Origin of the sequence: Streptomyces sp. NPDC088116 (genome assembly GCF_044741745.1) — a bacterium.
GTDB lineage: Bacteria > Actinomycetota > Actinomycetes > Streptomycetales > Streptomycetaceae > Streptomyces.
The window spans coordinates 781369-1505237 of record NZ_JBIUTF010000001.1; the positions used below are offsets into that span (position 1 = coordinate 781369).

The window sequence follows — 723869 nt, forward strand, 5'->3', positions numbered from 1 at the left end:
GACCTCTCACATCCGTCGCCCCCCACTGGACGGGCCCGGCCCCCGCCTCGTACGAGGTCGAGACATCGGAGGACGGAACGGCCTGGCAGCCGCTGCGGCCGGGAACGCCGGCCCGCCACGTACGGGTGACGGTGCACGCGCCGCCCGGGGAGACCCGTACGGGGGTCAGTGAACTGACCGTGGAGAGGGGCCCGGCAGGGCAGCGCTGAGCTTTCCTCATGGCGGACCGGCGTCACGGACAGGCTGGCAACACCGTGGAAGGGGGCGGCATCACAGCGGGGCGTCGCTCGTGAACGACGTCGTACGCAGATCCAGCCACTCCGCGCACCCCCAGGCCCCCAGCGCCAGCGCGCCCACGACCACGAGAACCGCCATCCCCTCGCGGACCCTCAACACCCCGACGGCCAGCGCCCACGCCCCCAGGGCGAGCGCGGGCATCCCGAAGAGCGTCAGCGGCAGTTCGGCGTAGAGCAGACTCAGATCCCGCTCCCCCTCAAAGGCACCCCGCAGCCCCGGCGCGGCACCGATCCCCCACACGAGGAACCCCACGAGAAACCCACCCGCCACGGCCAACGCCCCGCCCCACCCGCGCGTCACCGGCTTCTGGTCCTGTCCCATACCCCGGACGACGCGATCCGCCGAGACCCGGTTCCGGAAGCCCGACGCCCGCGGGCAACGGAGGGCGGCCCTTGCGGCAACGACCTCGTGACCCGGTCCCGTCTCGCTACTGTCGAGCTCATGACCGCACGGCCCGACTGGATGCGCCCGCCGCGCGCGGAAGGCTGGTTCGCGGAGGACCTCGGGAAATGACCGTCCGCCTCGACGCCCTCCGGCACGACAGCTGACCCGGAGCCTCACGTGCTCCTCCCCGCCCCGACCTTCACGAGCACCCCATACCAGCCACATGGCCGGGATGGAATAGTAGGCTCGTAAAAGGTCCCTGGTGCAGTTGTCTTGCACGGACCGTGGCGTCAGGAAGGGCGCCCAACAGGGGAACGGGGAACGGGGAACATGGTCAAGAACGGTAATCAGGGAGGAAGCGACCACGCCGTCCGGGTCTTCCGGGTTCAACGAGCTTTCACCGAGCTCGAAGGGCAGGTGCACGGTCCGGGTGAGCTTGCCGAGGCGACCGGGCTGGACGACTCGACGGTTCATCGCATTCTGCAGTCCGGCATTTACGACGGGATATTCGCACGCGAGGGGCGTGGCCTCTACCGGCTCGGCGCCGGGGCCGCGCGTCTCGGCCTGAAAGCCCTCACGCACGCGCCCAACACCCCTGAGGCGCATGGGGTGTTAGAGGAGATGCGGAAGGCGACCGACGGGGGGCTCGTGTTCCTCTTCGGGCTGGCTCCCTTCGGCGGCGCCAGGAAGCAGTGCCTGGACATGGCTGTCGGCGACTCGGACCTGGCGGAGCTCGGCATCAGCCGGCGTGCGCTTCTGACGGTCTTTCAGTCGTTGCGTACGGGCGCCTGCGGGCGGGCGATCCTCGCCCATCTGCCGGAGGTCATCCAGGAAGGCGTGCTGGCCGAGCCGCTTCCCATGGGCGCGGGCCCGGGGGCGTTCCGGGACGAAGGAGCCCTGCTGGCCTCGCTGAGGGCCGTGCGCGAACAAGGGGTGGCCATCGACTCGGAGGAGTGCGCCGCCGACTGGAACGGCCTTGCCGTGCCCGTCGGTTGGGATGGGCTGATCATGGGTTCCGTGGCGGTGCTCAAGCCCAAGGAGGCCATGCCCCAGTGGACCGACGGCGTTCTGGGGGCCATGAAGGGCGCGGCCAAGGCGTTCACCGAGGCGGGCGGCCTCGGCGCCTGGTCGTCGGAGACCGCCAGCTCGTACTGATCCCGGGGGCCGGGATCAGCTCGCTCTGATTCCGGAGGCCCTCGCGTACCCGCGCCGCGGAGCCGCGCGCACCAGCCGCGGCTCCGCGGCGCGGGTACGCCCGGACGACGGGCGCGCGGCCGGGCCCGGAGACGAGAGGTCCACGTGCGCGGGGACCGGCCTTCGGCCGACGCGGCCACCGCACGCATTCGCACGCATCGGCAACGCTTCCCGTGCCGACGGCGACAAGCGCCGCGCATCCGCCGCCAGATCATTCGCGCGACGATCAACGTCCCCCAGAGCCCTTACCGTTCCGGGTCAAATGAAACCGCCCGGCGGAGCATATAGTGTGACCGGCGTTCACGAAATATCCGTTTCTCGGCACATGAGAAACCGCCGCTGTTTCTCATGTGCCGGGAGAAGCTCCGCGCAGCATTCTCGCCCTGCGGGAGAGCATTTGCATTTCTTGACAGACCCCGGTACCGCCCCCTGATACTCGAACGGTGAAGAGCCGGAGTTCCCGACGATCCGGATTCACCATCAGGGGGAGTTGTCGTGGTCTGCATCGCCGTTACCCGTTCACCCGTACCGGAAGAGCGTCCGGGGGTGGGGAAGAAGCGGGCGCACCGCCCGGCAGACGGTGCCGCGGCAGGTGACGCCGGAGGACACGCCGCGGGTTGTGCCGCAGGCCGCGTGGGCCCCGCCGGTGAAGGCGGTGACGAACCGCCCTCCTGGGAGCCGGAGTTGGAACGGGTCCCGCTGCTCTCCGCGCGCGAGACGGAAGTATTCGAGCTCCTCGGCAAGGGCTGTTCCAACCGCAGCATCGCGCGCGAACTGAACATCACCGAACGCACGGTCAAGCTTCATGTGGCACGAGTGCTGAGTAAATTGCGCGTTGAATCCAGGTTGCAGGCGGGGCTTGTCGCCCATTCTTATCGCCACCTGTACCAAAGTGCGATTCCGCGCAGAATGAATGCCCGATAGTTTACGACGGGAAGGAAAGACCGAAGTCACGGACCCGGTTTTTCTCCAGAGCTTTTCCGGAGAGGCACCCCGCGAAGGCCCCGGCTTCGGCGCACTCGCTGCTCTCCCCTTTCACGGTGACGGAGAAAGGAAAGGACACGCCCATGCCGGCCCAGACCGCCGCTCTCGCCGAGAGCCCGGCGCCGCCCCGTACGGCGCCTCCCACCGAGCCCGTGGCGCATCCCTCCCAGCCCGCCCCGCCCGGCATGCGGGACAGCATCGGCACCCTGCACGCCACCCGCCTGGCCGTCGAGCAGGGACCCGGCGCGCACGCCACCGAGCAGCAGCACGCCCGGGGCAAGCTGACCGCCCGCGAACGCCTGGACCTGCTCTTCGACGAGGGTTCGTTCACCGAGGTCGAGCGGTTTCGCCGGCACCGCGCCACCGGCTTCGGTCTGGAGAACCGCAGGCCCCACACCGACGGCGTCGTCACCGGCTGGGGCACGGTCCACGGCCGTACCGTCTTCGCCTACGCCCACGACTTCCGTGTCTTCGGCGGCTCATGGACTCCCAGTCCATCGGCGCCGACCTGACGTACGCCTGGCCGACGAACGAGATCGCGGTGATGGGCGCGGCGAACGTCGTCTTCCGGCGGGAGATCGCCGCCTCGGACACCCCGGAGGCGACCCGGGACCAGCTGGTCAAGGACTACCGGAGAGAGCTGATGCACCCTTACTACGCCGCTGAACGCGGCCTCGTCGACGATGTCATCGACCCCGCGGAGACCCGTTCGGTGCTCGTCGAGGCGCTGCGGCTCCTGCGTACCAAGGACGCCGACCTGCCGTCGCGCAAGTACGGCAACCCGCCGGCATGACGGGCGCCGCGGACACCGCGCTCACGGTGGGCGCGCGCCGGGGCGGCCGGGGCCCGTCCGTCCCGGGACAAGCCGTCCTGGGACAAGCCCCGGAACAAGCCGCCCCGGGACAAGCCCCGAGACAGGCCATGGGGCCGAGACCGTACCCGCGTGCCTTACCGACGCCGGTTTCCCCGACACGGACGCCGGCTTCCCGACACAATCGACTGGGAGCGGATAGTGACACATCCACTCAACCCGATCGACGAGGTCTTCCTCGCCATGGACCGGGAACCCACCCTGGTCCAAGGGCAGTTCCTGCGCTTCCGTGGAGAGGCGCCCTCGCTGGACAAGCTCCATGACCACCTGGCGGAGCGGCTGCCCGGCCTGCCGCGGCTGACCCACGGGACGGTGACCGGGAGGCGCGGCGGATTCCGTGCCCCCAGTCCCGGCTTCGACCTGCGCGACCACGTGGAGGAGATGAAGCTCCCGGCCGGCACCCCGCTGGACGAGGTACTGACCGCCCTGGTGCGCCGGCCGCTGCGCGAGAGCGGACCCCTGTGGTCGATCCACCTCGTCCATGGATACGCGGCCGATGAATACGCCGTCTGTTACCGGGTCCACCACGGCCTCGAGGACGGGATGGGCGCGGCCCACGTCGCCGCCGTCCTGTTCGGCGACACTCCGCACCCGGGGCGGACACCCCGGGAGGGGCAGCGGGAAGGGCGGCGCGCGGGACCGGTGTTCACCGCCGGGCCGGGCGAGTTGCTGCACGGCGCGCTCAGCGTGGGCGCCGGCATGGTGCGGGGGCTGGCGCCCGGCCGGATCTGGCCCAGCACGTACCCCGGCCCGGAGAAACTGGCCATGTGCAGTACGAGTGCGACCCGGCGTGAACTGAGCGAGCTGGGAAGGAAATTCGGCGGCACCGTCAACGACGCCTTCCTCATGGCCCTGTGGGGCGCGCTGTCCGCCTGGAGCACAGCGGGCGACGGCCGCCGCGACGCGCGCTCGGTGTTCCGCGCTTCGCCCGTACCGGTGCGGATGCCGCTGAGTACCCGGCAGGCCGGTGAGGAGGACGCCGTCGGCAACCACCTCGCGACGGCCGTCGTCACGCTGCCCGGACAGGAACTGCCGCCCGCCGAGGCGTTCGCGCAGCTCGTCGGCAGCACCCAGCGGATGCGTTCCAACGGTCTGCGGCCTGCCAGCAGGGCGCTGATCGCCCTGCTCCCGGCGGCCCTGATCCGCTGGACGGTGAGGCGTCTGCTCAGCCCCCGCTCGTCCCCGCTGTACGCCTCCAACTACCTTCTGCCCGGCTCTCTTTCCTTCTGCGGCGACCCGGTGGTGGACGCGATACCGCTCGGTGTGCTGCTGCCCGGCAACGGCCTGTCGGTGACGCTGCTGTCCTGCGGCTCCCGGGTCCAGGTGAGCTTCCTGTACGACCGCAGACTGCCGGGCGCGCGGCAGTTGGCCGTCCTGTGGCGTGAGACCCTCGACGATCTCAACGCGATGGACGCGCGGCCCGCCGCGTAATCGGCTGTTGTCGCGCGCCCTGTCCCACCGCCGGCCACGGCCACCCCGGGGCCCGCTTCCTTCGGCGCACCCCCGCCACCCACCCCTTCGGAGGGCTTTTCTATGTCGAATCGGTCCAGTTCACGCGGTCATTCCGTGTGGACCCTGATCGTGACCGGACTCGCGGTCTTCATGGCAGCACTGGACAACCTCGTCGTCATCACCGCTCTGCCCGCCATCCAGGAGTCCCTCGACACGAGCCTCCAGGACCTGGAATGGACGGTGAACGCCTACACCCTGTCCTTCGCCGTCTTCCTGATGGCCGGTGCGGCGGCCGGTGACCGCTTCGGCCGCCGACGGATGTTCGTGGTGGGGCTTGTCGTCTTCACCGCGGCGTCGGCGGCGTGCGCCCTCGCCGACACCTCCCAGCAGTTGATCATCGCCCGTGCCGTGCAGGGCTTCGGCGCCGCCATCGTCATGCCGCTGACGCTGACCCTGCTGACCGTCGCCGTGCCGCCCCGCCGGCGTGCCCTCGCGCTGGGCATCTGGGGCGCGCTGAGCGGACTGGCCGTCGCGCTCGGGCCGCTCATCGGCGGCGCCGTCGTCGAGAAGATCTCCTGGGAGTGGATCTTCTGGGTCAATGTGCCGATCGGTGTGGTGGTGCTGGCACTCAGCCTGTGGAAGCTCGCCGAGAGCAAGCACCCGGAGAGCTCCCTCGACACCGTGGGCACCGTCCTGTTGAGCCTCGGCATGTTCGGAGTGGTGTTCGCCCTCGTACGGACCACCGAGCACGGCTGGACCAGCAGTCAGGTGCTGACCTACCTGATCGCCGGCGTGATACTCATCGTGGCCTTCGTCCTCTGGGAGCTGCGCACCCGCGATCCGATGCTGCCGATGCGGCTGTTCCGCAACCGTTCGTTCAGCGCCGTCAACTCGGCCAGCCTGCTGATGTTCGCCGCCATGTTCGGGCTGGTGTTCCTGCTGACCCAGTTCATGCAGAACATTCAGGGCTTCTCGCCGCTCGAAGCGGGGGTGCGGATGCTGCCGTGGACCGCGATGCCCGTCGTGGTCGCCCCGCTCACCGCCCTGCTCAGCGCGCGGCTGGGCAACCGGCTGGTGGTCGCCGCGGGGCTGCTGTTCGAGGCCGTCGGCCTCGGCTGGCTCGCCCTGGCGACCGAGGTGGACATCGAGTACGCCGACCAGGTCCCCGGGCTGGTGCTCGGCGGCATCGGACTCGGGCTGTTCTTCGCGCCCACGGCCGAGATGGCCATGAACATCGTCGCCCCGCGTGACCAGGGCATCGCCTCCGGAGCCAACAACACGTTCAGGGAACTCGGCGGTGTGCTCGGCGTGGCCGTGCTGACGTCGGTGTTCACCTCCCAGGGCGGCTACAGCTCGCCGCAGGAGTTCGTGGACGGCCTGGTCCCGGCCACCTGGATCGGCGCCGCGATCGCCGCCCTGGGCTGCCTCGCCATCCTCACCGCACCGCGCCGGTCCAGGGAGCGGAACGGCGCGTGGCAGGAACAGGGAGAGGAGCGCCCGGACACCGTGAAGACCGGCCCGGCGGACCTGCTGGAACCCTCGCGGCGCTGACAGCCGCCCGAACACCGTCCAGGGGCCCGCCCTGAAGGTGCCGCTCCCCTCAGGGGCGGCCCTCGGCAGGGCCCGGACCGTACGCATTCGCCCGACAGTCGACCAGCCAGTGGCAGGGAGTCGAGATGTACGACGCAATAGTTGTCGGCGCACGGATCAGCGGCGCCGCCACGGCCATGCTGCTGTCCCGGGCGGGCCACAAGGTGCTGCTGCTCGACCGGGCGGTGTTCCCGGGCGGCAAGGCGGCGGCGACCAACCTGGTCCACCCGCCGGGCATACTCCGGCTCAAACGCTGGGGCCTGCTCGACGAGTTGACGGCCACCGGCTGCCCGCCCATCACCGAGTACGGCCTGCGCAGCGGCCCGGTGGAGCTGATGGCCCGGCTGCCCGCCGTGGACGGGGTGGGCGAGGCGTACTCCCCGGAACGCGCCAGGCTGGACGACATCCTGCTGGACGCAGCGGTCAGGTCCGGGGCGGAACTCCGTACCGGCGTCTCGGTCCGGGAGCTGATCACCGACGACGCGGGCACGGTCACCGGTGTCCGGGGAGAGACGGCGGAACGCATCCCCGTCGTCGAACACGCCCGGGTCGTGGTGGGCGCCGACGGCTCCAACTCGACCGTGGCCAGGCTGGTGGACGCGCCGAAGTACGACGCGCATCCGGTCCTCAACAAGAGCCACTGGTCGTACTGGGAGGGGCTGCCGCACGACGGGCGGGTCCGCACCTACCGTCAGGCCGGCAAGCACGCGTTCACCTGGCCCACCCACGACGGGCTGACCATCGTGGGAGTGGCCCTTCCGGTGGCCGACTTCAAGGCGACGAGCGACGAGGACCGCGACCGTACGGTCATCTCCGCGTTCGACGAGGTGGACCCCGAGCGGGCCGAACTGCTGCGCACGACCAAGCGCGTCGACCGCTGGATGACCGGGTCCGTACCCAACTTCCTGCGCCGCTCGCACGGCCCCGGCTGGGCGCTGACCGGGGACGCCGGCTACACCCGGGACCCGATCACCGCCGCCGGGATCACCGACGGGCTGCGCGGCGCCGAACTCCTCGCCGCCGCCGTCGAGTCGGGCCTCTCCGGCAGCGAACCGCTGCCGGCCGCCCTCGCCCGCTACGCCCGCGACCGCGACGACCTGGTCACCGGCCACTACCGCTACACCCGGGACCACGCGACCATCGCGGACCACTCGCGCGAGGAGCTGGCGTTCATCCGGGCCATGAACCGCAGCCCCACGCACGGCCGCGGGATGGTCGGTATGTTCGCCACGATGGTCCACCCGGCGGAGTTCTACTCGCCGGCCAGCATCCACGCCCTGCTCGACCATCTGGAGCCGGGCAGCGGGCCGGGCTGGAAACTGCGGATGGTGCGCTGGCTGGCCCGCGGGGCCCCCCGGCACATCCCCGGGGCGGCCCGCACCGCCGACCGGATGGTGGCCAAGAACCTCGGGCCCATGGGCCAGTACCTGGCCTGAGCCACGTCCTCGCCCTCGCCCCCGCCCTCGCCCTGGTTCCCGCCGCCCGCCGCACGCCTGTTACGGCCGCACGCCTGTCACGGCCGCACGCACCTCCCGTGTACTCATCCGATCCGTACCACCAGCATGGAGGCACCACCATGACCATCCACACCTCGACGGACCTGCGCACCACCTTCCTCTTCCCCGGCCAGGGCGGCTACGACAGCGATGCCCTGCGCATGGCCATGGAGAAGTACCCGCAGGTCCAGCGGGTCTTCGAGCGTATCGACGCGGAGACCATGAGCCTGTTCTCGCGCCGAATATCCGACGTGCTCCTCGGAGCGCGCCCCACGGACCTGCGCGAACTCCTCGACGACGACGCCTGGGCCTCCCAGGTGGCCATCTACGCCGCCGGCCTGGCCGCGTACGAGATCCTGGACGCCCAGGGGGTACGTCCGGACGTCCTCGTCGGCCACAGCCTCGGCGAGATCACCGCGCTGGTCGCCGCCGGGGCCTTCTCCGTCGAGGACGGGGTGCGGATCGTCGCCCAGCGCGTGGCGGTCATCCAGCGGCAGAACGGTGTCGAGGGCCGCATGGTGGCGCTGTCCGCCGACGCCGACCGGTCCCGCCGCCTGCTGGACCTGCTGGACGACCCGATGCTGGCCGTCGCCACCGAGAACCACGACGAGCAGACCGTGGTGAGCGGGCCGGGCAAGACCCTCGACCGGGTGATCGCGATCGCCGGGCAACTGGGCATCGGCGCCATCGAGATCGACGCCCCGTTCCCCTTCCACACCCCGGCTCTCGCCCCCGCCGTACCCGAATTCGCCGCCTATGTCAGCAAGTTGGACCAGCACCCGTTGCAGCGCCTGGTGTACTCGCCGATCCTCCAGCGGTACTACGAGCCCGACGACGCGTTGGCCGACCGTCTCGCGGAGCACTTCGTCACCCCGGTGCGGTTCGCCGCCGCCATCCGCCACTTGCAGGCCGCCGGTGTCGACACGTTCGTGGAAGCGGGCGGGCGGGCCGCCCTGTCCAAGCTCGTCGTCCGGCTGACCAAGGGCTCGGACGTACGCGCCCTGCCCTCACTCACGGTCGACGGCGACGGCGGCCTCGCGCTGGACGCCACCCTGCGGGTCCTGCGTGACGCCGGTCTGGCCGGGGTGGCCGGAGCCCCGGGCCTCGCCGAACTGCTGGCCCCCACGGTGCCCGCCGACGTATTCGAGGCGTACTGGGCCGAGCACGGCGACGAGGTGCTCCGGCGCATCGCCGACGACCTGGACGGCTTCACCCCGGAGCCGGCGGGTACCGGCCGGCCGTCGGCGCAGACGCCCTCGCCCGGCACCGAGGCGACCGCTCCCGCCGCACCGGCTCCCGCCGCACCGGCTCCTTCCTCGCCGGTTCCTTCCTCGCCGGTTCCTTCCTCGCCGGTTCCTTCCTCGCCGGCACCGTCCGCCGAGGCACCGGACCGTACGGAGATCCACTCCGAACTTCGGACCCTGTACGCCGAGGCGCTGGAGTACCCGGAGGAGGTCTTCGAGGACGGCGTGCAGTTGGAGGCGGAACTGGGGGTCGACTCGGTCAAGCAGGTCGAGCTGCTCTCCCGCGCCTCCAAGCGATACGGCCTGCCCACCCGGGAGGCCGGATTCCGGCTGGAGAACTACAACACCATGGACAAGATCGTCGACTTCGTGGTCGCGGAGCTGTCCGGCCGGGAGACCGTCGCGGCCGGCTGACGGCGCGGCCGGCGCTCAGGGCCTGTCCGGCCCGGACGGCTGCCCGTTCCGCCGGCTTCCCCTCCTCCTCCCGGCTTCCTCTCCTCCCTCCCGGCCCCCCTCTTCCTCTCGGCGTCCCCTCTTCCTCCCGGCGTCCCCTCGCTCTCTCTCGCTCTCTCGGCTCCAGAAGGGCACGTGTTCCATGAAAGACCTCACAGGCAAGGTGGCCCTGGTCACCGGCGGATCGAAAGGGATAGGCAAGGCCATCGCGCGTGAACTCGCCGCGCGCGGCGCCTCGATCGTCCTCAACTACTTCCACTCCCACGACCAGGCCAAGGCGACCCGCGACGAGCTGACCGCCGAGGGCCACCGGGTCGACCTGGTCCGTGGATCAGTGGCCAGGCAGGAACAGGTCGACCGGATCTTCGCGGAGACGGACCGGCTGCACGGCCGGCTCGACATCCTCGTCAACAGCGCCGCCGACGGCGCGCTGTTGCCGCTGGACGAGATCACCGACGAGCACCTCGACAAGGCCGTCGAGGTCAACTACAAGGGCGGGCTGCGCTGCGCACGCGCCGCCGCACCGCTGATGGCCAGGGGCGGTGGCGGTTCGATCGTCACGGTCTCCGCCCTCGGCGGCTCCCAGATGGTGATGGCCAACTACCTGGCGTGCGCGCCGGCGAAGGCGGCGGCCGAGGCCGCGGCCCGGTACCTGGCCGTGGAGCTGGCGCCGCTCGGCATCCGGGTCAACACGGCGTCCGCCGCCATGCTGAGCAGCGAGGTGGCGGACAAGTTCCCCGACGCGGCCCGGATGCAGGACGTCATCGCGCGGGCCACCCCTTGGGGGCGGCTCGGCACACCGGAGGAGTTCGCCAACGTGGTGGCCTTCCTCGCCTCCGACGAGGCTGCCTGGATCACCGGCCAGGTCATCCTGGCCGACGGTGGCCTCACGCTCGGCGCCGCCCTGCTCTCGCCTCCCGCCCCGGCTGATCCTCCCGCCCCAGCTGATCCTCCCGCCCCGGAGAATCAGCCGGCCGCCGTACCGGAACCCGACTCGGTGGGGCGCGTCGAAGCCGTGGCCGAGGCGCCCGTAGCTGCGGCCGCAGCACCCGTGGCGGCGGAAGTACTCGAAGCGCCCATGGCACCCGTGGCGGCCGAAGCGCCCGCCACCGAGGCGGAGTTCGGGGACGACTCGATCGCCGTCGTCGGCATGGGCCTCGCCGTCGCCGGAGCGAACAGCCCGGAGGAATTCTGGAAGCTCGGCATGACGGGGGACGAACTGTTCGTCCCGGTCCCCGAAGACCGCTGGCAGCACAAGAGCTTCCACTCGGCGGACACGGCCGCCGAGGACAAGGCGTACGCCGAGAACTGCGTGTTCATCACCGGCTTCCAGCCCGCCGACGGCGCCCTCGACGGCATGGAGGGGGACCCCGACGACCAGGAGTTCACCACCCAGTGGCTCCGCCACAGCCTGGTCCAGGCGCTCGACGGGGTCCACCGCGGCGAGAACGACAGGTGCTCCTTCGTCGTCGGTTACACCCCGGACGGCAGCCAGCACCTGGAGGAGGCCGGAGTCCTGGACAGCGCGACCAGGATGACGCACGACATCGTCGACGACCTGGCGATGCCCGACGACGAGCGCGCGCAACTGCGCGCGGGCATCGACGAGTCGCTGACCCGCCGCTACCGGCGCGGCAGCCGCGACCCGTCCCGGTTCCTGCCGCACCGGGTCGGCGAACTGGCCATGGAGGGCATCCTGCCGTCGTCCACCGAGCTCCACATGGTCGACACCGCGTGCTCCTCGTCGCTCTACGCCGTCGACATCGCGGCCAAGGGTCTGCTGATGGGCAAGCAGGACATCGCGGTGTGCGGCGGCGCCTTCGCCCTGGCGCCGCGCGGCACCGTGCTCTTCTCCAAGCTTCAGGGACTGTCCAAGAGCGGCAGGGTGCACGCCCTGGACGAGGCGGCCGACGGGGTGATCTTCGCCGACGGCGCGGCCCTGGTCGTACTCAAGCGGCTGAGCAAGGCCCAGGAGGACGGCGACCAGGTCCTCGGCGTACTGCGGGCGTTCGGTTCCTCCTCGGACGGCAAGGGCAAGGCGATCTACGCGCCGAACTCGGCCGGCCAGGGCCTCGCCGTGCGGCGCGCGCTGGAGAACGGCGACGTGAACGGCGACGAGGTGGACTGGATCAACGCGCACGCGACCGGCACCCCAGCCGGTGACCTCGCGGAGTTCTCCACCCTGCGGGAGCACTTCGGCACGGCCCGGCCGACCTCGGTCACCTCCAACAAGTCCCTGATCGGGCACACCGGCTGGGCGGCCGGAGTCGTCTCGCTCATCGAGAACCTGAAGGGTCTGGAAAAGCGGACCATTCCCGGCCAGTACCGCTTCACCAACCCCCGCGAGGACTTCCGCCTCGCCGACACCCAGCTGGACATCCCGTCCGAGGCGGCACGGTGGTCCGGGCGCGGTGACCGGCCCCGGCTCGCCGCCGTGTCCGGGTTCGGCTTCGGCGGGACCAACGCGCACCTGATCGTCGCCGAGAACCAGCCGCACGTGGCGGCGCCCGCCGCAGCGGCCCGCACCGGAACCGCCCACACCGGAACCGCCCTCGCCGATACGGCTCACACCGGCACGGCCGGCACCGATACGGCCCCCGCCGGGACCATCCCGGCCACCAAGAAGCCGGACCCCGACAGCCGGGTGGCCATCGTCGGATGGTCGTCGCACCTGCCCGGCCTGGCGGACCGCGAGGAGGTGTCGGACTGGCTGGCCGGCGGGAAGCCCCCGCTGGACACCTTCGGCGCCGCGTACCCGTCGCCGCCGTTCAACGAGGTCCGGCTGCCTCCCAAGACCATCAGGGCTCTGGACCGGTGCCAGCTGATGATCCTCCAGTGCGCCCACCGGCTCCGCGACCAGATGCCCGAGTTCTGGGGCAGGCAGGCCGACAAGACCGGTGTCTTCGTCGGGCACATGGGCCCGACCCGGGCCGCCATGCTGTACGCGAACCGCTGCTACCTCGACGACATCGGGCAGGCCCTCGCCGACTCACCGCTGGCCGGGGATCCGGCCGCCGCTCGGGTGCTGGAGCGGCTGCGCGAGCAGGTCAGGGCGATGATCCCGGAATCCGACGAGGACGCCTTCCCCGGCCAGATGCCCAACATCATCTCCGCCCGGGTGGCGAACTACTTCGACCTGCACGGCCCGAACATGACGATGGACTCCGGCTTCGCCTCCGCCCTGTCGTCGATCACCTCGGCCGGCCGCTACCTGCGCACCGGCGAGCTGGACTTCGCGCTGGCCGGCGGCATCAACGGCAACAGCCTCCCGGAGTACCGTTCCCTCATCGGCGACCTGCTCCCGGAGCAGGAGCGGGAACTCGCCGAGGGCGCCTTCCTGTTCGCCCTCGCCACCGAGGAGCGGGCGAAGCGCGAGGGCCTGCCGATCCTGGCGTACGTGGACGAGCCGCTCGGCGCCGCCGCGCAGGCCAGCGGCGTACCCGAGCAGGATTCCGTACGGTGCGCGGCGCCCGAGCACGCCCGTTATCTGGGCGCCGCGGGGGGACTTGCCGTACTGAAGGCCCTGCACGGGCCCGCCGGCACGGTGGAGGTCTCCTGCGACCAGACCGGCGGCGCACCGGGCGCCCGGCTCCGGCTGACCGTGCCCGGCCCCGCCGAGCCCACCCCGGAGCGGGGCGGCTCACGCGGCGCCGACGTCACCGGCACCCTGCCGGAGCGCTTCGTGTCGGCCACGCACACCGGGGAGGGCGTCCCGCTGCGGGTGCGGCGCCAGATCCCGGTACTCGAGGCCACCCCGCCCCAGCTGGCGCGGGAGCCGATTCCGTTCCTGCCGGACGGCGCCCTCGTCGTCACCGACGCCCCCGGCGCGCTGGCCGAGGCGGCAGGCCCCGACGCGGCGCTGACCGTACTGTCCACCACCCCGCTCGCGGTGCCCCGCCCCGGCTGGCACCACCTGCCCGAGGTCACCCCCGACGCCGTCGGCAGGGTCCTGGCAGGCTCCGGGCGGCCGGTCACGCACCTGCGCGTGCTGGCCGACCTGGGGCGCTCGACACCCGCCGGGCAGTCGCTCACCGAGGGTTCCTCACCTCTTCTCGCCCTGCACGACGCGGCCTACCTGGCTGTCCAGCACGCGTACGACGGGCTGTCCACCGCCGAGTCCACCCTCGTCATGCTGTTCCTCGACGCGGTGCCCGGCGGCTCCCCGCACCCCTTCTCCGGGCTGTTCACCGGTCTGCTCAAGACGGCCGGCCGGGAACTCACCGACAGCACCAGCTTCGCGCTGCTCACCTCGGCCACCGAAGTGGGCGACGCGGTGCGGCTGGTGGAGGAGGAGAGCCGGGCGTACCGGGACTTCCCCGTCGTCGTCGACGACGGCGGGGTGCGCCGCACCCACCGGCTGAACGACGAGCCGATCGACCTGGACGCCTCCGCCCCGGCAGTCCTGGACCGGGACTCCGTGGTCGTCGTCGCCGGCGGCGCCCGGGGCATCACCGCCGAGGTGCTCAAGGCGGTCGCCGCCGAATTCGGCCCCCGCATCCACGTGTTCGGCAGCAACGACCTGGACGGCTACCCGCCGTCGGTCTTCGCCGGCAGCAACGAGGAGTTCGCGGCGGGGCGGGCGGCCCACATCTCCGCCGAACTCGCCAAGGCCAAGAGCAAGAGCAAGGGCGCAGCCAAGGGAAAGGGCAAGGCGAAAGGCAAGGGCACGGGCACCGGCACCGGCACCGGCACCGGCACCGGCACCGGCACCGGCAAGCGTCCTTCGGTGGCGGACCTCAACAAGTCCTTCGACCGGATGCTCAACGCCCGCGACGCCCGGCACAACCTCGACGCGATGACGGAGCACAGCGGCGCGGGCCGGGTGAGCTACGTGCGGTGCGACATGCGCGACGGCGCCCAGGTGGAGAAGGCCATCGGTGAGGTGCTCCGGGAACACGGGCGGATCGACCTGCTGGTCAACGCCGCCGGGCTACAGCGCTCGGCGCTCATCAGGGACAAGGACTTCGCGGAGTTCACCTCCATCCGTGACCTGAAGGTCGAGTCGTACCTCAACCTCAAGTACGCGCTGCGCGACGCCCCGCCCCGTATGTGGTGCAACTTCGGTTCGCTGCTCGGGTACTTCGGGCAGCTCGGCGAGTCCGACTACGCCTCGGCCAACGACTTCCTGGGCAGCGCGGCCACCTATGCGGCGGCCACCTCGGAACTCGACGAGTTCACCATCGGGTGGACCCTGTGGGCCGGTGTCGGCATGGGCGCCAACGAGCTGACGAAGGCGTACTACGAACGGGCCGGCTCCTACAGCAGCATGGCCGTCCCCGAAGGCGTGCACCACTTCGTACAGGAACTGCACGCGCCCGTCCGACGGCCTTCCCTCGTGCACCTGGGGGACGCCGAACGCGCCACCGTGGAGGAGTTCTACCCCGGCTACCTCACGGGCGGACCCGCCGACGGTACGGACGCCGTCGCGCCGCGGCCGACGGCGCCCGGTTTCTTCCTGCGCCGTGTCGTCGAGTCGACGGCCGCGTCCGCCGTGTTCGAGTGCCGCTTCGACCTGGACACCGACGGCTACCTGGAGCACCACACCGTGCGCGGCGAGCCGACCCTGCCGGGGACGTTCGTCACCGAAATGGCCGCGGAGGCCGCCCGGTACCTGGCGCCCGACCAGCATGTCGTCGCCTTCGAGGACCTGCGGTTCGAGCACTTCCTGCGCGTCTACCGCGACCTGCCGACCACCCCGAAGCGGCTGCACGCGCGGATCGCCGCGTCGTCCGGCGGCACGACGGCCGTCGAGGTGCGGATCACCGGGGACGTGGTGTCACCGGCCGGCGTCGTACTCGTCAAGGACCGGGTGCACTTCACGGCCCGGGTCCTGCTCGCCGACACCTTCCCCGCCGCCCCGCGGTGGGAGGCGTGGGACACGGCGGACGACACCCCGGTACCCGACCCGTACCACCAGTCCGGCTCACCGGTACGGCTGACCGGGCCGTTCGCGTCCACCACCGACACCCGTGTCCACCCCAACGGCAAGCGGGGCCGCTACGCCCCGTCGCTCCCCGCCGACGACCCGACGTGGCAGAGGTTCACCGTCCCGAGCATCCTGCTGGACGGCCTGGCCAGGGTCGGCGTGCTGGACCTCGTCGACGGTCATCTGATCCCCGTCGCCGCGCCGCTGTCGATCCGCCGCATCGACCTGTACGAGGAGACGAACGACCTGACCCTGTCCGGGGGCGGGTCCGGGGCCGGCGGGTCGGGGTCCGGGGCCGGCGGGTCGGGGTCCGGGGCCGGCGGGGACATCGAGCTGTACGCCACCCCGCCCGGCTTCGACCTGGCCACCGACCGGGTCGACAACCGGTTCATCGCCACCCGGCCCGACGGCCGGATGCTCCTGCAGATGAAGGACATGCGGGCGACGCTGATCGGCTACGTCGACGCCCGGACCGGCGAAGCCGTCTCTGCCGACCGAGAGAGCGTCTCTGCCGACCGAGAAGCCGTCGCGGCCGACCGAGAAAGCGTCGTGGCCACCCGTGGCTGACGAGGAAGGAGAACGCGGCATGACGTCCGTACAGGAAAAGCCGCCGGGGCCGGTGTCCGCAGACGCCGGCGGCGACGCCCCGGTGCAGCCGGTGAGCCGGATGGAATGGCAGCTCACCGCCCTGCCACCGGCCTCCGCCGACCCCGCGCGCCTCGTCGGAATGCGGGTCCTCCTCCTCGGCGGCGACCAGGAGACCGCCGCGGCTGTGGAGCGCGAACTGACCGGGCACGGAGCCCTGGTACGCCGCCACCCGGCGGTCCCCGGGCCCGGGGACGACGGCGCCGTGGACGCGATCGTCGACCTCACCGTGGGCAGCCCGGCGCCCGGCACGACCGTGTCCGGCACCGGTGACCCGGGTGAGGTCTGGCGCGAGCCGCTGCTGGAAACGGTCGCCACGCTGCGCGAGCACTACGCCGACTGGTCCGCCGAGACGTCGGCGCGGCGCCTGTACTACCTGGCCGTGACCTATCTCGGCGGCGGCATGGGGCACCACCCGCGGGACGACCTGGCGCAACCGTTCGGCGGCATCTGGGCGGGGCTGGCGAAGACACTGCACCGCGAGCTGCCGAACTGCAACGCACGCGTCGTCGACACGAGCCTGACCGCCGCCGGCGACCTGCCGGGCATCGTCGCCGCCGAACTGGGCAGGCCCGGCGAGCTGGAGGTCGGTCACCGCGACGGGCAGCGGCTGACCCTCACCCCGGTCGCCCGGCCCGCCGGCGAACCGGCCGTCCCGCTCGGCCCCGACGACTGTGTGCTGATCTCGGGCGGCGGCCGGGGCATCGGCTGGGAACTGGCCCGCTCCCTCGCCGCCACCTACGGCCCGAGGGTCGTGGTGACGGGCCGGGAGGACTTCCCCACCGGCGACGAACCGTGGTTCGGCGTCGGGGAGAGCGAACTCAAGGCGTACGAACAGCAGTTGTGGTCCCGGCTTCGGCAGGGGGCCACCGTCGCCGAGATCCGGCGCGACATCGCCCGCGTCCGCCGCCGGTGGGAACTCGCCACCAACATCTCCGAGGCCAGGTCGCGCGGGCTGCGCGTCGACTACGCCCGGTGCGACTTCACCGACCTGGAGCAGGTGCGCTCCTTGCTGGCACGTGAGGGCGCCGCGCTGACCGGGGTCGTGCACAACGCGGGGGTGGACACCGCGGCGAGGCTGCCCAAGAAGACCGACGAGGAGATCCTGCGGACCGTCCGTACCAAGATCGGGGGCTTCCTCAATCTCTTCGGCGAACTGCGGGAGCACCGGCTCAAGTTCTTCTGCGGCGTCGGCTCCCTCACCGGCCGGCTCGGCGGGATGGTCGGCCAGCTCGAATACGCCGCGGCCAACGAGGGACTGGCCCGGCTCGGCCGGTGGGCGGGCCGCCGTGCGGACTTCCCCGTGATGACGCTGGCCTGGCCGACCTGGGACCGTATCGGCCTCATCTCCAACTTCTCGGCGACGCTGCGCTACATGGCGGCCGTCGATGTCACCGACGGCCTCGCCAAGTGGCAGGCCGAGCTGCGCGCCGGTTCCGAGGGGGAGGTCACCTTCGTGGGGCCGCTGGGCAGGGCGATGAGTCCCGGCCAGGCCACCGACTACCCCGTCGTGCCCGACCTGCCCGGGTTCACCGGCACCTACCCGCGGATCTTCCACCTCGGGGAGGTGACCACGTACCAGCCGCACGTCCGCATGGTGTCGCGGGTGACGTTCGACCGTGACAGGGCGCCGGTCCTGGGCGACTTCCTGCTGGACGGCGCCGCGGCCGTTCCCGTGAGCATGCTGCTGGAGAGCGCGGTGCGCGGCGCGGAGTGGATTGTTCCCGAGGACTTCCCGGCGCTGCGGGCCGGCTGCCTGGAGGAGGTCGTCGTACCGCTGGACCTGCTGCGGCTCGACGCCGACGGCCCGACCGTGTGGGAGCGGGAGGTACGCGGTGCCCACGAGGGGGACACGTGGGTGGTCGAGGTGCGCTTCCGGCGGGTGTCGGACGGCGGGGACGGGCCGGAGGCCGGCCTGCGGGTGGTCCACGAGCCGGGCGGCGCTCGCTCCCCCGCCCTGCCCCGGCCCGATGTGAGGCGGACGACCACCTGGCGCTCCGGACGGCCGCTGCTGAGCTGGCGCTCGTCGGTGGTGCCCGCCGCCGTCTGGTCCGAGGGCCCGGACGGCCGCCGGTCGGCCGTGGTGCGGCCGTGCGTTCCCAACGACCTGTGGGCGACGCTCCACGCACCGCGTACCGCGCTTTCCTTCTCCGCACTGGAGAACGTGGTCCGGGCGTGCGCCAGGCAGAGCGAGGGAATTTCGGTCGCTGACGACCCGCTGGTCCTCGGACGTATCGCACTCCATTCCGAGGAGCGCGGAGATTCTCTTATCGAGGGGGATCCGGCCCTCGGGGTGTGGAAAGTGAAGAATGCCGAATCGGGGGCTCCCGTCATGACCGTCACGGGCCTCCGCGGGCCGACCGGAAACAGTTGACCACTACCCTTTCCCAATTACTCGCCACTCACCCCTGTTCCGCAGAGCAAGAATACGAGGAAGGTAAAGATGTCGAATCTGCTGGAGAACAAGGCCGTACTGGAGCGCTACTACGAGGAGTGCCTCAACAAGGGAAACCTCGATGTGATCTACGAGGGCGCCGGCAACGACCACATCAGCCATGGAACGGCCCCGAACGGCAAGGAGGGCGTCGAGCACCTCAAGGAGTGGGTGCGCCTCCAGCGCGCGTCCTTCCCCGACCTCCACGTGACCGTCGACGACTGGATCCTGGAGGACGAGAAGGTCGTCAGCCGGTTCACCGCACGCGGCACCCACACCGGGGAGCCGTACGAGGGCGCGCCGGCCATCGGCCGGGAGTTCGTTGTCAGCGGCATCGTGATCGACGCGTTCGACGGCGGGAAGATCGTGGAGAGCTGGTTCTCGCTGGACGGGCTCGAACTCGCCAAGCAGTTGGGCGCCTTGGGATGAAGGCGCCGGCCCCGGCACCTGGTGGTGCCGGGGCCGGCCGCGCTTCCCGGGCCTCTCGGCCCTCGGGATCCGGCGCTCTTCAGCTCCGGTCCGGCGCTCTTCAGCTCTGCTTGACGGAGCGTGCGTACGCGTCGGTGATGGGCTCGGCGTGTGCCTCCGGGTTGCCGGAGGCGGCGATGATGTCCAGTACCCGCTGGAGGACGACGGTGTCCTCCAGGGTGTGGATCTCGGTGATCCTTCCCCACTTCAGATACATGAACTGGGTCATGATGTTGTCGTAGCGCGTGCCGTCGGGCAGCGGCCCGCCGATACGCACCCGGGTCGCCACCTTGGTCAGCCAAGGGCCGCCGGAAATGATGATTTCCAGCGGCTCGAAACGGGCGTCGGGAATCAGCCTGAAGGCCCGCTGCCACCACAGGCTCATCGCTTCGACGGTATGCCGTTCGCCGGAGAGCGCATGGTCCCCGTAGAACACGTAGGTGAACTCCGGCGCCAGCGTGTCCACCATGGACTGCCAGTTTCCGGCGTTGATGTCAGCAAAAGCCTTACGGAGCTTGGCGGCAACGATTCGATGGTACATAAACTACCTCTCCCGAGCGTGCGAGCCGATTATTGTCACAGCCCCTTGAATGGTTTTCTGCTTACGCCTCAATTGATACCACGGCCCTCCGTACAGGAATACCCCGACGATCGGGACAGAGAATAGGAGAGTGGGATGACGACACCCCTGCCCGTGCTCATCACCGGCTGTTCCTCCGGGATCGGCCGCGCCTGCGCACTGCGGATGCACCGGGCCGGTCTGACCGTGTACGCCACGGCACGCAGGCCGGAAACGCTTACCCGCCTGGAGGCCGAAGGAATCCGGACGCTGCGCCTGGACGTCACCGACGAGGCGAGCATGCGTGAGGTCGTCGACCTCGTCGAGGCCGAGCACGGCTCGGTAGGCGCCCTGGTCAACAGCGCCGGGTACGCCATGTCGGGTGTCGTGGAAGAGGCCGGACCGGACGACATGCGGCGGCAGTTCGAAACCAATGTGTTCGGGCTGGCCCGGCTCAGCCAGCTGGTGCTGCCGGCCATGCGGGCCGCGCGGCACGGAACCATCGTCAACATCTCGTCGATCTTCGGCCGTTACGCGGTTCCCGGCGGGGGTTTCTACCAGGCGTCCAAGCACGCGGTCGAGGCGTTGAGCGACGCCCTGCGGCTGGAGGTGGCCGATTTCGGTGTCCGGGTCGTCCTGATCGAGCCGGGCCCGGTGCGTACGACCGACTTCGGCGCCACCTACGTGGCGAACCTCAAGCCCGTGAGCAAGGACTACGACGACTTCCGGCGGCGCACGGCCGAATACTTCGACGCCATCTACACGGGCAGCCGCCGCACCCTGGCCGGCACGTTCGCCATCCAGTCCGACGACGTGGCCCGGGTGGTGGAGCGGGCGGTCCGCAGCGCCCGCCCGAGCGCCCGCTACCCCGTCGGGTTCCTCGCCCGCAGCACCCTCGCCCTGCGACGGCTGGCCCCCGATGTCGTCTTCGACAACCTCTTCGTACGGCGCGTGTTCCCGGTGCCCCGCGACGAGGCCCGCGGGCAAGCCCCGGCCGCCGGAGCCCGCCCGGCCACCGACACCCGCGGGGCCACCCCGATCGACGACGCCCACCGGGCAGAGCCGCTGTGCTCGCAGCCCCGCCACGAAGGAGACCGCCGATGAACGCCACCACAGCCCCCGCGCCCACCCCCCGTGACGCCGCTCGGGCTCCCGGCCCCAAGGGAGTCCCGGTGCTGGGCAGCCTCGGCCCCTGGCGCCGCAACACCGCCGAGTTCCTGCTGGGCCTGCAACGCGACCACGGCGAGACCGTACGCATGCGGCTCGGCCCGATGACGGTCCACCAGATCACCGGCCCCGAGGCGGTGCAGCAGGTTCTGGTGAAGAACCACGGCAACTACGTGCGCGGCCCGCTGTACGAGCAGTTCAGCGTCGTCATGGGCAAGGGGCTGCTCACCTCGGACGGCGACTTCTGGCGCGGGCACCGCCGGGCGGTCCAGCCCGCGTTCCAGAAGAACGCCATCCGCGACATCGTCCCCAACATCGTCACCGCCACGAACGAGATGCTCGACGAGTGGGAGGCCAAGGCCGCGCGCGACGAACCCGTGGACCTGATGACCGAAATGCTCAAGCTCACCCTGATCACGCTCAGCCGCTCACTGTTCGCCTACGACATCAAGCCCTCGTCGCGGGTGCTCAAACACATCGTCGACGACGTGGTCGAGGTGATGTTCCGGCGCGGTACGCCGGCCGAGATGCTGCCGTCCTGGCTGCCGACCGACCGCAAGCACAAGATCGCCCGGATCCACCGGGTCTTCGACAAGATCGTGGCCGACGTCCGGCAGAACTACGCACGCACCGGCGAGGGTTCGCTGATATCGCTGATGGAACAGGCCGAGAACCCCGTCACCGGTGAGCCCTGGACCGATCAGGAACTGCGCGACGAGCTGCTGACCATCTACCTGGCGGGACACGAGACGACCGCGGTGTCGCTGTGCTGGACCCTGCTGTCGATCGCCAACCATCCGCCCGTACAGGAGGAGTTGGACGCGGAGATCGGCCAGGTCCTGGGCGGCGGGCTGCCGGACACGCGGAACACCGACGCGCTGACGTACACCAGGATGGTGGTGGACGAGAGCCTGCGGATGCACCCGCCCATCTGGATCTTCCCGCGCGCCGCCGTCGGCCCGGACACTCTGGGCGGTTACGACATCGAAGCGGGCTCATCGATCCTGCTGTCCCCGCTCGTCTCCCACCACAACCCGCGCCACTGGGACAACCCGCTGGCCTTCGACCCGTACCGCTTCACCCCGAAGGCCGTGAAGGAGCGCCCGCGCATGGCCTACTTCCCGTTCGGCGCGGGACCGCGGCAGTGCATCGGCAACACCATGGCACTGCTCGAACTGCGGACCATCGTGACGATGATCAACCAACGCTTCAAACTGAGCATGATCCCGGGCCACGCACTGCGGTACGGCTCGCCGGTGATCTCGCTGCGCCCCCTGGAGGACGTCATGGTGCACCTGACGTCACGCGACCGCCCGGCAGCCGGGAGCCGCACCACGGCCCCGATCACGCACGACACCGCGGCCGCCGACGATGCCTTCACCTCTGAGGCCGCGCCCTCAGCTCCCGCAGAAGGATGTCCTGCTCACCGTCGCCCGGGTTCCGAAACACGGTGACGTCGCCGCTACGCGGAGGGTGGCGGCCTCGTTTTCGAGGCCGCCACGGCGGACACCGGCGAAGGGCCAACGCCCGGCCGTGACGGCGGGTCACCGGCTCCTGGGTCAGTAGTGATAGCGGGCAGCGAGGATGACGATCCCCTGGTCCGTGACCAGATAGACGAGACGGTGCTCATCATCGATCCGTCGCGACCAAGCCCCCGGCAGGTGATACTTCAGCGGCTCGGGCTTACCGATCCCCGAGAACGGGTCACGCCTGACGTCCTCGATGAGCTTGTTGATCCGGGCGGGCATCTTGCGGTCGTTCTTGAGCCAGGACGTGTAGTCCTCCCAGCCCTGATCCTCGAAGACAAGCCTCACGCAGTACCCGCACCAGCGTCCGCGGAGTCCGGATCGATCAGCTCGCGCTCCGACACATTGATGTTGGCCAGGGCGTTCTCGTACGCCTTGAGCAGCCGACGGGCGTTCGCCGGCGAGCGCAGCAGATACGAGCCCTCGCGCAGCGCCGCGTAGTCCTCGGCCGAGACGAGCACGGCGTTCCCGTGCTTCGAGACGATCTCGATGGCCTCGTGATCGTCGTTGACCTTCTTGATCAGCGGAAAGAGAGCCTTGCGGGCTTCGCTCGCAGTGATGGACATGGGCCGGCTCCCTACCTCAAGTGGTACCGAATAAGGTACCACTCAAGGCTTCCCTCAGGCGGCCGACGATCCCGTGCCGGGACCGCGCGGGGATGACCTTGCTCATCCCGAACGGCCACGAGAAGGGAGGCACATCGCCACTCTCCGGTTACCGGGGCTGCCACGCCCGTACGAGATCCTCCGGCCCCCAGTGCGCGGTCAGGGGCAGATCATCGGCCACCCCACAGCGCGAGACCGCGACCAGAGGAGTATCAGCGGCGGCGCCGGGGACGGCGAGCATGTCACGTACCAAGGCGTCGTATTCATGACGGCCGAAGGGCTGGGTCTCCAGCCACTTGACCGACCCGACGAAGTGCACCTGCCGGGCCACCGGCTCGCGATCCGCGCCGATGAGGTCGATCTCGGGGTTGTTCCGGCGGTTCCACCAACCGCCGACGGCTTCTGTCCCGGGCCACTCGTCATCGGGCATCAGTCGCAGGAGGGACTCGCGGATCAGCGGCTCGACCGCTCGCCCACGCCAAGTGGTCCATGACCGCTCGATGCGTTCCAGTGCCACGTCACCGCGGCCACGCTCGATGAGTGGGATCGCTCGCGCCAGGAAGGCCAGCCAGAACCGCAGATACGGGTCGGCGATCCGGTAGCGCTTGTTCTTGCTGTCCGGCTTGACGGACAGGGGGATGTCCGCGGCAAGGACTCGCTTGGCCTGCAACATCGCCAACAGCGGAGAGAGCGTGCCGGAGGGCAGCGCGCCGGCGCCGCCGGCCTGGGCCGCGATAGCGGTGAACGTACGCTCACCGCTGCCGACCGCTTCCAGAACGGCCCGCGAGTGCGAAGCCTCAGGGAATTCGCCCAACAGGGACAGCTCACCGGCCACCAGCAGGGGCGAGAGAGGACTGGCGACCGATGCCCGCAAAAAGTCCGTACGCCCCATTCCCGGCCGCCATGACTGCACGATCTCGGGGAACCCACCAGTGATCAGCTGGGCGTCGACGGCCCCTGCGGCGTCGAGGTCGGTCATGGCTTGCACATCGGCCAGGTTCAGCGGGTGAACGGTCATTTTCGCCGCCCGCCCGAAGAACGGACGTCCGTAGGACTGCAGTGCCTCCATCACGGATGCATCGCTGCCGACCAGCAGCAGAAGCACAGGCTTGGAAGACAGGTGACGGTCCCAGACCGTCTGGAGTGCGCCCTCGAATTCCCGATCCTGCTCGACGAGCCAGGGCACCTCGTCGATCACCGCGATGCTGGGTGAGTCATCGGGTACCGCGAGCGCCAGCGAGCGCAAGGCCTGGTTCCAGTCCTGCGCCTGAAGGCCGGAGACCAACTCCGCCCCTGGCAGTAGCGACTGCGCGAGGGTCGCGGCAAAATCGGCGCGCTCCGTCACAGGGTTACGCCCCCGGGTGGCCTGGAACACCACGTACGGCGCTTCGGAGCGGTCACAGAACTCCTGGACGAGCCGCGACTTCCCCACACGGCGCCGCCCGGTCACGACCACAGCGCGCCCCCGGGCGGCTCCGGCACCCTCTGCCACGGTCCGGTACTGCTCGGCCAGCAGCTCAAGATCTCCGGCCCGACCTTGGAACTCCATGACACACTCCCGACAGTGACGTAGATAGATTATTACGTAGATTGAATCTTACTTCACTGGTACCGCCTGGAGGATGCCCACAAGGCGGGTACAGGAGGGCGTCCCCGGACGCTCCTGGTGTGAGCCGGACTCGGCGGCCCCGAACGTCTTACGGAGTGGTGACGTGCCGGGCGGGTCACGGTGTCACGCGGGCACCCGGCCCTAGCGTGGCCGTATGCGTGTACTGGTCACCGGCGGTGCCGGGTTCATCGGGTCCCATGTCGTCGACGCGCTGCGGGAGCGCGGGCACGATCCGCTCGCGTACGACGTCCGGAAGGATCCCCACGCCGACGTCCGCGACCCCTCCGCAGTCGCCCGAGCCCTCGCCGGGGTCGACGCGGTGTGCCATCAGGCGGCGATGGTCGGCCTCGGCGACGGGGTCGCCGACGCCGCGGAGTACGTCTCCCACAACGACCTCGGCACCGCCGTGCTGGTCGCCGCCATGGCGGAGGCCGGTGTACGCCGTCTCGTCCTGGCCGGGTCGATGGTGGTGTACGGCGAGGGACGGTACGAGTGCGCCCGGCACGGCGTGGTACGCCCCGGCCCGCGAGCGACCGGCGATCTGGACGGGGGCCGGTTCGAGCCGCGGTGCCCGGTGTGCGGGGAGGCCCTCTTCTCCGGCCTGGTCGGCGAGGACGCCCCCACCGATCCGCGCAACGTGTACGCCGCCACCAAGCTCGCCCAGGAACACCTGGCCGCCGCATGGGCCCGTTGCACGGGCGGCTCGGCGGTTTCGCTGCGCTACCACAACGTGTACGGGCCCCGGATGCCCCGCGACACCCCGTACGCGGGCGTGGCCTCCTTCTTCCGCTCCGCGCTGGCCCGGGGCGAGGCTCCCCGTGTCTTCGAGGACGGACGGCAGCGGCGGGACTTCGTGCACGTGCGGGACGTGGCGGCGGCCAACACCATCGCGCTGGAGGCGCCCTCCGCACCAGGGGCGCTGACGGCGTACAACACGGGCAGCGGAGAGCCGCACACCGTCGGCGAGATGGCCCGGTCCCTGGCCGCCGCGTACGGCGGGCCGGATCCCGTCGTCACCGGTGAGTACCGGCTGGGCGACGTCCGGCACATCACCGCCGACTCCTCGCGCCTGAGGGCCGATCTGGGCTGGAAGCCGGAGGTCGGATTCGAGGAGGGAATGCGGGAGTTCGCGAAGGCGGGGCTGCGGGGCGAGTGAGCCGGTCCGTCGAAGGCCGGGCGTCGCGACGGGGGGGGCAAACGCTGCCGGGAGGGGCAGTAGGGCGTGTTACGAAAGTCCCGCCCGGCCGACGACGCCTGGCACGCCCTGGTGATCAGAGCATCGCGGGCAGGGTGACCTCGAATCGGCAGCCACCGGGGATGTTCCGTACGGTCGCCCGCCCCTGGTGCGCCTCCACGATCCCCCGCACAATGGCGAGGCCCAGACCCGCGCCGGCCGGGGGCGTGCGGGCGTCGGTGCCGCGCCAGCCGGTGTCGAAGACACGAGGCAGCTCTTCCTCCGGGATGCCGCCGCAGCCGTCCGTGACCGACAGCATCACGGCGCCGTCGGCCGCGCGCTCGGCCGCGACCGCGACGGTGCCGTCGGCCGGGGTGCGCCGGATGGCGTTGATCAGGAGGTTGCCCAGCACGCGGTTCATCTCCTTGCCGTCCACCTCCACCGGTACGGGCTCGACCCGGCCGCCCACCAGCTTGACCCCGTGCTCCCGCGCGAGCGGGTCGGCTCCCGCCAGCGCGTCGCCGACCAGGTCGTACAGAGAGATACGGGAGGGTGCCAGCGGGAGGGTGCCGGCATGGATGCGGGAGAGTTCGAAGAGGTCGCCGACCATGCCGTTGAGCCGTTCGACCTCGGTGCGAATCTGCCTGAGGTAGCGGTCGGGGTCGGTGGCGACGCCGTCCTCCAGGGCCTCCGACATGGCCCGCAGGCCGGCCAGCGGGGTACGCAGGTCGTGCGAGATCCAGGCGACGAGTTCCCGCCGGGAGGTCTCCAACGCCGCCTCGCGCTCACGGGATTCGGCGAGCCTCGCGCTGGTGGCCGCCAACTCGCGGCTGACCGCCTCCAGTTCGGCGGTGGCCGGGCCGTCCGGGGCCGTGAACTGGCCGTCGCCGAACGAGCGTGCCGCGACAGCCAGTTCGCGGCTGCGGGCGACAACCCAGCGGCCCAGCAGCAGGGCGGTGGCCAGGGAGACGACGGCAGCCATGGCGACGACGGTCGTCACCACCGTCAGGTCATGGGGCGAGAGGAACATCGCCCACGCCACGGCCAACGTGCCGGTGAGCATGGCCAGCACCCCCACCGCCGCCACCACGGCGAGCGAGACGGAGAGCGACCGGCGGCGGATCAGCCGCAGCACAACCGCTCCGGCCAGGCCCGTGACGGCGGCGCCGGCGAAGGCGTAAAGGGCGATGAGGAGAGTGTCGCGCACGTCAGTCCACCTCCCCGTTCCCCGAATCGTTCCCCGGTTCGTTCCCTGATTCGTCTCCCGGTCCGTTCCCCGGCCCGTTCCCCGACTCGCTCCCCGGTCCGTCTCCCGGTTCGAAGCGGTAGCCCACGCCCCACACCGTCCGGATCAGACGGGGGCGGGCCGGATCGTCCTCGACCTTGCCGCGCAGCCGACGGACATGGACCGTGACGGTCGACAGGTCGCCGAAGTCCCAGCCCCACACCTCGCGCATCAGGGCTTCGCGGCCGAAGGCCTGCCCAGGATGGCGCAGGAAGAACGAGAGCAGATCGAACTCCCGCAGCGTGAGGGGTAGTTCGCCGCCGTTCTTGGTGGCACGGCGGGCTCTGGGATCGACGGCGAGTCCGGCCGCGCCGAGCGGGCGCGTTCCCGCGTCGGGGCGGGAGCGGCGCAGCACCGACTCCACGCGCAGGACCAGTTCCCGGGGGCTGAAGGGCTTGGTGACGTAGTCGTCGGCGCCGACCTCCAGGCCGAGGATACGGTCGTCCTCGTCGCCGCGGGCGGTGAGCATGATGACCGGCACCGGGCCCCGGCCACGCAGCCGGCGGCAGACCTCCAGACCGTCCATGCCCGGCAACATCAAGTCCAGCACGACCAGATCCGGACGGTGCGCATCGGCGCGGACGAGGGCCGTCGGCCCGTCGTCCGCCCGGTCCACGAGGTAGCCGGCGCGGTCCAGGTATCCGGCGACGACCTCGGAAACGGTCGGATCGTCATCGACGACCAGGACCCTCGTCGACCGGCTCCCGGCTTGTGCCCCCAGGGGCTCGTACGGCTGCTGCATGCCCCCAGCCTGGCAGCACGCCGTCCCCGGCGCCGCCCTCGGAGGCCGCCCCGCCCCCGACGTCCACGTTTCGTAAGGACCACAAGACCGAATTGCCCGATTCGCGCTCGTAAGGTGAAGCCGTGATCCTCCCACCACCACAAGACGTCGATGTCGTTCTCCCCTGCCTGAACGAGGCCGAGGCGCTGCCCTGGGTACTCGCACGGATCCCGGACGGCTGGCGCGCCCTGGTCGTCGACAACGGCTCCACCGACGGCTCGGCGGACATCGCCCGCGCGCTCGGCGCGACCGTCGTGCACGAGCCGCGCCGGGGCTTCGGCGCCGCCTGTCACGCCGGACTGGCCGCCGCCGGCGCCGACATCGTCTGCTTCTGCGACTGCGACGCATCCCTCGACCCCTCGCTGCTCATGCCCTTCGTCGACGAGATCCGCTCCGGCGAGGCCGACCTGGTTCTCGGACGGCGGCGTGCCCGCGGCCGGGGCGCCTGGCCCGCGCACGCCCGCGCGGGCAATCTGATGCTCGCGCGCATGCTGCGCCGTCGCACCGGGCTGCGCCTGCACGACCTCGGCCCCCTGCGCGCCGCCCGCCGCGAGCCGCTGCTCGCTCTCGGCCTCACCGACCGGCGCAGCGGTTATCCGCTCCAGATGGTCGTACGGGCCGCCGACGCGGACTGGCGGATCGCCGAGCACGACGTGCCGTATCTGCCGCGCACCGGCGTCTCGAAGGTGACGGGCACCTGGCGCGGCACTTGGCAGGCGGTACGGGACATGAGCCGCGTCCTGCGCGAGACCTCCGACCGCACGGGAGGAACCGCACGGTGACCACTCTTCTCGTCATCGCCAAGGAACCCCGGCCGGGCCGCGTCAAGACGCGGCTCACCCCGCCCTTCACCCCCGAGGAGGCCGCGGAACTCGCGGAAGCGGCGCTCGCCGACACCCTGCGCACCGTGGCGGCGGCGCCCGCGTCCCGGCGGGTCCTCGTCCTCGACGGCGCCCCCGGCCCGTGGCTGCCGCCCGGCTTCGATGTCGTGCCGCAGTGTGCGGGCGGGCTGGACGAGCGGCTGGCGGACGCCTTCGCGCGTTGCACCGGCCCGGCCCTGCTCATCGGCATGGACACTCCGCAGGTGACGCCGGAACTGCTCACCACGGACTTCACGCGCTGCGACGCGTACTTCGGTCCGGCGGAGGACGGGGGCTTCTGGGCGCTCGGCCTGACCCGCCCGGATCCGGCCCTGCTGCGGGGCGTGCCCATGTCGACGCCGGTGACCGGGGCCGTACAGCGGCAGCGGCTGGTCGCCGCCGGGCTGCGGGTGCGCGACCTGCCGTGCCTGCGGGACGTCGACACCGCAGCCGACGCCCAGGCGGTCGCCGCCCTGGTCCCGCGCGGCCGGTTCGCCGCACGCCTGGCCCGGTGCGCCACGGCGGCGGGCCGCCGATGAGCACCACCGTGCCCCCGTGGGCGGCCGCAGACTCCTACGCCGCCGCCCTGCGAACCGGACGGGGGCCGCTGTTCCTGCGCCGGGACGACGGCTGGCTGCTGCCACTGGAGGTGGAACGCTGGTGCGCCCGTGCCGACCCGGTCGACCTGGACGTACTCGACCGGTGCGAGGGCACGGTGCTGGACGTCGGCTGCGGACCGGGCCGGCTGGTGGCGGAACTCGCCGCCCGGGGCCGGACCGCCCTCGGTATCGACGTCAGCGAGGCCGCCGTCGACCACACCGCGCGGCTCGGGGGCCAGGCGCTACGGCGTTCCGTCTTCGAGCCGCTGCCCGGCGAGGGGCGCTGGGGCACCGTCCTGCTCATGGACGGCAACGTCGGGATCGGCGGCGACCCGCGCGCCCTCCTGGAGCGGGCCGCCGCGCTGCTCGCCCCCGGCGGCCTGCTGATCGCCGAGACGGCGCCGGTGAACGTCGACGAACGCGTTCACGTCCACATCACCGACGCACACGCCACCGTCGGCGCCCCCTTCCCGTGGGCACGGCTCGGCACTCCGGCCCTGCACCGCTACGCGCGGGGCTGGGAGAGGGCCGGTCACTGGGCAGTCGGCGGCCGGCGCTTCGCCGCTCTGCGCAACCGCAGCGCCAGCAGCAGCGCCGAGCCGCCGAACAGGACAGCGGTGATCAGCAGCCAGCGGGTGAGGAAGCCGTCCGGCGACAGGCCCGTGGCGAGCCGGTAACGCCGGTCCACCATCCCGCTGATCAACGGGAACCACATGAGCAGCAGCAGGCCGGAGAGGGCTGCCGGGAACCGGACGTACATCGCCCACTCCCGGCGGCCCGCCGCACCAAGACCGCGTACCACGGCCCGGTCCGCCACCGCGTACAGCGGCAGCAGCACCAGGTCGTGCAACAGCGCCGCCCCCACGATCCACAGCGCCACGCCGAACCAGTCGTCCGCGAGCAGCCGTACGCCCGCGTAGCCGGCGAGAGCGAACGAGCAGGCGAGCAGCAGCAGTTGCAGAGGGCTGCCGACTTTGACCCGCGGAAGCATCAAAGGTCTCCGAACGTCATACGGGCCACCCACTTGGTGTTCAGCACGCCCGGCGCGGCGGGCACGATCACGCGGGCGGGATAGCCGTGGTCGGGGGACAGGTCTTCGCCGTTGACGTACAGGGCGAGCAGGGAACGTGGGTCGGCCACCTGGTTGGCGCGCAGGGCCGCCCGGCGGAAGGCGCCGTGCCGCTGGAGGGACTCGACGAGCACGTCCGGCGGGTCGCCCTCGTGGCCGACGAGCGCGGCGAGGTCGCGCAGCCGCACCCCGCGCCACCACTGGTCGGACGTCGACCAGCCCTCGACACAGGCGATCGGCAACGCCGAGCTGTGCAGAGGGAGTCGGAGGAGGTCGGCCCGGCCGAGGCGGACGGTGCCCGCGCGACCGGCGACGACGAGGCGCCAGACGTCCTCGCCCGTCTCCGCCGTGTCGATCCCGGCGTACGCGGCCGTCTTGTTGATCTGGAATCCGTTCGGCCCGCCCCCTGGCTCGGCCCCGCCGTGCGGGGCGAGAAGGGCGGTACGTCGCAGAGCGTCGAAGTTCTGCCCCACCGTCGTGGCGAAAAGCAGCAGCGAGCCGCCCCCGACGAACCCCAGGGCGCCACGCCGGGAGACGGTCGGCTCGGCGGGGCGCGGTGACACCAAGTCGTTCCGCTCCTCCCGCGGTTGCCGCAGATTGCGCAACGCGGTGGGCATCTTCAACAGCGCGTGGGCCACGAAGGCCGCGAAGAACACCCAGGCCCCGTAGAAGTGCAGCGGGTAGAAGGAGCCCGGGAAGACGTAGTTCAGCTGGACGTTGAGCACCCCGGTCACGAACTCGAACAGCCCACCCCCGACCAGCAGCAACAGGGAGATCCGCTCAAGGCCGTGGGCGAGCGAGCGGGCCGGCGGCAACGCGAACAGCCTCGGCACCACCGACCACAGCTTGGCCAGCAGTACGGGGATCAGGGTGATGCCCAGGGTGACGTGGACGCCCTGATTGAGCCGGTACAGCCAGGGCGGGCCCGTGGGCCAGGCGAAGAGGTAGAAGCCGAGGATCCCCTTGTCCGGGGTCTTGTCGTTCACCGGCGCCAGGTCCGGGTTGTAGGCGGCGTACGAGACCAGACCCGTCACGAACAGCACCGTGATGCCGACGAGCAGGACGACGCCGAGCACGGACGTGAACCAGGGGCCGCGCAGGGGGCTGCGCCAGAAGCCGGGAGAGGTGGGGAGCCGTGGATCGTCTCGCATGGTCCGACCGTAGGCCGGGGCGCCCCTGGTGGAGGGCGTGCGACTCATGACGAAACGCTGACGTCCGGCCCGGATGGCAGTGTGCGAACGTCCGCCCGGCCTAGCGTTCGGATGTGACCCGCACACCGCGTTCCGCCGAACCGCGCGCCCCGCGCTCCGCCGAGCCGCCCGCCCCGCGCTCCGGCGTCCCCTCCCGTGACCTCCGCGGTGACCTGTACGCCGCCGGGGCCGCGGCCCTGCTGGTGACGGCGGCCGTACTGATCGGCCGTCACATCGAGGACACCCGCCACACACTGCGCGTCGGCTGGCCCCCGGTGCTGGGGTCCTGGGGACCGCATGTCGGCCCCGGCACCCCGGCGGCGCTGCTCGTCGCGGCCCTCACCGTGGCGTACGGCCCCACCCTCGCGGCCCGCCTCCCCTGGCGGGCCCTGCTCCCGCTGGCCTGGGGCACGTCCATGGCCTGGATCTTCTCCCTCGCCCTGATCGACGGCTGGCAGCGCGGCATCGCCGTCCGCCTCACCACCCGCTACGAGTACCTCCAGGTCATCGACCGCTTCCACGACATCCCGGCCACCCTGCGCGACTTCACTCACCACATCCTGCTCCACTCCCCCGACCACTGGCCCGCCCACATCGCCGGCCACCCCCCGGCCGCCACTCTCACCTTCGTCCTGCTCGACCGGATCGGGCTGCGCGGCGGCGGCTGGGCCGGCGTCTGGTGCGTCACCGTCGGCGCGACGGCCTGCGTTGCCGTGCTGGTCGCGATCCGCGCACTGGCCGACGAGCGCCTGGCGCGACGTGCGGCCCCCTTCCTGGCCCTGGCACCGGCCGCGGTGTGGATGGGCACCTCGGCCGACGCCTACTTCGCGGCGGTGGCGGCCTGGGCCATCGCCCTGCTGGCGCTCGCGGTCACCCGGGGTTCCCTCCCTGCGGCCGGGGCGTCCGGCCTGCTGTTCGGCCTGACCTGCTACCTCTCCTACGGCCTCACGCTCTTCGCGCTCATCGGCGCGGCGGTGCTGCTGCTCGGCCGGCACCGAGTCCGGGAGCGCCCCGTACTGCTGGTACCGCTGCTGGCCGGGGCGGCCGTCGTGCCGTTGGCGTTCACACTCGCCGGATTCGACTGGTGGGAGGCGTACCACCTGCTGGTCACCCGCTACTACCAGGGCGCGGGCGGTACCCGCCCCTACGGCTACTGGGTGTGGGCCAACCTCGCCTGCACGGTACTCATCACCGGCCTGGCCACAGCGGCGGGCCTGCGGCGGACAGGTGCGGTGCTGGCCCACGGGCGCCACGTCGGCCAGACCGGGAACCCGCCCGCCCCCGCCCGAACCCGCCTCGCGCTCCTCGTGGCCGCCGCCCTGCTCGCCCTGCTGATCGCCGATCTGTCCGGGATGAGCAAGGCGGAGACGGAACGAATCTGGCTCCCCTTCGCGATATGGCTGCTCCCGGCGTGTACGTTCCTCCCCCGCCCCCGCGCCTGGCTCACCGCCCAGGCGGTGCTGGCGCTGCTCCTCAACCACCTGCTGATGACCGGCTGGTGATCCCGGCGGCGGTGCCTGGCCGCGACAGCGGCGGGGACTGGGTCGATGTCGGATGACGGGGACGACCGACCGCGGGCGCCGCAGGGAGTCGATCGTCGGGCAGTATCCGGGCGAGCGCCTCTCGGACGAGCGGCTCGATCGCCCGGCCGCGCCAGCTGGTCCAGCTCTCACGGATCCTCGCCAAGGTCAGATCGCCCCGCCCCCGCTCGATCTCCTCCGTGGACGGGCCGAGCAAGCACAGCCAAAACCGCAGGTAGGGATCTGTCCCCCGGTAGCGGCGATCCTTCGACGGACGCAGCGATACGGGCAGCCCCACAGCGACGACGCGCTCGTCCGTAAGCAGTTCCAGCGCTCGCTGCAGCGGCGTGGCCCCGATCCCGTCGGTCGCACGGGCAGCGTTGGTGAAGGTCCGCTCGCCACTTCCCATGGCCGCCAGCACCGTACGCGCTGGGCCCGCGAGGGGAATTCGGCAGCCGGCGAGCGCTCGGCCGACACCAGCAGGGCAGAGACCGGATCACTCAGCGCCTCGCCGAGGAAGTCCCACAGCCCCTCCCCTCTCGGCCACTCCACGCAGATCAGCGGCAGCCCACCGGTGACCAGCGCGGCGTCGAAGGCTTCCGCCGGGCCAACCCGAGCATCCGCCCCACCTCGGCAGGGTTCAGAGGCCCCAGCACCATCTCCCGGCCTCGCTGATGGAAGGGGCGTCCATAGCTGTTCAGGGCCTCCATCATCGACAGATCGGAGCCGATGAGGACCAGCAGCACCATCTCAGCACGGGAAATGGCTAAGGGCCCGACCCTGAAGAGTCGGACCCCTTCTGACCTGCACGTTTACCAGATCAACGACGTGGCGGTATGCCACCCGCTACACGTTGAAGCGGAATGCATAATTCTGGTTTCTGACCTGCGGCGGAGCCCCACCCAAGCGCCTGACCAGGCATTTTAACGTTTGGTTGCGTTGGCCTCCGACGGGCGTTTACGAGCGTCCTGCGGACTGTCTGCGGACTGGCAGGTCCTCGATCAGCCTGGAAATGGATAGCAGTGGCCCCGGCCGGTCGATGAGACCGCGCAGGGGAACCGCCGCTATCCCTGGCCTGCTGCGGGCATCTCGTACTGGACGCGATGCCCGGCTCGTAGAAGATCTCCCCGTCTACCTCTGGGAGAACGACGGGTTCCAGTTCCGCGGGCCGACCTTGGCCAGCGAGGCCAGCAGGGTCTGCCTCATCGAGGCCCAGCGCAACTACCAGGACTTCGGCGCCTGCGACGAGCACAACCGGCGCTGTGTAAGGCCCCCGGCAGCCGACGAGCCGCCCGGTCCGGCATGGCCCGATCGATCTGACGCGGAACTCCTTCGAGGGCTGGGAGGCGGACGTAGACGCCCCGTGGACCGACAGCTGTACCACCGTCGGAGCAGCGGGCCCCGGATGCGGCGAGCCGATGGGTGCAGCATGGGCCTGCCGCAGCTGCCGCCCGCGAAGATCGCCGAGCTGAAAGCGATCCTGGGCGAGACGAACGACGCCGCGACGAGGTGCTCCTCCGGCTCCAAACTCTGGAGGAGCTGACTAGGTAGGTCACTGCCCGAGCATCCGGCGGAGACTTGCGCTGACGCGACGGTATGTGGCCTAGATCTGTATGAGACTGGACCGCGACAGACTCCCCATTAGTGCCCGCTGCGAGAAGAGACGAGCCTCCCGTGCCACCCCGCAAGAAGAAGCAAGCCAAGTCGGAGGACATGAAGTCCATCCTCTGGAAGTCCGCCGACAAGCTGCGGGGCAGCCTGGACGCAGCCGAGTACAAGCACTTCGTCTTGGGCCTGGTCTTCCTGAAGTACGTCTCTGAAGCGATGGAGGAGAAACGGGAGCAGCTGGAGAAGGCCCTGCGTGGCGGCAGTCTGCTCGCTGAGATGGGACTGGAGGGCGGGGCCTCGGAGGAGCTGGTCCTGAAGACGGTGGAGGACCCGAAGCAGTACACCGGGGCAGGGATCTTCTACGTTCCGCCGACGGCCAGGTGGGACGAGGTTCTCAAGCGAGCCAAGGTCACCACGGACGGGCCCAGCGTCGGTGAGGTCATCGACTCGGCTATGGGAACCATCGAGAAGTTCAACCTGCCGTTGAAGGACACCCTCCCGAAGATCTACAACAGCGGCCGGGTCGACGAAACCACTCTGGCCGAACTTGTGAAGCTACTCGACCAGTTGGCTTTCCAGTCCCAGCTCTCTTTGGACGGCAGGCGGACCGGGGCTCGTGACCTCATGGGAGAGGTGTACGAGTACTTCCTGGAGCAGTTCGCACTCGCCGAGGGGCGCAAGGGCGGCGAGTACTACACGCCGCCGTCGGTGGTGCAGCTGTTGGTGGCGATGCTGCAGCCGAAGGAGGGTGAGCGGGTGCTCGACCCGGCGTGCGGTTCGGGCGGCATGTTCGTGCAGTGCGAGAAGTTTGTGGAACTGCACGAGGGCAACCGCTTCAACGTCTCGGTCTTCGGCCAGGAACGGAACCAGACCACTTGGCGGCTTGCCAAGATGAACCTCGCCATCCACGGCATCGAGGTGAACCTGGGTGAAGAGCCGGCCGACTCCTTCCACAACGACCAGCACGGTGACGTGAAGGCCGACGTGGTCCTCGCGAACCCGCCATTCAATATCTCCGACTGGGGCGGTGAGCGACTCGGCACGGACGGCCGATGGAAGTACGGGATTCCGCCGGTCGGCAATGCCAACTTCGCGTGGATCCAGCACATGGTCAGCAAGCTCGCTGTAGGCGGACGGGCAGGAATCGTCCTGGCCAACGGGTCGATGAGCAGCAAATCGGGCGGGGAGGGCGACATCCGGCGGGCCATGGTCGAGGACGACCTGGTCGCCTGCATGGTGGCGCTGCCAGGGCAGCTGTTCCGCTCAACGCAGATCCCGGCGTGTTTGTGGTTCCTTACGGATAGCAAGGGCAAGCGGCGCGGCGGGGAGCCGTGGATCTCGCCGGAGCGGGTGGGACAAATCCTTTTCATCGACGCGCGTGAACTCGGCTATATGCAGACACGCACGATGCGGGATCTGAGCCTTGAAGAGCTGGAACGCATCACCGGAACGTTCCGGGCCTGGCGGGGAGCCGACCAGAAGACCGAGTACGCGGATGTGCTGGGCTTCTGCCGCAGCGTTGCTCTTGAGGAGCTGCGCGAGCACGATTTCGTACTCACGCCAGGACGGTACGTGGGTGCTGCGGAGGCTGAGGAAGACCCCGATGCAGAGCCGATCGAGGCCAAGATCGAGCGGCTGACAACGCTCCTGCGAGAGCAGTTTGCGGAGTCGGAGCGGTTGGCGAAGATCGTGGATGAGCAGCTGGGGAGGGTGAATGTCTGAGTGGCGGCAAGCGACTCTCGACCAGTTGGTTCGACTGCAGCGAGGGCATGACCTCCCTACTGCGCAGCGCAGGCCAGGCAACGTTCCCGTACTCGGGTCCGCAGGACAAAGCGGAGTGCATGACACCTCCTTGGTGAAAGGCCCCGGAGTCGTCGTGGGGCGCGCAGGCTCATCTATGGGGACGGCAACGTATTCCGATGTCGATTTCTGGCCCCTGAATACGTCGCTCTACGTAACCGACTTCCTAGGGAATCATCCAAGATTCACCTTTTACCTACTGAGCTACATGGACTTCTCTGGATACAACTCCGGTGCAGCACAGCCCATGCTGAACAGAAATTACATCAAGGGAATCTCGGTCCAGATCCCGCCCCCCGGAGAGCAGCAAGCCATCGCGAACGCCCTCGGCGCCCTAGACGACAAAATCTTGGCCAACGAGCAGCTTTCCAGCACTCATGAGCTGCTACTGCAGTGCAAATTCAACCAGCTGGGATTGTCCGAAGAGCCGGACCCCGCCGCCGGCATCCCGGTAACCGATCTCATCACGTTCAACCCACAGACGGAACGCCCAACTTCTGAGAAGCCGATCTATGTAGACATGGCAGCGCTGTCCACTTCACGAGCCTCCATCACCTCATGGACTCGACGCGCACCGAAATCAGGAACTCGATTCCGCAACGGAGACACTCTTTTTGCGCGAATTACTCCTTGCCTCGAAAATGGAAAGACTGGATATGTCGATTTCATGGAATCCGGTGAAATCGGTCTCGGCTCGACCGAGTTCATCGTGATGCGTACCACAGCGGACGCCCCTAGCGAACTCGCCTACTTCCTCGCTCGTGACGCACGATTCTGCGAGCACGCGATGCGCAACATGATCGGATCTTCGGGTCGACAGCGAGTCAGTGCGGTCGATGCATCGAATTACATCGTAAATGCACCCGATTCTGATCGTTTGTCCACCTTCGGCGAGGAGGCCGCGCAAGCCTTCGCTCACTGGCGCTCCCTGGAGATCGAAAACCGCACCCTCGCCGAGCTCCGCGACACCTTGCTCCCTCAACTCGTCACCGGAAAGATCCGTGTCAAGGACGCCGAACGCATCGTGGAGGACGCCACATGACCACCGATGGGGGGACGAACGGGGCCACCGACCGCGCCATGTCCGAGCAAGAGTGGGAGTTTTACGCACTCGATCAGCTCGCCGAGCGCGGCTGGCAGTACGTCCCAGGGACTGCTCTCCGGCCGCGCGACGGCCAGCGCAAGGGGTGGGACGACCTCATCCTGTATCCGAGGCTGCGGACCGCCATCGCCACCCGCTATCCGTCGCTGCCCTCAGCTGCCGTCGAGGACGCGATCGAGAAGCTGCTGGCCAAGTTCCCGGCGAACGAGGTACGGCTGAACTGGGCTTTCTATCAGCGCCTCAAAGCCGGCGTAAAGGTGACCTACGCCACCCCCGGCTCGCAGGAGGAACGGCACGTCACCGTCCGCCCCATCGACTTCGCAGACCCCCACGGCAATGATCTCATCGCCGCGAACCAGGTCCGGGTCAAGGGCGCCCGCAATCGCACCTTAATCTTCGACATCGTCCTATACGTCAACGGGCTCCCCGTTGCCGTCATCGAGTTGAAGAAGGCGAGCGGCCCCGACAACTCCCGCGCCGCCTTCGACCAGATCCAGAACTATCGGCGCGAGCTCAAGCCCGACGGCGTCTTCCGCACCATCCTCCTCACGCTCGCCAGCGACGGCATATCCGCCCGCCTCGGCACCCCCTTCACGCCGTGGCAGCACATGGCCCCCTGGCACGCCGAGGAGGACGGAACCCTGCTCCGCTCGCACGAGCGGCAGGACGACCGCGCCCTCGACCGCATGATTCACGGCGCGCTCGAACCCGACCGTTTCCTCGACCTGATTGGTAACTTCCTCTCCTACTCCGCTGAAGGAACCGGCGGCGAACCGGACACCGTGAAGCTCGCCAAGGTCCACCAGTACGTCGCCGTCCGGCAGGCAATCGCCGCCACCGCCTCCGCGGTGGCCACGGATGGCAGAGCTGGTGTCGTCTGGCACACCCAGGGCGCCGGCAAGAGCGAGGAGATGCTGTTCTACACCGGCCTCACGGCCCAGATCCCTGAACTTCCCAACCCCACGGTCCTGCTCCTCACCGACCGCATCGACCTGGACACCCAGCTCTTCGACACATTCGCGAAGAGCAAGAGCCTCGCCATGGCCGGCGGTACCCCGAAGAAGGCCACCACAGCGCACAAGCTGCGCGAACTCCTCACCCGCCGCGAGTCGGGCGGCGGCATCATCTTCAGCACGCTGCAGAAGTTCCGGTTGAGCAAGGCCGAGCGGAACACAGGCACCCGGCACCCCCTTATCACCGACCGCCGCGACCTCGTCGTCATCGTTGACGAAGCCCACCGCAGCCACTACGACCTGGAGGACGGCTTCGCCCGCAACCTTCGGGACGCACTCCCCCAGGCCACCTTCATCGCCTTCACCGGCACCCCCATCGACAACCGGACCGGATCCACCCGTCAGGTCTTCGGCCCTACGATCCACACTTACGACCTCACCCAGGCCGTCGACGACGGCGCCACCGTGCCCGTCTTCTACGAGCCGATCCTGCACAAGGTCGCCCTCCCCGACGGCATCGACCTGGACGAGCTCAATGCCAGAGCCGAGGGCCTCGTGGAGGGTCTGAGCGAGGAGGAGAAAGCGCGGGCTCAGACGCACTTCGCCCGATTCGAGGACCTAATCGGCGCCCACGAACGCATCGGGTCGATGGCCGACACGATCCTCAGCCACTGGGACACCAGGCGCCGGGAGATGACCAAGCTGACCGGCCGGACCGGCAAGGCGATGATCGTCTGTTCCTCGCGCCGCAACGCCGCCCGACTCTTTCGAGCCCTCGCCAAGCGCCGACCGGAGTGGACCGGCGAGCCAACACCGGAATCTGACCTCTACCCGGACGACTTCGGCAAGATCCGCGTGGTCTTCACCGGCAACCCGGGCCGGGACCCGGACGATATCGCGGACTTCGTCCGTACCCCCGACCAGCTGAAGAAGATCCAGAAGCGTGTCGGCGACGCCGATGACGAGCTGGAGCTGATCATCGTCCAGTCCCTGTGGCTGACCGGCTTCGACGCCCCGCCCCTGCACACCATGTACCTGGACCGCCGGATGCGCGGCGCGGCCCTCATGCAGGCCATCGCCCGCGTCAACCGCACCTGGGACGAGAAGCCGTCCGGCCTGGTCGTGGACTTCCTGGGCGTGGCAAAGGAGCTCAAGTACGCGCTGGCCGAGTACTCCGAGGAGGACCAGGAGCGCGAGACGATCGGCGCGGACATCTCGGAGGCCGTGCAATCGGTCCACGAGATGCACCGCAAGGTGTCCGAGGTTCTGAATACCTGCCCCTGGCGGCGCACCATGGCGGCAACCGGCTTCCGCGACGCGCTGGGCGACGTCCTCGAACTCCTGGAGACAGCGGAACCCGGCCTCGAACCGGGTCAGCCCACCCGCGACCAGCGTTTCGGGCACTTCTCGCGACTGCTCTCCCAAGCGTTCTCACTCTGCTCCACCCACCCCGACGTCCAGGACCTCCTCCCAGACATCCACTTCTTCGCGGCCGTACGCACCTCACGCCGCAAGCACGCCGCCGAGCATCGTCAAGAGCTCGGCCTGGCCACCGAGGCCGACGTGCGCAGGATGATCGAGCAGCTCAACGCCGAGACGGTAGCCGCCGACGGCGTCGTCGACATCTACGACGCCGCTGGTCTCACCAAGCCCGACCTCTCCCACCTCGACGAGGGCTTCGTACGGCAGCTCAAAGAGAGCCGCCACCCCAACCTGGCACTCAAGGCACTCCGCGAGGCAATCGCCAAGGAGATCCAGGAGGCCCACCCCAGCAACATCGTCAGGCAGAAGGAGTTCACCGAGAAGATGAAGTCGGTGATGAACCGCTACCACAACGGCCTCATTACATCCGCCGAGGTCGCGGACCTCCTCGTCGAACTCGCCCGGACGCTGTCCGCGTCCCGTGAACGCGCCGCCGAACTCGGCCTCACCGAGCACGAGATCGCCTTCTACGACGCCATTGCTGCAAACCCATCAGCCCTGGAAATGGGACAGGATATTCTGTCTCAGATCGCACGCAAGCTGTACGAACAGGTCGCCCGCGACGTGACCGTCGACTGGCGGATCAAGAGCCAGGCCCAGGACCGGATCCGCGCCAAGGTCAAGTTGCTCCTCAACTACTTCGGCTACCCGCCGGACGAAGAGCCGGAAGCGGTCGAACGCATTCTGAAGCAAACCGAAGTCATCGCGGACGATCTGGCCTGACGGCAGGATTCCACCGGAATGCGAGCGCCGGCCGAGAGGCCGGCGTCTCGCCCGAGCCAGGACTCAGCACGTCCCGCCTTGGAGCTGTCCGGCCGCTCTGACACGGATGACGGTGTCGGCGCCCCGTGAGATGGTGATCCCACCCCCACAAGGGGAACAGGTATTCGATCAGGAGGGCTGGATGTACGTCGCAGAGTTCGGCCTCTCCAACATCCGGGGCTTTCACGGGGCCCGTGCGGTGGATGCGCTCACCCTGCCCCGGCCCGGGGACGGCGGCAGTTGGACAGTGATCGCGGGACGCAACGGCTCCGGCAAATCCACGCTCCTGCGCGCTCTGGCCCTCGCACTTGCGGGCCCACAGGTGGCCCGCACCCTCGCCCAGGATTTTAGTGGCTGGATCACCACCGGTGAGACGGCCGCCTGGTCCCGAGCAGCCGTCTCACCCGACTACACCGTCGACCGACTGACCGGCAGGGGCCGAGGACCAGACGGTCCCATGACGCTCGACCTGGGTTGGACATTGCCAGACGCTGGCAACGTCTCGTCCGGCAACCCCTTGGGCGGCCCCATACAGCCTTCACTGTCCCCGTACGACGGCGTCAACTACGGATCTCCGTCTTCTGCCCGCGGCCCCTGGGCCGATCACCCACAGGGCTGGTTCTCCGCTGCATACGGCCCGTTTCGGCGCCTCGCGGGCGGCAGCGGGGAAGCCCAACGTCTGATGCTCGCTCCAGGGCCTGCGGGACGGATGGCCTCGCTCTTCCATGAGGATGCCTCGCTCGCGGAGGGTGTCAGCTGGCTCAAGGAGTTGCGGCTGCGCAGCCTGGAGGGCCACACAGAAGCCACCGAGCTCTTGGCCGTCGTCAAGGAATTGCTCTCCGACGGTTTGCTGCCCGACGGCTACCGGGCGCTGCGGGTCTCATCCGAAGGACTGTGGGTGGCTCCGGCCGACGCACCGGATCGGGCCTATCCGCTGCGGGAGATGAGCGACGGCTTCCGTACCGTCGTGGCGCTGGTCCTCGATCTGGTCCGACAGCTCCAGACCACATACGGAACCCTCGACGCCGGAACGGACGACTCTGGCCGTCCGATCCTGCGGATGCCGGGCGTCGTCATCATCGACGAGGTGGACGCCCATCTGCACGTCACGTGGCAGCGGCAGATCGGTGACTGGCTGAAGGGCCACTTCCCGAGGATCCAGTTCATCGTGACCAGTCACAGCCCGTACGTCTGCCAGGCCGCCGACCCGGGCGGACTAATCCGGCTGCCAGGCCCGGAGGAGCAGCGAGCCCCCGAGGTAGTGGCGCCGGACCTGTACCAACGGATCGTTTACGGCAGCGGCGAAGATGCCGTGCTCTCAGAGCTCTTCGGCCTGGAGACCCCGTACTCAGAGCGCGCGGACAAGCTGCGAAGGCGGCTCGTACGCCTGGAAGAGAAGGTCTTCGACGGCGAAGCGAACGACAGCGAAGTCGCAGAGTACAAGCAGCTGGCAGCCGAGCTGACGAGTTCCCGCACTGCACGGGTCTACGAGATGGCGGCACACTTGGCGGGTAACGAGTGATCCCCGTGCAGCGGCTACCCGCCACGCACACGATGGTCGAGCTGTGCGACTTCCGCACGGAGAAGATCCAGGAGGCTGGAGCAACCAGCAAGGCTGCCTACGATCAGTGGAAGGCCGCGAAACCTGCCCGGAGACACATCAAAGGTCTGCTCGAGCAGATGGCTCCCGGCCGCATCCGCTGCATGTACTGCCTGGACAGCCGGGGCACCGACATCGACCACTTCGAGCCGAAAGCTCGTACCCCGCTGCGCACCTTCTGCTGGGACAATCATCTGCTGGCCTGCTCCCACTGCAACAGCAACGAGAAGCGCGACGCCTTCCCTTGCGATCCCACCACCGGCGCCTGCCTCCTCATCGACCCTACGGTGGATGACCCAGCGGACCATCTGAAGCTGCTGCCGAGGTCGGGGGAGCTGAAGTGGCATACGCCCAAGGGACAGCACAGCATCGAGGTCTTCGGGCTGAACCGCGATGAGCTACAGAAGGGCCGCGCGGACGCCTGCGAGATGTTCATCTCCGGACTCGTCAGATGGCATGATCAGGTGCAGCTTGGGAAGACCGAGGCCGCCATGCGCACAGCCATACGTCTGCGCCGGTCTGATTTTCCCGAGGTTCTCCGCACACTCGAAGGTCTGGCCGGCACACCTCTCGCCTCACTCCTGGAAGACCGGCACTTTCCCGAGGCCCTGTCCGCGTGGACCGCTGGCCCCGATCGCCGAGGAGCGGCTCCCCTCCCTTGTAGGGGAGCCGCTGTCCCACGTCCAGAACGCTATTGAGCGGCTCACGCCCTCAGACGCCTACGAGCCCACTGAGCCGTACGTCGGCGGAATAGCAGACCACCTCCCATCGCCTGATACTCACGCTACCGACCAACCGTCTAGCGAGACCTCCGAGCCGTCGTTCAGGTAGTGGTGCAGGGCGCTGGCCGTGGTGTCAACAAATGCCTCGGGGATGGCGTTGGCGTCGACCCAGCGGACCTGTGAGTGCTTGCAGGGTTCGCGGTTTTCGGGTTCGCCGGTCCAATCGTGGGCAGCGAAGACGACGGTGAGAAAGCCGTTGGGGGCTTCGACGCCCCAGGCACCGTGGATGATGTGGGCGACCTTGAGGGACTCCGGCTTCACCGTGAGGCCGGTCTCCTCGTAGAGCTCGCGGACTGCGGTCTCGGTGATGGGCTCGCCCGGTTCGCTCTTGCCGACGGGAAGGTCCCACATCCCTTGGGCGAACTTGGCGTTCTCGCTGCGCTGGAGGAGGACAACGCGGTTGGTGGCCTTGTCGTGGACGATGACGGCCGCGACCAGCAGGGTCATCGAGTCGAGCGCCGGCTTGAGGGCTTGGGAGCGGTCGTCGGTCTGCTGGGCCACGGTGTTCCCTTCGTCGGGCGGGTTGTTGGGCATGTTAGGCGAGGGCCTCGCGGGCGCGGCGGGCGAGTTCGGCCGCGCCGGGGACCTTGCGACGCTGGTAGACCGCGAGGGTGGAGCGGATCGAGGTGATCGCTTTGCGGGTGCGGTCGGAGGTCATGCCTTCCATGAGCACGAGGGCCTGGGTCCAAGCGGCGACCGCTTCATCAGCTCGGGTCTGGGCGGCAAGGCTGTCGCCGAGGTCGGCGTGGGTGAGGGCGTGGACGCGCTTGTATTTGTCCGGGTCCCAGCGGGTGAGGGCGTCCCGGTGCTGCTGCTCGGTGCCGATGTGGTCGGCGAGGTCAGTGAGGGTGCGGGCGGTGTGGCTGGCCACGGTGCCGGCAGCCGGGCCGCTGACGCGGGAGTAGCCGGGCTGGGGGCCGTCGTCCCGTAGGAGGGCGTCTTCGGCAGCGAGGAGGGCACGTGCTGCTGCCGGGTTCTCGTCGGTGGCCGCGTAGGCGCGGGCGTGGGTGATGTGGAGGAGAGCCTCGGTCTGGCCGTCGACGTGGCCGAGGCCGCGTCGCAGAGCGCCTTCGACGAGGTCGACGCAGTGGTGGGGCAGCTTGAGGCTCAGGGCCTGGTGGGCGAGGGCGCGCATCATCCAGGCCGCGTGACCTTGGGGGTCGGCTTCGCAGGCGAGCTGGTAGCCGACTTGGTAGTAGCGCTGGGCCGCGCCTTCGTGGCCCAGGTCGTGGTGCTTCCACCCGGCGAGGTAGGCGAGTTCGGCGACGGCTCCGAAGGCGGCGCGGCGTAACGGCTCCGAAGGGAAGCGTCCGCGGAGCATCGGGGCGGCGGTGTCGGCGAGGTACGCGGTGACGGTGGTCAGGCCGTGCCCGCCGCCGAGGCGCTCGTCGGCGGCGCTGAAGGCCGCGGTGATCTGGCGTACGACGTCTACGTCCTCCGCGCCGACCACGGACGTGCCGGTGCGGGCACGGAGCATGCGGGCGGCGGCCTCGTGGTCGTAGCCGAGCGGCATGGCGACGCCGGCGGTGGTGAAGGCCGCGATGGAGAGGAAGCGGCGACGCTCGACGTCGGCGCGGCCCAGGTCGGTGACGGCGAGGACGGGGTCGGATTCCGCCGGCTCTTCGGCCTCGCCAGCGCGTAGGCCGATCTCGGTCTGGGTGATCGCTCGTCCCGCTCGGCGGGACAGCGCTTCGGCGAGGTACTGGCCTACCTGACCCGAGGGGCTGCGGGCGCCGTTCACCCAGTGCGAGATGGCCGACTTGTTGGTCTGGAGGATCTCGCCGTTCTCGGCGGCAATGCGCCGCACGTCTCTGGCGAGGGCCTCGTAGGTGCAGCCGACCGCGTTGATGCCGTCGCGCAGACGGGAGTTGGGGCCTCTCTGCGCCGCCACGATCGCCTCCACTCCGGAGCTGTAAACCGCGTATACCGCTTCAACTGCCGTCCACCGTACCCACTGAGCGTGACCACCGGTTCACTTATCAGCAGCCGCCCGGAACGGCCCGACCGTGATCCAGGCTCCCCTTGGTCCGGGCGGCACCCCGAAGTTCCGTACGCCCACACCAGGCTCGGGCATTCCTGTGCCCGAACCCGGCCGATCAGAGACGGAGAACACGGTGACCACCATCGACACCACGGCCATCACGGTCGAGCTGCCCGAGGCGTTCGACCCGCGCTGGAGCCGGCTGCCCGGCATCCAGGTCGACGGCCGGCGCATCACCATCAACCCGGCCGAGTATTTCTTCCGCTTCGAGTCGAACACCTGGCTCATCGCCGACTGGGAACTGGTCCAGACCCAGCTCCTCGGCGTGGACGAGACGACCGAAAGCGCGGTCGAGCAGCTCGCGCTCGACTTCATCAAGAACCACGGCGAGTCCACCTCTGACGCCGCTCGCGTCCTGGCCACGGCGTACGAGCTGTACGCCTACCTCTTCCGCGACGAGCACTTGGCCGGTCTCGGACTCCCGCAGATCACCGCTGACCACCTGCGGATGCTCCGAGAGGCCGCCACGCTCATGGCGCTCAACAAGGTCGAGCTGGACGGGCACATCTCCAACGTCGGCCCGTGCTGGTTCTTCCCCGCCGCCACCTCTGTCGTCTTCGACCTGGACGACGAGATGGGCGGGATGCTCGACGAGGTCTACCACGGCGGCTGGTTCAACGAACACCGCCGGATCGAGTCCATCAAGGCCCACGCCGCGCTCGGTGGACGCCTGGTGCACGGCTGCCAGTCCGTACCGGACCAGACCGGTGGTGTCGTCGCGCCCTACGGCGCCTCGATGGCCAACTTCCGCGACGGCCTCGCCGCGTTCAAGGCGGGCTGGATCGAGCAGGTCTACGCCCACCGTGTGAACCCCGCCGCATAACCCCCACCCGAGCAGGTTCCAGGGCGGGCCGGCCCCCTTGCCCGCCCCGGACGCCTCCAACCGACCGGAGCCCCCAATGAGCCCGAACCCCAGCGCCGAACTCCTCGACAACCTGATCACCGTGATCGGTCAGGCCGCCGCCGTACGGGAGGAGGTGCGCGTGTGGTCGATGTCCGGAGTCGAGCGCGTGACCTTCCCCGACAGCTCCACGGCCATCTTCAAGTACGCCAAGAAGCCGTTCGACAGCGAGGATCAGGCCCTCCGCCTGGCTCACACCGTCGGCGTTCCGGTCCCCCAGGTCCACGCCTCCGCCGTTCTGGACGGCTGGCTCGGCATGCTCATGGAGGACCTCGGACCGTCCGTGCGCGAGGCCGACGACCTGGACGGCGTCGCCGCAGCCGTGGTCCTGCACGGCACCCGTACGGCTCCTCCCTTGCCCGTCCTGGACCGGGAGCGGCTGCGTATGCTGCCGGCCCGGGCATTGGAGCACCTCGGACGGCTGCGCAAGGCCGACCGGTGGCAGGAAGCCGACGACGTCGAGGACACGCTCGACCGGGTCGGCCAGGCAGCCGAAGACCGCTCGGCCGGAGCGACGCTGGCGCCGTTCGGCTGGGTGCACTCCGAGTTTCACCCCACCAGCCTCCACATCGGCAAGCGCGGGTGGCGACTGCTCGACTTCGCCCGCGCCTTCACCGGCCCCGGCCTGCTCGACCTCGCCAGCTGGCACGGCACCATCGAGCCCCCGCACCCCGTGCGCCTGCGCGTGTTCCTGGAGCAGTACGTCACCGCCGGCGGTGAGCCCGACGCCCTCGCCCCGCGCGGCGGGCTCACCGCCGAGAACTGGGCCCTGGGCTGGCACCGCATGTGGGCCGTCGAGTGGTTCATGGAGCAGGCCATCCGCTGGATCGACGACCCGGCCACCGACCCTGCCTACATCAAGGTCGTCCGACGCCACCTCAGCGACGTCCTCCACCTCCTGGCGATCTGACGTGCTCGCCCAGGCTTCCCCGTGGCACGCCCACGCCCTTCAACGCACCGCCGCCGGACTTGCCGAACCCCTCGCCGTACCCGCCCGGATGGAATGGACCACGAGGCCCGGACAGGGGCCCGGCGCCGAGATCCTCGGCCCCGACCTGCGTGGCAAGCGACTCCTCGAACTCGGCTGCGGCCCCGGCCACAACGCCGCCCACCTCGCCACCCGCCACGGCTCCCACGTCACCGGCGTCGATCTGGTCGGCCTCCAGGTCCGTCGCGCCCGCTCCCACTACGGACGGCTGAACAACCTCACCTTCGTCGCCGGGCATGCCCTGCACTACCTGCACGCCTCGGACGAGCAGTTCGACGCGATCTACTCCGTCTTCGGCGCCGTCGGGCTCGTCGCTCCCGAACTCCTTCTCCCGGCCATCGCCCAGCGCCTCACACCCGGCCGGGCGCTCGCCTTCTCCGTCCCCCACCCGCAACGCGGCGGCCGAAGCCCCGCCGCCGACGACCGGCCCCGCCGTGACCACGTCACCCTCCCCGACCGCACCCGGCTCCCCATCGCCCGCTGGGAGTTCGACACCGACTACTGGGATAAGCACCTCAGCCGGGCGGGCTTCTGGCTCACCGCGTCCCAGGAGTTCCACGACCCCCGAATGGGCCACTGGCCCACCACCTTGCTGATCCGCGCTCGCAGGCTCTGATAGCCATTCGCCCCGGCTTCCCCTGGAGGAACCGATGCGCCCGCCCTACCTGCTCCTCGACATCGACGGCGTCCTCATCCCCTTCCCCGACACAGACGGCTCGATCCCGGCCACCCACTCCCGCCACGACGTCGTTCCTACTGGCCGCAACGCCGACAACCCGGTCACCGTCTGGCTCGACCCCGCCCATGGCCCCATGCTCATGGACGTGATCCGTACGGGGCTCGTCACGCCGGTCTGGTGCACGAGCTGGCGGCAGGACGCCACCACCCTGATCGGACCGCTTCTCGACCTCCCGCCTCTGCCGCACGTCGACCTTCCGCATCCGCAGATCACCACCAGCCACCCCAACGGCTACCTGTGGAAACGCGACCACGTCGACGCCTGGCTGGACGATGCCCCCGCTGTCTGGATCGACGACGACTTCACCGGCCTCGACCACTCCTGGGCCGCAGAGCGCACCGCCCGCGGCGCGGCGACCCTCCTGATCCAACCTGACCCCCGTACCGGGCTCCAAGCAGAGCACCTGATCGAGGCCCGGACGTGGGTAGGGCGGCTGCTCACTGCGCGGACTGCTGCACCCGCTGCTCCGAACGAAACCGAAGCAGCCTGACGCGAACCCGGGGGCAAAGGGCCGATGCCCCCGCCGCGACGTGGCGCGGGCATCTGGCCGGGTCAGCGGTGCCGACCGCGTTCTTCGGGCCTCATGGCCATTGGTGACGCGGCCGGAGGGTGCAACGTGGCAGCCGCGGACGAGGCGCCGCTGGTGGTGCGTCGTCCGCGAGCGGCTTGCGCCCGCTTGTTCGGTTGAGCGGTGATGCGCCAGTTGAGGACCTCGGCGGGGCGCTCCGCGCTGTCGAGTTCCCGCTCGGAGCCCACCTCGGCCAGAAGGCGTCGGGGAGTGTGACCGGCGGTCTCGGCGTGGGCGAGGGCTGTGGTCAGGGCGGCCCAAGCAGGGTCGGCGAGGATCCGGTCGGCGTGGTCAGGGAGGGCCACGCGAACGTCCTGCTCGAAGCGGCGGGCGGTCGCGGCTCGCGGTGCGCGGCGAGCCAAGTCGGCCAGGACGGGTGGAGCGGCCTGCTGATAGCCCGCCTGAAGGTGGCGGAAGGCTTCCTCGGCCGCAGCAGCCTGCTGTTCGTGGCCACGCTGCTCGTGCCACTTGGCGGCGGCGCGGGCCAGATGCACGGTGGCGAAGAGCAGGGCGACCGCGAGCCCTCCCGGCTCGCTGGAGGCGTAGGCGAGTTCCTTGGCTGCCTTGCGCAAGGCGGTGGCGCCTTGGTGGTCGGCGCGGATGGCGGAGCGGCGGGCGCGGTTGAACGCTTTGGCCGCCGTCCGCAGTTCTGCTCGGTGTGGGCTGGTCGTGGCGCTGGCGATGTTGTACAGGGCATCGCCGAAGGCGGCCAGGTAGCCCTGGGCAGCGGCATCGTCACCGGAGTCGAGAACCGAGTGCGCCGTGTGTATTGCGTTGGTGGCGTGCCTCCATGGCTCGGCAGGGTCCGCCACATACTGCGGGCGGTCGGCCACTTCCCGGTCGGGGAGGCGTTCGCGTAGACGGTTGATGGAGAGGTCAGGGGCGAGTTTCGAGCCGCCATACCAGACGGGTTCGCAGGCCACATTGGTGTCGCCGGGTGCGGCGAGGCTGTAGCCGATCACGTCACCGGTCTCTGGGCCGAGGCGAGTCTTGACCTTGATGCCGAGGGACTGGAGCACGGTGAAGTAGTCGGCTTCGTTGCGCACGGCGGCAGCGACCGCGTACGCCTGCTCACGCAGCCACTGCCGCGCCGTGACCGCCTGGCCCTGGCGCTCGGCCTTGGCGCGTTCGGCGCCGGTGGGGGTGCGAGGAGCGGTGAGGTCACCGGACTTCAGTCGGCGCAGGCCGAATTCGGCTTCGATCTTGCGGCATTCGACTTGGGCCCGCTGTCCGTCGCGGTGGGTGCGCGGGCGCCGCCCGTCGGCGCGGACGGTGGTGGCCATGATGTGGATGTGGTCGTCGGCGTGGCGCACCGCGATCCACCGGCATGCCTTCTCGTCGCCTTCGGGGGCGATGCCGGCGGTGTGAACGATGCGGCGCGCGACCTCGGCCCACTCTGCGTCGGTGAGGTAGCGGTCGCCGGGCGCGGTACGGACCGGACAGTGCCAGACATGCTGAGGTGGTTTCTTGCCACCCAGCTCGCGGGTGCGTAGGTCGACGTGGTGGTCGAGGCGCTTGGCGAGCTGGGAGTAGGTGGCCGCCGGGTCGCGGCCGGGGTCAGGGGCGCCGGCCATGTCCCAGGCGGCGACGATATGAGAGTCCGTGTGTTCGTCGCGTCGGCCGGGGCCGAAGAGGTAGACGATCAGTCCGCGGGAGTCGGAACCGGTGGAGACGTCAGGCACCATGAGCGGTGCCCTCTGCCAGGAGCTGGTCGATCAGTCGGTAGCTCTTCTCGGCTGATTGCTCGACGCAGTCCAGCACGGCCTCGGCACGCTCGGGCACCGTTCCTCGGTGGATGGCTGCGGTGATCTGGTTGAGGTTGCCGCCGATGCGGTTCAGCGCGACCGTGTGTGCCTCGACGGCCTCGATCAGCGGGCGGAGTGGATCGTCCTCCGGGCTGCCAACCAGCCCCGCCTTGCCAAGGGCGACGGCGAGGGCGGCGTCCCCGACGAATCCGGCGAACTTCTGCCCGCGCTGGTGAGCGGCGGCGCTGATCACGCGGACCGCGGTCCGCGTGAAGCGGATGGTCTTCTCCTGGTCGCGCTTTTCAACCGTGCGCTTGCGGTTCATCAGCGCGGGCAGGACGGGGGCGTCGAGATCTCGCCAGGAGGGCTGCTCGACGGGCGGTTGGACTTCGGCGGGCGGCTGAGTGATCGGGGCGACGGAATCTGCTGCGGGCAGGCAGCCGATCTCGGCTATGCCCTCCTCCGGCTCGTGCGCCCCCTGGCGCTCGGCCTTCTCCTCCGCCACCCCTGGGGCGGGGGCAAGCGCGGACGAAGCCTCGTTAGAGGCTCGTTCGCTCCAGCTTGCTGCTGATCGACGGGTCAGGCCGAAGAATCCCTTGCGGCGGCGGGTGGGGGCGTTGTCGGTGCCCGTTTCGGACATGGTGGCGCTCCGGTGGTCGTGTGCGGTTGGGCCTCGTCACGTCCGTTGCATCCGTCCCGTAGCTGGTCAGGACAGGTACGGAGGCGGTCGCAGGTACGGAGTGATCCGTATCGGCAAGGAACTCCGTCCCCGCGCTGACCTGCGCGGGGACGGATGCGACGGATTGATACGGAGCTGGTGTCAGCGAGTGGGCTTGGGGCCGGCAGGTCCGCTGGGCGGACCGATGGGCAGCGTCCCGGTGGGAGGGGCGGGCGGCTTGCCGCGGGTTGGCCGTGCGAGCGCGGCCTCGTCGGCTGTGGGGTCCGGCTGTGCAGGGTCAGGGCAGTAGCGAGCCCAGGCGTCGAAGAAATGGTTGCGGGCGTACGCCTTGGCCTGCCTGCCGTTCTCGAAGCGGTGGTTGGCCGGGCTGATGCCGAAGTCGCGCAGCAGGTTGGCCAGGTGGTAGGCGTTCAGGCCCTTGGTGCCGTACTCGGCCCACGGCCCCTCCGCGTCCTGGAGGAGGGCGGCGAGCAGGTCCTGGCTGCGCAGAGCCTCCTTGTTGCCCTCCTGCTCGAACACGCGGCGGACGTCGCGCAGCAGCCGCGTCTTCAGCGTCGTCTGCTCGTCCTGGACCACCTCGTTGCGCGCCATCGCCAGGCAGGCGGCACGGGCCCGCGACGGCCAGTGCCCGCCGGCCAGGTCGGCGACGATCACCAGCGGCTCCCATGTGTCGGCGGCGCGGTCCTCGACCGGCATCTGCGGAACCAAGCCCGCGGCGGTGCTCCGCAGCGGGGCCAGCCAGGCGGTCAGCCGGTCGCGCAGAGCGTGCAGTTCGGGCAGCGAGTACCGCGAGCGGAATGGAGTGATCCGCTCGCCCGGCTTACGCTTCTGCATGCGGATGACGACCGCCCGGTCCATGATCGTGTCCGGTAGGTTGCCGATCCCGGCAAGCGCGGCCATGGCGAAGGTGGGAAACGCCGTCGGCTTGTGCTCCGGCCCGGAGATCCGCCAGGCGGGTCGGTTGCGCTGGTGCCCGGCGTTCAGCAGGCCGCGAAGGTCCTCCTTGTCGCCGGCCTTGGGGCCGAAGATGGTGTCGGCCTCGTCCACCAGCAGCGTCGGCGGGTTCTTGCCGATGACGCGGAACACCACCGCAGGCGACGTGTTCACCGTCATCATCGGCTGGTGCACGGTCTCATGGAGCACGTCCAGGACCCGGGACTTGCCGCACCCCTTGGTCGGCCCCACGACCGCCAGCCGTGGGGCGTGCTGGAGGGCAGGCTGGATGTGGGAGGCCGCCACCCACAGCGTGACCGCCGTCAGGGCCTCGACGCTCGGCAGCACCGCGTACCGGCCGATCGCCGCACGTAGGTCATCCAGCAACGCGGCTCCTTCGTCGGCCGTCTCGCTGCTCGTACCGGCGCGGTCCCCGGTCCCCGATTCACCGTCGGGGACCACGGTCCCCGTAGATGCGTGGGGACCGTGGCCCTCGCCATCTACTCGCAGCGCGCCGCGCTGGTCCGAGATTCGGGGACCGGGTTCGGGGACCGGCGGACCGAAAGTCTCCGCCCGGTCCCCAGCTTCCGCGCCAGCGGGACCGGTCCCCAAGGCGCTGACCTGCTCATATTCCGTGCGGGGGGAATTTCGGTCCCCGACCGGAACACCCGTCGAAGCATCACGGCTGGCGTGTGCAGCAGGGGACCATGACTCCGTTCGGTCCCCGCTTCGCTCCCCGTTGCGCCAGGGGATGCCCTGGCCGGGGACCTCGGTGGTGGGCCAGACAACCTTGGATGTGTTCGAGGTGGCGGGGGACGTAGAGTCCTCCATAGACGTTCCTCTCAAGTGAGGGACGGGACGGGCAAGGTCCCGCCCCTCACCGGTTCGTTCGTTCAGGGATGGGCGACGTGCAGGGGAATCTCCGGCCCTCGGCGTAGGCACGCCGAGGGCCGTTGCTGTGTCCGGACCTCCCGGCAGCTCATGAGGCCAGGCCCCACTCGTCTCGGCCGTCGATCAAGGTGCGCTCGTAGCGCAGCAGCTCGGCCTCGGGGTACAGCACCCGCTTGCCGACCTTGATGCCGAGCGGCCCCTTCTTGATGTGGCGCCAGTAGCGGACGGTGCTTTCGGCTGTGCGGTAGCGCTCGGCGACCTCGGCGGTGGTCAGATATCGCATGCATTCCCATTCGGTTAGGAAGTGATTCGATCCGCATAGAGTTGTACCCCAGGATCGGCGGTTACCCAAATCGGGAAGCTCATGTTTCAATTGGGATAGTTACGGTGACGATGGAGGTTCGATGGCAGGCGACAAGCCCGAGGGTGGCGAGGTGCCCCTGCTCTACAGCGAGGGGAACGTGGCCGCGCGCGTGGCCCTGGAGCGCGAGGTCAGAGGTTGGAGCACGACCGAGCTGGCCGAGCGGGTGACCAGGGCCGGCGTCAGGATGAACCAGACAGCGGTCTGGCGCATCGAGAACGGCACGCCTCGCCGACGCATCAACCTCGATGAGGCTCTCGCCTTTACGCGGGTCTTCGAACTCCCCCTCGAAGAGCTCATGTCACCGCCGCTGGAGGGCCTCGATATCGGCAGTCGACGGCTCGTCCAAGAAGCCGTCGAGGCGTTCTACGAGACCCGAGACGCACGCGACCGCCTGCACCACGCCGTGGTCGCCATCGCCAATCACGTCAAGGCTCGCCCCGACAGCTCGCGGGCGATCCACGAGCAGTGTCTCCGCCTCATGGGCGACGAGCGGGACGCTCGCATCCTCACCAGTGACATCGAGGACGGCGGCCACTACTGACAACCGACATGAAGGAGAAGCCACTTGGCCAACATCCAGAAGCGCCCCAACGGCAAATGGCGTGCTCGCTACCGCGACCTCGACGGCAAGGAGCACGCTCGCCACTTCGACCGCAAGATCGACGCCCAGCGGTGGCTCGACGAGGTCACGGCCAGCGTGGTCACCGGACAGTACGTCGACCCGCGGTCGGCGAAGAAGCCCTTCAAGGAGTACGCGGAGGAATGGCGGGCCATCCAGCCGCACCGGCCTTCCACGGCCAAGGCGGTGGCCCAGCACCTGCGCTGCTACGTCTACCCGGCCTGGGAGAAGCGGGCGCTCGGCGCCATCAAGCCCGGCGACGTACAGAGCTGGGTCACCAGCCTGACCGCCACGCATGGGCTGGCCGCCAGCACCTCACGCACGGTCTTCAACACGGTCAACGCCGTCTTCCGGGCGGCCGTCCGTGACCGGATGATCCCTCACAACCCTTGCGCCGAGGCGAAGCTGCCGTCGGTACCACGGAAGAAGGTCGTGCCGCTGGCCGTCGAGCAAGTGCGGTCGTTGTCCGAGGAAATACCCGCCCGATACAAGGGCCTCGTGCTGCTCGGCGCGGCCACCGGGCTCCGCCCCGGCGAGCTCTTCGGCCTCCAACTCCGGCACGTGGACCTGCTGCACGCGACCGTCTCGGTCGAGCAGCAGATCCAGCAGGCCGCCAAGCACGGGGTGTACGTCGGACCGCCGAAGACCGCGCGCTCACACCGCACGGTTCCGCTCCCCCGCATGGCAGTGGATGCGATGAAGGCCCACCTGCGAGACTTCCCCGCCGATGGGCCCGAGAGCTGGATCTTCACGGCGCCGCAAGGCGGGCCTGTGGTCTACACGCACTTCATGGACGGGTCCTGGCGGCCCGCCTGCGCGAAGGCCGGCATACCGAAGGGCACCGGACCCCACGCCCTCCGGCACCACTACGCCAGCCTGCTGATCAAGCACGGCGAGTCGGTGAAGACCGTCTCTGAGCGCCTCGGTCACACCAACGCGGCCATGACGCTGAACATCTACACGCACCTGTGGCCCGACTCCGAGGAGCGGACCCGGGCCGCCGTCGACAAGGCGTACGCGGACCGCCCTGCGGACGGCGAGACGGCGGTCGACGAAGCGGCGTAGCCGCTCCCCCGCGTGCCGGACTCATCCAGCGCGCTGCGGACTCTGCGCGGACAGCAAAGGCCGCCCAACCCACTCCGCCGCAGGTCAGACGGCCATTCGCCGGACGTCTTAGACGTTGAAGCGGAACTCCACCACGTCCCCGTCCTGCATGACGTACTCCTTGCCCTCCATGCGCGCCTTGCCCGCCGAGCGGGCGTCCGCCACCGAGCCCGTCTCCACCAGGTCGGCGAAGGAGATGACCTCCGCCTTGATGAAACCCTTCTGGAAGTCGGTGTGGATCACGCCGGCCGCCTCGGGGGCCGTGGCGCCCTTGTTGATCGTCCAGGCGCGGGATTCCTTGGGGCCGGCCGTGAGGTACGTCTGGAGGCCGAGGGTGCGGAAGCCGACGTGGGCGAGGGTGGCCAGGCCCGGTTCTTCCTGGCCTACCGACTGGAGGAGCTCCAGGGCCTCCTCGTCGTCCAGTTCGGCGAGGTCCGACTCCAGTTTGGCGTTGAGGAAGATCGCCTCGGCGGGGGCGACCAAAGCGCGCTGTTCGTCCTTGAAGGTGTCGTCCGTCAGCTCGTCCTCGTCGACGTTGAAGACGTAGAGGAAGGGCTTCGTCGTGAGCAGGTGCAGGTCGTGCAGCGGCTCCGACTTCTCCGTGCCCTGGACGATGCCCGCGGAGAAGAGGGTCTCGCCGCGCTCCAGGATGGCCTGGGCCTCCTCGATCGCCTTGACCTTCGGCAGGACGTCCTTCTTGATGCGCGACTCCCGCGCCAGCCGCGGCAGGACCTTCTCGATCGTCTGGAGGTCGGCGAGGATCAGCTCGGTGTTGATCGTCTCGATGTCGTCCTTGGGCGAGACCTTGCCGTCGACGTGGACGACGTTCTCGTCCTTGAAGGCGCGGATGACCTGGCAGATCGCGTCCGACTCACGGATGTTCGCCAGGAACTTGTTGCCCAGGCCCTCACCCTCCGAGGCGCCGCGCACGATGCCGGCGATGTCGACGAAGTCGACCGTGGCCGGGAGGATCTTCTGGGAGCCGAAGATCTCCGCGAGCTTGTTCAGGCGCGGGTCCGGTACGCCGACCACGCCGACGTTCGGCTCGATGGTGGCGAACGGGTAGTTGGCCGCCAGCACGTCGTTCTTGGTCAGGGCGTTGAACATGGTCGACTTGCCGACATTCGGCAGACCGACGATTCCGATCGTGAGCGACACGTTGGCGACTTCCTGAAGTGGGTGCTGAGCGGGTACCGGAGGGGTACTGGCTGATGGCCTGTGCGGCCCGGAGAGCGGACCGATCCCCCAGTTTACGGGCGGGTCGCGGCGGCCGACGACGGGCCGTGGGCGGGCCCCGAGGGGCCCGGGGCCCTCGAACTCAGCGCCAAGGTCCCCCAAAGCGCGTGTCCAACGCCGGATTCGTCCCCCTACGCCACCTACTTTGGTCCGGTGGAGCAGCACTGGACACGTCAGCAGACCCCGCGCCGGCCCCGGCCACAGAACCCCGTCGCCGCGCGGAACCGGCAGAGCGCCCCCGCGCAGCGGAGCGCCACTTCCGGCCCCGTCGGCGTCCACGGGATTCCCGCGAAGCCCCGGCGGCGGGTGCCTCCGGCATCGCGTCGGTCGCGTCGGCTGCCCAACCCCCGGTTCACCGGGCTCGGCGCCGGGCTGTTCGCCACCGCCACGATGCTGTTCATCGCCTACGCGGACCAGCTGCTCCTGGACGGTGAGCCACTGGTGTACGGGGCGCTGTTCCTGCCGGTCAGCGCGGTGACGGCGCTCTGGGTACGTACCGCCGATCTGGTGACCGCCCCCATCAGCGCGCCCATCGCCTTCGCGGTCGGCACCCTTCCGATCGCCGGTGGCACCGGCGGCGTCGGCGGGCACGCGATGGCGCTCATCACCTCGCTGGCCGTGCACGCCGGCTGGCTGTACGGCGGCACTCTCGTCGCCGGGCTCATCGCTTCCGTACGGAAGGTGCGGGAGATGGGGCGGCGGCAGCGGATCCGCGAGGCGGTCGCCAGGACCGCCGCCGAGGCCGCCTCCACCAGGGCCGGGATCGGGACGGCGACCGGGACAGCCAGGGCGGGTGCGCCCCGGACCGTACCCGTCCGGACCGGGACGGCTCAGACCGGGACCGCCCGGACCGGGGCCACCGCCTACCGCGCCACTCGGAGCACATGGCGCGGCTAGGCCGTGCTGAAACACGGCCCAGGTCCCGTCAGGCCACGCTCACCGTCCCGCCGCCGCCATCGCGGCGCCCACGATCCCCGCGTTGTTCTGGAGCTCCGCCGGGAGGATCTCGGCCCTGATCCCCTCGATCAGCGGGAGGAACTTGTCGGCTTTGCGGCTCACCCCGCCGCCGATGATGAACAGCTCCGGCGAGAACAGCATCTCCAGGTGCGCCAGATACTTCTGGACGCGGTGCGCCCAGTGGTGCCAGCTCAGGTCCTCGTCGTCCTTGGCCTTCGTCGAGGCGTGCTTCTCCGCCTCGTGACCGTGCAGCTCCAGATGGCCCAGCTCGGTGTTGGGGACCAGCTTGCCGTCCACGAAGAGCGCGCTGCCGATGCCCGTACCGAAGGTCAGCAGGAACACCGTGCCCTTACGGCCGCGTCCCGCGCCGAACGCCATTTCCGCCACACCCGCCGCGTCGGCGTCGTTGAGGACCGTGGCCCGCAGATTCAGCCGGTCACCGAGCACCTGGCCCGCGTCCATATCGATCCACGACTTGTCGACATTGGCGGCCGTACGGATCACGGAACCCGTGACCACGCCGGGGAAGGTGATCCCGACCGGGCCCGACCAGCCGAAGTGCCGTACGACCTCGACCACGCCGTCGGCGACGCTCTCGGGCGTCGCCGGATGCGGGGTGAGCACTTTATGCCGCGGTTCGACCAGGTCGCCGCGGTCCAGGTCCACGGGCGCGCCTTTGATGCCCGAACCGCCGATGTCCACTCCGAAGACGTTCATGGACACAACGTTACGGGCAGACGCTGACAGCGACTTCCGGACGGTCACTTTCCCGCACAGGGACTTCGGGACGGCGGGCTTCCGCGTACGCGGGACCCGGGACGGCCGCTTTCCTCCTACAGAGGTCGGCGACCGCCCCGCGGCTCAGCTCACTTCTCCGAGAGTGCCGCCGCCTCGGCGCGCAGGTCCCGGCGCAGCTCCTTGGGGAGCGAGAACGTGATCGACTCCTCCGCCGCCTTGACGATCTCGACATCCTCGAAGCCGCGCTGCGAGAGCCACTCCAGGACACCCTCGACCAGCACCTCCGGCACGGACGCGCCCGAGGTGACACCGACCGTGGAGACGCCGTCCAGCCACGCCTCGTCGATCTCCTCGGCGCCGTCCACCAGGTGGGAGGCGCGGGCACCGGCGCCGAGGGCGACCTCGACCAGTCGTACCGAGTTGGAGGAGTTCTTGGAGCCGACGACGATCACCAGGTCCGAGTCGGCGCCCATCTGCTTGACCGCGATCTGGCGGTTCTGCGTGGCGTAGCAGATGTCGTCGCTCGGCGGCGACATCAGCTGCGGGAACTTGTCCTTGAGCGCGTCGACCGTCTCCATGGTCTCGTCCACGGAGAGCGTGGTCTGGGAGAGCCAGACGACCTTCGACTCGTCGCGGACCTCGACATTGGCGACATCGCCCGGTCCGTCGACCAGCGTGATGTGGTCCGGGGCCTCGCCCGACGTACCGATGACCTCCTCATGGCCGTCGTGGCCGATGAGCAGGATGTCGTAGTCCTCCTCCGCGAAGCGGACTGCTTCCTTGTGGACCTTGGTGACCAGGGGGCAGGTCGCGTCGATGGTGGCGAGCTTGCGCTCGGCCGCTTCCTCGTGGACGACCGGGGCGACGCCGTGCGCCGAGAACATGACGATCGATCCCTCGGGGACCTCCGCCGTCTCCTCGACGAAGATGGCGCCCTTCTTCTCCAGGGTCCGGACGACGTACTTGTTGTGGACGATCTCGTGGCGGACGTAGACCGGTGATCCGTACTGTTCCAGGGCTTTCTCAACAGCGATCACGGCACGGTCGACCCCGGCGCAGTAGCCGCGGGGCGCGGCGAGCAGGACGCGTTTGCCGGCGCGGCGCGCGGCGTCTCCACTGGGGGTGGCGGCGGGCGACGGGCGGGACGTAGCAGTCATGCCCCCCATCGTAAGGCCGTGCCGAAGAGGCCGAAGATCTGCCGTCTGCCCGACACTGGGCGTACGCGATCGACGGAGGGGCGCGATGGCCGACACCGGTAACGGTACGGACGGGCAGCCGGCGCAGGTGCGGGGAACAGGGAACGGGAACGGGCACAGGGACGGGAACGGGTACAGGGACGGACTTGGGGACGGGGACGGACTGCGGCGGACGCTCGGCTTCCGCGATCTCGTCGTCTACGGGCTGCTGTTCATCGCGCCCATGGCCCCCGTCGGCGTCTACGGCACGCTCGACGCCCGGTCCCACGGATCCGTGGCCCTGGTCTATGTGGTGGCGACCGTGGCGATGGCGTTCACCGCCTTCAGCTACGCCCAGATGGTGCGGGTCGCCCCGCAGGCCGGTTCCGTGTTCGCGTACGCGCGCAAGGGGCTCGGCGAGGGGCCCGGGTTCATCGCCGGCTGGATGGCGATGCTCGACTATCTGCTGATCCCCGCCGTGGCCTATCTCTTCGCGGGGATCGCGATGGAGGCGCTGGTTCCGGCCGTCGACCAGTGGGTGTGGACGGCGATCGCCGTGGTGATCACCACGCTGCTCAACCTCTGGGGCGTACGGGCGGCGGCCCGCGTCGGCTTCGCGGTGCTCGCCATGGAGATCGTGGTGCTGCTGGTGTTCGTGGTGTCGGCCGTCGTCGTACTCGCCCGGGACGGCGCGGAGCGCGGCTGGGCCACGCCGTTCACCGGCGATACGGAGTTCTCGCTCGCGGCGGTGCTCGGCGCGGTGTCGGTGGCCGTGCTGTCGTATCTGGGGTTCGACGCGATCGCCTCGTTCGCCGAGGAGGTGACGGGCGGTTCGCGGCAGGTGGCGCGGGCGGTGCTGTTCTGTCTGGTGCTGGCGGGCGTGCTGTTCGTCGCGCAGACCTATCTGGTGGCGCTGCTGGAACCGATGTCCTCGGCCCAACTGGCCGCCGACCCGGCCAAGCAGGGGTCGGCGTTCTACGACGCGGTCGACACGTCGGTCGGGACCTGGCTGCACGATCTGGTGGCGGTCAGCAAGGCGATCGGCGCGGCGTTCGCGGCGCTGGCCGGGCAGGCGGCGGCGGGGCGGCTGCTCTTCGCGATGGGCCGCGAGCGCCGGTTGCCGCGCGCGCTGGCCCGTACGGACTCGGGTGTGCCGCGCGTGGCACTGCTGCTGGCGGCGGTGGTCACGCTGGTGGCGGCGGTGTGGGCGGCCCGCCGCGACGACGGTCTCGACCACCTGGTTTCCGTGGTGGACATCGGGGCGCTGACCGCCTTCGTCCTGCTGCACGCGTCGGTGGTGGGGTGGTTCGCGGTACGGCGTGCCGAGGGGCCGCCGAGCTGGTTCGCCCATGTGGTGCTGCCGGTGACCGGCGCGGCGATCCTGGTCGCGGTGATGGTGGAGGCCACGAGCACGGCGCAGATCGTGGGCGCCATCTGGCTGGCCGTGGGGCTGGTGGTGCTGTTCGCGCAGCGGGGACGCGGCGCGGGGCAACGCCCTTCCGTAGGAAGGGCGGCACCGTGACGCCGTTTCCGGGGCGATGTCAGAGGCGGCGGATACGCTCCTCGGTATGGCTCTCCAAACGTCCGCGGACGCTCCGCTGCCCGTCGGTGAGGTGTCGCGGCTCATCGGCGGTTGGATCGACCGGCTCGGCGCCGTCTGGGTGGAGGGGCAGATCACCCAGCTCTCGCGCAGACCGGGCGCGGGGGTCGTCTTCCTGACGCTGCGCGACCCGTCGTACGACATCTCGGTGGGCGTGACCTGTTACCGGCAGGTCTTCGACACGATCGCGGACGTGGTCTCCGAAGGCGCGCGGGTCGTGGTGCGGGCCAAGCCGGAGTGGTACGCGCCACGTGGGCAGTTGTCGCTGCGGGCCACGGAGATACGCCCCGTCGGAGTGGGCGAGCTGCTGGTGCGGCTGGAGCGGCTGAAGAAGTCGCTGGGCGCGGAAGGGCTCTTCGCCGCCGACCGCAAGCGGCCGCTGCCCTTTCTGCCGCAGTTGATCGGGCTGGTCTGCGGGCGGGCGTCGGCGGCCGAGCGGGACGTCCTGGAGAACGCGCGCAGGCGGTGGCCCGCGGTGCGTTTCGAGGTACGGAACACGGCGGTGCAGGGGGTCAACGCGGTGGCCCAGGTCGTCCAGGCCGTGGAGGAGCTGGACGCGCTGCCCGCGGTGGACGTGATCATCGTGGCGCGCGGCGGCGGCAGCGTGGAGGATCTGCTGCCATTCTCGGACGAGCAGTTGGTACGGGCGGTGGCCGCGTGCCGTACGCCGGTCGTGTCCGCGATCGGGCACGAGCCGGACGCGCCGCTGCTGGACCTGGTGGCGGACGTACGGGCCTCGACGCCGACCGACGCGGCGAAGAAGACCGTGCCGGACGTCGGGGAGGAGCTGGACCGCGTACAGGCCCTGCGGGACCGGGCGTTGCGGACGGTACGGGGGCTGCTCGACCGGGAGGAGCGCGGTCTCGCCCACGCGCTGGCCCGGCCGGCGATGGAACGGCCGCACCGGATGGTGGACGAGCGCGAGGCCGAGGTGGCCGCGCTGACCGACCGGAGCCGGCGGGTGCTGCGGCATCTGCTGGACCGCGCGGACTCGGAGCTGTCGCACACCCGGGCGCGGGTCGTCGCGCTGTCGCCCGCCGCGACGCTGGAGCGGGGGTACGCGGTGCTGCAGCGGCCGGACGGGACGGTCGTGCGGTCCCCGGAGGACGTCGCGGCGGCCGAGGAGCTGCGGGCCCGGGTGGCGGAGGGCGAGTTCACGGTGCGGGTCGCGGAGTGACCGGTACGGCGCGGAGCCGTGCCTCACGCAGCGGCGCCTCGCACGGCCGCTCCATCACGACCACCGGCGGAATCGCTGTCGGGGTCGTCGCCGCCGGCGTCACAGGAATCGCCGTCGGAATCGCAGTCGCCGTCGGAATCGCAGTCGTCGTCGGAATCGTTGTCGGACCGCGCGTATGGGCGCGTATTTAGGGTGGATCACATGGCCAGGACGGATGAAGCCACAACGCTCGGCTACGAGCAGGCACGGGACGAGTTGATCGAGGTCGTACGCCGGCTGGAGGCGGGCGGCACGTCACTGGAGGACTCCCTGGCGCTGTGGGAGCGGGGCGAGGAGCTGGCGAAGGTGTGCCGCCGCTGGCTGGAGGGCGCGCGGGCGCGGCTGGACGCGTCGCTCGCGGACGACGAGGACACGGCCCCGGGCGCGGGGAAGGGCGCGGGCGAGGACACCGGCACGAACGAGGCGTAGCACCGGGCGCGACGAGGCGAGCGCACCAGACCGTGGGGAGCACCGGGCGACAGGCGCCTGTGAGTCGGATCACCCGAATCCGGTTTTAGTTGAAGCTTCACACATCTGCTTGTACGGTAAAGGTGATCCCTTGACCACTTGGATCCCTTGACCACTTGCGCGTTCGGAAGGTGCCCCCACATGTCCCTCGTTCTCGACTCCGCCGCCCAGGACCTCCTCTTCCGCGAGGCCCGCACCGCCAACACGTTCACCGACGAGCCGGTGACCGAGGAGCAGGTGCAGGCGATCTACGACCTGGTCAAGTTCGGGCCCACCGCGTTCAACCAGTCGCCGCTGCGTGTCGTCCTGGTCCGTTCCGCCGAGGCCCGCGAGCGCCTCGTGCCGTTCATGTCCGGGGGCAACCAGCCCAAGACCGCCACCGCTCCCCTGGTCGCGATCCTGGCCGCCGACAACGAGTTCCACGAGGAACTCCCCCAGCTCTTCCCGGCCTTCCCCGAGGCCAAGGACGCCTTCTTCAGCGAGCGCCCGGCGCGCGAGCAGTCCGCCACGATGAACGCCGCCCTCCAGGCCGGCTACTTCATCCTCGGCGTCCGCGCCGCCGGTCTCGCCGCCGGCCCCATGACCGGCTTCGACGGCGCCGGCATCCAGAAGGAGTTCCTGGACGGCGACCACACCCCGCTGATGGTCGTCAACATCGGCAAGCCCGGCGAGAACGCCTGGTACCCGCGCTCCCCGCGCCTCTCCTTCGACGAGGCCGTCACCACCGTCTGAGGCATTTGAGCCCGCATATCCGAGGCGTTGAGCCCGTGTATACGACGAGGCCGCCGCACCTTCCGGTGAAGGTGCGGCGGCCTCGTCGTATACGGCTCAGCCGTAAGCGCGGGTCAGGACTTCTCGGTACCGGTTCCCGCGCCGGCCCCGGAGCCGGACGCGGACGCGGGCTCCGGCTTCAGCGCGGCGGCCATCTGGGCCAGCCGCTCGTACGACGCGGTCCCCGTCACCACCGTCGTCGCGTCACCGTCCATGCGCACCAGGGCGTCGTACTTCGGCCCCTCCCAGCGCCGCCAGGCCTCGCCCGCGATCTGCTGCGTCTTGCCGGTGTCGGTGGCCTGCTGGGTGACCTCGGGCACGTATTTCTTCGGGGGCGCCGCGGACTGCTCGACCGCCACGTACTGGCCGTCCGGGTCCAGATAGCCCAGATGCCACGCGTCGTCGTCCTGCCGCTTGTACGTGACCGACGTCGGCTTCCACTTCTCCGGCAGGCCCACCGGCGCCAGCACCGGATACGGGGCCGCGCGCCGCGCGGTCAGCAGCTCCACCCGGTAGTCGACCGCCTTGACCGGCGTCGCCTTCTCGTCATGCGGAATGAACACGTAGATCACGGCCACGACCATTCCGATGACCACCATCGACAGGAACATGTCCCGCACCGTCTGCTTGCCTCGCATACCTGCCACCGCACCATGGTCGCATCACGGTGCGGTGCTCATACGTGGGGCCCTCTGCTCAATTTGTCGATGTACGGATAGAGTCGCATCACCCTCTTTTCCGGCCGTCGCCGTACAGAAAGGTGCGTCCCGATGACCGAGCACCACCTACCGTCCCCGCTCGACGTCTCTCCCGAGGCCCCCGACCGCAACCTCGCCCTGGAGTTGGTCCGGGTCACCGAGGCCGCGGCCATGGCGGCCGGCCGGTGGGTCGGGCGCGGCGACAAGATCGGCGCGGACGGCGCCGCGGTGAACGCCATGCGCACCCTCGTCTCCACCGTCTCGATGAACGGTGTCGTCGTCATCGGTGAGGGCGAGAAGGACGAAGCCCCGATGCTGTTCAACGGCGAGCACGTCGGTGACGGCACCGGCGCCGAGGTCGACATCGCCGTGGACCCCATCGACGGCACCACCCTGAACGCCAAGGGCATGCCCAACGCCATCGCCGTCCTGGCGGCCGCCGACCGCGGCACCATGTTCGACCCGTCCGCGGTCTTCTACATGGACAAGCTGGTCACCGGCCCCGAGGCCGCCGACTTCGTCGACATCAACGCGCCCGTCTCGGTCAACATCCGCCGGGTCGCCAGGGCCAAGCGTTCCTCCCCCGACGACGTCACGGTCGTCATCCTCGACCGCCCCCGCCACGAGGGCATCGTCAAGGAGATCCGGGAGACCGGCGCGCGGATCAAGTTCATCTCCGACGGCGATGTGGCCGGTTCGATCATGGCGGCGCGCGAAGGCACCGGCGTCGACCTGCTGATGGGCGTCGGCGGCACCCCCGAGGGCATCATCTCGGCGTGCGCCATAAAGTGCCTCGGCGGTGTCATCCAGGGCAAGCTCTGGCCCAAGGACGACAAGGAGCGGCAGCGCGCGATCGACGCCGGGCACGACCTGGACCGCGTCCTGTCCACCGACGACCTGGTCAGCGGTGACAACGTGTTCTTCGTCGCCACGGGCATCACGGACGGCGAACTGCTGCGCGGGGTGCGCTACCGCGCGGAGACCGCGACCACCCAGTCCCTGGTGATGCGCTCCAAGTCGGGCACGATCCGGCAGATCGACTCGACGCACCGGCTCTCGAAGCTCCGGGCCTACAGCACGATCGACTTCGACCGCGCGAAGTAGCCGACGCGCGACCTGAGGGCCGACGGCCCTCAGGCGTATCGACGGCTCACGCGGATGCGGATACGGAAGGGGTGCCCCCACTGTGCGGCGGGGGCACCCCTTCCGGATACCTGCCCATCGGATACGCGTCTCTCGGAAAACGCGTCGGCCGGGCACCCGGCCCGGTACGCCTCAACCGGCGGCGGCGACCCGGCTCTCCGCCGAGGCGGCCTTCCTCAACTCCAGCTCGCGCCGCCTGCGACGGGCCAGCACCACTCGGCGCTCGGCCGCCGTCAGACCGCCCCACACTCCGTACGGCTCGGGCTGGAGCAGCGCGTGCTCCCGGCATTCGACCATCACCGGACAGCGGGCGCAGACCCGCTTCGCGGCCTCCTCGCGCGCCAGCCTCGCGGCTGTCGGCTCCTTGGACGGGGCGAAGAACAGTCCGGCTTCATCCCGACGGCACACCGCCTCCGAATGCCAGGGCCCGGCCTGATCCTCCCGAGCGGGACTCCGCTGCGGCGGAACGGCGGCGACCTGCAGGGGCTGATGCGGCGGTTGCAGCACGGTCTACTCCTGACGACGGCTTCGCGAGCGAGAGACGATGCAGCCTTCCCTACCCGCTGTACGCACTCCTATGCACTGAGTGGTACCCAGTTCGGAGTTCGGAATATCGTGCGGAATTCCGGACACTCTCGTGCCGTCGGACGACTTTGGCCGAAAACCACCGAAGACGACCGGCCGTCGGTCGAACGGGAGCCGGCCGAGGCCGGCGGAAAATCAGGAACCGAGGTGCTTGCGCAGCCGGTTGTGGAGATCGGCGACCCACTTGCCGCGCTTCGGCTTGGCCTCGACGTTCCCGAACAGCGAGTAGCCGTTGACCGTGACGAGAGGCGCGTTGGGGTCGTCGCCCTCCAGGGTCAGCACCTCGAAATTGCCCAGGATGCCGGTACCGCTGCCCCGCAGCGAGATGTTTTGGGGGACCGTGATCTCGACATTGCCGAAAATAGCCGTCGCGTTGATCACGCTGGCGCGCTGGCCGAACAGCGCCTCGGTCAGGTCGATCTCGACATTGCCGAAGAGCGCGAAGGCGTTGGTCTTGCGCCCGATCCGCCAGCGGCCCCGGCGAGTTGAGCTGCTGAGGATCGCGACGAGGTTCTCCGCCGGGGCCGTCGGATCGTCGGGTCCGTATCCGTATGCGGACGACGAGGACACCGGCCTCGCGATCGGGCGGCCGTCGGCACCGACGGCCGGCAAATCCCGCACCAGCGGCTCCAGTTCCCCGACGGTCTTCGCCCGGTAGACGGAGTCGATCCGCTCGGCGTGCTCCTCGGCGTCCAGGCGGCCCTCCGCCAGCGCCTCCCGGAGAATGTCCGCGATCCGGTCCCGGTCGGCATCGGAGGCCCGGATGGCCGGGGGCTCCGCGGGCGCGACCGGCTTCTGAGGGTGCTTTTCGAGGTCCACGGCCCCAGGGTAGCGAAACGCGATAGATCGCGACCAGGGCCTCTCGCCGGGAGTACCGGGAACCGCCGGAACTGAGCCTTACCTCACAGGAGCGGTGTCCGTACGGCGCCCTACGCTGGATGCGCGCCGCCAATGGAGGCCGCGCCTCCGTCTGTCGAGTGAGGAATGGCCGTAATGCCAGAGTTTGCGTACTCCGATCTGCTCCCCCTGGGAGAGGACACCACGCCGTACAGGCTGGTGACCGCCGAAGGTGTCTCGTCCTTCGAGGCCGACGGGCGTACGTTCCTCAAGGTCGCCCCGGAGGCACTGCGGACGCTCGCCGCCGAGGCGATGCACGACATCTCGCACTACCTGCGCCCGGCCCACCTCACGCAGCTGCGCCGGATCGTGGACGACCCCGACGCGTCCTCGAACGACAAGTTCGTGGCGCTCGACCTGCTGAAGAACGCGAACATCGCGGCCGCGGGCGTCCTCCCGATGTGCCAGGACACCGGCACGGCGATCGTGATGGGCAAGCGCGGTCAGAACGTGCTGACCGAGGGCGGCGACGAAGAGGCGCTGTCGCACGGCATCTACGACGCGTACACCAAGCTCAACCTGCGCTATTCGCAGATGGCCCCGCTGACCATGTGGGACGAGAAGAACACCGGCTCGAACCTGCCCGCGCAGATCGAGCTGTACGCGACCGACGGCGGCGCCTACAAGTTCCTCTTCATGGCGAAGGGCGGCGGCTCCGCCAACAAGTCGTTCCTCTACCAGGAGACCAAGGCGGTCCTCAACGAGACCTCCATGATGAAGTTCCTGGAGGAGAAGATCCGTTCGCTCGGTACGGCCGCGTGCCCGCCGTACCACCTGGCGATCGTCGTGGGCGGTACGTCGGCCGAGTTCGCGCTGAAGACCGCGAAGTACGCCTCCGCGCACTACCTGGACGAGCTGCCGGCCGAGGGCTCCCCCACCGGTCACGGCTTCCGGGACAAGGAGCTGGAGGAGAAGGTCTTCGAGCTGACGCAGAAGATCGGTATCGGCGCGCAGTTCGGCGGAAAGTACTTCTGCCACGACGTGCGGGTGGTGCGCCTGCCGCGTCACGGCGCGTCGCTGCCGGTCGCGATCGCCGTCTCCTGCTCGGCCGACCGCCAGGCCGTCGCGAAGATCACCGCCGAGGGCGTCTTCCTGGAGCAACTGGAGAAGGACCCGGCGCGCTTCCTCCCCGACACGACCGACGAGCACCTGGACGAGAGCGGTGTCGTACGGATCGACCTCAACCGTCCGATGGACGAGGTCCTCGCCGAGCTGACCAAGTACCCGGTCAAGACCCGGCTTTCGCTCACCGGAGGGCTGGTCGTGGCCCGCGACATCGCCCACGCCAAGATCAAGGAGCGGCTCGACGCGGGCGAGGAGATGCCGCAGTACCTGAAGGACCACCCCGTCTACTACGCGGGCCCCGCGAAGACCCCCGAGGGATACGCCTCGGGCTCGTTCGGTCCGACGACGGCCGGGCGGATGGACTCGTACGTGGAGCAGTTCCAGGCGGCGGGCGGCTCGAAGGTCATGCTCGCCAAGGGCAACCGCTCCACACAGGTCACCGACGCCTGCGGCTCGCACGGCGGCTTCTACCTCGGCTCGATCGGCGGCCCGGCCGCGCGTCTCGCCCAGGACTGCATCAAGAAGGTCGAGGTCCTGGAGTACGAGGAGCTGGGCATGGAGGCGGTCTGGAAGATCGAGGTGGAGGACTTCCCCGCGTTCATCGTCGTGGACGACAAGGGCAACGACTTCTTCACCGAGCCGGCCCCCGCCCCGACCTTCACCAGCATCCCGGTCCGCGGTCCCGGCCTGGCCTGACCGGCCTCCCTCTCGGTACGACGGGCTCCGGCCCGGACGTACGGCGCGCCCTCCCCGGTATTCCACCGGGGAGGGCGCGCCTTTTGCGGATACGTCTTCGCCGATACAGCCTTACGGGAACACCACGGGAACACTCGTTCGGGGGAACGTGTGCGTGCACGGGAACACACGAGGTCAGCCGGACGCTCATCCAGACAGGAGGTACGACGACGATGACGACGGACGAGAACACGAGTGCGGGCCGGGGCCGGACCCCGGACGGCCAGACTCTGGACGGCCAGACTCTGGACGGCCAGACTCTGGACGGCCAGACTCTGGACGGCCAAACCCCGCACGGCCGGGCCCCGGACAAGGGCCGGTACCGCACCGAGCACGACTCCATGGGCGAGGTGCGGGTCCCCGCGGACGCCAAGTGGCGCGCCCAGACCCAGCGCGCGGTGGAGAACTTCCCCATCTCGGGACAGCGGCTCGAACGCGCGCACATCGAGGCTCTGGCCCGTATCAAGTCGGCCGCGGCGAAGGTCAACGCCGACCTCGGCGTGATCGGCAAGGATGTCGCGGAAGCCATCCAGGGCGCGGCTGCCGAGGTCGCGGAGGGCCGCTGGGACGAACACTTTCCGGTGGACGTCTTCCAGACGGGCTCAGGTACCTCTTCGAACATGAATACCAATGAGGTGCTCGCCACGCTCGCCACCGAGCGCCTCGGCCGTCCGGTTCATCCGAACGACGACGTCAATGCCTCCCAGAGTTCCAACGACGTCTTCCCGTCGAGCATCCACATCGCCGCGACCGCCGCCGTCACCGGCGATCTGATCCCGGCCCTGGAGCATCTCGCCGCCTCCCTGGAGCGCAAGGCCGAGGAGTTCCAGCACGTCGTGAAGTCGGGCCGTACGCATCTGATGGATGCCACACCCGTCACGCTGGGCCAGGAGTTCGGGGGCTATGCCGCGCAGGTCAGGTATGCCGTGGAGCGGCTGACGGCCTCGCTGCCCCGGCTCGCCGAACTGCCCCTGGGCGGTACGGCGGTGGGCACCGGCATCAACACCCCGCCCGGGTTCTCCGCGGCCGTCATCGCCGAGGTCGCGGGCGCGACCGGGCTGCCGCTCACCGAGGCGCGTAACCACTTCGAGGCACAGGGCGCCCGCGACGGGCTCGTGGAGACCTCGGGGCAGCTCCGGACCCTCGGCGGCTCGCTCACCAAGATCTCCAACGATCTGCGCTGGATGGCCTCGGGCCCGCGTACCGGGCTCGCCGAGATCAGCCTGCCCGACCTCCAGCCCGGTTCCTCGATCATGCCCGGCAAGGTCAACCCGGTGATCCCCGAGGCCGTGCTGATGGTCGCCGCGCAGGTCACCGGCAATGACGCCACGGTCGCCGCGGCCGGCGCCGCCGGGAATTTCGAGCTGAACGTGATGCTCCCGGTGATGGCCAAGAACCTCCTGGAGTCCGTACGGCTCCTCGCCAACGCCTCCCGGCTGCTCGCCGACCGCACGGTCGACGGCATCACGGCACACGCCGAGCGGGCCCGTGAATACGCCGAGTCCTCCCCGTCCGTCGTCACCCCGCTGAACAAGTACATCGGGTACGAGGAGGCCGCGAAGGTCGCCAAGAAGTCCCTGGCGGAGCACCGGACGATCCGTGAGACGGTCCTGGCGGCCGGGTATGTGGAGCGCGGCGATCTCACCCTGGAGCAGCTCGACGAGGCGCTGGATGTGCTGCGTATGACGAGGCCGTGAATACGGGACGGCCGCGGCCGCGCATACGGGACCGCTGCGGCCATGGACCGGGCAAGATCCGTACGACACGCCTAAGATCTGCGCATGGCAGCGACGGAAACGGCCGGGCGGCGCTGGGCGCCCGGCACTCAGATCCTGTGGCGGTACCGGGAGAACGCCGGAGACCGCGTACATATCTGCCGTCCCGTCACGGTCGTGCAGGACACCGACGAACTGCTCGCGGCATGGCTGGCGCCGGACACACCCTGCGTGAGGCCGGTGCTCGCGGACGGTACACCCGTCCACCACGAGCCGCTGACCAGCCGCTACACCAAGCCGCGCACGGTGACGCACGACCGGTGGTACGGGATGGGTGTGCTGAAGCTCGCACGGCCGGGCGAGCCCTGGTCGGTGTGGCTGTGGTGGGAGCGCGGCTGGCGCTTCCAGAACTGGTACGTGAATCTGGAGGAGCCGCGCACCCGCTGGGCCGGAGGCATCGACTCCGAGGACCACTTCCTCGACATCGACGTCTATCCGGACCGCAGCTGGCGGTGGCGCGACGAGGACGAGTTCGCCCAGGCCCAGCAGGACGGACTGATGGAGCGGGACCAGGCGCGGCGGGTCCGGGAGGCCGGGCGGGCGGCGGTCGACCTGATCGACGCCTGGGGCGCCCCGTTCCGCGACGGCTGGGAGCACTGGCGGCCCGACCCCCGCTGGGCGGTGCCGCGGCTGCCGGACGGCTGGGACCGGGCGCCGGCACGAGCGGGGGCCCGCGCGCGATGAACCACACACGAAGCGCGCCGGTACCCCTACACGGCCCGTCGGCGTGCGCACGCGCCTTGTCGGCGTCCGTACACGGCTCGTCGGCAATCGTCCGCGGCTCCCTGGCGTCCGTACGCCACCCGTCGTCCCCCGCACGAATGACCCATACCGGCACGACTCCTGCCCGAACACCCCCCGTACGGGTGACTCCTCTCCGGGGCGGTCCCACCCGAACGAGCCCTGCCCGTGTGCGTGCTGACCAACGCCGTGATCACCCGGGCAGTGCTCTCAGGGCCATGAGACCCTTGATGTGGCCCCAGGGTTCAAACGTAGGATCGTCCTCCGGAACATCGGCACCCGCGTCAACGGGTGAGCGCAGCGCACGGATTGGCCGCAAGTCACACCACACGTCACACCGTTAGTCGCTACGACCGCAAGTCACAACGACCGTGAATCACATCGACCGCGTGAATCACTCGAGGGGGGTGGAGCCGTGCGGGAGGGCTGCCACCCTGTCGAAGCGATCGCATCGCACCACCGGCCCGGACGGACGGAACCCCACGCGTGACGGAGCACCCCCCCTCCCACGAAGGCCGGCAGCCACTGGTTGCCCGGTCGCAGGAACGCACGAGGCCGCGGCAGGAGGCCGCAGCCTCTGCGCCACCTCAGCCCACGGTGCCTGCCCCGGCGGCGGACCCCGCGGGGACCGCACGGCGCGAGGGCGACCGGCTGCGCTTCGTGGGAGCCGCCACCCGCCGTATCGCACGCGGCATAGACCTGGACGAGATCGTGCTGGGGCTGTGCCGGGCGACCGTACCGACGTTCTCCGACGCGATACTCGTCTATCTGCGCGATCCGCTGCCGGTCGGCGACGAGCGGCCGGTGTCGCCGTTCGTGCTGCGGCTGCGGCGCACCGACCGGCTGCGGCTGACCGACGAGGACACCGAGAACGGCTCGCCCATCAGTCCCATCCCGCCACAGGTACAGGTCACCGACGGGCTGCGGCTGCCGATCCTGGATCCGCAGTCCGATCTGATGCCCGCGGCGGAGCTGTGCGAGGTGCGCTCCGGGGGTGCGCTCTCCGAGGTGCTGCGCGGTGTGCGCCCGGTCTTCGGCGACTCGGCCGCGGCCCGTGCCGCGCTGCCCGAGCTGCTGGGCGTGGACCGCACCGTACCGACCGGGCACCGCGCGATCCTCGCCCCGCTGCGGGGCCGGCGGCGGGTCATCGGTGCCGCGGTGTTCCTGCGCAGGCCGGACCGGTCGCCCTTCGAGCCGAACGATCTGCTGGTCGCGGCGCAGCTGGCGACGCACACGGCGCTGGGGATCGACAAGGCCGTGCTGTACGGCCGCGAGGCGTACATCGCCGACGAACTCCAGCGCACGATGCTGCCGGAGAATCTTCCGCAGCCCACCGGGGTGCGGCTGGCCTCGCGCTATCTGCCCGCCGCCGAGACGGCCCGGGTCGGTGGTGACTGGTACGACGCGATCCCGCTGCCGGGCAGCCGGGTGGCGCTGGTCGTCGGCGATGTCATGGGGCACTCCATGACCTCCGCGGCGATCATGGGCCAGCTGCGGACGACGGCGCAGACCCTCGCCGGTCTGGACCTGCCGCCGCAGGAAGTGCTGCACCACCTGGACGAGCAGGCCCAGCGGCTCGGCACGGACCGGATGGCCACCTGTCTGTACGCGGTCTACGACCCGGTCGCGCACCGGATCACCATCGCCAACGCCGGGCATCCGCCGCCGATACTGCTGCATCTGGGCGGCCGGGCCGAGGTGCTCCGGGTGCCGCCCGGGGCGCCGATCGGGGTCGGCGGGGTGGACTTCGAGGCCGTCGAACTGGACGCGCCCGCCGGAGCGACGCTGCTGCTCTACACGGACGGGCTGGTCGAGTCGCGGCTGCGTGACGTCTGGACGGGCATCGAGCAGCTGCGGGAGCGCCTCGCGGCCACCGCGCAGCTGACCGGGCCCGATCATTCCCCGCCGCTGGAGGCGCTCTGCGACGACGTGCTCGATGTGCTGGGACCGGGCGACCGGGACGACGACATCGCGCTGCTCGCGGCCCGGTTCGACGGCATCGCGCCGAGCGATGTCGCGTACTGGTTCCTGGAGCCGGAGGACGCCGCTCCCGGGCGGGCCCGACGGCTGGCCCGGCGGGCGCTGTCCCGCTGGAACCTGGAAGAGCTGAGCGACTCGGTCGAGTTGCTGATCAGCGAGGTGGTCACCAACGCCGTGCGGTACGCGGAGCGTCCGGTGACGCTGCGGCTGCTCCGTACAGACGTACTGCGCTGCGAGGTCGGGGACGACTCGCCGCAGCTGCCCAGGCAGCGGCGCGCCCGCGAAACGGACGAGGGCGGACGGGGACTGTTCCTGGTCAACCGGCTGGCCCGGCGCTGGGGAGCGACCCGGCTGTCCACCGGCAAGGTCGTCTGGTTCGAGATCGCGACCCGGACGTGATCGCATCGGGCCCCGGCATGATCGGTTCGGGGCCCGATGAGATCGGTTCGGGGCTTCGTCCGGGGCTTGTCCGGGGCTTTGTCCGGGGCTTCGTCCGGCAGGGGACCTGGCTTTGTCCGGTAGGGGGACCTGGTCCATGGGGCGCCGAGCGCGCTCAGGGCAGGGCCGTTTCCAAATGTTGCCGACAGTGTGTCGTAGAGGTTAGCTGGGGCAGGCGGCCGTAGTGACCGCTGTCCCAGCCCGGCACAGGATCTGGGTTTTCGCTCCCTCGGTTCACCTGGTTCGGGCCTTCTCTCGACGGGAGGACACTCATGGCCGAGTCATCCCCCAGGACTCCCTACACCACGAACAACGTCGGTATCCCGGTGGAGAGCGACGAGCACTCGCTCACCATCAGCCCCGACGGCCCCATCCTGCTCCAGGACCACTACCTCATCGAGAAAATGGCCCAGTTCAACCGTGAACGGGTCCCCGAGCGAGTGGTGCACGCCAAGGGCGCGGGCGCGTACGGCGTCTTCGAAGTCACCAACGATGTCAGCCAGTTCACCAAGGCCGACCTCTTCCAGCCGGGCCGGCGCACCGAGATGCTGGCCCGCTTCTCCACGGTCGCCGGTGAACTCGGCTCGCCCGACACCTGGCGCGACCCCCGCGGCTTCGCGCTCAAGTTCTATACGGAGCACGGCAACTACGACATGGTCGGCAACAACACGCCGGTCTTCTTCGTACGCGACCCGATCAAGTTCCAGGACTTCATCCGCTCGCAGAAGCGCCACCCGGCCACCGGACTGCGCAACAACGACATGCAGTGGGACTTCTGGACCCTCTCCCCCGAGTCCGCGCACCAGGTGACCTGGCTGATGGGCGACCGGGGCATCCCGAAGTCCTTCCGGCACATGAACGGCTACAGCTCGCACACCTATATGTGGGTGAACGCGGGCGGCGAGCGGTTCTGGGTGAAGTACCACTTCAAGACCGACCAGGGCATCGACTACCTCAGCCAGGCCGACGCCGACGAGATGGCCGGCACGGACGGCGACCACCACCGCCGTGATCTGTACGAGTCGATCGAGTCCGGGAACGCGCCGACCTGGAGCCTGAAGGTCCAGGTCATGCCGTTCGAGGCGGCGGCCGACTACCGCTTCAACCCGTTCGACCTGACCAAGGTGTGGCCGCACGGCGACTACCCGCTGATCGATGTCGGCCGGATGACGCTCAACAAGAACCCGGACAATTTCTTCATCCATATCGAGCAGGCCGCGTTCGAGCCCTCGAACCTGGTGCCGGGCATCGGCCCGTCCCCGGACAAGATGCTGCTCGGCCGGCTCTTCTCCTACCCGGACACGCACCGGTACCGGATCGGTCCGAACTACACCCAGCTGCCGCCCAACCGGCCGCGTTCGCGGGTGGATTCGTACTCCAAGGACGGTCCGATGCGATATGTGGCGTCGAACGCCGCGAGGCCGTACGCCCCGAACTCGTACGGCGGTCCCGCGGCCGACACCGAGCGCTTCGGCGAGCCGGCCGGCTGGGCCTCGGCGGGCGAGATGGTGCGCGAGGCGTACAAGCCGCACCGCGAGGACGACGACTGGGGCCAGGCGGGCACGCAGGTCCGCCAGGTGCTGGACGACGCGCAGCGCGACCGGCTGGTGTCGAACGTCGCCGGTCATCTCGCGCAGGGCGTGTCCGCGCCGGTACGGGAACGGGCGCTTCAGTACTGGCGCAACATCGACAAGAAGATCGGCGACCGGATCGCCAAGAAGGTGAACGGCGGCTGACGGGTCAGGCGCCACACCGCGGCCCCGGCCGGCTTGTACGCGCCTGCCGGGGCCGCCCCGTAAATCAGTGACTCTGTACAGCTACTGGCCGAACGGCAGTTGACCGCCGTCGCCGGGCGGGTCCGCGCCGCCCGTGGGATCGCCGGTCTCGCCGCCGCCGGGTGGCTCCGGGTCGCCGGTCTCCCCGCCGCCGGGCTCCGTGGCCGGCGGGGAATCCGTCGGCGGCGCGGGCGGGGACTCGCTCGTCGAATCGGTGGGATCGGGCGACGGTGTCGTGGGGGTGGGGTCCGGTGACTGAGTGGTCGGCGTCGTCGTCGGGGTCGGCGCGGTCGGCGAGTGCGTCACCCCGGTCTGTACGGGCGGGGCGACGTCCAGGTCGAACTGCTCGTCGGAGCCGTTCAGCGCGCCGAGGGTGTAGTCCGCCCAGATCCGGGCGGGGAAGCCACCGCCGTTGGCACGGCCGCTGTTGGCGGTGCCGGTCAGGGTGACCTGGCCGCCGCCCTCCTTGGTCGACTCGCCGAACAGCGCCACGACCGTGGTGAGCCGGGGGGTGTAGCCGGCGAACCACGCGGACTTGTTGTTCTCCGACGTGCCGGTCTTGCCCGCCGCGTCATAGGCGGAGGTGTTGGCCTCGGCGCCCGAGCCGTTGTCGACGACGCCTTGCAGCGTACGGGTCACGGTGTCGGCGCTCTCCCTGCTCACCGCCTGCTCGCCCACCGGGTCCGGCATCTCGACCGTACGGTCCTTGTGCTCGGCCGACTTCACGATGGTCGGCGTGATCTTCGTGCCGTGGTTGTCGAGCGTCGCGTACACACCGGCCATGTCCCAGGTGGACGCGTTCATCGTGCCGAGGGTGATCGCGGGGCGCTCGGGGAAGTTCTTGTCCGGCATCCCGAGGTCCAGCGCGGTCCGCTTGACCGCACCGGGGCCGACGTCCACCACCATCTGTGCGAAGACGGAGTTGATGGAGTCGTTCATCGCGGTCTGGACATCGACGGAGCCGTAGTCCCTGTCGTCCTCGTTCTGCGGGGCGAAGGGGGTATCGCTGCCCACGACGGGCCGCTTGCTGGTGCCGTCGTACCGCGTGCCGATGCCGATCCGCTGTCCGTCCTGCGTCTGCGCGCCGTTCTCCAGGGCGGAGGTGAGGACGATCGGCTTGAAGGTCGAGGCGGGCTGGTAGTCGGAGCGGGTGGCGTTGGATATCCAGTGTTCGGTGGCGCTCCTGCCGCCGTACAGCGCGACGACCCGGCCGGTCTTCGGGTCGACGGAGGTCGCTCCCGCCTGCACCGTCGCGTCCGTCTTGTTGCCCTTGCGGTCGAGCTTGCTCTCCAGCTCCTTGTCGACCGACTTCTCCAGCTGCTTCTGCCGCTTCTGGTCGATGTTGAGGGTGATCGTCCAGCCGCCCGCGTCGATCGCGCTCTTGTCGACGCCCTGCGCGGCCAGTTCATTGTTGGCGGCCTCTACGAGATAGCCGGTCTGGCCCCCCATGCCCGAGGGCGCCTTGGGCTCGTGCGGGACGGGGAACTTCAGGCCGGAGCGGGCCGAGGAGTCCAGCCAGTGCTGTTCGACCATGTTGTCGAGGACATAGTTCCAGCGCGCGGTGGCCAGCTTCTTGCCGGTGGCGGTGGCGGAGGACCAGTCGTACTGGCTGGGGGCCTGGAGCAGCGCGGCGAGGTAGGCGCCCTGCGCGACACTCAGCTTGGACGCGTCGACGCCGTAGTACGCCTGGGCCGCGGCCTGGATGCCGTACGCGCCGCGCCCGTAGTAGCTGGTGTTGATGTATCCGGCGAGGATCTCGTTCTTGCTCTTCCGCTGGTCCACCTTCAGGGAGATCACCAGCTCCTTGAGCTTGCGGGTGACCGTCTGGTCCTGGTCCAGGTAGTAGTTCTTGACGTACTGCTGGGTGATGGTCGAGCCGCCCTGCTTGCCCTTGCCGGAGACGGTGTTCATCAGGCCGCGGGCCGTGCCCTTGATGTCGACACCGGAGTCGCCGTAGAAACCCTTGTTCTCGGCGGCGACGAAGGACCGCTGGACCCCCTTGGGGATCTGGTCCAGGCCGACGATCTCGCGGTTGACCTGGCCGGTGCGGGTGAGGATCTTGCCGTCGCTGTACTTGTAGACGTTGCTCTGCATCTCCGCCTGCGCGTTGGCGCTGGGCACGGGGACGATCAGATAGATCACGAAGAGCCCGCCCATGCCGAGCAGACAGAGCCCGAAGAACGTGCCGAGCAGCTTCCTCGGCGTGAAGAAGCGGCGTATGCCGCCGCCTCCCTCTTTCTCCGCCCGGCGCGTTCCACGCTGCCGGGCACGTGTGGCTTCCGCTCGGGCCATCGCCGTGTAGCTCCGCTCTCGGGTCTGTCGGTGTTGGTGCGTGTCGCGGGTATCGCCGTCGTTCTTTTGGCGTCCCTTGTCTCTCTTGGCGCCTCTGGTCCGGAATCAGCTCAGAAAGCTAACACCGCTCGCTGTGACAAAGGCCAACCGATCCGGCCTTTCCGGGCGTGACAATCAGCACCCGTTCTCACTGGAACCGACTCATGAGAGGGCCACAGGGTTGCCAACGCATTAATGTGTAATCACAATGATAGCTACCGCGGAACCGCGGGATCAGCATGGAAACGGGGCATGATCATGACCACCACCAGCACACCTCTCGCCGACGACCTGCCCGAGATGCCCGCCCCACGGGTCCGGGAATTCTCCGCCCACAACATCGGCGGCGGCCTCGCCCTGCTGCTCGGACTGCTCGGACTCGGCGCGGGCGCCGCCCTGATCACCCTGGGCGCCACGCTCGCCTCGAACGGTCCGAAGGTGGCATTGATCGCCGTCGGGATACTCATCACGGTCGTCGCGTTCTTCGCGATGTGCGGGCTGAACACGGTGTCGCCCGGCGAGGCCAGGGTCGTCCAGCTCTTCGGCAGCTACCGCGGCACGATCCGTACCGACGGACTGCGCTGGGTCAACCCGCTCACCTCCCGTACGGAGATCTCCACGCGGGTACGGAACCACGAGACGGCCGTCCTCAAGGTCAACGACGCCTACGGCAACCCGATCGAGCTGGCCGCGGTCGTGGTCTGGAAGGTCGAGGACACGGCGCAGGCGCTGTTCGAGGTGGACGACTTCCTGGAGTTCGTCTCCACCCAGACCGAGGCCGCCGTACGGCACATCGCCATCGAGTACCCGTACGACGCCCACGAGCGGGACGGCCTGTCGCTGCGCGGCAACGCCGAGGAGATCACCGAGAAGCTCGCCGTCGAACTGCACGCCCGGGTGGAGGCGGCCGGCGTCCACATCATCGAGTCCCGCTTCACGCATCTCGCGTACGCCCCGGAGATCGCCTCCGCGATGCTCCAGCGCCAGCAGGCGGGCGCGGTCGTCGCGGCCCGCCGGGAGATCGTGGACGGCGCGGTCGGGATGGTCGAGGCGGCGCTGACCCGGCTGACGGAGGAGGACATCGTGGAACTGGACGCGGAACGCAAGGCGTCGATGGTGAGCAACCTGCTGGTCGTGCTGTGCGGGGACCGCGCGGCCCAGCCGGTCGTCAACACGGGCACCCTTTACCAGTGACCGAACGAAAGCAGATCCTGCTGCGCGTGGACCCGGCGGTGTACGACGCCCTGGCCCGCTGGGCGTCCGACGAACTGCGCAGCGCGAACGCGCAGATCGAGTTCCTGTTGCGACGGGCACTGGCGGACGCGGGGCGGCTGCCGGGGAATGCGGCGCCGATTCCCCGGCGGGGGCGGCCCCGGAAGACGGGGGCGGCGGGGGCGGCGGAGCCGGCAGGGGCCGCGGAGTCGGCGGGGGCCGCGGAGTCGGCGGGGGCGGACGACGACGCCGGGGGCGGGGGCGGGTCGGCGGGTGGCCGGTAGGCCGCCGTGGGTGCGGTATCGCCGTCCGGCTGGGTGCGGGGGCGGTGCGCGATGCGCGGGGGCGCCGTTGCGGGGGCGGGGCCGGCGCCTCCGGAGGCGCGTGTCCGGACTGCATGATGTACGGCGTGTGCGGCTCTGTTCTTCGGGTGCGGGTTGCCGTACGCCACACATCACGCTTTACGTCCGGACACGTCACCTCCTGCGACCCCGTCCCCCTCCCGTCGGTTTCTCACCTGCGGGCCGACTCGTGCTTCTGTGCGTCCGTACCACTCCTCGCTATACATGTGGTGTATACGTGCGATGTACAGTTGCCCGCATGTCAATCGGTCACACCCTTCTCGGGCTCCTCGAATCGGGACCGCGCCACGGCTACGACCTCAAGCGGGCCTTCGACCAGCAATTCGGACACGACCGGCCCCTCCACTACGGGCAGGTCTACTCGACCATGTCCCGCCTCCTGAAGAACGGGCTCGTCGAAGTCGACGGAATCGAAGCCGGAGCCGGTCCCGAGCGCAAGCGGTACGCGATCACCCCGGCCGGCGTCATCGACGTCAAGCACTGGCTCGACCAGCCGGAGAAGCCGGAACCGTACCTCCAGTCGACCCTCTACACGAAGGTCGTCATCGCGCTGCTCACCGACCGCAGCGCCACCGATCTGCTCGACACCCAGCGCGCCGAACATCTGCGGATGATGCGCGACCTCACCGCGCGCAAGCGCGAGGGTGACCTGGTCGACCAACTGATCTGCGACCACGCGCTGTTCCATCTGGAGGCGGACCTGCGCTGGCTGGAGCTGACCGCGGCCCGGCTCGACAAGCTCGCGGAGAAGGTGCGCTGATGACGGCTGGGCCTCCTCTGCTCGCAGCCGACGGCCTGCGCAAGGCGTACGGCCCGACCGCCGCGCTCGACGGCGCGTCGTTCTCGATCCGGCCCGGTGAGATCGTCGCCGTCATGGGCGCGTCCGGCTCCGGCAAGTCGACCCTGCTGCACTGCCTCGCCGGGATCGTCACCCCCGACTCGGGCACCATCACCTACCGGGGCCGCCCCCTGACCGCGATGTCGGACGCCGAGCGCAGCGCCCTGCGCCGTACGGAGTTCGGCTTCGTCTTCCAGTTCGGCCAGCTCGTACCCGAGTTGACGTGCGCGGAGAACGTGGCGCTGCCGCTGCGGCTGACCGGTGTCCGGCGCAAGGACGCCGAACGTACCGCCCTGGACTGGATGGAACGCCTGGAGGTCGACGGCATCGGGTCGAAGCGGCCCGGCGAGGTCTCCGGCGGGCAGGGCCAGCGGGGCGCGGTGGCCCGTTCGCTGGTCGCCTCCCCGCGGCTGGTCTTCGCCGACGAGCCGACCGGCGCCCTCGACTCCCTCAACGGCGAGCGGGTGATGGAGCTGTTCACCGAGGCGGGGCGCCGCCGGCTGTGGTGGCGGCTGCTGATGCCTCTCATCGGCATCGCCCTCCTGATGGCGACCCGGACCGTGACCGAGGAGACCGAAGCGGTCGGCCGGTACACCATCGCGGGCGGCGCGGTGCTCGTGCTGGTCGGTCTGACCGCTCTGCTGCCCTGGGCGGTCGAGGCGGCGGTGGTCCGGCTGCGCGGCGGACCCGTCGCCTGGCAACTCGCCACCCGCAGACTCCAGTTGGGCAGCGGCTCGGCGGCTCGGACGGTCAGCGGGATCACCGTGGTGGTGGCGGGCGCCATCGCCCTCCAGATGATGTTCGGCGGGATGCACGAGGGGTTCGTCAAACCCACCGGCCAGGACCCGACACGAGCGAACATCACGGTCAGCGCGTCGTTCGGGAACGGGGAACTGGCCCAGCGGATGATCGACGACTTCCGCGCGACCAAGGGCGTCAGGAAGGTCATCGGCACGGTCGAGAGCTATGTGGTCGCACCGGGGCCCGTACCGGACGGCGGCATCCGGCCGACCACCACCCTGACCGTCGGCACCTGCGCCACCCTGCGGGAACTCGCCAGGCTGCCCTCCTGCGCGGACGGAGACGCCTTCGTGTCCCACATCCCCGGAGACAAGCGGATGAGCGACTGGGTCGACGAGACCGCCAGGCCGGGAAGGCCTGTCGACCTCAACACGCGTTCCGTGGACGACGGTTCCAAGCCGGTGCTGTGGACGCTGCCGGCATCGGCCCATACCGTCCAGGCCCGGACGGACCCCCTCGGGCGCGAGACCGACGGCATCTTCGCCACACCCGGCGCCATCGACCCGAGCCGGTTGACGAGCGCGACGACCACGGCCACGATCCGGGTGGACGACGGGGTGCCGGACGCGGTGGAGCATGTACGCAACACGGCCGCCGGACTCGACCCGTCGATGCGGGTGACGACGGTCGAGCGCGTCGAGCGGGACAAGCAGTACGCCAGCGTGCGGACCGGGCTGATGATCGGCGGCACCGCCACGATGGGGCTGATCGCCGCGAGCATGCTCGTCTCACAGATCGAGCAACTGCGTGAACGCAGGCGGCTGTTGTCGGTCCTGGTGGCCTTCGGTACGCGCCGGGCGACGCTCGCCTGGTCGGTGCTGTGGCAGACCGCCGTACCGGTGGTGGTCGGTACGGCACTGGCCATCGCGGGCGGGCTGGCCCTCGGGGCCGTCCTGCTCGACATGATCGCCAAACCGGTCAGCGGCTGGTGGGGCTTCGTGCCCTACGCGAGCGCGGGCGCCGGAGTGATCCTGCTGGTGACGGTGCTCAGCATGCCGCCGCTGTGGCGGATGATGCGGCCGGAGGTCCTGCGAACGGAGTGAACCACCTTGCGGCGCGGATATTCTTGGGCGCGGGTGTTGCCGCGCGGGTGTTGCCGCGCGGGTGTTGCCGCGCGGGTGTTGCCGCGCGGGTGCCGGGCGCAGGTCCCGTAGTACGGCTGCCGGCCACAGCGTCCGTACCGCCGGGGAGCCGGACACTCCGGCCGTGACACGGATGCCCGGCTTCCCGACCGCCCGGCAACGGTCTCAGCCCGGCTCCCGCCGCTGCGCCGGTGCGCACGCGGGCGCACGCTCGGCCACGCGCACCGGCAACTCCCTGAGCGCCTCCCGCAGCGCGTCCGCGAACGTCTCGAACTCCCCGCCGCGCGCCGCGCCCGTCCGCATCGCCAGCGCGATCCGGCGCGACGGCGCGGGGTCGGCGAAGTACCCGGTCGCCAGCCGGTCGTTACGTCCCGTCTCGACCTGGACCGCCGTCCGCGGCAGCAGCGTGACCCCGAGCCCGCCCGCCACCAACTGCACCAGCGTGGACAGCCCGGCCGCGCTGGTCGTCACCGGCACACCGTCGGTACGCCCCGCCTCACGGCAGATGTCCAGCGCCTGGTCGCGCAGGCAGTGCCCCTCGTCGAGCAGCAGCAGCGGCAGCTCCCGCAGCGCCTCGCGCGGCAGGTCCCGGCGCCCGCCGAGTCCGTGTGTGTCCGGTGTGACCAGTACGAAGTCCTCGTCGAACAGAGGCAGTTCGGTGACCCCCGGCTGGCCGAGCGGCACGGCGAGCAGCAGCAGGTCCAGCCGGCCGGCCGTCAGCCCGTCCAGCAGGGACGAGGTCTGCTCCTCGTGCACCTGGAGATCCAGCTCCGGATAGCGCCCGTGCACCAGCCGGAGCACTGTCGGCAGCAGGTACGGCGCGACGGTCGGGATCACCCCGAGCCGGAGGGTTCCGGTGAAGGGGGCCCGCACCGCCTCCGCCTCGTCCAGCAGCGCGCCGACCGCGTCCAGTACGGTCCTCGCCCGGACCGCGAGCCGTTCACCGGCGGCGGAGAGCAGCACCTTGCGCGTCGTACGCTCCACGAGCTGTACGCCGAGCACCTCCTCCAGCGCCGAGACCGCCCCGGAAAGAGCGGGCTGGCTCATCCCGATCGCGGCGGCCGCGTCCCGGAAATGCAGCTGCTCGGCCACGGCCGCGAAGGCGCGCAACTGGGACAGACTGGGCTGTTTACCCCGCTGGCCGGAGTGTTTGACGTAACTCGTGGGCACCACTGATAGGTCCTTCCGATCGCGGCGACCGAGTCTAGCTATTTCCGTGATCAATATCCTCTGTGCCACCATCAGTAATCCGCCCAACCGCCCGGAAGACCCTCAAATGGGATCTCCTTCCCCCACAAGGAGTGCGCGTGCTCACTGTTGGTGACAAGTTCCCCTCGTTCGAACTGACCGCCTGCGTCTCACTCGAGAGCGGCAAGGAGTTCGAGGAGATCAACCACAAGACCTACGAAGGCAAGTGGAAGGTCATCTTCGCCTGGCCCAAGGACTTCACGTTCGTGTGCCCGACCGAGATCGCGGCCTTCGGCAAGCTCAACGAGGACTTCGCCGACCGTGACACCCAGATCCTCGGCTTCTCCGGTGACTCCGAGTTCGTGCACCACGCCTGGCGCAAGGACCACCCCGACCTGCGGGACCTGCCCTTCCCGATGCTTGCCGACTCGAAGCACGAGCTGATGCGCGACCTGGGCATCGAGGGCGAGGACGGCTTCGCGCAGCGCGCCGTCTTCATCGTCGACCCGGACAACGAGATCCAGTTCACCATGGTGACCGCCGGTTCCGTGGGCCGTAACCCCAAGGAGGTCCTGCGGGTGCTGGACGCTCTGCAGACCGACGAGCTGTGCCCGTGCAACTGGAACAAGGGCGAGACCACGCTCGACCCCGTCAAGCTCCTGTCGGGCGAGTGATATCCGATGGCTCTCGATGAACTGAAGTCGGCCCTGCCGGACTACGCCAAGGACCTGCGACTGAACCTCGGTTCGGTCATCGGCAACAGCGAGCTGCCGCAGCAGCGGCTCTGGGGCACGGTGCTGGCCTGCGCGATCGCCTCGCGCTCGCCGCGCGTGCTGCGCGAGCTGGAGCCGGAGGCCAAGGCCAACCTGAGCCCCGAGGCGTACACCGCCGCCAAGTCGGCCGCCGCCATCATGGCGATGAACAACGTCTTCTACCGGACCCGGCACCTGCTGTCGGACCCCGAGTACGGGACGATGCGCGCCGGTCTGCGGATGAACGTAATCGGCAACCCGGGTGTGGAGAAGGTGGACTTCGAGCTGTGGTCGCTCGCCGTCTCCGCCATCAACGGCTGTGGCCAGTGCCTCGACTCGCACGAGCAGGTGCTCCGCAAGGCCGACGTGGACCGCGAGACGATCCAGGAAGCCGTCAAGATCGCCGCGGTGATCCAGGCGGTCGGCGCGACGCTCGACGCCGAGGCCGTACTCGCCGAGGCCGTCCCGGCCGAGTAGGCGTGTGAGGCGGAGCTGAATTCCGCGAAGACGAGGGCCCGGTGGACAGTTCGTCCACCGGGCCCTCGCGTCTGCCGTCAGACGCCCGCCGGTCGTCCCGCCGGATACGCCCGCCCCTCCCGCTCGCCTTCCGGTTCCGGTTCGGAGATCACCGCGTGCCGTCCCCCGCCTCGGCGGAGGCGGGCGTGGCCGTCGGCGTCGGGGACGTCGGCGGAACCGATGCGGCGGGTACGGGGGCCGGGGTCGGCCGGGGCTCGGTGGGCGTCGGGCCGTGTGGCGAGAGCGAGTTCCGCAGGTCCTGTTCCTGGCTGTACGCGCGGAGGTAGCCGACGACGGTGTTGGTGACCGCCACCAGCGGCACCGCGACCACCGCGCCCCCGATGCCCGCCACCAGACCGCCGATGGCGACCGCGAGGACCACGGCGAGCGGATGCACCCGTACCGCGCGGCCCAGGATGAAGGGCTGGAGCACATGGCCCTCGATCTGCTGGACGCCCAGGACGACGAGCAGCACCATCAGCGCGGTGAACACGTCCTGGGTGACCAGGGCCACCACCACCGCCAGGGCGCCGGAGATCACGGCGCCGACCAGCGGGATGAAGGCGCCGAGGAAGATGAAGACGGCGAGCGGCACCGCGAGCGGGACATCGAGGAAGTAGAGCCCGAGACCGATGAAGATCGCGTCGATCAGGGCGACCAGCACCGTGCCGCGTACATAGGCGGTGAGGGTGTGCCAGGCCCGCGGACCCGCTCCGGCGACTCCCTCACGGGCCTGCGCCGGGACGAGTTTGAGCGTCCACTGCCAGATCTTGCTGCCGTCGTACATCAGGAAGAGCGTCGAGAACATCGCGAGGAACATTCCGGTCAGGAACTCGACCATCACCGTCACGCCCTGGAGGCCGGCGGAGGTGATCTCCTCGGTGTTGGATCCGACGGCGTCGCTCAGGCTCTTCGCGATGCCGTTGATCTGGTCCTCGGTCACATGGAACGGGCTGTTGAGCAGCCATTGCTTCAGCTCGTTGATGCCGTCCGTGACACGGTTGGAGAGGTCGTCGATGTTCTCCATGACCTGCCACACGACGAACCAGCCGACCAGCCCCATCAGGACGAATCCCGCTATCGCGGTGAGGGCCGTGGCCAGTCCGCGCGGTACGCCGTACCCCTTGAGGCGGACCACCGTGGGCTGGAGGAGCGCGGTGATGAGCAGCGCGATGACGAAGGACATGACGACCAGCTGCACGGAGCTGATGACACGCATGAGCACCCAGAGCAGACCACCGAGGACGAGAAGCCGCCAGGCGGCCTCTCCGGCGACCCGCATGCCCCAGGGGATGGCGGCGACGGGATCGGGTCTCGTCGCGACGCCGGGGGCGTATGCGGGAGGCGGCGGGATGTCGGCCCCCGTGGTCGTGGCGACCGGTTCGTCGTCGGCCTCGGCCTCGGCTCTGCGCTCTTCCAGACGCGCGCTCATCCGGGTCAGTTCCGCACCCACCTGACCGAGCCAGGACGGCACTCTCGACATGCTGTTCCCTCTTCCCCCTGCTTGACTCCCCACTCGCTCCCCCGGGGCAGTTCAGAAATGACCGTACACGTGCGAAGCCCCCCACCGTAGGACGGCAGGGGGCTTCGCGAGGTTGAGCGCCGGACGAGCCGGGCTTTCCCTAGTACCAGTTGTTGGCCTGCCAGAACGACCAGGCGCCACAGGGACTGTCGTAGCGGTCGTTCATGTAGTTCAGGCCCCACTTGATCTGGGTGGCCGGGTTGGTCTGCCAGTCGGCGCCGGCGGAGCTCATCTTGGAGCCGGGGAGCGCCTGGACGAGGCCGTACGCGCCGGAAGACGCGTTCTGGGCCTGGTAGTTCCAGGTCGACTCGTGGTTCACGATGTTGCTGAAGCACTGGAACTGGTCGGCCGGGACCATCTGCCGGGCCATCGCCTGGACCTCGGCGACCGTGTAAGAGCTCTGCTGGGTGAAGGAAGCGGAGGAGCGGACCTCGTCGCGGCTCGCGCGCTCCGCGTCCTTCTCGGCCTGTTCGGCCTTCTCCTTCTCCAGACGCTCCTGCTCGGCCTTGTCTTCGGCCGCCGCCTTCTTGGACTTGGCGTCCTTGGCGGCCTGCATACGGGCCGACTCTTCCGCGGACTTCTTCGCGGTCGCGTCGGCCGCGGAGGCCTGCGCGTCCGCCTGCTGTGCCAGCGACGCGGTCTGCACCTGCGCCTGCTGTCCTGCGGGGATGTCTGCGAGGAGCGTCGTGTCGGCTGCGGTCGCCTCAAGATTGGCGTCCGAGACCTGGGGGTCGCCCGAGGCAACTCCCACGACAGCGCCGACGGTGGTGACCGCAGTGGCCGATGCCACGGCGAATCCCCGGACCGAGATCCGGCTCACACGGTGTCCTTCCAGCATCGCCCGGCAGGTGACCTCAGGGGCGCGATCGTGCCCCTGGCACTGGTCTCCGACTGCTGGGTCACGGGAGACACGGGCCCGGTGGGCAACCCCCTTACGGGGACTGCCGCGTGGTGCGCGGGCGGCATGCGGCGACGGCTGTGGAGTTGTGTGGTGCCGCACCTGTGGAGGTGCATATGCATGTGCCGCATGCGGGGGCCTGACGGAAGCAAGACTCTGCCGGAAGTTGACGCCGCGAGGCAATTCCCCGTCGCGTGTGAAAGCTCACACCCTGTTTGCCCCAAGGGATTCGAGGAAATACCCGCGCGCCAGAACGCCGCCCGGCTAAGCTCTTCGGCTTCGCCGGGCGGCGCCCAACTGTGGTGAAACGGGGCGGGATACGCGTTACCCCGCGAGAACGCCCCACACCCCTTACATCTGACCGTCCTCCAGCATTTCGGTCACGAGCGCGGCGATCTGCGAGCGCTCGGAACGGGTGAGCGTGACATGCGCGAAGAGCGGATGACCCTTGAGTTTCTCGACGACCGCGACGACCCCGTCGTACCGGCCCACCCTCAAGTTGTCCCGCTGCGCCACGTCATGAGTGAGGACCACCCGGGAATTCGCCCCGATACGCGACAGAACGGTCAGCAGAACGTTCCGCTCCAGGGACTGGGCCTCGTCGACGATGACGAACGCGTCATGCAGGGAACGGCCCCGGATGTGCGTCAGCGGCAGCACTTCGAGCATGCCGCGCCCCAGCACCTCCTCGATCACCTCGCGGCCGGCGACCGCCGAGAGCGTGTCGAAGACGGCCTGCGCCCAGGGGCTCATCTTCTCGGCCTCGCTGCCGGGCAGATAGCCGAGCTCCTGGCCGCCGACCGCGTACAGCGGCCGGAAGACCATCACCTTCTGGTGCTGCCTGCGCTCCAGGACCGCTTCCAGCCCCGCGCACAGGGCCAGGGCCGACTTGCCGGTGCCGGCCCGGCCGCCCATCGACACGATGCCGATGTCCTGGTCGAGAAGGAGATCGAGGGCGATGCGCTGCTCGGCGCTGCGGCCGTGGATCCCGAAGGCCTCACGGTCGCCGCGGACGAGCCGGACATTGCCCTCGGCGGTGACCCGGCCGAGCGCCTTGCCGCGCTCGGACTGGAGCACCAGTCCCGTGTGCACGGGCAGATCGCTCACCTCGGGCACATGGAGGGACTCCTCGGAGAAGAGGAGATCGATCTGGTCCCCGGCGAGGGACAGCTCGCTCATCCCCGTCCAGCCGGAGTCGGTGACGGCGAGTTCGGCGCGGTACTCCTCGGCGAGGAGACCGACCGACGAGGCCTTGATGCGCAACGGCAGGTCTTTGGAGACGACCGTCACGTCGTACCCCTCCGCCTGGAGATTTCGCGCGACCGCGAGAATCCGTGAGTCGTTGTCCCCCAATCGGAAGCCGGCGGGCAGAATGCCGGGATCAGAGTGGTTGAGCTCGACGCGCAGCGTGCCCCCCAGGCCGCCCAGCGGAATGGGGGCATCGAGGCGGCCGTACCTGAGCCGGAAGTCGTCGAGCAGGCGCAGTGCCTGCCGGGCGAAGTAGCCCAGCTCCGGATGGTGCCTCTTGGCCTCCAACTCCGTGATCACCACGATCGGGAGCACCACTTCGTGCTCGTCGAACCGTGACATGGCGTTGGGATCGGCCAGCAGGACGCTGGTGTCGAGAACGTAGGTGCGCCTGTCGGGCATGCGGCGCTTTGTGCTGGTCACCACGGAAGGACGTACCCCCTCGGATGAGGTCGGGGTGCGACGGCGTCGCGGGGCGGGTGGGCCGGGCTCAGGCCCCATGCGCGGGCCGAACTCCGGCCCTCCGTGTCGCCCGTACGTCTCGCACGGTCGTCCTGGTGCAAAGGGCCTCCCGGGCGGACGGCCCCATGCCGTCCGCTGAGATGCGATGTCCACTGACCTAACTTTCGGACATCGGCTAGAAGGAGGTATTCCCTCGAACACGCGCCGCCATGCCAGCACAGACGGCGGACAGCCGGTGAACCGGAGGTGACAGCCCCGGGCCCGGCCGGTCGGAACCGGACAGGAAGGGACCGTGGACGCCCGCCGTCCCCGTGCGACAAGCGGGTTTCAGGCCCCGTAGCGGCGGTGACGCGCCGCGTAGTCACGCAGGGCCCGCAGGAAGTCGACCTTCCGGAAAGCGGGCCAGAAAACTTCGCAGAAGTAGTACTCCGAATGGGCGCTCTGCCAGAGCATGAATCCGGAAAGGCGCTGTTCACCGCTGGTACGGATGACCAGATCCGGGTCCGGCTGACCGCGCGTGTAGAGATGGGAGGAGATCATGTCGACATCGACGATCTCGGCCAGCTCCTCGAAGGAGGTGCCCTTCTGGGCGTGGTCCATCAGCAGGGAGCTGACCGCGTCGGCGATTTCCTGCCTGCCGCCATAGCCCACGGCGACATTGACGAGTATTCCCTTGTTGTCGACGGTGGCCTGTTCGGCCTCTTTGAGGACGGTCTGCGTACGGTCGGGCAGCAGGTCGAGGGTGCCGACGTGGTGCACCCGCCAGCGTCCGTCGGCCGCCAGATCGCGGACCGCGTTCTCCACGATGCCGACCAGGGGGATCAGCTCGTCCTCGGGCCGGTCCAGGTTGTCCGTGGAGAGCATCCAGAGGGTGACGACCTCGACATCGGTCTCGGAGCACCAGCCGAGCATTTCCTGGATCTTGCTGGCGCCGGCCTTGTGGCCCTGCTCGGCCGTACCGCCGGAGGCCTTCGCCCAGCGACGGTTGCCATCGAGGATGACGCCAATGTGCTTGGGCACCTGGGTGTGGTCGAGACGGCCTTCCACGCGGCGTGCGTAAAGCCTGTACACCAGGTCGCGCAAGTTCACTGAGTCCACCCTCTCGTTTTCATGGGGGCCGGCGCGTCCGCTGGCGAGATCCTGGAGCCGGCCCGGGACCCCGAAGCCGTCACATTACTGCGCGGGCCCCACGGCGACCCAACCCGGTCTGTCACAAGTCCGTGATAAGGAGGGAAGCGTGACTAATTTTCCCCCTTACCTCGCGGCCGGTGACCGGTATGAGTCCATGGAGTACCGGCGCAGCGGGCGAAGTGGCCTGAAACTGCCCGCGATCTCCCTCGGGCTCTGGCACAACTTCGGCGACGACCGGACCCTCGATTCACAGCGCGCGATCCTGCGCCGTGCCTTCGATCTCGGCATCACGCACTTCGATCTGGCGAACAACTACGGCCCGCCGCCGGGATCCGCCGAGCTGAATTTCGGCAAGATCTTCGCGCAGGACTTTTCGGCCTATCGGGATGAACTCATCATTTCGACCAAGGCTGGATATCTGATGCATCCCGGTCCTTACGGTGAATGGGGATCCCGTAAGTACCTGACGTCCTCGCTGGACGCGTCGCTGAAGCGGATGGGGCTCGACTACGTCGACATCTTCTACTCGCACCGCTTCGACGCGAACACTCCGCTCGAGGAGACGATGGGGGCGCTGGCGTCCGCCGTGCGGCAGGGCAAGGCGCTGTACGTGGGGGTGTCCTCGTACAACGCGGAGCAGACCGCCGCGGCGGCCGGGCTGCTGAAGGAGATGGGTGTCCCGGCGCTCATCCACCAGCCGTCGTACTCGATGATCAACCGCTGGACGGAGAGCGACGGGCTGCTGGACGCCCTGGAGACGGCCGGGATGGGCTGCATCTCCTTCGTACCGCTCGCGCAGGGGCTGCTGACGGACAAGTACCTCCAGGGGATTCCGGAGGGGTCCCGGGCGGCGCAGGGCAAGTCCCTGGACCCGGATCTGCTCTCGGACGAGGTCGTACGGCGACTGAAGGGCCTCGACGGGATCGCCCGGCGGCGCGGCCAGTCACTGGCGCAGCTGGCGCTGACCTGGGTGCTGCGCGATCCGCGGATGACGTCCGCGCTGATCGGCGCGTCCAGTGTGGAACAGGTGGAGCAGAACGTGGCGGCGCTGGCCGGGCCCACGCTGACCGCCGAGGAGCTGAAGGAGATCGACGGCTTCGCGGTGGACACGGAGGGCACGAACATCTGGGCCCGGCGGAGCTGACGGTGCGTAGCGGGCGCGGGCGGTGCCTGCGCGCTGATCCGCCCGCGTACCTGCCCGCGCATCCGCGCGCGCACAAAAAAGCCGGGCCGGTCCGTGGGGGGGGATACGGACCGGCCCGAGGGGGGGTTTCCACCATAACCCTTTGTGAGGGTTGATGGGCGCCACGACGGGCCGGGGCAATGTTCCGGAGGCGGGGGTATGCCATGGGAGGCCCGTATTACCAGGCTTTTCGGGGGTGCCGTGATTCGGCGTGGCGAGTAGTTGCCACGCCGAACCCGTAACCCTCAGGAGCGACTCCGGCGGGGGTAGTGCCTTGACGCCGCTTTGACGCCGCTTTGACGGCGCTTTGACGGCGGAGGTTCCAAGGCCGTTCGAGGACTGTTCGGAGACTGTTCGCAGGCCGCCGTCAGGGCGGGCGGGGACCGGCCTCAGCGGCTCCCGGGGTCATCACCTCACCGTCCGGCAATGCGCAGCGTGATCTGGACGGGGCTCACGCTGCGGCAACGCCGCCGAGGACGATGCCCACCAGCGCGCCGGTGATCATGAAGGGGCCGAAGGGAATCGCCGACTTGCGGCCCGCGCGGCGCAGGAGCATCAGGCCGAGTCCGTACAGCGAACCGAACAGGAACCCGGCGAAGGCCCCGACGCACAGCACCGGCCAGCCGTACCAGCCGAGCGTCACTCCCAGGGGGACGGCGAGCTTGACGTCACCGAAGCCCATGCCGTTCGGATTGATCAGGAACAGTACGAAGTAGCAGGCGCCGAGGGCGAGTCCGCCGAGCAGCGCGGCCGGCCAGGAGCCGCCGTCCCCGGGGAGCAGCGCGGCGAGGCCGAGCAGTACGACGGCGGCCACGGCGAGGGGCAGCGTCAGGTGGTCCGGGAGGCGGTGGACGTTGCGGTCGACGAGGGCGAGCAGTACGGCGAGTGGCGTGAGCAGGAGCCATACGGCGAGTTCGGGGCGGGGGCCGGTGGAAGCGGCGAGGGCCGCGCAGACGAGGGCGGTGAGGAGGGGGACGAGGCGGGAGGGGGCGTAGGGGACATGAGGGACGTGGGGGGTGGAGGGCCTGTGGGGGGCAGGGGCCGCGTGTGGGGCGGGAGTTGTGGGGGCGGCTGCGGCTGCCCTTGCGGTTTCGGCTCTCGGTTCTTCGGCTCTCGGTTCTTCGGCTCCGGTTTCGGCTCCGAGGGTGCTCGAGGCCGGGCTTTCCGCCGTACCAGAGGGGACGGCCGCCACGTCGCATCCCGCGCACCGCGTGCCGCCGAGCCATCCGCGAGCGGGCCCGGTGATCGGGTGGCCGGCCGGGCAGCTGTTCCGCCACGGTTCCCCCGGCTCGACCGACAGCCGGTACGCGGCACGCGGCAGCAGCAGCCCGGAGGCTCCACCCCAGACAACGGCGACGGCGATCAGCGTGGCGTACACCTCCCCGACTCTAGAGTCCGGCGCCGGGACCGGTCGTGGGTCCACGGGCCCAACTCCCGTCGTTCCGGGGCCCAGAAGCGACGGTGCGGGGCGTGCCGCCGTACGACGAGGGCTACGGTCTACGGCCATGGGCATGGGCATGGGCATGTGGCGCAACGGCAGCGGACGGCTGACAGTCCCGGGGGCCGACCCGGGGCTCGACCGGCGGGTGGATCTGGAGATCGCCGCCTCGTACGGGACCCGGCGGCGTGGTCTGCTCGGGTGGGCCGGGATCGAGGGCGCGCTGCTGATCACCCCGTGCAACAGCGTGCACACCTTCCGGATGCGCTTCCCGATCGATGTGGCGTATCTGGACAGGGAGTTGACGGTCGTCGATGTCCAGACGCTGAAACCGGGACGGTTCCCTCTCCCCCGGTGGAGGGCCCGCCATGTGCTGGAGGCGGAGGGCGGGGCGATGGCACGGTGGGGGCTGCGGCCGGGGGTTCGGGTGATCATCCATCAGGACGCCGGCGCTCCTCCCCCCGATTGCCGGCCGGTCTGAGCTTGGCGGCCTGGGCCAGGAGCGGTTCCGGGGGCATCCGTGGGGTCTTCGCGTTCTCGAAGTTCGCGGTGTAGAAGGTGGCCACGGTGCCTCCCACCCGTACGACATGGAACACCAGCGGGACCGGATCGCCCTCGAAATCGCCCGTCACCTGATATGCGAGCGCGTCGTCGCCGGCCTTGACCGCGTCGAGCCGTTTCACTCCCGAGTACTTCGAGGGGCTCCCGCCACCGCCGCCGCCGCTCGCGGTGAAGCCGTCCGCACAGGTCGTGACGGCGGCGCGCAGGCGGCTGAGCAGGTTGCGCGCGCCCTGTGCGCCGTGGGTGGTGAGGAACTCGGAGACCGCCGGGCGGTCGTCGTCGGGCCCGACGATCTGCCGGTAGGCGACGGCTTTCCCGAGCGGTTCCGGCTTGCCGTTGATCACGGCGGTGAGAGGTACGCACTCGGCCGCGTCAGCCCGCTCACCCTGGGCCGGTGGCCCGTCCATCGGCCGGACCGTGAAGCCCGGCGCATCGCCGTCGGCGAGGACCGCCCGGTCCAACTCGTCCTGGCTGAGCACCTTTCCGGCACCCGCCCCGACGGCGGTCGGATCCGGGCGGATCTTCGGCCGGGACCGGGGAGTGGCGGAGGCCGTGGTCGGCGGCTTCGCTTCGGCTTCCTTCTTCGTCCGATCCCCGTCGCTCCGATCCTCGTCGCCGCGATCCCCGTCGCCGCGATCCCCGTCGCCGCGATCCCCGTCGCTCCGCTCGCCGTTGCTCCGAGTTTCATCGCTCCGGTCCCCGGCCCCCTGGTCGCCTCCCCCGCAGGCTCCGGTGAGTCCCAGCGCGAGCGCGGCGACCACCGCGGCCAGGGTGATACTGATACGCCGCGACATACCCGGCGTGCCCGCGATGCGTGTTCCCATCCGGTCTCCCCCATCTTGTCGCGCGCCTCAGGGACCCTGTCGCGGTTCCCGCCGCGCCTCCGGCTTCGCCCGCGGTGTCATCCGCGGCGCCAGCAAGCCAACCGCGGCCTTCGCCAACACGCATGGGCCCACGGACCCAACTTCCCGCCCGCTGTCACCGGCTCCGGCTCCGTATCGAGGCCGTGCCTCAGACGCCGCCTCGGCCGCCGCGCAGGTTCGTGATCTCGGCCGGGACCGCTCCGTCCCCGGCGCCCTCCCCGTACTGTTCCACCCAGTGCTTCTCCTGGACCTCGTTGCCGATCCGGATGCCGAAAGTCCAGGTGGGGTCGAGGAAGAGGGTGTGACCTCCCTCGAAGTCCAGGGCCAGGCACCTGCGTTCGCCTTCCCCGGCCGGATAGGCGCGGATCCGCGTGCAGCGCAGCTTGTCCCTGCCGTCGCCGAAGAGCTGTTCGCCGTACGAGGCGACGATCACTTCGTCCTCGGCGTCGGCCAGCAACTCGATGTCGTCCCAGTCCACGGCTCGCACCCGGGCGGAGCCCAGCCGGTCGGACTGGCCGATGGACTCGAACCTCAGCAGCCCGTCGTCCAGCCGCAGCCATACGGCCATCGGCTGGGGCCGGAACTCGGGCACGTCGCCGTCCCTGTCGATCCAGCCCGGGACGAGGACGTCGCGGACGTGGTGCTCACGGAGGGCTTCTTCGACCGTCCGCCACTGGCTGCTCAATACGGTTACCTCTTCCACGTCCGGGATCGTCTCGCCTTCCGCGTTGTCCGCCGAGTTTCGTCTACTTCTTCTTCGGGAGCTTTTTGGTGATCTCGATCGAGGTGTCGAGTCCTTCGCCGCTCTTGAGCGCCGTCCAGAAGTCGCCGTTCTCCCTCAGAACGATCGTCACGCCCTTGCCACGATAGATCAGCCCTTCCGGCTCGCCCTTCTTCAAAGTGCCCTTGCCGACCAGTTCGAATGTGCCGTCCTCGACAGCCTTGGCGATGTCTTCCCGGAACCTCGGACCGTCCTCCTTCAGCTTCTTGTATTTCGTGCCCAAGGCGTCCTCGATGAGCTTCTTGTGACGCAGGAAATGATCCTTGAACTTCTTCGCGTCGCCCTCGCCCACCGTCGGCTTCCTGGCCGCCTCGATGTCCTCGGGCGACATTTCGCAGTCGTTGTTGTGGACGAGCGCCCCGGCGGAGCCGATACCGACGTAATACGTGTGGATGTCAGCGACGGTGAGGTCGTACGTGGTGGTCCGCAGCGTGTGGCGGGAGGTGTCGGTCACCGTCAGCGTGGCGCCGGACGGTGTGCGCAGCTCGGCACCGGGGAGGATCTCGCCGGCGTCCGCCCAACGGTGCTGGTCGCTCAGCCAGAACGGGTGCGTGTCCGTGGCGGTGAGCCGGGCCGGCACGCCGCCGCTTCCCAGAACCGAGAGCCGGGTGAAGTCCTTGTCGTCGTGGGTGGTGATGACCCGTTCGACCGGACGGGCCCGTGTCACACCCGTCGCCGGGTCGGTGGCCATGACACGCGTACCGACGGGGATACGGTCGATGGCGATGCGCCTGCCGTCGGCGAGAAGCACCGGAGTGCCGGGCGGGAAACTGTGGCGGACGGGGCAGTTGGCCGGTTTGTTCTTGCCGTCGCCTTTGTCGCCGTCCTTGTCGCCGTCCTTGGGTCTGCCTCTGGTGTCGGCGTCGAGTTTCCGTTTCGCCTCGGCGAGTCTTTCCTCGGCCTCGCCTACCCGCTTACGGTTCTTGACCAGACCCGTGAGTCCGTCGTACAGGTCGCCGCCGTGTTTCTTCAGCGCTTTGACCAGCTCGACGGCTTTCTTCCATTTCCATGGCGCCCCGTATTTCGCGGCGAGCTTGCCGACGGCGCCACCGACGAGACCGAGCAGTACATTGATGAGCGTCTCGGTGCAGGCACCCATGTCGCCCTTGGTGACGCAGTCCAGGGCGTCGGTGATCCCCAGCTCGTCGGCCAGGATCCTGGCCAGTTCCCGCGCGGCCTCCTCGGCCTTGCCGGAGTCGGACTTCTCCGCGGCCTGGGCGTCCTGGAGCTCTTTGAGGGCGGCCTCGTAGTCGATCCGGGGCTGGGACTCCTCCGCGCCTTCTGTTCCTCCCGTACTGCCGCCCGTACTGCCGCCCGTACTGCCGTCGTCGGAAGCGGGGGCGGGTGCCTCGGCGTCTTCGGTGTCACCGGCATCGGCGTTGCCGTTGCCGCCGCCGCAGTCGCTGCCGCCGGTGATCCGGCACACCTGGGTGCGCAGCCCCTCGGCGAGGGTCGGACCCACCCCCGTCACCACGAGGGCGCCGACGATCGCGGCGACCACGGCCACGACGCCGACGTACTCGATGGCGGACTGGCCACGCTGCGCTCTGCGCAACCCCAGCAACCGGACATCCGTCCGCGGCACAGCCCTGCGCACATGACGACAAACCCGACGCACTACCCCCAGTGGCGACATACCGACGAGGCTAGGCGCGCGCGTCCCGCCTGTCTTGGGCCCCAGGGCCCAAGTGACGGTGTCAGCAGACGACTCGGGGCGCTCGGGGCATCACGACGATGACGACTGGCCCGCGTTGCGCCAGACCGTGATGTCCACCGTCACGTACTGGCTCCCTCCCCCATCGGCCGCGCTCGACTCGGTCCACGGTCCGAACGCTCGCAGCGTGACGAGTCCGATGTGTCCCGACGCGGTCTGGAGACAGATCTGTGAGCCCTTGCCGAGCTTGTCGGTCTCCAGCGACCTGACGAAGCGGGTGTCGTCCCGGCACGACGCGAGCGATCCCTTCTTGCCCTGGTCCACCAGTGTCATGGTGTTGTCCGTCTGTCCGGTCGCCACGACCGAAGGATCGAGGAGTGCGGCCATCCGGTACCCGAAATCGCCCGCGTAGTTGACGTCGCCCTTGACCGGGCGGAGCTTGTCGTCGTTGAGCATCACGTAATAGCCACTCGTGAGGTTGACGGAGGTGACCGTGAACGGCTTCGGATCGGCCGCGGGACTCTCGCCGCCGGCCGGTGCGCCGGACGCCGTGGATCCTCCGCTCGACGCCTTGTCGTCCTCCCCCGTGTTCTGCGCGTTGCCCTTCAGGTACAGGGCTCCGGCGAGGACCATCACCCCGGCCAGAACCAGCGCCACGATGAGCCCTCCCCGGCTCTTCCCCGGCTGGAAAGGCGCGGTCTGCGGTGCGCCGGGCCCCGGCTGATAGGGCCTTGGCTGGTAGGCGGCGCCCGGGTAGGCCGCCGGCGCGTGAGTTCCCGGCGCGTGAGTTCCCGGGGAGTACGGCGCCGGGGAGTACGGCGCCGGAGTGTGTGGCGCCGGGGTGTGCGGCGAAGGCGGGGGCGGCGTGGACGGGTACGCGCCGGGCCTTGGCCCCTGCCGCTGCCCGTCGCCCAGGACAGTCGGTGCGGCATGCAGGTGCGCGGCGTCGAGCTGCGTCGGAACGGGCGGAGTGGGCGGCCCGACGGGCGGCGCGGGCGATCCGGCGGGACGCGCGGCGGACGGCTCCGTCGCCGGGGGCGGGGTGTGCGGCGGGGCCGGGGCCGCCTCCCGGCGGTCGATGTCGTCGTTGACGGGGGTCGGCAACCAGTCGTCGGAGCGGCGCAGTTGAGTCCCGGGCGAGGCCTCACGGCACATGTCGATGATCTCGGTCAGGGACGGCCGCCCGTCGGGATCCTTGGCCAGGCAGCGTTCGACGAGCTCGCGCAGTTCCGCCGGGAGGCCGGTGAGATTCGGCGCCTCGTGGACGATTCGGTACAGCACCGCGTGGGAGGCGCCCTCGCCGAAGGCCGGGTTCCCGATGCCGGCGAAGGCGGCCACCTGGCCGAGCGCGAAGATGTCCGAGGCCGCGGTGCAGCTCGTCCCCGAGGCCTGCTCCGGGGACATGAACGCGGGAGTGCCGATCGTGACGCCGCTGCCGGTGAGTGACGTGGCGTCGGTCGCACGGGCGATACCGAAGTCGATGACGCGCGGTCCGTCCACGGCGAGCAGGACGTTCGAGGGCTTGAGATCCCGGTGCACGATGCCCGCGCTGTGGATGACCTGGAGCGCCTCGGCGATCCCGGCGACCATGAGGAGAACCGCCGACACCGGCAGCGGACCGTGCTCGACGACCGCCGCGTGCACCGACGGGCCGGGTACGTAGGCGGTGGCGAGCCAGGGGCTGGGCCCGTCGGTGTCGCTGTCGATGACCGGAGCGGTGAAGAGGCCCTGCACGCGCTCAGCGGCCCGTACTTCCAGCTTGAAGCGCCGGCGGAATTCCGGATCGCCGGCGAAGTCAGGACGGATGACCTTGATCGCCACGGGCCGGCCGCCGGGCGTGTACGAGAGGTAGACCTTGCCCATACCGCCTTCGCCCAGCCTGGCGCTGATGCGGTAACCGGCGATGGTCGGCGGATCGCCGGCCTCCAGCGCCCGGAACACCCCGTCCTCGTTCTCAGTACCCATCAGTACCCGTCCCCCGATCTGCTGTGCTCTGCGTAAATCAACTGCTGAAAGTGCCCGGCCTCATGGGCTCACGCGAATGTACGGCCTCACGGTTCCCGCCGGATGTACCGCGCACTGTATCCATGGGCGGTTACGGCTCCATGAGGCAGGATCGGGCTCGCCGGTCCGTGGCTGGTCCGTGGCCTGCGCTCGACGGTCCGTGGCCTGTCCGGGGCCTGTCCGTTGCCTGCGGTGGTCGGCGGTCGGGCCCGGGGCCGGGCGCCGCTGAGGTCCGCCCGGCCCGCGCCCCTTTCGCGGCGGGCCGGGCCCGCGCTCGTACGACGCGTCAGTTCTGCGAACCGCCGCTCTCACCGCGCGGGAAGGAGACCTCCACGCGACGGTTCTTCTTGCGGCCCTCCTCGTTGCTGTTGTCCGCGATCGGGTAGTCCTCGCCGTAGCCACGGATTTCGTACGTGATCCCGGCAGAGGCCAGCTCCTTGTCCAGAACTCCGTGCACGGCTTCCGCGCGTTCCTTGGAGAGCTTGTCCCCGTGCGCGGCCGAGCCGAGGTCGTCCGTGAATCCGAAGACACGGACCTTGGCCGTGCTCTGCTTCCTGATCTCGTTGGCGATGGCGGCGATACGGGAGTTGGCTTCCGGGGACAGCTTGGCGCTGTCCTTGCCGAAGAGGACTTCGGCCTGGAGCGCGAACTTCACGTTCTCGTTGGTGTCCTCGCGACGCTCCTCACCGCCCTCGGACTCGATGACCGAGATGATGTCGAGCACCTTCGCCGGGGCGAGCGTGGCCCCGCCCCTGAGCTTGAGGCCGGGCGCGTTGCCGTCCACCTGGGGCGGCGGCGAGGTCGATTCGGTGCCGGGGGGTGTACTCGGGCTCTCGTCGGCGTGGGCGCCGGCCGCCATGCTGAACTGCATGCCGGTGAACAGCACGGCCGCGGCGAGAACCGTCACCGCGGGGCTACTGGATGCCCTGCGCGCGCCGGGCGTCGTGGCACGCATCAGGAGATCTCAATCGTCGCGGAGGGCATCATCGGAAGCTGGAGGTCGACCTGGGCCGTCGACTCGGGCGGAGCCGGGAACTGGGCGAAGAAGGTTTCGCCGGCCCCGGCGTCGATACGACTGATGCCTGTCGTGGTCAGCGGGTAGCCGTCGGTGTCCCGCAGGACGTAGTAACGCTTCTTGTCCGCCTTGTCCACCAGCGTCATTCCCGCCAAGGAGCGACCGGTCCGCCTCACCTGCGTCTCCGACCCGTTCCACTGGATCGGCACCGACTGGCTGCTGTTCCCGGTGTTCTTGACGGTCCCCGTCACCGTGAGGAAACCGCCCTCGTCGCGTGTGGCGGTATGGATGACGAACTGGAACCCACTGCTGCCGTTGATGGTTGCCAGAGTCCTGCTGGTGTCCGGCACCGTGGTGCCCTCGCCACCCTCTTCCTTGGGCTTCTCGTCGGCGGGGGCGGAGGACGACGAGTCGGCGCCCTTCTCCTTGCCTCCGCCGTCGTCTCCCCCGCAGGCTGTCAAGGAGGCGCTCAGCGCCACCACAGCGAGGGCGGCCCCTGCCGCTCTACGGGCCTTCGCCCCATGCCACAGACTCATGAATACGGTTCCTTTGCGTTCGCTCGCGGTCAGTCCGGTCAGTCCTGGGCCAGTCGGACGGAGAATAGATCGGCCATGTCCGGGAGAAGCTCAAGGTGCCCCGGGTCGATACTCCATTTGGTGCCATCACAGACGAGTGAGCCCGGTGACGCCTGCGCGGTATCGTCCGGGTCGGTTTCGGCCGGGTCGTCAGGTGCGGCGCTGTCGTCCGGGGCCGGGTCGGGCGGCTCTTCCGACGGCTTCGTCTCGTCCTCGGCGGGCTCGAAGCCGCACCGGGGCTCGACGACGGCGGTGGCCTCAGCCGTCGCACGCTCGTTCTTGGTGCCCGACAGGATGCTGTCGCCCATCGGCTTCTGGCTGACGACACTGACCGCGAAGCCCCATCTGTCGGACAGTGCGCGGCATCCGCCGGCTCCGTCCAGATCGGCCTTGTTCCCATGGGCGAAGCGGGCCGCGACCACGCAACCGTGGGTGGTACCCAGCGGATCGCCGTTGAAGATGTCGTCCAGATATCCGGGGGTCAGCAGGTTGTCCAGGAGTTCACCACGGAACTGGTCCCGCGACTCCTGAGCCGCCGCCAGGGCCGCGGCGTCCGCCGCGGCCTGGGTTCCGTTGCGCGAGGCACCGGCCTGGCCGACCGCGAAGAACGCGAGCGCGAGAAAGAGCAGGCCCGCCACCATCGTGATGTAGATGGGGGCGGCCTGCCCTGCCTCGCGAGAGGCGTGAGAAGAAGGATGCGTGATCAGCCGGCGTCCAGAATCTCGCTGACCTTGTCCGAAAGACCATTGGCGATGTCGTCCGCCACACCCGTGCCGACGATGGCCACGATGATCAGGGCCACCAGAACGATCACGCCCACGTACTCGACGGCGCCCTGGCCCTTGTCGCCGTGGCGCTTCATCGCCGTGACCGCGGTGTTCACCCAGGAGCCGACGTAGAGCTTGGCGCTGGTGGCGGCCTTCAGCGTGCTGTTCGACATGGTGTTCCCCTCCGGTGCCGGCCGGCCCCTTGCCGGCCGGCTCGTACGCGTCCCTGATGTCGTTCACGCTTCCGGCTTCCTCCTGGCCGGTCTCGCTGGCGACATGAGAAACGTACGCCGGTAAGGCGTCCTTCGACATGGGTCTCAGGGCCCAACTCCGGGCCCAGCGCCGGGAGTGGGCCCGTACCCCTGGTGCCTGAGCGGCCCCCGGGGCTCCCGTGGTCGGCGCCGCCGTCCCGGTGACAGGAGTGCCCCCGGGGGGCCGGAGATCGCGCGCGTGGTCAGCCATGGCCCGTCGACCCCCCTCGTGCGATGCCGTGCCACAGGGCTATCGCCTCGCCGCGGCTGCCTGTGTTCAGTTTGGCGAAGATGCGGTTGATGTGGTTCTTGACGGTCTTCTGGCTGATGAAGCAGGCCGCGGCGATCTGCTGATTGGTCATTCCCGACGCGATCAGGTCCATGATCTCCACCTCCCGCTGACTCAGCTCCGCGTACGGTGCCGCGGGAGCTCCGGACTGCTGCCGACTCTGAGGAGAATGTCCCACATCGACTTGCGAAAGCGAAGGGTTTTGAGGGAATCGACGCACGGGTGATGTTGACTCAACTACCCTTACCTGCACGTCTCTTGTGGGACTTCCTGCTGACCGGTTCGGGAAACCTGTGTGTGCAGGTGCAGATGTTTGCTGTGGTACGCCGGGCAGGTAGCCGTGGCCCGTGAACGCCGTGCCCAGGCCTTGCGGCAGCGGCCCCGTACCGTCCTGCGGGACGTCGACCGTGCCGCCACCGCCCAAGCCACCGCCTCCCCTTACCGTCGCCAGCAGCGCGTTGGAAGCGGAGTGGGTGAAGTGAGCCCGGCCCTGCTTGATGTCCCGTACCGCGAGGACCAGTTGGCCGGCCGTGAACTCGCCGTGGACGAGATAGCCGCCCGCTCCCAGCCTCAGCGCCTCGTGGACGATCTCGGTCTCCCTGCTGTACGTCATCATCAGAACCGGCGCCAGACCCACCAGGTGCGGCAGGGCGGAGATCCCGTCGACCCCCGGCATCCGGACGTCCAGCAGGATGACGTCCGGTCGGTGCCGTACGGCCTGTTCGTACGCCTGGCGGCCGTCCGACGCCTCCGCGACGACCTCTATGTCGTCCCGCCCGGAGAGCAGGACGGTGAGGCCGGCGCGGACCACCGGGTTGTCGTCGGCGACCACGACGCGCATCGGCGGTGCGGGCGGCTGCGCCTCGGGGAGGGGGAAGGCGGGGAACTCGTCAGGTGCCGAAGGCGGCACGGAGGTGGGGGCTCCGGCGGGACTTCCCGAGGGAACTCCCGAAGAAACTCCCGAAGAAACTCCCGAGGGGACTCCCGGACGAACTCCCGGGGGAAATCCAGGGGGAACTCCAGGGGGGACTCCCGAGCTGACCGATGCGGCATGTGAAGACGTGTGCTGCGATGCGTGCGACTCCCGGGGTCCATAGGACTCCTGGGACTCCTGGTGTCCACAATCGCTGGAGATCTTCTCCGGCATGGCTGCGGCCTCCTCTCGAAGTGAAGCTGTCGGGGACGGTGTCGGTGCGAGGTGTCGTGTCGTCATCGCGTTATCGGTGCGCGGCGACGGGGCCGCCGCTCCTGCGGTCCGGGCTCCGCGGGCTGGGTGAGCGGTGCGGGCGGCGGCGGTCGCAGAGCGGTGAGCGGCAGTTCCAGACGCACCTCCGTGCCTTTCGCCGCCCGGCCCCTGCCGATGCGGATACGGGCTCCGATGGACGCGGCCCGCTCGACCATCCCGACCAGCCCGAAGTGGCCCGCCTGTCGCAGGTTCTCGAGGGTCGTGCCCGGTGGCAGGCCCTGCCCGTCGTCGTACACGCTGACGCACAGCACATCGCCCACCGCCCCGGCCGACACGTTCACGAACGTCGGGTGCGCGTGGCGCCGCGCGTTCTCCATGGCCTCGGTCGCGATCGTCAGGGCATGCCGGGCCACGGCGTGGGGAATCGGCGGGACGGAGGCGTCGCCGAGCCGCCGGAAGGTCGCCCTCACGCCCTGGCGACGGGCGAAGTCCGCCGTACGGGAACGCAGTTCGGCCAGCATGTCGACACCGTTGTCCAGCCCCGACTCGCGGCGCAGGTCCGAGAGCAGTTCCCGCGACTCGGCGGCCGCGCGCCGTGCCGAGCGTGCCACCAGTTCCGCCTGGTGCTTGACGACCAGGGGGTCCATCCGGTCCGCCGTGCTCGCCAGGCCGTCCGCCGCCATGGCCAGGCCGTGCAGCGTCTTGGCCACCGAGTCGTGCATCTCGCGGGCGAGGCGGGCGCGTTCCTGCTCGACGGCGCGGTTCACCGCGAGCTGCGCGCGGACCTCCGTCAACGCCTGGCTGGCGGTGCCGAAGCCCAGCATCAAATTGCGCAGGGTACTGCCGATCGCGCCCGCGATGACACACAGTCCCGGCAGGAGCAGCGCGTTGAACGCCACCTCGATCTCGCTGTTGACGGCGTACGCGCCCGCGACGATCAGCGACTGGAGTATGGCGAACAGCGCCGCGCCCCGCCAGCCGTACACCAGCCCCGCCAGCAGCGGGGTGCAGATGGTGACGTACGCGAGCGTCGAGTCCGGGGACGCCGTCGTCAGGAGCAGCGCGCCGAAGAACATGTCGGCGGCGAGCAGTACGGGGTGGCGCAGCAGGAAGGGGCCGAAGCGCTCCCAGTCCCGCAGCAGGACGTACGACACCATGAAGGTGACCAGGACGGCCGAGCCGACCAGCCAGATCGCGAGGCCCGACGCCGTCCGGTCCAGGGCGAAGGGCGCGGCGAGGGCGATCATGGCCAGCCTGAAGGCGAACACCTGGCGGCACAGCGCCTGGAGAGCGTTGACCTGGATCGCCAGGGGCGGCACATGCTTCGGAGCGGCGCCTTTCGCCGTACGAGAGAAGTCGTCGCTCACACCGCCGGAGAGTGCGGCGTTCCTCTGGGCCATGGTGGGGGTCACCTCCCGTTCTGGTATGCGGTTCGCGTTTTCCGGGCCTTGGCCGTTCACTTGGCCGGTCGGATGATCAGCGGGTCGGGTGCGTCGCGTCAGCCTCCGAGGATCTCGCCGAAGTCGACCCCCGAGCCGTAGTAGAAGCTGAGGACGATCAGCAGCATGGTGGCCGGGAGCATCACCATCGTGACCACGAGCGTGGTCTTCGGGACGGCCTGCGCGGCCCTGCGCCGGGCGTTCTGGGCGTCGGTACGGCGCATGTCGTTGGCGATCTGTATCAGCGTGTCGACGATGGGCGCGCCCAGCTCCTCCCCCTGCTGGAGCGCGGTGACGAACATCGACACCTGGTCGGACGCGTTGCGTTTGCGCAGTTGGTCGAACGCCTCGCGCCGGCCGAGTCCCATGTCCATCTGCCGCAGGGTGATGCGGAGTTCGTCGGACCAGGGCCCCTGGTACTTGTCCGCGACGCGCTCCAGCGCCTGCCGGAAGCCGAGGCCCGCGGAGACGACGACGGCGAGCACATCGAGGAAGTCGGGGAGCGTGCGCTCGATGTCCTCCTTCCGCTTGCGGATGGCCGAGCGGATGATGACGTCGGTCCACACCATGCCGTACGCCAGGGCGAGGAGCGCGATGACCGGCTGGCCGCGCATCAGCAGGGAGAGCGCGGCCAGCACCCCCAGGATTCCGTAGACCGCGCGGCGGGCGGCGTAACGGTCGACGGTGATACCGCCGGGGTTGCCCGCCATGTCGAGCCGACGGCGCAGCGCGTCGACCCGTTTGGGGCCCATCATGCGCAGTACGGACGGGGCGTACCGCATGCCGAGCCGGTCGATGCCGGATCCCACGGCGGTGGTGCGGGTGGCGCCGACCTCCAGGGCGACGGCGAGGTCACCGGGCAGTTCGGCGTCGGCGCGCATGAGGCGTACGCCGTGGAACGCGCCGTAGACGGCCAGCCCCAGCACGGTCGCGAGCAGCAGAGCCACCATGTCTCTTCCCCTCCCCTCTCAGACCTGGACCCGGGACATGCGCCGGATCAGGAAGAAGCCGACGCCGTACATGCCGAAGGCCACGACGACCGCGATCTGGCCGAGCACCGAACCTGTCATCGTGTCGAGCGCTCCCGGCGCCATCCCGTTGATCATCAGCAGGAAGCCGAGGCCGAGCAGCGGCACCGCCAGCGCGGTGACCTTGACCTGGGAGAGCATCGTCGTGACCTCGCGGCGGGTCTCCTTGCGTTCCTCCAGCGTCTCCGTGAGGTTGCGCAGGGAGCTGACGACCTGGCCGCCGGCCCGGCTGGAGAGCACCAATGTGGTGACCAGGACGACCAGTTCGCGCGAGGGCAGCCGGTCCGCCAGCTCGCCCAGCGCGTCGTCCAGGGAGTGACCGACGGCGAGCTGGTCGGCGACCCGGCGCAGTTCCTCGCCCGCCGGGTTGTCCAGTTCCTCGGCCGCCATCGCCAGTGCCGTACGCATCGCGAGTCCGGCCTGGGTGGCGTTGGCGAGTACGCGGGTGAGTTCCGGCAGTTGGCTGATAAACGCCTCTGTACGCTTCACCCGCTGCCAGTTGAGGAAGGCGTTGCCGCCCCATACGCCGATCAGCGCCGCCAGCACGCCGAAGAACGGGGCGAAGATCGCGCCGACGGCGAAGTACAGCCCGAGCAGTCCGGCCACCACGTACACCACGTACTCGCCGGTCGTCAGGTCGAGGCCGGTGACCGCGATCTTGCGATCGACGCGCTTGCCCAGGGACGTGGTGCGCAGTCTGCGGTCGACACCGGCGAAACGCCGGCGACGGCCGGTCGGCGTCGTCACCTGTCCCGTCTGGGACATGCGCTCGAAGAGCACCTGTCCTTGGGCCCTGCCCGCCGAGTAGACGTGCACGCCGATGACGGCGAGCACACAGGTGAGCAGTGTGACGCCGATCGTCAGGAGCGGAAGATTATCCATGTCGTGCCGGGACCTTCTCGATGGACGGGGACAGGGGCGCTGGGGACTGTCGGGGAGGGTGTGCGGCCGCTCAGGCCGCCGATTTTCGTACGTCCAGCTCCTCCTCCGAGCGGGCGACCCCGAAGGCCGGAGGAACGGGTTCGCTCTTCAGGTAGAGGCGGTCGGCGATCCTGCGTGGCAGCGGGTAGTACTCGAACTTCCCGTAGATCCGCCCGTCGGCCGCCATCGGCTGGGCGAGATAGCGGCAGACGGAGACGATCCGGTACTCCTCGCGTCCGTGCGAGTCGACGATCGCGATCTCGGTGATCCGGCGGGAGCCGTCGGCGTGCCGGGTGAGCTGGACGATCACATCGACCGCGCTGTTGATCTGGTCCTTGATCGCCACGAACGGGATCTCGACCTCCGACATGGAGGCCAGGGTCTGGAGTCGCATCAGCGCGTCCTCGGCGCTGTTGGCGTGGACGGTGGCGAGCGAGCCGTCGTGACCGGTGGACATCGCCTGGAGCATGTCGAGCGTCTCGCCGCCGCGGACCTCGCCGACGATGATGCGGTCGGGGCGCATGCGCAGGGAGTTGCGTACGAGGTCGCGGATGGTGACCTGGCCCTTGCCCTCGACGTTCGCGGGACGGCTCTCCAGCGTGATCACATGGGACTGCTGGAGCTGGAGCTCGGCGGAGTCCTCGATGGTGACGATGCGCTCGCCGTCGGGGATCAGCCCGGAGAGGGAGTTGAGCAGAGTGGTCTTCCCGGTGCCGGTGGCCCCGGAGACGATCACATTGAACTTCGCGCGCACCAGGCCGGACAGCAGGACCATCATCTGCTCGTCCAGCGAGCCGAGGCCGATCATCTCCTGGAGGGTGAAGGCACGCGGGAATCGCCGGATGGTGAGGATCGGGCCGGTCAGGGAGAGCGGCGGAATGATGACGTTGACCCGCTCCCCCGAGGGGAGGCGGGCGTCGACCATCGGATTCGCCTCGTCCACACGGCGGTTGACGGTGGAGACGATGCGCTCGATGGTCTGCATCAGCTGCTCGTTGGAGGTGAACCGCATCGGCAGCATCTCCAGCCGCCCGCCGCGCTCGACGAAGACCTGGTCCGCGCCGTTCACCATGATCTCGCTGATGGAGGCGTCTTCGAGGAGGGGTTCCAGGATCCCCAGCCCCAGGGCTTCGTCGACGACCCGGCGGATCAGATGGGAGCGTTCGACGGTGGAGAGGACCGGGCCCTCCCTGCTGATGATGTGGCTCAGGACCCGCTCCAGACGGGCCCTGCGCTCGGCCGCGACGAGCGCGGACATCTCCGCGAGGTCGATCTCCTCCAGGAGCTTGGCGCGGTAGACCCCGACGAGGAGACTCTCCTCGCTGTGCCCGTTCGTCGGCTCGGGGCTGTTGATGCGCGCCCGCAGGCTCATGTGCTCAACTCCCAGATTCTGCTCGTGTGCTGAGGTGCTGACGTACTGATGTGCTGAAGAGCTGCCGGAGACTGGTGCTCCGGCGGGCACGGTCAGTCGAGGGGCATGGTGGCGCTCCTCCTCGCGGGATCGAACTGGAAGAGGGGCAGAATGCGCGGGACCGGCACCGTCGCGGTGGCCCTGACCTCGTCCCCCGCGGTGGATACGGAGATGTCCGCCGCGCCCGACAGCCAGGAACTCATCGCGGCCTGGCCCGCCGCCTGCGCGTCCATGCTGGTCTCGTTGTACGAAGCGGTACGGGCGGCGGCCCGCGACGCCGTGCCCGCCTGCTGCACGGCGTACGCGACCAGCCCGAGCTGGATCGCGGCCAGGGCGACGACGAGAAGCAGCGTGATCATGCCGATGTATTCGAGGGCGACCTGACCCCGCTGTCCGCCCCGCGGTGCGTGCTTCCTCATCAGTCGCTCTCCTTCACCGCGGAGGCGTGAGCGGTGATGTCGACCGGGATGTCGAAGCCCGGGAAGAGCAGCGGGACATTGATCCCGATGTCCGCGTTGACCAGGTCGCCGTCCGCCGGGCAGCTGACGTCACCGAGGCTCCAGGAGCCGGGAAGGTGTTCCCCGGCGGCCTGCGCGCAGGCCGCGTTCCGGTCGCCGTCCGCCACCGCCGCCGCCCGTACGGCCTCGTCCGCCGCGTTGCCCGCGAGTGAGAAGGTGTAGCCGATCAGCGTGGCCTGCCAGAGCAGGACCGCCGTGGCCAGGATGACCGGGAGCATCCCGGTGAACTCGACGGCGACCTGGCCCCGGTCGTCACGCAGCCGGGCCCGCCACCGCCGCGCCCAAAGCCCCCCGGCCCGCGTCCGTAGGCCGCCCGCCGTCCCGCCCTCTCCCCCTCCCTCTCGGTCTCCGTACCGTGCGTCCGTTCCCAGATCGCTCATGGCTCAATGCGCCCCCTCGCCTCGTCAGCCCGGTCTCTGGTCCCGCGACCTCGACCGCCCGCGCCGGACCCCGACCGAGCCGCGGTCCCCCCGGAACTTCCCTGTTCTCTCCCCACCTGCGGCCGCCTTCACCAGCCCCAGTTCTCCCGCCAGCCCCCATATGGCCTGTTTTACGGTGGACTTCGGCTCCAGGTCCTGCATCCGGCCGGCGTCCACCACGGACTGCAATTCCTTGAAGTTGGCCGGGATCGTCACGCGTGAGACCCGGGTGCCGGTGATCCGTTCGATGATCGGCGGCTGGATCTCCGTGTGCCGTGAATGGCGGTTGACGACCGTCACCGTTTCCTCCGCCTTGCGGATCTGGAGCCGGTCCCACAGCCGCACCATGCGTTTGGCCGCCCGGACCGACACCACATCGGGTGTCGTCAGCAGCAGGGTGGTGTCGGCCATCTCGATCGCGGCGGCGTTCGCGCTGTTCATCTGCGTACCGCAGTCGATGACGACGACCTCGTAGCGGTTGCGGAGCGCGCTGACGATCTGCCGTACGGCCCGTTCGTCCATCTCCTCGCCCCGCTCCCCCTCGCCCGGTGCCAGCAGCAGCCCGAGCCCGCTCTGGTGGGTGAAGAGCGCGTCCTGGAGCACGCGGGGTGATATGTCCTGGATGGACGCGAGGTCCACGATCGACCGGCGGAACTGCACGTCGAGGTACGAGGCCACGTCCCCGGACTGGAGATCCAGGTCGGCGAGCCCGACGGTCATGCCCGACGCGCTTGCCGCCAGCGCCAGTTGGACCGCCGTCAGGGTCGTGCCGACGCCTCCCTTCGCGCCGCTGACGGTGACGACCGTGCCGCCGGGGCCGGTGAACACGTCGCCGCTCTGGCCGAGATGGCGCCGCACCCCCACGGACCAGCCTGCCGCCGCCTGGACCCGCTGGGTCAGTTCCTCGTACGAGAGCGGCAGCCCGACCAGGCCGCGGGCTCCGGCGTCCATCGCCGCCGAGAACAGTCCGGGGCCCGCGTCCGTGGTGACCAGGACGACCCCGACGGCGGGAAAGCGCAGGGCCACTTCCCGAATCAGCTCAAGTGCCGGTACCGGCCCGATCCGTTCATGGACCAGCACCACCTCGGGCAGCTCGTCGATCGACTCGGCGGCCAGCCGGGCCAGCGTGTCGATCAGTGAGGTCGAGTCGCCGACCGGCCCGGCCGGCTCCGCGTCGGGGAGCTGGCTGAGCAGGGTGGTGATGGACCGGGCGGCGTCGGCGTCGCCGACGACCGGGAGGATTCGGGTGCTCATTCGTCCCTCACTTGTCCCCTTCGAGGGTGTAGGTGTTCTCCCCCGGGCGCAGCGTCGTCGGGCTGCCGTCGGCGAGGAGCGCGAGTCGTACGTGCTCGGCGAAGGACTCGGCGTACGCGACGCGTTGGGCGTCCTTCGTCTTCAGCGCGAAGGTGATCGGCACGGCCTGCCTGGCCGCGCTGCGGCTCCTGTCGCCCTCGCCGGGTTCCAGTGCGGTGAGCGTGCCGACGTCGATGACCCTGGCGTTGGAGACGATGATCCGCGACTGGGCCGTGCCGCTCTCGTTCTCGGCGGCGAAGGTGGCGAAGATGTTGACCAGGGCGCCGGGCCGGATCTTTCCGGCGACCCCGGTCGCCGCGTCGATCATGATCGCGATTTCCTGCTCGCCGTCGGCGAGTGCGGGCCGTTGGACAATCATGTCGTCCTGGAGCAGCGAACCCTTTTTCAGCTGGGTGATGGCGATCTTCCCGCCGACGACGGAAAGATCGGTCACGGCGTTCTCGGAGAGCCAGCGCTCGGGCATGGCGATCTTCTCGAACTGATTCGGCTGAAGCGCCGTGTACGGCGCCACATCCGCCTTCAGCCGGTACGCCGCCACCTCGGGGCCGACCTTCGAATTCACGTCGCTTATCACCGAGAGGACGCCGATGAAGGCGCCGACGGCGCAGAGGGCCGACAGAAGAAGGAGTATGACGCCGCGGCGCTGCCGTGAATTCATGAGCGGTACAACCTCGTTCGGTGACGGGGAGCGTAGGGGGAGTCGCGTGTCCGGGGAGTTGAGATCTATGGGTCGGGGCCGGGGCCGACCGGGGCCGCGGTCACCTGGAGCGGCCGGAACCGGTCGGCGGCCCGTGTGTCACGTCCCATGCCGCATAGGCGTTCCATGGCTCAGGGCACCGGCCGCCCGGGTGGGAGCCTCGTGCGGTGCGAGGGGCGCCGAGCAGAAACCACAACGGTCACCTATCAGTTCGATACCGCACCAGCAGCACTTCTCCCGCCGGACGGAGGAAACCAGCTGGTAAAGGATGGAGATATCCGGCAGAAAGGCGGAGAACTCGATCATCTTCGGCGTTCCCCACCAGCGCGGCGAATCGGCGGGGAGAGCGGTCTCCTGGATTCCCTGCACGCGCCACGCGGGCGCGAGCGTCTCGGTCACCCAGTCCGACGGCCACTGCCCCTTGCCGACGATCATTTGCGTACCGAAATCGGGTCCGGCCAGCTCACCGGCACCGATCTTGATCAACTGGGGTGTGGGGGTGGCGACAACGCCGAACTGGGCACCGGGCACCCAGGATTTCGCGTGGGTCTTCAGGCTCACCGGCACCCGGTCGAGCTTGGTCACGGTGGTGAGCAGCGCCCCCGCGTAGATGTAGTGCGAGAGCAGCCGGGCGGCGGAGGCGACGATCCCGGCGCTGAAGTCGCAGATCGACAACTGCCGCAGCTGGCGCACGAGGACGGCGACGCCGAGCGGCGGGAGGTCGAGCCTGAGGAGGGCGATCCGATCGCTCTCCATGAGGGAACGGACCGTGTACAGGCGCCGTTCGTGGGCCGCCGGGATGGAGGCCGGGTAGAGGACGACGACGTAACCGTGCTGCTCCACGAGGACCTGCATGTCGGCGAGGGCGGCGTCCAGCGGCTGGACGTCGGGCGGGGGCAGCAGCGCCGCGGTGGGCGTCTGATGGTCCGTCGGTGGTAACACCAGATCAGGGCTGGTGACAGCAATCGCGGTGGGCACGCTGGTTCCCCGTTCGGCTCCGGTCACCGGCGGCCCGGCGGCCGCAGTTCTCTCCTGCACGGCGCATCTGCCTCAGCACCTTATCCACGACTTAAGGCAGAGAGAACACCTATCAGATTCCGGTAGGGCATCCCTCGCTCCGGAGACACCGCCAAACTCGGACGAAGCAGTCAGCTGTTCACTCATGTTTCAATGAATATTCGATTCAGTGGAATTCCGCACCCAACTGTTCGGTTTTGCGCCCGACTTGGGTCCACGCGGGCTCCCCGGATCGGGCGTCACCGGGGCCCGTACGCCCCGATTCCGATTCCTTGTGCGAATAGCCCGCCGTCGCCTCGAACTCATACTCCCTCGACCCCCTCGAAAGTGCCTTGCCATGACTCCCCAGACTCCCCGGCAACTCCTCGAGCGCGCACGGCGCCTGGCCGCCTCCGGTGACCGTCGGCTGCTCGGAATCGCCGGTCCTCCCGGCGCCGGAAAGTCCACGCTCGCCGAGTACCTGGTCGGTGAACTCGGCCCCGGCCAGGCCGTCCTGGTGCCGATGGACGGCTTCCACCTGGCGGACACCGAGCTGCGGCGGCTCGGACTGATGGGACGCAAGGGCGCTCCGGAGACCTTCGACCCGTACGGGTACACCGCGTTGCTGCGCCGTCTGCGCGCCGCACGGCGCGGGGAACCGGTGTACGCGCCCGGGTTCGACCGGGAGCTGGAGCAGCCGATCGCGGGCAGCATCCTGGTTCCGCCCGAAGTGCCCCTGGTGATCACCGAGGGGAACTACCTGCTGCTGACCGACGGGGACACCAAGGGCGACGGAGACAACAGGGGCGACGGAGACAACAGAGACGACGGGCCCTGGGCCGAGGCCCGGAAGCTGCTGGACGAGAGCTGGTGGCTGGAGTTGGCCGACGAGGAACGGGTACGCCGGCTGATCGCCCGGCACGAGCGGTTCGGCAAGGAGGCGGCGGAGGCCGAGCGCTTCGTCCTGGAGTCCGACGAGGCCAACGCCCGCCGGGTCGCCCCCGGCCGGGCCGCCGCCGACCTGGTGATCACCTTCGGGCCGGGCCAGGCGCCGAGTCCGAGGCCGAGTCCGACACCCCGGTAGCTCCTCCGGCTCCGGCAGCACCGGGCAAATGGCGCCGCTGCCGAAGCCCTTGACAAGGGCAATGGTCTGGACCACCTTGGATGCCATCGGTGGCCACCGTTCCGCACCACGACTCCCCCCACGGGGTCTCCCCCACTCCCCCCACGGAGGCCATGCAGTGCTGCGCCAAGCACGTCCCCGCATCCTCGGATCCGTCCTGGCGACGGCAAGCGTCCTCGCGGTCGCCGGACTCGCGGTCGCCGGACTCGCGATCCCCACCGCCATCGCCGCCGCGCCCGGCACCGGCTCGACGACCCCCACCGCCGTCACGGCCCCCACGGCCCCCACGGCCCCCACGGCCGAGGACACCACAACCGCCGCCGCATCCACTCATGCCGTACCCGCCCATGCGGTACCCGCCCACGCCGTCACCGGCTACTGGCAGAACTTCGACAACGGCGCGGCCGTCCAGACCCTCGGCGACGTCCAGGACCAGTACGACATCATCGCGGTCGCCTTCGCGGACGCCACCGGCACACCGGGCCAGGTCACCTTCAACCTCGACTCGGCCGGCCTCGGCGGTTACAGCGTCGACCAGTTCAAGGCCGATGTGGCCGCGAAGAAGGCCGCCGGCAAGTCGGTCGTCATCTCCATCGGCGGCGAGCTGGGCACCGTCTCCGTCAACGACCAGGCCTCCGCGACGGCCTTCGCCGACTCGGTGTACGCGCTGATGACGGAGTACGGCTTCGACGGCGTCGACATCGACCTGGAGAACGGTCTCAACTCCACCTATATGTCGGAGGCGTTGAAGTCGCTGGCGGCGAAGGCCGGCCCGGGATTCGTCCTCACCATGGCGCCGCAGACCATCGACATGCAGTCCACGGCGGGCGAGTACTTCAAGACGGCTCTGAACGTGAAGGACATCCTCACGACCGTCAACATGCAGTACTACAACAGCGGTTCGATGCTCGGCTGCGACGGCAAGGTCTACTCGCAGGGCTCGGTCGACTTCCTCACCGCGCTCGCCTGCATCCAGCTCGAAGGCGGCCTCGCCCCCTCACAGGTCGGCATCGGCGTACCGGCCTCCGCCAGGGGCGCGGGCAGCGGTTACGTCGCGCCCTCGGTCGTGAACGCCGCCCTGGACTGTCTGACGCGGGGCACGAACTGCGGCTCGTTCAAACCGTCCAGGACCTACCCCGGTCTGCGCGGCGCCATGACCTGGTCCACCAACTGGGACGCGACGGCGGGCAATGCCTGGTCCAACGCCGTAGGACCGCACGTCCACGGCCTTCCGTAATCGCGTCTCTCCCCCAGCCCCCACAGGACCGGCAGCGCCGTCGAAACCCCACCCGACGGCGCTGCCGTGTGTCCGCTGCCCGCACCCCGGCCCAACGGAGGCCTCTCCTACCAGGGGATGTCCCGGACCTGCTGCACGCACAGCACGATGAACAGCAGCCCGGCCGCCGTGAGCATCACATTGCTCAGGATGCCGTTGCGCCATTCCTTCGGCGTACGCGACGAGTTGAGCAGCCACACCAGCGTCAGCGACAGGAACGGCATGAAGAACGCGCCCAGTACGCCGTAGACGACCACCAGGCCGAAGGGCTCGTCGAGGAAGAGCAGCGAGATCGGCGGGAAGGTCAGCCACAGCAGATACGCGCGGAACGGCACCGAGCGCTCGCGGGCGCCGGACGCGACCTCCTCGACCGCGCCGTCGGCCCCGCTCCCGTCCGCCGGGGCTCCCGCGCGCTCCTTGCGGATGCGCTCCACGAAGTCCGCGAACATCAGGCTCACGCCGTGCCAGACACCGATCAGCGACGAGAACGACGTGGCGAAGAAGCCGACCAGGAACAGCTTCGCGGTGGTCGGGCCGAACCGGTCCTCCAGGATCCTGCCCAGGTCGATCAGGCCCCGGTCGCCCTGGGTGAGGGCGATGTGCGAGGAGTGCAGCAGCTCGGCGCCGATGATCAGCATGGCGACGACGAAGAGGCCCGTGGTGATGTACGCGACGCGGTTGTCGAGGCGCATCACCTTCATCCAGCCGGAGTTGGTCCAGCCCTTGGCGTTGACCCAGTACCCGTACGCGGCCATCGTGATCGTGCCGCCCACCCCGCCGATCAGTCCGAGGGTGTAGAGCAGCGAGCCGTCCGGCAGTACGGGGGCGAGCCCCGCGAACGCGGCGCCGAAGTCCGGGGCGACGCGTATCGCGACGTACATGACGACGACGAACATCACGCCGATCAGGACCGTCATGACCTTCTCGAAGACGGCGTACTGGTTGAACCAGACGAAGACCAGACCGATCAGGCCGGTGATGACCGCCCAGGTCTTGAGCCCCGGTCCGTCCGGGAACAGCGCGACGATCGGCAGCGCGCTGGAGGACATGGCCGTGGCGCCGTAGACGAAGCCCCAGATCACGACGTACACCGCGAAATAGCCGGTCGTCCAGCGGCCGAGGCTGCGCCAGCCGTCGAAGAGGGTGCGTCCGGTGGCGAGGTGCCAGCGGCCGGTGGCCTCGGCGAGCGAGATCTTGACGACGCAGCCGATGACCGCCGCCCACATCAGGGTGTAGCCGAACTTGCTGCCCGCGATGAGCGTGGCGACCAGATCGCCCGCGCCGACGCCGGTCGCCGCCACGACGATGCCGGGGCCGACATACGTCCAACTCGACTTGCGCGGACGGGAGACGGCCTCATCCATGCCGGTGTCCGTGGTTCCTGCCATACGTATCGTCGCCTCCCGTTTGTCTCCGTCGTTCGTCTCCGTCATCCACCTGTGTGGTACGTGACTCACGTCACCAAAGCTGGCGGACGATGATCGCGCAAGAGGGCCTGCGGTGAGGGTTCGGTGGTGGGAGGGCGTTGAAGAGGAGCCGGAGGATACCCGGCCATCGCTCAACGTCCCCTGTACGTAAGGGGGTTGTCGGCGGGTCCCTAAGTTGAGGGAGCGCTTCCGTACAACTGTGCCGGTGATCCGCGGGTCTCATCGGGTGGGTCGCACAAGCACCCACGAAGCTCACAAAGCTACAGGGGGCACATCATGCGGAGATCTCGTCGTGCGGCAGTTCTGGCAGCGTTCGCCGCGCTCGGCCTCGGGGCCACCACCACCGCGTTGGCACAGCCCGCCGCCGCGGCGCCCGCCGCCCCGGCCGCTCAGGTCGCCTACAACGGCGCCTGCGGGACCGGGTACAAGGTGGTCAACTCGGCGGACATCGGTACTCAGGGCACCGTGTATCTGACGTACAACTCGGCGAACGGCGAGAACTGTGTCGTGACGATCCGCAAGACCACCGGATCGCCCATCTACATGTTCTCCTACCTCGGGGTCCCCGAGACCGGCGACCAGCAGATCGACGGCGGCGAGTACCGGTCGTACGCGGGGCCGGTCTACTCGTACGGGCAGGGGCAGTGCATCGACTGGGCCGGCGGCATCGGCGGCCAGGAGACCTGGACCTACGGTTCGAACTGCGGCGCGCTCACGACGACTCGTGTGACGAAGAACGGCGAGACGACCGTCCGCTCGAAGGTCGCCGAGCCCACCACGTCGCGCACGGGCGCCACGGCCGACGCGCGCTGACGCACTGATGCGTTGACGCGCTGAGAGGCCGAGGGGCCGGTTCACGCTCCTTCCGTGGCCGCCGTGTACGGGCTGGGCGCCATTGCCGGTACACGGCGGCCGCGGCGGGAGCCGCGACGCACTCGCAGAGCACCGGAGAGGTGGGACACGAGGGAACACAGGACCTAGATCACCAGGCTCAGCAGCGCCGCGACCACGAAGCCCGCGACCGACAGCACCGTCTCCAGCACCGTCCAGGACTTCAGGGTGTCGCGCTCCGATATGCCGAAGTACTTCGCGACCATCCAGAAGCCGCCGTCGTTGACGTGCGAGGCGAAGATCGAGCCCGCCGAGATCGCCATGATGATCAGGGCGAGATGGGCCTGCGAGAGCCCCTGGCCCTCGACCAGCGGGACGACGATGCCCGCCGTGGTGACGATCGCGACCGTCGCCGAACCCTGCGCCACCCGCAGCACCACCGAGATCAGCCAGGCCAGCAGGATGACCGGCAGGCCGACGTCGTTGAAGGTGTCCGCGAGGGCGTCCGCGATACCGCTGCCCTTGAGGACCGCGCCGAAGACCCCGCCCGCGCCGACGACCAGCAGGATGTTGCCGACCGGCTTGAGGGAGGCGGTGGAGACCGTCTCCAGGGACTGACGCGACCAGCCCCGGCGGATGCCCAGCAGGTAGTACGCGAGCACCAGCGCGATGGTCAGCGCCACGAACGGGTGGCCGAAGAACTCGATGACCGAGCGGCCCGTCGACGGCTCCAGGGCGATGGACGAGAAGGTCGCGAGGAGGATCAGGATCAGCGGGGTGCCGATGATCGCGAGGACCGTGCCGAGCGCGACCGGCGTCTCCCTGGGCGTGACCCCCGAGGCCTTCTGCTCGGCGGCGACGGCGGCCTTGGCCTCCTCGGCGGCCTCGACCATGTCCTGCGGTACGTCCACGAAGAGGCGCTTGCCGATCCAGGCGGCGTAGCCCCAGGCGGCGAGGACGGCCGGGACACCGACGACGACGCCCATCAGGATGACCCAGCCGAGGTCCACCTTGAACAGACCGGCGGCGGCGACCGGGCCGGGGTGCGGCGGCAGGAACGCGTGGGTCATCGAGAGCCCGGCGAGCAGCGGCATCGCGTACAGCAGGATCGATTTTCCGGAGCGCTTGGCCGCCGCGTACACGATCGGCGCGAGGACGAAGATGCCGACGTCGAAGAAGACCGGGATGCCGAAGACGACACCGGTGACGCCCATGGCGAGCGGGGCGCGTTTCTCACCGAAGAGGTTCAGCAGCCGGGTGCTCAACACCTCGGCGCCGCCCGACACTTCGAGGATCGCGCCGAGCATCGTACCGAGCCCGATGATGATCGCGACATGGCCGAGGATGCCGCCCATCCCCGATTCGATCATCGATACGGCGGCGGATTTCTGGACCGTACCGAAGAGTTCGGTGACGGACAGACCGGCGGCGAGGCCGACGGCTATGGAGACGCCGAGCAGCGCCACGAAGGGCTGGAGCCTGACCTTGATGATCAGGACGAGGAGCAGGGCGATTCCGAGGGCGGCGACGGTCAGCAGACCGGCGGTGCCGTTGATGAGCAGCAGCAGACCACCCGTGTGGGGTGGGGTCTGCGGTGGCGCGTCGGCGGCGAACAGCATGGTGGACCTCTCGTTCTGGAGGCGTCCGGGCAGGGGGGATCGCGGCACGACGCCCCGGAGGAGGGCGTCGTGCCGGACAGTGCGGGTGCGGATGCGGGTGCGATCAAGGTGCTCACGCGAGTACGGGTGCGGGTGCGGGTGCGGGTACCTGGGCCACCGGCAGTGGGGCCGAGGGCTCTCAGCCGAGAACCGCCAGCGCGTCGATCTCGACCAACAGCCCCTTGGGCAGCCCCACATAGACCGTCGTACGCGCGGCGGGCGCTTCCTTGAGCCCCTGCTCCTCGAAGTACTGGTTGTAGATCGCGTTCATCTCGGCGAAGTGGTCGACGTCGGTGAGGTAGACCCGCACCATCACCGCGTCGTCCCAGCTCGCGCCGCCCTCCTCCAGGATCGCCTTGACGTTGGCGAGGGTCTGGAGGGTCTGCTCGCGCAGGGTCGGGCCCGCCGGGGTGGGCGCCTGGCCCTCGACGGCCGGGAGGAAGCCGACCTGGCCCGCGACCTGGAGGATGTTGCCCTTGCGGACGCCGTGCGAGAACTTCGCCGGGGGCGTGGTGTGCGTGGCCGGGGTCAGCGCGGTCTTGTCACTCATCAAGCTTCCTTGGGGTGGGTGTGGCCGGAATACTCCCCGCTGATCGCGTCGGCGGTGCGGCGCAACAGCGGGAGCAGGGTGAGGAGTTCCTCCGCCGTCACGACGACATTGGGCGCGGACACCGACATGGCGGCGACGACCCGGCCGTCCGCCCCGCGGATGGGGGCGCCGATGCAGTTGATGGACTCCTCGTGGCCACCGAGGTCGGTGGCCCAGCCCTGTTCACGTACGGTCGCCAGCTCCTTGAGGAAAGCGGACGCGCCGGGCGTGGAACGGGGCGTGTACAGGGGGTAGTCGAGACGTTCGGCGACCGCGCGCCGCTCGGTCTCGGGGAGGTCGGCGAGCAGCAGCTTGGCGACGGCGGCGACGGTGATCGCGACCGGCTTGCCGACCCGGGAGTACATCCGGACCGGGTAGCGGCTCTCGACCTTGTCGATGTAGAGGACTTCGCTCTCCTCGTACACCGCGAGATGGATGGTGTGGCCGCACCGCTCGTTGAGCGCGACGAGGTGGCTGTGGGCGATCTCGCGCACGTCGAGGTTCTCGACGGCCTCCTGGGCGAGCGCGAAGAGGCGCGCGCCGAGGCGGTAGCGGTGGTCCTGCTGGCGGTAGACGAGCCCGTGCTCGTGGAGGGTACGGAGCAGTCGCAGCGCGGTGGACTTGTGGACGCCGAGCCGGTCGGCGACCTGTCCGAGATCCGCCGGCCCCTGGGCGAGCAGGGGGAGGATGCTCAGCGCGCGGTCGACTGTCTGGCTCATGGGATACGTACCTCCGGCTCCGCGGCCGGTGCGTCCGGCCCTGTCGCCGGCGACTCCGGCTCCGTGGCCCCCGTCCAGCCGGGGCCGAGACGAAGTGTCCCCCAGGCGTCCGCGTCGAGTCCGGCGAGGTGGTCGGCGTGCGCGCGCGAGGCTGGTGTACCGAGGTCACCGGGGACGGTGAGGGCGGCGGCGGCCATGAGATGACCGTGCCGCAGACGGGCGGCGGCGGGCAGGCCGCGGAGGGTGGCGGAGAGGAATCCGGCGGCGAAGGCGTCTCCGGCGCCGACGGGAGCGACGACGTCGACGCGCAGGGCGGGGACGGAGATGACGGTGTCGGGGGCGGTGGCGTCTCCGGGAGTGGCGGCTCCCGCCCGCGGCATCGGCCCCGCCTCGCGCCCACGGACCGTCGCGCCCGGCTCACGCGTGTGGACCGTCGCCCCCGCGCTGCCGCGCTTGACCACGAGCGTCTCCGGCTCGGGAAGCGCGGCGCGGATCGCGTCGGCGCCGCGCAGCCCCCAGGCCAGGGCTGCCTCGTCCTCCCCCACGAAGACCAGATCGGCGCCCCGGGCCAGGTCGAGCAGGACCCGGGCCGCCGACGGGTCGTGCCACAGCCCCGGGCGGTGGTTGACGTCGAACGAGACCAGCGGGCGCCCCGGCCGGGGGGCGGTCAGGTCGCGCATCAGGGCCAGGCAGTCCTCGGAGAGCGCCGCCGTGATCCCCGACAGATGCAGGACGCGGGCCGACCGGAGGTCCTCGTACGGCATGGTCAGCGGGGACATCGCGGAAGCGGCGGAACCCGCCCGGTAGTAGGCGACCTCGTGCGCGGCGGTGTCGCGGTCCGTCGCCGTACGGAAGTAGATCCCGGTCGGGCGGTCCGGGTCCCGGCGGACGCCCGACGTGTCGACCCCGTACGCGGCGATCGCGTCGACCAGGTGGTCCCCGAAGCCGTCGGCGCCGACCCGGCTGACCCACCGCACGGTGTGCCCGGCGGACGCCAGCGCGCAGGCGACGTTGGACTCGGCGCCGCCGATCGTACGGTCGAAGGACGGGACATCGGCGAGCGGGCCCGGTTTCGAGGGCAGGAAGGTGACCATGGACTCGCCGAGGCAGACGACGTCCACGCCGGGGTGGGTATCCACGCCGGGAGGGGTGTCCACGTCTACGGTTCCGGTCACTCCGGGGCTCCTCGCCGATCAGGCCGCCAGGCCGCCAGGCCGATGAACAGGCCGATGAAGGGGTACGACACCGGGGCGCCATTGACCCGGTGTCGGGTCGGATGTTAGACACCGTGAAGCGATATACGCAATGGGCGTTGCAGTATCTGCAATGACAAGGAAGAGGGAGGCTCCCATGCCCGCCGAGCGACGGACGGACGGACGACGGACGGACGAGCGACCGGCAGGCGACGGGGCGGCCGGCGACCGGGCCGCCGGTGAACGACCGATCGGCGAACGATCCGCCGGTGAACGACCGGCCGCCGACCGGCTGGCCGGCGACCGGCTGGCCGGCGAGCGTGTCGACCACCGTTTCAAGGCCCTCCCTCCCGACGCCGAGGGCCTGACCGTCGGCGCGCTCGCCGCCGAGCGCCGCTCCCTCTTCACCGGCGGCTTCACCACCCCCGTCCTCGCCCTGTCCGCCGAGTCGGTCGAGCACAACCTGGCCCTGCTGGAGACGTACTCCGAGCGCCATGGCCTCGCCTTCGCCCCGCATGGCAAGACCTCCATGTCCCCGCAGCTCTTCGCGCGCCAGCTGGAGCACGGCGCGTGGGGCATCACGGCCGCCGTCCCGCACCAGGCCCGCGTCTACCGGGCGTTCGGCGTCGCGCGGATCTTCCTCGCCAACGAACTCGTCGACGCGGCGGCCCTGCGCTGGCTCGCCTCCGAACTGAACCGGGATCCCGGCTTCCGCTTCCTCTGTTACGTCGACTCCGTGCGCGGCGTCGAGCTGATGGACGAGGCGCTCCGGTCCGCGGGCGCCACCCGCCCGGTGGAGGTTGTGGTCGAACTGGGCGCGGGCGAGGGCGCCCGCACCGGAGTACGTACGGAAGCGCAGTGCGCCGCGATCGCGGACGCGGTCGCCGCCGTGCCCACCCTGCGGCTGACCGGAGTGGCCGGTTACGAGGGCGAGGTGCCGGGGGCCGACGGCGACAGCGTCCGCGCCTGGCTGCGCCGACTCGTCGCGCTGGCCGAGGAGTTCGACCGGGCTGGCCGTTTCGAGGCCGTCGGCGAGATCGTGATCAGCGCGGGCGGCAGCGCCTGGTTCGACGCGGTCGCGGACGTCTTCGCGGAGATCCCCGCGCTCTCCCGCCCGGTATTGAAGCTGCTGCGCTCCGGCGCGTACATCTCGCACGACGACGGCCACTACCGCCATCTCACCCCGTTCAACCGCGTCCCCGAGGAGGGCTCCCTCCAGCCCGCCTTCCGGCTCTGGGCGCAGGTCGTCTCCCGTCCGTCCGCCGGTCAGGCCTTCGTCAACGCCGGCAAGCGGGACGCGGCGTACGACCTCGATCTGCCTCAGGCCCAGGTGGTACGGGACGGCCGCACCGGCGAGATCCGCCCGGCGGCCGGTGTCACGGTCACGGGCCTGTCCGACCAGCACGGCTGGCTGACCACCACGCCCGAGGCGGTCCTGGAGGTGGGCGACTGGGTCGGGATGGGCCTCTCCCACCCGTGTACATCGTTCGACAAGTGGCAGCTGATCCCGCTGGTGGAGGCGGACGGCACGGTCACGGACTTCATCCGCACGTTCTTCTGAGCCTTCCGAGCCCTCCGAGCCCTCCAAGACTCCCGAGCCCCCCCATATTCCCGAGACCCCCCATACTCCCGAGACCCCCGAGAGGGCCCCCGCCCATGGCCATGGATCTCGTCATCCGCGACGTACGCGTCATCGACGGCACGGGCGGTCCCTCGTACCGCGCCGACGTGGGCATCGAGGGCGGCCGTATCGCGGCGATACGACGCGAGGGGGCCCCACGCCCCACCGGTGCCCGTGTCCTCGACGCCGCCGGACTCGCCCTCTCCCCCGGCTTCATCGACATGCACGCGCACAGCGACCTCGCGCTGCTGCGCGACCCCGACCACTCCGCGAAGGCCGCCCAGGGCGTGACCCTCGAAGTGATCGGCCAGGACGGCCTGTCGTACGCGCCCGTGGACGACGCGACCCTCGCGCAGGTCCGCCAGGCGATCACCGGCTGGAACGGCGACGGCGGCGACATCGACTTCGACTGGCGCACGGTCGGCGGCTATCTCGACCGGCTCGACCGCGCCTTCGAGGGCCAGGGCTTCGACGGCGGGGGCATCGCGGTCAACGCCGCGTATCTGATCCCGCAGGGCACCGTCCGCATGTACGCGGTCGGCTGGGACGACCGGCCCGCGACCGACGCCGAACTCGCCCGGATGAAGCGGCTGGTGGCCGAGTCCATGGAGGAGGGCGCGGTCGGGATGTCCTCGGGCCTGACCTACACCCCGGGCATGTACGCGAACGACTCCGAACTGACCGAGCTGTGCCGGGTGGTGGCGCGCTACGACGGCTACTACTGCCCGCACCACCGTTCGTACGGCGCCGGCGCGCTCCAGGCGTACGAGGAGATGGTGACGCTCACCCGGCACGCGGGCTGCGCCCTCCATCTCGCCCACGCCACCATGAACTTCGGCGTGAACAAGGGCAGGGCGCCCGAACTGCTCGACCTTCTCGACCGGGCGCTGGACGCGGGCGCCGACATCTCCCTCGACACCTATCCGTACACCCCCGGCTGTACGACTCTCGTGGCGATGCTGCCCAGTTGGGCGAGCGAGGGCGGCCCCGAAGCGATCATGGACCGGCTCCGGGACGGAGCGAGCGCCGAGAGGATCCGTCACCACATGGAGGTCATCGGCGCGGACGGCTGCCATGGTGTGCCCATCGAGTGGGACACGATCGAGATCTCCGGAGTCTCGTCCCCCGGGCTGGCGGACCATGTCGGCAGGACGGTGGCCGACTCGGCGCGCGAGCGCGGACAGACGCCCTGGGCGACGGCCCGCCGGCTGCTCCTGGACGACCGGCTCGGCTCGACGATCCTCCAGCACGTGGGCCACGAGGAGAACGTCCGCCGGATCATGCGCCACCGCGTCCACACGGGCGGCAGCGACGGCATCCTCCAGGGGACGAAGCCGCATCCGCGCGCGTACGGCACGTTCCCGCAGTATCTGGGCCGGTACGTACGCGAGCTGGGCGTCCTGTCCCTGGAGGAGTGCGTGGCCCACCTGACCTCCCGCCCGGCCGCCCGCCTCCGCCTCCCCGACCGCGGCCTGATCCGCGAGGGCCACCGCGCCGACCTGGTCCTCTTCGACCCGGCCACCGTCGCGGCGGGCTCCACCTTCGAGGCCCCGCGCACCCTGCCGGTGGGCATCCCGTACGTGCTGATCGACGGCCGCTTCGTGATCGAGGACGGCCGCCGCACGAACGTCCTGGCGGGCCGTTCGATCCGGCGGACCGGCTGAGCACGACAGGACACCCGGGAACTCCCCGGAGCCGGACGGCTCGTAGGTCCTGTCCGGTCCGGGCGGCCCGGCCGCTCAGGCGCTCGTCTTCGTCCCGCCGCTCTCCAGTTCCGCCTCGATCAGCCGGTACAGGTGGCGGCGGGCGTCCGTCGTCGTGAGCGGTGGGACCTGGCGGAGGCGTTGCAGGGCCAGGCCGTCCACCAGTGCCGCGAAGCGCACCGCGAAGTCGGCCGGGTCGGCGCAGGTGAAGTCGCCTTCGTCGCGGCCGCGTTCGACCAGCGTGCTGATCTCGTCGTGCCACCGCTCGTACCGTTCGGCCTGGCCGCGCGCGAACGCCTGGTCGCGGTCGCCCGCGTGCCAGTAGTCGAACCACATCCGCCAGTGCCGGTCGGTGTCGTCCGTGAACAGCGCGTCGATGAGCAGCCGCAGCCCCTCCGCCGCGCGGGAGGTCCGGTCGACGGAGGCGCTCAGAGCGCCGTAGTAGCGCTCGATGTGCAGCACCATCGCCTCGGAGAGGACTTCCCGCACGCTCTCGAAGTGGTACGTGACCGTGCCGACCGACACCCCGGCCGCCGCCGCGACATCCCGTACGCCGACGGCGGCCGAGCCGCGTTCGGCGATCAGCGGCACCGCCGCCTCCGCGATCAGGCGACGGCGCACCTCGGTGGGCTGCCGGCTGCGGCTGGCGGCGGCGACGGCCCGTCTCGGCGCCCGGCCGGCCGTCATCCGGGCATCCCGGGGATGGTCCGCTGCCTTGCGTGCTTGGCCACTGTCTCTCCGTTCGCCCCCGCTTCGGCCCAGGCTGTCTGATACGAACTCCGTTGCGGCGGCGGGTAGTTCCGAAACCGCCACTCTAGGACGGACGCCAGCGCCGGATGCGGTGGCCGCTTGTGATCTCCGTCCACACGTCGTCGCCGGACACCGCGTCCTCCCAGCTCTCCTCACCCGCGCCTGTGCCCGTGCCCGCTTCCGGATCCGGCTCCAGCGCCGCCGCCATCAACTGCCGTGTGTACGGATGCGCCGGTGCCGAGAACACCGCGTCCGTGCGGCCCTCCTCCACCACCACCCCGTTCCGCAGCACGATCACCCGGTCGGCTATCCCCCGTACCACCGCGAGGTCATGGCTGATGAAGAGGCAGGCCAACCGCCGCTCTCGGCGCAGGTCGTCCAGCAGGCGCAGCACATCGGCCTGGACCGAGACATCGAGGGCGGTGGTGATCTCGTCCGCGATCAGCACGTCCGGTTCGCCCGCCAGCGCACGCGCGATCCCGATCCGCTGCCGCTGGCCGCCGGACAGCTGTGCGGGCAGCCGGTCGGCGAGGTCCGGGTCGAGGCGTACGTCCTGGATGAGCCGCCGGGCGCGGGCGGCGGCCTCGGCGCGGGTCGTCGCCGTACCGAAGAAGCGCAGCGGCCGCCGTACCGCGTCGCCCACCGAACGGCGGGGGTTCAGTGAGGTGTCGGCGTTCTGGAAGACGAGCTGGATCTTGCGGCGCAGGGCGGGCGAGCGCTTGCGGGACGGTCCGGCGAGGTCCCCCACCGCCTCATGGCCCACTCCGCTGCCGGCCTCTCGCCCCGCCCCGTGTGTCATCGTGCCGCCGGACGGGGCCCGCAGCCCCGCCAGCGACCAGGCCAGGGTGGACTTGCCGCTCCCCGACTCACCGACCAGCGCCAGGATCTCGCCCCGTCGCACCTGGAAGGAGACCCCGTGGACGGCCCGCTCCGCGCCGTAGTCGATGGTCACGTCCCGTACGTCGACCACCTTCGCGGCGTCCGCGGGCAGGACGGCCCTCGGCCGGATCTCGCGGGTGCCGTCGTCCCCGACCACCGCGAGGCCGTGGTCCGTGAGGCGCGGCACGCTGGAGAGCAGCCGCCGGGTGTACGGCTCGGCCGGCTCGGCGAAGAGCCGGCGGGTGGCCGCCGACTCCACCATGCGGCCGGCGCGCAGCACCGTGACGTGATCGGCCATCCGGGCCACCACCCCGAGGTCATGGCTGACCAGGAGGGCGGCGAGGCCGAGTTCGGCGCGCAGCGCGCCGATCAGGTCCAGGACACCGCGCTGGGTGACGACATCCAGGCCGGTGGTGGGTTCGTCCAGGACGAGGACCTTCGGACGGGCCGCGAGGGCCATGGCGATGGCGACGCGCTGCTGCTGTCCGCCGGAGAGTTCGTGCGGGTAGCGGCGGGCCAGTTCGGCGGGGCGCGGGAGGCGGACCTGTTCGAGCAGGTCGGTGACGGCGGCGGGGTTCAGGGCCTGCTCGTCCCGCAGCGCCTCGGCAATCTGCTTGCCCACGCGCATCGAGGGGGTGAGCGAGTGCCCGGCGTTCTGCGCGATCATCGCGACCGTACCGCCGCGCAGCTTCCTCAACTCCCTTGCGGACAGCGCGAATACGTCCTTGCCTTCGACCCGTACGGTTCCGCCGGTGAGCCGTGAACCGTGCCGCAGATGACCGAGCAGGGTCGCGGCGACGGTGGACTTGCCGCTGCCGGATTCGCCGACCAGGGCCAGGGTCTGCCCCGGCAGCACGTCGAGGCCGATGTCGTGGACGACGGGGACGTCCCGCCCGCCGGAGCGGTAGGCGACGCACAGCCCGTCGACCGAGACGATCGCGTTCTTCGGAGGGATCCGCGGGGCGCTCTTCGAAGGGATCCCCGGAGCGGTTCTGGCCACCGCCCTCGGAGCGTTCTTCGGACTGGTCATCAGGAACCCTCCCGTATCCGGTCGACGCCCCACGCCTTGGACAGGCCGTCGGCGGCGAGGTTGAGTCCGACCACGAGGGTGGCCAGGGCGATGATCGGCGCGAGGCTGGCCATCGGCACCACGGTGATGGCGGTGCGGTTCTCGGAGACCATCAGCCCCCAGTCGGGCGTGGGCGGATTGGCGCCGAACCCGAGGAAGGACAGGGAGCTGATCATCAGCACCACCCAGGAGGCCCGCATCGCGAACTCGACGCACACCACGTCGGTGATGTTGGGCAGCACCTCGCGGCGCAGGACCGACCAGGTGGACTCGCCCCGGGCGCGGGCGGCGGTGACGTAGTCGGCGGGTACGACGGCGAGCGCGGCGCCGCGTACGACCCGTACCACCTGCGGTACGTAGACGACGGCGACGGCCAGCACGATGACGGCGGGGCCCGAGCCGAGCGCGGTGACGACAACCAGCAGGGCGAGGAGACCCGGGACGGACAGCACCGCGTCCAGCACCCGCATCAGCACGTCGTCCAGCCGGCCGCCCCGGAGCGCGGTGGCGCAGCCGAGCACCGTACCGAGGGCGATGGTGAGGAAGGTCGCGGCGAGCGAAACGCCGAGCGCGTACCGCCCGCCGTACAGCACCCGGGCCAGCACGTCGCGGCCGTACTGGTCGGTGCCCGCCCAGTGGTCCCCGCTCGGTCCGAGCAGGGCCCGGGAGGCGTCGCCCACGATCGGATCGTACGAGGTCAGGAGCGGGGCGAGCAGAGCGACGGCCGCATGGACGGCGACGATCGTGAGTCCGAGCGCGGCGGCGCGGGAGGAGCGTACGGTGCGCCAGGCGCGGGCGGCGAAGCCCGGCCGCGGGCCATACTGTCCGCCCTTCGCGGCTGGGGTGTCGAGGGTCATCGCGTCCTCCCTCCTCGGGTACGGAGCTTGGGGTTGAGGGCCATCGCGCCGAGGTCGGCGGCGAGGTTGCACACGACGTACACGACCGCGCTGATCAGGGCGATGGCCTGGATGACGGGCAGGTCGCGGTTCTGTACGGAGGAGAGCATCAGCTTGCCGATGCCCGGATAGTTGAAGACGTTCTCGACGACCGCGACCCCGCCGACCAGCCAGGCGACGTTCAGCGCGATCACGTGGAGCGTGGGCAGCAGGGCGCCGGGCAGCGCGTGCCGGGTGACGACGCGCCAGGTGGACAGGCCCTTGAGCCGGGCGGTGGTCACGTACTCGCTCGCCATGACGTCGATGACCGACGTACGGGCCATGCGCACGATGTACGCGGCCATCACGATCGCCAGCGAGAGCGCGGGCAGCCAGACCGACGGGAGCAGTTGCCCGGTGGTGGCGCCTGGCCCGTACAGCACCACGGCGGGCAGCAGCGGCACGGTGACCGAGAAGGCGAGCACCAGCAGTGTCGCCACCACGAACTCCGGGACGCTCATGCCGACGAGGCTGACGGTGGAGATGAGGTGGTCGGGCCAGCGGTCGCGGTAGAGGCCCGCGAGGATGCCGAGGACGAGGGATCCGGTGACCGCGAAGAGGACGGTGACGAGGGCGATGAGGAGCGAGTTGCCGAGGTACTGGCCGACCTCGCCGCCCACGGGCTTGGCGGAGACGAGGGAGGTGCCGAAGTCGCCGTGCAGCGCTCCCTGTACCCAGTCGGCGTAGCGCTCCCAGGCGGGCCGGTCGAGCTGGAGTTTCTCGCGGAGCGCGGCGACGGCGGACGGGGTGGCGTCCTTGCCGAGCACCTGGGTGGCGACGTCTCCGGGCAGCGCCTGTACGGCCAGGAAGACCAGGACGGAGGAGAGGACGAGGGTGCCGAGCGCGGCGACGAGGCGGCGGGCGATGAACGTGAGCACGGTCCTACGCCCCCTTCAGGCCGATGCCGAGGTAGTCGAACTCGAATCCGTACTCGGCGTAGCCGCGCACTTTCCGGGAGATGCCGACGAGCCGATCGGCGAACATCGGGGTCATCGCCCCGCCCTTCTCGATGACGAACGTCTGCGCCTCGCCGTACAGCTCGCGCCTGCGCCCGGTGTCGGTCTCGCGCCGTGCCCGGTCGAGCAGCGCGTCGAACGCCGGGTCCGACCAGGCGGTCTCGTTGTAGCTGGACCCGCCGCGGAAGACCTGGTTGAGGAGCTGGTCGATGGGCCTGCCGGTGAACCAGTACGTGGCCATCAGCGGCTTCTTCATCCAGATCTGGGTGAAGTACGAGTCGGCGGCGGCCGTCTTCACCTTGATCCGGATACCGGCCCGCGCGGCGGACTCCTGATAGGCGAGGGCCATCGGCGTGAAGATCGGGTCGTACGAGGAGGTGTAGAGGTCGACCGCGAGCCGCTCGTGCCCGGCCTTCTTGAGGAGGTGGCGCGCTTTCTCGGGGTCGTGGACGGGGTGGGTGGCGATGTGGTTCGGATCGATGGGCGGTACGGGGTTGTCCCAGCCGGCCGTGCCCGCGCCCTGGAGGGCGACCTTCAGTACGTGCTCGGGGTCGTAGGCGAGCTTCATCGCCTGCCGTACGCGCACGTCCGTGAAGGGCTTTTCGGTGGTCAGCATCGGCAGGACGTACCACTGGGCGTCCTTGGCGCGGGCGATGGTGGCCCGGTCGGAGGCGGCGACGACGCGGGCGGTGGCGAAGTCCAGGTTGGTCTGCGAGAGGAGGTCGACCTGCCCGGCGAGCAGGGCGTTGGAGCGGGCCTGCATGTCGGCGACGGAGTAGAAGTCGATGGCGTCCAGGACCGGGCGGCCGGCCCAGTGGTCCTTGTACGCGGTGACCCGGCCGGGCCCCGCGGCGGTGAAGGAGGCCAGCTTGAAGGGGCCGGTGCCGATGCCGGTGCGGCCGATGGAACGGGCGCTGCCCTCGGGGACGACGTAGCAGTTGTAGTGCGTCAGCAGGCTGGGGAACTCGGCGTTCGGGGTCTTCAGCGCTACGACGAGGGTGTGCGGGTCGGGCGTGCGCAGCGTCTTGGGGTCGATGAGCGGGGCGAGGACGGCGGCCTGCGGGGAGGCGGTCGCGGCGTCGAGGATGTGGCGCAGGGTGTAGGCGGCGTCGGCGGAGGTGAAGGCCCGGCCGTGGTGGAAGGTGACACCGCGCCGGAGCCGGAAGGTCCAGGTGCGGGCGGTGTCGTCGGGCTCCCAGGACTCGGCGAGGTCGGGTGCGAGGTCGCCGTCGGGGCCGATCCGTACGAGCCGGTTGTAGAGCGCGCCCAGGTATTCGTACGCGGACAGCGCGCTCGCCGGGTCGAGGGTCTCGGCGTCGGAGGCGGGCGGCCGGGCGATGCGCAGGGTTCCGCCCCGGTCGGGCCGCCCGGCGGGCGCGCCACTGGGCACGGCGTGCGCGGCGGTGGCGGGCGCGGCGCCGGAGCAGCCGGTGAGCAGCCAGGACGCGCCGAGCGCGGCGCCGCCCGCGGCAGCGGCGGTGAGGACCGAGCGGCGCGGCATCGCGGCCTCCGGGCGCCGGGAGGCCGGCCGGAGCTCGGAGACCGGGTGTCCAGGGGCCGGCCGACGGCCGGAGGTGTCGGACAGGGGCATGTGCCGGGCAACCTTCGCATTATTCGTTCAAGTGAACGATTGGGTGAAGTGCGTGAACGATAGCCATCGGCTCCGCCCGCGCCAACCCTTCGTTCTCGGAAAGTAATGACGGACATCCAGTCGTTACCTGGCGCTAACGCAACAGAAAGTGACAGGCGCACGACCCACCGCCACCCCGCGTGCCGCCCGTACGCCGCCACCAGGGCGTCCGCACCGCCCCGACGTGGCGAAAGACACCGAGCGGCTCCGGCCGGGCGGCCGTAAGGTGGCCGCCATGCAGGTCATCCAGTCGACAAAGCTCGCCAACGTCTGTTACGAAATCCGGGGCCCGGTCCTCGACGAGGCGATGCGCCTGGAGGCGGCGGGCCACCGCATCCTCAAGCTCAACACCGGCAATCCGGCGGCCTTCGGATTCGAGTGCCCGCCCGAGATCCTCGAGGACATGCTCCGCAATCTCTCCGGAGCACACGGCTACGGCGACGCGAAGGGGCTGCTGACCGCCCGGCGCGCGGTGATGCAGCACTACCAGACCAAGGGCATCGACCTGGGCGTCGAGGACATCTACCTCGGCAACGGCGTCTCCGAGCTGATCCAGATGTCGATGCAGGCCCTGCTGGACGACGGCGACGAGGTGCTCGTACCGGCGCCCGACTACCCGCTGTGGACCGCGTCGGTCTCGCTCGCGGGCGGCACGGCCGTGCACTACCGCTGCGACGAGCAGGCCGACTGGATGCCGGACCTCGCCGACATCGAGCGGAAGATCACCGATCGGACCAAGGCGATCGTGATCATCAACCCGAACAACCCGACGGGCGCGGTGTACGGCGACGACATGCTCACCGCACTCACGGAGATCGCCCGCCGCCACAACCTGGTCGTCTGCTCCGACGAGATCTACGACCGGATCCTCTACGACGGCGCAACCCACACCCCGACCGCCGCCGTCGCGCCCGACCTGCTCACCCTCACCTTCAACGGCCTCTCCAAGAACTACCGCGTGGCCGGCTTCCGCTCCGGCTGGCTGGCGGTCTGCGGCCCCAAGGCGCACGCCTCCTCGTACATCGAGGGCCTGACGATCCTGGCCAATATGCGGCTGTGCGCCAATATGCCCTCGCAGCACGCGGTGGCCACGGCGCTGGGCGGCCGGCAGTCGATCGAGGACCTGGTACTGCCGGGCGGCCGGATCCTGGAGCAGCGGGACACGGCGTACGACCTGCTCACCCGGATCCCGGGCGTCACCTGCGTCAAGCCGAAGGGCGCGCTGTACCTCTTCCCGCGGCTCGACCCGAAGGTCTACAAGATCAAGGACGACCGGCAGCTGGTGCTGGACCTGCTGCGGGCCGAGAAGATCATGGTCGTGCACGGTACGGGGTTCAACTGGCCGGAGCCGGACCACTTCCGGATCGTGACGCTGCCCGCCACGAAGGATCTCGAGGACGCGGTGACCCGGATCGGAACGTTCCTGGACGGCTACACACAACGCTGACGGCCCCGGGTGGGCGGCACGCGGGCCCCCCGGCGCCGACACCCGGCGGCGACACCCGGGCGGCACCCGGGCGGCACCCCGGGAGGTTCCGTACCGGAAGTCCCGTCTCCCGGGAATTCCGGTACGCGTCGGCTCACGACCCACGACGACGGGCGTTCACCGGTACCGGACATCGCTCAACTTTAGACTCAATCCAATGTAGGATGGTCTCCTGACGACGCCGGGAGGCCATCTCATGTACGAGCCGATCCGCAGCAAGTCGGTCCACGCGATGGCCGGCCGCGACACCGATACCGATTTCCCGCACCGCAGCCGCGAGGAGGAGCTGAACATCCAGCTCGCCGGTCACCTCTCCGCGCTCCTCGCCGTCACCGACGAACTCGGTCTGGACGAAGCCGCCGAGAGCATCGCCGGCCAGATCGCCCGCCTGCGCGGCACCCCGCCGGCCCGCCACGCGGGCCTCACCGGCGCCGCCCCCGGCGACCTGCACCGCCGCGCCCTGGCCCTGGCGGGCCGCGCCCTGGTCGTGGCCGCGTCCCGCGCGGACACGACGGCCGCGATCCTCTCCGCCGAACGCATGGACGCCCACACCGCGGCCCTGGCCGAGCCGGATTCGGCCCGCGGGGACCAGCGCCTCGTCGGCGCGCACTGACGGCCCGGACCGGATGCGGGCCGGTCACCGGCCGGCTCCGGGGGAAAGGGCGCACTGTCCTGAATCCGCCTGTCCCCCTCGCCCCTAAATCCGTCTGCCCCCCGTCCCGCTTTTCGTGGCCCGCGCCCTTCCCCGTACGCGACGGCCTCACCCGGATCGCCCCGGTGCCGCCCCCGTAAGCACCCCGCGCCGAGCCCTGAAGCCCCCACGCCGTAAGGGATTGTGCGATCTCCGTGAAGTTTTCTCCTTGAGGCTCACCCGCTTGGCCATCCCACAGGACGCCCGTCTACCGTGGTGCGGAAGTTGAGTCATGCACACTGCAAAGATCGACACGGGGGCAGTCACGTGGCATGGGACGAGTGGGAACAGGCCAAGTCCAGTTCGGCACAGACGCGGCTGAATCAGCTGCCGGCGGACGGCGGCGGTGGATCGGGCGGCGGAGGCAAGGACGACCTCACGGTCCACGACGACGAGTTGGGAAAACTCGGTGACATGGCCCGCTCTCTGCGGGACCAGCTGTCCACCGACGGTGACCACGCGCGCGCGGCGACGTTCGACGCGTCGAACCAGCTCTTCAACGACGGATTGACCATGGGCTCGGGTCTTCTCGAGGTGCACGACGCCTGGAGCACCAAGCTGGCCACCCTCAAGGAGGCCTGCGCGCACATCTCCAATCATCTCGACTACTCCCGCTCCACACACGCGCAGCAGGAGAAGAAGATCGTGACGGGGATGCAGTCGCTCGACGGCAAGACGATGACCGTGTCGCGCATCTACGACCAGTTCAAGTAAGCCAACGGGTCAAGTAAGTCAACGGGGACAACGGGGAGCCGGGCCATGGTCACGTGCCAGGAACTGCAGGATCTGAATCTCAGCAAACTGAACACCGCGGTCGAGCAGTGGAAGCAGATGCTCGACAAGCTGGTCCTCCTTGCCGACGGGGGCGACGGCGAGGTCAACGCCGCCGATCTGGAGCGCAAGGCCAACGCCGCGGACTGGAAGGGTGACAACGCCGCCGTCACCAAGGAGTTCACCACCACCACGGCGCGCCAGTTCGACGACATGGTCACCGAGGCGCGCAGCATCCACAAGATCATTCAGGAAGCCCACCGCGACCTGAAGAAGCACAAGGACGACCTCAGGACCACCATCGACGCGTGGGCCAAGAAGAACGTCTACATCGACGAAAAGGGCGGCGCGAGGTACGGCGGTCCGCCGCGCGAGGTCGAGGGCGGTCCCAAGGAGCAGACCAGCCAGGAAGAGGTCGACCGGGCGGCACGCGAGGTCGCCAGGATCCTGGAGGCGGCGAACGAGACGGACCGGATCGCCGCGCGTGCGCTGCGCAAGCACGCCGAGAGCAAGTACGACTTCGACGAGACCGGCTTCACGGGCCTCAAGGACGCCGACCGCAAGCAGGGCATCGAGGACGCCGACGCGATGGTGAAGCTCGCGTCCAAGGGCGACGGGATGTCCGACGACGAGTTGAAGAAATTCAACGAGATCTCCAGGTACCACCGCGACAACCCCGCCTTCGCCGAGCGGTTCGCGACCAAGCTGGGTCCGGAGGGCACGCTGGAGTTCTGGCGCAGCCTCGCCGACCCGGGCAAGGGCAACACGCCGGACCCGGACGGCGATCGCGCGAAGATCCTCGCCAAGGTGCAGGACAACCTGGGCGTCACCCTCGCCAACGCCACCCATTCCGACTCCCCCGAGATGCGGGCGTGGAAGGACCGGATGGTCGAGCTGGGCGACGATCCGATCAAGGCCAAGAACGGCATTCCCAGCGCGCCGTACGGCTTCCAGGTCCTGGGCCCGCTGATGACCGAGGGCAAGTGGGACTCGGCCTTCCTCAACAAGTACGGCGACAAGATGCTCGAGTTCGAGCGCAAGTCCGACGACCCGGTGCTGGGCGGCCCGAAGGAACTCTGGGAGAACCGTTTCAACCCGGCCCAGCTCTCCTATCCGCCGGGCGCCACCAAGCCGGACAGCGACCCGGTCGCCAACCTGATGGAGGCGCTCGGCCACAACCCGGAAGCCTCCGTGCAGTTCTTCGACGGCTCGTCCGGCAAGGGCGACGACGCGATGAGCAACTGGGACTACCTGGTCAACAAGGGCGGCGAGGGCGCGCGCGAGTGGCCGACCGACGACGACGGGAAGACGACCGGGTTCACGAACCTCGGCCACGCCCTGGAGGCGGGGACGCTCGGGTACCCGTACGACGCCAAGGACCCGGCCGTCCCGCCGATGGACACCAAGGAGCAGATCGAGGCGCGCGAGGCGCGCACCGCGCTCATGGACCGGGTCGTGGACCACTACCAGACGTCGGACCAGATCGACAAGCAGGACGGGATCCGCGACAGCCTGGCGAACATGGCGGCCGGTCACGTCGACAGCCTCAACTACTCCGCGGCGGACTTCGGCGGCAGCGGGCCGAAATCAGGACGTGACGACCTCTTCGACGCCCAGGGGAACCATCTCCGCGACTTCGACAGCGGGTCCACCACGAGCTTCCTGCGGGCGCTGGCCACGGACAAGGACGCCTACGACACCGTGTCCACGGCCCAGCAGATCTACGGGGCCAGCGCCATGGCCGGGCAGGGCGACGACGTGGACGACGCGAAGCGCATCGGCATGCACAGCGTCAAGATGCACGGAATGCTGGACGAGGTCCGCGCCGAGGCCATCGGCAAGGAATTCGCCGACGACAAGGACGCGCGGAACCTGGAGCTGGAGAAGCAGGCCGAGTGGCGCAAGTACGCGGCGGGGGCCGCGATCGGGGTGGCCGCGGGCGTCGGCGCGGCTGTGGTCGTGCCCACCGGAGTCGCCGCGGCCATCGCCGTGCCCCTGGCCTTCGAGACCGCCGGAGGCGCCGCCGAGACCAAGTTCGGGATCCAGACCATGGACTGGCTCAAGGCGAACGAGTACGACAACACCGATCAGTCGATCAAGGGCATCGACCAGGCCAGGCAGGAGGGACAGCACAACGCGATGACTCCCCTGCTGAACTGGGCCACGGCACGTGGCATGTCCGAGGACGAGATCTGGGACTTGTCGGTCACGGCGGAGAAGGAGTACGGCGCCGGCACGGAACGTACGGACACCGACAACGCCCGAGGATAATGAGGACTCTGATGTTGAGGCGAACCCTCCCGATCCCCGTCATCGCGCTCGTCCTGCTGACCGGCGCGTGCGGCTCGGACACCGATGGCGCAGGCGCGGAGACCGGTGCGACCGCCACCGCCGACGCGTCCGCCGAAGGGGCCGCGTGCCGGGAACTGCTCGGTGACGCGGGCGTGAAGTGGCTGGAGAGCGGAACAGGCGGGGCCGGGACGGTTCACATGAAGAGCCGCCACGGCCTTGAGCAGGCGCGCTCGATGCTCAGCGGCCAGATCAAGAACTGGGAGCCGGGGAAGAAGGGGATTCCGACGTACGCGGAATCCGATGTCTGCGGGGTGACGGCGGACAGCTACCCCGGGAGCGAACTCGCCCTCGAATACCGGCCCTCCATCCTCCCCTTCGACGCTCCCATCACCGGTTCCACCGACAGCGACCTGACCGAGACGCCGGTGAACTCGGACGTACGGCTGCTGCGTCGAGTCGCCGACGGCGACGATGTCGAGTACATCGTTTTCGTCACCTGCAAGCTGCCGGGTACCCCGGCACAGCAGGAGAACGCCGTACCGATCGAGGGACGGATGACGGACACGCTCACCGGCGACGACAGCGAGCGCGACCGCTTCACCTATCTGCTGCATTCCGCGCGGGTATTGACGGGCGAACTCGGCTGCCAGAACAAGCCCGTTGTCCCGGCCGAGCCGCCGGCGTCGGTGAAGTAGCCCTGTTCCAGGGGCCTTCGGGCCCCTGGAACAGCCCTCTCACCATGATGAATTTCTCTTGAACCACGCCTGACGAACAAAGGGCCAATGGCGACTGATCCGCCAAACGCCGCTGGTCAGTACGTATGTGGGGGCAGCCGTGCCCCGAATTGCGCACCTGTGCCGCGCGATCCGGCGTGCAACCGTCCGCAAACCTCAGGGCTCTCAAACAATTGTAAGAACCACATACGCCCTATGGAGGTTTGCCATGTCCTCTCCCCTCGTCAACCGCCGGGTTGTGCGCGCCGCTTCGGCTCTGACGCTGGCTCTCGGAACGGGGCTGGCCGGTCCGCTTCTCCTGGCCGGTACGGCCGGCGCCGCGACCTCCTCGGTCACCGCCACGAAGGCGTCGGCGACCGCCGCGTTCAGCGCGACCGATCACGCGATTCTCTACACGGCCGCCTCCGGCCAGACCAACAAGGTCGCGGTCACCGCGTCGTGGACCAGCGGCGTCGAGAAGATCACCTACGTGATAGACGACTCCGTCGCGATCAGCGCGGGCACCGGCTGCACGTACCCCGACAGCGCCGACCGGACCAAGGTCTCGTGCACGGTCGACGCCCTGGAAACCCAGGACCCGTACTCCACCCTGAAGGTGGCCCTCGGCGACGGCGACGACCACGCCACGTACGACAACAACACCGACCAAGCCTACTACTTGGCCACTCTCGACCTCGGCGCCGGCGCGGACACACTGACCGAGAACGAGAGCGTCAACGGCAACTTCGTCATCGGCGGAGCGGGCGACGACACCATCACGGCGGGCAAGTACACGGTGGCCTCCGGCGGTGACGGCGACGACACGATCCACGCCGCCGCCGGATCCATCGCGCAGGGTGGCAACGACAACGACACGATCTACTCCAACGGCGACGACAGCATCGTCGACGGCGACGAGGGCGACGACGAGATCCACGGCGCCGCGGGCGCGCAGAGCCTGTCCGGCGGCGACGGCAACGACGCGATCGACGGCGGTGCCGGAAACGACTTCATCTACGGCGGGAAGGGCAACGACATCCTGCACGGCGACGAGGGCGACGACACGATCTACGGGAACAGCGGGGACGACGAGCTGTACGGCGGCGCCGGCACGGACACCCTCTCCGGCGGCGCGGGCAAGAACGTCGTCGAGCAGGACTGACCGCTCCACACCTCGGCCGCGATCCTGAGTCGCACAGCTGGAAAGGGCGCCCCCCGGGAAAGGGGGCGCCCTTGCTCATGGAGCGGCCGAACGCCGCCGCGCCATGGTGTTGTGACGGTACGTCAGGAGGCCGAGCCGGCCTTGCGGCGGCGGACGACGAAGATCGCGCCGGCGCCCAGTGCCACGGCCGCACCGGCCGCCGCGGCGAGCTGCGGAAGGACCGAGGAGGAACCGGTGTCGGCGAGGGCGCCGGTGGCGGCGGGAGTGCCGGAGCTCACCGGGGTGTTGGACGTGCCGCCCTGCGGCTTGGTGTTCGGGGTTCGCGGTGTGGTCTTGCCGGGCCCGGCGTCGCCGACCTCACCGGGGGTACTGCCGGCGGCGAGGAGAGCGAAGGCGTACTCGGTCAGGAAGTTGCCGCCACAGGACTCGTCGTCGTTGAAGTAGTCACCGGCGACGAACGCGAGGCCGTCCCCGGCCGGGGCCTTGGCGTCGACCTTCAGGCGCAGCTTCACATCGGCGTGGGATCCGGCCTTCAGCGGACTGATGGACCCGGCGTAGCCGCCCTCGTCCACCTTCTTCCACGCCGGGGAGGCGGCGGTCGACCACTGGAGGTGGAAGGCGTCGTCGATGACGTTGTAGCCGCTCTTGTCCGTCGCGTGGAAGTAGACGAACGGGGAGACCTCGTCCATCGTCTTGTCCGTACCGTTGGTCACGCGGACCGAGAAGTCGGTCGTCGAGCCCGCGACGATCTTGGACGGCAGGCCGTTGACGACGGTGCTGAGCTTGCCCTCGTAGACACAGTCCGGCCCGCCTTCCTCCTCCTCCGCCTCCTCCTTGGCATCGGCGAGCGCCTTGTCGGCGGCGTTCTTCGCCTTGAGAGCCTCGTCCTTGGCCTTCTGGGCCTTGTAGTACTCCCGGGCGGCGGCGACACGAGCGTCATCGACGGCCTTGCCGGCCGTCGCGGCCTTCGCGTCGGCGACGGTCTTGGCGTCCCCCGCGGTCAGGGCGACGGCTTCGGCGTCGGTGACGGCCTTCTCCGCGGTGGCCTTCTGCTCGTCCGTGGCGTCCTCGGGCAGTTCGGCAAGGACTGCCTTGGCGTCGGCGAGCGCCTTGTCGGCGTTCGTCTTGGCGGTGGCGGCGTCGGCCGCCTCCTTCCTGGCGGCCTTCGCGGCGACGGCGAGGGGCGCGTCGTCGGAGAGCGCGGCGTCGAGGACGGCCTGCGCGGTCTTCTCCGCGGCGACGGCGTCCTCGTACGCCTTCAGCGCCTTCTCGGCGGCCTTCTCCAACTCCTCGATGGAGGGCTTGTCCTGGGCGTCCCGCTGCTGTGCCTGCGACGCGCCGGACGACTTGGTGTCGGCGAGCGCGGGCGTGACGGAGAGCAGGACGACGGGTGTGGTCACGGCGATGACAACGGCCGTGGCAAGAGTGCGGCGAATCTTCAACGGAGTCCTTCGCGGGTCCGAAAAGCAACGTGGATAAAGGCAGTGCGACACAAGCGGGTTCGGCAAAAGGGCGAGGCAGCCGCTGCGGTGGCACTCACGCAGGGCTTCGTTCGGTGATGGTATGAACGAAAACACCCTTGTAGGAAGCACGTCAGGCAGGCGACGGGCGCGGCACATCGCTCTCGCACGCGGGCAATTGCCGCATAGGGGGAGAGTTGCCTTCCGCACGCGGGGCACTTTCGTGATCCATGTCACGAGGTGCCCGAGTCCGCCTGACACGTGCCTCATCGCTCTTTCGGGCGGAGCCACCCGCCCGTTCCACATCTCCTCGATCACACGTTCAGCGCGCGGCTCCGCTCAGGGGAGGAACTTGTCGGCCAGCAGGCGGGCGATGGCCCAGTCCTGCATGGCGACGCCCACGGTCTTGAAAACGGTCCGCTTGCTTCCCGGGGCCGTGGGCGCGGACAAGGCGGTGCCGAGTTCGATGAGATCGTCTTCGGTGATGGCGTTGGCCTTGAGCGCGTGAAGGATTTCACCGGACTCTTCGAGGATCGCGTCGAGTTCGTCGATGATCACGGTGCTGCTCGCGAGGAGTTCGTCGGGCAGCTCGCGCATGGTGGGGCGGAAGGCGCCGATGGCGTTGACGTGGACCTGGGCGGGCAGGGCCTGTTCGGGGAAGAGCGGGCTGGTCGCGTTGGTGGCACAGCAGACGATGTCGGCCTCTCCCACCGCGGACGCCGCGTCGGTCGCGGTGCGGATGTGCGTCCCGTTCAGTTCCGGGGCCAGCTGTTCGGCGAGTGCTTCCGCGCGGCGCGGGTCACTGTCGACCACGGTCAGTTCGCGCAGTGGCCGCACGGTATGGACGGCGCGGACCTGGTCGGGTCCCTGGCCGCCCGCCCCGATCAGGGTCAGGCGCCCGGCGCCGGCGGGGGCGAGCAGGTCGGTGGCGACGCCGACGACGGCGCCGGTACGCAGGGTCGTGACCGTCCCGGCATCGGCGACCAGGGAGTCGAGGCGTCCGGTTTCGCTCCATACGACCGTGCCGGCGATGGCGGGTGCGCGGTCGAAGTTCAGGCTCAGCGTCTTGATCATGGCGGAGGCGGTGGCCCGGTGGTGCGCAGACATCACCAGGAACTGCCCGTCCCGCAGCACGGCGCGAGTGGGCATCTCGAACTCGCCGGCGGCGAGCCCCACGAAGCCCTCGACCGGACGACCGGACGACCGGACGACCGGACGCCCAGTGGAGGACCATCCGATGGCAGCCTCACCCCACCGCCTCGTCGTACTCGATGCCGCTGTCCTCGACCCCAGCGACGGCTCTCTGCGTGAAGGCTGCGTCGTGGTGGAGAACGACGTGATCGTCGATGTCGCCGACACGCCACCGCGGTTGACCGAGTCCGAGGTGATCCACGCCCGGGGACGCGTCGTGATGCCCGGTCTCATCGACTGCCACGTCCACGTGCTCAGCGTGGAGACCGATCTCGGCCTCTCCACCCAAGGTTCCCCGCTCTACCTGGCGGCACGAGCCTCGCGGCTGCTCTCCGACATGCTCGGGCGCGGGTTCACCACCGTGCGCGATGTCGGCGGCGCCGACTACGGAATCGCACGCGCGGTGGAGGAAGGGATCTTCCCCGGCCCCCGGATCGTCTACGGCGGCCCGGCGCTGTCACAGACCGGCGGGCACGGCGACTTCCGCGGACAGGGCGAGACCTGCTGCCATTCGCTGCCCGGAGGTCCGGCCATCGGGCGTGTCTGTGACGGCGTCGACGCCGTCCGTCGCGCCTGCCGGGAAGAGATCCGCAACGGCGCCGCCCACCTGAAACTGATGGCCGGCGGCGGCATCGCCTCGCCCACCGACCGCATCGACTCCGCGCAGTTCTCCCGCGACGAGATCGCGGCCGCGGTCGAGGAAGCCGACAACGCCAACATCTACGTCACCGCCCACGCCTACACCGCGCCCTCCATCAACCGAGCCCTGAGTCTGGGAGTGCGCTGCATCGAACACGGCAATCTCCTGGACCAGGAGTCCGTGGACCTGCTCCGCGACAACGACGCCTACCTCGTTCCGACACTCGCCATCGGACAGCTCCTGGCCTCCGCCGAAGGAGCCGGCTACGGCGTGACCCCGGAGTCACGGGAAAAGGCCCGGTACGCGGTGAACCGCGGCATGGAAGGACTGGCCCTGGCCCACCGGGGCGGGGCGAACGTCGCGTTCGGCACCGACTTCATCGGCTCCATGCACCCTCACCAACTGGAGGAGTTCCGCGTCCGGGCCGAAGTCCTCAGCCCCTTGGACGTGGTCCGATCGGCCACCACGACCGCCGCCGAACTGCTCCGGATGAGCGGCAGGATCGGGACGGTGGCCCCCGGGGCACGGGCCGACCTGCTGATCGTCGACGGCAACCCGGCCGAGGACATCTCCGCTCTCCTCGACCCCCGGCGCCGCCTGGTGGGCATCGTCGCCGGTGGCCGTGTGATCAAGAACCGTACGGACGAACCGGAGGCCGCCCGATGAGCCGGTTCCGCTCGTTCCTGCTGGTCCGTCCCGCCCCGGGCCATGTCCATGACGCGCTCGACTTCTTCCGCGAGCGCGAGATCATCGAGGCGGCCTTCCCCTACGGCGTGCTGTCGGGAAAGATCCTCGTCCCCGAGACCGACCCGGAAGACTTCATGGTGACCTCGCTGTGGGGCGACGACTCCGGGTACGAACGCTGGTGCGCGTCGGCCGAGAGGGCCGCATTCCTCTCAAGTGTCCTGCCGTTGCTGGCCGCTGAGGACGCGCTCACCGGATGGACCGGGCCGGACACCGGCTCGCCCGGCGAGGAGTACAGGCCCGGTACCCCCCTGCGGGTCGCGCACGACGCCGTCGCCCGCCCCGCGTAGCCGAAGCGGGACGGGACACGGCCTCTCAGGTCAGCTCACGTCAGCTCAGGCATCTCCGGTCAGCCGCCGCAGAGCGTCAGGTTGATGGTGTCGCCCTTGGACACGACAGCCGGGCTGTGCGGCTCGACCGCGATGACGGTGCCCGGCTTGCCGGTCTTGCCGCAGGACTGCTCGCCGACCGTACCGAGTTCGAGCTGACTCTTCAGCAGCAGCTGCTTGGCGAAGTCCAGGCTGAGGCCCCCGAATTCAGTCTTGTACTTGCTGCCGGACAGCACCACGTCGGCGGCGTCGCCGTCGGTCGCGGCGCCCACGGCGGCGGGCTTGCGGTCGTCCGAACCACCGGCCCCTGCGGTGGCCAGGGCGGTGCCACCACCGGCCACGATCAGGGCGGCGGCGATACCCGCTATGGCCGTGCTCCGCCTGCGGCGGGTCTTGCGCACGATGCCGGTCGTGTCGAAGTCCGGTGCGTCGGCGGAGTTCGCGAAGTCGTTCATGGCGTTCACCAGTTCCTCTTCGAAGGGTGTGTGACTGGTGCAGCCGGAAGGCCGCGAATCGTTCGGAGTCATCGGGTTCCTTCCGTGGGCTGCGGTGCTGAAGGGCCGGAGAGCGCGGGGGACTGGCTTCTGAGCTTGTCGATTCCGCGAGCGAGCTGGGACCGTACGGTGCTCGGTGAGATCCGGAGGTCGGCCGCGATCTCGGCGTCGGACAGTTCATGGAAGTACCGCAGCACCACCACCGTGCGCATGCGCATCGGCAGTTGCTGCAAGGCGCGGACCAACTGGTCCCTGCTGTCTATACGCCCGTACTCATCGCCCGGAGCCGCCCTGTCGCCGGTGTCCTGCTGCGGAACCATGCGACGGAACCTCCGCCACCGGTCGTTCGCCAGGTTCACCATGATCCGCCGCACGTACGCGTCCGGAGCATCCTTGGCGGCGATCGTGCGCCACTTGCGACAGGTCCGCTCCAGGGTTTCCTGGACCAGGTCCTCCGCCGCCTCGCGGTTCCCCGTCAAGACGAGGGCGCCACGGAACAACGCGGCCGACCGGGTCGCGACGAAACCGTGGAAATCGATCTCCGCCGACTCGGCCTCGCCGAGGCCGGCGCCCAGCTTCCACTCAGTCGCCAGATCCATACGCTCCGCCCTTCCTGTCACCCCTCCTCGACGTGGGAGCCCACTGATCTGCTGCACGGCCGTTCTGTGAGCCGGGTCACAAGCCCTGGCGTGGACGCCGAATTGGGCGGGGCGAGCCTGGAACCGTCAACCAGGCTCGCCCCTTGCGGCAGGCCGGACCCCGTTGCCATGAAGTCCGGCCCGTTCTCCTCGAACGCGGCCCGCTCCGCAACAGACCGCCCGAGGTTCTCTCCGGCGCCCGCGACTACCGGAGAGAGGCTGTGTGGTGGCGCGCCCGCTCCAGCCACCGGAAGAGAGCGACGAACCGCCCCCGCGTACGGTGGGTCCGCCTGCGCCCCGGAGGGGTCGACAAAGCCGGGGAGTACGAGCCGGGTACGGTCACGGGCCACACCGCCAGGGAGTAAAGCCCGGTGTGGTCAGAGGCGTTGACGGTCACCGGGCCGCCGTACCGGAGCTGGTCCCGCGCGGCACGCTGCACGTCCCCGTCAGAACACCAGCGGCGCAACTCGTCGGGCACATCAGGAAGTCCGGCAGGCGCCTGATGAAGAACCCTCCCCGAGAGCCAGGGCGCCCGGGGGTCCGGATCGAGACCGTCAGCGATACGGCGAGCCTGCGCACGGAGCCAGCGGAGCGCCAGCTCCGACGAAACCGTCCGGCAGTGACCGAGCACCGTACGAACGGTCCCGCCGTTCACCGGGCCCTCCCCGATCACGGTCGCGGTGTACACGGTGAACGTCACGCCGCACCGCCCACGGCGCCGAACAGATCCCCGTGCGGTCCGGGCGGGCACGTGAAGCCGGGGGATCACTTGGCATCACCCGACCGCCGATGTGGGTGCGCGGCGATCTGGCGGGTGCACTCCAAGACCGTTGACGCCCCGATCCCGCGATGCGCGTTCTCCCGCCGCCTGTCCCACCAGGCGCACACCTCGCACCCGTCGACCGGCTCCAGATCGCACGGCGGAGACCACACGGCGGGCGAGATTCCCAATTGACGGCGCTCACTCGGCACCATGAGCACACCACCGTTCAAGCCCGGCGAGAGCGGCAGCGAGGAGAAGTGGTGTCGGCTCCGCGTACGCACTCGGCACCTCGACGGGCAGTAACCGCCAGAAGGCCAGGTCCTCTACACTGTCGGCCAACTCGGCGTCGTTATGGGTAGGTTCATGGTGGTCCGCCATCGGTCACCCTTCCGTCCGCACGGACTCCTGAGAGCGGGGTGTTCAGAGTGCGACACGGAGCGTTACCTTAAAAAGCCCTTCGGCACCCAACCTGCAAGTTGGGTGTGCTGGCATATGACCAAGCGGATGACCTGCACACCTACGGCAGACGGCATCGACTTTCAGACCTTTGATGAAGGAGATTCATCGTGGTTGGTCAGCGTGAAGTTGACGGAGGGGAGAACGGCGAGGTGAGTAATCCGCGAAGAGAGTTCGGGGAGGCTCTGCGTGATGCGCGCGAGTTGCGTCCTGCGGGCAAGTGGACGCAAGCGCAACTTGCCCGAGAAGTTAGAACGTCCAGCTCTATGATCTCGCGCATTGAAGGCGGAGACCTTCCGATTCCCGGCAACCTGCCGTCGATTTTCGATCAAGTCTTTGCGACAGACGGGAAGTTCAAGCGCCTTTACGAGCTGATCCAGGCGGACGGCTTTCCCGCTCACTCGCGGCGACGGATCGGGCTGGAGCCCCACGCTGTGGCCATCGCGGAGTGGACGCAGACGGTAGTGCCCGGTCTTCTCCAGACGGAGGGGTACGCGCGTGCCCTCTTCCGGGCAGGCGACCCTCGGGCCGGCGACCGAGAGATCTCGGCCATGCTGACAGCCAGGCTCGCACGGCAAGACGTCTTCAAGCGCAGCTCGCCGCCCGACTTTTCCGCCGTCCTCTGCGAGTCGGTGATCAGACGTACCGTCGGTGGCCCGGACGTGATGCGGGATCAACTGGCCGCGCTGCTGGCACAGGGGGCACGTCACACCAGCGTGGTGCAAGTCCTGCCCCTGACTGCTGGCTGCCACGGACTGATGGACGGCACGATGTCGATTCTGACACCGCCGGATGGGGCAATAATCGTGTACACGGAAGGCATCCGCTCCGGCGCGATCATCGAAGATCCTGGTTCCGTGCGGGAGCTGGCCCGGTCCTACGATGTGCTGACCGCATCGGCGCTCTCGCCCGACGCATCCGCATGTCTGATCCTGACGCATATGGAGGCGCTATGACCCACAACTGGGTCAAGTCCAGCTACAGCAGCCAGGACGGCGGGAACTGCATCGAGTGGGCGCCGTACACGCAGGCCCACGAGGCGGGCATCCCGGTACGAGACAGCAAGCACCCCACCGGCCCCGTACTCCTACTCTCCCCCGAAGCCTGGACAGGCCTGGTCGAGTTCGCCAAGCACGCCGAGGCCTAGGGTCTTTCGTTTGGATCAGGCCGGATCAGGGAGCGGGGTCTGGTGCCGTGGATCGCAAGGCGGAGGAGTGAGGCGACGCGGAGCGTCGTGGAGTGACGACAACGCGGCGAGGCGCGGTGCCGGGGCACGCGAGCCCGGCAAGATCCAAACGAGAGGCCCTAGCCGACCCGCGTCCCGCCGGGCGACCCTTTTCGGGCAACTCGCCCGCGCCCGGAACCGCTTCGCGGCGGGCGCTGTGCGGATGCCCTCCAGTACGGGAGCCATCAGCAGGAGTACCGGCCCACCTCAGGAATACGCGCACTTCTCGGTCATCGCCCCCGTGTGGCGCAACCCTCCGGCGCCGATGGCCGTCTTGCTTTCGCCAGCGCGTCTTCCTCCAGAGGTCTTCGCCTGTTTCCCTGACGTCTCACAAAGGTGTTCTTCCATGCGTGTCCTGCCTCATGGCCGTCCCACTTCCCGCACCGCCGTCGCCGCGCTCAGCGCTGCCGCGCTGATCGCGCTCGGCGCGGCGCCCGCAGCGGTCGCCGAGGAGTCCGCACCCGAACTGGCCCTGGGAAATATCGCCCCGATCGACAACGTGAAGCCGGGCAGCAGCGTCGATGTGCCCGTAACTGTCACGAACAACGGAACCAATGCCGCGGAGAAGGTCTGGGTCTTCTACTCCGTCACCCGCGGATTCGACTATGCGGATCTTCCGTCCAACTGCACGTCGCACCAGGTCACCGCGTACGACGAGATGACGGCCAAGTGGAACGCGGTCTGCGAGTTCGACCAGAAGGCGGAGCCCGGCGTCGCCTACGCGCCCGAGAAGCCCCTCGCGCTCAAAGCACTGGACCGCGCTCTCAACGACCATCTGCGGGTGACCGTCGGGGACTCGGAGCCGGAGCTGGACGAAGCGGCCACACCGCCGGTGCGAGGGACCGCACCCGCTGTGAAGCTGGTCGAACGGCCCGCCGGGGGCGAGGCCGTCGAGGATGTCGTCGAGGTGCCGGTCACATCGCTCAACACGGCCGACATACAGACGGCGGGAGCCCACCTGAAAGGCCGTGTCGGCGACACGGTGACCCTGCGGGTGCAGTACAAGAACGCCGGTCCCGCCTGGGTGCTGGCCCCGCTGGACAGTACGCCCTTCAGTGTCCTCGTCACGCCTCCCGCCGGAACGTCGGTCGTGAAGTCCGACGGGTACTGCGACGCCGAGGGCAAGGCGTACTCCTGCGGCACCAGCCAGCGGTGGGTGGATGAGGACGAGGACCACACCTACACCTTCAAGCTGAAGATCGACAAGAAGGTGGCGGGCGCCAAGGGCTCGGTCGCGCTGAGCCCCGAGGCACGGCCGTACGACCCCGACAAGACGAACGACAAGGCCGACATCACGTTGGACGTGACCTCTCGGGTGTGAGAGGTCACGTCCCGGCGGGTCAGCGCGTGACGTCGAAGGCCGCGGCCTCGGGCACGAAGAGTGTGTCTCCGTCCTCGGCCGTCGCCAGCGCGGAGATGTGCCAGGCGCCCTCGGGCAGGTCGGCGGCCTCCTCGCGGCCGACCGCCAGGGTGTAGGTGCACCGAGACGTCTCCGCTGTGGACTTCTCGCACGTGGCGCTCTCGACGTGCGCCATGTCCTCAGCGGTCGGCTTGAGGTCCGAACTCTTCGGCCAGGCAAGGACCTTGAGGCTCCGGACTCCCGAGTCGTCGGTCACCTTCGCGGTGAAGGTGACCGAGCCGTCGGCGGTGGCGGTCGGGGCGACGTAGCGGGCCGAACCGTTCTCCACAGTCGGCTCGGCGGGTGTGGCGGCCGACGCGATGCCACCGATCGCGATACCGCCGACAGCGACAGCACCGACAAGTGACGAGACAACAATGCGCTTGGACATGGGAATTCCCCTCGGAATGGCGACTACGCCGACCGGTAACGCATCTGTTCAACAGCCGTACGGAACAATTCCTCCGCGTCGGCCGCCCACAAAAAGAATGCGCTGGGCGCCGATCAGGAGGACCGGGAAGAACTGTTTGTCGATGCGTTCTTGATGTCTCCGAGACTATGGCCGCCGGAATGCGCGGCAATCGGGCTCCGGGATGATCGCCGCCTCCAACCAGAGATAGAGCCCAGCGCCCTGCGTACATCCGCGTCGGACCGGACGGGACCGGATCGGATCCCGTCGAACGGGACCGGATCGGATCCCGTCGGATCGGATCGGACCGAGCCTCGACACCCGGTGGTCACCGGCCTCCGGAGATCCTCAGGACCGCCCCTGTGGTGTACGAGGCGTCGGCGGACAGGAGCCAGGCGATGGCGCCGGCGATCTCGGCGGGTTCACCCGGGCGTCCGAGCGGGGTGGCGGCCGCCGCCCGTGCCGGGCGGTCGGGGTCCCCCATGGTGGCGTGTATGTCGGTGTTGATGACGCCCGGCGCGACGGCATTGACGCGGATGCCGTCGGGGCCGAGTTCCTTGGCGAGGCCGACAGTGAGGGCGTCGATGGCCGCCTTGGTCGCGGCATAGTGGACGTAGTCGCCGGGGCTGCCGAGCGTGGCCGCGGCGGAGGAGACGTTGACGATGGCTCCGGAACCGTGAACCGCCATGTCCCTGGCCGCTCGTCGGCAGCACAGCAGGTAGCCCAGGAAGTTCACGTTCACCACCCGCCGCAGGTCCTCCGTACGGGCATCGGCGAGTCTGCCGAGGGGGCCGGTCACACCGGCGTTGTTGACCAGCCCGGTCACCGGCCCGAGTTCGGTCGCGGCGGTGTCGAACAGCCGCTCCACGTCCGCCTCGTCGGAGGTGTCCGCCCGTACGGTGACGCAGCGCGCCCCCGCCGCCCGCACGGCGTTCGCCGTCTCCTCGGCGGCTCCGGCGTCGCTGACGTATCCGAGGGCCAGGTCATGCCCCTCGGCTGCCAGCCGGACGCAGGTCGCGGCGCCGATTCCTCGGCTGCCGCCTGTGACGAGAGTGACCGGACGTGACACTGCTGCCTCCTGTGATCGCGTGCAGGTGCGTGGAGCGGCACCTGTTCAGGTGCGTGGAGCAGCACCGAGCCGTACTCCACCACGGGCATCCCACCACGAAGTCCTGGCAGTCCGGGTGAGGAGAGGAACATGCCGCGTCGCGCTGAGCGCGTCACACCGAGCGCGTCGCTCCGGCGCGTCGAGCGGTTGCCCCGCGTGCGCCACCAGGACCTACGGGAAGCGGGAGACGAAGCGGCGTTGCCACGGTGTCTCGACGGCGCGTCGCGCGTAGTGCTCGCGTACGTAGGCGACCGCCTCCGCCTGCGGCACCCCGTCCAGTACCGCGAGGCAGGCCAGAGCCGTACCGGTGCGTCCGTATCCGCCGCCGCAGGCGACCTCGACGCGTTCCGTCCCGGCGCGCTCCAGGGCCTCGCGCAGCGCGTCGGCCGCCGCCGGCCGGTCGGACGGCAGCCGGAAGTCCGGCCAGCGAAGCCACCGGAACTCCCAGTCGACGGCGGGTGGTTGGTGGCCCAGCAGATACAGAGCGAAGGTGGGCACCGGGCCCTCGGGAAGCGGCCGCCGCAGCCCCCGGCCCCGTACGAGCCGACCCGACGGCAGTCGCAACACGCCCGCGGCGGCGGGCTCCCACAACGAAGTCACCCGCGCGAGCGTAGCCCGGCACACGGATCCCCGGACCGGAATCACGGAACCGGGGCCGAGTCCCCGGGCCGGAGAACAGTCCGGGCATGCGCACGACCCGCGCCCCGGAGCCATGCGGGGCTCCGGGGCGCGGGTCGTGCGTGCCTGGGGCGTGCCACGACGGGCGGACGCCGCGCTCACGCCTCAGGCCGAGTTGCTCATCCCTCAGGACGAACTGGTCACGCCCCAGGACGCCCTGGTCACGCCCAGGGCGAACCGGTCGCGCCTCGGGACGGACACGTCACGTCCCAGGGCGAGTTGGTCACGCCTCGGAACGGACACGTCACGCCCAGGACGAACCGGTCACGCCTCGGGCCGAACTCGTCACGTCCCAGGGCGAGTTGGTCAGCCCAGGCGCTCGACCAGCGCGTGGTACTCGTCCCACAGCTCCTTCGGCGTGTGGTCGCCGAAGGTGTTGAGGTGCCCGGGGACCAGCGCCGCCTCCTCGCGCCAGACCTCCTTGTCGACCGAGAGCAGGAAGTCCAGTTCGGAGCCGGACAGCGCCAGGCCGTCCGTGTCGAGGGACTCCTTCGTCGGCAGGATGCCGATCGGGGTCTCGACGCCCTCGGCCTTGCCGTCCAGGCGCTCCACGATCCACTTCAGTACGCGGCCGTTCTCACCGAAGCCCGGCCACACGAACTTGCCCGCCTCGTCCTTGCGGAACCAGTTCACGTAGTAGATCTTCGGCAGCTTCGACTGGTCCTTGTCCGCGCCGACCTTGACCCAGTGGCCCATGTAGTCGCCCATGTTGTAGCCGCAGAACGGCAGCATGGCGAACGGGTCGCGGCGCAGCTCGCCGACCTTGCCCTCGGCCGCGGCCGTCTTCTCGGAGGCGACATTGGCGCCGAGGAAGACGCCGTGCTGCCAGTCGAAGGACTCCGTGACCAGCGGTACGGCGGAGGCGCGGCGGCCACCGAAGAGAATCGCCGAGATCGGGACGCCCTTGGGGTCCTCCCACTCGGGCGCGATGATCGGGCACTGACCGGCCGGGACGGTGAAGCGGGCGTTGGGGTGGGCGGCCGGGGTGGCGGACTCCGGCGTCCAGTCGTTGCCCTTCCAGTCCGTGAGGTGCGCGGGCAGTTCCTCGGTCATGCCCTCCCACCACACGTCGTTGTCGTCGGTGAGCGCGACGTTGGTGAAGACCGAGTTGCCCCACATGGTCTTCATGGCGTTGGCGTTGGTGTGCTCGCCGGTTCCGGGCGCGACGCCGAAGAAGCCCGCCTCGGGGTTGATCGCGTAGAGCCGGCCGTCCTCGCCGAACCGCATCCACGCGATGTCGTCGCCGATGGTCTCCACGGTCCAGCCGGAGATGGTGGGCTCCAGCATGGCGAGGTTCGTCTTGCCGCACGCGGACGGGAAGGCCGCCGCGACGTACTTCGACTCACCCTGCGGCGGCGTCAGCTTGAGGATCAGCATGTGCTCGGCGAGCCAGCCCTCGTCGCGGGCCATGACCGACGCGATGCGCAGCGCGTAGCACTTCTTGCCCAGCAGGGCGTTGCCGCCGTAGCCGGAACCGTACGACCAGATCTCGCGCGACTCGGGGAAGTGCGAGATGTACTTGGTGGTGTTGCACGGCCACGGCACGTCGGCCTCGCCCTCCGCGAGGGGCGCGCCCAGCGTGTGGACGGCCTTGACGAAGAAGCCGTCGGAGCCCAGCTCGTCGAGGACGGGCTGTCCCATCCGGGTCATCGTGCGCATCGAGGCCGCCACGTACGCGGAGTCGGTGATCTCGACACCGATCGCGGACAGCGGCGAGCCGAGCGGGCCCATACAGAACGGCACGACGTACATCGTGCGGCCCCGCATCGATCCGCGGAAGACACCCTTGTCACCCTTGGAGCCGTCGCCGGTGAAGATCTCCCGCATCTCCGCCGGAGCCTTCCAGTGGTTCGTCGGGCCCGCGTCCTCCTCCTTCTCGGAGCAGATGAACGTACGGTCCTCGACGCGCGCCACATCGCTCGGGTCGGAGGCGGCGTAGTACGAGTTCGGCCGCTTGATGGGGTCCAGTTTCTTGAACGTGCCCTTGGCGACGAGCTCCCCGCACAGGCGCTCGTACTCACTCTCGGATCCGTCGCACCAGACGACCTTGTCCGGCTGCGTGATTTCTGCGATCTCGTCGACCCAGGAGATCAGCTCCTGGTGGTCGGTGGGGACGGTAGTGGGAGCCGCGATGTCGCGCGCCACGATTGCTCCTTGGTGAGGGATTTTAGGTGATATGCCCCTTGGGGGCTGCGACCCGGATGCTTCGTAGCTGCTCATCCGGTGCCGACCGCACTCATTTGATCATCCGACTCATGCGCCCATATGTCCAGAGGGCCTCACACGTGAGCATCGCCACTCCTGCGACATGCATGAGGCACGCCTGAGACATCCCGCAGGCACTTCCGCGCCATGCACGCGACAGCGCGAACACAGCGCGGAACAACGCGGCACAGTGAGTGACGAGACGAAGCGCGAGCTGCTACCTACGCAGGCGTAGGTAGCATGAACCCATGACTCCTGCCGCGTCCGACGACCCGCTCGCGAACTCCCAGCAGTCCGAGCAGTCCAAAGGGGGGCCCGTCGAGATTCAGCTGCCGAGCCCGGTCAAGCCGAAGCTGCGTGGCTGGCTGCACGCGGGGATGTTCCCCGCCGTGCTGATAGCGGGACTGGCACTGATCGTCCTGACCGATTCCACCCGCGCCCGGGTCGCGTGCGGGATCTACGTCCTGACGGCCTGCCTGCTCTTCGGAGTCAGCGCGGTCTACCACCGCGGCACCTGGGGTCCGCGCGGCGAAGCCGTACTGCGCCGGCTCGACCACGCCAATATCTTCCTGATCATCGCGGGCACCTACACCCCGCTGACCATGCTGCTGCTGCCCGAATCGAGCGGCCGGATTCTCCTCTGGGCGGTCTGGGCCGCCGCCATCGCCGGTATCGCCTTCCGGGTCTTCTGGGTCGGCGCACCGCGCTGGCTCTACACCCCCTGCTACATCGCGATGGGCTGGGCCGCCGTCTTCTTCCTGCCCGACTTCCTGCGCACCGGCGGGATCGTCGTACTCGTCCTGGTGATCGTCGGCGGGCTCCTCTACAGCGCGGGCGGCGTGATCTACGGGCTCAAGCGCCCCAACCCGTCACCGCGCTGGTTCGGCTTCCACGAGGTGTTCCACTCCTTCACCCTGGCCGCGTTCGTCGTGCACTTCGTGGGGATCTCCCTCGTGGCGTATCAGCACTGACCCCTTGGCCTGTCAGCACGGACATCGTGGCTTATCAGCACGGACATGCAGCGGCCGCCGCACCACGACGGCGGCCGCCGATGCTCACCGAGGCCCGATGTCGTAGGCGCGCAGCCACAGTTCCAGGGTGAGCACGAGCCACAGTTTCCCGCCCTGCCGGGGCAGCAGCGTGCCCTCCCGCCGCATCCACGCGCGTACGGTGTCCTCCCGGAACAGCCCCCGGGCGCGCGCCTCCCGGCCCAGCAGAAGATCGCCGGCCAGCTCCCGCAACGGCCCACCGAGCCACTGCTGCACCGGCACCCGCATACCGCTCTTGGGCCGGTCCACGACGGTGCCGGGCAGCAGGTCCCGTACGGCCTCCTTCAGCACCCACTTCTCCACGGCGCCGTTCAGCTTCCAGCGCGGTGGCGTGGCGAAGGCGTGATCCACCACCCGCCGGTCGAACAGCGGGGCGCGGCCCTCGATGCCCTGGGAGGCGGTGAGCCGTTCGACCTTGGTGAGGATGTGGTGGGCGCCCTTGGTCCGCAGGTTGCAGTGCAGGAGCTGGTTGAGCAGATGGTTCATCCGGCCGTCCCTGGCCTCGGGGCGCAGATACGGAGTGACGAACCGCTGCGGGCGCGGCGCGGCGGCGAGGGCCTCCAGCGCGTCGGCGGTGAGCAGGTCGGGCAGGTCGGTGAAGCACTTGCGGTACGAGCGCAGATACGCGGTCTCGCGCGCGTCGTCCTCGTTCACCCCGTATCCGCCATGTCCGCCGTATCCCCCGTATCCGCCGGGCACGTCGTCGCGGTGCATCTCCTGTACGAGCATGGGCAGGTTCTTCGGGCCGCCGAACACCGGGTCGCCACCTTCCCCGTTGAGCACGACGTTCAGGCCGTCGCCCGCCACGGCCTCCGCCAGCATCAGGTTGGGCACGGTCAGCGGATCCCCGACGGGACTGTCGAGCAGCCCGGCGGCCTCCGCGAGGCGCGAGGCGACGGCGTCCCCCGACACGTCGAGCACCCGGTGCCGGGTGTGGCAGTGCGCGGCGACGAGGCCCGAGTAGCCCAGTTCGTTGGGGAGTTCGTCGCCGAAACTGATGGAGTACGTGTGGACGGGGTGGGCGTGCAGCTTGGCGGCCAGCGCGGTGACCAGCGAGCTGTCGACGCCGCCGGAGAGCAGTACGCCCACGGGCTGCGCGTCCGGCAGCCGCATCGCCGTGGCCTCCTCCAGCAGTTCGCGCAGGCGCAGGGCATACGGCTCGGACGAAGACGAAGCGGCGCGCCCCTCGCTCTGCTCCCCGATCCGCTCCTCCGGCTCCCAGTACGGCTCCTCCGCCACGGACCCGTCCGCCGAGAGCCGCAGGCAGCGCCCGGGGAGCACCTCCCGTACACCGCGCAGCAGCGTCTCCTCGCCCGGCAGATACGCGAACGTCAAGAAGGAACGTACGGCGGCCAGTTCGAGCACCGTCCCGAGCGCCGGCCAGCGGCGCAGCGACCGCAGTGAGGTCGACGCGGCCCAACAGCCGTCGGCACGGGCGTAGAACAGGGTGCGGGCGCCCACATGGTCCCGGATCAGGACCAGTTCACCGCCGTCGTGCACGGCGAGCGCGAACATGCCCTCCGCCGCGCGGATCCCGGCGGCGCCGAGCCGCGCCCAGCAGCGCAGCAGCAGTTCGCCGTCCGGGCAGCCGGGCGGGGCCGGGGCGCCGGACCCGGCGAGCGTGGTGAGGAGTTCGGGCCGGTTGTGCAGGGTGACCTCGCCCACGGCGGTACGGCCGTACGCGGTGAACGGGCCGTCGGCGGGGCCCGGTTCGCCCTCGACCAGCGCGACGCCGGGCGTGTCGGCCCGTACGGTGGCGCCCATCGCGGCGAGCTGGTCCGCCGCCCGGTCAGGGGTCGCCGCCAGGCAGGCGCAGAAGCGGGCCATGGTGATCTCGTCCTCTCGTCCTCTCGTTCTGCGGCTCAATTCTCGTCGCACGGCTCGTACGGATCATCCGAAGTCGTCGTCGCTCCAGCCGCCGTCGCCGTCGGAGTTCCAGCCGTCGTCGGAGTCCCAGTCGCCGTTGTCGCCGCTGTCGCCGCCACCGCTGCCGCCCCCTCCTTCGCCTCCCCCGGAGGAACTCTGAGCCGCCGCCTGCTGCCGCAGTTCCTCCTCCTCTTCGGGACTCAGCGCCTCCGGCGGCAGCTGGGCCGCCGTGACGGCGAGGGCCGCAAGACCGAGTCCGCCCAGGAGAGCGCCCATGCGCCCGCCGAACGACGTCCTGTTGACCAGAACCGTTTCGCCCCGGCCCCAGACCGTACGGCCGTAACCGATGTCCCGGCCGTACGTCACGGTGCCGTTCGCGTACTGCCGTTTGATGATCCGCCCGCCGAGGAGTTCGTCGGTGCCCGAGGCGCCCTGGTTGTCGCGCCAGCTCACCCGGAGACCGGCGTCCCGCCGGCGCCACTCCTCACGCCCGTCCTCGTATCGGCGGTGGACGCTTCCGTCCGCGAGCAGTTCATCCCGGTACGAGATTTCGCGTGGCCGATTCATCGCCTCTTGTCCTTGTATCGCCTGGTCAGTTCGTCGGCCATGTCATAAATCCCGCTGTGCGCAACTCACGCAGCCCGCTCCACGCGGAGTGGCCGGACATCCTGGGGCCACGCACCAGACGCAGGACCGCCCGCAGCAGCCGGTCCGGGGGTACGGACTCCACCTCGGCGAACCGCCCTTGGGCGAGCCAGTCGAGTTCGTGGCGTCCGAGCCCGGCGGGCAGGCCGGCGGCGCCGAGATCCCGTGCGGGACCGCGCCGCGACAGCAGGCGCAGGGCGGTGGCGTGCCGGGGTACGAGCCCCATGGACGTGACCCGCATGCCGGGGGCTGTTGGGGCGCCCGAGACTGCGACGGCGCGGGAGACTTCGGCGCGCACCCGTGCGGTGAGCGCGATGCCCTCCACGCTCGCGTCGTGCAGGACGTGCACGGTGGCGCCCTCCACCCTGCCGAGTCCGGTCAACAGCCGTGCGTCGAGGGGCAGATCGTCGGCGGCGAACACCGGGCAGGCGGCTTCCAGATGCACATCGTTCGCGAGGAGCATCCGGGCCACGGAACGGCTCTGGCAGACGAGCAGCCGAGGCAGACCGTAGTCGTAGAGGTCGGGCTCCGAGGGCTGTCGGGACTCCTGGGGCTCCCGGGGCTCGGGTACGGCGGCCAGCAGCCCGGCCACGTCCCCGTGACGGCGCAAGGCCTCCTCGTACCGCTCGTACCGTACGAGAGGTACCGGCAGGTCGGGCAGGGACAGCCGGGCGGGCAGGAACGGTATCCCGCGTGGGACCGCGCGCAGCGGGCGGCGCAGGACGCGGCACAGCTCGTAGTACAACTGGCGTTCGGTGAACCGGATCCGGCCGGGCGCGCCCGCGCGGGCGGCGGCGGTGACGAGGGCGCGGTCGAGGAGCCGGGTACCGAGGCCGGCCGCGACGCGTGTGGTCATCGGGCGCCCTCGCCGGGCCAGGTGAGGAATCCGACGGCCTCGGCCTCGCGCCGGTCGGACTCCTCCTCGCGCCGGTCGGAATCGGCGGCGGTGACGCGTTCGGCGGCCCGCGTGACGACGGCGAGGAGCTTGGCTGGCGGCACCCCGAGGAGCGGGCACGACCAGCCCTTGGCCAGCCAGTCCACTTCGGCGGTGGTCAGCGCGGCGGAGTCGCGCAGCTGACGGACGAGCTGAGGCGCCGGTTGGCGGCTGCGCACCGGCACCGCGCCCCGCGCGCTCATCACGGCGCGCAGCGGCATCCCGGCGTCCACGACCGTGCGCCCCGGCAGCGCGTCGCGGGTACGCCGGGCCAGCAGGCATCCGTTCGCGTCGGCGTCGTGCAGGACGATGACGGGCACCGCGTCCGGCACCTGCCGGACATCGGTGGCGAGGGCGATACCGAATCGCTCCGGCATCCCGTTGGCGGCCAGGAAGGCGAGCACGCCCGGGTCCGGACAGAGCAACGCGGCGCGCGGACTGCCCTTCAGGGCCCCGGCCGGCACCCTCGCCTCGTCCACGACCCCGGCCGGGAGCGCGCCGTACACATCCGTCCACTGGTGCGTCAGGGTGTGGCGGAAGCCGCTGAGCGGGAAGGTGATCCTGCCCTGCGAGCTGCCGTTCGCCATGAGGCTCACGCCGACGACGACGCATATGAGCAGCGGGATCCCGAAGAGGAGGAACCCATCGTTCTCCTCGCCCCCGGAGAGGCCGACGGCCAGCCCGCCGGCGCACAACAGCGCACCGGTCATCATCGCGACAACCCCCTTGCGCCTGCTCTTCACCCTGAGCGTCCTGCGCGACAGAGCGAACCAGAGCTGGGCGACGGTGACCGTCAGCCGCCCACCATCGGTGATCTTCTCCCCGACCCGGCGGACCCGCAGGTCATGAAGGCGCAGCGCGTTGGTCTTGGGGTCGTAGACGAACGTCCGCCGGCACTTGGAGCAGGTGGAACCGGGCCGCTCCTTCCGGAGCAGGTTCTGGGCACAGTGCGGGCAGATCACCGGGAACCCTCCAGCACTGCGGCGACGTACGGCGGTTCACCCGTCGGCCGCCGATCCGTCCCCCTCGGTCCGGACCGAGGGGAACCAGCACACACCTCGGACATCGACACTCCCCCCAAGACGCTCAAGAAGCTCAAGAAGCTCAAGAAGCTCCCCCAACGCTGTCGCCAGGCACACGATCGCACCCTGAACCCCGATCGGGAACACGTGGAGGGGATGTTGTGACCGAACATTGGCGTTTCCGCAGGTAATCAGGGCAGGCACCGGAGTTCCCGTCAGAGCGTTCGCCTCTGCCACTGTCGGCATCGTCCTCGGAGTGTTGTGACGCGGGCACGCCCACGACGTCATTGATGAGGGCCCAGTGCGCGACGAGCCGCGTTGATGACGTTGTGGGCGTCGGACTCGTACACAGCCGACTCGCGAAGGGTGCGCCAGACCTTCGAGTACAAGGCGACGTTGTCGGCGTCGTCCAACCACATCTCGGCGTGCCAGTCCTCGGCGACCACCAAGCGGTCGTCAAGGGCCCAGAAGCCATTGGCGGGCACGATCTTGACCGATGCCGTGAACGGGATGATGCCGAGCTCGACCGTGTCCATGCCGATCATCCCCCTGAGCCGGTCGAGCTGGGCGATCAGCACCGAGGGCGGGCAGATCAGCGACCGCAACGCGGCTTCCCACATCAGCACGTGCAGCTTGCGGCCCGGCCGGTACAGCCACTCCTGACGCTGCGCCCGGGAGCGCACGGCGGCCTCGATGTCGTTGGCTCCGCCCAGCAGCTCCGCATAGCGCTGGATGACGTGGCGGGCGTACTCGGGAGTCTGCAACAGACCGGGGACCACCGACTCTTCCCAGATCCATATCTGTGAGGTGCGGTCGATCTCCGCGCTCAGCCCCTCGTACAGCGGCTTGAAGCCGTTCGCCAGCGCGCGACGCCATGACCTGATGTGGGACTCGAACCCGGCCAGCCGGGCCGCAAGCTCGGGGTACACGCCCGGCTGCTCGGTCGCGTCGGCCCACGCCTTCAAGTCCTCGGGGGTGGCCGTCTGCTTGCCGTTCTCCAGTTTGCTGACCTTGGAGCCCTGCCAGCCGAGCCGCTGGGCGAGCTGCTGACCGGTGAGCCGACCGCCAGGGCAGGTGAGCCGAAGTTCGCGCAGGCGCACCCCCAAGGCCGCCCGTGCCTGCTGATAGTCAGTGCTCACCGGTCACGCGCGCTATTCGGTCGCGGCCACCTGCGCCGCGAACTGGTCGTACGGGATGGCATGATGCATGGCCGCGTCACGAATGATGGCGTACCGCACGACCTCGGCCGGTTCGGTGATCAGCTCGATGTCGAGCATGTTGTCTTCGTCATCGAAGTGCAGCAGGGCGACGGTCCGCGAGTCGAAGATCCAGAAATCCTCGGCGGGCAGGGTGGCCCTGTCGGCGTCCTCGCGCCACAGGTAGCGCATGTCCTCACCGACTGCCGCGTTGTGCCGGGCGTAGTCGAGCAGGAACAGTTGCTCCACGCTGGGCGGGTTGTCGGCCACGCGGACGCGGCCGACGCGCTTGCCCGCTTCCGTCTGCGCCTTGATGTTGACGAACCAGGGCTCGTTGGGGTCGCAGGGCGATGAACCGGTGACCAGGAACTCCTGAAAGTCAGGGTCCTGCCGGTCCGACGCGTAGCCGCGCCGCGTCTCCAGACGCCAAGCAGTGTGCTCGAAGGTCTTGAAGAGACACCGGAAGATGTCCCGGTCGACCAGTTCCGGCACACGCTCCATCTCCTTCGGTCCCCAGTTCACGAGCAGTTCGCGCGGTACGGCCACCGCCGCATCGTCCGGACCGAAGTACTGGAGCTGTGCAAGGTCTCCGGGGTCGGTCACGGGCCTGCCTTGAACGATGATCTCGCCGGTGCCTTCGTCCATGTGCAGGGCGGGGCAACCGTCGACCTCGCTGTCGGTACCGGTGAAGCGCAGCTGACGAGCCATGGACGCTCTCCCTTCCCGGAGTGTTGATCCGACAGCATGGCCGGAGCCTCAGCCCGGTTCTACAGAGTCAGGCAGGGTCCAGGAGAAAAAATCAGCAATCTTCGTTGCCTGGTGAGCAAATTCGAGAAAACAGCATACCGCGAGCCAACTGCCCACTTCTAGCGTCTGGTTCATGGCAACCAAAGAACAGCAGGACATCGACCCGTTCACGGCGACGGAGTCCCTGAGAGCGGCGCTGGCCGGCGTCGGGATCGTCCTTCCCTCCCTGAACGTCGATGCCGCGTCCCCACAACTGCGGCTGGTTGAACTCGGGCGCGTCCGCTCCGACGTGGCCGCCCGTCTGGCCGCAGCACTCCAGCGAGGGGGCCGAGGGTGACGACAGACGAGGAGCCGTCCACGATGCTCAGCCACGGCGAACTGCCTTACCCGGCAGGGACTCTCATGGTGGACACCATCTCTCAGCGGACGGGTCAGTTGGTCGGCGTGATTGAGGAGCGTCTCAAGGAGTCGGGCAAGGTCGTCAGCCGACAGGCGTTCCTGCGGCCGGAGGGCGGCGGCATGGAATGGGATGTTCCCCTCGGCCGAATCAAGATCGCGCGGGGCGACGAGTGACCACCTCCACCAAGGCGGCTGCCCGCCCGGATACTCAGCCCCACCCCCTGACGCCTCAGCCCCTCCGCACATCCCCCTCGCCGCACGCCACCCCGTCCCCGTCCGGGTCCAGCCGGAGCGGGTCGTCCTGTCCGTTGACCTTCAGCCGCCCGTAGTCGTTCGTCGCGAGCCAGTCGCAACGCGCCCTCGTCATCGCGTCCTTCGCCGCGCCTGTCGTCGCGTCCTTCGCCGCGCTTGTCATCGCGTCCTTCACCGCGCTTGTCATCGCGTCCTTCACCGCGCTTGTCATCGCGTCCTTCGCCGCCGCCGTCTTCCCGTCCTTCGCTGCCACCGCCGTCACGCTCTCCGGGAAGACCGTCGGTACGCAGACGTTCGCCGACCCGTAGTGCCGGTCGCAACCCGCGACCTGCGGGCTCACCGGCGCCGAAGTCCGCTTCCTCAGCGGCTTCTTCGGGCTCTTCGCCGGTTCCCCCGCGAAGTCGTGCACGTGAGCGGACGCCGCCGGCTCCCCGCCCGGCACCGCCGGCTCGCCGGCCTTCCGCGCCGAGGTCGCCGGGCCGCCCAGACGGACCCACTCCGCCACCGACGGAACGCCCTGGGCGTCCACGGCGAACAGCATGTACCAGCCCGGCGGAGCCAGATTCGGGTTGCTCGTCACATTCAGATCGACGTTGTTCCCGTCCACCGACAGCGGCAGGTCCACGAACCGCTGGTTCGGGTCGGACGAGTGGGTCACCGCTGCGGGCCGGATCAACTCCGCCTTGGCTATCGGCCGGTCGACCGTGATCCGCTGGGTGTCCCCGTACAGCCACTGGTTGTCGATCAGTGAAGTGATCTTCGGCCGCTCGCCCTTGAGCAGGTACGGCGGGGTGTAGAGCGAGACCTTGTGGTTCCAGGAGCCGTTGCCCGGGTTGTCGCCCATCGTCATCACGCGGCCGTCCGGCAGCAGGAACGCCGAGGAGTGGTAGCCGCGCGCCTCCGGGTCGGGCGCCACCGGGTCGAAGGTGTCGGTCAGCGGGTCGAACAGCGAGGTCTCGAAGACCGGGTTGGCGCGGTTGTGCAGCCCGCCGCCCGTCTCCAGCACCTTGCCGTCCGGCAGCAGCACGGCGGAGCCGTACATCTTGCCCTGCGCCCCGGTCTGCGGCCGCGGGCCGTTGCCGAAGTCGACCGTGCCCTGCGGGAGCGGCGGGCCCGGTGTGTACGCCGGGTCCGGCCGCTTGAGGTCGATGAGATCGGTGAGCCGGTTCGCCTCCGGGTTCGAGTCGATGTTGCCGCCGCCGATCGTCAGTACCCGCTGGTCCTGCGCGGGCGGCAGCAGCACACTGGCCGACTGGTCGCGCTCGTCCTTGTTCCGCAGCCCGGCCACGTCGGTGACGGTGTTGGCGTCGTAGTCGTAGACCGACGAGCCCGTGCCCGGGGTGCCGTTGCCGAAGACATGGCTGCCCGAGTAGAAGAGCCGGCCGTCCTGCATGAGGATCATCGACGGGTACAGGCCCCAGTACGACCAGGTCTGGTTGACCTGCCCCATCGGCAGCCACTTCTCCTGCACGGCCGACCAGCGATCGGCGGTGACCGAGCCGGTGGAGTCCTCGCGCAGCCCGCCGAAGGACAGCACATCGCCGTTGCCCATGATCGTGGCCGACGGGTACCAGTGGCCGTCGTTCATGTCGTTCGTCCTGCGGTACGTCTCGGTGGCGGGGTCGAAGAGGTACGAGTCCTTGTAGCCCTGGTAGCCGACCCGGCCGTCCGCCGACGGATAGCCCTTGTTGCCGCTCATCACGAGAACCCGGCCGTCGGCCAGTTGCACATGCCCGGAACAGAACATGTCCTTGGGGGTGGGGACCGTACGGTACGAGCCGTCCCGCGGGTCGTACACCGCCGAGGTGAACGTACCGGCCTCGAACATCTCCGGGTCGTTGCCGGAGCCCGCGATCAGCAGCACCTTGCCGTTGTTGAGCACCACCGAGTGCATGGAGCGCACCGGGTTCCGCGTCGGCAGGACCTCCCACCTGCCGTCCACGCACTCCTGAGGGGTGCCCGTGCAATCCGGTTCGACGGGCGGCGGCGCGACCTCCTCCGTCAGGTAGTCGTCGGTGGTCACACTGCCCGTGCCGTACACCGACACACCCCAGGTGATCCGGTCGGTACCGGGCGGGACTACGGGCGTACGGACCTCGGCCCGCCGGTAACCGGCGCTCAGCTCAAGGGTTTTGAGGTCCGTCCAGTACTGCCAGCCCGTCGTCGTGTCATGGCGGAAGAGTGTGATCGCCGCGTCCGGGGTCGTGGACTTGTACCAGAGGGACAGGTCGTACTGCCGCTCGGCCGACACGGCGGGAGCGCACTCGGCGGACTCCGTGATCAGCGCCTTGCGGTCGCCGTCGGCGCGGCGGGTCAGCTCGACCCTGAGCGCCTTGGTGCCGGAGTGGGCGTCGGGGGCGCCGACCGTGGTGAAGGTGGCGTCGTTGTCGCCCCAGCCGGACCGCTCCCAGCAGTACGGCATCTCCCCCGCTGCTCCGCCTGCGCCCGCCGTCTCGAACCCGGGGTTCTTGACGAGGTTCGCCCCGGCGGAGGCCGGCTGCTGCGCGCCGAGCAGCAGCGCCCCGGTGAGCGCGGTGACGGCGACGAGTGCGGTGGTACGGCGGTGTGACGTACGGAGCGCTCTCACCGGCCCGCCTCCCTCTCGACGCGGTCGCCGCCGGTCTTCCGCCCACCCGTACGGGCCGCACGGCCCGTACGGTCCTCAAGGCCCGAACTCCCCTTCCCTCGCTGCCTCTTCGGCATGTACACCAGCGCCTCCGTCCCCGCGAACCGCAGCACGAACGTCGCCAGCAGCGCCGTCGCCGTCGCCGGCAGCACGCCCATCCCGAAATCGGCCACGAACAGCGCGATCAGCGGTATCCGCAGCAGCAGATCGGCGTTGGCGAGCAACGCGAACCGGCCCACCCGGTCCGCCCAGTGCCGGTGCGCCCGTCTGCTGCGGAAGAGCAGCACCTCGATCAGCAGGAAGTTCCACAGCACACCGAACTGGTTGGCCAGCACCTCCGCCGCCAGGTAGTGCGCCCCGGCCGCCGTCAGGCCGTACAGCGCGAGCAGATTCGGTACGAAGCCGGTGAGCCCGATCAGCCCGAAGGCGATCATCCGGGCGACCGGCGAGGCCGTCCGCAGCTCGACCAGATGGCGCAGGAACCGCAGCCCTTCCTTCGCCGTCGACTTGGACTCGCCCGCGAACCGGTCGCGGAAGACGAACGGCACCTCGGCCGGCTGCTCGGGCCGGCACCGTACCGCCAGTTCCAGCAGGATCTTGTAGCCGAGCGGACGCAGCGCCTCCGCGGTGACGGCGGAGCGCCGGATCGCGAAGAAGCCGCTCATCGGGTCGCTGATCCCGCGCAGCCTGCCCGGGAAGATCCCCTTGGTCAGCCAGGTCGCGGCGCGGGACACGGCGACGCGGTAGCCGCCCGCCAGCCCGGCCCGGCTGCCGCCCTCGGTGTAGCGGCTGGCGACGACGAGGTCCGCGGATCCGCGCTCACCGGCCGCGACCAGGTCGGGGATGAGGGCGGGCGGATGCTGGAGGTCGGCGTCCATGACGACGATCCAGTCGGAGCCCGCCGCCTTGAGCCCTTCGACCACGGCGCCGCCGAGGCCACCCTCCGGGGTCTCCCGGTGGATCACGCCGACCGGGAAGGGGCAGTCCTGCGCGGCGGCCGCGATCACCTCGGGGGTGTCGTCCGTCGAGTCGTCGACGAAGAGCACCTCGCAGGGCAGCCTGGCCGGTACGGCGTCGGTGAGCTGGCGCAGCAACTCGACCACGTTCGCAGATTCGTTGAAGGTCGGGATGATGACGGTGACGGCTCCCGGCTCGGCGACGGCCGTCGCTTCCAGCCGGGCGTCGCCGAGAACCCCACCGACGGGTCCGGCCGAGTGTCCTGTCCGTCCCTGTCGGCCCGGTCGGCCCGGGTCGCCCGTCCCCGGAGCGGGAGGAACGCTCATCGCTCGCCTCCCGCGGTTCGCCCGACTCCTACAGGTCGCTCGGCACCCACGGTTTGCTCGGCTCCTACCGCTCGCTCGGCACTCACGGCTCGCCCAGAAACCACGGTTCGCTCGGCACCCACGGCTCGCCCGGCACCCACGATTCCCACGATCCGTCTGATCTCGATCCGATCCTCACCGTCACCGAAGACAGCCACAACGGTCGAATGGTTGAGCGCGTCCCGCACATTGGGCAGGTTCCGCGCGTCGCGTCGTACGGTCGGGGAGGCGACCACATAGTCCAGGTCCCGCCAGCCGCCCGGCATCGTCTTCGTCACGGCCGGGTCGAGGTCGGCCTTGTAGAACCAGATAGCGCCCAGGCCCGGTTCGTACCCGGCGTGCACCAGGTCCAGCCACAGCGCGTCATCGACCAGCACGCGGGTCGTCGCCGGGTCGGGCACCTTCGTCGCCATCCAGGAAGCGGCCGCCCGGTAAGGGGCGTTGGCGTCGGCGGTCAGCGCGGTGCGGTTGCCCTCGTACCAACGCGGCGCCACGTACACGAGGGAGGTCGCCGCCAGCAGCGCCAGCGCCGTCCACCGCAGGGCCGTCAGCTTCCGGCTCTCCCCCAAGGTGTTCCGCCGTCGGCGCAGGACGGCATGGGTGACGCTCGCCGCGCCGCCCGCCAGCACCAGCGCCAGGAACGGCAGCCCCTGGATCACATACATCGCGGGCAGGTAGCCGGACGGGCGCAGCGCGACGGCGGTGAGGATCACCACGACCAGCGCCGGACCCGCCAGCGCCCGCGCCGTGACCGACCAGCGGAAGGTCACCGCCAGCAGGATCCCGCCCGCGATACCGCCCAGGGGCAGCACCCGGTCGTAGTACAGCCAGGACTGGAGCACACCGTACGAACCACTGCCCGGGTCGAGTACGAAACCGGAACCGGGCCTGCTCATCTGGTACGTGATGCCGTCCCACAGCGAGACATGTCCGTCGCCCGGCAGCAACTCGCCCTTGAGCAGGGCGAACAGCGGATAGGAGAGCCCGAGCAGCACGCACGCGGTGATCGCGCCGGTCACCGCGAATTTGCGGGTGTCGCGATGACTGTGCCGCCACATCGTCAGCAGCAGGGCGGGCAGGACGACCAGCATCGTCTCCTTGGTGAGCACCCCGACTGCGGCGGCGAGTCCGGCCGCGAAGTGGTGCCAGAGGTGGCGGCTGGGCGAGGCCGCCAGGCAGAACGCGAGCAGCATCCACATCACGGCGATGTTGTCGAGGAAGATCTCCCGCTGGAGGACGACGGACAGCGGGGAGAGCCCGAAGAGGACCATGGCCAGGCCGGCCGCCCAGCGCGGCAGCCACAGCCGCCGGGCCAGTACGTAGAGGAGCACCGCGCTGGCCGCGCTGACCAGCAGCATCGCGAACCGCATCGGGGCGACCGTCATCGACTCGGGCGAGACGAGCGACGGCAGCCAGGTGAGGAACGCGATCTGGAGCCAGCCGAGCGGAGGATGGTCGTACCAGTAGGTGTAGTGGGCCAGGCCCTTGCCCTCGCGCACCGCCCAGGCCTGGGCGAGATAGGTGCCCTCGTCGTCGCTGAGCGCCGGGTAGTGCTGGATGTTCCAGCCCTGGACGAGCAGGATCGCGACGAGGAGCACACCGCACAGCAGCAGGTCGGAGCGCGAGCGCCGGAAACGTATCACCGGCCGCCGGAACACGACCGGCCGACCGCCGCTCGGTACGGGTCTTCGCGGCGCGGGAACGGCGGCCTGGGCCGGCTCGGTGAGTTCGGCCCTCTCGGTGGGAAGCGTGGACGTCATGCGGGCACGTCCTCTCGTACGAGATGCGCGCCGACATGGCTGGTCAGCTCCCAGTCGCCGCGTCCCCGCTGCTCGCGCCAGACCGCGCGGACCGCCGCACCGGCCAGCAGCATCTGGTAGAAGGGGCCGCCGACGATGAGCTTCAGGTAGTGCGCGAGGCGGACCCGGAGCCCGTACTGCCTGCCGAAGTCATGGAGCCCGACGATCTCGAAGACGAAGGTGACCATCGCGGTGACCAGTGGCAGGAAGGTGATGAACGCGACCGTCACCGGCACGTCGAGGAACAGCGCGATCCCCACGTTGAACGGGATGACCAGCCCGGTGAACGCCTGGAAGAACGGCGTCATCAGGGTGTAGCGCGCGAGCATCCGCTGTCCGTGGGTGGGCAGTTGGCGCCAGTCCTTCTTCCGGTACACCTGGAGGAAACCCTGGTTCCAGCGGGTGCGCTGCTTGAACAGCGACATCAGCGAGCCGGGGGTCTCCTCGCGGGTCACCATGTCGGAGTCGTACGCGACGACGACCTTCTTGCCGGTGCTGGAGAGCCGTACGCCCAGATCGCAGTCCTCCGCCAGGCAGTTCTGGTCCCAGCCTCCGGCCTCGCGCAGCACTTCGGTCCGTACGAAGACGGTGTTGCCGCCGAGCGGTATGAAGCCCTTCTCGGCGTGCAGGTGGAGCCGGCTGCGGAACCAGAAGAAGTACTCCAGGCAGTTGCGCAGGCTGTACCAGCTGGAATGGAAGTTGATCAGCTGGACGCCGCCCTGGACGACATCGGCGCCGGTGGAGCGGAAGGCATGGTCGACATGGGTCAGCAGCGCGGGGTGGACCTGGTCCTCGGCGTCGAAGACCCCGACGATCTCGCCGGTGCAGTGCGGCAGCGCGGTGTTGAGCGCCTTGGGTTTGTTCTTCGCCTCGTGGGTGTCGACGACGACCCGGACCCGCGCCGGATCGCGGGCGGCGGCCCGCTCGGCGACCGCCGTGGTCTCCGGGTCGTCGTGCCCGACGATGACGATGATCTCGAACGCGGTGTGAGTGGATTCCCGTAACCGCTCGATGGTGTGCTCCAGCACCGCCTGTTCGTGCCGGGCGGGCAGGAGCAGCGAGAACGAACCTTCTCTTCCCCCGTCAGGCTGGTCGAATCTGGTCGCGGCCAGCGTTTCGGGTGTACGCCAGGCGTGCATCTGCCACCAGAGCGTGAACGCTGCCATCCAGAAAAGCGCCAGTGAAACGGCAGCGATGAACACGGACATGACCACACGGCCCCCCCCTTGGCCCGGGTGCGCCGCGGCAGGCCCCTGGGTCCTGTCCGGCCGGCCTTTGCCGGGCCCGGAACGCCTGGCACAGCGCTTCGCCGCGTTGCCGAAACGCCCACAGGAAACCACCCTGCGGGCGCCCCGGCGCCTTGCGATGCACCGCACCAGACGCCCCGGGCTGATCCGACAAGACCGACCGGACAGGACCTGGCCTCCGACGCCCCGACATCCCCCTCACACACAGGTCCCACGTGCGTACCTGCTGTGACTCTTGTGAAGACAATAAGGGGAACCTGTGACACTCGGGGGGACGATCAGGTGAATACCGCGTTTCAGTCCGATTCGTTACCGATCAGAAATCGTCCGCATCCGCCCGGGAGACACCCAACTCGCCTCCGAGGACGCCAACTTCGGTCGTCGGCGCGGCACAGACGAACCGTCGGCAGACATAGGCGGCGGCCTGTCCATCCACCAGCGGGCGGTCCGCCAGGAGGGGGAATTCACCGCCACCGGCCGCACCGGTCGCGACCACCGCGCCGGGAGCGGTGCCCAGCAACGCCGTACGGTGCAGCCGGACCGTACGCTCATCGCCCTCGGGCCCGACGACGGCGACCTCGCGCGGCCCGTCCAGCAGCGCCTCGGCGACCGCGAGCCCCCAGCCGACGAACCGCGGCGCCCTCGGCCCCAGCGCCTTCACCACGCCCAACGCCCCTTCGGCCGCCGTGCGATGAGCCTCGGAACCGGTGTGGGCGGCGTACGAGAGCAGCGCCCCGGCGGCGGCCGTCCAGCCGGACGGGGTGGCGTTGTCCGTCGGGTCCTGCGGCCTGCGGATCAGCTGTTCGGCGTCGTGGGCGGTGTCGAACAGCGTCCCGCTCTCCCCCACGAACTGGTCGAGCACGATGTCCAGCAGGAACCCGGCGAACTCCAGCCACGCGCCCTCCCCGGTGACGGCGGCGAGCGCGAGGAATCCCTCCGCGACATCGCCGTAGTCCTCCAGCACCCCGGCGTTGGCGCCGGTGCGCCCGTCCTTCGAGGTACGGGCGAGACGCGCCGCGTCGTCCAGATGCAGCCGCACCAGCAGATCGGCGGCCTCGGTGGCCCGCTCCACCAGATCGGGGCGGTCGAAGTACGCGCCGGTCTCCGCGAGCGCCGCGATCGCGAGCCCGTTCCAGGCGGCCACGACCTTGTCGTCCCGCCCCGGCCTCGGCCTCCCGTCACGCGCCGCCAGCAGCCGCTGCCGTACGGAAGCGACCCGCCCGGCGTCCACCACCCCGCCGCCCTGCGGGAGTTGGAGCACGGACGCGCCCTCTTCGAAGGTCCCCTCGTCCGTCACCCCGAAATACTGGGCGGCGAACGCGGCGTCGGACTCCCCCAGCACGTCCCGCAGCTGGTCCGGCGTCCATACATAGAACGCGCCCTCGACATGCTTGCCCGAGCCGTCGTCGCTGTCGGCGTCCAGCGCGGAGGCGAACCCGCCCTCGACGGTGCGCAGTTCACGCACCATGAAGTCCGCGGTCTCCAATGCCACGCGCCGGGCCAGATCGGATCCGGTGGCCCGCCACAGATGCGCGTACACGCGGCACAAAAGCGCATTATCATAGAGCATCTTCTCAAAATGGGGCACGACCCACTCACGGTCCACGGAGTACCGCGCGAACCCGCCGCCGAGCTGGTCGTAGATCCCGCCCCGGGCCATCGCCTCACAGGTGTCGGCGGCCATCTGGAGCGCGCCCTCCGCGCCGGTACGGGCGTGATGGCGCAGCAGGAACTCCACCACCATCGACTGCGGGAACTTGGGCGCCCCGCCGAACCCGCCCCACTTCGCGTCGTACTCCCGAGTCAGCCCCAGCAGCGCCTGCGCCAGCTCCTCCTCACCGGGCACCCCGCCCCCACCATGCGCCAGCGACCGCCCGGCCAGCTCCCGCACGATCCGCCCAGCAACCTCGGCAACCTCCTCGCGCCGCCCACTCCAGGCGGCCTCGACGCCCTCCAGGACCTGCATGAAGGAGGCCATGCCGTGGCGTGGCTCGGGCGGAAAGTACGTACCGAAGTAGAAGGGCTCCCCGTCGGCGGTCAGAAACACCGTCATGGGCCAGCCGCCCTGCCCGGTGGCGGCCTGCACGGCCTCCATGTAGACGGCGTCGACATCGGGCCGTTCCTCGCGGTCGACCTTGATATTGACGAAGTGGGCGTTCATGTACGCGGCGGTGGCCTCGTCCTCAAAAGACTCGTGCGCCATCACATGGCACCAGTGGCACGCGCTGTAGCCGACCGACAGCAGCACGGGCACGTCACGCCGTCGTGCTTCCTCGAAAGCGTCCGGTTCCCAGGGCCACCAGTCGACCGGGTTGTCAGCATGCTGAAGCAGATAAGGCGAGGTGGTTCCTGCAAGTCGATTGGGCATGCTCCATCGTCCCGCACACCTAAGCGCCCCTGCCAGTCGGCGTGGAGGCATAGGCCGGGACGGAACCCGCTGCAATCGTCAGGCCTTCCCCGGCACGCAACGGAAGGCCAGGATGGCCTGGCCAGCCGTAGAGGATGCGCCAGATGAGCCGGCCAGAATGGCAGCCGATCACGTGGTCGAGGTCGTCCAGTCAGGCGGACGGGTGCCCGTCCGCCTGAACCACCAGGCCAAATTCTGGTCAATTCGGGCTCAGTCTCTTCAGTTCGCCAAAGATAGGCCACCTCAACCACCGGCCCGGGCTGCCGGGACCACGTTGATCGTCTACCGCTATCACACTCGCAACCTCAGCCACTCCAAAGAATTATGAGACGATTAAGCGCGGGAGGTTTGCTCTCGATCACACTTGGATATCTTGCGAAGCAACACTATGGAGGTTGCAATGCTCGCACCAATTGTGACAGCCGGAGCCAGTATGGTAATTGCAATCATGGCGTACTGGTTGAATCATCGAGGGGAAGTTCGAAGGTCTCTCAGGAAGGCGCGGATCGACTGGGTCAGTAGCCAGCTCAAAGATCTCTACGGCCCACTTCTCGTTCTGGCGGAGACCAATGAGCGAGCATGGAAAGAGTATCGGAGAGCATATTTTCCGCCCGACTCTCGAGAATCGGTAGAGCGCCCACTGCCGGAGTCGGTGTCAACGCTGTGGCATCTGTGGGTTAAGGAAGTATTCGCCCCGAGGGCTCGACAGATAAGAGAGATTGTCACTGCGCGTGGAGATCTTATTATCGAAAGAGAAATGCCAGCAGTGGTACTTGACTTCTGCGCCCATGCGGCAACGTACGATGCCCTGCTGGCGGACTGGGATACCACCAGTGTTAACAATTCCACGCTGATCCGTCACCCAGGAATTAGCTTCCTGTCGTACGTACGTGAGTCGTACGCTGCCCTGAAGGCAGAACAAGAACGTCTACTGAACTCAAGGCGACCCGATTAGCATTAGTGTGCCCGCAAGATTCTTACGACGATAAAGCGAGAGGTGTCGTTCATGAAGATATTCCTGAGCTGGTCCGGGGAGCGCTCAAGGCAAGTCGCCGAGTCCCTTAAATCTTGGCTGCCAGATGTCATCCAAGAGATTGACCCATGGGTCTCCACTCAGGACATCGCCAAAGGGGGAAGAGGAATCAATGAGATTACCAATGAACTTGCCGCGACAGACTTCGGGGTCGTCTGCATAACCCCAGAAAACGAAGCATCAAAGTGGATTAATTTTGAGGCGGGTTCACTGGCCAAGCAATTCGACATTGCACACGTTGTCCCGTTTCTGATTGACATGAAAATTGCCGACCTAACCGGCCCTCTCTCTCAGTTCCAAGCAACTGTCGGGGACAGCCGGGACGACGTCAGGAAGCTCGTTGGCGACATCAACAGGGCGTTAATAGGAAGGGCGGTGGCAGAGGATCGCCTGGAGCGAGCATTTGCACGCAGCTGGCCCGAGCTGGAAAGGACCCTTCAAGATGTCCGCAGAACCGCCCCCAGGGAAGGCATGCAACATTCGGTCGAGCGGTCTGAGGCCGAGATGCTGGAAGAGATCCTTTTGCTGGTTCGAAAACAAGAATATCGCCGGGCGGATACGGAGGGAAAGGTAAATCAAGTCGAGGAAAAGCTATCGCGCAGCCGGCGCATCAGCGAGGATGAGTTCATCGTATCGTCATTCGCAAAGATAGGATGGCAGGTAATCGGATCCTCATGGGAAAGTGCTGGAGTGAACATCACGGCTCTTTACCCGGGGGACGGCAGCGTATCACTGTCGCGTGATTTCATCGAGCGGATGGCCAAGGCTTTAGGTAGGCCGGTGGTTGTGGTCGGGGAGTCGGGGAATGTAGTAACCCGCAGCGGTCCCAATTTTTCTTAGCGCGCTACAATGTGGGATTCATCGCTCAAAACTTTTCCTCAATGAGAATCGGCATTCTCTCTGTTTTCCTGAAGCGCAGGTTGTCGATTTTTTCCTCCCGGACCCATGAATTCCACGCCTTGATGTACATAGCTACTTGCTCGCGCATAGAATATCGCCGCTTAATTCCTCGCTTCTTCATGTGAGGAACCTTGAGCATGGCAAGCCGTGGGTCTCCCATCTCAAGGTTCGCGCCAGAGGTCAGCCCTTCGATCCAGGTGTCAACCTTCATGACGGGAGCCGCCTCGGTCGTGACGAAATAGCCCACCGCCACTGCAGTCTGGCTTGCGAATACGTGCTTGGAAATATCCCGACCCATCACTACGGCTTCTCGGTACATGTCACTGTCCTCGTTGTACGCCGCTAGGATCCGACCGTTCGCGACTCGAGATCCAGTACCGCTCCATGACGAGTCTGGCATGTTCTTGAACAGGAGAACGTGGCGAATAGTGGAGTGAAGCAGGGGGAGATACTTCTCACCGGTTGCGGAAAGTGTGTCTACGCCACTCCGACGCTTACCCGTGTCCAGAACAGGAAATGCAGTTCTCGGAAGCCCTTCAAACACGTAAAGCCATACCGGAATACCAGCCTTGATAATGGCATTCAAGCGATGCTGGCCATCCAAGAGAAAACCAGTATCGAGGGGCCCGTCAATGGCAATTCCCTGATGTGTCAGCTGCCACTCTTCGCGGATTATTGAATCAGCTAGGAAATCAACTTGCCCCCAGTCCAAGCGGCGATTAACTACGGCTCGGGACAGTAAACTCTCTGCGATCTCGGGAGTTACTTGGACCAGACGTGGAATGGGCACGTCCCCTGGAACCCCGCTGTTGATGAGCATTCCAAGACTATACGGGCCTCGACGGCGTAGCGTAATCGAAGATCTGAAGCGATCGATCTCGCACAGTTATGTTCAAGATGGATCACAATAGACAGGTTGGCCGCAACGCGGCGGGAGAATATCTATTCAAATTTAGGCGATAAACTCTACTTGTCCCAACCTGTCCGCTTTTCGAACAGGCGGAGCTGCCGTATGACGCTGCGGGACGGCGAGGTCAATGGGCACGACGCTGCTGTGCGTGACGCTCGAACGACAAGATCGTGTCTACTGCATTGGCCTTGATGGTGCTGGAGTGCTCTTCGCTCTGCGGGGTCATGACCACCTTCCCATCGATCCCGAAGATGACCACATATCCAGCGGGGGACTCGGTGTGCATGACCGCGTCAACGCTCGTCAACGGCTCCTTCCTGTCGCCTCTCAGGAAGCACCGGCACGTCGCGCTCACGCTCTTCCTCAAACGCCTCCGGCGACCAGGGCCACCAGTCGACAGGGTTGTCGGCGTGCTGGAGAAGGTAGGGGGAGGTCTCGTGGGCTTGTCGGTTCGGCATGGGTCCATCCTCTCCCACCCCGGCGCGGTGATCAGGGAGCGGGGGCGCGGGCCGTGGAGCAGGAGGTACGACGCTCGGGCGGACAGCCCGACGGGGGACGCGCTACTCGGCAGGGCGCGCGCGGCGCTGGCCGACATCGACAGCACAAGCCCCCCCTGAGAGACGGGGGCCGAAGGCATTGGCGAGATCAGGCGTCGAAGGCCTTACTGAACTCCAAGAACTCGGCCCAGACGGCGGACTGGACTGCCATTTCCCCACACTGTCGCGCCTTGTATCCCGGACCATCACCCCGGCCGGGCCATCATCGGCAACTTCGACGCAGTTACCCGACTTCGTGTAGGTACTGGCACGCCAGTTCGACCTTTCAGTCACAGTTTCCCCCGTCCCATACGCTCGAAATGCTCGATAGCAGCCAAAATCATGCCCCTAGCGGCCTGCCCATAGACGGCAGACTGTCGATGAAACTCGAACGCCTTGCGGTAAAGCTCGATTTCCCTAGGCTGCGTGACAGACATCTCCGCCGAGTACGTCTCAACCATGACCAGTTTGTCATCGAACATCGAGAAGGCATGCCCGATCCAGAGGGCAAGAGGTGCGGACCGTGGAACGATTCCCAGGCTAAGCCTAGGTAGCGCCAACACGGCCATCAATCGATCGAGTTGGGCCCTCATCACCTCCGATCCGCCATGGTTCGAGTAAAGGGCCTGCTCTCCAAGGAGCACGTTGAAAATTCGGTCACCCTTGTATAGGCACGACTGCCGTTCGAGGCGCTTGGCCACGGCGGCTTCCGTGTCGGCCGGCGTCCCGTGGAAGTTCGATACCTGCTCGAAGATATTCTCGGCGTACTCGGAGGTCTGGATGGTTCCCCAAATCGTGGAGGGATCCCAGATCCTGAACATCCGGGTCTTCTTGTAGAGCGGCAAGGACTGCTTCTGACGGTTCTCGGTCCCGGCCGCGAGCACCCGGCGCCATTCCATCCACAGCTCGTCAATGTGGCGGACTATGGCGACCAAGTCAGCGATATCGGCCTCGTGCCCAGTCGTCCGACACCAGACACGGATGTCGTCCTCGCTCGCGTTCTGCTTGCCGTTCTCAATACGAGAGACCTTGGATTCCTGCCAACCAGTAGCAGCGGCGAAGGACCGGCCGCTGCTGAACCCCGCATCCTTACGGAATCCACGCAGCCGGACCCCCAACGCCTCTCGTGACTCTCTTGCTTGCTCTTCACTCACGGTACGTTCAGGGCTTGTACTCGTTGTGGGGGATGGCCATGTCCCAGAGCAGGTCCCGGACGCGCGAGCACTCGGCGACAATGACGGGGTTCTCGGTGATCTCGGAGCCCAGGACGCGTCCCGCGTCATCGAAGTGCCCCACAGCCAAGAGCTTGCTGTCAAAAAGCCACCAGTCGTTGCCCGCCACGGGGAACACCAGATCCTCGGGCAGCTTGTGCCGCGGCAACCACCGAATGAACTCGCCGGCCTTTTCGTTGGTGTTGGTGGTGGCGTACTCCCACTGGATGTACGGGGCGTGCGGCTCGGTCACGACCCGCACCCGGCGCACGGTCTTCCCTGAATCGGTGACACGCTTCATGAGCTGTGTCCACGGCACCATGAACGCGCCGTCGTAGTCCGTCCCGTTGAGCCAGCTCTTGTACGGGCCCTCCTCGTTCGGGACTGAGTAGTCGTCCCTCAGCTCCAAGTGGAAGGCGTCGTGCGCGAAGCTCTCAAAGAGCAGGTTGCGCTCGGCGCCGGAGATCAGCTCCACGCGGTTCCTCCAGTAGCGCTGTGATCGCGGCCTTGGGGACCTCAACCACGGTCTCGTAGTCCGGAATCGACATCTGGGACAGGGCCTCGGAGTCGGTCACCTCCCGGCCCTGAACAACGTACGTTCCCTCTGGCGTAAGGACCATGAGTGGGTCTTCAAGGCGCCTGAACTCGCCAGAGGGGAGCCCGTCCTTCTTCAGGTGCTCGAACAGCTCGGTGGGCACCTCGACCGCTGCCTCTCCCTCGTGGAGGGTGAGCTGCATCAGCAGGTCGTTCGCGAAGATTTTCCACCCCTGGACGAGGTAGGTATCACGGTCGGTGGAGTAGAGGGTCGGGCAGTCCCGCTTGTGGAGTTCTTACCAAGGAACCGTAGCTTCATGATCGTTCCCCTGTCTGCTGCCTTGCGCCAGATTGCGCGACTCACTGATGGTCGACCCTCCTGTTCAGGCGGGTCAATCGCCTTCCTGCAAACTGGCGCAATCTACTTGGAGGTTGAGGAAGCGCCGCTCTACGTTCTTCTTCGCATCCACGTGAGGCAGCGAGAACTGACGAGGAGCCACCTATGGCTAACGGCAGCACTGACACCAGGGGACCGAAGAGCCTGGGGTTGGCGCACTTCGATCACCCGCTACTCGGCCACCAGGTCGTTGACCACGGCCACGACGATGCGGTTGGCGTTCTGCGGGCCTTCGCGCCGGCCGTCGACAACGTGACCCTCGTCCCCTCCGTCCCGAAGGGCGACCCAGTGGCGTGGCTTGCTCCCCTCCGAGGCGGGGTGGAGTGGACCACGCACCCCGACGAAATCGAGGCAGTGTGATGGGCACCAAGCTGCCTGAAGTCGGGGACGAGGCCGAGCACGTCATCAGGACGGTGCGGTGTCGTCACCGACATCCGCAAAGGGGATCGGTGTCCCCGCTGACCATGATCAGCAGCCTCTCGGAAGCACAAGGCGCTACACCGTCGGCTATTGCCTTCGACACGGAGGCTGGCTGCGCCCCTCAGTCCCCGCCCGCCCAGCCTGGCACGGTCGGCAGGCGGACGGGTCAGCAAGTGCACCACCCACCCATGAGATGGAGGAGCACCATGATCAAGTCGGATGACCAGATCACCGTCCCGAGCGTACTCAACGGAGCTGTCTCGGCAGTCGCCCAGGACTCGCCGACTGTCGTCGCCACCGTGGCCGCGAACGTCCAGCGCGCCCAGGAGGACGAAAACAGCTGCATGATGGGCGGCTGGACCTCCTGACCGCTCCTGAACGCTGACGCGGTTCCTCTCAGTGAGCCCGGAGCACCCCTGCTCCGGGCCCACGCCTGGATACGAAGAAGGAGCGATCCTCGTGCACTTCATGAACATCGGACATACCTACGAGAGCATGGCTCGGCTTGTCCACGCGCAGACAGGCAAGTACCCGACCGCTGAGGGCATGTCCGGGGCCTACCGGGCGGCCATCTCCAACCCGACCGTGCGCCCCCTGGCAGCCGCCCCCACAGGCCTCGACATCACGTATGAGGACGGGGGCTGGGCCGAGTTCTGCACGGCCAACGGCGTCTTCGAGCACATCTTCAAAGGGGCCGGCCCCACAGACGGGCGGACCCGCGAAGCGTGGGACGACAGGGTCTCCGAAGCCCTCGCGCTGATCCATGAGATCGACCCCAGTCTCCGCCTGATGGTCGATCTCCTCGTCACGGACCTCGTCGTCCTCAACAGCGGGGCGGACGGTGGCGGCTCCGCCTCTCAGCTCCCAGGCGTCGTGGTCATGAGCCCTGGCAAAAAGTGGCGCGTCCTCGACTACGCGATGTGTCTCGTCCACGAGGCGATGCACCTGAACCTGTTCGTGGGCGACATGGTCTACGGGACCTTCACCCTGTCCTCGCGTGAACTCGATGCGGACCAGTACCGCGCCCTGTCGACGGTGAAGATCGGCCAACGTCGGCCACTCGACAAGGCGTTCCACGCCGCCATCGTGACCGTGCCCCTGATGTTCATGGAGCACCACCAGGGCAAGACGACCCTCGTTGACCTCTACACGATCCCGCTCCGGGACGCGTGCCTGGATCTGAAGAAGCAGCACGAGCATTTCACCACGTACGGGCGGATGTTGCTCGACGAGCTGTGCGCCTTCGGCGAGAGCATCGACTTCAAGGCGGTAGCCCGCGCAATCTCCAGTCCGGAGTACGTGGGCTACCTGCCGGTCGCTGCCTGACGGCCTACGGCTCGAACAGGATTCCCGCTTCGCGGGCAAGGCTCAGGGCCAGCTCCATCGCCCCTGGGCCTTGCACCGTCGCCCCCTTGAGGCTGGCGCCGCCGCCTACGTCGATGAGGGTGCAATTCTCGAAGCGGACGACGCCCATTTTGGCGTTTGCGAACTGCGCTCCGGTGAGGTCGCAATTTTCGAAGCGTACGTTGTGCATCTCGGCTGCCTGAAAGTCGGCTCCGATCATTTTGCAATCGCTGAACACGACACTGTAGAGCTTCATGTGTCGGTACATTGCCGGGCTGCTTTGGCAGCCTTCGATGCGCACGTCACGGAATGTTCCGGACTTCCATGACGCCCCGGTGATGCGGCTTCCGGTGACGTGACAGCGGATGAGCGAGACGTCCTGCGTGACCAGTTGAGCGAAGTCGCAGGTCTCGAACCGCGAGTCGCTGAACTGAGTTTGTCGCAGGTCAGTGCCGGTGAATCGCACACTCTCAAAGCTGCATCCCTCGGCTTCGAGGGCTTCGACCGAGAGGCCGGCGAAGCTGGTCCCGTCGTACCTCACTCCCCTGATGACGGCATCTTGTTCGAAGCTGTCACGGGGCATTTCCGCCAATCGAAGATTGGCCGACAACTTAGGCGCTGCAGGGTTCTTAATCCGCGCGTTCCTCGCGCCCTGGCGAGCGATCTGAGCCATGCGGTTAATCCATTCTCGGGGTTCCTGAGAGGCGGCTCGGTCTATGGGAAAACCCTACCCGCTCTTGCCAGTTAACCCACTTTGGAGTGAACAAATGAATCATTGATCAGACTGCCGGCTCTGACTCATGGCCGAAACCTCGGGCGCGCCGCAGTTCCGCGAGACGGCGCCCGGCCGTCTCCGCGAGAAGCTTCTCCTTACCCTCCCGCACGGCCTCCTCACCTCCAGCACGGGCAACATGCTCAGCACGGATGTCCTGCCAGCGCGTGTAGCCACTCACGACCGTGCTCCTTCTTCCTGAGCCCCGTTACCGGCATGCCGGGCAGTGAGGTGGGGCAGGGACCGCGCTCCCGTCCAGATCAGGTGCCCCGACGACACAGGACAGTACGCTGAGCCGAGCAGCATCCAGAGCTGTCGAGCATCCTCGAAGGAGGTACGCCATGCCTGCCGAGATGGTCGCGCCCTCATGGATGCACGCGCAGATCAACGTGGAGCAGTACGACTCCTGGTCCGAGGAGCAGTGCGCTGGCATTGAGATCGTGGACAGGACAGTCGTCGTAAGGCCGAGTACGTCCAAACGGCACAACCGGCTGGCCCGGATTCTGGCCAATGCCCTGGACGCCGCCGCAGGTCCGGACTGGAACGCCGACACGGACTTCGACGTCCGCCTGCAAGACGTTCCCCTCACCAACCGCCGTCCGGACGTCGTCGTCTACCGGGCGGAGACCATCGACCTCACGCCCACCCGCCCCGAACATGCGCTCCTGGTCATCGAGGTTGTGTCGCCCGGCTCGGAGACCACCGACCGGGTTGTGAAGGTGGACCAGTACGCCAAGGCAGGCATCCCCTTCTACTGGCGCATCGAGCAGGCCGCGTCTGGTGTCCCCATCACCTACACCTACGTCCTCGACCCCGCCACCAAGGCCTACCGGGACGGCGAGATGTTCACCGGCGCGATCAAGGCCGCCGCACCCTTCTCCGTCACCGTCGACCTGGGAACCATCTGACAGCGCTGGAGATTGTTTCTTCGTGCGTCGTTCCACCGCCCCGGCATCCAGCGCCCGCACTCCGGGCAGTGAACGCCATGGCCTGTGCTAGCCGGCACAGGCCACAGCTACTGGCTCCGCAAGGACTCCAGACATCCGAACATTCGGGTAGAATCAATCTACGTAGATGAGATCTACATAGATGCTCAGCGGGAGCACGGGAGAAAAATGGCCGCCGGTACCTTCGTAGGCCGCAGCACCGAACTGAATGTGCTGCGCAAACGCCTCGACCGTACCCACGCGACCGGATCCGGTAGTGCCGTCGCCATCCGGGGGCGGCGGCAGGTCGGCAAGTCGCGACTGGTCCAGGAGTTCTGCGACCGGGCGGGACTGCCCTATCTCTTCTTCACCGCCACCAAGGGCGCCTCTTCACTGGAGGCCCTCGCCGCCTTCCACACCGAACTCCGCGAATCGGGGCTGGCCCGTCACGACGAGGCACTTCTCCCACTCGACGCTCCCCGGAACTGGCCTGACGGGCTGCGGCTGCTCGCGGCAGTGCTGCCGTCGACGCCCTGTGTCGTCGTACTCGACGAACTCCCCTGGCTCGCCGAGCAGGACCCGCTCTTCGACGGCGCTCTCCAGACCGCGTGGGACCGGTTGCTGTCCCAGCGCCCCGTGCTGCTTCTGCTGCTCGGCAGTGATCTGCACATGATGGAACGGCTCACCGCGTACGACCGCCCCTTCTACGGCAGAGCCGACAGCCTCGTCCTCGGCCCGCTCAACCCGGCGGAGACCGGGAAGATCCTCGGACTCGACGCCCCGGATGCCATCGACGCCCACCTGGTCTCCGGAGGCCTGCCCGGAATCCTTCGCGCCTGGCCTCATTCCATGCCCGCCCTCGACTTCATCGAGGCCGAGTGCGCGGACCCCGCCTCTCCACTGTTCGGTGTCCCGGAGTCGGCTCTCATGGCCGAGTTCCCCGCGCCCGACCAGTCCCGACGCGTACTGGAGGCCATCGGCAGCGGGGAGCGTACGCACGCGAACATCGCGGCCGCGGCCGGCAGCCAGGACGGTGCGCTGCCGTCCGGCGTGCTCTCCCCGATACTGCGCCGTCTCTCGGAACAGAAGCAGGTGCTCGCGGTGGACAGCCCGCTGTCCACCAAACCCGGAAAGCCTGCGCTCCATCGCATCGCGGACAGCAATCTGCGTCTGTACCTCGCCGCCCTGCGCGCCGCCGAGCAACTCGCCATGCGAGGGCGCCCGGACGCGGCGTTCCGGGTGGTGCAGCGCCGCTGGGCGGCCTGGCGGGGCCGCGCCGTCGAACCGCTGATCCGCGAATCGCTCGAACTCGCCGCCGTAACAGGCGACTTCCCGTGGCCCGACACCGAGACGGTAGGTGGCTGGTGGAACCGGCAGTTCAGCCCGGAGATCGACCTGATCGGCGCCGACCGCGCCCCGGTGGCGCAGACCGTGTTCTTCGCCGGCTCGGTCAAATGGCTGGCGGGCCCCTTCGATCGCCATGACCTCACGGCCCTGGAGCGCGGCGCGGCCCAGGTACCGGGATTCACCCCGGGTACGGGCGGACTGGTCGTCGCCACCCTCAGCGGCACGTCGGACATCGCCGGGGCCGATTCCGTGGATCTCGTCTGGGAACCTCGGGACGTCGTCGCGGCCTGGCCCGCGTGACGGGTCGACAGGCGGGTTGGACCCGGAGCGGTCACGTGCTCAGCCCGGCGGGCAGACCTCGTCCGGAGCGGCGTCCGGGCACTTCGGGCCGCCGCACTCGCACGGCGGCCATCGCAACCCGGAGCCGGGGACGAGGTCCGCGCCGTCGGAGTTGAGGTTGTCCTTCGGCACGACGAGCGCACCGTTCAGCCCGAACGAAGCGATCATGAGAGACATCCGCCGTCGCACTTCGCTACGCGCCATCGGAGCACCTCCTCCTCAGCCCGCGCTCGACGCGCTGCATCAACTCCGCTGTCGGCGACGCGAATTCGCGAGGCACCCAGGCGGGCGCCAAGCGCCAGAAGGCTCCCGCGTCGGCCAACGCGGCCAGTTCGCCCGCCGGTACGTGCGCCAGTACGTCCGCTGGTTCGCGTCGCCGCGTCGCGCCGGGGAGCCCGGTCCGTTCCCGTACAGCCGGATGTTTCGCCATGGACTCTGCTCGCTCCGTAGGTCGGCGTATACCCGCCAGGTAGCGGGATGGTTACTGTGCGTGCCCCAACCATTGCCTACGTTTCGTGCTTGAACAGCCCTACAGGCGTTGCCCCTACGGCAGACAACGACGGGAGGCCTCATGGCCGAACAGCCGGACGAAGACACGCCGAGTGCGCGAGAGACGCTCGGGTAGGCGCTGCTGACGCTGAGGGAGAAGGCGGACAAGTCGCTGAGCCGGCTCGCGGAGGACACCGGATACGACAGGACCTATCTGAACCGTCTGGAGAACGGCCTGCGGCTGTCGGCGCCAACGGTGATGGAAGACCTGGACAGTTACTAGGGAACGGGAGCTTTGCTCGGCAAGCTCTGGAAACTGGCCCGGGATGAGGTGATCGTTGACCGGTTCCGGCTCTTCATGCAGTACGAGGCAGGTGCCACGATCATGCATAAGTACATGGAAGCCATGCCTGGCCTGCTTCAGACTGAGGACTACGCCCGAGGCAGTGCCTCATGAACACCCCCAACATCACCACAGCTGTGTGGCGCAGGAGCAGCTGCAGCAATGGGGGCGACGCCACCTGCGTCGAGTGGTCGCCGACGTACGCGGACGCCCATGGCGTCGTTCCCGTCCGCGACAGCAAGGCCCCCCACGGCCCCGTACTCCTCCTCTCTCCCACCAGTTGGGCCGGACTGGTCCAACTCGCCCGCAACGCCGGCGTTTGACCTCGGCGTCAGGACTGGGCCGTGTCCGGTGGAGTCGCTTCAACGGTAGTCGGCGGCATTCTCCGAAATCCGCTGCCGCCGCCTCCCCGGGCAGTCGGTCTGCGCGTCCCCGCCGGTCCCCGCTTCAGTGGGCGGGCGCCGGGGGCAGGCAACCTGTCTCCGGGAAATGACCATTGACTTCGGTCCGGACGCGCTCCTGGCTGACGACACCTCTGATGCACGCGGTCTTGCCGATCCAGATTCCGTACGTGCTGCCTTGAGCAGGATTCTCTTCTCCCCCGGCGGGCCACTCCGCCACGGCCAGATGGGCGGGAGAGGCCAGTCGTGTGAGTACCGGCCGCACCTGCACTGGCTGGGTCTGAGCGTTGCGCCGCAGCTCCTCAAGGGCCCGTGTTATTTCCTTGGCCTTCTCACGCGCTCGCTTCTCGTCCGCGGCATTCGGACGGTCCGGGCGCTGCGCCCGGCTGTTGTCGCCGTAGTTGGGCGGCTCATCTGCCTTGGCCGCGCCGCTGGTCGGGGTCTCTTTGTCGGAGTCGTGGGACGACCTGGTGCCATTGAGATTGGAGAAGAGATCGTCCGCGCTCTTTCCGCAGCTCGTCAGAGCGAGGACACAGAGCGTGGTGATCGCGGCTGTGCTGGTACGTCGGGGCATGGCTCCCTTTTTTCCCTCCGGCATGTGCCGTACTCAACGGTAGCCCGCCTCGGGCTTCGGTTCCGCTGCTGTGCGAGTGCGGGGCCCTGGAGAGGGGCCCCGCACTGGTTGCCGACCCGGACCTGGGTTGCAGGTTCATCCCGCCAAAGGTGTGCTCAAGGGAGTTCGCGTAAAGGGCCGAGCCCCTGCCCGGCCGTAAGGGCGGCAGAAAAGTACGGCCGGGCCGGGGGTCAGGCCGGCCAGCGCAGCAGTGACTCCAACTGGCCCGCCAGGAAGGGTTCGTCCGCTGCGCGCAGTCCTTCGTCCCTCTGCCGGCGTTCCTCCGGGTCCTCCAACTGCTCCGTCTCGCTGACCGACCGGGATGCCGCCACCACCGTGCGGGTCCGCTCGCGCCGCTGGTCCTCGTAACTGCGGAACGCGGCAGCCGGATCGTCCGGGGACGCCTCCAGGCAGTCGGACAGGACGACCGCGTCCTCTATCGCCATCGCCGAGCCCTGTCCGAGGCTGGTCAGCATGGGGTGGGCGGCGTCGCCGAGCAGGGTGACCGGGCCCTCACCCCACTGTTCCAGGAACGGACGGTCGTGCGAGGGCACCGCGAGGATGGCCTCCTCCGGGGTCTCCCGGATGATGTCGCACACTTCGTCGGCCCAACCGTCGTACGCGAGGAGGATCTCCTCCTTGTCGCCCGTCCAATGGCGCGACCGCTCGGCAGGCATGTTCATGGTGCCCCACCAGTAGTAGCGGCCTTGGCCCACATCGATGAGGCCGACGCGTCGGCCGCTGCCCCAGTAGTGGCCGACGTAGCCCGCGGGGAGATGGGGCCGGGCGAAGGGGACGACGGCCAGCCAGCAGACGTAGCCGCTGTCCGTGGACTCCTCCGGGCCGGCGACCTGTCGACGGATCGCCGAGTTGAAGCCGTCCGCGCCGACCACGGCGTGCCCGTGGACCACCGTGCCGTCGTCGAAACGGACCGAAGCCCCGTCCGCTTCCACCGTGTATCCGGTGGCCGCCTTGCCCAGGAACAGCGGAACGCCGTCTATTTCTTCGAGCAGTGCGGCCTGAAGATCGCCGCGTGTCACGCATACCGACGGCACCCCCAGCCGGTCGGTGACCGCTTTCAGCGGCTGCTCCTGGATCAGGCCGCCCGTTTCGTCGAGGACATGGAAGACCTCGATGGCCTGGCCGCGCTTGTCCAGATGGAGATCGATGCCGATCGAAGCGAGTGCGCCGACGGCGTTGCTCATCACCGACAGGCCGGACCCCGCGGGGCGCAGAGATGTGGCGCGCTCGTACACGCGGACACCGATGCCGGCCCGTCGCAGCGCGGCGGCGGCGGTCAGGCCGCCGATACCCGCGCCCACGATGATCACATCGGAGGTGTGCTCGACGCCCTCGTGCTCAGGTACGCCCTCGTGCTCAGGTACGGCCTCGTGCTCAGGTGTGGTCATGCTCCGGTTTCCTCCTGCGGGGAAGGGATGGACGAGCCGTCCAGAATGCGGCCGATGACGTCGGCCGTGTGCTCCACGTGGGGCGGTTCGATGATGGACAGGTGGTCGCCCGGCACCGTGACGGTGCGCAGTCGGCCCGTGGTCATGTGCCGCCAGCCGTTGGTCGGGTCGGCGTGCTGGCTGCCACCGGCGCTGTGCATGTCCAGCAGCACCTCGGGCAGCGGCTCGGCGGCGAGCAGCAGCGTGAGGTCCTGGTCGGGCGGGTCGGGGCGGTAGGTCAGTGCCGCGTTCCAGTTGGCCCGGTACACCGCGAAGAGCCGCTCCACCAGTTCGTCGTTGCTGCCCGGTGGCAGTACCCCGGCGTCCACGGCGAAGTCCGCGATGAAGGCGAATTTCTCCTCCAGCGTGACCAGCCCGTCCGGGATGATCTCCAACGGTGACGTGCCGCCGCGTTCCAGCCAGAGCAGTTCCCAGAAGAACCAGCCCAGCACCGCGTCGTCGTCGAACGCGACCCGCTGCCCGGGGGCCAGCGCCGTGGTGTCCAGCAGCACCAGGTCCGTCACTTCCTCACCGGCCTGCCGGAGTTGCACCGCCATCTCGAAGGCGACAAACCCGCCGAAGGACCAGCCTCCGATGGTGTACGGCCCGTGCGGCTGCACTTGGCGCATGGCGGCGACGTAATCGGCGGCGAGGTTCTGCACCGAGGTGCGCGGCTGGGAACCGGCGACCACTCCGGCCGCCTGGAACGCGTAGAGCGGCTGCTCCTCGGGCAGGTGCCGGGCGAGCTGGACGTAGCACAGGACGTTGCCGCCCATCGGGTGGACCATGAACAGCGGGCGGCGGCTGCCCCGGGAGCGGATGGGTACCAGCGAGTCGAACGTGAACTCCGCGCCCTTCGAGTCCAGTCGGCGTGCCAGACCGAAGACGGTGGGGCTCGACAGGAACTCGGCCATGGGCAGTGCGACGCCGTAGCGTTGCTCGACGGTGACCATCAGCCGCATCGCGGTCAGCGAGGTCACGCCGAGGTCGAACAGATCGTCGTGGAGACCGACCGCGGACACTGGCAGATCCAGCAGGTCGGCGAGAATGTCCGCCAGTTCCGCTTCGCGCGTTCCCGGGGTGGGCGCCGTCCCCGCCGGAACCCCGGATGCGACCAGGGGAGCGCGCGACAGCGCCTGATCGTCGCGTTTGCCGCTGGAGGTCAGCGGGAGTTCGGGCAGCCAGGTCAGGTGCGCGGGCAGCATGTAGGACGGCAGCACGGTACGGAGGTGATCGCGCAGGTCGTTCAGGCTTACGGTGTCGGGGTCACCGACGAGGAAAGCCGCCAGAGCCGTCCCGTTCCCCGCCGAGGAGCGGGGCACGACCGCGACCTGTGTGATGCCGGAGCGTCCGTCCGCCCAGCCGAGGATCGCGTTCTCCACCTCGGCCGGCTCCACCCGGTGGCCGCGGACCTTGACCTGCCTGTCGGCCCTTCCGGTGCACACGATGTCGCCGTTCGGCAGCACGATCGCGAGGTCCCCGGAGCGGTACAGCCTCTCGTCCAGCGCGCGGAACGGGAGAGTGACGAACCGTTGCCGGGTCAGGTCCGGGCGACCCTCGTAGCCCTGGGCCAGGCACCGTCCGCCGAGGTACAACTGCCCCTGCACACCCGTCGGGACGGGGCGGAGCTGCTCGTCCAGGACATGGACCTCCGTACCGTCGACCGGCCGGCCGATCGGTGGCAGCTCGGGGAAGGTGGCCGGGTCGCCGGTCATGGTGAAGGCGGTGACGACGTGGGTCTCCGTCGGCCCGTACTGGTTCTCCAGCAGCGCCGGGTTCGGCAGGGCGGCGAAGAACCGGCGCATCGGGCTGGTGACCCGGAGCTGCTCGCCGGAGGAGACCACCACGCGCAGCCGGCGCGGTACCAGGTTCAGCCGGTCGGAGGCCTCCGCCATGTGCTGGAGCGCCACGTAGGGCAGGAAGACCCGCTCCACGCCGTGGTCGTCCATCAGTCTGAGGAGGGTCCGCATGTCGTGCCGCTGGTTCTCGGTGGTCAGCACCAGGGTGCCACCGCCGCACAGGGTGGAGAAGATCTCCTGGAACGAGACGTCGAAGTTCATCGACGCGAACTGGAGGGTCGTACCGCCCACCGCGCCGCTGCTCACCCGGTTCTGCCAGCTCACCAGGTTGGCCAGAGCGGCGTGTGGCATCGCCACGCCCTTGGGCTCCCCGGTCGAACCCGAGGTGAACAGCACATAGGCGGTGGAGTCCGGCACCGGTGCGGGCAGCTCGATCGCCTCTCCAACAGGCCCGGAGGGACCGTGGGAGACGTCGTGCGCGAGGTCGGTCCGACCGTCGGGCGCGGTCAGGGAATCGGCCGTCAGCAGCGGTGCGCATCCCTCGATCGCAGGGGCGTGCGGGGCGTTCGCCACGATGTACCGGGGGCGCGCCACCGTGGCCATCGCTTTCAGGCGGGCCGGCGGGTAGGCGGGATCGAGCGGGACGACGGCCGCGCCGGCCAGCAGCACCCCGATCAGCACCGCGATGGTGTCGGCCGAGCGGTCCATGGTGACGCCGATCCTGTCACCGGGGCGGGTACCGGCCGCGAGCAGGCGATGCGCCACCGTCCGGGCCGTGCCGTCCAGCCGCGCATAGCTCCACTCCTGGTTGCCCAGGACCAAGGCCGTGGACTCGGCTACGGCCGCCGCCCGCGTCAGGAACCGCGTGGTGACAGGGAGCACGTCGGCCACGTCGGTGGTCCCGGTCGGGAGCGCGTCAGCTACGGAGGCGGTCCCGGTCGGGAGAGCGGATGCCACGGAGGCGGTCCCCGTCGGCCCGGCGGCCAGGAACCCGAACCCGGTCTTCTCGTCGGGGTGTTCGGCGACGCGCCGCAGTACGGTCAGCAGCGTGTCGGACAGGAGGTCGGCCTGATCGGCGCTGAAGTGCCGTCCGTCGCAGTCGATCCGCAGCTCGATCTTGTCGCTCACCGCGTCATGCATGGCGTTGACCAGCAACGCGAAGTTGGTCTCCTCCCAGGTGCGGAAGTTCTCCAGCTCCACTCCGGGCAGAGTCAGGACCTGCGCGAGTTGCCGGAAATGCACGTAGTTGAACGCGGTCTCCAGCTCCCGGCCGCCGCTGTCCTCCTGGATGGCGCTGAGCGGGTAGCGGCGGTGCGGGTACCCGGCCCGCTCCTGCCGCAGGGCTTCCCGGGCCAGGTGCAGCCAGCTCTCCGCGCTCATGGGCAGCCGCAGCGGCACGGTGTTGAGGAACAGGCCGAGGGCGTCCTCGCCGTCCTCCTCGGTCCGGCCGTGGGTGATGACGCCGGTCATCGCCTCCGTCGCCCCGGTGAACACACCCAGGGTCAGGCAGTGTGCGGCCAGCAACAGGGACTTGATCGGCACACCCCGCGTACGGGCGGTCGCCCGCACCGCGGCCGTCAGGTCGGCGGGCAGCTCGATACGGCGCACGATGAGCCGCTCGTCGGTGGGCGGCCGGTGGGCGCGCAGCGCCGGCGGGGCCGACGGAGCGTCCGAGGCGAGCACCTGGCGCCAGTGGTCGCCGGCGGCGGCCGACATGAGCGCCTGCCTCTCGGCCGCCACATGCCCGGTGGGCGGCGGCAGCGGCGTGTCACCGACCGGATCGGAATGCAGGCCCAGGGCGTGCGTGTAGTTCTGGAGCAGGTCACGCAGCAGGTTCGCGACACTGCCGCCGTCGAGCAGCGCGTGGTGGAAGGCCACGACCAGTTCGACCGTGTCCTGGACCGCGAAGGCGTTCAGCGACCACAGCGGCCCCTGGTCGAGGTCGTAGTCGTGGAAGCGCCGCTCCTCGACATGCCGGGTGATGTGCGCCCGCGCCTCCGGCTCCGGCCGCGCCCGCAGGTCGACGGCACCGACCTGGCCGGTGGAGTGGGCGTGCACGACTTGCAGCGGCTCGGAGGCCAGGGCCAGCGCGAACGTCGAGCGGAGCGCCGGGTGCCGGACGGCCAGGTGGTCCACAGCCGCCAGGAACGCGGCCTCGTCCCACGGCACGCGCAGGGTGTACTGGAAGACGTCCTTGTACGTGGCCGAGTTCTGCTCGCGGCGGGAGTGGAAGAGCAGTCCGAGTTGCAGCCGGGTCAGAGGATGGGCGTCCTGCGCGTCGCCCAGCGCCGCCCGGTCGATGCGCGACACCAGGTGGAAGGGCCGGTGGGCCTGTTGTGGCCGCGTTCCGCCGGAGTGACCGGGCGTACCGCGCGGGGTGGCCGACGTGGTCGTACGGGCGGCCAGCGCCTCCACGGTGGGATGCTCCACGAGGTCGGCCAGGTGGAACGTCAGGCCCTGGGCCTCGGCACGGGCCCGTACGGTGAGCACGAGGATCGAGTCGCCGCCGAGGGCGTAGAAGTCGTCGTGCGGGCCGACATGGCCGACGCCGAGCACGTCCTCCCAGATCGCGGCGAGGGCGGCCTGCGTGGCGCCGCCGGGCGAGTCGGCGTAGGTGTGGGGGGCGTCGTCGGGAGCCGCGAGGTCACGCGGGTCCGGCAGCGCCCGCAGATCGGTCTTGCCGCTCGGGGTGAGCGGGACGCGCTCGATCCGGCACAGCAGCGCGGGCACCATGTACCCGGGAAGCCGCGCGGCCAGTGCGGCGCGCAGTTGACTCGCACCGGGGTCTGCCCCGTCGGCCGTGTAGTAGCCGATCAGCCGGGTGCCACCGCCCGGCACCACGTCGGCGGTGACCACGCCGTCGCCCACACCGGGCTGGGCACGCAGCACCGAGGCCACCTCACCGGTCTCCACCCGGTTGCCGCGGATCTTCACCTGGCCGTCCATCCGGCCCAGGTACTCCAGGGTGCCGTCGGCAAGCCAGCGGGCGACGTCTCCGGTGCGGTACAGCCGCCCGTCCGGCATGAAGGGGTCCGGAACGAACCGCTCGCCGGTCAGCTCCGGACGCCCCAGATAGCCCCGGGCGACCTGTATCCCGCCGATGTGCAGTTCGCCGGGTATCCCGACCGGCTGCGGACTGCCCAGTGCGTCCAGTACGTACAGGGAGGTGTTGTCCACCGGCCGGCCGATCGGCACCCGGTGCACGCGCTGCGCCGGTTCGTCCGGGCAGGTCCAGGAGGTGACGTCGACGGCGGCTTCGGTGGGACCGTACAGATTGACCAGCCGCGTGCGGCCGTCGGGGCCCTCGGCACCCAGGCGCGCGAACCGCTCGACGTGCTCCGGCCGCAGCGCCTCACCGCTGCAGAACACGTACCGCAGCGGCGGAACTCGTCCGTCGCCCCCGTCGTCCCCGTCGTCTATTTCGTCTACTTCGCCGGAGGCGGCGACGGTGTCCAGGAACGGACCGAACATCGACGGTACGAAGTGCAGCACGCCGACGTCGTGCTCCCGCACGACGCGCAGCACTTCCTGCGGGTCCTTCTCCGCTCCGGGCGGCAGCAGAACCAGCCGCGCGCCCTCGGCCGCCCACCAGAACAGCTCCCAGACGGAGACGTCGAAGGAGATCGGGGTCTTCTGAAGCAGGACGTCGTCGGCGCCGATCGGGTGCGACCGCTGCATCCACGCGAGCCGGTTGACCACCGAACGGTGCTCGACCATGACGCCCTTCGGCGCTCCTGTCGACCCGGAGGTGTAGATCACGTAGGCCAGGTCGGTCGGCAGGACGGACGATCCCGGCACAAGAGATGCGAGAGCACGCGCGGGACGGTCCAGCAGCGCGGACACCCGATGGGCGTGGGGCAGCGCCGCCCACGGCTTGCCGGCGCCGACGTCGTCCACCAGCACCACCGCGGCCCGGCTGTCGTCGAGAAGGTAGGCGACCCGGTCGTCGGGGTAGCCCGGGTCCACCGGCACATACGCCGCACCGGCCTTCAGCACCCCGAACACGGCGGTCACCATGTCCAGGCCGCGGCCCGTCGCCACCGCCACGCGGTCGCCCTGCCCGACGCCCAGCGCACGCAGCTCGCCCGCCAACTCGTCGGCGCGGCGGTTCAGTTCGCCGTAGCTCAGGGAGCGGCCGGTGGCGGCTTCGGTCACCGCTGTCCGCTCCGGGTGCCGCGCGCAGCGACGCTCGAACAAGCCGTGCAGGGTCTGTGGCCCGCCGGCCCGGACCGAGGGGCCTTGGCCCAGGGCGTGCACGGCGGCGCGCTCGGTCCCGGCCATCACGGGGAGCGCGGGCAGTGGTTCGTGGGGCGCGTCCAGGCAACCGGACATCAGGTTCGCCAGGTGGCGGACCACGGCGGTCATCGGGAGGTCCGCGTCGAACAGGTCCACCAGGTAGACCAGTTCGATCTGGATACCCGGCACGTCGTGGAAGTCCCGGACGAAGATGTTGATGGCGCTGGCCTCGTAGCCGGGCGCCCTCATGTCGCTCTCGCGACCGATTCCGGGCAGCGGGGAAGGCCGCTCGAAGCGCAGGGAGGAGATCGTCACGTCGAAGAGCTGCCGGGAGCCCGGTCCGGCACCGGCGTCGACAAGGTCGTTCACTATGTCTCCGAGGGCGACGCGCTCGTGACGCTGGAGTTCCCGGACGTCCTCACGGACCTTCCGCACCAGGGTCTCCACCGGAGTGGCCGCCAGGTCCCGCACCCGCAGCGGCAGGGTATTCGCCAACTGCCCCAGCGGGGCGCCCTCCCACTGCCGGCGGTTGAGCATCGGAACCCCGAGGACGACCTCGTCGGTGCCGTGCAGCCTGGCCAGGTAACCGCCCACCACAGTGGCTATGTAGCTGAAGGGGGTATGACCGGCCGCACGGATGCGCTCCACAACGTCGGCGTGGAGTTCCCACATCACTTTCTCCCGGCGCCGGGTGCCCCGGGTGACGGCCGGACGGGGAAACAGCGTGGGCCGGACGCCTTCCAGTACGGCGCGCAATGCCGCCCGGTCGGCTGTGGAATCCGCCGTGGACAGGTAAGCGGCCTCCTGCTCCAGCAGAGACTCGAACGGCGGCTGCGCGGGGGCGTTCCGCGGATCGGAGTGAGCGGAATCATACGAGCATCGTGCGTAGTCTTCGATTACCTCGAAAAGTAATGTGCTGCAAGAGAAGCCGTCAGCGACCAAGTGGTGGGCCTTGAGATGCAGATTCACCACATCCGGCCCCTCCACCAGAAGTGTGGCGCGCACCATGGGCCGGCCGCGCAGCGGTAGCGTGGTCAGCATTTCCCGTTCCCACCAAGTCCGGCACGCCAATGCCGGATCGGCCTCGCCGGAAAGGTCGATGCGCTCCACGGGCGGGACGGATGCGCCGACCCATTGCACCGGCGTGCCGTTCCGCTCGTCGAACCGCAGAAGAAAAGTCTCATGACGACGCAGGGCACGCTCAATGCAGTCGGCCATCAGATCGAGGTCGACGGAGCCGGTGAACCGTTCGGTCACACAGCAGTTGTACTGGGGGTCATCCGGATGAATCACGGCTGTCGCCCAGATGTCCCGCTGGTACGAGCTGAGAGGCAGCAGGGCGCCGGAGCCGACCGGCTCCGGCGTATGGGGGTCCATTTGATTAGGTCGCATCGTCTCATCTACTGACGTCGGGGCTATTGGCAGGGAGCCGGACAAAGGTCGCCGCAGTGCAGACGAATTCCTTCCGAGCCGCTCCGGATCGATTGGGATCGTTGTGTGGAATCAGGTATCTCCGCGGATTCCATGTGCATCGCGTCCTGCAACGTCCGGGCGAAATGGGAGGGGGCGACAGCGTCGGCGTGCTCTTCGATCAGAAAGCGCCGACCGACAGTCAGGAGTGACTCACGTAACACGTGACCCGCTCTGCCCGGCACCCTCCCCTCTTGACAACAGCCCGAAAGACAGATTGCTCGAACACGAGTTGATTTTCTGCAAGCCCTTGCCTGTGATCACACAATCACTGGGGTGCGGTAGTCGTCAATGCCGTACGGACCGTCAAGCCCTTCCCAAATTCAGGCCAGTTGACCACGATGCCGTTATGGGTGTTCGTTTTGGTTCGGTTACCTTCGGTTCGGTTCGCCGTACGACCCGGTTTACGGACTCAGTTCCCGTACGAGCGGATTGCACGAACAGCGGAATCCGTCGGTGAAAGGGGTAACCGCGCTATATCGGAGGGTGTGGACCGAGACGTCCCGCACGGTGAGTGCTTCGGCCGGGCGCGGCAGCCGCTCGTCGGTGACGGCTTCGCCCGGACCGGGCGCGTGACCCCCGTCGCGCGGCCCGTCGGGCAGTCGGCTCCCTCGCGCTCACGCCCCGCGCGCAGGACAATGTGCTCACCCGAAACACGCGAACGAACCACGCGAACGAACCACCCGAAGCTCTCGGAGGGGGACGCACATGCGGGAAAGCCACCGGGCCGAGGCCGAGAGGCTGTTGGTACGCGCCGTCGAGGAAGAGGTACGGCGTACCGGCGGGCGGACCGAGGGCAGCGCGCTGCTGGCGCGCGGGCGGGGAGCCCTGGCCGCGATGGCGGCCGGCGCGAGCGAGGAGTACGACGCCTATGTACGGGCGCTGGACGCGGCACGGGCCGAGGAGCGGCCCCTGTCCGAGCGGTTCAGCAGGCAGTCCCTCGCAACGCCCGCGCTGGTGACGGTCGTTGCCGCCGCCGCGGCGGTCGGCGCGGATGTCGCGCTGGGTACGGCCTCGGGCGTCGCGTTCGGTGCCGGGGCCGTCGTCGCTCTCGCCGGGGCCGCGGCCACCGTCGTCAAGGTGACCGCCTCCCACTGGCCGGCCGCCCATCACCGGGCAGGCGCGGCCGGACAGCCCGGCGGGACCGAACAGTTGAGGCTCCAGTGGCTGACGGCGCTGGAGGTACGGGGCATCCGCCCGTTCCTCGACCAGCAACGGGTGCTGACGTCCGCGACCCGCCGCACCACGAAGCAGCCCACGGTCGAGCCCCGGCTCCGGGGCGGCGACCGCAGCGCGGCGGCGCGTCGGCGCACCGTACTCGAGCAGTCGTTCGGTCATCTGCCGGAGCAGCACGGGCCGTTCGCGGGCCGTCGCGCCGAGCTGGCGCGGATCGCGCGGTGGGTGCACGCGGCCCGCGCGTCGACGGAGACGAAGCCGACGGTCGTCGTGCTGCACGGCGAACCGGGCTCCGGCCGTACGACACTGGCCGTACGGGCGGCGCATCAGCTCAAGGACCAGTTCCGGGGCGCGTGCGTCGTTGATCTGCGCGGCGGCGGCGCGGGCGAACCGCCGCTGTCGACCCGGGACGCGCTGCTGCACCTGCTGAACCGGCTGGGCGCGCCGCGCGAGCAACTGCTGTTCCGCGAGGGGGCGTCCCCCGAGCAGCAGGTACGGCGGCTGAGCGAGCTGTACCACCAGCATCTGACGGGCCTTCCGGTGACGGTCGTCCTGGACGACGCCTCCGATCCCGAGCAGGTACGGGCGCTGGTGCCGAACCGGTCGGACAGCCTGGTGCTGGTGACGGCGCGCGGGCCCGTCGAACTGCCCGAGGGCGTACCGGCCTGGGTGCACCAGCTGCCGGTGGAGGCGCTGGACAGCGCGGGCGCGGAGGAGCTGCTGCGGGCGGCGGCGGCCACGGCGGGGACCTCCGCGCTGCCGACCGGGACCCCGGCGGCCGGGGAGCCGGGGGGCGCCTCATCGCAGCCCGGCGACATCCCCTACGACGCCCAATCGACCGAGCGGATAAGGGAGTTGTGCGGCGGGCTGCCGCTCGCCCTGCGGATCGCGGGGTCCTCGCCGGGCACCCGTACCCCGCACGAGCTGGCCTCGGACCTCTCCGCTTACGGCCCGGTGGAGCCCGTGGAGCGGGCCCTGTGGCTGCGCTACACCGACCAGAGCGAGGCGGCGCGCCGCCTGCTGCGCCGTCTCGCGCTCGCCGGGCACGCCTCCCTGGGTGCGGCTGCCGCCGCCGCGCTGCTGGAGACGGACGAGCAGGAGGCCGGACCGCTGCTGGCGGCGCTGTCACGCGCGGGCCTGATCGACCACGTACGGGCCAGCCGTTACCGGCTGCACGACGTCGTACGCGCCTTCGCGCAGGCCCGCCTGCTGGACGAGGAGACGGCGGCGGACCGTACGGCCGCGCAGGAGCGGCTGATCCGGAACTACGGCGAGCTGGCCGACTCCGTGATCCGGATGGTCGACGGCAGGACCTCGACCCGCGCGGACCTGTTCAGGAGCGCGGCGGGCGCGCACGGTTTCTCCTCGCTGGACTCCGCGCTGCGCTGGCTGGACGAGGAGTCGAGCTTCATCACGGCCGCGCTGCGGCACGCGGAGGGCGTCGACCAGCGGACCGTACTGAACCTGCTGGGCGCGCTGTGCGACTACTGCCTGCTGCGCGGTGACCTCTACCGGCTGGGCGAGATCAGCGAGTTGACCCAGGCCGTGGACCAGGGGCTGCTGGTCCGCTCCGTCCAGTGGCGTACGGGCATCGCGGCCCGGCAGCTCGGCGAGCTGGACAAGGCGCGGACAACCCTGACCTCGGTGGTCGGTCTCTACCGGGAGGCGCAGCAGGACGCGGGGACGGCCCGCGCGCTCTGCTCACTGGGCATCACCCTGCACCACCAGGGCAATCTGACCGAGGCGGCGGCGAAGCTGCGCGAGGCGCTGGAGCTCCAGACGACCGAGGAGACGGCCGGTGACCGGGGATGGACGCTGCACGCGCTGGCCGCCGTGGAGCGCGACCGGGGCGCGGTCGCGGAGGCGGGCGCCCTGCTCACCACGGCGCTCGCGCTGCACCGCGAGAACGAGTCGGTGCACGGTGAGGCCTGGACGCACTTCCAGCTGGGCCAGCTGTATCTGCGCCGGGGCGACGCGGCGCGGGCGGAGGGCGAGCTGCGCGCGGCGCTCGATCTGTACGGCAGGACCCGCGACGGCCGAGGTGAGGCCTGGGCGCTGACCCAGCTGGCGCGCACACGGCTGGTGGACGGCGAACCGGACCCGGCCGTAGAGCAGCTGCGCGAGGCGCTCTCCCGCCACCGGGACAACGAGGACGCGCGCGGCGAGGCCTGGACGCGCTACTACCTGGGCCAGGCGCTGGAGGAGTCGGGCGAGCTGGACCAGGCGGTACGGGAGCTGGAGCGGGCGCGCACGATGTTCTCCCGGATGCGCGACGTGTACGGCCTGGCCTGCGCGCGGCACCATTCGGGCCGGGTCACCCGCGACCAGCGCGCCGCCCGCACCGGCAACCTCCGCAACTCGGGCTTCGCCCGCCAGCTGCTGGTGGACGCCCGCGCGGACTTCCGCCGGATCGGCGTGGCCCACGGCGAGGCCTGGACCTGTCTCGAACTCGCCCTCATCGACGCGGGCAACAACAAGCCGGGCCCGGCGCTCCAGCTGTGCGACGAGGCGACGGCGCTCTTCGTCTCGTACGACGACCTTCGCGGCGCCGACTGGTCCCGCTTCCTGCGCTGCACCCTGCTGCCGTACGCCTCGGCGGGCGGCGTCGAGGTGGGCTCGGTGGTGGCGGAACAGGAACTGTCGGATCTCACCGTCGCCCGCCACGAGGCGCGCGACGGCAGGCTGGAGGAGTGCGTCTCGGCGTTCGCGGTGATGCTGAGCCGGGGCGTCGCGCTGGAGGACGGCTGGCGGGCCTGGCAGCTGGGCATGGTTCCGAACCGGCACGCGCGGGAGGTCATGGGCGTACCGGTGGGGGCGACGCGCACCTGACACTCCCCGGCCGCCCCGCTCGGGAGGGGGCGGCCGGGGTGCGGGCAGCGTGCCGCGCTACTCGTTCCGGGAAGCCTGCTCGCTACTCGTTCGGGGAAGCCTGCTTCGGCGTCGACGGGGCCGCCGAAGCCGGGGCCGGGGACTCCTTGAAGTCGACCTTGCCCATGTGGCGGTTCATCGACTTCATCAGCAGCCACACGGCGCCCGCCATCACCGCGAACACGATGAACCCGAGAACGCCGGGCGTCACCTTGTTCTGGTCGAGCTCCTGGGCGAGGGGAACCGCGTACGTCATTGCCTGGGTCGCATACATATCAGGCATTCTCTCGGATGCCCGCGAAGAGGTCGCTCTCGGGGAGGGACGTATCGACGAGGGACTTCGCCAGCTCGTACTCCTCCGTCGGCCAGACCTCCCGCTGGACGTCCATCGGGATCCGGAACCAGCCCCCGTCCGGGTCGATCTGCGTGGCGTGCGCGATCAGCGCCTTGTCACGGATCTCGAAGAAGTCCGCGCAGGGAATGTGCGTGGTCAGCGTCCGCTCGACCCGCTCGAACTCCTTCCACCGCTCCAGCCACTCCCCGTACGGGGACTCCAGACCGCGCGCCAGCAGCGCCTCGTGCAGCGCGACCGTACGTGGCCGGTTGAAGCCCTGGTTGTAGTAGAGCTTCTCCGGCTGCCAGACCGGCCCGAACTCGTCCTCCGGGTACTTCTCCTTGTCCGCCGCCGACTCGAACGCCACCATCGAGATCTTGTGGGTCATGATGTGGTCGGGGTGCGGATATCCGCCGTTCTCGTCGTACGTCGTGATGACCTGCGGCCTGAACGCACGGATGGACCGTACGAGCCGGCCGGCCGCCTCGTCGATGTCCGCCAGCGCGAAGCAGCCCGGGGGCAGCGGCGGCAGCGGATCGCCCTCCGGCAGCCCGGAGTCGACGTACCCGAGCCACTCCTGCTCGACGCCGAGGATCTCGCGAGCCTCGTCCATCTCCTTCTTGCGGACCTCGTGGATGTGCTCCTCGATATAGGGGTCACCCTGGAGCCTCGGGTTGAGGATGGAGCCGCGCTCGCCTCCCGTGCAGGTCACGACCAGCACGTCCACCCCCTCGGACACGTACTTGGCCATCGTGGCCGCACCCTTGCTCGACTCGTCGTCGGGGTGGGCGTGCACGGCCATGAGTCGCAGCTGCTCAGTCAAGACTCGATCCTCAGTGATTTGTCGCATCAGACGGCTTCTATAGTGACGGATATCGGGGGGCGGAAATTCCGCGCTGCCCGACTCCGGAGGGAACGATCATGGCCGTGGTGCGCGAGGAGCTTCCCCCGGGCCGCTACGGCCGCTCGGCGGACCAGCACGCGGACCACAAGCTCAAGATCGTGGGCGCGGTGCTCGGCGTCGCGCTGCTCGGCCTGCTCTGCTGGTTCGGCTATCACTACGTGGTCGACCGGAGTGTCTCCGGAGAGCTCATCAAGTTCAAGCGGATTTCCGCGACCTCTGTCGAGGCGCATCTGGAGGTCCGCAAGGACCGGGACGCCACCGGCAGCTGTACGCTGCGCTCCCTCGCGGAGAGCGGCGCCGAGGTGGGCCGCAAGGACGTCCGGTTCGGCGCGGGCGAGACGCGGATCGACCGGGTCGTCACCGTACGTACGACGGAGAGCGCGACCAGCACCGAGCTGATGAGCTGTACGCAGGACTGACGGCGGACCGTCCCCCGCTGGTCTCGGACCGGCCTCCGGCCGATCCCCCGGCCGACCGTCGGCCCGCCTCCGGCCGGTCTTCCGGCGCGCACCGCCTCCCGTGGACTCCGGATGTCCCCCGGGTTTCCCGTCCCGCCACCGGACCCGCCGTACGTCTTGGCGCTGACCTGCGGCGACGCAATTCTGACGGCAATTGTCCTCCCCCTCGCGCCACGAAATTGTTAGGCTCGTGGTTTCGCCCTCACGAGAAGGCACATCCTTCTGAGTAGGGCGTTGCTTTGTATTCCCGGTACCTACGAGGAGCACCTGTGACCCAGACCAGCGAGAACGTCACCTGGCTCACCCAGGAGGCGTACAACCAGCTCAAGGCCGAGCTGGACTACCTGTCTGGTCCCGCGCGCACGGAGATCTCTACGAAGATCGCGGCGGCCCGTGAGGAGGGCGACCTGCGGGAGAACGGCGGTTACCACGCGGCCAAGGAGGAGCAGGGCAAGCAGGAGCTCCGGGTACGCCAGCTGACCCAGCTCCTGGAGAACGCGAAGGTCGGCGAGGCTCCGAAGGCGAGCGGCGTGGTGGCCCCCGGCATGGTCGTGACGATCGCGTTCGACGGGGACGAGGACGACACCCTGGACTTCCTCCTGGCGTCGCGCGAGTACGCCAGCTCGGACATCGAGACCTACTCGCCGCAGTCCCCGCTGGGCAGCGGCGTGAACGGCAAGAAGATCGGCGAGGACGCGGAGTACGAACTGCCGAACGGCAAGAAGGCCTCCGTGAAGATCCTCGGCGCCAAGCCGTACCAGGGCTGAGCCCCGCTCTTCGGCCTCTGATGTCACAGTGGCCCCCGGCACGGATGCCGGGGGCCACTGTCGTACAGCCGTGGTGGTGCGCACCCCGTACGGACCGCTCCTCAGACCGTCGCCGAGCGGTACTTGCGCACCGAGAGCGTCCGGAACACCGCGATGATCACGATCGACCAGATCACCGAGGCCCACACCGGATGCACCATCGGCCAGGCCGGGGACGGCGAGACCCCGGGATTGCCGAACAGTACCCGGCAGGCCTGCACGGTGGCGCTGAACGGATTCCAGTCGGCGACGTGCCGCAGCCAGGGCGTCATCTGACTGGTGTCGACGAAGGCGTTGGAGATGAACGTCACCGGGAACAGCCAGATCAGCCCGCCCGAGGTGGCGGCCTCCGGCGTACGGACCGTGAGTCCGATCAGCGCGCCGATCCAGGAGAACGCGTACCCGAGCAGGAGCAGCAGCGCGAACGCGCCGAGCGCCTTGGGTACGCCCTCGTGGATCCGCCAGCCGACGAGCACGGCGACGACCGCGAGGACGACGACGGTGAGCGCGGTCTGGACGAGATCGGCGAGCGTACGGCCGGTGAGGACAGCACCGCGTGCCATGGGCAGCGAGCGGAACCGGTCGATGAGGCCCTTGTGCATGTCGTCGGCGATTCCCGCGCCCGCGCCCGCCGTGGCGAAGGTGACGGTCTGGGCGAAGATGCCGGCCATCAGGAAGTTGCGGTACACGTCGGCGCTGGTGCTGCCGCCGACCTTCAGTGAGCCGCCGAAGACGTAGCTGAACAGCACCACGAACATGATCGGCTGGATGAGCCCGAAGAGCACCACTTCGGGGATCCGGGTCATCCGGATCAGGTTGCGCTTGGCGACGACGAGCGAGTCGACGGCGGACTGCATGATCACGCCGCGCGGCCGGGGGGTCAGGGCCCCGGCGCTCCCGGTGGCTTCGCTGGCGGTCACTTGCCGGCCTCCTTCGTGAGCGGTACCGCGTCGTGTTCGTCCGGCTGGTCGGCGTCCTCGGCGGCGTGGCCGGTGAGCGAGATGAACACGTCGTCGAGGGTGGGGCGGCGCAGGCCGATGTCATCGATCTCGACGCCGCGTGTGTCCAGTTCCCTGATGACCTCGGCGAGCAGCTTGGCGCCGCCGGAGACCGGGACGGTCAGCTTGCGGGTGTGCTCGGCGACCGCGACCTCGCCGCCCTTGCCGAAGGCGGCCAGCACGGCGCGGGTGGGCTCGATCTGGTCGCGTTCGTGGACGACGACCTCGACGCGCTCGCCGCCCGTGCGGGCCTTGAGCTCGTCGGCGGTGCCACGGGCGATGACCTGGCCGTGGTCCACGACGCAGATGTCATGGGCCAGGTGGTCGGCCTCCTCCAGATACTGCGTCGTGAGCAGCAGGGTCGTTCCGCCGGCCACGAGGTCCTGGATGATCCCCCACAGCTGGAGGCGGTTGCGCGGGTCGAGGCCCGTCGTCGGCTCGTCCATGAACATCACCGGCGGGGAGACCACGAGCGCGGCGGCGAGGTCGAGGCGGCGGCGCATGCCGCCCGAGTAGGTCTTGGCGGTACGGTCCGCCGCGTCGGAGAGGTGGAAGCGCTCCAGCAGTTCGTCCGCGCGGGCCTTCGCGCCACGGGAACTCATCTGGTAGAGCCGCCCGACCATCCGGAGGTTCTCGCGGCCGGTCAGATACTCGTCGACCGCCGCGAACTGGCCGGAGAGGCCGATGGACCGGCGTACTTCGTTGGGGTGCTTGACGACGTCGATCCCGGCGACGACCGCTCGTCCGCTGTCGGGCTGGAGCAGCGTGGTCAGGACACGTACGGCAGTGGTCTTACCGGCGCCGTTGGGCCCGAGGAGCCCCAGGACGGTGCCCTCGGGGACATCGAGATCGACGCCGTCCAGAGCCCTTACATCGCCGAAGGTCTTCACCAGGCCTTCGGCGTAGATGGCACCTGGCATGTGGTTCTCCCAGCGTGGCTGTGGCTGTTGCTAGTGCTGTTGCTGTTGTTGCTGCTGCTGCTGACATTTGTGCCGCTGTCGGTGGTTTTACGATCATCCAGAGCTTAGGTTTGCCGACCCGCCCTCACCGGGCGAATACGAAAGCCCAGGGAAAGCCTGACAAATCCCCGGCAAAAGCTCAGCGAAAGACCTACCGTGACAAGCCAGAGCCGGACAATATCGCGATACATCGCGACTCACAAGACTTATGTGAGTTTTATGTGTGGTCTCGCGCAGGACGTACGCGAGGCACATGACAGGGCGTACAGGCATACGCGTACGCCGGAACCGACGGCCGTAGGTCCCGACCGACGGCCGTACGTCCGGACCGACGACTCAGCCCGTCAGCCCCTCAGCCCCTCAGCCCCTCAGCCCAGGATCGTGTAGCCCGCCTCGCGCAGCGCCGTCGCGACCTCCGTGCAGTGCACCGGGCCCTTCGTCTCCAGATGCAACTCCACGTCCGCCTCCGCCAGCCCGAGCCGGGGATCGGTCCGTACATGACTCACGTCGAGCACATTGGCGTCGGCCACCGACAGCACCTGGAGCATCGTCGCGAGCGCTCCCGGCCGGTCCGTCACCCGCAGCCGCAGACTCAGGTAGCGTCCGGCCGCCGACATGCCGTGCCGCAGGATCCGCTGCATCAGCACCGGGTCGACATTGCCGCCGGACAGCACCGCCACCACCGGACCGCGAAACGCCCCGGGATCGCTGAGCAGCGCGGCCACCGGGCTCGCGCCGGCCGGTTCCACGACCAGTTTCGCCCGCTCCAGGCAGAGCAGCAGCGCACTGGCCAACTCGTCCTCGGAGACCGTACGCACTTCGTCGACCAGCTCCCTGACCAGCTGGAACGGTACGTCGCCTGGGCGGCCCACCTTGATGCCGTCCGCCATCGTCTGCGGTGTCCCGGCCACCGTCACCGGCCGGCCCGCGTCCAGCGAGGGCGGGTACGCGGCGGCGCCCTCCGCCTGCACCCCGATCACCTGGACGTCGGGGCGTACGGTCTTCACCGCGAGGGCCACGCCCGCGATCAGTCCGCCGCCGCCGACGCCGACGAGGATCGTCCGTACCTCCGGGCACTGCTCCAGGATCTCCAGCCCGACCGTGCCCTGTCCGGCGATGATGTCCGGGTGGTCGAAGGGGTGGATGAAGACCGCGCCGGTGTCCCGCGCGTACTCCTGCGCGGCTGCCAGGGTCTCGTCCACCACCTGCCCGTGCAGCCGTACGTCGGCGCCGTAGTCGCGGGTCGCCGCGACCTTGGGCAGCGGCGCGCCGACCGGCATGAAGACCGTGGACCGTACGCCGAGGAGCGTGGAGGCGAGCGCGACGCCCTGCGCGTGGTTGCCGGCGCTGGCCGCGACGACCCCGGCCGCGCGTTCCTCCGGGGACAGGCCGGCGATCCGTACGTACGCGCCGCGCAGCTTGAAGGAACCGGTCCGCTGAAGGTTCTCGCACTTGAAGTGGACCGGGGAGCCAACCAGCTGCGTCAGGTATCTGCTCCCCTCCATCGCGGTCATCCGCGCCACTCCGGAGAGCATCTTCCGCGCCCCACGGATGTCATCGAGGATCAAGGGATGCGTGGGGCGGGAGGTGCCGAAGCTCATGTACGCCAGTCTCGCAGCTCGCCGCCGGGAAGGCGCTCGGTGTCCATACCTGGAGTTCAGGCGGGGGTTCACGGGCGGGAAGCGGGTGTTCACGCCGGTGTTTCGCGCCGGGCGTGCGCGCTCGGCGCGAAACACCGGCACCTGTGCCCCACCGAGTCGGCGCGCGTGCCCGTCCGTCGGTTTTCACAGGTTTGCCCAGCGCCGGTACGGGCAAGGGCGGGGCCGCGTACGCTGGTCCCCCATCAACCGGCCCCCGCACGAGAGAGCCCCAGCCATGCCCCCCATTCAGGACATGACTTCCGCTGCGTCGGTCTCCCGGGAGAGGCCTGCCGAATCCTCGGACAGCGCCGGCCTCCTCGATGCCCTCCAGCACCAGGTGGCCGTCTTCGCCCGGCGGGCGGAGCAGACGCGGCTCGGCGGTGTCGGCCAGGTCCGCAACACGATGGACCGCGCCGCCTATCTGCTGCTCAACCGCCTCGACCAGGAGGGCCCGATGGGTGTCAAAGCCCTGGCCGCCGGTATGGGCATCGACTCCTCGACCGTCACCCGCCAGGTCGCGCCCCTCGTCGACACCGGTCTGGTCAAGCGGACGTCGCACCCGGAGGACGGCCGCGCGGTCGTCCTCCAGGTGTCGGCGCGCGGGCTGGCCCGGCTCAACGAAGTCCGTTCGTCGCGACGCGAGTTGATGGCACAGGTCACCGGCGGCTGGACGGAGGAGGAGCGGGACTCCTTCACGACCCTGCTCACCCGCTTCAACGGCGCACTGGCGGCGCGGGCGGCGGCGGGCACGACGGGGGTCCCGTCCGGGGACGCGGAGCCCGGGACGGACGCGGGGACGGAAACAGGGACAGTCCCGGAAACCGATACGTAGCCGGAGCGGAAGTCTCACACCCTCCGGTCGAGCAGGCCTCATGCCCCGCGCCCGTAAGGAGCTGGGCATGAGGCGATGCCGCGCTTCGTCTCCGCCCCACTGACAGAAACGCAGACGCGGCTTGTCCGAGGCGTCCTGCAACCTCCGGGAAAGCGCGACATCACTCGCGTAGTGACATGGGACGGCACGGAGTCGAGTACGTCCCTGGCCTACGACATGCCGTTGACCGGCCGGAGTGGAGAGCCTGTCCCCTGGAGCCTGGTCGTCTCGCGGGCACACGATCCCTACTGCACGACAGTTCACGACTTCACTCACTGGCGACATCCACCGGTGAGGATGCGTGAGCGTGAGCAACTGGGTCTCGGGGACGCCCTCTTGACCCTCGCCGACTGACCGGCCTCAATGGAGATCGTGCGAGAGCGGCTGGCGGCCCGGGATCGCCGTCGCGCCCGGGAGTTCGAGGCGTTCGCCGCGGGCACGGCAGGCCGGCTGCTGCATGCGGCCACACTGCTGACGGGCGAACCGCCCGGCACCGCCCCGCGCGCCAGGCGTCTGCTGATCGTGGCCCTGGCCCGTACGTACGCGGACTGGGACCGCCTCGGCGACGACGACCCGTACGACCGCACCCGCCAGGAACTGGCCCTCCGCTTCGCTCACGGAGCCTGGTACGACCGAGCCCGGTACGTCCGCCGACGGCGGCGCCGGGCCACAGGTCCGTCCGGCATCCTCGCCCGGCTCGGGCCGCGGGAGCGGATCGTACTGGTGCTGCGCCTGTACGAGGGCGTGCCCGAGGAGCAGACGGCGGCGCTGGTCGGCCTCCCGGTGGAGCGGGTCCACGCGATCTGCGCCCGCGCGGTCACGACGATGCGGCGGCTCGCGGGTGAGCGTTCGCGGGAGGCCGGATCATGAACGGCCCCGACCGCAAACAGGCCGAGGTACGGCGGATGCTGAAGCAGGCGCGTCCGGCCGCCGTCCCCGCCGATCTCGTACCGCGCGCCACCGCGCTCGGCGTCCGGCTGATGCGCAGACGCCGGGCGGCACGACGGGCGTGGTGGACACTGCTGTTCGTCGCCGTATTCCTGTTCGGCCTCTGGGTGTCGCTCACGCAACCGTGGACCGTGCCGCCGACGGAGACGACGCCTCCGCTGGAGGACTGGTGACGAGGCCCGGCGGTGCCCGCACCGCCGGGCCTCGTCACCGTCGGCTTCCGCTCAGCCGAGCGCCTGTCGCAGATCCGCCAGCAGGTCGTCGCCCGACTCGATCCCCACGGAGAGCCTGACCAGGTCGGACGGCACCTCCAGCGCCGAGCCCGCCGCCGACGCGTGCGTCATCCGCCCGGGGTGCTCGATCAGGGACTCGACCCCGCCCAGGGACTCACCCAGCGTGAACAGCTTCGCGCGGTCGCACACCGCGACCGCCGCCTCCTCGCCGCCCGTGACCTGGAAGGAGACCATCCCGCCGAACGCCTTCATCTGCTTGACGGCGACCTCATGGCCCGCGTGTCCGGGCAGGCCCGGGTAGAAGACCTTGGACACCCGGGGGTGCTCGGCGAGCATCTCGGCGACGCGCGTCGCGTTCTCGCTGTGCCGGTCCATCCGGACGGCGAGCGTCTTGATGCCGCGCAGCACCAGCCACGCGTCGAAGGGACCGGCGATGGCCCCCATCGCGTTCTGGTGGAAGGTCAGTTCGTCCGCCAGCGCGGTGTCGTTGACGACCAGCGCGCCGCCCACCACGTCCGAGTGCCCGCCCATGTACTTCGTCGTCGAGTGCACGACCACGTCCGCGCCCAGCCCGAGCGGCTGCTGGAGATACGGGCTGGCGAAGGTGTTGTCGACGACGAGCTTCACCCCGGCCGTGCGCGCGATCCCGGCGAGGCTCGCGATGTCGGTGATGCCGAGAAGCGGGTTCGACGGGGTCTCGACCCAGATCGCCTTCGTCCGGGGGGTGAGCGCGGCCCGTACCGCCTCCGGGTCGGAGGTGTCGGCGACCGACCACTCCACACCCCAGCGGGAGACGACCTTGGCGAAGAGCCGGAAGGTGCCGCCGTAGGCGTCGTTCGGGATCACCACGTGGTCGCCGGGCGCCAGCAGCGTACGCAGCAGGCAGTCCTCGGCCGCGAGCCCCGAGGCGAAGGCGAGCCCGCGCCGCCCGCCTTCGAGGGCCGCGAGGTTCTCCTCCAGCGCGGTACGGGTGGGGTTGGCGCTGCGGCTGTACTCGTAACCGCCGCGCAGCCCGCCCACACCGTCCTGCTTGTACGTGGACACTTGGTAGATCGGCGGAACGACCGCGCCGGTAAGGGGATCCGCGGTGTTGCCCGCGTGAATGGCGAGGGTCTCGAAGTGGTGCTGCTCGGTGCTGTGCTGCTGACTCATGAGGCCCGAGGGTAGCGCCGGACGCCCTTCCCGCGCCGCGCTTGATCCAGGTCGGCCGTCCAGGACGGTCCCGGACCGTTCCTGTGCCCTTCCGACCGGACCGGACCGCACGGGATCGGACCGGACCGCCCAGGACCGGACCGCACGGGATCGGACCGGACCGCACGGTACCGGACCGGCGGACGGGGATTCCCCGGCGTCCGGGACAATGGCGCCATGGAGATTCTGTGGTTCCTGATCGCGATGGGCCTGCTGGCCGCGGTCGTCGTCCCGTACGTCAGGCGTCGCCGCGGCGGCATCCAGCTGGCCGCGCCCGGCTCACCCGATGCCGCCGACCCGGCCGCGTACGGCTTCGTACGGCAGGAGGAGCTGGACATGCGCCTGCCGGGGCCGGACCAGGACCTCCTCGACGTGCTCGATGTCGTACAGCACACCCAGGACTGGCGGGCCGCCGCGCAGTTGCTCGCCGGGACCGGCAAGGAGGGTGAGGTGCGCTGGCAGCGTGTGCAGGCGTTCGCGGGCGCGGCCTCGCTGGAGCTTCAGCAGCGGCCCGGCGTCGGCGGGGCATGGCTGCGGGCGTGGCGGTCGGAGTCGCCGAAGGACGCGGGCGGGGCGGCCGTGCACGCGGAGTTCCTGGTGCAGCAGGCGTGGCGGTCGTCGTCCGCCGGGACGGACGACTTCCGGATCATCCTGGAGGAGGCCCGTACGGTCTGCGGCGAGGCGGCGCTGCTGGCGCCCGGCGACCCGGTGCCGTACATCATCGAGCTGGCGGTGGGGCGCGGGCTCGGTTACGCGCACGAGGAGTTCGACCGGCTGTGGGCGAAGGTGATCGACCGCGCTCCGGCGCACATGGGGGCGCATCTGGCCGCGCTGCACTTCTGGTGCGAGAAGTGGCACGGCTCCCGCCAGGAGGCCGACCAGTTCGCGACGACGGCCGCCGCACGCGCCCCGCAGGGCTCGCTGCTGGCGGCGCTGCCGCTGTTCGCGGTGTACGAGCATCTGCCCGAGGTCAATCTGGTGCAGGGCTTCTACCAGGGCGCGGTGGTCACGAAGGCGGTGGAGGGCGCGCTCTTCGCGGTGCACGCCGCGCGCCCCGACGACCCGATGCTCGCGCACGTACGGCACCTGCTGGTGCTCTTCCTCGTACGGTCCGAACGCTGGGCGGAGGCCATGAACCAGCTGCTGCGGGTGGACGGCCACGTCGGAGCGCTGCCGTGGACGCACGACAGTGACCCGGCGGCGGAGTACGCGGTGTACCGGGCGCTGGCGGTGGCGGGGTACGAGGCGAACGGCGGGAGCCCGGCGACGCTGTCCCAGTAGCAGCGCCGGGGGCGGTGCGGGCCGGAACCGGTCCCTGTTCGGCGGGGCCCGCGGAATGTCCGGCACGATCCGTACGTTGTCCGGTCAGGACCCCACAGCCGAGGAGACCTGACCATGTTCCTGTCCCGCCGCACCCCCGAGCTCCCCACCCCGGACCAGGCCCTCCGCGGCCGCCCGGAGCCCGCGTTCCCGGTACCCGCCCGCCACACCGTCCTCGGCAACCCGCTCCTCGGCCCGTATCCGCGGGGCCTTGAGGTCGCCGATTTCGGCCTGGGCTGTTTCTGGGGCGCCGAGCGCACGTTCTGGCAGCGCGACGGCGTCTGGACGACCCTCGTCGGCTACCAGGGCGGCATCACCCCGAACCCGACGTACGAAGAGGTCTGCTCCGGCCGCACGGGCCACACGGAAGCGGTGCGCGTCGTCTTCGACCCGAAGGTCATCTCGTACAGCGAGCTGCTCAAGCTCTTCTGGGAGTCCCACAACCCCACCCAGGGCTTCCGCCAGGGCAACGACGTCGGCACCCAGTACCGCTCCGCGATCTACACCCACTCGCCGTCCCAGGCAGCGGAGGCGGAAGCCTCCCGCGCGTCCTACCAGCAGGTCCTGGCAGGCTCCGGCTACGGCACGATCAGCACGGAGATCCTCCCGGCCGAGGGCCGCGACTTCTACCCGGCGGAGGCGGCCCACCAGCAGTACCTGGACAAGAACCCGGCGGGCTACTGCGGCCTCGGCGGCACGGGCGTCTCGTGCCCGATCGGGGTGGCGAAGGCGGAGGGCTGACCGCCCGCGCAGTCCCTGCTTGCTGATGGGGGCTGCGAGCAGGAGACGAATCGATATCCGATCGCGTGAGGCGGTCACGAGCTGGCACGCTGCCCCCATGGGGCATGCGGAAGTACTGCTGGACCACTCGGAAGTACTGCTCATCGGAGGGCGGGCGGGTGTCGGCAAGACGACGGTGGCGTGGGAGGCTTCGGCGCTGCTCCGAGCTGCGGCGGTCTCTCACGCGGTCGTTGACGGCGACTTCATGGGGCAGGTACATCCGGCGCCGCGGGGAGATCCTGATCGTTCGGAGATCACGGAGAGCAATCTGACGGCGGTGTGGGCGAACTTCGCCCGACGTGGTTACCGTCGTCTGATCTATACGAACCCTCTGAGTGTGCTGCCTGAGACGGCAGGCATGTTCGAGCGCGCATTGGGGGCGGACGTGCGGATCATACGGGTCATGCTCACCGCCTCCGACGCCACCGCCCTCGAACGGCTGACGGGCCGGGAAATCGGCTCGGAGCTGGAGCGAGAGCTGGAAAGCAGCGCGCGCAAAGCGCGGCTGCTGGACGAGCGGGCACCTGCGGACACCGCGCGGGTGGTGACGGACGGGCGGACGGTCGATGACATCGCGCGCGAGGTGTTGGCCGCCACCGGCTGGGCGCAGCACTCCGCGAGCGGCAGATGATCGTGTCACTGGGTCCTGTCCGGTCCGATCTGGTCGGATCGGACCGGGGCGTCCGGCACCGTGGATCGCAAGGCGCCGGGGCGCCCCCAGGGTGGTTTCCTGTGAGCGTTTCGGCAACGCGGCGAGATGGCGCCCGCCGCGGTGGCGGCTGATGTCGCTGCGGCGTTCCGGGCCCGGCGAAGATCGGCCGCACAGGGCCTAGGCCCGTCCGAGGCGAGGAAAGACATGTGGGGACCGACCCTGAGCAGCTGACAGGGCTCGACTTGCCTGAGGGCGAGACCGCCGTCGCGGTTCCTGCCTCCGGGTCGTTCTGCGGCATGTGATCGGCTTCTCCTGCCCGCGTCACTCGTACGTCTTCATCGCTGCGGCGATCACGTTCATGGAATCGGCACGGGAGAGCGCCAGTTCGGTGAGAATGCCGAACCGCGGTGTGCACGCTCGCACATGCTCGCGATCCTCGATGTAGACCCATACCCGCCGGACCCTCGGTGTAGCCGATGTCGGAGATGGGGGCCGGCAGGGCCAGAACGGCGAACGGCCCCTCCAGTCCCGGGCTCCCGCCTGCGTCGCGGGGAAGGACCTGGATAGTCATGTTCGGGTCCTCCACAGCGTCGAGCAGCTTCCGCAGCTGACCGCGCATGATCGACGGCTTCCCGATGACGCGTCCCAGGATGGACTGGGTCGATGATGAGTGCGTACGCGGCGGCGGGTTCTTGAGCAGGACATGCCGACGGATCATCCTGGCGGCGACCCTGCGTTCAGGCTCAGTGGAGGTCATGATGCCAACTGGGGTAGCCGGACAGACTCCGCCCGAATAGGCCGCATTGCTGCGCCCCCTGGATGAACTCGCCGTACTCGCAGACGAGTTGGTCGACGACACTGCACCCCGTCTGTTCGCCGTCGTGCAGTCGTACGAGCCTCCGGAGGGACACGCCGACGAGGCGGATGCCCGAGTCGCGGCCTGGGGCATGGCGTTCGACGGGTATGCCGAGATCGTCAGCGTGGAGGGCGGTGCGCGGATGAGCGTGTGCTCGCTGGATCGGGCGGTGAGGAGGTTCGGCCGGGGCCCGGATGTCAGCGCCCGGCTGGTGTGGGTACGCCAGAGAGCGGATCGCACCGTCTGACCCGAAGTCGTTCGCCTTCCCGCGCCGGCCACGGGCGAAGGGAGCCGGGGCCATAGGAGTTCCCTATAGCGCCTGCTGACATTTCGTCTTTGCCGCTCTTTCCTTTCCGGACGTACCGTCAAAACAGCTCGACAAGGTGCGCACCGCGATTTCTCCGAAGATTCGCATTCCGCGCGCATCGATCCTTCTTCCGTCGAGCGGACAGATACGCAATCGAGAGGACCAGTGGCATGACCACGATCGAGAACGGATCGGGAACGCGAGAACTCGCGGGAAAGCGGGCCCTGGTCACAGGTGGTTCCCGCGGAATCGGAGCAGCCGTCGTGCGCCAGCTCCTGGACGCGGGCGCCGAGGTGGTCACGACCGCCAGGACGGCGACGAGCACGATGCCGGAAGGGGCCACCTTCGTGGCCGCCGACCTGCGGACACGCGCTGGAGCGGAGGCGGTCGCCACGGCCACGCGGGAGGTGCTCGGCGGGGTGGACATCCTGGTCGACAACGCGGGTGCGGCGCGGCCGTATCAGGGCACCTCGGCCATCCCGGACGAGGAGTGGCAGGACCAACTGGACCTGAACTACCTGGCGTCGGTGCGGCTGGACTCGCTGCTGACACCGGGGATGCGGGAACAGCGTTCGGGGGCGATCGTGCACATCTCCACAGCCGCGGTACCTCTCACGACACCACCGTTCCTGCACTACACGGCGGCGAAGGCGGCGCTGGAGAACTACAGCCGGGGACTGGCCCTGGAGCTGGCTCCGTTCGGAATCCGGGTCAACACCGTGACTCCCGGCAGAGTCGTCACCCCTGGCGGCGAAGCGACGCGGGAGCAGTGGGCGCGCCTGGACTCGGGGCCGGTCCTGGACCACACCACCGTGCCACTGGGGCGCGAGGGTCAGCCCGACGACATCGCCAACGCGGTGCTGTTCCTCGTGTCCGACCGGGCGAGCTGGGTGACCAGGAGCAATCTCGTCGTGGACGGCGGCGAATTCCCCAGGGGCTGACGCCGACGGAATTCAGGAACGCCGGTTTCGACGGTTCGGTAGTTCGGTAGTTCGGTAGTTCGGTAGTTCAGCAAGTCGACAGTTTCGACAGTTCGGCAAGTCGACGGTTTCGGCAGTTCGGCAAGTCGACGGTTTCGGTAGTTTCGACAAGAAGAATTCAGCGGCGCCCGCTTCCTTCTCGGCCGTCAGGACACCGGCGAGAGGGAAGCGGACTCGGGCCAGGTCTCCTGACGCAGCAGGTCGAGCAGAGCCCTCTCCGCCGGGCCCGCGCCGTCCCGGAGCACGGCGATGACGGGCTGGGACACGACCGGGAACACCGGACGCACCTGGTGCTCGTAACCCTGCGGCACCGCGGAGGCCGGGACGAGTGTCACCCCCAGCCCGTGGGCGGCCCAGCGCACGGCCGTCGCCGTCTGGGACACGCGGGCGACCGTGGTCGGGGTCAGATCGTTGTCCCGCAGCACCTCACGCAGCACGCCGTCGAGCGCGCTGTCGCGGTCGAACCTCACCCACGGCTCACCCTCCAGCTCGCGCAGCTCGACCCGGTCCGCGTCGAGCTGCCGGTGCCCGGCGCCCAGCACCACGACGAACTCCTCGTCGCCGAGGTGGTGGGCGTCGGCGGGGCTCCGCTCGCACGCCGCCATCAGGGCGAGGTCCAGCACACCCCGGCGGCACAGCCGCTCCAGCTCGGCGCTGCTCTGCTCCTCGAAGACGGTGACCTCCAGCCGCGTGAAGCGGCGACGCAGCGCGCCCAGCGCGCCCGGCAACTGCCCCGCGCCAAAGCCCATCTGCACCGAGACCAGCAACTCGCCCACCAGGTCGTCGGCACCGGCCCGCGCCGTCGCCCTCGCCCGCCGCGACGCGCTCACCGCGACCTCCGCCTCCCGCAGGAAAGCGCGGCCGACCACGGTGGGCACCAGTCCGGTCGGCGTGCGGGCGAACAGTTCCACACCCAGTTCCCGCTCCAGGCCACGGATCTGCTGGGACACCGACGGCTGAGCGACGTGCAGCAGCTCCGCCGCCGCCGTCACCGAGCCCTCCTCCGCAACGGCCAGGGCGTACTCGTACTGACGAAGGCTCATCGGCTCCCGTCCCCTCCTGCGGTGGACGGCGGTCCACCCCCGTCGGTCCACCCCCGTCGTCATCGTTGTCATCGTAAGTGACCACCTCGCTGTGGCGTCCGGCCGGCGATCGATGTCCGGTGTCGTCCACCGTCGGCGAATCCGCCGTCGGATCGATCGCGGTGATCGGGCTGGTGGCGGTGTGGGCGGCGGCGATCGTGGCGCCGACCGTGGCCGGGAGCCAGGTGCCCGTCACGCTCCGGACGATGGCCCTGCCGGCGTGGGGTGCCCTCTTCGCGCTCGGCCTGGTGGTCGTGGTCGCCCGCGGAGGCGCGTACGCCCTCCTCGGCGCCCACCACTGACACACGTACACACCCCACCCGGACGGCACTCGCGCCACCCATCACGTGTCCGGGGAGCGGCGCGAACGGTTCTCGGCGCCACGGCGATCAGCGTTCACCCGGCCGCCACCTTCCCGACGCCCGCCCAATACCCCTCAGGGTGGGCGGAGGTGAGTGGATATGCGCGGTCCAGCCGCACCAGACCGCGACACACAGCGTTGTACGAACACCGCGCTGCCCCGCACCGCGTCGCCGCGTACCGCGACGCTCGTACGGGCGTGGTCCCGCCCGCTCACCCCGTGGAGACCCGTATGAACGGCTCAGTCCGTACGCAGCCCCAGCCGCACAGCGCGTTCGCACGAACGGCCGGAGCGCGTGGCCTGGCGGCCGGACTGACCGTGGGTGCCCTCGCGCTGGGCAGTGTCCTCGCGGGCGGCGGCCCGGCCGGGGCGACCGCCCCGCGCGCGAGCGTCGGCTCCAAGACGAGCACCGGGACCGCCGCCGGTGCCGGAGCCAAGACCGCGACCGGCGCCGTCACCGCCGCCAAGGCCGGCGATCTCGTCGATGTCACGCTGGACCAGCTCCACCCCACCCAGCCCTCCATCGGCTTCGACCAGATCTACTACAAGCTCGGCCGGTACGGCAGCACCAAGGACGAGCAGGCCGGCAGCGTCAACAAGCGCTTCGACGACTGGTGCGAGACCAACGGCCAGGGAGAGGCTGCGACCGCGGGCTCCGGTGCCACGCTCTCCGACCCGTCCAGCTTCAGCTGCACCGTCCCGCTCGGCGAGGAGACGGACGAGACCAGGGCCGCGATGAAGACGGTCGTCATCGGACCGGGCGGCAAGCTGTACCTGACCGACGGGCACCACAGCCTGACGTCCTTCCTGGAGGCGTCCGACGGCGGCCCCAAGACCCCCATCAGGCTGCGGGTCGCCGCCAACCTCAGTGACCTCTCGGCCGCCGACTTCTGGCAGACCATGCTGGAGCGGAAGTGGGTCTGGCTGCGGGACGAGAACAACAACCCCATCACCACCGACCAGCTCCCCCAGCGCCTGGGCCTGGCGGACTTCCACGACGACCGCTACCGCAGCCTCGTCTACTTCACGCGCGACATCGGCTACCAGGCGCCCGACGAGGCGGCGGAGTACCTGGAGTTCCTGTGGGGCACCTGGCTGCGCGACCGCGTGGACCTCGACGCGTACGACCTCACCTCCCACGCCTCCTACCTGAAGGCGATCCGCGCCGCCTCCGAGGCGATGACGGAGACGGACGGTGACACCGTCATCGCCGACGGGCGTACGGCGGACGAGCTGGGCCGGATGAGCGAGTGGAACGACGGCAAGAAGCCGACCGGCGGCGAATTCGGGAAGCTGAGCGCGCCGATCACCGACGCGAAGCCCGGCAAGCTCGCCTTCGCGCTGGACTACCGGAGCCGCAACCGGATCCCGGCCGGGCCCACCCGCGTGCCCACGAAGGCAGCCAACGGCAAGCACGCCGGGACCACCACGGGCACTGGCCTTCGGCCGTCGCTTCCGGTGTCCACCGCCGGGAAGCGGCCGGTCGCGCTCGTCGGCAACCGCTGATTCCCCGCTGACGGGCAGCGTGCGCGGGCCGGTTGGCGGGTCAGCGCCCCCCGGTTGTGGCGCGGTCCGGTTCGCGGGTCAGTGCCCCCGATGGCAGGGCACGGCCCGGTTCACGGGTCAGCGCCCCCGGTTGCAGGGCGCGGCCCGGTACGCGGGTCAGTGCTGGGCGCGGGCCTCGGCGGCGGACTTCAGCTCGCCCAGCCACGCTTCGAGGCCCTCACCGAGGATCCTGGTCGCGGTGGGAACGTCCGCTTCGACCTGGGCGCCGGCGTGGGTTTCCTCGGTGCTCACGCGGACACCGCCCTTGACCTTGGTGAAGTTCCACACGTGGACGCCGTCGATGTGCAGCCCTTCGCCGATCGCGGGGCCGGTCCAGCGGATGCACGAGTCGCGCTTGACCTGCTGGACGGTCGAAGTGATCTCCAGGCCGGTGGCGGGAGTCGAGGGGTTGGGCGGTATCGGAGTCGTCCACCGGAATGCCGAACCCTTGCGGAAGGGGCCGTGGTCGAGGCGTTCCACCGTCTCGACGGGGGTCTGCCAGGACGGCCAGCGCTCCACATCGGTCTGAAGCTTCCAGATGGTGCGTAGCGGGGCGTTGATGACGGTTTCGGTCCGGTGGCGCACGAGGGCGTCGGGGTCGACACCCTTCCCGCCACAGGTGAGGGACTTGCCCGGGTGGGGGTTGTGGGAACCGGCCTGGGAACCGGCGGCAGCGGCCGGCGCGGCAGCGGCGCCGAGGAGGCCGAGGACGAGGGGGACGGTGAACAGAGCGGCACGGAGGCCGTTGCTGCGGATGCCGGACATGGAGTTCTCCTCTTTGGTTCTTTGGGTTCTTTTGGGTTCTTTGGGTTCTTTTGGTTTCGGTCGAGCCCGAACCAGAAGCTCGGCTAGATACTCCCGCGTTCGTTAGAAGTTATAACGCAACGAGAAGCCACCGGTCAACGCATTGCGTGATAGCTTCTAACTAACCCTTGAAGATATATCCCGACAGGTAGATGGGGACGGTGGCAGACCATGGCGACGACGGGCGCGAACACCCCGCGCGAGCGCTATCGGACCCAGGTGCGCGCGGAGATCACCGAACGCGCGTGGGAGCAGATCGCCACGGCGGGTGCGTCCGCGCTCTCCCTCAACGCGATCGCCAAGAAGATGGGCATGAGCGGACCGGCGCTCTACCGCTACTTCGCCAGCCGCGACGACCTGATCACCGAACTCGTCCGGGAGGCGTACCGAAGCCTCGCCGACACCCTCCGCACGGCCGCCGCCACCGGCGCCGACCTGGCCGGGCTGGCACACGCCCTGCGCGGCTGGGCCCTGGCGGACCCTCAGCGGTACTTCCTCGTCTACGGCACGCCCATCCCCGGCTACCACGCGCCCGCGGAGACCACCGCCATCTCGTCCGAGATCATGACGACCCTGGTAGACGCGTGCACGGCGCTCGCCCCGGACAGCGCCACGACCCCCTTCGGCGCCCATCTGGCGGACCACCGGGACTGGGCAGCCGACCACCCCGCCCCGGCCGAGGCCCTCCACCGGTTCCTGACGTTCTGGACCCGGCTGCACGGCGTCCTGTCGCTGGAACTCGCCGGCCACTTCACGGGCATGCGCATCGATCCCGCCCTGCTCTTCGAGGCCGAGCTGGACGACCTGCTCGCACCCCGAGCCTGAGTCGTAGGAGGCTCAACGCCCCCTGGGCCGCGCTCCGTTGGGCCGTGCTCCCCCGAGCCGGTAATTCCCTGGGCCGCGCCCAGGGGCGCGGCTACAGTGAACGGCGTGTTCGCGCACTACTTCTTCCTCTGATTCCGGACCTGCTCCCCAGGTCCGACTAGGTCCAGCCCCGCCGCTGTGTCCACGCGTGCGCGAGGGCGTGACAATCCAGGAAGAAGCATGCGCGAGCGCGCCCAATTGGCGATGAAAGACGTTTCCACGGCGTACGGCGACCGGTCGGTGCTCGACCAGGTCTCGCTGACCGTACGTCCCGGCGAGAAGGCCGGTGTCATCGGGGAGAACGGCTCCGGCAAGTCGACACTGCTGCGGCTGCCGGCCGGGGTCGAGCGCCCCGACGGCGGTGAGATCACCGTCGGTTTCCCCGGCGGCATCGGTCATCCCGTCCAGACCCTCGACCTCGATCCGGACCGGACCGTCCAGGACGCCGTCTACGCGGCCGGCCATCTCGCCGACGCCCGCGCTGAATGCCCTCGGGCTCGCACGGGTGGCACGGGACCGGCCGCTGGGCTCGCTCTCGGGCGGGGAACGGTCCCGGCTCGCGCATAGGCTGGGCGAGGTGGGGATCACCGAGGGGACCATCAGGCCCGCACGGGCGCCGGAAGTGACGGACGGGGGCGCCGCCCAGGGGCGCGGCGGGGGCGGTCGGCAGCCGTGGTGGCGTGTGCCGCTCGTCGTGACCGCCGTCGTCGTCCCTCTGTACGTCCTGTGGGCCGCCGTGCTCGCGACCGGCGGGGGCGATCTGGCCGCGCAGTTCGCCTGGGCCGGGTTCATGGCGCGGCATCCGGGGTCCGCGTACAACCTCTCCTGGTACGGCGGCACGCACACCGCCAACTACAGCGTGCTGGCACCGCCGTTGATGGCGCTCCTGGGGGTCCGGGCCGTGTCCGTACTGGCGGGGCTCGCCGGGACCTGGGTGATGGCGCTCCTGTTCGCACGGTCGGGGACGCCGCGGCCCCTGTGGCCCGCGCTGCTCGGGGCGCTGACCCTCTGGTGCAACGTCGCGTCGGGGCGGACGACGTTCGCGCTGGGTGTGGCCGTCGGGCTGCTCGCGCTGCTGTGGGTGCGGCGGCCGGTGCTCGCGGTGCTCTGCGCCGCGCTGAGCGCCCTCGCCAGCCCGGTCGCCGCGCTGTTCCTGGTCGTGGCGGGTACGGCGTACGCCCTGGACCGGCAGTGGGTGAAGGGGGTTTCGCTGGTCGTCCCGCCGTTCGTGATGGTCGCGACGCTCACGCTGCTCTTCCCGTTCGAGGGTGAACAGCCCATGGCTCCCGGCAAGTTGTGGATGCCATTGGTGGCCTGCGCGGCGCTGTGTCTGGCGGCGCCGCGTGCCTGGCGTGTGGTCAGGTTCGGGGCTGCGGTGTACGCGGTCGGCGTGGTGCTGACGTTTCTCGTCAGCTCGCCGATCGGTACGAACGTGGAGCGGCTGGTGGGACTCGCCGGTCCCCCGGTGCTGCTCGCGGCCCTGCTGACGCGGGGCCTGGGCCCCGTCCGGCAGCGTGCGTGGCTCGGCTCGCTCCCCCACCTGGTGCTCGTCGGGGTCCTCGTCGTGAACACCGGCTGGCTGATCGACAAGACCGACGACGACCTGGTGGTCTCCAACACCGTGCCCGCCTGGGCCGCCCGTACGGACGGCGTCGTCGCCGCCCTGGACCGGCTCGGCGCCGACCGTACCCGCGTCGAGGTCGTCCCCGCCCGCAACCACCGCGAGGCGGACGTCCTCGCCCCGCACATCAACCTGGCACGCGGCTGGAACCGACAGCTCGACGTCGAACGCGGGCGCCTCTTCTACGACGGCCCCCGCGGCACACGGACCCTGGCCCCGGCCACGTACCGCGCCTGGCTGGACCGCTGGGCCGTGGGCCTCGTCGTACTGCCGCACGGACAGCCGGACGGCCCCGCCGAGGCCGAGGCCGCGCTCGTCAGGAGCGCGCCCCACTGGCTGGAGCAGGTGTGGCAGGACAGCGGATGGACGGTCTACCGCGTACGGGCCGCCGTCCCACTGGTGTCACCCCCCGCCACCGTCGTACGCGAAGACGCCGCGCGGCTGGTGGTACGGATGCCGGCCGCCGGGTCGGTGACGGTACGGATCGCGTACTCGCCCTGGCTGAGAGCGCCGGGCGCATGTGTGGAACGCGCGGGCGACTGGACCCGGCTGACGGTCCGCTCGGCCGGTGACTACCGGCTGGACTCGGCCTACCGGCTGCCTCGTACGAACGGCTGCGGGTGACGAAGCAGGAGCGCCCAGGCTGAGCTTGTTCTTTGTCTTCCGCCCTCGAAGGGTGTCTCGAAGGTGACTGTCCAGTACCGCGACCGGCCATGTTTGCCCGCCAAGGAGCGGCGGTCGGTGCACGGCACTCGCTTCGCGCTCCGTCTCGGCGTCTGATTCATCCTTCGGATGCCGAGCGTGATCGCAAGGCGGCCGGAGTCCTGGGATGGGGCCTCCCCTGCTCGAGCGAAGTCGAGAGCTTGGGAAGGGCTACCTGGGCTTTTGGCCAACGCGGCGAGCGCGCGTGCCGGGCGTCGCGACGGGGCAAACCTTGCGGGGAGGGGCACTAAGGGCTGGCCCGGCTTGTCGACGACAGCTCGTTCGATGATCGCGCCGGCCCCGGTGAGCTCACCCTTCCTGGCCCATCCGGGAGGTCTTCAACAGCGACGATGCGCCCTCCCAGGAATTGCTTCGTCTCCTTGTCGAAGATCAGCTCTTGGCGCTCTCCCTCGTTCGCGCGCGCGACGGCCACACCGTGGCGCCCCGCCGCGTCGACCGCGTCCGGAATGACGACGACCCCGGGAATCTTGGCTGCCGCCCGGTAGAGAGCCGCGCTCCGAGCGGGCGGCATCAGCCCCTCGAACGACAGATCACCGATCTGCACGATGAACCCAGAGGTGGACAGACCGGCTAGAGCTTCGCCTGGAACAGCCCGGCGGGGCGCTCGCGCCGGTAGCCGAGGCCCTCGTTCACCGCCAGCATCGCCGTGTTGTCATCGGCGACGGTGGTGCTGATCTCCCGTACCCCCGGGCGCAGTTCGCTGAGTCTGCCCAGCAGATGCCGCTTGACCGCGCGCCCCAGCCCATGGCCCTGATGGGACGGGACGACCACCGTGTCGTACTGGAGCGCGCGGGTGTCGGCCGGATCGCGCAGGACGATCTCGGTGTACGCGACGACGGCGTCGTCATGCGCCGTGTCGAGCACGGCCGAGGTGAGGATCAGCCCGCCGCGCTCCCCGATCACCCGGGCCGTGGCCCGCACCCGGTCCACGTCCCAGCGTGGCGCCCGCTCCTCCGACTCCGCCGCCTGAGTGTCCCGCAGCGCCTCATGGGCGCGGGCGAACGCCTCGGCCCGCTCGTCGGGGACGACGCCCGGCCAGTCGGCGAAGCGCAGGCCGTCGGGGAGCGCGGGCAGCGGGACCATGTCGACCGCCTGCCGGACGCGTTGGACGTACCGGCCGAGCGGCCGCATGTTCGTGAAGCCGATACTGTCGACGAACGCCTCGCCCGCGCCGCCCAGTTCGAGCACGGTCGACACCGAGGTGCGGCCGTCCGCCGTGAGTTCGTCACGTATCGCGGTCCAGAGGGTCGCGCCGAGGCCGTGCCGCCGGGCGTTCGGACATACGACCAGGTAGTCCAGGAAGGCCGCGTGACGGCTGTGCTCGTCGGTGAACAGGAGCAGCGAGGCGACCCCCTCGTACGAGCCGTCCCGCGCTGTCGCCACGAGATGGACGTTCCGCCCGTCCACCGGCGGTATGCGCAGTTTCCCCGAGGTCTCCGCCCTGCTGGGCTCGGGCACCGAGGCCGGCAGATCACGGACGTGCGCCGCGGTGACCACGGCGTGCCAGGCGTCCGTCTCGGCGTCCGAGGGCGGGCTTCCCAGAGTGATGAGCATGGACCGAACCTACGCGCAGGACGGTGATGTCGCCCCCTTCTTACGGGGACGTCCTGGCGAACGGACGGGCGGACGCGCAAGGGAGGTGAGGTGGAGATGGCGTGGAGGCGAAATGGGCCCAGGGGACGCGTCGGACGGGGGTGGAACAGGAGACGGGAGTGGCCGGCAGGGCGCTTGCGACCCCGGGTGAGCGACGGTCGAGTACGCGAACGGCGGCGACACCAGGAAGGTGTCGCCGCCGTTCGCGTGAGGAGGACGTACGAGGTCCTGTGTGGCGTTACGTGGTCCGGGCTCGGATCAGGCGGCGGAACCGGCCTGCCAGTCGGCCCAGTTCAGGTTCCAGCCGTTGAGACCGTTGTCGGGCTTGATGGTCTTGTCGTTGGAGTTCTTGACGACGACCACGTCACCGATGAGCGAGTTGTTGTAGAACCACGCGGCTTCCGTGTTGGGGTCGTTCGCGCCCTTCGTGTCCGAGAGGCCCACACAGCCGTGGCTGGTGTTGGCGGAACCGAAGATGGACTTGGCGCCCCAGTAGTTGCCGTGGATGAACGTGCCCGACGTGGACAGCCGCATGGCGTGCGGGACGTCCTTGATGTCGTACTCGCCCTTGCCGTCGTCGTCCGTGAAGCCGACCGTGGCACCGTTCATCCGGGTCTCCTTGAACTTCTCGGAGATCACCATCTGACCGTTGTACGTGGTGTTGTCGGGCGAACCGGCGGAGATCGGGATCGTCTTGACCGTCTTGCCGTCCCGCGTGACGGTCATCATCTTGGACTTGGCGTCGACCGTGCTGACCTGGTTACGGCCCACCTTGAAGGTGACGGTCTTCTGCTGGACGCCGGTGATGCCCTGGCCGCCCTCGACCCCGTCCAGGTTCAGCTTGAGGGTGACCGTCGAGCCACCCTGCCAGTAGTCCTCGGGGCGGAAGTCGAGGCGCTGCTGGCTGAACCAGTGGCCGACGACCTGCTGGCCGCTGCTCGACGAGACCGAGATGGCGTCCTGCACGGCCTTCTTGTCGGTGATCGCCTTGTCGAAAGTGATCGAGACCGGCATCCCGACACCCACCGTGGAGCCGTCCTCGGGGGTGAAGTTGCCGATGAAGCTGTTGGCCGGGGAGACGGTGGTGAAGGAGGAGTTCTCGTGGGCCTGACGGCCCTCGCCGTCCTTCGCCGTCGCGGTGATCTTGTACGAGGTGGAGCGTTCGAGCTGGGCGTCCGGCTTCCAGCTCTTCCCGTCGGAGGACAACGCGCCCTTGACGGCGGTGCCGTCCGCGGTGGCCATGGTGACGTCCGTAAGAGTGCCCTTACTGACCGTGACCTTGACGTCCTTGTTGATGCCCGCGTTCGTCGCGCCGTTCTTGGGCGAGATGGATATCTGGGCCTCGGACGTCTCCTTGGCCGCCGCCTCGTCGACCTGCGACTGGGACGACGAACTCTTCGAGCTGTCCGCGGCCTTGTCGCCGCCGCCGCTACAGGCCGAAAGCACCAGAACGCCACCGAGCAGTGCGGACGCGGCCGTGAGAGCCCTGCGCCGCTTGCTGTCCGTCATCACACGCTTCTCCATCATCGCCGCTTACCCTGCCGATAACCCTTAAGAACGCCTGTACCGGTTCGTCCGGTTCCACATCGGCCCAAGGTGTGGTGAACACCACTCGCCGACGGGAATGAGCGAGCCCCGGCCCGCCACACGAGGGGAACCGGGGCTTACCAGGGTGTCACGCTCTCGCGCTACCCCCGACCAGTACCGACCCCACCAGCGCTTACGCCACGATCCCCGCCCTTCCCGTCACCGTCCGCGTCCTGGTCGTCGCTCTCGTCGTCATACCTGTCCTCGTCGTCGAGGTCCCATTCCACGGCGTCGGGGTCGTAGTCGATCTGCTCGCTGGTCCACGAGGCCTGCGCCAGCTCGACACCGGGAACCTCCTTGATCAGATCGAACGGCTCCACGAGGTACGCGAGGGCCTCTGCCGCGTCTTCCCGTACCGCCGACTCGGCATGCGCCCGTTCGTCCCCGGGCATGGATTCGTCCGCGACGATGCGCGCGAGGGCCGCGGCGCTCAGGGTGTCCGGGGTGCCGACCTCCAGCACCAATTCCACCCGTAGCCGTACATACCGTGATGTCTCAGAAGTGCTCATGGAACGGAGCGTACGGCTCCGGATTCCCGCGACTTTCCCGCGACCCGCTGCTTTCACTAACATCAGCCCACCCAGCCAATTCGGCGTCGTCACAAGGGGGATCGATTACGTGCCTGTCGCACGCCGACCACTGCTGACAGCCACCGCCGCCGGGACCCTGCTCTGTGCTCTGTGGTTCGTTCCCTCAGCGAACGCCACGGACGAGCAGGTCGGCCCGGGGCAGCGGTCAGCGGTATCCGCGCAAAGCGTCGCCGCCGAGGAATCCGGTACGGCCGTGGAAGCTCACACGGCCGTGGACTCCGACGCATCAGTGGGATCCGGACCGTCCGAGGTGTCGGACGGCTCCGAACAGTCCGAACCGTCCGGACAACTCGCCCTCGCCGACACGGGCAGCGTGGACACCACGCCGTACGTGTTCGGCGGGACAGCCTGTCTCGGGATCGGCGCGGGGTTCGTCGCGTACTCGCTGCGCAGAAGCGGCCGCGCGTTCTGATCGAGCCGGCATGTACGCGTGCCGCATGTGCACGCGTGCGGCCGCATGTGCACGCGTGCGGCCGCATGTGTACGCGTACGGAGGGGCCGTCCGGCATCGGGCGGCCCCTCCGTACGTCCGTCGCGGCGCTCGCGGGCCTCAGGCCAGCGGTCCCGTCACCGGCTCCACCGCCGCGACCAGTCGGCCCTCCCGTACGAACACGTCCGCCGCCGCCAGATCGGGGGCGAGGAAACGGTCCGGGCCCGGCCCCTGGACGCCCGCGGCGCGCAGGGCGTCGATGGCGGCCCGCGAGGCGGGCGCGGGCGTCAGACCGCGCCGCAGCTCGATCGCGCGCGTCGCCGCGTACAGCTCGACGGCGATGATCCGGGTCAGGTTGTCGACGGCGGTACGGAGCTTGCGCGCCGCCGACCAGCCCATCGAGACATGGTCCTCCTGCATCGCCGAGGACGGGATCGAGTCCACCGAGGCCGGGGTCGCCAGCCGCTTCATCTCGCTGACCAGCGCGGCCTGGGTGTACTGCGCGATCATCAGGCCCGAGTCGACCCCCGCGTCGTCGGCGAGGAACGGCGGCAGGCCGTGCGAACGGTTCTTGTCCAGCAGCCGGTCGGTACGGCGCTCCGCGATGGACCCGAGATCGGCGGCGACGATCGCCAGGAAATCCAGGACGTACGCCACCGGGGCGCCGTGGAAGTTGCCGTTGGACTCGACCCGGCCGTCGGGCAGCACGACCGGGTTGTCGACCGCCGAGGCAAGCTCCCGGTCGGCCACGACCCGGGCGTACGCCAGCGTGTCCCGCCCCGCGCCGGCGACCTGCGGGGCACAGCGCACCGAGTACGCGTCCTGGACGCGCGGGGCCTCGTCCTGCTGGAAATGCCCGGTGAGCCCCGACCCGGCGAGGACCCGCAGCATGTTGTCGGCGCTGACGCCCTGGCCGGGGTGCGGGCGGATGGCGTGCAGCTCGGGGGCGAGGACCTTGTCGGTGCCGAGCAGCGCCTCCAGGCTCAGCGCGGCGGTGATGTCGGCGGAGGTGTACAGGCGGTGCAGGTCCGCGAGGGCCATGACCAGCATGCCGAGCATGCCGTCCGTCCCGTTGAGCAGGGCGAGGCCCTCCTTCTCCCGCAGCTCGACCGGCTCGATGCCGTGCGCCGCGAGCAGCTCCCCGGCGGGCGCGACGACGCCGTCGGGGCCTTCCGCGTCGCCCTCGCCCATGAGCGTCAGCGCGCAGTGCGAGAGCGGCGCGAGGTCCCCGGAGCAGCCGAGGGAGCCGAACTCGTGCACGACAGGCGTGATCCCGGCGTTCAGTACGTCGGCCATGGTCTGCGCGACCTGGGGGCGTACGCCGGTACGCCCGGAGGCGAGGGTCTTCAGCCGCAGGAACATCAGCGCCCGGACGACATCCCGCTCGACCCGCGGCCCCATCCCGGCGGCGTGCGACCGCACGATGTTGCGCTGGAGCCGGCCGCGGAGGTCCTGACCGATGTGCCGGCTCGCGAGAGCGCCGAACCCGGTGGAGACCCCGTACACCGGCTCGGGCTTGGCGGCGAGCGCGTCCACGATCCCCCGGGCCGCGGCGAGCGCGGCGAGGGCCTCGGCGGAAAGCTCGACGCGGGCGTGGCGGCGGGCGACGGCGATGACGTCTTCGGCGGTCGTCCCGGACGTCCCCACCACGACGGTATGCATATCCATATTCAGGAGCGTACGTACTGAATCGATCCGTGTCACGGGGTGGGGTGTCGCCGTCCGGCGGGGGCGCGGGGTGCGGGGTGCGGGGTCGCCGCCCGGCGGGGGCGCGAGGTGCGGTGCGTTGGTGGGTGCGGGGGCCGGGGTCTCCGGAGGTACATGTCCGGACTGCATGATTTACGGCGCGTGCGGCTCGATTCTTCGACTGACGGCCGGTGTGCGCCACACATCACGCTTTAGTGTCCGAACACGCACCTCCTACACCCCCGCCCCCCCTCCCGCCGTCGCCCGCCCCCGGCGCACGCGGGGCGTCTTTGGCAGGCGGTGAAGGGGGGCGCGCAGGGGTCGTGTCCGGAACGTAGAGCGTGATGTGTGGCGCACACCGGGCCGCACCCAGGCACGAGACCCGCACGTGCCGTAAATCATGCAGTGCGGGACATGACCCCGGAGCGGCGCCCGGCAACAACCCGCACACGAAAACCGGCCCCGCCGGGAAGCGCTCCCCCCTACGGCCCCCCGCCGGGAGGCGCATCGCGGAAGCGGCGGCGGGTGCCGCTCCTCGGGGGCGGGCCGTCCGCCAGGCGGATCACCGCGCCGTCCCGGCCCGCCACCACCGGCCCCCGCGATCGCGCCGCCTTCGCCCGGTACTGCGCCGCGTCCGCCAGCCGGAAGAGGCGTCTCGCCGAGCCCACCTCGCCGATCGGGTCGCCCGTCGAGGCGATCCCGCACGCCACCCCCTCCCCCAGGTCCAACTCACCGGCGCGCACGCACAGTTCGCCCACCGCCTCAATCACGTCGTCCGCCGTGGGCCCCACCGTCAACAGGCAGAACTCGTCTCCGCCCAGCCGCGCCGCGACCGCCCCCGGAAGCTTCGCGCCGCAGACCGAAAGGATCGTGCCGAACCGTTCCAGCAGCCGGTCGCCGACCTCGTGGCCCTGGGTGTCGTTGACCCTCTTGAGGCCGTTGAGATCGCAGACGACCAGGCTGACCACGACCCCGTCCGCCCGGTGCCGTCCGATCGCCTCGTCCAGGCGCATGTCGACGGCGCGCCGGTTCGCGAGGCCCGTCAGGGGGTCCGTGAAGGCAAGGCGGCGGACCTCTTCGAGCCGTTCCGTCTGAGCGATTCCCGCCGCGACCACCGACGCGATCACGGTCGCGAAATCCGCGTCGTCGGCTTCGAAGACCGGCACGCCCCGGGGCCGGGCCACGTACAGCTCGCCCCACGCCCGCCCGTGCAGCACGATCGGTGCGACGACGCAGCTGCCACGGCCGCGCCGACGCAGCGCTTCCGCGCGGCCGTGACCGTAACCGGGCGCGGCGCCCGGACCGCGGCCCGCGGGCTCCGCCACCTCGACCCACGCGTTCGGTCCGCCGCCGCCCGCCCACCGTTCGTGCAGGAACTCCGCGATCTCGGGGAACTCGTGCACCGGGTACGTCTCGTCCTCCGGGAACTCCACCTCCCCGTCGACCCGCTGCCCCGCGTTCACCAGCACCTTGAGCCGGCCGCACTCCCGCTCCCAGACCGACAGGGCCGCGAAACTCCCGCCGAGCGCCTCCCGCGCGCCCTGCGCCGCCGCCCGCCAGGACTCGGTTTCCGTGGGAGCCGACGCCATCGCCTGCGCCAGTGCCACCGTGGCGCGCAGCCGCCCATCCCCATCCACTCCCATCACTCCACCTTAGGGCGCTTTGGGGGGATTTGATCGTCCGCGTAGGTGAGCGATCAGCGTGCGCTCACTCGCCCGGCCACTGCGGTTTCCGCTTCTCGTTGAAGGCCGCCACGCCTTCCGCCCGGTCCCCGGAGAAGGCGACGGACCGCCAGGCCGCGTCCTCGACCTCCAGGCCGGCCCGCAGGTCGAGTCCGCGCCCCAGCCGCAGTGCGCGCTTGGCGGCTCGCAGGCCGACGGGTGAGTTCGCGGCGATACGGCCGGCCAGCGCGAGCGCCTCGTCCCGGTCGGTGCCCTCGTCCACGAGTTGATCGACAAGCCCCAGCCCGGCCGCCTCGACCGCATCGACCCGCCGGGCCGTGAAGACCAGCTCCGCCGCCCGCGCGGCCCCGACCCGGCGCGGCAGCAGCTGCGTACCGCCGCCTCCGGGAATCACCCCGACCGACACCTCGGGCAATCCCACGACCGCCGTGCGGTCGGCGACGATCAGGTCACAGGCCAGCGCCAGCTCGAAGCCGCCGCCCAGCGCGAAGCCGTGCACGGCCGCGATCGTCGGCATCGGCAGTTCCAGTACGCCGGTGTACGCGCCCCGCGCGGTCGGCCGCTGGCGTACCAGCTCGGCGTCGCTCAGGGAGTTCCGCTCCTTGAGGTCCGCGCCGGCGCAGAAGGCCCGCGCGTGCGTGGAGGTCAGCACCGTCGCCCGGATGCCCTGATCGGCCCCCAGAGCCGCGCACGCGTCCGTCAGGGACCGGGCCAGCTCCGTGGACACGGCGTTCATGGCCTTGGGCCGGTCCAGGACCAGCTCGGCGACATGACCGTGCCTCCGTACGACGACGAACTCCCCGAACCGCTGCTCAGCCTCACCCATGACCGCACCCTCCCGGTTAACGTCGGTTCACCGAAGGCCGATCCTAAGGGCTGTCCCGGCGACTCAGCCGGTACGTCGCCCCAGGAGCCACGGCTCCACGACACCCAGACCACGCACCGGCCGCTGCCACATGGGCTGGAGCCCGAAGCGGTACGCGGGCGGCGCCTCGCCCTGCTTCTCGGCCTCCGCCGCCGCTTCCGCTGCCTGGGCCTCGGAGGCGGGGGCGTCTCCCGTACGGATCAGCTCCTCCGCGAACGCGCCGTCGACCAGGACCGTGTCCTTGGGAGCTATCGACGTGAGCCGGCTCGCCAGGTTCACGGTCGTACCGAAGACGTCGCCCATCCGCGTGGTGACCGTCCCGAACGCGATACCGACCCGCAGCGCCGGCATCGTCTCGTCATGGGTCATCGTCTCGATGAGACGCAGCGCGATCTCGGCAGCGGTCCCCGCGTCGTCGGCCGCGTACAGGACCTCGTCGCCGAGGGTCTTGATCAGCCGGCCGCCGTGCGCGGCGACCAGGTCGGCGCAGGTCGTCTCGAACGCCTCGACCAGCTCGCCCAGCTCCTCCTCCTCCAGCCGACGGGTCAGCCGCGTGAACCCGACGAGGTCGGCGAAACCGACGGCCAGCCGCCGGTCGACCATCTCCTCGTCGTCGGCCGCCTGCACCACACGGCCGGTGGCGGCCGCGAGCTGGCGCCGCCAGACGTAGACGAGGAACTCCTCCAGCTCGGGCAGGAGCAGCTCCACCAGGGGGTACGTGACCTCCGTACGCGTCATCCCCGCCTCGGGCGGCTCGGTGAGCCCCTCCAGGAACGAATCGATCTGCCACTCCGCCAGCCGGGCGGTCGTCTGCCCGGTCGACCGGGCGACCTGTACGGCCATCGGCTCGCTGAGCAGCCCCGCCTCCACCAGACCCGCGAGCCGCCGCAGCGCCAGGACGTCCGCCTCGGTGAGCGCCTTCGCCTGCCCGATGTCGGCGAAGCCCATGGCCCGCCAGAAGCGGGAGGCGAGGTCCATCGAGACACCGGCCGTACGGGCCGCCTGGAAGGGCGTGTAACGGCGCTCGGCGCCCAGGATCAGCTGTTCGAGCCGGATGGCGAGCGGGTCGTCGGTCGGCTCCGCCGTGTGGTCGACGATGTGGTGCGGCGTGGGGTATCCGGGAGACTCCGACGGCGGCTGCGCGGCCTCGCCGGAATTCGAATCGTCGACGGTCACCAGCCGCCTCCTGCCCGTTCCCTGCGCACTGCCCTGCCGATCTGTCGTGGACCGCCTCAACGATACGGCAGATGTGCCCTGGCTCACGTCCTACCCACCACCCCGGGCCCCACGGTGCACCTCTTGGCCCCACCGCCCCCCCCCAGACGACAAACCGCCAGCACCTTCCCCCCTCCACCGCCCCACAGACGGCGAACCGGCAGCACCCTCATCCCCCCGCCCCCCACGGGCCCGCAGGCAGGCGACCGGCGGGAGGGGGCCGGGGTCGCAGGAGGTGACGTGTCCGGACGTAGAGCGTGATGTGTGCCGCACACCGGCCCGCACCCGAACACGAGACCCGCACGCGGCGTAGATCATGCAGTCCGGACATGCGCCTCCGGAGGCCCCGGCCCCCGCACCACCCACGCACCGCACCGCACCCCGGAACCCCCGCCGGACGACGGCACCGCCCCCTACACCGCCCGCGCGTGCACCACGTCCCCCGCCCCCACCGCATGCCGAACCCCGTCCCCCGTCACCAGCACCAGCCGCCCGTCCACGTCCACCGCCACCGCCTCGCCCAGCAGCTCCCGTCCCCCCGGCAACTCCGCCCGCACCGTGCGTCCCAGCGTCGCGCACTGCGCCACGTACGCCTCCTGGAGCCCGGACAGCCCCGGATCGCCGCCCGCCGTCCGCCACTCCCCGTACCAGCGCTCCAGCGACCGCAGCACCCCGCGCAGCAACGTGTCGCGGTCCAGGGACACCGCGTTCGCGAGGGCCAGTGAGCCCGCCGTCGGGACCGGTAGTTCCGACGCCTTGAGCGAGACGTTCAGGCCGATGCCCACCACGACCGCGTCGCCCCCGGCCCCAGGCCCCGCCGCCTGAACCGCCGCCCCCGGACCCGGACCCGGACCCGTACCGAGCACCGCGCGGTCCGCGAGGATTCCGCCCGCCTTCCGCTCCTCGCCGTCCACCGTCACCAGCAGGTCGTTGGGCCATTTGAGGGACGTGTCCACGCCCGCCGCCCGCGACAGCCCGGTCGCGACGGCCACGCCGGCGAGCAGCGGCAGCCAGCCGTAACGCTCCACGGGTACGTCCGGGCCCGGCCTGAGGAGTACGGAGAAGAAGAGCCCGGAGCGGGCCGGGGCCGACCAGCGGCGGTCGAGCCGCCCGCGCCCCGCGGTCTGTTCCTCGGCGATCAGTACGGCGCCCTCGGCCGCGCCCCCGGCCGCCCGCGCCGCGAGGTCGGAGTTGGTGGATCCGGTCTCGGCGACCACGTCGAGCGAGGTCCACAGGCCGCCGGGCAGGACCAGCCCGCGGCGCAGTTCGCGTACGTTCAGCGGCGGGCGTTCGAGGTCGGACCAGCGGCTCTGTGAGGCATGGGGCTCCGTCATGCAAGCCACCCTAGATGTGGCAAACACCGCACTGCCGAACGGCATCTGCGCCGATACGCTACGGGTCAGTAGCAACTCCACGGCAACCGAATCGCCCCCGTCCCCGTAATCGTCTCCTCACCCACAGCCCCACCCGCATCCGCACCGCACCCCTGACACCCGTGACCCCCGCAGGGAGCAGCATCCCGATGTCCGAGCCGGAAAACGCCCACGGAACCGCCACGCCAGCCACCCCCGTCCCGCCGGTCGCCCCCGCACCCCCGGTCGACCCCGTGACCGCCGATGCCGCGAGCACCGATGCCGCCCCCCACACCACCGCCGGCAAGATCGCGGACCTTCGGCGCCGCATCGAGGAAGCCACGCACGCGGGGTCCGCGCGGGCGGTGGAGAAACAGCACGCCAAGGGCAAGCTGACGGCACGCGAGCGGATCGGTCTGCTGCTCGACGAGGACTCCTTCGTCGAGCTGGACGAGTTCGCCCGGCACCGCTCCACCAATTTCGGCATCGAGCAGAACCGGCCGTACGGGGACGGGGTCGTCACCGGTTACGGCACGGTCGACGGCCGCCCGGTCTGTGTCTATTCGCAGGACTTCACGATCTTCGGCGGCTCGCTCGGCGAGGTCTACGGCGAGAAGATCGTGAAGGTCATGGACTTCGCGCTGAAGACCGGCTGCCCGATCGTCGGCATCAACGACGGCGGTGGCGCCCGGATCCAGGAGGGCGTGGCCGCGCTGGGCCTGTTCGCGGAGATCTTCCGCCGTAATGTGCACGCCTCGGGCGTCGTGCCGCAGATCAGCCTGGTCGTCGGCCCGTGCGCGGGCGGCGCCGTGTACTCCCCCGCGATCACGGACTTCACGGTGATGGTCGACCAGACCTCGCACATGTTCATCACGGGTCCGGATGTCATCAAGACGGTGACGGGTGAGGACGTCGGTTTCGAGGAGCTGGGCGGAGCCCGTACCCACAACACCACCTCGGGCGTCGCGCACCACATGGCGGGTGACGAGAAGGACGCGATCGAGTTCGTCAAGTCCCTGCTGTCGTACCTGCCGTCGAACAATCTCTCCGAGCCGCCCGCCTTCCCCGAGGAGGCCGAGCTGGAGACGACGGACGAGGACCGCGAGCTGGACACGCTGATCCCGGATTCGGCGAACCAGCCGTACGACATGCGCGCCGCCGTCGAGCATGTGCTGGACGACGGTGAATTCCTGGAGACGCAGGCGATGTTCGCGCCGAACATCGTCACCGGCTTCGGCCGGGTCGAGGGCTTTCCGGTGGGGGTCGTCGCCAATCAGCCGATGCAGTTCGCGGGCTGTCTGGACATCAACGCCTCGGAGAAGGCGGCGCGTTTCGTCCGGACGTGCGACGCGTTCAACATCCCGGTGCTGACGTTCGTGGACGTGCCGGGCTTCCTGCCCGGAGTCGACCAGGAGTACGGCGGCATCATCCGGCGCGGCGCCAAGCTGATCTACGCGTACGCCGAGGCCACGGTCCCGCTGATCACGGTGATCACCCGCAAGGCGTTCGGCGGGGCGTACGACGTGATGGGCTCCAAGCACCTGGGCGCCGACCTCAATGTGGCCTGGCCGACCGCGCAGATCGCGGTGATGGGCGCGCAGGGCGCGGTGAACATCCTGCACCGCCGTACGATCGCGGCGGCCGGTGACGAGGCGGCGCAGGACACCACGCGCGCCCGGCTGATCGAGGAGTACGAGGACGCGCTGCTCAACCCGTACGTGGCCGCCGAGCGCGGCTATGTCGACGCGGTGATCATGCCGTCGGACACCCGGGCCCACATCGTGAAGGGCCTGCGTCAGCTGCGTACGAAACGGGAAAGCCTGCCTCCGAAGAAGCACGGCAACATCCCCCTCTAGGGCCTGTCCGGCGGACAGGCCCCAGGACGCCTTTCAGGGACCTCCGAACAAGGGAGCTGGCGATGATCAACGTCGTACGGGGCAATCCGACCCGCGAGGAGCTGGCCGCCGCGCTGGCGGTGGTCCAGGCCCGCACCGCGGCGGTGGAGGAAGAGGACTCCCCGTCGGGCCCGGCCGGGCTTCCCGCCCAGTGGTCGGCCCCCGCCCGGATCGCCCGCCACCGTGTGCCGCGGCCGGGACCGGGGGCGTGGGCGCGTACGTACTGGCCCGGGTAGGCGGCGGACTCCGCGATCCCCGTGCCCCCGTGGCCCGGTGACCGGGCAGCACCGACACCGCGCATGCCGAAGGCACCGTCCGCGAATGGGACGGCGCCTTCGGTGTGGGGGGTGGCGGTGGTCGAGTAGGCCGGGTCCGGCCCGGATCAGCCGAGCGGCAGCGGTCAGCGCATCCGCGCCGGTGACCGGTAGTCGTCCATGGGGTCCAGCTGATCCATCAGCTCGTCCATCGGCGTGGGGTCCAGGTAGAACCACTCCGCCGTCGGCCCCGGCAGATGCCCCGGGCCCTCGTCGGGCTTCGGCATACCGGGCCCGGCCGGTGGCATGGGCGCGTTCGGCGTGTTCGGGCGCAGCAACTCCACCCGTACCTCCCCGGTTCCCCGGTGCTGTGCCACGAACTCGTCCACCTGGTTGCGGCAGGCGTGGTCCCAGTGCGTCACGCCGGTCAGGTCGAGCCGTATCCGCGGCATCCCGGCGGAGGCGACCTCCTCCAGCGCGTCGATCAGCTTCGGCAGGCGCAGGAAGGTCGCGTTGCCGGCCATGACCAGTTTCGCCGTGTCGCCCTCCACGCTGGTGGTCACCGAGGTCTGCGACATCCGCAGCGCGGCCAGGATGATGCCCGCCGCCAGGCCCACGAGTACGCCTTCGAGCAGGGCGGTGGCGACGATCGTGACCGTGGTGATGGTCATGACCGCGAACTCGCCGCGGTCCTGCCGCCACATCTTCGGGAACTCCTCCGGCGCGAACAGCTTCCAGCCGCTGTGGACGAGGACACCCGCCAGTACGGAGATGGGGATGAGCGCGAGCACGTTCGGCAGGAGCAGCGCGAAGGCGAGCAGCCACAGGCCGTGCAGGGTGCGCGAGAGACGGGTCTTGGCTCCCGCCGCGACATTGGCCGAGCTGCGGGCGACGACGGCCGTGATCGGCAGCGCGCCGAGGAGACCGGCGACGGCGTTGCCCGCGCCCTGGGCGATCAACTCGGAGTTGTAGCGGGTGCGTTCACCGGTGTGCATCCGGTCGACGGCGGCGGCGGTGAACAGGCTCTCCGCCGAGGCGATGATCGTGAAGGTGAGTACGGTCGTCAGCACCGCGCCGTTGGCGAGGGCCGCGAACTGGGTGGGGCCGGGGATGTTCACGGACGCGAGCAGGTTGCCGACCTGGAGGGTGTTGATCTCCACGCCGGGCAGCGAGGCCACCGCCATGCCACCGGCCACCGCGACCAGGGCGGCCGGCATCTTCTTCACCGGCGGCGGCATCTTCTTCCACAGGAAGCTCAGGACGACCGTGCCGATACCGAGCCCGGCCGCGATCGCCTTCTGCGGATCGGCGAGGGTGTCCGCGATCAGCCCCGGGATGCCGAGCATGTTCTCGAACGGTGCGCCGATGGCCTTGGCGTCCGCCAGCGGATACGCCTGGCTGAACATCAGCGGCAGCCCGATCCCCGCCAGCATGCCCTGCACCACCGCGATGGAGATCGCCTGGAACATCCGGCCCAGCCGGATCAGCCCGAGCCCGATCTGCAACACCCCGGAGGCCAGCACGATCACTCCGAGCGTGGCCAGTCCGAACTCCAGCACCGCCTCGGCGACGAGCGTCGCCAGCCCGGCCGCGGGGCCGCTCACCTGGAGGGTGCTGCCGCGCGCCATGCCGACCACCAGGCCGCCGATGACGCCGGAGATGATGCCGAGTTCGGCAGGGGCGCCGGAGGCCACCGACACCCCGATGCAGAGGGGAAGGGCGACGAGGAAGACGACGAACGAGGCGGTGATCTCGTTGGCGATGTCCACTTTCTGACCGGGCTTCTGCCCTGGCTTCTGACCGGCTTGCCGGTCGCCCTTCTGACCGGTCACCCGGCCGATCATCTGACCGATGCCGGGGATCTTCACCCCGGCCGCCCCGGCCGCCCCGGACTGCCCGGCCGGGCCCGGGGGGCCCGCGGGCCTGGGTGGCTCCGGCGGTTCGGGCGGTGGCGATCCGTACGAGCCGAAGGCGTCGAACGGGTCGAAGCCGCCGGGCTCGGACGCGCCCCCGTAGCCCTGGCCGGGCGGCGCCGCGTGTGTACGGGTCGGGCCGCCGGATGCATGCCCGGCCGGTCCGTGCCCGCCTGATCCGGGTCCGGCGCCCCGGGCCCGGTGGCGGCCACCGCCGGACGCGCCCGGGTGCCCCTGACCGACGTATCCCAGGCCGCCCTGGCCCTGGCCGACGTACTCCTGGCTGCCGTAACCCTGGTCGCCGTAGTCGTCGCCGTGCCCCTGACCGGCGTAGTCCTGATCGCCGTAGCCCTGGTCGCCGTAGTCGCCCTGGTCCGGGCCGTACCCCTGGCCGTATCCCGGGCCGTATCCCTGCCCGTACGCCTGCTCGCCGTGGCCGTGCCCCCGGCCGTGGCCCTGCCCCGGGCTCAGCACGCGTGCACCAGGAAGCTGTCGTCCTCCGCGTTCAGTTCGGAGATCTCACCCGTGTCCACCTCGTAGTACCAGCCGTGCAGCCGCAGCTTGCCCTCCTCCAGCCGCCGCCGGGCCGCCGGGTACTCCCGCAGCCGCGCCAGCTGGACCCGTACGTTCAACTGCGCCAGCTCCGTGATCAGTTCGTTCCTGCCCCGGTCGGTCGCCGCCACGGCGGCCGCGGCATCCTCCCGGTCGAGTACGGCGGCGAGCCCCGGCTTGGCGACATCCAGCCAGGCCCCCACCCCGGGCAGGCCCGAGAGGTCCTTGCCGGAGGCCAGCGCGCCCATCGCCCCGCAGTGCGAATGACCGCAGACGACGATGTCCCGAACATCCAGCACCTCCAGCGCGTACTCAATGGTGGCAGCCTCACCCGACACCAGATGTGGCCGGTGGGGCGGCACGATGTTGCCCGCGTTTCGCATTTCGAAGACCTCACCGGGGCGTGCGCCGGTGATCAATGCTGGTATGACGCGGGAATCGGAACAGGCGACGAAGAGTGCCTCCGGGAATTGCCCATCGGCAAGTTTCCGGTATGTCTCGCTTTCGAAATCCACACGACGACGGAACGAGCGAGCACGGTCGAGCAGAGCCTTCATGGTGCCTCTCCAACGGGTGGGTTGTGGCCAGGACCTGGTTCAACACCGTAGAGAGCGCTACCCAAGGCGAAGGTTAGTAGGACACTAAGGCAACGCAAGAATTTGGCCAGTTGATGTGACCTGGGCCCCAACTCCCTTGAAAACGGGCGGCAGAAAATCGACTGTTGTACGGTGTTCGCCCCGACGCGCAGTATGGGGCTACGTACGTCGTCCGAATTAACTGAGAGACGGAACTTAATGACACTGAGGGCCTTGCTCATCGAGGACGACGAGACGATCGCCGAACCCCTTGTCGAGGGCCTCGGCCGCTACGGGCTGACGGTCGGCCATGTGGCCACCGGCACCGAAGGGCTGCGAGGCCCGTACGGCGACATCGTCCTGCTCGACCTGGGACTGCCGGACATGGACGGCATCGATGTCTGCCGTGGCATCCGGCAGGTCTCGGACGTGCCGATCATCATGCTCACCGCGCGCGGTACGGAAGCCGACCGGGTGCTGGGCCTGGAACTGGGCGCGGACGACTATCTGGCGAAACCGTTCAGCGTCCGCGAACTCATCGCCCGGATCCGCGCCGTGACCCGCCGCAGCGCGGCCTGGGCGGGCGCCGCCCCGACCGCAATGCCGTCCATGAACCCGATGGCCGCCCCGACGGGGATGCCGCCCTCGAACGCCCCGGGCGCCTTCGAGGGCACCGCCGCCCCGATCGGGGTGGAGGTCACCAACAGCCCGGGGGCCTACCCCTATTCGGTCCCGGCGGCCCCGGACGCTCCGCCCGCGTCGTTCGGCGCCCAGGCCGCCCCGCCCCACCGGACCGAGCCCCGGCACCGGACCGAACGCCCGCGGACCGACACTCCTTACCGCACCGAGCCGTCCCGCACCGACGCCCCGTACCGCCCGGACCCGCCCCGGCGCACGGACCTGCCGCGACGGAGCGACCCGCCCCGGCGCAACGACCCGCCGGCCACGGCACCCACCGCGATGCCGGCCTGGCAGAGTTCCGTACCCGTGTCCGTGTCCACGGCCCCTCCCGAGCCGGAGTCCCGGCCCAGGCCGGCGGCGCCCGAGGCCGACGCCTGGCCCGATCCCGCACCGCCGCCGTCGGCCCCGACCGGGGCGCTGATCGTCGACCGCCGCACCCGCCAAGTCTGGATCGGGGAGACGCCGATCACCCTCACGCCCAAGGAGTTCGACCTGCTGGCCCTGCTGACCGAGGACCCGGGAGCGGTCTACTCGCGCCAGCAGATCCTCGACCGCGTCTGGGACCCGCACTTCCACGGCCCCACCAAGACCCTGGACGTGCATGTCGCCACCCTGCGCCGCAAGTTGGGCAACCCGGCCTGGATCCAGACCCTCCGCGGAGTGGGTCTGCGTCTCGCCGTACGGACCAACAGCGACAGCGCCTACCCGGAATCGCAGCACTGATGACGCGCCGACTGCTGACCAGCTACCTGACCCTCGCCGCCCTCGTCCTCCTCTGCCTGGAGATCCCGCTCGGCTACGTCTACAGCCGCGCCGAGCAGGACCGCGCCACCAACGCGGCCCACCAGGAAGCCGAATCCGTCTCCGACTTCGCGGCGCTGTCCATCGCCTACGGCCGCCCCGAGGAACTCGACAAACAGGTCGCCGCCTGCGCCGAACGCATCGGCGGCCAGATCCTCGTCGTCGACAGCAAGGGCGCGCTGCTCGCCACCTCGCACCCGCTCGTACCCGAGGAGCAGGCGGGACTCGCCCAGCTCCCGGAGATCTCCGCCGCGCTCCTCGGCCGCAGCGGCGCCGACGTGAGCACGTCCACCGTCGGCGGCGTCAACTCGCTGTCCGTCGCCGTCCCGGTCCAGCACGACGGGAAGCTCCAGGGCGCCGTACGCCTCGCCATCCCCACCGAGGCGATCGCGGGCGACGTCCACCGGGTCTGGCTGGGACTGGGCCTCGGCGGAATCGGAGTGCTGGTCGCCGTCGCCACCGTGGCGTTCGCGCTGGCCCGCTGGATCGGCCGCCCCATCCTCGAACTGGAGCGCGCCGCCCACACCTTGGCGGGCGGCAGCCTCGCCACCCCGGCCTCCGTGACCACGGGGCCGCCCGAAATACGCAGCCTGGCCGTCACCTTCAACCGTACGGCCGCACTGCTGGAGCACCTGCTCGCCTCCCAGAGCGCCTTCGCGGGCGAGGCGTCCCACCAGCTGAAGACCCCGCTCGCCGCGCTGCGGCTGCGCCTGGACAACCTGGAGATCGACGTCCCGCCGCATCTGCGCGGCAACCTGACGGCGGCGATGACCGAGACCGAGCGGCTGGCCAGAATGGTCGAGGGCCTGCTCGCCCTCGCCCGCATGGAGGAGAAGGCGCTCACCCCCGAACCCGTCGACCTGGACCGGGCGATGGAGGAGCGGACCGCCGCCTGGCACGGACTGTACGAGCAACACGGCGTACGGCTCCTCCTCCTGGGCAATCCGATCGGCAGCGCCCTCGCCGTACCGGGGGCCGTCGAACAGGTCCTGGACAACCTGCTCTCCAACTCCCTGCGCGTCGCCCCGATGGGCAGCGTGGTGACCGTGTCCCGGCGGCTGCGCGCCACCGGGTCGGAGCTGCACGTCACGGACCAGGGCCCCGGCATGACCGCCGAGCAGCGCCGCCGGGCCTTCGACCGCTTCTGGCGCGCCCCCAACGCCCCCAAGGGCGGTACGGGCCTGGGCCTCGCCCTCGTCCAGCGCCTCACCCTGGCCAGCGGCGGCGAGGCCCTGCTGCTGCCCGCCCCGGGCGGCGGCCTCAAGGCCGTCATCCGCCTCCAGTCGGTGATGCCCCGGCGCTCGTCCGGCTTCCCGGGCATCCCCCACCCGCGCCGCCGCCCACAGGTCGCGGCGGGCGTGGGTACGGGGGCGGGTTCCGGCATGGACACGGGCATGGTGGAGCGCTGAGGAGCCGGGCGGCGATGAGCCCGGACGCGTGCGGCGCCTGAGTACGGGTACTCAGGCGCTCCGGCCGCGTCGGCCTGAGGATCGAGGTCATGCTGTGGTCCGACCCGAAGAACGAGCCTTCCAAGGAACTACGGGAAACGCAGCACATGCTGCGCCGCGCGGGAGTGCTGATGGCTCTGGCGGTCGTGCTGGCGATGGTCGTACTCGGTATTCGCTGAGTGGGAGGGGCCCGGCCAGGCGGGACGGTAATCGCTGAGCCCGCGGGGCCCGGCGGGACGGTATCCGGCTGAGCGGGGGCCTGCCCGAGCGGCACGGCATTCGCTGAGCCCGCGGGTCCACCCCCGGCGGGACGGCAATCGGCTGAGCCTGCGGGTCCATCCACAGCGATACGGCATTCGCTGAGCCCCCGGCCCCGGCCCCGGCCCCGGCCCCGGCGGGACGGTACTCGGCTGAGCGGGGGGCCTGCCACAGCCGGACGGCGCCTACGTGTGCGGCCCGGCGCCTGCCGGTGCGGGCCTGGCGCCTGCCTGTACGGCCCGGCGCCTGCCGGTGCAGGGCCTGGCGCCTGCCGGTGCGAGCCCCTGCCCCACACGCCCCCGCTCCCGCTCCCGGCCCCGCACACCCCGCCCCGCGTCCGCGACTTACGATGGCCCGCATGACCGATCAGCGCCGCCGGCTCGTCCTCGCCTCCGCCTCTCCCGCCCGCCTCGGCCTGCTCCGTCAGGCCGGACTCGCCCCCGAGGTGATCGTGAGCGGCGTGGACGAGGACGCCCTGTCCGCGCCGAACCCCGCCGAACTGGCGCGCGTTCTGGCCGAGGCGAAGGCAACCGCGGTGGCCGCACGCCCCGAGACGGCCGGCGCACTGGTCATCGGCTGCGACTCGGTCCTCGAACTCGACGGCGAGGCGCTCGGCAAGCCCGCCGACGCCGAGGAGGCCACGGCCCGCTGGAAGTCGATGCGCGGCCGGGCGGGCATCCTGCGGACGGGCCACTGCGTGATCGACACCGCGACCGGCCGCGCCATCACCGAGACCGCCTCGACCACCGTCCGCTTCGGGAACCCGACGGACGCCGAGGTCGCCGCGTACGTCGCGTCCGGCGAACCCCTCCATGTCGCGGGCGCCTTCACGCTGGACGGCCGCTCCGCGCCCTTCGTCGACTCGATCGACGGCAACCACGGCAATGTCATCGGCCTGTCGCTGCCCCTGCTGCGCCGGCTGCTGGGCGAGCACGGGGTCGCGATCACCGACCTGTGGGCCTGAACGCCGCCTCTTCCCGCGCCCCTTCCTCCTCGTACTCCCCTTCGCGCTCCCCCTCGTAGGCGTGCAGGGTGAGTACGAGCAGCGCCAGTACGGCCATCATGAACACGAAGGCCATCCAGCCCACCGGACCCACCGCCAGCGCCCCCAGCACCGCGTGCACGACCGCGCAGGAGATCAGCGCGATCCGCCCGAAGCGGCTCGGGGCCCGGTCCTTGAGCGCCGTACGCACGAGGATCGCGGCGCACAGCGCGAGGCAGAGACCGAAGACGCCGCCCATCACCCACGCCCCGACGGACATGGCCTCCGGGTCGAGACCGGCCAGCGACATCTTCTGGTTTTCGGCGACCGTGGCCAGCACTCCGTTGACGAAAACGATGCCCAGTCCCTCCACGAGCAGCACGATCGCCGCCACCCACGCCACAGATCTGCCCACGGCGCCCACCCTCTTCCCCTGTTACCAGCAGTACGGCCGACATCGGGCACGTTACTAACCGGTAAACCGTCGGACAAGAGCCCGAGCGGAGGCAAAGAATCAGGCCACCGTTAGTAGATACTCCACAAAGAATCGTGATCTGCCGAGGGGCACTCGGACAGAGAGCTGGCGCACACCGGACAGCTACTGTGCGACGGGACATCGCGGCGTACCGTGGTGTCACAAGGGATTTCACGACTTGAGCGAGCCTCGAGCCACGCTCTGTGTGGGCAAGCTCACCATTGAGGACGGGTCGAATGAGCGTGTCGGCTGTCCCTAAACTCAGCTTGTTCCAAGGAGGGAGCCATCGTGCGCAAGGTGCTCATCGCCAACCGTGGCGAAATCGCTGTCCGCGTTGCCCGCGCCTGCCGGGACGCCGGAATCGGATCCGTGGCCGTCTACGCCGATCCGGACCGGGATGCCCTGCATGTCCGCGCGGCGGACGAGGCGTTCGCCCTGGGCGGTGACACCCCGGCGGCCAGCTATCTGGACATCGCCAAGGTGCTCCAGGCCGCGAAGGATTCGGGGGCGGACGCGATCCACCCGGGCTACGGCTTCCTGTCGGAGAACGCCGAATTCGCCCAGGCCGTTCTCGACGCGGGCCTGATCTGGATCGGACCGCCGCCGCAGGCGATCCGTGACCTCGGCGACAAGGTCGCCGCACGCCACATCGCCCAGCGCGCCGGCGCCCCGCTGGTGGCCGGCACTCCGGACCCGGTCTCCGGCTCCGAGGAGGTCGTGGCGTTCGCCGAGCAGCACGGGCTGCCGATCGCCATCAAGGCGGCCTTCGGCGGTGGCGGCCGCGGCCTGAAGGTCGCCCGTACGCTCGAAGAGGTCCCCGAGCTGTACGACTCCGCCGTGCGCGAGGCGGTCGCCGCCTTCGGCCGCGGCGAGTGCTTCGTCGAGCGTTACCTGGACAAACCCCGGCACGTGGAGACCCAGTGCCTGGCCGACACCCACGGCAATGTCGTCGTCGTGTCGACCCGTGACTGCTCGCTCCAGCGGCGCCACCAGAAGCTGGTCGAGGAGGCGCCCGCGCCGTTCCTGTCCGACGCGCAGAACGCCGAGCTGTACGCGGCGTCCAAGGCGATCCTCAAGGAGGCCGGCTACGTCGGCGCGGGCACCGTCGAGTTCCTCGTCGGCACCGACGGCACGATCTCCTTCCTGGAGGTCAACACCCGTCTCCAGGTGGAGCACCCGGTCACCGAGGAGGTCACCGGCCTCGACCTGGTCCGCGAGATGTTCCGGATCGCGGACGGCGAGGAGCTGGGGTACGACGACCCGGCCGTGCGCGGGCACTCCTTCGAGTTCCGTATCAACGGCGAGGACCCGGGCCGCGGCTTCCTGCCCGCCCCCGGTACGGTCACCACCTTCGCCCCGCCCTCCGGCCCCGGCGTCCGCCTGGACGCGGGCGTCGAGTCCGGCTCGGTGATCGGCCCGGCCTGGGACTCCCTGCTCGCCAAGCTGATCGTCACCGGCGCCACCCGCGAGCAGGCGTTGCAGCGCGCGGCGCGTGCGCTGGGCGAGTTCACGGTCGAGGGCATGGCCACGGCCATCCCGTTCCACCGCAAGGTCGTCACCGACCCGGCGTTCACGTCCGACCCGTTCACGGTCCACACCCGGTGGATCGAGACGGAGTTCGTCAACGACATCACGGCCTTCGCCGCCCCCGCCGACGCGGACACGGACACGGACGACGAGTCGAACCGCGAGACCGTCGTGGTCGAGGTCGGCGGCAAGCGCCTCGAAGTCTCCCTGCCCGTCAGCCTGGGCATGTCGCTGGCCCGCACCGGCCTGGCCGCCGGCGCGAAGCCCAAGCGCCGAGCCGCCAAGAAGTCCGCCTCGGCGGCCTCCGGCGACACCCTCGCCTCTCCGATGCAGGGCACGATCGTCAAGGTCGCGGTCGAGGAGGGCCAGGAGGTCAAGGAGGGCGAGCTGGTCGTCGTCCTGGAGGCCATGAAGATGGAACAGCCCCTGAACGCGCACCGCTCGGGCACGGTCAAGGGCCTGGCCGCAGCGGTCGGAGCGTCCGTCACCTCGGGCGCGACGATCTGCGAGATCAAGGACTGACGCCGGGTCCGTCCGTAAAACGTGCCGTGCCCCGCCGGGCGTACATCCCGGCGGGGCACGGCACGTTCGGCACCCGTTCCCGTACCCGAATTCCCGTCTCGCGGGAATTCGGGTACGGGACTTCGCCCTGGGGTACGTCCGTGTCCCCGGACCCGGCGGCGCGGCGGGCGTGGGCGGTGGCATCCTGGTCGCCACGGGTGGGAGACAGGAAGGACTTCGCGATGGCGAGGGGTACGGCACCGGAGCTGCCCCGGCCCATGCGGGCCGACGCGCGGCGCAACTACGACCGGCTGCTCGCCGAGGCTCGCGCAAGCTTCGCCGCCCAGGGCGCGGACGCCTCCCTGGAGGATGTCGCCCGCCGGGCGGAGGTGGGGATCGGGACGCTCTACCGGCATTTCCCGAACCGGCAGGCCCTGTTGTGCGCGGTCTTCCAGGAAGCGCTCACCTCCCTGCTGGACCGCTCGCACGAACTCGCCGAGTCGGAGCGGCCCTGCGCCGCGCTGGTGGAATGGCTGCGCGCCCTCATCACTCATGCGGGTGAGTACCGCGGCCTCTCCCAGGCGCTCATGTCGGCCTCGCACGACGCGAGTTCGGCGCTCTCGCCGTGCAGCGTGCCCTTGCGCGCGGCGGGGATGCGGCTGCTCGTACGGGCGCAGAGCAGCGGTCACGTACGGCCCGAGGCCTCCATCGACGACCTGATGCAGCTCACGAACGCGATCGCACTGGCGGCGGAACAGTCCCCGAACGACCCCGGCCTGGCGGACCGGCTGCTGAATCTGACCCTGACGGGGCTCAAGCCGGACGCCGCGACGGCCTGAGCCAGGCCACAGCGCCCGGCTCCGGCGCCCGGCGCCCTGCGCGGAACGCGCCTCCGCGCCCGGGGCGCACCACCCCGCACCGACTCACGACGCACCGCTCCGGCCCACGGCGCACCGATCCGGCAGGCCCGCGCGCGACGCCTTGGCTCAGCGTCGGCGCAAATCCGCCACCCGAGCGCGCTCTCCCGGCTCCTGCGCCGCCAACGGGCCACCCGCGCTGCGCAGTTGAGCACCCGGACCGCCGCTCGGCCCGCCCGAATGCGTACGCCTCTGTCCCGGCAGCGGCACATCCCGCCGAGGCCCCCGCCCCGGCGGCACCGACTCGCCGCCCGGTCCACCCGGCGCACCAGGTCCGGCCGTACCGGCGGCGCCCGTGCCCGCCACCGCGATCTGCACACCCTGGTCGGCGAGGGCCTGAAGCTCCGTCCCGGCACGGTCGTCGTGCGCGGGCGGCTCGTCGGTCACCAGCCGGCTGATCAGATCCGTGGGCACCGTCTGGAACATCGTGTCGGTACCGAGCTTGGTGTGGTCGGCGAGCACCACGACTTCCGCCGCGGCCTGCACCAGCGCCCGGTCGACGCTCGCCGAGAGCATGTTGGACGTGGAGAGGCCGCGCTCGGCCGTCAGCCCGCTCCCGGAGAGGAACGCGCGGGTGACCCGCAGCCCCTGGAGGGACTGTTCGGCCCCGCTGCCGACCAGCGCGTAGTTCGAGCCACGCAGGGTGCCGCCCGTCATGACGACTTCGACGCGGTTGGCGTGGGCCAACGCCTGGGCGACCAGGAGGGAGTTGGTGACGACGGTCAGACCGGGGATCCGCGCGAGCCGACGGGCCAGCTCCTGCGTGGTCGTACCGGCACCGACGACCACGGCCTCGCCCTCTTCGACGAAGCTCGCGGCGAGGTCGGCGATGGCCGTCTTCTCCGCCGTTGCGAGATGGGACTTTTGCGGAAAGCCGGATTCTCGCGTGAATCCGCCCGGCAATACCGCACCGCCGTGCCGGCGGTCGAGGAGTCCTTCGGCCTCGAGCGCCCGCACGTCCCGCCGGACGGTCACTTCGGAGGTCTGGACGACGCGTGCGAGCTCACGGAGCGACACAGCCCCGTTGGCACGCACCATTTCGAGGATCAATTGGCGACGTTCTGCAGCGAACACGGAACTGACAGTAACGCCAACGACCATCCACTTTCAGCAGTTTGCGCCGAAAAAGAGAAGTTGTACACAGACGAGCACGCACAGTGGTATAAGGGGCGCCGCGGTGCTACGCGTCAACTCCCGACGCGAGACGAAGGACCGCCTGAACGCCCCAAAAGCACCGAGAGCACCGGGCGCCCCGAGCGCGTCAGTTCTCGTCCGCCGTCTTGCGCGTGTGCAACTGCCGCGCCACCTCGGCGATCGAGCCCGAGAGCGACGGGTACACGGTGAAGGCGTTCGCGATCTGTTCCACCGTCAGGCTGTTGTCGACCGCCAGCGCGATGGGGTGGATCAGCTCACTCGCACGCGGCGCGACGACCACGCCGCCGACCACGATGCCCGTACCCGGCCGGGCGAAGATCTTGACGAAGCCGTCCCTGATGCCCTGCATCTTGGCGCGCGGATTGCGCAGGAGCGGCAGCTTGACGACGCGGGCGTCGATCTTGCCGCCGTCGACGTCCGCCTGGCTGTACCCGACGGTGGCGATCTCCGGGTCGGTGAAGACGTTCGACGAGACGGTCTTGAGGTTGAGCGGGGCCACCGCGTCGCCCAGGAAGTGGTACATCGCGATCCGGCCCTGCATGGCCGCGACCGAGGCGAGCGCGAAGATCCCGGTGACATCGCCGGCCGCGTAGACGCCGGGCGCGGAGGTACGGGAGACCCGGTCGGTCTTGATGTGGCCCGAGTCCTTGACGAGGACGCCGGCCTCCTCCAGGCCCATGCCCGCGGTGTTCGGGACCGCGCCGACCGCCACCAGGCAGTGCGTGCCGGAAATGGTCCGGCCGTCGGAGAGGGTCACCTCCACCCGGTCGTCCACGCGCTTGACGGCCTCGGCGCGGGAGCGGGACATCACGTTCATGCCCCGGCGCCGGAAGACGTCTTCCAGTACTCCGGCGGCGTCCGGGTCCTCACCGGGCAGCACCCGGTCCCGGGACGAGACGAGCGTGACCCGCGAGCCGAGCGCCTGGTAGGCACCGGCGAACTCGGCACCGGTGACGCCGGAACCGACCACGATCAGCTCCTCGGGGAGCTCGTCGAGGTCGTACACCTGCGTCCAGTTGAGGATGCGCTCGCCGTCCGGCCGCGCGTCGGGGATCTCGCGGGGGTGGGCGCCGGTGGCGATCAGCACGGCGTCGGCGGTGAGCGACTCCTCGCTGCCGTCCGCCGCGGTCACGATCACCTTGCGCGAGCCATCCATGGCCTGCCGGCCGTCGAGCCGGCCACGGCCGCGCATGACGCGGGCGCCGGCCCGGGTGACGGAGGCGGTGATGTCGTGGGACTGGGCGAGGGCGAGCCGCTTCACGCGCCGGTTGACCTTGCCGAGGTCGACCCCGACGACGCGCGCGCTCTGCTCGTCCGGAGGGGTGTCGTCGGCGACGATGATGCCCAGTTCCTCGTACGAGGAGTCGAAGGTCGTCATCACCTCGGCCGTCGCGATGAGGGTCTTCGACGGTACGCAGTCGGTGAGCACCGACGCACCGCCGAGGCCGTCGCAGTCGACGACGGTCACCTCCGCGCCGAGCTGGGCGCCCACCAGGGCCGCCTCGTAGCCGCCGGGGCCACCGCCGATGATCACGATCCGGGTCACGAAAAAGTCCGCCTCGGGTTGTCATCCCGGCCCGTCTGCCACCCCGGCCGGGGTTCCGGGGGAGCCCCCCCGGGGGATGCAGTACGCACTCCATTGTCCCGCACGCTTCAAGTAGCTTCCCCCCGGGGTGCCCGCCCTCTTTTTTCGAGGGCTCGGTTCGCCTCCGGAAAGACGGCAGCCGGAACGTACAGCCCCCGGAGGCGAGCCGTGCCCTCAAAAAAGTGGCCCCTCAAAAAACAACCCACGTCCGCACCTCCCGTACCCTCGACCCCATGTCGCTCTACGCCGCGTACGCCGGCAACCTCGACGCGCGGCTGATGTCCCGCCGCGCACCGCACTCACCGCTGCGCGGTACCGGCTGGCTCAACGGCTGGCGGCTCACCTTCGGCGGCGAGCAGATGGGCTGGGAGGGAGCGCTGGTCACGATCGTGGAGGCGCCGCGTTCCCAGGTGTTCGTCGCGCTGTACGACATCGCCCCGATGGACGAGGACTCCATGGACCGCTGGGAGGGCGTGGGGCTCGACATCTACCGCCGGATGCGCGTCCGGGTGCACACCCTGGACGGTGAGGAGCCGACCTGGCTCTACGTCCTGAACGGTTACGAGGGCGGCCTGCCGTCGGCGCGCTACCTGGGCGAACTGGCCGACGCGGCGGAATCGGCCGGCGCCCCGCACGACTACGTGATGGAACTGCGCAAACGCCCCTGCTGAAGCGGGCGGCCCGAGTGGCATACCCGGGTGTGACCATCGCGTACACCGGCGCGCACCATGCACTCCATGCGCACCCGCGCACACCGGGACTTTCTCCCGGAAACGACCACACAACGATCTCAAGACCGTGCGCTATACATCTACGCGCGTAGGGAATGACCGGCTACCCTCATCCGCGTGAACGCATCTGTTACCCCGGCCAACGCCGGCGGACCCGCCGACCCCCTCGCCGACGCCGAAGCCGCAGCCGCGCGCCTGCGCGAGCTCACCGGCGCCGAGACTCATGACGTCGCCCTTGTGATGGGCTCCGGCTGGGCACCGGCCGTCGACGCGCTCGGAGCGCCCGAGGCCGAGTTCCCCGTGACCGAGCTGCCGGGATTCCCGCCACCGGCGGTGGCGGGCCACGGCGGCCGGATCCGCTCGTACAAGATCGCCGAGAAGCGCGCGCTGGTCTTCCTGGGCCGTACGCACTACTACGAGGGCCGGGGCGTCGCCTCCGTCGCGCACGGCGTCCGCACCGCCGTCGCCGCCGGCTGCAAGACCGTCGTCCTGACGAACGGCTGCGGCGGACTGCGCGAGGGCATGCGCCCCGGGCAGGCCGTCCTGATCAGCGACCACATCAACCTGACGGCGGTCTCCCCGATCGTCGGCGCGAACTTCGTGGACCTGACGGACCTCTACTCCCCCCGGCTGCGCACGCTCTGCAAGGAGATCGACCCGGCCCTCGAAGAGGGCGTGTACGTCCAGTTCCCCGGCCCGCACTACGAGACCCCGGCCGAGATCAATATGGTCCGGGTGATGGGCGGCGACCTCGTCGGCATGTCCACCGTCCTGGAGGCCATCGCCGCGCGCGAGGCAGGCGCCGAGGTCCTCGGTATCTCGCTGGTCACCAACCTGGCCGCCGGACTGTCGGGCGAGCCGCTCAACCACGAAGAGGTGCTCCAGGCGGGCCGCGACTCGGCGACGCAGATGGGCGCGCTGCTGGCGCGGGTGCTCGAGCGCGTCTGAGGCTCGGGGCACACCTGCTCCCCAGAGACATCTCAGGGGGCAACTCAGGGGCATCTCAGGGGCGTCCGGTGCTCGCACGCGTCCGGTCCCTGGGCATGTATGGAACCGGGACGACACTCGGCCGGGACAACCACCGGCCTTGGCAGGAACCACGGCGGAGCGTGACCACCTCCGCCAGAACGGCGCCGGCCGCGGCGCAAGGAGGTACGCCACCGTGCAGCAGGACCTGACGCGACAGGACGCGACGCAGGACACCCCCAGCCCTCAGGACCTCGTCGCGCGGGCCACGGCCTGGCTGGCCGAGGACCCGGACAGCGAGACCCGCGAGGAGCTCGCCGGGATCATCGACGCCGGTGATCTCGGCTCACTCGCCGAGCGGTTCGCGGGCACGCTCCAGTTCGGCACCGCCGGGCTGCGCGGGGAGCTGGGCGCGGGCCCCATGCGGATGAACCGCGCGGTGGTCATCCGGGCCGCGGCCGGCCTAGCCGCGTATCTCAAGAAGCAGGGCGACAGCGGCCCGGAATCCGCGCCCTCCGAAACGCCCCTGGTCGTCGTCGGCTACGACGCCCGCTACAAGTCCGCGGACTTCGCCCGGGACACCGCGGCCGTGATGACCGGCGCGGGCCTGCGCGCCGCCGTGCTGCCCCGGCCGCTGCCCACCCCCGTCCTGGCCTTCGCCGTACGGCACTTGGGCGCCGCCGCCGGAGTCGAGGTCACGGCCAGCCACAACCCGCCCCGGGACAACGGCTACAAGGTCTATCTCGGCGACGGCTCCCAGATCGTGCCGCCCGCCGACGGCGAGATCGCGGCCGAGATCGACGCGATCGGCGCGCTGGCGAGCGTGCCGCGTCCCGACGACGGCTGGGAGACCCTGGGGGACGAGGTCCTGGAGGCGTATCTGGACCGTACGGGCGCCGCCCTGGCCCCGGGCACTCCGCGCACCGCGCGAACCGTCCACACGGCGCTGCACGGCGTCGGTACGGAAACGCTCCTCGCGGCCTTCGCGCGGGCCGGCTTCCCCGCGCCCGTACCGGTGCCGGAGCAGGCCGAGCCCGATCCGGCGTTCCCGACGGTCGCGTTCCCGAACCCGGAGGAGCCGGGCGCGATGGACCTGGCCTTCGCCACGGCCCGCCGCGTCCGGCCCGATCTGATCATCGCCAACGACCCGGACGCGGACCGCTGCGCGGTGGCCGTCCCGGACGACTCGGCCGAGGCCGGGTGGCGGATGCTGCGAGGCGACGAGGTCGGCGCGCTGCTCGCCGCGCACCTCGTCCGCAAGGGCGCGACGGGCACGTTCGCCGAGTCGATCGTCTCGTCCTCCCTGCTCGGCCGGATCGCCGCGGCGGCGGGGCTCGGTTACGAGGAGACGCTGACCGGCTTCAAGTGGATCGCGCGCGTCGAGGGCCTGCGGTACGGCTACGAGGAGGCGCTGGGCTACTGCGTCGACCCCGACGGCGTACGCGACAAGGACGGCATCACCGCCGCGCTGCTGGTCGCCGAACTGGCCTCGGAGCTGAAGGCCGAAGGCCGTACGCTCTCCGACCTCCTCGACGACCTCGCCGTCACCCACGGCCTGCACGCCACGGACCAGCTATCGGTCCGCGTCAAGGACCTGTCCCTGATCGCGGACGCGATGCACCGCCTGCGCGAACAGCCCCCCGCCACCCTGGCCGGCCTGACCGTCACCTCGGCCGAGGACCTGACCCGCGGCACAGCCACCCTCCCGCCCACGGACGGCCTCCGCTACCACCTGGACGGCACCTACAAGGCCCGAGCCATCGTCCGCCCGAGCGGCACGGAACCCAAGCTGAAGTGCTACCTGGAGGTCGTGATCCCGGTCCCCGACGCGACGGACCTGACGTCGGCGCGGTCAACCGGCACACAGGTCCTGGAGTCACTGAAGCGGGACCTGTCGAAGGCGGCGGGGATCTGAGCACCGACCCCCCGGGTCAGAGTTCGGTTCCTTCGGGGATGAGGTGGTCGTACTGGCCGGCCTTGACGGCCAGTATGTGCGCCAGCATCTCCTTGTCGGTGAACCGGAGAGCACCGTCGAGGTCCCGGCGCTTGGTGTCCCCGAATGCGACGCCGCCTTCGATGGGCATGATCTGGACGCAGTCGTCGCCTGTACCGGCGCTGAACGAGGATTTCTCCCACTCACCGTCGAGCGGCGCAGCGTAGAGGTCACCCTTCGGGGTCGCTCATGACAGCTCCTTCTCAATCTTTGCGAGGCGTCTGACGGTTGCTTCCTCATCCAACGCGTGATCCGCGAAGTCGACAAACCTCCGGCGGGCTCGCCGTACCTCCGCAGGATCGTCCTGGAGGGTTTCGCCTCGCGACCGTTCCTGCGAAACGACGCTGCGGTGGTCGGCACCAGGGAAGTCGATAATGCTGAAGACAGCGCCAGAGGTACTCGCCGCTCCCGCGGTGAAGGGGATCATTCGTAGAGCGATGTTCCGCTGTCCGACGATCGAAATCAAGTGCCGGATCTGTGCCCGCACGAGCTCCGGTCCACCGACAACCGCCCGCAGGGCGGACTCCTGACAGAGAGCATCCAGAACCGGCGGATTGCGACGGGTGAGGACTTCCTTTCTCCTCAACCGGGCCTGGACGAAGGCTTCACGGCGCTCCGTACTCTCATTCTTCTGTCCGAAAGCGACGATCGCCTCGATGTACTCACGGGTCTGAAGGAGACCCGGTACGTATGGTCCCGACTGCATCGAGATGCGTTCCGCAGCGTCTTCGAGGGAGAGAAAGCGGTGCGAGTCACCGGTGAACACGGCCTGGACTTCTGGCCGTTCGTACCATGCCCGGCCGTACGACCTGCCCTGCTCTATCGTCGCGACAATTCCGGCACGTTCCTCGGGCGTCGCCTTGTACGCATTGAGCAGCTTGGGCAACTGCTCATCGGTGGGGAACGCCTGACCTCGCTCGATCTTGCTCACGGTGAACCGCGAGACGCCAAGCACCTCTCCGGCTGCCGTCTGCTTGAAGCCGGCTTCCAGGCGCAGGCGCTGAAGCTCTTTCCCCTACCCGGCGCATGGCGAAGATGGCGTTCCCGTTGACGCTGACCGTCACGGTTCTTCCCTCCCGATGGTCTCCCGATACCGCCAGCGTATCGGCCGGTCACCCACCTCACTCACTCGTCGGAATGGACCCATCACCCTTAGTTGCGATCACCAGGTCGCGTGACCCCCACTGAGACGCACGCGCCGCGAACACGCTCAACTGCGGTGCGCAGTCCTCGTCATGCGCGGCCCGGAACATCCCGTACCCGTGATCGAAGGGTGTGGGCCATGAGCCAACTCGACCAGCGTGGTTACGTCCTGGCGGTAGAGCGCCACCCTTGCACGGCAGTTGCCGTCCCCGAGGCCCGCGCCATAGCGGCCCGTGCCTACGCGCCGTACCCCTGGGTGGACCACGACATGGTCAAGTTGCTGGTCAGCGAGACCGCGACCAACGCCGTGCTGCACGCGGGCGGGGGCGGGTTCGATCTGATCTGCCATTCGCCCGTGGGCAGTTCGATCCAGATCGAGTTGCACGACCGGTCCAGGTCCGAACCGACGCGCCACGTGGCCACCGCATGGGACAGCCACGGCAGAGGGCTTGAACTGCTCGACATCCTCGCCCCCGGATGGTTCGTCGTCACCACGCCGACCGGGAAGAGCCTGATCTTCAGGTGGAGGCGAACCGGTGCCCGACCGACACACCACCGGCTCCGCAGCCGACCTGATCCCGCACGGCCGCCCCCTCACCCGCGACGACCCTGTCTACCTGCGGCTGCTCGAACTCGTACTGACAGGCCTCGGCGGCACGATCCCCCTCACCTCGGACGACGAACCCGGTGATCCCGACGACGGCGACGGCGACAGATACACGCGGCAGTCGCGCTCACCCGGAAGGTCCGGGAGGCGGCGGACCCGCCAGTCGCGGGCGTAGGCCGGTGGGCCACTCCTCCCCGTCACCACGACGGCCACCGGCCGGTCGCGGGCGAGGGCGGTGAGCCCGGCGGGGGTGATGCTGCCGTCGTGTCCCGCGGTCTGCCGCGAGGCGCAACCGGCGCGGAAGGCGATACGGACGGCTTCCGTCCCGGTGATCACACAAGGCGGGCGGACGCCCTGGTGTCGCAGTTCGGCCACCACCCGGCCGAACGCCACCTGGCTGGAGCGGCCCCGCTCCGCCACACCACGCAACACGGTGTACTGGGCCGACTGATGGGCGGCCAGCAACAGGCCGAGGGCGACCGCCACGAGCAGACGTGGCCGTGCGGTCCTGCTGATCCAGATCACACAGACCGCCGTCGGCAGCGCGAGCAGCGCGTAGGCGGGGAGCAGGAAGCGCGGCGCGGCGTAGCCGATCATCAGCAGGTACGGCACCGCCATCGCGAGGCCGACGAGTGTCGGCACCAGCACGACCGGCAGGCGCCGGAGACGGGTCGCGGCCAGAACACCGCCGGTGGTGAGCAGGGGGAGGAGGAACCACCACACCGCGGTGACCGGCCGCCGCCACGGCACATCGCAGGGCCGGCACAGCGACCGCCCGTCGAGCGCGCGCATCTGGTCGCCGAAGGCGAGATGCCAGCCCAGGCTGCCTTGGATCTCGCTCGCGCGCCGCAGCCTCGTGAGGAGGCCTCCGTAACTGACGTACGCCTCGACGACCCACTGCGCGCAGCCGAGGACCGCTCCCGCCGCCAGAACCAGCAGCAGTAGCGGGCTGCGCCACGCCCTGACCAGGAGTACGCAGAGGGCGAGCGGCAGCACGAGCCAGAAGGCATCGGTGGGGCGCATGAGCCCGACGAACGCCACCCCCGCGCCGAGGCCGGCGAGGGCGACCCGGTCCGACCGGTCCCGCGCCGCCCTCAGGAAACAGCCGACCGCGAACAGCGCCCCAAGGGCGACCCACAGGTTCGGCATGACCTGCGGGCCGTAGAACACAGTGATCCACAGCCCGGCGAACAGCCCGCCGGCGAGGGCGAGTACCGAAGGAGGGAACAGCGCTCGCCACACCCGGAAGGCGCAGAAGAGCCCGATGCCCGACAGCAGCGCCAGGTAGCCGCGCAGTATGCCGACAGACGAGGTCAGCGCGGTCACCGGGGCGACGAGGAAGGTGATGCCCCGGGCACGCGGCGCGCTGAAGAATGCGGCATCGGTGCCCGGGGTCACCTGGCTGACGTACACCGTTTCGTCCCAGCCGAGCCCCGAACCGGGCACCACGACGACGAGTTGGACGAGCACGTAGACCCCTGCCACGGCGGCGAGCCATCTGAGATCCCGCCCGGTCGTCCAGCCTCGGTCGGGCCACAAATCCAGGTCTCGCCGACCGGAGGCCACCGCCGAGGTCTGTGTCATGCTCACCACGCTGCATCCGCGCCGCGCCGGGGGCCATCCAGGCAGGGCACTCGGACGAACCGGCGGCTACACCGCGAGCGATGCGCCGGAACGGTGGGGCATGGAGACTCCACCCGCCCGCCGTGGTTGCTCAGCCCGTCAGCAGCAGCACCAGCAGGACCACCAGGCCCGCGACGGCCGGCGCGATGATTCCGTACGCCCAGCGCACCGTCGGCTCGCCCTGGGCGGTGGGTCGGGCGGCGGATCGTTCGGAGAGTTCGCGCAGTTCGGCGACCGCACGGTCCGCCAGGGCCAGTTGTGCCTCGTCCGCCCTCGCGCCCTGCGAAGCCCTGCCGCGCGGGGCGCCGACGGTGCCGATGCCCATCGGGTCGCCGTGCGTCAGACGCGCCTGCCGGCGGTTGGCGCGCTTGCGCTGGCGCAGGGAGACGGGGACGGCCCACATCTGGAACTTCCCGGCGTTCTCGGTGAACACCTCGCACGAGAAGGTGGCCCGCACATCCGTGACACTCGCCCAGGGAAGGCTGATCGTCCGGAACGGGTTCCTGATCCGCAGCCGATCCTGCCCGGCGTAGACCGCCGGACGCAGGCTGAACGCGACGATGAGCGGCACGACGAACAACAGCGCGGCGAGCGCCAGCCAGGGCGTGCGGCCCGTCCCCCGGAAGAGCGCGTCGCCGCCCAGCCAGCCGACGATCACGAGCAGCAGCACACCGCCGAGGATTCCCCCGGCCGAACGGTAGACGCGGTCGGCGTAGGCCACCGGAGTCCCACCCGACGCGGGCGCTCCACCCGGCGCAGGCACTCCACCCGACGTGGGCGTCCCACCCGACACAGACGCTCCACCCGACGCGGGCGCCCCATCCGACGCAGACGTCCCACCCGGCTCCGCCACCCCGTCCGGCGTCGGCTTTTCCGGCGCAGACGCGTCCGGCGTCGGCTCGGAGGGCTGCTCAGGGCTCGGGGTCGTCATACAACCGATTCTGCCGTACCCCTCGCACCACCCCTCCCCCGGTCACCGCTCACCATCGGCCCGCCCGCACAACCCGCACCCCCTGTACAGGCTGCTACGCGCGTAGATATGCTCCTCTGGTGACCATGCCCACCATTACCCCCGCATTCGCCGACGTGACCGCGTCCGACAGCGCACTGCGCCGCTTCCTCCACGGGCTGCCCGGCGTCGACACCGTCGGCCTGGAGGCACGTGCCGCGTCGCTCGGGACGCGGTCGATCAAGACCACGGCCAAGGCGTACGCCATCGACCTGGCCATTTCCATGATCGACCTGACGACACTCGAAGGCGCGGACACCCCGGGCAAGGTCCGGGCGCTCGCCGCCAAGGCTCTCCGGCCCGATCCGACCGACCGTACGACTCCCGCCACCGCGGCGGTCTGCGTCTATCCGGACATGGCGGAGACAGCGGTGGCCGCGCTCGCCGGCTCGGACGTGAAGGTCGCCTCCGTCGCCACCGCCTTCCCCGCCGGCCGCGCCTCGCTGGGCGTGAAGCTCGCGGACACCCGCGACGCCGTGGCCGCCGGCGCCGACGAGATCGACATGGTCATCGATCGCGGCGCGTTCCTCGCCGGGCGCTATCTGAAGGTGTACGAGGAGATCCGCGCCGTGAAGGAGGCCGCGGGGGCCGCCCGCCTCAAGGTCATCTTCGAGACCGGCGAGCTGTCAACGTACGACAATATCCGCCGCGCCTCCTGGCTCGGCATGATCGCCGGCGCGGACTTCATCAAGACGTCGACCGGCAAGGTCGGCGTCAACGCCACCCCGGCCAATACCCTGCTGCTGCTGGAGGCCGTGCGCGACTTCCGCGCGCAGACGGGGGTGCAGGTCGGCGTGAAGCCGGCCGGCGGCATCCGTTCCACCAAGGACGCGATCAAGTTCCTGGTGCTGGTCAACGAGACCGTCGGCGCGGACTGGCTGGACAACCACTGGTTCCGCTTCGGCGCTTCCAGTCTGCTGAACGACCTGCTGATGCAGCGTCAGAAGCTCAGCACCGGCCGGTACTCCGGCCCCGATTACGTCACGGTGGACTGAGGCACAGATGGCAACTGAGGCAGAGATGGCATCCAAGAACGCATCGAACGCGTTGAACGCATTCACCTACGCACTGGCCCCGGAGTCCCGCTCCGTCGTCGACATCGCGCCGAGCTACGGCCTGTTCATCGACGGCGAGTTCGCCGAGGCGGCCGACGGCAAGGTCTTCAAGACCCTCAGCCCGTCGACGGAAGAGGTCCTCTCCGAAGTCGCCCAGGGGGGCGCCGAGGACGTCGACCGTGCCGTCAGGTCGGCCCGTAAGGCGTTCGAGAAGTGGTCGGCGCTGCCCGGCGCCGAGCGGGCCAAGTACCTGTTCCGTATCGCGCGGATCATCCAGGAGCGCTCGCGCGAGCTGGCCGTCCTGGAGACCCTCGACAACGGCAAGCCGATCAAGGAGACCCGCGACTCCGACCTCCCGCTGGTCGCCGCGCACTTCTTCTACTACGCGGGCTGGGCCGACAAGCTCGACCACGCCGGCTATGGAGCCGACCCCCGCCCGCTGGGCGTCGCGGGCCAGGTCATTCCGTGGAACTTCCCGCTCCTCATGCTCGCCTGGAAGATCGCCCCGGCGCTCGCCACCGGCAACACGGTCGTCCTGAAGCCCGCCGAGACCACCCCGCTCTCCGCCCTGTTCTTCGCGGACATCTGCCGCCAGGCCGGGCTCCCCAAGGGCGTTGTCAACATCGTCACCGGTGACGGCACCACCGGAGCCGCGCTCGTCGCGCACCCGGACATCGACAAGGTGGCCTTCACCGGTTCGACCGCCGTCGGCAAGGCCATCGCGCGCGAGGTCGCCGGTACGGACAAGAAGGTCACGCTCGAACTGGGCGGCAAGGGCGCCAACATCGTCTTCGACGACGCCCCGATCGACCAGGCCGTCGAGGGCATCGTCACCGGCATCTTCTTCAACCAGGGCCAGGTCTGCTGCGCGGGCTCGCGGCTGCTCGTACAGGAGTCGGTTCAGGACGAGTTGCTGGACTCGCTCAAGCGCCGGCTGGCCACGCTGCGCGTCGGTGATCCGCTGGACAAGAACACCGACCTCGGCGCGATCAACTCGGCCGAGCAGCTGGCCCGTATCAAGAAGCTGGCCGACGCGGGCGAGGCGGAGGGCGCCGAGCGCTGGTCCCCGGCCTGTGAACTGCCGTCCTCCGGCTACTGGTTCGCGCCGACCCTCTTCACGAACGTCACCCAGGCGCACACCATCGCCCGTGACGAGATCTTCGGCCCGGTGCTGTCCGTACTGACGTTCCGTACGCCCGACGAGGCCGTGGCCAAGGCCAACAACACCCCGTACGGCCTGTCGGCGGGCATCTGGACCGAGAAGGGCTCCCGCATCCTCGCGGTGGCGAACAAGCTCCGGGCGGGCGTCGTCTGGGCCAATACGTTCAACAAGTTCGACCCGACCTCGCCGTTCGGCGGCTACAAGGAATCGGGCTACGGCCGCGAAGGCGGCCGCCACGGCCTGGAGGCATACCTCGATGTCTGACTCGACCTCGACCTCGACGCGACTGAGTGTCCTCAAGACCTACAAGCTGTACGTCGGGGGCAAGTTCCCCCGCAGCGAGAGCGGCCGGGTGTACGAAGTGACGGACTCCAAGGGCAGTCTGCTGGCCAACGCCCCGCTGTCCTCCCGCAAGGACGCCCGTGACGCGGTCGTCGCGGCCCGCAAGGCGTTCAGCGGCTGGTCGGGCGCGACCGCGTACAACCGGGGCCAGATCCTCTACCGCGTCGCCGAGATGCTGGAGGGCCGCCGCGAGCAGTTCGTACGGGAGGTCGGGCAGGCCGAGGGCCTGTCCAAGTCGAAGGCGGCGGCGCTCGTCGACGCGGCGACGGACCGCTGGGTCTGGTACGCGGGCTGGACCGACAAGATCGTCCAGGTGGTGGGCGGGGCGAACCCGGTCGCCGGCCCGTTCTTCAACCTCTCCACCCCCGAACCCGCCGGTGTCGTCACGGTCCTGGCCCCGCGCGAGTCGTCCTTCCTGGGCCTGGTCTCGGTGATCGCCCCGGTGATCGCGACGGGCAACACGGCGGTCGTCGTCGCGAGCGAGAAGTCCCCGCTGCCCGCGCTCTCCCTCGGCGAGGTGCTGGCCACCTCCGACCTGCCGGGTGGCGTGGTCAACCTGCTCTCCGGACGGACCGCCGAGATCGCGGCCCCGCTCGCCGCACACCAGGACGTCAACGGGATCGACCTGACCGGCGCGGACGAGGCCCTGGCCAAGGACCTGGAGATCGCGGCGGCGGACAACCTCAAGCGCGTGCTGCGCCCGAAGCCGGCGGACGTGTCGGACTGGTCCGCCGACCCGGGCACTCACCGGCTGACGGCGTTCCTGGAGACGAAGACGGTCTGGCACCCCACGGGGAGCCTGGGCGCCTCCGGCTCGGCGTACTGACGTACTGACGCCCGGGGGCCCGCCACGCCCCTCGGCGTAGTGACATACCGACGCCCAGGCCCGCCACACGCCTGTCCGTACTGATGTACGGACACCCAGGGCCCGCCACGGCACGATGCCCGCTTTCCCTCGCTCCGGAGGCGAAAGCGGGCATCCGTCGTCCGTCACCCCGGCAGCAGCCCCAGCGCGGGCCCGACCAGCGGCAGGTTCTTGAGCGCCCCGCCGCCCTTCGTCAGCGGATCGGTGACGATCGCGGTGGACACCGGCTTGAAGTCGGCGACCTGCGTGCCCACCGCGTTGTCCAGCGGGTCCACGCCCGTACCCGACAGCGGGTAGAGCTTGAGGTTCTTGGCCGGTCCCAGCGCACCGGCCGTCGCGTGGCCGAGCGCGCCGACGACGCCCTGGACCGCGGCCTCACCGGATTCCGCGAGTTTGGCGTCGTTGAGCTTGCTGTCGGTGCTCGTCGTGGGCGCCGGGGCGGCGGGCTGCGCCGCCTGGGCCGCCGTACCGCCCAGACCGAGGACCGCGCTCGCCGCGGTGACGGTCAGACCGGCGCGCAGCAGAGCGTGGCGCGGGGAGGAGGGAGCTGCATGACGTGCCATGTGGTTTCCTGCCTGGCAGAGGGTTTGAGTAATCGTGGCGACACGCAGCGTAGTTGAGGCGTGGTGCCGATACCACCAGGACCGGCCGACCTCACCCGGTCGACCCCGCCGCCGGACTCACTGCCGGACTCGCCGCCGAACTCGCCGGCCGATCGCGGTCCCCGGGGATCCCTCACGCCGGTTCATGCCGCACACTGGTGTCCCGTGAGCTCTCCTTCCCTTGCGACCCGCGTCGTGCTTCTCACGGGCCCTTCCGGCTCCGGAAAGTCGTCCCTCGCCGCCCGCACCGGCCTGCCCGTGCTGCGCCTCGACGACTTCTACAAGGAGGGCGACGACCCGACGCTGCCGCTGGTCCCGGACACCACGGACATCGACTGGGACTCCACACGGTCCTGGGACACGGACGCCGCCGTCGCCGCGATCGTGGAGCTGTGCCGTTCGGGCCGTACGACCGTTCCCGTCTACTCCATCGCCACCAGCGCGCGGGTGGACACCGAGTCGCTCGACATCGGGCGTACGCCGCTGTTCCTCGCGGAGGGCATCTTCGCCGCCGATATCGTCGCCCACTGCCAGGAACTCGGCGTACTGGCCGACGCGCTCTGTCTGCGCGGGCGGCCGTCGACCACGTTCCGGCGGCGGCTGCTGCGTGATCTGCGCGAGGGGCGGAAGTCGGTTCCGTTCCTGCTGCGGCGCGGCTGGCGGCTGATGCGGGCCGAGCGCGCGATCGTCGGCCGGCAGACGGCGCTGGGGGCGCATCCGTGCGCCAAGGCGGAGGCGCTGCGCCGTATCACCGCTGCGGCGGCCGGGCGCTGCGTCAAGCCGCGCGGCGTGCCGTCCCCCGCGACGGGCACGGCCGCTCCCACCTCCGTCGCCCCCACCTCCGCCGTCCCCAGCCCGAGCGGTCACTGAGCGGCCGGCCACGTTTCAACCGTACGAACCGAGTTGTACGAACCGAGCCGTACGGCCCGAGTCGGCGCAACACGAACAACACAGCGGCACGTGCGGCACAAAGCAACACGAGCAACACCAACAACACCAACAGCACAGCGACACGGGCAACACAAAGCGGGACCGGACAGGCCCCCCAGCCCGGTCCGATCCCGCTTCGTTCCCCCGTACCCCCCGGTGGATCCCCGCGTCCCCCGTGGATCCCCGTACTTTCTCCCCCGGGCCGCTCGTTCTCCCGGGCCCCCTCGCTTCCCCTGAATCCCCCCGTGCTCCCGCCGTTTCCCCCGAAACGGCGGGCCCTGCTCCCCCGTACTTCCCCCCACTGCCCTCAGGCGACCAGTTCGCCGAAGGACTCTTCCTCGTCACGGCCGAAGCTGAGGACCTCGTCCTCGCGCAGCCGGCGGAGCGACCGCCAGATGCTCGACTTCACCGTGCCGACACTGATGTCGAGGATGTCCGCGATCTCCGGATCGGTGCGACCCTCGTAGTAACGCAGTACCAGCATCGTGCGCTGGAGTTCGGGAAGGCGGGTGAGCGCCTGCCAGAGCACCGCGCGCAGTTCGGTGCCGCGCATCGCGTCGGTGTCGCCCACCGTCTCCGGCAGCTCCTCCGTCGGGTACTCGTTGAGCTTGCGCCTGCGCCAGGCGCTGATGTGCAGATTGGTCATCGTGCGGCGGAGGTAGCCCCCGACCGCCGCCTTGTCGCTGATCCTGTCCCACGCCCGGTACGTCGAGAAGAGGGCGCTCTGCAACAGGTCCTCGGCCTCGAACCGGTCGCCGGTCAGGTGGTAAGCGGTCGCGTACAGGGAAGCGCGGCGCTCCCTGACGTAGGCGGTGAACGCCGTTTCGGCGTCCTCCGTCTCCGCCTGGACCGACCGTTCCCCCGTTGCCTCCCCGTACGCGACTCCCCCGTTGCCCCCGTTGAGCACCTGGGGCGCGTCAACCACCGTCATGTACGACGGCTTGTGCTGACGCCCGGCGCCGCGAACGCACCCCCGCCCGTTCACGGCGCCGGACTTCTCGCTGCTCCGCGTGATGTCGTGAAGGCGCGTGATTACTGCGCTCGTGGTGGTGCCGTGCAGTGCGTTCATCCCGCGCCCCCCGTCGGTTGGAGTTGCTTCGTTCCGTGTGCCAATGAGCTTGCCGGGGCAGTTTCATGGCCCTGTCCGCCGACTGTCACAGGCGTGTCACAGGGCGCTGCGGTCCTTGTGGAACAGGTGAGGAACGGATGGGAGCGCTCCGACGGTCGAACTCCGGTCCCCCCATGAGACAGAATGACCTCCGTGCCTTTCCTGCTGCTGATCGAGGACGACGACGCCATCCGCACGGCCCTCGAACTCTCGTTGTCACGCCAGGGCCACCGTGTGGCCACCGCGGCGACGGGAGAGGACGGCCTGAAACTGCTGCGGGAGCAGCGGCCGGATCTGATTGTGCTGGATGTGATGCTGCCCGGTATCGACGGTTTCGAGGTGTGCCGCCGCATCAGGCGCACCGACCAGCTGCCGATCATTCTGCTGACCGCCCGCAGTGACGACATCGATGTGGTGGTCGGCCTGGAGTCCGGCGCCGACGACTATGTGGTGAAGCCGGTGCAGGGGCGGGTGCTGGACGCCCGTATCCGAGCGGTACTGCGGCGCGGCGAGCGGGAGTCCACGGATTCGGCGACGTACGGCACCGTGGTGATCGACCGTTCCGCCATGACCGTCACGAAGAACGGCGATGATCTCCAGCTCACCCCGACCGAGCTGCGGTTGCTGCTGGAGTTGAGCCGCCGGCCCGGACAGGCGCTGTCGCGGCAGCAGTTGCTGCGGCTGGTGTGGGAGCACGACTACCTGGGCGACTCGCGTCTGGTGGACGCGTGCGTGCAGCGTCTGCGGGCGAAGGTGGAGGACGTGCCGTCCTCGCCGACCCTGATCCGTACAGTCCGCGGCGTGGGCTACCGGCTGGACGCCCCTTCGTGAGCAACGCACCCATGGAGGACGGGCCGGACGGCGGCCCGCCGGAGATCGGCGCGACGAGGAACGACGACGCGAAGGGCGCCACGAGTCCCGAGGGACCCGAGGGACCCGAGGGACCCGAGGGACCCGAGGGACCCGAGGGACCCGAGGGACCCGAGGAATCTCAGAGGTCCCAGGGGGCTGCCAAGTCCCAGGAGTCCACGAAACCTCAGGAGTCCACCAAGCCCCCGGGGTCCACGGGACGTTCGGCGAAGAAGGCCATTGTCGCCGGGCTCCGGCTGACCAGTCTGCGGCTGCGGCTCGTGGTCGTCTTCGGGGCCGTCGCCCTGACCGCCGCCGTCTCCGCGTCGGGGATCGCGTACTGGCTCAACCGCGAGTCCGTACTGTCCCGGACGCAGGACGCCACCCTCAAGGACTTCCGGCAGGAGATGCAGAACCGCGCGGCGGAGCTGCCCCAGCGGCCGAGTCAGGCCGATCTCCAGACCACCGCCGAGCAGATGTCGGGCGACAACTCCGGTTACAGCGTGCTGCTGATCGGTGAGCGTGCCGAGGGGAAGCCCATCGTCGGGGCCTCCGATCCGGACACCTTCACGCTCGCAGACGTGCCGCGCTCGCTGCGGGAGGCCGTCAACGACAAGCAGAAGGTCACCTCGGGGAACGCGTACCCGTACCACCTGTTCTGGCAGCGCACCGAGCACGGCAGTACGCCCTATCTGGTGGGCGGTACGCGGATCATCGGCGGCGGGCCGACCGGGTACCTGTTCAAGTCCCTCGACCAGGAGCGCGCGGACCTCAACTCGCTGGCCGTGTCACTGAGTATCGCCACGGGGCTCGCGCTCATCGGCTCGGCGCTCCTCGCGCAGGCCGCGGCGACGACCGTGCTCAGGCCCGTACAGCGGCTGGGAGAGGCATCGCGAAAGCTCGGCGAGGGCCGGTTCGACACCCGGCTGCGGGTGACGGGGACGGACGAACTGGCCGACTTGTCACGTACGTTCAACAAGTCCGCCGAGTCCCTCCAGAAGAAGATCGCGGACATGAGCGCGCGCGAGGAGTCCAGCCGCCGCTTCGTCGCCGACATGTCGCATGAGCTGCGTACCCCGCTGACCGCGCTCACCGCCGTGACGGAGGTCCTGGAGGAGGAGACCGAGAACCTCGACCCGATGATCGCGCCCGCTGTGAGGCTGGTGGTCAGTGAGACCCGCCGGCTCAACGTCCTGGTGGAGAACCTGATGGAGGTCACCCGCTTCGACGCGGGTACGGCCCGGCTCGTCCTCGATGACGTCAATGTCGCCGACCAGGTCACGGCCTGTATCGACGCGCGCGCCTGGCTCGACGCGGTGGAGCTGGACGCCGAGCGGGACATCATGGCGCGGCTCGACCCGCGCCGGCTCGACGTGATCCTGGCGAACCTGATCGGCAACGCGCTCAAGCACGGCGGTTCGCCGGTCCGGGTGGCGGTGCGGACGCAGGGCGAGAAGCTGCTCATCTCGGTACGGGACCACGGCCCCGGCATTCCCGAGGACGTCCTGCCGCATGTCTTCGACCGTTTCTACAAGGCGAGCGCCTCCCGGCCGCGCTCCGAGGGCAGTGGCCTCGGTCTGTCGATCGCGATGGAGAACGCCCATATCCACGGGGGCGACATCACGGCGGTCAATGTCCCGGAGGGCGGCGCGATGTTCGTCCTGCGGCTGCCCCGGGAGGGCGAGTCGGCGGAGCCGGATCCGGAACGGGAGAGGGAACGGCAGCGGGAACGGGGAGAGGAAGGCGACGCACCGTGACGGCCAGTGGCGTGAAGAGCCCGCGCGGTACGAACGGGAGCGGGGCGCACGGCCATGTGGCGTGCCCCGGCGAGACGCACGCGAACACGGCGCGCGGCAGCGGCAGGGGCGAGAGCGGGGCGCACGGGAGCGGTACGGAACCGGGGCGGATACGCCGGCCCGCCGTGGCATTCGCGCGCCTCGCGTGTGTGACCGCGCTCGCCGTCGTGGCCACGGGGTGCGGGATCCGCACCACGTCGGTGCCGGTGGACGCCGGGCACGCACCCTCGCGGATGCCGTGCGAGGTCTCTCCCGAGAAGGACGTCATCACGAGCCGGAACCCGGGCGTGCCGGTGCGGGTGTATCTCGTGTGTGCCTCCGGGCTGGTCCCGGTGGAGCGGGCGGCACAGATACCGGACGGGAAGACGCTCGACAGCCGGCTGCGCATCGGGCAGGGGCTGCTGGACGAGCTTCAGGCGCAGCCGTCCTCCACCGAGCGGAACGCGGGCTTCACCACGTCCGTACGGGGGCCGCTGCTCGTCTCAGGGCCGCGCGAGGGCGACCCGGCGGGCACGCTGCGGCTCAGCCGCCAGCCGGAGGACCTGCCGCCGACCGGGCTGGCGCAGATCGTCTGTACGTTCGCGGAGAGCGAGGCCACGAACGGCAAGGTGGTGCTGGGCGGGCCCGGCGACTATCCGGTACGCGGATACACCTGCGACACCCGCACGAAGAACCACCCGGACGAGACGGCCCCGACGCGCGCGGCATCGGTTTCTCCGTCGGGAACCCCTTCCGCGTCCCCGTCGTCGTCGTGAGCGCGGGCGCGCGGCCTCGGGTACGCGCCCCAAGGGCGTAACTCCAGGTGCACAACCCGCCGCGGTGCCTCGCGCACCCCGCCCCACCCGGGCCCGCGGTGGCCGGACCGATCGCCTTGTACGGGTGATGCCCGTCTCATGAACCCCTTCTTCCGCATCCGGCGGAACCGACAGCGCCGGGCTCCGCGTCTTGGGATTCGTGCGTCAAGGTCCGGGCGACAGTGCCCTCATCCGCTTCCGTACGGCGGGGCTCGTTCTCCTCCTCATCCATCTACTGCTGGTGGGGTGGCTGACGCTTCGCCCGCTGGACGTCCTGTGGGTGAACGCGGCCAATCTGACGCCGTTCGCCGGTATCAGGGCTGATCTGGCCCTGGGGCCCCTGGTGGCGGCCCGGCGGATCGGCGAGGGACTGCTGCTGCTGGCCCCGCTCGGTGTCCTGCTGCCGGTCGCGGGCGGCCGTCTCACCGTCTCCTTCTGGGCCTCCCTGGCCCGTACGGTCGCGGCCGGCGCGATGATCTCTCTGGGTATCGAGCTGTTGCAGACCGGGGTGCCCGGCCGGGTGGTCGACGTGGACGCGATGCTGCTCAATACGGCCGGGGTGGCGCTGGCGCATCTTCTGGTGGTTCCTCTGGGCCGCTACCGGCTGCGCCGCAGGCTGGAGTCCGGAAGCGGCCGTCGTACTACTCCCCGGCCCGGCGGCCGGCCTGGGCTGCTCCCGCGGGAGGACATCTCTCAGGGGGCGACCCCGACAATTCCCAGGGTCGGCGTCGCCCCGTAGAGCGAGGCGTTGTACCGGGCTCCGGGGGCACCATGGAGATATCGGGAGCACGCGACGAACGCGACGAAGAGATTCGAAGGGATTCCAAGAGAAGCTCCCTCATTCACGGTCTCGCAAAGGAGTTTCACCATGGCCGCACTGGTACGCCCCCGCGACGGACGGATGATCGGCGGAGTGTGCGCGGCGCTGGCGCGGCGCTTCGGCATGTCCGCGAACACCATGCGGGTGATATTCGTGGTCTCGTGTCTGCTGCCGGGCCCGCAGTTCCTGCTTTATCTGGCGCTGTGGATCCTGCTGCCGGGCGAGAAGAGCACCGCCTCGACCGCCTGGTAACCGGCCGGGGCCGTCTCGTACACGACCGCCTGCCCGTCTGTGGACGGACATGAATGGGCGCGTACCCGCATACGGATACGCGCCCATTCATACGTCGTGGTTCCGGACAGGCTCAGCCGCCGAGCGGGATTCCGTTGACCGGGAGTCCCTTCTGTCCCGTGTTCACCGGGATCCCGCCGAGCAGCGTCTTGAGGGAGAGGCCGTTCTGGAGACCCTGGAGCAGCTGGGGCGCGGCCTGCTGGAGCGCGCCGAGCCCGGTCGTGGCGCCGGTCGTCGCGTCGGAGACGGGCGCCGGGAGCTGCTTCGCGACACCGTCCACCGGCAGGGCGCCGGTGACATCGCCCACCGGCACCGCCTTGGTGACGCCGCCCAGCACGGCACCCGCGTCGGGGACGCCGGGCGCGGCGGCCGATGCGGTCCCGGCGGCGGTGGCGGCGAAGGCGGCACCGAGGGCGGCGGCACCGAGCGTCTTGGCGACAGACTTCTTCATCTGGAATGTCATCCTTGGGGAGGGGAATGTGAGCGGCTCTGCAAGTTAGCCATCCACACACGGCCCCGCAAACACCCGGAAGCGGCCGGGATTTCGTGTTCCCGGCCGCTCACCGGGCCAGTTGCGCGGCGCCCGCTACCCGGGTATCAGCTGGTCACAGCGGTCTGCTTGAACAGCCATTCGGATTTCAACTCCGCATATCCCGGCTTGATCACGTCATTGATCATGGCGAGTCGTTCATCGAAAGGAATGAATGCTGATTTCATCGCATTGACCGTGAACCACTGCATGTCTTCGAGTGTGTAGTCGAACGCGTCGGCCAGCAGCTCGAATTCGCGGCTCATGGTGGTGCCGCCCATCAGACGGTTGTCGGTGTTCACCGTGGCGCGGAAGTGCAGTTCGCGGAGCAGACCGATCGGGTGCTGGGCGATCGATTCGGCCGCGCCGGTCTGGATGTTGGAGCTGGGGCACAGCTCCAGCGGGATGCGCTTGTCCCGTACGTACGCGGCGAGTCGGCCCAGTGTCACCGTGCCGTCCTCGGCGACCTCGATGTCGTCGATGATGCGCACACCGTGACCGAGCCGGTCGGCGCCGCACCACTGGAGCGCCTGCCAGATCGAGGGCAGCCCGAAGGCCTCGCCCGCGTGGATGGTGAAGTGGTTGTTCTCCCGCTTCAGATACTCGAAGGCATCGAGGTGGCGGGTGGGCGGGAAGCCGGCCTCGGCGCCCGCGATGTCGAAGCCGACCACGCCCGAGTCGCGGTAGCGGTTGGCGAGTTCGGCGATCTCCAGGGAGCGGGCCGCGTGCCGCATGGCGGTGAGCAGGGCACCGACCCGGACGCGCCGGCCGTTGGCGAGGGCGCGTCGCTCGCCCTCCCGGAAGCCCTCGTTGACGGCCTCGACGACCTCTTCGAGGGTGAGCCCCCGCTCCAGGTGCTGCTCGGGCGCGTACCGCACCTCCGCGTAGACGACACCGTCCTCGGCGAGGTCCTCCGCGCACTCGGCGGCGACCCGGAAGAGCGCGTCACGTGTCTGCATGACGGCGCAGGTGTGCGCGAAGGTCTCCAGATAGCGCTCCAGCGAGCCGGAGTCGGCCGCCTCGCGGAACCAGAGGCCGAGCTTGTCGGACTCGTGCTCGGACAGGCCCTCGTAACCGGCGTCGCGGGCCAGCTCGATGACTGTGCCCGGCCGGCAGCCGCCGTCCAGGTGATCATGGAGAAGGACCTTGGGGGCGCGGCGGATCTGGTCGGCGGTGGGCGGGCGGTATGTCTGGCTCGTCATCTGGGCACTCTAACGCCTACGCGCGTAGATCACCGACGGTCGATACCTAACAGTGACCACGCGGACGGGTGGAGTACACGTGTCCTTCTGAGACTGTTCTGCCATGGGACAGCACGCAGTTCCCGGGCCGGAGGAACGAACGGCGGGCCGGGACGGGACGGCACGCGGGCGTCGGGCAGAGCCATGGGCACGAGCAGGGACACGGTGGGCGCGGGTGGCATGGGCGGGGGCAGGCACGGGAGCCGGAGCACTGGCGCGAGCACGGGCACGGGCACGGGCGCGGGCGGAAGTGGAACCGGACTCGGGAACGGGATCCGAGGCGGGAGCGGGACCGGAGACGGGAACGGGATCCGAGGCGGGAGCGGGACCGGAGACGGGAACGGCATCCGAGGCGGGAGCGGGACCGGAGACGGGAACGGCATCCGAGGCGGCAGCGGGACCGGAGACGGGAACGGCATCCGAGGCGGGAGCGAGATCGGAGACGGGAACGGCACGCGGGCCGGGAGCGAAGGCTGAGGCGCGGGCGCGGCTGGGGCGCGTGATCACCGCCCCCGCCGCCGGATCGGCCATAGGCGGTGTGGTGCTCGTACTCCCCACGGGCGAACCGGTCTCCACCCGGCGCCCCTCCCCCCTCGCGTACGCGCGCATCCTGCCCCTCGCGCGCTCGCTGGCCAGGGCGGGTGCGCCCGAAGGACTGGTCGTGCACGTGGTGCACTACCGCAGCCGCGGCTGGAACGGTACGGACGCACACCTCGCGGCGGACGCCGAGTGGGCGGCGGACGAGGTCGTACGGCGCTACGGCGACGTGCCCGTCTGCCTGGCCGGGCACGGCATGGGCGGCCGCGCCGCGCTGCGGGCGGCGGGGCACCCGGCCGTCAACTCCGTACTGGCGATGTCGCCCTGGCTGCCGGAGTGCGACCGGGCCGCCGAACCGGAGCCGGTACGACAGTTGACGGGTCGTCAGGTTCTGATGATGCACGGCACCAACGACGCGCTGTGCGACCCCGACCTCTCCTACCGGCTGGCCGAGCGCGCCAAGAAGATCAATCGGGACACCTGCCGTTTCGAGGTCCACTCCGACGGACACGCGCTGCGCCAGCACCACGACGAGGTCCTGGCACTGGCCTCGGACTTCGTACTGGGGGCGCTGCTCTCGCGCGCGTACTCCCGGCCGGTCGCCGACGCGTTGGCGGCGCCTCCGCCGCTGGGGCTGCGGATGCCGCTGGCGGCGGGGTTCGGACGGTCGCTGCGGCCGTAAGCGAGCCTCGGCCACAGAGCGCCCGGTGGGCGCCGAAGACGCTTCGGCGCACGCCCCGTGGGCCGCGGACCGTCCGCCGCCGACTCCGTCGGCCCGTCCACCTTCCCGGTCTCCTCCTGGCGTCCTTCCCGGCGTCCATCAGTCCGGGAGCAGCTGGCCGCGCCGGGACAGCAGGAAGCGTTTGAAGGCCGCCACCGGCGGGGTGTCCGGGTGGCCGTCGAGCCAGGCCACACCGATCTCGCGGACCGCGCGCGGCGCCGTGACCGTCAGTTCCACAACTCCCGGGCGGGCCACGGCCGGTGGCGGCAGCAGGGCGACGCCCAGGCCCGCCGCCACCAGACCGCGCAGCGTCTCCGCCTCCTCCCCCTCGAACGCGACGCGCGGACGGAAACCCGCCTCGGCGCACAGGTCGTCGGTGATCCGGCGCAGCCCGTATCCCGGTTCGAGCGTGACGAAGGTTTCGTCGGCGGCCTCGGCGAGGCGGACGCGTCGGCGCCCGGCGAGCCGGTGCTCGTCGGGCACGACCAGCCGCAGCCGCTGTTCGTCCAGCCGCCGGGCGACCAGGTCGGGGGCGTCGGGCACCGGCGAGGTGAGGCAGAGGTCCAGTTCTCCCGCGCGCATGCGCTCGATCATCGCCTCGCCGTAGTTCTGCACGAGCTGGAAGCGCACCCGCGGATGGTCGGCGCGGAAGGCCCGGATCAGTCCGGGCACGGTCTCCGAACCCATGGTGTGCAGGAAGCCGAAGGCGACCTTGCCGGACGCCGGATCGGCGTCGGCGCGTACGGACTCGGCGGCCCGCTCCACCTCCGCGAGGGCCCGTTCCACGGAGGAGAGGAACGTCCGGCCCGCGTGGGTGAGGGAGACCGTACGGCCCTTACGGGCGAACAGGGCGATGCCCAGGTCCTGTTCGAGCCGGACCATCGCCCGGGAGAGGGTGGACTGCGGTACGGCCATGTCCTGCGCGGCGCGGGTCACATGCTCGTGGCGGGCCACCCCGGCGAAGTACGCCAGCCGGGGCGCGAGGACCGCGGACCACGACTCGGGGTCCAGTTCGGCTGTCGGCGCCATGTCTTCTTCGTGACTGTCCCATGACAGACGCTTCCGTGAGCTGTGTTCATGCACCATGGGAACGATTATCGCCATTCCATGCATTGGACGCATGAGTGCACGGTACTTACGGTCGTTGTATGCCTTCAGTCAGTACCGAGGCACCCACCACCCCGGGTGCCTCCGCCGCACCGTCCGCTCCGGCCTCCTCGTCGTCGGATTCGCTTCTCTCCCCGGGCCGCCCCGGCTACCGCCGGATGAGCTTCGCGCTCTTCGCCGCCGGAGTCGCGACCTTCGCCCTCCTCTACTCCACGCAGGCCCTGCTGCCCGCCATCTCCACCGACCTCGGTGTGACGGCGAGCCAGGCCAGTTGGACGGTCTCGGCGGCGACGGGCGCGCTGGCCCTGTTCGTACTGCCGCTGAGCGCGCTGTCCGAGCGGTTCGGCCGGCGCACGATGATGACCGCCTCGCTGCTGATCGCGGTCGTGGTCGCTCTGCTGGTGCCGTTCGCGCCGAACGTGGAGTGGCTGGTGGCGCTGCGCGCCGTGCAGGGCGCGGCACTCGCCGGCCTGCCGGCGTCGGCGATGGCGTACCTCGCGGAGGAGGTGCGGCCGAAGGCGCTGGTCGCCGCGATCGGGCTGTTCGTCGCGGGCAACAGTGTCGGCGGCATGAGCGGCCGTATCGTCACCGGCTGGGTCGCCCAGCTGTGGGGCTGGCGCGCGGCGCTGGGCGCGGTCGGCCTGATGGCGGCGCTCTGCGCGATCGTCTTCCGCCTCATGATCCCCAGGGCACGGAACTTCACGCCCCGGTCGCTGAGCCCGCGCGCGCTGGCGAAGACGGTCGGCGGGCACCTGTCGGACCCGCTGCTGCGCCGCCTGTACGCGATCGGCGGACTCTTCATGATGGTGTTCGGCGCGGTCTACACGGTGATCGGCTACCGGCTGGTGGAAGCGCCGTTCAGCCTCTCGCAGGGCGTCATCGGCTCGATCTTCCTGGTCTACCTGGTCGGAACGGTCTCCTCGGCCGCGGCCGGACGGCTGGTCGCCCGGCTGGGCCGGCGCGGCGCGCTGTACCTGGCGGTGGGCACGACGACGTCCGGTCTGCTGCTGACGCTCTCGGACGCGCTGGTCATGGTCCTGCCCGGCCTGGTGCTGATCACGGCGGGCTTCTTCGCGGGCCACGCGGTCGCCTCGTCGGCGGTGAGCGGTACGGCGAAGACCGGCCGCGCGCAGGCCTCGGCGCTCTACCAGTCGGCGTACTACCTGGGCAGCAGCGCGGGCGGCGCACTGGGCGCGCTCGCCTTCCACGCGGGCGGCTGGGAGGCCACGGTGGCGCTGGGACTGCTGGCGGTCCTCGGGGTCGTCTCGATCACGCTGTACGGGAGCCACGCGGCGCGCGCGCAGGCGGCGCGGCGACCGGTGCGGGCGGCGGCACAGCGGTAACGCGGAACCGCACGGACTGACGGATACGGACCGGGCCACGGCGCGAGAGCGCTGCGGCCCGGTCCGTATCCATGTGTCCGGGCGGGGCGTCGGCGTGTCCGGGCGGGGATCGGCGTGTCCGGGCGGGGGCCGGCGTGTCCGGGCGGGGGCCGGCTGGGGCAATTTCTCCGGAAACCGGCGGATGTCGGTGGGCTGCGGTAGCTTCCGAGGGTGTGGGTTCCAAGGGGGCTATTGGGGTGACCGATGAGTGATCTTGTAACAGCAGAGGACCTGGATTCCCGGCTGGAGAAGTACCGGACGGAGCTGACCGGCTACTGCTACCGGATGCTGGGCTCGGCCTTCGAGGCCGAGGACGCCGTGCAGGACACGATGGTGCGCGCGTGGCGTGGCTTCGAGAAGTTCGAGGGCCGCTCCTCGCTCCGTTCCTGGCTGTACCGCATCGCGACGAATGTCTGCCTGGACATGCTCAACGCGGGCAATCGCAGGGCTCGCCCCATGGATCTGACCGCGCCGACTCCGGTGGCCCAGGCCCAGCTCAGCGCGCGCCCCGAGGATGTCTGGCTGGAGCCGGTGCCGGACGGCCGGGTGCTGCCGTCGGTGGCGGATCCGGCCGAGACGGCGGTGTCGCGGGAGACGATCCGGCTCGCGTTCGTCGCGGCGCTCCAGCATCTGCCGCCGAAGCAGCGGGCCGTGCTGATCCTGCGCGAGGTCCTGGCCTGGAAGGCGAGCGAGGTGGCCGAGCTGCTCGACACGACGGTCGCCTCGGTCAACAGCGCGCTCCAGCGGGCCCGCGCGACGCTCGCCGAGTCGCCGCCCGACGCGACGGACGCGGCTGCCGAGCTCGACGAGGAGCAGAAAGCGCTGCTGGAGCGCTATGTCGTGGCCTTCGAGGGCTATGACATGAAGGCGCTGACCGCCCTGCTCCATGACGACGCGAAGTTCACGATGCCGCCGTACGACCTGTGGCTCCAGGGCCACGACGACATCACCGGCTTCATGCTCACCATCGGCGCAGGCTGCCGTGGCTCGCGGCTCGTCCCGACCCTGGCCAACGGCACCCCGGCCTTCGCCCACTACAAGCCGGCGGAGTCGGGCGGCGGCTTCACACCGTGGGCGCTCCAGGTCATCGAGATCGAGGACGGCCGGATCACCGGGTTGCACTGCTTCCTGGACACGGAGCGCTGGTTCCCGCTCTTCGACCTGCCGCCGAGGCTGGGGAAGGAGCAGGAGAGGAAGCCGGACGAGGAGTGAGAAACGGCCGCTCGGCGGGCGGTGGCTCAGGGAGCTTGACGGTCTCCGTCGTCCGGTTCTCCGTCCCCCGCCGTCCGCTGGGCGATGCCTCCCAGCCCGACAAGATCCAGCAGCAGCCGAAGCTCCCGCCCCGCGCCTCGCAGCCTCAGTCGTCGGCCCCTTCTGCGGGCCGCCAGTTGGAGCCTGGCGAGGACCTCAACGGCTGCCAGACTCGGCTGGACGAGATCGCTGACGTCACAGATGACCTCGGCGGGCACGCTGTTGTCGTACGGCGACGTCCCGGTCTCCCGCACGGCCGTCCCCGCGGACAGTTCCGCGCACAGCTCCCCGCTGAGCCGGGGCGCATCGGCCGATGTGACGCGTCCGGCGATGACGAGAACGATCGGTTTCGTGACATCCACACGTAAGAGACCGGCCACGACGCCGGAACTCATCGCAGCCGCCCCGACACGGCCCGTACGCTGCCGGGCATGACCCCTGATCTGCCGGGTCCGGGGGGCGGTCCGAGCCGCCGGATGGCGGGCCTCGGTCAGCCGGCCGGGAACCCTTCGTTTCACCGGCGATCCCAGCATGCCGAACGGGATCGGTGGACGTCCACCGATCCCGTGCGCCCGAACCAGGGCATGTACATCAGCGGCCTCCGGCCGCGGGCGCAGGTCAGGCGATACGTTCCCGCACCACCGGCGTGGCCTCGTACGCCGTGCCCGGGGCTCCGATGTCGTAGCCGCCCTCCAGCGCCTCCAGCGCGTAGCCGAACCTCTCCGGGGTGTCCGTGTGCAGCGTCAGCAGGGGCTGGCCGGCCGTGACCGGGTCGCCCGGCTTGGCGTGGAGTTCGATGCCGGCGCCCGCCTGGACCGGGTCCTCCTTGCGGGCGCGGCCCGCGCCCAGGCGCCAGGCGGCGACGCCGACTCCGTACGCGTCGAGGCGGGTGAGGACACCCGACGACGGGGCCGTGACCACCTGTCGCTCGCGGGCCACCGGGAGCGCCGCGTCCGGGTCGCCGCCCTGGGCCGCGATCATGCGGCGCCAGACGTCCATCGCCGAGCCGTCGGCCAGCGCCTTGGCCGGGTCCGCGTCCTTCAGGCCCGCCGCGTCGAGCATCTCGCGCGCCAGGGCCAGGGTCAGGTCGACGACATCGGCGGGGCCGCCGCCCGCCAGGACCTCGACGGATTCGCGGACCTCCAGGGCGTTGCCCGCGGTGCGGCCCAGCGGGGTGGCCATGTCGGTGAGCAGGGCGACCGTCCGTACGCCGTGGTCGGTGCCCAGGCCCACCATGGTGGCGGCGAGTTCGCGGGCGTCCTCGATGGTCTTCATGAACGCGCCCGAGCCGACCTTGACGTCCAGGACCAGCGAGCCGGTGCCCTCGGCGATCTTCTTGGACATGATCGAGGAGGCGATCAGCGGGATGGCCTCGACGGTGCCGGTGACATCGCGCAGCGCGTACAGCTTCTTGTCGGCGGGGGCCAGCCCGTCGCCCGCCGCGCAGATGACCGCGCCCGTGGACTCCAGGACGTCCAGCATCTCGGCGTTGGAGAGCAGCGCCCGCCAGCCGGGGATGGCCTCCAGCTTGTCGAGCGTGCCGCCGGTGTGGCCGAGGCCCCGGCCGCTGAGCTGCGGTACGGCGGCGCCGCACGCGGCGACCAGCGGGGCCAGCGGGAGCGTGATCTTGTCGCCCACGCCGCCGGTGGAGTGCTTGTCGGCCGTGGGGCGCGACAGTGCGGAGAAGTCCATGCGCTCGCCCGAGTCGATCATGGCGGCGGTCCAGCGGGCGATCTCCGTGCGGTTCATGCCGTTGAGCAGGATCGCCATCGCCAGCGCCGACATCTGCTCGTCGGCGACCTCGCCGCGCGTGTAGGCGTCGATCACCCAGTCGATCTGCTCCGGGCTCAGCTCGCCCCGGTCCCGCTTGGTGCGGATGACGGAGATGACGTCCATGACGATCCTTTCGATGATGCGTGCCGTGCGACTTTCCGTACGGCATTCAGTACGTACGCGAGAGTATCCCGGACATCTCTACGCGCATAGATTCCCAACTGGTAATGACCGGCGGCCGGTACCGGCCGCCGGTCAGGGTCCGGTCTCAGGCGAGATGCCCCGGCCCGAACGGCTGCGGCAGCATCTCGGCCAGCGTGCGGAAGCCCTCCGGGGTCTCCAGGACCAGGTCCGGCCCGCCGAACTCGTACAGCAACTGCCGGCAGCGGCCGCACGGCACCAGTACCTCACCCGCGCCGTCGACGCAGGTGAAGTGGGTGAGCCGGCCGCCGCCGCTCAGATGCAGGGCGGAGACCAGGCCGCATTCGGCACACAGCCCGAGTCCGTAACTGGCGTTCTCGACGTTGCAGCCGGTGATCGTACGGCCGTTGTCGACCAGGGCCGCGACGCCGACCGGATAGCCCGAATACGGCGCGTACGCGCGGGACATGGCGTCCCGGGCCGCTCCCCGCAGGGCCTCCCAGTCGACGGCCCCACCGGGTGCGGGGCGGGTGGGAGGTCTCGGGGGCGCGGTCACGAGCCCTGTCCCTTCCGGTACGGCATCCCGTCGGCCTTGGGCATCCTGAGCCGTTGCGCGGAGAGCGCGAGGACCAGCAGCGTCGTGACGTACGGAGCGGCGTCGACGAACTGGCTCGGCACCTGGTCGGTGAGCTGGTACCAGACGAAGAGCACCAGCGAGACGGCCCCGGAGATCACCGCGGAGACGTATTTCTTCTGGTAGAGCTGCCAGGCAAGGACCAGGACGAGCAGGATCGCGAGGAGCAGCAGCATCGCGTGGACGTTCTCGGCGCCGCCGCGCAGCTTGAGGCTGTCGGTGAAACCGAAGAGCCCGGCGCCGAGGGCCAGTCCGCCCGGCATCCAGTTGCCGAAGATCATCGCGGCGAGACCGATGTAGCCGCGGCCGCCGGTCTGGCCCTCCTGGTAGATGCCGGTGGCGACGATCGCGAGGAAGGCGCCGGCGAGGCCCGCGAGGCCGCCGGAGACGGTGACGGCGATGTACTTGTACTTGTAGACGTTGACGCCGAGCGATTCGGCGGCGACCGGATTCTCGCCGCAGGAGCGCAGCCGCAGGCCGAACGCCGTACGCCACAGGACCCACCAGGTGCCCGGGATCAGCAGCAGTGCGACGACGGTCAGCAGCGACAGGTCGGTGACCAGACCGCCGACGACCCCCGCGATGTCGGAGACCAGGAACCAGTGTCTGGCCTGGAGATCCTGCATCCAGTCGGACAGTCCGGGGATCGTGATGTCGGTGATCGAGTCGATGCGCGGGGACTGCTTGGAGGAGCCGCCGTCCTGGCCGTCGAAGGCGAAGTTGGAGAGGTAGCGGGTGGCTCCGACGGCGAGGATGTTGATGGCCACACCGGAGACGATGTGGTTCACGCCGAAGGTGACGGTGACGACGGCGTGCAGCAGTCCGCCGAGCGCACCGCCGAGGATGCCGCACAGGACACCGGCCCACGGCCCCCACTGGAAGCCCGCCCAGGCGCCGAACCAGGTGCCGAGGACCATCATCCCTTCGAGGCCGATGTTGACGACGCCCGCGCGCTCGGCCCACAGGCCGCCGAGTCCGGCGAGCCCGATCGGGATGGCGAGTTCGAGGGCGCCGGAGACCTGGCCGACGGAGGTGAGGTCGTTGGCGCCGCTGATCAGCCGTACCAGTGAGACCAGGCCCAGCGCGCCCGCGATGATCAGCATGATGACGGGCAGGGAGAGCGTGTGGCGGCCGGGTCCCTTGGCGGGGGCGGCGCTGGTGGCCGAGACGGTGCTCGTGTTCGTAGTCGTACTCACAGCGCGGCCCCTTCCTTCTCGGTCTTGTCGTTCCGGCCGTTCTTGCTGTTCTTGTCGTTCCCGGGCCCGGACCCGGCCTCGGTCGCGAGGGCGCCTCCGGCGGCGAGTTCCTCGCCGACCTTCTGCTGCTGGCGGCGGAGCCCGTAACGGCGGACGAGTTCGTAGCTGACGACGACCGAGATCACGATCAGGCCCTGCATGATCGTGGCGATCTCCTTCTCGTACCCGTACTGGTCGAGGGAGGCCGAGGACTTGTCGAGGAACGCGATCAGCAGCGCGCTGAACGCGATCCCGAGCGGGTTGTTGCGGCCCAGCAGGGCGATCGTGATGCCGGTGAAGCCGACGCCGGTCGGGAAGTCGAGGCTGTACGTGTGGGTGTCGCCGAGCAGCGTCGGCATCCCGGCGAGGCCGGCGACCCCGCCCGAGATCAGCATCGAGGTGAGGACCATCTTCTTCGCGTCGACGCCGGAGGCCTGGGCCGCGCTCTCGCTGGCGCCGGTGGCGCGCAGGTCGAAGCCGAAGCGGGTACGGCCGAGGATGAACCAGTACGCGACACCGCAGGCGGCGGCGACGAAGGTGAAGCCGTAGATCTCACCGGCCTCGGCGCCCATGGACAGCCCGGGGAACCAGCCGGACTCCGGGAGGTCACCGGTCGTCAGGTTGTTGGAACCGGCGGGCTGTACGCCGAAGTTCTTGGGCAGGATCAGCCAGGCGACCAGGCTGGTGGCGATCGAGTTGAGCATGATCGTGGAGACGACCTCGCTCACCCCTCGGGTGGTCTTGAGGATGCCCGCGATCCCGGACCAGAACGCGCCGACCAGCATCGCGACGATCACGATCAGCGCGATCTGGAGCGGTCCCGGCAGGTCGACGCGGGCGCCGACGAGCGCGGCCATCATCGCGGCGAGCCGGTACTGGCCGTCGACACCGATGTTGAAGAGGTTCATCCGGAAGCCGACGGCGACCGCGAGGGCGGCCAGGTAGTACGTACCGGCCTGGTTGACGATCAGTACCTGGACATCGACGTACGTGGCGGACTCGAACATGATCCGGTACGGCTCGAAGGGGTCGCTGCCCGAGAGCAGCAGCACCACCGAGGTGAGGGCGATGGCGACGACCAGCGCGAGCACCGGGCCTGCGAAGCCCAGGATCAGCCGGTCCTTGTCGAACTTCTTCATCGGGCGTCGTCCTCCGGAACTGCGTCGACCGCCGCGTCTGCCACTGTGGCCGCTTCGGCTGCTGGGGCTGCTGGTGCTGCCTCGGTCGTTTCGGCCGGGTCGACCGCCTCGGCCGGACCGGCCGGTTCAGCCGCTTCGAGGTGACCGGTGGCGGCGCCGGTCATGGCCGAGCCGAGTTCCTCCGGCGTGATGGTCGCGGGGTCCGCGTCGGCGACGAGCCGGCCGCGGTACATCACCCGCAGGGTGTCGGAGAGCCCGATCAGTTCGTCCAGGTCCGCCGAGACCAGCAGTACGGCGAGACCCTCGCGGCGGGCCTCGCGGATCTGGTCCCAGATCTGCGCCTGGGCGCCGACGTCCACACCGCGGGTGGGGTGGGCGGCGATCAGCAGCTTGGGGCTGTGGCTCATCTCGCGGCCGACGATCAGCTTCTGCTGGTTGCCGCCGGAGAGGGAGGCCGCGGTGACGTCGATGCCGGGCGTCCGGACGTCGTACTCCCGCACGATCCGGGTGGTGTCGGCGCGGGCGGCCTTGAGGTTGAGCAGCCCGGCGCGGCTGTTGGGCTGCTCGGTGACATGGCCGAGGATGCGGTTCTCCCAGAGCGGGGCCTCCAGCAGCAGGCCGTGCCGGTGCCGGTCCTCGGGGATGTAGCCGATGCCGTCCTCGCGCCGCTTGCGGGTCGGCACGTGCGAGATGTCGGTGCCGCCGAGGGTGATCACCCCGCCGTCGGGGTCACGCATCCCCATCAGCGCCTCGATCAGCTCGGTCTGGCCGTTGCCCTCGACACCCGCGATGCCCAGGACCTCGCCCTGGTGGATGGTGAAGGTGATCCCGGCCAGTACCTCGCGTACCGCGCCGTCGGGGTCGGTGGCGGCCAGCCGCAGCCCGTCCACGGCGAGCATCGGGATGTCGGTCACCGTCGACTCGCGGGTCTCGGGCGAGGGCAGTTCACTGCCGACCATCAGCTCGGCGAGCTGCTTGGAGGTGGTGGAGGCCGGGTCGGCGGTGCCCACGGTCGTACCGCGCCGGATGACGGTGATCTCGTCGGCGACCGACAGCACCTCGCCCAGCTTGTGCGAGATGAAGATGACGGTCAGGCCCTCGGCCTTGAGTTCCCGCAGGTTGTCGAAGAGCGCGTCGACCTCCTGCGGGACCAGGACGGCGGTGGGCTCGTCCAGGATGAGGATGCGGGCGCCCCGGTAGAGGACCTTGAGGATCTCCACGCGCTGCCGGTCGGCGACGCCGAGGTCCTCGACGAGCGCGTCGGGGCGGACCCCGAGGCCGTACGCGTCCGAGATCTCCCTGATCTTGGCGCGGGCCTTCGAGCCGATGCCGTACAGCTTCTCGGCGCCGAGAACGACGTTCTCCAGCACGGTGAAGTTGTCGGCGAGCATGAAGTGCTGGTGCACCATGCCGATGCCGCGCGCGATGGCGTCCCCGGGGCTGCCGAAGGCGACCTGTTCGCCGTCGACGGTGATGGTTCCCTCGTCGGGCTTCTGCATGCCGTAGAGGATCTTCATCAGGGTCGACTTGCCGGCGCCGTTCTCGCCGCAGAGGGCGTGCACGGTGCCCCGGCGGACGGTGATGTCGATATCGCTGTTGGCGACGACACCGGGGAAACGTTTGGTGATGCCGTGCAGCTCGACGGCGGGGGAACTCCCGGACGGCGTACGGGACGCGGTGCCGGAAGCGGTGCTGGACGTGTTGATGACGGACTCTCCTTGGCCGGAAAGGAGCGGGGGCGGGGTGGGGCAGGGCGGGGGGTGAAGTTATCGCGCCGGAGGGCCGTCTACACGTGTAGCGCTGCCGAATCGTAAGGCGGGAGCTGGTGGGCGAGCCGGAACGGGCTCGGATACGGATCGGTTGGGGCCGGTACGAGGGTGTTGTCGCCACCGGCGCGCCCGGGGCCCGGGGCGGCGGCGATTGCCGTCACTCCGGGCCCGTGGACCGTACTCACCGTGCAACCGGCAGACGCCGTTACGGGGTGGTCCTGACCTTGATCTTGCCGTCGATGATGTCCTTCTTGGCCTTGTCCACCGCGGCGACCACGTCGGTCATCTTGGTGTACGCCGGGTTGGAGTCGGCCAGGCCGACGCCGTCCTTGTCCAGGCCGTAGCGGATCTCGCCGGTCTGCGGCTTGCCGTCCTCGACCGACTTGATCAGGTTGAAGACCGCATCCGAGACGTCCTTGGTGACCGAGGTGAGGATCTGGTCCTTGTAGGCGGCCAGGCCCTTCTGGGCGTACTGGTCGGAGTCGACTCCGATGGCCCACTTGCCGGCCTTGGAGGTGGCCTCGATCGAGCCGAAACCGGCCAGACCGGCGGCGGCGTAGACCACGTCGGCCTTCTTGTCAAGCTGCCCCTGCGCGGCGGCCTTGCCCAGGTCGGGCTTGGAGAAGCCGGTGTTGTCCGGCGGCTGGGTGAGGTACTGCGACAGGACCTTGACCGACGGGTCGGTGTCCTTGACGCCCTGCTCGAAGCCGGCCTGGAACTTCTTGATCAGTGGGGTCTCGACACCACCGACGAAGCCGACCGTCTTGGTCTTGGTCACCTTCGCGGCGACGACCCCGCCGAGGTAGGAGCCCTGTTCCTCGTTGAACACCATGTTGGCGATGTTCTTCCCCGTCTTAGACGAGTCGTCGATAATACCGAAGGTGGTCTTCGGGAACTTCTCGGCCGCCTTCTGAATGGCGGGCGCGTAGGCGAAGCCGACACCTATTACCGGGTTGTTTCCCGCGCGGGCAAGCTCCGTCAGACGTTGCACTTTGTCGGCATCGGACTCGCCGTCAGTGGGCTCCGCCGCGCGGCCCTTGATCTTGAGGTCCTTCTCGGCCCTTGCCAGACCCTCGTAGGCGGCGTCGTTGAACGACTGGTCCCCACGGCCGCCGACGTCGTAGGCGATGGCCGCACCGGCGCCCCTGGCATCGGAACCGGCGTCCGATGACGACTTGTTCCCACACGCGGTTGCGGTGAACGCGAGCGCCGCAGACGCGACGCCCACGGTGGCGATCCTGGTGATCCGGCGCAAGGGAGGCTCCTTCAACCTGGCCTAAGCGCCACTTCCGGCGCTGCTTTTCGCCGCGATCGTAACGCGCGTAGATGCCAGATAAAGACCCTCAACGGAAGCCGTTATCGGATCGTCCCCAAAACCTGATGGTCACCTTGCGCGACACGTTGATCACGAACAGCGACACCCCTTACGCCCGCTCTCCAATGAGACCCGCACGACGCCAGGAGGCTCGGCGGTCGCACCCCCGGCCACCCACCTTCCACCCTCACCCGTTTCGAACTGGAGCGGCTACCAGATGAATCGACGGGCCGCAGTGAAGGTTCGACGCCAAGCGGAACAAAACGGAACATTTAATTCCCGTTGACCGTCACTTTACCTGGGTGATAGAAGTTTCTAGCCGCTCGACCAGAGCACGCAAGCGGCCGGAGACGACTCGCACACGAAATTCCATCCACACGCAACGGCGAGTGGAATCACGACGGGGGAGAGTCGTTCGAAAGTCAACCCAGCGCGCGATAGCCACATGCACAAAACAAGGGGGAAACATGAAAAGAAGCTCTTCCATCACCCTCGGTCTGACCCTCGCGGTCACGGCCGCCACGGTCGCTATGGCTCCCAGCGCATCGGCAGCCGGCGACTGCAACACCTGGAAGTCCAACAGTGCCCCTTGGAGCGGTAGCGCGTACTGCAGCGGCATGGGCATATCGGATCAATTCCGTGTGAAGGTCACCTGCGTCGGACCGCACGGCACTACCTTCATCGTGTATGGCCCCTGGAAGAGGAACACGAAGACCTCTACCGCCAAGTGCTCAGACAATCCGAATGTAGGCGTCTCCAAGGTCGGCGTCGCCTTCGACCACTGACGCTACTTCGCCGCGATAATTCAATTAATTCGACAGGCGAGAGGGAGAGAAGACGTGAAGAAGCAACTTTCGTTCATTTCGGGGCTTGCGCTCGCGATATCGACCGGGGCAACGCTTATGGCACCCGCCGCATCTGCCGGGGAATCGACCGTCCAGGAAGCGGAATGCAACACGTGGGTATCCAACAGCGCGCCTTGGCGAGGATACGCGAAGTGCACCGCCATGCTTCCGGTAGTTGAGCGCTTTCAGGTAAAGCTCATTTGCGTAACCCCACACGGTACCACCTTCACTGTGTACGGGCCGGGCAAGGGCAATGGGCAGACATCCAGCGCGAAGTGCTCCGATAACCCGAATGTCGGCATCTCCAAGGTCGGCGTCTATGTGTACCGCATCTGATAGTCGCTGCGAGATCCCAAACAGTGCCGCGCACCAGATAGGCGTGGCGTCATAGGACCATAGGAGCGAGGGTGTCCGGAGCTCTTCATATCCGTGGCACCCTCGCCCCCCTTCCGGCCGGTTACGAACGGTTGCCGTCGATCAACGCTGCGGCGGTGAAAAGCTCCACGCCGACCTGGATCGCGTGTTCGTCGACGTCGAAATCGCCACGATGCAGGTCGTACGGGACCTGGCTGCCGGGAACCCTGACGCCGAGCCGCGCCATCGCGCCGGGCACCTGTTCCAGGTACCAGGAGAAGTCCTCGCCGCCGAGGCTCTGTTCGGTGTCCTCGATCGCGTACGGTCCACGGCGCGCGCTCTGCGCGTCGCGCAACAGCTCGGTGACGACCGGGTCGTTGACGACCGGCGGCACCCCGCGCACATAGTTGATCTGCGTCTTCGCCTGGTGGAGCGCGGCGATCTCGTCGATCGCGGCATGCACCAGGTCGGGCGCGTCACGCCAGGCGGGCAGGTCCAGGCAGCGGACGGTGCCGGAGAGTTCGGCGTGCTGCGGAATGACGTTGCAGGTGTGGCCGGACTCGATGCGTCCCCAGGTGACGGCGAGCCCGGACCGCGCGTCGACCCGGCGGGCCAGCAGCGCGGGCACCTCGGTGGCGACCTTGGCGGCGGCGGTGACCATGTCGGTGGTGAGGTGGGGGCGGGCGGTGTGGCCGCCGGGCCCGTCGAGGGTGATCTCCAGCCGGTCGCAGGCGGAGGTGATCGGTCCGGGCCGCAGCCCGATCAGCCCGGCGTCGACCCGGGGGTCGCAGTGCACGGCGATGATCCTGCCGACCCCGTCCAGCACCCCGGCCTCGATGGCGTCGGCGGCTCCGCCGGGCAGCACCTCTTCGGCGGGCTGGAAGATCAGCCGTACGGGATGGGGGAGCAGCCCCTGCCGTTCGAGCCCGGCGAGCACCAGCCCGGCGCCGAGGACCGCGGCCGTATGGACGTCGTGCCCACAGGCGTGTGCCCGGTCGGGCACGGTGGAGCGGTACGGCACGCCGGTCTTGGTGTCCGGAATGGGCAGCGCGTCGATGTCGGCACGCAGCGCCAGCATGGGCCGCACACCGCCCAGGTGCGAGCTGCGCGAGTCTCGCGTCCCGCCCTGTGCCGTCCCGATGTCACACACGAGTCCGGTACCGGTCCCGAGCACCCGGGGCTTGAGCCCGGCCTGCTCCAGCCGGTGCTTGAGGGCGGCGGTGGTGCGGAATTCCTGGTTGCCGAGCTCCGGATGCATGTGCATGTCCCGGCGGAAGGCGATCAGCTCGCTGCGCAGGGCATCGGGCAGCACGCCGGGAAGCGCCGCTTCCGCGGGCAGGTCGGTCTCGGACTCTCGGGACATCAACTGGCTCACCTGTTGAAGAGTAGGCCCCTTCCGTGATCAACGGCCCCTCGATCAACAAAATTTCAGCCGCACAGACGAAGAAACACGGTCCCGAGATGCATGGCGTGCGATCGCAGCGGGTATATCAGCGCCTTCCTCCGGGCCCTCACCCCGGGAAACGGTCCACCGGTGGGCCGTCGGTGGGCCGCCGGTGGCCATTTCGCGGCCCCCGGCCGGTGGGCCCGTGCCCGTACGGGTCGTACGGTCCCGTCCGGTCAGGGGCGCTGACCGGTACTCCTCGGGTGCCCTACGCCGGGGACGGCATGCGCGGCAGCCTGTGGACGTCGCGGGCCGTGCCCGTGACGCCCGAGAGGAAGCCCTGGGCGCGGGGGGAGGCCGTGTCCTTCAGCCATTCCGGGGCGATGTCGCAGACCGCTACCCGTACGCCCGTGCCCGCCAGGGCCAGGGGCAGGGTGTGGACCACGGTGGAGGGGAAGCTCAGGACCGTGCTGCCGATCGGGCCGCGCCTCGCGATCAGTTCCAGCGGCAGGTCCGGGCGGACGATCTCCAGGCCCGTCTCGGTGTGGAGGCGGTGGAGCTTGTCCACGTTCTCGCGGCGGTGGGCGAAGTAGCGCGTCGCGCCGTGGGCGCGGGCCAGGGAGAGGACCGCCTGGGTGTACTGGTCCCCGTCGACCACGCCCGTCTCGACCAGCGAGGTGCCGACCATGTCGGCGCCCGTGGCGATGCGGGGCGGGCCGAAGGTGGACCGGGTCCACTCGAAGGTGTTGGCGGTCACCGTGATGCCGGCGGGCACCTCGTCCACGGGCATCGAGGTGAAGACCTCGACCGTACGGGGGCCGGACGGGGTGAGCCGGCGGCGGGCGACCGCGGTGACCGGTGCCAGGACCAGTTCGCGCGGTCCACGGCTGCCGCCGCGCCGGTGCCAGCGCACCAGCGGCTCGCCCCGGGCCACCTGTCCGATGAACTCCAGCGTCGCGGTGCCGTCGTCCACGACCGTCAGCTCCTTGCCGCTGACCAGGGTCAGCAGCAGCTGTACGTAACGGGAGAACGGATCGCCGATGACGATCCGGCCGGTCCGGCGCAGCAGTGGCGCCAGCTCCCGTACCGTCCGCAGGGGTGCCCCCGCACCACCGCGCGCCTCTTGCCAGCGCACGGTGAAGCCCTCGTCCCGGGCCAGCTCCGCCATCCTGCGGAGCTGGCCGCGTGACATGGGATCGGTGGGCGAGAGCACGACGACGGTGAGCGCGTCACCGGTCGTGCTCACGCGGGCCCACTCCAGCACGTTGAGCAGCTGGACCGGGCTCTCCACGAAGGCGATCGCACGGGACTTCTCGCCGGACCTGACACGAGCGGCCGCGCGAGCGGTCACGCGTGCGGTCCGGGCGGAGGAAGCGGTCCCGGGAGAGGACTCGGGGTGCGGGGTGCGGCCCCCGGCGGCACCGGTCATGGCGTCAGACCGCCACCGGCTCGGTGGCCTCGGCCACGACGCCCGCGACGCGGCGGAGCTTCTTCATCGGGCCCAGCTCCGACTCGTACACCTTCTTGACACCGTCACCGAGGGAGGCCTCGATGGTGCGGATGTCACGGACGAGGCGGGTGAGGCCCTGCGGCTCGACCGAGGCGGCCTGGTCGGAGCCCCACATGGCGCGGTCGAGGGTGATGTGACGCTCGACGAACGCGGCGCCGAGCGCGACGGCGGCGAGGGTGGTCTGGAGACCGGTCTCGTGGCCGCTGTAGCCGATCGGCACGTTCGGGTACTCGGCCTGGAGGCTGTTGATCACGCGCAGGTTCAGTTCCTCGGCCTTGGCCGGGTACGTCGACGTGGCGTGGCAGAGCAGGATGTTGTCGCTGCCCAGCACCTCGACCGCGTGACGGATCTGCTTCGGCGTCGACATGCCGGTGGAGAGGATGATCGTACGGCCGGTGGCGCGCAGCGAGCGGAGCAGCTCGTCGTCGGTCAGCGAGGCGGAGGCCACCTTGTGGGCGGGGACGTCGAACTTCTCCAGGAAGGCGACGGCCTCGGTGTCCCACGGGGAGGCGAACCAGTCGATGCCACGCTTGCGGCAGTGCTCGTCGATGGAGCGGTACTCGTCCTCGCCGAACTCGACGCGGTGACGGTAGTCGATGTACGTCATCCGGCCCCAGGGGGTGTCGCGCTCGATGTCCCACTGGTCGCGCGGGGTGCAGATCTCCGGGGTGCGCTTCTGGAACTTGACCGCGTCACAGCCCGCTTCGGCGGCCGCGTCGATCAGCGCCAGAGCGTTGTCCAGCTCGCCGTTGTGGTTGATGCCGATCTCGCCCGTGACATAGACGGGGCGGTTGGGGCCGGCGGTGCGGGTACCGAGGGTACGCAGGCGGGGGCTGACGTCGGTGCTCATGGAGCGTCCTTACTTGTTGAGGGTGGTGATGTGGTTCGGGGTGGTGAGGTGGTTGTTCAGACCCGGGCCCAGGAGCCAGGCCGCGATCTCTCGGATCGCGCCCTCTCCGCCCGGGGTCGTCGTGACGGCACGCGCCTCGGCGCGTACGGCGTCATGGGCGCTCGCGACGGCCACCGGCCAGCCGACGAGTCCGAAGCACGGGAGGTCGTTGACGTCGTTGCCGACGTACAGCACGCGCTCGGGCGTGATCCCGTGCTCGTCGCACCACTGCTTGAGTGCGAGGTCTTTGCGGTCGATGCCGTGGAGCACCGGCACCTGGAGCTTGCGGGCGCGCGCGGCGACGACCGGGTTCTGCTCGGTGGAGAGGATGAGCATCTCCAGTCCCGAGCGGCGCAGCGCGGCGATCCCGAGTCCGTCGCCCCGGTGCACGGAGACCGTTTCGCGGCCGTCCGAGTCGACCATGACCCGGTCGTCGGTCTGGGTCCCGTCGAAGTCGAGCACGACGGCGTCGATGTCCTCGTACGACGGCAGGACGGCCGGGTCGACCAGCGGTGCCAGCGCGCGGGCGCGGGCCAGGTCGTGCGGGTCGTCGATCTCCAGGACCCGGGCGGGATCGGTCCGTACGAGCGCGGTGCGGCCGAAGAAGCGGTGGTTCGCCTCGCGGAAGCCCTCGGCCCGCATCGCGTACGCGGCACCGGTCTCCAGGTACTCCTGCTGGCGGTCCTGGCGGCGCGGGCGATTGGCCTTGTCGTGGTTGACGCCGTAGCCGTCGGGCCCGCCGGTGTCGCTCGTGCTGTCCTGGCGCCAGATGAAGCCGTGCGTGGGCGCCACGGTCAGCGCGGTGTCCGCACCGTCCTCGGTGACGGCGCCGGCGACGCCGTCGAGGTCGTCGGCCGTGATGAAGGGGCTCGTGCACTGCACCAGCAGCACCACGTCCGTGGTGGTGCCGCGCATCGCCTCGTGGGCGTCCATCGCGTGCAGCACGGCGGCCTCGCTGGTCGCGGTGTCCCCCGCGATCGCGGCGGGCCGCAGGACGATCTCGGCGCCGGCGGCGCGGGCCGCGTCGGCGATCGCCTCGTCGTCCGTCGAGACGACGACATCCGTCACGCGCCGGGCCGCGAGGGCGGCGCGGACCGCTCGGACGACCAGCGGGACACCGCCGACGGCGGCGAGGTTCTTGGCGGGTACGCCCTTGGATCCGCCGCGTGCGGGGATCACCGCGAGGACGGTCATCTCTTCTGCTCCTTGGATCGCGACCTCGTGGGTCGCGGTTCGGTGGTCGGGGGCCGCCTGCACGGCCGGTCGGTGCACGGCGGGGGCGCTGCCCGTGGGCCCGCTCACAGCTCGCCCATCCGGCGGATGACCGGCGCCACGCGCTGCACGCCGTGCCGGTACGCGCCCCGCGCCGCGCCCCGTACCGCCTCGCGCACCACGCGCCGCAGCCCGCTCGCGTCGCTGTCGGCGCCCTCGGGCGCGGTCGCCAGCGGCTTGCCGTCGGGCGCCAGGTGGTAGCGGGCCAGCAAGCCCGGCAGGTATCCGGGTGCGGTGGTGACCGTGTAGTACGGGCTGATCGGCGGGAGTTCGGGCCCGTCGAGGAGTTTTGTGACCCGCTCACGGGCGTGGTCGAAGGCCGCGGCGTACGAGCCGTCGGAGACCACGCCCTGACGCGCGGACCAGTCCGGATCGGCGCTCGGCCGGCCGCCGCCGTCCAGCTGGTCCCAGGACGCCAGGCAGCCCGAGCCGATGAAGTGGTGGTTGCCGAGCGGCTCGCGCACCCCGAAGTCGGTGAGGATGGCGGTCGGGATGCCCCGGTGCAAGGACTCCAGCGCGGCCGTCGAGGAGACCGTGACCAGCAGGTCCGTACGGTCCAGGACCTCGCCCATGTTCCCGTACACCAGACGGAAGTTGGGCGGCGTACCGCCGGGCACCTTCTCCACGAGCCGCTGGTACGGGTACTCCTCCACGTGCGTGGTGTGCTCGCCGGGCTTGCTGCGCAGCTTGAGCAGTACCTCGCGGTGCGGGTGCAGCCGGGCGTGCTCGACCAGGCGCCGCAGCAGGTACGTACGGTCCGCGCGGGTCGTCGGCACGGACGGCTGGGCGGCGAAGACGAGGGTGTCGCGTTCCTCGTCGGCCGTGTACGGCGTGCCCCCGAGGAACGGCAGCGCCGCCTCGGTGACCGACGAGGCGTCGGCGCCGACCCCTTCGTACACCGTGCGGAAACGCTCGGCGTCGTAGAGGGAGTTGGCGAGGACGACGTCCGCGCCGTGCCGCAGCAGCAGGCCGTCCGACAGCTTCTCGTAGACGACACCGACGTAGCCGGTGACGACGACGGGCCGGAACTCCGTGCGGAGCGCGGCCATGCCGTGCAGCATCGCCTGGACGGCGCCGCCGACGAGGGCCAGCACGACGATGTCGTACGACTCCTCGCGCAGCGCCCGCAGGAACGCGGTGCCGGTCACCTCCCGCAGGGCGTCCGCCTCCGCGCCGACCTCCGCGAGCTGTCGGGCGGTGGGCGTGGCTCGTCCGCGCAGCAGGAAGCCGCTGAGCTCTGTGGGGCGGTCGTCCGGGGCGATGCGGCGCGCGGTGAGCGCACCCCACTTCCACCGGGTGTCGGAGTCGGCGAGCACGGCGACCCGGACCGCTTGGCTGTTACGTGATGGCACGACGAGGACGTTAGAAAGCCATTCCGTTGCTCGGCCCAACTCAATGGCAATAAAGGGTTAACAGCACATCTACGAATGGCTTCGGCGGCCGGGAAATGGACGGAAGGCCACCTACAGAGCGAACGGGAAGCACCCGGCGCGGGGTGGTTCACCGTTCCGCCATTCTTCGTTCACCTGCCATGCGTCCGAATGTCAGGAGGAATGCCGGGCCTGCGCCTAGCGTCACGCAGGTGGTCAAGCTCTCCGTCGTCGTGCCGTTCTTCAACGTGCAGACATACGCCCTAGAAACCCTGAGAAGTCTCCGAGCCAACAGCCGTGAGGACTTCGAGTTCGTGTTGGTCGACGACTGTTCGACAGACGGGACCCCGGAGATCCTCGAACGCGCGGAGCGCGAGCTCCCGGGTGCCGTTCTGCTCAGACACGAGAAGAACGGCGGTCTGGCCACCGCGCGCAACACGGGCCTGGACGCCTCGCGCGGCGAGTACGTCACCTACCTCGACGGGGACGACTGGGTGGCGCCCGGTTTCTACGAGCAGTTGCTCGGCTCCATCGAGCGTCTGGGCTGCGACTTCGTCCGTACCGACCATGTCCAGTTCACGGCCAGGGCCCGGACGGTCCGCCGTGCCCCGGTCGGCCGGCGCGACGAGGTGCTGCGGCCGCGGGACTGGATCCTGCCCGAGCACCGGTCCACCTCCGTCGACTATCCGTACGCCTGGGCGGGCATCTACCACCGGCGTCTCGCCGACCGCGGTCTGCTGCACTTCACCGACGGACTGCGCACGGCCGAGGACCGGCCGTGGATCTGGCGGCTGCACCGGGAGGCGGAGTCGTTCGCCGCGGTCGGTCTGCTCGGAATCTTCTACCGGCGCGGGGTGGCCTCTTCGCTCACCCAGATCGGTGACGTACGGCAGCTGGATTTCATCCGGGCCTTCGATCAGGTCATCGAGGAAACGGCCAAGGACGCCGAGGCGGACCGTTTCCTGCCGAAAGCGGTGCGCACGTACTGCGCGATCATCGCCCACCATCTGGGCGCGAAGGACCGGTTCGAACCGGCTGTGGCCCGGCAATTGCGGTCCATGAGCGCGGCCGCTCTGAAGCGGCTGCCCCAGGACGTTCTCAAGGAAGCGCTGGATTCGATGGACCTGGACCGCTCCTCCCGTCTGCGGCGCCTGCGCCGGCGGCCGGTGTCGGCCTCGACAGGGAAGGCGGCCGCGTGATGGAACCGTCCACGCCCTTCCCCCGTACGACGACCGGCGCCCGTACCACGCAGCTCTTCTGCGCCTCCACCCTCTACGGAGCCGCCACCCTCGCCGCCGCCATCGACGCCGGGCTCTTCCGGCCGGCGGACCGGCGCGTGCTCGTCGTCTGCAACAACGCGGGCTCGCCCGAACTGGCCCCCTCCATCGACGAGATGCCCGGGTTCGAGCAGCTGCGCGACCGCTTCGACGACCTCGTGTCGTGGAATGAGACCATCGCGCCGTTCCACCCCGGCGGCTGGTCGCCGCGCGCCGACGATGTCCCCCTGTGGGAACGCCACCTGCGGCTGGCCTGGGCCCTCGGTGACGACACCGTCGAGCTGACCGTGGAGTCCATCCAGGTCAACCCGGCCCTCGCGATCGCGCAGATCTTCGCCGGCGCCCCGGTCCACGTGTACGCGGACGGGCTGATGAGCTACGGGCCCACCCGTTCCAAGATCGACCCGCTGGTCGGCGAACGGGTGCGCAGGCTGCTGCATCTCGACCTCGTGCCGGGGCTCAAGCCGCTGCTCCTCACCGAGTTCGGCGTCGAGCCCGAGCTGATCCCGACGGACCGGTTCACCCGCGTACTGGACGAACTGACCGACGCGGAGAGCGGATCGGCGATCGAGACGCCGTCCGTTCCTCCGGCGCTGCTGCTCGGCCAGTACCTCTCCGCACTCGGCATCCTCACGGAGGGGGAGGAGGAGGACCTGCACATCCGGATGGTGCGGGGAGCGGTCGCCCTGGGGCACACCCAGGTGGTGTTCAAGCCGCATCCGTCCGCCCCGGCCGTGTGGAACCAGCTCCTGGAGCGCGAGGCCGAGAAGGCCGGCGCCGAACTGACCATCCTGGACAGCCCGGTGCTCGCCGAGGTCCTCTACCGGCGGCTGAAGCCGGCGCTGGTCGTCGGCTGTTTCTCCACCGCCCTGTTCACGGCGTCCGCTTTCTACGGCATCCCGGTGGCGCGTACGGACACGGCGCTGCTGCTGGAGCGGCTCACTCCGTACGAGAACAGCAACCGTGTGCCGGTGACGATCGTGGACGCGCTGCTGCCGCCGCTGGACGTCGAGGAGGCGGCGGCGCACCGGCCGGAGCGTCGGCTCGCCGAGCTGGTCGGGACGGTGGGGTACGCGATGCAGCCGAAGATATATCCGCAGCTGCGCGCAACGGCGGAGAACCACCTGACGCACCACCTGGACCAGTACACCTGGCGCTACTTCAAGCGGCGCCGGCTCACCTCGCTGGGGCTGCCGGGCGCGGTCCCGGCGCAGCTGGCCCGTATCCCGCGCAACGCGGCGGCGCGGCGGATGGTGCGCCGGGCGCGGAAGGTGCGCCGGGCGGTACTGCGCGCGGCCGGCTCGTGACGTTCGCCCCATAGACCGCTTCGTCCCGTACCGGAATTCCCGTGAGGTGGGAATTCCGGTACGGGACGAGCGCGTCGCGGGGGTGTCAGGCGCCGCTCATCGACAGCTTCACCGCGAAGCCCAGGAACAGCGCGCCCGCCGCCGTCGTCGCGCCCGCCGAGAGGCGCTTGCGGCGGCGGAAGGCGGCGGCCAGCCTGGTGCCGCCGAAGATGAGGGCCGAGAGGTAGAGGGCGCTGGCCACGTTGGCGAGGGCCCCGAGCAGGACGAACGAGACCGCGGGGTGTGCGTAGGCGGGGTCGACGAACTGCACGAAGAAGGAGATGAAGAAGAGGATCGCCTTGGGGTTGAAGAGGCTTATCACCAGGGCCCGGCGGTAGGGGCGTTCGCCCGCGCCCGCCGGGGCGGCGGAAGCGTCCTCGGTCTCGTCCGTACGGTCGTCCCGGCCGCGCCACAGCGACCACGCGGCGCGCAGCATCCCGATCGCCAGCCAGGTCAGATATCCGGCGCCCGCGTATTTCACGATCCCGAAGAGCAGCGCGTTCCCCTGGAGCAGCGACGCGACGCCCGCCGCCGAGAGCACCATCAGGACGGAGTCGCCGCACCAGACGCCCGCGGCGGCCTGATATCCCGCGCGGACGCCCCGGCGGGCGGCGACCGAGAGTACGTACAGCGAGTTCGGCCCCGGCAACAGAACGATCAGAGTGAGTCCGACGAGATACGTCGGCAGATCAGTGACACCCAGCATGAGGCGGATTGTGGCATATACGGTCGCCGCGCCGCTCCGCTTATCCGACAAGCAGACATGCGCATGGGCCTTCAGAACGTGTCCGCCGGCTCATACGTCCCCCACACCTCCCGCAGCGCGTCACACACCTCCCCCACCGTCGCCCGCGCCCGCAGCGCCGCCTTCATCGGGTGGAGGACATTGTCCGTACCGGCCGCCGCCGCTCTGAGTTCCGTCAGCCGGCGGTCCACCGCGGCCCCGTCGCGTTCCGCCCGCAGGCGCGCCAGCCGGGCCGCCTGCCGCGACTCGATCGCCGGGTCGACACGCGGCGGGGTGTACGGGTCCTCCTCGTCCATCGCATAGCGGTTGACGCCGACGACCACCCGCTCGCCGCTCTCCGTCTCCCGCGCGACGGCGTACGCGCTGCGCTCGATCTCGCCCTTCTGGAAGCCCCGTTCGATGGCCGCCACCGCCCCGCCCATGTCCTCGATCCGCGCCATCAGCGTGAGCGCCGCGGCCTCCACCTCGTCCGTCATCGACTCCACGGCGTACGAACCGGCGAAGGGGTCGACGGTGGCGGTGACATCCGTCTCGTACGCCAGCACCTGCTGCGTACGCAGCGCGAGACGCGCCGACTTGTCCGTCGGCAGGGCGATGGCCTCGTCGTAGGAATTGGTGTGCAGCGACTGCGTACCGCCGAGGACCGCCGCCAGGCCCTGGAGCGTCACCCGCGCGAGATTCACCTCGGGCTGCTGCGCGGTCAGCTGGACCCCGGCCGTCTGGGTGTGGAAGCGCAGCATCAGCGACCTGGGGTTCTTCGCGCCGAACCCGTCGCGCATGATCCCGGCCCACATGCGGCGCGCGGCACGGAACTTGGCGACCTCTTCGAGGATCGTCGTACGCGCGACGAAGAAGAAGGACAGCCGGGGCGCGAAGTCGTCCACGTCCATCCCGGCCGCGATCGCCGTCCGTACGTACGCGATCGCGTCGGCCAGCGTGAACGCGATCTCCTGCACGGGCGTGGCCCCGGCCTCCGCCATGTGGTAGCCGGAGATCGAGATGGTGTTCCACCGGGGCATCCCGGCCCGGCAGTACGTGAAGATGTCGGCGATCAGCCGCAGCGAGGGCTCGGGCGGGAAGATGTACGTGCCCCGGGCGATGTACTCCTTCAGCACGTCGTTCTGGACCGTGCCGGTCAACCGCGCGGCCGCTACGCCCTGTTCCTCCGCCACCAGCTGGTAGAGGAGGAGCAGCGGCGCCGCGGGCGCGTTGATCGTCATCGACGTGGACACCTGGTCGAGCGGGATCCCGTCGAACAGCACGCGCATGTCGTCGACCGAGTCGATCGCGACGCCGACCTTGCCGACCTCGCCGCTCGCGAGCGGCGCGTCGCTGTCGTACCCCATCTGGGTCGGCAGGTCGAAGGCGACGGACAGGCCCGTCGTCCCGTGCGCGATGAGCTGCCGGTAGCGGGCGTTGGATTCGACGGCGGTGCCGAAACCGGCGTACTGGCGCATCGTCCAGGGCCGGCCCGTGTACATCGACGGGTGGACGCCGCGGGTGAAGGGGTACGAGCCCGGCTCGCCGAGCTTCTCCGCGGGGTCCCAGCCGTCCAGCGCGCCGGGGCCGTAGACCGGTTCGACGGGCAGGCCGCTCTCGGTGAGCCGGACACCGGGGGCGTCCGGCGTCCGGCTCACCGAATCTCGGTCCTTGCCGGGCTCGCGCGCCATCGCTCCGCCTCCCACTCGCACGGGGCGGGCCGTCGCCGATGCCTCACCACCGGCCGCCGCCCACCGCTCTCGCGACGGACTGTAGTGGTGTGTGCACGCGGGTGGCGGCCTGGCTCACCGGGCCCGGTGCTCCGGGTCACAGCTCACCAGGCCCGGCTGACCGGTCCGGCCGACCGCTCCCGACTCACCAGGCCCGGCTGACCGGTCCGGCTGACCGCTTCTCACCGTCCTCGGTCAGCCCCGGCGCTGCGCCCGGCTGCGCTGCACCGCGCGCGTGATCACCGGCGGCAGTACGTCGATCGCGACCCGCCGGACCCGCGACCGGGTCGACCGGCGCCGGGGCGCGGCGGGAGCGGGCTGAGGCTGAGCGGCGGGCGCCGCCTTCGGACGCGGCGCCGGCTCCTCGTAGAACTTGGAGAACGGGAACTCCGGCGCCGGCATGCCCCGGCCCTTCAGCCGTACGATCCGGTGCCCCGCCGCCTGCTGGACGCTGAGGTCGCAGTCGTCGCGCCCCTCGGCCATGGCGATCAGTTCGTCCTGGATCGGCTCGGGGTCGCCCCAGGTGCCGTACAGCTTCTGCGTGCTCAGGCAGATCGGCCGGAGCCCGCGGGTGAGCACCGCCTCCCAGGTGGCGATGGAGACGCCGGGCGTGTGCTCGGAGCGGAAGTCGTCCAGCACCACGATGCCGCCCGGCAGCAGGATGTCCTGCGCCGCGCCGATGTCCCCGTACACGTGCTCGTAGAGATGCGAGGCGTCGATGTGCACGAAGCGGCACGACTTCTGGTCGACTTCGCCGGCGACGACGGAGCTGGGGGCCTGAAGAACGCGGGGCAGGTCGTCGTGGAAGGAGAGGTAGTTGTTCTGGAACGCGTCCCTGGTCAGCGTCGGATACGACTTCGCCGTCTCGGCGCCGTTCGCGTCGTCGGGGGCGTCGTTCTCGAACAGATCACAGACCGTGAACTTCTCGCCGTCCCGCAGGTGCCGGCCCATGAAGATCGCGCTCTTGCCCATGAAGACACCGAGTTCCAGCAGGTCGCCCCGCTCGCCCCGATCCTCCTGGCGGGTGAGCAGTTTCTCGAAAAGTACCTGGTCGAGAGGGGGGAACCAGCCGCGAACGTCGTTGAGTTCACGAGGGCGCGGCTTGTCTTCGTATGCGGTCGTCATGACAGAGAACCTTCACGAGGAAACAGAATTACTGAAAGCGCGCTTTCTTGTGCTGCGCGCCACGTGGTACATGCTGCGTGCTGCGTGTCCTGCGCGGGATCATGTCAGTCCGGACGGGCATGAGGGCGAGACGTTCTTTCTCTTCCATGAACCGCCCTTTGGAATTCACCTCCCGGCAACGGGGGATGACTCCGGTCGGAGGGTTTCCCTTCCGCTCGGGCAACCGTCCCGGGCGCGGAGCCGTATGAGGGAACACCGAAGGAACTCATGTCATGGCACACGGTCGCGACGGTGAGACACAGGGGGACGAGGATGCCCAGGAAAGCCACCCCGCGCAGAGGGTTCGGCAGCGGATACGACCAGGAGCACGGGGAGGACGGCGCGGAGCGCAGGGGTTTTGACGGGGAGCGCGGACGGTACGGCAGAGGGCTGGGCGCCGGGCTCGCCACCGCCGTCGTACTGGCCGTGAGCGTCGGTTGTACGGTGCAGCCCCTCCCCGCGGGGTCGGGGGCCGACGACAAGGGGGGCGGCAGCTCTCTGAGGATCACCCCCGCCACGGAATCGGCCCGGCCGGTGCTGCCGAAGCCGCGGACCGAACAACCGGCGCGGCCCGCCACCGACCGCGACCGCACCACGGTCCCGGCCGCCGTGCCCACGCCCGCGTGGACCCCGAGACCGCGCCCGAGCGCACCGAAGCCCGCGACGCTGATGGCGAGCGGCTCGGAGAGCGGGCAGGTACGTGAACTACAGGCCAGATTACGACAGATCGGTTATTTCAACCGTAATCCGACCGGCTACTACGGCTCCGTGACGGCCACCGCCGTCTCCTCCTTCCAGGGCAAGCGCGGGCTGCCCCGTACGGGAGCCACGGACACCGTCACCTGGGTGAGGCTGCTCAGCATGACCACGAAGCCGACCCCCGGCCAGCTGCGCCCGCCCACCGCCGAGCCGGTCGCCAAGCCCGATCCCCGGTGTCTGAAGGGGCGGGTGATGTGCATCAGCAAGAACAGCCGCACGTTGTCCTGGATGATCGACGGCAAGGTGAAGTCGTCGATGGACGTGCGCTTCGGCTCGCAGTACACCCCGACGCGCGAGGGCACCTTCAAGGTGGGCTGGAAGTCCCGGCACCATGTCTCGACGCTGTACGACTCCCCCATGCCGTACGCGATGTTCTTCAGCGGCGGCCAAGCCGTCCACTACTCCTCGGACTTCGCGGCCCGCGGCTACAGCGGCGCCTCGCACGGCTGCGTCAACGTCCGGGACGAGAAGAAGATCGCAGCGCTGTTCTCGGAGGTCCGCACCGGCGACAAGGTCGTCATCTACTGGTGACGGCCGCGTGGTGACGGCGGCGTGGTGACGGCCGCGTTCACCGGGCCGGAAGAGCGGCGCGGGCGGGACCGGGGGGAACGAGACCCGCCCGCGCCGAGTGCGCCGAGCCGAAGGTACGGGGGGAACCCCGGCTCGAGCGCCGCCGATGACCAGTCGGCTCACTCATTACTGCGCCACGGCGTCGAAAAACGTCACACTCACCGGCCGGGGCCCGAAAACCCCAGGTCAGGAGGGGGTGAGTGGGGATTCGTCAGCGCTCGGGGCCGTCGCCGATGGCACCACGGGGCGTGAGCGCTCCCCGACCCGGCTCCGGTGTCGGTTCCGGAGTGGGCTGCGAGGTCGTCGGTACCGGGGTGGGGGAAGGTGTCGGTTCCAACGGCTGGTGGGGCTCCGACGGCTGGTGGGGCCCCGACGGCTGGTGCGGGAGGTACGGCTGGTCCGGCAGGGGCGGCCCCGCGCCCTCTCCCCGGCCCCTGTCCCCGTGCCCCTTCCTGAGGCCGTCCCGCAGGCCGGTGCCCAGCAGCCGGTCGCAGAAGCGCTCGGTCTCCCCGGGGCCTCCGGCCGCCGACTCCAGAGCGCCTTCGCGCTTCGCGTCGATCGCACCGCCGCGGTAGTCGCGGCAGGCCTTGGCGATGTCCCGGTCCCGCGCGTCGTCCTGTCCGTCCGGGCCGGAGCGGGACCAGTTCTCGTGCTTCCCGACCGGCCCCGTCGCGTCGTCGGCCCCCTCGCCCGCGACTCTGCCGCCCGATCTCCCGGCCTGTGCGGCGCCCTTGTCCGTACGACCGCCCTTCCCGGGCGGCTCGGACGAGGAGCCCGGCGGGGGCGACGCCGTACCGCTCGCCTCCGGCCCTCTCGGGCTGCCCGAGGGACCGGCCGGGTCCTGGCCCACTCCGGACGACCGGGACGCGAGCGGCCCCGGGGAGGTGACCGTCGAGACGGAGTCGGCCGGCACGGAGTCGTGCCCGTCGACCACGAGCGTCGGCAGGAGTCCTGCGCCCACCACGATCGCGATCCCGCCCAGCGCGCAACCGGCCATCGTCGCGGCGAGTCGTCGGCGGCCGGGGCGGCCGGACCGACCCGGGCGCCCGGGTCGTGGCAGCGGCGCGAGCCGTGTCGTCCCGAGCGGATTCCAGGCGCCCGTCCTCGTACTCCGCACGCCGTCACTCGCGTACGTGTCGAACGCGCCGTGCGTGTCAAACGTCTCGCACGACGGGTCATACGTGTGCGTGCTCGCGTGGGAGCCGTCACTCCGGCTCGCGTACACGCCCTCGTACACGTTCCCGTTCACGATGTCCACACCGCGACGCACCACCCGGGCACGCCGGAAGGCGGCCAAGGCCGCTTCTTCGCCCGGGAGTTCAGCTTGGTTCCTATACGTGACGGCGGCCATGTCGCGCAAGGTGTTTCCAAGCCGTTCCGTCCGGGCCCGGACTCGTTCGTCCACGGCCTCCACGGGCTCACCGCGCAGCAGTCTCTCCGCCGCGTCCCTGTCGAGCCACGCGTCACGCTCGTCGGCCATCACATGTCCTTCTGCGCCCGCGGGCGCGAATGCGTCACACCCGCGGACGCCGTGACACCCGGCCGGGCCGCGGGCCCCGGCGGTACGGTGTCGAACTCGGCGCTCCGATCCGCCGCGTCGTGCCCCGTACCGCCAACGGCGCCCACGGCGCCCACAGCGCCACCCGCGCCACCACCGTTGCCGCCAGGGCAGCCGTCGGGGCACTCGCCGAGCGAGGGCGAGTCCCCGTCCGCGCCCAGCAGTTCGGCCAGTCTCTTCAACCCCCGATGCGCGGCCGTCCGTACCGCTCCCGGACGTTTGCCCAGCGTCCTGGCCGCGCTCTTCGCGTCAAGCCCGACCACCACCCGCAACACGACGGCCTCGGCCTGGTCCTGCGGCAGTTGCGCGATCAGCGCCATGGTCCGGCCGGTCGCGAGCGCCTCGATCGCCTCGTCCGCCGTGTCCGACTCGGCCGGTTTCCCGGTCAGCTCCGTCTCGTCGGCACCCACCGCCGGCCGCCTGCCACGCATCCGGATGTGATCGAGGGCACGGTTGCGGGCGATCCGGGCGGCCCAGCCGCGGAAGCGGTCGGCGTCCCCGCTGAAGCGGTCGAGGTCCCGGGCGATCTGCAGCCACGCCTCGGACGCCACGTCCTCCGCGTCCGGTTCACCGACAAGCGTCCGGAGATAGCCGAGCAGCCGCGGGTGCACGGCGCGGTACACAGTCCGGAAGCCGTCCTCGTCCCCGTCCTGCGCCGCGAGCACCGCGGCGGTCAGCTCCGCGTCGTCCCCCAGCACTCCCACAACCCTGTCCTGAAATCGCGGCTGGTCACCGCCGCGCCGCCCCACGCGCTTGTGCACGCTACGGCCTTCGGGTGCCCGCGTCCATAACTTGTACAACATGCAACGACCAACCGACACTCCGAGGTGTGACACAAAACGCATCCACGACGCTGTTAGTGATACGGGGCCGTGCAGCGGCTCCGAGGACGACGGCCGGGGCCTCTCCTGTGGGGGGTGGCGGCCCCGGTCGTCGTCTACGGGATTCTCGGAGACGGGTTCTCCAAGACGGGTTCTCCGAGACAGCGGAACAACGCGCGGGGAAGTTCGACCGGTTGGGCCGCGCGGCCAGGTCAGGCGCCGGCGTTCGCGCGGCGGCCTCCGGCACGGGGACCGTGCCAGTCCAGGCACAGGACCGTGGCGTCGTCTCTCACATGGCCGTCGCAGGAGTCGGCAACCGCGGCGACCAGAGAGCGCACGACCTCGCGCGGGTGCTCGGTGGCGGTGTCGCGGATGAGGCCGGGCAGGTCGACTGTCTTCGCCTGGCGTTCCTGCATGCCGTCGGTGTAGAGCACGAGGCGGTCACCGGGGCGCAGGTCGAGGTCCTGCACCTGGTACGGGCCCTGCCCCGCGACGCCGAAGGGCAGGTCCACGGCCAGGTGAAGTTCATCGACCCTGCCGTCGCGCAGCCGTAGCGGCCAGGGGTGGCCGGCGTTGACGAGCTGGGCGCTGCTCCCGTCCAGGGCGATACGCAGCAACTGGCCGGTGGCGAAGGTCCGCCGGCCGTGGTCAAGGATGGCCTGGTGGGTCTGACGGGCCTGTTCGGCAAGGTCCGTCCCGGCGCGGCGGGCACCGCGTGAGGCGTTGACCAGGAGGGTGGCGATGAGCGAGGCGTCCACGTCATGGCCCATGGCGTCGGTGACGGACAGGTGCAGGGCGTCGTGGTCGAGGGAGTAGTCGAAGGTGTCACCGGCGATGTCGGAGGCCGGGACCAGGGCGCCGGCGAGGGCGAACTCGGCGGCCTCGCAGGAAGGGGCCGAGGGCAGGAGCTGGCGCTGGATCTCCGCGGCCAGGCTGACCGAGGTGGTGCGATTGCCCCAGTGGTAGAGGTCGGTGAACCGGCGGTCGGTGACGGTGATGTACGCCAGCGCGTGCGCGGCCTCTTCGACCTGCTCCAGCACGGCGGGTGTGACGTGGGAAAGGAACAGCTCCAGGACACCTATGGTGTCGCCGCGGTTGGTGACAGGGGCGAGCACCCGCTTCCCCTGCTCGCCCTCCGGTGCCTGCAGCAGCTTCTGGGTGCGCAGGACCTCGGCGTACACGCTGCCGGCGAGGGAGACCTGTTCGGCGCGGCGCTCCTGTTGTGTGGCCGCCTCCTCGCTGACCCGCAGCAGGCGCTGGCCGACGACGTCGACAAACAGGAACGACACGTATCGCGCGCCGAACCGGTCACGCAGGTTGCGCGCCACGACATCAAGGGAGGCCACCGGCGCGGCATTCTCCGCCGCTGCCAGCACCTCGGCCAGTCCGATCCCATCACGCGCCACATCTGCCTCCCAAAGTTTCAGACCCTCCTGCCCGCCCACACGGCAGGCATCACAGCTGCGACACATGTCTCAGCACGTGCGCGCCTCGGCGGCACCTCGGTGAGAGACCCGATCGAACTTCCCTGCGTTCTTCGACAGCGATCCGCCGACGGCGTAGCGGACACTTCCCGTATTGCCGTATTGCCGTATTGGCAAAGACATTTACCGTCTTGAACACCTGCCCGCAGGCTGCGTCCAGGAAGCACCGGCTCACCGCCCAGAGCCGGTTCGCTAGAAATCGCAATTCCCTTACGGAGCAGAGGAAGCAGCGGAGGGAAGACCGCCATGTCGTGATCATCCCGATCGAGATCGACGAGGAGAGGGAAAGCTCGTATCTCGACGCCTGGCAGAACGCCGCGAATGTGATGGCCGCTCAACCCGGTTTCATTCGGACGTACATGTTCCGCACGATCGTCGACTCGTCGGCTTCCCTGTCCACTCGCTCCGGCACCGCCGCTTCGCTCGACCGGTCGGTGATCGGCCCGTTCATCGGAGCCGCGATCCTGGACGCCCGGGACGGCGAGCGCATGGCCACGAAGGTCTCCGGGCCCCGCTTCAGCGCATTCTCTCGGGTGGTCCTGCCGGCCGTGGCGGCCTTCATGCGCGCCGACGCCGCGACATGACGGCAGGTCACCCCCAGAGGGGATCGACCTCCGCGAGCGTCTCCGAGTCCGGCCTCATCCGTGATCGAGTGCGTCCAAGCGGGTCAGGAGAGCCAGTCGGTGTAGCGAGTGCGGGCGAGGCGGGCGTCCTTGTCGGTGAGGACATCGCCCTTGACGACGGCGAACATGCCGGCGGTGGAGTCCGTCACGACGGTGCGACGGTCGCCCTGGTGGGACAGGGTGACCCGGCCCAGCTCGTCCAGGGTGAAGATGTCGGGGCCCGCGATGTTGCGGATGCCGTTCAGCGGGGCGCCCGCGGCGACCTCCGCGACCGTGGCGGCCACGTCCTTGGAGGCGATCGGCTGGATCGGCGTGGCGGGCAGCCGGACAGTGTCGGCGTCGGCGGTCCAGGACAGCACGGCGTCCATGAACTCCATGAACTGCGTCGCCCGGACGATCGAGTAGGGGATCGGTCCAGCGGCGAGGATCTTCTCCTGGAGCGCCTTGGCCCGGTAGTAGTCCAGCTCCGGGACCAGGTCCGTGCCGACGATCGAGAGGATGACGAAGTGGCCTGCGCCGCCCTTCCGGGCCGCTGCCAGAAGGTTGTCCATGGAGGTCTGGAAGAAGGCCGGGGAGGCTTCGTCGAAGGTCGGCGAGTTCGTCAGGTTGACGACGACGTCGGCTCCCGCCACCGCCTCCCCCACTCCCTGACCAGTGATGACGTCGACTCCGCCGGACTTGGAGTGCGGTACCGCCTCATGCCCGGCGGCGTTCAGGTTCTTGACGACCTGCGCCCCGATCAAGCCGGTGCCGCCGATGACCGCGATCTTCATGACACGCCTCCCTTTCGCCCCTTATGCGCAATATGACATAGGGGCGGCTACATGGGAGGGGCAAGGAACGGCGCACGACGTCGAGGGTGAGCCGCATCGTTCACCTCACCATCGACGTCGTGCGCCGTCTCCGTCCGCCTGGGATCATCTGGGCCGCTGCCCACCTCTCGGCTCAGTCATCCCATCGTTTGCGTGCGAACGCGGCCACTCCGGTCACCAGGGTGTTGGGGGGCACGTCCTTGGTGACGACGGCTCCGGCGCCGACCACCGCACCACGACCGATCGTGACACCGGGGAGAACCGTGACCGTCGAACCGATCCACGCGTCGGCCTCGATCGTGATGGGCGCCCGCGTGTAGAACTCGCTCCGATCGGACGCCGGGAGGGGGTGATCCGAGGATATGAGGCTGGTCTTCGGGCCGATCAGGACACCGTCGCCGAGGCGGATGCCGCCCTGGTCCAGGAAGGTGCAGCCCTGATTGACGAAGACGTGCTCGCCGAATTCGATGCCGAGCCCGTGGTCGGTGTAGAAGGGCGGATAGACGGTGACGGAGTCCGGGACCGGCCTGCCGACGATCTCGGACAACAGGGCCGCGCGCGTGGCCTTGTCGTCGAAGGGCAGGACGTTGAGCCGCGACGTCAGCGTGGTCACGTACTCGATGCGCTCGGCCACCCGCGCGAACGCGGGAGTGCGGACGTAGAGGCGGTTTTGATCAGGCATGGGGTCTCCTCGCAAGGGGGCGCTCGGGCCGGAGCCGTGAAGTGGCACCGTCGGATACGACGGCTGATCAACCACAGGTTGACCAGAATCATGAAAGCCACCAGGTCACGCCGGGATCAAACAACGATCACCACGGGAACGATCAACGTTTGGTTGTCTGCCTAGGATGAGCGGCATGGACGTCACCGCCGTGCGCACCTTCGTCGCCGTCGTGGAGGCGGGACAGTTCCAGGACGCCGCCATCGACCTCTCGATCACTCCGCAGGCGGTGTCCAAGCGCGTTGCCGTACTGGAGAGGGAGCTAGGCGTCCAGCTCTTCACCAGGGACGCGCGCGGAGCGCGGCCCACCATCGACGGGCAGGCGTTCCTGCCCCACGCCCGCAGGCTCCTCCAGGCCGCCGAGCGGGCCGTCGCCTCGGTGCGGCCGGGCAGCCGGGCGTTGCGCGTCGACGTGATCGGCCGCCGGCTCTCCCTGGCGGGCCTGCTGCGCGGCTTCCACCTGGCCCACCCCGAGACCGAGCTGGACGTCGTGACGCTGTTCGACTCCGACACGGCCCTCGCCGCCGTGCGGGACGGAACCATCGACGCGACGTTCCGTGCCGTGACCATGCCGGGCCGCCGGCTCCCCCGCGAAGTGGAAGCCACTCCCGTCTTCGACGAACCACTGCACCTGTTCACCGGACCGGGGCACGAGTTCGCGAACGCCCGCGCGATCACTCCCGCCCAGCTCGCCGGCCGCCGCATCTGGATGCCCGGCAACCTGCCCGGCACCGAGTGGGCCGCCTACTACGACGAGTTCGCGGCCGCCTTCGGCGTCCTCATCGACTCGGTCGGCCCGGACTTCGGGATCGAGCCCCTGCTCGACACCATCGCCAACTCCACGACACTGGGCACCTTCGTCAGCGAACAGACCCCACTCGTCTGGCCCGTCGGCCACGACCTGCGCCGCATCCCCGTCAACGACCCCACCCCGCTCTACCCCCACTCACTGATCTGGCGCACCGACAACCCGCACCCCTCCCTGGCCGCCCTGCGTCGCCATCTCACCTCCGCCTGTCCCGCCCGGCCCGACAGCGGTGTCTGGGTACCGCAATGGAGCAGGCACGTGCGGCCGGAGGACACCTGAACCGGCAGATGCGCCGGTGCGGGCGGCTCATCACGAGCCGCCCGCACCGGAGTTCACGTATCGCTGTGGCCGATCAGTTCTTGCCTGCCCGCACGGGTTCGGCGGCGGCCGGAGCCGTTCGGCCGGCCGCGCCGCGCGGTGGCAGTGCGTCGCCTTCGATGTCCACGTTCGGCACCGCGCGGTCCAGCCACGTGGGCAGGGCCCACGCGTGGCGGCCGAGCAGGCTCAGCAGCGCGGGGACGATCGTGAGGCGGACCACGAAGGCGTCGATGAGGACGCCGATGGTCAGCGCGAAGCCGATCGACTTGATGGTCGGGTCGTGGTTGAAGATGAAGCCTCCGAAGACGGCCGCCATGATGAGGGCCGCCGCCGTGACCACCCGGCCGCTGCGCTCCACACCGTGCTCGACCGCGGCCCGCGCGTCCCGGTGGTGGTGGAAGTGCTCCCGCATCCGGCTGACCAGGAACACCTCGTAGTCCATCGCGAGGCCGAACAGGACGCCGATCAGCAGTACCGGCAGGAAGCTCACGATCGGGGCCGCCGCCGCCACCTGGAACAGTCCGGAGAGGTTGCCGTCCTGGAAGACCCATACGACCGCGCCGAGGCTGGCCGCGATGGACAGCAGGAAGCCGAGAACGGCCTTGAGGGGTACGAGGATCGAGCGGAAGGCCATCATCAGCAGGAGCAGCGCGAGCGCCACGATGATCGTGACGAACAGCGGCAGCGCCGAGGACAGCTTCGCCGACACGTCGATTCCGGCGGCGGTGACGCCCGCGACGTAGGCCGTGCCGCCCGCGTCGGTCACGGGGGTCACCGCGTCGTCGCGCAGCCGGTTCACCAGGTCGGTGGTCTTCTGGTCGTCGGGGCCGGTCTTCGGCACGACGCCGAGCACGGTGATCGCCCCGTCCCTGGTGGCCATGGGCGGGGCCACGGTCGCGACGTCCGAGTCCTTGCCGACGGTCCCGGCGACCTGCTTGACGACCTTCTCGCGCTGCGCGGCGGGCACATGGGTGCCGTCCACGACGACGGTGAGGGTGGCGTTGAAGCCGGGTCCGAAGCCCTTGGTGAGCAGTTCGTAGCTCTTGTGCTGGGTGCTCGCGGCGGGCTGGGTCTCGTTGCTGGGCAGTCCGAGCCGCAGTCCGGTGGCGGGCACGGCGAGGGCGAGCAGCCCGAGGACACTGACGATCAGGACGGGGACGGGGAAGCGTGTCATGAGGCGGCCCCAGGCCAGACCCCAGGCACCGGGCTCGCGTTCGCGGCCGGGCGCCCGGGTCTTCGTCCCGCTCGCCCCCGGCCGTGCGCTCCTGGGGCGCAGGCGTTCGCCGAGGAAGCCCAGCAGGGCCGGTACGAGGGTGAGGGCCACCAGGACCGCGACGAGCACGGTTGCGGCGGCGGCCAGGCCCATCACGGTGAGGAAGGGTATGTCGGCCGCGGCGAGGGCGGCGAGCGCGATGATGACCGTCACGCCCGCGAAGGTCACGGCGCTGCCGGCCGTCGCGGTGGCGCGGGCGATCGAGTCGGGCACGTCCTGCTCGGGATCGGCGAGCTGTTCGCGGTGGCGGGAGACGATGAACAGGGCGTAGTCGATGCCGACCGCCAGGCCGATCATCAGCGCGAGGACGGTCGCGGTGTTCGTCATCTCGATGAACCGGGACAGGAACTGGACGGTCATCACGCCGACGCCGACGCCGACGAGGGCCGTCGCCAGGGGGAGCCCGGCTGCCACGAGTGAGCTGAGGGCGATCGCGAGCACCACGAAGGCCACGACCACGCCGACGGCCTCGGCGGGGCCGCCGACCTCGACCGGCGGGGTGGACACGGTGCCGCCCAGTTCGACGTCGAGGCCGGCCTTCTCGGCCGGGGCCAGGGCGTCGTCGAGCCGGTCCTTGGCGGACTGGGACACGTTGTCGGCCGGCTTGTCGAACAGCGCGTCGGCGTAGCCGATGGCACCGTCCTTCGACACGGCGCCGGTCCTCGCGGGGTCGGAGACGCCGATCACCCCCGGAACCGCGGCCACTTCCCCGAGGGTCGCGGCGATGGCGCGCCGCTCCTTCTCGCCGGTGAGTGTCGCGCCCTCGGGCGCGGCGAACACCACCCGTGCCGTACCGCCGGCGGCTTGCGGGAACTTCTCCTTCAGCAGGTCCTGGGCGCGCTGGGACTCGATGCCCGGCACCGAGAACTCCGTCGTCACTTTTCCGCTGAGGGCGGTGCCCAGGCCGGTGGCCACCGCGAGGAGCAGCACCCACACCACGAGCACCCGGCCCCGGCGGCGCGCCGCCCAACGTCCCAGCGCGTACAAGCGTTTCGCCACGGCAGGTCTCTTTCGTTCGGGGTTCAGCAACCGTCGATCCAGTAAGATTTTTACAGCGTACTGCATGTTTACTATTGGAGGTAAAAATGCAGTCGGCCACTATGCTGGACGTCATGGACAGGGTGACGACGGGGGCTGGCCTGCGGGAACGCGGCAAAGCCAAACGGCGAGCCGCGATCACGCACGCGGCCTTCGAGCTCTTCGCCGGGCAGGGTTACGACGCCACCACGATCGCGGAGATCGCCACGGCAGCCGAGGTGTCCCCTCGCACGGTGACGCTGTACTTCCGCTCCAAGCAGGACATCGCCTTCGCGACCTTCGACGCCTCGGTGCTGAACCTGACCGAGATCCTGCGCGGGCGGGCCCCGGGGGAGAGCGTCGTGCAGGCCCTGGAGGGCTGGCTGCGCGAGGAGATGGCCTGCCACGACGAGACCGACCACCTCGAACTGCGCATGTTCGAGGTCAACCCGGAACTGCGGGCGGTACGCACCGCACGGATGGCGGCGGCCATCGAGGAAGGCGCCCACATCATCGCCGAGGACACCGGTCAGCCCCCGGACGGGATCGGCCCCCGCCTCGCGGCGGCCGCGGCCGCCGCGGTGGTCACCGAGATCTTCGAGCACCCCAAGGAAGCCGACCGCGACCAGGCCATCAGCGCGGCCATGACCTTCCTCACCGGCGGCATCAAGGCCATGGCCGCGAGCGCAGGGCACTGACCCGCGGGGCTTCGGCGCAGGGTTGAACAGCGGGTTGCGGACGCCCGGTCAGGATCGCCCGTCCGGCTCCGGCAGTACGGTCAGCTCCGCGCCCGCGCCCGGCGTGAGACCACCGCGCGCACCACACGCTGTCCCTCGTACGACAGGTCCATGGCCTGACGCACCCCGGCGGCGCCCGGCATCCCGGCGAGGATCTCCAGGACCCGGATCTGGCGTCGCAGTTCACCGCCGACCAGCGGCCCGACACCGTCCGTGACCTCCGCGCCGTCCGACGCGTCCGTCACATCCGCCGCCTCCTCGCGGCACCGCGCCAGCCGCTCCGCGGCACCGGCCCCGACACCGGCGGCCCCGCTCCCGTCCACCGCGTCGAGCGTCTGGTGGATCTCCAGCGCGACGACGGAGCAGGTGTCCGCCCAGATACGCAGCGGTTCGGCCGCCCATTCCGACGGCGCGGACCCGAGCATGGTCCGTACGAGCACGGCGGTGACGCCCGAGGCGCCGTCCGGGCCGACCGCCGCGTTCAGGGCGTCCCTGGACGCCGCCAGCCGCGCCGGCCAGTCCGTCTCACCGCCCACGACACCCACCCACAGGGGCCGCAGGACGTCGGCCTCCTCGACGGCACCGGCAAGCAGCGGCAGACACCGGTCCAGGCAGGCGAGGCCACTCGCCGCCAGACCACGCTCATCCGCGTGTGCGATCAGCTTCACCAAGCTCATATACGTCTCCCGTCGCGGGCACAGTGCGGGCGCATTGCTCACCACTACTGCGTCGAGCGGCCGGAATTCGTCACTCCCGGACCGTGCACGGACCACTCACAGCTCACCGAGTGGGCGCCTTTCCACCGGAAAAGCGCCGCAACACCCTGGATTATGAGCCCGCCGAGGAGGCATCAGGAGACGCCGAGGAGACAAAAGAGCAAGGATCCTGCGAATGATTCAGGCCGCCGCCCGTGCGTCACAGCGAGTACTGCCTCACGTGACACTCGGGCGACGGCCCACGTCACCGTCCACGCGCGCGCCCCGCGCGCCGGTTCGGAGTCGGTTCGGACCGGTTCGGAGCCGGTTCAGACACCCAGCTTCTGAGCCAGTGCCTTGAACTCGGTCCAGCTCAGCGTCGGCTTCGCCGGGTCCCACAGTTTCTGGGCCGTCGCGGCCAGCGGCATCCTGATCCCGGCGGCCACCTGGTCCTGGGTCTGCGCGTTCGGGAAGTCGCCCCAGATCGCGAACAGTCCGCCCTGGATCTGCTTCGAGTACTTCTCGGGCACCGCCTGCGTCTTGCGCAGGACCAGCGGGGTCCACTCCTCGTAGATCCGCTTCCCGGTCGGGTAGACGAAGTTGTTGGGCTGGCCGAGCACGTAGTACAGGTACTCGTCGTTGAAGTTCACGACCTTCCGGCCCTCGCTCAGATACGCGACCGGCTCCCGCGCCCCCAGCTCCTTGCCCGTCCAGTACTGGACCTCCAGCTTCGGGTCGGCCTTGACGACTCCGCCCTTGAAGAGGCCGTCGTTCCAGACCTTGAGCTGCCTGCCGTACGGAGCCATTGCCGCGGCCCGGTCGTTCGTCCAGCCGGCCGTCAGGTCCTGGACCCTGGCCTGGCTCCCGTACTTCTTGACCGCCGCCCGCGCCAGCTGCGGATACGACGCCTGCGGATTCGAGACCACCAGCGCCTGGTACTCGTCGGCGCCGAGGTTCCAGTACGGGCCGGGGAACAGCCCCGCGTACTCGCGCAGCAGATCGTCCACGATCGTCGCGGACTCCGGCTTCGAGATGTCGATCGCGCCCTTCGTGGCGACCCCGTTCACATTGCGCAGCTGGAGGTCGGGGTGGGCGCGGATCACCGCGCCGAGGTGGCCCGGGTTGTCGATCTCCGGGACGACGTTGATGTGCAGCTGCTCGGCGAGGGCCAGGATCCGCCGGACCTCGGCCTTGGAGAGGTGCTGCTGGGAGACGATCTCGGGGTGGCTGCTGGACTCTATGCGAAAGCCCTGGTCGTCGGAGAAGTGCAGCCCCAGCTGGTTGAGCTTGAGGTCGGCCATCTCCCGCAGCCGGTCCTCGATCCAGGCCGGTGTGTAGTACTTACGGGCGATGTCGAGGTTCAGCCCGCGCTGCGCCCGGCCGGGACTGTCCCGTACGACGCCTTCCGGTATCTCGCCGTCGGCGCGCACCGCCTGCTTGAGCGTGCGGGTGCCGTAGAAGACGCCCGCCTCGCCGGGGCCGGTGATCCGTACCCGGCCGCCGCTCACGGTCATGGCGTACGACTCGGCCCCGCCGCCCCCGCTCGCGAGGGCCAGCTCGACATCGCCGGGGCGGGCCTTGGCGGCGCCCCGGTAGGGGATCTTCAGTTCCTGGGAGAGCAGCTTGCCCTCGTCGGCGAGGGCGTCGCTGCCGCTCGCGATGACGACCCCGCTCTTCGCCCCCGCCGGCCGCCAGCCCGGACCGCGGGCCGCTTCGTGCGTCCGTACGGAGGGTATGGAGCGCGGCGCGGAGGAGAGCGGATACGACCGTGAGGGTGACGGTGAGGCCGAGGGGCCGGTGGAGGAGCGGGCCGTGCCGGACGACTGTCCGTCGTCCGCCGAGCCCGTGTCGGTGTCCCCCGAACCGCACGCCACCAGCGTGACGGCGGTGGTGGCCGCGACGACCGCGCCGGCGACCCTGTTACCCCGGGATATCCACATCACTCAGAAACCTCCCATGCCGCGATACACGGCAGAAGCACAGCAGAAGCACGGAGAGTGCGGCACACGTCGGGCCTGATCCAGTGGACCGGCCCTACGGTGAAGGTCCCACGGCCGCGTCCATCACGCGTGCCGAAACTCGACCATCTGGGTGAAAATCGCGCATCCGTCGGATGCCACTCCCCGGGGCATCGATAACGTTGCGGCGCACCGGCCACTCTCCGCGCTCCTTCATCAAGAACCCCTGAACGTCTTCCCAAACACCCGTTCCCGCTCATCACCCCTTCGAGATCAACCACCCTGCCCGCCTTCCCGTCTGCCTCTACGTGCACCTCCCCGGTCACGTTCAGCACCGCCGCCCCCGTCGCGTTCGAGGAGCCCACGTTGTTCCGCGCATCCAACGCCGGCCACCCGAACACCGGCCGTCCGGACACCGGCTGCCCGGACCCCGGCCGCCCGGCCGGTCTCCACCGTTTCAACGCCGCCACCGACTCCGCCGCCGAAGCCGCGCTGCTCACCTGCTGCCGCAGCCCGCGCTGGGCCCAGCGGGTGGCCGCACACCGCCCCTACCCCGATCTCGACGCCCTGCTCGCGGCGTCCGACGAGGCCAGTTACGACCTCACCCCCGCCGAGATCGTGGGGGCGCTCGCCGACGAACCGTCCTCCACCCCGCCGCACAGCGCCCCGCTCGCCGCCCGGACCGCGCTGCGCGCCGCGCACGACGCGTACGAGAGCAGCTTCGGCCACGCCTTCGTGATCAGCCTCGACGGTCACCACCCCGACGAGTACCTGGACCATGTCCTGGCGGGCATCCGTACCCGGCTCTCCCACGACCCCGACCACGAACGGGCCGTCGCCGCCGACGAACTGCGCCGACTCGCCCGAGCCCGGATCCTGGCCCTGCTGGCGCCGCCCCCGGAAACGGGCACCCCCGTGCCCGCCGACGGCCATCACAGCTCCGGCCCCGGCCCCCACTCCGGCTCCGCATATACCGCCAATTCGGCTGATCACGCACATAGAAGACGGGTGCCGGGGTGCCCCGGCCGCCCCCGGTAGCCCGTCCGTGGCTGTTTGATTGCCTGTTTGATCACACCTGAGGACCCCGCGCGAACGAACCGACAGGTCGTCGCTACGATGGCCAGGGCCGGTGGACCGTACCCGGCCGGGCGCGACCGACACCACTGTGCTTCATTGAGTAGAAGATGGCGGCCGGCCCCCCGATCACCGCTCCCGGAAGGTTTTTCCGTGCCGGCTGGAACGCTGTACCGCGGCCGGGAAGGAATGTGGTCCTGGGTGGCTCATCGAGTCACCGGCGTCCTCATCTTCTTCTTCCTGTTCGTACACGTGCTGGACACCGCTCTCGTCCGTGTCTCCCCCGAGGCCTACGACGACGTCGTGGCCACCTACAAGACGCCGCTCGTCGCGCTGCTCGAGTACGGCCTTGTGGCCGCAATCCTCTTTCACGCGCTCAACGGCCTGCGCGTCATCGCCGTGGACTTCTGGTCCAAGGGCCCCCGCTACCAGAAGCAGATGCTGTGGTCTGCCGTAGGCATCTGGTTCGTCCTGATGGTGGGCGCCCTCTACCCCGTGCTCGGCCATGCCGTAGCCGAAGTCTTCGGGAGCTGATCTCCGTTGTCCGCTGACACCTCATCCGCGATCAGTTCCGTCGAAGGCGAGAGCCTGTACGACGTCGACAACCCGGCGCCCCTCATCGAGCCGCCGCGCAAGCGCACCGGCAAGACCCCCAAGTCGACCCGCGGCAACTTCGAGATGGCCGCGTGGCTCTTCATGCGGCTGTCCGGCATCGTGCTCGTCGTCCTGGTCATCGGCCATCTGCTCATCCAGCTGGTACTGGACGGCGGAGTGTCCAAGATCGGCTTCGCCTTCGTGGCCGGCCGCTGGGCGTCCCCGTTCTGGCAGGTCTGGGATCTGCTGATGCTGTGGCTCGCCATGCTGCACGGCGCCAACGGCCTCCGCACGATCATCAACGACTACGCGGAGCGTGCCAACACGCGCCTGTGGCTCAAGGGCCTGCTGTACACCGCCACGGTGTTCACCATCCTTCTCGGCTCGCTGGTGATCTTCACCTTCGACCCGAACATCCGCTAAAGCCGGGGCTGACGAGACCAATGAAGATCCATAAGTACGACACCGTCATCGTCGGCGCCGGTGGCGCCGGCATGCGTGCGGCCATCGAGTCGACCAAGCGCAGCCGTACCGCCGTGCTGACGAAGCTCTACCCGACCCGGTCCCACACGGGCGCCGCGCAGGGCGGTATGGCCGCCGCGCTCGCCAACGTGGAAGAGGACAACTGGGAGTGGCACACCTTCGACACGATCAAGGGCGGTGACTACCTGGTCGACCAGGACGCCGCCGAGATCCTGGCGAAGGAGGCCATCGACGCGGTCCTCGACCTTGAGAAGATGGGCCTGCCGTTCAACCGGACGCCGGACGGCACCATCGACCAGCGCCGCTTCGGCGGCCACTCCCGCAACCACGGCGAGGCGCCGGTCCGCCGGTCCTGCTACGCCGCGGACCGTACGGGCCACATGATCCTCCAGACCCTGTACCAGAACTGCGTCAAGGAGGGCGTGGAGTTCTTCAACGAGTTCTACGTCCTGGACCAGTTGCTGGCCGAGGTCGACGGCGTCAAGGTGTCCGCCGGTGTGGTCGCCTACGAGCTGGCCACCGGCGAGATCCACGTGTTCCAGGCGAAGTCGGTCATCTACGCGTCCGGCGGCACCGGCAAGTTCTTCAAGGTGACGTCCAACGCGCACACCCTGACCGGTGACGGGCAGGCCGCCTGCTACCGGCGCGGACTGCCGCTGGAGGACATGGAGTTCTTCCAGTTCCACCCGACGGGCATCTGGCGCATGGGCATCCTGCTCACGGAGGGCGCCCGCGGTGAGGGCGGCATCCTGCGCAACAAGGACGGCGAGCGCTTCATGGAGAAGTACGCGCCCGTCATGAAGGACCTCGCCTCGCGCGATGTCGTCTCGCGCTCCATCTACACGGAGATCCGCGAGGGCCGCGGCTGCGGACCCGAGGGCGACCACGTCTACCTCGACCTGACGCACCTGCCGCCGGAGCAGCTGGACGCCAAGCTGCCCGACATCACCGAGTTCGCGCGGACGTACCTGGGCATCGAGCCGTACACGGACCCGATCCCGATCCAGCCGACCGCGCACTACGCCATGGGCGGCATCCCGACCAACGTCGAGGGCGAGGTTCTCGCCGACAACACGACGGTCGTGCCGGGCCTGTACGCGGCCGGCGAGGTCGCGTGCGTCTCGGTGCACGGCGCCAACCGGCTGGGCACCAACTCGCTGCTGGACATCAACGTCTTCGGCCGCCGCTCCGGCATCGCCGCCGCGGAGTACGCGGCGAAGCACGGCCACGTCGAGCTGCCCGAGAACCCGGCCGAGCTGGTCGAGGCTCAGGTCGAGCGGCTGCGGAACTCCACGGGCAAGGAGCGGGTCGCGGACCTGCGCCTGGAGCTCCAGGAGACCATGGACGCCAACGTCATGGTGTTCCGTACCGAGCAGACGATCAAGACGGCCGTCGAGAAGATCGGCGAGCTGCGCGAGCGCTACCTGAACGTGTCCGTCCAGGACAAGGGCAGGCGCTTCAACACGGACCTGCTGGAGGCCGTCGAGCTGGGCAACCTGCTCGACCTGGCCGAGGTGATGGCCGTGTCCGCGCTCGCCCGCAAGGAGTCGCGCGGTGGTCATTACCGCGAGGACTTCCCCAACCGTGACGACGTGAACTTCATGCGCCACACCATGGCGTACCGCGAGGTCGGCGACGACGGCAACGAGTCCATCCGTCTCGACTACAAGCCGGTCGTCCAGACCCGCTACCAGCCGATGGAGCGTAAGTACTGATGGCTACACCGACCATGGACAAGGTCGAGGCGGAGTCCGCCGCCTCGCCGTACATCACGGTCACGTTCCGGATCCGCCGCTTCAACCCCGAGGTCTCGGACGAGGCCCAGTGGCAGGACTTCCAGATCGAACTCGACCCGAAGGAGCGCGTGCTCGACGGTCTCCACAAGATCAAGTGGGAAGTCGACGGCACGCTCACCTTCCGGCGCTCGTGCGCGCACGGCATCTGCGGCTCGGACGCGATGCGCATCAACGGCCGTAACCGGCTGGCGTGCAAGACGCTCGTGAAGGACATCAACCCGGAGAAGCCGATCACGGTCGAGCCCATCAAGGGCCTCACGGTCCTGAAGGACCTGATCGTGGACATGGATCCGTTCTTCCAGGCGTTCCGTGACGTGATGCCCTTCCTCGTCACCAGCGGCAACGAGCCGACGCGTGAGCGCCTCCAGTCCGCCGAGGACCGCGAGCGCTTCGACGACACCACCAAGTGCATCCTGTGCGCCGCGTGCACGTCGTCCTGCCCGGTGTTCTGGAACGACGGCCAGTACTTCGGTCCGGCCGCGATCGTGAACGCGCACCGCTTCATCTTCGACTCGCGTGACGAGGCCGGGGAACAGCGGCTGGAGATCCTCAACGACAAGGACGGCGTGTGGCGTTGCCGCACGACGTTCAACTGCACGGACGCCTGCCCGCGCGGTATCGAGGTCACCAAGGCGATCCAGGAGGTCAAGCGCGCGCTGATCACGCGCCGCTTCTGACCGTTCGCGCCTTTCCGGGTGTTCCGGCCTTCCGGGGCCTTCATGTGGGGCCCGCTTCTCCACGGCATTGAGACATGACGCCGTACAGAAGCGGGCCCCACGTGTGTCAGGATCGACTCAGTCGACCAGGGCTCGGAACAAGGGCCGGTGGAAGCGGGGAGAGAGATGAGCGAGCCGAATCCGTACGCGGACGGAGAGTACAAGTGGGGGCCGACGCAGCCGCCCGGCACTCCGCCCGGAACGCCGTCAGGAGCGCCCGGAACGCCAGGAGTTCCGCAGTACGACTTTCCCGACCCGACCCTCGCCGAGGGCCAGCCGGGCGCGGCACCGGGCTACGGCTATCCGGGCCAGGCCCCCGGGTACGGGTATCCGCAGTCGGGCGCGCCGGTGCCCGTGGGCGGCGGGACTCCGCTGGTGTCCATCGGTGACATCACCGTCATGAACGACTCGATCATCACCCCGTCGGGCACGCTGCCGCTCAGGGGCGCGGTGTGGAACGCGACGGACATGTCCCGTACGGAGGAGAAGATCCCGACGCACGCCATCATTCTGGCGATCGTCTTCTTCCTCTTCTGCCTGCTCGGTCTGCTCTTCCTCCTGATGAAGGAGAAGACGACGACCGGCTTCATCCAGGTGACGGTGACCAGCGGCGGCCGGCACCACTCCACGATGGTGCCGGCCACGCATCCGGGCGCGTTCCAGACGGTCATGGGGCAGATCAGCTACGCCCGTTCGATCAGCAGCATGTGACCTCGCGGGGCGCCGGTGGAAGGACGGGTCCTGTCCCGGGACCCGTCACGGCGGCCCCGAGCCGTGCAGCCAGAACGCCCCGTAGAGCGCGGCCACGGCCGTCGCGACGACCAGGACCGTGACGACGACGACGCTCCGGCTGCGCGCGAGGACGACCGCGAGGGGCAGAAGAAGGGGAAAGGCCGGCAGGAGGAGGCGCGGCTTGGATCCGAAGTATCCGGCCGCCCCGATCGCCAGTACGGTCACCGCGGCGGAGTAGATCAGCAGGGGCGGCGGCTGACGCTGCTTCAGGCCGATCCAGTGCGGCCATACGGCGAGAGCGATGATCGCGGGCCAGATGATCCCCCAGAGGGCGGGGGATCCCGTGACGCCGGTGGAGACGAAGCGGGAGAACGCGATTCCGCCGTCGAATCCGTTGCCCCAGGCGGCCTGCACATCGAGATAGCCGAGCAGGGCGCCGTTCTGCCGGCCCACCCAGAGTATGTAGGCGACGGCGCCCAGAGGCGCGATCACGCAGCCCAGGACCATCCGCACCGGGCGGTCGTGGACGTCGGGCAGCAGCCGCCTCAGGCGGGTGGCTCCGAGAACGGCCGTGACCAGCAGCGCCAGGCTCACGGCGAGCCCCACGGGGCGGGTGAGTCCGGCCAGGCACGCGAGTGAACCGGCAAGCGCCCAGCGGCCGTTCAGGACGGCGTACAGCGCCCATGCCGCCAGCGCGACGAACAACGATTCGCTGTACGCCATGGACTGGACGATGCCGACCGGCAGCGCGGCCCACAATCCGACCAGAATGATCCCGGTCCGGCGGCCGTAGAACTGGGCGGCGACGGCGAACATGCCCCAGGCGGCGAGGACGGAAGCGACCGCGCTGACCACCAGACCGGAATCGGCCGGGGCGAGCGGCGTAAGGAACGATATGCCCTCTTCCAGCCAGGGAAGAAGCGGAAAGAAGGCCATGCCAGAAAGATCTCGGCCGTCGGGCGCGTGGAGCGAGAATCCGTATCCGAATTCGGCGACGCGTACGTACCAGAGAGAGTCCCAGCGTCCGGCGAGAAGTGTATGGGCGCTCCGGTCGGCGAAGGCGGACCAGATCAGCAATACGGAGACGCATGTCACGCGAATGGCGATGAACAGGACGAGCGCGGGAATGGCATTTCGCAGGTGCCCGGGAGACGGAGCCGCGAGAGGGGCCCTGGCTGGGCTCATTGAGATGAAGGGCATCTTCCCTGCTTCGTCCGACGCGCGGCGTACCACGTTGAGGGAGTCACGCAAGCAGACTTGCGGCGATATATCAAAGATTCACCCTTCGCACTCATCAGCGGATATGATGCGGCGCCACAGGGTGTGATATACGGCTCGCGCGGCGCTACGGAAGCGCGGGCGGGGCCGGGTCGGGGCGGGACGTCACGTCACGGCCGGCGGCTCGTAGTCGGGGCAGTTCAGGCTCCCGCACCGGCACGCGGGCCACTTCCAGGCCGAGCCGTCCGTGCCGGGGGCCAGGTCCGGGCTCTCCGCTCCCGGGTCGGCCTTCTTGATCAGCAGGGCACCTTCCGCGCCGAACCGCGCGATCAGCAGCGCCAGGAGCTCCCGCGCCGCACTGCCGCCCGTCGTCACGCGCTCGTGCTCCTGAGCCCGTGCGCGACCCGTTCCACCAGCTCGCGCGTCGGTTCGTCGAAGCGCCGCGGCACCCACTCGGGCACCATGCGCCAGAAGCCCCGCACCTCGACCAGCGCGGCCAACTCTTTCGGGGTGTCCGCCCTCGTTCCGATGGCTTGCTCACCCATGGGAGATGTACCTTCCGTCATCACCTGCTCGCTTTCTGTGTTCCAGCTTCAACGCTCAAGAGCGCGCTCAACAGGCGGGCAGCGTTGACTTCTGGAAGATTCAACGAGAGGGGTGCCCCCGTGGCGTACGCGGATGACCTGGACCCGTCGGACTCCGTGTTGTCGTTCTACGCGACCGACTTGCGGCGTCGGCGCGAGGCGGCGGGAATGTCACAACGAGCCCTCGCCAAAGCCGCGTTGATGGCCCCGTCGCTCCTCAACAAGATCGAGGCGGCGAAGCGGCTGCCGACGAGGGAGCTGTCGGCGCTGGCCGACGAGACCTTCGGGACGATCGACCACTTCACGCGCCTGTGGCCGCTGGTCATCAGGTACGCCTACCCGAAGTGGTTCCGCCCGTTCGTCGACCTGGAGGCGGCCGCGGCGGCCATCCGGTCGTTCGAGGCGCAGGTCGTTCCGGGTCTGCTCCAGACCGAGGACTACACGCGGGCGATTCTCGCCGGCCGCCGTCTGGACCTCGACCGGGTCGAGGAAATCGTCGCCGCGCGCATGGAGCGCCAGCACATTCTCAAACGGGAAAGTCCACCGGAGTTGTGGGTGGTGCTGGACGAAAACGTCCTTCGCCGTCGCATGGGCAGCGTCGACGTCATGAGAGCACAACTCGAACACCTCATCACCGCCGCCGAATTGCCGACGACGGTGATTCAAGTGGTCCCGTACGACGTGGGCGGTCATGCGGGGGTGGGCGGTCCGTTTGCCGCGCTCACTCTCGATGAAGGACCCGATGTCGTATACGTCGACGGATTTCTGCAGGGGCAGATTCTCGCCGAGCCTCAGAGCGTGAAAGACGCATTGCGGGCATATGATTTGCTGAGCGCCGTATCTCTGTCGCCCAGGCGGTCAATGGACTTGGTCGCTGACGTGTTGAAGGACCTGAGGCCATGACCACCCCGAAAAGCATGCCCGTCACCACCCTGTGGCACAAGAGCAGTTACAGCACCGACAACGGCGGAAACTGTATAGAGATCGCCTCCGGCCAGGCCGGAGTCATTCCCATCCGGGACTCCAAGAGCCCCGACGGCCCGCGCCTCATGATCCTGCCGGGCGCCTTCATCTCCTTCGTCCAAGCGGTGCGACAGGGCGAGTTCAAGACTTCCTGACGAAGTCGGCGGCGGACCAGGCGAATTGAGGCCGGTCCCCCAGAACCCCGGAACCCCGGAACCCTTGAGCCGAGAGCGCCGAAGCCATTATGGACGCGCTCCACACCCGGACAGCCGTTTATACGGCCCCGCTCCTTTCGCACCGAGCCGGCGTCCGCGCCTTTCACCCCGCGCCACCGCCCGTGCTCCGCACCGATCCGCACCGCGCTCCCCCGCGCCGCGCCCCGCACCGCGCCCCGCCCTCCCCCGCGCCCGGCCACTCCGCCGCTCCGCACCCGGCCACCCTCGCTTGAACATGTTCAAAAACAGGTCTACAGTCCATGACACCAGCTTTTGAACACGTTCAAAGGGAGGGTGGGGGATGGACCTCACTGTTGTCGCGTATGCCGTCTACCTGGTCATCAGCGTGGCGCTGACCGTGTGGGTGGCCCGGACGCTGAGCAAGAACGGACGTGTCTTTCTCGCCGACGTACTCCAGGGGAACGAGAAGCTCGCGGACGCCGTCAACCACCTGCTGGTGGTCGGTTTCTACCTCGTCAACCTCGGGTTCGTGGCGCTCTACCTGAAGAACTCCGACCGCGTCGTGGACGCCCGCCGGCTCGTCGAGGCGCTCTCGGTGAAGGTGGGTGTCGTCCTGCTCGTGCTCGGGGTGATGCACCTCGGCAATGTGTACGTCCTCAACAAGATCCGGCGGCGCGGGATCATGGAGCGCGGCCAGACCCCGCCGGTGCCCCCGCAGGGGTGGACAGGGCCCGCGGACAAGGCTCCCGGGCCGTGGGCGACCCCGGCCTCCGGAGCGTGAGCGGGCCATGGACCGACTGCCCGTGGAGCAGATGCCCACGTTCCGGCCCGGAGAGCCGACGCGTCCCGCGCGGCGCCGGCAGCGGCCCGCGCACCAGCCGCCCGTACGGCGGTTGACCCTGCTGTACGACGCCGGGTGCCCGCTCTGCACCCATCTGCGGGACTGGCTGCTGCGCCAGCCGCAACTCGTCACGATCGACCCGGTGCCCGCCGCCTCGCAGGAGGCGCGGCGGCGGTACCCGGATCTCGATCACGGCTCCACGCTCAAGGAGATCACGGTGATCGGCGACAGCGGCCAGATCTACCGGGGGACAGCCGCCTGGATCGTCTGCCTGTGGGCACTGTCCGCACACCGGCCGAAGGCCTACTGGCTGGCCACCCCGGCCGGCGCCCCCTTCGCCCGGGTCACCGTGCTCGCCGCCTCGAAGTACCGGGAGTTGACCGCCGCCCCCTGTGACGGGGCGTGCGAGGTGCCCCCGCCGTCGCATTAGGCTCGGTCATCGTGAAGGACGAGAAGACCGCGAAGGCCCCCAAGGCCTCCCCCGCTGCCAAAGTCGCCACGGTCGCCAAGGCTTCCGAGGTCACCAAGGCGCCGAAGAGCGAGCAGACCCGCGCCCTCATTCTCGAAACCGCGTTGCGGCTCTTCCAGGAGCGTGGTTACGACAAGACGACGATGCGGGCCATCGCCACGGAGGCGGGGGTCTCCGTCGGTAACGCGTATTACTACTTCGCGTCGAAAACGCATTTGGTGCAGGGTTTCTACGACCGGATCGGCGCGGAACACCGCGTGGCGGCCCGCGCCGTGCTCGACAAGGAGACCGAACTGGAGGCGCGCATGGCCGGCGTGCTGACGGCCTGGCTGGACATCGCGGCGCCGTACCACGAGTTCGCCGCCCAGTTCTTCAAGAACGCCGCCGACCCGGAGAGCCCGCTGAGCCCCTTCTCCCCCGAGTCGGAGCACGCCCGGGAGGCGGCCGTCGGCCTCCACCGGGAGGTCCTGGCCGGTTCCCGGACGAAGGTCGTGGACGAGCTGTCCGAGATGCTGCCGGAGCTGTTGTGGCTGTCCCAGATGGGACTTGTCCTCTACTGGGTCTTCGACCGCTCGGAGAACAGCGAGCGCACCCGCCGCCTCGCCGAGCGCGGCGCCCGGCTGGTCGGCCGGGGCGTCGCACTCTCCCGCTTCCGGGTGCTGCGGCCGCTCGTACGCGAAGTGCACGAGCTGTTCGCGGAGTTCCTGCCGGGCATCGCGGAAACGGCGACCGCGCACAAGAAGACCTGACCGGCGGGCCGCCGGTGCGGCACGGGGTACGGCCGCACCAGCGGTACGGAATCAGGCCTGGCGCGAGGCCAGTTCGACGATGGTGATGTCGGAAGGGGCTCCGACGCGGACCGGTGGGCCCCAGGCGCCCGCGCCCCGGGAGACGTAGAGCTGGGTGTCGCCGTAGCGTTCCAGACCGGCCACCGTGGGGTTGGCCAGGCCCGCCACGAAGTTGCCGGGCCAGAGCTGGCCGCCGTGGGTGTGGCCGGAGAGCTGGAGGTCGACGCCGTGGCGTACGGCGTCGTCGATGACGATGGGCTGGTGGGCGAGGAGTACGCACGCCCTGGCCCGGTCGCGGTCGCCCAGCGCCTTGCCGAAGTCGGGACCCTCGCCCTCGCTCTCGCCCGCGATGTCGTTGACCCCGGCGAGGTCGAAGCCGGAGATCTCGACGCGTTCGTTCTCCAGGGGGCGCATGCCCAGTTCGCGGACGTGGTCGACCCAGGCGTCGGCGCCCGAGAAGTACTCGTGGTTGCCGGTGACGAAGAACGAGCCGTGCCGGGCCTCGAGACCGGCCAGGGGTTCCGCCGCCGGGCCCAGGTTCTCGACGCTGCCGTCGACCAGGTCGCCGACGACGGCGATCAGGTCCGGCTGGGTCGAGTTGATGGTGTCGACGATGCGCTGGGAGTGCGCGCGGCCCAGGATCGGGCCGAGGTGGATGTCGCTCACGACGGCGATACGGAAGCCGTGGGCGCCGCGCGCCAGCTTGGCGAGCGGGACCGTGACGCGCTTGATCCGGGGGCCGCGCAGGACGCCGTACGTGCCGTAACCGACCGTGGCGAGCGCGGCGGTCGCGGCCGCGCCGCCCACGACGCGGGAGACGAAGAGCCGACGGGAGGGGGCGGCGGCCGCCGTGGAACCCGTCGCAGCGGTGGTGGCGGTCGCAGCGGTGAGCGCCGGGGCCGGCACAGAGGCTTCCTGCGGGGCCGCCGCAGGGGCCGCCGCTGTCGGCTCTTCCCGCTCGTCGGCGGGTATCTCGGCGCCGGCGGACGCCTCGCGCCGCTCCATCAGCCGCCGCAGCAGCGGCCGTACGACCTCACCCACCGCCAGTGCCAGCAGCAGATACATCAGCATGGCCAGCCACAGGTACCCCGGCCAGGCCAGCACCTGCTGCAACCCGAACGGCGCCCCCGCGCGGCCGGAGCTCACCGCTCCCACGGCCAGTAACGGCATGAGGACGGCCGCGACCGTACCCAGCCTGCGGCCGAGGCCGCCCGGCTCGGTCGTGTCGCGCACCAGGCGCCCCCACACGTACCAGTGCGCCGCGACAACCAGCGCGACGACCGCAATCATCATCAGTACGGTCACGATGACCACGAACAGGCCCCTTATCCCAGTCGCTCGCGCTGTTCGCGCCGAAGTGCGCGGACGCCACGGAACCCGACCACGCCAACGGCCGTCCCCAGAAGAAAGGACACGATGGCGAGCAGCAGGTGCACCCAGAAGTAGCCCGTGGGATCACCGGCGTCGTCGAAGGCGAGTCCGCTCCCGTCCTGCCACAGGTTCTTTACGAAAGTGATCCAGATGAACCAGCTCCAGACCCCGAACGCGAGCAGGAACCAGGACACGGGGCGGCTGAGCTTCATGGATTCAGTATCGCCGCCGTCCTCCGGGCGGCAGCAGCGGGGTCCTCGTGAGAGGTGGGCCCCGGAAGGGCTCGGTCCCGCCCGGCCGCGGGAGCGTCGGTCCGCTCGGGCGATGTCTGAACCGGTGCTCCTGCCATGTAACTTCTCGGTCGTGCCCGCTCTGAAAAAGACCGCCGTGACGGTCGCCGCTGCCGCCTTGCTGCCCCTTCTGACCGCCGCGCCGTCGTGGGCGGACGGCAAGGCCGACGGGCCCGATGCCAAACAGCCGCAGCCGCCCGCCTCGATGTCCACCGTCGGCGGTGCCACGCTCGGCAAGGCGGGCACCCAGGTGAATCTCGGTTCCGGGGCGCCCGTCCTGCCCGCGAAGCTGAGCGGCCGGTCCTGGATCGTCGCGGACGCCGAATCGGGCGAGGTGCTGGCCTCGCACAACTCCCACTGGCGGCTGCCGCCGGCGTCCACCCTCAAGATGCTCTTCGCGGACACCGTGCTGCCCAAGCTGCCCAAGGAGAAGCGGCACAAGGTGGCGCCCGCCGACCTGGAGGGCATGGGCTCGGGCAGCAGCCTGGTCGGTGTGAAGGAGGACCTCACGTACTCCGTGCACGATCTGTGGCTCGGTGTCTTCCTGCGCTCCGGCAACGACGCGGTGCATGTGCTCTCCGCCATGAACGGCGGCATCCCCAAGACCGTCCGGGACATGCAGGCCCACGCGGAAGAACTCCAGGCGCTGGACACCCATGTGGTCTCGCCCGACGGTTACGACGAGGAGGGCCAGGTCTCCAGCGCGTACGACCTGACCCTCTTCGCCCGCTCCGGTCTCCAGAAGAAGGACTTCCGGGAGTACTGCGCGACGCAGACGGCCCAGTTCCCGGGCCTGGTGAAGGAGCCGGAGAAGGGCAAGAAGCAGGAGAAGGACGAGAACGGCGACCCGAAGCGCGAGAGCTTCGGGATCCAGAACACCAACCGGCTGCTGACGGGGGCGGACGGGGTCGCCGCGTACAAGGGCATCGCGGGCGTCAAGAACGGCTCCACCACGCACGCCGGCACGACCTTCACCGGAGTCGCCGAGCGCGACGGCCGGGTGCTGCTGGTCACCGTCATGAACCCGTCGTCCACCGAGGCCCACGCGGTCTACGAGGAGTCGGCCCGGCTGCTGGACTGGGGATTCGGGGCCGCCGGGAAGGTGAAGCCGGTCGGCCTGCTGGTGCCGCCGAAGTCGGCGGACACGAACGCGTCCGCGAACCCCACCAGTGTCGGAGCCGACTCGTCGGGGACCGGCGACGAGGCACTCACGGCCGCGAACAGCGGCGGCGCCGGAGTCGCCCTCGGCATCACGGGCGGGGCGCTGGCCGTACTGGCGGGCGGCGGTTACCTGGTCAACCGGCGCTGGCCGCTCCGCCGACGTCCGCGCGTCTAGGTCCGGCTAAGTCCGGCTAGGTCCGGCTAGGCCCTGTCGGACCCGGCGATGTCCGCGCGGGTGGCGCCACCGCCGCCGTCGCCTTCGTCCGCGCCGCCGCCCCCGGTGCCGCCGTCGTCGGTGGCGGTGGGCTCGTCCGCCGCCGTCTCGTTCTTGCCGCGCGTCGCCGTCCACGCGGCGCAGAACAGCAGCAGCCTCGCCGTGAAGTTGATCCACAGCAGAAGCGCCACCGGGACCCCGAACGCGCCGTACATGCTCTTGGCCGCCACGCCCTTCATGTAGCCGCCGAGCAGCAGCTTCAGCAGCTCGAAGCCCACCGCGCCGATGAGCGCGGCCACCAGGAGCCGGTGGCGCGGCGGCTGGACGCGGGGCAGCAGCGTCAGGACGTACAGCAGCAGCAGGAAGTCGGCGACGACGGCCACGACGAGTGCGGCGGCCTGGAGCAGGACGCCGCCCGCCCCGTTCTCGGGGATTCCCAGCTGGTGGGCGGTCCAGCCGACGGCCGTGGAGCCGAAGCCGGAGGCGCCCAGCGAGGCGAGTCCGACCGCGCCGAGCCCGCCGAGGACCACGGCGTCCTTGACCTTGAGCACGATCGGGTTGCCGTCCGCCGCGTCGTCCAGCTCCCAGACGGCCCGCAGGCACTCCCGCATCGAACCGATCCAGCCGATGCCGGTGAAGAGCAGCAGCGCACCGGCCACCACCCCGACCGTCCCGGCGTTGGCCACCAGACTGTCGAGGTCGAGCTGCCCGGAGATGCCGGGGACCTGCCTCTCGATGGCGCTCTTCAACTGGTCGAGCTGCCCCTGGCTGAGCAGCGCCGCGCCGATCGCGGCGCCCACGGTGATCAGCGGGAAGAGCGACAGAAAGCTGATGAAGGTGATGGCGGCGGCCAGCCGGGCCCAGTGGACGCGTTCGAGCGTCTCGTACGAGCGCCAGGCGTGCGTCCGCATCAGCCGGGCCACGAACGGGCCGACGACAGGGAGTTTCTTCAGCCAGTCCATGAAGGAGGACTACCCCCTGGCCGGAAAACAAGCGTCCGGGTCCCCCGTAAGCGTGGCCGCCCGTTCCGGCGCGGCCACCCATTCATACGAGCACCATCGCAAAGGCGACAAGTAATGATGTACAGGGCGATACGGTCACCCCGCAGCCGCCCTACAGCCTCTAGCTCTCCAAGGAGCGCCCCACCATGAAGGACGCCTTCGGCTCCCCCCAGTCCCTGCTCATCCTCGGCGGTACGTCGGAGATCGGCCTGGCCACGGCCCGCCGGCTGATCGCCCGGCGGGCCCGTACGGTCTGGCTGGCGGGCCGCCCCTCCCCGGCGCTGGACACCGCCGCGGACCGGCTGGCGGCCCTGGGCGCGGACGTCCGTACCGTCGCCTTCGACGCCCTGGACCCGGCCTCGCACGAGGAGGCGCTGGGGAAGGTCTTCGCTCAGGGCGACATCGACATGGTGCTGCTCGCCTTCGGCGTCCTCGGCGACCAGGCGCACGACGAGGCCGAGCCGCTCGCGGCGGTCCGCGTCGCGCAGACGAACTACACCGGCGCGGTCTCGGCCGGGCTGGTGTGCGCGGGCGCGTTGCAGACGCAGGGGCACGGTTCCCTGGTGGTGCTGTCGTCGGTGGCCGGTGAGCGGGCCCGTCGCGCGGACTTCATCTACGGGTCGAGCAAGGCGGGCCTCGACGCGTTCGCGCAGGGCCTGGGGGACGCCATGCAGGGCACGGGCGTGCAGGTCATGGTCGTACGGCCCGGTTTCGTCCGGTCCCGGGCGGCGGCCCGGCGGGACGAGACGCCGCTGGCCACCACGCCCGAGGCCGTGGCTGCGGCCATCGAGCTGGGGCTGCGACGGCGTTCCGAGACCGTGTGGGTGCCGGGAGCGCTGCGGGTGGTGATGTCGGCGCTGCGGCATCTGCCGCGTCCGTTGTTCCGCAGGCTGCCTGTCTAGGTCCTGTCCGGTCGGTCTTGTCGGATCGGCCCGGGGCGCCCGGCGCCGTGGATCGCAAGGCGCCGGGGCGCCCGCGGGGTGGTTTCCTGCGGGCGTTTCGGCAACGCGGCGAGGTGGCGCCCGCCGCGGTGGCGGCTGATGTCGCTGGGCCGTTCCGGGCCCGGCGAAGACCGGCCGGACAGAGCCCGAGCGCTCACGGGCTCACAAGGCGTGAGCCCTCACGGGCTCAGCGAGGCGGGCCGGTCGGCGGGGGTGCTCTGCGAAGGCACCCCCGGGACCTCCCCTCCGCCGCCGAACGCGTACTCCTGGAGCTTGCGCCACACTCCGTCCGCGCCCTGCTCGTACAGCGCGAAGGACGTGCAGCTCCACTGCGCGCCGTACTCCGAGAGCTCTTCGTACGCCCGGTCCATCGCCTCCTCGGCGATGCCGTGCGCCACGGTCACATGCGGGTGGTACGGGAACTGGAGCTCGCGGACGAGCGGCCCCGACGAGTCCCTGACCCGCTTCTGGAGCCAGGTGCAGGCCGACGCGCCCTCGACCACCTGGATGAAGACGACCGGGGAGAGCGGGCGGAACGTACCGGTGCCGGAGAGCCGCATCGGGAAGGGGCGGCCGGCGGCGGCGACCTCGGCGAGATGCGCCTCGATGGCCGGCAGCGCCGACGCGTCGGCCTCCGTGGGCGGCAGGAGCGTGACATGCGTGGGAATGCCGTGCGCGGCCGGATCGCCGAAGCTCGCACGCCGCTCCTGGATCAGGCTGCCGTACGGCTCCGGGACCGCGATCGAAACGCCGAGCGTTACGGTCCCCACGTCATGCTCCTCAGTCGTTCGGGTGATTCAGGTCTTCGAGTATTCGCGAGCGGCGGTCGTGCCGCCAGGTGAAGCGTGGTGCCGGGCTTGATATCGGTGCCGCCGTGGGTGGCACGGCCAATTGTGCCGCCGCCACCGACGGCGACCGGTTCAGTGCTTGGCGGGCAGGAAACCGACCCTGTCGTAGGTCTGCGCGAGGGTCTCGGCGGCGACCGCACGGGCCTTCTCCGCGCCCTCGGCCAGGATCGAGTCCAGCGTCTCCGGGTCGTCCAGATATTCCTGGGTGCGGGCCCTGAACGGGGTGACGAAGTCGATCATGACGTCGGCCAGGTCGGTCTTGAGCGCGCCATAGCCCTTGCCCTCGTACTTCTGCTCCAGCTCCGCGACCGCGAGGCCCGTGAGCGTGGAGTAGACCGTGAGCAGGTTGCTGACGCCCGGCTTGGCCTCGGTGTCGAAACGGATCTCGGCGTCGGTGTCGGTGACCGCGCTCTTGATCTTCTTCGCGGTGGTCTTCGGCTCGTCCAGCAGGTTGATCAGGCCCTTGGGCGTGGACGCCGACTTGCTCATCTTGATCGTCGGGTCCTGGAGGTCGTAGATCTTGGCGACCTCCTTGACGATGTGCGGCGCCGGGACCGTGAACGTCGGACCGAACCGGGTGTTGAACCGCTCGGCGAGATCGCGGGTCAGCTCGACGTGCTGCCGCTGGTCCTCACCGACCGGGACGGCGTCGGCCTGGTAGAGGAGGATGTCCGCCACCTGGAGGATCGGGTACGTGAAGAGACCGACCGTGGCACGGTCCGTGCCCTGCTTGGCCGCCTTGTCCTTGAACTGAGTCATCCGGGAGGCCTCGCCGAAGCCGGTGATGCAGTTCATGATCCAGGCGAGCTGGGCGTGCTCGGGGACATGGCTCTGGACGAAGAGCGTGCAGCGCTGCGGGTCGAGACCGGCGGCGAGGAGCTGGGCGGCGGCGAGGCGGGTGTTCGCGCGCAGCTCGGCGGGGTCCTGCGGAACGGTGATCGCGTGCAGGTCCACGACCATGTAGAACGCGTCGTGGGTGTCTTGCAGTGCCACGTACTGGCGCACCGCACCGAGGTAGTTCCCGAGGTGGAAGGAGCCTGCGGTGGGCTGGATACCGGAGAGCGCACGGGGTCGATCAGAGGCCATGGTTCCCATTCTCTCAGGTGCGACCGACAGCTCTGGAACGGATCTCCGACAGGCCGGTAACTGATCTCCAGTAAGTGGTACGGACGGCCCCCGATGTCACCCGATCAGCCCCAATGAGACACGGAACACAGGATGTTCGGGGGCCACGCCGGGACCGGGCTTTCCCGATCCGCGCGGTGAACGACGATAGAAGGAGGGGGGCGCCTCGCTCACGCAGCTTGTCCCGACCGATCGGAGAACCCGTGTCGACAACGGAGAGCGCCATCGCCTCGGCGGAGGCGCACAGTGCGCACAACTACCACCCGCTGCCCGTGGTCGTCGCCTCGGCGGAGGGGGCGTGGATGACCGATGTGGAGGGGCGGCGCTACCTCGACATGCTCGCCGGGTACTCGGCGCTCAATTTCGGTCATCGCAACAAGCGGCTCATCGACACCGCGAAGGCACAGCTGGACCGGGTGACGCTCACGTCACGGGCGTTCCATCACGACCGGTTCGCCGAGTTCTGCGCCCAGTTGGCCGAACTGTGCGGCATGGAGATGGTCCTGCCGATGAACACCGGGGCCGAGGCGGTGGAGACCGCCGTGAAGACCGCCAGGAAGTGGGGCTACCGGGTCAAGGGCGTGCCGGACGGCATGGCGAAGATCGTGGTCGCGGACAACAACTTCCACGGCCGTACGACCACGATCATCAGCTTCTCGACGGACGCGGAGGCGCGGGCTGACTTCGGCCCGTACACGCCCGGCTTCGAGATCGTCCCGTACGGGGACCTCGGTGCGCTGGACCGGGCGGTGACCGGGAACACCGTGGCCGTGCTGCTGGAGCCGATCCAGGGCGAGGCCGGGGTGCTGGTCCCGCCGGCCGGGTATCTGGCCGGGGTGCGCGAGCTGACCCGGGAGCGGAACGCGCTGTTCATCGCGGACGAGATCCAGTCGGGCCTCGGCCGTACGGGACGGACCTTCGCCTGCGAGCACGAGGGCGTGGTGCCCGACATGTATGTCCTCGGCAAGGCGCTGGGCGGCGGGGTGGTGCCGGTGTCGGCCGTGGTGTCCTCGGCGGAGGTGCTCGGCGTGTACCGGCCCGGCGAGCACGGTTCGACGTTCGGCGGCAATCCGCTGGCCTGCGCGGTGGCGCTGGAGGTCGTCGCGATGCTGCGGACCGGCGAGTTCCAGCAGCGCGCGACGGAGCTGGGTGACCACCTCCACCAGGAGCTGGGGCTGCTGGTGGGCGGCGGGGCCGTGGAGGCGGTACGGGGCCGGGGGCTGTGGGCCGGGGTGGACATCGTGCCGTCGCACGGGACGGGCCGGGAGATCTCGGAGCGGCTGATGGAACGGGGGGTCCTGGTGAAGGACACGCACGGGTCCACGATCCGGCTCGCGCCACCGCTGGTGATCAGCAAGGAGGACCTGGACTGGGGGCTCGACCAGCTGCGGTCGGTGCTCTCGGAGTAGCACCGACCGACGATCGGGCGGGGCGGGAACGTCAGAGGATGACGTGCGGCAGGAAGCGGGCGTACTCGTCCGTGATCAGCCCGGACGACTCCCGGATACCGAGCCCCGCCGACTCGTCGTCCACGACCCACGCGCCGAGCACCACGCGGTTGCCGTCGAAGTCGGGAAGCGCGGCCAGCTCCTGGTAGCAGCAGGCATCGTCGTCGTCCCGCGTCACCGGCGCCGCGCCCGGCTCGTGGACGGTGACGCCGGCGCCCTCGCGGCCGAGCAGGGGCTTGGCGACATAGCCGGCCGAGGCGGCGAGTTCGCGGGGGCCGTCGAGGTAGGAGGCCAGCAGATTCGGGTGGCCGGGGTTGAGTTCCCAGAGGATCGCGAGCAGCGCCTTGTTGGAGAGGAGCATCTTCCAGGCGGGTTCGATCCAGCAGGTGGTGCCCGTACCGCCCCCGTTGTCGAGCGTGTCCAGGACATGCGGGCCGAACCGGTCGGTGGCCAGCCACTCCCAGGGGTAGAGCTTGAAGCAGCTGCGGACGAACCGCAGCCGGTCGTCGACGAAGCGGCCGGACAGCCGGTCCCAGCCGATCTGTTCGACGGAGAGGGCCTCCGTGGCGATACCGGCCTGCTCGGCGGTCTCCCGCAGATACGCGACCGTCATCAGGTCCTCGCCCAGCTCGTCGCCGTCGGAGTGCGCGAAGTGCACGGGGCCGGGCGGGAGGAGCGGGGCCTGCCGTTTCCAGGAGGCGACGAGCCGTTCGTGCAGGGAGTTCCACTGGTCGGCGCCGGGGAACCGTTCCTCCATCCAGAACCACTGCGCGCTCGCGGCCTCGACCAGCGAGGTCGGGGTGTCCGCGTTGTACTCCAGCATCTTGGCCGGTCCCGTGCCGTCGTAGCGCAGGTCGAACCGGCCGTAGACGGACGGCAGTTCGGCCCGGCGCCGCCAGGACTCGGCTATCAGCGCGGCCAGCCGGGGATCGGTGATGCCGAGGTCGGCGAACCGGTCCTGCTCCACGATGTGAGCGGCGGCCCCCAGGCACAGGGCGTGCAGCTCCTCGACGACCTCTTCGAGGGCCTCCACCTCGGGCAGGGTGAAGGTGTAGTAGGCGCTCTCGTCCCAGTACGGGCGCAGCGAGTCGTCCGGGTAGCGGGTGAGCGGGTAGATGACGCCCTGTTCCTCGACGGTCTGCTGCCAGCCGGGGCGGGGTTCGATGGTGTGACGTTTCATCAGCGGTGTACCGGTCGGCTCGTATCGGTCCGTATCCGGTCCGTCAGCCTCCGCCGGAGCCCGAGCCGGAGCAGCCGAAACCGCCCCGGTCGACCGCCGACTTGTCGAAACTGCCGCCGTCGACCGTGCCCTTGTTGCTGGAACCGCCGTAGTAGTACGAGCCCTTGCCGCCGCTCTTGCAGTCGGAGCTGGGCAGGGTCTGCTTCGTCGTCCGGTCGGCGCACCGTTTGTCGGGATCCGAACCACAGGACGTGATCGTGAGCGCCAGTACTCCCATGCCGCCGAGCACGACCGTGCTCGACCTCAGCCTCCGCTGTCGCGCGCTCATCGCGCCGCCTTCCCCGTGTCGTTCCAAGCCATTCGAACTGTTTATCGTATGCCCGCAACACAGTAGTTGGCCGACCGGCCCCGGTGTAAAGGCGGGGCACAGACTCTCCCCGGCTACGGCCACTTGTGACTCCCGCGTACCAGGTACACACGACGGCCCGGGGCGGGATGGTTCCCGCCACCGGGCCGTCACTGCTCACAACTGGTGAAGCTTCAGCTGCCGCCGCCGTACGGGCGGGTGATCGCCTCCAACCCGTGACCGGACGGATCGGGGAAGTACACCCCGCGCCCGCCGTCGTTGTGGTTGATCTCGCCGGGACGCTTGCCGTGCGGATCCGCGTAGTACGTGAGCTTCGCGTCCTGGATCCGCTGGAAGATCCCGTCGAACTCTTCCTCGGTGACCAGGAAGGCGTAGTGCTGGGTGACGATCGACTCGGCCGGGATGGTCGCGAAGTCGAGAGTGACGCCGTTGCTCAGCTCGACGGGGATGAACGGTCCCCACTCGTCCCCGACCTCCAGGTCGAAGATGCGCCCCAGGAACTCTGCGGATTCCCGGTTGTCCTTGGAGTGGACGATCGTGTGATTCAACTGGACTGACACGGTGGAATGCCTCCGTAAGGCAGTCTCACGGGCACCTCCATGCCTCACCCGGACGGTGACCGACACGCGATGCCGTACTCATGATCCTAAAACGGGCGGCAGGGGCTGTCACGTCCGATCTCGGCCACGCCCCCCTGCGGCGGCTTACGGCAGCACCCGGCACAGCGCGTCCAGCGCACCGGCCCACGCGCTGTCCGGTGGGGTGGCGTAGCCGACGACCAGCGCGTCCGAGGCGCCGGGTGCGGCCGTACCGCCCGATCCGGCCGGTGACGGTCCGGCCGACGGGTGGCGGAAGCGGGTCATTCCCTCCACCGCCAGTCCCTGCCAGGCCGCCGCCTCGACGACCGGGCGCTCGGTGCCCGGCGGGAGTTCGACGACCGCGTGCAAACCGGCCGCGATGCCCGTCACCCGGACGTCCGGGGCCCGCTCCGCCAGCGCCGAGACGAGCTGGTCGCGGCGGCGCCGGTAGCGCAGCCGCATGGAGCGGACATGACGGTCGTACGCGCCCGAGGCGATGAACTCCGCGAGCGTGAGCTGGTCCAGCGTGCTCGACACCCAGTCCACCGCCCCCTTCGCCGCCGTCACCTCGCCGACCAGTTCGTCCGGCAGCACCATCCACGCGAGCCGCAGCCCCGGCGCCAGGGACTTGCTCGCGGTGCCGAGGTAGACCACCCGTTCCGGGTCGAGTCCCTGAAGCGCGCCGACCGGCTGGCGGTCGAACCGGAACTCCCCGTCGTAGTCGTCCTCCAGGATCAGCCCGTCCGTGGCGCGCGCCCAGTCGACGGCCGCCGCTCGCCGGTCGGGGTGGAGCGCCATGCCCGTCGGGAACTGGTGCGCCGGCGTCATCAGCACCGCGCCCACCTCCGGGTCGTCCGCCAGCTCCCCGGTCCTGGCGCCGTGCCCGTCCACCGGGAGCGCCGGGGTCCGCAGGCCCGCCCTCACCAGCAGGTTCCGGTGCATGTCGAGCCCGTACGACTCGACAGCCAGCGCGCGCACCCCTCGCGCCCGCAGCACCGTCCCCAGCAGCATCAGGCCGTGGACGGCGCCGGAGCAGATCACGATCCGTCCGGGGTCCGCGTACACCCCGCGCGCCCGTGCCAGATAGTCGGCGAGGGCGGTGCGCAGTTCGACGCGGCCCCTGGCCTCGCCGAGTTCGAAGGCCTCGTACGGCGCGGTCATGAGCGCCCGGCGGGCGGCGGCGAGCCACTGCGCCCGGGGAAAACCGGCGAGGTCCGGGGAGCCGGGCAGCAGGCTGTACGTGGGCCGGCGGCGGGTCGTCCGGGTCCTGGGCGGCGCGGGCGCGGGCCTGCGCGGCTCGGCCCGCGCGGCCACCCGCGTGCCCGAGCCGCGCTGGGCGGTGAGCCACCCTTCGGCGACGAGTTCGGCGTACGCGTCGGCCACCGTGTTACGGGCGATGCCCAGGTCGGCGGCGAGCGAGCGGGAGGACGGCAGCCTGGTGCCGGGCACGAGACGGCCCGTCCGGACGGCCTCGCGCAGAGCGTCCATGAGCCCGGCGCGCAGTCCGGCGCGCGGCCCGGGGCCCGGGGCGAGGCCGTGCAGCTCCAGATGGAGATCAGCGCCGGAGATCGGCTCACCGGAGAGATGCTGATTGGCCCAGGATTCCGTCATGAAAGTGGACCATACAGCTGCGCCACCGAGCGCCTAACGTCATCAGCATGACGACAGAAACGAAGACCCAGACCAAGGAATACGCCCCCGAGCACACCCCGCGCCTCGAACTCGCCAAGCTCGCACCCGAGGTCTACAAGGCCATGGTCCGGCTGGACGCGGCGGCCCGGCAGGGCGTCGACCCGACCGTTCTCGAACTGGTCAAGATCCGTGCCTCCCAGCTCAACCACTGCGCGTTCTGCCTCGACATGCACACGAAGGACGCGCTGGCGGCCGGTGAGTCGGTGGAGCGCATCGTGCAGCTCAGCGCCTGGGAGGAGTCGCGGCACTTCTACACGCCGAAGGAGATCGCGGCGATCGAGCTGAGTGAGGCGATCACCGTACTGACGGACGGTTTCGTACCGGACGAGGTGTACGCGAGGGCCACACAGCACTTCGACGAGACGGAGCTGGCCCACCTCATCTCCGCGATCACGGTGATCAACGCGTGGAACCGGCTCGGGGTGTCCAGCCGGATGGCGCCGGGCCACTACACGCCGGGCCAGTACGCGCACTGACCCCCGACTCGGCGGCCGTAGTACCCGGCCACCGGGCCTCAAGGCGTCACCAGGTCACGGGCAGCTCGTAGACCCCGTACACGGACCCGTTGTGTTTGAACGAGAGCCGGTCCACGTCGGTGGCCAGCCGCAATGTGGGGATGCGGCGGTAGAGGGTGCTGTAGACGACTTGCAGTTCCAGCCGGGCCAGCGGCTGGCCCAGGCACTGGTGCACCCCGAAGCCGAAGGCCACGTGGCGGCGGGCGTCGCGCGTGATGTCCAGGCGGCCGGGCTCGGGGAAGGCATCCGGGTCCCGGTTGCCGATGTCGTTGGGGGCGATGAACCCCTCACCGGCGCGGAGGACCTCCCCGGCGATCTCGATGTCCTCCAGCACCGCCCGGCGCCGCCCGCTGTGGGTGATGCTGAGGTAGCGCAGCAGCTCCTCCACCGCCGAGGCGACCAGCTTCGGGTCGTCCGTGGCGCGCAACCGGGCGAGCTGGTCGGGGTGTTCGAGCAGGGCGAGGGTGCCGAGCCCGATCATGTTCGCGGTGGTCTCGTGCCCGGCGAGCAGCAGCAACACCCCCATCTGGGCCACCTCGTGGCGGGTCAGCTCGCCCGACTTCACCCGCTCGCCCAGCCCGGAAAGCAGGTCGTCGGCGGGGACGGCCATCTTCTGGCCCACCAGCTCGTCCAGGTAGTCGCGCAGGCTGGCGCCGGCGGCTCCGCGCTCCTCGGGGGTGACGTCGCGCTTGATGAGGACGCTGCTGTTCGCCTGGAAGAAGTCGTGGTCGGCGTAGGGCACTCCGAGCAGCTCGCAGATCACCAGGGAGGGCACCGGCAGCGCGAACGCCTCGACCAGGTCGACCGGGTTGGGGCCCGCCAGCATGGTGTCGATCAGGTCGTCCACGATCTTCTGCAGGGCCGGCCGCATCGCCTCCATCCGCTTGATGGTGAACGGTGCCGTCACCATCCGCCGCAGCCGGGCATGCTCCGGGTCGTCCATCATGATGAAGCTGATGGAGCTCTCGTTGGTGATCGGGACGATCCTGGGATAGCCGGGCCGGGTGGGGTCGGCGCTGACCCTGGGGTCGCCGAGCAGCGCCCGCTGGTCCTCGTACCGGGTCACCAGCCATGGCGTACTGCCGTCCCAGAGACGGACCTTCGCCAGCCGGCCCTCCCGCTGCCTGGCCAGCAGGTCCGGGGGCGGGTCGAACGGACACTTCGCCGCCCTGGCCATCGGGAACTCGATGATCTCGGCCTGGTGCTCACCCGTCGGATCCAATGTGCTGGTCATCGTCTCCCCTTGTTCACGCTTCTCGGGCCTTCAGCCTCACAGAAGCATTCCCAGTGCGCAAGTTTTCCCAGTGGGCATTTTTTGCCGTACGGCATATTCTCACGGTGATGACTACGAGCCTGCGCGAACGCAAGAAAGCGGCGACCCGCGAGGCGCTGCACGCGGCCGCCGTGCGCCTCGCCGTCCAGAACGGCATCGAGAGCCTCACGGTCGAGGCCATCGCCGACGCCGCCACCGTCTCCCGGCGCACCTTCTCCAACTACTTCGCCAGCAAGGAACAGGCGCTGCTGCACCGCGAGAGGACACGGGTGTCCAGGCTGGCCGAGCTCATCCGTGCCACCCCCGAGCGGGAAACCCTCAGGACCGCGCTCGTGCGCGCCGTCGAGCAACTCATCGCCGAACACGCCGACAACCCCGCGCAGGAGGCGCAATACCGGGAGCTGCGCCTCCACCCCGCGCTGATCACCGAACTCGTCGCCACCTACGCCGCCGTGGAACAGGACCTCGCCGACGCCATCGCACAACGTCTGCCCGCCGAACCGGCCAGCCCACTGCGCGCCCAGGTCCTCGCCGCCGCCTTCCTCACGGTCCTGCGCGTCATCGGGCAGCGGATCCTCGACCAACGCGAGCAGGACGCGGCGGACCTGGTCGACCAGGCCGCCGCCGCCGTCCGCGAGGGCTTCCGCTAGTACCGTGACCGACGAAGGACGAGGGACGGGCGGCCGGGCCCGTCGCGCACAACCAGGGGGATCAGCATGAGCGTTCACCGTCCAGGACGACCCGGGGATCTGCCGGCTCCGGACGTGCTGTGGGCGCGGTGGTCGGCGATCGCGGTCGTCACCGCCGAGGACGACGAGGCCAGGGGCCGCTATCCGACGGGCTGTTGGCTCGACGGCGGGGCGCTGCGTCTCGACGACTCCGGGTGTACGTGGTGGACCCTGGTCCGGTACGACGGCGGGCGGGCCGTTCTCTACGGCGAGGACGAGTCGAGCGGCGTCAAGTGGCACGAGCCGCCCGTCGACATGCTCGCGGGCGGCCCGGACTGGCTCCCGTACGAGAACCTGCGCGACCTGCTCGAAGGATACGAACTGGGCTGCGTCTACTGGTACGAGAACGGCGCCTGGGCCCGCGCGCCCTACCCCGACGACCTGGACGACGACGGCCTCGACTGCGGCATGGGCCGGTTCGCCGACCGGGAGAAAGCGGTGGAAGAGCTGGTCGGCCATCTGGACTGGTCGATCGACCACACCACCGCGGAGGCCCTGATCACCCACGCGGAAGCGGGCACCCTGACGCGGCAGGTCCTGGACGCCTTCCTCACCGGACTCGCCGAGTCGGAGGGGTCGGAAGGGGACGAAGGGCTCGAAGGGACCGCCGCGCCGCAGGCCGAAGGCCGCCGGGGCGGCGCCTCGCCCGCGATGGCCGGGGCACTGCGCCGCTCGGGCCTGGACACCGGCGCGGTGCGGGTCTGAGACAAAACGCTCCGGCGTCGTCAAGCCGCCGGCGAATGGGAGGCTCGGCATCCCCGTTCGGCCTGATCGGCCGGGATTCACCCCCGAGGAACGGGGAGCCGAGCGCCTGCCCACCTGTCCGCTAATTCTCCGGCAGCCGCGTCACTTCTTCTTCGGCAGCCACTTCTCCCACACCGGCTTGTTCTTCTTGACCCACTTCGCCGCCGCCTCCTCCGGCGGGAGCTTCTGCTCCGCGATCATCAGAGACACGTCGTTCTGCGCCTTGGTGTTCCACTGGAAGTTCTTCATGAGCGTGGCCGCGTCCCCGCCCCTCTTCTCGAAGTCCGCGTTGAGGAACTTCTTGAGCGGGGTGTGCGGGTAGCCGCACTTGATCTTCTCGGCGTCGGCGTCGCAGCCCTCCTTGTACGGCGGGAGCTTGACCTCCGTCATCGGGACCTTCTCGAACAGCCACTGCGGCTTGTACCAGTAGGTGAGGAAGGGCTTCTTCTCCTTGGCGAACTGCTTCATCTGGGTGATCTGCGCCGCCTCGGAGCCCGCGAAGATGACCTGGTAGTCCAGATTCAGGTTGCTGACCAGCGCCTTGTCGTTCGTGACGTACGACGGGGAGCCGTCCATCAGCTGGCCCTTGCCGCCGCTCTCCGGGGTGCGGAGCTGGTCCGCGTACTTGTTGAGGTTGCGCCAGTCGGTGACGTCCGGGTGCTGCTTGGCGAAGTACGTCGGGACGAACCAGCCGATGTGGCCGGTGACTCCGAGGTCGCCGCCCGGCTTGATCGTCTTCTTGTCGGTGACGTAGCGCTGCTCCTGCTCCGGGTGGCCCCAGTCCTCCAGGATGGCGTCGACCCGGCCCTGGCTGAGGGCGTCCCAGGCGGGGACCTCGTCGACCTGGACGGTGTCGACGCGGTAGCCCAGTTCGTGTTCCAGCAGGTACTTCACCACAGCCGTATTGGCCTGGGCGCCCACCCACGACTGGATGGAGAGCGTCACGGTCTTCGAGCCCTGGGCATTGGCGTACGGGGACGCCTGCTTGGTCATGTCGGCCGCGCCGCAGCCGGTCACCGCGACCAGGGCGCAGGCCGAGGCGAGGGCCGCGGCCCTGTACGTACGGGAGCGGGACATGCGTGTACGGGAGCCGGTCTCGTACGTACGGGAGCGAGCGCGCGTGTGCGTGCGGGCCATGTCAGGCCCCCTTCCTGTTCCCACGGCGTTCCGTGGGCTGGGTGACCCGGTCGAGCATCAGGCCGAGGCAGACGATGGCGGCACCCGCGACGAGGCCCGCCGCCAGGTCGCCCTGGGCCAGGCCGAAGACGACCTCGTACCCGAGCGCTCCGCCGCCGACCAGACCGCCGATGATGACGACGGCGAGGACCAGGACGACTCCCTGGTTGAGCGCGAGGCGCAACGCCGGGCCCGCGAGCGGCAGTTGGACCTGGCGCAGCTGCTGGCCGCTGGTCGCGCCGAGAGAGCGCGCGGACTCCATCGCGGACGGGTCGACGTCGCGCAGTCCCTGGGTGGTGATGCGTACGACGGCCGGCAGCGCGTACACGACGGCGGCGGCGACCGCCGGGGCGCGGCCGACGCCGAAGAGCGCGACGACGGGGATCAGGTAGACGAACTGCGGCAGGGTCTGGAAGACGTCCAGTACGGGCCGCAGCAGCGCCTCGATCCGGGCGTTGCGGGCGGCGGCGATGCCGGTCGCGAAGCCGATGACCAGGGTGACCGCGACGGCGGCCAGCACCTGGGACAGCGTGTCCAGGGACGGCTTCCACACGCCGAGGACACCGATCGCGGACATGGCGAGGACGGCGGTCAGGGCGGTCTGCCAGGTGCCGATCAGCAGCGCGAGGGCGGCGACGATCAGCAGGACGGACCACCAGGGCAGGGCCTGGAGCCCGCCGCGCATCGGATCGAGTATCCAGGTGGTGAAGTGCCCGGCCCAGTCGGCGGTGCCGCCGATGACGGGGACACCCGAGTAGAGGTGGGCGGTCATCCAGTCGACGGCGGTGTTGACGGGCTCGGCGATGTTGACGGTCCAGCTCTCGGGCCAGTCGAGCCGGCCCGCGAGGCGTCCGGCGACCGCGACGACGACGGCCGCGGCGAGGGCGATGGCCCAGCCGAGCCATCCCGTACGGAACCGGCTCGTGCCGGGAGCGTCCAGGCCGGATCCGGCGGCGGCCGTCACCCGGTCCAGGACCACGGCGAGCAGCACGATCGGCAGGCCGGCGGCGAGCGCCGCGCCCACGTCGACCGAGGCCAGCGCCTGGTACACGCGGTCACCGAGGCCGCCGGCGCCGATCACGGACGCGATCACGGCCATCGAGAGCGCCATCATGATCGTCTGGTTGAGGCCGAGGAGCAGTTGCTTGCGGGCGAGCGGCAGCCGCGCGCTCAGCAGCCGCTGCCGGGCGGTCGCGCCGAGCGAGGAGACGGCCTCCATCACACCGCCGTCGGCGTTGCGCAGGCCGAGCGCGGTGAGCCGGGCCATCGGCGGAGCCGCGTACACGACGGTCGCCAGGACCGCCGCGGGGACGCCGATGCCGAAGATCAGCACCACGGGCAGCAGGTAGGCGAAGGCGGGCAGTACCTGCATGGTGTCGAGGAGGGGCCGCAGCGCCCGGTAGAGCCGGTCCGAGAGTCCGGCGGCGAGGCCGAGTACGGCTCCCAGCGCGACGGACACGGTGACCGCCACCACCATCAGCGCGAGCGTCTGCATGGTCGGCACCCACATGCCGAGCAGGCCGCAGACGGCGAACGAGACGGCGGCGGTGAGAGCGAGCCGTACGCCCGCGACCCGCCAGGCGATCAGCCCGGCCGCCGCGGTGACCCCGGCCCAGCCGGCGCCGAGCAGCAGGAGGTACACCCCGCGTACGGACAGCACGACACCGTTGCTGATGTAGCCGAAGAAGTAGGTGAAGAGCGGGTGGCTGTCGCGGTTGTCGATGATCCAGTCGCTGGCGTGGCCGAGCGGCTCCGACAGGTCGACGGTCAGCGCGCCGGGCCAGGCGGTGCCGGACCAGCGGGTGAGGGCGAGCGGTACGAGGACGGCGGCGAACACGGCGAAGAGCAGCAGCTTGCCCAGCGCGCGGTTGCGCAGCAGGGCGGACAGGCCGTCGCGCGCGCCGGGTCCGGCGCCCGTGGTGGTCGTGGCGGTGGCCATCAGAGAACCGCCTCGCCGGCCTCCGCCTTCGTGACGGATGGCCCGTCAGCGACGCCGACCGGAACGGGTGGACCGGCGCTCGTCGTGCCCGCGACCACGTCCAGCAGGCATTCGCGGTCGACGACCCCGACCAGCCTGCCCCGGTCGACCACCCGCGCCGCCGGCTCGCCGGAGCGTGCGACCGCCTCGATCGCCTCGGCGACCGTCGCGCCCGGCGCGAGCGCCGGACCGCTGTCCGCGTCGCCCGGCTCCACCCGGCGCATGGCCGCGCGTACGGAGATGACCTGCTCGCGCGGTACGTCACGGACGAAGTCCCGTACGTACTCGTCGGCCGGACTGCCGACGATCTCCTCCGGCGTGCCCAGCTGCACGATGCGGCCGTCGCGCATCAGCGCGATCCGGTCGCCCAGGCGCAGCGCCTCGTTCAGGTCGTGGGTGATGAAGACCATCGTGCGGTGCTCCTCGCGGTGCAGCCGGATGACCTCTTCCTGCATGTCGCGGCGGATCAGCGGGTCGAGCGCGCTGAACGGCTCGTCGAACAGCAGCACCTGGGGGTCGACGGCCAGCGCGCGGGCCAGCCCGACCCGCTGCTGCTGGCCGCCGGAGAGCTGGCCGGGGCGGCGGTTCTCCAGGCCGTCGAGGCCCACCTTGCCGACGACCTCGGCGGCCCTCTCGCGGCGCTCGGCGCGGCCCATGCCCTGGATCTCCAGGCCGTACGCGACATTGTCGAGGACCGTGCGGTGCGGCAGCAGGCCGAAGTGCTGGAAGACCATGGCGGCGCGGTGGCGCCGCAGTTCACGCAGCCGGGACTTGTCCATCGAGACGACGTCCTCGCCGTCTATGGCGATCTCGCCGGCCGTCGGCTCGATGAGCCGGGTCAGGCAGCGGACGAGGGTGGACTTGCCGGAGCCCGACAGGCCCATGACGACGAAGACCTCGCCCTTGCGCACGTCGAAGGAGACGTCCCGTACGGCGGCGGTGCAGCCGGTGCGCTCGCGCAGCTCGGCCGGGGAGAGCGCGCCGAGTTCGGGGTCGCCGGGGACACGGTCCGCCTTGGGGCCGAAGACCTTCCACACGTTGCGTACGGAGAACACCGGCGGGCGCTCGGTCACCTCTGTTTCGGTACCCGGCGGTGTCAGGTCCCGGGCGTCCTGTCCTCCGGGCCCCGCTGTACCGGTCGCCACCGCTGCTCCCACCGTCCCCGCCGTGTCCGCTGTACCTGGTGTCCGTTGCGTTCCAGCCACGTCATCCACTCCCTTGAGACCGCTCATCGGTTCAGTCCCTGCTCCTCGGTGCCTGCCGCACCCGTCTTAGGCCGTCCCACTCGTCCCGGCCGCTCCAGCCGCCCCTGTTGTCTTGTCCACCCCTGTCGCCTTGTCCGCCCCTGTTGTCCTGTCCGCCCCTCGTGTCCCGCTCGCCCCGGTCAACAGCTCCGCGCACTTCTCGCCGACCATCAGGACGCCGATCATGGGATTCACGGCGGGCATCGTCGGGAAGACGGACGCGTCGGCGATACGGATGCCTTCCAGTCCCCGGATCTTCAAGTCCGGTGCGACGACGGCCTGTTCGTCGTCCACCGCGCCCATCCGGCAGGTGCCCGCCGGGTGGTAGACGGTGTGCGCGACCGACCGGGCGTACGCGCTCAGCTCCTCGTCCGAGGTGACCTCGGGCCCCGGGGCGACCTCGCGCTTCAACCAGTGGGCCAACGGCTCCGAGGCGGCGACCTGCCGCGCGATCTTGATGCCGTCGACGAGTGTCCGCCCGTCGTAGTCGTCCTCGTCGGTGAAGTAGCGGAAGTCCAGGGCCGGCTTCGTCTGCGGGTCCGCGCTCGTCAGATAGAGCCGGCCGCGGCTGCGCGGCTTGGGGATGTTCGGGGTCATCGAGACGCCGTGCTCGGGGCGCTCGTACCCCAGCCGCTCGGGGTTGTCGGTGAACGGGATCTGGTAGAAGTGGAACATCAGATCCGGACCCTCGATCTCCGGATCGCGTCGCACGAACAGACCCGCGTCGGAGTCCATCGCCGAGTTCTCCGGGATCGGCCCGTCCGTCTCCCAGACGATGACCGATTCCGGGTGGTCGAGCAGATTCTCCCCGACACCCGGCAGATCATGCGTGACCGGAATGCCGAGCGCCTCCAGATCGGCGCGCGGCCCGATCCCGGAGTGCATCAACAGCCTCGGAGTGTCCACCGCGCCCGCGCAGACGAGGACTTCGGTGCGCGCCGTGATGAGCCGCTCCGCGCCGTCCGCCGTCCGTACGCGCACACCCGTCGCGCGCGTACCGTCCAGCTCCAGCCTGAACGCCCAGGTCTCCAGCAGGAGATGGAGGTTCGGCCGGTCCAGGAAAGGGTGCAGGTAGGCGACCGACGCCGAGGAACGCTTGTTGTTCTCCGGGTGGTACGCGAGGTCGAAGAAGCCGGTGCCCTCGTGGAAGGGCTTCTTGTTGAAGCCCTCGACGCGCGGGACGCCCAGCGCCGCCTGCGCCGCGTCGACGAAGTCGCGGGCGATGGCGTTGCGGTCCAGCTCGTCCACCGGCACCACGTTGTTGCGCAGCCGGCCGAAGTACGGGTCCATGGAGGCGGCGTCCCAGCCCTCGGCCCCGGCCGCCGCCCACTCGTCCCAGTCGGACGGCAGCGGCTTGAAGGCGATGAGGGTGTTGTGCGAGGAGCAGCCGCCGAGCACCCGGGCCCTGCTGTGCCGGATGTGCGAGTTGCCGCGCGGCTGCACGGTCGTCGGGTAGTCGTAGTCCAGGTCGCCGCCCAGCAGTCCCATCCAGCGTCGCAGCGTCAGCACGTCCGGCCGGTCGACGTCGGAGGGTCCGCCCTCGATGACGGCGACGCTGATGTCCGGGTTCTCGGTGAGGCGGGAGGCGATCACCGATCCCGCGGTGCCGCCCCCGACGACGACGTAGTCGTACGCGATGGAGCCGTTCTCGGCGGAGCCGCTCTCGACATCGTCGTACTCGACATCGCCGTACTCGACCGTGGATGCCATGGGTTCTTCTGCTCCTCTGCTGGAGGGTGCCGCTGGAGGTGTGGTGCGGGGTGCGCTCAAGGGCGTGCGCGCCGACGCGGGTGGGAACGCGTCGGCGCGCACGGAGGTGGTTCAGCCCGAGAACCAGCGCACCGGGCGCGGTTCGAGGTTCTGGTAGATGTGCTTGGACTCGCGGTACTCGGCGAGCCCGGCCGGGCCCAGCTCACGGCCGATGCCGGACTTGCCGAAGCCGCCCCACTCCGCCTGCGGGAGGTAGGGGTGGAAGTCGTTGATCCACACAGTGCCGTGCCGCAGCCGCCCGGCCACGCGCCGCGCGCGCCCCGCGTCCGTGCTCCACACGCCGCCGGCCAGTCCGTACTCGGTGTCGTTGGCGAGGGCGACCGCCTCGTCCTCCGTACGGAAGGTCTCCACCGTCAGCACGGGACCGAAGACCTCTTCGCGTACGACACGCATCTCGCGGTGGCACCGGTCGAGGACGGTCGGCTCGTAGAAGTATCCGTCGGCGGGGCGGACCTCGGACGGCTCGGGGCGCTTGCCGCCGGAGCGCAGTACGGCTCCCTCCGCGAGGGCCGAGGCGACGTAGTCCTCGGTCTTCGCGAGCTGCTGGGCGGAGACGAGCGGGCCGCACTCGACGTTCTCCTCGGTACCGCGTCCGAGGCGGATCCGTGAGGCGCGCCGGGCGAGTTCGGCGACGAAGCGCTCGCGGAGGGACTCCTCGATGATCAGGCGCGAACCGGCGGAGCAGACCTGGCCGCTGTGGATGAAGGCGGCGTTGAGCGCCTGGTCCACGGCGGTGTCGAAGCCCTCCTCGGTGACGCAGGCGTCGGCGAAGACGACGTTCGGGTTCTTGCCGCCGAGTTCGAGGGCGACCTTCTTCACGCTGGGCGCGGCCGCCTGCATCACCTTCGTACCGCTGACGAGGCCACCGGTGAACGAGACGAGGTCCACGTCCGGGTGCTCGGACAGCCGGGCGCCGACCTGGGCGCCCGCGCCGGTCACCAGGTTGGCGACGCCGGGCGGCAGGCCCGCCTCGGCGAGCAGGTCGATCAGGTCGACCGTGGAGAGCGGGGTGACCTCGCTCGGCTTGATCACAAAGGTGTTGCCCGCGGCGAGGGCCGGGGCGATCTTCCAACTCGCTTGCAGGAGTGGGTAGTTCCAGGGCGTGATCATCGCGCAGACACCGACGGGTTCATGGACGACCACGCTGTGGACGGTGTCCGAACCGGCGTCGACGACCCGGCCGCCGCTCTCGTTCATCACCAGATCGGCGAAGTAGCGGAAGGCGTCGGCCACACAGTCGACGTCGACGCGCCCTTCCTCCAGGGTCTTGCCGGAGTCCTTGGACTCCAGCAGCGCTATTTTCTCGCGGTTACGGACCAGCAACTCGGCGGTCCGCCGCAGCAGGCCGGCCCGCTCCGCGACGGGAGTACGGGGCCAGGGCCCCTCGTCGAATGCCGTACGCGCGGCGGCGATCGCGGCATCGGCGTCCTCGGGCCCACCCTCGGACACGACGGCCAGAACCGTCGCGTCGGCGGGGTCAAGGATGTCCCGTGTGGCGCCGGAGGCGGCTTCGCGCCACTTTCCGTCCACATGAATCGTCTGTTGTGCCGACACGTCGCGTATTGCCTTCCATTCCCGGAACGTTCTCCACCAGCAATAACTGGCGATTCCGGCACCTGCCCCGGAGGGCGGAAAGCATGCGCGTCCGGTGTCCGAAAGTGCTGGGAGTCACGCGGGGCAGCCACGGATCACCGCAGCTCCCCCAGCCACTTCCCGGTCACTTCCGGGCCACCTCCCGGTCAGTCCTCGGCGGGCTCGTCCCGGACGACCAACCCGGCCACCCACAGCGGCATCAGCCAGTGCACGACAAGGACCGCGACCAGTACGGGTACGACCAGCGCCTCGCCCGGTACGTCCGTCGGTACGTCACCGAACCAGCCGGCCGTACCGGCCGCGATCGTGGCCGTCAGCAACAGGAACAGGGTCACCCGGTGGGCGCGCGCCAGTACGCGGTCGCGCTCCGCGAGCTGCCGTTCGTCCAGCACCCGCCCCCGCAACTCCAGCAGTCCGCGCGTCGCTGAGTTGATCACGCCGGTCGCGAAACACCACGGCAGGAGGAGGGCGAGGAGCGCGTAAAGGGCCCACTGCTGCTTGGCGAAACTCCCGGTCACACCGGCCGCCACGACGAGGGCGGTCAGTGCGATGTGCGTACAGACGACGACGCGCCTGCGCACGACCGTCGCGTGGAACGACCGCGCCTGCCCCCCGTTCATCAGCGTGTACATCCGCCGGTCGTACGTCGTCGGCTCGGGCGCCCGCCCTTGCGGCGCGTGCGTCTCTCGTGTGGTCATCACTGCTGCTTCCTCCCGTAGACCTCATCCGTGAGCGGGCTGAAGGGTTCGAGGGAGAACAACGCCTCCACGGGGAGACCGAAGAACTCCGCGATCCTCAGCGCGAGGTCGAGGCTGGGGTTGTACTGCCCCCGCTCGATGTAACCGACCGTCTGATAGTGGGCCCCCACCGCCTCGGCCAACTGCTGCCGGGACACCTTGCGCTCGGCCCTGACAACCGCCAGCCTGTTGTGCACCTGCTCGCTCATGTATAAGAAGTACTACATTTGAGCGAAGGAGCGCAACACTGCGGCGACCTCTGCGGGCATCCGACGATCACTGCGGATGACGATCCCTGCGGACACCCGCGGACATCTCTGGACATCTCTGGACATACGAAAGCCCCGGCCCGCCGGATGTTTCACGGCGGGCCGGGGCTGAGCTCGGGGTGTGGGCCCGAGGACTGATTGTCGCGCGAAGGACCCGCGTCAGATCAGGCCGAGTCCACGCACCGCGTCGCGCTCCTCGGTCAGCTCCCGCACCGAGGCGTCGATCCGGGTCCGCGAGAACTCGTTGATGTCCAGGCCCTGGACGATCTCGTACGTGCCGTTCTCGGTGGTGACCGGGAAGGAGGAGATCAGGCCCTGAGGCACACCGTAGGAACCGTCCGACGGGATACCCATCGAGGTCCAGTCGCCCTCGGCGGTGCCGTTGACCCATGTGTGCACGTGGTCGATGGCGGCGTTGGCGGCGGAGGCGGCCGACGAGGCGCCACGGGCCTCGATGATGGCCGCGCCGCGCTTGGCGACGGTCGGGATGAAGGTGTCGGCCAGCCAGGCCTCGTCGTTGACCGTCTCCGCGGCGTTCTTGCCGGCGATCTCCGCGTGGAAGATGTCCGGGTACTGGGTGGCGGAGTGGTTGCCCCAGATCGTCAGACGCTTGATGTCGGAGACCGCGGCACCGGTCTTCGCGGCGAGCTGCGAGATCGCGCGGTTGTGGTCGAGGCGGGTCATCGCGGTGAAGCGCTCGGCCGGTACGTCGGGGGCCGCGGCCTGGGCGATCAGCGCGTTGGTGTTGGCCGGGTTGCCGACGACGAGGACCTTGATGTCGTCCGCGGCGTTGTCGTTGATGGCCTTGCCCTGCGGCTTGAAGATGCCGCCGTTGGCGGAGAGCAGGTCGCCGCGCTCCATGCCCTTCGTACGGGGGCGGGCGCCGACGAGCAGGGCTACGTTCGCGCCGTCGAAGGCGACGTTCGGGTCGTCCGTGATCTCGATGCCGCTGAGCAGCGGGAAGGCGCAGTCGTCGAGCTCCATCGCGGTGCCCTCGGCGGCCTTGAGGCCCTGCGGGATCTCGAGGAGACGCAGCTTGACCGGCACGTCCGAGCCGAGCAGATGACCGGAGGCGATGCGGAAGAGCAGCGCGTAGCCGATCTGGCCGGCCGCGCCGGTGACGGTGACATTCACGGGAGTGCGGGTCATGGCGATCTCCGTAAGACAGCTGGCGGTGGGGGTCCCTGCCCCTGGTGCGGGACATCTCCCCATCGCTTGATCCGGTCGCCGGTCCGGCTGCTGATCCGGATGGCGGATCGCGGTCCGGAACCCGATCTGAATCTTGACGTGAAGAGATGTTCAGCGGTCAGGCTATCCGACCTGGGGCACCCCGAACCCCCGCCCCCTTGTGGCACGGCTCACGGCGGTGCGTCAGCGGTGCGTCGACAGGGGTGTGTCGACAGGGGCGGGGCGCCGTGGGCGTCAAGGCGTCGTCGTACAGCCCGTCGTGCCGGTCGCGAGCGTCGCGCACGCCTTGGCGTCGGCCGCGGTCGGTACGGCGGCCATCGGCGTGTACGCGTCCTTCTTGCTCCCGTCGACCGAACCGCTCTGGGCCTTTCCCCCGTTCGAGGTGATCCGGACCTCGTCGCCGAGGGCCGCCTGGGTGATCCGGGCCCAGGCCGCTCCGCATGTCTTGCTGTAGCGGACCTCGACCAGGGACGTACCGATCGTGGCGCTGGAGACGGTCGTGGCGTACTGACCGCCGCAGCCCATATTCTCCGGATCCTGTCCCGTGCAGTCGTCGCCCGCGCACTTCACACCCGCGGGCAGCGCCGGGGCCTTGCTGGACGGCGCGGACGACGGGGATTTGGCGACGGCCCCGCCGTCACTGTCACCGCCGATGTCGGTCAGCAACACGGCCGCCACTATCACCAGCAGCGCGCCGACGACACCCGCCACGAAAGTCACGGCCTTGCGGCGACCGCGCATCTTGTCGGGGGAAGCTGCGGGCGGACGGCCCGGCGTGTGCTGCCCCTGTTGCCCCCGCTGCCCTTGATGTGGATGCTGCGGGTGCTGCGGAGTTGGCGCATACGAGGCCGCGAAATCGCTCTGTAGTGACATGGAAGGCCACTGGGCGCCTCCCGACGAGGCTCCGGCGCCCGCACTGGAACCGGCACCGGCACCGGCACCGGCACCGGATGAGCCGCTCGGACCACCCTCACCAGCACCAACCCGACCGGTCGCACCAGTCGTACCGGCCGTACCTGCCGTACCGCCCTTGCCACTTGGACCGCCCTTGCCACCCGCACCGGCTGAACCACTCGAACCACCGGAGCCACCGGAGCCACCAGGCCCACCAGGGCTGTCCAGGCCACCGAAATCGACGAGCGCCGTCTGGCCCGTCTCCGCGAGTGCCGCCCGTGCCTGGGAGATCCGTATCGCTTCCATCGTCATGTCGTGGCGCATCTCGGACCGGCCCCAGGCGCGCTCCGCGAGCTCCCACATCGTGGTGAGATGCACCGGCGGTGTGCCGGTCACGTCGGCCAGCGCGACGACCGCGCCCTTGGGCGCGAGCAGCCGCCCGTTGAGATAGCGCTCCCACGATGTCTTGCTGTAACCGGTTCTGTCCGCCACCGCCGCGATACTGAGCCCGCTGCGGTTCACGAGCCTGCGCAACTGGCTCGTGAACTCAACTATCTCCGGGTCGAGTTCGTCCGGTAGCGCCTTCCAACGAGGCATTCGCCTCCCCCTTGTCCCCCCGCACGTGCCTGATGTGCCCCGCGCTGTCGTCGGACTGCCGCTCCCTGCCTCCCCGGCAGTCCGACGGCCCGTTACTCACGTACTCACACCCCCGCGCGCGTCGCCGCGCCGATCCCCCACTCCAGTCTCGCATTCGTTGCCCAGTGATCACACCATGGTGGAATGGTCACTTCCGTGCCACAGGAACGGGACAAGTCTTGATCGGCGGTGGCGCCTGGCGTGACGCTGATCTCACCGCCGGATACGGACGGCGCCCGTCCTGCCTCGGGGGAGGGGATGGGCGCCGTCTCTCCGTCAACAGCGTCGGCCACGGCGGCGGGACGGCCGGACGAGGCTCTGGCGCCCCGCGCAGAGGGGCCTCTTGTACGGGGGCCTCTTGTACGGGGGTCTCTTGTACGGGGGTCTCTTGTACGGGGGTCTCTTCCTGAGAGAGGTCCGGCTCACGAGGTGGGGCCCCCTCCGAAACACTCCTGGCCCGCGTCCCCTCCCGACCGCAGACACACCCGCGCCTCGGCCGGATCGACGGCCCTCGCCATCGGGGTCGAGAGATAGCGCCCGACGTTCCGCCGGGCGACCGGCTCGATCTCCTGCACCCGTCCGCCGGACACGGTCAGCGCGACCCGGTCCCCCAGCCGCAGCCCGGTCGCCCGTACCCACACGGCGCCGCACGCCTCCGAGTACCGCAGCTCCAGCCGCTGCCCGCCCGTGGTGGTGAACGAGCCGAGGTTGGTCACCATCCCCGGGCCGCCACAGCCCATGGTCGTCGGACGGTGCCCCTCGCACGTCGAGCCCGCGCAACCGGGCACCGCCGGCGTCGCGGTGAGCCAGCTCGCGTCCGCCGCGCCGCGCCGTTCCTCGCCCCGCCCCCCGCCCCGTGTGAGCGAGACCACGAACAGCGCCGACACAGCGGCCACGGCGACCGCCACGACGGCGATCACCGGAGCGCGCCGACGCTTCCGGGACGACTCTCCCGGCGTCGCCGACACGGCCACGCCCGGCAGTACGGCACCGACACCAGCACCAGCATCGGCATCGGCATCGGCATCGGCATCGGCATCAGCATCGGCCGACAGGCTCCCCCGCCCGCCACCGGTCGCATCTCCGACCGCGCCACCCGCCCGGCCGCTCCAGGCCGCGTCGGCCAGCTCCCAGAGCGCGAGCAGCCGCCCGGGAGGCTCCTTCGCCAGCGCGCAGAGCGCCTCGACCGCCTGCCGCGGCAGGGGTTTCGTCCCGTTGAGATAGCGCTGCCAGGACGACTTGCTGTACGGCGTACGGTCGCCGAGCGCGGCCAGGCTCAGCCCCGTACGCTCCCGTAACTCACTCAACTCGGCCGCGAGCCGCTCGCATTCGGGGGCCTTCGGCCGCGCGTCGCTCACCGCCGTAACTCCGCCCAGGTGTCCGGACCGACGATGCCGTCGCCGACGAGTTCGCGCGCGATCTGGAACTCCCGTACGGCGGACTTCGCCGTCGTGCCGTACAACCCGTCGATCTCCCCCGGGTCGAAGCCGTGCCGCTTCAGCAGGCACTGCGCCTCGACGACATCACGGCCACTGCCGTTGATGTCGATCAACTCCTCGGTGGTGACGCTGTGTCCGGCATAGGCCGCGCCGTCCTTGCGGCCGTACTCGCAGTCGTACGTACGGCCGGGGCCATAGGTCCGCGCCGACGGAGCCTCCGTATCCCCGCCTCCGGGGCGAGGGAGCAGCAGGCCCGCGACAAACGCCACGGCCACGGCGGCGGTCGCCCCGGCGAGCGCGTATCGCGCCGGAACCAGGCGACGGGAGGACGGGTGGGCGCCGGATGCCGGTGGCGCCCCGGGCCGGGCCGACGCCGAAAGAGCGGGCGCGGCCGCGGACTTGGGCTCGGGCGCTGGTGACGTCTCCGCGCCGGCCATCCCCGACTCCCCGGCCGCCTCCGAGTCCGTCGGCGCCGACTCCCGTGCCTGCGCGGCCATTTCGTGCAGGACGAGCAGCTTCGTCGGCTCCGTCCCGCACACCTGCGCCAGTTCCTCCACGGCCGCCCGTGACACCGGCTGTTTGCCATTGAGATAACGCTCCCAGGAGGAGCGGCTGTAACCGGTCTTCGCCGCCAACGCGGCCAGGCTCAGGCCTGAACGGTCCTTCAACCGTCTGAGCAGCACGATGAGTTGGCGTTCCCTTTCCGGCAGCTCTGACGGAAGCTCTTACCAACGCGGCATGTCCACCTCATGCGTAATCGGGCCTGCTCATGCGTAATCGGGCCTGTCCGAGGCTCACGCCCCCTTTTCTCCCCGGGACGGCGGCCGCTCAACGCCGGGTTGCGGGTCACGCCGCGGTGCCGCCTCCTTCCGGACAGGCCGCCACGCCGCGATGACCGTCCCACGGCGTCCCGGAACGTCCCATGAGATACGCCGTTCCTCCAGGTCAGCGCCTCGTTCATCCCACGATCGTCCACTTAGGCGGCTTGGTCTGGCGGCGGCGCGATGTGACGCGGAACAGTCTGTGGAGCACACCGGGCGGCGCGGTCCACCCCGCGCCGCCCTCCACCACACGGGGAGGAACCCAACTCATGAACACCCGCAAGCGCATCGCTCTCGCGTCGGCCGGACTGGCGCTCGGCGCCGGCCTGGCCACAGCTCCCGGCGCGGTCGCCTCGCAGAAGAGCGAGGTGACCCGGCCGGCCGCCGTCCAGCAGACCGCGTGGTCCGTCGACGAGCGGAAGGCTTCGTGTGCGTACCCGAGCGTCTGCTTCATCAAGGGCGGCAAAACGGTGGCCGCGTACAAGGACATGGGCTACCAGAAGCTCAGTGCGAAGGCGAAGTCGGCCACCTCGATCCACAACAGCCGCAAGGACGACGGGGCCCGCATCTACGGCGTCAAGTCGAACGGCACGAAGGCGTGGAGCTGCGTGAAGCCGAAGACGACCCACACGGTGAACGCGGGCTGGAAGATCTACGCGATCGACATCCGCAACAGCCCGTCCTGCAAGTGATCGCGGCACCGCCCGGCAGGGGCGTCACCGCACGATGAACGGCAGTGGCCCGTCCTCCACGGGGGGAGAGGACGGGCCACCGTCAGTCCCGGCCGGCCGGGACTCCGCGAGACGCTCTACGGGACGGTCGAGTGGACCACGTCCTCCAGGAACGGAATCTCCAGCCAGGGATCGGGCTGGGTCATCAGCGACAGCAGTACGATCACGACTCCCAGCACGCCGTACGTGAGCATGTCCGTGAAGCGCGACCGTACGGCCAGCATGCCCACGGAGGGCAGCACGCGCCGCAGGACCGCACCGCCGATGAGGGCCACACCGATCAGGATCGTGCCGATCCGGAACGCCTCGGCGAAGGGGTGCATGCCGACGACCAACAGCCCGAGGGCGGTCGTCCCGAGCACACTGAGCAGCGGCCACTGGCGAGCCGGCGCGGAGGCCTCCCCCGGCGCGGCACGCCCGCCGCCCTCGGGCCGCGCGGTGTCCTGCGTGATCGAGAACCGCCTGTCCGGCTCGTGCGTACCCGTCGGAGGCGCATCGTGGTCCGCGTGGTCCGGCGCGGAGTCGGGGACGGAGGCCGCGTCGCTGTCGCTGTCGCCGTCTCCATCGACATCGACGTTCGCATTCGTCGCGTTCGCATTCGCCGCGTTCGCGTTCGCATTCGCATCGACAGCGGCCGGTTCCGGAGCCGTCGGCTCCGACTCCGTCGGCTCGGGGGCGCCGACCGTCACGGCCGGGCTTCCCGCGACCGGGCTCCCCGCCGCGGCGCCCTGCGGGGCAGCCGCCCGCTCCGCGCGCCGCGACCGGGCCGCGTCGTCCGCGCTCGTACCAGCACCCACGGGTGCCCCTTTCCGCATTACGTCGGCAGTTCGGCTGTACGGTTCGGCCGTCGGTTCAGCCCGCGTCGGCGACGGCGCGTTCGGCCGCCTCCACCACGTTGACCAGCAGCTGGGCGCGGGTCATCGGGCCGACGCCGCCCGGGTTCGGGGAGATCCAGCCTGCCACCTCGGCCACGCCCGGGTGGACATCGCCGACGATCTTGCCGTTCTCGTCACGGCTGACGCCGACGTCCAGGACCGCCGCGCCCGGCTTCACGTCCTCGGGCTTGATGATGTGCGGCACGCCCGCCGCGGCCACAATGATGTCCGCCTGCTTGAGCTGGGCCGACAGGTCGCGGGTCCCCGTGTGACACTGCGTGACCGTGGCGTTCTCGGACTTACGCGTCAGCAGCAGCGGGATCGACCGGCCGACGGTGATACCGCGGCCCACGACCACCACATGCGCGCCCTTGATCTCGACACCGTGGTGGCGGAGCAGCTGGATGATCCCGTACGGGGTGCAGGGCAGCGGACCCGTCTCGTTCAGCACGAGCCGGCCGAGGCTCATCGGGTGCAGCCCGTCGGCGTCCTTCGCCGGGTCCATCAACTCCAGCACGCGGTTGGTGTCGATGCCCTTGGGCAGCGGGAGCTGCACGATGTAGCCGGTGCACTCGGGGTTGGCGTTCAGCTCGCCGACCACCGACTCGATCTCCTCCTGGGAGGCGGTGTCGGGCAGTTCTCGCTGGATCGAGGCGATGCCGACCTCCGCGCAGTCGCGGTGCTTGCCGTTCACGTACCAACGGCTGCCCGGGTCGTCGCCGACCAGCAGGGTGCCGAGGCCGGGCGTGATGCCCCGCTCCTTGAGGGCCGCCACACGGACGGACAGATCGGACTTGATCGTGGCTGCGGTGGCCTTGCCATCGAGAATCTGGGCGCTCATGGCCCCATCCTCGCGGATGACCCCTCCCCTGTTCCAATTCGCGGCTACCGAGGGTTCACCCGCGCGCTCACGCGCCCCGGGCGAACGAGTCCGGCAGAGGTTGCACTTGCACAACACCTGCGGAAAGCGACTGGACAAAAATAAGACGTTGATAACACGATGACCGCGCAGTGCGCGGCCGGCGTCGGGGGGCAGACCGCTCAGTTGAGTTCCTCCACGCGGGACGTGTCATTCCCGCACCATCAACGGAGGAACCCCGCCATGAGCTTCGGCGACCCGAACAACCCGTACGGACAGCAGGGCCAGCCAGGCCAGCAACCCGGTTACGGGCAGCCGCAGGGCCAGCCCGGATACGGTCAGCCGCCGCAGGGTCAGCCGGGCTACGGCTACCCCGGCCAGCCCCAGGGGCAGCCCGGCTACGGCTACCCGCAGGCCCCGCCGGTCCAGCAGCCGTACGGCGGCTACCCGGGCGGCCCCGGCGGTCAGATGGAGATGCCGGGCGGGATCAAAGCGGCCCGGGTGATGCTCTGGGTCATGGCCGCCTTCCAGGTCATCGGCGGGATCGCCGTGTTCGCCATGATGGGGTCCGTCGACGACGCGCTCGCCGACGCCGGTGCCTCCAGCTCCGACACGGCGGCCTTCAACGACCTCGGCCAGGGCATCCTCGGCTTCATGGGTGTGCTGATGCTGATCTTCGCAGCGCTCTCGGTCACGCTGGCCCTGAAGATGAAGTCCGGCGGCAACGCCACACGCGTCTGCACGATCGTCTACGGCGCGTTCGCCACCCTCGGCGGTGTGGTCTCGCTGCCGACCGGCATCGTCACCCTGGCACTCGGCATCCTGCTCATCGTGTTCGTCGCGAAGTCGGAAGGTGCCGCCTGGTTCCAGCGCCCGCGCTACTGAACCGCTCGCGCCACTGGACCGCTCGCGCCACTGGACCGCCCGCGCCACTGGACCGCCCGCGCCACTGGACCACTCGCGCCACTGAGCTGACGCCGCCTGCCGAACCGACGCCGCCCGCTCTGCTCGCACTGCGCCGGCGCACCCCTCCGTACCTCTCCGTACCCCTTCGTACGGACACGGCGTCGGCCCGCTTCGTACCGATGTCATCGGACGCGGGCCCGTCCGGTTGAACGGCTGCGCCCTCCTCGGATCGGTCGAGGAGGGCGCAGCCGTTCACAAGCCGGGCAACCGCGTGAGCCGGGGTGGCGCACGCCCTCAGTGGGCTCCCTCAGCGGGCTCCCTCAGTGGAAGAAGTGGCGCGTGCCCGTGAAGTACATCGTCGCGCCGGCCTTCTTCGCCGCCTCGACGACCTGCTCGTCACGGACGGACCCGCCGGGCTGCACCACTGCCTTGACGCCCGCCGCCAGGAGGATCTCCAGACCGTCCGGGAACGGGAAGAACGCGTCGGAAGCGGCGTACGCGCCCCGCGCACGCTCCTCGCCCGCGCGCTCCACCGCCAGCTTCGCGGAGTCGACGCGGTTGACCTGGCCCATGCCGACGCCCACCGAAGCGCCGCCCTTGGCGAGCAGGATCGCGTTGGACTTGACCGCGCGGCTCGCGCGCCAGGCGAAGGCCAGCTCGGCCAGTTCGGCCTCGGACAGCGCCTCGCCGGTCGCCAGGGTCCAGTTCGCCGGGTCGTCGCCGTCGGCCTGGAGCCGGTCGGTGACCTGGAGCAGCGCGCCGCCGTCGATGGGCTTCACCTCGACCGGCGCGGCCGGGGCGTCGGGACAGCGCAGCACGCGGATGTTCTTCTTGCGGGCCAGTACCTCGACCGCGCCGTCCTCGTAGCCGGGCGCGACGATGACCTCGGTGAAGATCTCGGCGACCTGCTCGGCCATCGCGACGGACACCGGACGGTTGACGGCGATGACCCCGCCGAACGCGGAGAGCGGGTCGCAGTCGTGCGCCTTGCGGTGCGCCTCGGCGACATCGCCGCCGATGGCGATCCCGCACGGGTTGGCGTGCTTGATGATCGCGACGCAGGGCTCGGCGTGGTCGTACGCGGCACGGCGCGCGGCGTCCGTGTCCGTGTAGTTGTTGTACGACATCTCCTTGCCGTGCAGCTGCTCGGCCTCGGCCAGCCCGCCCTCGGCGCTGGTGTAGAGGGCGGCGGGCTGGTGCGGGTTCTCGCCGTAGCGGAGCACGTTCTTGCGGGCGTACGTGGCGCCCAGGAACTCCGGAAGGCCCGCCGGGGCGGAGCCGCTGTCGGACGCCGTGTCCGCGACGGCGTAGCCGTCGGCGAACCAGGACGCCACGGCCACGTCGTACGCGGCGGTGTGCCGGAACGCCTCGCCCGCCAGCCGCTTACGGGTCGCCAGGTCGAACCCGCCGTCCCGGACGGCCCCGAGGACGTCCGCGTACCGGCCGGGGCTGGTGACGACCGCGACCGAGGGGTGGTTCTTGGCGGCGGCACGGACCATCGAGGGCCCGCCGATGTCGATCTGCTCGACGCACTCGTCGGGGGTGGCGCCGGAGGCGACCGTCTCGCGGAACGGGTAGAGGTTCACGACGACCAGGTCGAACGGCTCGATGTCCAGCTCGGCCAGCTGCTCGCGGTGCGAGTCGAGCCGGAGGTCGGCGAGGATCCCGGCGTGGACGCGCGGGTGCAGCGTCTTGACCCGGCCGTCCAGGCACTCGGGGAAGCCGGTCAGCTCCTCGACCTTGGTGACGGGCACCCCGGCGGCGGCGATCCTCGAGGCGGTGGAGCCGGTCGAGACGAGGGTGACGCCCGCCTCGTGCAGCCCCTGGGCCAGCTCTTCGAGGCCCGTCTTGTCGTAGACACTGACAAGAGCCCTGCGGATGGGCCGCTTCGTACCTTCGGCGCTCACTGGATCGTTACCTTTCGTCCCTCAATGCGGTAGCCGTGCCGGGCCAGACGCCCCACGACATCGACGAGCAGGCGTCGCTCGACTTCCTTGATGCGCTCATGGAGAGCGTCTTCATCGTCCTCGTCCCGTACCTCGACCACGCCCTGCGCGATGATCGGGCCGGTGTCGACACCGTCGTCGACGAAGTGGACTGTGCAGCCGGTGACCTTCGCGCCGTACGCGAGTGCTTCGCGTACGCCATGGGCACCGGGAAAGCTGGGGAGCAGGGCGGGGTGCGTGTTGACGACCCGCCCGCCGAAGCGCGCGAGGAACTCCTTCCCCACGATCTTCATGAAGCCGGCCGAGACCACCAGGTCCGGTTCGTACGCCGCGGTCGCCTCGGCGAGCGCCACGTCCCAGGCGTCGCGGGTCCCGTAGTCCTTCACACGTCGCACGAAGGTCGGCAGCCCGGCGCGCTCGGCGCGCTCCAGACCCGCGATGCCGGAGCGGTCCGCGCCGACGGCGACGATCCGGGCCCCGAAGGCCGTGGCGTCGTCGCCGATGGCGTCGAGCAGGGCCTGGAGATTCGTACCGGACCCGGAGACCAGGACCACGAGCCGGGCCGGACGGGCCGGGCGGTACTGGTCTCCTGAGTTCGCCGGATCCGCGGAGTGTGCGGTGCTCGCGGAGTCTGCGGTGCCTGTGGAGTCTGCGGTGCCTGTGGAGTCTGCGGTGCCTGTGGAGTCTGCGGAGGGGGCAGCGGGCGGGGAGGCCACAACGGGCGCCTTTCTGGGAGCGAGCACAGCCTCGCGGGTCGTGCGGCGGCTTTTGTGTGGTCGTACGAACGAACCGTGTTCCCCGATACGGGGAACTCTACGAAAGGGCCGACCGTCAGCAACGATACCGGCACACCGAGCGGCCCCCACGGGACGGGGGCGCAGCCGGGAGGTAGCGTCTGGGGACAGTGTTCCGTCTCCCGGACGGGCCATACGAGACAAGACCCCCACGCGCTGGGTCTGAGGGCGCGCTGGGTCTGAGGGGAAGACGTTCACCAGATGCCGGACCGACGCCGCCGCACGGCACTCCACCTCCCGCCGCCTTCCGGGCCGGTGCTGCTGCCGCGGGAACGCCAGTCCTCTTCCACCGGCCAGTCCTCTTCCACCGGTTCCACCGGTTCCACCGGTGGAACCGGTGGAACCGGTGGAACCGGTTCGACAGGGCCTTCGGACCCGGACTCGTCGGGTGCTACTTCGGGTACGTCGGGCTCCTCTCCGGGGCCGTCGGGCTCCTCGGGTTCTCCGGGCTCCTCTTCGGGCTCGTCGGACTCCTCGGGTCCGTCCGGCTCCCCGGGTTCCTCGGGTTCCTCGGGTTCCTCCGACGACAATCCGTTCGCGCCGCCGCCCGAGGGCAGGCCCGACCAGCCGTGGCAGCCTCGCCACCCCGGCAACGGCGGCTCCTCCGACAACGGACCGGGCTCAGGACCGGACTCTGATTCCGGTTCCGACCGGGGCGGCTGGGGCAGCCAGTGGAGCAGCCGGCAGCCCGGCCGTTCCTCGGGCGGCTTCGGCAACCGCCTGGGAGGCCAGAGCGGGAAGAACGGGCAGGGAAACAAGCAGGACAACGATCAGGACGGTCCCGACGAAGGCCGCGGCAGCGGGCTGCGCTGGGACCCGACGGACCCGGCACAGCGCCGGGCCCGCTATGCCCTGCTCTCCGGAATGTGGGCCTTCTTCTTCGCGCTCTACGACCTCCCGGAGATCGCGCTGCTGCTCGGCTCGCTGGCGTTGTACTGGAGCATCAGCTCCCTGCGCGCCCGGTCCGGGAAGCGTCCGTCCGACGCCGGGCCCGACAACGCGCTGTCCGGCGGCGGTTCCTCGGCCCCGGCGCAGCCGGAGCGGCGGAGCCCCGCCCAGGGGCAGACCCCGGGGCAGGGCTCGGGTCCTGCCAAGCAGCAGACGACGGCAGCGGTGAGCGGCCTGGTGGCGGCCGGCCTCGCGCTGGTGATGGTGGCGGCGACGTTCACGGTGCAGGTGATCTACCGCGACTACTACACGTGTGTGAACGACTCCCTGACGAAGACCGGCCAGCTGTCCTGCAACGATCTGCTGCCGCGCTCGCTGGTCCCGATCTTCGGCGTCAAGGAGTAACGCCCGGACGGTCATCCGGACCGCCCGGACCGCGTTGAAGCTCGACACCTGGGCCTTCGCCGCTCCGGCCCTCGCCCGGGTCACTTCCCCTCCCCTTGTCGGAGCCGCTCTTCTCGAACGAGAGCGGCTCCGGCGGCGGTTGCGGGGACGACTGTGACCGCGGGGGCGACGGTGACCGCGGGGGCGACAGCGGTTCCGGAGGTGGCGGAGCCGCCGGGAAGCCGGTGATCAGATCGCCCGACGCCTCCTTGAACGCCGCCCAGCGCGCCTGGCGCGCGCCCCGCTCGTGCCAGGCGTCCGCGGGCAGGTAGTCATACGCTTCACGATCCGGACCGGACGCCTCGGCCGGCGCATCCGCCTCGGTCAGCACCTCCGCCGGGGCGTGCGCCGGAGCCCGTGCCGGGGCCTGTACCGGGGTGTGCGCCGGAGTGCCCACCGCGTTCTCCGCCGCCGTCCCCGCCGCGGTCTCCGCCGTGGACGCCCCCGTCCCCGGCGCCGCTCCCGCGTCCGCCTCGCTCGGCGCGTCCGCTCCTCCCTCCGGGCGCGTCCCGTCCCTCGGGGTATCCAGCACAGCGTTCAGAATGTCCAGACTGCTGGGCGCCTCCCGCGACTTGCGCTTGTTCCGCCGCCACGGGGCCCACCACCGCGACGCCTGCCGAGGTACGAAATCGCCCCCGCCCGAGGACCCGCCCGAGGGCCCACCCGAGGATTCGCCCGAGGCTCCGTCCACGGTCCCCTCCAGCACCTGCGGCTCCGGCTCGGGTACGGGCTTCACGCGCCGTTCCCGCACCCGCCAGACCCGCAGCAGCAGCGCCGCCGGTACGCCCAGAACCAGCGTCCACACCAGCGCAGCCGCACCCGTGAGCCACCACACGGGGCCGAAGGCCGCCAGGTCCGCGTTCCCCAACGGCCCGCCCGACATCGCCGCCAGAAACGCCATCAGCCCCGCGGTCGCCACGCCGCCGAGCGCCGCCGTCAGCGCGGTCGCGCCCGCGCCCCAGGCCTCCTCCCGTACGGCGAACGGCGGCGCGGCCACTCGTACGGTGAACCAGGCCACCGCCAGCCCCGCGACGACCGGCACACCGGCCGCCGCCCAGTTCAACGCCGTACCCGGGCCGTGGGGCAGCGCGGCGAGCAGCGGAAAGGACGGCAGCGCGGGCGTCCCCGTGACGGCCAGCGGGGTGGCTGTCGACGCCGTACCGAGCGCGAATCCGGGCCCGAGACCGTACGAGGCCCCCCAGATGGCGGCGTTCGGCACCAGCGCCAGCCCCAGCAGCAGGACCGCGAACCGCCCCGACCAGTCGCCGGCGAGCCGCAGGAACGATTCATGCGCCGCGCCCGCGTGCCACACCAGCGAGATCCCGACCAGCAGCGCGCCGCCGCCCACCAGGAGCAGCGCGGCCCCGGTACCGGCCCGCACCGCGACCGCGCCCCGGCGCAGCGCGGCGGGCGCCCACACCGTACGGACGAGGAGGCTCCGTACCGTACGCGGCAGCCACAGCGGCAGCGGCCCGCGCGGACGGCCGTACGCGGTCCATGCGCCGGCGGCCGCCGACAGCACTGGCACGAGAGGCAGCGCGAGCGCCGCGCGTACCGGATGCGCGATCAGCGGCCCGCCCGCCGTGTAGAGCACGGCACCCGCCCCGACCAGCAGATATCCACCGGCCACCGTGGCCACGGTGCCGAGTGAGGTGAGCTGCACACGCCCCTCGTCGGGGTCGAGCGTGTCCCGGGCCGCCCGGTACACCAGATATACGGGCAGGACCGAGAGCGACAACGGTACGAGTCCGAGCGGCGCGGGGTTACCGGAGAGGGTGTCGGGGCGTACCAACTCGATGCCGTGGGACAGCAACCACAGCGCCGCCGCGACATGCAGGGTCTGTCCGGCGCCGCTCTCGGGATACGGCGAACTGATCCACAACGCCATCGCCAGCACGGCGAGCGTGCCGAGCCCGAGGCCCGCGGCGATGGCTCCACGGAGGAAAGCGGCGGTCAGCGCGGCGGCACGGCCTCTGTCCTCGGCCGCGGCCGAGGACAGAGGCGTAGCGCGATCGGTCAATTGGGTCACGCCGACATGCTGCCAACGACACGCGCTTTATTCGTGTAACAGGCGAAGAGCCGCTGTGTCGCTCAATATACGTTTATGTGCTTTTTGGTCCATTCCAGTGCTGCGGGGAGCCCTTCATGACGCAGAACACCACGCACAGCACCACGGCCGGCGATTCCCTCGCCCGGCTGCCCCCACCCGAGGAACGGCGCACCTTGCGCGAGGCGAAGTCGCTGACCGAGAAGCAGATCGCGACGGTGGTGGGGGTCACCCGGTCGACGATCCGGTCCTGGGAGTCGGGCCGTACGGCTCCGCGGGGGCGCAAGGGAGAGGCATACGCGAGGGTGCTGGCCGACATCGCGGCGGAGATCCGGGCGAAGGCCGCGCAGGCGGAACGGGCGCAGAGGGCGGCGGAGATGGCGGCGGCGGAACGGACCGCCGCCCGGCGCCGGAGCGAGTCCGCGCCCCGGCATCACACGAAAGCGCCCTACCCGTCGCGCCCTGCGCACCTGGCCCGCTCGCCGCAGTCGGCCTACCCGCCACGGTCCCTCCGGGCGACGGGGAGCGCCGTCCCGACGACGGCCGCCGCCGGGACGGCGACCGATCCCGCTCCCGCTCTCGATCCCGCTTTCGACCCCGCGCTCGAAGCCACCGCCGGGGCCGGGGCCGGGGCCGGACCAGAGGCCGGGACGGAGGCGGAAGCGCGCATCGGGACGGAGACGGGGAACGAGGCGCGTGTCCGAACGGGGGCAGGGAACGAAGCGGGTATCCGAACGGAGGCAGGGAACGAAGCGGGTATCCGAACGGAGGCAGGGAACGAAGCGGGTGTCCGAACGGAGGCAGGGAACGAGGCAGGCGTCGGGACGGGGAGCGAGACAGGGGCCTGGACGGGGACGGAAGCCGGGGCGGGGACGGAAGCCGGGCCGCTCACCCCTGACCAGGCCTTCGACGCGCTCTACGCGTACGCGGCGCCCTCCCTCGTACGCCAGGCCTATCTGCTCACCGGGCGGCGCTCGCTCTCCCAGGAGTCCGTCGAGCGCGCCTTCTACCTCGCCTGGCAGCGCTGGCCGGAAGTCGCGGTCGACCGGGACCCGGCGGGCTGGGTGCGGGCCGCCGCGTACGAGTACGCCATGTCGCCCTGGCACCGGATCCGCCGCACCGGCAAGCCCTCCGGCCCGCCCCCCGGCGAGCACGAGGGCCCCGGCGCACGGGAACTACGGCAGGCGCTGCTCGATCTCCCGGCGTCCTACCGGCGCGCGCTGCTGCTCTACGACGGGCTGGGCCTCGATCTGCCGGAGACCGCCGCCGAGACCGAGGCGAGCACCCCGGCCGTCGCCAACCGGCTGATGAACGCACGCGAGGCACTCGCCAAGCGGCTGCCCGAGCTGACCGACGCGGAACTGCTGCACGAACGCCTCGGCGCCCTCACCCGCGCGGTGACGCCCCCGTCGATCCTGCCGGCCCGCACGGTACGCAACGGCTGTGAGCGCCGGTCGAAGTTCTGGACGCGGACCGCCATCGCCTTCACCGCGCTGATCGTGGGGGCGACCGGCTTCACTCTGGCGACCGCTCCGACGCGGTACGAGCCACCCCAGGCCCCGGGCGAGCGGATCGGCGGCGTCCCGGTGAACAGCGGTCCCGAGCGGCTGAGCCCGGAGGACCTGCGACTGCGCGACATGCTCCGCAGCGAGCAGATGAACGGGCCGCCGCGGCTGGTGCCGCAGACGGAATGAACGGCGCGGCGACCGAGCACGGCAGACGCGGCGGCACCCGCCCGCGAACGCGCGTGGGCCCGCACCCCGGGAAGGGGGTGCGGGCCCACGCGCGTGAAGCCGTACGGACCGTCCGTGCGGGACAGCCCCCGCGGGAGCGGCCGTACGAAGGAGTCAGCCCGCGAGGATCGCGCGCGCCAGACCGGCCGTCTCGGTCGGCGTCTTGCCGACCTTCACGCCCGCGGCCTCCAGGGCCTCCTTCTTCGCCTGGGCGGTGCCGGAGGAGCCGGAGACGATGGCGCCGGCGTGGCCCATGGTCTTGCCCTCGGGCGCGGTGAAGCCCGCGACGTAGCCGACGACCGGCTTGGTGACGTTCTTCGCGATGAAGTCGGCCGCGCGCTCCTCGGCGTCGCCGCCGATCTCGCCGATCATCACGATCAGGTCGGTCTCGGGGTCGGCCTCGAACGCCGCGAGGGCGTCGATGTGCGTCGTACCGATGACCGGGTCGCCACCGATGCCGACGGCCGAGGAGAAGCCGATGTCACGGAGCTCGTACATCATCTGGTAGGTCAGCGTGCCGGACTTGGACACGAGACCGATGCGGCCGGGCTTGGTGATGTCGCCCGGGATGATGCCGGCGTTGGACTGGCCGGGGGTGATCAGGCCGGGGCAGTTCGGACCGATGATCCGGGTCTTGTTGCCCTTCTTGCCCGCGTACGCCCAGAAGGCGGCGGAGTCGTGCACCGCGATGCCCTCGGTGATCACGACGGCCAGGCCGATCTCGGCGTCGATCGCCTCGACGACGGCGGCCTTGGCGAAGGCCGGCGGCACGAAGACGACGGAGACGTCGGCGCCGGTCTTCTCGATGGCCTCGGCGACCGAGCCGAAGACCGGTACGGACGTGCCGTCGAAGTCGACGGAGGTGCCGGCCTTGCGGGGGTTCACACCGCCGACGATGTTGGTGCCGTCACCGAGCATGAGCTTGGTGTGCTTCATGCCGGTGGCGCCGGTCATCCCCTGGACGATGACCTTGCTGTCCTTGGTGAGGAAGATAGCCATGGTGTTGGAGTCCCTCGTCCCTTACTTCGCAGCCGCGAGCTCGGCGGCCTTGTCGGCCGCACCGTCCATGGTGTCCACGCGCTGCACGAGCGGGTGGTTGGCGTCGGACAGGATCTTGCGACCCAGCTCCGCGTTGTTGCCGTCGAGGCGCACGACCAGCGGCTTGGTGACGTCCTCGCCCTTGGTCTTGAGCAGCTCAAGAGCCTGAACGATGCCGTTGGCGACCTCGTCGCACGCGGTGATGCCACCGAAGACGTTGACGAACACGGACTTGACGTCCGGGTCGCCGAGGATGATCTCCAGGCCGTTCGCCATGACCTCGGCGGAGGCGCCGCCACCGATGTCGAGGAAGTTGGCGGGCTTCACGCCGCCGTGGGCCTCACCGGCGTACGCGACGACGTCGAGGGTCGACATGACCAGACCCGCGCCGTTGCCGATGATGCCGACCTCGCCGTCGAGCTTGACGTAGTTGAGGTTCTTGGCCTTGGCGGCGGCCTCGAGGGGGTTGGCCGCGGCCTTGTCCTCGAGAGCCTCGTGCTCCGGCTGGCGGAAGTCGGCGTTCTCGTCGAGCGAGACCTTGCCGTCGAGCGCGATGATCTTGCCGTCGCCGGACTTGATCAGCGGGTTGACCTCGACAAGGAGGGCGTCCTCCTTGATGAAGACGGTCCACAGCTTCTGGAGGACATCGGCGACCTGGTCGGCGATCTCGGCCGGGAACTTCGCCGCGGCGACGATCTCGGCGGCCTTCTCGGGCGTGCAGCCCTCGTAGGCGTCGACCGGGATCTTGGCCAGCGCGTCGGGGTTCTCCTCCGCGACGACCTCGATCTCCACGCCGCCCTCGACGGAGGCCATGGCGAGGAAGGTGCGGTTGGTGCGGTCCAGCAGGAAGGAGACGTAGTACTCCTCCGCGATGTCCGCGGTCTGGGCCAGCATCACCTTGTGGACCGTGTGGCCCTTGATGTCCATGCCCAGAATCTGACCGGCCTTCTCGACGGCTTCCGCCGGGTCGGCGGCCAGCTTGACGCCGCCCGCCTTACCGCGTCCGCCGACCTTGACCTGCGCCTTGACGACGGCCTTGCCGCCGAGACGCTCGGTCAGCTCGCGGGCAGCCTCGGGCGTTTCGATGACTTCACCGGCCAGCACCGGTACGCCGTGCTTGGCGAAGAGGTCCCTCGCCTGGTACTCGAACAGGTCCACGCGTGTCCGTCCCTTGTGTCTTTTAACCGCAGCCTGGTGATCGCGGGTTCGTTGTCTGCGTGGGCGTGCCGCGAGGGCAACGTGACTGCGCTGTCACTGAGGAACGCGTACCCGCTGTCCGGTACGCGGCATGTCCGTCTCGCAGGTTATCCCCGTGGGCCGTGGGTCCCTAAATCGCAGATCACACATGAGCGGTGATACCTGTCACAGAGCGGTGAAACCCGTCACACACCACACGGACGCCCGACCGGGCAGGCGCCTACCCTCATCGAAGGTGAGGGAAACGCACTCTTTCCGCCAGCCTTCGGGGCTCTTCACCGCTCTTTGCGAACCGTCATTACTTTTGCTCCCCTCCGGCACCCGTGCGAACTTCACCGCCCCTGCGGGTCTTCAGCACCCTTGCGAATCTTCACCGCCCTTGCGGCCTTCAGCGCCTTTGTGGGTCTTCACTGCCTTGTGGGTCTTCACTGCCCTTGCCACCCGCTGTTGCCCGATTCCACTCGATGTCATCTCGAAGTCACCGATGAGCCGCTGTGCGCGGTACGTCGCTGTCCGGGACCGGGATCGGCCGTTTCTCGATCGCCGCCGCCATCACCTCGGGAAAGAGGTCCGGCGTACAGGCGAACGCCGGAGCGCCCAGCGCGGCGAGCGCGGCCGCGTGCTCACGGTCGTACGCGGGCGTCCCCTCGTCGGACAGCGCGAGCAGCGCCACGAACTGCGTGCCCGAGGCCTTCATGGCCGCGACCCGCTTGAGCATCTCGTCGCGTATCCCGCCCTCGTAGAGATCGCTGATCAGTACGACCACGGTGTCGGCGGGCCGGGTTATCCGCGACTGGCAGTAGGCGAGCGCCCGGTTGATGTCGGTGCCCCCGCCGAGCTGGGTGCCGAAGAGGACGTCGACGGGATCGTCCAGCTGGTCGGTGAGGTCGACGACCGCGGTGTCGAAGACGACGAGCCGGGTGGCGATGGAGCGCATGGACGCCAGGACCGCGCCGAACACGGACGCGTAGACGACGGACGCGGCCATCGAGCCGGACTGGTCGATGCAGAGGACGACCTCCTTCTTGACGGACTGCGAGGCCCTGCCGTATCCGATGAGCCGCTCGGGGACGACGGTGCCGTGCTCCGGGAGGTAGTTCTTGAGGTTGGCCCGGATCGTGCGGTCCCAGTCGATGTCCCGGTGACGCGGCCGGTTGATCCGCGCGGACCGGTCGAGCGCCCCGGTCAGGGTGGCCCGGGTCCGGCTTGCGAGCCGCTTCTCGATGTCCTGGACGACCTTCCGAACGACGGCGCGCGCCGTCTCCTTGGTCGTCTCCGGCATCACCTTGTTGAGGGAGAGCAGCGTGCCGACGAGATGGACGTCGGCCTCGACGGCCTCCAGCATCTCCGGCTCCAGCAGCAGCGTGGAGAGCCCGAGCCGGTCGATCGCGTCGCGCTGCATGACCTGGACGACGGATGTGGGGAAGTACGTACGGATGTCACCGAGCCAGCGGGCGACGGACGGCGCGGAAGCGCCCAGCCCGGCGGTACGGCCGGCGCCGCCACGGCCGCTCCTGCCGTCTCCGTACAGGGCCGACAGCGCGCCGTCCATCGCCGCGTCCTTGCCGGAGAGGGCGCGTCCCGTCCCGTCGGCGCTCTCCCCGCCGAGCACCATCCGCCAGCGGCGCAGCCGCTCGTCGGCGTCCCCCGCCGCGCCGTCCGTGCCGGTCCGCGTGTTGTCCGTCCCCGCCGCTGTCATGTCCCCACCCCCACAAGGTCGTTGTTGTCCGTGCCGGCCGGTGCCGCTGGGTCCGCGCCGGCCGGTGTGTCCGTATCGGCCGGTGTGGCCGCGTCGATGCCGAGGAGCAGCCGGAGCACCGGCTGTACGGCGTCCGCCCGCGCCGCGTCGAGACCGGCGCCGAAGCCGGGTGCCGCGGCCTCGGTCCCCACCGGGCCGCCCGTGGCCGGCCCGCGCCGGACGAGTTCGCCGAGTGTGCGGCGTACGCCCGGCTCGTACGCGGAGAAGGTTCGACGCAGCAGCGGGAGCACATCGGTGAAGGAGTCGGCCGGCACTCCGGTCAGCCAGGTGTCCACCAGGGCCAGGAGGCGTTCGTCGTGGACGAGGAGCATGCCTCCCCCGGAACTCGACGCCGCGGAGGCCCCCCTCCCGGACGCCCCGCCGACGAAGCCCTCGATCCAGGCCGCCGCTTCGGTCGGCGGGGTGCCGGGCGACAGGGCGAGTCCCATGAACCGGGCCGCCTCGTCCTTTGCGAGCCGTCCGTTGTCCAGCAGCAGCCGGGCGGCCCGGCCCCGGATCACTCCGGCCACCGTGTCCCGGTCCGCGAGCTTGTGCAGGACGCTTTCCCAGCGCCCGTCCAGATCCCGGCCGTTGCCGTCCGGGAGGAGGCCGATCGCGGTGTGGACCCCGTCGAGGTGTGCCCGCATCTCGGCGGCGCCGTCCGCGTCGAGCCCGGCGCAGGCGGGCGGCAGGCCGACGCAGATCCGCTCGGCGAGCCCGGCGGCCACCTCGCCGAGTGCCTCGGTGCCGGTGGACCGTACGTCTCCGTACCGCAGCGAACGGGCCAGCGCGGGCAGTGCCTGAGCGAGATGGCCGACGTCCGCGTCGAGCGCGGCACGGTCGGCGAGGGCCCGCATCACCCCGGGAAGGGCATCGGGCAGCGCGGCCAGCAGGCAGCGCTCGGCCAGGGCCGTGACCTCGACGAGCGCGGACGCCGACATGGCCTGCGACTCGGCCTTGGCGGTGGCGGCGGAGAGCACCGTGGTGCCCCATACGCCGGCCTCCGCGACCCGTACGTACAACTCGGGCTCCCAGCGCAGCCGCCAGGTCTCCCGGAAGGTGCCGGTGCTCCCCCGCCCCGCGACCGGCTCGCCCCAGGCGATGCCGAGCAGCCGCAGCCGGTGCAGGAGGCTGCTGCGCGCGGTGTCCGTCTCCTTACGGAGGTCGAGTTCCACCTCGCGCTCCAGCGCCTGCGGCTTGAGGCGCAGCGAGCGCTGGAGGCGGGTGAGATCGCGCTGGAGCGGCACGGCGGGCGCCGCTTCGGGGACCTCGCCGAGCACATCGCCCACGATGAGCCGGTCCGTGATGAGCCCGAGCGGCACATCGGATCCCTCGCACATCACGGCGACGATCGCGTCGGTGGTCTCGGTGAGACCGGCCAGCGGACGGCCGCGCATCGCCGCGAGGGTCTCGGCGAGCCGTACCGCCTCGATCACATGCGCGGAGGAGACGAAGCTGTCCTCCTCCCGCAGCAGGCCCGCGACCTTGGTGAGCCAGCGCTCCACGGGACGGTCGGGCGCGCCGAAGAGGTGCGCGTACCAGCCGGGCGAGTCGATGCCCGCGCCGTAACCGCTGCGACGGGCGAGCCTGCGGTGGGTCCAGGGGACCCAGGTCATCTCGGTCCTGACCTTGGGCAGCCCCTTCAGCAGCCCGCGGTCGGCGACCACGGTGGTCTTCACCCCGAGCGCGGGCACGTGCCAGGCGCCGCAGACGACGGCGACCGCTTCGTCCCCGAACTCCTTGCGCGCGGCGCGCAACTGGAGCCGCATATGGGCCTCACGGACCAGATCCCGCTGATGCCCGCCGTCGCCGTACTCCTCGCGCAGCGCGCCCATGGCCTCGGCGACCGCGTCGAACGGCGCGAGGGGGTCGCCGACCGGGCCCCGATGCTCGACCACGTCCTCCCACCAGCGCTCCGGATCGTCGTATCCGGCGGCCTGGGCGAGCACGGCGAGCGGGTCGATCCGCAGCCCGTCGGCGTCCGGCTCGCCGTCGGCCCTGTCCCGGGTCTCCCGCTCGGGCCCTTCCCGGGTCTCTGTCTCCCCCTGGGCCTCCTTGGTGTCCTCCTCCTCTTCCGCGGTGTCCGCCGCGGCTTGCGGGGTCTGCGCCAGCGAGTGCGCGGCCGGCAGATCGATGAACCGCGCCGGCACGTCGTGCGCGAGCGCCCAGCGGAGCGCGACCCACTCCGGTGAGAACTCGGCCAGCGGCCAGAAGGCCGCCCGGCCCGGATCGTCCACCGCGTGCGCGAGGAGCGCGACGGGCGGCCGCATCGCCTCGTCGGCGGCGAGCGCCAGCAACGCGTCGGCCTCGGGCGGTCCTTCGATCAGCACCACCCGTGGCGCGGCCGCGTCGAGAGCGCGCCGCACCGCCCGTGCGGAGCCCGGCCCGTGATGCCGGACCCCGAGCAGCAGCGGTCCTCGCCGGCCGGCCGCCCGGCCGGCCGGCAGCACCCCGGACGCGATCCCCTCCTCCACGCCCGGGGCTCGCGTCGTGGTCACGCGCTCACCTCGCGGCAGGCACGGTAGAAGTCCTTCCAGCCGTCCCGCTCGCGGACCACTGTCTCGACGTACTCCTGCCAGATCACCCGGTCCGCCGCCGGATCGCGGACGACCGCGCCGAGAATGCCGGCCGCCACATCGCCCGGCCGCAGCACGCCGTCGCCGAAGTGCGCGGCGAGCGCGAGGCCGTTGGTGACGACGGAGATCGCCTCGGCCGTGGACAGCGTCCCCGAAGGGGACTTGAGCTTCGTACGGCCGTCTTCCGTGACGCCGTCGCGCAGTTCGCGGAAGACCGTGACGACCCGGCGGATCTCGTCGATCCCCTCCGGTCCGGGCGGCAGATCCAGCGAGCGTCCGATCTGCTCGACGCGCCGGGAGACGATGTCGACCTCGGCCTGTGGTGTGGCCGGCAGGGGCAGAACGACGGTGTTGAAGCGCCGGCGCAGCGCGCTGGAGAGGTCGTTGACCCCCCGGTCGCGGTCGTTGGCCGTGGCGATCAGGTTGAATCCCCGGACGGCCTGCACTTCCTGTCCCAGTTCCGGGACGGGCAGGGTCTTCTCGGACAGGATCGTGATGAGCGAGTCCTGTACGTCGGCGGGGATACGGGTGAGCTCCTCGACCCGCGCGGTCATCCCCTCGGACATGGCCCGCATCACGGGGCTGGGGACCAGCGCGTCGCGGCTGGGGCCGTGGGCGAGCAGCTGCGCGTAGTTCCAGCCGTAGCGGATCGCCTCTTCCGGTGTGCCCGCGGTGCCCTGCACCAGCAGGGTCGAGTCAGCGCTGACGGCCGCGGCGAGATGTTCGGAGACCCAGGTCTTGGCAGTGCCCGGCACACCGAGCAGCAGCAGCGCCCGGTCGGTGGCGAGGGTGGTGACCGCGACTTCGACGATCCGCCGCGGGCCCACGTACTTCGGTGTGATCACCGTCCCGTTCGGCAGTGTGCCGCCGAGCAGGTAGGTGGCCACGGCCCAGGGCGACAGCCGCCACCGGGCGGGCCGCTGCCGGTCGTCGGCGGCGGCCAGGGCCCTCAGCTCCCCGGCGAACGCGTCCTCGGCGTGCGGGCGCAGGGCCTCGCCGCCGGTGGCTTCGGCCGCCGCGGCGGTTGTCGAAGCGGTGGCCGAGGTGGTGGCTGCGGCGGTGGTGGGCACGGTCATGGATCCCCCTCCAGATCGATCGACCCGATGTGGGTTCTACCGTGCACCACGCCACTGACAATTGACCGTTGCCGCAGGTCAACACCCAGATGCCAGGCCCGTGAGGGAAGTTGCCGGGCCGTCGGCGGGAGTTGCGCGGGCCGGTGAGGGAGCTGCCCGGCCCGCGACGGGAGTTGCCGGGAGTTATTCGGTGATCGGGGAGGCGGCGACGCAGCCGCCCGCCGAGGCCACGCCCTCGGCCGTCTCCTCCTTGATCACCTCGCCCTTGTGGATGATCTTGCAGGTGAGCTCGGTGCCCGCCGGGTCCAATGCGACCGGCATGACGGCGGACGGCATGATGCCGCGGAGCGTGACCGTCTTCTTCCACGGCAGCGTGGGCTTCTCGACCGTCTTGAGCTTCGGCTCCATGGCCGTCCCCTCCCCGTCGTGGTACTCGATCGTGTCGACGTTCTTGCCGGTGACCTCGTAGGTGACCTCGTACGTCTCGTCGACGGCCTTGTCGACCTGGTCGACCGCTGCGTCCTTCTGGGCCTCTGAACAGGCCCCCAGTCCCAGTGCGAGGCCGGTCACGGCAAGGGTGGTGACGGCGGCGCGAACGGTGCGGTTCATCGGTGATCCCCCCGGATCTTGGCTCAGGAAGCTCGCACATTAGCAAAGGCGAGGCAAAACGTCCGCGCCGGGATCTCATCGAAACCGCAGGTCAGGACGATTGTCAGTGGCGGGTCCTACCGTCGTATCCATGAATCAAGCGGGGGTGCGCTGGACGACGGAACAGGTGCTTGCTCTGGCTCCTGACGATGCGTCACGCAAGGCGGGCAACAGACTGAGCACGGCCGGGCCGTGGTCGGACGCGGGCGGCAGCGGCACCGGGGTCGTGTGGGGTCTGTGCAAGGGCAGCGGCAGCAAGCCCTATCAGACCATCGTGGACGTCACGGGCCCTGCCTACAAGTGCAGTTGCCCCAGCCGGAAGTTTCCGTGCAAGCACGCACTGGGGCTGCTGTTGCTCTGGGCGTCGGACGAGCGGAGCGTGGGCGAGGCGGAAGCGCCCGGCTGGGCCGAGGAATGGCTCGAAGGACGCCGGAAGCGGAGCGAGGAGAAGACCGAGAGGGGCACCGGTGGGAGCGGTGGGGCGGGGAAGCAGGCCGATCCGGACGCCGCCAGGCGGCGGGCGGACCGACGGGCCGGGCGCATCACGGCGGGAGCCACAGAGCTGGAGCAGCGGCTGACGGACCTGCTGCGCGGTGGGCTGGCGGCGGCGGAGGCGTCGGGATACGGGCTGTGGGAGGAGACCGCGGCCCGGATGGTCGACGCACAGGCGCCGGGACTGGCGGGACGGGTGCGGGAGTTGGGCGCGATTCCGGGGTCGGGGCCGGGCTGGCCGGTGCGGCTGCTGGAGGAGTCCGCGCTGCTGCATCTGCTGAACGCGGGCTGGCTGGGGCTCGACCGGCTGCCCGAGCCGCTGGCGACGACGGTCCGCACCCGGGTCGGCCTCCCGTCACCCGCCGACGGCCCTCCGGTCCGCGACCACTGGCTGGTCCTGGGGCAGTACGACTCCTCGGACGGCAATCTGACCACCCGCCGGATCCGGCTGTACGGAAGGGATTCGGGGCGTTCGGCGCTGGTGCTCTCCTTCGGCCCGGCCGGCCGGGCACCGCAGCTGGCGCTGCCGGTGGGGCTGATGGTCGAGGCCGTCGTCACCCCGCACGCGGGTGGGGGACAGCTGCGGGCCGACTGGACCGAGCAATTCGGCGCCCCGAGCCCGATCCCGGGGCCACCGCCGGGCGGGTCGACGACCGTGGCCATCGAGGCCTACGGCACCGCGCTGCGGTCCGATCCCTGGCTGGACGCCTGGCCGGTGACGCTGAGCGACGTCATACCCGTGCCCGTGCCGGACGGCGGCTGGCAACTGGCCGACGCCGACGGCGAATCCGCGCTCCCGGTCGCGTCAGCCGCCCTCTCGCGTCCCGGCCTGTGGAAGCTGGCCGCGCTGTCGGGGGGCTGCCCGGTCACGGTCTTCGGCGAGTGCGGCCACCGGGGCTTCCATCCGCTCGCGGCCTGGGCCGAGGACATACCGGGGATCGTTCCGCTCACCTGACCGCACGGCGGCACCGCCGCAGCACCGCACCGCCGCAGCACCGCACCGCCGCAGCACCGCAGCACCGCAGCACCGCAGCACCGCAGCACCGTACGACCAGGCCGTCGCACATGCGACCGCCCGCCGCGTTCCCGCGCGCCTTCGGAGGACCCGAGATGCATGTACGGAGGACCCGATGACCAGCACGACCAACCAGACCGGTGCCGACAACACCACTGGCACCACTGGCACCACCGGCACAACCGGTGCGAACCGCGCCTCGACATCCTGGGAAGGGCTTGTCACCTCGGCGCTGCTCGGCACGGACCGCCGCACGCCACCGGCGGAGATCATGGTCCCCGGAAAGGAAGCGGCCACCGCCCTGTTGGACGCCGCGGCGCTCCACACCGTACGGCGCCGGGCGGGCCTGCTCCCCGCGCACGCCGCCGCGCGTCCCGATCCGGCGCCCGGCGACGACCGCCGGCCGTTGCCGGAGCCGGCCGTCAGGCGGCTCACCCAGTTGCTCGCCGACCGGTCGGCGAGCGGCGGCGGGGGCGGAGGCCGACGAGGAGCTGCGCCGGACCTCACCGAGTTGCTCCCCCAGTGGCTCGCCGCCGCCAATGAGCACGGTTACCGCGCGCCCGCTTCCGTGCTTCCGGGCCTTCTCGACGCGGCCCGCGCGCGTACCGATCTGCGTCCGCAGGCCCTGACGTTCGCCGGAGCGCGCGGGCTCTGGCTCGCCCGGCTCAACCCGGAGTGGAAGTTCGCGCTGCGTGGCGCGTCCGGCGGCTCCGTCCTGCCCGACACTCAGGACGCCGAGTCCGTCCGACTGCTCTGGGAGGAGGGCCTGTTCGCCGAGCGGATCGCGCTCCTCTCGGCCCTGCGGGTCCGGGACGCGCAGGCGGGAGCCGAGGCGCGGGCGGGAGCGCGGTCGCAGGCGCGGCCGGGAGCGTCGCGACACGCCCTGACGCTGCTGGACTCGACCTGGTCCACCGAGCGCGCCGAGGACCGGCTGATGTTCCTCGACTCGCTGCGGACCGGGCTGTCCGGGACGGACGAGCCGTTCCTGGAGCGCGCCTTGTCGGACCGCAGTCGCAATGTCCGCTCCACCGCCGCCGAACTGCTCTCCGCGCTGCCCCTCTCGGCGTTCGCGGAGAGGATGGCGGCTCGGGCGGGGACCTGCGTGAGCATGGACCGGACGGGCGCCGGACAGGTGATCATGGTCGAGGCGCCGCACGAATGCGACGCGGACATGCAGCGTGACGGTGTGATCCCGGCCGCGCCCTCCGGCCGTGGCGAACGGTCCTGGTGGCTCGGCCAGTTGGTGGAGGCCGCCCCGCTGTCCGCGTGGCCGGCCGCGCTCGGCGGCCGTACGCCCGAGGCGATCGTCGCGCTGCCCGTGCTGGACGGCTGGGCGGACGAGCTGCACGCCGCGTGGTGCCGGGCAGCGGTCCGGCAGCGGGACGCCCGGTGGTCCGCCGCCCTGCTGGGACCGCCCACGGCGTCCCCGGCCACCGCCTCGGGCACCCCGTCCCTCGCCGAACGAGCGAAGCTCCTCGACACGCTGCCGTCCGCCGAACGGGCTTCCTGGGTGGCCGCGTTCATCGACGCCCACGGCCTGTCGGAGGCGTTCCAGCTGCTCGGCGTCTGCGCGGTGCCCTGGGCCGAGCCGCTGGGCCGGGCGGTCGTGGACGCACTGGACATAGCCCGGGACGCTGGCAGCTACCCCTGGAGCTTCAGCGGAGTCATGGGCCTCGCCGAACGCTGCCTCGACCCGGCGGAGGCAAGCCGCCTGGAACTCCTCACGGCGACCCCCGACGAACCGGAGGACGCGTCACCCGGCGCGGGCGGCTACTGGTCGGAGGCGTTCCAGCGGCTGGTCTCTACGCTGCGCCTGCGCGAGTCGATGCTGACGGAACTGGCACGGCCGTAGCCTTCGCCGTGAGCGACGCCCCTGCCCGTATCCGTTCCCCGTGCGCTTGCGTCACCGTCAGGCGCCCGCGGGCTGCCGTACGTTGGCGTTGACCCAGGTGACGATGGAGGTCGTCGTCGCTCCCGGGGTGAAGATCTCCGCGACGCCCAGTTCCTTCAGCGGCGCGATGTCCGCCTCCGGGATGATGCCGCCGCCGAAGACCTTGATGTCCTCCGCGTCCCGCTCCTTCAGAAGCTCTATCACCTTGGCGAAGAGGGTGTTGTGGGCGCCGGAGAGGATGGACAGCCCGATCGCGTCGGCGTCCTCCTGGATCGCCGTGTCCACGATCTGCTCGGGGGTCTGATGGAGCCCGGTGTAGATGACCTCCATTCCCGCGTCGCGCAGCGCCCGCGCGATCACTTTGGCCCCCCGGTCGTGGCCGTCGAGTCCCGGCTTGGCCACCACCACCCGGATCGGGCCGGACGTGTTCGCTCCGCTCATCCCGCCGTGGCCTTTCGATTGATTCTCCGGATGCCAAGCCACACCCATCACTGCCTCCACATACCGACTGCGCCGCCATTGGCACGGATCCCCGCACCCGCCAAGGCCCGGAGAGGTGAACGAACGTTATCTACAGCATCCCGCAACCCGCCGTTTCACGGTGGTCCGCGAGGGGGAAATCACACGTGGGACATGTTCGCTTTGCGGAGTTCCCGCTACGACCCGGCATTCCGGCCGGGCAGGGAAGGACCGCAAGGGGAGCCGCAGGGAGAGCCGCCCGCGAGCGGCTGTTCCACGATGCCGCCGGTCGTGCGGCGTGGTGGTCCGGCTCGCGTGACGACTCCGGCTGGTGGGTCGCAGCAGTCCGGCCCTCCGCGAGCGGCGCCCCATGAGGGCACACGGGGGACAGAGCCGCCTCCCGGGTGCCGTTCGGAGGTCGGCCATGAAGATTCCGCCGCTCTTTGCGCTCTCATCACTCTCCTCTCTCGTGCCGCCTCCACCTCTCTCCTCGCTCCTCTCACCGCTCTCACCTCTGCTGTCACCCCTCGCGCCCCTCCTGTCGCCCCTCACGCCGCCCTTTCCGCTGTTTCCGGCGCTTCTGCGTCAGGTGAGCCGGGTGCGCCGGGCCGGCCGTCCCGTCACCCTGCTGCGCGCCACCGCGCTCGACCTGGCGGTCCTCACCGGCCATCTCCTGCTGTATCCGGCCGGGATCGCCGAGGAGCGGCGTGCGGCCCCGCTGCCTCCCGGGACCCCGCGCCTGCCCACCGAGGGCCGCTCCCACCCTCCGGTCGTCCTGCTCCACGGCTTCGTCGACAACCGCTCCGTCTTCGTCCTGCTGCGCCGCTCCCTGGCCCGGCACGGCTGGCCCCATCTGGTGTCCCTCAACTACTCCCCGCTGACGTTCGACATCCGTACGGCCGCCGAGCTGCTCGCCCGGCAGATAGAGGAGATCTGCGCCCGTACCGGCCACCACCAGGTCGATGTCGTCGGTCACAGCCTCGGCGGCCTGATCGCCCGCTATTACGCACAGCGCCTGGGCGGTGACAACCGGATACGCACGCTGGTCACCTTGGGAACACCACACGGGGGCACAACCGTCCTGCCGCTGGCGGACGCCCATCCCGTCGTACGGCAGATGCGGCCGGGATCGCCCCTGATCGAGGAGTTGCGGCTGCCCGCGCCCGGCTGCCGCACGCGATTCGTGAGCTTCTGGAGCGATCTCGACCAGCTGATGGCGCCGGCGGAGACGGCCCGTATCGAGCACCCGGACCTCCTCACGCGGAACGTGCGCGTGAGCGGCGTCGGCCATCTCGCGCTGCCGGTTCACCCGGCGGTCGCGGCCGGAATTCGACACGCTCTCGAGTCCGAACTTGCGTCCGGCCCGGAATCCGACCTTGAGTCCGATTACCGGTCCGATCGTCAGTTCGACACCGCGTGCGGCGGCGAGTCCGGCGTCAGCTCCGGCGCCGGGTCGCACGGCGAGTCCGGCACCGGACCTGAAGAGGGCTCTCGCAGCGACGGACCGGCATCCGTCGCCTGACGAAAGCCCGCACGCGTTCGCACAAGTCGACGGGAGAGCACACCCTCCTATCGAACAGGTTTCGAACATACGGCCAAAGCTGCGTCCACAGTCCGCCGAAACACGGCCGAATGCCCGTTTCCGCAGGGCCCAAAACTTGCCGAAGATTGTCGCCGTCGCATACCGCCGGGTACAGTCGCGGCCAGCTTTCCTTCCGGGTCCCCTGCCCCTCAGGACCAGACCCCGGAGAACCCTGGTCCTGCTGCCGAGGCGAGAGAGAAGTTGGTGAACGACCAGCACGCCAACGCCGGGTACGTCGGATACGACGGCTACCAGAACGGCAGCTACGAGACGGATCCGCTCTTCGGCACCCTTCCGGGCGGCTACGAGGACAACCCGTCCCACAACGGGCAGTACCAACACCCGTACGACAACACGCCGTACGAGAACGCCCCGTACGACAGCGCGCAATGGGACACCGGCGTCCACACGGCGAGTTACGACGCGTACGGCACGCCGCAGTACGACACCACCGGCCAGTGGGCCTCGGTCACCGCCGACACCGGCTACCAGCAGGCGACGGACACACAGGTCCAGACCGCGGAACCCGACGTCACCGGCCAGTGGGACGCCACGGCCTGGAACCAGGCGAATCAGCTGAACGGGACCGACCAGACGGGTCAGTTCGAGAACCCGCAGTTCGGGTACGACGCATCGGGCCAGGCGACCTCGGTCCCCTACGACCCCACGCAGTCCACCCAGTTCGTCACCGGGCAGTTCACGACAGGCCAGTTCGAAACGGGCCAATTCGAAACGGGCCAATTCGAATCCGGCCAGTTCGAGAACGCCCAGTTCGGGTACGAGGCGACAACTCAGTGGGCGGCGCCCGCCTTCGACACCGGCGCGTACGACGCCACCGCCTGGAACTCGGCCGGGGCAGCGCCGGATCCGGCCCACGAGACACTGCACCCCGAAGCCGTCGTACCGGAGCAGTACCACGCCGACCCCTCGTACGAGACGGGCGCGCACTACAGCCCCGACTCCGAATACGGCGCGACTGAGCAGGAATCCAACCCCTCCGGCGGCGAGTTCGACGCGACTTCCGGCTACGCCTCCGCGGCCGAGACGCAGACCGAGCATCCGGGCGCGACCGGATCCGGGACCGAAGGCGTATACAGCACCGAGTACGGCGCCGAGTCCGAACCCGAACCGATGCACCTGGCCGAGACCATGGCCACGCCCGCCATAACCATCGAGCCCCGCGCCACACGCCGCGCCGGTGGCGGCAACGGCAGCCGTGGCCGCCGGCGTACGCCCGCCAAGCGCTCCGCGCTTCTCACCGTCGCCGTCCCCTCCGCCTGTGTGATGGGGGTGGCCGGTATCGCCGCGGCCTCCGTCGGGAATCTCAGCGGCGGCGAGGAGACCCAGGACGACACGACCACGACGGCCTCGGCCGCCGACACCGCCTCCAGCGCCGTACAGCCTGTCGTGGCCAACAACAAGCTGGACACGCAGCTCGCCGCGCTCAGCGCCGACGCCCGCGACTTCGGCGACCGCGCCAGCCGTACGCAGGAGCGCATCGACCTCAAGGCACGGCAGGAAGCGGAGAAGAAGAAGCGCGAGGACGAAGCGGCGCGCAAGGAGGCCCTGCGCCCCAAGTTCGCCCTCCCCGTCGCGCAGCACGGCCTGAGCGCGCAGTACGGCCAGGCGGGCGTCAACTGGATGTCCATGCACACCGGGATCGACTTCCCCGTGTCGTACGGCACTCCGGTGATGGCGGCGACCGACGGCACCGTGCGCACGCAGTACAACAGCGCCTACGGCAACATGGCCATCGTGACCTCCCCCGACGGCACCGAGACCTGGTACTGCCACCTCAGCAGCACCAAGATCCGCTCCGGTTCGGTCAAGGCCGGCGATGTGATCGCCTTTTCCGGGAACTCGGGCAACTCCACCGGACCGCACCTGCACTTCGAGGTACGGCCCGGCGGTGGCGCGGCGATCGACCCGCTGTCGTGGCTCCGCAGCCACGGCGTCGACCCGATGTAGCCGGACGCGGTCACCGGCGATCCCCCCTCCGAAGTACCCCAGGTCTAGGGGCATTTCAACGGAGGGGGCACAGGGCACGCTCACCGCGCCCTGTGCCTGGCGCCCTACAGCTTCTGGACCGGCGCGTACCGCAGCAGCAACCGCTTGGGCTTGGTGTCGCCGAAGTCGACCGTCGCCTGCGCGTCGGCGCCCGTCCCCGTCACCGCCGTCACCGTGCCGAGCCCGAACTGGTCGTGTGTGACCCGGTCCCCCACCGTCAGCGAGATCACCGGCTTGTCGGTCGTACGGCGCGTGGCGAAGCCCGAGGGGCCGCCGCCGGACCTCGACCGCGACGAGGCGGAGGAGGACAGCGAGGACGTGATCCCGGACGTCGGGCCCGCCGGGATCTGCGCGCCGGTCCGCTTCCACTCCAGGTGGTGTCCGGGAATCTCTTCCAGGAACCGTGACGGCGGGTTGTACGAGGGCTGTCCCCAGGCGCTGCGCATCGACGACCGGGTCAGATAGAGCCGTTCGCGGGCGCGTGTGATGCCGACGTACGCCAGCCGGCGCTCCTCCTCCAGTTCCTTCGTCTGCCCGAGGGCGCGCATGTGTGGGAAGACGCCGTCCTCCATGCCCGACAGGAACACCACCGGGAACTCGAGTCCCTTGGCCGTGTGCAGCGTCATCAGCGTGATGACGCCGGAGCCGTCCTCGTCCTCGTCCGGGATCTGGTCGGAGTCGGCGACGAGCGCCACCTTCTCCAGGAATTCGGCGAGCGTGCCGGTCGTGGTCGCGGCGGCGGCCGTCTCGCCCCCGCCCTGGCCCTGATCCTCGCCCTGCGCCGCGTCTGCGGCCTGAACCTCCGCCTGCCCCGCGGCCTGGCTGCGCTCCTGCTCGAACTCCAGCGCCACCGCCGCCAGTTCCTGAAGGTTCTCGATACGCGTCTCGTCCTGCGGGTCCGTCGAGGACTGAAGCTCGGCCAGATAACCGGTCCGTTCGAGCACGGCCTCCAGGACCGTCGCGGGCCCGGCACCCGATTCGACGATCGTGCCCAGCTCTTCCATCAGGGTGTTGAAGCGCTTGACGGCATTCGCGGAGCGGGCCGCCATGCCGTACGCCTCGTCCACCCGCCGCAGCGCCTGCGGGAAGGTGATCTTCTCCCGCAGCGCGAGGGCGTCGATCATCGCCTCCGCGCGGTCCCCGATGCCGCGCTTGGGCACATTGAGGATCCGGCGCAGCGGAACATTGTCCTCCGGATTGGCCAGGACGCGCAGGTAGGCCAGCACGTCGCGGACTTCCTTGCGCTCGTAGAAGCGCACTCCTCCGACGACCTTGTACGGCAGGCCGACGCGGATGAAGATCTCTTCGAAGACACGCGACTGAGCGTTCGTACGGTAGAAGACGGCGACATCGCCCGCCTTGGCCTCGCCCGCGTCCGTCAGACGGTCGATCTCGTCGGCGACGAACTGCGCCTCGTCGTGCTCCGTGTCCGCGACGTAGCCGGTGATCTGGGCGCCCGCGCCGGCCTTCGTCCAGAGGTTCTTCGGCCGACGGCTCTCGTTCCGCTCGATGACCGCGTTGGCGGCGCTGAGGATCGTCTGCGTGGAGCGGTAGTTCTGCTCCAGCAGGATCGTCGTCGCGTCCGGGTAGTCCTCCTCGAACTGGAGGATGTTGCGGATGGTGGCGCCCCGGAAGGCGTAGATCGACTGATCGGCGTCACCGACGACACACAGCTCGGCCGGGTCGTGGTCCGCGCCGGAGGGGCCCACCAGCTCGCGTACGAGGGTGTACTGGGCGTGGTTGGTGTCCTGGTACTCGTCCACCAGGACGTGCCGGAAGCGCCGCCGATAGTGCTCGGCGACATCGGGGAACGCCTGGAGCAGATGGACGGTGGTCATGATGATGTCGTCGAAGTCCAGGGCGTTGGCCTCGCGCAGCCGGGCCTGGTACATCCGGTAGGCCTCGGCGAGCATCTTCTCGAAACCGTCGGCCGCCTGGTCGGCGAAGGTCTCCTCGTCGATCAGCTCGTTCTTCAGATTCGAGATCTTGGCGCTGAAGGACTTGGGCGGGTAGCGCTTGGGGTCGAGGTCCAGATCACGGCAGACCAGGGCCATCAGACGCTTGGAGTCGGCGGCGTCGTAGATCGAGAACGACGAGGTGAACCCGAGCCTCTTCGACTCGCGCCGCAGGATGCGGATGCAGGCGCTGTGGAAGGTCAGCACCCACATGGCGGCAGCGCGCGGGCCGACGAGGTCGGCGACGCGCTCCTTCATCTCCCCCGCGGCCTTGTTGGTGAAGGTGATCGCCAGTATCTGGCCGGGGTGGACATGGCGGGTCCCCAGCAGATGTGCGATCCGGTGGGTCAGGACCCGGGTCTTGCCGGAGCCGGCTCCGGCCACGATGAGCAGGGGCGAACCGGTGTGCACGACGGCCGCGCGCTGCTCCTCGTTCAGCCCTTCGAGCAGCGCGGCCGGATCCACCACGGTGCGCGGGGCCCCGTCGCGGTGGTAGGCGTCCCGAACCGGTGGCGCGTCGAAGGCACCCTCGAAGAGGTCGTCGGGGACCTGCTCCGGGGCGTGCTCGGCATGGTCCTCGGGCGGCGGTGGATGCTCGTCGCCGGAGGGCTGGAGGTCCGCCAGGAAACTGTCGTCAAAGAGGCTGCTCATCGCTTTACGAGTCTAGGCTCCCGGACTGACAGCCCGCGCCCGCCTTCGGAAGTCTCCCGGCGTATCCGGCGGGGGCACCCGGTGTATCCGGCGGGGGCACCCGACCCAGGCCTCCCCCACGGCCGCGTGGTCTCCATGGACCGGGCACCCTCCCCGTACACGTCATGCGTACATGTCGTGGTGGCCCTCCGTACACATCGTCGCGCGCACGTCGCTTCGGAGTCCCGCGCAACCTCCGGCGACCTGCCCGGCGGACGTGCGGAACGGCCGGAAATATCACGCAACGTAATGGCGGACTTACCCACCAACACCCCCGCACACCGCGCGGGCAAATGTCACGAAAACGTATCGGGCATATCGGCCATCCGCCTTCACACAAGCGCCACACTTTGGCTAGCGTGCTCCGTCAGGCAGCCCGTACCCTCCCCGGCGATCCGCGCCAAGCGGGCGGCCCGTGCCGAATTCGACCTTCCTGTGAGGAAGTTCGGAACCGGGGACCCACTCTGCACGACCGGGGTGAATCGGGCCGTACGTTCCAGGCCCGTAGGGCAGCCTTCCGTTCCGCCCGAACCCGACAGCTAACCCGGTAGGCCGTCCACGGAAGGAGATGCCGACCTTGGCGTCGCATCGCAAGCCGCGCAACCGTAGCGGAGTACGCGCCAACTCCCCGGCCGTCGGAGTCACGACGGCCGCTCTCGCTTCGGTCACGCTGCTCTCGACACAGAACGCGCACGCCGCGCCCACCGAGCCGACACCGTCCGTAGAAGAGGTACAGAAGAAGGTCGACGATCTGTACCGCCAGGCCGGGAGCGAGACCCAGCAGTACAACAAGGCCAAAGAAGCCACCCAGGAGCAGAAGCGCACGGTCGACCGCGCGCTGGACGACGCCGCCGAGCGCGCGGACAAGCTGAACGAGGCTCGCCGCAAGCTCGGCGGTTACGCGGCCACGCAGTACCGGGAAGGCGCGGTCACCCCGACCGCCGCCCTGCTGTTCGCGGACAGCCCGGAGGAGTTCCTCGAACAGAAGCAGGTCACGGACCGGCTGACCGACCGTCAGCAAGGGGCCGTCGCCGAGTACCAGTCGCAGCAGGCCGCCGCGACGAAGCAGCGGGCCGAGGCGACGAAGAGTCTGGAGTCGCTCTCCGACTCGCAGGCATCCCTGCGCACCAGCAAGGAGAGCGTCCAGAAGAAGCTCAGCGCGGCGCGGGCGCTGCTGTCGAAGCTGACGGCGGAGGAAAAGGCGCGACTGGCCGCGCTGGAGCGCAAGAAGGAAGACGAGGCCCGCCGCAAGGCGGAGGCGAAGGCCAAGGAAGACGCTCGGGCCAGGGCCGAGGCCGAGCGCCTGCGCGAGAAGCAGGAACAGGAGCAGGAGCAGGAACAGGAGAAGCGGCAGGGCGAGGAGAAGGCCGAATCCCCGTCGACCGGACCGGACAACGGGACCGGCACCGGCACCGGCACCGGCTCGGGCTCAAGTACGGGTACGGGTACGGGCACCGGGACCGGCTCGGGGGCCGCCGACAGCGCGCAGACCACCAAGGCCGCGAAGGTCCTCGCCTTCGCCCGCGCCCAGATCGGCAAACCATACGTCTGGGGCGCGACCGGCCCCAGCTCGTACGACTGCTCGGGCCTGACCCAGGCCGCCTGGAAGGAGGCGGGCGTGGAACTTCCGCGTACCACCTGGGACCAGGTGAAGACCGGCACGCGCGTCGCGACGGAGGACCTCCGTCCGGGCGATCTGGTCTTCTTCTACGACGACATCAGCCATGTCGGCATCTACATCGGCGACGGCATGATGATCCATGCCCCCAAGCCGGGCGCGAACGTCCGCGAGGAGTCGATCTACTACATGCCGATCTACGGCAGCGTCCGCCCCGCCTGACCAGCGGCGGGCCGCTGAACTCACGTCCGTGGCCCGCGAAGCGCCGTCGAGCGCTCCGCGGGCCACCGCGGGCCCGACCCGCTCAGGTCCAGAGCGTGGCGATGAAGATGTTGACCACCGTCAGACCGCCCACCACGCCGAACAGCGGCTTCGAGGCGGCCTCGTCGTCCCGCTTCACGTACACCACACCCAGGATCACGATCAGGATCGCCAGCTTGATGCCGATCTTGATGTTGTCCAGGGTCTGACCGTCGGCCTGGTTGAGGCCCACCAGCACCATGCCGGTGATCAGCATCGTCAGCGCTCCGTGCAGCATCGGTGCGTCGAACCGTGCCGCGCCCGCGCTCATCGCCTTCATCTGTGTCAGAAAGCCGCCGAGCAGCGAGGCGATGCCGATGATGTGCAGGGCGACGAAGACATTGATGAGTACGTCCATGGCTCGGAGCCTAGCCATGGCCATATCACCACTCTCCGGTGAGGTGAGGCTTTCTGCCGTATCGGTCGGGTCCGACCGGAGATCGCCGCTCCGTCGCGATCGAGTTGATCACAAAGCGCAACAGATCATCCATCTCGCGCCAATACCGCCATGTCGACACTTGCTTGTGACCTTGCCCCTTACGGTCCTCTCCGGGTGGGCGGCTCTCGCCGTCGGCCCCGTACGGACATTGAGGAAGAGGACCACCCCCGTGGCAGCGCACCGAAAACCCAAGCAGCGCCCGCTTTCCGGCTCGGCGGGCCGTACCGCCGCCACTCTCGCGCTCGCCGGAGCCGCGACCGTCACCGCCTTCGACGGGCCCGCACACGCCGAGCCCCGTCTCACCCCCGCCCAGGTCAAGGCCAAGGTCGACGGGCTGTACGAGCAGGCCGAGGCCGCCACCGAGCGGTACAACGGGGCGAAGGAGAAGGCGGACGCCGCAAGCACCTCGCTGGCGGAACTGCGCGACGAGGCGGCGCGTCGTACGGAACGGCTCAACACGGCCCGCGACGCGCTCGGTTCGATCGCCGCCGCGCAGTACCGGGCCGGTGGCCTCGACCCCGCCGTACAGCTCGCTCTCAGCTCCAGGCCCGAGGACTACCTGGAGGCGGCCGGCCTCGCCGAACAGGCCGGTGCCCGCCAGGCGAGCGCGATCGCCGGGGTCCGCAGGGGACTCGCGCAGATCGCCGAGCTGCGCACCCGGGCCGACGGACGGCTCGTGACGCTCAGGGCACACCGGGCCGAACTGGCCCGGCACAAGTCCACCATCCAGGCGAAGCTCGACACCGCCCAGAGGCTCCTCGACAGCCTCAGCGCCCCGCAGCGCGCCCAGTACGCGGGGCAGGAACAGCGGAGCGGCGATGCCGCGGCCGGTGGTGCGATGGGAGCGCCGAACTCCCGTGCCGCCGCGGCCGTCGCCTTCGCCTACGGGGCCATCGGCAAGCCGTACGTATGGGGCTCGACCGGCCCCGGTTCCTTCGACTGCTCGGGCCTGGCCCAGGCCGCCTGGCGCTCCGCCGGAGTGGCCCTCCCGCGCACCACGTACACCCAGATCAACACCGGGCAGCGTGTCACACGCGACCAGCTCGCCCCGGGTGACCTGGTGTTCTTCTTCTCGGGCATCAGCCATGTCGGGGTCTATGTCGGCAACGGGCAGATGATCCACGCCCCACGGCCCGGTTCGGCGGTCCGGATGGCGCCGATCGACCAGATGCCCTTCGCGGGAGCCGCCCGGCCCGCCTGAGGGAGCCGACGCCGGGCCCGCGTCCTGCATACCGCGTTCCGGGCCCGCGTCCGCGTTCCATCCGCGTTCCGTCCGTGTTCCGTCCCGCGTCCGCGCTCCGTTCGCGCCGAGATGACCGGACTGGCCCATTCCAGGATGCCGCTTCCCCGTACCGAGGTGACGATGAGCAGCAGCACGCCATCGGCCCGCGAAGGGGTGAGTCGTGATGAGACGAGCCAGCGCCGTCAGAGCCGCTGTACTCGCCGCCGGAGCGCTCTTCGTCCTGGCACCCGTCGGCCTCACGCCCCGGGGCTGCGGCGATCTCTCCGGCGGCCGGCTCTGTGTCGAGGGGCCGATCGGCGGCACGGGCAGGTTCACCACCCGTTACGACCGGCACGCGGGCGGGCCGGACATCGCCGTACGGCTCGGTTATCAGCGCAGGGACGACCGGATCACGGCCTTCCCCGGCTGGTTCGGGACACGGCGCACCCTGCACGGCCAGGCGGAACTGACCGGCACGATCAGCACCGAGCCGGGCGAGTGCGTCCGCGGTCTGCTGGACCACCGGGGCCTGGTGTACGTCACCCAGTGGCACTGCTCGTAGCTCGTGGCCGAGGCGCGCCGACTGCCGCGACCGGGCGGGGTCAGACCAGCCGGCGGGCCGTCGCCCAGCGCGTCAGCTCGTGCCGGTTGGAGAGCTGGAGCTTCCGCAGGACCGCCGAGACATGCGATTCCACGGTCTTCACCGAGATGAACAGCTGCTTGGCGATCTCCTTGTACGCGTAGCCCCGCGCGATCAGACGCAGCACCTCGCGCTCCCGCTGGGTGAGCCGGTCGAGGTCCTCGTCCACCGGCGGGGCGTCCGTCGACGCGAAGGCGTCCAGGACGAACCCGGCCAGGCGCGGCGAGAACACCGCGTCGCCCTCCTGTACCCGGAAGATCGAGTCGACCAGATCCGTGCCCGTGATCGTCTTGGTGACGTAACCGCGGGCGCCGCCCCTGATCACGCCGATGACGTCTTCGGCCGCGTCCGAGACCGACAGCGCCAGGAACCGCACCGGATTCTCGACCGGTCCCATGAGCGGCGCGCAGCGGCGCAGCACCTCCACACCTCCGCCTCCCGGCAGATGGACGTCCAGCAGCACGACCTCGGGGCGCGTCGCCGTGATCACGGTGATGGCCTGGTCGACATCGGCGGCCTCGCCCACGACCTCGACGCCCGTCTGCTCGGTGACACCGATCTCGGCCTGTACGCCGGTACGGAACATCCGGTGGTCGTCGACGAGCACGACCCGTACGTGACGCCCGTCCCCGGCCTGTCCGCCGCTCTCCCCCGGCGTGCCTTCGGCCTGTACGCCCTCGCTCATCCCACTGCCCCTCGTCCTTGTCACGGCCCGTTTGCCACGGCCCGTTTGTCACTGCCCGTTGTCACTGCCGATGGTCGCTCCGCCGCCCCCACGGCCACGCGTCACAGCATCCCGCCCGTCGTACCGTACGGTCCCCCGGTCACCCGCCGATCGGTCCACCGGGCTCCCGCCCGGTCAGTCCGCCCGTTCCATCTCCAGCTCGACCTCGGTGCCGCCGTCCGGCACCGAACGCAGCCGCGCCGTCCCGCCGTTGCGCTGCATACGGCCGATGATCGATTCCCGTACACCCATCCGGTCGGCCGGTACCGAGTCCAGGTCGAAACCGGGTCCGCGATCCCGTACGGAGAGGAAGACCGTGCGTCCCTCCACCTCCGCGTAGACCTGCACCGCGCCTCCCTCGCCACCGTACTTGGCGGCGTTGACCATCGCCTCGCGCGCGGACTGCATCTGTGCGGCCAGTTTCTCGTCGAGCGGGCAGTCACCGACGATCACGACCTCGATCGGCACCCCGTGGTAGTCCTCGACCTCGGCCGCCGTCCGCTTCACCGCCTCGGCGAGGGTGGTCGGCTCGTCGTCCTCGTCCTTGCCCGTGCCCTCCGGCTTGTACAGCCAGGCGCGCAGCTCACGCTCCTGCGCGCGGGCGAGACGGCGGACCTCGCCCGGGTCGTCGGCGTTGCGCTGGATGAGCGTGAGCGTGTGCAGCACGGAGTCGTGGACATGCGCGGCGACTTCGGCACGCTCCTGCGCGCGGATCCGCATCAGCCGTTCCTCGGAGAGGTCCTGTGTCATCCGTACCAGCCAGGGTCCGGCGAGCAGCGCGACCCCGGCGACGACGGCTATCGCGCCGGTCAGCACATTGCCGAGCTGGGCCGCCGCACCGCGCACCACCATGAAGACGGTGAGGCCGAGGCCGACCAGGACGACGCCCGCGACGGCGCGGGCCAGTTGGAACAGCCTGCGGCGGGGCCCGACCTCGGTCCAGCGGGCGCGGCGCGCGTTGTCCGCCTGCCGCCAGACCAGCACGACGCCCGCGCCGATCAGCAGCATCGGCCAGATGTAGCGGTCGACTCCGTTGCGCCCGAGATCGACGTTGCCCACGAAGACGCCGGCGCCGATCAGCAGGGCGATCAGCGCGAAGATCTGGCCCTTGTCCGGCTTGCGGAGGCGGCGCCGGCCGTCCGGACTGGTCTCGAAGACCGAGCGCGGTTCGGTGGCCGTACCGCCGAAGCCGAGCGGGACGACGATCCAGAAGACGGCGTAGAGCAGCGCGCCGAGGCCCTGGGCGAAGAAGAGACCGAGGAAGACCAGCCGCACCCAGACGACCGGCAGCCCCAGATGGCCGGCGAGCCCGCGCGCCACACCGCCGAGGAGCCGGCCGTCCACGCTGCGGTACAGCTTGCGCGGCGAAGGCTCCTCCGGCGCCGAGGCGCGGGAGGAGGAGGTCGCGGCGGCGCGGGGCGGGGCGGCTGGCATGCCTTTGATGGTCACATGACGGGGCGGCCGGGGGCATCAGGGTCGGACCCCTGAGGCGACCCTGATGTGCCTCTCAGCTCCCGGAACGGGAATCCCGGGGGTCCGGCCCAAACATCGGTGGCCCCCGAGTCGGACCAGGGCCGATATCAGGGGGAGGCCAGGGTCGCGATGGCTGGAGCCGGGGCCGCCGCGCCGTCACCATGGACGTATGACCCAGTCGTCGCAGTCACCGTCCGCGCCGCCGCCCACCGCGTCGGCGTCCGCAGCAGGCCCCGCATCGCCTCCTTCCGTGCCCGCGCACTTGACGCGCAGCCCGCGGCAGAAGGTGTTCGCCGGCGTCTGCGGCGGGCTCGGGCGGTACTGCGACATAGATCCGGTGATCTTCCGGATCGTGATCGGGGTGCTCACGGCCACCGGCGGCATCGGCTTGATCTTCTACGGCTTCGCGTGGCTGCTGATCCCCCTCGACGGAGAGGACGAGACCGAGGCCCGCAGGCTGCTCTCGGGTCGGGTCGACGGCACTTCGCTGGTCGCCGTGCTGCTGGCGCTGGTCGGCTGCGGTCTGTTCCTGTCCATGCTGGGGGACGACGGCACGCTCAGCTTTGCCGCGATGCTGTCGATCGCGGTCGTGGGCTCGGCCGTCTGGTCACAGCGCCGCCGTGTCACACAGCCGGACGGCGGACCGCTCGATCCCGCGACCGCGCAAGCGGTGGCGGAGGCGCCTCCGGAGACCAAGGCACCGCCGACGCCCGACACCCCCTCGTGGTGGCGGGATCCCATATCCAAGGACGGCACCACGGTCCGGGGCGGACCGGTCTATCTGTGGGGTCCGGAGGACGCGGCCGGCCCTGTGCTGTCGCAGCGGCACCTGTGGCACCGCACGGCTGCCCCGGGGCGTCTCTCTCGCCCCCCGGGTCCGCGCGGGATCGGCGGGACGGTCTGTCTGCTCGCCCTGCTGGCGGGCGGACTGGGCACGGGCCTGTCGTGGAACGGCCACCCGTTCGGTACGAGTCTCCAGATCGGCCTGGTCTGCGCGCTCGCGATCTTCGGGCTGGGTCTCGCGGTCAGCTCGTTCGTGGGCCGTACCGGCATAGGCACGATCTTCCTGGCGGTGGTCACGGCCGGGCTGCTCGCGGCCGCCTCGGCCGTCCCGAAGAACATCACCACGGGATGGGAGCGGCAGCACTGGTCAGCGGCTTCGGTGTCCGCCGTACGGGATCACTACGAACTGGGCACGGGCGCCGGCGTTCTGGATCTGCGTCGGCTGACCATCCCGAAGGGGCAGACCGTCAGTACGTCGGCCGAGGTCGGCGCCGGGCAGCTCAAGGTCGTCGTACCGGACGGAGTCACAGTGAAGGTGAACGCGGAGGCGGCTCTGGGGGACATCCGGCTCCCCAGGGAAGCACCGAACGATGTGGACATCTCCCCGAGCCATTCGGCGCAGCGCACGCTGACGCCCCGCGCGGGCGCCGATCCGGCGGGCACGCTGGTGCTCCATCTCGAAGTCGGCCTCGGACAGGTGGAGGTGGCCCGTGCCGCGGCATGAGTTCATGCCGGGCCGGCTGATCGCGGGCCTGGCGGTGCTGGGCGCGGCCGCGGCATACGCGGGAGACGCGGCCGACGCCTGGCACACACCGTGGTATCTGGCCTTCGTGGTGGTCTGGGACGGCCTCTGCGTGGCGGCCCTCGCCGCCTGGGTCAACTACCGCATACGGCGCCGCCGGCCGGCGAGGACGGCGTCGAGTGAGAAAGCCGGGGCACCGGCGAGCACGAGCGGCAGCCAGGCCATCAGATAGGCGAGGTCGTTGCCGTAGTAGTACGGAGTGCTCTGCCAGCTCACCGTCAGCCACAGGCTCAGTGAGATGAGGGCACCGCCGAAGGCTGCGAGCCGGGCGAGCACGCCGAACAGGGTGCCGAGGCCGACGGCGAGTTCGCCGATGGCTATGGCGTAGCCGAATCCGGCGGGGTTCTTGAGCGCCAGGTCGACCAGTGCGGGAATGGCCGAGCTGTCGCGGACGCTCCGCATCATCTCGCCGACCGATCCGGTGCCGGTGGCCGAGAAGAACCCGCCCTGAGTCAACTTGTCGATTCCCGCGTAGATGAAGGTGATGCCCAGGAAGATCCGCAGTGGCAGCAGCGCATGGCGGGTGACATCCTCCCGCAGGCTGTTCCGCTCACCGCCGACCCGCCCAAGGGTTTCCGTCCGGTATCCATGCGTCATAGCCGGTCCGCCTCTCCCTGTCCCACGCCGCTGCCGCGGGGGCGTGTGTCCCCGCGTGCCTTGTCCGTACGTACATACGTGCACGGCGTGTCCGGGACTCAGTGAACCAGCCGTACCGGCTGTCGGAATCGGCCACGTCTGAAATCGGTATGAGAATTGAACGATCGAGTCCGCACAGTCCAAGTCTCAGTCCATGACGTCTCAGTCCAAGTCTCAGTCCATGACGTCGACGATCACGCGGTTGGTCTCCACTCCGGCCGCCGTCACCACCTGCACCTCGACCGGGCCCGGTTCCACGTCCACCGGCACGGGCACGACGAGGGCGGTGTCCGCCGGGCTGGCGAAGCCGCCGGGGACCGGAACCAGCGGGACATGGACATGGACCGGCCCGATCCGGACGACCATCCGGGCCAGCCGGTCCGGGGTACCCGCGCCCGGTGGTACGAAGCCGGCGCCGCGGATCTCGATGTCGTCGCCGGTACGGATCGGAGCGTCCAGGTCACCCGCCTCCCGGGCCCGTACCACCGACAGGACGACAGGCCGCCCGCCCTCCGCGTACTTCCCCGCGAAGTAGGTGGCGGTGGAGACGATCACCAGCAGGGCGAGCGCCCAGGGCAGATCGGGCAGTTGCTCGGGCCGCCGGGCCAGCCGGACCGCGGAGAAGAGCACGGCGACGGCGTTCACCAGGGTGTACTGCACATCGGTGAAGCTGCCGCGTCCGCCGTCGTCGCAGAGCAGATCGGCCAGCCGGGGCCGCTCGGCCCGTACCTTCTGGAGTCGCTGCCCCAGTACCCGTACGGCCACCACGCGGCGGACGACCACGGCGATGGCGCACACCACGGCCAGGACGGTCACCAGGCCGGCGCCCCGGGCCAGTTCGAGTCCGGCGATCAGTTCGTCGCGCCGGGCATGGCCGGAGGCACTCGCGAGCTGGAGGGCGAGCACGAGCACGGCGAAGACGACGAGCAGTACCCAGGCGGAGGCGACGGTCCGCGAGGTCGACAGCCGGTTGTCCTCACCGATCAGCGGCGCGAGCAGCCCGCCGCGTGCCCGGTGCAGCCGGGCGGCGCCGGTCAGCAGCCCGGCGACGACGAGCGCGGCGATCAAGCCCGCCGTACGGGCGACCGTCCAGCCGGCCCCGATCGCGGTCGTGGCCTGGACCAGCGCGAGCACCGCGACCCCGCCCCACACCACCAGCAGCGTGCGCCGCCAGACGGCGTGCAGCCAGGCATCGCCCGCCTCCCGGCTGCGCTCGGCCACCGCGCGCGCGGACTGAGTGAGTTCGTCGGACACCCACTGCCGGGACGCGCCCACCGAGTGGGCGACCGCGGCGGGCAGCCCTTGGCCGGCGGCCAGTTCGTCCCGCTTCACCAAGAACGCGGCCACGGCCCGCCGATGCCCCTCACGCGCCCCGTGCGGACAGTCCCCGCACGTACAGCCTCCGCCGTGCGCGCCCTGTCTCGCCTCTTGCACCGCCACGCCGAACGCCGCCTTCCCCGCCCCGAACCCAGTGAACTTCCTTGCAACGCCTGGGAATTGTGCCGCACGGAGTGAGGTACGCGCGCGGTCGGCCCGGTCAGGGAGGGTGAGGATGCGGTCACGGTGTTGACACGGTGGCCACTCCGGCCCCACCAGGCCCTTCGACCTCACCCGATCCGGGCCCGTACCAGATCATCGGCCGACGACCGCCCCGCGAACACCCGATGAGCGACAGAAAGGGCGACAGAAAATACGCCGACGCCGCCGCTCGAATAAATGAGCGACGACATCGGCGTCACGCGATGAGAGCCCGGCCGTGTACGGCCAGGACTACTCCCACTCGATCGTGCCCGGGGGCTTGCTCGTCACGTCGAGCACCACGCGGTTGACGTCCGCGACCTCGTTGGTGATGCGGGTGGAGATCTTCGCCAGTACGTCGTACGGCATCCGCGTCCAGTCGGCGGTCATCGCGTCCTCGGACGAGACGGGCCGGAGCACGATCGGATGGCCGTATGTGCGGCCGTCGCCCTGGACGCCCACGGACCGTACGTCCGCGAGGAGGACCACCGGGCACTGCCAGATCTCCCGGTCGAGACCGGCCGCCGTCAGCTCCTCGCGGGCGATCGCGTCGGCCTCGCGCAGCAGGTCGAGGCGCTCGCGCGTGACATCGCCGACGATACGGATACCGAGTCCGGGGCCGGGGAAGGGCTGGCGCTGGACGATCTCGTCCGGCAGGCCGAGCTGCTGGCCGACCATCCTGACCTCGTCCTTGAACAGCTTGCGCAGCGGCTCGATCAGCTCGAACTCGATGTCGTCGGGGAGCCCGCCGACATTGTGGTGGGACTTGATGTTGGCGGTGCCGGTGCCGCCGCCCGACTCCACGACGTCCGGGTAGAGGGTGCCCTGGACGAGGAACGCGACGTCCTCGCCCTCCGCGCCCGCCTCGGCGACGATCTCGGCCTGGGCCTGTTCGAAGACCCGGATGAACTCGCGGCCGATGATCTTCCGCTTCTGCTCGGGATCGGAGACCCCGGCCAGCGCGGCGAGGAAGCGCTCCTGGGCGTCGACCACCCGCAGCTGCACGCCCGTTGCGGCGACGAAGTCCTTCTCGACCTGCTCGGTTTCGCCCTTGCGCATCAGGCCGTGGTCGACGTACACGCAGGTCAGCTGCGAACCGATGGCCTTCTGCACGAGCGCCGCGGCCACGGCCGAGTCCACTCCGCCCGACAGACCGCAGATGGCGCGCTTCGTGCCGACCTGCTCACGCACGAGGGCGACCTGCTCGTCCACCACACTGGCGGTGGTCCAGGACGGCTCGATACCGGCGCCCCGGTAGAGGAAGTGCTCCAGGACCTGCTGGCCGAACGTGGAGTGCATCACCTCGGGGTGGTGCTGGACTCCGTACAGCTTCTTCTCGTCGTTCTCGAAGGCCGCGACAGGCACGACGTCCGTGGACGCGGAGACGGTGAACCCGGCGGGCGCGGCCGAACAGGCGTCGCCGTGCGACATCCAGACCGACTGCTCGGCCGGAGTGCCCTCGAAGAGCGTGGAGTCGCCACGGGAGACCCGCAGCTCCGTACGGCCGTACTCCCGCGCTCCCGTGTTGTCGACGGTGCCGCCCAGCGTGGTCGCCATCAGCTGGAAGCCGTAACACATGCCGAAGACGGGGACGCCGGCCTCGAAGAGCGAACGGTCGACGGTCGGGGCGTTCTCCGCGTACACCGAGGACGGGCCGCCGGAGAGGATGATCGCCTTGGGGTTCCTGGCCAGCATCTCGGCCACCGGCATCGTGGACGGGACGATCTCGCTGTAGACCCGGGCCTCGCGGACACGGCGGGCGATGAGCTGGGCGTACTGCGCGCCGAAGTCGACGACGAGTACGACGTCGGGGGCGGCGGGGGGCACTGCTGGCACGGGGGCGGCCTTCCGGCGGTGATGTGGTGACGTGACACAAGGGCGATGCACAAGGGCGTGCTGTTTTCTCGATTCTAACGGGGAGCCGCGACGGTCTGACTGGGAGCCGCGACGGCCCGGGGACGGCATTTGTCTCACCATCCGAACCCGCCTTGGCCGGCGTCGGGGCGCCGGGGCCATACTGGGCCCATGCACCAGCAGCTGACGTTCGTCTTTACCTATGGCACCGGCCCGTCCGGCTGCCATGGTCGTGCTGCTTGAGCTGACAAGCGACTTCGACAGGCGCCCCGGGCCGACAAGGCCCGGGGCGCCTGTCGCGTTCGGGGCCCGGTCGCCTCCGGGACCGCCGCTCCCCGAGAAGGAACCTCGTATGACTCCGACGGAGAACACCGGCGCCCGCACCGATGAGGCCGCCACGATCATCGGCGACGCGCGCGAGCGGATCGACGCGCTGGACGACCGGATCATCGGTCTCGTACAGGAACGGATGGCGGTCTCGGCCGTCGTCCAGGACGCGCGCATCACGTCCGGAGGCCGCCGGGTCAGCCTCTCCCGCGAGATGGAGATCCTCAGCCACTACAGGAACGCGCTCGGCAAACCGGGCACGCCGCTGGCGATGACGCTGCTGGAGCTGTGCCGGGGCCGCATCTGAGTTCGGGTACCGCGCTCGCTCTCACTCGTACGGAACGTGACCGCGTCCGGCGGGGCTTCGTTGGAGAAGAGGGCACCGCGCGTGGCTCCGCCGGGGCGTGCGACGCACTTCGGGTGCGCCGTGGGACCTCGCCCCGGCGCCCGTGACCGGGCGGCAGGGGACAGCGGCCCGGTCACCCGAGGGCGGCCGGCTCCGGAGACTCCCGGAACCGGCCGCTCCACCCCCATGGCTCGCGTGGCACAGACCACGTGTAGATTCTGTGAAGTCGACGGCAACCATCCCCGCGGGTCGCGGGTCTTGCATGCGAAACCGACGACTGACGTCGAGGTCCAGCCGCGGGTCGCCACGCCTGGACGCGCCGTGACCGGTTTCTCCTCCCCTTACGGGTATCAGTCCGCTTACGGGTAGCAGTCCGCCAGGCGCGTCCGCGCACCCGGGGGCAGCCGGGGCAGAACGCGCGGGGGCACAGACGAAGAGGCGCTGCACTCGGAGGGGGGTGCAGCGCCTCTTTTCCGCTACGGAGCGCCCCACTCCAGCCGCTCCGCTCCGCGCGGGCCGCTCCGGCCGCCGACGCCGTTCACGGCGTCAACGCCGCTCAGGGCGTCAACGCCGCTTCGGCGGGACCCTCGGCATTCCCAGGAACGGCAGCTTCAGTGCGCCGTACGCCCCCGTCGGCACCGCCGGGGACACCGGCTCGACCGGGACCGGCCTGACATACGCCACGCCCTGCTCGGGGCGCGGGTCCGGGTCGCCCTTGTTCGGCCAGAAGGACATCGCGCGCTCGGCCTGGGCCGTGATCGTCAGGGACGGGTTCACGCCGAGATTCGCCGAGACCGCCGAGCCGTCGACCACCGAGATCCCGGGATGCCCGTACAGCCGGTGGTACGGATCGATCACGCCCTCCTCCGCCGATGCCCCGATGACACATCCGCCCAGGAAGTGCGCGGTCAACGGCGTGCCCATCAATTCACCCACATTGCTGCCCGCGAAGCCGTTGATCTCGTCCGCGATGAGCGTGGCGGCCCGGGTCGCCTCCGGGATCTGCTTCGGATTGGGGGCGCCATGGCCCTGCCGGGCGGTGAGCAGGCCCTTCCCCACTCCGCCCGGTTTGCGGTACGTCGTCAGGGAGTTGTCGAGCGACTGCATCACCAGCCCGATGATGGTCCGCTCCGACCAGCCGCGGTTGGAGAACGAACGGAGCAGCCACGAGGGGTGCTTGGCCGCTCTGCCGAGCCAGGCCCGTACCCGCCGGTCGCTGTACGGCACTTGGAGGATGGACAGCGCGCCCATCGCGTTGGAGCCCCTGCCGTACCGCACCGGCTCGATGTGCGTGGACTCGTTCGGGTGGATCGAGGACGTGATGGCGACGCCCCGGGTGAAGTCGACCCGCGGAGCGCCGTGCCGCGCGCGGTAACGCCGGTTGTCGGTCTGCGCGCCCACCAGCGCCTCGGAGTTGGTACGGGTCAGCTCGCCCAGCCGGGCCGAGAGGCGCGGCAGCAGGCCCTGGTCCCTCATGGTGTGCAGCAGGGTCTGGGTGCCGTACGTACCGGCCGCGATCACCACCCGCCGGGCGCGCAACACCTTCGTACGACGCTCTCGGCCGCCCTTCCGACCGCCCTTCCGCCGGCCTTTCCCGCGCCTGTCGGTCGGGACGACGGTGACGCGGTAGCCGCCCGCGTCACTCCCCGCGCCCGCGCCGCCCGGAACTCCCCGCGCGTCCTGCGTCACCGCGATCACCGTCGTCATCGGATGGATGACCGCTCCGGCCCGTTCCGCGAGGTACAGGTAGTTCTCGTTGAGGGTGTTCTTCGCCCCGTGCCGGCAGCCCGTCATGCACTCGCCGCACTCGGTACAGGCGGTGCGGGCCGGGCCCGCGCCTCCGAAGTACGGATCGTCCACGGCTGCCCCCGGCTCGGCCCTGGGACCGTCTCCGGCGTCCTCGCCGTCCCCGAAGAAGACCCCGACCGGCGCCAGATGGAAGCTGTCACCGACGCCCATCCCGTCCGCCGCCGCCTTCAGATGGACGTCGGAGGGGGTCATGGTCGGGTTGAGCCGTACGCCCAGCATGCGCCGCGCCTGGTCGTAGTACGGCTTCAACTCCTTTTCCCAGTCGGTGATGGACGCCCACTGGGGGTCGTCGAAGAACGCGGCGGGCGGTACGTACAGCGTGTTGGCGTAGTTGAGCGAGCCGCCGCCGACCCCGGCGCCCGCGAGCACCATCACATTGCCGAGCAGATGGACCCGCTGGATGCCGTAGAGCCCCAGCACCGGTGCCCAGAGGTAGTTCTTGATGTCCCAGGAGTTCCTGGGGAGGGTCTCGCGGGTGAAGCGGCGGCCCGCCTCCAGGACGCCGACGCGGTAGCCCTTCTCGGCCAGGCGCAGAGCGGACACCGAGCCGCCGAACCCCGAGCCGACGACGATCACGTCGTAGTCGTACGACCCCTCGCAAGACGCCTCGCAAGCCGCGCCGTTCCGGGATGCTTCATCTGTTTCGTCCTGGTTCTGCGCCCGCTTCCGTTCCTGGTCCCGGGCATGGCTGTCCTGTGACACTGGCTCTCCTCGTCGAGAACTACCGCAGCCGCAGAGCCTTCATGACTCGCAGACTGCGGCTCATGACCGCCGCGTACTTCTCGTCGTCCATCCCGAAGGACGGCGCCATGGGAACAATCCGCTGCCGCGCGACGGTCTGGGCCTCGGTGTACTTGAGAATGCCCTCCGAGCCGTGCCGCCGGCCGAGACCGGATTCCTTCATCCCGCCCATCGGCGCCCGCACGCTGCCGTACGCCGACGCGTATCCCTCGTTGATGTTGACCGTGCCGGCCCGCAGCCGGGCCGCGACCGCGAGACCTCGCCGGGCGTCCTTCGTCCAGACGCTCGCGTTGAGGCCGTACGGCGTGCTGTTGGCGCGGCCGATCACCTCGTCCTCGTCGCTGAAGCGGTAGAGGGAGACCACCGGCCCGAACGTCTCCTCCGTACACACCGCCATCGGCGCCTCGACGCCGTCGAGGATGGTCGGCTCGTAGAAGTACGGACCGATGTCGGGGCGCGCGGTCCCGCCCGCGACGACCGTGGCGCCCTTGGCGACGGCCTCCTCGACATGGCGTGTGACCGCGTCCAGTTGACGCTCGCCGACGAGTGAGCCCATCTCCGCGCCGTACGCGAGAGAGGTGCCGAGCCGCATGGCCTTCGTACGGGCGGCGAACCGCTCCACGAACAGGTCCGCCATGGACTCGTGGACGTACAACCGCTCGATGGAGATGCAGAGCTGGCCCGCGGAGGAGAAACAGGCGCGCACCGCGCCCGCCGCCGCCTTCTCCACATCCGCGTCCGCCAGGACCAGCATGGGGTTCTTGCCGCCCAGTTCGAGGGAGACGCCGACGAGCCGGTCCGCCGCGCCCCTGGCTATCTCGCGGCCGACACGGGTCGAGCCGGTGAAGGAGACGTAGTCGGCGTGCCTGACGACCTCGGGACCGACGACCGGGCCCTCACCGAGGACGACTTGGAAGACCTCGGGCGGCAGCCCTGCCTCGACCAGCAGATCACGCGCCCACAGCGCGGTCAGCGCGGTCTCGGTGTCGGGCTTCATCACGACGGCGTTGCCCGCCACGAACGCGGGCAGCGCGTCCCCCGCGGACAGCTCCAAGGGGTAGTTCCATGGCGAGATCTGGCCGATGACCCCGCGCGGCTGACGCAGTTCGGTGACCTTGGTCAGCGTCGGCACGGCTCCGATGTGCCGCTTCGGCTTCAGGTACGAGGCCGCCGCGCGCCCGTAGTGCCGGGCCTCGACGGCCAGCGCCTGGACCTCCTCATGAGCGTGCAGCCGGGCCTTGCCGGTCTCCAGCTGGATCAGGTCGAGGACTTCGGCCTGGCGTTCCAGTACGAGATCGTGGAAACGGAGCAGTACGGCGGCCCGCTGCCGGACGGGGACAGCGGCCCAGAGCGGCTGGGCCACCCGCGCCCGCTCGAAGGCGGTCGCCACGTCCTGAGGAGTGGACTCGGGCAGGTCCGCCAGCTTCTTCCCGGTGAAGGGGGCGTGGTTGGCCGTCCGGCCGGAGCCGACAACGCCGCGCGTGAGCTGGGCGACCACCTCGGGAGTGACCACATCAACCGCGGTGCGCGCACCGGCCGGGGCGGCTGCCACGGGGTTGGTGCCAAGGGATCCGGGGATGGCGGTGGGAGCCTGCGAGTCCGTCATGGGGCCGAGAGTATGCCGCTTCCAAAACTTTTGGTACCCGGCGGTAACAACTTCTGGCCGCCCGTGCGGCGGGAAAATCGGCCACCCGCGGCGGCTTCAGCGCACGGGGCCGTGCCGGGCCGTCAGCGCCGGTACGAACGAGTCGAGGGCGGTGTCGAACTGGTGCCGCGCCTTGTCCAGCCCGTTCACCGGGGCCGAGACCCAGACGTCGTACATCCGCCCGCCCTCCTCCCAGCAGAGATCGAAGGTGTGCCGTTCCCCCTCGGCGCGGGAGAAGCCGTTCCAGGTGAACTCCCACAGCGCCGCCGGGAGTCCGTTGTGTGTGGTCGGCGTCACACTGCCGTCGTGGTATCCCGGATTGGTGCTGTCGCCACGGGAGTGCGACAGGCGCATCGCGGCCTCCGGACCGCCGGGGAGCGGGGCCTGGATACGGATGCCGATCCTGAAGGCCTTGTCCGCCGACATGTAGAAGACGCGCTTGCCGTCGTGGGAGCGGGGGAAGCCGTCGGGAACGGCGAGGGTGAAGCCCATCGGATCGTTGACGGTGTGGTAGCCCTTGGGCGCCGGGACACCCGCCGGCGTACTCGCGGGGGTGGCGGTCACGGTGGGTGCGGGGGACGTTCCGGCAGCGCCCGACGGCGTGCCTCTCACGACCGAACGGCCCGGCAGCATGCCCGTACCGCCGCCGTTGCCGGTGCCGCTGCCGTTACCGCTGCCGTTACGGCTGTCGACACCGTTACCGCCGCCGTCACCGAAGCCGCCCTGGAGAAGGGTCACGGTCAGACCGCCCACGCCGGCGAGCACCGCGAGCACCGCACCCGCGACGAACGCGGAACGGCGGGCGGAGGCCGGAGCCGAACCGGCGCCGTCAACGGGCTCACGGAACACCGGAGTCAGCGGACCCGCCGGTGTCGGGAGACCCGCCGGTGTCGGAAGATCCGCCGGAATCAGCGGGCCTGCCGGTGTCGGAGGAGTCGGCGGAGCCTGATGAGCCGAAGCGGCCAGGGGAGACCGAGGGGTCCGACGGGGCTGAGTCCCGGAAACCCCCGCCCGTCTCGAACCCTCCGCCGAAAGCGCCGTACACGCCCCCGTCGTGACGTACGCGCGCAGCAGCCGGTCCGCCTCCTCGGCATCGAGCCTGCGCTCCGGATCCCGCTCCAACAGCCCCCGTACGACGGGCAGCAGCGGTTCCGCCGCCGCAGGCGGCCTGATCTCGGCCTCCACCACGGCGTGCAGCACCCCCGCCAACGAGTCGCGGCGGAAAGGCGATTCGCCGCTCAGCATCGCGCACAGCAGCGCGCCGAGCGACCAGAGGTCCGAGGCCGGACCGGCCACCTCCCCGTCCAGCATCCGTTCGGGCGCCGTGTATTCGGGCGAGCCGACGAACGACCCGGGATCCGTGATCGTCGTCGCGCCGACCAGGCGCGCGATCCCGAAGTCGGTCAGCACCACCCGCCCGGTGACCTCTTCCAGCAGGACGTTGGCGGGTTTGAGATCGCGGTGCAGCACCCCCAGACGGTGCGCGACGCCCAGCGCGCTCAGCAGCGCGAGCCCGATCCGTGCCGCCTCGGCCGTATCGACGGGTCCCTCGGACGTCAGCCGGTCGGCGAGCGAGCCACCCTCCACCAACTCCATGACGATGTACGGTCGGCCGTCCTCCTCGACGACGTCATGGACGACCACGACATGCGGATGCTTGACGCGGGCGACGGCGCGGGCCTCGCGCAGCGTCGAAGTGCCATGGCCGTCGTACACCGCGTGCAGTTCCTTGACGGCCACACGCCTGCCGAGGAGGTCGTCCTCGGCCCGCCACACGGTCCCCATACCACCGCGCCCGAGCCGGGCCCCCAACCGGTAGCGTCCGGCGATCAGCCTGCTGTCCGAAGGCTGCCGGCTCTCCGCGGCCTGCCGGTCGTCGGGCAATACCTTTTCCTCCCGTTCACGGGCCGGATTCGACCGGTGGCGGCTGCCAGCTGCGCAGTACGGCGTCGAACTGCTTGCGCGTCGTGTCCCAGTCCTCCTCGGGACTGGACATGTAGATCGCGTACTCCGTACTGCTGTCGTCCGAGTAGTAGACCTGGTCGATCGCGTGCCGCTTGCCCGGGGCGCCGTTCTCCCCGGTCCAGGTGAACTCCCAGAGAGCGGCCCGCGCCTTGTCGCGGAATGCGTTCGGAGCCATTTTTACCCGCTCGTAGTCGGGAAACTTCTGAACACTCCTCTCCATGCTCTTCATGTGCTGATACGGATTCTCGAAATCGGGCTTTCCTATGCTGATCCGTATGAGGTGGACACCGTTGTCGGGTGTGAAGTCGATCTGGTTTCCGTCCATCTGGCGTTCCCAGCCGCTCGGGACGTTGAGGCTGAAGCCTTCCGGAGCCTCGACGCGTTCCCAGCCCTCGGGCACGCCCCCGGCGTCGCCGGTCCCCGCGGCGGTGCCCTCGTCGGTCCCCTCCCCGGTCCCGTCACCGGCCGACTGACCGGCCGTCGTGTCCGAGCCCGAGGAGCCGATGCCCGTTCCCTCCGCGTACTTCAGGGCCGCGTAGCCGACGCCACCACCGAGGACCGCCGCGATGACGACGGCCACCGCGGTCGTACGCCAACGACCGCGGCCGCCGGAGTCTCCTGCGGCTCCCGAGGCAGTCGCCGACGCGGACGCCGCGGACACGGGGCCGGAACCGGCGCCGCCCCCGGCCCCGGCCCCGGAACCAGCGGTCCCCGGCCCGGAGCCGGTTCCCCACCCCGAACTCGACGCCCTCGAACCCGACGCGCCCGAACTCGACGCCCCCGACCCCGACCCCGATTCCGCCCCAGGCCAAGTCCCGGCCCCCGTAACGGGAGTCGATGTCGCCGCCGGCATCGGCATCGGCATCGGCATCGGCGCGGCCTTCGGCAGGTACCCGGCAGCCGACTGCCTCTCGTCGTCCGGGGTGACCCGGGTCGTCGCGTCCGCGCCTGTCCCGGCCGTGCTCTGGTCCCTCATCACCGCGCGCAGCAGTTGCTCGACCCTGGACGCCGAGGGCCGCTCTTGCGGATCCTTGCTCAACAGGGCGCTTATGACGGGTGCGAGAGGGCCCGCCAGTTCGGGATGGATCGGCTCCTCCGTGACCACGGCCTGCATGGTGGACAGCGGTGAGGTACGGCGGAACGGCGAAGTCCCCTGCACCGCCGCGTAGAGCGTCACTCCCAGCGACCAGAGGTCGGACGCGGGGCCGGGATCGGCGCCCCGTACCCGCTCGGGTGCCAAGTAGTCGATGGATCCGACGATTTCACCGGTCCGGGTGATGGTCGAGTCGCCCTCTATCGCCGCGATACCGAAGTCGGTGAGCAGCACCCGGCCGTCGCGAGCGAGCAGGACGTTCCCGGGTTTCACATCGCGGTGCAGCACTCCGGCGGCGTGCGCGGCACTCAGCGCGGCGAGGACCTCGATGCCGACCCTGGCCGCCTCACGAGTCCCGACCGGTCCCGATTCCTTTGTCACATCGGCGAGTGAGGGGCCGTCAACGTACTGCATGACGATCCACGGCCGGTCGTCATGGTCGAGGACGTCATGGACGGTGACAACACCGGGATGGGTGATACGGGCCGCGGCCCGCGCCTCCTTCTGCGTCCGTTGGTGCAGTACGGCCCGGTCGGCCTCGGAGGCATACCGCCCCGCGGTCAGCTCCTTCACGGCGACGGTCCGGTGCAGCAACTCGTCCTGCGCGCGCCACACCTTGCCCATGCCACCGCTGCCGATGGCCTCACCCAGTCGGTAACGCCCCGCGAGCAGTAGACCCATGCCCGCGTTCGCGCCCGCGCCCGTTCCCGTGCTCGCGCCCATACTCTGTGACTGCCCCACTGACTCGCCCCGTTCCTTGGGAACACAGGTTACGGAGGGGATGTACGGACACGGAAGCGCGGGTGACCCACGGAAACCTCAATGTGATGCGCGCCCGGCTACTCAGCGTGGTCAGCGGTCATCCAGTCATGCGGTAGGCGGTTATGGCCTGTTGGTAGATCTCGCTGACCTTGTCCCGCTGGCCGTCCGGGCCGATGACCTGAACGACGTGGTACCGGCCGTCGATGATCATCGCCAGGTTCCGTACATAGACGGAACGGCCGTTGCTGTCCTGCCAGGTGTACTGCCCCTCCGCCATGGCCTGTCGGCCCACGTCGACCCGCCGCAGCCCCGAGGCGCTGGACCAGGAGGAGTCGCGGAACGGCTGGAGTTCGCGCTCCTTGTCCCGCTGATAGGCCAGGGGATCGCCACCGTTGTCCGCCACGGAGTCCCGGCCCGGTACGACGATCAGCGTGAAGTCGCCGCCTTCGTAACGGACTTGTCCGCTGTCGTTGATGGGCCGCCGCCGCCAGTCCTTGTCGACCGCCGTCTGGAACCCTTCCGTGTCCTTGCGCAGAACGTAACCGTCGGCGAGATCGACGGCGGGACCGGAGGTCTGTGGCGCCGAGGCATTGGGTTCGCTCGCGCCGGAGTCCTCCGGGGTCGGGGACGGCGGGGCGGCAGAGCCCGACGCGGAGGACGTGGCGGACGCGCCGGGGTTCGCCTCGCCGACGCTCTGCCCCTGCCCCGTACCGGTCCTGGGCATGAACATCACCGCGTACATTATCGCCGCCACGAGCAGCAGCAGTATCAGCAGGAGCAGAATGCGCCCCAGGGAGCGGGGGCTGTCGCCACGGCCGCGCCCGGACCTGTCGGGCCGCTCGGGCCGATCCAGCCGCTCCGCCCTGTCCAGCAGGTGGTCCAGTCGATCCGTACGGTCGGACGGGTCCAGCCCTTCCGACCGGTCCGCGCGCGCATACGGCTCGTACGACTCCTCGGTCCGGTCCGAGGGCGGGTACTGCTGCTCGGACCGCTGCCCCTCGAAGCCGCCCCTGCCACCCTTCTCCCGGCGCTCCTTGCCCTTCTTGTGCCGGTGGCGGCCATGGCTCAGGTCGCGGTCGCGGTTTCGCCTGCGGCGCTTGCGCACCAGCTCGCCCCGGCGGCGCACGATCGGCAGGCGGGCCTCGTCCGACGGCAGGGGTACGACGTCCAGACCGGCCTCCGGCTCGGGCGCGGACCGTACGAGCGAGCGCAGCCAGCCACGCAGCTCCTCGAAGTCCGGCCGCTCGGTCGGGTCCTGACGCAGCAGCGACTCGACCACGGGGCGCAGCGGGCCGCACTCCTCGGCGAAGGCGGGCGGTTCGGCGCAGACGAGCTGCACCAGTTCGACGGCGTTCTCCTCGGGGTACGGGGCGTGGCCCTGCACCGCGCGGTACAGCAGCGCGCCCAGCGCCCAGAGGTCGGTGGCGGGTCCGATGGGCGGTGCCAGCTGCCAGTTCTCGTGTATGGGACCGGCCTGCTCGGGCGCCCAGCGCTCCGTGACGGCGCCGACGACCGCGATCCGCGCCTGCCGGGCGCGCTCGGCGGCGAGGGGGGTCGCCGGGCCCCGGTAGGCGGGCACGGACCCGCTGGCCACGACCTCGTCCCAGCGCCCGGTGCCCGCGCCCTGGCCCGCCACTGCGGGCAATTGCGCGGACTGCCGCTGCGCGTCGGCACGGAACGCGTCACGCGCCCCGGAGTTCTGCCAGCCGCCACCGCTGCTCCGGCCCCCCGCGCCGCCGCTGCCGGGGCCGGTGTACGGGGAGTCGCCGCCGCGGGCCATGGCGGCACCGGGCCCGGAACTCCCGCCGGGAGGAAGTGCGGGCGTCCCGCCGCGGTCGGCGCCGCCGCCGGGGCTGCCGGACGCCCCGCCGCCCGCCGGTACGGAACCGGAGGTGTCGTTCCACGGGGCCGGGCCGTCGCGCCAGACCCCGGCGAGTTCCGCGCGGTAGGGCGTGGGCGGGTCGTCGTCCTCGTCGGGGTCGGACTCCGCGAAGGGTCGGGGCTGCGCCCACCAGTCCGGGTCGGGGCTGCTTCCGCTCGGCCGGTCGCGGGGGTCCTGCCCCTCCTCGCCGGTCACGGGCCGCGAACCGGTGCCAGTCTCCCCGCCGGTGCCGGGCTCCGGCAGCGGGGGCAGCGCGTGCGCGCCGGAGCGCTGATCCTCGTTGGCGCGCGCTGCGGCGCGCGCTCCCGCGCGGTAAGCGGCGATCGCCCCGGCGCGCGCGGCGCGGATGTCTCCCGAGGCGCTCCCGCCCGGCAGCGCCGGCTGGCCTCCGTACGGGGCGGGGATGCCCGGTGTGCCGTGGTGCGGGCGCGGCATCGCGCCGGAGGTGCCGGACGACGTGCCGTCGTCGTACCTGCCGGCCGGGGCACCCTCGCCGTACGCCCCTTCCCCGTACGTCTCCTCCCCGTCCGACCCGTCCGCGTACGGACCGTCCTCGTACGGGCCGTCCGCCGAACGGGCCGTCTCCAGCGCGGCGCGGCCGGGCCCGCCCGGCACTCCGGCCGTCGGCCCCAGTTCGTACGGCGGACCGGACGCCTCGGCGCCGGGCAGGCCCTCCGGCGCGTCCGGGCCCCGCGACTCCAGTCGGTCCTGGGTGCCCGAGTGGTCCCCGGGACCCACGTAACCATGAGGGTCGGCATGGCCGGGAGACTCGACGGGACCGGGCGGATCCATGTGACCGGGCGATTCGAAGGCATCCTGCGCGCCGGGCCGACCGGTCTGGTCCGGCGGATCCGGCACCGGCGCGTAACCGCACAGCGCCTCCTCCGCCGCGCCCGCCGCGAGCCCGGTCAGCACCACGCGCCCGTCGTCGCAGACGAGCACCGTACGCACGGTGATGTTCCGGTGGGTCCAGCCGTGCGCGTGCACCACCCGCACGGCGGTCAGCACGTCGGAGGCGATCTCGGCCGCCCGGAACGGATTCAGCGGCCTCTCGGCGAGCAGCGCGGCCAGCGGTCTGGCCGCGACGAGTTCACTCACTATCCACAGCGAGCCGGCCTCCGCGAACACGTCGAAGACCTGGTCGAGCCGGGGGTGGTCGGGGATCTGGGCGGCGCTCTGCGCGGCCTCGATGGCCCGCCGCACCGCCGGGTCCGTGGGCCTGCGCACCGCGCGCCCGGAGACCCTCCGGGGCGCCGGGGCGCCGTCCCCGTCGACCACCTCCGCGTCCACCACCTCGGGCAGCGGCACCTGCCTGACGAGGACTTCCTGCCCGCTGTACGTGTCGAACGCGCGCGTCTCCGCGAGTTCGTACTCGTCGGAGGGCGGCAAGGGCAGGCGGTAGCGGTCGGCCAGCACCCGTCCCGCGTAGTCGTCCACGATGCCTCCCCACCAACCCGCTGTCTCCCGGTCACGGAGACCTACGAAACCGCCAATTCCGGTCGCTTACCGGCTCATTGTGGATGCGTACGGTTCGCGAGTTCTCACGATACGTGGCCACGGGCGAGCGCGCCTCAGGGTCGGGGCAACCCACCGTGGAATGCAAGGTTCCGGTAAACCCGGAGCCTTTGAACGGGTTGCCCTCCCCTGAACACCGGGACTTCATCGGCCCGTTCAGCCTGCCGGCTCGAACGTCGCGAACGCCGTCCGGCGCAGCGTCTCACATTCCGATGAATCCCACTCGCTCGCCTTACAACTGATCATGATCGAGTAGCCACGGTTGCCGTCGACCTTGAAACCCCGGTTGAGGACCCTGACCCGCTGACCGCTCTGGTCGCGCTCGAACTCCCAGTCGGCGACCGTCGGATAGCCGTTGTAGTCGACCTTCTTGATGCCGCGAAGCTTGTAGTTGCTGCTGCTGGCGCCGACCGTCGGCGCGGCCGCCTTCCACGCGGCCACGGCGTCGTCGCTGGGGCTGCTGCCGAAATCGACCTGAACGCGCGGGAATCCGCCGTCGGCGCTGAATATGCCGCCGGAGTTCCGCCCGGCTATGCCCGTCCGATGGAATTCCTCGGGCATCGCCATCGAGAAACGGAACTGATCGTCGCTGATCTTGTCGTACCCCTCGGGCGTCCCGTCGTCGTCCTTCTCGTCGCCGGAGTCCTCGGCATCCTCGGAACCGGAACCCGAATCGCCCGACGGGCCACCGCTCTTGGCGGACTCTTCCTTCTTGCCGCCGTCGGCCGTGCTCCTGCCCGAGTCCGCGCCCTGCCCCTCGCCGTCGGCCTTGGTCTCGGCGCCGGAGGACGCGTCGGCCGAGGTGGACGCGCCGGTCGTGCCCTGCCCCTTGCCGCTCGTCCCGCTGGAGTCGTCGCCGCTCAGCGCGACGATCAGGACCGTGGAGATCAGGGCCAGCGCGGCGACGACCGCGATGATGACCAGCGTGCGCCGGGGCACCACGTCGGTGAGTGACGCCCTCGACGGGACCGGCCTCGGCGACCCGGCGGACGCCGGATACGCCCCGGCCCTCGCCTCGGACTTGGCGGTGGCCGCGTTCCGTGCGGTGCGCAGCGCGCCGCGCACGCGGTCGGCTCCCGAGTCGCTCGCGGCGCTCTCGGGCACCGGCGGCAGCGGGACGACCCGGGTGGCGTCCGGTCCGGGCTCCGGCTCTCGCTCCGGCGCGGCGATGATGTCCTCGAGGAGCGCCCGCGCGCCCGCGTCGTCCAGGCGCTGCTCCGGTTCCTTGGCGAGCAGCCCGTAGATGACCTCTTCCAGCGCCCCCGCGTTCTTGGGCGGATCCACCGGCTCGGTCATCACGGCGGTCAGCGTGGCGATGGCGGAACCCTTGTCGTACGGCGGGCAGCCCTCCACCGACGCGTAGAGCAGGCCACCGAGCGACCAGAGGTCGGCGGCCGGGCCCGGCTTGTGTCCGCGTGCGCGCTCCGGCGAGATGTACGAGGGGGCTCCGACGAGCATGCCGGTGGAGGTGACCGACGGGTCGCCCTCGACCTGGGCGATGCCGAAGTCCGTGAGCACCACGCGCCCGTCCTCGGCGATCAGCACGTTGGAAGGCTTCACGTCACGGTGCAGGATGCCCTCACGGTGCGCCGAGCGCAGCACGTCGAGGATCGCGAGCCCGACCTCGGCGGCGCGCCTCGGCGTCAGAACGCCGTCCTCGCGGATGGCTTCGGCGAGCGACTTGCCCTCCACCAGCTCCATGACGATCCACGGCCGGTCGTCCTCGTCCACGACGTCGAAGACCGTGACGGCGCCGTTGTTACGGATCCGGGCGATCGCCTTCGCCTCGCGCAGCGTGCGCGTGATGAGCCGTCGCTTCTCGTCGTCGTCGATGCTGGAGGGGAAGCGCAGCTCCTTCACCGCGACCGTACGGCCGAGGGTCTCGTCAAGAGCCCGCCAGACCGTACCCATGCCGCCACGCCCGAGGACCCCGCCGAGCCGGTACCTGCCCGCGAGAAGACGCCCTTCCGGGCTGGCCTCGGCGCTCTTCCGCGTGTCCCGCTGGGGCTCCTGCGCCGTGTCCCGCGACTGCTTCGACTCCGACATGCGTCCCCTCTGCGATCCCTGATCCTGGCGCGACTGCCGCCCGCCCGCGCGGTGCCGTAACGCGCCCTGGCAGAGCCTTCATTGTCCCTCACTCCGGGACCACCACTGCTCCCGGGTCCGGCGTCCTCCCGGTCTGGGCCGGAGGCGCGGACCCTCACCATGCCACTACCCCGGGCCAGACCAAGCACCCTGCTGGTCATGGGCCCGTTCGAACATTGAGCAAGCATGCTGCGAACACGTGTGCCGAGTGTGAGCTTATTGAGTGACGATGTATCGCATACGGGGGTGTCCGGTACGGATGGCCCGAACAAGGAGCTACGGCCCAGCCCACTCCATGACGTGATCCACACGCACCGCCTTACGACCGCACCACCGCGCACGACTCGAAGTCCCCAAGGCGAACTCCCCTGGGCGAACTCCCCCAAGCAGCGCCCTCGAAGCAGCCTTACCTGATGGGGTTCCGCGTACCCGATGTCCCGTTCCCGCCGTGCACCTGAGGGCACGGCAGGAACGGGACCGAGGTCGGGGTCAAGGTCGGGGCCGAGGCCGATCCGGGATCGGGAACCGACCCGTCAGAACGGCACGATGTCCGGCGCCCCCAGCCGCGCCGCGTCCGCCGTCTGGTCGTCCGGCTGCCGCTGCGACTCCCGCTCCGCCTCCACCCGCTTCTCGTAGTGCTCGACCTCCCGCTCGATCTGGCCCTTGTCCCAGCCCAGCACCGGCGCCATCAGCTCCGCGCACTCGCGCGCGCTGCGCGTCCCCCGGTCGAAGGTCTCTATGGAGATCCGGGTCCGCCGGGTGAGCACATCGTCGAGGTGGCGTGCCCCTTCGTGCGAGGCCGCGTAGACGATCTCGGCGCGCAGGTAGTCGTCGGCCCCGCCGAGCGGCTGCCCCAGCCCGGGATCGGCGGCGATCAGCTCCAGCAGCTCCTCCACGAGCGTGCCGTAGCGGTTCAGCAGATGCTCCACGCGGGCCACGTGGATCCCGGTCCGCGCCGCCATCCCCGCGCGCGCGTTCCACAGCGCGTGGTAGCCCTCGGCGCCGATCAGCGGCACATCCTCCGTGACGCACTCCGCCACCCGCTGGTCGAGGCCGTGCACCGCCTCGTCCACCGCGTCCTTGGCCATCACCCGGTAGGTCGTGTACTTGCCTCCGGCGACGACGACCAGGCCGGGCACCGGGTGCGCGACCGTGTGCTCGCGCGACAGCTTGCTGGTCGCGTCCGACTCCCCGGCGAGCAGCGGGCGCAGCCCCGCGTACACCCCCTGCACGTCGTCCCGCGTCAGCGGCACGTGCAGCACCGAGTTCACATGCTCCAGCAGATAGTCGATATCGGCGCTGGAGGCCGCCGGGTGGGCCTTGTCGAGGTCCCAGTCGGTGTCGGTGGTGCCGACGATCCAGTGGCGGCCCCAGGGGATCACGAACAGCACCGACTTCTCGGTCCGCAGGATCAGCCCGGTCGTGGAGTGGATCCGGTCCTTGGGCACCACCAGGTGAATGCCCTTGGAGGCGCGGACATGGAACTGCCCACGCTCGGCGATCAGCGACTGGGTGTCGTCCGTCCACACCCCGGTGGCGTTGACCACCTGCCTGGCCCGGATCTCGTACTCCCCGCCGGACTCCACGTCCCGCACCCGCGCGCCCACGACCCGCTCGCCCTCCCGCAGGAAGCCGACGACCCGCGCCCGGCCGGCCACCTGCGCGCCGTACGTCGCCGCCGTACGGACCAGGGTCGCCACATAACGCGCGTCGTCCATCTGCGCGTCGTAGTACTGCAACGCGCCGACCAGTGAGTCCTTCCTCAGACAGGGCGCCACCTTCAGCGCGTGCCGCCGCGACAGGTGGCGGTGGACGGGCAGTCCGCGCCCATGCCCGGACGATACGGACATCGCGTCGTACAGCGCGACGCCCGAGCCCGCGTAGAACCGCTCCCAGCCCTTGTGCCGCAGCGGGTACAGGAACGGCACCGGCTTCACCAGATGGGGCGCCAGCTTCTCCAGCAGCAGCCCCCGCTCCTTGAGGGCTTCCCGTACGAGCGCGAAGTCGAGCATCTCCAGATAGCGCAGGCCACCATGGATCAGCTTGCTCGACCGGCTCGATGTGCCGGACGCCCAGTCACGCGCCTCGACCAGCCCGGTCGCGAGTCCTCTGGTCACGGCGTCGAGCGCGGTCCCGGCTCCGACCACGCCCGCGCCCACGACCAGTACGTCCAGTTCACGCTCGGCCATCGCCGCGAGCGCCTGGACGCGCTCCGCGGGTCCCAGTGTCGCTGTCCTCACCGCTGCCTCCCGTCATCCCCCGTGTGGTCGGGCTCACAGACTCGATTCTGTCCGCACCTCGCGACTTCAGCCACTGCCTGTGGACAACGCCCATCGCCCAGCCACGCCCCACCCCTGCCCCACCGGCCTCGGAGCGGGGTCGCGGCGCCCGAAACCGCCCCGCCGACCCGAACCGTCCGAGCGGCCGGGACCGGCCCCAGCGGCCCCAGTCGGCGAAGTGACCCAAAAGTGAGCAAAACCAGTCGAAGATTGCTCCGATCCCCCGATAAACAGCCGTTCTTCGGCCACGCAATGCCGCATAACGGTCATATTTACGCCTAGTCTGACCGAGCGCGCGCTCATTCTGTCCACAGGACTTGCGCTTCCTGTCCACTCCGGCTAAGGGAAGGACGGCCACCGCCATGCCAGCCGATCTCGCCGTCATCGGACTCGGCCATCTCGGCCTGCCCCTCGCCCAGGCCGCCGTAGCCGCCGGGGTCGACACCATCGGCTTTGACACCGACCCGCGGCCCGTCGCGGAACTGGCGGCCGGCCACACGCCGGTCGACGGCCCGCTCACCGCCGCCGACATCCGCCGGATGCTCTCGGGGGGCTTCCGGCCCACCACCAACCCGACCGACCTCGGCCGGGTCCGCACCGCCGTCATCTGCGCGCCCGCGCCCCTGGGCGCCGACCGCACCCCGGACCTGACCGCGATCGGTGACGCGGCCCGCGCGCTCGCCGCACGGCTGCGCCCGCACACGACCGTGCTGCTGGAGTCCCCCGTGGCGCCCGGCACCACCGAGGGCTTCCTGCGCACCGTCCTGGAGGACGGCTCTGGACTCCGCGCGGGACGCGACTTCCACCTCGCGTACTCCCCCGGCCGGCTCGACCCCGGCAACCGCACCCACGGCCTCGCCAACACCCCCAAGGTGATCGGCGGCCTCACCCCCGCCTGCACCGAATCGGCGGCCGCCTTCTACGGACGCCTCACCGACAAGGTCGTCCGGGCACGCGGCCCGCGCGAGGCGGAGACCGTCAAACTCCTCGAAACCAACTTCCGGCACGTCAACATCGCCCTGGTCAACGAGATGGCCGTGCTCTGCCACGACCTCGGCGTGGACCTGTGGGACGTCATCCGCTGCGCCGAGACCAAGCCCTTCGGCTTCCAGGCCTTCCGGCCCGGCCCCGGTGTCGGTGGCCACGGCGTACCGATGGATCCCAGCTATCTGCCGCACGCGGGCCGCACCCCGGGCCATCCGCTGCGCATGGTCGGCCTCGCCCAGGAGATCAACACCCGGATGCCGCAGTACGTCATCCAGCGCAGCGCCACGCTCCTCAACGAACACGGCAAGTCCGCCCGCGGCGCCCGCGTCCTGCTCCTCGGCGTCACGTACAAGCCGGACCTCGCCGACCAGGAGAGTTCACCGGCCACCGAGATCGCCTGCCGGCTGATGGAGCTGGGCGCGGCCGTCAGCTACCACGATCCGCACGTCCACGACTGGCGCGTACGCGACCTGCCCGTACCGCGCGCGGACTCCCTCTACGAGGCCGCCGCCCACGCCGACCTGACGGTCCTGCTCCAGCACCACCGGACGTACGACCTCCAGGGCCTGGCGGTCAAGGCCCAACTGCTGCTCGACACCAGGGGCGCGACTCCGGCGGGCGCCGCGTACCGCCTCTGAGGCGCGGCGCACCGCCGTACCCGCGCCCGTGCGTACCCGCACGCACCCGGCACGTCAAGGTGCCCCGGACCGTCATGCCAGGTCCGGGGCACCTTGACGCACTTTCAAGAACGCCTTCGGAAGACCGCCTCCGAAAGGACGTCTTCCTGAAGAAGCGCGGCTAAAGGGTCATTCAGCGGCGGTGCTGCGAGTCCGCCACCGTCACCTCGACGCGCTGGAACTCCTTGAGCTCGCTGTAGCCCGTCGTGGCCATGGCCCGCCGCAGCGCGCCGAAGAAGTTCATCGAACCGTCCGGGATGTGCGAGGGGCCTGTCAGGACCTCCTCCGTCGTCCCGACGATGCCCAGGTCCACCAGCTTGCCGCGCGGCACGTCCTCGTGGACCGCCTCCATGCCCCAGTGGCGGCCCTTGCCCGGCGCGTCCGTCGCCCGCGCCAGCGGGGAGCCGATCATCACCGAGTCCGCGCCGCACGCGATCGCCTTGGGCAGGTCGCCGGACCAGCCCACGCCACCGTCCGCGATGACATGCACATACCGGCCGCCGGACTCGTCCATGTAGTCCCGGCGGGCCGCCGCCACGTCCGCGACGGCGGTCGCCATCGGGACCTGGATGCCCAGCACATTGCGGGTAGTGTGCGCCGCGCCGCCGCCGAAGCCGACCAGCACGCCCGCCGCGCCCGTACGCATCAGGTGCAGCGCCGCCGTGTACGTGGCGCAGCCGCCGACGATGACCGGAACGTCCAGCTCGTAGATGAACTGCTTCAGGTTCAGCGGCTCGGCGGCGCCGGAGACGTGCTCGGCGGAGACCGTCGTACCGCGGATGACGAAGATGTCGACCCCGGCGTCCACCACTGCCTTGGAGAACTGCGCGGTGCGCTGCGGCGAGAGCGCGGCGGCCGTGACCACTCCCGAGTCCCGCACCTCCTTGATGCGCTGCCCGATCAGCTCTTCCTTGATCGGCTCCGCGTAGATCTCCTGGAGCCGCCGGTTGGCGCTCGCCTCGTCCAGCCCGGTGATCTCGTCGAGCAGCGGCTGCGGGTCCTCGTAGCGGGTCCACAGGCCTTCCAGGTTCAGTACGCCCAGACCACCCATCTCGCCGATACGGATCGCGGTCTGCGGGGAGACGACGGAGTCCATCGGGGCGGCCAGGAACGGCAGCTCGAACCGGTAGGCGTCGATCTGCCAGGCGATCGAGACCTCCTTCGGGTCCCGGGTGCGCCGGCTGGGGACGACGGCGATGTCGTCGAAGGCGTACGCCCTGCGGCCGCGCTTGCCGCGCCCGATCTCGATCTCAGTCACGATGTGTGGCCTTTCCCTCTACGTCTGCGTCCCAGTATCCCCGACGCCCGTATCCCTGATACCGGACGTCCGTATGGCCGCCGCCGGTCCGGCCTTCGCGCCCGTATGTCCGCCGCCCCGGTCCCGCCGTCGCGCGCGGAGAGCCGTCCCACCGGTTGGGCCGCCGCACCAGTGAGGGGCGGCCCCGGAGTCCCGGGCCGCCCCTCACCGCGTACGCGCGCTCAGCTCCTGTTGTAGTTCGGTGCCTCGACCGTCATCTGGATGTCGTGCGGGTGGCTCTCCTTGAGGCCCGCCGAGGTGATCCGTACGAACCGGCCGCGCTCCTGGAGCTGCGGCACCGTCTGCCCGCCGACGTAGAACATCGACTGGCGCAGGCCACCGGTCAGCTGATGGACGACCGAGGAGAGCGGGCCGCGGTAGGGCACCTGGCCCTCGATTCCCTCGGGCACCAGCTTCTCGTCGGAGGCCACTCCCTCCTGGAAGTAGCGGTCCTTGGAGTACGAACGCTGCTCGCCGCGGGTCTGCATCGCGCCCAGCGAGCCCATGCCGCGGTACGACTTGAACTGCTTGCCGTTGATGAAGAGCAGCTCGCCCGGCGACTCCTCGCAGCCCGCGAGCAGTGAGCCGAGCATCACCGTGTCCGCGCCGGCGACCAGGGCCTTCGCGATGTCGCCGCTGTACTGGAGACCGCCGTCGCCGATGACCGGGACACCGGCCTCCTTGGCCGCGAGCGAGGCCTCGTAGATCGCGGTGACCTGCGGGACTCCGATACCGGCGACCACCCGGGTCGTACAGATGGAGCCGGGGCCGACCCCGACCTTGATGCCGTCGACACCGGAGTCGATCAGCGCCTTGGCGCCGTCACGGGTGGCGATGTTGCCACCGATGACATCCACCCCGGAGTTCGACTTGATCTTGGCGACCATGTCACCGACCAGCCGGGAGTGGCCATGGGCGGTGTCGACGACGATGAAGTCGACGCCCGCCTCGATCAGTGCCTGGGCCCGTTCGTACGCGTCGCCCGCGACACCGACGGCCGCCCCGACGAGCAGCCGGCCCTCGCCGTCCTTGGCCGCGTTCGGGTACTTCTCGGCCTTGACGAAGTCCTTGACCGTGATCAGGCCCTTGAGGACACCCGCGTCGTCGACCAGCGGCAGCTTCTCGATCTTGTGGCGGCGCAGCAGCTCCATGGCGTCCACGCCGGAGATGCCGACCTTGCCGGTGACGAGCGGCATCGGGGTCATGACCTCGCGCACCTGGCGCGTACGGTCCGCCTCGAAGGCCATGTCGCGGTTGGTGACGATGCCGAGCAGCTTGCCGCCGCGGTCGGTGACCGGGACACCGCTGATGCGGAACTTGGCGCAGAGCTGATCGGCCTCGGCGAGCGTCGCGTCCGGGTGGACCGTGATCGGGTCGGTGACCATGCCGGACTCGGAGCGCTTCACGAGGTCGACCTGGTTGGCCTGGTCGGCGATGGAGAGATTGCGGTGCAGCACACCCGCGCCACCCTGCCGGGCCATGGCGATCGCCATCCGGGCCTCGGTGACCTTGTCCATCGCCGCGGAGAGCAGCGGGATGTTCACCCGCACGTTCCTGGAGATGCGTGAGGAGGTGTCGATGGCATCGGGCGCCATGTCCGACGCGCCCGGCAGCAGCAGCACGTCGTCGTATGTCAGCCCGAGCGTCGCGAATTTCTCGGGCACTCCGTCGACGTTTGCAGTCATGACACCTTCCCCAAATAGCCTTGATCGGTGCGGATGTCCATGCTAACGGGCTCTGCGAGCCCCTCATTCCATGAACAAGATCGCCTTTCGGCTTTGTATGTTCGTACGTCGGATGGTCCCACGCCCGATGCGTGCGTCCCACACGCCTGATACGCACGGGCCGAGCGAGCGAACCGCGGGCGCACGCCGGGCTCGCGCCGGACGTTCATATGCCGTTCGTACGTTGTTGGCGCGCCGCACGTTCAGACGCCGCCGGCGCCGGGCTCGATGGTTCCGATGCCCGACGCCAAGGGGACTCACTGCTCGGCCAGTGCCCGCAGCCTGCTGAGCGCGCGATGCTGGGCGACCCGTACGGCGCCCGGCGACATCCCCAGCATCTGGCCGGTCTCCTCCGCGGTCAGCCCGACGGCGACCCGCAGGACCAGCAGCTCGCGCTGGTTGTCCGGCAGGTTGGCCAGCAGTTTCTTGGCCCATTCCGCGTCGCTGCTGAGCAGCGCGCGCTCTTCTGGGCCGAGCGAGTCGTCCGGCCGCTCGGGCATCTCGTCGGACGGTACGGCCGTGGATCCCGGATGCCGCATGGCGGCCCGCTGGAGATCGGCGACCTTGTGCCCGGCGATGGCGAAGACGAAGGCCTCGAACGGCCTGCCGGTGTCGCGGTAACGCGGAAGGGCCATCAGGACCGCTACACAGACTTCCTGCGCGAGGTCCTCCACGAAGTGGCGAGCATCACCGGGCAGCCGGCTCAGCCTCGTACGGCAGTAGCGCAGCGCGAGCGGATGAACACGTGCCAGGAGGTCGTGCGTGGCCTGTTCGTCGCCGTCGACGGCACGGTGAACGAGCGCACCAATCACCGTGGTCTCGTCATCGCGCATCGGTCCATGGTGCCTTGGCGTCTGCTGCTCGGTGGCACCGCGTCCATAGTTGTGCACCGAAGCGTTATGAGCAGGTGCGGCAGAACTCATCCCCTGCGCCCTCCCCTCGCGCTCGTCCGACTCGTCCCCGAGGAACTCCACACCCTCAAGGATGCGGCATCGCGCCGGAAACGGGTGCGTACGGGCGTACGTTGCCCGGCGGGTCTGCGTTTTCCCCGCCCACCCGGCCCCTTTCGGGCCTGGGGCGTGCCGCGAGAGTTCCACCTGGTCGTGCGGGTGGACGGCGCTACTTTCGCAACACGCCCTGACGGGCGGGGAGTGAGAGCCTGTCGCCTCAGCGGACCAGGCCCCAGCGGAAGCCGAGCGCCACCGCGTGCGCGCGGTCCGAGGCGCCGAGCTTCTTGAAGAGCCGCCGGGCATGCGTCTTGACCGTGTCCTCGGAGAGGAACAGCTCGCGGCCGATCTCCGCGTTGGACCGGCCGTGGCTCATGCCTTCGAGCACCTGGATCTCACGCGCGGTGAGCGTGGGCGCGGCGCCCATCTCGGCCGAGCGGAGACGGCGCGGCGCGAGCCGCCAGGTCGGGTCGGCGAGCGCCTGGGTGACGGTCGCGCGCAGCTCGGCGCGCGAGGCGTCCTTGTGCAGATAACCGCGGGCACCGGCGGCGACCGCGAGTGCGACTCCGTCCAGGTCCTCCGCGACCGTGAGCATGATGATCCGGGCGCCGGGGTCGGCCGAGAGCAGTCGGCGGACCGTCTCGACACCGCCGAGGCCCGGCATGCGTACGTCCATCAGAATCAGGTCGGAACGATCGGCGCCCCAGCGGCGGAGGACTTCCTCGCCGTTGGCCGCGGTCGTCACGCGCTCGACGCCGGGCACGGTCGCGACCGCGCGGCGGAGCGCCTCTCGGGCAAGCGGGGAGTCGTCGCAGACGAGGACGGATGTCATGACCGTCCTCCGCAGCTGATGCGCGTCACCTTGAGCCTCCAAGCAGGGTACATATCGTCATCTGTGCGATTGACACTCTCGGACATGCGCCCGATCGCTCATTCTCTCAACCGCCTCGCACACTCAACGATGGTCACTCGAAAGAGTTACGGGTCGGACGACCCAATTCAGCACTCCCTGTGAGGGGTCACCTACAGAGGAGCGCGGCCCGGGTCATCCCGGCCCACATCTAGAGCTATGCCCCATTTAGCGGTTTTTCTTCACTTTTCCTGGTGTCTATGTCTAGATTCGCAATGAGTCATATTTACATCTACTTGGATAGTAGATGTACCGTCGTGAGCACCGGTGCGGGTTGCGCGCCGGGCTCGTACCCGGCGTCCAAGCGGCCCGTATCCGCCTCAGCACGGTTTCAAGGGGACATGAGCAATGGCAGATTTCTCCCGCCTTCCCGGACCGAACGCAGATCTGTGGGACTGGCAGCTCCTGGCGGCTTGCCGTGGTGTCGACAGCTCGCTCTTCTTCCACCCGGAGGGGGAAAGGGGTGCGGCACGAAGCGCGCGCGAGAACTCGGCGAAAGAGGTGTGCATGCGGTGCCCGGTCCGCGCGGAGTGCGCGGCGCACGCGCTGGCGGTGCGGGAGCCGTACGGCGTGTGGGGCGGGCTGACGGAGGACGAGCGTGAAGAGCTGATGGGACGGGCGCGCACCCGGCTGATCACGGCGTCCGCGTCGTCGGCGAACTCCGCGTCGGCCTCGGCGTCCGGCATGGGTCCGGGCACTGGCCCGGGGGGCCGTCCGAGCGGTTGACCACGAACGATCGATATCGGCAGAAACGTTCCTGCGCATACCCGTGATCCCGCCTCACGGAGACACCCGCACGCCCGGCACCGACCGGGCCGCTTTGCTGAGCACCGGCCGGGCCGATGCCCGAGCCAGGAGCAGCGCACTTCCCGCCGTCGACCGGCCGTAGAGTCGCTCGACCGACCGCGAAGGCACCGACGACAGTCCGTGGAATCAGCGTGCGGCGGCGAGGACCAGCTGATCCAGCGTGGCCGCCACCGTCGGGACCTGCGCCAGGTCCGGCAGGGTGAGCGCGACGATTTCCCGCTGGACCGACGGCTCGACCGTGAGCGCACGGACGCCTTCGGAGCGCACCGACTCCATCGCCAACTCCGGCAGCACCGCCACCCCGAGACCCGCCGCGACCAGGCCGATGACGGCCGGATAGTCGTCTGTCGCGAAGTCGATCCGGGGCGTGAATCCCGCCTCCTCGCAGGCGTCGACCAACTGCTTGCGGCAGCGCGGACAGCCCGCGATCCACGGCTCGGCGGCCAGATCACCGATCGCGACCGTCCCCGCTTCCGCGAGCCGGTGATCCTCGGGGACCAGACCGACGAGCCGGTCCACCAGCAGCGGGCGCACGATCAGGTCGTCCCACTCCGCGGCGGAGCCGCCGTACCGGAACGCCAGCGCCACATCGCAGTCACCGTCCCGCAGCATCTGCGCCGAACTCGGCGGCTCCGCCTCGACGAGCGAGACCCGGGTGCCGGGATGAGCCGCGCGCAGGGCGGCCAGCGCGGTGGGGACGAGGGTGGAACTGCCGCTGGGGAAGGACACCAGCCTGACCCGGCCGGCCCGCAGCCCCGCGATGGCCGCGATCTCCTCCTCGGCGGCGGTGAGACCGGCGAGGATTCCCGTCGCGTGCCGTACGAGCACCTCACCGGCCTGGGTCAGCCGCATCTCGCGGCCGGTACGGACGATCAGCGGGGTGCCCGCGGAGGATTCGAGGGCCTTCATCTGCTGGCTGACGGCCGGCTGGGTGCAGCCCAGCTCGCGCGCGGCCGCCGAGAAGGAGCCGGTGGCGGCCACGGTGCGCAGGACACGGAGATGACGGGCTTCGATCACCACACGACTATAAGCGAATCTTTGGGGCATGACTAAATAGCAGGCAAAATCTTTGAGGTGAAAGCGGGGGCGGGGTGCGACGAATGCAGGGGGTGGGCGCGTTGAAGGCAGGGGCGGGACGAAAGCGGCGGATCGGTCCCGGCGCGGAGCTGTTGGTGGTGATGGTGGCCGGGTGCCGGCCGTCCACCCCTCGCGCACGGACGTCGGGCGTCTCGGCGCAGGCACTAACGTGCCCGTATGACGACTGCTTTGATTACGGGCTCGACGGCGGGGATCGGCGCCGCCTTCGCGCGGCGGCTGGCGGCGGACGGGCACAACCTCGTGCTGGTGGCGCGCGACACCGAGCGCTTGCGGGAACAGGCCACCGAGTTGCACGACCTGCATGGCATCGAGGCCGAGGTGCTGACCGCGGATCTCTCCACCGACAGCGGGATCGCTTCGGTGGAGGACCGGCTCTCGGACCGCAGACACGCGGTCGATCTGCTGGTCAACAACGCGGGGTTCGGCAACAAGGGCCGTTTCCTCGACGTCCCGATGGCCGACGAGTTGACGATGCTGAAAGTGCACTGCGAGGCGGTGCTGCGCCTGACGTCGGCGGCGGTCCCCGGGATGAAGGCGCGGGGGCGGGGCGGCATCGTGAATGTGGCGTCGGTGGCCGCGTTCCTGCCGCGAGGGACGTACGGCGCGTCGAAGGCCTGGGTCGTGCAGTTCAGCCAGGGCGCGAGCCGCGATCTGGCCGGTACGGGGGTGCGTCTGATGGCGCTGTGCCCCGGATTCGTGCGGACCGAGTTTCACGAGCGAGCCGGGATGGGCACCGACAACATCCCGAACTGGATGTGGCTGGACGCGGACAAGCTGGTGACGGCCGCGCTGGCGGATCTCGCGCGCGGCAAGACCGTGTCCGTACCGGACCCGCGGTACAAGGCGCTGATGGGAGCGGTGAAGCTGGCCCCGCGCGGGCTGCTCGGCGGGCTCACGTCGAAGACGGGGCGCACGTACGGCCCGCAGTAACGGCTCCGGCGGCCGAGGGAGATCCCTCCGCCCGGTCCCGTCGGTCTCGTGTGTTCCGTCGGTCCCGCCTGTTCCGTCTGTTCCGTCGGGGCGTCGCGGCCGCCGGCAGCGCGTGGCTCACACACACCGAGGCCCGGTGCCCCCGCGACGGGGGCACCGGGCCTCGGATGCTCAGCTGTGCGCGAGCCGGGTGGCAGGCGTCAGTGGCTGTGGCCGTGGCCGCCGTGACCCGCGTCGGCCTCTTCCTCCGCCGGCTTCTCGACGACCAGGGTCTCGGTCGTGAGCAGCAGCGAGGCGATGGACGCGGCGTTCTCCAGCGCGGAGCGCGTGACCTTGACCGGGTCGATGACGCCGGCCTTCACCAGGTCGACGTACTCGCCGGTCGCGGCGTTGAAGCCGTGGCCCTTGTCCTGCTCCGCCACCTTCGAGGTGATGACGTAGCCCTCGAGGCCGGCGTTCTCGGCGATCCAGCGCAGCGGCTCGACAACGGCGCGGCGGACGACCGCGACACCGGTGGCCTCGTCGCCCTCCTTGCCGAGGTTGCCCTCGAGCACCTTGGCGGCGTGCACCAGAGCGGAGCCACCACCGGAGACGATGCCCTCCTCGACCGCGGCGCGGGTCGCGGAGATGGCGTCCTCAAGGCGGTGCTTCTTCTCCTTCAGCTCCACCTCGGTGGCGGCGCCGACCCGGATCACGCACACGCCGCCGGCCAGCTTCGCGAGGCGCTCCTGGAGCTTCTCGCGGTCCCAGTCGGAGTCCGTGGACTCGATCTCGGCCTTGATCTGGTTGACGCGGCCGGTGACGTCGGCGGAGTTGCCGCCGCCGTCGACGATGGTCGTGTCGTCCTTGGTGATGGTGACGCGGCGGGCGGAGCCCAGCACGTCCAGACCGGCCTGGTCGAGCTTGAGGCCGACCTCCTCGGCGATGACGGTCGCGCCCGTGAGGGTGGCGATGTCGCCGAGCATGGCCTTGCGGCGGTCACCGAAGCCGGGAGCCTTCACCGCGACCGCGTTGAAGGTGCCACGGATCTTGTTGACGACGAGAGTGGAGAGCGCCTCGCCCTCGACGTCCTCGGCGATGATCAGCAGCGGCTTGGAGCCACCCGACTGGATGACCTTCTCCAGCAGCGGGAGCAGGTCCTGGATGGAGCCGATCTTGCCCTGGTGGATCAGGATGTACGGGTCGTCGAGGACGGCCTCCATACGCTCCTGGTCGGACACCATGTACGGGGACAGGTAGCCCTTGTCGAAGGCCATGCCCTCGGTGAAGTCCAGCTCCAGACCGAAGGTGTTGGACTCCTCGACGGTGATGACACCGTCCTTGCCGACCTTGTCCATCGCCTCGGCGATGAGCTCGCCGACCTGCTGGTCCTGCGCGGAGAGCGCGGCCACGGCGGCGATGTCGGACTTGTCGTCGATCGGGCGGGCGGTCGCGAGGAGCTCCTCGGACACGGCCTTGACCGCGGCGTCGATGCCCTTCTTCAGGGCGGCCGGGGAGGCACCCGCGGCGACGTTGCGCAGGCCCTCGCGGACCAGCGCCTGGGCCAGCACGGTGGCGGTGGTGGTGCCGTCACCCGCGATGTCGTTGGTCTTGGTCGCCACCTCCTTCACCAGCTGGGCGCCCAGGTTCTCGTACGGGTCGTCGAGCTCGACCTCGCGGGCGATCGTGACACCGTCGTTGGTGATGGTCGGGGCGCCGAACTTCTTGTCGATGACGACGTTGCGGCCCTTGGGGCCGATCGTCACCTTCACCGTGTCGGCAAGCTTGTTGACGCCGCGCTCGAGGGCGCGACGGGCGTCCTCGTCGAACTTCAGGATCTTCGCCATGGGAGCTTCTGTGTCCTCTCGTTGCGATCATCGGCCGTACCTGGCGGTCGCGATCGCTCAAATGAAATGCGCCCCTGTCCGCCCGGCTATCGCAGGGGGGCCAGGGGCGCAGTCCAAAAGCAAACTATGGGTGCGGAGTGTCCCGGGGTGCGCCCCGGGCCTCCGCCCTACTTCTCGATGATCGCGAGCACGTCGCGAGCCGAGAGGACGAGGTACTCCTCGCCGCTGTACTTGACTTCGGTGCCGCCGTACTTGCTGTACAGAACGACGTCGCCGACGGAAACGTCGAGCGGAAGCCGCTCGCCGTTCTCGAAACGACCCGGGCCCACGGCAAGGACGACGCCCTCCTGGGGCTTCTCCTTGGCGGTGTCCGGGATGACCAGGCCAGAGGCCGTGGTCTGCTCGGCGTCGAGCGGCTGGACCACAATGCGGTCCTCGAGCGGCTTGATGGCAACCTTGGTGCTGGCGGTCGTCACGATCCGACCTCCCCCTTCGGAGATCTCACGGGGTTAACTGTCTGAGGGTGGCGACCAGTTCGATCCGTCGTCGCGGGTGCCGGATCTGCCAGTCGCGCATTTGGCACTCTCCAGTGGGGAGTGCCAGGCCTGACACTATGACCGCGATTAGCACTCGGTCAAGCGGAGTGCCAATTATCGCCGGTGTGGCGGCTCGTTTCGATGCCGATGCGGCGGTTCGTTCCCGCTACGGGAACGCGGCGCGGGAGCCGAGGGTTCCGTACGGGAGCGGCGCGCGAGCGCCATGAGCACGGGCGGGCGGACGCCACGGGAGCACGCGGCGGGCGGGGCGCGCGCGTCTGTGGGGCCCGCGCGTGTTCGCACGGGCCGAGGGCGGTACGGGAGCGAGGACGGAGGCCGGGGCCGGGGCGGGGGCGCGCAGGGCCGGTGCGGGGAGGGCCGGTGCGTGCGGGGGCGGAGCCGGGGTGCGCGGGGGCCGGGGTGGCGCGTGAGGGGGTGCGACCGGGGCGTGCGGGGGCCGGGGTGGCGCGTGCGGGCTCATTCCTTGCGCCGCCTTGCGGCCGAGCCGTTCGATGGGGTCCACCGACTGCGCGCAGCCGGCGGTGAGGAACGCACCGGCTGCCAGCACTCCGGCCAGCAGCCGGTGCGCGGGTCTCATACGTAGTCCTCCAGCTTGGCCACGGAGTACCCCTTGTCCGTGATCACCTTCATCACGTGCCGGATCATGTCGGGCATGGTGCCCTTCCAGTCCTCGCGCCCCCGGAAGTGCGTGAGGATGATGTCGCCCGGATGCATGTCCCGGTCCCACTCACGCCACTCCATGTGGTCGGGGAACGCCTCGGACGCCCAGATCGGCGCGGCCTTGATGCCGCACGCCTTCGCGGCGCGCAGTGTGTCGGCGTTGTAGTTGCCGTACGGCGGGCGGAAGAGCACGGGGCGCTTGCCGTACCGCTTCGCCAGCTTGTCCTGCTGGCCGCAGATCTCCTGCTTCTGCTCGTCGTACGAAAGGCCGGGCATATAGGGGTGGTTGAGGGTGTGATTGTTCAGCGTGACACCACGGTCCTGCATCTGCTTGAAGTAGCCGTAGTTGTCGTTGATGACGTAGTCGCTGAGGAACGCGGTGTACGGGAGCTTCAGTTCGCTCATCATCCGCAGCAACTCGGGGTCCTTCTCCGCGCCGTCGTCGATCGTCAGGAAGACGACCTTGTCCTTGACGGGAACGGTGGTGAAGATCGGTGGCAGCTCATCGCCGCCCTCGACCTCGAAGCCGTCGCGTGTGGTGATCTCCGGCTTGACGGCGGGCGGCGGGGGCGCGGCGAGAGGTGTGGCGGTGAGCCCCCACTTCTTGGCCGCGACGGCGCGCGCGGCCTGCGTGCGGCGCACTTCCTCGGCGTACGCGGCGCGGGCCCCGGCCGAACCGGGCTTGTGCGCCTCCGGTGCCCCGTGCCCCTCCTTGCCCTGTTTCCCGGACCGTCCCCCCTGCCCTTCATGCCCCTGATGTCCCTCCACCCCCTCCCGTCCGGCTGTGGATTTGCCGGGCTCGGCGGACCCGGACGCGGCCCCCGTCCCGGACGCGGCCGGTTCGCCGGTCTCCGCAGCACATCCGGAGCCGAGGGCGGCGGCCAGCAGCACGGCCAGGACGGTGCGGCCGGGCCTGCCCCGCAGCACCGTCACCTTTGTCATCATTTCTTCCTTTTGTCGTACTAGTTGCATGGCGCCGCATCCTGTCAGCGCACAGCCCGCTCTCCGGGACGACACCGCCGTCCGACGCGCACCATCCCCCGGCTGGCCCACAATGGGCCGGGTGACCGACCGCTCCCCCTCCCCCCACCTCGAACCGCTGCTCTCCGCCGAGGGCCAGGCGCTCCTCGCCGAGCTGCGTGACCACGACCCGGCCCAGGAACTCACCCTCGCCACCCGGCTGCGCCGCGAGCACCCGGCCGAACTGGTCTCGGCGGCGCTGGCGCAGGCGCGACTGCGCCAGCGCGGAGTGGCGAAGTTCGGCGCGGCGGACGCGTATCGCATGTACTTCACGCCGAACGGCGTCGAGCAGGCCACCCGGAGCACCGTCGCCGCCTACCGGGCCGCCCGGTTCCGCGCCATCGCGCCCACCCCGCCGGGTCCCGGCTCCGGGCCGGACTCGGGAACAGGCTCCGTACAGGGGCGCTCAGGACCGGACGCGGGACCGGGCTCAGGACCGGCGGTGAGCGTCACGGACCTCTGCTGCGGTATCGGCGGCGACGCGATCGAACTGGCCCGCGCGGGCTTCGCCGTATCCGCCGTCGATCTCGACCCGCTGACCTGCGAGATCGCCCTGGCCAATGTGCGCACACTGGCCCCTGACAGCCCGCCCATGACCGTGACCTGCGCGGATGTACGGGAGTACGACCCGGAGCGCGGCCCGGAGTGCGGGGCCCCCGGCCCCCGGGCCCTGTTCATCGACCCCGCCCGGCGTGGCGGCCGAGGCAGGATCTTCGATCCGGAGGCGTACTCACCGCCGCTGTCCTGGGCGATCGACGCCGTACGCCGGGCAGGTCTGGGCGCGGTCAAGATCGCGCCCGGCATTCCGCACGAGCTGATCCCGGACGACTTCGAGGCCGAGTGGATCTCGGACGGCGGTGATGTCAAGGAGGCCGTCCTCTGGCACGACGGAGACCGGGACCGGGACCGGGACCGGGACCGGGACCAGGACCGGGACCGGGACCGGGACCAGGACCGGGACCCGAAGCAGGACCGGGGCCAGGCCCAGGACCGGACGGAGGACCCGCGAAACCGCCCGCGGGACGGCTTGCGGAATCCGGAGAACGCCGTTGTCCCCGGCACCCGCCGCGCCACCCTCCTCCCCTCCGCCGCCACCCTCGCCGGCCGTGGCCTGCCCGACCCGCCCGTCCGCCGGACCGGCCGCTTCCTGTACGAGCCGGACGGCGCCGTCATCCGCGCCCATCTGGTCGCCGAGGTCGCCGAAGAGCTGGCCGGCGGGCTGATCGACGAGACGATCGCGTACATCACCGCCGACGAACTGCGCCCCACCCCGTATGCCACCGCCTACGAGATCACCGACGAACTCCCCTTCAATCTGAAGAAGTTGAAGGCCCTGCTGCGCGAACGCGAGGTCGGTGTCCTGACGGTGAAGAAACGCGGTTCCGCCGTGGAGCCGGAGGAGCTGCGCCGCCGGATGAAGCTCAAGGGCCCGAACGCGGCGACCGTCTTCCTCACCCGGGTCGCCGGGGCCCCGACGATGCTGATCGGGCGCCCCGCCGCGGTGCGACTCGCGTCGGGCAATCATGGTGGACCGGGCGGATCTTGACGTATCGGCGGACGAACTGGCGCGTCCCGCCGGTGATCTCGACGACATGCGGCGCCGCCTGGACGGGCAGGTACGGCGTATGGACGCGACCGTCGACCGTATCGAGGCGCGTTGGCGGCGCGAGGCGTCCGGCGCCGGCAGGGCGTGGCCGACAGGGTGTCCCGCGCGCATCGCGCGACGCCCGGTCGACGGGCCCGGCGCGGAACGCGGCGACCCGCCCTCCGCCTGCCGTCAGTCCAGGTCCGTCAGCTCATCCGCGTAGATCTGCGACAGCGGCTGCGGTCCGACGTACTGCTGGCAGTTGCACTGCCGGAGTTCGTACCGCAGCGGTTTCTTGTTCCCGTCCCACTGCGTCGGCGTCTCCACGTCCTCGTGGCACTTGCCCCGCCGGTCGTGCTTCGCCAAGTGGTGCGAGCAGCCGCAGACCGCCTCCGGAGGCTTGTGGGCCTCCTCAAGGGCGAGCCGTTCCTTCTCCGCCAGCTTGAGGCGCTCGATTCGCCGCTCGTGACGGGTCCGCAGCGCTGTCCGGCCCGTGTCGACCATCCAGCTGAAGCCGCCCACGATGAAGAAGATGAAAATCCACCAAAGCCATTCCATCCGCCGCCCCTTACACCTGAATGGCGCACGCGTTCCCTCTTCAGGATAGGACGGAGGCGGTGGATACGGCGTCAGCGATGAGCGCCCCCGCCCCCGCGGACCCGGACCGGGCTCAGCAACCGCTCGGACCAGCGCTGATGCCGGACCGCCTGGACGATGCCCAGCACACCGGTCGCCAGGAACGTGGCCATCCAGCCCAGCGCGTACGCCATCTCACCCACGGTCGCCGAGCCGAGCCAGGCACCGGATCCCGCCCCGGATCCCGCCCCCGCACCGGCGTCCGGACCGACCCCGGCTCCGGGGCCGGCCCCCGTCACCGCCCGGAACACCGACCACAGGGCCACCGCACACAGCAGTACGGACGGCAGCAGCCAGGTCACGCAGCGTCCATGCGCTCGTACTCGTACGTCGGTCATGGCACCGGGAGCGAGTTCGGCCCAGGCGTCGAGCCGCTGCCGTACGGTACGGCCCCGGCTCAGCCAGAAACCGATTCCCACCCCCGCCGGCACCAGGAGGACCGCCGCGAGGGCCAGCGTCACCAGCCCGGTCAGATAACCGAGGCCGCCCTGTTCGAAGCTCTGTATCGCCAGTCCGGCCGCCGCCCAGCCGACCACGGCGACCAGGCCCGTCAGCCAGAGGAAGAGCAGCCGGCCGAACCCGAGCCCGCGCCGGGTCAGTGCCACCATGGCCTCGGCGCGGTCGGCGAGCAGTGCCTCGTGGTCGGGCCAGGAACGGATTTCCTCCGGCGGTGGAGGGGGCGGCAGCGGGGCGCGGCTGATCATTGGGCAGAGATTAGCGGTGCGTATGAGCACCGGTCCGGTGGGGTGGTACAGCGGTGGCCACGCCCTTCGGGCGGACGGCGCTACTTCGCGGAAATCCCCCGCGCCGGTACGACCAGCCGCACCGCCCACCGGTAGTGCTCCACCGCCCGCGCCCCGCCGAGCAGCCCGGCGATCCAGAGGAGGGTCCCCGCCCCCATCCCGTACACGACGTCCATATAGGTGTCCTCGCCCGCCTCGGCCGTGGCCGGCACGACCAGGGCGATCCACAGGCCCACCGCACACGCCGCGAACGACGTGAGCAGCCACCACAGGCTCGGACCCGCCATCCGGAAGCGCGCGTCGCCCGCCGGGTCGCTCTCCAGCTCCGCCCACCGGTCCATCAGGCCGCGCATCACGCGCTGCCTGCGGACCTGGATCCCGAGGAGGATCCCGGCGCCCAGCATGATGCCGAGACCGAGCGTCGCGAGCACCGCGACGAGAACGGCGGCGATCGGATCGAACCCGCCGTTGACCGAGGTCAGAGCGCCTCCGATCAGCGCCCAGCCCAGCTGCGCACCCGCGACCAGCAGCCAGAACAGCGCCAGCGCACCGGTCCCGAGGCTCCGCCCGCCCAGGTCCGCGAGTACTCCGTGCCGGTCGGCGAGCAGCGCGTCACGGTCCGGCCACGCGCGCAGGTGTACGGGCGGCGGGGGCGGAGGGAGCTGACCACGGCGAGACATGCGGACGAGGTTATCCGGCCACGTCGGCAGGCCCACGAGGTGGTCGTGGCCCCGGTTCGTGGCCGGACTACGCCCGCGGCTGGGGACACGGACCGGGGGCACGGACCGGGGGCACGGACCGGGGCCCTCGCCTCAGACCTGTTCCGTGGGCCGGATCAGCATCTCGTTGACCGCCATCCGGCGCGGGCGGGTCACGATGTAGTGGATCGCGTCCGCGATGTCCTCCGCGCGCAAGCTCTCCATCCCGGCGTACCAGGCCTCTGTGCCCTCCCGCACCCCGTCCCGGATGTGATCCGTCAGCTCGGTGATCACCGCGCCCGGCTCCACCGCGCTCACCCGTACGTGCCGGCCCGTGAGTTCCTGGCGCAGTGCCTCGCTCATCGCCGTGACCCCGAACTTCGTCAGGTTGTAGACCGCCGCACCGGCGCTGGCCGTCCGCCCGGCGACCGAGCTGATGTTCACCAGGTCGGCGACCCCGCGCTGTCCGGTGTCGGCGGCCGTGACCAGGTGCGGCAGCGCGGCGTGGGTGACCCGCAGCAGCGCCGACAGGTTGAGGTCGACCATCCGCTGCCACTCCTCGAAGGGGGTGTCCAGGGCGGGCCCGAGCAGCATCACGCCCGCGTTGTTGACGACGGTGTCCAGCCTGCCGAGCGCCTCCACGACCCGGGCGACCAGCGCTTCCGCCTCGCCGGGTGCCGTGATGTCCACGCCGAAGGCGTGTGCGCGGCCGCCCGCGTCCTGGATACGGGTCACGAGATCGTCGAGCCGGTCCTTGCGCCGCGCCACCACCGCGACCACCGCGCCCTCGGCGGCGAGCGAGAGGGCCGCAGCCTCGCCGATACCGCTGCTCGCGCCGGTGACCAGCGCGACCGTTCCGTCCAGGCGTCCACTCATGTGCTGTTCTCCCTCTTCCTCTTCGTTTCTCGGCTGTCGTACGTGCTACGTCGTGCGTCGTACGTGGTGCGTCGTACGTGGTGCGTTACGCGCGGGCTTCCCGGGTGTCCGACACCCGCTCCGGGCTCCGCGTCGAGCGTGACCGCCGGCGACCCGATGTTCTCGTCGACACGCGCGGCCCGCCGCGTACCGGGATCGACACCACCGGCAGCCCGAACCGCTCCCCCAGGGAACGGAGCCGGACCGGCGCCACCTGGGCGGGTGTGGCGCCTTCGACCGCGATGCCCTAGATGGCCCCTACGACGGCCTGGTCACGGCCGAAGGCATCACCCGAGAACCGTTCCGGCCCCGCCCGTCATCGCCGTCTTCCTCGATGTGCCGGAGCGTCCAGCCAACCACCGCGCGCCACCCCCGCACCGGCTCGGCCGCGCCCTGATCCACCCAGGTCCGGCAGACCTACCTTGTACGGACCGGCGGGGCGTACCGCCCGGCTAGAGTCGTACGGATGGAGCACAACAGGGAACTGCGGGAGTTTCTCCGTACCCGGCGTGCCCGGATCACTCCCGAACAGGCCGGGGTTCAGCCTCATCCGGGGCCGCGCCGGGTCCCCGGTCTGCGGCGCGAGGAAGTGGCGTACCTGGCGGGCGTCAGCGCGGACTACTACGCGCGCCTGGAGCAGGGCCGTGACCTCAACATCTCCGACAGCGTCCTGGACGCCGTCGCCCGCGCCCTGCGCCTGAGTCCGACCGAACGCGACCACCTCTTCGACCTGGCCCGCCCGCCCCGCGCCCGGTCCCGCCGCCGCGCACCGGCCGCGCAGCGCATCCGGCCGGGACTGGTCAACCTGCTGGCGAGCCTCGCGCACATACCGATGTTCGTCATCGGCCACCGGATGGACATCCTCGCCTCCAACCGGCTGGCCCACTCCGTACTCACCGATTTCGACGCGCTGCCCGCCCGCCAACGCAACTTCGCCCGCTATGTCTTCCTGGATCCCACCGCGCGCGAACGTTTCGAGGAGTGGGAGTCGATGGCGGCGGACAGCGTCGCGAATCTGCGCCGTTACAGCGGCCGTTTCCCGCACGATCCCCGACTGGCCGAACTGATCGGCGAGTTGTCCGTCCGGGACGCCGACTTCCGCCGCTGGTGGGCCGGGTACGACGTGCACTTCGCCACGCACTGCGTCAAGCATGTGCACCACCCGGACGTCGGGGCCATGGTGTTCCACGGCGAAACCCTCGTCTTCCCCGAGGACCCCGACCAGATGGTCAATCTCTTCACCGTCGAACCGGACTCCCCGTCGGCCGAATCCCTGCGCCTGCTCGGTTCCCTGGCATCGACTCCGCTGGACTCGCCGGCGTGAGGCCATGTGGACGTACGGCCGCGGGCGGGCGGCTGTGTGTCGGACGCCCCCGACCGCCGGGCCGCGCGTAGCTTCGAGGCAGCCGAGTCAGCTGTCCGGCCCGACACCGGCCAGATCCTGACCCGTCCGACCTGATGCCGCTCCCGAGCGAGGTACCCCCATGCCGCCGCTGTCCTTCGCGTACCTGCTGAAAAGGCTGCTCGGCAACGCACGCTGGCAGCGGCTCCACGTGCGGGCCGCCGTGTGGGCCACGCTGGCCGTCGTGCTGGTTCTCCTGGTCGGCTCGTGGATCATCGTCCCGTTCGAGGCGTCGGCGCCCCGCGCGACCATCACGTCCTTCCCCCTTGCCCTGTGGTGGTCCATCGAGACCGCCACCACCGTCGGTTACGGGGACCTCTATCCCGTGACGGCACCGGGGCGCGTCATCGCGTCGGTGGTGATGCTCGTCGGGATCGCGGTGTTCAGCATCGTCACCGCGTCCATCGCCACCTGGTTCGTAGGCGGGGCCGCCCACGACATGCGTCAACTGGCCGTGGCCGTCGAACACGCCGGGCGAAAGGGAGAGGCGGACGTCTCCGACGAGATGCGCGCCCTGCACAACCGCTTCGACCACATCGAACACCTGCTGAGGCCCCCGGGAGGCCCCGCGGACGACGCGAACCCGGCGCCGGCCCCGGGCGGGCCGCCGTCCCCGAAGGAGCGCTGAGGGCCCTGGGGCTCTCAGGCCTGTCCGATCCGGTCCGCGCGCTCCCGGAGCAGCGCGCGTTCGCGTTCGTTGCGGGTCAGACCCGCCGCCCGTACGAACTCCGCCCGAGCCTCGTCCGTCCGTCCCAGCCGGTACAGCAGGTCGCCGCGCACGCTCGGCAGCAGGTGGTACGTCCTGAGCGCCGGCTCGTCGGCCAGCGCGTCCACGAGCGCCAGTGCGGCCGCCGGGCCCTCGGCCATCGATACGGCGACGGCGCGGTTGAGTTCGACCACCGGGGAGGGCGTGAGCGCGGCGAGCTGTGCGTACAGGGCGGCGATCGAGGCCCAGTCGGTCTCCTCGTAGACCGCCGCGCGGGCGTGGTAGGCGGCGACGGCGGCCTGGAGGGCGTACGGGCCCGGCGGACCGCCGAGCGCGCTCGCGCGGGTGAGGGCGGCGAAGCCCCGGTGGATGAGGAGCTGGTTCCAGCGGGAGCGGTTCTGGTCGGCGAGGAGCACCGGCTCCCCGCCGGGCCCGGTGCGGGCGGCCGTACGGGAGGCCTGGAGCTCCAGCAGGGCGGCCAGGGCGTGCGCTTCGGGTTCCTCGGCCATCAGCCCGCTGAGTACGCGCGCGAGCCGGAGGGCGTCCTCGCAGAGGCCGGGGCGGAGCAGGTCGTCGCCCGCGGTGGCGGAGTACCCCTCGTTGAAGATCAGGTAGACGACCTCCAGGACCGAGGAGAGGCGCGCGGCTCGTTCCGCTCCGTACGGCACCTCGAACGGGACGCCCGCCCTGGCGAGACTCCGCTTGGCGCGCACGATGCGCTGGGCGACGGTCGCCTCGGGTGCGAGGAAGGCGCGGGCGATCTCGTCGGTGGTGAGCCCGCCGAGCAGCCGGAGGGTGAGGGCGATGCGGGCCTCGGTGGAGAGAACCGGGTGGCAGGCGGTGAAGATGAGACGCAGGAGGTCGTCGTCGATGGTGTCCGCGTCGGCGGCCTCGATACCGGCGTCGTCGGGCGCCGGTACGTCCTCCAGGGTGTGTCCGACCTCGGCGAGCTTGCGCGCGTAAGTCTCCCGGCGGCGTACGAGGTCGATGGCGCGGTGCTTGGCCGTGGCCATGAGCCAGGCTCCCGGCTTCTCCGGGACGCCCGACTCCGGCCACCGCTCCAGCGCGGCGACGAGTGCGTCCTGCGCGATCTCCTCGGCGATGCCGACGTCGCGGACGATGCGTGCGACCGCCGCGATGATCTTCGCGGACTCGATCCTGAAGACGGCTTCCACGGCGCGGTCCGCCTGGTCCGTGCGATCCGCACGGTCCGCGTCGTTCGCATGAGCCGCGTCGTTCGCATGAGCCGCGTCGTCGGGACGGTCGATGTCGTCAACGCCGTCAACGCCGCCGATGCGGTCCGCGTGCTCCGCCGCGGCCCGCCCGTCCGGTCCGTCTGCCCGTCTGGCCCTCACGGGCACCCATCAGAGCACACCCACCGGACGGGGGCGCGGCGAAGCATCGCCGTGCGGGTTACTCCGCGATCTGCCGGACTTCGCAGGTGATGTCGAACTCGCCCTCGTGCACCTCCACGAAGCGCCGCGCCCACTCGACGGCCTCGGCCTTGTCCTTCGCCTGGATGATCGCGTATCCGCCGATGACCTCCTTGGACTCGGTGAACGGACCGTCGGTGACGGTGAGCTTCCCGCCGTCCAGACGGACCCGCACCCCGTCGGAGGTCGGCGCCAGACCGGCGGTGTCGAGCATGACCCCGGCCTTGGTGATCTCCTCCAGCAGCACCCCCATGCGCTGCTGGAGCTCGGGGCTGGGGCCGCTGTCGGGCGCGGTGGACTCGTCGATACGGATCATGGAGAGATAGCGCGGCATGGTGACTCCTGGGTGTGACGCGACCCGACCGGGCTCGGCTGAGCTTGACCGGGTACGAGCGGATGTGACTGAAGCGGGCTGTTTTCCGCCTCACACCCTTACGTCGAACAGGAGACGCCCGGATCGACACACGCCGTGGATTTCTTCGGAGAAGTTTCCCGGGCCCCCGATCGGCCGGTCCTGATCGGCCGGTCCTGATCGGCCGGTCCTGATCGGCCGGTCCTGATCGGCCGGTCCCGATCGACCAGCCCTATTCGGTCGGCCCTGATCGACCGGTCCTATTCGGCCGGCCCCGACCGACCGGCCCGGTGCGCGGCCTCCTGCTTACCCGTCGTACCGGCCGCGCCCAGCGCCCCCAGCGCTCCTTTCAGCTGCTCCGAGGTGAGCGGCTCGCCGGGCAGCGGGCGCACGCCCTCGGCGCGCAGGCCGTCGAGGAAGAGCGCGAGCAGCCGCCGCCACGATCCGGCCACGACCGCGTCGGCCGCCGGTACCGCACGGCCCAGCGCCGCGAGTGTGAACAGCACATCCTCGACAGTGACGTCCCCGCGTACGGAACCGTCCTCACGGCATCGGGCCAGCAGCCCGCCGATGGTCTCGGCGTTGTGGACATGCAGCTGCTCCAGCGTGGGCACACCGGCGATGTCCGTCGTCATCAGGTCGGTGACGCCCCGGTCGGTGGCCAGCCCGGAGAAGATGCGCTCCAGGTACCCGTTCAGTCCCTCCCACGGATCCGCCGAGCCGCGCATCCGCTCCCCGGCCTCGATGGTGGCCGCCAGATCCTCCTGGAAGACCGCCTCGATCAGCGCGGCCCGGTCCGGAAAGCGCCGGTACAGCGTGGCGTTGCCGACGTCGGCCCGGCGGGCGATCACATCGAGCGGCGCTTCCACGCCCTGCTCCGCGTAGACCTCGCGGGCCGCCGCGAGGATCCGCTCCCGGTTGCGCTGTGCGTCCTGTCTCACGGCCGTACGGTACCCCGGCACACCCAAACGTGGAGCACTCCCCACTTCCTGTTATCGTCGGAACGAATAAGCGGGGAGCCTTCCCCGTTTAAGGTTTTCGGACCCGGGAGCCCGCCATGCCCACTGACCCGACCGACGCCACCGCCCTCACCGAACCCACCACCGACGGGGTGCGCGCCGAGGACGCCGGCGCCGAGGACCTCGCCCTGGGCGACTGGCCCGGCTTCACCGCCGACCCGTACCCCCGTTACGCGGGGCTGCGCGAGGCCGGAGCCGTCCATCCCGTACGCCTCCCCCTCGGCGCGCCGCAGTGGCTCGTCACCGACGGCGCCACGACCCGCGCCGCCCTCAACGACACCGCGCGGCTGCGCAACGACATCCGCCACTCCTCCTCCTGGAAGAGCGACGGCGGCCACGCGGTGGGCCGCAACATGCTCCAGGTCGACCCGCCCGACCACACCCGGCTGCGCCGCCTGGTGGCCCGGGAGTTCACCGCGCGCCGGGTACAGGCGCTGCGCCCCCGCGTCCAGGAGATCGCCGACGGGCTGCTCGACGCCGTCGAGGGCGACGGCCGCGCCGATCTCGTCGACGCGTACGGCTTCCCGCTGCCGGTCACGGTCATCTGTGAGCTGCTGGGCGTCCCGGCCGCCGACCGGGAGCCGTTCCGGGCCTGGTCGGCGGCGGTCGTCGATCCGACCGCCCCGGACGCCGCGCAGCGGGCCAACCAGGAGATGGCGGCGTACTTCCTCGGCCTCATCGAGGAGAAACGCACGCTCCCGGCCGGGGCCGCGGAGAGCGATCTGCTGCACGCGGTGATCCACTCCACCGACGGACAGGACGGCGAGGGCCTCGACACGGAGGAACTGCTCGGCATGGCCTTCGTGCTGCTGGTCGCCGGGCACGAGACCACCGCGCACCTGATCTCCAGCGCCGTCCACCACCTGCTGCGCCACCCCGGCCAGCTCGCCGCGCTGCGCGCCGACTGGACGCTGCTGGACGGCGCGATCGAGGAGACCCTGCGGTACGAGCCGCCCGTACAGGCCACTTCGTACCGTCACACCGCCGAACCCGTCACCCTCGGCGACACCCGGATCGCCATGGGCGAGCCCGTCATGTTCTCGATCGCGGCGGCCAACCGGGACCCCGACCGATTCCCCGGCCCGGACCGCTTCGACATCCACCGCGACCCGGCCGTCACCCGGGGCCACCTCGCCTTCGGCCATGGCATCCACCACTGCCTGGGCGCCCCACTGGCCCGCCTGGAGGGCGCCATCGCCCTGCGCACCCTGCTGGAGCGCTTCCCGGCCCTGACCCTGGACGACGAAGCGGCGGCCCCCGACTGGCGCCCCGGCCTCCTCCGGGGCCTGAACCGGCTGCCGGTGCGCTGGTAGCCGAGCCGTACGGTACGAAACCGGCCCGGGGAGCAAGGGAACAGCCGCTCCGCCGGGGTTAGGCGAACGCTTCGCCGCAGCCCGTCCCACGCGACGGGCTGCGGCCTTCGCATGCCCCGCACGAGGGCGACAGGGCTCTGGCCGTCAAGCGAGGAGCGGCGAACGGCGCCGATCTCCGTTCATGCCGCTCAGGGGCGGGCGCGGATTCCCTCGTAGAAGAGGTCGAGCACCCGGCGCACCTGATCGCGGTCGTCGATCACGGCCGCGACCATGGCGATACCGCTGAGGGACACCACCACGTCGTCCGGTTCGACCTCGGGACGCGTGGCCCCCGCCGTCACGGTCGCCGCCAATAGCGTGCCGACGGCATCGTCGACCCGCCCGCGGCTCTGCGCGAAGGGGTCGCCGCCCGCGGCCACGACGGCTTCGATCGCCTCCGTCAGGCCGATCTTGGTGGCCCAGTAGTCGACGAACCGGTCCATCCAGATCCGCAGGGCCTCCTGTGGCGGTGCCTGCTCCAGCAGTTCCGCGGCGGCGGCGCACACGGCATCGAGTTCCGAGCGGTAGGCCGCCTCGATGAGGTCTTCGCGCGCCGGGAAATGGCGGTAGACGGTGCCGACCCCGACGCCGGCCTGCTTGGCGATCTCGGTGAAGGGGACGTCCGGCCCCCGCTCCACGAACAGATGCAGCGCCACCTCCAGGATGCGGACGCGGTTTCGCTGCCCGTCCGCGCGCGGTCTGCGCTGCGTCGCCCCGGTTCCGGTCACCATCACCCCTAAGAAGCGGAATCCATTCCATTTGCATGGTACGCCCGGATCGCGACCCTCAGGTCCTGGCCGGGGGCCTTACGGCCCGGCCCCCGCAGTACGGGATACACCGCCTCAGACCCGGACTTCAAGCCCCGGCCGCGCCGAGACCCCACTTGCATCCGGAATCCATTCCGGTTAACTTCCTCTTACCGGAACGGATTCCGGATAACGATACGGCGCCCGAGGCAGTGGTCCGCACAACGCCTCCACGGGTAACGCCGACACGAACGGAGACACCCCCATGAACACCGACCAGCGCTTCACCACGCCCTTCGGCTTCCACAGCACCGCCAGCGAGGTCGTCCAGGGAGTCGACCTGGCCGGCAAGCGTGCCATCGTCACCGGTGCCACCTCCGGAATCGGCGTGGAGACGGCCCGCGCCCTGGCCGGCGCCGGAGCCGACGTCACCCTCGCCGTCCGCAACGTCGAGGCCGGCCGCCGCGTGGCCGCGGAGATCACGGCCAAGACGGGCAACCCCGCGGTGACCGCCGCCCCGCTTCAGCTCGCCGACCAGGCCTCGGTCACGTCGTTCACCGACGCCTGGCAGGGCCCGCTGCACATCCTGGTCAACAACGCGGGGATCATGGCGCTGCCCGAACTCCAGCGCACCCCCGAGGGCTGGGAGCTCCAGTTCGCCACCAACTACCTCGGGCACTTCAATCTGGCCCTCGGCCTCCACGAGGCGCTCGCCGCGGCGGGCGGCGCGCGCGTCGTCTCCCTCACCTCCATCGGCCACGTCTTCTCCCCGGTCGTCTTCGACGACGTCAACTTCGAGCGCCGCCCCTACGCGGAGTGGACCGCCTACGGCCAGGCCAAGACCGCCAACTCGCTGCTGGCCGTGGGCGCGGCCGCGCGCTGGGCCGACGACGGCATCACCGCCAACGCCGTCATGCCCGGTGGCATCCGCACCGGCCTCCAGCGCCACCAGGAGGGCAACATGACGCCGGAGATCGAGGCGGCCTTCGCCGACTTCAAGTGGAAGACCGTCGAGGAGGGCGCCGCCACCTCGGTGCTGGTGGCCGCGTCCCCGCTGCTCGACGGCGTCACCGGCCGCTACTTCGAGGACTGCAACGAAGCCGTGGTCAATCCCGACCTCGACCCCTCCGCGACCACCGGTGTGCTCCCCCACGCACTCGACGCGGGCGACGCGGCGCGGCTGTGGGACCTCGGCACCAAGATGCTCCGCGCGTAAGACGCCTCAGACACGTCAGACACGTCAGACGCCTCAGACACCTCAGACATCTCAGACGCCCCGCTCCCGAAAGGAACCCTCACGCCATGATCATCCAAGGGAAGACAGCTCTGATCGCGGGCGCCACGTCCGGTCTCGGCCTCGGAGTCGCCCGCCACTTCGCCGAACGCGGAGCGAACGTCGCCCTCCTCGGACGCCGCCGTGAACTCGCCGAGAAGCTCGCCGCCGACATCGGCGGCAACGCCATCGGGCTCGGGACCGATGTCGCCGACCCCGACCAGGTGGCCGCGGCGGTCCGGGCGACCCTCGACCGGTTCGGCAGGATCGACATCGACGTCAACACCGCGGGCTACATCGACACGATTCCGCTGACCACGCCCGACGGAAAGCCCACCGACCCGGCCGCCTTCACCCGGATGTTCGCCACGAACGTCGTGGGCACCTTCAATGTCATGAGCCAGGCCGCCGCGGCCATGCTCGACAACGAGCCCGACGACGACGGCGAGCGCGGGGTCATCATCAACACCTCGTCCGCCGCCGCCGAGGGCGGCACCGTCGGCATGGTCGGATACTCGGCGACCAAGGCCGCGATCGTGGGCATGACGCTCCCCGCCGCCCGCGAGTTCGCCGGGCGCGGCATCCGGGTCAACACCATCGTGGCCGGCGGCTTCGACACACCGAGTGCCGGAGACATCACCGACGAGGCGGCCGTCGCCCAGCAGCTCCAGCACTTCGCCGGCCCGCTGCGCCTGGGCAGGCCCGACGAGTTCGCCGCGTTCGCCGCCCACCTGGTGGAGAACGGCTACGCCAACGCCTCCAGCCCGCGCCTGGACGCCGGATACCGCTTGCCCCGCCAGTTCTGAATCACAGCGGCGGGGGCTGTCTCTCCCCCCCTCGGCCCGCCCGGCCCGCTCACGCCTCGACGGACTCGAAGCGCCAGCGATGTGCCGGGCGGGCGATCAGGTCCGGCGCCGGGTCCGGCAGTTCGGGGACATCGGCGTCGTACGGACCGTCCCACCACGTGATGACCAGGACGCGGTCCTGGGGAGCGCGGAGAAGCTCACGGCGCAGCGGGGCGCAGGGCAGCTCCCGGGACATCGACCGCGCCCACTCCAGCAGTTCCCCGCCCCGGCCGGGCGCGGCCTTGGCCTCCCACATCAGCGCGACCGTCATGTCTGCCTCATGAGTACAGGTTGTCCTTCGCCAGCTCGTGGACGTGGTCGTGGTCATGCCCCTGCGCGTGGCCCTGCGCGTGGTCGTGGTCGTGCGCGGTGCCCGGTACGTGCGGTTCCGTCACCGGCAGCGAGGAGTCCGCCGACAGCTCCCAGTCCGACGCCGGACGGTTACGCGCCACCATCTCCGCGCCCAGGGCCGCCACCATCGCTCCGTTGTCCGTGCACAGCCCCGGGCGCGGCACCCGCAGCCGGATGCCCGCCCGTTCGCAGCGCTCCTGCGCGAGCGCGCGCAGCCGTGAGTTCGCCGCGACCCCGCCGCCGATCATCAGGTGGTCCACGCCCTGGTCCTTGCAGGCGCGGACCGCCTTTCGCGTCAACACGTCGACCACCGCCTCCTGGAACGAGGCCGCCACATCACGTACCGGCACCTCCTCGCCCGCGTTCCGCTTCGCCTCGATCCAGCGGGCCACCGCCGTCTTCAGGCCGGAGAAGGAGAAGTCGTACGGCGCGTCACGCGGCCCGGTCAGCCCGCGCGGGAAGGCGATCGCCGCCGGGTCGCCCTCCCTGGCCAGCCGGTCGATCACCGGGCCGCCGGGGAAGCCCAGGTGCAGCACGCGCGCGATCTTGTCGAACGCCTCGCCCGCCGCGTCGTCGATCGTCGCCCCCATGGGCCGTACGTCGGACGTGATGTCGGGCGCGAGCAGCAGCGACGAGTGCCCGCCGCTGACCAGCAGCGCCATCGTCGGCTCGGGCAGCCGGCCGTGTTCCAGCTGGTCGACGCAGATGTGGGAGGCCAGGTGGTTCACGCCGTACAGCGGCTTTCCCAGGGCGTACGCGTACGACTTCGCCGCCGAGACGCCCACCAGCAGCGCGCCCGCGAGGCCGGGGCCGGCCGTCACGGCGATCCCGTCGAGGTCGCGGGCGGACACCCCCGCCTCCCGCAGCGCGCGCTCGATCGTCGGCACCATGGCCTCCAGATGCGCGCGGGACGCGACCTCCGGCACCACACCGCCGAAGCGCGCGTGCTCGTCCACGCTCGACGCGATGGCGTCGGCGAGCAGGGTCGTCCCGCGCACGACGCCGACGCCCGTCTCGTCGCAGGAGGTCTCGATACCGAGAACGAGAGGTTCGTCAGCCATGGGTCTCAGTTCCTTGCTGGGGCTCGGCGGCATGCTGGGGCTCGGCGCCCTGTACCTGGGGTTCCCGCCCGTGGAGCCGTCCCTCGGGATGCTCCTGCTCGGGAGGAAGCTCCCGCTCCTGTTGGTTCTGTGCTCGAAATCCCTGTACGTGCAGGCGCATGACGAGGGCGTCGACATTGCCCGGCTGGTAGTACCCCCGGCGGAAACCGATGGGCTCGAAGCCGAACCGCTCGTACAGCCGCTGCGCCCGGGTGTTGTCGACCCGTACCTCCAGCAGCACCTCTTCGCATTCGGCGGCGGTGGCGTGCTGGAGCAGATCGGTGAGGAGGCGGGAGCCCAGTCCGGTGCCCCACTGGTCGCGGGCGGCGGCGATGGTCTGTACGTCCCCGAGCCCGCCGGCCGCCGCGAGTCCGGCGTAGCCGACGATCCGGCGGTCCGTGTCCTGCGCGACGACATAGCGGCGCGTGGCCCTCGGGCCGCGCGCGTGCGCCAGCTCCGACCAGAACATGCCCGGTGACCAGGCGTCCTCGGGGAAGAGTTCGTGTTCGAGCGCGAGCACCGGCTCGATGTCCCACCAGCGCATCTCGCGCAGCGCGACGGAGGGAACGGAAGGAACGGTCACTTCGGGGTGACCACCTTGTAGTTCTTGGGCACCTGAGCGTCCGGGCGGCGCAGGTAGAGGGGCCGCGTCGGCAGGAACTCCCCGCCCGCGTCCAGCTTCTCGGCCGCGAGGGACGCGAGCGCGGCGGCCGACTGGTGCTCGGGGCCGCGCGCGTCCGGGAAGGTGTCCGGGTAGAGCAGCGCGCCCGCGCCGACCGCGGGCAGTGCCGCGACCCGCTCGGTGATGTCGGCGGGACGGTCGACGGCCGGTTCGGTCAGGCGCGTACGGGCATCGGCGTACCGCGCCCAGTAGACCTCCTTGCGGCGCGCGTCCGTGGCCACCACGAACGGCTCCTCCAGCCCCGACGCGTACGCGAGCCCGTCCAGCGTGCACAGCCCCCGCACCGGCACGCCGAGCGCCGAGCCGAACGTCAGGGCCGTCACCAGCCCCACGCGCAGTCCCGTGTAGGGCCCCGGTCCCACGCCGACGACCACCTCCGTCACGGCGTCCAGTTTCAGTCCGGCCCGGTCGAGGACCCGGTCGACGGCGGGCAGCAGCAGCTCCCCGTGGCGTCGGGCGTCGACCTGACTCTCCGCGGCCAGGACGGAGGTGCCGTCGTGAAGGGCGACGGTGACGGTGGGCGTGGCGGTATCAACGGCGAGCAGAAGCACGCAAACAGCCTACGGCTCCCGGGCCCGGGGCACGGCGCCCCGTCCCGTCACACAGCTGCTGCTAACGTCACCACGGAGTCATACGTACGAGAGGTGGATCAAGGTGTCCAGGAGCAGCTCGGGAATCGTGGCCGGGCTCACCGTAGCGGCTGTCGCCGTGGTCGGTTTCCTCGCCTACCAGGCATCGGCGAACGTCCCCGAGACCCTCGGAAAGCCCAACGGCTCACCGAGCGGCTCCCACTCCTCCGGATCCGCCGGCTCGCCCGCGCAGAAGCCGAAGAAGAACCCGACCGCTCTGCCGGAGGCATCGGGCACGGGTGAACGGGTCGTCTACGCGCTGGCCGCCAAGCGTGTGTGGCTGGTGGACGCGAAGGAGAAGGTGACCCGGACCTTCGCGGTGATGCCGAGCACGGTCAGCCCCGCCCCCGGTTCGTTCTCGGTCACCTCACGGTCCGGGTCGGTCACGGGCTCGGACGGGGTACGGATCGAGCACGTCGTACGGTTCACGACGGTCGACGGCGTGGTGATCGGCTTCAGCGCCGCCGTGGACGGCACGCTGACCAGCCCAGACCCGACGCTGAAGACGGGCGGCGTCAGGATGAAGGTGGGGGACGGCAACGCGATGTGGACGTTCGCGACGGTCGGTTCGACGGTCGTGGTCGTCCCGTAGGTCACGCCGTCCCGTAGGTCACGCCGTCCCGTAGGCCGCCGCGTCCCGCCACCACAAGGCATCCCACCACAAGGCCCACGATCACCAGGCCCTCGACCGCGGTCGTACGTGCCGGATCAGGCGGCGTCGCGCCGCCCCACCTCACGCTCCGCGTCCGCCACGCCCTCCGGGCGTTCCGTACCTCCCGAGCCCTCCGCGATCTCCGTCGCCGAGGGCTCGTTCGGCGGTGTGGACACGGCCGAGGCCGCCGCGCAGGACGCCAGCAGATCGCTCATCGACACGGACGAGGGCGACGGCAACGGCGCCGGCGACATGGACGTGACCCTGGGGAACTGCGGACGCGCTTCGCGCTCTGGTGCCGGCATGGATGCCTCCTGAGGCTCCGGGGGCAGGCGTGGTTAGGTAGACCTAACCAGGTCTCCGTACCATGTGACCACGCGCGGCACGGCATGCGCAACATTTTGCCGACGTCTTGTCGGAATGTACGGAACAGCCGACCGAATGTACGAGGTCGGGCACGGCCGCGGGCCGGTCACCCCGGCAGCGGCGGCTCACCCCTTCGGCTCCGTCCGTCGGCTCGGCCCTTCGGCTCCGTCCGTCGGCTCGGCCCTTCGGCTCAGTCGGTCGGCGCGGCCCGTCAGGATCGGTCCGGCGACTCGATCCGTCGCCTCGCCCCTTCGGCTCGATCCGTCGGCTCAGTCGGTCAGTGACAGCAGATCGGCATCCGCCCAGCGCCCGCCGAGCCCGGTCAGCGTGACGGTGCGCCGGTCGTCGTCGTCCGTGCCGGCGTCCACGGTCCCCACGACCCGGTGGATGACCACATGCAGCCGGTCGTCCGACAGTTCCTCGACCTTGCCGTCGCCCCACTCCACGACCACCACGGAGTCCGGCAGCGAGACATCGAGATCGAGGTCCTCCATCTCGTCCAGTCCCCCGCCGAGCCGGTACGCGTCGACATGGACCAGCGCCGGGCCGTCGACCAGGGACGGGTGTACGCGGGCGATCACGAAGGTGGGGGACGTGACGGCGCCGCGGACACCGAGGCCCTCGCCGAGACCGCGCGTCAGGGTCGTCTTGCCCGCGCCGAGTTCGCCGGTGAGCATCACCAGGTCGCCGGGGCGCAGCAGTGCCGCGAGCCTGCGGCCCAGCTCCCGCATCCGCTCGGGCGAACCGATGGTCACGGCCAGGCCCGAGGGGGCGTCGGGGGCAACGGGGAGATCGGCGGCGTCAGGCGCCGGGCTGTGCGGTGCTTCCATGCGTTCCAACGTTAGCCGCTGCCGGCATCGCGCCGACCCGCGCCAGCAGGTCCGCCAGCCGGTCCGTGACAGCCTCGGGACGCTCCAGCATCACCAGATGCCCGGCGTCCGGGACCAGCACCAGCTCCGCGTCGGGCAGCAGATCGCCGATGGCCTCACTGTGCGAGCTGGGGGTCACCAGATCGCTCTCCCCGGCCAGGACCAGCGCCGGGACCTCCAGGAAGACCGGGAGCGCGTGCGCCTTGTCGTGGTCGACAAAGGCCGGGTAGAACTCCGCGACCACATCGATCGGAGTGCTCTCGATGAGCCGCTCGGCGAACCGCGCGATCGCGGGGTCCACGTCCTTCGAGCTGAACGAGTACCGCTTGATGAGCCCCGCGAAGAGGTCGGCGGTGGCGCGTCGGCCGCGCTCGACCAGTTCGGCCTGCGAGCCGAGCGCCTTGAGGACACCGGGGAGGACCCGTCGTACGGCGTTCACGCCCGCGACCGGGAGCCCGTAGTTGACCTCGCCGAGCTTTCCGCTCGACGTACCGACGAGGGCGACGCCCACGACGCGGTCCCGCACCAGCTCCGGATACTGGTCGGCCAGGGCCATCATCGTCATGCCGCCCATGGAGTGGCCGACCAGCACCAGCGGCCCCTCGGGCGCCGCCGCGTCGATGACGGCCTTCAGGTCGCGGCCGAGCTGGTCGATGCTGACCGGAACGGCGTCGGGACCCTGCTGGGCGACCCCGCGAGCGGAACGGCCGTGGCTGCGCTGGTCCCAGTGGACGGTACGGACCAGTCCGCGCAGGGCGGCGCGCTGGAAGTGCCAGGCGTCCTGGTTGAGGCAGTAGCCGTGGCTGAAGACGACGGTGACGGGCGTGGGGGTCCTGCGGCCGAACAGTCGCCGCCGCCGAGGACTCGGAGCACCGCCGGAACCGGCCCCGGAGACCGCCCCGGAATCACCGGCCGCCGCCCCCGTCGCCGCTCCCCCGCCCTCCGGCTCGATCTCGTCGGTCTCGTAGTACAGCTCCGTACCGTCGTCCGCGAGCGCCTTGCCCGGCCGGCCGCGCAGCGTGCCGTACGGTCCCGAGGAGTCGAGCGCGAGCCGTGCCTTCCTGCGCATGCCACGGCCGACGGTCAGCCTCTCGATCGCGACACCGGCGGCCGCTCCGGCGGCGATCACGCCTATCGCGGCGCCGGCGACGCCCGCTTTGCGCCAGTTGCCCGTGGCTCCGCCCGCGGACCCGCCCGTGACCCCGCTGAGGAGTCCGCCGATCGAACCGCCTATGGACCTGCCCGCGGACGCGCCCGTGGCCCTGGCCACCGTGGCGGCCGCCTGGGCCGCCGCGTCCCCCGCCGCGCTGTTCTCGCTCACCGTGCGCTCCTCGTCGTTCTGGCTTGCCTCTTCCCCACCGTGCCGGGCTTCACCCGGAAGAGATCACGCGGACCGCTCGCGGAGATGAACATGGGGGGTCACGCGAACCGCTCGTGGAGATGGACGCGGGGGACGCGCGAACCGATGCGTGTGACGATCTCGTACACGATCGTGCCCGCGGCCTCGGCCCAGTCGTCGGCGGTCGGTTCGCCCCGGTCGCCGGGGCCGAAGAGGACGGCCCTCGCGCCCGGTTCGGGCGTGTCGCCTTCGAGGTCGACCACGAACTGGTCCATCGCGACCCGCCCGGCCACCCGCCGCCGGACCCCGCCGACCAGCACGGGGCCGCGGCCGGAGGCGTGGCGGGGGATGCCGTCGGCGTAGCCGAGGGGGACGAGACCGAGAGTGGTCTCCCGGGGCGTGAGGTAGTGGTGGCCGTAACTGACCCCGTGCCCCTCGGGGACCTGCTTGACCAGGGCCACGGACGCGGAGAGCGTCATGGCGGGCCGCAGGCCGAAGTCCCGGGAGGTGCCCAGTTCGGGGCTGGGCGAGAAGCCGTACATGGCGATGCCGGTGCGTACGAGATCGAAGGACGACTCGGGGACGGTGAGCGTGGCCGCCGAGTTGGCGATGTGCCGGACCTCGGGCTCGACGCCCTCCTTCTCGGCGTACGCCACCATCTGGTGGAAGACGTCGAGTTGGGCGGTGATGGAGGGATGGCCGGGCTCGTCGGCGCACGCGAAGTGCGACCAGAGGCCGGTGACCCGCACCTCTCCGGCGGCCTGGGCGGCGAGCGCGGCGGTGACGAGTGCGGGCCAGTCGGCGGGCTGGCAGCCGTTGCGGCCGAGACCGGTGTCGGCCTTGAGCTGGATCCGGGCGGGGCGCCCGGCCTCGCGCGCGGCCGCGGTCACCTCGCGCAGTGCCCACATCGCGCTGACGGACATGTCGAGGTCGGCCTCGATGCCTTCGCGCCAGGGGTCGCCCGGCGTCCACAGCCAGCACATCACTCGGCCCCGGATGCCCCCGGCCCGCAGGGCGAGCGCCTCGTGCGGGGTGGCGGTGCCCAGCCAGGTGGCCCCGGCCTCCTGAGCCGCGCGGGCCACGGGCAGCATGCCGTGCCCGTACGCGTCGGACTTCACAACCCCCATCAGGGCGGTGTCGGGCCCCACGCGTGCGCGCAGGGCACGCACATTGCCCCGCAGGGCATCGAGATCGACTTCGGCCCGCGCCCTGAGGCTCGCCGAGGTCTGCGTCGTTCCGGTCATCGCGCCCAGTGTCTCAGAGCGGCCCCCGGGGCCGGTGCCGCGGCGGGTGCCGGCGGCCGCTCCCGTAGAGGTTCTCCGGATGGGGACCCCCTGTGGACCCCCTGTGGAGTACGGAGACGAGCCCGCGCGCTCAGTCCCGTACGTTCCGCCACGCCTCCGGCAGCCGCTCCGCCACGTCCAACGCCGACACCGGGGCGCCGCGCGAGGCCAGCCGTGCCGCCAGGCCGTGCAGGTAGGCCGCCACCGAGGCCGCGTCGAGCGGCGAGAGGCCCGAGGCCAGGAGGGAGCCCGCGAGGCCCGTGAGGATGTCGCCGCTGCCGGCCGTGGCCAGCCAGGGCGTACCGGTCGCGTTCACCCGGACGGGGACACCCTCGTCCGGGGACGCGATCAGCGTGGTCGAGCCCTTGAGCAGCACCGTCGCGCCGTAACGCGCCGCCAGTTTCCGTACGGCCGCCAGCCTGGCCGACTCCACCTGCTGCCGGGGGACGCCCAGCAGCGCCGCCGCCTCGCCCGCGTGCGGGGTGAGCAGGGTCGGTGCGGTACGGCTCCGTACCGTCGCGGCGTCCAGCAGCCGCAGGCCGTCCGCGTCCACCAGGACCGGGACGTCCGAGTCCAGTACCCCCGCCACCCCGTGTCCCTCGCCCACCTCGGGCCCTTCGCCCAGGCCGGGTCCGATCGCCCACGCCTGGACGCGGCCCGCCTTCGAGGGCGGGCCCTCGTGCACCAGCGTCTCGGGGAAGCGCGCGATCACCGCGTCGGCGCCGGGGCCCACGTACCGCACCGCGCCCGCACCGCCGCGCAGCGCGCCCGCCACGGCGAGCACCGCCGCACCCGGATAGCGCGCGGACCCGGCGACGACGCCGATGACACCGCGCCGGTACTTGTCGCTCTCCCCCGTCGGCATCGGCAGCAGCCGCGCCACGTCCTCGTGCTGGAGCACCTCCAGGTCGGGTACGGACGGCAGGTACGGGCCGAGGCCGATGTCCACCAGCCGTACCGCGCCCGCGTGTTCGTGCGCCGGGTCGATCAGGAGGCCCGGCTTGTACGTACCGAACGTGACCGTCGCGTCCGCACGCACCGCCTCCCCCGCGACCGCCCCGGTGTCCGCCTCCACCCCGCTCGGCAGGTCGACGGCCACGATCACCGCGCCCGATCCGCGCGCCGCGTGCACCACCGGCACCGCGTCGGGACGCAGCCCGCCGTGCCCGCCGATGCCGGTGATGCCGTCCATCACCAGATCGGCCGAGGCCAGTACGTCGAAGGGGTCGTCGGCGATCCGCCCGCCCGCGCCGAGCAGCGCGGCCAGCCCGCCGGCGTGCGTACGGTCGGGCGCGAGCAGCACCGCCGAGACCCTGGCGGCCCGGCGGGCCAGCCGGGCCCCGGCGTACAGGGCGTCGCCGCCGTTGTCCCCGCTGCCGACGAGCAGGACGACCCGCGCCCCGTACACCCGTCCCAGCTGGTCCCGCAGCACATCGGCGCAGGTCGCGGCCAGCCCCGCGGCCGCGCGCGCCATCAGCGCGCCCTCCGGCAGCCGCGCCATCAGCTCGCGCTCGGCGTTCCGCACCGTCTCCACGCTGTACGCACGTCGCACTCGGTCAACCCTCCGCCCGGAAGCCCTCCGTCCGGCCGGAAGCGGCCCGTCCGGAAGTGCTCCACCTGTCTTGCCCGTGTCTGCCCCTGTTGTCTGCCTCTGTTGTCTGCCCCGCTCCCGTCAACCCTCCGCGATCACCACGGCGGACGCCACTCCCGCGTCGTGGCTGAGCGAGACATGCCAGCTCCGTACGCCCAGCTCCGCCGCACGCGCCGCCACGGTCCCGCACACCCGCAGCCGCGGCTGCCCACTGTCCTCGACGTACACCTCGGCGTCCGTCCAGTGCAGCCCGCCGGGCGCGCCCAGCGCCTTGGCCAGGGCTTCCTTGGCCGCGAACCGCGCCGCCAGGGAGGCCACCCCGCGCCGCTCCCCGCTGGGCAGCAGCAACTCCCGCTCCAGGAAGAGCCGGTCGGCGAGTTGCGGGGTCCGCCGCAGGGACTCGCCGAACCGGTCGATCGCCGCGACATCGATGCCCACTCCGATGATCACCCCAGTCCCCTCTCGCCCGTCGCCGGACGGCCCGGAGCCACCGCGCTCGCTATCGTCCTCACCGCTCCCACTCCCACTCCCGCTCCCGCGCTTCCACACGACACTCCCCCTCGCACGCGCGCCGGCGCACGCGCCCCCGCACCGAGCTGCTCAACCTCAAGCTCAGATTCTCACTCACTCCACCGTCACGGACTTCGCCAAGTTCCTCGGCTGATCCACCTCGTTGCCCCGCGCCGTCGCCAGCTCGCACGCGAACACCTGCAACGGCACGGTCGCGACCAGCGGCTGAAGCAGCGTCGGCGTGGCCGGGATCCGGATCAGGTGGTCCGCGTACGGCACCACCGCCTCGTCCCCCTCCTCCGCGATCACGATCGTCCGCGCGCCCCTGGCCCGGATCTCCTGGATGTTCGACACGATCTTGCCGTGCAGCACCGAGCGCCCGCGCGGCGACGGTACGACCACCACCACCGGCAGGTCCTCCTCGATCAGCGCGATCGGACCGTGCTTCAACTCGCCCGCCGCGAACCCCTCCGCGTGCATGTACGCCAGTTCCTTGAGCTTGAGCGCGCCCTCCAGCGCCACCGGATACCCCACGTGCCGGCCGAGGAAGAGCACGGTCCGCTTGTCCGCGAGTGTGCGCGCCAGCGCCCGTACCGGCTCCATCGTCTCCAGTACGCGCTCCACCTCGCCCGCGATCCGCGACAGGTCCCGTACGACGGCCCGGATCTCGTCGCCCCACTTGGTGCCGCGCCGCTGCCCGAGATACAGCGCGACGAGGTAGCAGGCCACCAGTTGCGTCAGGAACGCCTTGGTCGACGCGACCGCGACCTCGGGACCGGCGTGTGTGTAGAGGACGGCGTCCGACTCCCTCGGGATGGTCGACCCGTTCGTATTGCAGATCGCCAGCACCTTCGCGCCCTGCTCCCGGGCGTGCCGCAGCGCCATCAGCGTGTCCATGGTCTCCCCGGACTGCGAGATCGCGATCACCAGTGTGCGCCGGTCCAGGATCGGGTCCCGGTAGCGGAATTCGCTCGCCAGCTCCACCTCGCACGGCATCCGCGTCCAGTGCTCGATGGCGTACTTGGCGATCATCCCGGCGTGGAAGGCCGTCCCGCACGCCACGATGACGACCTTGTCGGCCTCGCGCAGCACCTCGGCGGGGATACGTACCTCATCGAGCGTCAGCGATCCCTCGGCGTCGATCCGCCCGAGGAGCGTGTCGGCGACCGCCTTCGGCTGCTCGGCGATCTCCTTGAGCATGAAGTAGTCGTAACCGCCCTTCTCGGCGGCCGACGCGTCCCAGTCCACGTGGTACGAGCGCACCTCGGCCGGGGAACCGTCGAAGCCGGTGACCGTCACCCCGTCCCGGACACCGTCGCGGCGCAGCTCGACCACCTGGTCCTGGCCCAGTTCGATCGCGGAGCGGGTGTGGGCGATGAACGCGGCGACGTCCGAGGCCAGGAACGCCTCCCCTTCCCCGACACCGACCACCAGTGGCGAGTTGCGGCGCGCGCCGACGACCACGTCGGGCTCGTCCGCGTGGACGGCGACGAGCGTGAAGGCACCCTCCAGCCGCCGGCACACCTGCCGCATCGACTCCGCGAGATCGCCGCACGACGAGAACGTCTCGGCGAGCAGATGCGCCACCACCTCGGTGTCGGTCTCCGACCCCAGGTCGTGGCCGCGGTCGGCCAGTTCGGCGCGGAGCGCGGCGAAGTTCTCGATGATCCCGTTGTGGACGACGGCGACGCGCCCGGCGTTGTCCAGATGGGGGTGTGCGTTGGAGTCGGTCGGCCCGCCGTGGGTGGCCCACCGGGTATGCCCGATACCGGTGAAACCACTCGGCAACGGCCGTTCCACCAGCGCTTTCTCCAGATTGACGAGCTTGCCCGCCTTCTTGGCCGCGGCCAGTCCGCCGTCGGCGAGTACGGCGACCCCGGCCGAGTCGTAGCCCCGGTATTCGAGCCGCTTCAGACCCGCGATGACCACATCAAGCGCCGACTGACCACCGACGTACCCCACGATTCCGCACATACCAATCCCTTCCAGGCCGTCCCCACCCGCCGGACGCATCGTCGCAGAACGCACAGCGGCACACCGGGACCCCACCGAAAACGCCACGACGGCCACGCCCGGCCGCCGACCGCCCGCCGGCGTACGGCGCCCGGGTGACCACCGGCCCAGAAGGTCGACAGGCTCGCCGAGAACGCCACCACGCTCGGCGAGCCCTGCACCCGCCATCTCGGCGGCAGACTCTGCGAGCTGCGCTTCGACCTCGACGGCAACGCTCAGCGGATTACCCACTGGATCGCGCCCGACCGCCGCACCGTGCTCCTGACGGTGTTCCGCAAGACGCAGGATGCGTGAGACGGCGGAGGCGGAACGCGCCCATGCCGCCCAGGCCGCCTGCGAGGCCCGCCACGAACCGGCCCCTGAACACGCCGTCTACAGCCTCGGCATCAAGGAGGAACTGCGATGAACCACGCCGAGTGGAAGACCCGTCACCACCGCAAGCCCCTGGGCGAAATGGCCGAGGACAACCCCGAGGACGACCGCCTCTACGAAGAGGCTGAACTGGCCCATGACCTCGGTCAGATGGTCTACGACCGGCGCACCGCTCTCGGTCTGTCCCAGACCGAGTTCGCCGAGCGCTGCGGCATGAAGCAACCCCAGATCTCCCGCATCGAAGGCGGCGGCGCCGTCCCCACCATTCCCCTTCTGCTTCTGCGACGCCTGGCCCGTGCTCTCGACGCCGACCTGACCATCAACCTCACCCCTCACGGCAACGCCGCCTGAACGGACACCCGGAAATCCGCCGCGCCCCGGCGCAGGAATCGCCGGTGCCCCACCACCCCTCCCACGTGACCGAGCCCACCACCCGCCGCCCCCCACAACCGCCCCCCGACCCCGGACAATGGCGGGCGTGATCACTTCGCCGCCACGAAGCACCCCCCGCCGGGCCGACCACGGGCCGACCCCCTACGTCGACCTCGGCCGGGACGAGTGGAGCGCGCTGCGGGACAAGACTCCGCTGCCGCTGACGGCCGAGGAGGTCGAGCAGCTGCGCGGGCTCGGGGACGTCATAGACCTCGACGAGGTACGGGACGTCTACCTGCCGCTCTCCCGGCTCCTCAACCTCTACGTCCAGTCCACCACCGGGCTGCGCGGCTCGCTGAACACCTTCCTCGGCGACGCGGGCAACGGGCTCGGCGCCCAGCGCGGCACGCCGTTCGTCATAGGCGTCGCCGGGAGCGTGGCCGTGGGCAAGTCCACCGTGGCCCGGCTCCTCCAGGCGCTGCTCGCCCGCTGGCCCGAGCACCCGCGCGTCGAACTCGTCACCACCGACGGCTTCCTGTACCCGATGAAGGAGTTGCAGTCGCGCGGGCTGATGTCGCGCAAGGGCTTCCCCGAGTCGTTCGACCGGCGGGCCCTGACCCGGTTCGTCGCCGACATCAAGGCGGGCAAGGACGAGGTCACCGCCCCCGTCTACTCACACCTCATCTACGACATCGTGCCGGGCGAACTGCTCACCGTACGAAGGCCCGACATCCTCATCGTGGAAGGGCTCAACGTCCTCCAGCCGGCACTGCCCGGAAAGGACGGCCGGACACGGGTCGGACTCGCCGACTACTTCGACTTCAGCGTGTATGTCGACGCGCGCCCCAAGGACATCGAGAGCTGGTATCTGAGCCGGTTCCGCAAACTCCGCGATACGGCCTTCCAGGATCCGTCGTCGTATTTCCGGAAGTACACCCAGGTCTCCGAGAACGAGGCCCTGGAATACGCCCGTACGACATGGCGGACCATCAACAAGCCCAACCTCCTGGAAAACGTGGCTCCCACCAGGGGCCGCGCCACGCTGGTCCTGCGCAAGGGCCCGGACCACAAGGTCCAGCGGCTGCGGCTGCGCAAGCTCTGACCTGCTAGGTCGTTGCGCCGGCGTCGACGACCATGCGGACGAGGGTGTCGACGAGCTCGTCGGCGGTGGTACGCAACTCACCCGTGCCCAAATGACCACTGAGCTCCATGTCCGCGATGCCGTGGGCACTGGCGAGCAGCAGGGCGCCGTAGTGCCGTGTGTTCCGTTCCCCGACGAGGTCGGTGACGATGGCCAGGAACTCGTCCTGGAAGCGTCCGGCCGCGCGCATGCGGTCTGCGACCGGGTCGTCCGCCGGTCCGCACAGCTGACGCCGGACGCGATCGAGTCCTTCACCGAGTTCTTCGGGGCGGTGTCCGGAGCGCCTGAACAGCATCTGGTACAGGTGCGGCTGGTCCCGGCCGACGCGGATGAGGGCGTGGAGCGCGCCGCGCAGCTTGGTGGCGGCCGGCAGGGCCGGGTCGGTCCGCAGGGCGTGGATCTGGCCGGCGATCCGTTGCCAGCTCTCGGTCGTGACGGTGGTCAGCAGGCTGTCCTTGCCCGTGAAGTGCCGGTACGGCGCTCCCCGGCTCACGCCTGCCCGTGCGCCCACCTCGCGCAGGGTGACGGCTTCGGGGCCGCCGAGGTCGAGGAGTTCGGCGGCCGCGTCGAGCAGGGCGCGGCGGGTGACGGCGGCGGATTCCGCACGGGTGACCATGACGTCCATCATACAGTTGACGATGTCATCCGAACCGGTACCGTAGGAAAGGTGACAACGTCATCTGAAACCCGGAAGCTGATCGTCGTAACCGGAGCCTCCACGGGCATGGGCGCGTCGGCCGCCCGCGAACTGGCCCGCCAGGGATTCCACGTCCTGGCCGGCGTGCGCCGCGACCGTGACGCCGACGCCCTCCGAGCGGCCGGCATCGAGCCGGTCATCCTCGACATCACCGAATCCGGGCAGGTGGAGGCCCTCGCCGCGCGGGTGGCCGACGACCCGCGCGCACTGCACGCGCTCGTCAACAACGCCGGTATCCAGGTGAACGCCCCGGTCGAAGCCCTGCCGCTGGAGCAGTGGCGGCGGGTGTTCGAGGTCAACCTGTTCGGCCACATCGCCGTCACCCAGGCGCTGCTGCCCGCGCTGCTGCGCGGCAAGGGCCGCGTGATCAACATCAGCTCGGTCGGCGGCAAGGTCGCCATGGCCACCTACGGCGCGTACGCCGGCGCGAAGTTCGCCCTGGAGGCGGTCAGCGACTCGCTCCGCCGGGAGATCGCCCCGCTGGGCGTCCAGGTGGTCGTGGTCGAACCCGGCGGCGTCCGTACGGAGATGGCCACCCGCGGGATCGCGACGGCGAACGACCTGGCCGCCCGGATGACACCGGAGCACCACGAGCGCTACGGCAGCCTGGTCCAGGCGAACAACACACTGATGTCCTCGGGCACCGCCTCGGGCCTGACCGCCGACGCCGCCGCCCGCGTCATCGCGAAGGCCGTGACGACCCGCAGACCGCGCACCCGCTACACCGCCGGCCGGGACGCCGCCCTGATCACCCGCCTGACCCGGATCCTGCCCGACCGCACGCTCGACCGCGTCCTCGCCACCAACCTGCGCCGCCACTACCCGAAGACAGCCCCGGCCCGCCCCACCACCACCTCGCGCCCTCTTTGACCTGGGCATGTTCCAGCAGCTTCGCCCAGATCGCGTCCGCCATCCGGCCCGAGGACCGCGACCGGTACATCCAGGTCCCCATCGCCGACGCCCTGCGCTCCGCCGAGGCGGCACCGCTGCTGTGCGCGGGCACCACGGTCTTCAACGCGATCGTCGGGCACGGCGTACGCCCTACCGACCACGTCGCGTCGTCGGCGTCGGCGGGCTCGGGCGCATCGCCCTCCAGGTCCTCGGCGCGCGGGGCTGCCATGTCACCGCCATCTCCACCAGCACGGACAAGGAAAGTGAGGAGGCCCCGGATCACGCCCGTACGATGTGGCAGGCCATCAACAAGCCCAACCCGCTGGAAAATGTGGCCCCCACCCGGAACCGCGCCACACTGGTGCCGCGCAAGGGGCCCGACCGCAAAGTCCAGCGGCTGTCGCTGCGCAAGCTCTGACAGCGCGACGACTTGTACCGCTCTGATTCCACCGCTCCGAATTCACGATTCACGCGAACGCCCGGGAGCCGCCGCCGTGTTGCATCTGCGTCTGCTCGTGCCCGCCGACCGTACGGACGACGTCGTACGGTCGGTTGAACGCACGGTCGGCACCGCCCATCTCGTGGTCGTACCGGGCGTCGCCCGTGACCCGCTGGGCGATCTGGTCATGTGCGACGTGGCGCGCGAGGCCGGCGACGAACTGATCGCCACGCTGCGCGCCCTCGGTATCGACCGGTCCGGTTCGATCGCCGTGGGGAGCGTCGATCTGTCGCTGTCCGAGCGGGCCGACGAGGCGGAGGAGGAGGCGCCGGGCGAGGGCGCCGACGCGGTGCTGTGGGAGCAGTTGGAGGACGTGACCCATGAGGAGTCCACGCTCTCTTTCACCTATCTGGCGTTTCTGACCCTCGCGACGATGATCGCGGCCTGCGGTGTGGTGCTGGACAACGCGATCCTGATCGTGGGCGCGATGGCGGTCGGTCCGGAGTTCGGCCCGCTGGCCGGGATCTGTACGGCACTGGTGCAGCGCGCTCCGAGACTCGCTCTGCGCTCTCTGATCGCGCTGATCGCCGGTTTCATGGTGGCGATGGTGCTGACGACCGCGTTCAGTCTGGCGATGGACGGCTTCGGGCTGTTCTCCCGTTCGCTGCTGGACGCGGACCGGCCGAACACCTCGTTCATCTGGAACCCGGACCTGTTCTCACTGGTGGTCGCGGGGCTCGCGGGCATAGCGGGCATGCTCTCGCTGACCTCGTCCAAATCGGGCGCGCTGGTGGGGGTGGCCATCTCGGTGACCACGGTCCCGGCAGCCGCCAACGCGGCGGTGGCGCTCGGCTACGGCGAGTTCGGCCAGGTCTGGGGCTCCAGCGGTCAGCTTCTGCTGAACCTGGCGGGCATCGTCGCGGCGGGCACGCTGACACTGCTCGCGCAGAAAGCGCTGTGGTCGGTCCGCCAGGGCCGCGTACGCCGCCAAGCGCTCTGAGGGCTCCGAACGACCGACACCCGCCGCCATCCGCCCCCGCTTCCGCTTCCGGAAAACTTCGAACCATAGGGAACCCCGATGCCATCGGGATAGTGATTACCTGTGAAGTGATTTCTGCTGTAAGGGACTTCACCGGTACCGGTTACGTAATTGGCGCGTGACTCTCCGGTATTCCGCACACAGATATTTCCTGCACATCAATCAAAAGGTCATCGCTATGCCAGACTCCACCACACCCCCCACGCCTTCTTCACCTTCCGCCGATTCGGCCGGTTCCGCCGATTCCTCCGCTCCGTCCTCCCACCGGGCCAAGTCCCGCGTCACGCGCCGCGGAGTGATCGGCGCCACGGGCGCGGTGGCCCTCGGTGCCGCGCTGACGCCGGTGGTCTTCGCCGCCGGGGAGTCCAACGAGTCGGCCGACCCCGCCGCCGACTCGAGCACCGCCGAGAACACGAAGGGCATGAGGACCGAGAAGTTCCCCAGGACCCGGTCACGGAAGGCCACCGGCACTGCCCCGGTCGACGCGGCCTTCCCGGTCGGCTATGTGGCGGTCCGCTGGGCGGGAACCGCCCGTAACGGCGCCTCGGTCCGCGTGACGAAGGCCGACGGTTCGCAGGGCGAGTGGCAGACCACGGGCGGCGGGTGCGCGCACGTGGACGGCGGCGGCACCGCCCTCGTTCCGGCATCGGGCGCCGAGAAGTACGAGGTCAGAGCACCGCGCGGCGCCTCCGACGTGACATCGCTCGCGATCGACACGACGGCCGGGCCGCAGCGGAACGTAAAGGTCCCGAGCGAACCGACCCGCGCACGCGGGCTGCGGTACCTGAGCCGGGCGGCCTGGGGCGCGGACGAGTCCCTGCGCTTCAAGGACGGCGAGGTCAACTCGCCCGAGGTCTACTACGACGCGCAGTGCCTGACCGTCCATCACACCGACACCCCGAACGACGACCCGGACCCCGCCGCCACCGTCCGGGCGATCTACGAGTACCACGCGATCACCAACGACTGGGGCGACATCGGCTACCACTTCCTGATCGACGAGGCAGGCGCGATCTACGAGGGCCGCTACTCCGGAGACGACGACCTCCCCGCCCACGACAAGGACGGCAAGCTCGTCACCGCCTTCCACACCGCCGGGTTCAACTCCGGCAACATCGGCATAGCCCTGATCGGCAACCTCGCGGCCCAGCGCCCGACGGACGCCGCCAAGGAGTCACTGACCAACCTGGTCACGATGCTCGCCCGCATACACGGCCTCAGCCCGCAGGCGAAGATGACCTTCACCAACCCGGTGAACGGCGTCACCAAGGACGTCGACACGGTCAGCGGCCACCGCGACTGGCTGGAGACCGACTGCCCCGGCGAGACGATGTACGAGCTGCTCGGCGAGGTACGCAAGGGCACCCGCTAAGGGACGTTACGGTGTGTGGCCCCGCCGGGAGAGGCGCGGCCACACACCCCAGCCGGCCCGCGTCAGAACCCCGACCGGGCGCCCGCGACGAACTGCGCCCACGCGTCGGCGGGGACGACGAGGGCGGGACCGGCCTTGCGCTTGGAGTCACGGACGCCTACGTGGCCGGTACGGGTGAGGTCAGCGACCTCGACGCACGCGGTGCCGTTCTCTGCGCTGTACGAAGACTTGAACCAGGCCGACTCGGAAGCGGCGTCAGTTTCTATGCGATCGGGCATGAGTCAGATCTCTCGTGCTAGTCGTTGCAGGAAAGCGGGCGTCTCGCTCGGGGCGAGGGCGCTCGCTCGCAGGGCGTCGAACCTGCGGGAAAAGGACCAGACGGTGGTGTCCTTGTCACTGATGTTCGATCCGTCAGCCGCATCGACCTGGAGGACCGCCGGAAGCGGTGTTTCGAACTCCAGCAGGTTGAAGTTGAAGCTGCTCCTGTACGTGGCCGTGCCCATGGGAAGGATCTGAACCGTCACGTTGTCGTGGCGAGCGAGCGTGGCGATCTCTTCATACTGCTCTCGCATCACGTCCGAATCGCCAACTACTCGCCGAAGCGAGCCCTCGTCCAGGATGGCCCACAATTCCAACGGGCTCTCCCTTCGAGTCAGGGCCCCTTTCCGCTCCATACGGAGCTGGATGTGACGTTCCACAAACTCGGTCGTCGTCTCCTCAACCGGCTTGGCAGTCTGGAACATCTCACGTGCGTACCGTTCGGTCTGCAACAAGCCGAAGACTACGTACGGTTGCCACGTACGCATCCTGCGAGCCCCGCTCTCAAGGCCGATGTACATCCCCATGCCTGACGGCAGAACGCTGCGGTAGACGGACCACCATCCCCGGTTGACCGAGTCGCGGTGGACCTCCACCAGGAAGTCCACATCCTCTTCGTCATGAACGCCGTAACGGTGCAGCAGATCTTTCAGGTCCTGGACCTTCGGCAGACCGGTCAGTCCGTTCTCCACGCGTTGCAACTTGGAGGGCGAGAACGTCAACCCGTCCACGGCCTGAGCAAGGGTGAACCCTGCTTTGTCCCGCAACTGCCGTAGCTCCCATCCGAGTTGCATACGTCGGACAGTAGGTCCCGTTGGAGCGGCCACGTGTGTACCTCCGTGGTGAGAGAGCCTGCCGCATCGCGGCGCCTGTTGCGAGTCTGACGTCTCATGTCTTCTCTGCACAGGCTTGAGCGCGTTCGATCACATATACCAATTCACGTGGGGTACCCACTTCGCCTTGCCGATTGGGCAGGCCACACCCCAGGCTGGAGCGAGTTACCGATCGATCACTAACGGTAATCGCCAGGCGAGTTGCCTCGTCAGGGGCGTGTGCCAAGCAACAGAACCGCCGCCGGGAGACCCCCATGCCTCTTTCCCCCGACAACCCTGCCCGCCCCGCTCGCGCCCCGCGCATAAAGTCCGCCATCGAGCCCCGGCCCGTTCTCCCCTCGCCCCTCGGCCACCCCGCCTACAGCCAGACCATGCCCTGCACCCCGGAGTCCGCGCGCCGGGCCAGACTCCTGGTAAGTGCCGCGTGCACCGCCTGGGGGCTGCCGGGGATCGCGGACGCCGCCGCACTCGTAGTCTCCGAGCTGATCGGCAACTCCGTTCGCCACAGCGGCAGTCTGCTGGTACGAGTGCTGGTCTCGCTGCCCGAGCCGGGGCGGGTTCGGGTGGCCGTCGTGGACAAGTCCCGTACCCGGCCCACGCCTCGGGCCACGGACGACAGCGCGGAGGACGGACGCGGCCTCGTCGTCATCGACGCGCTGGCCGACCGCTGGGGTACTGACCTCCGACGCTGGGGCAAGAGCGTATGGGTCGAGCTGTGCGCGAAGAGCGAGGACGAACGGTGAGCGGCGGCCCCGCAGACCTGCCCCTGGACGGCCTGCCGCAACTGACCAGGCTGGAGCCCCGGCAGCAGATGGCCATCGACTGCGTACGGTGCGCCCGCCGACTCGGTACGAACGGCCGGGTACTCGGCGAGGTGCGGTACCAGGGCTTCGTCTTCCAGCTGTGGGTCTGCGCACCCGAGTGCCCGCCGGGGTCCGTGGGCACATGATGACCGGCCGCCGCCGCGTGGCACCCAAGGCCCGGCCCCTGCCCTCGCGCGGGACGCCGGGTCTCGTGGCCGCCTGGCTCCTGTCCGTACTCCTGCTCATCGACGCCTGCCGACGCCAGGTGTGATCGCTCCGTGGCTGGGCCGGCTCCGGTACCACCGCGAGTGGCCGCGCAGGAAGGGCGCTCCGGAACGCTTCGTGCCTACCGTGGAGCGACGACCACGCGCCACCAGGAGATCCACCGGACCCCCTCTCCCTCCTTCACCACCCGCGCCCGGAGCCGCCCCATGATCGTGACCGACTGGCAAGCGCGCCACGGCCTCACCGCGGCGGACCATCAGGCGGCGTTCGACCAGCTCACCGCTCGCGGCTACCGGCTGATGAAAATCTCCGGCTACGTCCTCGCAGGCGAGCCGCGGTTCGCCAGTGTCTGGGCCGTCCAGGGCGGCAGCGCCTGGCAGGCCCGCCACGGCATCTCGGCCGCCGACTACCAGGCCGCGGTCACCGCGCTGGCCGGCGACGGATTCCGGCCGGTCGACGTGTCGGTGTTCCACTCGGGGGACGAGCCCCTGTTCAGCGCGGTCTGGGAGCGGGAGCAGAGCCTGGAATGGGTCGCCCGGCACGGGCTGACTGCGCCGGAATACCAGTCCCTGTTCGACGACCTGTCGCACCAGGGCTTCCGGCTGCGGTGCGTGTCGCCGTACGAGGACACGGGAGGCGAACGGTTCGCCTGCGTCTGGGACCGCTACGCCGGACCGGCCTGGAACGCGCGGCACGGCATGTCGGCCGACGAATACCAGCGGGAGTTCGACACCCAGCGCGAGCGCGGCTTCCGGCTGGTCCGCGTCGTCGGCTACTCGATCGGCGGCAACGTCCGTTACGCGGGTATCTGGGAACAGTCCCCCGGACACCCGGGAACAGCGGAACACGGCGTCGCGCACAGCGACTTCCAGCACCGTTTCGACACCAACACGGCGGCCGGCCTGCGGCTCGTCGACATCAGCGGCTCCCGCGCCGGTGGCTCGGCGAGCTACACCACGATCTGGGAGTCCACGCCCGAGGCCGACCTCACCGGCGACGCCGCGAACGGGCTGATCGTGCCCTTCATGCAGAAGTGGGCCGTGCCCGGCTTCAGTTTCGCCCTGGCCCGGGGCGGCGCGATCCGGGCCGCCCGCGCCTTCGGCTACGCCAACCGCATCACCCGCGAGATCGCCACACCGGACCACCGGTTCCGTATCGCGAGCGTCAGCAAGCCGATCACGTCCACCGCCGTCCACCTGCTGATCGACCAGGGCCGACTCGCCCTCACGGACGTGGTATTCGGGCCGGGGGCCCTGCTCGGCACCACATACGGGACCGTGGCGTACAGCGCGCGAGTGAAGGCCCTGACGCTGCGACACCTGCTCGAACACTCGGCGGGCGGCTGGACCAACGACAGCAACGACCCGATGTTCAAGCAGCTGACGCTGAGCCAGGCCGCCCTCATCTCCTGGACCCTCGACAACCAGCCGCTCGGCGCGGCCCCGGGCACCACCTACGGCTACTCGAACTTCGGCTACTGCCTGCTGGGACGGATCATCGAGCGGGTCAGCGGCCTGTCGTACGGGGATTTCGTCCGCCGCTTCGTACTGGCCCCGGCAGGCGCGAACCAGGCGATCCTGGCAGGCGCCACCGCCCCGGACCGGGCCGCCCAGGAGGCGATGTACGCCGGCCTCGATCTGGCCGAGCCGTACGGGTGCCGCGTCGACCGCATGGACGCCCACGGAGGCTGGGTCGCGACCCCGTCCGACGTACTGCGCTTCCTCTTCTCGGTCGACGGCCTGCCCTCGCCCCCCGACCTGCTGCGACCGGCCACCCGCACGGACATGACGACCGCCTCCGCGGTCCGCCCGGTCACGGCGACGACACCGGGCTACGCCCGGGGCTGGAGCGTCAACAGCGCCGGCACGATCTGGCACGACGGCACCCTGCCCGGCACCCAGTCGATTCTGGTCCGCCCGTCCGACGGCCGAGGCTGGTTCGCCGCCTGCAACGCCGGACGTCCGGGCAGCGGCCTCGGCGGCGAGTTCGACGACCTGATGTGGAAGGTCCAATAGGCCGTCTGAGGAAGCGAAGGCGGAAGAGGCGGAGAAACATGAACGGCCGGTACGACCCCGTTGAGGTGGTGCGGGCCGTCGTCGTGGTCAAGGGCGGGTTCGTGTCGTCGCGTGGGGTGGAGCTGACGGAGATCCCGGGGAAAGCGTGCAGGTGGCACGTGCTCCGACGCACCGTCATGAGTGCTCTCGGTGCATGTGTTCGTTGACGGTTGCGATGAGCTCCCGAAGCCTGTCACGGGTAGCCCAGGAGAGATGTTTCTTGAGCGCATCCGCGCCCGGGAAGAGCACGAGGGCCCGCTGCGCCTCGGTGGTGCAGGCGACCGCCCGCTCGTGACAGTACGGGTGTTCATCGGTCAGGAATGACTGAACGACGGCCACGAAAGGGCCATCAGCCTCGTCCATGAGAATGGCATCGAAACCGAACAGGAAGGGAAATGTCTGCAAGAATTCCGACCCTCCCATGGGCAACTCCCAGTATTCGGGGACTCCTTGACGGTCAATAATGCGAACAAAGTCTGCCAGGGCCCGCAGATACTCCACCACCCCCATGCCGTCGGCCGCACGCGTCACCTTCTCTCTGAATTCAGAGGGGAAGGAATCGAGCGCACCCAGTTGCGCGACAGAATCGGCCGCGAAGTCCAACAACCCTGCCGAGGTGTAGGCCGAGCAGTTCCAGTTCGCGACCCAGTCGCGGCGTACCAGGCGGATGTAGCGCTGGATCTCTTCGTCCAGGGACAGCTTTCCGCCCGACTCCTGGACCGCGATGGCGAGATCGAGAAGCCTCAGCACGGGGCCGTCCGAGAACAACGATGGGGGAAATGACTGCACGTGACCTACCTCTCCCATGGGCCCTTGTGCGGCATGACCGTGATAGCCCGGCGACTGAATCTCGGACCGGTTCGGGTTGTAATGAGCGGCAGCTACTCAGCCGGACCTGAGCATCAACGCTCAAGAATGCCGGAAGCACGCTTCGTACCATCGCCGCATGGAAGCGCCAGAGAGAAGCACGGACAGCGGCAGCAGGACGGAACGGCGATGGCACAAGGGCTGCGCGGCGGCGCTGTCCGTTTTTGCCGTCCTGGGACTGGTCCTGGGACTGCTGGGGCTGTGGGGTCTCTCCGAGTTGGAGAAGGGCCTGGACGGATATGGCCAGCTGGAGGAGACGGATTACGGTGCCTCTGGGAGCGTGGCCGACCCGTTGGCGCCCGGTGCCATCGCGCGATACGAGGACGGGCTCAGGGTGACCGTCAGCGAGCCACGCTGGAAGCCGGAAGAGCGTATCTACTGCTTTACCGTCACGTATGAGAATGAAAGAGATGAATCACTGATTCCCGGTGGCGGTTCTGCGGACGAAAGCGCCTCCGAGTACGGGCCGGCACCCCTTGTCGTACGCGCCGGCGAACCTCTCGACGACTACGGGCCCGACGACGGAAGCACGAGCGACTGGCTCAACCGCCTGGAGGCGGGCGCAGAGCTCCTGTCGCCCCTTGGCGCGGGCGAGAGGGTCGCCGTGCCGGTACGTGTAACCGGGAGTGCGAAGGGAACGCCGATCACGGTGGAAGTGGTGCCACCGGACGACAGTTATCGCGAAACCGCGTACTGGAAGCTCACACTGGGCTGACACCAGTCGGAGCGGCTGAGCCGGCAGAGCATCTGCGATTCACGCTTTACGGCCGGTAGCGGATCTCCAGCATCACGCAGCCTCCGGATGTCCGGTACGGGCCGTGTTCCATGCCCGGGGGCCGGGCGGCGAAGTCTCCGGCGCGGAAGGTCTGATCCAGGGTCAGGTCGTGCAGGTCGCCTTTGAGCAAGTAGACCTCCTCGACCCACTCGTGCCGGATCACGCCGGAGTGCGAGGTGTCGAGGCCGGGCTCCCAGCGCACCAGCCGGGTCAGCACCTCCGGATCGGCCTCGTCCCTGCTCAGAATCCTCTCGGCGGTCCCGGGCTGCGGCCCGGTGCGCCACTCCATGGCGTCCGGTGAAAAGAATTCCCGCTCGTTCTTCATGACGGTGACCTTAGACCGACCAGCAATGGGGGCGGACCGGTCACTCCCAGAGCCCGGCCAGATGCGCGTGGAGCACGTCGTGTGCCTCTTGCGGAGTGAGGTGGCCGATGAGGACGTGCGCGGTGAGGCCGTCCGCAAGGGCGAGGAGGGTGCGGGCCTCGCGCTGCGGATCGAGGGGCGCGGCGCCGTCGGCGTCCTCGCAGGCTTCCGAGATGAGGCGGGTGAATGCCTCTTGCAGGGCCGCGTAGTTCATCTTCAACGTCCTTGCGAGCGCCTCGCTGACGGCCGCCTGCGCGACGAAGGCGAGCCACACCCTGGCCTCGGCGCGGTGTTCTTCCCGGAGGAGTGAGATCTCGGTGGCCGCGTGGCCCAGGGCGGTGCCGGCCGACTGGGCCGGGCTCCTGACGAGGCGGGCCTGTACGCGCTCGCCGATCCGCTCGCCGATGTGCCCGAGAGCGAACACGAGCATCTCTTCCTTGGTACGGAAGCACCGCTGGACGGCACCCATCGACACCTGCGCGCGGGCGGCGACGTCGCGAAGGGTCACGCCCTCCAGCCCACGCTCGTCGGCGAGTTGGCAGACGGCCTCGGCGATGAGGCGGCGTCGGCCCACATGATCCACCTGCCTGGGCATGCCCGGTCACCTCCTCAACGCACAGCACTCCGCTTCGCACCGCACTTTATGCGATGCACCCGCATCGGTTCCACGCTACGGTTCCGATGCGAGCGCATTGGTACGTGGATGAGAAAGGTGAAGCCATGCAGGACGCCCTGTGGAAGATGCCGGCCGCCGCACAGGCGGAGGCTGTGCGCAGAGCGGAGGTCTCGGCCGTCGAACTGGTCGACAGTCACCTGGACCGCATAGCCGAGGTCAACCCGACGATGAACGCGGTCACTCAGCTCCTCGCGGAGCGCGCACGCGAGGCCGCGGCACAGACGGACCGCAGGCGGGCCGCCGGTGAACCACTGGGCCCCCTCGCGGGCGTGCCCTTCACGGTGAAGGAGAGCACCGCCGTCGAAGGCGTGCCGACCACCTTCGGCACGGAACGCTTCCGCGATCTGGTGGCGTCGGCCGACGCACCACCGGTGGCACGGCTGCGCGCGGCCGGGGCCATTCCCCTCGGGCACAGCAACATCCCCACTCTGATCCTGGCGGGGATGCACACGCGCAGCGAGCTGTTCGGCGACACGGTCAACCCGTGGGACAGCGGCCGGACCTCCGGCGGCTCCAGCGGAGGCGACGCGGTGGCCGTCGCCACGGGCATGGCGGCGCTCGGGCTCGGCAACGACTCCGGTGGATCGGTACGTATACCGGCTCAGTTCTGCGGCGTGGCCGGGCTGAAGCCCTCCACCGGCCGGTTCCCCGCCGACCACCGCGTTCTCGGCCCGGACGACCCCGGCCCGGCGTCCCAGTTCCTGGTCACCGACGGCCCGCTGGCCCGGAGCGTGGGCGACCTACGGCTTGTCTACGAAGTGCTGGCCGGGACCGATCCGCGAGACCCACGCGCCGTGCCGGTGCCCGCCTACGGCGAACCGCTCCCCGGACGCGTGAAGGTCGCGGTGGTGGCGGACCCCGGCGGGCACGGCGTACACCCCACGATTCGTGGAGCCGTCGCGACCGCGGCCGACGCGCTCCGCGACGCCGGATACGACGTGCGCGAGGAGCGGGACGTACCGCGGATGGACGAGACCCTCGATGCGTACGGCCGGATCACCGTGACCGAGTTCGCCCCGACCTGGCCGGTGGTGCGCAAGCTGCTCGGCAAGGGCGGGGACCGCTATATCGAGATGACGATGGAGCAGACCCCGCCCGCGAGCGCGGACGAGTTCATGAAGCTGATGGGCACGTGGATGAGCATCCGCCGCTCATGGGCCGAATTCCTCGACGCATACCCGCTGTTGCTCGGCCCGGTCTTCACCGAGCCACCGGTCGAGCCGGGGCTGGAGTCGCGTGACAGGACAGGCCGGGACCGGGTCGGGTCGGGAATGCGGCTGTGCACCGCGTCAAGCTTCGTCGGTGTGCCCGCTGTGGCCGTACCGACCGGGGTGGCCGACGGGCTCCCCGCCGGAGTGCAGATCATCGGGCGCGCCTTCCGGGAGGACCTGTGCCTGGACGCGGCCCAGGCGATCGAGGACCGGCTCGGAGTTCTCACGCCGGTCGACCCGCGCGTGGGAGGCCGTGCGGAAAGCCCCCGGAAACACGAACGCCCCCTCCGGACGGAGGGGGCGTAACGCTGCTCGACTGCACCAGCTCGACTTCACCAGAAGACCGGTGGCGGGATTCGTACCCGCGATCTGGGACGACCGTAGCGGACCACACCCATGGACCGGCGGACATCCGATACGCGTGTCGTCCACCGGGCCAGAGCACCTGGTGCGGGGCGCGGGGGCCGCGCCCCGCACACGCACCCCGACTCGCTCAGCCCAGCGCCGACTTCACCGCGTCCGCCAGCCGGCTCGCCACCGACCGGGCCTGCTCGATGTCGGCCGCCTCGACCATGACCCGTACCAGCGGCTCCGTGCCCGAGGAGCGCAGCAACACCCGGCCCGTGGCGCCCAGTTCGCGCTCGGCCTCGGTGACCGCCGCGCCCAGTTCCGCCGACGTGGTGACCCGCGACTTGTCGACGTCGGGCACATTGATCAGCACCTGCGGCATCCGCTCCATGACGCCGGCCAGGTCGGCCAGCGTACGGCCGGTCGCGGCGACGCGGGCCGCCAGCATCAGGCCGGTGAGCGTGCCGTCGCCGGTCGTCGCGTGGTCGAGGACGATGACATGGCCGGACTGCTCGCCGCCCAGGGCGTAGCCGTGCCGCTTCATCGACTCCAGGACGTAACGGTCACCGACCGCCGTCTCGACCATGTGGATGCCCTCGCGCTCCATCGCCATCTTGAAGCCGAGGTTGGACATGACCGTCCCGACCACCGCGTCCCCGCGCAGTGTGCCCGCCTCGCGCATCGCGAGGGCCAGCACGGCGAGGATCTGGTCGCCGTCGACCTCTTCGCCCGCGCCGTCCACGGCGAGGCAGCGGTCCGCGTCGCCGTCGTGGGCGATGCCGAAGTGCGCGCCGTGCTCGACGACCGCGGCCTTCAGCAGGTTCAGATGCGTGGAGCCGCATCCGTCGTTGATGTTCAGGCCGTCCGGCTCCGCACCGATCGTGATGACCTCGGCGCCGGCCCGCGCGAACGCCTCCGGCGACACCCGGGCCGCCGCGCCGTGCGCCTCGTCCAGGACGACCTTGAGACCGTCGAGCCGGTTCGGCAGCACCGCGATGAGGTGGGCCACGTACTGGTCGAAGCCCTCGTCGTACGAGCGGACCCGGCCGACGCCCGCGCCGGTCGGCCGCTGCCAGGGCTCACCGGTGCGGTGCTCGTCGTAGATCGACTCGATCCGGTCCTCCAGCTCGTCGGCGAGCTTGTGCCCGCCACGCGCGAAGAACTTGATGCCGTTGTCGGGCATGGCGTTGTGGCTCGCGGAGAGCATCACGCCGAGGTCGGCGCCCAACGCGCCGGTGAGATACGCGACCGCGGGGGTGGGCAGCACACCGACGCGCAGGACGTCCACGCCCGCGCTCGCGAGACCCGCGACCACGGCGGCCTCGAGGAATTCGCCGGACGCGCGGGGATCGCGACCGACCACCGCCGTGGGCCGGTGTCCCTCGAACGTCCCCACCTCGGCGAGCACATGCGCCGCGGCGACCGACAGCCCGAGCGCCAGCTCCGCCGTCAGATCGGCGTTGGCGACACCTCGCACGCCATCCGTACCGAAGAGTCGTCCCACAGCTCTCCCTCCGAGAATCGCCCAGAACCCAAACCGTTCTGAACGAAAAAAGCTCCGATAATGCAGATTTTTGAGCGTCTAATGCTGTTATACGCCCGAGTAACCAATAAAACGAACGCCCCGGCAGCACGGAGTGCCGCCGGGGCGTTCGAAGCTCGTACCGGCCGCGAGACCGGTACGAGCCAGCGAGCGATTTAGCGCTTGCTGTACTGCGGGGCCTTACGGGCCTTCTTCAGACCGGCCTTCTTGCGCTCGACCGCACGGTCGTCGCGGCTCAGGAAGCCGGCCTTCTTCAGCGCGGCGCGGTTGTTGTCCACGTCCGCCTCGTTCAACGCGCGGGCCACGCCGAGGCGCAGCGCGCCGGCCTGGCCGGAGACGCCGCCACCCGAGATACGGGCGATGACGTCGTAGCGGTTGTCGAGCTCGAGCACCTTGAAGGGCTCGTTGACTTCCTGCTGGTGCACCTTGTTGGGGAAGTACTCCTCAAGGGTGCGACCGTTGATCTTCCACTTGCCGGTGCCCGGGACGATCCGGACTCGGGCGATGGCGTTCTTGCGACGGCCCAGGCCGGCCGCCGGCTGCGGGTCGCCGAAGCGGCCCGCGAGCGACTCCGAGGTGTACTCACCCTCGACGGGGACCTCGGACTCGAAGGTCGTCACCTCGGCGTAGGTCTCTTCGACCTCAGCACCTTCGACGGGCGTTTCAACAGTGGTCTCGGCCACGATGCTCCTCAGATTTCTTTTCGTCTTAGGGGGTGGCCGGAACTACTGCGCGACCTGGGTGATCTCGAACGGCACCGGCTGCTGGGCAGCGTGCGGGTGCTGGTCGCCCGAGTAGATCTTGAGCTTCGAGATCATCTGACGGCCCAGGGTGTTCTTGGGGATCATGCCCTTGATGGCCTTCTCGACGGCCTTCTCGGGGTTCTTGTCCAGCAGCTCGTCGTAGCGGACGGAGCGCAGACCACCCGGGTAGCCGGAGTGGCGGTACGCCATCTTCTGGGTCCGCTTGTTGCCGGACAGGTGCACCTTGTCCGCGTTGATGATGATGACGAAGTCACCGGTGTCAACGTGCGGCGCGTAGATGGCCTTGTGCTTGCCGCGCAGCAGGTTGGCGGCGGTGGTCGCCAGACGGCCCAGGACGATGTCCTGCGCGTCGATGATGTGCCACTGGCGCGTCACATCGCCGGGCTTGGGGCTGTACGTACGCACGGTCGTATGCCTTCGCTTCTTCAGAGAGTGGAGTCCTGACTTGGGCCACCCGGACGATCACGACAGCCCTGGCCGGCATACGGGGACGCAACCCGCTGCCTGCCGCTGTCCATCGGCCCGGTAGACCGGCGTAAGGGCCCCTCGCGTGAGAACGACCAAGCCAATACGCATAACGAACCAGAAGAATACCGTCGGTGCGCCGTACGGGTCAAAACGGCTCCCCAGAGGCCCGCACCCACCGCCTGCTTCCGTACCGCTACCGAGCGCGCACCACCCTGCGCTCGTCCCACACCGGCTCCGGCGTCTCCCGTACGACCCCGTCCGAGCCGAACACCAGATACCGGTCGAAGGAGCGCGCGAACCAGCGGTCGTGGGTGACCGCCAGCACCGTGCCCTCGTACGCCTCCAGGCCCTCCTGAAGGGCCTCCGCCGACTCCAGGTCCAGGTTGTCGGTGGGTTCGTCCAGCAGCAGCGCCGTCGTGCCGCACAGCTCCAGCAGGAGGATCTGGAAGCGCGCCTGCTGGCCACCCGAGAGCTTGTCGAAGGGCTGGTCGCCCTGGCGCTCCAGCTCGTAGCGGCGCAGCACGCTCATCGCCCCGCCCCGGTCCTTGGCGTGCTCCGTCCACAGGATGTCGACCAGTGCGCGCCCCATCAGCTCCGGGTGAGCGTGCGTCTGCGCGAAGTGTCCGGGCACGACCCGTGCGCCCAGCTTCCACGCCCCCTCGTGCCGTACGTCGTCCCCGGCCAGCAGCCGCAGGAAGTGTGACTTCCCCGAGCCGTTGGAGCCGAGGACGGCAACCCGCTCCCCGTAATAGATCTCCAGCGAGAACGGCTTCATCAGGCCGGACAGCTCCAGGTTCTCGCAGGTCACGGCCCGCACCCCGGTGCGCCCGCCGCGCAGGCGCATGGTGATCTCCTGCTCGCGCGGCGGCTCGGGCGGCGGCCCGGCCTCCTCGTACTTCCGCAGCCGCGTCTGCGCCGCCGAGTACCGCGACGCCATCTCGTGGCTGACCGAGGCCGCCTGCCGCAGGTTGATCACCAGACGCTTCAGCTGCGCGTGCTTCTCCTCCCAGCGCCGCTTCAGCTCCTCGAACCGCGCGAACCGCTCCCGCCGCGCCTCGTGGTACGTACCGAACCCGCCGCCGTGCACCCACACGTCGGAGCCGGCGGGTCCCGGTTCCACACTCACGATCTTCTCGGCCGCGCCCGCCAGCAGCTCCCGGTCGTGGGAGATGAAGAGGACCGTCTTACGGGTCTCCTTCAGCCGCTCCTCCAGCCACCGCTTGCCCGGCACGTCCAGATAGTTGTCCGGCTCGTCCAGCAGCAGCACCTCGTCGGGCCCGCGCAGCAGTGCCTCCAGCACCAGCCGCTTCTGCTCGCCGCCGCTCAGTGTGCGCAGCTCGCGCCACTGCGCCTTCTCGTACGGGACACCCAGCGCCGCCGTCGTGCACATGTCCCAGAGCGTCTCGGCCTCGTACCCGCGCGCCTCCGCCCAGTCGCTCAGCGCCTGCGCGTACCGCATCTGCGCGGCCTCGTCGTCGACGGTCAGGATCCCGTGCTCGGCCTCGTCCACGGCCGCCGCGGCCTCCCGTACGCGCGGCTGCGCGACCGAGACCAGCAGGTCACGGACCGTACGCTCGTCCCGCACCGACCCCACGAACTGCGACATCACACCGAGGCCGCCGCTGACCGTCACCGTGCCGCCGTGCGGCCGCAGCTCCCCCGAGATCAGCCGCAACAGGGTCGTCTTGCCGGCGCCGTTGGCCCCGACGAGAGCGACGACGGATCCTTCCCCGACGCGGAACGAGGCGTCGCCGAGCAGCACCCGTCCGTCGGGGAGGTAGTACTCCAGGTGCGCGGCCTCAACATGTCCCATGGTCCGCATTGTCCGTGCAGTCGCGTCCAGAGCCCAATTCTTTTGCCACGTACCCCGTTTCTCATGTGCCTCCGGGGCACAACTCCCCCTCGGGCGGCCTTAAACTCACGGCATGAGCTTTGGGCAAGGGGGACCTTCATGGGGCGGCCCCGGTTCACCGGGACCTGACTCGTACGGATCGCAGACCCCGTACGGAGCGCAGAAGCCGTACGGGTCGCGGAACACACACGGGTCGCGGCACACGCACGGATCACAGGAAGCGCACCGGTCGTCGGACCCGTACGGCACTCCCGATCCGTACGGCACTCCCGACCCGTACAGCACGCCCGACCCGTACACCGCGGCCGATCCGTACGGCACACCCGATCCCTACACATCCCAGGACGCGTACTCCGCGCCGACACCGGACTGGGGCGCCCTGGCGGACGAGTCCGCCGCGCGCACCCGCCGCAAGCGCTGGCTGATGATCGGCGGCGGCGCGGTCGCGACCGCCACCGTCGCCGCGATCGTGGCGACCGCCGTCGTGTCCATGGACGGCGACGGCAAGAACACCGCCTCGGGACAGAGCGCGACCGAACTGCCCAGCACCGTCACCGATCCGACCGATCAGGGCACCGCGGCGGGGCCCTCCTTCCCCTCGGCCGAGCCGCTGCCCCCGCCGAACCCGAAGGACTACATCTCCAGCGCGGACAAGGACAAGGCTCCGCTGAGCGCCGACACCCTCTACCCCGGCCGGAGGCTCGCCATGGGCAGCCGCCTCTACATGAAGGGCGCCACGGCGCACACCACCAACTGCGCCGCGTCCGCCCAGGGTGCCCTCGGTTCCATCCTCGCCGCGAACAGCTGCAACGAGGTCTTCCGCGCCACGTACAGCAAGGACGGCATCGCCGTGACCGTCGGTGTCGCGGTCTTCGACAAGGAGGCCCAGGCGCTGAAGGCCAAGGACCAGGCGGAGGGCGGCGTCGCCTCGCTCTCCGGGGCCGGTGTCCCGACCTTCTGCCGGGCCCCCTCGTTCTGCCGCAGGACCACCAACTCGTACGGCCGCTACCTCTACTTCACGGTCGGCGGCTTCACGTCCGGCAAGGACGTCACCACGTCCGACAAGGACGTCTACACCACCGGTGACGACATCGCGGAGTTCACGTTCCGTCAGATCCTCGACCGCGGACGGGCCCAGGCCTCGGCGGCGGCCAAGGCTCCGGTCGAGCAGTAGGCCGCCACCGGCTCCGGCCTCAGCAGCAGCCGCTGCCGCTGCCGCTGTCCTGAATACCGCCCAGCGTGCGCTTGTTGCGCGCCTGGCGGTTACGGGCGCCCAGCAACTCGTCGGCCGGATAACCGACTTCCTCCAGTGTCAGCCCGTGCGGCCGCACCACATGCACCGCCGAGTCCCGCACCCCCGCCGCCAGCACCTTCGCCGGCCACGGCACCGGCCGGTGCCCGTCGCCCACGAACAGCAGCGCGCCCACCAGCGAACGCACCATGTTGTGGCAGAAGGCGTCGGCCCGCACGGTCGCGGTGATCACACCGTGCGCGTCCCGCTCCCACTCCAGCCGCTGGAGGGTACGGATGGTCGTCGCGCCCTCGCGCTTCTTGCAGTACGCCGCGAAGTCGTGCTCACCGAGCAGCCCGGCGGACGCCTCGTTCATCGCGGCCACGTCCAACGGCCAGTCGTGCCACAGCACATGGCCGCGCAGCAGCGGATCGACGCCTCCGGGGTGGTCGACCACCCGGTACGCGTAGCGCCGCCAGACGGCCGAGAAACGCGCGTTGAAGCCCGCGGGCGCCTCGGCGACCTTCCAGACCCGTACGTCATGGCCGAGCCGTCCCGCGAGCCGCCGCAGCAGCCGTTCCCGGTGCTCGGCCCACACGTCCTCGGGCAGATCGACGTGGGCGACCTGCCCGCGCGCGTGCACGCCCGCGTCCGTACGCCCCGCGACGGTCAGCTCGTACGTACGCGAGGACCGCGTCACCGTACGCAGCGCGTCCTCGATCTCCCCCTGGACCGTGCGCCGGGTCTTCTGCTTCGCCCAGCCGGAGAAGTCCTTGCCGTCGTAACTGAGGTCGAGCCGCACCCGCACGTGTCCGGGCGCCGCGCCCTCGACGTCCTCGCTCACCTGATCAACCTGACTCACCTGTCGGAACTCACCTGTCGGGATCCTCTCGAAACACAACGGGCCCGCCCCCGTGAGGGAGCGGGCCCGTCCTGAAGCCGTCGGTCAGAACGCTCAGGCGTCCTTCGACTCCGACTCGGCCGGCTTGGCGTCCTCGACGGTCTCGGCCGGAGCCTCGTCCTTCTTGAGGGCGTCTTCCTTGACCGCGCGCTTCGTCGCCGCCTCGGCCTCACCGGTGGCCTCCTGGGCCACGGTCAGGGCCTCGACCAGCTCGATGACCGCCATCGGGGCGTTGTCGCCACGACGGTTGCCGATCTTGGTGATGCGCGTGTAACCACCGGGGCGGTTCTCGTAGCGCGGGGCGATCTCGGTGAAGAGCGTGTGGACGACGCTCTTGTCCGTGATCGACTGGAGCACCTGGCGACGGTTGTGGATGTCGCCCTTCTTCGCCTTCGTGATGAAGCGCTCCGCGACCGGACGCAGGCGGCGGGCCTTGGCCTCGGTCGTGGTGATACGGCCGTGCTCGAACAGCGACTTCGCGAGGTTCGCGAGAAGCAGCTTCTCGTGCGCGGCGCCGCCGCCCAGACGGGCACCCTTGGCGGGCTTCGGCATGGTGTTACTCCTTCATATCTGCACCGGCCGTGTCAGGTACCGATGTCAGTTCCCGCAGAGCGGATGCCCTGCGAAATGGCCCCGGCGCGGGGCCCCGGCACGGGGGCACCCTTTCGGGCGCCCCGGCCGGAGGTGTGTCAGTACTGCTCGGTCTCCACGAAGCCCGCGTCCGCGTCGTCGTCGGCGCCGAAGGCGTCGGCGGCGGCGGTCGGGTCGAATCCGGGCGGGCTGTCCTTGAGCGCGAGGCCCATGCCGGCCAGCTTCGCCTTGACCTCGTCGATCGACTTCGCACCGAAGTTACGGATGTCGAGCAGGTCGGCCTCGGAACGCGCCACGAGCTCACCCACGGAGTGGATGCCCTCGCGCTTGAGGCAGTTGTACGACCGAACGGTGAGCTCCAGCTCCTCGATCGGCAGGGCGAGATCGGCGGCGAGCGCCGCGTCCGTCGGCGACGGGCCCATGTCGATGCCCTCGGCGTCGATGTTGAGCTCGCGCGCCAGACCGAACAGCTCGACCAGCGTCTTACCGGCGGACGCCATGGCGTCACGCGGCCGCATGGCCTGCTTGGTCTCGACGTCGACGATCAGCTTGTCGAAGTCGGTGCGCTGCTCGACACGGGTCGCCTCGACCTTGTACGTGACCTTGAGCACCGGCGAGTAGATGGAGTCGACCGGAATACGGCCGATCTCCTGGCCCACCTGCTTGTTCTGGACGGCGGAGACGTAGCCGCGACCGCGCTCGACGGTCAGCTCCATCTCCAGCTTGCCCTTGCCGTTCAGCGTCGCGAGGACGAGGTCCGGGTTGTGGACCTCGACACCGGCCGGCGGGGCGATGTCAGCAGCGGTGACCAGGCCGGGACCCTGCTTGCGCAGGTACATCACGACCGGCTCGTCGTGCTCCGAGGAGACGACCAGCTGCTTGATGTTGAGGATGAGGTCGGTGACGTCCTCCTTGACGCCCGGCACGGTGGTGAACTCGTGCAGGACCCCGTCGATCCGGATGCTGGTGACAGCGGCACCGGGGATCGAGGAGAGGAGCGTACGGCGCAGGGAGTTGCCGAGCGTGTAGCCGAAGCCCGGCTCCAGCGGCTCGATGACGAACCGCGAGCGGTATTCGTCGACGACCTCTTCGGTCAGCGAAGGACGCTGAGCGATAAGCATGGTGTTGCCTCCAGTCTTGGCACCCACTATTTGATGCCAACAGGAACAAGGGTACGGGCGGCACGGCACCGAAGCGCCGTACCGCCCGCGAGCTGTTCCCCTCTACGTACGAGACGTACGAGGGGACAGCGAAATCAGACGCGGCGACGCTTCGGCGGGCGGCAGCCGTTGTGCGGGGTGGGGGTGACGTCCTGGATCGAGCCCACCTCCAGGCCGGTGGCCTGGAGCGAACGGATCGCGGTCTCACGGCCGGAGCCGGGACCCTTGACGAAGACGTCGACCTTGCGCATGCCGTGCTCCTGCGCGCGACGGGCGGCCGACTCGGCGGCCATCTGCGCGGCGAAGGGGGTGGACTTGCGCGAGCCCTTGAAGCCGACGTGGCCGGCGGAGGCCCAGGAGATCACGTTGCCCGAGGGGTCCGTGATCGAGACGATGGTGTTGTTGAACGTGCTCTTGATGTGGGCGTGCCCATGAGCGACGTTCTTCTTTTCCTTGCGGCGCACCTTCTTGGCTGCGCCCTGACGGCCCTTAGGAGGCATTCTTTTGAACTCCTGCGGTGGAGGTGGTCGGTCCTACAGCGAAGACCGCTGGTGAGCGTCCGCTGAGGACTACTTCTTGCCCGGCTTCTTCTTACCGGCGATGGCGCGACGCGGGCCCTTGCGGGTACGAGCGTTCGTGCTGGTGCGCTGACCGTGCACCGGCAGGCCACGGCGGTGACGCAGACCCTGGTAGCAGCCGATCTCGACCTTGCGGCGGATGTCGGCGGCGATCTCGCGACGAAGGTCACCCTCGGTCTTGAGGTTGGCGTCGACGTACTCACGGATCTTGACGAGGTCTTCCTCGGCAAGGTCGCGAACACGGACGTTGGGGTCCACGCCAACGGCGGCGAGGGTCTCCTTGGACCGGGTGCGCCCGATACCGAAGACGTAAGTAAGGGCGACCTCGACGCGCTTTTCGCGCGGGAGGTCAACGCCTGCGAGGCGTGCCATTCATGGCTCCTGATGGTGTCGGAGGTCTTCCGCAGCGTCTGTCCCGGCTGCCGCCCGCCTCTCGGAAGAGAGCGGTACGGTCCGGGTCCCCGGCCTCCGCCGGAGGTGTCGGTCCCACTGTGTGGGAGCCGGACACTGCGTTATTACGAGTTGCTCGCGTCGCGCGAAGTACTGCGAAGGGAAAGGCGGTCGTACGTCAGCCCTGGCGCTGCTTGTGGCGCAGGTTGTCGCAGATGACCATGACCCGGCCGTGACGGCGGATCACCTTGCACTTGTCGCAGATCTTCTTGACGCTCGGCTTGACCTTCATGGGATTGAGGTTCTCCGGGTCAGTGCAAACGCTCCCCGGAAGGAGCGTCGGCAAGATCTACTTGTATCGGTAGACGATCCGGCCACGCGTCAGGTCGTACGGAGACAGCTCCACCACGACCCGGTCATCGGGCAGGATTCGGATGTAGTGCATCCGCATCTTGCCGCTGATGTGCGCGAGGACCTTGTGACCGTTCTGGAGCTCCACCTTGAACATGGCGTTCGGGAGGGACTCGATCACGGTGCCCTCAATTTCGATGGCACCTTGCTTCTTGGCCACGCTTCGCCCTTCGAATCGGCTACCTTGGTCGGTTTCTGGCAATCGCATGCAGACACACGGGTGCACCAGAGCCGACGCGTCAGTCTACGGCAGCACACTCGAAAAGACGAATCCGTTGAGTTTGCCCACTGCCGGAGATTTTTAAGCGGACGGTCTTCCTCACGCTCCGCCGGACGGGCCCTTGAGGCTCAGGCCAGCGGGTCGGGCGCCGCGGTCACACCCAGCTCCGCGAGCTTCGCCCTGCCGCCGTCGGGCGACGTCAGGACCAGCGGGCCCTCCTCGGTGAGCGCCACCGAGTGCTCCCAGTGCGAGGACCAGGTGCCGTCGGTCGTGATGACCGTCCACTCGTCCTCCAGCACCTCGGTGCGGGGCGTCCCGAGCGACACCATCGGCTCGATCGCCAGGCAGAATCCCGGGATCAGCTTCGGGCCCTTGCCACGCTTGCGGGTGACGTAGTTCAGCAGGTGCGGGTCCATGTGCATCTCGGTGCCGATGCCGTGGCCGCCGTAGTCCTCGATGATCCCGTACTTGCCGCCGCCCGGACGCGGCTGGCGGCGGATGTACGTCTCGATCGCCCGGGAGACGTCCACCAGCCGGTTACCGGTCCGCATCGCCGCGATACCGGCCCACATCGACTCCTGGGTCACCCGGGACAGCTCGACCAGCTCAGGGGCGTGACCGGTGCCGACGAACGCCGTGAAGGCCGCGTCACCGTGCCAGCCGTCGATGATCGCGCCGGCGTCGACGGAGATGATGTCGCCGTCCTTGAGGACGGTCTTGTCGTCCGGGATGCCATGGACGACGACCTCGTTGACCGAGGTGCAGATGGTCGCGGGGAACCCGCCGTACCCGAGGAAGTTCGGCTTGGCGCCGTGCTCCGCGAGCACCTTGCGGGCGACCTGGTCCAGATCCCTGGTGGTGGCGCCGGGCACCGCGGCCTCGCCGGTGGCCGCGTGCACGGCGGCGACGACCAGTCCCGCCTCGCGCATCTTCGCGATCTGCTCGGGAGTCTTGATCTGCACCATGCCTGTGCCTTCCACCTGACTGTCTGCGAAACCGTTCGAACCGTTCGAACCGCCAAAACAGTACGGCCGTGGTGTCCGACGGACGCCACGGCCGTACCTGCGCTACTGCTGCTTACTGCTCAGCACTGCTTACCGCTCAACCCTGCGAGGCCGGGTCCCGCTTCAGAGCCTCCATCGCGCGCTCGGTCACCTCGGTGACCTTGCCGAGCGCGGAGATCGTGACCACCAGGCCCTGGGCCTTGTAGTAGTCGATGATCGGCTCGGTCTGCGTGTGGTAGACCTCCAGGCGAGTCCGTACGGTCTCCTCGGAGTCGTCCCCCCGCTGGTACAGCTCGCCACCGCAGGCGTCACAGACGCCTTCCTGCTTCGACGGGCTGTACGTGATGTGGAAGACATGCGCGCTGTTGTTACGGCAGATCCGCCGGCCGGCGATCCGCTTCACCACCTCTTCCTCGGGAACTTCGAGGTCGAGTACCGCGTCCAACCGCACATCATCCGCCGTGAGCGCCTGATCCAGCGCCTGGGCCTGCGACACATTGCGCGGGAAGCCGTCCAGCAGGAAGCCGTTCACGGCGTCCGGCTGGGCCATGCGATCCTGCGCCATCGCGATGGTGACCTCGTCGGGCACCAGGTTCCCGGCGTGGATGTACGCCTTCGCCTGTTTGCCGAGGGCCGTGCCCTGGCTGATGTTGGCCCGGAAAAGGTCGCCCGTGGAGATGTGCGGGATCGACAGATTCTCGGCTAGGTACGCAGCCTGCGTTCCCTTGCCGGCACCGGGCGGTCCGACGAGGACGATTCGCATCAGCGGAGGAACCCTTCGTAATTACGCTGCTGAAGCTGGCTCTCGATCTGCTTCACGGTCTCCAGACCCACACCCACGATGATGAGGATGCTCGTCCCGCCGAACGGGAAGTTCTGGTTCGCACCGCCGAAGCCTGCCAACGCCATCGTCGGGACGAGAGCAATCAGCCCCAGGTACAGCGAGCCCGGCCAAGTGATCCTGTTGAGCACGTAGCTCAGATACTCGGCAGTAGGTCGACCTGCCCGGATACCCGGGATGAAGCCACCATACTTCTTCATGTTGTCCGCGACTTCTTCGGGGTTGAACGAGATGGCCACGTAGAAGAAGGCGAAGAAAACGATCAGCAGGAAGTACGAGGCGATGTAGTACGGGTGGTCGCCCTTGACGAAGTGGGCCTCGATCCACGTTTTCCAGGCGGAGTTCCCGCTGGAGAACTGCGCGACCAGCGCCGGGATGTAGAGCAGCGACGACGCGAAGATGACCGGAATCACACCGGCCTGGTTCACCTTCAGCGGGATGTACGTCGACGTACCGCCGTAGGACCTGCGGCCGATCATGCGCTTGGCGTACTGGACGGGGATCCGGCGCTGCGCCTGCTCGACGAAGACGACCAGGCCCACCATCACGAAGCCGATCAGGATGACCGTGCCGAACTCGATCCAGCCCTTGGCGAGCGTGCCGCTCTGCTTGATGGCCCAGAGGGCGCCGGGGAAGCCGGCGGCGATCGAGATGAACATCAGGATGGACATGCCGTTGCCGATGCCGCGGTCGGTGATCAGCTCACCGAGCCACATGACGGCCGCGGTGCCCGCGGTCATGGTGATCACCATGACGACGGTGACGAAGATCGACTGGTCGGGGACGATCTCCGAGGCGACCGGGCAGCCGCTGAAGAGCGCGCCGCTGCGGGCGGTGGCCACCAGGCCGGTGCCCTGGAGCACGGCGAGGGCGACCGTCAGATAACGGGTGTACTGAGTGATCTTGGCCTGACCGGACTGCCCCTCTTTCTTGAGGGCCTCCAGTCGAGGAATGACCACGGTCAGCAGCTGGAGGATGATGCTCGCGGTGATGTACGGCATGATGCCGAGCGCGAAGATCGTAATCTGTAGCAGCGCCCCGCCGCTGAACATGTTCACCAGGCCGAACAGGCTGTTATTGCCCTTCTGGGCCGCGTCGACACACGTCTGAACATTCTCGTAACTGACGCCTGGTACGGGGACATGCGCCCCGAGCCGGTACAGCACGATGATGCTGAGCGTGAAGAGCAGCTTCTTGCGCAGGTCGGGCGTCTTGAACGCCCGGGCGAACGCGGTGAGCACGGTGCCTCCTGCGACCCCCGCGCTACTGCGTCAGAGGTGACGGTATTGAGGATCGACGGATACGGAACGAGCGGGTGCCGCACGGGGAACCCCTGCGGACACTCCGCGCGGCGGGGGTCCGGGGGCGAGCCCCCGGCTTCAATACAGCAACAATGCACGCCACCTTACCGGCGACAGTGCCCCCCTTGGAACGACCAACCGGGGATGCCCCATATGAGAGGCATCCCCGGTCGGATGTTCAGGCCATCGAGTTGTCTCAGACGAGCTCGGTGACGGTGCCGCCCGCGGCGGCAATCTTCTCCTTGGCGGAGCCGGAGACGGCGTCAACCGAAACCTGCAGCGCCACGGAGATCTCGCCCTGGCCCAGGACCTTGACGAGGCTGTTCTTGCGAACCGCGCCCTTGGCGACCAGGTCGGCCACCGTGACCTCGCCACCCTCGGGGTAGAGAGCGGAGAGCTTGTCCAGGTTCACCACCTGGAACTCGGTGCGGAACGGGTTCTTGAAGCCCTTGAGCTTCGGGAGACGCATGTGGAGGGGCATCTGCCCACCCTCGAAGCGCTCCGGAACCTGGTAACGGGCCTTGGTGCCCTTGGTGCCACGACCAGCGGTCTTACCCTTGGACGCCTCACCACGACCCACACGGGTCTTGGCGGTCTTGGCGCCCGGGGCAGGACGGAGGTTGTGGACCTTCAGCGGGTTGTTCTCCGCCATGTCAGTCGACCTCCTCGACCGTTACGAGGTGCCGCACGGTGTTGGCCATGCCGCGGAACTCGGGACGGTCATCCTTGACAACAACGTCGTTCAGGCGCTTGAGCCCGAGCGAACGCAGGGTGTCGCGGTGGTTCTGCTTGCTGCCGATGTACGACTTCGTCTGCGTGATCTTGAGACGGGCCATTACGCACCCGCTCCCGCACGCGCACGGAGCAGAGCCGCGGGAGCAACGTCCTCGAGGGGCAGACCACGGCGGGCCGCGATCTCCTCGGGACGCTGCAGGCCCTGAAGGGCCGCCACGGTCGCGTGCACGATGTTGATCGCGTTGTCCGAGCCGAGCGACTTCGACAGGATGTCGTGCACGCCCGCGCACTCGAGCACGGCACGCACCGGGCCACCGGCGATAACACCGGTACCGGGGGAAGCCGGCTTGAGCAGAACGACGCCCGCGGCCTTCTCGCCCTGGATCGGGTGCGGGATGGTGCCCTGGATACGGGGGACCTTGAAGAAGTGCTTCTTGGCCTCCTCAACACCCTTGGCGATGGCGGCCGGCACCTCCTTGGCCTTGCCGTAACCGACACCGACGGTGCCGTCACCATCGCCCACCACGACCAGCGCGGTGAAGCTGAAGCGACGACCACCCTTCACAACCTTGGCAACGCGGTTGATCGCGACAACGCGCTCAACGTAAGCGGTCTTCTCGGCGGCAGCGCCACCGTCGCGACCCTTCCGGTCCCGCCGCTCGCCGCCACCGGCACCGCTTCCGCGGCGCTGGGGTCCAGCCATTGGATTTACCTCTCTCTGTTACGTCCGTTGGTCCCGGGATCCGGGGCTTAGAACTTCAGCCCGGCTTCGCGGGCGGCGTCAGCCAGAGCGGCAATGCGCCCGGCGTACCTGTTGCCACCACGGTCGAACACGACGGTCTCGACACCCGCGGCCTTGGCGCGCTCGGCGACCAGGGCCCCGACCTGCTGGGCCTGGGCGCTCTTGTCGCCCTCGCCACCGCGGATCGAGGTGTCCAGGGTCGACGCCGACGCGAGCGTGTGGCCCGCGATGTCGTCGATGACCTGCGCGACGATGTTGCGGTTGGAGCGCGTCACGACCAGACGAGGACGCTCCGGCGTGCCGGAGACGTGCTTGCGGACGCGGATGTGGCGACGCTTGATGGCGGCGCGCTTGTACGCGTCACCCTTGGCGATCTTTACACCGTATGCCATGGCTTACTTACCCGCCTTTCCGACCTTGCGGCGGATGACCTCGCCCGCGTACTTGACGCCCTTGGCCTTGTACGGGTCGGGCTTCCGCAGCTTGCGGATGTTAGCGGCGACCTCGCCGACCTTCTGCTTGTCGATGCCCTCGACGGAGAACTTCGTGGGCGACTCGACCTTGAAGGTGATGCCCTCGGGGGCCTCGATGAGGATCGGGTGGCTGTAGCCCAGGGCGAACTCCAGGTTGGAGCCCTTCGCCTGGACGCGGTAACCGACACCGCTGATCTCGAGCGCCTTGGTGTATCCCTTGGTCACGCCGGTGATCATGTTCGCCACCAGCGTGCGGGACAGGCCGTGAAGGGCCTTGTTCTGACGCTCGTCGTTGGGGCGCAGCACCGAAAGGATGCCGTCCTCGCCCTTGGTGACCTCGATCGGCGCGGCAACGGTGTGCGAGAGGGAACCCTTGGGGCCCTTCACCGCGACCGTGCGGCCATCGATGGTGACGTCCACACCGGCGGGAACCTGGATGGGGAGCTTGCCGATTCGCGACATGAGCTTTTCCTCCGTTCCCGACTACCAGACGTAGGCGAGGACTTCCCCACCTACGCCCTTCTTGCCTGCCTGCTGGCCGGTCAGGAGACCGTGGGACGTGGAGATGATCGCCACGCCCAGGCCGCCGAGGACCTTCGGCAGGTTGGTGGACTTCGCGTACACGCGCAGACCCGGCTTGGAGATGCGCTTGATGCCGGCGATCGAACGCTCGCGGTTCGGGCCGAACTTCAGCTCCAGGACGAGGTTCTTGCCGACCTCGGCGTCCTCGACCTTCCAGCCGGTGATGAAGCCCTCCTGCTGGAGGATCTCCGCGATGTGCGACTTGATCTTGCTGTGCGGCATCACGACATCGTCGTGGTATGCCGAGTTCGCGTTGCGCAGACGCGTGAGCATGTCTGCGATGGGATCAGTCATGGTCATGAATTGGCCTTCGGCCTCTCTCGCCGGGGTTTCCTGTATGCGCCATCCCTCTCCCCGATCAGAGTCGGGACGGGTGCGGTGCGGGGACCTACGGCGTAGTAAGTCGTTATGGACGGCGGGCGCCCAACCCCACAAGCCTACGGCATGTGGGAGAGGGCTCCCGCCAACCAGATACTTACCGAGAGCTTCGAGCAGTTCTCCCGAAAGGGAGGACTACCAGGAGCTCTTGGTCACGCCCGGCAGCTCGCCGCGGTGCGCCATCTCACGAAGGCACACACGGCACAGGCCGAACTTGCGGTAGACGGAGTGGGGCCGGCCGCAGCGCTGGCAGCGGGTGTAACCGCGTACACCGAACTTCGGCTTACGGGCGGCCTTAGCGATCAGAGCCTTCTTCGCCACGGTCAGTTCTCCTTGAACGGGAAGCCGAGGTGACGAAGGAGGGCACGACCCTCGTCGTCATTGGTCGCCGTGGTGACCACGGTGATGTCCATGCCCCGGACCCGGTCGATCTTGTCCTGGTCGATCTCGTGGAACATGACCTGCTCCGTGAGACCGAAGGTGTAGTTGCCACGGCCGTCGAACTGCTTCGGCGACAGACCGCGGAAGTCACGGATACGCGGCAGCGCGAGCGACAGCGTACGGTCCAGGAACTCCCACATGCGGTCACCGCGGAGGGTGACGTGGCACCCGATCGGCTGACCCTCACGCAGCTTGAACTGCGCGATGGACTTCCGGGCCTTGGTGACCGACGGCTTCTGGCCGGTGATCGTGGTGAGGTCCTTGATGGCACCGTCGATCAGCTTGGAGTCGCGGGCGGCGTCGCCCACACCCATGTTGACCACGATCTTGACGAGACCGGGGATCTGCATGACGTTCTCGTACGAGAACTCCTCACGCAGCTTGCCGGCGATCTCCTCGCGGTAGCGCAGCTTCAGACGCGGCGCGTTGGTGGTCGCAGTCATCAGATGTCCTCACCGGTCCGCTTGGCAACGCGGATCTTGTTGCCCTCGTCGTCAAAGCGGTAGCCGACGCGCGAGACGACCTTCTTGCCGTCCTTCTCCACGACCAGCTGAACGTTGCTGATGTGGATGGGGGCCTCGGTGGTCACGATGCCGCCGGTCTGCGAACCGCGAGCCGTCTGACCGGCCTTGGTGTGCTTCTTGACCCGGTTGACACCCTCGACGAGAACACGGTCCTGCGCGGGGTAGGCCACAATGACCTTGCCCTGCTTGCCCTTGTCCTTACCGGTGATGACCTGAACCAGGTCGCCCTTCTTGATCTTCATGCTTACAGCACCTCCGGCGCGAGCGAGATGATCTTCATGAACTTCTTCTCGCGCAGCTCACGGCCCACCGGGCCGAAGATACGGGTGCCGCGAGGGTCGCCGTCGTTCTTCAGAATGACGGCGGCGTTCTCGTCGAAGCGGATGTACGAGCCGTCCTGACGACGACGCTCCTTGACGGTGCGAACGATGACCGCCTTGACGACGTCACCCTTCTTCACGTTGCCACCGGGGATCGCGTCCTTGACGGTGGCGACGATGACGTCACCGATGCCCGCGTAGCGGCGACCCGAGCCACCGAGAACACGGATGGTGAGAATTTCCTTCGCACCCGTGTTGTCGGCGACGCGCAGTCGCGACTCCTGCTGGATCACGTCTATCTCCTGATCGTCTGCCGGTTCCCGGCGGGGCTCCGCGAGTGACGTGAGTCGACTCGCGGGGCCCCACCGAGCCTGGCGGAACTATTCCGAGGGGGACTCCCCTCGGAGGGGTTCTACTTGGCCTTCTCGAGGATCTCGACGATGCGCCACCGCTTCGTGGCGGACTGCGGCCGGGTCTCCATCAGGAGGACGCGGTCGCCGATGCCGGCGGCGTTCTGCTCGTCGTGCGCCTTGAGCTTGCTCGTACGGCGGATGACCTTGCCGTACAGGGCGTGCTTCACGCGGTCCTCGACAGCGACGACGACGGTCTTGTCCATCTTGTCGCTGACGACAAGGCCCTCACGGGTCTTGCGGTCGCCGCGGGCGGTCTTGGTCTCGGTCACGTTGCTCTCAGTCATCAGGCGCTCTCCACCGTCTCGATGCCCAGCTCGCGCTCACGCATCAGGGTGTAGATCCGCGCGATGTCCTTGCGCACGAGCTTGAGCCGCCCGTGGTTCTCGAGCTGGCCGGTCGCCGCCTGGAAGCGGAGATTGAACAGCTCTTCCTTGGCCTCGCGGAGCTTGGCGACAAGCTCCTCGTTGCCCAGCTCGCGCAGTTCGGACGCCTTGGTCACGGCCGCCATCACGACTCACCTGCCTCGCGCCGAACGATCCGGCACTTCATCGGAAGCTTGTGAGCAGCGCGGGTAAGCGCCTCACGCGCAGTCTTCTCGTTCGGGTAGGACAGCTCGAACATCACCCGACCGGGCTTGACGTTCGCGATCCACCACTCGGGGGAACCCTTACCGGAACCCATGCGGGTCTCGGCAGGCTTCTTGGTGAGCGGACGGTCCGGGTAGATGTTGATCCAGACCTTTCCGCCACGCTTGATGTGACGCGTCATCGCGATACGAGCGGCCTCGATCTGACGGTTCGTCACGTACGCGGGGGTCAGCGCCTGGATGCCGTACTCGCCGAACGCAACCTGCGTTCCACCCTTGGACATTCCGCTGCGCTTCGGGTGGTGCTGCTTGCGGTGCTTGACCCTACGGGGGATCAGCATTTCGGTCAGGCCTCCGTTCCGCCGGTAGAAGAGGACGTCGCCTCAGCCGCGGGAGCGGCGGTCGCGTCGGCCTTGGGGGCCTCGGCTGCCGGGCTCTGCTGCGGCTTACGGCCACGGCCGCCACGCTCGCCACCGCGGCCACCACGGCCGGCGGGACGGTCGTTGCCACCGCCACGGGCCGGACGGTTGCCGGCGCGGGCCGCGGCGTTCTCGGCACGCACCTCGGCGATGTTCTTGACGTCGCCCTTGTAGATCCAGACCTTCACACCGATACGGCCGAAGGTCGTCTTGGCCTCGAAGAAGCCGTAGTCGACGTTCGCACGGAGCGTGTGCAGGGGCACGCGGCCCTCGCGGTAGAACTCCGAGCGGGACATCTCGGCGCCGCCGAGGCGGCCACCGCACTGGATCTTGATGCCCTTGGCGCCGGCCTTCATCGTCGACTGCATGCTCTTGCGCATGGCGCGACGGAAGGAGACGCGGGAGGACAGCTGCTCGGCGACGGCCTGGGCCACCAGCTGAGCGTCCACCTCGGGGTTCTTGACCTCGAGGATGTTCAGCTGGACCTGCTTGCCGGTCAGCTTCTCCAGCTCGCCGCGGATACGGTCGGCCTCGGCGCCGCGGCGGCCGATGACGATGCCCGGACGCGCGGTGTGGATGTCCACGCGGACTCGGTCGCGGGTGCGCTCGATCTCGACCTTCGAGATGCCGGCCCGCTCCATGCCCTTCGTCATCATGCGACGAATGGCAACGTCTTCCTTGACGTAGTCCTTGTACAGCTTGTCGGCATACCAGCGGGACTTGAAGTCCGTGGTGATACCGAGCCGGAACCCATGCGGGTTAACCTTCTGGCCCATTACCGGGTTCCTTCCTTGCTGCTGACGACCACGGTGATGTGGCTGGTCCGCTTACGGATCCGGTAAGCACGGCCCTGAGCACGCGGACGGAACCGCTTCAGGGTCGGACCTTCGTCCACGTACGCCTCGCTGATGATCAGCGACGAGGCGTCGGTGTGGTCGTAGTTGTGAGCGGCATTGGCAATGGCGCTGTCGAGCACCTTGCCTACCGTCACGCTCGCGGCCTGCGGGGCGAAACGCAGGACCGCCTGAGCCTCCGTGGCATCCATGCCACGGATGAGGTCCACCACGCGGCGGGCCTTCATGGGCGTGACGCGGATGTACCGCGCCTGGGCCCTGGCTTCCATGGTTGTCCCTTCGGTGTAAGTCATAGTCAGTCACCCCGCGTTAGCGGCGCTTCGACTTCCGGTCGTCCTTGACGTGGCCGCGGAAGGTGCGAGTCGGCGAGAACTCGCCGAGCTTGTGGCCGACCATGGACTCGGTGACGAACACCGGGACATGAATCTTGCCGTTGTGCACCGCGATCGTGTGGCCCAGCATGGCCGGGACGATCATCGAGCGACGGGACCAGGTCTTGATGACGTTCTTGGAGCCCGCTTCGTTCTGGACATCCACCTTCTTGATGAGGTGGCCGTCTACGAAGGGCCCCTTCTTGAGACTGCGCGGCATCTAAACCCGCTCCTAGCGCTTCTTGTTCGTCTTGCGGCGGCGGACGATGTACTTGTTGCTCGCCTTCTTGGGAGAACGAGTACGACCCTCCTTCTGACCCCACGGCGAGACCGGGTGGCGACCACCGGAGGTCTTGCCTTCACCACCACCGTGCGGGTGGTCGACCGGGTTCATGGCGACACCGCGGACGGACGGGCGAACGCCCTTCCAGCGCATACGGCCGGCCTTGCCCCAGTTGATGTTCGACTGCTCGGCGTTGCCGACCTCACCGATGGTGGCGCGGCAGCGCACGTCGACCAGCCGGATCTCGCCGGACGGCATACGAAGGTGGGCCATGGAGCCCTCCTTCGCCAGCAGCTGCACGGAGGCACCCGCGGAGCGGGCGAACTTCGCGCCGCCGCCGGGCCGCAGCTCGATGGCGTGGATGGTCGTACCGACCGGGATGTTGCGCAGCGCCAGGTTGTTGCCGGGCTTGATGTCGGCGCCCGGACCGTTCTCGACGCGAGCGCCCTGTGCCAGGCCACGCGGCGCGAGAATGTAGCGCTTCTCGCCGTCCGCGTAGTGCAGCAGCGCGATGCGCGCGGTGCGGTTCGGGTCGTACTCGATGTGCGCGACCTTGGCCGGCACGCCGTCCTTGTCGTGACGACGGAAGTCGATCACGCGGTAGGCACGCTTGTGGCCGCCACCCTGGTGGCGCATGGTCACACGACCGGCGTTGTTACGGCCGCCCTTGCTGTGCAGAGGGCGGACCAGCGACTTCTCCGGCGTGGACCGCGTGATCTCGACAAAGTCGGCGACGCTGGAGCCACGACGGCCCGGGGTCGTCGGCTTGTACTTGCGGATACCCATTGTCTCTCAGTCCTCGGAAGAATTCCGGATCCTGGACGTCCCAGCCCCCCGTCAGGAGGTCGGGCCGCCGAAGATGTCGATACGGTCGCCCTCGGCGAGGGTCACGATGGCGCGCTTGGTGTTCGCACGCTTGCCGAAACCGGTGCGGGTGCGCTTGCGCTTGCCCTGCCGGTTGATCGTGTTGACCCCGGTGACCTTGACCGAGAAGACCGCCTGGACGGCCTCCTTGATCTGGGTCTTGTTGGCGCGCGGGTCGACGACGAACGTGTACTTGCCCTCGTCGAGCAGTGCGTAGCTCTTCTCGGAGACCACGGGCTTGACAAGAATGTCGCGCGGGTCCGAGAGGGACTTGCTCAGCGGGGTCTCGACGGTCGCCGTGGTGCCACGACGGGCCTTCGCCACACGCGCGGCCTTCGCCGCCTTGGCGGCCTTCGGCGCAATGCTCGGGTGTCGCGTAGCCATCAGGCCTCGCTCCCTTCGGTCTCAGCGGCCTTGGAGGGGCCAGACACGAAGGACTCGAAGGCGGCCTTGGTGAAGACCACGTCGTCGGAGACGAGCACGTCGTACGTGTTCAGCTGGCCCGGCGCCAGGATGTGCACCTGGGGCAGGTTGCGGGCGGACAGCCACGCGGCCTCGTCGGCCCGCTCGGCGACCAGGAGCACGTGCTTGCGCTCGCTGATCTTGCCCAGCAGGGTCTTGGCGGCCTTGGTGGACACCGCGTCCTCGACCACGCCGGAGACGACGTGGATACGGGAGTGACGGGCCCGGTCGGTGAGGGCGGCGCGCAGAGCGGCGGCCTTCATCTTCTTGGGGGTCCGCTGCGAGTAGTCACGCGGCACGGGGCCGTGGACGACGCCACCACCGGCGAACTGGGGCGCGCGGGTCGAACCCTGACGGGCGCGGCCGGTGCCCTTCTGGCGGTAGGGCTTCTTGCCACCACCACGGACCTCGGCGCGGGTCTTGGTCTTGTGCGTGCCCTGTCGGGCAGCGGCCAGCTGGGCGACAACGACCTGGTGGATCAGCGGAATGCTGACCTTGGCGTCGAAGATCTCCGAAGGGAGTTCGACGGTCCCGGCCTTGTCGCCTGCCGGCGAAAGGATGTCAACGGTGCTCATCAGTTACCTCAGGCCCCCTTGGCCGCGGTACGGACCAGGACGAGGCCGCCGTTCGGACCAGGAACCGCACCCTTGATCAGGAGCAGGCCCTTCTCCGCGTCAACGGCGTGAACGGTCAGGTTCTGGGTGGTGACCCGCTCGTTGCCCATACGGCCCGCCATGCGGAGGCCCTTGAACACACGACCCGGGGTGGCGCAGCCACCGATGGAACCGGGGGAGCGGTGCTTGCGCTGGGTGCCGTGACCGGCGCCGAGGCCCTTGAAGTTGTGACGCTTCATGACACCGGCGAAGCCCTTGCCCTTGCTCTTGCCCGTGACGTCGACCTTGACGCCGGACTCGAACACCTCGGCAGTGACCTCCTGACCGAGCGTGTACTCGCTCGCGTCGGGGGTGCGGAGCTCCACCAGGTGGCGGCGGGGGGTCACGTCGGCCTTGGCGAAGTGGCCCTTGAGGGGCTTGTTCACCTTGCGCGGGTCGATCTCGCCGAAGGCGATCTGGACCGACTCGTAGCCGTCGGAGTCATTCGTACGGACCTGGGTCACGACGCAGGGTCCGGCCTTGACCACGGTCACCGGGACGACACGGTTGTTGTCGTCCCAGACCTGGGTCATGCCGAGCTTCTCGCCCAGGACACCCTTGATCTGCTTTGCCATCTCTTCCGCGCCTCTCAGAGCTTGATCTCGATGTCGACGCCGGCCGGAAGGTCCAGGCGCATCAACGAGTCAACGGTCTTGGGCGTCGGGTCGAGGATGTCGATCAGGCGCTTGTGCGTGCGCATCTCGAAGTGCTCGCGCGAGTCCTTGTACTTGTGCGGCGACTTGATGACGCAGTACACGTTCTTCTCAGTGGGCAGCGGCACCGGGCCCGCGACCGACGCACCAGTACGCGTCACCGTCTCGACGATCTTCTTCGCCGACGAATCGATGACCTCGTGGTCGTAGGCCTTGAGCCGGATGCGGATCTTCTGTCCCGCCATGGCTGCTTCTTAGTCCTGTCTCTCGTAACGCTCTGGAACCCGCTGGGTCGAGCTTCTTGGAACTGCCGGCCCTGCTCCGACCCACGCGGTCGGGCGTGTCGCATTCCCTCTACGAAGATCTCCCGAAGGATTTCCCAACCAAGGGTTTGCGGGCCCGTGGACCGCAGGCCGGGGGCAGAACACCCACCGGGTGCCTGGCCGGAACCCCGCTGACACTTCCCGGAAGATTCCCGTACGTCCGCCCCAGCGCTGCCCCGGAAGGCAGTTGGGACGACGAGTACTGTGGGACTCGCTTCCGGTCCTCCCGGCGGGAGGCGCGCAGCATCGGCACTCAACCGAGCAACCTGAACAGTGTGCCATAGGGGCCTTGACCCTGGCCAATCGGGCCGGAAATCGTACCCCACGGGCGCGTGAGCGAATCCTGGGGCGGCGGAGACCAGGCCGAGGCCGGGCCGATCCGGCCCGGCCTCGGCAGGATCTCGGGCAGGGTACGGCGTCAGCGCCGGGAGGTGTGCGCCACGAAGTCGGACCAGGCGGTCGCGGCGAAGCCGAGGCGGGGGCCTTCGGTGGCCTTGGAGTCGCGGACGTGGACGGTACCGGGGGTGGTGGCGACCTCGACGCACTCCGGGCCGTCATTGGTGCTGTAGCTACTCTTCGTCCACTCCAACGCGGAGCCGCCTCCGGTCGAGGACTTGAGGGTCATGTCTCTCCCAGCACTTTCTCGATGAAGGCCAGTGACTCTCGTGGCCTGAGGGCCTGCGATCGGATCATTCCATAGCGCATCTCCAGGATCTGGACCTCCTTGGGGTTGGAGATCAGGCGGCTGATGAGCTGCACTTCGTTGTGCCCCACCGCCGCACCGTCCCTGAGCTTCAGCACTTGGAGCGAGCCGCCGAGCCCCGCGTGCTCCTCTGCGGCTGTCGGCATCACCTGGATCTCGACGTGGCGCAACTTCGCGATCTCCAGCAGGTGTTCGAGCTGCCGACGAAACACCATTCTGCCTCCGATGGGTCGCCGAAGCACCGCCTCTTCCTGGACGAACGTCAGCAACGGCGCCGGCCGACGGGCGAAGATCTCCTGCCGCCCCATGCGGGCGCCCACCAGGCGTTCAAGCTGGTCCTCGTCGTACGCCGGCCGTCGAAGTCCGAACAACGCGCGGGCGTACTCCTCGGTCTGCAGAAGACCGTGAACAACGGTGTTGCCGTAGGCGCCCAGCTCGACGGCTTCCGCCTCCAGCTTCGCGAGATCCCGCACCCTCTTCGGGTACCGGGCCTCCGCCACGTCCTGCTTCATCGCGGCGAGTTTCCCGCCCGCGCCCAGCACCTCGTCCGCCCGGTCGAGGAACTCCGGTCGCGGGATGCGCTTGCCGGCCTCCACCTTGTAGACCTGGTTCTCGCCGTACCCGATCGCCGCGCCGAACTCGACCTGGCGCAGACCGGCGGCCTCCCGCCAGAGCTTGATCTGGCGGCCGACGGCGGCGATCACCGCGCCCGAGTCGTCTCCCGGGTCCGGTTCCCAGTCGGGCTCGTCCGCGCCGTCCGTCGTGTAGTCCGTACCGCCGCTGTCCACGCCCATGTGCACACCTCCGACACGCCCGTAGCGTCACTTTCGGCCGCCCCGGGGCACGGAAGGTCACGCTGTACAGCCCTGACAGTTGCATGCCTGACCAGGGACATTGACCGTACGTAAGGGCGTCGTCACTGTTCAGCGTAGGCATATCCGGACACGCTGTGTGACGTGAACCGAGAAATCAGCGACCAGTTGCCCCTGACGCAATCGGCGCCGCCCACCCATGAGTTCCGCGTGCAGCTGTCGTCCACTCACAGGGGCGCCAGGCTCGCTCGGCTGCTCGCCGTCGAGCAACTGCGTTCCTGGGGGCTGCCGTTCGAGGATGCCGCTCAGGTCGTGGCCGAGTTGGCGTCGAACGCGGCGGTACATGGCCATGCACCCGGCCGGGACTTCCGCCTCACCCTTCGTCGACCGACAGAGCGGATGCTGCGCATCGAGGTGACCGACGCACAGGGCACGCGGCTTCCGGCCACCAGCCAACCGGCGCTCACCGATGCCGAGTCGGGGCGCGGGCTTCTGCTCGTTGGGGTGCTGGCCGACCGGTGGGGTGTCACGGCCGGACCGGCGCTCAGCAAAACGGTCTGGGCGGAGATCGACTTCGCCTCCTGAGCCCGGCCTCCCCCGGCCCGCTGGAAGCCCGTCCACCGAAACCCGGAAACGCTGGCCTCGGTGGCTCAGGCCTCGGGGCCCCGGGACGTAAAAAGACCAAAGAACCCGGGAAAGAACCAACCAAACCCCACCCAACCTCCCGTACATCACCCACAAGGGTGATCTCGTTCCACAGGGCCGGCTTTCGGACAGGGCAGGGCGGCAGGCTCGGCCTCGACAACAGCAGACATGAGACGGCCCCCGCCGGGACTGGCATCCCGATCGAGGGCCTGACCACCAAGGAAGCCAGAGACCTTCCCGATGACTGAGCAGCAGCTTAGTGCGCCCCCGCGCGCTCGTAACGTCGTTCGCCGATCCCCATCCGGAGTGATGAAGGTGAACGAATTCCAGGCCTCCGGCTACACGATCGTCGGCAACCACCTCGCCCAGCACCGCGAGTTGTCCGCGACCGCGATCGGGCTGGCCACGCACATCCAGTCGCTGCCCGAGGGCTCGCCGGTGGACATCAAGACGCTGTCCGGCAAGTTCCCCGAGGGGCACGACCGTATCGCCGCCGCCTTACGGGAGTTGGAGGCGTACGGGTACATCGAACGCCTTCGCGAGCGGACCGAGGGCGGCTGGATCGTCACCCGTACGATCTCGTACAACGCGCCGGAGGCGACCCGCGCCCGTCGGGCCCGCGAAGCCGCCCTGGGGAATCAGGACGGGCGTGTGACCGTGGAACGTCCGCAACCGCCGACGCCGCTCCCGGTAGCCGCGTCGGCGCCGTCCACCGCCGAGCCCCCGCGGTCACCCGGGCCCGAGACCGCTCCCGCACCATCCGTAGGCGCGATCAGCGCGCCGAGCGGGACGGCGGCGCCCCGTGCCGTACCGCCGCCACTCCCCCAGCCACACGTCCACACTCCCGAGCGTGAGCGCACGGCCGCCTCGCTCCTGGCCGATCTGCGGCGCGATGCCCCGTGCCTCTTACTCTCCGAGCGGGACGGACGGCGCCTGGCCCTGGCCGTCGCCGCCTGGCTGGAGCGCGGTGCCGCGCCCGAGGCCGTACGACGCACCCTGACCGCGAACCTGCCATCGGGCCTGCACCACCCGGCCGCCCTGCTGGCCCACCGCCTCACCGCGCTGCTGCCGCCACCGCTCCCGGCGCCCCCGGTCACCACAACCGCCGCACGCCCGGACCCACTTCAGAACTGCGACACCTGCGACCGCGCCTACCGCGCGCCGGAACCGGGCACGTGCGGCGGCTGCGCCGCCTCGGTCACTCCACTCGCGGCATAGGAACGCGGGCCGACATCAGAGTTCGGGGGCGAGAAGCGTGAGCCGAAGGAGCGCCGCGACGGCGAGCGCGACGGGCAACGCGTACCACCACATGCGCAGCCAACCGGCCTTCACGAATGCCAACGTCAGCAGTCCCCCGAAAACGGCGATCCCCAAGCCGATCCCGGCGGCGATGTCGGACTTGCCGGCCGCGTCGGTGTCCCAGAAGCCGTCGGGCTCGATCAGGCAGGCGAGCCAGATGACGTAACCCGAGACCAGATGCACCAGGGCGAGGACGACAGCGCAGATCACCGTGCCGAGAAGACTGGCGGATTTGCGCCCGCGTCCGTCAGCGGTACGGATCGTGGGTCGGGCAGCGTTGCTCACCGCGATGCCTCCTCGGGGCTGTCCTTCGGGGACCGTCATCGTGATCGTCGCACGGCGCGGGCCGGGCAACGGCGTTGCGATCGGTAACGGGAACGCGACAGAATCCGGCGCATGACAAGGGGCGGGGATCACATAGCTGGGGCAGAAGAGCCCCTCCGACTGTCCGATCTGACAGAACCGGCCGATCTGACAGAACCGACAGTTCCGACCGATCAGTCGGCCGCGCCAGTGGGTCGTGTGGCGGCCGGTCGGCGGGAGTTCGCGGTTCTGCTGGGGGAATTCCGGCGGGGCGCGTGGCTGGTGCCGCTGGACGACCAGGGCGATCTGTGGTCGGCGGAGCAGGGCGGGGTGCGGTGGATCTGCGCGTTCTCGGACGAGCCGGCGTTGGCACGGTTCGCGCACGCACAGGGGGCGCCGGATCGCGAGTGGTCGTATCAGCGGGTGCTGGGCGCCAGGCTGCTGGATGTGATGGTGCCGCTGCTGGAGGTACCGGCCGGGGTGGCGCTGGACGCGGGCAGCGATGAGGGAATGCTGTTTCCGCCGGTCGCGGGTGTCGTGCCCGAGGGGTCGGTTGTGGACACTGGAGGGACACGATGAGCGAGCGGGAACCGGATCTGGCGGCACCGGCGGGAGCGCTGGAGCTGATCGCGCAGGGGATCGACAAGGCGCACGAGGAGCTGAAGGATCTCGGCATGATCGGCGAGGCCACGACGGGCCGGGGCTTCTCGGATCTGTCCCTGTCGGGCGTCCAGTTGGGCCACGACGGCCTTGCCGCCGAGTTCACGACATTCTGTGAACGCTGGGAGTGGGGCGTACGGACGCTGATGAACCGCGGTAACGGGTTCGCGAAGGCGCTGGGGCTGTCGGCGGGGTCGCTCCATGAGCAGGAGCAGTACATCAAGGACACGTTCAAGATCGCGGTGAACTCGGTGAACGGCAATCCCCACCTGTCGGAGGACGAGGTCAAGGGCAAGAGCTGGGACGAGATCAGCACGCAGACTCCCACCGACGGTGCGGACTACAGCGCGGAGTCGTTCACGCAGGCACAGAGCGAGGTCGAACAGACCTGGCGGGACACCGGATACGACGTGAGCGACGGTGTGTACGACTCGATGCGCAACTCCGGGGTGATCACGCCCGAGGGGCGCGAGCTGATGGAGGAGAAGGCACGCGAGACATTCAGCCCCTCGGAGGAGGCGGTTCGGCAGGCGGAGCAGCCGAATTGGGGGGATCGCTGATGTCGGGTGCGGGTGGGGTGGACTGGGGTGGGCTGGCGGAGAAGGGGCTCGGCAAGGCGGAGGAGGTGTGGGACGAGGGGAAGCGGAAGGTCGGTGAGGGGGTCGACTGGGCGACGGACCGGACGGGTTCGGTCCTGGAGCGTCTCGACCACCACGCGGTCGCGGATGTGGTGGAGGACTGGGGCGACCGGACCGCTTCCTCGCTCGGTGCGAAGGTCGGTGAGCAGCAACTCGGTGAGAGTGAGGAGGCCGATGAGCTGATTCACGGCCGTGCGGGGGACATCGCGGCGAGTGTGAAGAACCTGCGGGACTTCGGGGCGGCGTTCGATCTGGTCGGCCAGGGGCTGAAGAGTCTGGACTCGGGTCACTGGAAGGGCGAGGCGGCCGAGGCGTTCCGTGAACGGTTCCAGAGCCTGCCGACGGACTGGCTGCATGCGGCGGACGCCTTCGAGGATGCGGCGGGGGCGTTGGAGACGTATGCGAAGACGGTGACGTGGGCGCAGGGTGAGGCGCGGGAGGCGGTCGCCCTCTACAAGGAGGGTGAGGCGGCGTCGAGGTCGGCGCGTGCCGCGTGGGACAAGGAGCGTGTGGCTCACGAGGAGTCGTTGGCCGGTGATGCGCCGTTGCCCGATCCCGGTGGGTTCACCGACCCCGGCGATGCGAAGCGCAAGCGGGCCCAGGAGATTTTGGCCGGGGCGCGCAGTCAGCGTGACGAGGATGCCGGTACGGCGAAGAGGGCGGTGACCGCTGCGTTGGCGCATGCGCCGGCGGAGCCTTCGGCGACCGAGCGTGCGAAGTTCAACCTGGACGATTTCAGCGTGGCCCAGGGGGTGGAGCGGACCCACATGGTCTCCGGCATCGCCAAGGGGACGGTTGGGATCGTCAGTTTTGTGCGTGCGGTCAATCCGCAGGATCCGTACAACGTGACGCACCCGGCGGAGTACTACCGAAGCGTCAACATGACCCTGGCCGGTCTCGCCTCCACGGCGGCCCATCCCGACCGGGCGCTGAAGGGCGCCTGGGAAGCGCTCAAGAGCGACCCCGCCGAATTCGGCGGCCGCCTCGTGCCCGAACTCGCCACCACCAAAGGCGCCGGAGCAGGGCTCAGGGCCGGCCTGAGGGCCGGAGTGAAAGACCCGGTGAAGGCCGGTCCGAGCGACGGCCCGCTGGAAGGCCCGCAGAGGCCCGCACGCGAGCGTGTGACGGAGGACCCCCAGGAGCCGGCCAGGGAGCACGATCACAAGAAGTGTGTGGAGGACCCGGTCGATGTCGCCACCGGGCGCATGGTCCTGCCCCAGACGGACATCACGCTTCCGGGCTCACTCCCGCTGGTGTTCCGGCGCGTGTTCGAGTCGTCGTACCGCGCGGGCCGCTGGTTCGGGCCGACCTGGGCGAGCACGGTCGATCAGCGGCTGGAGATCGACTCCGAAGGAATCGTCCTCGTCCGCGAGGACGGCAGCCTGCTCGCGTATCCGCACCCCGCGCCGGGCGTCCCCGTTCTGCCCTTCCACGGGCAGCGTCGGCCGCTGGACCGGACAGACGACGGCTACACCGTCACCGACCCGGAAACCGGACGCGTCCAGCACTTCGCGGACCGCGGCGAGGATCTCGCACTCCTGGTACAGATCGACGACCGCAACGGCCGCTGGATCGCCTTCGAGTACGACGAGACCGGCGCTCCGACAAGCATCGTGCATCACGGCGGCTACCACCTGAAGCTCACCACCGACCACGAGCGCGTCACCGCCCTGCACCTGGCCGGAGCAGCCCCCGACGGCACCGACCAGGAAATCCTCCGCTACGGCTACACCGAAGGACACCTGACGGAGGTGACCAACTCCTCGGGCCGTCCCCTTCGCTTCGGCTACGACGAGTGCGGCCGTATCACCTCCTGGACGGACACCAACGACAGCCGGTTCGACTACGTCTACGACTCCCGCGACCGCTGTACGTTCCAGACCGGCGCGGAAGGCCATCTGCGCTCCACGTTCGAGTACGGCACCACCGACGGGGCCGACAGGACCGACAGGACCGCCCCGGAAACCGGCCTGCGCGTCACCACGCTCACGAACTCACTCGGCCACACCAGCCGCTTCCTCATCAACGAGGACGTGCAGGTCGTCGCGGAGATCGATCCCACCGGTGCGGTCACCCGCTTCGAGTACGACCGCTTCAACCGCCTTCTGTCGCGGACCGATCCACTCGGCAGGACGACCGGCCTCCACTACGACGATCACGGCAACCTGACCGCGGTCGCACGCCCGGACGGCCGGACTTCATCGGCCGCCTACAACGCCCTCGGTCTGCCGACCACCGTCCGCGGCACGGACGGCACCACCTGGCGTCAGAGCCATGACGAACGCGGCAACCGGACATCGGTAACCGCCCCGACCGGTGCCCTCACGAGTTACACGTACGACGAGGCCGGCCACGTCACCTCGGTGACGAACGCGCTCGGCGACACCACACGTCTCCGGTGCGACCGTGCCGGACTCGTCGTAGAGGCCATCGACCCGCTCGGGGCGGTCATCCGCTACGAACGGGACGGCTTCGGGCGTCCCGTGGCCGTCATCGACCCGCTCGGAGCGGTCAGCCGACTGGAGTGGACGCGGGAGGGCAAGCTGTCGCGCCGGACGGACGCGGATGGCACAGGAGAGTTCTGGACGTACGACGGTGAAGGCAACTGCCTCACTCACACCGATGCGCTGGGCGCGGTCTCCCGCTTCGAATACGGTCACTTCGACCTGCTGACGGCCCGTACCGGACCTGACGGCGCACGGTACGAATTCGCTTACGACACCGATCTCGTACTCACCCGGGTCACCAACCCCCAAGGGCTCAGCTGGCAATACGCGTACGACCCGGCCGGACACCTCACGTCGGAGACCGACTTCGACGGCCGAACCCTCACCTACACACATGACGCCGCCGGTGCGCTTCTGAGCCGTACGAACGGCCTCGGGCAGACGATCAGCTACGAGCGCGACGCACTGGGCCGGGCCACGAGCAAGAACGCCGAAGGCGCGATCACGACGTACGAGTACGACCTCACCGACGCCCTCACCCGGTCCGTCGGCCCCGACACCACACTCACCCTGCTCCGCGACCGCTTCGGCCGCCTGACGTCCGAGACCGTGGCCGACCGTACGGCGTCCTACACCTACGACGTCCTGGGCCGCCGCACGAGCCGCACCACCCCCGCCGGTGCCACCGGGGAATGGGCCTACGACGCGGCGGGCAACCGCACCGGTCTCACCGCTTCGGGCCGCGCCCTCACCTTCGAACTCGACGCGGCGGGCAATGAACTGACCCGGCACATCGGCGACACCATCACCCTCACCAGCCAGTGGGACGTGGTCGGCCGCCTCAGCGCCCAATCCGTACACGGACCGGGCACCGACCCCCTCCAGCACCGCGCCTACACCTACCGCGCCGACGGCAACCTCACCGGCATCGACGACCAGCTCTCCGGCACCCAGCGCTTCGACCTCGACGCGGCCGGCCGCGTCACCGCCGTCCACGCCGCGAACTGGACCGAGCGCTACGCCTACGACGAAGCCGGCAACCAAACCGAAGCGTCCTGGCCCACCTCCCATCCCGGTACGGAGAGCAGCGGCCCCCGCGTCTACACCGGCACCCGCATCACCCGGGCGGGCGACGTCCGCTACGAACACGATGCCCAGGGCCGCATCACACTGCGGCGGAAGACCCGGCTCAGCCGCAAACCAGACACCTGGCGCTACACCTGGGACGCCGAGGACCGCCTCACCTCCGTCACCACCCCCGACGGCACCCGATGGCGTTACCTCTACGACCCCCTGGGCCGCCGCATCGCCAAACAACGCCTCGCCCCCGACAGCACGACGGTCGAGGAACAGGTGGACTTCACCTGGGACGGCGCCACCCTCTGCGAACAGACCACCCGTTCCCCCGACCTGCCCCACCCCGTCACCCTCACCTGGCACCACCACGGCCTGCGCCCCCTCGCCCAGACCGAACGCATCACCACGCCCGACACCCCGCAGGACGAGATCGACGAGCGCTTCTTCGCCATCGTCACCGACCTCGTCGGCACCCCCACCGAACTCATCGACGAAACCGGCACCATCGCCTGGCACACCCGCACCACCCTCTGGGGCACAACCACCTGGAACACCAGCGCCACCGCGTACACCCCACTCCGCTTCCCGGGCCAGTACTTCGACCCGGAAACCGGCCTCCACTACAACTTCCACCGCCACTACGACCCCGAGATCGGCCGCTACCTCACCCCCGACCCGCTCGGCCTCAAGCCTGCTCCCAACCCGGCGGCATACGTCCACAATCCGCACACCTGGGCAGACCCACTCGGACTGTCACCGTGCCCACATCCGTCGCGCTCCGATGCCAAAACCCAGGCGCTCAAAGACGCCGGTGTCCCCGACGGGCAAGAGCCGTTCGACTCGGACGACTGGGTGCCGGCGACAACTCCCGCCTGGCAAGGAGGTAAACAGTTGCTGGGCGAGGACCACCAACCCATTTTCTACAGAGAGGAATGGTACGAAACACCATCAGGCGATATTGTCGTATTCCAGGATCACTGGTTCGGTCATCAGAAACCCGGCGAGCCAGGACACCAGGGACCGCACGTCCACGTAAGGCCGTACGAGAACACCCGCAACGGCCAGATCCCCGGCGCCGAGGAGCACTATTACTATGACCCAGACCTGGGTTGACCTGGTGAATAATTCAGAGAAACTCACCGCGCTTTATTCGAACATTCCCCCGCTGACCTCCGTAAGGTTGCGGTCTGTGAATTTCAACTGGCGAGGCCCTTCTGTGATCTTCAGAATGGATCTCCCCTCTTTCCCGGACAAAACTCCCCCCGCATCCGAAACTTCCCATGACACACTTCAGATTCATCTTCAATTCTTGGCGGTCGACAACCTGACTATGAACTCCTGGACGCCTCCCGCACTCTCTGATATTTCATTTACCCCGACCAAAAATCACCGGGTCTCGGTATCATGCACAGGACCTGGGTGTGCACTCGCCTTCAACAGCAGCGACTCGCTCCTTGTCGGCCACATGAGCACCTTTGCGATCGCTGAAGACGGCTCGGACACCGGATCCCGTAACTTTCTGGGACGGGTCGACGCTCGACGATTCACCACACTCCCACCCGCTGATGAGAAGACTTTCTATGAACGCCTCTAATTGGTCGACCTTCCTTGGCGATCCCCAGAAAATCTCCGGCTTGTACGATCAAGAACCGGACCTGAACTCCTGTGAACTATTTTACGTACAGGTGGACGAGCGCGGATCAAGCATCACTCTGGGGTTCGAGACTTCACATCTACCGCAAAATCCCACCCCAGAACAGAGCTCTGCCGAATTCAATTCGTTCGAGTTCTACCTGACCTTCATGGACACACAAGATTTGTCCATCAAGGGATGGACCGGCTCCCCCCGAAGAAACGTCGGCCTTGAGCGCACCTCGGCTGGGACCCTCGCGATGTCCATCACCTCCACAGGAACATCGATAGAATTTCAGGCTCGGTCGGCTTCTTGCACAAAGACGCGCATGAGCCTGATTTCGAGAGGCGAGTAGTCAGGTTTGTTCAGCCTCGGGATCAGAAGTCGCCCAGCAGCTGATCGGCCCGTTGCCGAACATCTACCGGCATGGTAGATGGACCCATGCGAGCGCGACCATGCCACTGAGGAAGCTTGAATTCAATACCCCGAGACATCGAAGCACCGGGTACGATCACTGCGACTCCCCTTCTCGTCGCCGGCTCCGCAACCGAACCCTCCCACCCCCAAGGGCACGCACATTCACGTGGATAACGGAATCAAGTTCATCTCCGAATTCGTCACGACCGGGCTGCTGCACGGTGTGGGGATCGGCACGCCGATAGAGAAGGTCGACCAGGCGTTCCACGTCGACTTCATCGAGGAGAACGACCGGACCCACTGGCTCCGCCGCGACTACGGATTCGTCGAGATCAGCTTCTCCGGCGGCCCCGACTGGGTGATGACCGGCGTCACGATCGAGCTGCACAGATTGCCATCGGGAGCCGGTTCGGCCGAAGAGTGGGGCAGGGAGATGCATGTCGACTTTGCGAGCTACACGCGCTGGGCGAATGTGCAAGCTGAGCTCTTGCGCACCCCCGGATCTCCGGCCCTGAAATGTACGGCCCAGGGCGAGTTCCTCGAATATCACGCCGCCGAGACCAAGATGTCGATCACCGTGGTGAACAACGAGGATGAACGTGACGACTGGCCCGGAAAGGGCGATATCTGGAGCGTCGGCCTGGGTTGAGGGCAGCGCGGCGCAACGCGGCCAAGGGGGCCGGAGGTTCGTGGTTGGCCGGAAGGGGCTGTAGGTGAGCCGGAAACGAACTGGGAAAGCGGTAGCCGACTGAGCAAGCTCGGTCCAGACCAAGCTGCTTTGGGTTCTGGCACCACTCCTGAACACACCTACTGTTCAAAGGGGTTGACCGCATGTCCCGCACCGTGAGCACCACTGGTACTTCGAAGAACAGCGCCCGCGCAAAGGCCCTGCTGGCCGGAGCCTCGTCCGTGCTCGCCCTCGGCGCCCTCGGCGCCACCGCCGGGCCGGCGTCCGCCGTGCCGAGTGGTGCGCAGGTCAACGGGCAGGCCACCTGGTACAACACCGGCCTCGGCGCCTGCGGTTGGTCCAGCAACGACAGTCAGCTCGTCGTGGCCGTCTCGCAGGCCGTGTACGGCAACCAGCCCAACCCGAACAACTCCCCCGTGTGCGGCAAGCAAGTGCGTGTCGACGGGCCCCTCGGCTCCGTGACCGTGACCGTCGTGGACAAGTGCTGGGGCTGTGCCGCGAACGACATCGACCTCAGCCCCGCCGCGTTCCGCGCCATCGGCGACCCCAACGTCGGACGCGTCAACGTCAGCTGGAACTGGGTCTGAGCCGGCCAGCAGGGAGGCGGCCCGGGAGTGTTGTGTTCCCTCCCGGGCCGCCCCCTGCGCAGAGCGCGGAGGTCAGCGAGGCAGCCCGCCCGGAGCCGTGGCCCAGGACGTGTTGGGCCGGTCGGTCAGGTCGAAGGCCAGCGAGCCTCCCCGCCGTACGAGCGAGCCGTCCAGCCACGACACGTCGTGCCGCCTGCCGCCCACCCGTACCGCGTCCACATACACGTTCGCGTCCGACGCGGCCGGCGCCGTGATCGTGATCGCGCGCCGCTCCCCCGCCCCCGCGATCACCGCGCGCGGGAACAGCGGGCCGGTCAGCAGCAGGTTCGCCGTGCCCGGGGTCTGCGGGTAGACGCCCAGCGCGGCGAAGACGTACCACGCCGACATCGTGCCGAGGTCGTCGTTGCCCGGAAGGCCCGAAGGGCCGGTCCCGTACACCGTGTCGACGAGTTCGCGGACGGTCTCCTGGGTCTTCCAGGGCTGCCCGAGCGCGTTGTAGAGCCAAGGGGCGTGAATGCCCGGCTCGTTGGTCGGGTCGTAGCGCAGCGGGTCGCCGCCACGGATCGACCAGGAGCCGTCCGGCTTGTGGAAGAAGCCGTCCAGGCGGGCCGCCGCCATGTCGCGGCCGCCCATGGCCGCCGCCAGGCCCTGTACGTCCTGCGGCACCATCCACGTGTACGTCGCCGCGCTGCCCTGGGCGAAGCCTCGGTCCGAGGCCGGGTCGAAGGGTGTGACCCACGAGCCGTCCAGGTTCCTCGCCTGGATGTAGCCGGAACCGGCACCAGCTCCGGAACCGGCTCCGCTCGTCGCCCCCGGGTTGAACACGTTCTTCCAGTAGCCACCCCGCGCGCTCAGCTCCTCGTACTCCCGGTCACGGCCCAACTGCCGCGCCCACTGCGCCAGCGCGGCATCGGCGACGGAGTCCTCCAGCGTCTCGGCGGCGCCGCCCCAGCAGTGGCAGGCGTCCTGCGCGGCGTAACGCGAGTCCAGGTACTGCGCCAGGTTGGGGCGCTGCCCCTCGCACTGCCCCGGGCAGCCCGCGTCGGAGAGCCCGGCCGGGTTCGGGACGGTGGCCTGGCGGTAGAGGGAGTCGAACGCGCCCTTCGCGTCGAAATTCCGTACCCCCATGGCGTAGAACGTCGCCAGCGTCGCCGCCGTGGGATCGCCCGTCATGACATGCGTCGCGCCGCTGATGTGCACCCATCTGTCCCACACCCCGCCGTTCTGCTCGGCGAAGTTGAACAGCGACTGGGCGAAGTCCCCGGCGACGCGCGGTTCGAGCAGGGCGAGCAGCTGCACCTGGGCCCGGTACTGGTCCCAGCCGGAGAAGTTGCTGTACTGCGCCCCCTGGCCGCGCCCGACGCGCCGTGTCGTACCGTCCATGCCCGGGTAACGGCCGTCGCGGTCGCTGACCAGGTTGGGCTGCTGGAGGGAGTGGTAGAGGGCGGTGTAGAACGTCGTACGCTGCGCCTCGCTGCCGCCGCTGATCCCGACGTCGCCCAACTGCCGCTTCCAGGCCGCCTGTCCGGACTCCGCCACGTCCGCCACGCTCGCCCGGGGCGCTATCTCGCCACGGAGATTGGCCTCGGCGCCCGCGAGCGAGACGTACGAGATACCGAGCCGCATCCGGACATCGTTGTCGCCCGCCGTGTCGAAACTGACGTACCCGCCGGAACCGCGCCCGGCCCGGTCCGCTCCGGTGGCATAGCCCTCGCCGCCGTCGGCCGTGGTGGAACCGGCGGCCAGGCGGTCGTTCCGCCAGGTGCCGACACCGGAGAAGGCGCGGTCGAAGGAGGCGGTGAAGTAGAGGCGGTAGTAGCTCTTGCGGTTGTTCTCACCGCCGTTGGCGCGCCGCCCGCAGAACGCCCCGGTCTCCACCCAGCCGGTCACCTTCCGCCGCGCGGTGTCGATGGCGACGTGGGCGTTCTCGCTGCCGTTGAGGGAGTTGGAGACGCGGAAGAGGAGGCTGGCCGGCTTGTCCTCGGGGAAGGTGAAGTCGGCGACCCCGGCCCGCTCGCTGACGGCGAGGTCGGTGGTCGCGCCCGAGTCGAGGCCCACACGGTAACGGCCGGGCTCGGCCTTCTCGTTGGCGTGCGAGAAGTTCGCGGCGTACTTCTGGTCCTTGGTGTCGGCGGAGGGGGACGAGTCGACCTCGCCCACGAACGGCATGATCGGTACGTCACCGGCGGCCCCCGGGTGGCAGCCCGCGCCGTTGACGTGCGTGAGGCTGAACCCGCGGGCGCGGGTCGTGTCGTACGAATAGCCGTTGGCGGCGGCGGTGTTGGTCTGGTCGCCCGCCGTGCTGGTCGGGGACCACGCGATCATGCCGAACGGCAGGTTGGCGCCGGGGTACGTGTTGCCGCCGTTGGCCGAGCCGATGAGCGGGTCCACGTACTGGGCCGGGTCGCGCACGGCCGGCGCCGCCGGCGGCACGACGGACGACGTTGCCGCCGGGGCCACGGCCGGTGCCGCGCTCGCCGTCGGGGTGCCCAGGAGCGGGGCGATCAGCCCGGCCACGGCGGCGGCCAATCCCCCGCCGACCAGCGCCGATCGTCTCCCGCGTCTCTTTCTCTTCCCGTTCCGCAACGCTGCTTCCATCGCGAACCACGCCCCTCTCCTGTGCCGGCACGCCCGTTGAGATCGCCGTGACGATAAGGGCGTTCGACGGCCCCCGCCGGCCTGCGAGGGGCACAGATGATGACAGCTGGGTGAAACCGACGGTCCGGCACCGCAATCGCTTGCCAAAGACGTGTACCGGAATTCCCGCCTGACGGGAATTCCGGTACACGAAAGCTACCTAGAGCGGGATCAGGTGGTCCACAGGGTCTTGTCACCGGCCATGATGGCCACCCTGCCGTCCTCCCGCAGGACCAGCTTCGCACCCTCGTTCCCGTTGGTGCGCGAGGCCCACACCGCCTTGTGGTCGGCGGTGTAGACGACGAGGTTGCCGTCCGGCTGGAACTCGACGTTGTGGTTCTTGCCGAAGACCATGGAGGCCCAGAGCGCGTGGTTGTCCGCCTTGTTGTAGACGACGAAGTTGCCGTCCGGCTGAATGGTCATCCGGATGCGGTTCGTACTCCACGACTGGCCGGTTTCGAGCTTGCTCGGCGCCGCGACCGTGGTCTTCGTCCAGACGACCGCCTTGGGCTTGTCGTCGGCCGCCTTCTCCTTCTCGTCCTTCTCGGAGTCGGCCGTCGGGGCGGGCTTCTCCTTGACGGATTCCTTGCTCTCCGTAGGCGTCGGCTCGTGCCGGACCTGAGGGATCTCGACCCGCACCGACTTGGAAGGGGTGGGGGTCGGGGAAGCCGAGGGCTTCTCGCTGGCGTAGTCGCCCGGCGCACCGGCCAGCGCGTCCGATCCGAGAACGGTGTCGGACGTCTGCAACGCCACGCTCCCCGACGGGCTGTTCCCCTTGCCGTCCTTGCCGCCGCCCATCAGGAGGAGCGGTACGGCGATGAGAACGGCTCCGGCTATGGCGGCGACGGCCAGCATGGGCTTCCCCGGCCGCCCGGCGGGCACCGCGGCGGGGGCGGCGGGCGGAGAGGATCCCCCGTCCGCTCCCGCGACGGCGATTCCGTTCGCCCGCCCGGGGCGCTCGCCCCGGGTGGCGCCCGAGGCCGTACCCGAGCCTGAGCCCGAGGCCGTGCCCGCGCCCGAGGCCGAGCCCGCGCCCGTACTCGAAGCCGTGCCCACGCCCGTACTCGAAGCCGTGCCCACGCCCGAGGCCGAGCCCGCTTCGGCAGTCCGCGCTTCTTCGGCCTCCGCTTTACCGGCGTCCGCTTCCGCCTTGCCGGCCTCCGCGCTTGCGACCGACCCGGCTTCGGCCGCCCCGGCCCCCGCTTCCCCGGCCCCGGTCTCCCCGGCCTTCGTATCGCCCGGCTCGTCGGCGGTGCGGGCGTTCACGGCCGCCCCGGCCTCTTCGACCCCGTCCGTCCGACCATCAGTCCCCGTGGGTACGGGCGCGGGCCGGGCCGGTTTCGAGGACGGTGACGGAGCCTGGGCATCGGCCGGGGCGAGAGCGTCGCCCGGGTCCGGAGCCGAGGCCGACAGTGTCACTGCCGCCCGGATACGGGGAGGGCGGGAAGCGGCTCCGGGCTTCGCCCCGCCCCCCGTGTCTCGCTGAACAACCATCCATGTTCCTCTCATGACGAGGAGTCAGCCAACGGCCTCAAGGTGCCCCTGGACGTGGCAACTGACGCAACTAGGGCTGTCTTCTTGGGAGTCGGCGTCACCGGCCGTCCGGCCGCATAGGTACGGACCACCGGTGGTCGGGGATTATGCCACGCCAGTACGACAAGCTGCCGTACACACCAAGCTGTACAGACCACGTCGTACACACCACGTCGTACAACACCACGCCTACACACACGACAGGGGCCCCGCACCACCGTCCTTACGGACGGGGTACGGGGCCCCTGCTGAATGCTCCGAGGAGCAACCAGGTCACGCCTGATCCGATCAGTCAGTTCCTTTCAGAACCGGACCCGACCGGATCGGATCGGACGGGATCAGCAATTACTTGTTGATCTTGGTGACCTGGCCGGCGCCGACGGTCCGGCCACCCTCACGGATGGCGAACTTGAGGCCCTCCTCCATGGCGACGGGCTGGATCAGCTCGACGCTCATGACGGTGTTGTCGCCCGGCATGACCATCTCGGTGCCCTCGGGGAGGGTCACCACGCCGGTCACGTCCGTGGTACGGAAGTAGAACTGCGGGCGGTAGTTGTTGAAGAAGGGGGTGTGACGGCCACCCTCGTCCTTCGACAGGATGTAGGCCTGGGCCTCGAAGCTGGTGTGCGGTGTGACCGAACCCGGCTTGATGATGACCTGGCCGCGCTCGACGTCCTCGCGCTTGATGCCACGGAGGAGCAGACCGACGTTCTCACCGGCCTGGCCCTCGTCGAGCAGCTTGCGGAACATCTCGATGCCGGTGACCGTGGTGGTGGTCTTGTCCTGCTTGATACCGACGATGTCGACGGTCTCGTTGACCTTGAGGACACCACGCTCGATACGACCGGTGACGACGGTGCCACGACCGGTGATCGTGAAGACGTCCTCGATCGGCATCAGGAACGGCTTGTCGATGTCACGCTCGGGCTGCGGGATGGACTCGTCCACGGCGCTCATCAGCTTGAGGACGGAGTCACCCCACTCCTTGTCGCCCTCGAGAGCCTTGAGCGCCGAGACACGCACGACCGGAAGGTCGTCGCCCGGGAACTCGTACTCGGAGAGGAGCTCACGGACCTCGAGCTCGACGAGCTCCATGATCTCTTCGTCGTCCACCATGTCGGCCTTGTTCAGGGCGACAACGATGTACGGCACGCCGACCTGGCGGGCCAGGAGCACGTGCTCCTTGGTCTGCGGCATCGGGCCGTCGGTGGCCGCGACCACGAGGATGGCGCCGTCCATCTGCGCCGCACCCGTGATCATGTTCTTGATGTAGTCCGCGTGACCAGGGCAGTCGACGTGCGCGTAGTGACGCGACTCCGTCTGGTACTCGACGTGCGCGATCGAGATCGTGATACCGCGCTGGCGCTCCTCAGGAGCCTTGTCGATCTGGTCGAAGGCCGAGGCCTCGTTCAGGTCCGGGTACGCGTCATGCAGCACCTTGGTAATGGCGGCCGTGAGGGTCGTCTTACCGTGGTCGATGTGACCGATGGTGCCGATGTTGACGTGCGGCTTAGTCCGCTCGAACTTCGCCTTCGCCACTGGGGTCCTCCTGGAGTGGTTCTGTACGCCTTACTCATCGGCGCCAGGTGATCTTTGCTGGGATGCCGGGGCCCGGAGCCGCCCCGCCGTGAATCCGGCGGAACTGCCCCAAGGCTTCCGGTGACAAGCCTAAAGCGTGGACTCGGAAGAGTTACTCGCCCTTGGCCTTCGCGATGATCTCCTCGGCGACGTTCCGGGGAACCTCGGCGTAGGAGTCGAACTGCATCGAGTAGCTTGCGCGCCCCGAGGTCTTGCTGCGGAGGTCGCCGACGTAGCCGAACATCTCCGAAAGCGGCACCAGACCCTTGATGACCTTGGCGTTGGACCGGTCCTCCATGGACTGGATCTGGCCACGGCGGGAGTTGATGTCGCCGATCACGTCGCCCATGTAGTCCTCGGGCGTGGTGACCTCGACGGCCATCATCGGCTCAAGGAGCACGGGAGACGCCCTGCGGGCACCTTCCTTGAACGCCTGCGAACCGGCGATCTTGAAGGCGAGCTCGGAGGAGTCGACCTCGTGGTAGCCACCGTCGAGCAGGGTGAGGCGCACGCCGGTCATCTCGTAACCGGCCAGGATGCCGAACTGCATGGCCTCCTGCGCACCGGCGTCGACCGAAGGGATGTACTCCTTCGGGATACGCCCACCGGTGACCTTGTTGACGAACTCGTACGAGGTGTCGCCACTCTCGATGGGCTCGAGCATGATCTGCACCTTGGCGAACTGCCCGGTGCCACCGGTCTGCTTCTTGTGGGTGAAGTCCACCCGCTCGACGGTCTTGCGGATCGTCTCACGGTAGGCGACCTGCGGCTTACCGACGTTCGCCTCGACGCGGAACTCGCGCTTCATACGGTCGACCAGCACCTCAAGGTGGAGCTCGCCCATACCGCCGATGACGGTCTGGCCGGTCTCCTCATTGCTGTGCACCTGGAAGGAGGGGTCCTCCTCCGCGAGACTCTGGATGGCGACACCCAGCTTCTCCTGGTCACCCTTGGACTTGGGCTCGATCGCGACCTCGATGACCGGCGCCGGGAAGTCCATGGACTCCAGGATCACCGGGCTCTTGTCGTCGCACAGCGTCTCACCGGTGGTGGTCTGCTTCAGGCCCATGACGGCGACGATGTCGCCGGCGCCCACCGACTCGATCTCCTCACGCTTGTTCGCGTGCATACGGTAGATCTTGCCGATGCGCTCCTTGCGGCCCTTCACGGAGTTCAGCACCGCGGTGCCGGCTTCGAGACGGCCGGAGTACACCCGGACGAAGGTGAGCTTGCCCAGGTGCGGGTCCCTCATGATCTTGAAGGCCAGCGCCGACAGCGGCTCGTCGAACGACGGCTTCCGCGTGACGACCTTCTCCGGGTCCTTCACGTCGTGGCCGTCGATGCCCTCGACGTCCAGGGGAGAAGGCAGGTAGCGCACGACCGCGTCGAGCAGGGGCTGAACGCCCTTGTTCTTGAACGCGGTACCGCAGAACACGGGGGTGACGGTGACGCCCTCGGACTTGCCGGAGGCGATGGTGATACGACGGATCGCCGTGTACAGCTGCTCCACGGTGGGCTCGACGCCCTCCAGGAACAGCTCCATCAGCTCGTCGTCGTTCTCGGCGACGGTCTCGAGCAGCTTGCCGCGCCATTCCTCGGCAGCCTCGGTGTGCGTGGCCGGGATGTCGACGGTGTCGTACATCTCGCCCTTGGCGGCCTCGGCGGACCAGACGTAGGCCTTCATCGTCACGAGGTCGACGACGCCCTTGAAGTCGGCCTCGGCACCGATCGGAAGCTGCATGACGATCGGGGTCGCGCCGAGGCGGTCCGAGATCATCTCGACGCAGCGGTGGAACTCCGCGCCGGTCCGGTCGAGCTTGTTGACGAAGCAGATACGCGGAACACCGTAACGGTCGGCCTGGCGCCAAACCGTCTCGGACTGCGGCTCCACACCGGCGACACCGTCGAACACGGTGACGGCACCGTCGAGTACGCGGAGCGAACGCTCCACCTCGACCGTGAAGTCCACGTGTCCCGGGGTGTCGATGATGTTGATGGTGTGGTCGACGTCCTCGAGCGGCCAGTGACAGGTCGTCGCGGCGGACGTGATCGTGATGCCGCGCTCCTGCTCCTGCTCCATCCAGTCCATCGTGGCAGCGCCGTCGTGGACTTCACCGATCTTGTAGCTCACACCGGTGTAAAACAGGATGCGCTCGGTGGTCGTCGTCTTGCCCGCGTCGATGTGGGCCATGATCCCGATGTTGCGGACCTTGGCCAGGTCAAGCGAAGTGGTGGCCATAAGGCTCAATCTTCTCTCGGTCTCGATGGGGGGAGCGACTACCAGCGGTAGTGCGCGAAGGCCTTGTTGGACTCGGCCATCTTGTGCGTGTCCTCACGCTTCTTGACCGAGGCGCCGAGACCGTTGGAGGCGTCGAGCAGCTCGTTCATGAGGCGTTCGGTCATGGTCTTCTCACGACGGGCGCGGGAGTAACCCACGACCCAGCGCAGAGCGAGGGTGGCGGCGCGACCGGGCTTGACCTCGATCGGCACCTGGTAGGTGGCGCCACCGACACGGCGGGACTTGACCTCGAGCGTGGGCTTGACGTTCTCAAGCGCGCGCTTCAGCGTGATGACCGGGTCGTTGCCGGTCTTCTCGCGGAGGCCTTCCATGGCGCCGTACACGATCCGCTCGGCAGTGGAACGCTTGCCGTTGAGCAGGATCTTGTTGATCAGCGAGGTGACAAGAGGAGAACCGTAGACCGGGTCGATGATGACCGGGCGCTTCGGGGCGGGGCCCTTACGAGGCATTCTTACTTCTCCTTCTTGGCGCCGTAGCGGCTGCGGGCCTGCTTGCGGTTCTTGACGCCCTGGGTGTCCAGGGAACCGCGGATGATCTTGTAACGAACACCCGGCAGGTCCTTCACACGGCCACCACGCACGAGCACGATGGAGTGCTCCTGCAGATTGTGTCCCTCACCCGGAATGTAGGCCGTGACCTCGATGCCGGAGGTCAGACGCACACGCGCGACCTTACGGAGGGCCGAGTTCGGCTTCTTCGGGGTGGTCGTGAACACACGCGTGCAGACGCCACGACGCTGAGGGGAACCCTCAAGAGCGGGCGTCTTGTTCTTCTCGACCTTGTCCTGCCGGCCCTTCCGGACCAGCTGCTGGATCGTAGGCACTACTTCTCCGGTTTCTGTGTGCCGTTCGTGAAACTAACCTGGAACACTCACCGACCCACGCGGTCGGGTGTGTCGAATGCTGCATGACCCCGCTGAAAGCGAGGAAGGCGCAGATTGCGGTGGCCGGTACTCGAGCCCCTCGGCGGTTGCAGACACGCACAGGAGCCCAGGCACACCCCAGGCACAAGGTCTGAGCGTACCTACCTCATCGACTCCGGTCAAAACAAATGCCGTGCACCCGACACGCCGGACGTGGTGGCGCCCGGCATGGCCGGATCAGAGCAGGTCATCACCCGACCGCGGCCCGGCCATCACCCGGCCGCAGCCCGGCCATCGCCCGATCGCGGCCCGGTCGCCGCCCGATCGAGTCGAACATTTAAGCGAGCATATGAGTGCGCAAGACAGGAAAACGTATAAGACGAAGACGGGGCGGGGTGGAGCGGGAGACAGTATGACGGTGGGAGCCGACTTACCGAGATCGACGACCTGTACGGGCTGCGCCGCGCCTGTCGCGGACATCCCGGCCCCGGCGCATGCCTATATGTCCGCCGCCCCCGGCTGCTGGCAGGAGTTCTCCCTGCTGACCGCCGAACTCGCGGACCCCGGTGTGCTGCGCCTGGCCACCGACTGTTACGCCGCGCAGCATCCGTACGGCGGAGAGCGGGAGAGACGCCAGCGTCAGTCGGTGGCGGTCCACCTGACCGCCCTCTGCCTGCACCTGGAGCACGGCCTCTCCGAGGACCGGATGCGGCGGCTGATCAACGGCATCAGCCGGCAGGTGCTGCCACGGCTGGGCAGGGACGACTGGCCCGTGCTGGAGCCCCCCGACGGTCCGGCCGGGCTGGGCTCGGTGACCGTCCTGGACGTACGGCACGCCCCGTCCGAGGAGCGCGCTGCCGCGACCGCCCGCTGGGCATCCTCCGTATGGCGGGCCTGGTCCGGCTCGCACCGGACGGTGGAGGGATGGGCCCGGATCATGCTCGCGGAGGGGCGCCCCCGCATGTGACGGAAGCGGCTCACGCCGTGGAGAGGCGCCCTGGCATGTGATGCCCTGCCATGGGACGGAGACGGCAGAACGGACGCCGGACGAACGGAGACGGACGTGACGGAGACGACCGTATGACGGAGGCGACCGTATGACGGAGGCGAGCCCGTGACGGAGACGACCGACGGCCGGCCCGGCGAGACCGACTGTGAGCGCTGCCGTCCGCCCTATCTGGAGTTGCTGGCCGCCTCGTACAACGACGCGGACCGGCAGCCGCTGCACCAGCTTCTGGTGGACAGCTATTTCGCCCAGCACCCGGGCGGCGGCGACCGGCGCTCGGTGCAGCGGCTGTCGATATGTCTGATGACGCTGGGCATGTTCGTTCAGGACGACGCCGATCCCCGGCTCGGCCCCCAGCTGCACCGCCGCATGGTGGCGTACGGCGGCTTCCGCGCGCTGGAGCCGCAGCCGTCCGCCGAGAGCCTGCACTCCCGGCTGTCCGCCGCCGACGTGGTGGCCGCCGGGGACACCCAGGAGTACCGCAAGCTGCTCACGGCCTGGGGCGCGGAGATGTGGGACGCCTGGTCGGACCACCACGCGCTGGTACGTGAGTGGATCGACCGGGCCCTCGGCTGAGACGGTCCGTCCGGCTGTGACGGGGGCTGTGGCTGTGACGGGGGCCGAGGCTGCGGGGGGCTACGAGGTGCCGGGGATGAAGGCGTCCTTGCCCGGTGGTACGAACTCCTTCGGCCGGATCAGCGGCTCCGGCTCCCCCGCCCGGTAGGCCAGTCCCAGTCCGGCCGCCAGCGCTCCCGCGGCGCTGAGGCCCTCGCTCGCGGCCTCGACGCTGAAGTAACGGCGTTCGGTGGGCCGGTAGCCGATGAGTTCCACGACCCTCGACACCCCGGGCGGGCGCCCGTAGGCGGCTTCCTGGGAGTCCCACAGGTAGACGGCTCCCCACTGCTCGCCCTCCGGGCCGGTGGAGGAGATCCACACCTTCTGGCGCAGCCCCGGCGTCTTCGCGTACGCCTCGACCGCGTAGTCACGCAGGTAGGCGCGCAGGGATGCGACCGTCGCGGTGGAGCGGGACAGGTCCCACAGGATGAGCGTGCAGTACAGCTCGGGTGCGGTGCCGGACGGCTCGAGTGCGGTGCCGCACGGCTCGGGTGCGGTGCCGGGGTCCGGGGCGGTCATGACCACACCACCGGCAGTGCGCGCGGATAGCGGTGGAAGAGGTTGCCGGTGAACTCCACGGCGGCCGGGTCGAACGCGAGCCGCAGCCCCGGGAACCGTCGCAGCAGCCGGCTGAACCCCTCCTGGAGTTCGACCCGGGCCAGGGACGAGCCGAGGCAGTAGTGCGATCCGGCACCGAATGTCAGGTGGTGGTGGGGCGCGCCCCGGGACGGGTCGAATACGTCGGGGCGGTCGGTGCGCGCCTCGTCGCGGCCCGCGGAGTCCAGGGAGATGAACACGGTGGCCCCGGCCGGGATGGTCACCCCGCCCAGCGGTACGTCCTCGGTGGTGACGGTCGTACCGGCGAAACCGGTGCCGGACTGGGCGTAACGGAGGACCTCCTCCACCACGGCCGCCGCGGACACGGAGCCGTCGCGCAGCCGGGCCGGCTCGGCGGGGCGCTGGAACAGGGCCAGCAGTCCGTTGGCGAACTGGACCGCGGTGGACTCGTAACCTGCGGTCGCCAACAGCATGACGGTGGTGAGGAGTTCGGCGTCGGTGGGCCCGTCGGCCGTGCTTCCTGACTGGGCTCCGGACCGGGCGAGCAGCAGGCCGACGAGGCCGTCTCCGGGGTCGGTACGTTCCTTCTCCACCAGCTTCCGGGCGCAGCCGAACAGCGAGCCCATGGCTTCCCCGAAGGCGGCCGTCGACGCCTGGGCCTCCCGTATCCGCGCGGCCCAGGCGCGGAAGGCCGGGCGAAGTTCCTCGGGCAGGTCGAACAGTTCGCACAGGACGCGTACCGGCACCTGGTAGGCGAAGGCGGAGACCAGGTCCACGGGGCGGGGCCCGTTGTTCACCTCCGTCGACGGAGAAGCCGCCACCTCCGTCGCCAGCTCTGTCGCCGCCTCCGTCGCCATCTCGTCCAGCGTCTCCTCTACGGCTCGGCCGACCCGTTCCCGGAGCGATTCGGCGTGCTTCGGGGTGAGGACCTCGGCGAGCGTGCGCCGCCATACGGCATGGGTCTCCGGGTCGGCCAGCGACATCCCGAAGTCGAACTGCTCGCCCGGGGGCCTGCCTTGAGGCTCGCCCCGCGAGCCGTTCCGGGGAACAGGCCGGGGCTGCGGTCCGCCCCGTAGCGCGCCCTCTCTGACCTGACGCCGGCTGAAACGCGGATCGGTCAGCACCGTACGGACGTCGTCGTAACGCGTGACCAGCCAGACGACGGCGCCGTTGGCCAGCCGTACCTGGGACACGGGGGCGTGCCTGCGTCGCCGGGTCAGTTCCTCGGGCGGCTCGAAGGGGCACTTCTGTTCAAAGGGATAGACGACCTGTGACGCTTCAGATGCTTCGGGCGCTTTCATGGCGGCCTCCTCGGTTCCCTCTCGCTCGTCAGACTCGTACCGGCAGCGCGGCCGGGTAGAAGGTGAACAGGTTGCTGGCGAGCACCACGTCGTCGAGATCGCGGCCGTCGAAGCGGAGGTCCGGGAAGCGGGCGAGCATCCGGCCGATGCCCTCCCCCATCTCGGCCCTGGCCAGCGCGGCGCCGAGGCAGAAGTGCGGGCCGTGGCTGAAGGCGGCCTGCCGGTGGGCGCAGCCGCGCCCGATGTCGAACGTGGCGGCGTCGTCGCCGAAGACCTTCTCGTCGCGGTTGGCCGATGCCAGGGACACGAAGACGACGGCCCCGGCCGGGATCTTCGTACCGGAGAGTTCGACGTCCTCGGTGGTGAACTTGGCGATGGCGTACCCGGTGCCCATCTGCGCGTACCGCAGGATCTCCTCGACCGCGCCCGTGATCAGCGCGGGCTCGTTTCGCAGCCTGCGCATCTGCTCGGGGTGGCGGAAGAGGGCGTAGAAGGCGTTGCCGAGCTGGACGGCGGTGCTCTCGTACCCCGCCATCAGCAACAGGACGACGGTGGAGACCAGTTCCTCGTTGTTGAGCCGCCCGTCGTCCTCGTCCCGCAGGCCGATCAGGGTGCTCAGCAGGTCGTCGCCCAGGTTCTGCCGTTTACGGACGATCAGACCGATGGCGTACCGGCCGATGGCCTGGAGGGCCTGCCCGAACTCGATGAACGAGGACTGCATGTCCCGCCGGGTCAGCTGGGCGGCGAGCGCGGTGAACTCAGGACGTGCCTCGTCCTCCAGCCCCAGCAGGTCGCAGATGACACGGATCGGCAGCTTGTACGCGTAGTCGGCCATCAGGTCGAAGCGGCCGTCGCGCGCGGCGAGTTCGTCCAGCAGGTCGTCGGTGTGCGCGATGAGGGCTCCGCGCATCGACTCGGCCTGACGGGCGGTAAAGGCCTGGTTGACGATGCGCCGCCATCGGGTGTGACCCGGCGGCTCGGATATCGAACCGCCGAAGTTGAAGACGGGGCTGGACGCGTCGGCCCGGTAGCCGGTGTTCACCCGGGCCGCGCCCTCGCGGTTGATGGTCCGGCTGAAGCGCCGGTCGGTGAGCGCCGTACGGACGTCCTCGTACCGGGTGATCAGCCAGGCGCGGTCGCCGCTCTCCAGCCGTACCTGGGCGATCGGCCGGTTCTCCCGGAGCCAGGCGAACTCCTCGGGCATCTCGAACGGGACATGACGGGTGAAGGGATAGCTGCGATCTGCGATGTCCACGGAGGTTCTCCTGTAACCGGCGACGGGTGTTGTCGGTGGGGCTCACTACGGGAGGTGCTCACTACGGGAGGTGCTCACTACGGGAGGTGCACACTACGGGAGGTGCACACTGCGGGAGGTGCTCACTACGGGAGGTGCTCACTATGGGAGGTGCACACTGCGGGAGGTGCTCACTACGGGAGGGAGGGAGAGGGAAGGTCCGGGGGGGGGCACCGAGGCGTTCCCTGCGGTGCTCCCGTACGCGGTCGAGCAGTTCGGGCGACGGATCGAGCCCCGCGCAGTCGCTGACGACGTGATGGCCGAGGTAGCCGAGGAAGGACTCCTGCTCGGGTATCAGGCCCAGCCGGTTGTTGTGGGTGTGCAGGTAGCTGAGCAGTACGATCTGCTGCCGCCGCCGCGCCGGGGCGTCCGGGCCGCCGAGGGTGACCGCCGGAAGCACGGTGCCCGCCGACTCGGTCAGCGCCCGCCACGCCTCCCCCACCGCCCGCCCGAAGGGATCGGCGGAGGAGGTATCAGGGGAACTGGAGGGGCCGGGGTTCGGCGGACCGAGCAGCCGCCCGGCGTATGCGGCGGCGGTATCCCGTCGCTGCCGCAGCAGATCGGGCCAGGTGTCGAGGAACTGGTCGAAGACGTACGGCGACCACACCACGCAGTAGTGCGCGAAGAAGTCCCTCATCCCGGCCGGTGACAGCCGGGCCGCGCTCAGTCCGCGCAGCATCGCGGAGAAGGCCGTGCCCAGCCGCTTGGCGGAGGACCCGCCGATACCGGCCAGCGCGGCCAGCGCCACCGCGCTGCTGCGGTCGAAGAACCGCTCGGCGATGTCGACGCCCGCCTCACCTCCGTACTTCCCGTACTCGGGTACGTACGGAACGCGGTGGACGGAGTCCGGCGGCCGGAGTTCGTCGGTCGCCTCGGACTCCAGCGCCGCCATGGTGGCCTGTGCCGCGCGGAACTCCTCGGGGGCGTAGCCGTAACCGCCGGGGAACGCGGCGAGGTGGGCGCTCAGCCGGTCGGCCACGTCCCGTACGGCCCGTTCCCCGGACTCCGGTGCGTGCCCGGTGAGACGGAACCGGAGCCGGATGTGGTGGCCGCCCTGCCAGTAGCGGAGGAAGAAGGCCCGGTCGATTTCCCCGGTGCCGTACAGCGGGGCGACGGCCGGGGCCACCGCGTCGGTGAGGAAGGTGTCCTGGTCGGTGTACCGGTGGATGTGCAGGCCGTACCACTTGGGGCAGGTGGTTCCGGAGTCGGTGGTACCGGAGTCGGTGGTACCGGAGTCGGTGGTAGGGGCGCCGCCGGAGTCCGAAGCGGGCTGGTCAGCCGTGTGCATGGTCGTCGTCCCCTCGGGTGTGCGGGTGAGCGGGGTGACCGGCGGTGGTGAGCGTGAGTTCCACGAAGAACTCCTCGGCGCTCGTGGAACGGCCGTCCCGCCCGTCGTAGTCCTCGGCGCGCGGCAGACACTCCACGAAGGTCACCGTGCCGCCGTCGCCCGACTCCGCGAGCTGCCGGGCCAGCACCTGGAGCAGGAACGGATTGCGGGCGTCGAGGTAGTGCGGCTTGTGCAGCCGGGCGCTGCGCGCCTCAAGAGCCCACCGTCTGGTCTCCGCCAACAGGTCGTGCTCACCCGGCGCGACGGCCGGAGGTGCGCTGACGCGGAAGAAGGTGTGCCGGGGTATCCCCCGTTCCGTACGCCAGCGGTCGAACTCGGCGAGGGCGGCGGCCTCCTGGCGTTCCAGCCCGTCGCGGGCCGGAACGGCCGACGTGGGGGTGCGCCACGACCTGCGGTCGAGCACCATGTCGCCGAGCAGTACGCGCGGCCGTGACCGCTCGGCGGATGGCGGGCCCGTACGGCCGGTGGTCAGGCCCGCGACGGCGTCGGCCCGGTCCAACTGGTCCCAGAGGCCGCCTCGGTAGGTACGGGTGGGGGCGAAGGCGCACAGCAGCCGGTACAGGGCGGGCGCGGCGGCGGGATAGAGGAAGTTGAGGGGGACGAGGTCCAGCGGCTGCCCGTCCCGGACGTTCACCAGGGTCAGGACGCGCCGTGCGGGATCCGGCCGGACGGCCAGGTCGGCGAGGGTGAGGGAATGGGAGTTGGGGTGGGTGCGGTCCGTCGGGGTGTGGGGCACCGAGCCGGGATAGACCAGTTCGTACGGGCTGAGGCGCGGGTGCAGGTTGAAGTTGAGGCCGAGGACGGCCGTGATGTCGCACTGCCGGGGGGTGGTTTCGGCGATCCGGTCGCGCAGTGCCTCGGTGAGGCTCCAGGTGTCCGGCCGGTCCGGCTCCAGCAGTTCGCAGAAGCGGGAGAAGAACACACCTTGGCCGGTGGTGATCCCGTTGACGACCGCGAGCCGCCGGTGCGGGCCGTCGGCGAACTGCACGCGGTAGGCGGCGGACCGCCACGGCGGCAGCGTCTCGGGCAGCCGGTCCGCGAAGGCGCGCAGGCGCGCCGGGTCGAGCCGTATTTCGTCGGGGCTTGGGCCGGAGCTGGGGCTTGGGCCGGAGTCAGGGCTTGGGCCGGTGCCGCCCGCGCGGTCGCCGCACTCGCGCAGCTCGGTACGGAGCAACTCGGCGAATTCCTGCCGCAGTCGGCGCAGCCGTTCGCTGTGCGGGTCCCCGACACCGGCGGCCACCGCGCTCGCCTCGGCGGGGGGAAGTTCGGCGAAGGCACGGTAGAACTCGGTGAATGCCACATCGCCGGCCGCGTCGCCCTCGCCCTCGCCCTCGCCCTCGTCCGTGTCCGTGTCCGCGTCCGCGTCCGGCGCTTCACCGTGCGGACCGTTCATGCCGTACTCGCGGGCGAAGAAGGCGTACAGGCCCGCCTTCTCGATGCTCGCGTCGTCCAGCACCGGGACGATCCGCTGGAAGAGCTCCAGGGCCCAGCGGTTCTCCTCCAGCAGCTCGGGCCGCCAGCTGCGGGCGGGCTCCCGGGTGCCGACGTCCTCGTACACCACCGAGCGCATGGCCTCGGGCGCGGGCGCCCGGCAGCCGCAGGCGGCCACGAACGCGTCGACCTGTTCCCGTACCTCGGCCAGCAGCGCGGCGCGCCGGCGCGCCGACGCGGCCGGGAAGCCGTCCGCGACGGCCTGGAGGCGTTCGAAGACGACGGCGCAGCGGCCCGCCTGGTCGGTGCCCAGGCCGCGTAACCGCTGGGCGATGGCCTGCGCCGGGCGCGGATGCTGGTCCGGCAGGCCCAGGCCTCGGTGGCAGATCCCGGCCCGTACGAGTTGGTCCAGGGCCCGGTCGGCGGTGTCGGGGGCGAGGCCGGCCGTCACCAGCCGTTCGCGCAACTCCCGCTCCAGGAGTCCTTGTTCGGGCTGGTCACCGTCGGCGAGGACCTGGCGCAGCAGCCGCAGCAGGGCGGTGTCGCGCGCGGTCACGACCCGGGAGGCTCCGAAGGCGGCGTCCTCGGCGCCGTCCGGGGCGCGCCGGATGCAGGAAGCTCGGCCGTCCTGCGCGGTGAGGGAGTTGTTGAGCCGTATCCGCATCAGTTCGTCGGCACGATCGAGACGGTGCAGCTCGTACGCCATCCAGGAGAGCAGCCCCGAGCTGAGCCTGGCTTGTACGGGCCGGGCCTTGGGGGCCGCAGGAGCCGCCTCCGTCCGGCCGGCCGGCTTCTCCGGCGTCCAGGGGTGGGCGCCGATCTCGGTGAAGGAGGCGAACGGGGAGGGCTTGAAGACGACCCGGTAGGCGAAGCTGGTCAGGGTGTTCTCGGCACGGCGCCGCTTGCTGGGCTTACGGCGCGGCGAGAACGGATCGGCGGCGTAGTCGAGCACGGTCCGCCAGGTGCGTTCGTCCGACAGCTGGAGTCCGCGCTGGAAGTCCTCCTGACAGGTGGTGGCCGCCAACGTCCGGCGACCGGCGTCCAGTTCGGCCTGGAGCGTCGCCTCGGCCTCCTTCATCAGCCGCGCTCCCTCGGCGCGGTGCCGGAGCCAGGCCTCCAGCAGTTCACGCGCCGGCCGGTCCAGCAGCCGCGCGGCGTCCGGGACACCGGGGACGCGGTCGTTGTGGATGTCGCGGCGCAGCCGCAGGATCTCGTGGCGCCGGTCGGTGGCGAGAGCGGGTACGGCCTCGTGCAGGGCGTCCTCCAGCTGTCCGCGCAGCTCTTCCCTACGGGCGCGGGCGCGTTCGGCCTCTTCGAGCAGGGGCCAGGTACGGCGGGGAGTCAGGTCTTCCAGAGCGGGCAGGCCGAGCGTGCCCCGGCGAAAGAGGCAGTAGGGGCTGAACCTGGCGGAGTCGGCGGAGTCGGCGGGTGCGTGTATCTGCACCCGCGCCTGTATCTCTGCCCGCGCCTGTATCTGTGTCTGCGCCTGTGTCTGTGTCTGCCGCTCCCGTACTTCTTCCGCGCCGGCCGTACCAGCCGTACCTGCTGTTCCTCGGGTCTCCGCCGTCTCACGGTCATCTGTCACCGTGGCATCACCGCAATCTCCCAGTTCGGATCGGCACGCAGCGCGCCCACGCAGACCTGCGCCTGAGTTCCTTTGCCGCTGCCTTCGAGTCCGTACGCCCGGTCCATCCGCGTCACGTCGAAGCCGAGCACGGCGTGCCCGGTGAGTTCCTCGGCGGAGGCGCAGAGCGTGACGGCCTCCACGGCGGCGCCGACGGCCAGTTGCTGCTCGCGGTAGCCCCGTGCGCCGCCGCCTCCCCGTCGCCGCCAGTCGAGCGGTGTGACCACATGGAGGGTGAAGGCGGCGAGTTCGGCGTTGAAGGAGGCGGCGAACAGCGCTTCCTGGACCCGCCGCGCACAGCCCGGGTCGGCTCCCGTACCGGCGGGGATCAGGGCGCCCCGGTCCGGCAGATACCGGTACCAGCCCGCCGGGACCCCGCTGACGCGGTGCGGTGAGCAGTACAGCTCCGTCTCCGCCGCCCGCGCGCCGAGCCCGTCGGGGCAGTCGCGCGCCAGCTCGCGCAGCGCCTCGGCGGTGTGGTCCAGTACGGTCGCGAGTCGCTCCGCCTCCACCTCCGCCCCGGTGAACAGCCGTCCGCGCGAGGCGCGTTGGGCGATCACGCGGGGCACGAACAGATCGGTACGGCACGGGGCGGGCAGCTCGACGGCATCGGCCACGTCCGACAAGGGCCACGTGTCAGGACCAGAACGGGTGTCAGGAGCGGAACGGGCGTCGGAGCCGGAACGGGTGTCGGAGCCGGAGGTACGGGTGGCTCGCTGCCACGCGTCGAAGCGCGCCGAGCGTCTGATCGTCCGGGAGCGCTCCAGCACTGCGGGCGGGCGTCCCCTCGTACCTCCCCCGTAGCCGGTAGCGGAGTCGGCCGTCACCGAGTGGCCGAGGCCGACGACCGCGTAGGCGCTCTCCTCCGTACCGTCCAGGCCGAGGCAGGCGTTCAGTGCCGCGTCGTCGAACGCCGTACGGACCTCGGCGTGGCCGAACTCGGCGCGGGCCAGCCGGGCGGCCCGCCCCACGGCGACACCGGCGTCGACCGTGCCCAGGCGGGCGGAGAAGTCGCCGTACTTGTAGAAGTTCTTCCAGAACCGGCTGGTCAGGACGAGCAGCACGGGCGCGAGGTCCTCCTGTGCGTGACCGTCGGCGGGCAGCCCCAGTGCCTCGCGCAGAGCCGGGACCACGGTGTGAGCATCGCCGAGGACGGTCAGTTCATGCCGGTACGGGTCGTAGTGGCAGACCTGGTCCGCGCCGGTGAGCAACACCGCGTACACCTCGGTCGGATACATTGACCCGCCCGATGGGATGGGGCGGCGCAGCAGGACCTGGGGGCCGTGGTGCGGCCGGGGGTCGCCGGGCGTGGCGTGCACTCCGCCCGAAGGGTCGGCCCGTACGCGGCGGATCGCGAAGCCGTCGTACAACACCCGGTGCAGGGCGGCGACGAGCGGCGCGCCGCCGGGCCGCAGCCGGACCCGCTGTCCGCCGGTGTAGACCTTGACCGGCCAGGGGCCGTCGTGCCAGTCGACCCGCCAGTCGTCCGGGTTGGCTGTGCGCGGGTCGAGCCGGAGCCGGGAGGTGTAGGCGTATGCCTCGTCGGACGTGAGGCCGTCGGGGGTCCGGGGCGGGGAGGTGATCGGCTTGGCCATGGCTGTGGGTTCTCTCCTTTCTTACGGCTCAGGTGCTCCGGCCTGTCGAGGAGCTGAGGAGCTGTCGAGGAGCTGTCGAGGAGTTGTCGGTTTACGGAGTTACGGATTTACGGGAAGGGGTGCGGGACCGCCCCGATCTCCCGGCCTGGCGCCAGCAGGCTGCGGTACGGGACACCCGTCCCGTCCGTGAGCCGGGGCAGGCCCCGGGTACGGCGGTTGCGGTGGCCGAAGGTCATCGGGATCAGGCCGGGGACCAGAACCCGTACGCAGCTCAGCCCGTTGCGTGCCAGCTCGGGCATGGTCTGGTCGACGACCAGCACATCGAGGCCGCGATCGAGGATGCCCGCCACGGCGGTGTACAGATCGGCGCGGAGGTCGGGTTCGTCGGAGCGGAGGGTCTTCGGGACACGGGCCAGCGGCACGAGGCCGGCGGTGTGACCGGTACCTGAAGCGCGGTCCGGCTCGGGCACCCCACGCTCGGGCACCCCACGCTCGGGCGCCTTGCCCTCCGACGCCTCACGCTCGGGCACCTTGCCCTGCGACGCCTTCCGGTCGAGCAGGAACGAGAACCGCCCCCGGGCCTCGGGCAGCGCGCCGACCGTGGAGTGGTCCTCCATCCGCCGTATCAGATACGGGTCGTCGAGCATCCGCAGCGCCTCGGGACGGCGGCGCTCGTACGCGTCCCGGGTGGCGAGGATCGTACCGACGAGTTCGTAGAGCCCGCCCGCGACCGCCTGGACGGGGTCGGGATGGGAGCCGCAGCCCGCGAAGAGCCGGGGGCCGCCCCCCTTCCCTTCCGGCGCTCCCGGCTCCTCGCTCTCCGCCGTCAGCAGGAGCGCGGGGATCCCGTACTCCATCGTGGCGTTGAAGCAGCGGAAGCCGAATCCGGTGAACAGCCCTGCCTTGGCGAGCAGATGGTCCAGGGCCGGGTCGGCGCCTTCCATCGCGACCTCGGGAAGGGCCAGTTGGCGATACCAGGTGAGCAGAAAGGCATCGCGCTCCGCCAGTTCGCGGAGGCCGTGCAGCACCGCTTCCTCCACGGAGTTGCCGAGCGCGCAGCCGTTGGAGGTGTCGTAGAAGAAGGAGATCTCGGCATCGTGGCGCGGCCCCCAGAACGCCGCGCGTTCCGGTACGAGCACCCGGTCGTCCCTGCGGAAGGAGTAGGCCCACACCCAGTCGATCTCGGTGGCGGGGTCGAAGGCGCGGTAGCGGAACCCTTCCGACCGGTAGCTCTCCTCCGGATGGGTCCCCAGGTCCGGCGGGTACAGCGCGCGGTCCGCCACTTCCGCGTAGCGGGCCCGTACCGGCGGCGCCGCTCCCCCACGGTGCAGGCCGGCGTAACGTTCCAGCCCCTCCAGAACAGCGACCGTACGGCTCGTTCCGTAGTCGGCGGCCCGCCCGATCGCGGGCTCCCGGCGGCCCCAGCGGGCGGGAAGCTCCACCGAGCAGGCCCCGAACGGGCTTTGCAGGTCCTGGCGGAGTTCCTTGAAGAGGCCGAGCCCGGGAAAGAGGTAGTCACGGCGTACGGTCTCCTGGTCCAGCCGCCGGGTGCGCAGCACGGACGGGGTGATCTTGGTGAGCGGCACCTCACGCGGGGCCAGGACCGGCGCGGTGTCGCCGCGCAGTACGCCACAGCTCGGGCAGGCGGAGTCGGCGAGCAGGACCTGGCGCTCGACCGTACCGGTGGCACCGTCCACGACCACGACCCGCCCGTCGGCACGCAACTGCCCGTCGGAGCACGGCAGTTGCGCTATACCCGACCGCCCGGCCAGCAGGGCGCGTACGAAGTGCTCGACCAGGCGCAGCGCGCCGGGCCCCCAGACGCGGGCCTCGGGACCGTACGACCACGACTCGGCGAGGCTGTCGTCCTCCAGCCCCGGACCGAAGGGGGAGTTCGCCGTCCGCGTGACCAGACAGTGCGGGCAACCGGGCGCCCCCGGGACCCATACCGGCCCGATGTAGACGAGGGACCGCCAGGTGCCGACGAAGAGCAGCGGCCGGCCCGTGACCAGGCAGTCCACGACGGTGTCCTGGAAGTCGCCGAGACTGTCCAGCTCGGCCACCAGGACCGTCGTCGCGGCGGGGGTTCCCTGGGCGGTCGCCCGGACCGTCCCACGTACGGCTCCAGAGGTTCCGCCGGTGGCCAGACACGCGGCCAGGTGGTCAGCGAGGGCTCCCCGGCCGACGACGGCGGGCACGGCGGGCCCCTTGGGGGACCACGCAGTAACAGGAGTCACGGGAGTCATACGGACACCTCCGGCGACGGTACGGCGACGACACGAATCCGCGCGCCGGTGTCACGGCCGCCGGCGTTGTCACGGCCACCGCCGGTCTCGCGGGCACCGCCGGTCTCGCGGGCATCGCCGGTCTCGCGGGCATCACGGCCGTCGTCGAGTCCGGCGCCCGTGCCCGGGGCATCCCCTGTGACCAGGAACGGCAGCAGGCCGGTGACCTCCAGCGCGCCGTCGGCACCGAGGCCTGCCAGCGCCTCCGCCCACGTCCCGACGGGCGGCGCGAGGAATGCGACCGTCTCGATCACCGCTTCGAGTCGGGCACCATCCGTACCACCCGTACCACCCGCACCACTGACCGCGCCGGCCATGTGCCGGGCCACCGCCCGGCCGAGCGCATGTCCGATCGCCTGGTCCCGGTGGTTTCCCACGCCGGTCGCGGTCGTACCGTTCCGGGTACGGACGTGGGCCCGTACGACACCGTGCGGCAGGACCTCGACGGCGGTGGCGCACCACGGGTCGCTCTCGATGGCCAACGCGCGTGCGAGAAAAGGCAGTTCCGGTGGACCGTCCGCCACACCGTCCGGCACGGAAGCCCAGTCGAGGGCACCGGCCGCCGGCGCGGCGAGGGCAGCGTTCAGCCGTCCCCTGAAGCGGGCCTCGGCCGGCGACCAGCCGGCCCCGAAGTGGAGTCCGCCGGGCGGTGCCTCCGAGATGTGTCCCGTCCGCCGGGCGACCTGCCCGGCCAGCCACTCCAGCGCGAACAGAACGGCCTGGTTACGGGCCTCGCGCGGCGCCACAGCCCGGCACACGACACGCAGGGCGCGGGGCGCGTCGGCGCTGCCCGCCGGATCGGCGACACGGCACGCGCTCGCCGACAGCGGCAACTGGCCGAGGTCGTCCTCGCCGAGAGCGAGCAACGGTCCGGTGACCGCGTCGGTGAGGCGCGCACTCGCGGCGACGATGCGGTCCGAGACCTCGACCCGGCCCGGCGGATCCTCCGGCGCCGGGATGTCGGGGCGTACGGCGTCCTCGGGCGCGGCTCCGGCCTCGTACGGCGGGAGCAGGGGCACCGCCCGGAACGGGCTGTGGCGCGGGCAGCACGGATGGCGCGGTACGGAGTGGTTGCGGACCACAGGGACGAGTGGCTCGACGGTGGTCACCGGTTTGCCTTCGTCCGGCGCGACATCGGCCAGCCGTACGAAGGTGTGCTCCGCCAGGCGCAGGGCGCCGATGGCCGCCGGGGCGACGGCCGGTTCCAGGCCGTCGGTGTCGCCGACGGCCGTCGCGGACAGCGAACGGTGCACGCACTCCCAGCACCACGACGCGCGCGGGCCCGGTGCCACGGCGGTCACGAAGTCGCCGCACCTGCCGAGGATTCCGACCACGGCGCCACGGGCCCACAGCCGCTGCTGTGTCTCGGCCAGCCGGCCGGCGTCCACGGTGTCGTACGCGAGGAGGATTACGTCGGCGCCCTCGACCGAGGGGTGGTCCGCGAGGGAGGCGGACGGAGCGAGGGAGGCGGGCAGAGCGGGCGCGTCCGGCGAAGCCGACGGAGTTGGCGCGTCCGGCGAAGCCGACGGAGTTGGCAGAGTTGGCGGAGCCGACGGCCCGAGGTCCTCGTGCAGTCGCCAGCGCGCGCCGGGATCCGTGGCAGCCGCGTCCGCCAGTACGGGCCCGAGGTCCGGGTCGTCGTCCGCCAGGACGTCCAGCTGGGCGATGCCGAAGTCGCGCAGCGCGTCGAGGAGGGCGCGCAGCGCCGTACCGCGCCCCGCGCAGACCACGCGCCGGGTGCGGACCCGCTGGAGCCGGGTGACCGGCCGGTCGGCGTGATGTTCCAGGAAGGCGAGGTGGGTGGCGTACCGCTCGCGCATCCAGCCGGGAACGGGTTCGGCGGGGTGGGAGACCTCCTTGACGAAGCCGTTGCGGAGCAGCGCGTTGACGAGACTCAGTACCGACCGGCGGGCCCGGTCGGGGACGTTCCCGTACAGATCCCGGAGGGTGTGCTCGCCGTCGAGTCCCGCGAACAGCGAACTGACCAGCTGATACGCCCCTTCGCCACGCACCGAGAAGGAACCGGTGTTGTTGCCGAGCCAGACGCCGTCCGGCTGACGGACGTAGAAGGCGTCGGCACGGACGCGGAAGATCTTGTACAGGTCGGGGTGTTCGGCGGCGGTACCGGATGCCGTGTCAGAGGCCATGTCAGAGCTTTCCGTGCGTGCTGTAGGCGGATGCGGCTTCCCGTTCGGAGGCGCAGGTGATCCGGCTGGGCCGGTGCCGTTCCGGGAGGGCTTCGCAGTGGTCGCGTACGGTGCGCTCGTCGACGCCGCCGATGACGCGGGCGGCCAGGAACTCCAGCCCGGACGGGGCGCGTTCGACGCTCACCCGTACGTCCCCGACACCGTCGAGGGCGAGGACGTGGCGCTCGATCTCCCGGGGGTAGACGAGGACGCCGGACAGCTTCTCGCCGCCGTCGAGACGTCCCTCCAGGCAGAGGTTCCCGTCCTCGTCGAACCGGGCGTAGTCGGTGCCGGTCGCCTCCCCCGACCCGCTGGCTACCGGCTCGGTACCGGGACGCCACAGATGGCGGCACCGGCCGGGGCCTTCGACGGCGACGGCGCCGATGCCGCGTTCGTCGGGGTCCAGCAGCCAGACGGACTTGCCCGCGACGGGGCGTCCGACGTGCCGGTTGTGCCCGGGAGCGTGGTCGAGCGCGACGGCGCCGGTCTCGGCGGTGCCGTACAGATTGCTGAGGGAGACGCCAGTGAAACGCTCCCGGATCAGATCGACCCGGGGACCGCTGAGATGCCCGCCGCCGAGGAACAGCGCGACGGATCCCATGTCGGTGGGGCCGTCCTCGGCCAGGCAGGCGGCGGCGGCCAGGGCGGGCACACCGAGGGCGGCCACCCGGCGCGTCCGCGCCAGTTCGTACAGCGGGCTCCAGTCGTGCGGCGAGAAGACGAGGAGGTCCCGGCGGAAGAGGAGAGCGGGCAGTACGGACATGAAGAACGCGGCCGAGAACCCCAGCGGGAGGCATGTGGCGAGGGCCTCCGGCGGCCCGTCGGGGAGGGCGTCCCGGTAGATCGCGGCCTCGCAGTGCAGCGCGATCAGCTCCCACTCGTCCGCGTGACCGATCGCCACCTTCGGCCGGCCGGAGGCACCGGGGGCGGCGGACGTACCGGAGGTGCAGACACCCCACATCGGACGGTGGCCGGGCCGGGGCAGTGGCAGTTCGCCCGCCGCGACCTCGGACAGGGCCGGGGCGGCCTGACGGTGTGCCACCCCGAGGAATTCCGGAGCGGCCCACAGCAGCACGGTGTCCGGGACGACGGCGACGGCGAACAGCGAGGCGAGCGCCTCCAGTCCGGCGGCCGGATCCACGGCGTACGTACCCCCGGCGCGGACCGCGACCGACCGGTCGCGGCCACGAGCCAGGAGGTCGTCCCAGGTCGCGGACTCACGCCCCCAGCGGACACCGGTCGGCGCGGTACGCGCGGAGTGCGCGGCGGCCACGGTGTGGTGCCGGCCGGTCAGGAACCGGATGAATGCCGGGCGGCCCATGTCACCCACCCTTCGATCGTCCTCGGTGCGTCGGGTGGAGTGGGAATCTCCCGGTCCGGGGCGCGCTTGGTGAGGAAGGCCGTCACGACGACGGTTTCGAGGGAGTCGAGCGGGCGGTCCGGGTCGTCCTCCTGGAGCAGCCCGCACAGGCGGGTACGCAGATGGCCGGAGTCGAGCCGGTCCCCCACCGGCCGCACCACCCCTGCCTGCACGGACGCCCCGGACTGCCCGGCCACCCCGGACTGACCGCACGCCCCAGACCGCCCGGCCACCCCGTCCCGACCCTGCGCCCCCGGCTCCTCCACCCCGGAGTCCCTGGCCACCCCAAAGTGGCGCTCCGTCCCCGGCGGCGGTGTCACTGCTGTCACTCGCTGTCCCTCCCGCTCCGCTGCGAGAAGCCCCGGAAGTCCCGGATACCCCAGAAGGCCTCGACTGCCTCGATGAACGCCTCCGGCATGTCGTGGCCGACCAAGTGCCCCGCCCCCTCGATCACTTGTCCACGCAACAGCCCGCCCCGGTGCCCTCGGTCGCCGCGTCTCGCGGACGTCTCCGCCCCCGTCTTCGCCCCCGTCTCCTCCCCCGTCTTCGCCCCCGTCTCCTCCCCCGTCTCCGCCCCCGTCTCCTCCGCGCGCTCCGCCGCCGCCCGTTCCGCCGACTTCAGCGAGCCGTTCAGGATCAGCGTCGGCGTCCCCGACGCGGCCAGGTCCTCCCAGCGCACCAGCGCCGTCCGCTCGAAATCCCGGCCGACATGCCCGGTGACGGCGGCCAGCGTCTGTTTCCAGCGCGCGGTGTGCAGCCGTTCGTACTCCGCCGCCAGCGCCGGCTGGTCGGCAGCCAGCCGGTCGAATCCGGCGATGAGGGCGAGGAAGGCGTCCTTGCCGATGCCGGGTGCGAAGCCGGTGAGCACCAGGGACGAGACCAGATCCGGCCGGGTGGCCGCACACCGGTGGGCGAGCGGTCCGCCCAGGTACGAGGCGCCGATCAGCCGGCCGGGCCCAAATCGGTCCAGGAGTGCGACGAGGTAGCGCAGGGCCCCGTCGAAGTAGTCCTCCTCGGCGTCCAACGGGCAGCGCCCGTGGCCGGGCAGATCCACCGGAACCACCCGGTACCGGCCGCGCCAGGCGCTGATCTGCCGCCCGAAGTGGCCGTAGCCCGTGCCGAGCAGGCCGTGTATCAGGTAGACGGCCGGCGCGCCGTCGGCCGTGTCCCGTACAGCTCCCTCACGTACGTCCCTCTCACGCACATCTCTCTCACGTACGTCCCTCTCGCCTACGCCCCCCTCACCGGACACCGGCGCTCACCCTGCCGAGGGCGCCTCGGCGGCCGGAACAGCCGCTGAACCACCGGCCGGGCCACCGGCCGACGCCGGAACAGCCGCCGGGCCACCAGCCTGATCACCCGCCGCACCACCACCCACCGAACCACCACCCACCGACACCGGGTTCTCGAAGTGATCGACCGGAGTCCCCGACGCCTCGATACGGCTCAGGATGTGCCGCGGCCTGCGCAGGTCGGCCACCAGGAACTGCGACGACGCCTCGTCGTTCCTCGCCCGGCAACCCGCCTGATAGGGCGCCACATCAGGGCTGCCCGGCGAGATGACACCGGCGAGACCGAGCGCGACGTCCTGGAACTCCTGCGGTTCCCGGGTGGTGAGGACCAGCCGCTGCTCGGGACAGGTGAAGGCGACCGCCGACATCATCCGCAGATAGTCGTCGTCGTTCACGCGGGTGGTGTCCCGGGACGTCATCGCGGGGCGCATCCGGGGCACGGACAGATCGACGACGGCGCCGCGGGACCGCAGGTGCGCGCCGTGGGCGACCAGGCTGACGATCTCCGCGGAGAGATCGTCGTGCAGCCCGACCAGCACCCCCGGGTTGACGTAGCGGAACCCGGCGTCCAGCCAGCGGTCGAAGGAGACCACCCGGCGGTCGAAGTTCGCCTTGGGGACATTGGTCGAGGTGTCGCCCATGAACCGGCGGTACGTCCCCTTGTCGTAGCTCTCCTGGAAGACGCACATGGTCACCGGATCCTCGCGCCCGACCCATTCGCCGATGACGCCGATCTCGTCCGGCTCCATGCTGCCGATGTTGAAGTAGACCCGCTCGAAGCCCATGTCCAGAGCGGTACGGATGGCCCAGCCGATCCGGAAGGCGGAGCTGAGCCGGACGTGCTTGTCCTCGTACTCACCGGTGAGCAGACCGACTCCGCGGACTCCCTCGTGCGTGTAGAGGATCCGCAGCTGCTCGGTGATCTCGTTGCGGCCGGAGAACTTGCGGTCCATACGGAGGTTTCCCTTCCGCATGGAACACATCTTGCACTCGGAGTCGCAGTAGTTGGTGGTGTACAGCGGCACGAAGGTGTGCAGCCGCGGGCGACGGGCACCGCACCGGGCCTCCGCCGCGGACTTCAGTTCGCCGGTGCTGATCGACCGGTCCTCCCACAGCGCGAGAGCGACCGCCTCCCTGGACCACGCCGGCTCCACCCCCTCGTCGAGGGCGAGGACGGCGCGGGTGTCGACCTTGGCCGCCTCCCGGCGTACGTCCGCCAGTTCCGGGAGCGTGAAGTCACCGGCGAGTGCCTCTGAGTTCTGTGCCATCCGAAGATCTCCCTGCTTACGGCTGCTCGGGAAGAGACGCTGAATTTATAACCGGCGGAAATACCCGAGAACAAGGGATCGACTGCTTACATACATTGCCACCGCAGCGCACGTTGAGCACCTCTTTAGTGATATTTGAGCAGCTAATGAGCAGGGCCAGAGCAGAAAAATTCGGCAGCGCATTCCTTGACTGCCGCAAGTCGCCCCACATAATCTCCTGGGCGTACGCAAAATGATTGCGTACATAATTCCCGCGGACCCGAAAGGAGCTTCCAGTGGACGCTGTGCACCTGTCTGAACTGGACGTCGACGCCCTTGAGATCTCCGAGTTCCTGGACGACACCCGGCTGGAGGACAGCGAGGTCGTGGCCAAGGTCATGTCGGCCTCCTGCACCACCTGCGAGTGCTGCTGCTCCTGCTCCTCCTGACGCGACACCCGGTCAGGTGAGCAAGTGACACCGTGATGCAACCGACCGGTGCCCCGGGGCCGAGTTCCGCCCAGGGCACCGGTCCATTGGGTCGAGCGATAGCCAGAGAACACACGAGAGCCGAAAGCCGGCGAGCCGCCGCTTCAGAGAACAAGAAAGCCAGCGAGCAAGAAATCCAGAGAACAAGGCAGCCAGAGAGTCGGCGTTCGAAAGGATTCCCATGCCCAGCCCGGAGACACCCCTCCTTGACAACGCACTGGCGGACCTTCCCTCCAGCTCTCCGCAGCGCAACCTGCTCATGCTCTATGTGCACGTGCCGTTCTGCCATTCGAAGTGCACGTTCTGCGACTGGGTCCAGGCCATTCCCACCAAAGATCTACTCCGTAAACCGGAGGACTCGGTACGGCAGAACTACATCACCGCCCTCCGCAAGGAAATCGAGATACGGGGAGCGGGCCACCGCGGCGCCGGTGACATCCCGTACGTCATCTACTGGGGCGGCGGCACGGCCAGCAGCCTCGACGAGCGCGAGGCCGCCGCGGTCATGGACGCGCTGCGCTCCTCCTTCGACCTGAGCGGCGTCGCCGAGGCGACGATCGAATGCAGCCCGGACACCGTGGACGAGAAGAAGCTGCGCTTCTTCCGCGGTCTCGGCTTCAACCGGGTCTCCAGCGGAGTCCAGTCCTTCGACAACACGCGGCTGCGCCGCCTCGGCCGCCGGCACACCGCCGAACAGGCCGTACGTGTCGTGCACGCGGCCCGCGAGGCCGGCTTCGAGGACGTGTCCATCGACCTCATGTCCGGCTTCCCCGACCAGGACGCCGACGAGCTGGCCAGGAGCGTCGACCAGGCCCTCGAACTGCCCGTCAACCATCTCTCGTTGTACTCGTTCCGGCCCACCCCGGGCACCTTCATGCGCCGCAGGATGGACGTCGCCGAGCGGCGGACGTATCTGCGGCGGCAGCAGCTGCTGTTCACCCAGGCCCGCCGGACCATCCACGACTCCGGGCTCACCGAGTACGCGAACGGCTACTTCGGCAAGGTGTCCCCCTTCGCGGCCATGTACTTCCAGCTGCGCGCGGACACCGTCGGCCTCGGCTCCGGCGCGATCTCCCTGGTCGACCAGCAGTTCCAGTCGCATATGAAGGGGCTCCTGCACGCGTACGTCACCAATCCGCTCGGCTTCGACATCGACGTGCCGGCCGGCCAGGACCGGGTGCTGGTCTCCCTGCTCCAGGCCGGGCTGGCGATGTTCGACGGCATACCGCGGCAGGACTGGACGTACCGCACCGGCACGGACCTCACCGAGGTCCTCACCCGCCCCGCCATCGCCCCGCTCGCCGACTTCCTGCGCGGCCGGGGCCTGATCGAGGACGACCACGGCATCCGTCTGCCGCGCCGACGGGCCGGACTCACCCTGATCGAGCTGGCCTTCGAGATGGCCATGTCGCAGCCGGAACTCGTATGACGACCGACACCGGGAAGGCCGGAGCCAGGCCCTCCACAACCCCGGCCACACCCGGAACCGCACCCGCAGGCCCGTCCCCCCACCGCGCCTGGCTGGAGATCTCGTGCACGGCCTCGGCCGACATCGCGCCCCGGCTCCTCCCCGATCTCGCCCGCCCGCTCCTGACCGAGCCCCCGCCCGGGACCGAAGCCCCGCCCGGCTTCTTCCTGCGCGGTACGGGCCCCGCTCAGCCCACCCTCTCCGTACAGCTGGCCCTGGGCCCTCAGCACGGCGAGCGCGCGTGGGAGTACGCCGACCGGGCCCGCCGGCTGGCACGCCGGCTCGGTCCGGTCAAGGTCACGACGGGCCCGGCCCGGCTGGTCCCGCTCACCGGCTCGGTCTTCGCCGGGCCCGCCCTGGCCCCGTTCACCCGCGAGGTGCTGGCCGACGTCTGCCCGGCGCTGCTGGCCGTCGCCGAGGCGGGCGAGCGGGGCAGGCCCGCGCTGCTGACGGCGGCCGCCGAGCTGATGACCGCCCATCTGCGCGGCGTCAGCACGTCCGGGGCGCCCGGCCCACGGGAGTACGAGGAGAACAGGGAGGGCGTCCCCCTCGGCTTCCTCAGCTACCGCTCGCACGCGGAGGCGTTCGCGGCAAGCAGCCGGGCACCGGAGGCCGCGCGGAACGCGCTGGGCAAGCAGTACGCGCGCGTCGCGGCCCCCATGGAGAGCCTGGTCGAAGCGGTGCTCGCGCAGTCCGAGGACCGCGGCCCCGTGGTCTCCCGGCCGGCGCGGCAGTGGTGCGAGGGGGTGCGTACGGCGAAGCCGGCGGCGGCCGACCTGTTCCGTACGGGATCGGAGCTGATCCTGCGGGAGGAAAAGGAGGAGCCGGACGCCACCGCGCTGGACGAGAGTGCCTTCCACCGGATCGTCGGCTCGTCCGGAGGACTGCGCGATTTCCTGAACCGGGATCCGGCCTTTCTCGCGGCCAGACTGCTCACCAGCCTGCTCTATCTGGGCCTGCACAGCGCCGGAATAACGCTGGCGGAGCGCTACTTCCTGTGCTACGCGGTGAGCCGGGCCTGCGAAATTCTGTACGAAACCGACGCGCTGACCGTACTTTCCGGCCTGGCGGGTGCCCGAACCTTTTGAGCCAGATACGCGGCACCCCGCACAGAGGAAGGCCGGACGGCCAAAGATCCATCCGCGCATCCGGCCCGCCCCGTACGGAAATCGATCATAGAAGGCGCATTATCGCCCGAACCGCACACCGGCCCCCATCTGCGGAATTCCCTGCCCGGCGGGCCCGCACCACCCCGCTGGATAGGGAATTCCATCATCCATTTCGAGAATTGAACGTATGGCCGGATACCTCTACGCATAGCACCACACTTATCCCACTTCGGGTAATGTCAACGGCCGGAAAAGTGATCAAGAGGCGGAGCTTTCCGCAGGTGGGGAGATACTTGCCCGTGCAGGAGAAGGCAAAAAAGAAGAAGAGCAAAGTCGCCGGTGTGGTGCGTATCAGCCAGGAGGGAGGAAACGCCAACGTCGCGAAAGTCGGCCAGGTGCTGGGCTCGTACGGCGTGAACATCGTCGGCGTGATGAAGGAGTTCAACGAGAACTCCTCGGCACACCGCGGACTCCTGGTCTCCGCCGACATCACGATCTACGAGGACCGCTCCTTCACGGTCACCGTGAAGACTCCGGCGACATCGAGCCTGTTACTCCGGGCGGCCGGCGTCGAGAAGGGCGCCGCACGCCCGCACGTCGAGACCGCCGGGACGGTGACCCAGTCCCAGCTGCGCGAGATCGCCTCGGTGAAGCTGCCGGACCTCAACGCCGAATCCGTCGAACAGGCGGAGAAGATCGTCGGCGGAACCGCCCGGTCGATGGGCATAAAGATAGTTGGCTGACCCACTCTCCACGGGAGGGCGACGGGGTGAAATGAGCGCCGATAGTCAGAGCGAACGCAATGTGCGGGCCACCCAGCTGGCGGGCGCCGCTGTCGCGCACTTTCTCGCCGACGACGAGGAGTCACTGCGCGAGTGCATCCGCCAGATCCCTGACCCGCCGGGAGCTCTCGCGGGCCTGGTGCGGTTCGCCGCGCTGGCCGTGACGGCACTCGCCGAGGATTCCGAAGCGGTGCATGTGGAGGTGGCGCAGCAGCTTGTTCTCAGGGTCGCCGATCTCGAGGCATAGCGGATCATGTGGCGTTGTGCGGTGCGGAGTATCCAGCACCACACAACGCCATTTCGGCATTCCGCTACGGGCCACCCGGTGATCGAGAACCAGGCACCCGGTACAGCCACCCACCACCAGCTCTCAGCCACCGTCCTATCTCTCTGAATTCTGGGGGAGCGCGATGTACTCAGCTCTTTGCGACAACCGTATGTGCGCCATAACGGGGGGATTCCATGGAGGTCGATGTACTGGGACCGCTCGCGGTCTCGCAGAAATCCGCGTCGATTGTTCCGACCGCGTCTAAACCACGGACCGTACTGGCCATGCTGGCCATACGCGCCAATCGGTACGTCCCGCTCTCGTCGCTCATGGACGAGCTGTGGGTGACAGAGAAACCGGCGAGCGCCAAGACCGCGATGCAGAGCTACATCCTGCATCTGCGCAAACGGATCGCCGCAACCGCCTGCCGGCACCCGGACGGCCCGCTGCCCGCCGCGAAGGACGTCCTGGTCACACTGCCGGGGGGCTATCTCCTGAAGGCCACGGACGACCGGGTCGTACTCGACACCTTCGAACTGCTGGCCGCGGCCGGCCACCGGGCCAGGGAACAGGGAGACTTCCAGGCCGCCTCGGAGAACTTCGCCAAGGCACTCGGCCTCTGCCGGGGCCGGGTCCTCGCGGACGTACAGGTCGGCCCTCATCTGCGCATGGAGGTCGAGCGGATAGAGGAATCCCGGCTCAATGTCCTGGACCGCAGGATCGAATCCGACCTGCGGCTGGGCCGGCACCATGAGCTGCTCAGCGAACTCAGGAGCATCATCTCCCGGCATCCCACCCACGAAGGGCTCTGCGCCCATCTGATGCTCGCGCTGTACCGGTCGGGGCGCCGCTCCGAAGCCCTGGACGTCTACCAGCGCATGCGCGCCACCCTGGTGAGCGAACTGGGCCTCGAACCCTCACCGGCTCTCAGACGCCTCCAGCGGTCCATGCTCGTCTCCGACAACGGGCTCAGCGAGCTCAACGTCACCTGGGACGTCTCCACCTTCTAGGGCCTGTCAGGCGGATCGGCCCTGGGCCCTGTCCGAGCGCCCGCGACCGCGAACCAACCCCCGCCCTACACACCCACCGCACCACCGCCCCGCACCACCACCCCGCAGCACCGCCCACACGGCCGGTCATGACCACCGACGGCCGAAGGGCGGCCACCCCGTGGGGTGACCGCCCTTCAGTCGCATCACGAATCACGAATCAGCGACCGGCGACCCGCTCACCGAAACCGGTGAGCGAGGTACCGGCACCCGCTCACTGGTTGTACGGACCGTAGTCGTAGTCCTCCAGCGGAACGGCCTGGCCGGAGCCCGTGCCGAACGGCGAGTAGTCGATGTCGTCGTAGCCGACGGCCGAGTACATCGCGGCCTTGGCCTCCTCGGTCGGCTCGACCCGGATGTTGCGGTAGCGGGACAGGCCCGTACCGGCCGGGATGAGCTTACCGATGATGACGTTCTCCTTGAGGCCGATCAGGGAGTCCGACTTGGCGTTGATCGCCGCGTCGGTGAGGACCCTGGTCGTCTCCTGGAAGGACGCCGCCGACAGCCACGACTCGGTGGCCAGCGAGGCCTTGGTGATACCCATCAGCTGCGGACGGCCGGAGGCCGGCTGGCGGCCTTCGGTGACCACACGACGGTTCTCGTTCTCGAACTTCGAACGCTCCACCAGCTCGCCCGGCAGCAGCTCCGCGTCGCCGGACTCGATGATCGTCACACGGCGCAGCATCTGCCGGATGATGATCTCGATGTGCTTGTCGTGGATCGACACACCCTGCGAGTTGTAGACCTTCTGGACCTCGCCGACCAGGTGGACCTGGACCGCGCGCTGACCGAGGATCCGCAGCACGTCGTGCGGGTTGGTGGCACCGACGGTGAGCTTCTGGCCCACCTCGACCCGGTCGCCCTCGCCCACGAGCAGACGGGCACGCTTCGAGATCGGGAACGGCGTCTCGTCGCTGCCGTCGTCCGGGGTGACGACGAGCTTCTTGGTCTTCTCGGTCTCCTCGATACGGACGCGGCCCGCCGCCTCCGAGATCGGGGCGACACCCTTGGGCGTACGGGCCTCGAAGAGCTCGACGACACGGGGCAGACCCTGGGTGATGTCGTCACCCGCCACACCACCGGTGTGGAAGGTACGCATCGTCAGCTGGGTACCGGGCTCACCGATGGACTGGGCGGCGATGATGCCGACCGCCTCACCGATGTCGACCAGCTTGCCGGTGGCCAGCGAGCGGCCGTAGCAGAAGGCACAGGTGCCGACCGCGGACTCGCAGGTCAGGACCGAGCGGGTCTTGACCTCCTCGACCCCGGCGGCCACGACGGCGTCGATCAGGACATCGCCCAGGTCGACATTTGCCGGCGCGATGACCTTGCCGTCGACGACGACGTCCTCGGCGAGCATCCGGGCGTACACGGACGTCTCGACGTCCTCCGCCTTGCGCAGGACACCGTCGGCGCCGCGCTCGGCGATCCGCAGCTTCAGACCGCGCTCGGTGCCGCAGTCCTCCTCGCGGATGATCACGTCCTGCGAGACGTCCACCAGACGACGGGTCAGGTAACCCGAGTCGGCGGTACGCAGGGCGGTGTCGGCCAGACCCTTACGGGCACCGTGCGTGGAGATGAAGTACTCCAGCACGGACAGGCCTTCACGGAAGGACGCCTTGATGGGACGCGGGATCGTCTCGTTCTTGGCGTTGGACACCAGACCACGCATACCGGCGATCTGACGCATCTGCATCATGTTTCCACGAGCACCCGAGTTCACCATCATGAAGATGGGGTTGGTCTTCGGGAAGTTCGCGTTCATCGCCTCGGCGACCTCGTTGGTCGCCTTGGTCCAGATCGCGATGAGCTCCTGGGTGCGCTCGTCCTTGGTGATCAGACCGCGCTCGTACTGCTTCTGGACCTTCTCGTCCTGCGCCTCGTAACCCTGGACGATCGCCTTCTTCGCCTCGGGCACGACGACATCGGAGATGGCGACGGTGACACCGGAGCGGGTCGCCCAGAAGAAGCCGGCCGCCTTCAGGTTGTCGAGCGTCGCCGCCACGATGACCTTGGGGTAGCGCTCGGCCAGGTCGTTGACGATCTCGGAGAGCTGCTTCTTGCCCACCGAGTAGTCGACGAACGGGTAGTCCTCGGGCAGCAGCTCGTTGAAGAGCGCGCGGCCCAGCGTTGTACGCAGCCGGAACGGGTCGCCCTGCTGCCACTCGACGGCGGTGCCGTCGGTGTCGACCTCGTCGGAGACCGGCGGGGTCCAGCCGCGCGGCGGGATGGTGCCCACCGGGAAGCGGATGTCGACCTTCGCCTGGAGCGACAGCTCCCGGTTGTCGAACGCCATGGTCGCCTCGGCGGTGGAGCCGAAGGACCGGCCCGCGCCCTTGACCTTGCGCTCCTCCTCGTCCGTGGTGAGGAAGAAGAGGCCGAGCACCATGTCCTGGGTGGGCATGGTGACCGGACGGCCGTCGGCCGGCTTGAGGATGTTGTTCGAGGAGAGCATCAGGATGCGCGCCTCGGCCTGCGCCTCCGCGGAGAGCGGCAGGTGGACGGCCATCTGGTCACCGTCGAAGTCCGCGTTGAACGCGGTGCAGACGAGCGGGTGGATCTGGATGGCCTTGCCCTCGACCAGCTGCGGCTCGAAGGCCTGGATGCCCAGGCGGTGCAGGGTCGGCGCACGGTTCAGCAGCACCGGGTGCTCGGCGATGACCTCTTCGAGCACGTCGTACACGACCGTACGGCCGCGCTCGACCATGCGCTTCGCCGACTTGATGTTCTGCGCGTGGTTCAGGTCCACCAGGCGCTTCATCACGAACGGCTTGAAGAGCTCCAGCGCCATGGCCTTCGGCAGACCGCACTGGTGCAGCTTGAGCTGCGGACCGACGACGATCACGGAACGGGCCGAGTAGTCGACTCGCTTGCCGAGCAGGTTCTGACGGAAACGGCCCTGCTTGCCCTTGAGCATGTCGCTCAGGGACTTCAGCGGACGGTTACCGGGACCGGTCACCGGGCGACCGCGGCGGCCGTTGTCGAACAGCGCGTCGACGGCCTCCTGGAGCATCCGCTTCTCGTTGTTCACGATGATCTCGGGGGCACCGAGGTCAAGGAGACGCTTGAGGCGGTTGTTCCGGTTGATCACACGGCGGTACAGGTCGTTCAGGTCGGAGGTCGCGAAGCGGCCACCGTCCAGCTGCACCATCGGACGCAGGTCCGGCGGGATCACCGGCACGCAGTCCAGCACCATGCCCTTGGGGCTGTTGCTGGTCTGGAGGAACGCGGAGACGACCTTGAGGCGCTTGAGCGCACGGGTCTTCTTCTGGCCCTTGCCGGTACGGATGATCTCGCGGAGGCGCTCGGCCTCCTCGTTCAGGTCGAAGGACTCCAGGCGCTTCTGCAGCGCGGCGGCGCCCATCGAACCGTCGAAGTACGTGCCGAAGCGGTCACGCAGCTCGCGGTAGAGGAGCTCGTCGCCCTCCAGGTCCTGCACCTTGAGGTTCTTGAAGCGGTTCCACACCTCGTCGAGCCGGTCGATCTCGCGCTGCGCACGGTCACGCAGCTGCTTCATCTCACGCTCGGCGCCTTCGCGCACCTTGCGGCGCACATCAGCCTTGGCGCCCTCGGCCTCCAGCTCGGCCAGGTCGGTCTCGAGCTTCTTGGCGCGGGCCTCGAGGTCGGAGTCGCGACGGTTCTCGACCTGCTGACGCTCGACGGAGACGTGGGCCTCCAGCGAGGGCAGGTCGCGCGTACGGCGCTCCTCGTCCACGAACGTGATCATGTACGCGGCGAAGTAGATGACCTTCTCGAGGTCCTTCGGCGCGAGGTCGAGCAGGTACCCCAGGCGTGACGGGACGCCCTTGAAGTACCAGATGTGGGTGACGGGCGCGGCCAGCTCAATGTGGCCCATCCGCTCACGGCGCACCTTGGCGCGCGTGACTTCCACGCCACAGCGCTCACAGATGATGCCCTTGAAGCGGACACGCTTGTACTTGCCGCAGTAGCACTCCCAGTCCCGGGTCGGACCGAAGATCTTCTCGCAGAAGAGTCCGTCCTTCTCGGGCTTGAGCGTGCGGTAGTTGATGGTCTCCGGCTTCTTCACTTCGCCGTGCGACCAGGTCCGGATGTCGTCCGCGGTGGCAAGGCCGATCCGCAGCTCGTCGAAGAAGTTGACGTCGAGCACTTGTCGTCAATCCCTCTTTCGGGGGTTCGAGCCCCTCGCGTCAGCGAGTAGATGGGGCACTTCAGCAATGGTCTGAACGGGTCCGGGGAGAGCCGGCCGGATACGGGATCCGGCCGGCGAACCCGTCAGACCTCTTCGACGCTGCTCGGCTCTCGCCGGGACAGGTCGATACCGAGCTCCTCCGCAGCGCGGAAGACATCCTCGTCCGTGTCGCGCATCTCGATGGACATACCGTCCGAGGACAGCACCTCCACGTTGAGGCAGAGCGACTGCATTTCCTTGATGAGAACCTTGAAGGACTCGGGAATGCCGGGCTCGGGGATGTTCTCGCCCTTGACGATGGCCTCGTACACCTTCACGCGGCCGGTCACGTCGTCGGACTTGATCGTCAGCAGTTCCTGGAGGGCGTACGCGGCGCCATAAGCCTCCAGCGCCCACACCTCCATCTCGCCGAAGCGCTGACCACCGAACTGCGCCTTACCACCCAGCGGCTGCTGGGTGATCATCGAGTACGGGCCGGTCGAACGCGCGTGCAGCTTGTCGTCGACCAGGTGGTGGAGCTTGAGGATGTACATGTACCCGATCGAGATCGGGTCCGGGAACGGCTCACCGGAGCGGCCGTCGAACAGGTTCGCCTTGCCGGACGGCTGCACCATCCGGTTGCCGTCACGGTTCGGGATCGTGGACTCGAAGAGACCGGAGATCTCGTCCTCACGGGCACCGTCGAACACCGGGGTGGCGACGTTGGTGCCGGAGGCGACCTCGTCGGCGCCGATGGACTTCAGGCGCTCCATCCACTCCTCGCTGCCCTCGACCTTCCAGCCCTGGCTGGCGAGCCAGCCGAGGTGGATCTCGAGGACCTGTCCCGGGTTCATCCGGGACGGGACACCCAGCGGGTTGAGGATGATGTCGACCGGGGTGCCGTCCTCCAGGAACGGCATGTCCTCGATCGGCAGGATCTTCGAGATGACGCCCTTGTTGCCGTGACGGCCGGCGAGCTTGTCACCATCGGTGATCTTGCGCTTCTGCGCGACGTACACGCGAACCAGCTGGTTCACGCCCGGCGGCAGCTCGTCGCCCTCCTCGCGGTCGAAGACGCGCACACCGATGACCTTGCCGGTCTCGCCGTGCGGCACCTTCAGCGAGGTGTCACGGACCTCACGGGCCTTCTCACCGAAGATCGCGCGGAGCAGACGCTCCTCCGGGGTCAGCTCGGTCTCACCCTTGGGCGTGACCTTGCCGACCAGGATGTCCCCGGCGACGACCTCGGCACCGATACGGATGATGCCGCGCTCGTCGAGGTCCGCGAGGACCTCTTCGGAGACGTTCGGGATGTCCCGGGTGATCTCCTCGGGGCCGAGCTTGGTGTCACGGGCGTCGACCTCGTGCTCCTCGATGTGGATCGAGGAGAGGACGTCGTCCTGCACCAGCCGCTGGCTGAGGATGATCGCGTCTTCGTAGTTGTGGCCCTCCCACGGCATGAACGCCACGAGAAGGTTCTTGCCGAGCGCCATCTCACCCTGCTGGGTGGCGGGACCGTCGGCGAGGACCTGGCTCTCGATGACCCGGTCGCCCTCGTTGACGACAACCTTCTGGTTGACCGAGGTGCCCTGGTTCGAGCGGGAGAACTTGGCGATGCGGTACGTGGTGTACGTGCCGTCGTCGTTGGCGACGGTGATGTAGTCCGCGGATACCTCCTGGACCACACCTTCCTTCTCCGCCTTGATGACGTCACCGGCGTCGACCGCGCAGCGGTACTCCATGCCGGTGCCGACGAGCGGCGCCTCGGACGTGATCAGCGGCACGGCCTGACGCATCATGTTCGCGCCCATGAGGGCACGGTTGGCGTCGTCGTGCTCCAGGAACGGGATCATGGCGGTCGCGACCGACACCATCTGGCGCGGCGAGACGTCCATGTAGTCGACGTCGTCGCCCGGGATGTAGTCGATCTCGCCACCACGGCGGCGGACCAGTACGCGGGACTCCTCGAAACGCATCTCCTCGGAGAGCGTCGCGTTGGCCTGCGCGATGACGAAGCGGTCCTCTTCGTCGGCGGTCAGGTAGTCGACGTCGTCGGTGACGACACCCTCGATGACCTTGCGGTACGGGGTCTCGATGAAGCCGAACGCGTTGACCCGGCCGTAGGAGGCCAGCGAGCCGATCAGACCGATGTTCGGGCCTTCCGGCGTCTCGATCGGACACATGCGGCCGTAGTGCGACGGGTGCACGTCACGGACCTCGAAGCCGGCCCGCTCACGCGAGAGACCACCCGGGCCCAGCGCGTTGAGACGACGCTTGTGCGTCAGACCCGACAGCGGGTTGTTCTGGTCCATGAACTGCGACAGCTGGCTGGTGCCGAAGAACTCCTTGATGGAGGCGACGACCGGCCGGATGTTGATCAGGGTCTGCGGCGTGATCGCCTCGACGTCCTGGGTGGTCATGCGCTCACGCACGACGCGCTCCATACGGGCGAGACCCGTACGGACCTGGTTCTGGATCAGCTCACCGACGTTACGGATACGACGGTTGCCGAAGTGGTCGATGTCATCCGTCTCGACCATGATCGAACGACCGGACTCGCCGACCGTCTCGGTCTCACCGGCGTGCAGCTTGACCAGGTACTTGATGGTCGCGATGACATCGTCGGTGGTGAGCACACCGGCGTCCAGCGGCTCTTCCGCGCCGAGCTTCTTGTTCACCTTGTAGCGGCCGACCTTCGCGAGGTCGTAGCGCTTGGGGTTGAAGTAGAGGTTCTCGAGCAGCGTCTGAGCCGCCTCGCGCGTCGGGGGCTCGCCCGGACGCAGCTTGCGGTAGATGTCGAGGAGCGCGTCGTCCTGGCCCTGGGTGTGGTCCTTCTCCAGGGTGGCGCGCATGGACTCGTACTCGCCGAACTCCTCCAGGATCTGCTCGGTCGTCCAACCGAGAGCCTTGAGGAGGACGGTCACGGACTGCTTGCGCTTCCGGTCGATACGGACACCGACCATGTCGCGCTTGTCGATCTCCATCTCCAGCCAGGCACCCCGGGACGGGATGATCTTGGCGGAGAAGATGTCCTTGTCGGACGTCTTGTCGATCGAGGAGTCGAAGTACACACCCGGCGAGCGGACCAGCTGGGACACCACGACACGCTCGGTGCCGTTGATGACGAAGGTGCCCTTGTTGGTCATGAGCGGGAAGTCGCCCATGAAGACCGTCTGAGACTTGATCTCGCCGGTCTCGTTGTTGGTGAACTCGGCGGTGACGAAGAGCGGGGCGGCGAACGTGAAGTCGCGCTCCTTGCACTCGTCGATCGAGTTCTTGGAAGGCTCGAAGCGGTGATCGCGGAAGGTCAGCGACATCGACCCGGAGAAGTCCTCGATCGGGGAGATCTCCTCGAAGATCTCCTCCAGACCGGACTTCCTGGGGACGTCCTGCCCGTTCTCGAGAGCCGCCTCTACACGAGCCTTCCAAGCGGCGTTGCCGAGCAGCCAGTCAAAGCTCTCGGTCTGCAGCGCCAGGAGGTTCGGAACCTCGAGGGGCTCCTTGATCTTTGCAAAGGAGATGCGCAGCGGGGCGGTGCTGGCGCCGTTGTTCGTATTCGTGGTCGAGGCGTTGCGCGAGGCGGCCAAGAGGGGGTCCTTCCGAGGGCTCGGACTCACTACGCGCGTACCGGTCCCAAGCGGGGCGCGGAGAGGGAAAGCCCAGATCAGGGCCGTTCACTCACCGGTGCTCTTGCGAGGGGGTGCCCCTGGTGACGGGCAGGGAGCAGCTAACAGGCAGCGCAAAGGGTCAGTGTAGCCACTTGGCACACTGATGTCCAGAGCGGGTTTCCCGACACCCTCGTTTTTCTCAACACCCTTGTCTCAACTACGGCAAACCTCGCGCCGTCTAGGCGCACATCGATACTGCCCTCTTCGCCATCGATCCATGCCTCGGATCCGGATCGATTGTGACGACGCGTCCTGAGAATTGCGCGCTGCGTGCGGTTCGTCAAGGCCCCCCACCCCATGTGGAAAGTCACGAGGCGGTACGGAGGCACGGCGATGATCACGATACTCGCCACGAGCCGAAGAGCAAGGCACCCCCCACGGGAGCACGGAAGGGCGACCACCCGACTGGGTGATCGCCCTTCGCGTCAACGCTGCGCCTCGCGGCGCCGAGACTGCCTCCGTACGCCTATCGGCGCGCGGCTGCGGACTCGAACGAGGTCACTTGACCTCGACGGAGGCGCCGGCGCCCTTGAGGGACTCGGCGGCCTTCTCGGCGGCGTCCTTGGCGACCTTCTCGAGGACGGGCTTCGGGGCGCCGTCCACGAGGTCCTTGGCCTCCTTGAGGCCCAGGGAGGTCAGCTCACGCACGACCTTGATGACCTGGATCTTCTTGTCGCCGGCACCCGTGAGGATGACGTCGAACTCGTCCTGCTCGGCCTCGGCCTCGGCCGGGGCACCGGGGACACCGGCGACCGGGGCGGCAACCGCGGCGGCGGCGGTGACGTCGAACTTCTCCTCGAACGCCTTCACGAACCCGGAGAGCTCGAGGAGGGTCATGTCCTCGAACTGCGCGAGCAGGTCTTCCTGGCTGAGCTTCGCCATGATGGCGGTCCTTCCACTATTCGGCTGGTGCCGTATGTACAGTTCCGCGGGCGTACCGGCCCGCTGCGACCGAACGAGCGTGATTACTCGGAGTCGGCCTCGACGGGAGCCGGCGTACCGGCACCGCCCTGCTCTTCCTTCTTGGCGCGAAGCGCTTCCGCGGTGCGGACGAACTTCGACGGAAGCGCCTGGAAGAGCGAGGCAGCCTGCGACTGCTTGCCCTTCATGGCACCGGCCAGCTTGGAGAGCAGAACCTCACGGGACTCGAGGTCCGCAAGCTTCTTGATCTCATCAGCGCTCAGCGCCTTACCGTCAAGGACACCGCCCTTGATGATGAGATTGGGGTTGTCCTTGGCGAAGTCACGAAGACCCTTCGCCGACTCCACCGGGTCACCGGTGACGAAGGCAACCGCCGTCGGACCCGAGAACAGGTCGTCCAGCTGGTTGATCCCGGCCTCGTTGGCCGCGATCTTGGTCAGCGTGTTCTTCACCACGGCGTACTGGGCGTTCTCACCGAGAGAACGACGCAGCTCCTTGAGCTGCGCCACGGTGAGACCCCGGTACTCGGTCAGCACAGCGGCGTTCGAGCTGCGGAACTGGTCCGTCAGCTCGGCTACCGCGGCAGCCTTGTCGGGCCTTGCCATGAGCGTCGGCCTCCTTCCGGGTGATGAGGACCGCTCAGAAGGGGCTGGGCAAAACGAAACGCCCCGGCGCAGGCGCACGGGGCGTAGCTCGACCGAATGGAATCCGGGAGCTGTCCACAGTCACCTACGCGGGTCGTCCGCAGCTAGCGGATCCTTCGGCCGCCGCACCCTCTTACGAGCACACGGCAACGACCAGCGGTCTTTGGCTTCTGGGGAAGAGTACGTGACCGCGTCTCCGGCAGGCAAATTGGGCTGCCGGACCAGGTTTAGCTCCCGCTCGCGGCACCCGTGCCCGCGCCGGCCCGGAGCTCACCCAGCAGCTCGGCGACATCGAAGGTCTCACCGGTCGGCGGGGCCTGGACCTGTGCCTTCGCTCCGTAGTCCGAGTAGTGCGCGGAGACCTTGACCGTGCCCTGAGAGGTCTTCGTACCGACGTCCATCCGCACCGGATAGTCGTCCTCGTTGACCCAGACCTCGGTGCCGTACCCCTTCATGCCCGACTTCCTCAGCATGTCGACAAGGGCCTTACGGTCCTTCGCGCCGAGGACGTCGAGCGAGCCGTCGGACTTCATCAGCTCGTCCAGGGTGAGCGTGCCCTTGTAGTGCTCGGCCCGGACTCCATCGACCTTCTCCGCGCCGACGTGCTTCAGATTCGGTGAGTCGAGCAGCAGGGCGAGCTGCCGGGCCGGGTCCTGGTTCACGTTCTCCAGGCCGCCCATGAGCTGCTTGCCGAGCCCCGCGTCCCCGGAGGCGTCGTCCAGGGCTCCCATGTCGAGCTTCAGCCAGCTCTTCCCCTTCATGGATTTGGCCGTCGCGGCGCCCAGGTCCATGTACACGGCGTTGTCGAGCCACACCGTACGGATCTTGCCCGGGGTGTCGGAGGCGGCTGCCAGGGCCGATCCGTTCATGGTCATGTCCATCACCGTGGGGTCCCACCCCATGACGCCGGACATCTCCATGTCGCCGCCCACACCCACGGACGCCGGCATCGACACCGTCATCCGGACCCTGGCCGACTTCGCCGCCGAGGTCTTCTCGTAGGCCGCGGTGACGGCGTCCGTGGCACCGGACCGGGACCGGGCCGTCTCCGAGTCCGAGGCGCCCTTCTCGGCGCCGCCGTCGCCCTGGCAGCCCGCGACGCCGGCCAGCACCGCCACGGCCGCCAGCGAGAGGCCCCCACGCATCCATCCGGACATACGCATGTCCCCACCACCCCTGGTTGTGAGTCAACTCCCTTGCACGGTAACGCACGGCTCCGACACCGCCACGTGAGAAAAGCCGGTCCCCGCGCCTCCGGAGAGGTGCGGGGACCGGCTTTCGTACGCGTGTGACCCGCGACTGCCGTCAGTGTCAGACGGCGGCCGGGTCCTCCTCTACGAGGAGGTTGCGGGTGCGGTTGGCGTCCAGCGGGATGCCGGGGCCCATCGTCGTGGCCAGGGTGGCCTTCTTGATGTAGCGGCCCTTGGCGGCGGACGGCTTCAGACGGAGGACTTCCTCCAGCGCCGCGGCGTAGTTCTCGACCAGCTTCGCCTCGTCGAAGGAGACCTTGCCGATGATGAAGTGCAGGTTCGAGTGCTTGTCGACGCGGAACTCGATCTTGCCGCCCTTGATGTCGTTCACAGCCTTGGTGACATCAGGGGTGACCGTGCCGGTCTTCGGGTTCGGCATTAGACCACGCGGGCCGAGGACGCGGCCGAGGCGGCCGACCTTGCCCATGAGGTCCGGGGTGGCGACGACGGCGTCGAAGTCCAGACGGCCCTTCGAAACCTCGTCGATGAGCTCGTCGGCGCCGACGATGTCGGCGCCCGCGGCACGCGCGGCCTCGGCACGGTCACCGGTCGCGAAGACCAGGACCCGGGCGGTCTTGCCGGTGCCGTGCGGAAGGTTCACGGTGCCACGGACCATCTGGTCGGCCTTGCGCGGGTCGACACCCAGACGCATGGCCACCTCGACGGTGCCGTCGAACTTGGAGGTGCTGGTGTCCTTGGCGAGACGGACGGCCTCGAGCGGGGCGTAGTTGCGCTCCCGGTCGATCTTGGCTTCCGCGCCGCGGAGTGCCTTGCTGCGCTTCACTTCTTCTCCTGGTGTTTCTTCGGTGTGGAGTTCGTGGTCCGGACCGCGCATGGTCCTGCCACTGGGGTGGGGCCTGCCCGGCTGGGTCAGCCCTCGACCGTGATGCCCATGGAACGGGCGGTACCGGCGATGATCTTCTCGGCGGTTTCCAGGTTGTTCGCGTTCAGGTCGGGCATCTTGGTCGTGGCGATGTCACGCACCTGCTCGCGGGTGAGCTTCGCGACCTTCTTGACGTGCGGCTCGCCGGAGCCCTTGTCCACGCCCGCGGCCTTGAGGATCAGCTTGGCGGCCGGCGGAGTCTTGGTGATGAAGGTGAAGGAACGGTCCTCGTAGACCGTGATCTCCACCGGCACGACCATGCCACGCTGCGACTCGGTCGCGGCGTTGTAGGCCTTGCAGAACTCCATGATGTTGACGCCGTGCTGACCCAGCGCGGGGCCGACCGGCGGAGCCGGGTTGGCCGCGCCGGCGCTGATCTGGAGCTTGATAAGCCCCGTGACCTTCTTCTTCTTGGGAGGCATTGCTCTCTCCGGGTCCTAGTGAGAGTGATCAGCCGCCATCCGGTCATCCGGACGGAGGCATACCGCACAACGATAACGGGTATAGCGGTGCGGCCAAAAACCGACAGGTCAGACAGCTGTGGGAGCCTGCCTGACCTGTCGGAAGCTGCTGTTCAGAAGGGCGCTGGTGCCGCGAGCGGCACCGGCTCAGTTCTTCTGGATCTGGTCGAAGCTCAGCTCGACCGGGGTCTCGCGGCCGAAGATCTCGACCAGGCCCTTGACCTTCTTCGAGTCGGCGTTGATCTCGTTGATGGTCGCCTGAAGCGTGGCGAACGGGCCGTCGGTGACGGTGACCGAGTCGCCGACCTCGAAGTCCAGCACCTGGACCTCGACCTTGCGGGACGGAGCCGGCTTGCCCTCGGCCTCGGCGGCCTCGCGGGCGGCCTTCTCCTCGGCCTCCGGGGCGAGCATCTTGACGATCTCGTCCAGGGTCAGCGGGTACGGGTCGTAGGCGTTGCCCACGAAGCCGGTGACACCGGGGGTGTTGCGGACGACGCCCCAGGACTCGTTCGTCAGATCCATGCGCACCAGGACGTATCCCGGGAGCTTGTTCTGGCGGACGTTCTTGCGCTCGCCGTTCTTGATCTGGACGATCTCTTCCTCGGGGACCTCGGCCTGGTAGACGAACTCCTCGACGTTCAGCGAGACGGCACGCTGCTCCAGGTTGGCCTTCACGCGCTTCTCGTAGCCCGCGTAGGTGTGGATGACGTACCACTCGCCGGGCAGACCGCGGAGTTCCTCACGGAGGGCGGCGATCGGGTCGGCCGGAGCCTCGGGCTCGGCGGCCTCGTCCTCGACGGCGTCCTCGTCGTCGGCTTCCTCCGACGACTCCGCTTCGTCGGACGCCTCGGCGTCCTCGTCCTCGACGTGCACAGCGGCCTCTTCGGCCGGTTCGCCGGCGGCGACGTCAGCGGCTTCGGCCTGGTCTGGCTCGACAGCGTCCGCCGCCTCGACGATGTCGGTCTCGTCCTTCGTGGACTCCACCGACTCGCTGGCGTCGTTCAGTTTCGGGTCAGACACGGTGGCTGCTTCTTCCTGGCTCAATGGGTGGAACACGCGAAAGGGGCGCCGCGTGGGCGCCCTCCGCGGGATCAGCCGAAGACGTACTTGATTGCTTGCTGGAAGCCATAGTCAATCACGGTCACCAGACCGATCATGATGACTACGAAGACAATCACCACGGTGGTGTACGTGGTCAGCTGGTTGCGAGTCGGCCAGACGACCTTGCGCAGCTCGGCGACGATCTGACGGTAGAAGAGCGCGAGACGGCCCAGCGGGCCCTTCTTGCCGCGCTTGCCACCCTTGCGGGGCTTCTTCGACTCGGCGGACTCATCGTCGGCATCAGGCTTGTCGATGGAGCCCACGGCGTCCGTCACGCTCTCTCACCTGATTCCGGGTCGTGGCCGTGCCGCGCCCGGGGGAGCCGCACGGCGATGCATTGAAACGTACGTACATGCGCACACATCCTGGCGGAAGGTGTGTGTAGCAGGGCCGGAGGGACTTGAACCCCCAACCGCTGGTTTTGGAGACCAGTGCTCTACCAATTGAGCTACGACCCTTTGCGTTCCCCTCAACCTACCGCATCCGACCGGACGCACGGAGTGCGCGGTGCGGACCTGGCTGCTGAGGGCCAACGACCAGTGAGTGTACGTGCTCCCGGCCCCTGCGTCGAACAGCTTCCTCCGGCACGGCTCGCGCGGGATCGCGCGCACGGTTCGGTCATTCATACCGGTCGTTCATATGCCCATCCCTCCATCGTCTTTTTGTCCGCAGAGCGAGCACCCTCGTTTTGTCCGCAGAGCGAAACTTGTGTGTCGCGGAAGTTTCAGGTCTGGGACCATGGGCTCATGAGCGCTGCAACCCCTCCGACCGAGCGCCGGGTCTCCGCCCGCATCGGCGCGATCTCCGAGTCCGCGACCCTCGCCGTGGACGCCAAGGCCAAGGCCCTCAAGGCCGCCGGGCGTCCGGTGATCGGCTTCGGCGCCGGCGAGCCCGACTTCCCGACCCCCGACTACATCGTCGAAGCCGCCGTCGAGGCCTGCCGCAACCCCAAGTACCACCGCTACACGCCGGCCGGCGGGCTCCCCGAGCTCAAGGCCGCCATCGTCGCGAAGACGCTGCGTGACTCCGGTTACGAGATCGACGCCTCCCAGGTCCTGGTGACCAACGGCGGCAAGCAGGCGATCTACGAGGCGTTCGCGGCCATCCTGGACCCGGGCGACGAGGTCATCGTCCCGGCGCCGTACTGGACCACGTACCCCGAGTCGATCCGGCTGGCCGGCGGTGTCCCGGTAGAGGTCGTGGCCGACGAGACCACCGGCTACCGCGTCTCCGTCGAGCAGTTGGAGGCGGCCCGCACGGAGCACACGAAGGTCGTGCTCTTCGTCTCACCGTCCAACCCGACCGGCGCTGTCTACAGCGAGGCCGACACCGAGGCCATCGGTCGCTGGGCCGTCGAGCACGGCCTGTGGGTGATGACGGACGAGATCTACGAGCACCTCGTCTACGGCGACGCCAGCTTCACCTCGCTGCCCGCCGTCGTACCGGAGCTGCGCGACAAGTGCATCGTGGTCAACGGTGTGGCCAAGACCTATGCGATGACCGGCTGGCGAGTGGGGTGGATCGTCGGCCCGAAGGACGTCGTCAAGGCCGCGACCAACCTCCAGTCGCACGCCACGTCCAACGTCTCCAACGTCGCCCAGGCCGCGGCGATCGCCGCCGTCTCCGGCGACCTCGACGCGGTCGCCGCGATGCGGTCGGCCTTCGACCGGCGCCGTCAGACCATCGTGCGGATGCTGAACGAGATCGACGGTGTCCTGTGCCCGGAGCCGGAGGGCGCCTTCTACGCGTACCCCTCGGTGAAGGCCCTGCTGGGCAAGGAGATCCGCGGCAAGCGCCCGCGGACGTCGGTCGAGCTGGCCGCGCTGATCCTCGACGAGGCCGAGGTCGCGGTCGTCCCGGGTGAGGCGTTCGGCACACCCGGCTATCTGCGGCTGTCCTACGCGCTCGGCGACGAGGACCTGGCCGAGGGCATCACGCGGCTCCAGAAGCTGCTGGCCGAGGCCAAGAACTGACGTTCCGCTTCGGCTCCTCCGCTCCGGAAAAGCGGGCTCCCGGTCACGGCCGGGGGCCCGCTTTTCTGTTCGGGCAAGATCTCGATCGGGGAAAGTGGCTGCCGGTCCTCGTTCCCGTGCGGCAGGATCTACCAATGGAGAGCACCACCCGACCTCGCGACCTCAGCCTGCTGCCCAAGGCTCATCTGCATCTGCATTTCACCGGCTCGATGCGGCCCACGACCCTGCTGGAACTCGCCGAGAAGTACGGCGTCCATCTGCCCGACGCCCTGACCGGCGGCGAACCGCCCAAGCTGCGCGCCACCGACGAGCGCGGCTGGTTCCGTTTCCAGCGGCTCTACGACATCGCCCGGTCCTGTCTCCGCGCCCCGGAGGACATCCAGCGGCTGGTGCGCGAGGCCGCCGAGGAGGACGTACGGGACGGCTCGGGCTGGCTGGAGATCCAGGTCGACCCCACGTCGTACGCCCCGCACCTCGGCGGACTGATCCCCGCGCTGGAAGTCATCCTGGACGCGGTGGACGCCGCGTCCAGGGAGACCGGTCTGGGGATGCGGGTGCTCGTCGCGGCCAACCGGATGAAGCATCCGCTGGACGCCAGGACCCTGGCCCGGCTCGCGGTGCGGTACGCGGACCGGGGCATCGTCGGCTTCGGCCTCTCCAACGACGAACGTCGCGGCATGGCCAGGGACTTCGACCGGGCCTTCGCGATCGCCAGGGAGGGCGGGCTGCTGGCCGCGCCGCACGGCGGCGAGCTGACCGGGCCCGCGTCCGTACGGGACTGCCTGGACGATCTGCGCGCCACCCGCATCGGGCACGGCGTCCGGGCCGCCGAGGACCCGAAGCTGCTGCGCAGGCTCGCGGAGCGCGGGGTGACGTGCGAGGTCTGCCCGGCCTCGAACGTGGCGCTGGGCGTCTACGAGAAGCCCGAGGACGTGCCGCTGCGGACGCTGTTCGACGCGGGGGTCCCGATGGCGCTGGGCGCGGACGACCCCCTGCTCTTCGGCTCGCGGCTGGCCGCGCAGTACGAACTGGCCCGCAAACACCAGGGCTTCAGCGACACCGAACTGGCCGAGCTGGCCCGGCAGTCGGTACGGGGCTCGGCTGCGCCGGCGGAGGTACGCGACAGTCTGCTGGCGGGGATCGACGGCTGGTTGGCCGACTGACGATGCCCCTCCCGGCGATGTGTTGTGTGCGGCCAATCGCTCGTCAGAGGCTGACGCCGACCGTCACCGGCTCGGGAACCAGCGTGATCCCGAACGCCTCGTGGACCCCGGCGACCACCTCGCGCGCGAGGGCGAGCAGATCCTCGGTGGTCGCCGCGCCCCGGTTGGTGAGGGCGAGGGTGTGCTTGGTGGAGATGCGGGCCGGGCCCGTGCCGTAGCCCTTGGTGAAGCCGGCCTTGTCGATCAGCCAGGCCGCGGAGGTCTTCGTACGGCCGCTGCCGTCCGGGAATCCGGGCGGTGTCACGTCGTCGCCGAGGCGGGCCCTGGCGCGGGTGACGAAGTCGGCGTGTTCTCCGTCGGTGAGGATCGGGTTGGTGAAGAAGGAGCCGGCGGACCAGGTGTCGTGGTCCTCGGGGTCCAGCACCATGCCCTTGCCGGCCCGCAGTTCGAGGACGGTGTCCCGGGCCGTCGCGGCGGGGACGCGGTCGCCGGGCTCGACGCCCAGGACGCGGGCCGTCTCGGCGTACTTGAGGGGCGCGGAGAGCCCGCCCGCATCCTCCAGCGCGAAGCGGACCCGCAGGATGACCCAGCGCTCGGGGTGCTGCTTGAAGCGGCTGTGGCGGTACGAGAAGCCGCAGTCGGCGCCGGCGAGCGCGACGGTTTCGCGGGTGGCGCGGTCATAGGCGACGACCTCGGTGATGGTGCTGGACACCTCCTGGCCGTACGCGCCGACGTTCTGGATCGGTGTGGCGCCGGCCGAGCCGGGGATACCGGCGAGGCATTCGACGCCCGCGAGGCCCGCTTCGACGGTACGGGCGACGGCGTCGGTCCAGGTCTCGCCCGCCGCCAGCTCCAGCGTGGTGCCGTCGAGCGTGAACCCCTTGGTCGCGATCCGCAGGGCGGTGCCGTCGAAGCCCTTGTCCCCGATGATCAGGTTGCTGCCGCCGCCGATGATCAGCAACGGGGTTCCGGCGTCGTCCGTCTCGCGTACGGCGTCGATCACCTCGTCGTCGGTGGTGGCCGTGACAAGGCGTGTCGCCGGTCCGCCGAGGCGGAAGGTGGTCAGGGGGGCGAGGGGGGCATCGTGAAGTTCCTGCACAGGAACAAGAGTACGGGCCGATGAAATGCGATCCCTGAATTTCAGCGGCCGGGATCAAGCGGCGGACGCGCGCTCGTCCGCCCCACAGGTAAGGGGTGCCCGCCATTGCGAGCACCCCTTACGTGAGGAGAAGAACCGATCCGGTTCAGGCGAGCTGGACGACGGCGCGGGACATCCCCAGCACCTTCTGCCCCGCACTCATCGCCTTGAGGTCCACCCGGACCCGGCCGTCGTCCAGCTTGGCCGCGACCAGGGCGCTGACCTCGACCAGCGCGCCCTCGTCGTCGTTGGGCACCACGACGGGCTTGGTGAAGCGGACACCGTATTCGACAACGGCCCCCGGGTCGCCGGTCCAGTCGGTCACCACACGGATCGCCTCGGCCATGGTGAACATGCCGTGTGCGATGACGTCCGGGAGTCCGACCTCTTTGGCGAACTTCTCGTTCCAGTGGATCGGGTTGAAGTCCCCCGAGGCACCCGCGTACCGCACCAGCGTCTCGCGCGTGACGGGGAAGCTCTGCGCCGGCAGCTCCGTGCCGACCTCGACCTCGTCGTAAGCGATCTTCGCGGCCATCGTCCTCACGCCTCCTCGGCGGCGCGGGCCACCAGCTTGGTCCAGGCAGTCACGACATGCTCGCCGCCCTCGTCGTGCACCTCGCCACGGACGTCGATGACGTCGTTCCCGGCAAGGGACTTGATGGTCTCGATGGTCGAGGTGACGGTCAGCCTGTCCCCCGCCTGTACGGGACGGGTGTAGGCGAACTTCTGGTCGCCGTGCACCACCCGGCTGTAGTCCAGACCCAGCTGCGGGTCGGCGATGACGCCGCGCGCCGCCTTGAACGTGATAGCGAACACGAACGTCGGCGGGGCGATCAGATCGCGGTACCCGAGAGCCTTGGCGGCCTCCGGGTCGTTGTAAGCCGGGTTGGGGTCGCCCACCGCCTCGGCGAACTCGCGGATCTTTTCCCGGCCGACCTCGTACGGCTCGGTGGGCGGATAGCTCCGCCCCACGAAGGACTGATCGAGCGCCATGGACTCGCTCCCTCCTGTGATGAATGTGACCACAACAAACGACGCGAGGCCGTCCCCCAACGGGGACGGCCTCGCATACGAGCCTGATTCAGCGCGTTTCGCGGTGCGCGGTGTGCGAGTTGCAGCGCGGGCAATGCTTCTTCATCTCAAGACGGTCCGGGTTGTTACGCCGGTTCTTCTTGGTGATGTAGTTCCGCTCCTTGCACTCCACGCAGGCCAGCGTGATCTTCGGGCGGACGTCGGTGGCAGCCACGTGAGTGCTCCTTGGACGGACAACGGATGAAAGGATGAACGCATAAAAGAGTAGCCGATCGAAGGACCGACCCCGCAATCGGCTACCGTGTGTAGCGGTGACCGGACTTGAACCGGTGACACAGCGATTATGAGCCGCTTGCTCTACCGACTGAGCTACACCGCTTCGATGCTGGATCCCCTCGCCCGAAGGCGAGGATCACCGAACATCTGAGCCCCAATACGGAATCGAACCGTAGACCTTCTCCTTACCATGGAGACGCTCTACCGACTGAGCTATTGGGGCGAGCGATGAAGACATTACACGGTCGGTTGCCGTTCGCCCAAATCCGTTTTCCGGCCCTCACCTCACGCGTCCCGTCGTTGCCCCGGAGGCACTCGTAAGGCGCTCGGAGGACACTGGTTCGGCACGCGTACGGCCCACGCGTACGGCTCCACCAGGGCACTCGCACGACCGTCCCACGGGCGCTCTCGTGGCGCCACCGGCAGGCACCGGTGCGGGACTCGTACGGCATTCGCGGCCTCGCCCGGTACGACTATTGCGCTCCTCCCCGAAGCGCGGCTGGGGCGCCCCTACGCTCGACCCACTCTGCGTGATCCGCGCGCCAGAGCCCCTGCCCGGACTCCCCCCACCGCCGGGCTGCCGGGTCCGGTCCACAGCCCGGCACGGCAGCCCCGACCAGGAGCGCGATGCCCGACAGCCAGCCGCCGCCCGACGGCGCCACGGCCGACACCACCGCGCTCGTCCTCTGCGGCGCCCGTCTCACGGACGGCCGCACCGTCGACGTACGACTCCGCGCGGGCCGGATCGACGCCGTGGGCACGGCAGGCAGCCTCGCCCCGCACGGCGCCCGGGTGGACCTCGCCGGTTATCTGCTGCTCCCGGCCCCCGCCGAGCCGCACGCCCACAGCGACACCGCGCTGAGCGCACTCACCACGCCCGTACCGGCCGGGCCGTCGGCAGAGTGCCCCGACGATGTGCGGCGGCGCGCCACCGAAGCCGCCCTGCTGCAACTGGGGCACGGCGCGACCACGCTGCGCTCCCACGTACGGATCGGCGACGCGGGGCGGCTCGGCCGGATGGAGGCGGTGCTCCGGGCCCGGCGTTCGCTGCGCGGCCTCGCCGACCTGACCACCGTCGCCGTACCGCGACTGCTGACGGGGCTCACGGGCGCCGACGGGCTCGCGATGCTGCGCGACGCGATGAAGATGGGCGCGGGGGCGGTGGGCGGCCGGCCCGACGCCGATCCGGATCCGGCCGGGTATGTGGAGGCGGTACTGGAGGTCGCCGGCGAGCACGGCTGTCCGGTCGATCTGCATACGGACGGTGACGATCCGGCCGGGCTCGTCCGGATCGCGGCGATGGCAGACGGTCTGCGGCCGGGAGTGATGCTCGGCCCCTGCGCCGGTCTGGCCCGGCTGCCGGCCGATGTGGCGGCGCGGGCGGCGGACCGGCTGGCGGCGGCCGGTGTGACGGTGGTCTGCCTGCCGCAGGGAGGCTGCGGGGGCACGGACGAGCGCGGTGTCGCTCCCGTGGAGCTGCTGCGGGCGGCCGGTGTACGGGTCGTCGCGGGCAGCGGCGCACTGCGGGACGTATCGAATCCGGTCGGACGCGGGGACCCTCTGGAGGCCGCGTATCTGCTGGCCTCGCGGGGCGGGATGCGGCCGCAGGACGCGTACGACGCGGTGAGCACGGCGGCACGGGCGGCAATGGGACTGCCGGCGGTCCGGGTGGAGGCCGGATCTCCCGCCGAGCTGCTGGCCGTGCGCGGGGAGGACATCGCCGGCGCGCTGTCCCTCGCGTACAGCAGGATCGTCATCCATCGCGGGCGGGTGGTGGCGCGGACGAGCGCGGTGCGGGAGTACTGCGATTCGGCGGCGCCCCTGCCTCTGGAACTCCCGCGCCAGGGGCGCTCCGACCTCGGCCCCTCCGGCCAACCCGGCCACCCCGGACCATGAGTGGGGCCCCGCCGTGGCGCGTGAGTGTGAACAGCGCGGCGGACGTACGGTCGTGAGTATGCGAATTGTGATTGCCGGAGGACATGGTCAGATCGCGCTGAGGCTGGAGCAGTTGCTCGCCACGCGCGGACACGAGGCGGCGGGCATCATCCGCAAGCCGGAACAGGCCGACGATCTGCGGGCGGCGGGCGCCGAACCGGTCGTCCTGGACCTGGAGTCGGCCTCGGTCGACGAGGTGGCGGCGGCGCTGGAAGGCGCGGACGCCGCGGTGTTCGCGGCCGGCGCCGGTCCGGGCAGCGGTACGGAACGCAAGGACACGGTGGACCGTGGCGCCGCGGCGCTCTTCGCTGACGCGGCGGAGCGCGCGGGGGTACGGCGCCACCTCGTCGTCTCCTCGATGGGCGCGAACCCCGACCACGAGGGCGACGGGGTCTTCGACGCCTATTTGCGCGCCAAGGGCGCGGCGGACGCGTACGTACGCTCCCGGTCCGCGCTCGACTGGACGATCCTGCGGCCGGGGGCACTGACGAACGACCCGGGCACCGGGCTCGTCCGGCTCGCGGAGTCGACGGGCCGGGACGCTGTGACGCGGGACGATGTGGCGGCCGTACTGGCCGAGTTGCTGGACACCCCGGGCACGGCGGGTCTGACGCTGGAACTGATCGGCGGGACCGTACCGGTGGCCGAGGCCGCGAAGGCGGTCGCGGGCGGCCGATGATCTCGGTGATGCCTGGGGCCGCGGCTATGTGACCGTGACAACCGACCGTGACAACGAAGATGGCCCCTGCTCCACGTTTCCGTGAAGCAGGGGCCATCTTCTTTATCGCGTGGCGGCGCCAGGATTCGAACCTGGGAAGGCTAAGCCGACGGATTTACAGTCCGCTCCCATTGGCCACTCGGGCACACCGCCATGGGATGTCGCTGCCGGTGGAGAGTCCGCTGGTGGGCGGTGCTCCGTGGCAACGACGTAAACGATACCCGATGCCCAGGGGTGCTCTGCCACAGGATTGATCAGCTCTCGCGGTGGGCCCGGGTGACTAGGCTTTACGGCAGCGGTCGGCGGCGTCCGGTCGCCGAGTGAGCAGGTGACGAGCACCCCGTCGGCACCGCCGGCGGCATCTCGGACAACACTTTGAGCAGCACCGAAGCAACACCCTGAAGCGAACACCCCGAAGCAGCCCCCGATACAAGGAGCCACAGGACATGGCCGACTCCAGTTTCGACATCGTCTCGAAGGTCGAGCGGCAGGAGGTCGACAACGCCCTCAACCAGGCCGCGAAGGAAATCTCGCAGCGTTACGACTTCAAGAACGTCGGAGCCTCGATCGGCTGGTCCGGCGAGAAGATCCTTATGGAGGCGAACTCCGAGGAGCGGGTCAGCGCGATTCTCGACGTCTTCCAGTCCAAGCTGATCAAGCGCGGGATCTCGCTCAAGGCGCTGGACGCCGGTGAGCCGCAGCTGTCCGGCAAGGAATACAAGATCTTCGCCTCGATCGAGGAAGGCATCTCCCAGGACAATGCCAAGAAGGTCGCGAAGCTCATCCGCGACGAGGGCCCCAAGGGGGTCAAGGCGCAGGTGCAGGGCGAGGAACTGCGGGTCAGTTCGAAGAGCCGTGATGACCTGCAGACCGTGATCTCGCTGCTGAAGGGGCACGACTTCGATTTCGCGCTCCAGTTCGTGAACTACCGGTAGGGAAGGCGGTACGGGGACGGAGCGGCGATCCGTTTCCGGCCCCGTACCTCGCGACCCGCGCGCCTCTGGTGACCCGCGCGGATGCCGTGTCCGAATTCCGCCAGCCTCGGCGTCCGGACAGGCGGAGAATCGTTCTCGTGGACAGCTGCAAGAAGTCGACAGCTGGACGCTCTGCGAGGAGATGACCGAGTGATGACCGTGTACACGACGATCGACAGTCCGCTGGGCGAACTGCTGCTGGTCGGTGAGGAATCCGCCACGGCGAAGGGCGGCACCGCGCTCGCCTCGCTCTCCCTGCCGGGGCAGAAGGGCGCGGCCGTCGTCCAGGACGGCTGGGTCCGGGCTCCGGAGGCGTTCGACGAGATCGCCGGGCAGCTCAGGTCGTACTTCGAGGGCACGTTGACGCGCTTCGACGTCGAGTACGTGGACGGCGGCAGCGACTTCCAGCGGCGGGTCTGGCAGGCGCTGGACGCCATTCCGTACGGCGTGACGGTGACGTACGGGCAGATCGCCCAGCGGGTCGGCTCCGCCGGAGCCGGGGTGCGGGCCGTGGGGACCGCGATCGGGCGGAATCCGCTGCTTGTCGTACGGCCGTGTCACCGGGTGATCGGGGCGGACGGGGCGCTCAGGGGGTACGCCGGCGGGCTGGCGAACAAGGAGCGGCTCCTCGGCCTGGAGGGCGCGAGGGTGTCATGAGCCCGGGTGCCGCGCATGGCGAGCTGTTCCCGAGGCCGCGTGCGGTCGTCGCGCCCGGGGCGGTACATGTACCCAACTGGCTGTCGGTGGAACGGCAGCGGGAGTTGGTGGACGTCTGCCGGGACTGGGCGCGGGGGCCGGTGCCGATCCGGCACACGGTGCTGCCGGGCGGCGGTGTGATGTCCGTACAGACCGTCTGCGTCGGCTGGCACTGGCAGCCGTACAGATACACCCGTACCGCGGGGGATGTGAACGGCGCCCGGGTCGCGGACTTCCCGGACTGGCTCGGCCGGCTGGGACGGGCCGCGCTCGTCGAGGCGTACGGCGAGGCGGCGGCCGACGGCCCGGGGAGTGGCGACCCGGGGACCCGTATGGCATATGCCCCCGACACGGCTCTCGTCAATTTCTACGAGGGCGCCGCGAAAATGGGCCTGCACCAGGACAAGGACGAGAAGTCCGATGCCCCGGTGGTGTCCCTGAGCATCGGCGACACCTGTGTCTTCCGCTTCGGGCAGACGGAGAACCGGGGGCGGCCGTACACGGACGTCGAACTCGCCTCCGGAGACCTCTTCGTCTTCGGAGGCCCGTCCCGCTTCGCGTACCACGGCGTGCCGAAGGTGTATCCGGGAACGGCCGACCCGGCCACGGGCATGAAGGGCGGGCGGCTGAACATCACCCTGCGGGAGACCGGTCTCACGTAGCGCCGCGAGACCGTGAGGGCAAGCGGGTCAGCGGGTCAGCGGGTCAGCGGGTCAGCGGGTCAGCGGGTCAGCGGGTCAGCGGGTCAGCGGGTCAGCGGGATCGTGAGTGCCCGAAGAGGAGCCGGTACACGATGAGCAGGACGAGCGCTCCGCCGATCGCGGAGATCCAGGTCGCGCCGTCGTAGAAACCCTTGGTGATCGGATGGTCGAGCCAGCGGGACGATATCCAGCCGCCGATGAAGGCTCCCGCGATACCGATGAGTGTCGTACCGATCAGCCCACCGGGGTCCTTGCCGGGGAGCAGTATCTTGGCGGCGGCTCCGGCAAGTAGTCCGAGAATGATCCAGCTGATGACGGCCATGCCACAAACCTGCCTTTCGTACTGAGTTGCCCCGGAAGACGCCATAAGGGCCGGGAGCGGTTGCACAGATCCGTGGAGTGCGGTGCAGGACACAGGAACTGTCCGCGCTCCGAGGTGCTCGACGGTGCTCGACACAGGGCGGGCACGGGGGCGAGCGGGGGGCGTTCGACAACCGGGCCGCACGTTGCCGCCGATCCGGCTTGATGATCAACTACCCCGCATCCCGCAAGACATGCGTCACCGATAGGAACAGCCTTCCGATTTCGTCTGACTCCGTTCAGGACTGATACTGGATGTGAGCAGCGACAACCGGTGGTCCACACGGAAGGCGAGTGATCATGAAGCTCATAGAGCTGATCCTGAACATCCTGTGGCTGGTGTTCTGCGGGATCTGGATGGCGCTCGGATACGTCCTCGCCGCGATCATCTGCTTCATCTTCATCGTGACTATCCCGTTCAGCGTCGCTTCCCTGCGGATCGCCGGGTATGTGCTCTGGCCCTTCGGCCGCACGACGGTCGAACGTCCGGACGCCGGTGCGCCGTCCTTCATCGGCAATGTCATCTGGGTCGTCTTCGCCGGATGGTGGCTGGCCCTGGGGCATCTGCTCACCAGCATCCCGCTCTTCCTCTCGATCATCGGGATTCCCTTCGGCTGGGCGAACCTGAAGCTGATCCCCATCTCGCTGATGCCGCTGGGGCGGGATGTCGTGGCGACGGATGAGGCCTTCGGAGCCCGCTAGGGGTTCGCTGAATCCTGAATGCGCTGGGTGCGCTGGACGCCGGGTCAGAAGCGCCGGCCGACTCCTTCGGGGCCGCCGCAGGCCATCCGCTCCAGCCGTGCGATGCGCTCCGCCATCGGCGGGTGGGTGGAGAACAGCTTCGAGAACCCCCGTCCGGGCCGGAACGGGTTCGCGATCATCATGTGGCTCGCGGTCTCGATCCGCGGTTCGGGCGGCAGCGGAAGCTGTTTCGTCCCCGCGTCGAGCTTGCGCAGGGCACTCGCCAGGGCCAGTGGGTCACCGGTGATCTGCGCGCCCGAGGCATCCGCCTCGTACTCGCGTGAACGGCTCACCGCCAGTTGGATGACCGAGGCCGCGAGCGGCCCCAGGAGCATGATCAACAGCATCCCGACGATGCCGGGGCCGTCATCGTCGTCGGACCGGCCCACGGGGATGAGCCAGGCGAAGTTCACCAGGAACATCACGACGGAGGCGAGGGCTCCGGCGACCGACGAGATCAGGATGTCGCGGTTGTAGACATGGCTGAGCTCGTGGCCGAGGACGCCGCGCAGCTCGCGCTCGTCGAGGATCTGCAGGATCCCTTCCGTGCAGCAGACGGCGGCGTTGCGGGGATTGCGGCCGGTGGCGAACGCGTTGGGCGCCTGGGTCGGTGAGATGTACAGCCGGGGCATGGGCTGACGGGCCGCCGTCGAGAGTTCGCGGACGATCCTGTAGAGCTGCGGCGCCTCGAATTCGCTGACGGGGCGGGCCCGCATGGCGCGCAGTGACAGCTTGTCGCTGTTCCAGTAGGCGTACGCGTTGGTGCCGACCGCCACGACGAGCGCGACGATCAGACCCGTACGGCCGAAGAAGCTGCCGAACGCGATGATGATCGCGGACAGCCCCCCGAGGAGTACGGCGGTCTTCAGCCCATTGTGCCGGCGGTGCACGGTACGCCCTCCAGGTGGTGCGGCAGGGGAACCCTCTACTGATGCTGCTCCACTCTTCAGTGGACCCTTCCGTACTGGTCAACGCGAGGCGAGCGGTACGGGTTCCCCGGCGCCGCCGGACAGGGGCATACGCGGCGGCCGTCCCACGAGGGACTGGCGCCGGAAAATGTGCTGCCGGGACTGACGTCAGAAGAGGTTGACGCCGGCGAAGCGCAGTACCAACTGGGGTGCCCCGGACAGGACGACACCGGCCACGGCGGTCAGCGCGATGGCCGCGGTGACCGCAGCCGGTGTCCTGCCTACGACCAGTTCGCCGTGGGTGGTCGCCCCCGCTCCGGCGACCTGCTCCGGCTGCTCCTCCGGGGTACGGAAGAGGACCGCCGTCCACTGGAGGTAGTAGTACAGCGCGATGACCACGTTGACGGCCATGACGACCGCCAGCCAGCCGAGGCCCGCGTCGACGGCCGTCGAGAAGACCGTCACCTTGGCGAACAGGCCGATGATGCCCGGCGGCAGTCCTGCCAGGCACAGCAGGAAGAAGCCCATGGCGAGGGCGGCGAGGGGCCGCCGCGAGTAGAGGCCCGCGTAGTCGGAGACGCGGTTCAGCGGCTGCGTACGGGCCACCAGCGCGGCGACGGCGAAGGCTCCGAGGTTCACGACGGCGTACATGAGGGCGTACGCGACGGTGGATCCGATCCGCTCGTGTCCCGCGTACGCGGCGGCCGCGATCGGGACCAGCAGATAGCCCGCCTGTCCTACGGACGACCAGGCCAGCAGTCGTACCGCGCTCCACGCGCGCGTGGAGGACTGGCGCAGCGCCGCGACATTGCCGACGGTCATGGTGAGCGCGGCGAGGACCGCGAGGAGCGGGCCCCACACGTTCCCGTACGAGGGGAACGCGACGACGGTCACCAGGATGAGGCCGGAGAAACCGACCGCCTTGCCGACGACGGAGAGATACGCGGCGATGGGCAGGGGTGCGCCGACGTAGGTGTCGGGGACCCAGAAGTGGAACGGGGCCGCGGCGGTCTTGAAGGCGAAGCCGACGAGAGTGAGGGCGACGCCCGCCTTCGCGAGGGTCTCGAACTGGCCGGGGACCTGGTTCAACTCGGCGGCGACGCGGGTGAGGTGCAGGCTGCCGGTCGTGACGTACACGAAGCTGACGCCCAGCAGCATCACTGCGGTCGCGGTCACCGAGGACAGGAAGAACTTCAACGCGGCCTCGGAGGAGAGCCGGTCGCCGCGCCTCATCCCGACCAGGGCGAAGGCGGGCAGGGAGGCGACTTCGAGGGCGACGACCAGGGTGGCGAGATCGCGTGCGGCGGGCAGCAGGGCCGCGCCGGCCGCCGAGGAGAGCAGCAGGAACCAGTACTCCCCTACGGGGAGTTTCCTCGTGTCGTGGAGCGAGAGCAGAGCGGTCAGCAGGGCCCCGCCGAGCACCAGCAGTTGGATGACCAGCGCGAAATGATCGGCGGTGTAGCTGCACACGGCGGCGTCGGTGGTGAGGCAGAACGTCGAGCGGTCGCCGTGGAGCAGGGGTACGAGACTGATCAGCGCGGCGACGAGACCGGCGATGGTGATACCGCCGAGGAGCGGCTTGCGGTGCTCCGGCACGAAGAGGTCGGCGAGGAGCACGATCAGCGCGACCGCCGCCGTGAGGGTGGGGGGCGCGATCGCGAGCCAGTCGACGGACTGGACGAGGCTGGCGGCGCTTGCGGCGCTCTCGGCGGCCACGGTCACGACTTGCCTCCTGCGAGGAGCTTCTGCACGGCGGGGTCGGTGAGTCCGAGAAGGACCGCGGGCCAGAGTCCGGCGAGGACGGTCAGGGCTACGAGCGGGGTCCAAGCGGCGAATTCGTAGGCCTGGACGTCGGCGAAGTGCTGTGCTGCCTTGGGCCCCTGCGCTTTCTGCGTGCCCTGTGGCTCCGTCGCTGCCTGTGCTTCCTGTGGCCTCTGTGCTTCCCACGCTTCCTGTGGCTTCCCGCCCATGCAGACGCGGCGTACGACGATCAGGAGGTACGCGGCGGTGAGCAGGGTGCCGAAGCCGGCGATCACCATGAAGGTGAGGAAGGCGGGGCGGCTCAGCCCCGGCGCGGGGTCGAAGGCGCCGAACATCGCGAGCATCTCGCCCCAGAAACCGGCGAGTCCGGGCAGTCCGAGGGAGGCGACGGCCGCGAAGGCGAGCAGTCCGCCGAGGCGCGGGGCGCGGCCGTAGAGCGCGGCGCCCGTCGCTCCGGAGAGAGTGTCGAGATCAGCGGTGCCGTAGCGGTCCTTGAGGGCTCCGACCAGGAAGAACAGCAGGCCGGTGATGAGGCCGTGGGCGATGTTGGCGAAGAGTGCGCCGTTGACGCCGGTGGGTGTCATGGACGCGATGCCGAGCAGCACGAAGCCCATGTGGCCGACGGAGGAGTAGGCGATCAGCCGTTTGAGGTCGCCGCCCGCGCCCTGCTTCGCGAGGGCGAGGCAGGCGAGGGATCCATAGACGATGCCGACAGCGGCCAGGGCTCCGAGGTAGGGCGCGAAGGTCCGCATCCCGTCGGGGGCGATGGGCAGGACGATGCGGACGAATCCGTACGTACCCATCTTGAGCAGGACGCCGGCGAGGAGGACGGAGCCGACGGTGGGTGCCGCGGTGTGGGCGTCCGGCAGCCAGCTGTGCAGCGGCCACATCGGAGTCTTCACTGCAAGCCCGAGACCGATCGCGAGAACGGCGATGACCTGCACGGATGTACTGAGACCCCGGCCGTTGTCAGTGGCGAGTGCCACTATGTCGAATGTGCCCGCGTTGAGCCCGATGAGCAGCAGGCCGAGCAGCATGACCACAGAACCGAGCAGCGTGTAGAGGATGAATTTCCAGGCGGCGGCCTCCCGGCCGCCGGTCACTCCTTCCGAACCGCCCCAGCGGGCGATGAAGAAGTACATCGGGATCAGCACCATCTCGAAGGCCAGGAAGAACAGCATCAGATCGAGGACGGCGAAGGTCGCGAGCATGCCGGACTCGAGGACGAGCAGCAGGGCGACAAAGCCCTTCGGCGAGGGCGTCCTGGGCGAGGAGGCCGTGGACGAAGAGGCCGTGGACGAAGAGGCCGTGGGCGACGGGTCCTCGGACGACGGGTCCTTGGTCTGTGGCGTCGGCTGCTGGTGCTGTTGCTTGAAGTAGCTGTAGAGCGCGCAGAGGAAGGTCAGCAGCGCGGTCAGGACCAGGAGGGGGAGCGAAATGCCGTCGACGCCGAGGTGGATCCGCACGTCCAGTGCCGCGATCCAGCTGATGTCCGTCGTGGCCTGCATCTTCGACGGATGGTCATGGTCGAAGCCGAGGGCCAGCACGATCGCCGCGACGAGGATCGCACCGGTCACGGTCACACCGTGGCGCAGCACGGCCTGGTCGGGGCTCCTGCCCCGCAGTCCGGGCGGGGCCGGGAGGAGCGCGGCGACGGCGCCGACGAGCGGCCCGACGACGATCAACGCGAGAAGGAACTGCATCACGGACTCACTGATATCGATCACGGCTCACGCTCCGGCGGCGACGAGGACGGCGGCGATCGCCAGGACGACGGAGCCGGCGAGCAGCGCGCTGAGGTAGGTCTGCACGTTGCCGGTCTGCGCTCGGCGTACGGCGGCGCCCAGTTGGCGGGCGCCGGCACCCGCGCCGCGTACGTAGGTGTCGACGACCTCGCGGTCGAGGAAGCGGACCAGTTGGGCCGCCGCGAGGACGGGGCGTACGACCAGGCGGTGGTAGACGGCGTCGAGGTGGAAGCCGGACACCGCGTGGCGGTGGAGCGGTCCCAGCAGGAGCCGCCCGGGGTCGGCCGGGTCGGGGGCCGCCGCCATGGAGCCGTAGACACGGGTGTGGTTCTCGATGGCTTCCATCTCGGCGAGAGCGGGTTCGGCGTCGGGGTGGGCGACGACGGCGCCCATCGGGGTGCGTGCCGCGAGCGCCGTGGTGTGCCGCCAGCAGCCGTAGGTGATCAGCCCGCCGGCGAGGGCGACTCCCGTGCCCAGCACGGAGGTGGTGAGGTTCGGGGCGAGGCTGTGTCCGTCGAACCATTCGGCCAGGACACCGACTGTCAGACCGAGAGCGATGGAGGGGATGGCGAGCACCCACAGGACGGCGTTCATGGAAAAGGGCTGCTTGCCGTGGTCGGGGGCCTCGGCACCGCGGCCGCGGAAGACCAGCAGCCAGAGGCGGGTGGCGTAGGCGGCCGTCAGGAGGGCGGTGAGCAGACCGGCGGCAAGCACCGTCCAGCCCGCGGCTCCGGGGGCGATGCCGGAGGAGCTGTCGAGCGCGGTGTGTTCGGCCGCGACGAGGACGGACTCCTTGGAGAAGAAACCGGCGAAGGGCGGGATCGCGGCGAGGGCGAGCAGCGCGACGGTCATCGTCCAGTAGGCATCCGGGACGCGCTTGGACAGGCCGTGCGTACGGGACATGGTGGCGAGCGAGTTGGTGCCGGCGGCGTGGATGATCACGCCGGCGCCGAGGAAGAGGAGGGCCTTGAACGCGCCGTGCGAGATGAGATGGAAGACGGCCGCGCCACGGTCGCCCACGGCCAGGGCGCCCGACATGTAGCCGAGCTGTCCGATGGTCGAGTAGGCGAGGACCCGCTTGATGTCGTCCTGGGCGAGGGCGGCCAGCGCCGAGCCGACCATGGTGATCGCGGCCATCACGGCCAGCACCGTCAGGGCCGCCCCTGAGGCGGCGAAGACAGGGAGGAGGCGGGCCACGAAGTAGATACCGGCGGCGACCATCGTCGCGGCGTGGATGAGCGCGGAGACGGGCGTGGGTCCGGCCATCGCGTCGGGCAGCCAGGTGTGCAGCGGGAACTGCGCGGACTTGCCCGCCACACCCGCGAGCAGCAGCAGCGCGACCAGGGTGGGGTGGTCGAGGCCGCCGTCCGCGACGGTCTTCAGGATCCCGGTGATCCGGAACGTACCGGCGTCGGCGGCCAGCGCGAACAGACCGAACAGGAAGGGGACATCGCCGAGCTTGGTAACCAGGAAGGCCTTGAGGGAGGCGGCGCGCGCCTCGGGGGTCTCCCAGTAGTGACCGACGAGGAAGTACGAGCAGATGCCCATGATCTCCCAGCCGACCAGCAGCACCATCAGGTCGCCGGAGTAGACGACGAGCAGCATCGCGGAGGTGAAGAGGGAGACCAGGGCGGCATACGAGGGGTAGCGCGCGTCGCCGCGCAGGTAGCCCGTCGAGTAGATCTGCACACAGGACGCGACGACACCGACGGTGACGGCGACCAGGGCCGCGAAACCGTCGATGTACAGGGCGAGGTCGATGGGGACCGAGCCGGTGGGGGCGAGCCGGGTCGCGGCCTCCAGCGGTGCCGTCCCGTTGCCGGCGCCACCACCCTGGCGTACGGCCACGACGACGGCGAGCGCGGCCGCGGCCAGGGTCGGCAGCACGGCCAGTGGGCGTACGAAACCGGGTGTGGTACGGCCGAGCAGCAGCCCGGCGACGGCGCCCAGGAACGGAAGGAGGGGGACGAGAACGGCGAGGGTCGTGGTGGTCACGCGGTGGCCTCGGCCTTCTGTGCCGGTGTCGGTGCCTGGGCCTCGGTGTCGTCCGGGCCGTCGGCGGTGTCGCGGAGGGCGTCGACGTCCGAGGTGCCGCGGTTGCGGTAGACCATCAGGACGATCGCCAGCCCGATGCCGATCTCCGCCGCGGCGATGGCGATGACGAAGAGGGTGAGCGCCTGGCCGGTGTGCAGGGTGTCGCGCAGCCAGACGTCGAAGGCGACCAGATTGAGGTTGACGGCGTTGAGCATCAGCTCGACGGACATCAGGACGAGGATCGCGTTGCGGCGCGCGAGTACTCCGTACAGCCCGGTGCAGAACAGGAGGGCCGCGAGCACGGCGGGATAGGCGAGATGCATCAGCGCTGCTCCTTACCGCTACCGCTGGGGGAATCGGTGCTCTTCGGGGCGTTGCCGTTCTTCGAGGAACCGCTGTTCTTCGAAGAGTTGCCGCTCTTCGGAGAGTTGCTGTTCTTCGGAGAGTTGCCGCTCTTCGCGACGCCGTTGTTCCTGCGGGACAGGACGATCGCGCCTACGAGGGCGGCCAGGAGCAGAACGGAGAGCGCTTCGAAGGGGAGCACCCAGTTCCGGAAGAGGAACTGGCCGGTCACCGCGGTGGAGCCCTGGGCCGGTCCGTCGAGGTCGATCCAGGTCGTACGGAACGCGTCGACGACCACCCAGACCAGGGCGGCGGCCGCGGCGACGGCCACTGCCAGCGCGACCGGGCGGTTGCCCGAATCGGCGTCCGGTGAGCGGCCGATGGGCGCCCTGGTGAGCATCAGCCCGAAGAGAAGGAGTACCACGACGGAACCGAGATAGATCAGGACCTGCACCCAGGCGATGAACTCCGCCGTGAGCAGCAGATATTCGACGGCCAGACCGCCGAGCGTCACGACCAGCCAGAGGGCGGCGTGCACCAGTTGTCTGGTCGTGACGGTGACAAGAGCCGCGCCGAAGGTGACGAGGCCGACGAGAAGGAAGGCGATCTCGACGCCGCTCGGTGACAGGAAACCGTGTCCGGTCGCGGCGGCCGTGTTCGCGGTTGCCATGGCGGTTGCCGTAGCGGTTTCCGTCGCGGTCGCGGTCACGGCGGTTGCTGCGAGGGTCACTCGCCGCCCTCCTGTTCCTGTTCCCGCTCTTTTCGCTGTGCCGCCGCGAGTTTCTCGACCGCCTTGCGGGCCGCTCCGATCTCCTTCGGCTCCTCGGCGCCCGGGTCGAGGGCGGGTGGCGCCGGCACCGTCCACATCCACTCGCGGAGCTTGTCCCGTTCGTGGGTGAGTTCGCGGATGTCCGTCTCCGCGTACTCGAACTCCGGCGACCAGAACAGCGCGTCGAAAGGACACACCTCGATGCAGATACCGCAGTACATGCAGAGCGAGAAGTCGATGGCGAACCGGTCGAGGACGTTACGGCTGCGCTCACGGCCGCCCGGGGCGGCGGCCGGGGCCGTCTCCTTGTGGGAGTCGATGTAGATGCACCAGTCGGGGCATTCACGGGCGCAGAGCATGCAGACCGTGCAGTTCTCCTCGAACAACCCGATCACCCCGCGGGTGCGGGGCGGGAGTTCGGGCTGTGCTTCCGGGTACTGCGCGGTGACGGTCTTCTTCGTCATCGTCCGCAGGGTGACGGCCAGGCCCTTGGCCAGGCCGGATCCGGGGAATGAGGAGCGCCGCCCGGAGGACGTCGTAGAGGGGTGGTGGTCGGGGGACGGCCGGGTCACTGGTTGATCGCCACCTTCACGATGCCGGTGAGCGCGATCTGCGCGAGAGCGAGCGGGATGAGGACGGTCCAGGCGAGTTTCTGCAACTGGTCCTCGCGCAGTCGTGGATAGCTCACCCGCAGCCAGATGACGACGAAGGCGAGCACGGCCGTCTTGAGAAGCGTCCAGACCCAGCCGAGGCCGTCGGCGCCGAGCGGGCCGTGCCAGCCGCCGAGGAAGAGGACGGTGGTCAGCCCGCAGAGGACGACGATGCCCGCGTACTCGGCGAGCAGGAACAGAGCGAAGCGCAGGCCCGTGTATTCGGTGTAGGCGCCGAAGATGATCTCGGAGTCGGCGACCGGCATGTCGAAGGGAGGACGCTGGAGTTCGGCGAGGCCCGCGACGAAGAAGACCAGCGCGCCGACGATCTGCCACGGCAGCCACCACCACTCGAAGGCGTTGAGGATGCCGGGCAGGGAGACGGTGCCGGCGGCCATCGCGACCGAGGCGGCGGCGAGCAGCATCGGCAGCTCGTACGCGAGCAATTGCGCGGCGGTCCGCAGACCACCCAGGAGGGAGAACTTGTTGGCCGAGGCCCAGCCCGCCATGAGCGAGCCGAGCACACCGATACCCATCACGGCGAGAACGAAGAAGATTCCCGCGTCGACGACCTGGCCGACCGCGCTTTCGCCCGGCCCGACCGGGATCGCGACCAGGACGAGGAGGTACGGCAGCAGGGCGACGGCCGGGGCGAGTTGGAAGATACGGCGGTCGGCGTCGGCCGGGACCACATCCTCCTTCTGCGCGAATTTCACACCGTCCGCGACCAGTTGGGCCCAGCCGTGGAAACCGCCCGCGTGCATGGGGCCGAGGCGGCCCTGCATGTGCGCCATCACCTTGTGTTCGGTCTGCCCGACGACGAGGGGGACGACCAGGAACACGGCGAAGACGACAACCAGCCGGAGGGCGACGTCGAGTACGTCGTTCACGTGTCTCCTCCGGGGCGGTCGGTCCGCGGGCCGTTGCTCTGCGGGTCCTCGGGCCGCGGGTCCTCGGGCCGCGGGTCCTCGGGCCGCGGGTCCTCGGTCTGCTCGCTGTCGGTCTGCCGGCCTTCGGGCCGCGGGCCGCCGGTCTGCTCGCCGTCGGTCCGCGGGCCGTTGCTCTCGGGACTCCTGCTCGCTGAACTCTTGTTCGCGGGGCCGTCGTTCTCGGGGCCGTCGTTGTCGGACTCGGCCGGGGCGGGCCGGCTCTCGCCGTCCTCGAAGGCCGGACGCGGCTTGTGCCAGGGCGCGTCCTGAGTGGTCGGCGGGTTTTCCCGCTTCGGCTCGGTCGCTTCCGGAGTCCGGGGTGTCTGCTCGGTCGGCGCCGAGGTCGGGGGCGCCGCCTCGGTCCCTGCCTTGTCCGTCCCGTCCTTCGTACCGCCCTTAGTCCCGTCCTCCGCCTGGGCCGGCGGTGCCGGGCGCTGGGCGGCCGAGCCCTCCGTAACGCTGCGGGCGCGGCGGGCCGGACGGTCACCGGCGGCTCCGGCGCCGCGTGCGGCTCCTCCGGCAGCCGCGGCTCCCCCGGCGCGCGCTCCGCGCGCGGGGCGGGCCGGGGCCGGGGGCAACTGGCCCTTGAGGGGCCCCCATTCGTTCGGGTCGGGGACGCCCGGCGGGAGCATCTGGCGGCGCTTCGGTCCGCCGTGTTCGGACTCCCCCGGTTCCTTCGCGCCCGGCCAGGCCTTGGCGACCCGGGCAGCGAGGACGAAGTCCTTGCGCAGCGGATGGCCTTCGAACGCCTCGGGGAGGAGAAGGTGGGCGAGGTTCGGGTGATCGGTGAAGGAGATGCCGAACATCTCGTACGTCTCACGCTCGTGCCAGCCCGCGCCCGCGTAGACCTCGACGGCCGTGGGCAGGACAGCCGCGTCGTGCGGGACGGTCGTACGGACCAGCAGCCGGCGGACCGTACCGCCCGTGCCACCCGTACCGCTTCCCCCTGTGGCGCCCGTACCGCCTCCGTCCGTACCGCCTCCGAGCGCGGCCACATGGGCGCAGACGCGGAAGCCCGTATCCGGTTCGTCGACCGCGCTCAGCCAGTCGAAATAGGTGCATCCCAGCTGGTCACGGGCGGTTTCGAGGGCGGCGATCCAGGATGTGGCGGGGACGTCGACCGTCAGGAGGTCGTACGTCAGCTCGGCCGTGGCGTCCTCGCCGAAGATCTCGGCGGCGGCGTCCGGGAGCCGGTCGTAGGCGTTCACGATGAGCTCTCCCCCGGAGTCGGCGGGGCGGCGACCAGGCCACTGCTCAGGGCGGCGGCCGAGGGCCGGCCGCCCGAAGCGTAGCGCTCGCCGAGCGATTCGCGGGCGATCTTCTCCTGGAGCTTCAGGATGCCCTGGAGCAGCGCTTCCGGACGCGGCGGGCAGCCCGGTACGTAGACGTCGACCGGGATGATCTGGTCGACGCCCTTCGTGACGGAGTACGAGTCCCAGTACGGGCCGCCGCAGTTGGAGCAGGCGCCGAAGGAGATCACGTACTTGGGCTCGGGCATCTGCTCGTAGAGCCGCTTCACGGCGGGAGCCATCTTGTCCGTGACCGTGCCGGACACGACCATCAGATCGGCCTGGCGCGGGCCCGGCGCGAAGGGGATCACGCCGAGCCGGATGAAGTCGTGCCGGGCCATGGAAGCGGCGATGAACTCGATCGCACAGCAGGCGAGCCCGAAGTTGAAGACCCAGAGGCTGTAGCGGCGGCCCCAGTTGAGGACCACCTTCATGGGTTCGGGAGCCAGCCGGGAGAGCACGCCGAGACGGCTGCCCGCCTCGGGACCGCCGGAGGGCGCGATCGGCAGCTGCACGGGAGTGCGCGCCCCGGAGGCGGAGGCCTCGGCGGTGGACGTCCCGGGAGCGGAGGCCTCGGAAGCGCGGGCCTGCGCGGCACGGGATTCGGGAGCGGGGGTCACGTCCATTCCAGGACGCCCTTCTTCCATGCGTAGAGCAGTCCTACGGCCAGGAAGCCGAGGAAGATGAACATCTCGACCAGCGTCGTGGCGCCGTATCCCGGTGCGGCGAAGACGGTCGCCCACGGGAACAGGAAGATCGAGTCGACCGCGAAAATCACGTAGAGGAACGCGTAGACGTAGTAGCGGACCTGGGTGTGGGCCCAGCCCTCGCCCACGGGATCCACGCCGCATTCGTACGTGAGCAGTTTCTCCGGCGTCGGCACCACCGGCCGCAGCAGCCGGCCCGCTCCGAAGGCCACGGCGACGAACAGCACGCCGACGACCGCGAGCAGACCGACCACCGAATAGCTCTGGAAGTAGTCCGACGCGAGAACGGTCGGTTGCGACACGTCCGCTCCTCGCTCCCTGACCTTGTAAGCGGCTTCTTCGGCGAAAGCAGCTTCTTCGACGATCTGTACGCACGGGAGTCTAGGCCCTGCTAAAGAAACGGTAAGCAGCCGCGTCTCCCGTAGATGGGGTTGTAGGGGGTTATCCCTACCCGGCCCTCCCCCAGCAACTCCATGGCGCGCGGCATCGGGCGCGGGCAGTCTTGGTCCTTATGACCGCGAGCAAGGACCTCCCCGACGATGACCGGCCGCCACCTGTGCGCCTCGCGTACGACCGGCACACCTGGAAGGAGATCGCGCATCTGCTCACGAATCTGCCGCTCGCTCTGGCCGGTTTCGTCTATGTGGTGGTGATGATCTCCACGGGTGTGGGGCTGTCGGTCACGGTGATCGGTCTGCCCTGGCTCGTCTGCGGTCTCACCGGTGCGCGGTTGCTCGGTCGAATGGAGCGTGCGCGGGCGCGGGCGCTGCTGGGCGTACGGATCGACGAGCCGAGCTCCCTGTTCGGGTACCGGCGCGCACGCGGGCGCGAACGCCGTTCCAGAGGCTTCCTGGGCTGGGTGTGGACGGGGTTGAAGGACCCGGTGGCGTGGCGGACGATGCTGTACGAGTTCATACGGCTGCCCTGGGGCGTACTGACGTTCTGCGTCACGCTGGTGGGTCTCTTCGTCCTCTGGCCGGTCCTTCCCCATGTGGTGCGCGGACTCGCCAACGCCGACCGGGTGATGGTGCGGGGGCTGCTCTCGCCCTCCGACGAGTTGGAGCGGCGGATCAGCGAGCTGGAGTCGGACCGGGGCGTGGTGGTCGACACGGCGGCGGCCGACCTGCGCCGGATCGAACGCGACCTGCACGACGGCGCACAAGCCCGCCTGGTCGCCCTCGCCATGGGTCTCGGCCTCGCCAAGGAGAAGCTGACGGAGGACCCGGAAGCAGCCGCCGAGATGGTGGACGAGGCTCACGGCGAGGTGAAGCTGGCGCTCCAGGAGCTGCGCGACCTGGCGCGTGGCATCCACCCCGCCGTCCTCACCGACCGCGGCCTGGACGCGGCGCTGTCCGCCATCGCGTCCCGCTGCACGGTCCCGGTGACCGTGACCGTCGGTCTGGACGAGCGGCCCGCGGAGGCGATCGAGGGCATCGCCTACTTCACGGTCTCCGAGCTGCTCCAGAACGTCAGCAAGCACAGCGCCGCGCGTACCGCGTCCATCGATGTCTGGCGGACGGACGACCGGCTGCTGATCCAGGTCCAGGACGACGGGCACGGCGGTGCGCGGATGGACGGCGGTACGGGCATGTCCGGACTGTCCGAGCGGCTCGGCGCGGTCGACGGGCTGTTCGTCCTCGACTCACCGGCCGGCGGTCCCACGGTCGTCACGGCGGAGCTGCCCTGGCGGCAGCGCGGACAGGCCTGACACCGGTCGGGCCTGACACCCGGCCGAGTCTGACACCGTGGCCGAATCTGACACCCGGGCCCGAAACTGACACACCGTCAAGAATGGTCCCGGGGAGAGCGGCTCGGGCAAGGTCCCGGAACGCGACCGCATCCCGGGGGTGGGGAAAACCCCAGGGTGAACAGGGATACCGGCCTCATGGTGCGGGCGTCCGGGCCCCCGGAGCATGGAGGCCGACACGGAAGCCGTCGACACTCAAGTCGTCACTCAAGTCGTCGACACGGAAGTCACGGGCGTACGGCGCCCGCTCGTCCGAACCGCGCTCGTCCGAACCGCGCTCGTACAGACCCCGCTCGTACAGACCCCGCTCGCAGAACGGACACCACCGATGGCCATGAACATGGATACGGACTACGGAACGCGTACGCGGCGCCACTTCCTGCCGCCGGCTCTGCGTGCGCCGTTCGAGGCCCGCACCTGGCTCGCATTCGGCTATCTGATGATCAGCCTGCCGATCAGCATCGCGCTGTTCACCTACGCGGTCACGATGCTCGCGCTCGGCGCGGGACTGCTCGTCACCTTCCTCGGTGTCCCGGTACTGGCGGCCGGCCTGATCGGCTGCCGCGGCTTCGGGATGCTGGAGCGGGCGCGGGCCCGGGGGATGCTGGGCCTGAACGTGGCGGAGCCCGCGCCGGTCCGCGGCAAGAAGAGCGGACCGCTGTCGTGGGCCGGCGCCGTCCTGAGGAGCGGGGTGTCCTGGCGGCACCTGCTGTACGCGGTGCTGCATCTGCCCTGGGCGATATTCGCGTTCACGGTGTCGCTGACGCTCTGGGCCACGGCCTGGGGACTGTTCTCGTATCCGCTGTGGCGGTGGACGTTCTCCGAGAACCTCGGCCAGTCGGGTATCGCGCTCTACAGCGATGGTGACGGGAACGGCTTCTTCCTCGACACCCCGTTCGAGGTCACTGCCACGAGCGCGGTCGGACTGCTGCTGGTGCTCGCCTCGCCCTGGGTGATACGTGGCCTGACGAGCGTCGACCGGCTGATGGTCGCCGAGCTGCTCGGGCCGTCCCGGCTGGCCACCCGGGTCTCCGAGCTGGAGTCGGACCGGGGCGTGGTGGTCGACACGGCGGCGGCCGACCTGCGCCGGATCGAACGCGACCTGCACGACGGCGCACAGGCCCGCCTGGTCGCCCTCGCCATGGATCTGGGGCTGGCGAAGGAGAAGCTGACGGAGGACCCCGAGGCCGCGGCGCGCATGGTCGCGGAGGCCCACGGGGAGGTGAAGACGGCCCTCCAGGAGCTGCGCGATCTCGCGCGTGGCATCCACCCGGCCATCCTCACCGACCGCGGCCTGGACGCGGCGCTGTCCGCCGTCGCCTCGCGCTGCACGGTCCCCGTGCAGGTGGAGGTCGACCTGCCCGCCAGGCCGGCGGCGGCTATCGAGGGCATCGCCTACTTCACGGTCTCCGAGCTGCTCCAGAACATCAGCAAGCACGCCGGGGCGACGCGCGCCTCGGTGGATGTGTGGCAGGCGTACGGCCGGCTGATGCTTCAGGTCACGGACGACGGCAGGGGCGGGGCGGACACCTCGGGGGGCAGCGGCCTGGCCGGGCTGGCGGAACGGCTGGACGCGGTGGACGGCATCCTCGCCATCAACTCCCCGGCCGGCGGCCCGACCACGGTGACGGCGGAACTGCCCTGGCGGGGCTGACCGTACCGGCACCGGGGCTCGCTGCCGGAGTCCCGTACGAAAGCCACCGCGGCACAGCGGGCAAACGGGCAACGGACAGCGGACAACCGGCAACCGGCAACCGGCTAATTCTTCGCAGGCAGGTCCGGACCGATCCGAATACTGAGATGCTGGAGGCACCGAGCAGACACATGTGAACAGTGGAGGGCGTCAGATCGTGGGGGACAGAGTGCGGGTGGTCATCGCCGAGGACTCAGTGCTGCTCCGGGAGGGCCTGACCCGGCTGCTGACCGACCGCGGGCACGACGTGGTCGCCGGTGTCGGTGACGGGGAAGCGCTGATCAAGACCGTGGACGAACTGGCGGACCTGGGCGCGCTGCCGGATGTGGTGGTCGCGGACGTACGGATGCCGCCGACCCACACCGACGAGGGGGTACGGGCGGCCGTGCGGCTGCGCCGGGACCATCCCGGGGTCGGGGTGCTGGTGCTGTCGCAGTACGTCGAGGAGCAGTACGCCACCGAACTGCTGGCCGGCAGCAGCCGGGGCGTGGGGTATCTGCTCAAGGACCGGGTGGCCGAGGTCCGGGAGTTCGTGGATGCCGTGGTGCGGGTGGCGAGCGGTGGTACGGCGCTGGACCCGGAGGTCGTGGCGCAGTTGCTGGGCCGGAGCCGGAAGCAGGATGTGCTGACCGGGCTGACACCCCGTGAGCGGGAGGTCCTGGGACTGATGGCCGAGGGACGGACGAACTCGGCCGTCGCCCGGCAGTTGGTGGTGAGTGACGGCGCGGTCGAGAAGCACGTCAGCAACATCTTCCTGAAGCTCGGTCTCTCCCCCAGCGAGGGGGATCACCGCCGGGTGCTCGCCGTACTGACGTACCTGAAGACCTGACCTCCCCGAAGACCTGACCGCTCTGAAGGGCCGATCGCTCTGAAGACCTGGCAGCCCTGAAGAACCGATCGCCCTGAAGACCTGACCCCTTTGAGGACCTGACCGCTCTGAAGACCGGACCGCCGTGCCATTCGCATCGCGTCACTCGCGTCAAACGCGTCAAACGCGCGGTCGCACGTCACCCTCGCGAGATGCGTAACGGGGCGTGCGAAGGGGGAGAGCCTCGGACAGGAGCGAGGCCCAGGGCTGGACCTAGTACTAAAGGATGAGGGCGGAACAGCCCTCGTCAGAGCACTCAGGGGTGGGGAAAACATGACAAAGTCACACGCCGGGGCATCTCGGAATGACGTCCATCACACAAGGTTCCGGGGAAGGTGACCCTTACCGACGTAGGGTGGGCATCCGGGACCGCCGGTAGCCGGTCGGTCCCGAGCCGCCGCCTCGAGGGAGGTCCAGTTCAGTGACAAGCCAGGTCAGTAGCCCGGCCGAACAGGCCGGTGAGGCCGAGGGCGCCAGTGGGATCGACGGCGCCGTCGGAGAACAGCGCGTCTCTCAGCCAGGACAGGCACCGGGCCGGACAGGCGCGGACGAGAAGAAGGAAGTCCGCCGTCTCGACCGGGTCATCATCCGCTTCGCGGGTGACTCGGGTGACGGGATGCAGCTGACGGGTGACCGGTTCACCTCGGAGACCGCGTCGTTCGGGAACGACCTGTCGACACTGCCGAACTTCCCGGCCGAGATCCGGGCGCCCGCCGGGACCCTGCCCGGTGTCTCCTCGTTCCAGCTGCACTTCGCCGACCACGACATCCTGACTCCGGGCGACGCCCCCAATGTGCTGGTCGCGATGAACCCGGCCGCCCTGAAGGCGAATATCGCCGATGTGCCGCGCGGCGCCGAAATCATCGTGAACACCGATGAGTTCACCAAGCGCCCGATGGCCAAGGTCGGTTACCTGAACTCGCCGCTGGAGGACGGCTCGCTGGACGGCTACCAGGTTCATCCGGTGCCGCTGACGACGCTGACGATCGAGGCGCTCAAGGAGTTCGGGCTCTCCCGCAAGGAGGCCGAGCGCTCGAAGAACATGTTCGCGCTCGGGCTGCTGTCGTGGATGTACAACCGGCCGACCGAGAGCACCGAGAAGTTCCTGCGGGCCAAGTTCGCCAAGAAGCCGCAGATCGCCGAGGCGAACGTGACCGCGTTCCGCGCGGGGTGGAACTTCGGCGAGACCACCGAGGACTTCGCCGTCTCGTACGAGGTCGCCCCGGCCGACGCCGCGTTCCCGGCCGGCACCTACCGCAACATCTCGGGGAACCTCGCCCTGTCGTACGGCCTGATCGCCGCGGGACACCAGTCGGAACTGCCGCTCTACCTGGGCTCGTACCCGATCACCCCGGCGTCGGACATCCTGCACGAGCTGTCCCGGCACAAGAACTTCGGCGTGCGGACCTTCCAGGCGGAGGACGAGATCGCCGCCGTCGGTGCCGCGTTAGGGGCGGCCTTCGGCGGCGCCCTCGCCGTCACCACCACCTCGGGCCCCGGTGTGGCGCTCAAGTCGGAGACGATCGGTCTGGCGGTCTCGCTGGAGCTGCCGTTGCTGGTCGTCGCCATCCAGCGGGGCGGCCCGTCCACCGGCCTGCCGACGAAGACGGAGCAGGCCGACCTCCTCCAGGCGATGTACGGGCGTAACGGCGAGGCGCCGGTCCCGGTGGTCGCGCCCCGGACACCGGCGGACTGCTTCGACGCCGCGCTGGAAGCCGCACGGATCGCGCTCACCTACCGGACGCCGGTCTTCCTGCTCTCCGACGGCTACCTCGCCAACGGCTCAGAGCCCTGGCGGATCCCGGAGACGGTCGAACTCCCGGACCTGCGGGTGCGGTTCGCGACCGGCCCCAACCACGAACTGGCCGACGGCACCGAGGTGTTCTGGCCGTACAAGCGCGACCCGCACACCCTGGCCCGCCCGTGGGCGGTGCCCGGCACACCCGGCCTCGAACACCGCATCGGCGGCATCGAGAAGCAGGACGGCACGGGCAACATCTCGTACGACCCGGCCAACCACGACTTCATGGTGCGCACCCGCCAGGCCAAGGTCGACGGCATCGAGGTCCCCGACCTGGCCGTCGACGACCCGTACGGCGCCCGCACGCTCGTGCTGGGCTGGGGCTCGACGTACGGCCCGATCACCGCCGCCGTACGCCGGCTGCGCAAGAGCGGCATCCCCATCGCGCAGGCCCATCTGCGCCACCTCAACCCCTTCCCGCGCAATCTCGGGGAGACCCTGAGGCGGTACGACAAGGTCGTGGTGCCGGAGATGAACCTCGGTCAGCTCGCCACGCTGCTGCGGGCGAAGTATCTGATCGACGCGCACTCGTACAACCAGGTCAACGGCATGCCGTTCAAGGCCTCGCAGCTCGCCACGGCTCTCCAGGAGGCCATCGATGGCTGATACGACGACCTCAGGGGCAATCCCGGGGACGCCCTCGGGGACGGTCTCCGGGACCGCCTCCGGGACCGCCTCCGGCACGAACGAGTTGCTGACGCTGGTCCCCAAGGCCGAGGCCAAGCAGTCCATGAAGGACTTCAAGTCGGACCAGGAGGTCCGGTGGTGCCCCGGCTGCGGTGACTACGCGGTCCTGGCCGCGGTCCAGGGCTTCATGCCCGAACTGGGCCTGGCCAAGGAGAACATCGTCTTCGTCTCCGGCATCGGCTGTTCCTCCCGCTTCCCGTACTACATGAACACGTACGGGATGCACTCCATCCACGGCCGCGCCCCCGCCATCGCCACCGGCCTGGCGACCTCGCGCCGCGATCTGTCCGTGTGGGTCGTCACCGGCGACGGCGACGCGCTCTCCATCGGCGGCAACCACCTCATCCACGCGCTGCGCAGGAACGTCAACCTCAAGATCCTGCTGTTCAACAACCGGATCTACGGCCTGACGAAGGGGCAGTACTCCCCCACCTCCGAGATCGGGAAAATCACCAAGTCGACACCGATGGGCTCGCTCGACGCGCCCTTCAACCCGGTGTCGCTGGCGATCGGCGCGGAGGCGTCGTTCGTGGCCCGCACGGTCGACTCCGACCGCAAGCACCTCACCGAGGTGCTGCGGCAGGCGGCCGACCACCCCGGCACGGCGCTCGTGGAGATCTACCAGAACTGCAACATCTTCAACGACGGCGCCTTCGAAGTCCTCAAGGACAGGGAGAAGGCCCAGGAAGCCGTGATCCGGCTGGAGCACGGGCAGCCGATCCGCTTCGGCGTGGACGACGCGAAGGGCGTGCTCCGCGACCCGGCCACCGGCGATCTCCAGGTCGTGACCGTCACTCCCGAGAACGAGTCACGGATCCTCGTCCACGACGCGCACGCGAGCAGCCCCACCACGGCGTTCGCGCTGTCGCGCCTCGCGGACCCGGACACTCTGCACCACACGCCGATCGGCGTGCTGCGCAGTGTCGAACGGCCCGTCTACGACAGGCTGATGTCGGACCAACTCGACGCGGCCGCCGAGAAGCACGGCAAGGGCGATCTGTCCGCGATGCTGGCCGGTGGCGACACCTGGACGGTCGTCGGCTGACCGTCGACAGTTCACGGTCGCCGGCCGACCGTCAAAGAACACGGTCGCCGGCCGACCTTCAAAGTCACGGTCGCCGGTTGACGCGACCGCTTCCGCCGTCGCTTCGACGCGTCCCGGGGCCCGGATCTCTCAGGAGGTCCGGGCCTCGCCGTTCGCCGCCGTACGGGCCTCGTCGTACATCTGACGCGCCTTGTCCACCTCACCGAGCCGCCGCTCCGTCCAGCGCGCGAGCCCCCACACCTGTTCCGCCGCCTCGCGTCCCAGCCCGGTCAGCGAGTAGTCCACGCGCGGCGGGATCACGGGTTTGGCGTCGCGGTGGACGAAACCGTCGCGTTCCAGGGTCTGGAGGGTCTGGGCGAGCATCTTCTCGCTGACGCCGCCGACCGTACGCCGCAGTTCGCTGAAGCGGTACGAGCGCTCCAGCAGGGCGGCCAGCACAAGCACGCCCCAGCGGCTGGTGACGTGCTCCAGGACCAGCCGGGACGGGCACATGGCCCGGTTCACATCCGGCTGCTTGCTCACCGACGCCGGGGACTCCTGCGGTTCCTTGCTTACTGTCATATCAGTACCTTACTTCAAAGTGGGTACTTTCGCTTGGTTAGTGTGCGCCCTAGGGTAAGTGGCAGAGCGATACGAAACCGTAGGAACTGGAGAAACACCCCATGAGCATCGTTGTCACCGGAGCCACCGGGCACCTCGGCCGCCTCGTCATCGAATCCCTGCTGGCCACCGGCGTCCCGGCCGACGGGATCGCCGCCGTCGTACGGAACGAGGAGAAGGCGTCGGCACTCGCGGCGCGCAGCGTCGAGCTGCGCGTCGCCGACTACGACCGGCCCGAGACGCTGGCGACGGCGTTCCGGGCCGGCGACCGGGTGCTGTTGGTGTCCGCCAACGAGGTCGGCCGGCGTGTGCCGCAGCACACCGCCGTCATCGACGCGGCGAAGACGGCGGGCGTGGCGCAACTCGCGTACACCGGCATCCTGGGCGGCCCCGAGGCCGACTTCCAGCTGGCCGCCGAACACAAGGTCACCGAGCAGCTGATCCTCGACTCCGGCCTGCCCTACACCTTCCTGCGCAACGGCTGGTACACCGAGAACTACACGGAGAACCTGGGCCCCGTCCTGGAGCACGGCGCCGTCGTGGCCAACGCGGGCGAGGGCCTCGTCGCCTCCGCGTCCCGCGCGGACTACGCGGCAGCGGCGGCCGCGGTGGTGACCGGCGAGGGGCACCTGAACACCGCGTACGAACTGAGCGGCGACACAGCGTGGTCCTTCGGCGCATACGCGGCCGAGCTGTCGCGGCAGACCGGCCGGACCATCGCGTACAACGATGTCACTCCCGAGGCACGGCTGGAGATCCTCACCGGCGCGGGGCTGCCTGCGCCGCTGGCCGAGGTCTTCGTGGACGTGGACAACGCGATCGGCCGCGGGCTGCTCGCCCGTACGACGGGTGACCTGGCCCGGCTGATCGGCCGCCCGACCACCCCGCTCGCCGACTCGGTCGCCGAGGCACTCAAGGCCTGAGGGTCCCAAGTCCCTGGCTCCGACTGTGCCTTCGCTCCCCCTTCGCGCCTGGCGGCATCCCTTCGCGTCATGACCGTATGGCGATACGGGCATGACATGCCCGTCCGCGCGGCGCTACCGTCTTCGGGGCGCCGCGCCGGGGCGGCGCGCGGGAGCGGGGAGGGCCAGTGAAGACGGACGGCGACCAGCGGGCGGGACTGCTCTACGGGATCGCGGCCTACGGGATGTGGGGCCTGGTCCCGCTCTTCTGGCCACTGCTCGAACCGGCCGGGGCGATGGAGATCCTCGCCCACCGGATGGTCTGGTCGCTCGCTCTCGTCGTCATCTGGCTGCTGGCGCTGCGCCGCTGGGGCTGGATACGGGAGCTGATACGGCAGCCGCGCAAGCTGGGGCTCATAGCCGTGGCCGCCGTCGTGATCAGCCTCAACTGGGGTTTCTACATCTGGGCGGTCAATACGGGCCGGGTCGTCGAAGCCTCTCTCGGCTACTTCATCAACCCCCTGGTGACCATCGCCATGGGTGTCCTCCTCCTCAAGGAACGGCTGCGGCCGGCCCAGTGGACGGCGGTGCTCATCGGCCTCGCGGCGGTGTTGGTGCTGGCTGTCGGGTACGGGCGGCCGCCCTGGATCTCGCTGATACTGGCCTTCTCGTTCGCGACCTACGGCCTGGTCAAGAAGAAGATCAATATCGGCGGTCTGGAGTCACTGGCGGCGGAGACGGCGATCCTTTTCCTGCCCGCCCTCGGTTTTCTGGTGTGGCTGAGCGCGTCCGGCTCGGCCACGATCGGCACGCAGGGGGCGGGCCATGTGGCGCTGCTCGCGTCCACGGGCCTGATCACCGCCATCCCGCTGGTCTGCTTCGGCGCGGCGGCGATACGGGTACGGCTCTCGACGCTGGGCCTGCTCCAGTATCTGGCTCCTGTCTTCCAGTTCCTGCTGGGCATCCTGTACTTCCACGAGGAGATGCCGCCGCAGCGGTGGGCGGGTTTCTCGCTGGTCTGGCTGGCACTGTCGATCCTGACCTGGGACGCGCTGCGGACGGCCCGCCGAACGAAGTCGCAGGCGCTGCGGCTGGCAGAGGCGGCGGCGGCGAAGGCGGGAGCACCTGCCCTGTCGGCGGAACGGACGGAATCCGGACCGGCCCGGAGCGAACCCTCGTCCGCCCCTTAGGGTCTTTCGTTTGGATCAGGCCGGATCAGGGAGCGGGGTCTGGTGCCGTGGATCGCAAGGCGGAGGAGTGAGGCGACGCGGCGGGGGCACCTCCCACGCCCTTGAGGCAGCGGGGGAGTCGTGGAGTGACGACAACGCGGCGAGGCGCGGCACCAGGGCACGCGAGCCCGGCAAGATCCAAACGAGAGGCCCTAGGGTCCCGGGCGACGTTCGCGCTCGCGTCCGTTGCGGGCCCCATCACGTAGCCCATACAAATGGTGTCCATGACCCTGCACTGGAAACTTGTGATGGACTCGGGCGATCCGCACGCTCAGGCCGACTTCTGGGCCGACGCCATGGGCTATCTCGTCGAGGACAACAGCGCCCTCATCGGGCAACTGCTGAGCCAGGGCCACGCGTCGGACGCGGACACGGTGGAATCGCACGGCCGGCGCGCCTGGCGGGATCTGATCGCCGTCCGTCATCCGGACGACCCGTACGACGAGGGCACCGGCGTCGGGCTCGGCCGACGGATCCTCTTCCAGCGCGTGCCGGAGGCGAAGACGACGAAGAACCGGCTGCATCTGGACGTGCACTCCGCCCCCGGGGAACGTGATGCCGAGGTCGAACGCCTGGAGGGGCTGGGCGCGACCGTACTCCGACGGGTGAAGGTACCTGGCGGGGAATGGGTCATCATGTCCGATCCCGAGGGTAACGAGTTCTGCGTGCATTAGACCGCCCCTGTCACCGCGTTCCGTACGCCCTGGACGCCCCGTACGCTCCCGCAAGTCGGGGCGTACGGGGCTTTCTGGCAGGGGATGACCGATGGGGATCTCCTTCCGTCCGTTCAGCGAACATTCAGTGAACGCCTATGACCTGTTCTTGCTCTTGACGGCCAGTCATGCCGTCACCAACCATTCAGCACGCACAGCGCAGTACCCAGCACGCGACACTCTGGGCACTGCGACAGCTCCAACGCCTCACGCCAATGTCGTCGTGGGGCGTCTCGCACGTTCCGTCCCTGTCCCCGTTCGGAATCCGGAGCCCCCACATGAAGCTCTCCGTTCCTGGAGCCCGCCGCATACCTGGCCGAATACCGGCCGCCCGCAAGGTCAAGGCCACGGCTACGGCCGCGGTCGCCGGGCTCGCTCTCTCCGGGCTGTTCGCCGGCGCCGCGCCCGCCGCGAACGCGGCGCCCGCCCCCGCTCCCAGACCGGTCCAGGCCGTGCAGCCCGCACAGGCCGCACCGTCGACCGCCTTCGCCGCGCCCGACATCCCGCTCGCGAACGTCAAGGCGCATCTGACCCAGCTGTCGTCGATCGCCGCCGCCAACGGCGGCAACCGGGCCCATGGCCGGGCCGGCTATCTGGCATCCGTCAACTACGTGAAGGGCAAGCTGGACGCGGCCGGATTCACCACCTCCGTGCAGCAGTTCACCTCCAGCGGCTCCACCGGCTACAACCTGATCGCCGACTGGCCGGGCGGCGACACGAACCAGGTCGTCATGTCCGGTTCGCACCTCGACTCGGTCACCGCCGGTGCAGGTATCAACGACAACGGCTCGGGTTCGGCAGCCGTCCTCGAAACCGCGCTCGCGGTCTCCCGCGCGCAGCTCAAGCCGACAAAGCATCTGCGTTTCGCCTGGTGGGGCGCGGAGGAGCTGGGGATGGTCGGCTCGCGCTACTACGTCAACAACCTGCCGAGCGCCGATCGTTCAAAGATCAGCGGCTATCTGAACTTCGACATGATCGGCTCTCCGAACCCCGGGTACTTCGTCTATGACGACGACCCGACCATCGAGCAGACCTTCAAGACCTACTACGCGGGCCTCGGGGTCGCGACGGAGATCGAGACCGAGGGCGACGGCCGCTCCGACCACGCCCCGTTCAAGAACGTGGGCATCCCGGTCGGCGGGCTCTTCAGCGGCGCGGACTACATCAAGACCGCCGCACAGGCGCAGAAGTGGGGCGGCACCTCCGGGCGCGCCTTCGACCAGTGCTACCACCGCTCGTGCGACACCACGTCGAACATCAACGACACGGCGCTCAACCGCAACAGTGACGCCGTCGCCTACGCGGTCTGGTCGCTCTCCGGCGCCCAGTAGGCCTTCCGGCAGCCCCTTCTTCACACCCCCAACCGCCCGCGTGTGCGTACGGCACGCACGCGGGCGGTTGGCCGTGTGCGGGGGCGTGACCTCGGGCCATGTGCGGGGAGGACGTGACCTCGCGCCCCGGCTTCAGGCCGTGATGTCCTTCGTCGTGAAGCGGGCCCAGGCCGCCGAGCCGAACACCGCCACGTACAGCCCCTGCAAGCCCAGGTTCTTGACCACCTCGTCCCAGTAGACCGGCTCACGCATCAGATCCGCGAACGAGAGCCAGTAGTGCGGGAAGAGGTACGGCTGTATCGCGTGCAGCTGCGGGATCGTGTCCAGGATCTGCACCGTGATCAGCAGTCCGACCGTCGCGGCCATCGCCGCGATCCCGCTGTTGGTCAACGTCGAGACGAAGAGGCCGAGTGCCGCCAGTCCTGTCAGTGAGGCGGCGACGATCACCGCTGTCAGCAGGGCCCGAACCAGGCCCTCCCCGAAGGAGATACGGGTGCCCGAGATCGTGGTGATCTCACCGAGCGGGAAGAGCAGCACGCCGACCGCGAGCGCCATGGCCGCCACGACCAACGCCGCGACCAGGCAGAACGTCAGTGTGGAAGCGTACTTGGCGAGCAGCAGCCGCGTACGTCCGGCCGGTGCGACCAGCAGATAGCGCAGCGTGCCGTCGTTGGCCTCTCCCGCGATCGCGTCACCCGCTATGACGCCAACTGCCATGGGCAGGAAGACGGGAAGCGTCGCGGCGAGCGCGGCGAAGACGAGGAACAGTCCGTTGTTGGTGATCTGGGTGACGAAGGCGGGGCCTGCACCACCGGACCCGCCGCCGTCGTTCGTCTCGATCTTCACGGCGATACCGATGAGGACCGGCACGGCGGCGAGCACCCCCAGCAGGGCGAGCGTGCGCCAGCGCCGGAAGGTGGTGGTCACCTCGGAGCGGAAGAGCCCGAGCGTCCACCACAGCCGCCGCTCCCGGGGCTCGGGTGCGTGATCCGGTGACGTACCCGCCGTCTCCGGCGCCTCGGCCTCGTTCGCCACCTCGGCCTCGCCCTCCGCCTTGGTCGTCCCCGCCACATCGGCGGCGGCCCCGGCCTTCACCTCACCCCGCGACATCGAAGCCCTCCCCGGTCAACGCGACGAAGGCGTCCTCCAGCGAGGCGCGCTCGACGCCGAAGGCCCGAACCCGCACACCGGCCCGTACGAGCGCGGCATTCAGGTCCGCCGGGTCCACCAGCGGGCCCGTCGGGCCCACAGAGCCCGCGGGGTCCCCCGAGCCCTCGCCCCGGCCTGCGCTCAGGCCACCGCCGCCCTCGATCCGGCCCTCGCCCGCGGGCAGTTCGCCGCTCACCCGGTCGTCCGCCACGACCAGATCGGTCACCCCTAGCTCGGTCAGCACCCGGGCGGCCTCGCCCGGATCAGGGGTGGTGACGGCGAGTCTGTCCCGGGTCCCGGCCGCCAGATCGGCGACCGCGCCCTGGACCAGGAGCCGCCCCTGGGCCATCACGGCGGCATGCGTACACACCTGCTCGATCTCGTCGAGGAGGTGCGAGGAGAGAAAGACGGTCGTGCCGTCCGCCGCCAACTCCCGCACCAGGGTCCGGATCTCGCGCATGCCCTGCGGGTCGAGTCCGTTCGTCGGCTCGTCCAGCACCAGCAGGCGGCGCGGTCGCAGCAGCGCGGCCGCGAGTCCGAGCCGCTGCTTCATGCCGAGGGAGTACACCCTCGCCTTCCTGCCCGCCGCAGCGGTCAGCCCGACCCGCTCCAGGGCCCCGGCCACGCGCACACGGCGGGTCCGGGGGTCGGCCGTCGGGTCGGCCGAGTCGTACCGTACGAGATTGTCCCGGCCGGACAAGTATCCGTACAGCGCGGGCCCTTCGATCAGGGCGCCCACCTGCGGCAGAACGGCTCGGGCCGCACGCGGCACGGGGCGGCCGAGGAGTGTGGCCGAGCCCGCGGTCGGCTCGATCAGGCCCATCAGCATCCGGATGGTGGTGGTCTTGCCCGAGCCGTTGGGGCCGAGGAAGCCGAAGACACTGCCGGCGGGCACGGTCAGATCGAGGCGGTCGACGGCCGCCTGCCCGCCGCGGTAGCGCTTGGTGAGCCCGCGTGTCCTGATCACGGCCGTCTCGTGCGCCCCGTCGATCATGCCGGGCCCGTGGGCCTCATCGATCGTGTCGGCCCCGCGGGCCTTGTCGATCAGGTCGGTCCCGTCACGGATCGTCTCGCTCATCGCGCTCCTCCGTCCGCCCCCGGCGGCATCCCCCGGTCCAGTTCCCTGGCTGCCTCTCCGAGAACGGACCGGCCCCGGTCAGCGTTCCGCCCCGCCGCACGGACCGTGCGGCGGGGCGGGCGGTTCCTGCGTTACTTCGCCTGGTCGGCGGCCTTGACCAGCGCGTCCTTCGTCACCGCGCCGACGTAGACCTTGCCGTCGTCCGTCATCAGGGCGTTGACGAGGCGGGTCTGGAAGACCGTCCCCGAACCGAACTTCCCGCTGACCTTGTCACCCAGCGAATCGATCAGCCCCTGCGCTTCCGCGGGCATGCCCTCTTCGCCGGACTTCGGCTTCGACGACGTGGGCGCACCCGCGCCGCCCGGGGCCTTCAGCTCGTAGATCGCGTTCCAGCCCTTGCCAATGACCTTCAGATCACCGTCACCGAACGCCGCCGCCCCACCGGGCACCGACGGGATCGTCGGGGACTTCCGCTCCTCCCGGGCATCGTGCTTGTCGCTCCCGCCCTTCACCGCGTCCTCGCCCCGCGTCACCTTCGCGCCCTTGGGCGGCGTGAAGTCGAACGTGGAGGCGGCCGGCTTGGCGAAGTCGACCTTGGTGAAGCCGACATCGACGATGGCCTTGCCGCCGCTGCTCGGAGTCAGCGTGAACTTGAGCGGGGTGCCGGTCTCCGCGTCGACCGCGACCTTGATCGAACCGACCGTCGAACCGGCCTGCTTGGGCTTGATGAGCAGCTGGTACGCGTCACGCCCTGCGACCCGCGACGTACCGTCCACACTCACCGAGGTGGTGTCGCCCGCAGCCTTCAGCGCCTGCTGGGCGAACTCCTGCGGCGTGACGGACGGCGCCTGCCCCTTGGGGAAAGGCGCGCCCTTGCCGTCCTTGGCGGCGCCCTTCGGAGACGTCTCGTGGTACGCCTGGTTGGAGGCGCTGTCATACGCCCAGATCTCGTCGCCGTTGTGAATCAGGCTGTACTCGGCGGCGTTCTCCTTGATCGACACCCGCTGCTTGTCGGGGCCGTCCGCCGCGACCCGCAGTGTGTGCGTGCCGGAGCTGAGCTCCATCAGCTTGTCGCCCGGCGCGGCGGAGGAGTCCTTCCCGCCTTCGCCTCCCTTGGGAACGAAGGCGTCCGCAGCGCCGTTCAGGCCGTCGAGCGGGAGACCCAGATCCGTGGTGATCTTCACCGAGCCGGAGAGCTGCTCGGTGTCCGAGGCCGCGATCTTCTCGATGAGCTGCTGCGCACTGATCTTCGGCAGTTCGGGGTCGCCTGACGCGGCGAGTGCCGGGACGAGCCCGATGGTCGCCGCAGCCACCCCCGCCACCGCGACCGGGAGCGCGTAGCGCGCCGCCTTGCGGCGGGCCGCTCCGGGACCCCTGTTCTCGTCGGCGATCTGTGTGCTGTCATTCGGTGCCATGTGTGCCCTACCTCCGTGGTCGGCGGCCTTCCGTCCGTTGCGCTCGTCCACCCCACGCCGCCGTTCTCACCCGAAGTGGTGAGGAGTGGTGTTATCCATCTGACCAAATCGGCCGCACACAAGCGTCAGACTCCGGGAGCAATTTTCTGTACTGCCCTGGGATGACATACCGATGAGAAAACCCCGTCGTTCGTCAGGGACGCGGCAGGGGCGTGACGGGAGGAACGGCAAGGGCCTGGCGCGGACATGGCAGGGAACGGCGACGACCGCACTCAGCCGCCGCACGCCCCGCGTTCGACCACCGGCTCGGCCCGCGCGGTGCACCACCGCGTCGGCTCAGCCCGCGCGGTGCACCACCGCGTCGCACAGCTCCACCAGCGCCGACTTCGCGTAACACTCGGGCAGCGGCGACAACGTCTCCCGCGCCGACTCCGCGTACCGCACCGTGTCACGACGCGCCTGCTCCAACGCCGGGTGCGCGCGCAGCAGACGCAGTGCCTCCGCGTGGCGCGCGTCGTCCGCCAGGTCGCCGTCCAGCAGCTCGACCAGCTCCAGGTCGCTCCGGCGCCCGTGTGTCTCGGCCTGAGCACGCAGCAGCAGCACCGGCAGCGTGGGGACGCCCTCGCGCAGATCCGTGCCGGGCGTCTTGCCCGACTCGTGCGAGTCGCTGGCGATGTCGAGGACGTCGTCGGCGAGCTGGAAGGCAACGCCGAGCCGCTCCCCGTACTGGGTGAGAATGTCGACGACCGACTCGTCCGCGCCGGACATCATCGCGCCGAAGCGGCCGGAGACCGCGATCAGCGAGCCTGTCTTGCCGCCGACGACTTCGAGGTAGTGATCGACCGGATCCTGTCCGTCGCGAGGTCCCGCCGTCTCCAGGATCTGACCCGTGACCAGGCGTTCGAATGCCTCCGCCTGAACACGGACCGCCTCGGGCCCCAGGTCGGCCAGGACCTGCGAGGCGCGGGCGAAGAGAAAATCACCCGTGAGGACGGCCACCGAGTTGCCCCAGCGGGCATTGGCGCTGGCCACGCCCCGGCGGACGTCCGCCTCGTCCATCACATCATCGTGGTACAGCGTCGCGAGATGGGTGAGTTCGACGACCACGGCACACGGGACGATTCCCGGCGCGTGCGGATCGCCGAACTGCGCCGCGAGCATCGCCAGCAGCGGCCTGAACCGCTTGCCCCCGGCCTGCACCAAGTGCTGGGCGGCCTCTGTGATGAAGGGCACGTCGCTTTTTGTGGCCTCGAGCAGTCCCGCCTCGACGGCTGCCAATCCGGTCTGGACATCGGCCTCAAGAGCCTGGTCCCGCACGCTCAGCCCGAACGGCCCGACGACGGTCACGAGGGGTACTCCTGTCTGCTGACGATCACACGGATTGTCGATGTGTCGCTGTCACCACTCAAGTCAGCCTATCCGGTCCCCTTTCGATCACCATGGGCGGCTTCCCGGGGCCACCGGTATGTTCGGGTTCAGCCATACGACCAGGAGTAGCTCTTTTGTCCGGAACAACGATCGAACCCCAAACCAACGCGGGGCAACCGCCACCCGGCGACGATCACGCCTTCCTCGGTCACCCCAAAGGGCTGCTGACCCTCTCGGGCCTGGAGGTCTGGGAGCGCTTCTCGTTCCTCGGGATGCAGGCCATCCTCGTCCTGTATTTCGTCGCGACCGCCCACGAGGGCGGCCTGGGGATGGCGGACAACACGGCCGCCTCGGTCGCCGCCGCGTACGGGACCCTGGTCTATCTGGTCTCCGTGGCCGGCGGCTGGCTCGCCGACCGCATCCTCGGCTCGTACCGCGCGGTGCTCTGGGGCGGCGTCCTCATCGCCGCCGGGCACTACGCCATGATCATCCCCACGGCCGCGATGACCTGGGCCGGCCTCGGCCTGATCAGCTTCGGTACGGGGCTGCTCAAGCCCAATGTCGCCGCCATGGTCGGCAAGCTCTACCGCACCGACGACGAACGCAGGGACGCCGGATTCGCCCTCTACTACATGGCCATCAACATCGGTGCCTTCCTGGGGCCGCTGGTCACCGGCTGGGTCGGTGAGCATGTGAGCTGGCACTGGGGGTTCTCGGCCGCCGCGGTCGGGATGACCCTGGGGCTCGTCCAGTACGTGGCCGGACGCCGTCACCTCGCCGGGCGCGAACACGCCGCGGAGTTCGCGCTCGCGCCGGAACCGATGCGCCGGGCCCTCCGGATGGCCGTCGTGGGCACGGTCGCCGTCGCCGCCGTGGCGCTCGCGCTGTCGTCGGCCGGCCTGCTCACCCTGGGCAGCTTCGTCGACGCGCTGACCGTGATCTCGGTGATCGCGCCGGTCGTCTACTTCGTGGTGATGTTCCGCAGCCCCCGCGTAACCGCGGAGGAACGTGGCCGGCTACGCCCGTACGTGGTGCTGTTCCTGGCGTCCGTCGTCTTCAACTTCATCCTTTTCCAGTCGTATTCGACGATGATCCTGCTGGCGTCGGCCAACGCCCGTACGTCGATCCTCGGTTTCGGCTTCCCGGCCAGTTGGTACGCCTCCGCGCTCGGCGCCTTCGAGGTGGCGCTCGCGCCGGTCGTCGCCGCGCTCTGGGTCCGGATGGGCACGCGCCAGCCGCACGCCTCCAACAAGATCGCGGTCGGGGTGGTCCTCGGCGGGCTCTCCTTCCTGCTGATGGTGCTGCCGACGTCCGGACACAGCGGTAACGACTACAAGATGGCCGCCTGGTGGATCGTCGGCTCGTATCTGCTGCTCGGCCTCGGCGACATCCTGGTGGAGACCTCCGGGCTGTCCGCCAGCAGCAAACTCGCGCCGAAGGCCTTCGCCGGCCAGACCATGGCGCTGTGGTTCCTCTCCCTGGCCCTCGCCAACGGCATCCAGGCACAGACCGTGAAACTGTACGGACAGGTCTCGGGGCCCGCCTACTTCGGCGTGAACGGCGCCATCGCGATCGTGGCCGGTCTGGCCGTGATCGCCGCGGCGCCCTGGCTGCGCCGCACGATGCACCCCGTCCACTGACGGCGTGCCGTCACCGAATGCATTCCCCCAACTCGCACACCACTGGCGGTCCCCAGCCCTCCCTGCCAGCCGGCTCCCTCCGTCATCCGTCATCCTTCCCCTTCCATGAAGCGCGGTCCCGATTCCATGAACCGGGGTCCCGACGAACAGCCCCAGGCATTGAGAGTTTTCCCCCGCCTTTCCCGGCTTCCCCATGCACCGCCCCCGACTTCTCCCTGTACCACCCCCGACTCGCCCCCGAGTCCCACCCCCGAGTTCCGTCCCCTTCCCATCCCCCGTCCCATCCCCCAGAGGTGACCGGCATGCCCCCCACCATCCGCACCGCGTTCCCGTACGAAACGACCCACGAGGACGTACGCATCCCGCTGCCCGACGGCGCCCACCTCTACGCGCGGATCTGGCGCCCCGTCACGGACGAGCCCGTACCAGCCCTGCTCGAATATCTGCCGTACCGGCTGAGCGACTGGACCGCGCCGCGTGACTGGCAGCGTCACCCCTGGTACGCGGGCCACGGCTACGCCTCCGTACGCGTCGACGTACGCGGCCACGGCAACAGCGAAGGACTGCCGGGCGACGAGTACGACGCGACCGAGCTGGCCGACGGGGTCGCGGTGATCAACTGGCTTGCGGAGCAGCCCTGGTGCACGGGCAAGGTCGGCATGTTCGGCATCTCCTGGGGCGGCTTCAACTCGCTCCAGCTCGCGGCCCTGGCGCCCGAGCCCCTCAAGGCGATCGTCACCGTCTGCTCGGCCGACGACCGTTACGACAACGACGTCCACTACACCGGCGGCTCGGTGCTCGCCGTCGACATGCACGCCTGGGCCGCGACGATGCTGGCCTTCGTCTCGCGGCCACCGGACCCGGTGTTCGCCGGTGAGGACTGGCGCGAGATGTGGCTGAAGCGCCTGGAATCCGTCGACCCCTTCATCCACACCTGGCTCGACCACCAGACCCGCGACGCCTATTGGAAGCACGGCAGCGTCTGCGAGGACTACGGCGCGATCCAGGCGGCGGTCCTGGCGGTGGGCGGCTGGCACGACCCGTACCGCGACACCGTGCTGCGGCTGGTCGAGCACCTGGACCCGGGGAAGGTACGGGGGCTGATCGGGCCCTGGTCGCACCAGTATCCGGACCGGGGGCTTCCGCCGGGACCCGCGATCGGCTTCCTCCAGGAGACGCTGCGCTGGTGGGATCATCATCTCAAGGGCGCGGACACGGATGTGATGGACGAGCCGCTGCTGCGTTCCTGGATCAGCGCCTCGCACCCGCCCGCGACGGTCTATCCCGAGTTGCCGGGCCGCTGGGTCGGCGACACGGCGTGGCCCTCCCCGAACATCACGACCGTCCCGTACGCCTTCCGGGGCGAGCCGGTACTGGTCGACTCGCCGCATCACACAGGGCTGGACGCGGGCCGCTACTTCCCGTTCGGCAACGACGCGGACCTGCCGCCGGACCAGCGGGACGAGGACGCGAAGTCGGCCTGCTTCGACTTCCCGGTCACGAGCGGTGTCGCCGGTGAGGTCGCCGGCGGCGTCACCGGTGGCGTCACCGGTGGCGTGACGGGCGCCATGGCCGGTGAGGGCGGCGCCGGCCACGCCGACGGTCCGATCGAGATCCTCGGCCGCCCCCGGGTGCGGCTCCGGCTGCGTATGGACGTACCCGCCGGTCAGGCCATCGCCCGGCTGTGCGATGTCGCGCCGGACGGCTCGTCCACTCTGGTCACGCGTGGCGTCCTCAATCTCTCCGCCAGGAACGGCCGCGACCTCAACGACCCGTGGCCCGAGGGCACCACCGAGGACGTCACCTTCGAGCTGAACGGCATCGGGCACACCTTCCCGCCCGGCCACCGCATCCGGGTCGCGGTCTCCTCCGCGTACTGGCCGTGGGTCTGGCCGCAAGGGGACTCGGCGGGCTTCACCCTGGACCCGGCGGGCAGTTCGCTCGAACTGCCCGTCCGTACGGCCGACGACGACACGGACCGCCCGATCTCGTTCGAGCCGCCGGAACAGTCCGAGCCGATGGGCGTGGTGTTCCCGGCCACCCTGGACGAACCGCGCCCCGAGCGGGTGGTGATCCGGGACGTGGCGCAGGGCACCTGGCGGCTGGAGGTGGACCCGCGTTACGGCGGCACCCGCGTCTACCCGGACGGGCTCGAATTCACCGAGGACGCGCTGGAGACGTACACGATCCAGGAGAGCGACCCGCTGTCGGCGCGCACCCGCTCGGACTGGACGATCCGGCTGCACCGGCCCGAACTGGCCTGGGACGCCCGGATCGAGACGCGTTCCGAGATCAGCTGCGACGCGGACTCCTTCTTCACCACCAACGAGGTGATCTGCCACGACGGCGAGGAAGTCGTCTTCCACCGGACCTGGGAGAAGCGCATTCCGCGCACGGCGGGCTGACGGCGGCCGAGCGGGCGGCACATCGGGCTGCCGGTGTCGGCACGAGACCTGCCGTCGGGCCACGCGAATACGCCGGGGCCCGACGGCGGCAGCTGCCTCAAGAAGGGCCTTCACGGGCGCTGCTGCGCCTCCGCGGCGGCCTGACGTCACGCGGGACCGCGGGCCCCGGCCGTGGCCCCAGCGACGCCGTCAGGGGGCTACCGCCGGTACGGCCCCGACCCACCCGGCATCTCCACCGGCACACCCGGCGCTTTTTCGGTCAAGGCGGGCTTTTCGCCACTGCCGTCGCGGGGCAACACCGACGTAACGTGTCCTGCATCGATCCGGAAAGCGAGGCAGCACCAATGCCCGAGCAGAGCCCGCTCGAACCGGCCGAGGGCGATCCCTTCGGCCCGCACAACCTGCCGTACGGAGTCTTCTCGACCTCCGCCGAGCCCGACCGCCGCCGGCTCGGGGTCCGTATCGGCGACCAGGTGCTCGACGCGGGAGCGGCGGCGCACACCCTGGGCTCCCCGTACGCGGCCCTGCTGGCACAGCCGAGCCTCAACCCGCTGATGGCGGCCGGGCGTACGGCCTGGCGCGATGTGCGCCGGGCCCTCACCGCGTGGGTCACCGTCCCCGCGCACCGCGCGGACATCGAGCCGCTGCTCCACCCGCTCGGCTCGGTCACCCTGCATCTGCCGTACGACGTCGCGGACTATGCCGACTTCTACGCGAGCGAGCACCACGCCACCAACGTGGGCCGGATCTTCCGCCCCGACGGTGACGCGCTGACCCCCAACTGGAAGCACCTGCCGATCGGTTACCACGGCCGGGCCGGCACGGTCGTCGTCTCCGGTACGGACGTGACACGCCCGGCGGGCCAGCGCAAGGCGCCGTCCGACCCCGCGCCCGTCTTCGGCCCGTCCGTCAAGCTGGACATCGAGGCGGAGGTCGGCTTCGTCGTCGGTGCGCCCTCCCGGCAGGGCGCACCGGTCGAACTGGCGTCCTTCCGCGACCATGTCTTCGGGCTCTCGCTCCTGAACGACTGGTCGGCGCGGGACATCCAGGCCTGGGAGTACGTTCCGCTCGGCCCGTTCCTCGGGAAGTCCTTCGCCACGTCGGTCTCCGCCTGGGTGACCCCGCTGGAAGCCCTGGACGCGGCCCGGGTGGCGCCCCCGGCCCGTACCGCCGGACTTCTCCCCTATCTGGACGACGCGGACGACGAGGAGCCGGGCGGTTTCGACCTGCGGATCTCCGTGTCCCTCAACGGCCAGGTGATCTCCGAGCCGCCCTTCTCCACCATGTACTGGACGGCGGCCCAGCAACTGGCCCACATGACGGTCAACGGCGCCTCTCTGCGTACGGGAGACCTCTTCGCGTCCGGCACGGTCAGCGGCGCCCGGCGCGAGGAGCGCGGCTCCCTCCTCGAACTCACCTGGAACGGCACCGAGCCCCTCGAACTGCCAGCAGGCAAGCGGACGTTCCTGGAGGACGACGACGTAGTGACGATCACGGCCTGGGCCCCGGGCCCCGACGGCACGAGGGTCGGCCTGGGCGAGGTCACGGGACGGGTCACATCCGGCTGAGCGCGGACCGGATGCATATACCGATCGCAGGACATGAGTACGAACCGGGCGCGTCAGGGCCCGGCACCTCGGTGAGGTGCCGGGCCCTGACATGACTGCGGGAACCGACGACGTACGGAAACTCCGCGCCGGACGCGGGCTATCGCACAAAGCCCCCCGCTTGGCCCGCGAGGTCCAGGAAGTACTGCGGGGCCACGCCCAGGACCAGGGTGACGACGACACCCACCGCGATCGCCGTCGTCGTCAGGGCCGACGGGACCGCCACCGTCGGGCCGTCGGCCTTCGGTTCGCTGAAGAACATCAGCACGATGACCCGGATGTAGAAGAACGCCGCGATCGCCGAGGCGATCACACCGACGACGACCAGGGCCCCGGCGCCGCTCTCCGCCGCCGCCTTGAACACCGCGAACTTCCCGGAGAAGCCTGAGGTCAGCGGGATGCCGGCGAAGGCGAGCAGGAAGACCGCGAAGACCGCGGCCACCAGCGGCGAACGCCTTCCCAGACCTGCCCACTTGGACAGGTGCGTCGCCTCGCCGCCCGCGTCGCGTACGAGGGTGACGACCGCGAAGGCGCCGATCGTCACGAACGAGTACGCCGCCAGATAGAAGAGGACCGACGAGATCCCGTCGGGCGTCGCCGCGATCACACCGGCCAGGATGAAGCCCGCGTGCGCGATGGACGAGTACGCCAGGAGCCGTTTGATGTCGGTCTGGGTGATGGCGACGATCGCGCCGCCCAGCATGGTGATGATGACGACGGCCCACATCACCGGCCGCCAGTCCCAGCGCAGGCCCGGCAGGACGACGTACAGCAGCCGCAGCAGCGCGCCGAAGGCCGCCACCTTGGTCGCCGCCGCCATGAAGCCGGTGACCGGGGTGGGGGCGCCCTGGTAGACGTCCGGGGTCCACATGTGGAACGGCACCGCGCCGACCTTGAAGAGCAGGCCCATGATGAGCAGCGCGCCACCGATCAGGAGCAGGGCGTCGTTGCCCATGGTGCCGGCGAGGGCCGGATCGACGTTCTGCACGGTGCCGTCGACGACCTCGGCGATGCGCGCGTACGAGACGGAGCCCGCGTACCCGTACAGCAGGGCGATCCCGAAGAGCAGGAACGCCGACGAGAAGGCGCCCAGCAGGAAGTACTTGACCGCGGCCTCCTGCGAGAGCAGCCGCTTGCGGCGGGCGAGGGCGCACAGGAGGTAGAGCGGGAGCGAGAAGACCTCGAGCGCGATGAAGAGCGTCAGCAGGTCGTTGGCAGCCGGGAAGACCAGCATGCCCGCGACGGCGAACAGGGCCAGCGGGAACACCTCGGTGGTGGTGAACCCGGCCTTGACCGCGGCCTTCTCGCTGTCGCTGCCCGGCACCGACGCGGCCTGCGCGACGAAGGAGTCGACGCGGTTGCCGTGGGCCTCCGGGTCGAGCCGGCGCTCGGCGAAGGTGAACACGGCGACGATCGAGGCCAGCAGGATCGTGCCCTGGAGGAAGAGCGTCGGGCCGTCCATGGCGATGGCACCCATGGCGGCGATGTGCTTCTTGGTCGTCCCGTATCCGCCGGCCGCGAGAGCGACCACTGCCGCGAAGGCGGCGGCCAGGGCGACGACGGAGAGGAAGAGCTGGGTGTGGTACCGCCCCTTACGGGGGACGAACGCCTCGGCCAGGATGCCCAGGACGGCGGCGCCCACCACGATCAGTACGGGTGCCAGCTGCGCGTATTCGATGTTCGGGGCCGGGATCTTGTCGATCGCGTTGGCAGACTCGGCCGCCGCCGTTGTCCACAGGCTGTGGACAGCTGTCGCACTCACGGAGCGGCCTCCACCTCGGGCTTGGGATCGGTCTTCTGTACGTCGGACAACGTGTGCTCCACCGCCGGGTTGACGATCTCGGTCAGCGGCTTCGGGTAGACACCCAGGAACAGGAGCAGCGCGATCAGCGGGGTGACGACCACCAGTTCCCGGATCTTCAGGTCCGGCATGGTCCTGACCTCGGCCTTCACCGGTCCGGTCATCGTGCGCTGGTAGAGCACGAGGACATAGAGCGCGGCGAGCACGATGCCGAAGGTGGCGATGATGCCGACCACCGGATATCTGCTGAACGTGCCGACCAGGACCAGGAATTCACTCACGAACGGGGAGAGCCCCGGCAGCGAGAGCGTGGCGAGACCGCCGATCAGGAACGTCCCGGCGAGGACCGGGGCGACCTTCTGCACCCCGCCGTAGTCCGCGATGAGCCGGGAGCCGCGCCGCGTGATCAGGAAGCCGGCCACCAGCATCAACGCGGCTGTGGAGATGCCGTGGTTGACCATGTAGAGCGTGGCGCCCGACTGGCCCTGGCTGGTCATCGCGAAGATGCCCATGATGATGAAGCCGAAGTGCGAGATCGACGCGTAGGCGATCAGCCGCTTGATGTCGCGCTGGCCGACCGCGAGCAGCGCCCCGTAGACGATGCTGATCAGCGCCAGCACCAGGATCACCGGCGTGGCCCACTTGGACGCCTCCGGGAAGAGCTGGAGGCAGAAGCGGAGCATGGCGAACGTGCCGACCTTGTCGACCACCGCGGTGATCAGTACGGCGACGGGCGCGGTGGCCTCACCCATGGCGTTCGGCAGCCAGGTGTGCAGCGGCCAGAGCGGTGCCTTGACGGCGAACGCGAAGAAGAAGCCGAGGAACAGCCACCGCTCGGTGTCGGTCGCCATCGTCAGCGAGCCGTTGGCCCGCGCCTCGGCGATCTCGGCGAGGGAGAAGCTGCCCGCGACGACATAGAGGCCGATCACGGCGGCCAGCATGATCAGGCCGCCGACCAGGTTGTAGAGGAGGAACTTGACGGCCGCGTACGAGCGTTGGGTCGCCGCCGCCTCGTCCCCGCCCCCCGCCGCGGTAGCGGCGAATTGAGCAGGTGCGGCGCGGTCGCCGAAGCCGCCGATGAGGAAGTACATCGGGATGAGCATGGCTTCGAAGAGGATGTAGAAGAGGAAGACGTCGGTGGCCTCGAAGGAGAGGATCACCATCGCCTCGACCATCAGGATCAGCGCGAAGAAGCCCTGGGTCGGCCTCCAGCGGCGGTTCGGGTTCACATCCTCCAGCGGGTCGGCGTCGTGCCAGCCGGCCAGGATCACGAACGGGATCAGCAGCGCGGTGAGCGCGAGGAGCGCCACCCCGATGCCGTCCACGCCCAGTTCGTACCGCACCCCGAAGTCCGCGATCCAGGCATGCGATTCGGTGAGCTGATAGCGGTCGCCGCCGGGCTCGAAGCGGACCAGCACGATGGCGGCCAGCACCAGCGTGGCGAGCGAGAAGAGCAGCGCCAGCCACTTGGCGGCGGTGCGCCGGGCGGCGGGGACGGCCGCCGTGACGATGGCGCCGACCGCGGGAAGTACCGCCGTCGCCGTCAGAAGGGGGAACGACATATCCGTTTACACCGCCCTCATCAGCAGGGTCGCGGCGATGAGCACTGCCGTACCTCCGAACATCGAGACCGCATAGGTGCGGGCGTAGCCGTTCTGCAGCTTGCGCAGCCGGCCGGAGAGCCCGCCGAACGACGCCGCCGTGCCGTTGACCACTCCGTCGACCATGGTGTGGTCGACGTACACCAGGGAGCGGGTGAGGTGCTCGCCGCCCCGGACCAGAACCACGTGGTTGAAGTCGTCCTGGAGGAGATCGCGGCGGGCGGCGCGGGTGAGCAGCGAGCCGCGCGGGGCGGTCACCGGCACCGGTGAACGTCCGTACATCACCCAGGCGATGGCGACACCGATCACCAGGACGACCATGGTGGCGCCGGTGACGGCGCCCGCGCTGATCGGCGCGTGTCCGTGGCTGTGTCCGGTGACGGGCTCCAGCCAGTGCAGGAAACGGTCGCCGATGGAGAAGAAACCACCGGCGAAGACCGAGCCGAAGGCCAGAATGATCATGGGGATGGTCATGGACTTCGGGGACTCGTGCGGGTGCGGCTCGTGTCCCTCGGCATCGGGCTGCCAGCGCTTCTCGCCGAAGAAGGTCATCAGCATCACGCGGGTCATGTAGAACGCGGTGATCGCCGCGCCCAGCAGGGTGACGGCGCCGAGGATCCAGCCTTCCGTACCGCCCTTGGCGAACGCCGCCTCGATGATCTTGTCCTTGGAGAAGAAGCCGGACAGCCCCGGGAAGCCGATGATCGCCAGATAGCCGAGGCCGAAGGTGACGAAGGTGACCGGCATGTACTTCCGCAGGCCGCCGTACTTGCGCATGTCGACCTCGTCGTTCATGCCGTGCATGACGGATCCGGCACCGAGGAAGAGCCCGGCCTTGAAGAAGCCGTGCGTCACCAGGTGCATGATCGCGAAGACGTAGCCGATCGGGCCGAGGCCGGCCGCCAGGATCATGTAGCCGATCTGCGACATCGTCGAACCCGCGAGGGCCTTCTTGATGTCGTCCTTCGCGCAACCGACGATCGCACCGAACAGGAGCGTCACCGCGCCGACCACCACGACCGCCAACTGCGCGTCCGGAGCCGCGTTGAAGATCGCCCCGGAGCGGGTGATCAGGTAGACGCCGGCGGTCACCATCGTCGCCGCGTGGATCAGGGCCGAGACCGGGGTCGGGCCCTCCATCGCGTCACCGAGCCAGGACTGGAGTGGCACTTGGGCCGACTTGCCGCAGGCGGCCAGCAGCAGCATCAGGCCGATCGCCGTCAGCTTGCCCTCCGTGGCGTCCCCCGCGGCCCCCAGCACCGGCCCGAAGGCGAACGTGCCGAAGGTGGTGAACATCAGCATGATCGCGATCGACAGGCCCATGTCGCCGACGCGGTTGACCAGGAACGCCTTCTTGGCGGCCGTGGCCGCGCTCGGCTTGTGCTGCCAGAACCCGATGAGCAGGTACGAGGCGAGACCGACGCCCTCCCAGCCCACGTACAGCAGCAGGTAGTTGTCGGCGAGGACGAGCAGCAGCATCGCCGCCAGGAACAGGTTCAGATAGCCGAAGAAGCGGCGGCGCCGCTCGTCGTGCTCCATGTACCCGATCGAGTAGATGTGGATCAGTGTGCCCACACCGCTGATCAGCAGGACGAAGGTCATCGACAGCTGGTCGAGCTGGAAGGCGACATCCGCCTGGAAGCCCTCGACGGGGATCCAGCTGAACAGGTGCTGGTGCAAGGAGCGTTCCTCGCCGCTCCTGCCGAGCATGTCGCCGAAGAGCACCACGGCGATGACGAAGGACGCGCCGGCCAGGACCGTGCCCAGCCAGTGACCCGAGCGGTCGAGCCGACGGCCGCCGCACAGCAGGACCGCGGCTCCGAGCAGAGGCGCCGCGACAAGCAGCGCAATCAAGTTCTCCACGATTCAGCGACCCCTCAGAGCTTCATCAGGCTGGCGTCGTCGACCGAGGCCGAGTGGCGGGAACGGAACAGCGACACGATGATCGCGAGCCCGACCACGACCTCCGCGGCGGCGACGACCATCGTGAAGAAGGCGATGATCTGGCCGTCGAGATTGCCGTGCAGCCGGGAGAAGGCGACGAACGCGAGGTTGCACGCGTTGAGCATCAGCTCGACGCACATGAAGACCACGATCGCGTTGCGCCGGATCAGCACCCCGGCCGCGCCGATGGTGAACAGCAGGGAGGCGAGATAGAGGTAGTAGACCGGGTTCATCGCTTGACCTCCTCCTCTTTCCCGTTCTCACGGCCGGGTTTCCCGTGCTCACGGGCCGATCGTTCGTCCAGGCCGGACCCCGCCGGGCGGCCGAGCCGCTCCGTCGACCGCTGCTCCAGGGCCTTGAGGTCCGCGATGGCCTCGCTCGACACATCGCGGATCTGGCCACGGCCCTTCAGCGTCTTGTTGACCGTCAGCTCGGAGGCGGTGCCGTCCGGCAGCAGGCCGGCGATGTCCACCGCGTTGTGCCTGGCGTAGACACCCGGAGCGGGCAGCGGCGGCAGTTGCGTGCCCTTGCGGACGCGCTCCTCGGACATCTCCCGCTGAGTCTTGGCCCGTTCGGTGCGCTCGCGGTGCGTGAGCACCATCGCCCCGACGGTCGCGGTGATCAGCAGCGCGCCGGTGATCTCGAACGCGAAGACGTACTTGGTGAAGATCAGGGCGGCCAGTCCCTCGACATTGCCGCCCGCGTTTGCCTGGCCGAGTCCGGTGAAGGTGTCCAGCGAGGCATTGCCGATCCCGGCGATGAGCAGCACACCGAAGCCGAGCCCGCAGGCGGCGGCCAGCCAACGCTGGCCCTTGAGCGTCTCCTTGAGGGAGTCCGCTGCGGTGACACCGACCAGCATGACCACGAACAGGAACAGCATCATGATCGCGCCGGTATAGACGATGATCTGGACGACGCCCAGGAAATACGCCCCGTTGGCCAGATAGAAGACCGCCAGGATGATCATCGTCGCCGCCAGGGACAACGCGCTGTGCACGGCCTTCTTCATCAGGATCGTGGCGAGCGCGCCGACCACGGCGACCGTGCCGAGGATCCAGAACTGGACGGCCTCACCGGTCGACGTGGTGGAGGCGGCGGTGGAGGCGGCAGAGGTGACGGAGGCGTGGACGGAAGAAGTGACCGAAGAGGTGACGGAGCTGACGGAAGTGACCGAGGCGGCCAGCGCGCTCATGCGCCGACCCCCTCGTCCGACGGCTTCTCGCCCTTGCTCACCGCGACCTGACGGACCGTCCCGGGAGCGGCCTCGGTGACCAGACCCCGGTAGTAGTCCTGCTCGTCCGTGCCCGGGAAGATCGAGTGCGGCGACTCGACCATGCCTTCCTCGAGTCCCGCGAGGAGCTGCTCCTTCGTATAGATGAGGCTCTCGCGAGAACTGTCGGCCAGCTCGAAGTCATTGGTCATCGTGAGCGCCCGGGTCGGGCAGGCCTCGATGCACAGGCCGCACAGGATGCACCGCGCGTAGTTGATCTGGTAGACGCGGCCGTACCGCTCACCCGGGGAGTAGCGCTCCTCCTCCGTGTTGTCCGCGCCCTCGACATAGATCGCGTCCGCCGGGCACGCCCAGGCGCACAACTCGCAGCCGATGCACTTCTCCAGGCCGTCCGGATGCCGGTTCAGCTGATGGCGGCCGTGGAAGCGCGGCGCCGTCACCTTCGGCTGCTCCGGATACTGCTCGGTCAGCCGCTTCTTGAACATGGCCTTGAAGGTCACGCCGAAGCCGGCGACCGGATTCCGGGGAGGACGGGGGATGTCCCCGTGCGCTTCTCCGTGCATGTCTCCCTGGACGTCTCCGTGCGTGTTTCCCTGCGCTTCTCCGTGCGTGTTTCCCTGCACGTCTCCGTGCGTGTTTCCCTGCATGTCGTCCCGCGAAGAGTCAGACACCGTCAGCCTCCTTTCCGTCACTCTCGGTACCGTCACTCACAGTATTGCCCCCACCACTGACAATCAGTTCGCGCTCACGGCGCGACCGCCTGCGCGGCACCGGCGGCAACGTCTGTCCGGGCAGCGGCGGTACGGGGAACCCGCCCGCCATGGGGTCGAAGGCCGGCGGCTCGGGCTCGCTCTCGGCCGCGGCCCTCTCCTGCTTGTCGCGGAAGATGTCCGCGACGAAGGAGAGCAACAGCAGCGCGATGACGGCCCCGGCGACGTACAGCACGATCGACTGGAACGCGTAGTTCTCGTTGCGCAGCGCCCGTACGGTCGCGACGAGCATCAGCCAGAGCAGCGAGACCGGGATCAGGACCTTCCAGCCGAGCTTCATCAACTGGTCGTAGCGCACCCGCGGCAGCGTGCCGCGCAGCCAGATGAAGAAGAAGAGCAGCAACTGGACCTTGACGACGAACCAGAGCATCGGCCACCAGCCGTGGTTCGCGCCCTCCCAGAAGGTGGAGATGGGCCACGGAGCGCGCCAGCCGCCGAGGAAGAGCGTGGTCGCGACGGCCGAGACGGTGACCATGTTGACGTACTCGGCGAGCATGAACATCGCGAACTTGATGGAGGAGTACTCGGTGTTGAAGCCGCCGACGAGGTCGCCCTCGGACTCCGGCATGTCGAAGGGGGCGCGGTTGGTCTCGCCCACCATCGTGACGATGTAGATGATGAAGGAGACCGGCAGCAGGATGATGTACCAGCGGTCCGCCTGCGCCTCGACGATCGCCGAGGTCGACATCGATCCGGAGTAGAGGAACACGGAGGCGAACGCGGCGCCCATGGCGATCTCGTACGAGATCATCTGCGCGCACGAACGCAACCCGCCGAGCAGCGGATACGTGGACCCAGAGGACCAGCCGGCCAGGACGATGCCGTAGATCCCCACCGAGGCGACCGCGAGGATGTAGAGCATCGCGATCGGCAGGTCGGTCAGCTGCATCGTGGTGCGCTGTCCGAAGATCGAGACCTCGTTGCCTGCCGGGCCGAACGGGATCACGGCGATCGCCATGAAGGCCGGAATCGCGGCGATGACCGGCGCGAGGACGTAGACCACCTTGTCCGCGCGCTTGACGATCACGTCTTCCTTCAGCATCAGCTTGATGCCGTCGGCCAGCGACTGGAGCATGCCCCAGGGGCCGTGCCGGTTGGGGCCGATGCGCAGCTGCATCCAGGCGACGACCTTGCGCTCCCACACGATGGAGAAGAGCACGGTCACCATCAGGAACGCGAAGCAGAACACGGCCTTGACGACCACGAGCCACCAGGGGTCGCGGCCGAACATCGACAGGTCCTCGGCTGCGAGAACACTCGGCGGGGCCGCCGCTAGTTGGGCGAAGGCGGTCATGCGCGCACCTCCGGCGCTTCGTCGGCCACGGGGGCGGGCTCCGCCGGGCCGATACGGACCAGCGTGCCGGGACGGGATCCGGTGTCCGCGAGGACGCCCCCGCCCGTGGAGTTCAGCGGCAGCCAGACGACCCGGTCGGGCATCCGCGTCACGTGAAGAGGCAGCGTTACCGTGCCCGCCGGGCCGGTGACGGCCAGTTCGTCGCCGTCCTTGACGCCCGTCTCCTCGGCCGTCGCTGCGGAGAGCCGGGCGACCGCCGCGTGGCGCGTACCCGCCAGCGCCTCGTCGCCCTCCTGGAGACGGCCCTGGTCGAGCAGCAGCCGGTGCCCCGCGAGTACGGCCTCGCCGTCGCCGGGCCTCGGCAGCGGCAGCGCGCTCTCCAGCGGCTCGGTGGCACGGGGGCCGTCCCAGCCGCCGAACCGGTCCAGTTCGGCCCGCGCCGCGTCGAGGTCCGGCAGCGCGAAGTGCACGTCCAACTCGTCGGCCAGCATGTGCAGGACGCGCGCGTCGCTCGGCGCGAGCTGCCGCGTCATCTGCTCCGGCTTGAGCGAGGCCTCGAACGGCCGCGCCCTGCCTTCCCAGTTGAGGAACGTGCCGGACTTCTCCGCGACGGCCGCGACCGGGAAGACCACGTCCGCCCGTTCGGTGACCTCGCTCGGCCGCAGCTCCAGCGAGACGAGGAAACCGACCGCCTCCAGCGCCGCCCGCGTGCCCGCCGGGTCCGGCAGGTCCGCGATCTCGACGCCCGCGACGACCAGCGCGCCCAGCGCGCCGGTGGCGGCGCCCGTGATGATCTGGCCGGTGTCGCGGCCGTACTGGTGCGGCAGTTCGCGTACGCCCCAGATCGTCGCGGTCTCCTCGCGGGCCCGCGGATCGGTGGCGGGGCGGCCGCCGGGCAGCAGCGACGGGAGCGCGCCGGCCTCGACCGCGCCGCGCTCGCCGGCCCGCCTCGGGATCCACACCAGCCGGGCGCCGGTCGCGGTGGCGGCCCGCGCCGCCGCCGTCAGAGCGCCCGGTACGGCGGCCAGCCGCTCACCGACGACGATCACGGCGCCCGGCGCGCGCAGCGCCTCGGCGGCCTTGGCCCCGTCCCCTTCCAGCCCCTTGCCGGACGCCAGAGCGTCCAGCCACTCGGTCTCCGTACCGGGCGCGGCCGGCAGCAGCGTGCCCCCGGCCTTCTCCAGCCCCCGGGTGGCGTACGTGGCGACCGAGAAGGCGCGCTGTCCGTGCTTGCGGTGCGCCTTGCGCATCCTCAGGAAGACGCCGGGCGCCTCCTCCTCGGACTCGAATCCCGCGAGCAGCACCGCCGGTGCCTTCTCCAGCGTGCTGTACGTGATGCCCGTACCGTCCAGGTCCCGCCCCCGGCCCGCGATGTGGGCGGCCAGGAAGTCGGCCTCCTCGCCGCTGTGCACGCGCGCGCGGAAGTCGATGTCGTTCGTGCCGAGGGCGACGCGGGCGAACTTGGCGTACGCGTAGGCGTCCTCGACGGTCAGCCGGCCGCCGGCCAGCACCCCCGCCCGGCCGCGCGCCACGCCCAGACCGCGTGCCGCGGCCTCCAGCGCCTCGGGCCAGCTCGCCGGTTCGAGGACGCCGTCCTCGTTCCGTACCAGCGGCGTCGTGAGCCGGTCGGGCCGCTGGGCGTAGCGGAAGCCGAACCTCCCCTTGTCGCAGATCCACTCCTCGTTGACCTCGGGGTCGTCCGCCGCCATCCGCCGCATGACCTTGCCGCGCCGGTGGTCGGTACGGGTCGCGCACCCGCCCGCGCAGTGCTCGCACACCGAGGGGGACGACACCAGGTCGAAGGGGCGGGAGCGGAAGCGGTACGCCGCCGAGGTCAGCGCGCCGACCGGGCAGATCTGGATGGTGTTACCGGAGAAGTACGACTCGAACGGGTCGCCCTCGCCGGTGCCGACCTGCTGGAGCGCGCCCCGCTCGATCAGCTCGATCATCGGGTCGCCCGCGATCTGGTTGGAGAAGCGGGTGCACCGCGCGCACAGCACGCACCGCTCGCGGTCGAGCAGCACCTGGGTGGAGATCGGGACGGGTTTCTCGAACGTACGCTTCTTGCCCTCGAAGCGGGTGTCCGGGTCGCCGACCTGCATCGCCTGGTTCTGGAGCGGGCATTCACCGCCCTTGTCGCAGACCGGACAGTCCAGCGGGTGGTTGATGAGCAGCAGCTCCATCACCCCGCGCTGGGCCTTCTCCGCGACCTGCGAGGTCAGCTGCGACTTGACGACCATGCCGTCGGTGCAGGTGATCGTGCAGGAGGCCATCGGCTTGCGCTGGCCCTCGACCTCGACGATGCACTGGCGGCAGGCGCCGGCCGGGTCGAGGAGCGGATGGTCGCAGAAGCGCGGGATCTCGATGCCGAGCAGCTCGGCGGCGCGGATCACCAGGGTCCCCTTGGGGACGGAGATCTCGATGCCGTCGATCGTCAGCGAGACGAGGTCTTCGGGCGGGACCGCCGCCTCGCCGCCGCCGGAGGGGGCAGAGGTGGTGACTGTCATGCGTTCACCTCCAGGTGCGGGTTCTGGTCTGCCCACGCGGTGGACTTCGCGGGGTCGAAGGGGCAGCCCTTGCCGGTGATGTGCTGCTCGTACTCCTCGCGGAAGTACGTGAGCGAGGAGAAGATCGGGGACGCGGCTCCGTCGCCGAGCGCGCAGAACGACTTGCCGTTGATGTTGTCGGCGATGTCGTTCAGCTTGTCGAGGTCGGACATCCGGCCCTTGCCCGCCTCGATGTCGCGCAGCAACTGCACCAGCCAGTACGTACCTTCACGGCATGGCGTGCACTTGCCACAGGACTCGTGGGCGTAGAACTCGGTCCAGCGGGTGACGGCCCGTACGACACAGGTCGTCTCGTCGAAGCACTGGAGCGCCTTCGTGCCGAGCATCGAGCCGGCGGCGCCCACGCCCTCGTAGTCCAGCGGGACATCGAGGTGTTCGTCGGTGAACATCGGGGTCGAAGAGCCGCCCGGCGTCCAGAACTTGAGCCGGTGACCGGCCCGCATGCCGCCGCTCATGTCGAGCAGCTGACGCAGGGTGATGCCGAGCGGAGCCTCGTACTGGCCGGGGCTGGTGACATGGCCGCTGAGCGAGTAGAGCGTGAAGCCCGGGGACTTCTCGCTGCCCATCGACTTGAACCAGTCCTTGCCGCGATTGAGGATCGCGGGAACGGACGCGATGGACTCGACGTTGTTCACCACAGTGGGGCAGGCATAGAGGCCCGCCACCGCCGGGAAGGGAGGACGCAGCCGGGGCTGTCCGCGACGCCCCTCCAGGGAGTCCAGCAGTGCGGTCTCCTCGCCGCAGATGTACGCGCCCGCCCCCGCGTGCACGACGACGTCGAGATCGAGTCCGCTGCCGAGAATGTTCTTGCCGAGATAGCCCGCCGCGTAGGCCTCGCGCACCGCCTCGTGCAGCCTGCGCAGTACGGGGACGACCTCGCCGCGCAGATAGATGAAGGCGTGGCGCGAGCGGATCGCGTAACAGGCGATCACGATTCCCTCGATGAGGGAGTGCGGATTGGCGAAGAGAAGGGGGATGTCCTTGCAGGTTCCGGGCTCCGACTCGTCCGCGTTGACGACGAGATAATGCGGCTTGCCGTCACCCTGCGGAATGAACTGCCACTTCATTCCGGTGGGGAATCCCGCGCCGCCCCGGCCGCGCAGGCCCGCGTCCTTGACGTACGCGATGAGGTCGTCGGGCTGCATGGCGAGGGCCTTCTTCAGCCCCTCGTACCCCTCGTGCCGCTTGTACGTGTCCAGTGTCCAGGACTCCGGCTGGTCCCAGAAGGCGGACAGGACGGGCGCGAGGATCTTCTCGGGGCTGGTCCCGTTCTCGTCCAGCTCTGCGGCCATGGTCATCACTCCCCCTCCTCGGCGGCCGGCCCGGTCGTGTGGTCCGGGTCGGCCGGATGGCCTGGACCGGCCGGGTGGGCCGGGTCGGAGGCCGACGTCCGTTGCGGTGCGTCGTGCGAGCTGAGGTGCTCGGAACCCGGCTGCGGTTCCGCGTCACGGGGTCCGGTGTCACGGGCTCCGGCATCACGGGCTCCGGCGTCACGGGGTTCCGCGTCGCGCGGGCGCACCACGCGGCGCCGTGGGTTCTCGCCCTTCGCCAGCCGCAGACCGATCAGCGACGCGGGCCCGGCACCGCCCGTGGCCTCGACGGCGCCGGGGCGCTCGTCGGGGAAGCCGGCGAGGATGCGCGCCGTCTCCTTGTACGTGCACAGGGGCGCGCCCCGCGTCGGCTCCACGGAAAGCCCGTCACGCAGGTCGTCGACGAGCCGCTTGGCGCTCTGCGGCGTCTGGTTGTCGAAGAACTCCCAGTTGACCATCACCACGGGCGCGAAGTCGCAGGCCGCGTTGCACTCGATGTGTTCGAGGGTGACCTTGCCGTCCTCGGTCGTCTCGTTGTTGCCGACGCCCAGGTGCTCCTTCAGCGCGTCGAAGATGGCGTCGCCGCCCATCACCGCGCAGAGCGTGTTGGTGCAGACCCCGACCTGGTACTCACCACCGGGACCGCGCCGGTACATCGAGTAGAAGGTCGCCACGGCGGTGACCTCGGCGGTGGTCAGTTCGAGCAGTTCGGCGCAGAAGGCCATGCCCGTACGGGAGACGAAGCCCTCTTCCGCCTGGACGAGGTGCAGCAGCGGGAGCAGCGCGGACCGGGAGCCCGGATAGCGCGCGATGATCTCCTTCGCGTCGGTCTCCAGCCTGGCGCGCACCTCGGCCGGGTAGGCCGGGGCGGGCAGTTGGGGCATGCCCAGGCTGACCTCGGAATTGGGTGTGGCTGTCACCGGTCGACGCCTCCCATCACGGGGTCGATGGACGCGACGGCGACGATGACGTCGGCGACCTGGCCGCCCTCGCACATCGCCGCCATGGACTGAAGGTTGGTGAAGGACGGGTCACGGAAGTGGACCCGGTAGGGACGCGTGCCGCCGTCGGAGACGACATGCGCGCCGAGTTCGCCCTTGGGCGACTCCACGGCCGCGTACGCCTGACCGGCCGGGACCCGGAAGCCCTCCGTCACCAGCTTGAAGTGATGGATCAGAGCCTCCATGGACGTGCCCATGATGTTCTTGATGTGGTCGAGCGAGTTGCCCAGGCCGTCCGGGCCGAGCGCGAGCTGCGCGGGCCAGGCGATCTTCTTGTCGGCGACCATCACCGGCCCCGGCTCCAGCCGGTCCAGGCACTGCTCGACGATCCGCAGCGACTGGCGCATCTCCTCCAGCCGGATGAGGAAACGGCCGTACGCGTCACAGGTGTCGGCGGTCGGGACGTCGAACTCGTAGGTCTCGTAACCGCAGTACGGATCGCTCTTGCGCAGATCGTGCGGGAGCCCGGCGGAGCGCAGGATCGGTCCGGTGGCGCCCAGCGCCATGCAGCCGGCCAGATCGAGATAGCCGACGTCCTCCATGCGCGCCTTGAAGATGGGGTTGCCGGTGGCGAGCTTGTCGTACTCCGGCAGGTTCTTCCGCAGTGTCCTCAGCAGCTCGCGCAGATGGTCGACGGCGCCCGGGGGCAGGTCCTGGGCCAGTCCGCCGGGCCGGACGAACGCGTGGTTCATCCGCAGCCCGGTGATCAACTCGTAGGCGTCGAGAATCAGTTCACGGTCACGGAAGCCGTAGATCATGATCGTCGTCGCGCCCAGCTCCATACCGCCGGTGGCGATACAGACCAGGTGCGAGGAGAGCCGGTTCAGCTCCATCAGCAGGACGCGGATGGCGGTGGCCCGGTCCGGGATGTCGTCCTCGATGCCGAGCAGCTTCTCCACGCCCAGGCAGTACGCCGTCTCGTTGAAGAACGACGTCAGGTAATCCATGCGCGTGACGAAGGTGGTGCCCTGCGTCCAGTTGCGGAATTCGAGGTTCTTCTCGATACCGGTGTGCAGATAGCCGATGCCGCAGCGGGCCTCGGTGACGGTCTCGCCCTCGATCTCCAGGATCAGCCGGAGCACCCCATGGGTGGAGGGGTGCTGGGGACCCATGTTGACGACGATCCGCTCGTCGTCGGCCTTGGCCGCCGACTGGACGACCTCGTCCCAGTCGCCGCCGGTGACCGTATATACGGTGCCCTCGGTGGTCTCGCGGGCGGAAGCGTGCGTGGACGCGTGTGGCGTGCTCATCAGTTGTACGACCTCCGCTGGTCCGGAGCCGGGATCTGGGCGCCCTTGTACTCGACGGGGATGCCGCCGAGCGGGTAGTCCTTGCGCTGCGGGAAGCCCTGCCAGTCGTCCGGCATCATGATCCGGGTGAGGGCGGGGTGGCCGTCGAAGATCAGGCCGAAGAAGTCGTATGTCTCGCGCTCGTGCCAGTCGTTGGTCGGATAGACCTCGACCAGGGACGGCACATGCGGGTCGGCGTCCGGGGCGGAGACCTCCAGGCGGATCAGCCGGCCGTGGGTGAGCGAGCGCAGGTGGTAGACGGCGTGCAGCTCGCGGCCCTTGTCGCCGAGGAAATGGACGCCCGATACCCCCGTACAGAGCTCGAAGCGCAGCGCCGGGTCGTCGCGCAGGGTGCGCGCGACCTGGACGAGATGCTCGCGCGCGATGTGGAAGGTGAGCTCGTCGCGGTCGACGACCGTCTTCTCGATGGCGTTCTCGGGGACCAGCCCCTGCTCCTCCAGCGCCCCTTCGAGTTCGTCGGCGACCTCGTCGAAGACGCCGCCGGGTCCGCCGTACGGCCGGACCGAGGCACCGGGGAAGGACACGGTCCGTACGAGACCGCCGTAGCCGGTGGTGTCGCCGCCGTTGCGGGCGCCGAACATGCCCTTCTGTACGCGGATGGGCTCGGCGGAGTCGTCGCGGGAGGAGGGAACGTTGCCCGCCGCGACCTGCTCGCCGCTCGCGTCGCTCCGGCCGCTCGGATCACTCTTGCCGTTCCGGCCGCTCGTGCCGTTCTTCTCGCTCACCTCAGCAGCCCCTTCATCTCGATCGTCGGGAGCGCCTTGAGGGCCGCTTCCTCCGCCTCGCGGGCCGCCTCCTCCGCGTTGACCCCGAGCTTGGAGCCCTGGATCTTCTGGTGGAGCTTGAGAATGGCGTCCATCAGCATCTCGGGGCGCGGCGGGCAGCCGGGCAAATAGATGTCCACAGGGACGACATGGTCAACACCCTGAACAATCGCGTAATTGTTGAACATTCCGCCCGATGATGCGCAAACCCCCATGGAGATCACCCACTTGGGGTTCGGCATCTGGTCATAGACCTGCCTCAGGACGGGCGCCATCTTCTGGCTCACCCGTCCGGCCACGATCATCAGATCGGCCTGGCGCGGCGAACCGCGGAAGACCTCCATGCCGAACCGCGCCAGGTCGTACCGTCCGGCACCGGTCGTCATCATCTCGATGGCGCAGCACGCGAGGCCGAAGGTCGCGGGGAAGACGGATGACTTCCGCACCCAGCCCGAGGCCTGTTCGACCGTGGTCAGCAGGAAACCGCTCGGCAGCTTCTCTTCGAGTCCCATTGGTGGCCCCTCAGCCCCTTTAGTCCCATTCCAGGCCGCCGCGCCGCCACACATACGCGTAAGCGACGAAGACGGTGAGCACGAAGAGCAGCATCTCCACGAGCCCGAAAATCCCCAGGGCGTCGAAGGTGACGGCCCAGGGGTAAAGGAAGACGATCTCGATGTCGAAGACGATGAAGAGCATCGCCGTCAGGTAGTACTTGATGGGGAAACGGCCGCCCCCGGCAGGCGTCGGCGTGGGCTCGATGCCGCACTCGTACGCTTCAAGTTTCGCCCTGTTGTACCGCTTTGGGCCGATAAGCGTGGCCATGACCACGGAGAAGATCGCAAACCCAGCCCCGAGGGCGCCGAGCACGAGGACGGGCGCATAGGCATTCACGCTCCTCAGCTCCTTCCAGTCGTCCTTGACCGTTGGATCGCACCGGGCACTTCACGTGACCACCCCCTCACGGACCGCCGACGAATCGCCGACCGATCACCGGCGATACGCCGGTGAGTAACCGGCGGATCACCTACGGATCACCGAAGATCGCGTACATGTGAGGCAGTTCACAAGCCCGACTGCTCCGCATCCTATGCCCGTCGATCTGTGATCTGCGACACGGGGTACAGCATCGCCTTTGTGATCTCCACCACCCGACGAAGGATCATCAAGCCGGATGAGCGGTGATCTTCACACCCGAAGCGCCTGTGTGATCACCAGATGTGACATCCGGGCCCGTTGTCGCTGGTCGAAGGCGTGCGGCACTATCAAGGGATGCACGGTACAAGCAAATTGGCGATGAGACGGGAGGGGGTGATAGGGCGCCCGACGATCACCGGGACAGGGGGCGCGCGAGGACCCGCGGGGACACGTGCGCGCGTTCACGAGCGAGCGGGGCGAGCGCGCGGGAGTGCGGAATACCGCGGGCCGTCTCCATGGCCGGCCGGGTTCGGCCAGCGACAGAGAGTCACGACCGCCCACGCGGAGGGCAAGATCAAATGAACGCCGGGTGGCCACGGCGATCGAGGGCGAGAGTCCGGAGCGAGTCCGCGATCAAGCGACGCGAGTCCCGTGATCACCCGAAGCGGGTCCCGCGATCGTCCGCGTCGGGTCCCGCGATCGTCCGCACCGGCCCCCTCGATCATCCGGATCGGACCCCGCGATCACCTGAATCGAGCCCCGTGATCGTCCGGATCGAGCCCCGCGATCGCCCTGATCAGGTTCCGTGATCGTCCGGACCACCAAGTGGTGACCATCCTGTGACCTGCACCACTCCACTCAATCCCCCAGAGAAGCGGGCTTGGCCACGCGTGTGAAGGGGTGGTAGGCGACGGGCAATTCGGACGTTTATCGGAAAGCCTCTGATCACAGCAGTGATCGCCCACGTCCGGTTTGACCGCTAGGGCGTCAATAAGGGGCATCGGAAAGCGGATTATGGGATTCCGGACGTAACTGTGGCGCAACACACCTTTCTTGACGCCGACCAGGGATCGCCTGGTACCCGTTGTTCTCATGTCCCACACCGCTCACATACCCAGCCACCGGAAGCCCCGCCGCAGCGCGTCGAGAGTCGTCCTCCGTACCGGAGTTGCCGGTGGCGTTCTCAGCACCATCGCTGTGGCCGCCGCCGCCGCGCCGGCGAACGCCGAGCCGGTGACCCAGACCATCGAGATGCCCACACTCACCTCCGGGCTCGCGGGCAGCGTCGCGCAGTCCGCCGACGCCACCCAGCGCGTCGCGGACAACTTCGACATGCGCGCCCAGCAGGACGCCGCCGCCACCAAGGCCGAGCAGACCGCCAAGAAGGCCAAGGCCGAGGCGGAGCGCAAGGCAGAGGCGAAGAGGAAGGCCGACGAGGCCAAGGCCAAGGCCGAGGCCGCCGAGCGGGCCTCCCGCTCCGCCGAGCGCACGGAACTCGCCTCCGTCTCCACCAACTCCTCCCCGGACTCCGGCTCCAGCTCCTCCTCGGACTCGTCGGACTCCTCCGCCTCCCAGGCCACCGGCTCCGCCGCCGCCGTGATCGCCTTCGCCAAGGCCCAGGTCGGCGACGCGTATGTCATGGGCTCCACAGGCCCCGACTCCTGGGACTGCTCCGGGCTGGTGGGCGCCGCCTACAAGCAGATCGGCGTGGATCTCCCGCGTGTCTCACAGGACCAGTCGACGGCCGGCACCCAGGTGTCCCTGGACAACCTCCAGCCGGGCGACATCCTCTACTGGGGCAGCTCTGGCAGCGCGTACCACACCGCGATCTACGTGGGCGACGGCAACTTCGTCGGCGCGCAGAACCCCGGCAGCGGCGTGGTCGAGCGCTCCATGGACTACGACCAGCCGACCGGCGCGGTCCGCGTGCTCTGAAGGCTCCGAGCGTCACAGGACCCGCATCCCCAGACCAGGGGATGCGGGTCTTCGTCGTGTCCGATGCCCCGTGTCCGATGCCCCGTGTCCGATGCCCGTCTCTCGTACGGGAATTCCCGTGGCGCGGGCATTTCCGTACGAGACCATCGGGCGACTCATCGCACTAAGTCGCTCAAACTGGTTAATTGGTGGTCGTTCTCTGTGAACCTGGGCAGCCTGGACCGAGGGCTGGACACAGGACGGACAGAGAGGCCAGAACGTGAGCGGAGCCAACGCGACCACCCCGGTCATGACGGACGCGCCCGTCGTGCCGGAGGCGCCGGTGCCGGAAGCGCCCGTGCCGGAGGCGCCGACCATGTCGGTACCGGCCGCCGCGCCCGGTACCGCCGGGCCGCCGTGCGAGTACGCGCGGTTGCGGGTAGAGCAGCCGGTGGTCAAGGCGTTGCTGCCGAACGGCGAGACCGGCTGGCTCATCAGCCGCTACGAGGACGCGCGCGCGGCGTTCGCCGATCCCCGGCTCACCCGGCCGCTGCTGTCCGCCTGGCCCCCGCGTGAGGACGCCCAGGCGCCCCCGCCGTGCCTCCCGACGTTTCTGGAGATGACCGGCGAGCACCACAACCGGGTCCGCCGCACCGTGCTGCCGATGTTCGGCAGGCGGAAGCTGGACTTCATGGCTCCCCGGATCCGCTCCATGGCCGAAGGCCTGGTCGACGCCATGGTCGCCGCCGCCGACTCCTCCGGCGGACCGGTGGACCTGGTCGAGGCGTTCGTCGATCCGCTGCCGCTGATGGTGCTGTGCGAGACGACCGGCATTCCGCACGAGGACCGCGCCACCTACCTGCCGCACACGCTCGCCCTCCTCGGCGCCGCCGGTCTCACCATGGAGGAGGTGCTGGCGGCCCTGTACGCGCTCCAGGACTACGCGGTCGGGCTGATCGCCCGCAAGGAGCACGAGATCGACGCGGGTACGGGGGGTACGGGCGCGGGGGACGGGGACACGGGGACGGGCGCGGGCGACGACTACATCTGCCAGTTGCTCAGGGAGAGCCGCCGCGAGGGCAGCGAGCTGATCCGCGACGACGTCGTCAGCTTTGTCGTCACCATGCTGATGGCCGGCTACAAGACGAACATCCAGCACACCGGCAACGCCATGCTCGCTCTCCTCACCCATCCCGCCCAGCTCCAGCGGCTGCGCGACGATCCGGACACCATCGACTCCGCCGTCGAAGAGCTGCTGCGGTACGTCCCGCTGATGAACGCGATCAATATCCTCGTCGCCCTGGAGGACTTCACGCTGCACGGGCAGCACATCCGGGCCGGCGACGCGGTCCTGCCGGTGATCGCCTCCGCCAACCGCGATCCGGACGCGTTCACCGACCCCGACGGCCTCGACCTCTCCCGTACCCCCAACGCGCACACCGCGTTCGGACACGGCCCCCACTACTGCACGGGGGCCAACCTGACCCGTATGCAACTGGCGATCGCCCTGCGGGTCCTGCTGGAGCGCCTGCCCGGTCTGGAGCTGGCCGTCCCCGCCGACACCCTCCCCTGGGACGAGACCACCCCGCTGCGCGCACCGGCCCGCCTGCCGGTCCGCTGGTGAAACCGCCGACACTGCCGACGAACCACCGAACCGGCGTACGGAACACGAGCCGACCAGCCGTACACGGCACGAGCCGACCTGCCGTACGGGACACGAGAAGAAAGACCGAGGCCATGCCCGCGCCCGAGGAGACCCAGCCCCTCCCGCACTACCCCTTCAGCGACCGGGGCGACCGCCTCGCACCTGAACTGCACGAGCTGCGGCGCCGGTGCCCCGTCGCCCGGGTCACCACCAACGCGGGCGGGGAGGCGTGGCTGATCACCGGCTACGAGCTGGCCCAACAGGTGCTACGGGACCGGAAGTTCGCCCGTTCCAGGCTCGGCGAGGCGGACGGGCCCACCCAGGACGCGCCGATCCTGGCGCCCGAGCTGCTCGATGCCATGAAGCACCTCCAGCGGGCCGGCCTGCGCGACGAGGTGCTGAAGGCGCTGAGCCGCAACCAGCCGGACCTTCCGGCCGACTGGGTCGCCGGGATCACCCGCCAGGGGCTGGACGCCATGACGCGGGAGGGCAGTCCGGGCGATCTTCAGCGTCACTTCGCCGAGTGGGTCGCCGCCCAGTGCATGTGCCGCCTGCTCGGCCTGCCCTTCGAGGACCGCGACTGGCTCGCCGCCCGCGCCGACCTCGACCTGACCATGAAGACGCCCACCAACGAGGAACTGGCCCACAACTGGGAAGAGCTCCGGCTCTACATGGCGGCCTACACCGCCGCCCGCCCGGCGGCGCCGCGTGGCCTGCTGGACCGCATCGCCGATCTCAACGACCGTCAACAGGGACTCGACGAGAAGCAGTTCTCCAATATCGCCGCTCTTCTCTTCGTCACCGGCTACGAGGACTTCGCCGGCTTCCTGGGCGTCGCGGCGCTCCATCTGATCCAACGGCCCGAGGTGATGGACACGTTGCGCGCGAGTCCCGAGCGACTGCCCCAGTGCGTCGAGGAGTTGCTGCGGTACGGCGTGGTCCTGGGCAATGCCATTCCGCGCTTCGTCACACAGGACGACAAGCTCGGCACCGTACCCGTCAAGGAGGGCGACCTGATCCTGCTCTCCCTCGACGCGGTCAACTTCGACCCCGCGGCCTTCGCCGAGCCCGGGACCTTCGACATCGGCCGCTCGCCGAATCCGCATCTGCGCTTCGGTTACGGACGCCACCACTGCCCCGGCGCCCATCTGGTCCGCCGTCAGTCGGAGACCGCGTTCGCCACGCTCCTGGACCACCTGCCCGGGGTACGCCTGGCGGTGCCCGTCGAGGAGGTTCCCTGGGTCCCCAACCGCATGGCCATCATGGCCGCCGCGCTCCCCGTGACCTGGTGACGAGGGATCAGGGACCTGGTGACCAGAGAGCCAGGGACCTGGTGACCAGAGAGTCAGGTGAATCTCCTGCACCCCACGCGCCCCAGCGGTACGGTCGGGGCCTGCCCGCGGGGCGCACCGGCCGAATCACTGACCCAATCGAGTGAGACCGAAGCAACTGCTTCTGGGTAGAAGTCACTTGAACGGCCTCGCACCGCCCCCACACGTATCGCACCAAGGGCGCATTTGAAGCCCAGGAGGCACCCCATGACCGTCAACGGCATCGACGTCTCGTCGTATCAGAGTTCGGACTTCAGCACGAGCGGCCTTGCCTTCGTGTTCGTCAAGGCCACCGAAGGCACCTCGTACATCAACCCCAAGATGACCGCTCAGGCCGCGCACGCGCGCGACGCCGGGCTGGTCGTCGGCTTCTACCACTTCCTCCGGCCGGGGGACATGAAGGCACAGGCCCGGTACTTCGTGGAGGAATGCGCCAGCATCGAGCACGACCCGCTGTTCGCCGACTGGGAGGACGACGGCGTCTCCTGCGCGCAGAAGGACGCGTTCATCGCGGAGGTCAAGCGGCTGCGCGGGTCCAACCACCGGGTCGGGCTGTACTGCGGTCAGTACTACTGGCTGAACCGCGACACCACGAGCAACGCGGGCGACGCTCTGTGGATCGCGGACTATGTGACCGCCGGAAAGCCCCGGATCAAGGCGAAGTGGCACTTCCACCAGTACACGGACACCCCGGTCGACACGAACGTCGGCGCGTTCGCCGACCGTGCCGCCCTGCGGAAGTGGGCCGACGGCTGAGGGACATCCCTCAGCCGGTCCGCCATCGGCCCCGGTCCGCCATCGGTCCCGGTTCGCTCGGGCCACGAGTTCAGGCCGTGGACTCAGGGCATGGACTCAGGGCCATGGACTCAGGCCACGGGCTTCAAGCCTTCGGGGCCACCTTCGAGAGGCCGTTGATGATGCGGTCCATCGCGTCGCCACCCGTCGGGTCCGTCAGGTTGGCCAGCATCTTCAGCGTGAACTTCATCAGCAGCGGATGCGTCAGACCGCGCTGGGTCGCGATCTTCATGATCGCGGGGTTGCCGATCAGCTTCACGAACGCGCGGCCCAGTGTGTAGTAGCCGCCGTAGGTCTCCTTGAGGACCTTCGGGTAGTGGTGCAGCGCCAGTTCACGCTGGGAGGGCGTGGCGCGGGCATGGGCCTGGACGATCACGTCCGCCGCGATCTGGCCCGACTCCATGGCGTACGCGATGCCCTCACCGTTGAACGGGTTGACCAGCCCGCCCGCGTCACCGACCAGCAGCAGGCCCTTGGTGTAGTGCGGCTGGCGGTTGAACGCCATCGGCAGCGCCGCGCCCCGGATCGGCATCGTCATGTTGTCCGGGGTGTAGCCCCACTCCTGCGGCATCGACGCGCACCAGGCCTTGAGCACCTCGCGCCAGTCCAGCTCCTTGTACGCGGAGGAGGAGTTGAGGATGCCGAGGCCGACGTTGGACGTGCCGTCGCCCATGCCGAAGATCCAGCCGTAGCCGGGCAGCAGCTTGTCCTCGCCGGGGCCGCGCCGGTCCCACAGCTCCAGCCACGACTCCAGGTAGTCGTCGTCGTGGCGGGGTGAGGTGAAGTACGTACGGACGGCCACGCCCATCGGGCGGTCCTCGCGCCGGTGCAGGCCCATGGCGAGCGACAGCCGGGTCGAGTTGCCGTCGGCCGCGACGACGAGCGGCGCGTGGAAGGTGACCGGGGTCTTCTCCTCGCCCATCTTGGCGTTGACGCCGATGATGCGGCCGTTGCGCGGGTCGGTGATCGGGGCGCCGACATTGCAGCGCTCGTGCAGCCGCGCACCGGCCTTCTGCGCCTGCCGGGCGAGCTGCTCGTCGAAGTCGTCACGCTTGCGGACCAGCCCGTAGTCCGGGTAGGCGGCCAGATCCGGCCAGTCCAGCTGGAGCCGTACGCCACCGCCGATGATCCGCAGCCCCTTGTTGCGCAGCCAGCCGGCCTCTTCGGAGATGTCGATTCCCATCGACACCAGCTGCTTCGTGGCGCGTGGAGTGAGGCCGTCGCCGCAGACCTTCTCGCGCGGGAACGCCGTCTTCTCCAGCAACAGGACGTCCAGACCCGCCTTGGCGAGGTAGTACGCGGTCGTGGAGCCGGCCGGGCCCGCTCCGACGACGATGACGTCCGCGGTGTTTTCGGAGAGGGGCTCGGTCACAGCGGGTTCTCCCGAAGACTCGAAATTGGCGTACCGGGCGGTACTGGTCATGTGCAGTCTATGGGGGCGTACGGAAGCCTCCGGTGAGGGCTGCCACGCCCCGCTCCCGTTCCGTACGCCTCGGCTCAGTCCCGTACGCCCCGGTGCAGTGCCACGATCCCGCCCGTCAGGTTGCGCCACGCCACCTTGGACCAGCCCGCTTCTTGCAGTCGCGCCGCGAGCGCGGGCTGGTCGGGCCAGGCACGGATCGACTCGGCGAGATAGACGTACGCCTCGGGGTTGGAGGACACGGCGCGCGCGGTCGGCGGCAGCGCCCGCATCAGATACTCCGTGTAGACGGTCCGGAACGGCGCCCAGGTCGGGTGCGAGAACTCGCAGATCACGATCCGCCCGCCCGGCTTCGTCACCCGGCGCAGCTCGCGCAGCGCGAGATCCGTCTCGTGGACATTGCGCAGGCCGAAGGAGATCGTCACCGCGTCGAAGACCTCGTCGGCGAACGGCAGTTTCGTCCCGTCCCCCGCCGTGAACGGCATCCAGGGGTGGCGCTTCTTGCCCTCCCGCAGCATGCCCAGGGAGAAGTCGCAGGGCACGACGTACGCGCCGGTGGCGGCGAACGGCTGCGAGGATGTGGCGGTGCCCGCGGCCAGGTCCAGAACCTTCTCGGCCGGGCGGGCGTTCACGGCCTTGGCGACCTCCTTGCGCCACAGCCTGCTCTGGCCGAGCGACAGCACATCGTTGGTGAGGTCGTACTTCTCCGCCACGTCGTCGAACATCGAGGCGACTTCGTGCGGCTGCTTGTCCAGGGAGGCTCGGGTCACGCACTCCATTGTGGCAGGCCGCTCCGGCCCGCCGCCGACCCCGTACGCGGTCAGGGCAGCAGCCGCGGCCCGCGTTTCGCCGCGACGTCCTCCACCCAGCCGAAGAGCGCGACGGCCGCCGCGATCAGCACCCAGACGACCCCGAACTGGAACCACACACTGTCGAGCGGCAGGTCCCGCTCGAAGGCGGGCACCTCCCAGAGCGCGTCGATCAGCGGCACGCTCGCCATCAGCGCGACCTCGTGCCAGAGGTAGATGGTCACCGCTCGGGCGTTGAAGATCTTGACGACCCGGTCGGCCAGTGGCCGCTGCGCGAGCGCGCCGAAGTCCGGCCTCAAGCGCAACAGCAGTAGCACGAACCCCGCGGACCACAGCGCTTGCGCGAGCGGGATGTCGTCGAGGTCATAGGTGCCGTCGACCTCGTGGTGGAAGGCCCACCAGGCGCCGACCGCCATCACCGGGAGCGCCGCCGCGATCACGGGGCCGGGACGCAGCCGGTCGAGCACTCCGTCGCGGTGCGCGAAACCGAGCAGCCAGCAGAAGAGGAAGACCGACAGATCGCTGAGCGTGCCGCCGAGCCGCCCGTCCGGCAGGGTCCACAGGGTTTCGAAGACCACGACGGGTACGAGCGACAGCGCCAGCACCGGCAGCGGCGCGAGGCGGAAGAGCCGCAGCAGGAGCGGTGAGAGCAGCACGAACCACAGGTACGTACGCAGATACCAGAGCACCGCCCACGCCTGCTCGCCCCACGCGTTGCCCGGCGGGTCCCCGACCGGCAGCACCCAGTACAGGGCGTCGGCCCCGGGCAGCCACCCGTGCTTCGCCATCGCGACGACGATGACCAGCCCGAACACCCACAGCGGGATCAGCAGCCTGCGCAGCCGGCCACGGATCACCTTCGCCGCGGGCCGTTCCAGGGAGCGGGCCATCAGCGATCCGGCCAGCGCGAACATCACGCCCATGGACGGGAAGACCAGGCCCAGCCAGGGCCATTCGAAGGTGTGGTACGTGACGACCCGGACCAGCGCGACGGCGCGCAGCACGTCGAAGTACCGGTCGCGCCCGCCACCCGGATGGGGCCGACGGGGCTCGGGGGCAGGGCCGCCCGGGGCCTCCTGCGGGTCGCCTACGGCCCGGCCGGGTACGGACCGTATCGCCTCCGGGGGCAGTGCCGCCCTGCGGTGCGCGCCCGCCATCAGCTCGCCCCCGCGCCGGGGCGCGGCGCGCCGACCTCGCCCGTGCGCTTGAGCTTCTGCCAGCGCAGCCGGCCGCCGGTGAGGGCCGTGACGCAGGAGTGGATCAGCACCAGGTACATCAGCTGCCGGTACGCGACCTGCTGGAGCGGCATCATCAGCAGATACCGGTACTTCTCGCGGTCCAGCCTGAACGCGTAGGCGGCACAAAGGAGTTGCACGACGAGCACCGCGAGCCAGGCCAGGAGCGAGGCCTCGAGGTCCACGAAGATCATCGCGTAGACGGTGAACACGTCGATGAGCGGCGCGAGGACGGGCGTGACGATCTGGAAGATCACCACGAGGGGCATGCCCACCCGGCCGAAGCGTCCCGACGACCCCTTGTCCACGAGGGACCCGCGGTGCTTCCACAGCGCCTGCATCGTGCCGTAACTCCAGCGGTAACGCTGCCGCCACAGCTGCCCGATGCTCGCGGGCGCCTCGGTCCAGGCCCGCGCGTGCTCGCAGTACACGACCCGCCACCCGTCGCGGTGGAGCGCGATGGTGATGTCGGTGTCCTCGGCCAGCGTGTCCTCGCTCATACCGCCGACCGCGAGAACCGCCTCGCGGCGGAACGCGCCGATCGCGCCGGGGATGGTGGGCATACAGCGCAGCAGGTCGTACATGCGGCGGTCGAGGTTGAAGCCCATGACGTACTCGATGTGCTGCCAGGCACCGATCATCGTGTCGCGGTTGCCGACCTTGGCGTTGCCCGCGACGGCGCCGACCGACGGGTCGGCGAAGGGCTGGACGAGCAGGCGTACGGTGTCGGGCTCGAAGACGGTGTCGCCGTCCATCATCACGACGATGTCGTGACTCGCCTGGCGGACACCGTTGTTGAGGGCGGCGGGCTTTCCGGCGTTCGCCTGGCGGATCACCCGTACGTTGGGCAGCCCCAGGGACTCCGCGATCTCGGCCGTACCGTCCGTGGAGCCGTCGTCCACGACGATGATCTCGATCGGATGGGTGCTCCCCGCAAGGGAGTTGAGGGTGTTGGCGATGCACTCCTTCTCGTTGTACGCGGGCACGATCACGCTCACCGGGCCGGTGACCGCAGGGCCCCAGGAGAAGCCGCGTCCGTCGCGCTGCCGGTGGTGGCGGCGGGCGAGGGCGAGCATCAGTGCGAACCGCGCCATCACGGCGACGCCGACGACCGCGAGCCCCACGGCAAGACCGGGCACCGACCATTCGGCGACGGCGACCGCGGCGAGCAGGGCCTTGCCCTCCCAGCGGGTGGTGGTGTCGGCCCGGTGATGGGCGGCCTGTTCGGGATTGCCCTGAGGGCGGCCGGTCCGCTGCGGGCCGTTCAGCTGCCGGACGGAACCCGAACCCGAACCCGAACCGGATCCGGATCCGGACTCCTGCGGCCGCGCCTGCGGCCGCGCCTGTGCCTGCGCCTGTGCCGCCCTCTGCGCGCCGCTGACGGTGGTGAAGGTGTAGCCCTTCGCCTTCATCTTCTCGATGTACTTCGGCAGCGCGGTGAGTGTCTGCGTCCGGTCACCACCGGCGTCGTGGAAGAGCACCGCGGCGCCCTGGTGGTCCTTCGGGGTCGCCCACTTGATGATCTTGCTGACGCCCGGTTCCTGCCAGTCCTCACTGTCGGTGTCGATGAAGACGCTCGTGTACCCCATCGCGCCGAGCTTCTTGTAGACCGGCCAGCTGTAGTTGTCGATCGCGTCGTTCTTCGAGGAGTACGGGGCCCGGAACAGCGTCGTCGTGATACCCGTCGCGCCCGCCAACGCCAGCTGGGTCTGGGCGATTTCCCGCTTGATCCGGGCCGCGCTCTGATACGAGAGATCGACATGGGTGAATGTATGGATACCGACCTCGTTTCCGTCGTCGACCATCCGTTTCACCACACCCGGATAGCGGGAGATCATCGAACCGATCAGGAAGAACGTGCCGGGCACATCGTTGTCGTCGAGGATCTTGAGAACCTGGTCGGTGTATTCGGGATCGGGACCGTCGTCGAATGTCAGCACGATGGTCTTGTCCGCGACCGACCGCGTCCGCGCCTTCCCGTTGTCGAAACTCAGGAAGGGCCCGCCGCCGGAGACGCTGTCGGGGACCGCGCTGCTGCTCGCGTCGTCCCGTACGCGCTGGTCGCCGCCGACCTCGGAGCGCAGATAGCCGTCGAGCAGCAGCACACTGACGAGGCCGGTCAGGAGCAGCAGCGCGACGAGCACACGGGGCTTGGGGATCGCCTGCCGGCCGACGCGTGCCATCCGGCCGGGCAGGGCGTGCCGCCGGGGCTTGGTGGTGGTATCGGTGCGGGGCATGGTCAGTTGGCACCCGCCGCGTCGGACGGTCGCGCTGCCGCCTCGGAGGGCTGCGTGGCAGGCTGCCCGGACGGCGGCGCGTCCGGGGGCGCGTATGCGCCGTCCGGCGGGCCCTCGCCTCCCGGCGGACTCCCTCCGCCGCCCTGTGCCGCCGCCGGTCCGCCGTCGAAGGGCAGTATCTCGGACGGTGCCAGGGAGATTCCGCCCATGAAGGCGAGTCCCAGTACGGCGACGTACCCGGCGCAGGCGATGCCCAGCGCGATCCCGGCGCGGCGCAGAAGCCGGGCCCGGCGCCCGGACGCGTCCACGAAGACAGGACCTTCCTGGGGTCCGGCGGCACGCTTGCGACGGTGGCCACCGGGCCGCGCCGAGCGCCTCTCAAGGGCGGGGTCAGAATGCATGCGAGCAGGCTGGCGGGCCTTTATGTGCAAAACCTGTGCTTCCTGCCGAGCATTCCTATGAGTTCGATCAATTCCTGTCAATGAGCTGAGAAACGCACCCCTCGAAGCATGCACAGGGATACCTTCCGAACGGCGGAAATGGCCATGAGGTTCCGGCAGTTGAGGAAGTCATGCCACCTGTTCACCGGGAACCGTGTGTGTTCCGTCACGCACATTCCCGTATGCGAGGCTCTCTGTCATCGACGTCATCGACATTCACTGCCGCCATTCCGGGACGGAAATCATGAGAGCAGGTGCATTCACAATGCGGAGTTCCCTCGGGCCGGCCGCGTGGCTGGGCGGACTGGTCGCCCTGAGCCTGGCCTGCACCTCCTGCGCGACGGGCACGGCCGCCGACACCGGCCGGAACTCCGCCTCGCGCCCGGCCGGTTCCCAGCCGGGCGGCGGCGAGGGCCGGGCCGCCGCCTCGACGGACTTCGCTCCGTACGTCAGCGCGACCACCGCCGCCGGAACCGACACGGCCGGCTCGCCCGACACGTACAACCTGGCCTTCGTCGTCGCGGACGGCGACAGTTGCACACCGACCTGGGGCGGTACGTCGGCGTACGACGACGCGACCGTGAAGTCCCGGGCGGCGAAGCTGAAGTCGACGGGCTCGAAGCCGACGGACTCGATGTCCTCGGGCTCGAAGCCGACGGACTCGACGTCCTCGGGCTCGACATCCTCGGGCTCGACATCCTCGGGCTCCGGCCTCCGGGTCTCCTTCGGCGGGGCGGCGGGCACCGAACTGGCGCTCGCCTGTGGCAGTGCGGACCGGCTCGCGGCCGCCTACGCGAAAGCGCTCGACGCGGTCGGCGCGACCGGGGCCGACTTCGACATCGAGGGCGACGCCCTCACCGACACGGCCTCGATCACCCTGCGGAACAAGGCGATCGCCCAACTCCAGCAGGAGCGCGACCTCGACATCACGTACACCCTGCCGGTCATGCCCGACGGTCTGGAGGAGAGCGGTACGGCCGTCCTCGCCGACGCGGTGGAGCGGGACGTGGACATCTCCGCCGTGAACGTGATGGCCATGAACTACGGCTCCTCGTACGACGGAGACATGGGCGACTACGCGGAACAGGCCGCCGAGGCGGCCCACGACCAGATCGCCGGAGCACTCGGCCTGTCGTCGCGGCAGGCGTGGAAGTCGCTCCACATCACGGCGATGATCGGCGTCAACGACGTCGCCGCCGAGACCTTCACGCTCCAGGACGCGGCCCAACTGCGCGCTTTCGCGACGGAGAAGGGCGTGGGCGCGCTCTCCATGTGGTCGACGTTCCGCGACCGGCGGTGCGCGGACGGGACGTCGACGTCCAAGGCGTCGGACACCTGTAGTGGGGTGGAGCAGACGGCGGGGGCGTTCGCGAAGGCGCTGGCCGGCTGAGCCTCCGGAACAGGCCTCCGAGAACGAAAGACGCTACGCGCGCCGGTGGACCAGCCGTCCCGCGCACACCGTGGCGACGCACCGCCCGTCCGCGTCGAACACCGCGAGGTCGGCGCGCCCCCTGTCGGCGATCGCGGGCCGCCGGACGGTGGGCAGGACCATGACGCCCACCCGCTCGGCCGCGGAGTGCAGCCCCGGGTCCGTGACGTACCGCTCCAGCACCGCCACCGCGCCCAGTTTCAGCACGGCATGGATCCGCTCGCGCGGGCTCGGGGCCTCGGGCAGCGGCCCGTCATGGACGAGCGCGGGCCCGAGCGTTCCGGCCCATTTCCGTACCCGCGCGCGCGGGAAACGCGCCCGCAGTTCCTCGTACGTACCGACCGCACCGATCCGGTCCCCGCTCACCACGACGGCACCGCCCTCGACCGGTGCAGGACCGGCCGGTGACGCGTCGCTCACCGAGGCGTCACCGGCGCTGTCCCAGGTGTACCGGACCTCGTCGGCCGTGTGCAGAGTCTCCAACAGAGTTCTCCAGCGACTCAGTTGGAGGCGATGAGCTTGAGCTCGGGGTGGGCCGTGCCGCCATCGATGGCCGTGGACGAGAAGTGCGAAACGACGCGCTCGTCCACCGGGTCGTTCGCCGGGTCGTCGTGCACGAGGAGGTGTTCGTACGTCGTGGCGCGCTGCGCCGGGACACGGCCCGCCTTGCGGATCAGGTCGATGATCTCCAGCCGGTTGGAACGGTGCTTGGCACCGGCCGAGGACACCACGTTCTCCTCCAGCATGATCGAGCCGAGGTCGTCGGCGCCGTAGTGCAGCGACAGCTGGCCGACCTCCTTGCCCGTGGTCAGCCAGGAGCCCTGGATATGGGCGACGTTGTCGAGGAAGAGCCGCGCGATCGCGATCATGCGCAGGTACTCGAAGAGCGTGGCCTGCGTCTGGCCCTTCAGGTGGTTGTTCTCGGGCTGGTAGGTGTACGGGATGAACGCGCGGAAGCCGCCCGTCCGGTCCTGTACGTCACGGATCATCCGCAGGTGCTCGATGCGCTCGGCGTTGGTCTCGCCCGTACCCATCAGCATCGTGGACGTCGACTCGACGCCCATCCCGTGTGCGGTCTCCATGATCTCCAGCCAGCGCTCGCCGGACTCCTTGAGCGGCGCGATCGCCTTGCGCGGGCGGGCGGGCAGCAACTCGGCGCCGGCGCCCGCGAAGGAGTCGAGACCGGCGGCGTGGATCCGCTGGATCGCCTCCTCGACGGAGACCTTGGAGAGACGGGCCATGTGCTCGACCTCGGACGCGCCGAGGGAGTGGATGACCAGCTGCGGGAAGTCCTTCTTGATGGCCGCGAAGTGCTTCTCGTAGTACTCGACGCCGTAGTCCGGGTGGTGCCCGCCCTGGAACATGATCTGCGTACCGCCCAGCTCCACGGTCTCCGCGCAGCGGCGCAGGATGTCGTCGAGGTCGCGGGTCCAGCCCTTGGCGGTGTCCTTGGGCGCGGAGTAGAAGGCGCAGAACTTGCACGCCGTGACGCACACGTTCGTGTAGTTGATGTTCCGCTCGATGATGTACGTCGCGATGTGCTCGGTCCCGGCGTACCGGCGACGGCGGACCGCGTCGGCCGCGGCGCCCAGCGCGTGCAGTGGCGCCGAGCGGTACAGGACGAGCGCCTCCTCGGGCGTGATGCGCCCTCCGGCGGCGGCACGGTCAAGGACACCAGCGACATCTCCGGTGACATGTACGGACGTAGGGTCGGCCTTCTCGGTCACCGGGGCGGGTCCTTCCCAAAGGGGCAGTAACGACCGATCCAGCCTACGCCAGCGATTACGGCGGACAGCGGGCACCATCGCGGGGGCCGTGCGCGGTGCCGCCCATTGCGCGAGGACCCCTTACTGCCTGGTGAGCTTGGTGAGCGTCCCCGTCGGCTTGCCGGCCTCCTCCTCCGTCGACTCGTAGCGCAGGGAGCCGTTCTTCATGAGCGTGTAGGTCACTTCGGCCGCCTTCCCGGTGCACATGCCCTTCGTCCCGGGCTTCTCCGGATCGGCGCGCTCCTCGACGCGCAGCTGTGTCGAGGTGCCCGAGAGGAGCTTGCCGACGCCGTAGCACTCCGCCGTCACGCCGAAGACGGAGAGACTCGTGACCGTACGGACGACGTCCTCGCCCTTCGCGCCCTTGGTGAATACGGCGACGAGGTCACCGTGTTTGAGGCCGTTGCGCTCGGTGGTCGCCCCTTTCCAGCTGCCGACGAAGCCCTGGGGCAGCTCGGTGACCGGCGCGTCCGGAGCGGCGGACGGGGAGGCGGTCGACGACGGGCGGGAGGCCGCGCTGTCGTCGGATCCGGCGTCGTTCCCCGTCCCGGGCAGGAGCCTGAGGAGCAGGGCGCCGCCCACGGTCACGGCCGCGAGGGCACCCGCCACGGCCAGGGCCACGGTGCAGCTCACCTGACGGCCGCGACGGCCCTCGCCCGTGCCCGTACCGGCGCCCGTACCCGTGGTGGTGTCGGCGGAGACCGAGACGGACAGCCGCCCGTCGGACGTCCGTTGCCCGGGAACGGGGACCGGGCCCGGGGCCGGAGGCGAGGCGGGGGCCGGGGGCGGGGTGCCCTTCGGCGGGTCCATCGGAGGTCCGAACACCCCTAGCGGCGCGGGGCCGGGCGACGCGTCACCGGCGGAAGGACCACCGGCGGAAGGCCCCTCGAAGGACGGGCTGCTGAACGAGGGGGTGCTGAACGGAACAGGACCCGTCTGTACGGGCGGCGCCGCCGCCTCCAGGTCCAGCAGCCGGACCGCCGCCCGGCTGACCTCCTGGACCAGCGGCCCCGGCAGCCAGCCCGCCACGACCAGCCCGCCGGGCCCCGCGGGCGCGAGCCGCGGCGCGATCTCGGCCGGGGTGGGGCGCGCGGAGGGGGTCTTGGCGAGGCAGTCCGCGACCAGTTCCCTCAGTTCGCCTTCCATGGCACCCAGTTCGGGCTCCTCGTGCACCACCTTGTAGAGCAGCGCGGCCGAGGAGTCCCCGGCGAAGGGCCGCTCGCCCGTCACGGCGAACGCGAGCACCGCGCCCAGCGAGAAGACGTCGGCCGCGCCGCTGACGTTCTTGCCGAGGATCTGTTCGGGCGACATGTAGCCCGGCGAACCGACCGAGACGCCGGTCGAGGTGAGCGAGGCGGTGCCGTCCAGGGCGCGGGCGATACCGAAGTCGATCAGCCGGGGCCCGTCCAGGGCCAGCAGTACGTTCGACGGCTTGACGTCCCGGTGCACCAGACCCAGCTCATGGACGGCGGCCAGGGCCTCCGCGAGTCCGGCGCCCAGCGCCCGTACGGAGTGCTCGGGCAGCGGTCCATGGGCCCCGACCGCCTGGGTCAGCGAAGGACCCGCCACATAGCCGGTGACCACCCACGGAATGGAGGCCTCCGGATCGGCGTCCAGCACGGGCGCCGACCAGCGGTGACCGTCCGGTCCCGTACCCACCCGCCGCGCGGCGTCCACCTCGCGCCGGAAGCGGGCCCGGAACTCGTCGTCCGTCGCGAAGTGCGGATGGACGACCTTGACCGCGACCGTACGGCCGCCCTCGGAACGGGCGAGATAGACCCGGCCCATCCCGCCCGACCCCAGCCGCCCGAGCAAGCGGTACGAGCCGATCACGGGCGGATCGTCTGCCTCCAGCGGCTTCATGCCGCTCCCCCTCTGCCAGTCGCGCACCTGTAGGGGCAGCCTAAGGGCTGCTCCCAGGAGCGACGGGTGACCTTGGGCAGCTCGCCATCACCGCCGAGGGAGCGGTCGTCGCCCCCGGGCAGCCGGCCGTCGCCCCCGCGCAGCCGGCCTCACGCCTGGAGCAGCTCGACCCGCACGTCGGCCGGGAAGCCCGTCGTCGGTCCCGTCCTGCGCGCGAACTCCCGTACGCCCGCGAGCTGGTCGGGACCGAAGCGGAAGTCGAGCGTCGTGAAGTACCGCTCCAGCAGCTCCGCGTCGAAGCTCTCCCAGCGCGCCGCCTGCTCGGCGACCTTCCCGACCTCCTCCAGCGAGAGGTCCCGGGACGCGAGGAACGTCTCGTGGACCGTCCGCACGGCCTCCGGCTCACGCGCCAGATAGTCCTTGCGCGCCGCCCACACCGCGAAGACGAACGGCAGCCCGGTCCAGTCCTTCCACATCTGCCCCAGGTCGTGGACCTGGAGGCCGAGCCGGGGCGCGTCGTGCAGCGAGGCCCGCAGCGCGGCATCGCCGATCAGGACGGCCGCCTCGGCCTCCTGCATCATCACGCCGAGGTCGGGCGGGCACGTGAAGTAGTCGGGCCGGATCTTGTACTGCTCGCTCAGCAGCAGCTGGGCGAGCCTCACCGACGTACGGGACGTGGAACCGAGGGCCACCCGGGCTCCGTCCAGCCGCTCCAGGGGCCCCTGCGAGACGATCACACAGGACATGACGGGGCCGTCGCAGCCGACCGCGAGATCCGGGAAGGCGACAAGATCGTCGGCGTTGCGGAGGAATTCGACCAGGGTGACGGGGGCGATATCCAGATCGCCCCGCACCAGCTGTTCGCTGAGCTTCTCCGGGGTGTCCTTCGTCAGATCCAGATCGAGCAGGGTTCCGGTCCTGGCGAGCCCCCAATAGAGGGGCAGGCAGTTCAGGAACTGGATATGGCCGACCCGCGGCCGGGTCCGGCGGTGGCCGGCTCCAAGGGCTCCGGGCGGTCCGGCGGCTCCGATACCGTCGCCGGTGCCGGTCGCTTCCGCCGCTGTGTTTTCTGCTGGACTGTCCACATCGCGAGGCTAGTCCCGCGCCTCTCCAGGGGCCGCTCCGGGGCACCGTTCGTCAGCACGTCAGGGCCTTGGTCAGGCGTCCGGGTGAAGTGATCTTTCCCTCTACCGCTGCCCACACGCTGCGTGCTAGGCTCGCCGCAAGTTGCAGTTTGGTTTCCCTTGCAGTACAGAGCCTGCGGAGCATGTAACCCGCAGGCTTTTGTAGTTTTCAGACTTCTTTGCAGGTTCTGGAGCAGGGCAACCCTTTGGCCCAAGGAGGGCTTATGGCTACCGGAACCGTCAAGTGGTTCAACGCTGAAAAGGGCTTCGGCTTCATCGCCCAGGACGGCGGCGGCCCGGATGTCTTCGTCCACTACTCCGCGATCAACGCGACCGGCTTCCGCTCCCTCGAGGAGAACCAGGTCGTGAACTTCGACGTCACCCAGGGTCCCAAGGGCCCCCAGGCGGAGAACGTCACCCCGGCTTAGTACCCCTCCCGGCACTAATTGCCCGGTCAGGCGATCGCGTAGAACTTGATTAGCAGTACCCAAGGAGCCCTGCTTCCCCCACTCGGATGGGGAAAGCGGGGCTCCTGCCTTTTACCCGTCGTTTCCGTATACGACCGCTCCGCTTCCGTCCACGTTCCCCCCTGCGCTCACTTTCCGTACAGCGCCTCGATGTCCATCGCGAAGTCCCGCGCGATCGCCGAGCGCTTCAGCTTGAGCGACGGGGTCAGATGGCCGGCCGCCTCCGTGAAGTCCACCGGCAGGACGCGGAACCGGCGGATCGATTCGGCCCGGGAGACCAGGCGGTTCGCCTCGTCCACCGCGCGCTGGAGCGACCCGAGCAGTTCCCGGTCCTCCGTCAGGGCGGCGAGCGGTACGTCCTGTTTCTTCTTCATCCGCTGCCAGTGGGCCAGGCCCTCCGGTTCGAGGGTGACCAGGGCCGTCACGTACGGGCGGTCATTGCCGATCACCACGCACTGGCTGACCAGGGGATGGGCGCGCAGCCAGTCCTCCAGGGGCGTCGGTACGACGTTCTTCCCGCTCGACGTGATGATGACCTCCTTCTTGCGGCCGGTGATGCTGAGGTAGCCGTCGTCGTCCAGCGCCCCCAGGTCCCCCGTCGCGAACCAGCCGTGCTCGGACCCCGGCCCCGAGTCGGGCCCCGGCTCCAGAGCCGGTACGGCCTCGCCGCTCCGCGCGTCCCAGTAGCCCGCGAACACCTGGCCGCCGCGCACCAGCACCTCGCCGTCGTCGGCGATCCGTATCGAGGTGCCCGGCATGGGCCATCCGACCGTTCCCAGCCGGGGCTTGCGCGGTGGGGTGACGGTCGCCGCCGCCGTCGTCTCGGTCATGCCGTACCCCTCGAAGGGCGTGATGCCCACCCCCGCGTAGAACGCGGCCAGCGGGCGCCCCAGCGGGGAGCCGCCGCAGATCACGTACTTCACCTTGCCGCCGAGGGCGGCGCGGATGCGGCGGTAGACCAGCGCGTCGTACAGAGCGCGGGCCATCCGCAGGCCGGGGGCGGGTCCCGGGCCGGTGCCGTGCAGGGCCGCCTCCTTGGCCTCGCCGTAGCGTCGCGCGATCCGCGCCGCGCGGTCGAAGGACGGGCCGCGGCCCAGTTGCTCGGCGGTGGCGCGGCCGGTGTTGTGGACCTTCTCCAGGACGTACGGGATGGCCAGCAGGAACGTCGGCCGGAAGCCCGCCAGGTCCGCCAACAGGTCCTCGCTCCTGATGGAGGGCGCGTGCCCGAGCCGTACTCCCGCGCGCAGACAGCCGATCGCGACCATCCGCCCGAAGACATGGGAGAGGGGGAGGAAGAGGAGGGTGGAGAGCGGGGAGCCGACCGGGTCGGAGGTGGGCCGCTTGCCCGGCGCCTTGAAGACGGGGTGGAGCAGTTCGATGGCGTTGTCCACCTCCGTGAAGAAGTTGGCGTGGGTGAGGACACAGCCCTTGGGGCGGCCCGTGGTCCCCGAGGTGTAACTGATGGTGGCGATGGACTGGGGCGTGAGGCCGGCGAGGCGCTCGGCGACATCCTGGTCCGGGAGGTGTGCGCCCGCGCGGCGCAGGGAGTCGATGGCGCCGGTGTCGAACGCCCACAGGTGGCCGAGGCCGGGCAGCTGCCGGATTTCCTGGCTGACCAGCCAGGCCTGTTCCTTGTCCTCGACGGCACAGGCGACCGCGCCGGAGTCCTGGAGGATCCAGCGGGTCTGGAAGGCGGAGGCGGTCGGGTAGATGGGAACGGTGACCAGGCCGGCCGCCCAGGCCGCGAAGTCGAGAAGAGTCCACTCGTACGTCGTACGGGACATGATCGCGAGGCGGTCGCCGGGCCGCAGCCCCGTCGCGATCAGCCCCTTGGCGACGGCCCGGACCTCGTCGGCGAACGTGGCGGCCGTGACGTCCCGCCAGCGCCCGTCGGGCTGTTTGCGGCCGAGGACCACGGCGGCCGGGGCCTCGCGGGCGTTGTCGAAGGGGATGTCGGCGAGTGAGCCGCGTGGGACGGGTGCGGCGAGCGGCGGTACGGTCACCTCCCGGACGACTCCGTCCACCCGCAGCTTGTGGGGCCCGTCCGCCTGAGGCTCGCGCGGCTCGTGGGGCGCTGCCTGCGATACGAAGGGGGCGCCGGCGGGGACGGACACGTGGGGCTCCTCGTTCGTGGTTCTGGTGGTGCGGTTCCGCGTGGCGGGGCGGCGGAGGATGCGGCCACGCGGAACTCCCCTTCCCGGCGGAAGGGTTCAGTCGCACATCTTCCCTGACCTTTAGTCAGTAACCTTGCGCAAATACGTAAACTACGACCGCGCGGGGAGCCAGAACAATGGCCGGGCTCCGTCCGCCGCGAAGTCTGAGGGGAACCTCCCCAGAAAACACAGCTCGGCCACAGGGCCGGGCCGTTTCCTCACCGGAGCCCACGACCGCGCATGACGCCCGCCGCGGACAGCGGAGCGCCCCCGGTTCCTGGAATTCGTCCGGAACCGGGGGCGCTGTGGCGCGTGCGGGCGAGGTCAGGCCGCCACCGGGACCGTGGTCTCGCGGTCGGACTCGGCGCCCTGGTCCTCCACCGGCGAAGCCGTGGCCGAGTTGTACGCGTCGTGGTCGAGGATCTTCTCCCGGGCCGCGACGACGACCGGGATCAGGGCCTGGCCCGCGACGTTCGTGGCCGTGCGCATCATGTCCAGGATCGGGTCGATCGCCATCAGCAGGCCCACACCCTCCAGCGGGAGGCCCAGGGTGGAGAGCGTCAGCGTGAGCATGACCGTCGCACCGGTGAGACCGGCGGTGGCGGCGGAGCCCACGACCGAGACGAAGGCGATCAGCAGGTAGTCCTGGATGCCCAGTTGGACGCCGAAGATCTGGGCGATGAAGATCGCGGCGAGTGCCGGGTAGATGGCGGCGCAGCCGTCCATCTTGGTCGTCGCGCCGAACGGTACGGCGAAGGAGGTGTACTCCTTCGGGACGCCGAGGCGTTCGGTGACCTTCTGGGTGACCGGCATGGTGCCGACGGAGGAGCGGGAGACGAAGGCCAGCTGGATGGCAGGCCAGGCGCCCTTGTAGAACTGGAGCGGGTTGACCCTGGCGGCCGTCGCCAGCAGCAGCGGGTAGACGCCGAACAGGACCAGCGCGCAGCCGATGTAGACGTCCGCGGTGAAGGTCGCGTACTTGCCGATGAGGTCCCAGCCGTAGTCGGCGATGGCGAAGCCGATGAGGCCGATCGTGCCGATCGGGGCGAGCCGGATGACCCACCACAGGGCCTTCTGGAGCAGCTCCAGCACGGCCTCGCTCAGGGTGAGGATCGGCTGGGCGCGCTCGCCGAGCTTCAGCGCGGCGATACCGGCGACGGCGGCCATGAACACGATCTGGAGGACGTTCAGTTCGGTGAAGGGCGTGATCACGTCGGTCGGCACGATGCCGGTCAGGAAGTCGATCCAGGAGCCGGAGCCCTCGGGCGCCTTGCCGTCCTTCGGGGTGAGGCCGGTACCGGCGCCCGGGTTGGTGAGCAGCCCGATCGCCAGGCCGATCGCGACCGCGATCAGCGACGTGATCATGAACCAGAGCAGCGTACGGGAGGCCAGCCGGGCCGCGTTGTTGACCTTGCGCAGGTTGGTGATCGACACCAGGATCGCGAAGAAGACCAGCGGCGCGACGGCGAGCTTCAGCAGCTGGACGAAGATGCTGCCGACCTTGTCGAGCGTGGTGTACAGCCAGCCGATGTCCTGACTGCGGGCGAGCCAGCCGAGCAGTACGCCGAGCACCAGACCGGCGACGATCTGCGCCCAGAAGGGGACCTTGGGGATCCGGAATCCCGGGCCCGGTCTCGGGCCGGACGGCTTCTCGGGCTCGGCGGATACGGAGTTCGCGGACACGAACACACTCCAGACATGACGTATCAGGGACATACGGGGAAGGGGTGCGGCGCTCGTGCGTCAGAGTGGGCGCCGCCGCATGATGCCGGGTTCAGACCTCGCGGCAACAGACCGCGGACATACAGCGGCAGAGATCGACATGCAGGCGCGCCACGAGCGGTATGCCCGTGTCGTGGCGTGGACGCACTGCTGACTTCATGTCGAACACGTTAACACTTCAACTTTGAGATGCTCAAAGCTCGCCTTTGGGGAAAGGTGCGCTGAAAACGCGACACCCCCGCGCTGGAGCGGCGGCTCCGGTGCAGGGGTGTCGGGTGAGGTGTCGCGCTGTGAGGAAGCTTACGCAGCGCCTCCCGGGCGACGGGCCACGGGCGACGGGACGGACAGTTGTCGCGCGTCCGCCCGGCATCAGGTGCCTACTGGACCGTGCTGTCCTCCTGGGACCGGCTGGCCTGTAGCTTCGCCTTCGCACCGTCGACCCTGTCGATGAGCTGCTCGGACATCGCCTCGCGCTGCTTGCGCAGCAGCACGAAGCTGAGCGGGGCCGAGATCACGATGGCGAGCAGCAGCACCCACACGAAGTTCGAGTCGCCGAGGCCCTTGGGCAGCACGCCGACCTGGACCAGACCCGCGACGAGGACGAAGCAGCCGATGAAGATACCGAGGCGCATCGTGGTGTAACGGATCGTGGCGCCTGTCCTGGCAGTGGTCACAGCGGGCCTTCTCTCTTCCTCGTCGCGCGGAGCATGTCCGTCAGAGCCTGTCCGAACAGTGAAGCACGCACCGTTCAGGACGGATTCAGCGGGAGCAGCATCACGATGTCGTCGCGGTCGTCGCCCGGCGCGACCCTGATCGCGTCGGGCACCCGCCCGACCTCCTTGTAGCCGCACGAGGCGTAGAACCTGTCCACGCCCGTACCGCCCCGGCAGGTGAGCCGTATCGCCTCGATGCCCTCGATCTCGCGGGCCGACCGAGCGGCCGCGTCCATCAGGTCGCGCCCGTACCCCTTGCCCTGATGGCCGGGGTGGACCATCACCGTGTACAGCCAGAGCCAGTGCCGCATCAGCCGGTGGGTGTTGAGCGTGAGGAACGCCGTCGCGGCGACGGCGCCCTCCTCGTCGTACCCGACCAGCAGCCGGCCCCGGCCCTCCGCCATGGCCGCGAGGTGTTTGACCAGATCGGGCCGTATGTCGTCGGGCGTGACCGGGGGGACGAATCCGACGGCGCCACCGGCGTTGGAGACCTCCGCCCAGAGCGCGAGGACTCCGTCGCGCAGCGCGGGGTCCACCTTCGGATCCAGCTCGAACACGAGCGCCATCCCGCTGTCCCTCCGTCCTTACGTCCCGCTGTCCCTCAGACCCGCATCGGCTGCGGGGACTCGCGGCGGTTCTCGTCCGGCCCCGGGTACTCGCGGATGATCTCGTAGCGGGTGTTGCGCTCGACGGGCCGGAAGCCCGCGTCGCGGATGAGGTCGAGCAGGTCGTCACGGCCGAGCTTGTTGGGCGTGCCGTAGTTGTCCGCGTCGTGCGTGATCTTGTACTCGACGACCGAGCCGTCCATGTCGTCCGCGCCGTGCTGGAGCGCCAGTTGCGCGGTCTGCACGCCGTGCATCACCCAGAAGACCTTGACGTGCGGGACGTTGTCGAAGAGGAGCCGGGAGACCGCGAAGGTCTTCAGCGCCTCCGCGCCCGTGGCCATGGTCGTACGGGCCTGAAGGCGGTTACGGATCTTGCCGTCCTTCATGTCCACGAAGTCGTGCTGGTAGCGCAGCGGGATGAAGACCTGGAAACCGCCGGTCTCGTCCTGGAGTTCACGCAGCCGCAGCACGTGGTCGACGCGGTGACGGGGCTCCTCGATGTGCCCGTACAGCATCGTCGCAGGGGTCTTGAGCCCCTTCTCGTGCGCGAGGCGGTGAATGCGCGACCAGTCCTCCCAGTGGGTGTCGTGGTCGACGATGTGCTGCCGGACCTCCCAGTCGAAGATCTCGGCGCCGCCGCCGGTCAGCGACTCCAGACCGGCCTCGATCAGCTCGTCGAGGATGTCGGAGGCCGACAGCCCCGAGATCGTCTCGAAGTGGTGGATCTCGGTGGCGGTGAACGCCTTGAGGGAGACCTCCGGGAGGGCTTCCTTCAGCGCGCTGAGCGAGCGCGGGTAGTAGCGCCACGGCAGCGTCGGGTGGAGGCCGTTGACGATGTGCAGCTCGGTGAGGCTCTCGCCCTCCATCGCCTTGGCGAGACGGACGGCCTCCTCGATGCGCATCGTGTACGCGTCCTTCTCGCCCGGCTTGCGCTGGAACGAGCAGTACGCGCAGGACGCGGTGCACACGTTCGTCATGTTGAGGTGACGGTTGACGTTGAAGTGGACGACGTCGCCGTTCTTGCGCGTACGCACCTCGTGGGCGAGGCCACCGAGCCAGGCCAGATCGTCCGACTCGTACAGGGAGATGCCGTCCTCGCGACTGAGCCGTTCCCCGGACCGGACCTTCTCCTCCAGCTCACGCTTGAGCCCCGCGTCCATACCGGCCGCCTCCCATACGTCTACCAATCGGACCTGCCGAGCCTACGCCCCCCGGCGGAGGCGACCGACGCGGCCCTCCGGTCCGCCGGTCGCGCACCTGGCTCCGGGCCACCGCTCGCGGGCCCTCACTCCCCCGGCCGGGCCTCTCAGGCCTCGGGGTCCTCGGGGAGTTCGCCGACCCTGTTCTCCCACTTGGTGGAGAGCACGATGGTGGTACGGGTACGGGAGACGCCCTCCGTACCGCTCAGCCGGCCGATCGTCTTCTCCAGCCCGTCCACGTCGCTCGCGCGGACCTTGAGCATGTACGAGTCGTCGCCCGCGATGAACCAGCAGTCCTCGATCTCGCTCAGTTCGCTCACCCGGCGGGCGACGTCCTGGTGGTCGGCCGCGTCGGAGAGCGAGATCCCGATCAGTGCGGTGACTCCGAGGCCGAGCGAGGCCGAGTCGACCGTGGCGCGGTAGCCGGTGATGACGCCCGCCGCTTCGAGGCGGTTGATGCGGTCGGTGACGCTGGGCCCGGAGAGCCCCACGAGGCGGCCGAGCTCGGCGTACGAAGCTCTGCCGTTCTCCCTGAGGGCCTGGATGAGCTGCCTATCCACGGCGTCCATAGACTTGAAGCCTTCCATTATTCAGCAATCTCGCAAGTTGTGAAAAGAATCTAAGGCATGCTGGGCTTAAATTCTGCGAATCGTCGCCCTCGCGAGCACCGCTCAGTCCCGTCGGCGTCGCCGGCCCGTCCACGGGCGGCACCGTTCAACGCTCGCGGGAGCCGCCCCGGACAGGACCAAGCTCCCCCTCCCAGCGGCGGTACAACCGGTGCGGCACCCCCGCTGCGTCCAGCACCCGGCCCGCGACGAAATCCGCCAGATCCTGGATGTGCGTCGCCCCCGCGTAGAACGCCGGAGAGGCCGGCAGCACCACGGCGCCCGCCTCGTCCAGCGTCACCAGATGCTTGAGCGTCTGCCCGTTCAGCGGCGTCTCCCGTACGGCGACGACCAGCGGCCGCCGCTCCTTGAGCGTCACACTCGCCGCGCGCTGGAGCAGGTCCTTCGACAGACCGAGCGCCACCCCCGCGACACACGCCGTGGACGCGGGGACGATCAGCATGCCTTTGACCGGGTACGAACCCGAGGACGGCCCGGCGGCCAGATCCCCGGCGCCCCAGTGCCGTACGTCCGTCAGGTCCGGTGCCCGCCCGCCCGCGAACGTGTCCGGCTTGCCGTCCGCGCCACGCGCCAGCCAGGCCCCCAGATCGTCCCGCCAGTGCGCGTCCCGGAACGCGATGCCCGTCTCGTCGAGCAGGGTCAGCCGCGACGACCTGCTGACCACGAGATCGACACTCTCGCCCGCGTCCAGCAGCCCGCGCAGCACGGCCGCGGCGTACGGAGTCCCGGACGCGCCGGAGACACCGACGACCCACGGAACGCGCTCGCGCCGACTGTGACTGTGTACGTCCACCTGCTCCACACGTCCGAGCCTATCCGGCGGTCCGGCGACGAGGACCGGGTGCGGTTGAGGTCGCTGCCGGGGCCCGGCGTGAGGCCTCTCGCAGTGGAGGCGTCCCGCCGTCGCTACACCGTCAGGCCACGGGTCAGCAGATCCAGCAGGGCGCACACGAACAGGGCGATCCCGATGAAGCCGTTGACCGAGAAGAACGCCCGGTCGAGGCGTGACAGGTCGTGCGGCTTCACGATCGTGTGCTCGTAGAGGAAGGCACCCGCGACGATCAGCAGCCCGGCCCAGAAGAACGCTCCGGCACCGGTGGCCAGCGCGTACCAGACCAGCAGCGCCGTCGTCACGGCGTGCGACGCGCGCGCCCCGTACAGCGCCGCCGGGATACCGAACCGCGCCGGTACGGACAGCACGCCGTGCGCGCGGTCCGCCTGGACGTCCTGGCAGGCGAAGATCAGGTCGAAGCCGCCGATCCAGATCCCGACCGCCAGGCCGAGGATCACCGCGTCCCAGGACCAGGCCCCGGTGATCGCGAGCCAGCCGCCGACCGGGCCCATGGCCTGGGCGAGACCGAGGATGGCGTGCGGGAAGTTGGTGAACCGCTTCCCGTACGGATAGACCACCATCGGGATCACGGCGACCGGCGCGAGGGCGAGGCAGAGCGGATTGAGCGCGGCCGCGGCCCCGAGGAAGATGACGACGGCGACCAGCGCGCCCGTCCACGCGGACCGTACCGACACCGCGCCCGTCACCAGTTCACGGCCCGCCGTGCGCGGGTTACGGGCGTCGATCTCGCGGTCGATGATCCGGTTGCAGGCCATCGCGAACGTACGCAGACCGACCATGGCGACCGTGACCAGCAGCAGTTCGCGCCAGTGGACGGTCCCGTCCAGCTGGAACATCGCGGTCAGCGCGGCGATGTACGCGAAGGGCAGGGCGAAGACCGAGTGCTCGATCATGACCAGCCGCAGGAAGGCTCTGGTCCGGCCCGGCCGCGGAACCGCGGCGGCGGCGCTGCTCACAGCCCGTACTCCGAAGCATCCCCGCGCTCCGGAGCATCCCCGTACTCCGGAGCATCCCCGCAGGCGCGGGGAGTACCCGTCCCCGCCCCGCTCGTCCTCATGATGGGCGCGTGATTCACAGCCCGTACTCCTTCCAGCGCTTCGTCACCCGATCGGCGATCTCCGGGTCGGACTCGACCATCTCCGGCCAGCCACCGTCCCGGGTGTATCCCTCCTCGGGGAGTTTCCTCGTCGCGTCGATCCCCGCCTTGCCGCCCCAGAACTGCTGGTAGGAGGCGTGGTCGAGGTGGTCGACCGGCCCCTCGACCACGGTGAGATCGCGCGCGTAGTCGGTGTTGCCCAGCGCCCGCCAGGACACCTCGTGCAGATCGTGGACATCGCAGTCCGCGTCGACGATCACGATCAGCTTGGTCAGCGACATCATGTGCGCGCCCCAGATCGCGTGCATCACCTTCTGCGCGTGCTTGGGGTACTTCTTGTCGATCGAGACGATCGCACAGTTGTGGAAACCGCCCGATTCCGGCAGGTGGTAGTCCACGATGTCCGGCACGATGATCTTCAGCAACGGCAGGAAGAAGCGTTCCGTCGCCCGTCCCAGCGGGCCGTCCTCCGTCGGCGGACGGCCGACCACGATGGACTGGAGCAGCGGCCGCTTGCGCGTCGTCACACAGTCGATGGTGAGCGCCGGGAACGGCTCCTGCGGTGTGTAGAAACCGGTGTGGTCCCCGAACGGGCCCTCGGGCAGCGTCTTTCCGGGCTCCAGCCATCCCTCGATGACGACCTCGGCGTTCGCCGGCACCTGGAGCGGCACCGTCTTGCAGTCGACCATCTCGATCCGCCGGCCCTGCACGAAGCCCGCGAAGAGGTACTCGTCGATGTCACCGGGCAGCGGCGCGGTGGAGGCGTATGTGACGGCGGGCGGACAGCCGAACGCGATCGCGACGGGCAGCCGCTCCCCGCGCTTGGCCGCCACCTGGTAGTGGTTGCGGCTGTCCTTGTGGATCTGCCAGTGCATCCCGATGGTGCGCCGGTCGTGGCGCTGGAGCCGGTAGAGCCCGAGATTGCGGACGCCGGTCTCCGGGTGCTTGGTGTGCGTCAGACCGAGGTTGAAGAACGACCCGCCGTCCTGCGGCCAGGTGAACAGCGCGGGCAGCTGGTCCAGATCCACGTCGTCGCCCATCAGGACGGTCTCCTGGACCGGCGCGTCCTTGATCTTCTTCGGCGGCACGTGGACCATCGAACCGAGCTTGCCGAACGCCTCGCGCACACCGACGAAGCCCTGCGGCAGCTCGGGCTTGAGCAGTCCGCCGATCTTGTCGCTGATGTCCGTGTACGACGAGAGCCCGAGCGCCTTGAGCAGCCGCCGGTCGGTGCCGAACACGTTCATCGCCAGGGGCATCGAGGAGCCGCGGACATTCTCGAAGAGCAGCGCGGGCCCGCCGGCCTTGTTCACCCGGTCGACGATCTCCCCGACCTCCAGGTACGGGTCGACTTCGGCCTTGATGCGCTTGAGGTCACCCTCACGCTCCAGGGCCCGGAGCAGCGAGCGAAGATCGTCGTAAGCCATGCGTCCCAGTATCCGGTACTCGGTACCCTGGACCTGTCACGGGGGCCGCTCATCCGGTCTCGATCTCCATCACAGGGGGACCTCCATGCTTCGGGTGCTGATGTTTCTGGTGCCGTTGGCTCTCAGCATCTATGCCTTCATCGACTGCATCTCCACCGATGAGAAGGAGATCCGCTTCCTGCCCAAGCCTCTCTGGGCGATTCTGGTGCTGCTGTTCCCGCTGGTCGGCTCGATCTCGTGGCTGATCGTGGGCCGGACCCGTACGCCCGCGGCGCGGCGCGGCGGCTGGGTCGCGCCCGACGACAACCCGGAATTCCTCAACTCCCTGAAGGACGAGAAGGGGAGCAAGGGGAGCAAGGGGAGCGAGGACGGAAGGAAGAGCGGCGAGGTACCCGAACCGGAGCAGGACGACCCGGAGGCCGCCGCGCACCTGGAGCGGTGGGAAGCCGATCTGCGCCGCCGCGAGGAGGAGATCGAGCGCCGTGAGAACGGCGGCGGCAGCGGCAGCGCGGACGACACACCGCCGAAGCCCTGAGGGCCGCCGGGACATGACGGCCATGAACACCACCGAGAGCACACCACCGAGAGCCGGGACATGACGGCCGTGAACACCACCGGGACATGACGGACATGGACATCGCGCGCGTACGGGAATGGCTCGCGACCGCCGTCACCGAGGCGCGGACCGGACTGGCCGAGGGCGGAATCCCGATCGGCGCCGCGCTGTACGGCCCGGACGGGACGCTCCTCGGCCGCGGCCACAACCGCCGTGTGCAGGACGGCGATCCGTCCCTGCACGCCGAGACGACCGCCTTCCGCGCTGCCGGCCGGCAGCGCTCGTACCGGGGCACGACGATGGTGACGACGCTCTCGCCGTGCTGGTACTGCAGCGGCCTGGTCCGGCAGTTCGGGATCTCGCGGGTGGTGATCGGTGAGGCGGTGACCTTCCACGGCGGTCATGACTGGCTGGCGGAGCACGGCGTGGAGGTCGTCCTGGTCAACGACCCGGAATGTACGGACCTGATGCGCGCCTTCATCAGGGACCGTCCGGAGCTCTGGTACGAGGACATCGGCCAGGACATCGGTCAGGACTGACGCGCGTCCCTACCGGCGAATACAGCGATGCCCCGCGGGAGTCAACCCCCCGCGGGGCATCTCTTTATGTAAGGGATGCACGCGTACATGCCGTTCATGCATCGCGTGCGCGGCTGTGCGCGGGCCTATACCCCGGCGTACGAATGCTTGCCGGTGACGAAGATGTTCACGCCGTAGTAGTTGAACAGCCAGCAGCCGAAGGCGATCAGCGCCAGATACGCGGCCTTGCGGCCCTTCCACCCGGCGGTGGCGCGGGCGTGCAGGTAGGCGGCGTACGCGACCCAGGTGATGAAGGACCAGACTTCCTTCGGGTCCCAGCCCCAGTAGCGGCCCCACGCGTCGCCCGCCCAGATCGCGCCCGCGATGATCGTGAACGTCCAGAGCGGGAAGACCGCCGCGTTGACGCGGTACGCGAACTTGTCGAGCGTCGCCGAGGCGGGCAGCCGCTCCATGACGGAGGTGGCGAAGGTGCCGGGCCTGACGCCCTGGATCAGCTTCGTCTCGTACCGCTCACGGAAGAGGTAGAGCAGCGTGGAGACCGCGCCGACGTAGAAGACCGCGCCGCAGAAGATCGCGGTGGAGACATGGATCCAGAGCCAGTACGAGTGCAGCGCCGGGACCAGCTGGTCGCTGGCGGTGTACAGGACGGTGACCGCGAGCCCGAGGTCCAGCAGGACGGTGGTGACGAGCGGCAGCCCGATCCAGCGCACGTTCTTCTTCAGCGTGAGCAGCGCAAGGTAGAGACCGACCGCCACGGTGGTGAACGTGATGTTGAATTCGTACATGTTGCCCCACGGCGCCCGCTGGACGGACAGCGCGCGGGTGACCACACCGGCGGCCTCGACGGCCCAGGCCAGGACCGTGAGGGAGACGGCGATCCGGCCGTAGAGATCGCCCTGTTCGTCGCCGCCGTGCGCGCCGGGGCCGTCCGGGAGGTCGCGGGTGCCGGACGCGGAACGGGTGATGATCTTCGGCCGTTCCAGGACGGCCGTGCCGCCCTTCTGCTCGACCTTGATCTTCGCCTGGTCCGCGGCGGCCGTGGTCTGTGTGCCGTCGGCGGTCAGCGCGGCGGCGGTACGGGCGACCTTGCTGCGGCTTCCGAACAGCCACTCGGCGATATGCGCGAAGAAGGCCAGCATGTAGACGGCCATGGACGAATAGATCAGCACATTGCTGGTCTGTGCCAGGCTCTCGTTGGTGGCGGCGGCAGCGGTTGCGGCGGCGGCGAGATTCACTTCTCAGCCCCTTCGACAGTCTCTACTGCGGAATCATCCGCGGGATCAGGCGCCGTGGGCGCCTCTGAATGGAGGGTGCCGGCCAGCTCGGCCAGTTCCTCGGGGAGCTTGGCGGACTCGCTGCGGCCGAGTCCCGCCATCTCTACGACGGTGACGCCGTCGGCGCCCCGCACGGCCCGGACCCAGACCCGGCGCCGCTGGATGAAGAGCGAACCGGCCAGCCCCGCGATGGCGGCGATCGCGCCGCCCAGGGCCCAGCCGTCACCGGGCTGGTGCGTGATCTGGAAGCTCGCCCACTCCTTGACGCCCTTCTCGAAGGTGATCGAGCCGGCGCCGTCGGGCAGCGTGAGCTTGTCGCCGGGGAGCAGCGTCTTCTTCAGGACGTTGCCCTTGGAGTCCTTGAAGGCCTTCATCTTGTCGGTGTTCAGCTGGTACACGTTCTGCGGCAGACCCGAGTCGACCCCCAGACTGCCGTGGTACGCGCCCACGTTGAGCACCGGGAAGTCCAGCGCGGGGAACCGCGAGAACATCTGCCCCGAGCCCTTGCCGCCGTACGTCGGCACGAAGAACGCGGCGAAGCCGAGCTGGTCCTTCTTGCCGTTCTTGTCCCGGTAGCCGTCCATCACCTTGATGGCGCCGGTGGACGAGACGTTGTTGTCGATGGGCAGCAGCGGGACCGCGCCCGTGAAGACCTCCTTGCCCTTGCCGTCCCGGACGGTGACGACGGGGGCGTACCCGTGCGAGATCAGGTAGACCTTCGAACCGTCGACGTCCAGCGGCTTGTTGACCTCGATGTCCGCCTTGCGTTCCGTGCTCCCGGCCTCGGTGGTGTAGCGGACGTCCGCCTTGAATGTACGGGGGGTGCCGAGCTGCGGCCCGCTTCGCGCGTACGTACCGGTGAACTTGTCCAGGGTGAAGCTGAACGGCGCGAGGTCGTTCGTGTCGAAGAGCGATCCGGACTTGAAGTCGTCGTACTGGGTGAGGGTGTTGGAGAAGCCGTCGCCCTCGACGATCAGCTTGCCGCCCTCGGACTTGAACAGCACCCCGCTGGCGAAGGCCACCAGCAGCACGATCAGCGAGACGTGGAACATCAGGTTGCCGGCCTCGCGGAGGTAACCCTTCTCCGCCGCGACCGCGTCACCGGCGGTGTGGGCGCGGAAGCGGCGCTTCCTCAGAATCGCGAGCGCGGCCTCACGGGCGGCCTCGGGCGCGGCGGTGGTACGCCAGGTGGTGTACGCGGGAAGCCGGTTGAGCCGCTTGGGCGCGGCCGGCGGGCGGCCGCGCAGCTGGCCGACGAACTGCCAGGTGCGCGGGACGATGCAGCCGATGAGCGAGATGAACAGCAGGATGTAGATCGCGGAGAACCACACCGAGCTGTAGACGTGGAAGAGCTGGAGCTTGTCGTAGACCGGGGCGAGCGTCTCGTGCCGGTCCTTGAACTCCTGCACCTTGAGCTCGTCGACGTTGGCCTGCGGGATCAACGAGCCGGGGATGGAGCCGAGGGAGAGCAGGAAGAGCAGGATCAGCGCGACGCGCATGGAGGTGAGCTGCCGCCAGAACCAGCGCGCCCAGCCGACGATCGAGAGCGTGGGGCCGCCGATGACGGTGTCCTCGCGCTCCTCGCGGGGGGCGGTGGAGAGCTGGGATCCGGCGTCGCCGAGTTCGCGGGCCTCACGCGAGTCCGACGCCGCCTGGCTGTGGGCGTGGGCGTCCCGGGCCTCGGGGACCAGAGGTGTACGGGTGGCCTCGTCGGTACCGGTGGCCTCCTCCGTGCCACTGGCCTCGCCCGTACCGTCGATCCCGGTCGCGCGGTCGGTCCCGGTCGCGCGGTCGATCCCAGTTGTACCGTCGGTCCCGGTCGTACCGTCGGTCCCGGTCGTACCGTCGGTCCCGGTCGTACCGTCGGTCCCGGTCGTACCGTCGGTCCCGGTCGTACCGTCGATCTCAGTCGTACCGTCGGTCCCGGTCGTGCGGTTGCTGTCTGCCTTGCTCATGGAACTAAATCCCCACCGTGAAGCTGTTGGACCAGCCCTGCATCTGCTGCACGATGCCGTCCCACGCACCGGTCAGCAGCAGCAGCCCGGTCACGATCATCATCCCGCCGCCGATCCGCATCACCCACATGTAGTGGCGCTTGACCCAGCCGAAGGCGCCCAGCGCCTTGCGGAAGGCCACCGCCGCGATCACAAAGGGGATGCCGAGGCCGAGGCAGTACGCGACGGTCAGTATGGCCCCTCGGCCGGCGCTGGCCTGCTCGATCGCCAGTGCGTTCACGGCGGAGATCGTCGGGCCGAGGCAGGGCGTCCAGCCGATCCCGAAGAGCGCGCCGAGCACGGGGGCGCCCGCGAGGCCGGCCACCGGGCGCTTGTGGAAACGGAATTCGCGCTGGGTGAGCCAGGGCATCAGCCCCATGAAGAACACACCCATGAGGATCATCAGGACGCCGAGCACCGTGGTGAGGATCTCCCGGTGCTCCTGGAGCCTCGATCCGAAGAAGCCGAAGAGCGCCCCGCCCGAGACGAAGACCGCGGTGAATCCGAGGACGAAGAGTGTCGCGCCGCCGACCATCCGGCCCCGTCTGGCGTCCGCCAGATCGGCGCCGCTGACGCCGGTCACGTACGAGAGGTAGCCGGGCACGAGCGGCAGCACGCACGGGGAGAAGAAGGAGACGAGCCCGCCCAGCAGCGCGATGGGCAGCGCGAGCGCCAGCGCTCCGTTGTGGACGGTGTCGAACGTGCCTGAACTCACGACCATGCCGGAGGCCTCGGCGAGAACCAGCACAGGATCACTTCTCCGCGATCAGCGGGTCGATCATCTTGCGCAGCTTCGTCTCGTCGAGCGCCATCAGCGAGCGGGCCGCGATCTTCCCGTCCCGGTCGAGCACGATCGTGGACGGGATGGACTGCGGGTTGAGACTGCCCCGGGGAAACCCGTGGACGATGAGCTTGCCCGTGGGGTCGTAGAGGCTCGGGTAGCGGACGTCGTAGTCCTTCTCGAACGCGAGGGCCGGACCCTTGTTGGCGTCGCGGGTGTTGATCCCGACGAACGCCACGCCCTTGTCCTCGGTGTCCTTGGCGACCTTGGCGAAGTGCGGGGCCTCGGCGCGGCAGGGCGGGCACCACGAGCCCCAGACATTCAGCACGACGACCTTGCCCTTGAGGTCGGCCACATCGAGCTTCTCGCCTTCGAGGGTCTCGCCCGCGACCTCGTTCACCGCCTTGCGGTCGGCCTTCGCGACGGTGGAGATGCCTCCGGTGTTCGTCACGAAATTGGTGTCACCACCACCGCCGGACTTGCCGCCGCCGCTGCACGCCGAGAGTGTCAGCGCCGCGACGACGACCGAGACCGGCAGGATGGCCCGAAGTCGACGGCCGGAACGGCGTCGGGGGGCTCGGCCTGAGTTCATGTGAAAAGTTTCGCATGGGCGATTCGGGGATCTTGGGCACCCCCCTGGCTGCCCGTTAAGCCCCTTGTCAAGACGGATTAAGGAATGCGTTCCAACCGCCGGCCGGGGCCTGTCCGACGTCCAGCGTACGGAGCTTGGCGAGTACGGCCGGGTCCTGTACGTCGAGCCAGTCGGCGAACTGGCGGAACGACACGAGCCGTACGTCCTTCTTCCCCGCCATTCCCTTGAGCGCCTCTTCGACGGCGTCCATGTATATTCCGCCGTTCCACTCCTCGAAGTGGTTGCCTATGTAGAACGGCGCGCGATTCGTTTCGTACGCCCGGTTGAAACCGGCGAGATAGGCCTCGGTGGCCTGCTTGCGCCAGCCCGGATAACGCGAGGGCATTCCCTTGGTCGAATTATTCGACTGATTGGCGAGGATGTTGTAGTCCATGGAGAGGACTTCGAAACTGTGCCCGGGGAACGGGACCGCCTGGAGCGGGAAGTTCCAGATGTCCTGCGACTTGTCCGGCCACTGCTGGAGGCCGCCCGGAGAACTGGCGTCGTAACGCCAGCCGAGCTTCTTCGCCGTCGGCAGCAGATTCTCCTGGCCGAGCAGACAGGGGGCCCGGCCGCCGACGAGTTCCTTGCGGTAGTCGAAGGGCAGCGGATCGAGGTCCTTCCAGCCGGTGTTCGTACGCCACTCGGTGACGAAGGACACGGCCTGGTCGATCTCGCTGCGCCACTGTTCCGGAGTCCAGTTCCCCACCGAACCGGAGCCGGCACAGAAGTGGCCGTTGAAGTGCGTGCCTATCTCATGGCCGTCGAGCCATGCCCGGCGGACGTTCTCCAGCGTGTCCTTGATGTGCTCGTCGGTGAGATAGCCGATGTCGGAGGCGCCGACGGGGTTGTTCGGCGGGCGGTACATCGTCCTCTTCGACTCGGGCAGCAGATAGATCCCGGAGAGGAAGAAGGTCATCGCCGCGCCGTGGTCCTCGGCGAGGTCGAGGAAGCGGGGGAAAAGGCCGTTGCCGACCTCGCCCGCCCCGTCCCAGGAGAAGATCACGAACTGCGGCGGGGTCTCCCCCGGTTCGAGGGGGACGGGCTTGGAGGGCTGGTGCGGCTGCTTTCCGGTGTCGGAGGTGGAGCCGTCCCCGATGAGCCGGCCCCGCTTGCCGGAAGCGCCGGTCCCGCTTCCGCCGTCACCGGTGCCCTTGCCCGCGTCCGGCTGTCCCGCCCCACTGCCACCGATGGAACCGCACGCCGCGAGTCCCATCGTGGCGGCGGCCCCAATTCCGGCTCCGAGCAGACCCCTTCTGCTGATGTCGCGCATACCGTTCCCATCCCCGCTCGTACGTTCAGATGCCACTCACACAAGTCTTACAAGCGGCAGCAGTGGAGAGGGTGTGCGGGGCGGCGGGGTTCCAGGAATTCCCATATTTTGCCCGTGTAACAAGAGCTGTGACGGAAGGAGTTACGGAACTCGTCGAATGCGGGACGGCAGCGGCTCGGCGGGACGGTGGCGGCGGGGTGGACGGTAGTGGCGCGGATGCGTGCTGTGACGAATACCGGCGGCAATACCGGAACGGCGGACCGGCACCGGTCACCCATTACGCATCGCGTGTTACGCGTACGTGTTACGCGTACGTGTCACGTGTTCCGCTTACGTGTTACCTGTTACGCGTAAGCGTTCAGCCCACGCGTAACAGGTACGCGTCCAGCGCACGCGTAACCCCTCGTGTTCTATTCGTCACGCCTGAACTTCACGTGCCCCTTCAAGCGCCGAATGCCTTGGCTCCGCCCTTCACCGGCTTGGCCCCGGCGAGGAGATGGGCGGGGACAAGATCGCGGGCGGGTTCGGAGTAGCCGACGGAGACAATCCTGTCGCCCTGATAGGTGAAACTCGTCAGGGACGCGAGCGTGCACTGGCGACGGCGCGGGTCGTGCCAGAGCCGGCGCCGTTCGACGAAACTCCGCACGATCCAGATCGGCAACTGGTGGCTGACACAGACCGCTTCGTGCCCACGGGCCGCGTCGCGCGCCGAGGTCAGGGCGCCCATCATCCGTACGACCTGATCGACGTACGGCTCGCCCCACGACGGCCGGAACGGGTTGGTCAGGTGTTTCCAGTTGGCGGGCTGCCGCATCGCGCCGTCGCCGACACCGAAGGTCTTGCCCTCGAAGACGTTGGCGGCCTCGATCAGCCGGACGTCGGTGCCGAGGCTCAGGCCGTGGGACGTCGCGATGGGGGCCGCGGTCTCCTGGGCGCGCTCCAGCGGGGAGGAGACGACATGGGTGATGTCACGGCTCGCGAGGTGCTCGGCTACCCGGTCGGCCATCTGCCGCCCCAGCTCGGAGAGGTGGTAGCCGGGGCGACGCCCGTAGAGGACGCCGTCGGGGTTGTGGACCTCGCCGTGACGTACGAGATGGACGACGGTGATGTCACCCCGCCCGTCCTGCTCCTGCTCCTGCTCCTGCTCCTGCTCCCGGAACTCCTCGGGCCGCTCCTGCTCCCGCTCCTCGCTCATGCGGCGCTCCCCGGCTCGGTGGCCTCGGCGGCGGCACGGGCGGCGGCGGGCAGCGCGGCGGCGATCCGCTCCACCGCGCGCTCGTCGTGGGCAGTGGAGACGAACCACGACTCGAAGGAGGACGGCGGCAGATAGACGCCGTCGGCGAGCATCGAGTGGAAGAACGGGGTGAAGCGGAAGGACTGCTGCTTCTTGGCGTCCTCGTAGTCGCGGACCTCGTCGGCCGTGAAGAAGACGGAGAACATGTTGCTCGCCGTCTGCACGCGATGGGCGATGCCCTCCTTGCTGAGCGCCTCCGTCACCAGCGCCTGGATCTGCTTCGAGACGGCGTCGATCTTCTCGTACTCCGCGTCGCCGAGCAGCCGCAGCTGCGCGAGGCCCGCGGCGGTGGCGACCGGGTTCCCGGAGAGCGTGCCCGCCTGGTAGACGGGCCCCGCCGGAGCGAGCCGCCCCATGATGTCGGCCCGGCCGCCGAACGCGGCGGCCGGGAAGCCACCGCCCATGACCTTGCCGAAGGTCATCAGGTCGGGCACGACGCCGTCGATGCCGAACCACCCGGCCTTCGACGTACGGAATCCGGTCATCACCTCGTCGGAGACGTACAGCGCGCCGTCGGCGGCGCAGATCTCCTTGAGCCCGGCGTTGAAGCCGTCACGCGGCGGTACGACGCCCATGTTGCCGGGCGACGCCTCGGTGATCACGCAGGCGATCTCGCCGGGGTGCGCGGCGAAGGCCTGGCGTACGGCGTCGAGGTCGTTGTACGGCAGGACGATCGTGTCGCCGGCCTGCGCGCCGGTCACGCCCGGGGTGTCCGGCAGCCCGAAGGTCGCGACACCGGAACCCGCCGCGGCGAGCAGCGCGTCGACATGCCCGTGGTAGCAGCCGGCGAACTTCACGACCTTGGCGCGCCCGGTGAATCCGCGGGCGAGCCGGATCGCCGACATGGTCGCCTCGGTACCGGACGACACGAGCCGTACCTGCTCGACGGGCGCGATCCGCGCCACGATCTCCTCGGCGAGCGCGACCTCGCCCTCACCCGGCGTACCGAAGGACGTACCGCGAGCGACCGCGGCCTGGACGGCTTCGATGACCTCGGGGTGCGAATGACCGAGGATCATCGGCCCCCAGGAACATACGAGGTCGACATATTCGCGACCGTCCACATCGATGAGGTATGGACCGTTACCGGACACCATGAACCGGGGCGTACCGCCCACCGCGTGGAAGGCACGCACGGGAGAGTTCACGCCGCCGGGGGTCACAAGGGCCGCACGGTCGAAAAGCGTCTGCGAAACTGGTGCGTCATAGGGGAAGCTCACGGAATCCATGGTGTCAGAGGCTCGGACGTTCTTGCGGACAGGTGTTTCACCGGCCGTTCGTGGGGGAGGTCACTGTCACGATGATCGGGTTGCGCGGCCACGGCTGCGAGTGGTCGGGTGGAGATATGCATCGCGGTGGCGGACTGGGCGAGGGGACGGACGACCTGGGTCCCGAACGTGCCCAGCGGGGCAGGCACCGACGACATGAGCGCCGCGAACGCGATGCCCGCGAGGGCGGTGAGGCCCGTGAGCAACCTCCGGGAAAAGACGCACATCCGGAGAGCAGGAGTGGTGGCCCGATGGGGGTGACCTACAAGTACTTCGGCGCGCCTGACGGAGCGACAGCAGCCCGCGTCCCCATCTCGATGCGGCCGGAGGAGCTGGGCGGCGACGAGCTCGGCATGGGTGGCATGTTCTCCAAGATCAAGCCCGAGACGATAGCGGCGATGGTCCTGACGGGCATTCAGGGCATGCCCCTGAACAAGGTCCCGCCGCTCGAACTGGTCGTGCTGCACCCGGATTACGCGGTGGTCAAGCTCCCCATGACGGTCGTGGACCCGCTGCGCGGCGTCGGCGAGGAGTCGGTGGGCGCGGCGGCCTTCATCTGGTCGACGGTCCCGGACCGGGGCGGCCCGAGGGACGCGTTCAACGTGTACCAACTGCTCCACGAGTGGCAGGACTTCTCGGTACGCCTGCACGAGGCGGGGCATCAGCCGTACTGCTTGGTGTGGCCCTGACGCGGTCATGGTCCGCCTGGCGGCTGATCGAGTTCGAGCGCTGACGTCTCGTCAATGGTCCGGCCCACAGGGCGTCGTTGCCCCCGAACCGGTGCCGTCCGCGTGACGTGCGGCCTACGATGGGTGACGGGGCGGCGGAGACCGTCGTCCGCCCCGTCGATCGGGAGTCGCGCCATGCCGTCACCGCTGGATCCCGAGGACAATCGCCGGAGCGATCCCCAGGACGATCACCAGCCGGACTATCCGCCCCGGACTCCGCCTCCGCCGAGGCGGCCCGTGCAGCCGCCGCGCCCCACGGCGGGCGTCGCCACGACGCAGCGGCGGCGGGTGACGATGGCGAACCGGCGGGGTTCGAACTGGCCGCTGGAATCACAGCCTTGGGCGGCGGCTCGGGCCCGCGACCACGTGGTGGGCAAGCTGCGTGAGTGGGGCTACACCGACGCGGACGCCACGGCCGGCGATGTCGTCGCGCTCCTGGTCGAGACCGCGGTCGGCGACGGCGGCAGGCGGATCAGCCTGCACCTCGCCGACCAGGACCGGCGGGCGTTGATAGTGGTCCTCAGCCACCGGCCGGGGCTCGCCGTCACGGAGGAGGCCGTACTGCCTCGTATCGCCGCGCTCGGGGCGACGAGCTGCGGAGCCGACACGGCGGAGGACGGCCGCCGGCTGTGGGCCGTACTGGACCTGTAGTTCGTACGCGTACGAAACGCTCCCTGATCCAAAGGAGAGGCCCTAGTCCTGGAAAGAGCCGTCCGCGCGGCGCATGTGACGGCGCATGACGTGCTTGCACTCGGGGCAGTTGCGCATGAAGAGCGGCTTGATCAGCCACGTGAAGCTGATCGCGTAGCCCAGCTTCAGGCCAAACCTGCCGATCACGCTCTTGGTACAGGTCCTACAGTCGCGGCAGCCGCCCGCCATCAGATTCTCCCCACAGTAGATCTTCCTGCCAGGTCAGACGTCGTGCTGGCGCGCCCAGTTGCCGGACACGGCGGGTGGTGACAACCCCGTTACGTCAGAGGGCCGGCTTCCAGCTGTCGATAGAGCCCGTGTCGAACGAGCAGACGTCGCGCTGCGCCCTACCGCCGTTTTCGACATCCTGGCTCTCCACCAGACCCTGGTCATGGCTCAAGTGCCAGTAAAGCGCCCCGAAAACCGCAGGTCGCGAAGGGGGTTCTCCCGCGCACGCGGAGGTGGCCCGCTGCTCGCTCTCCGCAACGACGTCGGGCTCCTGTTCTCCCCGCGCACGCGGGGGTGGCCCCTTGTACTGAAATGCCCGCGAGACGGGAAAACGGGTACTCCACATGGAGGCGTGGCCTCAGGTTCTGGTCCCGGTGGTGGACCCCGTCAGTCCGGCGACGAAGCGTCCAGCGAGTAGTAGCGATGAGCACCTTCAGGCGATGAGCGAGCCCCAGACGTGAGGAGCGCGAGCCAGGGCTCGGGGTGGCGTCAGTCGGCGGCCACGGGGGCCGGGGTGCCGACGCGGGCCTTGGTCGGCATCACTTCGCGTGCCTGGTGTGCCAGTTGCGGGTCGGCCAGCGTCAAGCTTCCGACGTGCAGTCGGTCGTGCCCGTACATGGTCTTGCTCAACTCCACGGAACCGTCCAGGTCCAGGGACCACGCCGCGTCATGAAGTTCCAGCGTGCCGGGCTTCGGGATGCTGCGCCCGCTCCAGCCCACGCAGATCAGCCAGCAGGCTTCGGCGAACCCGGTGCCGCCCGTCGAGCCGTACAACCGGGTCGGTTGGTGCCGCGCGGCGACATCCATGAGAGCCGTCTCGGGAACTCCGGGCACGGGTACGTGGCCGATGACGGCCGTATCTCCGAAACCGCCGGTCGTCGTGTAGGCGATCACCATGTAGCGGTCCGGCCACATGTGCAGCAGCGGCAGCACGGTCACCCTGCCGACGCCCATCATGTTTTTTGCCACGTACCTCTCCCCTTCATGGGCGAGCTGTCCTGCGCGCGTTTCCGGAACAGGACAGCCCTCGTTCGTGCTCAGGCGGTACAACCGCCGTTGTCACCGCAGCCGGAGGACGGGTTGGAACCACCGCCGTCGCTGTCCTCGATGTCGGTGTTGTCGTCCCCTCCCTGGACAACCGTCCAGTGCTGTGCGTGGATGCTGGTCACATGCCATCCCTTCTTCGCGACGGGTGGTGCGTGGACCCGCTTCGGCCGCTGTCCTGCCAGGGAATGGGCGGCCGGGGCGGGGGCTTTGGGGCCGGTGGGGCGTCGTCATTCGGGCCTGGCCCTGTGTGCGGCCAGGACTCACCTGCGGTCCGCCGCTTCGTCCGGGTGGCCGTGGGGCGTGTCGGTTCCGAACGCCGGCGCTCCGGCACCCTGGACTCCGCGTGCGGCGGCCATCACGTACTCCCAGATCGCGTCGTGCAGGATCTGTACGCAGCCGCCGCACGCGGTGAACGGAGCCGAGATCCCGCCGGTCGTCCGGACCGGCCCGAGCCAGATCACCCGCGTCCACTCCTGCCCGCACCAGAGCCAGCACCGGCCGTCAAACCAGTCGTTGCCGTCGTTCGTACGAGCGGGCTCAGGGCGGCTTTCGACGCGTACGGCGATTCCGGACTCGGTCGAACCGTGCGCCTCGGCGGTCATTTCCCCCACCGCTGACACAAGTTGACGAGCGCAAGCCGCGCACTCAATTCCTCCCGGGCCGACAATCGCACGACATTCATCGACGGCGTTTCCCAGGGGGCTCCGCCTTTCAGCGGGCGGAGGACGGTGTATTCGGCAGTACGAACCAGGACCACGCCCATACGATTCATCGCGATGTCCTTTGCCAGGCCGCCGGGTTCAGGGGGCGGAGCCGACGGGACGCGGGGCGGAACCGGATCCTGACTCGGCTCCGGGGGTTCCTCGGCGGTCACTTATCCGAGCCCTTCTTGACCACTGCCGCGAGCTTCCGTACGACATCGGGCCGGGCGCCGCCGAGTTCGACAAGAACCACTCCGCAGACAGGGCCTGCCGGGTCGGCGCGCAGCGAAGGCAGAACAACCCCTGCGGCGACCAGCGCGTCCTTCAGCGTCCGTACCGCGTCGTCCGCCTCCTTCCGCGCGTCCACCTTCCGCGACGCCGCCCTCGCCGTCCTCTTGTCCGACTCATTCATCTCGCACTCCGTTATTGAGTACTGACTTTTCGTGTCCATCGTTGCCTCGGCGGCGCTAATCTCGGAAGGAGTGAGCCGTTACAACGGCCGTGCAAAATGAGGGAGTTAGCCCGTGGCCAAAGGTGAGATGCCCGCAGCGCTCGGTCGTCTGAAGATCGGTTGGGAGTTCTTCGGCTCCGAGCTGAAGCGCCGCCGCGAGGCCGTTGGTTTCACTCAGCAGCAATTGGGCGACCGGGTGTACTGCTCCGGTTCGTACATCGGCCAGTTCGAGGTGGCCATTCGCAAACCGCAGGGCGACTTGGCCGAGCGCATCGACGCGGCACTCGAAACCGATGGCTACCTCGCGCGCATGTGCGAGAAGCTGATCGAGAGTTCTCCGTACGCCAATTACTTCGCCGAGGCTGCCTATCTCGAAGGCCTGGCCCTGACCATCCGCCAGTACGCGTCCATGTTCGTCCCCGGGCTGCTCCAGACAGCCGCCTACGCCCGCGCGGTGTTCGTCGCCGCGCAGCCGGTCGCGCCGGAGGAGAAGATCGACGAACTCGTCGCCGCGCGGCTGGCGCGCGGCCACCTCCTTGATCACCCAACAGAACCGCTGTTGTGGGTCGTGCTGGACGAGAGCGTCCTACGGCGCGAGGTCGGCGGACCGACCGTCATGCGCGAACAGCTCACGCACATCGCGCAGTTGGTACGCAGGCGTCGGATTCTGGTTCAGGTCTTTCCTTTCGAGGCGGGAGCGCCGTCGGTAGGAGGCTTGCTCAAGCTGATGACCTTCAGGGACGCCCCGCCCGTGGCCTACGAAGAGGGATCCGCCACCGGCAATCTGCTGGATGATCCGGCGCTAGTGGCGCAGTGTGAGCTGGACTACGATCTGATCAGGGCCTCCGCCCTTTCGCCGGAGCGATCCCTGGCCCTGATCGAGTCTGCGGCAGAGGAATTCGAGCATGAGCAATGACTACGACCTGAGCGCAGCCGCATGGCGAAAGAGCAGCTACAGCAACGGCCAGAGCGGCGACTGCGTCGAGGTCGCCGACGACTTCCCCGGCGTCATACCCGTACGGGACAGCAAGGCCCCCGAAGCTCCCGCACTGATCTTCCGCAGCCGTTCATGGGCGACGTTCATCAGGAACATGCAGGTCAAGTACCAGTAAAGCGCCCCGAAAACCGCAGGTCACGAAGAGTTCTCCCCGCGCAGGCGGGGGTGCTCCGTCCTTCGCCGCCTCGCTGCTGTGTACTCCGACGTTCTCCCCGCGCAGGCGGGGGTGCTCCGACACCTGCTGCGGATTGACGTAGGCGCGGCCAGTTCTCCCCGCGCAGGCGGGGATGGTCCGTGCTTGAAGGTGAGTGGGCAAACGTATCCGTACCCGACGAACTCGACCCGCTCCAGGGCGAGTCCGCGACCCGCACCCGCGAAGCAGAAAGCCCCCGCCCGGATCAGTCCAGATCGGTCCCGATCAGCCCGGGGCGGGGGCGATTATGTCCGTCACTGCACGCCTCCCGCTATTCCGTCGCCTTCGGGTGGCCTATGTACACGCACCGCAGCCACACCGTGCGTGCGTCCACGTCGAACAAGTACCAGAGCCTGCCGCCCCCGGTGACCTCGATCTGCCACTGCGGGAACGGCCGGCCGTTGCGGACAGCTGTGGCCAGTGCGCCCTTCAGCTGATGGTGGCGCTTCGTCGGCGGGACCGGTGCGGGGTTCGTCCGCATCGCCTGCCATGCGACCAGGGTGTTGCCGGCCGCGTGCTTGCACAGTTGCTCCCAGCCCTCCGCCGCGTCGCGGCAGGAGAACCGGACATCGAATTCCCCCGGGCCCGGCGGTGGAGGTACCGGGTCGTTTCTGCCGTAGCTCACTCGCCGACCGCCAGGGGTAAGGGGGCCGGGCCGTGGTCGTCGCCGAGGTCTTCGCCGGTCAGCTGGGCGGCCAGTGCCGGGTCTGCGTAGATCTCCGCGGTGTGCTTCCACTCGGTGATGACCTGGGCGATCGGGGCGACCAGGCCCAGGTCCGTACTGGCCTTGGCGGTGTCGACCAGCTCGACCAGGAACTCCTGCACGGACTTCTGCGGGAGGAACCTGACCCACGGGAACGCCGACGGGAAGACCCGGGTGAGCAGGTCCCTGGCGTGGGGGTCTTCTTTCATGAGGGCGACGAACATGCGGGTGGTGGAGTCGACCACCTGGACCACCTCCTCGGCGCGGGCCGCGGTGGTGAGGTAGAGGTCTTCTTCGCCGCGGCGGTGGAGTCGGATTCCCTTGCGGGCGTTGCCCTGCATGCGGTGGACGGTGGCTGTCGGTCTGTTGATCAGTTCGGAGAAGTTCGCTTCTGCCGGAAGGGTGGTCATGACTTTCAAGGTAGTCCGGAAGTAATGGTTCGACTACACAGAGGAGCGGCCATTCACCCGAACGGTTCGCGCGATTACGTACGGTAGGAATCTGGGCGTGGTTCATATCAAGCCGTACGGTTTGCACCCCTCGGCCGACCCGGCTCGCACACCTGTGCACCGCCCCACCAGGCCGGACGCCGTCCCGCCGCGAAGCCCGCACTACCCCCGCGCGCCTGCGCCCCACCGCCAACCGGCCAACCGCCCGGCCCCGTCCCACCGGTCGCCGGATCAGCCGGCGCCCCGCGCCCCCGGACCTCCGACTGGCCCACAGCGGCCGCCCCTCCAGCGGCCAGCCCGCCTACTGAATTCGGCCTACGGCAACCCGTCCGGGCAGGACAGAGAGCGGGAGTGGGGGCGGGAACCCGGCACGGACGCGCGGGAACCCGCCCCCCGACGACGACCTCAGTCCTCGCCCTCCAACTCGCCCTCGGTCTCCAGGAACACCTTCCGCAACGCCTCCAGCACCGCCGGGTCCGGCTTCTCCCACATGCCCCGGGATTCCGCCTCCAGCAGTCGTTCCGCGATGCCGTGCAGCGCCCAGGGGTTGGCCTCCTGGAGGAACTCGCGGTTCTCCGGGTCCAGGACGTACGTCTCCGTCAGTTTGTCGTACATCCAGTCGGCGACCACGCCTGTCGTCGCGTCGTACCCGAAGAGGTAGTCGACCGTCGCGGCCAGTTCGAACGCGCCCTTGTAGCCGTGGCGGCGCATCGCCTCGATCCAGCGCGGGTTGACCACGCGGGCGCGGAAGACGCGGGACGTCTCCTCCACCAGCGTGCGCGTACGGACCGTCTCGGGGCGGGTCGAGTCGCCGATGTACGCCTCCGGGGCCGTGCCCTTGAGCGCGCGCACCGTGGCGACCATGCCGCCGTGGTACTGGAAGTAGTCGTCGGAGTCCGCGATGTCGTGCTCGCGGGTGTCGGTGTTCTTGGCGGCCACCGCGATGCGCTTGTACGCGGTCTCCATCTCGTCGCGGGCCGGGCGCCCGTCGAGTTCGCGGCCGTACGCGTAACCGCCCCACACCGTGTAGACCTCGGCGAGGTCCGCGTCCGTGCGCCAGTCGCGGCTGTCGATGAGCTGGAGGATGCCCGCGCCGTACGTACCGGGCCGGGAGCCGAAGATACGGGTCGTGGCGCGGCGTTCGTCGCCGTGTTCGGCCAGGTCGGCCTGGGCGTGCGCGCGGACGTAATTCGCGTCGGCGGGCTCGTCCAGCGAGGCGGCGAGCCGTACGGCGTCGTCCAGCAGGCCGATGGTGTGCGGGAAGGCGTCCCGGAAGAAGCCGCTGATGCGCAGGGTCACGTCGATGCGGGGGCGGTCAAGTTCCGCCAGGGGTACGGCTTCCAGGCCGGTGACCCGGCGCGACGCGTCGTCCCAGACCGGCCGGATGCCCAGCAGCGCCAGCGCCTCCGCGATGTCGTCGCCCGACGTGCGCATGGCGCTCGTACCCCACAGGGAGAGCCCCACCGAGGTCGGCCAGTCGCCGTTGTCCGTGCGGTAGCGCTCCAGGAGCGAGTCGGCGAGGGCCTGGCCGGTCTCCCAGGCGAGGCGGCTCGGGACGGCCTTGGGGTCGACGGAGTAGAAGTTGCGGCCGGTCGGCAGGACGTTGACCAGGCCGCGCAACGGGGACCCGGACGGGCCGGCCGGGACGAACCCGCCGTTCAGGCCGAGCACCGCGTGGTCGATCTCGTCGGTCGTGGCGGCCAGCCTCGGTACGACCTCGCGCGCCGCGAAGTCCAGGATGTCCAGCACCGGTTGGGGATGTCCGGCCGCGACCCGGGCGACCGCCACCGGGTCCCACTCCGCGTCCTCCATCGCCTGGACGAGGGCGCGCGCCCGCTCCTCCGCCTCGTCGGCGGTCGTACGGGTCGCCGCCGACTCGTCGAGCCCCAGCGCCTCGCGCAGACCGGGCAGCGATGCCGTACCGCCCCAGATCTGCCGGGCGCGCAGGATCGCCAGGACCAGGTTGACCCGCGCCTCACCGGTCGGCGCGCCGCCCAGGACGTGCAGCCCGTCACGGATCTGCGCGTCCTTGACCTCGCACAGCCAGCCGTCGACGTGCAGCAGGAAGTCGTCGAACCCGTCGTCGTCCGGCCGGGCTTCGAGGCCCAGGTCGTGGTCGAGCTTCGCCGCCTGGATCAGCGTCCAGATCTGGGCGCGGATCGCGGGCAGTTTGGCCGGGTCCATGGAGGAGATCGCCGCGTACTCGTCCAGCAGCTGTTCGAGGCGCGCGATGTCGCCGTACGACTCGGCGCGCGCCATCGGCGGTACGAGGTGGTCCACGAGCGTGGCGTGTACGCGCCGCTTGGCCTGCGTGCCCTCGCCGGGGTCGTTGACGAGGAACGGGTAGATCAGCGGCAGATCGCCGAGCGCCGCGTCGGGCGCGCAGGCGGCGGACAGGCCGGCGTTCTTGCCGGGCAGCCATTCCAGGTTGCCGTGCTTGCCGAGGTGGATCATGGCGTCGGCGCCGAAGCCGCCGTCCTCGCGGGTGGCCTGGATCCAGCGGTACGCGGCCAAGTAGTGGTGCGAGGGCGGCAGATCGGGGTCGTGGTAGATCGCGATCGGGTTCTCGCCGAAGCCGCGCGGCGGCTGGATGAGGATGAGCAGATTGCCGCGCCGCAGGGCGGCGAGCACGATGTCGCCGTCCGGGTCCCCGCCCGAGGCGACCCGGCTGCGGTCGAGGAACATCTCGCCGGGCGGCGGGCCCCAGTGCTCCTCCACCGAGGCGCGCAGCTCGGCGGGCAGCTGTCCGTACCACCGCCGGTAGTCGGCGGCCGGGATGCGGACCGGGTTGCGCGCCAGCTGCTCCTCGGTCAGCCACTCCTGGTCATGGCCGCCGGCCTCGATCAGCGCGTAGATCAGCTCGTCGCCGTCGCCGGACTCCAGCCCGGGGACCTCGTCGGTACCGAAGTCGTAGCCCTCTTCGCGCAGCCGGCGCAGCAGGGCCACCGCGCTGGCGGGGGTGTCCAGGCCGACCGCGTTGCCGATGCGGGAGTGCTTGGTGGGGTACGCGGAGAGCACCAGGGCGAGGCGCTTGTCCGGGTTCGGGATGTGGCGCAGACGCGCGTGCCGTACGGCGATCCCGGCGACGCGCGCGGCCCGCTCGGGGTCGGCGACGTACGCGGGCAGACCGTCCTCGTCGATCTCCTTGAAGGAGAACGGGACGGTGATGAGACGGCCGTCGAACTCCGGCACCGCCACCTGCCCGGCGGCGTCCAGCGGAGAGAGGCCCTCGTCGCTCTCCTCCCAGGCGCTGCGCGATCCGGTCAGGCACAGGGCCTGGAGAATCGGTACGCCCAGGGCGGCCAGCGCGCCCGCGTCCCACGACTCGTCGTCGCCGCCGGCCGAGGCAGCGGCGGGCTTGGTGCCACCGGCCGCGAGGACGGTGGTCACGAGCGCGTCGGCCGCGCCGAGCGCGTCGAGCAGCTCGGGCTCGGGGGCGCGCAGGGACGCCACGTACAGCGGGAGGGCCCGGCCGCCGGCCGCCTCGATCGCGGAGCACAGGTCGCCGACGAAGGCGGTGTTGCCGCTCATGTGATGGGCGCGGTAGTAGAGCACCGCGATCAGCGGCCCGCCGGGAACCTCGGGCCTGGGCTCGCGGGTCAGCGGGCCCCAGGTCGGCGCGGCGGCGGGCGGCTCGAAGCCGTGGCCGGTCAGCAGGACCGTGTCGGAGAGGAAGCGCGCGAGCTGGTCCAGGTTCGCCGGTCCGCCGTGGGCGAGGTAGGCGTGCGCCTCGGCGGCGATGCCGATGGGGACGGTCGAGGCCTCCATCAGCTGGGCGTCGGGGGCCTGTTCGCCGGTGAGGACGACGACGGGCGTGCCATGGGCGAGGAGTGCGTCGATCCCCTCCTGCCAGGCGCGCAGCCCGCCGAGGAGACGTACGACGACGAGGTCGGCGCCCTCCAGCAGTGCGGGCAGCTCGTCGAGCGCGAGCCGGGCGGGGTTGGCGAACCGGTACGGGACCGGGCCGCCCGCCACGTTGGCAGCGCGGGCGCTGAGCAGATCGGTGTCGGACGTCGACAGGAGCAGGAGCATGCGGCGTCTCGCCTTCCTCGGGGTCCGCGCCCCGGGCGGTGGTAGGACGGCGGGAGTTTCTGGCTGACCCGGGCTGTCGCCGGGCTCACAGTGGCGGGACCGCGCCGGCTTCTCACCGGGCTTCCTCCCCTGACGCCGTCGCTGGCGGTGACGGGCCGCGCGGCCCGCCGTCTGCATAGTAGGCGCTGCTGGTCACGGGCGGGGAGGGCGCCTGGGAGTACGTTCCCGGGGGCGGTGGAACGGCCCGAGGGGACGCGGGCGTACGTGGGTATGCTCGCGGCCATGCCGCCCACTTCGCCAACACCCGTGAACCGGGACGAAGCTCCCGCGCGCGCAGCAGCCCGAGCCGCTGTACGGGCTCCTGTACGGGAGCGGGGCGACGCCTGTCCGGGAGCGCTGCGGCTGCACGCCGCCGACGACGGCCGGCTGGCGCGACTGCGGCTGCCCGCCGGCATTCTGACGGACCATCAGGCCGAGGTGCTGGCGTCCGCCGCGGAGCGGCTGGGCGACGGGCATCTGGACATCACGTCCCGGGGCAACGTCCAGCTGCGCGGGCTGGCGGACGCGTGCGGCGGTGTACTCGCGGAGTTGCTGTACGGCGCCGGGCTACTGCCCTCGCAGGAGCACGAGCGGGTACGGAACATCGTCGCGTCACCGCTGGCCGGACTGGACAGAATCGGCGGACTCGCGTCCGTCGACGCCCAGTTGTGGGCGCGCGAACTGGACAAACTGCTCTGCGCGAGTGAGGCCGCGAAGGCGCTCTCGGGCCGATTCCTGTTCGCCCTGGACGACGGCCGTGGCGATGTCGCGGCCCTGGGCGCGGATGTGACGTTGCTCGCACGGCGGGACGCGCGGGACGCGCAGCCGGTCGAGCGGCCGGGCGGGGCGGCCCTGTTGCGTATCGGGGTGAATCGGTCAGGGCTGCGGCTGGATTCGTCAGATGCGCCGAGGGCCGCGCTGCTGGCGGCGGAGACGTTCCTCACGGTGGCGGAGGCGAGCGGCTCGGGCGCCTGGCGGGTACGGGAACTGCCCGCCGGGCAGGACCATGACCCCGGTCCGGAAGATCTTGAGGCGGCGGTGGCCGCGAGGCTGGCGGAGGCCGGGATCGCGGCGGAGTACGTGGCCGAGGCGACTACCCCCCAGGGCGCGCCCCCGGCTCCCGGACTGGTCCGTTCCCCCGACGGGACGGTGGCGCTGTCCGTGTACGCGACGCTGGGACGGTTGAGCGCGGCGCAGTGGCGACTCCTGTCGACGGCGGCAGCCGAAACGGAACGAGGGGAGCTACGGGTGACCCCGTGGCGAGGCGTGATCGTCCCCGGCCTGGACCCGGCCGCCGCCGATGACCTCCTGGACCGTCTCCGTGCGGCCGGGCTGATCACCTCCCCCGACTCCCCCTGGCACGGCGTCGGCGCCTGCACCGGCCGGCCGGGGTGCGCGAAGGCGCTCTCGGACGTACGGTCCGACGCGGCCGGGGCCGTGGCCATGACAGACACTCCCGGTGGACTGCCGGTCCACTGGTCGGGCTGTGCCCGCCGCTGCGGTCATCCCCAGGGCGGCTCGGTGGATGTGGTCGCGACGGGCGAAGGCAGCTACGAGATCTCCGTGCGGGGAACTCTCGTGACGACAGCGACGGTGACAGCGACGGTGACAGCCACAAGGACCGATACGCGGACCGCGACAACCGACGGACCAGAACTCGCCGACGCGGTCGCGACGGCACGGACCACCCCCTTGACGAGATGAGCGAGACGACAGTGTCCACAGTGCCGACCGGGCCCACGGGGTCCACCGGGCCCACCGGGCCCACCGGGCCCACCGGGCCCACCGGGCCCACCGGGCCCACCGGGCCCACCGGGCCCACCGGGTTCGACTACGAGAAGGACGGCGCGGCGATATACCGCCAGTCCTTCGCCACGATCCGCGCCGAGGCGGACCTCGCCGGGCTGCCCGCCGACGTCTCCCAGGTCGCGGTGCGGATGATCCACGCCTGCGGCATGGTCGACCTCGTACGCGACCTGTCCTTCTCCCCCGACGTGGTGGCCCACGCGCGCGCCGCCCTGCGCGCGGGCGCGCCCATCCTGTGCGATGTCGCGATGGTCGCCAGCGGAGTCACCCGTAAACGGCTGCCCGCGGACAACGACGTGGTCTGCACCCTGTCCGACCCCTCGGTGCCCGCCCTCGCCGCCGAGTTGGGGACGACGCGCAGCGCCGCCGCCCTGGAACTGTGGCGGGACCGGCTGGACGGCGCGGTGGTGGCCGTCGGCAACGCGCCGACCGCCCTCTTCCGGCTGCTGGAGATGATCGAGGACGGCGCCGCGCGCCCGGCGGCCGTCATCGGCGTGCCGGTCGGCTTCATCGGCGCGGCGGAGTCCAAGGACGCGCTCGCCGGACACCCGGCCGCTCTGGAACACCTGGTCGTACGGGGTCGGCGCGGCGGCAGCGCCCTCGCTGCGGCGGCCATCAACGCGATCGCGAGCGAGGAAGAATGAGCACGCAGTCCCCCCTCACGACCGGCACGGACAGTGGCGATGGCAGCAGCCGCACCGGTCAGCTGTACGGAGTCGGCCTCGGCCCCGGCGACCCGTCCCTGATGACCGTACGGGCCGTGCAGGTCATCGCGCGGGCCGACGTGATCGCGTACCACAGCGCCCGGCACGGCCGGTCCATAGCCAGGTCCATCGCGGCCGAGCATCTGCGCCCCGACCACATAGAGGAGCCGCTGGTCTATCCGGTCACCACCGAGACGACCGATCACCCCGGCGGCTACCAGGGCGCGATGGACGAGTTCTACACGGAGTCGGCCGCCCGGCTCGCCGTCCATCTGGACGCCGGGCGCACGGTCGCCGTGATCGCCGAGGGCGACCCTCTCTTCTACGGCTCGTACATGCACATGCACAAGCGGCTGGCCGACCGTTACCCGACCGAGGTCATCCCCGGCGTCACCTCCGTGAGCGCCGCAGCCGCCCGGCTCGGCACCCCGCTCGTGGAGGGCGAGGAGGTGCTGACGATCCTCCCCGGCACGCTGCCCGAGGAGGAGCTGACGGCCCGCCTGGCCTCGACGGACTCGGCCGTGGTGATGAAGCTGGGCCGTACGTTCCCGGCGGTGCGGCGGGCGGTCGAGCGTTCCGGACGGCTCGCGGACGCGCGGTATGTCGAACGCGCCACGATGAGCGGCGAGCGCACCGGCACGCTGGCCGGCACCGACCCGGACTCCGTGCCGTACTTCTCGGTGGCGGTGCTCCCGAGCCGGGTGGACGCGACGCCCGTGCCGTCGGCGACGGGCGAGGTCGTGGTCGTGGGCACCGGCCCGGCCGGGCCGCTGTGGCTCACCCCCGAGACGCGTGGCGCGCTGGCAGCCGCCGAGGATCTCGTCGGCTACACCACCTATCTGGACCGTGTTCCGGTCCGCCCCGGCCAGTTGCGGCACGGCTCCGACAACAAGGTGGAGTCGGAACGCGCGGAGTTCGCCCTCGACCTGGCCCGGCGCGGCAGGCGCGTGGCCGTCGTCTCGGGCGGCGACCCGGGGGTCTTCGCGATGGCCACGGCCGTACTGGAGGTGGCGTCCGCCGCCCCGTACAGGGACGTTCCCGTACGGGTGCTCCCGGGCGTGACCGCCGCCAACGCGGCCGCTGCCGCCGCCGGTGCCCCGCTCGGCCACGACTACGCCGTGCTCTCCCTCTCCGACCGCCTCAAGCCGTGGGAGGTCATCGCCGAGCGGCTGCACGCGGCAGCGGCGGCGGACCTGGTGCTGGCGCTCTACAACCCGGGCTCGCGCAGCCGCAACTGGCAGGTCGGCAAGGCCCGCGAACTGCTCCTGGAACACCGCGCCCCGGACACCCCGGTGGTACTCGGCCGTGATGTGGGCGGGCCGGAGCAGAGCGTACGGATCGTGCGTCTCGCCGATCTCGATCCGGCGCAGGTCGACATGCGGACGATCCTGCTGATCGGGTCCTCGCAGACGGTGACGGTACGGCGAGGCGAGGACGGTGACGGCGAGGAGATCGTCTGGACGCCGCGCCGCTACCCGGAGACGTCAGAGGCACGGGAGGTTCCGGGGACGCCGGAGACGCCCGAGGTACCGGAGACGCCCGAGGTACCGGAGAGCCTCGGCTCCCCGCAGACCTGAGCCAGCCAGGCCACCGCCTCCTCCGGAGTGGCCACCACGGGCACGCCCTCCGGCACGGCCGGCCGCCGTACGACCACGACCGGGATCCCGGCCTCGCGTGCGGCGGTGAGCTTGGGCGCGGTGGCCGCGCCGCCGCTGTCCTTGGTCACGACGACCTCGATGCGGTGGCGGCTCAGCAGGTCCCGCTCCCCGTCGAGGGTGAAGGGCCCCCGGTCGAGCAGGGTCTCCATCCGGGCGGGGTACGGCGGCTGTGGCGCGTCCACGGACCGTACGAGGAACCAGTGGCCGTCGAGGTGCGCGAAGGCGGCCAGGCCCATCCGCCCGGTGGTGAGGAAGACTCTCCCGGCGCCCAGCCGGGACAGCGCCTCGGCGGCCTCCTCCAACGACCCGACCGCATGCCAGTCGTCGCCCGGCCCCGAGGCGGAGGCCGGGACCGGGACCCAGGAGGGACGGCGCAGGACCAGCAGGGGAACATGAGCGGTGGCGGCGGCACGAGCCGCGTTCCGACTGATCGTTGCGGCGAAGGGATGAGTGGCGTCGATGAGCGCGTCCACGCGGTGCTCGCGCAGCCAGCGCTCCAGCCCCTCGGCACCGCCGAACCCGCCGATCCGTACCTCCCCGGGAGGCGGCACCGGCCGGGAGACGCGTCCGGCGAGGGACGTGGTGACGCGGAGCGGGCGGCGGCCGTGCGGACGCGGGCTCTCGTTCCCGCTCGCGGCGAGCGGTTCGACAAGCGGTTCGGCGAGAGCCTCGGCGAGCCGGCGCGACTCCGTCGTACCGCCGAGGATCAGCACGTGCCGGGGTGTGTCCTCCGCCGGGCCTTCCGTCGGCTCGTCCTTCGCGCCGCGCTTCGCGCCGACCGCCGGCGCGTACCTCGGGTCGTACCTGGGGTCGTACCTGGGGTCGTCCATCAGGTCATCCTTCGGTTCATCCGTCGGGTCATCCGTCGGTTCATCCTTCGGGGCTCTCCATGGCTGAGGCGGACACGGGCGGGCGCGCCGCCCCCTCGGCGGGCGGACGCAGCGCTCAACTCAAGCACACGGGTCTGCGGTCCGGCTGGACAACGGGTGCCTGCGCGACGGCCGCGACGAAGGCCGCGTACACGGCGCTGCTGACGGGCGACTTCCCCGACCCGGTGACGATCGGGCTCCCCAAGGGCCAGACCCCGGCGTTCGCGCTGGCCACGGAGGACCTGGAACCGTCCCGGGCCAGCGCCACCGCGGGCGTGGTCAAGGACGCGGGCGACGACCCGGACGTCACCCACGGCGCGCTGGTCCGCGCGACGGTACGGCTGCTGCCGCCGGGCTCCGGCGTCGTCTTCCGGGCGGGCGACGGTGTGGGTACGGTGACGCGCCCCGGCCTCCCCCTGGGTGTCGGCGAACCGGCGATCAACCCGGTCCCGCGTGAGCTGATGCGTACGCATGTGGCGGAGGTGGCCGCCCGCCACGGCGGCACGGGCGACGTGGAGATAACGGTCGCCGTGGACCACGGCGAGGAGATCGCCCGCTCCACCTGGAACCCCAGGCTGGGCATCCTCGGCGGTCTCTCCGTCCTCGGTACGACGGGCATCGTCGTCCCGTACTCCTGCTCGGCCTGGATCGACTCGATCCGCCGGGGTGTGGACGTGGCCCGCGCGGCGGGCCGTACGCATGTGGCGGGCTGCACGGGTTCGACCTCGGAGAAGACCGTCCAGGCCGTCCACGCCCTCCCCGAGGACGCCCTGCTGGACATGGGCGACTTCGCGGGCGCGGTCCTCAAATACATCCGCCGCCACCCGGTCGACCGCCTGACCATCTGCGGCGGCTTCGCCAAGCTGTCCAAACTGGCGGCGGGCCACCTGGACCTCCACTCGGCCCGTTCCCAGGTGGACAAGGGTTTCCTGGCGGAACTGGCGGCCGGCGCGGGCGCGGACGAGGCCCTGACGGCGCGGGTGGCTGAGGCCAACACGGGCCTGGCGGCACTCCAGTTGTGCCGGTCCGAGGGCGTACGGCTGGGAGACGCGGTGGCGACGAGAGCGCGGGACGAGGCGCTGGCGGTCCTGCGCGGGGCGCCGGTGGAGGTGGACGTGATCTGCATCGACAGGGCGGGCACGGTGGTGGGCCGCAGCGAGCCGGGGCGTACGGGGGTGTAGCCCCCGTACGCCCCCGTACGCCCCAGTCGGAGTCCTCGCGCGCCTCAGGAACCCGCTTCCCGCACCGATCAGCCCGCCCGCCAGAACAGGACAGGACCGACTGACCGACCGACCCTATTCATCGTCCTCCTCCGGCAGGACCTCGAAGTCGGTGAGGAAGCACGCGACATCACCGCCGGCGGTGCGGCCGATCCAGGTGGAGTACGAACCGTCTCCCCAGCCGGTGCTGAACGCGACCAGGGCGTGGTCGTCGTCGCCCACCGACATGGTGATCGGGTCGGTGGCGGGTATCCGGGGGTCCCTGTCGAACCTGGCGGACAGCACCTCCTCGGCGAAGTCCTCGTCCTCACCGAGGGCTTCGACGGTCCGGGCGTCGACAAAGCATCCGGTGCCGGAGTCGACGGGGTAGCCGAAGAGCTCGTCGTCTTCGAGATCGTCCAGGTCGTCGCCGGGCGTGACGGCCAGCTCCCAGGTGGCGACGGGCTCGTCCCGTATCTCCAGCCGGGCCCCGGCCACGCGGGTGTTCCCCTGGTCCTCGCCGTCCGGACCGATCATGTCCACCATGATCAGGACGACCGGATAGGTGCCCGGCCTGACCTGCTCGGTGAACGCCAGCTCGGCGGGATCGTCCTCGCCGAAGTAGGCCGGCTCCATCGCGACGACGCGGCCGGAGGGCAGCGACAGCGGGACGCCGGGCAGGACCCTCACCAGCAGGCTGACTTCGGCATCCGGGAAGTCGTGGCTGGTGCCCGGCGCGAAGAGCTGTACGAAGTCGGGGGCGGGGACGGGCATGAGATCTCCTGCGGTGTGCGTACCGCCCGATGCGGCCGATCACCGTAAACGTAGCGCCGGCCACTGACATCGCCCCCGGCCACCGAGCAGCCACGGAGTGTACGGAGGGCGTCGGGCTGGAGAACGCGGGAGCGGACGAACGTGGACGCGGGCGCAGAAGGACGCAGGCGCGGACGGACGCGGACGCAGAGGGACGCGGACGCGGACGAATGCAGACACAGAGGGGCGCGGACGAACGCCGGTGCAGAGGGACGCGGACGAACGCAGGCGCGGAGGAACGCAGGCGCGGAGGAACGCAGGCGCGGAGGAACGCAGGCGCGGAGGAACGCAGGCGCGGAGGAACGCGGGCGCGCAAGGACCGGCTCAGCGCCAGGGAATGTTCCGCCACGGGCTGCCCTCGTTCTCCGTCAGGAGACGGTGGGCCACGAGGTTGTGCTCGTAGAAGTGGCCGTACTCCTCTTCGTCGAAGCGCAGCACCCGCCCCAGCGCGAACGCGGCGGAGAAGTCCTCCCACGAGTGGTACGCCGACTTGCTCAGCGCCCCCGCGTACACGATCGCCTGCTCGGCCTCGTGCGGGTCGCAGAACCGGGCGGACAGCCCCCAGCGCGCCAGGTTCACGGCCCGCCCGTAGTCGTAGGCGACCAGCGTGGTGATCCTGCCGTCCGGCGACAGCAGCCCGTCGGCGCGGAAGCGGGACTCGTACCGGATGATGCGCCGCACCAGCTCCTCGATCTCCCTGACCGCCGACGGCCTCGCCCCTATGTCCTGCGCGTGCCCGGCGGCGGTCTCCCGCCACAGCTCGGCCGACGGCGTCTCGCCGAGCCCGGACCGCAGCTGCTCACGGACCCGCAGGACGAAGTCGGGCTCCGCCGGGCTGTTGCGCGCGTCGAGCAGGGCGTTCAACTGCTTCTGCCAGCCCGCGCGTTCGGTGATGCCCCAGTGTTCGCGGAGCAGTTCGCGTTCCTTCGCGTACTCGTGGAAGACCGTGCCGACCTCGTTCCACGGCACCCCGTTCTGGACGGCCAGGTGCGCACCGCAGGCCAGACCGTAGGCGAGCGGCCCGTGCAGCGCGCCGTGCCGCAGCGCGAGCAGCCGGTCCCCGGTCGGCTGGTCGTTCTCCGCGTAGTACCGGAGCCACATCGCGCGGTGCTGGGGCGTGGCGGGCAGGAGAAGCCGGGCCGGAGTACCGGCGTTGACCGCCAGCAGTCGCCGGGGTTCGGACCAGTCGAAGTTGGCGATCCACTTGAGGGAGACGCAGTGGAACACCCACTCGGGATGCCACGGCGGCAGCATCCCGCGCGTGAGCACGGGCAGGCAGCTCTCGCCCGTCGGTTCCCGGTACGAACGCCAGACCACCATGCCGGGCTCCGCGTCGACCTCGGCCTTCGGCACACCGATGTAGAGCTCCGCGCCGGCCAGTACCCGTAGCTGCGCCTCCACGTCGCCGCGCGCCACCGCCTCGTACAGCAGTTGTTCCGTCTCGGACGGCGGCACCCAGGGGGCGGCGCCGTACGCGGGGCTGTTGGGGTACGAAGGGGCAGGTCCCCCATGCGTGTTCATGACCACGGGATGTTTCGGTAGGGGCCGGCGGGGTCCTGGGTGAGGATGCGGTGCTGGGCGAGCGACTCCTGGTAGGTGGTCTCGGCATCGTCGTCCTCGGCGCAGTGGATCACCCGGGTCAGCGCGTAACCGAGGGAGAACTCCGCCCACGATCCGTACGCCTGCCGGGCCAGTTCGCCGATCCTCAGCACGGCCTCTTCGGCCTCGTGCGGCTCGCAGTAGCGCGCGCCCAGCGCCAGCCGTACGACATTGACCGCGCGCCCGTGGTCGAAGGCGGCCAGGGTGTCGACGCACGCGTCGGCCGCGAGAATGCCGTCGGCGCGGAACCGTTCCTCGTACGTGACGATGCGCCGCAGCCAGTCGCCGGGCGCCTCCCCCGGCTCCTCCCCGGGCCCCTTCCCGGGCCCCTTCCCGCCGGAGCCGGGCGCACCGGGCGTGCGGCATTGCGCCGGTGGGGGGCTGACGCTGTCGGACCACTCCTGGTACGTGGGCGTCCGCTTCAGCCGCCTGGCGAGCGTGCGCCGGGCCTGGAGGACGTATTCAGGGCTACGGCCGACGAGCCGGGTGGCCAGCAGCAGGTCGAGCGTCCGCCGGAAACCGGCCCGGTGGACGACACCCCACGGATTGCGTAGCCGCGCGATGTCCGTCCCGTAGTCCTGGTAGACGGCGCCGAGTTGGTTCCAGACGAGGCCGTTGTGTACGGCGAGATGGGCGCCCAGGGCCAGGCCGTGGGCGACCGGCCCGTGCAGTGGCCCGCCGCTGTGCGTGAGCAGCCGTCCCCGCGGCGGGCCGCCGGACCGCGCGTGGGCCTTCAGCCACTCCTTGCGGTGCGCCGGCCGGGCCGCGACGGTGGTCACGTACGGCGTGCCCAGGTTGATCCCGAGCCACCACTTGTTGCCCGGCCAGGTCCGGGCGAGTTCGGCGAGCGTGGTCTCCCGGAACACCCACTCCGCGTGCCAGGGCGGCAGCATGCCGGGGGTCAGGACGGAGACGCAGTTCCGGCCCGTCGCGTCGTCGCGCCGCAGCGGGAGCGGGGCGGTGAAGCCGGGAGTGTCGGCGTCGAGCCGGGCGACGAGGACGTAGAGGCGGCTGCGGGAGAGGACGTCGAGCACGGCGGCCTGGTCGCCGTCGCCGCGTGTGCTCGCTTCGTACAGCAGCCGTTCGTCGGCCGTCGGCGCGGTCCAGGCGGTGCCTGTCGTACTCGTCGCGCCTGCCGCACCTGTCGCGCCCGTTGTGCCTGCCGCATCCGTCGAACTTGTCCCCGTTGCCACAGCCCGATCTTACGGAACGGGGCGGGGGCTGTTGCGAGACAGGTGGCGCGAGCGCGTGGAGGCTTCGGCGCATCGGGGCAGGTGGCCCTCGGAGTGGATGGCAGCGGCTCAATCGAGGGTGGCCAGATGATCGGCGTCGCCTCCCCGCCACTCGATGAGGAAGATGGTCGCGTCGTCGCTGGTGATGCCGCCTCGTTCGTGTTTCAGGGAGTAGGAGAGCGCGCGCACCACCGATCGCACGGCGGTGTGCTCGCGTACGGCGCGGTTCGTGTACTCGATGAGTTGCTCCTCGCCGAACTGTTCCCCGCCGTCCTGGTGCTCCTCGATCAGACCGTCCGTGAAACACAGCAACCGGTCCCCGCGTCGCAGCATCCGCTCGCTGACCACCGGCTCCTCACCGCCGAAGCCGACCGGCAACGTGGTCGGGCTCTCCAGCCGGTCCACCACGGTGCGGTCACGGATCAACAGCGGTGCCGGATGGCCGGCGTTGACCCATTGCAGCCGGCCCGTCGCGATGTCCAGACACATCATCTGCGCGGTGACGAAGTGGTCGTGGCCGAACTGCTCGTTGATGGCCCTGTCCATGAACGCGTACACCTGGGACAGACCGGTGTTGGCCCGTCGCGTGTGGCGGTAGGCGCCGATGGCCACCACCGCCATGGTCGCCGCGTCCAGGCCGTGGCCCATCGCGTCGATCATGGCCACATGAAGGATGTCGCCGTTGAGCGCGTAGTCGAAACTGTCGCCGGCCACCTGGTACGCGGGCTCCAGGATTCCCGCCACCTCAACCTGCGGAACGGTCATCGACAGCGGAGGCAGCAACGACCATTGGATCTCCGCGGCCACGCTCATCGGGGCGCTGCGCCGGGCCTGGAAGAACAGGTCGGTGTAGGCGTCCTTGGTGACGATCATGTCCGCGACCAGACCGGCGAGCCTGCGCAGCAACCGCCGGTCGTCGTCATCGACGCTGTCCAGAGTGACGGCCATCGCCCCGACCTGGTCACTGCCGTCCAGCAGTGGCAGATACATCCGTACGCTGCCGCCCTGCGGCACCTCTACCGTGCTGCGGGTCAGGAACGCCTCGCCGGCGGGTGAGTTCTCGACCGGCTCGGGGTTACCGACCGTAAGCCGCCGGCCCGGCAGCGGCACCAGCAGCATCTGTTCGTAGTCCTGCAAGAGGATCGAGAGATTCCGGCCACCGACCCTGGCCACCTCTTCCGCGACGAGCGGGGCGATCAGCTGCGGCGGCATCTCGTGAGCCCGGTCGAGCAGCACCCCCAGCAACCGCTCGCCGAACCCCTCCGACCGGTCGACCTCGGCCTTGCCCGGCTGCCGCCCGCCTTCGGTCATCCCTGCTCGCATCCTTCACCCGGCACGGAGTCCGGCACGGGAATTCGGTGGGTGTCGGTGGGTGGTCGTACGGAGCCGGTACGAGGTACGAGGTACGAGGCACGAGGCACGAGGCACGAGGCACGAGGCACGATCAACTCGCACAGCCTGCCACCGCCAACCCGCCTTACGAGCCGATTACGCCAGAGTCGGCATGTCCCACCGGGTCGGAACAGCCGGCATACGGTCTCCTGCGCAATCAGGAATCTCCTGCGCAATCAAGCGACAAGGCCCCCAGCCTCCCAGCTATCAGCCCTCAGGCCTCAGCCGTCAGCCGTCAAAGATCGCGGGCAGCGCTCGGCAAGCCGGCTTGGAGGGCATCCAGGAGCTGTTCCAGGTCCGCCAGTTGTTCGCGCCCCATCGCGCCGAAGACCTCCCGCAGTACCCGTTCCCCCGCTGCCGTCCCCGCCACGAGAGCGTCGGCGCCCTCCGAGGTGGTACGCACCAGCTTGGATCGCCCGTCATCAGGATCCGCCGCCCGCTCGACCAGCCCCTCACGCTCCATCGCCTCGACGGACTGGGTGACCGATCGGGGAGCCTGGCCAAGCTCCCGCGCCAGTACCGACTGCCGTACGGCGCCCCGACGCGGCATGCGGCACGCGGCACGCGGCACGCGGATCAAGCACGGGGGGGGCGGGCAGGCCCCCCCGTACCGCGCCTCAGCTGTTGCCCCCGCTGCCGCCGCCATTGTTGCCCCCGCCCGAGGCCGGGTCGCCGATACCTCCGACGTTGATGGTGTTGCCGCACACATTGATCCGCCCGGTGATCGGGTTTTGAACGATGTTGCCGGACGAGGGCCCCGGGGAGCCCAGCGTGGTAGCGGATGCCGAGGCTCCGCCTTCGTTGATGCATTCCTTGGTCTGGGCGTGCGACGGCTTCACGTGGAAGTTCCCCAGGGTGGAGTAGCCACCGGCGTAGTACCAGCGGCTGGGCTTGGGGTCGGTGTGGCTGGGCTTGAGGTCGGATTGGCCGGGCTTGAGACCCGAGTGACCCGGCTTGAGATCGGCGTGACCGGGCTTGGGGCCCGGCTTGGGATCGGTGTGACCGGGCGTGAGGTTCGGGCGGGGCTCGGGGCCCCCTGCCTGGGCGGGACCCACACACACGGCAGTCAGAAAGACGGCCAGGCCTGCGGCATGAGCGAACTTCTTCGTCGTGTTCATGGCGCCGATTGTCATGGCGACGACGATGAGCCCCGTCTCAACATGCCAAGCGTTAGCTCATACGGACTCCGCCTCTCACCCGAGGGCCCCTCACTCTGCGCCGGGTGACCCGGCCGACTTGCTGGAGGCGCCGAAAGCTGCGGGCCAGCCCGCGTTCGAGGAGTTCGAACGCACGCGTAATGACCTGCCCGGAATCGGCCAGGTCCGGCTGAAGGCACGAGCTTCGGGGCGCGAGTTTCGAGGGCGAACCGGGCGAGGGCCGCACAGGCCGAATCGCCCTCAGGGGCAGCCGACGTCCACGGCGATGGCATGGGCCAGGGCGGCCTGGACCGAGGGGGCGACTCGTACCCGACGGCACCACATGGTCGGTGACCGAGTCACCTCTCCAGGCGGCGAACCTGGAATGCCAGTCCCTCTGAGCTGCTCAACCTCACCACACGCCGACCAGTCTCCTCGGACCAGGTGACCGAGCCGTGGCCGTGGTCGTGCGCGCGGGCAACGACGCTGTCCAGATCATCGACGTCGACCGCGAGTTCCCAGTGCGGGGCGGAGGCACTGGGCCCAAGTGCGGCGATGAAATCAGCGCAGGTCAAAGGGGTGCTGGTCGTCTCCTCGTAGAAGCGCCGGGCTTTGTCGGGCTGTTCGCAGGCCAGGACCATACGGCGCGGGGCGCCCGCCGTGTGGGGCGGGAACTTCCATCCGGTGAAGTGGTGCGGCTGCCAAAGAGAGAAGGCGGCACCGACCGGATCGATCAATGTCGCCATGCGGCCTTGACCGCCCGCGTCGAAGGGAGGCACCAGAAGGCGAGCGCCGTTCACCGTCGCCGCTTCGGCACGGCGATCGACGTTGTCGACGGCCAAGTAGTAGGCGATGTGGGCGGGTGTCTCTGGCGGGTAGACCGGATCCGCCAAGTCACTCACGCCACCGATCAGATGGCCATCGACGGCTACCTTGGTGGCCTTGCGCCAGTCCTCCTCGTCCACCGCGAAGCGCCATCCCAGCGTCTTCGAGAAGAAGGTGGCGGTGCCGGCCAAGTCGCGGGTTTTGAGGTCCATCCAGCAGAACTCGTTCAATGAACCCAGACGGGTCGTCATCCGTGCTCCTTGTCGTCCCAAGGCTGGATATCGGTGCTTGGGCGACTCCGCAAGAGATTTTCAGCTGCGGTGCATGCAGGTGCATCGGCGGCGAACCGGCTCCTGCCGCGCCGATCCGAGCCTTCGCCGGCGTATCCAGTTGTCCATCGGTCACAGCGCTGGGCGGGCAGGGCGGGCCCGTTGCGTCTCAGGAAGCGGGAAATCCCGTACGGCTGACAGCCGCGGCGAACGTGGCCCAGCCACGGCACCCGATGACGGCCTGAGCGCGCGAGTGGCGGACCGGAACAAGCGAAGCAGCAGGGGCCAGCAGGGGCGGAGTATGAGGCCCGTACGAGGGTGGCTGCGGACTACGGGCCCCGTTTGCAGCCGAAGTTACGCGCCCCGCCGACTCGCTCACCTGCGCCTGCTCGTCGCCGCGCATCAGAATCGTGACGAGTTCCTGGCCGCGCTCCAACAGGCGGACGAGGCAGCCCTTTTCGAAAGGGTCTTTGGCTACCCGCCCCCACAAACCAACAGAGGACACTGACCGCGAACGGCCCGCGCACGCGGGGAGGAACGTGTACCGAAATTCCCGCCACACGGGAACTTCGGTACATCTCCGTGCGCGCGGGGAGCAGTCGTACGCGTTATCGGGCGTGCGGCGGTCCGTGGGTCCATCCCCGCGTGCGCGGGGAGCAGCACAGGCTGATGATGCCGGGGAGGTCTTCCCCGGGCCCATCCCCGCGTGCGCGGGGAGCAGGCGCCCCATGTCCCCGTGCCGGCCGCCGGGATGGGTCCATCCCCGCGTGCGCGGGGAGCAGCGGTCCTAAACCGCCAACCTTCCGAAAGGGAAGGGTCCATCCCCGCGTGCGCGGGGAGCAGGTCTCGTATCGCGTCTGTGCTCACCAGTTTCCCGGTCCATCCCCGCGTGCGCGGGGAGCAGCACCCGTAGCGGGCGGCCAGTTGCAGCCACCCGGGTCCATCCCCGCGTGCGCGGGGAGCAGAGTTCCCGACCTGCGGCTTTACCCTCGCCCCTTGCCGTTTTTCATTACTTCTACCGACTCCGATATTCCGTCAACAACCACCCAAGTCACCCCACCCCTCCACACTCATGCGACTCGTCTCGGTCCCGTTCCGCCGAGTACAAGTGGCTGTCGCGGAACTGCTCCGCGCCCAGTGTTCGGCCCACCATGATGACCGCCGTCCGGACCACGCCCGACGCCTTCACCTGTTCCGCGATGTCATCGAGTGTGCCGCGCAGGACCAGTTCGTCCGGGCGGCTGGCCATCGCCACCACTGCCGCCGGGCAGTCCGCACCGTAGTGCGGGAGGAGTTCGTCCACGACTCGGTCCACGTAACGGGCGGCCAGGTGCAGTACGAGCAGGGCACCGCTGCGTCCGAGGGTTGCCAGGTCCTCGCCTTCCGGCATCGGGGTGGCCCGCTGGGCGATGCGTGTGAGGATCACCGTCTGGCCCACCGTGGGGACGGTCAGTTCCCGCTTCAGCGCCGCTGCCGCCGCCGCGAACGCCGGCACCCCGGGCACCACTTCGTACGGCACACCCGCCGCGTCCAGCCGCCGCATCTGCTCGGCGACGGCGCTGAAGACCGACGGGTCGCCGGAGTGGAGGCGGGCTACGTCGTGGCCCTGTTCGTGCGCGTGGACCAGTTCTGCCGTGATGCCGTCCAGGTTCATCTGCGCGGTGTCGACCAGGCGCGCGTCCGCCGGGCATTCGGCGAGCAGTTCGCGCGGGACGAGGCTGCCCGCGTACAGACAAACGGCGCACTCGGCCAGCCTGCGCGCGCCCCGTACCGTGATCAGGTCGGCGGCGCCGGGGCCGGCGCCGATGAAGTACACCGTCATCGTTCTTCTCCTGAGGGAGCTGAGGGTTGCCCTGATTCCGCCGGGGGGACGGGCAGAGAGAGTTGCGTGGCCTGGGCGGTTTTCGTGACTGCCCACTGCGTGACCGGCATGGCCTGCCGCCAGCCGGTGAATCCGCCCACCGGGACGGCGTGGGCGACAGCCAGCCGTACCAAATCGCCACCGAAACGGCGGAAGCGGTCGGCCAGCAGCGCCTCGGACTCCAGCGTCACCGTGTTCGCCACCAGTCGGCCGCCCACCGGCAAGGCGTCCCAGCACGCGTCCAGCAGGCCCGGTGCGGTCAGGCCGCCGCCGATGAAGATCGCGTCCGGTACGGGCAAGCCCGCCAGCGCGTCGGGGGCGGCGCCGGTGACTACGCGCAGAGCGGGTACGCCGAGCGCACGCGCGTTACGGCCGATGCGCTCGGCGCGCGCCGGATCGCGTTCGACGGACAGGGCGCGGCAGGAACGGTGCGTACGCATCCACTCCACCGCGATCGAACCCGACCCGCCCCCGACGTCCCACAGCAACTCCCCCGGCGCCGGAGCGAGCGCGCCCAGCGTGGCGGCGCGGATGTGGCGCTTGGTGAGCTGGCCGTCGTGTTCGTACGCGGTGTCCGGCAGCCCGGGTACGGCACCGAGCCGCAACGCCTCCGGTGCGCGGCGGCATTCGACCGCCACGACGTTCAGCGGGTCGCCAGGCGGCTCGGCCCAGTCCTGGGCGAGGGCCTGGATGTGGCGTTCCCGGGGGACATCCGACGCGTCCGTGTCCGACTGCGCGCCGAGTTGTTCGAGTACGTGCATACGGCTCGGGCCGTAACCGTGCTGGCTGAGCAGCGCCGCGACCTCGGCGGGCGTCGCCGCGCCCGCGCTGAGCACCAGGATCCGGCGGCCGTCGTGCAGGACTGCGACGAGTTGTTCGGCGGGGCGGCCGACCAAGGTGACGATCTCGGTGTCCTCGACGGGCCAGCCGAGCCGGGCGCAGGCGTACGAGATGGACGAGGGATGTGGCAGCACGCGCAACGCTTCGGGGCCCACCTCCTCGGCGAGGGCGCGACCGATGCCGTAGAACATCGGGTCGCCGCTGGCCAGCACGGAGACCCGGCGCCCGGCACGGGTGGCGAGCAGCCCGGGAACGGCGGGCCGCAGCGGCGACGGCCACGCCACCCGCTCCGCCGTGCACTCGTCGGCAGGAAGGAGATCCAATTGCCGGGGCCCGCCGATCACGACATCCGCCGTGCGCAACGCCTCCCGGGCCTCACCGCCCAGCCCGGCCCAACCGTCGGCACCGATCCCGATGACGCTCGCTGGCGACGTGGAGGTCGCGGCGGACGCGGGTGACGCGGCGGACGCGGGTGACGCGCCGGGCGCGTGGGGCCCGGGGGGCGTTCGGGGCGGGAGGCTCACTGCCGTACACCTCTGAGCTGGGAGAAGACCGACCCTGAACTCTAGCCCCCACGGCTCCGGCGACTCGGGGGCGTATCGGATGCCGGTGGCTGGCGTATCCCCGCGTATGCGAAGAGCAAGTCGGGCTGTACGCCGGGTTCTGTCGCCCGGTGGATCCAACCCCGCACGCGCGGGGAGCAGTTGACCGCCGTGCGAGTCAGCGTGTCCGGGTAGGGTTCATCCCCGCACGCGCGCGCGGGGAGCAGAAGCTGCCGGTGTCCTCGAAGCACACGGTGCCGGGTTCATCCCCGCACGCGCGGGGAGCAGCCCTTGGGGCGCCTGGCCTCGATCAGGCCTTCGGGTTCATCCCCGCACGCGCGGGGAGCAGATGTCCGGCAACGCCTTCGCGGCGAACGGAGAGGGTTCATCCCCGCACGCGCGGGGAGCAGAGCGGGACCGAGACCTTCAGGATCAGGTCGTCGGGTTCATCCCCGCACGCGCGGGGAGCAGCGGGATGCCGCCCTCGCCGCTCATCGCGGACCTGGTTCATCCACGCACGCGCGGGGAGCAGAGTTCCCGACCTGCGGTTCTCTCTCGCCAGGACTCCATTTCTCATCACTTCCAAAGAGCGCGACAAAAGCCCCACACCACCCACCCCTCACCTCCCATCAGAACCGATTGACCAACCAGATCGCCCCCATCAGCGCCACCACCCCCGCCGCCACCAAGGCCCCCGCCCGCACCCCTCGCCGCGTCCATTCGCCCATCGTGTCCGCCCTTCTCCGCCCGCCGGCTCTCCCCCGTTCCTTCCCTGTTCCGGTGACGGCGAACGGGCGAAGGACGGAGAAGGCGGTACGCGGCGGGAGCCCGGCGTACACGCGCGTCTCCAAGCGGCGTCAGCCCTGCGCCTCACCGAAGAGCAACGCGAGCTGGGCGTCGAGCACCGTGACGGCGTCCTCCTTGGCGTACTGCTGCGACAGCACCTGTAGGCCCAGCCCGTCGACGAGTGCGAGCAGCCCGGCCGCGGCACGTTCGGGGTCCAGACCGTCCAAGCCGTCCAGGCGATCCAGACCGTCCGCGCCGTCCACCCGACCGGCGGCCCGGAGCTGGTCGGCGAGGAACGTCCGCGTCTCCGCCGCCGCCTCGCGCAGCCCGGACGCGATCGACGGCTTCACCGCGGCGTAGGCGTGGAACGCGAGCACAACGTGGTTCTCCAGCCGGCGCGTCTCGTCGAGCGGCAGCACCTGCAACAGCAGGCCGCGGACGAGTTCGCGCGGCGACGACGGTGCGAGCTCGTCCTGTGACCGTCCGCGGATCCGGTCCATGACCATGCCGAGGGCGAACGTCATCATCTCGTCCTTGGTGCCGAAGTAGTGCTGCACCATCCCGGTCGAGACCCCGGCCTCCGCGGCCACGTGCCGCAGGCTCACCCCCTCCAGGCCGCGCGCGGCCGCGAGCCGCATCAGTGCGTCGGCGAGCAGCTCCCGGCGCTCGCGGTGATCGATCTTGCGGGGCATGCGCCCACTTTACATTGCGCCTGTATTGCCTCCGGGATACATTGCGACTGTATTGAAAAGGAGATGCGCGATGGACGTGCTAGATCTTTCAGCGATCGACTCGGGGCAGCGGGAGCTGGTGGGCGGGAAGGCCGACGGCCTCGCCGCGCTGATTCGGCTGGGTGAACGTGTGCCGGACGGCTTCTGCGTCACGACCGAGGCGCACAGCCGCGGCGAGATGTCCCGGACCGAGGTCCTCGCCGCGTACCGGCGACTCGGCGGCGGACCGGTCGCGGTCCGTTCGAGCGCGACTGCCGAGGACCTGCCGGACGCGAGCTTCGCCGGGCAGCAGGACACCTTCCTCGCGGTGGAGGGAGACGACGAGCTGCTCACGGCGATCCGCGCCTGCTGGGACTCGCTGCACACCGAACGCGCGAGCACCTATCGCGAGGCCGCCGGCATCGCGCACGACACCGTACGGATGGCGGTCGTCGTCCAGCGCATGGTCGACGCCGAGGTCGCCGGCGTGCTGTTCACCGCCAACCCGCTCACCGGTTCGCGGAGCGAGTCCGTCGTGGACGCCGCTCAAGGACTGGGTACGGCCGTTGTCGACGGCGTGGCGGAGGCCGACCACTACGTGCTGGACGGTGCGGACCCCGAGGAACGGGGCTGCCTCACCCCCGCCCGGTTGAAGGAACTCCGCGAGGTCGGTGAGGGGATCCAGCGCCAACTCGGCGCACCGCAGGACATCGAGTGGGCGTACGGCCGCGACGGCACGTTGTGGCTGCTCCAGTCGCGGCCGATCACCACGCTGTTCCCGGCGCCTCCCGTGAGCGGGAAACCGGGGCCGCGGCTGTACGTCGAGTTCGGCCACGTCCAGGGCATGCTCCAGCCGGTGACACCGATGGGCATGTCGACGCTGAGGACACTGCTGGCCAGCATGCTCGCGTCGTTCGGCATGACGGTCGACATCGTCGACATCGGCGGACGGCTGTACGGCGACCTGACCGACGTGATGCGCGCCCCCTCGACGAGGCAGCGGCTGGTGAAGCTCATGGCGGTCGACTTCGGGCCGCGGGCGCAGGCCGTGGTGGAACATCTCCTGGACGACCCGCGGTTCGCCCCGGAGCACGGCGCCCGTCGGCGCAAGGCGGCCACGCTGGCAGCGGGACCGAAGGCCGTGGCCGGGATCCTCGGCGCACTGGCCCGGCCAGCGGCCGCGCGGGCACGCGTGTTCGGCACGATCGAACATCTCCGGCAACAGCCGGTCGTCGACCCGTCAACGGCCCCGGAGCTGCTGGCCCTGGTCGAGGACGCCGAGCAGCCGAACACCGGCCTCCAGGCCATCACGTGGCCGGTCGTCACCGGGCTCCTCATCGGCGCGGCGCTGCCGCCCCTCCTCAAAGGCATCGCGAGCGACGACGAGATCAGGACCGTGCTCGGCGGCATGCCGCACAACGTCACGATCGAGATGGACCTGGCGCTCTGGCAGGTGGCCCAGCACGCGGCGCCGCACCGAGAGCTGCTGCTGCGCGCCTCGCCGGACGAACTCGCCGCGGCCCACCTGGCCGGCGAGCTTCCCGACTTCGGCCTGGCCGCGTTCCTCGACGCCTACGGCCAGCGTTCCGCCGCCGAGATCGACATCGGCGTCCCGCGCTGGTCGGAGGACCCGGCCCCGGTCTTCGCGATACTCGCCAACTACCTGCGGGGCACCGACCCGGACCAGGCCCCGGACCGGCGCTTCGAACGCGCCGCGGCCAAAGCGGAGGCGATGCTCGCCGAGCTCGTGCGCCGCGCACGCCGCGCGTCGCCCGTCCGCGGACGGCTCGCCGGCTTCGCCCTGCGCCGTGCGCGCGAGCTGGCCGGGTTGCGCGAGGCGGGGAAGTTCGCCGGGCTGTACGCGTTGCGCGACCGCCGCCGACGCCTCCTTCTCATCGGCGCCGAGCTCCAGGCGAAGGGGCTGCTCGAACACGCCGACGACGTCAGGTTCCTCACGCTGCCCGAGCTGCGCACCGTCGTGGACCGCAGCCACGGCCCAAATGGGACCGGCCCGCATGGGCCCGACCCGCATGGGCCCGACCCGCATGGGCCCGACCCGCATGGGCCCGAGCTGCGCGAGACCATCGCCGGACGCCAGTCGCATTACGTGAGAGAGCTGCGGCGCCGTGCCGTTCCCGTCGCCCTGCTCTCCGACGGGACCGACGTGGAGACTCTGCTCCCGGCTCCGGCATCGGACGGCCGCACGCTCACCGGGACAGGCGCGTCCACCGGGCGGGTCAGCGGCCGTGCCCGCGTGGTCCGCGACCCTGCGAACGCGCACATCGAGCCGGGCGAGATCCTTGTCGCGCCGACGAGCGACCCGGGCTGGACACCGCTGTTCCTCACGGCGGGCGGGCTGATCACCGAGACCGGCGCGGTGATGGCGCACGGACCGACCGTGGCGCGGGAGTACGGCATCCCTGCCGTGATTTGCGTCCCCGGCGCCACCGAACGCATCCGGACCGGGCAGATGGTCACCGTCGACGGCACCACGGGAACGGTCACGGTCGACGAACTCGCCACGACCGACACGGCCATGACGTCCCCGCGCAGATCCTGACCGGCCGACACGGCGAAAGCACGAAAGGGCAAAAGGGCGAAAGGGCGAAAGGGCGAAAGACGGAGAGGCAGATGAGGCCGGGCGGAAAGGCCGGACGACGAGGCCGGTACGTGGTGGGGCCCGGCGTACACGTGCAGACGCACACGTACACCGGGCCCCAACCACATAGCGCAGGTATCGGCGGACCGGCGGACCGGCGGACCGGATCAGCGAGCCGCCCCGACCCCCGCCCCGGCCTCATCCGCATGCGCGTCCGCGTCCGCTGCCGCCCCGGAAGGCCTCCCGGACGACAGCGCCCGCTCGGCCAACTCCCCGAAGATCAGCCCGAAGGCCGTCCACAGCAGTGCCTGTACGCCGAGCGACGCCAGCCTGAACTCCCACAGCAGAGCCGCCGGGAAGGCCTGCGGAACAGCGTCTGTGTTGGCGGGCAGGACCAGACAGGCCAGTCCCACCGCGACGACGTAACCCGCCCCGGCGGCGACCGACGCGTTCCAGTTGCCCAGGCGCGGGGCCAGGCGTCTTCCCGCGATGACGGCGACGGCCGCCAGCAACACGCTGAGCACGATCATCAGGAAGAACAGCGTGGTGCGTTTGCCGATGGTGTCCGGGTTGCCGACCGCCGGCGGGGTCGCCGGATACTTCAGGAACGGCACCAGGTAGACCGTCGTGAAGGCGGCCCCCGCGATCAGGGCCGCTGTCGCTCTCGGGCCGAATCTGCCGAACCTGCCCAGGCCCACGGAGAAGACCAGCGAGGCGATTCCGCCCAGGGCCACCCCGTACACCAGAACACCGGTGGCCAGTCCGAACGTCGACTGGACCGGCCTGCTGACCAGTTCTTCCTCCTCTTCCTCACTCTGTCCCTCCCCCTGGGGAGCCGCGTGATCCGCGTGCTCCCCGTTGGCGGCGGGTGCCGAACCGGAACTTGTCTCCTCGAGCGCGATGGAGTCCCGTACCGAGGGCTCACCCACCACATAGGCCAGCGCGAACGCGAAGAGTCCGGCCAGTACGCCCGCGATCATGCCGCGAACAAGGAGACTTCTGACGGTGGAGGCATGCATGCGCGTGATCTCCGTCAGTGGTCAGTGGCAGGGGAAGCCGAGCAGGTGACGGCCGTCGTGCACCCATTCGTGCACACCCGCCCCCGAGAACACCGACGTCGCGCCCTGCTCGGCGCCGACGAAGTACAGCAGGACGAGCATCAGGGTGCCGACGAAGACCGCCCACGGCAGAACCGCGCGCAGAGGGATCGGGGCCACCGGGGTGGCGGTGGGCGAAACGGCCGGGGGCACAATGGACTGAGCCATGGCGGAACCTCCTTGGGGAACTCGCGTCCCGTTCAGTGGAGCTCGTACGACGACCATCGGGTCTGACTCACCGGATCCCCGCTGCGCTGTACGCAGCCGGCACCCGGAATACAGTGGCGCGACCGTGCCGGACTCTCACCGGGCTTCCGTCCTGCCGTCGTAAATATCGACGTGAACGTACCGCGAACCGGCAGACGGGCCAAGGGGCCCTCTCCTCCTTCCCTCCCCTTCCCTCTCCTCCTTCCCCCGCCGCCGGACCACGGCATACGGTGCGCGTCGAACGCCCCGCGCGGTACGGGAGTTGATCCCGCCTCCGCTCCGGCCCGGCCCGGAGCGGAACCGTCACGGGAAGCCGAGGAGCCGAGGAGCCGAGGAGAGCCGTATGACGACCCGGGTGATGTTCATCTCACCGGCCATGAGCACAGCCCTGCGCGAGGCCCGCTTCGAAGGTGGAGACGACGCGCTCGACCCCGTCGGGCTGCGTCAGGCCGAAGCCGCACGCGAGGCCGTACGGGACCTCATCCCGGACGTCGGACCGGGCGCCGTACGCGATGTCGTCCAGGGCATCGGACCGGACCCCCTACGGGAGACCCGCGCCACCACCCTCTACGTCTCCCCCTCCCCCCGCTGCCGCCGCACCGCCGAAGTGCTCGGTCTCGACGCCCGGCCGCTGGCCGCCCTGGCTCCGTGCGCGATGGGCCGCTGGCAGGGCCGGACCCTCGATGACGTGGCCGCCGCCGAACCGGAGTCGGTGGCCGCCTGGCTGTCGGACCCCGCCGCCTCCCCGCACGGCGGCGAGTCCCTGCTGGCGCTGCACACCCGCGTCGGCCACTGGCTCGACAACCTGAGCGCGGAGAAAGACCCTGTGGAGAAAGACCCTGTGGAGAAAGACGGTGCGGAGAAAGACGGTATGGACAAGGACTGTGCGGAGAAGAGCACATACCCCGCAGACCCCCCAGCCCGCCTCATCGCCGTCGCCGAACCCGACGTCATCCGCGCCGCCGCCGTCCATGCCCTCGGCGCGACACCGCGATCGTTCTGGCGGTTCGACGTACGTCCCCTGACCGTCACCGAACTCAGCGGGCGCGACGGCCGCTGGAACCTCCTCGGCGGTCGCCCCCTGCACGGCGCCGCCGGCTGAGGAGCGCCGCTCCGGCCCCGCCCGCAGCATTCGCCGTCGACAGGCAGGCAGTGTAGATGTAGGTACATGGCCCGAAATATGGGTCGATCCTGGGCTCGTACACTGACCGCCCGCTCCGGTCGGCGCCCACGGAGTCGGCGGCGTGAGCACTCGCGCACGACACGCGGGTGGCGAGGAAGGTTCCGGCGCGGTGGCCCGCGGACGTCGCCGGCACGGCGCCGTCCGTGGTGGCTCGACGTACGTACCGTCGCCGCGCAGGTGTTCATCCTGCAACTGGTGATCGTCCTGCTGCTCATCGGGGCCTCGCTGACCACGCTCCTCCTGGTCTCCCGGCACGACACCACCCAGGAGGCGCACAACCGTTCCGTCGCCGTCGCCACCGCCTTCGCGAACTCGCCGGGAATGGTGGCCGCCCTGCGCTCCCCCGACCCGACGGCGATCCTCCAGCCCAAGGCCGAGGCGGCCCGCAAAGCGTCCGGGCTCGACTTCGTCGTCGTCATCAACACGAAGGGGATCCGCCTCACCCACCCCAACCCCGACCGCATCGGGATGCACTACATCGGCACCATCGGGCCCTCGCTCCACGGCCACACCCTCACCGAGACCATCCAGGGCAGCCTCGGCCCCGCGATGCGGACCATCACCCCGGTCACCGACTCCCGGGGGCAGGTGGTCGGCCTGGTGGCCGCCGGGATCACGATCAAGAAGGTGAGCAGCCTCACCAACCGGGAGATCCCGATCCTCCTCGGCGCCGCCGCCGCCTCGCTGGCCCTGGCCACAGGGGGAACCGCGCTGGTGAGCCGTCGGCTGCGCCGTCAGACCCATGGGCTGGACCCCGTCGAGATGACGCGGATGTACGAGCACCACGACGCGGTTCTGCACGTCGTACGGGAGGGTGTCCTGATCGTCGACGGCGACGGGCGGCTCATGCTCGCCAACGACGAGGCGATCCGCCTCCTCGGCCTGCCTCCGCGTCCGGAGGGCCGGCCCGTCACCGGTCTCGGCCTGGACCCGCACATCGCCGACCTGCTGTCCTCGGCACGCGCCGTCACCGACGAGGTGGTGACGACCGGGGACCGGATGCTGGCGGTGAACAACCGCTCCACCGACCGTGACGGAGGGCCGCCCGGCAGCGTCGCGACACTCCGCGACTCCACCGAGCTGCGCGCGCTCACCGGCCGCGCGGAGGTGGCGCAGCGGCGCCTCAAGCTGCTGTACGACGCCGGGGTGGAGATCGGCACCACCCTCGATGTGACCCGGACCGCCGAGGAGCTGACACGGGTGGCGGTCCCCCGGTTCGCCGACTTCGCGACCGTGGACCTCGCGGAGCCCGTCCTGCGCGGCGAGGAACCGTTCGAGGTGACCGTGGCCGACATGCGCCGTACGGCGATTCGCGGCATCCGGGACGACCATCCGTTCTACCGCGTGGGCAAGGTCTTCTCGTTCCGCTCGTCCACCCCGCAGGCGTGGAGCCTGGAAAGCGGGCACGGGGCCGTCGAACCCGATCTCCGCCGGGCCACCGGCTGGCAGGCCCAGGACCCCGAGACGACCGCCCGGGTCATCGACTACGGCGTCCACTCACTCGTCACCGCGCCGCTGCGGGCGCGCGGAGTCCTTCTGGGGGTCGTCAATTTCTGGCGTTCGGAACGGCCCGAGTCCTTCGAGGAGGAGGACGTCTCCCTCGCCGAGGAACTGGCCGGCCACGCGGCGGTCTGCATCGACAACGCGCGCCGCTACACCCGCGAGCACGCCATGGCCGAGACGCTCCAACGCAGCCTGCTGCCCCGCGTACTGCCCGAGCAGAACGCCCTCGACGTCGCCTACCGCTACCTGCCGGCCGAGTCGGGAGTGGGCGGCGACTGGTTCGACGTCATCCCGCTGCCCGGCGCCCGGGTGGCGCTGGTCGTGGGAGACGTCGTCGGGCACGGTCTGCACGCGGCGGCCACCATGGGACGGCTGCGTACGGCGGTCGCCAACTTCTCCACGCTGGACGTGCCGCCCGACGAGATCCTGTCCCATCTGGACGAACTGATCGCCCGTATCGACCAGGACGAGGGCATCGCGGGCGGCGGCGGGCTGGTCACGGGAGCGACCTGCCTGTACGCGATCTACGATCCGGTGACCCGGCACTGCACGATGGCCCGCGCCGGACACCCGCCGCCCGCGCTGGTCCGGCCCGACGGGAGCGTGGAGTTCCTCGACATGCCGGCCGGGACGCCGCTGGGGCTGGGCGGGCTGCCGTTCGAGACGGTGGAACTGGTGCTCCCCGAGGCCAGCCATCTCGTCCTGTACACGGACGGTCTCATCGAGGACCGCAGCCGCGAGATCGACGCCGGGCTGGAGCTGCTGCGCGAGGCGCTGTCACGCGGCGACCGGGGCCCGGAGGAGACCTGCGCGGCGGTGCTGGACGCGCTGCTGCCGACCCGCCCCAGCGACGACATCGCGCTCATCGTCGCCCGTACCCGCGTGCTCCCGGCCGACAGCATCGCCGAGTGGGACGTGCCCGCCCACCCCTCGGAGGTCGCCGTCGTACGCGCGGCCGTGATCGAGCGGCTGGAGGAGTGGGGGCTGGGCGAGGTCGCGTTCACCACGGAGCTGATCCTCAGCGAGCTGATCACCAACGCCATGCGCTACGCGAGCGGCCCGATCCGGGTACGGCTGCTGCGCGTACGCAACCTGATCTGCGAGGTCTCGGACTCCAGCAGTACGTCGCCCCACCTCCGCTACGCGGCGGCCACGGACGAGGGCGGTCGCGGGCTGTTCCTGGTCGCGCAGTTCGCCGAGCGCTGGGGCACCCGGTACACGCCGGGGGGCAAGGTGATCTGGGCGGAGCAGGCGCTGCCGTGAACAGCGAGGTTCCCGCCGGACAGGGCCTACGGGCGGGCCCAGCCCGGGTCGCGGCCCGTCAGCGCCAGCAGCGTCTCGAACGGACCGGCGTCCGCCCCCACCGGCACCGGCTCCCCGAACACGCCCATCTCGCGCGCCTTCGGCGCCAGCGCCCCGAAGTCCACCCGGAGCATGTCGACGACCGCCGGATCCGGCTCGTACGGCTGCCCTGTCGCCCGCGCCAGGTCCCATCCGTGCACGGTCAGGTCACCGAGCGCCATCGCGCCCACGGTCCTGGCCGGCATCCCCATCGCTCCCGTGGTGCCCTCCTCGGCGCCCGGCGCGTCCCAGGCCGCGACGAGCCGTACGGTCTCGTCGGCGAACCGGTCGCGCCACTCCCCCTCCAGATGCTCGGGGGCGGCCCCGAAATCGGTCTCGCCCCTGGCGGCCAGCACCTGGAAGTTCACCAGGACCTGGAAGAGATGGTCGGCCAGGGCGTGTACGTCGTAGGCGCTGCACGGGGTCGGCGCGGTGAGTTGGGCGTCGGTGATGCCACGGACGACGGGGACGGTGCGGTCGGCCGCCATCTCCAGCAGCCTGCTGATCTTTTCGCTCATGCATTCGACCGTAGGGGCGGCCGACCCCTCCGTATTGAACAAACGCGACATAGGATTCTCGACATGGCTGGCAGGGCTGGTCCACGGCGTGACACCCGGGGCATCGTCGACGCCCCCGAGCTGTTCGCGCGCGTACGTTTCCGCCGCCGCGAGCCGGACCCGGCCCTGCGGCCGTATCTGGAGCACTACTGGCTGATCGACTGGGACCTGGAGCGGCCGTACGCCTCGCATGTCGTGCCGCATCCGTCGGTGAATGTCGTGTTCCAGCGATACGGCAACGGGCCTGACGGCACCGACTCCGCGGAGGTCGCCGGCATCGGCCTGGAACTGTTCACCCAGAAGCTGGAGGGGCGGGGCCGGGTGTGCGGGGTGCAGTTCCGGCCCGGCGGCTTCCGGCCGTTCGCGCCGGGGTGGCCGGTGTCGGAGTGGACGGGGCGGCGGGTGCCGATCGGCGAGGTCATGCCGACGACGGACGCGGACATCGCGACGGTACTGGGCCCGCCCGAGGTGCCCGCCGAGGTCCGGTCCGAGGTGCCCGCCGAGGTCCGGTCCGAGGTCCGGTCCGAACGCCTTGAGGAAATCGGCACCGCCGCAGAGGACGCCCGCGTGGCCGCCCTCGACGCGTACCTCCTGAGCATCGGCCCACGGCCCGACCCGAGGGCCACCCTCGCGATGGACCTGGTCGAACGGATCCGGACGGACCGTACGACCCGGCGCGTGGCCCGGCTCGCCGAGGCGGAAGGGCTCTCGGTGCGCTCGCTGCAACGGCTGTTCGCCGCATACGTGGGAGTGGGACCGAAGTGGGTGATCCTGCGCTACCGCATTCACGAGGCGCTGGAACGCGCGGAGTCCGCCCCCGGCGGCGAGGCCGACTGGGCGCGGCTGGCCGCCGAACTGGGCTACAGCGACCAGGCGCATTTCGTACGGGACTTCACGGCGACGGTCGGCGTGCCCCCGACGGCGTACGGCCGGACGGGCGCCTAGGTGTATTGCCCTGTCCGGCCGGTCTTCGCCGGGCTCGGAACGCCCCAGCGACATCAGCCGCTACCGCGTCCGGCGCCACCTCGCCGCGATGCCGAAACGCCCACAGGAAACCACCCCGCGGGCGCACCGGCGCCTTGCGATCCACGGCGCCGGACACCCCGGGCGCCCCGGACGCCCCGGACCGATCCGACAAGACCGACCGGACAGGACGCAGGCCCTGTCGTCGACCTGCCGTACGCCGTACGCCGTCGCAGGGGGCGGCCCGGAAGGGCCTGGCCCGTTCCCGTGCCCGATGGCATCCTGACCACGTGAACGGACCCGAGATCCAGATCGACTTCGCCCCCGAGCTGCGCCTCTTCGTCGCGGCCGAGCGACGCCAGGGGCGTACGGCCCTGCTCACCGACGGCTCGTCCACCCTCGGTCACGCCGTCGAATCGCTCGGCGTCCCGCTCACCGAAGCCGGTCACCTCCTGGTCGACGGCCGTGAAGTGCCCGTCTCGCACATCCCCGGCGCGGGCGAATCGGTGGAGGTACGCGCCGTGAACCGGCCGCAGCGGGTGCCCGGCGCGCCGCTGCGCTTCCTGCTCGACGTCCATCTCGGCACGCTGGCACGGCGGTTGCGGCTGCTGGGCGTCGACGCGGCGTACGAGAGCGAGGACATCGGGGACCCCGCACTGGCCACCCGCTCCGCCGCCGAACGCCGGGTGATGCTGTCCCGCGACCGCGGCCTCCTGCGGCGGCGCGAGATCTGGGCCGGTGCGTACATCTACAGCGACCGCCCCGACGACCAGCTCCGCGACGTACTGGAACGCTTCGCGCCGGTCCTCGCCCCATGGACCCGCTGCACCGCGTGCAACGGCGAGTTGGGCGCGGCGGACAAGGACTCGGTCGCGGAAAAGCTGGAGCACGGCACGCAGCGTTCGTACGACGTCTTCGCGCAGTGCACGGCCTGCGGACGGGTGTACTGGCGCGGCGCGCACCACGCCCGGCTGGCGGCGATCGTGGAGGAAGCGGTACGCGAATTCGGTGACGCGGCGGCGTAGCCACGAGAGCAGGGCCCGGCCGGCGCGACGGACACCGCCACCACACCGATCACACCGACCACGAGAATCGCGAGAATCACGACCAGGGCGAGCACGGTCGGTCGGGACCGCCCCGGCCGCCGTCACCGTCCCACCCGCCCCGGTCCCATCCGCCCCGGCCCACCGGCTCGCCCGCTCACCCCTCATGGCAGGCTGTCGGGCATGCTCGTGCTCCGCTCCGTCGCCCTCTTCCTCGTCGCCGCCCTCTTCGAGATCGGTGGCGCCTGGCTCGTCTGGCAGGGAGTACGCGGCGACGGCAACGGCGGAGCCGGGCGCGGCTGGATCTGGATCGGTGCCGGAGTCATCGCGCTGGGCCTGTACGGCTTTGTCGCCACGCTCCAGCCGGACGGCGAGTTCGGCCGCATCCTCGCCGCGTACGGCGGGGTGTTCGTCGCGGGCTCGATCGCCTGGGGCATGGTCGCCGACGGCTACCGCCCGGACCGCTGGGACGTCACCGGGGCACTGATCTGCCTGGCCGGTATGGCCGTGATCATGTACGCGCCACGCGGCCACTGATCCCACTGGCCGCTCCGACCCCACTGGCCGCACCGACCCCACTGACCTGCGGCCACCGCCGTGCCCCGGACCGAACCGCCGGACCGCACCACCGCCCAGGTCCGCGCTGTGGACGGGCCGGGCCGCGTCCGGCGGGCCCTGCCTATCCTGGTCTGACATCGATCACACGCGCGAGGAGTTACGTCATGACCGCCGCCGGAACCCCCATCGCCGTCATCACCGGAGCGAGCAGCGGCATCGGGGCGGCAAGCGCCCGGCAGCTCGCCGAGGCCGGCTACCACGTTGTCGTCACCGCCCGCCGCAAGGACCGTATCGAGGCGCTCGCCGCGGAGATCACCGCCGCCGGCGGACAGGCCACCGCGTACGCCCTCGATGTCACCGACCGCACGGCCGTCGACGCCTTCGCCGCCGAACTCGGCCGCTTCCCGTCCGTGAAGGTGCTGCTCAACAACGCCGGCGGCGCCCTCGGCGCCGACCCGGTGGCCACCGGTGATCCCGCCGAGTGGCGTCAGATGTACGAGACGAACGTCATCGGCACCCTCCACGTCACCCAGGCCCTGCTCCCCGCCCTCACCGCGAGCGGCGACGGCACGGTCGTCGTCCTCTCCTCCACGGCGGGCCACGCCACGTACGAGGGCGGCGCGGGCTATGTCGCCGCCAAGCACGGCGCCCATGTCCTCGCCGAGACCCTCCGCCTGGAGATCGTCGGCACCCCGGTCCGGGTGATCGAGATAGCGCCCGGCATGGTCAAGACGGAGGAATTCGCCACCACCCGCTTCCACGGCGACACGGAGAAGGCGGCGAAGGTCTACGCGGGCGTCGCCGAGCCCCTCACCGCCGACGATGTCGCCGACACGATCACCTGGGCGGTCACCCGCCCGAGCCACGTCAACGTCGACCTCATGGTGATCCGCCCCCGCGCCCAGGCCTCCAACAGCAAGGTGCACCGGGAGCTGTGACCGACCCGGGGCCGGGACACATCGCTCCCGGCCCCAACTCCCTTTCCCCAGGCGGAAATTACCCGCTCGCGCGTCCCAGCCCCTACATTGACCCGATGATCGAGGGGGCGAACAGCGCGGCACCCGGCCACCACCGGCCGCCGCCCGCGGAGAAAGCAGAGACGGCGCGACCGGCGAGCGGCGGCGGGCTCGCCCGCTCCTCCATACTCATGGCGCTGGGCACGATCGTGTCCCGCGCCACCGGTCTCATCCGGAACGTGCTCCAGGCCGGCGCCCTCGGCACGGGCCTGCTGGCCAGTACGTACAACACCGCCAACACCGTGCCCACGAGCCTCTACACCCTGCTGATCGGCGGGGCGCTCAACTCCGTACTCGTACCTCAGCTGGTACGGGCGCGGCTGGAACAGCCCGACGGCGGGCGGGCGTACGAGCAGCGCCTGCTCACCCTCGTCATGTGCGTGCTCGGGGCCGGCACGGCGCTGGCCGTGTGGGCGGCCCCCGCGATCGTGGGGCTGTACATGCGGGACACCCCCGAGAGCCACGACGCGTTCCAACTGACAGTGGTCTTCGCACGGTTCCTGCTGCCGCAGATCCTCTTCTACGGCCTGTTCGCCATCCTGGGCCAAGTCCTCAACGCGCGCGGCAAGTTCGGCGCGATGATGTGGACGCCGGTGCTGAACAACGTCGTGCTCATCACCATGTTCGGCCTCTACCTGGGCCTGATGACCGTCCCGGACCGGGTCGAGGACATCACCCCGGAGCAGGTACGGCTGCTGGGCATCGGTACGACCTGCGGGATCGCGCTCCAGGCCCTGGCGCTGATCCCGTTCGTACGGGCGGCGGGCGTACGGCTTCGCCCCAGGTTCGACTGGCGCGGCACCGGCCTCGGCGGATCCGTCCGGGCCGCCCGCTGGACCCTGCTCTTCGTGCTGGTCAACCAGGTCGCCCTGGCCGTGGTCACCAACTACGCCAACGCCGCCGACCAGGAACTGCCCCAGGCCGGGGCCGGATACTCCGCGTACTCGTACGCGCAGACGATCTGGCTGCTGCCCCAGTCCATCGTCACCGTCTCGCTGGTCACCGCGCTGCTGCCGAGGATGAGCCGGGCCGCCGCCGAGGGCCGTGTGTCCGACCTGCGCGCGGACCTGTCCCGGGCGCTGCGGGTCTCCGGGGTCGTCATCGTGCCGTCGGCGTTCTTCTTCCTCGCGTTCGGCCCGCGGATCTCGACGCTGCTGTTCGCCCACGGCGCGGCCGACGCCGCCTCCGCCCGGCCACTGGGCCAGATGCTCCAGGCCTTCGCACTCGGCCTGATCCCCTTCGCCGCGCAGTACCTGCTGCTGCGCGGCTTCTACGCCTTCGAGGACACCCGTACGCCGTTCTGGATGGCGACCTGGACCGCCGCCGTCAATATCGCGCTGGCCACCGCGTGCCATGTGCTGCTGCCCGCGCGCTGGTCCGTGACCGGCATGGCCGCCGCGTACACGGTCTCGTACGCGGTGGGCCTGCTGCTCACGGCGAACGTCCTGCGCCGCCGCCTCGCGGGCCGCATCGACGGCCGCCGTCTGACCCGCACGTACACCGGACTGACCCTGGCGTCCGCCTGCGCGGCGGCCCTCGGGTGGCTCACGGCCCGCGCCACCTCCGGCGCGCTGCCCGCCACGCTGCCCAGCACCGGAACGTGGCACACGGCGCTGACTCTGGCGTCCGGCGCGCTGGTGATGGCGCCGGCGTATCTCGTACTGACGCGCCTGCTGAGAATCACCGAACTCGGCAGCCTGAAGCTGCCGAGCCGGAAGCCGCCCGGCCGGAAGTGACCGCGGGTCGGACGGACCGCGCCGGTCAGGCGGCCTTGAGCAGTTCGGCCAGCCGGGCCGTGTCGATCAGGTGGGCCCTGGACGGGAACACCTCGTGGACCAGGACGCGGTTGACGTCCGGGGCGTGGTCGGCGACGCCGTCGGTCAGGACGTAGACGCGGTAGTCGCGGTCGGCCAGGTCCATGAGCGTGGACAGGACGACGCCGCTGGTGCTGATACCGGAGAGGATCACGGTGTCGATGCCACGGTCGCGCAGCTGATCGTCCAGGTCGGTGGTGGAGACCGCGCCGAAGCGGATCTTACGGACGACGATGTCGTCGTCCTCGGGGGCGATCCGCTCGTCGATCCGCGTGGCGTCGTCCTCGTGGTGCATCATCCTCGCCGCGGCGAGGGCGCCGAAGGTCTTGTTGGTCGCCGGGATCTTCGCCCAGTCGTCCTCGGTGAAGGCGACGCGGACGTAGCCGATGGTGCCCCCGGCGGCACGGACGTCGGCAATCGCGCCCTTGACCCGCTCGACAAGCGCGTCGGACTCGGGGACGGAGGCGACGATCCCGTTCTGGAAGTCCATCGCCAGCAGGGCGGTCCGCTCGGGGGCGATCTCGGGGAGGTCAGGCGTGGTCATGCGGGGTTCTCCTTACGGGGGTTGGTCGCCGCGTTCGCGGTGGTCGCGGTGGTCGCCGCGTTCGCGGTGGTCGCCGCGTTCGCGGTGGTCGCCGCGTTCGCGGTGGTCGCGGTGGTCGCGGTGGTCGCCGCGTTCGCGGTATCCGCTGCGGACGCGGTGTTCGCAGGGGTGTCGGTGTTCGCAGAGGTGCCGGGGCTCGCAGAGGTACCGGGGCTCGCAGAGGTGCCGGGGCTCGCAGGCGTGCCGGTGTTCGCAGGGGTGCCCCGGGCCATCAGCCGGCGGTCCAGGACGGTCAGCAGGAGGACCGCGACGCCCGCCGCGACCAGTACGAGGCCGAGAATGTGCAGGCCGTGATCGCTCGCGCCGTCACGGAAGACGATGCCCGCGATCACCGCGGAGGTGATGCTTCCGAGGTATCCGAAGGTCCGGAACAGTCCGGAGGCCGTACCGATCCCGTCGGCCGGCGCCGCGAGGTAGAGCGCGGTCTGGTTGCCGACCGTGCTGGCGGCCGATATGACGCCGAAGACCAGAGAGACGAGGACGATCGCGATCGCCGGGCTGTGCGAGGTGAGCAGCATGATCCCGGCCGAGCCGGCCACCATCGTCACGGCCGCGGCCAGCAGCGGTCCACGCACCAGGTTGCGGCGGGCGAGCGGGCGCGAGAGCAACGCCGATACGGCGCCCATCGGGAGCAGCACGAGCCCCGCCGTCACGGCGGAGAAGCCGTGTGCGGCCTCCATCCACTGCGTCATGCCGTACATCACGGTGTAGACGCCGAGCAGGGTGAGGGCCTGGCGCAGATAGGTGCGGGCCAGGGCGCCGTTGGCGGCGAGGCCGCGCAGGTCGAAGAACGGCGTGGTGGTGCGCAGCTCCCGTACGACCGTGGGCACGGCGACCACGACGAACACGGCGAGCGCGGCCCAATCGGCGCGCGGCAGGCCCATCAGGAAGACGACCAGCGCGGTCATCGACGTGGCGAAGCCGAGGATGCCGGGCAGGTCGATCCGGCCGGCGATCGTACGGAAGCCCCGGTCCGCATGGTCGAGTACGGGGTCCTTGGGCAGCCGGCGCACCGCCATCACCAGGGCGATCGCGGTGACCGGGAGGTTGATCAGGAAGGCCCAGCGCCAGCCCCCGGCACCGACCAGGAGACCGCCGAGCGGGGGGCCGACGGCGGTCGTGGCCATGCCGGCGATGGCGAGGCCGCCGAGCACCCCGCCGGGCGGCGCGTCCAGACCGGCCTCCTCGGCGCGGCGCCGGATCACCACCATCGCGCAGGGGAACGCGGCCGAGGTGCCGACGCCGATCAGGACCCGGGCGACGGTCAGCGTCGTCAGGTTCTGCCCGACCCCGCCGACCAGGCCGCCCAGCAGAACGAGCACGACGCCGGACAGGAAGATCCGGCGCGGTCCGAACACCTCGGCCAGCTTGCCCGCGGTGGGCTGGGCGACGGCGCTGGCCAGGTAGAGCGAGGAGACGAGGACGGCGGTGGCGCCCACCGAGACATGCAGATCGGCGGCGATGGGCACCAGGGCGGTCGCGATGATGGCGCTGTTGATCGGGTTGAGGGCGGAGCCCACGTAGAGCGGGGTGGTGAACTGCCACGCGAAGGGGTTGCGCTTCAGCCCGCCCGCCAGGCCGTCGCCCCGGGCGACGGCGGCGCTCATATCGCGCCCCCGCGGAGATCGACCTCGGCGAACCGCTCCAGCAGCTCGATGGCCTTCTCGACATCCTCGCGCTCGTCCGGGGCGACCACCTGCTCGATGGCGCGCGCCAGGAAGGAGGCGCGGCCCGCCATGACCCGGTCGATCAGCTCGGTCGCGGAGACGTCGGCGCTGATGAGCTTTTTGCGGCCGTCCCGCGGATCGGGCTCGCTGTGGATCAGCCCGGCGTCCTTGAGCACCGCCAGGCTCTGCGCGATGGCCTGCGCGGTGACATGCTCCAGCGCGGCGAGCCGGGCGGCGGTGACGGGGCCCTCCCGTATGACGCTCGCCAGTACGCCGAGCTGCGTGACGGTCAGACCGGTCGCGTTCTGCCCCGACTCGGCGCGCAGCCGTGCACGCAGCCGTTTCATCGCGTCCTGGAGACGCTGTGCGGTCGCGACGGACACCGTGGACTGGTGCGGCCGGGGTTTCGTGGTCATGCCCCCACCGTAAAACTCCTCAAGCAACTTTGCCAAGTTGCTTGAGCATTTTCCCTGCCTTCCCTGGTTCCCTGCCTTCCCTGGTTCCCTGCCTTCCCTGGTTCCCTGGTTCCCTGGCTTCCCTGGGGAGGCGGGGCCCGAGCGGGAACCGCGCGCCCGTCGCCCCCGAGGCCGAAGGACGGACCTGACGTCGCGCCCGCCGGAAACCCCGTTGATGAGCACCGCCCCGATGCCCGACGATGCCCCGGAACCCGGAGCGGTCGCCCCTCACCCGCCCCCGGGATCGACACGGCCGATACCGACGGAGGCAGCATGAGCGAGGCACCGGTCCCGGCACCCGAGACCTGGCGACCGTCCGACACCGAACTGTTCGCCGCGTACGGGGACGCCTTCGTACCGCGACGGAGGGAACAGATCAGCACCGTCTGCGACTTGCTGACCGATCTCCCCGACTCCCATGTGCTCGACCTGTGTTGTGGCGAGGGCAGACTGGCTGAGGAGTACCTGCGCCGCCGCCCCGAAGGCCGGGTGACCGTACTGGACGGCTCCCCCGAGATGCTCGATCTGGCCGCCGAACGCCTCGCCCCCTTCGGCGACCGGCACACGCGCGTACGGGCGGACATCGCGGACCGCGAGTGGCGCGAGGGTGCCGCGTACGGCGGGATCATGACCTCCCTGGCCGTGCACCACCTGGACGGTCCCGGTAAACGCGATCTCTACCGCGACCTCCACGCCATGCTCGCGCCCGGCGGCGTCTTCGTCATGGCCGACCTCGTCGAACCCACCGGCCCCACCGCCCGCGCACTCGCGGCCGCCCACTGGGAACAGGCCGTACGCCACGCGTCCCGGGAGCAGTTCGGCGGCGACGAGGCGGCCGTGTCGTTCGAGACGGCGGGCTGGAACTACTACCGCCTGCCGGGCCCGGACCCGTACGACAAACCGTCCTCGCTCCCCGACCACCTCGACTGGCTGCGCGAGGCGGGCTTCATCGAGGTGGACGTGGCCTGGATGTACGCGGGCCACGCGGTATTCACCGCGAAACGCACGCCCTGACGGCACCGGAGAACGCAGGAAGCGCCGCTCCCGCACGTCGGAACACGTCCGATTACGGGGGCGGCGCCACGCGGCGCCGACACCGGCGTCGGCTCAGTACGCGTTCATCCCTTCACACAGATGACCTGCTTCAGCTTCGCCACCACCTGAACCAGATCCCGCTGCTGGTCGATGACCTGCTCGATCGGCTTGTACGCCGCCGGGATCTCGTCCACCACACCCGAGTCCTTTCGGCACTCCACGCCTCGCGTCTGCTCCTCCAGATCACGGGTGGAGAAGCGCCGCTTCGCCGCGTTGCGGCTCATCTTCCGGCCCGCGCCATGCGAGGCCGAATTGAACGAGGCCGCATTTCCCAGGCCCTTGACGATGTACGAGCCCGTGCCCATCGATCCGGGGATGATGCCGTGGTCACCACTGCCCGCACGGATCGCGCCCTTACGTGTGACCAGCAGGTCCATGCCGTCGTACCGCTCCTCCGCCACATAGTTGTGGTGGCAGGAAATGACCGGGTCGAAAGTCACCTTGGCCTTCTTGAACTCCTTCCGGACCACGTCCTGAAAGAGCCCCATCATGATCGCGCGGTTGTACTGCGCGTATTCCTGCGCCCAGAAGAGATCGTTCCGGTATGCCGCCATCTGCGGGGTGTCCGCGATGAAGACGGCCAGGTCCCGGTCCACCAGCCCCTGGTTGTGCGGCAGTTTCTGGGCCACACCGATGTGGTGGTCGGCCAGCTCCTTGCCGATGTTCCGGGAACCGGAGTGGAGCATCAGCCAGACCGAACCTGTCTCATCAAGGCAAAACTCGATAAAATGATTTCCCGATCCGAGCGTTCCCATTTGCTTTGTGGCGCGCTCCTGGCGGAATTTGACCGAATCAGCGACCCCGTCGAACCGCCCCCAGAAGTCGTCCCACCCCGCCGTCGCGAAGCCGTGCATCCGGCCCGGATCCACCGCGTCGTCATGCATCCCCCGGCCCACCGGGATCGCCTGCTCGATCTTGGAGCGCAGGCGGGAGAGGTCGCCCGGCAGGTCGTTCGCCGTCAGGGACGTCTTCACCGCCGACATTCCGCAGCCGATGTCCACGCCCACCGCCGCCGGGCACACCGCGCCGTGCATCGCGATCACCGAACCGACCGTCGCGCCCTTGCCGTAGTGCACGTCCGGCATCACCGCGAGGCCCTTGATCCAGGGCAGCGTCGCGACGTTCCGCAGCTGCTGCATCGCCCCTTCCTCAACCGAGGCGGGGTCCGCCCACATCCGGATCGGGACCTTCGCGCCCGGCATCTCCACGTACGACATAACTCCTCGATTCCCCCGAAAGTCAGAAAACGCAAAAACCGGAACCAGGACTGCCAAAAGAGACAGCCGACCAGCGTCGACGGCGTTGCGTGCGATAGACATTGTGTCCATCTACCGTCATCGGGCGGCAAGCAGTTTTCGCGCGGGCCCGCGCGAAACCACCAGCCCCCGGACGCAACAGACGTCCAGACGTAACGAACGTACAGACGTACAGAACGGAGCCCGGGACCGTGCAGCGAAAGGCGCGCAGCGCGTACGTGACCGGCCTGGCGGCGTTCCTCGTGGTGGCCGCCGCCGGCTGCTCTGGCGGCAGCGGCGACGACAGCTCCGCCTCGGACGACAAGCCGGGCAGCCCCACCACCGCGACCGCGGCCCAGCCCGGCAAGTACCGCACACTCAGCGAGGCCTGCGGTTCGGTGCCGCGCGCCACACTCCGGGATCTGCTGCCGGGCGCCGCGTCGCTCCCCGAGGACCAGCAGGAGAAGGTGTACCAGGGCACCGCGGCCGTCACGTACGACACCGACCGCCGCGTCGGCTGCAACTGGAAGTCCGACTCCCCCGACGCGTCCCACCAACTGGCGATCGATGTCGAGCGCGTCGTCTCGTACGACCCGGCCGTGAGCGACGACCAGCGGGCGCAGGAGGTCTACGGGGAGAAGGAGGCCGGCGCGAAGCTGCCCGCGGCCGGCACCGGCACTCCGAGCGGCACCGGCAGCCCCAGCGCCAGCAGCAGCAACTCCGGCGACACCGGTGGTGCCGCGACTTCCGCCCCGGGGGCGGACTCCCCTCAAGGCGCGAAGGGCTCGAAGGGTTCGAACCAGGACACCGCGCCACAAACCGGCGCCTCTGCAACACCAGTCACCCCCGGAGGCACCCGGGTGGGCACCGGAACCGCGTCCGGCGATCCCTCCGGAAATCCCTCCGCGACCCCTTCCGGGACCCCCGAGGGCCTTGAGCCCCGCGTCCTGGACGATCTCGGTGACGCCGCCTTCCTGGACGACGTCCTCGCCCGCTCCGGTTCGGCCGCCCAGCACCGCACCGTGAGCGTGGTGTTCCGCACATCGAACGTCATCGTGACCGTCCGGTACACCGAGCAGCCGGCCCACCCCGCCGGGCTCCCCGACAGCAAGGAACTGCAGGAAAAGGCCCGGGGACTGGCCCGTACGCTCAACGACCAGCTGAACGAGTAGCGGCCCCCGCCCTCGTTCCCGGCCACCCGCCGACGGATGGCGGAGTCCGGATCCTGGGCACACGGACGGGGGACTGCGGTTACCGTGGCCGATCGGACCGTACGACCACACACTGAAGGAACCATGCACCGATCAGCCTCGCGACTCACCCGCATACTCGCCTGCGCAGCCGTTCCGGTGATGCTCGTCGTCGCCGGCTGCTCGTCCGACTCCGACAGCAAGAGCGAGGCGGACGCCTCCTCCACCGGCCCGAGCGTCAAGGCGACCCCGACCGTCCCGCCCGCCAAGTACAGCGAGCTGCCGAAGGCCTGCAAGACGATCGGTGGCAAGACGGTCGACTCGCTCGTCCCGAAGGCCAAGAGCAAGGGCGGTACGGAGGGCAAGTCCAGCGACCTCGCCAGCCGCGCCAGCTGCTCCTGGAACGGCCTGGACGACAAGGGCGTCAAGGGCTCGCAGTACCGCTGGCTCGACGTCTCGATGCGACGGTACGACTCCGACGTGGCGCGCGGCAGCGGTGCCCAGCTCGCCGGGAAGTACTACACCACGGAGGTCTCCGACGCCCAGGCCACGGAGGGCGCCAAGGACGTCAAGACGGCCCCGGCGAGCGGTATCGGCGACCAGGCGACGACGGTCACGTACACGCTGAAGAAGACGGGCGAGGAGTTCGCGTACGCCATGGTCGTGGCCCGTACGGAGAACGTCACGCTCACCCTCACGTACAACGGCACGGGCTACGCGGGCGCGAAGTCCCCGAGCAGCGCCGACCTGGCGAAGGACGCGGTGAAGGCGGCCAAGGAGGCGGTGGCGGGCATCACCGAGGGCTCCGCGCAGTCGTCCGGCTCGTCCGGCTCCGAGGAGTCGCCCAAGGCCGACGAGTCCCCCGAGGCCAAGGAATCCGCCAAGGAAACCTCCAAGGCCGGCTAGGTCGGGCAGCCAGGGCGAACCCCACCGGAAGCCCACCGCCCGAGAGTCGTTTTCTCCCCTTATTCCACGGAGCCCGGTCCTCCCCCACGACCGGGCTCCGCTCCCCGCGACGGCGGCGTCCGTACACATGTGCCAGGCTGTGCCCGTCGGCTGTCGGGCTGTTGGGTCCGCACACGGCGACATACGGGGTCGAATACGGGAGGGGATCGCGGGTGGCCGCGATGCAACTGACACGCACGCACCGGATACTCATCGGGGTCGTGGTCTTCGGAGCGGTGATCATCGCCGCGATCGGTTTCGCGGGGTCCTACACCGCGGTACGCGAACTCGCCGAGGCCAAGGGCTTCGGGACGTTCTCCATCGTTTTCCCGATCGGCATCGACGCGGGCATCTGCGTCCTGCTCTCGCTCGACCTCCTCCTCACCTGGCTGCGCATCCCCTTCCCGCTGCTGCGCCAGTCGGCGTGGCTGCTGACCATCGCCACCATCGCCTTCAACGCCGCGACCGCCTGGCCCGACCCGCTCGGCGTCGGCATGCACGCGGTGATCCCGATCCTCTTCATCGTCTCCATCGAGGCGGCGCGCCACGCGGTCGGCCGGATCGCGGACATCACGGCCGACAAGCACATGGAGGGCGTACGGCTCACCCGCTGGCTGCTCTCGCCCGTCCCCACCTTCAAGCTGTGGCGCCGGATGAAGCTGTGGGAGCTGCGCTCGTACGAGCAGGTCATCAAGATCGAACAGGACCGGCTGGTCTACCAGTCGCGCCTCCAGGCCCGGTTCGGCCGCAACTGGCGCCGCAAGGCGCCCGTCGAGGCGCTGATGCCGCTGCGGCTGGCGAAGTACGGCGTACCGCTCGCCGACACCGCGCCCTCCGGGCTGGCCGCCGCCGGGATCGAACCGGTGCTGCTGCCGCCCGCGCCCAAGCCCACGCGTGCCGAACTCCCGCAGGGGCAGGCCTCGGAGGAAGCACAGGACGAGGCACAGGCGCCGGCGCCTACGCCGACGCTTTCGCCGACACAGGCGCCGACGCAGGAAAAACCGAACCTGGTGAAGCAGCCTCAGCCCGAGCAGACGCAGACGCAGGCCCCCGCACAGGACCAAGCCCAGGCCCAGCCGCAACAACAACAGCAACAGCAGCAACCGGCCCAGGAACAGCAGCAGCCGCAGGCAACCCCCCAGGACCAGGACCAGGCTCAACCGCAGCCCCAGCCCGCGGACAGCCCGAGCCCCTGGTTCGCGGCGCCGCAGGTGCCGGAGGGCGCGTACGAGGGCGCGTACAACCCGACGTACGTCGAAGGGCTGGAGCCCACGCCGGTGATGATCCCCTCGGGCCCCGGCCGCTCCCGCCCGCTCGGCGGCGTGGTGCCCGGCCAGCGCACGGAAGGCCCGTACGCGCAGGGCCCGGCTCAGGGCCCGTACGCACAGGGACCGGCACAAGGACAGCAGCAGCCCCAACAGGCCCCGGAGCAGCAGCAGTACGGCCCCCAGCAGTTCGGGCAGCCCCAACAGTTCGGGCAGCCCGAGCACTTCGAGCCGCGGCCCGACAGCCAGGACCAGTTGGAGGAGCTGCCCGTCCCCGGTCTCCCCGACGACCTCTCCCGCGAGGAGGCGTACTTCAACGCCTTCCGGAAGTACGTCAGTGAGCACGGCGACTTCCCCAACGGCCGCCAGTTCGGGCTGTACTTGATGGACCTGTACGGCATCACCGGGCGCACCGGCGGTCCGCTGAGCGAGAGTTCGCTCCGGCCGTATCTGCGCGACTTCCGCTACCGCTACCAGTCGGAGCTGGATTCCTCCGAGAACATCGCGTAGCGCCGGTCACACCACACGCACATGGCGAAGGGCCCCACCTCGGTTGCACGAGGTGGGGCCCTTGCTCTTCAGACAACCGGCCGCCCGGAATCCGTCTCTCAGGCGCCGAGCAGCTTCCGTACCCGGTCCGCCCCCACCGCCAGCAGCAGCGTGGGCAGTCGCGGGCCGGTCTCCCGGCCCACCAGCAGCCGGTACAGCAGCGCGAAGAACGTCCGCTGCGCGATCTTCAGCTCCGGCGTCGGCTTGGCGTCCGCCGCCAGGCCCGCCATCAGCTTCGGCACTCCGTAGACGAGCGTGGTCAGCCCGTCCAGCGACCAGTGGCTGTCCAGACCGTCCAGCAGCAGCCGCAGCGACTCGCGTCCCTGCTCGTCCAGCGAGCCCAGCAGCTCCTGGTCGGGCTCGGCGCGCACGATGGTCCGCGCCTCGGCGGGCACCTGGCTGGTGATCCAGTTCTCGGCGCGGTCGAGCCGGGGGCGCGCCTCGTCCAGCGAGGTCAGCGGGTGCGCCGGGTCCAGCTCGCTCAGGATCCGCAGAGTCTGCTCCTCGGCACCGGCCGTGATGTCCACGACCGAGGCCAGGGTGCGGTACGGCAGCGGGTGGGGCGTACGGGGCAGTGGCCCGGCCGCCGTGCCGGTGGCGCGCGCGTACGCGGCGGCGTCGGCGGGCAGTACGGAGCCGTCTGCGACCTTGCGCTCCAGCGCGTCCCACTCGTCGTACAGCCGCTGGATCTCCTGGTCGAAGGCGATCTTGAACGACTGGTTGGGCCTGCGGCGGGCGTACAGCCAGCGCAGCAGCGGCGCCTCCATGATCTTCAGCGCGTCGGCCGGGGTGGGCACGCCGCCCTTGCTGGAGGACATCTTCGCCATGCCGGAGATCCCGACGAAGGCGTACATCGGGCCGATGGGCTGCACGCCGTCGAAGATCTCACGCACGATCTGTCCGCCGACGACGAACGAGGACCCGGGCGAGGAGTGGTCGACGCCGGAGGGCTCGAAGATCACGCCCTCGTACGCCCAGCGCATCGGCCAGTCGACCTTCCAGACCAGCTTCCCGCGGTTGAACTCGCTCAGCAGCACGGTCTCGCTGAAGCCGCACTCCGCGCAGGTGTAGGCCAGGGCCGTCGTCTCGTCGTCGTACGAGGTGACGGTGGTCAGGTCCTTGCCGCAGCCGCCGCAGTAGGGCTTGTACGGGAAGTAGCCGGCGGCGCCGCCGCCGTCGTCCTCGGCCGCCGCGCCGGAGCCCTCGGCGGCCTCCAGTTCGGCCTCCTCGGGCTTCTTCTGCTGCCCCTTGCCCTTGCCGCCCGTGGCCCCCGGCTTGTCCTTGGTCCGGTAGCGGTCGAGGATCGCGTCGATGTCCGCGCGGTGCTTCATCGCGTGCAGGATCTGCTCGCGGTACACCCCGGAGGTGTACTGCTCGGTCTGGCTGATGCCGTCGTACTCGACGCCCAGCTCGGCCAGGGCCTCGGTCATCGCGGCCTTGAAGTGCTCGGCCCAGTTCGGGTACGCGGATCCGGCCGGGGCGGGCACCGAGGTCAGCGGCTTGCCGATGTGCTCGGCCCAGGACGCGTCCGTACCGGCGACGCCCGCCGGCACCTTGCGGTAGCGGTCGTAGTCGTCCCAGGAGATCAGGTGCCGGACCTCGTACCCACGCCTGCGGATCTCGTCCGCGACCAGGTGCGGGGTCATGACCTCGCGGAGGTTGCCCAGGTGGATCGGGCCGGAGGGGGAGAGTCCGGAGGCGATGACGATCGCGGTGCCGGCACCGGAAGAGGATGCGGATGGCTGTTTCGTGCCGGGCGCACGTCGCTCCGACTCGGCGATGACATCGTCAGCGAAACGGGAGACCCAGTCGGTCTCGGTGCTCGGAGCCACGATCGGCACGTCCTTCTTTCTTGTACGCCTACAAATCCGGCGGATGCCATTGTCCCAGGTACCTCCGGCAGAGCGAAAATGGCTTGTTACCGCATGGGATACTGGGCGGGACTTCTCTCCGCACCCAACAGGAACGGCACCAGCCCATGGCCCCGGTCACTTCCCTCGCCTCGACCGTCGATCAGCGCATCGCGGACGCCCTCTCGGCAGCACTGCCGGAGGCCGGTTCCGCCGACCCGCTGCTGCGACGGAGCGACCGCGCGGATTACCAGGCCAACGGCATCCTGGCGCTCGCGAAGAAGCTCAAGGGCAACCCGCGCGAGCTGGCGGCCCAGGTCGTCTCGTCCCTCCCCGCGACGGACTCCGACGGCCTGATCAAGGAGATCGAGGTCTCCGGCCCCGGCTTCCTGAACATCACGGTCACGGACCGGGCGATCATCGAGACCCTCGCGGCGCGCGCCGCCGACGACCGGCTCGGTGTCCCGCACGCGGAGCGTACGGGCACGACCGCCATCGACTACGCGCAGCCGAACGTGGCGAAGGAGATGCACGTCGGGCATCTGCGGTCCGCCGTGATCGGCGCCGCGATGGTCGAGATCCTGGAGTTCATGGGCGAGAAGGTGATCCGGCGCCATCACATCGGCGACTGGGGCACCCAGTTCGGCATGCTCATCCAGTATCTGATCGAGCACCCGCACGAGCTGGACCACCAGAGCGGCGACGGCGGAACCGGCGCGGACACCGACGCCATCGACGGCGAGACCGCGATGTCCAACCTGAACCGGCTCTACAAGGCCTCGCGCGCGGTCTTCGACTCCGACGAGGAGTTCAAGGCGCGCTCCCGCGACCGGGTGGTGGCCCTCCAGGCCGGCGAGAAGGAGACGCTGGACCTGTGGCAGCGGTTCGTGGACGAGTCGAAGATCTACTTCCACTCGGTCTTCGACAAGCTGGACATGGAGATCCAGGACCCCGACATCGTGGGCGAGTCCGGCTACAACCACATGCTGGAGGAGACCTGCCGGATCCTGGAGGAGACGGGCGTCGCGGTCCGCTCCGAGGGCGCGCTCTGTGTCTTCTTCGACGATGTGAAGGGCCCGGACGGCAACCAGGTCCCGCTGATCGTCAAGAAGACCAACGGCGGCTACGGCTACGCGGCCACGGACCTCTCCGCGATCCGCGACCGGGTGCAGAACTTGCGGGCGACGACCCTGCTGTACGTGGTCGACGCGCGCCAGTCGCTGCACTTCAAGATGGTCTTCGAGACCGCCCGGCGGGCCGGCTGGCTGAACGACGAGGTCAAGGCCGTCCAGCTGGCGTTCGGCACGGTCCTGGGCAAGGACGGCAAGCCGTTCAAGACCCGTGAGGGCGAGACCGTACGGCTGGAGGACCTGCTGGACGAGGCGGTCGAGCGGGCGACGGCCGTCGTACGGGAAAAGGCCGAGAAGGCCGGTCTCGGCGAGCAGGAGATCACCGAGAACGGCCGGTACGTCGGTATCGGCGCCGTGAAGTACGCGGACCTGTCGACATCGGCGGTCCGGGACTACAAGTTCGACCTGGACCAGATGGTCTCGCTGCACGGGGACACGTCGGTCTACCTCCAGTACGCGTACGCCCGGATCCAGTCGATCCTGCGCAAGGCGGGCGACGCGAAGGCGGTCGCCCACCCGGAGCTGACCCTGGCCCCGGCCGAGCGGGCGCTGGGCCTGCACGTGGACCAGTTCGGCGAGGTCCTGGCGGAGGTGGCGACGGGCTACGAACCGCACAAGCTGGCGGCGTATCTGTACCAACTGGCGTCGCTCTACACGACGTTCTACGACCAGTGCCATGTACTGAGCGACGAGAACGCACCGGAGCTGGTCGAGAACCGCCTCTTCCTGTGCGACATCACGGCCCGCACGCTGCGGCAGGGCCTGTCCCTGCTGGGCATCCGGGCGCCCGAGCGCCTGTAGAGCCTGATCCCGCCCCCGCAGCCCGGGGGGGGCGGGGTCAGGCCCTGGCCAGGGGCGGGGTGGACGGTCACGCGGTCTGGCGAAGGGCGCGCGATCGCACCTCTGGCGCCTCCCGCGCTCCCTCGTGCCACCACTGCCCCACAACACCCCTCCCCACCGCCCGTCACCCTCCCGTACATTTCAGTGACAGTAAGTCACTGCCATGTGCGAGGAGACACCATGAGCGGTAGTCACAGCGGCAAACCCGACACAGCCGAGAGCGACGGCCACAAGCCGGACAAGCCAATCCCTCCGGCCGATCCGAAGCGTCCGGAAACACTGAAGAAGTGAGCGGGGAAAGCTCTCCGGCCGCCCTCGCCCAGCAGTTGACCCAGGCCGGCCACCTCACGCCCGCATGGCGCGAGGCGTTCGTCCGGGTCGACCGCAGGCGGTTCATCCCCGACCGCATCTGGATCCGTGGCGAGGGCGGCTATTTCATGGCCACCGTCCAGGACCACGACCGGCACCGGGCCACCACCACACGCACCGGGCTCGACCCGCGCCGCGTCTTCGGTAACGAGGACGCGGCGTTCACGGCGGGCGTCCTGGTCCCCGACTGCCGCTACGGCGTCGGCCACGGCCCCGACGGCGAGTTCACCCTCTGGCTCGCCGACCACACCAGCGGCGCCTGGGCCTGCGTCGACTACGTCCCCGGCGCCACCGAGTTCCGGCTGCGGCAGCACGGCCCCCGCAGGCTCTGGGCCGAGGTGGAGGCCGCGTACGCATGGTGGGAGGACGCCGGATCACCGGAGCGGACCCGGTACGGCCTCACCGTCACCCCCGCCGGGCAACACCTCTGGCTCGACGCCCCTGGGCACCTGGTGCCAAAACGCAGTCCGGGTGCGGCAACGAAATCCGTTGCCGCACCCGGAGACAGTGCTACCTAATAACCCGCGCGGTATCGCTTGCCGTTCGACTACCAGCGATACCACCGGCCTCGCTTTCCACCAGCGCCGGCGGACCGCTTCACGAAGCCCAGCAGCCATACGGCGAGGATGATCACCGCGACGATCCACAAGGCTTTCAGGGCGAACCCGGCACCGAAGAGAATCAGGGCGAGAAGCAGAACGAGAAGTAGGGGAACCATAGTTATCGACCTCCGAGCAGTCTCGTGCCCTGCCACACTCCTCTCAATCAGAAAACCGTAAGTTTTCTTCGAGTCCTCCAAAAACAGGGTTCCGTGTCACTTAATTTGACTTTCGGCGGGACGGCATCAGTGATTTGCTCCTCAGTGGGATCCCTGATAAATGAAGCCATGAGTGCGATTTTGTTTTCGGAGTTTTTTCGGGGGCAGGGGATGTGGACGGCCGCACAGCGGCACCTCGCCCGGCAGGGCTGGGCAAATTTGCAGGAGGATCGCATGCTCAAGGCCATCGCAGACGTATTCCGCGCCATCGGCGGAGCCATCGCCACCGTCGTCACTCTTCCGTTCCGGGCCATTGCCCGGCTCTTCGGTGGAGCCTCCGACAGCGCACACGGCCGCCACTGAGCAGGCGGGCAAGCAGCGGGCCCTCATGATGCGGGCTCCGGTTTTGCCCATATTTTGCCTCGATGTGAACGAACCGGTGGAGGGCGGCCCGTACGGGCCGCCCTCCACCGGTGGGTGGACGTTCCGGCCGCCCGATCGGCGACGGCCAGTAAATCCGTACCTCTGGATACGGCGGCAGCCCGGGTGGATATCTGGTGCCACCTCCGTCCAGGCACCGGTACAGTTCCCTCCCCCGGCAGGTATCTCCCGCATTTTCGCGGCTCTGCCACTTCACTTTCGGAAGGTGGCGGAATGACCAGCACACGAGACCGGCAGCAGGATCCCGTGCCGACAGAGCCGACCAGGGCGGAGACCGCAGAGCGAGGGCGACGTATACGGCGCCGGCTGGAGCGGCTGATCGGCATCGCGGCCACTGAAGGGAATTCGCTCGTTCCGCTCCGTAACGGGGATGAGATCTTCGCGGCGATGCTGACGGGAATCAGTGCCGCAGAACACACCGTGGACATGATGACGTTCGTGTACTGGCGAGGTGACATAGCCCACCGGTTCGCCGAGGCCCTGTCCGAGCGGGCCCGCGCCGGATTGCGGGTGCGGCTGCTGCTGGACGGCTTCGGCAGCAGGCTGATCGAAAAGGATCAACTGGAAGCCATGGAACGGGCGGGCGTGCAGGTCGCCTGGTTCCGTAAGCCTCTTCACCTCTCGCCTTTCAAACAAAATCATCGCTGCCACCGAAAAGTCCTCGTCGTGGACGAGGAAACAGCGTTCACCGGCGGCGTGGGTATCGCCGAGGAATGGTGCGGCAACGCACGCGACGAGAGCGAATGGCGGGACACGCACGTCCAGGTGCATGGTCCGGCCGTGGACGGCATCGCGGCGGCGTTCGCCCAGAACTGGGCGGAGTGTCACGACGAACTGTTCGACGAGCGGGACCGCTTCATCGAGCACTCCCGGCACGGCGACGCGGTCGTGCAGGTGGTGCGAGGGTCGGCGAGCTTCGGCTGGCAGGACATGCAGACCCTGATCCGCGTCATGCTGGAGTCCGCCCAGGAACGCGTGCGACTGACCACGGCGTATTTCTCGCCGGATCCGTACTTCGTCAAGCTGCTGTGTGCGACCGCCCGCCGTGGGGTGCGGGTGGAGATCCTGCTGCCGGGCCCGCACACGGACAAACGCGTCTCCCAACTCGCCGGCCAGCACCACTACGAGGAACTGGCGGCCTCCGGCATCAAGATCTACCAATACCGGCCGACCATGATGCACGCCAAGATCATCACAGTCGACCGGGTCGCCTCCCTGATCGGGTCGACGAACTTCAACCGCCGATCGCTCGACCACGATGAAGAGGTCATGCTCGCGGTCCTGGACGAGCCGTTCACCGCGACGCTGGACCGGCACTTCGAGGACGACCTGGCGGTGAGTGAACCAATCGACGGGCGCCGCTGGAAGGGCCGTTCGGCGATACAACGTACGAAGGAAGCAGCCGTCCTGCCCATCCGCCGGTTCCTGTAGGGCGCTTCCCCAACGAGAGTCGCCGATTCTTGCCGTTCGGTCGCGTTCGGCGACCGGGAACCGCGATCCGCGCTGGGGTTCATCGGTCGCGGGGAGTAGGTCCTGCGCCTCAGGCGCGCTTCGCGCCCGCATGGCCAGGGTCGGTCCTCATGGAGACCACGGGACTCGTTCGCCGCCAGACGGCGGAGCGTAAGCGCGAAGCTCTGGAACGGCTCGTCACCGAGCGGGATGTATGGGTGTCGACGGCTCAACCCGCCGGAGGCGCAGCGGATCACGATCTGCGGCTGGACTGTCAGCCGTCCGCCCCGATCCTCCGCCGGATCTGATCCGGAAGCGGATATTCCCGCTCTTGTGGGGTCTTTGGGGCGGCGTCCGAGCTTTGTCCGTCACACATGTCGGAGTGAATGGAGCGGACGAGATCGGTGACGTCGTCGATCCCGATGATCCAGTCGTGTACGTAAAGCTCTACCGCCTCTCCGGAGAGGCCGATCTGAATCGCTCTCGTGGGAAGCGGAGCAAGGGACGGCGACCGGTCCGGATCCCATTGGACACGCACCGGGCTCTCCTTGACTTCTTTCATCCAGGCGCCCTTGTCGGCGTGCACTTGACGATCGAAGTGGCTCAGTGACGAGTGATCCAGTGCCCACTCGAAACCCGCTCGGGTGATCTCCACGGCGAGCACACGCTCCTGGTTCGGCTTGGTGGCCCACCCCGATCGGTACATCATCCACAGGAAAGAGGGCTTGATCCAGGTCATCCGCTCCTTCTTGAACGGAGCCACGAAGGTCCCTGCCTCCACGGCACGCTCCGCGATCTCCCGCGGGTATGCCTGGTACACCGTGATGCTGGATTCCCCGTAGACGGCCCTCACCCGTCGCTGCTGCCGCTCCGTCTCGGGCTCAGGTTGCATCGTCTCAGGCTCAGGCTGCATCGTCTCAGGCTCAGGGTGCATCGAAATTCCCGTCCGCGACCTCTGCCGCCCAAGCGGCGGACCTCTTGATGGTGGGGCCGTCAACATGCAGGGCGCCGGCCGCGTAGGCGGCCCAGAGCAGGTCCTGGGAGCCGAAGAAGGACTCTCCCCAACTGTCCACCCACACATGAACGCGGGAGGGTCCGGCCTGCGTGATGTCCCACCACTCCCACCCCCTGGAGTCCTCGTCGGGGTCGAAGCGGTAGAGCCAGTTCTGCAGCTCCCACGGTCGGCCCGCCGTGCGATCCGTGTAGCCGTCGCGGCCGTTCCTCGCGAAGTCGGGGGCCCGCTCCCCGTCCGGGGAACTCACGGCGACGAACCAGTCCGGAAGATCGTCAACAGGGAGGCTGTCCGCCTCGAAATCCGCCGTGCAGCCCAGCCGCAAAGCGGGAGAAAGAATCGAACGCAGACGTTCCACATACTCGGCGGGGTCACCGCATGTGTCAACGAGAAATAGAGAGAGGACGGGCGGTGCGGATGCGATGCTCGGGCGATTTCGCAGTCGCTGAAATTCGTCCGCCACACTCTTGCTGCTATGCATCATCGTGGACAGCATCACCCTTCTTGGACCACTCGTCCTGATCCGGGATCAGCGTACGGGCCGACAAAGACTTCCCCCGGCGCGTCAGGGTCCCAACCCCCGGTGCGCGGGCGCGCGAAGAGGACAGCACGCTGCCCCCCGGCATGTCGCCGAGGGGCAGCGGGCTTTCGCGGCAGCGGCAGAGGATCGAGGATCAGCGGGAGCGGTCCCCCGCCGAACGGCGACCGGTCAGCGCACCCAGATCTGGTAGACGGTGTTGGGCTCCCCGTCGCACCACACTTCCTTGTAACCGTTCTGCTGGGCGTACGGCAGCTCCTCGGCCTCGCACGCCTCCTTCGACGGGTACTTCCAACCACCGGAAATGACCCAGCCGTCACCCGGAGGAGGCGTCGCGGAAGCAGTGGTGGCGGTCAGCGGCACAGCGACCGCCGCAGCGGCGACCGCGAGGCCGACACCCATACGAGAGCGCAAGGACTTCATCGTTCCTCCAACTGGGAGAGCCAACTTCGAACGTCTCGCGCACAGTTCCTCCGCAGAGGCGCCACGACCAGAAGGCCATCAGCTTTGCGCACGCGACTCATGAGTTGAGATGCAAACTCCGCGTCGGAAGTTCACGCTGCGGCAAAAATTTCCGAGATCGGCCCGTCCCCCCGCCGGCTCAGCGCGCTCCCCGCAGCCGCGCCGCCTCTTCCCTCAGCCAGGGCAACGCCTCGTACAGCGCGGCACCGGGGCACGTGGTCTCGTACTCGTCCCGGTGCCCCGAGATCACGTTCAGCTCCACCGGCGTCCCCTTCGGATACCGGCTCTCACCGCTGCTGGAGACCATCCGCGTCCGCCCCTTCGGGTCCACCCCCGGGCGGAGCTTCCACGCCGCCAGGGTCGCGATCGCCCGCAGCATGGGGCGCGGGACCTCCTGCCCCTCCTCGAAGTGCCCGAGAGCCGCGATACCGACGCTCCGGGCGTTGAACCCCTTGGTGTGCGACCCCTTCACCGCCAGGTCCACCCCACCGGCCCGCCCCTCGTAGATGGTTCCGCAGCGGTCCACGACGAAGTTGTAGCCGAGGTCGTCCCACCCCATGTCGTCGATGTGGTGCTTCTCCATCGACTGAAGCATGGCGGGCACATCGGCCGCGCAGTCGTAGTTGTTGGAGTGCAGGGTGTGGTGCAGGAACACCGCCTGTACGGACCCGGTGTACACGGGCTTCTCCCGTACTGCCTTCTCATCCGCACGCCACACCTGCCGCCCCACGATGGCGGGACGCGGCGCGGCGGGAAAGGCAGCGGCCTGGTGGTGCCGTGGGAGCGGCGCACGTTGCGCGGGCGCGGCGCACGTCACCAGAACAGCCACGGACCAGATGGCTGTCGCCAGCTTGAGCCTGCGGGGCCACATGGGCCCAGCGTGCGGCCCGCTCCCGCCGCGCGGGCGCTTGTACGCGGCCAGTCGGGTGAACGGCGGCGGCCCGGCGGCCCGCCGACCATCCCGTACCACCGTTCCAGGCAGCTGCTGTTTTCGCAGGTCAGATGGCATTCCGCCGTTCCGGCGTCCCGACCTCCCCGTCGAAGCTTGCGGCCCGGACCGGGCAGGCCGAAAGCTGTGACCAGTTCGCTCCAAGCACGGCTCCAAGCACCGCTCCACACACAACGGGAAGAGAAGAAACCATGCGCAAGAACCGCCTCCGGGGCGCCGCCCTCGCCGCCACCGCCCTCGCCGCCGCCCTGTCGCTGACCGCCTGCTCGGACACCGGTGCCGCGAAGTCTGGTTCTTCTCTGAACGGTTCTTCGTCCTCCTCCGACAACACCGCCAGCGCCTCCGGCACGTCCGACTCGTCCGCCGCCGACAGCGGACAGAGCAGCGACGCCAAGGACTCCGGCACGAAGGCCCAGGGCGGCACCAGCAGCACGGGAACCGCGGGAGGCTCCGGCGCCGATGTCGGCAACGGCGAGCGTGCCGAGGTCGGGCAGGCCTGTGGCGCCAACGACATCAACTGGAGCACCCGGGAAGAGAGCCAGGCCGGCGGCTACATCCTGATCATCGCCAAGGCCAAGCCGGGCATCACCTGCACCCTGCCCGGCACGTACCCGGTCGTGGCCTTCGGCTCGGGCGGCATCGAGGCGGGCCCGGCGGAGCAGGCGGTCGGCGACGAGATCACCCTGAGCGGCAAGACCACCGCCTACGCCGGGATGAACCCGAAGACGACCAACAACGACTTCGGCGTCGAGTTCGAACACCTCATCGTCGCCGTCGACCAGGAGGACCCGAACCCGGAGTCCCTGCCGGTCAACCCGGTCAACGTCGACAAGCCGATCGTCACCAACTGGCACACCAACCCGGCGGACGCGGTTCCCTTCAGCTCCTGATCACACCCACATCGCACAGAACGGGCGGGCCTCCGCGACCGATCGCACCGGTCACGGAGGCCCGCCCGTCCGCGTCTTATTTGCCCCACGTCACACCTGCCCCACGCCCGGCAGTACGTCCCCAGGCGCGACGCCGATCCGCAGGCATTCGTCCGTGTACACCATCAACGCGGCCCGCAGCACCTCGTCGTCACCGTCATCCCGCACCGCGAACTCGCACCACACCACCTTGCCGGGCTGCCGTTCGTTCACGCCCCACTTGTCGGCGAACGCCGCGACGAGCAACAGCCCACGCCCGCCCTCGTCGTCCCTGTCCGCCTCCGTCGCTTCGCCGACCTCCGGGACGCCACCGCCGCTGTCGTGCACCTCGATACGGAGTACGTCACCGTCGTACCGCATACACAGCAGGAACCCACGACCGGGCGGCACCCCGTGCACCAGGGCATTGGTGGCCAGCTCACTCACGCACAGCAACGCGTCATCCGCGCGAGTGCCCACGGACAGGCCCCAGTCGACCAGAGCCCAGTGGGTGAACTCCCTGGCTGCGGGGATGGACCGGCGATCACGGCGGAAGAACCTCTCCCGGAGAACCGGGGGTCGAGTTGTCTCATTCACGGGACGATCGTCGCGGAGCGTGACTAGGGTTGAGCAGCGAGCGAACCCGTACAAATCTCGTGTACGGGGTTACGTGAGATCAAGTACGCGCAGATGTGGGGAGTTGGACGAGCATGAACCCCAGGAAACGTCCCCGGAAGAAGAATGCCTCAGCGATGAAGTTGCTGGGCGCGCAAGTGGCGGCTTTTCGCCGGGCGGCGGGCTATACGCAGCGCTCCCTCGGCGAACGCGTGGTCGCGGACGAGGAGACCATCGCGTCGATCGAGCAGGGCAGACGCCCGCTGAAGGCGGACCTCGCCGAGACGCTGGATCAACTGCTCGACACCAAAGGGGTGTTGTCGGTCGGGGTGGACAACATGCCGGAGATCGACCAGTTCCCGCAGTGGGCGGAGGAGTACGTGGACCACGAGCGCGAGGCGATCTCCCTGTCGTGGTTCGAGAACCAGGTGATCCCCGGACTGCTCCAGACCGAGGCGTACATGCGGGAAATCTTCGGCACCCGCGTTCCCGCGTTCGACGAAGACGAGATCGAAACCAAGACCGCAGCTCGTATGGAGCGCCAGGAGATCCTGCAACGCAAGGTCCCCCCGACGCTCAGTTTCGTTGTCTGGGAGCCAGCTCTCCGGTTCCCTCTGGGCGGTCCCAAAATCTACGTTGACCAACTGAAACACCTGCGCGCCTGCCTCGAACTACCAGGCCTCTCACTGCAGATCCTGCCACTGGACCGTCCGTCCCATGCCGGGATCAGCGGCCCCTTCGTAGTGCTGGAGACACCCGACCACCAGCACCTCGCCTACGCCGAGTCCCAGCAGGGCAGCCACTGGGTCTCCGACCTCGACAGGGTGTCCACCATGTCCCGCAAATATGCGATGCTGCGGGCACAGGCCCTCACCCCCGAGGACTCCAGGGGCCTGCTGGACCGTCTCCTGGGAGAGCAATGAACACCGCACTTCAGTGGTTCAAGTCGAGCTACAGCACCGAACAGGGCGGCGACTGCCTCGAAGTAGCCTACGACTGGCACAAGTCCAGCTACAGCACCGAGCAGGGCGGCGCCTGCGTAGAGGTAGCCACCTGCCCCCACACCGTCCACGTCCGCGACTCCAAGAACCCCACCGGCCCCGCCCTCGCCCTGGCACCCGCCGCCTGGGCCGACTTCACGGCGTACGCGGCCAACTGATCACGTCGATCGCGGCCAAACCGATCACGTAAACCCCGCAACCTTTCCGCCCCCGGCGGCGACATCCGGCTGACGACAGCTCCACCCCACACTCTCGTCAGGAGTTCCGGATGCCCCCCACCAGTCCCAGCAGCCCCAACCCCAGCCGCAGACGTTTCCTCCTCGGCACCACCGCCGCGCTCGGCGCGGGCGCGGCCAGTACCCTCGGCCTCCCCGGTACCGCGAGCGCGGCGCCGCGTCTCGCGACCGGCACGCTCTATATCGCCAGCGACTCCACGGCCCAGACGTACAACTCCAGTTTCTACCCGCAGGCGGGCTGGGGTCAGATGCTCCCCGGGTTCTTCACCTCGAACATCACGGTCGCCAACCGCGCGATCGGCGGCCGGAGTTCGCGCTCGTTCATCGAGCAGGGCCGTCTCGCCGCGATCCACCAGGTGATCAAGGCGGGCGACTACCTCTTCGTACAGTTCGGGCACAACGACGCCACCATCGGCAACGCCGAGCGCTACACCTCGCCCGCCGACTACAAGGAATACCTGCGCAACGACTACATCCGCGCCACGCGTTCGCGCGGCGCGACGCCGGTCGTCGTCACGCCTGTGTCCCGGCGCTCGTACAACGCCTCCACGGGCCAGTTCAACGTCTCGTTCCCCGCGTACGTGGACGCGGCCAAGGCCGTCGCCGCCGAAGAGCGAGCCCCGCTGGTCGATCTGTCGGCGCTCAGCCGTACGTATCTGAACGGCGTCGGCATCGAGCCGTCGAAGAAGCTCTTCCTCTGGCTGAGTCCGGGCCAGTACCCCAACTTCCCGAACGGCGTCTCGGACGACACCCACTTCCAGCAGAACGGCGCCACCCAGATGGCACGCCTCGTCGCACAGGCGGTGTCCAAGCTCGGGCTGCCGCTGTCCGGGGAAGTGAAGCCCGCCGCTCTCTGAATCCCGCGTCCCGCATCCCGTATGCCACGGCGCCGTGCTTCGATGGCGCGATGGATCACACACCCGTACACACACCCGTACACACACCCGTACACACGCCCGTACAACTGCCCGTCCTGCACTGGGGTCGACAGGACGCGCCCCGGCGCGTCCTGTTGCTCCACGGTCTCACCTCTGCGGCGGCCTGCTGGTGGCACGTGGCGGACGAACTCGCCGAAGCGGGCTGGTCGGTCACCGCCCCCGACCTCCGAGGGCACGGGCTCGCGCCACGGACCCGACGCTATGACATCGACGGGTTCGTGGCCGACGTGCTGCTCCTCCGGCCGCCCGCTCAGCCGCACGGAACACCGGCGTGGGATCTCGTCGTCGGGCACTCCCTGGGCGGTCTCGTCGCCACCGCCGCCGCGAGCGCCGACCACGGCTGGGCCGGCCGGCTTCTGCTGCTCGACCCCGTCATCACCGTGCGGGAGGAGGCGGTCGAGGGCTTCGTCCGCTCGATCTCCGCCGAGGTGCGGGACGCCGACCCGGAGGAGATGCTCAGGGAGAACCCGCGCTGGCACCCCGAGGACGCGTATCTGAAGGCGCAGGCCGCGCGCCGGACGACGCCGTACGTGGTCGAGACCTTCCTGCGGGGCAACGCCCCGTGGTCGTACGAGAAGACTCTGGCCACGTATCCGCACCCCGTCACCGTGCTCGCCGCCGACCCTCTCCACGGCCCCGCCTTCACCGCCGGGGAGGGCCGCCGCATCCAGAGCATCAAACCGGACTTCCACTGGTCGGTCGTGGAAGGAGCGGGCCACTCCGTCTACCGGGACAACCCCGCCGCCGTGACGGCGGCGGTGCGGACGTGACCCCGCGCGTCAGCCCGTCTCTTCCTTCAGCCACTCGGGACCACCGATCGGGTAGCTGTACGTCGGTCGGCCTTGTGATCCGCTCGTACGGAAGGGCTGTCCGTTGTTGTCCACGCGGAGCGTGCCGCGCCGGTCGCCGCTGGACCACTCCAGCTCCAGGTACCAACTGACGTCCCGCGTCGAGACGTTCGCGGTGACGTAGAAGACCTCCGGATCCGACTCGCTCACCTTGTACGGGAAGCCCCGCTGCCCGGCCACCGGCACGGTGACGGGATGGCCCGCGTCCAGATCGACGTCGAAGGACTTCGTGGAGACGTCGCCGCCGCAGGCGGAGAACCCGCCGTAGACGTTCCAGGCGAGCGGGGCACCGCTCTTCACCACGCGTACGCGAAGCCCTTGGAGGACGACCGTTTCGCTCGTCCTTCCCTGCAAGGTGAGTTCGAGCAACTGATCTCCCGCCGGGACGCCACCGAGCGCGCCGACCCAGCCGGGCGCGTCCTGCTCCGAGGGTGGCGGAGGAACCTCCTCCGGCGGACTGTCCACCAGATAGTGCGGGCCGCAGGGGTCCGCGAACGCGTATGGCCGCGTGGCCACCGTCACCGGCACCGCGCCGCTCTGCGCCTCCTCGCCGCCGGAGGTACGGCCGGCCCCGGGCGCCTTGCTCCCGGCGGCCGGTCCCGACGGGTTCGCACCGCCTTTCGCACCGCCGGAGGGCGAAGCGGAGGCGGACGAAGAGGCGGACGCGGACGGCGACTTCCCGCTACGCGACGGTGTCGGTGACGGCGAAACGCGATCGGCGGGCCCCTCCCCCTGAGCGCCGTCGCCCACATCCTTCGCGCTGACGGACGTGTCGTCGTCAGTCAGCGCGCCCCAGGCCCCGAAGGTGGCGCCGGACACGGCTACGACGGCGACCAGGGCGGCGGCAGCGAGGGCAAGTCGCTTGCGTCCGGGGCGAGTAGCGGGCGCGCGGGGATCGCCCTTTGCGGTGACGGTTACGTCGGTACTCGGATCGGGCGCCGAAGAGTCGGCCTGCCCGGCCTTCGCCCCATCGGGGTCCGGGCCCTCGGCAGGCACGGCGGCGGCGGTCGTCTCGGGGCCAGGGGTCGTGTCGACGGCGGGGGTTGCTTCGACGGCGGGGGCCGTGTCGACGGCGGGAGTCGTGCCAGCGGCAGTCGTGTCGACGGCAGGAGTCGTGTCGGCGGCAGAGGTCGCATCGGTGGCGGACGGCGCGGCCGACCGTGCCCGGCGGCGTGCCTCGTCCGCCAGAATCCACCGCCGGTGCAGGGCGACAAGCTCCTCGCCCTTCGCACCGCACAGCCGCGCGAACCGCTCGACCGGGGCGAATTCGGCGGGCACGGCGTCGCCGTTGCAGTACCGGTGAAGCGTGGACGTACTCACGTGGAGCTTGCCCGCGAGGACTCCGTAACTCTGCCCCGAACGCCCCTTCAGATCCCTCAGCAATCGCGCGAAAGCCTCGGCTTCGGTGGTCGCCACCTGTCGTTCCCCTCCTAGGGCCCCTCATCTGGACCGTCCCAGGAACGCGTTCCGGGGGCAGGACATCTCCCCAGGTCAGACCATGCGCAGGCGTTCCAGCTTCCCCCATTGTCCCCTGCCGATTGCGGTCGCCTCGCACCGAGGCGCAGGGTGAGCGCAGCACCGGCCGAACGGGGAGCAGTCATCCGAACCCGAATCCGCATCAGCCTGGTCGACGCAGTGGCTGTCGCCGTGCTGATCACCTGCACAGTGATCGTCATCTCGATCATCAACCGACAGCCACTGCCCTGACCGCGCACGCCGCCCCGCCCAGGGGCGGCGAGCGCCACCAGGGTCACCGTCCCCCGCCGTACGCCCTCACGTCATCCCGCGCGACCCGCGTATCCCCGTCATCACCGGCGCAACGCGCCGCACACCTCCGGGTAGTCCACCTCGTCGGGCAGCCGGTAGCCCAGGGCCGTCAGCCGCCCCGCGACATCCGCCGGGCTCCTGCCCGTCAAGCTCGCGCAGCGCAGCACATGCTCAAGGTGGACGTTGTCCATGAACGAGCGGTCGAGCGCCTCCAGCAACCGGATGTCCTCCGCGTCCGCGACCTCGGGCACCTTCGCGTTCTCGTGCGGCGGATACCCCAGCGCGGCCAGCCTCTCGGTGATCTCCGCCGGGCTCCGCCCCGTGACGAGGGCCGCGCGCAGGATGTGCCGCAACCGCACCCCGACGTGGCTCTTCTCCAACCAGGGCTGCCGACCATCGAGTCGCTCACTGAGGACGCGCAGGTCGTCCGCCTCCACGGTGTCCGGCAGGACAACCGGAGAACCCAGGCCCAGTTCCTTCAGCCGGGCGGCGATGTCCGCCGGGCTTCGGCGCGTGTCCCGCGCGACGGCGAGGACATGCCCGACGGGCGCTTGGGAGTACCGGCCGAGCCAGCAACGACCTGCGGCGTCCCCCTCCCGGTGCTTGAGGATCCGCTCGTCGTCGGGCTCGGGTATGTAGGGGAGCCTCAGACCGAGCGCGACCAGACGCCTGGCGACGGCGTGCGGGCTGCGACTCAGCGTCCCGGCGACTTCGAGCACATGGTGTACGGACACCTCCCCGCCCCAGTCCAGCCAGTCGCCGGAACCCCTGCCGCTCCCACGGATCAGCATGATGTCCCGGCTGTCCGGGGTCTCGGGCAGCGCGTGGCCGGCCGGGACCACGTAACCGAGGGCGGTCACCCGGCGCGCCGCGTGGGCGGGGCTGCGGCCGTGCCGCCCCGCCGCCGCGAGTATGTGCAGCAGCGACACGGGGTCGCCGAGTCCGTGCCACCTGGGGTTGTACTCCTCCGTCCTGAGCAGCAGGACGTCGTCCCGGTCGGCCGTGAGAGGCAGCGGGCCCCCGGGAAGCTCGATGTCGTCGTAACCCAGCGCGGTCAGCCTCGACACGATCGTGGCGGGAGCGCACCCCACCGTGGCCGCACCGTACAGAACATGCCCGTACGGCACCGGCTGACCGGGCTTCACCCGGGAGATCCCCGGCAGGTCGAAACGGGTGATCCGGAGGTCTTCCGGGTCCTGGGACTCAGGGCTGTTCGACATGACAGACCTTTCGGAGGCGGTACGGGTACGGGGGACGGGAACAGCGCGGATCGCGCCCGGTGATCATTCGGCCACCGCGATGTAGCGGCCGTCGTGATCGTCCTCGTCGTCCCAGTCGTAGGGCTCCTCCTCGTCGTTCCTCCCGTACAGGTTCACCCGGACCCCCGCGGGCTCCAGCGACGTCCATATCCGCAGCATCATGTCGTGGCTGAGGAAGTGGTGCGAGAGGTCGAGTTCGTGGAGGTGGGTGAGCGGCTGCCCGTTCAGCAGCGCCTCCGCGCCCTCGTCGGAGAGCGTGCCCATCGACAGGCTCAGCGACGTCAGCCGGGGCACGACCGGCGCGGAGGCCACCGCGGCGGCCAGCTCGTCCTGGATCGGGCTGTTCTGCAACCCCAAGTGACGCAACGCGGGCTTGCGTTCACCCGCGAGCAGCGGCGCGAGCTGCTCGACCGTGGTGCCGCCCCCGTAGTTGTCGTCGCCCAGCCACAACTCCAGCCGCTCCAGCGACGGCAGATCGGCGGCGGCGATCCTCTCCGCCGCCCCGGGCGGCATCCCGCCGGACTCGACCCGCAGCGAGCGCAGCCCCGCGTGCCCCGTCACGGGAAAGTCCAGCCCCTCTCCGCCTCGGACGGCCAGCTCCCGCAGACCGGGGAACGCCTCCAGCAGCGGCGCGAGATCGGACTGGTACATCGTGGAGATCATCTCTTCCTCGTCCTCCAGATCGGAGAGGAAGAGCGCTTCGAGACCGGTCAGCCGGTCGCTCAGCTCGATGAGCTTGTCGTCGGGCATGTAGTGCAGGCCGTGGCCGAGGACCAGCGCCCGTACCTTCTCCAGCTCCACCGTGCTGGTGAAGCGGTCCCAGCAGACCTCGTAGTCCTCGTCGGTCGTGCCCTGCCCGGTCGCCAGGCGCCAGGCGACCGAGGCGGCGTCGGGCAGCAGCGTGGCGGGGGTGTACGGCGGAACGGTTAATACGGGCAATCCGTAGAAATTCTGGACGTGCTCGACGTGCGACAAGTGGTGGCTCCCGAGGTGCTGGGTTCCGGCATCGGTGCGCCACGTTCTACCACCAGCCACTGACAGCGCCCCCGGGCCCGTACGCGCCAATGCCCGTCTCGTGTACGGGAATTCCCACGAGACGGGCATACGGGTACGGGAGGCGGGCGGCGCCTCAGCGGCTGAGCTTGTTCGCCGCCTCGGTCGCCCAGTAGGTGAGGATCATGTTCGCGCCCGCGCGCTTGACGCCGGTCAGGGTCTCCAGGATCGCCGCGTCGCGGTCGATCCAGCCCTTCTCGGCCGCCGCCTCGACCATCGCGTACTCACCGGAGATCTGGTACGCGGCGAGCGGTACGTCCACCTCGGCGGCGATCCTGGCCAGGACGTCCAGGTAGGGCAGCGCCGGCTTGACCATCACCATGTCGGCGCCCTCGTCGAGGTCGAGCGCCAGCTCGCGCAGGGACTCGCGCAGGTTGGCCGGGTCCTGCTGGTAGGTCTTGCGGTCGCCCTTGAGCGAGGAGCCGACGGCCTCCCGGAAGGGGCCGTAGAACGCCGACGAGTACTTCGCCGTGTACGCGAGGATCGACACGTCCTCCCGCCCGATCGTGTCGAGCGCGTCGCGGACCACGCCGACCTGGCCGTCCATCATGCCGCTGGGGCCGACCACATGGACGCCCGCGTCGGCCTGGACCTGGGCCATCTCGGCGTAGCGCTCCAGGGTCGCGTCGTTGTCGACCCGGCCCTCGGCGTCCAGCACACCGCAGTGGCCGTGGTCGGTGAACTCGTCCAGGCACAGGTCGGACATGACGACCAGGTCGTCGCCGACCTCGGACCTCACCGCGCGGATTCCGGCCTGGAGGATCCCGTCCGGGTCCGTGCCCGCCGTGCCCGTCGCGTCCTTCTTGGCGTCCTCGGGAACGCCGAAGAGCATGATCCCGGAGACCCCGGCCGAGGCCGCGTCGACGGCCGCCTTGCGCAGGGTGTCCAGCGTGTGCTGGACGACGCCGGGCATCGTGGAGATGGGGACGGGGGCGCTGATCCCTTCCCGTACGAACGCGGGGAGGATCAGATCCGCCGGGTGCAGCCGGGTCTCGGCCACCATCCGGCGCATCACGGGGTTCACCCGCAGCCGCCGGGGCCGCGAGCCGGGAAAGGATCCATGCACAGTCATCGTCAGTCGCCTCTTGCGTCTTCTGCGTCCTCGGGCGCCGGGGCCCGGGGTCCGGCAAGGCCGTCGGACCACTTTCGACCATAGCCCCGCCCGCGCCGCGCCCTTACCGACACCGAGACCGGAAAGACCGGGACCCCGGCCGGAAAGGCGACGGAAACGGCCGTGCGGTCCGGCCGCCGGGGCAGCCGGACCGCACGGTCCGTCGAAGAGGTAGCGCTCCGGTCAGGTCGTCGTACGGCGTCTGCGGCTGCCCGGACGGCGCTCGCTGGGGCGGGTGACCGTTTCGCCCGCCTCCTTCGCCGCCTCGCGGCGCTGCGTACCGAACGCGGCCAGTGCCTCGGCCAGCCGGTGCACCGACGGCTCCGGCGAGAGGACATCGACGCGCAGGCCGTGCTCCTCGGCGGTCTTCGCCGTCGCGGGGCCGATACACGCGATCACCGTCACGTTGTGCGGCTTGCCCGCGATGCCGACCAGATTCCGCACGGTCGACGACGAGGTGAAGAGCACCGCGTCGAAGCCGCCGCCCTTGATCGCCTCGCGGGTCTCGGCCGGCGGCGGCGAGGCGCGCACGGTGCGGTACGCCGTGACGTCGTCGACCTCCCAGCCCAGCTCGATGAGGCCCGCCACCAGCGTCTCGGTGGCGATGTCCGCGCGCGGCAGGAACACCCGGTCGATCGGGTCGAAGACCGGGTCGTACGGCGGCCAGTCCTCCAGCAGCCCGGCGGCGGACTGCTCGCCGGACGGCACCAGGTCGGGCTTGACCCCGAAGTCGACCAGCGCGGCGCCCGTCTGCTCGCCCACCGCGGCGACCTTGATCCCGGCGAAGGCGCGGGCGTCGAGCCCGTACTCCTCGAACTTCTCCCGCACCGCCTTGACCGCGTTGACCGAGGTGAAGGCGATCCACTCGTAGCGGCCCGTGACCAGGCCCTTGACCGCGCGCTCCATCTGCTGGGGTGTACGGGGCGGCTCGACCGCGATGGTCGGGACCTCGTGCGGGACCGCGCCGTACGACGTGAGCTGGTCGGAGAGCGAGGCGGCCTGCTCCTTGGTGCGCGGTACGAGGACCTTCCAGCCGAACAGCGGCTTGGACTCGAACCACGCGAGCTGGTCCCGCTGCGCCGCCGCGCTGCGCTCCCCGACCACGGCTATCGCGGGCTGATGCCCCTCCGGGGAGGGCAGCACCTTGGCCTGCTTGAGGACCTGCGCGATGGTGCCGAGCGTGGCGTTCCAGGTGCGCTGGCGGGTGGTCGTACCGGCCACGGTGACGGTCATCGGGGTGTCGGGCTTGCGGCCCGCAGCGACCAGTTCACCGGCGGCCGCGGCCACCGAGTCCAGGGTGGTGGAGACCACGGCCGTGCCGTCGCTCGCGCCGATCTCGGTCCAGCAGCGCTCGCCGGCCGTCCTGGCGTCCACGAACCGGACGTCCGCGCCCTGGGCATCGCGCAGCGGCACCCCGGCATACGCCGGTACACCGACCGCGGCGGCGATGCCGGGGACGACCTCGAAGGGGATGCCGGCGGTGGCGCAGGCGAGCATTTCCGTGCCCGCGTCGCCGTCCAGCCCGGGGTCGCCGGTGACCGCACGGACCACCCGCTTGCCGCCCCGCGCGGCCTCCATGACAAGATTGGCGGCATCCCGGATCGCGGGAATTCCGGCGGCTGTTGACGCTTCGTCGACGACCGTCAGCGCCGGGGTGCTCACACCCGCCCTGGCGTGACTCCGTACGACATCGAGCACATCAGGCTCGGCGATCAGTACGTCCGCTCCCGCGAGCGCCTCGACGGCGCGCAGTGTCAGCAGGCCCGGATCACCGGGGCCGGCACCGAGGAAGGTGACTTGCCCCGATGCGGAGCAGGCCGGAAGGTCAGAGGTGGTGGGGCTCAAAGTGCTCGCTCCCCCATAAGACCGGCCGCACCCTTGGCGAGCATCTCGGACGCGAGTTCGCGACCGAGCGCGATGGCGTCGCCGTGCGACGTGGGTACGGGACCGGTGGTGGACAGCTGCACCAGCGTCGAGCCGTCGGTCGTGCCGACGACGCCGCGCAGGCGCATTTCGTTGACAACCTGTCCGTCGGCCAGCAGGTCGGCGAACGCACCCACAGGTGCGCTGCAGCCGGCTTCCAGGGCGGCGAGCAGGGATCGCTCGGCGGTCACGGCGGCCCGGGTGTACGGGTCGTCGAGCTCGGCGAGCACGGCGGCGAGGTCCACGTTGACCGCGGCGCACTCGACAGCCAGGGCCCCCTGGCCGGGGGCCGGCAGGACGGTGTCGACCGACAGGAACTCGGTCACCTCGTCGGTCCTGCCGATGCGGTGGAGTCCGGCGGCGGCGAGCACGACGGCGTCGAGTTCCCCGCTGCGGACGAACCCGATGCGGGTGTCGATGTTCCCCCGGATCGGTACGGTCTCGATGGTCAGGCCGTGACCCCGCGCGTAGGCGTTGAGCTGTGCCATGCGGCGCGGCGACCCCGTACCCACCCGGGCACCGTCGGGCAGCTGCTCGAAGGTCAGCCCGTCGCGTGCGATCAGCACGTCCCGCGCGTCTTCGCGGACCGGCACGGCGGCCAGCGTCAGGTTGTCCGGCTGGTCGGTCGGGAGGTCCTTCAGCGAATGCACGGCGAAGTCGACCTCCCCGCTCAGCAGCGCGTCACGCAGCGCGGTGACGAAGACGCCCGTACCGCCGATCTGCGCGAGGTGCTCGCGGGAGGTGTCGCCGTACGTGGTGATCTCGACCAGCTCCACCGGCCTGCCGGTCAGCTCACGTACCGCGTCCGCCACGTTGCCGGACTGGGCCATCGCGAGCTTGCTGCGCCTCGTGCCGAGCCTCAGCGCTTTCTCGGTCGTCGGCGCATTGTCGGGCCTCAGTGCTCTCTCGGTCATACTCGCCCTCTGCCTACACCGTCGGTGTCATTCAGGTCGGCCCGGCTGACGGCTGCGACCGTCTGCGGGTCGAGGTCGAAGAGTTCTCGCAGCGCGTCCGCGTACCCGGCGCCGCCGGGTTCACTGGCCAGCTGCTTGACCCGCACGGTGGGCGCGTGCAGGAGTTTGTCGACAACGCGGCGCACGGTCCTGGTGACCTCGGCCCGCTGCTTCTCGTCAAGATCGGGGAGCCTGCCTTCGAGGCGCGCGACCTCGTTGCTCACCACATCCGCCGCCATGGCGCGCAGCGCGACCACGGTCGGTGTGATGTGAGCGGCGCGCTGGGCGGCGCCGAAGGCCGCCACCTCGTCGGAGACTATGGTGCGCACCTGGTCGACGTCGGCCGCCATGGGAGCGTCGGCGGAGGCTTCGGCCAGCGACTCGATGTCCACGAACCTGACCCCGGCCAGGCGGTGCACGGCGGCGTCGATGTCGCGGGGCATGGCGAGGTCGAGCAGCGCGGGCGTGGCCGTACGGCCGTGGCGCGCGGCCTCGACCTCGTCGGCCGTCAGTACCAGGCCGGTCGCGCCCGTACAGGACACGACGACGTCCGCACGGGTCACCTCGTCGCGCAGGACGGACATGTCGACGGCCCGCCCGCGTACGCCGGTACCGCCGGGCTCGGTCAGGATCTGTACGAGCCGCTCGGCGCGCGCGGCCGTGCGGTTGGCCACGACGATCTCCTCGACTCCGGCGCGTGCCAGCGTGGCGGCGGCCAGCGAGGACATCGAGCCCGCGCCGATCACCAGCGCCCGCTTGCCCTTGGCCCAGGCCTCCACGGCCGTACCACCGGCGAGCTGTTCCAGCCCGAAGGTGACGAGCGACTGTCCGGCCCGGTCGATCCCGGTCTCGCTGTGGGCCCGCTTGCCGACCCGCAGCGCCTGCTGGAACAGGTCGTTGAGCAGCCGGCCCGCGGTGTGGAGCTCCTGCCCCAGCGCCAGCGCGTCCTTGATCTGCCCGAGGATCTGGCCCTCGCCGACGACCATCGAGTCCAGTCCGCAGGCCACCGAGAAGAGGTGGTGGACGGCCCGGTCCTCGTAGTGCACATAAAGATGGGGGGTGAGCTCCTCCAGGCTGACCGCGCTGTGCTGGGCCAGCAGCGTGGACAGCTCGGCGACACCGGCGTGGAACTTGTCCACGTCGGCGTACAGCTCGATGCGGTTGCAGGTGGCGAGGACCGCGGCCTCTGCCGCGGGCTCGGCGGCGAGCGTGTCCTGCAACAGCTTGACCTGCGCGTCAGTGGTGAGCGAGGCACGCTCCAGCACACTCACCGGCGCGCTGCGGTGGCTCAGTCCGACGACCAGAAGACTCATGCCGGCATCACCGCGGGAACGTCCCCGTCGGGTCCCTTCCGGCTCGCGGCGACGCTGTCCGCCGCGGCCTCGACGGCGCTGTCGCGCGCGATGGGCGGCATGGCCGCCTGCGCCGCGGCCCCTTCGCCGGCCTTGCGCTGCTCGTGGAAGGCGAGGATCTGAAGCTCGATGGAGAGGTCGACCTTACGGACGTCCACCCCGTCGGGCACGGTGAGTACGGTCGGCGCGAAGTTGAGGATCGAGGTCACACCGGCGGCCACCAGCCGCTCACAGACCTGCTGGGCGGCGCCCGCGGGGGTCGCGATGACCCCGATCGAGACGCCGTTGTCGCTGATGATCCGCTCCAGCTCGTCCGTGTGCTGGACCGGCATCCCGGCGACCGGCTTGCCGGCCATCGCGGGGTCGGCGTCTATCAGCGCGGCGACCCGGAAGCCGCGGGACGCGAACCCGCCGTAGTTGGCGAGGGCGGCGCCGAGGTTACCGATACCGACGATCACGACCGGCCAGTCCTGCGTCAGCCCCAGCTCACGGGAGATCTGGTAGACGAGGTACTCGACGTCGTAACCCACACCGCGGGTCCCGTACGAACCGAGGTAGGAGAAATCCTTCCGCAACTTCGCGGAATTGACCCCGGCGGCGGTCGCGAGTTCCTCGGAGGAGACCGTGGGTACGGAACGCTCGGAAAGGGCGGTCAGCGCCCGCAGATACAGCGGGAGCCTGGCGACGGTGGCCTCGGGGATTCCTCGGCTACGGGTCGCCGGTCGGTGAGTTCGGCCAGTTGCCACGGTGCTCCTGCGGGATGAGCGGGGCTGCAGGCGGCCGTATGTCCAAGGACCGCCCCGTCGAATGCAGGCTATGTCTTTGTGAACGCGTGCACAAAGATAGTGTCCGCTTTGTCCGAGCAAAGTGATCGGGGTCACGCGTTCCGATCCCGCCAACACGGAACCAGCCAACGCATCAGCCCGTTGCCTACACGAAGGGGGCAAAACCGCACACACTCCTCACGAATACGCCCCCGAAACCGCCCCGAGACCGCTTTTCGAGGCCCTTTCCGGAAGCCGGCCCCCGAGCCTCCCGGGCGGCGGCCCGCACACCGCACCACGACCCGGACCGCGCCCACCGGAGGCGTCGGCAAAGCGCCCACGATGCTAGCGCCCCTCCGGCACCGGCCGCCTTTCCTCTCACACCCCCCTGCTTCCCCCAGGCCCCCGGCTCAGGCCCCCAGCTCACGACGGAGCCGGCCGGCGTCCACCCGCCAGAACGTGTGCTGCTCCCCGTCCACCAGGACCACCGGGATCTGCTCCCAATAAGCACGGTGCAGCGCCTCGTCCTGACTGATGTCCTTCTCCTCCCAGGACGCCCCGGTCTCCGCGCACACCGCCTCCACCACGGTGCGCGCATCGTCACAGAGATGGCACCCCGGTTTCGAGACAAGCGTCACCATCCGCTCGCCGGCCTTCTTCTTTGTCGTGCGCCGCAACAGAGGACTCATGGAAGCCATTCTCCGCCCCGCGCCGCGCCAGGCGCCGACGGTCATCCACAGCCGCCCCCGATCGCCGGATTAACACACCGGTCGCGGAGAGTTCACCCCCTCGCATCCCCACTGGTCAGGAAGTACCGAACAGACTGGCTATGCTCACGCTATGGCCGCACTGGGATGGCTCACCCCCCGTAGGCGCTCCGCCACAGCCCGGAGCGTGCTCGCAGGCGAGGCCGCAGCCGAAGCAGGGCTCAAGTCCACACAGGAATCGCTGGATTCGCTGGGATCGTCGTCGACTCCGACCGACGAGACGCCGTCCTTCCCCGTCGTCGGGGACGTCCGCGCCGCCGCCTTCTTCGATCTCGACAACACCGTGATGCAGGGCGCCGCGATCTTCCACTTCGGCCGCGGCCTCTACAAGCGGAAGTTCTTCCAGCGCCGCGAGCTCGCCCGGTTCGCCTGGCAGCAGGCCTGGTTCAGGCTGGCCGGGGTCGAGGACCCCGAGCACATGCAGGACGCCCGCGACAGCGCCCTGTCCATCGTCAAGGGCCACCGCGTCTCCGAGCTGATGTCCATCGGCGAGGAGATCTACGACGAGTACATGGCCGACCGCATCTGGCCCGGCACCCGCGCCCTCGCCCAGGCCCACCTCGACGCCGGCCAGCAGGTCTGGCTGGTGACGGCCGCGCCCGTGGAGACCGCCACGATCATCTCCCGCCGGCTCGGCCTGACCGGCGCCCTCGGCACGGTCGCCGAGTCCATCGACGGCGTCTACACCGGCAAGCTCGTCGGCGAGCCGCTGCACGGCCCGGCGAAGGCCGAGGCCGTCCGCGCCCTGGCCGCCACCGAGGGCTTCGACCTGGACCGCTGCGCGGCGTACAGCGACTCGCACAACGACATCCCGATGCTCTCGCTGGTCGGACACCCGTACGCCATCAACCCGGACTCCAAGCTCCGCAAGCACGCGCGCGGACTGGAATGGCGCCTGCGTGACTACCGGACCGGCCGCAAGGCCGCCAAGGTCGGCATCCCCGCGGCGGCCGGAGTGGGCGCCCTCGCGGGCGGCACGGCGGCCGCGGTCGCCCTGCACCGCCGCCGCCGATAGAGCCCGGACACCGCAAGAGAACCCCGCCGCCGCGAACCCTCCACCGACGCACCGCCACGGCACGCCCGGCCGCCGTGGCGGTTTCGTACGTGTGCGCACTCCCCTTCGCGCTGTGCGCACCCCCTTCACGCTCACCCGCACGAGGGATCCGGCCCCTTACCCACCCAGCTCCCCCGTCACTCCCGCCACCGTCACTCAGGCACAACCCATCACCTCAGCAGGCAGATTTTGACCCAATCCGATCAATAAGCGGCCACGATGCGCTACCCGATCCGTCCTCTAGACGGCACGGAAGCGACGTAATCGATGATTTGAGCAACTGGGTGTAGCACTGCCTGTACGAAGCGTTATTCTCCTCAGACGCATACCGGACCCCACACGTCGCCACGACGAGTGAACGGTCCCGCACTGCACGTGATGGAAGCTCTGCCTCTGGGAGTCCCGTGTACCCACACGTCGGGGTTGACGCCTCGGGCCTGGCTACGCTGCGCGCAACGGTCCTCGACCACTTGCGCGGCTTCGTCCCCACCGCGTACGCCGTCCCCGCCTTCGCCGCACCGGCCCCTGCCGTGAGCGGCCCTATCGGTCCTTGTTATGCCCTGGCGAACGGCGGTGCGGCGGTCGGCAGACGGGGAAGCCGAAGCAGCACCGCCGCCTCGACCACCCCCCGCCGACCCACCGCCGACAGTGACAGCGGCCGCATGATGGAACTCGTCGAGCGCGCCCAGGCCGGTGAGGCCGAGGCCTTCGGCCGGCTGTACGACCAGTACAGCGACACCGTCTATCGCTATATCTATTACCGCGTGGGCGGTAAGGCGACCGCGGAAGACCTCACCAGCGAGACGTTCCTGCGCGCCCTGCGCCGGATCTCCACGTTCACCTATCAGGGGCGCGATTTCGGCGCCTGGCTGGTCACCATCGCCCGGAATCTGGTCGCGGACCACTTCAAATCGAGCCGTTTCCGGCTCGAAGTGACCACGGGCGAAATGCTCGACGCCAACGAGGTCGAGCGCAGCCCGGAGGACTCGGTCCTGGAGTCCCTGTCGAACGCGGCGCTGCTCGAAGCCGTACGGAAACTCAATCCCCAGCAGCAGGAGTGCGTCACACTGCGCTTCCTCCAAGGCCTCTCGGTCGCCGAGACGGCCCGGGTCATGGGCAAGAACGAAGGAGCGATCAAGACCTTGCAGTACCGGGCCGTCCGCACCCTGGCCCGGCTGCTCCCCGAAGACGCCCGCTGACCGTCACCGCCGCCGCCTCCCCCTCCACGGACTCAACTCACGGTCGGTGACGCCCCGATGACGCACTGGTCCGATCATCCGCCGCGCGTAACCCAAGTGCCGCGACGCTCGTTGTGCGGGATGCAGGCTCCCTGCGGTCACGCCATGCCCGCAGCCACTCACTCAATCGTGTGGATGCGCTCAAGGCGTGCAACCTTCCGGACCCCCAGGGGAGTCGATCGTCATGACGAGAGGAGGTGCCGCCAGTGATCGCGAATGTCTCGGCACACCGGCGGGCGAACGCCTTCGCCCAGGCCCTGGAAGACCAGAAGGTCCAGGGCGCGGCGGCCGAACAGCCCGCCGAGTCGGCCGAATCGGCCGGACAGGGGCGGCTGTTGGCCCTGGCGAGCGGTCTCGGTGAACTACCGAGGCCCACGCTGGACCCCGAGGTCAAAGTGGTGCAACGAGCACAGCTCGTCGCGGCCATGGAGGCCATGCTGCAAGAAGGCACGGCCGCCGGAGGTGTGTCCTCGGGCCCTACGGTGCCCGAGCAGCGGACCACCGGCCGGGGTGCCCACCGGGCCTCCCCGCTCCGGAAGCTGCGCCCGAGATCCCGCTGGTCCAAGAGCCTCGCCGCCGGCGGGCTCACGGTCGGTGTGGCGGCGGGGGCCTTCGGCGGAGTGGCCGCTGCCAGTTCGGACGCCCTTCCGGGTGACTCGCTGTACGCGCTGAAGCGTGGCATGGAGGACATCAAGCTCAACCTGGCGGACGACGAGTCCGACCGCGGCGAGCTGTTCCTCGACCACGCTTCGACCAGGCTCGGCGAGGCCCGTCGGCTGATGGAGCGCGACCGCTCCGGACAGCTCGACCACGAATCGCTGGCCGAGGTCCGGCGCACACTGGGCGGGATGAAGCACGACGTCACCGAGGGCCACCGCCTGCTCCATCAGGCATACGAACGGGACGGCTCGCTCGCCCCGATCGCCACGCTCTCCTCGTTCTCCGCCTCACACCGCGAGACATGGAACGGGCTGCGCGACCGGTTGCCCATCCAGCTGACGGACGTCGGCGACCAGGTCAGTTCGGTCTTCGACGCCATAGACCAAGAGGTCGCCCCGCTCCAGTCGCTGCTGCCACGGCCCCCGGAGAAACACCAGAGCACCACCGGCCGCCCCGGCTCCACCCAGGACTCCACCGGCTCCGGGCACGTGGATCGACCCTCGCCGTCCGCACCCAGCAAGAGCGGGGACGACAGCGAATCGCACACCAACGACAGTCCGCGCCCGTCGGATTCGGGCCCGGATTCAGAGAGCGCCTCAGAGGAGGGTGGTCTGCTCGGCGGCAGTACGGGCGGACTGCTGGACCCGCCGCCGAACAGCGTCACGCCGTCGCCGTCCGACAACACCAGCGACCGTCCAGGTCCGAACGTCACGATCCCGCCCCTGCTGCCGGATCTGCTGCCCGGCCTCGGCATCAGGGCCGAGGACGCGGACTAGGCCGGAGACAACCACCGAGGTGGGGTGGGGTGTTCCGACTCAGGAACACCCCACCCCACCTCGTCATGTCACGAGACCCGAAGAACACAGCAGCAAGCACGGTCAGGAACACGGTCAGAAGAACTCAGAAGAACGAAGAACTCAGAAGAACACGGACCGCCGCTGCACGAGCAGCTTGTACAGCGTGTGCTGGATCTGCTCCCGTACCTGATCCGTCAGGTTGAACATCAGCATCGGATCCTCCGCCGCCTCCGGCGGATAGCCGTCCGTGGGAATCGGCTCCCCGAACTGGATCGTCCACTTCGTCGGCAGCGGCAGCGCGCCCAACGGCCCCAGCAGCGGAAACGTCGGCGTGATCGGGAAGTACGGCACGCCCAGCAGCCGTGCGAGCGTCCTCGCGTTCCCGATCATCGGATAGATCTCCTCGGCGCCCACGATCGAGCACGGCACGATCGGCACCCCCGCCCGCAGCGCCGTCGAGACGAACCCGCCCCGGCCGAAGCGCTGAAGCTTGTAACGCTCGCCGAACGGCTTGCCGAGGCCCTTGAAGCCCTCCGGCATCACCCCGACGACCTCTCCGCGCCGCAACAGCCCTTCCGCGTCCTCCGCGCACGCCAGGGTGTGCCCCGCCTTGCGCGCCAACTCGTTGACCACGGGCAGCATGAACACCAGATCCGCCGCCAGCAGCCGCAGATGCCGGTCCGCCGGATGGTTGTCGTGGACGGCGACCTGCATCATCAGCCCGTCCAGCGGCAGCGTCCCCGAGTGGTTGGCCACCACGAGCGCCCCGCCGTCGGACGGGATGTTCTCGATGCCCTTCACCTCGACGCGGAAGTAGTTCTCGTAGAGCGGCCGGATCAGCGACATCAGGACCTGGTCGGTGAGTTCCTCGTCGTACCCGAACTCGTCGACCTCGTAGTCGCCGGTGACGCGTCGGCGCAGAAACGCCAGCCCGCCCGCGATCCGCCGCTCCCAGCCGCGCCCGCCGCCCCGCTCACGGACCGCCTCGCCGACCGGCTCCGGCTCCTGTTCCGCTCCCCGCGCCTCGGCCACCCGCTCGTCCGACGTCCGCGGCCCCGGTGTCCGCGGCTCGGTTTCCTGAGGCTCCGGTACGGGCGTCAGCGGACCCTGCTTACGCCCCGCGCCCTGGCCCGGCCCCTGAGTCTGGCCCGGTCCCTGCGGACGCTTCGTGGCACCGTCCTTGGCGTGCTGCCGCCGGCCGCCGGCGGGCGCACGCCTCGCCCTCGGTTCCTCGCCGAAGGGGATCACCTTGGCATCGGCCATGTCAGACGCGCTCCTTGCTGACGAGGGTGGAGAGCCGGTCGACCGTCCGGGCCACGGCCTCGGGCGGCAGGAGCCCGGCGCCCCGGCCGCGCGCGAAGTCCTTGAAGGCCTCGGCCGTCGTGTACGTGGGGACGAAGCCCAGTGTCTCGCGCATCTGGTCCGTGCTGACCACCCGCCCGTGCGTCAGCAGCCTGATCTGCTCCGGCGCGAAGTCCGTCACCCCGACCGTACGCAGCGCCGTACCGACCCAGGTCACGGCGGGCAGCGGAACGGGGACCGTGGGCCGTCCCAGCCTTCGTGAGCACTGCGAGAGCAGCAGGACGCCCGCACCGGCGATATTGAACGTCCCGCTGTTGAGCGTCCCGCGCCGCGGTTCGTCCGAGGCGATCAGCAGTACGTCGACGACATCGTCCTCATGGACGAACTGGAGCCGCGGGTCATAGCCGAAGACCGTCGGCAGGACGGGCAGCGAGAGGTACTCGGCGAGCGGCGAATCCGCGGCGGGCCCCAGGATGTTCGCGAACCGCAGCACACAGACCGCCACGTCCGGCCTGCGGCGCGCGAAGCCCCGTACGTACCCCTCGACCTCCACCGCGTCCTTGGCGAAGCCACCGCTCGGCAGCGACTTGGGCGGCGTGGTCTCGGTGAAGACCGCCGGGTCGCGGGGCGCGGCGCCGTACACGCTCGTACTGGACTTGACCACCAGCCGTTTGACCGTCGGCGACTTCTGGCAGGCACCGAGCAGCTGCATCGTGCCGATGACATTGGTCTCCTTGACCGTGGCACGGCTGCCGGTGCCCAGCGGAGTCCCCGTCACATCCATGTGGACGACGGTGTCGACTCCGTGCTCGGCCAGGACCCGCGCTATGGCGGGCCGGCGGATATCGGCGCGGACGAATTCCGCGTCGTCCAGCTGATGCTCGGGAGTGACCGCGTCGACGGCGATCACCCGGTCCACATCGGAGGCGCACTGAACGCGTCGTACGAAACGTCCGCCCAGCGCTCTGGCCGCTCCGGTCACGAGCACGACCTTGCCCAAGATCAGCGCCTTCCCCTAGGTCTGGTAGGCCATCCTCGAATGCCTATCCGCCACCGTAGCCGGTCGGTATTGCGCTGTGATGACCGTACGACGTGCCGCTGGGCACTTTGGCCGACAAAGAGCGCGGGAAGGGTCACGCGAAGTGCCGCGGAGAGGGCCCGGAAAAAGCACCGGGGCAAACACCGCGGCCCTCCCACCGTGTCGGTGGAAGGGCCGCGAATGCACGAACAGCTGTCGCTTACTTCTTGTTGCGACGCTGAACGCGGGTGCGCTTGAGCAGCTTGCGGTGCTTCTTCTTGGCCATCCGCTTACGCCGCTTCTTGATAACAGAGCCCACGACTACCCTCGCTCACTTCTCTTCACTCGGTGCGGGGCGTCTGGGCCCACACGACCTACGTCGGCCTAGCCTACCCGCCGCCGAGTGAGGGACGTAATCCGAGGGACCGCCTACGCGGACTCCACCCCCACAAAGGACTCGCGGAGATACTCGTGAACCGCTTGCTCCGGAACCCGGAAGGACCTGCCCACCCGGATCGCCGGCAGATGACCGCTGTGCACCAAGCGGTACACGGTCATCTTCGACACTCGCATCACCGAGGCGACCTCCGCCACGGTAAGGAACTTGACCTCGTTGAGAGGCCTCTCGCTGCCAGCAGCCATGACCCACCTGTACCTTCCGCACCCGACGGCCACCGGCTTCCCCTCCGGTAACTCTTCGTCGTTGTGCGCTCACGCCCAAGACTAGGGGCGGGTGATGCGAGTGGGGAAGAGGAGCAGCCTTCGGCCGCCTACTGTGACAGACACGCCCGATTGAGTACATAGCGAGTAAGCGGCCGGTAGTAAGCGGACCGCACAGCGTCATCAAGTGGAACGGCAACGGACACCCGCCCCTCGGCCTCTCCGACGAACAGCGCGGGGTCGTCCGTATCGGCGAGGCCGATGGCCTCAATGCCCAGCTGACCTGCCCCGCAGACCCAGCCGTGATCCCCGACGACCAGTTCGGGGAGCGGCCCGCCGGCGTCCGCCGCGCCCTCCAGAACCACCCGAACCGGCAGCGGCGAGTGGGTATGCGCGCCGGTTTCACGCCCGGCGCACACCCCGCTCGTTTCTCGCACCAGTGCGACTCCCCGTACGTAGTCGAGGTTGTAGGTACGTACCCCGAACCGGGTCGTTATGTCGATACATCGCCCCTGCGCCGGGGTGAGGACGAGGCATCCCGCCGCCGACAAAGCGTCTGCGAGCCCTGCGTAGAACCCGAGCAGCCGGTGCGGATGCCCCGTCCCGAACAACACCGGAGACCCGCGCTCCGCTGCTTCGCGCAGGCGCGCGGCGAACGCGTCCAGCGCGCTCAGTGTCCGCTCCGGGTCGATCACATCGGGCCCCGACACCTGACCGGGATCGTTCGATACCCCGCACTTGTCGGCCATGAGCCCGAGCAAGTCCTGCTCATTCCATGCCCATTCCGGATCGAGTCCGAGCGTCACGCGTGGATCGCGGGCGGCGAAAAGACGGTAACTGCGCAGGCTCACCTCCCGCGAGGTGGCCACAGGACCGGCCAGCCTGGCCGCCAGCAGATGCGCCCGCAGGGCTCCGGTGCTCAACACCCTGCCGATGCTGCCGCTTCCGGCACCGGCCGGGGCCAGAACCCCCGGGACACCGCACAGTTGGCGTAACGAACGCCCGGTAGGGAAAGCGGGGCGGACCGCGCCGGGCACCACCTGCCCCGGAGGGCAACAGGAGTTACGCGAGCAACCCCCGCAACGGGAAGACCGCCCTGCGCGTCGCCAGGATCGCCTGGTCCAGCCGGTCCGCCGGATCGTATCCGGCGTCCCACGGCTGCCAGCCCGGCGTCCGCCCGTCCGTCATCCGGCCCGGACCCAACTGCCGGGTGCGCGCGTACACCTCGTCCCGCCAGGACGCCGGCACCGCCGACTCGGGGTCGACCGGCGCGTGCGCGGCGATCCCCACCAGATGGGTCCAGGAGCGCGGCACCACATCCACCACCGCGTAGCCGCCCCCGCCGAGCGCGACCCACCGGCCGCCGTCCACATAGTCGTGCGCCAGGTCATGACAGGACGCCTGCACCGCCCGCTGCGCGTCGAGGGAGACCGCGAGATGCGCCAGCGGATCGTCGAAGTGCGTGTCCGCGCCGTGCTGCGTCACCAGGACCTCCGGCCGGAAGTCCGCCAGCAGTTCGGGCACCACCGAGTGGAACGCCCGCAGCCAGCCCGCGTCTCCCGTCCCGGCCGGCAGCGCCACATTCACCGCACTGCCCTCACCCGCACCGGCGCCGGTCTCCTCCGGTCGGCCGGTCGCCGGGAAGAGCGTCCGCGGATGCTCGTGCAGCGAGACCGTCAGGACGCGCGGATCCTCCCAGAACACCGTCTGAACGCCGTCCCCGTGGTGCACATCCACATCGATGTACGCGACACGCTCCGCGCCGAGCTCCAGCAGCCGCGCGATCGCCAGGGCAGCATCGTTGTAGACGCAGAACCCGGAAGCGGACCCCGGCATCGCGTGGTGCAGTCCGCCCGCGAAGTTCACGGCGTGCGCGGCCTCGCCGTGCCACACCGCCTCCGCCGCACCGACCGACTGCCCGGCGATCAGCGCCGACGCCTCGTGCATCCCCGCGAAGGCCGGGTCGTCCGTCGTGCCGAGCCCATAGGCCCCGTCGGCGGTCCGCGGGTCCAGCGAGGCCTTCCGTACCGCGGCCAGGTAGTCCTGGTCGTGGACGAGGCGAAGCGTCGAATCACCCGCGGCGGGCGCGGCCACCACGTCCACCGCCCGGTCGAGCCCGAATGCCCGCACCAACCCCATGGTCAGAGCGAGCCTCACCGGGTCCATCGGATGGCTGGACCCGAAGTCGTACGCCGTTACTCCGTCATCCCACATCAACCGTGCGCGGCTGCTCATGCCCGCCACCGTATCGGGCCGGATCCACCTCGAACGAGCGGGCGTACAGGAGAGTGACCAGGACCATGACCATCGGTACGAGCATCGCGCCGCGATAGCTCCACGCGTCCCCGAGCGCCCCCACCAGCGGCGAACCGACCAGAAAACCGACATAGTTGAAGATATTGAGCCGGGCCACCGCCGCGTCACCGGCCGCCGGACCATGACTCTCGAAGGCACGCCTCCCGGCCGCCGCGAACGTCTGCGGCACGATCACACACAGCCCGAGCCCCAGCAGCGTGAACCCGGCGATCCCCACCCAGGGCCCGGCCGCCAGCGCCACGACCGCGAACCCGGCCGCCGCCAGCAGCGCCCCGCACCGCACGACAGCCACCGGCCCGAAGCGCCGCACCCCCAGGTCCCCGACGGCCCGCCCCAGCAGTGTGGTGACCATATAGGCGTTGTACGGAACGGTCGCCAGCTCCTCCGAACTGCCCAGCACGTCCTGGAGATACTTGGCGCTCCAGTTCGACACCGTCGAGTCGCCGATATACGCGAACGCCATGACGAGACAGAACGGAAGCAGCAACTTGAACGCCACCGGTGTGCCGGCGCTCGGGGTGCCGACGCTCGGAGTGCGGACGCTCGCGGCTCCGGTGCTTGGTGCACCGGCGCTTGGTGCACCGGCGCTGCCCGTCTTCCGCTGCTCCTCGTCCTTCCGCGGCTCCTCGTCACGGGTGTCCGCGTACCAGCGGCTGCCGATCAGCGCGGCGGGCAACAGCACCGCCACCACCGGCAGATACGACACCACCAGCGACATGTCCTCGTGCGCGCCCACCCAGGCGAGCGAGGCCCCGACGATCCCGCCCAGGCTGAACGTGGCGTGGAAGCCGAGCATGATGCTCCGCCCGTACGCCCGCTGAAGGCTCACGCCGAGCATGTTCATCGACGCGTCCAGCCCGCCGACCGCCAGCCCGAACACCCCCAGGGCGACCGCGACCTGCCACACCTCGGTGCCTGCCCCGACCACGAGGAGCGCCAGCAGCACGACCGGCTGCGCGCACCGCAACACCATCCCCGGCCGCACCCGCCCGACCAGCTTCTCTGTGACGACACTGCCGACACCGGCGAGGACGGGAACGGCGGCGAGGAAGGCGGGGAGGAGTCCGTCGGGTATCCCGTACCGGTCCTGGATCGCGGGGATACGCGTCACCAGCAGGGCAAAGGTCACCCCCTGGACGAAGAAGCCGAGCGCCAGAGAGACCCGACCGTGCCGCAACCGCGCATCTGTCATGGCCGGACAGCGTAGAACGCCCATCTACCCATGGGTAGATGGATCACGCGGTGAATCAGGACCAGGAGGCGGGTGATGCGGAGGGCGGGACGGCGATCAGGACGCGGGGCGGCCGAGCAGTCCCGGCAGCTCCGCCATGTCGGAGAAGTATCCGGTGGCGCCGGTCAGTCTGTCGGCGGGCGTCATCGCCGTGTACGCGTACACATCCATGCCGGCGGCCCTGGCGGCCGATACGCCGTGCGGGCTGTCCTCGACCACCGCACAACGCTCGGGAGCGACCCCCATCCTGGCAGCGGCGTGGAGGAAAAGGTCCGGCGCCGGCTTGCCCCGCCCGACATCCTCGGCGCTGAAGATGACGCTGTCCTCGAACCACCGGTCGAGCCCGGTCTTCCGGTGCCCGACCCGGATCCGCTGGTGGCTCCCGGACGAGGCGACGCAGTACGGCACCCCGTCGGCGGCCAGCTTCTCCAGCACCTCGGCCACCCCTTCGACCGGTTCCAGCTCCCGCTCGAAGGCGGCGAAGACACGCGAATGAAGGGTGTCGTCGAAGTCCGCGGGCAGCAGCTGCCCGGTGCGCTCCTCCACCAGGTCGTGGACGCGATGCACGGCAGAACCCATGTAGTCGCGCAGGGAGTCCTCGTACGAAGTGGGATGTCCCAGCTCGGTGAGATAGCCGGCCAGGATGGTGTTGGAGAGAGGCTCGCTGTCGACGAGCACACCGTCATTGTCGAAGACGATCAGTTCGTAACGCATGCTCAGACTGTAAATGGGTGCGGCTGGTGAATGGCCTGACGGGAAAAAGACCCTGAACGCAGGAATGCCCCGTACCATGACTGGTACGGGGCATTCCCACAACAATTGTTCGGCGGCGTCCTACTCTCCCACAGGGTCCCCCCTGCAGTACCATCGGCGCTGTGAGGCTTAGCTTCCGGGTTCGGAATGTAACCGGGCGTTTCCCTCACGCAATGACCACCGAAACACTATGAAGATATGAACCACCGGATACAACACAGCCGTTCGTTACTTCAGAACTAACACAGTGGACGCGAGCAACTGAGGACAAGCCCTCGGCCTATTAGTACCGGTCAACTCCACCAGTCACCTGGCTTCCATATCCGGCCTATCAACC

General features: G+C 69.8%; 650 protein-coding genes, 4 tRNA genes, 1 rRNA gene, 11 pseudogenes, 2 CRISPR repeat arrays and 3 riboswitches (1 of these 671 running past the window's edge). Of the genes and pseudogenes, 258 read left to right on the forward strand and 408 right to left on the reverse strand.

The window, feature by feature from the left end:
• Positions 1 to 209: the final stretch of a glycosyl hydrolase family 65 protein gene (locus ACIOJD_RS03390; RefSeq protein ID WP_401907969.1), read on the forward strand. The gene continues 2407 nt to the left of window position 1, outside the view; only the last 209 of its 2616 coding nucleotides appear in the window; its start codon lies beyond the left edge, outside the window; its stop codon occupies positions 207 to 209.
• Between the two features lie 61 nt (positions 210 to 270).
• Here ACIOJD_RS03390 and ACIOJD_RS03395 read toward each other — a convergent pair whose 3' ends face one another.
• Positions 271 to 618, reverse strand: a complete 348-nt coding sequence (locus tag ACIOJD_RS03395; RefSeq protein WP_401907970.1) for a hypothetical protein — start codon at positions 616 to 618, stop codon at positions 271 to 273.
• 120 nt (positions 619 to 738) lie between these two features.
• On the opposite strand from ACIOJD_RS03395, the pseudogene ACIOJD_RS03400 reads away from it, so the two are divergent.
• The 11 genes and pseudogenes from ACIOJD_RS03400 to ACIOJD_RS03450 all read left to right on the forward strand — a co-directional run.
• Positions 739 to 807 (forward strand): annotated as a pseudogene (locus ACIOJD_RS03400) (Uma2 family endonuclease); the annotation flags it as partial.
• Positions 808 to 1011: 204 nt separating this feature from the next.
• Positions 1012 to 1836 (forward strand): IclR family transcriptional regulator, encoded by an 825-nt coding sequence (locus tag ACIOJD_RS03405; protein ID WP_401907971.1) that lies wholly within the window; start codon positions 1012 to 1014, stop codon positions 1834 to 1836.
• Between the two features lie 534 nt (positions 1837 to 2370).
• Entirely contained in the window at positions 2371 to 2799 is a 429-nt protein-coding gene (locus tag ACIOJD_RS03410) for a response regulator transcription factor (RefSeq protein ID WP_401907972.1), read from the forward strand.
• A 245-nt stretch (positions 2800 to 3044) separates the two neighbouring features.
• Positions 3045 to 3652, forward strand: a pseudogene (locus tag ACIOJD_RS03415) (carboxyl transferase domain-containing protein).
• A gap of 219 nt (positions 3653 to 3871) precedes the next feature.
• Positions 3872 to 5161, forward strand: a complete 1290-nt coding sequence (locus tag ACIOJD_RS03420) for a wax ester/triacylglycerol synthase domain-containing protein (protein ID WP_401907973.1) — start codon at positions 3872 to 3874, stop codon at positions 5159 to 5161.
• A gap of 102 nt (positions 5162 to 5263) precedes the next feature.
• On the forward strand, positions 5264 to 6733 hold the full coding sequence (locus ACIOJD_RS03425; protein WP_401907974.1) for an MFS transporter: 1470 nt from the start codon (positions 5264 to 5266) through the stop codon (positions 6731 to 6733).
• A gap of 125 nt (positions 6734 to 6858) precedes the next feature.
• A complete protein-coding gene (locus ACIOJD_RS03430) occupies positions 6859 to 8208 on the forward strand; it encodes an NAD(P)/FAD-dependent oxidoreductase (protein ID WP_401907975.1) in 1350 nt (449 codons plus the stop codon).
• A 140-nt stretch (positions 8209 to 8348) separates the two neighbouring features.
• Positions 8349 to 9926, forward strand: a complete 1578-nt coding sequence (locus tag ACIOJD_RS03435) for an acyltransferase domain-containing protein (protein WP_401907976.1) — start codon at positions 8349 to 8351, stop codon at positions 9924 to 9926.
• 181 nt (positions 9927 to 10107) lie between these two features.
• The gene (locus ACIOJD_RS03440) at positions 10108 to 16458 is read left to right on the forward strand and encodes an SDR family oxidoreductase (protein WP_401907977.1); all 6351 of its coding nucleotides are present in this window, start codon (positions 10108 to 10110) and stop codon (positions 16456 to 16458) included.
• Between the two features lie 19 nt (positions 16459 to 16477).
• Positions 16478 to 18910, forward strand: coding sequence for a KR domain-containing protein (locus ACIOJD_RS03445; RefSeq protein ID WP_401907978.1), 2433 nt, complete (start codon positions 16478 to 16480; stop codon positions 18908 to 18910).
• 69 nt (positions 18911 to 18979) lie between these two features.
• A complete protein-coding gene (locus tag ACIOJD_RS03450) occupies positions 18980 to 19399 on the forward strand; it encodes an ester cyclase (RefSeq protein WP_401907979.1) in 420 nt (139 codons plus the stop codon).
• Positions 19400 to 19499: 100 nt separating this feature from the next.
• Here the strand turns inward: ACIOJD_RS03450 and ACIOJD_RS03455 are convergent, their stop codons facing one another.
• Positions 19500 to 19979: a nuclear transport factor 2 family protein gene (locus ACIOJD_RS03455; RefSeq protein WP_401907980.1), complete on the reverse strand. Its 480-nt coding sequence runs from the start codon at positions 19977 to 19979 to the stop codon at positions 19500 to 19502.
• Between the two features lie 135 nt (positions 19980 to 20114).
• Here ACIOJD_RS03455 and ACIOJD_RS03460 point away from each other — a divergent pair, with 135 nt between their 5' ends.
• A complete protein-coding gene (locus ACIOJD_RS03460; RefSeq protein WP_401907981.1) occupies positions 20115 to 21101 on the forward strand; it encodes an SDR family NAD(P)-dependent oxidoreductase in 987 nt (328 codons plus the stop codon).
• Positions 21098 to 22618 (forward strand): cytochrome P450, encoded by a 1521-nt coding sequence (locus tag ACIOJD_RS03465; protein ID WP_401907982.1) that lies wholly within the window; start codon positions 21098 to 21100, stop codon positions 22616 to 22618. The genes ACIOJD_RS03460 and ACIOJD_RS03465 overlap by 4 nt, the downstream gene beginning before the upstream one ends.
• 105 nt (positions 22619 to 22723) lie before the next feature.
• On the opposite strand, the gene ACIOJD_RS03470 is transcribed toward ACIOJD_RS03465, so the two are convergent.
• The 3 genes from ACIOJD_RS03470 to ACIOJD_RS03480 form a co-directional block, all read right to left on the reverse strand.
• The gene (locus ACIOJD_RS03470) at positions 22724 to 22978 is read right to left on the reverse strand and encodes a Txe/YoeB family addiction module toxin (RefSeq protein ID WP_401907983.1); all 255 of its coding nucleotides are present in this window, start codon (positions 22976 to 22978) and stop codon (positions 22724 to 22726) included.
• Positions 22975 to 23256 (reverse strand): type II toxin-antitoxin system Phd/YefM family antitoxin, encoded by a 282-nt coding sequence (locus ACIOJD_RS03475; RefSeq protein WP_401907984.1) that lies wholly within the window; start codon positions 23254 to 23256, stop codon positions 22975 to 22977. The genes ACIOJD_RS03470 and ACIOJD_RS03475 overlap by 4 nt, the downstream gene beginning before the upstream one ends.
• Before the next feature lie 148 nt (positions 23257 to 23404).
• Positions 23405 to 24844, reverse strand: coding sequence for an ATP-binding protein (locus ACIOJD_RS03480; RefSeq protein WP_401907985.1), 1440 nt, complete (start codon positions 24842 to 24844; stop codon positions 23405 to 23407).
• Positions 24845 to 25058: 214 nt separating this feature from the next.
• Between ACIOJD_RS03480 and ACIOJD_RS03485 the strand changes: the two genes are divergently transcribed.
• Positions 25059 to 26060, forward strand: a complete 1002-nt coding sequence (locus ACIOJD_RS03485) for an NAD-dependent epimerase/dehydratase family protein (RefSeq protein WP_401907986.1) — start codon at positions 25059 to 25061, stop codon at positions 26058 to 26060.
• 115 nt (positions 26061 to 26175) lie between these two features.
• Here the strand turns inward: ACIOJD_RS03485 and ACIOJD_RS03490 are convergent, their stop codons facing one another.
• Complete coding sequence (locus tag ACIOJD_RS03490) at positions 26176 to 27285, reverse strand: sensor histidine kinase (protein ID WP_401907987.1); 1110 nt, start codon at positions 27283 to 27285, stop codon at positions 26176 to 26178.
• Between the two features lies 1 nt (position 27286).
• Positions 27287 to 28105: a response regulator transcription factor gene (locus ACIOJD_RS03495; RefSeq protein WP_401907988.1), complete on the reverse strand. Its 819-nt coding sequence runs from the start codon at positions 28103 to 28105 to the stop codon at positions 27287 to 27289.
• Between the two features lie 122 nt (positions 28106 to 28227).
• On the opposite strand from ACIOJD_RS03495, the gene ACIOJD_RS03500 reads away from it, so the two are divergent.
• From ACIOJD_RS03500 to ACIOJD_RS03510, 3 genes are read left to right on the forward strand one after another with little or no spacing between them, the layout of a single operon-like run.
• A complete protein-coding gene (locus ACIOJD_RS03500) occupies positions 28228 to 28926 on the forward strand; it encodes a glycosyltransferase family 2 protein (RefSeq protein ID WP_401907989.1) in 699 nt (232 codons plus the stop codon).
• The gene (locus ACIOJD_RS03505; RefSeq protein WP_401907990.1) at positions 28923 to 29543 is read left to right on the forward strand and encodes a DUF2064 domain-containing protein; all 621 of its coding nucleotides are present in this window, start codon (positions 28923 to 28925) and stop codon (positions 29541 to 29543) included. Before ACIOJD_RS03500 ends, ACIOJD_RS03505 begins: the two co-directional genes overlap by 4 nt.
• A complete protein-coding gene (locus ACIOJD_RS03510; RefSeq protein WP_401907991.1) occupies positions 29540 to 30280 on the forward strand; it encodes a class I SAM-dependent methyltransferase in 741 nt (246 codons plus the stop codon). Before ACIOJD_RS03505 ends, ACIOJD_RS03510 begins: the two co-directional genes overlap by 4 nt.
• A 313-nt stretch (positions 30281 to 30593) precedes the next feature.
• Here the strand turns inward: ACIOJD_RS03510 and ACIOJD_RS03515 are convergent, their stop codons facing one another.
• A complete protein-coding gene (locus ACIOJD_RS03515; protein WP_401907992.1) occupies positions 30594 to 31823 on the reverse strand; it encodes a molybdopterin-dependent oxidoreductase in 1230 nt (409 codons plus the stop codon).
• A gap of 113 nt (positions 31824 to 31936) precedes the next feature.
• Here ACIOJD_RS03515 and ACIOJD_RS03520 point away from each other — a divergent pair, with 113 nt between their 5' ends.
• Positions 31937 to 33364, forward strand: a complete 1428-nt coding sequence (locus ACIOJD_RS03520) for a hypothetical protein (RefSeq protein WP_401907993.1) — start codon at positions 31937 to 31939, stop codon at positions 33362 to 33364.
• Positions 33365 to 33428: 64 nt separating this feature from the next.
• Here the strand turns inward: ACIOJD_RS03520 and ACIOJD_RS03525 are convergent.
• Positions 33429 to 34128 (reverse strand): annotated as a pseudogene (locus ACIOJD_RS03525) (ATP-binding protein); the annotation flags it as partial.
• 293 nt (positions 34129 to 34421) lie between these two features.
• Between ACIOJD_RS03525 and ACIOJD_RS03530 the strand changes: the two are divergent.
• From ACIOJD_RS03530 to ACIOJD_RS03555, 6 genes and pseudogenes are all read left to right on the forward strand, one after another.
• Positions 34422 to 34610: pseudogene (locus ACIOJD_RS03530) on the forward strand (CPCC family cysteine-rich protein); the annotation flags it as partial.
• A 446-nt stretch (positions 34611 to 35056) separates the two neighbouring features.
• Positions 35057 to 36712: a type I restriction-modification system subunit M gene (locus ACIOJD_RS03535; protein ID WP_401907994.1), complete on the forward strand. Its 1656-nt coding sequence runs from the start codon at positions 35057 to 35059 to the stop codon at positions 36710 to 36712.
• On the forward strand, positions 36705 to 37832 hold the full coding sequence (locus ACIOJD_RS03540; RefSeq protein WP_401907995.1) for a restriction endonuclease subunit S: 1128 nt from the start codon (positions 36705 to 36707) through the stop codon (positions 37830 to 37832). The genes ACIOJD_RS03535 and ACIOJD_RS03540 overlap by 8 nt, the downstream gene beginning before the upstream one ends.
• Positions 37829 to 41050: a type I restriction endonuclease subunit R gene (locus ACIOJD_RS03545; RefSeq protein ID WP_401907996.1), complete on the forward strand. Its 3222-nt coding sequence runs from the start codon at positions 37829 to 37831 to the stop codon at positions 41048 to 41050. Before ACIOJD_RS03540 ends, ACIOJD_RS03545 begins: the two co-directional genes overlap by 4 nt.
• A gap of 181 nt (positions 41051 to 41231) precedes the next feature.
• Positions 41232 to 42611 carry an AAA family ATPase gene (locus ACIOJD_RS03550; RefSeq protein WP_401907997.1) on the forward strand — a complete coding sequence of 460 codons (1380 nt, stop codon included), beginning with the start codon at positions 41232 to 41234 and terminating at the stop codon, positions 42609 to 42611.
• 5 nt (positions 42612 to 42616) lie between these two features.
• The gene (locus ACIOJD_RS03555; RefSeq protein ID WP_401907998.1) at positions 42617 to 43387 is read left to right on the forward strand and encodes a hypothetical protein; all 771 of its coding nucleotides are present in this window, start codon (positions 42617 to 42619) and stop codon (positions 43385 to 43387) included.
• Positions 43388 to 43468: 81 nt separating this feature from the next.
• Here the strand turns inward: ACIOJD_RS03555 and ACIOJD_RS03560 are convergent, their stop codons facing one another.
• Positions 43469 to 44005, reverse strand: a complete 537-nt coding sequence (locus ACIOJD_RS03560; RefSeq protein ID WP_401907999.1) for an NUDIX domain-containing protein — start codon at positions 44003 to 44005, stop codon at positions 43469 to 43471.
• Between the two features lies 1 nt (position 44006).
• A complete protein-coding gene (locus tag ACIOJD_RS03565; protein WP_401908000.1) occupies positions 44007 to 45362 on the reverse strand; it encodes a tetratricopeptide repeat protein in 1356 nt (451 codons plus the stop codon).
• A gap of 223 nt (positions 45363 to 45585) precedes the next feature.
• On the opposite strand from ACIOJD_RS03565, the gene ACIOJD_RS03570 reads away from it, so the two are divergent.
• The 4 genes from ACIOJD_RS03570 (at position 45586) to ACIOJD_RS03585 (ending at position 48630) form a co-directional block, all read left to right on the forward strand.
• A complete protein-coding gene (locus tag ACIOJD_RS03570) occupies positions 45586 to 46335 on the forward strand; it encodes a hypothetical protein (protein WP_401908001.1) in 750 nt (249 codons plus the stop codon).
• Between the two features lie 76 nt (positions 46336 to 46411).
• Positions 46412 to 47323: an aminoglycoside phosphotransferase family protein gene (locus tag ACIOJD_RS03575; protein WP_401908002.1), complete on the forward strand. Its 912-nt coding sequence runs from the start codon at positions 46412 to 46414 to the stop codon at positions 47321 to 47323.
• A 1-nt stretch (position 47324) separates the two neighbouring features.
• Positions 47325 to 48017 carry a class I SAM-dependent methyltransferase gene (locus tag ACIOJD_RS03580; protein WP_401908003.1) on the forward strand — a complete coding sequence of 231 codons (693 nt, stop codon included), beginning with the start codon at positions 47325 to 47327 and terminating at the stop codon, positions 48015 to 48017.
• Positions 48018 to 48051: 34 nt separating this feature from the next.
• Positions 48052 to 48630 carry an HAD domain-containing protein gene (locus ACIOJD_RS03585; RefSeq protein ID WP_401908004.1) on the forward strand — a complete coding sequence of 193 codons (579 nt, stop codon included), beginning with the start codon at positions 48052 to 48054 and terminating at the stop codon, positions 48628 to 48630.
• A 62-nt stretch (positions 48631 to 48692) separates the two neighbouring features.
• Here the strand turns inward: ACIOJD_RS03585 and ACIOJD_RS03590 are convergent, their stop codons facing one another.
• From ACIOJD_RS03590 to ACIOJD_RS03605, 4 genes are all read right to left on the reverse strand, one after another.
• Positions 48693 to 50393 carry a relaxase/mobilization nuclease domain-containing protein gene (locus ACIOJD_RS03590; RefSeq protein WP_401908005.1) on the reverse strand — a complete coding sequence of 567 codons (1701 nt, stop codon included), beginning with the start codon at positions 50391 to 50393 and terminating at the stop codon, positions 48693 to 48695.
• Positions 50383 to 50958 carry a hypothetical protein gene (locus ACIOJD_RS03595; RefSeq protein WP_401908925.1) on the reverse strand — a complete coding sequence of 192 codons (576 nt, stop codon included), beginning with the start codon at positions 50956 to 50958 and terminating at the stop codon, positions 50383 to 50385. The genes ACIOJD_RS03590 and ACIOJD_RS03595 overlap by 11 nt, the downstream gene beginning before the upstream one ends.
• Before the next feature lie 315 nt (positions 50959 to 51273).
• Positions 51274 to 52527: a DUF3631 domain-containing protein gene (locus ACIOJD_RS03600; RefSeq protein WP_401908006.1), complete on the reverse strand. Its 1254-nt coding sequence runs from the start codon at positions 52525 to 52527 to the stop codon at positions 51274 to 51276.
• A 517-nt stretch (positions 52528 to 53044) separates the two neighbouring features.
• Positions 53045 to 53239 carry a helix-turn-helix domain-containing protein gene (locus ACIOJD_RS03605; RefSeq protein WP_358978449.1) on the reverse strand — a complete coding sequence of 65 codons (195 nt, stop codon included), beginning with the start codon at positions 53237 to 53239 and terminating at the stop codon, positions 53045 to 53047.
• A gap of 121 nt (positions 53240 to 53360) precedes the next feature.
• Here ACIOJD_RS03605 and ACIOJD_RS03610 point away from each other — a divergent pair, with 121 nt between their 5' ends.
• Positions 53361 to 53861, forward strand: coding sequence for a helix-turn-helix transcriptional regulator (locus ACIOJD_RS03610; RefSeq protein ID WP_401908007.1), 501 nt, complete (start codon positions 53361 to 53363; stop codon positions 53859 to 53861).
• A gap of 24 nt (positions 53862 to 53885) precedes the next feature.
• Positions 53886 to 55004: a tyrosine-type recombinase/integrase gene (locus ACIOJD_RS03615; RefSeq protein WP_401908008.1), complete on the forward strand. Its 1119-nt coding sequence runs from the start codon at positions 53886 to 53888 to the stop codon at positions 55002 to 55004.
• Between the two features lie 108 nt (positions 55005 to 55112).
• Here the strand turns inward: ACIOJD_RS03615 and ychF are convergent, their stop codons facing one another.
• A complete protein-coding gene (gene ychF, locus ACIOJD_RS03620) occupies positions 55113 to 56201 on the reverse strand; it encodes a redox-regulated ATPase YchF (RefSeq protein ID WP_401877249.1) in 1089 nt (362 codons plus the stop codon).
• Positions 56202 to 56432: 231 nt separating this feature from the next.
• Between ychF and ACIOJD_RS03625 the strand changes: the two genes are divergently transcribed.
• Positions 56433 to 57176 carry a DUF6542 domain-containing protein gene (locus ACIOJD_RS03625; RefSeq protein ID WP_401908009.1) on the forward strand — a complete coding sequence of 248 codons (744 nt, stop codon included), beginning with the start codon at positions 56433 to 56435 and terminating at the stop codon, positions 57174 to 57176.
• A gap of 39 nt (positions 57177 to 57215) precedes the next feature.
• Here the strand turns inward: ACIOJD_RS03625 and ppgK are convergent, their stop codons facing one another.
• Together ppgK and ACIOJD_RS03635 are read right to left on the reverse strand one after the other, a co-directional pair.
• The gene (gene ppgK / locus ACIOJD_RS03630; protein ID WP_401908010.1) at positions 57216 to 57953 is read right to left on the reverse strand and encodes a polyphosphate--glucose phosphotransferase; all 738 of its coding nucleotides are present in this window, start codon (positions 57951 to 57953) and stop codon (positions 57216 to 57218) included.
• Positions 57954 to 58102: 149 nt separating this feature from the next.
• Positions 58103 to 59131 (reverse strand): 4-hydroxy-3-methylbut-2-enyl diphosphate reductase, encoded by a 1029-nt coding sequence (locus tag ACIOJD_RS03635; protein WP_401877245.1) that lies wholly within the window; start codon positions 59129 to 59131, stop codon positions 58103 to 58105.
• A gap of 85 nt (positions 59132 to 59216) precedes the next feature.
• On the opposite strand from ACIOJD_RS03635, the gene ACIOJD_RS03640 reads away from it, so the two are divergent.
• From ACIOJD_RS03640 to ACIOJD_RS03655, 4 genes are all read left to right on the forward strand, one after another.
• Positions 59217 to 60671 (forward strand): APC family permease, encoded by a 1455-nt coding sequence (locus ACIOJD_RS03640; protein WP_401908011.1) that lies wholly within the window; start codon positions 59217 to 59219, stop codon positions 60669 to 60671.
• 46 nt (positions 60672 to 60717) lie between these two features.
• A complete protein-coding gene (gene xseA, locus ACIOJD_RS03645) occupies positions 60718 to 61926 on the forward strand; it encodes an exodeoxyribonuclease VII large subunit (protein ID WP_401908012.1) in 1209 nt (402 codons plus the stop codon).
• Positions 61927 to 62127: 201 nt separating this feature from the next.
• Entirely contained in the window at positions 62128 to 62394 is a 267-nt protein-coding gene (locus ACIOJD_RS03650; protein ID WP_401908013.1) for an exodeoxyribonuclease VII small subunit, read from the forward strand.
• 180 nt (positions 62395 to 62574) lie between these two features.
• A complete protein-coding gene (locus ACIOJD_RS03655; RefSeq protein ID WP_401908014.1) occupies positions 62575 to 63165 on the forward strand; it encodes a malonic semialdehyde reductase in 591 nt (196 codons plus the stop codon).
• Between the two features lie 113 nt (positions 63166 to 63278).
• On the opposite strand, the gene ACIOJD_RS03660 is transcribed toward ACIOJD_RS03655, so the two are convergent.
• Positions 63279 to 63842, reverse strand: a complete 564-nt coding sequence (locus ACIOJD_RS03660) for a DUF4245 domain-containing protein (protein WP_401908927.1) — start codon at positions 63840 to 63842, stop codon at positions 63279 to 63281.
• A 132-nt stretch (positions 63843 to 63974) separates the two neighbouring features.
• On the opposite strand from ACIOJD_RS03660, the gene glpX reads away from it, so the two are divergent.
• Entirely contained in the window at positions 63975 to 65006 is a 1032-nt protein-coding gene (glpX, locus tag ACIOJD_RS03665; RefSeq protein WP_401908015.1) for a class II fructose-bisphosphatase, read from the forward strand.
• Positions 65007 to 65177: 171 nt separating this feature from the next.
• Here the strand turns inward: glpX and ACIOJD_RS03670 are convergent, their stop codons facing one another.
• Both ACIOJD_RS03670 and ACIOJD_RS03675 read right to left on the reverse strand, forming a co-directional pair.
• The gene (locus ACIOJD_RS03670) at positions 65178 to 65552 is read right to left on the reverse strand and encodes a WhiB family transcriptional regulator (protein WP_401908016.1); all 375 of its coding nucleotides are present in this window, start codon (positions 65550 to 65552) and stop codon (positions 65178 to 65180) included.
• 213 nt (positions 65553 to 65765) lie between these two features.
• Positions 65766 to 66449: a DUF1707 domain-containing protein gene (locus tag ACIOJD_RS03675; protein WP_401908017.1), complete on the reverse strand. Its 684-nt coding sequence runs from the start codon at positions 66447 to 66449 to the stop codon at positions 65766 to 65768.
• A gap of 174 nt (positions 66450 to 66623) precedes the next feature.
• On the opposite strand from ACIOJD_RS03675, the gene ACIOJD_RS03680 reads away from it, so the two are divergent.
• The 5 genes from ACIOJD_RS03680 to ACIOJD_RS03700 all read left to right on the forward strand — a co-directional run bounded on the left by ACIOJD_RS03680 (position 66624) and on the right by ACIOJD_RS03700 (position 74997).
• Positions 66624 to 68288 (forward strand): fumarate hydratase, encoded by a 1665-nt coding sequence (locus ACIOJD_RS03680; protein WP_401908018.1) that lies wholly within the window; start codon positions 66624 to 66626, stop codon positions 68286 to 68288.
• A 212-nt stretch (positions 68289 to 68500) separates the two neighbouring features.
• Positions 68501 to 70024, forward strand: a complete 1524-nt coding sequence (locus ACIOJD_RS03685; protein WP_401908019.1) for a class II fumarate hydratase — start codon at positions 68501 to 68503, stop codon at positions 70022 to 70024.
• Between the two features lie 84 nt (positions 70025 to 70108).
• Positions 70109 to 70786: a DUF402 domain-containing protein gene (locus ACIOJD_RS03690; RefSeq protein WP_401908020.1), complete on the forward strand. Its 678-nt coding sequence runs from the start codon at positions 70109 to 70111 to the stop codon at positions 70784 to 70786.
• 543 nt (positions 70787 to 71329) lie between these two features.
• Positions 71330 to 73222: a SpoIIE family protein phosphatase gene (locus ACIOJD_RS03695; RefSeq protein ID WP_401908021.1), complete on the forward strand. Its 1893-nt coding sequence runs from the start codon at positions 71330 to 71332 to the stop codon at positions 73220 to 73222.
• A gap of 311 nt (positions 73223 to 73533) precedes the next feature.
• Positions 73534 to 74997: a catalase gene (locus tag ACIOJD_RS03700; protein ID WP_401908022.1), complete on the forward strand. Its 1464-nt coding sequence runs from the start codon at positions 73534 to 73536 to the stop codon at positions 74995 to 74997.
• A gap of 81 nt (positions 74998 to 75078) precedes the next feature.
• Here the strand turns inward: ACIOJD_RS03700 and ACIOJD_RS03705 are convergent, their stop codons facing one another.
• The gene (locus tag ACIOJD_RS03705) at positions 75079 to 77328 is read right to left on the reverse strand and encodes a transglycosylase domain-containing protein (RefSeq protein WP_401908023.1); all 2250 of its coding nucleotides are present in this window, start codon (positions 77326 to 77328) and stop codon (positions 75079 to 75081) included.
• A 297-nt stretch (positions 77329 to 77625) separates the two neighbouring features.
• Here ACIOJD_RS03705 and ACIOJD_RS03710 point away from each other — a divergent pair, with 297 nt between their 5' ends.
• The 4 genes from ACIOJD_RS03710 to ACIOJD_RS03725 all read left to right on the forward strand — a co-directional run bounded on the left by ACIOJD_RS03710 (position 77626) and on the right by ACIOJD_RS03725 (position 81623).
• Entirely contained in the window at positions 77626 to 78561 is a 936-nt protein-coding gene (locus ACIOJD_RS03710) for an SPFH domain-containing protein (RefSeq protein ID WP_401908929.1), read from the forward strand.
• Positions 78507 to 78863 (forward strand): hypothetical protein, encoded by a 357-nt coding sequence (locus ACIOJD_RS03715; RefSeq protein ID WP_401908024.1) that lies wholly within the window; start codon positions 78507 to 78509, stop codon positions 78861 to 78863. The genes ACIOJD_RS03710 and ACIOJD_RS03715 overlap by 55 nt, the downstream gene beginning before the upstream one ends.
• 316 nt (positions 78864 to 79179) lie before the next feature.
• Positions 79180 to 79701, forward strand: a complete 522-nt coding sequence (locus ACIOJD_RS03720) for a PadR family transcriptional regulator (RefSeq protein ID WP_401877218.1) — start codon at positions 79180 to 79182, stop codon at positions 79699 to 79701.
• Positions 79701 to 81623: an ATP-binding cassette domain-containing protein gene (locus ACIOJD_RS03725; protein ID WP_401908025.1), complete on the forward strand. Its 1923-nt coding sequence runs from the start codon at positions 79701 to 79703 to the stop codon at positions 81621 to 81623. The genes ACIOJD_RS03720 and ACIOJD_RS03725 overlap by 1 nt, the downstream gene beginning before the upstream one ends.
• A 204-nt stretch (positions 81624 to 81827) precedes the next feature.
• Here ACIOJD_RS03725 and ACIOJD_RS03730 read toward each other — a convergent pair whose 3' ends face one another.
• Positions 81828 to 82832: a hydrogen peroxide-inducible genes activator gene (locus ACIOJD_RS03730; RefSeq protein ID WP_401908026.1), complete on the reverse strand. Its 1005-nt coding sequence runs from the start codon at positions 82830 to 82832 to the stop codon at positions 81828 to 81830.
• A gap of 137 nt (positions 82833 to 82969) precedes the next feature.
• On the opposite strand from ACIOJD_RS03730, the gene ACIOJD_RS03735 reads away from it, so the two are divergent.
• Together ACIOJD_RS03735 and ACIOJD_RS03740 are read left to right on the forward strand one after the other, a co-directional pair.
• Positions 82970 to 83524 carry a peroxiredoxin gene (locus ACIOJD_RS03735; protein ID WP_401877212.1) on the forward strand — a complete coding sequence of 185 codons (555 nt, stop codon included), beginning with the start codon at positions 82970 to 82972 and terminating at the stop codon, positions 83522 to 83524.
• A gap of 6 nt (positions 83525 to 83530) precedes the next feature.
• Complete coding sequence (locus tag ACIOJD_RS03740) at positions 83531 to 84079, forward strand: alkyl hydroperoxide reductase (RefSeq protein WP_401908027.1); 549 nt, start codon at positions 83531 to 83533, stop codon at positions 84077 to 84079.
• A 148-nt stretch (positions 84080 to 84227) separates the two neighbouring features.
• On the opposite strand, the gene ACIOJD_RS03745 is transcribed toward ACIOJD_RS03740, so the two are convergent.
• From ACIOJD_RS03745 to ACIOJD_RS03760, 4 genes are all read right to left on the reverse strand, one after another.
• On the reverse strand, positions 84228 to 85601 hold the full coding sequence (locus tag ACIOJD_RS03745; RefSeq protein WP_401908028.1) for an AI-2E family transporter: 1374 nt from the start codon (positions 85599 to 85601) through the stop codon (positions 84228 to 84230).
• A 139-nt stretch (positions 85602 to 85740) separates the two neighbouring features.
• Positions 85741 to 86460: a transglycosylase SLT domain-containing protein gene (locus ACIOJD_RS03750; RefSeq protein ID WP_401908029.1), complete on the reverse strand. Its 720-nt coding sequence runs from the start codon at positions 86458 to 86460 to the stop codon at positions 85741 to 85743.
• Positions 86461 to 86889: 429 nt separating this feature from the next.
• Positions 86890 to 88212 carry a PhoH family protein gene (locus tag ACIOJD_RS03755; RefSeq protein ID WP_401908030.1) on the reverse strand — a complete coding sequence of 441 codons (1323 nt, stop codon included), beginning with the start codon at positions 88210 to 88212 and terminating at the stop codon, positions 86890 to 86892.
• Positions 88213 to 88575: 363 nt separating this feature from the next.
• Positions 88576 to 89337: an isoprenyl transferase gene (locus ACIOJD_RS03760; protein ID WP_401908031.1), complete on the reverse strand. Its 762-nt coding sequence runs from the start codon at positions 89335 to 89337 to the stop codon at positions 88576 to 88578.
• 148 nt (positions 89338 to 89485) lie between these two features.
• Here ACIOJD_RS03760 and mgrA point away from each other — a divergent pair, with 148 nt between their 5' ends.
• Positions 89486 to 90523, forward strand: a complete 1038-nt coding sequence (gene mgrA, locus ACIOJD_RS03765) for an L-glyceraldehyde 3-phosphate reductase (RefSeq protein WP_401908032.1) — start codon at positions 89486 to 89488, stop codon at positions 90521 to 90523.
• A gap of 490 nt (positions 90524 to 91013) precedes the next feature.
• Here mgrA and ACIOJD_RS03770 read toward each other — a convergent pair whose 3' ends face one another.
• A complete protein-coding gene (locus ACIOJD_RS03770; RefSeq protein WP_401908033.1) occupies positions 91014 to 91940 on the reverse strand; it encodes a prepilin peptidase in 927 nt (308 codons plus the stop codon).
• Positions 91941 to 92073: 133 nt separating this feature from the next.
• Here ACIOJD_RS03770 and ACIOJD_RS03775 point away from each other — a divergent pair, with 133 nt between their 5' ends.
• Complete coding sequence (locus ACIOJD_RS03775) at positions 92074 to 92481, forward strand: DUF192 domain-containing protein (protein WP_401908932.1); 408 nt, start codon at positions 92074 to 92076, stop codon at positions 92479 to 92481.
• Here ACIOJD_RS03775 and ACIOJD_RS03780 read toward each other — a convergent pair.
• The 18 genes from ACIOJD_RS03780 to ACIOJD_RS03865 form a co-directional block, all read right to left on the reverse strand.
• A complete protein-coding gene (locus ACIOJD_RS03780) occupies positions 92432 to 93385 on the reverse strand; it encodes a hypothetical protein (RefSeq protein WP_401908034.1) in 954 nt (317 codons plus the stop codon). The genes ACIOJD_RS03775 and ACIOJD_RS03780 overlap by 50 nt on opposite strands.
• Positions 93386 to 93572: 187 nt before the next feature.
• Entirely contained in the window at positions 93573 to 94127 is a 555-nt protein-coding gene (locus tag ACIOJD_RS03785; protein ID WP_401908035.1) for a hypothetical protein, read from the reverse strand.
• A 43-nt stretch (positions 94128 to 94170) separates the two neighbouring features.
• Positions 94171 to 95760, reverse strand: a complete 1590-nt coding sequence (locus ACIOJD_RS03790) for a polymorphic toxin-type HINT domain-containing protein (protein ID WP_401908036.1) — start codon at positions 95758 to 95760, stop codon at positions 94171 to 94173.
• Between the two features lie 171 nt (positions 95761 to 95931).
• The gene (locus tag ACIOJD_RS03795) at positions 95932 to 97824 is read right to left on the reverse strand and encodes a serine/threonine-protein kinase (RefSeq protein ID WP_401908037.1); all 1893 of its coding nucleotides are present in this window, start codon (positions 97822 to 97824) and stop codon (positions 95932 to 95934) included.
• 325 nt (positions 97825 to 98149) lie between these two features.
• Positions 98150 to 98818, reverse strand: a complete 669-nt coding sequence (locus ACIOJD_RS03800) for an OmpA family protein (RefSeq protein ID WP_401908038.1) — start codon at positions 98816 to 98818, stop codon at positions 98150 to 98152.
• Complete coding sequence (locus tag ACIOJD_RS03805) at positions 98818 to 99339, reverse strand: hypothetical protein (RefSeq protein WP_401908039.1); 522 nt, start codon at positions 99337 to 99339, stop codon at positions 98818 to 98820. The genes ACIOJD_RS03800 and ACIOJD_RS03805 overlap by 1 nt, the downstream gene beginning before the upstream one ends.
• Before the next feature lie 113 nt (positions 99340 to 99452).
• Complete coding sequence (locus ACIOJD_RS03810; protein WP_401908934.1) at positions 99453 to 100160, reverse strand: pilus assembly protein TadG-related protein; 708 nt, start codon at positions 100158 to 100160, stop codon at positions 99453 to 99455.
• The gene (locus tag ACIOJD_RS03815) at positions 100157 to 100393 is read right to left on the reverse strand and encodes a hypothetical protein (RefSeq protein ID WP_401908936.1); all 237 of its coding nucleotides are present in this window, start codon (positions 100391 to 100393) and stop codon (positions 100157 to 100159) included. Before ACIOJD_RS03815 ends, ACIOJD_RS03810 begins: the two co-directional genes overlap by 4 nt.
• Positions 100394 to 100674: 281 nt before the next feature.
• Positions 100675 to 101907, reverse strand: coding sequence for a response regulator (locus tag ACIOJD_RS03820; protein WP_401908040.1), 1233 nt, complete (start codon positions 101905 to 101907; stop codon positions 100675 to 100677).
• A gap of 62 nt (positions 101908 to 101969) precedes the next feature.
• A complete protein-coding gene (locus tag ACIOJD_RS03825) occupies positions 101970 to 103346 on the reverse strand; it encodes a sensor histidine kinase (protein WP_401908041.1) in 1377 nt (458 codons plus the stop codon).
• 98 nt (positions 103347 to 103444) lie between these two features.
• The gene (locus ACIOJD_RS03830) at positions 103445 to 104332 is read right to left on the reverse strand and encodes a DUF5936 domain-containing protein (protein ID WP_401908939.1); all 888 of its coding nucleotides are present in this window, start codon (positions 104330 to 104332) and stop codon (positions 103445 to 103447) included.
• A 21-nt stretch (positions 104333 to 104353) separates the two neighbouring features.
• The gene (locus ACIOJD_RS03835) at positions 104354 to 105295 is read right to left on the reverse strand and encodes a type II secretion system F family protein (RefSeq protein ID WP_401908042.1); all 942 of its coding nucleotides are present in this window, start codon (positions 105293 to 105295) and stop codon (positions 104354 to 104356) included.
• Positions 105296 to 105365: 70 nt separating this feature from the next.
• Positions 105366 to 106706 (reverse strand): CpaF family protein, encoded by a 1341-nt coding sequence (locus ACIOJD_RS03840; protein WP_401908043.1) that lies wholly within the window; start codon positions 106704 to 106706, stop codon positions 105366 to 105368.
• Positions 106707 to 106798: 92 nt separating this feature from the next.
• On the reverse strand, positions 106799 to 107164 hold the full coding sequence (locus ACIOJD_RS03845; protein WP_401908044.1) for a TadE/TadG family type IV pilus assembly protein: 366 nt from the start codon (positions 107162 to 107164) through the stop codon (positions 106799 to 106801).
• Positions 107164 to 107643: a TadE/TadG family type IV pilus assembly protein gene (locus ACIOJD_RS03850; RefSeq protein WP_401908045.1), complete on the reverse strand. Its 480-nt coding sequence runs from the start codon at positions 107641 to 107643 to the stop codon at positions 107164 to 107166. The genes ACIOJD_RS03845 and ACIOJD_RS03850 overlap by 1 nt, the downstream gene beginning before the upstream one ends.
• A gap of 24 nt (positions 107644 to 107667) precedes the next feature.
• Positions 107668 to 108936, reverse strand: a complete 1269-nt coding sequence (locus ACIOJD_RS03855; protein ID WP_401908046.1) for a CpaE family protein — start codon at positions 108934 to 108936, stop codon at positions 107668 to 107670.
• Between the two features lie 7 nt (positions 108937 to 108943).
• Positions 108944 to 109654, reverse strand: a complete 711-nt coding sequence (cpaB, locus tag ACIOJD_RS03860; RefSeq protein WP_401908047.1) for a Flp pilus assembly protein CpaB — start codon at positions 109652 to 109654, stop codon at positions 108944 to 108946.
• 138 nt (positions 109655 to 109792) lie between these two features.
• Positions 109793 to 110671, reverse strand: a complete 879-nt coding sequence (locus tag ACIOJD_RS03865; protein ID WP_401908048.1) for a hypothetical protein — start codon at positions 110669 to 110671, stop codon at positions 109793 to 109795.
• Positions 110672 to 111047: 376 nt separating this feature from the next.
• Here ACIOJD_RS03865 and ACIOJD_RS03870 point away from each other — a divergent pair, with 376 nt between their 5' ends.
• Both ACIOJD_RS03870 and ACIOJD_RS03875 read left to right on the forward strand, forming a co-directional pair.
• Positions 111048 to 111773, forward strand: a complete 726-nt coding sequence (locus tag ACIOJD_RS03870; RefSeq protein WP_401908049.1) for a nucleoside/nucleotide kinase family protein — start codon at positions 111048 to 111050, stop codon at positions 111771 to 111773.
• 250 nt (positions 111774 to 112023) lie between these two features.
• Entirely contained in the window at positions 112024 to 113049 is a 1026-nt protein-coding gene (locus ACIOJD_RS03875) for a chitinase (RefSeq protein WP_401908942.1), read from the forward strand.
• 107 nt (positions 113050 to 113156) lie between these two features.
• On the opposite strand, the gene ACIOJD_RS03880 is transcribed toward ACIOJD_RS03875, so the two are convergent.
• Positions 113157 to 114476, reverse strand: coding sequence for an Nramp family divalent metal transporter (locus tag ACIOJD_RS03880; protein WP_401908050.1), 1320 nt, complete (start codon positions 114474 to 114476; stop codon positions 113157 to 113159).
• 315 nt (positions 114477 to 114791) lie between these two features.
• On the opposite strand from ACIOJD_RS03880, the gene ACIOJD_RS03885 reads away from it, so the two are divergent.
• On the forward strand, positions 114792 to 115328 hold the full coding sequence (locus ACIOJD_RS03885; RefSeq protein WP_401908051.1) for a spore-associated protein A: 537 nt from the start codon (positions 114792 to 114794) through the stop codon (positions 115326 to 115328).
• 164 nt (positions 115329 to 115492) lie between these two features.
• Here ACIOJD_RS03885 and ACIOJD_RS03890 read toward each other — a convergent pair whose 3' ends face one another.
• From ACIOJD_RS03890 to ACIOJD_RS03905, 4 genes are all read right to left on the reverse strand, one after another.
• The gene (locus ACIOJD_RS03890) at positions 115493 to 116965 is read right to left on the reverse strand and encodes a GntP family permease (RefSeq protein ID WP_401908944.1); all 1473 of its coding nucleotides are present in this window, start codon (positions 116963 to 116965) and stop codon (positions 115493 to 115495) included.
• A gap of 178 nt (positions 116966 to 117143) precedes the next feature.
• On the reverse strand, positions 117144 to 117554 hold the full coding sequence (locus ACIOJD_RS03895; protein WP_401908052.1) for a RidA family protein: 411 nt from the start codon (positions 117552 to 117554) through the stop codon (positions 117144 to 117146).
• Complete coding sequence (locus tag ACIOJD_RS03900) at positions 117554 to 118312, reverse strand: IclR family transcriptional regulator (protein WP_401908053.1); 759 nt, start codon at positions 118310 to 118312, stop codon at positions 117554 to 117556. The genes ACIOJD_RS03895 and ACIOJD_RS03900 overlap by 1 nt, the downstream gene beginning before the upstream one ends.
• Positions 118309 to 119406, reverse strand: coding sequence for a sugar kinase (locus ACIOJD_RS03905; RefSeq protein WP_401908946.1), 1098 nt, complete (start codon positions 119404 to 119406; stop codon positions 118309 to 118311). The genes ACIOJD_RS03900 and ACIOJD_RS03905 overlap by 4 nt, the downstream gene beginning before the upstream one ends.
• A 256-nt stretch (positions 119407 to 119662) precedes the next feature.
• On the opposite strand from ACIOJD_RS03905, the gene ACIOJD_RS03910 reads away from it, so the two are divergent.
• Positions 119663 to 121066, forward strand: a complete 1404-nt coding sequence (locus tag ACIOJD_RS03910) for an amino acid deaminase (RefSeq protein ID WP_401908054.1) — start codon at positions 119663 to 119665, stop codon at positions 121064 to 121066.
• A gap of 101 nt (positions 121067 to 121167) precedes the next feature.
• Positions 121168 to 122790, forward strand: coding sequence for an amidohydrolase family protein (locus ACIOJD_RS03915; RefSeq protein ID WP_401908948.1), 1623 nt, complete (start codon positions 121168 to 121170; stop codon positions 122788 to 122790).
• A gap of 75 nt (positions 122791 to 122865) precedes the next feature.
• Here ACIOJD_RS03915 and ACIOJD_RS03920 read toward each other — a convergent pair whose 3' ends face one another.
• The 5 genes from ACIOJD_RS03920 to ACIOJD_RS03940 all read right to left on the reverse strand — a co-directional run bounded on the left by ACIOJD_RS03920 (position 122866) and on the right by ACIOJD_RS03940 (position 129009).
• On the reverse strand, positions 122866 to 123516 hold the full coding sequence (locus tag ACIOJD_RS03920) for a TetR/AcrR family transcriptional regulator (RefSeq protein ID WP_401908055.1): 651 nt from the start codon (positions 123514 to 123516) through the stop codon (positions 122866 to 122868).
• A 127-nt stretch (positions 123517 to 123643) separates the two neighbouring features.
• A complete protein-coding gene (locus ACIOJD_RS03925) occupies positions 123644 to 125488 on the reverse strand; it encodes a dipeptide ABC transporter ATP-binding protein (protein WP_401908056.1) in 1845 nt (614 codons plus the stop codon).
• Positions 125488 to 126384 carry an ABC transporter permease gene (locus tag ACIOJD_RS03930; protein WP_401908057.1) on the reverse strand — a complete coding sequence of 299 codons (897 nt, stop codon included), beginning with the start codon at positions 126382 to 126384 and terminating at the stop codon, positions 125488 to 125490. Before ACIOJD_RS03930 ends, ACIOJD_RS03925 begins: the two co-directional genes overlap by 1 nt.
• A complete protein-coding gene (locus ACIOJD_RS03935) occupies positions 126381 to 127340 on the reverse strand; it encodes an ABC transporter permease (protein WP_401908058.1) in 960 nt (319 codons plus the stop codon). Before ACIOJD_RS03935 ends, ACIOJD_RS03930 begins: the two co-directional genes overlap by 4 nt.
• Positions 127341 to 127344: 4 nt before the next feature.
• Positions 127345 to 129009, reverse strand: a complete 1665-nt coding sequence (locus ACIOJD_RS03940) for an ABC transporter substrate-binding protein (RefSeq protein ID WP_401908059.1) — start codon at positions 129007 to 129009, stop codon at positions 127345 to 127347.
• A 274-nt stretch (positions 129010 to 129283) separates the two neighbouring features.
• Between ACIOJD_RS03940 and ACIOJD_RS03945 the strand changes: the two genes are divergently transcribed.
• The 6 genes from ACIOJD_RS03945 (at position 129284) to ACIOJD_RS03970 (ending at position 136163) form a co-directional block, all read left to right on the forward strand.
• Entirely contained in the window at positions 129284 to 130495 is a 1212-nt protein-coding gene (locus ACIOJD_RS03945) for a pyridoxal phosphate-dependent aminotransferase (RefSeq protein WP_401908950.1), read from the forward strand.
• Positions 130496 to 130730: 235 nt separating this feature from the next.
• Positions 130731 to 131147, forward strand: coding sequence for a hypothetical protein (locus tag ACIOJD_RS03950; protein WP_401908060.1), 417 nt, complete (start codon positions 130731 to 130733; stop codon positions 131145 to 131147).
• Between the two features lie 345 nt (positions 131148 to 131492).
• Entirely contained in the window at positions 131493 to 131939 is a 447-nt protein-coding gene (locus ACIOJD_RS03955; RefSeq protein WP_401908061.1) for a hypothetical protein, read from the forward strand.
• 45 nt (positions 131940 to 131984) lie between these two features.
• Positions 131985 to 134267, forward strand: a complete 2283-nt coding sequence (locus ACIOJD_RS03960) for a DUF6571 family protein (RefSeq protein WP_401908062.1) — start codon at positions 131985 to 131987, stop codon at positions 134265 to 134267.
• A gap of 11 nt (positions 134268 to 134278) precedes the next feature.
• Positions 134279 to 134983, forward strand: a complete 705-nt coding sequence (locus ACIOJD_RS03965) for a hypothetical protein (protein ID WP_401908063.1) — start codon at positions 134279 to 134281, stop codon at positions 134981 to 134983.
• A gap of 247 nt (positions 134984 to 135230) precedes the next feature.
• On the forward strand, positions 135231 to 136163 hold the full coding sequence (locus ACIOJD_RS03970; RefSeq protein ID WP_401908064.1) for a calcium-binding protein: 933 nt from the start codon (positions 135231 to 135233) through the stop codon (positions 136161 to 136163).
• Between the two features lie 122 nt (positions 136164 to 136285).
• On the opposite strand, the gene ACIOJD_RS03975 is transcribed toward ACIOJD_RS03970, so the two are convergent.
• Both ACIOJD_RS03975 and ACIOJD_RS03980 read right to left on the reverse strand, forming a co-directional pair.
• A complete protein-coding gene (locus ACIOJD_RS03975; RefSeq protein WP_401908065.1) occupies positions 136286 to 137605 on the reverse strand; it encodes an LAETG motif-containing sortase-dependent surface protein in 1320 nt (439 codons plus the stop codon).
• Between the two features lie 357 nt (positions 137606 to 137962).
• The gene (locus ACIOJD_RS03980; protein WP_401908952.1) at positions 137963 to 138862 is read right to left on the reverse strand and encodes an ornithine cyclodeaminase family protein; all 900 of its coding nucleotides are present in this window, start codon (positions 138860 to 138862) and stop codon (positions 137963 to 137965) included.
• On the opposite strand from ACIOJD_RS03980, the gene ACIOJD_RS03985 reads away from it, so the two are divergent.
• Positions 138861 to 140120: an amidohydrolase family protein gene (locus tag ACIOJD_RS03985; RefSeq protein WP_401908066.1), complete on the forward strand. Its 1260-nt coding sequence runs from the start codon at positions 138861 to 138863 to the stop codon at positions 140118 to 140120. The genes ACIOJD_RS03980 and ACIOJD_RS03985 overlap by 2 nt on opposite strands.
• Complete coding sequence (locus tag ACIOJD_RS03990) at positions 140117 to 140488, forward strand: putative quinol monooxygenase (protein WP_401908067.1); 372 nt, start codon at positions 140117 to 140119, stop codon at positions 140486 to 140488. Before ACIOJD_RS03985 ends, ACIOJD_RS03990 begins: the two co-directional genes overlap by 4 nt.
• Before the next feature lie 59 nt (positions 140489 to 140547).
• On the opposite strand, the gene ACIOJD_RS03995 is transcribed toward ACIOJD_RS03990, so the two are convergent.
• Both ACIOJD_RS03995 and ACIOJD_RS04000 read right to left on the reverse strand, forming a co-directional pair.
• Positions 140548 to 141054 carry a PASTA domain-containing protein gene (locus ACIOJD_RS03995; protein ID WP_401908068.1) on the reverse strand — a complete coding sequence of 169 codons (507 nt, stop codon included), beginning with the start codon at positions 141052 to 141054 and terminating at the stop codon, positions 140548 to 140550.
• The gene (locus tag ACIOJD_RS04000; protein ID WP_401908069.1) at positions 141051 to 141620 is read right to left on the reverse strand and encodes a SigE family RNA polymerase sigma factor; all 570 of its coding nucleotides are present in this window, start codon (positions 141618 to 141620) and stop codon (positions 141051 to 141053) included. Before ACIOJD_RS04000 ends, ACIOJD_RS03995 begins: the two co-directional genes overlap by 4 nt.
• A gap of 1368 nt (positions 141621 to 142988) precedes the next feature.
• On the opposite strand from ACIOJD_RS04000, the gene ACIOJD_RS04005 reads away from it, so the two are divergent.
• From ACIOJD_RS04005 to ACIOJD_RS04015, 3 genes are all read left to right on the forward strand, one after another.
• Positions 142989 to 143834, forward strand: coding sequence for a Scr1 family TA system antitoxin-like transcriptional regulator (locus tag ACIOJD_RS04005; protein WP_401908071.1), 846 nt, complete (start codon positions 142989 to 142991; stop codon positions 143832 to 143834).
• A complete protein-coding gene (locus ACIOJD_RS04010; RefSeq protein WP_401908073.1) occupies positions 143831 to 144025 on the forward strand; it encodes a DUF397 domain-containing protein in 195 nt (64 codons plus the stop codon). Before ACIOJD_RS04005 ends, ACIOJD_RS04010 begins: the two co-directional genes overlap by 4 nt.
• A 424-nt stretch (positions 144026 to 144449) precedes the next feature.
• Entirely contained in the window at positions 144450 to 145424 is a 975-nt protein-coding gene (locus ACIOJD_RS04015; protein ID WP_401908074.1) for a hypothetical protein, read from the forward strand.
• 19 nt (positions 145425 to 145443) lie between these two features.
• On the opposite strand, the gene ACIOJD_RS04020 is transcribed toward ACIOJD_RS04015, so the two are convergent.
• From ACIOJD_RS04020 to ACIOJD_RS04035, 4 genes are all read right to left on the reverse strand, one after another.
• Entirely contained in the window at positions 145444 to 145893 is a 450-nt protein-coding gene (locus ACIOJD_RS04020) for a DUF5707 domain-containing protein (protein WP_401908076.1), read from the reverse strand.
• 346 nt (positions 145894 to 146239) lie between these two features.
• A complete protein-coding gene (locus ACIOJD_RS04025) occupies positions 146240 to 146980 on the reverse strand; it encodes an SDR family oxidoreductase (RefSeq protein WP_401908077.1) in 741 nt (246 codons plus the stop codon).
• A 210-nt stretch (positions 146981 to 147190) separates the two neighbouring features.
• Positions 147191 to 147619: a protein-tyrosine phosphatase family protein gene (locus ACIOJD_RS04030; RefSeq protein ID WP_401908079.1), complete on the reverse strand. Its 429-nt coding sequence runs from the start codon at positions 147617 to 147619 to the stop codon at positions 147191 to 147193.
• Between the two features lie 384 nt (positions 147620 to 148003).
• Positions 148004 to 149842, reverse strand: a complete 1839-nt coding sequence (locus ACIOJD_RS04035) for a phosphoenolpyruvate carboxykinase (GTP) (RefSeq protein WP_401908080.1) — start codon at positions 149840 to 149842, stop codon at positions 148004 to 148006.
• Positions 149843 to 150150: 308 nt separating this feature from the next.
• Between ACIOJD_RS04035 and ACIOJD_RS04040 the strand changes: the two genes are divergently transcribed.
• Positions 150151 to 150873, forward strand: a complete 723-nt coding sequence (locus ACIOJD_RS04040) for a hemolysin III family protein (protein WP_401908082.1) — start codon at positions 150151 to 150153, stop codon at positions 150871 to 150873.
• Positions 150874 to 150957: 84 nt separating this feature from the next.
• On the opposite strand, the gene ACIOJD_RS04045 is transcribed toward ACIOJD_RS04040, so the two are convergent.
• The 6 genes from ACIOJD_RS04045 to ACIOJD_RS04070 all read right to left on the reverse strand — a co-directional run bounded on the left by ACIOJD_RS04045 (position 150958) and on the right by ACIOJD_RS04070 (position 157322).
• The gene (locus tag ACIOJD_RS04045; protein ID WP_401908083.1) at positions 150958 to 152778 is read right to left on the reverse strand and encodes an asparagine synthetase B family protein; all 1821 of its coding nucleotides are present in this window, start codon (positions 152776 to 152778) and stop codon (positions 150958 to 150960) included.
• 63 nt (positions 152779 to 152841) lie between these two features.
• Positions 152842 to 153384 (reverse strand): hypothetical protein, encoded by a 543-nt coding sequence (locus ACIOJD_RS04050; protein ID WP_401908084.1) that lies wholly within the window; start codon positions 153382 to 153384, stop codon positions 152842 to 152844.
• A gap of 25 nt (positions 153385 to 153409) precedes the next feature.
• Positions 153410 to 154318 carry a hypothetical protein gene (locus ACIOJD_RS04055; protein ID WP_401908086.1) on the reverse strand — a complete coding sequence of 303 codons (909 nt, stop codon included), beginning with the start codon at positions 154316 to 154318 and terminating at the stop codon, positions 153410 to 153412.
• A complete protein-coding gene (locus tag ACIOJD_RS04060; protein WP_401908087.1) occupies positions 154315 to 155358 on the reverse strand; it encodes a hypothetical protein in 1044 nt (347 codons plus the stop codon). The genes ACIOJD_RS04055 and ACIOJD_RS04060 overlap by 4 nt, the downstream gene beginning before the upstream one ends.
• Positions 155359 to 155702: 344 nt before the next feature.
• A complete protein-coding gene (locus tag ACIOJD_RS04065) occupies positions 155703 to 156557 on the reverse strand; it encodes a helix-turn-helix domain-containing protein (protein WP_401908089.1) in 855 nt (284 codons plus the stop codon).
• 12 nt (positions 156558 to 156569) lie between these two features.
• Positions 156570 to 157322, reverse strand: a complete 753-nt coding sequence (locus ACIOJD_RS04070) for a DUF6879 family protein (RefSeq protein ID WP_401908090.1) — start codon at positions 157320 to 157322, stop codon at positions 156570 to 156572.
• Between the two features lie 172 nt (positions 157323 to 157494).
• Here ACIOJD_RS04070 and ACIOJD_RS04075 point away from each other — a divergent pair, with 172 nt between their 5' ends.
• Together ACIOJD_RS04075 and ACIOJD_RS04080 are read left to right on the forward strand one after the other, a co-directional pair.
• Positions 157495 to 157698: a hypothetical protein gene (locus ACIOJD_RS04075; protein WP_401908092.1), complete on the forward strand. Its 204-nt coding sequence runs from the start codon at positions 157495 to 157497 to the stop codon at positions 157696 to 157698.
• Positions 157695 to 157934 carry a hypothetical protein gene (locus ACIOJD_RS04080; RefSeq protein WP_401908094.1) on the forward strand — a complete coding sequence of 80 codons (240 nt, stop codon included), beginning with the start codon at positions 157695 to 157697 and terminating at the stop codon, positions 157932 to 157934. The genes ACIOJD_RS04075 and ACIOJD_RS04080 overlap by 4 nt, the downstream gene beginning before the upstream one ends.
• A 55-nt stretch (positions 157935 to 157989) precedes the next feature.
• Here ACIOJD_RS04080 and ACIOJD_RS04085 read toward each other — a convergent pair whose 3' ends face one another.
• The 5 genes from ACIOJD_RS04085 to ACIOJD_RS04105 form a co-directional block, all read right to left on the reverse strand.
• Positions 157990 to 160599 (reverse strand): galactose oxidase-like domain-containing protein, encoded by a 2610-nt coding sequence (locus tag ACIOJD_RS04085; protein ID WP_401908095.1) that lies wholly within the window; start codon positions 160597 to 160599, stop codon positions 157990 to 157992.
• Entirely contained in the window at positions 160596 to 161921 is a 1326-nt protein-coding gene (locus tag ACIOJD_RS04090) for a glycosyltransferase (RefSeq protein ID WP_401908097.1), read from the reverse strand. Before ACIOJD_RS04090 ends, ACIOJD_RS04085 begins: the two co-directional genes overlap by 4 nt.
• Complete coding sequence (locus tag ACIOJD_RS04095; protein WP_401908099.1) at positions 161918 to 163720, reverse strand: ArnT family glycosyltransferase; 1803 nt, start codon at positions 163718 to 163720, stop codon at positions 161918 to 161920. The genes ACIOJD_RS04090 and ACIOJD_RS04095 overlap by 4 nt, the downstream gene beginning before the upstream one ends.
• Positions 163717 to 164967, reverse strand: a complete 1251-nt coding sequence (locus tag ACIOJD_RS04100; protein WP_401908101.1) for a glycosyltransferase — start codon at positions 164965 to 164967, stop codon at positions 163717 to 163719. Before ACIOJD_RS04100 ends, ACIOJD_RS04095 begins: the two co-directional genes overlap by 4 nt.
• 355 nt (positions 164968 to 165322) lie before the next feature.
• The gene (locus ACIOJD_RS04105) at positions 165323 to 167374 is read right to left on the reverse strand and encodes a thioredoxin domain-containing protein (RefSeq protein ID WP_401908103.1); all 2052 of its coding nucleotides are present in this window, start codon (positions 167372 to 167374) and stop codon (positions 165323 to 165325) included.
• A gap of 1045 nt (positions 167375 to 168419) precedes the next feature.
• Between ACIOJD_RS04105 and ACIOJD_RS04110 the strand changes: the two genes are divergently transcribed.
• The gene (locus ACIOJD_RS04110; protein WP_401908104.1) at positions 168420 to 169286 is read left to right on the forward strand and encodes a TIR domain-containing protein; all 867 of its coding nucleotides are present in this window, start codon (positions 168420 to 168422) and stop codon (positions 169284 to 169286) included.
• A 25-nt stretch (positions 169287 to 169311) separates the two neighbouring features.
• Here ACIOJD_RS04110 and ACIOJD_RS04115 read toward each other — a convergent pair whose 3' ends face one another.
• The 7 genes and pseudogenes from ACIOJD_RS04115 to ACIOJD_RS04145 form a co-directional block, all read right to left on the reverse strand.
• Entirely contained in the window at positions 169312 to 170166 is an 855-nt protein-coding gene (locus ACIOJD_RS04115) for a hypothetical protein (protein WP_401908106.1), read from the reverse strand.
• Between the two features lie 214 nt (positions 170167 to 170380).
• Complete coding sequence (locus ACIOJD_RS04120; RefSeq protein WP_401908108.1) at positions 170381 to 170563, reverse strand: hypothetical protein; 183 nt, start codon at positions 170561 to 170563, stop codon at positions 170381 to 170383.
• Positions 170564 to 170588: 25 nt separating this feature from the next.
• Positions 170589 to 170714 (reverse strand): annotated as a pseudogene (locus ACIOJD_RS04125) (DUF255 domain-containing protein); the annotation flags it as partial.
• 102 nt (positions 170715 to 170816) lie between these two features.
• Positions 170817 to 171086 (reverse strand): DUF397 domain-containing protein, encoded by a 270-nt coding sequence (locus ACIOJD_RS04130; RefSeq protein ID WP_401908110.1) that lies wholly within the window; start codon positions 171084 to 171086, stop codon positions 170817 to 170819.
• Positions 171083 to 171946: a helix-turn-helix domain-containing protein gene (locus tag ACIOJD_RS04135; protein WP_401908112.1), complete on the reverse strand. Its 864-nt coding sequence runs from the start codon at positions 171944 to 171946 to the stop codon at positions 171083 to 171085. The genes ACIOJD_RS04130 and ACIOJD_RS04135 overlap by 4 nt, the downstream gene beginning before the upstream one ends.
• 7 nt (positions 171947 to 171953) lie before the next feature.
• Positions 171954 to 172478, reverse strand: coding sequence for a DUF6879 family protein (locus ACIOJD_RS04140; RefSeq protein WP_401908113.1), 525 nt, complete (start codon positions 172476 to 172478; stop codon positions 171954 to 171956).
• Positions 172438 to 172740 carry a hypothetical protein gene (locus tag ACIOJD_RS04145; protein WP_401908115.1) on the reverse strand — a complete coding sequence of 101 codons (303 nt, stop codon included), beginning with the start codon at positions 172738 to 172740 and terminating at the stop codon, positions 172438 to 172440. The genes ACIOJD_RS04140 and ACIOJD_RS04145 overlap by 41 nt, the downstream gene beginning before the upstream one ends.
• Positions 172741 to 173039: 299 nt before the next feature.
• Between ACIOJD_RS04145 and ACIOJD_RS04150 the strand changes: the two genes are divergently transcribed.
• From ACIOJD_RS04150 to ACIOJD_RS04160, 3 genes are all read left to right on the forward strand, one after another.
• Positions 173040 to 173294 (forward strand): hypothetical protein, encoded by a 255-nt coding sequence (locus tag ACIOJD_RS04150; protein WP_401908117.1) that lies wholly within the window; start codon positions 173040 to 173042, stop codon positions 173292 to 173294.
• Positions 173295 to 173560: 266 nt separating this feature from the next.
• A complete protein-coding gene (locus ACIOJD_RS04155) occupies positions 173561 to 173722 on the forward strand; it encodes a hypothetical protein (RefSeq protein WP_401908118.1) in 162 nt (53 codons plus the stop codon).
• A 100-nt stretch (positions 173723 to 173822) separates the two neighbouring features.
• Positions 173823 to 174680: an aKG-HExxH-type peptide beta-hydroxylase gene (locus tag ACIOJD_RS04160; protein ID WP_401908955.1), complete on the forward strand. Its 858-nt coding sequence runs from the start codon at positions 173823 to 173825 to the stop codon at positions 174678 to 174680.
• 4 nt (positions 174681 to 174684) lie between these two features.
• Here the strand turns inward: ACIOJD_RS04160 and ACIOJD_RS04165 are convergent, their stop codons facing one another.
• Positions 174685 to 175371, reverse strand: a complete 687-nt coding sequence (locus ACIOJD_RS04165; RefSeq protein ID WP_401908120.1) for a pentapeptide repeat-containing protein — start codon at positions 175369 to 175371, stop codon at positions 174685 to 174687.
• A gap of 440 nt (positions 175372 to 175811) precedes the next feature.
• Between ACIOJD_RS04165 and ACIOJD_RS04170 the strand changes: the two genes are divergently transcribed.
• Both ACIOJD_RS04170 and ACIOJD_RS04175 read left to right on the forward strand, forming a co-directional pair.
• Positions 175812 to 176378, forward strand: coding sequence for a Uma2 family endonuclease (locus tag ACIOJD_RS04170; RefSeq protein ID WP_401908121.1), 567 nt, complete (start codon positions 175812 to 175814; stop codon positions 176376 to 176378).
• Between the two features lie 207 nt (positions 176379 to 176585).
• The gene (locus ACIOJD_RS04175; protein WP_401908123.1) at positions 176586 to 178043 is read left to right on the forward strand and encodes an ATP-binding protein; all 1458 of its coding nucleotides are present in this window, start codon (positions 176586 to 176588) and stop codon (positions 178041 to 178043) included.
• A 39-nt stretch (positions 178044 to 178082) separates the two neighbouring features.
• Here the strand turns inward: ACIOJD_RS04175 and ACIOJD_RS04180 are convergent, their stop codons facing one another.
• On the reverse strand, positions 178083 to 178250 hold the full coding sequence (locus ACIOJD_RS04180; RefSeq protein ID WP_401908125.1) for a hypothetical protein: 168 nt from the start codon (positions 178248 to 178250) through the stop codon (positions 178083 to 178085).
• Positions 178251 to 178275: 25 nt separating this feature from the next.
• The gene (locus ACIOJD_RS04185) at positions 178276 to 178512 is read right to left on the reverse strand and encodes a hypothetical protein (protein ID WP_401908127.1); all 237 of its coding nucleotides are present in this window, start codon (positions 178510 to 178512) and stop codon (positions 178276 to 178278) included.
• A gap of 207 nt (positions 178513 to 178719) precedes the next feature.
• On the opposite strand from ACIOJD_RS04185, the gene ACIOJD_RS04190 reads away from it, so the two are divergent.
• Positions 178720 to 178854 (forward strand): helix-turn-helix domain-containing protein, encoded by a 135-nt coding sequence (locus ACIOJD_RS04190; protein ID WP_401908958.1) that lies wholly within the window; start codon positions 178720 to 178722, stop codon positions 178852 to 178854.
• Positions 178855 to 179024: 170 nt separating this feature from the next.
• On the forward strand, positions 179025 to 179237 hold the full coding sequence (locus tag ACIOJD_RS04195; RefSeq protein WP_401908128.1) for a DUF397 domain-containing protein: 213 nt from the start codon (positions 179025 to 179027) through the stop codon (positions 179235 to 179237).
• A gap of 124 nt (positions 179238 to 179361) precedes the next feature.
• Here the strand turns inward: ACIOJD_RS04195 and ACIOJD_RS04200 are convergent, their stop codons facing one another.
• From ACIOJD_RS04200 to ACIOJD_RS04210, 3 genes are all read right to left on the reverse strand, one after another.
• A complete protein-coding gene (locus ACIOJD_RS04200; RefSeq protein WP_401908130.1) occupies positions 179362 to 179889 on the reverse strand; it encodes a hypothetical protein in 528 nt (175 codons plus the stop codon).
• Between the two features lie 230 nt (positions 179890 to 180119).
• Complete coding sequence (locus tag ACIOJD_RS04205) at positions 180120 to 181337, reverse strand: FAD-dependent monooxygenase (RefSeq protein WP_401908132.1); 1218 nt, start codon at positions 181335 to 181337, stop codon at positions 180120 to 180122.
• On the reverse strand, positions 181334 to 188788 hold the full coding sequence (locus ACIOJD_RS04210) for an amino acid adenylation domain-containing protein (protein WP_401908134.1): 7455 nt from the start codon (positions 188786 to 188788) through the stop codon (positions 181334 to 181336). The genes ACIOJD_RS04205 and ACIOJD_RS04210 overlap by 4 nt, the downstream gene beginning before the upstream one ends.
• A gap of 801 nt (positions 188789 to 189589) precedes the next feature.
• Between ACIOJD_RS04210 and ACIOJD_RS04215 the strand changes: the two genes are divergently transcribed.
• Entirely contained in the window at positions 189590 to 192886 is a 3297-nt protein-coding gene (locus tag ACIOJD_RS04215) for a tetratricopeptide repeat protein (RefSeq protein WP_401908135.1), read from the forward strand.
• Positions 192887 to 192968: 82 nt separating this feature from the next.
• On the opposite strand, the gene ACIOJD_RS04220 is transcribed toward ACIOJD_RS04215, so the two are convergent.
• Both ACIOJD_RS04220 and mca read right to left on the reverse strand, forming a co-directional pair.
• On the reverse strand, positions 192969 to 193199 hold the full coding sequence (locus ACIOJD_RS04220) for a hypothetical protein (RefSeq protein ID WP_401908137.1): 231 nt from the start codon (positions 193197 to 193199) through the stop codon (positions 192969 to 192971).
• 1 nt (position 193200) lies between these two features.
• On the reverse strand, positions 193201 to 194082 hold the full coding sequence (gene mca, locus ACIOJD_RS04225) for a mycothiol conjugate amidase Mca (protein WP_401908138.1): 882 nt from the start codon (positions 194080 to 194082) through the stop codon (positions 193201 to 193203).
• Positions 194083 to 194180: 98 nt separating this feature from the next.
• Between mca and ACIOJD_RS04230 the strand changes: the two genes are divergently transcribed.
• Together ACIOJD_RS04230 and greA are read left to right on the forward strand one after the other, a co-directional pair.
• Positions 194181 to 194582 (forward strand): DUF4307 domain-containing protein, encoded by a 402-nt coding sequence (locus ACIOJD_RS04230; protein ID WP_401908140.1) that lies wholly within the window; start codon positions 194181 to 194183, stop codon positions 194580 to 194582.
• Between the two features lie 308 nt (positions 194583 to 194890).
• Positions 194891 to 195388, forward strand: coding sequence for a transcription elongation factor GreA (greA, locus tag ACIOJD_RS04235; RefSeq protein WP_401908141.1), 498 nt, complete (start codon positions 194891 to 194893; stop codon positions 195386 to 195388).
• 101 nt (positions 195389 to 195489) lie between these two features.
• Here the strand turns inward: greA and ACIOJD_RS04240 are convergent, their stop codons facing one another.
• The 3 genes from ACIOJD_RS04240 to ilvA all read right to left on the reverse strand — a co-directional run bounded on the left by ACIOJD_RS04240 (position 195490) and on the right by ilvA (position 198985).
• Complete coding sequence (locus tag ACIOJD_RS04240) at positions 195490 to 196284, reverse strand: ABC transporter permease (protein ID WP_401908960.1); 795 nt, start codon at positions 196282 to 196284, stop codon at positions 195490 to 195492.
• Between the two features lie 59 nt (positions 196285 to 196343).
• Positions 196344 to 197345, reverse strand: a complete 1002-nt coding sequence (locus tag ACIOJD_RS04245; protein WP_401908143.1) for an ATP-binding cassette domain-containing protein — start codon at positions 197343 to 197345, stop codon at positions 196344 to 196346.
• Positions 197346 to 197752: 407 nt separating this feature from the next.
• On the reverse strand, positions 197753 to 198985 hold the full coding sequence (gene ilvA, locus ACIOJD_RS04250) for a threonine ammonia-lyase (RefSeq protein ID WP_401908144.1): 1233 nt from the start codon (positions 198983 to 198985) through the stop codon (positions 197753 to 197755).
• A 274-nt stretch (positions 198986 to 199259) separates the two neighbouring features.
• Between ilvA and ACIOJD_RS04255 the strand changes: the two genes are divergently transcribed.
• The 3 genes from ACIOJD_RS04255 to ACIOJD_RS04265 all read left to right on the forward strand — a co-directional run bounded on the left by ACIOJD_RS04255 (position 199260) and on the right by ACIOJD_RS04265 (position 201016).
• Complete coding sequence (locus ACIOJD_RS04255; protein ID WP_401908146.1) at positions 199260 to 199856, forward strand: MarR family winged helix-turn-helix transcriptional regulator; 597 nt, start codon at positions 199260 to 199262, stop codon at positions 199854 to 199856.
• Between the two features lie 411 nt (positions 199857 to 200267).
• A complete protein-coding gene (locus ACIOJD_RS04260) occupies positions 200268 to 200765 on the forward strand; it encodes a sigma factor-like helix-turn-helix DNA-binding protein (protein ID WP_401908962.1) in 498 nt (165 codons plus the stop codon).
• On the forward strand, positions 200762 to 201016 hold the full coding sequence (locus ACIOJD_RS04265; RefSeq protein WP_401908148.1) for a hypothetical protein: 255 nt from the start codon (positions 200762 to 200764) through the stop codon (positions 201014 to 201016). Before ACIOJD_RS04260 ends, ACIOJD_RS04265 begins: the two co-directional genes overlap by 4 nt.
• Positions 201017 to 201067: 51 nt before the next feature.
• Here ACIOJD_RS04265 and ACIOJD_RS04270 read toward each other — a convergent pair whose 3' ends face one another.
• Positions 201068 to 202228: a cystathionine gamma-synthase gene (locus ACIOJD_RS04270; protein ID WP_401908149.1), complete on the reverse strand. Its 1161-nt coding sequence runs from the start codon at positions 202226 to 202228 to the stop codon at positions 201068 to 201070.
• A gap of 216 nt (positions 202229 to 202444) precedes the next feature.
• Here ACIOJD_RS04270 and ACIOJD_RS04275 point away from each other — a divergent pair, with 216 nt between their 5' ends.
• From ACIOJD_RS04275 to ACIOJD_RS04285, 3 genes are all read left to right on the forward strand, one after another.
• Positions 202445 to 203548 carry a hypothetical protein gene (locus ACIOJD_RS04275; RefSeq protein ID WP_401908151.1) on the forward strand — a complete coding sequence of 368 codons (1104 nt, stop codon included), beginning with the start codon at positions 202445 to 202447 and terminating at the stop codon, positions 203546 to 203548.
• A gap of 114 nt (positions 203549 to 203662) precedes the next feature.
• On the forward strand, positions 203663 to 204328 hold the full coding sequence (gene msrA, locus ACIOJD_RS04280; RefSeq protein ID WP_401908153.1) for a peptide-methionine (S)-S-oxide reductase MsrA: 666 nt from the start codon (positions 203663 to 203665) through the stop codon (positions 204326 to 204328).
• 118 nt (positions 204329 to 204446) lie between these two features.
• Positions 204447 to 204998: an AAA family ATPase gene (locus ACIOJD_RS04285; protein ID WP_401908965.1), complete on the forward strand. Its 552-nt coding sequence runs from the start codon at positions 204447 to 204449 to the stop codon at positions 204996 to 204998.
• A gap of 481 nt (positions 204999 to 205479) precedes the next feature.
• On the opposite strand, the pseudogene ACIOJD_RS04290 reads toward ACIOJD_RS04285, so the two are convergent.
• Positions 205480 to 205776, reverse strand: a pseudogene (locus ACIOJD_RS04290) (Scr1 family TA system antitoxin-like transcriptional regulator); the annotation flags it as partial.
• A gap of 46 nt (positions 205777 to 205822) precedes the next feature.
• Between ACIOJD_RS04290 and ACIOJD_RS04295 the strand changes: the two are divergent.
• On the forward strand, positions 205823 to 206122 hold the full coding sequence (locus tag ACIOJD_RS04295) for a hypothetical protein (protein ID WP_401908155.1): 300 nt from the start codon (positions 205823 to 205825) through the stop codon (positions 206120 to 206122).
• A gap of 230 nt (positions 206123 to 206352) precedes the next feature.
• Positions 206353 to 207123, forward strand: a complete 771-nt coding sequence (locus ACIOJD_RS04300; protein WP_401908157.1) for an SDR family oxidoreductase — start codon at positions 206353 to 206355, stop codon at positions 207121 to 207123.
• 185 nt (positions 207124 to 207308) lie between these two features.
• Here the strand turns inward: ACIOJD_RS04300 and ACIOJD_RS04305 are convergent, their stop codons facing one another.
• The gene (locus tag ACIOJD_RS04305; RefSeq protein WP_401908158.1) at positions 207309 to 208205 is read right to left on the reverse strand and encodes a LysR family transcriptional regulator; all 897 of its coding nucleotides are present in this window, start codon (positions 208203 to 208205) and stop codon (positions 207309 to 207311) included.
• A 119-nt stretch (positions 208206 to 208324) separates the two neighbouring features.
• On the opposite strand from ACIOJD_RS04305, the gene ACIOJD_RS04310 reads away from it, so the two are divergent.
• Positions 208325 to 208546 (forward strand): hypothetical protein, encoded by a 222-nt coding sequence (locus ACIOJD_RS04310; protein ID WP_401908160.1) that lies wholly within the window; start codon positions 208325 to 208327, stop codon positions 208544 to 208546.
• Positions 208547 to 208836: 290 nt separating this feature from the next.
• Positions 208837 to 210111, forward strand: a complete 1275-nt coding sequence (locus ACIOJD_RS04315) for a ParB/Srx family N-terminal domain-containing protein (RefSeq protein ID WP_401908162.1) — start codon at positions 208837 to 208839, stop codon at positions 210109 to 210111.
• Positions 210112 to 210267: 156 nt separating this feature from the next.
• Here the strand turns inward: ACIOJD_RS04315 and ACIOJD_RS04320 are convergent, their stop codons facing one another.
• Positions 210268 to 210915, reverse strand: a complete 648-nt coding sequence (locus ACIOJD_RS04320; RefSeq protein WP_401908164.1) for an SRPBCC family protein — start codon at positions 210913 to 210915, stop codon at positions 210268 to 210270.
• A gap of 210 nt (positions 210916 to 211125) precedes the next feature.
• Between ACIOJD_RS04320 and ACIOJD_RS04325 the strand changes: the two genes are divergently transcribed.
• From ACIOJD_RS04325 to ACIOJD_RS04335, 3 genes and pseudogenes are all read left to right on the forward strand, one after another.
• Positions 211126 to 211779, forward strand: coding sequence for a TetR/AcrR family transcriptional regulator (locus ACIOJD_RS04325; protein WP_401908166.1), 654 nt, complete (start codon positions 211126 to 211128; stop codon positions 211777 to 211779).
• Positions 211780 to 211998: 219 nt separating this feature from the next.
• Positions 211999 to 212380, forward strand: a pseudogene (locus tag ACIOJD_RS04330) (ATP-binding cassette domain-containing protein); the annotation flags it as partial.
• A 120-nt stretch (positions 212381 to 212500) separates the two neighbouring features.
• Complete coding sequence (locus ACIOJD_RS04335; RefSeq protein ID WP_401908967.1) at positions 212501 to 214063, forward strand: hypothetical protein; 1563 nt, start codon at positions 212501 to 212503, stop codon at positions 214061 to 214063.
• A 325-nt stretch (positions 214064 to 214388) separates the two neighbouring features.
• On the opposite strand, the gene ACIOJD_RS04340 is transcribed toward ACIOJD_RS04335, so the two are convergent.
• From ACIOJD_RS04340 to ACIOJD_RS04355, 4 genes are all read right to left on the reverse strand, one after another.
• The gene (locus ACIOJD_RS04340) at positions 214389 to 214706 is read right to left on the reverse strand and encodes a hypothetical protein (RefSeq protein ID WP_401908168.1); all 318 of its coding nucleotides are present in this window, start codon (positions 214704 to 214706) and stop codon (positions 214389 to 214391) included.
• A 26-nt stretch (positions 214707 to 214732) separates the two neighbouring features.
• A complete protein-coding gene (locus tag ACIOJD_RS04345) occupies positions 214733 to 215716 on the reverse strand; it encodes a GNAT family N-acetyltransferase (RefSeq protein ID WP_401908170.1) in 984 nt (327 codons plus the stop codon).
• 297 nt (positions 215717 to 216013) lie between these two features.
• A complete protein-coding gene (locus ACIOJD_RS04350) occupies positions 216014 to 217279 on the reverse strand; it encodes an Ig-like domain-containing protein (protein ID WP_401908970.1) in 1266 nt (421 codons plus the stop codon).
• A gap of 164 nt (positions 217280 to 217443) precedes the next feature.
• Positions 217444 to 217851 carry a hypothetical protein gene (locus ACIOJD_RS04355; RefSeq protein WP_401908172.1) on the reverse strand — a complete coding sequence of 136 codons (408 nt, stop codon included), beginning with the start codon at positions 217849 to 217851 and terminating at the stop codon, positions 217444 to 217446.
• A 109-nt stretch (positions 217852 to 217960) separates the two neighbouring features.
• On the opposite strand from ACIOJD_RS04355, the gene ACIOJD_RS04360 reads away from it, so the two are divergent.
• Positions 217961 to 218344 carry a hypothetical protein gene (locus ACIOJD_RS04360; RefSeq protein ID WP_401908174.1) on the forward strand — a complete coding sequence of 128 codons (384 nt, stop codon included), beginning with the start codon at positions 217961 to 217963 and terminating at the stop codon, positions 218342 to 218344.
• Between the two features lie 138 nt (positions 218345 to 218482).
• Here ACIOJD_RS04360 and hutH read toward each other — a convergent pair whose 3' ends face one another.
• The 5 genes from hutH to ACIOJD_RS04385 form a co-directional block, all read right to left on the reverse strand.
• Positions 218483 to 220024 carry a histidine ammonia-lyase gene (hutH, locus tag ACIOJD_RS04365; protein WP_401908972.1) on the reverse strand — a complete coding sequence of 514 codons (1542 nt, stop codon included), beginning with the start codon at positions 220022 to 220024 and terminating at the stop codon, positions 218483 to 218485.
• A gap of 506 nt (positions 220025 to 220530) precedes the next feature.
• A complete protein-coding gene (locus ACIOJD_RS04370) occupies positions 220531 to 221691 on the reverse strand; it encodes a diguanylate cyclase domain-containing protein (RefSeq protein ID WP_401908175.1) in 1161 nt (386 codons plus the stop codon).
• A gap of 64 nt (positions 221692 to 221755) precedes the next feature.
• Positions 221756 to 222556 (reverse strand): enoyl-CoA hydratase/isomerase family protein, encoded by an 801-nt coding sequence (locus ACIOJD_RS04375; RefSeq protein WP_401908177.1) that lies wholly within the window; start codon positions 222554 to 222556, stop codon positions 221756 to 221758.
• Between the two features lie 63 nt (positions 222557 to 222619).
• Positions 222620 to 223771: an adenylate/guanylate cyclase domain-containing protein gene (locus tag ACIOJD_RS04380; RefSeq protein ID WP_401908179.1), complete on the reverse strand. Its 1152-nt coding sequence runs from the start codon at positions 223769 to 223771 to the stop codon at positions 222620 to 222622.
• Positions 223772 to 224223: 452 nt separating this feature from the next.
• A complete protein-coding gene (locus ACIOJD_RS04385) occupies positions 224224 to 225144 on the reverse strand; it encodes a biotin--[acetyl-CoA-carboxylase] ligase (protein ID WP_401908181.1) in 921 nt (306 codons plus the stop codon).
• A 272-nt stretch (positions 225145 to 225416) separates the two neighbouring features.
• On the opposite strand from ACIOJD_RS04385, the gene ACIOJD_RS04390 reads away from it, so the two are divergent.
• Both ACIOJD_RS04390 and ACIOJD_RS04395 read left to right on the forward strand, forming a co-directional pair.
• Positions 225417 to 227018, forward strand: a complete 1602-nt coding sequence (locus ACIOJD_RS04390; RefSeq protein ID WP_401908975.1) for an acyl-CoA carboxylase subunit beta — start codon at positions 225417 to 225419, stop codon at positions 227016 to 227018.
• Between the two features lie 62 nt (positions 227019 to 227080).
• A complete protein-coding gene (locus ACIOJD_RS04395; RefSeq protein WP_401908183.1) occupies positions 227081 to 227293 on the forward strand; it encodes an acyl-CoA carboxylase epsilon subunit in 213 nt (70 codons plus the stop codon).
• Positions 227294 to 227457: 164 nt separating this feature from the next.
• Here the strand turns inward: ACIOJD_RS04395 and ACIOJD_RS04400 are convergent, their stop codons facing one another.
• Together ACIOJD_RS04400 and ACIOJD_RS04405 are read right to left on the reverse strand one after the other, a co-directional pair.
• Positions 227458 to 229155: a SulP family inorganic anion transporter gene (locus ACIOJD_RS04400; RefSeq protein WP_401908976.1), complete on the reverse strand. Its 1698-nt coding sequence runs from the start codon at positions 229153 to 229155 to the stop codon at positions 227458 to 227460.
• A 536-nt stretch (positions 229156 to 229691) separates the two neighbouring features.
• Positions 229692 to 230333 (reverse strand): carbonic anhydrase, encoded by a 642-nt coding sequence (locus tag ACIOJD_RS04405; RefSeq protein ID WP_401908184.1) that lies wholly within the window; start codon positions 230331 to 230333, stop codon positions 229692 to 229694.
• A 237-nt stretch (positions 230334 to 230570) separates the two neighbouring features.
• On the opposite strand from ACIOJD_RS04405, the pseudogene ACIOJD_RS04410 reads away from it, so the two are divergent.
• The 5 genes and pseudogenes from ACIOJD_RS04410 to ACIOJD_RS04430 form a co-directional block, all read left to right on the forward strand.
• Positions 230571 to 230921, forward strand: a pseudogene (locus ACIOJD_RS04410) (response regulator transcription factor); the annotation flags it as partial.
• 390 nt (positions 230922 to 231311) lie between these two features.
• Positions 231312 to 231755: a winged helix-turn-helix domain-containing protein gene (locus ACIOJD_RS04415; protein ID WP_401908979.1), complete on the forward strand. Its 444-nt coding sequence runs from the start codon at positions 231312 to 231314 to the stop codon at positions 231753 to 231755.
• On the forward strand, positions 231755 to 233242 hold the full coding sequence (locus tag ACIOJD_RS04420; protein ID WP_401908186.1) for a sensor histidine kinase: 1488 nt from the start codon (positions 231755 to 231757) through the stop codon (positions 233240 to 233242). Before ACIOJD_RS04415 ends, ACIOJD_RS04420 begins: the two co-directional genes overlap by 1 nt.
• A gap of 89 nt (positions 233243 to 233331) precedes the next feature.
• Positions 233332 to 233460, forward strand: a complete 129-nt coding sequence (gene mmpB, locus ACIOJD_RS04425; protein ID WP_401908188.1) for a morphogenic membrane protein MmpB — start codon at positions 233332 to 233334, stop codon at positions 233458 to 233460.
• 428 nt (positions 233461 to 233888) lie between these two features.
• Positions 233889 to 234503 (forward strand): nucleoside triphosphate pyrophosphatase, encoded by a 615-nt coding sequence (locus ACIOJD_RS04430; RefSeq protein ID WP_401908190.1) that lies wholly within the window; start codon positions 233889 to 233891, stop codon positions 234501 to 234503.
• On the opposite strand, the gene ACIOJD_RS04435 is transcribed toward ACIOJD_RS04430, so the two are convergent.
• Positions 234484 to 234936, reverse strand: coding sequence for a hypothetical protein (locus ACIOJD_RS04435; RefSeq protein WP_401908192.1), 453 nt, complete (start codon positions 234934 to 234936; stop codon positions 234484 to 234486). The two genes, ACIOJD_RS04430 and ACIOJD_RS04435, sit on opposite strands and share 20 nt — an antisense overlap.
• Positions 234937 to 235284: 348 nt before the next feature.
• On the opposite strand from ACIOJD_RS04435, the gene ACIOJD_RS04440 reads away from it, so the two are divergent.
• Positions 235285 to 237045: an acetyl/propionyl/methylcrotonyl-CoA carboxylase subunit alpha gene (locus tag ACIOJD_RS04440; protein WP_401908194.1), complete on the forward strand. Its 1761-nt coding sequence runs from the start codon at positions 235285 to 235287 to the stop codon at positions 237043 to 237045.
• Positions 237046 to 237266: 221 nt separating this feature from the next.
• Positions 237267 to 237863 carry a TetR/AcrR family transcriptional regulator gene (locus ACIOJD_RS04445; RefSeq protein ID WP_401908195.1) on the forward strand — a complete coding sequence of 199 codons (597 nt, stop codon included), beginning with the start codon at positions 237267 to 237269 and terminating at the stop codon, positions 237861 to 237863.
• 147 nt (positions 237864 to 238010) lie between these two features.
• Here the strand turns inward: ACIOJD_RS04445 and ACIOJD_RS04450 are convergent, their stop codons facing one another.
• Positions 238011 to 238979 carry a DeoR/GlpR family DNA-binding transcription regulator gene (locus tag ACIOJD_RS04450; RefSeq protein ID WP_401908982.1) on the reverse strand — a complete coding sequence of 323 codons (969 nt, stop codon included), beginning with the start codon at positions 238977 to 238979 and terminating at the stop codon, positions 238011 to 238013.
• Between the two features lie 223 nt (positions 238980 to 239202).
• Positions 239203 to 240642: an NAD(P)H-quinone dehydrogenase gene (locus tag ACIOJD_RS04455; RefSeq protein WP_401908197.1), complete on the reverse strand. Its 1440-nt coding sequence runs from the start codon at positions 240640 to 240642 to the stop codon at positions 239203 to 239205.
• Between the two features lie 272 nt (positions 240643 to 240914).
• Between ACIOJD_RS04455 and ACIOJD_RS04460 the strand changes: the two genes are divergently transcribed.
• The 3 genes from ACIOJD_RS04460 (at position 240915) to ACIOJD_RS04470 (ending at position 244293) form a co-directional block, all read left to right on the forward strand.
• Complete coding sequence (locus ACIOJD_RS04460; RefSeq protein WP_114621718.1) at positions 240915 to 241352, forward strand: gamma-glutamylcyclotransferase; 438 nt, start codon at positions 240915 to 240917, stop codon at positions 241350 to 241352.
• Between the two features lie 177 nt (positions 241353 to 241529).
• Positions 241530 to 242360 (forward strand): purine-nucleoside phosphorylase, encoded by an 831-nt coding sequence (locus ACIOJD_RS04465; protein ID WP_401908199.1) that lies wholly within the window; start codon positions 241530 to 241532, stop codon positions 242358 to 242360.
• A gap of 214 nt (positions 242361 to 242574) precedes the next feature.
• Positions 242575 to 244293, forward strand: a complete 1719-nt coding sequence (locus tag ACIOJD_RS04470) for a phospho-sugar mutase (protein ID WP_401908200.1) — start codon at positions 242575 to 242577, stop codon at positions 244291 to 244293.
• A gap of 16 nt (positions 244294 to 244309) precedes the next feature.
• Here ACIOJD_RS04470 and ACIOJD_RS04475 read toward each other — a convergent pair.
• From ACIOJD_RS04475 to ACIOJD_RS04495, 5 genes and pseudogenes are all read right to left on the reverse strand, one after another.
• Positions 244310 to 244504, reverse strand: a pseudogene (locus ACIOJD_RS04475) (DUF397 domain-containing protein); the annotation flags it as partial.
• 54 nt (positions 244505 to 244558) lie between these two features.
• Positions 244559 to 245326, reverse strand: a complete 768-nt coding sequence (locus ACIOJD_RS04480) for a Scr1 family TA system antitoxin-like transcriptional regulator (protein WP_401908202.1) — start codon at positions 245324 to 245326, stop codon at positions 244559 to 244561.
• A 425-nt stretch (positions 245327 to 245751) separates the two neighbouring features.
• On the reverse strand, positions 245752 to 245979 hold the full coding sequence (locus ACIOJD_RS04485; RefSeq protein ID WP_401908204.1) for a hypothetical protein: 228 nt from the start codon (positions 245977 to 245979) through the stop codon (positions 245752 to 245754).
• Positions 245980 to 246127: 148 nt separating this feature from the next.
• Positions 246128 to 247705 carry a hypothetical protein gene (locus ACIOJD_RS04490; RefSeq protein WP_401908206.1) on the reverse strand — a complete coding sequence of 526 codons (1578 nt, stop codon included), beginning with the start codon at positions 247703 to 247705 and terminating at the stop codon, positions 246128 to 246130.
• Between the two features lie 130 nt (positions 247706 to 247835).
• Complete coding sequence (locus ACIOJD_RS04495) at positions 247836 to 248465, reverse strand: PH domain-containing protein (RefSeq protein ID WP_401908208.1); 630 nt, start codon at positions 248463 to 248465, stop codon at positions 247836 to 247838.
• Between the two features lie 335 nt (positions 248466 to 248800).
• Between ACIOJD_RS04495 and deoC the strand changes: the two genes are divergently transcribed.
• From deoC to ACIOJD_RS04510, 3 genes are read left to right on the forward strand one after another with little or no spacing between them, the layout of a single operon-like run.
• Positions 248801 to 249748, forward strand: a complete 948-nt coding sequence (deoC, locus tag ACIOJD_RS04500; protein WP_401908983.1) for a deoxyribose-phosphate aldolase — start codon at positions 248801 to 248803, stop codon at positions 249746 to 249748.
• A gap of 25 nt (positions 249749 to 249773) precedes the next feature.
• A complete protein-coding gene (locus tag ACIOJD_RS04505) occupies positions 249774 to 251234 on the forward strand; it encodes an aldehyde dehydrogenase family protein (RefSeq protein ID WP_401908209.1) in 1461 nt (486 codons plus the stop codon).
• A complete protein-coding gene (locus ACIOJD_RS04510; RefSeq protein ID WP_401908211.1) occupies positions 251227 to 252138 on the forward strand; it encodes an aldehyde dehydrogenase family protein in 912 nt (303 codons plus the stop codon). Before ACIOJD_RS04505 ends, ACIOJD_RS04510 begins: the two co-directional genes overlap by 8 nt.
• A 164-nt stretch (positions 252139 to 252302) precedes the next feature.
• Here ACIOJD_RS04510 and ACIOJD_RS04515 read toward each other — a convergent pair whose 3' ends face one another.
• Positions 252303 to 252740 (reverse strand): hypothetical protein, encoded by a 438-nt coding sequence (locus ACIOJD_RS04515; RefSeq protein WP_401908213.1) that lies wholly within the window; start codon positions 252738 to 252740, stop codon positions 252303 to 252305.
• A 204-nt stretch (positions 252741 to 252944) separates the two neighbouring features.
• On the opposite strand from ACIOJD_RS04515, the gene ACIOJD_RS04520 reads away from it, so the two are divergent.
• Positions 252945 to 253649: an ATP-binding protein gene (locus tag ACIOJD_RS04520; RefSeq protein WP_401908215.1), complete on the forward strand. Its 705-nt coding sequence runs from the start codon at positions 252945 to 252947 to the stop codon at positions 253647 to 253649.
• Between the two features lie 367 nt (positions 253650 to 254016).
• Here ACIOJD_RS04520 and ACIOJD_RS04525 read toward each other — a convergent pair whose 3' ends face one another.
• Positions 254017 to 254778, reverse strand: coding sequence for a SigE family RNA polymerase sigma factor (locus tag ACIOJD_RS04525; protein ID WP_401908216.1), 762 nt, complete (start codon positions 254776 to 254778; stop codon positions 254017 to 254019).
• Between the two features lie 192 nt (positions 254779 to 254970).
• Between ACIOJD_RS04525 and afsQ1 the strand changes: the two genes are divergently transcribed.
• The 5 genes from afsQ1 (at position 254971) to ACIOJD_RS04550 (ending at position 259328) form a co-directional block, all read left to right on the forward strand.
• Positions 254971 to 255648 carry a two-component system response regulator AfsQ1 gene (gene afsQ1 / locus ACIOJD_RS04530; protein WP_401908986.1) on the forward strand — a complete coding sequence of 226 codons (678 nt, stop codon included), beginning with the start codon at positions 254971 to 254973 and terminating at the stop codon, positions 255646 to 255648.
• Positions 255546 to 257423: an ATP-binding protein gene (locus ACIOJD_RS04535; RefSeq protein ID WP_401908217.1), complete on the forward strand. Its 1878-nt coding sequence runs from the start codon at positions 255546 to 255548 to the stop codon at positions 257421 to 257423. Before afsQ1 ends, ACIOJD_RS04535 begins: the two co-directional genes overlap by 103 nt.
• Positions 257424 to 257572: 149 nt before the next feature.
• Entirely contained in the window at positions 257573 to 258217 is a 645-nt protein-coding gene (locus tag ACIOJD_RS04540; RefSeq protein ID WP_401908988.1) for a hypothetical protein, read from the forward strand.
• 199 nt (positions 258218 to 258416) lie between these two features.
• Positions 258417 to 258995 carry a VanZ family protein gene (locus ACIOJD_RS04545; protein WP_401908219.1) on the forward strand — a complete coding sequence of 193 codons (579 nt, stop codon included), beginning with the start codon at positions 258417 to 258419 and terminating at the stop codon, positions 258993 to 258995.
• Between the two features lie 129 nt (positions 258996 to 259124).
• Positions 259125 to 259328, forward strand: coding sequence for a PspC domain-containing protein (locus tag ACIOJD_RS04550; protein WP_401908220.1), 204 nt, complete (start codon positions 259125 to 259127; stop codon positions 259326 to 259328).
• Between the two features lie 112 nt (positions 259329 to 259440).
• Here ACIOJD_RS04550 and ACIOJD_RS04555 read toward each other — a convergent pair whose 3' ends face one another.
• Positions 259441 to 259818, reverse strand: coding sequence for an ATP-binding protein (locus ACIOJD_RS04555; protein WP_401908222.1), 378 nt, complete (start codon positions 259816 to 259818; stop codon positions 259441 to 259443).
• 146 nt (positions 259819 to 259964) lie between these two features.
• Complete coding sequence (locus ACIOJD_RS04560) at positions 259965 to 261098, reverse strand: adenosine deaminase (protein ID WP_401908223.1); 1134 nt, start codon at positions 261096 to 261098, stop codon at positions 259965 to 259967.
• A gap of 538 nt (positions 261099 to 261636) precedes the next feature.
• Here ACIOJD_RS04560 and ACIOJD_RS04565 point away from each other — a divergent pair.
• Positions 261637 to 262356, forward strand: a complete 720-nt coding sequence (locus ACIOJD_RS04565) for an alpha/beta hydrolase (RefSeq protein ID WP_401908224.1) — start codon at positions 261637 to 261639, stop codon at positions 262354 to 262356.
• A 138-nt stretch (positions 262357 to 262494) separates the two neighbouring features.
• Here the strand turns inward: ACIOJD_RS04565 and ACIOJD_RS04570 are convergent, their stop codons facing one another.
• The gene (locus tag ACIOJD_RS04570) at positions 262495 to 263481 is read right to left on the reverse strand and encodes a LysR family transcriptional regulator (protein WP_401908225.1); all 987 of its coding nucleotides are present in this window, start codon (positions 263479 to 263481) and stop codon (positions 262495 to 262497) included.
• A 62-nt stretch (positions 263482 to 263543) separates the two neighbouring features.
• Here ACIOJD_RS04570 and ACIOJD_RS04575 point away from each other — a divergent pair, with 62 nt between their 5' ends.
• Together ACIOJD_RS04575 and ACIOJD_RS04580 are read left to right on the forward strand one after the other, a co-directional pair.
• Positions 263544 to 264845, forward strand: a complete 1302-nt coding sequence (locus ACIOJD_RS04575) for an MFS transporter (RefSeq protein ID WP_401908226.1) — start codon at positions 263544 to 263546, stop codon at positions 264843 to 264845.
• 243 nt (positions 264846 to 265088) lie between these two features.
• A complete protein-coding gene (locus ACIOJD_RS04580; RefSeq protein ID WP_401908228.1) occupies positions 265089 to 266096 on the forward strand; it encodes a sigma-70 family RNA polymerase sigma factor in 1008 nt (335 codons plus the stop codon).
• Between the two features lie 26 nt (positions 266097 to 266122).
• On the opposite strand, the gene ACIOJD_RS04585 is transcribed toward ACIOJD_RS04580, so the two are convergent.
• The 7 genes from ACIOJD_RS04585 to ACIOJD_RS04615 form a co-directional block, all read right to left on the reverse strand.
• Positions 266123 to 266530, reverse strand: coding sequence for an STAS domain-containing protein (locus ACIOJD_RS04585; RefSeq protein ID WP_401908230.1), 408 nt, complete (start codon positions 266528 to 266530; stop codon positions 266123 to 266125).
• Positions 266531 to 266753: 223 nt separating this feature from the next.
• Entirely contained in the window at positions 266754 to 268031 is a 1278-nt protein-coding gene (locus ACIOJD_RS04590) for a thymidine phosphorylase (protein WP_401908231.1), read from the reverse strand.
• A gap of 145 nt (positions 268032 to 268176) precedes the next feature.
• Positions 268177 to 268605: a cytidine deaminase gene (locus ACIOJD_RS04595; RefSeq protein ID WP_401908232.1), complete on the reverse strand. Its 429-nt coding sequence runs from the start codon at positions 268603 to 268605 to the stop codon at positions 268177 to 268179.
• A complete protein-coding gene (locus ACIOJD_RS04600; protein ID WP_401908234.1) occupies positions 268602 to 269879 on the reverse strand; it encodes an ABC transporter permease in 1278 nt (425 codons plus the stop codon). The genes ACIOJD_RS04595 and ACIOJD_RS04600 overlap by 4 nt, the downstream gene beginning before the upstream one ends.
• Positions 269876 to 271057, reverse strand: coding sequence for an ABC transporter permease (locus ACIOJD_RS04605; RefSeq protein WP_401908235.1), 1182 nt, complete (start codon positions 271055 to 271057; stop codon positions 269876 to 269878). Before ACIOJD_RS04605 ends, ACIOJD_RS04600 begins: the two co-directional genes overlap by 4 nt.
• Positions 271054 to 272763 (reverse strand): ABC transporter ATP-binding protein, encoded by a 1710-nt coding sequence (locus tag ACIOJD_RS04610; protein WP_401908990.1) that lies wholly within the window; start codon positions 272761 to 272763, stop codon positions 271054 to 271056. Before ACIOJD_RS04610 ends, ACIOJD_RS04605 begins: the two co-directional genes overlap by 4 nt.
• Positions 272764 to 273031: 268 nt before the next feature.
• Positions 273032 to 274081, reverse strand: a complete 1050-nt coding sequence (locus ACIOJD_RS04615) for a BMP family protein (protein ID WP_401908236.1) — start codon at positions 274079 to 274081, stop codon at positions 273032 to 273034.
• 527 nt (positions 274082 to 274608) lie between these two features.
• Between ACIOJD_RS04615 and ACIOJD_RS04620 the strand changes: the two genes are divergently transcribed.
• Together ACIOJD_RS04620 and ACIOJD_RS04625 are read left to right on the forward strand one after the other, a co-directional pair.
• Entirely contained in the window at positions 274609 to 274926 is a 318-nt protein-coding gene (locus ACIOJD_RS04620) for a hypothetical protein (RefSeq protein WP_401908237.1), read from the forward strand.
• Positions 274927 to 274980: 54 nt separating this feature from the next.
• On the forward strand, positions 274981 to 275322 hold the full coding sequence (locus ACIOJD_RS04625; RefSeq protein ID WP_401908239.1) for a hypothetical protein: 342 nt from the start codon (positions 274981 to 274983) through the stop codon (positions 275320 to 275322).
• Between the two features lie 121 nt (positions 275323 to 275443).
• On the opposite strand, the gene ACIOJD_RS04630 is transcribed toward ACIOJD_RS04625, so the two are convergent.
• From ACIOJD_RS04630 to ACIOJD_RS04650, 5 genes are all read right to left on the reverse strand, one after another.
• On the reverse strand, positions 275444 to 276703 hold the full coding sequence (locus ACIOJD_RS04630; RefSeq protein ID WP_401908240.1) for an amidohydrolase: 1260 nt from the start codon (positions 276701 to 276703) through the stop codon (positions 275444 to 275446).
• 289 nt (positions 276704 to 276992) lie between these two features.
• Positions 276993 to 278075: a hypothetical protein gene (locus ACIOJD_RS04635; RefSeq protein WP_401908242.1), complete on the reverse strand. Its 1083-nt coding sequence runs from the start codon at positions 278073 to 278075 to the stop codon at positions 276993 to 276995.
• A gap of 82 nt (positions 278076 to 278157) precedes the next feature.
• On the reverse strand, positions 278158 to 279084 hold the full coding sequence (locus ACIOJD_RS04640) for an N-acetylneuraminate synthase family protein (protein ID WP_401876948.1): 927 nt from the start codon (positions 279082 to 279084) through the stop codon (positions 278158 to 278160).
• Between the two features lie 9 nt (positions 279085 to 279093).
• A complete protein-coding gene (locus ACIOJD_RS04645; RefSeq protein WP_401908244.1) occupies positions 279094 to 280317 on the reverse strand; it encodes a cytidylyltransferase domain-containing protein in 1224 nt (407 codons plus the stop codon).
• 104 nt (positions 280318 to 280421) lie between these two features.
• A complete protein-coding gene (locus tag ACIOJD_RS04650) occupies positions 280422 to 281747 on the reverse strand; it encodes a DUF6716 putative glycosyltransferase (protein ID WP_401908246.1) in 1326 nt (441 codons plus the stop codon).
• Between the two features lie 230 nt (positions 281748 to 281977).
• Here ACIOJD_RS04650 and ACIOJD_RS04655 point away from each other — a divergent pair, with 230 nt between their 5' ends.
• Together ACIOJD_RS04655 and ACIOJD_RS04660 are read left to right on the forward strand one after the other, a co-directional pair.
• A complete protein-coding gene (locus tag ACIOJD_RS04655) occupies positions 281978 to 282964 on the forward strand; it encodes a glycosyltransferase family 2 protein (protein ID WP_401908248.1) in 987 nt (328 codons plus the stop codon).
• Positions 282964 to 284349, forward strand: coding sequence for a polysialyltransferase family glycosyltransferase (locus tag ACIOJD_RS04660; RefSeq protein WP_401908249.1), 1386 nt, complete (start codon positions 282964 to 282966; stop codon positions 284347 to 284349). Before ACIOJD_RS04655 ends, ACIOJD_RS04660 begins: the two co-directional genes overlap by 1 nt.
• An 85-nt stretch (positions 284350 to 284434) precedes the next feature.
• Here the strand turns inward: ACIOJD_RS04660 and leuE are convergent, their stop codons facing one another.
• The 3 genes from leuE to ACIOJD_RS04675 all read right to left on the reverse strand — a co-directional run bounded on the left by leuE (position 284435) and on the right by ACIOJD_RS04675 (position 287967).
• Entirely contained in the window at positions 284435 to 285094 is a 660-nt protein-coding gene (leuE, locus tag ACIOJD_RS04665) for a leucine efflux protein LeuE (RefSeq protein WP_401908251.1), read from the reverse strand.
• A 71-nt stretch (positions 285095 to 285165) separates the two neighbouring features.
• Complete coding sequence (locus tag ACIOJD_RS04670) at positions 285166 to 286770, reverse strand: methylmalonyl-CoA mutase (RefSeq protein WP_401908253.1); 1605 nt, start codon at positions 286768 to 286770, stop codon at positions 285166 to 285168.
• Between the two features lie 267 nt (positions 286771 to 287037).
• Entirely contained in the window at positions 287038 to 287967 is a 930-nt protein-coding gene (locus tag ACIOJD_RS04675) for a class I SAM-dependent methyltransferase (RefSeq protein WP_401908255.1), read from the reverse strand.
• A 312-nt stretch (positions 287968 to 288279) separates the two neighbouring features.
• Between ACIOJD_RS04675 and ACIOJD_RS04680 the strand changes: the two genes are divergently transcribed.
• Positions 288280 to 289296, forward strand: coding sequence for a L,D-transpeptidase family protein (locus ACIOJD_RS04680; RefSeq protein ID WP_401908256.1), 1017 nt, complete (start codon positions 288280 to 288282; stop codon positions 289294 to 289296).
• Positions 289297 to 289546: 250 nt separating this feature from the next.
• Here the strand turns inward: ACIOJD_RS04680 and ACIOJD_RS04685 are convergent, their stop codons facing one another.
• From ACIOJD_RS04685 to ACIOJD_RS04695, 3 genes are all read right to left on the reverse strand, one after another.
• Positions 289547 to 290815, reverse strand: a complete 1269-nt coding sequence (locus tag ACIOJD_RS04685; protein ID WP_401908258.1) for a hypothetical protein — start codon at positions 290813 to 290815, stop codon at positions 289547 to 289549.
• On the reverse strand, positions 290815 to 291591 hold the full coding sequence (locus ACIOJD_RS04690; protein ID WP_401908993.1) for an RNA polymerase sigma factor: 777 nt from the start codon (positions 291589 to 291591) through the stop codon (positions 290815 to 290817). Before ACIOJD_RS04690 ends, ACIOJD_RS04685 begins: the two co-directional genes overlap by 1 nt.
• Positions 291592 to 291926: 335 nt before the next feature.
• Positions 291927 to 293120: a PP2C family protein-serine/threonine phosphatase gene (locus tag ACIOJD_RS04695; RefSeq protein WP_401908260.1), complete on the reverse strand. Its 1194-nt coding sequence runs from the start codon at positions 293118 to 293120 to the stop codon at positions 291927 to 291929.
• Positions 293121 to 293329: 209 nt separating this feature from the next.
• On the opposite strand from ACIOJD_RS04695, the gene ACIOJD_RS04700 reads away from it, so the two are divergent.
• On the forward strand, positions 293330 to 293782 hold the full coding sequence (locus tag ACIOJD_RS04700; protein ID WP_401908261.1) for an antibiotic biosynthesis monooxygenase family protein: 453 nt from the start codon (positions 293330 to 293332) through the stop codon (positions 293780 to 293782).
• A gap of 83 nt (positions 293783 to 293865) precedes the next feature.
• On the opposite strand, the gene ACIOJD_RS04705 is transcribed toward ACIOJD_RS04700, so the two are convergent.
• On the reverse strand, positions 293866 to 294594 hold the full coding sequence (locus tag ACIOJD_RS04705) for an SDR family oxidoreductase (protein WP_401908263.1): 729 nt from the start codon (positions 294592 to 294594) through the stop codon (positions 293866 to 293868).
• A gap of 172 nt (positions 294595 to 294766) precedes the next feature.
• A complete protein-coding gene (locus tag ACIOJD_RS04710) occupies positions 294767 to 295315 on the reverse strand; it encodes a DapH/DapD/GlmU-related protein (protein ID WP_401908264.1) in 549 nt (182 codons plus the stop codon).
• A 175-nt stretch (positions 295316 to 295490) separates the two neighbouring features.
• Here ACIOJD_RS04710 and ACIOJD_RS04715 point away from each other — a divergent pair, with 175 nt between their 5' ends.
• Positions 295491 to 296441: a LysR family transcriptional regulator gene (locus tag ACIOJD_RS04715; RefSeq protein WP_401908266.1), complete on the forward strand. Its 951-nt coding sequence runs from the start codon at positions 295491 to 295493 to the stop codon at positions 296439 to 296441.
• Between the two features lie 73 nt (positions 296442 to 296514).
• On the opposite strand, the gene ACIOJD_RS04720 is transcribed toward ACIOJD_RS04715, so the two are convergent.
• Positions 296515 to 298752 carry an MMPL family transporter gene (locus ACIOJD_RS04720; RefSeq protein ID WP_401908267.1) on the reverse strand — a complete coding sequence of 746 codons (2238 nt, stop codon included), beginning with the start codon at positions 298750 to 298752 and terminating at the stop codon, positions 296515 to 296517.
• 86 nt (positions 298753 to 298838) lie between these two features.
• Here ACIOJD_RS04720 and ACIOJD_RS04725 point away from each other — a divergent pair, with 86 nt between their 5' ends.
• Entirely contained in the window at positions 298839 to 299468 is a 630-nt protein-coding gene (locus tag ACIOJD_RS04725) for a TetR/AcrR family transcriptional regulator (RefSeq protein ID WP_401908269.1), read from the forward strand.
• Between the two features lie 80 nt (positions 299469 to 299548).
• Here the strand turns inward: ACIOJD_RS04725 and ACIOJD_RS04730 are convergent, their stop codons facing one another.
• Together ACIOJD_RS04730 and ACIOJD_RS04735 are read right to left on the reverse strand one after the other, a co-directional pair.
• Positions 299549 to 300184: a hypothetical protein gene (locus ACIOJD_RS04730; RefSeq protein WP_401908270.1), complete on the reverse strand. Its 636-nt coding sequence runs from the start codon at positions 300182 to 300184 to the stop codon at positions 299549 to 299551.
• A gap of 347 nt (positions 300185 to 300531) precedes the next feature.
• On the reverse strand, positions 300532 to 302142 hold the full coding sequence (locus ACIOJD_RS04735) for a glycoside hydrolase family 20 protein (RefSeq protein ID WP_401908272.1): 1611 nt from the start codon (positions 302140 to 302142) through the stop codon (positions 300532 to 300534).
• Between the two features lie 384 nt (positions 302143 to 302526).
• On the opposite strand from ACIOJD_RS04735, the gene ACIOJD_RS04740 reads away from it, so the two are divergent.
• The 6 genes from ACIOJD_RS04740 to ACIOJD_RS04765 all read left to right on the forward strand — a co-directional run bounded on the left by ACIOJD_RS04740 (position 302527) and on the right by ACIOJD_RS04765 (position 307534).
• Positions 302527 to 303198 carry a 2-oxo-4-hydroxy-4-carboxy-5-ureidoimidazoline decarboxylase gene (locus tag ACIOJD_RS04740; protein ID WP_401908273.1) on the forward strand — a complete coding sequence of 224 codons (672 nt, stop codon included), beginning with the start codon at positions 302527 to 302529 and terminating at the stop codon, positions 303196 to 303198.
• Positions 303199 to 303387: 189 nt separating this feature from the next.
• Positions 303388 to 303768 carry a succinate dehydrogenase, cytochrome b556 subunit gene (gene sdhC, locus ACIOJD_RS04745; protein ID WP_401876918.1) on the forward strand — a complete coding sequence of 127 codons (381 nt, stop codon included), beginning with the start codon at positions 303388 to 303390 and terminating at the stop codon, positions 303766 to 303768.
• Between the two features lie 6 nt (positions 303769 to 303774).
• Positions 303775 to 304251 (forward strand): succinate dehydrogenase hydrophobic membrane anchor subunit, encoded by a 477-nt coding sequence (locus ACIOJD_RS04750; protein WP_401908275.1) that lies wholly within the window; start codon positions 303775 to 303777, stop codon positions 304249 to 304251.
• A gap of 20 nt (positions 304252 to 304271) precedes the next feature.
• The gene (sdhA, locus tag ACIOJD_RS04755; protein WP_401908277.1) at positions 304272 to 306026 is read left to right on the forward strand and encodes a succinate dehydrogenase flavoprotein subunit; all 1755 of its coding nucleotides are present in this window, start codon (positions 304272 to 304274) and stop codon (positions 306024 to 306026) included.
• On the forward strand, positions 306026 to 306784 hold the full coding sequence (locus tag ACIOJD_RS04760) for a succinate dehydrogenase iron-sulfur subunit (RefSeq protein WP_401908279.1): 759 nt from the start codon (positions 306026 to 306028) through the stop codon (positions 306782 to 306784). The genes sdhA and ACIOJD_RS04760 overlap by 1 nt, the downstream gene beginning before the upstream one ends.
• Before the next feature lie 165 nt (positions 306785 to 306949).
• On the forward strand, positions 306950 to 307534 hold the full coding sequence (locus ACIOJD_RS04765) for a hypothetical protein (RefSeq protein ID WP_401908281.1): 585 nt from the start codon (positions 306950 to 306952) through the stop codon (positions 307532 to 307534).
• Between the two features lie 45 nt (positions 307535 to 307579).
• Here the strand turns inward: ACIOJD_RS04765 and ACIOJD_RS04770 are convergent, their stop codons facing one another.
• The 3 genes from ACIOJD_RS04770 to ACIOJD_RS04780 form a co-directional block, all read right to left on the reverse strand.
• Complete coding sequence (locus ACIOJD_RS04770) at positions 307580 to 308491, reverse strand: hypothetical protein (RefSeq protein WP_401908283.1); 912 nt, start codon at positions 308489 to 308491, stop codon at positions 307580 to 307582.
• A 447-nt stretch (positions 308492 to 308938) separates the two neighbouring features.
• Positions 308939 to 309148 carry a hypothetical protein gene (locus tag ACIOJD_RS04775; RefSeq protein WP_401908284.1) on the reverse strand — a complete coding sequence of 70 codons (210 nt, stop codon included), beginning with the start codon at positions 309146 to 309148 and terminating at the stop codon, positions 308939 to 308941.
• Entirely contained in the window at positions 309145 to 309318 is a 174-nt protein-coding gene (locus ACIOJD_RS04780; RefSeq protein ID WP_401908286.1) for a hypothetical protein, read from the reverse strand. Before ACIOJD_RS04780 ends, ACIOJD_RS04775 begins: the two co-directional genes overlap by 4 nt.
• 120 nt (positions 309319 to 309438) lie before the next feature.
• Between ACIOJD_RS04780 and ACIOJD_RS04785 the strand changes: the two genes are divergently transcribed.
• From ACIOJD_RS04785 to ACIOJD_RS04805, 5 genes are all read left to right on the forward strand, one after another.
• Entirely contained in the window at positions 309439 to 310260 is an 822-nt protein-coding gene (locus ACIOJD_RS04785; protein WP_401908288.1) for a helix-turn-helix transcriptional regulator, read from the forward strand.
• Positions 310257 to 310475 carry a DUF397 domain-containing protein gene (locus ACIOJD_RS04790; RefSeq protein WP_401908290.1) on the forward strand — a complete coding sequence of 73 codons (219 nt, stop codon included), beginning with the start codon at positions 310257 to 310259 and terminating at the stop codon, positions 310473 to 310475. The genes ACIOJD_RS04785 and ACIOJD_RS04790 overlap by 4 nt, the downstream gene beginning before the upstream one ends.
• Positions 310476 to 310836: 361 nt before the next feature.
• A complete protein-coding gene (locus ACIOJD_RS04795) occupies positions 310837 to 311277 on the forward strand; it encodes a hypothetical protein (protein ID WP_401908291.1) in 441 nt (146 codons plus the stop codon).
• Positions 311278 to 311284: 7 nt separating this feature from the next.
• Complete coding sequence (locus ACIOJD_RS04800) at positions 311285 to 311767, forward strand: thiol-disulfide oxidoreductase DCC family protein (RefSeq protein ID WP_401908293.1); 483 nt, start codon at positions 311285 to 311287, stop codon at positions 311765 to 311767.
• A 128-nt stretch (positions 311768 to 311895) separates the two neighbouring features.
• Positions 311896 to 312555, forward strand: coding sequence for a TetR/AcrR family transcriptional regulator (locus ACIOJD_RS04805; protein ID WP_401908995.1), 660 nt, complete (start codon positions 311896 to 311898; stop codon positions 312553 to 312555).
• Positions 312556 to 312606: 51 nt separating this feature from the next.
• On the opposite strand, the gene ACIOJD_RS04810 is transcribed toward ACIOJD_RS04805, so the two are convergent.
• Together ACIOJD_RS04810 and ACIOJD_RS04815 are read right to left on the reverse strand one after the other, a co-directional pair.
• Complete coding sequence (locus ACIOJD_RS04810; RefSeq protein WP_401908998.1) at positions 312607 to 313887, reverse strand: metallophosphoesterase; 1281 nt, start codon at positions 313885 to 313887, stop codon at positions 312607 to 312609.
• Positions 313888 to 313919: 32 nt separating this feature from the next.
• Positions 313920 to 314177: an SCO4848 family membrane protein gene (locus tag ACIOJD_RS04815; RefSeq protein WP_401908294.1), complete on the reverse strand. Its 258-nt coding sequence runs from the start codon at positions 314175 to 314177 to the stop codon at positions 313920 to 313922.
• Between the two features lie 151 nt (positions 314178 to 314328).
• Between ACIOJD_RS04815 and ACIOJD_RS04820 the strand changes: the two genes are divergently transcribed.
• A complete protein-coding gene (locus tag ACIOJD_RS04820) occupies positions 314329 to 315591 on the forward strand; it encodes a D-alanyl-D-alanine carboxypeptidase family protein (RefSeq protein WP_401908296.1) in 1263 nt (420 codons plus the stop codon).
• Positions 315592 to 315617: 26 nt separating this feature from the next.
• Here ACIOJD_RS04820 and ACIOJD_RS04825 read toward each other — a convergent pair whose 3' ends face one another.
• Positions 315618 to 316592: a YihY/virulence factor BrkB family protein gene (locus ACIOJD_RS04825; protein WP_401908298.1), complete on the reverse strand. Its 975-nt coding sequence runs from the start codon at positions 316590 to 316592 to the stop codon at positions 315618 to 315620.
• A gap of 185 nt (positions 316593 to 316777) precedes the next feature.
• On the opposite strand from ACIOJD_RS04825, the gene ACIOJD_RS04830 reads away from it, so the two are divergent.
• The gene (locus tag ACIOJD_RS04830; protein WP_401908299.1) at positions 316778 to 317533 is read left to right on the forward strand and encodes a decaprenylphospho-beta-D-erythro-pentofuranosid-2-ulose 2-reductase; all 756 of its coding nucleotides are present in this window, start codon (positions 316778 to 316780) and stop codon (positions 317531 to 317533) included.
• A 218-nt stretch (positions 317534 to 317751) separates the two neighbouring features.
• Here ACIOJD_RS04830 and ACIOJD_RS04835 read toward each other — a convergent pair whose 3' ends face one another.
• Together ACIOJD_RS04835 and trpS are read right to left on the reverse strand one after the other, a co-directional pair.
• Positions 317752 to 318342 carry a 2'-5' RNA ligase family protein gene (locus ACIOJD_RS04835; RefSeq protein ID WP_401908300.1) on the reverse strand — a complete coding sequence of 197 codons (591 nt, stop codon included), beginning with the start codon at positions 318340 to 318342 and terminating at the stop codon, positions 317752 to 317754.
• 150 nt (positions 318343 to 318492) lie between these two features.
• On the reverse strand, positions 318493 to 319506 hold the full coding sequence (gene trpS / locus ACIOJD_RS04840) for a tryptophan--tRNA ligase (RefSeq protein WP_401908302.1): 1014 nt from the start codon (positions 319504 to 319506) through the stop codon (positions 318493 to 318495).
• 242 nt (positions 319507 to 319748) lie between these two features.
• Here trpS and rocD point away from each other — a divergent pair, with 242 nt between their 5' ends.
• Positions 319749 to 320954, forward strand: a complete 1206-nt coding sequence (gene rocD / locus ACIOJD_RS04845) for an ornithine--oxo-acid transaminase (protein ID WP_401908303.1) — start codon at positions 319749 to 319751, stop codon at positions 320952 to 320954.
• Positions 320955 to 320985: 31 nt separating this feature from the next.
• Here rocD and ACIOJD_RS04850 read toward each other — a convergent pair whose 3' ends face one another.
• The 4 genes from ACIOJD_RS04850 to ACIOJD_RS04865 form a co-directional block, all read right to left on the reverse strand.
• Positions 320986 to 322173 (reverse strand): glutathionylspermidine synthase family protein, encoded by a 1188-nt coding sequence (locus ACIOJD_RS04850; protein ID WP_401908304.1) that lies wholly within the window; start codon positions 322171 to 322173, stop codon positions 320986 to 320988.
• Positions 322174 to 322216: 43 nt separating this feature from the next.
• Complete coding sequence (locus ACIOJD_RS04855) at positions 322217 to 322501, reverse strand: hypothetical protein (RefSeq protein WP_401908306.1); 285 nt, start codon at positions 322499 to 322501, stop codon at positions 322217 to 322219.
• A 212-nt stretch (positions 322502 to 322713) separates the two neighbouring features.
• The gene (locus tag ACIOJD_RS04860) at positions 322714 to 323100 is read right to left on the reverse strand and encodes a VOC family protein (RefSeq protein WP_401908307.1); all 387 of its coding nucleotides are present in this window, start codon (positions 323098 to 323100) and stop codon (positions 322714 to 322716) included.
• A 144-nt stretch (positions 323101 to 323244) separates the two neighbouring features.
• Positions 323245 to 324729 (reverse strand): PLP-dependent aminotransferase family protein, encoded by a 1485-nt coding sequence (locus ACIOJD_RS04865; protein WP_401908309.1) that lies wholly within the window; start codon positions 324727 to 324729, stop codon positions 323245 to 323247.
• Between the two features lie 47 nt (positions 324730 to 324776).
• Between ACIOJD_RS04865 and ACIOJD_RS04870 the strand changes: the two genes are divergently transcribed.
• Positions 324777 to 325286 (forward strand): carboxymuconolactone decarboxylase family protein, encoded by a 510-nt coding sequence (locus ACIOJD_RS04870; protein WP_401908311.1) that lies wholly within the window; start codon positions 324777 to 324779, stop codon positions 325284 to 325286.
• 46 nt (positions 325287 to 325332) lie between these two features.
• Here the strand turns inward: ACIOJD_RS04870 and ACIOJD_RS04875 are convergent, their stop codons facing one another.
• Positions 325333 to 326559, reverse strand: coding sequence for a cytochrome P450 (locus ACIOJD_RS04875; RefSeq protein ID WP_401908313.1), 1227 nt, complete (start codon positions 326557 to 326559; stop codon positions 325333 to 325335).
• 107 nt (positions 326560 to 326666) lie between these two features.
• Between ACIOJD_RS04875 and ACIOJD_RS04880 the strand changes: the two genes are divergently transcribed.
• Together ACIOJD_RS04880 and ACIOJD_RS04885 are read left to right on the forward strand one after the other, a co-directional pair.
• Entirely contained in the window at positions 326667 to 327248 is a 582-nt protein-coding gene (locus ACIOJD_RS04880) for a TetR/AcrR family transcriptional regulator (RefSeq protein WP_401908314.1), read from the forward strand.
• A gap of 66 nt (positions 327249 to 327314) precedes the next feature.
• On the forward strand, positions 327315 to 328031 hold the full coding sequence (locus ACIOJD_RS04885) for a hypothetical protein (protein WP_401908316.1): 717 nt from the start codon (positions 327315 to 327317) through the stop codon (positions 328029 to 328031).
• Between the two features lie 141 nt (positions 328032 to 328172).
• On the opposite strand, the gene ACIOJD_RS04890 is transcribed toward ACIOJD_RS04885, so the two are convergent.
• From ACIOJD_RS04890 to ACIOJD_RS04940, 11 genes are all read right to left on the reverse strand, one after another.
• Entirely contained in the window at positions 328173 to 329147 is a 975-nt protein-coding gene (locus ACIOJD_RS04890; protein ID WP_401909001.1) for an ABC transporter substrate-binding protein, read from the reverse strand.
• Between the two features lie 61 nt (positions 329148 to 329208).
• Entirely contained in the window at positions 329209 to 331185 is a 1977-nt protein-coding gene (locus tag ACIOJD_RS04895) for an ABC transporter permease subunit (RefSeq protein ID WP_401908317.1), read from the reverse strand.
• Positions 331185 to 332369: a glycine betaine/L-proline ABC transporter ATP-binding protein gene (locus ACIOJD_RS04900; RefSeq protein ID WP_401908319.1), complete on the reverse strand. Its 1185-nt coding sequence runs from the start codon at positions 332367 to 332369 to the stop codon at positions 331185 to 331187. Before ACIOJD_RS04900 ends, ACIOJD_RS04895 begins: the two co-directional genes overlap by 1 nt.
• A 126-nt stretch (positions 332370 to 332495) precedes the next feature.
• Positions 332496 to 334178, reverse strand: a complete 1683-nt coding sequence (locus ACIOJD_RS04905) for a GMC family oxidoreductase (RefSeq protein ID WP_401908321.1) — start codon at positions 334176 to 334178, stop codon at positions 332496 to 332498.
• 111 nt (positions 334179 to 334289) lie between these two features.
• Positions 334290 to 335792 carry an aldehyde dehydrogenase family protein gene (locus tag ACIOJD_RS04910; protein WP_401908323.1) on the reverse strand — a complete coding sequence of 501 codons (1503 nt, stop codon included), beginning with the start codon at positions 335790 to 335792 and terminating at the stop codon, positions 334290 to 334292.
• 185 nt (positions 335793 to 335977) lie between these two features.
• A complete protein-coding gene (locus ACIOJD_RS04915) occupies positions 335978 to 336529 on the reverse strand; it encodes a hypothetical protein (RefSeq protein WP_401908324.1) in 552 nt (183 codons plus the stop codon).
• Positions 336529 to 336777: a helix-turn-helix transcriptional regulator gene (locus ACIOJD_RS04920; protein ID WP_401876868.1), complete on the reverse strand. Its 249-nt coding sequence runs from the start codon at positions 336775 to 336777 to the stop codon at positions 336529 to 336531. Before ACIOJD_RS04920 ends, ACIOJD_RS04915 begins: the two co-directional genes overlap by 1 nt.
• Before the next feature lie 219 nt (positions 336778 to 336996).
• Positions 336997 to 337986, reverse strand: a complete 990-nt coding sequence (locus tag ACIOJD_RS04925; RefSeq protein WP_401908326.1) for a malate dehydrogenase — start codon at positions 337984 to 337986, stop codon at positions 336997 to 336999.
• Between the two features lie 273 nt (positions 337987 to 338259).
• Positions 338260 to 339516, reverse strand: coding sequence for an XRE family transcriptional regulator (locus tag ACIOJD_RS04930; RefSeq protein ID WP_401908328.1), 1257 nt, complete (start codon positions 339514 to 339516; stop codon positions 338260 to 338262).
• 461 nt (positions 339517 to 339977) lie between these two features.
• Positions 339978 to 340913: a helix-turn-helix domain-containing protein gene (locus ACIOJD_RS04935; protein ID WP_401908330.1), complete on the reverse strand. Its 936-nt coding sequence runs from the start codon at positions 340911 to 340913 to the stop codon at positions 339978 to 339980.
• Positions 340910 to 341677: a helix-turn-helix domain-containing protein gene (locus tag ACIOJD_RS04940; protein WP_401908332.1), complete on the reverse strand. Its 768-nt coding sequence runs from the start codon at positions 341675 to 341677 to the stop codon at positions 340910 to 340912. Before ACIOJD_RS04940 ends, ACIOJD_RS04935 begins: the two co-directional genes overlap by 4 nt.
• A 407-nt stretch (positions 341678 to 342084) precedes the next feature.
• Here ACIOJD_RS04940 and ACIOJD_RS04945 point away from each other — a divergent pair, with 407 nt between their 5' ends.
• Entirely contained in the window at positions 342085 to 342507 is a 423-nt protein-coding gene (locus ACIOJD_RS04945) for a hypothetical protein (protein ID WP_401908333.1), read from the forward strand.
• A gap of 116 nt (positions 342508 to 342623) precedes the next feature.
• Here the strand turns inward: ACIOJD_RS04945 and ACIOJD_RS04950 are convergent, their stop codons facing one another.
• Together ACIOJD_RS04950 and ACIOJD_RS04955 are read right to left on the reverse strand one after the other, a co-directional pair.
• On the reverse strand, positions 342624 to 343343 hold the full coding sequence (locus ACIOJD_RS04950; protein ID WP_401908335.1) for a DUF3017 domain-containing protein: 720 nt from the start codon (positions 343341 to 343343) through the stop codon (positions 342624 to 342626).
• Between the two features lie 55 nt (positions 343344 to 343398).
• Positions 343399 to 344262, reverse strand: coding sequence for a bifunctional methylenetetrahydrofolate dehydrogenase/methenyltetrahydrofolate cyclohydrolase (locus tag ACIOJD_RS04955; RefSeq protein ID WP_401908336.1), 864 nt, complete (start codon positions 344260 to 344262; stop codon positions 343399 to 343401).
• 261 nt (positions 344263 to 344523) lie between these two features.
• On the opposite strand from ACIOJD_RS04955, the gene ACIOJD_RS04960 reads away from it, so the two are divergent.
• Positions 344524 to 345165 (forward strand): hypothetical protein, encoded by a 642-nt coding sequence (locus ACIOJD_RS04960; RefSeq protein ID WP_401908338.1) that lies wholly within the window; start codon positions 344524 to 344526, stop codon positions 345163 to 345165.
• 341 nt (positions 345166 to 345506) lie between these two features.
• Here the strand turns inward: ACIOJD_RS04960 and purH are convergent, their stop codons facing one another.
• Both purH and purN read right to left on the reverse strand, forming a co-directional pair.
• Positions 345507 to 347093, reverse strand: coding sequence for a bifunctional phosphoribosylaminoimidazolecarboxamide formyltransferase/IMP cyclohydrolase (gene purH, locus ACIOJD_RS04965; protein WP_401908340.1), 1587 nt, complete (start codon positions 347091 to 347093; stop codon positions 345507 to 345509).
• On the reverse strand, positions 347090 to 347686 hold the full coding sequence (purN, locus tag ACIOJD_RS04970) for a phosphoribosylglycinamide formyltransferase (protein ID WP_401908341.1): 597 nt from the start codon (positions 347684 to 347686) through the stop codon (positions 347090 to 347092). The genes purH and purN overlap by 4 nt, the downstream gene beginning before the upstream one ends.
• A gap of 441 nt (positions 347687 to 348127) precedes the next feature.
• On the opposite strand from purN, the gene ACIOJD_RS04975 reads away from it, so the two are divergent.
• Positions 348128 to 349219 carry a hypothetical protein gene (locus ACIOJD_RS04975; protein WP_401908343.1) on the forward strand — a complete coding sequence of 364 codons (1092 nt, stop codon included), beginning with the start codon at positions 348128 to 348130 and terminating at the stop codon, positions 349217 to 349219.
• Here ACIOJD_RS04975 and ACIOJD_RS04980 read toward each other — a convergent pair.
• Positions 349209 to 351287 (reverse strand): DUF6350 family protein, encoded by a 2079-nt coding sequence (locus ACIOJD_RS04980; protein WP_401908345.1) that lies wholly within the window; start codon positions 351285 to 351287, stop codon positions 349209 to 349211. The genes ACIOJD_RS04975 and ACIOJD_RS04980 overlap by 11 nt on opposite strands.
• Positions 351288 to 351403: 116 nt before the next feature.
• Here ACIOJD_RS04980 and ACIOJD_RS04985 point away from each other — a divergent pair, with 116 nt between their 5' ends.
• Positions 351404 to 352999: a sigma factor-like helix-turn-helix DNA-binding protein gene (locus ACIOJD_RS04985; protein WP_401908347.1), complete on the forward strand. Its 1596-nt coding sequence runs from the start codon at positions 351404 to 351406 to the stop codon at positions 352997 to 352999.
• Positions 353000 to 353152: 153 nt separating this feature from the next.
• On the opposite strand, the gene sucD is transcribed toward ACIOJD_RS04985, so the two are convergent.
• From sucD to ACIOJD_RS05015, 6 genes are all read right to left on the reverse strand, one after another.
• Positions 353153 to 354037, reverse strand: a complete 885-nt coding sequence (sucD, locus tag ACIOJD_RS04990) for a succinate--CoA ligase subunit alpha (RefSeq protein ID WP_401876846.1) — start codon at positions 354035 to 354037, stop codon at positions 353153 to 353155.
• A gap of 21 nt (positions 354038 to 354058) precedes the next feature.
• Positions 354059 to 355234 (reverse strand): ADP-forming succinate--CoA ligase subunit beta, encoded by a 1176-nt coding sequence (sucC, locus tag ACIOJD_RS04995; RefSeq protein ID WP_401908348.1) that lies wholly within the window; start codon positions 355232 to 355234, stop codon positions 354059 to 354061.
• 517 nt (positions 355235 to 355751) lie between these two features.
• A complete protein-coding gene (locus tag ACIOJD_RS05000; protein ID WP_401908350.1) occupies positions 355752 to 356972 on the reverse strand; it encodes a VWA domain-containing protein in 1221 nt (406 codons plus the stop codon).
• Positions 356969 to 359461 carry a DUF5682 family protein gene (locus tag ACIOJD_RS05005; RefSeq protein ID WP_401909003.1) on the reverse strand — a complete coding sequence of 831 codons (2493 nt, stop codon included), beginning with the start codon at positions 359459 to 359461 and terminating at the stop codon, positions 356969 to 356971. Before ACIOJD_RS05005 ends, ACIOJD_RS05000 begins: the two co-directional genes overlap by 4 nt.
• Before the next feature lie 44 nt (positions 359462 to 359505).
• Positions 359506 to 360663 (reverse strand): AAA family ATPase, encoded by a 1158-nt coding sequence (locus ACIOJD_RS05010; protein ID WP_401908351.1) that lies wholly within the window; start codon positions 360661 to 360663, stop codon positions 359506 to 359508.
• Between the two features lie 183 nt (positions 360664 to 360846).
• A complete protein-coding gene (locus ACIOJD_RS05015; RefSeq protein ID WP_401908353.1) occupies positions 360847 to 361272 on the reverse strand; it encodes an MmpS family transport accessory protein in 426 nt (141 codons plus the stop codon).
• A 130-nt stretch (positions 361273 to 361402) separates the two neighbouring features.
• Between ACIOJD_RS05015 and ACIOJD_RS05020 the strand changes: the two genes are divergently transcribed.
• Both ACIOJD_RS05020 and ACIOJD_RS05025 read left to right on the forward strand, forming a co-directional pair.
• Positions 361403 to 362758, forward strand: coding sequence for an SWIM zinc finger family protein (locus ACIOJD_RS05020; protein ID WP_401908354.1), 1356 nt, complete (start codon positions 361403 to 361405; stop codon positions 362756 to 362758).
• 175 nt (positions 362759 to 362933) lie between these two features.
• The gene (locus ACIOJD_RS05025; RefSeq protein WP_401908355.1) at positions 362934 to 364670 is read left to right on the forward strand and encodes a DUF5691 domain-containing protein; all 1737 of its coding nucleotides are present in this window, start codon (positions 362934 to 362936) and stop codon (positions 364668 to 364670) included.
• A 57-nt stretch (positions 364671 to 364727) separates the two neighbouring features.
• On the opposite strand, the gene ACIOJD_RS05030 is transcribed toward ACIOJD_RS05025, so the two are convergent.
• The gene (locus tag ACIOJD_RS05030) at positions 364728 to 365150 is read right to left on the reverse strand and encodes a cobalamin B12-binding domain-containing protein (protein WP_401908357.1); all 423 of its coding nucleotides are present in this window, start codon (positions 365148 to 365150) and stop codon (positions 364728 to 364730) included.
• A 556-nt stretch (positions 365151 to 365706) separates the two neighbouring features.
• Here ACIOJD_RS05030 and ACIOJD_RS05035 point away from each other — a divergent pair.
• Both ACIOJD_RS05035 and ACIOJD_RS05040 read left to right on the forward strand, forming a co-directional pair.
• Positions 365707 to 366690, forward strand: a complete 984-nt coding sequence (locus tag ACIOJD_RS05035) for an esterase/lipase family protein (protein WP_401909006.1) — start codon at positions 365707 to 365709, stop codon at positions 366688 to 366690.
• A 261-nt stretch (positions 366691 to 366951) separates the two neighbouring features.
• Positions 366952 to 368718 (forward strand): peptidoglycan DD-metalloendopeptidase family protein, encoded by a 1767-nt coding sequence (locus ACIOJD_RS05040; RefSeq protein WP_401908359.1) that lies wholly within the window; start codon positions 366952 to 366954, stop codon positions 368716 to 368718.
• 104 nt (positions 368719 to 368822) lie between these two features.
• Here ACIOJD_RS05040 and pcrA read toward each other — a convergent pair whose 3' ends face one another.
• A complete protein-coding gene (pcrA, locus tag ACIOJD_RS05045; RefSeq protein ID WP_401908361.1) occupies positions 368823 to 371363 on the reverse strand; it encodes a DNA helicase PcrA in 2541 nt (846 codons plus the stop codon).
• A gap of 445 nt (positions 371364 to 371808) precedes the next feature.
• Positions 371809 to 371972, forward strand: a riboswitch (cyclic di-AMP (ydaO/yuaA leader).
• A 7-nt stretch (positions 371973 to 371979) separates the two neighbouring features.
• Between pcrA and ACIOJD_RS05050 the strand changes: the two genes are divergently transcribed.
• Positions 371980 to 373242, forward strand: a complete 1263-nt coding sequence (locus ACIOJD_RS05050) for an NlpC/P60 family protein (RefSeq protein WP_401908362.1) — start codon at positions 371980 to 371982, stop codon at positions 373240 to 373242.
• Positions 373243 to 373324: 82 nt separating this feature from the next.
• On the opposite strand, the gene ACIOJD_RS05055 is transcribed toward ACIOJD_RS05050, so the two are convergent.
• On the reverse strand, positions 373325 to 373678 hold the full coding sequence (locus tag ACIOJD_RS05055) for a hypothetical protein (RefSeq protein ID WP_401908363.1): 354 nt from the start codon (positions 373676 to 373678) through the stop codon (positions 373325 to 373327).
• Positions 373679 to 373928: 250 nt separating this feature from the next.
• Between ACIOJD_RS05055 and ACIOJD_RS05060 the strand changes: the two genes are divergently transcribed.
• Together ACIOJD_RS05060 and ACIOJD_RS05065 are read left to right on the forward strand one after the other, a co-directional pair.
• Positions 373929 to 374960, forward strand: coding sequence for an NlpC/P60 family protein (locus tag ACIOJD_RS05060; protein WP_401908365.1), 1032 nt, complete (start codon positions 373929 to 373931; stop codon positions 374958 to 374960).
• A gap of 205 nt (positions 374961 to 375165) precedes the next feature.
• On the forward strand, positions 375166 to 375543 hold the full coding sequence (locus ACIOJD_RS05065; RefSeq protein WP_401908366.1) for a hypothetical protein: 378 nt from the start codon (positions 375166 to 375168) through the stop codon (positions 375541 to 375543).
• 40 nt (positions 375544 to 375583) lie between these two features.
• Here ACIOJD_RS05065 and ACIOJD_RS05070 read toward each other — a convergent pair whose 3' ends face one another.
• Together ACIOJD_RS05070 and ACIOJD_RS05075 are read right to left on the reverse strand one after the other, a co-directional pair.
• The gene (locus ACIOJD_RS05070) at positions 375584 to 376306 is read right to left on the reverse strand and encodes a LuxR C-terminal-related transcriptional regulator (protein ID WP_401908368.1); all 723 of its coding nucleotides are present in this window, start codon (positions 376304 to 376306) and stop codon (positions 375584 to 375586) included.
• A gap of 174 nt (positions 376307 to 376480) precedes the next feature.
• Positions 376481 to 377779 (reverse strand): PspC domain-containing protein, encoded by a 1299-nt coding sequence (locus ACIOJD_RS05075; RefSeq protein ID WP_401908369.1) that lies wholly within the window; start codon positions 377777 to 377779, stop codon positions 376481 to 376483.
• 208 nt (positions 377780 to 377987) lie between these two features.
• Between ACIOJD_RS05075 and ACIOJD_RS05080 the strand changes: the two genes are divergently transcribed.
• A complete protein-coding gene (locus ACIOJD_RS05080; RefSeq protein ID WP_401908370.1) occupies positions 377988 to 379325 on the forward strand; it encodes a PspC domain-containing protein in 1338 nt (445 codons plus the stop codon).
• 156 nt (positions 379326 to 379481) lie between these two features.
• On the opposite strand, the gene ACIOJD_RS05085 is transcribed toward ACIOJD_RS05080, so the two are convergent.
• The 3 genes from ACIOJD_RS05085 to guaA all read right to left on the reverse strand — a co-directional run bounded on the left by ACIOJD_RS05085 (position 379482) and on the right by guaA (position 383393).
• Positions 379482 to 380000 (reverse strand): DoxX family protein, encoded by a 519-nt coding sequence (locus ACIOJD_RS05085; RefSeq protein ID WP_401908371.1) that lies wholly within the window; start codon positions 379998 to 380000, stop codon positions 379482 to 379484.
• Between the two features lie 213 nt (positions 380001 to 380213).
• Entirely contained in the window at positions 380214 to 381479 is a 1266-nt protein-coding gene (locus tag ACIOJD_RS05090) for a hypothetical protein (protein ID WP_401908372.1), read from the reverse strand.
• Positions 381480 to 381809: 330 nt separating this feature from the next.
• Entirely contained in the window at positions 381810 to 383393 is a 1584-nt protein-coding gene (gene guaA / locus ACIOJD_RS05095) for a glutamine-hydrolyzing GMP synthase (protein ID WP_401908373.1), read from the reverse strand.
• A gap of 370 nt (positions 383394 to 383763) precedes the next feature.
• On the opposite strand from guaA, the gene ACIOJD_RS05100 reads away from it, so the two are divergent.
• Entirely contained in the window at positions 383764 to 384045 is a 282-nt protein-coding gene (locus ACIOJD_RS05100; RefSeq protein WP_401908374.1) for a chorismate mutase, read from the forward strand.
• A 603-nt stretch (positions 384046 to 384648) separates the two neighbouring features.
• Here the strand turns inward: ACIOJD_RS05100 and ACIOJD_RS05105 are convergent.
• The 7 genes from ACIOJD_RS05105 to ACIOJD_RS05135 all read right to left on the reverse strand — a co-directional run bounded on the left by ACIOJD_RS05105 (position 384649) and on the right by ACIOJD_RS05135 (position 399821).
• A complete protein-coding gene (locus tag ACIOJD_RS05105) occupies positions 384649 to 386469 on the reverse strand; it encodes a GMC oxidoreductase (RefSeq protein WP_401909009.1) in 1821 nt (606 codons plus the stop codon).
• A 145-nt stretch (positions 386470 to 386614) separates the two neighbouring features.
• Entirely contained in the window at positions 386615 to 388240 is a 1626-nt protein-coding gene (locus tag ACIOJD_RS05110) for a succinic semialdehyde dehydrogenase (RefSeq protein ID WP_401908375.1), read from the reverse strand.
• Positions 388241 to 388336: 96 nt separating this feature from the next.
• A complete protein-coding gene (locus ACIOJD_RS05115) occupies positions 388337 to 390163 on the reverse strand; it encodes a serine/threonine-protein kinase (RefSeq protein WP_401908377.1) in 1827 nt (608 codons plus the stop codon).
• 16 nt (positions 390164 to 390179) lie between these two features.
• On the reverse strand, positions 390180 to 392060 hold the full coding sequence (locus ACIOJD_RS05120) for a serine/threonine-protein kinase (protein ID WP_401908378.1): 1881 nt from the start codon (positions 392058 to 392060) through the stop codon (positions 390180 to 390182).
• Between the two features lie 136 nt (positions 392061 to 392196).
• Positions 392197 to 395418 (reverse strand): serine/threonine protein kinase, encoded by a 3222-nt coding sequence (locus ACIOJD_RS05125; RefSeq protein WP_401908379.1) that lies wholly within the window; start codon positions 395416 to 395418, stop codon positions 392197 to 392199.
• A 234-nt stretch (positions 395419 to 395652) separates the two neighbouring features.
• On the reverse strand, positions 395653 to 397542 hold the full coding sequence (locus tag ACIOJD_RS05130; protein WP_401908380.1) for a protein kinase: 1890 nt from the start codon (positions 397540 to 397542) through the stop codon (positions 395653 to 395655).
• A gap of 572 nt (positions 397543 to 398114) precedes the next feature.
• On the reverse strand, positions 398115 to 399821 hold the full coding sequence (locus ACIOJD_RS05135; protein WP_401908382.1) for a glycerol-3-phosphate dehydrogenase/oxidase: 1707 nt from the start codon (positions 399819 to 399821) through the stop codon (positions 398115 to 398117).
• Between the two features lie 401 nt (positions 399822 to 400222).
• Between ACIOJD_RS05135 and ACIOJD_RS05140 the strand changes: the two genes are divergently transcribed.
• Positions 400223 to 401485, forward strand: coding sequence for a nucleotide sugar dehydrogenase (locus ACIOJD_RS05140; RefSeq protein ID WP_401908384.1), 1263 nt, complete (start codon positions 400223 to 400225; stop codon positions 401483 to 401485).
• Positions 401486 to 401657: 172 nt separating this feature from the next.
• Here the strand turns inward: ACIOJD_RS05140 and ACIOJD_RS05145 are convergent, their stop codons facing one another.
• The 4 genes from ACIOJD_RS05145 to ACIOJD_RS05160 all read right to left on the reverse strand — a co-directional run bounded on the left by ACIOJD_RS05145 (position 401658) and on the right by ACIOJD_RS05160 (position 406324).
• Entirely contained in the window at positions 401658 to 402782 is a 1125-nt protein-coding gene (locus ACIOJD_RS05145; RefSeq protein ID WP_401908385.1) for a GuaB3 family IMP dehydrogenase-related protein, read from the reverse strand.
• A 221-nt stretch (positions 402783 to 403003) separates the two neighbouring features.
• Positions 403004 to 404506 carry an IMP dehydrogenase gene (guaB, locus tag ACIOJD_RS05150; RefSeq protein ID WP_401908386.1) on the reverse strand — a complete coding sequence of 501 codons (1503 nt, stop codon included), beginning with the start codon at positions 404504 to 404506 and terminating at the stop codon, positions 403004 to 403006.
• A gap of 296 nt (positions 404507 to 404802) precedes the next feature.
• Complete coding sequence (locus ACIOJD_RS05155) at positions 404803 to 405378, reverse strand: sigma-70 family RNA polymerase sigma factor (RefSeq protein ID WP_401876796.1); 576 nt, start codon at positions 405376 to 405378, stop codon at positions 404803 to 404805.
• Positions 405379 to 405712: 334 nt separating this feature from the next.
• The gene (locus ACIOJD_RS05160) at positions 405713 to 406324 is read right to left on the reverse strand and encodes a response regulator transcription factor (RefSeq protein WP_003948568.1); all 612 of its coding nucleotides are present in this window, start codon (positions 406322 to 406324) and stop codon (positions 405713 to 405715) included.
• Positions 406325 to 406750: 426 nt separating this feature from the next.
• Here ACIOJD_RS05160 and ACIOJD_RS05165 point away from each other — a divergent pair, with 426 nt between their 5' ends.
• Positions 406751 to 407128, forward strand: coding sequence for a WhiB family transcriptional regulator (locus ACIOJD_RS05165; protein ID WP_401908388.1), 378 nt, complete (start codon positions 406751 to 406753; stop codon positions 407126 to 407128).
• 207 nt (positions 407129 to 407335) lie between these two features.
• On the opposite strand, the gene ACIOJD_RS05170 is transcribed toward ACIOJD_RS05165, so the two are convergent.
• Positions 407336 to 408226, reverse strand: coding sequence for a LysR family transcriptional regulator (locus ACIOJD_RS05170; protein WP_401909012.1), 891 nt, complete (start codon positions 408224 to 408226; stop codon positions 407336 to 407338).
• 237 nt (positions 408227 to 408463) lie between these two features.
• Between ACIOJD_RS05170 and ACIOJD_RS05175 the strand changes: the two genes are divergently transcribed.
• Positions 408464 to 409237, forward strand: a complete 774-nt coding sequence (locus ACIOJD_RS05175; protein ID WP_401908390.1) for an SDR family NAD(P)-dependent oxidoreductase — start codon at positions 408464 to 408466, stop codon at positions 409235 to 409237.
• A 200-nt stretch (positions 409238 to 409437) separates the two neighbouring features.
• Here ACIOJD_RS05175 and groL read toward each other — a convergent pair whose 3' ends face one another.
• The 4 genes from groL to ACIOJD_RS05195 all read right to left on the reverse strand — a co-directional run bounded on the left by groL (position 409438) and on the right by ACIOJD_RS05195 (position 413222).
• The gene (groL, locus tag ACIOJD_RS05180; protein WP_401908392.1) at positions 409438 to 411063 is read right to left on the reverse strand and encodes a chaperonin GroEL; all 1626 of its coding nucleotides are present in this window, start codon (positions 411061 to 411063) and stop codon (positions 409438 to 409440) included.
• 167 nt (positions 411064 to 411230) lie between these two features.
• Entirely contained in the window at positions 411231 to 411539 is a 309-nt protein-coding gene (groES, locus tag ACIOJD_RS05185; protein ID WP_023539274.1) for a co-chaperone GroES, read from the reverse strand.
• Between the two features lie 226 nt (positions 411540 to 411765).
• On the reverse strand, positions 411766 to 412197 hold the full coding sequence (locus ACIOJD_RS05190; protein ID WP_401908393.1) for a hypothetical protein: 432 nt from the start codon (positions 412195 to 412197) through the stop codon (positions 411766 to 411768).
• A complete protein-coding gene (locus tag ACIOJD_RS05195) occupies positions 412194 to 413222 on the reverse strand; it encodes a polysaccharide deacetylase family protein (RefSeq protein ID WP_401908395.1) in 1029 nt (342 codons plus the stop codon). Before ACIOJD_RS05195 ends, ACIOJD_RS05190 begins: the two co-directional genes overlap by 4 nt.
• 112 nt (positions 413223 to 413334) lie before the next feature.
• Between ACIOJD_RS05195 and ACIOJD_RS05200 the strand changes: the two genes are divergently transcribed.
• Both ACIOJD_RS05200 and ACIOJD_RS05205 read left to right on the forward strand, forming a co-directional pair.
• Entirely contained in the window at positions 413335 to 414846 is a 1512-nt protein-coding gene (locus ACIOJD_RS05200; protein WP_401909015.1) for an SAM-dependent methyltransferase, read from the forward strand.
• Positions 414824 to 415108 (forward strand): hypothetical protein, encoded by a 285-nt coding sequence (locus ACIOJD_RS05205; RefSeq protein ID WP_401908396.1) that lies wholly within the window; start codon positions 414824 to 414826, stop codon positions 415106 to 415108. Before ACIOJD_RS05200 ends, ACIOJD_RS05205 begins: the two co-directional genes overlap by 23 nt.
• On the opposite strand, the gene ACIOJD_RS05210 is transcribed toward ACIOJD_RS05205, so the two are convergent.
• From ACIOJD_RS05210 to ACIOJD_RS05225, 4 genes are all read right to left on the reverse strand, one after another.
• Positions 415078 to 415443 (reverse strand): hypothetical protein, encoded by a 366-nt coding sequence (locus tag ACIOJD_RS05210; RefSeq protein ID WP_401908398.1) that lies wholly within the window; start codon positions 415441 to 415443, stop codon positions 415078 to 415080. The two genes, ACIOJD_RS05205 and ACIOJD_RS05210, sit on opposite strands and share 31 nt — an antisense overlap.
• A 71-nt stretch (positions 415444 to 415514) precedes the next feature.
• A complete protein-coding gene (locus ACIOJD_RS05215; RefSeq protein WP_401908399.1) occupies positions 415515 to 416225 on the reverse strand; it encodes a hypothetical protein in 711 nt (236 codons plus the stop codon).
• An 80-nt stretch (positions 416226 to 416305) separates the two neighbouring features.
• Positions 416306 to 416944, reverse strand: a complete 639-nt coding sequence (locus ACIOJD_RS05220) for a hypothetical protein (RefSeq protein ID WP_401908401.1) — start codon at positions 416942 to 416944, stop codon at positions 416306 to 416308.
• Positions 416945 to 417076: 132 nt separating this feature from the next.
• Positions 417077 to 417838 carry an SDR family NAD(P)-dependent oxidoreductase gene (locus ACIOJD_RS05225; RefSeq protein ID WP_401908402.1) on the reverse strand — a complete coding sequence of 254 codons (762 nt, stop codon included), beginning with the start codon at positions 417836 to 417838 and terminating at the stop codon, positions 417077 to 417079.
• Positions 417839 to 418343: 505 nt separating this feature from the next.
• Here ACIOJD_RS05225 and ACIOJD_RS05230 point away from each other — a divergent pair.
• Both ACIOJD_RS05230 and ACIOJD_RS05235 read left to right on the forward strand, forming a co-directional pair.
• Positions 418344 to 419201: a helix-turn-helix transcriptional regulator gene (locus tag ACIOJD_RS05230; RefSeq protein WP_401908404.1), complete on the forward strand. Its 858-nt coding sequence runs from the start codon at positions 418344 to 418346 to the stop codon at positions 419199 to 419201.
• Between the two features lie 160 nt (positions 419202 to 419361).
• Complete coding sequence (locus tag ACIOJD_RS05235; protein ID WP_401908405.1) at positions 419362 to 419907, forward strand: potassium channel family protein; 546 nt, start codon at positions 419362 to 419364, stop codon at positions 419905 to 419907.
• 14 nt (positions 419908 to 419921) lie between these two features.
• On the opposite strand, the gene ACIOJD_RS05240 is transcribed toward ACIOJD_RS05235, so the two are convergent.
• From ACIOJD_RS05240 to ACIOJD_RS05250, 3 genes are all read right to left on the reverse strand, one after another.
• Positions 419922 to 421160, reverse strand: coding sequence for an RNA polymerase sigma factor (locus ACIOJD_RS05240; protein ID WP_401909017.1), 1239 nt, complete (start codon positions 421158 to 421160; stop codon positions 419922 to 419924).
• Positions 421161 to 421398: 238 nt separating this feature from the next.
• On the reverse strand, positions 421399 to 421752 hold the full coding sequence (locus ACIOJD_RS05245) for a YciI family protein (protein WP_401908407.1): 354 nt from the start codon (positions 421750 to 421752) through the stop codon (positions 421399 to 421401).
• A 278-nt stretch (positions 421753 to 422030) separates the two neighbouring features.
• Complete coding sequence (locus ACIOJD_RS05250) at positions 422031 to 422711, reverse strand: TetR/AcrR family transcriptional regulator (protein ID WP_401908409.1); 681 nt, start codon at positions 422709 to 422711, stop codon at positions 422031 to 422033.
• 116 nt (positions 422712 to 422827) lie between these two features.
• Between ACIOJD_RS05250 and ACIOJD_RS05255 the strand changes: the two genes are divergently transcribed.
• Complete coding sequence (locus ACIOJD_RS05255; protein ID WP_401908410.1) at positions 422828 to 424102, forward strand: cytochrome P450; 1275 nt, start codon at positions 422828 to 422830, stop codon at positions 424100 to 424102.
• 188 nt (positions 424103 to 424290) lie between these two features.
• On the opposite strand, the gene ACIOJD_RS05260 is transcribed toward ACIOJD_RS05255, so the two are convergent.
• Positions 424291 to 424872, reverse strand: a complete 582-nt coding sequence (locus tag ACIOJD_RS05260; protein ID WP_401908412.1) for a TetR/AcrR family transcriptional regulator — start codon at positions 424870 to 424872, stop codon at positions 424291 to 424293.
• Between the two features lie 280 nt (positions 424873 to 425152).
• On the opposite strand from ACIOJD_RS05260, the gene ACIOJD_RS05265 reads away from it, so the two are divergent.
• Both ACIOJD_RS05265 and ACIOJD_RS05270 read left to right on the forward strand, forming a co-directional pair.
• The gene (locus ACIOJD_RS05265; RefSeq protein ID WP_401908414.1) at positions 425153 to 426103 is read left to right on the forward strand and encodes an SDR family NAD(P)-dependent oxidoreductase; all 951 of its coding nucleotides are present in this window, start codon (positions 425153 to 425155) and stop codon (positions 426101 to 426103) included.
• Positions 426104 to 426189: 86 nt separating this feature from the next.
• Positions 426190 to 426966 carry an SDR family NAD(P)-dependent oxidoreductase gene (locus ACIOJD_RS05270; protein WP_401908415.1) on the forward strand — a complete coding sequence of 259 codons (777 nt, stop codon included), beginning with the start codon at positions 426190 to 426192 and terminating at the stop codon, positions 426964 to 426966.
• Between the two features lie 49 nt (positions 426967 to 427015).
• On the opposite strand, the gene ACIOJD_RS05275 is transcribed toward ACIOJD_RS05270, so the two are convergent.
• Genes ACIOJD_RS05275 through tsaB form a run of 4 tightly spaced genes read right to left on the reverse strand, consistent with a single transcriptional unit; the run spans position 427016 to position 429689 of the window.
• The gene (locus tag ACIOJD_RS05275) at positions 427016 to 427276 is read right to left on the reverse strand and encodes a hypothetical protein (RefSeq protein ID WP_401908416.1); all 261 of its coding nucleotides are present in this window, start codon (positions 427274 to 427276) and stop codon (positions 427016 to 427018) included.
• A 7-nt stretch (positions 427277 to 427283) separates the two neighbouring features.
• A complete protein-coding gene (gene tsaD, locus ACIOJD_RS05280; RefSeq protein WP_401908418.1) occupies positions 427284 to 428417 on the reverse strand; it encodes a tRNA (adenosine(37)-N6)-threonylcarbamoyltransferase complex transferase subunit TsaD in 1134 nt (377 codons plus the stop codon).
• The gene (rimI, locus tag ACIOJD_RS05285; protein WP_401909020.1) at positions 428410 to 429000 is read right to left on the reverse strand and encodes a ribosomal protein S18-alanine N-acetyltransferase; all 591 of its coding nucleotides are present in this window, start codon (positions 428998 to 429000) and stop codon (positions 428410 to 428412) included. Before rimI ends, tsaD begins: the two co-directional genes overlap by 8 nt.
• A 35-nt stretch (positions 429001 to 429035) precedes the next feature.
• Complete coding sequence (gene tsaB, locus ACIOJD_RS05290) at positions 429036 to 429689, reverse strand: tRNA (adenosine(37)-N6)-threonylcarbamoyltransferase complex dimerization subunit type 1 TsaB (RefSeq protein ID WP_401908419.1); 654 nt, start codon at positions 429687 to 429689, stop codon at positions 429036 to 429038.
• A 103-nt stretch (positions 429690 to 429792) separates the two neighbouring features.
• Here tsaB and ACIOJD_RS05295 point away from each other — a divergent pair, with 103 nt between their 5' ends.
• Entirely contained in the window at positions 429793 to 430359 is a 567-nt protein-coding gene (locus tag ACIOJD_RS05295) for a hypothetical protein (RefSeq protein WP_401908421.1), read from the forward strand.
• 116 nt (positions 430360 to 430475) lie between these two features.
• On the opposite strand, the gene ACIOJD_RS05300 is transcribed toward ACIOJD_RS05295, so the two are convergent.
• From ACIOJD_RS05300 to glmS, 7 genes are all read right to left on the reverse strand, one after another.
• Positions 430476 to 430724 (reverse strand): hypothetical protein, encoded by a 249-nt coding sequence (locus tag ACIOJD_RS05300; protein ID WP_401908423.1) that lies wholly within the window; start codon positions 430722 to 430724, stop codon positions 430476 to 430478.
• Between the two features lie 330 nt (positions 430725 to 431054).
• Positions 431055 to 431615 (reverse strand): tRNA (adenosine(37)-N6)-threonylcarbamoyltransferase complex ATPase subunit type 1 TsaE, encoded by a 561-nt coding sequence (tsaE, locus tag ACIOJD_RS05305; RefSeq protein ID WP_401908425.1) that lies wholly within the window; start codon positions 431613 to 431615, stop codon positions 431055 to 431057.
• Positions 431587 to 432876, reverse strand: coding sequence for an alpha/beta fold hydrolase (locus tag ACIOJD_RS05310; protein ID WP_401909023.1), 1290 nt, complete (start codon positions 432874 to 432876; stop codon positions 431587 to 431589). The genes tsaE and ACIOJD_RS05310 overlap by 29 nt, the downstream gene beginning before the upstream one ends.
• A 197-nt stretch (positions 432877 to 433073) precedes the next feature.
• On the reverse strand, positions 433074 to 434237 hold the full coding sequence (gene alr / locus ACIOJD_RS05315) for an alanine racemase (RefSeq protein ID WP_401908427.1): 1164 nt from the start codon (positions 434235 to 434237) through the stop codon (positions 433074 to 433076).
• A gap of 130 nt (positions 434238 to 434367) precedes the next feature.
• Positions 434368 to 435828: an NAD(P)H-hydrate dehydratase gene (locus ACIOJD_RS05320; protein WP_401908428.1), complete on the reverse strand. Its 1461-nt coding sequence runs from the start codon at positions 435826 to 435828 to the stop codon at positions 434368 to 434370.
• A gap of 120 nt (positions 435829 to 435948) precedes the next feature.
• Positions 435949 to 436317 (reverse strand): holo-ACP synthase, encoded by a 369-nt coding sequence (locus tag ACIOJD_RS05325; RefSeq protein ID WP_401908430.1) that lies wholly within the window; start codon positions 436315 to 436317, stop codon positions 435949 to 435951.
• Positions 436318 to 436491: 174 nt separating this feature from the next.
• Positions 436492 to 438351: a glutamine--fructose-6-phosphate transaminase (isomerizing) gene (gene glmS / locus ACIOJD_RS05330; RefSeq protein ID WP_401908432.1), complete on the reverse strand. Its 1860-nt coding sequence runs from the start codon at positions 438349 to 438351 to the stop codon at positions 436492 to 436494.
• Positions 438352 to 438504: 153 nt separating this feature from the next.
• Between glmS and ACIOJD_RS05335 the strand changes: the two are divergent.
• From ACIOJD_RS05335 to coaA, 3 genes and pseudogenes are all read left to right on the forward strand, one after another.
• Positions 438505 to 438796: pseudogene (locus tag ACIOJD_RS05335) on the forward strand (type II toxin-antitoxin system RelE/ParE family toxin); the annotation flags it as partial.
• The gene (locus ACIOJD_RS05340) at positions 438793 to 439113 is read left to right on the forward strand and encodes a helix-turn-helix domain-containing protein (RefSeq protein ID WP_401908434.1); all 321 of its coding nucleotides are present in this window, start codon (positions 438793 to 438795) and stop codon (positions 439111 to 439113) included. The pseudogene ACIOJD_RS05335 and the gene ACIOJD_RS05340, both read left to right, overlap by 4 nt.
• Before the next feature lie 127 nt (positions 439114 to 439240).
• Positions 439241 to 440236, forward strand: coding sequence for a type I pantothenate kinase (gene coaA / locus ACIOJD_RS05345; RefSeq protein ID WP_401908435.1), 996 nt, complete (start codon positions 439241 to 439243; stop codon positions 440234 to 440236).
• A 4-nt stretch (positions 440237 to 440240) separates the two neighbouring features.
• On the opposite strand, the gene ACIOJD_RS05350 is transcribed toward coaA, so the two are convergent.
• Positions 440241 to 440891, reverse strand: a complete 651-nt coding sequence (locus ACIOJD_RS05350) for a TetR/AcrR family transcriptional regulator (RefSeq protein WP_401908437.1) — start codon at positions 440889 to 440891, stop codon at positions 440241 to 440243.
• A gap of 51 nt (positions 440892 to 440942) precedes the next feature.
• On the opposite strand from ACIOJD_RS05350, the gene ACIOJD_RS05355 reads away from it, so the two are divergent.
• From ACIOJD_RS05355 to ACIOJD_RS05370, 4 genes and pseudogenes are all read left to right on the forward strand, one after another.
• The gene (locus ACIOJD_RS05355) at positions 440943 to 441842 is read left to right on the forward strand and encodes an SDR family oxidoreductase (protein ID WP_401908439.1); all 900 of its coding nucleotides are present in this window, start codon (positions 440943 to 440945) and stop codon (positions 441840 to 441842) included.
• Positions 441843 to 442113: 271 nt separating this feature from the next.
• Positions 442114 to 442281 (forward strand): annotated as a pseudogene (locus tag ACIOJD_RS05360) (type I pantothenate kinase); the annotation flags it as partial.
• Between the two features lie 76 nt (positions 442282 to 442357).
• The gene (locus ACIOJD_RS05365) at positions 442358 to 443302 is read left to right on the forward strand and encodes a DUF389 domain-containing protein (RefSeq protein WP_401908440.1); all 945 of its coding nucleotides are present in this window, start codon (positions 442358 to 442360) and stop codon (positions 443300 to 443302) included.
• Positions 443303 to 443519: 217 nt separating this feature from the next.
• Complete coding sequence (locus tag ACIOJD_RS05370; RefSeq protein WP_401908442.1) at positions 443520 to 444713, forward strand: peptidoglycan recognition family protein; 1194 nt, start codon at positions 443520 to 443522, stop codon at positions 444711 to 444713.
• A 62-nt stretch (positions 444714 to 444775) separates the two neighbouring features.
• Here ACIOJD_RS05370 and ACIOJD_RS05375 read toward each other — a convergent pair whose 3' ends face one another.
• Together ACIOJD_RS05375 and ACIOJD_RS05380 are read right to left on the reverse strand one after the other, a co-directional pair.
• The gene (locus ACIOJD_RS05375) at positions 444776 to 444991 is read right to left on the reverse strand and encodes a DUF397 domain-containing protein (RefSeq protein WP_401908444.1); all 216 of its coding nucleotides are present in this window, start codon (positions 444989 to 444991) and stop codon (positions 444776 to 444778) included.
• 3 nt (positions 444992 to 444994) lie between these two features.
• Positions 444995 to 445825 carry a helix-turn-helix domain-containing protein gene (locus ACIOJD_RS05380; protein WP_401908445.1) on the reverse strand — a complete coding sequence of 277 codons (831 nt, stop codon included), beginning with the start codon at positions 445823 to 445825 and terminating at the stop codon, positions 444995 to 444997.
• 293 nt (positions 445826 to 446118) lie between these two features.
• Here ACIOJD_RS05380 and ACIOJD_RS05385 point away from each other — a divergent pair, with 293 nt between their 5' ends.
• The 4 genes from ACIOJD_RS05385 to ACIOJD_RS05400 all read left to right on the forward strand — a co-directional run bounded on the left by ACIOJD_RS05385 (position 446119) and on the right by ACIOJD_RS05400 (position 448907).
• Positions 446119 to 446607 (forward strand): ATP-binding protein, encoded by a 489-nt coding sequence (locus ACIOJD_RS05385; protein ID WP_401908447.1) that lies wholly within the window; start codon positions 446119 to 446121, stop codon positions 446605 to 446607.
• Positions 446604 to 446813: a hypothetical protein gene (locus ACIOJD_RS05390; protein ID WP_401908449.1), complete on the forward strand. Its 210-nt coding sequence runs from the start codon at positions 446604 to 446606 to the stop codon at positions 446811 to 446813. The genes ACIOJD_RS05385 and ACIOJD_RS05390 overlap by 4 nt, the downstream gene beginning before the upstream one ends.
• Entirely contained in the window at positions 446810 to 446938 is a 129-nt protein-coding gene (locus tag ACIOJD_RS05395) for a hypothetical protein (protein WP_401908451.1), read from the forward strand. The genes ACIOJD_RS05390 and ACIOJD_RS05395 overlap by 4 nt, the downstream gene beginning before the upstream one ends.
• A gap of 160 nt (positions 446939 to 447098) precedes the next feature.
• Positions 447099 to 448907, forward strand: coding sequence for a serine hydrolase (locus tag ACIOJD_RS05400; protein ID WP_401908453.1), 1809 nt, complete (start codon positions 447099 to 447101; stop codon positions 448905 to 448907).
• 174 nt (positions 448908 to 449081) lie between these two features.
• Here ACIOJD_RS05400 and ACIOJD_RS05405 read toward each other — a convergent pair whose 3' ends face one another.
• Positions 449082 to 449735 (reverse strand): hypothetical protein, encoded by a 654-nt coding sequence (locus ACIOJD_RS05405; protein ID WP_401908454.1) that lies wholly within the window; start codon positions 449733 to 449735, stop codon positions 449082 to 449084.
• Between the two features lie 157 nt (positions 449736 to 449892).
• Here ACIOJD_RS05405 and ACIOJD_RS05410 point away from each other — a divergent pair, with 157 nt between their 5' ends.
• The gene (locus ACIOJD_RS05410; RefSeq protein WP_401908455.1) at positions 449893 to 450528 is read left to right on the forward strand and encodes a hypothetical protein; all 636 of its coding nucleotides are present in this window, start codon (positions 449893 to 449895) and stop codon (positions 450526 to 450528) included.
• A 46-nt stretch (positions 450529 to 450574) separates the two neighbouring features.
• Here the strand turns inward: ACIOJD_RS05410 and ACIOJD_RS05415 are convergent, their stop codons facing one another.
• Together ACIOJD_RS05415 and ACIOJD_RS05420 are read right to left on the reverse strand one after the other, a co-directional pair.
• A complete protein-coding gene (locus ACIOJD_RS05415; protein ID WP_401908456.1) occupies positions 450575 to 450913 on the reverse strand; it encodes a cupin domain-containing protein in 339 nt (112 codons plus the stop codon).
• Positions 450914 to 450953: 40 nt separating this feature from the next.
• The gene (locus ACIOJD_RS05420; RefSeq protein WP_401908458.1) at positions 450954 to 451547 is read right to left on the reverse strand and encodes a TetR/AcrR family transcriptional regulator; all 594 of its coding nucleotides are present in this window, start codon (positions 451545 to 451547) and stop codon (positions 450954 to 450956) included.
• A 125-nt stretch (positions 451548 to 451672) separates the two neighbouring features.
• On the opposite strand from ACIOJD_RS05420, the gene ACIOJD_RS05425 reads away from it, so the two are divergent.
• A complete protein-coding gene (locus tag ACIOJD_RS05425) occupies positions 451673 to 453145 on the forward strand; it encodes an amidase (protein WP_401908459.1) in 1473 nt (490 codons plus the stop codon).
• 187 nt (positions 453146 to 453332) lie between these two features.
• Here ACIOJD_RS05425 and glmM read toward each other — a convergent pair whose 3' ends face one another.
• The 4 genes from glmM to ACIOJD_RS05445 all read right to left on the reverse strand — a co-directional run bounded on the left by glmM (position 453333) and on the right by ACIOJD_RS05445 (position 457784).
• A complete protein-coding gene (glmM, locus tag ACIOJD_RS05430) occupies positions 453333 to 454691 on the reverse strand; it encodes a phosphoglucosamine mutase (RefSeq protein WP_401908461.1) in 1359 nt (452 codons plus the stop codon).
• Positions 454692 to 454885: 194 nt separating this feature from the next.
• Positions 454886 to 455413 carry a 30S ribosomal protein S9 gene (gene rpsI / locus ACIOJD_RS05435; protein ID WP_401876715.1) on the reverse strand — a complete coding sequence of 176 codons (528 nt, stop codon included), beginning with the start codon at positions 455411 to 455413 and terminating at the stop codon, positions 454886 to 454888.
• 42 nt (positions 455414 to 455455) lie between these two features.
• On the reverse strand, positions 455456 to 455899 hold the full coding sequence (gene rplM / locus ACIOJD_RS05440; RefSeq protein WP_401908463.1) for a 50S ribosomal protein L13: 444 nt from the start codon (positions 455897 to 455899) through the stop codon (positions 455456 to 455458).
• A gap of 256 nt (positions 455900 to 456155) precedes the next feature.
• Positions 456156 to 457784 carry an ATP-binding cassette domain-containing protein gene (locus ACIOJD_RS05445; RefSeq protein WP_401908465.1) on the reverse strand — a complete coding sequence of 543 codons (1629 nt, stop codon included), beginning with the start codon at positions 457782 to 457784 and terminating at the stop codon, positions 456156 to 456158.
• A 409-nt stretch (positions 457785 to 458193) separates the two neighbouring features.
• Between ACIOJD_RS05445 and ACIOJD_RS05450 the strand changes: the two genes are divergently transcribed.
• Positions 458194 to 458988, forward strand: coding sequence for a hypothetical protein (locus ACIOJD_RS05450; RefSeq protein WP_401909026.1), 795 nt, complete (start codon positions 458194 to 458196; stop codon positions 458986 to 458988).
• A 19-nt stretch (positions 458989 to 459007) separates the two neighbouring features.
• On the opposite strand, the gene truA is transcribed toward ACIOJD_RS05450, so the two are convergent.
• The 33 genes from truA to ACIOJD_RS05615 all read right to left on the reverse strand — a co-directional run bounded on the left by truA (position 459008) and on the right by ACIOJD_RS05615 (position 478015).
• Positions 459008 to 459907: a tRNA pseudouridine(38-40) synthase TruA gene (gene truA, locus ACIOJD_RS05455; RefSeq protein ID WP_401908466.1), complete on the reverse strand. Its 900-nt coding sequence runs from the start codon at positions 459905 to 459907 to the stop codon at positions 459008 to 459010.
• 93 nt (positions 459908 to 460000) lie between these two features.
• On the reverse strand, positions 460001 to 460498 hold the full coding sequence (rplQ, locus tag ACIOJD_RS05460; RefSeq protein WP_401908468.1) for a 50S ribosomal protein L17: 498 nt from the start codon (positions 460496 to 460498) through the stop codon (positions 460001 to 460003).
• A 137-nt stretch (positions 460499 to 460635) separates the two neighbouring features.
• A complete protein-coding gene (locus tag ACIOJD_RS05465) occupies positions 460636 to 461658 on the reverse strand; it encodes a DNA-directed RNA polymerase subunit alpha (protein WP_003956430.1) in 1023 nt (340 codons plus the stop codon).
• 134 nt (positions 461659 to 461792) lie between these two features.
• Positions 461793 to 462197: a 30S ribosomal protein S11 gene (gene rpsK / locus ACIOJD_RS05470; protein WP_003956432.1), complete on the reverse strand. Its 405-nt coding sequence runs from the start codon at positions 462195 to 462197 to the stop codon at positions 461793 to 461795.
• Between the two features lie 69 nt (positions 462198 to 462266).
• The gene (rpsM, locus tag ACIOJD_RS05475; protein ID WP_030351452.1) at positions 462267 to 462647 is read right to left on the reverse strand and encodes a 30S ribosomal protein S13; all 381 of its coding nucleotides are present in this window, start codon (positions 462645 to 462647) and stop codon (positions 462267 to 462269) included.
• Positions 462648 to 462843: 196 nt separating this feature from the next.
• Positions 462844 to 462957: a 50S ribosomal protein L36 gene (gene rpmJ, locus ACIOJD_RS05480; protein WP_003956441.1), complete on the reverse strand. Its 114-nt coding sequence runs from the start codon at positions 462955 to 462957 to the stop codon at positions 462844 to 462846.
• Positions 462958 to 463014: 57 nt separating this feature from the next.
• Positions 463015 to 463236: a translation initiation factor IF-1 gene (gene infA / locus ACIOJD_RS05485; protein ID WP_003956442.1), complete on the reverse strand. Its 222-nt coding sequence runs from the start codon at positions 463234 to 463236 to the stop codon at positions 463015 to 463017.
• A 188-nt stretch (positions 463237 to 463424) separates the two neighbouring features.
• Positions 463425 to 464261: a type I methionyl aminopeptidase gene (gene map / locus ACIOJD_RS05490; protein ID WP_401908470.1), complete on the reverse strand. Its 837-nt coding sequence runs from the start codon at positions 464259 to 464261 to the stop codon at positions 463425 to 463427.
• Positions 464262 to 464397: 136 nt separating this feature from the next.
• Entirely contained in the window at positions 464398 to 465063 is a 666-nt protein-coding gene (locus ACIOJD_RS05495; RefSeq protein WP_401908471.1) for an adenylate kinase, read from the reverse strand.
• Positions 465063 to 466382: a preprotein translocase subunit SecY gene (secY, locus tag ACIOJD_RS05500; protein ID WP_401876701.1), complete on the reverse strand. Its 1320-nt coding sequence runs from the start codon at positions 466380 to 466382 to the stop codon at positions 465063 to 465065. The genes ACIOJD_RS05495 and secY overlap by 1 nt, the downstream gene beginning before the upstream one ends.
• Positions 466383 to 466638: 256 nt before the next feature.
• The gene (rplO, locus tag ACIOJD_RS05505; protein ID WP_401876700.1) at positions 466639 to 467094 is read right to left on the reverse strand and encodes a 50S ribosomal protein L15; all 456 of its coding nucleotides are present in this window, start codon (positions 467092 to 467094) and stop codon (positions 466639 to 466641) included.
• 1 nt (position 467095) lies between these two features.
• Positions 467096 to 467278: a 50S ribosomal protein L30 gene (gene rpmD, locus ACIOJD_RS05510; RefSeq protein WP_023539329.1), complete on the reverse strand. Its 183-nt coding sequence runs from the start codon at positions 467276 to 467278 to the stop codon at positions 467096 to 467098.
• Positions 467278 to 467880, reverse strand: coding sequence for a 30S ribosomal protein S5 (rpsE, locus tag ACIOJD_RS05515; protein ID WP_030351447.1), 603 nt, complete (start codon positions 467878 to 467880; stop codon positions 467278 to 467280). The genes rpmD and rpsE overlap by 1 nt, the downstream gene beginning before the upstream one ends.
• A 47-nt stretch (positions 467881 to 467927) precedes the next feature.
• Positions 467928 to 468311, reverse strand: a complete 384-nt coding sequence (rplR, locus tag ACIOJD_RS05520; protein ID WP_401908474.1) for a 50S ribosomal protein L18 — start codon at positions 468309 to 468311, stop codon at positions 467928 to 467930.
• A gap of 3 nt (positions 468312 to 468314) precedes the next feature.
• A complete protein-coding gene (gene rplF, locus ACIOJD_RS05525; RefSeq protein ID WP_401876698.1) occupies positions 468315 to 468854 on the reverse strand; it encodes a 50S ribosomal protein L6 in 540 nt (179 codons plus the stop codon).
• Positions 468855 to 468875: 21 nt separating this feature from the next.
• Positions 468876 to 469274, reverse strand: coding sequence for a 30S ribosomal protein S8 (gene rpsH / locus ACIOJD_RS05530; RefSeq protein ID WP_319680019.1), 399 nt, complete (start codon positions 469272 to 469274; stop codon positions 468876 to 468878).
• A gap of 213 nt (positions 469275 to 469487) precedes the next feature.
• Positions 469488 to 469673 carry a type Z 30S ribosomal protein S14 gene (locus ACIOJD_RS05535; RefSeq protein ID WP_003948630.1) on the reverse strand — a complete coding sequence of 62 codons (186 nt, stop codon included), beginning with the start codon at positions 469671 to 469673 and terminating at the stop codon, positions 469488 to 469490.
• A gap of 2 nt (positions 469674 to 469675) precedes the next feature.
• On the reverse strand, positions 469676 to 470236 hold the full coding sequence (rplE, locus tag ACIOJD_RS05540; protein WP_401876696.1) for a 50S ribosomal protein L5: 561 nt from the start codon (positions 470234 to 470236) through the stop codon (positions 469676 to 469678).
• Positions 470236 to 470559 carry a 50S ribosomal protein L24 gene (gene rplX / locus ACIOJD_RS05545; RefSeq protein ID WP_401908476.1) on the reverse strand — a complete coding sequence of 108 codons (324 nt, stop codon included), beginning with the start codon at positions 470557 to 470559 and terminating at the stop codon, positions 470236 to 470238. Before rplX ends, rplE begins: the two co-directional genes overlap by 1 nt.
• 2 nt (positions 470560 to 470561) lie before the next feature.
• Positions 470562 to 470930, reverse strand: a complete 369-nt coding sequence (gene rplN, locus ACIOJD_RS05550; protein ID WP_003966950.1) for a 50S ribosomal protein L14 — start codon at positions 470928 to 470930, stop codon at positions 470562 to 470564.
• Positions 470931 to 471049: 119 nt separating this feature from the next.
• Positions 471050 to 471334, reverse strand: coding sequence for a 30S ribosomal protein S17 (rpsQ, locus tag ACIOJD_RS05555; protein ID WP_401908477.1), 285 nt, complete (start codon positions 471332 to 471334; stop codon positions 471050 to 471052).
• On the reverse strand, positions 471334 to 471558 hold the full coding sequence (gene rpmC, locus ACIOJD_RS05560; RefSeq protein ID WP_030351440.1) for a 50S ribosomal protein L29: 225 nt from the start codon (positions 471556 to 471558) through the stop codon (positions 471334 to 471336). The genes rpsQ and rpmC overlap by 1 nt, the downstream gene beginning before the upstream one ends.
• Positions 471558 to 471977 (reverse strand): 50S ribosomal protein L16, encoded by a 420-nt coding sequence (rplP, locus tag ACIOJD_RS05565; protein WP_401876691.1) that lies wholly within the window; start codon positions 471975 to 471977, stop codon positions 471558 to 471560. Before rplP ends, rpmC begins: the two co-directional genes overlap by 1 nt.
• 5 nt (positions 471978 to 471982) lie before the next feature.
• Complete coding sequence (rpsC, locus tag ACIOJD_RS05570; protein WP_401876690.1) at positions 471983 to 472831, reverse strand: 30S ribosomal protein S3; 849 nt, start codon at positions 472829 to 472831, stop codon at positions 471983 to 471985.
• Positions 472831 to 473178: a 50S ribosomal protein L22 gene (gene rplV, locus ACIOJD_RS05575; protein ID WP_401876689.1), complete on the reverse strand. Its 348-nt coding sequence runs from the start codon at positions 473176 to 473178 to the stop codon at positions 472831 to 472833. The genes rpsC and rplV overlap by 1 nt, the downstream gene beginning before the upstream one ends.
• A gap of 40 nt (positions 473179 to 473218) precedes the next feature.
• Positions 473219 to 473500 carry a 30S ribosomal protein S19 gene (gene rpsS / locus ACIOJD_RS05580; RefSeq protein WP_401876687.1) on the reverse strand — a complete coding sequence of 94 codons (282 nt, stop codon included), beginning with the start codon at positions 473498 to 473500 and terminating at the stop codon, positions 473219 to 473221.
• A gap of 12 nt (positions 473501 to 473512) precedes the next feature.
• On the reverse strand, positions 473513 to 474349 hold the full coding sequence (gene rplB, locus ACIOJD_RS05585) for a 50S ribosomal protein L2 (protein ID WP_401908480.1): 837 nt from the start codon (positions 474347 to 474349) through the stop codon (positions 473513 to 473515).
• A gap of 51 nt (positions 474350 to 474400) precedes the next feature.
• The gene (gene rplW / locus ACIOJD_RS05590) at positions 474401 to 474811 is read right to left on the reverse strand and encodes a 50S ribosomal protein L23 (RefSeq protein WP_401876684.1); all 411 of its coding nucleotides are present in this window, start codon (positions 474809 to 474811) and stop codon (positions 474401 to 474403) included.
• Positions 474811 to 475464: a 50S ribosomal protein L4 gene (gene rplD / locus ACIOJD_RS05595; RefSeq protein ID WP_401876683.1), complete on the reverse strand. Its 654-nt coding sequence runs from the start codon at positions 475462 to 475464 to the stop codon at positions 474811 to 474813. The genes rplW and rplD overlap by 1 nt, the downstream gene beginning before the upstream one ends.
• 8 nt (positions 475465 to 475472) lie before the next feature.
• Entirely contained in the window at positions 475473 to 476117 is a 645-nt protein-coding gene (gene rplC, locus ACIOJD_RS05600) for a 50S ribosomal protein L3 (RefSeq protein WP_401876681.1), read from the reverse strand.
• Between the two features lie 14 nt (positions 476118 to 476131).
• Positions 476132 to 476440, reverse strand: coding sequence for a 30S ribosomal protein S10 (gene rpsJ / locus ACIOJD_RS05605; RefSeq protein ID WP_003948644.1), 309 nt, complete (start codon positions 476438 to 476440; stop codon positions 476132 to 476134).
• Between the two features lie 496 nt (positions 476441 to 476936).
• On the reverse strand, positions 476937 to 477143 hold the full coding sequence (locus ACIOJD_RS05610; protein ID WP_401908482.1) for a DUF397 domain-containing protein: 207 nt from the start codon (positions 477141 to 477143) through the stop codon (positions 476937 to 476939).
• The gene (locus ACIOJD_RS05615) at positions 477140 to 478015 is read right to left on the reverse strand and encodes a helix-turn-helix domain-containing protein (RefSeq protein ID WP_401908484.1); all 876 of its coding nucleotides are present in this window, start codon (positions 478013 to 478015) and stop codon (positions 477140 to 477142) included. Before ACIOJD_RS05615 ends, ACIOJD_RS05610 begins: the two co-directional genes overlap by 4 nt.
• 162 nt (positions 478016 to 478177) lie before the next feature.
• Here ACIOJD_RS05615 and ACIOJD_RS05620 point away from each other — a divergent pair, with 162 nt between their 5' ends.
• Complete coding sequence (locus tag ACIOJD_RS05620; protein ID WP_401908486.1) at positions 478178 to 478618, forward strand: ATP-binding protein; 441 nt, start codon at positions 478178 to 478180, stop codon at positions 478616 to 478618.
• A 369-nt stretch (positions 478619 to 478987) separates the two neighbouring features.
• Complete coding sequence (locus ACIOJD_RS05625; protein ID WP_401908488.1) at positions 478988 to 479896, forward strand: helix-turn-helix domain-containing protein; 909 nt, start codon at positions 478988 to 478990, stop codon at positions 479894 to 479896.
• 15 nt (positions 479897 to 479911) lie between these two features.
• Here the strand turns inward: ACIOJD_RS05625 and ACIOJD_RS05630 are convergent, their stop codons facing one another.
• On the reverse strand, positions 479912 to 480262 hold the full coding sequence (locus ACIOJD_RS05630; protein WP_401908490.1) for a hypothetical protein: 351 nt from the start codon (positions 480260 to 480262) through the stop codon (positions 479912 to 479914).
• Positions 480263 to 480499: 237 nt separating this feature from the next.
• Here ACIOJD_RS05630 and ACIOJD_RS05635 point away from each other — a divergent pair, with 237 nt between their 5' ends.
• From ACIOJD_RS05635 to ACIOJD_RS05665, 7 genes are all read left to right on the forward strand, one after another.
• Positions 480500 to 480859: an SseB family protein gene (locus ACIOJD_RS05635; protein WP_401908492.1), complete on the forward strand. Its 360-nt coding sequence runs from the start codon at positions 480500 to 480502 to the stop codon at positions 480857 to 480859.
• A complete protein-coding gene (locus tag ACIOJD_RS05640; protein ID WP_401908493.1) occupies positions 480856 to 481500 on the forward strand; it encodes a hypothetical protein in 645 nt (214 codons plus the stop codon). The genes ACIOJD_RS05635 and ACIOJD_RS05640 overlap by 4 nt, the downstream gene beginning before the upstream one ends.
• Positions 481500 to 486215, forward strand: coding sequence for a putative T7SS-secreted protein (locus ACIOJD_RS05645; RefSeq protein ID WP_401908495.1), 4716 nt, complete (start codon positions 481500 to 481502; stop codon positions 486213 to 486215). The genes ACIOJD_RS05640 and ACIOJD_RS05645 overlap by 1 nt, the downstream gene beginning before the upstream one ends.
• Positions 486196 to 486696, forward strand: coding sequence for an Imm50 family immunity protein (locus ACIOJD_RS05650; RefSeq protein ID WP_401908496.1), 501 nt, complete (start codon positions 486196 to 486198; stop codon positions 486694 to 486696). Before ACIOJD_RS05645 ends, ACIOJD_RS05650 begins: the two co-directional genes overlap by 20 nt.
• Positions 486683 to 487090, forward strand: a complete 408-nt coding sequence (locus tag ACIOJD_RS05655; protein WP_401908498.1) for an Imm50 family immunity protein — start codon at positions 486683 to 486685, stop codon at positions 487088 to 487090. Before ACIOJD_RS05650 ends, ACIOJD_RS05655 begins: the two co-directional genes overlap by 14 nt.
• 228 nt (positions 487091 to 487318) lie before the next feature.
• Complete coding sequence (locus ACIOJD_RS05660) at positions 487319 to 487801, forward strand: hypothetical protein (RefSeq protein ID WP_401908500.1); 483 nt, start codon at positions 487319 to 487321, stop codon at positions 487799 to 487801.
• A 182-nt stretch (positions 487802 to 487983) separates the two neighbouring features.
• Entirely contained in the window at positions 487984 to 488427 is a 444-nt protein-coding gene (locus tag ACIOJD_RS05665; RefSeq protein ID WP_401908502.1) for an RlpA-like double-psi beta-barrel domain-containing protein, read from the forward strand.
• 72 nt (positions 488428 to 488499) lie between these two features.
• On the opposite strand, the gene ACIOJD_RS05670 is transcribed toward ACIOJD_RS05665, so the two are convergent.
• The 6 genes from ACIOJD_RS05670 to rpsL form a co-directional block, all read right to left on the reverse strand.
• Complete coding sequence (locus ACIOJD_RS05670; RefSeq protein ID WP_401908504.1) at positions 488500 to 491025, reverse strand: GH92 family glycosyl hydrolase; 2526 nt, start codon at positions 491023 to 491025, stop codon at positions 488500 to 488502.
• Between the two features lie 210 nt (positions 491026 to 491235).
• Positions 491236 to 492330, reverse strand: a complete 1095-nt coding sequence (locus tag ACIOJD_RS05675) for a mannose-binding protein (protein WP_401908506.1) — start codon at positions 492328 to 492330, stop codon at positions 491236 to 491238.
• A 612-nt stretch (positions 492331 to 492942) separates the two neighbouring features.
• Positions 492943 to 494136 (reverse strand): elongation factor Tu, encoded by a 1194-nt coding sequence (gene tuf, locus ACIOJD_RS05680; protein ID WP_401876666.1) that lies wholly within the window; start codon positions 494134 to 494136, stop codon positions 492943 to 492945.
• Positions 494137 to 494287: 151 nt separating this feature from the next.
• Entirely contained in the window at positions 494288 to 496414 is a 2127-nt protein-coding gene (gene fusA, locus ACIOJD_RS05685) for an elongation factor G (RefSeq protein WP_401908507.1), read from the reverse strand.
• Between the two features lie 38 nt (positions 496415 to 496452).
• Positions 496453 to 496923, reverse strand: coding sequence for a 30S ribosomal protein S7 (rpsG, locus tag ACIOJD_RS05690; RefSeq protein ID WP_030742163.1), 471 nt, complete (start codon positions 496921 to 496923; stop codon positions 496453 to 496455).
• A gap of 2 nt (positions 496924 to 496925) precedes the next feature.
• Positions 496926 to 497297, reverse strand: coding sequence for a 30S ribosomal protein S12 (gene rpsL / locus ACIOJD_RS05695; RefSeq protein WP_003948652.1), 372 nt, complete (start codon positions 497295 to 497297; stop codon positions 496926 to 496928).
• Positions 497298 to 497754: 457 nt separating this feature from the next.
• Between rpsL and ACIOJD_RS05700 the strand changes: the two genes are divergently transcribed.
• Complete coding sequence (locus ACIOJD_RS05700; RefSeq protein WP_401908509.1) at positions 497755 to 498303, forward strand: DUF5946 family protein; 549 nt, start codon at positions 497755 to 497757, stop codon at positions 498301 to 498303.
• A 147-nt stretch (positions 498304 to 498450) separates the two neighbouring features.
• Positions 498451 to 498918: a DUF5946 family protein gene (locus ACIOJD_RS05705; protein ID WP_401908511.1), complete on the forward strand. Its 468-nt coding sequence runs from the start codon at positions 498451 to 498453 to the stop codon at positions 498916 to 498918.
• Positions 498919 to 498978: 60 nt separating this feature from the next.
• Here the strand turns inward: ACIOJD_RS05705 and ACIOJD_RS05710 are convergent, their stop codons facing one another.
• From ACIOJD_RS05710 to nocL, 12 genes are all read right to left on the reverse strand, one after another.
• The gene (locus tag ACIOJD_RS05710; protein ID WP_401908512.1) at positions 498979 to 499476 is read right to left on the reverse strand and encodes a hypothetical protein; all 498 of its coding nucleotides are present in this window, start codon (positions 499474 to 499476) and stop codon (positions 498979 to 498981) included.
• Positions 499473 to 500816, reverse strand: coding sequence for a cytochrome P450 (locus tag ACIOJD_RS05715; RefSeq protein WP_401908514.1), 1344 nt, complete (start codon positions 500814 to 500816; stop codon positions 499473 to 499475). The genes ACIOJD_RS05710 and ACIOJD_RS05715 overlap by 4 nt, the downstream gene beginning before the upstream one ends.
• A gap of 28 nt (positions 500817 to 500844) precedes the next feature.
• Positions 500845 to 502071 (reverse strand): cytochrome P450, encoded by a 1227-nt coding sequence (locus ACIOJD_RS05720; RefSeq protein WP_401908516.1) that lies wholly within the window; start codon positions 502069 to 502071, stop codon positions 500845 to 500847.
• Positions 502072 to 502132: 61 nt separating this feature from the next.
• Positions 502133 to 503398, reverse strand: coding sequence for a lantibiotic dehydratase C-terminal domain-containing protein (locus tag ACIOJD_RS05725; RefSeq protein ID WP_401908518.1), 1266 nt, complete (start codon positions 503396 to 503398; stop codon positions 502133 to 502135).
• Positions 503385 to 506474 (reverse strand): hypothetical protein, encoded by a 3090-nt coding sequence (locus ACIOJD_RS05730; protein WP_401908519.1) that lies wholly within the window; start codon positions 506472 to 506474, stop codon positions 503385 to 503387. The genes ACIOJD_RS05725 and ACIOJD_RS05730 overlap by 14 nt, the downstream gene beginning before the upstream one ends.
• Complete coding sequence (locus ACIOJD_RS05735; protein WP_401908520.1) at positions 506471 to 508108, reverse strand: SagB family peptide dehydrogenase; 1638 nt, start codon at positions 508106 to 508108, stop codon at positions 506471 to 506473. Before ACIOJD_RS05735 ends, ACIOJD_RS05730 begins: the two co-directional genes overlap by 4 nt.
• A gap of 107 nt (positions 508109 to 508215) precedes the next feature.
• A complete protein-coding gene (locus tag ACIOJD_RS05740) occupies positions 508216 to 510354 on the reverse strand; it encodes a TOMM precursor leader peptide-binding protein (protein WP_401908521.1) in 2139 nt (712 codons plus the stop codon).
• The gene (locus ACIOJD_RS05745) at positions 510351 to 512540 is read right to left on the reverse strand and encodes a hypothetical protein (RefSeq protein ID WP_401908523.1); all 2190 of its coding nucleotides are present in this window, start codon (positions 512538 to 512540) and stop codon (positions 510351 to 510353) included. The genes ACIOJD_RS05740 and ACIOJD_RS05745 overlap by 4 nt, the downstream gene beginning before the upstream one ends.
• Position 512541: 1 nt before the next feature.
• Positions 512542 to 513900, reverse strand: a complete 1359-nt coding sequence (locus ACIOJD_RS05750) for an AMP-binding protein (protein WP_401908524.1) — start codon at positions 513898 to 513900, stop codon at positions 512542 to 512544.
• A complete protein-coding gene (locus ACIOJD_RS05755; protein WP_401908525.1) occupies positions 513870 to 514223 on the reverse strand; it encodes a hypothetical protein in 354 nt (117 codons plus the stop codon). Before ACIOJD_RS05755 ends, ACIOJD_RS05750 begins: the two co-directional genes overlap by 31 nt.
• Before the next feature lie 41 nt (positions 514224 to 514264).
• The gene (locus ACIOJD_RS05760) at positions 514265 to 515143 is read right to left on the reverse strand and encodes an alpha/beta fold hydrolase (RefSeq protein ID WP_401908526.1); all 879 of its coding nucleotides are present in this window, start codon (positions 515141 to 515143) and stop codon (positions 514265 to 514267) included.
• 54 nt (positions 515144 to 515197) lie between these two features.
• Positions 515198 to 516499, reverse strand: a complete 1302-nt coding sequence (gene nocL, locus ACIOJD_RS05765) for a 3-methyl-2-indolic acid synthase (protein WP_401908527.1) — start codon at positions 516497 to 516499, stop codon at positions 515198 to 515200.
• A gap of 275 nt (positions 516500 to 516774) precedes the next feature.
• Between nocL and ACIOJD_RS05770 the strand changes: the two genes are divergently transcribed.
• The 6 genes from ACIOJD_RS05770 to ACIOJD_RS05795 all read left to right on the forward strand — a co-directional run bounded on the left by ACIOJD_RS05770 (position 516775) and on the right by ACIOJD_RS05795 (position 521603).
• On the forward strand, positions 516775 to 516927 hold the full coding sequence (locus ACIOJD_RS05770) for a thiocillin/thiostrepton family thiazolyl peptide (RefSeq protein WP_401908529.1): 153 nt from the start codon (positions 516775 to 516777) through the stop codon (positions 516925 to 516927).
• Between the two features lie 220 nt (positions 516928 to 517147).
• On the forward strand, positions 517148 to 518395 hold the full coding sequence (locus ACIOJD_RS05775; protein ID WP_401908530.1) for a coproporphyrinogen-III oxidase family protein: 1248 nt from the start codon (positions 517148 to 517150) through the stop codon (positions 518393 to 518395).
• Positions 518392 to 519522, forward strand: coding sequence for a hypothetical protein (locus ACIOJD_RS05780; protein ID WP_401908532.1), 1131 nt, complete (start codon positions 518392 to 518394; stop codon positions 519520 to 519522). Before ACIOJD_RS05775 ends, ACIOJD_RS05780 begins: the two co-directional genes overlap by 4 nt.
• A gap of 320 nt (positions 519523 to 519842) precedes the next feature.
• The gene (rplK, locus tag ACIOJD_RS05785; protein ID WP_401908534.1) at positions 519843 to 520286 is read left to right on the forward strand and encodes a 50S ribosomal protein L11; all 444 of its coding nucleotides are present in this window, start codon (positions 519843 to 519845) and stop codon (positions 520284 to 520286) included.
• Positions 520287 to 520317: 31 nt separating this feature from the next.
• Positions 520318 to 520572 carry a hypothetical protein gene (locus tag ACIOJD_RS05790; RefSeq protein ID WP_401908535.1) on the forward strand — a complete coding sequence of 85 codons (255 nt, stop codon included), beginning with the start codon at positions 520318 to 520320 and terminating at the stop codon, positions 520570 to 520572.
• Positions 520573 to 520787: 215 nt separating this feature from the next.
• The gene (locus ACIOJD_RS05795; RefSeq protein WP_401908536.1) at positions 520788 to 521603 is read left to right on the forward strand and encodes a BTAD domain-containing putative transcriptional regulator; all 816 of its coding nucleotides are present in this window, start codon (positions 520788 to 520790) and stop codon (positions 521601 to 521603) included.
• Between the two features lie 253 nt (positions 521604 to 521856).
• On the opposite strand, the gene ACIOJD_RS05800 is transcribed toward ACIOJD_RS05795, so the two are convergent.
• The 10 genes from ACIOJD_RS05800 to ACIOJD_RS05845 all read right to left on the reverse strand — a co-directional run bounded on the left by ACIOJD_RS05800 (position 521857) and on the right by ACIOJD_RS05845 (position 535178).
• On the reverse strand, positions 521857 to 525771 hold the full coding sequence (locus tag ACIOJD_RS05800; RefSeq protein WP_401908538.1) for a DNA-directed RNA polymerase subunit beta': 3915 nt from the start codon (positions 525769 to 525771) through the stop codon (positions 521857 to 521859).
• Between the two features lie 125 nt (positions 525772 to 525896).
• Complete coding sequence (gene rpoB / locus ACIOJD_RS05805) at positions 525897 to 529379, reverse strand: DNA-directed RNA polymerase subunit beta (protein ID WP_401908540.1); 3483 nt, start codon at positions 529377 to 529379, stop codon at positions 525897 to 525899.
• Between the two features lie 579 nt (positions 529380 to 529958).
• A complete protein-coding gene (gene rplL / locus ACIOJD_RS05810) occupies positions 529959 to 530342 on the reverse strand; it encodes a 50S ribosomal protein L7/L12 (protein ID WP_401908542.1) in 384 nt (127 codons plus the stop codon).
• Between the two features lie 83 nt (positions 530343 to 530425).
• Entirely contained in the window at positions 530426 to 530986 is a 561-nt protein-coding gene (gene rplJ / locus ACIOJD_RS05815; protein ID WP_401876653.1) for a 50S ribosomal protein L10, read from the reverse strand.
• A gap of 266 nt (positions 530987 to 531252) precedes the next feature.
• Positions 531253 to 532188, reverse strand: coding sequence for a hypothetical protein (locus tag ACIOJD_RS05820; RefSeq protein ID WP_401908543.1), 936 nt, complete (start codon positions 532186 to 532188; stop codon positions 531253 to 531255).
• 148 nt (positions 532189 to 532336) lie between these two features.
• Positions 532337 to 533059, reverse strand: a complete 723-nt coding sequence (gene rplA, locus ACIOJD_RS05825) for a 50S ribosomal protein L1 (RefSeq protein ID WP_401908545.1) — start codon at positions 533057 to 533059, stop codon at positions 532337 to 532339.
• A gap of 86 nt (positions 533060 to 533145) precedes the next feature.
• Positions 533146 to 533580, reverse strand: a complete 435-nt coding sequence (gene rplK / locus ACIOJD_RS05830; RefSeq protein ID WP_401908547.1) for a 50S ribosomal protein L11 — start codon at positions 533578 to 533580, stop codon at positions 533146 to 533148.
• A gap of 186 nt (positions 533581 to 533766) precedes the next feature.
• Positions 533767 to 534639, reverse strand: coding sequence for a transcription termination/antitermination protein NusG (gene nusG / locus ACIOJD_RS05835; protein WP_401908548.1), 873 nt, complete (start codon positions 534637 to 534639; stop codon positions 533767 to 533769).
• A 71-nt stretch (positions 534640 to 534710) separates the two neighbouring features.
• On the reverse strand, positions 534711 to 534995 hold the full coding sequence (gene secE / locus ACIOJD_RS05840) for a preprotein translocase subunit SecE (protein WP_401876645.1): 285 nt from the start codon (positions 534993 to 534995) through the stop codon (positions 534711 to 534713).
• 110 nt (positions 534996 to 535105) lie between these two features.
• Positions 535106 to 535178, reverse strand: a tRNA-Trp gene (locus ACIOJD_RS05845).
• 288 nt (positions 535179 to 535466) lie between these two features.
• Between ACIOJD_RS05845 and ACIOJD_RS05850 the strand changes: the two genes are divergently transcribed.
• On the forward strand, positions 535467 to 536693 hold the full coding sequence (locus ACIOJD_RS05850) for a pyridoxal phosphate-dependent aminotransferase (RefSeq protein WP_401908550.1): 1227 nt from the start codon (positions 535467 to 535469) through the stop codon (positions 536691 to 536693).
• A gap of 134 nt (positions 536694 to 536827) precedes the next feature.
• Positions 536828 to 537856 carry an adenosine deaminase gene (locus ACIOJD_RS05855; RefSeq protein ID WP_401908552.1) on the forward strand — a complete coding sequence of 343 codons (1029 nt, stop codon included), beginning with the start codon at positions 536828 to 536830 and terminating at the stop codon, positions 537854 to 537856.
• Positions 537857 to 537899: 43 nt separating this feature from the next.
• On the opposite strand, the gene ACIOJD_RS05860 is transcribed toward ACIOJD_RS05855, so the two are convergent.
• The 6 genes from ACIOJD_RS05860 to ACIOJD_RS05885 form a co-directional block, all read right to left on the reverse strand.
• Positions 537900 to 538982, reverse strand: coding sequence for a UDP-N-acetylmuramate dehydrogenase (locus tag ACIOJD_RS05860; RefSeq protein ID WP_401909029.1), 1083 nt, complete (start codon positions 538980 to 538982; stop codon positions 537900 to 537902).
• A gap of 118 nt (positions 538983 to 539100) precedes the next feature.
• Positions 539101 to 539529: a MaoC family dehydratase gene (locus ACIOJD_RS05865; RefSeq protein WP_401908554.1), complete on the reverse strand. Its 429-nt coding sequence runs from the start codon at positions 539527 to 539529 to the stop codon at positions 539101 to 539103.
• Positions 539530 to 539534: 5 nt separating this feature from the next.
• On the reverse strand, positions 539535 to 539987 hold the full coding sequence (locus ACIOJD_RS05870; protein ID WP_401908555.1) for a MaoC family dehydratase N-terminal domain-containing protein: 453 nt from the start codon (positions 539985 to 539987) through the stop codon (positions 539535 to 539537).
• An 88-nt stretch (positions 539988 to 540075) separates the two neighbouring features.
• Positions 540076 to 540240, reverse strand: coding sequence for a 50S ribosomal protein L33 (rpmG, locus tag ACIOJD_RS05875; RefSeq protein ID WP_003956487.1), 165 nt, complete (start codon positions 540238 to 540240; stop codon positions 540076 to 540078).
• Between the two features lie 92 nt (positions 540241 to 540332).
• Positions 540333 to 540405, reverse strand: a tRNA-Met gene (locus ACIOJD_RS05880).
• A gap of 47 nt (positions 540406 to 540452) precedes the next feature.
• Positions 540453 to 540525: transfer RNA gene (locus ACIOJD_RS05885), tRNA-Thr, on the reverse strand.
• A gap of 404 nt (positions 540526 to 540929) precedes the next feature.
• Here ACIOJD_RS05885 and ACIOJD_RS05890 point away from each other — a divergent pair.
• Entirely contained in the window at positions 540930 to 542198 is a 1269-nt protein-coding gene (locus ACIOJD_RS05890; RefSeq protein WP_401908557.1) for an amidohydrolase family protein, read from the forward strand.
• A gap of 58 nt (positions 542199 to 542256) precedes the next feature.
• Positions 542257 to 542916: an NAD(P)H-binding protein gene (locus tag ACIOJD_RS05895; protein ID WP_401908559.1), complete on the forward strand. Its 660-nt coding sequence runs from the start codon at positions 542257 to 542259 to the stop codon at positions 542914 to 542916.
• 110 nt (positions 542917 to 543026) lie between these two features.
• Here the strand turns inward: ACIOJD_RS05895 and ACIOJD_RS05900 are convergent.
• Positions 543027 to 543108, reverse strand: a tRNA-Tyr gene (locus ACIOJD_RS05900).
• 293 nt (positions 543109 to 543401) lie between these two features.
• On the opposite strand from ACIOJD_RS05900, the gene ACIOJD_RS05905 reads away from it, so the two are divergent.
• The 3 genes from ACIOJD_RS05905 to ACIOJD_RS05915 all read left to right on the forward strand — a co-directional run bounded on the left by ACIOJD_RS05905 (position 543402) and on the right by ACIOJD_RS05915 (position 545287).
• The gene (locus ACIOJD_RS05905; RefSeq protein WP_401876634.1) at positions 543402 to 543890 is read left to right on the forward strand and encodes a YajQ family cyclic di-GMP-binding protein; all 489 of its coding nucleotides are present in this window, start codon (positions 543402 to 543404) and stop codon (positions 543888 to 543890) included.
• A gap of 192 nt (positions 543891 to 544082) precedes the next feature.
• A complete protein-coding gene (locus tag ACIOJD_RS05910) occupies positions 544083 to 544586 on the forward strand; it encodes a methylated-DNA--[protein]-cysteine S-methyltransferase (protein WP_401908561.1) in 504 nt (167 codons plus the stop codon).
• Positions 544583 to 545287: an alpha-ketoglutarate-dependent dioxygenase AlkB family protein gene (locus tag ACIOJD_RS05915; RefSeq protein ID WP_401908563.1), complete on the forward strand. Its 705-nt coding sequence runs from the start codon at positions 544583 to 544585 to the stop codon at positions 545285 to 545287. Before ACIOJD_RS05910 ends, ACIOJD_RS05915 begins: the two co-directional genes overlap by 4 nt.
• Positions 545288 to 545378: 91 nt before the next feature.
• Here ACIOJD_RS05915 and ACIOJD_RS05920 read toward each other — a convergent pair whose 3' ends face one another.
• Positions 545379 to 545648, reverse strand: coding sequence for a GlsB/YeaQ/YmgE family stress response membrane protein (locus ACIOJD_RS05920; RefSeq protein ID WP_401908565.1), 270 nt, complete (start codon positions 545646 to 545648; stop codon positions 545379 to 545381).
• 338 nt (positions 545649 to 545986) lie between these two features.
• On the opposite strand from ACIOJD_RS05920, the gene ACIOJD_RS05925 reads away from it, so the two are divergent.
• On the forward strand, positions 545987 to 546388 hold the full coding sequence (locus tag ACIOJD_RS05925) for a YccF domain-containing protein (RefSeq protein WP_401908566.1): 402 nt from the start codon (positions 545987 to 545989) through the stop codon (positions 546386 to 546388).
• Between the two features lie 44 nt (positions 546389 to 546432).
• On the opposite strand, the gene htpX is transcribed toward ACIOJD_RS05925, so the two are convergent.
• The 11 genes from htpX to ACIOJD_RS05980 all read right to left on the reverse strand — a co-directional run bounded on the left by htpX (position 546433) and on the right by ACIOJD_RS05980 (position 557863).
• Positions 546433 to 547317, reverse strand: coding sequence for a zinc metalloprotease HtpX (gene htpX, locus ACIOJD_RS05930; protein ID WP_401908568.1), 885 nt, complete (start codon positions 547315 to 547317; stop codon positions 546433 to 546435).
• Between the two features lie 186 nt (positions 547318 to 547503).
• Complete coding sequence (locus tag ACIOJD_RS05935; RefSeq protein WP_401908570.1) at positions 547504 to 549057, reverse strand: NADH-quinone oxidoreductase subunit N; 1554 nt, start codon at positions 549055 to 549057, stop codon at positions 547504 to 547506.
• Positions 549054 to 550823 carry a NuoM family protein gene (locus ACIOJD_RS05940; protein ID WP_401908572.1) on the reverse strand — a complete coding sequence of 590 codons (1770 nt, stop codon included), beginning with the start codon at positions 550821 to 550823 and terminating at the stop codon, positions 549054 to 549056. The genes ACIOJD_RS05935 and ACIOJD_RS05940 overlap by 4 nt, the downstream gene beginning before the upstream one ends.
• Before the next feature lie 3 nt (positions 550824 to 550826).
• On the reverse strand, positions 550827 to 552836 hold the full coding sequence (locus tag ACIOJD_RS05945; RefSeq protein ID WP_401908574.1) for an NADH-quinone oxidoreductase subunit L: 2010 nt from the start codon (positions 552834 to 552836) through the stop codon (positions 550827 to 550829).
• A complete protein-coding gene (nuoK, locus tag ACIOJD_RS05950) occupies positions 552833 to 553198 on the reverse strand; it encodes an NADH-quinone oxidoreductase subunit NuoK (RefSeq protein WP_401908576.1) in 366 nt (121 codons plus the stop codon). Before nuoK (ACIOJD_RS05950) ends, ACIOJD_RS05945 begins: the two co-directional genes overlap by 4 nt.
• Positions 553198 to 553887 (reverse strand): NADH-quinone oxidoreductase subunit J, encoded by a 690-nt coding sequence (locus tag ACIOJD_RS05955; protein ID WP_401909031.1) that lies wholly within the window; start codon positions 553885 to 553887, stop codon positions 553198 to 553200. Before ACIOJD_RS05955 ends, nuoK (ACIOJD_RS05950) begins: the two co-directional genes overlap by 1 nt.
• A gap of 56 nt (positions 553888 to 553943) precedes the next feature.
• On the reverse strand, positions 553944 to 554450 hold the full coding sequence (locus ACIOJD_RS05960) for a 4Fe-4S binding protein (protein WP_401909033.1): 507 nt from the start codon (positions 554448 to 554450) through the stop codon (positions 553944 to 553946).
• Between the two features lie 104 nt (positions 554451 to 554554).
• Positions 554555 to 555526: an NADH-quinone oxidoreductase subunit H gene (locus ACIOJD_RS05965; protein ID WP_401908578.1), complete on the reverse strand. Its 972-nt coding sequence runs from the start codon at positions 555524 to 555526 to the stop codon at positions 554555 to 554557.
• Positions 555523 to 556773: an NADH-quinone oxidoreductase subunit C gene (locus ACIOJD_RS05970; protein WP_401908580.1), complete on the reverse strand. Its 1251-nt coding sequence runs from the start codon at positions 556771 to 556773 to the stop codon at positions 555523 to 555525. The genes ACIOJD_RS05965 and ACIOJD_RS05970 overlap by 4 nt, the downstream gene beginning before the upstream one ends.
• Positions 556770 to 557480: an NADH-quinone oxidoreductase subunit B gene (locus ACIOJD_RS05975; RefSeq protein ID WP_401908581.1), complete on the reverse strand. Its 711-nt coding sequence runs from the start codon at positions 557478 to 557480 to the stop codon at positions 556770 to 556772. Before ACIOJD_RS05975 ends, ACIOJD_RS05970 begins: the two co-directional genes overlap by 4 nt.
• Positions 557471 to 557863 (reverse strand): NADH-quinone oxidoreductase subunit A, encoded by a 393-nt coding sequence (locus ACIOJD_RS05980; protein WP_240045916.1) that lies wholly within the window; start codon positions 557861 to 557863, stop codon positions 557471 to 557473. Before ACIOJD_RS05980 ends, ACIOJD_RS05975 begins: the two co-directional genes overlap by 10 nt.
• A gap of 209 nt (positions 557864 to 558072) precedes the next feature.
• Here ACIOJD_RS05980 and ACIOJD_RS05985 point away from each other — a divergent pair, with 209 nt between their 5' ends.
• From ACIOJD_RS05985 to ACIOJD_RS06005, 5 genes are all read left to right on the forward strand, one after another.
• Entirely contained in the window at positions 558073 to 559269 is a 1197-nt protein-coding gene (locus ACIOJD_RS05985) for a sensor histidine kinase (protein WP_401908583.1), read from the forward strand.
• A 379-nt stretch (positions 559270 to 559648) separates the two neighbouring features.
• Positions 559649 to 560962, forward strand: coding sequence for a sensor histidine kinase (locus tag ACIOJD_RS05990; RefSeq protein WP_401909036.1), 1314 nt, complete (start codon positions 559649 to 559651; stop codon positions 560960 to 560962).
• A 208-nt stretch (positions 560963 to 561170) separates the two neighbouring features.
• Positions 561171 to 561830, forward strand: coding sequence for a response regulator (locus tag ACIOJD_RS05995; RefSeq protein WP_401909039.1), 660 nt, complete (start codon positions 561171 to 561173; stop codon positions 561828 to 561830).
• Positions 561831 to 562290: 460 nt separating this feature from the next.
• A complete protein-coding gene (locus tag ACIOJD_RS06000) occupies positions 562291 to 564276 on the forward strand; it encodes a 2-oxoacid:acceptor oxidoreductase subunit alpha (RefSeq protein ID WP_401908585.1) in 1986 nt (661 codons plus the stop codon).
• Positions 564277 to 564400: 124 nt separating this feature from the next.
• On the forward strand, positions 564401 to 565402 hold the full coding sequence (locus ACIOJD_RS06005) for a 2-oxoacid:ferredoxin oxidoreductase subunit beta (RefSeq protein ID WP_401909042.1): 1002 nt from the start codon (positions 564401 to 564403) through the stop codon (positions 565400 to 565402).
• 129 nt (positions 565403 to 565531) lie between these two features.
• Here the strand turns inward: ACIOJD_RS06005 and ACIOJD_RS06010 are convergent, their stop codons facing one another.
• Positions 565532 to 565963, reverse strand: a complete 432-nt coding sequence (locus tag ACIOJD_RS06010; RefSeq protein ID WP_401908586.1) for a winged helix-turn-helix transcriptional regulator — start codon at positions 565961 to 565963, stop codon at positions 565532 to 565534.
• A gap of 101 nt (positions 565964 to 566064) precedes the next feature.
• Between ACIOJD_RS06010 and ACIOJD_RS06015 the strand changes: the two genes are divergently transcribed.
• The 4 genes from ACIOJD_RS06015 (at position 566065) to ACIOJD_RS06030 (ending at position 570177) form a co-directional block, all read left to right on the forward strand.
• Positions 566065 to 566925, forward strand: a complete 861-nt coding sequence (locus ACIOJD_RS06015) for an SDR family oxidoreductase (RefSeq protein ID WP_401908588.1) — start codon at positions 566065 to 566067, stop codon at positions 566923 to 566925.
• 167 nt (positions 566926 to 567092) lie between these two features.
• On the forward strand, positions 567093 to 568094 hold the full coding sequence (gene rarD / locus ACIOJD_RS06020) for an EamA family transporter RarD (RefSeq protein ID WP_401908590.1): 1002 nt from the start codon (positions 567093 to 567095) through the stop codon (positions 568092 to 568094).
• Positions 568095 to 568357: 263 nt separating this feature from the next.
• A complete protein-coding gene (locus tag ACIOJD_RS06025; protein ID WP_401908592.1) occupies positions 568358 to 568807 on the forward strand; it encodes a VOC family protein in 450 nt (149 codons plus the stop codon).
• A gap of 317 nt (positions 568808 to 569124) precedes the next feature.
• Positions 569125 to 570177, forward strand: a complete 1053-nt coding sequence (locus tag ACIOJD_RS06030; RefSeq protein ID WP_401908593.1) for a M28 family metallopeptidase — start codon at positions 569125 to 569127, stop codon at positions 570175 to 570177.
• 132 nt (positions 570178 to 570309) lie between these two features.
• Here ACIOJD_RS06030 and ACIOJD_RS06035 read toward each other — a convergent pair whose 3' ends face one another.
• From ACIOJD_RS06035 to ACIOJD_RS06050, 4 genes are all read right to left on the reverse strand, one after another.
• Positions 570310 to 571287 (reverse strand): ABC transporter permease, encoded by a 978-nt coding sequence (locus ACIOJD_RS06035; protein WP_401908595.1) that lies wholly within the window; start codon positions 571285 to 571287, stop codon positions 570310 to 570312.
• On the reverse strand, positions 571274 to 572320 hold the full coding sequence (locus tag ACIOJD_RS06040) for an ABC transporter ATP-binding protein (RefSeq protein ID WP_401909045.1): 1047 nt from the start codon (positions 572318 to 572320) through the stop codon (positions 571274 to 571276). The genes ACIOJD_RS06035 and ACIOJD_RS06040 overlap by 14 nt, the downstream gene beginning before the upstream one ends.
• 215 nt (positions 572321 to 572535) lie before the next feature.
• Entirely contained in the window at positions 572536 to 573819 is a 1284-nt protein-coding gene (locus ACIOJD_RS06045) for an outer membrane lipoprotein carrier protein LolA (RefSeq protein ID WP_401908597.1), read from the reverse strand.
• 336 nt (positions 573820 to 574155) lie between these two features.
• Positions 574156 to 575166: a polyprenyl synthetase family protein gene (locus ACIOJD_RS06050; RefSeq protein WP_401908598.1), complete on the reverse strand. Its 1011-nt coding sequence runs from the start codon at positions 575164 to 575166 to the stop codon at positions 574156 to 574158.
• A gap of 155 nt (positions 575167 to 575321) precedes the next feature.
• On the opposite strand from ACIOJD_RS06050, the gene ACIOJD_RS06055 reads away from it, so the two are divergent.
• The 3 genes from ACIOJD_RS06055 (at position 575322) to fahA (ending at position 580800) form a co-directional block, all read left to right on the forward strand.
• Positions 575322 to 576827 carry a peptide MFS transporter gene (locus ACIOJD_RS06055; RefSeq protein ID WP_401908600.1) on the forward strand — a complete coding sequence of 502 codons (1506 nt, stop codon included), beginning with the start codon at positions 575322 to 575324 and terminating at the stop codon, positions 576825 to 576827.
• 302 nt (positions 576828 to 577129) lie between these two features.
• Positions 577130 to 579232: a CocE/NonD family hydrolase gene (locus ACIOJD_RS06060; protein WP_401908602.1), complete on the forward strand. Its 2103-nt coding sequence runs from the start codon at positions 577130 to 577132 to the stop codon at positions 579230 to 579232.
• A gap of 344 nt (positions 579233 to 579576) precedes the next feature.
• Positions 579577 to 580800: a fumarylacetoacetase gene (fahA, locus tag ACIOJD_RS06065; protein ID WP_401908604.1), complete on the forward strand. Its 1224-nt coding sequence runs from the start codon at positions 579577 to 579579 to the stop codon at positions 580798 to 580800.
• Positions 580801 to 580939: 139 nt separating this feature from the next.
• Here fahA and nuoN read toward each other — a convergent pair whose 3' ends face one another.
• The 14 genes from nuoN to ACIOJD_RS06135 form a co-directional block, all read right to left on the reverse strand.
• Positions 580940 to 582601 carry an NADH-quinone oxidoreductase subunit NuoN gene (gene nuoN, locus ACIOJD_RS06070; RefSeq protein WP_401908605.1) on the reverse strand — a complete coding sequence of 554 codons (1662 nt, stop codon included), beginning with the start codon at positions 582599 to 582601 and terminating at the stop codon, positions 580940 to 580942.
• On the reverse strand, positions 582598 to 584202 hold the full coding sequence (locus ACIOJD_RS06075) for an NADH-quinone oxidoreductase subunit M (protein WP_401908607.1): 1605 nt from the start codon (positions 584200 to 584202) through the stop codon (positions 582598 to 582600). Before ACIOJD_RS06075 ends, nuoN begins: the two co-directional genes overlap by 4 nt.
• Before the next feature lie 6 nt (positions 584203 to 584208).
• Positions 584209 to 586104 carry an NADH-quinone oxidoreductase subunit L gene (gene nuoL, locus ACIOJD_RS06080; RefSeq protein ID WP_401908609.1) on the reverse strand — a complete coding sequence of 632 codons (1896 nt, stop codon included), beginning with the start codon at positions 586102 to 586104 and terminating at the stop codon, positions 584209 to 584211.
• Positions 586105 to 586118: 14 nt separating this feature from the next.
• Positions 586119 to 586418, reverse strand: coding sequence for an NADH-quinone oxidoreductase subunit NuoK (gene nuoK, locus ACIOJD_RS06085; RefSeq protein ID WP_040024225.1), 300 nt, complete (start codon positions 586416 to 586418; stop codon positions 586119 to 586121).
• Positions 586415 to 587377: an NADH-quinone oxidoreductase subunit J gene (locus ACIOJD_RS06090; protein WP_401908611.1), complete on the reverse strand. Its 963-nt coding sequence runs from the start codon at positions 587375 to 587377 to the stop codon at positions 586415 to 586417. Before ACIOJD_RS06090 ends, nuoK (ACIOJD_RS06085) begins: the two co-directional genes overlap by 4 nt.
• The gene (nuoI, locus tag ACIOJD_RS06095; RefSeq protein ID WP_401908612.1) at positions 587374 to 587979 is read right to left on the reverse strand and encodes an NADH-quinone oxidoreductase subunit NuoI; all 606 of its coding nucleotides are present in this window, start codon (positions 587977 to 587979) and stop codon (positions 587374 to 587376) included. Before nuoI ends, ACIOJD_RS06090 begins: the two co-directional genes overlap by 4 nt.
• A gap of 100 nt (positions 587980 to 588079) precedes the next feature.
• Positions 588080 to 589480 (reverse strand): NADH-quinone oxidoreductase subunit NuoH, encoded by a 1401-nt coding sequence (nuoH, locus tag ACIOJD_RS06100; RefSeq protein WP_401908614.1) that lies wholly within the window; start codon positions 589478 to 589480, stop codon positions 588080 to 588082.
• Positions 589477 to 591987 carry an NADH-quinone oxidoreductase subunit G gene (locus ACIOJD_RS06105; protein ID WP_401908616.1) on the reverse strand — a complete coding sequence of 837 codons (2511 nt, stop codon included), beginning with the start codon at positions 591985 to 591987 and terminating at the stop codon, positions 589477 to 589479. The genes nuoH and ACIOJD_RS06105 overlap by 4 nt, the downstream gene beginning before the upstream one ends.
• Positions 591984 to 593345 carry an NADH-quinone oxidoreductase subunit NuoF gene (gene nuoF / locus ACIOJD_RS06110; protein WP_401908618.1) on the reverse strand — a complete coding sequence of 454 codons (1362 nt, stop codon included), beginning with the start codon at positions 593343 to 593345 and terminating at the stop codon, positions 591984 to 591986. Before nuoF ends, ACIOJD_RS06105 begins: the two co-directional genes overlap by 4 nt.
• Positions 593345 to 594241 (reverse strand): NADH-quinone oxidoreductase subunit NuoE, encoded by an 897-nt coding sequence (gene nuoE, locus ACIOJD_RS06115; RefSeq protein ID WP_401909048.1) that lies wholly within the window; start codon positions 594239 to 594241, stop codon positions 593345 to 593347. Before nuoE ends, nuoF begins: the two co-directional genes overlap by 1 nt.
• 32 nt (positions 594242 to 594273) lie before the next feature.
• Positions 594274 to 595608: an NADH-quinone oxidoreductase subunit D gene (locus ACIOJD_RS06120; protein WP_401908620.1), complete on the reverse strand. Its 1335-nt coding sequence runs from the start codon at positions 595606 to 595608 to the stop codon at positions 594274 to 594276.
• Positions 595608 to 596393, reverse strand: coding sequence for an NADH-quinone oxidoreductase subunit C (locus tag ACIOJD_RS06125; RefSeq protein ID WP_401908621.1), 786 nt, complete (start codon positions 596391 to 596393; stop codon positions 595608 to 595610). The genes ACIOJD_RS06120 and ACIOJD_RS06125 overlap by 1 nt, the downstream gene beginning before the upstream one ends.
• The gene (locus ACIOJD_RS06130; protein ID WP_401876577.1) at positions 596390 to 596944 is read right to left on the reverse strand and encodes a NuoB/complex I 20 kDa subunit family protein; all 555 of its coding nucleotides are present in this window, start codon (positions 596942 to 596944) and stop codon (positions 596390 to 596392) included. The genes ACIOJD_RS06125 and ACIOJD_RS06130 overlap by 4 nt, the downstream gene beginning before the upstream one ends.
• 19 nt (positions 596945 to 596963) lie before the next feature.
• Positions 596964 to 597323, reverse strand: coding sequence for an NADH-quinone oxidoreductase subunit A (locus tag ACIOJD_RS06135; protein WP_053644853.1), 360 nt, complete (start codon positions 597321 to 597323; stop codon positions 596964 to 596966).
• Positions 597324 to 598439: 1116 nt separating this feature from the next.
• Here ACIOJD_RS06135 and ACIOJD_RS06140 point away from each other — a divergent pair.
• From ACIOJD_RS06140 to ACIOJD_RS06155, 4 genes are all read left to right on the forward strand, one after another.
• A complete protein-coding gene (locus tag ACIOJD_RS06140; protein WP_401908623.1) occupies positions 598440 to 599282 on the forward strand; it encodes a C40 family peptidase in 843 nt (280 codons plus the stop codon).
• 259 nt (positions 599283 to 599541) lie between these two features.
• The gene (locus ACIOJD_RS06145; protein WP_401908625.1) at positions 599542 to 600885 is read left to right on the forward strand and encodes a cytochrome P450; all 1344 of its coding nucleotides are present in this window, start codon (positions 599542 to 599544) and stop codon (positions 600883 to 600885) included.
• 113 nt (positions 600886 to 600998) lie between these two features.
• A complete protein-coding gene (locus ACIOJD_RS06150) occupies positions 600999 to 602198 on the forward strand; it encodes a cytochrome P450 (protein WP_401908627.1) in 1200 nt (399 codons plus the stop codon).
• 246 nt (positions 602199 to 602444) lie between these two features.
• Positions 602445 to 602993, forward strand: a complete 549-nt coding sequence (locus tag ACIOJD_RS06155) for a glycoside hydrolase family 25 protein (RefSeq protein ID WP_401908628.1) — start codon at positions 602445 to 602447, stop codon at positions 602991 to 602993.
• Positions 602994 to 603117: 124 nt separating this feature from the next.
• On the opposite strand, the gene ACIOJD_RS06160 is transcribed toward ACIOJD_RS06155, so the two are convergent.
• The 5 genes from ACIOJD_RS06160 to ACIOJD_RS06180 form a co-directional block, all read right to left on the reverse strand.
• Entirely contained in the window at positions 603118 to 604404 is a 1287-nt protein-coding gene (locus tag ACIOJD_RS06160) for a geranylgeranyl reductase family protein (RefSeq protein ID WP_401909051.1), read from the reverse strand.
• A 125-nt stretch (positions 604405 to 604529) separates the two neighbouring features.
• Complete coding sequence (locus ACIOJD_RS06165) at positions 604530 to 605222, reverse strand: demethylmenaquinone methyltransferase (RefSeq protein ID WP_401908629.1); 693 nt, start codon at positions 605220 to 605222, stop codon at positions 604530 to 604532.
• Between the two features lie 50 nt (positions 605223 to 605272).
• A complete protein-coding gene (locus ACIOJD_RS06170) occupies positions 605273 to 606418 on the reverse strand; it encodes an acyltransferase (protein WP_401908630.1) in 1146 nt (381 codons plus the stop codon).
• Complete coding sequence (locus tag ACIOJD_RS06175; protein WP_401908632.1) at positions 606418 to 608733, reverse strand: bifunctional polysaccharide deacetylase/glycosyltransferase family 2 protein; 2316 nt, start codon at positions 608731 to 608733, stop codon at positions 606418 to 606420. Before ACIOJD_RS06175 ends, ACIOJD_RS06170 begins: the two co-directional genes overlap by 1 nt.
• Before the next feature lie 2 nt (positions 608734 to 608735).
• Complete coding sequence (locus tag ACIOJD_RS06180) at positions 608736 to 609134, reverse strand: hypothetical protein (RefSeq protein WP_401908634.1); 399 nt, start codon at positions 609132 to 609134, stop codon at positions 608736 to 608738.
• A 304-nt stretch (positions 609135 to 609438) separates the two neighbouring features.
• Here ACIOJD_RS06180 and ACIOJD_RS06185 point away from each other — a divergent pair, with 304 nt between their 5' ends.
• Positions 609439 to 610563 carry a chitinase gene (locus ACIOJD_RS06185; RefSeq protein ID WP_401908635.1) on the forward strand — a complete coding sequence of 375 codons (1125 nt, stop codon included), beginning with the start codon at positions 609439 to 609441 and terminating at the stop codon, positions 610561 to 610563.
• 33 nt (positions 610564 to 610596) lie between these two features.
• Here the strand turns inward: ACIOJD_RS06185 and ACIOJD_RS06190 are convergent, their stop codons facing one another.
• The 4 genes from ACIOJD_RS06190 to ACIOJD_RS06205 all read right to left on the reverse strand — a co-directional run bounded on the left by ACIOJD_RS06190 (position 610597) and on the right by ACIOJD_RS06205 (position 615262).
• Positions 610597 to 611085, reverse strand: a complete 489-nt coding sequence (locus ACIOJD_RS06190; protein ID WP_401908637.1) for an imidazolonepropionase-like domain-containing protein — start codon at positions 611083 to 611085, stop codon at positions 610597 to 610599.
• A gap of 17 nt (positions 611086 to 611102) precedes the next feature.
• Positions 611103 to 612329 carry a cyclic dehypoxanthinyl futalosine synthase gene (mqnC, locus tag ACIOJD_RS06195; protein WP_401908639.1) on the reverse strand — a complete coding sequence of 409 codons (1227 nt, stop codon included), beginning with the start codon at positions 612327 to 612329 and terminating at the stop codon, positions 611103 to 611105.
• A gap of 120 nt (positions 612330 to 612449) precedes the next feature.
• Positions 612450 to 614231, reverse strand: a complete 1782-nt coding sequence (locus tag ACIOJD_RS06200) for a serine/threonine-protein kinase (RefSeq protein ID WP_401908641.1) — start codon at positions 614229 to 614231, stop codon at positions 612450 to 612452.
• A gap of 149 nt (positions 614232 to 614380) precedes the next feature.
• Complete coding sequence (locus tag ACIOJD_RS06205) at positions 614381 to 615262, reverse strand: menaquinone biosynthetic enzyme MqnA/MqnD family protein (RefSeq protein ID WP_401909054.1); 882 nt, start codon at positions 615260 to 615262, stop codon at positions 614381 to 614383.
• 317 nt (positions 615263 to 615579) lie between these two features.
• Here ACIOJD_RS06205 and ACIOJD_RS06210 point away from each other — a divergent pair, with 317 nt between their 5' ends.
• Positions 615580 to 615783, forward strand: a complete 204-nt coding sequence (locus ACIOJD_RS06210; RefSeq protein WP_017948713.1) for a cold-shock protein — start codon at positions 615580 to 615582, stop codon at positions 615781 to 615783.
• 167 nt (positions 615784 to 615950) lie between these two features.
• Here the strand turns inward: ACIOJD_RS06210 and ACIOJD_RS06215 are convergent, their stop codons facing one another.
• The 9 genes from ACIOJD_RS06215 to ACIOJD_RS06255 form a co-directional block, all read right to left on the reverse strand.
• Positions 615951 to 617936 (reverse strand): AMP-dependent synthetase/ligase, encoded by a 1986-nt coding sequence (locus tag ACIOJD_RS06215; RefSeq protein ID WP_401908642.1) that lies wholly within the window; start codon positions 617934 to 617936, stop codon positions 615951 to 615953.
• 363 nt (positions 617937 to 618299) lie between these two features.
• Positions 618300 to 619658, reverse strand: coding sequence for a dicarboxylate/amino acid:cation symporter (locus ACIOJD_RS06220; RefSeq protein WP_401908644.1), 1359 nt, complete (start codon positions 619656 to 619658; stop codon positions 618300 to 618302).
• Between the two features lie 416 nt (positions 619659 to 620074).
• Entirely contained in the window at positions 620075 to 620371 is a 297-nt protein-coding gene (locus tag ACIOJD_RS06225) for a DUF4229 domain-containing protein (RefSeq protein ID WP_401908645.1), read from the reverse strand.
• A 74-nt stretch (positions 620372 to 620445) separates the two neighbouring features.
• On the reverse strand, positions 620446 to 620976 hold the full coding sequence (locus ACIOJD_RS06230; RefSeq protein ID WP_401908646.1) for a GNAT family N-acetyltransferase: 531 nt from the start codon (positions 620974 to 620976) through the stop codon (positions 620446 to 620448).
• Between the two features lie 35 nt (positions 620977 to 621011).
• Complete coding sequence (gene mqnE, locus ACIOJD_RS06235) at positions 621012 to 622175, reverse strand: aminofutalosine synthase MqnE (protein ID WP_401908648.1); 1164 nt, start codon at positions 622173 to 622175, stop codon at positions 621012 to 621014.
• A gap of 146 nt (positions 622176 to 622321) precedes the next feature.
• On the reverse strand, positions 622322 to 622783 hold the full coding sequence (locus ACIOJD_RS06240; RefSeq protein ID WP_401908650.1) for an Lrp/AsnC family transcriptional regulator: 462 nt from the start codon (positions 622781 to 622783) through the stop codon (positions 622322 to 622324).
• Between the two features lie 145 nt (positions 622784 to 622928).
• Complete coding sequence (locus tag ACIOJD_RS06245) at positions 622929 to 623633, reverse strand: UbiX family flavin prenyltransferase (protein WP_401909056.1); 705 nt, start codon at positions 623631 to 623633, stop codon at positions 622929 to 622931.
• A 113-nt stretch (positions 623634 to 623746) separates the two neighbouring features.
• On the reverse strand, positions 623747 to 624649 hold the full coding sequence (gene mqnP, locus ACIOJD_RS06250; RefSeq protein WP_401908651.1) for a menaquinone biosynthesis prenyltransferase MqnP: 903 nt from the start codon (positions 624647 to 624649) through the stop codon (positions 623747 to 623749).
• Between the two features lie 115 nt (positions 624650 to 624764).
• On the reverse strand, positions 624765 to 626216 hold the full coding sequence (locus ACIOJD_RS06255; protein WP_401908653.1) for a menaquinone biosynthesis decarboxylase: 1452 nt from the start codon (positions 626214 to 626216) through the stop codon (positions 624765 to 624767).
• Positions 626217 to 626301: 85 nt separating this feature from the next.
• On the opposite strand from ACIOJD_RS06255, the gene ACIOJD_RS06260 reads away from it, so the two are divergent.
• Both ACIOJD_RS06260 and ACIOJD_RS06265 read left to right on the forward strand, forming a co-directional pair.
• Positions 626302 to 626751, forward strand: coding sequence for a PLD nuclease N-terminal domain-containing protein (locus tag ACIOJD_RS06260; RefSeq protein WP_401908655.1), 450 nt, complete (start codon positions 626302 to 626304; stop codon positions 626749 to 626751).
• A gap of 95 nt (positions 626752 to 626846) precedes the next feature.
• Positions 626847 to 627311, forward strand: a complete 465-nt coding sequence (locus ACIOJD_RS06265; protein WP_401909059.1) for a nucleoside deaminase — start codon at positions 626847 to 626849, stop codon at positions 627309 to 627311.
• 125 nt (positions 627312 to 627436) lie between these two features.
• On the opposite strand, the gene ccsB is transcribed toward ACIOJD_RS06265, so the two are convergent.
• The 7 genes from ccsB to hemL form a co-directional block, all read right to left on the reverse strand.
• The gene (gene ccsB / locus ACIOJD_RS06270; RefSeq protein ID WP_401908657.1) at positions 627437 to 628546 is read right to left on the reverse strand and encodes a c-type cytochrome biogenesis protein CcsB; all 1110 of its coding nucleotides are present in this window, start codon (positions 628544 to 628546) and stop codon (positions 627437 to 627439) included.
• Entirely contained in the window at positions 628543 to 630540 is a 1998-nt protein-coding gene (locus ACIOJD_RS06275) for a cytochrome c biogenesis protein ResB (protein ID WP_401908658.1), read from the reverse strand. The genes ccsB and ACIOJD_RS06275 overlap by 4 nt, the downstream gene beginning before the upstream one ends.
• A 4-nt stretch (positions 630541 to 630544) precedes the next feature.
• Entirely contained in the window at positions 630545 to 631300 is a 756-nt protein-coding gene (locus ACIOJD_RS06280) for a cytochrome c biogenesis CcdA family protein (RefSeq protein WP_401909062.1), read from the reverse strand.
• Between the two features lie 31 nt (positions 631301 to 631331).
• On the reverse strand, positions 631332 to 631952 hold the full coding sequence (locus tag ACIOJD_RS06285) for a TlpA family protein disulfide reductase (RefSeq protein WP_401908660.1): 621 nt from the start codon (positions 631950 to 631952) through the stop codon (positions 631332 to 631334).
• Positions 631953 to 632019: 67 nt separating this feature from the next.
• A complete protein-coding gene (locus ACIOJD_RS06290) occupies positions 632020 to 633264 on the reverse strand; it encodes a hypothetical protein (protein ID WP_401909065.1) in 1245 nt (414 codons plus the stop codon).
• A 442-nt stretch (positions 633265 to 633706) separates the two neighbouring features.
• Positions 633707 to 634459 (reverse strand): histidine phosphatase family protein, encoded by a 753-nt coding sequence (locus ACIOJD_RS06295; RefSeq protein ID WP_401908662.1) that lies wholly within the window; start codon positions 634457 to 634459, stop codon positions 633707 to 633709.
• Entirely contained in the window at positions 634456 to 635787 is a 1332-nt protein-coding gene (gene hemL, locus ACIOJD_RS06300; protein WP_401908663.1) for a glutamate-1-semialdehyde 2,1-aminomutase, read from the reverse strand. Before hemL ends, ACIOJD_RS06295 begins: the two co-directional genes overlap by 4 nt.
• Before the next feature lie 116 nt (positions 635788 to 635903).
• On the opposite strand from hemL, the gene ACIOJD_RS06305 reads away from it, so the two are divergent.
• Entirely contained in the window at positions 635904 to 636515 is a 612-nt protein-coding gene (locus ACIOJD_RS06305; protein WP_401908665.1) for a hypothetical protein, read from the forward strand.
• 174 nt (positions 636516 to 636689) lie between these two features.
• Entirely contained in the window at positions 636690 to 637205 is a 516-nt protein-coding gene (locus tag ACIOJD_RS06310; protein ID WP_401908667.1) for a hypothetical protein, read from the forward strand.
• Between the two features lie 42 nt (positions 637206 to 637247).
• On the opposite strand, the gene ACIOJD_RS06315 is transcribed toward ACIOJD_RS06310, so the two are convergent.
• From ACIOJD_RS06315 to ACIOJD_RS06335, 5 genes are all read right to left on the reverse strand, one after another.
• The gene (locus tag ACIOJD_RS06315) at positions 637248 to 637391 is read right to left on the reverse strand and encodes a hypothetical protein (protein WP_401908669.1); all 144 of its coding nucleotides are present in this window, start codon (positions 637389 to 637391) and stop codon (positions 637248 to 637250) included.
• 570 nt (positions 637392 to 637961) lie between these two features.
• Positions 637962 to 638441 (reverse strand): hypothetical protein, encoded by a 480-nt coding sequence (locus ACIOJD_RS06320; RefSeq protein WP_401908670.1) that lies wholly within the window; start codon positions 638439 to 638441, stop codon positions 637962 to 637964.
• Between the two features lie 68 nt (positions 638442 to 638509).
• Positions 638510 to 638641, reverse strand: a complete 132-nt coding sequence (locus ACIOJD_RS06325; protein ID WP_401908672.1) for a hypothetical protein — start codon at positions 638639 to 638641, stop codon at positions 638510 to 638512.
• 138 nt (positions 638642 to 638779) lie between these two features.
• Positions 638780 to 639121 (reverse strand): hypothetical protein, encoded by a 342-nt coding sequence (locus ACIOJD_RS06330; RefSeq protein ID WP_401908673.1) that lies wholly within the window; start codon positions 639119 to 639121, stop codon positions 638780 to 638782.
• 268 nt (positions 639122 to 639389) lie between these two features.
• On the reverse strand, positions 639390 to 639632 hold the full coding sequence (locus tag ACIOJD_RS06335) for a hypothetical protein (protein ID WP_401908675.1): 243 nt from the start codon (positions 639630 to 639632) through the stop codon (positions 639390 to 639392).
• Positions 639633 to 639759: 127 nt separating this feature from the next.
• On the opposite strand from ACIOJD_RS06335, the gene ACIOJD_RS06340 reads away from it, so the two are divergent.
• Together ACIOJD_RS06340 and ACIOJD_RS06345 are read left to right on the forward strand one after the other, a co-directional pair.
• Positions 639760 to 640587 (forward strand): helix-turn-helix domain-containing protein, encoded by an 828-nt coding sequence (locus tag ACIOJD_RS06340; RefSeq protein ID WP_401890269.1) that lies wholly within the window; start codon positions 639760 to 639762, stop codon positions 640585 to 640587.
• The gene (locus tag ACIOJD_RS06345) at positions 640577 to 640783 is read left to right on the forward strand and encodes a DUF397 domain-containing protein (protein WP_401908677.1); all 207 of its coding nucleotides are present in this window, start codon (positions 640577 to 640579) and stop codon (positions 640781 to 640783) included. The genes ACIOJD_RS06340 and ACIOJD_RS06345 overlap by 11 nt, the downstream gene beginning before the upstream one ends.
• A gap of 349 nt (positions 640784 to 641132) precedes the next feature.
• On the opposite strand, the gene ACIOJD_RS06350 is transcribed toward ACIOJD_RS06345, so the two are convergent.
• The 3 genes from ACIOJD_RS06350 to cobN form a co-directional block, all read right to left on the reverse strand.
• The gene (locus tag ACIOJD_RS06350; protein ID WP_401908678.1) at positions 641133 to 641486 is read right to left on the reverse strand and encodes a hypothetical protein; all 354 of its coding nucleotides are present in this window, start codon (positions 641484 to 641486) and stop codon (positions 641133 to 641135) included.
• Positions 641483 to 641974 carry a hypothetical protein gene (locus ACIOJD_RS06355; protein WP_401908680.1) on the reverse strand — a complete coding sequence of 164 codons (492 nt, stop codon included), beginning with the start codon at positions 641972 to 641974 and terminating at the stop codon, positions 641483 to 641485. The genes ACIOJD_RS06350 and ACIOJD_RS06355 overlap by 4 nt, the downstream gene beginning before the upstream one ends.
• Before the next feature lie 444 nt (positions 641975 to 642418).
• On the reverse strand, positions 642419 to 646045 hold the full coding sequence (cobN, locus tag ACIOJD_RS06360; protein WP_401908682.1) for a cobaltochelatase subunit CobN: 3627 nt from the start codon (positions 646043 to 646045) through the stop codon (positions 642419 to 642421).
• A 53-nt stretch (positions 646046 to 646098) separates the two neighbouring features.
• A riboswitch (cobalamin riboswitch) is annotated at positions 646099 to 646172 on the reverse strand.
• 143 nt (positions 646173 to 646315) lie between these two features.
• Between cobN and cobG the strand changes: the two genes are divergently transcribed.
• From cobG to ACIOJD_RS06375, 3 genes are read left to right on the forward strand one after another with little or no spacing between them, the layout of a single operon-like run.
• On the forward strand, positions 646316 to 647788 hold the full coding sequence (gene cobG, locus ACIOJD_RS06365) for a precorrin-3B synthase (RefSeq protein WP_401909069.1): 1473 nt from the start codon (positions 646316 to 646318) through the stop codon (positions 647786 to 647788).
• Entirely contained in the window at positions 647785 to 648534 is a 750-nt protein-coding gene (locus tag ACIOJD_RS06370) for a precorrin-8X methylmutase (protein ID WP_401908683.1), read from the forward strand. Before cobG ends, ACIOJD_RS06370 begins: the two co-directional genes overlap by 4 nt.
• Positions 648531 to 650171 (forward strand): precorrin-2 C(20)-methyltransferase, encoded by a 1641-nt coding sequence (locus ACIOJD_RS06375; RefSeq protein ID WP_401908685.1) that lies wholly within the window; start codon positions 648531 to 648533, stop codon positions 650169 to 650171. The genes ACIOJD_RS06370 and ACIOJD_RS06375 overlap by 4 nt, the downstream gene beginning before the upstream one ends.
• Here the strand turns inward: ACIOJD_RS06375 and ACIOJD_RS06380 are convergent.
• Positions 650066 to 651082, reverse strand: a complete 1017-nt coding sequence (locus ACIOJD_RS06380) for a cobalt-precorrin-6A reductase (RefSeq protein WP_401908686.1) — start codon at positions 651080 to 651082, stop codon at positions 650066 to 650068. The two genes, ACIOJD_RS06375 and ACIOJD_RS06380, sit on opposite strands and share 106 nt — an antisense overlap.
• A 59-nt stretch (positions 651083 to 651141) precedes the next feature.
• Between ACIOJD_RS06380 and ACIOJD_RS06385 the strand changes: the two genes are divergently transcribed.
• Positions 651142 to 652302, forward strand: coding sequence for a cobalt-precorrin-5B (C(1))-methyltransferase (locus tag ACIOJD_RS06385; RefSeq protein ID WP_401908687.1), 1161 nt, complete (start codon positions 651142 to 651144; stop codon positions 652300 to 652302).
• Between the two features lie 114 nt (positions 652303 to 652416).
• Here ACIOJD_RS06385 and ACIOJD_RS06390 read toward each other — a convergent pair whose 3' ends face one another.
• The 10 genes from ACIOJD_RS06390 to ACIOJD_RS06435 form a co-directional block, all read right to left on the reverse strand.
• Positions 652417 to 653094, reverse strand: coding sequence for a DUF4241 domain-containing protein (locus tag ACIOJD_RS06390; protein ID WP_401908689.1), 678 nt, complete (start codon positions 653092 to 653094; stop codon positions 652417 to 652419).
• A 363-nt stretch (positions 653095 to 653457) separates the two neighbouring features.
• Positions 653458 to 654654: a DUF1266 domain-containing protein gene (locus ACIOJD_RS06395; RefSeq protein WP_401908691.1), complete on the reverse strand. Its 1197-nt coding sequence runs from the start codon at positions 654652 to 654654 to the stop codon at positions 653458 to 653460.
• The gene (locus tag ACIOJD_RS06400; RefSeq protein ID WP_401908692.1) at positions 654651 to 655925 is read right to left on the reverse strand and encodes a DUF1266 domain-containing protein; all 1275 of its coding nucleotides are present in this window, start codon (positions 655923 to 655925) and stop codon (positions 654651 to 654653) included. Before ACIOJD_RS06400 ends, ACIOJD_RS06395 begins: the two co-directional genes overlap by 4 nt.
• Before the next feature lie 108 nt (positions 655926 to 656033).
• Complete coding sequence (locus ACIOJD_RS06405; RefSeq protein ID WP_401908694.1) at positions 656034 to 657275, reverse strand: PP2C family protein-serine/threonine phosphatase; 1242 nt, start codon at positions 657273 to 657275, stop codon at positions 656034 to 656036.
• A 316-nt stretch (positions 657276 to 657591) separates the two neighbouring features.
• Positions 657592 to 657906 (reverse strand): MarR family winged helix-turn-helix transcriptional regulator, encoded by a 315-nt coding sequence (locus ACIOJD_RS06410; protein WP_401908696.1) that lies wholly within the window; start codon positions 657904 to 657906, stop codon positions 657592 to 657594.
• Between the two features lie 67 nt (positions 657907 to 657973).
• Positions 657974 to 658474, reverse strand: a complete 501-nt coding sequence (locus tag ACIOJD_RS06415) for a chaplin (RefSeq protein ID WP_401908697.1) — start codon at positions 658472 to 658474, stop codon at positions 657974 to 657976.
• Positions 658475 to 658851: 377 nt separating this feature from the next.
• The gene (locus ACIOJD_RS06420; protein ID WP_401908699.1) at positions 658852 to 659568 is read right to left on the reverse strand and encodes a VOC family protein; all 717 of its coding nucleotides are present in this window, start codon (positions 659566 to 659568) and stop codon (positions 658852 to 658854) included.
• A gap of 590 nt (positions 659569 to 660158) precedes the next feature.
• Positions 660159 to 660551: direct repeats of the CRISPR family, unit length 25 nt; unit sequence CCATCCCCGCGTGCGCGGGGAGCAG.
• An 86-nt stretch (positions 660552 to 660637) separates the two neighbouring features.
• Positions 660638 to 661408 (reverse strand): precorrin-4 C(11)-methyltransferase, encoded by a 771-nt coding sequence (gene cobM, locus ACIOJD_RS06425; RefSeq protein WP_401908700.1) that lies wholly within the window; start codon positions 661406 to 661408, stop codon positions 660638 to 660640.
• Positions 661405 to 662703, reverse strand: coding sequence for a precorrin-6y C5,15-methyltransferase (decarboxylating) subunit CbiE (gene cbiE, locus ACIOJD_RS06430; RefSeq protein ID WP_401909071.1), 1299 nt, complete (start codon positions 662701 to 662703; stop codon positions 661405 to 661407). The genes cobM and cbiE overlap by 4 nt, the downstream gene beginning before the upstream one ends.
• Positions 662704 to 662962: 259 nt before the next feature.
• Positions 662963 to 663361: a CRISPR direct-repeat array (repeat unit 29 nt; unit sequence GGGTTCATCCCCGCACGCGCGGGGAGCAG).
• A 325-nt stretch (positions 663362 to 663686) separates the two neighbouring features.
• Positions 663687 to 664307, reverse strand: coding sequence for a TetR/AcrR family transcriptional regulator (locus ACIOJD_RS06435; protein ID WP_401908702.1), 621 nt, complete (start codon positions 664305 to 664307; stop codon positions 663687 to 663689).
• 70 nt (positions 664308 to 664377) lie between these two features.
• On the opposite strand from ACIOJD_RS06435, the gene ACIOJD_RS06440 reads away from it, so the two are divergent.
• The gene (locus ACIOJD_RS06440) at positions 664378 to 666885 is read left to right on the forward strand and encodes a PEP/pyruvate-binding domain-containing protein (protein ID WP_401908704.1); all 2508 of its coding nucleotides are present in this window, start codon (positions 664378 to 664380) and stop codon (positions 666883 to 666885) included.
• Positions 666886 to 667091: 206 nt separating this feature from the next.
• On the opposite strand, the gene ACIOJD_RS06445 is transcribed toward ACIOJD_RS06440, so the two are convergent.
• Both ACIOJD_RS06445 and ACIOJD_RS06450 read right to left on the reverse strand, forming a co-directional pair.
• Complete coding sequence (locus tag ACIOJD_RS06445; protein WP_401908706.1) at positions 667092 to 667943, reverse strand: CbtA family protein; 852 nt, start codon at positions 667941 to 667943, stop codon at positions 667092 to 667094.
• Positions 667944 to 667964: 21 nt separating this feature from the next.
• Positions 667965 to 668189 (reverse strand): CbtB-domain containing protein, encoded by a 225-nt coding sequence (locus tag ACIOJD_RS06450; protein WP_401908707.1) that lies wholly within the window; start codon positions 668187 to 668189, stop codon positions 667965 to 667967.
• Between the two features lie 60 nt (positions 668190 to 668249).
• A riboswitch (cobalamin riboswitch) is annotated at positions 668250 to 668337 on the reverse strand.
• Between the two features lie 234 nt (positions 668338 to 668571).
• Here ACIOJD_RS06450 and ACIOJD_RS06455 point away from each other — a divergent pair.
• Together ACIOJD_RS06455 and ACIOJD_RS06460 are read left to right on the forward strand one after the other, a co-directional pair.
• Positions 668572 to 669330 (forward strand): histidine phosphatase family protein, encoded by a 759-nt coding sequence (locus ACIOJD_RS06455; protein ID WP_401908709.1) that lies wholly within the window; start codon positions 668572 to 668574, stop codon positions 669328 to 669330.
• A 66-nt stretch (positions 669331 to 669396) separates the two neighbouring features.
• Positions 669397 to 672177, forward strand: coding sequence for a SpoIIE family protein phosphatase (locus ACIOJD_RS06460; RefSeq protein WP_401908711.1), 2781 nt, complete (start codon positions 669397 to 669399; stop codon positions 672175 to 672177).
• Positions 672178 to 672203: 26 nt separating this feature from the next.
• Here the strand turns inward: ACIOJD_RS06460 and ACIOJD_RS06465 are convergent, their stop codons facing one another.
• The gene (locus tag ACIOJD_RS06465; RefSeq protein WP_401908712.1) at positions 672204 to 672773 is read right to left on the reverse strand and encodes a TIGR03086 family metal-binding protein; all 570 of its coding nucleotides are present in this window, start codon (positions 672771 to 672773) and stop codon (positions 672204 to 672206) included.
• A 63-nt stretch (positions 672774 to 672836) separates the two neighbouring features.
• Between ACIOJD_RS06465 and ACIOJD_RS06470 the strand changes: the two genes are divergently transcribed.
• The 5 genes from ACIOJD_RS06470 to murJ all read left to right on the forward strand — a co-directional run bounded on the left by ACIOJD_RS06470 (position 672837) and on the right by murJ (position 678128).
• Entirely contained in the window at positions 672837 to 673757 is a 921-nt protein-coding gene (locus tag ACIOJD_RS06470) for a DUF6597 domain-containing transcriptional factor (RefSeq protein ID WP_401908714.1), read from the forward strand.
• 308 nt (positions 673758 to 674065) lie between these two features.
• On the forward strand, positions 674066 to 674800 hold the full coding sequence (locus tag ACIOJD_RS06475; RefSeq protein ID WP_401908716.1) for a Mut7-C RNAse domain-containing protein: 735 nt from the start codon (positions 674066 to 674068) through the stop codon (positions 674798 to 674800).
• 201 nt (positions 674801 to 675001) lie between these two features.
• A complete protein-coding gene (locus ACIOJD_RS06480) occupies positions 675002 to 675355 on the forward strand; it encodes a YnfA family protein (protein ID WP_401908717.1) in 354 nt (117 codons plus the stop codon).
• 185 nt (positions 675356 to 675540) lie between these two features.
• Positions 675541 to 676314 (forward strand): SDR family NAD(P)-dependent oxidoreductase, encoded by a 774-nt coding sequence (locus tag ACIOJD_RS06485; protein ID WP_401908719.1) that lies wholly within the window; start codon positions 675541 to 675543, stop codon positions 676312 to 676314.
• 95 nt (positions 676315 to 676409) lie between these two features.
• Positions 676410 to 678128, forward strand: coding sequence for a murein biosynthesis integral membrane protein MurJ (gene murJ / locus ACIOJD_RS06490; RefSeq protein ID WP_401908721.1), 1719 nt, complete (start codon positions 676410 to 676412; stop codon positions 678126 to 678128).
• A 25-nt stretch (positions 678129 to 678153) separates the two neighbouring features.
• Here the strand turns inward: murJ and ACIOJD_RS06495 are convergent, their stop codons facing one another.
• The 3 genes from ACIOJD_RS06495 to ACIOJD_RS06505 are packed head-to-tail and all read right to left on the reverse strand — an operon-like array spanning position 678154 to position 680893.
• A complete protein-coding gene (locus tag ACIOJD_RS06495; RefSeq protein WP_401908722.1) occupies positions 678154 to 678750 on the reverse strand; it encodes a cysteine hydrolase family protein in 597 nt (198 codons plus the stop codon).
• Positions 678747 to 680417: an MFS transporter gene (locus ACIOJD_RS06500; protein WP_401908723.1), complete on the reverse strand. Its 1671-nt coding sequence runs from the start codon at positions 680415 to 680417 to the stop codon at positions 678747 to 678749. The genes ACIOJD_RS06495 and ACIOJD_RS06500 overlap by 4 nt, the downstream gene beginning before the upstream one ends.
• Positions 680414 to 680893 carry a MarR family winged helix-turn-helix transcriptional regulator gene (locus ACIOJD_RS06505; RefSeq protein WP_401908725.1) on the reverse strand — a complete coding sequence of 160 codons (480 nt, stop codon included), beginning with the start codon at positions 680891 to 680893 and terminating at the stop codon, positions 680414 to 680416. The genes ACIOJD_RS06500 and ACIOJD_RS06505 overlap by 4 nt, the downstream gene beginning before the upstream one ends.
• A gap of 312 nt (positions 680894 to 681205) precedes the next feature.
• Between ACIOJD_RS06505 and ACIOJD_RS06510 the strand changes: the two genes are divergently transcribed.
• On the forward strand, positions 681206 to 681946 hold the full coding sequence (locus tag ACIOJD_RS06510; RefSeq protein WP_401908726.1) for a class I SAM-dependent methyltransferase: 741 nt from the start codon (positions 681206 to 681208) through the stop codon (positions 681944 to 681946).
• 104 nt (positions 681947 to 682050) lie between these two features.
• Here the strand turns inward: ACIOJD_RS06510 and ACIOJD_RS06515 are convergent, their stop codons facing one another.
• Positions 682051 to 683244, reverse strand: a complete 1194-nt coding sequence (locus ACIOJD_RS06515; protein ID WP_401908727.1) for an RtcB family protein — start codon at positions 683242 to 683244, stop codon at positions 682051 to 682053.
• Positions 683245 to 683474: 230 nt separating this feature from the next.
• On the opposite strand from ACIOJD_RS06515, the gene ACIOJD_RS06520 reads away from it, so the two are divergent.
• From ACIOJD_RS06520 to ACIOJD_RS06530, 3 genes are all read left to right on the forward strand, one after another.
• Positions 683475 to 684434: a DUF3558 domain-containing protein gene (locus ACIOJD_RS06520; RefSeq protein ID WP_401908729.1), complete on the forward strand. Its 960-nt coding sequence runs from the start codon at positions 683475 to 683477 to the stop codon at positions 684432 to 684434.
• A 123-nt stretch (positions 684435 to 684557) separates the two neighbouring features.
• Entirely contained in the window at positions 684558 to 685358 is an 801-nt protein-coding gene (locus ACIOJD_RS06525; protein WP_401908731.1) for a DUF3558 domain-containing protein, read from the forward strand.
• 212 nt (positions 685359 to 685570) lie between these two features.
• Positions 685571 to 687172, forward strand: a complete 1602-nt coding sequence (locus ACIOJD_RS06530) for a DUF2637 domain-containing protein (protein WP_401908733.1) — start codon at positions 685571 to 685573, stop codon at positions 687170 to 687172.
• Positions 687173 to 687270: 98 nt separating this feature from the next.
• Here the strand turns inward: ACIOJD_RS06530 and lysS are convergent, their stop codons facing one another.
• On the reverse strand, positions 687271 to 689052 hold the full coding sequence (gene lysS, locus ACIOJD_RS06535; RefSeq protein ID WP_401908734.1) for a lysine--tRNA ligase: 1782 nt from the start codon (positions 689050 to 689052) through the stop codon (positions 687271 to 687273).
• A gap of 137 nt (positions 689053 to 689189) precedes the next feature.
• On the opposite strand from lysS, the gene argS reads away from it, so the two are divergent.
• A complete protein-coding gene (argS, locus tag ACIOJD_RS06540; RefSeq protein ID WP_401908735.1) occupies positions 689190 to 690992 on the forward strand; it encodes an arginine--tRNA ligase in 1803 nt (600 codons plus the stop codon).
• Positions 690993 to 691318: 326 nt separating this feature from the next.
• The gene (locus ACIOJD_RS06545) at positions 691319 to 691918 is read left to right on the forward strand and encodes a hypothetical protein (RefSeq protein WP_401908737.1); all 600 of its coding nucleotides are present in this window, start codon (positions 691319 to 691321) and stop codon (positions 691916 to 691918) included.
• 29 nt (positions 691919 to 691947) lie between these two features.
• On the opposite strand, the gene ACIOJD_RS06550 is transcribed toward ACIOJD_RS06545, so the two are convergent.
• Positions 691948 to 692118 carry a hydrophobic protein gene (locus ACIOJD_RS06550; protein ID WP_401908739.1) on the reverse strand — a complete coding sequence of 57 codons (171 nt, stop codon included), beginning with the start codon at positions 692116 to 692118 and terminating at the stop codon, positions 691948 to 691950.
• A 273-nt stretch (positions 692119 to 692391) separates the two neighbouring features.
• On the opposite strand from ACIOJD_RS06550, the gene ACIOJD_RS06555 reads away from it, so the two are divergent.
• Together ACIOJD_RS06555 and ACIOJD_RS06560 are read left to right on the forward strand one after the other, a co-directional pair.
• Complete coding sequence (locus tag ACIOJD_RS06555) at positions 692392 to 692520, forward strand: LPFR motif small protein (protein ID WP_401790168.1); 129 nt, start codon at positions 692392 to 692394, stop codon at positions 692518 to 692520.
• Between the two features lie 291 nt (positions 692521 to 692811).
• Positions 692812 to 694029, forward strand: a complete 1218-nt coding sequence (locus ACIOJD_RS06560) for a phosphatidylserine/phosphatidylglycerophosphate/cardiolipin synthase family protein (protein ID WP_401908742.1) — start codon at positions 692812 to 692814, stop codon at positions 694027 to 694029.
• A 292-nt stretch (positions 694030 to 694321) separates the two neighbouring features.
• Here ACIOJD_RS06560 and ACIOJD_RS06565 read toward each other — a convergent pair whose 3' ends face one another.
• The 4 genes from ACIOJD_RS06565 to ACIOJD_RS06580 all read right to left on the reverse strand — a co-directional run bounded on the left by ACIOJD_RS06565 (position 694322) and on the right by ACIOJD_RS06580 (position 696930).
• The gene (locus ACIOJD_RS06565) at positions 694322 to 695047 is read right to left on the reverse strand and encodes a DUF4291 domain-containing protein (RefSeq protein ID WP_401908745.1); all 726 of its coding nucleotides are present in this window, start codon (positions 695045 to 695047) and stop codon (positions 694322 to 694324) included.
• Positions 694971 to 695417 (reverse strand): hypothetical protein, encoded by a 447-nt coding sequence (locus ACIOJD_RS06570; protein ID WP_401908747.1) that lies wholly within the window; start codon positions 695415 to 695417, stop codon positions 694971 to 694973. The genes ACIOJD_RS06565 and ACIOJD_RS06570 overlap by 77 nt, the downstream gene beginning before the upstream one ends.
• Positions 695418 to 695768: 351 nt before the next feature.
• The gene (locus ACIOJD_RS06575) at positions 695769 to 696020 is read right to left on the reverse strand and encodes a hypothetical protein (protein ID WP_401908749.1); all 252 of its coding nucleotides are present in this window, start codon (positions 696018 to 696020) and stop codon (positions 695769 to 695771) included.
• A 178-nt stretch (positions 696021 to 696198) separates the two neighbouring features.
• Positions 696199 to 696930 (reverse strand): N-acetylmuramoyl-L-alanine amidase, encoded by a 732-nt coding sequence (locus ACIOJD_RS06580; protein WP_401908752.1) that lies wholly within the window; start codon positions 696928 to 696930, stop codon positions 696199 to 696201.
• A 269-nt stretch (positions 696931 to 697199) separates the two neighbouring features.
• Between ACIOJD_RS06580 and ACIOJD_RS06585 the strand changes: the two genes are divergently transcribed.
• A complete protein-coding gene (locus ACIOJD_RS06585; RefSeq protein ID WP_401908755.1) occupies positions 697200 to 697898 on the forward strand; it encodes a hypothetical protein in 699 nt (232 codons plus the stop codon).
• 90 nt (positions 697899 to 697988) lie between these two features.
• On the opposite strand, the gene ACIOJD_RS06590 is transcribed toward ACIOJD_RS06585, so the two are convergent.
• Positions 697989 to 698513, reverse strand: a complete 525-nt coding sequence (locus ACIOJD_RS06590) for an ATP-binding protein (protein ID WP_401908757.1) — start codon at positions 698511 to 698513, stop codon at positions 697989 to 697991.
• Positions 698514 to 698668: 155 nt separating this feature from the next.
• Here ACIOJD_RS06590 and ACIOJD_RS06595 point away from each other — a divergent pair, with 155 nt between their 5' ends.
• From ACIOJD_RS06595 to ACIOJD_RS06610, 4 genes are all read left to right on the forward strand, one after another.
• Positions 698669 to 699454, forward strand: a complete 786-nt coding sequence (locus tag ACIOJD_RS06595; protein WP_401908759.1) for a Scr1 family TA system antitoxin-like transcriptional regulator — start codon at positions 698669 to 698671, stop codon at positions 699452 to 699454.
• Entirely contained in the window at positions 699451 to 699690 is a 240-nt protein-coding gene (locus tag ACIOJD_RS06600) for a DUF397 domain-containing protein (RefSeq protein ID WP_401908762.1), read from the forward strand. Before ACIOJD_RS06595 ends, ACIOJD_RS06600 begins: the two co-directional genes overlap by 4 nt.
• A 110-nt stretch (positions 699691 to 699800) precedes the next feature.
• Positions 699801 to 700625, forward strand: a complete 825-nt coding sequence (locus tag ACIOJD_RS06605; RefSeq protein ID WP_401908764.1) for a rhamnogalacturonan acetylesterase — start codon at positions 699801 to 699803, stop codon at positions 700623 to 700625.
• Between the two features lie 50 nt (positions 700626 to 700675).
• Positions 700676 to 701476: an alpha/beta fold hydrolase gene (locus ACIOJD_RS06610; RefSeq protein ID WP_401908767.1), complete on the forward strand. Its 801-nt coding sequence runs from the start codon at positions 700676 to 700678 to the stop codon at positions 701474 to 701476.
• A gap of 9 nt (positions 701477 to 701485) precedes the next feature.
• On the opposite strand, the gene ACIOJD_RS06615 is transcribed toward ACIOJD_RS06610, so the two are convergent.
• The 9 genes from ACIOJD_RS06615 to ACIOJD_RS06655 all read right to left on the reverse strand — a co-directional run bounded on the left by ACIOJD_RS06615 (position 701486) and on the right by ACIOJD_RS06655 (position 712425).
• Positions 701486 to 702970, reverse strand: a complete 1485-nt coding sequence (locus tag ACIOJD_RS06615) for a helix-turn-helix domain-containing protein (protein ID WP_401908770.1) — start codon at positions 702968 to 702970, stop codon at positions 701486 to 701488.
• Between the two features lie 392 nt (positions 702971 to 703362).
• Complete coding sequence (locus ACIOJD_RS06620) at positions 703363 to 704541, reverse strand: hypothetical protein (RefSeq protein ID WP_401908773.1); 1179 nt, start codon at positions 704539 to 704541, stop codon at positions 703363 to 703365.
• Between the two features lie 63 nt (positions 704542 to 704604).
• Entirely contained in the window at positions 704605 to 705555 is a 951-nt protein-coding gene (locus ACIOJD_RS06625; RefSeq protein WP_401908776.1) for an STM4015 family protein, read from the reverse strand.
• A gap of 154 nt (positions 705556 to 705709) precedes the next feature.
• A complete protein-coding gene (gene hemB, locus ACIOJD_RS06630) occupies positions 705710 to 706705 on the reverse strand; it encodes a porphobilinogen synthase (RefSeq protein ID WP_401908778.1) in 996 nt (331 codons plus the stop codon).
• A gap of 222 nt (positions 706706 to 706927) precedes the next feature.
• On the reverse strand, positions 706928 to 708589 hold the full coding sequence (locus tag ACIOJD_RS06635; protein WP_401908781.1) for a uroporphyrinogen-III synthase: 1662 nt from the start codon (positions 708587 to 708589) through the stop codon (positions 706928 to 706930).
• The gene (gene hemC, locus ACIOJD_RS06640; protein ID WP_401908783.1) at positions 708586 to 709581 is read right to left on the reverse strand and encodes a hydroxymethylbilane synthase; all 996 of its coding nucleotides are present in this window, start codon (positions 709579 to 709581) and stop codon (positions 708586 to 708588) included. The genes ACIOJD_RS06635 and hemC overlap by 4 nt, the downstream gene beginning before the upstream one ends.
• Positions 709578 to 710933, reverse strand: a complete 1356-nt coding sequence (locus ACIOJD_RS06645; RefSeq protein WP_401908785.1) for a glutamyl-tRNA reductase — start codon at positions 710931 to 710933, stop codon at positions 709578 to 709580. The genes hemC and ACIOJD_RS06645 overlap by 4 nt, the downstream gene beginning before the upstream one ends.
• On the reverse strand, positions 710930 to 711718 hold the full coding sequence (locus ACIOJD_RS06650; RefSeq protein WP_401908788.1) for a redox-sensing transcriptional repressor Rex: 789 nt from the start codon (positions 711716 to 711718) through the stop codon (positions 710930 to 710932). The genes ACIOJD_RS06645 and ACIOJD_RS06650 overlap by 4 nt, the downstream gene beginning before the upstream one ends.
• A gap of 428 nt (positions 711719 to 712146) precedes the next feature.
• A complete protein-coding gene (locus ACIOJD_RS06655; RefSeq protein WP_401908790.1) occupies positions 712147 to 712425 on the reverse strand; it encodes a glutaredoxin family protein in 279 nt (92 codons plus the stop codon).
• A 151-nt stretch (positions 712426 to 712576) separates the two neighbouring features.
• Here ACIOJD_RS06655 and ACIOJD_RS06660 point away from each other — a divergent pair, with 151 nt between their 5' ends.
• From ACIOJD_RS06660 to ACIOJD_RS06670, 3 genes are all read left to right on the forward strand, one after another.
• On the forward strand, positions 712577 to 713518 hold the full coding sequence (locus ACIOJD_RS06660; protein WP_401908793.1) for an HAD family hydrolase: 942 nt from the start codon (positions 712577 to 712579) through the stop codon (positions 713516 to 713518).
• A 443-nt stretch (positions 713519 to 713961) separates the two neighbouring features.
• On the forward strand, positions 713962 to 714756 hold the full coding sequence (locus ACIOJD_RS06665; protein ID WP_401908796.1) for an ECF subfamily RNA polymerase sigma factor, BldN family: 795 nt from the start codon (positions 713962 to 713964) through the stop codon (positions 714754 to 714756).
• Between the two features lie 245 nt (positions 714757 to 715001).
• Positions 715002 to 716231: a DUF5667 domain-containing protein gene (locus ACIOJD_RS06670; RefSeq protein WP_401908798.1), complete on the forward strand. Its 1230-nt coding sequence runs from the start codon at positions 715002 to 715004 to the stop codon at positions 716229 to 716231.
• Between the two features lie 141 nt (positions 716232 to 716372).
• Here the strand turns inward: ACIOJD_RS06670 and ACIOJD_RS06675 are convergent, their stop codons facing one another.
• The 9 genes from ACIOJD_RS06675 to rrf all read right to left on the reverse strand — a co-directional run bounded on the left by ACIOJD_RS06675 (position 716373) and on the right by rrf (position 723717).
• The gene (locus tag ACIOJD_RS06675) at positions 716373 to 717515 is read right to left on the reverse strand and encodes a 1-acyl-sn-glycerol-3-phosphate acyltransferase (protein ID WP_401908800.1); all 1143 of its coding nucleotides are present in this window, start codon (positions 717513 to 717515) and stop codon (positions 716373 to 716375) included.
• Position 717516: 1 nt separating this feature from the next.
• Positions 717517 to 718554, reverse strand: coding sequence for an NAD-dependent epimerase/dehydratase family protein (locus tag ACIOJD_RS06680; RefSeq protein ID WP_401908802.1), 1038 nt, complete (start codon positions 718552 to 718554; stop codon positions 717517 to 717519).
• A gap of 238 nt (positions 718555 to 718792) precedes the next feature.
• A complete protein-coding gene (locus ACIOJD_RS06685) occupies positions 718793 to 718891 on the reverse strand; it encodes a 30S ribosomal protein bS22 (RefSeq protein WP_003948845.1) in 99 nt (32 codons plus the stop codon).
• 110 nt (positions 718892 to 719001) lie between these two features.
• The gene (locus ACIOJD_RS06690) at positions 719002 to 719214 is read right to left on the reverse strand and encodes a helix-turn-helix domain-containing protein (protein WP_014046653.1); all 213 of its coding nucleotides are present in this window, start codon (positions 719212 to 719214) and stop codon (positions 719002 to 719004) included.
• A gap of 128 nt (positions 719215 to 719342) precedes the next feature.
• Positions 719343 to 720158 (reverse strand): phosphatase, encoded by an 816-nt coding sequence (locus ACIOJD_RS06695; protein ID WP_401908804.1) that lies wholly within the window; start codon positions 720156 to 720158, stop codon positions 719343 to 719345.
• Between the two features lie 136 nt (positions 720159 to 720294).
• Positions 720295 to 721467 (reverse strand): acetoin utilization protein AcuC, encoded by a 1173-nt coding sequence (locus ACIOJD_RS06700; RefSeq protein WP_401908806.1) that lies wholly within the window; start codon positions 721465 to 721467, stop codon positions 720295 to 720297.
• Positions 721436 to 722740 (reverse strand): MFS transporter, encoded by a 1305-nt coding sequence (locus ACIOJD_RS06705; RefSeq protein ID WP_401908808.1) that lies wholly within the window; start codon positions 722738 to 722740, stop codon positions 721436 to 721438. The genes ACIOJD_RS06700 and ACIOJD_RS06705 overlap by 32 nt, the downstream gene beginning before the upstream one ends.
• 96 nt (positions 722741 to 722836) lie before the next feature.
• Positions 722837 to 723493 (reverse strand): HAD family hydrolase, encoded by a 657-nt coding sequence (locus ACIOJD_RS06710; protein ID WP_401908809.1) that lies wholly within the window; start codon positions 723491 to 723493, stop codon positions 722837 to 722839.
• Between the two features lie 107 nt (positions 723494 to 723600).
• A 5S ribosomal RNA gene (gene rrf / locus ACIOJD_RS06715) occupies positions 723601 to 723717 on the reverse strand.
• Positions 723718 to 723869: the final 152 nt, after the last annotated feature.

What these genes read in the sequence shown, in the direction of transcription:
- ACIOJD_RS03395 (WP_401907970.1), bottom strand. Translation starts at nt 618, where the DNA reads ATGGGACAGGACCAGAAGCCGGTGACGCGCGGGTGGGGCGGGGCGTTG.
- ACIOJD_RS03405 (WP_401907971.1), top strand. Translation starts at nt 1,012, where the DNA reads ATGGTCAAGAACGGTAATCAGGGAGGAAGCGACCACGCCGTCCGGGTC.
- ACIOJD_RS03425 (WP_401907974.1), top strand. Translation starts at nt 5,264, where the DNA reads ATGTCGAATCGGTCCAGTTCACGCGGTCATTCCGTGTGGACCCTGATC.
- ACIOJD_RS03430 (WP_401907975.1), top strand. Translation starts at nt 6,859, where the DNA reads ATGTACGACGCAATAGTTGTCGGCGCACGGATCAGCGGCGCCGCCACG.
- ACIOJD_RS03435 (WP_401907976.1), top strand. Translation starts at nt 8,349, where the DNA reads ATGACCATCCACACCTCGACGGACCTGCGCACCACCTTCCTCTTCCCC.
- ACIOJD_RS03440 (WP_401907977.1), top strand. Translation starts at nt 10,108, where the DNA reads ATGAAAGACCTCACAGGCAAGGTGGCCCTGGTCACCGGCGGATCGAAA.
- ACIOJD_RS03445 (WP_401907978.1), top strand. Translation starts at nt 16,478, where the DNA reads ATGACGTCCGTACAGGAAAAGCCGCCGGGGCCGGTGTCCGCAGACGCC.
- ACIOJD_RS03450 (WP_401907979.1), top strand. Translation starts at nt 18,980, where the DNA reads ATGTCGAATCTGCTGGAGAACAAGGCCGTACTGGAGCGCTACTACGAG.
- ACIOJD_RS03455 (WP_401907980.1), bottom strand. Translation starts at nt 19,979, where the DNA reads ATGTACCATCGAATCGTTGCCGCCAAGCTCCGTAAGGCTTTTGCTGAC.
- ACIOJD_RS03460 (WP_401907981.1), top strand. Translation starts at nt 20,115, where the DNA reads ATGACGACACCCCTGCCCGTGCTCATCACCGGCTGTTCCTCCGGGATC.
- ACIOJD_RS03465 (WP_401907982.1), top strand. Translation starts at nt 21,098, where the DNA reads ATGAACGCCACCACAGCCCCCGCGCCCACCCCCCGTGACGCCGCTCGG.
- ACIOJD_RS03475 (WP_401907984.1), bottom strand. Translation starts at nt 23,256, where the DNA reads ATGTCCATCACTGCGAGCGAAGCCCGCAAGGCTCTCTTTCCGCTGATC.
- ACIOJD_RS03480 (WP_401907985.1), bottom strand. Translation starts at nt 24,844, where the DNA reads ATGGAGTTCCAAGGTCGGGCCGGAGATCTTGAGCTGCTGGCCGAGCAG.
- ACIOJD_RS03485 (WP_401907986.1), top strand. Translation starts at nt 25,059, where the DNA reads ATGCGTGTACTGGTCACCGGCGGTGCCGGGTTCATCGGGTCCCATGTC.
- ACIOJD_RS03495 (WP_401907988.1), bottom strand. Translation starts at nt 28,105, where the DNA reads ATGCAGCAGCCGTACGAGCCCCTGGGGGCACAAGCCGGGAGCCGGTCG.
- ACIOJD_RS03510 (WP_401907991.1), top strand. Translation starts at nt 29,540, where the DNA reads ATGAGCACCACCGTGCCCCCGTGGGCGGCCGCAGACTCCTACGCCGCC.
- ACIOJD_RS03515 (WP_401907992.1), bottom strand. Translation starts at nt 31,823, where the DNA reads ATGCGAGACGATCCACGGCTCCCCACCTCTCCCGGCTTCTGGCGCAGC.
- ACIOJD_RS03540 (WP_401907995.1), top strand. Translation starts at nt 36,705, where the DNA reads ATGTCTGAGTGGCGGCAAGCGACTCTCGACCAGTTGGTTCGACTGCAG.
- ACIOJD_RS03545 (WP_401907996.1), top strand. Translation starts at nt 37,829, where the DNA reads ATGACCACCGATGGGGGGACGAACGGGGCCACCGACCGCGCCATGTCC.
- ACIOJD_RS03550 (WP_401907997.1), top strand. Translation starts at nt 41,232, where the DNA reads ATGTACGTCGCAGAGTTCGGCCTCTCCAACATCCGGGGCTTTCACGGG.
- ACIOJD_RS03560 (WP_401907999.1), bottom strand. Translation starts at nt 44,005, where the DNA reads ATGCCCAACAACCCGCCCGACGAAGGGAACACCGTGGCCCAGCAGACC.
- ACIOJD_RS03575 (WP_401908002.1), top strand. Translation starts at nt 46,412, where the DNA reads ATGAGCCCGAACCCCAGCGCCGAACTCCTCGACAACCTGATCACCGTG.
- ACIOJD_RS03585 (WP_401908004.1), top strand. Translation starts at nt 48,052, where the DNA reads ATGCGCCCGCCCTACCTGCTCCTCGACATCGACGGCGTCCTCATCCCC.
- ACIOJD_RS03590 (WP_401908005.1), bottom strand. Translation starts at nt 50,393, where the DNA reads ATGGTGCCTGACGTCTCCACCGGTTCCGACTCCCGCGGACTGATCGTC.
- ACIOJD_RS03605 (WP_358978449.1), bottom strand. Translation starts at nt 53,239, where the DNA reads ATGCGATATCTGACCACCGCCGAGGTCGCCGAGCGCTACCGCACAGCC.
- ACIOJD_RS03610 (WP_401908007.1), top strand. Translation starts at nt 53,361, where the DNA reads ATGGCAGGCGACAAGCCCGAGGGTGGCGAGGTGCCCCTGCTCTACAGC.
- ppgK (WP_401908010.1), bottom strand. Translation starts at nt 57,953, where the DNA reads ATGAACGTCTTCGGAGTGGACATCGGCGGTTCGGGCATCAAAGGCGCG.
- ACIOJD_RS03635 (WP_401877245.1), bottom strand. Translation starts at nt 59,131, where the DNA reads ATGACTGCTACGTCCCGCCCGTCGCCCGCCGCCACCCCCAGTGGAGAC.
- ACIOJD_RS03640 (WP_401908011.1), top strand. Translation starts at nt 59,217, where the DNA reads ATGGCCGACACCGGTAACGGTACGGACGGGCAGCCGGCGCAGGTGCGG.
- xseA (WP_401908012.1), top strand. Translation starts at nt 60,718, where the DNA reads ATGGCTCTCCAAACGTCCGCGGACGCTCCGCTGCCCGTCGGTGAGGTG.
- ACIOJD_RS03650 (WP_401908013.1), top strand. Translation starts at nt 62,128, where the DNA reads ATGGCCAGGACGGATGAAGCCACAACGCTCGGCTACGAGCAGGCACGG.
- ACIOJD_RS03655 (WP_401908014.1), top strand. Translation starts at nt 62,575, where the DNA reads ATGTCCCTCGTTCTCGACTCCGCCGCCCAGGACCTCCTCTTCCGCGAG.
- ACIOJD_RS03660 (WP_401908927.1), bottom strand. Translation starts at nt 63,842, where the DNA reads ATGCGAGGCAAGCAGACGGTGCGGGACATGTTCCTGTCGATGGTGGTC.
- glpX (WP_401908015.1), top strand. Translation starts at nt 63,975, where the DNA reads ATGACCGAGCACCACCTACCGTCCCCGCTCGACGTCTCTCCCGAGGCC.
- ACIOJD_RS03680 (WP_401908018.1), top strand. Translation starts at nt 66,624, where the DNA reads ATGCCAGAGTTTGCGTACTCCGATCTGCTCCCCCTGGGAGAGGACACC.
- ACIOJD_RS03685 (WP_401908019.1), top strand. Translation starts at nt 68,501, where the DNA reads ATGACGACGGACGAGAACACGAGTGCGGGCCGGGGCCGGACCCCGGAC.
- ACIOJD_RS03690 (WP_401908020.1), top strand. Translation starts at nt 70,109, where the DNA reads ATGGCAGCGACGGAAACGGCCGGGCGGCGCTGGGCGCCCGGCACTCAG.
- ACIOJD_RS03700 (WP_401908022.1), top strand. Translation starts at nt 73,534, where the DNA reads ATGGCCGAGTCATCCCCCAGGACTCCCTACACCACGAACAACGTCGGT.
- ACIOJD_RS03705 (WP_401908023.1), bottom strand. Translation starts at nt 77,328, where the DNA reads ATGGCCCGAGCGGAAGCCACACGTGCCCGGCAGCGTGGAACGCGCCGG.
- ACIOJD_RS03710 (WP_401908929.1), top strand. Translation starts at nt 77,626, where the DNA reads ATGACCACCACCAGCACACCTCTCGCCGACGACCTGCCCGAGATGCCC.
- ACIOJD_RS03720 (WP_401877218.1), top strand. Translation starts at nt 79,180, where the DNA reads ATGTCAATCGGTCACACCCTTCTCGGGCTCCTCGAATCGGGACCGCGC.
- ACIOJD_RS03725 (WP_401908025.1), top strand. Translation starts at nt 79,701, where the DNA reads ATGACGGCTGGGCCTCCTCTGCTCGCAGCCGACGGCCTGCGCAAGGCG.
- ACIOJD_RS03740 (WP_401908027.1), top strand. Translation starts at nt 83,531, where the DNA reads ATGGCTCTCGATGAACTGAAGTCGGCCCTGCCGGACTACGCCAAGGAC.
- ACIOJD_RS03745 (WP_401908028.1), bottom strand. Translation starts at nt 85,601, where the DNA reads ATGTCGAGAGTGCCGTCCTGGCTCGGTCAGGTGGGTGCGGAACTGACC.
- ACIOJD_RS03775 (WP_401908932.1), top strand. Translation starts at nt 92,074, where the DNA reads ATGGGCATGGGCATGTGGCGCAACGGCAGCGGACGGCTGACAGTCCCG.
- ACIOJD_RS03780 (WP_401908034.1), bottom strand. Translation starts at nt 93,385, where the DNA reads ATGGGAACACGCATCGCGGGCACGCCGGGTATGTCGCGGCGTATCAGT.
- ACIOJD_RS03795 (WP_401908037.1), bottom strand. Translation starts at nt 97,824, where the DNA reads ATGGGTACTGAGAACGAGGACGGGGTGTTCCGGGCGCTGGAGGCCGGC.
- ACIOJD_RS03800 (WP_401908038.1), bottom strand. Translation starts at nt 98,818, where the DNA reads ATGCGTGCCACGACGCCCGGCGCGCGCAGGGCATCCAGTAGCCCCGCG.
- ACIOJD_RS03815 (WP_401908936.1), bottom strand. Translation starts at nt 100,393, where the DNA reads ATGTCGAACAGCACGCTGAAGGCCGCCACCAGCGCCAAGCTCTACGTC.
- ACIOJD_RS03820 (WP_401908040.1), bottom strand. Translation starts at nt 101,907, where the DNA reads ATGCCGGAGAAGATCTCCAGCGATTGTGGACACCAGGAGTCCCAGGAG.
- ACIOJD_RS03825 (WP_401908041.1), bottom strand. Translation starts at nt 103,346, where the DNA reads ATGGCCCAGAGGAACGCCGCACTCTCCGGCGGTGTGAGCGACGACTTC.
- ACIOJD_RS03835 (WP_401908042.1), bottom strand. Translation starts at nt 105,295, where the DNA reads ATGGATAATCTTCCGCTCCTGACGATCGGCGTCACACTGCTCACCTGT.
- ACIOJD_RS03840 (WP_401908043.1), bottom strand. Translation starts at nt 106,706, where the DNA reads ATGAGCCTGCGGGCGCGCATCAACAGCCCCGAGCCGACGAACGGGCAC.
- ACIOJD_RS03845 (WP_401908044.1), bottom strand. Translation starts at nt 107,164, where the DNA reads ATGAGGAAGCACGCACCGCGGGGCGGACAGCGGGGTCAGGTCGCCCTC.
- ACIOJD_RS03850 (WP_401908045.1), bottom strand. Translation starts at nt 107,643, where the DNA reads ATGAGCGATCTGGGAACGGACGCACGGTACGGAGACCGAGAGGGAGGG.
- ACIOJD_RS03855 (WP_401908046.1), bottom strand. Translation starts at nt 108,936, where the DNA reads ATGAGCACCCGAATCCTCCCGGTCGTCGGCGACGCCGACGCCGCCCGG.
- cpaB (WP_401908047.1), bottom strand. Translation starts at nt 109,654, where the DNA reads ATGAATTCACGGCAGCGCCGCGGCGTCATACTCCTTCTTCTGTCGGCC.
- ACIOJD_RS03870 (WP_401908049.1), top strand. Translation starts at nt 111,048, where the DNA reads ATGACTCCCCAGACTCCCCGGCAACTCCTCGAGCGCGCACGGCGCCTG.
- ACIOJD_RS03880 (WP_401908050.1), bottom strand. Translation starts at nt 114,476, where the DNA reads ATGGCAGGAACCACGGACACCGGCATGGATGAGGCCGTCTCCCGTCCG.
- ACIOJD_RS03885 (WP_401908051.1), top strand. Translation starts at nt 114,792, where the DNA reads ATGCGGAGATCTCGTCGTGCGGCAGTTCTGGCAGCGTTCGCCGCGCTC.
- ACIOJD_RS03890 (WP_401908944.1), bottom strand. Translation starts at nt 116,965, where the DNA reads ATGCTGTTCGCCGCCGACGCGCCACCGCAGACCCCACCCCACACGGGT.
- ACIOJD_RS03895 (WP_401908052.1), bottom strand. Translation starts at nt 117,554, where the DNA reads ATGAGTGACAAGACCGCGCTGACCCCGGCCACGCACACCACGCCCCCG.
- ACIOJD_RS03900 (WP_401908053.1), bottom strand. Translation starts at nt 118,312, where the DNA reads ATGAGCCAGACAGTCGACCGCGCGCTGAGCATCCTCCCCCTGCTCGCC.
- ACIOJD_RS03905 (WP_401908946.1), bottom strand. Translation starts at nt 119,406, where the DNA reads ATGGTCACCTTCCTGCCCTCGAAACCGGGCCCGCTCGCCGATGTCCCG.
- ACIOJD_RS03910 (WP_401908054.1), top strand. Translation starts at nt 119,663, where the DNA reads ATGCCCGCCGAGCGACGGACGGACGGACGACGGACGGACGAGCGACCG.
- ACIOJD_RS03915 (WP_401908948.1), top strand. Translation starts at nt 121,168, where the DNA reads ATGGATCTCGTCATCCGCGACGTACGCGTCATCGACGGCACGGGCGGT.
- ACIOJD_RS03920 (WP_401908055.1), bottom strand. Translation starts at nt 123,516, where the DNA reads ATGACGGCCGGCCGGGCGCCGAGACGGGCCGTCGCCGCCGCCAGCCGC.
- ACIOJD_RS03925 (WP_401908056.1), bottom strand. Translation starts at nt 125,488, where the DNA reads ATGACCAGTCCGAAGAACGCTCCGAGGGCGGTGGCCAGAACCGCTCCG.
- ACIOJD_RS03930 (WP_401908057.1), bottom strand. Translation starts at nt 126,384, where the DNA reads ATGACCCTCGACACCCCAGCCGCGAAGGGCGGACAGTATGGCCCGCGG.
- ACIOJD_RS03940 (WP_401908059.1), bottom strand. Translation starts at nt 129,009, where the DNA reads ATGCCCCTGTCCGACACCTCCGGCCGTCGGCCGGCCCCTGGACACCCG.
- ACIOJD_RS03945 (WP_401908950.1), top strand. Translation starts at nt 129,284, where the DNA reads ATGCAGGTCATCCAGTCGACAAAGCTCGCCAACGTCTGTTACGAAATC.
- ACIOJD_RS03950 (WP_401908060.1), top strand. Translation starts at nt 130,731, where the DNA reads ATGTACGAGCCGATCCGCAGCAAGTCGGTCCACGCGATGGCCGGCCGC.
- ACIOJD_RS03960 (WP_401908062.1), top strand. Translation starts at nt 131,985, where the DNA reads ATGGTCACGTGCCAGGAACTGCAGGATCTGAATCTCAGCAAACTGAAC.
- ACIOJD_RS03965 (WP_401908063.1), top strand. Translation starts at nt 134,279, where the DNA reads ATGTTGAGGCGAACCCTCCCGATCCCCGTCATCGCGCTCGTCCTGCTG.
- ACIOJD_RS03970 (WP_401908064.1), top strand. Translation starts at nt 135,231, where the DNA reads ATGTCCTCTCCCCTCGTCAACCGCCGGGTTGTGCGCGCCGCTTCGGCT.
- ACIOJD_RS03985 (WP_401908066.1), top strand. Translation starts at nt 138,861, where the DNA reads ATGGCAGCCTCACCCCACCGCCTCGTCGTACTCGATGCCGCTGTCCTC.
- ACIOJD_RS03990 (WP_401908067.1), top strand. Translation starts at nt 140,117, where the DNA reads ATGAGCCGGTTCCGCTCGTTCCTGCTGGTCCGTCCCGCCCCGGGCCAT.
- ACIOJD_RS03995 (WP_401908068.1), bottom strand. Translation starts at nt 141,054, where the DNA reads ATGACTCCGAACGATTCGCGGCCTTCCGGCTGCACCAGTCACACACCC.
- ACIOJD_RS04000 (WP_401908069.1), bottom strand. Translation starts at nt 141,620, where the DNA reads ATGGATCTGGCGACTGAGTGGAAGCTGGGCGCCGGCCTCGGCGAGGCC.
- ACIOJD_RS04010 (WP_401908073.1), top strand. Translation starts at nt 143,831, where the DNA reads ATGACCCACAACTGGGTCAAGTCCAGCTACAGCAGCCAGGACGGCGGG.
- ACIOJD_RS04015 (WP_401908074.1), top strand. Translation starts at nt 144,450, where the DNA reads ATGCGTGTCCTGCCTCATGGCCGTCCCACTTCCCGCACCGCCGTCGCC.
- ACIOJD_RS04020 (WP_401908076.1), bottom strand. Translation starts at nt 145,893, where the DNA reads ATGTCCAAGCGCATTGTTGTCTCGTCACTTGTCGGTGCTGTCGCTGTC.
- ACIOJD_RS04040 (WP_401908082.1), top strand. Translation starts at nt 150,151, where the DNA reads ATGACTCCTGCCGCGTCCGACGACCCGCTCGCGAACTCCCAGCAGTCC.
- ACIOJD_RS04045 (WP_401908083.1), bottom strand. Translation starts at nt 152,778, where the DNA reads ATGGCCCGCTTCTGCGCCTGCCTGGCGGCGACCCCTGACCGGGCGGCG.
- ACIOJD_RS04050 (WP_401908084.1), bottom strand. Translation starts at nt 153,384, where the DNA reads ATGAATCGGCCACGCGAAATCTCGTACCGGGATGAACTGCTCGCGGAC.
- ACIOJD_RS04055 (WP_401908086.1), bottom strand. Translation starts at nt 154,318, where the DNA reads ATGACCACACGCGTCGCGGCCGGCCTCGGTACCCGGCTCCTCGACCGC.
- ACIOJD_RS04070 (WP_401908090.1), bottom strand. Translation starts at nt 157,322, where the DNA reads ATGGCTCGTCAGCTGCGCTTCACCGGTACCGACAGCGAGGTCGACGGT.
- ACIOJD_RS04075 (WP_401908092.1), top strand. Translation starts at nt 157,495, where the DNA reads ATGGCAACCAAAGAACAGCAGGACATCGACCCGTTCACGGCGACGGAG.
- ACIOJD_RS04090 (WP_401908097.1), bottom strand. Translation starts at nt 161,921, where the DNA reads ATGAGCGTTCCTCCCGCTCCGGGGACGGGCGACCCGGGCCGACCGGGC.
- ACIOJD_RS04095 (WP_401908099.1), bottom strand. Translation starts at nt 163,720, where the DNA reads ATGACGTCCACGCTTCCCACCGAGAGGGCCGAACTCACCGAGCCGGCC.
- ACIOJD_RS04100 (WP_401908101.1), bottom strand. Translation starts at nt 164,967, where the DNA reads ATGTCCGTGTTCATCGCTGCCGTTTCACTGGCGCTTTTCTGGATGGCA.
- ACIOJD_RS04105 (WP_401908103.1), bottom strand. Translation starts at nt 167,374, where the DNA reads ATGCCCAATCGACTTGCAGGAACCACCTCGCCTTATCTGCTTCAGCAT.
- ACIOJD_RS04110 (WP_401908104.1), top strand. Translation starts at nt 168,420, where the DNA reads ATGAAGATATTCCTGAGCTGGTCCGGGGAGCGCTCAAGGCAAGTCGCC.
- ACIOJD_RS04115 (WP_401908106.1), bottom strand. Translation starts at nt 170,166, where the DNA reads ATGCTCATCAACAGCGGGGTTCCAGGGGACGTGCCCATTCCACGTCTG.
- ACIOJD_RS04145 (WP_401908115.1), bottom strand. Translation starts at nt 172,740, where the DNA reads ATGCAGCTCACCCTCCACGAGGGAGAGGCAGCGGTCGAGGTGCCCACC.
- ACIOJD_RS04150 (WP_401908117.1), top strand. Translation starts at nt 173,040, where the DNA reads ATGGCTAACGGCAGCACTGACACCAGGGGACCGAAGAGCCTGGGGTTG.
- ACIOJD_RS04155 (WP_401908118.1), top strand. Translation starts at nt 173,561, where the DNA reads ATGATCAAGTCGGATGACCAGATCACCGTCCCGAGCGTACTCAACGGA.
- ACIOJD_RS04160 (WP_401908955.1), top strand. Translation starts at nt 173,823, where the DNA reads ATGAACATCGGACATACCTACGAGAGCATGGCTCGGCTTGTCCACGCG.
- ACIOJD_RS04165 (WP_401908120.1), bottom strand. Translation starts at nt 175,371, where the DNA reads ATGGCTCAGATCGCTCGCCAGGGCGCGAGGAACGCGCGGATTAAGAAC.
- ACIOJD_RS04170 (WP_401908121.1), top strand. Translation starts at nt 175,812, where the DNA reads ATGCCTGCCGAGATGGTCGCGCCCTCATGGATGCACGCGCAGATCAAC.
- ACIOJD_RS04175 (WP_401908123.1), top strand. Translation starts at nt 176,586, where the DNA reads ATGGCCGCCGGTACCTTCGTAGGCCGCAGCACCGAACTGAATGTGCTG.
- ACIOJD_RS04180 (WP_401908125.1), bottom strand. Translation starts at nt 178,250, where the DNA reads ATGATCGCTTCGTTCGGGCTGAACGGTGCGCTCGTCGTGCCGAAGGAC.
- ACIOJD_RS04185 (WP_401908127.1), bottom strand. Translation starts at nt 178,512, where the DNA reads ATGGCGAAACATCCGGCTGTACGGGAACGGACCGGGCTCCCCGGCGCG.
- ACIOJD_RS04195 (WP_401908128.1), top strand. Translation starts at nt 179,025, where the DNA reads ATGAACACCCCCAACATCACCACAGCTGTGTGGCGCAGGAGCAGCTGC.
- ACIOJD_RS04200 (WP_401908130.1), bottom strand. Translation starts at nt 179,889, where the DNA reads ATGCCCCGACGTACCAGCACAGCCGCGATCACCACGCTCTGTGTCCTC.
- ACIOJD_RS04205 (WP_401908132.1), bottom strand. Translation starts at nt 181,337, where the DNA reads ATGACCACACCTGAGCACGAGGCCGTACCTGAGCACGAGGGCGTACCT.
- ACIOJD_RS04210 (WP_401908134.1), bottom strand. Translation starts at nt 188,788, where the DNA reads ATGGACCCCCATACGCCGGAGCCGGTCGGCTCCGGCGCCCTGCTGCCT.
- ACIOJD_RS04215 (WP_401908135.1), top strand. Translation starts at nt 189,590, where the DNA reads ATGCGGGAAAGCCACCGGGCCGAGGCCGAGAGGCTGTTGGTACGCGCC.
- ACIOJD_RS04220 (WP_401908137.1), bottom strand. Translation starts at nt 193,199, where the DNA reads ATGTATGCGACCCAGGCAATGACGTACGCGGTTCCCCTCGCCCAGGAG.
- ACIOJD_RS04230 (WP_401908140.1), top strand. Translation starts at nt 194,181, where the DNA reads ATGGCCGTGGTGCGCGAGGAGCTTCCCCCGGGCCGCTACGGCCGCTCG.
- ACIOJD_RS04240 (WP_401908960.1), bottom strand. Translation starts at nt 196,284, where the DNA reads ATGCAGTCCGCCGTCGACTCGCTCGTCGTCGCCAAGCGCAACCTGATC.
- ACIOJD_RS04245 (WP_401908143.1), bottom strand. Translation starts at nt 197,345, where the DNA reads ATGCCAGGTGCCATCTACGCCGAAGGCCTGGTGAAGACCTTCGGCGAT.
- ilvA (WP_401908144.1), bottom strand. Translation starts at nt 198,985, where the DNA reads ATGAGCTTCGGCACCTCCCGCCCCACGCATCCCTTGATCCTCGATGAC.
- ACIOJD_RS04255 (WP_401908146.1), top strand. Translation starts at nt 199,260, where the DNA reads ATGCCCCCCATTCAGGACATGACTTCCGCTGCGTCGGTCTCCCGGGAG.
- ACIOJD_RS04265 (WP_401908148.1), top strand. Translation starts at nt 200,762, where the DNA reads ATGAACGGCCCCGACCGCAAACAGGCCGAGGTACGGCGGATGCTGAAG.
- ACIOJD_RS04270 (WP_401908149.1), bottom strand. Translation starts at nt 202,228, where the DNA reads ATGAGTCAGCAGCACAGCACCGAGCAGCACCACTTCGAGACCCTCGCC.
- ACIOJD_RS04275 (WP_401908151.1), top strand. Translation starts at nt 202,445, where the DNA reads ATGGAGATTCTGTGGTTCCTGATCGCGATGGGCCTGCTGGCCGCGGTC.
- msrA (WP_401908153.1), top strand. Translation starts at nt 203,663, where the DNA reads ATGTTCCTGTCCCGCCGCACCCCCGAGCTCCCCACCCCGGACCAGGCC.
- ACIOJD_RS04300 (WP_401908157.1), top strand. Translation starts at nt 206,353, where the DNA reads ATGACCACGATCGAGAACGGATCGGGAACGCGAGAACTCGCGGGAAAG.
- ACIOJD_RS04305 (WP_401908158.1), bottom strand. Translation starts at nt 208,205, where the DNA reads ATGAGCCTTCGTCAGTACGAGTACGCCCTGGCCGTTGCGGAGGAGGGC.
- ACIOJD_RS04315 (WP_401908162.1), top strand. Translation starts at nt 208,837, where the DNA reads ATGAACGGCTCAGTCCGTACGCAGCCCCAGCCGCACAGCGCGTTCGCA.
- ACIOJD_RS04320 (WP_401908164.1), bottom strand. Translation starts at nt 210,915, where the DNA reads ATGTCCGGCATCCGCAGCAACGGCCTCCGTGCCGCTCTGTTCACCGTC.
- ACIOJD_RS04325 (WP_401908166.1), top strand. Translation starts at nt 211,126, where the DNA reads ATGGCGACGACGGGCGCGAACACCCCGCGCGAGCGCTATCGGACCCAG.
- ACIOJD_RS04345 (WP_401908170.1), bottom strand. Translation starts at nt 215,716, where the DNA reads ATGCTCATCACTCTGGGAAGCCCGCCCTCGGACGCCGAGACGGACGCC.
- ACIOJD_RS04350 (WP_401908970.1), bottom strand. Translation starts at nt 217,279, where the DNA reads ATGGAGAAGCGTGTGATGACGGACAGCAAGCGGCGCAGGGCTCTCACG.
- ACIOJD_RS04355 (WP_401908172.1), bottom strand. Translation starts at nt 217,851, where the DNA reads ATGAGCACTTCTGAGACATCACGGTATGTACGGCTACGGGTGGAATTG.
- hutH (WP_401908972.1), bottom strand. Translation starts at nt 220,024, where the DNA reads ATGCATACCGTCGTGGTGGGGACGTCCGGGACGACCGCCGAAGACGTC.
- ACIOJD_RS04370 (WP_401908175.1), bottom strand. Translation starts at nt 221,691, where the DNA reads ATGGGAGTGGATGGGGATGGGCGGCTGCGCGCCACGGTGGCACTGGCG.
- ACIOJD_RS04375 (WP_401908177.1), bottom strand. Translation starts at nt 222,556, where the DNA reads ATGGGTGAGGCTGAGCAGCGGTTCGGGGAGTTCGTCGTCGTACGGAGG.
- ACIOJD_RS04385 (WP_401908181.1), bottom strand. Translation starts at nt 225,144, where the DNA reads ATGACGGAGCCCCATGCCTCACAGAGCCGCTGGTCCGACCTCGAACGC.
- ACIOJD_RS04395 (WP_401908183.1), top strand. Translation starts at nt 227,081, where the DNA reads ATGATCAACGTCGTACGGGGCAATCCGACCCGCGAGGAGCTGGCCGCC.
- ACIOJD_RS04400 (WP_401908976.1), bottom strand. Translation starts at nt 229,155, where the DNA reads ATGATCGGCCGGGTGACCGGTCAGAAGGGCGACCGGCAAGCCGGTCAG.
- ACIOJD_RS04405 (WP_401908184.1), bottom strand. Translation starts at nt 230,333, where the DNA reads ATGAAGGCTCTGCTCGACCGTGCTCGCTCGTTCCGTCGTCGTGTGGAT.
- ACIOJD_RS04415 (WP_401908979.1), top strand. Translation starts at nt 231,312, where the DNA reads ATGCCGGCCTGGCAGAGTTCCGTACCCGTGTCCGTGTCCACGGCCCCT.
- ACIOJD_RS04420 (WP_401908186.1), top strand. Translation starts at nt 231,755, where the DNA reads ATGACGCGCCGACTGCTGACCAGCTACCTGACCCTCGCCGCCCTCGTC.
- mmpB (WP_401908188.1), top strand. Translation starts at nt 233,332, where the DNA reads ATGCTGTGGTCCGACCCGAAGAACGAGCCTTCCAAGGAACTACGGGAA.
- ACIOJD_RS04430 (WP_401908190.1), top strand. Translation starts at nt 233,889, where the DNA reads ATGGCCCGCATGACCGATCAGCGCCGCCGGCTCGTCCTCGCCTCCGCC.
- ACIOJD_RS04445 (WP_401908195.1), top strand. Translation starts at nt 237,267, where the DNA reads ATGGCGAGGGGTACGGCACCGGAGCTGCCCCGGCCCATGCGGGCCGAC.
- ACIOJD_RS04450 (WP_401908982.1), bottom strand. Translation starts at nt 238,979, where the DNA reads ATGGTGCGTGCCAACGGGGCTGTGTCGCTCCGTGAGCTCGCACGCGTC.
- ACIOJD_RS04460 (WP_114621718.1), top strand. Translation starts at nt 240,915, where the DNA reads ATGTCGCTCTACGCCGCGTACGCCGGCAACCTCGACGCGCGGCTGATG.
- ACIOJD_RS04485 (WP_401908204.1), bottom strand. Translation starts at nt 245,979, where the DNA reads ATGTCGAGCAGTTCAAGCCCTCTGCCGTGGCTGTCCCATGCGGTGGCC.
- ACIOJD_RS04490 (WP_401908206.1), bottom strand. Translation starts at nt 247,705, where the DNA reads ATGACACAGACCTCGGCGGTGGCCTCCGGTCGGCGAGACCTGGATTTG.
- deoC (WP_401908983.1), top strand. Translation starts at nt 248,801, where the DNA reads ATGCCCACCATTACCCCCGCATTCGCCGACGTGACCGCGTCCGACAGC.
- ACIOJD_RS04505 (WP_401908209.1), top strand. Translation starts at nt 249,774, where the DNA reads ATGGCATCCAAGAACGCATCGAACGCGTTGAACGCATTCACCTACGCA.
- ACIOJD_RS04510 (WP_401908211.1), top strand. Translation starts at nt 251,227, where the DNA reads ATGTCTGACTCGACCTCGACCTCGACGCGACTGAGTGTCCTCAAGACC.
- ACIOJD_RS04515 (WP_401908213.1), bottom strand. Translation starts at nt 252,740, where the DNA reads ATGGCACGTCATGCAGCTCCCTCCTCCCCGCGCCACGCTCTGCTGCGC.
- ACIOJD_RS04525 (WP_401908216.1), bottom strand. Translation starts at nt 254,778, where the DNA reads ATGAACGCACTGCACGGCACCACCACGAGCGCAGTAATCACGCGCCTT.
- ACIOJD_RS04550 (WP_401908220.1), top strand. Translation starts at nt 259,125, where the DNA reads ATGGCCGCACTGGTACGCCCCCGCGACGGACGGATGATCGGCGGAGTG.
- ACIOJD_RS04555 (WP_401908222.1), bottom strand. Translation starts at nt 259,818, where the DNA reads ATGAAGAAGTCTGTCGCCAAGACGCTCGGTGCCGCCGCCCTCGGTGCC.
- ACIOJD_RS04560 (WP_401908223.1), bottom strand. Translation starts at nt 261,098, where the DNA reads ATGACGAGCCAGACATACCGCCCGCCCACCGCCGACCAGATCCGCCGC.
- ACIOJD_RS04570 (WP_401908225.1), bottom strand. Translation starts at nt 263,481, where the DNA reads ATGGTGCATGAACACAGCTCACGGAAGCGTCTGTCATGGGACAGTCAC.
- ACIOJD_RS04575 (WP_401908226.1), top strand. Translation starts at nt 263,544, where the DNA reads ATGCCTTCAGTCAGTACCGAGGCACCCACCACCCCGGGTGCCTCCGCC.
- ACIOJD_RS04580 (WP_401908228.1), top strand. Translation starts at nt 265,089, where the DNA reads ATGAGTGATCTTGTAACAGCAGAGGACCTGGATTCCCGGCTGGAGAAG.
- ACIOJD_RS04585 (WP_401908230.1), bottom strand. Translation starts at nt 266,530, where the DNA reads ATGAGTTCCGGCGTCGTGGCCGGTCTCTTACGTGTGGATGTCACGAAA.
- ACIOJD_RS04590 (WP_401908231.1), bottom strand. Translation starts at nt 268,031, where the DNA reads ATGGACGTCATCTCCGTCATCCGCACCAAGCGGGACCGGGGCGAGCTG.
- ACIOJD_RS04605 (WP_401908235.1), bottom strand. Translation starts at nt 271,057, where the DNA reads ATGAAGAAGTTCGACAAGGACCGGCTGATCCTGGGCTTCGCAGGCCCG.
- ACIOJD_RS04620 (WP_401908237.1), top strand. Translation starts at nt 274,609, where the DNA reads ATGAAAAGAAGCTCTTCCATCACCCTCGGTCTGACCCTCGCGGTCACG.
- ACIOJD_RS04630 (WP_401908240.1), bottom strand. Translation starts at nt 276,703, where the DNA reads ATGTCCCGAGAGTCCGAGACCGACCTGCCCGCGGAAGCGGCGCTTCCC.
- ACIOJD_RS04640 (WP_401876948.1), bottom strand. Translation starts at nt 279,084, where the DNA reads ATGAGCACCGACGTCAGCCCCCGCCTGCGTACCCTCGGTACCCGCACC.
- ACIOJD_RS04645 (WP_401908244.1), bottom strand. Translation starts at nt 280,317, where the DNA reads ATGACCGTCCTCGCGGTGATCCCCGCACGCGGCGGATCCAAGGGCGTA.
- ACIOJD_RS04660 (WP_401908249.1), top strand. Translation starts at nt 282,964, where the DNA reads ATGGAACCGTCCACGCCCTTCCCCCGTACGACGACCGGCGCCCGTACC.
- leuE (WP_401908251.1), bottom strand. Translation starts at nt 285,094, where the DNA reads ATGCTGGGTGTCACTGATCTGCCGACGTATCTCGTCGGACTCACTCTG.
- ACIOJD_RS04675 (WP_401908255.1), bottom strand. Translation starts at nt 287,967, where the DNA reads ATGACGACCGCATACGAAGACAAGCCGCGCCCTCGTGAACTCAACGAC.
- ACIOJD_RS04680 (WP_401908256.1), top strand. Translation starts at nt 288,280, where the DNA reads ATGCCCAGGAAAGCCACCCCGCGCAGAGGGTTCGGCAGCGGATACGAC.
- ACIOJD_RS04685 (WP_401908258.1), bottom strand. Translation starts at nt 290,815, where the DNA reads ATGGCCGACGAGCGTGACGCGTGGCTCGACAGGGACGCGGCGGAGAGA.
- ACIOJD_RS04705 (WP_401908263.1), bottom strand. Translation starts at nt 294,594, where the DNA reads ATGAAGATCGCGGTCATCGGCGGCACCGGCTTGATCGGGGCGCAGGTC.
- ACIOJD_RS04710 (WP_401908264.1), bottom strand. Translation starts at nt 295,315, where the DNA reads ATGCCTGATCAAAACCGCCTCTACGTCCGCACTCCCGCGTTCGCGCGG.
- ACIOJD_RS04715 (WP_401908266.1), top strand. Translation starts at nt 295,491, where the DNA reads ATGGACGTCACCGCCGTGCGCACCTTCGTCGCCGTCGTGGAGGCGGGA.
- ACIOJD_RS04725 (WP_401908269.1), top strand. Translation starts at nt 298,839, where the DNA reads ATGCAGTCGGCCACTATGCTGGACGTCATGGACAGGGTGACGACGGGG.
- ACIOJD_RS04730 (WP_401908270.1), bottom strand. Translation starts at nt 300,184, where the DNA reads ATGAGCTTGGTGAAGCTGATCGCACACGCGGATGAGCGTGGTCTGGCG.
- ACIOJD_RS04735 (WP_401908272.1), bottom strand. Translation starts at nt 302,142, where the DNA reads ATGTGGATATCCCGGGGTAACAGGGTCGCCGGCGCGGTCGTCGCGGCC.
- sdhA (WP_401908277.1), top strand. Translation starts at nt 304,272, where the DNA reads ATGAAGATCCATAAGTACGACACCGTCATCGTCGGCGCCGGTGGCGCC.
- ACIOJD_RS04760 (WP_401908279.1), top strand. Translation starts at nt 306,026, where the DNA reads ATGGCTACACCGACCATGGACAAGGTCGAGGCGGAGTCCGCCGCCTCG.
- ACIOJD_RS04765 (WP_401908281.1), top strand. Translation starts at nt 306,950, where the DNA reads ATGAGCGAGCCGAATCCGTACGCGGACGGAGAGTACAAGTGGGGGCCG.
- ACIOJD_RS04770 (WP_401908283.1), bottom strand. Translation starts at nt 308,491, where the DNA reads ATGGCCTTCTTTCCGCTTCTTCCCTGGCTGGAAGAGGGCATATCGTTC.
- ACIOJD_RS04780 (WP_401908286.1), bottom strand. Translation starts at nt 309,318, where the DNA reads ATGGGTGAGCAAGCCATCGGAACGAGGGCGGACACCCCGAAAGAGTTG.
- ACIOJD_RS04790 (WP_401908290.1), top strand. Translation starts at nt 310,257, where the DNA reads ATGACCACCCCGAAAAGCATGCCCGTCACCACCCTGTGGCACAAGAGC.
- ACIOJD_RS04795 (WP_401908291.1), top strand. Translation starts at nt 310,837, where the DNA reads ATGGACCTCACTGTTGTCGCGTATGCCGTCTACCTGGTCATCAGCGTG.
- ACIOJD_RS04800 (WP_401908293.1), top strand. Translation starts at nt 311,285, where the DNA reads ATGGACCGACTGCCCGTGGAGCAGATGCCCACGTTCCGGCCCGGAGAG.
- ACIOJD_RS04810 (WP_401908998.1), bottom strand. Translation starts at nt 313,887, where the DNA reads ATGATGATTGCGGTCGTCGCGCTGGTTGTCGCGGCGCACTGGTACGTG.
- ACIOJD_RS04815 (WP_401908294.1), bottom strand. Translation starts at nt 314,177, where the DNA reads ATGAAGCTCAGCCGCCCCGTGTCCTGGTTCCTGCTCGCGTTCGGGGTC.
- ACIOJD_RS04825 (WP_401908298.1), bottom strand. Translation starts at nt 316,592, where the DNA reads ATGGACTGGCTGAAGAAACTCCCTGTCGTCGGCCCGTTCGTGGCCCGG.
- ACIOJD_RS04830 (WP_401908299.1), top strand. Translation starts at nt 316,778, where the DNA reads ATGAAGGACGCCTTCGGCTCCCCCCAGTCCCTGCTCATCCTCGGCGGT.
- trpS (WP_401908302.1), bottom strand. Translation starts at nt 319,506, where the DNA reads ATGGCCTCTGATCGACCCCGTGCGCTCTCCGGTATCCAGCCCACCGCA.
- ACIOJD_RS04850 (WP_401908304.1), bottom strand. Translation starts at nt 322,173, where the DNA reads ATGAAACGTCACACCATCGAACCCCGCCCCGGCTGGCAGCAGACCGTC.
- ACIOJD_RS04855 (WP_401908306.1), bottom strand. Translation starts at nt 322,501, where the DNA reads ATGAGCGCGCGACAGCGGAGGCTGAGGTCGAGCACGGTCGTGCTCGGC.
- ACIOJD_RS04865 (WP_401908309.1), bottom strand. Translation starts at nt 324,729, where the DNA reads ATGACGGAATCCTGGGCCAATCAGCATCTCTCCGGTGAGCCGATCTCC.
- ACIOJD_RS04870 (WP_401908311.1), top strand. Translation starts at nt 324,777, where the DNA reads ATGACGACAGAAACGAAGACCCAGACCAAGGAATACGCCCCCGAGCAC.
- ACIOJD_RS04875 (WP_401908313.1), bottom strand. Translation starts at nt 326,559, where the DNA reads ATGACCAGCACATTGGATCCGACGGGTGAGCACCAGGCCGAGATCATC.
- ACIOJD_RS04880 (WP_401908314.1), top strand. Translation starts at nt 326,667, where the DNA reads ATGACTACGAGCCTGCGCGAACGCAAGAAAGCGGCGACCCGCGAGGCG.
- ACIOJD_RS04885 (WP_401908316.1), top strand. Translation starts at nt 327,315, where the DNA reads ATGAGCGTTCACCGTCCAGGACGACCCGGGGATCTGCCGGCTCCGGAC.
- ACIOJD_RS04890 (WP_401909001.1), bottom strand. Translation starts at nt 329,147, where the DNA reads ATGTCCCGCTCCCGTACGTACAGGGCCGCGGCCCTCGCCTCGGCCTGC.
- ACIOJD_RS04895 (WP_401908317.1), bottom strand. Translation starts at nt 331,185, where the DNA reads ATGGCCACCGCCACGACCACCACGGGCGCCGGACCCGGCGCGCGCGAC.
- ACIOJD_RS04905 (WP_401908321.1), bottom strand. Translation starts at nt 334,178, where the DNA reads ATGGCATCCACGGTCGAGTACGGCGATGTCGAGTACGACGATGTCGAG.
- ACIOJD_RS04915 (WP_401908324.1), bottom strand. Translation starts at nt 336,529, where the DNA reads ATGACCACACGAGAGACGCACGCGCCGCAAGGGCGGGCGCCCGAGCCG.
- ACIOJD_RS04920 (WP_401876868.1), bottom strand. Translation starts at nt 336,777, where the DNA reads ATGAGCGAGCAGGTGCACAACAGGCTGGCGGTTGTCAGGGCCGAGCGC.
- ACIOJD_RS04925 (WP_401908326.1), bottom strand. Translation starts at nt 337,986, where the DNA reads ATGACCCGCACTCCCGTGAATGTCACCGTCACCGGCGCGGCCGGCCAG.
- ACIOJD_RS04930 (WP_401908328.1), bottom strand. Translation starts at nt 339,516, where the DNA reads ATGCCTCGTTGGAAGGCGCTACCGGACGAACTCGACCCGGAGATAGTT.
- ACIOJD_RS04945 (WP_401908333.1), top strand. Translation starts at nt 342,085, where the DNA reads ATGAACACCCGCAAGCGCATCGCTCTCGCGTCGGCCGGACTGGCGCTC.
- ACIOJD_RS04955 (WP_401908336.1), bottom strand. Translation starts at nt 344,262, where the DNA reads ATGAGCGCCCAGATTCTCGATGGCAAGGCCACCGCAGCCACGATCAAG.
- ACIOJD_RS04960 (WP_401908338.1), top strand. Translation starts at nt 344,524, where the DNA reads ATGAGCTTCGGCGACCCGAACAACCCGTACGGACAGCAGGGCCAGCCA.
- ACIOJD_RS04975 (WP_401908343.1), top strand. Translation starts at nt 348,128, where the DNA reads ATGCCGGACCGACGCCGCCGCACGGCACTCCACCTCCCGCCGCCTTCC.
- ACIOJD_RS04985 (WP_401908347.1), top strand. Translation starts at nt 351,404, where the DNA reads ATGACGCAGAACACCACGCACAGCACCACGGCCGGCGATTCCCTCGCC.
- sucD (WP_401876846.1), bottom strand. Translation starts at nt 354,037, where the DNA reads ATGGCTATCTTCCTCACCAAGGACAGCAAGGTCATCGTCCAGGGGATG.
- ACIOJD_RS05000 (WP_401908350.1), bottom strand. Translation starts at nt 356,972, where the DNA reads ATGACAGCGGCGGGGACGGACAACACGCGGACCGGCACGGACGGCGCG.
- ACIOJD_RS05010 (WP_401908351.1), bottom strand. Translation starts at nt 360,663, where the DNA reads ATGACCGTGCCCACCACCGCCGCAGCCACCACCTCGGCCACCGCTTCG.
- ACIOJD_RS05015 (WP_401908353.1), bottom strand. Translation starts at nt 361,272, where the DNA reads ATGAACCGCACCGTTCGCGCCGCCGTCACCACCCTTGCCGTGACCGGC.
- ACIOJD_RS05020 (WP_401908354.1), top strand. Translation starts at nt 361,403, where the DNA reads ATGAATCAAGCGGGGGTGCGCTGGACGACGGAACAGGTGCTTGCTCTG.
- ACIOJD_RS05025 (WP_401908355.1), top strand. Translation starts at nt 362,934, where the DNA reads ATGACCAGCACGACCAACCAGACCGGTGCCGACAACACCACTGGCACC.
- ACIOJD_RS05030 (WP_401908357.1), bottom strand. Translation starts at nt 365,150, where the DNA reads ATGAGCGGAGCGAACACGTCCGGCCCGATCCGGGTGGTGGTGGCCAAG.
- pcrA (WP_401908361.1), bottom strand. Translation starts at nt 371,363, where the DNA reads ATGAGCAGCCTCTTTGACGACAGTTTCCTGGCGGACCTCCAGCCCTCC.
- ACIOJD_RS05055 (WP_401908363.1), bottom strand. Translation starts at nt 373,678, where the DNA reads ATGGACGTACTCATCAATGTCTTCGTCGCCCTGCACATCATCGGCATC.
- ACIOJD_RS05065 (WP_401908366.1), top strand. Translation starts at nt 375,166, where the DNA reads ATGAGACGAGCCAGCGCCGTCAGAGCCGCTGTACTCGCCGCCGGAGCG.
- ACIOJD_RS05070 (WP_401908368.1), bottom strand. Translation starts at nt 376,306, where the DNA reads ATGAGCGAGGGCGTACAGGCCGAAGGCACGCCGGGGGAGAGCGGCGGA.
- ACIOJD_RS05075 (WP_401908369.1), bottom strand. Translation starts at nt 377,779, where the DNA reads ATGCCAGCCGCCCCGCCCCGCGCCGCCGCGACCTCCTCCTCCCGCGCC.
- ACIOJD_RS05080 (WP_401908370.1), top strand. Translation starts at nt 377,988, where the DNA reads ATGACCCAGTCGTCGCAGTCACCGTCCGCGCCGCCGCCCACCGCGTCG.
- ACIOJD_RS05085 (WP_401908371.1), bottom strand. Translation starts at nt 380,000, where the DNA reads ATGACGCATGGATACCGGACGGAAACCCTTGGGCGGGTCGGCGGTGAG.
- ACIOJD_RS05100 (WP_401908374.1), top strand. Translation starts at nt 383,764, where the DNA reads ATGACTCCGACGGAGAACACCGGCGCCCGCACCGATGAGGCCGCCACG.
- ACIOJD_RS05110 (WP_401908375.1), bottom strand. Translation starts at nt 388,240, where the DNA reads ATGACGGACTCGCAGGCTCCCACCGCCATCCCCGGATCCCTTGGCACC.
- ACIOJD_RS05120 (WP_401908378.1), bottom strand. Translation starts at nt 392,060, where the DNA reads ATGGGCGCGAGCACGGGAACGGGCGCGGGCGCGAACGCGGGCATGGGT.
- ACIOJD_RS05130 (WP_401908380.1), bottom strand. Translation starts at nt 397,542, where the DNA reads ATGTCGGAGTCGAAGCAGTCGCGGGACACGGCGCAGGAGCCCCAGCGG.
- ACIOJD_RS05140 (WP_401908384.1), top strand. Translation starts at nt 400,223, where the DNA reads ATGCCAGCCGATCTCGCCGTCATCGGACTCGGCCATCTCGGCCTGCCC.
- guaB (WP_401908386.1), bottom strand. Translation starts at nt 404,506, where the DNA reads ATGACTGCAAACGTCGACGGAGTGCCCGAGAAATTCGCGACGCTCGGG.
- ACIOJD_RS05155 (WP_401876796.1), bottom strand. Translation starts at nt 405,378, where the DNA reads ATGCGCGATGACGAGACCACGGTGATTGGTGCGCTCGTTCACCGTGCC.
- ACIOJD_RS05160 (WP_003948568.1), bottom strand. Translation starts at nt 406,324, where the DNA reads ATGACATCCGTCCTCGTCTGCGACGACTCCCCGCTTGCCCGAGAGGCG.
- ACIOJD_RS05165 (WP_401908388.1), top strand. Translation starts at nt 406,751, where the DNA reads ATGGCAGATTTCTCCCGCCTTCCCGGACCGAACGCAGATCTGTGGGAC.
- ACIOJD_RS05175 (WP_401908390.1), top strand. Translation starts at nt 408,464, where the DNA reads ATGACGACTGCTTTGATTACGGGCTCGACGGCGGGGATCGGCGCCGCC.
- groL (WP_401908392.1), bottom strand. Translation starts at nt 411,063, where the DNA reads ATGGCGAAGATCCTGAAGTTCGACGAGGACGCCCGTCGCGCCCTCGAG.
- ACIOJD_RS05190 (WP_401908393.1), bottom strand. Translation starts at nt 412,197, where the DNA reads ATGAGACCCGCGCACCGGCTGCTGGCCGGAGTGCTGGCAGCCGGTGCG.
- ACIOJD_RS05195 (WP_401908395.1), bottom strand. Translation starts at nt 413,222, where the DNA reads ATGACAAAGGTGACGGTGCTGCGGGGCAGGCCCGGCCGCACCGTCCTG.
- ACIOJD_RS05200 (WP_401909015.1), top strand. Translation starts at nt 413,335, where the DNA reads ATGGGCCGGGTGACCGACCGCTCCCCCTCCCCCCACCTCGAACCGCTG.
- ACIOJD_RS05205 (WP_401908396.1), top strand. Translation starts at nt 414,824, where the DNA reads ATGGTGGACCGGGCGGATCTTGACGTATCGGCGGACGAACTGGCGCGT.
- ACIOJD_RS05210 (WP_401908398.1), bottom strand. Translation starts at nt 415,443, where the DNA reads ATGGAATGGCTTTGGTGGATTTTCATCTTCTTCATCGTGGGCGGCTTC.
- ACIOJD_RS05215 (WP_401908399.1), bottom strand. Translation starts at nt 416,225, where the DNA reads ATGATCAGCCGCGCCCCGCTGCCGCCCCCTCCACCGCCGGAGGAAATC.
- ACIOJD_RS05220 (WP_401908401.1), bottom strand. Translation starts at nt 416,944, where the DNA reads ATGTCTCGCCGTGGTCAGCTCCCTCCGCCCCCGCCGCCCGTACACCTG.
- ACIOJD_RS05225 (WP_401908402.1), bottom strand. Translation starts at nt 417,838, where the DNA reads ATGAGTGGACGCCTGGACGGAACGGTCGCGCTGGTCACCGGCGCGAGC.
- ACIOJD_RS05230 (WP_401908404.1), top strand. Translation starts at nt 418,344, where the DNA reads ATGGAGCACAACAGGGAACTGCGGGAGTTTCTCCGTACCCGGCGTGCC.
- ACIOJD_RS05235 (WP_401908405.1), top strand. Translation starts at nt 419,362, where the DNA reads ATGCCGCCGCTGTCCTTCGCGTACCTGCTGAAAAGGCTGCTCGGCAAC.
- ACIOJD_RS05245 (WP_401908407.1), bottom strand. Translation starts at nt 421,752, where the DNA reads ATGCCGCGCTATCTCTCCATGATCCGTATCGACGAGTCCACCGCGCCC.
- ACIOJD_RS05255 (WP_401908410.1), top strand. Translation starts at nt 422,828, where the DNA reads ATGCCCACTGACCCGACCGACGCCACCGCCCTCACCGAACCCACCACC.
- ACIOJD_RS05260 (WP_401908412.1), bottom strand. Translation starts at nt 424,872, where the DNA reads ATGGTGACCGGAACCGGGGCGACGCAGCGCAGACCGCGCGCGGACGGG.
- ACIOJD_RS05265 (WP_401908414.1), top strand. Translation starts at nt 425,153, where the DNA reads ATGAACACCGACCAGCGCTTCACCACGCCCTTCGGCTTCCACAGCACC.
- ACIOJD_RS05270 (WP_401908415.1), top strand. Translation starts at nt 426,190, where the DNA reads ATGATCATCCAAGGGAAGACAGCTCTGATCGCGGGCGCCACGTCCGGT.
- ACIOJD_RS05275 (WP_401908416.1), bottom strand. Translation starts at nt 427,276, where the DNA reads ATGACGGTCGCGCTGATGTGGGAGGCCAAGGCCGCGCCCGGCCGGGGC.
- tsaD (WP_401908418.1), bottom strand. Translation starts at nt 428,417, where the DNA reads ATGGCTGACGAACCTCTCGTTCTCGGTATCGAGACCTCCTGCGACGAG.
- rimI (WP_401909020.1), bottom strand. Translation starts at nt 429,000, where the DNA reads ATGCGCTGGTGGGACATCGAGCCGGTGCTCGCGCTCGAACACGAACTC.
- ACIOJD_RS05300 (WP_401908423.1), bottom strand. Translation starts at nt 430,724, where the DNA reads ATGCCGGCACCAGAGCGCGAAGCGCGTCCGCAGTTCCCCAGGGTCACG.
- tsaE (WP_401908425.1), bottom strand. Translation starts at nt 431,615, where the DNA reads ATGGAAGCACCGCACAGCCCGGCGCCTGACGCCGCCGATCTCCCCGTT.
- alr (WP_401908427.1), bottom strand. Translation starts at nt 434,237, where the DNA reads ATGACCGGAACGACGCAGACCTCGGCGAGCCTCAGGGCGCGGGCCGAA.
- glmS (WP_401908432.1), bottom strand. Translation starts at nt 438,351, where the DNA reads ATGTGCGGAATCGTGGGGTACGTCGGTGGTCAGTCGGCGCTTGATGTG.
- ACIOJD_RS05340 (WP_401908434.1), top strand. Translation starts at nt 438,793, where the DNA reads ATGAACCACGCCGAGTGGAAGACCCGTCACCACCGCAAGCCCCTGGGC.
- ACIOJD_RS05350 (WP_401908437.1), bottom strand. Translation starts at nt 440,891, where the DNA reads ATGGTCACCCGTGCGGAATCCGCCGCCGTCACCCGCCGCGCCCTGCTC.
- ACIOJD_RS05370 (WP_401908442.1), top strand. Translation starts at nt 443,520, where the DNA reads ATGCCAGACTCCACCACACCCCCCACGCCTTCTTCACCTTCCGCCGAT.
- ACIOJD_RS05375 (WP_401908444.1), bottom strand. Translation starts at nt 444,991, where the DNA reads ATGCCCGATCGCATAGAAACTGACGCCGCTTCCGAGTCGGCCTGGTTC.
- ACIOJD_RS05380 (WP_401908445.1), bottom strand. Translation starts at nt 445,825, where the DNA reads ATGCAACTCGGATGGGAGCTACGGCAGTTGCGGGACAAAGCAGGGTTC.
- ACIOJD_RS05385 (WP_401908447.1), top strand. Translation starts at nt 446,119, where the DNA reads ATGCCTCTTTCCCCCGACAACCCTGCCCGCCCCGCTCGCGCCCCGCGC.
- ACIOJD_RS05395 (WP_401908451.1), top strand. Translation starts at nt 446,810, where the DNA reads ATGATGACCGGCCGCCGCCGCGTGGCACCCAAGGCCCGGCCCCTGCCC.
- ACIOJD_RS05400 (WP_401908453.1), top strand. Translation starts at nt 447,099, where the DNA reads ATGATCGTGACCGACTGGCAAGCGCGCCACGGCCTCACCGCGGCGGAC.
- ACIOJD_RS05410 (WP_401908455.1), top strand. Translation starts at nt 449,893, where the DNA reads ATGGAAGCGCCAGAGAGAAGCACGGACAGCGGCAGCAGGACGGAACGG.
- ACIOJD_RS05415 (WP_401908456.1), bottom strand. Translation starts at nt 450,913, where the DNA reads ATGAAGAACGAGCGGGAATTCTTTTCACCGGACGCCATGGAGTGGCGC.
- ACIOJD_RS05420 (WP_401908458.1), bottom strand. Translation starts at nt 451,547, where the DNA reads ATGCCCAGGCAGGTGGATCATGTGGGCCGACGCCGCCTCATCGCCGAG.
- ACIOJD_RS05425 (WP_401908459.1), top strand. Translation starts at nt 451,673, where the DNA reads ATGCAGGACGCCCTGTGGAAGATGCCGGCCGCCGCACAGGCGGAGGCT.
- ACIOJD_RS05445 (WP_401908465.1), bottom strand. Translation starts at nt 457,784, where the DNA reads ATGCGGACCATGGGACATGTTGAGGCCGCGCACCTGGAGTACTACCTC.
- rplQ (WP_401908468.1), bottom strand. Translation starts at nt 460,498, where the DNA reads ATGCCGAAGCCCGCCAAGGGTGCCCGTCTGGGCGGCGGCGCCGCGCAC.
- ACIOJD_RS05465 (WP_003956430.1), bottom strand. Translation starts at nt 461,658, where the DNA reads ATGCTTATCGCTCAGCGTCCTTCGCTGACCGAAGAGGTCGTCGACGAA.
- rpsK (WP_003956432.1), bottom strand. Translation starts at nt 462,197, where the DNA reads ATGCCTCCTAAGGGCCGTCAGGGCGCAGCCAAGAAGGTGCGCCGCAAG.
- rpsM (WP_030351452.1), bottom strand. Translation starts at nt 462,647, where the DNA reads ATGGCACGCCTCGCAGGCGTTGACCTCCCGCGCGAAAAGCGCGTCGAG.
- rpmJ (WP_003956441.1), bottom strand. Translation starts at nt 462,957, where the DNA reads ATGAAGGTCAAGCCGAGCGTCAAGAAGATCTGCGACAAGTGCAAGGTG.
- map (WP_401908470.1), bottom strand. Translation starts at nt 464,261, where the DNA reads ATGGTGCAGATCAAGACTCCCGAGCAGATCGCGAAGATGCGCGAGGCG.
- ACIOJD_RS05495 (WP_401908471.1), bottom strand. Translation starts at nt 465,063, where the DNA reads ATGCGAATCGTCCTCGTCGGACCGCCCGGTGCCGGCAAGGGAACGCAG.
- rplO (WP_401876700.1), bottom strand. Translation starts at nt 467,094, where the DNA reads ATGGCGGAGAACAACCCGCTGAAGGTCCACAACCTCCGTCCTGCCCCG.
- rpmD (WP_023539329.1), bottom strand. Translation starts at nt 467,278, where the DNA reads ATGGCCCGTCTCAAGATCACGCAGACGAAGTCGTACATCGGCAGCAAG.
- rpsE (WP_030351447.1), bottom strand. Translation starts at nt 467,880, where the DNA reads ATGGCTGGACCCCAGCGCCGCGGAAGCGGTGCCGGTGGCGGCGAGCGG.
- rplR (WP_401908474.1), bottom strand. Translation starts at nt 468,311, where the DNA reads ATGGCATACGGTGTAAAGATCGCCAAGGGTGACGCGTACAAGCGCGCC.
- rplF (WP_401876698.1), bottom strand. Translation starts at nt 468,854, where the DNA reads ATGTCGCGAATCGGCAAGCTCCCCATCCAGGTTCCCGCCGGTGTGGAC.
- rpsH (WP_319680019.1), bottom strand. Translation starts at nt 469,274, where the DNA reads ATGACCATGACTGATCCCATCGCAGACATGCTCACGCGTCTGCGCAAC.
- rplE (WP_401876696.1), bottom strand. Translation starts at nt 470,236, where the DNA reads ATGACTGCGACCACCAACGCGCCGCGTCTGAAGCTGCGCTACCGCGAG.
- rplX (WP_401908476.1), bottom strand. Translation starts at nt 470,559, where the DNA reads ATGAAGATCAAGAAGGGCGACCTGGTTCAGGTCATCACCGGTAAGGAC.
- rpsQ (WP_401908477.1), bottom strand. Translation starts at nt 471,334, where the DNA reads ATGACTGAGAGCAACGTGACCGAGACCAAGACCGCCCGCGGCGACCGC.
- rpmC (WP_030351440.1), bottom strand. Translation starts at nt 471,558, where the DNA reads ATGGCGGCCGTGACCAAGGCGTCCGAACTGCGCGAGCTGGGCAACGAG.
- rplP (WP_401876691.1), bottom strand. Translation starts at nt 471,977, where the DNA reads ATGCTGATCCCCCGTAGGGTCAAGCACCGCAAGCAGCACCACCCGAAG.
- rpsC (WP_401876690.1), bottom strand. Translation starts at nt 472,831, where the DNA reads ATGGGCCAGAAGGTTAACCCGCATGGGTTCCGGCTCGGTATCACCACG.
- rplV (WP_401876689.1), bottom strand. Translation starts at nt 473,178, where the DNA reads ATGGAAGCCAGGGCCCAGGCGCGGTACATCCGCGTCACGCCCATGAAG.
- rpsS (WP_401876687.1), bottom strand. Translation starts at nt 473,500, where the DNA reads ATGCCGCGCAGTCTCAAGAAGGGGCCCTTCGTAGACGGCCACCTCATC.
- rplB (WP_401908480.1), bottom strand. Translation starts at nt 474,349, where the DNA reads ATGGGTATCCGCAAGTACAAGCCGACGACCCCGGGCCGTCGTGGCTCC.
- rplW (WP_401876684.1), bottom strand. Translation starts at nt 474,811, where the DNA reads ATGGCTACGCGACACCCGAGCATTGCGCCGAAGGCCGCCAAGGCGGCG.
- rplD (WP_401876683.1), bottom strand. Translation starts at nt 475,464, where the DNA reads ATGAGCACCGTTGACATCCTTTCGCCGGCAGGCGACAAGGCCGGGACC.
- rplC (WP_401876681.1), bottom strand. Translation starts at nt 476,117, where the DNA reads ATGGCAAAGCAGATCAAGGGTGTCCTGGGCGAGAAGCTCGGCATGACC.
- rpsJ (WP_003948644.1), bottom strand. Translation starts at nt 476,440, where the DNA reads ATGGCGGGACAGAAGATCCGCATCCGGCTCAAGGCCTACGACCACGAG.
- ACIOJD_RS05610 (WP_401908482.1), bottom strand. Translation starts at nt 477,143, where the DNA reads ATGACCCTCAAGTCCTCGACCGGAGGCGGCTCCGCGTTGGAGTGGACG.
- ACIOJD_RS05615 (WP_401908484.1), bottom strand. Translation starts at nt 478,015, where the DNA reads ATGGGCGTGGACAGCGGCGGTACGGACTACACGACGGACGGCGCGGAC.
- ACIOJD_RS05625 (WP_401908488.1), top strand. Translation starts at nt 478,988, where the DNA reads ATGAAGGTGAACGAATTCCAGGCCTCCGGCTACACGATCGTCGGCAAC.
- ACIOJD_RS05640 (WP_401908493.1), top strand. Translation starts at nt 480,856, where the DNA reads ATGAGCGAGCGGGAACCGGATCTGGCGGCACCGGCGGGAGCGCTGGAG.
- ACIOJD_RS05645 (WP_401908495.1), top strand. Translation starts at nt 481,500, where the DNA reads ATGTCGGGTGCGGGTGGGGTGGACTGGGGTGGGCTGGCGGAGAAGGGG.
- ACIOJD_RS05650 (WP_401908496.1), top strand. Translation starts at nt 486,196, where the DNA reads ATGACCCAGACCTGGGTTGACCTGGTGAATAATTCAGAGAAACTCACC.
- ACIOJD_RS05655 (WP_401908498.1), top strand. Translation starts at nt 486,683, where the DNA reads ATGAACGCCTCTAATTGGTCGACCTTCCTTGGCGATCCCCAGAAAATC.
- ACIOJD_RS05665 (WP_401908502.1), top strand. Translation starts at nt 487,984, where the DNA reads ATGTCCCGCACCGTGAGCACCACTGGTACTTCGAAGAACAGCGCCCGC.
- ACIOJD_RS05670 (WP_401908504.1), bottom strand. Translation starts at nt 491,025, where the DNA reads ATGGAAGCAGCGTTGCGGAACGGGAAGAGAAAGAGACGCGGGAGACGA.
- fusA (WP_401908507.1), bottom strand. Translation starts at nt 496,414, where the DNA reads ATGGCCACCACTTCGCTTGACCTGGCCAAGGTCCGCAACATCGGGATC.
- rpsG (WP_030742163.1), bottom strand. Translation starts at nt 496,923, where the DNA reads ATGCCTCGTAAGGGCCCCGCCCCGAAGCGCCCGGTCATCATCGACCCG.
- ACIOJD_RS05710 (WP_401908512.1), bottom strand. Translation starts at nt 499,476, where the DNA reads ATGACCGCCCCGGACCCCGGCACCGCACCCGAGCCGTGCGGCACCGCA.
- ACIOJD_RS05715 (WP_401908514.1), bottom strand. Translation starts at nt 500,816, where the DNA reads ATGAAAGCGCCCGAAGCATCTGAAGCGTCACAGGTCGTCTATCCCTTT.
- ACIOJD_RS05725 (WP_401908518.1), bottom strand. Translation starts at nt 503,398, where the DNA reads ATGCACACGGCTGACCAGCCCGCTTCGGACTCCGGCGGCGCCCCTACC.
- ACIOJD_RS05735 (WP_401908520.1), bottom strand. Translation starts at nt 508,108, where the DNA reads ATGGCCAAGCCGATCACCTCCCCGCCCCGGACCCCCGACGGCCTCACG.
- ACIOJD_RS05740 (WP_401908521.1), bottom strand. Translation starts at nt 510,354, where the DNA reads ATGACTCCCGTGACTCCTGTTACTGCGTGGTCCCCCAAGGGGCCCGCC.
- ACIOJD_RS05745 (WP_401908523.1), bottom strand. Translation starts at nt 512,540, where the DNA reads ATGGCCTCTGACACGGCATCCGGTACCGCCGCCGAACACCCCGACCTG.
- ACIOJD_RS05750 (WP_401908524.1), bottom strand. Translation starts at nt 513,900, where the DNA reads ATGGGCCGCCCGGCATTCATCCGGTTCCTGACCGGCCGGCACCACACC.
- nocL (WP_401908527.1), bottom strand. Translation starts at nt 516,499, where the DNA reads ATGGCACAGAACTCAGAGGCACTCGCCGGTGACTTCACGCTCCCGGAA.
- ACIOJD_RS05775 (WP_401908530.1), top strand. Translation starts at nt 517,148, where the DNA reads ATGCCCAGCCCGGAGACACCCCTCCTTGACAACGCACTGGCGGACCTT.
- ACIOJD_RS05780 (WP_401908532.1), top strand. Translation starts at nt 518,392, where the DNA reads ATGACGACCGACACCGGGAAGGCCGGAGCCAGGCCCTCCACAACCCCG.
- ACIOJD_RS05790 (WP_401908535.1), top strand. Translation starts at nt 520,318, where the DNA reads ATGAGCGCCGATAGTCAGAGCGAACGCAATGTGCGGGCCACCCAGCTG.
- ACIOJD_RS05795 (WP_401908536.1), top strand. Translation starts at nt 520,788, where the DNA reads ATGGAGGTCGATGTACTGGGACCGCTCGCGGTCTCGCAGAAATCCGCG.
- rplL (WP_401908542.1), bottom strand. Translation starts at nt 530,342, where the DNA reads ATGGCGAAGCTCAGCCAGGAAGACCTGCTCGCGCAGTTCGAGGACATG.
- rplJ (WP_401876653.1), bottom strand. Translation starts at nt 530,986, where the DNA reads ATGGCAAGGCCCGACAAGGCTGCCGCGGTAGCCGAGCTGACGGACCAG.
- ACIOJD_RS05820 (WP_401908543.1), bottom strand. Translation starts at nt 532,188, where the DNA reads ATGCGTATGTCCGGATGGATGCGTGGGGGCCTCTCGCTGGCGGCCGTG.
- rplK (WP_401908547.1), bottom strand. Translation starts at nt 533,580, where the DNA reads ATGCCTCCCAAGAAGAAGAAGGTCACGGGGCTTATCAAGCTCCAGATC.
- ACIOJD_RS05850 (WP_401908550.1), top strand. Translation starts at nt 535,467, where the DNA reads ATGAGCGCTGCAACCCCTCCGACCGAGCGCCGGGTCTCCGCCCGCATC.
- ACIOJD_RS05855 (WP_401908552.1), top strand. Translation starts at nt 536,828, where the DNA reads ATGGAGAGCACCACCCGACCTCGCGACCTCAGCCTGCTGCCCAAGGCT.
- ACIOJD_RS05865 (WP_401908554.1), bottom strand. Translation starts at nt 539,529, where the DNA reads ATGGCCGCGAAGATCGCTTACGACGAGGTCGAGGTCGGCACGGAGCTG.
- ACIOJD_RS05870 (WP_401908555.1), bottom strand. Translation starts at nt 539,987, where the DNA reads ATGGCGCTCGATCAGTCCTTCGTGGGGCGGAGCTATCCGCCCACCGAG.
- ACIOJD_RS05890 (WP_401908557.1), top strand. Translation starts at nt 540,930, where the DNA reads ATGCCCGACAGCCAGCCGCCGCCCGACGGCGCCACGGCCGACACCACC.
- ACIOJD_RS05895 (WP_401908559.1), top strand. Translation starts at nt 542,257, where the DNA reads ATGCGAATTGTGATTGCCGGAGGACATGGTCAGATCGCGCTGAGGCTG.
- ACIOJD_RS05905 (WP_401876634.1), top strand. Translation starts at nt 543,402, where the DNA reads ATGGCCGACTCCAGTTTCGACATCGTCTCGAAGGTCGAGCGGCAGGAG.
- ACIOJD_RS05910 (WP_401908561.1), top strand. Translation starts at nt 544,083, where the DNA reads ATGACCGTGTACACGACGATCGACAGTCCGCTGGGCGAACTGCTGCTG.
- ACIOJD_RS05915 (WP_401908563.1), top strand. Translation starts at nt 544,583, where the DNA reads ATGAGCCCGGGTGCCGCGCATGGCGAGCTGTTCCCGAGGCCGCGTGCG.
- ACIOJD_RS05920 (WP_401908565.1), bottom strand. Translation starts at nt 545,648, where the DNA reads ATGGCCGTCATCAGCTGGATCATTCTCGGACTACTTGCCGGAGCCGCC.
- ACIOJD_RS05925 (WP_401908566.1), top strand. Translation starts at nt 545,987, where the DNA reads ATGAAGCTCATAGAGCTGATCCTGAACATCCTGTGGCTGGTGTTCTGC.
- nuoK (WP_401908576.1), bottom strand. Translation starts at nt 553,198, where the DNA reads ATGCATCTCGCCTATCCCGCCGTGCTCGCGGCCCTCCTGTTCTGCACC.
- ACIOJD_RS05955 (WP_401909031.1), bottom strand. Translation starts at nt 553,887, where the DNA reads ATGGCAACCGCGAACACGGCCGCCGCGACCGGACACGGTTTCCTGTCA.
- ACIOJD_RS05960 (WP_401909033.1), bottom strand. Translation starts at nt 554,450, where the DNA reads ATGACGAAGAAGACCGTCACCGCGCAGTACCCGGAAGCACAGCCCGAA.
- ACIOJD_RS05975 (WP_401908581.1), bottom strand. Translation starts at nt 557,480, where the DNA reads ATGGACGTGACCCCCGCTCCCGAATCCCGTGCCGCGCAGGCCCGCGCT.
- ACIOJD_RS05985 (WP_401908583.1), top strand. Translation starts at nt 558,073, where the DNA reads ATGACCGCGAGCAAGGACCTCCCCGACGATGACCGGCCGCCACCTGTG.
- ACIOJD_RS05990 (WP_401909036.1), top strand. Translation starts at nt 559,649, where the DNA reads ATGGATACGGACTACGGAACGCGTACGCGGCGCCACTTCCTGCCGCCG.
- ACIOJD_RS06005 (WP_401909042.1), top strand. Translation starts at nt 564,401, where the DNA reads ATGAAGGACTTCAAGTCGGACCAGGAGGTCCGGTGGTGCCCCGGCTGC.
- ACIOJD_RS06010 (WP_401908586.1), bottom strand. Translation starts at nt 565,963, where the DNA reads ATGACAGTAAGCAAGGAACCGCAGGAGTCCCCGGCGTCGGTGAGCAAG.
- ACIOJD_RS06015 (WP_401908588.1), top strand. Translation starts at nt 566,065, where the DNA reads ATGAGCATCGTTGTCACCGGAGCCACCGGGCACCTCGGCCGCCTCGTC.
- ACIOJD_RS06025 (WP_401908592.1), top strand. Translation starts at nt 568,358, where the DNA reads ATGACCCTGCACTGGAAACTTGTGATGGACTCGGGCGATCCGCACGCT.
- ACIOJD_RS06030 (WP_401908593.1), top strand. Translation starts at nt 569,125, where the DNA reads ATGAAGCTCTCCGTTCCTGGAGCCCGCCGCATACCTGGCCGAATACCG.
- ACIOJD_RS06035 (WP_401908595.1), bottom strand. Translation starts at nt 571,287, where the DNA reads ATGTCGCGGGGTGAGGTGAAGGCCGGGGCCGCCGCCGATGTGGCGGGG.
- ACIOJD_RS06040 (WP_401909045.1), bottom strand. Translation starts at nt 572,320, where the DNA reads ATGATCGACGGGGCGCACGAGACGGCCGTGATCAGGACACGCGGGCTC.
- ACIOJD_RS06045 (WP_401908597.1), bottom strand. Translation starts at nt 573,819, where the DNA reads ATGGCACCGAATGACAGCACACAGATCGCCGACGAGAACAGGGGTCCC.
- ACIOJD_RS06060 (WP_401908602.1), top strand. Translation starts at nt 577,130, where the DNA reads ATGCCCCCCACCATCCGCACCGCGTTCCCGTACGAAACGACCCACGAG.
- fahA (WP_401908604.1), top strand. Translation starts at nt 579,577, where the DNA reads ATGCCCGAGCAGAGCCCGCTCGAACCGGCCGAGGGCGATCCCTTCGGC.
- ACIOJD_RS06075 (WP_401908607.1), bottom strand. Translation starts at nt 584,202, where the DNA reads ATGTCGTTCCCCCTTCTGACGGCGACGGCGGTACTTCCCGCGGTCGGC.
- nuoK (WP_040024225.1), bottom strand. Translation starts at nt 586,418, where the DNA reads ATGAACCCGGTCTACTACCTCTATCTCGCCTCCCTGCTGTTCACCATC.
- ACIOJD_RS06090 (WP_401908611.1), bottom strand. Translation starts at nt 587,377, where the DNA reads ATGAGCGCGCTGGCCGCCTCGGTCACTTCCGTCAGCTCCGTCACCTCT.
- nuoI (WP_401908612.1), bottom strand. Translation starts at nt 587,979, where the DNA reads ATGCACGGAGAAGCGCACGGGGACATCCCCCGTCCTCCCCGGAATCCG.
- nuoH (WP_401908614.1), bottom strand. Translation starts at nt 589,480, where the DNA reads ATGACCGCCTTCGCCCAACTAGCGGCGGCCCCGCCGAGTGTTCTCGCA.
- ACIOJD_RS06105 (WP_401908616.1), bottom strand. Translation starts at nt 591,987, where the DNA reads ATGACAGTCACCACCTCTGCCCCCTCCGGCGGCGGCGAGGCGGCGGTC.
- nuoF (WP_401908618.1), bottom strand. Translation starts at nt 593,345, where the DNA reads ATGACCATGGCCGCAGAGCTGGACGAGAACGGGACCAGCCCCGAGAAG.
- nuoE (WP_401909048.1), bottom strand. Translation starts at nt 594,241, where the DNA reads ATGCCCCAACTGCCCGCCCCGGCCTACCCGGCCGAGGTGCGCGCCAGG.
- ACIOJD_RS06120 (WP_401908620.1), bottom strand. Translation starts at nt 595,608, where the DNA reads ATGAGCACGCCACACGCGTCCACGCACGCTTCCGCCCGCGAGACCACC.
- ACIOJD_RS06130 (WP_401876577.1), bottom strand. Translation starts at nt 596,944, where the DNA reads ATGGGACTCGAAGAGAAGCTGCCGAGCGGTTTCCTGCTGACCACGGTC.
- ACIOJD_RS06140 (WP_401908623.1), top strand. Translation starts at nt 598,440, where the DNA reads ATGTCCCACACCGCTCACATACCCAGCCACCGGAAGCCCCGCCGCAGC.
- ACIOJD_RS06150 (WP_401908627.1), top strand. Translation starts at nt 600,999, where the DNA reads ATGCCCGCGCCCGAGGAGACCCAGCCCCTCCCGCACTACCCCTTCAGC.
- ACIOJD_RS06155 (WP_401908628.1), top strand. Translation starts at nt 602,445, where the DNA reads ATGACCGTCAACGGCATCGACGTCTCGTCGTATCAGAGTTCGGACTTC.
- ACIOJD_RS06170 (WP_401908630.1), bottom strand. Translation starts at nt 606,418, where the DNA reads ATGGCGGGCGCGCACCGCAGGGCGGCACTGCCCCCGGAGGCGATACGG.
- ACIOJD_RS06175 (WP_401908632.1), bottom strand. Translation starts at nt 608,733, where the DNA reads ATGCCCCGCACCGATACCACCACCAAGCCCCGGCGGCACGCCCTGCCC.
- ACIOJD_RS06180 (WP_401908634.1), bottom strand. Translation starts at nt 609,134, where the DNA reads ATGCATTCTGACCCCGCCCTTGAGAGGCGCTCGGCGCGGCCCGGTGGC.
- ACIOJD_RS06185 (WP_401908635.1), top strand. Translation starts at nt 609,439, where the DNA reads ATGCGGAGTTCCCTCGGGCCGGCCGCGTGGCTGGGCGGACTGGTCGCC.
- ACIOJD_RS06200 (WP_401908641.1), bottom strand. Translation starts at nt 614,231, where the DNA reads ATGAAGCCGCTGGAGGCAGACGATCCGCCCGTGATCGGCTCGTACCGC.
- ACIOJD_RS06210 (WP_017948713.1), top strand. Translation starts at nt 615,580, where the DNA reads ATGGCTACCGGAACCGTCAAGTGGTTCAACGCTGAAAAGGGCTTCGGC.
- ACIOJD_RS06230 (WP_401908646.1), bottom strand. Translation starts at nt 620,976, where the DNA reads ATGGCGCTCGTGTTCGAGCTGGATCCGAAGGTGGACCCCGCGCTGCGC.
- mqnE (WP_401908648.1), bottom strand. Translation starts at nt 622,175, where the DNA reads ATGGACGCGGGGCTCAAGCGTGAGCTGGAGGAGAAGGTCCGGTCCGGG.
- ACIOJD_RS06240 (WP_401908650.1), bottom strand. Translation starts at nt 622,783, where the DNA reads ATGGACGCCGTGGATAGGCAGCTCATCCAGGCCCTCAGGGAGAACGGC.
- ACIOJD_RS06255 (WP_401908653.1), bottom strand. Translation starts at nt 626,216, where the DNA reads ATGGCTTACGACGATCTTCGCTCGCTGCTCCGGGCCCTGGAGCGTGAG.
- ACIOJD_RS06260 (WP_401908655.1), top strand. Translation starts at nt 626,302, where the DNA reads ATGCTTCGGGTGCTGATGTTTCTGGTGCCGTTGGCTCTCAGCATCTAT.
- ACIOJD_RS06265 (WP_401909059.1), top strand. Translation starts at nt 626,847, where the DNA reads ATGGACATCGCGCGCGTACGGGAATGGCTCGCGACCGCCGTCACCGAG.
- ACIOJD_RS06275 (WP_401908658.1), bottom strand. Translation starts at nt 630,540, where the DNA reads ATGAGCAAGGCAGACAGCAACCGCACGACCGGGACCGACGGTACGACT.
- ACIOJD_RS06280 (WP_401909062.1), bottom strand. Translation starts at nt 631,300, where the DNA reads ATGGTCGTGAGTTCAGGCACGTTCGACACCGTCCACAACGGAGCGCTG.
- ACIOJD_RS06285 (WP_401908660.1), bottom strand. Translation starts at nt 631,952, where the DNA reads ATGAACTCAGGCCGAGCCCCCCGACGCCGTTCCGGCCGTCGACTTCGG.
- ACIOJD_RS06290 (WP_401909065.1), bottom strand. Translation starts at nt 633,264, where the DNA reads ATGCGCGACATCAGCAGAAGGGGTCTGCTCGGAGCCGGAATTGGGGCC.
- ACIOJD_RS06295 (WP_401908662.1), bottom strand. Translation starts at nt 634,459, where the DNA reads ATGAGCGAGGAGCGGGAGCAGGAGCGGCCCGAGGAGTTCCGGGAGCAG.
- hemL (WP_401908663.1), bottom strand. Translation starts at nt 635,787, where the DNA reads ATGGATTCCGTGAGCTTCCCCTATGACGCACCAGTTTCGCAGACGCTT.
- ACIOJD_RS06305 (WP_401908665.1), top strand. Translation starts at nt 635,904, where the DNA reads ATGCATCGCGGTGGCGGACTGGGCGAGGGGACGGACGACCTGGGTCCC.
- ACIOJD_RS06310 (WP_401908667.1), top strand. Translation starts at nt 636,690, where the DNA reads ATGCCGTCACCGCTGGATCCCGAGGACAATCGCCGGAGCGATCCCCAG.
- ACIOJD_RS06330 (WP_401908673.1), bottom strand. Translation starts at nt 639,121, where the DNA reads ATGACCGCCGAGGCGCACGGTTCGACCGAGTCCGGAATCGCCGTACGC.
- ACIOJD_RS06335 (WP_401908675.1), bottom strand. Translation starts at nt 639,632, where the DNA reads ATGAATGAGTCGGACAAGAGGACGGCGAGGGCGGCGTCGCGGAAGGTG.
- ACIOJD_RS06340 (WP_401890269.1), top strand. Translation starts at nt 639,760, where the DNA reads ATGCCCGCAGCGCTCGGTCGTCTGAAGATCGGTTGGGAGTTCTTCGGC.
- ACIOJD_RS06345 (WP_401908677.1), top strand. Translation starts at nt 640,577, where the DNA reads ATGAGCAATGACTACGACCTGAGCGCAGCCGCATGGCGAAAGAGCAGC.
- ACIOJD_RS06355 (WP_401908680.1), bottom strand. Translation starts at nt 641,974, where the DNA reads ATGACCACCCTTCCGGCAGAAGCGAACTTCTCCGAACTGATCAACAGA.
- cobN (WP_401908682.1), bottom strand. Translation starts at nt 646,045, where the DNA reads ATGCTCCTGCTCCTGTCGACGTCCGACACCGATCTGCTCAGCGCCCGC.
- cobG (WP_401909069.1), top strand. Translation starts at nt 646,316, where the DNA reads ATGCTCGCGGCCATGCCGCCCACTTCGCCAACACCCGTGAACCGGGAC.
- ACIOJD_RS06370 (WP_401908683.1), top strand. Translation starts at nt 647,785, where the DNA reads ATGAGCGAGACGACAGTGTCCACAGTGCCGACCGGGCCCACGGGGTCC.
- ACIOJD_RS06375 (WP_401908685.1), top strand. Translation starts at nt 648,531, where the DNA reads ATGAGCACGCAGTCCCCCCTCACGACCGGCACGGACAGTGGCGATGGC.
- ACIOJD_RS06380 (WP_401908686.1), bottom strand. Translation starts at nt 651,082, where the DNA reads ATGGACGACCCCAGGTACGACCCCAGGTACGACCCGAGGTACGCGCCG.
- ACIOJD_RS06385 (WP_401908687.1), top strand. Translation starts at nt 651,142, where the DNA reads ATGGCTGAGGCGGACACGGGCGGGCGCGCCGCCCCCTCGGCGGGCGGA.
- ACIOJD_RS06390 (WP_401908689.1), bottom strand. Translation starts at nt 653,094, where the DNA reads ATGCCCGTCCCCGCCCCCGACTTCGTACAGCTCTTCGCGCCGGGCACC.
- ACIOJD_RS06395 (WP_401908691.1), bottom strand. Translation starts at nt 654,654, where the DNA reads ATGAACACGCATGGGGGACCTGCCCCTTCGTACCCCAACAGCCCCGCG.
- ACIOJD_RS06405 (WP_401908694.1), bottom strand. Translation starts at nt 657,275, where the DNA reads ATGACCGAAGGCGGGCGGCAGCCGGGCAAGGCCGAGGTCGACCGGTCG.
- ACIOJD_RS06410 (WP_401908696.1), bottom strand. Translation starts at nt 657,906, where the DNA reads ATGCCGCGTCGGGGCGCCGTACGGCAGTCGGTACTGGCGCGGGAGCTT.
- ACIOJD_RS06415 (WP_401908697.1), bottom strand. Translation starts at nt 658,474, where the DNA reads ATGAACACGACGAAGAAGTTCGCTCATGCCGCAGGCCTGGCCGTCTTT.
- ACIOJD_RS06420 (WP_401908699.1), bottom strand. Translation starts at nt 659,568, where the DNA reads ATGACGACCCGTCTGGGTTCATTGAACGAGTTCTGCTGGATGGACCTC.
- cobM (WP_401908700.1), bottom strand. Translation starts at nt 661,408, where the DNA reads ATGACGGTGTACTTCATCGGCGCCGGCCCCGGCGCCGCCGACCTGATC.
- ACIOJD_RS06435 (WP_401908702.1), bottom strand. Translation starts at nt 664,307, where the DNA reads ATGCCCCGCAAGATCGATCACCGCGAGCGCCGGGAGCTGCTCGCCGAC.
- ACIOJD_RS06440 (WP_401908704.1), top strand. Translation starts at nt 664,378, where the DNA reads ATGGACGTGCTAGATCTTTCAGCGATCGACTCGGGGCAGCGGGAGCTG.
- ACIOJD_RS06445 (WP_401908706.1), bottom strand. Translation starts at nt 667,943, where the DNA reads ATGCATGCCTCCACCGTCAGAAGTCTCCTTGTTCGCGGCATGATCGCG.
- ACIOJD_RS06450 (WP_401908707.1), bottom strand. Translation starts at nt 668,189, where the DNA reads ATGGCTCAGTCCATTGTGCCCCCGGCCGTTTCGCCCACCGCCACCCCG.
- ACIOJD_RS06455 (WP_401908709.1), top strand. Translation starts at nt 668,572, where the DNA reads ATGACGACCCGGGTGATGTTCATCTCACCGGCCATGAGCACAGCCCTG.
- ACIOJD_RS06460 (WP_401908711.1), top strand. Translation starts at nt 669,397, where the DNA reads ATGGCCCGAAATATGGGTCGATCCTGGGCTCGTACACTGACCGCCCGC.
- ACIOJD_RS06465 (WP_401908712.1), bottom strand. Translation starts at nt 672,773, where the DNA reads ATGAGCGAAAAGATCAGCAGGCTGCTGGAGATGGCGGCCGACCGCACC.
- ACIOJD_RS06470 (WP_401908714.1), top strand. Translation starts at nt 672,837, where the DNA reads ATGGCTGGCAGGGCTGGTCCACGGCGTGACACCCGGGGCATCGTCGAC.
- ACIOJD_RS06480 (WP_401908717.1), top strand. Translation starts at nt 675,002, where the DNA reads ATGCTCGTGCTCCGCTCCGTCGCCCTCTTCCTCGTCGCCGCCCTCTTC.
- ACIOJD_RS06485 (WP_401908719.1), top strand. Translation starts at nt 675,541, where the DNA reads ATGACCGCCGCCGGAACCCCCATCGCCGTCATCACCGGAGCGAGCAGC.
- murJ (WP_401908721.1), top strand. Translation starts at nt 676,410, where the DNA reads ATGATCGAGGGGGCGAACAGCGCGGCACCCGGCCACCACCGGCCGCCG.
- ACIOJD_RS06495 (WP_401908722.1), bottom strand. Translation starts at nt 678,750, where the DNA reads ATGACCACGCCTGACCTCCCCGAGATCGCCCCCGAGCGGACCGCCCTG.
- ACIOJD_RS06500 (WP_401908723.1), bottom strand. Translation starts at nt 680,417, where the DNA reads ATGAGCGCCGCCGTCGCCCGGGGCGACGGCCTGGCGGGCGGGCTGAAG.
- ACIOJD_RS06505 (WP_401908725.1), bottom strand. Translation starts at nt 680,893, where the DNA reads ATGACCACGAAACCCCGGCCGCACCAGTCCACGGTGTCCGTCGCGACC.
- ACIOJD_RS06510 (WP_401908726.1), top strand. Translation starts at nt 681,206, where the DNA reads ATGAGCGAGGCACCGGTCCCGGCACCCGAGACCTGGCGACCGTCCGAC.
- ACIOJD_RS06515 (WP_401908727.1), bottom strand. Translation starts at nt 683,244, where the DNA reads ATGTCGTACGTGGAGATGCCGGGCGCGAAGGTCCCGATCCGGATGTGG.
- ACIOJD_RS06525 (WP_401908731.1), top strand. Translation starts at nt 684,558, where the DNA reads ATGCACCGATCAGCCTCGCGACTCACCCGCATACTCGCCTGCGCAGCC.
- argS (WP_401908735.1), top strand. Translation starts at nt 689,190, where the DNA reads ATGGCCCCGGTCACTTCCCTCGCCTCGACCGTCGATCAGCGCATCGCG.
- ACIOJD_RS06550 (WP_401908739.1), bottom strand. Translation starts at nt 692,118, where the DNA reads ATGGTTCCCCTACTTCTCGTTCTGCTTCTCGCCCTGATTCTCTTCGGT.
- ACIOJD_RS06555 (WP_401790168.1), top strand. Translation starts at nt 692,392, where the DNA reads ATGCTCAAGGCCATCGCAGACGTATTCCGCGCCATCGGCGGAGCCATC.
- ACIOJD_RS06560 (WP_401908742.1), top strand. Translation starts at nt 692,812, where the DNA reads ATGACCAGCACACGAGACCGGCAGCAGGATCCCGTGCCGACAGAGCCG.
- ACIOJD_RS06565 (WP_401908745.1), bottom strand. Translation starts at nt 695,047, where the DNA reads ATGTTGACGGCCCCACCATCAAGAGGTCCGCCGCTTGGGCGGCAGAGG.
- ACIOJD_RS06575 (WP_401908749.1), bottom strand. Translation starts at nt 696,020, where the DNA reads ATGAAGTCCTTGCGCTCTCGTATGGGTGTCGGCCTCGCGGTCGCCGCT.
- ACIOJD_RS06580 (WP_401908752.1), bottom strand. Translation starts at nt 696,930, where the DNA reads ATGTGGCCCCGCAGGCTCAAGCTGGCGACAGCCATCTGGTCCGTGGCT.
- ACIOJD_RS06585 (WP_401908755.1), top strand. Translation starts at nt 697,200, where the DNA reads ATGCGCAAGAACCGCCTCCGGGGCGCCGCCCTCGCCGCCACCGCCCTC.
- ACIOJD_RS06595 (WP_401908759.1), top strand. Translation starts at nt 698,669, where the DNA reads ATGAAGTTGCTGGGCGCGCAAGTGGCGGCTTTTCGCCGGGCGGCGGGC.
- ACIOJD_RS06600 (WP_401908762.1), top strand. Translation starts at nt 699,451, where the DNA reads ATGAACACCGCACTTCAGTGGTTCAAGTCGAGCTACAGCACCGAACAG.
- ACIOJD_RS06605 (WP_401908764.1), top strand. Translation starts at nt 699,801, where the DNA reads ATGCCCCCCACCAGTCCCAGCAGCCCCAACCCCAGCCGCAGACGTTTC.
- ACIOJD_RS06610 (WP_401908767.1), top strand. Translation starts at nt 700,676, where the DNA reads ATGGATCACACACCCGTACACACACCCGTACACACACCCGTACACACG.
- ACIOJD_RS06620 (WP_401908773.1), bottom strand. Translation starts at nt 704,541, where the DNA reads ATGTCGAACAGCCCTGAGTCCCAGGACCCGGAAGACCTCCGGATCACC.
- hemB (WP_401908778.1), bottom strand. Translation starts at nt 706,705, where the DNA reads ATGACTGTGCATGGATCCTTTCCCGGCTCGCGGCCCCGGCGGCTGCGG.
- hemC (WP_401908783.1), bottom strand. Translation starts at nt 709,581, where the DNA reads ATGACCGAGAGAGCACTGAGGCCCGACAATGCGCCGACGACCGAGAAA.
- ACIOJD_RS06645 (WP_401908785.1), bottom strand. Translation starts at nt 710,933, where the DNA reads ATGAGTCTTCTGGTCGTCGGACTGAGCCACCGCAGCGCGCCGGTGAGT.
- ACIOJD_RS06655 (WP_401908790.1), bottom strand. Translation starts at nt 712,425, where the DNA reads ATGAGTCCTCTGTTGCGGCGCACGACAAAGAAGAAGGCCGGCGAGCGG.
- ACIOJD_RS06660 (WP_401908793.1), top strand. Translation starts at nt 712,577, where the DNA reads ATGGCCGCACTGGGATGGCTCACCCCCCGTAGGCGCTCCGCCACAGCC.
- ACIOJD_RS06675 (WP_401908800.1), bottom strand. Translation starts at nt 717,515, where the DNA reads ATGGCCGATGCCAAGGTGATCCCCTTCGGCGAGGAACCGAGGGCGAGG.
- ACIOJD_RS06690 (WP_014046653.1), bottom strand. Translation starts at nt 719,214, where the DNA reads ATGGCTGCTGGCAGCGAGAGGCCTCTCAACGAGGTCAAGTTCCTTACC.
- ACIOJD_RS06700 (WP_401908806.1), bottom strand. Translation starts at nt 721,467, where the DNA reads ATGAGCAGCCGCGCACGGTTGATGTGGGATGACGGAGTAACGGCGTAC.
- ACIOJD_RS06705 (WP_401908808.1), bottom strand. Translation starts at nt 722,740, where the DNA reads ATGACAGATGCGCGGTTGCGGCACGGTCGGGTCTCTCTGGCGCTCGGC.
- ACIOJD_RS06710 (WP_401908809.1), bottom strand. Translation starts at nt 723,493, where the DNA reads ATGCGTTACGAACTGATCGTCTTCGACAATGACGGTGTGCTCGTCGAC.